The 922,746-nt window shown below is 34.0% G+C and carries 854 protein-coding genes, 32 tRNA genes, 3 rRNA genes, 4 other RNA genes, 19 pseudogenes, 1 CRISPR repeat array, 3 riboswitches and 6 other annotated features (1 of these 922 only partly in view); of the genes and pseudogenes, 480 read left to right on the top strand and 432 right to left on the bottom strand.

All coding sequences use genetic code 11. From position 1 onward, the window contains the following. The 8 genes from LV469_04560 to LV469_04525 all read left to right on the top strand — a co-directional run. Nucleotides 1-692: the 3' portion of a Sir2 family NAD-dependent protein deacetylase gene (locus LV469_04560; GenBank protein UHR03563.1), read on the top strand. The gene continues 49 nt to the left of window position 1, outside the view; 692 of the gene's 741 nt are visible here — the last part of the coding sequence; the start codon falls outside the window, past its left edge; it ends in the stop codon at nucleotides 690-692. Continuing rightward, the gene (locus tag LV469_04555) at nucleotides 692-1,402 is read left to right on the top strand and encodes a class I SAM-dependent methyltransferase (protein ID UHR03562.1); all 711 of its coding nucleotides are present in this window, start codon (nucleotides 692-694) and stop codon (nucleotides 1,400-1,402) included. Before LV469_04560 ends, LV469_04555 begins: the two co-directional genes overlap by 1 nt. A 9-nt stretch (nucleotides 1,403-1,411) precedes the next feature. Continuing rightward, nucleotides 1,412-2,287 carry an Hsp33 family molecular chaperone HslO gene (gene hslO, locus LV469_04550; GenBank protein UHR03561.1) on the top strand — a complete coding sequence of 292 codons (876 nt, stop codon included), beginning with the start codon at nucleotides 1,412-1,414 and terminating at the stop codon, nucleotides 2,285-2,287. Nucleotides 2,288-2,503: 216 nt separating this feature from the next. After that, the gene (locus LV469_04545; protein ID UHR03560.1) at nucleotides 2,504-4,636 is read left to right on the top strand and encodes a 5'-nucleotidase C-terminal domain-containing protein; all 2,133 of its coding nucleotides are present in this window, start codon (nucleotides 2,504-2,506) and stop codon (nucleotides 4,634-4,636) included. A 55-nt stretch (nucleotides 4,637-4,691) separates the two neighbouring features. Further along, entirely contained in the window at nucleotides 4,692-5,849 is a 1,158-nt protein-coding gene (locus tag LV469_04540; protein ID UHR03559.1) for a YibE/F family protein, read from the top strand. Nucleotides 5,850-6,047: 198 nt separating this feature from the next. Further along, nucleotides 6,048-7,298, top strand: a complete 1,251-nt coding sequence (locus LV469_04535; protein ID UHR03558.1) for a uracil-xanthine permease family protein — start codon at nucleotides 6,048-6,050, stop codon at nucleotides 7,296-7,298. Nucleotides 7,299-7,722: 424 nt separating this feature from the next. After that, a complete protein-coding gene (locus LV469_04530; protein ID UHR03557.1) occupies nucleotides 7,723-8,280 on the top strand; it encodes a DUF3793 family protein in 558 nt (185 codons plus the stop codon). Beyond that, on the top strand, nucleotides 8,277-8,702 hold the full coding sequence (locus LV469_04525; protein ID UHR03556.1) for a flavodoxin: 426 nt from the start codon (nucleotides 8,277-8,279) through the stop codon (nucleotides 8,700-8,702). The genes LV469_04530 and LV469_04525 overlap by 4 nt, the downstream gene beginning before the upstream one ends. A gap of 701 nt (nucleotides 8,703-9,403) precedes the next feature. Here the strand turns inward: LV469_04525 and LV469_04520 are convergent. The 5 genes and pseudogenes from LV469_04520 to LV469_04500 all read right to left on the bottom strand — a co-directional run bounded on the left by LV469_04520 (nucleotide 9,404) and on the right by LV469_04500 (nucleotide 14,508). After that, a complete protein-coding gene (locus tag LV469_04520; GenBank protein UHR03555.1) occupies nucleotides 9,404-10,777 on the bottom strand; it encodes an ABC transporter permease in 1,374 nt (457 codons plus the stop codon). Continuing rightward, entirely contained in the window at nucleotides 10,777-12,894 is a 2,118-nt protein-coding gene (locus LV469_04515) for a hypothetical protein (GenBank protein UHR03554.1), read from the bottom strand. The genes LV469_04520 and LV469_04515 overlap by 1 nt, the downstream gene beginning before the upstream one ends. A 331-nt stretch (nucleotides 12,895-13,225) precedes the next feature. After that, nucleotides 13,226-13,909: pseudogene (locus LV469_04510) on the bottom strand (ABC transporter ATP-binding protein). 231 nt (nucleotides 13,910-14,140) lie between these two features. Continuing rightward, nucleotides 14,141-14,405, bottom strand: an RNA gene (gene ffs / locus LV469_04505) — signal recognition particle sRNA large type. 12 nt (nucleotides 14,406-14,417) lie between these two features. After that, nucleotides 14,418-14,508: transfer RNA gene (locus tag LV469_04500), tRNA-Ser, on the bottom strand. 57 nt (nucleotides 14,509-14,565) lie between these two features. On the opposite strand from LV469_04500, the gene LV469_04495 reads away from it, so the two are divergent. From LV469_04495 to LV469_04395, 21 genes are all read left to right on the top strand, one after another. Then, the gene (locus LV469_04495) at nucleotides 14,566-15,333 is read left to right on the top strand and encodes a biotin--[acetyl-CoA-carboxylase] ligase (protein UHR03553.1); all 768 of its coding nucleotides are present in this window, start codon (nucleotides 14,566-14,568) and stop codon (nucleotides 15,331-15,333) included. A gap of 8 nt (nucleotides 15,334-15,341) precedes the next feature. Further along, nucleotides 15,342-15,458, top strand: a sequence feature (ribosomal protein L10 leader region). A gap of 9 nt (nucleotides 15,459-15,467) precedes the next feature. Then, entirely contained in the window at nucleotides 15,468-16,001 is a 534-nt protein-coding gene (rplJ, locus tag LV469_04490; GenBank protein UHR03552.1) for a 50S ribosomal protein L10, read from the top strand. A gap of 29 nt (nucleotides 16,002-16,030) precedes the next feature. Continuing rightward, the gene (rplL, locus tag LV469_04485; GenBank protein ID UHR03551.1) at nucleotides 16,031-16,411 is read left to right on the top strand and encodes a 50S ribosomal protein L7/L12; all 381 of its coding nucleotides are present in this window, start codon (nucleotides 16,031-16,033) and stop codon (nucleotides 16,409-16,411) included. A gap of 99 nt (nucleotides 16,412-16,510) precedes the next feature. After that, complete coding sequence (locus LV469_04480) at nucleotides 16,511-17,158, top strand: cytidylate kinase-like family protein (protein UHR03550.1); 648 nt, start codon at nucleotides 16,511-16,513, stop codon at nucleotides 17,156-17,158. Next, complete coding sequence (locus tag LV469_04475; protein ID UHR03549.1) at nucleotides 17,155-17,397, top strand: pro-sigmaK processing inhibitor BofA family protein; 243 nt, start codon at nucleotides 17,155-17,157, stop codon at nucleotides 17,395-17,397. Before LV469_04480 ends, LV469_04475 begins: the two co-directional genes overlap by 4 nt. Nucleotides 17,398-17,452: 55 nt before the next feature. Beyond that, entirely contained in the window at nucleotides 17,453-18,538 is a 1,086-nt protein-coding gene (locus tag LV469_04470) for an LCP family protein (protein UHR03548.1), read from the top strand. A 65-nt stretch (nucleotides 18,539-18,603) separates the two neighbouring features. Further along, the gene (gene alr, locus LV469_04465) at nucleotides 18,604-19,755 is read left to right on the top strand and encodes an alanine racemase (GenBank protein ID UHR03547.1); all 1,152 of its coding nucleotides are present in this window, start codon (nucleotides 18,604-18,606) and stop codon (nucleotides 19,753-19,755) included. Between the two features lie 270 nt (nucleotides 19,756-20,025). Continuing rightward, nucleotides 20,026-21,363: an NCS2 family permease gene (locus tag LV469_04460; protein ID UHR03546.1), complete on the top strand. Its 1,338-nt coding sequence runs from the start codon at nucleotides 20,026-20,028 to the stop codon at nucleotides 21,361-21,363. Between the two features lie 136 nt (nucleotides 21,364-21,499). Beyond that, complete coding sequence (locus tag LV469_04455; protein ID UHR03545.1) at nucleotides 21,500-23,077, top strand: S-layer homology domain-containing protein; 1,578 nt, start codon at nucleotides 21,500-21,502, stop codon at nucleotides 23,075-23,077. 169 nt (nucleotides 23,078-23,246) lie between these two features. Then, nucleotides 23,247-23,444 carry a hypothetical protein gene (locus LV469_04450; protein UHR03544.1) on the top strand — a complete coding sequence of 66 codons (198 nt, stop codon included), beginning with the start codon at nucleotides 23,247-23,249 and terminating at the stop codon, nucleotides 23,442-23,444. A gap of 311 nt (nucleotides 23,445-23,755) precedes the next feature. Continuing rightward, a complete protein-coding gene (locus LV469_04445) occupies nucleotides 23,756-24,079 on the top strand; it encodes a hypothetical protein (GenBank protein ID UHR03543.1) in 324 nt (107 codons plus the stop codon). Beyond that, complete coding sequence (locus LV469_04440; protein ID UHR03542.1) at nucleotides 24,070-26,016, top strand: V-type ATP synthase subunit I; 1,947 nt, start codon at nucleotides 24,070-24,072, stop codon at nucleotides 26,014-26,016. Before LV469_04445 ends, LV469_04440 begins: the two co-directional genes overlap by 10 nt. Before the next feature lies 1 nt (nucleotide 26,017). After that, nucleotides 26,018-26,485: a V-type ATP synthase subunit K gene (locus tag LV469_04435; protein ID UHR03541.1), complete on the top strand. Its 468-nt coding sequence runs from the start codon at nucleotides 26,018-26,020 to the stop codon at nucleotides 26,483-26,485. Between the two features lie 18 nt (nucleotides 26,486-26,503). Further along, nucleotides 26,504-27,058 (top strand): V-type ATP synthase subunit E, encoded by a 555-nt coding sequence (locus tag LV469_04430; protein UHR03540.1) that lies wholly within the window; start codon nucleotides 26,504-26,506, stop codon nucleotides 27,056-27,058. Nucleotides 27,059-27,069: 11 nt separating this feature from the next. After that, a complete protein-coding gene (locus tag LV469_04425) occupies nucleotides 27,070-28,071 on the top strand; it encodes a V-type ATP synthase subunit C (protein UHR03539.1) in 1,002 nt (333 codons plus the stop codon). Further along, nucleotides 28,064-28,372: a V-type ATP synthase subunit F gene (locus tag LV469_04420; protein ID UHR03538.1), complete on the top strand. Its 309-nt coding sequence runs from the start codon at nucleotides 28,064-28,066 to the stop codon at nucleotides 28,370-28,372. Before LV469_04425 ends, LV469_04420 begins: the two co-directional genes overlap by 8 nt. Before the next feature lie 14 nt (nucleotides 28,373-28,386). Then, nucleotides 28,387-30,153 carry a V-type ATP synthase subunit A gene (locus LV469_04415; GenBank protein UHR03537.1) on the top strand — a complete coding sequence of 589 codons (1,767 nt, stop codon included), beginning with the start codon at nucleotides 28,387-28,389 and terminating at the stop codon, nucleotides 30,151-30,153. Nucleotide 30,154: 1 nt separating this feature from the next. Continuing rightward, nucleotides 30,155-31,558, top strand: a complete 1,404-nt coding sequence (locus tag LV469_04410; protein UHR03536.1) for a V-type ATP synthase subunit B — start codon at nucleotides 30,155-30,157, stop codon at nucleotides 31,556-31,558. 2 nt (nucleotides 31,559-31,560) lie between these two features. Beyond that, nucleotides 31,561-32,247 carry a V-type ATP synthase subunit D gene (locus LV469_04405; protein UHR03535.1) on the top strand — a complete coding sequence of 229 codons (687 nt, stop codon included), beginning with the start codon at nucleotides 31,561-31,563 and terminating at the stop codon, nucleotides 32,245-32,247. A 118-nt stretch (nucleotides 32,248-32,365) separates the two neighbouring features. Continuing rightward, complete coding sequence (locus LV469_04400) at nucleotides 32,366-33,577, top strand: aminotransferase class I/II-fold pyridoxal phosphate-dependent enzyme (protein ID UHR03534.1); 1,212 nt, start codon at nucleotides 32,366-32,368, stop codon at nucleotides 33,575-33,577. Between the two features lie 965 nt (nucleotides 33,578-34,542). Next, a complete protein-coding gene (locus LV469_04395) occupies nucleotides 34,543-35,388 on the top strand; it encodes a MerR family transcriptional regulator (GenBank protein ID UHR03533.1) in 846 nt (281 codons plus the stop codon). A gap of 150 nt (nucleotides 35,389-35,538) precedes the next feature. On the opposite strand, the gene LV469_04390 is transcribed toward LV469_04395, so the two are convergent. Then, the gene (locus LV469_04390; protein UHR03532.1) at nucleotides 35,539-35,700 is read right to left on the bottom strand and encodes a rubredoxin; all 162 of its coding nucleotides are present in this window, start codon (nucleotides 35,698-35,700) and stop codon (nucleotides 35,539-35,541) included. 202 nt (nucleotides 35,701-35,902) lie between these two features. Between LV469_04390 and LV469_04385 the strand changes: the two genes are divergently transcribed. The 3 genes from LV469_04385 to LV469_04375 all read left to right on the top strand — a co-directional run bounded on the left by LV469_04385 (nucleotide 35,903) and on the right by LV469_04375 (nucleotide 38,831). Further along, the gene (locus tag LV469_04385; protein UHR03531.1) at nucleotides 35,903-36,280 is read left to right on the top strand and encodes an ATP-binding protein; all 378 of its coding nucleotides are present in this window, start codon (nucleotides 35,903-35,905) and stop codon (nucleotides 36,278-36,280) included. 102 nt (nucleotides 36,281-36,382) lie between these two features. After that, nucleotides 36,383-38,200, top strand: coding sequence for a translational GTPase TypA (typA, locus tag LV469_04380; GenBank protein UHR03530.1), 1,818 nt, complete (start codon nucleotides 36,383-36,385; stop codon nucleotides 38,198-38,200). Nucleotide 38,201: 1 nt separating this feature from the next. Beyond that, nucleotides 38,202-38,831, top strand: coding sequence for a M48 family metallopeptidase (locus LV469_04375; GenBank protein UHR03529.1), 630 nt, complete (start codon nucleotides 38,202-38,204; stop codon nucleotides 38,829-38,831). 82 nt (nucleotides 38,832-38,913) lie between these two features. Here the strand turns inward: LV469_04375 and LV469_04370 are convergent, their stop codons facing one another. After that, the gene (locus LV469_04370) at nucleotides 38,914-39,849 is read right to left on the bottom strand and encodes a LysR family transcriptional regulator (GenBank protein ID UHR03528.1); all 936 of its coding nucleotides are present in this window, start codon (nucleotides 39,847-39,849) and stop codon (nucleotides 38,914-38,916) included. Nucleotides 39,850-39,975: 126 nt separating this feature from the next. Here LV469_04370 and LV469_04365 point away from each other — a divergent pair, with 126 nt between their 5' ends. Genes LV469_04365 through LV469_04355 form a run of 3 tightly spaced genes read left to right on the top strand, consistent with a single transcriptional unit; the run spans nucleotide 39,976 to nucleotide 43,567 of the window. Further along, entirely contained in the window at nucleotides 39,976-41,166 is a 1,191-nt protein-coding gene (locus LV469_04365) for a CoA transferase (protein ID UHR03527.1), read from the top strand. An 8-nt stretch (nucleotides 41,167-41,174) separates the two neighbouring features. Then, nucleotides 41,175-42,095 carry a hydroxymethylglutaryl-CoA lyase gene (locus LV469_04360; GenBank protein UHR03526.1) on the top strand — a complete coding sequence of 307 codons (921 nt, stop codon included), beginning with the start codon at nucleotides 41,175-41,177 and terminating at the stop codon, nucleotides 42,093-42,095. Nucleotides 42,096-42,106: 11 nt separating this feature from the next. Then, nucleotides 42,107-43,567 carry a DASS family sodium-coupled anion symporter gene (locus LV469_04355; protein UHR03525.1) on the top strand — a complete coding sequence of 487 codons (1,461 nt, stop codon included), beginning with the start codon at nucleotides 42,107-42,109 and terminating at the stop codon, nucleotides 43,565-43,567. A 70-nt stretch (nucleotides 43,568-43,637) separates the two neighbouring features. Here the strand turns inward: LV469_04355 and LV469_04350 are convergent, their stop codons facing one another. Continuing rightward, on the bottom strand, nucleotides 43,638-44,573 hold the full coding sequence (locus tag LV469_04350) for a LysR family transcriptional regulator (GenBank protein UHR03524.1): 936 nt from the start codon (nucleotides 44,571-44,573) through the stop codon (nucleotides 43,638-43,640). A gap of 285 nt (nucleotides 44,574-44,858) precedes the next feature. On the opposite strand from LV469_04350, the gene LV469_04345 reads away from it, so the two are divergent. The 7 genes from LV469_04345 (at nucleotide 44,859) to LV469_04315 (ending at nucleotide 50,711) form a co-directional block, all read left to right on the top strand. Next, the gene (locus LV469_04345; GenBank protein ID UHR03523.1) at nucleotides 44,859-45,530 is read left to right on the top strand and encodes an ATP-binding protein; all 672 of its coding nucleotides are present in this window, start codon (nucleotides 44,859-44,861) and stop codon (nucleotides 45,528-45,530) included. Between the two features lie 10 nt (nucleotides 45,531-45,540). Next, nucleotides 45,541-45,759: a 4Fe-4S binding protein gene (locus LV469_04340; protein UHR03522.1), complete on the top strand. Its 219-nt coding sequence runs from the start codon at nucleotides 45,541-45,543 to the stop codon at nucleotides 45,757-45,759. A 10-nt stretch (nucleotides 45,760-45,769) separates the two neighbouring features. Further along, nucleotides 45,770-46,831 carry a 3-methyl-2-oxobutanoate dehydrogenase subunit VorB gene (locus LV469_04335; protein ID UHR03521.1) on the top strand — a complete coding sequence of 354 codons (1,062 nt, stop codon included), beginning with the start codon at nucleotides 45,770-45,772 and terminating at the stop codon, nucleotides 46,829-46,831. After that, nucleotides 46,828-47,583: a thiamine pyrophosphate-dependent enzyme gene (locus LV469_04330; protein ID UHR03520.1), complete on the top strand. Its 756-nt coding sequence runs from the start codon at nucleotides 46,828-46,830 to the stop codon at nucleotides 47,581-47,583. Before LV469_04335 ends, LV469_04330 begins: the two co-directional genes overlap by 4 nt. A gap of 1 nt (nucleotide 47,584) precedes the next feature. Next, the gene (locus LV469_04325) at nucleotides 47,585-48,721 is read left to right on the top strand and encodes a 2-oxoacid:acceptor oxidoreductase family protein (protein ID UHR03519.1); all 1,137 of its coding nucleotides are present in this window, start codon (nucleotides 47,585-47,587) and stop codon (nucleotides 48,719-48,721) included. 290 nt (nucleotides 48,722-49,011) lie between these two features. Further along, complete coding sequence (locus tag LV469_04320) at nucleotides 49,012-49,995, top strand: macro domain-containing protein (protein ID UHR03518.1); 984 nt, start codon at nucleotides 49,012-49,014, stop codon at nucleotides 49,993-49,995. 71 nt (nucleotides 49,996-50,066) lie between these two features. Further along, a complete protein-coding gene (locus tag LV469_04315) occupies nucleotides 50,067-50,711 on the top strand; it encodes a VWA domain-containing protein (GenBank protein ID UHR03517.1) in 645 nt (214 codons plus the stop codon). 272 nt (nucleotides 50,712-50,983) lie between these two features. On the opposite strand, the gene LV469_04310 is transcribed toward LV469_04315, so the two are convergent. The 5 genes from LV469_04310 to selD are packed head-to-tail and all read right to left on the bottom strand — an operon-like array spanning nucleotide 50,984 to nucleotide 54,683. After that, nucleotides 50,984-51,742 (bottom strand): ZIP family metal transporter, encoded by a 759-nt coding sequence (locus tag LV469_04310; protein ID UHR03516.1) that lies wholly within the window; start codon nucleotides 51,740-51,742, stop codon nucleotides 50,984-50,986. 33 nt (nucleotides 51,743-51,775) lie between these two features. Continuing rightward, nucleotides 51,776-52,900: an aminotransferase class V-fold PLP-dependent enzyme gene (locus LV469_04305; GenBank protein ID UHR03515.1), complete on the bottom strand. Its 1,125-nt coding sequence runs from the start codon at nucleotides 52,898-52,900 to the stop codon at nucleotides 51,776-51,778. Continuing rightward, nucleotides 52,897-53,103, bottom strand: a complete 207-nt coding sequence (locus LV469_04300) for a DUF3343 domain-containing protein (protein UHR03514.1) — start codon at nucleotides 53,101-53,103, stop codon at nucleotides 52,897-52,899. The genes LV469_04305 and LV469_04300 overlap by 4 nt, the downstream gene beginning before the upstream one ends. Next, complete coding sequence (gene yedF / locus LV469_04295; GenBank protein ID UHR03513.1) at nucleotides 53,100-53,678, bottom strand: sulfurtransferase-like selenium metabolism protein YedF; 579 nt, start codon at nucleotides 53,676-53,678, stop codon at nucleotides 53,100-53,102. Before yedF ends, LV469_04300 begins: the two co-directional genes overlap by 4 nt. 3 nt (nucleotides 53,679-53,681) lie before the next feature. Next, entirely contained in the window at nucleotides 53,682-54,683 is a 1,002-nt protein-coding gene (selD, locus tag LV469_04290; GenBank protein ID UHR03512.1) for a selenide, water dikinase SelD, read from the bottom strand. Between the two features lie 63 nt (nucleotides 54,684-54,746). Here selD and mnmH point away from each other — a divergent pair, with 63 nt between their 5' ends. Further along, nucleotides 54,747-55,766, top strand: a complete 1,020-nt coding sequence (gene mnmH, locus LV469_04285) for a tRNA 2-selenouridine(34) synthase MnmH (GenBank protein ID UHR03511.1) — start codon at nucleotides 54,747-54,749, stop codon at nucleotides 55,764-55,766. A gap of 188 nt (nucleotides 55,767-55,954) precedes the next feature. Here the strand turns inward: mnmH and LV469_04280 are convergent, their stop codons facing one another. Continuing rightward, nucleotides 55,955-56,317 (bottom strand): metalloregulator ArsR/SmtB family transcription factor, encoded by a 363-nt coding sequence (locus LV469_04280; GenBank protein UHR03510.1) that lies wholly within the window; start codon nucleotides 56,315-56,317, stop codon nucleotides 55,955-55,957. 163 nt (nucleotides 56,318-56,480) lie between these two features. Between LV469_04280 and LV469_04275 the strand changes: the two genes are divergently transcribed. After that, on the top strand, nucleotides 56,481-56,696 hold the full coding sequence (locus LV469_04275) for a heavy-metal-associated domain-containing protein (GenBank protein UHR03509.1): 216 nt from the start codon (nucleotides 56,481-56,483) through the stop codon (nucleotides 56,694-56,696). A 1-nt stretch (nucleotide 56,697) separates the two neighbouring features. Further along, entirely contained in the window at nucleotides 56,698-58,584 is a 1,887-nt protein-coding gene (cadA, locus tag LV469_04270; GenBank protein ID UHR03508.1) for a cadmium-translocating P-type ATPase, read from the top strand. A 61-nt stretch (nucleotides 58,585-58,645) separates the two neighbouring features. On the opposite strand, the gene LV469_04265 is transcribed toward cadA (LV469_04270), so the two are convergent. The 5 genes from LV469_04265 to LV469_04245 all read right to left on the bottom strand — a co-directional run bounded on the left by LV469_04265 (nucleotide 58,646) and on the right by LV469_04245 (nucleotide 63,712). Continuing rightward, on the bottom strand, nucleotides 58,646-59,449 hold the full coding sequence (locus tag LV469_04265) for a metal ABC transporter permease (GenBank protein ID UHR03507.1): 804 nt from the start codon (nucleotides 59,447-59,449) through the stop codon (nucleotides 58,646-58,648). Continuing rightward, nucleotides 59,443-60,114 (bottom strand): ATP-binding cassette domain-containing protein, encoded by a 672-nt coding sequence (locus LV469_04260; protein UHR03506.1) that lies wholly within the window; start codon nucleotides 60,112-60,114, stop codon nucleotides 59,443-59,445. Before LV469_04260 ends, LV469_04265 begins: the two co-directional genes overlap by 7 nt. Before the next feature lie 8 nt (nucleotides 60,115-60,122). Next, nucleotides 60,123-61,433: a zinc ABC transporter substrate-binding protein gene (locus tag LV469_04255; GenBank protein UHR03505.1), complete on the bottom strand. Its 1,311-nt coding sequence runs from the start codon at nucleotides 61,431-61,433 to the stop codon at nucleotides 60,123-60,125. 258 nt (nucleotides 61,434-61,691) lie between these two features. Beyond that, nucleotides 61,692-62,996, bottom strand: coding sequence for a zinc ABC transporter substrate-binding protein (locus tag LV469_04250; GenBank protein UHR03504.1), 1,305 nt, complete (start codon nucleotides 62,994-62,996; stop codon nucleotides 61,692-61,694). A gap of 68 nt (nucleotides 62,997-63,064) precedes the next feature. Then, the gene (locus LV469_04245) at nucleotides 63,065-63,712 is read right to left on the bottom strand and encodes a ZinT/AdcA family metal-binding protein (GenBank protein UHR03503.1); all 648 of its coding nucleotides are present in this window, start codon (nucleotides 63,710-63,712) and stop codon (nucleotides 63,065-63,067) included. Nucleotides 63,713-64,819: 1,107 nt separating this feature from the next. Between LV469_04245 and LV469_04240 the strand changes: the two genes are divergently transcribed. From LV469_04240 to LV469_04225, 4 genes are all read left to right on the top strand, one after another. Further along, entirely contained in the window at nucleotides 64,820-65,224 is a 405-nt protein-coding gene (locus tag LV469_04240; GenBank protein ID UHR03502.1) for a helix-turn-helix domain-containing protein, read from the top strand. After that, on the top strand, nucleotides 65,221-65,739 hold the full coding sequence (locus LV469_04235; protein ID UHR03501.1) for an ImmA/IrrE family metallo-endopeptidase: 519 nt from the start codon (nucleotides 65,221-65,223) through the stop codon (nucleotides 65,737-65,739). The genes LV469_04240 and LV469_04235 overlap by 4 nt, the downstream gene beginning before the upstream one ends. 75 nt (nucleotides 65,740-65,814) lie before the next feature. Continuing rightward, nucleotides 65,815-68,013, top strand: a complete 2,199-nt coding sequence (locus tag LV469_04230) for an ATP-dependent RecD-like DNA helicase (protein ID UHR03500.1) — start codon at nucleotides 65,815-65,817, stop codon at nucleotides 68,011-68,013. After that, nucleotides 67,994-68,614 (top strand): ComF family protein, encoded by a 621-nt coding sequence (locus LV469_04225; GenBank protein UHR03499.1) that lies wholly within the window; start codon nucleotides 67,994-67,996, stop codon nucleotides 68,612-68,614. The genes LV469_04230 and LV469_04225 overlap by 20 nt, the downstream gene beginning before the upstream one ends. Here LV469_04225 and LV469_04220 read toward each other — a convergent pair. Then, nucleotides 68,603-69,508, bottom strand: coding sequence for a YihY/virulence factor BrkB family protein (locus LV469_04220; protein UHR03498.1), 906 nt, complete (start codon nucleotides 69,506-69,508; stop codon nucleotides 68,603-68,605). The two genes, LV469_04225 and LV469_04220, sit on opposite strands and share 12 nt — an antisense overlap. Before the next feature lie 111 nt (nucleotides 69,509-69,619). Between LV469_04220 and LV469_04215 the strand changes: the two genes are divergently transcribed. From LV469_04215 to LV469_04180, 8 genes and pseudogenes are all read left to right on the top strand, one after another. Next, nucleotides 69,620-70,312 (top strand): response regulator transcription factor, encoded by a 693-nt coding sequence (locus LV469_04215; GenBank protein UHR03497.1) that lies wholly within the window; start codon nucleotides 69,620-69,622, stop codon nucleotides 70,310-70,312. Next, entirely contained in the window at nucleotides 70,312-71,469 is a 1,158-nt protein-coding gene (locus LV469_04210) for a HAMP domain-containing histidine kinase (protein UHR03496.1), read from the top strand. Before LV469_04215 ends, LV469_04210 begins: the two co-directional genes overlap by 1 nt. A 154-nt stretch (nucleotides 71,470-71,623) precedes the next feature. After that, nucleotides 71,624-72,103 (top strand): thioesterase, encoded by a 480-nt coding sequence (locus LV469_04205; protein UHR03495.1) that lies wholly within the window; start codon nucleotides 71,624-71,626, stop codon nucleotides 72,101-72,103. A 72-nt stretch (nucleotides 72,104-72,175) separates the two neighbouring features. Further along, a complete protein-coding gene (locus LV469_04200; GenBank protein UHR03494.1) occupies nucleotides 72,176-73,246 on the top strand; it encodes an alanine--glyoxylate aminotransferase family protein in 1,071 nt (356 codons plus the stop codon). 184 nt (nucleotides 73,247-73,430) lie between these two features. Continuing rightward, nucleotides 73,431-74,345: a J domain-containing protein gene (locus tag LV469_04195; GenBank protein ID UHR03493.1), complete on the top strand. Its 915-nt coding sequence runs from the start codon at nucleotides 73,431-73,433 to the stop codon at nucleotides 74,343-74,345. An 11-nt stretch (nucleotides 74,346-74,356) separates the two neighbouring features. Then, nucleotides 74,357-76,930: an ATP-dependent chaperone ClpB gene (gene clpB / locus LV469_04190; GenBank protein ID UHR03492.1), complete on the top strand. Its 2,574-nt coding sequence runs from the start codon at nucleotides 74,357-74,359 to the stop codon at nucleotides 76,928-76,930. Nucleotides 76,931-77,852: 922 nt separating this feature from the next. Beyond that, nucleotides 77,853-79,238 (top strand): annotated as a pseudogene (locus tag LV469_04185) (S8 family serine peptidase). A 63-nt stretch (nucleotides 79,239-79,301) separates the two neighbouring features. Next, the gene (locus LV469_04180) at nucleotides 79,302-82,904 is read left to right on the top strand and encodes an S-layer homology domain-containing protein (GenBank protein UHR03585.1); all 3,603 of its coding nucleotides are present in this window, start codon (nucleotides 79,302-79,304) and stop codon (nucleotides 82,902-82,904) included. A 263-nt stretch (nucleotides 82,905-83,167) separates the two neighbouring features. On the opposite strand, the gene LV469_04175 is transcribed toward LV469_04180, so the two are convergent. Beyond that, nucleotides 83,168-83,243 (bottom strand) — tRNA-Ala (locus LV469_04175). 115 nt (nucleotides 83,244-83,358) lie between these two features. Here LV469_04175 and LV469_04170 point away from each other — a divergent pair. Further along, entirely contained in the window at nucleotides 83,359-84,636 is a 1,278-nt protein-coding gene (locus tag LV469_04170) for a M18 family aminopeptidase (protein UHR03491.1), read from the top strand. Between the two features lie 67 nt (nucleotides 84,637-84,703). Here LV469_04170 and LV469_04165 read toward each other — a convergent pair whose 3' ends face one another. The 4 genes from LV469_04165 to LV469_04150 all read right to left on the bottom strand — a co-directional run bounded on the left by LV469_04165 (nucleotide 84,704) and on the right by LV469_04150 (nucleotide 87,001). Then, nucleotides 84,704-85,345: a cupin domain-containing protein gene (locus tag LV469_04165; GenBank protein UHR03490.1), complete on the bottom strand. Its 642-nt coding sequence runs from the start codon at nucleotides 85,343-85,345 to the stop codon at nucleotides 84,704-84,706. A gap of 5 nt (nucleotides 85,346-85,350) precedes the next feature. Further along, complete coding sequence (locus LV469_04160) at nucleotides 85,351-86,103, bottom strand: class I SAM-dependent methyltransferase (GenBank protein UHR03489.1); 753 nt, start codon at nucleotides 86,101-86,103, stop codon at nucleotides 85,351-85,353. Nucleotides 86,104-86,245: 142 nt separating this feature from the next. Further along, complete coding sequence (locus LV469_04155) at nucleotides 86,246-86,551, bottom strand: MTH1187 family thiamine-binding protein (protein ID UHR03488.1); 306 nt, start codon at nucleotides 86,549-86,551, stop codon at nucleotides 86,246-86,248. A gap of 60 nt (nucleotides 86,552-86,611) precedes the next feature. After that, nucleotides 86,612-87,001: a pyridoxamine 5'-phosphate oxidase family protein gene (locus LV469_04150; GenBank protein ID UHR03487.1), complete on the bottom strand. Its 390-nt coding sequence runs from the start codon at nucleotides 86,999-87,001 to the stop codon at nucleotides 86,612-86,614. A gap of 200 nt (nucleotides 87,002-87,201) precedes the next feature. Between LV469_04150 and LV469_04145 the strand changes: the two genes are divergently transcribed. Beyond that, nucleotides 87,202-87,615 carry a DUF5684 domain-containing protein gene (locus LV469_04145; protein ID UHR03486.1) on the top strand — a complete coding sequence of 138 codons (414 nt, stop codon included), beginning with the start codon at nucleotides 87,202-87,204 and terminating at the stop codon, nucleotides 87,613-87,615. A 55-nt stretch (nucleotides 87,616-87,670) separates the two neighbouring features. On the opposite strand, the gene LV469_04140 is transcribed toward LV469_04145, so the two are convergent. Next, the gene (locus LV469_04140; protein ID UHR03485.1) at nucleotides 87,671-88,426 is read right to left on the bottom strand and encodes a glycosyltransferase; all 756 of its coding nucleotides are present in this window, start codon (nucleotides 88,424-88,426) and stop codon (nucleotides 87,671-87,673) included. 24 nt (nucleotides 88,427-88,450) lie between these two features. On the opposite strand from LV469_04140, the gene LV469_04135 reads away from it, so the two are divergent. Further along, complete coding sequence (locus tag LV469_04135) at nucleotides 88,451-88,720, top strand: hypothetical protein (GenBank protein UHR03484.1); 270 nt, start codon at nucleotides 88,451-88,453, stop codon at nucleotides 88,718-88,720. 99 nt (nucleotides 88,721-88,819) lie between these two features. Here LV469_04135 and LV469_04130 read toward each other — a convergent pair whose 3' ends face one another. Next, nucleotides 88,820-90,271 (bottom strand): glycosyltransferase family 39 protein, encoded by a 1,452-nt coding sequence (locus tag LV469_04130; protein UHR03483.1) that lies wholly within the window; start codon nucleotides 90,269-90,271, stop codon nucleotides 88,820-88,822. 177 nt (nucleotides 90,272-90,448) lie between these two features. Between LV469_04130 and LV469_04125 the strand changes: the two genes are divergently transcribed. The 7 genes from LV469_04125 (at nucleotide 90,449) to LV469_04095 (ending at nucleotide 100,106) form a co-directional block, all read left to right on the top strand. Continuing rightward, entirely contained in the window at nucleotides 90,449-91,969 is a 1,521-nt protein-coding gene (locus tag LV469_04125; GenBank protein UHR03482.1) for an ABC transporter substrate-binding protein, read from the top strand. 1 nt (nucleotide 91,970) lies between these two features. Beyond that, nucleotides 91,971-92,915 carry an ABC transporter permease gene (locus LV469_04120; GenBank protein UHR03481.1) on the top strand — a complete coding sequence of 315 codons (945 nt, stop codon included), beginning with the start codon at nucleotides 91,971-91,973 and terminating at the stop codon, nucleotides 92,913-92,915. Then, on the top strand, nucleotides 92,915-93,727 hold the full coding sequence (locus LV469_04115; GenBank protein ID UHR03480.1) for an ABC transporter permease: 813 nt from the start codon (nucleotides 92,915-92,917) through the stop codon (nucleotides 93,725-93,727). The genes LV469_04120 and LV469_04115 overlap by 1 nt, the downstream gene beginning before the upstream one ends. After that, on the top strand, nucleotides 93,724-94,698 hold the full coding sequence (locus tag LV469_04110; protein ID UHR03479.1) for an ABC transporter ATP-binding protein: 975 nt from the start codon (nucleotides 93,724-93,726) through the stop codon (nucleotides 94,696-94,698). Before LV469_04115 ends, LV469_04110 begins: the two co-directional genes overlap by 4 nt. Then, nucleotides 94,691-95,482, top strand: coding sequence for an ATP-binding cassette domain-containing protein (locus LV469_04105; protein ID UHR03478.1), 792 nt, complete (start codon nucleotides 94,691-94,693; stop codon nucleotides 95,480-95,482). Before LV469_04110 ends, LV469_04105 begins: the two co-directional genes overlap by 8 nt. A gap of 196 nt (nucleotides 95,483-95,678) precedes the next feature. Next, the gene (locus tag LV469_04100; protein UHR03477.1) at nucleotides 95,679-98,840 is read left to right on the top strand and encodes an S-layer homology domain-containing protein; all 3,162 of its coding nucleotides are present in this window, start codon (nucleotides 95,679-95,681) and stop codon (nucleotides 98,838-98,840) included. Nucleotides 98,841-98,969: 129 nt separating this feature from the next. Further along, the gene (locus LV469_04095) at nucleotides 98,970-100,106 is read left to right on the top strand and encodes a GNAT family N-acetyltransferase (GenBank protein UHR03476.1); all 1,137 of its coding nucleotides are present in this window, start codon (nucleotides 98,970-98,972) and stop codon (nucleotides 100,104-100,106) included. 125 nt (nucleotides 100,107-100,231) lie between these two features. Here LV469_04095 and LV469_04090 read toward each other — a convergent pair. Continuing rightward, nucleotides 100,232-100,308: transfer RNA gene (locus LV469_04090), tRNA-Arg, on the bottom strand. A gap of 51 nt (nucleotides 100,309-100,359) precedes the next feature. After that, nucleotides 100,360-102,057, bottom strand: a complete 1,698-nt coding sequence (locus LV469_04085) for a zinc-ribbon domain-containing protein (protein ID UHR03475.1) — start codon at nucleotides 102,055-102,057, stop codon at nucleotides 100,360-100,362. Between the two features lie 113 nt (nucleotides 102,058-102,170). On the opposite strand from LV469_04085, the gene dnaX reads away from it, so the two are divergent. Genes dnaX through recR form a run of 3 tightly spaced genes read left to right on the top strand, consistent with a single transcriptional unit; the run spans nucleotide 102,171 to nucleotide 104,658 of the window. After that, nucleotides 102,171-103,727, top strand: a complete 1,557-nt coding sequence (gene dnaX, locus LV469_04080) for a DNA polymerase III subunit gamma/tau (GenBank protein ID UHR03474.1) — start codon at nucleotides 102,171-102,173, stop codon at nucleotides 103,725-103,727. Nucleotides 103,728-103,738: 11 nt separating this feature from the next. Then, nucleotides 103,739-104,068, top strand: a complete 330-nt coding sequence (locus LV469_04075; GenBank protein UHR03473.1) for a YbaB/EbfC family nucleoid-associated protein — start codon at nucleotides 103,739-103,741, stop codon at nucleotides 104,066-104,068. Next, complete coding sequence (gene recR, locus LV469_04070; protein UHR03472.1) at nucleotides 104,068-104,658, top strand: recombination mediator RecR; 591 nt, start codon at nucleotides 104,068-104,070, stop codon at nucleotides 104,656-104,658. The genes LV469_04075 and recR overlap by 1 nt, the downstream gene beginning before the upstream one ends. Before the next feature lie 35 nt (nucleotides 104,659-104,693). Here recR and LV469_04065 read toward each other — a convergent pair whose 3' ends face one another. Continuing rightward, nucleotides 104,694-105,218, bottom strand: coding sequence for a GerMN domain-containing protein (locus LV469_04065; protein UHR03471.1), 525 nt, complete (start codon nucleotides 105,216-105,218; stop codon nucleotides 104,694-104,696). An 85-nt stretch (nucleotides 105,219-105,303) separates the two neighbouring features. Between LV469_04065 and ftsH the strand changes: the two genes are divergently transcribed. After that, complete coding sequence (gene ftsH / locus LV469_04060) at nucleotides 105,304-107,154, top strand: ATP-dependent zinc metalloprotease FtsH (protein UHR03470.1); 1,851 nt, start codon at nucleotides 105,304-105,306, stop codon at nucleotides 107,152-107,154. A 159-nt stretch (nucleotides 107,155-107,313) separates the two neighbouring features. Beyond that, nucleotides 107,314-107,769, top strand: a complete 456-nt coding sequence (locus LV469_04055) for a QueT transporter family protein (protein UHR03469.1) — start codon at nucleotides 107,314-107,316, stop codon at nucleotides 107,767-107,769. Between the two features lie 193 nt (nucleotides 107,770-107,962). Here the strand turns inward: LV469_04055 and LV469_04050 are convergent. After that, nucleotides 107,963-108,038: transfer RNA gene (locus tag LV469_04050), tRNA-Lys, on the bottom strand. 156 nt (nucleotides 108,039-108,194) lie between these two features. Here LV469_04050 and LV469_04045 point away from each other — a divergent pair. Beyond that, nucleotides 108,195-109,328, top strand: a complete 1,134-nt coding sequence (locus LV469_04045) for a hypothetical protein (protein ID UHR03468.1) — start codon at nucleotides 108,195-108,197, stop codon at nucleotides 109,326-109,328. A gap of 293 nt (nucleotides 109,329-109,621) precedes the next feature. Here the strand turns inward: LV469_04045 and LV469_04040 are convergent. After that, nucleotides 109,622-109,698: transfer RNA gene (locus LV469_04040), tRNA-Arg, on the bottom strand. Nucleotides 109,699-109,908: 210 nt separating this feature from the next. Here LV469_04040 and nrdD point away from each other — a divergent pair. The 3 genes from nrdD (at nucleotide 109,909) to LV469_04025 (ending at nucleotide 113,445) form a co-directional block, all read left to right on the top strand. Further along, nucleotides 109,909-112,029 carry an anaerobic ribonucleoside-triphosphate reductase gene (nrdD, locus tag LV469_04035; protein UHR03467.1) on the top strand — a complete coding sequence of 707 codons (2,121 nt, stop codon included), beginning with the start codon at nucleotides 109,909-109,911 and terminating at the stop codon, nucleotides 112,027-112,029. After that, complete coding sequence (gene nrdG, locus LV469_04030) at nucleotides 112,029-112,523, top strand: anaerobic ribonucleoside-triphosphate reductase activating protein (GenBank protein UHR03466.1); 495 nt, start codon at nucleotides 112,029-112,031, stop codon at nucleotides 112,521-112,523. Before nrdD ends, nrdG begins: the two co-directional genes overlap by 1 nt. A gap of 97 nt (nucleotides 112,524-112,620) precedes the next feature. After that, complete coding sequence (locus LV469_04025; protein UHR03465.1) at nucleotides 112,621-113,445, top strand: exodeoxyribonuclease III; 825 nt, start codon at nucleotides 112,621-112,623, stop codon at nucleotides 113,443-113,445. Nucleotides 113,446-113,515: 70 nt separating this feature from the next. Here LV469_04025 and pgeF read toward each other — a convergent pair whose 3' ends face one another. Beyond that, complete coding sequence (pgeF, locus tag LV469_04020) at nucleotides 113,516-114,250, bottom strand: peptidoglycan editing factor PgeF (protein UHR03464.1); 735 nt, start codon at nucleotides 114,248-114,250, stop codon at nucleotides 113,516-113,518. A gap of 61 nt (nucleotides 114,251-114,311) precedes the next feature. Here pgeF and LV469_04015 point away from each other — a divergent pair, with 61 nt between their 5' ends. Then, a complete protein-coding gene (locus tag LV469_04015; protein UHR03463.1) occupies nucleotides 114,312-114,779 on the top strand; it encodes a tRNA (cytidine(34)-2'-O)-methyltransferase in 468 nt (155 codons plus the stop codon). A 9-nt stretch (nucleotides 114,780-114,788) separates the two neighbouring features. Continuing rightward, entirely contained in the window at nucleotides 114,789-115,649 is an 861-nt protein-coding gene (locus tag LV469_04010; GenBank protein UHR03462.1) for a YitT family protein, read from the top strand. A gap of 60 nt (nucleotides 115,650-115,709) precedes the next feature. On the opposite strand, the gene LV469_04005 is transcribed toward LV469_04010, so the two are convergent. Together LV469_04005 and LV469_04000 are read right to left on the bottom strand one after the other, a co-directional pair. Then, nucleotides 115,710-116,804, bottom strand: coding sequence for a HAMP domain-containing histidine kinase (locus tag LV469_04005; protein UHR03461.1), 1,095 nt, complete (start codon nucleotides 116,802-116,804; stop codon nucleotides 115,710-115,712). 148 nt (nucleotides 116,805-116,952) lie between these two features. After that, on the bottom strand, nucleotides 116,953-117,663 hold the full coding sequence (locus LV469_04000; GenBank protein UHR03460.1) for a hypothetical protein: 711 nt from the start codon (nucleotides 117,661-117,663) through the stop codon (nucleotides 116,953-116,955). A 116-nt stretch (nucleotides 117,664-117,779) separates the two neighbouring features. Between LV469_04000 and rpmG the strand changes: the two genes are divergently transcribed. From rpmG to LV469_03940, 12 genes are all read left to right on the top strand, one after another. Continuing rightward, nucleotides 117,780-117,929 carry a 50S ribosomal protein L33 gene (gene rpmG, locus LV469_03995; GenBank protein UHR03459.1) on the top strand — a complete coding sequence of 50 codons (150 nt, stop codon included), beginning with the start codon at nucleotides 117,780-117,782 and terminating at the stop codon, nucleotides 117,927-117,929. Nucleotides 117,930-117,940: 11 nt separating this feature from the next. After that, entirely contained in the window at nucleotides 117,941-118,153 is a 213-nt protein-coding gene (gene secE / locus LV469_03990; protein ID UHR03458.1) for a preprotein translocase subunit SecE, read from the top strand. A gap of 40 nt (nucleotides 118,154-118,193) precedes the next feature. Beyond that, the gene (gene nusG, locus LV469_03985; GenBank protein ID UHR03584.1) at nucleotides 118,194-118,739 is read left to right on the top strand and encodes a transcription termination/antitermination protein NusG; all 546 of its coding nucleotides are present in this window, start codon (nucleotides 118,194-118,196) and stop codon (nucleotides 118,737-118,739) included. A gap of 48 nt (nucleotides 118,740-118,787) precedes the next feature. After that, nucleotides 118,788-119,213 (top strand): 50S ribosomal protein L11, encoded by a 426-nt coding sequence (gene rplK, locus LV469_03980; GenBank protein ID UHR03457.1) that lies wholly within the window; start codon nucleotides 118,788-118,790, stop codon nucleotides 119,211-119,213. Nucleotides 119,214-119,256: 43 nt separating this feature from the next. Continuing rightward, nucleotides 119,257-119,958 carry a 50S ribosomal protein L1 gene (rplA, locus tag LV469_03975; protein ID UHR03456.1) on the top strand — a complete coding sequence of 234 codons (702 nt, stop codon included), beginning with the start codon at nucleotides 119,257-119,259 and terminating at the stop codon, nucleotides 119,956-119,958. Nucleotides 119,959-120,165: 207 nt separating this feature from the next. After that, nucleotides 120,166-123,876 (top strand): DNA-directed RNA polymerase subunit beta, encoded by a 3,711-nt coding sequence (locus LV469_03970; protein ID UHR03455.1) that lies wholly within the window; start codon nucleotides 120,166-120,168, stop codon nucleotides 123,874-123,876. Nucleotides 123,877-123,897: 21 nt separating this feature from the next. Further along, nucleotides 123,898-127,482: a DNA-directed RNA polymerase subunit beta' gene (gene rpoC / locus LV469_03965; GenBank protein ID UHR03454.1), complete on the top strand. Its 3,585-nt coding sequence runs from the start codon at nucleotides 123,898-123,900 to the stop codon at nucleotides 127,480-127,482. Nucleotides 127,483-127,716: 234 nt separating this feature from the next. Further along, complete coding sequence (locus LV469_03960; protein ID UHR03453.1) at nucleotides 127,717-128,988, top strand: S-layer homology domain-containing protein; 1,272 nt, start codon at nucleotides 127,717-127,719, stop codon at nucleotides 128,986-128,988. 234 nt (nucleotides 128,989-129,222) lie between these two features. After that, nucleotides 129,223-130,545, top strand: coding sequence for an S-layer homology domain-containing protein (locus tag LV469_03955; GenBank protein ID UHR03452.1), 1,323 nt, complete (start codon nucleotides 129,223-129,225; stop codon nucleotides 130,543-130,545). 167 nt (nucleotides 130,546-130,712) lie between these two features. Then, nucleotides 130,713-131,177, top strand: a complete 465-nt coding sequence (locus tag LV469_03950) for a YbaK/EbsC family protein (GenBank protein ID UHR03451.1) — start codon at nucleotides 130,713-130,715, stop codon at nucleotides 131,175-131,177. Between the two features lie 58 nt (nucleotides 131,178-131,235). Then, nucleotides 131,236-132,486: a prolyl oligopeptidase family serine peptidase gene (locus LV469_03945; GenBank protein ID UHR03450.1), complete on the top strand. Its 1,251-nt coding sequence runs from the start codon at nucleotides 131,236-131,238 to the stop codon at nucleotides 132,484-132,486. Between the two features lie 21 nt (nucleotides 132,487-132,507). After that, nucleotides 132,508-135,384: an insulinase family protein gene (locus LV469_03940; protein ID UHR03449.1), complete on the top strand. Its 2,877-nt coding sequence runs from the start codon at nucleotides 132,508-132,510 to the stop codon at nucleotides 135,382-135,384. A 41-nt stretch (nucleotides 135,385-135,425) separates the two neighbouring features. Here the strand turns inward: LV469_03940 and LV469_03935 are convergent, their stop codons facing one another. Next, nucleotides 135,426-136,127 (bottom strand): DNA alkylation repair protein, encoded by a 702-nt coding sequence (locus LV469_03935; protein UHR03448.1) that lies wholly within the window; start codon nucleotides 136,125-136,127, stop codon nucleotides 135,426-135,428. Nucleotides 136,128-136,201: 74 nt separating this feature from the next. On the opposite strand from LV469_03935, the gene LV469_03930 reads away from it, so the two are divergent. Further along, nucleotides 136,202-136,288, top strand: a tRNA-Leu gene (locus LV469_03930). A gap of 391 nt (nucleotides 136,289-136,679) precedes the next feature. Then, complete coding sequence (locus tag LV469_03925) at nucleotides 136,680-144,629, top strand: S-layer homology domain-containing protein (protein ID UHR03447.1); 7,950 nt, start codon at nucleotides 136,680-136,682, stop codon at nucleotides 144,627-144,629. 116 nt (nucleotides 144,630-144,745) lie between these two features. Here the strand turns inward: LV469_03925 and LV469_03920 are convergent, their stop codons facing one another. Continuing rightward, the gene (locus LV469_03920; GenBank protein ID UHR03446.1) at nucleotides 144,746-146,464 is read right to left on the bottom strand and encodes a DUF2207 domain-containing protein; all 1,719 of its coding nucleotides are present in this window, start codon (nucleotides 146,462-146,464) and stop codon (nucleotides 144,746-144,748) included. Between the two features lie 132 nt (nucleotides 146,465-146,596). Between LV469_03920 and trxB the strand changes: the two genes are divergently transcribed. From trxB to LV469_03895, 5 genes are all read left to right on the top strand, one after another. After that, nucleotides 146,597-147,541, top strand: a complete 945-nt coding sequence (gene trxB, locus LV469_03915) for a thioredoxin-disulfide reductase (GenBank protein ID UHR03445.1) — start codon at nucleotides 146,597-146,599, stop codon at nucleotides 147,539-147,541. Nucleotides 147,542-147,675: 134 nt separating this feature from the next. Then, the gene (locus LV469_03910; GenBank protein ID UHR03444.1) at nucleotides 147,676-149,013 is read left to right on the top strand and encodes a sodium-dependent transporter; all 1,338 of its coding nucleotides are present in this window, start codon (nucleotides 147,676-147,678) and stop codon (nucleotides 149,011-149,013) included. A gap of 400 nt (nucleotides 149,014-149,413) precedes the next feature. Next, nucleotides 149,414-150,820 (top strand): FAD-binding oxidoreductase, encoded by a 1,407-nt coding sequence (locus LV469_03905; protein ID UHR03443.1) that lies wholly within the window; start codon nucleotides 149,414-149,416, stop codon nucleotides 150,818-150,820. A gap of 45 nt (nucleotides 150,821-150,865) precedes the next feature. After that, nucleotides 150,866-151,225 carry a CidA/LrgA family protein gene (locus tag LV469_03900; protein ID UHR03442.1) on the top strand — a complete coding sequence of 120 codons (360 nt, stop codon included), beginning with the start codon at nucleotides 150,866-150,868 and terminating at the stop codon, nucleotides 151,223-151,225. After that, nucleotides 151,218-151,910, top strand: coding sequence for an LrgB family protein (locus LV469_03895; protein ID UHR03441.1), 693 nt, complete (start codon nucleotides 151,218-151,220; stop codon nucleotides 151,908-151,910). The genes LV469_03900 and LV469_03895 overlap by 8 nt, the downstream gene beginning before the upstream one ends. Nucleotides 151,911-152,038: 128 nt before the next feature. Here LV469_03895 and pepD (LV469_03890) read toward each other — a convergent pair whose 3' ends face one another. Beyond that, complete coding sequence (gene pepD, locus LV469_03890) at nucleotides 152,039-153,448, bottom strand: beta-Ala-His dipeptidase (protein UHR03440.1); 1,410 nt, start codon at nucleotides 153,446-153,448, stop codon at nucleotides 152,039-152,041. Beyond that, nucleotides 153,445-154,662, bottom strand: a complete 1,218-nt coding sequence (pepT, locus tag LV469_03885) for a peptidase T (GenBank protein UHR03439.1) — start codon at nucleotides 154,660-154,662, stop codon at nucleotides 153,445-153,447. The genes pepD (LV469_03890) and pepT overlap by 4 nt, the downstream gene beginning before the upstream one ends. Before the next feature lie 111 nt (nucleotides 154,663-154,773). Between pepT and LV469_03880 the strand changes: the two genes are divergently transcribed. The 4 genes from LV469_03880 (at nucleotide 154,774) to ileS (ending at nucleotide 161,028) form a co-directional block, all read left to right on the top strand. Next, a complete protein-coding gene (locus LV469_03880) occupies nucleotides 154,774-155,976 on the top strand; it encodes an aminoacetone oxidase family FAD-binding enzyme (GenBank protein UHR03438.1) in 1,203 nt (400 codons plus the stop codon). Continuing rightward, entirely contained in the window at nucleotides 155,973-157,241 is a 1,269-nt protein-coding gene (locus LV469_03875) for an NAD(P)-dependent oxidoreductase (GenBank protein ID UHR03437.1), read from the top strand. The genes LV469_03880 and LV469_03875 overlap by 4 nt, the downstream gene beginning before the upstream one ends. Before the next feature lie 35 nt (nucleotides 157,242-157,276). After that, entirely contained in the window at nucleotides 157,277-157,687 is a 411-nt protein-coding gene (locus LV469_03870) for an Rrf2 family transcriptional regulator (GenBank protein ID UHR03436.1), read from the top strand. 221 nt (nucleotides 157,688-157,908) lie between these two features. Further along, nucleotides 157,909-161,028: an isoleucine--tRNA ligase gene (gene ileS, locus LV469_03865; protein UHR03435.1), complete on the top strand. Its 3,120-nt coding sequence runs from the start codon at nucleotides 157,909-157,911 to the stop codon at nucleotides 161,026-161,028. A gap of 84 nt (nucleotides 161,029-161,112) precedes the next feature. On the opposite strand, the gene LV469_03860 is transcribed toward ileS, so the two are convergent. Beyond that, entirely contained in the window at nucleotides 161,113-162,273 is a 1,161-nt protein-coding gene (locus LV469_03860) for a M20 family metallopeptidase (protein UHR03434.1), read from the bottom strand. Between the two features lie 469 nt (nucleotides 162,274-162,742). Here LV469_03860 and LV469_03855 point away from each other — a divergent pair, with 469 nt between their 5' ends. The 11 genes from LV469_03855 to larC all read left to right on the top strand — a co-directional run bounded on the left by LV469_03855 (nucleotide 162,743) and on the right by larC (nucleotide 173,317). Beyond that, the gene (locus tag LV469_03855) at nucleotides 162,743-162,913 is read left to right on the top strand and encodes a 4Fe-4S binding protein (protein ID UHR03433.1); all 171 of its coding nucleotides are present in this window, start codon (nucleotides 162,743-162,745) and stop codon (nucleotides 162,911-162,913) included. Nucleotides 162,914-163,047: 134 nt separating this feature from the next. Continuing rightward, nucleotides 163,048-163,278 carry a hypothetical protein gene (locus LV469_03850; GenBank protein UHR03432.1) on the top strand — a complete coding sequence of 77 codons (231 nt, stop codon included), beginning with the start codon at nucleotides 163,048-163,050 and terminating at the stop codon, nucleotides 163,276-163,278. 58 nt (nucleotides 163,279-163,336) lie between these two features. Continuing rightward, nucleotides 163,337-164,716 (top strand): trigger factor, encoded by a 1,380-nt coding sequence (gene tig / locus LV469_03845; protein UHR03431.1) that lies wholly within the window; start codon nucleotides 163,337-163,339, stop codon nucleotides 164,714-164,716. A 29-nt stretch (nucleotides 164,717-164,745) separates the two neighbouring features. After that, on the top strand, nucleotides 164,746-165,327 hold the full coding sequence (gene clpP / locus LV469_03840; GenBank protein ID UHR03583.1) for an ATP-dependent Clp endopeptidase proteolytic subunit ClpP: 582 nt from the start codon (nucleotides 164,746-164,748) through the stop codon (nucleotides 165,325-165,327). Between the two features lies 1 nt (nucleotide 165,328). After that, on the top strand, nucleotides 165,329-166,564 hold the full coding sequence (gene clpX / locus LV469_03835) for an ATP-dependent Clp protease ATP-binding subunit ClpX (protein ID UHR03430.1): 1,236 nt from the start codon (nucleotides 165,329-165,331) through the stop codon (nucleotides 166,562-166,564). 55 nt (nucleotides 166,565-166,619) lie between these two features. Continuing rightward, complete coding sequence (gene lon, locus LV469_03830) at nucleotides 166,620-168,944, top strand: endopeptidase La (GenBank protein ID UHR03429.1); 2,325 nt, start codon at nucleotides 166,620-166,622, stop codon at nucleotides 168,942-168,944. After that, nucleotides 168,941-169,537 carry a ribosome biogenesis GTP-binding protein YihA/YsxC gene (gene yihA, locus LV469_03825; protein UHR03428.1) on the top strand — a complete coding sequence of 199 codons (597 nt, stop codon included), beginning with the start codon at nucleotides 168,941-168,943 and terminating at the stop codon, nucleotides 169,535-169,537. The genes lon and yihA overlap by 4 nt, the downstream gene beginning before the upstream one ends. A gap of 620 nt (nucleotides 169,538-170,157) precedes the next feature. Then, nucleotides 170,158-170,562: a DUF3842 family protein gene (locus LV469_03820; protein UHR03427.1), complete on the top strand. Its 405-nt coding sequence runs from the start codon at nucleotides 170,158-170,160 to the stop codon at nucleotides 170,560-170,562. Nucleotides 170,563-170,577: 15 nt separating this feature from the next. Beyond that, nucleotides 170,578-171,333, top strand: a complete 756-nt coding sequence (gene larE / locus LV469_03815; GenBank protein UHR03426.1) for an ATP-dependent sacrificial sulfur transferase LarE — start codon at nucleotides 170,578-170,580, stop codon at nucleotides 171,331-171,333. Continuing rightward, a complete protein-coding gene (gene larB / locus LV469_03810) occupies nucleotides 171,330-172,085 on the top strand; it encodes a nickel pincer cofactor biosynthesis protein LarB (GenBank protein ID UHR03425.1) in 756 nt (251 codons plus the stop codon). The genes larE and larB overlap by 4 nt, the downstream gene beginning before the upstream one ends. After that, complete coding sequence (larC, locus tag LV469_03805; GenBank protein ID UHR03424.1) at nucleotides 172,082-173,317, top strand: nickel pincer cofactor biosynthesis protein LarC; 1,236 nt, start codon at nucleotides 172,082-172,084, stop codon at nucleotides 173,315-173,317. The genes larB and larC overlap by 4 nt, the downstream gene beginning before the upstream one ends. 50 nt (nucleotides 173,318-173,367) lie before the next feature. Here larC and tyrS read toward each other — a convergent pair whose 3' ends face one another. After that, nucleotides 173,368-174,594 (bottom strand): tyrosine--tRNA ligase, encoded by a 1,227-nt coding sequence (gene tyrS, locus LV469_03800; protein UHR03423.1) that lies wholly within the window; start codon nucleotides 174,592-174,594, stop codon nucleotides 173,368-173,370. Between the two features lie 87 nt (nucleotides 174,595-174,681). Between tyrS and LV469_03795 the strand changes: the two genes are divergently transcribed. From LV469_03795 to tkt, 6 genes are all read left to right on the top strand, one after another. Further along, nucleotides 174,682-175,860, top strand: a complete 1,179-nt coding sequence (locus LV469_03795) for an NAD(P)H-hydrate dehydratase (protein UHR03422.1) — start codon at nucleotides 174,682-174,684, stop codon at nucleotides 175,858-175,860. Nucleotides 175,861-175,921: 61 nt separating this feature from the next. Continuing rightward, nucleotides 175,922-176,275: a type II toxin-antitoxin system PemK/MazF family toxin gene (locus LV469_03790; protein ID UHR03421.1), complete on the top strand. Its 354-nt coding sequence runs from the start codon at nucleotides 175,922-175,924 to the stop codon at nucleotides 176,273-176,275. Nucleotides 176,276-176,357: 82 nt separating this feature from the next. Continuing rightward, the gene (locus LV469_03785; protein UHR03420.1) at nucleotides 176,358-178,433 is read left to right on the top strand and encodes a DUF5693 family protein; all 2,076 of its coding nucleotides are present in this window, start codon (nucleotides 176,358-176,360) and stop codon (nucleotides 178,431-178,433) included. Beyond that, entirely contained in the window at nucleotides 178,420-179,526 is a 1,107-nt protein-coding gene (csaB, locus tag LV469_03780; protein UHR03419.1) for a polysaccharide pyruvyl transferase CsaB, read from the top strand. Before LV469_03785 ends, csaB begins: the two co-directional genes overlap by 14 nt. Then, nucleotides 179,523-180,284 (top strand): WecB/TagA/CpsF family glycosyltransferase, encoded by a 762-nt coding sequence (locus tag LV469_03775; protein ID UHR03418.1) that lies wholly within the window; start codon nucleotides 179,523-179,525, stop codon nucleotides 180,282-180,284. Before csaB ends, LV469_03775 begins: the two co-directional genes overlap by 4 nt. 9 nt (nucleotides 180,285-180,293) lie before the next feature. Next, nucleotides 180,294-182,264, top strand: a complete 1,971-nt coding sequence (gene tkt / locus LV469_03770; protein ID UHR03417.1) for a transketolase — start codon at nucleotides 180,294-180,296, stop codon at nucleotides 182,262-182,264. A 62-nt stretch (nucleotides 182,265-182,326) separates the two neighbouring features. Here tkt and LV469_03765 read toward each other — a convergent pair whose 3' ends face one another. Beyond that, entirely contained in the window at nucleotides 182,327-183,670 is a 1,344-nt protein-coding gene (locus tag LV469_03765) for a hypothetical protein (protein ID UHR03416.1), read from the bottom strand. 63 nt (nucleotides 183,671-183,733) lie between these two features. Beyond that, a tRNA-Pro gene (locus tag LV469_03760) sits at nucleotides 183,734-183,810 on the bottom strand. Between the two features lie 87 nt (nucleotides 183,811-183,897). Between LV469_03760 and LV469_03755 the strand changes: the two genes are divergently transcribed. From LV469_03755 to cls, 11 genes are all read left to right on the top strand, one after another. Continuing rightward, nucleotides 183,898-184,533 (top strand): HAD family phosphatase, encoded by a 636-nt coding sequence (locus LV469_03755; GenBank protein ID UHR03415.1) that lies wholly within the window; start codon nucleotides 183,898-183,900, stop codon nucleotides 184,531-184,533. Then, a complete protein-coding gene (locus LV469_03750) occupies nucleotides 184,530-185,087 on the top strand; it encodes a VanZ family protein (protein UHR03414.1) in 558 nt (185 codons plus the stop codon). The genes LV469_03755 and LV469_03750 overlap by 4 nt, the downstream gene beginning before the upstream one ends. 33 nt (nucleotides 185,088-185,120) lie before the next feature. Further along, nucleotides 185,121-185,463: a transfer-messenger RNA gene (gene ssrA / locus LV469_03745) on the top strand. A gap of 1,071 nt (nucleotides 185,464-186,534) precedes the next feature. Continuing rightward, nucleotides 186,535-190,662, top strand: a complete 4,128-nt coding sequence (locus LV469_03740; GenBank protein UHR03413.1) for a hypothetical protein — start codon at nucleotides 186,535-186,537, stop codon at nucleotides 190,660-190,662. 11 nt (nucleotides 190,663-190,673) lie between these two features. Continuing rightward, entirely contained in the window at nucleotides 190,674-194,930 is a 4,257-nt protein-coding gene (locus LV469_03735) for a hypothetical protein (GenBank protein ID UHR03412.1), read from the top strand. 49 nt (nucleotides 194,931-194,979) lie between these two features. Further along, on the top strand, nucleotides 194,980-198,825 hold the full coding sequence (locus tag LV469_03730) for a hypothetical protein (GenBank protein UHR03411.1): 3,846 nt from the start codon (nucleotides 194,980-194,982) through the stop codon (nucleotides 198,823-198,825). Nucleotides 198,826-198,888: 63 nt separating this feature from the next. Further along, complete coding sequence (locus LV469_03725) at nucleotides 198,889-201,300, top strand: S-layer homology domain-containing protein (GenBank protein ID UHR03410.1); 2,412 nt, start codon at nucleotides 198,889-198,891, stop codon at nucleotides 201,298-201,300. A 115-nt stretch (nucleotides 201,301-201,415) separates the two neighbouring features. Then, nucleotides 201,416-202,270 (top strand): copper amine oxidase N-terminal domain-containing protein, encoded by an 855-nt coding sequence (locus tag LV469_03720; GenBank protein ID UHR03409.1) that lies wholly within the window; start codon nucleotides 201,416-201,418, stop codon nucleotides 202,268-202,270. Between the two features lie 265 nt (nucleotides 202,271-202,535). Continuing rightward, on the top strand, nucleotides 202,536-203,423 hold the full coding sequence (locus LV469_03715; protein ID UHR03408.1) for a fructose bisphosphate aldolase: 888 nt from the start codon (nucleotides 202,536-202,538) through the stop codon (nucleotides 203,421-203,423). Nucleotides 203,424-203,569: 146 nt separating this feature from the next. Next, the gene (locus LV469_03710) at nucleotides 203,570-204,637 is read left to right on the top strand and encodes a Xaa-Pro peptidase family protein (protein UHR03407.1); all 1,068 of its coding nucleotides are present in this window, start codon (nucleotides 203,570-203,572) and stop codon (nucleotides 204,635-204,637) included. Next, nucleotides 204,630-206,186, top strand: coding sequence for a cardiolipin synthase (gene cls / locus LV469_03705; GenBank protein ID UHR03406.1), 1,557 nt, complete (start codon nucleotides 204,630-204,632; stop codon nucleotides 206,184-206,186). The genes LV469_03710 and cls overlap by 8 nt, the downstream gene beginning before the upstream one ends. Before the next feature lie 105 nt (nucleotides 206,187-206,291). Here the strand turns inward: cls and LV469_03700 are convergent, their stop codons facing one another. Continuing rightward, nucleotides 206,292-206,834 carry a tryptophan transporter gene (locus LV469_03700; GenBank protein ID UHR03405.1) on the bottom strand — a complete coding sequence of 181 codons (543 nt, stop codon included), beginning with the start codon at nucleotides 206,832-206,834 and terminating at the stop codon, nucleotides 206,292-206,294. Between the two features lie 61 nt (nucleotides 206,835-206,895). Next, nucleotides 206,896-207,119 (bottom strand) — a binding site (T-box leader). A 62-nt stretch (nucleotides 207,120-207,181) separates the two neighbouring features. After that, nucleotides 207,182-207,880, bottom strand: a complete 699-nt coding sequence (gene deoD, locus LV469_03695) for a purine-nucleoside phosphorylase (GenBank protein ID UHR03404.1) — start codon at nucleotides 207,878-207,880, stop codon at nucleotides 207,182-207,184. Between the two features lie 75 nt (nucleotides 207,881-207,955). Here deoD and LV469_03690 point away from each other — a divergent pair, with 75 nt between their 5' ends. Then, nucleotides 207,956-209,188: an aminopeptidase gene (locus LV469_03690; GenBank protein UHR03403.1), complete on the top strand. Its 1,233-nt coding sequence runs from the start codon at nucleotides 207,956-207,958 to the stop codon at nucleotides 209,186-209,188. Between the two features lie 15 nt (nucleotides 209,189-209,203). Here LV469_03690 and LV469_03685 read toward each other — a convergent pair. Continuing rightward, nucleotides 209,204-209,280: transfer RNA gene (locus tag LV469_03685), tRNA-Pro, on the bottom strand. A gap of 121 nt (nucleotides 209,281-209,401) precedes the next feature. Here LV469_03685 and LV469_03680 point away from each other — a divergent pair. Together LV469_03680 and metK are read left to right on the top strand one after the other, a co-directional pair. Continuing rightward, nucleotides 209,402-210,061, top strand: coding sequence for an S-layer homology domain-containing protein (locus tag LV469_03680; GenBank protein ID UHR03402.1), 660 nt, complete (start codon nucleotides 209,402-209,404; stop codon nucleotides 210,059-210,061). Between the two features lie 94 nt (nucleotides 210,062-210,155). Then, a riboswitch (SAM riboswitch) is annotated at nucleotides 210,156-210,249 on the top strand. A 57-nt stretch (nucleotides 210,250-210,306) separates the two neighbouring features. Continuing rightward, nucleotides 210,307-211,467, top strand: a complete 1,161-nt coding sequence (gene metK, locus LV469_03675) for a methionine adenosyltransferase (GenBank protein ID UHR03401.1) — start codon at nucleotides 210,307-210,309, stop codon at nucleotides 211,465-211,467. A gap of 155 nt (nucleotides 211,468-211,622) precedes the next feature. Here the strand turns inward: metK and LV469_03670 are convergent. Next, nucleotides 211,623-211,712 (bottom strand) — tRNA-Ser (locus LV469_03670). Between the two features lie 61 nt (nucleotides 211,713-211,773). Beyond that, nucleotides 211,774-212,466, bottom strand: coding sequence for an endolytic transglycosylase MltG (locus tag LV469_03665; GenBank protein UHR03400.1), 693 nt, complete (start codon nucleotides 212,464-212,466; stop codon nucleotides 211,774-211,776). 61 nt (nucleotides 212,467-212,527) lie between these two features. Between LV469_03665 and LV469_03660 the strand changes: the two genes are divergently transcribed. Genes LV469_03660 through LV469_03640 form a run of 5 tightly spaced genes read left to right on the top strand, consistent with a single transcriptional unit; the run spans nucleotide 212,528 to nucleotide 222,951 of the window. Further along, nucleotides 212,528-213,478 (top strand): RluA family pseudouridine synthase, encoded by a 951-nt coding sequence (locus LV469_03660; protein ID UHR03399.1) that lies wholly within the window; start codon nucleotides 212,528-212,530, stop codon nucleotides 213,476-213,478. Continuing rightward, nucleotides 213,475-216,057: a PD-(D/E)XK nuclease family protein gene (locus LV469_03655; protein ID UHR03398.1), complete on the top strand. Its 2,583-nt coding sequence runs from the start codon at nucleotides 213,475-213,477 to the stop codon at nucleotides 216,055-216,057. The genes LV469_03660 and LV469_03655 overlap by 4 nt, the downstream gene beginning before the upstream one ends. Continuing rightward, nucleotides 216,047-219,025: a UvrD-helicase domain-containing protein gene (locus LV469_03650; GenBank protein ID UHR03397.1), complete on the top strand. Its 2,979-nt coding sequence runs from the start codon at nucleotides 216,047-216,049 to the stop codon at nucleotides 219,023-219,025. Before LV469_03655 ends, LV469_03650 begins: the two co-directional genes overlap by 11 nt. A gap of 55 nt (nucleotides 219,026-219,080) precedes the next feature. Next, nucleotides 219,081-221,597 (top strand): heavy metal translocating P-type ATPase, encoded by a 2,517-nt coding sequence (locus LV469_03645; protein ID UHR03396.1) that lies wholly within the window; start codon nucleotides 219,081-219,083, stop codon nucleotides 221,595-221,597. A gap of 16 nt (nucleotides 221,598-221,613) precedes the next feature. After that, nucleotides 221,614-222,951, top strand: coding sequence for a butyryl-CoA:acetate CoA-transferase (locus LV469_03640; GenBank protein UHR03395.1), 1,338 nt, complete (start codon nucleotides 221,614-221,616; stop codon nucleotides 222,949-222,951). A 59-nt stretch (nucleotides 222,952-223,010) separates the two neighbouring features. Here the strand turns inward: LV469_03640 and LV469_03635 are convergent, their stop codons facing one another. Together LV469_03635 and LV469_03630 are read right to left on the bottom strand one after the other, a co-directional pair. Beyond that, nucleotides 223,011-223,517, bottom strand: a complete 507-nt coding sequence (locus tag LV469_03635; protein UHR03394.1) for a DUF4364 family protein — start codon at nucleotides 223,515-223,517, stop codon at nucleotides 223,011-223,013. A gap of 220 nt (nucleotides 223,518-223,737) precedes the next feature. Further along, nucleotides 223,738-223,811 (bottom strand) — tRNA-Cys (locus tag LV469_03630). Between the two features lie 145 nt (nucleotides 223,812-223,956). Between LV469_03630 and pheS the strand changes: the two genes are divergently transcribed. The 15 genes from pheS to LV469_03555 all read left to right on the top strand — a co-directional run bounded on the left by pheS (nucleotide 223,957) and on the right by LV469_03555 (nucleotide 242,454). Next, a complete protein-coding gene (pheS, locus tag LV469_03625; protein ID UHR03393.1) occupies nucleotides 223,957-224,979 on the top strand; it encodes a phenylalanine--tRNA ligase subunit alpha in 1,023 nt (340 codons plus the stop codon). Between the two features lie 9 nt (nucleotides 224,980-224,988). Beyond that, nucleotides 224,989-227,370, top strand: coding sequence for a phenylalanine--tRNA ligase subunit beta (gene pheT / locus LV469_03620; protein ID UHR03392.1), 2,382 nt, complete (start codon nucleotides 224,989-224,991; stop codon nucleotides 227,368-227,370). Between the two features lie 9 nt (nucleotides 227,371-227,379). Further along, entirely contained in the window at nucleotides 227,380-227,934 is a 555-nt protein-coding gene (zapA, locus tag LV469_03615; GenBank protein ID UHR03391.1) for a cell division protein ZapA, read from the top strand. A gap of 35 nt (nucleotides 227,935-227,969) precedes the next feature. After that, on the top strand, nucleotides 227,970-230,222 hold the full coding sequence (locus LV469_03610; protein UHR03390.1) for a U32 family peptidase: 2,253 nt from the start codon (nucleotides 227,970-227,972) through the stop codon (nucleotides 230,220-230,222). After that, the gene (locus LV469_03605) at nucleotides 230,219-232,597 is read left to right on the top strand and encodes an endonuclease MutS2 (protein ID UHR03389.1); all 2,379 of its coding nucleotides are present in this window, start codon (nucleotides 230,219-230,221) and stop codon (nucleotides 232,595-232,597) included. Before LV469_03610 ends, LV469_03605 begins: the two co-directional genes overlap by 4 nt. Nucleotides 232,598-232,605: 8 nt before the next feature. Further along, nucleotides 232,606-234,315 (top strand): arginine--tRNA ligase, encoded by a 1,710-nt coding sequence (gene argS / locus LV469_03600; protein ID UHR03388.1) that lies wholly within the window; start codon nucleotides 232,606-232,608, stop codon nucleotides 234,313-234,315. A gap of 39 nt (nucleotides 234,316-234,354) precedes the next feature. After that, nucleotides 234,355-234,462 (top strand) — a sequence feature (ribosomal protein L20 leader region). Next, nucleotides 234,439-234,990 (top strand): translation initiation factor IF-3, encoded by a 552-nt coding sequence (infC, locus tag LV469_03595; protein UHR03387.1) that lies wholly within the window; start codon nucleotides 234,439-234,441, stop codon nucleotides 234,988-234,990. Its footprint overlaps the feature before it by 24 nt. Before the next feature lie 8 nt (nucleotides 234,991-234,998). Further along, nucleotides 234,999-235,196, top strand: a complete 198-nt coding sequence (gene rpmI, locus LV469_03590; GenBank protein UHR03386.1) for a 50S ribosomal protein L35 — start codon at nucleotides 234,999-235,001, stop codon at nucleotides 235,194-235,196. Between the two features lie 12 nt (nucleotides 235,197-235,208). Next, nucleotides 235,209-235,556, top strand: coding sequence for a 50S ribosomal protein L20 (gene rplT / locus LV469_03585; protein ID UHR03385.1), 348 nt, complete (start codon nucleotides 235,209-235,211; stop codon nucleotides 235,554-235,556). Nucleotides 235,557-235,820: 264 nt separating this feature from the next. Next, the gene (gene argF / locus LV469_03580; GenBank protein ID UHR03384.1) at nucleotides 235,821-236,813 is read left to right on the top strand and encodes an ornithine carbamoyltransferase; all 993 of its coding nucleotides are present in this window, start codon (nucleotides 235,821-235,823) and stop codon (nucleotides 236,811-236,813) included. 266 nt (nucleotides 236,814-237,079) lie between these two features. Continuing rightward, nucleotides 237,080-238,237: a hypothetical protein gene (locus LV469_03575; protein ID UHR03383.1), complete on the top strand. Its 1,158-nt coding sequence runs from the start codon at nucleotides 237,080-237,082 to the stop codon at nucleotides 238,235-238,237. Between the two features lie 86 nt (nucleotides 238,238-238,323). Beyond that, nucleotides 238,324-239,448 (top strand): hypothetical protein, encoded by a 1,125-nt coding sequence (locus LV469_03570; GenBank protein ID UHR03382.1) that lies wholly within the window; start codon nucleotides 238,324-238,326, stop codon nucleotides 239,446-239,448. Between the two features lies 1 nt (nucleotide 239,449). Next, complete coding sequence (locus LV469_03565) at nucleotides 239,450-240,547, top strand: fused N-dimethylarginine dimethylaminohydrolase/saccharopine dehydrogenase domain-containing protein (GenBank protein ID UHR03381.1); 1,098 nt, start codon at nucleotides 239,450-239,452, stop codon at nucleotides 240,545-240,547. Nucleotides 240,548-240,567: 20 nt separating this feature from the next. Then, a complete protein-coding gene (gene arcC, locus LV469_03560) occupies nucleotides 240,568-241,494 on the top strand; it encodes a carbamate kinase (GenBank protein UHR03380.1) in 927 nt (308 codons plus the stop codon). A 184-nt stretch (nucleotides 241,495-241,678) separates the two neighbouring features. Then, a riboswitch (FMN riboswitch) is annotated at nucleotides 241,679-241,795 on the top strand. Nucleotides 241,796-241,857: 62 nt separating this feature from the next. Next, nucleotides 241,858-242,454, top strand: coding sequence for an ECF transporter S component (locus LV469_03555; protein UHR03379.1), 597 nt, complete (start codon nucleotides 241,858-241,860; stop codon nucleotides 242,452-242,454). Between the two features lie 120 nt (nucleotides 242,455-242,574). Here LV469_03555 and LV469_03550 read toward each other — a convergent pair whose 3' ends face one another. Next, on the bottom strand, nucleotides 242,575-243,219 hold the full coding sequence (locus LV469_03550; protein UHR03378.1) for a 50S ribosomal protein L25: 645 nt from the start codon (nucleotides 243,217-243,219) through the stop codon (nucleotides 242,575-242,577). A gap of 12 nt (nucleotides 243,220-243,231) precedes the next feature. Continuing rightward, nucleotides 243,232-244,302, bottom strand: a complete 1,071-nt coding sequence (mnmA, locus tag LV469_03545; GenBank protein UHR03377.1) for a tRNA 2-thiouridine(34) synthase MnmA — start codon at nucleotides 244,300-244,302, stop codon at nucleotides 243,232-243,234. A gap of 172 nt (nucleotides 244,303-244,474) precedes the next feature. On the opposite strand from mnmA, the gene LV469_03540 reads away from it, so the two are divergent. The 10 genes from LV469_03540 (at nucleotide 244,475) to LV469_03495 (ending at nucleotide 254,266) form a co-directional block, all read left to right on the top strand. Then, nucleotides 244,475-245,398 carry a branched-chain amino acid transaminase gene (locus LV469_03540; protein UHR03376.1) on the top strand — a complete coding sequence of 308 codons (924 nt, stop codon included), beginning with the start codon at nucleotides 244,475-244,477 and terminating at the stop codon, nucleotides 245,396-245,398. A gap of 37 nt (nucleotides 245,399-245,435) precedes the next feature. Further along, nucleotides 245,436-245,772, top strand: an RNA gene (gene rnpB / locus LV469_03535) — RNase P RNA component class A. Between the two features lie 184 nt (nucleotides 245,773-245,956). Further along, complete coding sequence (locus tag LV469_03530) at nucleotides 245,957-246,409, top strand: CtsR family transcriptional regulator (GenBank protein ID UHR03375.1); 453 nt, start codon at nucleotides 245,957-245,959, stop codon at nucleotides 246,407-246,409. Nucleotides 246,410-246,419: 10 nt separating this feature from the next. Further along, a complete protein-coding gene (locus tag LV469_03525) occupies nucleotides 246,420-246,917 on the top strand; it encodes a hypothetical protein (GenBank protein ID UHR03374.1) in 498 nt (165 codons plus the stop codon). Continuing rightward, the gene (locus LV469_03520; GenBank protein ID UHR03373.1) at nucleotides 246,910-247,896 is read left to right on the top strand and encodes a hypothetical protein; all 987 of its coding nucleotides are present in this window, start codon (nucleotides 246,910-246,912) and stop codon (nucleotides 247,894-247,896) included. The genes LV469_03525 and LV469_03520 overlap by 8 nt, the downstream gene beginning before the upstream one ends. Further along, nucleotides 247,893-250,322 carry an ATP-dependent Clp protease ATP-binding subunit gene (locus tag LV469_03515; protein UHR03372.1) on the top strand — a complete coding sequence of 810 codons (2,430 nt, stop codon included), beginning with the start codon at nucleotides 247,893-247,895 and terminating at the stop codon, nucleotides 250,320-250,322. The genes LV469_03520 and LV469_03515 overlap by 4 nt, the downstream gene beginning before the upstream one ends. After that, nucleotides 250,297-251,658: a DNA repair protein RadA gene (locus tag LV469_03510; protein ID UHR03371.1), complete on the top strand. Its 1,362-nt coding sequence runs from the start codon at nucleotides 250,297-250,299 to the stop codon at nucleotides 251,656-251,658. The genes LV469_03515 and LV469_03510 overlap by 26 nt, the downstream gene beginning before the upstream one ends. Nucleotides 251,659-251,748: 90 nt before the next feature. Further along, nucleotides 251,749-252,246, top strand: a complete 498-nt coding sequence (locus LV469_03505; GenBank protein ID UHR03370.1) for a CarD family transcriptional regulator — start codon at nucleotides 251,749-251,751, stop codon at nucleotides 252,244-252,246. A gap of 146 nt (nucleotides 252,247-252,392) precedes the next feature. After that, entirely contained in the window at nucleotides 252,393-253,352 is a 960-nt protein-coding gene (locus LV469_03500; GenBank protein ID UHR03369.1) for a PIN/TRAM domain-containing protein, read from the top strand. A 164-nt stretch (nucleotides 253,353-253,516) separates the two neighbouring features. Further along, nucleotides 253,517-254,266: a hypothetical protein gene (locus LV469_03495; GenBank protein ID UHR03368.1), complete on the top strand. Its 750-nt coding sequence runs from the start codon at nucleotides 253,517-253,519 to the stop codon at nucleotides 254,264-254,266. Nucleotides 254,267-254,340: 74 nt separating this feature from the next. Here LV469_03495 and LV469_03490 read toward each other — a convergent pair whose 3' ends face one another. From LV469_03490 to LV469_03480, 3 genes are all read right to left on the bottom strand, one after another. Continuing rightward, the gene (locus LV469_03490) at nucleotides 254,341-254,655 is read right to left on the bottom strand and encodes a DUF4298 domain-containing protein (protein UHR03367.1); all 315 of its coding nucleotides are present in this window, start codon (nucleotides 254,653-254,655) and stop codon (nucleotides 254,341-254,343) included. A 16-nt stretch (nucleotides 254,656-254,671) separates the two neighbouring features. After that, the gene (locus LV469_03485) at nucleotides 254,672-255,067 is read right to left on the bottom strand and encodes a zinc-ribbon domain-containing protein (GenBank protein UHR03366.1); all 396 of its coding nucleotides are present in this window, start codon (nucleotides 255,065-255,067) and stop codon (nucleotides 254,672-254,674) included. A gap of 117 nt (nucleotides 255,068-255,184) precedes the next feature. Then, nucleotides 255,185-255,267: transfer RNA gene (locus tag LV469_03480), tRNA-Leu, on the bottom strand. Between the two features lie 224 nt (nucleotides 255,268-255,491). Between LV469_03480 and rsxC the strand changes: the two genes are divergently transcribed. Genes rsxC through LV469_03450 form a run of 6 tightly spaced genes read left to right on the top strand, consistent with a single transcriptional unit; the run spans nucleotide 255,492 to nucleotide 260,494 of the window. Beyond that, complete coding sequence (gene rsxC, locus LV469_03475; protein UHR03365.1) at nucleotides 255,492-256,826, top strand: electron transport complex subunit RsxC; 1,335 nt, start codon at nucleotides 255,492-255,494, stop codon at nucleotides 256,824-256,826. A gap of 8 nt (nucleotides 256,827-256,834) precedes the next feature. Next, complete coding sequence (locus LV469_03470; protein ID UHR03364.1) at nucleotides 256,835-257,797, top strand: RnfABCDGE type electron transport complex subunit D; 963 nt, start codon at nucleotides 256,835-256,837, stop codon at nucleotides 257,795-257,797. After that, complete coding sequence (locus LV469_03465) at nucleotides 257,794-258,375, top strand: FMN-binding protein (GenBank protein UHR03363.1); 582 nt, start codon at nucleotides 257,794-257,796, stop codon at nucleotides 258,373-258,375. The genes LV469_03470 and LV469_03465 overlap by 4 nt, the downstream gene beginning before the upstream one ends. A 14-nt stretch (nucleotides 258,376-258,389) precedes the next feature. Beyond that, entirely contained in the window at nucleotides 258,390-258,986 is a 597-nt protein-coding gene (locus tag LV469_03460) for an electron transport complex subunit E (protein ID UHR03362.1), read from the top strand. Nucleotide 258,987: 1 nt separating this feature from the next. Then, nucleotides 258,988-259,566, top strand: coding sequence for an electron transport complex subunit RsxA (gene rsxA / locus LV469_03455; protein ID UHR03361.1), 579 nt, complete (start codon nucleotides 258,988-258,990; stop codon nucleotides 259,564-259,566). Between the two features lie 10 nt (nucleotides 259,567-259,576). Then, nucleotides 259,577-260,494, top strand: coding sequence for an RnfABCDGE type electron transport complex subunit B (locus LV469_03450; GenBank protein UHR03360.1), 918 nt, complete (start codon nucleotides 259,577-259,579; stop codon nucleotides 260,492-260,494). Between the two features lie 341 nt (nucleotides 260,495-260,835). Here LV469_03450 and LV469_03445 read toward each other — a convergent pair. From LV469_03445 to LV469_03430, 4 genes are all read right to left on the bottom strand, one after another. After that, nucleotides 260,836-260,921 (bottom strand) — tRNA-Leu (locus LV469_03445). A gap of 22 nt (nucleotides 260,922-260,943) precedes the next feature. After that, nucleotides 260,944-261,570: a dephospho-CoA kinase gene (coaE, locus tag LV469_03440; protein UHR03359.1), complete on the bottom strand. Its 627-nt coding sequence runs from the start codon at nucleotides 261,568-261,570 to the stop codon at nucleotides 260,944-260,946. Then, entirely contained in the window at nucleotides 261,557-264,199 is a 2,643-nt protein-coding gene (gene polA / locus LV469_03435; GenBank protein ID UHR03358.1) for a DNA polymerase I, read from the bottom strand. The genes coaE and polA overlap by 14 nt, the downstream gene beginning before the upstream one ends. Nucleotides 264,200-264,516: 317 nt before the next feature. Continuing rightward, a tRNA-Leu gene (locus LV469_03430) sits at nucleotides 264,517-264,603 on the bottom strand. 96 nt (nucleotides 264,604-264,699) lie between these two features. On the opposite strand from LV469_03430, the gene ruvX reads away from it, so the two are divergent. The 10 genes from ruvX to udk all read left to right on the top strand — a co-directional run bounded on the left by ruvX (nucleotide 264,700) and on the right by udk (nucleotide 273,333). Further along, on the top strand, nucleotides 264,700-265,110 hold the full coding sequence (gene ruvX / locus LV469_03425; GenBank protein ID UHR03582.1) for a Holliday junction resolvase RuvX: 411 nt from the start codon (nucleotides 264,700-264,702) through the stop codon (nucleotides 265,108-265,110). Between the two features lie 8 nt (nucleotides 265,111-265,118). Beyond that, nucleotides 265,119-265,364 carry a DUF1292 domain-containing protein gene (locus LV469_03420; protein ID UHR03357.1) on the top strand — a complete coding sequence of 82 codons (246 nt, stop codon included), beginning with the start codon at nucleotides 265,119-265,121 and terminating at the stop codon, nucleotides 265,362-265,364. Between the two features lie 8 nt (nucleotides 265,365-265,372). After that, nucleotides 265,373-265,825 (top strand): transcriptional repressor, encoded by a 453-nt coding sequence (locus LV469_03415; protein ID UHR03356.1) that lies wholly within the window; start codon nucleotides 265,373-265,375, stop codon nucleotides 265,823-265,825. After that, on the top strand, nucleotides 265,825-267,489 hold the full coding sequence (locus LV469_03410) for a ribonuclease J (GenBank protein ID UHR03355.1): 1,665 nt from the start codon (nucleotides 265,825-265,827) through the stop codon (nucleotides 267,487-267,489). Before LV469_03415 ends, LV469_03410 begins: the two co-directional genes overlap by 1 nt. 102 nt (nucleotides 267,490-267,591) lie before the next feature. Further along, entirely contained in the window at nucleotides 267,592-268,851 is a 1,260-nt protein-coding gene (locus LV469_03405; protein ID UHR03354.1) for a copper amine oxidase N-terminal domain-containing protein, read from the top strand. A 212-nt stretch (nucleotides 268,852-269,063) separates the two neighbouring features. Further along, nucleotides 269,064-270,038 carry a hypothetical protein gene (locus tag LV469_03400; GenBank protein UHR03353.1) on the top strand — a complete coding sequence of 325 codons (975 nt, stop codon included), beginning with the start codon at nucleotides 269,064-269,066 and terminating at the stop codon, nucleotides 270,036-270,038. 24 nt (nucleotides 270,039-270,062) lie between these two features. After that, entirely contained in the window at nucleotides 270,063-270,611 is a 549-nt protein-coding gene (gene lepB, locus LV469_03395; protein ID UHR03352.1) for a signal peptidase I, read from the top strand. Nucleotides 270,612-270,842: 231 nt separating this feature from the next. Beyond that, the gene (locus tag LV469_03390) at nucleotides 270,843-271,490 is read left to right on the top strand and encodes an O-methyltransferase (protein UHR03351.1); all 648 of its coding nucleotides are present in this window, start codon (nucleotides 270,843-270,845) and stop codon (nucleotides 271,488-271,490) included. Continuing rightward, complete coding sequence (locus LV469_03385; GenBank protein UHR03350.1) at nucleotides 271,483-272,706, top strand: U32 family peptidase; 1,224 nt, start codon at nucleotides 271,483-271,485, stop codon at nucleotides 272,704-272,706. The genes LV469_03390 and LV469_03385 overlap by 8 nt, the downstream gene beginning before the upstream one ends. Nucleotides 272,707-272,715: 9 nt before the next feature. Beyond that, nucleotides 272,716-273,333, top strand: coding sequence for a uridine kinase (gene udk / locus LV469_03380; GenBank protein ID UHR03349.1), 618 nt, complete (start codon nucleotides 272,716-272,718; stop codon nucleotides 273,331-273,333). Nucleotides 273,334-273,434: 101 nt separating this feature from the next. Here the strand turns inward: udk and murC are convergent, their stop codons facing one another. Then, nucleotides 273,435-274,823 (bottom strand): UDP-N-acetylmuramate--L-alanine ligase, encoded by a 1,389-nt coding sequence (murC, locus tag LV469_03375; GenBank protein UHR03348.1) that lies wholly within the window; start codon nucleotides 274,821-274,823, stop codon nucleotides 273,435-273,437. Nucleotides 274,824-274,972: 149 nt separating this feature from the next. On the opposite strand from murC, the gene spoVG reads away from it, so the two are divergent. The 4 genes from spoVG to hprK all read left to right on the top strand — a co-directional run bounded on the left by spoVG (nucleotide 274,973) and on the right by hprK (nucleotide 279,958). Next, the gene (spoVG, locus tag LV469_03370) at nucleotides 274,973-275,242 is read left to right on the top strand and encodes a septation regulator SpoVG (protein UHR03347.1); all 270 of its coding nucleotides are present in this window, start codon (nucleotides 274,973-274,975) and stop codon (nucleotides 275,240-275,242) included. A 177-nt stretch (nucleotides 275,243-275,419) separates the two neighbouring features. Further along, nucleotides 275,420-277,180, top strand: a complete 1,761-nt coding sequence (locus tag LV469_03365; protein ID UHR03346.1) for an aminopeptidase P family protein — start codon at nucleotides 275,420-275,422, stop codon at nucleotides 277,178-277,180. After that, nucleotides 277,180-279,036, top strand: coding sequence for an excinuclease ABC subunit UvrC (gene uvrC, locus LV469_03360; protein UHR03345.1), 1,857 nt, complete (start codon nucleotides 277,180-277,182; stop codon nucleotides 279,034-279,036). Before LV469_03365 ends, uvrC begins: the two co-directional genes overlap by 1 nt. Beyond that, complete coding sequence (hprK, locus tag LV469_03355) at nucleotides 279,029-279,958, top strand: HPr(Ser) kinase/phosphatase (protein ID UHR03344.1); 930 nt, start codon at nucleotides 279,029-279,031, stop codon at nucleotides 279,956-279,958. The genes uvrC and hprK overlap by 8 nt, the downstream gene beginning before the upstream one ends. An 84-nt stretch (nucleotides 279,959-280,042) precedes the next feature. On the opposite strand, the gene LV469_03350 is transcribed toward hprK, so the two are convergent. Continuing rightward, nucleotides 280,043-282,439, bottom strand: a complete 2,397-nt coding sequence (locus LV469_03350; GenBank protein ID UHR03343.1) for a BspA family leucine-rich repeat surface protein — start codon at nucleotides 282,437-282,439, stop codon at nucleotides 280,043-280,045. Between the two features lie 414 nt (nucleotides 282,440-282,853). Between LV469_03350 and mraZ the strand changes: the two genes are divergently transcribed. The 16 genes from mraZ (at nucleotide 282,854) to LV469_03270 (ending at nucleotide 297,534) form a co-directional block, all read left to right on the top strand. After that, the gene (gene mraZ, locus LV469_03345; GenBank protein ID UHR03342.1) at nucleotides 282,854-283,285 is read left to right on the top strand and encodes a division/cell wall cluster transcriptional repressor MraZ; all 432 of its coding nucleotides are present in this window, start codon (nucleotides 282,854-282,856) and stop codon (nucleotides 283,283-283,285) included. Nucleotides 283,286-283,292: 7 nt separating this feature from the next. Further along, entirely contained in the window at nucleotides 283,293-284,228 is a 936-nt protein-coding gene (rsmH, locus tag LV469_03340; GenBank protein ID UHR03341.1) for a 16S rRNA (cytosine(1402)-N(4))-methyltransferase RsmH, read from the top strand. 7 nt (nucleotides 284,229-284,235) lie between these two features. Further along, complete coding sequence (locus tag LV469_03335) at nucleotides 284,236-284,622, top strand: septum formation initiator family protein (GenBank protein ID UHR03340.1); 387 nt, start codon at nucleotides 284,236-284,238, stop codon at nucleotides 284,620-284,622. Between the two features lie 9 nt (nucleotides 284,623-284,631). Further along, nucleotides 284,632-286,977 (top strand): PASTA domain-containing protein, encoded by a 2,346-nt coding sequence (locus LV469_03330; protein UHR03339.1) that lies wholly within the window; start codon nucleotides 284,632-284,634, stop codon nucleotides 286,975-286,977. Nucleotides 286,978-286,986: 9 nt separating this feature from the next. Then, nucleotides 286,987-287,943 (top strand): phospho-N-acetylmuramoyl-pentapeptide-transferase, encoded by a 957-nt coding sequence (gene mraY, locus LV469_03325; protein UHR03338.1) that lies wholly within the window; start codon nucleotides 286,987-286,989, stop codon nucleotides 287,941-287,943. After that, nucleotides 287,944-289,239 carry a UDP-N-acetylmuramoyl-L-alanine--D-glutamate ligase gene (gene murD, locus LV469_03320; protein ID UHR03337.1) on the top strand — a complete coding sequence of 432 codons (1,296 nt, stop codon included), beginning with the start codon at nucleotides 287,944-287,946 and terminating at the stop codon, nucleotides 289,237-289,239. Further along, nucleotides 289,239-290,384, top strand: a complete 1,146-nt coding sequence (locus tag LV469_03315; protein UHR03336.1) for a putative lipid II flippase FtsW — start codon at nucleotides 289,239-289,241, stop codon at nucleotides 290,382-290,384. Before murD ends, LV469_03315 begins: the two co-directional genes overlap by 1 nt. Continuing rightward, nucleotides 290,381-291,490 (top strand): undecaprenyldiphospho-muramoylpentapeptide beta-N-acetylglucosaminyltransferase, encoded by a 1,110-nt coding sequence (gene murG / locus LV469_03310; GenBank protein UHR03335.1) that lies wholly within the window; start codon nucleotides 290,381-290,383, stop codon nucleotides 291,488-291,490. The genes LV469_03315 and murG overlap by 4 nt, the downstream gene beginning before the upstream one ends. Continuing rightward, nucleotides 291,480-292,268, top strand: coding sequence for an FtsQ-type POTRA domain-containing protein (locus LV469_03305; GenBank protein ID UHR03334.1), 789 nt, complete (start codon nucleotides 291,480-291,482; stop codon nucleotides 292,266-292,268). The genes murG and LV469_03305 overlap by 11 nt, the downstream gene beginning before the upstream one ends. 107 nt (nucleotides 292,269-292,375) lie before the next feature. After that, nucleotides 292,376-293,443: a cell division protein FtsZ gene (gene ftsZ, locus LV469_03300; GenBank protein ID UHR03333.1), complete on the top strand. Its 1,068-nt coding sequence runs from the start codon at nucleotides 292,376-292,378 to the stop codon at nucleotides 293,441-293,443. Between the two features lie 45 nt (nucleotides 293,444-293,488). Then, nucleotides 293,489-293,950, top strand: coding sequence for a transcriptional regulator NrdR (gene nrdR / locus LV469_03295; protein UHR03332.1), 462 nt, complete (start codon nucleotides 293,489-293,491; stop codon nucleotides 293,948-293,950). A 4-nt stretch (nucleotides 293,951-293,954) separates the two neighbouring features. Beyond that, nucleotides 293,955-295,265: a replication-associated recombination protein A gene (locus LV469_03290; protein ID UHR03331.1), complete on the top strand. Its 1,311-nt coding sequence runs from the start codon at nucleotides 293,955-293,957 to the stop codon at nucleotides 295,263-295,265. 335 nt (nucleotides 295,266-295,600) lie between these two features. Then, nucleotides 295,601-296,113, top strand: a complete 513-nt coding sequence (locus tag LV469_03285) for a folate family ECF transporter S component (GenBank protein ID UHR03330.1) — start codon at nucleotides 295,601-295,603, stop codon at nucleotides 296,111-296,113. After that, nucleotides 296,106-296,474 (top strand): metallopeptidase family protein, encoded by a 369-nt coding sequence (locus LV469_03280; GenBank protein UHR03329.1) that lies wholly within the window; start codon nucleotides 296,106-296,108, stop codon nucleotides 296,472-296,474. Before LV469_03285 ends, LV469_03280 begins: the two co-directional genes overlap by 8 nt. Nucleotides 296,475-296,476: 2 nt before the next feature. Further along, nucleotides 296,477-297,295: a DnaJ domain-containing protein gene (locus LV469_03275; protein ID UHR03328.1), complete on the top strand. Its 819-nt coding sequence runs from the start codon at nucleotides 296,477-296,479 to the stop codon at nucleotides 297,293-297,295. Further along, nucleotides 297,292-297,534, top strand: coding sequence for an RNA-binding S4 domain-containing protein (locus LV469_03270; GenBank protein ID UHR03327.1), 243 nt, complete (start codon nucleotides 297,292-297,294; stop codon nucleotides 297,532-297,534). The genes LV469_03275 and LV469_03270 overlap by 4 nt, the downstream gene beginning before the upstream one ends. Nucleotides 297,535-297,595: 61 nt before the next feature. On the opposite strand, the gene LV469_03265 is transcribed toward LV469_03270, so the two are convergent. Further along, a complete protein-coding gene (locus LV469_03265) occupies nucleotides 297,596-298,492 on the bottom strand; it encodes a DMT family transporter (protein UHR03326.1) in 897 nt (298 codons plus the stop codon). A gap of 134 nt (nucleotides 298,493-298,626) precedes the next feature. Here LV469_03265 and LV469_03260 point away from each other — a divergent pair, with 134 nt between their 5' ends. The 5 genes from LV469_03260 (at nucleotide 298,627) to LV469_03240 (ending at nucleotide 308,862) form a co-directional block, all read left to right on the top strand. Beyond that, nucleotides 298,627-299,835, top strand: coding sequence for an FAD:protein FMN transferase (locus tag LV469_03260; GenBank protein UHR03325.1), 1,209 nt, complete (start codon nucleotides 298,627-298,629; stop codon nucleotides 299,833-299,835). A 1-nt stretch (nucleotide 299,836) separates the two neighbouring features. Beyond that, complete coding sequence (locus tag LV469_03255; GenBank protein UHR03324.1) at nucleotides 299,837-300,322, top strand: hypothetical protein; 486 nt, start codon at nucleotides 299,837-299,839, stop codon at nucleotides 300,320-300,322. After that, entirely contained in the window at nucleotides 300,319-300,867 is a 549-nt protein-coding gene (locus LV469_03250; protein ID UHR03323.1) for a thermonuclease family protein, read from the top strand. Before LV469_03255 ends, LV469_03250 begins: the two co-directional genes overlap by 4 nt. A gap of 8 nt (nucleotides 300,868-300,875) precedes the next feature. Further along, the gene (locus LV469_03245) at nucleotides 300,876-301,367 is read left to right on the top strand and encodes a phosphatidylglycerophosphatase A (GenBank protein ID UHR03322.1); all 492 of its coding nucleotides are present in this window, start codon (nucleotides 300,876-300,878) and stop codon (nucleotides 301,365-301,367) included. Nucleotides 301,368-301,680: 313 nt separating this feature from the next. Then, nucleotides 301,681-308,862, top strand: a complete 7,182-nt coding sequence (locus LV469_03240; GenBank protein UHR03321.1) for an InlB B-repeat-containing protein — start codon at nucleotides 301,681-301,683, stop codon at nucleotides 308,860-308,862. Nucleotides 308,863-308,929: 67 nt separating this feature from the next. Here the strand turns inward: LV469_03240 and LV469_03235 are convergent, their stop codons facing one another. Further along, entirely contained in the window at nucleotides 308,930-309,580 is a 651-nt protein-coding gene (locus LV469_03235; GenBank protein ID UHR03320.1) for a Crp/Fnr family transcriptional regulator, read from the bottom strand. A 165-nt stretch (nucleotides 309,581-309,745) separates the two neighbouring features. Between LV469_03235 and rplM the strand changes: the two genes are divergently transcribed. Further along, the gene (gene rplM / locus LV469_03230; GenBank protein UHR03319.1) at nucleotides 309,746-310,174 is read left to right on the top strand and encodes a 50S ribosomal protein L13; all 429 of its coding nucleotides are present in this window, start codon (nucleotides 309,746-309,748) and stop codon (nucleotides 310,172-310,174) included. Between the two features lie 13 nt (nucleotides 310,175-310,187). Beyond that, nucleotides 310,188-310,580 carry a 30S ribosomal protein S9 gene (rpsI, locus tag LV469_03225; protein UHR03581.1) on the top strand — a complete coding sequence of 131 codons (393 nt, stop codon included), beginning with the start codon at nucleotides 310,188-310,190 and terminating at the stop codon, nucleotides 310,578-310,580. Between the two features lie 240 nt (nucleotides 310,581-310,820). On the opposite strand, the gene LV469_03220 is transcribed toward rpsI, so the two are convergent. Beyond that, nucleotides 310,821-311,123 (bottom strand): hypothetical protein, encoded by a 303-nt coding sequence (locus tag LV469_03220; protein ID UHR03318.1) that lies wholly within the window; start codon nucleotides 311,121-311,123, stop codon nucleotides 310,821-310,823. Between the two features lie 480 nt (nucleotides 311,124-311,603). Between LV469_03220 and cas3 the strand changes: the two genes are divergently transcribed. The 22 genes from cas3 (at nucleotide 311,604) to thiE (ending at nucleotide 332,302) form a co-directional block, all read left to right on the top strand. Then, a complete protein-coding gene (gene cas3 / locus LV469_03215) occupies nucleotides 311,604-314,357 on the top strand; it encodes a CRISPR-associated helicase Cas3' (protein UHR03317.1) in 2,754 nt (917 codons plus the stop codon). After that, nucleotides 314,344-316,032 (top strand): type I-E CRISPR-associated protein Cse1/CasA, encoded by a 1,689-nt coding sequence (locus LV469_03210; GenBank protein UHR03316.1) that lies wholly within the window; start codon nucleotides 314,344-314,346, stop codon nucleotides 316,030-316,032. The genes cas3 and LV469_03210 overlap by 14 nt, the downstream gene beginning before the upstream one ends. 11 nt (nucleotides 316,033-316,043) lie before the next feature. Then, nucleotides 316,044-316,637, top strand: coding sequence for a type I-E CRISPR-associated protein Cse2/CasB (gene casB, locus LV469_03205; protein UHR03315.1), 594 nt, complete (start codon nucleotides 316,044-316,046; stop codon nucleotides 316,635-316,637). A 1-nt stretch (nucleotide 316,638) separates the two neighbouring features. Then, on the top strand, nucleotides 316,639-317,712 hold the full coding sequence (cas7e, locus tag LV469_03200; GenBank protein UHR03314.1) for a type I-E CRISPR-associated protein Cas7/Cse4/CasC: 1,074 nt from the start codon (nucleotides 316,639-316,641) through the stop codon (nucleotides 317,710-317,712). 16 nt (nucleotides 317,713-317,728) lie between these two features. Then, complete coding sequence (cas5e, locus tag LV469_03195) at nucleotides 317,729-318,427, top strand: type I-E CRISPR-associated protein Cas5/CasD (protein ID UHR03313.1); 699 nt, start codon at nucleotides 317,729-317,731, stop codon at nucleotides 318,425-318,427. A 9-nt stretch (nucleotides 318,428-318,436) separates the two neighbouring features. Then, nucleotides 318,437-319,096 carry a type I-E CRISPR-associated protein Cas6/Cse3/CasE gene (gene cas6e, locus LV469_03190; protein ID UHR03312.1) on the top strand — a complete coding sequence of 220 codons (660 nt, stop codon included), beginning with the start codon at nucleotides 318,437-318,439 and terminating at the stop codon, nucleotides 319,094-319,096. Next, the gene (gene cas1e, locus LV469_03185) at nucleotides 319,093-320,031 is read left to right on the top strand and encodes a type I-E CRISPR-associated endonuclease Cas1e (protein ID UHR03311.1); all 939 of its coding nucleotides are present in this window, start codon (nucleotides 319,093-319,095) and stop codon (nucleotides 320,029-320,031) included. Before cas6e ends, cas1e begins: the two co-directional genes overlap by 4 nt. Nucleotide 320,032: 1 nt before the next feature. Further along, the gene (gene cas2e / locus LV469_03180; protein UHR03310.1) at nucleotides 320,033-320,911 is read left to right on the top strand and encodes a type I-E CRISPR-associated endoribonuclease Cas2e; all 879 of its coding nucleotides are present in this window, start codon (nucleotides 320,033-320,035) and stop codon (nucleotides 320,909-320,911) included. A gap of 61 nt (nucleotides 320,912-320,972) precedes the next feature. After that, nucleotides 320,973-323,076: direct repeats of the CRISPR family, unit length 28 nt; unit sequence GTAATACCCGCACACGCGGGGGTGATCC. Between the two features lie 126 nt (nucleotides 323,077-323,202). Then, a complete protein-coding gene (locus tag LV469_03175; GenBank protein ID UHR03309.1) occupies nucleotides 323,203-324,249 on the top strand; it encodes a hypothetical protein in 1,047 nt (348 codons plus the stop codon). After that, a complete protein-coding gene (locus LV469_03170) occupies nucleotides 324,218-324,511 on the top strand; it encodes a hypothetical protein (protein UHR03308.1) in 294 nt (97 codons plus the stop codon). Before LV469_03175 ends, LV469_03170 begins: the two co-directional genes overlap by 32 nt. Before the next feature lie 133 nt (nucleotides 324,512-324,644). Next, nucleotides 324,645-325,247, top strand: a complete 603-nt coding sequence (locus tag LV469_03165) for a DEAD/DEAH box helicase family protein (GenBank protein UHR03307.1) — start codon at nucleotides 324,645-324,647, stop codon at nucleotides 325,245-325,247. Then, on the top strand, nucleotides 325,214-326,362 hold the full coding sequence (locus LV469_03160; protein ID UHR03306.1) for a minor capsid protein: 1,149 nt from the start codon (nucleotides 325,214-325,216) through the stop codon (nucleotides 326,360-326,362). Before LV469_03165 ends, LV469_03160 begins: the two co-directional genes overlap by 34 nt. After that, entirely contained in the window at nucleotides 326,346-326,525 is a 180-nt protein-coding gene (locus LV469_03155) for a hypothetical protein (protein ID UHR03305.1), read from the top strand. The genes LV469_03160 and LV469_03155 overlap by 17 nt, the downstream gene beginning before the upstream one ends. 57 nt (nucleotides 326,526-326,582) lie before the next feature. Beyond that, on the top strand, nucleotides 326,583-326,927 hold the full coding sequence (locus tag LV469_03150) for a YjcQ family protein (protein UHR03304.1): 345 nt from the start codon (nucleotides 326,583-326,585) through the stop codon (nucleotides 326,925-326,927). A gap of 21 nt (nucleotides 326,928-326,948) precedes the next feature. Continuing rightward, on the top strand, nucleotides 326,949-327,323 hold the full coding sequence (locus LV469_03145) for a hypothetical protein (protein UHR03303.1): 375 nt from the start codon (nucleotides 326,949-326,951) through the stop codon (nucleotides 327,321-327,323). Nucleotides 327,324-327,337: 14 nt separating this feature from the next. After that, nucleotides 327,338-327,493 (top strand): hypothetical protein, encoded by a 156-nt coding sequence (locus LV469_03140; GenBank protein UHR03302.1) that lies wholly within the window; start codon nucleotides 327,338-327,340, stop codon nucleotides 327,491-327,493. A gap of 115 nt (nucleotides 327,494-327,608) precedes the next feature. After that, complete coding sequence (locus LV469_03135) at nucleotides 327,609-327,854, top strand: hypothetical protein (protein UHR03301.1); 246 nt, start codon at nucleotides 327,609-327,611, stop codon at nucleotides 327,852-327,854. 167 nt (nucleotides 327,855-328,021) lie between these two features. After that, a riboswitch (TPP riboswitch) is annotated at nucleotides 328,022-328,123 on the top strand. Between the two features lie 174 nt (nucleotides 328,124-328,297). Further along, nucleotides 328,298-329,110 carry a bifunctional hydroxymethylpyrimidine kinase/phosphomethylpyrimidine kinase gene (gene thiD, locus LV469_03130; GenBank protein UHR03300.1) on the top strand — a complete coding sequence of 271 codons (813 nt, stop codon included), beginning with the start codon at nucleotides 328,298-328,300 and terminating at the stop codon, nucleotides 329,108-329,110. Next, nucleotides 329,107-330,276: a putative hydroxymethylpyrimidine transporter CytX gene (cytX, locus tag LV469_03125; GenBank protein ID UHR03299.1), complete on the top strand. Its 1,170-nt coding sequence runs from the start codon at nucleotides 329,107-329,109 to the stop codon at nucleotides 330,274-330,276. Before thiD ends, cytX begins: the two co-directional genes overlap by 4 nt. Nucleotides 330,277-330,355: 79 nt before the next feature. Next, on the top strand, nucleotides 330,356-330,901 hold the full coding sequence (thiW, locus tag LV469_03120; GenBank protein ID UHR03298.1) for an energy coupling factor transporter S component ThiW: 546 nt from the start codon (nucleotides 330,356-330,358) through the stop codon (nucleotides 330,899-330,901). Next, nucleotides 330,870-331,691, top strand: a complete 822-nt coding sequence (gene thiM, locus LV469_03115; GenBank protein UHR03297.1) for a hydroxyethylthiazole kinase — start codon at nucleotides 330,870-330,872, stop codon at nucleotides 331,689-331,691. The genes thiW and thiM overlap by 32 nt, the downstream gene beginning before the upstream one ends. After that, nucleotides 331,688-332,302 (top strand): thiamine phosphate synthase, encoded by a 615-nt coding sequence (gene thiE, locus LV469_03110; protein UHR03296.1) that lies wholly within the window; start codon nucleotides 331,688-331,690, stop codon nucleotides 332,300-332,302. Before thiM ends, thiE begins: the two co-directional genes overlap by 4 nt. A 397-nt stretch (nucleotides 332,303-332,699) precedes the next feature. Here the strand turns inward: thiE and LV469_03105 are convergent, their stop codons facing one another. Beyond that, nucleotides 332,700-333,875 carry a site-specific integrase gene (locus tag LV469_03105; GenBank protein UHR03295.1) on the bottom strand — a complete coding sequence of 392 codons (1,176 nt, stop codon included), beginning with the start codon at nucleotides 333,873-333,875 and terminating at the stop codon, nucleotides 332,700-332,702. 47 nt (nucleotides 333,876-333,922) lie between these two features. Continuing rightward, on the bottom strand, nucleotides 333,923-334,564 hold the full coding sequence (gene lexA, locus LV469_03100; protein UHR03294.1) for a transcriptional repressor LexA: 642 nt from the start codon (nucleotides 334,562-334,564) through the stop codon (nucleotides 333,923-333,925). Nucleotides 334,565-334,997: 433 nt separating this feature from the next. Between lexA and LV469_03095 the strand changes: the two genes are divergently transcribed. Beyond that, nucleotides 334,998-335,201: a helix-turn-helix transcriptional regulator gene (locus LV469_03095; GenBank protein ID UHR03293.1), complete on the top strand. Its 204-nt coding sequence runs from the start codon at nucleotides 334,998-335,000 to the stop codon at nucleotides 335,199-335,201. 63 nt (nucleotides 335,202-335,264) lie between these two features. After that, nucleotides 335,265-335,552, top strand: coding sequence for a hypothetical protein (locus LV469_03090; protein ID UHR03292.1), 288 nt, complete (start codon nucleotides 335,265-335,267; stop codon nucleotides 335,550-335,552). A gap of 451 nt (nucleotides 335,553-336,003) precedes the next feature. Here LV469_03090 and LV469_03085 read toward each other — a convergent pair whose 3' ends face one another. Then, the gene (locus tag LV469_03085) at nucleotides 336,004-336,477 is read right to left on the bottom strand and encodes a hypothetical protein (protein UHR03291.1); all 474 of its coding nucleotides are present in this window, start codon (nucleotides 336,475-336,477) and stop codon (nucleotides 336,004-336,006) included. 56 nt (nucleotides 336,478-336,533) lie between these two features. Between LV469_03085 and LV469_03080 the strand changes: the two genes are divergently transcribed. After that, entirely contained in the window at nucleotides 336,534-336,734 is a 201-nt protein-coding gene (locus LV469_03080) for a hypothetical protein (GenBank protein UHR03290.1), read from the top strand. On the opposite strand, the gene LV469_03075 is transcribed toward LV469_03080, so the two are convergent. Next, nucleotides 336,731-336,922: a hypothetical protein gene (locus tag LV469_03075; GenBank protein ID UHR03289.1), complete on the bottom strand. Its 192-nt coding sequence runs from the start codon at nucleotides 336,920-336,922 to the stop codon at nucleotides 336,731-336,733. The genes LV469_03080 and LV469_03075 overlap by 4 nt on opposite strands. Nucleotides 336,923-337,038: 116 nt before the next feature. On the opposite strand from LV469_03075, the gene LV469_03070 reads away from it, so the two are divergent. The 57 genes from LV469_03070 (at nucleotide 337,039) to LV469_02790 (ending at nucleotide 370,724) form a co-directional block, all read left to right on the top strand. Continuing rightward, the gene (locus LV469_03070; GenBank protein UHR03288.1) at nucleotides 337,039-337,266 is read left to right on the top strand and encodes a helix-turn-helix domain-containing protein; all 228 of its coding nucleotides are present in this window, start codon (nucleotides 337,039-337,041) and stop codon (nucleotides 337,264-337,266) included. 21 nt (nucleotides 337,267-337,287) lie between these two features. Beyond that, on the top strand, nucleotides 337,288-337,455 hold the full coding sequence (locus tag LV469_03065; protein UHR03287.1) for a hypothetical protein: 168 nt from the start codon (nucleotides 337,288-337,290) through the stop codon (nucleotides 337,453-337,455). Further along, the gene (locus LV469_03060) at nucleotides 337,442-337,582 is read left to right on the top strand and encodes a hypothetical protein (protein UHR03286.1); all 141 of its coding nucleotides are present in this window, start codon (nucleotides 337,442-337,444) and stop codon (nucleotides 337,580-337,582) included. The genes LV469_03065 and LV469_03060 overlap by 14 nt, the downstream gene beginning before the upstream one ends. A gap of 137 nt (nucleotides 337,583-337,719) precedes the next feature. Further along, a complete protein-coding gene (locus LV469_03055; GenBank protein ID UHR03285.1) occupies nucleotides 337,720-337,959 on the top strand; it encodes a hypothetical protein in 240 nt (79 codons plus the stop codon). Next, a complete protein-coding gene (locus tag LV469_03050) occupies nucleotides 337,956-338,207 on the top strand; it encodes a hypothetical protein (protein ID UHR03284.1) in 252 nt (83 codons plus the stop codon). Before LV469_03055 ends, LV469_03050 begins: the two co-directional genes overlap by 4 nt. Nucleotides 338,208-338,212: 5 nt before the next feature. Continuing rightward, complete coding sequence (locus LV469_03045) at nucleotides 338,213-339,052, top strand: hypothetical protein (GenBank protein UHR03283.1); 840 nt, start codon at nucleotides 338,213-338,215, stop codon at nucleotides 339,050-339,052. Between the two features lie 67 nt (nucleotides 339,053-339,119). After that, the gene (locus LV469_03040; protein ID UHR03282.1) at nucleotides 339,120-340,031 is read left to right on the top strand and encodes a DUF4373 domain-containing protein; all 912 of its coding nucleotides are present in this window, start codon (nucleotides 339,120-339,122) and stop codon (nucleotides 340,029-340,031) included. Then, complete coding sequence (locus tag LV469_03035; GenBank protein ID UHR03281.1) at nucleotides 340,018-340,353, top strand: DUF1064 domain-containing protein; 336 nt, start codon at nucleotides 340,018-340,020, stop codon at nucleotides 340,351-340,353. The genes LV469_03040 and LV469_03035 overlap by 14 nt, the downstream gene beginning before the upstream one ends. A gap of 106 nt (nucleotides 340,354-340,459) precedes the next feature. Beyond that, nucleotides 340,460-340,879, top strand: a complete 420-nt coding sequence (locus LV469_03030) for a hypothetical protein (protein UHR03280.1) — start codon at nucleotides 340,460-340,462, stop codon at nucleotides 340,877-340,879. Nucleotides 340,880-340,932: 53 nt separating this feature from the next. Further along, entirely contained in the window at nucleotides 340,933-342,087 is a 1,155-nt protein-coding gene (locus LV469_03025) for an ATP-binding protein (protein UHR03279.1), read from the top strand. Then, nucleotides 342,080-342,679 (top strand): RloB domain-containing protein, encoded by a 600-nt coding sequence (locus tag LV469_03020; GenBank protein UHR03278.1) that lies wholly within the window; start codon nucleotides 342,080-342,082, stop codon nucleotides 342,677-342,679. The genes LV469_03025 and LV469_03020 overlap by 8 nt, the downstream gene beginning before the upstream one ends. A 209-nt stretch (nucleotides 342,680-342,888) precedes the next feature. Continuing rightward, on the top strand, nucleotides 342,889-343,326 hold the full coding sequence (locus LV469_03015; GenBank protein ID UHR03277.1) for a terminase small subunit: 438 nt from the start codon (nucleotides 342,889-342,891) through the stop codon (nucleotides 343,324-343,326). Beyond that, nucleotides 343,316-344,584 carry a PBSX family phage terminase large subunit gene (locus LV469_03010; GenBank protein ID UHR03276.1) on the top strand — a complete coding sequence of 423 codons (1,269 nt, stop codon included), beginning with the start codon at nucleotides 343,316-343,318 and terminating at the stop codon, nucleotides 344,582-344,584. The genes LV469_03015 and LV469_03010 overlap by 11 nt, the downstream gene beginning before the upstream one ends. Before the next feature lie 10 nt (nucleotides 344,585-344,594). Continuing rightward, nucleotides 344,595-345,635 (top strand): phage portal protein, encoded by a 1,041-nt coding sequence (locus LV469_03005; protein ID UHR03275.1) that lies wholly within the window; start codon nucleotides 344,595-344,597, stop codon nucleotides 345,633-345,635. Between the two features lie 101 nt (nucleotides 345,636-345,736). Further along, complete coding sequence (locus LV469_03000) at nucleotides 345,737-346,372, top strand: hypothetical protein (protein ID UHR03274.1); 636 nt, start codon at nucleotides 345,737-345,739, stop codon at nucleotides 346,370-346,372. Nucleotides 346,373-346,575: 203 nt separating this feature from the next. Further along, nucleotides 346,576-346,944, top strand: a complete 369-nt coding sequence (locus tag LV469_02995) for a phage portal protein (GenBank protein UHR03273.1) — start codon at nucleotides 346,576-346,578, stop codon at nucleotides 346,942-346,944. Then, nucleotides 346,934-348,310, top strand: coding sequence for a hypothetical protein (locus tag LV469_02990; protein ID UHR03272.1), 1,377 nt, complete (start codon nucleotides 346,934-346,936; stop codon nucleotides 348,308-348,310). Before LV469_02995 ends, LV469_02990 begins: the two co-directional genes overlap by 11 nt. A gap of 4 nt (nucleotides 348,311-348,314) precedes the next feature. Continuing rightward, nucleotides 348,315-348,515, top strand: a complete 201-nt coding sequence (locus tag LV469_02985; GenBank protein ID UHR03271.1) for a hypothetical protein — start codon at nucleotides 348,315-348,317, stop codon at nucleotides 348,513-348,515. Between the two features lie 27 nt (nucleotides 348,516-348,542). After that, nucleotides 348,543-348,716 (top strand): hypothetical protein, encoded by a 174-nt coding sequence (locus LV469_02980; protein ID UHR03270.1) that lies wholly within the window; start codon nucleotides 348,543-348,545, stop codon nucleotides 348,714-348,716. A 48-nt stretch (nucleotides 348,717-348,764) separates the two neighbouring features. After that, entirely contained in the window at nucleotides 348,765-349,007 is a 243-nt protein-coding gene (locus LV469_02975; GenBank protein UHR03269.1) for a hypothetical protein, read from the top strand. Between the two features lie 165 nt (nucleotides 349,008-349,172). Further along, complete coding sequence (locus tag LV469_02970) at nucleotides 349,173-349,736, top strand: DUF4355 domain-containing protein (GenBank protein ID UHR03268.1); 564 nt, start codon at nucleotides 349,173-349,175, stop codon at nucleotides 349,734-349,736. Nucleotides 349,737-349,754: 18 nt separating this feature from the next. Next, nucleotides 349,755-350,624, top strand: a complete 870-nt coding sequence (locus tag LV469_02965; protein ID UHR03267.1) for a capsid protein — start codon at nucleotides 349,755-349,757, stop codon at nucleotides 350,622-350,624. Between the two features lie 10 nt (nucleotides 350,625-350,634). After that, the gene (locus tag LV469_02960; GenBank protein UHR03266.1) at nucleotides 350,635-350,862 is read left to right on the top strand and encodes a hypothetical protein; all 228 of its coding nucleotides are present in this window, start codon (nucleotides 350,635-350,637) and stop codon (nucleotides 350,860-350,862) included. Continuing rightward, nucleotides 350,810-351,127, top strand: coding sequence for a hypothetical protein (locus tag LV469_02955; protein ID UHR03265.1), 318 nt, complete (start codon nucleotides 350,810-350,812; stop codon nucleotides 351,125-351,127). The genes LV469_02960 and LV469_02955 overlap by 53 nt, the downstream gene beginning before the upstream one ends. Beyond that, the gene (locus LV469_02950; protein UHR03264.1) at nucleotides 351,111-351,620 is read left to right on the top strand and encodes a hypothetical protein; all 510 of its coding nucleotides are present in this window, start codon (nucleotides 351,111-351,113) and stop codon (nucleotides 351,618-351,620) included. Before LV469_02955 ends, LV469_02950 begins: the two co-directional genes overlap by 17 nt. Next, nucleotides 351,613-351,996, top strand: a complete 384-nt coding sequence (locus LV469_02945; GenBank protein UHR03263.1) for a hypothetical protein — start codon at nucleotides 351,613-351,615, stop codon at nucleotides 351,994-351,996. Before LV469_02950 ends, LV469_02945 begins: the two co-directional genes overlap by 8 nt. Next, nucleotides 351,977-352,486 carry a hypothetical protein gene (locus LV469_02940; GenBank protein UHR03262.1) on the top strand — a complete coding sequence of 170 codons (510 nt, stop codon included), beginning with the start codon at nucleotides 351,977-351,979 and terminating at the stop codon, nucleotides 352,484-352,486. The genes LV469_02945 and LV469_02940 overlap by 20 nt, the downstream gene beginning before the upstream one ends. Then, complete coding sequence (locus LV469_02935; GenBank protein ID UHR03261.1) at nucleotides 352,483-353,472, top strand: DUF3383 domain-containing protein; 990 nt, start codon at nucleotides 352,483-352,485, stop codon at nucleotides 353,470-353,472. The genes LV469_02940 and LV469_02935 overlap by 4 nt, the downstream gene beginning before the upstream one ends. Continuing rightward, nucleotides 353,472-353,885 carry a DUF3277 family protein gene (locus LV469_02930; protein ID UHR03260.1) on the top strand — a complete coding sequence of 138 codons (414 nt, stop codon included), beginning with the start codon at nucleotides 353,472-353,474 and terminating at the stop codon, nucleotides 353,883-353,885. Before LV469_02935 ends, LV469_02930 begins: the two co-directional genes overlap by 1 nt. Nucleotides 353,886-353,920: 35 nt before the next feature. Beyond that, nucleotides 353,921-354,199: a hypothetical protein gene (locus tag LV469_02925; GenBank protein ID UHR03259.1), complete on the top strand. Its 279-nt coding sequence runs from the start codon at nucleotides 353,921-353,923 to the stop codon at nucleotides 354,197-354,199. Between the two features lie 151 nt (nucleotides 354,200-354,350). Beyond that, complete coding sequence (locus LV469_02920; protein ID UHR03258.1) at nucleotides 354,351-356,297, top strand: phage tail tape measure protein; 1,947 nt, start codon at nucleotides 354,351-354,353, stop codon at nucleotides 356,295-356,297. A 16-nt stretch (nucleotides 356,298-356,313) separates the two neighbouring features. Beyond that, nucleotides 356,314-356,772 carry a hypothetical protein gene (locus LV469_02915; protein UHR03257.1) on the top strand — a complete coding sequence of 153 codons (459 nt, stop codon included), beginning with the start codon at nucleotides 356,314-356,316 and terminating at the stop codon, nucleotides 356,770-356,772. Further along, on the top strand, nucleotides 356,769-357,077 hold the full coding sequence (locus LV469_02910; protein ID UHR03256.1) for a hypothetical protein: 309 nt from the start codon (nucleotides 356,769-356,771) through the stop codon (nucleotides 357,075-357,077). Before LV469_02915 ends, LV469_02910 begins: the two co-directional genes overlap by 4 nt. Then, complete coding sequence (locus tag LV469_02905; protein UHR03255.1) at nucleotides 357,061-357,909, top strand: hypothetical protein; 849 nt, start codon at nucleotides 357,061-357,063, stop codon at nucleotides 357,907-357,909. The genes LV469_02910 and LV469_02905 overlap by 17 nt, the downstream gene beginning before the upstream one ends. Beyond that, complete coding sequence (locus LV469_02900; GenBank protein UHR03254.1) at nucleotides 357,906-358,460, top strand: hypothetical protein; 555 nt, start codon at nucleotides 357,906-357,908, stop codon at nucleotides 358,458-358,460. The genes LV469_02905 and LV469_02900 overlap by 4 nt, the downstream gene beginning before the upstream one ends. A gap of 8 nt (nucleotides 358,461-358,468) precedes the next feature. Then, a complete protein-coding gene (locus tag LV469_02895) occupies nucleotides 358,469-358,831 on the top strand; it encodes a DUF2634 domain-containing protein (GenBank protein ID UHR03253.1) in 363 nt (120 codons plus the stop codon). Then, entirely contained in the window at nucleotides 358,824-360,056 is a 1,233-nt protein-coding gene (locus LV469_02890) for a baseplate J/gp47 family protein (protein ID UHR03252.1), read from the top strand. Before LV469_02895 ends, LV469_02890 begins: the two co-directional genes overlap by 8 nt. Before the next feature lie 87 nt (nucleotides 360,057-360,143). Then, the gene (locus LV469_02885) at nucleotides 360,144-360,818 is read left to right on the top strand and encodes a DUF2612 domain-containing protein (GenBank protein UHR03251.1); all 675 of its coding nucleotides are present in this window, start codon (nucleotides 360,144-360,146) and stop codon (nucleotides 360,816-360,818) included. Next, nucleotides 360,819-361,163 carry a hypothetical protein gene (locus tag LV469_02880; GenBank protein UHR03250.1) on the top strand — a complete coding sequence of 115 codons (345 nt, stop codon included), beginning with the start codon at nucleotides 360,819-360,821 and terminating at the stop codon, nucleotides 361,161-361,163. After that, nucleotides 361,156-361,629, top strand: a complete 474-nt coding sequence (locus LV469_02875; protein ID UHR03249.1) for a hypothetical protein — start codon at nucleotides 361,156-361,158, stop codon at nucleotides 361,627-361,629. The genes LV469_02880 and LV469_02875 overlap by 8 nt, the downstream gene beginning before the upstream one ends. Before the next feature lie 67 nt (nucleotides 361,630-361,696). Then, complete coding sequence (locus tag LV469_02870; protein UHR03248.1) at nucleotides 361,697-363,370, top strand: hypothetical protein; 1,674 nt, start codon at nucleotides 361,697-361,699, stop codon at nucleotides 363,368-363,370. Continuing rightward, the gene (locus tag LV469_02865) at nucleotides 363,367-363,603 is read left to right on the top strand and encodes a hypothetical protein (protein ID UHR03247.1); all 237 of its coding nucleotides are present in this window, start codon (nucleotides 363,367-363,369) and stop codon (nucleotides 363,601-363,603) included. Before LV469_02870 ends, LV469_02865 begins: the two co-directional genes overlap by 4 nt. Then, nucleotides 363,603-363,758 (top strand): hypothetical protein, encoded by a 156-nt coding sequence (locus tag LV469_02860; GenBank protein UHR03246.1) that lies wholly within the window; start codon nucleotides 363,603-363,605, stop codon nucleotides 363,756-363,758. Before LV469_02865 ends, LV469_02860 begins: the two co-directional genes overlap by 1 nt. Further along, nucleotides 363,758-363,904, top strand: a complete 147-nt coding sequence (locus LV469_02855; GenBank protein ID UHR03245.1) for a hypothetical protein — start codon at nucleotides 363,758-363,760, stop codon at nucleotides 363,902-363,904. The genes LV469_02860 and LV469_02855 overlap by 1 nt, the downstream gene beginning before the upstream one ends. A gap of 2 nt (nucleotides 363,905-363,906) precedes the next feature. Next, nucleotides 363,907-365,046 carry a hypothetical protein gene (locus LV469_02850; protein ID UHR03244.1) on the top strand — a complete coding sequence of 380 codons (1,140 nt, stop codon included), beginning with the start codon at nucleotides 363,907-363,909 and terminating at the stop codon, nucleotides 365,044-365,046. A gap of 3 nt (nucleotides 365,047-365,049) precedes the next feature. Further along, the gene (locus tag LV469_02845; GenBank protein ID UHR03243.1) at nucleotides 365,050-365,466 is read left to right on the top strand and encodes a hypothetical protein; all 417 of its coding nucleotides are present in this window, start codon (nucleotides 365,050-365,052) and stop codon (nucleotides 365,464-365,466) included. Nucleotides 365,467-365,558: 92 nt separating this feature from the next. Continuing rightward, the gene (locus LV469_02840) at nucleotides 365,559-365,780 is read left to right on the top strand and encodes a type II toxin-antitoxin system RelB/DinJ family antitoxin (GenBank protein UHR03242.1); all 222 of its coding nucleotides are present in this window, start codon (nucleotides 365,559-365,561) and stop codon (nucleotides 365,778-365,780) included. After that, nucleotides 365,777-366,052 (top strand): type II toxin-antitoxin system YafQ family toxin, encoded by a 276-nt coding sequence (locus LV469_02835; GenBank protein ID UHR03241.1) that lies wholly within the window; start codon nucleotides 365,777-365,779, stop codon nucleotides 366,050-366,052. Before LV469_02840 ends, LV469_02835 begins: the two co-directional genes overlap by 4 nt. A gap of 44 nt (nucleotides 366,053-366,096) precedes the next feature. After that, the gene (locus LV469_02830; GenBank protein UHR03240.1) at nucleotides 366,097-366,558 is read left to right on the top strand and encodes a hypothetical protein; all 462 of its coding nucleotides are present in this window, start codon (nucleotides 366,097-366,099) and stop codon (nucleotides 366,556-366,558) included. A 131-nt stretch (nucleotides 366,559-366,689) separates the two neighbouring features. Further along, a complete protein-coding gene (locus LV469_02825; protein UHR03239.1) occupies nucleotides 366,690-367,019 on the top strand; it encodes a hemolysin XhlA family protein in 330 nt (109 codons plus the stop codon). Nucleotide 367,020: 1 nt separating this feature from the next. After that, nucleotides 367,021-367,449, top strand: coding sequence for an N-acetylmuramoyl-L-alanine amidase (locus LV469_02820; protein UHR03238.1), 429 nt, complete (start codon nucleotides 367,021-367,023; stop codon nucleotides 367,447-367,449). A 111-nt stretch (nucleotides 367,450-367,560) separates the two neighbouring features. Next, nucleotides 367,561-368,616: an HNH endonuclease gene (locus LV469_02815; protein UHR03237.1), complete on the top strand. Its 1,056-nt coding sequence runs from the start codon at nucleotides 367,561-367,563 to the stop codon at nucleotides 368,614-368,616. A 147-nt stretch (nucleotides 368,617-368,763) separates the two neighbouring features. Then, nucleotides 368,764-369,099, top strand: coding sequence for a copper amine oxidase N-terminal domain-containing protein (locus tag LV469_02810; GenBank protein ID UHR03236.1), 336 nt, complete (start codon nucleotides 368,764-368,766; stop codon nucleotides 369,097-369,099). A gap of 1 nt (nucleotide 369,100) precedes the next feature. Next, the gene (locus tag LV469_02805) at nucleotides 369,101-369,487 is read left to right on the top strand and encodes a phage holin family protein (GenBank protein UHR03235.1); all 387 of its coding nucleotides are present in this window, start codon (nucleotides 369,101-369,103) and stop codon (nucleotides 369,485-369,487) included. Beyond that, nucleotides 369,474-369,791: a phage holin family protein gene (locus LV469_02800; protein UHR03234.1), complete on the top strand. Its 318-nt coding sequence runs from the start codon at nucleotides 369,474-369,476 to the stop codon at nucleotides 369,789-369,791. Before LV469_02805 ends, LV469_02800 begins: the two co-directional genes overlap by 14 nt. A 185-nt stretch (nucleotides 369,792-369,976) precedes the next feature. Continuing rightward, the gene (locus LV469_02795; GenBank protein UHR03233.1) at nucleotides 369,977-370,201 is read left to right on the top strand and encodes a hypothetical protein; all 225 of its coding nucleotides are present in this window, start codon (nucleotides 369,977-369,979) and stop codon (nucleotides 370,199-370,201) included. Continuing rightward, nucleotides 370,185-370,724: a DUF2335 domain-containing protein gene (locus tag LV469_02790; GenBank protein UHR03232.1), complete on the top strand. Its 540-nt coding sequence runs from the start codon at nucleotides 370,185-370,187 to the stop codon at nucleotides 370,722-370,724. Before LV469_02795 ends, LV469_02790 begins: the two co-directional genes overlap by 17 nt. Nucleotides 370,725-370,938: 214 nt before the next feature. Here LV469_02790 and LV469_02785 read toward each other — a convergent pair. Continuing rightward, nucleotides 370,939-371,015 (bottom strand) — tRNA-His (locus LV469_02785). A gap of 312 nt (nucleotides 371,016-371,327) precedes the next feature. Between LV469_02785 and LV469_02780 the strand changes: the two genes are divergently transcribed. The 3 genes from LV469_02780 to LV469_02770 are packed head-to-tail and all read left to right on the top strand — an operon-like array spanning nucleotide 371,328 to nucleotide 373,592. Next, nucleotides 371,328-372,149, top strand: a complete 822-nt coding sequence (locus LV469_02780) for a transporter substrate-binding domain-containing protein (GenBank protein ID UHR03231.1) — start codon at nucleotides 371,328-371,330, stop codon at nucleotides 372,147-372,149. Nucleotides 372,150-372,193: 44 nt separating this feature from the next. Then, nucleotides 372,194-372,868 carry an amino acid ABC transporter permease gene (locus tag LV469_02775; protein ID UHR03230.1) on the top strand — a complete coding sequence of 225 codons (675 nt, stop codon included), beginning with the start codon at nucleotides 372,194-372,196 and terminating at the stop codon, nucleotides 372,866-372,868. Further along, the gene (locus tag LV469_02770; GenBank protein UHR03229.1) at nucleotides 372,861-373,592 is read left to right on the top strand and encodes an amino acid ABC transporter ATP-binding protein; all 732 of its coding nucleotides are present in this window, start codon (nucleotides 372,861-372,863) and stop codon (nucleotides 373,590-373,592) included. The genes LV469_02775 and LV469_02770 overlap by 8 nt, the downstream gene beginning before the upstream one ends. A 219-nt stretch (nucleotides 373,593-373,811) precedes the next feature. On the opposite strand, the gene LV469_02765 is transcribed toward LV469_02770, so the two are convergent. Beyond that, nucleotides 373,812-374,759, bottom strand: coding sequence for a LysR family transcriptional regulator (locus tag LV469_02765; protein UHR03228.1), 948 nt, complete (start codon nucleotides 374,757-374,759; stop codon nucleotides 373,812-373,814). Nucleotides 374,760-374,943: 184 nt separating this feature from the next. On the opposite strand from LV469_02765, the gene LV469_02760 reads away from it, so the two are divergent. The 15 genes from LV469_02760 to LV469_02690 all read left to right on the top strand — a co-directional run bounded on the left by LV469_02760 (nucleotide 374,944) and on the right by LV469_02690 (nucleotide 392,132). After that, entirely contained in the window at nucleotides 374,944-376,278 is a 1,335-nt protein-coding gene (locus LV469_02760; GenBank protein ID UHR03227.1) for an anion permease, read from the top strand. Nucleotides 376,279-376,298: 20 nt separating this feature from the next. After that, nucleotides 376,299-377,438 carry an acyl-CoA dehydrogenase family protein gene (locus tag LV469_02755; GenBank protein ID UHR03226.1) on the top strand — a complete coding sequence of 380 codons (1,140 nt, stop codon included), beginning with the start codon at nucleotides 376,299-376,301 and terminating at the stop codon, nucleotides 377,436-377,438. Between the two features lie 60 nt (nucleotides 377,439-377,498). Next, nucleotides 377,499-378,275 (top strand): acyl-CoA dehydratase activase, encoded by a 777-nt coding sequence (locus LV469_02750; protein ID UHR03225.1) that lies wholly within the window; start codon nucleotides 377,499-377,501, stop codon nucleotides 378,273-378,275. Between the two features lie 35 nt (nucleotides 378,276-378,310). Then, a complete protein-coding gene (locus LV469_02745; protein ID UHR03224.1) occupies nucleotides 378,311-379,582 on the top strand; it encodes a 2-hydroxyacyl-CoA dehydratase family protein in 1,272 nt (423 codons plus the stop codon). Then, nucleotides 379,579-380,703: a 2-hydroxyacyl-CoA dehydratase family protein gene (locus LV469_02740; GenBank protein ID UHR03223.1), complete on the top strand. Its 1,125-nt coding sequence runs from the start codon at nucleotides 379,579-379,581 to the stop codon at nucleotides 380,701-380,703. The genes LV469_02745 and LV469_02740 overlap by 4 nt, the downstream gene beginning before the upstream one ends. A gap of 16 nt (nucleotides 380,704-380,719) precedes the next feature. Continuing rightward, nucleotides 380,720-381,991 carry an SLC13 family permease gene (locus LV469_02735; GenBank protein ID UHR03222.1) on the top strand — a complete coding sequence of 424 codons (1,272 nt, stop codon included), beginning with the start codon at nucleotides 380,720-380,722 and terminating at the stop codon, nucleotides 381,989-381,991. Between the two features lie 16 nt (nucleotides 381,992-382,007). Beyond that, nucleotides 382,008-383,195 carry a CoA transferase gene (locus LV469_02730; protein UHR03221.1) on the top strand — a complete coding sequence of 396 codons (1,188 nt, stop codon included), beginning with the start codon at nucleotides 382,008-382,010 and terminating at the stop codon, nucleotides 383,193-383,195. A 254-nt stretch (nucleotides 383,196-383,449) separates the two neighbouring features. After that, nucleotides 383,450-384,439 (top strand): 2-keto-3-deoxygluconate permease, encoded by a 990-nt coding sequence (locus LV469_02725; GenBank protein UHR03220.1) that lies wholly within the window; start codon nucleotides 383,450-383,452, stop codon nucleotides 384,437-384,439. Between the two features lie 20 nt (nucleotides 384,440-384,459). Further along, the gene (locus tag LV469_02720; GenBank protein UHR03219.1) at nucleotides 384,460-384,753 is read left to right on the top strand and encodes a UxaA family hydrolase; all 294 of its coding nucleotides are present in this window, start codon (nucleotides 384,460-384,462) and stop codon (nucleotides 384,751-384,753) included. Between the two features lie 5 nt (nucleotides 384,754-384,758). Further along, nucleotides 384,759-385,934, top strand: a complete 1,176-nt coding sequence (locus LV469_02715; protein ID UHR03218.1) for a UxaA family hydrolase — start codon at nucleotides 384,759-384,761, stop codon at nucleotides 385,932-385,934. Between the two features lie 76 nt (nucleotides 385,935-386,010). Further along, nucleotides 386,011-386,907, top strand: coding sequence for a dihydrodipicolinate synthase family protein (locus tag LV469_02710; protein ID UHR03217.1), 897 nt, complete (start codon nucleotides 386,011-386,013; stop codon nucleotides 386,905-386,907). A gap of 177 nt (nucleotides 386,908-387,084) precedes the next feature. Beyond that, entirely contained in the window at nucleotides 387,085-387,801 is a 717-nt protein-coding gene (locus tag LV469_02705; GenBank protein ID UHR03216.1) for a response regulator transcription factor, read from the top strand. Beyond that, entirely contained in the window at nucleotides 387,791-389,722 is a 1,932-nt protein-coding gene (locus tag LV469_02700) for a HAMP domain-containing histidine kinase (protein ID UHR03215.1), read from the top strand. Before LV469_02705 ends, LV469_02700 begins: the two co-directional genes overlap by 11 nt. A 233-nt stretch (nucleotides 389,723-389,955) precedes the next feature. Next, nucleotides 389,956-390,456 carry a hypothetical protein gene (locus tag LV469_02695; GenBank protein UHR03214.1) on the top strand — a complete coding sequence of 167 codons (501 nt, stop codon included), beginning with the start codon at nucleotides 389,956-389,958 and terminating at the stop codon, nucleotides 390,454-390,456. Nucleotides 390,457-390,476: 20 nt separating this feature from the next. Next, nucleotides 390,477-392,132, top strand: a complete 1,656-nt coding sequence (locus LV469_02690) for a carbon starvation protein A (GenBank protein ID UHR03213.1) — start codon at nucleotides 390,477-390,479, stop codon at nucleotides 392,130-392,132. 93 nt (nucleotides 392,133-392,225) lie between these two features. On the opposite strand, the gene LV469_02685 is transcribed toward LV469_02690, so the two are convergent. Both LV469_02685 and LV469_02680 read right to left on the bottom strand, forming a co-directional pair. Further along, complete coding sequence (locus LV469_02685) at nucleotides 392,226-393,956, bottom strand: hypothetical protein (protein UHR03212.1); 1,731 nt, start codon at nucleotides 393,954-393,956, stop codon at nucleotides 392,226-392,228. Nucleotide 393,957: 1 nt separating this feature from the next. Continuing rightward, a complete protein-coding gene (locus LV469_02680; protein ID UHR03211.1) occupies nucleotides 393,958-394,863 on the bottom strand; it encodes a MoxR family ATPase in 906 nt (301 codons plus the stop codon). Nucleotides 394,864-395,032: 169 nt separating this feature from the next. Between LV469_02680 and LV469_02675 the strand changes: the two genes are divergently transcribed. From LV469_02675 to LV469_02625, 11 genes are all read left to right on the top strand, one after another. Beyond that, nucleotides 395,033-396,055, top strand: a complete 1,023-nt coding sequence (locus tag LV469_02675) for a hypothetical protein (protein ID UHR03210.1) — start codon at nucleotides 395,033-395,035, stop codon at nucleotides 396,053-396,055. Nucleotides 396,056-396,253: 198 nt separating this feature from the next. Next, entirely contained in the window at nucleotides 396,254-397,384 is a 1,131-nt protein-coding gene (locus tag LV469_02670; protein UHR03209.1) for a BMP family ABC transporter substrate-binding protein, read from the top strand. Between the two features lie 179 nt (nucleotides 397,385-397,563). Further along, complete coding sequence (locus LV469_02665) at nucleotides 397,564-399,063, top strand: ABC transporter ATP-binding protein (GenBank protein ID UHR03580.1); 1,500 nt, start codon at nucleotides 397,564-397,566, stop codon at nucleotides 399,061-399,063. Beyond that, a complete protein-coding gene (locus LV469_02660) occupies nucleotides 399,050-400,156 on the top strand; it encodes an ABC transporter permease (GenBank protein ID UHR03208.1) in 1,107 nt (368 codons plus the stop codon). The genes LV469_02665 and LV469_02660 overlap by 14 nt, the downstream gene beginning before the upstream one ends. Next, nucleotides 400,153-401,079 carry an ABC transporter permease gene (locus tag LV469_02655; protein ID UHR03207.1) on the top strand — a complete coding sequence of 309 codons (927 nt, stop codon included), beginning with the start codon at nucleotides 400,153-400,155 and terminating at the stop codon, nucleotides 401,077-401,079. Before LV469_02660 ends, LV469_02655 begins: the two co-directional genes overlap by 4 nt. A gap of 317 nt (nucleotides 401,080-401,396) precedes the next feature. Continuing rightward, entirely contained in the window at nucleotides 401,397-402,563 is a 1,167-nt protein-coding gene (locus LV469_02650) for an ABC transporter substrate-binding protein (GenBank protein UHR03206.1), read from the top strand. Between the two features lie 61 nt (nucleotides 402,564-402,624). Continuing rightward, nucleotides 402,625-403,512 carry a branched-chain amino acid ABC transporter permease gene (locus LV469_02645; GenBank protein UHR03205.1) on the top strand — a complete coding sequence of 296 codons (888 nt, stop codon included), beginning with the start codon at nucleotides 402,625-402,627 and terminating at the stop codon, nucleotides 403,510-403,512. Then, complete coding sequence (locus LV469_02640) at nucleotides 403,513-404,511, top strand: branched-chain amino acid ABC transporter permease (GenBank protein UHR03204.1); 999 nt, start codon at nucleotides 403,513-403,515, stop codon at nucleotides 404,509-404,511. Beyond that, nucleotides 404,504-405,286, top strand: coding sequence for an ABC transporter ATP-binding protein (locus LV469_02635; protein ID UHR03203.1), 783 nt, complete (start codon nucleotides 404,504-404,506; stop codon nucleotides 405,284-405,286). Before LV469_02640 ends, LV469_02635 begins: the two co-directional genes overlap by 8 nt. Next, entirely contained in the window at nucleotides 405,279-405,977 is a 699-nt protein-coding gene (locus LV469_02630; GenBank protein ID UHR03202.1) for an ABC transporter ATP-binding protein, read from the top strand. The genes LV469_02635 and LV469_02630 overlap by 8 nt, the downstream gene beginning before the upstream one ends. A gap of 159 nt (nucleotides 405,978-406,136) precedes the next feature. Continuing rightward, the gene (locus tag LV469_02625) at nucleotides 406,137-407,444 is read left to right on the top strand and encodes a sodium-dependent transporter (protein UHR03201.1); all 1,308 of its coding nucleotides are present in this window, start codon (nucleotides 406,137-406,139) and stop codon (nucleotides 407,442-407,444) included. Nucleotides 407,445-407,574: 130 nt separating this feature from the next. Here the strand turns inward: LV469_02625 and rpsD are convergent, their stop codons facing one another. Beyond that, complete coding sequence (gene rpsD, locus LV469_02620) at nucleotides 407,575-408,171, bottom strand: 30S ribosomal protein S4 (protein ID UHR03200.1); 597 nt, start codon at nucleotides 408,169-408,171, stop codon at nucleotides 407,575-407,577. 176 nt (nucleotides 408,172-408,347) lie between these two features. Between rpsD and LV469_02615 the strand changes: the two genes are divergently transcribed. From LV469_02615 to ftsY, 10 genes are all read left to right on the top strand, one after another. Beyond that, nucleotides 408,348-409,628, top strand: a complete 1,281-nt coding sequence (locus tag LV469_02615; GenBank protein ID UHR03199.1) for an amidohydrolase — start codon at nucleotides 408,348-408,350, stop codon at nucleotides 409,626-409,628. Between the two features lies 1 nt (nucleotide 409,629). After that, a complete protein-coding gene (trpS, locus tag LV469_02610; GenBank protein UHR03198.1) occupies nucleotides 409,630-410,619 on the top strand; it encodes a tryptophan--tRNA ligase in 990 nt (329 codons plus the stop codon). Between the two features lie 2 nt (nucleotides 410,620-410,621). After that, nucleotides 410,622-412,406 carry an oligoendopeptidase F gene (gene pepF / locus LV469_02605; protein ID UHR03197.1) on the top strand — a complete coding sequence of 595 codons (1,785 nt, stop codon included), beginning with the start codon at nucleotides 410,622-410,624 and terminating at the stop codon, nucleotides 412,404-412,406. A gap of 38 nt (nucleotides 412,407-412,444) precedes the next feature. Then, nucleotides 412,445-412,631, top strand: a binding site (T-box leader). Nucleotides 412,632-412,663: 32 nt separating this feature from the next. Then, nucleotides 412,664-415,297, top strand: a complete 2,634-nt coding sequence (locus tag LV469_02600) for a valine--tRNA ligase (protein UHR03196.1) — start codon at nucleotides 412,664-412,666, stop codon at nucleotides 415,295-415,297. Between the two features lie 123 nt (nucleotides 415,298-415,420). Continuing rightward, entirely contained in the window at nucleotides 415,421-416,410 is a 990-nt protein-coding gene (gene plsX / locus LV469_02595) for a phosphate acyltransferase PlsX (GenBank protein ID UHR03195.1), read from the top strand. Next, entirely contained in the window at nucleotides 416,407-416,631 is a 225-nt protein-coding gene (gene acpP, locus LV469_02590) for an acyl carrier protein (GenBank protein UHR03194.1), read from the top strand. Before plsX ends, acpP begins: the two co-directional genes overlap by 4 nt. Nucleotide 416,632: 1 nt before the next feature. After that, nucleotides 416,633-417,313, top strand: a complete 681-nt coding sequence (gene rnc / locus LV469_02585; protein UHR03193.1) for a ribonuclease III — start codon at nucleotides 416,633-416,635, stop codon at nucleotides 417,311-417,313. Then, entirely contained in the window at nucleotides 417,310-418,317 is a 1,008-nt protein-coding gene (locus LV469_02580) for a radical SAM protein (protein ID UHR03192.1), read from the top strand. The genes rnc and LV469_02580 overlap by 4 nt, the downstream gene beginning before the upstream one ends. Nucleotides 418,318-418,324: 7 nt before the next feature. After that, nucleotides 418,325-421,858: a chromosome segregation protein SMC gene (smc, locus tag LV469_02575; GenBank protein UHR03191.1), complete on the top strand. Its 3,534-nt coding sequence runs from the start codon at nucleotides 418,325-418,327 to the stop codon at nucleotides 421,856-421,858. An 8-nt stretch (nucleotides 421,859-421,866) separates the two neighbouring features. Beyond that, nucleotides 421,867-423,213, top strand: coding sequence for a signal recognition particle-docking protein FtsY (ftsY, locus tag LV469_02570; GenBank protein UHR03190.1), 1,347 nt, complete (start codon nucleotides 421,867-421,869; stop codon nucleotides 423,211-423,213). Nucleotides 423,214-423,542: 329 nt separating this feature from the next. On the opposite strand, the gene LV469_02565 is transcribed toward ftsY, so the two are convergent. The 5 genes from LV469_02565 to LV469_02545 form a co-directional block, all read right to left on the bottom strand. Continuing rightward, entirely contained in the window at nucleotides 423,543-425,228 is a 1,686-nt protein-coding gene (locus LV469_02565) for an AAA family ATPase (protein ID UHR03189.1), read from the bottom strand. Nucleotides 425,229-425,293: 65 nt separating this feature from the next. Next, nucleotides 425,294-427,063, bottom strand: coding sequence for a restriction endonuclease (locus LV469_02560; protein ID UHR03188.1), 1,770 nt, complete (start codon nucleotides 427,061-427,063; stop codon nucleotides 425,294-425,296). An 8-nt stretch (nucleotides 427,064-427,071) separates the two neighbouring features. Then, a complete protein-coding gene (locus tag LV469_02555; GenBank protein UHR03187.1) occupies nucleotides 427,072-427,920 on the bottom strand; it encodes a DNA adenine methylase in 849 nt (282 codons plus the stop codon). A 2-nt stretch (nucleotides 427,921-427,922) separates the two neighbouring features. Then, complete coding sequence (locus LV469_02550; protein UHR03186.1) at nucleotides 427,923-428,945, bottom strand: DNA adenine methylase; 1,023 nt, start codon at nucleotides 428,943-428,945, stop codon at nucleotides 427,923-427,925. After that, a complete protein-coding gene (locus LV469_02545; protein ID UHR03185.1) occupies nucleotides 428,942-429,163 on the bottom strand; it encodes a helix-turn-helix domain-containing protein in 222 nt (73 codons plus the stop codon). The genes LV469_02550 and LV469_02545 overlap by 4 nt, the downstream gene beginning before the upstream one ends. A gap of 552 nt (nucleotides 429,164-429,715) precedes the next feature. On the opposite strand from LV469_02545, the gene LV469_02540 reads away from it, so the two are divergent. From LV469_02540 to LV469_02465, 16 genes are all read left to right on the top strand, one after another. Then, the gene (locus LV469_02540; protein ID UHR03184.1) at nucleotides 429,716-429,898 is read left to right on the top strand and encodes a hypothetical protein; all 183 of its coding nucleotides are present in this window, start codon (nucleotides 429,716-429,718) and stop codon (nucleotides 429,896-429,898) included. A 13-nt stretch (nucleotides 429,899-429,911) separates the two neighbouring features. Continuing rightward, on the top strand, nucleotides 429,912-432,215 hold the full coding sequence (locus LV469_02535; protein ID UHR03183.1) for a phage/plasmid primase, P4 family: 2,304 nt from the start codon (nucleotides 429,912-429,914) through the stop codon (nucleotides 432,213-432,215). A gap of 163 nt (nucleotides 432,216-432,378) precedes the next feature. Continuing rightward, nucleotides 432,379-432,780, top strand: coding sequence for a hypothetical protein (locus tag LV469_02530; protein ID UHR03182.1), 402 nt, complete (start codon nucleotides 432,379-432,381; stop codon nucleotides 432,778-432,780). 111 nt (nucleotides 432,781-432,891) lie between these two features. Further along, on the top strand, nucleotides 432,892-433,104 hold the full coding sequence (locus LV469_02525) for a hypothetical protein (GenBank protein ID UHR03181.1): 213 nt from the start codon (nucleotides 432,892-432,894) through the stop codon (nucleotides 433,102-433,104). Nucleotides 433,105-433,251: 147 nt separating this feature from the next. Next, nucleotides 433,252-434,199 (top strand): phage major capsid protein, encoded by a 948-nt coding sequence (locus tag LV469_02520; GenBank protein ID UHR03180.1) that lies wholly within the window; start codon nucleotides 433,252-433,254, stop codon nucleotides 434,197-434,199. A 5-nt stretch (nucleotides 434,200-434,204) separates the two neighbouring features. Further along, entirely contained in the window at nucleotides 434,205-434,381 is a 177-nt protein-coding gene (locus LV469_02515) for a hypothetical protein (protein UHR03179.1), read from the top strand. A 72-nt stretch (nucleotides 434,382-434,453) separates the two neighbouring features. Beyond that, on the top strand, nucleotides 434,454-436,091 hold the full coding sequence (locus tag LV469_02510; protein UHR03178.1) for a recombinase family protein: 1,638 nt from the start codon (nucleotides 434,454-434,456) through the stop codon (nucleotides 436,089-436,091). A gap of 219 nt (nucleotides 436,092-436,310) precedes the next feature. After that, nucleotides 436,311-436,766, top strand: coding sequence for an IS200/IS605 family transposase (tnpA, locus tag LV469_02505; GenBank protein ID UHR03177.1), 456 nt, complete (start codon nucleotides 436,311-436,313; stop codon nucleotides 436,764-436,766). A 461-nt stretch (nucleotides 436,767-437,227) separates the two neighbouring features. Then, nucleotides 437,228-437,641 carry a DUF5317 domain-containing protein gene (locus LV469_02500; GenBank protein UHR03579.1) on the top strand — a complete coding sequence of 138 codons (414 nt, stop codon included), beginning with the start codon at nucleotides 437,228-437,230 and terminating at the stop codon, nucleotides 437,639-437,641. A 2-nt stretch (nucleotides 437,642-437,643) separates the two neighbouring features. Further along, complete coding sequence (cdaA, locus tag LV469_02495) at nucleotides 437,644-438,489, top strand: diadenylate cyclase CdaA (protein UHR03176.1); 846 nt, start codon at nucleotides 437,644-437,646, stop codon at nucleotides 438,487-438,489. After that, nucleotides 438,455-439,687, top strand: a complete 1,233-nt coding sequence (locus LV469_02490) for a hypothetical protein (GenBank protein ID UHR03175.1) — start codon at nucleotides 438,455-438,457, stop codon at nucleotides 439,685-439,687. The genes cdaA and LV469_02490 overlap by 35 nt, the downstream gene beginning before the upstream one ends. 9 nt (nucleotides 439,688-439,696) lie before the next feature. Continuing rightward, nucleotides 439,697-441,148, top strand: a complete 1,452-nt coding sequence (gene guaB / locus LV469_02485) for an IMP dehydrogenase (GenBank protein ID UHR03174.1) — start codon at nucleotides 439,697-439,699, stop codon at nucleotides 441,146-441,148. A 108-nt stretch (nucleotides 441,149-441,256) separates the two neighbouring features. Next, nucleotides 441,257-441,949 carry a response regulator transcription factor gene (locus LV469_02480; protein UHR03173.1) on the top strand — a complete coding sequence of 231 codons (693 nt, stop codon included), beginning with the start codon at nucleotides 441,257-441,259 and terminating at the stop codon, nucleotides 441,947-441,949. Between the two features lie 38 nt (nucleotides 441,950-441,987). Then, a complete protein-coding gene (locus LV469_02475) occupies nucleotides 441,988-443,340 on the top strand; it encodes a HAMP domain-containing histidine kinase (GenBank protein UHR03172.1) in 1,353 nt (450 codons plus the stop codon). A 2-nt stretch (nucleotides 443,341-443,342) separates the two neighbouring features. Beyond that, complete coding sequence (locus tag LV469_02470; protein ID UHR03171.1) at nucleotides 443,343-444,752, top strand: hypothetical protein; 1,410 nt, start codon at nucleotides 443,343-443,345, stop codon at nucleotides 444,750-444,752. Then, complete coding sequence (locus LV469_02465; protein ID UHR03170.1) at nucleotides 444,753-445,052, top strand: cytochrome C biosynthesis protein; 300 nt, start codon at nucleotides 444,753-444,755, stop codon at nucleotides 445,050-445,052. Here the strand turns inward: LV469_02465 and LV469_02460 are convergent. Together LV469_02460 and LV469_02455 are read right to left on the bottom strand one after the other, a co-directional pair. Beyond that, nucleotides 445,049-445,291, bottom strand: coding sequence for a GIY-YIG nuclease family protein (locus LV469_02460; GenBank protein UHR03169.1), 243 nt, complete (start codon nucleotides 445,289-445,291; stop codon nucleotides 445,049-445,051). The genes LV469_02465 and LV469_02460 overlap by 4 nt on opposite strands. Continuing rightward, complete coding sequence (locus tag LV469_02455; GenBank protein UHR03168.1) at nucleotides 445,288-445,890, bottom strand: RecX family transcriptional regulator; 603 nt, start codon at nucleotides 445,888-445,890, stop codon at nucleotides 445,288-445,290. Before LV469_02455 ends, LV469_02460 begins: the two co-directional genes overlap by 4 nt. Before the next feature lie 76 nt (nucleotides 445,891-445,966). On the opposite strand from LV469_02455, the gene LV469_02450 reads away from it, so the two are divergent. The 100 genes from LV469_02450 to LV469_01955 all read left to right on the top strand — a co-directional run bounded on the left by LV469_02450 (nucleotide 445,967) and on the right by LV469_01955 (nucleotide 544,624). Next, the gene (locus tag LV469_02450) at nucleotides 445,967-446,404 is read left to right on the top strand and encodes an FHA domain-containing protein (GenBank protein ID UHR03167.1); all 438 of its coding nucleotides are present in this window, start codon (nucleotides 445,967-445,969) and stop codon (nucleotides 446,402-446,404) included. A gap of 1 nt (nucleotide 446,405) precedes the next feature. Next, nucleotides 446,406-447,644 carry an FtsW/RodA/SpoVE family cell cycle protein gene (locus tag LV469_02445; GenBank protein UHR03166.1) on the top strand — a complete coding sequence of 413 codons (1,239 nt, stop codon included), beginning with the start codon at nucleotides 446,406-446,408 and terminating at the stop codon, nucleotides 447,642-447,644. 1 nt (nucleotide 447,645) lies between these two features. Further along, nucleotides 447,646-449,076: a penicillin-binding protein 2 gene (locus LV469_02440; GenBank protein ID UHR03165.1), complete on the top strand. Its 1,431-nt coding sequence runs from the start codon at nucleotides 447,646-447,648 to the stop codon at nucleotides 449,074-449,076. Beyond that, nucleotides 449,076-449,801: a 2-C-methyl-D-erythritol 4-phosphate cytidylyltransferase gene (gene ispD / locus LV469_02435; GenBank protein ID UHR03164.1), complete on the top strand. Its 726-nt coding sequence runs from the start codon at nucleotides 449,076-449,078 to the stop codon at nucleotides 449,799-449,801. Before LV469_02440 ends, ispD begins: the two co-directional genes overlap by 1 nt. Further along, nucleotides 449,776-450,258, top strand: coding sequence for a 2-C-methyl-D-erythritol 2,4-cyclodiphosphate synthase (gene ispF, locus LV469_02430; GenBank protein ID UHR03163.1), 483 nt, complete (start codon nucleotides 449,776-449,778; stop codon nucleotides 450,256-450,258). Before ispD ends, ispF begins: the two co-directional genes overlap by 26 nt. Next, nucleotides 450,255-450,896, top strand: a complete 642-nt coding sequence (gene fsa, locus LV469_02425) for a fructose-6-phosphate aldolase (GenBank protein UHR03162.1) — start codon at nucleotides 450,255-450,257, stop codon at nucleotides 450,894-450,896. The genes ispF and fsa overlap by 4 nt, the downstream gene beginning before the upstream one ends. Continuing rightward, nucleotides 450,896-451,867 (top strand): class II fructose-bisphosphatase, encoded by a 972-nt coding sequence (gene glpX, locus LV469_02420; GenBank protein ID UHR03161.1) that lies wholly within the window; start codon nucleotides 450,896-450,898, stop codon nucleotides 451,865-451,867. Before fsa ends, glpX begins: the two co-directional genes overlap by 1 nt. 183 nt (nucleotides 451,868-452,050) lie before the next feature. Further along, nucleotides 452,051-453,541 (top strand): transcription termination factor Rho, encoded by a 1,491-nt coding sequence (rho, locus tag LV469_02415; GenBank protein ID UHR03578.1) that lies wholly within the window; start codon nucleotides 452,051-452,053, stop codon nucleotides 453,539-453,541. Between the two features lie 67 nt (nucleotides 453,542-453,608). Further along, nucleotides 453,609-453,806, top strand: coding sequence for a 50S ribosomal protein L31 (gene rpmE / locus LV469_02410; protein UHR03160.1), 198 nt, complete (start codon nucleotides 453,609-453,611; stop codon nucleotides 453,804-453,806). 51 nt (nucleotides 453,807-453,857) lie between these two features. Then, nucleotides 453,858-454,802 (top strand): DUF1385 domain-containing protein, encoded by a 945-nt coding sequence (locus tag LV469_02405; protein UHR03159.1) that lies wholly within the window; start codon nucleotides 453,858-453,860, stop codon nucleotides 454,800-454,802. After that, nucleotides 454,793-455,626, top strand: a complete 834-nt coding sequence (gene prmC, locus LV469_02400) for a peptide chain release factor N(5)-glutamine methyltransferase (protein ID UHR03158.1) — start codon at nucleotides 454,793-454,795, stop codon at nucleotides 455,624-455,626. The genes LV469_02405 and prmC overlap by 10 nt, the downstream gene beginning before the upstream one ends. A 1-nt stretch (nucleotide 455,627) precedes the next feature. Next, complete coding sequence (gene prfA / locus LV469_02395; protein UHR03157.1) at nucleotides 455,628-456,698, top strand: peptide chain release factor 1; 1,071 nt, start codon at nucleotides 455,628-455,630, stop codon at nucleotides 456,696-456,698. A gap of 85 nt (nucleotides 456,699-456,783) precedes the next feature. Beyond that, nucleotides 456,784-457,326, top strand: coding sequence for a Rubrerythrin-2 (locus tag LV469_02390; protein UHR03156.1), 543 nt, complete (start codon nucleotides 456,784-456,786; stop codon nucleotides 457,324-457,326). 110 nt (nucleotides 457,327-457,436) lie between these two features. Continuing rightward, nucleotides 457,437-457,736: a YerC/YecD family TrpR-related protein gene (locus LV469_02385; protein UHR03155.1), complete on the top strand. Its 300-nt coding sequence runs from the start codon at nucleotides 457,437-457,439 to the stop codon at nucleotides 457,734-457,736. 33 nt (nucleotides 457,737-457,769) lie between these two features. Beyond that, nucleotides 457,770-458,333: a GDSL-type esterase/lipase family protein gene (locus tag LV469_02380; GenBank protein ID UHR03154.1), complete on the top strand. Its 564-nt coding sequence runs from the start codon at nucleotides 457,770-457,772 to the stop codon at nucleotides 458,331-458,333. Then, nucleotides 458,308-459,111, top strand: a complete 804-nt coding sequence (locus LV469_02375; GenBank protein UHR03153.1) for a hypothetical protein — start codon at nucleotides 458,308-458,310, stop codon at nucleotides 459,109-459,111. The genes LV469_02380 and LV469_02375 overlap by 26 nt, the downstream gene beginning before the upstream one ends. Further along, on the top strand, nucleotides 459,086-459,523 hold the full coding sequence (locus LV469_02370; protein UHR03152.1) for a hypothetical protein: 438 nt from the start codon (nucleotides 459,086-459,088) through the stop codon (nucleotides 459,521-459,523). The genes LV469_02375 and LV469_02370 overlap by 26 nt, the downstream gene beginning before the upstream one ends. 4 nt (nucleotides 459,524-459,527) lie before the next feature. Continuing rightward, the gene (locus LV469_02365) at nucleotides 459,528-459,881 is read left to right on the top strand and encodes a type II secretion system protein (GenBank protein UHR03151.1); all 354 of its coding nucleotides are present in this window, start codon (nucleotides 459,528-459,530) and stop codon (nucleotides 459,879-459,881) included. Then, entirely contained in the window at nucleotides 459,835-460,341 is a 507-nt protein-coding gene (locus LV469_02360; GenBank protein UHR03150.1) for a type II secretion system GspH family protein, read from the top strand. Before LV469_02365 ends, LV469_02360 begins: the two co-directional genes overlap by 47 nt. Next, nucleotides 460,331-461,197, top strand: a complete 867-nt coding sequence (locus tag LV469_02355) for a hypothetical protein (protein ID UHR03149.1) — start codon at nucleotides 460,331-460,333, stop codon at nucleotides 461,195-461,197. The genes LV469_02360 and LV469_02355 overlap by 11 nt, the downstream gene beginning before the upstream one ends. Nucleotides 461,198-461,285: 88 nt before the next feature. After that, nucleotides 461,286-462,035: a Fe-S cluster assembly ATPase SufC gene (gene sufC / locus LV469_02350; GenBank protein ID UHR03148.1), complete on the top strand. Its 750-nt coding sequence runs from the start codon at nucleotides 461,286-461,288 to the stop codon at nucleotides 462,033-462,035. Nucleotide 462,036: 1 nt separating this feature from the next. Next, nucleotides 462,037-463,449: a Fe-S cluster assembly protein SufB gene (gene sufB, locus LV469_02345; protein ID UHR03147.1), complete on the top strand. Its 1,413-nt coding sequence runs from the start codon at nucleotides 462,037-462,039 to the stop codon at nucleotides 463,447-463,449. A gap of 7 nt (nucleotides 463,450-463,456) precedes the next feature. Continuing rightward, the gene (locus tag LV469_02340) at nucleotides 463,457-464,464 is read left to right on the top strand and encodes a SufD family Fe-S cluster assembly protein (GenBank protein UHR03146.1); all 1,008 of its coding nucleotides are present in this window, start codon (nucleotides 463,457-463,459) and stop codon (nucleotides 464,462-464,464) included. Beyond that, nucleotides 464,464-465,705, top strand: coding sequence for a SufS family cysteine desulfurase (locus LV469_02335; GenBank protein UHR03145.1), 1,242 nt, complete (start codon nucleotides 464,464-464,466; stop codon nucleotides 465,703-465,705). Before LV469_02340 ends, LV469_02335 begins: the two co-directional genes overlap by 1 nt. Continuing rightward, complete coding sequence (locus LV469_02330; GenBank protein UHR03144.1) at nucleotides 465,696-466,133, top strand: SUF system NifU family Fe-S cluster assembly protein; 438 nt, start codon at nucleotides 465,696-465,698, stop codon at nucleotides 466,131-466,133. Before LV469_02335 ends, LV469_02330 begins: the two co-directional genes overlap by 10 nt. An 8-nt stretch (nucleotides 466,134-466,141) precedes the next feature. Then, nucleotides 466,142-466,531 carry an Rrf2 family transcriptional regulator gene (locus LV469_02325; protein ID UHR03143.1) on the top strand — a complete coding sequence of 130 codons (390 nt, stop codon included), beginning with the start codon at nucleotides 466,142-466,144 and terminating at the stop codon, nucleotides 466,529-466,531. A gap of 6 nt (nucleotides 466,532-466,537) precedes the next feature. Then, the gene (locus LV469_02320; protein UHR03142.1) at nucleotides 466,538-467,677 is read left to right on the top strand and encodes a cysteine desulfurase; all 1,140 of its coding nucleotides are present in this window, start codon (nucleotides 466,538-466,540) and stop codon (nucleotides 467,675-467,677) included. After that, a complete protein-coding gene (locus LV469_02315; GenBank protein UHR03141.1) occupies nucleotides 467,674-468,918 on the top strand; it encodes an AI-2E family transporter in 1,245 nt (414 codons plus the stop codon). Before LV469_02320 ends, LV469_02315 begins: the two co-directional genes overlap by 4 nt. 82 nt (nucleotides 468,919-469,000) lie before the next feature. Then, the gene (gene alaS, locus LV469_02310) at nucleotides 469,001-471,634 is read left to right on the top strand and encodes an alanine--tRNA ligase (GenBank protein ID UHR03140.1); all 2,634 of its coding nucleotides are present in this window, start codon (nucleotides 469,001-469,003) and stop codon (nucleotides 471,632-471,634) included. 10 nt (nucleotides 471,635-471,644) lie between these two features. Beyond that, nucleotides 471,645-471,908 carry an IreB family regulatory phosphoprotein gene (locus tag LV469_02305; GenBank protein ID UHR03139.1) on the top strand — a complete coding sequence of 88 codons (264 nt, stop codon included), beginning with the start codon at nucleotides 471,645-471,647 and terminating at the stop codon, nucleotides 471,906-471,908. Nucleotides 471,909-471,993: 85 nt separating this feature from the next. Continuing rightward, nucleotides 471,994-472,176 carry a 30S ribosomal protein S21 gene (rpsU, locus tag LV469_02300; GenBank protein ID UHR03138.1) on the top strand — a complete coding sequence of 61 codons (183 nt, stop codon included), beginning with the start codon at nucleotides 471,994-471,996 and terminating at the stop codon, nucleotides 472,174-472,176. A gap of 12 nt (nucleotides 472,177-472,188) precedes the next feature. Next, a complete protein-coding gene (locus LV469_02295) occupies nucleotides 472,189-472,644 on the top strand; it encodes a GatB/YqeY domain-containing protein (protein UHR03137.1) in 456 nt (151 codons plus the stop codon). A gap of 30 nt (nucleotides 472,645-472,674) precedes the next feature. After that, the gene (locus tag LV469_02290; GenBank protein ID UHR03136.1) at nucleotides 472,675-473,397 is read left to right on the top strand and encodes a hypothetical protein; all 723 of its coding nucleotides are present in this window, start codon (nucleotides 472,675-472,677) and stop codon (nucleotides 473,395-473,397) included. 1 nt (nucleotide 473,398) lies between these two features. Then, nucleotides 473,399-474,382, top strand: a complete 984-nt coding sequence (floA, locus tag LV469_02285; protein ID UHR03135.1) for a flotillin-like protein FloA — start codon at nucleotides 473,399-473,401, stop codon at nucleotides 474,380-474,382. Continuing rightward, nucleotides 474,379-474,798, top strand: a complete 420-nt coding sequence (locus LV469_02280) for a hypothetical protein (GenBank protein UHR03134.1) — start codon at nucleotides 474,379-474,381, stop codon at nucleotides 474,796-474,798. The genes floA and LV469_02280 overlap by 4 nt, the downstream gene beginning before the upstream one ends. 408 nt (nucleotides 474,799-475,206) lie before the next feature. Then, nucleotides 475,207-481,383 carry a hypothetical protein gene (locus tag LV469_02275; GenBank protein UHR03133.1) on the top strand — a complete coding sequence of 2,059 codons (6,177 nt, stop codon included), beginning with the start codon at nucleotides 475,207-475,209 and terminating at the stop codon, nucleotides 481,381-481,383. A 63-nt stretch (nucleotides 481,384-481,446) separates the two neighbouring features. Continuing rightward, nucleotides 481,447-482,508 (top strand): S-layer homology domain-containing protein, encoded by a 1,062-nt coding sequence (locus tag LV469_02270; protein UHR03132.1) that lies wholly within the window; start codon nucleotides 481,447-481,449, stop codon nucleotides 482,506-482,508. Nucleotides 482,509-482,785: 277 nt separating this feature from the next. Further along, the gene (locus LV469_02265) at nucleotides 482,786-483,550 is read left to right on the top strand and encodes a hypothetical protein (protein UHR03131.1); all 765 of its coding nucleotides are present in this window, start codon (nucleotides 482,786-482,788) and stop codon (nucleotides 483,548-483,550) included. Nucleotides 483,551-483,590: 40 nt separating this feature from the next. Next, on the top strand, nucleotides 483,591-484,085 hold the full coding sequence (ruvC, locus tag LV469_02260; GenBank protein UHR03130.1) for a crossover junction endodeoxyribonuclease RuvC: 495 nt from the start codon (nucleotides 483,591-483,593) through the stop codon (nucleotides 484,083-484,085). Between the two features lie 3 nt (nucleotides 484,086-484,088). Then, on the top strand, nucleotides 484,089-484,673 hold the full coding sequence (gene ruvA / locus LV469_02255; protein UHR03129.1) for a Holliday junction branch migration protein RuvA: 585 nt from the start codon (nucleotides 484,089-484,091) through the stop codon (nucleotides 484,671-484,673). 4 nt (nucleotides 484,674-484,677) lie between these two features. Then, the gene (ruvB, locus tag LV469_02250) at nucleotides 484,678-485,691 is read left to right on the top strand and encodes a Holliday junction branch migration DNA helicase RuvB (GenBank protein ID UHR03128.1); all 1,014 of its coding nucleotides are present in this window, start codon (nucleotides 484,678-484,680) and stop codon (nucleotides 485,689-485,691) included. Further along, nucleotides 485,688-486,800, top strand: coding sequence for a SpoIID/LytB domain-containing protein (locus LV469_02245; protein UHR03127.1), 1,113 nt, complete (start codon nucleotides 485,688-485,690; stop codon nucleotides 486,798-486,800). The genes ruvB and LV469_02245 overlap by 4 nt, the downstream gene beginning before the upstream one ends. Beyond that, a complete protein-coding gene (gene queA / locus LV469_02240) occupies nucleotides 486,800-487,822 on the top strand; it encodes a tRNA preQ1(34) S-adenosylmethionine ribosyltransferase-isomerase QueA (GenBank protein UHR03126.1) in 1,023 nt (340 codons plus the stop codon). Before LV469_02245 ends, queA begins: the two co-directional genes overlap by 1 nt. Nucleotides 487,823-487,830: 8 nt before the next feature. Further along, nucleotides 487,831-488,943 (top strand): tRNA guanosine(34) transglycosylase Tgt, encoded by a 1,113-nt coding sequence (tgt, locus tag LV469_02235; GenBank protein UHR03125.1) that lies wholly within the window; start codon nucleotides 487,831-487,833, stop codon nucleotides 488,941-488,943. 16 nt (nucleotides 488,944-488,959) lie between these two features. After that, nucleotides 488,960-489,253: a preprotein translocase subunit YajC gene (yajC, locus tag LV469_02230; protein UHR03124.1), complete on the top strand. Its 294-nt coding sequence runs from the start codon at nucleotides 488,960-488,962 to the stop codon at nucleotides 489,251-489,253. Then, a complete protein-coding gene (gene scfA, locus LV469_02225) occupies nucleotides 489,240-489,386 on the top strand; it encodes a six-cysteine ranthipeptide SCIFF (protein ID UHR03123.1) in 147 nt (48 codons plus the stop codon). The genes yajC and scfA overlap by 14 nt, the downstream gene beginning before the upstream one ends. Nucleotides 489,387-489,431: 45 nt before the next feature. Next, nucleotides 489,432-490,793, top strand: a complete 1,362-nt coding sequence (gene scfB / locus LV469_02220; GenBank protein UHR03122.1) for a thioether cross-link-forming SCIFF peptide maturase — start codon at nucleotides 489,432-489,434, stop codon at nucleotides 490,791-490,793. A 334-nt stretch (nucleotides 490,794-491,127) separates the two neighbouring features. Then, entirely contained in the window at nucleotides 491,128-492,771 is a 1,644-nt protein-coding gene (gene recJ / locus LV469_02215; GenBank protein ID UHR03121.1) for a single-stranded-DNA-specific exonuclease RecJ, read from the top strand. Next, entirely contained in the window at nucleotides 492,772-494,910 is a 2,139-nt protein-coding gene (locus tag LV469_02210) for a bifunctional (p)ppGpp synthetase/guanosine-3',5'-bis(diphosphate) 3'-pyrophosphohydrolase (GenBank protein UHR03120.1), read from the top strand. It abuts the gene before it with no gap. Nucleotides 494,911-494,916: 6 nt separating this feature from the next. Next, nucleotides 494,917-495,549 (top strand): MBL fold metallo-hydrolase, encoded by a 633-nt coding sequence (locus LV469_02205; GenBank protein UHR03577.1) that lies wholly within the window; start codon nucleotides 494,917-494,919, stop codon nucleotides 495,547-495,549. Continuing rightward, nucleotides 495,546-496,862, top strand: a complete 1,317-nt coding sequence (gene hemZ, locus LV469_02200) for a coproporphyrinogen dehydrogenase HemZ (protein ID UHR03119.1) — start codon at nucleotides 495,546-495,548, stop codon at nucleotides 496,860-496,862. Before LV469_02205 ends, hemZ begins: the two co-directional genes overlap by 4 nt. After that, on the top strand, nucleotides 496,859-498,394 hold the full coding sequence (locus LV469_02195; protein UHR03118.1) for a Mur ligase domain-containing protein: 1,536 nt from the start codon (nucleotides 496,859-496,861) through the stop codon (nucleotides 498,392-498,394). The genes hemZ and LV469_02195 overlap by 4 nt, the downstream gene beginning before the upstream one ends. An 11-nt stretch (nucleotides 498,395-498,405) precedes the next feature. After that, on the top strand, nucleotides 498,406-500,184 hold the full coding sequence (gene aspS, locus LV469_02190; GenBank protein UHR03117.1) for an aspartate--tRNA ligase: 1,779 nt from the start codon (nucleotides 498,406-498,408) through the stop codon (nucleotides 500,182-500,184). Further along, on the top strand, nucleotides 500,184-500,603 hold the full coding sequence (locus LV469_02185) for a SoxR reducing system RseC family protein (protein UHR03116.1): 420 nt from the start codon (nucleotides 500,184-500,186) through the stop codon (nucleotides 500,601-500,603). The genes aspS and LV469_02185 overlap by 1 nt, the downstream gene beginning before the upstream one ends. A gap of 1 nt (nucleotide 500,604) precedes the next feature. After that, entirely contained in the window at nucleotides 500,605-501,450 is an 846-nt protein-coding gene (locus LV469_02180; protein ID UHR03115.1) for a hypothetical protein, read from the top strand. Next, the gene (locus tag LV469_02175) at nucleotides 501,440-502,552 is read left to right on the top strand and encodes a hypothetical protein (protein UHR03114.1); all 1,113 of its coding nucleotides are present in this window, start codon (nucleotides 501,440-501,442) and stop codon (nucleotides 502,550-502,552) included. The genes LV469_02180 and LV469_02175 overlap by 11 nt, the downstream gene beginning before the upstream one ends. Nucleotides 502,553-502,632: 80 nt before the next feature. Continuing rightward, nucleotides 502,633-503,949: a ribosome biogenesis GTPase Der gene (der, locus tag LV469_02170; protein ID UHR03113.1), complete on the top strand. Its 1,317-nt coding sequence runs from the start codon at nucleotides 502,633-502,635 to the stop codon at nucleotides 503,947-503,949. Next, nucleotides 503,950-504,513, top strand: coding sequence for a glycerol-3-phosphate 1-O-acyltransferase PlsY (gene plsY / locus LV469_02165; protein UHR03112.1), 564 nt, complete (start codon nucleotides 503,950-503,952; stop codon nucleotides 504,511-504,513). It abuts the gene before it with no gap. Nucleotides 504,514-504,525: 12 nt separating this feature from the next. Further along, complete coding sequence (locus tag LV469_02160; protein UHR03111.1) at nucleotides 504,526-505,530, top strand: NAD(P)H-dependent glycerol-3-phosphate dehydrogenase; 1,005 nt, start codon at nucleotides 504,526-504,528, stop codon at nucleotides 505,528-505,530. Nucleotide 505,531: 1 nt separating this feature from the next. Beyond that, nucleotides 505,532-506,764, top strand: coding sequence for a hypothetical protein (locus LV469_02155; GenBank protein UHR03110.1), 1,233 nt, complete (start codon nucleotides 505,532-505,534; stop codon nucleotides 506,762-506,764). Continuing rightward, nucleotides 506,761-507,459 (top strand): YggS family pyridoxal phosphate-dependent enzyme, encoded by a 699-nt coding sequence (locus LV469_02150; protein UHR03109.1) that lies wholly within the window; start codon nucleotides 506,761-506,763, stop codon nucleotides 507,457-507,459. The genes LV469_02155 and LV469_02150 overlap by 4 nt, the downstream gene beginning before the upstream one ends. A gap of 2 nt (nucleotides 507,460-507,461) precedes the next feature. Beyond that, complete coding sequence (locus LV469_02145) at nucleotides 507,462-507,914, top strand: cell division protein SepF (GenBank protein ID UHR03108.1); 453 nt, start codon at nucleotides 507,462-507,464, stop codon at nucleotides 507,912-507,914. Further along, nucleotides 507,908-508,687, top strand: a complete 780-nt coding sequence (locus LV469_02140; GenBank protein ID UHR03107.1) for a YlmH/Sll1252 family protein — start codon at nucleotides 507,908-507,910, stop codon at nucleotides 508,685-508,687. Before LV469_02145 ends, LV469_02140 begins: the two co-directional genes overlap by 7 nt. Then, nucleotides 508,684-509,142: a signal peptidase II gene (gene lspA / locus LV469_02135; GenBank protein UHR03106.1), complete on the top strand. Its 459-nt coding sequence runs from the start codon at nucleotides 508,684-508,686 to the stop codon at nucleotides 509,140-509,142. Before LV469_02140 ends, lspA begins: the two co-directional genes overlap by 4 nt. Continuing rightward, nucleotides 509,129-510,025, top strand: a complete 897-nt coding sequence (locus tag LV469_02130) for an RluA family pseudouridine synthase (GenBank protein UHR03105.1) — start codon at nucleotides 509,129-509,131, stop codon at nucleotides 510,023-510,025. Before lspA ends, LV469_02130 begins: the two co-directional genes overlap by 14 nt. Before the next feature lie 104 nt (nucleotides 510,026-510,129). Beyond that, a complete protein-coding gene (locus LV469_02125; GenBank protein ID UHR03104.1) occupies nucleotides 510,130-510,702 on the top strand; it encodes an HD domain-containing protein in 573 nt (190 codons plus the stop codon). 4 nt (nucleotides 510,703-510,706) lie between these two features. Continuing rightward, a complete protein-coding gene (locus LV469_02120; protein ID UHR03103.1) occupies nucleotides 510,707-512,086 on the top strand; it encodes an NAD(P)/FAD-dependent oxidoreductase in 1,380 nt (459 codons plus the stop codon). Between the two features lie 98 nt (nucleotides 512,087-512,184). Continuing rightward, nucleotides 512,185-514,569: a DNA translocase FtsK gene (locus tag LV469_02115; GenBank protein ID UHR03102.1), complete on the top strand. Its 2,385-nt coding sequence runs from the start codon at nucleotides 512,185-512,187 to the stop codon at nucleotides 514,567-514,569. Beyond that, nucleotides 514,559-515,875, top strand: a complete 1,317-nt coding sequence (gene rimO, locus LV469_02110; GenBank protein ID UHR03101.1) for a 30S ribosomal protein S12 methylthiotransferase RimO — start codon at nucleotides 514,559-514,561, stop codon at nucleotides 515,873-515,875. The genes LV469_02115 and rimO overlap by 11 nt, the downstream gene beginning before the upstream one ends. Next, nucleotides 515,872-516,402, top strand: a complete 531-nt coding sequence (gene pgsA, locus LV469_02105; protein ID UHR03100.1) for a CDP-diacylglycerol--glycerol-3-phosphate 3-phosphatidyltransferase — start codon at nucleotides 515,872-515,874, stop codon at nucleotides 516,400-516,402. The genes rimO and pgsA overlap by 4 nt, the downstream gene beginning before the upstream one ends. Nucleotides 516,403-516,408: 6 nt before the next feature. Then, nucleotides 516,409-516,882, top strand: coding sequence for a CinA family protein (locus LV469_02100; GenBank protein ID UHR03099.1), 474 nt, complete (start codon nucleotides 516,409-516,411; stop codon nucleotides 516,880-516,882). Then, nucleotides 516,869-517,912: a recombinase RecA gene (gene recA / locus LV469_02095; protein UHR03098.1), complete on the top strand. Its 1,044-nt coding sequence runs from the start codon at nucleotides 516,869-516,871 to the stop codon at nucleotides 517,910-517,912. Before LV469_02100 ends, recA begins: the two co-directional genes overlap by 14 nt. A gap of 18 nt (nucleotides 517,913-517,930) precedes the next feature. Then, nucleotides 517,931-518,911: a metallophosphoesterase gene (locus LV469_02090; GenBank protein ID UHR03097.1), complete on the top strand. Its 981-nt coding sequence runs from the start codon at nucleotides 517,931-517,933 to the stop codon at nucleotides 518,909-518,911. Next, complete coding sequence (locus LV469_02085) at nucleotides 518,908-520,206, top strand: AAA family ATPase (protein ID UHR03096.1); 1,299 nt, start codon at nucleotides 518,908-518,910, stop codon at nucleotides 520,204-520,206. Before LV469_02090 ends, LV469_02085 begins: the two co-directional genes overlap by 4 nt. Nucleotides 520,207-520,208: 2 nt before the next feature. Beyond that, nucleotides 520,209-520,448, top strand: a complete 240-nt coding sequence (locus tag LV469_02080; GenBank protein ID UHR03095.1) for a hypothetical protein — start codon at nucleotides 520,209-520,211, stop codon at nucleotides 520,446-520,448. Next, entirely contained in the window at nucleotides 520,441-521,109 is a 669-nt protein-coding gene (locus LV469_02075) for an ATPase (protein UHR03094.1), read from the top strand. The genes LV469_02080 and LV469_02075 overlap by 8 nt, the downstream gene beginning before the upstream one ends. 114 nt (nucleotides 521,110-521,223) lie before the next feature. Next, a complete protein-coding gene (rny, locus tag LV469_02070; GenBank protein ID UHR03093.1) occupies nucleotides 521,224-522,765 on the top strand; it encodes a ribonuclease Y in 1,542 nt (513 codons plus the stop codon). Between the two features lie 40 nt (nucleotides 522,766-522,805). After that, on the top strand, nucleotides 522,806-523,774 hold the full coding sequence (locus tag LV469_02065; GenBank protein UHR03092.1) for a tyrosine recombinase XerC: 969 nt from the start codon (nucleotides 522,806-522,808) through the stop codon (nucleotides 523,772-523,774). A 184-nt stretch (nucleotides 523,775-523,958) separates the two neighbouring features. Then, entirely contained in the window at nucleotides 523,959-524,981 is a 1,023-nt protein-coding gene (locus LV469_02060) for a PhoH family protein (GenBank protein ID UHR03576.1), read from the top strand. Next, on the top strand, nucleotides 524,968-525,417 hold the full coding sequence (gene ybeY, locus LV469_02055; GenBank protein ID UHR03091.1) for an rRNA maturation RNase YbeY: 450 nt from the start codon (nucleotides 524,968-524,970) through the stop codon (nucleotides 525,415-525,417). Before LV469_02060 ends, ybeY begins: the two co-directional genes overlap by 14 nt. Nucleotides 525,418-525,421: 4 nt before the next feature. Beyond that, on the top strand, nucleotides 525,422-526,129 hold the full coding sequence (locus LV469_02050; protein ID UHR03090.1) for a diacylglycerol kinase: 708 nt from the start codon (nucleotides 525,422-525,424) through the stop codon (nucleotides 526,127-526,129). Beyond that, nucleotides 526,129-526,521: a cytidine deaminase gene (gene cdd, locus LV469_02045; GenBank protein ID UHR03089.1), complete on the top strand. Its 393-nt coding sequence runs from the start codon at nucleotides 526,129-526,131 to the stop codon at nucleotides 526,519-526,521. The genes LV469_02050 and cdd overlap by 1 nt, the downstream gene beginning before the upstream one ends. Next, nucleotides 526,521-527,405 (top strand): GTPase Era, encoded by an 885-nt coding sequence (gene era, locus LV469_02040; GenBank protein UHR03575.1) that lies wholly within the window; start codon nucleotides 526,521-526,523, stop codon nucleotides 527,403-527,405. The genes cdd and era overlap by 1 nt, the downstream gene beginning before the upstream one ends. Beyond that, nucleotides 527,392-528,144, top strand: coding sequence for a DNA repair protein RecO (gene recO / locus LV469_02035; protein UHR03088.1), 753 nt, complete (start codon nucleotides 527,392-527,394; stop codon nucleotides 528,142-528,144). The genes era and recO overlap by 14 nt, the downstream gene beginning before the upstream one ends. Nucleotides 528,145-528,154: 10 nt before the next feature. Next, nucleotides 528,155-529,030 carry a glycine--tRNA ligase subunit alpha gene (gene glyQ, locus LV469_02030; protein ID UHR03087.1) on the top strand — a complete coding sequence of 292 codons (876 nt, stop codon included), beginning with the start codon at nucleotides 528,155-528,157 and terminating at the stop codon, nucleotides 529,028-529,030. Beyond that, entirely contained in the window at nucleotides 529,030-531,105 is a 2,076-nt protein-coding gene (gene glyS / locus LV469_02025; GenBank protein ID UHR03086.1) for a glycine--tRNA ligase subunit beta, read from the top strand. The genes glyQ and glyS overlap by 1 nt, the downstream gene beginning before the upstream one ends. An 11-nt stretch (nucleotides 531,106-531,116) precedes the next feature. Then, nucleotides 531,117-531,737, top strand: a complete 621-nt coding sequence (locus LV469_02020; protein UHR03085.1) for a CBS domain-containing protein — start codon at nucleotides 531,117-531,119, stop codon at nucleotides 531,735-531,737. Beyond that, nucleotides 531,738-532,556: a kinase/pyrophosphorylase gene (locus LV469_02015; GenBank protein ID UHR03084.1), complete on the top strand. Its 819-nt coding sequence runs from the start codon at nucleotides 531,738-531,740 to the stop codon at nucleotides 532,554-532,556. Nucleotides 532,557-532,560: 4 nt separating this feature from the next. Further along, nucleotides 532,561-533,574, top strand: coding sequence for a deoxyguanosinetriphosphate triphosphohydrolase (locus LV469_02010; protein ID UHR03083.1), 1,014 nt, complete (start codon nucleotides 532,561-532,563; stop codon nucleotides 533,572-533,574). A 1-nt stretch (nucleotide 533,575) separates the two neighbouring features. Next, nucleotides 533,576-535,348: a DNA primase gene (gene dnaG, locus LV469_02005; GenBank protein UHR03082.1), complete on the top strand. Its 1,773-nt coding sequence runs from the start codon at nucleotides 533,576-533,578 to the stop codon at nucleotides 535,346-535,348. A 13-nt stretch (nucleotides 535,349-535,361) separates the two neighbouring features. Then, nucleotides 535,362-536,456: an RNA polymerase sigma factor RpoD gene (rpoD, locus tag LV469_02000; GenBank protein UHR03081.1), complete on the top strand. Its 1,095-nt coding sequence runs from the start codon at nucleotides 535,362-535,364 to the stop codon at nucleotides 536,454-536,456. Then, nucleotides 536,453-537,154 carry a class I SAM-dependent methyltransferase gene (locus tag LV469_01995; protein ID UHR03080.1) on the top strand — a complete coding sequence of 234 codons (702 nt, stop codon included), beginning with the start codon at nucleotides 536,453-536,455 and terminating at the stop codon, nucleotides 537,152-537,154. Before rpoD ends, LV469_01995 begins: the two co-directional genes overlap by 4 nt. Then, nucleotides 537,138-537,911 (top strand): Nif3-like dinuclear metal center hexameric protein, encoded by a 774-nt coding sequence (locus LV469_01990; protein UHR03079.1) that lies wholly within the window; start codon nucleotides 537,138-537,140, stop codon nucleotides 537,909-537,911. The genes LV469_01995 and LV469_01990 overlap by 17 nt, the downstream gene beginning before the upstream one ends. Before the next feature lie 162 nt (nucleotides 537,912-538,073). Then, on the top strand, nucleotides 538,074-538,616 hold the full coding sequence (locus LV469_01985) for a helix-turn-helix domain-containing protein (protein UHR03078.1): 543 nt from the start codon (nucleotides 538,074-538,076) through the stop codon (nucleotides 538,614-538,616). Nucleotides 538,617-538,631: 15 nt separating this feature from the next. Next, nucleotides 538,632-539,678, top strand: a complete 1,047-nt coding sequence (locus tag LV469_01980) for an ABC transporter ATP-binding protein (protein UHR03077.1) — start codon at nucleotides 538,632-538,634, stop codon at nucleotides 539,676-539,678. Then, entirely contained in the window at nucleotides 539,675-540,505 is an 831-nt protein-coding gene (locus LV469_01975; GenBank protein UHR03076.1) for an ABC transporter permease, read from the top strand. Before LV469_01980 ends, LV469_01975 begins: the two co-directional genes overlap by 4 nt. Beyond that, nucleotides 540,499-541,299 (top strand): ABC transporter permease, encoded by an 801-nt coding sequence (locus LV469_01970; protein ID UHR03075.1) that lies wholly within the window; start codon nucleotides 540,499-540,501, stop codon nucleotides 541,297-541,299. The genes LV469_01975 and LV469_01970 overlap by 7 nt, the downstream gene beginning before the upstream one ends. Further along, nucleotides 541,296-542,339 (top strand): spermidine/putrescine ABC transporter substrate-binding protein, encoded by a 1,044-nt coding sequence (locus LV469_01965; GenBank protein ID UHR03074.1) that lies wholly within the window; start codon nucleotides 541,296-541,298, stop codon nucleotides 542,337-542,339. The genes LV469_01970 and LV469_01965 overlap by 4 nt, the downstream gene beginning before the upstream one ends. Before the next feature lie 87 nt (nucleotides 542,340-542,426). Beyond that, on the top strand, nucleotides 542,427-543,521 hold the full coding sequence (locus LV469_01960; protein UHR03073.1) for a hypothetical protein: 1,095 nt from the start codon (nucleotides 542,427-542,429) through the stop codon (nucleotides 543,519-543,521). Beyond that, on the top strand, nucleotides 543,506-544,624 hold the full coding sequence (locus LV469_01955) for a toxic anion resistance protein (protein UHR03072.1): 1,119 nt from the start codon (nucleotides 543,506-543,508) through the stop codon (nucleotides 544,622-544,624). Before LV469_01960 ends, LV469_01955 begins: the two co-directional genes overlap by 16 nt. A gap of 58 nt (nucleotides 544,625-544,682) precedes the next feature. On the opposite strand, the gene LV469_01950 is transcribed toward LV469_01955, so the two are convergent. Beyond that, the gene (locus tag LV469_01950; GenBank protein UHR03071.1) at nucleotides 544,683-545,285 is read right to left on the bottom strand and encodes a DUF4230 domain-containing protein; all 603 of its coding nucleotides are present in this window, start codon (nucleotides 545,283-545,285) and stop codon (nucleotides 544,683-544,685) included. Between the two features lie 125 nt (nucleotides 545,286-545,410). Further along, nucleotides 545,411-546,505, bottom strand: coding sequence for a redox-regulated ATPase YchF (ychF, locus tag LV469_01945; GenBank protein UHR03070.1), 1,095 nt, complete (start codon nucleotides 546,503-546,505; stop codon nucleotides 545,411-545,413). Nucleotides 546,506-546,700: 195 nt separating this feature from the next. Here ychF and LV469_01940 point away from each other — a divergent pair, with 195 nt between their 5' ends. Next, nucleotides 546,701-547,591: an ABC transporter ATP-binding protein gene (locus LV469_01940; GenBank protein UHR03069.1), complete on the top strand. Its 891-nt coding sequence runs from the start codon at nucleotides 546,701-546,703 to the stop codon at nucleotides 547,589-547,591. Then, a complete protein-coding gene (locus LV469_01935) occupies nucleotides 547,588-548,427 on the top strand; it encodes an ABC transporter permease (protein ID UHR03068.1) in 840 nt (279 codons plus the stop codon). Before LV469_01940 ends, LV469_01935 begins: the two co-directional genes overlap by 4 nt. A gap of 1,015 nt (nucleotides 548,428-549,442) precedes the next feature. On the opposite strand, the gene LV469_01930 is transcribed toward LV469_01935, so the two are convergent. From LV469_01930 to LV469_01730, 41 genes are all read right to left on the bottom strand, one after another. Beyond that, nucleotides 549,443-550,720, bottom strand: coding sequence for a hypothetical protein (locus LV469_01930; protein UHR03067.1), 1,278 nt, complete (start codon nucleotides 550,718-550,720; stop codon nucleotides 549,443-549,445). A 134-nt stretch (nucleotides 550,721-550,854) separates the two neighbouring features. After that, on the bottom strand, nucleotides 550,855-551,853 hold the full coding sequence (gene asnA, locus LV469_01925) for an aspartate--ammonia ligase (GenBank protein UHR03066.1): 999 nt from the start codon (nucleotides 551,851-551,853) through the stop codon (nucleotides 550,855-550,857). 9 nt (nucleotides 551,854-551,862) lie between these two features. Next, complete coding sequence (locus LV469_01920; protein UHR03065.1) at nucleotides 551,863-552,495, bottom strand: zinc dependent phospholipase C family protein; 633 nt, start codon at nucleotides 552,493-552,495, stop codon at nucleotides 551,863-551,865. After that, a complete protein-coding gene (locus tag LV469_01915) occupies nucleotides 552,492-554,201 on the bottom strand; it encodes a glycosyl hydrolase family 18 protein (GenBank protein ID UHR03064.1) in 1,710 nt (569 codons plus the stop codon). The genes LV469_01920 and LV469_01915 overlap by 4 nt, the downstream gene beginning before the upstream one ends. A 120-nt stretch (nucleotides 554,202-554,321) precedes the next feature. Then, nucleotides 554,322-554,672 carry a 50S ribosomal protein L19 gene (gene rplS / locus LV469_01910; GenBank protein ID UHR03063.1) on the bottom strand — a complete coding sequence of 117 codons (351 nt, stop codon included), beginning with the start codon at nucleotides 554,670-554,672 and terminating at the stop codon, nucleotides 554,322-554,324. Beyond that, nucleotides 554,673-555,410: a tRNA (guanosine(37)-N1)-methyltransferase TrmD gene (gene trmD / locus LV469_01905; GenBank protein ID UHR03062.1), complete on the bottom strand. Its 738-nt coding sequence runs from the start codon at nucleotides 555,408-555,410 to the stop codon at nucleotides 554,673-554,675. After that, nucleotides 555,407-555,910: a ribosome maturation factor RimM gene (rimM, locus tag LV469_01900; GenBank protein ID UHR03061.1), complete on the bottom strand. Its 504-nt coding sequence runs from the start codon at nucleotides 555,908-555,910 to the stop codon at nucleotides 555,407-555,409. The genes trmD and rimM overlap by 4 nt, the downstream gene beginning before the upstream one ends. Before the next feature lies 1 nt (nucleotide 555,911). Further along, on the bottom strand, nucleotides 555,912-556,145 hold the full coding sequence (locus tag LV469_01895) for a KH domain-containing protein (protein UHR03060.1): 234 nt from the start codon (nucleotides 556,143-556,145) through the stop codon (nucleotides 555,912-555,914). 18 nt (nucleotides 556,146-556,163) lie between these two features. After that, nucleotides 556,164-556,469: a 30S ribosomal protein S16 gene (rpsP, locus tag LV469_01890; GenBank protein UHR03059.1), complete on the bottom strand. Its 306-nt coding sequence runs from the start codon at nucleotides 556,467-556,469 to the stop codon at nucleotides 556,164-556,166. Between the two features lie 51 nt (nucleotides 556,470-556,520). Then, entirely contained in the window at nucleotides 556,521-557,858 is a 1,338-nt protein-coding gene (gene ffh, locus LV469_01885; GenBank protein UHR03058.1) for a signal recognition particle protein, read from the bottom strand. A 4-nt stretch (nucleotides 557,859-557,862) separates the two neighbouring features. Continuing rightward, complete coding sequence (locus LV469_01880; GenBank protein UHR03057.1) at nucleotides 557,863-558,213, bottom strand: DNA-binding protein; 351 nt, start codon at nucleotides 558,211-558,213, stop codon at nucleotides 557,863-557,865. 169 nt (nucleotides 558,214-558,382) lie between these two features. Next, nucleotides 558,383-560,122 carry a [FeFe] hydrogenase, group A gene (locus tag LV469_01875; GenBank protein UHR03056.1) on the bottom strand — a complete coding sequence of 580 codons (1,740 nt, stop codon included), beginning with the start codon at nucleotides 560,120-560,122 and terminating at the stop codon, nucleotides 558,383-558,385. Nucleotides 560,123-560,133: 11 nt separating this feature from the next. Next, a complete protein-coding gene (locus tag LV469_01870; GenBank protein UHR03055.1) occupies nucleotides 560,134-561,903 on the bottom strand; it encodes an NADH-quinone oxidoreductase subunit NuoF in 1,770 nt (589 codons plus the stop codon). Continuing rightward, the gene (locus LV469_01865) at nucleotides 561,900-562,370 is read right to left on the bottom strand and encodes a hypothetical protein (protein UHR03054.1); all 471 of its coding nucleotides are present in this window, start codon (nucleotides 562,368-562,370) and stop codon (nucleotides 561,900-561,902) included. The genes LV469_01870 and LV469_01865 overlap by 4 nt, the downstream gene beginning before the upstream one ends. Next, nucleotides 562,367-562,867: an NAD(P)H-dependent oxidoreductase subunit E gene (locus tag LV469_01860; protein ID UHR03053.1), complete on the bottom strand. Its 501-nt coding sequence runs from the start codon at nucleotides 562,865-562,867 to the stop codon at nucleotides 562,367-562,369. Before LV469_01860 ends, LV469_01865 begins: the two co-directional genes overlap by 4 nt. 370 nt (nucleotides 562,868-563,237) lie before the next feature. Then, entirely contained in the window at nucleotides 563,238-565,295 is a 2,058-nt protein-coding gene (locus LV469_01855; GenBank protein ID UHR03052.1) for a bifunctional 4-hydroxy-3-methylbut-2-enyl diphosphate reductase/30S ribosomal protein S1, read from the bottom strand. After that, nucleotides 565,267-565,860, bottom strand: a complete 594-nt coding sequence (locus tag LV469_01850; protein ID UHR03051.1) for a 1-acyl-sn-glycerol-3-phosphate acyltransferase — start codon at nucleotides 565,858-565,860, stop codon at nucleotides 565,267-565,269. The genes LV469_01855 and LV469_01850 overlap by 29 nt, the downstream gene beginning before the upstream one ends. After that, nucleotides 565,857-566,504, bottom strand: coding sequence for a (d)CMP kinase (cmk, locus tag LV469_01845; GenBank protein UHR03050.1), 648 nt, complete (start codon nucleotides 566,502-566,504; stop codon nucleotides 565,857-565,859). The genes LV469_01850 and cmk overlap by 4 nt, the downstream gene beginning before the upstream one ends. A gap of 112 nt (nucleotides 566,505-566,616) precedes the next feature. After that, nucleotides 566,617-567,828, bottom strand: a complete 1,212-nt coding sequence (locus tag LV469_01840; GenBank protein ID UHR03049.1) for an NAD(P)/FAD-dependent oxidoreductase — start codon at nucleotides 567,826-567,828, stop codon at nucleotides 566,617-566,619. After that, nucleotides 567,825-568,382, bottom strand: coding sequence for a class I SAM-dependent methyltransferase (locus tag LV469_01835; protein UHR03048.1), 558 nt, complete (start codon nucleotides 568,380-568,382; stop codon nucleotides 567,825-567,827). Before LV469_01835 ends, LV469_01840 begins: the two co-directional genes overlap by 4 nt. Next, the gene (locus tag LV469_01830; protein UHR03047.1) at nucleotides 568,379-569,086 is read right to left on the bottom strand and encodes an rRNA pseudouridine synthase; all 708 of its coding nucleotides are present in this window, start codon (nucleotides 569,084-569,086) and stop codon (nucleotides 568,379-568,381) included. The genes LV469_01835 and LV469_01830 overlap by 4 nt, the downstream gene beginning before the upstream one ends. Then, nucleotides 569,083-569,616, bottom strand: coding sequence for an SMC-Scp complex subunit ScpB (scpB, locus tag LV469_01825; protein ID UHR03046.1), 534 nt, complete (start codon nucleotides 569,614-569,616; stop codon nucleotides 569,083-569,085). The genes LV469_01830 and scpB overlap by 4 nt, the downstream gene beginning before the upstream one ends. Continuing rightward, nucleotides 569,609-570,331 (bottom strand): segregation/condensation protein A, encoded by a 723-nt coding sequence (locus LV469_01820; GenBank protein UHR03045.1) that lies wholly within the window; start codon nucleotides 570,329-570,331, stop codon nucleotides 569,609-569,611. The genes scpB and LV469_01820 overlap by 8 nt, the downstream gene beginning before the upstream one ends. Further along, nucleotides 570,321-570,944, bottom strand: a complete 624-nt coding sequence (locus LV469_01815; GenBank protein UHR03044.1) for a site-2 protease family protein — start codon at nucleotides 570,942-570,944, stop codon at nucleotides 570,321-570,323. Before LV469_01815 ends, LV469_01820 begins: the two co-directional genes overlap by 11 nt. Further along, nucleotides 570,944-572,239: a thymidine phosphorylase gene (locus LV469_01810; protein ID UHR03043.1), complete on the bottom strand. Its 1,296-nt coding sequence runs from the start codon at nucleotides 572,237-572,239 to the stop codon at nucleotides 570,944-570,946. The genes LV469_01815 and LV469_01810 overlap by 1 nt, the downstream gene beginning before the upstream one ends. 1 nt (nucleotide 572,240) lies before the next feature. Then, nucleotides 572,241-573,047: a purine-nucleoside phosphorylase gene (locus tag LV469_01805; GenBank protein ID UHR03042.1), complete on the bottom strand. Its 807-nt coding sequence runs from the start codon at nucleotides 573,045-573,047 to the stop codon at nucleotides 572,241-572,243. Then, nucleotides 573,037-573,582 carry an NUDIX hydrolase gene (locus tag LV469_01800; protein UHR03041.1) on the bottom strand — a complete coding sequence of 182 codons (546 nt, stop codon included), beginning with the start codon at nucleotides 573,580-573,582 and terminating at the stop codon, nucleotides 573,037-573,039. Before LV469_01800 ends, LV469_01805 begins: the two co-directional genes overlap by 11 nt. Further along, the gene (gene recN, locus LV469_01795) at nucleotides 573,579-575,252 is read right to left on the bottom strand and encodes a DNA repair protein RecN (protein UHR03040.1); all 1,674 of its coding nucleotides are present in this window, start codon (nucleotides 575,250-575,252) and stop codon (nucleotides 573,579-573,581) included. Before recN ends, LV469_01800 begins: the two co-directional genes overlap by 4 nt. Nucleotides 575,253-575,255: 3 nt before the next feature. After that, nucleotides 575,256-576,068, bottom strand: a complete 813-nt coding sequence (locus LV469_01790; protein ID UHR03039.1) for a TlyA family RNA methyltransferase — start codon at nucleotides 576,066-576,068, stop codon at nucleotides 575,256-575,258. Beyond that, on the bottom strand, nucleotides 576,068-576,919 hold the full coding sequence (locus LV469_01785) for a polyprenyl synthetase family protein (protein ID UHR03038.1): 852 nt from the start codon (nucleotides 576,917-576,919) through the stop codon (nucleotides 576,068-576,070). The genes LV469_01790 and LV469_01785 overlap by 1 nt, the downstream gene beginning before the upstream one ends. Then, nucleotides 576,919-577,137 (bottom strand): exodeoxyribonuclease VII small subunit, encoded by a 219-nt coding sequence (gene xseB, locus LV469_01780; GenBank protein UHR03037.1) that lies wholly within the window; start codon nucleotides 577,135-577,137, stop codon nucleotides 576,919-576,921. The genes LV469_01785 and xseB overlap by 1 nt, the downstream gene beginning before the upstream one ends. Then, nucleotides 577,137-578,453: an exodeoxyribonuclease VII large subunit gene (gene xseA, locus LV469_01775; protein ID UHR03036.1), complete on the bottom strand. Its 1,317-nt coding sequence runs from the start codon at nucleotides 578,451-578,453 to the stop codon at nucleotides 577,137-577,139. Before xseA ends, xseB begins: the two co-directional genes overlap by 1 nt. A 123-nt stretch (nucleotides 578,454-578,576) precedes the next feature. Beyond that, a complete protein-coding gene (gene nusB, locus LV469_01770) occupies nucleotides 578,577-578,981 on the bottom strand; it encodes a transcription antitermination factor NusB (protein UHR03035.1) in 405 nt (134 codons plus the stop codon). Beyond that, nucleotides 578,981-579,355 (bottom strand): Asp23/Gls24 family envelope stress response protein, encoded by a 375-nt coding sequence (locus LV469_01765; protein UHR03034.1) that lies wholly within the window; start codon nucleotides 579,353-579,355, stop codon nucleotides 578,981-578,983. The genes nusB and LV469_01765 overlap by 1 nt, the downstream gene beginning before the upstream one ends. 86 nt (nucleotides 579,356-579,441) lie before the next feature. Then, entirely contained in the window at nucleotides 579,442-579,792 is a 351-nt protein-coding gene (locus tag LV469_01760; GenBank protein ID UHR03033.1) for a hypothetical protein, read from the bottom strand. A 10-nt stretch (nucleotides 579,793-579,802) separates the two neighbouring features. Then, nucleotides 579,803-580,360, bottom strand: coding sequence for an elongation factor P (gene efp / locus LV469_01755; protein UHR03032.1), 558 nt, complete (start codon nucleotides 580,358-580,360; stop codon nucleotides 579,803-579,805). A gap of 128 nt (nucleotides 580,361-580,488) precedes the next feature. Further along, complete coding sequence (locus LV469_01750) at nucleotides 580,489-581,340, bottom strand: TPM domain-containing protein (GenBank protein ID UHR03031.1); 852 nt, start codon at nucleotides 581,338-581,340, stop codon at nucleotides 580,489-580,491. A 12-nt stretch (nucleotides 581,341-581,352) separates the two neighbouring features. Continuing rightward, nucleotides 581,353-581,907, bottom strand: coding sequence for a LemA family protein (locus LV469_01745; protein ID UHR03030.1), 555 nt, complete (start codon nucleotides 581,905-581,907; stop codon nucleotides 581,353-581,355). A gap of 9 nt (nucleotides 581,908-581,916) precedes the next feature. After that, complete coding sequence (gene thiI, locus LV469_01740) at nucleotides 581,917-583,089, bottom strand: tRNA 4-thiouridine(8) synthase ThiI (GenBank protein ID UHR03029.1); 1,173 nt, start codon at nucleotides 583,087-583,089, stop codon at nucleotides 581,917-581,919. A gap of 3 nt (nucleotides 583,090-583,092) precedes the next feature. Further along, entirely contained in the window at nucleotides 583,093-584,238 is a 1,146-nt protein-coding gene (locus LV469_01735) for a cysteine desulfurase (protein UHR03028.1), read from the bottom strand. Then, nucleotides 584,238-584,840, bottom strand: a complete 603-nt coding sequence (locus LV469_01730) for a lactate utilization protein (protein UHR03027.1) — start codon at nucleotides 584,838-584,840, stop codon at nucleotides 584,238-584,240. The genes LV469_01735 and LV469_01730 overlap by 1 nt, the downstream gene beginning before the upstream one ends. A 183-nt stretch (nucleotides 584,841-585,023) precedes the next feature. On the opposite strand from LV469_01730, the gene LV469_01725 reads away from it, so the two are divergent. Beyond that, nucleotides 585,024-585,944: a ribonuclease H-like domain-containing protein gene (locus LV469_01725; GenBank protein UHR03026.1), complete on the top strand. Its 921-nt coding sequence runs from the start codon at nucleotides 585,024-585,026 to the stop codon at nucleotides 585,942-585,944. 62 nt (nucleotides 585,945-586,006) lie between these two features. On the opposite strand, the gene LV469_01720 is transcribed toward LV469_01725, so the two are convergent. Then, nucleotides 586,007-588,073 carry an elongation factor G gene (locus LV469_01720; protein UHR03025.1) on the bottom strand — a complete coding sequence of 689 codons (2,067 nt, stop codon included), beginning with the start codon at nucleotides 588,071-588,073 and terminating at the stop codon, nucleotides 586,007-586,009. 308 nt (nucleotides 588,074-588,381) lie between these two features. On the opposite strand from LV469_01720, the gene LV469_01715 reads away from it, so the two are divergent. Continuing rightward, nucleotides 588,382-588,654, top strand: a complete 273-nt coding sequence (locus tag LV469_01715; protein ID UHR03024.1) for an N-acetyltransferase — start codon at nucleotides 588,382-588,384, stop codon at nucleotides 588,652-588,654. Continuing rightward, on the top strand, nucleotides 588,651-589,091 hold the full coding sequence (locus LV469_01710) for a MaoC family dehydratase N-terminal domain-containing protein (protein UHR03023.1): 441 nt from the start codon (nucleotides 588,651-588,653) through the stop codon (nucleotides 589,089-589,091). The genes LV469_01715 and LV469_01710 overlap by 4 nt, the downstream gene beginning before the upstream one ends. 484 nt (nucleotides 589,092-589,575) lie before the next feature. On the opposite strand, the gene LV469_01705 is transcribed toward LV469_01710, so the two are convergent. The 11 genes from LV469_01705 to hrcA form a co-directional block, all read right to left on the bottom strand. Continuing rightward, nucleotides 589,576-590,820 (bottom strand): FprA family A-type flavoprotein, encoded by a 1,245-nt coding sequence (locus LV469_01705; GenBank protein ID UHR03022.1) that lies wholly within the window; start codon nucleotides 590,818-590,820, stop codon nucleotides 589,576-589,578. An 11-nt stretch (nucleotides 590,821-590,831) separates the two neighbouring features. Further along, nucleotides 590,832-592,766 carry an acyl-CoA dehydrogenase family protein gene (locus tag LV469_01700; GenBank protein UHR03574.1) on the bottom strand — a complete coding sequence of 645 codons (1,935 nt, stop codon included), beginning with the start codon at nucleotides 592,764-592,766 and terminating at the stop codon, nucleotides 590,832-590,834. A gap of 314 nt (nucleotides 592,767-593,080) precedes the next feature. Beyond that, entirely contained in the window at nucleotides 593,081-593,635 is a 555-nt protein-coding gene (locus tag LV469_01695; protein UHR03021.1) for a DUF1836 domain-containing protein, read from the bottom strand. Between the two features lie 16 nt (nucleotides 593,636-593,651). Beyond that, on the bottom strand, nucleotides 593,652-593,993 hold the full coding sequence (locus LV469_01690; GenBank protein ID UHR03020.1) for a histidine triad nucleotide-binding protein: 342 nt from the start codon (nucleotides 593,991-593,993) through the stop codon (nucleotides 593,652-593,654). Further along, nucleotides 593,993-595,231, bottom strand: a complete 1,239-nt coding sequence (gene mtaB, locus LV469_01685; GenBank protein ID UHR03573.1) for a tRNA (N(6)-L-threonylcarbamoyladenosine(37)-C(2))-methylthiotransferase MtaB — start codon at nucleotides 595,229-595,231, stop codon at nucleotides 593,993-593,995. The genes LV469_01690 and mtaB overlap by 1 nt, the downstream gene beginning before the upstream one ends. Before the next feature lie 46 nt (nucleotides 595,232-595,277). Next, nucleotides 595,278-595,979 carry a 16S rRNA (uracil(1498)-N(3))-methyltransferase gene (locus LV469_01680; protein ID UHR03019.1) on the bottom strand — a complete coding sequence of 234 codons (702 nt, stop codon included), beginning with the start codon at nucleotides 595,977-595,979 and terminating at the stop codon, nucleotides 595,278-595,280. Further along, a complete protein-coding gene (prmA, locus tag LV469_01675) occupies nucleotides 595,972-596,868 on the bottom strand; it encodes a 50S ribosomal protein L11 methyltransferase (GenBank protein ID UHR03018.1) in 897 nt (298 codons plus the stop codon). Before prmA ends, LV469_01680 begins: the two co-directional genes overlap by 8 nt. Before the next feature lie 98 nt (nucleotides 596,869-596,966). After that, a complete protein-coding gene (gene dnaJ, locus LV469_01670; protein UHR03017.1) occupies nucleotides 596,967-598,088 on the bottom strand; it encodes a molecular chaperone DnaJ in 1,122 nt (373 codons plus the stop codon). 96 nt (nucleotides 598,089-598,184) lie between these two features. After that, the gene (gene dnaK, locus LV469_01665) at nucleotides 598,185-600,008 is read right to left on the bottom strand and encodes a molecular chaperone DnaK (GenBank protein UHR03016.1); all 1,824 of its coding nucleotides are present in this window, start codon (nucleotides 600,006-600,008) and stop codon (nucleotides 598,185-598,187) included. Between the two features lie 13 nt (nucleotides 600,009-600,021). Then, complete coding sequence (grpE, locus tag LV469_01660; GenBank protein UHR03015.1) at nucleotides 600,022-600,555, bottom strand: nucleotide exchange factor GrpE; 534 nt, start codon at nucleotides 600,553-600,555, stop codon at nucleotides 600,022-600,024. An 11-nt stretch (nucleotides 600,556-600,566) separates the two neighbouring features. Then, a complete protein-coding gene (gene hrcA, locus LV469_01655) occupies nucleotides 600,567-601,574 on the bottom strand; it encodes a heat-inducible transcriptional repressor HrcA (GenBank protein ID UHR03014.1) in 1,008 nt (335 codons plus the stop codon). A 207-nt stretch (nucleotides 601,575-601,781) separates the two neighbouring features. On the opposite strand from hrcA, the gene lepA reads away from it, so the two are divergent. The 3 genes from lepA to rpsT all read left to right on the top strand — a co-directional run bounded on the left by lepA (nucleotide 601,782) and on the right by rpsT (nucleotide 605,123). Beyond that, entirely contained in the window at nucleotides 601,782-603,593 is a 1,812-nt protein-coding gene (gene lepA, locus LV469_01650; protein ID UHR03013.1) for a translation elongation factor 4, read from the top strand. Further along, on the top strand, nucleotides 603,577-604,722 hold the full coding sequence (gene hemW / locus LV469_01645; GenBank protein ID UHR03012.1) for a radical SAM family heme chaperone HemW: 1,146 nt from the start codon (nucleotides 603,577-603,579) through the stop codon (nucleotides 604,720-604,722). Before lepA ends, hemW begins: the two co-directional genes overlap by 17 nt. A gap of 137 nt (nucleotides 604,723-604,859) precedes the next feature. Then, on the top strand, nucleotides 604,860-605,123 hold the full coding sequence (gene rpsT / locus LV469_01640) for a 30S ribosomal protein S20 (protein UHR03011.1): 264 nt from the start codon (nucleotides 604,860-604,862) through the stop codon (nucleotides 605,121-605,123). Nucleotides 605,124-605,147: 24 nt separating this feature from the next. On the opposite strand, the gene holA is transcribed toward rpsT, so the two are convergent. Continuing rightward, the gene (gene holA, locus LV469_01635) at nucleotides 605,148-606,149 is read right to left on the bottom strand and encodes a DNA polymerase III subunit delta (GenBank protein UHR03010.1); all 1,002 of its coding nucleotides are present in this window, start codon (nucleotides 606,147-606,149) and stop codon (nucleotides 605,148-605,150) included. Continuing rightward, on the bottom strand, nucleotides 606,127-608,433 hold the full coding sequence (locus LV469_01630) for a DNA internalization-related competence protein ComEC/Rec2 (protein UHR03009.1): 2,307 nt from the start codon (nucleotides 608,431-608,433) through the stop codon (nucleotides 606,127-606,129). The genes holA and LV469_01630 overlap by 23 nt, the downstream gene beginning before the upstream one ends. A gap of 61 nt (nucleotides 608,434-608,494) precedes the next feature. Here LV469_01630 and LV469_01625 point away from each other — a divergent pair, with 61 nt between their 5' ends. Next, nucleotides 608,495-609,649 carry a hypothetical protein gene (locus LV469_01625; protein ID UHR03008.1) on the top strand — a complete coding sequence of 385 codons (1,155 nt, stop codon included), beginning with the start codon at nucleotides 608,495-608,497 and terminating at the stop codon, nucleotides 609,647-609,649. Between the two features lie 33 nt (nucleotides 609,650-609,682). Here the strand turns inward: LV469_01625 and LV469_01620 are convergent, their stop codons facing one another. The 7 genes from LV469_01620 to LV469_01590 all read right to left on the bottom strand — a co-directional run bounded on the left by LV469_01620 (nucleotide 609,683) and on the right by LV469_01590 (nucleotide 615,334). Further along, on the bottom strand, nucleotides 609,683-610,231 hold the full coding sequence (locus LV469_01620; protein UHR03572.1) for a hypothetical protein: 549 nt from the start codon (nucleotides 610,229-610,231) through the stop codon (nucleotides 609,683-609,685). A 109-nt stretch (nucleotides 610,232-610,340) separates the two neighbouring features. Beyond that, entirely contained in the window at nucleotides 610,341-610,766 is a 426-nt protein-coding gene (locus LV469_01615) for a hypothetical protein (protein UHR03007.1), read from the bottom strand. Continuing rightward, nucleotides 610,759-611,670, bottom strand: coding sequence for a TIGR01212 family radical SAM protein (locus LV469_01610; GenBank protein ID UHR03571.1), 912 nt, complete (start codon nucleotides 611,668-611,670; stop codon nucleotides 610,759-610,761). Before LV469_01610 ends, LV469_01615 begins: the two co-directional genes overlap by 8 nt. Nucleotides 611,671-611,677: 7 nt before the next feature. Beyond that, on the bottom strand, nucleotides 611,678-612,013 hold the full coding sequence (locus LV469_01605; GenBank protein ID UHR03006.1) for a DUF1292 domain-containing protein: 336 nt from the start codon (nucleotides 612,011-612,013) through the stop codon (nucleotides 611,678-611,680). Then, nucleotides 612,010-613,458, bottom strand: coding sequence for a beta-Ala-His dipeptidase (pepD, locus tag LV469_01600; GenBank protein ID UHR03005.1), 1,449 nt, complete (start codon nucleotides 613,456-613,458; stop codon nucleotides 612,010-612,012). The genes LV469_01605 and pepD (LV469_01600) overlap by 4 nt, the downstream gene beginning before the upstream one ends. A 43-nt stretch (nucleotides 613,459-613,501) precedes the next feature. Continuing rightward, nucleotides 613,502-613,975 (bottom strand): peptide-methionine (S)-S-oxide reductase MsrA, encoded by a 474-nt coding sequence (gene msrA / locus LV469_01595; GenBank protein ID UHR03004.1) that lies wholly within the window; start codon nucleotides 613,973-613,975, stop codon nucleotides 613,502-613,504. 3 nt (nucleotides 613,976-613,978) lie between these two features. Further along, nucleotides 613,979-615,334 carry a (p)ppGpp synthetase gene (locus LV469_01590; GenBank protein ID UHR03003.1) on the bottom strand — a complete coding sequence of 452 codons (1,356 nt, stop codon included), beginning with the start codon at nucleotides 615,332-615,334 and terminating at the stop codon, nucleotides 613,979-613,981. A 138-nt stretch (nucleotides 615,335-615,472) separates the two neighbouring features. On the opposite strand from LV469_01590, the gene glmS reads away from it, so the two are divergent. Both glmS and LV469_01580 read left to right on the top strand, forming a co-directional pair. Further along, nucleotides 615,473-617,293 carry a glutamine--fructose-6-phosphate transaminase (isomerizing) gene (glmS, locus tag LV469_01585; GenBank protein ID UHR03002.1) on the top strand — a complete coding sequence of 607 codons (1,821 nt, stop codon included), beginning with the start codon at nucleotides 615,473-615,475 and terminating at the stop codon, nucleotides 617,291-617,293. A 127-nt stretch (nucleotides 617,294-617,420) separates the two neighbouring features. Continuing rightward, nucleotides 617,421-618,674, top strand: a complete 1,254-nt coding sequence (locus LV469_01580) for a hemolysin family protein (GenBank protein UHR03001.1) — start codon at nucleotides 617,421-617,423, stop codon at nucleotides 618,672-618,674. A 114-nt stretch (nucleotides 618,675-618,788) separates the two neighbouring features. On the opposite strand, the gene rpmF is transcribed toward LV469_01580, so the two are convergent. From rpmF to LV469_01565, 3 genes are read right to left on the bottom strand one after another with little or no spacing between them, the layout of a single operon-like run. Next, a complete protein-coding gene (gene rpmF / locus LV469_01575; GenBank protein UHR03000.1) occupies nucleotides 618,789-618,968 on the bottom strand; it encodes a 50S ribosomal protein L32 in 180 nt (59 codons plus the stop codon). Between the two features lie 2 nt (nucleotides 618,969-618,970). After that, nucleotides 618,971-619,495 (bottom strand): DUF177 domain-containing protein, encoded by a 525-nt coding sequence (locus tag LV469_01570; GenBank protein ID UHR02999.1) that lies wholly within the window; start codon nucleotides 619,493-619,495, stop codon nucleotides 618,971-618,973. Between the two features lie 59 nt (nucleotides 619,496-619,554). Beyond that, entirely contained in the window at nucleotides 619,555-620,754 is a 1,200-nt protein-coding gene (locus LV469_01565; protein UHR02998.1) for an acetate kinase, read from the bottom strand. 162 nt (nucleotides 620,755-620,916) lie between these two features. Here LV469_01565 and LV469_01560 point away from each other — a divergent pair, with 162 nt between their 5' ends. Beyond that, on the top strand, nucleotides 620,917-622,080 hold the full coding sequence (locus LV469_01560) for a nucleotidyltransferase family protein (protein UHR02997.1): 1,164 nt from the start codon (nucleotides 620,917-620,919) through the stop codon (nucleotides 622,078-622,080). A 73-nt stretch (nucleotides 622,081-622,153) separates the two neighbouring features. Here LV469_01560 and LV469_01555 read toward each other — a convergent pair whose 3' ends face one another. Genes LV469_01555 through LV469_01530 form a run of 6 tightly spaced genes read right to left on the bottom strand, consistent with a single transcriptional unit; the run spans nucleotide 622,154 to nucleotide 627,767 of the window. After that, nucleotides 622,154-622,594 (bottom strand): ATPase, encoded by a 441-nt coding sequence (locus LV469_01555; GenBank protein UHR02996.1) that lies wholly within the window; start codon nucleotides 622,592-622,594, stop codon nucleotides 622,154-622,156. Between the two features lie 2 nt (nucleotides 622,595-622,596). After that, nucleotides 622,597-623,076 (bottom strand): pantetheine-phosphate adenylyltransferase, encoded by a 480-nt coding sequence (gene coaD, locus LV469_01550; protein UHR02995.1) that lies wholly within the window; start codon nucleotides 623,074-623,076, stop codon nucleotides 622,597-622,599. Then, nucleotides 623,073-623,612, bottom strand: a complete 540-nt coding sequence (gene rsmD, locus LV469_01545; protein ID UHR02994.1) for a 16S rRNA (guanine(966)-N(2))-methyltransferase RsmD — start codon at nucleotides 623,610-623,612, stop codon at nucleotides 623,073-623,075. The genes coaD and rsmD overlap by 4 nt, the downstream gene beginning before the upstream one ends. Before the next feature lie 50 nt (nucleotides 623,613-623,662). Next, nucleotides 623,663-625,708 (bottom strand): ATP-dependent DNA helicase RecG, encoded by a 2,046-nt coding sequence (recG, locus tag LV469_01540; protein ID UHR02993.1) that lies wholly within the window; start codon nucleotides 625,706-625,708, stop codon nucleotides 623,663-623,665. Nucleotides 625,709-625,747: 39 nt separating this feature from the next. Continuing rightward, nucleotides 625,748-627,397, bottom strand: a complete 1,650-nt coding sequence (locus LV469_01535; GenBank protein ID UHR02992.1) for a DAK2 domain-containing protein — start codon at nucleotides 627,395-627,397, stop codon at nucleotides 625,748-625,750. 16 nt (nucleotides 627,398-627,413) lie between these two features. Next, a complete protein-coding gene (locus tag LV469_01530) occupies nucleotides 627,414-627,767 on the bottom strand; it encodes an Asp23/Gls24 family envelope stress response protein (GenBank protein ID UHR02991.1) in 354 nt (117 codons plus the stop codon). 147 nt (nucleotides 627,768-627,914) lie between these two features. Here LV469_01530 and rpmB point away from each other — a divergent pair, with 147 nt between their 5' ends. Then, nucleotides 627,915-628,106 (top strand): 50S ribosomal protein L28, encoded by a 192-nt coding sequence (rpmB, locus tag LV469_01525; protein ID UHR02990.1) that lies wholly within the window; start codon nucleotides 627,915-627,917, stop codon nucleotides 628,104-628,106. Between the two features lie 148 nt (nucleotides 628,107-628,254). Here rpmB and LV469_01520 read toward each other — a convergent pair whose 3' ends face one another. The 17 genes from LV469_01520 to LV469_01440 all read right to left on the bottom strand — a co-directional run bounded on the left by LV469_01520 (nucleotide 628,255) and on the right by LV469_01440 (nucleotide 643,989). Next, nucleotides 628,255-628,713, bottom strand: a complete 459-nt coding sequence (locus tag LV469_01520; protein ID UHR02989.1) for a DUF3021 domain-containing protein — start codon at nucleotides 628,711-628,713, stop codon at nucleotides 628,255-628,257. Nucleotides 628,714-628,721: 8 nt separating this feature from the next. After that, entirely contained in the window at nucleotides 628,722-629,162 is a 441-nt protein-coding gene (locus tag LV469_01515; GenBank protein ID UHR02988.1) for a LytTR family transcriptional regulator, read from the bottom strand. A gap of 112 nt (nucleotides 629,163-629,274) precedes the next feature. After that, complete coding sequence (locus tag LV469_01510; GenBank protein ID UHR02987.1) at nucleotides 629,275-629,907, bottom strand: thiamine diphosphokinase; 633 nt, start codon at nucleotides 629,905-629,907, stop codon at nucleotides 629,275-629,277. Next, nucleotides 629,904-630,551 (bottom strand): ribulose-phosphate 3-epimerase, encoded by a 648-nt coding sequence (gene rpe, locus LV469_01505; protein ID UHR02986.1) that lies wholly within the window; start codon nucleotides 630,549-630,551, stop codon nucleotides 629,904-629,906. The genes LV469_01510 and rpe overlap by 4 nt, the downstream gene beginning before the upstream one ends. A 9-nt stretch (nucleotides 630,552-630,560) precedes the next feature. Next, nucleotides 630,561-631,412 carry a ribosome small subunit-dependent GTPase A gene (gene rsgA, locus LV469_01500; GenBank protein ID UHR02985.1) on the bottom strand — a complete coding sequence of 284 codons (852 nt, stop codon included), beginning with the start codon at nucleotides 631,410-631,412 and terminating at the stop codon, nucleotides 630,561-630,563. Next, the gene (gene pknB / locus LV469_01495) at nucleotides 631,412-633,415 is read right to left on the bottom strand and encodes a Stk1 family PASTA domain-containing Ser/Thr kinase (GenBank protein UHR02984.1); all 2,004 of its coding nucleotides are present in this window, start codon (nucleotides 633,413-633,415) and stop codon (nucleotides 631,412-631,414) included. Before pknB ends, rsgA begins: the two co-directional genes overlap by 1 nt. Next, nucleotides 633,405-634,142, bottom strand: a complete 738-nt coding sequence (locus LV469_01490; protein UHR02983.1) for a Stp1/IreP family PP2C-type Ser/Thr phosphatase — start codon at nucleotides 634,140-634,142, stop codon at nucleotides 633,405-633,407. The genes pknB and LV469_01490 overlap by 11 nt, the downstream gene beginning before the upstream one ends. Then, on the bottom strand, nucleotides 634,139-635,176 hold the full coding sequence (gene rlmN / locus LV469_01485; GenBank protein ID UHR02982.1) for a 23S rRNA (adenine(2503)-C(2))-methyltransferase RlmN: 1,038 nt from the start codon (nucleotides 635,174-635,176) through the stop codon (nucleotides 634,139-634,141). Before rlmN ends, LV469_01490 begins: the two co-directional genes overlap by 4 nt. Then, complete coding sequence (gene rsmB / locus LV469_01480; protein UHR02981.1) at nucleotides 635,154-636,467, bottom strand: 16S rRNA (cytosine(967)-C(5))-methyltransferase RsmB; 1,314 nt, start codon at nucleotides 636,465-636,467, stop codon at nucleotides 635,154-635,156. The genes rlmN and rsmB overlap by 23 nt, the downstream gene beginning before the upstream one ends. Continuing rightward, nucleotides 636,464-637,171 carry a zinc metallopeptidase gene (locus tag LV469_01475; GenBank protein UHR03570.1) on the bottom strand — a complete coding sequence of 236 codons (708 nt, stop codon included), beginning with the start codon at nucleotides 637,169-637,171 and terminating at the stop codon, nucleotides 636,464-636,466. Before LV469_01475 ends, rsmB begins: the two co-directional genes overlap by 4 nt. Next, nucleotides 637,171-638,085 (bottom strand): methionyl-tRNA formyltransferase, encoded by a 915-nt coding sequence (fmt, locus tag LV469_01470; GenBank protein ID UHR02980.1) that lies wholly within the window; start codon nucleotides 638,083-638,085, stop codon nucleotides 637,171-637,173. The genes LV469_01475 and fmt overlap by 1 nt, the downstream gene beginning before the upstream one ends. Further along, on the bottom strand, nucleotides 638,082-638,558 hold the full coding sequence (gene def, locus LV469_01465) for a peptide deformylase (GenBank protein UHR02979.1): 477 nt from the start codon (nucleotides 638,556-638,558) through the stop codon (nucleotides 638,082-638,084). Before def ends, fmt begins: the two co-directional genes overlap by 4 nt. A 9-nt stretch (nucleotides 638,559-638,567) precedes the next feature. Next, a complete protein-coding gene (priA, locus tag LV469_01460; GenBank protein UHR02978.1) occupies nucleotides 638,568-640,937 on the bottom strand; it encodes a primosomal protein N' in 2,370 nt (789 codons plus the stop codon). A 71-nt stretch (nucleotides 640,938-641,008) separates the two neighbouring features. Continuing rightward, complete coding sequence (gene coaBC / locus LV469_01455; protein ID UHR02977.1) at nucleotides 641,009-642,217, bottom strand: bifunctional phosphopantothenoylcysteine decarboxylase/phosphopantothenate--cysteine ligase CoaBC; 1,209 nt, start codon at nucleotides 642,215-642,217, stop codon at nucleotides 641,009-641,011. Then, nucleotides 642,192-642,488 (bottom strand): DNA-directed RNA polymerase subunit omega, encoded by a 297-nt coding sequence (gene rpoZ / locus LV469_01450; GenBank protein UHR02976.1) that lies wholly within the window; start codon nucleotides 642,486-642,488, stop codon nucleotides 642,192-642,194. The genes coaBC and rpoZ overlap by 26 nt, the downstream gene beginning before the upstream one ends. Continuing rightward, on the bottom strand, nucleotides 642,488-643,102 hold the full coding sequence (gene gmk / locus LV469_01445; protein UHR02975.1) for a guanylate kinase: 615 nt from the start codon (nucleotides 643,100-643,102) through the stop codon (nucleotides 642,488-642,490). The genes rpoZ and gmk overlap by 1 nt, the downstream gene beginning before the upstream one ends. Before the next feature lie 11 nt (nucleotides 643,103-643,113). Continuing rightward, nucleotides 643,114-643,989, bottom strand: a complete 876-nt coding sequence (locus LV469_01440; protein ID UHR02974.1) for a YicC family protein — start codon at nucleotides 643,987-643,989, stop codon at nucleotides 643,114-643,116. A gap of 75 nt (nucleotides 643,990-644,064) precedes the next feature. Here LV469_01440 and LV469_01435 point away from each other — a divergent pair, with 75 nt between their 5' ends. Next, on the top strand, nucleotides 644,065-645,774 hold the full coding sequence (locus tag LV469_01435) for an NFACT family protein (GenBank protein ID UHR02973.1): 1,710 nt from the start codon (nucleotides 644,065-644,067) through the stop codon (nucleotides 645,772-645,774). Nucleotides 645,775-645,881: 107 nt separating this feature from the next. Here the strand turns inward: LV469_01435 and LV469_01430 are convergent, their stop codons facing one another. The 4 genes from LV469_01430 to LV469_01415 all read right to left on the bottom strand — a co-directional run bounded on the left by LV469_01430 (nucleotide 645,882) and on the right by LV469_01415 (nucleotide 652,396). After that, nucleotides 645,882-647,693: an S-layer homology domain-containing protein gene (locus LV469_01430; protein UHR02972.1), complete on the bottom strand. Its 1,812-nt coding sequence runs from the start codon at nucleotides 647,691-647,693 to the stop codon at nucleotides 645,882-645,884. Nucleotides 647,694-647,922: 229 nt separating this feature from the next. Then, complete coding sequence (gene leuS / locus LV469_01425) at nucleotides 647,923-650,328, bottom strand: leucine--tRNA ligase (GenBank protein ID UHR02971.1); 2,406 nt, start codon at nucleotides 650,326-650,328, stop codon at nucleotides 647,923-647,925. Nucleotides 650,329-650,336: 8 nt separating this feature from the next. Continuing rightward, the gene (asnS, locus tag LV469_01420) at nucleotides 650,337-651,722 is read right to left on the bottom strand and encodes an asparagine--tRNA ligase (GenBank protein UHR02970.1); all 1,386 of its coding nucleotides are present in this window, start codon (nucleotides 651,720-651,722) and stop codon (nucleotides 650,337-650,339) included. 107 nt (nucleotides 651,723-651,829) lie between these two features. After that, nucleotides 651,830-652,396, bottom strand: coding sequence for a hypothetical protein (locus tag LV469_01415; GenBank protein ID UHR02969.1), 567 nt, complete (start codon nucleotides 652,394-652,396; stop codon nucleotides 651,830-651,832). A 76-nt stretch (nucleotides 652,397-652,472) separates the two neighbouring features. Here LV469_01415 and LV469_01410 point away from each other — a divergent pair. Then, nucleotides 652,473-652,548: transfer RNA gene (locus LV469_01410), tRNA-Trp, on the top strand. A gap of 161 nt (nucleotides 652,549-652,709) precedes the next feature. Here LV469_01410 and LV469_01405 read toward each other — a convergent pair. The 36 genes from LV469_01405 to LV469_01230 all read right to left on the bottom strand — a co-directional run bounded on the left by LV469_01405 (nucleotide 652,710) and on the right by LV469_01230 (nucleotide 690,807). After that, nucleotides 652,710-653,861, bottom strand: a complete 1,152-nt coding sequence (locus LV469_01405) for a tyrosine-type recombinase/integrase (GenBank protein ID UHR02968.1) — start codon at nucleotides 653,859-653,861, stop codon at nucleotides 652,710-652,712. A 430-nt stretch (nucleotides 653,862-654,291) separates the two neighbouring features. Then, on the bottom strand, nucleotides 654,292-656,013 hold the full coding sequence (locus LV469_01400) for a relaxase/mobilization nuclease domain-containing protein (GenBank protein ID UHR02967.1): 1,722 nt from the start codon (nucleotides 656,011-656,013) through the stop codon (nucleotides 654,292-654,294). Then, nucleotides 655,982-656,368 (bottom strand): MobC family plasmid mobilization relaxosome protein, encoded by a 387-nt coding sequence (locus LV469_01395; protein UHR02966.1) that lies wholly within the window; start codon nucleotides 656,366-656,368, stop codon nucleotides 655,982-655,984. The genes LV469_01400 and LV469_01395 overlap by 32 nt, the downstream gene beginning before the upstream one ends. Before the next feature lie 98 nt (nucleotides 656,369-656,466). Beyond that, nucleotides 656,467-657,363, bottom strand: coding sequence for a HipA domain-containing protein (locus LV469_01390; protein ID UHR02965.1), 897 nt, complete (start codon nucleotides 657,361-657,363; stop codon nucleotides 656,467-656,469). A gap of 2 nt (nucleotides 657,364-657,365) precedes the next feature. Beyond that, a complete protein-coding gene (locus LV469_01385; protein ID UHR02964.1) occupies nucleotides 657,366-657,749 on the bottom strand; it encodes a hypothetical protein in 384 nt (127 codons plus the stop codon). After that, complete coding sequence (locus LV469_01380; protein ID UHR02963.1) at nucleotides 657,742-658,722, bottom strand: hypothetical protein; 981 nt, start codon at nucleotides 658,720-658,722, stop codon at nucleotides 657,742-657,744. The genes LV469_01385 and LV469_01380 overlap by 8 nt, the downstream gene beginning before the upstream one ends. Before the next feature lie 4 nt (nucleotides 658,723-658,726). Beyond that, nucleotides 658,727-665,683, bottom strand: a complete 6,957-nt coding sequence (locus LV469_01375) for an SNF2-related protein (GenBank protein ID UHR02962.1) — start codon at nucleotides 665,681-665,683, stop codon at nucleotides 658,727-658,729. A 91-nt stretch (nucleotides 665,684-665,774) separates the two neighbouring features. Further along, nucleotides 665,775-666,143 (bottom strand): single-stranded DNA-binding protein, encoded by a 369-nt coding sequence (locus LV469_01370; GenBank protein UHR02961.1) that lies wholly within the window; start codon nucleotides 666,141-666,143, stop codon nucleotides 665,775-665,777. Then, nucleotides 666,140-666,277: a hypothetical protein gene (locus tag LV469_01365; GenBank protein ID UHR02960.1), complete on the bottom strand. Its 138-nt coding sequence runs from the start codon at nucleotides 666,275-666,277 to the stop codon at nucleotides 666,140-666,142. The genes LV469_01370 and LV469_01365 overlap by 4 nt, the downstream gene beginning before the upstream one ends. Continuing rightward, entirely contained in the window at nucleotides 666,274-668,271 is a 1,998-nt protein-coding gene (locus LV469_01360) for a DNA topoisomerase 3 (GenBank protein UHR02959.1), read from the bottom strand. Before LV469_01360 ends, LV469_01365 begins: the two co-directional genes overlap by 4 nt. Nucleotides 668,272-668,328: 57 nt before the next feature. Continuing rightward, nucleotides 668,329-668,955, bottom strand: a complete 627-nt coding sequence (locus LV469_01355; protein ID UHR02958.1) for a hypothetical protein — start codon at nucleotides 668,953-668,955, stop codon at nucleotides 668,329-668,331. Next, nucleotides 668,948-669,751 carry a hypothetical protein gene (locus LV469_01350; GenBank protein ID UHR02957.1) on the bottom strand — a complete coding sequence of 268 codons (804 nt, stop codon included), beginning with the start codon at nucleotides 669,749-669,751 and terminating at the stop codon, nucleotides 668,948-668,950. The genes LV469_01355 and LV469_01350 overlap by 8 nt, the downstream gene beginning before the upstream one ends. Continuing rightward, nucleotides 669,732-669,950 (bottom strand): hypothetical protein, encoded by a 219-nt coding sequence (locus LV469_01345; GenBank protein UHR02956.1) that lies wholly within the window; start codon nucleotides 669,948-669,950, stop codon nucleotides 669,732-669,734. Before LV469_01345 ends, LV469_01350 begins: the two co-directional genes overlap by 20 nt. A 12-nt stretch (nucleotides 669,951-669,962) precedes the next feature. Next, nucleotides 669,963-673,280 carry an NlpC/P60 family protein gene (locus LV469_01340; GenBank protein ID UHR02955.1) on the bottom strand — a complete coding sequence of 1,106 codons (3,318 nt, stop codon included), beginning with the start codon at nucleotides 673,278-673,280 and terminating at the stop codon, nucleotides 669,963-669,965. 12 nt (nucleotides 673,281-673,292) lie between these two features. Continuing rightward, nucleotides 673,293-675,758 carry a conjugal transfer protein TraE gene (locus LV469_01335; protein UHR02954.1) on the bottom strand — a complete coding sequence of 822 codons (2,466 nt, stop codon included), beginning with the start codon at nucleotides 675,756-675,758 and terminating at the stop codon, nucleotides 673,293-673,295. Further along, nucleotides 675,718-676,077 carry a PrgI family protein gene (locus LV469_01330; protein UHR02953.1) on the bottom strand — a complete coding sequence of 120 codons (360 nt, stop codon included), beginning with the start codon at nucleotides 676,075-676,077 and terminating at the stop codon, nucleotides 675,718-675,720. The genes LV469_01335 and LV469_01330 overlap by 41 nt, the downstream gene beginning before the upstream one ends. A 10-nt stretch (nucleotides 676,078-676,087) precedes the next feature. After that, entirely contained in the window at nucleotides 676,088-676,951 is an 864-nt protein-coding gene (locus LV469_01325; GenBank protein ID UHR02952.1) for a hypothetical protein, read from the bottom strand. A gap of 41 nt (nucleotides 676,952-676,992) precedes the next feature. Then, on the bottom strand, nucleotides 676,993-677,211 hold the full coding sequence (locus LV469_01320) for a Maff2 family protein (protein ID UHR02951.1): 219 nt from the start codon (nucleotides 677,209-677,211) through the stop codon (nucleotides 676,993-676,995). A gap of 63 nt (nucleotides 677,212-677,274) precedes the next feature. Beyond that, a complete protein-coding gene (locus tag LV469_01315; protein ID UHR02950.1) occupies nucleotides 677,275-681,099 on the bottom strand; it encodes a hypothetical protein in 3,825 nt (1,274 codons plus the stop codon). A gap of 89 nt (nucleotides 681,100-681,188) precedes the next feature. Further along, complete coding sequence (locus LV469_01310; GenBank protein UHR02949.1) at nucleotides 681,189-681,791, bottom strand: DUF6036 family nucleotidyltransferase; 603 nt, start codon at nucleotides 681,789-681,791, stop codon at nucleotides 681,189-681,191. Further along, nucleotides 681,772-682,074: a hypothetical protein gene (locus LV469_01305; GenBank protein ID UHR02948.1), complete on the bottom strand. Its 303-nt coding sequence runs from the start codon at nucleotides 682,072-682,074 to the stop codon at nucleotides 681,772-681,774. The genes LV469_01310 and LV469_01305 overlap by 20 nt, the downstream gene beginning before the upstream one ends. A gap of 33 nt (nucleotides 682,075-682,107) precedes the next feature. Further along, complete coding sequence (locus LV469_01300) at nucleotides 682,108-683,847, bottom strand: type IV secretory system conjugative DNA transfer family protein (protein UHR03569.1); 1,740 nt, start codon at nucleotides 683,845-683,847, stop codon at nucleotides 682,108-682,110. Between the two features lie 265 nt (nucleotides 683,848-684,112). Further along, nucleotides 684,113-684,685, bottom strand: a complete 573-nt coding sequence (locus LV469_01295) for a single-stranded DNA-binding protein (GenBank protein ID UHR02947.1) — start codon at nucleotides 684,683-684,685, stop codon at nucleotides 684,113-684,115. 21 nt (nucleotides 684,686-684,706) lie between these two features. Then, nucleotides 684,707-684,895, bottom strand: coding sequence for a hypothetical protein (locus tag LV469_01290; protein ID UHR02946.1), 189 nt, complete (start codon nucleotides 684,893-684,895; stop codon nucleotides 684,707-684,709). A gap of 4 nt (nucleotides 684,896-684,899) precedes the next feature. Continuing rightward, nucleotides 684,900-685,469 carry a hypothetical protein gene (locus LV469_01285; protein ID UHR02945.1) on the bottom strand — a complete coding sequence of 190 codons (570 nt, stop codon included), beginning with the start codon at nucleotides 685,467-685,469 and terminating at the stop codon, nucleotides 684,900-684,902. 187 nt (nucleotides 685,470-685,656) lie between these two features. Further along, a complete protein-coding gene (locus LV469_01280; GenBank protein ID UHR02944.1) occupies nucleotides 685,657-686,016 on the bottom strand; it encodes a hypothetical protein in 360 nt (119 codons plus the stop codon). 96 nt (nucleotides 686,017-686,112) lie between these two features. After that, nucleotides 686,113-686,322: a hypothetical protein gene (locus LV469_01275; GenBank protein UHR02943.1), complete on the bottom strand. Its 210-nt coding sequence runs from the start codon at nucleotides 686,320-686,322 to the stop codon at nucleotides 686,113-686,115. After that, nucleotides 686,322-687,080, bottom strand: a complete 759-nt coding sequence (locus LV469_01270; protein UHR02942.1) for a hypothetical protein — start codon at nucleotides 687,078-687,080, stop codon at nucleotides 686,322-686,324. The genes LV469_01275 and LV469_01270 overlap by 1 nt, the downstream gene beginning before the upstream one ends. Before the next feature lie 152 nt (nucleotides 687,081-687,232). Further along, nucleotides 687,233-687,655 (bottom strand): DUF1492 domain-containing protein, encoded by a 423-nt coding sequence (locus LV469_01265; protein UHR02941.1) that lies wholly within the window; start codon nucleotides 687,653-687,655, stop codon nucleotides 687,233-687,235. Nucleotides 687,656-687,767: 112 nt separating this feature from the next. After that, nucleotides 687,768-688,844, bottom strand: coding sequence for a helix-turn-helix domain-containing protein (locus LV469_01260; protein ID UHR02940.1), 1,077 nt, complete (start codon nucleotides 688,842-688,844; stop codon nucleotides 687,768-687,770). A 4-nt stretch (nucleotides 688,845-688,848) separates the two neighbouring features. After that, entirely contained in the window at nucleotides 688,849-689,130 is a 282-nt protein-coding gene (locus LV469_01255) for a helix-turn-helix domain-containing protein (protein UHR02939.1), read from the bottom strand. Between the two features lie 6 nt (nucleotides 689,131-689,136). Then, a complete protein-coding gene (locus LV469_01250; protein UHR02938.1) occupies nucleotides 689,137-689,634 on the bottom strand; it encodes a hypothetical protein in 498 nt (165 codons plus the stop codon). Between the two features lie 2 nt (nucleotides 689,635-689,636). Then, nucleotides 689,637-689,867, bottom strand: a complete 231-nt coding sequence (locus tag LV469_01245; protein UHR02937.1) for an excisionase family DNA-binding protein — start codon at nucleotides 689,865-689,867, stop codon at nucleotides 689,637-689,639. A gap of 316 nt (nucleotides 689,868-690,183) precedes the next feature. Further along, on the bottom strand, nucleotides 690,184-690,363 hold the full coding sequence (locus tag LV469_01240) for a hypothetical protein (protein UHR02936.1): 180 nt from the start codon (nucleotides 690,361-690,363) through the stop codon (nucleotides 690,184-690,186). A gap of 59 nt (nucleotides 690,364-690,422) precedes the next feature. Continuing rightward, nucleotides 690,423-690,614 (bottom strand): hypothetical protein, encoded by a 192-nt coding sequence (locus LV469_01235; GenBank protein ID UHR02935.1) that lies wholly within the window; start codon nucleotides 690,612-690,614, stop codon nucleotides 690,423-690,425. A 28-nt stretch (nucleotides 690,615-690,642) separates the two neighbouring features. Beyond that, a complete protein-coding gene (locus LV469_01230; GenBank protein UHR02934.1) occupies nucleotides 690,643-690,807 on the bottom strand; it encodes a hypothetical protein in 165 nt (54 codons plus the stop codon). Nucleotides 690,808-690,946: 139 nt separating this feature from the next. Between LV469_01230 and LV469_01225 the strand changes: the two genes are divergently transcribed. Further along, a complete protein-coding gene (locus LV469_01225) occupies nucleotides 690,947-691,465 on the top strand; it encodes a helix-turn-helix domain-containing protein (GenBank protein ID UHR02933.1) in 519 nt (172 codons plus the stop codon). Nucleotides 691,466-691,847: 382 nt separating this feature from the next. Here LV469_01225 and LV469_01220 read toward each other — a convergent pair whose 3' ends face one another. The 47 genes from LV469_01220 to LV469_00990 form a co-directional block, all read right to left on the bottom strand. Then, nucleotides 691,848-693,119, bottom strand: coding sequence for a methionine gamma-lyase family protein (locus LV469_01220; GenBank protein ID UHR02932.1), 1,272 nt, complete (start codon nucleotides 693,117-693,119; stop codon nucleotides 691,848-691,850). Further along, entirely contained in the window at nucleotides 693,106-694,011 is a 906-nt protein-coding gene (miaA, locus tag LV469_01215; protein UHR02931.1) for a tRNA (adenosine(37)-N6)-dimethylallyltransferase MiaA, read from the bottom strand. Before miaA ends, LV469_01220 begins: the two co-directional genes overlap by 14 nt. Then, complete coding sequence (gene mutL, locus LV469_01210) at nucleotides 694,008-695,858, bottom strand: DNA mismatch repair endonuclease MutL (protein UHR02930.1); 1,851 nt, start codon at nucleotides 695,856-695,858, stop codon at nucleotides 694,008-694,010. The genes miaA and mutL overlap by 4 nt, the downstream gene beginning before the upstream one ends. Continuing rightward, the gene (gene mutS / locus LV469_01205; protein ID UHR02929.1) at nucleotides 695,855-698,428 is read right to left on the bottom strand and encodes a DNA mismatch repair protein MutS; all 2,574 of its coding nucleotides are present in this window, start codon (nucleotides 698,426-698,428) and stop codon (nucleotides 695,855-695,857) included. The genes mutL and mutS overlap by 4 nt, the downstream gene beginning before the upstream one ends. Beyond that, the gene (miaB, locus tag LV469_01200) at nucleotides 698,425-699,822 is read right to left on the bottom strand and encodes a tRNA (N6-isopentenyl adenosine(37)-C2)-methylthiotransferase MiaB (GenBank protein ID UHR02928.1); all 1,398 of its coding nucleotides are present in this window, start codon (nucleotides 699,820-699,822) and stop codon (nucleotides 698,425-698,427) included. Before miaB ends, mutS begins: the two co-directional genes overlap by 4 nt. Nucleotides 699,823-700,064: 242 nt before the next feature. After that, nucleotides 700,065-700,508, bottom strand: coding sequence for a dUTP diphosphatase (gene dut, locus LV469_01195; GenBank protein ID UHR02927.1), 444 nt, complete (start codon nucleotides 700,506-700,508; stop codon nucleotides 700,065-700,067). Beyond that, nucleotides 700,489-702,606, bottom strand: a complete 2,118-nt coding sequence (locus tag LV469_01190; protein UHR02926.1) for a polyribonucleotide nucleotidyltransferase — start codon at nucleotides 702,604-702,606, stop codon at nucleotides 700,489-700,491. Before LV469_01190 ends, dut begins: the two co-directional genes overlap by 20 nt. 48 nt (nucleotides 702,607-702,654) lie before the next feature. Further along, nucleotides 702,655-702,921 (bottom strand): 30S ribosomal protein S15, encoded by a 267-nt coding sequence (gene rpsO / locus LV469_01185; GenBank protein ID UHR02925.1) that lies wholly within the window; start codon nucleotides 702,919-702,921, stop codon nucleotides 702,655-702,657. A gap of 109 nt (nucleotides 702,922-703,030) precedes the next feature. Beyond that, nucleotides 703,031-703,942, bottom strand: a complete 912-nt coding sequence (locus tag LV469_01180; protein ID UHR02924.1) for a bifunctional riboflavin kinase/FAD synthetase — start codon at nucleotides 703,940-703,942, stop codon at nucleotides 703,031-703,033. A gap of 8 nt (nucleotides 703,943-703,950) precedes the next feature. Beyond that, nucleotides 703,951-704,829, bottom strand: a complete 879-nt coding sequence (truB, locus tag LV469_01175; GenBank protein ID UHR02923.1) for a tRNA pseudouridine(55) synthase TruB — start codon at nucleotides 704,827-704,829, stop codon at nucleotides 703,951-703,953. Beyond that, the gene (locus tag LV469_01170; GenBank protein ID UHR02922.1) at nucleotides 704,826-705,803 is read right to left on the bottom strand and encodes a bifunctional oligoribonuclease/PAP phosphatase NrnA; all 978 of its coding nucleotides are present in this window, start codon (nucleotides 705,801-705,803) and stop codon (nucleotides 704,826-704,828) included. Before LV469_01170 ends, truB begins: the two co-directional genes overlap by 4 nt. Continuing rightward, on the bottom strand, nucleotides 705,790-706,161 hold the full coding sequence (gene rbfA / locus LV469_01165) for a 30S ribosome-binding factor RbfA (protein ID UHR02921.1): 372 nt from the start codon (nucleotides 706,159-706,161) through the stop codon (nucleotides 705,790-705,792). Before rbfA ends, LV469_01170 begins: the two co-directional genes overlap by 14 nt. A 9-nt stretch (nucleotides 706,162-706,170) precedes the next feature. Beyond that, nucleotides 706,171-708,666 (bottom strand): translation initiation factor IF-2, encoded by a 2,496-nt coding sequence (gene infB, locus LV469_01160; protein UHR02920.1) that lies wholly within the window; start codon nucleotides 708,664-708,666, stop codon nucleotides 706,171-706,173. 14 nt (nucleotides 708,667-708,680) lie between these two features. Then, nucleotides 708,681-708,959 carry a YlxR family protein gene (locus LV469_01155; GenBank protein UHR02919.1) on the bottom strand — a complete coding sequence of 93 codons (279 nt, stop codon included), beginning with the start codon at nucleotides 708,957-708,959 and terminating at the stop codon, nucleotides 708,681-708,683. A 23-nt stretch (nucleotides 708,960-708,982) separates the two neighbouring features. After that, nucleotides 708,983-710,215 carry a transcription termination factor NusA gene (gene nusA / locus LV469_01150; GenBank protein ID UHR02918.1) on the bottom strand — a complete coding sequence of 411 codons (1,233 nt, stop codon included), beginning with the start codon at nucleotides 710,213-710,215 and terminating at the stop codon, nucleotides 708,983-708,985. 11 nt (nucleotides 710,216-710,226) lie between these two features. Then, complete coding sequence (locus LV469_01145; GenBank protein UHR02917.1) at nucleotides 710,227-710,685, bottom strand: ribosome maturation factor RimP; 459 nt, start codon at nucleotides 710,683-710,685, stop codon at nucleotides 710,227-710,229. Between the two features lie 129 nt (nucleotides 710,686-710,814). Further along, nucleotides 710,815-715,050, bottom strand: coding sequence for a PolC-type DNA polymerase III (locus tag LV469_01140; protein UHR02916.1), 4,236 nt, complete (start codon nucleotides 715,048-715,050; stop codon nucleotides 710,815-710,817). Further along, complete coding sequence (gene ispG / locus LV469_01135; GenBank protein UHR02915.1) at nucleotides 715,050-716,099, bottom strand: flavodoxin-dependent (E)-4-hydroxy-3-methylbut-2-enyl-diphosphate synthase; 1,050 nt, start codon at nucleotides 716,097-716,099, stop codon at nucleotides 715,050-715,052. Before ispG ends, LV469_01140 begins: the two co-directional genes overlap by 1 nt. Nucleotide 716,100: 1 nt before the next feature. Then, on the bottom strand, nucleotides 716,101-717,117 hold the full coding sequence (gene rseP, locus LV469_01130) for an RIP metalloprotease RseP (GenBank protein UHR02914.1): 1,017 nt from the start codon (nucleotides 717,115-717,117) through the stop codon (nucleotides 716,101-716,103). Further along, nucleotides 717,117-717,896, bottom strand: a complete 780-nt coding sequence (locus LV469_01125) for a phosphatidate cytidylyltransferase (protein UHR02913.1) — start codon at nucleotides 717,894-717,896, stop codon at nucleotides 717,117-717,119. Before LV469_01125 ends, rseP begins: the two co-directional genes overlap by 1 nt. Beyond that, entirely contained in the window at nucleotides 717,897-718,631 is a 735-nt protein-coding gene (locus tag LV469_01120) for an isoprenyl transferase (GenBank protein UHR02912.1), read from the bottom strand. It lies immediately after the preceding gene. Nucleotides 718,632-718,684: 53 nt separating this feature from the next. Continuing rightward, on the bottom strand, nucleotides 718,685-719,242 hold the full coding sequence (frr, locus tag LV469_01115; protein UHR02911.1) for a ribosome recycling factor: 558 nt from the start codon (nucleotides 719,240-719,242) through the stop codon (nucleotides 718,685-718,687). A 10-nt stretch (nucleotides 719,243-719,252) separates the two neighbouring features. Continuing rightward, complete coding sequence (pyrH, locus tag LV469_01110; GenBank protein UHR02910.1) at nucleotides 719,253-719,960, bottom strand: UMP kinase; 708 nt, start codon at nucleotides 719,958-719,960, stop codon at nucleotides 719,253-719,255. A gap of 12 nt (nucleotides 719,961-719,972) precedes the next feature. Then, nucleotides 719,973-720,623, bottom strand: a complete 651-nt coding sequence (tsf, locus tag LV469_01105) for a translation elongation factor Ts (protein ID UHR02909.1) — start codon at nucleotides 720,621-720,623, stop codon at nucleotides 719,973-719,975. 73 nt (nucleotides 720,624-720,696) lie between these two features. Then, complete coding sequence (gene rpsB / locus LV469_01100) at nucleotides 720,697-721,482, bottom strand: 30S ribosomal protein S2 (protein ID UHR02908.1); 786 nt, start codon at nucleotides 721,480-721,482, stop codon at nucleotides 720,697-720,699. A 135-nt stretch (nucleotides 721,483-721,617) separates the two neighbouring features. After that, nucleotides 721,618-722,199 (bottom strand): ComEA family DNA-binding protein, encoded by a 582-nt coding sequence (locus tag LV469_01095; protein UHR02907.1) that lies wholly within the window; start codon nucleotides 722,197-722,199, stop codon nucleotides 721,618-721,620. Between the two features lie 31 nt (nucleotides 722,200-722,230). Next, nucleotides 722,231-722,614 (bottom strand): RidA family protein, encoded by a 384-nt coding sequence (locus LV469_01090; protein ID UHR02906.1) that lies wholly within the window; start codon nucleotides 722,612-722,614, stop codon nucleotides 722,231-722,233. Continuing rightward, nucleotides 722,614-722,967 carry a ribosome silencing factor gene (rsfS, locus tag LV469_01085; GenBank protein ID UHR02905.1) on the bottom strand — a complete coding sequence of 118 codons (354 nt, stop codon included), beginning with the start codon at nucleotides 722,965-722,967 and terminating at the stop codon, nucleotides 722,614-722,616. Before rsfS ends, LV469_01090 begins: the two co-directional genes overlap by 1 nt. A gap of 8 nt (nucleotides 722,968-722,975) precedes the next feature. Next, the gene (locus tag LV469_01080; GenBank protein UHR02904.1) at nucleotides 722,976-723,884 is read right to left on the bottom strand and encodes an LCP family protein; all 909 of its coding nucleotides are present in this window, start codon (nucleotides 723,882-723,884) and stop codon (nucleotides 722,976-722,978) included. Continuing rightward, complete coding sequence (gene yqeK / locus LV469_01075; GenBank protein UHR02903.1) at nucleotides 723,881-724,444, bottom strand: bis(5'-nucleosyl)-tetraphosphatase (symmetrical) YqeK; 564 nt, start codon at nucleotides 724,442-724,444, stop codon at nucleotides 723,881-723,883. Before yqeK ends, LV469_01080 begins: the two co-directional genes overlap by 4 nt. Continuing rightward, a complete protein-coding gene (gene nadD, locus LV469_01070; protein ID UHR02902.1) occupies nucleotides 724,428-725,027 on the bottom strand; it encodes a nicotinate-nucleotide adenylyltransferase in 600 nt (199 codons plus the stop codon). The genes yqeK and nadD overlap by 17 nt, the downstream gene beginning before the upstream one ends. Further along, nucleotides 725,024-725,314 (bottom strand): ribosome assembly RNA-binding protein YhbY, encoded by a 291-nt coding sequence (gene yhbY / locus LV469_01065; GenBank protein UHR02901.1) that lies wholly within the window; start codon nucleotides 725,312-725,314, stop codon nucleotides 725,024-725,026. The genes nadD and yhbY overlap by 4 nt, the downstream gene beginning before the upstream one ends. A 13-nt stretch (nucleotides 725,315-725,327) precedes the next feature. Further along, the gene (gene obgE / locus LV469_01060; protein ID UHR02900.1) at nucleotides 725,328-726,593 is read right to left on the bottom strand and encodes a GTPase ObgE; all 1,266 of its coding nucleotides are present in this window, start codon (nucleotides 726,591-726,593) and stop codon (nucleotides 725,328-725,330) included. Nucleotides 726,594-726,717: 124 nt separating this feature from the next. Next, complete coding sequence (gene rpmA, locus LV469_01055; protein ID UHR02899.1) at nucleotides 726,718-727,008, bottom strand: 50S ribosomal protein L27; 291 nt, start codon at nucleotides 727,006-727,008, stop codon at nucleotides 726,718-726,720. After that, complete coding sequence (locus tag LV469_01050; protein UHR02898.1) at nucleotides 727,005-727,301, bottom strand: ribosomal-processing cysteine protease Prp; 297 nt, start codon at nucleotides 727,299-727,301, stop codon at nucleotides 727,005-727,007. Before LV469_01050 ends, rpmA begins: the two co-directional genes overlap by 4 nt. Before the next feature lie 29 nt (nucleotides 727,302-727,330). Next, nucleotides 727,331-727,639: a 50S ribosomal protein L21 gene (gene rplU / locus LV469_01045; protein UHR02897.1), complete on the bottom strand. Its 309-nt coding sequence runs from the start codon at nucleotides 727,637-727,639 to the stop codon at nucleotides 727,331-727,333. A gap of 10 nt (nucleotides 727,640-727,649) precedes the next feature. Then, nucleotides 727,650-727,719: a sequence feature (ribosomal protein L21 leader region), on the bottom strand. An 18-nt stretch (nucleotides 727,720-727,737) separates the two neighbouring features. Continuing rightward, entirely contained in the window at nucleotides 727,738-728,817 is a 1,080-nt protein-coding gene (locus tag LV469_01040; GenBank protein UHR02896.1) for a ribonuclease E/G, read from the bottom strand. Then, nucleotides 728,814-729,554: a DNA repair protein RadC gene (gene radC / locus LV469_01035; GenBank protein UHR02895.1), complete on the bottom strand. Its 741-nt coding sequence runs from the start codon at nucleotides 729,552-729,554 to the stop codon at nucleotides 728,814-728,816. Before radC ends, LV469_01040 begins: the two co-directional genes overlap by 4 nt. Continuing rightward, complete coding sequence (locus LV469_01030) at nucleotides 729,551-730,132, bottom strand: Maf family protein (protein UHR02894.1); 582 nt, start codon at nucleotides 730,130-730,132, stop codon at nucleotides 729,551-729,553. Before LV469_01030 ends, radC begins: the two co-directional genes overlap by 4 nt. Beyond that, nucleotides 730,132-730,641 (bottom strand): Gx transporter family protein, encoded by a 510-nt coding sequence (locus LV469_01025; GenBank protein ID UHR02893.1) that lies wholly within the window; start codon nucleotides 730,639-730,641, stop codon nucleotides 730,132-730,134. The genes LV469_01030 and LV469_01025 overlap by 1 nt, the downstream gene beginning before the upstream one ends. After that, entirely contained in the window at nucleotides 730,638-730,937 is a 300-nt protein-coding gene (locus LV469_01020; protein UHR02892.1) for a NusG domain II-containing protein, read from the bottom strand. Before LV469_01020 ends, LV469_01025 begins: the two co-directional genes overlap by 4 nt. Nucleotides 730,938-731,171: 234 nt before the next feature. After that, nucleotides 731,172-732,191 carry a type 2 isopentenyl-diphosphate Delta-isomerase gene (gene fni, locus LV469_01015; GenBank protein UHR02891.1) on the bottom strand — a complete coding sequence of 340 codons (1,020 nt, stop codon included), beginning with the start codon at nucleotides 732,189-732,191 and terminating at the stop codon, nucleotides 731,172-731,174. 74 nt (nucleotides 732,192-732,265) lie between these two features. Continuing rightward, nucleotides 732,266-732,811 carry an isochorismatase family protein gene (locus tag LV469_01010; protein UHR02890.1) on the bottom strand — a complete coding sequence of 182 codons (546 nt, stop codon included), beginning with the start codon at nucleotides 732,809-732,811 and terminating at the stop codon, nucleotides 732,266-732,268. 10 nt (nucleotides 732,812-732,821) lie between these two features. After that, complete coding sequence (locus tag LV469_01005) at nucleotides 732,822-733,721, bottom strand: PfkB family carbohydrate kinase (protein UHR02889.1); 900 nt, start codon at nucleotides 733,719-733,721, stop codon at nucleotides 732,822-732,824. Between the two features lie 18 nt (nucleotides 733,722-733,739). Further along, a complete protein-coding gene (locus LV469_01000) occupies nucleotides 733,740-735,413 on the bottom strand; it encodes a phospho-sugar mutase (protein UHR02888.1) in 1,674 nt (557 codons plus the stop codon). Continuing rightward, entirely contained in the window at nucleotides 735,414-735,884 is a 471-nt protein-coding gene (ybaK, locus tag LV469_00995; protein ID UHR02887.1) for a Cys-tRNA(Pro) deacylase, read from the bottom strand. Further along, complete coding sequence (locus tag LV469_00990) at nucleotides 735,871-736,401, bottom strand: gamma carbonic anhydrase family protein (protein UHR02886.1); 531 nt, start codon at nucleotides 736,399-736,401, stop codon at nucleotides 735,871-735,873. The genes ybaK and LV469_00990 overlap by 14 nt, the downstream gene beginning before the upstream one ends. 179 nt (nucleotides 736,402-736,580) lie before the next feature. On the opposite strand from LV469_00990, the gene LV469_00985 reads away from it, so the two are divergent. Continuing rightward, nucleotides 736,581-737,138, top strand: coding sequence for a helix-turn-helix domain-containing protein (locus LV469_00985; GenBank protein UHR02885.1), 558 nt, complete (start codon nucleotides 736,581-736,583; stop codon nucleotides 737,136-737,138). Between the two features lie 105 nt (nucleotides 737,139-737,243). Beyond that, nucleotides 737,244-737,319 (top strand) — tRNA-Thr (locus tag LV469_00980). A 176-nt stretch (nucleotides 737,320-737,495) separates the two neighbouring features. On the opposite strand, the gene LV469_00975 is transcribed toward LV469_00980, so the two are convergent. Next, nucleotides 737,496-737,750, bottom strand: coding sequence for a hypothetical protein (locus LV469_00975; GenBank protein UHR02884.1), 255 nt, complete (start codon nucleotides 737,748-737,750; stop codon nucleotides 737,496-737,498). A gap of 20 nt (nucleotides 737,751-737,770) precedes the next feature. Here LV469_00975 and LV469_00970 point away from each other — a divergent pair. The 3 genes and pseudogenes from LV469_00970 (at nucleotide 737,771) to LV469_00960 (ending at nucleotide 740,048) form a co-directional block, all read left to right on the top strand. Beyond that, nucleotides 737,771-738,223: pseudogene (locus tag LV469_00970) on the top strand (relaxase). Nucleotides 738,224-738,848: 625 nt separating this feature from the next. Continuing rightward, nucleotides 738,849-739,498 (top strand): annotated as a pseudogene (locus LV469_00965) (lantibiotic protection ABC transporter ATP-binding subunit). Beyond that, on the top strand, nucleotides 739,491-740,048 hold the full coding sequence (locus LV469_00960) for an ABC transporter permease (GenBank protein UHR02883.1): 558 nt from the start codon (nucleotides 739,491-739,493) through the stop codon (nucleotides 740,046-740,048). Before LV469_00965 ends, LV469_00960 begins: the two are co-directional and overlap by 8 nt. A 182-nt stretch (nucleotides 740,049-740,230) precedes the next feature. On the opposite strand, the gene LV469_00955 is transcribed toward LV469_00960, so the two are convergent. From LV469_00955 to LV469_00895, 13 genes and pseudogenes are all read right to left on the bottom strand, one after another. Continuing rightward, nucleotides 740,231-741,433 (bottom strand): FtsX-like permease family protein, encoded by a 1,203-nt coding sequence (locus LV469_00955; GenBank protein ID UHR02882.1) that lies wholly within the window; start codon nucleotides 741,431-741,433, stop codon nucleotides 740,231-740,233. After that, nucleotides 741,433-741,858, bottom strand: a complete 426-nt coding sequence (locus LV469_00950; GenBank protein UHR02881.1) for an FMN-binding protein — start codon at nucleotides 741,856-741,858, stop codon at nucleotides 741,433-741,435. Before LV469_00950 ends, LV469_00955 begins: the two co-directional genes overlap by 1 nt. Next, entirely contained in the window at nucleotides 741,855-742,574 is a 720-nt protein-coding gene (locus tag LV469_00945) for an ABC transporter ATP-binding protein (GenBank protein UHR02880.1), read from the bottom strand. The genes LV469_00950 and LV469_00945 overlap by 4 nt, the downstream gene beginning before the upstream one ends. An 11-nt stretch (nucleotides 742,575-742,585) precedes the next feature. Next, on the bottom strand, nucleotides 742,586-743,734 hold the full coding sequence (locus LV469_00940; GenBank protein UHR02879.1) for an FtsX-like permease family protein: 1,149 nt from the start codon (nucleotides 743,732-743,734) through the stop codon (nucleotides 742,586-742,588). Next, nucleotides 743,724-745,007 carry an ABC transporter permease gene (locus tag LV469_00935; protein UHR02878.1) on the bottom strand — a complete coding sequence of 428 codons (1,284 nt, stop codon included), beginning with the start codon at nucleotides 745,005-745,007 and terminating at the stop codon, nucleotides 743,724-743,726. The genes LV469_00940 and LV469_00935 overlap by 11 nt, the downstream gene beginning before the upstream one ends. 8 nt (nucleotides 745,008-745,015) lie before the next feature. Further along, entirely contained in the window at nucleotides 745,016-746,212 is a 1,197-nt protein-coding gene (locus tag LV469_00930) for a DUF2318 domain-containing protein (protein ID UHR02877.1), read from the bottom strand. A 123-nt stretch (nucleotides 746,213-746,335) separates the two neighbouring features. Then, on the bottom strand, nucleotides 746,336-746,968 hold the full coding sequence (locus LV469_00925; GenBank protein ID UHR03568.1) for an iron transporter: 633 nt from the start codon (nucleotides 746,966-746,968) through the stop codon (nucleotides 746,336-746,338). A 42-nt stretch (nucleotides 746,969-747,010) separates the two neighbouring features. Further along, the gene (locus LV469_00920; protein ID UHR02876.1) at nucleotides 747,011-748,348 is read right to left on the bottom strand and encodes an FTR1 family iron permease; all 1,338 of its coding nucleotides are present in this window, start codon (nucleotides 748,346-748,348) and stop codon (nucleotides 747,011-747,013) included. 2 nt (nucleotides 748,349-748,350) lie between these two features. Continuing rightward, nucleotides 748,351-749,028 (bottom strand): ABC transporter ATP-binding protein, encoded by a 678-nt coding sequence (locus tag LV469_00915; protein UHR02875.1) that lies wholly within the window; start codon nucleotides 749,026-749,028, stop codon nucleotides 748,351-748,353. Continuing rightward, the gene (locus tag LV469_00910) at nucleotides 749,028-749,423 is read right to left on the bottom strand and encodes a DUF4418 family protein (protein ID UHR02874.1); all 396 of its coding nucleotides are present in this window, start codon (nucleotides 749,421-749,423) and stop codon (nucleotides 749,028-749,030) included. The genes LV469_00915 and LV469_00910 overlap by 1 nt, the downstream gene beginning before the upstream one ends. A gap of 63 nt (nucleotides 749,424-749,486) precedes the next feature. After that, a complete protein-coding gene (locus LV469_00905) occupies nucleotides 749,487-749,627 on the bottom strand; it encodes a 50S ribosome-binding GTPase (GenBank protein UHR02873.1) in 141 nt (46 codons plus the stop codon). 1 nt (nucleotide 749,628) lies between these two features. Further along, nucleotides 749,629-749,870 (bottom strand): annotated as a pseudogene (locus LV469_00900) (ferrous iron transport protein A). A 17-nt stretch (nucleotides 749,871-749,887) separates the two neighbouring features. Beyond that, nucleotides 749,888-750,103 (bottom strand): ferrous iron transport protein A, encoded by a 216-nt coding sequence (locus LV469_00895; GenBank protein UHR02872.1) that lies wholly within the window; start codon nucleotides 750,101-750,103, stop codon nucleotides 749,888-749,890. Nucleotides 750,104-750,729: 626 nt separating this feature from the next. Here LV469_00895 and LV469_00890 point away from each other — a divergent pair. Then, a pseudogene (locus LV469_00890) lies at nucleotides 750,730-751,254 on the top strand (endonuclease). Between the two features lie 57 nt (nucleotides 751,255-751,311). On the opposite strand, the pseudogene LV469_00885 reads toward LV469_00890, so the two are convergent. The 6 genes and pseudogenes from LV469_00885 to LV469_00860 form a co-directional block, all read right to left on the bottom strand. After that, nucleotides 751,312-751,922 (bottom strand): annotated as a pseudogene (locus LV469_00885) (TatD family hydrolase). A gap of 310 nt (nucleotides 751,923-752,232) precedes the next feature. After that, on the bottom strand, nucleotides 752,233-753,030 hold the full coding sequence (locus LV469_00880; GenBank protein UHR02871.1) for a hypothetical protein: 798 nt from the start codon (nucleotides 753,028-753,030) through the stop codon (nucleotides 752,233-752,235). Between the two features lie 40 nt (nucleotides 753,031-753,070). Beyond that, on the bottom strand, nucleotides 753,071-753,253 hold the full coding sequence (locus tag LV469_00875; protein ID UHR02870.1) for a hypothetical protein: 183 nt from the start codon (nucleotides 753,251-753,253) through the stop codon (nucleotides 753,071-753,073). 1 nt (nucleotide 753,254) lies between these two features. Further along, nucleotides 753,255-753,857, bottom strand: coding sequence for a hypothetical protein (locus LV469_00870; GenBank protein UHR02869.1), 603 nt, complete (start codon nucleotides 753,855-753,857; stop codon nucleotides 753,255-753,257). A 202-nt stretch (nucleotides 753,858-754,059) separates the two neighbouring features. Beyond that, the gene (locus LV469_00865) at nucleotides 754,060-754,230 is read right to left on the bottom strand and encodes a hypothetical protein (protein ID UHR02868.1); all 171 of its coding nucleotides are present in this window, start codon (nucleotides 754,228-754,230) and stop codon (nucleotides 754,060-754,062) included. Nucleotides 754,231-754,634: 404 nt separating this feature from the next. Then, the gene (locus LV469_00860; protein ID UHR02867.1) at nucleotides 754,635-755,510 is read right to left on the bottom strand and encodes a LysR family transcriptional regulator; all 876 of its coding nucleotides are present in this window, start codon (nucleotides 755,508-755,510) and stop codon (nucleotides 754,635-754,637) included. Nucleotides 755,511-755,615: 105 nt separating this feature from the next. Between LV469_00860 and LV469_00855 the strand changes: the two genes are divergently transcribed. The 3 genes from LV469_00855 (at nucleotide 755,616) to LV469_00845 (ending at nucleotide 758,523) form a co-directional block, all read left to right on the top strand. Beyond that, nucleotides 755,616-756,650, top strand: coding sequence for a putative sulfate exporter family transporter (locus LV469_00855; protein ID UHR02866.1), 1,035 nt, complete (start codon nucleotides 755,616-755,618; stop codon nucleotides 756,648-756,650). A gap of 893 nt (nucleotides 756,651-757,543) precedes the next feature. Next, nucleotides 757,544-758,089 carry a glutathione peroxidase gene (locus tag LV469_00850; protein UHR02865.1) on the top strand — a complete coding sequence of 182 codons (546 nt, stop codon included), beginning with the start codon at nucleotides 757,544-757,546 and terminating at the stop codon, nucleotides 758,087-758,089. Next, nucleotides 758,086-758,523 (top strand): MarR family transcriptional regulator, encoded by a 438-nt coding sequence (locus LV469_00845; protein ID UHR02864.1) that lies wholly within the window; start codon nucleotides 758,086-758,088, stop codon nucleotides 758,521-758,523. The genes LV469_00850 and LV469_00845 overlap by 4 nt, the downstream gene beginning before the upstream one ends. 219 nt (nucleotides 758,524-758,742) lie before the next feature. On the opposite strand, the pseudogene LV469_00840 reads toward LV469_00845, so the two are convergent. Beyond that, a pseudogene (locus LV469_00840) lies at nucleotides 758,743-758,988 on the bottom strand (hypothetical protein). A 114-nt stretch (nucleotides 758,989-759,102) separates the two neighbouring features. Continuing rightward, nucleotides 759,103-759,558, bottom strand: coding sequence for an IS200/IS605 family transposase (gene tnpA, locus LV469_00835; protein ID UHR02863.1), 456 nt, complete (start codon nucleotides 759,556-759,558; stop codon nucleotides 759,103-759,105). A 560-nt stretch (nucleotides 759,559-760,118) separates the two neighbouring features. On the opposite strand from tnpA (LV469_00835), the gene LV469_00830 reads away from it, so the two are divergent. Genes LV469_00830 through LV469_00810 form a run of 5 tightly spaced genes read left to right on the top strand, consistent with a single transcriptional unit; the run spans nucleotide 760,119 to nucleotide 764,367 of the window. After that, complete coding sequence (locus LV469_00830) at nucleotides 760,119-760,820, top strand: lantibiotic protection ABC transporter ATP-binding protein (GenBank protein UHR02862.1); 702 nt, start codon at nucleotides 760,119-760,121, stop codon at nucleotides 760,818-760,820. A 4-nt stretch (nucleotides 760,821-760,824) separates the two neighbouring features. Continuing rightward, the gene (locus tag LV469_00825) at nucleotides 760,825-761,565 is read left to right on the top strand and encodes a lantibiotic immunity ABC transporter MutE/EpiE family permease subunit (GenBank protein ID UHR02861.1); all 741 of its coding nucleotides are present in this window, start codon (nucleotides 760,825-760,827) and stop codon (nucleotides 761,563-761,565) included. Next, the gene (locus LV469_00820; GenBank protein ID UHR02860.1) at nucleotides 761,565-762,305 is read left to right on the top strand and encodes a lantibiotic immunity ABC transporter MutG family permease subunit; all 741 of its coding nucleotides are present in this window, start codon (nucleotides 761,565-761,567) and stop codon (nucleotides 762,303-762,305) included. The genes LV469_00825 and LV469_00820 overlap by 1 nt, the downstream gene beginning before the upstream one ends. Before the next feature lie 32 nt (nucleotides 762,306-762,337). Next, nucleotides 762,338-762,997, top strand: coding sequence for a response regulator transcription factor (locus LV469_00815; GenBank protein ID UHR02859.1), 660 nt, complete (start codon nucleotides 762,338-762,340; stop codon nucleotides 762,995-762,997). Continuing rightward, entirely contained in the window at nucleotides 762,988-764,367 is a 1,380-nt protein-coding gene (locus tag LV469_00810; protein UHR02858.1) for a HAMP domain-containing histidine kinase, read from the top strand. Before LV469_00815 ends, LV469_00810 begins: the two co-directional genes overlap by 10 nt. 118 nt (nucleotides 764,368-764,485) lie before the next feature. Here the strand turns inward: LV469_00810 and LV469_00805 are convergent. Beyond that, a pseudogene (locus LV469_00805) lies at nucleotides 764,486-764,737 on the bottom strand (hypothetical protein). A gap of 170 nt (nucleotides 764,738-764,907) precedes the next feature. Beyond that, complete coding sequence (gene guaA / locus LV469_00800) at nucleotides 764,908-766,422, bottom strand: glutamine-hydrolyzing GMP synthase (protein ID UHR02857.1); 1,515 nt, start codon at nucleotides 766,420-766,422, stop codon at nucleotides 764,908-764,910. Between the two features lie 176 nt (nucleotides 766,423-766,598). Here guaA and LV469_00795 point away from each other — a divergent pair, with 176 nt between their 5' ends. Then, complete coding sequence (locus LV469_00795) at nucleotides 766,599-767,873, top strand: MFS transporter (protein UHR02856.1); 1,275 nt, start codon at nucleotides 766,599-766,601, stop codon at nucleotides 767,871-767,873. A gap of 20 nt (nucleotides 767,874-767,893) precedes the next feature. Continuing rightward, nucleotides 767,894-769,057, top strand: a complete 1,164-nt coding sequence (locus LV469_00790) for an ArgE/DapE family deacylase (protein ID UHR02855.1) — start codon at nucleotides 767,894-767,896, stop codon at nucleotides 769,055-769,057. A 109-nt stretch (nucleotides 769,058-769,166) separates the two neighbouring features. Here LV469_00790 and rdgB read toward each other — a convergent pair whose 3' ends face one another. The 46 genes from rdgB to LV469_00560 form a co-directional block, all read right to left on the bottom strand. After that, a complete protein-coding gene (rdgB, locus tag LV469_00785) occupies nucleotides 769,167-769,763 on the bottom strand; it encodes an RdgB/HAM1 family non-canonical purine NTP pyrophosphatase (protein ID UHR02854.1) in 597 nt (198 codons plus the stop codon). Continuing rightward, the gene (locus LV469_00780; protein ID UHR02853.1) at nucleotides 769,760-771,088 is read right to left on the bottom strand and encodes an N-acetylmuramoyl-L-alanine amidase; all 1,329 of its coding nucleotides are present in this window, start codon (nucleotides 771,086-771,088) and stop codon (nucleotides 769,760-769,762) included. Before LV469_00780 ends, rdgB begins: the two co-directional genes overlap by 4 nt. Before the next feature lie 24 nt (nucleotides 771,089-771,112). Beyond that, nucleotides 771,113-772,102 carry an AIR synthase family protein gene (locus LV469_00775; protein ID UHR02852.1) on the bottom strand — a complete coding sequence of 330 codons (990 nt, stop codon included), beginning with the start codon at nucleotides 772,100-772,102 and terminating at the stop codon, nucleotides 771,113-771,115. 10 nt (nucleotides 772,103-772,112) lie between these two features. Further along, the gene (locus tag LV469_00770) at nucleotides 772,113-773,084 is read right to left on the bottom strand and encodes a hypothetical protein (GenBank protein UHR02851.1); all 972 of its coding nucleotides are present in this window, start codon (nucleotides 773,082-773,084) and stop codon (nucleotides 772,113-772,115) included. Next, on the bottom strand, nucleotides 773,024-773,722 hold the full coding sequence (locus tag LV469_00765) for a hypothetical protein (GenBank protein ID UHR02850.1): 699 nt from the start codon (nucleotides 773,720-773,722) through the stop codon (nucleotides 773,024-773,026). The genes LV469_00770 and LV469_00765 overlap by 61 nt, the downstream gene beginning before the upstream one ends. After that, nucleotides 773,723-774,082, bottom strand: coding sequence for a prepilin-type N-terminal cleavage/methylation domain-containing protein (locus LV469_00760; GenBank protein UHR02849.1), 360 nt, complete (start codon nucleotides 774,080-774,082; stop codon nucleotides 773,723-773,725). 9 nt (nucleotides 774,083-774,091) lie between these two features. Further along, nucleotides 774,092-775,027 carry a CPBP family intramembrane metalloprotease gene (locus LV469_00755; GenBank protein UHR02848.1) on the bottom strand — a complete coding sequence of 312 codons (936 nt, stop codon included), beginning with the start codon at nucleotides 775,025-775,027 and terminating at the stop codon, nucleotides 774,092-774,094. Next, a complete protein-coding gene (hpt, locus tag LV469_00750; GenBank protein ID UHR02847.1) occupies nucleotides 775,024-775,554 on the bottom strand; it encodes a hypoxanthine phosphoribosyltransferase in 531 nt (176 codons plus the stop codon). The genes LV469_00755 and hpt overlap by 4 nt, the downstream gene beginning before the upstream one ends. Nucleotides 775,555-776,066: 512 nt before the next feature. Then, nucleotides 776,067-776,279 (bottom strand): hypothetical protein, encoded by a 213-nt coding sequence (locus LV469_00745; protein ID UHR02846.1) that lies wholly within the window; start codon nucleotides 776,277-776,279, stop codon nucleotides 776,067-776,069. 337 nt (nucleotides 776,280-776,616) lie between these two features. Beyond that, the gene (locus LV469_00740) at nucleotides 776,617-777,384 is read right to left on the bottom strand and encodes an ATP-binding cassette domain-containing protein (GenBank protein ID UHR02845.1); all 768 of its coding nucleotides are present in this window, start codon (nucleotides 777,382-777,384) and stop codon (nucleotides 776,617-776,619) included. Continuing rightward, a complete protein-coding gene (locus tag LV469_00735) occupies nucleotides 777,377-778,252 on the bottom strand; it encodes an ABC transporter permease (protein ID UHR02844.1) in 876 nt (291 codons plus the stop codon). The genes LV469_00740 and LV469_00735 overlap by 8 nt, the downstream gene beginning before the upstream one ends. A gap of 69 nt (nucleotides 778,253-778,321) precedes the next feature. Further along, on the bottom strand, nucleotides 778,322-779,302 hold the full coding sequence (locus LV469_00730; GenBank protein ID UHR02843.1) for an ABC transporter substrate-binding protein: 981 nt from the start codon (nucleotides 779,300-779,302) through the stop codon (nucleotides 778,322-778,324). Nucleotides 779,303-779,344: 42 nt separating this feature from the next. Next, nucleotides 779,345-779,578 (bottom strand) — a binding site (T-box leader). 254 nt (nucleotides 779,579-779,832) lie between these two features. Beyond that, nucleotides 779,833-780,111: an HU family DNA-binding protein gene (locus LV469_00725; GenBank protein ID UHR02842.1), complete on the bottom strand. Its 279-nt coding sequence runs from the start codon at nucleotides 780,109-780,111 to the stop codon at nucleotides 779,833-779,835. Between the two features lie 14 nt (nucleotides 780,112-780,125). Continuing rightward, on the bottom strand, nucleotides 780,126-781,433 hold the full coding sequence (locus tag LV469_00720; GenBank protein UHR02841.1) for an SAM-dependent methyltransferase: 1,308 nt from the start codon (nucleotides 781,431-781,433) through the stop codon (nucleotides 780,126-780,128). A gap of 48 nt (nucleotides 781,434-781,481) precedes the next feature. Then, the gene (locus tag LV469_00715) at nucleotides 781,482-782,588 is read right to left on the bottom strand and encodes a peptidylprolyl isomerase (protein ID UHR02840.1); all 1,107 of its coding nucleotides are present in this window, start codon (nucleotides 782,586-782,588) and stop codon (nucleotides 781,482-781,484) included. Between the two features lie 62 nt (nucleotides 782,589-782,650). Continuing rightward, a complete protein-coding gene (gene mfd, locus LV469_00710) occupies nucleotides 782,651-786,118 on the bottom strand; it encodes a transcription-repair coupling factor (GenBank protein UHR02839.1) in 3,468 nt (1,155 codons plus the stop codon). Nucleotides 786,119-786,154: 36 nt separating this feature from the next. Continuing rightward, on the bottom strand, nucleotides 786,155-786,727 hold the full coding sequence (pth, locus tag LV469_00705) for an aminoacyl-tRNA hydrolase (protein ID UHR02838.1): 573 nt from the start codon (nucleotides 786,725-786,727) through the stop codon (nucleotides 786,155-786,157). 4 nt (nucleotides 786,728-786,731) lie between these two features. Next, on the bottom strand, nucleotides 786,732-787,691 hold the full coding sequence (locus LV469_00700) for a ribose-phosphate pyrophosphokinase (GenBank protein UHR02837.1): 960 nt from the start codon (nucleotides 787,689-787,691) through the stop codon (nucleotides 786,732-786,734). Then, on the bottom strand, nucleotides 787,688-789,073 hold the full coding sequence (glmU, locus tag LV469_00695; GenBank protein UHR02836.1) for a bifunctional UDP-N-acetylglucosamine diphosphorylase/glucosamine-1-phosphate N-acetyltransferase GlmU: 1,386 nt from the start codon (nucleotides 789,071-789,073) through the stop codon (nucleotides 787,688-787,690). Before glmU ends, LV469_00700 begins: the two co-directional genes overlap by 4 nt. 108 nt (nucleotides 789,074-789,181) lie before the next feature. After that, entirely contained in the window at nucleotides 789,182-790,063 is an 882-nt protein-coding gene (gene sdaAA / locus LV469_00690; protein ID UHR02835.1) for an L-serine ammonia-lyase, iron-sulfur-dependent, subunit alpha, read from the bottom strand. Further along, a complete protein-coding gene (sdaAB, locus tag LV469_00685) occupies nucleotides 790,064-790,729 on the bottom strand; it encodes an L-serine ammonia-lyase, iron-sulfur-dependent subunit beta (protein UHR02834.1) in 666 nt (221 codons plus the stop codon). 580 nt (nucleotides 790,730-791,309) lie between these two features. Next, nucleotides 791,310-791,385: transfer RNA gene (locus LV469_00680), tRNA-Phe, on the bottom strand. A gap of 15 nt (nucleotides 791,386-791,400) precedes the next feature. Beyond that, a tRNA-Ile gene (locus LV469_00675) sits at nucleotides 791,401-791,477 on the bottom strand. Between the two features lie 14 nt (nucleotides 791,478-791,491). Then, nucleotides 791,492-791,580, bottom strand: a tRNA-Ser gene (locus LV469_00670). A gap of 5 nt (nucleotides 791,581-791,585) precedes the next feature. Beyond that, nucleotides 791,586-791,661 (bottom strand) — tRNA-Lys (locus tag LV469_00665). Between the two features lie 8 nt (nucleotides 791,662-791,669). Then, nucleotides 791,670-791,746 (bottom strand) — tRNA-Gln (locus LV469_00660). Nucleotides 791,747-791,753: 7 nt separating this feature from the next. After that, nucleotides 791,754-791,830, bottom strand: a tRNA-Arg gene (locus tag LV469_00655). 5 nt (nucleotides 791,831-791,835) lie between these two features. After that, a tRNA-Gly gene (locus LV469_00650) sits at nucleotides 791,836-791,909 on the bottom strand. Nucleotides 791,910-791,959: 50 nt separating this feature from the next. Next, nucleotides 791,960-792,045: transfer RNA gene (locus LV469_00645), tRNA-Tyr, on the bottom strand. Nucleotides 792,046-792,050: 5 nt separating this feature from the next. Then, nucleotides 792,051-792,126, bottom strand: a tRNA-Thr gene (locus LV469_00640). 35 nt (nucleotides 792,127-792,161) lie between these two features. After that, a tRNA-Asp gene (locus LV469_00635) sits at nucleotides 792,162-792,238 on the bottom strand. Nucleotides 792,239-792,243: 5 nt separating this feature from the next. Continuing rightward, nucleotides 792,244-792,319, bottom strand: a tRNA-Val gene (locus LV469_00630). A 9-nt stretch (nucleotides 792,320-792,328) separates the two neighbouring features. Next, a tRNA-Glu gene (locus LV469_00625) sits at nucleotides 792,329-792,403 on the bottom strand. Between the two features lie 13 nt (nucleotides 792,404-792,416). After that, nucleotides 792,417-792,493: transfer RNA gene (locus LV469_00620), tRNA-Met, on the bottom strand. A gap of 4 nt (nucleotides 792,494-792,497) precedes the next feature. Further along, a tRNA-Leu gene (locus tag LV469_00615) sits at nucleotides 792,498-792,586 on the bottom strand. 17 nt (nucleotides 792,587-792,603) lie between these two features. Further along, nucleotides 792,604-792,678 (bottom strand) — tRNA-Asn (locus LV469_00610). Between the two features lie 24 nt (nucleotides 792,679-792,702). Beyond that, nucleotides 792,703-792,819, bottom strand: a 5S ribosomal RNA gene (gene rrf / locus LV469_00605). Nucleotides 792,820-792,848: 29 nt separating this feature from the next. Further along, a 23S ribosomal RNA gene (locus LV469_00600) occupies nucleotides 792,849-795,708 on the bottom strand. A gap of 129 nt (nucleotides 795,709-795,837) precedes the next feature. Beyond that, nucleotides 795,838-795,914: transfer RNA gene (locus tag LV469_00595), tRNA-Ile, on the bottom strand. Between the two features lie 54 nt (nucleotides 795,915-795,968). Beyond that, nucleotides 795,969-797,496 (bottom strand): 16S ribosomal RNA (locus LV469_00590). The 16S, 23S and 5S rRNA genes sit together here with 16 tRNA genes alongside, the layout of an rRNA operon. Nucleotides 797,497-797,798: 302 nt before the next feature. Beyond that, complete coding sequence (locus LV469_00585; GenBank protein ID UHR02833.1) at nucleotides 797,799-798,806, bottom strand: LacI family transcriptional regulator; 1,008 nt, start codon at nucleotides 798,804-798,806, stop codon at nucleotides 797,799-797,801. Nucleotides 798,807-798,969: 163 nt separating this feature from the next. Beyond that, complete coding sequence (locus tag LV469_00580; protein UHR02832.1) at nucleotides 798,970-805,449, bottom strand: InlB B-repeat-containing protein; 6,480 nt, start codon at nucleotides 805,447-805,449, stop codon at nucleotides 798,970-798,972. A gap of 597 nt (nucleotides 805,450-806,046) precedes the next feature. Continuing rightward, nucleotides 806,047-806,538, bottom strand: a complete 492-nt coding sequence (locus tag LV469_00575; protein ID UHR02831.1) for a hypothetical protein — start codon at nucleotides 806,536-806,538, stop codon at nucleotides 806,047-806,049. Nucleotides 806,539-806,554: 16 nt separating this feature from the next. Next, a complete protein-coding gene (locus tag LV469_00570; GenBank protein ID UHR02830.1) occupies nucleotides 806,555-807,049 on the bottom strand; it encodes a YtxH domain-containing protein in 495 nt (164 codons plus the stop codon). A gap of 82 nt (nucleotides 807,050-807,131) precedes the next feature. Continuing rightward, a non-coding RNA gene (gene ssrS / locus LV469_00565) (6S RNA) lies at nucleotides 807,132-807,312 on the bottom strand. Between the two features lie 127 nt (nucleotides 807,313-807,439). Then, complete coding sequence (locus LV469_00560; GenBank protein ID UHR02829.1) at nucleotides 807,440-808,330, bottom strand: RluA family pseudouridine synthase; 891 nt, start codon at nucleotides 808,328-808,330, stop codon at nucleotides 807,440-807,442. Nucleotides 808,331-808,417: 87 nt separating this feature from the next. Between LV469_00560 and LV469_00555 the strand changes: the two genes are divergently transcribed. Further along, on the top strand, nucleotides 808,418-809,218 hold the full coding sequence (locus LV469_00555) for an NAD(+)/NADH kinase (protein UHR02828.1): 801 nt from the start codon (nucleotides 808,418-808,420) through the stop codon (nucleotides 809,216-809,218). Here LV469_00555 and LV469_00550 read toward each other — a convergent pair whose 3' ends face one another. After that, complete coding sequence (locus tag LV469_00550; GenBank protein ID UHR02827.1) at nucleotides 809,219-809,899, bottom strand: hypothetical protein; 681 nt, start codon at nucleotides 809,897-809,899, stop codon at nucleotides 809,219-809,221. A gap of 94 nt (nucleotides 809,900-809,993) precedes the next feature. Here LV469_00550 and LV469_00545 point away from each other — a divergent pair, with 94 nt between their 5' ends. Together LV469_00545 and LV469_00540 are read left to right on the top strand one after the other, a co-directional pair. Next, on the top strand, nucleotides 809,994-811,529 hold the full coding sequence (locus LV469_00545; GenBank protein UHR02826.1) for a YjjI family glycine radical enzyme: 1,536 nt from the start codon (nucleotides 809,994-809,996) through the stop codon (nucleotides 811,527-811,529). Beyond that, a complete protein-coding gene (locus LV469_00540; GenBank protein ID UHR02825.1) occupies nucleotides 811,522-812,367 on the top strand; it encodes a YjjW family glycine radical enzyme activase in 846 nt (281 codons plus the stop codon). Before LV469_00545 ends, LV469_00540 begins: the two co-directional genes overlap by 8 nt. Nucleotides 812,368-812,430: 63 nt before the next feature. On the opposite strand, the gene LV469_00535 is transcribed toward LV469_00540, so the two are convergent. The 38 genes and pseudogenes from LV469_00535 to LV469_00350 all read right to left on the bottom strand — a co-directional run bounded on the left by LV469_00535 (nucleotide 812,431) and on the right by LV469_00350 (nucleotide 853,914). Beyond that, the gene (locus tag LV469_00535) at nucleotides 812,431-812,952 is read right to left on the bottom strand and encodes an adenine phosphoribosyltransferase (protein UHR02824.1); all 522 of its coding nucleotides are present in this window, start codon (nucleotides 812,950-812,952) and stop codon (nucleotides 812,431-812,433) included. Continuing rightward, a complete protein-coding gene (locus tag LV469_00530) occupies nucleotides 812,936-813,364 on the bottom strand; it encodes a PaaI family thioesterase (protein UHR02823.1) in 429 nt (142 codons plus the stop codon). Before LV469_00530 ends, LV469_00535 begins: the two co-directional genes overlap by 17 nt. Nucleotides 813,365-813,367: 3 nt before the next feature. Then, nucleotides 813,368-814,432, bottom strand: a complete 1,065-nt coding sequence (locus LV469_00525; protein UHR02822.1) for a DNA polymerase IV — start codon at nucleotides 814,430-814,432, stop codon at nucleotides 813,368-813,370. Then, complete coding sequence (locus tag LV469_00520; GenBank protein ID UHR02821.1) at nucleotides 814,432-815,028, bottom strand: haloacid dehalogenase-like hydrolase; 597 nt, start codon at nucleotides 815,026-815,028, stop codon at nucleotides 814,432-814,434. Before LV469_00520 ends, LV469_00525 begins: the two co-directional genes overlap by 1 nt. Then, nucleotides 815,025-816,563, bottom strand: coding sequence for a YegS/Rv2252/BmrU family lipid kinase (locus LV469_00515; GenBank protein UHR02820.1), 1,539 nt, complete (start codon nucleotides 816,561-816,563; stop codon nucleotides 815,025-815,027). Before LV469_00515 ends, LV469_00520 begins: the two co-directional genes overlap by 4 nt. Nucleotides 816,564-816,578: 15 nt before the next feature. Further along, nucleotides 816,579-817,781 (bottom strand): CapA family protein, encoded by a 1,203-nt coding sequence (locus LV469_00510; protein ID UHR02819.1) that lies wholly within the window; start codon nucleotides 817,779-817,781, stop codon nucleotides 816,579-816,581. Further along, entirely contained in the window at nucleotides 817,778-818,398 is a 621-nt protein-coding gene (locus tag LV469_00505; GenBank protein UHR02818.1) for an epoxyqueuosine reductase QueH, read from the bottom strand. Before LV469_00505 ends, LV469_00510 begins: the two co-directional genes overlap by 4 nt. A gap of 250 nt (nucleotides 818,399-818,648) precedes the next feature. Next, on the bottom strand, nucleotides 818,649-820,562 hold the full coding sequence (thrS, locus tag LV469_00500) for a threonine--tRNA ligase (protein UHR02817.1): 1,914 nt from the start codon (nucleotides 820,560-820,562) through the stop codon (nucleotides 818,649-818,651). Nucleotides 820,563-820,824: 262 nt separating this feature from the next. Continuing rightward, nucleotides 820,825-821,496: a hypothetical protein gene (locus tag LV469_00495; protein UHR02816.1), complete on the bottom strand. Its 672-nt coding sequence runs from the start codon at nucleotides 821,494-821,496 to the stop codon at nucleotides 820,825-820,827. Nucleotides 821,497-821,504: 8 nt separating this feature from the next. Next, the gene (locus LV469_00490; GenBank protein UHR02815.1) at nucleotides 821,505-822,245 is read right to left on the bottom strand and encodes an RNA methyltransferase; all 741 of its coding nucleotides are present in this window, start codon (nucleotides 822,243-822,245) and stop codon (nucleotides 821,505-821,507) included. Next, nucleotides 822,242-822,889, bottom strand: coding sequence for a TrkA family potassium uptake protein (locus tag LV469_00485; protein ID UHR02814.1), 648 nt, complete (start codon nucleotides 822,887-822,889; stop codon nucleotides 822,242-822,244). The genes LV469_00490 and LV469_00485 overlap by 4 nt, the downstream gene beginning before the upstream one ends. Next, the gene (locus tag LV469_00480; GenBank protein UHR02813.1) at nucleotides 822,890-824,230 is read right to left on the bottom strand and encodes a TrkH family potassium uptake protein; all 1,341 of its coding nucleotides are present in this window, start codon (nucleotides 824,228-824,230) and stop codon (nucleotides 822,890-822,892) included. It abuts the gene before it with no gap. 99 nt (nucleotides 824,231-824,329) lie between these two features. Continuing rightward, entirely contained in the window at nucleotides 824,330-825,190 is an 861-nt protein-coding gene (locus LV469_00475; GenBank protein UHR02812.1) for a copper amine oxidase N-terminal domain-containing protein, read from the bottom strand. A 48-nt stretch (nucleotides 825,191-825,238) separates the two neighbouring features. Continuing rightward, nucleotides 825,239-829,024, bottom strand: coding sequence for an S-layer homology domain-containing protein (locus LV469_00470; GenBank protein ID UHR02811.1), 3,786 nt, complete (start codon nucleotides 829,022-829,024; stop codon nucleotides 825,239-825,241). Between the two features lie 100 nt (nucleotides 829,025-829,124). Then, nucleotides 829,125-833,483, bottom strand: a complete 4,359-nt coding sequence (locus LV469_00465) for an S-layer homology domain-containing protein (GenBank protein UHR02810.1) — start codon at nucleotides 833,481-833,483, stop codon at nucleotides 829,125-829,127. Between the two features lie 40 nt (nucleotides 833,484-833,523). Continuing rightward, complete coding sequence (locus LV469_00460) at nucleotides 833,524-834,039, bottom strand: flavodoxin family protein (protein UHR02809.1); 516 nt, start codon at nucleotides 834,037-834,039, stop codon at nucleotides 833,524-833,526. Nucleotides 834,040-834,049: 10 nt separating this feature from the next. Then, nucleotides 834,050-834,811, bottom strand: a complete 762-nt coding sequence (locus LV469_00455) for an ABC transporter ATP-binding protein (protein ID UHR02808.1) — start codon at nucleotides 834,809-834,811, stop codon at nucleotides 834,050-834,052. Beyond that, nucleotides 834,801-835,790: an iron ABC transporter permease gene (locus tag LV469_00450; protein ID UHR02807.1), complete on the bottom strand. Its 990-nt coding sequence runs from the start codon at nucleotides 835,788-835,790 to the stop codon at nucleotides 834,801-834,803. Before LV469_00450 ends, LV469_00455 begins: the two co-directional genes overlap by 11 nt. Continuing rightward, entirely contained in the window at nucleotides 835,787-836,698 is a 912-nt protein-coding gene (isdE, locus tag LV469_00445) for a heme ABC transporter substrate-binding protein IsdE (GenBank protein UHR02806.1), read from the bottom strand. Before isdE ends, LV469_00450 begins: the two co-directional genes overlap by 4 nt. After that, nucleotides 836,691-837,653 carry an ABC transporter gene (locus LV469_00440; GenBank protein UHR02805.1) on the bottom strand — a complete coding sequence of 321 codons (963 nt, stop codon included), beginning with the start codon at nucleotides 837,651-837,653 and terminating at the stop codon, nucleotides 836,691-836,693. The genes isdE and LV469_00440 overlap by 8 nt, the downstream gene beginning before the upstream one ends. Further along, nucleotides 837,637-839,052, bottom strand: coding sequence for an NEAT domain-containing protein (locus LV469_00435; GenBank protein ID UHR03610.1), 1,416 nt, complete (start codon nucleotides 839,050-839,052; stop codon nucleotides 837,637-837,639). Before LV469_00435 ends, LV469_00440 begins: the two co-directional genes overlap by 17 nt. A 223-nt stretch (nucleotides 839,053-839,275) precedes the next feature. Then, nucleotides 839,276-840,097 (bottom strand): hypothetical protein, encoded by an 822-nt coding sequence (locus LV469_00430; GenBank protein UHR02804.1) that lies wholly within the window; start codon nucleotides 840,095-840,097, stop codon nucleotides 839,276-839,278. 1 nt (nucleotide 840,098) lies between these two features. Then, complete coding sequence (locus LV469_00425; GenBank protein ID UHR02803.1) at nucleotides 840,099-841,757, bottom strand: ABC transporter ATP-binding protein/permease; 1,659 nt, start codon at nucleotides 841,755-841,757, stop codon at nucleotides 840,099-840,101. Continuing rightward, the gene (locus tag LV469_00420) at nucleotides 841,754-843,460 is read right to left on the bottom strand and encodes an ABC transporter ATP-binding protein/permease (GenBank protein UHR02802.1); all 1,707 of its coding nucleotides are present in this window, start codon (nucleotides 843,458-843,460) and stop codon (nucleotides 841,754-841,756) included. Before LV469_00420 ends, LV469_00425 begins: the two co-directional genes overlap by 4 nt. Then, nucleotides 843,453-843,827, bottom strand: coding sequence for a YbaN family protein (locus LV469_00415; protein ID UHR02801.1), 375 nt, complete (start codon nucleotides 843,825-843,827; stop codon nucleotides 843,453-843,455). Before LV469_00415 ends, LV469_00420 begins: the two co-directional genes overlap by 8 nt. 367 nt (nucleotides 843,828-844,194) lie before the next feature. Next, nucleotides 844,195-845,913 (bottom strand): ABC transporter ATP-binding protein/permease, encoded by a 1,719-nt coding sequence (locus LV469_00410; protein UHR02800.1) that lies wholly within the window; start codon nucleotides 845,911-845,913, stop codon nucleotides 844,195-844,197. Further along, nucleotides 845,897-847,651 (bottom strand): ABC transporter ATP-binding protein/permease, encoded by a 1,755-nt coding sequence (locus tag LV469_00405; GenBank protein ID UHR02799.1) that lies wholly within the window; start codon nucleotides 847,649-847,651, stop codon nucleotides 845,897-845,899. Before LV469_00405 ends, LV469_00410 begins: the two co-directional genes overlap by 17 nt. A gap of 54 nt (nucleotides 847,652-847,705) precedes the next feature. Further along, nucleotides 847,706-848,287 carry a TetR/AcrR family transcriptional regulator gene (locus LV469_00400; protein UHR02798.1) on the bottom strand — a complete coding sequence of 194 codons (582 nt, stop codon included), beginning with the start codon at nucleotides 848,285-848,287 and terminating at the stop codon, nucleotides 847,706-847,708. Nucleotides 848,288-848,588: 301 nt separating this feature from the next. After that, nucleotides 848,589-848,840 carry a DUF2087 domain-containing protein gene (locus LV469_00395; protein ID UHR02797.1) on the bottom strand — a complete coding sequence of 84 codons (252 nt, stop codon included), beginning with the start codon at nucleotides 848,838-848,840 and terminating at the stop codon, nucleotides 848,589-848,591. A 312-nt stretch (nucleotides 848,841-849,152) separates the two neighbouring features. Next, a pseudogene (locus tag LV469_00390) lies at nucleotides 849,153-849,388 on the bottom strand (DUF3847 domain-containing protein). Between the two features lie 35 nt (nucleotides 849,389-849,423). After that, nucleotides 849,424-850,986: an ATP-binding cassette domain-containing protein gene (locus LV469_00385; protein UHR02796.1), complete on the bottom strand. Its 1,563-nt coding sequence runs from the start codon at nucleotides 850,984-850,986 to the stop codon at nucleotides 849,424-849,426. A 108-nt stretch (nucleotides 850,987-851,094) separates the two neighbouring features. After that, nucleotides 851,095-851,244, bottom strand: a pseudogene (locus LV469_00380) (ClbS/DfsB family four-helix bundle protein). A gap of 18 nt (nucleotides 851,245-851,262) precedes the next feature. After that, nucleotides 851,263-851,577: a hypothetical protein gene (locus tag LV469_00375; protein UHR02795.1), complete on the bottom strand. Its 315-nt coding sequence runs from the start codon at nucleotides 851,575-851,577 to the stop codon at nucleotides 851,263-851,265. A gap of 131 nt (nucleotides 851,578-851,708) precedes the next feature. After that, nucleotides 851,709-851,966 (bottom strand): annotated as a pseudogene (locus LV469_00370) (DUF3847 domain-containing protein). Between the two features lie 174 nt (nucleotides 851,967-852,140). Next, on the bottom strand, nucleotides 852,141-852,566 hold the full coding sequence (locus tag LV469_00365) for a hypothetical protein (protein ID UHR02794.1): 426 nt from the start codon (nucleotides 852,564-852,566) through the stop codon (nucleotides 852,141-852,143). A gap of 29 nt (nucleotides 852,567-852,595) precedes the next feature. Then, nucleotides 852,596-852,799: a helix-turn-helix transcriptional regulator gene (locus LV469_00360; protein ID UHR02793.1), complete on the bottom strand. Its 204-nt coding sequence runs from the start codon at nucleotides 852,797-852,799 to the stop codon at nucleotides 852,596-852,598. Between the two features lie 2 nt (nucleotides 852,800-852,801). Beyond that, the gene (locus LV469_00355) at nucleotides 852,802-853,218 is read right to left on the bottom strand and encodes a hypothetical protein (protein UHR02792.1); all 417 of its coding nucleotides are present in this window, start codon (nucleotides 853,216-853,218) and stop codon (nucleotides 852,802-852,804) included. Between the two features lie 405 nt (nucleotides 853,219-853,623). Next, a complete protein-coding gene (locus LV469_00350; protein ID UHR02791.1) occupies nucleotides 853,624-853,914 on the bottom strand; it encodes a DUF3847 domain-containing protein in 291 nt (96 codons plus the stop codon). A gap of 329 nt (nucleotides 853,915-854,243) precedes the next feature. Here LV469_00350 and LV469_00345 point away from each other — a divergent pair, with 329 nt between their 5' ends. Then, nucleotides 854,244-854,672, top strand: a complete 429-nt coding sequence (locus tag LV469_00345) for a DNA starvation/stationary phase protection protein (GenBank protein UHR02790.1) — start codon at nucleotides 854,244-854,246, stop codon at nucleotides 854,670-854,672. A gap of 339 nt (nucleotides 854,673-855,011) precedes the next feature. On the opposite strand, the gene LV469_00340 is transcribed toward LV469_00345, so the two are convergent. The 18 genes and pseudogenes from LV469_00340 to LV469_00255 form a co-directional block, all read right to left on the bottom strand. Continuing rightward, nucleotides 855,012-855,506, bottom strand: a complete 495-nt coding sequence (locus tag LV469_00340) for a hypothetical protein (protein UHR02789.1) — start codon at nucleotides 855,504-855,506, stop codon at nucleotides 855,012-855,014. Nucleotides 855,507-855,935: 429 nt separating this feature from the next. Beyond that, a complete protein-coding gene (locus LV469_00335; GenBank protein UHR02788.1) occupies nucleotides 855,936-856,154 on the bottom strand; it encodes a helix-turn-helix domain-containing protein in 219 nt (72 codons plus the stop codon). Between the two features lie 123 nt (nucleotides 856,155-856,277). Next, nucleotides 856,278-856,430, bottom strand: a pseudogene (locus LV469_00330) (Maff2 family protein). A 1-nt stretch (nucleotide 856,431) separates the two neighbouring features. Beyond that, a complete protein-coding gene (locus LV469_00325; protein ID UHR02787.1) occupies nucleotides 856,432-856,743 on the bottom strand; it encodes a single-stranded DNA-binding protein in 312 nt (103 codons plus the stop codon). Nucleotides 856,744-856,842: 99 nt separating this feature from the next. Continuing rightward, nucleotides 856,843-857,292 (bottom strand): hypothetical protein, encoded by a 450-nt coding sequence (locus LV469_00320; GenBank protein ID UHR02786.1) that lies wholly within the window; start codon nucleotides 857,290-857,292, stop codon nucleotides 856,843-856,845. A 1-nt stretch (nucleotide 857,293) separates the two neighbouring features. Beyond that, nucleotides 857,294-857,494, bottom strand: a complete 201-nt coding sequence (locus LV469_00315; GenBank protein ID UHR02785.1) for a helix-turn-helix transcriptional regulator — start codon at nucleotides 857,492-857,494, stop codon at nucleotides 857,294-857,296. A gap of 342 nt (nucleotides 857,495-857,836) precedes the next feature. Continuing rightward, nucleotides 857,837-858,292, bottom strand: a complete 456-nt coding sequence (metG, locus tag LV469_00310) for a methionine--tRNA ligase subunit beta (GenBank protein ID UHR02784.1) — start codon at nucleotides 858,290-858,292, stop codon at nucleotides 857,837-857,839. Between the two features lie 156 nt (nucleotides 858,293-858,448). Then, the gene (locus LV469_00305) at nucleotides 858,449-859,684 is read right to left on the bottom strand and encodes a site-specific integrase (protein UHR02783.1); all 1,236 of its coding nucleotides are present in this window, start codon (nucleotides 859,682-859,684) and stop codon (nucleotides 858,449-858,451) included. 77 nt (nucleotides 859,685-859,761) lie between these two features. After that, nucleotides 859,762-859,971: an excisionase family DNA-binding protein gene (locus tag LV469_00300; GenBank protein UHR02782.1), complete on the bottom strand. Its 210-nt coding sequence runs from the start codon at nucleotides 859,969-859,971 to the stop codon at nucleotides 859,762-859,764. 435 nt (nucleotides 859,972-860,406) lie between these two features. Beyond that, nucleotides 860,407-860,817, bottom strand: coding sequence for a sigma-70 family RNA polymerase sigma factor (locus tag LV469_00295; GenBank protein ID UHR02781.1), 411 nt, complete (start codon nucleotides 860,815-860,817; stop codon nucleotides 860,407-860,409). 238 nt (nucleotides 860,818-861,055) lie between these two features. Then, complete coding sequence (locus LV469_00290; GenBank protein ID UHR02780.1) at nucleotides 861,056-862,420, bottom strand: MATE family efflux transporter; 1,365 nt, start codon at nucleotides 862,418-862,420, stop codon at nucleotides 861,056-861,058. Nucleotides 862,421-862,504: 84 nt separating this feature from the next. After that, the gene (locus LV469_00285; protein UHR02779.1) at nucleotides 862,505-864,247 is read right to left on the bottom strand and encodes an ABC transporter ATP-binding protein/permease; all 1,743 of its coding nucleotides are present in this window, start codon (nucleotides 864,245-864,247) and stop codon (nucleotides 862,505-862,507) included. A gap of 1 nt (nucleotide 864,248) precedes the next feature. Continuing rightward, the gene (locus tag LV469_00280) at nucleotides 864,249-865,961 is read right to left on the bottom strand and encodes an ABC transporter ATP-binding protein/permease (GenBank protein UHR02778.1); all 1,713 of its coding nucleotides are present in this window, start codon (nucleotides 865,959-865,961) and stop codon (nucleotides 864,249-864,251) included. A 3-nt stretch (nucleotides 865,962-865,964) separates the two neighbouring features. Next, nucleotides 865,965-867,380, bottom strand: coding sequence for an ABC transporter ATP-binding protein (locus tag LV469_00275; GenBank protein ID UHR02777.1), 1,416 nt, complete (start codon nucleotides 867,378-867,380; stop codon nucleotides 865,965-865,967). A gap of 12 nt (nucleotides 867,381-867,392) precedes the next feature. Next, nucleotides 867,393-868,078, bottom strand: a pseudogene (locus LV469_00270) (energy-coupling factor transporter transmembrane protein EcfT). Further along, on the bottom strand, nucleotides 868,079-868,672 hold the full coding sequence (locus LV469_00265) for an MptD family putative ECF transporter S component (protein UHR02776.1): 594 nt from the start codon (nucleotides 868,670-868,672) through the stop codon (nucleotides 868,079-868,081). It lies immediately after the preceding pseudogene. Between the two features lie 170 nt (nucleotides 868,673-868,842). Beyond that, nucleotides 868,843-869,241 (bottom strand): hypothetical protein, encoded by a 399-nt coding sequence (locus LV469_00260; protein ID UHR02775.1) that lies wholly within the window; start codon nucleotides 869,239-869,241, stop codon nucleotides 868,843-868,845. Nucleotides 869,242-869,349: 108 nt separating this feature from the next. Continuing rightward, nucleotides 869,350-869,370, bottom strand: a pseudogene (locus LV469_00255) (hypothetical protein). Nucleotides 869,371-869,975: 605 nt separating this feature from the next. Here LV469_00255 and LV469_00250 point away from each other — a divergent pair. Then, the gene (locus LV469_00250) at nucleotides 869,976-870,332 is read left to right on the top strand and encodes a MobC family plasmid mobilization relaxosome protein (GenBank protein UHR02774.1); all 357 of its coding nucleotides are present in this window, start codon (nucleotides 869,976-869,978) and stop codon (nucleotides 870,330-870,332) included. Nucleotide 870,333: 1 nt separating this feature from the next. After that, nucleotides 870,334-871,665 carry a relaxase/mobilization nuclease domain-containing protein gene (locus LV469_00245; GenBank protein UHR02773.1) on the top strand — a complete coding sequence of 444 codons (1,332 nt, stop codon included), beginning with the start codon at nucleotides 870,334-870,336 and terminating at the stop codon, nucleotides 871,663-871,665. Nucleotides 871,666-872,161: 496 nt separating this feature from the next. Here the strand turns inward: LV469_00245 and LV469_00240 are convergent, their stop codons facing one another. The 48 genes and pseudogenes from LV469_00240 to LV469_00005 form a co-directional block, all read right to left on the bottom strand. Continuing rightward, entirely contained in the window at nucleotides 872,162-872,767 is a 606-nt protein-coding gene (locus LV469_00240) for a CadD family cadmium resistance transporter (protein UHR02772.1), read from the bottom strand. 770 nt (nucleotides 872,768-873,537) lie between these two features. Further along, nucleotides 873,538-874,017 carry a (2Fe-2S)-binding protein gene (locus tag LV469_00235; protein UHR02771.1) on the bottom strand — a complete coding sequence of 160 codons (480 nt, stop codon included), beginning with the start codon at nucleotides 874,015-874,017 and terminating at the stop codon, nucleotides 873,538-873,540. 143 nt (nucleotides 874,018-874,160) lie between these two features. Then, on the bottom strand, nucleotides 874,161-876,005 hold the full coding sequence (cadA, locus tag LV469_00230) for a cadmium-translocating P-type ATPase (GenBank protein ID UHR02770.1): 1,845 nt from the start codon (nucleotides 876,003-876,005) through the stop codon (nucleotides 874,161-874,163). A 15-nt stretch (nucleotides 876,006-876,020) separates the two neighbouring features. After that, on the bottom strand, nucleotides 876,021-876,242 hold the full coding sequence (locus tag LV469_00225; GenBank protein ID UHR02769.1) for a cation transporter: 222 nt from the start codon (nucleotides 876,240-876,242) through the stop codon (nucleotides 876,021-876,023). Between the two features lie 145 nt (nucleotides 876,243-876,387). Beyond that, the gene (locus tag LV469_00220) at nucleotides 876,388-876,756 is read right to left on the bottom strand and encodes a metalloregulator ArsR/SmtB family transcription factor (protein ID UHR02768.1); all 369 of its coding nucleotides are present in this window, start codon (nucleotides 876,754-876,756) and stop codon (nucleotides 876,388-876,390) included. A gap of 159 nt (nucleotides 876,757-876,915) precedes the next feature. Then, a pseudogene (locus tag LV469_00215) lies at nucleotides 876,916-877,036 on the bottom strand (single-stranded DNA-binding protein). Nucleotides 877,037-877,189: 153 nt separating this feature from the next. After that, a pseudogene (locus LV469_00210) lies at nucleotides 877,190-877,276 on the bottom strand (DNA recombinase). A 246-nt stretch (nucleotides 877,277-877,522) separates the two neighbouring features. After that, nucleotides 877,523-878,179, bottom strand: a complete 657-nt coding sequence (locus LV469_00205; GenBank protein ID UHR02767.1) for a DNA-binding protein — start codon at nucleotides 878,177-878,179, stop codon at nucleotides 877,523-877,525. A 43-nt stretch (nucleotides 878,180-878,222) separates the two neighbouring features. Next, on the bottom strand, nucleotides 878,223-879,551 hold the full coding sequence (locus LV469_00200) for a helicase (protein ID UHR03609.1): 1,329 nt from the start codon (nucleotides 879,549-879,551) through the stop codon (nucleotides 878,223-878,225). A 164-nt stretch (nucleotides 879,552-879,715) separates the two neighbouring features. Next, nucleotides 879,716-881,335, bottom strand: a complete 1,620-nt coding sequence (locus tag LV469_00195; protein UHR02766.1) for a recombinase family protein — start codon at nucleotides 881,333-881,335, stop codon at nucleotides 879,716-879,718. A gap of 78 nt (nucleotides 881,336-881,413) precedes the next feature. Next, the gene (locus LV469_00190; protein UHR02765.1) at nucleotides 881,414-881,575 is read right to left on the bottom strand and encodes a recombinase RecR; all 162 of its coding nucleotides are present in this window, start codon (nucleotides 881,573-881,575) and stop codon (nucleotides 881,414-881,416) included. 157 nt (nucleotides 881,576-881,732) lie between these two features. Next, nucleotides 881,733-882,467: a phage replisome organizer N-terminal domain-containing protein gene (locus tag LV469_00185; protein UHR02764.1), complete on the bottom strand. Its 735-nt coding sequence runs from the start codon at nucleotides 882,465-882,467 to the stop codon at nucleotides 881,733-881,735. Between the two features lie 125 nt (nucleotides 882,468-882,592). Next, entirely contained in the window at nucleotides 882,593-883,120 is a 528-nt protein-coding gene (locus LV469_00180; protein UHR02763.1) for a PcfB family protein, read from the bottom strand. Nucleotides 883,121-883,303: 183 nt separating this feature from the next. Continuing rightward, complete coding sequence (locus tag LV469_00175; GenBank protein UHR02762.1) at nucleotides 883,304-883,477, bottom strand: hypothetical protein; 174 nt, start codon at nucleotides 883,475-883,477, stop codon at nucleotides 883,304-883,306. A gap of 73 nt (nucleotides 883,478-883,550) precedes the next feature. After that, complete coding sequence (locus tag LV469_00170) at nucleotides 883,551-885,191, bottom strand: MobA/MobL family protein (GenBank protein UHR02761.1); 1,641 nt, start codon at nucleotides 885,189-885,191, stop codon at nucleotides 883,551-883,553. Between the two features lie 344 nt (nucleotides 885,192-885,535). Beyond that, a complete protein-coding gene (locus LV469_00165; GenBank protein ID UHR02760.1) occupies nucleotides 885,536-885,826 on the bottom strand; it encodes a DUF3847 domain-containing protein in 291 nt (96 codons plus the stop codon). Between the two features lie 213 nt (nucleotides 885,827-886,039). Beyond that, on the bottom strand, nucleotides 886,040-886,792 hold the full coding sequence (locus tag LV469_00160; protein UHR02759.1) for a hypothetical protein: 753 nt from the start codon (nucleotides 886,790-886,792) through the stop codon (nucleotides 886,040-886,042). Beyond that, the gene (locus tag LV469_00155) at nucleotides 886,776-887,648 is read right to left on the bottom strand and encodes an ABC transporter ATP-binding protein (GenBank protein ID UHR02758.1); all 873 of its coding nucleotides are present in this window, start codon (nucleotides 887,646-887,648) and stop codon (nucleotides 886,776-886,778) included. The genes LV469_00160 and LV469_00155 overlap by 17 nt, the downstream gene beginning before the upstream one ends. A 166-nt stretch (nucleotides 887,649-887,814) precedes the next feature. Then, nucleotides 887,815-889,236, bottom strand: coding sequence for a HAMP domain-containing histidine kinase (locus LV469_00150; protein UHR02757.1), 1,422 nt, complete (start codon nucleotides 889,234-889,236; stop codon nucleotides 887,815-887,817). Beyond that, nucleotides 889,229-889,909 carry a response regulator transcription factor gene (locus LV469_00145; GenBank protein UHR02756.1) on the bottom strand — a complete coding sequence of 227 codons (681 nt, stop codon included), beginning with the start codon at nucleotides 889,907-889,909 and terminating at the stop codon, nucleotides 889,229-889,231. Before LV469_00145 ends, LV469_00150 begins: the two co-directional genes overlap by 8 nt. Nucleotides 889,910-890,024: 115 nt before the next feature. Further along, nucleotides 890,025-892,229, bottom strand: coding sequence for a DEAD/DEAH box helicase family protein (locus tag LV469_00140; protein UHR02755.1), 2,205 nt, complete (start codon nucleotides 892,227-892,229; stop codon nucleotides 890,025-890,027). Then, a complete protein-coding gene (locus tag LV469_00135) occupies nucleotides 892,226-893,935 on the bottom strand; it encodes a site-specific DNA-methyltransferase (GenBank protein ID UHR02754.1) in 1,710 nt (569 codons plus the stop codon). The genes LV469_00140 and LV469_00135 overlap by 4 nt, the downstream gene beginning before the upstream one ends. Nucleotides 893,936-893,937: 2 nt before the next feature. After that, the gene (locus tag LV469_00130; protein UHR02753.1) at nucleotides 893,938-894,150 is read right to left on the bottom strand and encodes a helix-turn-helix transcriptional regulator; all 213 of its coding nucleotides are present in this window, start codon (nucleotides 894,148-894,150) and stop codon (nucleotides 893,938-893,940) included. A 111-nt stretch (nucleotides 894,151-894,261) separates the two neighbouring features. Next, nucleotides 894,262-900,474: pseudogene (locus tag LV469_00125) on the bottom strand (DEAD/DEAH box helicase family protein). Beyond that, nucleotides 900,461-901,426 (bottom strand): DNA (cytosine-5-)-methyltransferase, encoded by a 966-nt coding sequence (gene dcm, locus LV469_00120; GenBank protein ID UHR02752.1) that lies wholly within the window; start codon nucleotides 901,424-901,426, stop codon nucleotides 900,461-900,463. Before dcm ends, LV469_00125 begins: the two are co-directional and overlap by 14 nt. Then, nucleotides 901,419-903,140, bottom strand: coding sequence for a DNA topoisomerase 3 (locus tag LV469_00115; protein UHR02751.1), 1,722 nt, complete (start codon nucleotides 903,138-903,140; stop codon nucleotides 901,419-901,421). Before LV469_00115 ends, dcm begins: the two co-directional genes overlap by 8 nt. 92 nt (nucleotides 903,141-903,232) lie before the next feature. Beyond that, nucleotides 903,233-904,216 carry a nucleotidyl transferase AbiEii/AbiGii toxin family protein gene (locus tag LV469_00110; GenBank protein ID UHR02750.1) on the bottom strand — a complete coding sequence of 328 codons (984 nt, stop codon included), beginning with the start codon at nucleotides 904,214-904,216 and terminating at the stop codon, nucleotides 903,233-903,235. Continuing rightward, complete coding sequence (locus tag LV469_00105) at nucleotides 904,209-904,820, bottom strand: DUF6088 family protein (protein ID UHR02749.1); 612 nt, start codon at nucleotides 904,818-904,820, stop codon at nucleotides 904,209-904,211. The genes LV469_00110 and LV469_00105 overlap by 8 nt, the downstream gene beginning before the upstream one ends. Before the next feature lie 74 nt (nucleotides 904,821-904,894). Continuing rightward, a complete protein-coding gene (locus tag LV469_00100) occupies nucleotides 904,895-905,755 on the bottom strand; it encodes a DUF4366 domain-containing protein (GenBank protein ID UHR02748.1) in 861 nt (286 codons plus the stop codon). Between the two features lie 14 nt (nucleotides 905,756-905,769). Next, nucleotides 905,770-907,353, bottom strand: a complete 1,584-nt coding sequence (locus LV469_00095) for a copper amine oxidase (GenBank protein ID UHR02747.1) — start codon at nucleotides 907,351-907,353, stop codon at nucleotides 905,770-905,772. Continuing rightward, nucleotides 907,340-907,579, bottom strand: a complete 240-nt coding sequence (locus LV469_00090) for a hypothetical protein (GenBank protein UHR02746.1) — start codon at nucleotides 907,577-907,579, stop codon at nucleotides 907,340-907,342. The genes LV469_00095 and LV469_00090 overlap by 14 nt, the downstream gene beginning before the upstream one ends. A 14-nt stretch (nucleotides 907,580-907,593) precedes the next feature. Beyond that, nucleotides 907,594-910,173, bottom strand: a complete 2,580-nt coding sequence (locus LV469_00085) for an NlpC/P60 family protein (protein UHR02745.1) — start codon at nucleotides 910,171-910,173, stop codon at nucleotides 907,594-907,596. 7 nt (nucleotides 910,174-910,180) lie between these two features. Continuing rightward, nucleotides 910,181-912,424, bottom strand: a complete 2,244-nt coding sequence (locus LV469_00080) for an ATP-binding protein (GenBank protein ID UHR03608.1) — start codon at nucleotides 912,422-912,424, stop codon at nucleotides 910,181-910,183. A 70-nt stretch (nucleotides 912,425-912,494) separates the two neighbouring features. After that, nucleotides 912,495-912,905, bottom strand: coding sequence for a PrgI family protein (locus LV469_00075; GenBank protein UHR02744.1), 411 nt, complete (start codon nucleotides 912,903-912,905; stop codon nucleotides 912,495-912,497). Between the two features lies 1 nt (nucleotide 912,906). After that, entirely contained in the window at nucleotides 912,907-913,197 is a 291-nt protein-coding gene (locus tag LV469_00070; protein UHR02743.1) for a hypothetical protein, read from the bottom strand. Between the two features lie 9 nt (nucleotides 913,198-913,206). Next, nucleotides 913,207-914,070 carry a hypothetical protein gene (locus tag LV469_00065; protein UHR02742.1) on the bottom strand — a complete coding sequence of 288 codons (864 nt, stop codon included), beginning with the start codon at nucleotides 914,068-914,070 and terminating at the stop codon, nucleotides 913,207-913,209. A 10-nt stretch (nucleotides 914,071-914,080) separates the two neighbouring features. Continuing rightward, complete coding sequence (locus LV469_00060) at nucleotides 914,081-914,296, bottom strand: Maff2 family protein (GenBank protein ID UHR02741.1); 216 nt, start codon at nucleotides 914,294-914,296, stop codon at nucleotides 914,081-914,083. Nucleotide 914,297: 1 nt separating this feature from the next. Continuing rightward, nucleotides 914,298-914,609: a single-stranded DNA-binding protein gene (locus LV469_00055; GenBank protein ID UHR02740.1), complete on the bottom strand. Its 312-nt coding sequence runs from the start codon at nucleotides 914,607-914,609 to the stop codon at nucleotides 914,298-914,300. Nucleotides 914,610-914,831: 222 nt separating this feature from the next. Continuing rightward, nucleotides 914,832-915,449, bottom strand: a complete 618-nt coding sequence (locus LV469_00050) for an SAP domain-containing protein (protein UHR02739.1) — start codon at nucleotides 915,447-915,449, stop codon at nucleotides 914,832-914,834. Nucleotides 915,450-915,738: 289 nt separating this feature from the next. Next, on the bottom strand, nucleotides 915,739-915,939 hold the full coding sequence (locus LV469_00045) for a hypothetical protein (GenBank protein UHR02738.1): 201 nt from the start codon (nucleotides 915,937-915,939) through the stop codon (nucleotides 915,739-915,741). 37 nt (nucleotides 915,940-915,976) lie between these two features. Next, entirely contained in the window at nucleotides 915,977-916,495 is a 519-nt protein-coding gene (locus LV469_00040) for a ClbS/DfsB family four-helix bundle protein (GenBank protein UHR02737.1), read from the bottom strand. Between the two features lie 63 nt (nucleotides 916,496-916,558). Beyond that, nucleotides 916,559-916,984, bottom strand: a pseudogene (locus tag LV469_00035) (TraG/TraD/VirD4 family protein). 37 nt (nucleotides 916,985-917,021) lie between these two features. Next, a complete protein-coding gene (locus tag LV469_00030) occupies nucleotides 917,022-917,492 on the bottom strand; it encodes a helix-turn-helix domain-containing protein (GenBank protein UHR02736.1) in 471 nt (156 codons plus the stop codon). Nucleotides 917,493-918,150: 658 nt separating this feature from the next. Then, nucleotides 918,151-919,947, bottom strand: coding sequence for a type IV secretory system conjugative DNA transfer family protein (locus tag LV469_00025; GenBank protein ID UHR02735.1), 1,797 nt, complete (start codon nucleotides 919,945-919,947; stop codon nucleotides 918,151-918,153). After that, the gene (locus LV469_00020) at nucleotides 919,940-920,674 is read right to left on the bottom strand and encodes a phage antirepressor KilAC domain-containing protein (GenBank protein ID UHR02734.1); all 735 of its coding nucleotides are present in this window, start codon (nucleotides 920,672-920,674) and stop codon (nucleotides 919,940-919,942) included. Before LV469_00020 ends, LV469_00025 begins: the two co-directional genes overlap by 8 nt. After that, nucleotides 920,671-921,156 (bottom strand): PcfB family protein, encoded by a 486-nt coding sequence (locus tag LV469_00015; GenBank protein UHR02733.1) that lies wholly within the window; start codon nucleotides 921,154-921,156, stop codon nucleotides 920,671-920,673. The genes LV469_00020 and LV469_00015 overlap by 4 nt, the downstream gene beginning before the upstream one ends. Continuing rightward, nucleotides 921,149-921,976, bottom strand: coding sequence for an ATP-binding protein (locus LV469_00010; GenBank protein UHR02732.1), 828 nt, complete (start codon nucleotides 921,974-921,976; stop codon nucleotides 921,149-921,151). Before LV469_00010 ends, LV469_00015 begins: the two co-directional genes overlap by 8 nt. Beyond that, nucleotides 921,973-922,746: a replication initiator protein A gene (locus LV469_00005; protein UHR02731.1), complete on the bottom strand. Its 774-nt coding sequence runs from the start codon at nucleotides 922,744-922,746 to the stop codon at nucleotides 921,973-921,975. The genes LV469_00010 and LV469_00005 overlap by 4 nt, the downstream gene beginning before the upstream one ends.

The raw sequence follows: 922,746 nt of genomic DNA, 5'->3' as shown, positions 1-922,746 counted from the left end.
TGATGGCACTTACTGGAGCAGGCATTTCAACTGAATCGGGCATTCCGGATTTCAGATCGGAAAAGGGATATTATTCTTCAATGGATCCTATGAGGGCTCTTTCCAGAGAAATTTTAATATATGAGCCGACGAGGTTTTATTCAGAAGGATATAAAATTTTAGAAGACTTACAAGGCAAAAAACCAAACGATGGGCACTTTGCCCTAGCTGAGTTAGAAAGAATGGGAGTTTTGACTGGTATCGTCACTCAAAACATAGACAATCTACACCACTTTGCTGGCTCAAAAAAAGTATATGAAGTCCATGGCGAGTCCAGGAGCGTATCATGTATGTCATGCGGTAAGACCTATGGATTTCACGTATTAGAAGAAAAGGTAAAAAACCATGAAATCCCGCCAAGATGTAGGGCCTGTGGAGGAACTTTAAGACCAAATGTAGTGATGTTTGGAGATGCCATGCCGAATGATTTTTATGAAGCTATGGAAGAAATCAACGAAACAGACACTCTTCTAGTTGTGGGCTCTTCTCTTCAAGTCGCCCCAGTAAATATGATTCCAAGGTATGTGGATAATCTCATAATCATAAATAGAGATCCTACCCCCGAGGACAAAAATGCAGCCTTTGTATTCCATGATGAAGCTGGCAAGGTCCTAAGAGCTTTGGTTGAAAAAATAAAGGAGCTAAAAGCCTGATGTACAAATCCTTTGCAAAAATCTACGACAAGGCCATGGAAGGCTATGACTATCCCTATGTAGCAGACTTTATTAAAAGGCATATAAAAAAAGGTTCAGAAGTTTTAGAAATGGCATGTGGCAGCGGCAGCCTCACTAAGCTTTTAGAGAAAGAGTATAAGCTTTCATCTTTTGACATTTCAGAAGATATGTTAGAAATCGCAGAGGAAAAAGTCAAAGGATTTAAGAATTTTTCCAAACAAGACATGAGATCTTTTTCTTATGACAAGTCTTTTGATGCTATAATCTGCCTTTGCGACTCTCTTAACTACATCTTAAAAGAAGACCAGCTTATAGAGGTCTTTGAAGGCGTGAAAAACCATCTAAAAGACGGGGGACTTTTTATATTTGATGTCAATACTATCTACAATTTTGAAGAGAATTTCTCTGATGAGATATTTTATGAAGATGGAGATGACTATTTTTATGTATGGGACAACTTCTATGACTCTGAAAAGTCACTAAACTATTACAGCCTTATTATTTTTAGAAAAAAAGAATCAGGATATGAGAAGTCTTATGAGGAGCATGTTGAGAGGGCTTATGATATAGATATCTTAAAAGAACTACTCTTAAAAAATTCATTCAAAAAAATAGAAATTAGAGATTCTTATACGGATTTACCCTACAAAAAAGATACAGAGAGGGCAGTTTTTATATGCCAAAAATAAGGAGGAAAATTGGACTACTTAATAAGAGGAACAGACAAGGAAAATAAAATAAAATTTGTGTTTGCGATAACTACTCAAACAGTCGAAAAAGCAAGACAAATTCACAACACATCCATGACAGCTAGCGCAGTTTTAGGAAGGACCCTAACAGCGGGAGCCTTGCTTGCAACAAATTTAAAAAACCAAAAAGACAATTTGACCATAATAATAAATGGCGATGGCCCAGCTGGTCGTATCATAGCAATTGCAGGAGGCGATGGCAGCCTTAAAGCTTATATGGATCATCCAGAGATAGACCTTCCCATAAGAGAAGATGGGAAAATAGATGTAAGAGCAGCAGTGGGAAAGGGCAATATATCAGTCAATATGGATTTGGGATTAAAAGAGCCCTATTGCACAAATGTCCCCATAGTGGATGGAGAAATAGGACAAGATTTCGCCAACTACATCTACACATCAGATCAAGTGCCATCAGTGGTAGGACTTGGAGTTTTGGTAGATAGGGATTTGAGTATAAAAGCTGCAGGCGGCTTTATGATTCAGCTTTTGCCGGGATATTGCGATGAGGATATAGATAGCTTAGAAAAAAGTCTAAAAGATATAAAATCTGTGACAGATATGATAAGCAAGGGCATGAGTCCAGAAGACATGGCAGCTCATGTGCTAGATGGTTACGATCTTAAAATTTTGAGAAAAGACGACCTAGACTTCGAATGTGACTGCTCCAGACAAAGAGTTGAAAAAGCTCTAATTTCTTTGGGTAAGAAAGAATTGCAAGCCATGAAAGATGAGGACCATCAAGCAGAAGTGAATTGTCATTTTTGTAAAGAAAAATATATTTTTACAGAAGAAGACTTGGAAAAACTCATTAAAAGTTTAGATTGAAACTAGACCGTCAAAAGTATGAGGATTAAAAATTAAAACACAAGAAAAACTAAAGGTTGCCAAAAATCAAGGCAACCTTTTTGCATTTAAAATCAAGTAAACCCCTTTAAAATAAAATCCAAAAAACTTTTCTTTTTTTAAATTGTGTCCAATAAAAGACAAAGAAAGATGAAATTGTGGTATTATTATATTGAAATATTATTAAGGGGGTTTCTTATGAAAAATAAGAAAAAATTTTTATCCTTAGTTTTGGCATTTGTATTAGTTTTATCAACTTTTACAGGGGTATTTGCCAAGGCTGAAGATGCTTCTGTGTCTAAGCTTCAAAAGATTGATCTTTTAGACAAGAAAAACAATTCTGAGGAAAAGTTGAACGCAGCTTTGAAAAGATCTGAAGGCCTTACAATGGTTCTAAAGGCTTTGGGATATTCTCAAGAGCTTGCAACTAAGGAAAAGTATGTAAAACTTAATCCATTCGAAGATCTTTCTGACTGGTTTAAGGGTTATGCTGGCCTTGGAGTTGATTTGAACTTGACTAAGGGCAAGACAGAAAAGACTTATGATCCTAATTCTGATTTGAGCAAGCAAGAATTTATAGCCTTTATTTTGAGATCTTTGGGCTACAATAAGGATGCTGCTTTTAATGATGCTGATGCTATCGGCAAGAAGATAGGTCTACTTTCTGCAGATGATGATGTGAAGGCTAACATCAGCAAGGCTCAAGCTGCTGAATACATATTTTCAGCTCTTAACAAGCAACTTCAAGATGGCACCGGAAGAACTCTAGGTCAATATTTGGTCGAAGGCAAGACTATTTCAAAAGAAAAAGCTAAAGAAATAGGAGTTGTATTCGGTCAAAAAGACGATAAAAATGTGCATATCTTGTATTTCAATGACTTCCATGGCAATATCGCCGAAGAAATCACTGGAAAGAAGAGAAATATGGGTATGGCTAAGATGGTTGGCTATGTAAATGAATTTATAGAAAATCATCCAAATACATTTGTATTATCAGGCGGAGACAATTACCAAGGCACTGCTGATTCTAACTTGACAATGGGTAAACCTGTTACTGCTATGATGAAGGGTATGAACACACTTGCATCTGCTGTCGGCAACCATGAGTTTGATTGGGGCGCTGATAAGATTGCTAAGTGGGCAAGTGACGGAAATTTCAAATACTTGGCATCTAACATATACGAAACTAAGACTGGCAAGCCAGTTGCTTGGGCTAATCCATATATGATAGTAGAAAAGGCTGGCATCAAAATCGGTTTGATTGGACTTGCTCATCCTGAAACACCTACTTTAACTAAGGCTGAATTTATAAAGGGATATGAATTTAGAGATCCTGTTAAATCTGCTCAAACTTGGGTGGACTTTTTGAAGGCTGGCAAGGCTAAAGAAGGCAAGCCAGATATTATAATTGCTCTTACTCACATTGACTCTAATCAAGGTAAGTCTGGAGAAATCACAGGAAACGCAACTAAACTTGCAAACGAAGTGAAGGGCTTGGATTGCGTATTGTCTGCTCACTCTCACAGAACTGTAAGCGGAAAGGTAAATGGAGTACCTATACTTCAAGCTTATTGCTATGGTAGAGCTATCGGACAAGTTAACATAAAGCTAGATGGCAAGAAGGTAGAATCAATTGATACTCAAGTCTTCCAAGGTAAAGAAATAAAAGACAGAATAATAGGCGATACTGCAGCTGAAAAATTCTATACTGACCTTCAAAAAGAACTAGCACCTATAAAGGGCAAGATTCTTGGTCTAGCTAAGGGAGAATTTACTCATGATCGTGGACTAAAGGGAAGCAACACTCTTCTTGGAAGATGGTCATGTGAAGTTATGGCAGAAAAGACTGGCGCTCAAATTGCTATTCAAAATGGCGGTGGCTTAAGACGTACTCTTGAAGCTGGAAATATTACTATGGGCGATCTTTATGAAATCATGCCTTTTGACAATTACCTTGTTGTGATGGATCTACCAGGAGATGCCTTGATAAAGGCAATAGACCATGGTATCAATATGCCACAAACAACTGATGGAGCTTTTAGCGGTCTAAAGGTTGAATATGATTCATCTAAGCCTTATGAAAATAGCATAGTAAAAATTACTCTTTCAGATGGAACACCTATAGATCCTAATAAGACCTATAAGGTTGTTACAAATGACTTTATGTTCACTGGTGGAGATGGATATGACTTCTCCAAGGCTAAGAATGTAAATGAAACTTATATTCCTATAAGAGATGTGCTTGTTGAAAGCATCAAATCTAAGAAGACAATAACACCAAAGACAGTAGATTATATACTTGATGTAAATGCAGTAGAAAAAGCTGCCTAAGATTTTTTAGAAAGGGCCCATGAAAGTGGGCTTTTTCAATTTATTGAATTTTATTATGAAAAGATTAATTTTATTTATGAGTTTGATTTTCTTGCTAGGCTCAATAAACAGTCCTTTAGCTGAGCAAGACCTATCATCTGATGCTGAAATGAGAGATTATTACGAAAAAAGTATGAATGATAGCTCTTATGAAGTGGCAAAGGCTAAAGTCTTGAAAATAGTCTATGATGATACCAAAGAAAAAAGGGACACGCCCTTGGAAGCGGATATAAGGTATCAGCACATGGAAATTGAGATTTTAAATGGAAATCACAAGAAAGAAAAGCTAACTGTAAGACACACCATCGAAAGAATAATGCCAGGCTCTTATATCTTCAAGGCAGGCGACAAAATTTTACTTAGGTACACCCAGATAGATGGCAAAATAGATACGGTCAAAATCCAAGAAAAGGTAAGAGATAATCAGGTCTATTTAATAGTGGGTCTTTTTGTAGTCTTAATACTTGCTATAGGTGGCATAAGTGGCTTTAAAACTCTCATAAGCCTAGGAATTACAATAGCAATAATAATATTTGCCTATATCCCCATGATAATAAGAGGATATAACCCCATCATGGCATCCCTTTTGGTAGCCATACTAGCCATAATTGTGACCCTATTAATAATAAGTGGAAGAAATAAAAAGACTTTTGTTGCGATTTTGGGAACGTGCTTGGGAGTCGTGGCAGCCGGTATATTGGCATTTGCATTTGGAAATTTTGCCAAACTCACAGGCCTTGCAAGCGACAATGCAATAAGCCTTGCCTATATACCCCACTTTAGAGGACTTGATTACAAGGGCCTACTTTTTGGCACTATTTTAATAGGGGCAATAGGCGCTATAATGGATGTTGCCATATCAATAGCATCTTCTCTTTGGGAATTAAAAGAAGTCCACCCAGATATAAAGAGAAAAGATATGATTTCATCTGGAATGAATATAGGAAGAGATATGATGGGGTCGATGTCAAACACCCTAATTCTCGCTTATGTCGGCACCACCTTGCATCTGATAATTCTTTTTATAGTCTATAAAATATACTTTGTAGAAATTATAAACTTGGATTCCATAGCAACAGAAATAATAAGAGCCATGGCAGGTAGCATAGGACTTATAATCACGATTCCCCTGACAGTCCTCGTTTCAAGTCTTGTATATTTAAAAAAGAATTAAAAAACAAAAGTTATTTTAGACAAGATAGAAGTCTATTTCTAATAGATAAACACAAAATTAATAAAAAAATAAAAATACTCCTTGTAATTATAATTTGCAAGGAGTATAATTTATAAAAATATGAAAAAGACGGTGCATATCAATAGGGGTATGTATCTATGGTCTTTTTTTTTTTTTTGGAAATTTTAAGGAGAAGTCATGCAAAAAGTAGAAGTAGCTATTGGAAAAAGAGAACTCACAAGTTCAACGAAAAAAATTATTTTGGCCTTGCAACATATGATTGCAATGTTTGGGGCGACGGTCTTGGTACCATTGATTACAGGATTCGATGTGGGAACCTCCCTTGTTTGTGCAGGTATTGGAACTTTGATATTTCATTTATGCACCAAGGGTAAGGTTCCTGTTTTTTTAGGTTCATCCTTTGCATTTATACCTTTGATTCAATATGTTAATGAAACTTATGGCTCGTTGAGATATGCCCAAGGTGGTATAGTTGTGGCGGGCTTTATTTATGTAATATTGTCATTTTTGGTAAAGAAAGTAGGCTCTGAAAAATTTGAAAAGTATTTGCCGGCTCAAGTTGTAGGACCCATGATAATAGTCATAGGTTTAAATTTGGTCCCAAATGCGATAAATATGGCATCGCAAAATTTTTATATAGCAGGAGTAACCTTAGCCTTGGCCCTGGGTCTTTCGAATTTTGCAAAAGGTTTTGCAAAGCAGCTTTCAATTATAATTTCCGTTGTCGTGGGATATTTTCTTTCATATGAATTTAACTTGATAGATACTCAAGCTATAAAGACTGCACAAATCATACAGATGCCCAAGATACAACTGCCAATCTTTAATCTGGGGGCAGTGCTTGTTATGGCCCCTGTAGTCATAGCTGTATTCATGGAACACATTGGAGATATCACGACTAATTCAGCCGTTGTGGGCAAAAATTTCTTAAAAGACCCAGGACTTAATAGAACTCTTCTTGGAGATGGCCTTGCCACTATGTTCGCTGGTCTTGTGGGTGGACCTGCCAATACGACTTACGGAGAAAACACAGGTGTGCTTGCCATCACCAAAAATTATGATCCGAGCATATTAAGACTTGCCGCAGTATTTGCAATTTGTCTGGGATGTATGGGAAAAGTAGGAGGATTTCTACAAACAATACCAGCCTGTGTAATGGGAGGTATATCTGTCATGCTCTTTTCCATGATAGCCATAATCGGAGTAAGGACTATCAAAACGGCATCTATACAAGGTAAGATGCATTTTAATTTAAAAAATATAATAATCATGGCTGTAATAATAGTGATAGGCTTGGGCTCTCATGTAGGAATAAATATCTCCCTTCCAATAACAAAAACCGTACAAATAGGCGGCCTTTCTTTGGCAGCTTTGACAGGACTTATCCTTAATGCAATTTTGGAAAAAATAGTTGAAAAAAACTTGTAAAATTCCAACTCAAATAAATAAAAAAATGCTGGAGACTATTTAAGCTCCAGTATTTTTTATAAATATCTGAATCTAAGATTTTTAAAATAAGGCCTTATAAATATTTTTTAGGATGAGATATTTAGCCTATTTCTTTCGAATGGATATGAGAATTTAATCATGAAATAAAAGGACTTTATAAAATGAATTTTAATTTTAAAGATTTTTTAGCAAATAAATTTAAAAGAATAAAAATATCCAAGAAATAGTTTTTTAAAAGCAAAAATTTTAAAAAACTAGACATATTTACTAGCAATATAATAAGAAAAACAATTTTTTTAAAAAATTTGATAAAAATTATCTAAATTTTCATTTTATCTATTGACATAAAGTAAACCATAGTATATTATTATGTTGATAATAATTATCAACGTTGGAGAGGATTATGGAAGATTATCTAATTGCCTGTTGCGCACCGACTCTGGCAGGTAAAAAAGTTGGTAATATCTTCAGTATGAAAAAAGATGGATTAAATTATCCAGATTTAGATTATTGGAATGAGAAACTTAACCCCTATAATATAAAGGTTAGGCTTCTAAAAGATGGTATTTCGATGTATCTTGTTTATGTTTACCGAGAGATGCTTTTAGATGAATTGCTCAAGAGGGAAGATATAAAGAGTTTTTTACATAATTACGGATATAGGTGCACAAAAACTGAAGAAATGATTGAGAATCTGACTAGTCGTTTAGAGGACTACAAGGAGTTTCCTCATGAAATTGGTGTCTTTTTAGGCTATCCGCTTTCTGATGTGCTTGGCTTTATAAAAAATAAGGGAAAGTGCTATAAAACATGTGGATTGTGGAAAGTTTATGGAGATAAGGTCGAATCTGAGAGAATGTTCTCCGAGTTTAACCACTGCAAGTATTGTTTTAAGAAACTTTATGACAAGGGTTATAAGGCGTTGGAAATTATTGAAAAATATAATGGAGGTTATCAATGAAGAAAGTTGCTGTTGTTTACTGGTCAGGTACTGGTAACACTGAGGCTATGGCAAATGCTGTAGTAGAAGGTGCTAAGGATGCTGGCGCAGATGTAAGTTTAATTCAATCAGATGATTTTAGTGCTGCTGATTTAGATAGTTATGATAGTGTTGGATTCGGATGCCCAGCTATGGGAGACGAAGAACTAGAAGAATATAGCTTTGAACCTATGTTCGCAGGACTTGAATCTAAGCTTTCAGGAAAGAGTATAGCTATTTTCGGTTCATACGAATGGAATGAAGGTCAATGGATGATTGACTGGGAAGAAAGAGTTAAGAAAGATGGAGCAAATTTAGTTTGCGCACCTCTTCCAGTATATGGAACTCCTGATGACGAAGGCACTGCAAAGTGTAAAGAATTAGGAAAGGCTTTAGCTCAATAGTTTTTAGATTATTACCCCTAATAATCAAATCGGGAAGATTTACCCGAACATACAAATACTTATACCGGAAAAGTCCGGTATCCCCAAAATAATAATTTAGCGAGACATCGCGAACCCCAAAAATATTCAATTTTATCATCCCCAAAGATAAGATTGAGCTTGAATAATTATCAATTTCCCCAAAACAGATAATATTCATCAGACCACACTTTTCCTCAAAAATGTGGTGATAAAACTTATTCCCAACCCCCAATTAGGGAATAAGCTTCCTAAAATTACGGAAGAACATATTTTTTAAGAAAGAGAAATTTCTTAAAAGAAAACCCCTAGTAACCGAACGTGCGTGGTTCGGCTATACAATAATACTTTACCGAAGATTTTCGGTTCATATCCGGCGTGCGTTTGCCGGACCCTTAAATAATATACCGGTGAAAACCGGACCCCAATACGTCATAAGACGTGATATTGATTCAAAATTTATTTTTGAAATCTCTAGCCATATTAAAAAGGCCTCCTTCCCCGGGAGGTCTTTTTCCTTTTGTAATTCATTTTTTAAAGATGATTAAAAAAAGATGCTTGAATAAGGTAGTAAGTATCATTTTTTAGATAATATGTTTAAAAGAACTCATTAGTAAGTCACTTTGTAGATAATTAAAAAAATAGCTGGATCTAAAATCCAACTATTTTTTATTTTTAAAATATTATTCTGTTCTTATAGCATCAAGGGCTGAGAGTTTCATTGCCCTTCTAGCAGGCATATATCCAGCTATAACGCCTATGAAGGTCGAAAATCCTAAGGATAGGATGATTAACCAAAAAGGAATTATTGAAATTTTAGGATCGAAGTTTAAACTCAAATCGCCCATTTGATTTAGTAAGAAACCTCTGCCTATAAAGTTTGCTAAAATAGATAGGAGTTTGGAGATAATAAGTCCAATCAAGCCACCAAAAAATCCTATAAAACCAGATTCTACCAAGAAAAGTTTTTGTATATCGCTTATTGAAGCACCAATTACTTTCATTACACCTATTTCTCGAGTTCTTTCATATATACTCATTATCATGGTGTTGGTTATACCGATTGCTGCAACCAAAAAGGCTATGCCACCTATGGCTCCAAATATTACTTGGATAACTAAAAGCTGTTGATTTGATTGCTTTAAAAAATCTCCGAACATATTTGTAGCATTGTAGCCCATACTTTTGATTTTGGCTTGGACTGCGTCTACATTTGAAAAGTCATCCACCTTGACCTTTATGTTGTCATATTGGAGGGTGCTTCGTTTTAAGGGTTTGACAAGACCGAGCTTTTCCATGTCTTTTTGTATTTTATCTAGATAGTCCATACTTATGAAGATGCTACTAGATAAATTCCAATTGCTGCTTGGCTTTAAGACTCCCACAACTTTCATTTTCTCGCTGTAATCTGGCTTTTGTTCCATATCATTACCATCATATGACGTGTCATCATAGTTATATTTTCCGTCCATGCCATCTTTATTATTTCTATCTAGGCTTATATCTGTCATATAGGCAGTAGTTTTTGTGAGGTCTATTTCCTTACTTGCATTTCTTTTTGGATCAGAAAATTGTTGTTGTACTTTATCGCCGACGATGATGCCAGCTTGCTTATCTTGTGAATTTAAAAATCTTCCGGATTGAAGCTCTAAGCCATAATCAGCCGTGAGATCAGCAGGCATGGCAACTAGGCTAGCCCAGGCTTCGTAACGACCACTTTTTATAGACACATGACCGTTAAACACAGGTATTACAGCTTTTACATGGGGCAGTTTTTTTATTTCAGTAACTGCTGCATCATCTAATTTTTTCTTATCTTTTTTTGAGTTTTCAGCTGTTTCGTCAGACCAAACCATGTCGGTTCTCAGATCTAAACTTGTCAAATCACCCATGGATCTAAACATTTGAGTGTTTACTTCTTTAAAGCCCAGACCGATTGAGAGCATTAGTATTATGGCAGTTGCGCCGATTACAACACCCAAAACGGTTAGGAAGGTTCTCAGACGGCGGGCATTTAAATTTCTAAGAGCCATGAGTATTAAATCTTTAAACTTCATTAAATCTCCAAGTCTTGATCGGCTTTTTTCTTATCACGACGTTTCTTTATGAAGAATCCAAGAGCTAGAGCCAAGGCGATTATAATTAGGCCAATTAAGATTTTTTTAATTGTGCCACCGCCTTTTGGAGCGTCGTTTGGCATATCATCAGGATTTGTTTGGGGCATATCTTCTACTGTGAATTTGTATTCTTCTACTTTTTCGTGAGATTTTCCAGTGGCATCTTCATAAGTGAAAGTCAACTTGGCTGTTTTTTCGCCAGGAGAATCTGGTGTGATGTTGCAAGAGAATTGGTCAGAAGAACCAGTTGAAAAGTTGCCCTTATAGTAGGTTGGTGTATCTGATTTGAAACCTTCTCCAGAAATTTTTACCATCACATTATAAAGGGTTGCCTTGCCGGTGTTGTAAAATTCACATGACAAGGGGGAATCCATACCGAGAGTAAAGTTTCCTTGAGTCACGATTTCTCCGATGTCCAATTTAGCTTGTTGAACTACGGGAACTCCGATTTGTTCTGTTGCAGTAAATTTTTCCGCCTTTGCATCTTCATATTCGAAATTTGCAACTAGGGTGTAGGTTTTTGCTGCTGTATCAGGTACTGTTGTGAGGATTATTTTTTTGTTAACTCTTTTGCCTGGTGCGATTGAATCTATATAAAAAGTGTTTGAAGAATCAATTGGCGTAAATACAGAGGCATTTGATGGCGCACCTTTAGAGTCGGGATTTGCTTTTTCAACTGAGTCACCTGTGAGGGCCAGTTTTATATTTTTCACAGCTTTTTTAGAATTTGTATTGAAAATTGTAAGGTGCATAGTGAAGGGTTGACCAGCTTCTATAATTTCTGGTTCAAAGAAATATTCTTCAATTATAAGCTTAGGTGTCGAAGAATTTTCCGTTCCCGTGCCTTCCTTGGGCGCTTTTACAAATACACCAGCCATTTGGCTTATGGTTTTTTCGGTGCCATCTTCATCTATAAAACTTGCCTTTAGCTCAACCGGATAGTTGTTTGTTTGAGCTGAAGGAGTTGTTATAAATTCGAAGTTATACTTGCCACTTGAATTTGGAAGGATTTCCTTGGTTTTTATGCTTGTAAGAGATTTGGAAGCTAGACCATCTTGTTGGGTACTTGTAGCTGTAACTGTGATGTTTTTTATAGATTGTTTTCCGGTGTTGAAAAGTTCAAAGGAAATTAAAGCTGTCCTATTTCTTCCGATAGCAGCTGTGGGAAAGGTTACATTTCTAAATTCTAGAGAAGATTGCTCTTTTGTAGATTTTGCTATATCAACTGTGAATTGGTAGTCTCCCTTGGTAGGAGGTGCTGATTTTTCGGAAAATTCTCCAGTAAAAGCGTAGTCTAGTTTTAAAAGGTAAGAGCCTGGTTTTACTTGCTTGTTGGTCTTTAAATTGAAGGTGATATATTTGCTTGCTCCTGGGGCAAGAGATGTTATATCTGCTGTCGCAAGGCCAGAGGCAAGTGTTACTTTTTCATCTGCTAGACCGTCAAGAGAAAGCTTTATATTTTTTGCAAGTGCCATGCCTGTATTTTTCACTTCAAATCCCACTTGGAAAGCTTGACCTGCTTCTGCATTTTGGGGCCAAATAGATTCCACCTTTTTAATTTCAAGTGCGGGGTTTTCGAATTTTGGAACATCTACACGTACATAGATTGTTTCATTTTGCTCATGGAAGTCTCTACCATCGTTTGTATAATATCTCAAATTTATTTTGACAGGCACAGTACAAGACTCGGTTATATTGCCATATCTAAAAGAAAAACTGCCACTGGTAAGAGTCGTATTTTTGTCGACATTATTAACTGTGTTTAAATTTTTTTTGTCTAGAGTTAAAAATCCATTGCCATCAATAAAGACCTTGTCTGGATTTTCGATAACAGCTTGGGCAGTGAGTCCTGTTACTGCTATGTCGCTTAGATTTTTGATTGTAACTTCGACTCTCTTGTTGTGGTCAGCTTTTATGCCGACAGTTTGCGTGCTAGCTTCAACAGTAAGCTTAATATCATCTGCAAAAACTTGGCTCCAGCTTCCCATATATGTAAAGGCAAGCACAAGCGCTAAAAACAGGCTGAGTCCATTTTTCTTAATTATCTTCATTTTCATTCTCATCCTCACTTTTTTCTAGTTCATCAATTTTTTCTTGAGTAAAATCTTCATTAGTTTCTTTATCTAAAATTTCCTCGGAAGGGTTTATGTCTTTATCCGAATTTTCTAAAGATTTTCCCTCGTCTGAAACACCTTTAGAAATTTTTTCACTTTCAGAAGAGGAGTCTTCTTCGCAAAAATTATCTGACTCATCATTAGAAGTATCGCCCACATCATTTTCTGGTGAGGTCTTATCTTCATCTTCACCTAAAGTTTTGTCATCATGGTCTTTAGAGATTTCTTCTTCATTCATTGTATCTTTTTCTGATGGGCGAGGTATCTTTGCCTTGTTTGTTTCTTCTCGAATGACCACACCATCTCTTAATTCCACAATCCTATCTGCATAGATTGAAGTTTCCACATCGTGGGTTACTATAATAAGAGTTTGATCATGATCTCTTGCCATTTGACACATCAGGTCCATAATTTCAAAAGATGTCTTGGTGTCCAAGTTTCCAGTTGGTTCATCGGCAAATACAATTTTGGGTTTATCTACAAAGGCTCTTGCAATAGACACTCTTTGTTGCTGACCACCACTCATTTCTGATGGCTTATGATAAATCCGATCGCCAAGCCCGACTTTTTCCAAGATATCTTTGGCGAGAGCATCTCTTTTTGCCTTGGGTACTCCCTTAAAAATCAAACCCAAGGCCACATTGTCTAGGGCATTTAAAGTTGGAATCAGATTATATGATTGAAAGACAAACCCGACATTTAATTGTCTGAAATGAGTTATCTGTGCTTCATTTAATTTTGTAAAATCCACCTTGCCGAATTTTATTGAACCGGCACTCGGTCTATCAAGACCCGCTATCATATTTAGCAGGGTGGACTTTCCAGAACCAGAAGTGCCAAGCAAGCACAAAATCTCTCCTCTATATATATCTAGATTGATCCCGTTTAGGGCATAGACTTTTTCTCCACCCATCTTATATACTCTTTTTAAATCTCTAATACTAATAAGTGTTTCCATATCCACCTCAATAAAATTATAACATATCGTCTTAAAATCAAAAGTTACAAAAGAATTAAGAATATTAAGTATAAGCAATGAAAAAGCAGGCCTTAGGACCTGCTAAATTAGATTTAATTATTAAGTTATAAATTAAAAAACTCTTAGAAAATTCTTGATAAAATTCAAAATGTAAGAGTTTATATTTTTCTAAGAGAAAAATTCACAGAGTTTTTTAAAATTAATATGTAACCGTACACCCCACTTCGAATTATACTCACATGCGTTACCCATGCAGCCGGCTCCAGCAGGGGGAACTTACGGCACATGAAAATTCTTCCTTAGTGCTGCTTCCGTCAAGACCTGACACGGTTCGAAAGTTTCCATTGCGCAAGGCCCTGCTCTCAACGCTGCTTACATGGGGCAGACCACACAAGTATAATCCTAGGTGGGGAATTCAATCCCACTGTAGCGGATTGTGGGTTATAGGGTGCCGCTAGCTCCCCATCTAGTACGGCAAATTTTATACTGGCGGAGAGAGGGGGATTCGAACCCCCGAAACGGTTTAGCCGTTTACACGCTTTCCAGGCGTGCTCCTTCAACCTCTCGGACATCTCTCCAAAAATTTCCTATCTTGTAGTATAATGAAAGCCATTAGATAAGTCAAGAGGTGGGACATGCAAGCTTTAAATGAGTGCGAGATAAGAAAGTTTTTGTGTGAAGATTTGAAAAATATAAAAATAAATATATTTGATGAGATTACTTCAACTAATGATTTTTTGAAAAAAGAAATTTTATCAAGGGACAATCTTGAAGTCTGTCTAGCTGATTTTCAGACTAAGGGCAGGGGTAGATTTGGAAGAACTTTTGAATCACCAAGGGGCAGAGGAATCTATATGAGCCTTGTTTTAAAAGATACTTTTATAGATATAGACTCCATCTTAACTCTTCGAATAGGACTAGCTGTCTACGAAGCTCTAAAGGCATATTCTGATAATCTAAAGCTCAAGTGGGTAAATGACATCTATCTTAATGAAAAAAAACTCGGCGGTATTCTCATAGAGGGTGTATATAATCCTTTTAAGCAAAAAATTGACAGGCTTGTTGCTGGCATAGGGATAAATGTTTTGGCGGCGGACATGCCCATCGAATTAAGGGACAAAGTTAGCTTTTTAAATACTAAAACTTCTAGAAATGAGCTTATAGCTTCTATATTAAATGAGATTTTTACAATTAGGAATAAGACAAGTGAGTATGTTGTCGAAAATTTTGAGAAGCTAAATCTGTTAAAAGGCAGATATATAAGCTACATGGTTGAAGGCAGAGAAGCTTTTGGAAAAGTTTTGGGTATTTCTAAAGATGGATTTTTAGAGCTAGAAGTTGGCAATGAAAAAATTCTTTTAAATTCTGGGGAAGTTTCCATAAAAAGCCTTGACAAGGAATAAATGATTAAATATAATACTGATGTTAGCCGCAGACAGTAGGGGCAGTAGCTTAAAAATCCTACCGAGGTTTATAATCGTATTTTGATTGTTCATCTCACGCGGCGTGAGATTTTTTTTATTTATGGAGGTGAATTATGAAAGAAGAAAAACTCCAAATGAAAGAGGACTTAGTTTCTGAGATAAAAGGTAAAATCGAAGGAGCTAAGGGAATAGTTCTTGTAAATTACAGAGGACTTTCTGTTGATGAAGTTACTGAGCTTAGAAAGAAATTCAGAGAAGTTAATGTAGAGTACAAGGTTTACAAAAACACCATGATGAGAAGAGCATTTGCAGATCTCGGTCATGAAGGTTTAGAAGAATTTTTGGTTGGTCCTTCAGCGATTGCATTTTCACTTCACGACGAAGTATCAGCAGCAAAAGTTGCAGCTGAATTTGCAAAAGACCATGAAGCTCTTGAGCTAAAAGCGGGATTCGTTGATGGAAAAGTTGTAAGCAAGGCAGAAGTTGAAGCTCTTGCAAAGCTACCTGCAAAGGAAGTTCTTGTGGCTCAACTACTTGGCATGTTGAATACACCAATCCAAGGTCTTGTAAATGTTTTGCAAGGCAATTTAAGAGGACTTGCAGTAGTCCTACAAGCAATAGCAGATCAAAAGGGAGAAGCTGCATAAGAGCAGTATAAATTTTAGGAGGTAAAAAAATGTCAGATAAAATCCAAGCACTTATTGAAGAAATTAAAGGTTTAACAGTACTAGAACTTTCAGAAGCAGTTAAGGCTCTTGAAGAAGAATTCGGAGTATCAGCAGCAGCACCAATGGCAGTTGCAGCAGCAGCTCCAGCAGGTGGCGCAGCTCCAGCAGCTGAAGAAAAGACTAACTTTGATGTAATTCTTGCATCAGCAGGTCAAGAAAAGATTAAGGTTGTTAAGGTTGTTAAGGATCTTACAGGTCTTGGTCTAAAGGAAGCTAAGGCTCTTGTAGACGAAGCTCCTAAGGCTATCAAAGAAGGCGTTTCAAAAGAACAAGCTGACGAAATAAAGGCTAAGCTTGAAGAAGTTGGAGCAACTGTAGAAGTTAAGTAAAAAAATTTCACAAAAATTTAACCCCCAGATGGGGGTTTTTTTATTATACTTTTAATGTCCTTTAAGTTGTGTGTTAAAATTTAAGAGAATGGAGGAATTATGGGAATTTTTGATTTTTTAAAAAGTGAAAAGAAAACCACTTATACAATTTGCATAAACAGAGAGTACGGAAGTGGCGGAAGTGAAATTGCAAGAATGATTTCAAAAAAACTGTCTATCCCTCTGTATGACGAAAAAACCATAGAACTTAAATCGCTTGAGTCAGGCTTTGATCAAGATATATTAAAGGGAGAAGAGATCATGCCAAAGGATACAATATATGATCTTTATATGGAAAATAAATCCATAAATAAGGAGGATCTTTTTTCAAATGAAGCGGCTTTTTTATCTCAGTCCAAGGCAATAAGGCATCTTGCTAGCATGGGGCCTTGCATTTTTTTGGAAAAATGTGCCTCTTATGTATTAAAAGACCAGGAAAATATTTTGAAAATTTTTATTCATGCACCTTATGAGTTCAGGAGAAAAAGGGCGATGCAAGTTCACAAGGACACTAATGAAAATGTGGATGCCAGGATTAAAAAGTATGATAGCAGGAGAAGAAATTTTTACAATAAAAATACAAAAAAAGAATGGCAAGATGCTATGGAGTACGATATTTCCATAGATGCGTCTATTTTCTCTCTTTCTGAAGTTGCAGAAATCATAGCGGATATAGTCAGAATCAAAGAAAGTGAGGACCTTTTATGACGGGCCTTTTTACAGGGGGGATTCTGGCTATAATAGCGGGAATTTTAATTTTAAAATCCTTAAAGGGGATTTTTAAAATTGTATTAAATATTATAGGAGGGGTGATTCTTCTATACATATTTAATTATGTAGGCAGTTTTTACGGTATAGGAATAAATTATTCTTTTCAAAACTTATTTTTAGTTGGAGTTGGTGGGGTGCCAGGGATTATTGTCTTGGCACTTATGCAACTTATATAAATCTTCTTTTATTTATTTATCAATTTTGCTATTATAAAAAGAACAAGGAGACTATATGAAGAAAATAATCAGATTTTTTGTAATTTTAATTATACTTATTCTTTCATCGGCCTTGGCCTTTTTAAAATTTGTGCTTCCTAAAGGCAGCAATTTTAACCAAGAAAAATTGAGACCAAGTGCTGAAAAAAAGGTGGAGGAGCCTCAAAGGGTCCAGACTAAAGACGTATTTAAGGATAATCAAGTTTTAAATATTTTGCTCTTGGGAGAAGATACTACTCCAACAAGAGACGATCCAGAAGGAAAGTACAAGGGAAGAACGGATACAATGATGCTTTGTTCTCTAGATCCTAAAGAGAAAAAGGCGAGGATACTTTCAGTACCAAGAGATTCTAGGGTTCCGATACCAGGACACAAGACTCAAAAAATAAATGCTGCCTATGCCATGGGAGGAGTCCAGCTTACGGCCAAGACAGTGGAGAAATTTTTGGATTGTAAGATTGACCATTATGTAATCGTAAATTACAACTTTATCAAAGAATTGATTGATAGTTTAGGTGGAATAGAGGTTTATATACCAAGAGACTACAAAAAAAGAGATGATTGGGTCATACCTGCTCTTGTTATAGATTTTAAAAAGGGCTGGCAAACTTTAAACGGCGAGGATGCGGTTAAATATTTGAGAATAAGAGATATCTACCCTGTGCCAGATATAGGTAGGATATCAGCTCAACAAGATTTTATAATGTCAATATTTGATAGATTGAAGTCACCAAGGACAATATTTGCCCTTCCAAAACTTTTGGATATAGTTGACAAAAACATAAAGACGGATTTAAACTATGGTCAAATTGCCTATCTGGGCTATTGGGGTCTTGGGATAAATAGAGAAAATATAAGCACTGGTACAATAGATGGTTATGGCAAAAAGTTAGATGATGGTGTGGACTATTGGATTGTAGACACAGAAAAAGCAAGAAGCAAGTACAGGGAGTTTTTCCAACAAGAAAAGAAGCTTCCTAGCGCAACAGAAGAACTTAGAGTTTACAGGCTTGGCAAAGACCAAGATGGCACCAATCCAATCCAAACCAAGGAGCAAATTGAAGAAAAAGCAAAAGACAGATTAAAGGGAAAACACAATTAATAAAAACACTTATAGGTCTTGACCGAAAAAGGGTGATTATCACCCTTTTTTACATAGGAGCATTTATGGAAATCAGCAGAGCTGCTTATTTAGAAGTCAATCTGGATAAGTTGGAAAACAATTTAAAAGAAATAGAAAGAGTTACACAAAAAAGAAGCAAAATAATTGCCATTGTAAAATCAAATGCCTACCATTTTGGCGATGAGATGATAGCCAAGAAGCTATTAGGACTAGGAGTGGATTTTTTTGCTGTGGCAAATATGAATGAAGCCCTAAGCCTTAGAAAAAAGTTTGAAGACATCAGAATTTTGATTTTGGGGCCTGCTTGGGGCCATATGGTTGACGAAGGCATAAGAAAAAAAATTACCTTCACAGTATCTTCTTTCGAAGAGGCGGAGATTTTAAATAGTAGAGCTGAAAAGTTAAACACAAAAGCCATCTGCCACATTGCTGTCGACACGGGCATGGGCAGGATAGGCTTTAGAGATAATTATGAAGAAGCGGCACGAGTTTTCAAGCTTTGTAACATAGAAGTCGAAGGAATCTTCACTCATTTTGCAAAGTCTGATAGTGATCCTGACTTCACAAGAGAACAATATGTAAAACTTTTAAAATTCAAAAAAGAACTTTGGTATATGGACTGCGACATTAAGCTTTTTCATTCATCTAATTCCCACGCTATTATGGGACACAGAGTGCTGGAAAATTCTTATATAAGACCTGGAATAATCTTGTATGGCAGCCCGGAAGGGGACAAGAGAGCGGATGATATGAATTTGAGCTTTATAGGCAGCTTAAAATCAGAAATTTCTTTCATAAAAACTCTAGAACAAGGAGAAGGAGTATCTTATGGCCACTTGTTTGTAGCAGACAAAGAAACCGAAGTTGCAACCATTCCCATAGGTTATGCAGATGGCATCATAAGAAGTTTATCTGGTAAGATAGATGTGCTTATAAAGGGTAAGAGATGTAGACAAATAGGAAGAATATGTATGGATCAGATGATGGTTGATGTCACAGGACTAGGGGCAAGGCTAGGAGATGAGGTTGTGATAATAGGAGAACAGGGCGATGAAAAAATCACAATAGAAGAAATTGCCGAAAAAGCTGGAGAAATCCCAACATCGTACCTGACTCACCTATCGGAGAGATTGCCAAGGGTCTATATAGAAAATGGAAAAGTTGTAAAGATTATTGACTATATTTTGCAAAGATAAATTTTATTATAAAAATGATGTTAAAGTAAGTTATTTTATATATAATTTTGTACAAAATTCTAAATTAATTTTATAATAAGTAGATTAAATAATGAGCTTGAATTTTTGCTTTCAAGGTCATTATTTTTTTGATTTTTATTAAAAAAATAAATGCAAACCTTTTTATTTTTTTGCAAACATTTCCAAATTTCTCAAGGTACTTTTAAGCTCAAATCTTTATGGTAGAATAGGCTTGTAAGGGAAAACTCTATGTATCACAGGAGGTTAATAATGAATAATGTGACTAATGAAAGCTTTCTTGACAAGACTTTTGATCTGAAGGCTCGAAACACATCTGTAAGGACCGAGCTAGTTGCAGGACTTACAACTTTTATGACGATGAGTTATATCCTCATAGTCAATCCAAACATGTTAGCAGAAACAGGCATGGACAAGGGCGGAGTTTTTACAGCCACTATTTTGGCATCCGTTGTTGCAATAATACTTATGGCTTTTATGGCCAACCTACCCTTTGCTCTTGCTCCTGGTATGGGGCTTAATGCCTTCTTTACCTATTCTGTATGTCTTGGTATGGGCAAGCCTTGGGAATTTGCTCTAAGTGCTGTATTTTTAGAGGGTATAATATTTTTAATTTTGTCAGTATTTAAAGTTAGACAGGCAATTTTTGATGCCATTCCTTTGAGTCTTAAAAAGGCAGTGTCAGTTGGTATAGGTCTTTTTATAGCCTTAATAGGACTTTCATCAGCTGGTATAGTCCAAACTGGAAACGGCACTATTTTAAGTCTTGGAGATATTTTAACTGCTCCATCTTTAGTATTTTTTTTCGGTCTACTTATAATGGCATATTTAACAGCCAAAAATGTCAAGGGTGGACTACTAATAGGAATAATCGCATCGACTATTTTAGCTCTAATTTTAGGAGTTGCACATCTTCCAGAAAATGGAATATTTTCACTTCCACCATCCATAGCTCCTGTGGCATTTAAAATTCAATGGGACAAATTTTTATCCTTAGAAATGTTTGGTATCATGTTCACCTTCCTTTTTGTTGATATTTTCGACACAGTAGGAACTCTTACTGGTGTTGCTACCAAGGCAAATCTTTTAGATAAGAATGGAAAGCTTCCAAAAGTTGGGCAAGCCCTCTTTGCAGACGCTGTTGGAACTACTGTTGGATCTCTTCTTGGAACAAGTACAGTAACAACTTTCGTAGAATCTGCATCGGGTGTAGCAGATGGAGGTAGGACAGGTCTTACATCTCTTTCAACGGGATTTTTCTTCCTACTCGCTCTATTCTTTTTCCCAATCATCTCGATTGTTCCTGCACAAGCGACAGCACCAGCTCTTGTAATGGTAGGTCTTTTTATGATGAGTCCTATAAAGGATATAGATTTTAATGACTTCACAGAAGCTATTCCAGCTTACCTTACTATGCTTATGATGCCTTATTCTTATTCAATAGCAGAAGGTATCTCATACGGAATGATTTCTTATGTTATACTAAAAGTTCTAACAGGAAAATTTAAAGACATATCAGCTCTTATGTATGTCTTGGCAGCTATTTTCTTATTAAGAGATCTTTGGCCAATTTTAAAAACTTTATTTTAAAAATCTTTAAAAATTATTTGGATCCGCCGCCTAAACCCCGGTGGATTTTTTATTTTATTCACAAAATGATGGAATTTAGGCTATTTTCTTTTCAAATTTTAAATTTTGTATATAATAAGATAAAAGGAGGATTTTTATGAAAAGATTGATCGGATTGATATTGGCTTTGTGCTTGTTTATACCTACTTACATATATGCAGATGCCAATATAGATATAAGCTTGGAGCAGCCAAGCCTTTTGAAAGTCAAAGCTGGACAAAAAATCAATTACAACTTAAAAATTAAATTGCCAAAGGACATCAAGGAAAATTATCAAAGCTTCACCATAAGTCTTATGATGGATAAAAATTTAAAATTGGATGCTGCCAATTTAAAAACTCAAGACCCAGCTTATGATATAAGCAAATCTTACTTGCAAACTGTGCAGAGGGATATAGTATCCATAGTTGTTTCTGATACTGGCAAACTCTTGTCTAATGAGGCAAATGTAGAAGTTATAACTTTTGCAAGACAAGATCAAGACAAGCCGGATTTCAAAAATTCTTTTGTGCTTACAAGTATTGATAAGACCGGCAAGGAAACTAGTGGACAAAGAGATGTTAAATCTTCTACCAAGGCCTTGGATTCGGGGCTTAAATTAAATCCTTTTTACTACGGAGACAAGGTTTTAACTGGTAAGACCAAACAAGGAGCAGACATCATTGTAAGAATTAATGACAAGGCAATAGCAACAGGTCTTGCTGATGACAAGGGGAATTTTTCTATACCTCTTAAAGACATAAAGCTAAATGCAAGTCTAGATGTAGAGGTAAATTATTTGGAAAATGGCGAGTTTAGATCTGCGACGGTAAATCTTACTGTGAAATCCAAGGGTCAAGGCGAAGATAGCAATAAGGTAAATAAAGTAGAAAAAGGCGACAAGAACCCGGCACTTGAAAATGCGGATATGAACAAGCTAAATCTCTATATAAATTATGCAAGAAATATTGATGTGTCTAAAAGCAGCAAGGAGAATGCGGCTAGATTGATGGCAGCTCTTGCTTATGGCCAATATATGCAGGTCAAATCTGATGTTAAAAATGAAGAGATTGTAAAGGCGGTTAATGAAATTGATCAAGCACAAAAGGCTGTGCGCTTCCCAATAATGAAGGGGATTTCTGATGATAAATTTGCACCAGGAGCTGCCCTTACAAGGGCGCAAGCCGCTGTTATAATTTCAAGAATTGATTTACTAAAAGATGCAGTTGGGGAATTTTCTTCTTTTAAGGATGTCAAGCAGGATGCTTGGTATGCTGATGCTGTTGGATACATGGAAAAGAAATCCTATATATCGGGATATAAGGATGGAAGCTTTAAACCAGACAAGAAGATTAGCAGGGCAGAGTTTGCCACTATAATATCTAGATATCTTCAATTGGACTTAGATATGCAAATGGGATATAGGCAAGAGCCTTTGTTTGCAGATGTTGGTGATGTTTGGTATAAGGCACCTATAAGTGCTATGACATCTAAGGGATTTATGTCTGGAAGGGGAAACAATAAATTTTTCCCTGAAAAAGAAATTACAAGAGCTGAAGCCATAACTGTTCTTATAAAGGTCTTAGATAGAAAACCCAATAAGGACTTTATAGATGCTTTTTCTAAAAATCCTTTTAAGGACGTAGAAAACAGTCAGTGGTACTACTACAATATCCTCGAAGGAACGGGAAATTAATCCGATCAGAAATTCATAAAAAAAGAGATGTTTAGGATTTTATTTATCCAACATCTCTTTTTTAATAGAAAATTTTAAACAAGACCCATAAAATATTCGACACCCACTGCAACAATTTCACATAAAAATAGGCCTTACAAAGACGCTTGGTCAATATGCCATATATAAGTTGGAAAAACTTATAAAAGACGAAAACAAGACTTTTACCATCGACATAGACAATACCGAGAGCCTTCTTACAAAGTTAAGACAAGCTGAGCTAGACTTTTTAATCGTAGAGGGAAGGCTTGAAAAAAGTGAAGCAGAAATTTCTTTTGGTTACCTTAGCATGGTAAAAAAGATGAGGCTCTTTCAAGTTTTGATGTAAGGGGAATAACAGACAAACATGAATTTTCTCTCGTATTTTTAAAGGTGACCAACTGCATAGAAAAATATTATAGCTTGCTAGAAGAGGATACAAGGAAATCAGAAAAGAATAGTTAGAAATAAAACTATTATATTTTATAAAATAGTTATCTTGGTAATTGTTATCAATTTATTCCTATAATAAACATAGAAATTTTGTCATAATTTAAATTTATACGTTATTTTTTTAATTTAAAGAAATGGGATAAGATACGTGTTATAATTCAACTAGTGGAATGTATTTACACTTAATTTTATACAGGAGGTGAGAGTGTGTCGGTTGATGTAATTAAGACTGTAAAATCTTTTGAAGATGAGGCTAGCTTGATTATAAAAAAAGCTAATGATGAAGCTACAGATCTTATCAAAAATGCCGAGGTCGAAGCTGCTAAGCTTTTAGATGCTGAAATTTCAGATGCTAATAAAAAGGCGGAAGAAATTTTGACCAAGGCTAAGGAAAAGGCGCAAAAGAGCGCAGAACCGATACTGGCAAAAGCCAAAAAAGACAACATGGTCTATGCCCAAGAGGCAAGTGACAAGGTTGCATCTTTGGCTGATGCGCTTGTAAAAAGGATTGTGAAAGAAAAATGGCAATAGTTAAAATGAGTAAGTTCAACTTATTTTCTTTCGATGATCAGCGTGAATCTCTACTTGAAAAATTTCAAAAGTTCAACTATGTTCATTTCAATGATTTGAGCAAGGAGAATGAGAAATACGATGATTTAGATACTATTTCCTCTGAAAAAGACGTCTATGAAATAGATGAAAAGATTGCTAAAATCAAGTATTCATTAGATATTTTAGAAGCCTACGAAGAAAAAGCATCAGGTCTTGAAGCTTTAAGGCAAGTACAAAAAACTTACACCCTTGATGAGTTGAGGGCTTTCGGAAGGTCTTTTAATTTTGACAAGGAATACGATTTCTTAAAACGATTAGACGAAAAGAGGATTTCTTACGCTCAGGAAATCCAAAACTTAAAAGGCAGGATTTCAGACTTAAAACCTTGGTCAAACTTAGGCCTTAGTGTTGGAGAAATTAAATCTTTTAAGAATGTGGATGTTTTTCTGGGAAGTATATCAAGTAGATTTGCTGAAGATTTTATAAGTGAGATAAAAGAACTAGACTTGATTGAACTGGTTGAATTATCATCGTCCTCTAATTATTATTATTTAGCAATAATAAGCGATATATCAAAGAGGGATGAGCTTGATGAGATTTTCAGAAAGTTTGCCTTTACAAGTAGTGATATAAAGACTGATCGGCTTGTAAGCGAAGAAATAAAAGAACTAGAAAGCAAAATTAAAGATTTAGAAAAGAATGTTGACTCTATTGAGAATCAATTGAAATCAAAGAAAGATTTGATAGAAGATTTGAGACTCATATACGAATTTTACCAAAATGAAAGACAGAGAGTGGCATCTAAAGATGCGTTTTTAAAGACCAGATCTTTGGATGTGATAGAAGGATATGTCCCGACAAATAGGGCTAAAGACTTTGAAAAATTAATAAGGGATGTGGTTGGCGACGACTACTATTTGACAATTGAGCCGGCTTCTCGAGACGATGAGAAAGTTCCCATTATTTTGAAAAACGGCCCATTCGCAGGAGCATTTGAGAATTTGACAAAAATGTATTCCCTGCCCAGGTATAACGAAGTTGACCCGACACCACTTTTTGCTCCATTTTATTGGATTTTTGCAGGGATTATGGTTGGCGATGCGGGCTATGGACTTTTAGTCTTTATCGCGACCTTGATAGGTCTTGTTGCATTTAGACTTAAACCGGCCCAAAGGGGTATGGTCAAGTTTTTAAACTACTTATCAATCTCAACAATCTTGTGGGGACTTGTGTTTGGATCATTTTTTGGATTTAGCCTGCCTTTTAAGCTCTTGGATCCGGCAACGCAATATGTTGAAATGATTGCTCTTTCCCTAGGACTTGGAGGAGTGCATCTTTTCTTCGGGCTTGCCATAAAGGCTTATATAGCAATAAGGGATGGGCATCCCCAAGATGCAATTTTTGATGTTTTGTTTTGGTATATGGCTGTCTTGGGTGTAATTGTTTGGATTGCTTTTATGGCCTTAAAGCCAAATGAGAGCATAGCAAACATAGGAAAGTGGTCATTTATACTTGGCATGATTGGAATTGTTCTTACCGGTGGTAGAACAGAGCCATCCATTGCTGGCAAAATAGGCTGGGGAATTTATTCAGCTTATGGAATCACTTCTTATATAGGAGATTTTGTATCCTATTTAAGACTTATGGCCCTGGCACTTGCTGGAGCTTTTATAGCTGTCGCAGTCAATTTGATTGTGAAGATGCTCTTTGGAGCAGGGATTGTGGGCATTATAGGTGGAATTATAATCTTTGTGATTTTCCAACTTTTCAACGCCTTCTTATCCTATCTTTCAGCCTATGTGCATACTGCAAGGCTGACTTATGTAGAAATGTTTAATAAATTTTATGAAGGTGGCGGAGTGCCATTTAGAAATATGATTGCAGATTCAAAATACTATAATATCAAGGAGGATTAAAATGTTAGATTTAATTACACAACATGGAGGAATTGTATTAGGTTCTTTAGCGGTAGCATTAGCGGTATTGATTTCGGGAGTTGGCTCAGCTAAGGCTGTAGGAAAAGCAGGGGAAGCAGCATCAGGAGTAATCATAGAAGAACCGGAAAAATTCGGTAAATCTCTTGTACTTCAACTTCTTCCAGGTACTCAAGGTCTTTATGGATTCGTAATAGGTATTCTTATTCTATTTAGACTAAGCCCAGAAATGACCCTTACAAGTGGTCTTATGTATATAGCAGCTGCTCTTCCTGTAGGAATAGTAGGATATTGTTCAGCTCTAGCTCAAGGTATGGTTTCAATATCAGGTATTAATATTCTTGCTAAGAACGAACCTCAACAAGCAAAAGGCATAATCTATGCGGTAATGGTTGAGATGTATGCGATTTTAGCATTTGCAATTTCATTCTTACTAATGACTAGAGTTTAAGTTTAAGGATGTGATGACGTGTCAAATTTAGACAAGATCGGAGAAAAAATTTTGCAAAGGGCCAAGGAAGAAAGCGAAAAGGTTCTTTCTGAAGCCAAGGCGAAAAAAGAATCCATCCTTGAGGCGAAAACAACAGAAGCTAAAAATCAAGCTGAAAAGATTATCCAAAAAGCACAAGCTGAAGCTGAGGCTCTTGAAGGCAAGATTATGGAATCGGCCAAGCTAAGAGCCAGAGACCAAGTTCTACAAAAAAAAGAAGAGATTGTAAACGAAGCAATAGAAAAAATCAAATCAGGTCTTAAAAATCTGGATGACACTTCTTATTTGGAATTTTTAAAGAAACAATTAAAAAATCTTGAAATAAGTGATAAGGCAGTTCTAAATCTTCCCAAAGACAAGGTTGAACTTGTAAAAAAAGAAAATTTGGGATATGAAATTTCAGAAAAGCATCCATCTAGCGGATTTAGCCTTTCAGATGACAAATTGCTTTATAACTTCGAATTTGATAATTTTGTAGAATCTATAAGAGAGAGTTTGGAAAGAGAAATAGTCTCTGGGCTATTTGGAAGATAGGAGGTAGAGTCGTGGATAGAAACGATTATATCCAGTCTAGCGCCACTGTCAGAGTTTTAGAAAAAAAACTCCTGGACAAGCCTTTCTATAATAGATTAATTGAGTCAAGAGATTTGGCTGAAGCAATAAGATTTTTACAGGATTCATATTATCAAACTTTTGTACAAAAACTTTCAAGACCAGAAGACTATGAATTAGCATTAAAAGAAGCTCAAGATGCCATATATAAAGAAGCGTACGGTCTGAGTCCTCACAAGGACCCAGTTGAAATAGCTGCTTTAATCTATAATTATCACAATCTAAAAGTCTTGGCAAAGGAAATTATTCTAAAAAAGACTTTGGATTCTGTTTATGTGGCAATTGGAGATGTAAATATACCCAAGCTAAGAGAGGCAGTAGTTGACAAAAAGCCATCTCAAGATGTGGAAAAGTATTATGAAATTTTACAAGATGCTTTAAGTCTATATGAGAAAACGAAGGACCCTCAAGCCATAGATATATTTATGGACAAGAAATATTTCGAAAATCTGAAATATTTAGCTAGAAAATCGGAAATGCCGATGATCGAATCCTATGCTATGAACTTGATAGATTTCACGAATATAAAAACATTCCTAAGATGCAAAAAACAAGAACGCAGCTGGGAATTTATATCGAAGGTTTTGATAGAAGGCGGATTTATAGAAGTTGAAAACTTCAGAAAGTACATGATTGAAAAGCTTGACAAGGACTCAGCCTTATTCAAACAAGCTGAAATTTATGGGGCTGTGAAGGCTGGACTTTCGTCCTATGAAGATAGCAAGAGCCTATCTCTATTTGAACAAAGTATGGATAATTATTTTGTCAATATGCTAAAAGAGGCCAAGAAGGTAACTTATGGGCCTGAGGTGATTTTTGCCTATGTAATGGCAAAAGAAAACGAAATAAAAAATATTAGAATAATACTAATGTCCAAATTGAGTGGACTGGATTCTGAAAAAATAAGACAAAGGTTGCGTGATTCTTATGTATAAAATTGCAGTAGTTGGAGACAAGGACTCTGTACTTGCCTTTAAGGCTTTGGGACTAGATGTCAAGACAGCCTATAATGCAACAGATGCCAGAATCGCTGTGGATTCCCTTGCGAGAGAAAAGTATGGTTTGATATTTCTTACAGAAGAACTGGCAGCTTTGATTCCCGACACTATTAAGAGATATGACTCTATGGTAATTCCAGCTGTGATTTTGATCCCTTCCAACAAGGGAAGCTTGGGAATTGGCATGGATAGGATAAATAAGAACGTAGAAAAGGCGGTTGGAGCCAATATATTATAAAAGGAGAGAATAACTTGAAATCTGGAAAAATTATAGAAGTATCCGGACCCCTGGTTGTGGCAGAAGGCATGGAAAATGCCAATGTCTATGACGTTGTGGAAGTTTCAAAGGATAAGCTTATAGGCGAAATCATTGAGATGAGAGGGGACAGGGCATCTATCCAAGTTTATGAAGAAACTACAGGTATAGGCCCAGGAGATGAAGTTGTAACAACAGGTTTTCCTCTTTCAGTTGAACTTGGACCCGGTCTTTTGGAACAAATGTTTGATGGTATCCAAAGACCGCTTGAAGGACTTAAAAATAAAACAGGAGATTTCTTAACTAGAGGAGCATCAGTAAAGCCCCTTTCTAGAGAAAAGAGATGGGATTTTAAACCTCTAGCTAAGATAGGAGATAAGTTAGGCCCTGGAGATGTTATAGGTAGTGTCCAAGAGACTGAAGTAATCAACCACAAAATCATGGTTCCTTATGGAATTGAAGGTAAGGTTGTAGAAATAAAGGAAGGCAACTTCATAGTAGATGATGTTGTATGTGTATTGGAAACAGAAAATGGCGAAAAGAAAGAGCTGACAATGGTTCAAAAGTGGCCAGTAAGAAGAGGTAGACCCTATAAGAAAAAGATAGATCCTAATACTCCTCTTGTAACAGGTCAAAGAGTAATAGATACATTTTTCCCGATAACTAAGGGAGGTACAGCTGCTATACCAGGACCTTTTGGATCAGGAAAAACAGTTGTACAACATCAGCTAGCCAAGTGGGCTGATGCACAAATAGTAGTTTATGTAGGCTGTGGCGAACGTGGAAATGAAATGACTGATGTATTGATGGAATTTCCAGAGCTTATAGATGCAAACACAGGTCAATCAATAATGAAAAGGACTGTTCTTATAGCCAACACTTCAAATATGCCAGTAGCTGCTCGTGAAGCATCAATATATACAGGAATTACAATCTCTGAATATTACAGAGATATGGGCTATTCAGTTGCTATGATGGCAGACTCTACTTCGAGATGGGCAGAGGCACTAAGAGAAATGTCTGGACGTTTGGAAGAAATGCCTGGTGATGAAGGTTACCCTGCTTATCTTGCCAGCCGTGTAGCAGACTTTTATGAAAGAGCAGGTAGGGTTAGTTGTTTAGGATCAGAAGATAGAGAGGGAGCTCTTTCTGTTATAGGAGCTGTATCTCCTCCAGGAGGAGATATTTCAGAGCCAGTTTCTCAATCAACTCTTAGAATTGTAAAGATTTTCTGGAAACTCGACTATGACCTTTCATATCAAAGGCATTTCCCGGCTATAAACTGGCTAGATTCTTATTCACTATATCAAACTAAGATGGACCAATTCTTAGATGAACATATAGAAAAGGATTTTTCTAAAAATAGAATAAAAGCCATGTCTTTACTGCAAGAAGAGTCATCTCTTCAAGAAATTGTACGACTTGTAGGTAGAGATTCTCTATCAGAACAAGATCAATTAAAACTTGAAGTTACAAAGTCAATTCGTGAAGACTTTCTACAACAAAATGCCTTCCACGACATAGATACTTATTGTTCACTTGAAAAGCAATATAAGATGTTAAAGCTAATCTTGGCTTTTTATGAAGAAGGACTAAAGGCCTTAAAGAGGGGCATTTATATAAGCGAATTGGAAAAACACCCAATTAGAGAAAAAATTGCAAGAGCAAAGAATGTGGCTGAAGATAATTTGCAAGAACTTGATAAAAATTACGAAGAGCTTGTAAGTAGTTTTGAAAATTTAGAAATAAAGGAGGGACTATAAAATGTTAAAGGAATATAAATCCGTCACAGAAGTTGTAGGACCTCTAATGATAGTAGAAGGTGTCGAAGGGGTAACCTATGAAGAACTCGTAGATATACAACTTCAAAACGGTGAAAAGAGAAGAGGCCGTGTAATAGAAATTGAAGGCTCCAAGGCCATGGTTCAAATTTTTGAAGGCTCAGCTGGTATCAACCTCAAACAAACAAGTGTGAGATTCTTAGGTAGACCCTTGGAACTTGGAGTATCGGGCGATATGATCGGCAGAGTTTTTGACGGTCTTGGAAATCCGATTGATGATGGTCCTAGAATCATGCCTGAAAAGAAACTAGATATAAACGGAACACCTATAAACCCTGTATCCAGAGACTATCCTTCAGAATTTATTCAAACAGGAATATCGACAATAGATGGACTAAACACTCTAGTAAGAGGACAAAAACTTCCTATATTTTCTGGATCTGGTCTACCTCACAATGAAGTAGCTGCGCAAATTGCAAGACAAGCCAGAGTTTTGGGAAAGGGAGACAAATTTGCAGTAGTATTTGCAGCTATGGGTATCACTTTCGAAGAAGCTCAATTCTTTATTGACGACTTTACAAAGACAGGAGCCATAGATAGGGCAGTGCTATTTATGAACTTGGCTGATGACCCAGCTATTGAAAGACTAGCAACTCCAAAGATGGCACTAACTTGTGCCGAATATTTGGCTTTTGATTTAGGTATGCATGTTCTAGTAATTTTGACAGACATGACAAACTACGCCGAGGCCCTTAGGGAAGTGTCAGCGGCTCGTAAAGAAGTGCCTGGTCGTCGTGGTTATCCAGGATATCTTTACACAGACTTGGCAGGCATATATGAAAGAGCTGGTCGTGTGAAGGGAAGGGGAGGTTCTATTACTCAAATACCTATTTTGACAATGCCAGAAGATGATATCACTCACCCAATTCCTGACTTGACAGGATACATTACAGAAGGACAAATTATACTTTCTCGTGAACTCTATAAGCAAGGGATTCAGCCACCTATAAATGCAATCCCATCCCTATCTAGATTAAAGGATAAGGGGATTGGCGAAGGCAAGACAAGAGAAGACCATGCTGATACCATGAACCAAATATATGCAGGTTATACGGCTGGTAAGGAGGCCAAAGAGCTTTCAGTAATCCTTGGAGAAAGTGCTCTTTCAGATGCCGACAAGGCTTTTGCAAAATTCTCAGATGAATTTGAAGCAAAATATGTAGACCAAGGATACTACACTAATAGGTCAATTGAAGATACCTTGAATTTGGGTTGGGAACTTCTTAGCATCTTACCGAAGACAGAGCTAAAGAGAATCAAGGATAAGTATATAGAAAAATATTTACCATCAAAAACTGAAAAAGAAGAAGAGCAAGGAGCTGATTAAAAATGGCAAGGCTCAATGTGACGCCAACTAGGATGAATCTTCATGCCTTGCGCTCTAGGCTTGCCACCTCTACAAGAGGTCATAAACTTTTAAAGGATAAGCAAGATGAACTCATGAGGAGATTTATTGAATCTATAAAGGAAAACAAAATTTTAAGAGAGAGGGTCGAAGCGGCTCTTACAGAATCTTTTCACGATTTCTTTCTGGCAGCAGCTATTATGAGTCCAGAGGTGATGGAAGAGGCGGTTGCACTTCCTACTCAAAAGACTTTGCTGGATATAGATGTAAAAAATGTCATGAGTGTTATGATTCCTGAAATGAAATTCCATACAGAAAAAATTTCAGAATCGGGCTCCATCTTTCCTTATGGTTATGCTAATACAACCTCAGATCTTGATGATGCAATTTCTAAGTTGCAAGAAGTTACAGAGGATTTATTAAAGCTAGCTCAGATGGAAAAAGCATCTCAGTTGATGGCAGATGAAATAGAAAAGACCAGAAGAAGGGTAAATGCTCTAGAGTACAAGACGATACCCGATTTGGAAGAAACTATAAAATATATACGCCAAAAACTTGATGAAAATGATAGAGCCACCATTACAAGGCTTATGAAGGTAAAAGATATAATTTCAAAAGAAAAGACCAAAGAACCAAAAAGAGAAGCGAAAGCTGAAGATCTTATGGTCTAAAAAAAGGACTGCCTTTTGGCGGTCCTTTTAATATTTAAGCCATTTCTAAAATTGATTTTAAAAGAAAAATTGGATAGACTGTCTTATATAATAAGATTAAATCATATAGGAGGATAAAATGAAATTTGATTTTGAATCTATTATAGATAGAAGGGGTTTGGATGCTATTGCCATAGATGGCATAGGCAAGGATATAAAACCAGCACCACAAGAGCCAAAACCTGGATTTGATGTCATACCAATGTGGATTGCAGATATGAATTTCAAAACAGCACAAGGGGTTGTAGATAGTATAAAAAAGAGGGTAGACCATCCAATATATGGATACTTTGCTCCACGCAAGGAATATTTTGATGCAATTATAAAATGGCATGAGAAGTATAAGAAGGTTGAAGGCCTTGAAGCTAAACATATAGGATATGAAAATGGAGTACTTGGAGGACTTATTTCTGCTATGAATGTCTTTTGTTCTAGAGGAGATAAGGTCTTAGTTCATAGCCCAACCTATGTGGGATTTACTAGAGCCTTGGAGAACAACGGCTATGAAATCATTCATTCTCCACTTGTGCTTGATGAAAATAATATTTACAGAATGGATTTCGAAGATATGGAAAAGAAACTGGAAAATCATAAAATCCATGCGGCCATATTTTGCAGTCCCCACAATCCCACTGGAAGAGTCTGGGAAAGAGAAGAGATAGAAAGGGCTATGGAAATTTATAAAAAGCATGATGTATATGTAGTTTCTGATGAAATTTGGTCTGATATAATAATCGGTCCAAATGAACACATTACAAGTCAATCAGTTTCAGAAGATTCAAAACAAAGAACTGTCGCCTTATATGCACCATCAAAAACTTTTAATCTGGCAGGTCTTGTAGGATCATATCATGTGATCTATAACGATTATATAAGACAGAGAATAGAAAAAGAGTCATCTCTTTCCAACTACAACCAAATCAATCTTTTGTCTATGTACGCCCTAATCGGAGCCTATAATGAAAGCGGTCGTGAGTGGGTAGAAGAGATGAAAAAGACCATAAAAAACAACGTGGACTATGCCTGCAAGTTTATAGACGACAACTTCAAAGGAGTAACTTATTCAAAACCTCAAGGCACCTATATGCTGTTTATTGATTGTGACAAATATTGCCGCGAAAAGCACAAAAGCATGGATGAAATAATAAAGGCTGGCTGGGATGTTGGAATAGCTTGGCAAGATGGTAGAAGTTTTCATGGTAAAAGTCACATAAGAATTAATCTAGCCCTGCCACTTGCAATGGTAAAAGAAGCCTTTAAGAGGATGAAGACCTATGTCTTTACAGAGTAGAAGCCATGTTTATTAAAATTTAAAATAAATTAATAAATAAAGATCGGAAAATATTCACATCTTAACTGGTCTTATTTGACTTCAAGAATATTATTTAACGCAGGACGGCTTAATTTCAACGTTACTTGTTCTATATCCGTCAAAAATGTAAGAAGTGAATTTTAGGTAAATCAAATAATACAAAAATTTTCTTGATGAACATACGTGATACTTTTGCTCTTTTACATTCTCAAAAATTCTTTGTAGATCATGTATGATTTAACCACTTTTTTCATTTTGTGAAAATTATAAATTGATTTTTTAAAAATCGGCTTCTGCGAGCAGATAACCAACACTTACATTGAAAAACTTTGAAATTTCAAATTTTTAAATCTTTTGTCAAATATGCTATTAATGTCCATATTTTTTAAGACCCTGTTATTTATAGTAGTATAGACACCAATACAAGCGAAGATAAAAAAATGTAAAAAATATGTATAAATCACTAAAAGTGTGATTACAAATTAAAAAAAGGAGGTGAAAAAATGAAGAATAAAAAAATCAAGACTACGCCATTGCAAAGTTAGTCTTGATTACTGCGATTATCGAATTAATTATAAAAATAATTGATTTGATAGTACAAATTATAAAGTTAGTGACGAGCAATTAGCTTGTTACTAGCTTTATAATAACATTTTATCCTTCATTTGTAAATATGATAAAAATTATATTGATAATTATTCAAATTATCCTATTATTAATCATTATTAAAAAATTATCTTCATAGTTTACTATTAAGAAGAAATTTAAGGACCTTAAAACTCTAATAATATGATTTTGCAGAAAGTTATAAAAAATAACAAAGAGTTATTCGCAGGGTAAAACAAACATAATAATATTAAAATTATAAAAAGTGCTAATTTTTAAATATCTACTTGACCTGAACCTTGGGGACTTTTGTATATTCTAATAAAGAAGGTGGAAATATGCTAAGAAATGAAATTCAAGAAAAGACGGGTTTAAGCAGAAAGGCAATAGAATATTATGAAGAAAAGGGGCTTATACATCCTAAAAAGCTTGAAAATGGTTATAGAAACTACAATAAAGACGATCTAGAATTACTAATAAAAATATCAACCTTTAGGACCTTGGGCATGAGTATAGCTGAAATAGAAAAATGCCTATCAGATTATAAGAGCTTGTCCACAGTTATAAGACAAAAAGAGAATGAGCTTTATATTGATGAAAAGAGAAAAAATGTGCTAAGCCTTATATTGAATGGAGAAAAAGAAGAAGTTGTCAAAAAAGATATTGCTGAGATTGAGGCGCAAGAAACTCTGTATGAAAAATTGGTAAGAGTTTGGCCCGGGTATTTGGGCCAGCTTATATTTGCATCTTATAGACCTTTTTTAAGTGAGATTTTAGATAGTAAAAATAAAATGGCATTCGAAGAATATATAAGATTTTTGGATAATCTTCCTGAATTTAATTTGAGCAAAGATGAGAAGGATTATATTGAAAAGGTGAGTCTTAGTTTTGATATGAAGGCCTTAAATAATTTGGTCGAAAGCAAAAATAGGGCAATTGAAAATGCGGATAAATGGCTTGAAGAAAATAAAGAAATACTAGCAAGATATGAGTCCTACCAAAATAGTGATGCATATAAAAATAGCGAGATGAAAAAGATTAAGGATAAGCTTAAGGCCTTCATGGAAGAAAATAAGTATTATGAGAATGCCATCCCTCTTATTAGAGCCTTTAGCAAGAGCTATAATGAGTATTATGAAAAATTATTAAGGGCCAATGAAAAATATTTAAAGCACAAGTTTTAAAGAGTAACCTATAAGAGTGTATAAATTGACTAAAAGTTAAAGCTGTGAAGATTAAAAAAAGCTATGAGCAGTAAAACTCATAGCTTTTTGTTTTTGTCAAAATCTATCGAGGAATTTTATAAAATCCCCGATTTGATAGCTTTTGATAGATTATTCTGCTGGTTCAAAATCTTCTTTTGAAGCTCCGCAAAGTGGGCAAACCCAATCTGCAGGAAGGTTTTCAAATGCTGTACCTGCATCGATTCCGCCGTCTTCATCTCCTACGGCAGGATCATAGATGTATCCACATACTTGACATTCATATTTCTTCATTATAAATTTCCCCTTTCTATATTTGTTTCATCTTAATTGATTATACCCGAAAAGTAAAGAGAGAAACATCAACTTTGAATCTATATTAATTTTATATGTTAAAAACTCTTATAATATTGAATTTTAGTGGTCTAGGTGTTATTTATTTTAATTTATTGGGTATTGATTCATTATAGAGATATGGAATAACGGGGTTTATTATATGATTTGTTTTTGCGAAAGTCTAAATAGCAATATAGCATACATAAAGGGATTTGTACAAAGGGCTATTGAAAGCATAAGGCCTTACATAAAGGATGATGCGACTCTTTTTGATTTTAAGGTGATTTTAAATGAGCTGCTCGTAAATGGGATTATCCATGGCAATGGCGAGTGCCTAGACAAGTATGTCAAGCTCTCAATTTGCTTTGATGGCAAGAGTATTTTTATTAAGGTAAGCGATGAGGGAGAGGGCGTCAATAGAAATTGCAAAGATCCAAGAGAATTGCGATGTAATGGCAGAGGACTCTTGATTGTGGAGGCCTTAACTGATAAATTATTAATAGAGGGCAACCAGATTACAGTTTTAAAAATCTTGTAAACAGTCCATTTTTTTTAGATAAAGGGACTGTTTTTTTGTGTATTTAATTCCACTATACTTTATTTAGTGATATAATCTAAAAGTTATAAAAAAGGAGAGATTATGAATAAGATTAAGGATATAAGAAATGTGGCAATAATCGCCCACGTCGATCATGGAAAGACCACCTTGGTAGATGCTCTTTTAAAGCAATCAGGAGTTTTTAGAGAAAATCAAAATGTGGCAGAAAGAGTTATGGACTCGGGAGATATAGAAAGAGAAAGAGGAATTACCATACTTTCTAAAAATACTGCTGTCTCATACAAGAATACTAAAATAAATATAATAGACACACCCGGCCATGCTGATTTTGGCGGAGAGGTAGAACGTGTACTTAAGATGGTAGATGGGGTAGTTTTGCTTGTGGATGCTTTCGAAGGTCCCATGCCTCAAACTAAGTTTGTTTTGAAAAAAGCCTTTGAATTGAATCTACTTCCCATAGTATGTATAAACAAGATAGATAGAGATGGAGCAAGGCCTAATGAAGTAGTAGATGAAGTGCTAGACCTTTTTATAGAGCTGGGTGCTGATGAAAGCGTCTTGGAATGTCCATTTGTATTTACATCAGCTAAATTTGGAAAGGCATCTTTGAATTTGGACAAGATGAAGGATAATATGGAAGATCTTTTTGACACAATAATCGACTATATTCCAAGTCCTGCTGCTAAAGAAGGCCCCTTCCAACTTTTGATTTCTACAATAGATTACAATGACTATGTAGGAAGAATCGGGATTGGCAAAATAGAAAGGGGAGAAATTTCTCCACAAAAGCCAGTTGTAATAGTAAATGCTTTGAAAAAAGACCAACAAAAAAAGGTAAAGATTACAGAAGTGTTTGAATATGAAGGCTTGCAAAGAGTGCCTGTTGAAGTGTCATCAGCTGGCTCCATAGTTGCTGTGTCTGGAATTGAAGATATCAATATAGGAGATACAATTTGTTCGCCAGAAGACCCGACTCCACTTGAATTTGTGAAGATATCAGAACCAACCATATCAATGACATTTTCTGTAAACGACTCTCCTTTTGCGGGCAGAGAAGGCAAGTTTTTGACTACTCGTCAAATAAGATCAAGGCTTTTTAGAGAGCTGCAAACTGATGTGAGCCTTAGAGTTGAAGATACAGAAACAACAGATGCCTTTAAAGTGTCTGGAAGAGGCGAGCTGCATCTTTCAGTTTTGATCGAAAGTATGAGAAGAGAAGGCTATGAATTTCAAGTGTCCAAGCCTCAAGTGCTTTTCAAAAAAGAAGCAGATGGCTTATATGAGCCTATGGAAATATTGACAATTCATGTATCAAATGATTTTGTAGGAGCTGTAATAGATAAGATAGGCAGAAGAAAGGGAGAAATGGTCTCCATGGAAGAGCCCTCGGGCGGATATGCCAAGCTAGAATTCAGAATCCCTGCTAGAGGTTTAATAGGATATAGACAAGAGTTTTTGACAGATACAAAGGGAATGGGAATAATGAATTCAATATTTGACGGATATGAAAAATACAAGGGCGATATAGAAAAAAGACAAGTTGCATCAATTATATCTTTTGACACTGGAACAGCCTCTGCCTATGGGCTAAACAATGCTCAAGATAGGGGAAATCTCTTTATAGAACCGGGAGAAGAAGTATATGAAGGTCAAGTTGTAGGAGAAAGTCCCAAGGGAGTAGAACTTGAAGTATCTGTTACAAAGACAAAGAAACAGTCCAATGTCAGAGCATCAGGTTCAGACGAAGCCTTAAAATTATCTCCTGCTATTAAGATGACCTTGGAAGAAGCAATCGAATTTATAGAAGAAGACGAATTAATAGAAGTAACTCCCAAGAATATAAGAGTCAGAAAGAGAATTTTGAGCACTCAAGCAAGGTACAAGTCAAAGAAAAAATAAAATGAAATTTGTAATAAACAAAAAGCAGGTAAGAAATATTATATTTCGTCTTACAGGGGAGGATGAATTAAATGTCACAGCTCCTCTTTATATGGACAACAAGAAGATAGAAAGCATAATTTACAAAAACATGTCCAAAATAAAAAAACTAGTAGAAGACGATAAAAATAGAATAAGTTATGAAAACCCCAAAGACCTATCCTATATTTACTTGTTTGGCGAAAAAATTACACTAGAGCAAGCAGAAAAGGAAAAGACGTATTTTAAAGACGGCATTTTATATATAGCAAAAAATAAAAATATAGAAAGAGAAATAGATAAGTTCTACAAAAAAGAAATGGAAGATTATCTGGCAGAAAGAGTCAAATTCTATGAAAAAATTTTGGGTAAAGGGCCAGAGAATCTAAGACTTAGAAAAATGAAATCTAGATGGGGAACTTGCTACAAGGACAGGAGCCTTATAATACTAAATACTTATCTTGCAAAAAGAAAAAAAGAAGATATAGACTATGTCCTAGCCCATGAGATGACGCATCTATTCGAAGACAATCACTCCAAAGACTTTTATAAACTTTTAGAGCAAATAGAACCCAATTACAAAAAAATCAGATCCCAAATGGGCAGGGTCTAGATTCGCATATGCAGTAAGATAAAAAACCAATAGTCGAGATTTAAAACGACTATTGGTTTTTTATTTCAAAAAAATATTTAACTTAATCATTTGTAATTTGTTGACAAAAATCTTTTATCATATCTAGAAAGCAACGAGCAGATTTGCTAAGAGGATAGGCCTTGTTATATGCAGCGACAATAGGTCTTATAGAGAGTTTTTGGATTGGAGAAAAGAAGGTCAGGGGGAAGTTTTGCGCAGACTCTATACTAAAAAGGCTCGGACAAAAAGTGATGCCAAGTCCTGATGCGGCAAGAATTACAGCATTAGTGATATCATTTGTCTCGGTTAGGACTTGTGGAGTCTTATTAAGAATTCTGGCAGTTTCTTCAAAGGCAGTTCTGAGTCTTTTTTCAGGTGTTAGAATTATAAATTTTTCGTTTTGCAATTCATTTATATCTATTTTTATAAACTTTTCACAGGGCTTTTTACTGCCCTTGTATCTCAGTGCCAAATCGGATTTATCACTTGCTGCGATTAGAACTTTTTCTTCCATCAAAAAATCATAGGTCAAGTCTTTGCTTTTTAAAGGCAGCATTAGAATCGAAAAATCAGTATTTCCTAAACCTGCAAGATCCTCTAATTCTAGCAGAGTTCCCTCAACTATATTAATTTCAATATTGGGATATTTTTTACTAAACATGGGAATGATTTTTGACAAGAGCATTATGCTGTGAAAGTTTAAAGCACCGACAACTACTTTGCCTCTGTCTAAATTATTTATCTCTTCTGCGCCCTTTATTATACTCTTATGAATCAGATTTATATTTTGAAGTCTATTTAGCAAAAACTCCCCAAACTCTGTAAATTTTATTGGATTTGCTTCTCTTATTAGAATTTTAGCACCCAATTCATTTTCCAATCTTATCACATACTGACTAAGAGATGGCTGAGAAACAAATAGGCTGCTAGCAGCAAGAGTAACACTTTTTTTATCGTGAATCTTTTTTAAATATTCATAAGCTTTTTCGTGATCCATAAACAACCTCCCATCACATAACATTTATCCTATGTAAATGATAGTAACAAAAGCCTTAGACTTATGCAAGCGATATCATATATATTCTACTTAACAAAGCTTTGTAATAAAAAAGGGAGAGAAAAAATGGAAAGACTTTTAGAAGATGTGGTTGTTCTAGACCTAACTAGGGTTTTGGCGGGTCCATATTGTGGCATGCTCCTATCTGATATGGGGGCCAAGGTCATAAAGATAGAAATGCCTAAAAAAGGGGACGACTCCAGAGCATACGGACCTTTTGAAAATGGCGAGAGTATGTATTATGCAGGGCTTAATAGGGCCAAGAAGGGGCTTAGCCTAGACTTGAAAAAAGAAGCCGGCAAAAAAATACTTATAGATCTTGTAAAAAAGGCCGACATTTTGATTGAAAATTACAGACCGGGAACAATGGAAAAGTTGGGACTTGGATATGATGTTTTATCTAAAGCAAATCCCAAGTTAATTTATGGCGCTGTATCAGGATTTGGACACACTGGTCCATATTCTAAAAGAGCAGGATATGACATTATAGGTCAGGCTATGGGTGGACTTATGAGTACAACAGGCTGGCCAAACACTCCGCCAACTAGAACGGGAACTCCTATGGGAGATGTGCTTGGCGGTTTGAATTTAGCTATTGGGGTTTTGGCAGCCTTACACAGACAAAGAATGACTGGACAAGGGGAAAAGGTAGATGTTGGACTTGTGGATTCAGTAATTTCTGCAATGCAAAATATCAATATGATTTATTTGTCGGAAGGAAGAATCCCCAAGAAGATAGGCAATAGATATGAGTCGACCTATCCTTATGACTCTTTCAAGGCCAAGGATGGAGATGTAATAATAGCCGCTGCAAATGACAAGCTCTATAAGCAATTTTGCCACTTGATAGAAAGAGACGACCTAATAAGTGATGAAAGATTTGACACTATAAGCAAGAGAGTAAAAAATCACGTAGAAATGAAAGAAGAAATAGAAAAATGGTCAGGAGAAAAAACCATTGACTATATAGCAGATCTTTTAAATGAAAATGGAATACCCTCATGCCCGATAAATACCATTGATAGGGTAGTAAAGAATGAACAATTTTCTAAATATAGAAATATGTTTCCCAAGCAAAATCATCCAGTCGCTGGTGAAATAACTCTTACAAACAATGCCCTAAAATTCACACATTCAAACGCAGACCCCTATGAGCCGGCACCTACTCTTGGTCAGCACAATGAATTTATAATAAAAGAATTTTTGGGCTATGAAGATGATTTTTATGAAAGGCTAAAAGCAGAAGGGGTTATATAGGTTAAGATATGGATAAGAAAAAAGTTAAAATTGTAGAAGTGGGCCCTAGAGATGGTTACCAAAGCATAAAATGCGAAGGACCAATAATAAGTACAGAAATTAAAGAAAAGTATATAGACAAAATTATAGATGCTGGGATTACAAGTTTGCAATTCACATCATTTGTAAGTCCTAAAGCCATACCTCAATTGGCAGATGCCAAGGAACTTACTAAAAGAGTTCTAGAAAAGCACAAGGGCTTGGATTTATTTGCCCTTATTCCCAATATGAGAGGAGCAGAAGATGCTTATAATTTGGGACTTAGAAAAGTTTCCTATGTGGTTTCTTTTAGTAAATCACACAACAAGGCCAATATAAATAGGACTCATGAGCAATCCTTGCAAGCCTACAAAGAAATAGTAGAAAAATTTCCGGATTTGGAAGTTGAGGTCAATTTTGCAACGGCATTTGGCTGTCCATTTGAAGGAAAATACGATAATGTTGAAGAATTTATAGAATTTATAGCTACTTATGCAAACCTCGGACTTAAATCTTTTGTAATAGCAGATACAATCGGTATAGCAGATCCAGCTCAAGTAAAAAAATACACAAAAGCAATCAGAAAAGCCTTTCCAGGGCATGAAATATCCTTGCACTTGCATGATACAAGAGGACTTGGCATAGCAAATTCCTTGGCTGCTCTAGAAGAGGGCATATACAAATTTGAAACGGCTCTTGGAGGACTTGGAGGATGCCCATTTGCACCAGGAGCAAGTGGCAATGTGGCAACTGAGGATTTGGTATGGGCTTTGGAAGAAATGGGATACGATACAGGCATAGACTTCGTAAAACTTGTAGAAGCTTCCAAAGAACAAGCTAAAGACGTAAGGGGAAATTATAGCGGACATCATAAGAATATAGAAAAAATCAGTCCTTTGAAAAATAAATAAGGGGGAAAATCATGAAAGAGAAACTTCAAGCAAGAAGCAAGACACAAAATATAGCTCTTGTAGTAGGCATAATTATATTTATTGCAATGCAATTTTTTTCAGCTCCAAGTGGGCTTAGTGATTTGGGGTACAAGGTTCTAAGCGTAAGTGTGTTGATGATAATATTTTGGATGACAGAGGCAATGCCAATAGCAGCAACAGCCCTTCTACCCATCCTACTTTTCCCCCTTTTGGGAATCACAGGTGCCAAAAATCAAAATGACATAAGACTCTTCTCCCTATATGGATACAAAACAATATTTTTAGTATTGGGAGCAGGTTTTTTAGCCACAGCAATGCAAAGGTGGAACTTACATAGGAGAATAGCTCTCGGCATAGTAAAGACAATAGGAAGCAATGTAAAACTTATAATTTTTGGATTTATTCTAGCAACTGCCTTTGTATCAATGTGGATGTCAAACACAACCGCCACAGTAATGATGTTGCCAGTTGCGATAAGCATAATAAAATCCTTAGAGGGCGAAGTCGATGAAGGATTTGGAAAGGCTTTGATATTATCAATCCCATTTGCATCGACCCTTGGGGGTATGGCGACTGCTATAGGAACAACCACAAACCCTACCGGCATAGGAATTATTTCTGAAGTGTTAGATTATAACATACATTTTGTGTCATGGCTAAAGATAGGACTTCCATTTACAATAGTTATGCTGCCCCTACTGTGGATATATGCAGTTAAGCTATTTAAAGTAGACAAGATGAAGTCCATAAATATAGAAACTATAAACGAAGAATACAATAAACTCGGAAAGATGAATAAGGGCGAAAAATTGACTAGTATAATTTTTGCCTTAGGTATAATAGCATGGGTATCACAACTTTGGTGGGGCAAGTATCTACCATTTGTGACAGACGAAACAATAGCAATAGCAATTGCCGTTGCGACATTGATTATTCCAGTAGACTGGAAAAATGGCATAATGGTCCTCCAAGGCAAGGAAGCTTTTGCAGATGGACCTTGGACGACAATGCTCTTGTTGGCAGGTTCTATGGTTTTAGGAAATGCAATTACTGATTCTGGCGTAGCAGGCTGGATAGCTGGAATGCTTGGTGGTTTGCAAGGTATGCCTGAAATAGTAATAATTATAATTGTAAGTGTTGTGACAGCTGTTCTCACAGAAGTCACTACAAATGCAGTTGTCGTAGCAGCATTTTTGCCAATCTTGGCAGGCATAGGAAAGGCCATAGGCATGGATCCTCTACAATTAATGCTAATATGTATGATTTCAGCTAACTTTGCCTTCATGCTCCCAGCAGGAACACCTCCAAATGCCATAGCCTACTCATCAGGTGCTATTGAAATAAAAGATATGGTAAAAACTGGTCTTGGATTAAAAATAATAGCCCTAATAGTAGCTCCTATAATAATGAAACTTGTGACATTTGGCATTTTGGGAATAGGCATACACTAAGGCTTAAAAAATTAGACGAGGACATTTTTCGTGTCCTCGTTTTTCATTAAGTATTTAAAAATTTCAAGTATTAAAAATCAGAGATATCTTGGCAAAAGTCTTTGAGCATATTTAGAAGAAGGCGGGAGGACTTGCTAAGCTCGTAGGAGGAGTTGTAGGCACAGACTATGGGATTTATGGAGAGCTTCTGTTTGGGGCTTAGGAAGGCAAGCTCTAAGCCAGACTTATACTTTTTTGCATAGACACTAGTGCATAAGGCTATGCCTATGCCTGATGATGCAAGAATGAGGGAGTTATTTATGTCATTTGATTCAGCTATTATACTAACTGGTGTCTTTATAAGGCTGGAGGCCTCATCAAAGGCATCTCTTAGTCTCTTGCCCTTAGTCAAGATTATAAAATTTTCCTTCGAAAGATCGTTTAAATCGACTTCAGGAAAGGTTGAGGGATCTTGCCAATTTTTATAAAGTTTTTTAGCGAGAGGATGATCTTTATTTATAGCTATGAGGACATCCTCGCCTATTAAGTATTCATAGTTTAATTCTTTACTTTTTAAAGGAAGCATCAAAAGAGATAGGTCGGTTTTGCCATGTTCTGCCATTTCTTCCAACTCGGGCAGACTTCCATCGACGATTTTTATTTCTATGCCTGGATATTTTTTTAGAAATTTTGGAAGAAGGGGAGCGAGTATGCTCACGCTGTAATAATTTAAGGTGCCTATGACTATTCTACCTTTTTCAAGGTAATTGATGTCCTCTATATCTTTTTTAAGACTTTTTTGAATGAGATAAATTTTTCTGAGTTTATTTAGCAAAACTTGCCCAAATTCTGTAAATTTTAGAGGTGTAGTTTTTCTTATGAGAATTTCGGCACCCAATTCATCTTCAAGTCTTATTATAAATTGGCTAAGAGCAGGCTGGGAAACATAAAGTTCCGTTGCCGCTTGAGATATGCTGCCGCATTTGTCAATACAAGATAGATATTCGTATGATTTTATGGTGTCCATATTTTCCTCCCTCACATGGTATAAGGCTTACATTATATTTATTATAATATCAAAAACATTAGACTTATGGTAGAGCTTATATATATTATTTATATAAGAAGAAAATTATAGTTTGGTCTTATATCGGTTTGATTTTTTAAAGGTAAGGAAAACGATGTTCACATTTTTTCGTTTAAGATTTCTAAAAAAATTTTAATTATCAACTAGGCTGTATTTTTTTATCAATACTGATATAATTAAATTAAGTTATTGTACATATGTAATTTTAAGATTTGGGGAAAACAAATGAATAGAATTAAAATTATCTCAGGACATTTTGGCTCTGGTAAGACAGAATTTTCTATAAATTACGGAATCTACTTAAAAAAACATTTTCCCAAGGTCGCTGTTGTGGACTTGGATATTATAAATACTTATTTCCGTATTAGAGAAAGGCAGGACTATCTGGAGAAGATTGGAATAGAGTGTATTTCTTCAGCTATACCGCAAAGTAATGCACTTGATATACCAGCTCTTTCTGCAGATATTCTAAGACCACTTGAAAATGATGATTATCAAGTGGTTATAGATGCGGGGGGAAATCCTAAGGGGATTCTTCCGCTTGGTAGATACAAGGGGATTTTGCAAAAGACTCCCTATGAGCACTTCATGGTCATAAATAGAAATCGACCTGAGACTTCAAATTTCCAAGATGCTCTTGGATTTTTAAGACAGATTGAGGCCTATTCTCAGACTAAGGTGACTGGACTTATCAACACTACGCATATGTTAAAAGATACTCGTGTTGAGGATGTCTATTATGGTCAAGAGTTGGTCAAGGAACTTTCGGAAAAACTTGGTCTACCTGTAGTTTATACAGCCTGCATTGAAAGCGTGGCTGAAAAATTAGAAAGGGATTCCATCTTGGGTGAAATTTTCCCTCTAAAACTTATGTTTAGAGATGGATGGATGTGTTAAGGAGGTAATTATGGCTAAGGGAAAAGTTGAATTTCAAGAGTCGAGATGTAAGGGCTGCGGTCTTTGCGTTAAGGTTTGCCCTAAGAAACTCATTGAAATGGACGGCAGTAAGATTAATGTAAAAGGTTATAGCCCTGCTTATGCGGCTAGACCAGAGGAATGTATAGCTTGCGGAAACTGTGCTATTACATGTCCTGATTCAGTTATTTCTGTTTACAGGTTAGGTTAAGGAGGAAAATATGGCAAAGGTATTAATGAAGGGGAATGAAGCCGTTGGGGCTGCAGCAATTAAGGCAGGATGCAAATTTTTCTTCGGATATCCTATAACACCACAATCTGAAGTGCCTGAATATTTTTCAAGGGAACTTCCAAAAATCGGTGGTTGTTATTTACAAGCAGAATCTGAAGTTGCAGCTATAAATATGGTTTATGGAGCTGCTGGAGCAGGGGTCAGAGTTATGACATCTTCATCATCACCAGGGATTGCTCTAAAACAAGAGGGGATTTCTTACATAGCGGGAGCAGAGCTTCCATGTTTAATAGTTGATATGATGAGAGGTGGTCCAGGTCTTGGATCTATCCAACCAGCTCAAGCTGACTATTATATAGCAACAAGGGGCGGCGGAAATGGAGATTATCATACAATTTCTTTCGCACCAGCATCTATTCAAGAAATGGTCGATATTATAATCGAAGGCTTTGATATAGCAGACAAGTATAGAAATCCTGTCATGGTAGTCGGAGACGGTATGATAGGACAAATGATGGAACCAGTTGAATTTAGAGAAAGACCTCAAAGAGAGCTTCCTGAAAAAACTTGGGCTGCCAATGGCAAGGGCGATAGAAAAGAAAACAATATAATAAACTCTCTATATCTTTCAGCAGCTGAACTTGAAGAACACAATAAGCACTTGATTGCAAAATATAAAGAAATTGAAGAAAATGAAATTAGATACGAAGTTCAAGGCGTTGAAGATGCTGAAATAGTATTTTCAGCCTATGGCACTACTTCCAGAATCTGTAAATCTGCAATAGAAATTCTTGCAGAAGAAGGCATCAAGGCAGGTATCGTAAGACCAATTTCTATTTGGCCCTATCCTTATAAGGCATTTAGAAAGATCGGAGATAAATGCAAGGATGTTTTAGTTGTTGAAATGAACCATGGCCAAATGGTTGAAGATGTAACTATCGGAGTAGAAGGAAGACAAAAAGTTCACTTCTATGGAAGATACGGCGGAATGGTTCCAACAGCAGAAGAAATCGCTGAAGAAGCTAAGAAGATTTTGGGGGGTAGAAAATGAGTACAGAAGTAAAAGATATAAAAGTCGTTTATGAAAGATCCAAGGGGCTTACTCCGGTTGAAACTCACTACTGCCCAGGATGCACTCATGGTATAATTCATAAGCTAACAGCAGAATGTCTAGATGAATTGGGACTTTTAGACAAGGCAGTAGGCGTGGCACCAGTAGGTTGCTCAGTTCTTGCTTACAAATATTTTAATTGTGATATGTATGAGGCAGCACACGGACGTGCTCCAGCAGTGGCAACTGGTGTTAAGAGGGCTTTTCCTGATAAATTCGTCTTCACATATCAAGGAGACGGGGACCTTGCCTCTATCGGTACAGCTGAAATTGTTCATGCCGCTCACAGAGGGGAGAGAATTTCAACTATATTTGTAAATAACTGTATTTATGGTATGACAGGCGGACAAATGGCTCCTACAACTCTTATAGGACAAGTTACAACAACTTCTCCTTATGGAAGAGATGAAGCTTGGTCAGGTAAGCCTATAAAGGTAAGTGAAATGCTTGCTACTATCGATGGCGCAAAGTTTGTGGAAAGAGTGTCTGTTGATACACCTCAAAACATCAGAAAGGCTAAAAAAGCGATAAAGGATTGTTTCCAAGTTCAACTTGAAGGAAAGGGATTTGGAATAGTTGAAGTACTATCAACTTGTCCTACTAACTGGGGACTTCCACCAGTAGATGCTCTACAATGGCTCAGGGATAATATGATTCCTTATTATCCACTTGGAAACTTCAGGAGGGACTAGTATGGAAAAGAAAATTATAATGGCAGGATTTGGTGGTCAAGGTGTAATGGCTATGGGCCAACTTACCACATATGCAGGAATGATTGAAGGACACTATGTTTCATGGATGCCATCTTATGGTCCTGAAATGCGTGGGGGATCTGCCAACTGCTCAGTTGTAGTTTCAGATGAACCAGTAGGAGCACCAGTTATCTCTGTTGCAACAGATGTAATTGCCATGAACCAACCTTCCTACGAAAAATTCGTCACCATGCTCAAAAAGGGTGGAAATTTGTTCGTGAACTCATCTTTAGTTCATGTTGATAATCCTAGAGATGACATAAATATTTATGAAATTCCAGTAAATGAAATCGCTATGGAACTTGGAAATCCTAAAGTTGCCAACATGGTTATGCTAGGAGCTTTTATAAAAGTTACAGAAATTGTAGGCGAAGAATCAGTTCTAAAAGCTTTCACAAAAGTTTACGGAGATTCTAAGAAGAAATTGATTCCATTAAACCAAAAAGCTCTTGAAGAAGGACAAAAACAAGTAGGACAAGAAGGCTCTCAAGATAAAAAGCTTGAAGGACACAAGAGAACTCCTGATGCCAACTTGGTAAGCCCTGAAGGAGAAGCTTCCTATCTAAAAGATAGAGCCGAAAAGGTATCTTTGGAATCTAAGATTTTCTCAGATGACCTTTCAATCGCAAAGGCTGCTATTTTAAATGCAACTGAGTCTATAAACTTTTATAGAATGTCTTCGAAACAATTTGAAGGTCAAGATGCTGGTAGAATCTTTGCATCTCTTGCTAAACAAAAAGAAGAACATGTTGATTATCTAAATAGACTTAGAATTAGACTTGAAAGTGGCGAAGAACAAAAAGCGTCTTATCAAGCTGACAAGGAAGATATGAATTGGGGAAAGCTAGATCCAGCAATGGCATCTATGGCTCTTTCAGTATTCTCCGTAGCTATGAATCTTGTAGAAAAGAATGTGGACTTTTATGAAAAGGCTATAGAAAAATCTAAAGACGAAAAAGCTAAGGCCCTCTACAAAGAATTGATTTATTGGGAAAGATTCCACTATGATCAACTTAAGGGTCAATACGAAACTTATAAGGAAATTTGGTGGTCAGATCAATCATTCTCACCATTCTAGAAAGAAAATAATATATAAATATAAAAAACAATTTAGATAAAGGCTTATTGAATTAGGGATTTTAGAAAACTGATTTAGGAAGTCTTTAGGTGGAAAAAGGCTATGAGTTTAAATTCATAGCCTTTTTTATAGTTAAATATTGCTGCTATCGGGAGTGTTTTTAAGTTTTGATAGATAAACGTGCGTTAATCTAATTGTAAATGCCCCAGACGGTTTTTAAATGTCTTCTATATTAGCCTAGGCACACCAAAAATTCACATATTTTGATAAAATATAGAAAGGAGGTACTTATGCCATTTGAAATAGTGAGAAACAACATAGTGAATATAAAAGTGGATGCGATTGTAAATACGGCAAATCCTAAGCCTATAGTAGGTGGCGGAGTAGATAGTGAGATTCACAAAGGTGCAGGGCCAGAGCTTCTCATTGCGAGAAAGGAAATAGGCGACATACCCTTTGGCAAAGCTTTTATTACGTCTGCATATAACTTAAAGGCAAAATATGTAATCCACACTTCAACTCCATCGTGGGAAGGCGGATACAAGGGGGAAGGAGAAATACTTTCATCCTGCATTAAAAACTCTTTAAACTTGGCGAAAGAAAAGGGCTGCAACTCTATAGCCATGCCTTTGATTGGAACGGGAACCTGTGGATATCCAAGCGACTTGGCGCTTCAAATTACCATTAAAGAAGTGAGCGGATTTTTATTAAAAAACGAAATGCGAATCTACCTTGCAGTCTTTTCAAAGAACGCTTTTTCATTGTCAAAAAAACTCTTTCAGTCGGTAAAAGAATATATTTCAGAAAACTACGTGGAAGAAAAAATAAATGAAGAATACATAGGCTCATTTTACAGAAGCTATAATATAGAGCCCGCCAAGATGGCATCCCTTATACAAGACAGTGAAAGTATTGAGGACATTTTAAAAAATTTGGACGAAGGATTCTCTAAGACCTTATTAAGACTCATAGACAAGTCCGGCAAGACGGATCCTAAAGTTTATAAAAAGGCAAATATTGACAGAAAACTTTTTTCCAAAATCAAAAATAATCCCGACTATCGCCCCTCAAAGACCACAGCAATAGCCTTTGCCTTGGCATTGGAACTGAATAAGGAAGGGATGGAAGATTTAATAGGAAAAGCAGGCTATGCTCTCACAAGAAGCAGCAAGTTTGATGTAATAATTGAGTATTTTATCGAAAGAAAAAATTACAATATCTTTGAAATAAACGAAGTATTATTTGCTTTTGACCAACCTTTAATTGGAGGATAAATGTCGCCTTGGAAGTGACCTAAATGTCTTCTTGATTTTTTACAATATAGTAAAAGAAAGGGAGGATAAAAATGATAGAACTTGTATTTATATTAGATAAGAGTGGCTCGATGGAAGGCTTGGAAAAGGATACAATAGGTGGGTTTAACTCCATGATCGAAAGGCAAAAAAAAGAAGAGGGAGAAGCCTATGTCTCCACAATATTATTTAACCAAGAGAGTAAAGTAATACACGACAGAGTATCCATAAAAGACGTGCCAAAGCTGACAGAGGAAGAATACTATGTAGAAGGCTGCACCGCACTACTTGATGCAGTGGGAGGAGCCATAAAACACATGGGAAACATTCACAAGTATGCCCGCAAAGAAGATGTGCCAGATAAGACGTTATTTGTAATCACCACAGATGGCATGGAAAATGCCAGCAGAAGATACGGTTACAGAGAAGTAAAAAGACTAATCACCAACCAAAGAGATAAATACGGCTGGGAATTTATTTTCTTAGGCGCAAACATAGATGCAGAAGAAGAAGGAGAAAAATTTGGCATAAAAAGAGAAATGGCGGTAAAGTATCACAGCGACGAAAAAGGCACAGAACTAAATTACAGAGTAATAGGAAACGCCATATCCTATGTAAGAAGAAACAAAGGAAGAGTCGACAAACACTGGAAGGACGAAATTACAGAAGACTACAAAAACAGAAAAGACAAAAGATAAAAATAATTAAAGACATGCTTTGTTATGGTGGAGCTTTTTATCGGGGATATTAGAAAGGGTGTGTATACCCTTTAATATTAAATAGAACTTTAAATAAGTCTTCTTCTACTTTATTTTAGTCCTAAATTAGTATATGTCTAACTTTTTGCCTTTCCCCTCAAGGATTATACCTTACATTAACTCTTCTCATTGTATGCATTTCCAAGATGTAAAACTGTATATATTCAAGCAAACAAAAAGGCCTTTAAGACAAATCTTAAAAGCCTTATTTTTTATCCCAAGGTTACATCCATTATCATCATTAGAATAAAGCCAACGATGATACCGTAGGTGGCTTCTCTTTCGTAGCCGTTTGAGTGGGTCTCGGGGATTATTTCGTCGCTTATGACAAAGAGCATTGCTCCTGCAGCAAGGGCCAATATAAATCCGATGAGGCTTTGAAAGAGGGATGTAAGCCCGTAGCCTATAAAGGCTCCTATGGGTTCCACAAGTCCTGTCAAGGTCGCTATAAAAAATGCTTTCTTAGGCGAATAATTTTCTCTCACTAAGGACAGGGCAACTGCAAGACCCTCAGGCATATTTTGAAGTGCAATGCCAAGGGCTATTGCTATACCATCTTGTAAGTTTTCCGTACCGAAGCCCACGCCTGTTGCCAAACCTTCTGGGAAGTTGTGAATTGTAATTGCTATAATAAAGAGCCAAATTTTTTTAAGGCTGTCTGTATTTTTACCCTCCACTCTCTTGTCAAGCAAGTGTTCGTGTGGAGCATACTTGTCAATTAAGTCAAGCATGACTCCGCCTAAAAATATTCCTAGAGATGTAATTAGGACTGCTTTTACATCTCCACCTCCGTATTCAATAGAGGGCATGATAAGGGAGAAGCACGTTGCCGCAAGCATGACTCCAGCTGCTGCTCCAAGTAGCACATCTAAAAGGTTTTGGGATACATTTCTTGTAAAAAATATGGGGATGGCGCCTAGACCTGTTGCAAGTCCTGGAAGGATACATCCTAAAATAATTGCTAATTCCAAATTTTACCTCCGTATACATATTAACCCATAATATTAGGGGATAAATTTTAACGTTTCAATAAGTTTGTCTATATCTTCAAAGGTGTTGAAAGTGGATAGAGATACTCGCACCATACCTCTTTTATCCGTTGCCAGGGCCTTGTGAAAGAAAGGGGCGCAGTGAAGTTTCGCCCTCGTGGCGATCTCTTTCTTTTGCCAAAGTATGTCTGTCACTTCTTCTGAAGAGTAGTCCTTGTAGTTAAAGGACACAATTGGCCCGTGGGGATAGTCGTGGTCTCCATAAAGCCTTACGCCATCCAAAGACTTCAAGGATTTGTAAAGGTAGGATGAAAGTTCAAACAGGTCCTTTGAAATTTTATCAATTCCTATTGACTTTACATACTTTACTCCAGCCAAAAGTCCCAAGTTTGAATGGACATTTATTGTGCCGTATTCAAATATGTCAGGTATAAAGGGGCTTTGGTGTTCGTCATTTGAATTTCCACCGCCGCCTGAGAAGACTTCTTCAAATTTTATATCTCCTTTTACGGCAAGGCCTCCCGTGCCCTGCGGCCCGTAAAGGGACTTGTGCCCCGTAAAGCAAAGGACGGTGTGGTCAAAGTCTTTTAAACTTAAGTCCATGGTGCCTGCAGCCTGTGCTCCATCTATGATTAAAATAAGTCCGTGTTTTTTACAAAAGTCTGCCGCAGTTTTTAAGTCGGTGATCTGTCCCGACACATTTGACATGGCAGTAATACAGAGAGCCTTTGTGTTTTTTTGAAGGAGTTTATTTAAGAAGCTTAGGTCGATTTTATCGCCTGCTAAAGGCAAGTAGGACACTTCTACGCCTTTAAGCTTTAAGTGATTTAAAGGACGAAGGACGGAGTTGTGTTCCGCCATTGAAGTTATTATGTGATCTTTTTCGTGTAAAAGTGAATTTAAAACCAAGTTAAGGGCAGTAGTGACATTTGCACAGAGGGATACGTTAAGTGACTTAACGCCGAAAAGTTCTCCCAACTCTTCTCGCAAATCGTAAAGTGCTCTTAGAGAATTTAAAGACATTTCATATGAGCCTCTGTTGGGGTTTGCGAAATGATGAGAGTTAATGCCTTCCATTACGGCAATGCCTACTGAATCAGGCTTTATTAAAGTTGTTGATGCATTATCCAAGTAAATCATTTGAGATCGTAAATTCCTTCTATATTTTCTCTGCCTAAAATTTTCACAACGTCATCTAAATTTTCTCCCACTTTAAGACCGAATCCGCAGTCCGATGTTACCCAAGAGGGCAGAGTAATGAGACGGGTTTTTAAGTCCTTAGTCTTTTTTTCCGCTTCCATGGCATAGTTTGCCGACTTAAAGGTTAAAAGTTTGTAACTCAACAAGGTTTCACTGTCCTGTAATGTATTTGCAGATCCACAATGTTGTCCATATTTGTCACTTGACCTACTTTAAGATCATCTTTTAAGTTGTAGTTGCCTAAGCAAAGGCCGCAGGATAGGACAGTCGTGCCCTTTGACTCCAACTTTTTAAGGTCAGCTACGGTGTTTTCATTTATTGTGGAAAGCCTTACACCATGATTGTAAAGGACTACATATGTGGGGACTTGGTCTTTTTCTGAAAGGGAGTAGAGAAATCCTTCCAAAAGTTTTTTGGAAAATTCCTCGTCTCCTATGCCAAGTTCATCAGATGAAAATACTACAATAAATTCGTCCTTGCTGTAGTCTTGTTCAACTTTTTTCTCCTTATCTTTTTTAAATTTTACTTTGTAGACCTTGTCTTTTTTTTCTACATCTGTATCGTAGCCCAATTGGTCAGCCATCTTGGAGAGATTTTCAGTTGCGATTTCATTATCTACAAGGACTGTAAATTCTTTTGGGGTTTCTTCTTTAATTAACTTTTTCGCAAGTATTACAGGTCTTGGACAAAGAAGTCCAAGAGCATTGATTTCTTTCATTTTTTACCTCACTATTATTTTTTTATCTTGAGCGGGAATTATTTCTCCAACAATTGCTGCGGGAATTCCTGCACGTTTCAACTCTTCCAAAATTTTTTCTCCATCTTCTGCAACTGCCGCCAAAATACCTCCAGATGTTTGGGGATCGAAAAGGACTTCTTCCAAGGCAAAGTCCTGGATTTCAAAGTCCACCAAATTGGCATAAGACTTTCTGTTGCGCTGGCCTCCTGCAGTAAAGAGAAATTCCTCTGCAGCCTCCTTGGCACCGGGAAGTATTTTTAAATTTTTTGAATAAATCACAGCTGTGTCTGAGACCATTTCACTCAAGTGACCTATAAGGCCAAAGCCTGTCACATCAGTCATGGCATTTACTTTGTACTTTTTAAGTATTTCGCAGGCATACTTGTTTAAAGTTCTCATGGACTCCACTGCGCCTTCAAAATATTTATCCTCACATTCACCCACAGTTCTTGCAGATGAGAGTAGGGACACTCCCAGGGGCTTTGTAAGTATTAATTTGTCGCCCACTTTTGAGGAGCTATTGTTGTAAATTTTTTTCGGATTTAAAGTTCCCATGACACAGAGTCCATATTTTATCCTAGGGTCGTGAATGGAATGGCCGCCCACCAAGCTACACTGGGCCTCTTTAAGTTTTGCAGCACCACCCTTTAATATTTCTTCCAAAATAATTCTGTCTTCCTCTTCTGGAAAGCAGACTAAGTTAAGTGCCGCCACAGGCTCGCCACCCATGGCATAAATATCTGACAGGGCATTTGCCGCTGCAATTTCTCCAAAGGCAAAAGGGTCTTCTACCATTGGAGGAAAGAAGTCGCAGGTAAGTGCCACTGCTATATCGTCACTTAATTTTATAATGGCGGCATCGTCATTTTTTGCAAAGCCTTCCAAGACTTCCTTTCTCTTAAATACTTCCAATATGTCTAAAGTTGCTTTTAAAGAGGAGGCTGAAATTTTTGCATTACAACCTCCGCATACTTGAAGCTTCATCGTTTCACCTCTACACTCACTATAACACTTTAAAAAATTTTTTAAAACAACTATAATAAAGCTATGTTTAAAGCGACAGATTATGAAGAAATTTTAAAATTTAAAAATCCTCTCTTTATTGACTTGCGAAGTGAAGGAGAGTTTGAAGACGGGACAATTTTAGGGGCAATATCCATGCCTCTACTTTCAAATGAGGAGAGAAAAATTGTAGGTACTCTCTATGTGTCAGGAGATGTAAAGGGAGCAAAGGAAAAAGGTGTGGAGTTTTTTGCGCCTAAGCTTACTGATTATTATAGGCGCATTTCCCAAATGGAAGAAGAACATGAAGTTGTCATCTTTTGTTCCAGGGGAGGTTTTCGTTCCACTGCACTTTTTAATCTCTTAAAGACCTTGGGACACAATGTCTACAAGTTAAATTACGGATACAAGGCATATAGAAAATATGTACTTAACTTTATGGACACCCTTGAGGATTACAAGTATGTGGTCCTTAAAGGCTACACTGGCTGTGGCAAGACGGAAATTTTAAAAGAGTTAAGGAAGCGAGGTGAGAATGTCCTTGACCTTGAAGGGCTTGCAAAACACAGAGGTTCCCTCTTTGGTGGAGTTGGCATGGGACCACAGCCTTCTCAAAAGACCTTTGAGTCGGAGCTTATGGAAAGCTTTAAAAGTTTTAAACAAGGTCCGATCTTTGTAGAAGGAGAGTCCTCACGCATAGGAAGCATAAATCTTCCTGCAAAACTTATAAAGGCTATGGCACAGACGGATAAAGTTTTTTTAATCGAGGACACAATTGAAAGAAGAATAGAGAGAATTAAATCAGACTATTTAAGTGACTATGGCTTGGAGAAAAAAGAAGAAATTATCTCGGCATTTGAAAATTTAAAGAGATATATAAGTGCCAAGAGATACGAAAATTATTTGAAGATGGTGGATGAAGAAAACTTCGATTTTATAATTAAAGACTTGATAATAAAATACTATGACGCCAATTACTCTATAAATAAGGACAAAATTTTTTATAAAGTTTTTAGTGAAGATATTAAAAAATCCTGTGACACAATACTTAATATCCTAAAATAAAAGCATCTCAAAGCGGACTTTTATTTTTATGTTGGATTTGTAATAAGAACTAATACAAAAAATGAGAAATTGGAAAATAATTATAGAGGTTTTTAAATAATTTTGAAGCATTATAGCATGCCCAAATTTATAAGTTTTAAAAATGTATAAAAAAAAGAGATATGAAAAACATATCTCTTTAATTAAAATCATGGGCAAGTTATATCCATAATATCTTCTATAGCTTTGTGAAGGACATTTGCAGCATCATTTTCTGCGACGCTATAATAAACTTCTTTACCAAATCTTCTGCTCTTTATAAGGCCACTTTCTTTTAAACTTCTCAAATGATGGCTTACTGCAGGGCTCGACATAGCCACAAACTCGGATATATTTATTACACATTCTTCTCTGTGACAGAGAAGCCAAAATATTCTAATTCTAGATGCGTCTGAGAGTTGCTTGAATACATTGGCAACTTCTTCGAATTTCGCTATATCATCTATATCTTTTTTTATTATATCTACTTCTGTATTGTTCCCATGATTATGGGGCAGCTTAAAGTTTTCCATAATTAATCACCTTTGTCATTATATCTTAATTTGCACTAAATTAAAATTAAAAACTTTTTTAATGTTGACATAGGCTAAATGAGGTGGTATATTAATATTAAAGATTAAACGATTACTTAATCGAAAAACGATTAGATTATTTTTATATTTTAGGAGGATTGTGATGAAAAAAGTTTATAAAATTGAAGTTGATTGTGCTAATTGTGCAAACAAGATTCAGGACGCTGTAGAAAAGATTGAAGGAGTTGAGGCAGCTAAGATAAATTTCATGCTTCAAAAACTCACAGTAACTTATGCAGAAGGAGTGGATGTCAAGTTAAAATTGGATGAGATAGTAAAACTTGCTAAGAAGATTGAACCTGATTTTGTCTTGAATTGATATGAAAAAAAAGCATAAGATAATGATTGCAAGGATAGCTGTAAGTGCTATTCTTACAATCATATTTAATTTTGTTCACGTAAATCCAATTCTAAAGGGACTTGTTTTTATGGGAATTTATCTCATAATATCTCATGATATTTTGCGTAAGGCTCTTCTTGGAATTAAGAATGGGCAAATATTTGATGAAAATTTTCTTATGACAATTGCAACTGTTGGTGCTATTTCCTTGGCTATTTATGAAAGATCGGGAGACTATAACGAAGCCATAGCGGTTATGTTATTTTATCAAATCGGAGAACTCTTCCAAGCCATAGCCGTTGAAAGGTCTAGGTCCAATATAGCTGATTTGATGAATATTAGACCTGACTATGCCAACATAGAAAAAAACGATGAGATAGTTCAAGTAGATCCGGACGAAGTCGAAATTGGCAGCATAATAATTGTGAAACCTGGAGAAAAAGTGCCGATAGATGGCATTGTTATCGAGGGGGAATCTACCCTAAATACAAGTGCTTTGACGGGAGAATCTCTTCCAAGAGAAGTTTGGGTAGGAGAGACAATTTATTCTGGATCTGTAAATATGACAGGTCTTATTAAGGTTGAGACTATAAAAGAATTTGGCGAATCGACAGTTTCTAAAATTTTAGAGTTGGTTGAGGAGTCTACGGATAGAAAATCCAAGTCAGAAGATTTTATTTCAAAATTTGCGAAAATATACACACCAGCTGTTTGCTTTTCGGCTCTAGCCTTGGCTATTTTGCCACCGCTTATAAGGCATTTTGCTTTGAATACAAGCCCCGATTTTGAGGTTTGGATTTATAGGGCCCTTACTTTCTTGGTAATATCCTGCCCATGTGCCCTTGTCGTATCAATTCCTTTGAGCTTTTTTGCAGGCATTGGTGGAGCGAGCAAGGAAGGTATACTGATAAAAGGGGCCAATTATTTAGAGACTCTTTCTAAAGCCTCGTATGTAGTATTTGACAAGACAGGAACCCTCACAAGAGGTGTCTTTGAGGTCACAGGAGTGCATCATAGCAAAATTGAAGACTCCAAACTCTTGGAATATGCTGCCCATGCTGAGATAGCATCTAGTCACCCCATAGCTAAGAGCATCAAGGAAGCTTATGGCAAGAGAATTGACATGTCCAGAGTTTCAAATATAAAAGAAATTTCCGGAAATGGCATCTTGGCAAATGTAGATGATAAATTAATTGCCATAGGAAATGACAAGCTGATGGAAGAACTTGGCATAGAATATAAAAAATGCAGATCTATTGGAACTATTATTCACATAGGAATAGATGGCGAATATTTCGGACATATAGTAATAGCAGATACTATAAAGAAAAATTCCAAAAAGGCAATAGAGGAGTTAAAAGGCTTGGGAATCAAAACTACCATAATGCTTACTGGAGATGGAAAGAAAGTAGCTGAAAATGTAGCAAATGAATTGAAACTCGATAGAATATATTCAGAGCTTTTACCTGCGGACAAGGTAGAAAAGGTTGAGGATCTTTTTAAAGAAAAGGGCAATCAAGGAAGTCTTATATTTGCAGGAGACGGAATTAATGATGCTCCAGTCTTGAGAAGAGCCGATGTAGGAGTTGCCATGGGGGCCATGGGCTCTGATGCCGCCATAGAGGCTGCTGACCTAGTGCTTATGGATGATGACCCTCTGAAGCTATCAAAGGCCATCAAGATAGCCAAAAAATGCATTAGAATAGTATATCAGAACATAGTCCTAGCCATAGGAATCAAACTCATCTGTTTGGTTTTAGGCGCTCTGGGTCTTGCTAATATGTGGATAGCGATATTTGCAGATGTGGGAGTCATGGTAATAGCTGTTTTGAATGCTATAAGAGTTATGTTTACAAAAAATGTTTAAAAATTATTTAAAATTTAAAATAAAAAGTCGGTCTAAGTATTTCTTAGACCGGCTTTTTATTTTATTTAGCAGATTTCTTTTTTAATTTACTAAGAGCTGCAAAAATTAACATGCCAAGCACTGCATTTACTACTATGGCTCCACCAGGCTTTATATCAAAATGATAAGAGCTTATTATTCCTACCATCATATATAGCACTCCCAGAGCAACTGTAAGAAAATAGGTTTGCTTGTAGGATCTTGCCACTATAAGAGAGGTGGCCACTGGTAAAACAACAAGTGATGTAACCATAAGAGCTCCGACAATTTTCACAGCTAGAGCTATTGTAATTGCTGATAACAAAGTGAAAAGATTGTTCAAGGCTCTCACCTTTATCCCGGATAGGCGGGCCAAGTTTGAATCAATTGAAATTGCCAAAAGTCCCGAATATCTAAATACAGAAGTAAGCACTATAAGAATAAAGATTATGGCGATATTAATGCAGTCTCTGTCGGTTACAGAGGAAATAGAACCAAAGAGATAAGATTCTAAGGAATTGCCACCTGGTGCGAAGTCTGAAAGTATAGAAGCAAGACCCAAACCAGTTGACATAATCACAGCTGTTGCCATGTCCCCATATTGAGGGAATTTTTTTCTTATAAGTTCTATTAAGAACGCGGCGATAATACATATTATGGCAGATCCTATAAGGGGATCAAAACCCAAGATAAGACCCAATCCAACGCCAGTAAGGGCTGTGTGCGATAGGGCATCGCCAATCATGGAAGTTTTTCTATTAACCATGACTATACCAATCATAGGTATCATTATTGAAAGCATAAACCCAGCAAGGAGGGCCTTGCGCATAAAAGCAAATTCTAACATTGGCTCATCCTCCCATCAACAATCCTATATTGCTTGGTGACATCAAGCAAGTTTTCGATTTCTTTTAGCTCGTGAGTAACCATTACAACAGTTATTTTCTTTTCTTTGTTTAGTATATTAATTTTTTCTAAAAACTTTTCCTTATTATCTTTGTCGACTCCTGCGGTGGGCTCATCAAGAATTAAAATTTCTGGATTATTTATAAGCGCTCTAGAAATCATAGCTCTTTGTTGAAGACCACCAGAAAGTTCGTTTACTGGATAATTTATATATTTTTCCATATCCATATCAATAAGCATTTGTCTGGCTTTTTCATAGTGTTTTTTCTTAGGAATTTTCACTAGGCCAAAATCTTCATAGAGATTCAAAGTCACAAGCTCAAGACATGTGATAGGGAAAGCGATTTTATTGACTATATTTATTTGGGGGACATAGCCAATCGCCTTATAAGATTTATAAGTTGAAATTTCTTTACCCAAAATTTCAACCTTGCCCGTCTTGGGAGTCAATTCTCCCAAGATGAGCTTTAAAAGAGTAGATTTACCAGACCCATTACCACCAAGTATAAGAGCCAAATCACCCTTTTCAATTTCCAAGTTGCATTCCCGGATGACCAAATCTTCGGTGTAGCCAAAGTTTAGGTCTTTTATTGATATATCAATCATTATTCACCTCAATTTACAAAAGAATCGTAGAGATTCTTCATATTCATTTCCATAAGGTCTATATATCCCATATGGGATTTCTCTTCTTTATCATTTACAAATTCCATAGAAGCCAAAGGCGAAATTTTCCCGCCAATTTCCTCAGCCAAGGCTTGGGCCTCTTTGCTTGAATGTCCATATTCATAAAATACGGTAGTAATATTCTTTTTCTTGGCAAAATCTATAGCTGTTTTGACTGCATTTAGGCTCGGGCTTTCAAGTGAAGTAAGTTCTTGGAGTGGATGTTGTATCAAATCGAAATCTCTTGCAACGTAGGCAAAAGAACCATGAACAATTACGAAATCACGATTTTTAACATCTCTAAATTTTTCTTTGTAAGTTTTTTCTAACTCGTCAAGTCTTGCTATGGCCTTTGATGCATTTTCCTTAAAATATTTTTCGTTTTCAGGATATTTTTCGCTCAGCTTATTTTGTATAGCTTCAAAATAGTGCTTTGCATTGCGAAGAGAAATCCATGAATGGGGATCATATACCTTAGTTTTGGATTTACTTTCTTCGAACAAGACATCAAGTCTATTTTCTTTTGCAAGAGCTTGGCCATTTTCAGATACTAAGACATAGGGGAGATAGTCGCTAGAGACTCTGTCGCTTGCAAAAATCCATTTGCCGCCATCCTTTATATTAAAGGTGATTACATTGTCATTATGTTGCATTTCAAACTCATACAAGGCCCCATCTTCTACATCAAAAGTAGACATGGCCTTGATATTTTTAGGTTCATTTTTCATAAGTTCATGAGCCTTAGCACTTAGAGCCTTTAAATCTGAACCATCATCTTTGAAAAATACTCCTCTGAGTTTGTGCTCATGAGTGTGTCCAAACTCCATAGTATAGCTAGCAGGTTTTAAGTCTAGCCTTGCCATGTATTGAAAATCGCCTGGTTCAGCTGCGCCGCTATGACTAATTAGCTTAACAGAATCAGAAAGAGTTAGGATATCTAAATTTGGCAAATTTTCCTTTATAGAATCAATCCATGTTTCCATATTGGCGCCATTTATAATAAACAAATCGGCACCATCTAAATCTTTCATATCCTTAGCAGATGGCTCCCAAAGATGGGCTTCCTTATCTAAGGGCATAAAAGATCTCACATCAAGCTTATCCCCAGCGACTGTTGAAACCATATCATATATGGGGAAAAAGGAAGTATAAACTATGGGTTTGCCATCCTTTTTTGAGCCAGAATTTTCACCGCATCCTGTAAGAAATACAAGACCTACACAAATAAGAAATAATACTTTAAAAAATTTTTTCTTCATCTTTACAAAATCTCCTTAAAATGCCGGATAAGATAAGAACCGGCTTCAAACTACAATATTTGAGCCTCGATTTTAAAGCCTAGGGACAATTTTTAGCTCATAAAATAGAGTCCATAAGTTATAAAATAAATCAAAGCACAAACATATAAATAAACATGCTAAATTTAACACAAATAAGCAAATTACACAATTAAAAATGAATTTAATAAGTGGAAGGGATTTTGTAAAGCAATTTATAAAAATACATTAAAAATAAAATTACTCTGCCAAAGAATCATAAAGATTTTTAATATTCATCTCCATAAGCTCGATATAACCCATTTTATTTTTCTTTTGCTCAGCTGTCACATATTCCATAGAAGCTAGAGGAGAAATTTGTCCTCCTATTTCTTCAGCTAGAGCTTGGGCTTCCTTAGCAGGCTTGCCATATTCATAAAACACGGTTTTTATTCCTTTTACATTGGCAAAATCAATTGCTTTTTTTATAGTTTTCAAGCTGGGACTTTCGACTGAAGTCAAGCCCTGAAGAGGGTATTGAACCAAGCCAAAATCTCTTGCCAGATAGGCATAAGCATAGTGAACCACCAAAAAGTCTCGTTTTTTTAATTTTTTAAATTTCTCATTATAAATTGCATCAAGATCTGTGAGCTTGTCCACGTACTTTAACTTATTTTTTTTATATAATCTGGCATTTTTAGGATATTTTTCAATAAGCTTATCTTGGATGGCATTCAAATACTTTTTAGCATTTACAACAGAAAGCCAAGAGTGGGGGTCATATGTGAACTTGTCAAGACCAGAAGAAGAACCTTCCATAAGGGGAGTTAGTCTGCCCTCGTCAGCAAGTAAGTTATTTTTTTTAGAAAGCAAATTGTAGGGCAAGAGATTTTCAGAAATTCTGTCACTTATAAAAATCCACTTTCCACTATCTTTTATATTGTAAAAGACTTGGCCGGATTCGTGACCCATCTCAATTCCATAAACTATGCCTTCCTCTACATCAAAAGTTTCATTCTGAGCAATTAGCTTTCCTTTTTGTTCCATCATCTTCTTGCCCTTGGCAACAAGGTTCTTTAAATCTGAACCATCGTCTTTGAAAAAGCAGACCCTCATGAGATTTTCGTGAGTGTGACCAAACTCAATCTCGTGTACGCCCTTATCCAAATCTAGCCTTGCCATATATTGAAAATCACCTATGGCAGCAGCTCCCTTATAAGTTATGAGATCTACTGAATCGGACAAGGTCAAAATATCCAAATTTGGTAGATTTTCTTTTACAGTATCCAGCCAAGGCTCCATATTTGCACCATTTACAACTAGCAAATCCGCCTTGGAAAGTCTCTTCATATCCTTAGCAGATGGCTCCCATAAATGGGGTTCCTTATCCAGAGGCATAAAAGATTTAACATTTAAAGTATCGCCAGCTATCATAGAAACCATGTCGTGAACGGGGAAAAAGGAGGTGTATACAAGAGGCTTGTCACTATCGGCAGACTCTGATCCACAACCAGTAAGAGCAAAAAGACAAAGAAAGATTGTTAGTAAACATTTTTTAAGATTCATCTTTTCTCCTTATAAAAATAAAGGACAGGGTAAAACCTGTCCTTTAAAAATTATCAATCAAAATTATTTTATTCTGTTATTTCGTCAATAATTTGGTCATTTGTTGATGTAGGTTTTACAAATGTTGGGAACCAACCTTCTTTAGCCAAAAGTTCGTCTTTATCATTTCCGTAACGCATATGGAAGTGAGTAAGAGCTTCTTCGCCATGGATAGGCATCATAAGAAGGTATTTGTAAGGAGCACCGTCTCCTTCAGCTTCGAAAACATTCCAAGAAAGAGTCATATTTCCATGTGGAACTTCCTTAGCTTCAACGAACTTGTAAGTACCTTCACCCTTAACATCTCCACTTTCTGATGGGAAAGTTGAAAGGAAAGTGATTTTATCTCCTTCAATCTTTAAACCGTCAAATTCGCAAGCTCTCTTTTCTAGATAAGCAGCTTTAGCAGTTGCTTCATCAGTTTTTTCTTTTTCAGCAAGAGTCTTGAAAGCACCTTGTACTTCTTCACGGTCTAAGTAACCGCCCATGTTATTCCATTCGCCTTCCCAGTCTGCAAGAGAAACTGCTTCAGCTTCTGGTTTTTCTTCTGCTTTTTCTTCTACTTTTGTATTTTCCTTATTTGCATTTGCTGGCTTGTTTTCATTTTTGCCACAAGCAAAAAGTAAAAGAGAGCAAGACATAAGTCCTACTATTGATAAAAGTTTTGTTTTTTTCATTTTTTATCCTCCTAAAATTTAGTCAGAGTTAGAGGCAATTATAAAAGAAGAGGTTCGCATAAACATGAAAACATAAAAAAATTAAAAGAGTTTAATCTTTTGAAAAATCACGATTAAGAAACTGCATAAAATAAGAAACTGCATAAAATATAATTGCCAAAAACACTTGACCTTTGTAATCAATAATAATGTAGCATAGATGATAAAACGTGTCAATTAAAAGTTTATTTAATAACAATTTTTGCGATTAAATGATTGATTAAATGAGAAATTATAAAATTAATATTTGTAAATAAATAAAGTAGATGCAAACAGTTAAATGAGAAGATTTGTTTGAAAAATGATGAAATAAGATATTAAAAAATTTCATAATCTAAATTGCAACAATAAGTTGCTGCTTTTAAATAATAAAATAAACAAAGTAAAAAAATTTTATAAGAAAAAATAAAAGAACGGCATAAAAATTTGTAAGGAAAAATTACAGAATAAAAGGATAAAATTATAGAATAAAAGGATAATTGTAAGAAGTCGATAGATAAAAATGCAAAAGAAAAATAGAGAAGAGAATTTTAATAAAAATAAAGTTGATAAATAATATCAAATCGTATATAATATAATTGCCAATTTGGAAGGGACTATTTCCAACCGATTTGGCATGAAGCCTTTTTATTTTTATAAGCAACTTGCCTCGGCAATCTATTTTAGAATAGGCAGGATATCCTTATAGTCGGTCCTTTGATTAAAGTATTTATATTTTTATTTCATTGAACTGATATTAAAGCTTCTTGATCTGAAGGTCTTATTGAGGAAATTAAATTTTCTATTTGCTAGACATCAGAAATATTTTTTTAATTCATAACTTCCAAAAAATGATGGCGTCTTCGGACGCCGTTTTTTGTTGCAGATGTATTTTTGATAAGACATTATTATAAATTCAACGATTAATAAAATTTGTTTTGCGAATAAAAAATGCAAAAGTATAAATTAAATAATTTGATTATCTCTCAAAGATAGAAGGTGAGATGCACTTGACAAAAGTGCAAGCAAAAAGTATAATCGTGTCAAAGATAGCACTAAGTTAAAATTATGAGAGGATGAAGTATAAAAATGGAATTTAAAGATAAGTTAAGAGCTCTCAGAAAGGAGAGAGGTTGGACTCAGCCGGAGGCTGCAAAGCTTGTGGGTGTGTCTCTAAGAGCCTATAAGGGATACGAATTAGGAGAAAGACACCCAGCTAGAAGGGAAACATATTTAAATATGGCTGATGTTTTTAATGTGGATCTTTTGGATTTGATGGATTCTTCTAGCGAATTTATTTTGGAAGTAAACGAAAGACATGGCGAAGCTAGCATAGATCAGGCGGAAGATTTGATAAAAAATGCCAGTGCTTTATTTGCTGGAGGGGATATTTCAGAAGGAGATAAGGAAGCAGTTTTATTGGCAATCCAAGAAGCCTTTTTCAAGGCCAAGGAAATCACTGCGAATAGAAAGAGGTTATTAAAAGGCAATTGATAAAGACGGGTAGAATATATGAAGATGTGAAAAATCTCATAGAAGAAGAAAAAACTAATGACCCGGAGATTATCTTAGAGCAAAGAGATGTAGTGCTTTTGCCTGCACTTAAAAACACCAAGGTTTTGGGGATGTATAAAATCATCGATGGTGTTAGATTTGTAATATATAATCCCGATATGGATTATATCACTCGCAGGATGGTGTTTGCTCATGAGTTGGGTCATGATTTTTATCATCAGAGCCTTGCAGAAAATCAAGATTTTGTAGAATATACTCTTTTTGACATAAGGACTGAAATGGAGACCGAGGCCAATATATTTGCCGCCCACTTACTTTTAGATGAGGATGAAATAATGAAATTAATAAGGGAGGGGGCCACTTATAATCAACTTGCTAGCATATTTAATGTAAATGTTAATATGATGATTTTTAAACTCAATGAAATGCAGAGGATGGGTTATAAGTTGAATTTTGACCAAAACCCCGACAGCAATTTTTTTAGGAATATGTGATTGGACCCTTGCTTGGCAGGGGTCTTTTGTTTTAGAGGACGATTTTCTATGGTAAAATTGTCTTGGAGGTTCAGATTGGAAATAAGGGGAATTATAGACAAAATATTCTTTAATAACGAAGAAAATGGCTACATAGTTTTCAAACTTTTGACAGAGGACACAGACATCACTTGCACAGGAAGTGCAATTGGCATAAAAGAAGGCAGAGAGTACAAGTTAGATGGCGATTTCATTTTTCACAAAAAGTATGGAGAACAGTTTTCCTTTGATAAAATCGAAGAGGTTTTGCCAGAGGAGCAAGATGCCATAATTGCCTATTTGGCTTCTGGAAATATTCCCTTTGTGGGCAAAAGAATGGCCAAGAGGATTGTGGAAAAATTCAAAGAGGACACTTTTAAGATTTTAGAAGAAAATCCCAGACGGTTACTTGAAATTGAAGGTATAGGCGAAAAAAAGCTAGAAAAGATAAAAGAGGCATTTGCAGAGCAAAAAGGGCTTAGAGATGCCTTTGTGTTTTTTGAAGAATTTGGCATTTCTCAAACTGATGCCAATAAAATTTATAGAGTTTATGGCAACCTTTCGATTGAAAGAGTGAAGGAAAACCCCTACAAGTTGGCAGAGGATATAAGGGGATTTGGATTTAAAAAAGCAGATGAACTTGCGCGGAAAATGGGGTTTTCCAAAGATTCAGAGATGAGAATAAAATCTTGCATAAAATACATTTTAAAAATGGCCCTTCTAGAAGGACACTGCTTTTTGCCAGAAGACACAGTTACATCAAGCATAAACAAGATGATCTCTGTATCTTATCAAGCCTTGGAAATGGCTATGGAGAGGCTGATTTTAGACAGGGAGATTTTCATAAAAAAAGATGGTGATTCAAAATCTATCTATTTCACCAAAATATATAAGGCAGAAAATTTTGCTGCCGGCAAGCTTATAAGTCTTTTGGATGGTAGTGATAGGGAGCTTAATCTCTTAGAGTTAGATGCCAAAATAGAGAGTATAGAGGCTGATAGTCATAAATTTGCTAAAAAGCAAAAGCTAGCCATAAGAGAAGCTGTTACTAAGAAAGTATGTCTTATAACTGGAGGACCGGGAACGGGCAAGACGACAACTCTAAGGGCGATACTTGAAATTTTAGAGAGCATGGGTAAGAAGGTTTCATTAGCAGCTCCAACGGGTCGGGCTGCAAAGAGAATGGAAGAATCCACCGGCAGAAAGGCCTCAACAATTCACAAGCTTCTGGATATACATTCGGATTTTTACACAGATGACTTGGAAGAACTGAATGCCGATGTAGTGATAATAGATGAATTTTCAATGGTAGACTTGCTTCTTTTTAACACTCTTTTGACAGCCCTAAAAGAGGGGGCAGGTCTTATAATGGTGGGGGACAAGGACCAACTTCCTTCTGTGGGAGCTGGAAATGTCCTAAGAGATATTATAAAGTCGGGTGTCATATCTAGTGTGAATCTGGACGAAATTTTTAGGCAGGAAAAGGAATCTCTTATAGTAAAAAATGCCCATCTTATAAATGAGGGGAAAATGCCTTTTTTAAATGAAAGGGGAGGAGATTTTTTCTTTGTAAATAAGTCTTCAATGGAGAACATAAGTAGAGAAATAGTGAACTTGGTAACAGAGAGATTGCCAAATTATTATGGCTTAGATCCCAAAAAGGATATTCAAGTGCTAAGTCCCATAAAAAAAACTCCTATAGGAGTCCACAATCTGAACAAATTGTTGCAAGAAGCTTTAAATCCAAAAAAACATGGCGACGAGTTAAAGGTTGGAGATCAGATTTTTAGAAAGGACGATCGGGTAATGCAGATGAAAAATAATTATCAGCTGGAGTACGAGGTCGAATTTACTGGAAATTTTGAGCAGGGGATTTTTAATGGGGACACTGGAATAGTCGAAGAAGTGAATTCTGACGAGGGCTACTTGGTTGTGAGATATGATGAGAATAAGCTTGCCACATATAGTCTAAAAGATGCAGAGGAGCTTAGCCTTTCGTATGCCATAACAATCCACAAGTCGCAGGGCAGCGAATATCCTCTTGTTATTATTCCTATGACTTTTGTGCCGCCAATTTTGGCAAATAGAAATTTAATCTATACGGCAGTTACTAGGGCTTCGAAGCTAGTAGTTCTTGTGGGTGAGCAAAAATATTTGAGGATGATGGTCGAAAACAACAAGACCAGACTTAGGTATTCTTCATTGGCGCTTAGAATTTTAGAGGCGAGGGAGAAATATGATTTTTTCAAAAAATAAGTGCTACTTGTGTGGAAGTGAGCTTGAATTAAAATACAATCTTTGTCCAATCTGCCAAAAACATTTGGTAAAGGCAAAGATTATTAAAGACTTGCATCTTGAATATTTGGACAAAATTTTTGTGGCTTATAAGTATCAAGGGGTCATTAGGGATATGATTTTAGACTTCAAGTTCAGGGATAAGACCTATCTTTATAAGGGGCTGGGAGATTTAGTAGCAGATATTATAAGAGAAAATCAACTGACAGATTATGATTATATATGTCCAATACCCATGAAGGGAAAAGATTTAAGAGCAAGAGGCTATAATCAAGCTTATGAGATGGGAAAGCGAGCCGAGGCTCTTACAAATATAGATTGTATTGAACTTCTTTATAAGGTCAAAGACACGAAAAGACAGGTTGACTTGGGTTATATCGAAAGAAGAAAAAATTTGAAAGAAGCCTTTGAATGCAGATGCGATCTGAGTAAAAAGAAGGTAATAATACTAGATGACATTTTGACAAGTGGGGCGACGGCAGATGAAGCTGCGAGGGCCTTAAAAGAAAAAGGAGCAGAGGATGTGGCTTTTGTAGCTCCTTGCTCCGGTTCATTTTATTAAATCTTCAAAAATAGATGATTCATTATCTGATCCTATAAACTTACAATAAAAGTGGGCATTTATTTCGCCCCCGGTTAGAATTATAAAATTCATCAAATAGAGCCAGACCAAAAACACTACGATACCTCCCAGGGAACCGTAAGTTACTGAAAACTTGCTGATGGATTCTACATAATAAGAGAAGGCCCTACTGGTTATGAAAAATCCTAGAATAGCAAAAAGAGTCCCTGGCAAGAAAAGCCTCTTCGGAAAAGTCTTTTTATCTCTTATGTTAGGGCTTGCATAATAAATTATATAGACCATGACACCTATAAAGATCAGAGGGATTAAATAGGAGTTTATCCTTAAAATAAGATAATCAAAACTTATATCCACCTTCAAAATATTTTCTAAGAGATTCAAAATGCTACCGCCAAAAACCATGAAAAACAGAGCCAAGGTAAACAAGGTTAGACACACCAGAGCCATAAAAAATGACAATATTTTAGATATAAAAAATTGTCTTTTATGAGGCAATTTATAAGATGTATTTATATTTTGCATAATGGACATAAATCCCCTAGATGCAGACCATAGACCAAGAGCCGAGGAAGCAATCAATAGAAGGGGCGAAGAAGATGCCTCGACACCGCTGACAAAATTTAAAAGAATTTTTTTAATATCATCAGGAAGGGCCGTGGGCAGATTTGGAATTAGGATTTTAGTCTTTAAATCTGCAAGGGCAAGTATGTTTACAAGTGCTATCAAAAATGGAAAGATTGAAAGCACTATATAATAAACTTGACTTGATGCCAAAAGGGAAATTCTATGATTTACAATTCTAGATATCAAATCGTCAAAAAAGTAAAATATGGTTTTGTCTTTATTTCTTTTATAAAAATTTTTTAACTTCATTTTTTAATCTTATCATTATAAAGTCTAAAATTCTACTAAGAAGCTGAAAGTAAATGGAAAAGCTAGCCGTAAAATGACTTAGCTATGGTAAAATTTAATAGAGGTGATACAATGGCTTACAATATATTAGTATGCGACGATGAAGAAGATATAGTGAGAGCTATTTCTATATATTTAGAAGCAGAAGGCTATAAAGTTTTCAAGGCCTATGACGGTCTTAAAGCTCTTGAAATAATAAAAAATGAAGAAATCCACCTTGCTATAATAGACCTTATGATGCCCAAGATGGATGGCATATCAACAATATTGAAAATAAGAGAAAAAAACAATATCCCTCTTATAATTTTGTCAGCTAAAAGCGAGATTACAGACAAGATAATAGGTTTAAATGTGGGGGCGGATGATTACATAACAAAGCCCTTTAATGCCATAGAGTTAATTGCAAGAGTTGGGTCAATGATAAGAAGATATACAAGTCTTGGTGCTGCGAGTCAAGAAAGCAATACCATAAAAATTGCCGGAGTTGAGATAAATGACAAGTCAAAAGAAGTATTTGTAGATGGAAAAGAGGTCAACTTGACGCCATATGAATACAAAATTTTATATCTCTTATGTAAAAACAAGGGCAAGGTATTTAGCTCGAATGAAATTTATGAAAATGTCTGGGAAGAAGAAGCTCACGATGTGAAAAAGATAATTTCTGTTCATATGTCTCATTTGAGAGAAAAGGTTGAAATCAATCCTAAAAAGCCTGACATAATAAAGTCCATATATGGAATGGGCTACAAGGCGGATGACCTCTAATGAGAGAAAATGAGTTAAACAAAACATTAAGTGGGATTGTAGCAAGGTCCTATATAGAATTTTTAGTGCTTGATTTACTTGTAATAACTAGAATCTTTAATTTTTTGGGGATTTTTGCAAGCCTTATAATAATTGGACTAATAACAATCAGAGCTGGTGAATACGGTCTAAAGGATTTTTCTTTTTTAAAGCTTATAAAAGAAGAAGGCTATAAAAATTCTAATATCATATTTTTGGCACTTGCAATTTTACTTGGGCTAAGTCTGGTTTCAAGCTCATTATTACTTGTCTTATTTAGTAGATCTATCTATGAGCTGAGTTCTTTTTATATACAAGATCAGATTATGAAAAGGGCCATTGACGGGTTGGAAAGAGGAGAAAAACTCGGGAAGATTTCGCCGCTTGCAAGAGAAAACACTAGGTATAAGTTGGAGAAGATTTATGCCATAGATGCAAGCTTTGAAGAAAATCTAAGAGAAAAAATAGAGATGGAAAGAGCCAGGGTATCATTTATAACAAATATAACCCATGACATAAAAACGCCTCTAACTTCAATAATAAATTATACAGACATATTGGAGAAAAAAGAGGTGATGGATGAGGAAGCCAAGGCCTATATAAAAATTTTGGGAAGAAACTCTCAGCGGCTAAAAAATCTCATAGTGGATATGTTGGAAGCTACTAAGGCCGCTAGTGGCAATGTTAAGGTCGAGAAAAATTTCATAGAATTCAATGAATTATTTTTGCAAATATATGGAGATTTTGACGATCAATTTGTAAAAAAATCACTGGAATTAAAATATGAGTCTGACGAGGAAAACATCTATCTCTACACTGACGGCAATCTCCTTTCAAGAGTAATATCAAATCTCCTGTCCAATATAAATAAATATGCAAGGGAAAATACCAATGTAGAAGTGAAGGTAAAATCGGGAAGAGAACTGGAACTTTCCATATCCAATATAGCTAAAGAAAAACTTGATATAAAAGAAGAAGATCTGCAAGATGCTTTTGTGAAAATAGATAAATCTAGAAACACGATGGGTTCAGGTCTGGGACTTTATATAACTAAAAATCTGGTTCACCTTCTGGGAGGGAGTTTTAAACTGAGCTTAAAAGATGAAATTTTTACAGTTGAAATAAAACTAAAAAAATAAAGACAAGCACATTTAACAAAAGGACTTCAAAAGTTAGATTTCAAATCTGATTTTCGGAGCCCTTTTTAATTTGTAACACTTACATTCTATGAATACCAATTTATTGGGTATAATGATTAAAATAAATATAACCTAAATGAAAGGACTGATTGGTATGCAAAACAAAAAGATAGCTATACAAGATACATATAAAAAGAGATTCCAACACTGCTGGGGATGCGGTCCCCAAAATGAAGAAGGTTTGCATTTAAAATCTTACCCATCCGAGGATGGCAAGACCTGCATTTGCAAATTTAAACCAGATAAAAGATATACAGGCGGGGTGCCAGATAATCTCTTCGGAGGTATGATTGCCATGATTTTTGATTGCCATGGGACAGCTTCTGCAGCTTGGTTTGCCCACAATAAGAAAAAACTTAGCTATGATGAAAATACAGTCATAGGCAGATTTATAACTGCCAGATTAGAAATTGATTTCAAAAAGCCCCTGCCGATAGACAAGGAACTTTTAGTTAGCTCCTTTCTAGAAGAACTCACAGATAGAAAGGCAATAATTACTATGGAAATGATTTCTGATGGTCTTGTAAGAGCCAGAGCAAAAATGGTTGCCGTAGCCGTAAAGGATGATATGTAATATAAAAGCCTAATTTAATTTTTAAATTTTATATTGTATAATTGGCTTATATTTTTGAAAAGGGTGAGTTTTATGAAACTATTTATACCAGGGCCTGTTTCTGTAAGAAAAGATGTCCTAGATGTGATGGCATCTTCTATAATCAGTCACAGGACAAGTGATGCGTCTTTATTGCAAAAAAATATTTCCGAAAAATTGCAAAAGCTTTGGAACACAGACAACGCAATTTTGTTATCGACATCATCCGGATCGGGACTTATGGAAGGTGCTATAAGGTCTTTGACCAAAAAAAGGGCGGCTGTATTTTCTTCAGGAGTTTTTGGCAGAAGATGGCACGACATGGCGAGATTTAACAATGTTGCCTGCGATATCTTTGAAAATGAATGGGGAAAGACTGTGGATCCTCTTCGCATAAGAGAAGTTTTAAAAACTGGCAAATATGATGTATTTACAATTACCCATAACGAGACTTCTACTGGAGTTATGAATCCAATTTATGAAGTGGGGGAAGTGGCTAAAGATTTCCCCGATATCTTGTTTTTAGCTGATACAGTTTCATCATCTGCCGGAGTAAAAATTGACGTATCAAAATGTGGCGCAGACTTAGTCTTGACATCATCTCAAAAGTGCCTGGGACTACCTCCGGGATTTTCTATGTGCTGCGTTTCCCAAAAGGCTCTTGAAAGGGCAAAAGAAGTTGAATTTAGAGGATGGTATTTTGATATTCTAGCTCTTTATAAATTCACAAAAGATCATGACTACCAATATCCGTCAACTCCATCAGTATCTCACATGATGGCATTGGACTATCAGCTTGATTATATTTTCAACAAAGAGGGAATTGAAAACAGATACAAAAGGCATGAAGACATGGCAAAGGCGACCAGGGCTTGGGCGAAAAAATATTTTGACCTATTTCCAGCAGAAGAAGTTTGTTCAAATACAATAACTTGTGTAAAAAATACTAGAAATGTCGACATCGCAAATTTAAACAAGGAGCTAGAAAAAAGAGGTATGCTCATATCCAATGGCTATGCAGATTTAAAAGATATAACTTTTAGAATCGGTCATATGGGTGACACAAGCATGGAAGATATGGAAGAACTTTTTTATAACATCAATGATATTTTAAAATTAAAATAAACTTTATAAAAATTTGGGGGAGCTGATAGTAAATTTGGCTCCCTAAAATTTTATAAAAAAACTAGGAATATTGTTGACAATTATACTAAAGGGTCTTATAATTAAAGAAGGTCAAAGATGGTCAAATACATCCTTGACTTTTAAAGAGAAATTAAGTTATTAGAACTTTTCAGGGGTGATAGATTTGCAATATAAAGATTATTATGAACTTCTTGGGGTGACCAAGGGGGCAAGTGAAGATGAAATAAAAAAAGCATATAGGAAACTTGCCAAGAAATATCACCCTGATTTGAATCCGGGTGATGAAAAGGCCCAAGAAAAATTTAAAGAAATTTCTGAAGCCTACGAAGTCCTCTCAGATAAAGATAAGAGAAAAAAATACGACACCTTTGGATCTAATTACAACTTCCAAGGCGGTTATGATTTTAATCCTGAAGACTATGGTTACACCTACACATCTAGCGGAAAGTCGGGGGACTTCTCAGACTTTTTTGATATGTTCTTTGGTGGTTCTTCTGCTAGGTCTTCAAAGACCTCTTCTGGATTTAGTTTTGGTGATATTTTTTCAGACCTTAAGGGCAGGGGAAAGAGAAAGACGGCAAGACAAAATTTCAAGACTGAACTTGTCATAAGTCTTGATGAAGCTTTTAAGGGATGCGAAAAAAATGTAAGCCTAAATTTTGAAGGCAAAGTCATTGATGTTGCTGTCAAGGTGCCTGCAGGAATCACAGAAGGTAAGTCAATAAAATTAAACGGAGATAAGTATAATATTCCAGGAGACCTCTTATTCAAAATTAAAATTAGAAATTCTAATTTTGAAAGCTTAAAAGGTTTAGATATATACAAGGACATCGCCATCTACCCATGGCAAGCAGCCCTTGGATGCAAAAAGACGATAGATACTTTTTATGGAAAAATCAAGGTCAATATACCAAAAAATATAGATGTATCTAAGAAAATGAGGATTCCCGGTAAGGGCTTTAAAGACATCAAGAGAAATACTGGAGATTTGTATTTAAATTTTAGAATCGTAAATCCGAGTGAATTGACAGACGAACAAATTGATTTATATAAAAAATTACAAGAAATATCTAATTGAGGAGGGATATTATGAATTTTGAAAAATTTACTCAAAAGTCAATCGAGGCCATAAACTCTGCAAATGAGATTGCAAGAGAATATGGCGCTCCATCCCTTATGCCTATGCATCTAAATTATGCACTCTTAAAGGACAAAGATGGTCTAATTCCAAAAATCCTGGGCTATATGGGAGTAAATAAAGATTTGGTTACAGCCGATGTAGAAGCGGCTATTGAAAAAATGCCAAAACAAAAAGGGGGCAGCATCTATCCAAGCGAAGACTTTTCGAAGATTTTGACAAGAGCAAAAAAGCATGCCGATGATTTTAAAGACGACTATGTTTCGGTGGAACATCTTTATATGGCAATCTTAGAAGCGAAAGATGCAAAATCAAAAGAAATCTTCAATAGACATAAAGTCGATTTAAGAGGATTTTTGCAAGCTCTTCAAAAAATTAGAGGCTCAAGGCAAGTTAGAACAGACAACCCAGAAGACACTTATGATGTGCTTGCCAAGTATGGTATTGATATGTGTGCTAGGGCCAAGGAAGGCAAAATGGATCCTGTAATAGGTAGAGATGAAGAGATTAGAAATGTCATTAGAATTTTGTCAAGAAGAACTAAAAACAATCCTGTTTTAATTGGAGATCCTGGCGTTGGCAAAACTGCTATTGTCGAAGGACTTGCCCAAAGAATTGTAAACGAAGATGTGCCTGAAGGTCTAAAAGGCAAAACTATCTTCTCTTTGGATATGGGAGCTCTTATTGCAGGAGCTAAATACAGAGGAGAGTTTGAAGAAAGACTCAAGGCTGTACTATCTGAAGTCGAAGCATCAAATGGGCAAATCTTTTTATTCATAGACGAACTTCACAATATAGTTGGAGCAGGAAAGAGTGAGGGAGCCATGGATGCCTCCAATCTCTTGAAGCCTTTGCTAGCAAGAGGAGAGCTAAGGACAATTGGTGCTACAACTCTTGATGAGTACAGAAAGTATATAGAAAAAGATCAAGCTCTAGAAAGAAGATTTCAAAAAGTATTAGTAGATCAACCAAATGTTGAAGACACGATATCTATCTTGAGGGGCTTGAAAGAAAAATATGAAATATATCATGGCTTGAGAATTGCAGATTCTGCTGTAATAGCAGCTGCCAGCTTGTCGGATAGATATATTTCGGACAGGTTTTTGCCAGACAAAGCTATAGACTTGATGGATGAAGCCTGTGCCATGGTAAGAACTGAAATAGAATCTATGCCAGAAGAAGTGGACGAAGTTAGGAGAAAAATCCTACAACTTGAAATCGAAAGAGAAGCTTTAAAGAAAGAAACTGACGAAGGAGCTAAAAAGAGGCTAGAACTTTTGGAAAAAGATTTATCCGAAGAAAAGTCTTTATTCGACAATCTAAAAGCTAAATGGGAAGAAGAAAAGTCAGCTCTTAATAAGGTCAAGGATATAAAGGCACAAATTGATGATGTCAAGATAAAAATAGATCAAGCTCAAAGATCTTATGACCTTGAAAAACTTTCAGAACTAAAATTTGGTGAACTACCTAAGCTAGAAGAAGCCCTAAAAAAGGCAGAAGCAGTTGATAAATCTGAAAACCAAATGGTCAAAGAAGAGGTTACAGAAGAAGAAATAGCAGAAGTCGTTTCCAGATGGACGGGCATACCAGTAGATAAACTTTCAAAGACAGAAAGAGATAAGCTCATGAATTTGGACGAAATTTTGCATAGACAAGTAGTTGGACAAGATGAAGCTGTAACGGCTGTATCGGATGCAGTTTTAAGAGCAAGAGCAGGTCTTAAATCGCCCAATAGGCCAATAGGTTCATTTATATTCTTAGGACCAACTGGTGTCGGCAAGACCCAAACAGCCAAGGCACTTACGGAATCACTTTTTGATGACGAAAGAAACATGATAAGAATAGATATGAGTGAATATATGGAAAAACATTCTGTGTCAAGACTCGTAGGCTCTCCTCCGGGATATGTTGGATATGACGAAGGAGGTCAACTGACAGAGGCTGTGAGAAGAAAACCATATAGCGTAGTGCTTTTTGATGAAATTGAAAAGGCCCATCCAGATGTCTTTAACATCCTTCTTCAAGTCCTTGATGATGGCAGATTGACAGACAATCAAGGCAGGACAGTAGACTTTAAAAATACAGTCATAATTATGACTTCAAATATAGGTTCATCCTATCTAATAGAAGGCATAGAAGATGATGGCTCTATAAAAGAAGAAACCAGAGAAAAAGTTTCAAATGAGTTGAAAGCAAGATTTAGACCTGAATTTTTAAATAGGGTAGATGAAATTGTAATGTTTAAACCTCTTCAAAGAGAAGAAGTTTATGAAATTATCAAGGCATCTATGAAAGATTTGGAAGAAAGACTTGCAGAAAGGGAAATCACCATAAGATTGGATGAAAAAGCTCTCGACTTTATTTTGGACTCTGCCTACTCGCTTCAATACGGAGCAAGGCCTGTAAAGAGATTTATCCAAAGAACAGTTGAAACAGAAATATCCAAGGGCATAATCTCCGGCAAGATACTCGAAAAATCTCAAATCAATATAAGTTCAGACGGAAAAAAATTAATCTACGCATGACACATTTATAAAACTAAAATAATAAATAATTAAGTTGTCCTCAGCTATAAAATGCTGAGGACAATTTTTTTATTTTTGAATTTATAAAATTTACTCTATGCCATACAATTTTTTAGCATCCAAAGGCTTTACGGGTGAAATATTTTAAGGATTGAATCTGTTTTTGTACTTTTAAAATACAATCTAATCAAATTTAAAAGAGTATTAAGTAAAGATAATACAAAGAACATGAAACGTGATATTTTTAAGACAAAATAATCAAAAACATTTAAAATTTATACATAAATACGAAATATGCTAATTAATGGATATTTTCTGGTTACATTATTATAAAATTATGTTAGTATTATATTCTATAAAAATTAAATTTTGAGGAGATAATATGAAAAAGATTTTAGCTTTAGCATTAGCTTTAATATTGCTTTTGTCGAATATTAGCGTCTATGGTGAAAACGTACAGAACAGCTATTTTGATGAAAAAGATAAAAAAGCGGATAGTGCTTATGAAAATGAGAAAGTAAAGAGCCTAATAATACAATCAAAGGGTAAGATAGGCGATGATGAAGTAAGAGCCTACATGGTTGAATTTGACCCTGCTTATTTCTCTGATTTGGGTAGCATGGTTTCAGCTAAAGAACTTTACACAGATGCTGGAATAAAAAAACAATTGGAATTTGCAGAGAAAGCTAATAAATCTGCCCTGGATAAAATAAAAAGCTCGGGTATAGAATTAAAAGTTGAATGCGATTTCAAAGTTTTGATGATAGGCATTAGTGCAGAGATGACCTTTGAAGATGCTAAGACTTTGGCAGGTTTAGACTTTGTAAAAAAGATAATTTTGCAACCATTAATAGAAAAACCTGTATTAAAAGAAGGTAAAAGACGTTCCAAAAGATCATTAAGGACGATGGAATCTAGGGACATGATAGGCAACGAGACCGTTTATTCTAAATATAAAGGTCAAGGAAAATTGGTAGCCATAATAGATTCTGGATTCGATCCTGAGCATGAAGCCTTTTATTTGACTAAAGAAGGCAAAGAAAAAGCTAAATATTCTAAAGCCGATATAGATAAATTAAAATCTAGCAAACTATTAGAACGTGGATTTTATATAAATGAAAAGATACCATTTGCCTATAATTATTATCCTGGCACAAACCCAGAAAAAATAAAGGAAAAATCAGATAGATCCCATGGTCAGCATGTTGCGGGTACAGTAGGAGCAAATCATGTAGATGTCAACTTGGGAGAGCAAGAGATAAGTTTGTCCGGAGTAGCTCCCGAGGCTCAATTGGCTCTTATGAGAGTTTTCTCTGACGATATACCTGGTACAAGCCCCGCTCTATATGTGAAGGCCTTGGAAGATTGTGTAATTTTAAAAGTTGATGCGGTCAATATGAGTCTGGGTTCCGTAGCAGGTGATAGCACAACTATTTTCCCGGATGCCACTAAAATGTTTGAAAGACTTGAAGAAGCTGGATGTGTTGTAGCTATTGCAGCAGGAAATGAAACGGCATTTGGCGCCAAGATGGGTTATAAGCCTAAGGCTGAATATCCAGATTATGGAATCTTAGGCGATCCAGCAGCAGCAGAAAAATCTTTTGCTGTTGCCTCCATAGAAAATGGTACCACTGTTAAACCGTATTTTACTTACAAAGACAAGAGTGGAAATGAAGAAAATTTATTTTTAGAATGGTCTAAAAATGAAAAAAATAAGACTGTTGAACCAGAATATGATAAAGAGTTCGATTTGGTTTATGTGGGTCTTGGAAAAGAAGAAGACTATAAAAATGTGGATGTCAACGGTAAGGTTGTACTTATAGAAAGAGGGGGCAATACTTTCGAAGACAAGACCATAAGAGCAAAAGAAAAAGGTGCCAAGGCAGTCTTTATATATAATCATCAAGAAGGTGGAGATGAGTTTGTAGCTATGGCGGGCGCAGGTAAGCATGAGATAGCTGTTGCAAGCCTTTACTACTCAACAGGAATTAAGCTAAAAAATACACTTGGAAAAGTAATATTCAAAAAGGGAAACATGAGTTTTTACAATCCCTTGGCTGGACAAATATCAAAATTTTCTAGCTTTGGATTGACAGCAGATGGTACCTTTAAGCCAGATATAACTGCTCCTGGTGGAAATATTTATTCTCTTGGGAACAATAACACCTATAATCTGCAAAGCGGAACTTCAATGGCTACACCTCACATAGCAGGGGGACTTGCTTTAGTTAGTTCAATGGTGGATGAGAAATTCCCCGAACTTTCTCCAAAGCAAAAGTATCAAAGAATTAGAAACTTGATAATGTCGACAGCACAAATTCATTATTTCAATAAAGTTGCAACAAGTCCAAGAAGACAAGGAGCCGGTGTAATGAAATTACAAAAGGCTCTGAATACAAAGGCTATATTAATTGGCGACAACAATGAAACAAAATTATTTAATAAAAACGCTAAGAACATTCAAACTTTTAATTTTAAGATACAAAATCTTTCAGATGAAACTATAACCTATAAATATAAGAGCACAATAGTTGCAGATGATGTCAACGGATCTTATTTGACATATTTTACAAGATGGCTAAAAGATGTAAATAATGGCTCCGTCACTCTTTCTCCTAAACAAACAAAGGACTTGTCAGTAACGATAGATACAAGTGAGTTTGCAGATGAATTAAAGAGTCAAATGCCTAATGGATATTTTGTTGATGGATTTATAATATTTGAAAATGATGACGAACCCACCATCTCAATTCCTTTCATAACATTTGTTGGAGATTTGGATAAAGTTCAAGTTGTCGAGTCCCCAATATATGATTTAACTAAGGAAAACAAAGTGCCTTTTTACTGGAATGAAGAGGGCAATTGCCATATAGCAGATAGAAATAATGCTAAAGAGATTGGAAACAATGAATTCACTCATTTATTTACCAATATTGGCAATAAGACAGAAATCTTGGGCCAATCAAAAGATTTCACAAACAAAAATCCTAAATTTTATGACAAGCATGTATTATCTCCGAATAAAGATGGATATGCTGACTATTTGAATGTTAAATACACTATGTTAAGAAGCGGCAATATAAGTGTCAATGTATACAAGCTTGATGAGAATGGAAACAAAGTCGGACAATCACTTGCCAACTTGGTAAAAGACGAAATGACAATAAAAAATTATGGCTCAAATATTTTAGGTAATGCTTATTATATAGACATACCATTTCCAAACTCAAAAACCAAATTGGATGATGGCAATTATGTAGTTTCTATAAGCTCTTATCGAAATAAAAACAAGCCGCTTGATGATATCAATATGAACTTTACGGTAGACACTAAAAAGCCTACTGTTCAAAACTTTAAAATACAAGATAATATTTTGAGTTTCGATTCATTTGATGAGAATGGAATAAGAGAAGAGCTTGTAAAAATAAATGATAAAGTCATAGAAAAAAGCGACAAAGGATACGAAATACCTCAGCAAACAGACTTAAAAGACATAGTGGTAGAGGTTAAAGATTTAGGCTATAACACTTATAAAACAACTGCCGAAATGGAATTAAACAACAAAAAATCCAGCGTAAACATAGTGCCTAAGCTCAACAAAAATGACGATGAATTTAACTTAGAATATAAGATATTTGACGAGAAAGGCATAGAGTTCTATTCGGACAATTTAAAGCCGGGAAAATACAAACTAGAAATCAAAAAACCAGAGGAGATATATCAAATAAAAGATATTGACGGAGTTGATATTAAAAATATAAATGAGGTCGATGGTAAATATGTTTGTGAGTTTACTCTTGAAAATGCCCCCAAAGAGATCTTGATAAATATAGATAAGTTGGATGCATATTATGTATATTACTGGGTTTACGATTATACAAAAGAATTTAAAGGCGTGAAATTAATAAATCAAGATAATAATACACAAATAGATCTAGATTTAGTAGTTGGTCAAAATTCAGATAACTATGTCGGAGCCAAGGCCTTTAGCAAACTTATACCTTATGGAAGATATAAGGTCGAATTTGATGCGGACAAGACAAACTATAAGTTTGAGATTTTTAGAGAATTTGACAAAGGTAACGGCATAAATGATAAGGAAAAAGCTGATTATAATTGTATTGTAGAGAAAAATTCAAAGTTAAACTCAGCAGGAAATATTTCTTTCGCTATTAATCCTGAAAAGAAAAATTTTACAATAAATGTATATGGCGAGGGACAAGAAAATGCTGATTTTAAGTTGGCTTCCGATGCCTTGGATTTTGATCGTTCAAACAATATGGAAATAAAAAGCATAGCTAGAAATTTGCCTCTTGATTTTGTCAACAATTCAGAAATAGAGCCAAAAGACTATATGTTGGCAGCTATTCCCAAAGAAGGATATTATGCTGAACCAGCTCTATATCTTCTTGAATTAAAATCATCAAGGGTAACAGCCTATCCATCAAAGGCTGAATATAAAGTTTCTGGAAGCAATGTCAATCTTCAAGTTGACATAAAGAAATCAAGTGGAAATGGAAGTCTTGTAATAGAAGATAATATAGGACAAAAACAAGGCTACATTGTCCAAGATATAAGAGGTTACTTTGGATACAATGATAAGGTCTACAGAGACTTGAATAATTTGCCGGAAGGAAACTATATTATAAGCCCGCTTATTGATAAAAATACTGAATTTGCAAGTAAGACAGGCAACAAACTTGTAAAGGTAACTAGCGGAGAAAGCACAAGAGCAGATTTTAAATTCAGTAAAATAGAAACAGATATGGAAGGTGCATTGGTTATAAGCTCACCAGAAAAGATAAAGGTTCAAATAAAAAATCTAAAAACTGGATCACTGGTGGATATGATTATGGATTATGAAGAAGATGGAAAACAAAACTATCTATTTTCAGCAAATCAAGGAGTTTATGAGCTTATAATAAATGACGGAGCAAGCCAAGGCTTTGTCGCACCAAAATATTTTGTAATGACTGCAGATTCTTATATAAATGTTGGCAAGGATCCTAATTTTAAAAATATTAAGGATGACGAAGGACTTAGACAAGTCCTAACTGAATTAAAGGAACTTGTTGAAAAAACAAAGACAATAGATGAAAGCATATACACAGAAGACTCTTTAAATGCCTTCAAAGAATGTCTGTCTAAAATAAAAGAGTCCTACAATGACGAAGAAGAGGCTAAAAAGGCTCTTGCGACTTTAAAATCAGCCTTTGAATCCTTAAAAGAAAAGTCTAAAAACAACCAAAACGAAAAAAATCCAGAACCTATTGAACCGGTAGTTCCGATAATAAAACCTTATAACCCAGGAAATGGTAATATAGGATTCTTTAAATCTAATAAAAGAGAAAAAATAGGTGAAGAAAAATCAAAAGACAAGCCAAATAAAGATTATGGAGTTCAAACTTTTGATAAAGTTTCACCGACTAAATTTAACGATATAACAGCTGAACAAAAAGAAGTTTTAGACTTTGTGACATCTCGTAAGATCATGAAGGGGACTGGCATTGGGAAATTTAGTCCAAATGCTACAATAACAAGGGCTATGGTAGTTGAAACTCTAATGAGAATTTCTAAAGACAAGACAAGCTCTAAAAACATCAAATTCAATGATGTGGCTTTAGATCAATGGTATGCAGATTCAGTGCTTTGGGCAGCAAGCCACAAGTATGTCTTGGGTGATGGCAATGGAAACTTTAAACCTAATAAAGAGCTTACAAGGCAAGAGTTGGCATTAATATTTGCAAGATTCTTAACGAATAATGGAATAGATATGCAAAAAACTAAAGATTTCAAATTCGCAGATGAAAACGCGATTCCAAAATGGAGTCTAGAAGCTGTAAAAGCCATGGAAGAAATTGGCTTGATAGAAGGAAAAGATGCTAATAAGTATAATCCGGATTCAAAGATAAGTAGATATGAATTAGCAAAGACCTTGATGGTACTTGTAAATTGGGTTGAAAATCAAAATTGAAAACGAGTAAGAAAAGACTTTATATTTATAATTTTTAAAAATCAAATGTCTTATACAGCTTAATATAGCTAATTGGAGCCTAAAAATACCAGAGATGAATAATCCCTGGTATTTTTTTAAAATTTTTAGCTGTATGTAAAAAATTAAGACTTATAAAATGCATAAAAGTTTTCTGTCTTTTATTCAAAAATAAAAAGCTTAGATGTTTTACAATCTAAGCTTTAAAAGCAAGGCAAGCTTATGTATTAATTTTAAGTTATATATGGTGGAGAATAGGGGACTTGAACCCCTGACCTTCTGGCTGCCAGCCAGACGCTCTCCCAACTGAGCTAATCCCCCAAGCCACTAAATTATACAACAGATTCAAAAATTTGTATAGCCAAACTAAAACTGAAATGGAATGACTTTTTATTGGACTTGTATTAAAATTGCTATAAGAATGGGGAGGTTTTTTATGAATATTGATGATTTTATAGAGTTTTTAAATGAGAGTCCAATGGCATATTTTGCAGTGAAAAAGGCCAAAGAGCTTTTGGAAGGGGCAGGTTTTGAGAGATTGGATTTAAAAAAGGATTTTGTAATAAGAGAAGGGGGCAAGTATTTCGTAGATAATAATGACTCTGCACTTTTAGCTTTTTCTGTTGGAAAGTTGGATGAGATTTTCTTTAAAATTGTAGGATCTCATACTGATTCGCCAGGCTTTAGAATAAAGGCCAAGCCTTATATGAATAAAGAGTCCATGTCTGTTTTAAATACTGAAGTTTATGGTGGACCTATAATAAACACTTGGCTGGATAGGCCCTTGTCCTTTGGCGGCAGAGTAATTTTGAAATCTGATGATATCTTTAATCCTCGTAAGGAGCTTGTGAAATTTGACAAGGATATGCTTATAATTCCAAATTTGGCAATTCATATGAATAGACAAGTAAATGACGGCATCAAGCTAAATCCACAAGTCCATACTCTTCCACTTGTGGGACTTTGCGATGAAAAAATTGAAAACGAAGACCATATGAAGACGCTTTTGAGTGGTGAGCTTGGCGTGGGAAAAGATGATGTACTCGATTATGATCTCTACCTCTATGATAGACAAAAAGCAAGTTTATTAGGAGAAAATTCTGAATTTATATCATCTGGCAGGCTGGACAATCTGGCATCTTTTTATACAAGCTTAAAATCCTTGATTGATGCTAAAGACCATGAGGGAATCAATATTATAATAGCAAGTGATAATGAAGAGGTTGGTTCGGGAACCAAGATGGGAGCTGATTCATCTTTTATAGAAACTGTATTTGAAAGAATTTTACTAGGACTTGGCAAAGGCAGGCAAGACTATTTTAAAGCTTTAGAAAAATCTTTTATGATTTCATCCGATATGGCTCATGCCATTCACCCAAACTATACAGAAAAGGCAGACCCAATAAATAGACCCAAACTTGGAAAGGGCATCGTCATAAAGTATGCAGCCTCCAAGGCCTATGCATCCGATGGAGAATCGGCAGCTATACTTATGAGCATATGTGAAAAAGCGGGTATTTCATATCAGACCTTCCACAACAGGTCTGATATGAGAGGTGGTTCGACCATAGGACCTATAACATCTAGAAGATTGAATGTGAGAACAGTAGATGTAGGAGGCCCCATGCTTTCAATGCACTCTGTAAGAGAGTTAATGGCTGCCAAAGATTTATACTACATGCAAAGATGCTTTGAAGAATTTTTTAAAATTTGACAATTAGTTTAAAAATGAATAAATAAAAAGGATGGAAAAACTTACGTCTTTCCATCCTTTTTTATTGTTATATAGATAAAATTAGAAGCATCTTAAATTTAGTCTTTGCTTCTACGCTATGAGTTATATCTTTTGGAAAGATTATTTGTTTTCCAGCTTCTATCATAAACTCATTCTCTCCAACTCCCACCTTGGCTGTTCCCTCTAAGGCAAGCAAGAGTGCATCTCCTGGAGCTGAGTGTGGCTTTAGTCCTTCGCCTTCATCAAATGCCAAAATCATGATTTTTAAGTCTTTTTTTGAAACTATGTCCAAGTTTGTAATAGCCCCTTTTACATAGTCTAGACTGTCTTTTAAATTGATTACCTTTCCTTTTTCTATATTTTCCATATTTTCCTCCTTTTCACAATATGAAATTTCCAAAAAAATTGAATCTTCTAAGGCTTGTATTTGAAACAGCTGTCTTTCTGGAAAAAATATGCCTTGATTTTTATAAATAAGTTCTCCGCCAATCTTTAACTTGCCTTCAAGGACTATATATCCCTTGGTCTCGGCATAATATTCTGGGCTTATATCCGTATTTTCATAAAGACCCATGGCGAGTATGTGATAGTCTTTTTTAAACATCAATTCCTTCGATATGGTCTGATGTTTTTTTACTGGTACAAAGTCGGAAGGTACCAATAGCTTAGCCTTGTCAATATTTCTCATAGGATTTATTTTTTCCTTGCAAACAAGGCTATATAATTCATGTTTTCTTCTTGCATTTTTTTCATCATAAGAAACCTTTGTCTATATTCATCCTGCATGGCTTTTTTGAAAAAGGCGGCAGCTCTTATGGGGCCCTCATCTTTTATTATTGTAGTTTTATCCAAGAGTAAAAAAGGACCTGTTTTCATATCCAAGATTTCAAAACCATTAGATTCAAATAGATTTTTCCACGCTCCTGCACCCATGGGGGAGACACTGGCATTTACCATTTTTGAAACTCTTCTTCTAGCCTCTGTATTATCTTCATCGAGAGCTACATCATGAGTAAGCAGAAGGCCTCCTTTTTTTAATACTCTATGAAACTCTTTGAGGGCTTTGTTTTTATCTTCATCGCTTAGCATAGTAAGCATGGCCTCGTTTATTATGACATCAAAACTTTCGTCTAAAAACTTTAGATTTCTCGCATCCATTTGTTCTACTTTAATTTCTTCATCGAGATCAAGGGCTTTTAGATTGGATTTACATTGTTCTATTTCAGTCTGTCCCATATCCACACCTTGAATATGACAAGCAAAGTCTGTGTAGATTCTTATTAAATTGTCGCCTTGATTGCAAGCCACTTCCAATACTTTGAAATCTTTTTTAATTTGCGCCTTTTCTAAGAGCCAATTTGTGATGACTCCTCCGCCTGGTCTTAGCTTAGTGCGACCCAGCATTTTAAGAAAATCATGACCCAAACTTGTTTTATTTTTTTCCATACATCCTCCTTTATAAAAAATTAATACCTCATGAATCTATTTAAAATAATAGACTATACGATATAAATTATCAGTTGCTTTTGCAACAAATAAAAAGAAAGTCCAAAATAAATTTTAAATTTATCGGGACTTTCAAAAATTTTTATTTTTTTAATTTTTCTTGGACAGATTTGATTTTGTCATGAAAATCTCTTTGCTTATCTCTACGATCATCAATTTTAATAACAGAGTAGACGCGATCTGCTCCTTTTTCAAAAATAGCCTCTTGCATAAGCTCAATAGCAGAGTAGAGAGTTCTCAAATCTTCAGCTGCCAAGATGGTGCCCATGGGATTTAATTCATAAGTTATACCTTCCATATCCCTTATGCTATCTAAAGCACCAGCCACATATTTTGATACGCTTGTTCCGACTCCTATTGGGACAAGTGTGAGTTCACATACTTTCATAAGACCCTCCCTTCAAAACTATTTTAAAACTAAAACAGCAAGGGGGCAAGTTTTTAGTGCTTATCCTTCAATCAATTTGCCGGCAATAGGACCAGAGTCAAGACTGTAAATTTTATCGACTTCAATAATTACAGCAGCTTTTTTTGGCAACACACCAGCTTTTTCTTTAGCCAAGTTCATCATTTCTTCATCTGTGTAGATCTTGGCCTTGCCACTAAAACGAAATCCTCTGTTGTCATTTCTCTTTACAAAACACAAGCTCACCTTGCCATTTTCCTTCAAGTTCGCAAAGTGCTTGCCACCTGTATTTTCGCAGTAGATGAGTTTTCCATCTTCTAAAAATCTCATCGTTCTTTTGGGGCCTATATTGGGGTTGCCATCCTTGTCAACCGTTGCAATATAAGCAAGTTCTTCTGCAATCATATCTATCATTTCTTGAGTAAATTTCATAAATACCTCCATATAAAATTAAAATAATGAAAACATCTATCATTAAAATTATTTTATATTAATTTAGTTTAAATTACCAGTAGTTTTTAATTAAATAAAATCAAAATCTAAGAAATAATAAAGAAGGAGTAAAGTTAAGTAAAATCTAGGGGATAAGAGCTATTTAATGTGCTATAATAAGCAGACAAGAAGGTGATTATATGTCTATTTTGTTTGGCTTATTTAATTTATTTTTAATTCCATTTTGGGCTGTGACTGGCAGCATATTGCTAGTTATTAGTTTTTTAACTGATGCAATTTTATTTCAAAGGGCTGGAGTAGCGGGCATTTGGGGCTTGATTCCTTTTGTAAAAGCTTGGAAGAGGCAGGAAATTTGTTTTGGAAGGGGTCAAGGCTGGAGATGTTTAATATTTCTCATCCCATTTGTAGGAGAACTTTACTTATGTTATACAAATTGGGTTTTTGCAAAAGTTTATTCTGCTGAAGGATTTTTGCAAATTATGATTTTATTTTTTACCCCTCTAACTAAAATGATTCTGATCTTTGGAGGGAATAGATATTGTGGTCCCTTGAATTATGAAAAAGATGATTTATTCGGATCTTACAACGATTGATATTTTTATTAAAATTAAAATCCCTGAAAATTCAATTAGAACTTTCAGGGATTTTTTATGCAGAAAATCTTATCTTCAAGGCTGTTAAAAGAGAATCAAGTATAGTTTTTATTATTTTGATTTTAGATGCACCTTGTTTTTTATCATATCTAAGTACAAAGCCAACCTCGGCAAAGCTTGCACCTAAAGATGAGAGCTTGTAAAGAAGCTCCATCATACAGGCAAAAGAGCTATTTTTTATAGGATTATCCTTATATTTTTCAAAGAGTCTAGATATGATTTCATGACTATAAAGTCTATATCCACAAGTATAGTCTTCGACTCCTTTTATGCCAAGGACAAGCTTATAATAAAACCTCGCTCCCTCAGAGAGAAAAAGTCTCACAGGCGGGACACCTTTTACTTTTGAATCGTCACAATATCTAGATGCGATGACGACATCGTGGTCTTCAATTTTTTCTAGCATTTTTACAATGTATTCGGGCGACTGAGTGTTGTCGGCATCCATTATACATAAAACGTCTTTTAAAGAAGAGTTTTTGTAAAAGTAAGTAAGAGCTGAGTTTAGACCACCACCTAAGCCTTTATTTACTGGGTGATTTATATGATCTGTAAACACATCAGGTCTTGATTTTTCATAAGAGATTATTATATTGAGAGTTTCATCGGTAGAGTGGTCATTTATGGAAACAAGTTCCAACTTATATCCCAAGGCCTCTATATTTTTTTCTTCTTTGAGCCAAGCCTCAAATAGAGCTGCTATATCTTTTTGCTCATTATAGGCTGGTGGCATTACTAGTAGTCTTTTCATAAAAGCGCCTTTCTAAAAAAATACATGAAGAAGAAGGGAACAGCTATCGAAAGTCCCTTGCTAAGAAGAAATGAGAATTCTTTGCCAACAAGAGGAAGAAAGAAGGAATTGGAAAAAGCGATTGTCACATTTGCAAGAATCATCCCAAAAATAAAGCTTATTAGATATACTAGAAAGCCCCTTAGGCTGTATTTTTTTTCGAAAACAATCTTTGATGCCAAGAAAGTAAACAAAAATCCAGCAATCAAGCCCAAGGTATTTGAAAAAACCAAGCTCCTTTCAAGTCCAATGTAGAAAATCCACGCCAAACCTGCATCTATAAAGATGGACACAAATGAGGCTAGAAAATATTTTATAAACATCTTATATTTTAAAAATAAACTTTTAATTTTCTCACCTCATTTTGTAAATAAAAAAGTAGGGACTTTCGTCTATGAGCTTGTATCTATCTTTTAGATAGTAGAACCATTCTTCTGTATAGTTAGTATTAGCATACTTCATAGCCACAAAATAATCTATGCCTAAATTTTCAAAAAAATCTAATTCCTCAGGTATTGATTTGGGGATGAAATCGTAATAATTTATCCCGGCCCTATAACCCTTGCAACCTATGCCGTTGATGTAGACGGGATTTAAAGATGAAATGGCAATCTTATCTTGAGGTTTTATTACTTTTTTAAGTCCCTCAATTGCAAGATTAGTCTCGGGGACTATTTTAGTGTTTGGAATATAGTATATCACACCAGCATAGATATTAAACAAAAGCAAAACTCCTGCAAAGACAGTTCCCATATAGGCATTGAAGGAGAAGATTCCATCTAGGATTTCCCCTGCTAAAAGACAAAATATCGGACTCAAAAAAATCATGTAATAGGTAAATTTTATAGGAACAATTATTATTATAAATTCCAAAATAAAAGCCAGAAGTAAAACCAAGAGGAAGGAATTTTTTTTGATTATGGCTTTTAAAGTTCCAAGCCCTGCAAAGACCAAGAGACTAAGGCCAAAAATCTCACAGAAATTTTTGGAAATCAAATCCTTTGAAACTGGAATAATCTTTTTTATATTAGATGGATTTAGTATGTGCTTTAGGCCTATATCATTTACAAAACTTGCAGTCGCATTTATAGAAAGCATATAAAAATATGCAAATGGCAGACCAAGAGAAATCAGTCCGAAGATATATACGTGGGGATTTTTAAAAGCCTTAAATCCAAAACGTTTAAAAATTAAAAATAAGACTAAAATGCCCAAAAATGCAGCTGGAGTCTTTTCCATTATTGCAAGGCTTATACAAAAAGCCGATATATAAAAATGGATAAGCTTGTCCTTCATTTGCCAAAATCTTAGATAATAAAGACCTGCAATGAAAAAAGCCATAAGAGCAGCCTCGGGCATGATTGCCCTGCCATAGACTAGACTAATGGGGCAGTAGGAGTAAATAATTGTAATTATGTAGCAAGGCCATCTTTTGAAAAAACTTCTTCCAAGCAAGAAAAAATAAAAAATGCTCACAAAATAAAAAGCTACTGAAACAGATCTTATTATAAAAAATGATTCGCCAAAATATTTAAATAAAATGGCAGATATATATGGAATTATTTGAAGTTCTAATTGCACATAAATATCTTTTAAACCGTCATAGTTGAGTTGAGGTTTTAAGATGTTCATATTATCTAGATAAAAGTTTTGTGCCATGGCGTAGGTATCTGTCTGACGCCAATCATTTAAATATTCCCAACCAGGGTGGGAAAGATTTTTCCAATATAAGAATATAAGTGAAGCGAATAAAAGCACAAAAAATAATAAGTCTTTTAAGGCAAAGCCCATATCTTTTTTCTTCATAATTACCTCCATTTGAAGATGTTATCATAAGAGCAAAATTCGGTCAATTGAGCCAAAAGTACAAAGAAGGATAAGAGAAAAATAAAATTATGCTATTTTTTTAACTTATTTATGGAAAAATTAATTCGAAGTAGTATAATTACTAATAAGAATCGCTAAGCGTTATTAGGAGGAAATATGAAAATCAAAAAACTAGCTCTTGTAGCCATGTCTGCAATCCTACTCACAGCATGCACAGGCACACAAAAGGGAGAAAAAAAAGAAGATGGTAACAAGAAGGCAAGCAGCGATACCATAAGAGTGTCCATGTTTACGGAGATTGATTCTTTGAATCCGTTTACGATGACAGCAGGAGATACAGAAACCATAATGGACAATGTCTTTGATGGTCTTTATGACACTGACGAAAAGGGTGAATTAGTCCCAGACTTAGCAGAGTCCTATAAAGTATCAGAAGATGGAAAGACATACACATTCCAATTAAAAAAAGGTGTGAAGTTTCACAATGGCAAAGAATTGAAGGCGGAAGACGTAGTTTGGACTTATGATCAATTAGCAGGCATTACAAGCAAAGAGCCAAAGAACTCAAAATTTTCAGTGGTAGAATCTGTAAAAGCACTTGACGATTATACTGTTGAAGTTGGCTTGAAGGAAAGATTCAACGGATTTATCTACTTGACCCTAAAGCCAATCATGCCAAAAGATTATATGGATCAAGACAAAAACCCAGTTGGAACTGGCCCTTTCAAATTCGTATCATATAATCCAGGGGAAATTTTAAAACTTGAAAGAAATGAAGATTATCACAGGAAGGATCATATACCTTCTTACAAGAATCTTGAAATAATAAAAATGAAAGACGTACAAACTGTAATAATGGCATTAAAAAGCGGAGAGATTGACGTATCTCCAAAACTCTCGGCTGAGGAAAAGGCACAATTAGAAGGTGCAGCAAGCTTTGTGCAAGGTCTACAAAATCTAGTTCAAGTAATAGGTCTTAATAACAAAGTAAAGCCTTTTGATGATATAAGAGTTCGTCAAGCAGTTAATTATGCCATAGATAGAGATCAAATAATTAAAATAGTGGCACATGGCCAAGCAACTAAGTTATTCTCAAGCTTTTCACCAGCTCTTCCAAGGTTTTTCAACGATCTAGGGGAACTTTATCCTCATGATGTAGAAAAGGCAAAGGCACTTTTAAAAGAAGCAGGATATGAAAATGGCATAGACATGAATATTGTAGTGCCATCTAACTACAAGTACCACATGGATACAGCAGAAGTATTGGAATCACAATTAAAAGAAGCAGGTATCAGAGTGACAATTGAACCGATAGAATTTGAAACTTGGATTCCAAGATGTTACAAGGGCAGGGATTTCCAAGCTACTATAATAGGATTTATAGGCTATATGGACCCCCACCAAATTCTGCAAAGATATATGTCAGATAATAAGAGCAATTATATAAATTACAACAATCCTGAATATGACAAGGTCATGAAAGAAGCAGCAACAAGTCCTGATGAAGAAGGCCAAATAAAAGGCTATAAGGCCGCTCAAGAAATAATCGCCAAGGATGCAGGCTCTGTTTTCATCCAAGACCCAGATTCAATCACAGCTCTTAGAAAAGGAGTCGAAGGACTAAAACATTATCCAATTCAAAAGATGAATTTAGAGGATTTGAGAATAACAAATTAAAATGAAAATAATAATAAGCAAGTTACTGTCGGTCTTTATGACTTTGATTTTAGTAAGTCTTATGATTTTTTTGGTATTTCAAGTTTTACCAGGAAATCCAGCGGAAATCATATTAGGAGTTGAAGCCGACGAAAATCAAGTTCTTCAGTTAGAAAAAGAACTTGGAATAGACAAACCCATGCCAGAGAGATATTTTGACTGGCTAAAGGACCTCGCAAGAGGGGATATGGGAAAGAGTTTAAAGTATGGAGTTGATGTGAGGGACCTGTTTTTAGCCAGGTTCCCCGTCACCCTATTTTTGACGCTTTACTCACTTTTTTTAACTATTTTGGTAGGCATACCATTTGGGATTTGGATTGCCTCCAAAGACAACAAGTGGTATAGTGCTCCGATAGCGGCACTTACACAAGTTGGGATATCAATGCCGTCTTTTTGGTTGGCATTTATATTAATTTTAACTTTCTCGCTTAGGTTGAAGCTTTTTCCGAGTTTTGGCTATGATGTCATGGGAGGGACTTTTTTCGACAAATTATATAAGTTCTTCCTGCCATCTTTTGCAATAGCAATACCAAATATAGCGACAGTAGTTAGATATTTGAGAACAGCAATTCTAGATCAGGTTAGAAAAGATTATGTTAGAACAGCTAGGGTCAAAGGAAATTCTTTGAATGCAATTTTATATAAGCACGTCTTGAGAAATGCGCTTATACCAGTAATAACCATACTAGGCATAATTTTGACTTCAAGTGTTGGTGGCTCCATAGTTGTGGAAAATGTATTTGCCTTACCAGGCCTAGGTTCGCTTATAGTTCAATCAGTTTCATCAAGAGATTTTCCTTTGATTCAATCTCTTGTGGTCGTAGTCGCAGCTATGATTATATTTATAAATTTTTTCATAGATATACTTTATAGATGTATAGATCCACGGATAAGAGGAGGTCAATAGTGAGAGTCAGAAAAGTATCAATGAATATAGGAAAATTAATAATTCTTATATTCATTTTAATATGTATAGTTAGCGTATTTTGGACTCCTCATGATCCCAATCAAATGAATCCAGATATAAAGTTTTCGCCGCCATCCAGGGAATATATATTTGGAACGGATAATTTTGGAAGAGATATCTTTTCAAGAATTATGACAGGCTCACAAACGGCATTTATATTGGCATTTGGAGCAGTCAGCCTAGCCCTTTTGTTTGGACTTATAATCGGTGGTTTTGCTGGATATTTGGGGGGCAAGACCGATGAGGTTTTGATGAGAATAATAGATGCCCTTATGGCATTTCCTGGCGTCTTATTTGCGATAATGCTTGTGGCAGTCTATGGACCTGGTGTGAGAAATACAATACTTGCTCTTGGAGTGATGGGGATTCCATATTTTTCAAGAGTTACCAGATCTGGATTTTTACAAATTAGAAAGATGGACTATGTCATGGCTTCCAAGACCAAGGGGGCAAATGGATTTCACATAGCCATCCACCACATACTTCCAAACATAAGAAATCAAATTATAGTTGCAGTAAGTCTATCTGTTTCAAATACAATTCTTTCAGAGGCAGGTCTTTCCTATCTGGGTTTGGGCGTTAAGCCGCCCTATCCATCTTGGGGAAGGATGCTAAAAGAGGCTCAGACCTATTTTAATCAAGCTCCTTGGTATTTTTATTCGACAGGTCTTGTGATATCTCTTATGGTATTTGGATTTACTCTTTTAGGAGACGGTCTAAGAGACAGGCGTGTAAAGGAAACTGGAAAATGAAAAAATTACTAGAGGTTAAAAATTTGACCGTTGCATTTGACTTAAAAGGGCAGGAGAAAAATGCTGTAAATGATATAAGCTTTGATATCTATGAGAAAGATTTTATAGGTCTTGTGGGAGAATCTGGTTGTGGAAAGAGCGTTTGTTCTCAGACAATTTTAGGAATAGAACATCCCAATGCCATAGTAAAATCTGGCAGTGTAAAGCTTATGGATAAGCAGATGCTCGGACTTAGAGAAAGAGAGTGGAAGAAGTATAGGGGCAGGGGAATATCCATGATATTTCAAGAGCCTATGACGGCCTTAAACCCTCTTATGAAAGTAGGAGCTCAAATAGAAGAAGTCCTAAAGATACATTTTGACTTTCCAAAAGAAAAGAGAAGGACTTTAGTTTATAAGACAATGGAAAACTGTGGACTAAGGGATGTGGAAGATCTCTATAATCTCTACCCTCACGAGTTGTCTGGTGGGATGAGGCAGAGGATTATGATAAGCATGGCACTTATAGCAAATCCCAGAGTCTTAATTGCAGATGAACCCACAACAGCCTTAGATGCTACCATTCAGATGCAGATTCTATCTCTTTTCAAAGACTTAGAAGAAATTTATTCTGGAGGTATTTTATTCATAACCCACGATTTACTCTTGGTATCTAGAATTTGCAAGAGGATTATAGTGATGTATGCTGGAAGAATAGTCGAAGAAGGCCCAGTGGACAATATAATAAATAATCCCAAGCACCCCTATACCAAGGGACTTTTGAAGGCAATTCCATCTTATAAAAAAAGGGGAACAGCCCTTTATAATATACCTGGAAGAGTGCCGCCTTTGGCACAAAGATCAAATGAAGGTTGTCCTTTCAAAGACAGATGTGACCACACTCTTAGCATGTGTGAAAAAGAATTCCCCAAACGCAAAGAGTTTGACGGGGTGAGTGTTTATTGCCATCTTTATGAGGGAAAAAATGACTGAAATATTAAAGTTTGAAAATATATCAAAGACATTTGAAATTCGCAACAAGGGACTTTTAGGTAAGAAGAGATACAAAAAAGCACTAGACCAAGTGAGTTTTAGCATAAATGAAGGCGAAATTTTCGGCCTAGTCGGCGAATCGGGGTCTGGTAAATCTACTCTTGGTAAAATTGCAATGGGACTTTTCAAGCCCAGCTCAGGCAAAGTTTTTTATAAGGGAAAGGATATATGGACTCTAGCGGGTGAAGATTATAAAAACTATAAAAATGAAGTGCAAATGGTCTTTCAAGATCCCTATTCATCCTTGAACCCACAAAAGACAGTTGGCTGGTCAATAATGGAAATTTTGAACATACAAAAGATAGGTAAACCTAACGAAAGAATTGAAAAGGCGAAAAATATTTTAAGAGAAGTGGAATTAGAAGAAAGTCTACTAGACCAATATCCGTCTGAGCTTTCGGGAGGGCAAAGGCAGAGGATATCAATTGCATCAGCTCTTATAGTAAATCCGAAACTTGTCATAATAGATGAGGGAGTGTCAGCTCTTGATGTGTCTATACAGGCCCAAGTTTTAAATCTACTAAATGAGCTTCAAAAAAAATATAATTTCACATCCATATTCATATCTCACGACTTAAACGTAATCGAATATCTCTGCGGTCGAATAGCGGTTTTAGAAAATGGAGTATTACAAGAAGTTTTTGATGCAGATGAAGTAATGAGTGATGATAGAAAAGATTACACCAAAAAATTATTCAATTCAGTTAAAGAAAAATTGAGATAGTAAAAAGCTAAAAAGCTAAAAAGACATCTTTTGCTTAAAAGGTGTCTTTTTTTTATGTTGTTTAGAAAAAAATAAATGAAATCGAATAAAAAAATAAAGAAAAAAATTATTTAGCTTTTAAAAATAAATTTTCTTAACAAAAAATTTATACTGGGTTTTTTAAAATTATTAATGAAATAATATGCCAGGAGGTTTTATGATAAGAGAGAATAGAAATAACAAAAACAGTAGAAGACTTGCTCTTATTTTGGGGCTTACAACCATGTCTTCGATTTTTACAACAAGCTTTAGCTATGCAGATGTAAATCAAGATGCCACAGGCCCTGTCCTTGCAGGTCAGCTACAAGATGATAGCAAATATTTTGCAGAGATTCCTGCAGTAAGAGGTAACAAGATTCACATCAATACAAAAAAAATGCAAGATGATGGCAAGCTAAATGTTGGCGATGCCTTGATTTTAAAAATCAATTCCCTAAAGAAGACTTTAGAGAGCGAAATAACATCTGACAAAATAAAAGAAGATTATGAGTCAGTTAAAGTTGTAGGCAACGAAAGAACATCTATCATACCTTTTAGGACTTTTACGCCAGGAGATGACATAAAGTTATATGTCAAGAAAAAAGGTCAAAGCAAGGAGGACTTGCTTGGTCAAGTTGTCGTAAAGGGAGAAAAAAGTTCTCAACCTGTATTTGAACTTACTAAGGACAAGATACTTTTCTCAAAAGATTTGAAGGGCAAAGTTTCAATTTATGTATTCACAAAAAGCCAAAATAACAGAATTTTTATATTAGAAAGAGAAGATAATCCCAGAGCCATATCCTATTTCTTTGAAATTAAAAAAATGAAAGATGCTGGAGTTGCAATTGGAGATCAATTTGTTGTGACTAACCAAGAAGATGGCAAGGGGGATGCCTCATCTGAAAAGTTTGAAATAAAAGAAAAGTATGAAAAGCCTAAAGTGAAGTTTAACGAAAGAAAAAATAACAGTTTAGCTAATTTTGAAATTTCTCTTCCTGACAATTTAGAGCTAAACCAAACAGTTATAAGTAAAAAATTCCCTAAGATAAGAGTGAAAAAGGGAAATGAAAGCAAGGACTTGGAAATCAATAAAGCAAATATGCCTAGTGAGTTAAAGCTAGTAAACCAAGGCTTTATCTATGAAATAGATAAGACAACTCAAAATGGTACAGTCTTTAGCTTTAGCCAAATCGGAGAAAACTTCGATCAGTCTGAAGAAGTTTCAGCAACCTATACAGTAGATACCAAAGAATTACAACAAGTACTTGAAGAAATCAAACTATACCCCCAAGAAAAGCTAACTAATTTTAATGAAGTCATAAAAAATGCTACAAAAATCACAGAAAATGAATCTAGAACTCAAAAGCAAGTAGACGATGCCGTAAATGGACTTAAATCAATTGTTTTATTACAATTAAAAGATCAACTCTCAGACAAAAGAAAAGCAGCTGAAGAAAAAATAAAATCTATGAGCAACCTTGAAAAGTCTAAAGTTGATGATTACAGGAGACAAATTTTAGGCGCCAAGACTGAAGGACAAATCGAAAATATAGTAAAAGAAGCGACTACAGAAAACGAAAAGATTGGCAATGAAAAGAAACTTATAGCTGAATACAAAAACAAGATAGAAGCTCTAGAAAACTTAAAACCTAATCAAAGACAAGACTTTATAAGTAAGGTAGAAAAGGCTAACTCATCTGATCAAGCAAAGTCTATTTACGAAGAAGCACAAAGAGAAGATGAAAAAAATAAGGCTGCAAAACCGGGACAAGATGGCAATGTAAACCCAGACCAAGGTAAGGAACAAGATCCACCTAAAAAGCCGGAACAAGGTCCCGACCAGCAAGAATTAGAAAGAGCCAGAAAAGACGCCATAGAAAAACTTAATGCTCTACAGTATTTACCATTAAAAAAAGCTGACTATAGAAATAGAATTGAAACTGCTCCAAGTAAAGCTGAGGTAGAAAAAATTTACAAGGAAGCAGAAGAAGAAAATAAAGAGCGTGAAAAAGAATACATCGAGAAGGAAAAAGCTAATACTATAACTCGCATAAAAGGCTTTAACCACCTAAGCAAAGAGGAAAAGGCTCAAGCAGAAAGTGAAATTGCAGCTGCTCAAACTCTAGAAGATGTAAACAGAATTGATTCAAAATATAGTAGACTTGAAACTGAAAATCGTGGAAAGTTTGAAGAGGCAAAGACTAATCTTTTAGACTTATTGGGAAAACTTCCTTGTCTTTCAGAAGGCGAAAGAGACGGCTTTAAAAATGAAGTTGCAAATGCTGAAAACAAGGAAAAATTAGATGATATAGAAAAAAGAGCCAGAGAAAAGGATGCTCAAAATGCCAATAAGAAGCTAGGACAAGGACTTCAAGAAGCAAAGGCAAAACTACAGGCGCTTTTAGAAGAAGCCAAGGGTCTTTTAAATGAAAATGTGAAAGCAGAACTAAAAGAAGCCTTGGAAAGGGCAAAGACAAAGGCAGAAGATGCTTTGACAAAAGATGATGTGGCTGAGATAAATAGAGCAGAGGAAGAACTGAGTGAAGCAGTTAAAAATATAAAAGATGCTAAAAATAACACTCATCCTGCACCAATGCCAAACCCAAATCCGAATACACCTGCGCCAGTGCCAAACCCGAATCCCAACACTCCGCCTGCTCCGATACCACCGAGACATAGAGAAATTTATCCAAGATATTACAGACCTTGGATAGCTGATAGGTCTTTTAATTGGGAAAGCAGATTGCCGGAGCGTACAAGTGAAAGAGATAAAAAAGAAGAAGTTAAAAAAGATATAGATAAAAAATACAAGGATATAAAAGGTCATTGGGCTAGCGAGGCCATCTATTACTCTTTACAAGATGGACTTTTTGAAAACATTGTTATGAGAGATGAGTTTGAACCAGAAAAAGAAATGACCAGAGCTGAGTTCATAGCAATTTTGGGAAGATTTGAAAATGTTAAAAGCTTTACAGCAAATCTATCCTTCCAAGATGTAGACATGACTTCTTACTATGGAAAATATGTAAACTGGGCAAAAAATATGAGCCTCATAAACGGTTTAGATGATATCCATTTTGGACCAAGCAAGAAAATTTCAAGAGAAGAAATGGCGACAATCCTTTATAGATACAAAAAAATGAAAAAGCTTGACTTCAAAGGAGCCGAAAAAACTTTTAAAGATGTAAAAGAAATTTCCTCCTGGGCAAGAGAAGCAGTAAGTGAACTTTCAAAGTCTAATATAATTAATGGAATGGATAAGGGCACTTTCCAAGCCAAAAAATCTCTTTCAAGAGCAGAGATAGCACAAATAATTTATAATATTAACAAAATAAGATAAGATTAAAGGGGAATTCAATCAATCTTTTGGATTGAATCCCTTTTTTATTTATGAAATGTAAAATATAATTATAAGTCATCTAGTTTATATTTTTTAAATTATTAGGTATAATGAGCTCAAGGAGTCGATATGAATAACATTATTATTAAAGAAGTAAAAGGCGGCAGAGAGTTTGACGATTTTATAAATTTGCCCTATGAAATATATAATAAAAATCCCTATTGGGTAGCACCAATTAAAAAAGATTATATAAAGGCTATAAAGGGCGAGGGAAATGAGCTTTCATTTTGCCCTCATAAGCTTTTTATAGCTTATCGTGATGATAAGCCAGTGGCAAGGCTCATAGTTTTTATTGATAAAGAACTTAATGAAACCCACAATTTAAAGGCTGGGTATATATGCGAATTTGAATCTTATAATGATGATGAGGCTAGCAAACTCTTGTTTTTAGAAGCTGAAAAATATTTAAAAGAAGAAGGAATGAATCTTTGCAAGGGGCCAGTGTCCTTGCCTGGTGGAGATGACAAGAGAGGAGTCATAATTGACAATTTTGACGACATCCCGACCATCATGAACACTTACAATCTTTCATACTACAAGGACTTGTTTACCAAGGCCGGATTCGAAAAATATCACGACGTCTATGCTTTTAGATCTACCAAGGACTTGCTTTTGACAAGGATGGTTAAGATTGGAGAACTTTTGCCCAAGATTCAAGAAAGATATGGATACAGGGTGGACACTGCGGATATTAAAAAAAATATTCAAAGAGAAATGGATGATGTCTATAAAATTATAGAAGAAGCCATGCCCAAGGATTGGGAAGATTTCAAGAGAGTTTCTAAAAGAGAAATTGAACAGATAATAGTTGCCGCCAAGCCATTCCTTGACGAAGATTTAGTCGCCATTGCAAGAACAAATGAGGGAAGACCTATTGGATTTGCTCTGTCCTTGCCAGACTACAATGAAATCTTGCATGGTTTCAAGGGTAAACTCGGCCCCAAAGAGATGTTTACTTTCATGAGAAAAAAGAACAAGCTAAAAAGAATAAGGATGTTTGTGCTTTTTGTAGTGCCAGATTTTCACAAGAAGGGAGTTTCAGCAGCTATCTATCACACAGTCTTTATGAATGGAGTAAAAAAGGGCTACGAAGTGCTTGAAGGTTCAACAATTTGGGATTACAATCAACCCATGCTAAATGACATAAATAAAGTAGGAGCAGAAAAATCCATAACATATAGGGTTTATAAAAAAGATTTGCTATAATTTATGCGAAATAAAAGATAGTGCAGGAAGCCTTGTGCTATCTTTTTTTGTTGACTAAAAATTGACTCACATTAAAAATATCAGGGCATAAAAAAACTGACACAAGAATTCTCGTGTCAGTATATTGGCGAGCCGTAAAGGATTCGAACCCTCGGCCTTCTGGTCCGTAGCCAGACGCTCTATCCAGCTGAGCTAACGGCTCATCACCCAAAAATTATAACAAATGAGCTATAATTTTGCAAGTGAGAGGCTATCAAAGGGCCGAAATTATAAAGTTAATAGCCAAGAAGAGAACCTTGCTCAAAACTTCAATAATTACAAAGCTTATGGAGTACCAACCCAGAAATAAAATTTGCTCGTCCCTTTTTAGGTCTTTTGCGAAGATGAAAAAAGCACTCGCAATTGCCAAAAGACAGAGTATGATGGTGCCTACTATACCCGGAGTAAGGGCTGATAAAATAGTTGGCACTAGGTCTGCTTTGCGATTTATTAAGTAAGAAAGCATGATTATTAAAGCTCCGAGAGACCAAGTCAAAAGACCAGCGCCCCTTATTTCTCTTTGCCTTACGTGCAGATTTAGTTTAGAGAGGGCGGATTTTATTGATATAAAATATTCAACAAGGCTCACACCGATTCTAAGCAAACTCAAAATTATAAGTGACTTAAAATTAAAAGAAGAAGCCAAGGCTATGGGAAGTATAGTAAAGATTAGTATCAGAGTCAAACTTATAATTTGAATATTTTTTTGACTTATGAATTTTATCACACCAGTATTATCCAGCTCTTCTAAACTTCTCAATTTTGAGACGATTTTTTGAGATTTTTTTTGAGATCTTTTTTGAGATTCTTCTAGTTTTTTATTTACTTCCTTGAAAAATGCCAAATTAGAGTTGTCATAATCTAAATCTTCATCCAAGTCTTCGGAATTTTGGTCCCAAATGTCAAAATTTTTCTTTTTATTTGAAGTTTTTTCTTTTGTTTGAGATTTAGCTTGGGTATTTTTTTCTGAACTTTTTTGATTTTTTTCTATATCCTTTGAAGAAACAGACTTTAATTCAAAAGAATTTTTATCATTTTTAGAAGCATCTTCCTTTTTTAACATCTCATCTGTTATGAGAGGAACGGGCATGGTCTGCTCTATGTTAGAAGTGTTTGAAATTTCATTTGAAACTACTTCCTTCTTTTCTTTTGATGCAGTCTTAGAAACTTCCTTTGATTTTCCAGGAATTGTGTATTGGGAAAATATAGAGAACTCATCATTTCTTTCGCTTATAAAAGAATCCCAAATATTTTTCAAAGATCGTCTTGTTTTTTTGCTTTCATTTTGCGAAGGAGTTTTTTGTTCATCAGATTTTGTTTTTATAATATTATCTTCAAAAGCTTTGTCATCTTTTTTATTTTCTAATTTTACATCTTCAAACTCAGCCTTATCTGCAGTTTGAACATCGGTTTCTGAAAAAGTGCTACTTAAATTTTCCACATCAGAATCGTCACTTTTTGAAAGTTTACTGGGATTTGGAATATCGGATTTTTTAAATAGTTCTCTTGAGTCTATCAAGTTGAAATTTTCACGATTGTGCTCTTTAATTCCTTTTGTATCAGGCTCAATCGGAGTTTTATTTTCTTTACTTTTGGTCTTTAATTCGGGCAAATCTTTTTCCAAGTTATCAGGACCTACAAAACCGTCTTGACTTTCTCTTCTCGTGTGTTTTAGAATTTCCTTTGAAATTTTTTCATCTAGAGTATTTGTAATTTCTTTTATATCATGGTCTTGATTCAAGCCATCTAGAAGCCTAGCATTGAAGACCCTTGTTTTGTCGAGGCTTTCTTTTGAATCAGTTTTGTTTTCTATATTTTCAATTATTACTTTGACATCATGCAACTTATGACCACAGCTAGGACAAAAATTCGCCTTGTCTGGCACTTGTTTGCCACAGTTTGAACAATACAAGGTATCACCACCTTTTTAAACTAATAAATTAATTATAACACTAAAAGGGCAACTTGTAATGAAGTTCATTTTTATATTGCGAAGATTTTGATATAATAAATCTGGAGGAGAAAATGTATACAGCTCTTTATAGAAAATATAGATCCAAGACTTTTGATGAAATCATGGGTCAGGATTCGATAGTCAAAATTTTAAAAAATCAGGTTAAAAATGGAAATATATCCCACGCATATCTCTTTTCCGGCACGAGGGGTACGGGGAAAACTTCTTGCGCCAAAATTCTCGCTCGGGCGATAAATTGCTTGAATGAAAATGAGGGAAATCCGTGTAACACTTGCAAATCATGTGAGGGTATTTTAGACGGATCTCTTATGGATGTAGTGGAGATGGATGCCGCTTCTAATAATGGGGTGGATGATATAAGAGAATTAAAGGAAAAGGTAGTTTATCCGCCCACATCTTTAAAATATAAGGTTTATATAATCGATGAAGTGCATATGCTTTCCAAGGGAGCCTTCAATGCACTTTTGAAAATATTAGAAGAGCCACCCAAACACCTCGTATTTATACTTGCGACGACAGAACCGGAGAGAATCCCAACGACTATTCTTTCCAGATGTCAGAGATTTAATTTTAGAAGAATTTCTAGAGACACCATAATTGAAAATCTAAAAAAGATTAGTCAAGAAGAGGGCAAAAAGTGCGATGAAAAAATCTTCAAGCTAATCGCATCAAAGTCTGATGGGGCTATGAGGGATGCCCTATCTCTTTTGGATCAGGTTTTAGCTTTTGGAGATGATGTGAGTTTTGAAATGGCTCTGGATATATTGGGCATGGCATCGGAAGAGGAGCTTTTAAAACTTGCTGGGGCGATTTTACAGTCAGATATGACCTCGGCTTTTAATCTCTTAAAGCAAATTCTTTACAGTGGTAAGGATGTCATTACTGTGTTTAAAGATTTGATTCAAGTTTTAAGAGATATTTTAGTCTACAAGTCAGAAGGTTCAGAGGAAAATCTCATATATTCCTACAAAAAAGAGGACTTGGATAGCTTTTCTTCCTTTGGCAAGGAGGATATCCTAAGGGCGATGACAGTCTTATCTGAAAAATCTCAAGATGCTAAATTTTCTTTTGATCCAAGGGTAGTTTTGGAACTTGCAATTATTGAAATAATTTCTTTTGAAGACGTCAAAAAAAGCTTAGCTAAGACCGAGACAAAAACCAGAGGAAAAGAAGAAAAAGATGAGATTTTTAATAAAAATCAGTCTGACATTTTAGATCCTGAAACTCTAGAAGAGCAAGAACCAAGTCAAAATGAGCTAAAAGAAGAATCTGAAAAAGAAGTAGAAAGCAAAAAAGAGGAAAAGATCTCTACAACTTTCGAATTTGATTTTAAAGACTTTGTGGAAGAGCTTGATGATACAATTTTAAAATCTCTTATGGGCCATATTAAGTCGAGCGATTTTAGTAATAATATGATAAACTTTTACGTGGAAAATGAGTTCAATTTGGATATGTTAAAATCAAGCGAAAAGAGCCTTGCGCAAAGTTTAGAGGTCTACATGAAAAGACCGATTGAGTTTAGAATAAGTGTGAGAACACCAGCAAAAGAAGAAGCTAGGGCAAAGCTCGAAGAGCTATTTGGCAAAGAAAAATTAGACATACAATAGGAGGAATAATTATGAGAGGATTTCCAATGGGCGGAGGCAACATGAACAATATGATGAAACAGGTTCAAAAGCTCCAAAAGCAAATGGAAAAAATGCAAGAACAAATGCAAAGCAATGAATACACCGCTAGCGTAGGTGGGGGAGCTGTGGAAGCTGTTGTAAATGGCAACAAGGAAGTATTAAAAATCAAGATTGACAAGGATGTAGTTGACCCAGATGATGTAGAAATGCTTGAGGATCTAGTGATGTCTGCTGTAAATGAAGCTATGAGGACTGCTGAAAACAAGATGAGTACAGAAATGAAAAAGCTAACCGGTGGTCTAAATATACCAGGTATGTAATGAGAGGTCCTTTAGAGGAGCTGATAAGACAGCTTACCAAGCTAAAAGGTATAGGGGCAAAGACTGCTCAAAGATTGGCTTATGATATTTTGGAGGCGGATGAAGACAAGGCTCTTGATTTGGCAAGGGCTTTGGTAAATGCCAGAAAAAATGTGAAAAAGTGTAGCAGGTGCAGAGTTTATACCGATGTGGATCCCTGCAATATATGCTCTTCACCCATAAGGGACAGATCCAAAATTTGTGTAGTAGAGTATCCGAAAGATGTGGATGCTATGGAAAAAACTAATTCCTATCATGGACTCTACTTTGTTCTTTATGGAAACATCAGCATAAGAGAGGGGATAGGTCCAGAGACATTAGGACTAGATAAGCTCTTTGACCTTGTCAGAGAGGGAGAAGTAAAAGAAGTAATAGTTGCAACAGGAGCGAGTATAGAGGGCGATACAAGTGCAGCCTACATAGCTGATGCCCTAAAAGATGAGGATGTAGTGGTAACTAGAATCGGTTATGGTCTTCCTTATGGTGGGGATTTAGAATATTTTGACCCGCTCACAATTGAAAGAGCAATGATAAACAGACAAAAAATGTAAAACACCTCCGTCGCAGTTTGCGATAGAGGTGTTTTTTATTTAAAACGTCTGAAATTTTCGCTTATGTCTACATGACCCATAAGGGTTTCTGCATCCTTGCCATCAACTGTTATTTTTATTTCATCAATCTCCTTTAGACTAAAAAGAGAAGAAATCAAACTTTTTATGAGAATATTTTCTTCAAAGGAAGATCCAGCCAAATCTTTTTTAGAAAAGTCAATATTTAAAAGTCCCTTATCGAAAGACTTGGATGAAATTTTTACATCTTTAGGAATGGCAGCAAAACAAGCCTTGTCCTTGGGACTTTCTGAGTCCTCATAGAGAGTTTGAATTATTTTATCCACAGCATCTATTAAGCTGCCCTTTACTTCAAAATCCTCACCGAGAAGCTCGTCATCCTCCTTGCCATTTACAATATAGTCATAGGATGGCCTGTAAACTCTCACAGTATAAGTTTTTGTTTCACCCTCTGTATCTTTTGGAGCAGATGCCTCTTTGTTTTGACAAGCAAACAAAAACAAGATGAGTATAAGAGGTAATATATTTTTAAATTTCATCATATAAATATCACATCCTTGATTAATATTATAATATAGACTAGTTTAAATACAATAATCTGGGTATAATTTTATGAAGGAGTGTAATATGAATAAAAAGAATAAAAACTTTAACAACTTAGGCAAGGCGCCTCTAATAATCTGGTATCTACTTGCCGTCATAGTTATAATATTTCTTCATTTTTATGTAGGTCCCAAGCTTTCCAAACTTCCCAACATAGAAAAAGTTGACTACTATACATTTTTAAAACTTGTAGACGAAGAAAAAGTCGAAAAATTGGAAGACCGAGGAGACACCATACTCTTCACCTTAAAAGACAAGTCCAAGGGTGAGAAAGTTTTGTCGACCTCAGCTTTTGAAAATCCCAATTTGGTATCGACCCTTTATGAAAAAGGAGTAAGATTTGATAAGGTAATTCCCAAGCAACTAAATCCAATTTTGTCCTTTATAATAACAACAAGTATAACGCTTTTAGCTTTTATAATAATGGGACAAATTCTTTCCAGAACCCTTTTTAAAAAAATGGGTGAGGGGGGAGTTGGACCTCTTAGCTTTGGAAAGTCTAATGCGAAAATCTATGTAAAAGACACAGACGGAGTAACTTTTGCCAACGTTCAAGGGCAAGATGAGGCCAAGGAAGCTCTTTCGGAGATAGTTTCTTTTCTTCATGACCCCAAAAAATATACCAAGATAGGTGCCAAACTACCCAAAGGAGCTCTTTTAGTTGGACCACCTGGAACTGGTAAAACAATGCTTGCACAGGCGGTTGCAAACGAAGCAAATGTGCCCTTCTTTTCGATATCTGGCTCAGAGTTTGTAGAGATGTTTGTAGGACTTGGAGCTGCCAAGGTAAGAGATCTTTTCAAACAAGCAAATGAAAAAGCTCCCTGCATAGTATTTATAGATGAAATTGATACAATCGGTAAAAAAAGAGACGGTATGGGCTTTTCTGGAAATGACGAAAGAGAGCAGACCTTAAACCAACTCTTATCAGAAATGGATGGATTTGATGGCAACACTGGAGTAGTCATCTTGGCTGCTACCAATAGGCCTGAATCTCTTGACCCAGCTCTTTTAAGACCAGGAAGATTTGATAGGCGAATACCCGTTGAGCTACCAGACTTAAAGGGTAGAGAGGCCATTTTAAAAATTCATGCCAAAAAAATTATAAAAGAAGAAAATATAGACTATCTTCAAGTTGCAAGAGCAACTGCTGGAGCTAGTGGAGCCGATTTGGCAAATATGGTAAATGAAGCCGCCCTAAGAGCTGTAAGAAACAATAGGGATAAGATGAGTCAAGAGGACTTAGAAGAGTCTGTTGATGTAATTTTGGCAGGCTATGAAAGAAAAAATGCAGTAATAAGTCCCAAAGAAAAGGAAATAATTGCTTATCACGAAGTTGGCCACGCCTTAGTTGCAGCAAAGCAAAGAGACTCTGCTCCAGTTCACAAGATTACGATAATTCCAAGGACATCTGGAGCGCTTGGCTTCACAATGCAAGTTGACGAAGAAGAAAAATTTTTGATGACCAAAGAAGAAGCCTTCAATAAAATTGCAACATTTACTGGAGGAAGATCGGCAGAAGAATTGATTTTTGCCACAAAAACATCTGGTGCATCAAATGATATAGAACAAGCCACCAGAATAGCCAGGGCCATGATAACCAAATTTGGCATGAGTGACAAGTTTGGATTTGTAGCCATGGAAACTACCACCAACAAATACTTGGGTGGAGATTCATCCTTATCATGTTCTCCCGATACAGAAGCCATGATAGATGAAGAAGTAAGAGACATAGTAGAAAAGGCTCATGAAAAGGCCATAAATATTTTAAAGGACAATATAGACGCCCTCCATGAAATCTCAGCTTTCTTGCTCCAAAGAGAAACTATAACTGGAGAAGAGTTTATGGAGATATTAAAAAAACATGAGAATTGAGAAAAACCACCGGAATATTTCGGTGGTTTTATTTTAAATAGATTTAAAATATTAAGATGAACATTTAATATTGAAATTGCAAACTAAATGAGATATTATATTCCTTGTGTTCGCACAATTGGTTCGCAAAATCCCAATTAAAAAAACTAAGGAGGACAAATGAATATTAAGGATTTAGTAAAAAATGCAATTTTGATTGCGATTTACGTTGTAGTTATAGGGGTAAACCCAATCGGATTTGGAGCAATTCAATTTAGAATTGGAGAAGCTCTGTCGGTTATACCATTTTTCAACAGAAAATATGTGCCGGCATTAATAATAGGTGGAGCCTTGGCAAATTTGTATTCACCACTTGGTCCAATAGACATGGTAGTGGGAGCAGCTTGTGCAATAATAGCATATAGCTTTAGCAAATTTATAAAAAGTCCCTATATAAACAGTCTAATATTTGCGACTGCATCCGGTATTCTTGTAGCAGGAGAACTATCATACACAGGAGATGTGCCATTCTTTTTGACAGCCTTGTCAGTTGGTGGATCTACTTTATTTATAACCTTGCTCGCAAGTTACTTAGTAGAAAAGTCGAATTTAAAAAAGATAATAAAGGAATCATAAAACTCAGTTAAGCTGAGTTTTTTTATTTGAATTAATATTTATAGAAAAGTTGCCAACGAGTTGCCAACCACGATATAAAAGTGTGTAAAAGTATGTAAAAATAACAAAAAAAGAGCGTAATTTTTTAACGAATTACGCTCTTTTTCTTCTAAAATTACAGATTTTGTAAAAGTGTATAAATCTGTAAAAACCTTGGTGCACCTTCAGGGACTCGAACCCTGGGCCCACTGATTAAGAGTCAGTTGCTCTACCATCTGAGCTAAAGGTACCTGACCTATATAATTATACAGGATTCTCTTTTGATGTCAAGAAAAAAATTAAGACTTTTTAAATTTTTATAATCTGATTTTTCTTATTGGTTTTTGCTATTTAATTGGGTAAAATAATATACAGATGGTATATTTTTTTATTAAAGGGAGGAATTTATGTATAGTAAGTATCTAGAATCCATGATGGAATTTCAAAAAAATCTATTTAAGCCTTGGCAAGATATGGTAGAAGATAGCAAGCCTGCCAAGGGTGAAGATCCCATGACTTTAAAAGATTATTTTGAATGGATGGCAAAAATCAATCAAGCGATGGCTAAAGAAGTTTACAAGATGCCCCAAGATTATTTCAAAGATATGGTAGACGGAAATTTGTTTAATAAAAATCTCTTTCCTGTTTTAAATTCTGATATGAGCCCCTGGGAAGGCATGATGTCTTTTAACAAGGTTTTTATGGAAAACTTCAAAAATCCTATGGATCTTTTTAAGACTTGGGAACAAAATTTTCAGGCTTACAACAAGGCCAAGGAAGTATATGATTCCATGAAAGACGGCAGCTTTAGTCCCGATAAGCTTATGGGGGCTGTGGACTCTTTCAATGAAAGTTTTCTAAATTATTTCAAAAGCTATGTGATTCCGACAAGCCCAGAGGTTTTCAAACCCTTTATGGAGAAAGCTCTTTCTTTAGGAGAAGATAATGCTCAAAATTTTAAGAAAATGATGAATTTTGATTTCTTATCTGCCTTTGATTACTCTAAAAAATCAGATGATTTTTTGGCAAATCTTTCAGAGCTTCAAAAATCATACCTCGACAAGATAAAATACTTTAACCCTAGTCTGGGCTACAATGAAAGATACCAAGCTTATTTAGAAAAATCTTTTGAACTAGGAAGCAAATATCAAGAAAACTTGATGGAGCATTTGAAGAAATCTTATGATTTAAGCAAAAAGAAGATTGAAGATTTGTCTAAGGAGTGGACGGCGAGCCTACAAGATCTATCCAAGCCTAGAACTTTTGAAGATTTTTATAAATACATGACTACCAAGATGGAAGAAACTTGGAAACAAGCATTAAACGGAGAAGAAAATCAAAAACTTATGGCCGAAGTAAAAAAACTCGGTCAAAGTTTTTACAAGCAAAATCAAAAACTTGCAGATGAATTTTACAAGGTGTATGCAAATCCTGTTGTAAAAGAAGACGTAGAAGACTTGCAAGCTAATATAAAGAAATTGGAAGCAAAAATTAAAAGTCTTACCAAGGAATTGGAAGGACTAAAAGATTTGAAAAAATAAAAATTTAAATAAATAAAAATTTAAACAATAAATAAACCGGTTCTTTTTGGAGTCGGTTTATTTTTATATTTATCCATCTCATCCCATTCTGTCGTCTACCCATGAAGATGGGGCAATTTTTATTTTATAAAAGTTCAGATAACCCTTAGATAGGATAGATGTATCAAAAGATTAGAGAATGTTTTTAAGGCGATTAAATAAAGATTTTTTAGAGAAAGTGAATATGATATAAAACTTCCTTGGAGCTAAATTTTATATGAAAAAACCTTACGGCAAAAGCCGTAAGGGTATATTGGTACGCCATAAAGGACTCGAACCTTCTACCTCCCGGTTCGGAACCGGACGCTCTATCCACATGAGCTAATGGCGCTTATACATGGAATGTTAACATAAAAGACAAATAAAATATAGACATATCAAGTTTAAAAGATTCAAGACTTAAAAAATACTTGAAAATAAGAGAAAAAGATACTAAAAGCTTATTGAAGAAAAGACCAATATGTCGTATCATATATATGCGAAATTAAAAATCGACCGCAATATATAGCGTAGGATAATTAAAATAGTAAAGGAGATAGAAGTGAAAGTCATAAAGCGTAATGGTACTTGTGTACCCTTTGATAAAGAGAAAATTGTGATAGCAATTGAAAAGGCTATGCATTCTGGTAATGGGATTTTTGTTGAAGGTCAGGCTGAGAAGATTGCCAATGAAATTGAAGATTATGCTCTTACAGTGAACAAGGACTTGAGTATTTATGACATAGAAGATGAAGTTTACTACAAACTTCTCCAATGCAAAAACCCTGCTACGGCAAGAGCTTATGAAAATTACAAGGCAGTTCAAGCTTACAAGAGGGAGATGAATACAACAGACGAGGACATACTTGGACTTTTAGACCAAACGAACATAGATGTAATGGACGAAAATTCTAACAAGAATCCCATAATAGCATCTACCCAGAGAGATTTGATAGCGGGAGAAGTTTCTAAGGACATTGCAAAGAGAAAGATAATACCTGCAGATTTGGTAGAGGCACACGAATCTGGAGCAATCCACATTCACGATATGGACTATATGATTCAGCCAATTTTCAATTGCTGCTTGGTAAATATGAAAAATATGCTCGACAATGGAACTGTGGTAAATGGAAAGATGATTGAAACGCCAAAATCTTTTCAGGTTGCTTGCAATGTAATGACTCAAATTATAGCGCAAATCGCATCAAACCAATATGGTGGCCAGTCTATAAACATTTCTTGCCTGGGCAAGTATCTAAGAAAATCTTATGACAAAAATCTTTCCGTATCGATTGAGACGCTTGGAGATGTGGAGCTTGCTGAAAAAATGGCGGCTACTCTTACAAAAAGAGATTTGGAATCGGGTATTCAAACAATCCAATATCAAATAAATACTCTTATGACTTCTAATGGCCAAGCTCCATTTGTGACCCTTTTTATGCAAGTCGAAGACGGAGATCCCTATGAAGAAGAAGTTGCTCAAATTATAGAAGAAATTTTAAAACAGAGAATAGAAGGGATAAAAAATGAATCTGGGGTCTATGTCACTCCGGCTTTTCCTAAGCTGATCTATGTACTAGATGAAAACAATGTATCCAAGGATTCAAAATACTATTACCTCACCTCTCTAGCCATAAGATGCACAGCCAAGAGGATGTATCCAGATTACATATCTGCCAAAAAAATGAGAGAAAATTACAAGGGCAATGTATTTTCTCCCATGGGATGTAGGGCATTTTTGACTCCATATAAGGATGAAAAAGGCAAATATATTTTTGATGGCAGATTCAATATTGGAGTTTGCACAATAAATTTGCCTCAAATAGGAATATTGGCAAATGGAGACGAAAATAAATTTTTTGAAATTTTGAATAAACGTCTAGAACTTGTAAAGAGAGTCGGCATCTTGAGATATGAGCATTTGAAAAATGTGACTTCCGAATCTAGTCCTATTCACTGGCAACATGGAGCCATAGCGAGATTGCCTCGCCATGCTTCTATTGAGCCTCTTTTAAAGGGAGGATATTCAACTGTAACCATAGGCTATATAGGAATTTATGAGGCTACCTTGCTTACCAAGGGCGTATCCCATACTGATCCGGTAGGCTATGAATTTGCTATGAAGATTATGGATCTTTTGAATAAAAAGAAGGACGAATGGAACAAGGAAACGGGGCTTTCTTTTGCAGTTTATGGAACGCCTGCTGAATCTCTTACCCATAGATTTAACTCTATTGATAGACAGAGATTTGGAGTAATCGAAAATGTGACAGACAAGGGTTACTATATAAATTCTTTCCATGTAGATGTCAGGGAAAAAATAAGCGCCTTTGAAAAGTTTGCCTTTGAATCCAAATTCCAAGATAAGTCTTTAGGCGGTTGCATATCTTATGTGGAAATTCCAAATATGACGCACAATCTGGAAGCTCTTGAAACTATGGTAAAGTATATATATGACAATATTCAATACGCTGAATTTAACACCAAGAGCGACTATTGCGCAGAGTGTGGCTATGATGGAGAAATAAAAGTCAACGACAAGGGTCAATGGGAATGCCCTCAATGCGGCAATACAGATAAGTCCACCTTGACAGTAGTTAGAAGAACTTGTGGTTATCTTGGTGAAAATTTCTGGACAGAAGGCAGAACAAAAGAAATAAAAGACAGGGTCTTGCATATCTAATGAAATATGGACAAATAAGAAAATATGATGTGGCAAACGGTCCAGGCATAAGGACTTCTATTTTCGTAACTGGGTGCAGTCATAATTGTTATGCCTGTTTTAATAAAGAGTACCAAGATGCGGATTTTGGAGAAGATTGGACTTTCAAACAAACTGAGCAAATCCTAGACTATTTGAGTTTAGATGAAGTTGATGGGCTCACCCTTTTGGGTGGAGAGCCTTTTGAAAATCTAGACGGACTCATAGATTTGTTACAAGAAGTTAGAAAAAAGTCCGATAAGTCCATCTGGGTATATTCAGGCTATACCTTTGAGCAAATTTTAAAAGACGAAAAAAAGTTGGAGCTTTTAAAGCTCTGTGACATCTTGGTAGATGGACTTTTCGTAAATAACTTAAAGGATCTCAGATTGAAATTCAGAGGATCTTCAAATCAGCGCATCATAAAAATAAAAGAATCTTTAAAAGAAAATATGCCGGTAATATGGGAAGAGTAAACTCAAATTGCCGGCCCTTTTTATTTGTGAAACTTTAAAATTAGATGGCAGATACAAAAATATTTGATATTATAAATGTATGAATTAGGAGGACGAAATGAAATTTATTTCTTGGAATATAGACTCTCTAAATGCTGCCCTGACAAGTGATTCAGCAAGGGCAATTTTGTCGAGAGATGTCTTGGAAACCGTAAAAAAAGAGGATGCAGATATAATAGCCATCCAAGAGACTAAGCTTTCAGCCAAGGGGCCGACCAAAAAGCATATAGAGCATCTGGATGTTTGGTTTAAGGACTATGATTTTGCTTGGGTTTCATCTGTTGAGCCAGCAAGAAAGGGTTATGCTGGCAACATGGTGCTTTATAAAAAAAGCCTAAAGCCAACAATATCTTTTCCTAAAATAGGAGCCCCCACAACTATGGACTATGAAGGCAGGATAATAACACTTGAGTTTGACGATTTTTTCTTCACTCAAGTCTATACTCCCAATGCGGGAAATGAGCTAGTAAGGCTTGCTGATAGACAAGTTTGGGATGTGAAATATGCTCAATATTTAAAAGAGCTAGATAAGCAAAAACCCTTGATAGCTACGGGAGATTTCAATGTGGCTCACAAGGAGATAGACCTTGCAAACCCACAATCTAATAGGAGATCGCCAGGATTTACCGATGAAGAAAGAGAGGGCTTTACCAATCTTTTGTCTTCTGGTTTTACTGACACTTTTAGATATATAAATGGAGATGTAGAAGGAGTATATTCTTGGTGGGGACAGAGGGTAAAAACCTCCAAGATTAATAATGCTGGATGGAGAATAGATTATTTTTTGGTATCTGATAGGTTGGCCCGTGAAATCAAGAAGTCTGAAATGATTGACTCGGGACCAAGACAAGATCATACACCGATTTTGCTCGAAATTTTTTAAAATTATTTTCTAAAACAAAAAGGAAGAGCCATATTAATTGGCTTTTCCCTTTTCAAATTATAAAATCAAATTATTTTATCACACTTATTATGGCATTATTGCCATAGTCTTTTCCTTCTAATCTCGCAGAGTGGAGGAAGGGGCAGGAGTAGGTATCGTAGGGACAAATTTCAATTTGATTTTTTGATATGCCAAGAGATTCTAAAAGGCTTAAATTAGCAGAGATCATGTCCAAGAGGTATTTGCCATTATTTTTCAAAGCGAAAAAATCATCCCTTTTAGGGAAGACTTTGAAAGCCTCATAGACTTCGCCCCCGACCTCATACCTATCTTTTCCGATTGAGGGGCCAAAAAAAATTTGCAGGTCTTCTTTCTTGCAAAAATATTTTTCCTGCATTATTTTTAGAGCTTCTTTTGCTATTTGCTTAGAGGTGCCTCGCCAACCTGAATGGATTGAAGCTTGGACCTTCTTTATCGGATCATAAATAAGGATGGGAGTGCAATCGGCAAATTTTATAAGAAGGGCCACATTTTTTCTATTTGTAATAAGCCCGTCCGTTCTAAAGGCAATTCTTCCATAGACAAAAGCACTTGTTGATTCTACAAGAGCCTCCTCTATGTTATTCGAGTGAATTTGAAAAGCTGAATATATATCTTCTATGTCTTCTTCGCCCATAATTTTTAAAAGTTTTTTTGTATCCTTGACTACGGAAAGTTTTTGTGTAAAATATCTAAAGTTGAAATCTATTCCACCGATTTGATTATTCAAACCTAAATTTTTTAATGTTTCTGAAAAAATATTCATTACAACTCCTATTTTTAGCTTGGTTTTAATGATATTATAACATTTAAAAGGAAGTGTGTTTATGAGTTTAAATATAGTGCTTTATGAGCCTGAAATTCCATTTAATACTGGCGCCATCGCCAGAACTTGTGGACTTACCCACACAAAATTGCATTTGATAAAACCTTTGGGTTTTAAAATAGATGACAAGACTGTAAAAAGAGCAGGGCTTGACTATTGGCATTTGGTAGATATATCCGTTTATGAAAATTTCGAAGAATTTATGAATAAAAAGGATAAGGGTCATCTTTTTTTCGCATCTACAAAATCCTCAAGACCCTATACTGAAGTTAAATTTGAAGATGGAGACTATCTTGTATTTGGACCAGAAACAAGAGGTCTGCCAGAAGATATAATATTTTCTGACTTAGGAACCAATATAAGAATACCCATGCTCAAGGACTTCAAGAGATCTTTAAACTTGTCAAATTCGGCATCAATAATATTGTTTGAGGCCCTTCGACAACTTGATTTTTTGGATTTAGAATAAGGAGTTATTATGATTAAGAAATTAGACTTGAGGAGATTATTGTTGACAACCTTGGGTTCGACTATGGTAGTTTTGAGCCTGCATTTCTTTTTGATACCAAGTCATTTGGCTGTCGGAGGAGCATCGGGTTTGGCAATTCTCTTATCAAAAATTGTAAGATTTTTTGATACAGGCCAGATACTCTTGGTTTTGAATGTCATTTTATTTGCCATGGGCTTTTATTTTTTAGGGGCAAATTTTGGGTTCTACACCCTTTATTCAGCCCTTTATCTGGCAGGGCTTTTGTGGCTAATGGAAAGCTTGGCACCAGTTTCTCACGCTGTTACTGATGACACTCTTATAAATTTGATTTTTGGAGTGGGTATATCATCTACCGGTATAGCCATAGTAATTAATCAAGGAGCCTCGACTGGCGGTACAGATATAGTTGCAAAAATTATCGAAAAATATACGAGACTTTCTTTTGGAGGAGGTCTCATGCTTACAGACGGTCTTATAACATTAGGAGCGGGCATCATTTTTTCTCCCAAGGCTGGTATGTATTCTCTACTTGGAGTTGTCATAAATTCACTTGTGATTGACAGATTTTTGCAAGGTTTTGATTCCAAATTTGCAGTTACTATAATCACTAAGGAGTTTGAACAAGTAAATAATTTAATCCTAAAAGACTTAAATAGAGGAACTACTATTTATAGGGCGACAGGTGGCTTTTCCAATGTTGAGAGAGCCGTTTTGACAACCGTACTTGATAGGAGATCTTATGTGAAATTAAAACAAGCTATAAAAGAAATAGATGCTCACGCCTTTATGTATGTGTCAAATGTGAATGAAGTTGAAGGAGAAGGGTTTACCTTTTCAAGTCCCGAATGAGATAAAATTTGTAAAATACTTTTGAATTGCTTAAAAATTAAAAATAAAATTAAAAAAATCTCAAGCATGAGCCTGAGATTTTTTTAATTTAATAAATAGGGTGCTTCCAGTAGGATTTAAGCTAAATTCTATACTTCCCCCCATGTTGTCAAAAAGCATCTTGGCAAGCAAGAGGTCGAGACTGTCATACTTGAGTCTATCATTTCTATAAATACCTGAAAAAGCTTTTTCGAGATTTTCAATTTTTTTAGAGCCTATATCTGTTTTTATTTCAAGGACTGGAGAATCTTTATCTAATACTCTAAAAGAGATGCGATCTTCCATACTTGCGTGAACGCATAGAAAATTAATAATTCTTGCAAGTGCATCAGAAGCCAAATCATAATCTCCACTTGCAATCTGATCCTCTATATGGTTTTCGACTACAATCTTTTTTTCCGCAATCTTTTCTGAATTTGCTTCCAAGGACGAGTAAAGCAACTCTTTTATGAAAAAGTCCTCTTCTTTAAAAATCAAACTGCCATTAAGTATTCTAGATCTAAAAAGCAAATCGGATATCAAGTTTTCGAAAGCTCTTATGTTTATTTCAAACTTGGAAATACTTGGATCGAGATTTCTGATTTTCATAAGTTCTAAATCCATTACCATAGAAAGACATATGCTCCTAAGACTTTGGGCGAGATTTTCGTCAAATTCATCTTTTCTGACAAACTCAACAGTCTTGTGATTTTCTAGTTCATCTATTCTATTAAGTAATTTGGAAATTTCCCTATCCAAAAGTTTAAAATCAGGATTTTTAAAGAGAGATTTTTTTTCTTTTTTCTCTTTAATTAGAGCAATGGAATTTTGAACATTGTTTTTTACCAAATTGTCTTCCTTAGAAGTTATCAAATTGTAGATTATATATACCAATATGGATATAACAAGGATCCAAGGCAGGGATTTTATAAAATAATCCAGCGGCGAATATCCTAGAGTTCTCAAAAAGTTTTTATTTTCAACAGGCGGCTGCAGTTTAAGAAAAGACTTGTCATCCGGCAAATAACGCACAAGCCTTGCATAAGCAGAAAAGATAGTCTTAGAACTAAAATAAGACATGCCTGATAAAAGTCCAAGAGATAGCAGAAAGACCCAGATGTTCTTGATCTTTTTCATAAATACCTCCGTAATTCATATCCTATTATACACTAATTTTATAATCGCTACCCTGTAAAAAGAAATTAAAAACGAAATATTTTCAAATAAAAAATTTTAAATAAGAATAAGAGCATAAAAAACCCCATCTTTTAAAGATGGGGAAATCTTAATATGCAACTTTTTTGTATTCGCTATCGATCTTGTGCTTGGCTAAAATCTCCTCAATTTTAGCTCTTAAGTTTTCATCCGAAAGGTAAGCTGCCTGCATGGTTGAAACGTGGTTGGTCGGATTGAACTCATAGAGGTAGAGGTAGTAGAATTCACCATCGATATTTATATCCGGGTAAGAAGCCTTTGACTTTTTGGTCGAACGCATTTCAAGATAGGTCGAGTCATTAAAAGATACTTGCACATAATCAGACAAAATATCCTTCAAGGCATCTGATTTTGGAATCACAGCCTTTATATTTTTTGAAATCAAATCTAGAATTTCCTTTTGAGCCTCTTCATTTTTTACATAATAGATATTTTGTTCATCTGAATTTTCAGTATCAGTTATATAATTTCCAATAGTGACTCTTAGATTTTCAAGCTTAACTTCATTTTCACCAATCTTGACACTTGTAGCTTCCATTGGCTTTTCATCTGATGTAGTTTTAGTAGTAGTGTTTGTTTGATTTTCGGTGTGGTCAGAGGAAACACTAGGACTTATGTTATTCATCCTCCTGCAGGATTTAATAAAAATTATAAGTATGATAAGAATTATAGCACCAAAAAAAATCCTCCGCCTATTTCTCATCTGCCTTTTTCTTCTTCTGATCATTTTATTTCTTCGTCTTTTAAGCCTTAAATCTTCTTCATTATTTTTATTTTCCATAGTGCCTCCTTTATATTGACATTTTAACCTATCTAGTATAGAATGTTCAAGGTAAATGTTATAAGAAAGCCCTCTTATGAGGGTCTTTTTTAAATGTAAAAAATGGAGGTGTTTTTATGGCAGACAGAATCGTTCTTGAATGCACTAAATGCAAACAAAGAAACTATGTCACTTACAAAAACAAGAAGAATACAACTGAGAGGTTGGAGTTAAGCAAGTATTGCAAATTCTGCAAGGAGCATACTCCACACAAAGAAACAAAGTAAGGGGGGTTTAAATGACAAGCCAGGTAAACCAAAATAAAGATAAACAATCTAATGGGAAATACCTAAGAGGCGTGAAGTCTGAATTTAAAAAAGTCGTTTGGCCAACTAAGAAACAAGTTGCTAACTATTCAAGCATTGTCATAGTTGCGATAATCCTGTTTTCTATCCTGCTCTCTGTACTTGATTTCATAATCAACAAGGGAATGCATTTAATTGTCAAGTAATATGGATAAAGATAATAAAGACATTGAAATCCTTGAAGATATGAAAGAAGAAAAAAAATCTTCAAGAGAGGACTTGGCAAAGTGGTATGTAATCCATACTTACTCAGGTCACGAAAGCAAGGTAAAACACAACATGGAAGCCATCGTTCAAAATCGTCACATGGAAGATCTCATATTTGATATAAAGGTCCCCATGGAAGAATATCTCGATCAAAAAGATGGACAACGTCTAGTAAAAGAAAGAAAAATGTTCCCGTCCTATGTTCTAGTAAAGATGATAATGAATGATGAATCATGGTATCTTGTCAGGAACACAAGAGGAGTTACAGGCTTTGTAGGGCCTGGATCCAAACCTGTTCCGCTAACAGACGAGGAGGTCATGAATCTCGGAGTCTTTGAGGATGAGGACATATTCAAAGGATATGAAATCGGCGATGCTGTAAAAGTTATCAACGGACCTTTTAACGACTTTGTAGGTAGGATAGAAAGCTTCAACTACGAGCGCAAACAGGTCAAGGTATTCATTTCCATGTTTGGAAGGGATACACTTGTCGAACTAAATTCAAATCAAATTATAAAAGCGTAAGCAAAATAGTGGGAGGGAAAAACCCGAGCACCACAAGGAGGAATAAAAATGGCAAAAAAAGTCGTAGCGATTGTAAAACTACAAATTCCAGCAGGTAAAGCAACACCTGCTCCACCAGTAGGTACTGCACTAGGACCTCACGGTGTAAACATAATGCAATTTACAAAAGAGTTTAATGCAAAAACTCAAGAACAAATGGGACTTATAATTCCTGTAGTATTGACAGTATATCAAGACCGTACATTCACATTTATTACTAAGACTCCACCAGCACCAGTTTTAATCAAAAAGGCTATAAACTTAAAATCTGGTAGTGGAGAACCTAACAAGAACAAGGTAGGAAAAATTACCAAGGCTCAAATAAAAGAAATAGCTGAACTGAAAATGCCTGATCTAAACGCTGCAAGCGTAGAAGCAGCCATGAGCATGATAGCAGGAACAGCAAGAAGTATGGGTGTAGAGGTAGTTGATTAATATAGTGGGAGGAAAATCCGTTTGAACCACAAGGAGGAATAATATGCCAAAAAGAGGAAAAAATTACAAAGAAAGCGCAAAGCTTATAGATAATACGAAACTATACGACGTAGACGAAGCTCTCGGACTTGTAAAGCAAGTAGCAAAAGCAAAATTTGACGAAACTGTTGAACTAGCAGTAAGACTTGGAGTAGACCCAAGACAAGCTGACCAACAAGTTAGAGGTACGGTAGTGCTTCCTAACGGAACAGGCAGAAGCGTAAAAGTTCTAGTTCTTGCTAAGGGAGAAAAAGTTCAAGAAGCCCTAGACGCAGGAGCTGACTATGCAGGAGCCGAAGAATACGTTGATAAGATTCAAAAAGAAAATTGGTTTGAATTTGATGTAGTTATAGCAACACCAGATATGATGGGTCTTGTTGGTAGAATAGGTAGAATACTTGGACCTAAGGGTCTTATGCCAAACCCAAAATCAGGAACTGTAACATTCGATGTAAAAAAAGCTGTCGAAGAAACTAAGGCAGGTAAGGTTGAATATAGAGTAGACAAGTCTGCTATTATCAATGTTCCAATAGGAAAAGTTTCATTCGATCAAGAAAAATTGGCAGAAAACTTTAGGACTATAATGTCAGCTATAATAAAGTCTAAGCCAGCAGCATCAAAGGGTCGTTACCTAAGAAGCGTAACTCTTGCATCAACTATGAGTCCAGGAATCAGACTAAATGGACAAAAATTGATGGATATGTAATAAATAAAAACACCTTTAAAAACCCCTGTGGGCTTAGAGCCTGCGGGGGTTTTGCATTTAAATAAAAAAACTAAAAAAAACTATGAATTTGCAAATAAGAACTTGCACCAACTTGACCTTAGTGATATCATTATAAATTGCATAATAATGATTAACGTGGATTATTGTCGGCAAATTTATTGCGATATCTTAAGAGGGGTGAAATTTATGGTACATCCTGTAAAATACGGGAGAAGAGAGCGTATGAGCTTTTCACGTATTGATGAGGTTTTGAGTTTACCAAACCTTATTGGAGTACAGACATCTTCATTTGATTGGCTGCTAAAAGAAGGACTAAAAGAAGTTTTTTCGGATATTAACCCAATTGAAGACTACAATGAAATTTTGAGACTAGAGTTTGTAGATTACTATATTTCAGATGATATTAAGTATGATATAGATGAGTCTAAGTCGAGAGATGCTAATTACTGTGCGCCACTGAAGGTCAGGGCAAGGCTTATCAATACTCAAAGTGGAGAAGTAAAGGAACAGGAAGTCTTTATGGGCGACCTTCCATTAATGACGCCAACAGGAACCTTCATAATAAATGGAGCAGAAAGAGTTGTAGTTTCTCAGCTAGTTAGAAGTCCGGGAGCCTATTACAAGATGGACAGGGACAAGACTGGAACTAAACTTTTCTCGGCAACTTTGATACCAAACAGAGGAGCTTGGTTGGAGTTTGAAACAGACGCTCAAGGCATTATAAATGTAAGAATAGACAGAACAAGAAAAATTCCAATAACTGTTTTACTAAGGGCAATTGGCATTGAAACAAACTTGGAAATCACTGAACTTTTTGGAGAAAGTGAAGCCCTCTTGAGGACTTTAGAAAAAGACACCACTACAAACAGAGTGGAAGCTCTTTTAGAAATTTACAAAAAACTAAGACCTGGTGAACCGCCTACTCTTGATAGTGCTAAGTCTTTATTTGAAAATATGTTTTTCGACAACAAGAGATATGATCTAGCAAGAGTTGGAAGATATAAGTTCAACAAAAAATTGGCGCTTAGAGAAAGAATAAAGGACAACTATTCAGCAAATGATATAGTTGATGAAGAAACAGGAGAAGTTTTAGTAGAAGCTGGCGAATTTATAGACGAGGACAAGGCTATAGAAATAGAAAATGCCGGCATAAATAGAGTTGAGATTATAATAAAGAGTCAAAGAGATGATGAGCAAGACCACAAGGTAATAGTAATCGGAAACAATTTTACCGATGCCAGCAACTTTGATTTGCCATTTAGCTTAGAAGAACTCGGATTTAAAGAAAAAATTCACTATCCGACCTTAAAAGCTCTTGTCGAAGAGTTTAAGGATCCGGAAGAATTAAAAAATGAAATAAAGAAAAACGCCCACATTCTGTCACCTAAACACATAACAGTTGACGATATAATTTGTGGAGTAAATTATGAATTTTGCCTCTTTGGAGGAGTTGGTCTTACAGACGATATAGACCACTTGGGCAACAGAAGAATAAGAAGCGTAGGAGAATTACTTCAAAACCAATTCAGAATAGGTATGTCCAGAATGGAAAGAGTAATAAGAGAAAGAATGAGCATGCAAGATGTAGATGCAGCCACTCCTCAATCCCTTATAAACATCCGCCCTGTGACTGCTGCAATCAAGGAATTTTTTGGTTCATCTCAGCTTTCACAATTCATGGATCAAAACAATCCTCTTTCAGAATTGACTCACAAGAGAAGACTATCAGCCCTGGGACCAGGAGGTCTTTCTAGAGATAGAGCAGGCTTTGAAGTGCGTGACGTACACAATTCCCACTATGGAAGAATGTGTCCAATAGAAACTCCTGAAGGTCCAAATATAGGACTTATAACTTCTCTTACAACCTATGCGAGAATCAATGACTACGGATTCATTGAAACACCTTACAGAAAGGTCATCAAGGGAGAGGGCATAGTAACAAATGAAATTGAATACCTCACAGCAGATGTGGAATATCAACAAATAATCGCCCAATCAAATGAAATCTTAGATGAAAATGGCAAATTCGTTAGCGACCGTATAGTTGCAAGAGGACACGAAGGACTTGTAGACTTTTACAATTCAAAAGATGTCACTTATATGGACGTATCGCCAAAACAAATTGTAGCTGTCGGCACGGCAATGATTCCATTTTTGGAAAACGACGATGCCAACAGAGCCCTCATGGGTGCCAACATGCAGCGTCAAGCTGTTCCTCTTCTGAAGACAGAAGCCCCAATTGTAGGAACTGGTATAGAATACAGAGCTGCAAAAGATTCGGGCGTTGTAATCGTATCAACTGACGATGGAGAAATCGTAAAAGTAGATACTAGAAATATATACTTGAAAAGGGATGGAGACGGAGTTGTAGACAGGTATAAGCTCCATAAATTCATCGGAGGCAACCAAGGCACTACAATAAATCAAAGACCTATTGTAAAAAAAGGAGACAAGATTAAAAAAGGTCAAGTCATAGCCGACGGTCCATCAACCGATCTTGGCGAAATGGCTCTTGGCAAGAATATACTTGTTGCCTTTATGAACTGGGAAGGTTATAACTACGAAGATGCTATGCTTGTAAACCAAGATCTTGTAATAAATGACACGCTTACATCTCTTCATATAGAAGAATATGAAGTTGAAGCAAGAGACACTAAACTCGGCGCCGAAGAAATAACAAGAGATATAGCAAACCTAAGTGGAGATGTTTTAAAAGACTTGGATGAAAGAGGAATTATAAGACCGGGAGCAGAAGTAAAACCGGGAGATATCCTCGTAGGAAGAGTTACTCCAAAAGGAGAAACTGAACTTTCAGCAGAAGAAAGATTGCTAAGGGCTATCTTTGGTGAAAAGGCAAGAGAAGTAAAGGACACATCTCTTAGACTTCCACATGGAGAACATGGCATTGTTGTTGATGTAAAGACTTTCACAAGATCTGCAGGTGACGAGTTGCAACCAGGCGTAAATGAAATGGTTAGAGTCTTTGTTGCAACAAAAAGAAAGATTCAAGTCGGAGACAAGATGTGTGGTCGCCATGGAAACAAGGGTGTCATTTCAAGAGTTATGCCAGCTGAAGACATGCCTTATATGCCAGATGGCACACCTATTCAAATAGTCCTAAATCCTCTGGGCGTACCTAGCCGTATGAATCTTGGACAAGTTTTAGAAGTGCATCTTGGTCTAGCTGCTAAAAAATTGGGATGGCACATTGCAACTCCCGTATTTGACGGAGCTAATGAACAAGATATAATAGATACTTTGGAAAAAGCAGGCTATCCACACGATGGTAAAATTCAACTTAGAGATGGTAGAACTGGAGAAGAATTTGACCATCCTGCAACTGTTGGATACATGTATATGTTAAAGCTTCACCACCTTGTAGATGAAAAGATTCACGCAAGGTCAACAGGCCCCTACTCATTGGTTACTCAACAACCACTTGGTGGAAAGGCACAATTTGGTGGACAAAGATTCGGAGAAATGGAAGTTTGGGCATTAGAAGCCTATGGTGCTTCCTACACTCTTCAAGAAATGCTCACTGTAAAATCTGACGACATTGTAGGAAGAGTAAAGACTTATGAAGCCATAGTAAAGGGAGAAAACATCCCTCAACCAGGAGTTCCAGAGTCATTTAAAGTTTTAATAAAAGAACTTCAATCCCTGGCACTAGAAATGAAAGTCTTGGACGAAGACGGACAAGAAATTGATTTGGAAGCCGAAGATGAAGATCTAAACAGGATTGATTCGATAGAGGGAGAAGTCATAGAAGACGTAAAAGGAATCATGGAAGATGCAGATGATGTAGCGACATCAGCCATAAGAAAGGCAAGTGTTGATGAAGTTGAATTCTATGAAACTGACGAATTTGATGACGATGATGACGAGGAAGAAGATTAATTATAGAAGGGAGCGATCTTTTTGGGTGAACGTGAATTATTTCATTCGATAAGAATAGGACTTGCATCTCCTGAAAAAATAAGGGAATGGTCCTATGGAGAAGTTAAAAAACCTGAAACCATAAATTACAGAACACTAAGACCGGAAAAAGAAGGCCTCTTTTGTGAAAAGATCTTCGGACCTACAAAAGACTGGGAATGTGGTTGCGGAAAATACAAAAGAATAAGATTCAAAGGCATTGTTTGCGAAAAGTGCGGAGTTGAAGTTACAAAATCCAAAGTTCGTAGAGAAAGAATGGGCCACATAGAGTTGGCAGCACCAGTATCTCATATTTGGTATTTCAAGGGCATTCCATCTAGAATGGGGCTTGCTCTTGATATGAGTCCTAGGGCTCTTGAAAAAATTCTCTATTTTGCAGCATACGTAGTAACAGAAGTGGAAGAAGGTTTCACAGAAGTCTATGTAAAACAACTTTTGACTGAATTAGAATACAGAGAGCTAAAAGGTGAATACGGCGACAAGTTCACAGCAAAAATGGGTGCAGAGGCTGTAAAAGAACTTTTAAAGCAAATAGATTTAGATAGAGAATCTGAAGATTTAAAGAATCAACTTGAAAATGCTAGTGGTCAAAAAAGAGTCAGAATATCAAGAAGGCTAGAAGTAATAGAAGCCTTTATTCAATCAGGCAACAAGCCTGAATGGATGATTTTGGAAGCCATACCAGTAATACCGCCTGATTTGAGACCTATGGTCCAATTAGACGGAGGAAGGTTTGCGACAAGCGACTTAAATGACCTTTACAGAAGAATAATAAATAGAAACAATAGGCTCAGAAAACTTTTAGATATAAATGCGCCTGACATAATAGTAAGAAATGAAAAAAGAATGCTCCAAGAAGCAGTAGATGCCCTTATCGACAATGGTAGACGTGGCAGACCTGTAACAGGACCTGGAAATCGTCCTTTAAAATCACTTTCTGAAATGTTAAAAGGAAAGCAAGGTAGATTTAGACAAAATCTTCTTGGAAAGCGTGTTGACTACTCTGGACGTTCAGTAATTGTCGTAGGACCAGATTTGAAATTCTATCAATGTGGTCTTCCTAAGAAAATGGCGCTTGAACTTTTCAAGCCATTTGTAATGAGAGAGCTTGTGAAAAATGGCTCAGCCCACAATATAAAATCTGCCAAGAGAATGGTGGAAAGGGCAAAGGAAGAAGTTTGGGATGTTTTAGAAAGAGTAATAAAGGATCATCCTGTTCTCTTAAATAGAGCTCCTACACTTCACAGACTTGGTATCCAAGCCTTTGAACCAGTTCTTGTAGAAGGAAAAGCAATAAAGCTACATCCACTTGTATGTACAGCCTACAACGCTGACTTTGACGGGGACCAAATGGCAGTCCATCTGCCCCTATCAGCCGAAGCACAAGCAGAAGCAAGACTTCTAATGCTTTCAACAAATAATATCTTGGCACTAAAAGACGGAAAGCCTATCACAACTCCAACTCAAGATATGATTTTAGGATGTTATTATCTAACTCTTGGAATCAGAGATGGACTAAAGGGCGAGGGCATGGTCTTTAAAGACTACGAAGAAATGATGCACGCCTATGCAAATGGCTATGTACATCTTCAATCAAAAGTGTCCATGAGGATATTTAAAGATGACAAAGACAAGAGAGGAAAGATAATTAAATCCACAGTAGGTAGATTTTTGATTAATAAATATATCCATCAAGACTTGGGCTTTGTAGATAGAAGCAAAGACCCCTATGGACTTGAGATTGATCAAGTAATCGACAAAAAACTGTTGGGACAAATTATCGAAAAAACTTACAACAAGCATGGCAATATAGAAACTGCTAAGTTTTTAGACCATATAAAAGAATTGGGTTACCACTACTCAACCGTAGCTGCAACTTCAATATCTATGTCAGACGTAATAGTGCCAGAAACTAAAAAAGAAATTTTGGATAAGGCCGGTGCAGAAGTAGACAAATACGAAAAAGCCTTTAGAAGAGGTTTGATTTCAGACGAAGAAAGATACGAAAGAGTAATTGAAATCTGGAATAGTGCAACTGATGAGCTTACCGACGAAGTAATGGAAAGCTTCGACAGGCTAAATAACATCTACATCATGGCAGATTCAGGAGCCAGAGGTTCGAAAAACCAAATAAGACAGTTGGCAGGTATGAGAGGACTTATGGCATCTCCATCAGGTAGAACAATAGAAGTGCCTATAAAGTCAAACTTTAGAGAAGGACTTTCAGTTTTGGAATTCTACATGTCTACTCACGGTTCTAGAAAGGGTCTTGCCGATACAGCTCTTAGGACAGCCGACTCAGGATATCTTACAAGAAGACTTGTAGATGTAGCTCAACAAGTAATCGTTGTGGAAGAAGACTGTGGCACAGATGAATATCTAGTAGCAAGAGCGTTTAAAGATGGCAAAGAATTAATAGAAAGCCTCAAAGATAGAATTGAAGGAAGATATTCCTCTGAAGACATCAAGGATCCGAATAGCGGAGATTTGATTGTAGGAAAGGGAGAAGAAATCACAACAGATTTGGCTCAAAAAATAGTAGATGCCGGCATTGAAGAAGTAAAAGTGCGAACAGTCTTGGGATGCAAATGCAAAACTGGAGTCTGCGCTCATTGCTATGGCAAGAACATGGCAACAGGTAATAGTGTAGGCATAGGTGAAGCTGTCGGAGTAATCGCTGCCCAATCAATCGGTGAACCGGGAACTCAGCTTACAATGAGAACTTTCCACACTGGTGGTGTTGCAGCAGCAGCAGATATCACCCAAGGTCTTCCAAGAGTAGAAGAACTTTTCGAAGCAAGAAAGCCAAAGGGTCTAGCTGTAATTACAGAAATTGCAGGAAAAGTCGAAATAAAAGAACAAAACAAGAAACGAGAAGTTGTAATCACATCTGATGATGGACAAGTCGCCAAGTACAACATAGTTTTTGGACAAAGAATCAAAGTAAGAAACGATGATTATGTTGAAAAAGGTGACGAATTGACTGAAGGTTCTGTATATCCTCAAGACCTTTTAAAAGTTAAAGGACCCAAGGGCGTTGAAGAATATATAGTTAAAGAAGTTCAAAGAGTATATAGACTTCAAGGGGTAGATATCAACGATAAGCATATTGAAATAATAGTAAGACAAATGCTTAATAAATATAAGATTGAAGACCCAGGCGATACGACCTTCTTACCAGGATCTATGGTTGACTCAAGCGACTTCAAACGTGAAAATAAAAAAATGGAAGAAGAAGGCAAGAAACCAGCCACAGGAGAAGTTACCCTTCTCGGTATCACTAAGGCATCCTTGGCAACAGAATCCTTCCTTTCAGCAGCGTCTTTCCAAGAAACGACAAGAGTATTAACAGATGCAGCCATAAAAGGAAAAGAAGACAAACTTTTGGGCTTAAAAGAAAATATAATAATCGGTCAATTGATTCCAGCTGGAACAGGGGTTAGAAAAAATTCCAACGTACAAATTGCCATAAGCGACAAGCTTAAAGAAAATTTTGAAATATTGGAAAATTCCGAAGTCATAAAAAGACCACAAGAAGATTCAGAAGAAGAAACAATTGAAGAATAATTTAAGAATGATTAAAAATGTTAAAAACCGCTCTTTTAATAGGGCGGTTTTTTGTATTTAAATATTTCAAAATCAAATGAAATTCTTATAAGACCAAGACGAAAATTCATTCGATACAATAATTTCAACTTGCAAAAACATTTGTAAATAAGCCCATGCTTTATAGACTTAAATGTACAAATGATTTAGACTATAAGCATATTATAAATTTGTTTATATAAAAAGGAGAAGAAAATGCAAAGAAAAATATTAGGCACGGCTCTTTTGGCGGCAATGATATTTACAACAAGTATTCAAACGAGCTTCGCATATTCATTACCAAGCCTTAAAAAAGTTCAAAGTCAAGAAGAAAAGATAGCTGAATTAAAAGACAAAAATATCATATCAGGCTACCTAGACGGAAGTTTAAAACTTGATTCAACCATCAAAAGATCTGAAATTGCCAAGACTCTTATTTATTCAATCGGACTTGAAAACGAAGCAAGAGAAGAACAAAATGGGCAATCAGACTTCACAGATGTCGCAGAAGACCACTGGGCAAAGGGCATCATAAATGTAGCAAAAGACACCAAGGGCGAAAAAAACAAGATAGGTCTTATAAATGGTTATCCTGATGGCACTTTTAGACCAGAAAAAAATATCACAAATGCAGAAGTAATAAAGATGCTAGTTGTATTAAAAAAAGACGACCTAACAGCAGATATGGTAAAAGAATCATCTTGGCCAGCATCATGGATAAACTGGGCAAGCCAAGAAGGAATCATAGGCAAGGAAGTTGGAGTTGAAATAACAGACTTTGATTCACCCGCCAAAAGACAAGACTCCTTTTTGATGCTATACAATACCCTTGCAGGCACAAGACAAATTGAAAAGGCAAAAGCAAATAAAGATAATAAAACTAAAGAAAATGTAAATAAAAGCTCTAATAAGAATAATAAAGAAGCCAATAATATTGACAGAACTCAATATGTTATTGGATTTAATAACGGAACCTATTTTGATCACGAAAAATTTAGACAAGCTTTTGAAAACTTGCTAAATGAAGAGAGAATAAGTCAAGGATTACAACCCCTTAGTTACAATAGCGAGGCTCAAGTAGGAACAGAAATAAGGGCTACAGAACAAGCCGCAGTTGGAAGCTTAAGAAGCAATGGACAGCCGCATGTAAGACCAGATGGTTCTAGATGGAACACAGTTTTTGAAGGCATATGCAATATGGCAGGAGAATGTGCTGCACAGCTGATGGGCCCATCAATTAGAGATAATGTATTTAATTATGACACTAGTGTATATGGAGAAAATCAAACAATGAATGTAAAATCAGAAGAGGATGTTGCAAGAGTTCTTTTCACAACATGGAAAAATTCTCCAGGTCATTATGGACTTATGATGAAAGCAAATGCAAGAGGCTATAGTGTAGCTGTAAGTATGGCTCAAATGGGGCTGCCAAATGCCTATGTAGCAGACTACAATAACATTATAGGAATCTTTAACGTCAACTATTAATCGTAAAATATAAGCGAAAAATCTAAATTTTAAACTTATAAATATAAGAAAGACTCTTTTTGAGTCTTCCTTTTATGTAAATAAGAAAATTTAGACAAGAATAAAAAAGAAAAAATTTAAACAATTTAAATTTGCTATAATATTTACAAAGTGACACATATTTTGTATACTTAAATTGATAAATAATTTCGACTATAAGCATATAAAATTTATTAGTCGACAAAGGAGAATGAAATGAAAAGAAAAATATTAGTGCCTACAATTTTGGCAGCCACAATTTTAGCAACTGGCATTCAATCAAGTCTTGCTTACTCAGCACCTGCTCTAAAAAAGGTTCAAAAACCAGAAGAAAAGATAGCTGAATTAAAAGAAAAAAAGATTATATCGGGCTACCTAGACGGAAGTTTGAAACTGGATTCGAATATAAAAAGATCTGAAATTGCAAAGACCCTTGTGTATTCAATAGGTCTTGAAAATTCAGCAAAGGAATTGCAAAAAGAAAAATCAGCTTTTAAAGACGTCGCAGAAGAAAACTGGGCAAAGGGCATCATAAATGTAGCAAAAGACACCAAGGGCGAAAAAAACAAGATAGCCCTTATAAATGGTTATCCTGATGGTACTTTCAAACCAGAAAAAAACATCACAAATGCAGAAGTAATAAAGATGCTAGTCGTATTAAAAAAAGACGACCTGACAGCAGATATGGTAAAAGAATCATCTTGGCCAGCATCATGGATAAACTGGGCAAGCCAAGAAGGAATCATAGGCAAGGAAGCTGGAGTTGAAATAAAAGATTTTGGCGCAGCTGCTAGCAGACAAGACGCCTTCTTAATGCTTTATAATGCTCTTGTTGATGCAAAAGCACCAGAAAAGACAGAAGCAGTAAAGCTTGATGAAGTAAAAGAAGCTAAGAAAGTCTTAAAGAATTTTGTTGATGGCTTAAAGCTTGAAAATTTTGAAATCGAAGGCGTAAAGAAACCTGAAAATGAAAAAGCCATAGCTGATTTTAAGGCTCTTATAGAAAAGGCTAAAGAACTGTTGAAAAAAGATGACAAGGCAATAAGCAAGGAAGAACTTGAAATAATAAAAGAAATGCCAACCTACAAGATAGGAGACAAAAAACACAAGGGCGACTTTGCAAAAGCTGGTAGAAAAATCCTTGTAGATTTTGAAGTTTTGGGAGATAAGAGCGTAAAGAGCGACCACTCAGGAAAATCTTACACTAAACTTGATGACAAGGGCATTATAAAAATCAAATCATCCCTTAAGGGAGCAAGCAAGGCAGGTCAAAATCCTGAAAGATATATAAAATTGAACTATGTTTCAGAAGATGACTACAACAAAATCAAAAATACAGATCTTGTAACAGGAGCAACTCCAAAATATGACAAGAAAGAAGTCCCAGCAGAAAACTATGAAGTTAGACCTACAGCAGACGGATATGAAATCGAAGTCAAGAAGCTTCCTGAAGGCGCAAAGATAGTAAAACCAATAGTTTATGTAAAACTTGGAGATATGGCATTTTTAGAAAATGGCACTCTAGTATATGTAAAATAAGATTTAGAATTTAAAATAAGACTCCTAAAAGTAGGGGTCTTATTTTTTAAGTAGGAAGAAAAAACTTGTGGTATAATTTGAAACAGATAGACAGAAATTTTTGGACTAAAACAAGGCACCAAAGAAGTCTGTCTATCTGGCTTAGATTAAATTATCCGGGAGAAAGCATGAGTCTAGAAAGAGTAAGAGAGTATTTAAAAAAATTCAAATTAGAAGATCGAATTATGATCTTTAAAGAGTCCACAGCTACGAGCGAAGAAGCGGCCAAGACCTTGGGATGTTCCAGCAAAGAAATAGTAAAAACTATAAGTTTAAAGGACAAAAACGGTCAACCGATTTTAATAGTATTGCCGGCTGATAGGATGATTGATAAGAAAAAATACAAGGCTCAGTTTGGATTTCCAATGAAGATGCTAAAACACGAAGAGGTAGAGGAGCTTGTGGGATTTAGAATAGGAGGAGTATGTCCTTATGCCTACAAAGAACCTTGCAAGGTCTACTTGGATGATAGTCTAAAAGGAATTGATCCAATCTACACTGCGTGTGGGTCATCCAACTCTCTTGGGAAATTTCACCTTGATGAGCTTGAAAAAATATCCGCTTACCAAGCTTATGTGAATGTAGCTGGATAATAAAAGGTGAATCTAAAGAGTCAAAGAGTGCAAAGACCACTCAAAGAGGAGGAAAAAAATGAAAAACTTTAAAAAATTAGCTCTAGTTTCAGGCTTGGCAGTAAGCCTTATGCCCTTGGGAACACTTGCTCAAACAAAAACAAGTCCAGAAGCAAATTCTCAAAAATCTATTCAAGTTTATTTTGACAAGGACCAACATGGAGTTGCAACTAGACTTATAAAGGGAGTTACATATGTACCCTGGGACTACTTCAAAGACCTAAAAGCAATCAAGGACCTTTATAAATTCGACCTATCAGAAGACAAGAAAGAAGTGAAAATCACATCCGAAGACTTATCCTTTGACTTAGTCGCAGATAAAGCCGTTAAGGTAAAAAATATATTTGGCGAAAAAGAAATAGAAGACATAAAGCCATTTCTTGAAGGAGATAAACTCTATGTGCCATTGAGACTCATAGCAGAAAAAATGGGACTAAAAGTAGAATTTGAAAAAGTCGGCATGATAGCAAGACTAGGCGAAAAGTCCTACCTACAAAAAAACTTGCTCATAGATGCAAATGGCAGAAAGGTGCCAGCAGTAGTGACTCTACCCAAGGAAGGCAAAGCCCTAAAAGCAGTCGTAATGCTTCATGGAACAGGTTCAAATAAAGACGAAGCCGGCAACGGATATGTTTACATGGCTGAAAAATTTGCAGAAAATAAGATAGCCTCAATCCGTATAGACTTCATGGGCGTAGGCGATTCCAAAGAAGACTACATCGGATACGATTACAAGACAGCAACAGAAGATGCCCTAGCAGCCAAAGATTATCTAAAGAGCTTAGAACAAGTAGACAAAGACAAAATTGGTGTAATGGGCTGGTCTCAAGGCGGAACTGATGCCTTCTTGGCAGCAGCTGCAAGCGAAGATTTTAAATCAGTCTTGACTTGGGCAGGCGCTCTAGACCTTTCAGACATGATGACTGATGCTCAATATAAAGAAGCAGAAAAAAATGGCTATTATACAGTTGAATTTGGCTGGAGAAGCCCTCTTAAATTCGGTCTTTCATGGGCAAAAGATGTAAAAAATGTAAAAATAATAGACAAGATAAAAGGAATCAAAGCCCCAATCATGGCAATAAATGGAGCCAAGGATGATGTTGTTCCACCAAAATCAGCAGATGAAATCTTAAAGGCATCACCTAACAAAGAAAGCAAGAAGCACGTAATAGAAAAAGCAGACCATACTTTTAACATTTTTACAGGTTCAATGACAGAATTTGACGAATTGATGGACACCACTGCTAAATGGTTTGAAAAAACTCTATAAAATAAAAAGAAAGAAGGATAGATGAAAAACTATAAATTTATTGAAGAAAAATACCTCGAAGAAGTCGCAGGAAACTGCAAAATCTATGAACACGAGAAAACTGGAGCAAGGGTTTTGACAGTCGAAAACGATGACAGCAACAAAACCTTTGCCATAGCCTTTAGGACAACTCCAGAGGACTCAAAAGGGACAGCCCACATAGTAGAGCACTGTGTTTTGCAAGGCTCTAGAAAGTATAGGACTAAGGAGCCCTTTATGGACATGCTAAAGTCATCTATGCAGACATTTTTAAATGCAATGACCTTCCCTGATAAGACTGTCTACCCACTTTCCAGCAGAAACGAAAAAGACTTCTACAATCTGATGGACCTCTATCTGGATGCAGTTTTCTATCCAAGAATGTATGAAGAAGAAAAAATCTTTAGACAAGAAGGCTGGCACTATGAGCTTGAAGACAAAAAATCTGAACTCAAGAGAGTGGGAGTTGTTTTTAACGAGATGAAAGGAGACTACTCATCAGTTGACTCCCAAATATACAATGCTTTGAGCTTAAATCTCCATCCCGATTCGACCTATGGAGTCAACTCGGGAGGAGACCCCATGGAGATTCCAAAACTCAGCTATCAAGAATTTTTAGCTTTTCATAAGCGCTATTACCATCCGTCTAATTCCTACATCTACCTCTACGGGGACATGGATATGGAAAAGGCACTTGAATTTATTGACAAAAACTATATAGGCAAATTTGAAAAGACAAACCCAGACTCTGGCATCAAGCTAAACGAGCCCTTCAAAGAAAAAAAGAGCCTTATAGACTACTATTCAGTTGACCCGGGTCAAGAAATTGAAAACAAGGACGTCCTCACCTATTCGGTAGTAGTCCAAGATAGAACCTATAAAAATATAGACTTCATGATGAATTTCATTTCTGAACTTTTGATTACATCAGATGCGGGTCCAATAAAACTGGCGCTCCAAGAAAAAGGCTTGGGAGAAGACATATACTTCACGACTAACTCGTCACTTCCTTATGACTTCACCATAGTTGCCAAAAACACATCCAGAGATAGGATGGGGGAATTTGCAGATATAATCGAAAACACGCTTGCTAAAATCGTAAAAGAAGGCCTAGACAAAAAGCACGTGTTGTCGACTTTAAACAAGTATGAATTTTCCATAAGAGAAGGCTCGGGTCCACACAAATCAATAATTTATGTACTAAGAGCCTTGAACTCATGGCTATATGACAGAAGTCCCTATGAAGGACTAATCATAAATGAACATATAAAAGAAATCAGAGAGAAATTAGACCATGGCTATATAGAAGACTTCATAAAAAAATATTTAATAGACAACCCCTACAAGGTAGAGCTGACAATCCTACCCCAAGAAGGCAGGGAAAAGCAAAGAGAGGACAAGCAAAGAGAAGACTTGCTCGCCTATCAAAAGACTCTATCAGAAAAAGAACTAGACCAAATAATAAAAGATACAAAAGAACTAAAAGTCTATCAAAAATCAGAGTCAAGCGAAGAAGATAAAAGTAACCTACCAAGTCTTAACTTGTCAGATATAGACACCGAAGTGGCAAAGATAGACCCCGTAGTTTCAGAAATAAAGGGTGCCAAGTACCTCTTCCTTGAAGGAGCTGCCAACAAAATAAGCTATGCAAGCCTGGCATTTAAAATAGACCACCTGAGAGAAGATGAGCTAAAAGACTTGGCTCTTATAGACCTATTTTTAAATGGACTTTCAACTGAAAATTATAGCTTCCAAGACCTTGAAAAAGAAATCTATCTAAGATCGGGTGGCATTAGCTTTGCCCTCACAGCCTTCCAATGCAAAGCTAAGTCCAAGAGAAAATTCATCAGCAAAGTAAAATATCTAAAAGGACAGGGCGAAAAAGCCTTTGAACTAATAGAAGAAATCCTCACCAAGACCAAATTTGATGATCAAAAGAGGATAAAAGACCTGCTACTAGAAGAAAAATCAGCTCTAGAAAGCTCCTTTATGGCAATGCCAAATTCTTTTGGATTTGCTGTCTTAGAAGCACAAAATACAGAAAGCGGCAAATTCGCCAATATGACAGTCGGAAGCGACTACTACGACCACATCATAAAAACATTAAAAGACTGCGACGAGAATTTCCCAGCCCTCAAAGAAAGACTAGAAAAAGTATATGGCAAAATCTTGAACAAAAAAGATCTAATCATCCATCTACTTGGCGAAAAAGATGCAGAAGAGGAATTCAAAAAAGTAGCCCAAGGCCTAATCGAAAGGTTGAGTTATCAAAGCGAAAATGAAATCAGCCTAAGCCTAAACAAAAAAATGAATCTGGGATACACCTTCTCATCAAACGTAAACTTCGTCTGCCAAAGAGGAAACTTCGATTCATTCGGCGACTATGACGGGTCCATGGAAGTCTTAAAAAATTTCCTAAGCCTAGACTACCTCTACACCAACATAAGAGCCATTGGAGGAGCCTATGGCATGGGCATAAATTTCTCGAGAGAAAAAATTGCCAAGATGAACTCCTTCAGAGACCCCAAACTCAAAGAGACCTTGGACGTCTTTGAAAGTCTGCCAAGCTACCTTTCCAAAGTGGAAATAAGCGACCAAGACTTGAAAAACTATATAATCGGATCTATGAACACCTTCAATCCACTTCTAGACTTAGCATCCAAAGCCGACCTATCCCTAGGCATTTACATCAAAGGGCAAAGAGAATCCGACCTAAAAAAAGCCAAGCAAGAAGCCTTAAAGACGGATCTAGAAAAAATCAGATCATATAGCAAGCTCTTAGAAGAGATTTTAAAAACAAAGACCTACTGCGTCATAGGAGGAGAAGCCGTAAAAGAAAATAAAGACCTCTTCTGCGAAGTGAGAAACTTGATAAAATAAAAAATAAAACTGATAAGGACATCACCTTATCAGTTTTTATTTTACAAGCTCAAGCTCCTTATATATTCTTTAGTAAGCCTATCAACTCTTTTAGAATCCAAAATTTTTCTAAGAGCCATTTTTTGAGTCTTTTCATCCAAGACCTTATCTCTCAAAATCTTCAAGGCTAAGTCCCTGTCTTTTACAAAAAGACTTTGAACAAAAAAAGCCTTCATCATTTTCACATAATAAGAAGGACTATCCACCTTAAGGACAAGCTCTAGCACCTCATCATCAAAAAAATCGTCCAAATAAAAAACCCTCAAAAGATTAATCAAATATCTGATTTGATAGGGCAAGTCCGTTTTCAAATGCTCTCTTATAAAAACCTTTAAATCATGGGCATTTTTAAGAAGGTCCTTCTTAGCAGGCAAATCACAGACAGCCCAATTATCTATGTAGGGAAAGAAGATGACAAGCTCCTCCTTCCACAAGTCATAATCTTTAAGCCTTGAAATTATCATCATATGTAGGAGATTCTCCTCATAAAAGCGATGGGGCAAGTCCCTCAAAAAGACCTCGACCTCATCAAAAGAGCCAAGACCCTTGAGGTAGGAGCGCAAAGCAGGCATACGAACGCCAATTATGCTTTTAGGATCCAGATTTGGCAATAGACCCGCCATAAAATCCTTATAAGAAGGATCGGCTAGACTCTTTAAATCGCTTATAAGCTTATTCGAATCAAAAACTTTAGATTTTGTCATAAAAGCTCCTTTAAGTTATTGCAAAATTTCAGTAAACATGTTAAACTAAAGAACGTCTTAATGCAAGTTCACTTGCCGAAGTGATGGAATTGGCAGACGTGCGAGACTCAAAATCTCGTGGTGGCAACACCGTGTGGGTTCGAGTCCCACCTTCGGCACCAAAATATGATAGGCTCGGTCGGGTCTATCATTTTTTATGCCTAATATAAAAATATTTTAAAACATAAAACAAAATAGCAAAATTAAATAAAATCATAAATAGGAAAAGACAAGGAGACCATAAGCCCTGTCTTTTCCTATTTTTGCTTTCAAAAAAATTTTTTTGCGGTCAAAAATAGAAGCAGTACACTTTTAAAACGAGCATAAGTGAGTTTTAATCAAAAAAATATATCTATTTACAAAAAATGATATGAAGAAAAAATACAATTTAGAACCTAGACATAGCCTGATGCCTACTTGATATATATATATATATATATATATATAATTTTTTTCAGATAAAACTGTATCTTTGTACCCAAATCTTAACAAGGATAAGAAGGAGTGAAACTTTTGAAAGAAAAATACGAAAAGAAAAAAGAGAAAATATTTGAAGCAAGAAGGCTAGGGAGCATACTTCTGGCCATTATTATGTTAATAGGAGTCTTTCCTGTATCAAGCTTTGCACAGGGTGAACTTATAAATCTTGATCCCTATGATTGTGTAATAATGGATCCATTCGACACAACACGAGAACAAAATGCAGTAAGTGATAATCCAGAGCCTTATTACAGAGCGGCTTCTGGAGAAGTGGGAATATGCTTAAAAAACGAAGGACAACACGACGTAGCTCCTAGTCTAGAAAGAAAATATACTGGAAAGAGGATAAAGATTCCTGCAACTATATATGGCAAAAAAATAGTGGCATTAGGAGCTACTATAAAAAGTAAATATGGTGAAATATGGGGAGGATTCTCTATTATTCCTGAATTTAATGAATCCAGCGGTAATTCTCCACTTTTCCCAGACGTAAGCGAGGCAAAATATCTAAGATATATTGGGCCAGCTGCTTTTTCTTCAGTTTTGAGAATGGATGAGTTGAAGCTCGAAAATTTGAACGAGCTTCAAAGAATTATGAATAGAGCTTTTCATGGATATAATCCAACATACGAACACCAATATATTCATCGTTTGACACTTTCAAACTTGCCAAAGCTTGAGAGTATAGGGTATAAAGCTTTTCCAATGAACAAATTATACAAAGTTACCTTCAGTAATCTGCCGAGTTTAAAAAGAATTGAAGGAAAAGCATTTTCTGAAAATCATATAAGCTCAGTTGATTTCGAAGGGATGCCTAATCTTGAAGAAATTGGAGAAGAAGCTTTCGCAAAAAATCCAATTTCGGGAGACATCGACTTTAGAAATATGACCAAAAATGTGAAACTTGGAAAAAATGCCTTCACTAGCGATAAAATAAAGCATATCTATGTAAAAGATCCGGGAGAAAGTTACAATAATGGATCCTATCCAGGCATGGATTTGGAAAATTCCAAAAAATTGGTATTACATCGAGTTTCATTTAACTTCGAAGCTATAGAGGGGGAAACTCTGCCCGATGCTTTAAAACAGTTAAAGCCAGCTAATTATGGCGTGTACTTTAATCCTGACGAAGGATATTCGGCAAATACAAGTGATAGTTTTGACAAATGGACCGATCAAGAAACTGGAAATGTTTGGAAATTTAATGGTTGGAGTACAAGTAGCAGACCTTTTAAAGGTAATCCGAATAGTATCAGCAAGTATCCAGAAATGAAATATATAGGCAAGTGGCAAATTTCAGCAAAAAAGGAAGAATTAAAAAAGACCCTAGACCGTTACAAGAATATAACAAAAGCAGATGTAATAGCAGATGATGGCTCTAATGTGTTCATGGGAAGGACATGGGTAAGCAAAGCTGTTGACGATGCCTTAAAAGAAGCCTTTGACTCGGCAAAAACTTGTTTCGAAAACCAAAATAGTACGCAAAGAGTTGTAGATGAATTCAAAGAAAAATTAAATAGTGCCTTGGATAATTACAATCCTCAAGCAGGACAAAAGACATACGACAAAAACCCGACCTATGCCAAGCCACAAGGTACAAGCGAAGTAAGCTTTAAGGTGGGAGAAGGGGTAGAATCATTAGCAAATACAGATAAATTCTATGTAAAAAATGGTACAAGCCTACCGGTAGGAGAATTCCCCCAAGCCACAGCAAAAAATGGATTTGGCATAAAGATTTTATGGTCCCCAGCACAAGACACAAGCATAAACAGCGACCAAGTCTTCACGGCAAGTGCTAAAGCATTAGAAAAAACATCTCTAGAAGCAAAAATACAAGAAGCAAACGGGCTACTGGCAAAAGACACCACATCAGACCCAGCTAAGACCCTGCAAACAAAAGTAGCAGAAGCCCAAGCCATGATACAAAACATAGATGCTGGCACAGAAAGAAACCAAGACACAATAGATGCAAAAGCCCAAGACTTAGGCCAAGCCATCCAAGCCTTAAAAGACCTAAATAGCAAAAAAGAAGAAATAAAAACAGCAATAGGAAACATAGAAGGCTTAGAAGCAGACGAAAAAACAACATTCCAAGGTCAAGTTGACAAGGCAAAAAATGCGACAGCAGCAGAAGAAATAAAAACAAAGGCAGAAGCCAAAGGCAAAACCAACAAAGCCTTAAAAGATGCAACAGTAGCAGTAGAAGCAGCAGAACAAGCAAAGACACAAGACAAATATGACGAAGCAAAAGCAAAAGTTGATGCATTAGAAAACAGCAATGAAAAAACAGCTCTTCAAGGACGCTTAACAGAAGTAAAGAAAGCTATTGACGAAAAGAAAGCCCAAGGCGAAGCACAAGGTGCCATAGACGGACTAACAGGCGATAGCATCACAGACAAAAACATAAAAAAAGCTCAAGAGAAAATTAATCAAGTAACAGATCCAGCAAAGAAACAAGAGCTACAAGGAAAACTTGATGAAATCAAAAAACAAAAGGCAATAAAAGAAGCAACAGCATTGGTAGAAGCAGCAGAACAAGCCAAGACACAAGAAAAATATGGTGAAGCCAAGGCAAAAGTAGACGCTCTAGAAAATGGACAAGCAAAAACAGATCTAGAAAATCGCTTAGCAGAAGTAGACAAATACATCAAAGCAGACAAAGCTATCAAAGACCTTGCAGGCAAAAATATAGCAGACGTAACACCAACCGACATAAGCAGCGCAGAAGATCTAATAAAAGCAGTAAAACAAGACTGGAAACAAAGCCTAACAGAACGTCTAAACACCATAAAAACAAATAAAACAGCCTACGAAAAACTAACAGAAGCAACAGCATTGGTAGAAGCAGCAGAACAAGCAAAGACACAAGAAAAATACGACCAAGCCAAGGCAAAAGTCGAAGCCCTAACACAAGGTCAAGACAAAACAAAATTACAAAATCGTCTAGCAGAAGTAGACAAATACATCAAAGCAGACAATAAATTAAAAGAAATCGAAGGCAAGAGCATAGCAGGAGTAAGTAACGACGACATAAGCAGCGCAGAAGGTCTAATAAACGCAGTAAAACAAGACTGGCAACAAAGCCTAACAGAACGTCTAAACACCATAAAAACAAATAAAACAGCCTACGAAAAACTAACAGAAGCAACAGCATTGGTAGAAGCAGCAGAACAAGCAAAGACACAAGAAAAATACGACCAAGCCAAGGCAAAAGTAGACGCTCTAGAAAATGGACAAGCCAAAACAGATCTAGAAAATCGCTTAGCAGAAGTAGACAAATACATCAAGGCAGACAATAAATTAAAAGAAATCGAAGGCAAGAGCATAGAAGGAGTAACTAACGACGACATAAGCAATGCAGAAGGTCTAATAAATACAGTAAAACAAGACTGGAAACAAAGCCTAACAGATCGTCTAAACACCATAAAAGAAAAAGTGGCAGAAGCAGCAGTTACCGCCCTTGAAGGCAAAAAAGGAGCAGTAACAGACAAAGAAATACAAGCTGCTCAAGAAAAAATAGACAAGGTAACAGACACAAACAAGAAAACTGCCCTAGAAGGACGTCTAGACCAAGTAAAAGAAGCGAAAAAGGCAAAAGAAAAAGAAGATAAGGCCCAAGGCGAAGCTCAAAAAGCCCTGGACAAACTAACAGGCGATGACATCACAGACGAAAACATCAAAAAGGCTCAAGAAGAAATAGATAAAGTTACAGATCTTGATAAAAAGAAAGAACTTCAAGAAAAACTAAATCAAATCATAGCAGAAAAAGCAGTAAAAGAGCTTGAAGACAAAAAAGGAAACGTAACAGACGGAGAAATAACAAAAGCCAAAGAAAAAATAAATAATGTAACAGACACAGGCAAGAAAACTGAGCTAGAAGGACGTCTAAACGATGTAAAACAAGCTAAAGAAAACCTTGACAAACTAAACGAAGCAAAAACCGAAGCAGAAAAAGCCATAAACAAATTAGAAAAGTTAGACACTGCAGAAAAAGATGGCTTCAAGACAAGAGTAAAAGCCGCAAGCACAATTGATGATGTAGGCAAGATAGTTCTAGAAGCTCAAAAAGAAAATGCCAAGAAAAAAGTGGCAGAAATAGATGGTTTGCCAACAGATAAAAAAGACAAAGCAAATCAAGCAATACAAGCTGCAAACGATGAAAATGGCATCAATCAAGCAGTAACCCAAGCAGAAGAAGATGCCCAAGCAGCAAAAGATCTAGCAGCAGCAAAGAAAACAGCAGAAGAAGCAAAGACTGCAGCAGAAAAAGCAAAAACTGATGCAGGCACTGCAAAAGATGCAGCTGACCAAGCGAAGACAGCAGCAGACGCAAAAGCAGAAGAAGCAGCAAGAAAAGCACAAGAAGCAAAGGCTGCAAAAGAAGCTGCAGACCAAGAACAAGACCCAGTAGAAAAAGCAAAAAAAGCAAAAGAAGCAAAAGAAAAAGCAGACGCTGCAAAAGAAGCTGCAGACCAAGCAGCAAAAGAAGCAGAAAAGGCCCAAAAAGCAGCACAAGAAGCGCAAGATAAGGCAAAAGAAGCAGCAGAAAAAGCAAAGACTGCAAAAGAAGCTGCAGACCAAGTAGTGCAAAAAGATCCAACAGATCAAGACGCAAAAACAAAGGCCCAAGCAGCAGATCAAGCAAAGACTGCAGCAGACCAAGCAAAAACTGATGCAGACACTGCAAAACAAACTGCCGACCAAGCAAAGACAGAAGCAGACCAAAAAGCAGAAGACGCAGCAAGAAAAGCAAAAGAAGCAGAAGAAGCAAAGAAGGCAGCAGACCAAGCAGCAAAAGACGCAGAAAAAGCAGCAGCAAAGAAGACAGCAGAAGAAGCAAAAGAAGCAGCAGATCAAGCAAAACAAAAAGCAGACGAAGCAAAGAAGGCAGCAGACCAAGCAAAACAAACTGCCGATCAAGCAAAAACTGACGCAGACACAAAAGCACAAGAAGCAGACCAAGCAAAACAAGCTGCAGACCAAGAACAAGACCCACAAGAAAAAGCAAAAAAAGCAAAAGAAGCAAAAGAAAAAGCAGACGCTGCAAAAGAAGCAGCCGAAAAGGCAAAAGAAGCTGCAAAAGAAGCTGCAGAAAAAGCAAAAGACTCACAAGAAAAGGCAAAAGACGCAGCAGACAAAGCAAAGGCTGCAAAAGAAGCTGCAGACCAAGTAGTGCAAAAAGATCCAACAGATCAAGACGCAAAAACAAAGGCCCAAGCAGCAGAAGAAGCAAAGAAGGCAGCAGACCAAGCAAAAACTGATGCAGACACTGCAAAACAAACTGCCGACCAAGCAAAGACAGAAGCAGACCAAAAAGCAGAAGACGCAGCAAGAAAAGCAGGGGAAGCAGAAGAAGCAAAGAAGGCAGCAGACCAAGCAGCAAAAGACGCAGAAAAAGCAGCAGCAAAGAAAACAGCAGAAGAAGCAAAGACTGCAGCAGAAAAAGCAAAAACTGATGCAGGCACTGCAAAAGATGCAGCTGACCAAGCAAAGACAGCAGCAGACGCAAAAGCAGAAGAAGCAGCAAGAAAAGCACAAGAAGCAAAGGCTGCAAAAGAAGCTGCAGACCAAGAACAAGACCCAGTAGAAAAAGCAAAAAAAGCAAAAGAAGCAAAAGAAAAAGCAGACGCTGCAAAAGAAGCTGCAGACCAAGCAGCAAAAGAAGCAGAAAAGGCCCAAAAAGCAGCACAAGAAGCGCAAGATAAGGCAAAAGAAGCAGCAGAAAAAGCAAAGACTGCAAAAGAAGCTGCAGACCAAGTAGTGCAAAAAGATCCAACAGATCAAGACGCAAAAACAAAGGCCCAAGCAGCAGATCAAGCAAAGACTGCAGCAGACCAAGCAAAAACTGATGCAGACACTGCAAAACAAACTGCCGACCAAGCAAAGACAGAAGCAGACCAAAAAGCAGAAGACGCAGCAAGAAAAGCAAAAGAAGCAGAAGAAGCAAAGAAGGCAGCAGACCAAGCAGCAAAAGACGCAGAAAAAGCAAAAAAAGAAGCCGAAGCAAGAAAAGCCATAGGAGATCTATCAAAGCCAGATGCTAATGTCACCGATGCTGCAATAGATGATGCGCAAGAAAAGATAAATCAAGTTACAGATCCTACTACAAAACAAGAACTACAAGGACAACTAGATCAAATAAAAGAAGCCAAGGCTCAACTAGAAGCAGAAAAAGCCTTACAAAAGCTTGAAAAACCAGATGCCAATGTTACAAATGAAGCGATACAAGATGCTCAAGGAAAAATCAACAAGGTAAAGACAGAAGAAAAGAAACAAGGCTATCAAAACCGCTTGAATAAGGTTGTAAAAGACAAAAAAGAAAAAGACGCCCAAGGCGAAGCACAAGGAGCCTTAGACGGACTAACAGGAGCTGACATCACAGGCGAAAACATAAGTAAAGCTCAAGAAAAGATAAATCAAGTTACAGATCCTGCTAAAAAACAAGAACTTCAAGAAAAACTAAATCAAATCATAGCAGAAAAAGCAGTAAAAGACCTTGAAGACAAAAATGGAGCAGTAAAAGGCGAAGAAATACAAGCTGCTCAAGAAAAGGTAGACAAGGTAACAGACACAGGCAAGAAAGCTGAGCTAGAAGGACGTTTAGGTCAAGTAAGACAAGCTAAAGAACGCCTAGACCAAGAAAACCAAAAAAAGGAACAACTAGAAAGATCTAAAGAAGCAGCAAAGGCTAAGGTAGAAGCACTAAAAGAGTTAAACCAAGATGAAAAATCACCCTTCATAACAAGAATAGAAGGGGCGCAAAACGAAAACGACATCAATAGTGCAGTTCTAGACGCTCAAAAAGAAAATGCTAAAAAGAAAATAGCCGCTATGGACAAGCTAGAAGACGGAGAACGTCAAGCAGCAGATGAAGCAATAAATCAAGCTCAAGATGAAAATGCAATAAATGCAGCAGTAGAAGATGCCAATACAAAGCAAACTGAAAGAAAAAGTCTAATAGAATACAAAGACGAAGCAAAACGAAAAATAGAAGCCCTAGACAAGCTAGACCAAAACAAAAAAGATGACTACGAAAGAAGAGTAGACGGGGCAGCAGACAAGGCACAAGTAGATGGCATAGTTCTAGAAGCACAAAAAGAAAACGCCAAGAAAAAAATCTCAGACCTCAACAACCTAAGTCCAGAACAAAGACAAGAAGCAGAAAGAAACATAGACAATGCGAGAAACGAAAACGAAATAACAAACATTGTAGCAGAAGCTTCAGGAAGAAATCAAAACGCACAAGAAAACTCTGTAAACAATAGCTACTCAAGACAACTTCAATTTGGCATAATAATAAGACCGGCAAAAGAAGAAGAAAAGAAAGTAGAAAAGACAGAAGAAAAGAAGGTCGAATTAAGACACAAAGAAGCCTACATCAAAGGATATCCAGACGGAAGCTTCAGACCAAATGGAAAAATAACAAGAGCAGAAGCAGCCTCAATGATAGCAAAACTAGCAGGACTAGACCTAAGCAATAGCAAAAACCCAGGTCTAAAAGACACCAAAGATGCATGGTACAACTCAGCGATAAACGCCATGATAAAGAAAAACCTCATGGAAACAGACGAAAATGGAAACTTCAGACCAGACGAAGCCATAACAAGAGCAGAATTCGCAAGAGCCCTCTTCTATCTAGACAAAGACAACAAAAAAACAACTAACATGAAAGACATAAGAGGACACAAGTATCAAGAAGCCATAGAAAGAGCCTATGCAAACGGCCACATCAAAGGCTACCCAGACGGAAGCTTTAGACCAGATGCAGCCATAACAAGAGCAGAAGCAGTAAAAATCTTAAATCACTTCGACAAAAGAAAAGTTAAGGAAAATAGCTTAGGAAAAGTAAAGAGTGAAATAAAAGGCTTCACAGACTTAAAAGAAAGCCATTGGGCTTACTTTGAAATACTTGTAGCAAGCACATCCTACTCCTATCTATACGATCTAGAAGGATATGCTCTAATATCTAATATAGACAGATAGGCTTAGCTTAAAACTAAATACGAGCCGAGGGGCTTACAAAAAAACTGTTGGAAATAAAATCCAACAGTTTTTTGTATTTAGATATTTAAAAGTAATAAATATACTGGATTAACTTATCAAAAACCACCAGTAGAGCCGCCACCTGTTGCACTTCCGCCTGAGGAGCTAGAAGGTGAAAAGCCTGCGCCGCTTATTGAGTCTGAGCCTGTGAAGCTTCTAGAGATGCTTTCTTGCATGAGAGAATTTCTCTTGCTAGTTACTATCCAATAGAGGGGCAAAAAGCTTGAAGTATTTATAGCTTGAGCTTCTGCAAATTTTAGGTTGGAATCATAGTCCATACCAAGGGCGATTCTATAAAGTAACATTTCTTCCTTGTGGCTTTTTATTAAGTCTATCTCGCTTTCGGCCTTAGCTGTTTGCTTTAGGGCCTTTGCAAGCTTACTCCAATAGTCTAACTGTTCATAGCCGAGAGGTGTGTTGATTGACAAAAAGTTATATGCGAGATAAAGGGCCAAGACAAAGAGAAAGATGCTAGAAGGCAGAGCCTTATAGGATGCTATTGATATTGAAAATCCGGTGTTTGTTATGGCTGCGATTGCAACAAATATGCTAAGGACAGCGTAGATGTAGTGGGATGAGCCTTCTGGTTTTAGGCCAAGATCTGTCAACTCCTCATTAACTGATTTTATCCATGTTGTCATTTTCGAGTAAAAGCTATCGGGGCTTTGAGCTCTTTCTGAGTTTATATTTTTGCTTTCAAACACATCGGAATTTTCAAAGAGTATTTCAAAAAGTTTTTTCTCGTTCTTGGAGATGCCATCGTCTTTGATTTTTTTGAAGATGTAATTTTTTTTCTTTTTATGGCTTTTGGCTGTGATATAATCTTCTTCATAAATTTTGATAAAGCCACGCCTTTCCAAGTCTAAAAGGCTTGCAAAAAGGGCGGGGTTGGCATAGGCAGAACCCTGGGTCAAAAAGCTTGCCAAGCAGGGGGATAGGGGCATGAGGTGGCCGAGTTTTTTGCTGGATGCTTGGGCCTTTTTTTTGATTTTCTTGTATCTGAAAAGAAAAAGGAGCAATAAAAGAGCGAGAAGACCCTGGATGCCGTAGGTCAAGATGATTTTTCTTTCCTCATCTTTTTTTATATTTTTTTCAAGTTCTTCCTTATAGGACTTGATATAGTCTTGTTTTTCTAAGTCGTAGTGATTTTTATAAGTTGTAAAGGATGATTTAGGAAAGATTAAAGAAAATTCCAGAGCCTTGTTTTTGTCTGCTTCTCTTGTCGAAAAGCTCAAGTCATTTTCTGATTTGAAATCGAAATTTGAAAGGGTCTCTACCTTTTTATCAAGACCTTCTAGATGAATTTCACAGCTGAAATTTTTTACTTTATCCTTGGTCTTGTCATAAACTCTGTATTTTAAAAAATCAAAGTCTTTGCCAGTGTTGATGGTGTTTTTAATTTTGTAATCATATTTTACTTGAAAGGTATTTTTGCCCGGTTTGAAAACTTTAATTTTTATTTGCTTGTCATCTTTACTTAGAGAAAATACGTCCTTGTCGCCTTTTTTGGGCTTGTCTGCAAGGCTTATTTCTTTTCCGTCTACACTTATAGATACGAGGTCAAACTCCTCCTTAGGATTGACATTTAGAGTCCTAAAAACACCGTTTAAATAGCCTTTGGGATCATAGTCTATACTTTCTATCACATGAAGGGTGCCAGACCTATCTAGGCTTATTTTGGAGTCCCAATTTTCTAAGCTGAGGCAATAGGCTGGGCTCATAAAAATAAAAATTGCTAACAGGCTTACATATATAAATCTAATTAATTTTTTCATACTTCCTCCTTAATTTATGATATCATCTATAACTCAATTAGAAAATTGTTTTTAAAATTTTTGTAAGGGTAATAATAAAAGTATTAAAGCAAGCAGATTATTTTATTACTTATATTTTCATAGGAGGAATACATGTACGATTTAATTATAATTGGAGCAGGGCCTGGTGGACTAACAGCCGCCATGTATGCGTCAAGGGCAAAACTCAAGACCTTAGTTTTGGAAAAGGCTGTCGAAGGAGGACAAATTTCCGGGACTGCTGAAGTTGAAAATTATCCGGGCATTGAATTTATAGACGGCATGAGCCTTGGAAGTGTCATGAAGGATCAGGCTGTGAAATTTGGAGCGGAGTTTGAATATGCTACTGTGGAGCAGGTAGATTTGGATGGCAAGGTTAAGAAAGTCATGACTGATGGGGAGACTTTTGAAACTAAGACGATAATTATTGCAAGTGGAGCTGAGCCAAGACAAATGGGTGTTGCTGGAGAAAAGGAATTCAAGGGAAGGGGAATTTCTTATTGTGCGACTTGTGATGCTGCCTTCTACCAAGATTTGCCTGTCTATGTAATTGGCGGAGGAGATTCTGCAGTTGATGAGGCGCTTTTTATAGCCAAGTTTGCAAAAGAGGTCTACATCGTGCATAGAAGAGATGAGCTAAGGGCTTCTAAGGACTTGCAAGATAGGGCCAAAAATACAGCTAATATCAAGTTCATTTGGGACAGTGTTGTTGAAGAAATAAGGGGCGACAAGATTGTAGATGAACTTGTACTCAAAAATTTAAAGACTGGAGAAGTAACTCATATTTCTGGCAAGGAAGAACCTTTTGGAGTTTTTGTCTTTATTGGAAATGTAGCCCAAACAAAGCTTGTGGAAGGAAAGCTCAAGCTAGACAAGGGCTATATAGTAACTGATGATGAGATGAGGACAAATATAGATGGGGTTTATGCAGTGGGCGATGTAAGAAAAAAGACTGTTCGCCAAGTGGTTACTGCCGCAGGAGATGGAGCTATTGCCGCAATAAACGCTCAAAGATATATAGACAGTATGGAGGGGACTCTCTACGAAGGCTTAAAATAAGTTAGACTATCCACCGATTTGCTTCGGTGGATTTTTTTATTTTAAGACTTGAGTAAGTTTTACAAAAAATACTTTACTTCATGGGTTTAATGTAATAAAATACAGAGAACATTATTTTACTGTGGAGGATATGGATGAAGAAGAATTTGTTTAAATCAAAGTGGGGTTTTATACTTACTACGGTAGGATCTGCTGTGGGCATGGCAAATGTGTGGGGCTTTCCATATATAATGACTCAAAATGGCGGGGGTGCCTTTATAATTGTATATTTGTTGTTTATTTCGCTTTTTTCTTATGTGGGTCTTTCTTCTGAATATGCTGCAGGTAGATTTGCATCGACTGGCACCTTGGGTGCTTATGAAAAAGTTTGGGGTCAAAGAGGCCTTGGAAAATTCGGAAAGGCACTTGGATTTTTGCCGCTTTTAGGGTCTTTGTGCATTGCCATAGGATATGCTGTAATAATTTCCTATGTGTTTAAGTCCTTGTGGCAAGCCTTGACCGGAAGTCTTTTCCAAGTTGTGCCCGAAGATTGGTTCGCATCATTTTCGCAAAATAATTTTTCGGTTATTAGCTATCATTTTTTGGTTATAGCCATCACTCTTTTGACTTGCTTTAAGGGGGCGACTTCCATAGAAAAGGCCAACAAAATTATGATGCCCTTATTTTTTATTTTATTCGTAATTTTAGCTATTAGAGTTTACTTTTTACCGGGAGCTATCGCAGGTTATGCTCATATGTTTAAACCAGATTTTAGTCTTTTAAAAGAGCCAAATGTATGGGTAAGAGCCATGGGTCAGGCCTTTTTCTCCTTGTCCATAACGGGCTCGGGGATGATAGTTTGCGGGGCATACTTGCCCAAAAACGAAGATATAGTCTCGGGAGCTAAAAAGACAGCTTTTTTTGACACTCTTGCTGCCATGGTCGCTGCTCTTGTCATGATACCAGCCTTGTTTTCATTTTCTGAAAATCCTCAAGGGGGGCCAGGACTTTTATTTGTAACTTTGCCGAATATCTTGAAAAGTATAGAAGGGGGCAGAATCTTTGCCATATTTTTGTACTTGGCTGTGCTTTTTGGGGGGATATCTTCCCTACAAAATATGTTTGAGGTAGTTTGCGAGTCCTTGATTCATAATTTCAAAGGACTTACTAGGCCCAGGGCTCTTGTTCTTATTGGACTTATAACCTTTTTGCCGGGTCTATTTATGGAACCAATAGGAGGCGTAGCCGGTGCAATAATGGGAGGCTGGGGACCTTGGATGGATCTAGTTTCTATTTATATAATTCCTTTGGGAGCAAGTTTTGGCGCTTTTTCATTTTTCTGGATAATGAAAAAGCAAGATCTCTTGGAGGAAATAAACACCGGAGCTAAAAAAAGAGCAGGGAATTTTTGGTACTATTTGGGAAAATATGTATATGTACCCGCTGCCATAATCCTTTGCTTTATTGCTCTTTATTTTAAGATTGCATTTTAAGCAGGGAAATGTTTGCAAAAAAATTTTAAAGATATTTATACGTTTAAAAAGGCTAGATGTAGATATTTTTTATCTTTGTCTAGCTTTTTTTAATTAATTTGATGTCTTTACTTTTCAAAATCATAGAAATATAATATGTATAGATATAAATACGTTTTCATAATTTTATAAATGCAGCTTGATATTTGAATATATAGCATAAATTTGGGGATTAAATTGCTTAAAATTTTGAGCATTTTAATATATATGAGCATATTTTCTAACTTGTAAAAACAAAGATAATTTTGGCGCCTAAATTTTACTAAACTGTTTTTGCTAAAATTGTTTTTGGATTTTATTTAGGGGAAGATTTGTTCTATGCAAGATTGTTTCATTTGTTGACAAATCTAGGAGGGAAAAAATGTTAAACAAGGTAAATGAAGAAGTCGTTGCTAAGATTCAAGAAGTTGTTTCCGGTAAAGTATATTTTGGGGAAACTATAAATCCTGACTATTTCAGAGATGAAATGCCGATTTATGGTACAGCAAAACCGGATGTGGTAGTAGATGTACATAGTGCTGAAGAAGTTTCAGCAATAATGAAAATTTGTAATGAGTATAAGGTTCCAGTATTAGCAAGAGGAGCTGGATCAGGTATCGTAGGCGCAGCAGTAGCACATAGCGGCGGTGTTATGCTCAATATGCAAACTTTCAACAAAATTTTAAGTTATGATTTGGATAATTTCTTGGTTACAGTTGAGCCAGGAGTGCTTTTGGAAGATTTGGATCAAGATGCAAGGAAAAGAGGATTTTTCTATGCACCTGATCCTGGCGAAAGATATGCAACCTTGGGTGGCAATGTTTCGACAAATGCTGGTGGTATGAGAGCTGTAAAATATGGTACTACTCGTGATGCTGTTCAAAGTATCGAGATGGTTCTGCCAACAGGTGAAATTATGGAATTTGGCGGTCACACCAGAAAGACATCTTCAGGCTATAATATCAAGGAACTAATCGTAGGTTCAGAAGGTACTTTGGGAATAATAACTAAACTTACATTAAAGATTTTGCCAGTGCCACCATATGATTTATCTTTGGTTGTTCCTTTTAAAACTTTAGACGATGCTGCAGCAGCAGTGCCTAAGATTTTCATGGCTCACATCCATCCTCAATCATGTGAATTTTTGCCAATTGATATGGTTTTATTTAGCGAAGAATACCTTGGAAGGACTACTTTCCAACACAGTATTGACGGACAAGATATAGGCGCTTATTTGCTTATAAGATTTGACGGCAACAATGAAGATGAGCTCATGGAAATTGCTGAAAAGACAGCAGAAGTTTTGATGGAAAATGAAGGTCTAGATGCATTTATAGCTGATACACCTGATAAAAAGGCTCAAGCATGGGCTGCCAGAGCTGCTATGTATGAAGCACTTGTTCAACAATTCAAATTGCTTGATGAATGTGACGTTGCTGTTCCAATTTCAAAAATACCTGAATTTATGGACACAGTTAAAGAATCTGCAAAGAAATATGATTTCTATGTTCAATATGTAGGCCATTGCGGAGATGGTAATATCCACGTATTTGCAGTTTCTAACGACATGGCAGAAGATGAATTTAAAAAGCAAGTAGATGAATGGATGTATACTCTTTACACCAAGGCTTATGCTGTTGGCGGAGTCCTTTCTGGTGAACATGGAGTTGGTTCAGGCAAGAAGAAGTTCCTTGAAGAATACGAAGGAAAAGACAAAATTGAATTAATGAGAAGAATTAAAAAGGCATTTGACCCTAACGGAATTTTGAATCCTGGTAAAGTAATATGAGTTTTAGGGGGAGCGATCCCCCAGACTTGTTTTGGAGGAATGGATATGAAAAATTTAAAGGGTTTGACGATAATATTTTTGTGCCTATTTCTTGGAGATGTCTGCAGAAAATTAATTGATTTTCCCATCCCGGGTGTTATATATGGGATGTTTATTTTGTTGGTTCTAATGCTTGCAAAGATTGTGAAATTAGATGATGTGGAGTCGGCTGCTCATTTGCTTTTAGAAAACTTAGCTTTTTTATTTGTTCCAATAGCTGCTTCTCTTATGAATTCTATGGATATTTTGGGCGAGCATCTGCCAAAAATATTAATTATAACTATAGTTTCTCTATTTATAACCATGGGGGTTTCTGCAAAGGTAGTAGAACTTGTTCAGAAATTAAGGGGGGCAAAAAATGGCTGATCTTATAAAAATGCCTGTGTTTGGCATTCTGCTTGCTCTTATTATGTACATGATTGGGATTCAAATAAACAAGAGGGTTAAATCACCTCTTACAAATCCACTTTTGATGGGCATGATACTAACTATAATTTTCTTGAAAGTGACCAAGATACCCTACGAGGATTTTAATGTTGGGGGCTCATACATAACTTTTTTAATTGCGCCTGCAACAGTTGCCTTGATTATAAATTTGTACAAAAATTTTAACTTATTTATAAAAAATATTGTGCCGGTTATGGCGGGAGTCATATCAGGGGTTTTGACTTCTGTAGTAAGTGTTTTTGTTTTGAGTAAATTATTGGGACTCGATCAAGTTATAACTATATCCATAGTGCCAAAGTCTTTGACAACTGCAATCGGAGTTGCGATTTCTGCTGAGTATGGTGGCATCCAAGCTGTAACTGTGGTTTGCATGGTTGTTTCTGGAATCGGCGGGGCTGTCATAGCTCCGAGTGTAATGAAGATTTTAAGAGTAAAGGATCCAGTTGCTCAAGGAGTGGGAATAGGAACTGCATCCCATGCTGCTGGCACATCAAGGGCCATTCAAATGGGAGAAGTACAAGGCGCTATGAGCGGTCTTTCGATAGCTTTGGCAGGCTTTGTTTCAGTTTTAATCTTGCCTTTCTTGATAAAACTTTTGGCATGATGAAATTAAAAATTTAATAACTTTCCCATAAGATTATAATTTTATATAAAAATTTTTATGGGATTATAAAAAAGGCTTTGACAGAGATGTCAGAGCCTTTTTGTATTGTTAGGTGAATTTTTTAATTATTATTTGAGTCTTTGAAGAAGTTTTTTAGTGTAGTCATAGACTCTTTCTACAGAGGAGACTTCCATGTATTCCTTGGGCGTGTGAGCGTGTCTTATATTTGGTCCAAAGGAGATGATATCCATATGGGGGAAGGTTTGTGAAAATACGCCACATTCTAGTCCACCATGGGTTATGGAAATTTTCATGTCTTTTTTAGTTTCTTCTTTATATAAATTCATGGCTAGATCTTTTAGACGGGAATTTCTATTGTATTCCCAAGTCGGGTAATCGCCCTCCCAGACAAAAGATACTGAATATTTTTCAGAAGTTTTATTTAATTTGTCGTCTAGTTCTTTTAGCTTATCTAGTTTTGCAGATCTTTCCAAATTCAAAATTTTAAATCCTTGGTCAGTTTTTCTTATGATTGCAAGGTTGCAGGAACATTCCAAGAATCCTTCTTGCATCTTGGAGTAAAGCCCGGTGTATAAGTCTAAAAGATATCCCAAAAGCCTTTTAGATTCTTCTTTTGTGAGGGCAGTCTTTTCTGAACTTGCTTCGATATTAAAAATTAGTTCTCCATCAAGATTTTTAAATTCGCCTTTAATTTTATTTATGCCGGCTTCGATTTCTGCAAGAAAGCCTTCTTTTTTGCTTGCAAGTGTTATATAGCCGGTATTTGGTATGGCATTTTGCTTTGTGCCTGCTGAAAAGTCACAGATTCTTATATCATCCAATTCACAAGCAAGCTTGGCTAAAATTTTGATGGCATTTCCTCTTGGTTTGTCAATTTCAACGCCAGAATGTCCGCCCAAAAGTCCCTTTAGAGAAATTTTATAGGCACTTTCATTGCTTAAATTTTCAAAGGTGCTTTTAAATTCAGCCTTGTAAAGTTTGCCTCCAGCACTTCCGAGAGTGAGTTCACCTTCGTCTTCAGAATCGATATTTAAAAGAAATTTAGCCTTCAAATCGGATGACTTTAAGTTGTTGGCACCCTTCATGCTCGTTTCTTCTTCGACTGTGAAAAGACATTCCAAGGCAGGATGGTCTAGGCTCTTATCTTCTAGAATTGTCATTGCCATTGCAAGGGCTATGCCATTGTCAGCTCCTAGGGTTGTTTTATCGGCATGGACTAAGTCCTTATCCAGTATATTTTTTATGGGATCTTTTAAAAAGTCGTGGCAAGAGTCGGAAGTTTTTTCGCAGACCATATCCATATGACCTTGGATGCAAACTGGGTCTGAGTTTTCATATCCCTTAGAAGCCTGTTTTCTTATAATTATATTCATGACATCGTCTTGGACTACTTCAAGACCTAAATTTTCGCCAAAAGCTTTCAAGTAATTGGAAATTTTTTCTTCATTTCCAGATCCTCTGGGTATGTCGGAAATATTTTTAAAGTGCTGCAAAATTCTTTCTATATCTGTTTTCAATTCACTTTCCTCGCATTTTCTAAAATTTTAATCATAAGCTCCTTGCCTTTTTGCATGGATTCGGTTGGGATAAGCTCATAGGGACCATGGTAGTTATAGCCGCCTGTGAAGAGGTTTGGACAGGGCAGACCCTTAAATGAAAGACTTGCTCCGTCAGTACCACCTCTGATGGCTGTGACCAAAGGTCTTATACCTATATCTTGCATGGATTTTTTGGCAAGCTCTACAATATGGATATTTTTTTCTATAATTTCTCGCATATTGTAGTAGGAATCTTTGATACTTGTCTTTATGAGATTTTTGTATTTTTTATTCAACTTGTCTGTCAAATCTTTTATGAAGCACTTTTTGGCTTCGAATTTTTTTCTGTCGTGGTCTCTTATTATAAGCTCAATGCAAGTTTTTTCAACAGTGCCAGAGACTTCTAAAACGTGGTAGAAGCCTTCGTAGCCTTCAGTTGTTGAGGGCCTTTGGTCTTTTGGTAGATTTTCTATAAATTCTGATGCGATAAGAAGAGAATTTACCATGATGTCCTTGGCAGATCCGGGGTGGATGTTTACTCCGTCAATTTCAACTCTTACAGCAGCCCCGTTAAAATTTTCAAATTCCAATTCGCCTAGGGGACCTCCATCAAAGGTATAGGCAAAATCTGCCCCAAAGCCATCCACATCAAAAAGATCGGCGCCTCTGCCGATTTCTTCATCAGGAGTAAAGGCTATGCAAATCTTCCCATGCTTAAATTCTTGGTCTTTTACAATTTCACTAAGAGCTTCTAATATAATCGCTATACCAGCCTTATCGTCGGCTCCTAAGAGGGTGTTGCCATCGCTTGTAATTATCTCTTGACCTACTAGATCATCTAAGAAGGGGAAATCATCTCTTTTGATTATTCTTTCTGATTTTAGCTCGATATCTCCTCCTTTATAGGTGAAGACTTGAGGATTTACATTTGTGCCAGAAAAATCGGGCGCTGTATCCATATGAGCTATAAAACCTATTGCGGGTATATCCTCTTCGCAATTTTTTTCCAAGTGGGCATAGACATAGCCATTTTTATCCATATAGGCATTTTCAAGTCCCAGCTCATGGAGTTCTTTTAGCAAAAAATTCCCCAAATCTTTTTGCTTTTCTGTCGAGGGACAAGTGTCACTTTTAGGATCTGATTGAGTGTCAAATTTTACGTAATTTATAAATCTTTTACTTATGCTGTTCATCTTTTCCTCCTTTTGTAATAATATTACATCAAATGCTAGAATAGTTAAACATTGGGACAAATAAGATTTTCTTGTTATAATTTAGAATATGAAAAAAGAGAAGGTAATAGTATGCTAATTGGAATTATAGGAGGCGGGCCTGCCGGCATTATGGCTGCCCTGCAAATAAAAAACCACAAGCTAATAATGTTTGAGAGAAATGACAGGATAGGCAAAAAACTTCTTGCAACAGGCAATGGACGTTGCAACTATACAAATGTAGATATAAAAGCCAAGCACTATCATGGTGAGCAGGAAGGGTTTGTGGAGCCTGCCTTGGAATATTTTGACAACGAGGCTCTCATAGAATATTTTAAGAAAGAGGCAGCCCTTTCATCACTCGAGCTTGAGAGGGGCAAGATTTATCCTAGAACCTTGAAAGCGTCGACTCTTTTAAATATTTTTTTGAGACTTTTAGAAAAAAAGGGTGTAGAAATTAAAACTGACCACTACTTAAAACAAATAAAAAGAAAGGGCAAGGGCTTTTTGTTGTTTTTTAAGGATAGAGAGCCTTACTATGTAGATAGGGTGGTCTTTGCTTGTGGAGGAATGAGCATGCCCCAGTCCGGCTCTGATGGCAACGGATATAAAATTTTAAAAGATTTTGGCCATAGGGTTACGGATTGTTTTCCGGGGCTTGTTCAAATAAAGCTTGATTGTCCATATTTAAAACACATATCGGGAACTAAGGTCCAAGGTCGGGTCAGACTTTTGGCAAACGAGAATTTGTTAGCTGAAAAAGAAGGGGATTTGCTCTTTACTGACTATGGAATTTCTGGACCACCTATATTAGATATTTCAAGAAAAGTAGGAGAAAGAATATTAAAGGAAAAACTCAAAATAGAGATGCCTCTTATAAATAATTTGGATGACAAAACTTTAGAACTTTTGAGAAATTCTCTAGACAGCAATAGATTCAATCTAGATGAGATTTTAGAGGCCTTCATAGACAAAAAATTTATAAAGCTTGTAAAGGAAACTTTGAAAAAAATGCATTTTTCAAGTAAGCAATTTAATGATAAAATTATAGAAACACTTTGCAAGTACACTTTTGATGTTGTCGGACTAAATTCTTTTGGCCAGTCACAGATAACTTGCGGAGGCATAGCTACTGAGGATATTGATAAGAGCAATATGCAATCGAAATTGGTAAAGGGACTTTATGTGATTGGTGAGGTCTTGGATGTGGATGGAGATTGCGGAGGATACAATATCCAGTGGGCGTTTTCATCAGCTGCTCTGGCAGCGAAGTCTTTATCCGAGGAGGATATATGAATTTTTTGAATAAAGAGTTGAAAAAATTTGGAATTATAAATGTTTCCATAGTGGGAGCAGGCATGATGGGCAGATCACTTTTTGCTCAGATTTTAGATTTAGAAAATTTTAACCCGTCTTGCTTGTGCTCTAGAAGAATAGAGTCGGTAATTGAAGTATTTGAATCTTTGAAAATAAAAAATTACAAGATTTGCAAAAGTAAAGACGAAGCTGAAAGAGCTCAAAAAGATGGCTTCATAGTGGGAACCGACAAGGTGGAAATAGCTGCAAGTCTTTCTAGTGTTCATGTTCTTGTTGATTGCACAGGAAATGTGGAAGCTGGAGCTCAAATGAGTCTTTTGGCAATTGAAGCTTGCAAGGATATAGTGAGTCTAAACGTAGAGATGGATGTAATCGTAGGCCATGAATTAAAAAGAAGAGCCGAAGAAAAAGGACTTGTGTATTCTGGCTCTTATGGAGATGAGCCGGGAGCTATAAATGAGATTTATGACTTTGCCAAGTTTGTCGGATTTGAAGTTTTGGCTCTTGGAAAAGGAAAGAACAATCCACTAAAAGTCGATGTTACACCAGAAGATTTAAAAGCTGAAGCCGAGTCTAAGGGCTTGTCGGCAAGGATGCTTACATCTTTTGTAGATGGAACTAATACCATGATCGAATTAAATGCGATTGCAAATGCGACTGGATTTTTGCCTGATAAGTTGGGATGCCATAATATTGAATCGGGTATAGAAGATTTGTGCGATAAGATGTGCTTGAAGGAGGAAGGAGGAATTTTAAATTCTTATAAGGTCGTAGATTTTGTAAGGGGAATTGCTCCTGGAGTCTTTGCCATTGTGAGGGCTAAGAATAAAGTTATAGACAGGGAAATGAGATATTTGCAAATGGGCAAGGGCCCTAACTATGTCCTATATCGCCCCTATCATTTAACAAGCATCGAGACACCGGTTTCTATTGCCAAGGCCGTTGTTTTAAGACAGGCCTCCATAGAACCGATAGCAGATGAGCCGATAGCAGAAACGGTTTGCATAGCCAAGAAGGACATAAAAAAATCTGAACTTATTGAAGGCATAGGAGGCAGATCCATTTATGGTAGTCTTGAAAAATATGAGCTTGCAAAAGAAAACTCCTATGTTCCAATAGGACTTATAAATGAAAAAACTTATGCTAAGAGGGATATAAAAAAGGGGACTGTTCTGACAAAAGATGATGTAATTTTGGATAAAGATTCCCTAGTTTATAAACTGAGCAAGAGAACATTTGACTAAGAAAAAATATTATAATAAAATGGGTAGGTGAAAAAGTGCGAATAACCAGAGAAGTTGATTATGCTTTTAGAATAGTTTCAAATCTGGCGCGGTCTAAAAATAATGTAGTTGCAGCTCCTCAAATTGCAGATGAGGAGGAGGTTCCTTTGAGATTTACCTTGAGAATTTTGAGGAAATTAAATCAAGCCGGAATAACTGACTCTATAAGGGGTGCCAGGGGCGGATACAAACTTAAAATGTCAAGCCAGGATATAAGTCTTTATGATATTATTTTGGCTGTTGATGGACCTATTATAGTGAACAATTGTTTAGATGGTGAGAATCCGGACTGCTTGAGAAAAAATAAGCAAAACGGTAGAGACTGTAAATTTCACAACAAGTTGGCATCAATACAAAGTTTGATAATAGAACAATTTTCAGATGCCAAAATAATTGATTTTATATAGGACTTACAGAAAGACGGAAGCGATTACTTTTACTAAAAGAGATAGAGTGGTTGGTGAAAACTCAAAGTAAAGCTTGCTTCGGATCACTTTCTTTGTCATGGGTAATGCCATGGGGTGACGCCTTATAGTCTTTCGAGCGAAGAAATTCGGAACTTGGGTGGTACCACGATACAATCGTCCCTTGGGCTTATGCCTAAGGGATTTTTTATTAGGAGGAAAGAATGAGCAAATTTGAGAATTTATCTACGGAGAAAGTCAGCATCAGAGAAAACAAAATTGCAGATTATTGGGACAAGATTGACCTGCTCCACAAATCTATAAGTGAAAGAGAGGGCAAGGAACAATTTGTCTTTTATGAAGGCCCGCCTACTGCCAATGGAAAGCCGGGCATCCACCATGTCATGGCAAGGACTTTAAAGGATATGACATGCAGATTTAAGACCATGAAGGGTTATCAAGTAAAGAGAAAAGCTGGCTGGGATACCCATGGCCTTCCTGTAGAAATTGAAGTTGAAAAGAAACTCGGCTTGGATAGCAAGCAGGCCATAGAAAAATATGGAGTTGAAAAATTCAACAAACAATGCAAGGAATCTGTCTTTGAATACGAAAAAGAGTGGCGAGAAATGACAAGAAGAATGGGTTATCTGATTGACTTGGACAATCCATACATCACCTTGAATAATGACTACATCGAAAGCATTTGGTGGATTTTGGATCAAATGTTTAAAGATGGTCTAATCTATGAAGGCCACAAAATTTTGCCTTATTGTCCTAGATGTGGAACTGGCTTAGCTTCACATGAAGTGGCTCAAGGTTATGAAGAAATAAAAACTACTACTGTAACAGTAAAATTTAAAAAGAAAGACAGCGAAAATGAATACTTTTTAGCATGGACCACTACTCCTTGGACTCTTGCATCAAATGTTGCTCTTACTGTTGGACCAGAAATAGACTATGTAAAAGTTAAACATGGATGCTGCGAAGACCATGTAGAATATTACTATCTTGCCAAGGCTCTAGCACCCAAGGTCTTGGGAGATATGGACTATGAAATTGTAGAAGAAATGAAGGGTAAGGATTTAGAATTTGTAGAGTATGAACAACTCATGCCATTTTTAAAGCCTGACAAGAAGGCCTTTTATTTGACCTTGGCAGACTATGTAAGTACAGAAGACGGTACTGGAATAGTTCATACAGCTCCAGCCTTTGGGGAAGATGACTACAATTTGGGAAGGAAATACAAACTTCCAGTTCTAAATCCAGTAGATGAGCAAGGAAAGTACACAGACACTCCTTGGAAGGGCAAATTTGTAATTGATGCTGATATGGATGTAATAATGTATTTGAAAGAAAATAATCTCTTATTTTCTTCTCAAAAGTTTTTACACAATTATCCTCATTGCTGGCGTTGCCACACTCCACTAATATATTACGCTCACCCATCATGGTATATAGAAGTTACCAAGTATAAGGACAAGATGGTTTCCTATAATAAAGAAGTCAACTGGTTCCCGTCTTATGTCGGTGAAAAGAGATTTGGAAATTGGCTAGAAAACTTAAACGATTGGGCAATTTCTAGATCGAGATATTGGGGCACACCTCTTCCAATCTGGAAATGTTCATGTGGTCACACCACAAGTATAGGCTCTAGAAAAGAATTAAAAGAAAGAGCCATAGAAGATATAGACGAAAATATAGAACTTCACAGACCTTATGTTGACAATGTTCACATTAGATGCGACAAGTGCGGAGAAGTGATGACAAGGGAAAAAGATGTAATAGACGTCTGGTTTGATTCTGGTGCTATGCCTTTTGCTCAATGGCACTATCCTTTTGAAAACAAGGAAAATTTCGACAGCCTTTTCCCGGCAGACTTTATAAATGAAGGTATAGACCAAACAAGGGGCTGGTTCTATTCTCTTATAGCTATTGCATCCTATGTAAAGAAGAAAGCCCCCTATAAAAATGTTTTGGTAAATGACCTAATCTTGGATAAGTACGGCAAGAAGATGTCCAAGACCAGAGGCAATACTGTAAGCCCCAAGGATCTATTTGAAAGATATGGAGCAGACGTTGTGCGTTGGTACTTGATGTATGTTTCTCCTGCTTGGACACCGACAAAGTTTGATGAAGATGGACTTAGAGAAATAGAATCCAAGTTCTTTAGATCTCTTAGAAACATCTACAACTTCTTCTCTCTCTACACAGGAACTGACAACATAGACCCCAGAGAATTCAAAGTGCCTTATGAAAAAAGAGATGAAATCGACAAGTGGTTGCTATCTAAATTTAACAACCTAAAAAAGAATGTCGAAGCTGACATGGAAGTGTTTGAATACACAAAAGTTGTAAGAGAAATTCAAGATTTTGTAATAGAAGATCTCTCCAACTGGTATATAAGAAGAAATAGAAGAAGATTCTGGAAGACCGAACAAGATGAGGATAAGATGAGCGTCTACAACACTACCTATGAGGTGCTTTTAGATTTAACTAAGATGATAGCTCCAGTAGTTCCTTTCATATCAGAAGAACTCTTCCAAAAACTTACAGACGGAACTAGCGTTCACTTAGAAGAATATCCAAGTTATGACAAAGGTCTAATAGATGACAAACTAGAAAAGAGGATGGATCTTGTAAGAAAGCTTGTCACTCTTGGAAGGGCATCTAGAGAAAATGCCAAGATAAAGGTTCGTCAACCTCTAAGAGAAGTCTTAATAGACGGAAAGTACAAGCAAATCCTAGCCGGCTTGGATGGCCTCATCATGGAAGAACTAAATGTCAAAGAAGTGGCCTTTGAAGATGACTTATCTCAATTTATGGACTTTTCCTTAAAACCAAACTTTAAGTTGGCAGGCCCAGAAATGGGTAAAGATATCAAAGCGTTCGGTAAATTTTTGCAAGAAAAAGATGCCAAAACACTACTTGATCAACTAGAAGAAAATGAATTTATAGAAGAAAAAATCGGAGAAGGTGTCTATAAGATCAATAAGGACCATGTACTAGTATCAATCACAGCCAAGGAAGGCTTTGATGTAATGATGGAAAACAACGTCTTTGTAATTTTAGATAAGACCTTGGATGAAGCTTTGATAGAAGAGGGCTATGTAAGAGAATTCATATCCAAGATTCAACAAATGCGTAAAGCGCATGATTTTGATGTTTTGGACAATATCAACATATTCTACGAAACAGACAAAGAAGTCAAGAAAGCTTTGGAAAAAGAAAAAGACTACATCAAAAAAGAATGTTTGGCAGAAAAAATCGAATTTTCAAACTTAGATGAAAAAGCTCAAGACCTAAATGGTCATGAAATCAAAATTTTAGTAGAAAAACTTCAATAAACAAAAAGGCTCTCAAGCTGTGCTTATAAAGCAAATAGCTCTGAGAGCCTTTTATTTTATATAAGATATTATTATATCAAAAAATCATTTTAAATATTCACTAGCAATAGTTGCGAAAATAGCAGCACCATAAACCATGGCATCTTCATTAAATAGGACTCCGGGATTATGGTGGGCAAAATCATTTCCTTTCACCTTGCAATTTAGCATTAGATAACTTGTGGGAACTTTTTCTGAAATATAACCCATATCTTCTGATGCCATGATTTGCTTATCGCCAATAGTTTTAAGTTCTTTAAATTTTTTATTTAAAATTTCTATAAATTCTTTAGTCTGACGAGGATCTGAATACACAGATGGAGTTCCAGAAAAAAAGTCCAACTTAATTTTACACTTGCTTTCAAACTCTATGCCTTTTAAAATTTCTGACATTCTATCCTTCATATAAGCTCTAACCTTGGACTCATAAGTCCTCATAGTGCCCTGCATGATTGCCGTATCGGGAATAATATTTGAATTTGAACCAGCACTCAATTGACCAAAGGTTAGGGTAGTGGTAGTTTGAGGAGGATTTTCTCTAGATACTAAATTGCCAAAAGCTCTATAAATGCAAAGAGCTGCATTTATGGGATCTATACATAAGTGGGGATAGGCACCATGGCCTCCCTTTCCTTGAATTTCTATTTTAAAATTGTCACTAGATGTCGTTACATAACCTTCGTTATATTCGATGGAGCCAGGCAAGTCATTTAAAGAGGTATGCAGGGCTAAGGCTGCGTCAACTTTTGGATTTTCTAAGAAACCTGCTTTTATAAATTCTAAAGAACCTTTAAAAATCTCTTCAGCTGGCTGAAACATGAGTTTTATATTTCCCGATAGGTTTTCTTTAATTTCATATAAGATTTGAGCCGCACATAAAAGCATGGCACAATGCAAATCATGGCCACAAGTGTGAGCAGTATTTCCTTTTGGAGAAAAATCAAGACCCGATTCTTCCGCCATGGGAAGGGCATCCATATCAGCTCTTAAAAGTAAAGTTTTGCCTTTTTTGCTACCCTTTATTATTGCGCCTAGACCAGATTTTCCGATTTCGATAGGCTCAAGCCCTATTTCTTCAAGACGACCCTTAATATATTCTTTTGTCTTGGGAAGTTCGAGTCCGAGTTCTGGCATTTGATGTATAATTCTTCTATCCTTTAGCATATAAGAATTTAAAGATTTAGCTCTTTTAAAAAAAATATTCATAAAATTATCCTTTCCAAACAATGAAAAACCAAACTTAATTAAATATTAAGTCGCAAAATTTTTAATGTCAAATTTAATCTTCCCATGAATCTATAATATTAAATTATATAAATACTCTTAGACTGTAAATCAAAAAATTTTTAAGTATAAAAAACTAATTTAAAAGATAAAATTTAGATTAAAAAACTTATAGTGTGATGAGAATCACATTGTGAAAATTCAAAAAAAATATATTCAAAAAATATTTTGCATAAAAATATTAGGGATAAGTACAGTTATAAAAATTTAATTTAACTAAATTCAAAATCACACGAAGATTATAAACATACAAGGTCAAAACAATTTAAAAATGCAAATGATAATGCCTATTATGTGTAAAAATCAGCCTTTAAAGGTTGAAGAAGAAAAAAAACTGTGCTATACTTGCCTTAATTGATAATCAATCAAAAATATTTTTGGAGGGAAAACAATGGCACATAAAATTACAGACGCTTGCATAGCTTGCGGAGCTTGCAAGGCAGAATGTCCAGTAGATTGCATTTCAGAAGGAGCAATTTACGAAATTAACGCAGACGAATGTATTGATTGCGGAGCTTGCTCAGGCGTTTGCCCAACAGGCGCAGCAGTACCTGCAGAATAATCTAAGAACTATTAAAAAAATGTCAAGCTTTGGGGAGCTTGGCATTTTTTTTATTGCGTTTTGTAAGAATTTATAAGGTTTATTATTTTCAAATTTGGGGTAGAATTATAAGTACGCAAAGCAGGAGGTGTCCCATGTCTTTAAAATTTGAAATAGTTAAGCATATAGGAATTCTTTCTAAAGACAGAAATTCCTGGACGAAGGAAATTAATATTGTAAAGTGGGGAGAGAATGCTCCCAAGTACGATATAAGGTCGTGGTCAGAGGATCACAGCAAGATGTCTAAGGGCATCACTCTAACTAAGGAAGAGTTGGATAATTTGTTTGGGGCTTTTAAGGATGAGAATTTAGAAAAAAGCTTGTAAATTAGCCAAAACTATTATAAAATTTTAACATTATGTGATGTTAATTATGGAGGTAGAAATGGTAAAACTTATTAACAAAGAAGGGAATTCTGTTTCATTTGAACTTGTAATTCCTGCAGATGAAATTAGAAATGCACAAAATCAAGTATATTTAAAGAACAAGAAGTCCTTTGTAATTCCTGGATTTCGTAAGGGTCATGTACCTCAAAAGATGATAGAAAATCTTTATGGCAAAGATGTTTTTACAGAAGATGCAATAAATGAAATTTTGCCGGGACTTTATGATGCTGCAATAAAGGAATTAAACCTTAAACCTATTGCCATGCCAGATGTGGACTTCAAGGAAAAATCTGAAAATGGTGATTTGCCATGTGAATTTAAAGTTGAAGTTGAACCTGAGGTTGAAGTCAAAGATTATCTTGGTCTAGAAGTTGAAGATGTAAAATTTGAAGTTACAGATGAACTTTTGGATTCTCTTGTAGAAAATGAAAGAAGAAAGAATGCCAGAATAATAAATGTGGATGACAGAGCTGCAAAGTTAGGCGATAGAGTAAATATAGATTTTGAAGGCTTTGTAGATGGCAAGGCTTTTGAAGGCGGCAAGGGAGAAAATCAAGATCTTGAACTCGGTTCCAAGACTTTTATAGAAGGTTTTGAAGATCAAATAGTTGGCAAAAATCCTGGAGATGAATTTGAAATCGAAGTGACCTTCCCTGAGCAATATCACCAAAAAGATTTGGCAGGAAAGCCTGCTACTTTCAAGATAAAATTAAATTCAATATCTTTTGAAGAGTTGCCAGAGCTTGATGATGAATTTATAAAGGATATTTCAGATTTTGATACGCTTGAAGAATATAAAAAAGATTTGAAAAGCAAAAAAGAAGAAGAGTTTGCCCAAAGAGCAGAAGTTGAGAGAGAAAACAAGGTTGTTGAAAAACTTATAGAACAAGTAAGCGATGATATTCCTGAAGCTATGATAAATACTGTATTGGAATCTGAAATCGAAAATTACAACAGATCTTTGCAAATGCAAGGCATGACTTTTGACAATTACTTGAAGATGCTTGGTTCATCACTTGAAGATTTCAAGAAAGAAAGACGCCCACAAGCTGTATCAACAGTTAAGGCTAGACTTGCAATAGAAGCAGTTCGCCGCCAAGAAAAAATTGAAGTTTCAGAAGATGAAGTAAAGGCTGAAGCTGAAGAAATGGCTAAAAAATATGCAGATGGAGACGAAAAACGCCAAAAAGATTTTGTTGACATGATTTTAAAGGGCGATGTAGAAGGTCTCAAGAAGGATATTGCTTTCAAAAAAGCTGTTAAATTGCTTGTTGAAAATGCAAAATTCATAGAAGCTAAAGAAGAAAAGAAAGCCAAAAAGACAAAGAAAGTAAAAAAAGAAAAAGAGGAAAAAGTTAAAGAGGAAAAAGAGGACTAAGAGTCCCGAAAGGGTGTGATTAAATGGCTTTGGTGCCAATGGTCATAGAACAAACTAGTAGAGGAGAGAGGTCATATGACATTTATTCAAGACTTCTCAAAGATAGAATAATATTTTTAACAGGCGAAGTTAATGACGTCATGGCAGATCTTGTAGTTGCTCAACTCTTATTTTTAGAGTCTGAAGATCCGGACAAGGATATCCAAGTTTATATAAATTCACCTGGAGGATCTGTGTCGGCGGGATTTGCAATTTATGACACCATGCAGTATATAAAGTGCGATGTATCTACAATTTGTGTGGGTATGGCTGCATCAATGGGAGCCATGCTTTTGCTTTCAGGTACGAAGGGCAAGAGATTTGCTCTTCCAAATTCTGAGATAATGATTCACCAACCCCTAGGTGGCGCATCTGGTCAAGCTAGTGATATCATGATTCACGCTGAAAAAATTATAGAGATTAGAAAGAGATTAAATAAAATAATTTCTGAAAGAACTGGTCAAGATCTCAAAAAAGTTGAAAAAGATACGGATAGAGACTACTTTTTATCTGCAAAAGAAGCCATGGACTATGGTATTGTAGATAAGGTAATAGAGACTAGGGAAGGTTGAAATGACAGAAGATAAAAACTTAAGATGCTCTTTCTGTGGCAAAACTAAGGATCAAGTTGAGAAATTGATTGTGGGTCCCAATGTCTACATTTGCAATGAGTGTATTGATCTTTGCGAGCAAATGTTAAGAGCTGAAAAGGAAATGAACAGTCCCAAGATGGATATGAATCTTCCCAAACCAGCCGAAATAAAAAAAGTCTTAGATGATTATGTAATAAAACAAGAAGATGCCAAAAGAGCCTTGGCTGTTGCGGTTTACAACCACTACAAGAGAATAAATTCACTAAATGGGCAAGATGGTCCAGAGCTTTCAAAGTCGAATATTCTCTTGATAGGTCCAACAGGATCTGGTAAGACTTTGCTTGCACAAACTATGGCAAAGATTCTAGATGTACCTTTTGCAATTGCTGATGCCACGTCGCTAACTGAGGCGGGCTATGTTGGAGAGGATGTTGAAAATATAATTTTAAAACTTCTTCAAGCTTCAGACTACAATGTTGAAGCGGCAGAAAAAGGGATAATTTATATTGATGAAATTGACAAAATTGCTAGAAAATCTGAAAATGTATCAATTACAAGGGACGTTTCTGGCGAAGGAGTCCAACAAGCTCTCTTGAAAATAATAGAGGGAAGCGTCGCAAATGTCCCACCCCAAGGTGGAAGAAAACATCCAAGCCAAGAATTTATCCAAGTGGATACTACCAATATATTGTTTATAGTCGGTGGAGCATTTGAAGGAATTGAGAAGATTATAGAACAAAGGATTGGCAAAAAATCCATAGGATTTAATCAAGACTTATCCAAGAATAAAAAGAACATAGGTGCAATTTTAAATCAAGTTCAGACCGAAGACCTAATTAAGTATGGTCTGATACCGGAATTCATTGGAAGATTGCCTGTGACAGTTACCTTGGAAGAGCTTGATGAAAAGGCTCTAGTTCAAATATTGACTGAGTCCAAGAACGCTCTAATAAGTCAGTATGAGTATCTTTTGAAGCTTGACGGAGTGCAACTTCAATTTGAAGCTGATGCCCTTGAAGAAATTGCCAAAAAGGCACTTCTAAAAAAATCTGGAGCCAGGGGTCTTAGGGGTATAATTGAGGACACAATGATGGATTTGATGTTTGAGATACCATCTAGAGATGACATAGAAAAAGTTATAATAACTAAGGCGGCAGTTGATAAAACACAATCACCGATTCTAGTTAAAAAGGAGATTAAAAGTCCTAAAATTTAAGAAAATAAGGATAGGCTCACCTTGTGGGCCTATATTTTTTAAAGAGGAATGCTTGATGATAGAAAATAGAGAATTAAAGAAACTACCAATCATAGCCCTAAGAGATTTGCTAGTCTTTCCAAATACCGTAACCCACTTTGATGCGGGTAGGTCTAAAACAATAGCTGCAATAGAAAATGCAGAAATGCAAGAAGAATCCCTAGTGTTTTTGTCTGGTCAAAAAGATATGAATATTTTAGAGCCAAGTGTTGACGACTTGGAAGAGTATGGAACTGTTGCCAAAATAAAACAAATTGTGAAATTGCCAGCAGGCTATATAAGGGTTCTTGTAGAGGGGATTCATAGGGCTAGGATAAATAAAATTCTCCCAAAAGATAATTATTTTTTTGGTGAGATAGAAATTTTCATAGAAGATGATAAGGAAGACTCAAAAAATCTTCAGGCGGCAAAAAGATTACTAGAAGAAGATTTGAGAATTTATCAAGACTTAAACAGTAAACTTATGCCGGGCTTTTTGCAAAGTGTTTTGGATGAGTCCTCTTATGCTTCTTTTGTGGATACAATTTCTGGTTATTTAAGTCTTGATTTGGAAGATTGTCAAAAGCTTTTAGAGATAGTAGATGTATATGACAGGATGGTCAAGCTTCACGAAGTCTTACAAAAAGAAATAGAAGTGCTAGGGATTGAAAAAAATATAGACGAAAAAGTCCAAGCCAATATGAATAAGGTGCAAAAGGACTATTATCTAAGAGAGCAAATTAAGGTCATTCATAAGGAGCTTGGAGATAGCGAAACCAGTGTGGTCGCTTCTTATTTAGATAAATTGGAAACCAAAAAACTTCCCCAAGAAGTAAAAGAAAAGGCCCTAAAAGAAGTCGAAAAATTAAAAGATATAAATGCGGCATCTCCAGAGTACACAGTCCTTGTAAACTATTTAGATTGGATAGTAGACCTACCTTGGCTAGAATCTTCGGATGAAAGCATAGACATTAAAAAGGCAAGAAGGGTTCTAGATCAGGATCACTATGGACTAAAGGAAGTCAAGGAGAGGATTCTAGAGTTTATAGCTGTAAGAAAACTGAGCAAGGAGCCTACATCTACAATTTTATGCTTGCTCGGCCCTCCCGGAGTCGGCAAGACTTCCATAGCATCATCAATTGCAAGAGCCTTGGACAAGGAATTTGTTCGTATGAGCCTTGGTGGAGTTAGAGATGAGGCCGAGATAAGAGGGCATAGGAGAACTTATGTAGGAGCTATGCCTGGACGAATTATATCGCTTATAAAAAAAGCTAAGAATAACAATCCGGTCTTTCTTTTAGATGAGATAGACAAGGTGGGATCAGATTATAGAGGAGATCCAGCTGCTGGACTTCTGGAAGTTTTAGATCCGGAACAAAATAAGACCTTTACAGATCACTATTTGGACTTGCCATTTGATTTATCCAAGGTATTTTTTATAACTACTGCAAATAATATAGCCACTATTCCTCTGCCTTTGAGGGACAGAATGGAGATAATAAGCCTTGGAGGCTATACTGCTAAAGAAAAGTTTGAAATAGCCAACAAGTATCTACTCTCTAAAAATATAAAAGAAGCAGGCTTAAAGCAAAAAGACCTTTCAATATCCAAGGGAGCCATAAAAGCTATAATCGACTATTACACCAGAGAAGCTGGTGTCAGAGCCTTGGAAAAACAAATATCCAAGATAGCTAGAAAGGCAGCGCTTGAAATTGTGGAAGGCAAAAAAGAAAAGGTAAATGTGACCATAAAAAATCTAAAAGATTATCTGGGATCTGCAAAATTTAGAATAGAAGACCTAGAGGGCAAGGACCAAGTTGGGCTTGTAAATGGTTTAGCGTGGACACAAGTCGGAGGAACAAGTCTTGCAATAGAAGTTACAAGCATGGAAGGCAAGGGAAATTTAATCTTAACAGGTTCTCTTGGCAATGTAATGAAAGAGTCTGCCATGGCAGCCATGTCCTATTTGGCATCTAATGCGAAAAAATATGGACTAAACCCAGACTTTAGAAAGCACATAGATATCCATATCCACGTGCCGGAAGGAGCTGTGCCAAAAGATGGGCCTTCTGCTGGAGTTACCATAGCAACTGCTCTATGCTCAGCCCTAACTGGTAGACCAGTTGACAGATTTGTTGCCATGACAGGAGAAATTACACTTAGAGGAAGGGTATTGCCAATAGGCGGACTCAAAGAAAAGCTTTTAGCGGCATCTAGGATGGGCATAAAAAAAGTGTTTATACCAGCCCAAAATGAAAAAGACCTAAAGGAAATAGAAGAGGACTCCATAAAAGACCTTTGCATAGTTCTTGTAGATGATATAGATCAAATTCTACAAGTTGCCCTGAAGGAGAAGAAATGATTATAAAAAGTGCAGACATTGAAAGAATAGCAGTATCTAAAAAAAATTATCCGCCAGACAATCTTCCAGAGTTTGCCCTTGCTGGCAGATCTAATGTTGGCAAGTCATCTTTTATAAATGCCATGCTTAAAAGAAAAAATCTAGCCAGGACTTCTTCGACACCAGGAAAAACAAGGACAGTAAATTTTTACAATATAAATAATAGCTTGAGACTAGTTGACTTGCCAGGGTATGGATATGCCAAAGTTTCCAAGTCGGAAAGGGACACTTGGGCAGACATAATAAACGAATATATAGAAAATAGGGAATCCCTCTTGGAAATAATTCTTCTTGTAGATATTCGTCATGAGCCAACGGAGCTAGACAAACAGACCTATGAAGCCTTAAATGAATCTGGATTTTCTGGACTCGTACTTGCAACAAAGGCAGATAAAATATCCAAGGGACAAGTGAACAAGCACCTTGATATCATAAGAAAAAGTTTGAGAGTTGAAAATAAAGAAATGGTGATTCCATTTTCATCAGAAAAAAGAGACCAGGTTTCATATGTATGGAGCGTACTCGAAGACATAATAAGACACTATGAAAATTAAAAAAACTGAAAACTTATACAAGAAAGACTATGAGTTAACTCATGGTCTTTTTTATTTTGCTAGTTGGATTTTTTAAATCAAATTATTTCAAAGACTAAAATGAAACAATTACTAGAAAATTTGAATTGGGGCAAAAAAATTTTACAAAATGCACTTTTTGCACTTGACATTCACAGTGCAAGATATATAATTATAAGTGCAATAAGAAACACTATACAATATAAAGCTTGGATATACAGACTTGTATAAGTTTTTTAAAGCTAATAAAAATGTAAAATTTATAAAATCAAAAATCCAAATAAAAAAATAGTGCAAAGATGGTGCGGGTATTATTATAGGAGGAAAGTTTATGTTGTATTTTTTTATAGTTTTAGAATTTTTAATGGTGGCCTTACTTTTGACAGCTTTTGCCCCAGTTAAAGCAAGTCAAGGTAAGACAAAAAGTTTTAGACATTTAGCTGAACACTAAGCTCATATCAAGTTAATAATTTTATAAAATTTGATCAGACTCAGAGTCTGATTTTTTTATTGCTGGCGATTTGGCATTTTTGAAATGATGATTTTTTAAAAAATGTGGCAACATGATATAATTATCTTTAATAATAATTATGGAGTGAAGTATGAATATTTTGGTTATAGACGCCCAAGGCGGAGGAGTAGGAAGACAACTTATACAAGCCATCAAGCAAGTACATGAAGATGTGAAAATAATTGCTGTCGGCACAAACTCAACGGCCACAGGAAATATGTTAAAAGCTGGGGCAGATTTTGGAGCGACTGGAGAAAATGCTGTCGTTGTAAATGCGGCAAGGGCAGATGTCATAGTTGGACCCATAGGAATTTTGCTTACAAATTCCTTATATGGAGAGATCACTGCCAAGATGGCAGAAGCTGTTGGCATATCAAGAGCAAAACGTGTTCTCATTCCGTTTTTGCATGATGACAATGTAATCGTAGGAATCAATGACTATTCAATGAAGACCCTTATAGACTTGGCAGTCAAGGAAGTGGAAAAGTCCATATAATAACAAATTTTATAGGTGTATAGATTGAATTTAGAAAAATTTTTTGAAGAATACAAAAGTGTAGCATTGGCATTTTCGGGAGGAGTCGACTCAGCCTATCTTTTATACATGGCAATAAAGGCCAAGATAAGAGTGAGAGCCTATTATGTCAAAAGCGATTTTCAACCAGATTTTGAACTTAAGGATGCCAAAAGACTTTCAAAAGAGCTTGGAGCTGATATGAAGATAATAGAAATGGATGTATTGGAAAATGCTGACATAGCAAGAAATCCCAAAGACAGGTGCTATTATTGTAAACACGAAATTTTTGGAACAATTTTAAAAGTTGCCAAAGAAGATGGCTTCAAGGTACTCATAGATGGAACAAATGCTTCCGACTCAGAAGCTGATAGACCGGGGATGAAGGCCAAAAGCGAGTTGAAAGTTCTATCTCCTTTGAGGATGGCAGGACTTAGTAAGCATGATATAAGAGAACTTTCAAAAGAGGCGGGGCTTTTCACATGGGATAAGCCCTCTTATTCTTGTCTTGCAACGAGAATGGAGATAGATAAAAAGATAGATAGAGATGACCTAAAGAGGACGGAGAGTGCAGAGGATTTCATGAGAGATCTGGGATTTTCTGATTTTAGAATTAGAAATTTAAACAAGGGAGCCAAAATTCAGCTAAGAGATGGAGATTTTCAAAGATTTTTTTCTAAGCGGGCTCAGATATATAAAAGACTTATAAGAGATTATGAATTTGTAGTTTTAGATTTGGAGGTGAGGTCATGAAAACTGATATAAAAAAACTTTTATTGGGTGTAAAGGATGGCTCGGTTTCCATAGAAGATGCCCTTTTGGAGTTAAAAAGGAGCCCCTTTAAAGATATTTCTTATGCCAAGATTGATTTACATAGAAAAATTATAAAGGGCAGTCCAGAGGTGATTTATGGAGCTGGCAAGACAGCAGAACAAATAAGTGGCATAGTAAAACTCATGCTTGAAAATGGACAGGAATCTATTTTGATAACCAGAATGGATGAAAATAAAAATGAAATACTTGCAAAAGTTCATCCAGTGCAATATTATCCCCAAGCTCAAGTAGGAATAGTTGGGCAAAAAAGAAAGCCAGATGGGATTGGCAAAATAATAGTTGCAACTGGAGGCACAAGCGATATAGGAGTTGCAGAAGAAGCAGCCTTGACAGCCGAAATGATGGGCAATGAAGTTTTAAGGCTTTATGATGTGGGCGTAGCGGGTTTACATAGGCTCTTGTCATATTCAGATGAGCTTATGAAGGCGAGCGTTGTAATTGCCATAGCAGGTATGGAAGGGGCCTTGGCATCTGTAATAGGAGGACTTGTAGATTGCCCTGTAATAGCAGTGCCTACAAGCGTAGGATATGGAGCATCTTTTAACGGACTGGCAGCACTTTTATCAATGCTCAACTCATGTTCATCTGGGGTCAGCGTTGTGAATATAGACAATGGATTTGGAGCAGGTTATCTAGCAAATATGATTAATCACATGGAGGCTAAAAATTGAGAACTTTGTATTTAGAAACAGGCATGGGTGCAGCCGGAGATATGATAGGCGCATCTTTATTGGGGCTTTTTGAAGATAAGGATAAAATTATAGAAGACCTAAATGGGATTGGCATCGATGGGGTTACATTTGCATATGCAAATGTAGATAACAAGGGCATATATGGGATTGATTTAAGGGTCATGATAAATGGAGAAGAAGAAAAGGTGGAAGACTACCACGACCATCACCATGACCACGACCATAACCACGACCATGACCACCACCATGACCACGACCATCACCATGTTCACAGAACAATAGCAGATGTAAAGGAGATAATAAAAAATACAAGTCTAGAAACAAAACTTGCAGATCAGGTTGTCGCCATATATGAAATTATAGCCGAAGCCGAGGCTCTTGCACACAATAAGACAGTAGATGAAGTTCATTTTCATGAGCTGGGCAATTTGGATGCAATAGCTGATATAAGTGCCACCTGTTATATGATTTCAAAATTGGCACCCGAAAAAATTTTGGCTAGTCCAGTAAATGTTGGTAGGGGATATGTGAAGTGCGCCCATGGAATCCTTCCAGTGCCTGCTCCAGCAACAGCCCATATACTAAGAGGTGTTCCGTCTTATGCCAGTAGCGTTGAAGGAGAGCTTTGCACTCCGACAGGAGCTGCTCTTTTAAAATATTTTGTCGATGATTTTTGCCAATTGCCGCAAATGAAAATAGAAAAAATAGGCTATGGCATGGGCAAAAAAGAATACAAAATCCTAAATTCCGTAAGGGCATTTTTGGGCGAAGTAGAAAGCTTGGGAGCTGATGAAGATGTATATGAGCTTTCTTTGAATGTAGATGATATGACTGGAGAGGACATATCATATGCAGTAGATCGAATCTTTGAGGCTGGCGCTTTTGAAGTCTATACAATTGCCATAGGAATGAAAAAATCGAGGCCGGGCATTTTATTAAGAGCCATGGTAGACAAAAAAAATAAGCAAAAAGTAATAAGGTCCATGTTTAAGCACACTAGCAGCATAGGACTTAGGGAAACAAAAACTAAGAGATATATATTAAAAAGAGAATTTCAAGAAATTGAAAGCAATCAGGTAAAGGTCAGGAAAAAAATATCTAGGGGCTATGGAGCCGTAAAAGAAAAATTAGAGTATGAGGACTTGGCAAAACTTGCAAGAGAAAAAGGAGCAAGCCTATCTGAAATTAGAAAACTACTTGAAAATTATTAAAAAAAGCATTGAGTGATTTACCGCTCAATGCTTTTTAAATGCTGCTTATTTTATTTTACTAAAATTTTGTGGTAGACTTTTTTGCCTTTTTTGATTATCAATTCATTATCGATTAAATCCTTATCAGAAAATACATACGAAGAATCTTGAATTTTTTCATCGTTGACACTGACTCCACCTTGTTCTATAAGACGTCTTGATTCTGAATTAGATTTTACAAGGCCTGCCTTTTTCATTGCTTCTACAAGAGAAAGACCGTCAAATTCAGCTTTAGAAATTTCAGTAGTAGGCATATTTTCAGAAGATTGACCCTTGCTAAAGATAGAACTAGCAGCTTCTAGAGCCTTGTTAGCTTCGTCTTCTCCATGGACATCTTTTACAACTTCAAAAGCGAGTCTTTCCTTGACCTTATTTAGATCTTGACCAGTTAACTTTTCATATTCTTTGATTTCTTCCATTGGAACTAGAGTCAAGAGCTTCATAAACTTTACAGCATCTCTGTCATCACAGTTTCTCAAGTATTGGAACATCTCGTAAGCAGAGGTCTTTTCCTTGTCAAGCCAGATGGCACCCTTTTCAGTCTTGCCCATCTTGCGACCATCAGCAGTTGTCAGAAGGGAGAAGGTCATTGCATAAACCTTGTCTCTTTCCATTTTTCTTACTAACTCATAGCCACCAATCATGTTTGACCATTGATCGGATCCACCAAGCTCCAACTTACATTTGTGCTTTCTGTAAAGATGCAAAAAGTCATAAGATTGCATCAGCATATAGCCAAATTCAAAGAAGGTCAGTCCCTTATCCATTCTATTTTTATAGCAGTCGAAAGTGAGCATCCTATTTACAGTAAATTGTCTGCCGATTTCTCTCATAAACTCCAAGAAATTTAAATCCAAGAGCCAATCGCCATTATTTTCAAAAATGCCCTTGCCGTCTGAAAAATCTATAAAATGCGAAAGTTGTCTTTTGAAACATTCAGCATTGTGGTCGATTGTTTGCTTAGTCAAAAGCTTTCTCATATCTGACTTGCCGGAAGGATCGCCTATTAGAGTAGTTCCTCCACCTATAAGAGCTATTGGTCTATGACCTGCTCTTTGCATATGTTGCATAACTCTTACTTGGAGAAAATGACCCAAGGTAAGAGAATCTGCAGTACAGTCAAATCCTATATAGAAAGTAACTTTTTCCTTGTCGAAAAGTTCTTTTAATTCTTCGAAGTCTGTGGCTTGGTCTATAAAACCTCTTTCTTCTAAAACATCATAAACATTTCTATTCATAAAACACCTCATTTTTCCTTTGAATATAACTCTAACTCATTGAAATGGACTTGTCAATTTAGCTATAATAAAAGAAGGAGTGGTTTTATGGCGATAGACATTATAAGAATTTCAAAAGTTGAAAAAATTTTCAAAAAACATGGACAAAAATTCTTAGAAAAAGTATTTAATGATCAAGAAATTTTACATATTCAAAAAAAAGCTTTTAGGGCCCAGACTATAGCTGGGATTTTTTCAGCAAAAGAGGCTGTTTTAAAGGAGATTGGTACAGGGATAAAAGGCAATTCTCTAAAAGATGTAAATATATTTTACGACTCTAAGGGCAAGCCGTTTGGGAGTCTTTTCAAGAAAACCTTTGATATATCAATAAGCCATGAAGGAGATTATGCTCTGGCATCAGCCTTAAAAAAAGATGAAGATTTTTTTGAAGTGGATGATTTTTTCAAGGGACTTTTGAAAAAAAGAAAAGATGATTCTCACAAGGGCGACTATGGAAAACTTGCTATAATATCAGGCTCTAAAGGCATGATAGGCTGCGCCTGGCTTGCAAGTGGAGCTGCTCTTAGAAGTGGGGTAGGTCTAGCCTACCTTCTAGCAAGACAAGACTATGCAGATGCCCTATCTGTAATATCCAAAGAGGCCATAGTAAAAGTTTTTAAAAATAAAGAGGAAGAAGTGGAATTTTTATCTGGCATGAATGCCATCCTCATGGGGCCCGGCATCTATGTAGACAAAAAAAATCGTGAAATTTTGACCGAAATTTTAAAAATGGACAAGAAGGTGCTTTTGGATGCTTCAAGTTTTGATCTCTTAAAGGATAATTTAGACCTTTTAAAATCAAAAGCCGACAAGGTCTTGACTCCTCATCTGGGAGAATTTTCAAAACTCACAAACATCTCCATAGAAGAAATAAAGAAAAATAAGTTAAATCTTGCCAAGTCTTTTGCAAAAGAACAAGGGGTTGTACTAGTTCTAAAGGGGCACAAGACCATAGTAACTGACGGGGATAGGCTCTATGAAAACCATACTGGAAATCCGGCAATGGCAAAAGCTGGTTCAGGCGATGTTTTAAGTGGTATAATCTCAGCTCTTATGCCAAGAATTGAAGATACCTTCATGGCATCAGCTTTAGGAGTATATATTCATGGGCTTGCTGGAGATTTTGCAGCAGAAAAACTCGGACAAGAATCAGTTTTGGCAAGAGATCTTATTTCAAACATCTATAAAGTTTTTAAATTCGGGCAAAATTTGTATAAAGACGAGTAAATTCTTTGACATTAGCTTGTCATTAATTTAAAATTATCTTATAAAGTAATGTAGGTGGAATATGATTATAAAAAGAGGAGATTTATATTATGCGGATCTCTCTCCGGTGATTGGCTCGGAACAGGGTGGTGTAAGGCCTGTGCTTATACTTCAAAATGATATAGGTAACAAATATTCACCAACCACTATTGTTTCTGCCATCACTTCTTCTCAAGGCAAGGCAAAGCTACCTACTCACGTGAGAGTTAAAGCTGACCATATTACCCTTCCTAAGAACTCTGTTATACTTTTAGAGCAAATTAGGACAATTGATAAGAAAAGACTGAGGGAGAAAATAGGCAGGTTAAGCAATGACACCATGGATCAAGTTGATAAGGCCTTGAAGGTGAGTCTAAATCTTGGATCTAGTACATAAGAAAACGCTCATATTATATGGGCGTTTTCTACTGTGTTATATAAAATTCAAATTTATATATTAGTTTTATTTTGGAGGAAAGATGAAAAGAAAATACCTAATTATGATAATTTTCCTTTCAATTCTTGTATCAAGTATTTTTGTATTTGAAAGAACTAGAATTGAAAAAAACTATAGAAATTATGACATTGTTGCAGATTATGGCGATTTTTCAAGTATGGCAATGGACAGGCAAGAAGATTTAGGCACTTATTTTAGAGAACTAAAAGAAAATGGAATAAATACCGTTGCAATTTCCGAAGAAAGTATAAATAGTATAGAAAATGAGTTCGATTCTAACTTGACAAGCAAAGTCATAGGAAGTGAACTCATCTTAGAAGGTAAGCCAGAAGAAATAGCATTTATAAAAGAAAACTTAAATAGCACTCTAAAAGAAAAAAGAGAAGTAAGAGATATATCAGCTACTAAAATAGCTCTTGGTATGAAACATACAGATCTTTTGAATTTAAGGCAAGCGGCCTCAAAAGATTTTGAAAAGATTACCGACAGGACAAGCAAGGGTTCAGCCTTAGAATTTATTGGTCTGGGCTTTGATGCTAAAAAGATAAAGATAGTAAAAGATGCGGGACTTAAAGTGATTTTAAGACCGAACTTTGACCCGAGATATCAAGACGGACAAAGCGCCATGGAGAGATTTTTTAAGACAATTGACCAATTTGGTCTAGAAAAGTCATATGTAATTTTTTCTGGTAAGGCAGTCTATGGAGCTAAGGAAGACACAAACGAAACTCTAGATAAGTTTGCGGAAGAATTAAATAAAAGAGATATGTTTATTGGACTTGTGGAAGCACCAAACCAAAGGGGACACTTAGACCTTGCGGGCGGAAATGCTCTTGTAATGCGTCCTGATGTCAAAATGGCAAGAGTTTTCTCGACTTGGGACTTCATTCAAAGAGAATATGACTACAAGATTCCTGGTCACCAAGAAGGCGAGGAGATAGCCAATGTGTATTTCAGAGCAGTAAGCGAGAGAAATTTGGCATCTGTCTATGTGAGAGCCTTTATAAAAGATAAGCAAGTCATATCAGATCCAGCAGCTTATGGAAAAGTCTTTAAATCTTTAGAGACAAGACTTGACAGGCTCGGATTTAAAAATGCAGATATAAGACCCATGGCAGAATGGGAAGTCAATCAAAAGCTAAAAGCACCAATTGCAATTGGCATTGTGGCTGCTGGAGTCCTTCTAGTGTCCATAATATTTGCACCAGGACTAGTGGTGGAAGGTGTTCTTCTTATATTGGGAATAATTTTAGCACTATTTTTCTATGGTCTGGGTAAAAAATTGGCATTTGCAGATACCTTCTTCAACCTCTTGGGAATTGTAATCTTCCCTTCACTAGCCCTCTGTTTTGTCTTGTCGGCCTACAATAAATACAGGGCCGATGGCATAGTTCATAGGACTTTTGAATCATATGGCAAGGGTCTAGGCATACTTTTGTGTTCAGTACTCATCTGCTTTATAGGTGCCTTGATGGAGGTTTCCCTTCTAAGTGGAACCAATCACCTAATGGAAATGGTTATATTTAGAGGAGTAAAAATTTCTCAAATTCTTCCAATAATAATATCTCTATTTATTTTTGGAGCCTTTGTTGGCTTTGACAGGGAAAGAGTGAGTGACAGCCCAAGATTTTCAATAAAAGAAGCTCTATCTGTAATGGATAAAAAAATCGCCTTTTGGCATGTTTGTTTGGGAGTGCTTGTCATGATTGGACTTTTCCTCTTCCTTCTAAGAAGTGGAAATACTAATGTAAAGCCGTCCACAATAGAACTGCTCTTTAGAAATAAGATGGAGCATATCATGCCTGTAAGACCGAGGACCAAGGCCATTTTTATAGGATATCCAGCCCTGGTTAGTCTAATCTATATAGCCCTTAAAAAGAAATCAGAAATTTTCGTAATTTTTCTTACCCTAATGGCATCAATAGGTCAGGCTAACTTGGTAAATACCTTCTCTCATATAAGAACGCCCTTTATAATTTCCCTATTGAGAATTAGCGGTGAATATGTGGTTGGGATACTCGTTTCAATCATCTGGATTTTATTTATAGAGCTAATAGGTATGCTCTACAATAAATATATAAAAAATGAAAAAGCGTAAGATCATGATTTCTGGCTATTATGGCTTTAACAATACAGGCGATGAAGCGATCCTAAAAGGCATAATCGATTCGATAAGAAAAAAAAGACAGGACTTAGACTTGCTTGTCTTGTCCAAGTATCCAGAATTTACAGAAAAAAAATATGGCGTGGCATCAATATCTAGAAATAACTTCGCTAAGATAGCAAAAGAACTCAATACGACAGATGTATTTTTGAGTGGGGGAGGGTCTCTTTTGCAAGATGTGACTAGCAAAAAATCCATTTTTTATTATCTTTTTCTGATAAAGATGGCAATGAAAAAGTCTGTAAAGACAATGATTTTTTCTCAAGGGATAGGTCCAATAAATAGTCCTATTTCTAGATTTTTTGCAAAGCGCATACTAAATCAGGTCGATGTTTTGAATGTAAGAGATCAAAAAAGTATGGACACATTAAGAAAACTTGGCATAAAAAGGGAAATTCTCTTGACAACAGACACCGTATTTGGAATAAATAAACCAGATCTCGAAATAGGACGACAAATTCTAAAGACCTATGGACTTGACCTTTCGAAAGATAGTCTTGGAATTTCAATTTTGGATTGGAAGGATAAGGGCTATCGCACCTTGATTGAAATGACAAGGGCAATAAAACTATTCACCCAAAAAAGAGATGTAAATATAATAATCAATCCTCTCTACTACTATAAGGACATGGCAATCTCGGAAGAATTGTATAAAAAAATAAAAAGCTTTCACGATAAGGTGTTTTTAATAAAAGACTATGGTCACATAAATGATTATCTGTCAATAATTGGAAATACAAAAGCCTTTTTATCTATTAGGTTGCATGGACTCATCTTTGCATCCCTTATGGGCTCTTATCCTATTGGTATTTCTTATGATCCAAAATGTGACGGCTTTATGATGGAGCTTGAAAGAAAAAATATACAAAAAATCGAAGACTTTGACGGAGCGCTTTTGGCACGAGAATTGGAAGAGGCTTTTTTAAGCAAGGAAGCCAATCCAGATCTAATGAAAGATAGGCTGGAAGTTTTTTATAAAAAAAGTGAAATTCATATAGATAAATTATTGGAGCTTGTGGACTCATGACAAGAAATAAGATAAGCATATTTGGTGTCGAAATTTTAAATGTGACATTTGAAGAAAGTGCCAAAATTTTAAAGGAATTTTTACAAGAAAACAAACTGCACACCATAGTAACACCCAACACAGAGATTGTGATGGCATGCAAAAAAGATGAAAAACTAAAAAATCTGATAAATGATCAAGACTTGGTAATACCTGATGGGATAGGCCTTGTAATTGGCAGTAAAATTAGAAAAAAGCCTCTCAAAGAGAGAGTTACAGGCTTTGACATATCCATGGAGCTTATTAAAATAGCTCACGAAGAAGGATATAGCCTATATCTTTTGGGAGGAGAACCGGGCATAGCCTTGCAAGCTCAAAAAAAGTTGCAAGAGAGCTTTCCGGGTCTTGATATAGTCGGCACTCAACATGGATACTTCAAGGGAACCCACTTGGGGCAGAAGGGGCATCCAGAAGAGCTCGCTGTTATAGCAGATATAAATGAAAAAAAACCGGATATAATTTTTTTGGGACTGGGATTTCCCAAGCAAGAAATTTGGATAGAAGAGTATAGGAATAAGTTAAAATCGAAAATAATAATAGGCAATGGTGGAGTTTTGGATGTGATAGCAGGCAAATCTAAAAGAGCACCGGAAATTTTCATCAAGCTCAACTTAGAATGGCTTTATAGACTGCTAAAGGATCCATCTAGGATAAAAAGGCAGATGGCTATTCCTAAATTTTTGTTTTCGATAATGACGGATAAGGATGCGGTTAAATAAGGAGGAAAAATGAATATTGAAAATTTAACAGTAAACACACTTAGAATGTTAAGTGTAGACCAAGTTCAAAGGGCAAATTCAGGTCATCCTGGCATGCCACTAGGAGCAGCTCCCATGGCATATACCCTATTTGCCAAGGCTATGAAACATAGTCCCAAAAATCCTAACTGGCTCAACAGGGATAGGTTTATCCTATCAGCAGGACATGGATCAGCCCTCTTGTATTCTCTTTTACATCTTTTCTCTTATGGACTTGAGCTTGAAGATTTAAAAAACTTCAGACAAGTCGGCTCACTTACACCCGGACATCCAGAATATGGACATACAGTTGGAGTAGACGCATCTTCTGGGCCCTTGGGACAAGGTCTTGCGACAGCTGTAGGTATGGCAATGGCAGAGGCTCATCTCGCAAAGTTATACAACGAAGAAGAGAAGCTAATAGATCACTATACATACGTTATTTGTGGAGACGGCTGCCTACAAGAAGGGATAACCAACGAGGCTTCATCTCTTGCAGGGACATTAAAATTAAAAAAACTCATAGTCCTTTATGATTCAAACAATATAACAATAGAGGGCTCCACGGACATCTCATTTACGGAAGATGTCAAAAAGAGATATCAGGCTCTGGGATGGGATACCCATATGGTCGAAGATGGAAATAAGATAGATGATATTTTAGAAGCGATTGAAGCTGCAAAAAAATCGGACAAACCAAGTCTTATAGAAATAAAGACAAAAATAGGCTACGGTTCTCCTAGAACGGGGATGGCAAAAGCTCACGGAGAGCCTCTCGGAGATGAAAATATAGTAAAGACCAGAGAATATTTAGGTCTAGAAGACAAGGAATTTTATGTACCGAAAGAAGTCAGAGCTCATATAGAAAAAATACTAGAGGAAAAAGAAAAGGACTACAAAAAATGGGAAGACTTGCTTGAAAAATACAAGAAAAACCATCCTCAAAAGTGGTCAAATCTTGAAAAAGCAATAAACAATCAAGGCATTATAAATAAAATGGACTTGTTTGAAGAAGCGGACATAGGACTTTTTGAAAAAGATATGGCGACAAGAGCCTCATCTGGCAAAATTCTAAATATGATAGCCGACAAAAACCCCAGCTTTTTTGGAGGGTCTGCCGACTTGAGTCCATCGAACAAATCGGCCATGGAATCTTATGGCTCATTCTCAAGCAGCTCTTACGAGGGAGCCAACATCCATTTTGGAATAAGAGAAATGGCAATGGGAGCAATAGCAAATGGCATCTATCTACATGGAGGTCTAAGATCCTATGTGGCAACCTTCATGGTATTTTCAGATTACTTAAAGTCCTCCTTGAGGATGAGTGCTCTTATGAACTTGCCTATTTTGTATATCTTGACTCACGATTCAATAGGAGTAGGAGAAGATGGCCCAACTCATCAACCAATTGAACAACTTACCATGATTAGATCGACACCCAACACCATTTTATTTAGACCATGTGATACAAGAGAAACTTTGGCAGGTTATCAAGTCTTTTTAAATTCCAAGCACACTCCTCTAGCCATGGCCCTTTCCAGACAAACCTTAAAAAATCTGCAAGGCTCATCAAAAGAAGCTATGAAGGGAGCCTATATAATAAAAAAAGAAAGAGGAAACTTAGACGGTATATTTATAGCATCAGGCTCAGAAGTCGAACTTGCGATAAAAGCAAGCGATGCCTTGGATGAGGAAAATATCCATACTAGAGTTGTATCAATGCCATCTACAAACCTATTTGAAGCACAATCCAAAACCTATCAAGAAGAAATTTTGCCATCAAATGTAGAAAAAAGAGTTTCAATAGAAGCAGGCTCAACTATTTCTTGGGGCAAATATGTAGGACTTAAAGGACGCTCGATAGGTATAGATACTTTCGGAGAATCGGGCAAGGCCGAGCAAGTATTTAAAGAATATGGCTTCAGCCTTGAAAATGTGATTAAAATTTACAAAGAATTATAAAAATCATAAAAACTACAATAAAAAGGCACTTCAAATTAAGAAGTGCCTTTGTCATATAAAAATTAATTTTTAAAAGACCGCATTTTAAACTTCAAGTCCTCGTATAGCCTTTTCGTAGCCTCTTTATTTTTTTCATTTACAATCAAAGTCTTGGCATTTTTTCTTTTAATCAAAAGGCAGGACTCATTGTCATTGTAAAGATACATCCTGAGCTTTTCCTTATTATCTCTAGAAAAATTTCCAAAAGATTGGTTTTCATCAGAAAAACCAGAATCTCGAAAATAAGACCCCTTGGGCAAAGTGTCTAAAAATTCAAGTTCTAAAATATCATCAAACTTTACAGAGTCGGAATAAAATTTTGCCTCTACAAAGAATCCATCCGCCTTTATATCATAAGTATAATTTGAAGGTGTAAGTAGATAGGGCATGGCAAGTAGTAATAAAATAAAAATTGCATTAGTCAAATAAAAGATGAAGCGACCGAGCAAGTTTCCTCTGTTGATTTCAAAATTAGAAGGACTTGTGGGCGATGGAATAAAGATTCTTTGATCTCGAGGATTTTTATAGCCCAAGATATCATAAGAGTCAAACTCATCTGTGGTATCAATAGGAGGTGTCCTTTTTCTCATATCTAAGCTTGCCATAATAATAGCGGGCAAGGGCAAAAAGCACATGAAAAGATAGAGGTAGATGGAGATTTTCCCGCTTGAAAAATGACCTATTGTAAAATAAATTAATAGAAGAAAAAGAGAATATATGTATAAAAATTTTTCAACTCTAAATCTCACATAAAGCGCTTCTTTCTCTGAGGTCAAATACTCGTCCAAATAACCAGGCTTAGGAAGTTTGGAATAGATTCTACCACAAAGACATAAGCCGAAGACGGAAATAAAAGAAGTCACAAAAAAAATATGACGGGGAATAAGAAAATTTTCATTCAAGAAAAAATTTATTAAAACAAGGCCCGCAAGAGGGATGATATAGTAAATCTTATTAAGAGGTTTTGACTCTTTTAAAGGACTTATCTCTTTAAAATTATCGTCTAAAGAATCAAAAGACCAGCCCTTTATTTTTTGGAGTTTCTTTAGTTCCAAGACGGCCATATTAAATACAAAAATAGAAATCAAATTTGTAGACAAAACGAGAAAAAACACGAAAAACATGATTTGGGCTGCAATAGTTTTCAAGAAAAATAGAATAAAAAGAGTAAGACAGCTAATTAAAATAGCTATATTAAGTCTTTTTCTATATTTATTTATCAAAATCTCGATATCCTTGTCATCGTGAAATTGTAGAGGCAGATGGCAAGTTAGCAAGCGAGAATTTTTGATTGTAAGAGCATTTTTGACATTAGCCCCATACACCAATAAGATGATAAGAGCCGTAATTAGGTATATAAAAATCATATAATCACCCTTGAATCTAATTTTGTTATACAAAAAACCCCCAACAAAAGTTGGAGGTTCATATGGTCGGGGCGAGAGGATTTGAACCCCCGGCCCCATGGTCCCAAACCATGTGCGCTACCAAACTGCGCTACGCCCCGACGACTTATTTAGTATAACCAATTTTAATAAAATATGCAAGCCTTATTTTATAGAATATGTTAGAATGTTTTAGTAAAGGAGGAAATATGGAAGGATACTTATTCGATCTTGATGGCACTTTGCTGGATTCCATGTCAATGTGGAGATCTCTTACACTAAATTTCTTAAAAAGCCACAATTTGACTTTTACAGAAGAATTAGCACAAGAACTCACAACCATGAGCATAAAAACCAGCGCCGACTATCTAAGAGATTTATATAAATTGGACCTGACAAGCAAGGAAATTATAGAAGAAATGGAAAAAAATATCGTAAAAGGCTATAAAAATGAGGTGCCACTAAAGGAAGGTGCCTTGGAAGTTTTAAAGGCTCTAAAAAATCAAGGCAAAAAACTTGCAATAGCCACAGCGACTAACGATAAATATGTAAAAATTGTAATGGACAAATTTAAACTTGGAGATTATTTTGATTTCATAGCTACAGTAGACAATATGGGCATACTAAAAAATGATCCCCAATTTTATTTAAAGGCCAGTCAAAAATTTGACCTAAGTCCTAAAGAAGTCACTCTTTTTGACGATGCACCCTTTGCCATAGAAGCGGCCTTAAAAGCGGGACTAAGAGTAGTTTGCATGTATGATAAATCAGCAGACGCTTATTTCGAAAAACAAAAAGAAGCCTGCGACATGGCTCTCAAATCATTTAAAGAATATCTAAAATGATGAATATGGTAAAATATTTTGCAGTAAGATCATTTTTAATATTTATAATCGCATTTTTTCTCACTTATGCCTATTTACTAGTGACAAAAAAGAAAATGAGGGCAAAAAGAAAATTATATATAGCTCTTTTAAGTGCCTATATATTAGCGATGGCCTTTATCATGTTTATGCCATCAAAGCTGATGCAAGAAAAAGGCTTCAAGCTTGCCCATATATCTGGAGACTTCATGGGCTCCTTGCAAGAAAGACTTCAAGAGCCCAATCTAGGCATCAACCTAAAGGCTTTTCACACAATCAAATCGTATTTGAAATATAGCGATGCCTTCAATATAGCTATAAATATCTTGGGAAACATTGTGATTTTCATGCCCTTGGGTTATCTCATATCAAAACTCAACAAGAAAAGAAACTTTCTAAAGACATTTCTTGCTTGCCTTACTCTCAGTGTATTTATAGAATTTATACAAATTTTTATAGGCAGAAGTGTCGATGTAGACGATGTGATTTTAAACAGCCTAGGAGGCATCATAGGTGCAATTATAGCATTCTTGTAATAAAAAGATGGGGATGCTATAATTAAAGCTCAAGGGGGCGAAAATGGCTTCGACGGAGGTTTGGAGACCATAGTAGCAGGCAGTTGTGAGGGGCAACTTAAAAACTCTCAAAAAAAATAAACGACAATAATAATTTAGCTTACGCAGCATAAAATAGCGTCATCTATCTAAAGAAAACCTACGGCTTTTGATAGGTGTCAAACTAAGTAGGAAACGAAGCTCCGGAAGGCATCTTACGGAGGGGGTATTTTTGGTGATATACCGATTTTATTTTGACTATTTAGAGAAATCGACGAAAAAATAAAATAGTCTGAGCTTGGAGAAGCTATCTTTGAAGGGCTTTCGGACGCGGGTTCGACTCCCGCCGCCTCCACCATAAAAAATTTGCATAGCAAGCATTGGAAATCAATGCCGGCTATGTTTTTTTTATGCAAAAATACAAGAAAATTTATAAAAATAGTTGCAATTATTTTAAATAAAACTCGATCAAGGTCTACAAGAAAATAAAAAACAGGCATTTAATAGTAGGAAACATAAAAAATAAGGGAAAAATACAAAAAAAATTAAAAAAATTGGTGACAAAAAAATACAATTTTCGTCTTAAAAAATAGCCAAATATTTTTATTTTATTAAAAAATAAAAAACAATTTGGAAAAGAAGAATCTTGCAAATGGCTCAAAATGCACTAGACAAGCAAAAACATACATATATAATATATTTTGTAGGGGTAATAGAAAAAGGTTAAAAGAGCTTTTAATATTTAGTAAAATGCACTTAATAAAATTTGGAGTCTATTCCTTAAACGCTAAAATATTATATATATTCTCAAATGAGCTTATATATATATATATATATATATATATCAGCATAAGGTTATTTATCTGGCCCTATGCTGATTTTTGCATTTCTTAAATATAGATAATCTCAAAAATACAAATTTCAACTTAGGCTTTATAAGTCCTAATGTATCATTTTTAATCTCAATCTATTATTTTTGTATAAAGTACAAACGCTAGTCTGATGAAGAAAAAGACGCATCTAAGCGAGCTTGTACTATTATAAATTCATTTACTTTTACTATGCCGACAATGTCTTATTAAGTTACTTGATTAAGAAAAAGTTATGCTACATAAAACGGCTATAAAGACATTGACAAGTGGGCAGCATTTAACAGGCAAAATAAAATTCTAAATAATCGCAAAGGAGAGATGAAAGACAAATAATAAACAAACATAACAATTAAAAAAGAAAAGAACTCTAAAATTCAAAAACAAATTAAAAAGAAGCCACTCATATAAAATCAGACAAAATAGAAAATTTTAGAGAAAAGCAAGATAATCGTAAGACATAGGAGTTTAAAATTATAAGACAAGATATTGGTCTTATAAAAACAAAGGAGAGAAGTTTAGAAAAATAATGGAAAGCATAAAAAGAAAGGAAGGTAAATATGAAGAGCGATAAACTCAAAAGTGTGGGTAAGTGGCTCGTTTTAGTTGTATTACTTGCTTGTATGATAACACCAACCTTTGCTGGCGGATGGTTTACCATGATAAAAGATAATAATAGGAATGGTAGTTCCAAGCTTGACATTGAAGACACAGGCAGAAATGCCGTCCTTAGAAATGATGAATACGAGTATAATTTTGATGATTATGTAAACATTAGAAGAACAGAGCATCAAGATGAGGGTCGTATTGACTGGGAAGTTGATTTTATGCCTAGGGGCAACATATGGAAGAGAAAAGGAGTGGCAGGCATAAAGCATGTTATACTTTTCCCCCATACCAAGCTAGATGATGAACCCGGAAGAATCTACATCCAAAGGGTTATTTGGGATCCTGTACAGGGTAAGGGCACCAGGAATAGGAACCAAGGATTGGCTACAAACAATATGCTCAATTTAGGTTCCCAAAAAACACCTACGACTGAACCCTTTCACAACGAAGGTAAAAGCAGGTGGGTATCTGAAGATGATGGTTATGGTATAGGTAACACTAACTATTTTGACCAAAACTATAAGTACTTCGACGATATGTTTAAAATTCCAGGTGGTAAGTACCATGAACTTGCCGATTCTATGACTTTATGGAGAAGATACAATGTCTTAGAAGGAGTAGGAGATAATAAGTATGGTACCTTCCGCTATTGTTTAAACTCATGGGATAGCGTCGACAGGGCATCTCAGACTTGGACATTTAGTACCTATCATGGCAATGGAACAGACTTATCAAAGGTTGTCCTTGTAGCAGGTGTTAGAAATGCTGGGGGACTTGGTCGTGGCTGGTGGTCAAGACACTTTAGGGTTTCTGGGCTTATGGGTATAGGTGCCATGGTTAAGCTAGAAATGAATAAAGACGTCTATGTAGACGATAAAACAAAGCTTACCAATGCTGAAAAAGAAGCTATCACAAGACAAATTAAAGAAGACTCTAAAAGGGAGACAGAAACTTTCTTAAAAACAGTTGGTGCTATTTCGCAATCAACTATTGATAAAGCGAAAGCTGCTATTGATACGAGTTCAATAGGTATTAAAATTGAAGATAGTTTCGATAAAGATGATAAGCCTATGAAAAAGGTTATGGCTATCATGAATCTTTCCTATACAATGAAAACTGCTGACAATCAAGATGCACCTTTTCATTCAGAAATCAAGCTTGATATAACCGATAGGGTAAAGCTTAAAAGGTTGGTCATCCCCGGTTCAGAAGGTGCACCTAAAGAATTTAAGGGTGTCAATGGGGAAGATGTTAAGAAGGATTATGTAAAAGTAACCTTTGACTACAATGCTTATCAAGGCGGCAAGCTGTTAAGAGGAGATGGAAAATCGGTAGAGGGTTCTTATTATATTCGCAAGGATAGAAAGATTGACAAGGCTCCAAAGACTAACATGAACTCTGAACTTGGATATCCAAACAACACTTATCCAGGAGTTCCAGAACTTGCCCAGTTTGACAACTATACTTTCTCTCACTGGTCTTGGGCAAAAGATGGGGCCGAAAGTAATAAGGATGCCTTCGATTCCAATAATAGCGTTTTTTACAAAAACACAAAAAATGAAATGGAATTTAAGAACCTCTATGCTATTTATAAGCCTATCTTAAAGATTGTCCTTCACAACGGAAAAGACGGTAGAGAAGAGAGAACAAAAGAGATTCCAGTTACCAAGGATATGTTTAAGGGAAATAAGGCAAAGATAAAGATAGACCAACCTTATTACAACGCAAGCACTCCAGGAACGCTTGGAGAAGATTTTAAGATGCAGGATCAATCCTTCGTTGGTTGGACTCTTCAAAAAAATTTAAAGGTATCTTTCGGAGATCACTTAGTAGACAATGCCAACCAAGTTTCAGCAAAAGCAGCAGGTAAGTATATGGTTTACACCTTGAAGCAACTGAAAGCTGGCGTTGATCTTAGAAAGCCTAATGGCAAGTATGTAAATCCACCCTATCTACCAAATGGCTTTAGTCTTGTACTTGAAGGAAATATGAGTCAAATAGCTAAAGAAAATAAGGGCGTGATTGACCTTTATGCCAACTACAAGCCATATATCACTGTAAAGGCTACAAAGGAATTTAAAGCATATGACTGGACTAGTAAAAAATATAGTCCTTACAATGGGGAAAAGCCTAAAGTTTACATGGGCCTTCTTTACAGAACTCACGTAACCAATTTTAATGATCCAACTGTTCACGTAGATGCCAACTATCACCCTCTAAGACCAAGGGACTATGGAGTTAATGGCTCAAAATGGGCTGATTACAAAAACTCAGTATTAAAAGAATATACTGGCAACAATGTACCCACATGGCGTGTTCGTGGTTATGACCAATATGGTGTGCGTATATCCTACTCACTTGTGGAAGTACCTGACGAATACATGAATGATTACATCAATTTCACAAATGACTGGGCAACCTTGGGAGTACAAATCTTCCACCACGCATCGGGAGCTGGAATCAATCCAGATGCTCCAGCAGATCCATGGAGGGATGGTAGACAAGTTGCCAAATTGCAAACTGTATCAATACCTAATGGCAAGGGTGGAGTAGATGCTTTTACAGCAGCAACCACAAGAGAAACAGTTCAAGATGCCAGTCAAAAAGGTACGAACGATTACAATGGATATAATATTAAGATTGCAAACATTCCGGTAGATGTACCGAGTCCAAACGTTGAAACCATAACTCATGGAGATAAGGAAGCCATCATAAGTTATAGTGAAAATAAGGCACCAGGTGCAATAAATGTAGATACGATAGCTGTTTATTATACAGAACATGGAGGAAAAACCCATCCATATCACTTAGTTAGAAATGGTGACACATGGACTGTACATGGAGAGCTTAATACTACAAAATTTAAAGCTGAATTTGTAGAAAGAAATGGCGACAGGCACGGTGCAGTTAGATTTTATTTTGATGATCCAAATAAATCTTTCTTCTGTGTAGAGAGCAGCACTGGTGAGAGAACTACAGATTTTATGGAAGTTGAAAACCATAAAGGCCAAAAAGCATCTAAAAAAACACCTGTAACCTTTGAACCTTTGCGTGATTCCAATAAGCTTGTTAACTTAAGACAAGAGAAAAATAAAATTATAGGTGATAAGGAGTACACAGTAGTGGCAGCTACTCTTCCTTCACCAACGCTTTATGAAGCAAAGCAAGGAACAGTTTATGCCCTTGTAAATAAGACTGAATACGATAAAGTCATCAATAAAGTTCCCGGGGCAAAACAAAACCCGGCATTTGCTCAAGGAATTGTCGATGCCGATGCACAGGAAAAAGCCAAAGCCATCAGTGCAGAAGTAGAAAAACAAATAAAAGTAGATAGCAATAATGGATATAACTATACTGTTAAAGCTAATGGCAACACCTACCATACTTATTATTTGAGAGAAGCCTTACCTTCTAATAGTACTATTAGATTTTTGATTCCGAAATCAGAGTCTGAATCTATTAATGACAACACCTTCTATATCCTAAGTATAGAAAGAAAGAAAAAATCTATTTATTCAGATGAGTCATTGAAACTTGACACAAAGGCAAAGCTAGAAAAAGTAGAAGCTATTCAAAGCGCAGGTTCTTTAAGAGCAAGTATCAAGGCAACGATAGATGAAGATCTAACACCAGATCATAAAATAAAAATAAGCTACCCTGGAAAGAATTTTGAATTCTCACTAAATAGCTTTACTACTAATAGCCAAGGTAAAAAAGAATTTACTGGAACAAGTATTGCTCCTTTGGGTCAGGAAGTCAGCGTAACCTACACAGACTACTATGGCAACAAGACCACTATGACAGCTAAGGCTAATAAAGCTGATTTTATAACACTTAGTGTGGTAGAGCCAAAGCGCTACGCAAGATATATCTATGTTAATAGAAGAAATGACAGCCAAGGCGCAAAAGTTACTGTAAAAGTAATCAAAAATGGTCAAGAAATCACTTTACAAGAAGTAGGATCTAATAGATTTAGATTTACAGACAAGAGTGAGCGCCTAATGCCAGGCGATATTGTAGATGTAAGCGGCTCATTAAATGGTAAAGTAACTTATCCATATAGAGTTAAGGTACGTTAAGGAGGTATCATATGAAAATTTCAAATAGAATATGTGCAATCCTCCTAGCAGGTATAATGTTAGTTCCATCTGCTCCTGTTTGGGCAGAAGAGGACACTCAAAACTATGCTTCACAAAGCTACCAAACAAGAGATGCAGGTGATTCAAGCGATTCAAGTGATTCAATCCCTATAGCAGTCCAAAGTAAAGTAAGTGCCAAGGGCTTAAATGGTGATTTCCCATGGAATACCTATTTTAGAAACATGGGCTACGGACAAGTTGGTGTTTATAAACAATGGATAACCTACTTTAAGGATACTTCATCCTACCAAGCAGATCCAAACGAAGGCTCACACTTTTCTACGGGCTATGAAGACGGATCAAGACCGAAAAACATCCCAGATTTAACTTGGTCCTTTGATATTCCACCTCTTACTGGAGAATTTTACGGGTTCCATACAGAAAACAATTTCAGTCAGAGAAAAGACATCCCAGCAACCTACGAAGAATCAACCGGTTGGATACAAGAAAAAGCCCACCATAGTGTTTGGAATAAGGGGGAACTTTATGGTGTTTACACCATGGAAACAAAGATTATGGAATACAATAAGCCAATTCTTAATGTAATCTATAAAGACCCCTATGGTGATGAATTAAGTGATGCCGACAAGGGAAGACTTGATGAAATGGTTCCTAAAGAATTAAGGGTTAAATTCTTGACAAGTGATAGGGCAACTAATGACGACATAGACTCTTTCGAACTTCCAAAAGCACCGGGAGAATACAATCTATGGGATATCGGAGAAAAGAATCAAGCCTATGTATTTGACAGCTATGCCTTTACCAAGGAAGTGCCAAAGGTTGATGTTCAAGACGATGGGGGCTATAGCTTATTAAACACTCCAGTTTGGAGATCTACCTTTGCTGATAACAGAAGAGTAAAGAGCATAGAAGCCAAGTATGAAGCGGGCAAGGGCGGAGAAGTAAAGATTGAGCTTATGCCCAAGATTTTAGATGTACCACTCGACAAAAGTAATAATCCGAAACCTGTCCCAGCTGGCTACAAGCGTATCACCCTTGATGCCAATGGAAGCACCATAGGTAATAAAGAGGTCAAAGGTAAGATTGTAGGCGGAAATTACGACCAAAAGGAACAAGCCTATATAGATGTGCGTGACGACCTTCAATGGAATGACTATTCTCTTTTACAAAAGCTAAGAGAAGTTGTAGCCAATGGAAATAATGGAGAAACTCAAAATGAAGAGCATCCTTGGAAGGGCCAAGGCTTAGATAAATTATTTATTGGGAATAGACAAAATAAGGTACAAGAAATAACCCTAAAGGCTGACTACACAGCGACAGCCCTTATAATGCCTAAAGAAGATGTGCCAGAAAATCCTGGCAAAAACTATGTAACTCTTACCCTACATGGCACGAGTCAGATAGACAAAAAAGAACGTGGCGACGGTAAACTCTTTAGAGATAAGGACGGAAATACTGAAACAAAGGGAAATCAAGTAAACTTCTGGTTAAGAAAAGGAACTCCAATTGACTTTGACACTATTGAGAAAATCAAACAAGCCACAGATGGTTTCTATCCAAAGGCTGACAGCCCATTTATGTCCTTCAAGTCATGGCACACAGACGAAAGAGCAACTGATGCCAATATGCTTGGTAAAATCGAAAATGGTCAGTACAAGGCAAGCCTTATGGCCCAAGACCAAGACATCAATCTTTATGCTTCCTATAAAGATGAGGATATGGCAAGCAAGTGGAAAGACTATCTACAAGTAAAAGATTTGACAGTTCTTCATCGCCGCATACTTGATCCTAGTGATACAGATATAAGCTCAATAAGTGATGACGAGTTAAAGAATAAACTAATAAAGGATATAGAAGACTTCTGGAAGGGTGCAGTTGAAAAACGTCAACCAAAAGCTAATGAAACCTTCCCTGAAGACATCCAAGGCGATATTCCAATTGAAAAGGTAGAAGATATAACAGAGCCTAAGCGTGATGCACAAACTGACAAGAGTCAAAAGGTTGGCAAGATAAGAGTTACCTTTACAGATGGTTCGCACTTAGACCTTGATAATCAAAAACTTATTATCAAGCATCATCCTGTTGATATAAATAGCAAGGAAATTGTTATAAAAGCTGGAGAATTGCAAAGAAGTGTAGAGGTAAAGAACCTTGATTCATCATATAAGGGCGGAAGCGTAAGCATAAATGTTGAAAAGGAAAAAGGAAAAGATATTTACGAGGAAGTAGGCAAAGCAACCCTAGATGGCGATGGATCTTACTCGATAGAAATAAGTAGAGGCTTAGAAGCGGGATATAAATATCAAATTCAAATCAAACATCCAGCCTATAAGTTAAACGGACTTTTGTGGACTAAGTGGGTTCAACTAAACACAGCTCCACTAAAGGAAAGCTATGACCTTGGCAAGGAACTTTATGACAAGCTTGGTCAAGATGACACCCTGGATAAGGACAAAAAAGATGCCTTAAAGAAAGCCATTGACAAGGCCAAAGAGTTGATTAACGACGATGGAAGTCCAAAAGTTACAACACCAAATAAAGAAAATCAAAAGGCATTGGATGATGCTAAAAAAGCAATAGATGAGGCTATCCGAAACCTTGGCGGACATGACCTATTGACCCTACTTCCATACTTGCAAGTAAAAGCTCTTGCAGTTTGGGAAAATGAAAAGCCGAGTCCAGATGACATCAAGTCCCAAATCGGACTAAATGACAATGTAGAAAATGATTCGAATAAAGACAAAATAAAGGAAACTTGGGAAAAAGTAAAAGATAAACTTACTTTTGAAATTCCAACAACATTAGATACAAGCCTGCAAGAACCAAAGGCAATGAAGATGATAAAAGGCCAAGTAAAGATTAAAAATGACGATAACACAAGTCTTAACAAAAACTTTGACCTTTATATCTATCCGAACCTTGCAATTGATCCTAATAAGGACAGGCACCCAAGCTATCCAGGATTCTTGCCACTGCCAAAAGACCATGGCTATCTAGCCTTTGTGCCAGGTGACGGCATAGAAAAGATAAAAGACAACAGTCTTTATATCTACAAGGCAAAAGATGACTTTAAGTTGGAAGAAAATCAATTCCCAGTCCTTAGTGCAGATGGTGAAAAAGTTAAAGATGCCTTGTTGCCAAGCTTGAAACTAAAAACTGGCTCAGGCCCAGTAATTTGGAAGGCGATGAATGAATACGAAATCGCAAAACCTTTATCAGGCATTCCAACTTATATGAGAGAAGAAGACTTGCTTAACAATGACTTCAAAGATCCAAAACCGACATTAGGAGATACAGAAGTAAACAAGGACACTGTTATTACAAAACTTCCAAAAGTTAAAGTCCTTGGAGAAAAAGGAAAAGAAGTCACAGTCCTTGTAGCAAACGCAACATCTACAGATCAAAAAGAATTACCAAAGCCTGTAATAGAACAAGGCCATAATACGGCTGAGGGTGAATCAACAATTACAGGAACAATCAAAGGTCAACCACAAGGAACAAAACTTGCCCTTTATATTTTAGGAAATAAAGTGGACAATGTTCAAATTCCTTATGACAATGAAGGTAAATTTACTGTAACCTTAAAAAGTAGCTACACCACATCAGGAATAGAACGAAAAGTTTACCATGGCGATTCCGTTGAAGTCAAAGCCTACTACGAAGGCAAAGACGCATCCTATAAAGATGGCGAAAGCAACAAAGTAGTCCTTGACAAAAAGGCACCTGAAATAAAAAATATTGTTTCTGAAAATATGCCAGGACAAGCACAAAAAATTTCAGGTTCAATACAAGATGAAAACTTGCCAGGAAAAATCACTTTAAAAACTTCAGGTAATACAACTCTTAAAACAGTTGATGTAGGTGATAATGGAACATTTAATGTGAGAATCAGTAAACCTGCGAAAGGAGAAAGTGTAGTTCTTGTAGCTGAGGATAAGTTTGGAAACAAGACCGATGAAATAGACATGAGAAGCCTTGCAGAGCAACCTCAGATAAGTGCCCACGTTGAGCAACCTTTTGCCGGTGAAATGGAAATTTTAGCTCAAACAGTTCCAGGAGCAACCGTAGAGGTGTTTACGAAAAATGGTGGAATTGAAACATCGATTGGAAGCGGAGTGGCGACTTTTGATTCTATAGCTTCGATAAGTCTTGCTAAGCCTTTAGTAGGGGGACAAGTTCTCTATATAAGAGCGACTAAATATGGCTATCAAAAGCAAGCTACTGATATTGTAATGACTGTTAAATAAGTTATGTAGATTATTACGACTTTATATAAGATTAAAAAAAGGAGAAAGTATGAAAAGAAAGATTATTTCAAGCCTTCTTTTGCTAATCATGCTGCTGAGTACAATAATAGCCCAACCAGTATTAGCAAAGTCAGAAGATAATGTCGTAGGTCAAAAGTTGACCTTCGACGCTACAGATTTTGGGCTTTCAAAATACGAAAGCATTCAAACAAGAAAAGAGCAACGTTATCGTTCAAAAAGTCCAAGACGAGTTAAGAGATATGCCAGTCTTTTTGGAAATGGCGTTTCATTTAGAAGTGCAGAACCAGATCCTCAATTGGGATTTAATCCAAAAACAGAGTTTTTGTTTCCTTTAAGACTACAAATATTGACTAGCAATGGTAAAGCAAAACAATCAGAAAAAGGAAATATAAACCTAGAAGATATTGGCTTGAGTGCCGGTTTTAAAATTACTCTTAAGCAAATAGACTCTAAGGGTGTTGTAAGAAATACTTTTGAATCAGACAAGATTCAACAAGCTGGTCTTACTGCAACAGATACAGCAACTGGAGAATTAAAGGGGATTGTTACCTTTAAATACGTAGCAGGCTCTGAAGATGTTACAGAAGGAAGAAGACAAGCTGGAGACGCGGCAGAAAAGGTCAGAATCTATGATGACTACGGCGAGGCATTTAGCTACGAAATTGTAGCTGAGGATTCAGTAGAATACAATATTCAATTAAGAGTTCGAAAGGGCAATGCAGATCCTGCCTATAATGCAGCTTATGTCATTATGGAGTTACATTTAACTCAAATTGCAAACTCCACTATGAAAAATGAAGTTGTTGATAAAAATGGAAATGATATTAGGTCAGAACTTAAAGATGGTCAAAATTTAGTAGCTTATTTTGGTAGAGTTCAAGATGGGGCTAATTACTTCATTGATTTTTCTAAAACACAAACAGTCCTAAGAAAAGACTTTGGAGATCAAAAATTAATAGCTTTAAATGATTTGTCTATTATTAGTGAAACGAGATATCATCTCAGAAGAGCAAAAAATTTCAGCTGGAATGAGGATGGCTATGTAACTTTAAAAGATAAAAAAGATAAAGATATAGCCTTTAAGGTAGAAACATCTTATGACTGTGTTAAGGGTGGACTTGTTAAATTTATTAAGCAAGACAAAGTCATAATTCCTGATGATAATGGTGGCACACTTACACCATGTCCCTCCACCCACTACGAAGTAAACTTCGTCGCCGGTGAAGGCGGAACCTTAAAGACCGGCATGAAGACCAGGTTTTTCGTTCAAAAAGGCTTAACTTGGGGCGAAGCCAAAAAAGCTGACCCCAAACTTACGGTACCTGCAGCAGTACCAAACACTGATTATGAGTTTGATGATTGGTATAAAGTAGTAAATGGCGTAGTAGATAAAAATACTAAAGGGTTACCAACTGATAATACAAATGTAGAAACTGTAACTTATCAAGCTGAGTTTATAGGAAAGAATAAGGTTGTAGATGTAACACCAACTGATCCAAACGTAGATCCTAAGCCTCCAACCAAAAAGAACCCAGATTATGATCCTGATGGTGGAGACGATGAAACAACAAATCCTAAGAATGTACCGGATACAGATTATGAACTAATCACTTTCAAATCTGACGAACACGGATTCTTAAATGCAGACAAAAATATTACTCGCAAAGTTTATGCTGTTTTAAAAACTTCAACTTGGGCTGAAGCAGAAGCGGCAGATCCCAAGATGGACGTACCATCTACTACCAGTACAACTTTAAAATTAACAGGTAAAGATAACTACACCTTTACCAAGTGGACCACTGATGGCACAACTGCCACAGACCTACCAGACGGCACAGCAAAAATTGCTGACTTAACCAATAAGACATTTGTTGCAAAATTTGAAGCAAATGAAATCAAGAGAGGCAAAGAAACAACTGAAGAAGTTCCAGAGGGATATATTCGTTTGAAATTCTCTGCCGGTGACAATGGTACAATTGCTACTGACAATACAGCCGACCTAATTATCGATGTCTTAGAAAAGGCAAATAAAAAAGTTGGCAATTACACAAAACCAACCATTACACCAAATGTAGGATATAGCCAAAAGAAAGATGCAGAAGCTTGGGACAAGGCAGATGATCTTGTAATCAATAGTACAAATGCAACAAGTGCAGATAAGAAAGAATTGACTGTAACAGCTCAATATGACAAGAAGAAGAGCATTATAGATATTACACCAAAGCCACCTACACCACCTACACCGGGACCGACACCAGATCCAAATCCTCCATACATTCCAGGAACTCAAACACCCGACCCTGACTACATTGTTGTAGCTTTTAAGGCAGGAGACCATGGTAAAATTAAGGATGGAAATAAGTTCTATGCTATCTTAAAGAATATGACCTGGAAACAAGCACAAGAATACACTCCCGCAGAAGGAGAAACAAAACTTGCTATTCCAAGTGAATTTGAACCGGAAACTGGTTATGGATTCGTAAATTGGGATCCGACTCTTCCGACTGATGAAAGTAAGACATTGGAAGAACTTGTAAAAGCAGGAGAAACCAAATTAACCTATATCGCTAAATTTGACAAAGACATCAAAGACGATGATGGAAATGATGAAGAAGGATATCTAAGAGTTGTTTTTGATGGCAACGGAGGTACCTTAAAGGGAAGCGTTAAAAACGCATACAAGGTAAGAGTAGGAGTAACAGGAGTTGTAGGTTCAGAATCTTCTAAAAAAACTTATGCAGATTTAGCAAGATTTAATAAAACTAACTTCGTAGCAAAAGAGAACACTACTGATGATGGTATCACTCCACCAATCGATCAAAGATTTAAAGAGTGGAGAAAAGACGATGAGACAACAAAACTTGAAGGAACAACTGAAATTCAAGGCGCAAGCAAGAGTGTAATCACTGTCAAAGCTCAATATGAGTCTGAAACAGCCTTAGTGGTACCAAGCATTACTCAAACAGTAGATCCAGCTCTTCCTGCTGATAAAAAGGATGATAATAATTCTGCTAAAAAGGTTCTAAAGGTTAACTTTTCAAATGATCCAACAACAGGAGCAACCTATAAAATTGTAAAAGAAGATGGTACAGAAGTAGCTACTGTTACAAATCCACAAAATGGCGATAACTTTGTAGAAATTCCAAACACTGTAGCAGATAAAGACATTGTAAAGGTTAAGGTAACAAAACCGGGAATGAATGAAAAGACGTCAAGTACTATAACTCTTGATTTGGCAGGTCCTACATTTACGGATGTTAAGATTGTAAAGAAGACACCTTATTTAGCCACAATAACTGGTAAGGTAACAGATACGGCAGGAGTTTATTGGGTTAAGATTAAAGGAACAGGTGCAAATCCAACCGATACCTTTGTTGAAATTGGTACAGACGGAACATTTAAAATAGATATGCCTATAACTACTGGTGATGAATATACCTTAACTGCAAAGGATAATCTTGCAAATATTTCTGAGAAAAAAACATCAACTAATGATGTAGACAAAAACAATAGCTTTGATAAGAGCAAAATCAAAAAAGTAATGATTGAACAAGCCTATGCTGGCGAAAAAGAAATACTTGTATTTGCTGAAGAAGGTGCAACTGTTAAGATTTCTAAGTTCAACATTGGTGGAACTGAAACGGTTTTAGGAGAAGTTAAGATGGTGGCAGGAATGGGAAGTTTAAGTATTTCCGATGAAAATGGATTGGCTGCCAATGACCGTATTTATGCTATCGTTATAAAAGATGTATCAAATAATGATATTAGTAAATTCAACACACCGGCTATTATGACAGTAAGAGGACAGACATATGAAAATGTTACTCCTCCTACGGACCAACCACAAGCAGCAGCAGAAGGATCTCAACCATAAGCAATAAGGATAAGCCCAAGTATTTGGGCTTTATCCTAAATTTAAAGGAGGTAGAAGTAAAGGATGAAAAATAGAATACTTTCATTTGTTTTGTCTCTACTGTTTATATTCACACTTCTTCCAATAAATATTTTTGCTTATGAAACTAAAACGAATCAACAGAGAGTTGTAGTTGAACCTCAGTGGAATGAAAAAGACATTCAAGATATTTATAATCTTCTAAATAAAGATAATAATGAGTTTGAAAGTCTTTTCGATTTTGAAGCCATGAAAAACCTATATAAGGAACATGGAAAAAATTCTTTTCAAACTTTGGCTAAATCTGCCAATGTAAATGGTGGGTTGGAAATTGAGAATTTAAGAGCAGCCAATTTAAGAATTAATAATGTGCAACAAAATATCAATCCCGATATTTTGAAGATTAAGCATGAATTAATTGTAAAGGTGAATCTTAAAAATTTCATTGACCAAGATGGCCACAAGAATATGAATATATTCGAAGGAAATTCTCCGAAGATAGTCATTCAGAAATTAAGATATGACGAAAGTGGAAAAGAGGTCAGCGAAGGAACTCCTATAACTAGAACAATCACTCAAGCAGGAGAAGTTTCTTTAGGGGAGACGGAGGCCTATTACCTTGTAAATAATGAAATAAGGTTATACCATTATGCTCATGATTTTCAAAGCGAAAAGTTTAAGTTCAATTTAAAAGAGTTCTATTCTAACGGGTCTTATAAAGACGGAGATAAGCAACTTGTATTTGATTATGATATTTATCAAGTAGCTGCTTCTAAGATAAAGCTTGAACTACCTGATGGCGTCGAGTTAAAAGATAATCCAATTGGACGCTTTACCGGGAGAACTAAGGCCGGGAAAGAAAAAGTTGTTCGATATTATCTTCCAAAAGCAGGTGGAGAAACCATCATAAGATCTGATAGCGGAAATCAAAGACTTTTAAATCCAAGTATCTATTTACCTAATTTAGATGATGTTTATTTAAACACCATTAAATTAGAGGGTCAAACAAATGAAAATACAATTACTTGTGTTTTGAAGAATGGCTCAAGTAAAACTTTTAAGGTTTCTACATCTGGAAACTTTGTAGATGGTTGGACCATCAAACTGCTACCAGAAGATTCTTTTACTGTAACTTTTGATGCAAAGGGTGGGAGTCCAAAACCTCGTCCACAAGTCGTTCAAAAGAATAAGACTGCAACAGAGCCAGAAGCTCCTAAAAAGAAAAATTTCATTTTCCAAGGCTGGTTTAAAGAAGGAGAAGATTCAAAATTTGAATTTTCAACACCAATTAGTGGTGATACTAGTTTAGAAGCGAGATGGAAACAAGTAACCTATGGACCATTTAATCCAGATGGGCCTGGAGAGGAACCACAAATTCCTGATACTGACAAAGACCAGTATGTAACTGTGATGTTTGAAGCTGGAGATAATGGTAAATTAATTATGCCAGGGGCAAGTCCGGAAAAATTGGTGAAGAAAGTTGCCTATAAGGTTCTAAAAGATACTCTTTGGACAGAAACGGGAATTACACTTCCTCAAACTCAAGGTGATCCAAAAGAAAAGTATGAATTAGATAAATGGAATAAGGATATACCAAGTACAGGAATGGTAAGTGAAGCAGAAACTTTTAAGGCATCTTTCAAAGAGAAAGTTGTTCCAAATCCACCGACACCACCACAACCACCGACACCACCTACGCCACCGCCACAACCACCGATACCACCTATGCCGCCACAACCACCGACACCTCCGATTCCTCATATACCAAATCGTGGGGGTCTTATAGTGCGTCCATATATTGGAAGACGATCGGATAGCGTGGAGATGGAGGAAGGCATCCACTATATTTATATTAGAGGTTATGAAGATAAGACTATTAGGCCTGAGGGACGAGTGAGCCGAGCTGAGGCTGTTACGATGATCTTGCGTTTGGCAGGAAAAGATTTGTCAAATAAAAAGAAATTGGACTTTGTCGATACACCGTCTGGTTGGTATAATGGAGCCTTAAATAAGGCTGTGGAGTTAAATATGCTCCTAGCTGACGGCAAGAAGCTTCGCCCTAATGCGCCTATGACTCGTGGAGAGTTTGCTTATGCCTTGTCGATTCTGGATACTAAAAATGATGCCAAGTCGCCTTATCCTGATATAAGGGGTCATAAGTTTGAGGATGCCATTAATCAAGAGTATGGTAATGGCAGAATTGACGGATATCTTGATGGCACTTTTAAGCCTGATGATTATTTGAGCCGTGCTGAAGCTGCTAAGCTTTTAAATCATTATGCAAAGAGAAAGGTAAGTGAATCGGGGCTTCGTCTTGTCAAGGACAAGGTCAAAGTCTTCCCTGATATTGATGCTTCTCACTGGGCATACTATGAAATCGTGGAAGCTGGTCATACTCATAGGTATAGAAGACCTTTAAATAGTTTAGATGAGACGTGGATTGAGATTTTAGAGTAGATGTGAGGATACATTTTTAAAATATGTTTAGATAGATTAAAGACTATAGAGGACATGGCAAGATTATCCATTAATCTATGCCAGGTCCTTTTATTATATGAAAGTGAGGGCCTTTATGAAGTTAAGACGGTTTTTATTTATTTTTGTTCTTTTTGCTCTCTTGTTAACTGGCAAGGCTTTTGCAGCAAGAGATATTAAGATAGTAGTTAGAGGAAATGAGGTCAAAAGTGATGTCATGCCTCTTATAAAAAATGGTAGAACTCTAGTGCCGATTCGTGTTATTAGTGAAAGCTTAGGTTATGATGTGTTTTGGGATAATGCTCACCGTGAAGTGCAAATTTCTAAGGATGCAAAGAGGCTTACATTGAAGATAGATTCAAAAGTTATAAGTCTATCTGATGGCAAAAATAATGATGAAATTTCTCTTGATACTCCAGCCAAGATTATAAAAAGTAGGACTTTTGTGCCACTAAGGGCTGTGGCAGAACTTTTTGGCGAAAAAGTTAATTGGGATGATGATAATTCTACTGTTTTTGTAGGAGATACTCCTGCAGCTCTTTCTTTGGAAAAGAAGAAGCAAATAGAAAATGCGGGCAAGAAGGCTAATTTGGATCATAAAATTATCGTTAAAGATAAGAATCCAGAGTCTTATATTAAAGTTTTGCAAGATAATGTAAGTGATCGTGGGGATATTTCTTTTGATAAAAAGAATGCTACTTTTAATCTAATTCCCAAGGATTTGGCTGCAAATTTTTATAGGCATCTAAGAGATAATGATACAGTGGATGATGATTTTAAAAATGCTTTTAATGATGAGATTAGTGTGATTAAAGATTATAGTTTACAGATTAGAGATGACAAGGGCACCAATTATGGCCTTAGAATTACTGATCCCGATAATGTTAATAAGACTTTAGTATTTATTCGCGATGGCAAGATTATTGAAAATAATTTAAAAAGCACTAGATAATTTATAGGATTTTTCTTTAGAGGGATTGGATATTTCTAATCTCTCTTTTTTTCTTATAAGTGGCAAGAATCATGGTATAATTAAAGTATGTAGGTGATAGTATGAGAAAACCGATACATAAGATCTGGTGGGCCTGGGTACTTTTGATTTTATTTTTTATTATGTCTGTTTCGATACATTCATATAAAAAGAGCAATAGACAAGGGCATGGCCTAAATATGCGTGAAGATTATAGGATTAGTTATAGTAAAAATTGGAGGGTATAATGAATCAAGCACAGTTAAAGAGAATGAGAGAGGACAAGGGCTTCATAGCAGCTTTGGACCAAAGCGGTGGGTCTACTCCCAAGGCCCTTAGACTTTATGGGGTCATGGAGGATGAATACAAGAATGAAGACGAGATGTTTGAAAAAGTTCACGAGATGAGAACTAGAATTATCAAGTCTTCAAGTTTTGATAAAGAAAAAATTTTGGGAGCAATTTTATTTAAAAAGACTATGAATTCTAAGATTGATGGTCTTTATACGGCGGATTTTCTCTGGGAAAAGAAGGGTATAGTGCCAATTCTAAAGGTCGATGAGGGACTAGCTGATGAGTTTAGAGGCTCTTCTCTTATGAAGGAGATGAAGGGGCTTGATGAACTTTTAGAGACTGCTAAGCAAAGAAATATTTTTGCAACTAAGATGAGATCTCTTATAAAAGAATATGATGAAGAGATGATAGGAAAGGTTGTAAAACAACAATTTGATTATGCAAAGAAAATTTGTAAGGCTGGTTTTGTGCCGATTATTGAGCCTGAAGTGGATATAAATTCTGCTGATAAGGAAAAGATTGAGGCCAAGATGAAGGAGTTTGTAGTTGAGGAACTTAAAGGTTTGCCTTCAGATTACTATGTGATGTTTAAGTTTACAATTCCAAGTAAGGATAATTTATTCAAAGACTTGTATGATTTCCCACAAGTTGTGAGGATAGTTGCTCTTTCTGGTGGATATTCTAGAGATGAAGCCAACAAGCGCCTGTCTAGAAATGATAGGATGATAGCTTCTTTTTCAAGAGCTTTGACTGAGGGACTTTCTAAGAATCAAAGCGATAAAGAATTTGACGATTTGCTTGGAAAGAGTATTGATTCTATTTATAAGGCAAGCCTTAATTGATTTTTATTTTGCTTGTAAAAGCTCAGGAGGATTAGCAGATTTTCATGTAAAATTTGTATATTTATTGTAAAAAGAGCCGAATGCTATCGGCTTTTTTTATTTGTAATTTTATTATATAATCAACTAAAGTTATAAGGAGGAATATGATGACGAGAATTAATTTGCTACAAAGAAATATGGCGAAAGAAAATATAGATTGTGTTTTGATAACTGATAAATATTCGATAAATTATTTGACCGGGGAGATGATTGAACCGGGAGAGAGGCTTGCTTGTCTTATAATTTCTCAAAATGAAAAGCCTGTATTTGTAATTAATAAGCTTTTTCTAAGGCCAGAGCTTGAGGGTTTTTCTTATGATTGGATTTTGGATACTGACAATAAAGAAAAAGCTCTATCTAGACACCTAAGCGGAAACATTATAGGTATAGACAAGATTATGCCGGCTAGATTTCTTTTGCCTTTGATGGATATGAATAAGGACAAGTCTTTTGTTTTGGCATCTTTTTTGGTGGACTCTTTGAGAGCTGTGAAGGATGATAAAGAGATTGAACTTATGAGAAAGGCATCAAAGATAAATGATGCTGCTATGGAGCTTATGAGAGTGGAGCTTTCTAAGAATAGGACAGAGAAAGAGATGGCAGCTAAGTTGATTGATTTTTATAAAGAGTATGGCTCTTATGACTACTCTTTTGAACCCATAGTTGCCTATGGGAAAAATGCTGCCGATCCTCATCATGAAAATGACGATTCAAGACCATCTGTTGGAGACTCTATCGTGGTGGATATGGGATGTATCTATAAGGGGTATTGTTCTGATATGACAAGGACTTTTTTCTACAAGAGAGCAGATGAGGAGTCTAAGAAGGTTTATGAAATTGTAAAAGAGGCAAATCAAAGAGCCATTGCAGGTATAAGACCGGGTGTGCTTTTGAAAGATATAGATGCTCTTGCAAGGGATTATATAAGCGAAAAAGGCTATGGGGAGTATTTCACTCATAGGACGGGTCATTTTATAGGAAGCGAAGTCCATGAATTACCAGATGTCAGCATGGCATATGATCTTCCTGTTGAGGTTGGCAATATTTTTTCGATTGAGCCAGGAATTTATATAAAGGACAAGGTGGGGGTTAGGATTGAAGATCTTGTTTTAGTTACAGAAAACGGCTGCGAGGTTTTAAATTCATATCCCAAGGATGTGATTATTATTGAATAATGATAAGATGAATCCCAAGGAGAAAATTTTAAATAAGAAGCACAATATAAAGGACAGACCTATAATTTTGACGGCTGTTTTGTTTGCGATTCAACTTGTAATTTTGCTTATTGCGATTTTGAGAATAGGTTCATATTCGTCTACTCTTACAGTTTTGTTGACTCTTTTGGGTATCGTCTTGGTAATTTATATTGCAACTCAGGATCTGCATCCGTCATATAAGCTATCATGGGTAGTTCCGATGGGTATATTTCCGGTCTTTGGTGGCTTGCTTTACATTTTTATAAAGCTCATGCCCGGCACTTCCAAGATTATAAGAAAATTGGAAAAAAATATTGAAAAGACCAGAAAAAATTTTAAGCAAAATGCAGAAGTCATGGAAGAATTTAGACAAAAAGATTCTCGCTTTGCAAGACTTTTTGACTACCTATATTCTAGGGGGACTTATCCCATATATAAAAACACGATATCTTCTTATTACAGCTCTGGAGAAGAGGCTGCACCAGCTATTTTAGAAGAGCTTGAAAGGGCCGAGAAATTTATCTTCATGGAATATTTTATAATAAAAAGTGGAGATTTTTTGGATGAAGTCTTGGAAATATTGGAGAAAAAGGCCAAGAGCGGTGTAGAAGTAAGGCTCATGTATGATGGGGCTACTATGCTCTTTCTTCCATCTGATTTTGAAAAAAGATTGGCGGAGATGGGGATAAAGGCAAAAATTTTCAATCCGATAGCGCCAATTTTATCTACATATCAAAATAATAGAGATCACAGAAAAATTTTGGTTGTGGATGGCAAGGTGGCTTTTACGGGCGGGATGAATATAGCTGATGAATATTTAAATCTCAAAAGTCCTTTTGGATATTGGGCAGATAATGCCATAAAAATCGAGGGAGAGGCTGTCAAATCTTTTACAGCTATGTTTTTGGAGATGTATAACATTCAAGGCGAAGAGGTCATCCACTTGTCAGACTACACAGGTATAGACTACAAAAGATCAGAGGGGCAAAATTTTTATATTCCCTATGGTGATGCCCCTGATGACGGAGAATCAATTGCAGAAAATATATACACCAATATTTTGAATCTTTCCAAGGATTATGTGGATATAATTTCACCTTATTTGATTCTGGGTTCAGAAATGATTACTGGGCTTAAATTTACAGCCAAAAAAGGAGTCAAGGTCAGGATAATAATGCCCAAGATACCAGACAAAAAAATTCCATTTTTGGTTGCAAGAGGCTACTATAAAGAGCTTATAGAAGCAGGCGTTGAGATTTATGAATACACGCCAGGCTTTATCCATTCCAAGGTATTTGTTTCGGATAAGAGGATAGCAACTGTTGGGACTGTAAACTTGGATTTTAGAAGTCTGTATTTACATTTTGAAAATGGGGTAGTCATCTATGGAGATGTTTTCGATATACAAAAAGATTTTGACACCAAGCTTGCTCAAAGCAGAAAGATTAAGCTAGAAGACATAAATAAAAGCCCTTGGATTGAGAGATTTTTGGGAGTTGTTCTTAGAGTATTTGGACCTCTTATGTAAAAAATGGAAAATAAATAGACTAAAAATTAAATATTATATGCAAAAAAGCTCCAGAAGATTTTTTAAATTTTATTTTATATCTTCTGGGGCTTTTTAGCTTGAATTTCAAGATCTGATTCTTTCTCTTACTGTTACAAAGACCAACTTATACATAAAGGATGCAAATATCAAGTTGGCAAGGGCGGCTGGTACTACTACAACTATTATAAGTTTGCCCATACCTGATGAGAAGATATTTAAAGCATCTGTATTAGAAGAAAGCGTTGCGAGCAAAAGACCTACATAAAGAAATACAAGACCTGAAATTATAGTATTTATAAATGTAAGGCATGAAACTTGAATCAAAGAAGGATCTTTTTTGCCTGCACTCAAAGCTTTTAGCATGGTGAGAAAACAAAGGGCAGAGATTGTTTTATCAAAAAGTGAGGGGATTTGTCCTCCAGGAAATTTTGTAATAAGCGCTGTCAAGATGCCTGCTGCTGCGCCGATGGCAAGTGTGCCTTTTACATTCTTATTAAATGTTATAGAAACAAACATAGTAGCCAATAAGAAGTCGGGAGTTATACCAAATATAGGCGGACAAATAAGATGTAATACTGTACCTATCGCCAAGAGAACTGCTGCCATAACCATATTTTTCGTTTTCATTTTTTCTTCCTCCAAAAAAAATTTAAAAAGTGTTAGAAAATAAAAAAACCACTTGCCCCAATAAAGGAGCAAATGGTTGTTCGCGGTGCCATCCTTTTTGCACAAGTGTGCATCTTTTTCGAATACTGACATATTCTATCTCGATAACGGGAGATCCGTCTTAGCTACTGTGATTCGCCTCGCATTCATAGACCCATTCACCTTCAGTTTGTCATCGATTCGCACCACCCATCGACTCTCTTAAGACTAGCTCAAAGGCTACTATTTTCTAATCAACATTTTATATTGTAAACAATCATAGACCATCAAGATAAATTTGTCAAACACTAATTTAAAAAAATAAAAAATTATGCAAGCTCAAGGGCAATTTCTACCATGTCTTTGAAATTCTTTTCTCTTTCTTCGGCACTTGTTTCTTTTTTGCTTACAAGAGAATCAGAAACTGTTAGGATTGTGAGGGCATTTTTGCCTAAGTACTGAGCGTTTGAATAGAGGGCATAGGCCTCCATATCAACAGCTAGTACACCCATCTTAGCCCAGGGCTTCCAATAGTCTTCTATTGCACTATAAAAGATATCAGAGGATAAGATATTGCCGACGTGAGTTTTGATTCCCTTTTCTTTGGCGGATCTATAAGCCTTTTCTAGCAGCTCGAAGCTTGAAATGGCAGAAAAGACTCCGCCCAGCTGATATTGCTCAGCGTAGTTTGAATTGGTACATGCTCCTTGGGCAAGTATTATATCATAGAGTTCTAAATCTTCTTGAAAGGCTCCACATGAGCCGATTCTCACTATGTTGTCTACATCATAGAACTTAAAAAGCTCATAAGAATAGATTCCCATAGAAGGGCATCCCATACCAGATCCCATAATTGTAACGGGTTTTTGCTTATAAGTTCCAGTGTAGGCAAACATATTTCTGACATTGTTTACCTGCTTGCTATCTTTAAGAAAAGTTTCAGCCATAAATTTGGCTCTTAGGGGGTCTCCCGGCATAAGAACTGTTTTGGCTATTTCTCCTTTTTTCGCTATATTGTGTGGTGTCATTTTATACCTCCTAACTTAATTATAGCAGAGGATTTTTGACTATAGTATGATAAAATAAAAAACAGAGGTGAAATTATGAATTTAAAAGATAGAATTAGAAAGTATGCAAACTTGATTGTAAATACAGGTTTGGGCATTAATCCAAAAGATGTTTTAGTAATAAGGGCACCGGTTGAAAACTACGAATTTGTTCGAGTTTTAGCAGAGGAAGCCTACAAGGCTGGAGCAAAGGATGTAAAGACTAATTTCAGAGATATAAAATTAAATGCGCTCAGATTTGAAAATGTGGCAGAAAAAGTGTTGACTGATATACCTCAATATTTTATAGATGAACAAAATCATTTTGTGGATAATAATTACAAGCTGATTGCTCTTATAGGTGAAGATCCTAATGGGCTAAAGGGTTTAGATCCGCAAAAGCTTATGGCAGCTGGAAAAGCACAAAGCCAAGCTCTTAAACATTTTGCGGCTGAACAAATGCGAAATAAGGTGTCTTGGTGTGTTGTGGGAGCACCAACCAAGGCTTGGGCAAGGATGATTTTCGAAGGTATGGACGATGAACTTGCTGTCGAAAAATTATGGGAATTGATTTTGGATGTGTCCAGAGTGGATGAGGATCCTGTTAAAAATTGGGAGGCTCACATCAAACTCATGGGCGAAAATGCAGATTTTCTAAACGAAAATAAGTTTACAAAACTTAAAATTAAGTCATCTAATGGAACTGATTTGGAAGTTGGTCTACCTGAGTCTTATGTATTCCAAGCTTGCGGTGAGGACAATTTAAGAGGAGAAAGATTTGTTGCCAATATTCCAACTGAAGAAGTATTTTCTATGCCTCACAGGGATAGGGTAAATGGACTTGTATATGCAAGCAAGCCTTTAAATTATAATGGCAATGTGATTGAGGACTTTTGGTTTAAGTTTAAGGATGGAAAAGTTGTAGATTTTGATGCCAAAAAGGGCAGAGAAATTTTAGAAAATATGTTAAACATGGATGAGGGAGCAAGACATCTTGGAGAAGTGGCATTAGTGCCTTATGATTCGCCTATATCGAATACAAATAGATTGTTTTTTGAGACTCTTTATGACGAAAATGCCTCTTGCCACTTGGCTTTGGGAAAGGCATATCCTACTTGTATAGAAAATGGAGATCAAATGAGCGAGGATGAGTTGAAAAAAAGAGGAGTAAATGACTCTATAATTCATGTTGATTTCATGTTTGGTTATAAGGACACAGAGATTGTAGGAGTAAGACAAGACGGAAGAGAAGTTTTGATATTTGAAAATGGAAATTGGGCAAAAAAATAAGCCTAAAAGGCTGTGTGGTCGGGGCGAGAGGATTTGAACCTCCGACCTCATGGTCCCGAACCATGCGCGCTACCAAGCTGCGCTACGCCCCGATATCAATGAACATATTTTACCATTATTACTGAAAAATTACAAAAAAAATATCTTGTAACACAATCTTAAAATTAGAAAGATTAAATTACTGCTATAATCTAAATTAGATGAGGTGGTAGAATGAAAAAATCGGCGAGAGTTTTGCTCTTGGCAATGATTCTTTTCTTTACATCTACAAGCTTTGTATTTGCAAAGACTTTTTCGGATATAAAAAATCACTGGGCCAGAGCCTATATTGAAAGCTTATCTGATTCAGGATTTATTTCAGGATATGAAGGCAATTATTTCAAACCACAAAATGAAATATCCAAGGTGGAATTTTATTCTGTTGTAAATAATATGGCCAATTTAAAGAAAACTTATACAGTTACTTTTTCAGATGTAAGTCCTAAGGATTGGTATTACACAGATGTATCGAAGGCAATAAAGGCAGGCTATTTGGTGCCGACAACGGGAAATTTGTATCCAAACAAGTCTATATTGAGAGAAGAAGTGGTCTATGTATTTGCCTATATGTATAATTTTCAAGATCGCGACTTGGACTTTAAAAAGTTTGAAGATGCAAAGGATGTGAATCCAGCTTATCAAGGAGCCATGGGCGCTTTGGTAAAGGCAGGAGTTATTGAAGGATCAGCTGGGAAATTAAATCCCAAGGGAGCCATCACAAGGGGAGAGTTTTGTGCTATTGCAGCCTCTCTTATAGATAAGTATGGACTGCCGGGAGAAAAAGTAGTTATTGATAGTAAAATTAAATTTGGACCGAGAGATATGTATAAGTAGTAAGGAGCCTATTCTGTAATAGAAATGCTCCTTTTTTATTGCAAATTTTATCTTCAATTCTTGCAATGCACTTTAATATTTGTTAATATAAAGGTACCTATTAAGAGCGGTGGAGTGAATGGGCACTGTGAAACCCGGCAACCTGTAAGTGGTGCTAAATCCCACAGAGTAAATCTGGAAGATGGGTTCTTTTTGTTCTTATCTTCCGAAAGGAAGTTTTTTTTATGCGAAAAATGGAGGAAAATATGAAAAAATGGATTTTCACTTCTGAGTCTGTAACTGAAGGACATCCAGACAAGGTCTGCGATCAAATTTCAGATGCGGTCTTGGATGCTATTTTGAAAGACGATAAAAATGCCAGAGTGGCATGCGAAACTCTTGCATCTACTGGTCTTGTTATGATAGCAGGAGAAATTACTACTGATACTTATGTAGATATAAAACAAATTGCAAGAGATACCATAAGAGAAATTGGTTATGATGATCCCAGAGCTGGTTTTGCTGCTGATGCGATTGCAGTTTTGCAAACAATTGAGCCTCAATCACCAGATATAGCCATGGGTGTAGATAGGGATAGCGACCTTGAATATGACAAGGTGGGAGCAGGAGATCAGGGCATGATGTTTGGATATGCAACTGATGAGTGCGACAATTATATGCCCCTTCCAATCGATCTTGCCAATAAGCTTTCTAGAAGGCTTGCTCAAATAAGAAAGGATAAAAAGTTGGAGTATCTACTGCCAGATGGCAAAACTCAAGTGTCTGTCCAATACGAAAATGGGATTGCTAAAAGACTTGAAAGCATAGTGGTTTCAAGTCAACATGAAGCAAGTGTTGGGATAGATCAGATTAGAGAAGATATAAGACGTGAAGTTATAATGCCAATTGTAGGTGATATGGTAGATGCGGACACTAAAATTTATGTAAATCCAACTGGTAGATTTGTGCTTGGCGGACCTGTTGCTGATGTGGGTCTTACTGGAAGAAAGATAATAGTCGATACCTATGGTGGATTTGCAAGACATGGCGGTGGAGCTTTTTCTGGAAAGGATCCGACAAAGGTCGATAGATCGGCGTCCTATTATGCTAGATATATTGCAAAAAATATTGTGGCAGCAGGACTTGCAAAGAGATGTGAAATTGGACTAGCTTATGCAATAGGAGTGGCAAGACCTGTTTCTATTTATGTTGAAACTTTTGGCACTGGTGTGATATCTGATAACCAAATTGAAGATATTGTAAATCAAGTTTTTGATCCGAGACCAGCAGCCATAATTAAAAATTTGGATTTATTAAGACCAATTTATAGGCAAACTGCAGCTTATGGCCATTTTGGAAGAAATGATTTGGATTTGCCTTGGGAAAGACTTGATAAAGTTTCAGATATAAAAAAATTAGTTAAGTAAAAAGTTAAGTAAAAAGTTAAGTAAAAAGTTAAGTGAAAAGTTAAGTGAAAAGTTAAGTAAAAAAATCTGTTGAAGATAGATGAGTCGACTTTAGACTTTATCAGGTTCAACAGATTTTTTATTTTTATAAAAAATTTTATGCTCAATTTAAAACTTGGCGGAGAGAGGGGGATTTGAACCCCCGAAACACGAAAGTGTTTACTTGTTTTCGAGACAAGCGCTTTCGACCACTCAGCCATCTCTCCGAATAATAGACTAAATATAAAGAGCAAAGGCTCAAGAATCATTTAGTCTAAAATACATATTTTATTTATTTTCTTGGCAAAGAGCTTGTATAATTTTTTCTACCTTAAGTGGCATTAAAAGTTTATGCTTGCCCGGCAAAATCTTGCCTTCATATCCTAAATCGGCGACATTTTTTACAAAGGTTTCAGGACTTTGTATGAGTTCTTTTTCTTTTAAGATATTGGCTACATCAAGAGTAGATGAACCATCTGGGATTTCAATCTCTACTTCTTTTTGATTTGTATTTGCAAGAATCAAGAGTATATCTCTTGCTTTTGTGTTTTTGGGAATTTCAAAGGTACCGGCAGAGAAGGAGTTTTTTAATCCCATTTCATCAATCATATTCAAAAGGGTGTCTTTGCTAGTGATGAGTTCGTTGTCTATTAAGACATTTGCTATATCGTCAAGCTCTGCTCCTTCTGGAATATTTATAGTTGTAGGTTTTTCTTCTTCGTCGATTTTTTCGAGTTCTTCAACTATGGGGAGTTCAATTGCAATTTCTTCTTGCATACCTAATTTATTTTTTATTTGACCCTTTATAAGTTGAAACTCATCCAAGATGGAAAAAGTAGTTTCCTTGCTTGTTAGAGAACTTATATAGAGTGAGTCTATTTTCCATTTTATAAGGAGCAAAAGCCCCAAGATGACTAAAACAACGACAAACTTTTTTAAAATCCAAAAAAATACGTCCTTTAATTTATTTAAAAAATTCAAGATATCCCTCTTCCATTTGTTATAATGAGGTTATTATAACACGTTTTAAAAGAGGGATAAAGTGAAAGAAATTATTATAGACGCAAACGAGGATGGACAAAGGCTGGACAGATTTTTAAGAAAATATCTTGAAAAGGCTCCCCTATCTTTCATATACAAAAACATCAGAAAGAAAAATATCAGCGTAAATGGGAAAAAAGCTAAGGCTGAGGATTTTTTAAAAGAGGGAGATCAAATAAAACTTTTTATAGCAGATGAAACTCTAGAAAAGTTTAAGAAAGAGCAAAAAGATATGACCTTGGGCGATTTTCCAAATATTTTATATGAGGATGAAAATTTAGCTATTATAAATAAAGCGGCAGGGATATTGACTCATTCATCTGGGGACTATGACAGGAATATTTTGGATATGTTTATAAATTACTTGATTGCCAAAAAGGAATTTATTCCTAGAAAGTCGAGAACTTTTAGACCGGCGATTTGTAATAGGTTAGATAGGAATACATCGGGTCTTTTGATAGGAGCCAAAAATGCCAGAGCATTGAGAGAAATAAATAAGGCTATCAAGTCTAGAGATATAAAAAAATATTATCTCACCCTGGTAAAAGGCAGGACTGATGAAGTATTTTCTAGTCATTCATTTTTACTTAAAGATGAAAAGAAAAATAAGGTCAGAGTAGATTTTAAAAGTGAGGATGCCAAGGAGGCTATAACAAATTTTAAAAGGATATCTACAAGTGGAGATTATAGTCTTTTGGAAGTGGAACTCATAACGGGCAGGACTCATCAAATAAGGACCAGTTTAAAAGATTTGGGTTTTCCAGTAATAGGCGATAGAAAGTATGGAGATCCCAAAGAAAACAAGAAATTTCCACTTAAAAATCAGTTTTTGCACTCCTACAAACTTGTCTTGAACGGGTTTAGTGATGACCTATCTTATCTAAATGGCAAGACCTTTCAAGCGGAGCTTCCCTTAGAATTTAAAAAAGTATTGGAGGATTTGCGTTTATGAAAAAATTTTTAATAAATAAAAACAATGCTGGAATCTTCGATAGGGAAGTTTTGAACTTGGCAAAAGATGGTAGAGTCTTATATTTTTTGCCATCTAAAGAGGCAATCAATCAAAAAAAACTGAAAATGCTAGACTATGAGCAGGGCTTTTCCAATATAGAATTTAAAACTCTTAGAGGCTTTTTAAATGACATGAGCAACTTAAAGGAAAGTCAAATTTTACCGGAGCTGATTTTAGAAGATGTGTGCAGGAAAAATGAAAAAGGCATCTTAAAAGACATATCAAGCACCAATGCAAGGGTCCTTATAAATTATATTTATGAACTCAGAGAAAATTTTATAAGCCCCGAGGATTTAAAAATTTACCCTGAGTTTGAAAAGCTAGAAAGAATTTTTTATCAATATGAAAAGGCCCTAAAGACTTATAAAATTTTAGATAGACCGGGCAGGGCCTTGGCTGGTCTTGAAAATGATTTTTTGTGGCCCTCTTATGATACAGTTATTCTGGATTCTTATCATTGCTTTGACAGGGTGGATGAAAAACTCTTAAATAGACTTATAGAGAAGGCTAAAAATTTTATAATCTTGAGTCCTTTTTACTTGGACAATGAGATTTTCAAAAATTTTAAAAGAGAAGATTTTAGCCGTAAAATCGAAACCAAGTTCTACAGATTTTATTCAGAGAGTAAAAATGATTTAGCAAGGACAGCCTTAAAGTTATCTAGCAAAGAAGATGCAGATATCTTAGCTGGATCAGATGATTACATAAATGCGATTTTGAGCCAAAATGATTTTGACATTTGCTATAAGGAGGCAAAACAGGTTGAATCTTTTAGGCTTATAAGAGAATGCCTTGAATTTTTTTCTTACTTAGAAAAAAGGACTAGAGAAAGTCTTCTTGCAAGATTAAATCTTAAATATTTTCCCGTAGAGAATAGTTTTGATGTGGAAAAAATTTTGAGAAAAATTAAATTTGAAAATTTAGAAGATTTAGAAAAAATTTTCTCGGATACTAGGGCAGAGCTTGAAGAGAGAGAGCTAGAGGAACTTTACAAGTTTATAAAATTTATAAAAGAGGAAATTTTTGTTTTAAAGGACCTCGACTTTGTAAGTCTTTTAAATAAATTTGCTATAAGAGAGAGCCTCTATAAGAGTTATGAAGAGGACGAAGATTTAAAAAAATACGAAAATGACTGCAAACTTTTAGAACAAATGTATGAGATTTTAGAGGAAACTGAGGAAGCTTGTCGAATTTTATCTCTAGATCAAGACAAAAAATTTGACATCATAAAAAGGCTTTCGGCTATTAAAAAAATAAGTGTAAATGGCTCAAAGGGAATAGATCTATATGATATTTTGGCAGTGCAGGGGAAAAGGAGCAAGACCAGGGTTCTAATTTCTATGGATCCTACCTACCCAAGGCCCAAGCGCAAAACTTTTTTGGACCAGGGCATATTTGAAGAGCTTAGAAAAAAATTTGATTTGGATTATAAAAAGAGAAGTGATTTTGACACCCTCTACAAGGATTTTCTTCTTATACTAGATGGCTGTGAGAGGGCATATTTTCTTATTGAAGCTGGAAAAGACAAGTTAAAATCAAAGCTGCTTGTGAGATTGGAAGATGATTTTGATTTCCAAGACTTTGACGGAGATATTTTAGATTTGCAAGAAGCTTATTATCTCAAGGCTTTTTCAAAGCAAAAGCTAGATCAAAAAGAAAGTCTGGTTTTTTTAAAAAATATGCACGCCTATGAGAAGGCTAAAAAGAGGATTAAAAGGGAGTGGACTTGTGAGAATATAGTTTATAAATCTAGTTCTACGAGCCAAATACAAGCATATCTTGATTGCCCTTATAAGTTTTATCTAAGGTATATACTCAAATTAGAAATTCCCTCTTGGGATTACAAAGACAAATATTATTTGGAACTCGGCAACTTCTACCATAAAATTTTAGAGGACTATTTTAAAATCAAGGGATTTGCCGAATTTGACGAAAAAATCCTGCAAGCCTTATTTGAAAGAGAGTTTTTAAAAATTTCTTTTCCTCATAAGGAAGTCGGCGAAAAATATTATTTTGAAAAAATAAAGGCCTGCATAAAAAATGAAATACTTTTTGCAAGTAAGGCTTTTTTACAATGCAAGGAGTTTGAAAAAAAGTTTGTATTTTCTTTTGATGATAAAAAAATTTATGGAAAGATAGATAGGATAGATGTGGATTCAAACAATCTTTTTCACATACTTGATTATAAATCGGGGTTGGCTCCATCTATAAAAGCAGTAAAAAATTTGGAAAATGTGCAGCTTTTAGTCTATGCTCTTTATCTTAAAAATGAGGGTTATGAGCTGGGAGGACTGTCATATTGTTCTATAAAAGATTTGAAGAGATCCAGTGTTTTTACTCATAAAAACTCTGGAGGCAAGGATGAGAAAGAGGACTTGGATTTACTTTTACAAAACTTGGAGGTCCTACTTGAAGATGTATTTAGAGGCATAGACGGTGGAGATTTTTCCAAGAGTGAAAAGTGCAAGGGAAGTAGTTGCGAATTTTTTGATTTGTGCGGAGGTTATGATGAAATATAATCCCAAGCAGGAAAAGGCCCTAAAAGAAATCGAGAAGCATTTAGGGCTTAGTGCTGGAGCTGGAACGGGGAAAACTGCCGTTTTGACAGGCAGATATTTGAATATTTTACAAAATGGGAATTTTATCGGTGAAAACAAGTCCCAAGAGATAGTTGCCATAACCTTTACAAAATTGGCTGCTGAGGAGATGCTTGGTAAGATTATAAGAACACTAGCAAGCCAAGAAGAAAAAGGTGAATTTCAAAATTATGATCTCAAAGTTTCAACCATCCATTCTTTTTGTGAAGACTTGCTAAGGACTTATTCCATATACTTGGATTTGAATCAAGATTTTGAGATTTTAGATGAGGATAAAAAACCCGTTTATATGAAAAAATCTGCGGACAAGATAATGGACGATCTAAAAGATAGACCTGAGATAAAGGAAATGGCAAAGCAATTGGATATAGCTAATCCTTTTAGTTTTAAAGAGGTCATAACAGATTTTTACGAGTATATGAGATCTTTGGGTTATGGTGTGGAAGAGGTTGAAAAACTCAGCAGAAAAACTAAACTCGGGTCTTTTTCAAATCTGATGTCTTGTCTTAAGAAGTTAGAGAATGAAAAGAAAATGAGAAAGTTTCAAGCATTTACAAAAACTTCTGCCTATGAGGACATAAAAAGTGGCAAACTTACAAGGGACAATTTGCTAGAGCTAGTGGAAAGTATGAAAAGTTCTAAAAATCCTCTAAAAAATATCTGCCAGGATGAAATTTTCAAAATTTTATCAGATCTTGAAGACCCAAAAGAAGGTTTGTATGAGATTTTTTTTGAAGCATTGAAACAATTTGAGAGGACCTATATTGAGCAAAAGGTCCAAGAAAATTTGCTCGATTTCGAGGATCTACAGATTTTTGTCTTAAAACTTATGGAGGATGAAAAGATAGCAAAAAAAATTAGAAATAAAATAAGCTATCTTATGGTTGACGAATTTCAAGACATCAACAGGACTCAAAGACTCTTATTTTTAAAGTTGACAGAAAATTTGACAAATCATATAAATTTCTTTGTAGTAGGAGATGAGAAACAAGCCATATACGGCTTTAGAGGATCGGATATAGACGAGTACAAGCTCACCACAAGAGCCATAGAAAATTCTGGAGGTCTTCTTTTAAATCTAGATGACAATTACAGAACAGAAAAAGGTCTTATGGATAAGTTGAATAAAATTTTTGCTGGTCTTATGGAAAATTATAAAGCCATACTAGCTGCAAATGAAAAATACTCAAAAGACGATCTCTTAGTGTTAGATTTTGATGCAGAGGATCTATCGGCGGAAGAAATTCGAGAAAAAGAGGCTTATGTCATAGCGGACTATATTAAATCGCTTTCCAACATAGCCTATGAAGATGTCGCCGTAATTTCAAGATCGGCAATCAATTTTAAGTCCTTGGCAGCTGCCTTTGATGCCAAGAAAATCCCTTACAAGATAAAAAAATCTGAAAGCATGGATGAAATAAAGGAGATTTCCGATTTTAAAAATCTACTCAAACTCTTGCTAATAGGCGATGATCCTTATCTTATGGCGGCATATCTTTTGTCTGATTTTGTATGCCTTTTTCCCAGTAGTTTGAAGCTATATTTTGAAAAGGGTGAAGAAGTCTACAAAAGCTTAAAGGACTCGGAGGGAGAAAAACTTAGAAAGGGGCTTGATAATCTAGAGTTTTTTAGAAGTCTTCCCAGTGAGATGAATCTTGTAGATATGCTTGATGAGATAGTTAAGAGAAGTAATTATTTAGAAAATTTGTCAGTCAAAGTAAGGGGTGAAAGCAGACTTAAAAATGTGGAATATTTTTTAAAGCTTCCATATGAAGTGGGCAAGGACACTAGTCTTTTGGAGTTTGTAGAAATTCTTGAAAATAAAAAGGAAATGAACTTGGATGACGGGAAAAGTGGCGTAAATATACTCACTATACATGGCTCAAAGGGACTTGAATATGATGTTGTTATAATACCAGCTTCATATAAAAAAAGTGGAGGCAAAAATACTGAAAAGGTCAATTTTTCTAAAGAGATAGGACTTGGGATAAGGTTTGAGGGCGCAGGAAGGTTTGAGATAAATTCTAAAATCAAAAGCCTTAGGGAATTTGAAGAAGAAATAAGAATATTTTATGTCGCTGCTACAAGAGCCAAAAAAAACTTGGTTTTCACAAGACCTTTAAACCCAAAATTACCTGAAGAAAATTCTTATCTTGACATGATGCTTAAAAGTGGAGTTGATTTTTCGGCATCAAAGATAGAACCAGCAAAAGTGGAAAAAGATGAAAAGCTTACAAAAGACTTATCTGAGCCTATTGAAGATGCTGAAAATGCTTTTTTGAAAAAAATATCCAAGCAAGAAGACAGATTTTATACTGTAACTGCTTATTTGAAACATATAAACAAAAAAGAAACTGCAGAAATGGAAGAGAGAAAAAGCACAAAGTCAGTTTTAAACCCAGGCTTATATGGAAGCTTAGTTCACAAATTCATCTCCTTATATAGGGGCGTAGACCACGAAAGGCTCATGAAAAATATTTTGAAGGCATCTTTTTTAGAGGAAAGTCTATACAGATTTTTTGAAAATCAAATTGAAAATTATGTAAGTTATTTTTATAAGGATTGCAAGAAAACTCATGAGTTGGAAATCCACTTGAAAACCCAAAATGGAAACTTGTATGGGATTTTGGATGAGGTCAGATTTTACGATGACCACTTGGAGCTTATAGACTACAAGACGAATAGAAAAGGCAGCCCAGAGGAGCTTTCTGACTATTACAAGTCTCAGTTGAGGCTTTATGCTTATGCTCTTAAAAAAATTTACAAAAAAGAAGTCCTCGCAAAACTTATATTTTTAGGTAAAAATGTCTGCAAAATAATCGATACAGATGAGGCTAGTTTGGAAATGGAAATTAAAAATTTTGACGACTTCATAGGAGAAGAAGGCTAAAAAAGTGTAAATGTGTATTAAAGAGTTTTTGTGGTAAAATTAAATGGGTGATTAAATGAGAAATATTTTTAATATAAAGGGGATGACTTGCTCGGCTTGTCAAAATGCTGTTGAAAAGGCAGTAAAAAAACTAGATGGAGTGACTTCTTGTAATGTAAATCTTTTGCAAAACACTCTTTGGGTCGAATATGACGATAAAAAACTTACAAGCAAGGATATAGAAAATGCGGTAGGCTCTGCAGGATACGGAGCATCTTTAAAGGGAGATAAGAAAAAAGTAGAAGATGATAGGGATATCTATCAAGAAGAAATGGATGGCATGAAAAAGAGATTGCTTATGTCTGCTTTTTTTATGATTTTTGAATTTTATATTTGCATGGGTCCTATGATGGGCCTACCTGCGCCATGGTTTTTTATGGGACTTAGAAATTCATTAATCACTACAATTACTCAATTAATTTTAGTAAGTCCCGTCTTATTTATAAATAGAAAATTTTTCATTTCAGGGTTTAAGGCCTTGAAAAAAGGTATGCCCAACATGGATTCACTTGTTGCAATAGGTTCCTTGTCCTCTTACATATATGGAATTTTTGCCCTTTATAGAATTGCTTGGGGGCTTGTAATAGAAGACATGGGTCTAGTTGCCATTTACGCAGATGATATTTATTTTGAATCCGCTGGTATGATTTTAACCCTAATAACGTTGGGAAAATATTTAGAAGCTGGAGCCAAAAAACGCACATCCAAGGCTATATCAGAACTGATGAATTTGACTCCAACAGTTTGTAGGATTATAAGAGCTGGCAAAGAGGAGGAAGTTGCAATTGCCGATGTAAAGGTGGGCGATATTGTGGCTGTAAGACCCGGAGAAAATATACCAGTTGATGGCGAAATTTTAGAAGGCAAAACTTATATAGATGAGTCGGCTCTTACAGGTGAATCAATTCCTGTTGAGAAAGATAAAGGAGATAAAGTTTTTGCTGCAACGAGCAATAGGGGAACTTATTTTACCCTTAGAGCAAACTTGGTAGGAGAGGATACATCGATAGCTAAAATAATTCGCCTTGTTGAAAATGCAAATGCAACCAAGGCGCCAATTTCTAGCTTTGCAGATAAGGTAGCGGCTATATTTGTGCCGACAGTCATAACAATAGCTATTTTGACTTTTATCTATTGGTATTTCATAGGCAAATTGGGAACGGAATTTGCTTTTGGCTTTGCCATATCTGTGCTTGTTATTTCTTGTCCTTGCGCCCTTGGACTTGCAACGCCAGTTGCTATTATGGTTGCGACGGGAAAGGGAGCGAGAAATGCAACGCTTTTCAAATCTGCTGAAGCTTTGGAAGTCCTATCCAAGAGCGAAGTTGTCCTTTTAGACAAAACTGGAACAATAACAGAAGGAAAACCCTCTGTGAAAATGATTTCATCCTATGATATAATTAAAAAAGATTTATTGGACATAGCTCTTAGTCTTGAAATTAGAAGTCAGCACCCTCTCGGTCAAGCCATAGTTGAGTTTGCGAAAGAAAATGATGCTGAAGTTTTAGATATAGATGACTTCAATAATTTTGATGGACTTGGAGTTGCAGCTCTTACAGAAAAGGGGACTTTCGCAGCGGGCAATCTAAAGTTTATGAGTGACAATGGGATTGATACTTCAAAGGCTGTAAAAGATGCAGATGATATGGCGAAAATAGGTCTAACACCAATTTATATTTCAGATGATAAAAGTGTAATAGGCCTTGTTGGAATTTCCGATCAGATAAAGCCGGATTCCAAGCAGGCAATCGACGCTTTAAAAAAAGAAAATATAAGTGTTGTCATGTTGACAGGAGACAATGAAAAGACGGCTTCAATAGTTGCCAAGGGCCTTGGAATAGATTATAAGGCAGAAGTCTTGCCCCAAGACAAGGAAAAAATTGTAAAGGCTTTTATGGAAAAAGGCAAAGTCGTAACCATGGTAGGAGACGGTATAAATGATGCTCCTGCTTTGGCTAGGGCAGATGTTGGAGTGGCAGTTGGAGCAGGGACTGATGTGGCAATCGAATCTGCCGATTTGGTGCTTATGAAAAATTCTCTTGTAGACTTATTAAATGCCATAGACTTGTCCAAGGCGACTATAAAGAATATCAAAGAAAACTTATTTTGGGCCTTTATATACAATATTTTTGCTATACCCATAGCAGCAGGAGTTTTTTATAAAATAGGTAATGGCTTGAGGTTAAACCCGATGATTGCCTCTTTTGCGATGTCATTTTCTTCACTATTTGTCGTTGGAAATGCTTTGAGATTGGCGAGATTTAAGCCTAGAAAAATTTTTACAGAGGGAGTTGATAAAGAAATGTTCGGATTGAAAAAACCAGATTTAGTTATTGAAATTGAAGGAATGACTTGTAAAATGTGCAAGGCACATGTGGAAGAAGCACTAAATGCCATGGACGGTGTCAAGGCAAAGGTCGATTTGGAAAGTAAAATTGCAAAAATTAATCTGGAAAAAGATGTAGCTGATCAAGATTTGAAAGGCTGTGTTGAGAAAGCTGGTTATAAGGTAGTAAGCATAAAGCATAAATAATATAGGGGGAATAGATATGGATTATTCAAGAGAGTATGAGCAGAAGTTGATCACAGCAAAAAAAGCGGCATCTCTGGTAAAAGACGGCTACAAGATTGATCTTGGTTTTGGGGTTAACTTTTCCGTTGCAGTAGAAGCTGAACTTGCAAAGAGGGTAGACGAGTTAAAAGATGTCATTGTCTACGGCTCAATCGCAGTAAGAAAACCTAAGATATTTGATGCAGATCCTGAGGGACAAGTTTTCACATGGAATTCATGGCACACTCTAGGATATGAAAGAGCCAAGGTCGGTCATGGACTTTTTTATGCCCCGATTAGATACTCAGAACTTCCAAGATATTACAGAGAAAATGTAAAACACATCGACATGGCAATTATTCCAGTAACAAGAATGGATAAGCATGGATATTTCAATTTTGGAATGACAGCTTCTCACCTAAGAGCAATCTTTGATGTGGCAGATGTAATAGTTTTGGAAGTAAATAAAAATATTCCAAGAGCCCTTGGTGGATTTGAAACTGATATTCACATATCAGAAGTTGACTATTTGGTAGAGGCAGATTTTGAAATTCCAACCGTGGGAAAGGGTTCTTTCACAGAAACAGACCTTAAAATTGCTAAATATGTAGTAGATGAAATATCTGATGGCTCTTGCTTGCAACTTGGTATCGGAGCAACACCAAATGCAATAGGAGCAGTTATAGCCGATTCAGACTTAAAAGATTTGGGCGTGCATACTGAAATGTATGTGGATGCCTTTGTCGACATGGCAAAGCGTGGCAAGGTAACAGGACTTAGAAAAAACATCGATAAGGGTAGACAAGCTTTTGCCTTTGCTCTAGGTTCTCAAGAAATGTATGATTATATTGACGACAACCCAGAAATGATGGCTGTACCAGTTTCTTATATCAATGGAAGCAAACAAGTTGCTGCCTTGGATAAATTCATGTCTATAAATTCTGCTGTAAATGTAAATTTATGGGGAGAAATTTCTTCTGAATCAAGTGGAACAAGACATATTTCTGGTGCTGGTGGACAATTGGATTTTGTAATCGGCGCTTATGAATCAAATGGTGGCAAGACCTTTATATGTATAACATCAAAATATTTTGATAAAAAAGCAGGAAAAGAAATTTCTAGAATAGTCCCAGTATTTGATCAAGGTACAATCGTAACTTGTACAAGACCTAATACTCAATATATCGTAACAGAATATGGAATCTTTAACACCAAGGGTAAATCAGCTTGGGAAAGAGCAGAAGGAATAATAAACTTGGCTGCTCCTGAATTTAGAGATGAACTTATAAAAGAAGCACAAAAAATGAATATGTGGAGAAATTCCAACAAGAGATAAAATAAAAAAAGACCATCTATAATCAATACCAAGCAATTGGAAAGATATAGATGGTCTTTTTAATTTAAAATATCCATGAACTTATCGTATAAAAGGCTGTAATTCTTCTCCCAATCCTTCGAAAGCTGGATGGCCTTTTCACTAGGACAAGAAAACTCTAAACTAAAGATGCACTTGCCATCTTTTATGAGTATCAACTTCAAATCAGCTCTGTCATTATTGAGTTTGACCTTGGACTGAGAAGTGATGCCTATGCTTTTTTCGAAGTCATAACTTTTAAAATCTTCTTTTATTTTTGTAAGCAAATCTTCATCTAGTTTAGTAGTAAAAAGTTCTAGAGTTTGGGAACCTTCTTGTGTTAAGAAAAAAAATTCATTCCCAGTTTTGTCTATGAGTTTTGCTTTTAAAAGCTCATCTAAATATTGAAAAATCAAAAAATAGTTGAGATACTCACCTCTTAAAAGAAAGTCGGTAAGTCTTAATCTATCAAATATGCCTTCTCCTAAATTAATCAAATATAAAATTAAGAGCTTGCTTTTTGCAAGTTGCGTATCATTTTCAAACATAATATCACCACTATCATTATAGCAAATAGTTTGTTGAAAAAGAAGAATCAAAATCAGATAATTAGCTAAGAAAAGGAAAGAGAAAGATTTTTGTGAAAATACTTTATAAAATTTCAAGAAAGAAATCTTCTTCTTATTTGCTTAAAGAATTTGCAAAAATTCTTTAAAGATAAGCTCAAAGAATTTTTGCAATAAAAAAACCGAGTCATGCTCGGTTATATGGAGGCGACAACCGGATTTGAACCGGTGATAAAGGTGTTGCAGACCTGTGCCTTACCACTTGGCTATGTCGCCGCTTCGTACATAATATCATAGCTTTAAAATTTTTTCAAGCAATTTAAAAATAAGATGATTTCACTTTAGAAAAAGCTTGCAACTTTGTATCTTAGCCACATTAATGATATAATTTAAAAATAAAAACTTTAGGAGGTATGGGGTTTTGAAGGACAAACTTCTACAAATAGAAAAGTTGGCATTAGAAAAAATTGCTGCTGCCAAAGATACAAGCACAATAGAAGATATTAGAATTAAATTTCTTGGGAAAAAAGCTGAACTTAGCATGCTTTTAAGAGAAATGGGAAAACTTTCCAAAGAAGAAAAACCCATCATGGGCAAACTTTCAAACGAAGTGAGACAAAAAATTGAGTCTGGCTTGGAAGAAAGACTATCCAAGATAAGACAACTTGAACTCGAAAAAAAATTGGCTGATGAGAAAATAGATATTACATTAAACAAAAAGACCTTGAAGTTGGGTCACAGATCTCCTCTTGTAAAGACCTTGGAGGATCTTGAAGATTTGTTTGTAGAGATGGGCTTTACGGTTTATTCTGGACCAGAAGTTGAGTCTGTTATGAATAATTTCGATCTTTTGAATGCGCCCAAGAACCATCCATCTAGAGAACTTTCCGATACATTTTACATTGACGAGGATACAGTTTTGAGAACTCAAACTTCGCCTGTGCAAATAAGAGCAATGAAAGAGCATGGAGCTCCTATAAGGATGGTTTGCTCAGGTAGAGTTTTTAGGTCTGATGAAGTTGATGCTACTCACTCTCCTATGTTTCATCAATTGGAAGGACTAGTTGTAGACGAGCATGTGAGCATGGCAAATTTGTTTGAAACTTTAAATGTTTTCATTAAAGAATTTTTCGGAGAAGATATGAAGTGTAGATTTAGACCTCACTACTTTCCATTTACAGAGCCTTCAGCGGAAGTCGATGTGACTTGCTTAGAATGTCATGGCAAGGGATGCCCTGCTTGTGGCGGAACGGGCTGGAGCATGGAGCTTTTAGGATGTGGCATGGTGCATCCTAATGTGCTGAGAAATTGTGGTATTGATCCTGAAAAGTATTCTGGATTTGCTTTTGGAATGGGGATTGATAGGATAGCCATGGTTAAACACAAGGTCACAGACATCAGATACTTGTTTGAAAATGATGAAAGATTTTTAAATCAATTCTAAGGAGGATATATGCTTTTACCTGTAAAATGGCTTAAAGATTATGTAGATATAAATTTAGACGCCAAAACTATTGCCAATAAGATTACTGATACTGGGTCACATGTAGAGTCTATAAATTTTGCAAAAGGCGATATGTCGAATGTGGTTGTTGGAAAAATAAAAGAAATAAGTCCTCATCCAGATGCGGATAAGCTGCAAATTTGCAAGATAGACATAGGAAAAGAAATCTTGCAGGTGGTGACTGGGGCACAAAATATTTTTGTGGGAGCCTTGGTCGCTTTGGCTCTTGTAGGAGCAAGACTTGCTAAGGGACAAGTAATAGAAAAGGGAAATTTAAGAGGCGTAGAGTCTGATGGTATGCTTTGCTCCTTGGAAGAATTGGGATTTGATTCATCTGTAATTTCCAAAAAACACAAGGACGGCATTTTTATTTTTAATGAAGACTTAGAACTGGGAACTGATGTTTTCAAAGCCCTCTATATGGATGAAGCTGTCATCGATATTGAAATCACACCTAATAGATCGGATTGCCTTTCAATAATAGGCATGGCAAGAGAGACTGCTGCAACTTTTGATTTAAAATTGCACGAACCTCTTATAGAAGTAAAAGAAGAAGCAGGTCCTATTGCTAATATGTTTGATGGAGTTGAAGTTGAAAGCGATAAATGCTCAAGGTTTTACGGCCGCATTATTGAAGATATAAAAATTGAAGAATCACCTCTGTGGATTCAAAATTATCTCATGAGTGTAGGCATAAGACCTATAAACAATATTGTCGATTTGACAAATTTAGTCATGGTTGAGTATGGTCAACCTCTGCACGCTTATGACTTGGTTACTTTGAAAACAAAGAAAATTATAGTAAAAGATGCAAAAGAGGACGAAGTATTTGAAACTCTTGATGGGATTAAAAGAAATCTTTGCAAGGGTGACATTTTAATAACTGATGGAGAAAAGACAATAGGTCTTGCCGGCATAATGGGAGGGCTTGAAACTGAGGTCGAGTCCACAAGTAAGGCGATTTTTATAGAGGGAGCTCATTTTGATGAGGATACCATAAGAGCAAGCTCAAAAAGGCTTGGACTTAGAACTGAAGCTTCTGCTAGATTTGAAAAGGGAGTCTGCGAAGACTATGCACAAATTGCAGTGGATAGGATGGCATCTTTAGTTGAAAAATTAGGCTATGGCAAGGTGGCAAAATCTTCTTTCGATGTCAGAAAAAATTCCCCGAAGTCAAAAGTCGTAAATCTTAGAATCCAAAAGACAAAAGACCTTATGGGATGTGAAATCTCTGGAGATGAGATTGTAAAATTGCTCGAAAGATTACAAATAAAAGCCAAGGAGGAAGGCCCACTTGTAGTTTGTCAAATTCCTAATTTTAGGCCAGATCTTTCAATAGAAGAGGATTTGATTGAAGAGGTTTCAAGAATTTATGGATTTGACAGGATTACTCCTAAACCCTTGGAAGGCAAGCTCACAAGAGGTGGCAAATCAAAATCAAGGCGTTACCAAGAAAAAATCAAGAGAGTGCTTTTGGCACTTGGCTACAATGAGTACATGTCTTTTTCCTTTATAGGTGAAAGTGATTTAAATAAGTTGAGATTGGAAGAGGACTCTGAGCTTAGAAACTGCGTTGAGATTATAAATCCCTTGGGTGAAGAATTTAAGATTATGAGAAGGACTCTAATTCCTTCAATGCTGGAAATACTTTCTAGAAATTATGCCAGAAAAAATTCCATGGCTGCAGGGTTTGAATTTGGAAATGTGTTTATAAAAACAGAAGAAAAGCTCCCTAAAGAAGAGATAAGACTTTGTCTTGGAACATATTCCTACCATGATTTTTATCAAATGAAAGAGGATTTGGAACTAGCTCTTAGAAGTCTCGGTCTTGAGAATTTGACTTATAAAAGGAGCAAGAAGTCTTACTTACATCCAGGTAGAAGTGCAGAAATTTTCTTTGAAGATGAATCTCTTGGAGATTTTGGAGAGCTGCATCCTAGTGTATTGAAGAATTATGGAATCAAGTCCTCTTGTCTAATAGCGGATATAGATTTTGAAAAAATCATAAAGCACGATTTTAGCAATTATACCTTCAAGGAACTTCCCAAGCATCCAGCCATGAAAAGAGATTATGCGATTGTGGTAGATGAAGATTTAGAAGTTTATGAAATTGAAAAAATAGTGAGATCTTGTGGTAAAGAATTGGTGGAAAGCTTTGATGTGTTTGATATCTATAAGGGAGAACACGTAGAAAGTGGAAAGAAAAGTGTGGCATTTTCTATTGTATTCAGACACCCAGATAGGACACTTGTTGAAAAAGAAGTAAAGGAAATCACAGACAAAATACTTTCGGATATAGAGGAACAATTAGGCGGAAAGCTTAGGTCTTAAGGAGGTCCCATGAAAAAGGAGCCCATAAAAGTAGAAATAGATGATATGCAATTCAAGGTAGTAGGCAATGATGATGCATCCTACGTAAAATTGATTGCTCAAAAACTGGATGATTTAATAAAAAAGTACAAAAATGCAAACTTTAGACTAAATCAAGCACAGGTCTTGGTTTTGGCAGGCCTTAATGTAATGGACCAGCTGGAAAAAACATCGAGGGTCATGGAAGAAGTTAGATTACAAGGCCCTGATGGCGGCAAGACTGTGGATAGCATAAAAGAAATCAATGAACTAAATGACAGGATCAGAAGTCTTGAAGAAAATGATAAGCTAAAAAGTGCTGAGATAAAAAAATTGCAGGAAGAAATTGAAAATCATAGGCAGGGCCTTCTTGAAAAGCTGGGAGAGCTTAGTGAGATAAGAGATGAAAAAAATAAGCTTTTAGAAAAAGAAGAGATTTTTAAAAAGGAATTGGATGCCAAGGCCTCTCGCATATTGGATTTGCAAAAAGAAGTAGTAGATTTGACAAGGGAACTTGAAAATCTCACAGGACTTGACAGACAATGACAGGAAAATATGAATTGCTTTTACCGGCAGGAGAAATGGATTCTTTAATAGCAGCAGTAAAGGCTGGAGCAGACGCTGTTTATCTTGGAGGAGCGGAGTTTTCTGCTAGAAAAAAAGCTAAAAATTTTTCTAGAGATGAATTGACTAAAGCAGTTAGCTATTGTCATCTTAGAGATGTAAAAGTGTATGTCGCCATAAATACCCTTCTCTGTGACGAGGAGGTCTTGGCGGCATTTTCCTATGTTGAGTTTTTGTATGAAATAGGAGTGGACGCTCTAATAATTCAGGACTTGGGACTTGCAGAAATGATTCATCAAAATTTGCCGGATTTTGACTTGCACGCTTCGACTCAAATGGCAATAAATTCATATTCCGGGGCAGAGGTCTTGCAAGAGATTGGTTTTTCGAGGGTCGTGCTTGCAAGAGAATGCCCTTTGTCAGAAATCGAGAAAATATCAAAATTAAAAATAGAAATAGAAGCTTTTATTCATGGGGCCCTTTGCATATCTTATTCTGGTCAGTGCCTTATGTCTTCAATGATTGGAGGGCGATCTGGCAACAGAGGAGAATGCGCCCAAGCTTGCAGAAAGACCTATGATATTTTGGATGACAAAAAAAATGCCATCTCTAAAAGGGCCTATTATTTATCACCTAGAGACTTAGGCACTTTTGAAGAAGTCTTCGATTTGATTGAAGCCGGGGTGTATTCTTTAAAAATTGAGGGAAGGATGAAAAGGCCTCAATATGTCTATCAAGCTTGCAAGACTTATAAGGACATCTTGGAGGGCAGAGATTTTTCCAAAGATAAGGAGGAACTCACTCAATTATTCAATAGAGACTTTACAAAAGGCCTTGCAAAAGGAGATAAAGGTAAGGATTTTATGGCATATGAAAGGCCATCTCATAAGGGTGTAGGAGCTGGAAGGGTGAAGAAAAAGACACCAAAAGGCTACCTTATTGAATTTATGATAGATATCAAAAAGGGCGATGACTTGGAGTTTTTAGATGACAAGGATAGGACCTTTAGAATATTGGCCCCCTTTGAAGCAAAAAAATTTTCAACTTATGAATTTTCTACAACAAGAAATATAAAAATAGATTCAGAAGTGAGAAGACTCACATCATCAGAACTAATAGATAAAATAAATACAGAAATAGAAAAGAAAAAGGACAAGAGACCCTTGGAAATCAAAGCTAGTTTTCTCAAAGGGAAAAAGGCTTCATTAGAGTTTAAATCAGGCACATATAAAGCTTTTATAGAATCTGATGAAGTTTTACAAGGGGCTTTAAAGGCACCTGTAAAGAGAGAGAAAATAATAGAGAATCTATCCAAAGTTGGTGAAAGTGAATTTTATTTAGAAAAAGTAGACTTGGTAAGCGATGATATCTTTATAGCTATTTCTCGCTTGAATGATTTGAGAAGAAGGGGCCTTCAAGCCCTAGAAGAAAAGATTGTAAAAAGAAGAAAAATTCCTAAAAAATTTGAATCTAAAAAATTTGCAAAGGTAGAAAAACTAACCCCAGGTCTTTGCCTGGAAGTTTCCAAAACGCAATACCTAAAGAATGTGGACTTAGATAAATTAAAAAGGGTGTATTTAAAAAATGATGCTATCTCGCAAGAGAGCTTAGAATATTTAAAAAATTTTGACGGAGATATCTTTGCAGTCCTAAATAACATATATTATTCTAAAGAAGAAGACGAGATATTAAAAAAGCTGAAAGATTTGGGGTTTAAAAATGTGGAGATTAACAACTTGGGTCAAGTGGAAAAGTTTAAGGATTTCAATCTCCATATAGGATCGGATATGAACATCTTCAATTCTTATGCTGCAAACTTCATGTTTTCAAATTTTTCAAATAGCATAAGTCTATCGGAAGAAATGGATGGTCAAGGCATAGCAACAATTGACAAAAAAATAAGTGGCAATTTGGAAAGGACAGTCTACGGACACTTGAAAATCATGACTATGGAACACAACCCACTCGACTTATTAGAACTTGAAACAAATTCTAAAACTTATTTTTTAAGAGATGGTCTGGGGGCACAATTTCCTTTCTTAAAAGCGGATAGGACAGAGATTTACACCGACAAGCCCATATTCTTGCTAGATATTTTAAATGAAGTTAGAAGTTTTGGGATAAATCTTTTTAGAATAAGAGTGCATTTTAAAAATGAAAATGCAGCACAATTAGTAGATATGGCTTATGAAGCCATAAAAGGCAATACAAAACTCTTTTATGATAAAGACTTGTATGATAGGGGCCATATATATAAAGGAATTATATGAGAAAGTTAAGCAGAAGTGAAAAAGTTTTAGAAATAGATAAAATTAAAGACCAGCTAAAGGAATTTACGGCATCTTCATTGGCAAAAGATTTAGTTGATAAGATGAGAATATTTAAAAATCTTGAAGAAGTCGAAAGAGCACAAAGTGAAACAGCAGAAGCGGTGAATCTTTTGGTAAAAAGAGCAAACCCACCCCTTTATGGGATAAGTCAAATAAAGGCACATTTAAAACACACTCTGCTGGGAGGAAGTTTGGGGCCAGCACCTCTTTTGAGGATTGCAGAAAGTTTGAGAGTTTCTGCAGCTCTTAAAAAATACATGTTAAAAGACGACTCTGACAGGCAATCCTCTTATCCCATAGTTTCTAATCTTATAGACTCTCTATATACAAATCGAAGCCTTTATGAAGAAATTTCCTCGGCTATAATATCGGAGGAAGAAATTGCAGACGGGGCATCGGCAAATCTTAGGAGTATAAGAACAAAAATCAAGATGAAAAAGCAAGCTATAAAGGATAAATTAGACAGCTTGTTGGCATCAGAGGATTTTAAGAAAAATCTACAAGACGACATTGTAACTGTAAGAGAAGGAAGATATGTAGTCCCTGTAAAGCAAGAGGCCAAATCCAGAGTAAAGGGACTTGTTCATGATATGAGTGCAAGTGGTCAAACCTACTATATAGAACCCTTGGCTCTTGTAAATATGAACAATGATTTAAGAAGTCTCTATCTAGACGAGGATAAGGAAATCAAAAAAATATTGGAAGACTTATCTGTATTAGTTGCAGAATCTGCAAATGAAATGATCTGCAACGAGGATACCTTAAAGGAAATAGATTTTATATTTGCAAAAGCCAAGTTGGCCCTTAATATGGATGCCAATAAGCCGATTTTAAATGACAAGGGTTATATAAATTTAAAAAAGGCAAGACACCCTCTCTTGGATAAAAAAACTGTGGTGCCAATAGATCTTTACATAGGATCTGATTTCACATCGCTTATAATTACAGGCCCTAATACAGGTGGAAAAACTGTCTGCTTAAAGACAGTTGGTCTTTTGTGTTTGATGAATCAAATGGGACTTCATGTACCAGCCTTGGCAGGGTCATCTCTTGGAATTTTTGACTATATATTTGCAGATATAGGAGATGAGCAGTCGATAGAACAGTCGCTTTCGACTTTTTCATCCCATATGGTAAATATTGTAGATATAATAAATAGAGCAAACTCAGCCTCTCTTGTCTTATTTGATGAGTTGGGAGCGGGGACTGACCCAACGGAAGGGGCAGCCTTGGCAAGAGCCATTATGGAGCTTATGCTCAGAAAAAAGATAAGGTGCATATCCACAACCCACTACAATCAATTAAAGATTTATGCCTTAACTACAAGTGGAGTTTGCAATGCCTCAATGGAATTTGACATAGAAACTCTAAGTCCAACATACAGATTGTCCATAGGAGTGCCGGGCAAATCAAATGCCTTTGAAATTTCAAAGCGTTTAGGTTTAAAAGAAGATATAATAAAAGAGGCTAGGGCTCTTGTGGATGAAGACCATATGGAGTTTGAAGAAGTTTTAAGGACAATAGAAAAAGATAAGCAGGAAATTTCTGCAAACAAGGAAAAAATAATAAGACAAAGAGAAGACCTAGAAGCACAAAATAAGCGCTTGGAGAAAAAAATAGCAGCTCTTGAAGCAAGAGAAGAAAAGATTATTGCAAATGCCAAGGACGAGGCTAAGAGAATTTTAAATAAAGCCAAGGAAGAATCCAAATTGGCTTTGGACGAAATAAAAGACATAAAAAATCTTATGGACTCTAAGACTTCCAGAAGATTGCAAGAGGCACAAGACCTCATAAGAGAGGGAATCGAAAAAGTAAGCGACCAATCCGAAAAAATAATTTTGGAAAAAGTTGCAAAAGCTGATCAGAAAATAAAAGTTGGTGACAGTGTCAAAATCAAATCTCTGGGCCAAGATGCAATAGTTTTGGAAGAAGCAGATAAAAACAAAGAAGTCATGGTGCAAGTTGGAATCATGAAGATGAAAGTCCCTGCAGCATCACTTATAAAAACAGATCGTCCCCTTGAAGAAAACAAAAATAAGTCAGCACAGATTCTAAGACAAAAATCTCAAAATATCTCAAATGAGATTGATTTAAGAGGCATGAATTTCGAAGAAGCCAGAGTGCAAGTGGATAAATATTTAGATGATGCCTATCTTTCGGGACTTAAAAGAGTTAGACTCATCCATGGTAAGGGAACGGGAATTTTAAGAGAAAGACTAAAGCTATATCTTCCAAAATTAAAAATAGTAAAATCCATAGAAGAAGCTCCCTTTGATGATGGAGGAAGTGGAGTAACCTATGTAAATTTAAAGTGAGGTAAAAAATGATTGATTTTAAAGAAAAATCGGCAGATTTGATTGCAAAAAGTGTCGGCCTAGAAGGAAAAGACATACTTCCATTTATAGAAATCCCACCAAATTTTGATTTGGGAGACTATGCCTTCCCAGCATTTTCTTTGGCAAAAAGATTGAAAAAAAGTCCTGTCGTGATAGCTGAAGAAATAAAATCTAGCATAAATAATCAGGAATATTTTGAAAAGATAGAATGCAAGGGCCCATATCTGAATTTCTTTATAAACAAAAATCTAATGGCAAAGGATTATTTCAAGGAAATTCAAGACAAAAGAGAAAATCTTGGCAAGAAAAATATAGGAGATGGCAAAAATGTAATTGTGGAATATTCATCCACCAATATAGCCAAGCCCTTTCACATAGGTCATATAAGATCTACTGTAATAGGAGATTCCATAAAGAGAATTTATAAATTTTTAGGCTACAATACAATTGCCATCAATCACTTGGGAGATTATGGAACTCAGTTTGGGATGCTGATACAAGCCTACAAACTATGGGGAGACAAAGGAGCTATTGAAAAAGACCCCATACCCGAGCTTTTAAAACTATATATAAGAATCAACCAAGAAACTGAAGATAATATTGAACTAAAGAATGAATGCAGAGCATGGTTTAAAAAGCTTGAAGATCAAGACCCAGAAGCTGTTGAAATATGGAAATGGTTTAGAGAGGTCTCCTTGGAAGAATTTAACAGAGTCTACAAACTTTTGGAAATTGACTTCGACTCATATGCTGGTGAAAGTTTTTATTCCGACAAGATGCCAGCAACTGTAAGAGATTTGGAAGAAAAAAATATATTAACTGAGTCCGAAGGAGCAAAAATAATAGACTTGGAAGATGAAAACCTTCCACCTGCCTTGATTATAAAATCAGACGGTTCTACAATTTATCTCACAAGAGATATAACAGCTGCAATATATAGGAAAAAGACATATGACTTTTACAAGAATATATATGTAGTAGGGTCTCAACAAAATCTTCACTTCAAACAACTGAAGGCATGTTTGAAAAAGATGGGCTATGACTGGGTAGATGATTGTATTCATGTCGCATTTGGCATGGTCAGTGCAAAAGAAGGCTCACTTTCAACAAGAAGAGGAAATATAATTTATCTAGAAGATGTTTTAAATAGAGCCATTGACAAGGTAAAAGAAATTCTAGATCAAAGGGAAAAAGAAGGCATTAAGGGTAATTATGACAAGGAAAAACTCGCCCATGATGTTGGGATAGGAGCTGTAAAATTCCAAGAACTTTTCAATCAACGTATAAAAGACTATGTATTTGATTGGGATAAGATTTTATCATTTGAAGGAGAAACAGCTCCCTATGTGCAATATGTTCACGCCAGAATAAATTCTGTCTTGGAGAAGGGCGGATTTGACATAGATGCAAAATTTGAAGTAGAGGATGAAATAAGCGAAGAGGAAATCAATCTTATCAGGAACCTGATGAGATTTACCGATGTAGTAATTGACGCTCACGAAAAATATGAGCCATATTTCATAACAAGATATATAGTTGACATAGCAAAAGATTTTAATAAGTTTTACAATATGCACAAAATAATAACTGATGATGAAAATGTGACCAAGAGAAGGTTACTGCTTTCCTATGCTGTTAAGACGGTTATTGCAAGTGGTCTAAATCTTTTGGGAATAAATGCGCCTTATGCAATGTAAGACTTGCAAAGTGATAAAACATATGCTATACTTGTCCATGTATTTAAGAAGAAGTCCGCTTCTCACCTTATGACAAGGGTCTATGAGGTTATTTTAGAAAAGATTTTTTAAGTGCGGGCTTTTTTGTGTCCGCATTTTTTATTTATAAACGGAGGTGCCAAGATTAAAGAACTTCAAATAAATGAAGAAATAAGAGAAAAAGAAGTAAGGCTGGTAGACCAGGACGGCAACCAAGTTGGAGTAGTGCCGATTTCAAGAGCTTTAGATATGGCAGATGAAGCCCATTTAGATCTTGTTAATGTCGCTCCCACAGCCAAGCCACCTGTATGTCGCATACTTGATTATGGGAAGTACAGGTATGAACTCATCAAGAAGGAAAAAGAAGCCAAGAAAAAGCAAAAAGTCATAAACATAAAAGAAATTAGACTTACGCCTAATATTGAAAATCATGACTTGCAAACCAAGGCCAACAATGCAATCAAATTTTTGCAGGCCAAAGACAGAGTTAAAGTTGCAGTGAGATTTAGAGGTCGTGAGATGGGTCATACAGAGATTGGCAGAGGAGTCCTTGAAGAATTTGCAGATATATGCAAAGAATATGGCACAATTGACAAAAAACCAAAGATGGAAGGCAGGAGTATGATTATGTACTTATCTGCCAAAGAAGATAACTAGGAGGAATTATGGCTAAGATTAAGATGAAGACTCATAGAGCTTCAGCTAAGAGATTTAAGAGAACTGGCTCAGGAAAATTGAGAAGATTTAAGGCCTATAAGGGTCATTTAACTGGTAAGAAAACAGCTAAAAGAGTTAGAAACTTAAGAAAGGGAACTCTAGTTAGCGTGTCAGATTTAAAAAGAATCAATCATATGATTCCATAATGGAGGAAGAAGATGGCTAGAATTAAAAGAGGCGTGAATGCCAAGAAAAAACATAAAAAAATATTAAAGCAAGCCAAAGGATACTTTGGAGCAAAATCAAAACTATTTAGACCTGCTAATCAAGCAGTAATGAGATCTTTAAGCTATGCTTTCATAGGTAGAAAGCAAAGAAAGAGAGACATGAGAAAACTTTGGATAGCTAGAATCAATGCGGGAGCAAGATTAAACGGACTAAGCTATTCTAAGTTTATAAGTGGATTGAAAAGAGCTAACATCGAAATAAACAGAAAGATGCTTTCAGAAATGGCAATAAATGATCCACAAGGCTTTGCAAAATTAGTAGAGCTTGCTAAAAACTAATATAAAGTACAAATAGAATGGTAGGTGTATTAAGACACCTGCTTTTTTATTGCCAATTTATTTTTAGTCATTGAAATAATAAAGCTCTTTCTTGTAAAATAAATATGTATATTTATAAAATCTGAGTTCTGTTAGGAAATTTTTATTAAAGTTATAAAATTTAAAAAATTTATAATAAATGTTTCGCAGATAGAATATTAAGTGTAAAATGGCATAAGCCAATTGCAAAAAGAATGAATTAATATTTTAAAAGGAGTGTTTTAAATGGCAAAAAATTTTAGAGGTAAGTCTTTCTTAAAGTTGATTGATTTTAGTTCGGATGACATTCGTTATTTACTTGAACTTTCAAAAGATTTTAAATCAATGAAAAGAGCGGGCGTTCCTCACAAGTACTTGGAAGGAAAAAACATTGCTATAATATTTGAAAAAACTTCTACAAGAACTAGATGCTCTTTCGAAGTCGCAGGATATGATCTGGGCATGGGGGTTACTTACCTTGACCCAACTGGCTCCCAAATGGGGCATAAGGAATCGGTTGCGGATACAGCAAGGGTTCTTGGCAGAATGTATGATGGAATTGAGTTTAGAGGGTTTAAACAAGAACATGTTGAAGAACTTGCAAAGTATGCCGGTGTTCCGGTTTGGAATGGACTTACAGATAAGTGGCACCCGACTCAAATGTTAGCAGATGTGCTTACTATTGAAGAACACTTCGGATACTCAAAAGGTTTGAAGTTTGTGTATTTTGGGGATGCCAGAAACAATATGGCAAATTCTTTGATGATTGTTTGCGCTAAGTTGGGAATCAATTTTGTAGCTTGTGCTCCTAAAGAACTCTTCCCAGAAGAGGAGCTTGTCAAGCTAGCCAAAAAAATAGCTGCTGAAAACTTTTCTACAATAGAACTCACAGAAGATGTGAAGGCTGCATCTAAGGGAGCAAATGTCATTTATACTGATGTTTGGGTATCTATGGGCGAACCAGCTGAGGAATGGGAAAAGAGAATTAAGATTTTAAAGCCATATCAAGTGACTAAGGAAATTATGGCAAATGCAGATAAAGAAGCAATCTTCTTGCATTGCCTTCCAGCTTTTCATGACAAGGGAACAAAGGTAGGACAAGAAATTTATGAAAAGTATGGAATGGATGCAATAGAAGTAACAGACGAAGTATTTGAATCAAAACAATCATATGTATTTGATCAAGCTGAAAATAGAATGCATACAATAAAGGCTATAATGTATGCAACTCTATGCTAAATATGATATTTATTGTAAAATAAAGTTCTAGTTTGATTAATTTATAATAAACTTTTTAAGGGAGAATCTTCTCCCGCTACATAAATAAAATCATTAAACATAAATTCGGGATATCCTAAAAGATTTGAAGGTTTTATCGGGAAATTAAAACTAGAGTTTGGGATATCCTCGGATTTTTTAGTTTGAGGGTTTATTGCTCTAAATACAGATTTTTAATAAATCTAAAGAGTGCATATGAAATTTTATGAAAATTAGAAGGGGATTAGATGGAAGAAAAGAATATTAAAAAAAATTATAAAAAAGAAATAGGTATTGAGGCTCCTATATTTCTTATATTTTTCTTTGCCCTCTTTATTTACATGGGCAACAAGATGGGTGGGACAAATATGATCAAGACGATGATGCGTACGTCTTTTGATCTTTTGATTAATGTTTGTTTTTACCTTATGGGCGTTGCAGTTTTGGCAGGGGGGATTTCTGCCATATTTTCAGAATTTGGAGTGATTGCTCTTGTAAACAGACTTCTTGCAGTTGTAATGAAACCTGTTTATGATCTGCCAGGGGCCAGTTCTCTTGGAATGTTAAATTGTTTTATGTCTGATAATCCAGCAATTTTAACTCTTGCCTATGATGACAACTTTAGAAAATATTTTAAAAAGTATCAAATGCCAGCCCTCACAAACTTGGGAACGGCTTTTGGTATGGGGCTTATAACTGTAACATCTATGATGGCCCTACCCATAGATGGGGCAATCAAGGGAGCTCTTATAGGACTTTTGGGAGCTATAGTCGGATCCATAATTTCGGTAAGGCTTATGATTATAAAGACAAAAAAATACTATGGTACAAGTGAAATGGTTAAGACAAATGCCTGCGACGATATTCCAAAAGGATATAGAAGAATCAGAGATGGTTCTATAGGTTCTAGATTTATAACAGCCCTTTTAGACGGGGGCAGGGTCGGCGTTGATATGGGGATTGCAATAATACCTGGGGTTTGTTTAATTTGTACAATTGTACTTATGCTTACCAATGGACCGGGAGAAGGGGGAATCTATACTGGTGCTGCTAACGAGGGCATAGCAATTCTACCTCTTATTGGCGAAAAAATTTCTTTTATTGTGAATCCTCTTTTTGGGTTTACAAGTCCAGAAGCAATAGCAGTACCCATAACAGCCTTGGGTTCATCTGGAGCTGCTCTAGGAATGGTAGCAGATATGTCTAGCAAGGGAATAGTAGGTGGCAATGATGTAGCTGTATTCACCTCAATATGTATGTGTTGGTCTGGCTATTTGTCAACTCACATAGCTATGATGGATGCGCTTGAAACAAAAGAAATGACAGGCAGTGCAATCTTGTGCCACACCATAGGTGGAATAGGAGCTGGTATTGCAGCCCACTTACTTTGGAGCCTACTTGGATAGCTAAAATCAGAAAAAGATTCGGAGCATAAACTTCAAACCCAATATAGAAAATCAGGCATCATTAGTATAAAAATAGGAGGACAAGTATGACATTCAAATTACCAGAATTTGTATTACCAGATTTCTCGAAAGAAGAGTATAAAAGTGCTGCAAATATAAAAGTAGAAGAAGCAAAAAAAGATGGTGTAGCACCAGATGACTTTTATTTGACCTGCCATATGCCGACTTTTTACAAGCACAAGGGAGAGTGGATTTTGCCTGAACACAACTCTTTAAATTGTGTTGCAATTTTAAAAGATGAAAAAATTTTCATAAAAGAAATTAGAGAAATAAAAAGAAATGATCTTGTTGTAGTAGGAAGAAATGCAGGACTTGAGAATGGAATTTTAGTCTATAAAGAAGGATTTGCAAAAGAAATCTACTCAACTAAGGGAAAGGCTGTCGAGACATCATTTTCGAAAGATTATGATCTGCTTTTTGAACTGATGAAGCATGAAAAAGAAGCAAAAGACGGTCATATTGTTTGGGTTTTGGGACCAGCTGTTGTATTTGATTATGACACAAGAAGGGCCCTAAATAAACTTGCAGAAAATGGATATATAAATAGTCTCTTGGGAGGCAATGCCATGTGCACTCACGATCTCGAAGGTGGCTTTTTGCAAACTGCCCTGGGACAAAATATTTACACTCAAGAAAATGTACCCATGGGTCACTATAATCACTTGGACCTTTTAAATGAAGTGAGGACAAGCGGCTCAATTAAAAAATTTATAACCGATGGCAAAGTAAAAGATGGCATAGTAAAGACTCTTTTGAAAATGGATGTACCCCTTGTATTGTCTGGGTCTATAAGAGATGATGGCCCCTTGCCAGAGGTGATTGGAGATACAGATTTGGCTCTTGGAGAAACGAAAAAAGAATTGGACAAGGCCACGCTTATAATTTGCATAGCCACCATGCTACACAGCTTATCTGTTGCAAATATGGCATCGAGTTATAAAATCAGGGAAAATGGCAAAATTTGTCCAGTATATATGTATTCAGTAGACGTTACCGAAAATGTTGTAAACAAGGTTGGCGCTGCAAGAGAACTGATGGCTTTTGTTCCCATGGTGACAAATGTACAGGATTTTGTCGTGAATTGTGAAAGAGCTCTTGTCACTTCTAAAGATGGATGCCAAATAGATGAAGCTAAAAAGGGGGACTTTTAAGATGAAATTTGAAATGCCTAAATATCATCATCCTGACTTTAGCCAAGAATTTTTGAAAAATGCGCCCGATGTCAAGCTCGAAGAAGTTAAAGTCGATGGACTTAGTCCTAAAAATTATCACGCTCTTTCCGTATATCCAGAGTATTTTAAAATAAATGGCAAGTGGGTTTTGGCAGCTCAATCTAGAATGGATACAGTTTGTGTAGCCAAGGATAAACCTGGTGAAGAAGCGGTTGACATAGTAGAATTTAGAAATTTAAAAAAGGGTGACAAGGTGGTTATCGGACGTACAGAGGATGCTTCCGAGGGCATTTATGTCTTTACACAAGGATTTTTGCCCGAAGAAGAAAATACTGATACTTTTGCATTTAGATCTGGTCGTTCTAGAGAAACTGCTTTTTCAATAGACTATGACAATCTTTATGAGGTTTTGAAGCATGAAAAAGCAAATGGAGGCTATGTAACTCTAATTGTGGGAGCAGCCGTTTCCCTTGACAGAGATTCAAGGCTCGCCTTGGAGAGATTGGTTAGAAATGGATATGTTCAAGCTATCTTTTGCGGTACGGAAACAGCTGCATTTGATTTGGAAAAGGGAATTTTTAATACATCTTGGGGACAAGAACACTTTGAAAAAGAACAAAATACTACCAGAAATCTTTTCGAGACAATAAACCTTTCAAGAAAGTATGGCTCTACTAAAAAATTAGTGGAGTCAGGCCTTGTAAAAGATGGATTTATAAAGGCTTGTTTTGATATGAATGTGCCGCTTGTGATAGCTGGCACAATTCGTGATAGGCTTGGCCTTCCTGAGACTATAAACAATGTATATCAAGCTCAAGATGAGATGCGAAAACATTCGAGAAAGACGACTACTATAATAATGATGTCGGCGATTCTATTTACAATTGCGACTGGCAATATGACCCCTTCTTACAATGTGTTTGATGGCAGAGTAAGACCTGTTTATATGTATACAATTGATATTCAAGAATTTGCTGTAAATAAATTATCAGACCGGGGGACAGTGACAGCTGTTTCCATGGTGACAAATGTCCAAGACTTTATTAGAAATGTGGATAGAGCCTTGAATAATAGCTAAAAATCGGAGGATAAATATAGATGAAAAAAATTGTACTGGCACTTGGTGGCAATGCTCTTGGGAATACACCAGAAGAACAAAAAGCTGCTGTAAAAATAACCGCAAAAGCCATAGTGGATCTTGTTTTAAAAAAAAATAAGGTGATTATTTCACATGGAAATGGTCCGCAAGTAGGGATGATAAAGCTTGCAATGGATACAGCCTCAAAATCAGAAACAAATACAGAACTTATGCCTTTTCCAGAGTGCGGTGCAATGAGCCAAGGCTACATCGGCTACCATCTTCAAAATGCCATAGAAAATGAATTGAGATCTAGAAAAATGGATGAGACGGTCGCATCTATCATAACCCAAACTCTAGTAGACAAAGATGACCCGGCTTTTAAAAATCCAACAAAACCAATAGGAGCCTTTTACACAAAAGAAGAAGCCGATAAACTTAAAGACAAGGGATTTGTGATAAAAGAAGATGCCGGGAGAGGATATAGAAGGGTGGTGCCATCTCCTAAGCCTTATGATATAGTAGAAAAAAAATCAATAGAGCTTTTATATAAAAATGGCATTATTGTGATAGCAGCAGGTGGCGGAGGAGTGCCAGTTATTGACAAGGGGGATTTTCTTGAAGGAGTAGATGCTGTTATAGACAAGGACTTCACATCTGCTAAATTGGCAGAGCTTGTAGATGCCGACATACTTATAATACTTACAGCGATTGAAAAAGTAGCTATAAAATTTGGAAGACCCAATCAAGAGTTTTTATCTGAACTTAGCCCCAAAAAAGCAGAAGAATATCTAAGGGCCGAAGAATTTGCTGAGGGTTCTATGAAGCCTAAAATAGAAGCCGCCTTAGAATTTGTAAAGTCTAAAAAGGGTAGACAAGCCCTAATAACTTCTCTTGAAAAGGCCCTTGAGGGTCTCGAAGGAAAAACAGGGACTTGGATAAAATAAAAAATAAAAAAAGAGATGGTTATACTTGGCTTGCCTAAAAATGAAAGTAAAAACAATTTTAGGTTTGTAAAATAAAAACCATCTTTTTTATTTATTTGAATTAATTGATACTAGCAGCTAGTAAATAATGAATATGAGAAAATATATCTTTCAAAATATAGACTAATGATGTATAATAAATACGTAATATCTTCGGGGCGAGGTGAAAGTCCTCACCGGCGGTAAAGTCCGCGAGAGTTTTATACTCCGATTCGGTGCAATTCCGAAACCGACAGTAGAGTCTGGATGAAAGAAGATTGCTTATGCAACCTGCCCCATTATGGGCATTTTTTTATGCCTAAAAATATGGGAGGAAGAAATATTATGAACAATGTAAACACAAATGTAAGAAGTAAGACTATTGGACTTGTTAAGATTGCCATGTTGGCAGGTATTGGATTTTTATTGATGTTTATAAAAATGCCACTTGCTTTTATAGCTCCACCATTTATGGAATTAGACTTGGCTGAAGTTCCGACACTTATAGGAACCTTTGCCATGGGTCCAGTTGCAGGTATTTTGATAGCCCTTGTAAAAAATCTAATCCATCTTGGTGTAACTCATACCATGGCGGTAGGTGAGCTTTCAAACTTTATAGTATCTTCAGCATTTGCGCTTGTTGCTGGCATAATCTACAAGAGAAATAAGACCTATAAGGGAGCGGTGATTTCTCTATTTGCTGGAATTATAAGCATGACTCTTATAGCTTGTCTTTCAAATTATTTTGTAGTTTTCCCACTGTATGGAAAATTCATGGGACTAGATAAGATAATAGCTATGGGCACTCAAGTAACAGCCAAGGTAAGCGACTTAAAAACTATGATGATTTATTGCGTACTTCCCTTTAATGTCATAAAAGGATTGGCTGTATCAGCAGTTACAATTTTACTTTACAAAAAAGTAAGCCCAATTTTAAAATAAGAATTAAAAAATCGACAGAGATGATTATTATGCTTCTGTCGATTTTTGATTATTTTGAGAAATAAAAATAAAAAGACTGTCAGGTGCTTTGCTTGACAGTCTTTTGTTTTTATTGGAATATTATTCTTCTTCTTTTTCCTTTGTTTCTCCAACTGTTGGCACTTCTGCAGAAGCACTTGTATCAGCTGAAAGTTCTTCGTCAATTTCTTCTTCAGATTTTGGTTCAGATAGAGAAGCTACAGTTGTATCAGCTTCTGTTAGAACTTCAATTTTGTCATTTTTGCTGACATCAAGATCTGCTACAGTTATAACATCGCCGATTTGCATATTTTGAACATCAAATACTGCTTCTGATGGAAGATCTCCAGGAAGCACTTCGATTTCAACTTCATCAAGTGATTGGAAAAGAATTGAAGGTTGAACTCTGATTTCATCTCTGTTTTCCAAAACAACTGGGATAGAAATTCTAATCTTTTCAGACATGTTGATTTCAAACATATCGAAGTGAACAATTTTATTCTTGAAGGGGTGATTTTGAATTTCTTTAAAAAGCACCTTGCAAGGTTGACCGTCAAGGTCAATATCAATAATGTTTGAAGTACCTGCTTCTTCTACAATTTTAACAAGGTCTTTTTCAACAACAGAAATGTTTCTGCTGCCCTTGTTATTTCCGTAAATAACACCTGGCACAAGGTTTTCGACTCTAAGCTTGTCAACCTTATTTTTACCAACTGAATCTCTCAAACTAACTTTTAATTTTTCCATTATATCCTCCATTTATTTAAAAATTCCCGAGCCAAGGCAAATTTCGCCATCATAAAAGACACAAACTTGACCAGGGGTTACTCCCTTTAAAGGCTTTTCAAAATTTACAAGGTATTTACCATCAATAAAATCTAAACTAGCACCAACATCCGCTGCCCTATATCTTATCTTACAATTAATTTTCAGAGGGAAAGTAGGACTTTCATTAATCCAAAACAAATTTTCCACTTCATGAGAACTTTCATAAAGAGCAGGGTGATTTATACCTTGAGCTACATACAAAATATTTTTATCCAAATCTTTAGAAGCTACGAAAAAAGGTTCGCCTGTTCCTATGCCACCTATACCTAAACCTCGCCTTTGACCAATCGTATAGTGGATAAGACCAGAATGCTTGCCGAGGTATTGTCCTTCTACTGAGTATATGGGGCCTTCTTTAGTAAAGAGAAACTTATCTAAAAATTCGTTGAAATCTCTTTCGCCTATAAAACAAATCCCAGTTGAGTCTTTTTTTTCTGCTGTCGCAAGCTTATATTCTTTTGCAATTTCACGAACTTTTGATTTTTGTAAGTCTCCAATAGGAAAGAGGGCTTTTTTCAAGGCTTCTTCTGGAACCCTGGATAAAAAGTAAGACTGATCCTTGTTGTTATCAAGTCCTTTCAAAAGATAGGTTTTTCCATCCTTAGTCATAGTTCTAGCATAGTGCCCCATGGCGATGTAGTCAGCATCCAATTTAAGGGCATGATCTAAAAAGGCTTTAAATTTGATCTCGGTGTTGCACAGGACATCTGGGTTGGGAGTTCTACCATTGTCATATTCTTTTAAAAAATATGAGAAAACTCTATCTCTGTATTCCTTTTCAAAATTCACAGTGAAATAGGGAATATCCAACTCACCACAAACTCTCACAACATCAAGATAGTCTTTTCTTGCTGTGCAAGTAGAATCGTCTGAATCGTCCCAGTTTTTCATAAAAACTCCGATCACATCATAACCGGCATCTTTAAGAAGAATAGCAGCCACAGAAGAGTCCACCCCGCCGCTCATGCCTAGCACGACTTTTTTTCTGCCACCTGCCTGCATTTTACCACCTCCGATCCAATCAATTTATTATTATATATCAGAAGAGTTCAAAAATCCACATTTAATTGAGGTTTAGTGAAATTGTAAATTAGGCAAGATATTTACATTAAAAAAAGTTCTAAAATTATTAGATTTCTGCTATACTAGATAAAAATGTTAAGGGGGGAAAATTATGGATAAATCTTATGTTTTTTATAACGGAAAAATTTTACCTGAAGAAGATGTTACAATAAGTGTAAGAAGTAGAGCCTTTAATTATGGATTGGGTGTATTTGAAGGCATTAGAGCTTATTGGAATGAAGAAAAAGAAGATTTATATGCTTTCAAGATGCTCGAGCACTACGAAAGATTCATAGAGTCTTGTAAGTGTATGAACATAAGAATGGATTACACAAAAGAAGAGCTTGCTGATTTTACAATTGAGCTCTTGAAAAAGCAAGGATACAAATGTTCAACCTATATTCGCCCGATTGCATATAAGGATGATAGAAATGTCGGAGTTTCGATTGTAAATTGTGAAAACGACAGTCTAGTAATTTATTTGCAAAAGATGGACAAGTACATGGAGCAGGAAGAATTTAGAGTGGGGGTTTCATCTTTTACAAGAATTGCAGATAATATGCTTCCTCCAAGGACAAAGGCTACAGCTGGATATGTAAACTCGGCTCTTGCAAACTTAGAAGCTGTTAGGGCTGGCTTTGATGAGGCTGTCATTTTAAATAGACATGGCAATGTGTGCGAAGGACCTGGAGAAAATATTTTTATAATAAAAAATAACACTCTAATAACACCACCAGTATCAGATGATATCTTGGAAGGTGTTACAAGAAAAATTGTTATGGAGCTTGCTGAAAATAAACTCGGTATGAGAGTCGTAGAAAGATCAATTGCAAGGACAGAGCTTTACAATGCAGCAGAAGTTTTCTTTTCAGGCACAGCTATGGAAGTTGCTCCTGTTGTCGAAGTAGATCACAGAAGAGTGGGAAGTGGAAAGTCTGGAGAAATAACCTTGAAATTGCAGGCTCTTTTTAAAGATTTGATTGCAGGAAAAATGGAAGAATACAGGGATTCCTTGAGACCAGTATATAAAAATTAAGCTTGAAAATTAAAATTAAGTCAGTTAGACTAAATAAGAAGTAAGCCGATCAATTGCAGGAAACTGAGGAAAGTCCGCGCTCCACAGAGCAAGGATGCCAGCTAACGGCTGGTGGGGGCGACCCTAAGGCTAGTGCAACAGAGATATACCGCCTGATAATATTTTATTGGGTAAGGGTGGAAAGGTGAGGTAAGAGCTTACCAGCTTGGCAGAGATGTCAAGGCTATGTAAACCCCATTCGGAGCAAAACCAAATAGGATTAAGAGTGGCTGCTCGTCACTCCCGGTAGGTAGGTTGCTAGAACTTATTGGCGACAATAAGTCAAGACAGATAATTGATTAATACAGAACGCGGCTTATAGGCTTACTTCGGACCCCGATGGGGTCTTTTTTATTTGCTAATTTTTGAACTTAAAATAAAATACATTATAAGTGAAAGGCAGGTTTTACATTAACGAGTTTACCATTTTTGACTTTCATGATATAATTAATATCAGCTTAAAGGAATTTAAGTTTTTTTGTTAATTTAAAGGACAAAGAAGGTCAAAGAGGTGGAAATGTGGCTAGACTTACTAATTCAATAGCAGATTTTATAATAGACTTGTTGGATGCCCAAGGCGGCAGCGTAGAGATTCAAAGAAATATAATAGCGCAGAGATTTTCTTGTGCTCCCTCGCAAATAAATTATGTTTTGACGACCAGATTTACACCATATAAGGGATATTATGTGGAAAGCAGGCGTGGTGGCGGAGGGTTTATAAGAATTGTGAGGGCTGAGATTTCGGACTCGCAAATGCTCAAATATATTTTAGAGGATGAAATTGGAGATTCTCTTACCAAAGACAAGGCTGATGAGATTATAGACAATCTTTTGGAAAATGACATAATAGACAAAAGAGAAGCAGAAATAATAAGGGTTGGTCTATCGGATAGGTCAATATGCACTGATGGGACCAGTAGAAATATTATAAGGGCAAGTATTTTGAAAAATATTTTACTTGTGATTTTATAAGGAGGAATTTATGCTTTGCGATAGATGTAAAAAGAACCAAGCTAATATATATTATACAAAATTTACAGATGGGAAGATGGAAGGAGTCAGGCTGTGCTTTTCTTGTGCTAAAGAGGTCATGGGATCGGATATTAGCATGAGCGAAGAAATAAAAAAACAGATAGAAGATATGCTAAAACCTGTAGCCGAAATTGAAAATCCAGAGATTAAAGACAAAATTTGCCCGACTTGTGGCAGAAGACTTTCAGAAATTTTAAAGTCGGGTAGACTTGGCTGCAAGGATTGCTATGAGAATTTTTCGGATGATTTGATAAAATTCTTGGATTCTGTGGGAGGTTTTTCAATTCATAAGGGGCATGCACCTGAAAATTACAAGGGCAAAACTGAAGCATATAGGAAGGAAATGGAAGTAAGAGAAAGGCTAGAGATGGCAATTTCTTTGGAAGATTATGAGCAAGCGGCAATTTATAGAGACAAGCTCAAGACCTTGGGTGAAAAAAATGACTGATTATGTAATATCGTCAATGGCTAGATTGCATAGAAATCTTTTGAGGTATCCTTTTGTACCAAGCCTTAATTATGATGATGCTATTGAGGTATCTAATGACATCTCGATAGCTGCTTTGGATTCCTATTCTTATAAAAAAATAGACTTAAGAGATCTTTCTCTTTATGAAACTATAAAATTAAAAAATGACAAGACCTATACCCAAGAGCTTTCAAACAATTCAAAAATATCTTCAGTTCTTAGGATAGACGAGAGAAGGTCAATATTGATAAATGAGTTTGATCACATGGTCATCCAATCATATGCTATGGGAAAAGATTTAGAGTCGAGATTTTTAGATGTCAAGGATATGGGACTCGAATTTGAAAAAAAGCTGGACTTTGCTTTTGATAAGAGGTTCGGGTTTTTGACAAGTGCCCCCTTACTTTGTGGGACAGGCTTAGTCATAAATATAAAATTGCATTTGCCAGCCCTTAGTTACTATGGATATGAAATTGTAGCAAGAGATTTGAGAAGTTTTGGATTTTCGTTGTTTCCGAATCTGGGCAAGGAAAACAAGGCAATAGGCGATATTTTTTATTTGACTAACATCTCGTCTATAGGAAACGAAGAAGAGTTTATTTTACAAAGGATAGAAAATGTAATCTCCCGCCTGCAATCCATAGAATCATCATATAGGCAAAGGCTCTTTATTGATGATATAACAGATTTGGAAGACAAGGTTTACAGGTCTAAGGGTATTTTGGAAAATGCCAGAATAATGGGTCAAGCAGAGGCTCTAAACCATTTATCAAATATAAAATTGGGCTTGGACTTGAATATTTTGCAAGCTCGATTTGAAACTAATATATTCACAGAAATGGAAGAAATAAGATCTGAGAGCCTGCAGGAAAAAAGAGCGGGAATATTAGACAAAAATACGAGAAGGCAATTAAGAGCATCAAAGCTTAGAAGAACAATTAAGGAGAGAATTATATGAGATATTTTGAAAATTTCTCTGAATCTGCGCAAAGAGCTGTGCTTTTTGCAAGTCAGATCGCAAGAGAATTAAATCATTCATATATAGGGTCAGAACACCTCTTAATCGGTATTTTAAGAGAAAATTCAGGATATGGCTCAGTAGTATTAAAGAGACATGGCGTCGAGGAAGATGCCTTTATTGACGAAGTTTTTAAAATAATTCCAGCTGTAAGTGGAAAAATTACTAGTATACCAACATATACTCCCCGAGCAAAAAAAGTGTTTGAAGCTGCCACATCTTATGTAAGAGAATATGAAAATGTGAAAGTGTCGACAGAAGTTTTGCTATATGCACTATTATTTGAAGGCAAGGGAGTTGCAATAAAGGCCTTGGAAAATATGGGAGTGGATTTGGTAGCTCTAGAAGAAGAAATTGAAGATAGTATTTCGTATGAGCAAGAAGAATCTGAAGGTCAAGAAAGCACAAGCCTTTTGAAAAAATTCACAATAAATTTGAATCAAAAGGCCATGGATGAGAAGATAGATCCCATAATAGGAAGGGATAAAGAAATAGAGAGAATCATTCAGGTGTTATCTAGAAGAACTAAAAATAATCCCGTCTTGATAGGAGAGCCCGGTGTGGGAAAAACTGCAATAGTAGAAGGTCTTGCAAAAGAAATAGTTGCAGGAAATGCCAATGAAATAATAGCGGACAAGGTAATAAGAACTGTTGATCTTTCAGCAATGATTGCAGGCTCCAAGTACAGAGGAGATTTTGAAGAAAGATTAAAAGGTTTGATAAATGAAGCTCTAGAAGATGAAAACACGATTTTATTTATAGATGAAATCCACACCATAATAGGAGCTGGAGCAGCAGAAGGCGCAATGGATGCTTCTAATATATTAAAACCAATGCTTACAAAAGGCTCTCTTCAAATAATAGGAGCAACCACAATAGATGAATACAGAAAAAAAATAGAAAAGGATACGGCCTTTGAAAGAAGACTAATGCCTATAATGGTAAAAGAGCCATCAGAAGAAGAGTCTATAACAATAATAGACGGCATAAGGGATAAGTATGAGGCCCATCACAGGGTCAAGATAAGTGACGAAGCTGTGAAGGCGGCGGTTGAACTTTCATCTCGCTACATAGCTGATCGTTTCTTGCCGGATAAGGCCATAGACATAATAGACGAGGCATCTTCAAAGATTAGGATAAAAGCTTTAAAGACTAAGAAAACAAAGAGCAAGTTGCAAATCAAGCTCGATAGAGTAATAGAGAAAAAGGAAGTGGCTGTTTTAAATCAGGATTTTGAAAAGGCAGCCAAGTACAGAGATGAGCAAAGGGAACTCGAAGAAAAAATAAAAAAAGAAAAGCAATCCGGTGCGAACTTGCCTCAGGTGACGGACAAGCTAATATCTGAAATAGTTTCTGATTGGTCAGGAGTTCCAGTTACAAGACTTGCAGAAAAGGATAAGGAGATTTTGATAAACCTTGAAAAAAATCTCAAAAAGAAGGTTATAGGACAAGACAAGGCAGTAGAGGTACTTGCTCAAGCTGTAAAGAGGGCAAGGATAGGACTAAAAGACGAAAACAAACCCATAGGTTCATTTATTTTTGTCGGACCAACGGGAGTAGGTAAGACCTATTTAGCCAAGTGCTTGGCAGAGATTTTGTTTGCAAGTGATGGAAACTTAATCAGAATAGATATGAGTGAATATATGGAAAAACATTCAGTATCCAAGCTGATAGGACCGCCGCCAGGCTATGTGGGATATGAAGATGCAGCTCAGTTAACTGACCAAGTGAGATCTAAGCCTTATTCAGTTGTGCTTTTTGATGAGATTGAAAAGGCTCATCCAGACGTATTTAATACTCTTTTACAAATATTGGATGAAGGAAGGCTCACAGATTCCAAGGGAAGGACAGTAGATTTTAAAAATACGATTATAATCATGACCTCAAATGCTGGAGCAAACCTTTTAAACAAGGGCGGCAGTTTGGGATTTTCTGACAAGCCAAGTGTATTATTGAAAGAAGAAAAAAATACAAAGGCAACCCAAGAAGCTCTAAAGACAATTTTCAAGCCGGAATTTTTAAATAGGATTGATGAGATAGTAAACTTCAAATCCTTAGGAGAAAAAGAGGTCGGAAATATTGTAAAACTAATGCTTGAAAAAGTTACAGAAAGACTGAAAAAAATGGGCATAAACGCAAAGTTCAACCCATCGATGATAAAGCATATTTCTAAAAAAGGTTTTAGCAAGGAGTATGGAGCAAGGCCTCTTGAAAGGACAATTAGAACAGAAGTAGAAGACAAATTGGCAGACTTGTATTTGCAGGGCAAAATAAATGCAGGAGAAAGCATATCCATCTCATTTAGAGATAAACTCGAAATAAAAAATAAGGTAAAGAAAGATGAAAAAATCCACGCACAAGTGTAATGTTTGCGGCTATGTTAGTCTGGGATATTTTGGAAGGTGCCCAGAATGTGGCGCCTTCGGAAGTATGCAAGAAGTTGTAGAAGAAGTAGAATCGAGGATTAGTGGCAAAAATAAAAAAGATAATAAGGCGATAAGCTTAAAAGAAGTGGAGAGTTTTTCTGGCAATAGGATTTTCACTGGGATAAAAGAGTTTGACAGAGTAATGGGCGGAGGAATAATAAGAGACTCCGTCAGTATCTTGACAGCTAAGCCTGGAGCAGGAAAATCAACGCTACTTTTGCAAGTGGCTCAAGCACTTTCTAAAGAAGGCAACAGAGTTTTATATGCTTCTGGAGAAGAATCAGAATCTCAAATAAAACTTAGGGCATTGAGAATTTTGGATGAAATGTCTGAAAATTTATTTGTGATTTCAAGCATGAACTTGGAAAATATAGTTGCAGAAGCAGAAGAATTGGATATTGATTTTTTGATTGTAGACTCAATTCAGACGATTACATCTGAAAAATTACAATCCAGAGCAGGAAGTCCAACTCAAGTGATGGAAGTCGCCCATGTTCTAGTAGACCTTGCCAAAAATCCTAAAAAGCAAAGGGCTGTCTTTATAGTAGGTCAAATGACAAAAGAGGATGAACTAGCTGGAGTCAGAAGCTTAGAACATCTAGTGGACACAGTTTTACTAATTGAACTAGAGGACAACGAAGAGCTTAGGGTGCTAAGCGCTGGCAAAAATAGATATGGCCCTGCCGGGGAGTGCGGATTTTTTATAATGAAAGAAAAAGGAATGCACTCTTTAGATGATCCAGGCTCCTATTTCATGACAAGAAGAACAGAACAAAACATTGTGCCAGGAACGGCGCTTTGCATTGTCAAAGAAGGCTCTAGATATATAGCCCTTGAAGTAGAAGCCTTGGCATCTAAGAGTTTCATGGCATATCCTTCTAGGATTGCCGATTGTTTAAAAAAAGAACGGCTGGGAACTCTTGTATCCATAATAGAAGAAAGAGCGGGCATAAAGTTATTTGACAGAAATGTAGTTGTAAAATCATCGGCAGATATGAAATTAAAAGAATCAGCATCTAATCTTTGCGCAATTGTCGCAATAGTTTCATCAATAAAATCCAAAGGCCTACCGGGAAGCTCTATATTTATAGGAGATGTAGGACTTACAGGAGAATTAAAACCAGTGCCTTTTATAGAGCAAAGAATAAAGGAAGCCAGAAGGCTCGGATTTAAAAAAATTTACACACCTAGGCTGGGATTCAAATTGGAAAAGGATGACAAATCCGAGATAATAGAAAATTATTCCTTGAGAGAACTTTTAACAAGTATTTTCTAAATAGCTTGCCTATAATATAAATTTATGATATTATTATACATTTTCAAAAAAACTCTAAATATGATATACTAATCATAATGGAGGGGTATTATGTTTGAAATTGGCGATAAAGTTGCATATCCTATGCACGGAGCAGGCGAAGTAGTCGATATTGAAAAAAGAGAAATAATGGGCGAACAAGTCCTTTATTATATTTTGAAACTTCCTGTAAACGCTATGAAGGTCATGGTTCCTGTGAAATCAGCTGAAGAGGTGGGTATGAGAACTATCTATGACAAAGCTAGAATGGATCAGGTGCTTGAAGTTTTAGGCAGGGAAGAAAATACTCCTATACCTAAAAACTGGAATCATAGATACAGATTTAATATGGATAGGATAAAAAGTGGCGATATAGATGAAATCGCTAGAGTTGTCAGATGCCTGGAAAGATTAGACTCCGAAAAAAGCTTATCAACAGGCGAAAGAAAACTCTTAAATAGCGCCAAGCAAATAATAGTTTCCGAAATGATGCTAGTTTACGAAAAAGGATTGGAAGAAGTGGAGGCTTTAGTTGTTAAGGCGACACATTTAAACGAAGAGGAGGAATAATTATTATAAAACCAAACAAAATTTTAGAAAAAATTTTCAGATTGCTTTTCACCTTGGCTGGTTTGGGGCTGGGATACTTTATTTACAGCAACATCAAAAGGCTGAGTATTTTTTCAGGACATATAAGCTCTTATCTAGGAATTGTGATGCAAGTTATTATTGTTATTTTATTTGGAATTATTTTTTATTTTCTTGCACCAAAATCTCTAGGATTCATAGAAAAAATAGTAAAGCAACTGGAAATAAAACTTGGGTCCATGCCGATTACAGAAGTAGTTCTGTCGACAGTGGGACTTATTCTGGGTCTTTTAGTTGCAAATCTTGCCAGCACACCCCTAAAATTGATACCAGTTCCATATCTTGGACTGACCCTTACAATAATAATATATGGAGTGTTTGGGTATTTGGGACTTAGGCTAGGCTCTTCAAATCGAGATGAAATAAATTCAAGACTTAAAAGATATATTGAGCTGCCTAAAAGACACAGTAAGGAAAAGAACAATGTAAATTTTACAGCTTGTCCGAAAATATTAGATACAAGCGTGATAATTGACGGAAGAGTAAGAGAGATAGCCAAGGCTGGATTTTTAGAAGGAAAACTCGTTGTGCCAGTATTTGTACTTGAAGAACTTCAACACATAGCCGATAGTGCAGATGGACTAAAAAGAGCCAGAGGAAGAAGGGGTCTTGATATACTAAAATTTATGCAGGATTCCCCGGATTTTGAAATAGAAATCTACGAAGGCAAATTTCCAGAGATTCCAGAAGTGGACTCCAAACTCTTGAAATTAACGCAAGAACTCAAAGGTAAAATCGTAACAAATGATTTCAACTTAAACAAGGTGGCAAGTCTTCAAAATATAAAAGTTTTGAACATAAATCAATTGGCAAATTCGATAAAGCCCGTATTTATTCCAGGAGAAGAAATGGAAATCGCCATAGTAAAACTTGGAAAAGAACACGACCAAGGCCTTGGATATTTGGATGATGGCACCATGATAGTAGTTGAAAATGGCAAGGATTATCTCGGCACTACAATAAAAGTAAGTGTGACTAGTGCATTGCAGACTTCTGCAGGCAAGATGATATTTGCCAAGCCTCTGTAAAACATAAATCCTTCCATAAAAATTATAAAAAATTGGCACAAGTTTTTACTTAGGCCAATTTTTTATAATAAAATTTAGCAATTTTAAAAGATAAATTATATTGAGACATAAGTCTAAGACTTGAATCTAATCTTAAACAAAAAAATTTAAATAAGGAGGAGATTGTGAGGACACTTTTTAAAATAATATTCGCAGCTTTGTGCCTTATAGCCATTTTCATTTTTAATGCCTTTTTTTGCAATCCTATATCAAAGGCACTGGCAAACAATGCAGCTAAAAAATATCTTAATAAAGAGTATAAGAACATGGATTTTGAGAAAAGAGAAATCTTTTATGATTTTAAAAATGCGGCCTACATAATAAGACTTCAAGACAAAAAAAGCCAAGACACAAAATTTGATGTGGCATTTGATTATATGGGACGCTTTCTCTATGATACTCATGAAGATATTTTACTTAACACAATGAGTAGATTTAGAGAAGCGGCCCTTGAATATGTAAATGAAATAAGAGAAAGAGAAAATTTGCCCTATGAACTCAGCCTTGATTTAAAATATAAGGACAGAGAATATAAAAATCTCATAAAATTAGACCAAAAAGTAGACATTAATAATTTTCCATTCCCCCTAGAAGTGACGGCCAATGCCTTTAGAGAAAATGTAAACTACGAAGAAGCCTTGAAGATATTAAAAAGCATGGTCTCGGTGATGGATAAGGGACCTTTCAAAGTCGAAACATATTCTTTGATACTATTACCGGAAAAATACAAAGCTAAAAATGGAGAAGCTCAAACGTGGAAAAATGGTCTAATACTATTTGACATTCCAAAAGAAGTCATTGAGAGAGGAAACTTGGACGAGCTAAAAGAAATTAAAACAAGAGGTCAAGAAAGAGAAAAAAATTCTGAAAATTGAATAAAAAGACATCAAAAAAGACCTACTCTAAGTCGCCTTTTATTTAAAGAAAAAGCCTTAGGTAGGTCTTTTTATTAGTGATTTTGTAAAATTCTATTTGCTAGATCAAGCAACTGCTTAGCTATTTCGAAATTTTCACCTATTAGGTCGAACACAGCATCTTCTGACAAAACTCCGCAATTGATGTCTTTTGGAAAATCTTTGCTCTCGCTTATCTTTAAATCGTCGAACCAAGCCTGAGAGCTATAATAATTTGAAAGTTTTTCATAATCATCTTGACTAGCTTTAAATTTATCCAAACAATGACTGAACTCTTCAATGATAACAGAGTGTTTATTTAATATATTTTCCATTTCTTTTATTCTATCGATATTTTTAGAGTATTCCATTATTATCATCTCCAATTTATGATCTGGCTTCAAAAACATGCTGACAGTGCTTGCATCTGACCTTGATTTTGCCTTTGCCTTTTGGGACTCTTAAATTAGTGCCACATTTTGGGCAAGACAAATATTTGTAATACTTTCTATCCTTGAACTTTCTACTGGTCAATTTAAAAAACGATGTTATAGGACTGATTACTTTTAAAAAGGCCCTATTTTCATCTTGTCTCTTTGAAATATTTTTGGATAGAATCCTAAACCATACAAAGAAAAGATTTAAAGCTGCCAGAGAATAAAAAATGCTAATCTTGCTAAAAATAGAAATTAGTATAAAAATCAAAGCTAAATACTGAAGAAAGATATTGAGCTCGTCTCTTCCATATCTTCCATTAAAAAAATCGTTAAAATTATTCTTCATTAAAATCATTCTCCTAACATCATTATATCATTTAAGGATGGGAAATTGTGATTAGATAAAATCAATAGACTCAAAAATAAAAAGACTTGGTGAAACCAAGCCTTAAATAAAAAAAGTTGGTGCGGGAAAGAGGACTTGAACCCCCACTCCGAAGAACTAGATCCTAAGTCTAGCGCGTCTGCCAATTCCGCCATTCCCGCTCATCAACAAAATACATTATATAGGCGCTTAATAAATTTGTCAACATATTTTTTATAAAAAATATTGTATTGTAAATGCGATGATAGTGGGATTCTTAGAATTAAGCCATTTTTCAAAATGCAATTTTAATTTATCAATTCGTATACTTTATAAAATTTTGGTGTTATAATGTTAACGATAAGGAGTGCCCTCAGGGTACAAATATTTATGAAAGGAGATTGTTATGAGTTCAAGAAACCTCACTTTTAAAGTGGGAGGAATTCATTTTGATGAACACAAGGGGTTAACTGAAGGTCTTGCTATTGAAGTAATGCCGGATCCTAAGTTAGTGTACATACCAATGTCACAACATATTGGGGCTCCATGTAAGCCATGTGTAAAAGTTGGCGATCATGTAAAGGTTGGACAAACAGTGGGTTCATCAGAAGCTTTTATTTCCGCAGATGTGCACGCAAGTGTTTCTGGAACTGTCAAGGCCATAAAAAAAGCCTATACCGCCGATGGAAGATTTTGTGAATGTGTAACTATCGAATCGGACGGTCTTGGGGAAGTTTTTGAAGACGCAAAGCCTTTAGAAAACTTGAAAGATGCGACCTTAGATGATTTGATTCCATTTGTAAAGAAGTATGGAATAGTAGGAATGGGAGGGGCAGGATTCCCCTTGCACGCCAAGTTGAAGAGTGAAAATCCAGCGCTTGATGAATGCATCATCAATGGTGCTGAGTGTGAGCCATTTTTGACTTGCGACCACAGGATTATGCTTGAGAGGACAGAGGAAATCTTGGAAGGACTTGAGATTTTCGCAAGTTTCTACAACAAAAATGTTTCCTATATGGCAATAGAAGAAAATAAACCTGATGCAATAGCTAAGATGGAAGAGGTAATCTCTGAGCATCCAGAGTGGAAGAATTTGGCGGTTGTAGGATGCCAAACAAAGTATCCACAAGGTGATTCAAAGAGACTTTCAGAAGCTGTTGTGGGAAGGATTGTCCCTCAAAATGGTGTAACTAACGATGTTGGAGTCTTTTTGACAAATGTTGGTACAACTTTAGCTTTTCAAGAGGCTCTTATAAAGGGAAAACCGTCATATGAAAGGGTAATCACAGTATCGGGCTCTGGAATTAATCAACCTAAGAATATTTTGGTTAAAGTCGGAACTAGTGTAGGTGATATACTTGAATTTTGTGGCGGCATGAAGGAAAACTACAAGGAAATAATATGTGGTGGACCTATGACTGGAAAATCTGTATTTGATTTAAACAGCCCTGTTACAAAGACTACTTCTGGTATTTTGGTTTTCACTGAAGAGGAAATCAAAAATGTAGAAGAAAGCCCATGCATTAGATGCTCAAGATGTATTGATCATTGCCCAGCAAGAATCAATCCGACAGACATTAATTCTGCAATTTTAAAAGAAAATATAGATCTATGTGATGCTCTGCATGCAGACCAATGTATGGAATGTGGAATTTGCTCGTTTGTATGTCCGGCTAAAAGACAACTTACTCCATCGATAAAACTCGCTAAACGTGAGTTGAGATCTAGAATGACAAGGTAGGTGTAATTATGGAAAAAAATATTACTTCTCAAGAGGGAAGAAAATTATTTGTAGCCTTAGCACCTCACTTGCGCTCTAAGGATACAGTTCAAAGAATTATGCTGGATGTTATAATAGCACTTTTGCCGGCATTAATAGGAAGTGTTTATTTTTTTGGAATCAAGGCTTTAATTCTAAATATAACTTGTGTAGTTTCATGCCTTGTATCGGAATTTATTTATCAAAAACTTGCAAAGAAAGAACTTCAAATAAAAGACCTCACAGCTGTTGTAACAGGCTTATTGATTGCCTTTAACTTACCAGCAACTGCTCCTATTTGGATGGGGATTTTTGGTTCTGCTTTCGCAATTATAGTAGTAAAAGAATGTTTTGGAGGAGTAGGAAATAACTTTATGAACCCTGCCATAGCAGCTAGAATTGTCTTAATGGCTTCATGGGCAGGCAAGATGACAAGTTATCCAGCAGCTCTAGATGGAGTTTCAGGACCAACTCCTTTGCAACTTATAAAAGTAGGAGCTTTTGACAAGCTTCCTCCTTTAAAAGATATGATTATAGGTAATATTGGCGGAGTTTTGGGTGAAACATCCGTAATTCTATTGATTATAGGCGCTATTTATCTATTGGTTAGAGGCGTAATTTCATGGAGAATACCAGTATTTTATATAGCATCAACTGCTGTATTTCTATTTTTACTTGGTGTGCCTAGCCACATCCTTCCATATGAAATTTTTGGTGGTGGACTGATTTTAGGAGCTTTCTTCATGGCTACCGATTATTCTTCAAGCCCTGCAAACAATAGGGGAAAGATAATCTTCTCTCTTTTGTGCGGTCTTATAACTGCAGTAATAAGAGTAAAGGCATCCTTGCCTGAAGGTGTTTCATACTCTATAGCATTGATGAATGCCGCAACACCTCTTATCAATAAGTTGACTGCGACATCAGCATACGGAGAGGCTAAGGTGACAAAATGAAAGAAAGTATAAAATTAGGATTTATTTTATTGATTCTTTGTGCAGTTTCTGCAGGTCTTCTGGCCATTGTAAACGCATACACAGCTCCAGTTATCATGCAAAACGAGCTCAAAGAAACACTAGCTTCTTACCAAACAATTTATGGGGAAGATGCAGAAGAAGTTACTCCTGTTGACCAAGGACTTCTAAAGGAAGTTCAAGAAAAATTCCCAGATATAGAAAGTGTATTTGAGGTTAAAAAAGGTGGCAACCTAATCGGATACGGAATCAACGTAAAGGGTAACGGATTTGGCGGAGAAATGACAAATGCTCTTGGGTTTTATATAGAAAACAAGACCATTGCAGGATTTAGAAATATTGTAAACGCTGAAACAAAAGGTTTTGGTACAAGAATAGCAGATGAAACTTATTATTCTTCATATAATGGAAAATCTGCAGCTGGGGATTTGACTATTTCAAAAGATCCTTCAGCAGAAAATCAAGTGCTACTTATGACAGGGGCAACAGTAACAAGTAAGGCTGTCCTTGCAGCAGACAATGTAGCTATTCAAGCGTTCAATTATCTATTGGCTAAATAAGGGGGGAGGTTATTATGAAATTAGGTAAAGTATTTACTAACAGTATGTTCAAGAATAACCCGGTTTTTATGCAGCTAATCGGTCTTTGTTCAGTACTTGCTGTTTCGACATCTGTAATAAATGCAGTTTCTATGGGAGCTGCTGTAACTTTTGTACTCATAATGAGTAACTTTGTAGTTTCTTTGCTTAGAAAAGTTATTCCTGAAAAAATCAGGATTCCATGTTTTATAGTAGTAATTGCAACATTTGTAACCTTGGTTCAAATGATATTGCAAGCTTATTCAAAGCCTGTTTATCGTGCCTTGGGTATATTTCTACCACTTATAGTTGTAAACTGTTGTATTTTGGGTGAAGCTGAAGGCTTTGCTTATAAAAACAAGGTTATACCATCAATCATAGATGGTCTTGGAACTGGTGTAGGATATACAATGGCAGTATTAGCTATGGGTATATTAAGAGAATTTGTCGGTAACGGAAGCTTGTTTGACAAACAAATTATGCCTCAAGCATATCCAGGAGTAGGACTTATGACTGCTCCAGCAGGCGCCTTCATTTTACTTGGCTTTTTAATAGCCTTGTTTAGACACTTATTATCAAGAAGGGGTGAATAAGATGGTTGCAAGTATAATTACGATTTTAATTTCAACAATCCTTGTTCACAATTATGTATTCGCACAATTCTTGGGAATATGTCCTTTCCTTGGAGTTTCTTCAAAGACTGAAACTGCTGTAGGAATGGGTGTTGCAGTTACCTTCGTTGTAGTAATTGCATCAATTGTAACTTGGCTAATACAAAGATTTATCTTAGATCCATTTGAACTAGGCTATTTACAAACCATAGTATTTATACTAGTAATAGCATCCTTAGTTCAATTCGTTGAAATGGTTATCAAAAAATCATCACCAGCACTTTATACAGCTATGGGGGTATATCTTCCTCTAATAACTACAAACTGTGTGGTACTTGGTGTTACAGTATTAAATATTCAAAATAAGTACGATATAATTGAAACAATATTCTCTGGTCTAGGTGCTTCATTAGGTTTCTTCTTAGCACTTTTACTTATGGCATCACTCAGAGAAAGATTTGCAATTGGAAATATTCCTAAGAAGCTTCAAGGTGTGCCGATAGCACTTATATCTGCAGGTCTTATTGCCTTGGCATTCTCAGGATTCTCAGGATTAGTATAGGGGGTTAAGCATGGACAAATTATTATTACCCATTATAATTCTGGGAGTAATAGGATCGATATTTGGGGTTGCTCTGTCAATTGCTTCAAAAGTTTTTGCAGTTGAAGTTGATCCAAAAGTTTCAGAGGTTTTAGGATCACTTCCTGGAGCAAACTGTGGTGCTTGCGGATTTCCAGGTTGTGAAGGACTCGCAAATGCAATAGTTGCAGGAAGCGCACCGGTAAATTCTTGTGCAATAGGCGGTGCAGAAACTGCTGCCAAGGTAGCAGAAATAATGGGCGTCAACGCAGGAAATATAGAAAGAAACGTCGCTCTTGTTAAATGTCAAGGAACATGTGCAAAGGCGATAAATAAATACGAATACCATGGTCTTGAAGATTGCAGACTAATATCTGATTTTCAACAAGGTCAAAAATCTTGTGGAGCAGGTTGTCTTGGTGGCGGAACTTGTACAAAAGTTTGCGAATTTGATGCTATACACATAGTAGATGGCATAGCAGTTGTAGACAAGGAAAAATGTGTGGCATGTTTAAAATGTATAAAAATTTGCCCTAAACACATAATCGATCTTGTTCCTTACAAGCAAAAAACTTTCGTAAAATGTAATACAACCGATTCAGGCAAAGATGTAAGAGTAAATTGTGGCATTGGTTGTATAGGTTGCAAGATGTGCGAAAAAGTATGTCCTAAGGGTTGTATCAAAGTGGAAGATAACTTGGCTAAAATTGATTATAGCAAGTGTATTAATTGCGGATTCTGTGCAGCTAAGTGTCCAACTGGAGCAATCTTTGTAGAGTTCCCAGAAAGACTAGATAAAATTCGTGAAACGCTAAAAAAACAAGAAGAAAAGAAAAGACAAGCAGCTAAAGAAGCCGCAGCAAAAGCAGCAGCCGAAAAAGAAATGGCAACTGCCGGCAGCGAAAACTAAAAACTGCATATAAAACAAAAAAGAGGTTCGTTGATACGGACCTCTTTTTTTATGTAAGAAGTAAAAATATTTATAATGTTAAATTAACGTACTTCATCAAAAACTTATAAAATGCGAATGAGGTTGGGGGATCTATCATATAGTTGAAAAAGTATAGATAAAATTCATAGGAGCTAATTTGTAGAAAAATTAAGAAATGTATGCCATTTGTCTGCTATAAGTTTGAAAAGCGTATAAATTCATGCAAAAACAATAAAAAAATTGCCCGGCTTTTAATAACTAGGCAATTGTATCTTAAATTTGCATATCTTGTAAAATTGTGTAAAGCTTTAAAAAAATAATGGTGCGGAGAAAGGGACTTGAACCCTCACGCGTTTGCACGCACATGCCCCTCAAACATGCCTGTCTGCCATTCCAGCACCTCCGCAACGCTAATTATTATATAATAGTTAGCGGTTTTTTTCAATTCTTTCTTTTAGATTTTTTATTTCGTAGTCTACTTGAGCATATAGGTTTTCTAAGCTCGTATCGTTGTATAATATAATATCAGCGAGCCTTTTCTTGTCCTCAATGGACATTTGCGAATTTAATTTTTTTAGGGCATAGGCTCTGTCGATGCCATCTCTTTTGATAAGCCTTTCGATTTGAATTTCTCTTGGCACATAGACAAGCCAAATTTCATAAAAGGAAATCACGCTTTCTATCTTTTCTTTCATTTCCAAGAGCAGGGGAATATCCAAAAAGACAAAATCTGCATTTGCGTAGGAAAAGGCCTCTTCTTGTAAATTTTTCAAGATGCCGGGATGAACTATTTTTGAAAGTTCATCCAAGGCTTTTTTGTTTCCAAAGACTTTTCTAGCAAGCTTATCTCGACTTATGCCTTCTTTATCCAAGATATCCCTTCCAAAGATGGCTAGGGTCTTTTTATATACATCCTTATCAGAGTAGATGTTCTTGGCGATTACATCAGCATCGACAAGGGGGTAGCCGAGTTTTTTTAGATATGAAGAAACTGTGGATTTCCCAGTTGCAATTGAGCCGGTCAAGCCTATATATCTTGTTTTATTTTGCATCATACCAATTATCCAAGACCTCCATATCTACTAACAAATCCACTTTTAACTTGCCGGCATTTTCCATCACATCTTTTAAGATTTTCTTGGCTCTGTCTATTTCATCTATCGGGGAATCCAAGATCAGCTCATCATGGACTTGCAAAATCAACTTACTCTTTAAATTTTCAGCCTTGAGCTTTTGAAAAACTTTAACCATGGCAATCTTTATTATATCGGCGGCAGAGCCTTGGATTGGTGTATTAAGTGCTATACGTTCGCCAAAAGACCTTATATTAAAGTTTCTGTTATTTAGCTCTGGAATATTTCTCTTGCGACCAAAAATTGTTCTGACATAGCCCTTTTCTTTGCCTTCTTTTACTATATTTTCCATAAAGGCCTTGATGCCCTTGTAGTGATTGAGGTAATTGTCAATATAAGTCTTGGCTTCTTGTCTTGGTATATTTAAGTTTTGGGAAAGACCATAGTCTGAAATGCCATATACAATGCCAAAATTGACAGCCTTGGCCCTGCTTCTGAGTTCAGAGTCGACATCCTTTATATCTACCTTAAATACTTGGGCAGCTGTTGAAGCGTGGATATCTTCTCCATGCTTAAAAGCCTCAATCATATCTTTGTCATCGGATACTGATGCCAGCACTCTTAATTCTATTTGTGAGTAGTCGGCATCGATTAATCTGCAATTTTCCGATGGCAAAAAGGCTTTTCTTATTAGGCGACCTTCCTTTGTTCTAATTGGAATATTTTGCAAGTTGGGTTCTGTCGAGGAAATCCTACCAGTTGCTGTGACAGTTTGGTTGAAGGATGAGTGAATTTTTGAATCATTTTTATTTATTATTTTGATTAGTCCATCTACATAAGTAGACTTGAGTTTTGAAAGCTTTCTATACTCTAGGATATTTTCTATTATTCCGCCTTGACCTGCCAACTTTTCCAAAACCTCAGCACCAGTTGCATAGCCCGTTTTAGTTTTTTTGATGACGGGGAAGTTGAGTTTTTCAAAAAGAATCTCGCCTAATTGCTTGGGAGAGTTGATATTAAACTCCTCTTGGGCCTCTGAAAAAATTTCTTGAGTCAGTTTTTTTAAATTTGAATCCAAGACCAAACCTATATCTTCGAGGCAAGATTTATCAACAGAAAAGCCAACGACCTCCATATCTGCTAGCACTTCTATAAGGGGCATCTCCACATCATAAAAAAGACCTTTGCTTTTGTCGTCCATCTTTTTTTCCTGTTCAGGCTTGATTTTGTATATGGCATCTAATAAGTCTGCGAGATAGATTTTGACATCGTCAGATGCTTCTTCTAGTTTTTTTGAAGTTTTGCCTTTACCTAAAATTTCTTTTAGGCTTTTCATATTTTTATTTAGATAGATTTGAGTAAGCCTTTCGATTTCATAATTCGAAACCTCGGGTGCGATGATATATTCGGCAATTTGCAAGTCGTACTTTACATTTTTAAAATCTATCCCAAACCCAATAAGACTTATGAGATCTTCCTTGAGATTATGGCCCAAAATTTCTATATCTTCCCTTTCAAAGGCTTCCTTAAATTTTAAAAGAGATTCTTTGGAGAATTTGTAAAATACTGGAGGCTCATTTTCAGTCTTGAGTCCCCAAAAAGAAGGCAGGACGCCCTCGTAAAATTTGCCTTCTGAAATCAACTTAAAGGCGAAATTTTTATTTTTTAAAATCTTTTTCAAATAAGAAGTTTCATATTCATCCAAAATTTCTACAGACTTGGAAATCTCATCAGTTTTAGCAGGGGAATCATTTAGGGGCAATTTCTTTAAAAAACTGTAAAACTCGTACTCCTCATAGATTTTTACAAGCTCTGAAAGATTGTAGGGCTTGATTTCAAAATCTTTTAGATCTGCATCAATTGGCACATCTCGTATTATTGTTGCAAGTTTTTTAGACATAAAGGCCAGAGCCTTGCCGTCTTCTAACTTTGATTTTAAAGACTTGGCAGAGATTTTATCTAAATTCGAGTAAATATTTTCGATAGAAGAAAATTCTTTCAAGAGTTTTATGCCAGTCTTTTCTCCTATGCCCTTCACACCAGGTATGTTATCGGATTGGTCTCCCATGAGACCTTTTAGGTCGATGAACTCCGTAGGACTTAGAGAATATTCCTTAAAGAGCTTTTCTTCATCAAAAACTTCTAACTCAGTGATGCCCTTTCTGGTAAGCAAGACCTTAGTCTTTTCGCTTATTAGTTGGAAGTAATCCTTATCACCTGTTAAAAGCACACACTCGTAACCAGCATTTTCGCTCAACTTAGAAAGGCTTCCTGCCAAATCATCAGCCTCAAACTTTGACGACTCGAGAACTCTTATATTCATGGCATCCAAAATTTTTCTCACAAGAGGAAATTGCAGAGACAGCTCATCAGGCATTTTTTGCCTGTTGGCCTTGTAGTCTTTGAACTGCTCATGACGAAAGGTCTTGCCCTTCAAATCAAAGCAGACACAAATATCAGATGGCTTTATTTTTTCGATGGCATTTTCAAGCATGGTCACAAAACCATATATGGCATTTGTGGGAAAGCCCTTTGAATTTGTAAGATTGGGAAGGGCATAAAAGGCCCTAAAGAAAAGTGACGATCCGTCTATAATTAATATTTTTTTCATAAGCACTCCTTTTCTTGATTATACTACAAAAAGTGAATAGAAGTGGGAGAGCTTAGGCATTTATATCCTTTGAGTTTTAAGGAAACTTTAATTATCGCATCATAAGGAAGAAAACAGATTACTTGAGATAAATATATAAAAATAAGATTTCATTAAAAGCAAGGATGAATGGCACAAATAAAATAACAAGCAAGATTAAAGTTTACATGGAAAGGGTAAAAAATATAAAAATAAAAAAAGAACCAAGACTTATAAAAGCTTGGTCCTTTTAGAGTGAATTTTATAAGTATTTGATAACTTATAAAACACAAATATATTGGTGCAGAAGAAGGGACTTGAACCCTCACGACCCAAAGGTCCTCGGCTTCTGAGACCGAGAAGTCTGCCAATTCCATCACTTCTGCTCGCCTATATATTGTAAATCGAAAACCCTTAAATTTCAACAATAACTTGATAGGATTTAGTAGCTAGTATATAATAATGATAACGATTAGGAGAAAATCATGAGAGTGCTTGGACTGGACATAGGTGACAAATATATAGGAGTTGCCATCTCTGATGAGCTTGGGATGTTTGCTCAACCGCTTATGCGAATAGAAAGGACATCCAATAAGGACGCTTATGCGGAGATTGAGAAATTGATAAATGAATACGAGCTTTGTGACGTAGTTGTTGGACTTCCTATAAATATGAATAACACCTTGGGACCCCAATCCGAAAAAGTCAGGAAATTTGCTGAAAAAATAAAGAATAAGTTTAAAGTGAATCTGATTTATATTGACGAGAGAATGACAAGTATAAGTGCGCAGAGAGTCTTGATAGAAGGCTCTGTAAGAAGAGAAAATAGAAAAAAGTATATTGATAAAATAGCAGCCTCGTACATTCTCCAAACCTATCTAGATTCCAAGTAGGAGGCTTAATGGAAAAACATTTATTTTTTGATGAGAATGATCAACCAGTTGAATTTATTTTAAAGGCCAAGTTTCAAGTAGACGACACTTCTTATGTGGCGATGGTTCCTAGCGAAGATATTGACGGTCAGATATATATTCTAAGACAAGATTTTGATGAAAATGGAAATGGAATTTTTGTCGGAATTGATGACGATGAATTAAATGACGCAGTAGAAGTATATGAAGAATTAATAAAAGACAAGATGCAGTAGGTGAAAACATGAAAAAGGATTATGAAGAAATAGTAAAAAACATTTTAAGAGAAAACGGATACAAGTTTACAAATCAAAGAAAAGACATCTACAAGGTTTTTGTAGACAATGTAAGCCATCACCTAACAACAGAGGAAGTTTATAAAATTGCTAAAAAGGCAAATCCTGAAGTGGGAATTGCAACTGTATATAGGACAATTTTGCTTTTTGAAAAATTGGGCATAATATATAAAATCTCTTTTGATGACGGAGCAATAAGATACGAATTAAAGAGCGAAAAGAATGAGCATAGACATCACCATTTGATATGTCTTTCATGCAACAAAGTAATAGAGGTCAAACTGGATCTTTTAGATGCGCTCGAATCATCTGTTGAAAAATCTGAAAAATTTAAAATAGTAGATCATAATCTGAAGTTTTACGGTTACTGCAGCGATTGTCAGAAAAAGAAGGAGAAATAATGAGAAGCAGTAACAACTTAAAAATCATTCCTTTGGGGGGCATGAGAGAAATTGGCAAGAATATGACCTTGGTTCAATTCAAGGATGAAATCATAATTGTCGATTGCGGGATGACCTTCCCAGAGGAAGAACAACTTGGTATTGATGTGGTAATACCTGATTTTCAATACCTTGTAATGAATCAAGACAAGATAAAGGGGCTTGTGCTGACACACGGTCATGAGGATCATATCGGTGCAATCCCTTATTTATTGAAGAAATTAAAATTACCTATTTATGGGACAGCCCTCACCATGGGACTTTTGGAAAACAAACTTAAAGAGCATAGGTTGGGCCATGTTGACATGAAGGTGGTAAAAGCTGGAGACAAGATAAAGTTCGGCAAAATGGAAGTCGAATGGATTAGCGTGAACCACTCTATTCCAGATGCTTGCGCTCTTGCAATCAAAACTCCCCTCGGCTATGTCTACCACTCAGGAGATTTCAAGGTGGACTTCACTCCCATTTCGGGAGATGTAATAAATCTAAGAAGGATCTCTGAGATTGGTCAAAAGGGTGTCATCGCCATGATAGGAGAGTCTACCAACGTCCTAAGACCCGGCTATACTCTAAGCGAGAGAAAGGTCGGAGAGACTTTCAAAAGACTTTTTAATGTATTTGAAGGCAGAAGACTTATCATCGCGACTTTTGCCTCTAATGTTCACAGAATCCAACAAATCATAAATGCGTCCGAGGAGCATGGCAGAAAGGTTGTGCTTTCTGGAAGGTCTATGGTAAATGTCATGGAGACGGCAAGAAAGCTTGGTTATCTAAGAGTCAAGAAAGATACTTTTGTAGATATAAATAACATGAAAAGGTACAAGCCGGGTCAGCTCACGATAATCACAACTGGATCTCAAGGCGAGCCGATGAGTGCCCTTACGAGAATTGCAAATGGAGAACACAGGCAAATTCAGATTCATCCTAAGGATGTGGTCATCTTGTCTGCCACTCCGATACCGGGCAATGAAACTGCAGTTACCGCAGTTATAAATAAGCTGATTGACAATGGCACAGAGGTTGTATATGAGTCCTTATCAGAAATTCACGTTTCAGGCCATGCTTGTCAGGAAGAATTAAAGCTCATATTGGAACTTGTAAAGCCCAAGTATTTTGTGCCTGCCCATGGCGAAATAAGGCATCTCTTAAAACACAAGGAGATTGCTGAAGCGATGGGAATCAGAGAAAAGAATATATTTGTAATGAACAATGGAGAAGTTTTAGAGATAAATGGCAGAAGTGCCAAGATAGGTTCGGATGTTCCTGCAGGAAGTGTCATGGTAGACGGGCTTGGCATCGGAGATGTGGGAAATGTTGTATTAAGAGATAGAAAACACCTCTCAGAAGACGGACTTATAGTTGCTGTTTTGACTATATCTAAAAAAGAGCAAAAGCTTGTTTGTGGACCAGATTTAATCTCCAGAGGTTTTGTATATGTGAGAGAATCTGAAGACTTGATGGAAGGCGCCAGAAAGGCAATAGAAGAGCTAATAAACAAGGCAAGCAAGAAAGAAATAGCAAACAGATTATATCTAAAGGGAAACATCAAATCGACCTTGAGATCTTATGTATTTAAGAGGACTAAGAGAAACCCGATGATTCTACCAGTAATAATGGAAGTATAGTAAGAAGCCTGCGGGCTTCTTTTTTACATATAAGCCTAAGTAAAGAAAGGAAAAACAAAAAAATACGAGAAAGGAGACAAGGGGAAAATCCCCGAAAAACTCATGAAAAAGAAAAAAATATTTATAGCACTATTAGCGGCCCTCACGCTGTTTCCATCAGCAGTAAGGCTCGACAAAATAGATGCTCAATCAAACTTTATAATCAAAGTAAACGAGAAAAAAGTCGAGACAGGCGAAAACCTCGGATACCCCTACATTGCAAAGGGTAACAGAACCATGGTACCCCTTAGAGTAATCTCCGAGAACATGGGCTTTAAAGTCGATTGGAAAAACGAAGGCCAAATAATAAAAATGGAAAACAAGAGCCTCGGCAGAAAGCTAAGCCTACAAATAGGAAATAGCACCGCCACTCTAAACGACAAGCCCCTCTATATAGACGAGAACGAGAAGACCCTCGCACCCCTCTTAAAAAACAACAGAACCTACGTTCCCCTAAGATTCATTGCAGAAAACATGGGCTACAAAGTTGACTATAGCCAAGCAAAAGGCACCCACTTAATAAACATCTACATGGCAAAACCCGTAGCAGACAAGGACCTTTCAGAGGATGAGTTATTGAATCTCTTTTTCTCGAAGATCTATCACAAGGGTGAGGTTGCGGCAAGACCCGGCGATAACGATGCTATTGTAAATGCGAGAATCTCTCAAGTCATTGATATGCCAAGTGCGGACAAGTATCCGGGCAAGGTCTCGGATAAGTGGATTACTCCTGATATTAGGATAGGCTACCAAGACCCGTTTGCTTTAAAGAATGGGGAAGCTATGGCTCCTTTTGTATTTAGATTAATGAATAAAGACGATTTTAAAAATGCTTCTGACGATTACCAAATTCAGTTTGAGCTTATCGATAGCAGGTATTATCCTTATAACCAAAACTTAGAAATCAAAAGAGGAACTCATAAGTATATTGGAGCTAATTTAAAATATGAAAATGAATATAATGGTTATATAACAGGTGGAAAATTGAGAAATATGGCCGCTGGAAATGCAAAATCTGCTTTTTTTGACTTGTTCCAAGGTAACATCGCTAATTACAATGCTTTGAAAAGCAAGGGCAGAAATGGTGAACTTTTAGCTCCTCCGATAGGGGATCTTTTGAGATATAAAATGACCATTAAACAAGGTGAAGAAAAACACGCCTATGAGTTTGATGCAAGGTATATGTTTACTTTAATGCCTGAAACTTTAAACAGAATAACCGACCCTACTGTTAAAGCTGGAATAGAACAACATTTTAAAGGTAACGACTTATTCAACAAATACACTAACACTCCGATTGGCAATGTAAAACAATTGTATTAATTCCTTTCTTTTTATATATTATTTGAAAGAGACCCTACGGGGTTTCTTTTTTTTATTCATTTTAAGTAAGTATTGCTTATTTATACTTTATATAGAACAACATATTTGAAATTAAATTTAAAAACATTTTTTCCGTGAATAATTTAATAAAATTTTTCCTAATATATAAGGAGATAGTAATAGCAAATAATATACAGAAAGGATATGATTTTATGAAGTATAAGAGAACAATTAGCTTATTACTCGCCTTAGTTATTCTTATAGGGTCCTTCAATTTTGTCTTTGCTACGGGAAATGACAATCTTAAAGACGATGATGACAATACTGAAATTAACAATGCAGACGAGAAATTCGGCCCCGAGAACTGGACCAGACCCTTTGACATCAACATGGGTCTTGGTGCAAACGGAAAGAATATCTACGGCACAAAAGACGGAAAGTTCGGCAACTCCTATACCTACCAGCAATGGATGGGCATCATGCTAAACTGGGCGGGAGCCTCATATAAGCCTCACCTTTATGGCTCAGGCGCTGGAGAAAAAGGCATAGGCGTAGATAAGACCACAGGAGAGGTCATCTTCAAGGAGCCAAATATCAAATACGATGTCATCATAGTAGATGCCGATAATGTACCAACAATCTATTCGGGCTTTAACTTCGGAGGCGCACCTGCCTATAGAGCCGTTATGGAACAAGGCAAGGTAAAGCTTGATGTTGATATCCTAAGCCCAAAAGTAAAAAGAGTGGACGTGTCTAAGTATTTTCAAAACTTGGGAGAAAAATTCTACTACGACATATCCTTTGGAAATAACGACGGAGGCACCAACGAATCTATCTACAAGGCACCACCCATGGGTAAGATAAAACTCCCGGCAAGACTCTATATGATAGACTATTCAAACGTTGGCGATGGTCCAGCACAAGACTTTAAAGACAACGACTTCCAAATAGGCGTTCACACTAAGAAAGATGGAAAAGTCCGAGGACTACCAATAAAAGGCAGAAAGTCAAACCCTTGGAGAGCCTATACATTCAAAAAATGGACAGGGGGCGAAAATAAAAACGGACAAAAAGTCCCCGACCTATACACTTGGCACGGAAGCGAGCTAAAGAATATAGAAGAAGGGGCGAGAATTTCTACCACAAATTGGTTAATAAAAAAGATATTGGATATAATAAAGAGTTAGAAGATTGGGTTGGAGGGGCTTATTTTGAAAAGAAAAAGAATAATAAATATTATAATTTTATCATTGACAATTCTATTATCTATCTTTATCAAAAATTATGTATTTAGCTTTGTAAAAGTATCTGGTACTTCAATGTATCCCACCATCAAAGATGGGCAAGTGCTAATAGTAAATAAGGCTTATACAAGGCTTTTGAAAAGAACTTTAAGAAGAGGAGAGATTATAGTAGTAAGGCCCAAAGATACGGATGAGAATCTTATCAAAAGACTTATTGGTCTGCCGGGCGATTTTATTGAGATTAAAGACGGGGAGCTTTATATAAATGGAACTCTTCAAGCTGAAACCTATGTAGATAAGACCTTCAATGATGACAAGTTTCTTTGCGAAAAAACAAAGATTAGTCTAGATGAGTATAAAGAGCTCCACTCGTCTATAATAGGCAGATATTATAAGAGAAGGCTAAAAGATGATGAGTATTTTTTCATGGGCGACAATAGATTAAACTCTACGGATTCTCGCATGATAGGGCCTGTTTCTTATGACGATGTTTTAGGTCTTGTAAAGAAAAAGTAGATTCTATATAATAAAATAGGTCCAAAATGGAAAGCTTTATGCTTAAATCAACTTGGGCTTTTCATATTATTTTGCTAAAAGAGCTTAGAATATTAAAATACAAAAAGACAATAAAAGAGCGACTTTTTAGTTGCTCATTTTTTTAAAAATCTAGTTTTAGAGTACTAGAAAGAAATAAAGTCTATAAAAAGCTTGTATTTCAAAAATAAATGGGGTTGTTTTTTAAAGAAAATGGGAAAAATAAATTTAGATTATATTATAGATTACATGGAGAGCCTTCTTGCTGCTCAACCAGCTTGCAAGCGTGAGATGAGATCTTATGCCAAGACTTATCACATACCTATCGTGGAAGAGGTCAGCGAAAATTTTATAAGACTACTTATGAGGATGACAAAGCCAGAAAAAGTTTTAGAGTTGGGTACAGCTATGGGTTATTCGACGATAAATTTTGCTAAGGAGACCTATGTAAAAAAAGTCACAAGTATAGAAATAAGGGAAGATATGGCTAGTCTTGCCATGGCAAATGTGAAGAAGGCAGGTCTTGAAGAAAAAGTTGAAATTAGGGTAAATGATGCCGCCTTAGAATTGGATAAGCTGACAGAAGGTTTTGATTTTATATTTATTGATGCGGCAAAGGGGCAGTACCAATTTTATTTTGACAAGGCCATAAGACACTTAAATGCCAAGGGGCTTATAGTCTGTGACAATGTGCTTTTTAAGGGCATGGTTGCAAGCGATGAGCTTCTTGTAAGAAGAAAAATTACCCTTGTCAGACGCTTGAGAAGTTTTTTGAAGAATATTTTTGAAGATGAAACTTTAGATGCAAGCCTCTTGCCTCTTGGCGATGGCATATTACTAATTAGGAGGAAAGATGAATAAAATAGAGCTTTTGGCACCGGCAGGTGATTTGAATAAATTAAAGACAGCGCTCATGTATGGTGCTGATGCGGTCTATCTGGGAGGAGAGGCCTTTGGGCTTAGAAAGGCATCAAAAAACTTTAGCCTTGCTGATATTGAAGAAGGGGTCAAGCTGGCCCACAAGCTTGGCAAAAAGGTCCATGTGACTTTAAATATAATTCCCCACAACAAGGATACCCATGGAGTCGATGACTATATTAAAGCTCTTTACAATATAGGAGTGGATGCCCTTATAGTGGCTGATCCGGGTATGTTTTCTAGGGTAAGGGCAGCAGAAAAAAACATTGACATTCACATATCGACCCAAGCATCTATAACCAATACTGATGCTGTGAAATTTTGGGCAGCTCAAGGAGCAAAAAGGGTTGTTATGGCGAGGGAAGTCTCACTCGAAGAAATAAAGGAAATTGTTGAAGAAACCAAAGACTTGATAGAGGTTGAAACATTTGCTCATGGGGCTATGTGTATGTCTTATTCGGGTAGGTGTTTGTTATCTAACTATATGGTTGGTAGAGATGCCAATCTCGGAGACTGCGCTCAGCCTTGCAGATACAAGTATCATTTGGTCGAAGAAAAAAGACCGGGGGAATATTTCCCCATAGAAGAGCATGAAGAAGGAACTTTTATCATGAATTCCAAGGACCTCTGCATGATAGAACATGTGGATGACCTCATAAGGGCTGGCATTTCTTCTTTGAAGATTGAGGGCAGAGTCAAGTCGGATTATTATCTTGCGACTACTATAAGATCGTATAGAATGGCGATTGATGCCTTTTATGAAGACCCGAAAGGATATAAATTCGACCCATATTATTTGGATGAGATTAAAAAAGTTTCTCATAGAGACTTTACAACTGGTTTTTATTATAATAAGGATATAAGAGATGCCCAGATATATGAAACATCCTCATATATAAGAGGATATGAGTATATAGCGAGAGTCGAGGCTTATGATCCGGAAACTAAAATGGCAAGCCTATCTCTTAGGAATAGGACTTTCCCAGGGGAAGAAGTCGAAGTTTTTGGCCCGGGCATAAAACATTTCACACAAAAAATAGAAGAAATGTATGATGAAAACGATAATAAAATCGACATGGCTAATAAGGCTGAACAAATTTTTAAAATTGAGATGAAGCAACCGGTTAAAGAGGGTTATATGCTTAGGAGAGAAAAATAGGAGGTAGTCGTGAAAAAGCCCATAGTAATTGGAATAGCAGGAGGAACAGGCTCAGGCAAGTCTACAATAACTAACAAATTGGTCGAACTTTTAGATGATAGGGTGCTTGTTATAGAGCAGGATGCATACTACAAGGATCAATCATCTCTGCCCTTTGAGGAGAGGATAAAGACAAATTACGATCATCCTTTTGCCTTTGACAATGACCTTTTGGTCGAACATATAAAGGCCTTAAAAGCTGGAAAGACTATTGAAAAACCGATGTATGACTTTGAGGTTCACAACAGAAAAAAAGAAAAACTAAAAATTGAGCCGGCAGAGGTAATCATAGTCGAAGGAATTTTGATACTCTATGAAGAAGAAGTGAGAGAACTTTTAGATATCAAAATTTTCGTAGACACAGATAGTGATGTCAGAATAATAAGAAGAATTTTAAGAGATATAAAAGAGAGGGGAAGGACTCTTGACTCTGTGATCATGCAGTATCTGAACACAGTAAGACCATCTCATTTGCAATTTATAGACCCATCAAAAAGATATGCAGACATAATAGTGCCAGAAGGTGGATATAATCAAGTTGCAATAGATATGATTCATTCCAAAATATTGGCTGAAATAAACGAATAAATTTTAAAACAAAGAAATCTGCCAAGGAGCAATCCAAGGCAGATTTTTGTATTCATATAAACTTGTTGTCAAAATTATAAAAAGAAGATTTTAGATTTAGTCTAAAACTTTTTATCTAAGAGCATAAGACCTATCTTATAGACATCTCCAGCTCCGACAGTGCACACTAAGTCGTCAGCTTGGAGATTATTTTTAAGAAATCTAACTATATCTTCAAATCTTTCCATATAAAAGGCATTGCCCCCCTTTTGGCTAATACCTGCGACAAGAGTTTTAGAATGGATATCGCCATAGTCTTTTTCTCTGGCGGCATATATATCTGCGATTATTATTACATCTGCTAGAGAAAAAGATTCGCAGAAAGATTCTAAAAGCATCTTTGTCCTTGTGAAGGTGTGAGGTTGAAATACGCAGTAGAGTTTGCCCTTGCAAAAATCTTTTAAAGTTTTAAGAGAAGATTTGATTTCTGTCGGGTGGTGGGCGTAGTCGTCCATGACTAGAGCGCCATTATAGCTGCCGACTTTTTCTAACCGTCTATGAACACCCTTATATTTTTTTATGTTGGTAATAATAGTATCCAAATCGATTCCATTTACATAGGCTGCGGCAATGGCTGCAAGAGAATTGTAAACATTGTGCTTGCCCAAGACAGAGAGTTCAACTCTGGCTACATTTTTGCCCCTGATATAGAGTTCATAGCTGGGATGACCAGCTTCATCCAAGCGGATATCTTTTGCCATAAAATCGGCTTGAGTATGAATGCCAAAGGTAAAGAGATTGCAGGTCTTGATGTATTCCATTTGCCTTGCATAAGGATCATCTACATTGATGATTAAATTGTCAGCATCACTCAAATTTTTAACATAGCCTTCAAAAGTTTTCACTATATGGTCTATATTGTCAAAGTAGTCCAAATGGTCCTCGTCAATATTTAAGATGATGGCAGTGGTGGGAAAATACTTTAAAACATTTGCCTTATACTCACAAGCTTCTGTCAAAAATAAATCCATTTTGCCTATTTTGGCATTGCCATGGATATCATCCAATTCGCCGCCCAAAAGAATAGTTGGATCTACATCCAAATCTTTTATTATCTCTGCTAGCATGGATGTGGTCGAAGTCTTGCCATGAGTGCCTGATACGGCTATGGAGGACTTGTAATTTTTCATAATAAGTCCCAAAAAACTTGCCCTATCTACAAGGTCAACCTTACTTTTGATTGCATAAAGCAACTCCTCGTTGTCAAGAGATATGGCATCTGTATATACAACTAAATCGGCACCTTCTATGTTTTCTTTTTTATGTCCGTAGAAAATTTTAGCTCCTAAAGCTTCCAATTTTTTTGTGATAGGACTTTCTTTAGCATCTGATCCGCTGACCTCGTATCCGTAACTTAGAAGAATCTTTGCCAGACCAGACATAGATATGCCGCCTATTCCAATGAAATGGACGTGTTTATAATCATGTGAATCAATTTTAAAAAATTTCATACAACCTCCTGTAAACATTGATTATATCATATTTGGGACATATAAATAGAGAAATATTTAATAAAAATCTTTTAATAATAACTTAAATCATCTGTACCTTAGAGCAAAAAAAAGGTATAATATAATTAAGATGAGGGAGCGTGATATAAATGAAAATTACTGATATTAGGATTCGCAAGTTGGATAACACGGGTAAAATGAAGGCAGTGGTTTCTGTTGCTTTTGATGATGCCATAGTGATCCACGATATAAAGATTATCGAAGGAGACGAAGCAAATTTTATCGCTATGCCTAGTAGAAGAATTCCAAGTGGAGAATTCAGAGACATCGCTCATCCAATTAACGCTGAAACAAGAAAACAAATTGAAGATGCTGTTTTGGAAAAATATGAAGAAATGTTGAAAGAAGAGGAAAACTAAATATTCTTCTACACGGGACATTTGAGAATTGACAGCAAGGATATGGCATTATAAAAGACTGATTGGATTTTAGTTTGCAAGTTCAAATTAAAACCGGGCAGTCTTTTTTATTTGCTCCTTTATAAGATTGTAATTAATTATAAAAAGTTTGGTATAATCAAATGAGAGGTGAAAGCAATGAGAAATATAGATAAATTGAGAAAAAAGATGCAGGAGTGTGGTCTGGATGCCTATGTGAGTCCATCATCTGATCCTCATCTTTCTGAATACTTGCCCGATTACTACAAAGAGAGGGCTTTTCTAACTGGGTTTACCGGCTCAAATGGTCTAGCTGTTACAACCTTGGAAGAAGGAAAGATGTGGACTGATGGCAGGTACTTTATTCAGGCTGCAAATCAAATTAAAAATTCGGGCTATGATCTGATGAAGATGGCAACCAAGGGTTATCCAACTTATGATCAATGGCTTTTTGAAAATCTTAAAAATGGTAGCAAGCTCGGCTTGAATGCTCTTTATTTTTCAAAGACTTCTTTGGAAAGCTTAAAGCAAAAGTTGGCAGATAAAAAAATAGAACTTGTGGATATAGACTTAGTAAAGGATATTTGGACTGAGAACAGGCAAGCTCTATCTAACGAAAAAGCATTTTTGTTGGAAGAAAAATTTGCCGGCAAGTCTGCAGGTGAAAAGCTAAAAGAAATAAGAAAGATACTTGAAAAAGAAAATTGCGACTACTTGGTGCTAGGAGATCTTCCCGATATATGCTGGCTTTTTAATATAAGGGCCTTTGACATTTTATATACGCCGGTCTTGATATCCTATGCTCTTGTAGGTCATGATAGGGCTGTGCTTTTCACATCAGAAGAAAAAATCGACGAAAAGACTCGAACTCAGCTTTTGGAAAATTCCATTGAACTTAGAAGATATGAAGATATTTTCGACTTTTTGAAAAATCTCAAAGCTAAGAGAATCATGGCAGATCCAAATAGATTAAACTCAAAAGTCTATGATTCTATAAATTGTGAAGTTGTAAATGCTCAAAATCCAACAGAAAAGCTGAAATCTGTAAAAAATGCCACAGAAATCTCCAACTTAAAAGAGGCTTACTTGAGAGATTGTGTGGCTCTTACAAAGTATTTTTACTTTTTAAAAACAAGAATTAAGAATGAAAATCTAAACGAATTTTCGGCTCAAGAAATCCTTCACGATTTTAGAGCACAAGACGATATGTTCATAGAAGAATCCTTTGGAACAATCTCGGCCTATGCTTCCAATGCGGCAATGATGCACTATTCGGCAAGCGAAAAATCAAATAGGAAACTTGAACCCAAGTCCTTATATTTAGTCGACTCTGGAGGACAATATTATCTCGGCACAACAGATATAACAAGGACCTTGGCTCTTGGAGATATAAGCGATGAAGAAAAAAAAGATTTCACTCTTGTATTGAAGTCTCACTTGAATTTGGCAAGCTTTAAATTTTTGGAAGGCACAAGTGGCCACGCCCTTGATGCAATCGCTCGTGAACCACTGTGGAGAGAAGGGTTAGACTATAAATGCGGAACGGGTCATGGAGTTGGTTATCTATTAGGAGTGCATGAAGGTCCTCATGGCATTTCACCAAGACCCGCCCTTGCTCCTCTTTTACCTGGATGCGTTGTCACAATCGAACCGGGCATATACAAGGAAAACAAGCATGGCATAAGGCTGGAAAATGATTATTATATAGAATACGACCTAGAAAATGAAAACGGGCAATTCATGAGATTCGAAGTGCTAAACTATCTGCCATTTGACCTTGATGCTATTGATGTTGACCTTCTTACAGAAAATGAAAGAAGGCTCTTAAATGATTATCATAAAAAAACTTATGAACTCCTAAGCCCACACTTGGACGGAGAAATAAAAGTTTGGTTAGAACACTACACTAGACCTATATAATGAAAGATTTTAAAGAAAAACTTTCCAAGCTCCCGGACAAACCGGGAGTTTATATTATGAAGGACGAACTTGGCAACATAATTTATGTGGGCAAGGCCAAGTCTTTAAAAAAGAGGGTTTCGCAGTACTTTGGCTCCTACGGGCAAAGTTCACTAAAAGTTAAATCTATGGTCAAAAATATTGACGACTTTGAATATATAATTGTGACATCTGAACTGGAATCTTTGATTTTAGAAGCCAATATGATAAAAGAAAATAACCCCAAGTATAACATCTTATTAAGGGATGACAAGCAATATCCCTATATAAAGATTTCTTTGAATGAAAAATTTCCCAGAGTCTTGAAGGTTAGATCTGTGAGCAAGGACGGGGCCAAGTATTATGGACCCTATCCATCGGCTGAAAGCGTAAATGAATCCATAGACTTGTTCAATGAAATTTTTCCAATAAGGGACTGCAAACTCAATTTGGAAAAGGCAGAGGGCAAAGTCAGACCTTGCCTTAACTACTATATAAAAAGATGCAAGGCCCCCTGCATAGGTGGAATAAGAGAAAGTGATTATTTGGTCTATATAAATTCCATAATGGAATTTTTAGAAGGCAAGGATGATGCCATTATAAAAAGGCTAAAAGAAGAAATGCAGGATGCGTCTAAAAAAATGGACTATGAAAGGGCGGCAGAAATAAGAGATAAGATAAATGCTCTATCATACTTGATTCAAAGAAGGCAAATAGCAGATACTGCTTCTTTTGATGACAGAGATATCATAGCCATGGCAAGGGGAGAGGGCGAGGTTTGCATACAAGTCTTTTTTGTGAGAAATGGAAAAATAACTGGTAGAGAACATTTTTTCATCCAGGATTCTTTTATTGAAAGGGAAGAAGACATAATCCAAGCTTTTATAAAACAATTCTATCTTCTTGCCAACTTCATACCCAAAGAAATTTTAATTGGAATAGAAATAGAGGAAAAGGAACTAATAGAAAAGTGGCTATTTGAAATCAAGGGGAAAAAGGTAGAGCTTTTAAGACCCAAGATTGGAGAAAAAAAGAGGATGCTGGAGCTTGCCAAGAGCAATGCAATTGAAATGCTTGCAAAATCAAAAGAGAGCCTAAGAAGGCAAAGAGAGTCCAACATGGAAGCCTTGGAAGAATTGTGCCAAGTCTTAAAACTCGAGCAAATTCCAAAAAGAATAGAAGCCTATGACATTTCAAACATCTCGGGGGCTGAGTCGGTAGGCTCCATGGTGGTTTTCGAAGATGGAGAAAGAAAAAAGAGTGACTACAGAAAATTTAGAATAAGAACTGTAAAGGGACCAGATGACTACAAGTCCATGGAGGAAGTCTTAAATAGGAGATTTTCACGGGCAATAAAAGAAAGTGAAGAGGATAAATTCACATCCTTTTCTCTCTATCCAGATCTCATCTTAATGGACGGGGGAAAGGGACAAGTGAACATAGCCCTTAAAGTTCTAAAAAAAATGGGCATAAATATCTTGGTAGCTGGATTAGTAAAAGATGATTTTCACCAAACAAGGGGCATAATCTATGACAATGAGGAATATAGGCTAAAGGTAACATCTAAAGCTTATAGGTTAATTTACAAAATTCAGGAAGAAGCTCACAGATTTGCCTTAAACTATCACAAATCACTAAGGACAAAGGCCATGTTCGCATCTGAACTAGATGGCATAAAAGGCATAGGAGAAAAAAGAAAGAAGGCCCTTATTAATCACTTTAAATCTATAAAAAAAATAAAAGAGGCGAGCTTAGAAGATTTAATAAAAGTTGAAGGAATGAATAAAACAGCGGCAGAAGAATTGATTTCTCATTTTAAAAGGAGCAAAAATGGTTAAATTAGATAAGTTTACAAAAGATTTGGGGCTACAAATTATTTACAAATCAAAATCCTTTGAAAAAATTGAATGCAAGTCAAGTGAAATGAATAGACCAGGGCTTCAGCTTTGTGGCTATTACAACCAATTTGCTGAGGATAGGTTACAAATAATAGGTGCGGCAGAATGGCAATACTTAAAGGACATAGGACCAGATGGAAGAGAAAAAAGTCTAGAAAAATTTTTCAGCCGCTCCATACCAGCAGTCATATTTACAAAAAATGCGCCAGTATTTTATGAAGTCCAAAAAATGGCAAAAGAATATGATATCACCATCCTATCTACTGACAGAAGAACCACAAGACTTATAAATGACATGGTAAATTATATGGACATTATGCTGGCACCCAAGACAAGAGTGCATGCAGTCTTGATGGACATATATGGAATGGGAGTTTTAATAACTGGAGATTCGGGTGCTGGCAAGTCTGAAACAGCCTTGGAATTGATTGAAAAGGGCCACAAGCTGATATCTGATGATTCAGTTATAATAAGAAATGTGGCAGGGGATTTGATTGGCTCATCTCCAGAAGTGACCAAGCACTTCATGGAAATAAGAGGAGTTGGGATAATAGATGTGGAGAGAATGTATGGAATAGGATCTGTTGTGGACAAAAAGAGAATCCACCTCATAACCCACTTGGAATTTTGGGATGAGAATAAAGAATACGAAAGAGTGGGAATGGACATCTCACATGTGAAAATTCTCGACAAAGAAGTCGCCCAATATGTAATCCCTATAAGACCAGGTAGAAATACAGCCCTAATAATAGAGGTGGCCACCAAAAATTACAAGCAAAAACTCTATGGCTACAACTCGGCTCTTGCTTTGAATGAAAGAATTTTAAGCGAAATAAATAGACGAAAAGAAGAATCTCAATAACTATATTATGAAAAATATATAAAAACATCCCCCTTAGCTTACATAGAAAGGAGCAAGGGGGATATTTTCATATAAAAATTCGAATTACGGCAAGATTTCAAGCCATATTTCATCAAGAGAGGAGTCGGAGCTTCTCTTGTATTTGCGAGAGTTTGCAGCATCTTGCAGATCGTAGTAGGCCCAACTATTTTTATCTAAATCTTTATAAGATTTTAATTTATCTGGGTTGGCATCTATAAAATTACGATCAGCAGATCTTTTAAATAAGCTATTTAAAATTTTTGAAGCTTCAGCTCTACTTATAAATTTATCGGGTCTAAATGTCTTATCTGGATAGCCGCAGATTCTTTTGTTGGCAAAAGCTTGATTTATCTCTTTCTCATATCTATGACCCTTTATATCTGTAAAATCTGATTGGGAAGAATTTTCCTTATCTAAAGGAGAAATCAGTTTGGCAAACTCTGCCCTTGTTATGAAGTCATTGGGTCTTATGAGATTGTTGTCTGACTGTAACATATCCTTTTCATATGCCAAATTTATATAGGGATTGTACCAAGCATTAGCTAGAGCATCATCAAAAAGTTTATCCGTATTATCAGCCTTAAACTCAGTAAGTCTTACTGCCAAAGCAGCAGCTTCGGCTCTTGTAAGATTGTTATTAGGTCTTAGGGTCTTATCGGGGTAGCCAAAAATATAGGCCTTGTGAATATTCACATCGACTTTATTCACATCGACTTTTTTGATGCCCAACCAGACCTTATCGTATTGAGCCAAGATGAGAGTCTCTTTATCTTTGAACTGCTTTTTAATAGCTTGGTCAGGCTTCCAAACAGTTCCGTCATTTTCACTTTTCCAGGAAGTAAAGACCCAGCCCATTTTTCCAGTTGGATTTGAAACAGGTATTTTAACTTCCTTATTTGGAGTAACCCAAAAGGCGCGCTTGAAATAAGTATCAGATGAGGCCTTATCTGTCGTATCCACGACAACTCTTACAAAATTTTCAGGGCATTTCGGCTTAGTGCCAAAGGGTTTTTCTTCAGCTATTTCCATATAGGTATTTATAATCTCTATACCTCTTGTCTTAAGTCTTTCCTTCTCGGGCAGATCAGGAACATAATTTTTAAATTCAGTTACATAATCGTCTATGGGATCTAGAAGTATACTATAATCGATTTTAGAGCCATTAGAAAATATATCAAGCCCAGTATAATTAGCAGTCCAATTATTCTCAAGATTTATCTTTACGGGATTTTCTTTTGGTTTTTCAATATTTCCAGAAATCTTCGCTTTATTTGCAAGGAGGGTGAGTTTCAATTCTTTTGGTCTGACACCGTTTTTGTCATTGGAATCTTTCCAAGTGGATTTTGTAACTATATTTTGAGGAACGAAATACACCGTAGGCAATCCTGTGGGTTTAAACAAAAAAGAATTGTGGCTGCCTTCAATGACGGCTCCAGACGGCTCGCCATCTCTTTGCATCTTAAAGTCTTCACTCATAGCATTTTCTATAGGATCAGCACTTAAAAACTCATCTGGACCAAAATTATGATTAGCTGGCAAGTAGACATATTGAAGTTTTGGAGTGTAAGAAAATAAATTAGATATATTACCCCTATCTAGATTAAGTGGCCAAGTTCTACAATCAAGCTCCCTAACAGACGACATTGACAGCATATATGCTATTGATTCGGATTTTCTAAGATCCCAATGGGATAAATCTGGATTAGCTGAATCTGCACCATAAAACATATATTGGGGCAGGGTAAGACTTGAAGTATTCCATTTTGAAACATCAGGGTTGGCTGCTTTTGCCATAATAAACATTCCGTTCATGCTTTTTGCCTTAGAAGTGTCCCAATTAGACACATCGGGATTTGCTGAACCTGTATATGCAAACATCTGCTCAAAGTCTTCTACATTTGAAACATCCCACTTAGATACATCAGGATTTACATAAGGCTGCAAAAAGAACATTTGAATCATGGATTTGACATGACTAGTAGAAAGGTCTTTGGGAAAGATTATTTCACTGTAAATAGTGCCACTATCACCAGAAAATAGCATGGTCGAATCTTCTGGAAACTCTACACCGTCCTCTATTATAAGCTTCAATCCACCCGGAGCTCTCACCTTATTTAAAAAGGCGTTGGCCTCTTCTTCAAGCTTATGATAACGAGGGGAGTCGTAGTCTATATCCTCATCTCCATATTGAGCATAAATTTTTTTAGTTATCTCATCAATCAATTTTTGAATAGGAAAACCTGGGGAAGCCATTTCGCCAGACCCCTTTATGACCATGGCATTTCTATTATTATCCCAATATACATAGGCATTTTTCTTATATTCTCCCTCGGTTGCATATCCAATATATTTTTTAATATTATACGGATTGTCATCCGCTGATACATTTTCCGTGCACGAACATACAAAAAAGAAAATCAGTGCGATAAACATAAAAAATCCAATTCTTAGTTTTTTCATTTCGGCTCCTCTAAAATTGTATTTATTTTCATAAACATAAACTATGTCAAATAGATGATATCACTTCATATAATTAATATCAATTTTTAAAACTACTTTAAACGCTAATAAAATACAGAACTATACCGTTAAAAATAAATGGCGAATAAGTTTTTTGATAAACAGGCTATGCTCAAATGCAATAAAAAATTGTATTTTTTAGGGGAATCAATAAATTTCACCAATGTCAATGAATGTGACATAGATAAAAATGAAAATGGGATTTGTCAAACAAAAAAACATCGACAAATGGCTGAAATTACTAAAAAAACTATGAGAAAATTTCAAAATAAGGGTAGAAGTATTTATAAAAATAGGTTAGAATATAGGTGAAGTGGAAGAAAGTGGTTATTAGTGGTAGAAAATGGTGGAATTATGTTTATTGGTGAATATGAACATTCTCTCGACAACAAGGGGAGAGTTATAGTACCTGCAAAATTCAGAGATGATCTATCCGAAACATTTGTCATGACTAAAGGTCTGGATAAATGTTTATTTGTCTACCCCATGGAAGAGTGGAAATTAATAGAAGAAAAGTTGAAGGCTCTTCCTATGACCAACCCCATGGTTAGAAGTTTCGTGAGGACTTTTTTTGCTGGAGCATCTGATGCCTCACTTGACAAGCAGGGCAGGGTCTTGATACCTCAGAAATTGAGAGACCATGCCTTAATAGAAAGGGACGCAGTTATAATCGGAGTTGCCACTAGATTTGAAATCTGGAGCAAGCAAGAGTGGGAGGCTTACAACTCGACAGAGGGTCTTTCTTATGAAGAGTTGGCTCAACAATTATCCGAACTTGGAATTTAGGTGGATTATGGATTTTGTTCACAAGCCAGTGCTATTTGATGAAGTAATTGAAAATTTAAATATAAGACCTTCAAAAATCTATCTGGATGGCACTCTGGGAGGAGCGGGTCATTCGAGTGAAATTCTAAGAAGGCTTTGTGGAGATGGGCTTTTAATAGGGCTTGATCAAGACGAAAAGGCGATAGAAGTTTCTCGGGAGAGGTTAGAAAAAATAGGAAGTAATTTTAAACTATTTAACACCAACTATGAAAACTTTGAAGCGGTTCTAGATGGACTGGGAATAGATAAGCTTGATGGGATTTTGCTAGACTTGGGAGTATCTTCTTATCAATTCGACATGAAGGAGAGAGGATTTTCTTATAGGCTAGATTCCAGATTGGATATGAGAATGGACAGAAAGCAGGAGTTTTCGGCTTGGGATATTGTAAATAAGTATTCTGAGGGTGAGATAGCGAGAATTTTGCTGGTCTATGGAGAAGAGAGATGGGCAAGGCGAATAGCTAATTTTATAGTTAAAAAAAGGGAAGAAAAACCAATAGATACGACTTTTGAATTGGTAGAGATAATAAAGGCTGCCATTCCAAAGAAGGTCAGAAGAGAGGGTTCACATCCTGCCAAGAAAACTTTTCAAGCTCTTAGAATAGAAACCAACCACGAACTTGATGTTTTAAAAAAATCCTTGGGCAAGATGATAGATAGATTAAATCCAGGTGGTAGGATTTGTGTCATAAGCTTTCATTCTCTGGAAGACCATTTGGTTAAAGATATCTTCAAATACTACTATTTGGATTGTGTTTGCCCGCCAGAGATACCTGTTTGCATTTGCGACAAGAAAAGAGAAATAGAAATAATAAGCAAAAACCCAATCTTGCCTAGTGATGAAGAGATTTTATACAACAATAGATCGAGAAGTGCCAAGTTGAGAGTGGCTGAAAAATTGTAGGTGAATCATGCAAAACAACGAATACAAAATTAAAAAAGAAAATAAAATAAAAAACAGATTAATTTTACCGATATCAGTGCTAATATTAATTGTTGCAATACTATCGACTATAATGTATGCTCATCTTACGAATTTAGATAGAAAGATTGCGAGTCAAGAAGCTGAAATTTCAGAATTGAAAAAGAACAAATTATCCCTCGAGGGGGAAGTTGTCGGCATAAAAAGCTCAAGCGAGATTGCTGAGGAAGCCATGTATAAGCTTGGCATGGTCTATCCTAGCGATGATCAAATAATCTACATAGAGCTTGATAATGCAAAAGAATCAAAAGATGTCAATCAGAACGTTTTTCTAAGTCCTGTAATTTCAGTTTTAAAATCATATACTAAAGATTAGGTGGATATGTTGAAACTATTTAATAGATTTAGAAATAAAAAGAAAAAGTCAGACAAGGGAAGCAATAAAAAAAGTTTTTCAGCAAATGCAAATAGAAAAATAATTTTTATCCTGGTTATTCTGACTTTTTTAATTGTTGTGATTTTTTCAAAATTATTTTATTTGCAAGTCCTTGTTTCGGACAAGTACACAAGACTTGCCCTTAGACAAATTACAGGAACTGAGGTCTTAAACTCTGAAAGAGGAATAATTTACGACAGGAATTTAAAAGAGCTGGCCCTTAATGTGGCATGTGCTGACGCTTATTACAATATGGATCCGGATGCCAATCCTAAAAATGACAAGGAGAGTTTATCGGAATACGAAGCTAGATACAAGTCTGACTTGGAAGCCGATGCAGAAAAAATTGCTGCTATATGTTCGGTAAATAAAGAAGAACTATTAGAGAAGATGAAGGGTGAAAAACCAGTAAAAATCCTCTCTGATGTCGAACGCTCCAAGACCTTAGAGCTTAGAGATGCTGGTATAAGAAGGCTTTCTTTAGAAGATAAGATGAAAAGATCTTATCCTTACAAGAACTTGGGTTCTCATGTCATTGGCTTTGTAAATGATGAAAACATAGGCCAATACGGAGTTGAATCTGGCTTTGATAGCATACTAAGCGGCATTTCTGGGAAAATTTTCAAGTACAGACAAGGGGGAGGCGGTCGTATTCCGCTTACAGATCAAGAGACCTTTGCACCTAAAGAGGGACTTTTTTTAGGCCTTACCATGGATATAAATATCCAACAAATAGCTGAAGAAGCGGCAAGAGAAGCCAAGGCAAGATTTTCTGCAGAAAAAGTATCCATAATAGTCCAAGATACTCAAAACTCAGAGATTTTGGCTATGGCTAATATAGATGACTATGATTTGAACAAACCAAGAGAGCCACAAACACCTGAGCAAAGAGAAATTTGGCCTGAGCTTACAGATCAACAAAAGGTGGAAATGTGGTTTAAAAACTGGAGAAATTTTGCCGTAAATGACATATATGAACCCGGTTCTACTTTTAAACTTGTGACGGCTGCATCTGCCATAGAAGCGGGCACTTCTTGGCCAGATAAGACTTACTATTGTACTGGGGCCATAACAGATATACCTGGTGTAAAGAGAATAGGTTGTACTTGCACAATAAGGGGAGCCAAGACCATGGCACAAGCCTTGGAACAATCTTGTAACATTTCCTTTGTGCAATTGGGAAGAGAGCTTGGCAGACAAAATATGCTCCATTTCATAAGGGCCTTTGGGTTTGGAGAGAGAACTGGAATAGAGCTTCCTGCCGAGGAAAAAGGAAAGATTCCAGCAAGTGTTGAGGCAATAGGACCTGCAGAGCTTGCCACCTTATCCTATGGACATGGTATAGCTTGTACACCGCTTCAACTTATAAATGCAGTTTCTGCAATTGCCAACGGAGGAGAATTGAATGTGCCGAGAATCGGAAAGACTTTAATGGATGCTGATGGCAACGTCATAGAGACTTTTAAAACACAAAAGGTAAGGCAAGTGATTTCAAAGTCAACCTCCAAGACCATGCTCGGACTTATGGAAAGAGTTGTCCTAAATGGTACTGGTAAGAGGGCCAAGGTTGATGGATATAGAGTCGGAGGAAAAACTGGTACTGCAAATATGATATCAGAAAATGGCAATGGATATGCTCAAGGCAAGTATGTGGCTTCTTTTGTGGGTGTTGCTCCTATAAATGATCCCAAGATAACTGTACTTGTAGTCGTAAAAGATCCGCAAGGCCTAACCCATGGTGGTACTGTTGCTGCGCCATATGGTTCATATGTGATTGGAAAAACTCTTTCTTATTTGAAGGTCCAAAGGACAGAAGGCATAAATCAACAAAAAGATGCCAACCTCGTTCAAGTGCCAGATGTTTCAAACTTGTTGATTCAAGATGCTGGCAAAGCACTTGTGACAAGGGGCTTGAAATTTAATGTGACAACTGAAAATTCATCTGGAACATCTGTTGTCAAAGGCCAATCTGTTGAGGCTGGAGCCTATGTAAAACAAGGCACGATAATAGATCTTGAAGTGGAAAACAACATGGGTAGCGATAGAGTAATGCCAAATTTAATAGATAAGACCAAGGAAGAGGCTATAAGTATTTTAAAAGACTTAAAAGTAGAGTATAATGCAATAGGTGAAGGCATTGTAAAATCACAAACTCCAAAAGCGGGCAGTGTATTAAATAAAGACACTATGGTGGATTTGGAATTTGATTCTGAGGATAAGGCGGATGAGCTGATAAAAAAATCAGGCTCAAAGGGTCTTGTTAAAGATGCCGGAAAAGATGACATAACAGACTAGAGGAGAAAGATGAATTTTAATGATATTTTGCCGGGGCTTTTTGCCTTTGGTGTGGCCCTATTAATAGGACCGATGATAATAAAATGGTTAAAAACTTTGCACGCTGGGCAATCGATAAGAGAAGAGGGCCCCAAGTCCCACTTAAAAAAGGGAGGGACTCCCACAATAGGCGGACTTATCTTCCTTTTTTCCAGCACATTGAGTTTGCTAGTCTTTAGACTTTTAGACAAAACAGGGCTTTTGCTTCTTTTTTCGACTATGATATTTGCCCTAATAGGTTTTATTGATGATTATATAAAAGTAATAAAAAAAAGAAACTTAGGACTTACGTCCAAGCAGAAGTTGATTCTTCAAATTATTGCTAGTTTATTAGTGATAGGAGTTCACAATTATTTGTTCGAAGATCCTACTAGCATATATATTCCGATCATAAATAAATATTGGGATATGTCCTTATTCTATATACCTTTTATGCTTTTTGTAGTGGTGGGGACAGTAAATTCAACCAATTTGACAGATGGCTTGGATGGACTTTCATCTTCTGTAACCATTGTTGTAATGATTTTTTCTTGCCTTTTGGCTCAAAAGTTGGGAGACGAGAGCACAAAAAACTTTTCGATAGTATTTGCCGGAGGACTCTTGGGATTTTTGGTATTTAATGCCTATCCAGCGAGAGTATTCATGGGAGATACGGGGTCTTTGGCCCTGGGCGGTGCTGTATCTTGTATATGTATGATTTTAAAACTGCCCTTATTACTTCCTATCTTGGGAGCTGTATATTTTTTAGAAACCCTCTCTGTAATAATTCAGGTTTTAGTATTCCAAAAAACTGGCAAGAGAGTTTTTATAATGAGCCCCTTGCATCACCACTTTGAGGGCAAGGGTTGGAATGAAAAAAAAGTAGTCAGATATTTTTGTATGGCAGCTATTGTATTTGGAATTTTGGCATATTTGATGGTGAAGTAAATGAAAAAGAATGTACTTGTTGCAGGTTTAGGAAAGACGGGCAAGGGAGCTGTTGAAGCTCTTAAAAAACAAAATGAATATTCTGTATATGTTTATGACGATAAGTTAAAAGATGAATCAATTGACATGGCAGATTTAGATGGGGATTTAAAGTTTGAATTTTGCATAAAAAGTCCTGGAATCAAGCCTGATTCGCCCCTAGTAAAAAAACTTGAAGAAAAGAATATCAGAATAATATCAGATGTGGAATATTTTCAAGAGATTTCTGCTTGTAAAAATTTTATAGGAGTAACTGGCACAAATGGCAAGACTACTTGTGTTGAGCTTATAACGTCAATCTTATCTAAAAAGAAAAAAACTTATCTAGTTGGCAATGTGGGAGAAAGTGTGTTTTCTGCTATGGATGCTCAAAAAGACGATTGGGTTGTGTGCGAGCTTTCCAGCTTTCAGTTGGAATATACTGAGCATCTAAGGCCAAAAATTGCCCTCATAACAAATATAACTAAAGACCATATTGACTGGCACAAAAATTTTGAAAATTATAAAAATGCCAAGTACAAAATTTTTCAAAATATGAAAAATGGCGACTACCTTATCTTAAATGGAGAAGACGCTATTTTATCTATGATATACACTAAAAAGTGTGGAGTCTATTATTTTGCTAAAAGAGACTTGGGACTTCCAGGAGTCTTTGTAGTAAAAAAGGATATAATTTTTAGAAGTTTTGATTTCGCAGAAGAAAAAATAATGACAACAGATGAAATCAAAATACCTGGTGGGCATAATGTAGAGAATGTCTTGGCATGTGTAATGGTGGCACTTGCAGCAGGTATAGACAAGCAAACTATAAGAGAAGCGGTTTCTGAGTTTGAGGGAGTAGAACACAGAATTGAGTTTGTAAAAGATAATGGAGTCAAATACTACAATGACTCTAAGGGCACAAATCCCGACTCGACAATAAAGGCTCTAGAATCCTTCAATAGTCCTATTATTTTGCTGGCAGGAGGCTATGACAAAAACTCAGACTTTGACTTGATGATGAATTCGGCAAGGGGCAAAGTTAAAAAGATGCTACTTATGGGAGCGACTAAAAACAAATTAGCCCAAGCGGCAGAAAATGCTCAAATAGATTATGAATTCGTAGAAAATATGCAAGAAGCTGTCAAAAGAGCCAAGGAGCTTGCCAAAGAAGGGGAAATTGTTTTATTATCACCAGCGTGTGCTTCTTGGGACATGTATAAGTCCTATGAAGAAAGAGGAAAAGATTTTAAAGATATAGTAAACAAGGTGGTTTAATGAAAACCTTAAGAAAATTCTCGGAGACCTTAAAAAATGTTGATAGAGGTCTCCTTTCTGCAACAATTATATTATTGCTAATAGGTATCATGTCAGTTGCATCCGCATCCTGGCCCAGAGGTGTCATAAAACACAAGGGAAACGGATTCTATTATACCGATAAGCAAATCAAGGCTATGATTTTGGGCTTATTTGCTGTTATTTTTATTTTAAAAGTAAAGATGTCTCTTATAAAAAAAGTTGCCTTTCCTGCATTTGTGATCACAATTCTCATGATTTTTGCACTTTGGATACCGGGACTATCTTCTGAGGAGTACGGCCAATCCAGATGGCTCATACTAAGACTTGGCTCAAGAGCTATAAGACTGCAACCGTCAGATTTTCTAAAGATAAGCGCCATTATGTATTTTGCAAAATATTTGGAAGATAAGAGAAAAGATATAGGCAAAAAAGAAATATTTATAAGTATCTTGTGCTTTATGGGACTTTGTGTTGCTCCGGTAATGACAAAGGACTTTTCGACAGCACTTGTAATAGGAGTTAGTTTGAGTGCGATGTTTTTAGTAGGTGGTATGAAGCCTTACCAGTTTGTTGTTTTGACAGGACTTGCTCTTGGACTGGTGCTTTTTATCCTATTTAAGGATGATGCATTTAGAATAAAGAGAATTTTGGACTTTTCTTCGGCATCTTCGGGCGACATTTCAAACATGGACTATCACACCAAGCAATCAATATTTGCAATTGCTATGGGTGGCATACTGGGAGTAGGATATTTTAGATCAAGACAAAAATATTCCTATCTTCCCTTGGCGCACAATGACTTTATATTCTGCATAATTTGCGAAGAGTTTGGACTTGTTGGAGGAGCCATGACCTTGGGACTTTTTGCATATTTTACTTATAGGGGACTGCGCATTTCATTTGATTCGCAAAGCCTTTATGAGAAATATGTTGGAGTTGGAATAACAAGCTATATAGCAATCCAAGCTATCTTTAATATGGGGGTAACGACGGGGATATTTCCTGTAACAGGAATCACTCTGCCCTTCATATCCTATGGAGGAACTTCCTTGCTTTCAACCTTGGCATCGACTGCTCTTCTTTTGCGAATATCGGCGAATAATAAAAGGAGGACTATGAATTGAGATATATAATTTCAGGTGGCGGAACAGGAGGTCATATTTATCCGGCTCTTGCCATAGCTAAAGAAATCAAAAAAAGAGATGGATCAAGCCAAATATACTATGTTGGCAAAAAAAACTCTCTAGAAGAGGAACTTGTAAGTAAGGCGGGCTTAGATTTAAAATTTCTTCCTATAAATGGAGCAGGTCTTCCAAGAAAGTCCTTGAGTTTAAAAACTTTAAAATCAATAGCCCTGCTTATTGTAGGTCTTATAAAAGCTGCCCTTATAGTAAAAAAAGTTAGACCAGATATAATTATTGCAACTGGAGGCTATGTTTGTGCCCCCATAACCATGGCAGGACAACTTATTGGGGTAAAGAGTTTGATACAGGAACAGAATGCTTATCCTGGAAAGACTAATAAACTTCTTTCTAAAAAGGCAAATGCAATATGCCTAAATTTTGAAGAAGCTGAAGAATACTTCCCCAAAGACAAAATTCTCGTAACAGGAAATCCCATAAGAGAGGAATTTTCTCATGCAAATAAAGACCTTGATAAAAAAAGTCTTGATTTTCAAATAAAAAAGCCCATGGTGCTATCTTTTGGAGGATCTGGCGGACAAGAATCCACCAATGATGCCATACTTGATATGCTAAAAAAACATGAATTGGATTTTTTCCTTTTGCATATAACGGGGAAAGAACACTATCAAAAATTTATGGAGCTTTTGGGAAGTTATAAAAACGAAAACTTAAAAATACTGGATTATTCTCACCAGATACCAGAACTTTTACCCTTGGCTGATTTGGTAATAGCATCATCTTCAGCAATGACACTTGCAGAGATTTCAGCGACTGGACTGGCATCAATTTTGATACCCAAGGCCTATACAGCAGGAGACCACCAAAGTTACAATGCGAGGTCTTATGAGAAAGCTGGGGCAAGTGTTGTAATAGAAGAAAAAGATTTGAATGGAGATGTGCTTTATAATAAGATTCAATCAGTTTTAAAAGATGAAAAGAAAAAGAACGAAATGGGCGCAAACTCTAAGAAAATGGCATCTCCAGATGGCGTAAAAAAGATTGTAGATAAAGTGTTTGAACTTATAGGAAATAAAAATGGATTTTAAAAATGAAAATAAGCCCTTGCAAGAAGATCTTCAAGCTAGAATTGATGAAAGAAAAAGAAAGCTTGGAAAGAAGATTTTTATAAGAAGATTTATCTTGATTTTGGCGGCTTTTATAATAATTTTTTTCATATCTAAATATGCAGGAGCCTTCAATGTCAAAAATGTAAAAATTTCTGGCAATCAAAAGACAAAAATTGAAGATGTGGTAAAAAAGGGAAACATCAAGACTGGAGCATCATATTTTACATTTGCTGGCAAGGCTGCAAGAAAGAATATAGAAGACCTACCCTATGTAAAAACTGCCAAGATAAGTTTGATTCCGTTTGGACCGGTAAAAATAACCATAAAGGAGAGGGTGCCAGTATCTCAAGTAGAAGATCAGGGTAACTATTATTTGCTTGATGACGAGTACAGAGTCCTTGAAAAAATGGAAAGTCCAAAAGAAGAGCTCCCCATAATAGAAAATGTGGACATGAGCAAGGAAAAAATTTCGGATTTTCTCTTTACGGAAAATGATCAGACAAAAAAACAATTCTTATTTAAAATATTTAACAACAAGGACCTAAAAGGCGACTTGGCAAGAATAAAATTACAAGAAGAAATGCCGGAAGTCACAAGTAAGTCAGGTATAAATATAATATTTGGGACTTATGACAATCTAGATTACAAGCTGCAAGTCTTAAATAAGGTTTTAGAAGATGTGAGAGCTACAAAAAAAGCAGCTGAAACTATTTATTTGAACAAGGGACCTAATCCAGTTTTAGTATTAAAGAGATGAAATTAGACTTAAATACGCTTGTTATATTGACTATTAGAGAATTTGTTTATAAAATACTATATATATGATACTTAGCTAAAAATGAGAATTGATATAGGAGGAAAAGTATGTTGGATTTTGACATGGACTATGACGATTTTGCAAAAATCAAAGTAATTGGCGTTGGCGGCGGCGGAAGCAATGCTGTGAACAGAATGATTACCGCTGGAGTAAAAGGAGTTGAATTTTTTGCTGTAAACACAGACAAGCAAGCCCTAAAGGGCTCACTTGCAGAAAATAAAATTCAAATCGGAGAAAAGATCACTAAGGGACTCGGAGCAGGCGCTAACCCTGAAATTGGAGAAAAATCTGCTGAAGAAAACAGAGATGAAATAAGAGAAGCTCTTGACGGGGCTGATATGGTATTTATAACAGCTGGAATGGGTGGCGGTACAGGCACTGGTGCTGCACCTACAATTGCAGAAATAGCAAAAGAAATGGGCGTGCTTACTGTCGGAGTTGTGACAAAACCATTCACATTTGAAGGTTCTAGAAGAGCTAAAAAAGCAGAAGCAGGTATAGCAGAATTAAAAGACAAGGTAGACACACTTGTAATAATTCCTAACGACAGACTACTCATAGTTTCAGACAAGAAAACAAGCTTCCTCAAGGCTTTTGAAATGGCTGATGATATATTAAAACAAGGTATTCAAGGCATCTCGGACTTAATTTCAATTCCAAACTTAATAAACTTGGACTTCGCCGATGTCAAGACTATCATGTCTAACAAGGGTATAGCCCACATGGGAATCGGCATAGCATCAGGAGATGATAGAGCAACAGAAGCTGCAAAACTAGCAATAAATTCACCACTTTTGGAAACTTCAATAGAGGGAGCTAAATCTGTACTTATAAATGTAACTGCAGGAAACGATTTAGGAATTTTTGAAGCTAATGAAGCAGCAGACTTGATAAGAAGCTATGTTGATGAAGATGCCAACATAATCTTCGGAGCTGGAATAGATGAAAGCTTGAAAGACCAAGTTAAAATCACTGTAATTGCCACAGAGTTTGATGAAGAACCGGGCAGTGGATTAAATGGCAACAAGCCAAGAAGAGCTAACTTAGACTTGGATGTTGATAGCGACAATCCCGGAGATTTGAGAATCCCAAGCTTCTTAAGAGGCAGAAAATAAAGCATAACCTCCGCAAGTCGGAGGTTTTTTTTATAGGAGATAAAAATGAGATGCCCTTTTTGTAATTTCGAGGAGTCCAAGGTAATAGATTCAAGACCGACAGACGAAGGCTCGACTATAAGACGTAGAAGAGAATGTATTAAATGCAAGGAGAGATTCACCACTTATGAAAGGGTCGAAGAAAGACCCATAATAGTTATAAAAAAGGATGGCACAAGGGAATCCTTCGATCAAAATAAAATCATAAGAGGGATGTTAAAGAGTGGAGAAAAAAGGCCAATTAGTTTAAAAGAGATAGAAGATGCGGCAGATGAAATAGAAAAATCAATCTCCAACTCTATGAAAAAAGAAATCTCATCCAAAGAAATTGGCGACATGGTAATGAAAGAATTAAAAAAATTAGATGATGTCGCCTATATAAGATTTGCTTCGGTTTACCGAGAATTTAAAGATATAGAAAGCTTCGTAAGCGAATTGGAAGACATAATAAAAGAAAAAAAGAGGTGATAGCATGGATTTATTTTCCATGGGCATGGAAAATAATCTTAAAAAGACAGCTCCACTTGCTCAGAGGATGAGACCAAGAAATTTACAAGAGTTTGCGGGTCAAGAGCATATCCTTGCGCCGGGTAAGTATCTTTATAGGGTTATAAAATCAAAAATCTTGCCATCAATGATTTTTTATGGACCACCAGGAGTGGGAAAGACGACCTTGGCAGAAATAATTGCTGAGATGAGTTCTAAAAATTTTCACAGGCTTTCGGCTGTGACTTCCAATCTAAAAGAGTTGCGTGAAGTTTTAGAAGAGTGCCAAAGAGACTTGGAACTTTCTGCTAGAGGTTCAATCTTGTTTTTGGATGAAATTCACAGATTCAACAAAACGCAGCAAGATGCTCTACTTCCATATGTTGAAAAGGGAATAGTAATCTTGATAGGGGCTACAACTGAAAATCCTTATTTTGAAGTCAACAAGGCCCTCTTATCCAGATGCAAAATAATAAATTTAAAAGAACTTGGAAAAGAAGATCTTATAAAAATTTTAAATACTGCCTTAGAAGACAAGGATAGAGGACTTGGCAGATATCAGGTAGAGATAGATGAGAGTGCCAAAGAATTTTTGATTTCAAGAAGTTCGGGAGATGGCAGATATCTTTTAAATTCTTTGGAGTTGGCTGTCTTATCCACAGATAAAAGTGAATATGGCACAATAAAAATTGGAATAGATGACTTAAAAAATTCCTTCGAGGATAGAAAACTTTCCTACGACAAGCAAGGAAATGATCACTACAATATAATCTCTGCCTTTATAAAATCTATGAGAGGTTCAGATCCTGATGCGGCACTAATCTATTTGGCTGCTATGTTAGAATCTGGAGAAGACCCTAAATTTATTCTAAGACGCATGATAATATTTGCATCGGAAGATATAGGCAATGCCAATCCCCAAGCCTTGCAAGTCGCTGTTGATGCCTTTAGGGCCTTTGAAATTGTTGGTATGCCAGAGGGTAGACTCATCCTAGGACATGCCTGCACATATCTTAGCTCATCACCCAAGTCAAATGCCTCATATCTAGCGATAAATAAAGCTATACAAGCAGTTTTGGAAAAAACTTTTACAATACCAGCACACATAAGAGATCCGAGAGATCCAGCAACGGATAAGGACTTGAGAAAGGACTACAAGTACCCTCACGATTATCCTGGAGCTTATGTAGATCAAGTTTATATGCCGGATGAATTTGCTGGCAGAAAATTTTATGAACCAAAAGATCAGGGACAAGAAGTTATAATATCTGAATATTTAAAAAAATTAAATAAATGAAAATACGAAATATTTATTTTAGAATCGACACTTTTAAAAGATGGTGTCGATTTTTTTAAAACTTTTTTAAATAAAGACTAGGGATATATAATCGTATTTTATAAAGTAAAAAATATTTGAAAAGAAATAAATTTTTCATAATGTAAATTTTTAATCTATATAAATAATTAGAAATCTTTGTTTTTACAAAGAGTTTAAGAATATTTTTAAAGAAAATAAAAAGTGAGATTAAAATGTTAAAAAAATGTATCCAAGCTTACTAAAATATATTAAAATTGAAGCTGATAGGCAATCGGTAAAAGACCTATGGTATAATGTAGACTATTGGAGGAGACATGAAAAATACTAAGAAATTAACTTTACTAGCACTATTTGTTGCTCTGCACATTGTTGTCAATTCATTTATAACAATTCCAACTCCCATGAACAGATTTGGGCCAAGCTTTCTTGTAACCGCTCTTGCAGCTGCTTTATTTGGCCCCTGGGGAGGCGCCTGTGTTGGTGGATTGTCGGATTTTATAAGGGCAAATATAATGCCACAAGGGGGCTCATATTTTCCAGGCTTTACTTTAACATCTGCCTTGGCAGGTTTTATTTATGGAATCTTTTTTTACAAGAAAGAAATCAAGCCTTGGAGAATGATTGCGGGATCTCTTTTGGTTGATTTGGTTCCAAATTTTTTAATTAATTCTTTTTGGATATCTAAGCTTAGAGGTATCACATATTTTCAGTCTTTGATGACTAGGATGATACCTTCCGCCTTTCAAGCCCAACTTAAATTGATTGTCATGCTCTTAATATTTGGCAAATTAGTTGAGCTTGCGAGAAAGAAAATCATAAATGATTGACATACAAAGAGCCGAGGAACTCTTGGCTGAGCTTATTGATGAGTTGCCTGATGGCATTTTGCAAGGCTTGAATGGCGGCATCTTGCTTTCAGATGAAGAAAAAATTCACCCCGAATCCAAAGAGGGTGATAAACTTTTAATTTTAGGTCAATATATAATTTCAAATTTAGGATCTCAGATTGTAATATATTATGGTTCTTTTGAAAGTCTTTTTTGGTATTATGACGATGAAGCTTTTAAGGATAAGCTGAGGGAGATTTTGCATCATGAACTCACACATCATCTGGAATATTTGGCAGGCGAAAATGATTTAGCCATAGATGATATGATTTTTATGGAAAAGTACAGAAATGAGAATTGATAATGAATAAGATAATAGGTTATTTTTATAAGGGAATTGGAAAATTTTTTGATTTTATTTTTTCCGGACTAATATTTGTAGTCAATATTTTATTGAGCATATTTAGTTCAATTAGACAGGCCTTGATGGCGATTTTGTCCATAGGTGGATGTTTTATTATATTTTTATTTATTAATCCTTTTTTCTTTTATTATCTTTTAAAAAGGCCGATTTTGTTGATACTCATAATATTTTCTTTTTTGGCACCTATCGTGGGGACTATTTCTCTTACTTATTTGCAATATGTGCATTATATGGTGACGGAATATTTTTATGATAGGGCAGACTACTATTTGCTTGGTCGCAAGAGAGCCTATGACAAGATGGGTTCCTATGGACAAAAGTATTGGCAAAAGCTGGAGCAAGAGAGATTAAGGGAGCAGGAGAGAAGGAGAAAGGCTCAAGAGGAAGCTTGGAATCAGAGATTTGAAAATTTCGAACGTGGAGGCTTTCACTTCGAATTTTATAACTTTGAGGATTTCTTTAACCAAAATTTTGAAAATCAATCTGGAAGTTTTGGCGGACAGAACAATGCTTCTGGTCAGGCTTTTGGTCAGGACTTCATCAGATCTTATGAAGATGCGTGTGACACTTTGCAGGTGGCTTATGATGCTGATAAATACGCCATTAAGCTTGCTTACAGAAAAATGGCCAAAAAGTATCATCCCGACTTGAATAAGGAAGCTGGTGCCAAGGAGATGTTCCAAAAAGTTGGAGCAGCTTATGAATTCTTGAATGATTCCAACATTGAAAGATATAAAAATATAAAGGGTAGATCATGAGATTAGATAAATTTTTAAAAAATTCTAGGATAATAAAGAGAAGAACTCTAGCCAAGCAGGCTTGTGATGGCGGAAGAGTTAAAATAAATGATAAACTTGCCAAGGCAGGCGACGAACTAAAGATTGGGGATATTATAGAAATCGCTTTTGGAAATGGTACCTTTAAATGCCAAGTATTGGATTTAAAGGATATTGTCGGCAAGTCTGGAGCAGAGGACTTGTACAAAGTAATTGAATAAAAAAGCACTCCTATTAGAGTGCGAGTTTTATCTCCTCACCAGAAAAATGGTGAGGAGTTTTTTATTTATTTGCAAAATAATTGGTTCCTATGACCCCCACTAGGGTAATTATCATGCCTATTATGTGGTAGGAATGGACAGCTTCACCCAAAAATGCCATGGCACCCAAGAGGGATATTATGGGGCAAAGATTGGTAAAGACTGATACCTTTGACACTTCAAGATGGGCAAGAGAGAAATTATTTGTCCATGATGTGAAGTAAGTGGCTATACAACCAAGCATAAACATGGCTAGGAAAAATTTTGGATTTGCCAAGAGCATAAAGTTAAAAGCATCGGCATTTTTCATGTGATAAAAAATCGAGATAAGAGAAAATACAACAAATCCAATCAGGGTTATAAAGCTTGTCATTTCGTGGGAATCATACTTATCCTTTAGCTTTCTTGGAAGGACTATATTAAAAGATAGAACAAATGACGACAACAGAAGGAGCAAAGTGCCTTTGGGATTGAAGCTTATTGAGATTTTGGACCCCATATAGGTCATGTAAACTACTCCTAGTACACTTAGAACAATGCAAATTTTTTGAATGAAGTTGGTCTTTTCTCCAAGCATTATGGACGAGAGAATAATTGCAAAAATTGGCGATAAGGCCTGGATAATGCCGGCCTCTGTTGCCGATGAATACATAAGTCCCAGTCCTTGTAAGAGCAAGAAAAGCACAGGGAAAAATATGGCTAGGGGCATTAAATCTTTAAACATCTGTTTGGAGAGTTTAAATTTATTTTTCATAAAAGGATTTACCAAAAATACACTTATAAGTGCCAAGAAAAACCTAAATGTCAACTGATCGTAGGCATTGGTCATCTCGAGAGCTATTTTTACAAATACGACCGAGAGGGCAACTATAATGGTTTGGATAATAGTTAAGATATAGGCGAGAGTTTTTTTATTCATAAGACCTCCATACACTTTAAGTATATATTATTAGCTCCTCAAACAGAAGTTTACTTGTGAATCTTTATGATAAATTTTATTTTTCTCTTTTGCAAGTTTTTTAGCTGTGTTATATTCTATATTGGGTGATTAATTTGAAAAGAAAAATAATTTGCGGACTTCTTGTTAGCCTTACGCTTCTTAGCGGATGTGGCAAGAACAACCATGAGCATAAAGACAACCATAACCACAACCACAACCATGTTGGTGAACACGAAAAGGCTGATAAAAATGTAATAAAAGCCAATGAAGTTTTAGAAAAATATGACATCACTATTACTGGTGCTTTTGACACAGTTACCAAGGCTGCCATCTATGCAAAAAGTGAAGACGAAGCCCAAAAATACTTGTCTTATATAGAGCATAGGCTGCAAGATTTGCATGAAAAATTCAATAGCTTCGAAGCCTATGACAATCTAAATAATGTAAAGACCATAAATGATATGGCGGGAAAAGAAGCAGTGCCTGTCTGTGATGAGATATTAAATCTTTTAGAATTTGCAAAAGAATACGAAAATAAATATTCTAATAAGACCAATATCCTCATCGGGTCTATAACAGATTTATGGCTTAAATATAGGACTGCTTACACTTTTGAAGAAAGTCTTGAAATGCCATCAGATGAAGAAATGCAAGCAAGAAAAGCGGATGTAATAAAAGAATTTGGCTCAGCCTTGCCAACGGACAAGGAGCTTAAGGCTGCTAAAGCTTTTTGTGATCCCCAAAATTTGGAAATCGACAAAAATAATAAGACAGTTTTTTTGAAAAAACCTAAAATGATGCTTGATGTTGGTTCAATTGCCAAGGGATACGCCTGCCAGATAATCAAAGAAGAAGTTGAAAAGATGGGTGTTGAAGCCGGCCTTATATCTGCTGGTGGCAATGTTGTAACCTTGGGAGATGTAAATAAGCTTGGCAGGGACAAGTTCATCATAGGAGTCCAAAGCCCTGATGGAAAAAATTTCCAAAAGTATCAAGATGGAATAATCTTGAAATTGGGAATAAAAGACGAGGCGGTTGTTACAAGTGGAGACTATCAGAGATATTTTGACTTGGACGGGAAGAGATATTGTCACATAATCGATCCAGATAGTGCTATGCCAGGAAACTTATACAGATCTGTAACTGTTGTGACAAAAGATTCAGGTTTGGCAGACTTTCTCTCCACAGCCCTTTTTCTCACTCCCTTAGATGAGGCCATGAAGCTTGTAAATAGTCAAGAAGGGATAGAGGCTGTATTTGTAACCGATGATGGTCAGTTTCATTTTTCAAAAAATATGAAAAATTATCTAATTGAGGACTAGGATGTTTAAAAATAATTTTCGAGCCTTGTTGGTCCAAGGTGTCTTATCATTTATATGCATGGGAATTGGCTTTATTATAGGAAAATTTCAAGTGCTACAAGAACTCTTGTACCAAAATTTTATAGGAAAACTAATAATAAGTGTTTTAATTATATTGCTCTACAAGTGGCTATCGTCTATTTTGACGACAAAATCAAAGGCTAGGGGAGATTTTTTTGTAGGTTCTTATATTTTCTTTTTAGGACTTGCATTTTTAGCTCTTGCACTAGTAGGCATGGGCAAGTCTGTTTTTGAGGTTGCTCCAGGAGAAAGCACTTGGCGATTGGGTATGGATTTTATAAGCCTTCCAATTCAACTTGTAATTTATCTTTTAAGATCAAAGGTTGGTATAGTAGCCTATATAATTTCCATAATTTTTCCTAGCCTTTTGATGGGATTTTTTCTCAGATGGAAAAGGGTTAACAGGCGTCAAAAGAGGAAAAAATGAACAGAGAAACTAGTTTTAAGTTTGTCTTTATCATAATACTTATTTTGATAATTTATGGAATCAAAAGAAAATCTTACTCAAATATTGACCTTGATAAATTTAGTGAGATTAAAGTCGAAAAAGTGATTGATGGAGACACAATTTATTCAAACAAGAACGAAAAAATAAGAATAATAGGTATAAATACTCCAGAAACTGGGAAAAAACAAGAAAAACTCGGCAAGGAAGCAAAAAAATTTGCAGAAAAAGTCCTAAAGGGAAGGAAGGTTTATTTGGAGAAGGACTTAGATAAGACTGACCAGTACGGAAGAGAATTAAGATATGTATGGCTGGACTTGCCCGTGAAATTTTCCAGAAAAGAAATTGTGACCAAAAATTACTCGGCCATCATAATAGCAAAGGGACTTGCAAGACCCTATACATTTAAACCAAATGTAAAATACGAAAAGATTTTCAAAGACTTGGCAAAAAAGGCCTTAAAGAAAAAAATCGGCATGTGGAAATATGGAGATGAGGGCACAACGAGAGGAGATAAACTGAACTGAGGTGGAAGATGGAATATAAAAACTTAGACTTGAAAAAAATTTCAATAGAAAAATTGCAAGGCATAGGGGTCAGCATAGAGGACATGGCAAAGATGGTATTAGATTTGCAAAAGCCCTATCTGTCAGAATTAGACTTGGAAACATGTAGAAATAGTGTCTTGGGAGTGCTTGGCAAAAGAGAAGTCGCTAATGCCATTTTGACTGGCTTGGCTCTTGATGAGATGGCAAACAAGAAACTCTTGCCCGAGCCAATACTTTCTATAATATCAAATGACGAAGGCCTTTACGGAATAGACGAGGTCTTGACTCTTGGAATTACAAATGTTTACGGGTCAATAGGACTTACTAATTTCGGCTACTTAGACAAGGAAAAACCGGGCATCTTGAGAGAACTTGATCAGAGAAAATATACAAAATCCGAGGTCACAACATTCGCCGATGATTTAGTGGCAGCGATAATAGCAGCAGCAGCAGCAAGTATTGCTCATAATTTTGGCTAATAATAAGAAAGCGCCAGCAGGTGCTTTTTATGTTCTAAATTTTTACAAAGTAACATCCGGATCCATTAATACATATATCAATTAGCACATCAAAAAAGGTAAATTAAAAATAAACAAAAGAAATGAATAAAAGAAATAAATTAAAGAAATAATTCATAAAATTTAAAAATTTTCATAAAAAATTAAAAAAATTTACTATCTTTCAAATTTAAAGTTTTGAAATTGATAAAAATATTGTATAATTTTTTTCTAGAAAAATATTTATAAATTGTTATATAAGAATCTAGGCATATATATCATGTTAGGAGATGAATTGAATTTGAATAGTTATTTAAAAAGAATTACAACATTTTTTCTAGTTGTATGCATGCTTTTAACAACGCCGCTAGAAGTTTTTGCATCCAACACAGACTTGATTCTATTATCAACAAAGAGGGATCCAGTAAATACCTTAAGTGTTTCACCTTATAAACTTACTGATGACGAAGATGAAACAGAGGTATTAAAAGACAAAAAGCAACCTGATATTTATACATTCCGCATGAATTTTAAAGCACAAAGGGGCGAAAAATACAAGAAAAGCCATCAACCTTATGTGGCAAGTGTTGGCGCGGATACAAGTGATAAAGACAAGGCTAGAATAAATAAAGAAATTAAACTTCCAGATATCAAGGGTTATATAAAACCTCAGAATGAATTTTCAATAAATTATGATGTAATAAAGAGCCGAGCAGAAAAAGAGCTTGCTAAGACAAAAGACGGTGTAATTAATTACCAAGCAGAACAAGATTTTAAATATAGGGCTAAGAAGGTTGGAGTTAAAGTAAAACACGTTTTTCAAATGCTAAAAGACTTTAACAAGTATGGCAATAAGCCAGGTGAGTCGGAGCCTATTGTAGATACACAATTCGGTAGCACCGGCTCCACAATGGAAATAAAACCTTTGGATGAAAAATATATAAGAGGATTTGAACCAGAAGCAGAATTTATTTTGACCCAAGTTCCAGAGGATACAAAAGATTTTGAGTTGGAGTATCGTTACAATCGTGCCTACTATGATGTCGTATTTGATTGCGATGAGGGTACGCCGATACCAGCTAGGACCTTGTATTATGAGCAAATTATCCCAAAGATTGAAGACACGGATATGACCACTAAGTCGGGTATGATTTTCAAAGGCTGGAAGCCTTCTGTCGATTTAAAGGGAAGTCTAAGTGGAGTCGACACGGTATTTAAAAAAGATGAGATTATGAAGGATGCATCGGGAAATCCAAGTTATAATCTTGATCTTAATTTACAGATGCCAGCTGAAAAAGTGACCTTTACAGCAGTCTGGGAAAGCAAAAAAGAAGCAGACTATACAGTCTTATTTTGGGCAGAAAAGGCAGATTATCCAAAGGACGCCAAGCTTTTGAACAAGTATGACTTTGTAGGAGCCCATGTATATAAAAATCAACCCGTAGGCAAGCGACCAGAGCTTGAAAAAGAGCCTGTAAAAGGTGTAAAGTTTACGGACTTGGATGCTGCTAGACTACAAAGGATTTACAATGAGGAAAAAGTAAAGGTCAACAATCCCAATGGAAATGAGAAAATGGACCTTCTCTATCTTAATAAGTTTTACGTCTATAACAAAGATCTTACCAATAAGCAAAATGTCGACAGCAAGCACCAAGAGCTTATAAAGAAGGTATCGCCTACAGGAAAGACTGTATATAACATCTACTACGATAGGCAGGTCTACAAGCTTTGGTTTACTAAAGGTTCCTTCGAAGCGAGTTTTTATCCAACGCTGACAAGAAATGGAGAAGTGTTGGGCAAGCCGGGAGCGCCCTATCACTTTGAGGCACGCTTTAATCAAAGCCTTGTGGGAATGTGGCCCAATGACATCTTGGAGGTCGGTGGATTTAAAGAGGACAACAACTCTCTTGGATGGTCTATCTTGCAAGGTGTAGAAGAACGTTTATATCGTGATACGCCTCCTTATAGGCTTACTGCCAACGAATTTGTGGATTACCCGGAGCTTAGCACAAAGGGTTTAGCAAAAGAAATTCCTATGGGTGAAGGTGTGGCTCCTAAAAAGGCGGGTCCCTTTGATATAGCCTTTGGTATCGATCAAAGTGATCAAGTTTTTCCAATTCACGAGGACTTTTTGCTGGACGGTTTTGAAGAAGGCGAACAAAGCTATGACTATGACCTCTATATGGTAAAGTCCGATACAAATAATAGCGATTATGATTTTACACCGCCAGATCTGCAAGGTTTTACTGGTAAGGGTAAAAAGCGAGTTGAAAAATTCGATGCATTTGACCTGCAAGATGACAAGAATGAAGCAAGAGATGAAGAAACGCCATTTCCTAAGGTTTATTATAGATATAAAGGCAAGAGAAGACAAAAGGGAAAGATATATTTTATGTGGTCCTTCCCTCGAATTGACCCGCTAAATGAAGAAGAAAAAGAAGATCTAAAGAAGCCTATCGAAGACTTAGAGGAAGATGAAAACGAAAACGAAGATAGCGGAGATGAGTATCGAATTTTCGATCAAAATGGTTATATAGCCTTTGAATATTCAAGAAATAAGTATGAACTAAAGCTCAACAATGACCCCGACAAGGAAAAGGATGACTCAGACTACAAAGCTAAGGACAAAATTCAGGTTTTCTACCAATACCCTCTAAACAAATTGAATCTCGATAAAGACCACAAGCCTGAAAAGCCGGAAGGAATTCCAGATAATTGGGAGTTCAAGGGCTGGGCCATGGATATAAAAGGACAAAAACTCATACAAAAAATAAATGAAACCATGCCAGCACGAGATTTAATCTTGTATGCTCAATGGGGCGAGCCGGACTATAAGTGGAAGGTGATCTTTGATGCTAACGGCGGAACTTTACCTGATATCAATACAGAAAATCTAACTGTTGAGAAAAAGACTATTGTAGAAGGCGATACTGGACAAGAGAAAAAAGTAACCTATCCTTTAGGCGGAGAAAAGACTAAAGACAAGCAAGTCTTTACAGTGGTTCAACATCAAATATTAAACTTGCCAGCAAAACCGAAACGAAAGGGATACGAATTTCGTGGCTGGGAACTTATCCGCTATAAAAGAGATAAGGACGGCAACTATACAAATAACTTAGACAAGGAATATAGTAAGAAGTACAGAGATATTTCTGGAGCGAGAGAGCTTTATTCTTTTGGAAATGATGTAGTAAGTCCACTTTACCTAAAAGCTATATGGATACCAACAGATACTGTAGATATAAAGGTTGAACATTATTTATTGAATAAAGATTTCAACGTTGATAAGTTTATATGTGATGAGATTGAGAATAAGCGTGTCAACTATTTAGTCGCAGCTACAGGGGATCAACAAAATGAAGAATGGATTTTAGCAGATGATGAAGAACTTACGGCCCATCCACAATCGAACATTTACGATAAGTATAGGCAATATAATGATCGAGTTAAATTTAACAACACCTATTTCCAAACTTTTCGTGTAGAACCTGCAAAAATTTTAGACCAAGAGACAGGTCTTTCGATTGATAATCCAAAATATAAAGACAATGTTTTTAAATTTTTCTATAGAAGATATAGGACACGCAACTATAAGGTAAATTATGTAGATGTAAGAGCGAAAGAAGCGATAGAAGCGACTACAGATTTAGCAGAAAAAACAAGGCTTATTAGGGCAAATAGCATAATTGGTCAAGAAAAAGTTATAAGCCAATGCCGCCATTACGACGCCAGAAACTATAGACCAATACCAGGATGGGTTTTAGCAGATGGAGAAAAGCCGCAAAAACAACTCTTTTATGATGTGAATGAAAACACCAACGAATTGTTGGGCATCAATGGAACTGGAGCCGATGAGATTATTTTCTACTATAAGGATGCAAGAGTTATAGAAGTCACAGATCCAAAAGACCCAGTACCAGATGGTTATGTAAGAGTTACCTTCAAGGTAGATGAGACAAACAAGGGTGGAGTATTTAAGGACAAAGCCGGAAAAGAAGTAACAGCAATTTACTATGATGTAATCAAGGGATTAAAGTCTGATAAGCTTCCTCATCCAATAATCTGGGAAGATGGCAAAGACGCTAGTGGAAATCCTAAAGCAAAAGAAGAAGGCAGATACTATATCACTCCAGATTCAGGTAAGAGCTTTAGCAAGTGGGACAATGAAAAGTGGCTTAATGAGTCAACTGACATCCAAAGGCCCTATACTTTCACTGCCTATTTTGACTGGTCTGGTGCTGCTGCTAAGGGCATGGTCATAACAGAAGCTTTCAAAGATGATAAGGCGGATGCGACAAAAAACTGGTCGAATAAATTTGCTCCGACTCTTGAAAATCTAAAGAAGCAAATTGTTTGGAAAGAAAAAGTAAAGGAAAATGGAAGAGAAAAACTTGTAGAAAAAGAACTTCCTCAAGATACAACTGTTGAACTTTTTGACGACAAAGACCAGGCTTTAACTGATGAAAAAGTTTTTGAATTAGTAAATGAAAAGAAAAAAGCTGACAAGGATGAGCTGGTTCGCACAGTAAATATCAAGGCTAAAGTTAAATTTAAAGATAAAAAGGACACACAAGAGCTTGTTATTCCGATAAAGATTTACAAGAATGTCTACGAAGCCTTGAATGAGAATGCTGACAAGCCTAAATTCCTATCAGATGCAGAAAAACTAGAAGCAAAAGATGGCGGCTTGAAAGATGTAACTGGAGACTATATAAAAGTAAGGGTAAAACCAAACAAGGACTTTGATGCAAGAGACTCAAAAGTTTATTATGTAAACAAAAATGCTTGGGTAGAAATACCGAAAATAGACACTGCAGGCGATTCTAGATTCACAAACTGGACAGCAGACAAGAAAGCACAAAATGAAGAAGAAAAAGAAAATGGCATCTTCGACTTTACAAAGCGCCACAAATTCACAGAAGAAACCTTGATCACACCAAGATCTGCACAAGATGTGGTAGAACAAACAGACCCGGCAAATAAACCGGACGTACCAGCAAGCTATGTAAAAGTCATAATAGACAAGACGGAAAAAGCAGCACTTGAAGCAGACGAAAAACAAAGTCAAACCTTCTGGGTAAACCCAACAAAAGAAGTGGCAATAACAGTTTCAAATCCAAAAGGCAAAGAAGACCAAGAAGTCGAACTAAAAGACAATAATGGAGAATCTCTAGGCACTCAAAAAGTAAAATACAACTTCGACAAGTGGCAAAAGATAAAAGAAGGAGCAGATGACAACAGCTTAACAGACCTAAATCCAGTCTTAGACATAGACTTAGCTAAAAACAAATTCACACAAAAAGTTACCCTAATAAAAGCAAGCTATGAAGAAGAAATAGACGCAAAAGAATTAATAGGAAAAAGCACGATTGCTCCCCTAGATACGCCTAAGGGAAAAGAAATCACATCTGATATATTAAAAGGCAAGATAACTCCACCAGACGGCAAGCAAATAGGCTCAATACAAGTAATTAGCACTCCGAATAAAGACGAGGTTGGAAAAGCGGAAGCAAAAGTAATAATAAAATACACCGATGGAACAACAGAAGGCTCAGACGCAAACCCAATCAAAATACCTGTAGAAGTGCATGATAACATAGTCAAAGCAGGGTCAAATGGAGAAAGACCAAAAGAAGCCCTTGAAAACTATGTAAAAATTACTTTAAAAGCCAAAGAAGGCGGAAAACTAGAAGGCACACTCACAGGCGACTTCATCTATTATGTATCACCAGAAGTAGAAATAGATTTAGAAGCAATAGCAGCATCAATCAAAAAGACACCAGACACTGGATACTTTGTGAATGGAGAAAATTGGACTAATGCAAATGGCAAGACCCTAAAAGGACAATTTGCACAAGAGGCAGTTTTCGAATTTGAATTTGAAAAGTCAAATGACATAATTACTAAAACTGATGATAGCGTTAAAAAGCCAGAAGGCTATGTAACAGTCACCTTCAAAACAGATGGCAATGGAAAAGTAGATGGCAAAGATGAAATAGTCTACTTCGTAAATCCAAACGCTGGTATTAAAATAGGCCAAACAAAAACACCGGACAACAAGACCATAGTAATACCAAAGGTCACTGCGAATGAAGATTGCGAATTTAAAGAATGGCAAGAAAATATTGACGAAGGTTCAGTTATCAAAGGAAACAAAGAATTTGTTGCTATCTTTAAAGCAATAGAAAAGACGGTAACATTGATTTATGAAAATGGTGGAGCTGATGTAAGAGGAACAGTGCCAGATGCTATAAGGGTAAAAGTTGGTACCGTAGTTAACTTGGCAAACAAAGGCAAATTACAAAAAGAAAATGCGGTATTTGCAGGCTGGAAGATAGATGACACAACTTATGGAGAGGGAGATCAAATAACATTAAATGAAAATAAAACAGCCATAGCCCAATGGACAAGCACTAAGCACACCGTAACCTTCATCTCAATGGGAGGAAGCAACGTAAAAAGTCAAGAAGTTTCCCATGGACAAAAACTACAAGCCTTTGACGAACCAAAACTTGAAGGCAAAGTATTCGTCGGTTGGAAAGAAAAAGGCAAAGAAAATGAGGCCGCTTACTTCGATTTAAACACAAGCATAGAAGAAAACAAAACCCTAATAGCTACTTGGCAAGACCCAGTAAAAGAAATAAGAGAAAACGACCAAGTAGAACCACAATTTATAAAAGTAAGCTTCAAACAAGAAGCAAATGGAAGTCTAAACAAAGAAGAAGTCACCTACAAAGTTGCAAAAGACCTATCCTTTGAAGACGCAAAACAAGCCGGAATGAAAGTGCCAGAAATAAAAGCAGCAAAATACTACAAAGCCATAGGCTGGGACAAGGAACTCAAACTAGAAGGACAAGACATAGTCTTTAACGCCAAATACGAATCAGAAGACATCATCCCAATAGATCCAAACATACCAGACGACCAAATAAAAGCAAATAGGCCAGACGGTATGATAATCGTAACCTTCAAAGTAGCAGAAGCTGATACAGACAAAGCCTTCATAAAAGCTATAAGAAAATTCTACGTAAAAAAAGACAAAGAAGTAACAATAGACCCGCCAACAGTCTACAACAAAACCATGGACTACACATTCAAAGGCTGGGAAGGAAAAACTCTTCAAAACAACAAACTAGTCATAACCTTCACAGAAGACACAGAAATAAAAGCACTTGGAGCAAGCCTACCACAAATGGAAATCCAATTACCAAGAGCAGGCTACAAGACAGTCTATGTACTAAGCAACCTAAATGGTGCAAGCGGAAAACTCGCAGTAAAAATAAATGGAACCTGGGATGAATATACAGCAGAAATCAAAACTGTAACAAGGAGAAGGGGAAGAAGAATAATAAGTCAAGACTTTACAACCTTCACCCTAGAAAAACAACTAAGAGCAGGCGATCAAATCCGTTACTGGGCTGAAAAAGACGGAGTAAAATCCGAAGTAAGAGAATATACAGTAAAAAGTTTTAACTAAGAAATACGTAGAATATGTATAAAGAAAAGAGCAGTTTGAGACTGCTCTTTTTTTAAATATTTAAATTTTATTTTAAGATGCGAAATTGATTTTTGTAATAGTCTATTATTCCTTCTTTTTTCATTTTTGAAAGTTCTCTAGATAGGGCAGATCTATTGACGCCCAAATATTCAGATAGGGAAGATACATTGTATTCAATAAAGAAGTATTTGCTTGAATTTTCGAGTTCTAGAGAACGCAGATAATATAGGACCTTATCCCTTATAGTTGGAAGATTTAGGATGTCAATTTTTTTTCTCAAGATGGTATTTTTCATGGCTAAAACTTTGCACATATTTGTCATTATCTTTAAGTAGAGATCCTTTCTATCCACAAAATTATTTTTATCTAAAGTCAAGCTAATAAGCTTGGAGTCCTCACTTGCAACTGCGTAGACAGGCGAGAACTTCACCTCGTTTATATAAAAGGCTTCTGCGAAGAGCTGACCACTTTTAGCAATTGAAATAATTCGCCTATTGCCCAAAATATCACACTTATAAACAAAGATAGAGCCTTTTATTATGTAAAAGAAGGAGGATATCTCATCGCCTTCTTTGATTATGGGGTTGGATTTTTCATAGAATTTGACTCTAGCCTTCATAAGTTCAATGGACTCGTCAATTTCTTTTTCGCTTAGACCAGCAAATATTCTATTTTTGCCAAGATTTTGATACTGCATATTAATCACCAATAGAATTATATCATTTAAGTAAAAAAGTAAGAATAAATAAAACAAAAAAACCAAAAAAATCAGTAAATAGCTTGACAAAGAGAGGGGGACTTAGTAAAATATAGCTTGTTTAAAAAGCCCCGGAATTTTTTAAACGATTAGGAGGAAAGTAGCTTGAAAAGTTACATGGCAAAAGCCCACGAAGTAGAAAGAAAATGGTATATAATTGACGCTGAAGGCAAGGTACTTGGCAGACTTGCAACTGAAGTGGCTAATATTTTAAGAGGAAAGAACAAACCAATTTATACTCCACATGTGGACACTGGAGATTTTGTTGTTATCATCAATGCAGAAAAAGTGAGATTGACTGGAAATAAATGGGAAGATAAGATTCACGCTTATCACACCGGCTATCCAGGCGGAAGAAGAGAAGTTTCATACAAACAACTACTCGAAAAGAAACCAGAATTTATTATTGAACATGCTATAAAGGGAATGCTTCCAAAAAATAGCCTAGGCAGACAAATGTTTAGGAAGTTGAAAGTGTATGCTGGAGACAAACATCCACACGAAGCACAAAAACCTGAAGCATACGAATTTTAATTGAGTAGGAGGAATTATGGATAATCAATTCAGAGGAACAGGAAGAAGAAAAACTTCAGTTGCTGCTGTAAGACTTTTACCAGGTTCTGGAAAGTTTGTTATAAATGGCAGAGAAATAGAAAATTATTTCGACTATGCAACTCTAAGAGCTGTTGCAAAGGCTCCACTTACATTGACTGATAATGAAAGCAAATTCGATGTAATCGTAAAGGTAATCGGTGGTGGCTTTACAGGTCAAGCAGGAGCAGTGCAACACGGTGTTGCAAGAGCTCTTTTAGAATATGATGCAGAGCTTAGACCAATTCTTAAAAAGGCTGGCTTCTTGACAAGAGATTCTAGAATGAAAGAAAGAAAGAAGTACGGTTTGAAAAAAGCCAGACGTGCACCACAATTCTCAAAGAGATAATATTTGTATCTTACCAAAACCTCGGTTTTTTCCGAGGTTTTTTGTATTTTATAAATAATTATTTTTTAAGAAAATAGAGAAGATATTATAAGATAGAATATAAAAAAGCAGTCCATCAAGGAACTGCTTTATAAATTTTAAATTTTCTTATTCATTATTATGCCTATACTAGAAAATATGTAAGAGTATTAAGCAAAAACTATCTCATCCAACTTTTTTAAATCTAAGCTTTATTAGCTATTAAAAGAATTTACAAAAGATAAAAATTAAGGCAAGTAAAAATAGAAAAGCTACAGAAAAATACTGCTTTCTTTTATAAGCTAGGCTTATATCCATAAACCAGATTGCTATGTACATTCCAGCTGATAAAAATATTAGAGCCAAGGCTATGGTTGCTAGAATCGAAAATAAGATATTGGGATACGATAAATCAAAAAGAAAAACCAAAGACAGGACTAAGAGTCCTAGTATGCCAATGATCCCAGATACTTTTTTTAATCTTTTAATTTTTAAATCTAAATTATTTTTGTTTTCTTCATTCATCTATATAACCCTAAAGTAAATATTATTTTAGTCAATAATTTTTTATAATATATCAAAACATTCCCCAATAATCAATATTTGAACAATATAATTTATTCTAGTTATAACAAATGTATCCGACATTTTAGCAAGTAGACATATAGCTACAAAAACATTTTTTATCTCAAAAAAAATTTCACTTAAAGATACAATCTAAATTTGAAAAAAAGCCGCTTGATATAAATTTTAAGAAAAATAAAAAACATTTCACATTTGATTATATAAAAAATATTGAAATCTATGTGTGTATTATCCAAGTCTAAAAGATTATAATAATTATATAGTAAAATTTTAACAAGTATAAAAGAGCGTATGACCTACATATAATTTTATATATAAAACATAAGCACTTACGAGTTATAATTGCAGAAAAAGAGGTTTGCGAAAAGATATTAAAGAATAAAACTTGCTTTTTAGAGTTTTAAAACAATGGGTGAGAGTATGGAAAAATACTTGTGGGCTAAAAAGAATAGATGTGAAAACGCTCCCATGTGGCTACCACTGATGATCCATTTGGAAGATACTATGGAGATTTGTGGACGCTTGTTTGACAATTGGTTATCTGATGGGACTAAGGATTTTTTGATAAATTCCATAGATACGGGAGTTGAAAATAAGAATGATTTAGTTAGAAATCTTTGCAGATTTTTGGGAGCTGTTCATGATGTTGGCAAGGCGACAGCGATATTTCAGAGTAAAAAATCTTTTAATGGAGATAGTGAACTAGATAGTTTGATTTTGGAAAATCTTCAAAATGCGGGTTTTAAAAATATTGATTTCTACGACTTTAAAAGCAAAAAAAATATTGCTCATAATGTAAGTGGTCAATATATTCTAGAGAAGTTTGGAGTCAATTTTTGCGTGGCAAATATTATAGGAGCTCACCACGGAAGACCTATTTCTAAATTAGAATCGGATGGCAGTTCAAGCTACTTTTCTAGTCTTTATCAAGATGACGATACTAATTCTACAACAGCTATTTTCTGGTCTAAGATACATAAAAAAATATTTGATTGGGCTATGATAAATAGCAAATTTTCAAATGTGGATGAGCTTCCTCTAATTTCCCAACCAGGACAAGTGATTCTGTCTGGACTTTTAGTAATGGCAGACTGGATAAGCAGCAATGAAGATTACTTCCCCTTAATTGGAATAGATGAGTGCGAAGTGGACTCTGACCGGGCGGAGTTGGGATTTTTAAAATGGCATGATAGTCAAGCTAAAGAATGGGAGCCTCAAGCATATTATGATGAAATTTATAAAGCTAGATTCAATTTTAATTCAAAAGATGCACAAAAAAAGATATCGGAAAAAATAGATGAAATTGATAAACCCGGCATAATGATAGTAGAGGCACCCATGGGTATGGGTAAGACGGAGGCTGCGCTTGTGGCAGTTGAGCAGCTTGCGCAAAAGACCAAGAGAAGGGGAATGTTTTTTGGACTTCCAACTCAAGCTACTTCAAATGGAATTTTTACAAGGGTTAAGGATTGGCTGGAGCATACATCAGGTGGGAGGTCAATTAGGCTTATCCATGGTAAGGCTCAGCTAAATGAAGAATTTTCAAATTTACCCAAGAGTAGAAATATTCATGGCGAGGATGGACTAGGGGTAAATGAATGGTTTGCTGGTAGAAAATTATCTATTCTAGATGATTTCACAGTTGGAACAATTGATCAGATTTTGCTCTGTGCTTTAAAGCAAAAACATTTGATGCTAAGACATCTGGGTTTATCAAATAAAATTGTCGTAATAGATGAAGCTCATGCCTATGATTCATATATGAATGTGTATTTGCATCAAGCTTTGAGGTGGCTTGGGGCATATAAGGTGCCGGTTGTGATTTTATCGGCAACCCTGCCAATAAATAAGCGAAACGAACTATTAAAATTTTATATGGCAGGAGCTGGTTATAAATTTAAAAAAGTCTCTAAGCCAGAAGGATTTGAAACAAATGAGGCTTATCCGCTTTTGACCTATAATGACGGTCAAAGTATTAAGCAGTTTTCAGATTTTGAAAAAGAGTCTGGCCGAGATTATACAATAATTAGAAAAAATAGAGATGAAAGCGAAGATATAATAAAGCTGATAAATGAGAGTACGCCAGATGGTGGCGTCGTAGGTATTATTGTGAATACAGTAAAAAAAGCCCAAGAACTTTTTTTAAAATGTATTGCTGAGTATGGAGAAGAAGTAGTTGAATTGCTGCATTCATCATTTATTGCAACAGATAGATATAGAAAAGAAAAACAACTGCTTAATACAATTGGGAAAAAATGCAAGAGACCAGATTTTAAAATAATTATCGGAACACAGGTTATTGAGCAATCTCTCGACATAGACTTTGACCTTTTAATAACTGATTTGGCACCCATGGACTTGATTTTGCAAAGAATGGGGCGACTTCACAGACATACTGAAACAAAAAGACCTGATAATTTGAAAACGCCAAAGGTCTATGTCTTAAATTGCGACAATTATGATTTTGACAAGGCAAGCACTTACGTCTATCCAGCCTATCTTTTATTCAGGACAGAGTATTTTTTGCCAGAAAAAATAAATTTGCCAAATGATATATCGCACTTGGTTCAACTTGTCTATTCAGATGAAGACCTAGAGTTAGATGATGAGTTAAAAATGAAATATGAGAATTATAAAAGGGCAAAAGACAAGCTGGTTGAAGAAAAAAAGATAAAGGCAGAGGCTTATTGTATAGACAAGCCACTTATAAGCTCTATTTCAACAGACAAAAATTTATCTGATTGGATTAAAAATTCCAATCATGTCGCGGAAGCATCAGATATCAAAGCTTATGCCCAGGTCAGAGATAGCACTGATACTATTGAAGTAATAGCACTTAAATCTTGCGAGGATGGATATGAGTTTTTTGATAAAAAGGGAGTCCTTAATTCTAGCGATAATAAAACTGCAATGGAAATAGCCAAGAGAACTATAAAATTGCCTAACTCTGTATATTACAGTAAGGGCAAGTATCTTATAGATCAAGTAATAGAAGAACTCGAAAAATATTATTTGAAAAATTTTGCTTCTTGGAACGAGCAGCTTTGGCTTAAAAACAATCTTGCAATAGTATTTGATAAAAAAAATGAATTTAGAATATTGGATAAAATATTAGTCTATGACCCAAAGTATGGGCTTATAGTAAAAAAGGAGGATGAAAATGAGCGAATTTAATTTGGTTGACAAGCCTTGGATTTTGGTTGCAACGGACGACAAAGGCACTACAAAGCTTGTTGGGTTAAAGGAATTTTTTCAAAATGCTCACACGTACACGGCTCTTGCGGGAGATATGCTAACTCAAGATTTTGCTGTGATGAGATTTTTATTGGCCATACTTCACACCGTTTTTTCAAGATACGATGCAAGTGGCAAGGCCTACGCTCAACTAGAAGTAGATGAGCGCATGAAGCAGGTCGAAAGTGTTGATATCGACGATGAAGAAGAGTATGAAGATAACTTGATGAAAACATGGAAAGATTTATGGACTGCTGGAAAATTCCCAGAAATTGTCATCAAATATCTTGAGCTCTGGCATGATAGATTTAATCTATTTGACGAGAAGTATCCTTTCTATCAGGTGACAGAAGCACAAGTGGATAGTTCAAAAATCAATAAAACTAGTCCGAGCGAAGTCTTAGGCAAAAATATAAATAGAATGATTTCAGAAAGTGCCAATAAAATAGCCCTATTTTCTCCAAAATATAATCATGGTAACAACAAAGAAATGTTAAATTATGATGAAGTAGTAAGATGGCTAATAACATATCAATCATATACGGGCCTATCAGATAAGGTTATATTCGGAGATGAAAAATACAAGGCATCCAAGGGATGGCTATTCGACTTGGGAGGAGTGTATCTTTCAAGCGATAATATATATAAGACCTTGATTTTAAATTTGCAATTGTTGGATAAAGTAAACACCCAGTACAATATCAACATTCAGAAACCTTGCTGGGAATATAGTCCATCAAAGCTAATTGAGAAATATATGTCATCTAATATAATTGATAATATAAGTGAATTATACACAAGGTGGAGCAGGGCCATTTACATACCTGATTTCGCTCCTAGAGATGTATTCAAAATGCAGATTGTAAAACTGCCAGAAGTATCACATGAAGATAATTTTTTAGAGCCTATGACTCTATGGAAATACAATAATAGTGGAGACAACAAGGGCAAATTTACTCCAAAAAAGCATCAACTAAACAAATCCTTGTGGAGATCATTTGGACTTATCACAAGGACCGAAGACGCTAATGAAAATAATGCCAATACACCTAAAAGAAAACCGGGAATTATGGAATGGCTAAATCACATTGAGCCATATATCAAAAATCAAGTTGTAAAAATCAATTCTGTAAGCATGGAAGATGATGGAAATGCAACATCGTGGGTTCCGACAAACGAAATTGTAGATAGCTTATACATCAAAGAATCAATACTAAACGACATTAAAGATCAGGGCTGGGTTATCAGAATAAATGACCTCGTTGATAAAACAAAAGATATCATAGATAAGACTTTTAGATCATTTGTAAATGATATAAAAAGTATTAGAAACATAGAATCAAATGAATTTACATCAAAATATGTAGAAGATATGTATTTTGAAATTGACAAGCCCTTCAGAGATTGGCTATCAAGTATAGATTATAAAGATAATAAAGACGAAAAGACAAAGATGTGGAATAAAAAATTAAAAACCTTGCTCATAAGACAAGCTGAAAAAATCATGGAAAATGCAGGCCCGAGAGATTTTATCGGCATAGTAGAAAATGATTCCACAAAAAATATAGCAACAGCATTTAATAGCTTTATATGGCACTTGAATAAAAAATTATAAAGGAGGTAGAAATGGAGAACAAAACATTAGATGTTTACAAGGAAACTGCAAGGATATTGAGAAAACTTGATGCGACAAGAGACATTCCCGCTACAAGAGCTTTGTTGGCAAACATTAGAAACTCGATAAATAAAGAAACCTCAAGCAATATGGATGCTCTTACATATGTATTCCAAAATATACCAGAGGAATTTATCGGTTCACGAAATGAACTAAATGATTACGAAAAATCGATTTTTACGGCGCTGCAGATGTACGCTCTGCATCAACAAGCGAATATGAATTCTGTTTTAAAACTCGATTACGAGAAAGACGAAAGGCGCCAAAACATGGGAGATGCCTTAAGCTATTTAAGAACAAATGACAGCAAGTCTACCGATGCAAGGTTTAATGCTCTAGTAACTTCAAGTAATTTCAAACAATTAGAAAATCATTTAAGACAGATGGTAAAACTTTTAAAGGCCAAATCAGAAGTCAAAGTTGATTATGCAAGTCTGGCAGACGACTTATATTGGTTTTTGAAAAAAGAAAAAGATGGCATAAAAATAAAATGGGCAAGGGCCTACTACAAATTTAGAAAAGAAAATGAAAAAGGAGAAGATTAAAATGGAAAACAAAATCAATCAAAGACTATTTTTAGATATTCACGCAATTCAAACTATGCCTCCTGCGAATATAAACAGAGATGACACAGGTAGTCCTAAGACTGCCCAATACGGGGGAGTGACAAGAGCAAGAGTTAGCTCACAAAGCTGGAAAAGAGCTATGAGAAAATACTTTAACGAAGATGGCGATATCAAAAATGTGGGAATTCGCTCACTAAACATTGTGGCATATATTGCCAATAAAATTGTAAAAAAAGCTAGTTCAATTTCCTTAGAAGAAGCCATGAATATGGCTGAAAAAACATTAAATGCCGCTAAAATTTCAACTAAAGATCAAAAAGCAAAAGCATTATTTTTCATAAGCGACAGGCAAGCAGACCAATTTGCTCAAGCATGCATAAATAAAAATACCGATAAAAAAGAATTGCAAGAAATTTTAAACAGTAACACTGCAATAGACATAGCCCTATTCGGCAGAATGGTGGCAGATGATCCATCATTAAACGAAGATGCATCATCTCAAGTAGCCCATGCCATTTCAACTCATGGCATCGAAAGTGAATTCGATTTCTTTACAGCTGTTGATGACCTCGCACAAGAAGACAATGCAGGTGCTGGCATGCTCGGTACAATTGAATACAATTCATCCACCCTATATCGCTATGCCAACATAGCCCTTCATGAATTCTATAAGCAACTTGGCGAAAAAGAAGACACTATAAAAGCCACCAAGCTTTTCCTAGAAGCCTTTGTAAAATCTATGCCAACAGGAAAAATAAATACTTTCGCCAACCAAACTCTTCCTCAAGCACTAATAGTAACACTAAGAAGCGATAGACCGGCTAGTATGGTCAGTGCCTTTGAAAAACCAATAAAATCAGATGATGGATATGTAAACAAATCGATAGAAAGACTTTTTGACGAATATACAAAATGCGATAAAATCTTAGATAAACCAATTTTTACTGCATATTTGCTACTAGATGATTTGAAAGTAAATGAAATAGGCAAGCAAGAAAAAAGTATAAATGAACTTTTAGACGATTTGGCATCAGAACTAAATAAAAATCTATAAGATTAGGTGATGAGCTTTGAAAACACTATTACTGAGATTAAAAGGGCCTATGCAAGCCTGGGGCACATCCTCAAAATTTGAGACAAGAGCCACCGACTATTACCCTTCCAAATCTGCTGTGATTGGAATAATAGCAGCTAGTTTAGGATATAAAAGAGATGATGATGAAAAAGTACAAAAGTTAAACAATCTCGACTTTGCAGTGAGAATAGACCAAGAAGGAATCTTGCAAAAAGACTATCACATAGCAAGCAAATACAAAGAAAATGGAGATTTTGAAAGAAATTATGTGACAAACCGCTACTACATGGGAGATGCAGTATTTGTAGTGGCTATATCTAGCCAAGACGAAAAGTGGATAGACGAAATAATAAAAGCCATAAAGAGTCCATATTTTCAACCATTCATGGGCAGGAGATCATGCCCATTGCCACTAGATTTTATAATTGGCTCGACAGAAAAAGGACCAATAGAAGCCTTAGAGCAATTAGAATGGCAAGCAGCAGACTGGTACAAAAAGAAAAATCAAAATTATCGTGCAGACATCTATGCAGACAAGAGTTTACAGAAAGATAGACCATTTATCATAAGAAATGACCGAGTGATATCTTTTTCACAAAAAGAACGCAAATTTGGACCGCGATTTGAAGTTAGACTTAGTAAACAAATGGCAACAAGAGAAGAAAAACCACTAGACTTTTATGGAAGTATATAGGGGTGAAAAATGTATTTATCAAGAGTAGAAATAGACACAAACAATCGTAGAAAAATGAGAGATTTAAAGCACCTTGGTTGCTATCATGCTTGGATCGAAGACTCTTTTTTAGACGAACGTGAAAAACCCAAAGAAAAACGCAGCAGAAAGCTTTGGAGAATAGATAGCATAGACGAAAAATATTATCTGTTAATCCTAAGCGAAAGCGAGCCAAATTTTGAAAAGCTTGAAAAATATGGAGTAAAAAATTCTGCCATAAGCAAAAACTACAATGACTTCTTAGAATCACTTAAAGAAGGAATGAGGGCAAACTTTAGAATAAAACTAAATACAGTTAAATCACATGCAGACAGAGTCAAATACAAAAAACGTGGCCGTGTGATGCCCGTTCCACTAGACGAGCTAAACTCATTTTTCATAGAAAGAGCCGAAAAAAATGGCTTTTCTGTAAATGCTGACGAATTTTGCGTCTTAAAAAGAGAAAATGAAATCTTTAAGCATTATGATGAAGATAATAAAGAAAAATCAGAAATAAATCTAGCAAGCACAACCTATGAAGGAATCCTAACAATAACCGATTTGGAAAAATTCAAGCAAGCACTAAAAATCGGCATTGGAAAGAAAAAAGCTTACGGATTTGGACTGCTAAGCATAATACCAATAAAATGAAAGATATATCCGGAGCAAAAAAGACAGAACTTGCAGAACTGCCCAGAATATCTGATAGGGTAAGTTTCATCTATGTAGAACACGCAAAAATAAATAGACTTGACAGCGCAATAACCATAAGCGATTATCGAGGACAAGTAAACATCCCATGTAGCATAATAGGAGTACTCATGCTTGGACCCGGAACAGATATAAGCCATAGAGCCATGGAAATATTAGGAGATGTAGGCACATCCGTCTTATGGGTAGGAGAAAGAGGAGTCAGGCATTATGCAAACGGCAGAAGCCTGGCCCACTCCACAAGACTACTAGAAAAGCAGGCAAAATTAGTATCAAACACTAGAACTAGACTAGAAGTTGCAAGAAAAATGTACGCAATGAGATTTGAAAATGAAGATGTATCAAACTTAACCATGCAACAACTGCGTGGCAGAGAAGGCTCAAGAATAAGAAAAGTTTATCGAGAACAATCGAAAAAATACAAAGTAAAATGGGATGGCAGAGACTACAACGTGGATGACTTTGAAGCTTCAAACGAAGTCAACCAAGCACTTTCAGCAGCCAACGTTTCATTATATGGCGTTTGCCATAGCATAATAGTAGCCTTGGGCATGAGTCCTGGACTTGGCTTTGTCCACACAGGGCATGACAAATCTTTTGTTTACGATATTGCAGACCTATACAAGGCAGAACTTACAATCCCCTTAGCCTTTGAACTAGCATCAGAATTGCAAGGCGATGAAGACATCGGAAAACTTGCAAGACAAAAAATAAGAGATGAAATGGTCGACGGTAAAATCATGCAAAAAATTGTCCAAGACCTGCAATATCTCATGGATGTCCAAGAAGAAGACAAAACATACATGGACATCATAGAGCTATGGGACGACAAAAATGAAAATGCAAGTTATGGAATAAGCTACAAAGAGGGTTAAAATGCCATTGACAGTAATAACTTTAAAAAACTCACCGCCATCCCTAAGAGGAGATCTGACAAAATGGATGCAAGAAATATCAACAGGCGTCTACGTTGGAAATTTCAATAGCAAAATAAGAGCAGAACTCTGGAAACGCATTGTAGAAAGCGTAGGAACGGGAGAAGCTACAATGAGTTATGCCTTTAGGAATGAAATCGGATACAATTTCGAAACCCACAACTCAACAAAAATACCGATGGACTTTGACGGCATACCACTAGTATTTACACCAATAAAAAAAACAGAGACAACAGATCAAAAACTTGGATTTAGCAAGGCAGCCATGATGAGAAAATCAAAAAGATACAGCAGCAAAGATACACAAAACAATTCAAAAAACTATGTCGTAATAGACTTGGAAACAACAGGTCTAGATCCGATTGACGATAGAATAATAGAAATAGCAGCAATCAAAATAGGAAAAGAAACAAAAGAATACACCTGTTTTGTAAAGCAAGAAAAAGAACTCACACAAAAAATTAAGAAACTAACAGGAATCAGTCAAATAGAAATAGAAAATGGCAAAGAAGAAAAAATCGCGATATCTGAACTTTTAGAATTTATAGGAAAAGAAAGCATACTAGGATATAATGTAGACTTTGATATATCATTTATAAATGAAGCCCTAAAACGTCAAAAAAAGAAAAAAATAGAAAACAAAATCTATGACGTAATGAAATACGCAAAAGACGAAAAGGCATCCTTAAAAAACTACAAACTCGAAACAGTCTTAAAAGAATATGGAATAAATGAAAAAGTTCCTCATAGGGCAATGAAAGACGCACAAATAATACAAAAACTCGCAAGCAAAATAAAAACACTAATGGACAAACTATAAAAGTAAACCAAAATCTAAAAGCAAAAAAATGAAAATGGCATGATATGGGGGATATTTTAATGTAATACCCGCACACGCGGGGGTGATCCTTCTACTGAAACCTTAAAGACCGAATACTCAGAGTAATACCCGCACACGCGGGGGTGATCCTGCCAACAATCACTATTTGGGCGGGTAAAATTGGTAATACCCGCACACGCGGGGGTGATCCTGATTGACACGGCGAATAAAGTTATAGAAGAGCGTAATACCCGCACACGCGGGGGTGATCCCTACGTATTTTCTGACCATATGTGCAAGCCTATGTAATACCCGCACACGCGGGGGTGATCCTCACATTCAAGCCTTATGATTCTTTCTTCCCAAGTAATACCCGCACACGCGGGGGTGATCCCTTTTTAAAAAGTTCTAAGATGACCCTTTGAAAGTAATACCCGCACACGCGGGGGTGATCCCTTGCGCTATTTACTAAAGTGTTTAAATTCTCAGTAATACCCGCACACGCGGGGGTGATCCTCCCCTCACAGGTGGCGGAGATATTATCTTGAAGTAATACCCGCACACGCGGGGGTGATCCTATCCCATTTTTAATGATTTCTTTGAAAGTGGTGTAATACCCGCACACGCGGGGGTGATCCCGAATCCATCAAAGGCCGCATTTGGTCTTCCTGGTAATACCCGCACACGCGGGGGTGATCCTGGCGGTATAGGAAATGTTGAAATGAAAGAAACGTAATACCCGCACACGCGGGGGTGATCCTGGAGATCATGTCTCTTTGCTCTTGCTCTGAAAGTAATACCCGCACACGCGGGGGTGATCCTATCCCATTTTTAATGATTTCTTTGAAAGTGGTGTAATACCCGCACACGCGGGGGTGATCCCGAATCCATCAAAGGCCGCATTTGGTCTTCCTGGTAATACCCGCACACGCGGGGGTGATCCTGGCGGTATAGGAAATGTTGAAATGAAAGAAACGTAATACCCGCACACGCGGGGGTGATCCTGGAGATCATGTCTCTTTGCTCTTGCTCTGAAAGTAATACCCGCACACGCGGGGGTGATCCCTGCGCCGCCCCAAGTGGCGTTTCTGTTACCATGTAATACCCGCACACGCGGGGGGTGATCCCATAGTAGTAGAGCTTACAAAAGACGGATGGAGGTAATACCCGCACACGCGGGGGTGATCCTATTTTCTTTTAACCAAGTGCTTTCACTTATTTGTAATACCCGCACACGCGGGGGTGATCCCAGAATTTGTGAGAGACAAGGACAACGGGAATAGTAATACCCGCACACGCGGGGGTGATCCTGATTGGTAAAAAGCCTTTCGGCTCTGTCTCTTGTAATACCCGCACACGCGGGGGTGATCCCATCAACCACCTTATTTGAAATATTGTCTTTTAGTAATACCCGCACACGCGGGGGTGATCCTGGTCTTTTAGATTTATGGTCCCAAGTCTATTTGTAATACCCGCACACGCGGGGGTGATCCTATGCTGCAAAGATACAAGGGACACACAAAAGCGTAATACCCGCACACGCGGGGGTGATCCCTACTGGTATATCTGTATTTAACAATGAGATTGGTAATACCCGCACACGCGGGGGTGATCCTGAAAGCATCAAAAAGTTTGAAAAGCAAGCTCGGTAATACCCGCACACGCGGGGGTGATCCCCTTACTTTTCCAATTCAATCGCATCACCTTATGTAATACCCGCACACGCGGGGGTGATCCTACCGGCAAGTCTATTGCCGGAGCCGGTTCTTCGTAATACCCGCACACGCGGGGGTGATCCTATGCTGCAAAGATACAAGGGACACACAAAAGCGTAATACCCGCACACGCGGGGGTGATCCTATCATATCTGTAAGTTTTCCATTGGTCTTCTTGTAATACCCGCACACGCGGGGGTGATCCCATAGTAGTAGAGCTTATAAAAGACGGATGGAGGTAATACCCGCACACGCGGGGGTGATCCTTGATACCAATGAGATGAGGATAAATAACCACTCGTAATACCCGCACACGCGGGGGTGATCCCCTCTCCAGTCTCGCAGTATGGAAGAGATTCAAGTAATACCCGCACACGCGGGGGTGATCCTATGACGATAGTTCTTTTTATTCTAAGTCTGTTGTAATACCCGCACACGCGGGGGTGATTTGGTATTTTATATTTGAACCAGATGTTGCGACTCTATCAGGAATAGGAGATGCAGCAATTAAAATTAACCAAGCAATTCCAGAATACTTTAATAAAGACAGTCTCTCTGAATTAACGGGGATAAATCATGAATAAAGACATAGTCCCTGAACTCTTAGAAAAAATTCAAAACGAATTTAAAAATAAAACTGAAAAAAGTAAAGTTTTGAAAAAGAAAATACTTGCTCTTAAAGCTGGTAAAGCCACACATCTTGATTCTAATGAGTTTGCAATTGAAGTGGGAAATATATTAGCTGATGTTTTTAAAAATGAGATTACTGAGGATGTACTTCCTGATGGAAAGATGTATTATAACATCGCAAAAAGATTGATAGAACCTAATATGAAAAATAATTATGACTTGGTAAGCGACTATTCAAGAGACGTTCAAGAAGTTTTAAATAAAGAATCTAACATATCATTAAAAGCAATTAAACCCGAGTTAAATCAAGACAGAATTGATGGTATAGTTAACAAGATTTGTGATTATGATGACTTTAATCAGGGTAAATGGTTATTAGATGAACCAATAAAAAACTTTACACAAAGTATAGTTGATGACACAATAAAAGTAAATGCAGATTTTCAATATAAATCAGGTTTAACTCCAAAAATAGTAAGAAGAGAAGTTGGAGATTGTTGTAAATGGTGTAAAGAGGTTGTTGGAGTGTACGAATATCCTGATGTTCCAAAAGATGTTTATAGAAGACATCAAAGATGTAATTGCACCGTAGATTATTTACCTGGAGATGGTAAAAAGCAAGACGTTTGGACCAAGAAATGGACTGATGTTGATAAAGATTATAAAATTGAAAAAAGAAAGGATTTTTCCAATAAACATAAATTTAAGATAAACAATAAACAGTTTGGTAAAAAATCTAGCAAACATATGAGAGACTATGAATTAGACGCAAGTTTAGAATCTGATAGAAAAAAATTTGTAGATATAATTAATAATATAGTCGAGAATAATGATAGAATTATTAGAAATATAAACTGGAGAGGGCAGACAGACCCTTTGATTGCCTATGTTAAGGGTGAAGATGTTGTATTGGCTAATAAAAACAATGAATTTGTAACAATTCTAAGAGGAGGTGTCAATAATGCTAGGATTAAGAACACAGGAAAACAATGAATTTATTAAATTTTTCGAATCAGTTCAAGATGAAGCTAATAAATTAAATAAAGTTTTTTTCTTAGACTTTGGTCAATGTGAAGATATATCATTTAATGGCATGGAAGTTGATTCTTTATATGGTTGGTTGATACCAAAAGAAGAAGTAGAAACATTTAATAAAGAGTTCATTGATAAAAGTAATCTTTCAAAATGGGATGATTATTGTGCTTGGGCTATCCCAAGTATAGCAAATGGCAAATTGAATATTGTTTTTGAATAAGCACAACTAAACTTACATATGTAGGAATTTAAATGTGCTTTTTTAATGTAAATAATCGCGAGCAATCGTGAGTTAATCGTGAAAAAATCACACGCAAATTCACACGATTAATTTTATATAAAGGAGTTTGATAATGAAAAAATACGGAAGTCAAACTCCCACTAAGTCGGTAATTTTAGATTATAAGAAATCGCTAGGGAATGAGGCAGTAGAGCTTTATAAAAAAACTGGAAGAAGTCCCTTTCCTTGGCAAGAAAAAATGGTAAATGATCTATTTGCTATCAATGATGAGAAATTGTGGACTCATTCTAAGTTTGGCTATGCAGTTCCAAGAAGAAATGGTAAAACCGAAGTAGTTTACATGGCCGAACTTTGGGGACTATTTAATGGCTTAAACATTTTACACACTGCACACAGAATTTCAACATCTCACTCATCTTTTGAGAAGATGAAGAAGTACCTTGAAGACATGGGACTTGTGGATAAAGAAAACTTCACATCTATAAAAGCCAAGGGTCAAGAAAGGATTGAACTCACGGAGCATGGTGGAGTTATACAGTTCAGAACCAGAACATCAACAGGTGGTCTCGGTGAGGGCTTTGACATGCTAATAATAGACGAGGCTCAAGAGTACACAGATGACCAAGAGTCGGCTCTTAAATATACAGTTACAGACTCTGACAATCCAATGACTATAAGTTATTGGGAGCAGGCTATAAGTCGGTACAAGCTATAAATAAAAACAAATTAAAAGTTTTAATAAGCAATCCATGGACTAGTGACGGACAAGAATTTTCTGAAAGAATCTGGGGTAGAGGCGAAAAGCTCACTACTTCTCTAAGAGACAATTTAATCCGAGACATAGCCAGAGGAAATAATCCAAAGGAATCAGCTAGAAACATTCAGCGGCTATTCGATGTATCAAAAGCCTCAGCTTCAAGGTTAGTCTTCACAGAAACTGCAGCAGTTAATGCAAAAGCGACTCAAGATTCCTATGAGAAATTGGGAGTGAAAAAGTATCAGATATTAGCCACACTTGATTTAAAGACAAGCGACATATGTAGAAATATGGACTCTAAAATCTTTGATTATAAGGACTACAGAATAGGGATAACCGCTCCGCCTTTTCATCCGAACTGTAGAAGCGACACAGTGCCATACTTTGGAGATGAACTTGAAAAAGAGATTGACCAAGGTATAGGTAGAATGGCAAGGGATCCTAAAACTGGAGTAAGTGGTAAAGTTGAGGATTTATCATATAAAGAGTGGTACAATATATATGTAAAGGATAATCCTGAAGCAGTCTTCAAAGAAAAAGCTTGGGAAAATAGACATGGAGATAAAGACCAGTTCATCAAGTACAAAGATGTTCTTGGAGAAGATTTAAAAAATAGTTTTAAGGATTTTCAAGAAACTAAATACAAAGATGAGGATAAATATAAGCTAATAAAAGTTGACTATAAACGTAGAAAAAAACTTATAGACAATCCAGACTTAATTTTACCTAACGTAGACAAGGCAACTATAGACGATAGAAAGTTTACAGAGTATTTATTCGGTGGGAAAAATGAAGATGGGCTAAATAAAGGTCGATTAATCGAAAAGAAACTTGGCTACAATATAGATAATTACTTGAAATTCAAAAAATACATTTTAAAACGAGCAAGTATTTATCCTAGTCGACTTAATGGAGAAAAGCATAAGGGAAAAAGATATGAACAAAAAATATTTATGTATGATAAAAACAAGAATCCAGTTAATTTAATTGTAGGTTGGTATGTAGAGGATTCAAATACAAAAATGACCACTATATTTATAAAAGAGGTGTCGAGAAATGAAGTTGGAAATTAATGAATTTGATAGAGTTTTGCTTAAAGATGGACGAGAAGCCGATATTATGGAAGTTTTGTCTGATGAAGACTTCATAGGAGATGTTGGATCTGGCCCAAGCGATTGGGAAACCATTGATATAAAAAGAGATGATATCGAAAAGGTATTAAGCAGCTCAAAATAATATTAAACTAAGCACACTGACAATTATGTTAGAGGTGCTTTTTTATTGGAGGTAATTATGGCAAAAGATGATTATTTTGTAGTAATTTATTATATTTTAAATTACCTGTATGAGTGTCTAAAGAAGGGAATAAAGCCAGATGAAAACATACTATATTTAAAATATTACCCTAATGATATAAACGATGGTTATTTAGAATATATATACACAAACCTTTTAAATGACGGATATATAGATGATGTAGATATTGTTAATATTCCGAGACTTGGAACTAAAGAACGCACACACTATTTAAAAGGTTTAAAAAATATAAAAATTACACCAAAGGGGATTGAATATTTACAAGAAAATAGCCTAATGAAAAAAGCTTATGATATAGTTAAAGATTTTAAACCTTGGTAAAAAATTTCTATTGGAGGAAATATGAGAAAAACTTTAATAAAAAGTTTAAGAGCTGACACTGGAAAGCTATTTATAGTTAGAGATGGAAAGAGAGACTTTGAGATTATTAGCAACATTGAAGTCAATCTCTATGAAGAAAAAGATCATATAAATAGACTTGGATCTACAAGCACTGCGGTTGTTACTAATAAGGTATCAATAGTAATTACAGATCCGTTAGATTTCAAGGCAAATATACATGATAGTTTTTCCTTAGAAGTTGATTTAAAAAGAAATGATGGCATTTATGAGAGAGTCTATATAAACACTCTAACACCATTAAACATCTATCTCGATGAGAAATGGGAGTTTGAAGTGGACTATAAGTGCATAAACTGGGGCAAGTTTATAGGATAAAACATGGAGGAAAAATGAGAGAGGCATTAATAGGATATGTTATGTTCTTAATACTATTTCTACTAACAGTTAAATCTTTAGCTTTTCTAATTGATCTGATTTATGAGTTATATCCGCAGTGGAAGATTAATAGAGAAATTAAGAAAATAGTTAGGAACAATAAAAAATAATTTGGATCTAAGACGACTGTAAAAGGTCGTCTTTTATATTGTCCCGAAATGACGTAAAACTTGGTCGAACGAGTCTATGAAAAAGACGTAAAAAATCGTAGTTTAGGAGGGCGAAATGAAGAGAGAATTTTTAGAAAACTTAGGACTGGAAAAAGAAATGATTGACAAGATTATGGACGAGAATGGCAAAGATATCAACGCTGAAAAGGCTAAGGCTACTGCAAAAGATGACGAAGTCAAGGCTCTAAAAGAGCAGATGGAATCTTTAGGTGTAATATTTGAAAAAACGTGTATTTTTAGATGTGTTTGTCCTGATGCTTACTCATATGGAGATTTTGATATTTATGTGAGCTTGGTATAAGAATATGGGTTTTGGTATTTTATTAGACTGCTTGTGCAAAATATTTTTAGATTATTGTTTTGAGTCGATTTATTATAAAAATTAAGCTATCTTTGATTTTGATTAGATTATTTTTATTTAATTGCTTTTGCTTTTTGATTGACAAGCATATTTTTTTGACCTATTATTAAAAAAGACAAGGGAGTTCTGAAAAGATCTGAGAGGAAGATAAATCTTCGACCAAAGCTGATTTGGGTAATGCCAACGTAGCCAGTCACTATTTATTTAATACTATTGAGATTGAGATTTTTATTTTAGTTTTGATATTTGAGAAACAAGCTTTGTCTTGTTTCTTTTTTTGGTTTTGGATAGCTTTCTTGCCTGGGTAGATTATTGTATAGCGGTAAATCGGGCAGACCACTTTTTATCGCTCTAGAAAAGGTGCTTAAAGAAAGGAAGTTTATATGAGAAAAGCATTGACCATAGCAGGAAGCGACTGCTCTGGAGGCGCTGGAATTCAAGCTGATATCAAGACAATGACTCTAAACGGGGTGTATGCAGAAAGTGCTATAACTGCTCTTACTGCACAAAATACTAGAGGTGTTGCAGATATTTTAGAATCTACACCTGAATTTTTGGAAAAGCAGTTGGATATGATATTTGATGATATATATCCTGATAGTATTAAAGTTGGAATGGTATCGAGTGAGGATTTAATAAGGGTTATAGCAAGTAAGCTAAAAGAAAGAGAAGCGAGAAATATAGTTATTGATCCGGTGATGGTCGCCACTAGTGGTGCAAAACTTTTGGCGGATGATTCGATTGAGGCTTTGAAAGATAAGCTCCTTCCACTGGCTGACTTATTGACTCCAAATATCCCAGAAGCTGAAATTTTATCAGATATTAAGATAGAATCGATTGATGATATGATAAGAGCAGCAAAAATAATCTCGGACAAATTTGAATGTGCAACTCTCATAAAGGGAGGCCATAATTTAAACGATGCCAATGATTATCTCTATAAGAATGGGGAGGGAACTTGGTTTTATGGCAAAAGGATAGATAATCCTAATACGCATGGTACGGGCTGTACTTTGTCGTCTGCGATAGCTGCAAATCTTGCCAAGGGATTTTCTATGAAAGAGTCTATAAAGATGGCTAAGGATTATTTGTCGGGTGCATTAAAGGATATGTTAGATCTTGGAAAGGGATCTGGTCCTATGAATCATGCTTTTGACATAAAAGATGAATACAAAAGGCTAGGTGATCAAGAATGAAAAAACAAAGTGTTTTAGACGATAGCCTTATTTGGTTTGGAGCAGCAGTATCGATTGCTGAAATTATAACTGGAACTTATTTTGCGAGTTTAGGTTTTAAAACGGCGCTTATCGCCATAATTATGGGTCACGTTTTTGGAGGAGTTTTACTTTATCTATCAGCTATAATAGGTGGAGTTTCCAAAAAATCCGCCATGGAAACTGTTAAATTAAGCTTCGGACGCAAGGGATTTTCTATATTTGCAATTATTAATATAATTCAACTTGTTTGCTGGACGGGCATAATGATTTATGATGGTGCAATTTCAGCAAGCACAATATTTAATGTTGGCAATTGGGTCTGGGCTTTGGTTATTGGTGCTCTTATAGTATTTTGGATATGGCTAGGGCTTACCAATCTTGGACTTGTAAATAAGATTTCTATGAGCTTGCTTTTTATTTTGTCTTTAGTGCTTGCATATATAATCTTTAGAAATAAAAGTGGAGTTAGCGCTGATATTAATGATAGTTTGTCTTTTGGAGCGGCTGTGGAACTTTCTATAGCTATGCCACTTTCATGGCTTCCATTGATAAGTGACTATTCAAAAGATTATGAAGATTATAAAAAATCTTCTATGGGAGCGGTTTTATTATATTCACTAGTTTCAATATTTATGTATGTTATAGGTTTATCTGCTGCAATTTTTGCAAAAACTACTGATATAGCAGAAATCATGGTAAAATCTGGTCTTGGAATTGCAGGACTTTTGATTATAGTTTTCTCAACAGTTACCACGACCTTCCTTGATGCTTATTCTGCCGGAGTGTCTGCAAATTCATTAAATAAAAAAATTGATGCAAGACTTTGCGGGATACTTGTGACAATCTTAGGTACAATAGGGGCCATGCTTTTTCCAATGGATGATATAACATCATTTCTCTATCTTATAGGCTCGGTATTTGCGCCAATGGTTGCCATATTAATTGCAGACTTCTATATACTAAAAATTGATAGATCGGATCACGATTTTTATATCAAAAATATAATAATTTGGATAATTGGATTTATCATTTATAGGATTTTGCTAAAGACTGATATAGTTATTGGGTCAACTTTTGCCAGTGTTTTAATAATAATTGTATTGACAGTTTTGGTTGAAAAGATCAGCAATAAATTAAAAATATGATAAACTTTGGATAATATTAAAACTCTTTATAATATCAGCAAAAAGTAGCTTGGCTACCTACTGAGATTAAGGAGTATTTATGAAAAAACACAATAAAGTTCAACTGATGATTGTTATCTCGATGTTTGTTAGTATAGGTGTTGTAATCTCACCTATTTTGAGAGTAGAAGGCTTTGCACCAACGGCGCATTTTGTAAACATAGTTTGTTCGGTATTTTTAGGACCATGGTACAGCTTGCTAAATGGTATATTGACTGCTTTTATAAGAATGGCAGTTTTATCTATCCCACCACTTGCAATAACAGGACAAGTTTTTGGTGCAGTCTTATCAGGCATATTTTATAGAAAAAGCAAGGGGTCAATTCTCGCCGCAGTTCTTGGTGAGATAATTGGTACGGGGATTATAGGAGCTATAATATCAGTTCCTGTCATGACATTTTTTTACGGAAACAAAAATGTAGCTCTGTTTTATTATGTGCCAAGTTTTGTAACAGCTACTCTAATCGGTGGAGCTGTGGCTTTTGTTTTTCTCAAAACTTTGCAGGGCTCAAATGTGCTTTATAAAATACAAAAAACTTTAGGAATACAAGTTTATGAAAAATCTAAGAGAGATTCTAAAAATTAGAGACATTGTAAGGAAAAAGCAACCTCTAATCCATGCAATAACAAATCCTTTGGCAATAAATATGTTGGCAAATGCCATTCTTTTTCAAGGGGCTAGGCCTATTTGTGCAGAGCATCCAGATGAGATGAAAGAGATTGTTTCTGCATCGGAGGCAGTGTCTGTAAATTTAGGCAATATTACTGATGCCAGGCTTAAATCTATAAGCTTGGCAGCAAATATTGCAAATGAAAAGTCCATACCAATTTTGATAGATCTTGTGGGCATAGGAGCGAGCAAGCTAAGACTAAATTTTGCTAAAAAAATCTTGCAAGAACATAGCTTTAATATAATAAAAGGAAATAGCTCAGAGATACTTTCTCTTAGTTCGGAAAGGTCAAATGCAAAAGGGGTAGATGTGGGTGAGGCTGACGAGATTGACTTATCAAATCTAGAAAAGATGATTCAAATAGCATCTTTACTGTCAAACAAATATAAATCCGCCATTCTCATCACAGGAAAAATTGATATCTTGCTTAAAGGCTCCACCTATTATTTGATTTCTAATGGGTGCAAAGAGCTAGCTAATATAACGGCAACTGGCTGTATGCTTTCAGCTTTAATATCTGTATTTATGCCGTTTACAGATGAGCTCGAGGCTTCTTTATTGGGACTATTAATTTTAGAAATTGCAGCGGAGATATCAAAAAAAGATAAACCCTACAGTTTTTTTGTAAATCTCATGGATAACATTGCCCTTATTAGTGATGATGTAATAGAAAAAAGAGCGAGGATAAAAGAGGGGATTTTATGAAAAAATTATACTTAGTTACAAATTCTGACAAGTATAGCGAAGAAGAATTTTTAAAAAGAGTTGAAGACGCTTTAAAGGGTGGAGTAGACATATTACAACTTAGGGAAAAAGAAAAAACAGATTTAGAAATCTTAAAACTTGGCAAAAAATTAAAAACACTTTGCGATGAGTATAAAATCCCCCTGCTTATAGATGACAAACCCCATCTTGCATGGGCGCTTTCTTGTGGATTGCACGTTGGAAGTGATGATATGCCTGTTGAACTCTGCCGAAAGCTTTTAGGTGATAAGCCCATAATAGGAGCAACTGCAAAATCAGTTCAAGCCGCAAAAAATGCAGAAGCTTGTGGAGCATCTTATCTCGGAGTGGGTGCCATTTTTGAAACAAAGACCCATGTAAAAACCAAAATAACGTCTATAAAAACTTTCAAAGAGATAAAAGATGCTGTGGATATAGACGTGTATGCAATAGGCGGTTTAAACTATGACAATGTAGATATTTTAAAAGGAACAAAAGCTGATGGCATTTGTGTAGTAAGAGCAATTATGGACGCAGATAACGTGTTTGAAGCAAGCAAAAAATTAAAAGAAAAGATACAAGAGATTCTTTGATGCTAGCTTAAAGGAGCGATAATCAAACTAAGTAAATATATTTTATCTTTTATCTATCTAGCTCTAAAAAATATAGAAAATTAAAACTCGGATGGGCCGAGTTTTTAGTATTTTATTAATAACTTATGTAAGAAATATGGCTATGTCTTATGAATTTTAAAGCTATATAAAACAAAAAGACCTTGTGATTTAATTATTACAAGGTCTTTTTAATATGGGGTGGATAGTGGGAGACTATAAAGGGTGTTTTTTAGTTTTTTTGTGTATTGTTTTATATTTTCCATTATCTTTGAAACGCAGTATACATCAGGGGTATAGAGTTTGTTCGCTGTTTTGTATTTTTTTATAAATTGGTATATTTTGATGACGGTAGCCAACTTTGTAGCCAACTTTTAGTTTAGAATAGGTCGTTTAATTTATTTACTTCTTCGTTTGCTTTTTTTGAAATGACGTGGGTGTAAATGTTTAATGTTGTTTCGATTGATTTATGACCGAGTAGTGATTGTACTACTTTTGGGGCTACTGCGTTTTCAAAGAGCCTGGTTGCATATGTGTGTCTTATTGAGTGAATTGATAGGCCTTTGATGTTGTTTTTTGTACATATTTTGTTGAGTCTATTTTGTGGAATTTTTCTGTCTAGGTAGTCTCCTAGTTGGTTTGGGAAGATTAGGTTTTTGTTTTTATAGTCTTTTTTGGTTTTGATGTATTTGTCTTGTAATTTTTTATAGTTTTTTAGTTTGGTTAGGACCTTGTCTGGGAGTGGAACGAATCTGTATGATGATGGTGTTTTTAATTCTCCTAGTTCTTGTATGACTTTTCGTTCTCCTTTTTCTGAGATTTCGGTGTGCTTGGTGTACTGCTTGTTTATATTGAGGCCTCCTTCTACTAGGTCTGGCCAGCTAAGGGCGAGTCCTTCTGAGAGTCTGATGCCTGATGCGAAGTAGATATATATTAGCATATCTTTGGGGTCGTAGGTGTCTATGTTTAATTCTTTAAGGATTGTGTCTTGTTGTTCGCTGGTGAAGTGCTTGTATTTATCTTTGATGGTTTTGTCTTTTTTTATGGATACTCCTAGTGTGGGGTCTGTGCTTATATATTTTTGAGTAATGGCTGATTTAAGGCATGTTTTAATGCGACCGAAGACTTGGCTTGCTTGTTGTAAGGAGCAATTTTCTAGCCAGTAATTGAGTGTTTTTCTTATGGTGAGCTGGTTTAATTTAGATAGGCTTGCGTTTTCAAGAGGGCTTTTTAGGATTCGAAGTCTGTAGTCTGCTTCGTATTTTTGAAATGTGGCGATGCTTACGTTTGGTTTAATGAATGTGTATATCCATGTCTTGAAAAAGTCACCAAAGAGTAGATTTTCTTTGTTGTTTAGGAGTCCTTGTGATATTTGTAGTGTTTTTTCTTTTAGTTTGGTTTGAACTTCTTTTTTGTTGTAGCCGGAGATGGATCCTCTTATTTGATTTTTGCAGGTGTCATAGCCTAGTGTGTATCTGCCTGTGTAGTACTTCCTCCCATTTCTCATCTGGTAGGTTATTGAGCCTTCTCCGTTTTCGTTTTTGGTTCTTTTCATGCTGATCACCACCTTTAAGGTAATAAAAAACCACTATACATGGGAATTTATTTGTTTCTTTTTGAGTAAACTCCAACCATTAAGCCTATTATTCTTATGTCTTTGTGGTCATTTTCTGTTAGTATTATGGGATTATAGTTTTCGTTGCAGGGCTGGAGGATGATGGAGGAGTTGGTTTTAAAGAATTTTTTGAGGGTGGCTTCTTCGTCTATTACTACTGCGGCGATCTGTCCATTTTCTACTATGGGGGTTTCTTTGAAAAAAACTATGTCGCCTTCGAAGATATTTGCCTCTATCATGCTATTGCCCTTACATCTAAGAGCAAAGTCTCCTGTTACTATGTCGGCATCGACAGAGAAGTAGTCGTCTATATTTTCAACTGCGAGGATTGGATCTCCGCAGGCTATTGTTCCGAGAATAGGAATTTTTTTGAGTTTTTTTATGGGTATTATTCCTGGAATATTTAAGAGATCTATTTGTTCTTTTTCTTCTAATAAATCAGATTTTTGAATTTTAAAATAATCAGATAATTTTTCTATAGCACCCATTCTTGGAGTTGCCTTTTTTAAAAGCCATTTTCCAACTGTGCTTTCACTAACACCTACAATTTCGCTAAGCTCTTTGTTATTTATAGAATGTTTATCCATATAATATTGTAAATTTTTACTTATTAAGTCATTTGTTTTCATAAAAACTCCTTTTTACAAGAATAAAAGAATTTATCTTTTTTCAATAATAGTATAGAATAAAAATCTAAAAAAAACAATAAAAATGAAAAAATATAGAAAAAAAATCTATAAAGCTATTGACAATAGAATTAAATTCTATTAAAATTAAGTCATCAAATAGAGAGGAGGTAAAAGATGGGTGATAAAAATAAAAAAGATGACCAACTCATAAAGCTGGCTCTAATAACTGCAGGTATCAGTTTAATAGAAAAGCTTATAGAGTTAATCATCAAAATAATTGAAATACTTAGGAGCTCTTAAGCTCCTAAGTGAACTCATCTTTATTATATATGAAGGACTATAGAAAAGCAATATTTTGGGTTCTTATAGGGATAAGCATTGTGTCAATATTAAATTTAGTTTTAGAGATTTTGAAATTTTAGGAGGTGATCTCATGCAGATAACGTTAAAAGCAGCAAGGGTTAATGCTGGGCTTACGATTTTACAAGCGGCAGAAAAGATAGGAATAGGAAAGGATACTTTAATAAAATGGGAAAAAAAGCCATGGACTGTAAATGCTCTTAATCAAAAAGCTATATCAGACACTTATAAGATTAGTATAGATAACATTAATTTTTTGCCTAAAAATAGAATTTAATTCTACAAAAAAACAACAAAATTGTGTGAGGTGATATGTATTGAAGATTTTGCGAGGTGAGAGATGGACAAGCGGAAATTAAATATTAAAAAAACTCTTGCTTTAAAACAAGAGCCTAGGGTGAATAGAAAAGTCTTTACTTTGAGATGTGATGAAGATTTTAAGGAGAATTTGAAATATATGGCGAGATCGGAGATGAAAAATAAAATTATTGTAAATTTGAACTTTAATGAAAACATTCCTTTTGATGAGGAAAAAGAAAGAATTGAAGAATGTATAGCTTTTATTGAAAAAATACAACAAGAGCACCACCTTAGTAATGCTCTTGTTGAATTAAATATCAATATTTAGAATTTGAAAATTCTACATGGTGTATGTCTTTACCCCAAACGCAAAGAGATGTGTTTTTGCCTATAAAGTTATAGAAATAGCCAGAATAGAAAGAAAAATTAGGATAAGTGTCTTCTACACTGCTTCTATCGCGATTATGGGTTATGGATTCTAAGTCATTAACAAAGACAGAGTCACCATTTAAAAGTTTGATATGTGCGTTTATAATAATCACCTCCTTATGGTGATTATAACAAATAAAACGAGGTGAGAGATGGATGAAGTCAATTCTCTTTTGGCAGAACTAATTTCAAAATTAATAAAACTCCCAGATAGGGAAATATCTGAGAGTGATCTGATTACTTTTTTATACTTGGTTAACCTTTTAAATTTAATCAACAGAAAAACAATTATGAGGTGACAATTTTGTTAAAAATTTTATATCAGATATTGGTTTGTTCTGTTGGTATTGCTATTTGCTATTTAATTGATCATTCAAATGAGCATAGATTGTTTTGGATATTGGTGGCAGTTTTAATTGTTTTGCTACTTTTGTGGATTCCTTTAAAATTTCCAGAGATGCTTTTACAATAAATTCATTTATTTTAATTTCGGTATCTTTGAAATCAGGATTCCCGTCATAATATTCAAAATAGTCGAGCTCCAAGTAATAGTATTCAATTGAAAATTTAAAGGATTTTGATTCGAGATAATGAGATTTTTCTATTAAAAAATCTCCAAACTTGATTGCAATTTCTGGGTTAGTTATCATGTAAGGCATTTTTACACTTGCTCTAATCAATAGTTGCATGTACGGGAGATAGAAATTATTATACCTGTCTTTTAATGATTCTATCTTTAAGTTTCTTGAATTACTTAGTTTACCAATTATATAGCTTAGAAAAATACTAAATAATGGTACTAAATATAAATTTAAATTTTGCATTGATATGTTACCTCCTTATGGTGATTATATCAAAAATAAAAAAGGTGAGGTGAGAGATGAAAGTATTCATTTATCATAATTACAAAGATATTGCAGATTTAATTGATATTACAGAAGTGGTTGCTGAAATAGAAAAAAAGTACAGCTGCAACTGTACTCTTAGTCTTGCGCTGGCTGATCCTTGTAGTGGTTCTTATAGCCAAAGATTAGGAATTGATGAATGTGAAAAGATTGGTGAAAGAATTTTAAAAGGCTAAGATTCAGAGTTTATTTCTCTATGCTCTTTAAAGCCGGGATATTGGGCTTCTATGTCTATAAGTATTTGCTCATAAGTTTTATACCAATTATCATTGACTGATTTCAATTTATCACGATGTTGGAGCAACAAGTCATATACCAAAACGGCTTGTACAGGTTTTAGCTTGATATTAAATTCTTTGACCATATAATCACCTCCTTATGGTGATTATAGAAAAGCGAAATGGGTGAGGTGAGTGATTAAGAGATTAATTATATTTTGGTAGTTTTAAGTTATTTTATAGAAGGTTTGGAGGTAGTTGTATGAGTGAAATTTTAGAAAAGCTAGAGGAGATAGAGGGATATATGAAGCTAAGTAGCAAGGCTGGTTTAACTTTGGAGGAGGCTAGTACGTATACTGGCATAGGTAGACAAAGTTTAGTAAAGATTATGTATCAGAATTCGGTTCCTTTTAGCAAGATAGGAAATAAGACTATTGTTTTTAAGAAGCATTTGGATATTTTGCTGGATGCTGGGGTCGATTTGACTTAAAGGTGTTTTGCTGGTGATTGTATGGATTTTATAAGGATGGTAGCTTGTGCTCCTTATGGATGTTTTAAGGAGAGGGTGAGGGTTATAAGAGCCCTCTTGCAAGAAGGTTGGAAGATTAAAGAGCATTCTGGAGGCTTTGTGCTTGCAGAGAAGGTTAAAGAAAAGGGGGATGACTATGAAATTGGTTAGTAGAGATGGAAGGGTGATCTTAAATTTTAGGGCGCCTTTTTGGAGATTTTTGAAGAGGGTTTGCAATTTTATATTTGAGATGGCAGTTTTGCTGATGTTTTTGTATATGTGTTGTGAGCCAATTTAAGATTATGATGATAAAGATAAAGAGGTTAAGAGCGTTTGGAAAGGTAAAGTGCAAGAAAAAAAGTCCAAGGACGACTAAGACTCAAGGACTTTAAGTAAATTTGTACTTGCCTTTAGTATATCATAAAGGAGAAAAAAATGGAAAAGGATTTTAATAAATTTGATGCTTTTAAGCAGGAGGAGAACGAACTTGTAAGGGAGCTTATGTATGCAAAGACTATGCTTGAGTTTTGTGTTGATATTTCTCTACAAAAAGAGATCAAGCAAAATATAGCTGATATTGAGTATAGGCTGGAGTGCTTTTATGTGGAGCTTGAGGATTTTCAAAGAAAGATGGATGATCTTAGGGAGATTGCTTTGCAGGAAGTGGCTATATGAAAAATGCTTTGGTGGTATATGAGGAGTGTGTCAAGGGGAATAAGGCCTATTATTTTAAGACTTCGTGGAAGAGGTATTACAGTGGAGAGATAGCTCCGATTACAATACGGATAAATAAGGATACTTTTTATAGAAATTATAGGGCGGGTAAGGCTGGCATAGAGTGTAGGCGATATGTTTATGATTATGCTGAGCCATATATAAAGAACTTGATTGAAGGCTTAGCTGAAGGAAAGGAGATTGATTAAAGTTTATGAATGAGCTAATGACGTTGATTGAGAGTGTTGATATTGAGAGTGTGGGCGGAGTTTTGCAAAAGGTCTCTAAGTTTCAAGAGACCTTGCAAAGAGTCTTGGTGGAGGGACATGATTATGGTGAAATCCCAGGGACTAATAAGCCGACGCTTTTAAAGCCGGGGGCAGAGAAGATTTTGATGCTTCTTGGTCTGACATCGGAGTATGAGATAGTTGATCAAGTTGAGGATTGGAAGGCGGGTGTTTTTGCTTATACTGTAAGGTGTATCCTTTCTAAGGGCGGTATGAAGATAACTGAAGGTCTAGGCCAGTGCAATTCTAAGGAGGATAAGTACAGGTATCGTTGGGTAAGGGAAGATGATATACCTCTGGGTCAAGATTTGGGAAGTTTAAAGCAAAATCGCTATGGCAAGTATAGGATAGATAATGATGAGGTTTATAGTCTTGTAAATACTATTCTAAAAATGGCGAAAAAGAGGGCTCAGGTCGATGCGGCTTTGACTGCTGCTAGTTTATCGGATATTTTCACTCAAGATGTAGAGGATATAAAGGAGTTTAGGCAGCAAGAAAGTGTTGCAACTATGAATCTTGATGATGCGGCTAGGATAAAGCTTAATTTTGGTAAGTACACAGGAAAGAGCTTGGGAGATATAGCTAAGGTTGATATAGGTTATATAGAGTGGCTTGCTAGTAATGCAAGAGATGCTAGGACAAAGAAGGCGGCCGATATGCTTTATAATGGACAGGATGTAGCTGTAAAAGATGTAAAAGAAGATAAGATGGCACAAGAAGAAGAGGATATCTATCGGGATATACCTGAGGGCGAACTTCCTTTTTAAGTAAGGATTGCGTGTATTTGGGTCTTTAGGCTTGTAAAAGGGCCTTTAGACTTGAAAGGAGATTGTCATGGCAAGACCTATTAAAAAGGGTATAGATTACTATTCGCTAGATGTAAATTTTTTAAGTAATCTAAAGGTTAGAAAGATCATAAAGGCTTGTGGAGCTTCTGGAGTAGCGGTTATCGTATTTCTGCTCGGTAATATTTATGAAGATGAAGGGTATTACATGAGGTGGAACAGTGATGTGTGCTTCTTGATAGCTGATAATCTTGGCATCAAGGAAGTGTATGTTGAAGAGACGGTCAGAAAATGTCTGCAAGTAGATCTTTTTGATCAAAAATTATTTGATAAATATAAGATTTTGACCTCTAAAGGTATACAAAAAAGGTTTTTAGAGGTTACTAAAAAGAGAAGGAATCTCCATCTTGTTAGTGAGTTTCTTCTAGTTAATTCGTCGGAAACCTTAGTTTCCGCAGAAAAAACCCCAGTTATGGGAGAAAAAACCCAGGTTTCCGACGCTAAAGTACACAAAGTAAAGGAAAGTAAAGGTATAGATATATATACACCACCACTATATGACTATATAAACATAGGGGGTGGTGGCGGAGTGAGCCCAGAAATAGATGAAAAATTTAAAAAGGTTATAGAACTTTATCAGTACACAGGGTTTGATAAGGTTACTCCGTCTACAAGTGATACTTTGAAATGCTTTTCTAAGTCCTATCCTTATGCTTGGCTGGAAGAGGCTTTTAAGATAGCTGGAGATGGTGGCAAGCTAAATCTAAATTATATAAGGGCAATTTTGGAGAGGTGGCGGACTAATGGCAAAACAAGTGGTAAAAGACAAGAGAAGACCACAGGCTTTCATAATTTTGAGGGGCATACTAAGGATTTATCTAGAGAGGAGATGGAGGCGATGGTAAAAGCTAAGAGGGAAAAAGTTTTGAAAGAAATTGAGGCGGGATATGAGCAAGTATAAGGCTGAAAGGGTAAGCCTAGATGGGATCACTTTTGATAGCAAAAAAGAAGCTGCAAGATATCAAGAGCTAAAGCTGCTTGAGAGGGCGGGGGTAATTAAGGATCTATGCTTGCAGCCTAGTTTTTTGCTTCAGGATAGATTTGAGTATAAGGGCAAGTCTCAAAGAAAGATTGAGTATATAGCTGATTTCATGTACTGGGATTGCGAGAAAAAGACTTGTATAGTCGAGGATGTGAAGGGTGTCAGGACTGATGTCTATAAGCTCAAGAAGAAAATTTTTTTGAAAAAATACGGTGAAAGGTATGATTTTTTAGAGACTTGATTGAGTTAAAATGTTAAGTTTAGTTAACTGGTAAAAGATATGAGAGATGTGGATAAAGAGTATTTTGACTATCTTAGAGATAAAAAGCTACGTAAGGGGTAGAGGTGTGGATAGAGAGAAGCTTACGCAATATTTAGTTTTGAAAAAAGAGATTGAAGATATTAGCGAAAAAATTAAAAAAGAAAAGGATGTTACTGTTACAGATATAGTGAGAGCTTCTAACTCTGAGTTTCCTTATCAAGAGATCCACAAAAGGATTGAGGGCCTTTCATACTCAAGACATAAGAAGAAGCTATATAAAGTACTTAAAAGTAGGCTTATCCAAGCTAAGAAAGCAAAGGTGGAGATAGAGGAGTATATCGGCGGCATAGATGATAGCTATGTGAGATATATTTTTGAGAAGAGGTACATAGATGGCTGGAGTTGGCAAAAGATAAGTGGTGAGCTTGGCAGTCCTCATGAGTCTTATGCTAGGATGATCCATAATAGATTTTTAGCGTCCATAAAAGATAGACAAAAAAATTGACTATCTTTTATGAAGGTGATATAATTAATTTGCTGAAAAGTAGGAGGTGTCGTATGATTTTAACATTTACAGTTGGCGGATTTTTATCTTTTAACGCTGAGCAAACTATAGAATTTATTCCTTATAAAGGAGCAAGATTGAAAAATACAAAATATGAAGATAATTTTCATATAAATGTAGATTATAGACCTATGAAATCACTCCTTCTATTTGGGGATAATGCTTCAGGAAAAACAAATTGGTTTTACGGTTTATCAAGATTAAAGTATATAATAAAAAATGGTTTGGCAGATTTGGATATAGATGAATTTAACAAACATTCAGATATTATTTCTTTCGGGATATCCTTAATGGATAAATCTGACAATATTTTTGAATATGATATTTCATTTAACAAAAAAGGGCATGTTGTATATGAAGAGTTAGTAAAAAATAATTTCAAAATTTTTAAATTTGAAGATAATAACTTAAGAATTTATGAAAATGCTAAAAATAACGAAATTAAAGTTTTAGAAAAATTATTTTCAAAGGATTCATCTAACACATTGTTATTAAAATTAAAAGATGTGTTAGAAACATCAATTGAAACTTTTTTTGACAGTATTGATAATATTGAAATAGTTACAGAATCTTTACTAAATAGAGAAATAAAAGGATTTCCTTTGAGGTTTTTTGATGAAGAATCAAAAAAAGAAATTGAACGTCTAAAAAGCGATGTAATATCTATATTGAAATCCCTTGATAGTACTATAATTGATTTCAAATTTATTGAAAAGATTATTGATGATAAAGATGGTCATGGATTTGAAATGATTTTAACTAGGGAAAATGGTGATCAATTCAACCTGAACTCTGAATCTTTAGGTATAAAAAAGATAATAGGATTATTGCCAAATATGCTTCAATTATATAAAGGTAGATCTATTTTTATAGATGAATTAGATTCGTCTATAGGGACCAAAGCACTAATTCGTTTATTTAATTCATTTATTAACTCAAAAAATAATATTTCAGGTCAAATAGTTGTATCTACTCATAATTTATCTTTGTTAGATTTAGATATGTTTCATGATTCTCAGATCTATATAGCGAATAAAAATTCAAACTTATCTACTATAGTTCATTCTTTAAATGAATTTGAGCTTAGAAGCGAAAAAAAAAGAATTGATGAATTATACATGAGGGGATCTTTTGAAGTAGATGAATAGAAGGAATAGAAAACAGAAATTAAAAACAACGGAAAAAATAACTATTATTTGTGAAGGAGAAAGTGAAGAAAGCTATATTAGAGGATTAATAGCTGATAATAAACTTCAAACTAATAATATAAATTTCATAACTATTAATGGCGGGGGATACAGTACTGTAAAAAACTATTTAGAGAAAAATGAGAAATTAATTAATATTGTTTTAGTAATAATGGATTTGGATCGTTGCTCTAATGTATCAAATGAAAAGAGTAAATTAAAGAGTCTAATTTCTTTATTAGAAAAATTAAATACAAAAAACAATATATTCTTAACATTCCCTAATTTTGAAAGCTGGATTGCAGCTTGTATAAAATGTGAAGAATCTGAGTTAAAAAGAATGGGTTATAAGAAAGGAAATTCAGTTTATAATTTTGTGCGTGATAACGGTGGACAGTATGAAAATGGGATATCTAAATTTATGGATTTAGGAGTGTATTTTCACAAGAATAACCTAAATAAAGGTGTTTATTATGAAGAATATTTAGATAAAAAACATAGCTCTTTATATTACTTTGTTGATTATTTAAAGTTAATTTTAAGAAAAGATTAAATAATTTTGTGCGATTTGTGCGAATTTCCTGTGCTAATATATAAAGTGAAGTAGTAAAAACTTTTTTTCTAATCTTATACATCTTATGAGAGAGCAGCTGATAGCTGCTTTTTTTAATGGTTACTCAATTTGAGGGGGCTGTGCTACAAGTCATGATATTGCACGAAGGGGTGGGATAATAGACTTGTTTTTATAAAGGGGGTGGTGATATGGCTTTGACGATTAAAAGAAAACAAGTTGCCGATGACTATATTATCACTGGCAACAAGACGGAAAGTTACTTAAAATTTTATACAAATATTAAAAATAGGGAGACGGCAGCTGCAGCGGCGAGCCGTCTTTTTAATACACAAGAAATGAAAGATTATATTGAAGAGAGGATGAAGGATCTTGATGAAGAGCTTATTGCTGATCAGAGGGAAGTGCTTAGATATTTGACTTCTGTTTTGAGAGGAAAAGAGACTCAACAAACTCTTATAGGTGTTGGGAAGGGTGCTCAAAAGATTACAAATATTGATCTTAGTGCATCTGACAAAATTAAGGCGGCAGAGCTTATAGGTAAGAGGTTTGGCATGTGGACTGACAAGATTGATATGGATATTGATGTGCCAACAATAATTTCAGGAGCTGATGATCTTGAAGACTAATGATGTTTATTTACCAGAAATAATTGGCAAGGGTTATGGAACTTATTGGAACTATAAAGGCAGATATAGGGTGGTAAAAGGGTCAAGGGCAAGCAAGAAATCAACTACAACTGCTCTTAATATGATCTATAGGATAATGACCTACCCAAATTCCAATGGTCTAGTGATTAGAAAGGTATTTAGGACAGTTAAGGATTCCTGTTTTTCTCAGCTTAAATGGGCAATACATAGGTTAAGAGTAGACAAGTATTGGAAGGCTACCAATAGTCCTTTAGAACTAACTTATTTACCAACAGGGCAAAAGATTTTATTTAGAGGTCTTGATGATCCTCTTAAAGTCACATCAGTAGCTGTAGATAAAGGTTCTTTATGCTTTTTATGGATTGAAGAAGCCTATGAAATCATGAGTGAAGATGATTTTAATATGCTTGATGAATCTATAAGAGGTCAAGTGCCTGATGGACTTTTTAAGCAAATAACCTTAACTCTAAATCCTTGGAATGATAGACACTGGATAAAGAAAAGATTTTTTGATACTGAAGATAAAGACATACTGGCAATTACAACTAACTACAAGTGCAATGAATGGCTTGATGCATCGGATTTAAAGGTGTTTGAAACTATGAAGCTATATAATCCTAAGAGATACCGAGTGGCAGGTCTGGGAGAATGGGGAGTTGTTGATGGTCTAGTATATGAAAATGTAAGAGAAGATAGATTCAATAGAGAAGATGTGATAAAAAACAATCCTGATATTATACCTGTATTTGGTTTAGACTTCGGTTATACTAATGATCCAACTGCTTTATTTTGCGGCTTGCTAGACTTGGAAAATTATAAGATCTATGTCTTTGATGAACTTTATGAAAAAGGTCTATCTAATAAAAATATTTATAAAGAGATAGAGAAAATGGGATATAGGAAAGAGAGAATTATTGCTGATTCTGCTGAACCTAAGTCCATTGATGAATTAAAAGATCTAGGCATTTATAGAATTAGTGCTGCAAAAAAAGGAAAAGACTCTATATTAAATGGCATTCAGTTTATACAAAATTTTGAAATAATAGTGCATCCAAGTTGTGTGAATTTCATGACGGAGATAACTAATTATCAGTGGGCAAAGGATAAGTTTAATAAAGCGATTAATGAACCTATTGATGATTTTAATCACTTACAAGATGCTATGAGGTATGCAATTGAACCTTATATGAGAAATAAGAGTTTAAGAACTATTTCAAAGAGAAAATTAAGAATTTAGGAGGTGCAATTTGGAAAGTTATATTACAGAATACATGGAATTACCTAAAACTATAAATTTACCTTTAGAAACTGAGATTAATCCAGAATTAATTAAAAAATTAATAAAGATAAGTGAAAAGAACACTGAAAGATACAATATTCTTCAAGAATATTATGAAGGCAAGGCAAAAATAAATGAAAGATCTAAGGATGAGTACAAGGCAAACAATAAGCTATCCTTAAATTATCCGAGTTATATTGTTGATCTGTTATTAGGAATGTTTGTAGGTAAGCCAATTAGTTACACGGTGGCTGAGGAAAACAAAGATATTATGGCAGCTATTCAAGAAGTATTTGATATGAATGATGAACAGGATGAAAACACAGAGATTGCGAAAATGGCAGGAATTAAGGGTAGAGGTTATGAGATAGTTTATCTTGACGAGGAAGGGCAAATCAAGTTTAACGAGGTTGAGCCTGAAAATATTGTGATGGTATATGACAACAAGATAAAGCCAGAGCCTCTATACAGTTTATATGTTAGAGATGATGTCAATGTAGACAATCTTGAATCTGATAAAAAGGATAAGTTAATTACAGTTTACTCTAAGGACTTCATAAAGGAATATGTTTCTAGAGGGGGAGACATAAGTCTTATAGATGAACAGCCAAATTTATTTGGAGAGATTCCAGTTATTGAGTTTTTGAATAACGATGAGAGCATTGGAGATTTTGAAAGAGTCTTGTCTCTTATAGATGCAATTAATCTTTCGCAGTCAGATACTTCAAATGATTTTCAGGAATTCACAGATGCTTTACTAGTGCTTTCAGGTATGCCTCAGACTGATGCTGAAGATGTGGATAACATGATGAAGGATAAGGTCATTTTACTAGATAGGGCTGATGGCCAAGCTGCACAATGGTTAATAAAAACCATTAATGATACTGCTCTAGAAAATTATAAAAACAGGCTTGATTCTGATATTCATAAGTTTGCCAAGGTGCCTAATTTAAGTGATGAGCATTTTGCAGGAAACGTCAGTGGTGAAAGTTTACGCCACGCCTGTTAGTAATAACAGGGCAATAACTGGGTTAAAATTGGAAGGCTAAATCGATAACATATACTGCCGATTCAACACCAAATATATTACAACATATATGAGGTGATATTATGAAATATGGTAGATTAGAAGTTATAGGAAAATTCAAAAAGAAATTATATGGTAAGAACAGAACATTTTGTAAATGTGTTTGTGATTGCGGAAACTACAAAGAAGTTCTTGAATCGGATTTAAAAAGCGGAAATACCAAATCTTGTGGTTGTTATAATAGAGATTTACTTATAGCAAGAAATACCAAACATGGGAAAAGGTACCATCCTGCATATGATACATGGAATGCTATGATGGGTAGATGTTATAACAAAAATGATGATAATTATAAATGGTATGGAGCTAGAGGAATCAAGGTTGTAGATGAGTGGCATGATGTTGCAAAGTTTGCAGATTGGTGTGACTCTAACGGATTTGAAAAGAAACTACAATTAGACAGAATAGACAATAACGGAAATTATGGGCCTGATAATTGTAGATTTGTAAAGCCTATCGTAAATCTAAGAAACACAAGGCACAATGTTTACATTAATGGCAAAGCTCTAAGAGAATATTTTGACGAAATAGGAGAAAGAAGAGGAATCGGATTTTCCACATTAAGATATAGATACTATAAAATTACAAAAGAGGGGCTTGAACCTACTGAATATAATTTAATTGATAATCCTAGGTGGATAAGAAAATCGACATGCTAATCAATTACCAATCTTAAATGAAAGTTTAAGAAGGTTTAACGACTAGGCGAAGTAAGCTAAGGAATCTCTATGAAGAAACGCCCACGAAATCCAGCGCCCTACATTTGAGGGTGAAGAGATAGTCTGAACTAGGTATGAAATGACATACCATAATGCGAGGAAACTCCTAGAGATAGAGGATAAAGAGCCTCTATGTTAACAAAATGGAAGCTATGAAATACAAGCTATTTGCGACTGATCAGATTATTGCTCAAAAACAACGTAAATTTAAGAGTGCCTTGCAACAAAGGATAAAACTTATACTAAAAATAGCGAATATAAAAACAGCTAAGGATTTTGACTACAGAGATATATCCGTTGTATTTAATGATAATAAACCATACAACGAGTTGGATAATATAAATACGGTAAAAGCGGCACTTGATGCTGGACTATCAAAGACGTATGCTTATGGAAAGCTAAGAGACATTGATGATGTGGCAGAAGAGATTGATAGACAAGAACAAGAAAAAGATGCTTACATGGACGAATTTATAAAAAATGCAGACAAGGATCTAGAAGATGAAGAATAATCCCTTTGAAGATTTGTCTAATAGCGTTGAAAAGTTAATAAAAAAGCGTGAGAATGGAACTAAGCAAAACTACAAGGAATCATACAGACGGTTAAGAAATAAATTACAAAAGATATACGCTGATCAAGAATCAGATCAAGCTCCTAGGCTTATTAGAAATGAATTGGCAAAACTTGATAATGAGACTGCAAAAATAATAATCTCTATGTATAAAAATAATAAAAAAGCTATTGAGAATACATTAAAAGATGTTATAGAGACAGCCTACAAGACAGTAAATTCATCAGTATCAAAATATAATATTGAGGCTGTCTCAAGGGTAATAGACTCAAACAAGATAATAGAGAAACAAGTTGCAGGGCATATATGGACTGACAGGATAAATAAGTATGGCAATGACTTTGTGTATGATGTACATGGAATTATTCATAAAGGAATAAACAATGGCGATACTTTTACAAGCATGGCCAGGAATTTAAAAAAACGCTTTGGTAAAGACATAGGTAATACTCTTAGAATAGCAAGGACGGAAGGTGCAAGAGTGCTTGAAGACAGCAAGTACCAAGCGTTTGAAGATATTGCAGAGAATGAATCAGTACAAGTTTTTAAAGTATGGCATACTATGGGAGATGAGGCGGTAAGAGATACACATCAAGCTATGGAAGGCATTAAAGTACCATATGATGATGAGTTTACTTTACCAAGTGGAGCTACCTGCTTATATCCAAAGAGCACTGGTATAGCTGCAGAAGACATAAATTGTAGATGTTATGTTGAGTACGTTACTGAGGTTGTTTACAATAAGAGTGTTGAAGAAATTGCAAGGATTAATGGTTATGATCCATTGGAATCATCTAAGGTTGTAAATACATTAAGGAATGATTCAAAGGAATGGGTTGATAGGCTAACTGATGACGAAAAGAAAGCTATCAATAAATACACATATAACGGAGTAGATTCAGATGGTTTAAGGTTATTTGAAAAAATAAATGGGTATTTAGAATATAGATATACACCTGCAGATAGCAAAGAAAAAGAAATTATTGTAAGACAAGCCAACAACATTCATCAAGCCTTGATGAAAAACACATTAAAACATGATATAATTGTATATAGAAAAGATAAGAATCCAAATAATCTAAAAGGACAAGTAAATAGATTTTTGAGCACCTCCGTTGCAAAACGAGGGGTATTTGGAAAGAAGCCTAATGTAGCAATAATTGTACCTAAAGGAACTAAGGGCTCATATATTGAAACGGTCGCACAACCTGGTTATAAGTATCAAAGAGAATTTCTGTTGAATAGCGGATGTAATTTAAAGAAGATTGCTAATAATGGTTTAGACATTTATGTAGTTAAGGAGTAATGAAATGAAAAAAATTTCAAAAAAAGAGCTTGAAGAGAACTATTGGGCTAGAATAGAATCAGAGAGACCAAATATCTATGCTTCTGAAGAAGAAAGAATTGCCACTGAAAAGGCTATAGATGAAAGATGGAAAGAAATAGAAGATTATGGAAGAAAGATGTACGGAAAAGACTATATAGAAAGAAAGCATTCTAATAAGGCTTAGATGTCTATATAGTAGGTGAGTGATAAAATGAAAGAGAAATTAACAGATAAAAAAGTTGCTGAGATTATTCAAGCAAGATATGAATCTGAAGGATATCATGAACTAACACCTGAACAAGAAAAGCAAGGAGAAGAGAATAGAAGAAAACTTGCTGAATTTATGAAAAAGAGAAGAGAGCAAAGAGAACAAGAAGCACGCTAATAATTTACAGGGTAGGTTGTTAGATGTGCTTTTTTATTGGAGGAAGCTATGAAATATGTAAAGAAACCAATAGTTATTGAAGCTATAAAATATGAAAAAGAACATATAGGTAGATCGTTAGATTTTTGTAATTTGCTTAGATATAATCCACATGACAATGAATATTATGTTGAGACGCTTGAGGGTTGTATGAAAGTAACAGAGGGTGACTTTATTATTAAAGGGGTCAATGGAGAATTTTATCCTTGTAAGGCTGAAATATTTAAAAAGACTTACGATAAAGTGCGTTAATGTTGTGAACTTAGTGATTAATCGCGAGGTAATCGTGAGTAAAAGTTAAAAAAACGTTAAAATTACACATTTAATAGTGAGTTAATCGTGAAAAATCAAATAAGTTTTATTAAGCAGCTGTAAAAGGCTGCTTTTTAAATATAAAAATTTAAAGGAGGGCTAAATATGCCAGATATTGAAACTGTAAGGACAGAGGACTTAGAGGGTCAAGAATTAGAGACAAAAGAAATTCAGAAAAATGAATCTGATAAACAAGCAGAAAGTAAAACTTATACTGAAGAAGAGTTAAAAGCAAAGGTGCAATCTGAAACAGATAAAAGGGTTACTGAAGCTATTAAGACAGCACGCGAAAAGTGGGACAAGGAAGCTGCGGAAGAGAAAAAGGAAGCGGCTAGACTTGCTAAGCTTACTCAGGAAGAAAGAGAGAAGGAACTACAAGCTAAGCAATTGAAAGAGCTTGAAGAAACTAAGGCTGAGCTTAATCGTGTGTACTTAGAAAGAGATACTATAGATAGGCTAAGTGAGGAAAATGTCCCTATAGCTTTTAAAGACTTTTTAATGGGGGCTGATGCAGAAACAACCAATGAAAACATTAAGGCTTTTAAAGAGGTGTATGAAGCAGAGGTACAAAAGGGTGTAGAGGAAAGGCTTAAGGGAAAGACTCCAAGTGTGGCCAATCAAAAGCCAAAGGCTGATGCTTGGAGTCTACTGAGAGAAAAATATAAATAAGAAAAGAGGTTATAAATTATGGCAATTAAAATGTACACTGCACAATATGCAGGTTTATTACAAGATGTATTTGTTAAGAAACAACATTTTTTAAATACTTTTGGGGGAAAGCTACAAGTTAAGGACGGAATTACCAACTCAGATGAGTTTATGAAACTTAAGATTTCTGATACAGATGTTGTTATTCAAAAATACGACATGGGTGAAAATGTAGCCTTTGGAACGGGAACAGGTAACTCAAATAGATTTGGCAATAGAAAAGAAATTAAATCTGTAGATGCTACTGTTAAGTATGAAGCACCTCTTGCAATTCACGAGGGTGTTGATAACTTTACTGTAAATGACAATGCAGATCAAGTTATAGCTGAAAGATCTGGGTTACATGCTGAAGCTTGGGTTGAGGAAATAAACAAGCTATTATCAAAGGCAATATCTGATAATGCAGGTGAAACTCTTACTGGTGCATTAAAAGAAGACGATATAATTAAAACTTTTAACGATGCACATAAGAAATTTATAAATAATAAAGTAACAAGCGATATAGTTTGGACTGCTTATGTAAATGCAGATGTTTATTCTATCATCGTGGATTCTAAGTTAGCTACTACAGCTAAGCACTCTGGGGCAGATGTTGACAAACAAGAAATCTATAAATTTAAAGGCTTTAATATTGTTGAGCTTGCTGATGAGTATTTCCAAAAGGGAGAACAAATTTACTTTGCTGCCGATAATATTGGTGTTGCTGGTGTAGGAATTGAGGTTTACAGAGTCCTTGACTCTGAAGATTTTGCAGGAGTTGCTATTCAAGCTGCTGCTAAGTATGGAAAATATGTTCCTGAAAAAAATAGAAAGGCTATTTTAAAAGCCAAATTGACACCGGCAGCATAAGGTTAAAACTATGAAAGTTAAGGTATTAGTCGAGTTTTACGACTTAAAGGAAGACGTGCTTAGAAGCGAGGGGGAGACCTTTGAGGTCTCCGAGTCTCGCTATGATGAAATAATTAGACGTGGTGGATCCTATATTGAAAAAATAAAGACAACAAAAGCTACACAGAAAAAGGAAGGTGCTAAGAATGACGGAGAAAGAAGAAAAGAGACTTCAAGAGTTATACCTAAGGCAGATTGAAGACTACTGTAATATACTTTTCAAAGAACCTTATCCTAGTGGTGTAGCCTTAGCTTTAGAAAATTTAGTAAAACTTGATCCTATGAAATTTAACGTTGCAAGTGAAAAATTATCTGATATGAGTATAACTTATGTTAATGGCAACGGATCGGGTGGAGGATCATCGGGCTTGCCAGATTTCATATTGGAATGGATAAACCCTTACAGAAGACCTTATATAATGTCTGACAAAATAAAGAAGTACTATGATGACGGTAGAAGATAGAAGTAATATAGATAAGATTTTAAAAACTCTTGAAAAGCTTTCGAGTACTGTTGTGAGAATTGGTATTTTATCTAAATCTGGTGGTGAGATCCTTATGATTGCCAATGTTAATGAGTATGGCTGCAATATACCTGTTACAAATAAAATGAGAGGTTTTTTTAGATATGAGTTTGGTATTAACATAAGTAAGAATACTAAAGTGATCAAAATACCTGAAAGAAGTTTTGTGCGTTCGAGTTTTGATGAAAATCAAAAGAAAATAGAAAGTTATGGGGAGCTATTGGAAGCTGTAATAGACAGTAAAATAAGTGCTGATAACTTTTACCAAATAGTAGGCAATGCCTGTGTTAATTTGATTAAAGACTATATAAAGAGTGGCAGTTTTGAACCGAATTCACCTGTAACGTTGGAGCATAAAAGACCAAAGACTAAACCTTTAATTGATACAGGGAGATTAATTAATTCTATTGATTTTGAGGTGATTTATGTTTGATTTTAAAAATTTAGTGGCCAATTATTCAAAAGGTACTACTAAAGCCTTAATTAAATCTGAAGGTTATTATGATCAAGAAAAGGGCGGAATTTATGTTTCGGGAGAAGAAATCAATCTTATTTTAATACCTGCTGCAATAGTCCCTTTAAGCAATGATGATTTAAAATTTGATGAAGGTGGGAGCTATTCGTCTGATAACAGAAAGTTGTATTGCTATTCAAAGTTAGAAAAAGGAACGATTATAGAAAATTTACAAATCAATGGTACTCATAAGTTCTATAAAATTTTGGCTGAGAAAGATTATTCTGACTATGACTTGGGTTTACACATATATATCTTAGAAAGGTCCAATAGAGATGATAAAGAAATTACGTGAAAGCTTTGTAAAAGAACTTAATGAAGAAACTAATCTCTTGGTAGTACAGACTGATAGCAACCATAAAAAACCTAAGTATCCTTATTACTCATATAAATTTATAATTCTAAGGCAAAATACAGGCGAGGGTGGAGTTTTAAAAGAGAGCTTTGAGTCGTCACTAAATCAGAATTTTAAATATGATGTGGTAAGTACCCTAGAATTTCAACCGAAGTCTATCATGTCTTTTAATGCTTATTCCGATGATTTAGAGGAATGTGAGGAAGCTGCAATAAAAGCTTGGGAATGGTTTAGATTTAAAGGAAGACGAATTTTAAGTGACTATAATTATATTGTTGTTAATGTCGGCAATATAACTGATAGGACGGTGTTATTGGGAGAAGCTTATGAGTATAGATATGGATTTGATGTAGAGTTTAGACTGGTACAAGAAATAAAAGATAGAACGGAAACTATTGAAAGTTATAAAATCGAGGGAGGTATAAAATGATATTGGATTTTCCTGTAAATATTCAGAGAAAAACTGTAGGGGTATCAGAAAGAGGGTTTGGAACGATTCTTATTTTTGATACTACTAAAGAATATAATTATAAAATTATAGGACCAGAAGATGTTAAGGAACTTGATACTAAAAGTAAGGCTTATAAACTAGCTAGCAGACTATTTATGCAAAAACCACAGCCTCAAGAGGTTGCAATTGTTGGCAAAAGTGGAGATGCAGTGGAAGGATTTAAAAAAATTCTGCAAGACAATCATGATTTTTTCTTTGTCAATTGCACCGATAATAGTGTGGAAACAATTAAAGGGATTTCTGAACTTTGTCAAGTAGAGAACAAGGTTTATGCAGCTACTACTAACAGTATTGAAGATGCCAAAATATTAGGAAAGCAAGCCTATGACAATACTTTTGTTATGTATCACTCAGATCCTGATTCATTTGCTGCAGAGGCATTGGCAGTTATCATGTCTTATAAAATAGGTGGAAAAACTGCAAAATTTAAGACACTTCAAGGTGTGAAAGAATGTGTAATATCAAAGATGGATATTGCAGATTTAGAAAAGAATAGTATTTTTACCTATATTGAGAAATTAGGTGTTTTACAAACAACTGAAGGAAAAATGTTATCTGGAGAATATATTGATGTTGTTCTTGGAGAATACTGGATTAGATTTAGACTTGAAGAAGCACTACAAAGACTAGCGCTTGTTGAAGATAAGATTCCATACACAAATAAAGGTATAGGAATGATTGTTGGAGAAACTGAAAAAATATTGTCCAGAGCAGTTGATCAAGGGATAGTAGAAGAAGGACAATACAAGGTTGACTATAGACTTAGACAAGATGTTCCTTCAAATGAAGTCGCTCTTAGAAAGTATGACTATGTTGTTTGGACTGCAATGCTTCAAGGTGCAATTCATACAGGACAAATCAGCGGAATTCTAACCTATGACACAGTTAATGAGGAGGATAAATAATGACTGAAAAAAAGACATATACTTATGACCCTGAAAAAGTCATAGTGCAAGTAGACGGAGTTTATTTAACGGGTTTTTCAGAGGATGCAAAAATCACAGTAGAAAAAAATGAGGATAATGTAATTCCAAAGGTTGGAGTAGATGGAAGCGTCCACTATACCCTTAACCACGACGAAACAGCGAAAGCAAAATTGCCTTTGATGTCTACAAGTCCGCACATTAATTTCATAATGGATTTGGCAGCAAGTAAAAGAGATTTTACTTTTACTATGGTTGATATGAACGACAATGGAAGAAATATTTCATGTGATGAATGTAGAATTCTTAAAACTCCAGACTATTCAAGAAAAAAAGAAGCTGAGGGAGTAGAGTTTGAAGTGTTTATTCCATTTGTATACAATAAGAGCCTTTAATTTGGCTCTTATTTTTTATTTAAAGGAGTTTAAAGATGGATTTTGAACAAAAGACTGTTGAGGTTATGGGTAAGAAATATGTATTACAAAAACTTCCTATTAGAAAGGCACTAGAGATAAGACAAAAATGGACTCTACCTTCTGGAATGACCGATGATGTAGTAATGTATGATGAATGTTTAGCTAATATAGTAGTCAATCCAAAAGTAAAGATTGAGGATTTTGATGACTTAGGAGAATTGGAACTTCTAATTACTGAATGCATTTTTTTTCAATACATGGCAAAAAAGCCAGAGATCTCAGAGAAGAAGTAGAAAATAATTATGACAAATTCTGGAAACCAATTCTTCAATTAATTAAGTTAGGTTATTTGACTTATACTGAAGCAATGGAAATAACGGAAGATGATCTATACAAGCTATGGCAAGCTGTAGAAATGATTGAAGAAAGTTAGGGGGTGAAGTAATGTCAGTTAGAGAATTAGCTTGGAAGTTGGCGGCAGAAGGTGCAGGCGAATTTGCAAGTGATGTTCAAAAAGCAGACGAAAAAATAGATGGTTTAAAAAAGAGCATGCAGGAGACGGACAAGGTCTCTAAAAGTGGTTGGTCTAAAATGCAAGATAATCTTACGAGTACTGGTTCAAAATTTAAGTCAGTTGGGGGAAGTATTGCAAAAGTAGGTGCAGGCTTAACTGCTACAACAATGCCACTTGCTATTAAATTAAAACAGGGAGTTTCAGATGCTAAAAGTCTTGATACTGCAATAAGGCAGGTAACCACCCTGACAGATGAAAATATTTTGCCAACTGCAGAACTTAAAAAGACAGTTAAGAGAATATCAAACGAAAGTGGAATTATGCAAGAGGAAGTGGCCAATGCTATGTATGAAGCTTTGTCATCTGGAGTTAGGACAGAAGATTTAACTAAATTTACAGAACAAGGGTTAAAATTAACTAAAGCAGGATTTACAGATCTACCTACAGTAATAGATGCGACAACTACTGCTCTTAATGCTTATGGGGATGCTGCACCAAAAGTTGAAAAAATTCAAGATATAATGGTTAAGACTCAAGATTTAGGCAAGATTACTGTTGATGAGTTAGGTAAATCTATGGGACGTGTAATTCCTACAGCAGCTGCTGCAGGTGTAGGCTTTGATCAGTTAGGTGCAAGTTATGCAGTTTTAACTTCAAGAGGTATCAATGCAGCCGAAGCAACCACTACAATGAACAGTCTACTTAATGAATTATCTTCAAATGGTTCAAAATCAGATAAGGCTTTAAAAGAAATGACTGGGAAGTCTTTTAAGCAATTAACACAAGAAGGAAAAAATATTGGTGATGTTTTAAATATAATTAAAGAAAATGCTAAAAGCGCAGGTCTTGAACTTGGGGATATGTTTGGAAATATCAATGCAGGAAAAGCTGCAAATTCTTTAACGCAGGGCGGAACTGATGCTTACAACAAGGCTTTAGACGCTATGAAAAACTCTGATGAATCTGTTGATAAAAACTATGAAAAAATGATGGGTGATGAATTAGAACATGCAAAGGCAGTTGAACAATTAAGAAATGCTTTTATTGACATGGGGACTCAAGTTATGCCGATTATTTCAAATATCATGGGCAAAATTGGAGAGCTTGCTATGAAATTTCAAAATCTTACTCCGCATCAACAAAAGGTTATATCTTTGATAGCCTTGGGAGCAGTTGCTCTCGGTCCTGTTCTTCTTGTTATTGGTGGTCTTGTTATGGCTATTGGTGGACTAGTTGCAGGAATTGGAATGTTAACTGCACCGGTTGCAGTGGCAATAGGGGCATTTGCTCTTTTATCCGCTGCAGGAATTGCTCTAGCTTATCACTGGGAAACTATAAAGGCTAAGGCTGGGGAACTTGGAGGACAAATTAAGTCAAAATTAGAAGGTGCAGCTAATGCAGTAGCAAATGGATTTAATGCAATGAAATCTGTTGTTTCAAATGCCTTGGAAACGATAAAGCAAAAATGGGAAGCGGTAAAAGCATTTTTCGCAAAGCCAATAAAAGGTGTAGTCAATGTAGTAGGCGGGGCTTATGAAAAAATTAAAGGTTGGCTACCTTCTCATGCAACAGGTCTTGATTCAGTGCCTTATGATAATTATGCTGCGAATTTGCACAAAGATGAAATGATTTTAACGGCTTCTGCAGGTAGACAGTATAAAAAAATGGGCGGAACTAAAGATGGACTTCCTAGCTTATTTAATAAAAACGAAAAGCAAAGCGTTACAAATAATAAAATGGAAGGATCACACAACTATAATCCTACGATCATTATTAATTATTCTGGTGAAGGTAAAGAGGCTCCTCAAAATATAGCATCAGAAGTTAGAAAACAACTAGATATTTTCTTCAAAGAAATGCAGTTACAAAGGGCGTGATAACTTGGTTAACACAATGAGAATAAGGCTACAAGACGTAATTATGGATGCAGTGGTAGAGGAAAACCCGTCAAATACTGCTGATGTAACAAGTAAACCAGTAGAAAAAGGGGAAGATATTGCCGACCATATGCAAATTAAACCTTATACTTTAAGGCTTCAAGGCTCAATAGTTAATGATGCTCCTGCGAAGTTGGGACTTTTGAGAACTTATCAAAGAGAATCTACACTTTTGACTTATGTAGGGAGAAATATTTTTAAAAATTTGGTCTTAATTAATTTAGATACTAATCATTCTGTTACTAATGCCAAGGGATTCGATTATTCAATTACTTTACAACATGTTAAAATTGCCAAACCAGAAACTTTTGAAGTAAATGTTAAAAATCCAGATACTAAAAAGCAAGACGCAAAAACTGCTACAAAGGTTAAGGCAAAAACTAATGCAGGAAGAAAGCAGGTGCAAACACGTTGAAATTTATTAACATTGATAAGAATCAAATACCCTATGAATTCGAGATTGTACTTGATAATTCTACTTTTCAATTAGAGTTAAACTATAATTCTGTTGGTGATTTCTTTACGGTATCGGTAAAAAAAGACCATGTAAAGATAGTTGATAGTTACAAAGTAGTCTACAATGTTGAACTTTTTGAAAATTTAAAATATTTAGGAGTGCCAAAAGTTGTTATTAAACCGTTTGATACGACGGGAATAGCAAATAAGGTAGACTATGACAATTTAAATGAGGATGTTTTTTTGTATGTTTTGGATTCATGATATTGAGGTTTTAGCTGGTCAAAAGAGATTTACAAACTTGGGAGAAAATGCTCTTGAAATTGATTTTGATGTATCTTTTAATGATGAGAAGGAGCCTGATATATCCACAGTTACAATTTATAACTTATCAGATGACACTATAAACGATATAAAGCGAGATGGTTATTTGTACCTTAATGTTGGCTATAAGTACATGAATAATAAAGCTAACATACTCACAGGCGAGATTGAGGATATAGAAACAACTTGGGAGGGTCTTGATAAGGTAACTAAAATTACAGTTGGGGATGGAACTAAGGCTTGGAGAAAGGCTGAACTTAATAAGACCTATACCAACGCAACTAAGGCAAGTGTTATTATGAGAGACCTTGCCAATGTGATGGGATATGAAATTGTAGAAATAAAGCCTAAAAAAGATTTAATTTATAAACTTGGAAAAACTATTAAAGGATTTGCAAGCAAATCTTTAATTCAACTTGTAAAAGATACGGAATCCAAAATGTTTATAAACAAAAATCGAATCGTTATAAGAGATCAAAAGAAAGGTTATACTACAGGGTTTGTCTTAAATAAGGACACTGGCCTTGTAGGATTACCGACACTAAACAAAGATGAAAGTGGAGATAAAAATCCTGATGTCGCAAAAGAAAAGGATAAGAAGAAAAATAAGGAAACAAAAAAGACTTGGAAGGTTACTTGTCTTTTAAATCCAAAAATAGAAACTGATAGCGTAGTTAAGATTGAGTGTAAGGTTTTAAATGGCACTTTTAGAGTCATTTCTGGGAAACATTCAAAAGATTTCAACACCGAGTTAGAGGTTGAGGAAATATGAGAGAACAAGCAAATAGGAATGCAAATAACTTTTTTGAAGATTTTAAAAAGAACATTGCAGGAGAAACGAATGTCTGTAAAGTGGCAAAGGTTGTTAAGTTTTATCCCGAGACTATGAAAGTTGATGTTATGCCACTACCGAGCGAAGATAACGCCATGATCATTAATGTTCCAGTTGCAACAATAAGGAGCAAAGATTTTGTTGTTTATTATCCGTTAAAAGCTGATGATATTGTTATTTTAATATTTGCCGATAATGACACTGATAATATCTTACTAGGAGAAGATAAGACAGAAACGGAACGAGGACACGATGTTTCGGACTGTATCTGCATTGGTGGAATAACTTTATTAAATGATAGCTTAAACATAGATGATCCTGACAGTCTTATTATTCAAAATATTTCAAATACTGCAAAAATAAATATAAAAAGCTATGGGAAAATAAAAATAGAAGCTGCAGAAATTGAGTTAAAAGGCTTTGCTAAATATAGAGGTAGAGAAATAGCGGTCAAGGGAGATGGTACAAGCGACGGAGCAAGTATTGTGTAGGTGGTTAAATGTATAAAAACACTTTTAAAATGATTGGTGGAGATACTGTCGTTAACGATGACCTTGAACTTGTAGGTGGTCAAGAGGAACTTAGGCAAAATATTGAAAACCGTTTATCTGTAAATAAAAATGAATGGTTTCTAAACATTAATCTTGGGCTTGATTATCAGTCAATAAGTGGAAAAGGTAAAAGTGATAGGGAGATGGAATTTGTCATTCGTGAATGTTGCCTACAGGATGAGAGAGTAAAAGAAGTTAGGAATATAAATATAGAAAGAGATGCTAAAAACAGGACTGCTGCTATTGATATTTTGATTATTGATAGAGGTGAACAAGAGTTATGGCTCAAGGAGGTGGTGGATCTTGGATAATTGCAAAGATGGATTATGTATGATTGACGATGTAAAGAAAATCAATAATTCAGAATTTGGACTTACTAAGTTTGGATTTAGAAGAAAGCTATATCCTGAATGTGTAGCAGATAGAATTAAAAGAGCAAAAAAGGTCTTTGGAGTAAATATTGATACTTCAGAGACTTCTTTTTTGGGTAAATTGATTAGAAATTTATCTTGGGACGAGGCTTATTTATGGGAGTTGGCAGAGGATGTCTACAATGCTCCTTTTGTCAATTCTGCAGAAGGAACAGCGCTTGATAATGTGGGAATGTATTTAACTATTACAAGACGACCTGCAACTAAAAGTAAAACTATAATTACGATTTATGGAGATGATGGAGTTATAATTCCAAAAGGTTTTATGGTTAGTACTAAGAAGGGAATTGTTTTTGAAACGCTTGAAGAGGCAAGTATAAGTGGTGGAAGTGCTGATGTCTATGTCGAATCAATTGGAGCAGGAAGAAACAATAATGTTGACAAAGAAACTATAACTGAAATCTTAAACCCTTCATTAGGAATTAATAAAGTCATTAACAAAGAAGCCTCTGTTGGTGGGTTAAATATAGAGACTGACGCTGAATTCAGAGAAAGATATAAAAAATCATACTCAAGAGTTGGTGGCTCAACTGTGCCTGCTATTACTGCTGCTCTTTTAGATATTGACAAGGTAGTTGATTGTGAAGTTAGAGAGAATGTAACTATGGAAACTATTGATGGAATACCTCCAAAGTCAGTTGCTTGTTTTGTATATGGTGGAGAAGACCGAGATATTGCAAAGACAATCTATGATAACAAAGCTGCAGGAATACAAGCTTTTGGCGATGTTGTAATCGATATTAAGGATGAAAAAGAATCAATTCATCATATAGGGTTTACAAGAGCAAAAGTCGAAAACATATTTGTAAAGTTAAGAATAAAAAAAGATAAAGACTATACGGGGGACGATTCTGTAAAAAGAGCAGTTGTAAATTATATTGGTGGCAAGGACGAGGACGGAATTGAATACTCCGGATTAAAGCTTGGAGAAGATGTAATTCAATCTAAAGTACTTGGACGGATAATGTGCCTTGGTGGAGTGGCAGATATTGATGCTTTTATTTCTAAAAATGGTAAAGATTGGCAGCAAACAAACATAGAAATAGCTAGAGCATCTATTGCAAAAACAAGTCCAGAAAAGGTTGTGATTGAGTATGTATCATAATCAAAAAGATCAAAAGATTTATATTATAAGGCTTGGCGACGACTTCCTGAAAGATTTAGAAAACCTAATAATCTGGATCTCTATTATGTGTTATATGGTGGATATGGAGATATAGAAAAAGGCTTTGTAAGTATAAATGATAGTAGAAACATTGATAAGGCTAAGGGCGAGACTTTAGACAAATTAGGTGCAAATGTGGGTCAATTTAGGAATGGCGAAGATGATGATCTTTATAGGCAACTTATTAAAGTTAGAATACTTGCGAATATGTCCATTGGAAATATTCCAACTATTAATAAAGTTATGTCTATTTTAGTTAAAGATATTTATTTAGGCATATCTGAAGCATGGCCTTACGAAAGATATTTGAATGAACCTGCTACATTTTTTTTAAAATTAAAACCTAAGTTTAAAAATTTTCCTCAAGATATAATTGAAAAGATAAAAGCGGCAGGAGTTAGAGTATATTTTGATTTTGTTTATTCAAGTGATTTAAATATAATTTCAAGGTATGGCACTTATACCTATCCTGCTTTTTTCTGCGGTGAACATCCTTGTGGTGATATTCCATATGTGTTTGCAGAGGCGCAAAGGCTTGTAAGTGATCTTAATATAGAGGTTGGCAGTAATTATGGCAAGAATTATTATCCTACGGTCGGAAAGATTAAATCTGGTGATCTCGAGAATGGAGAAGTCACTGAGATAATTTATGCGACTGATTTTAATAGTGATGATATTTATAGTTTTGAAAGAGGTGAGTAGATGCTTAGTGAGAAGCTAATTAGTGATATATGTGGATTTATTGAGGGTAAAGTTGCGAGTGCCGAGATGATTATAGACGGCAATAAAAGGGATATGGAGATCTTAAAGACGGAAGCTTCGGGAAATGTTTTAAAGATTTTTACTAATGCTTCTGATGGTAAGGGAAGAGTTAGCGATATTTTTATAAAGGATAGGGAGGGTAATGTAATAATTTCAAAGCCTGATAGTTTTTTAAAGTCTACAGGATATAGTCTTGTGGCTTCTTTTTATATAAGGGTGAAAGAAGTGGAAATCGATGATCCTATAAATATCTTTGACCTAGCAAAGGGGGTAAGGAATGAGTAAGTTCACTTTAAGGGATTACTACAACTTAAAGAAAGACGAATATAACAACAATTTTTTAGGCAAATATAAAGACAAGCTCTTGAATGACGAAATAGGGCTTGTTTTTTGGTATGACAACATTGCTGAATTTGGAGATGTAAAGAAAGAAACAATTGTAAAAAATAACTCTGATGGCACTCAGCTTGTAAGACACGAAAGATTTGACGGAAATATCTTTCAAGAGGGTACTTTTGTAAATGCTGAAAATCTCGGAAGGATGGAATGGAATGATCTTATAAATTTCGTAAATGTTAAGGCTTTAAGGGAGATTGTTTCAAGGCTTCAGATTCAGGTTGCGACTCTTCTTGGTCAAGCTTCAAATAATATGAGCTATAACGGATTTGTGGCTTCGGCTATGAAGATAAATGAGGATCTTGTTATCCTTGAGGGTGCTTATGACGAGATAAATGGAAGGGGTATTGTTTAATGCTTCCTAAAATATGTGGTTTATATTCTAGTTGTAACGATGTGCTTGATTTTTCTGGGAGGTAGTTATGTTTATTTGGAAAAAGTATTTTAAAAAGCCTGTTTACAAGGAGAGGATTGAGTCTAAGCGGGTTGAAAATTATGCTGTTTTTGAACCTGATGAAAAGATTAGTGTAGTTGGAAATCCAATCTTGTTAATGTATGAGGATTGGTATCCAAATAATGGATATGGTTACGAATGGTATAAGAGGGTGCCAGCTGGTCTTACTGTAAAAACTGTTTCCAGCATAGCAGGATTACAACAATTATCATGGAGTTATACAGAGAATATCTTAAAAAGAGATGGGATAGTCCCTCAAAATGCACACATGGATATATCCGATGTTATGGATGGGGAAGACAAACATGTTGTAGCTATAAAAATATATTATTCCTATTATCGTGATGAGAAAAATACTTACATTGCTGGATATACTAAGGGAGATTTCATAGAAGAAGTAAAATCGTCAAGAAAGTCAGATTACCCTCTAAATGGGGAATTTGGAGATTTTTATTATGAATTTATAAATGCGGCTCCTTTGATTTCTGGGTCTAATTATGATTATGGGGTTGTAAATAGTGATTTTAGTATAAAGTATGTGGTTACTGATTCTGATGATGGGGATGCTGTAAAGGTTAAGATTGTTTGTGATGGTAAGATTTTAAAGGATTTTACAAAGACTTCTCTTGGTGTTAAGAAGGAGCTTTATATTGACTTATCTAAGTATGATTTGGGCAAGCATAAGATTGAGATTATAGCTAAGGATAAGCAGGGTGAAATTTCTACTAGGACTTATACTTTTGAGAAGATCAATTCTGCTCCTATTATTAGTGGTACTGATGCTGATTTAGGAAATAAAAACTCTGCTTTTACTATAGTCTATACGGTCAAGGATCCTAATAATGATAAGGTGAATGTAATTGAAAAACTTAATGGCAAAATCTTAAAGAATATTACAAATATCGGTACTGGTGAGCAGTCTATAACTATTACTGCTAAGATGCTCTCTGAGTTTGCAATCAATGTAAGTAACACTATAGAGATTGAAGCTAGGGATGCTAATAATGCTGTAAGTTATAGAAGATTTACTTTTGCAAGGAGCAATTTTGCTCCTATTATTAGTGGCACTGATACTGATTTAGGAGAAAAAGACAAAGAATTTACTTATGCCTACTCAGTGACTGACGAAGAGAAGGACGAGATAAAGATTAAAGCTTTCTTGGATAATAGGCTTGTAGTGCCTGAATTTGACGGGGTAGACAATAAAGAGTACAAGTACGAACTTAAAGGATTTGACTTTTTAAAGTTGACTCTAGGTAAGCACACTTTGAAGATTGTGGCTACTGATAGCAATGGGCTTGTATCTACTAGACTAGTATCTTTTACTAGAACTGCCGCTAGGTTAATCATGCAGCTTAAGGTGCCTAGAGATACTGATGTGATGGCTAAGAAAGTGCTTGTTATACCTGGCTGGTTTGTGGCTCCTTTTGCTACTGGCAGGGTAGAGGTTTGCAATAATGCTTATGATACGGAGCCTACTTGGGAAGATGCGACGGCTGTTACTAATGAGGGTAGAGCCTTTAATTTCTTAAACACTTCTAAGACTGATACAAAGTGGGGAGTGAATATAAGGCTTACGATTGAAAAAGGTAAGTCAACAGTTACTAGCTATATAACTTCGATAGGGGGGTCAGTGGAATGATTGAATTTGTACAAAAGCCTGTATCTGAAATACAAGCGATTAGAAGGCTTGAGGCTTCGGGCGATTTAAAAAAGCAGGCTGAGCATTTAGCGAAAGTAATTGAAAGTAAAGCGGCTGACAGTGACGAGTTGGCAGTAGAGATGACTATGATGGTACAACAGATGGCCATGGATCAAGCGAAGGCTATAACTGAGCTTACTACTATGATGGTAACTATGGGAGGTATGAAATAATGTCAAAAGGATTTTTTAAGGAAGGTAGCATAATTGTAGGTGCGTGGGTGACTATGATTTTAAGTGGTGAAAGAACACTAGACGATGTGCCTGATATCTGGGATTTGAGGGCGGTCGTTAAAAAGGTGTTAGATCAAAGAAAGGGGGATAAATAATGCTTAAATTTGACAGAGATTCAATGGTTGTTAAGGCTTGGGTTACTATGGTTATGACTGGGGTCTATAAGCTTGAACAGGTGCCAGCTATTTTTGGTATTAGAGCAGCGGTTGAAGAAGTGATTAAGGAACTTCAAGGGGTATAAAATTGAAAATTTTAAGAGAAGGAAGATTTATATTTAATTGTGGCACTAAGGCTGAGTTGGAGGGGGAAAATTTAATGTTGCTTAAGGGTGAGATTGCAATTGAGTCTGATACTCAGCTTATGAAGGTCGGAGATGGGAAAAACCCATACTCTGATCTTCCTTATTTGAATCGAGGGCTACGAGGTGAAACTGGTGGTCGTGGAGAAAAGGGTGATACTGGGACTAGTCTTAGTATAAATGGAACTGTTGATAATGAGGCTAATTTGCCTAAGAATCCTAAGGATGGCGAGGGCTACATGGTAAAGGGTGATTTATATCTTGCAAAGGATGGGAAGTTTATAAATGTAGGTAGAATTAAAGGCCCACAAGGGGAGCCTGGCCCTCGAGGTGAGATTGGCCCGAGAGGGCCTCAAGGTGTGAAGGGTGAAAGGGGGGCGATTGGGCCGCAAGGTTTTAAGGGTGAGAGGGGAGATCCTTTGAAGTATGGCGATCTTACTAGTGCTCAAAAGACGGAGCTTGCGAGCTTGATTAATCTTGAGCCTTATGTGAGGAAGGTGGATGGCAAGGGTCTGTCTAGTAATGATTTTACTGATGATGATATGAGAAAGCTTGCAAATTTTATTGTCCCTAGTGACTATGACAGTCGATTTAATTTTGATGATTACACAAATGGAGTGTATTTTGGATTTGCGAGTGCTAAGAATTTATTGCTTGAAGATGATAGACTAAGTTTTATAGATCCAGATTTAAATAACATGTCTTTTTTTGCTTTAATAGTAGGGGGCAATTATCAGAAACTTGTTATATATAGTGAACTTATTTCCTATATACGTCTTTATGACGATAAGAATAAAAAATGGGAACCATGGACTAAAGAGTATGTTCTTGATGACCTTAGCCAGTTTCGGTCGCTTTCTCCAGTTTTGAATCAAGTTGCGGAAACTTTAGGTGCAGAAATTAGAGAGAAGGCTTCGGCGAAAAAATTGAGTGGCTTGCTTATAGAATTTACGAACTACAAAAAGAAGACGGAGACTAGGCTTGATAAGTTAAAGGAACAGGTCATTTTGACTGAGAGTGAGTATAATGCTTTGTCTACTAGTCAAAAGTCGGATTCAAGTAAGATTTATTTTATAAGGGGGTAAGAGATGGCGTTTGATATAGAAGAAACAGCTAGTGGCGGAAATATTTGTAAAATAGCTAGTGGTGGAAATGTTTATAATATTGCTGGTGGGTTGGAGTCGAAGGTCATAATGTTAGGTGATGGTGTATTTGCTTATAATGAAAAGCTAAATGAAAGGTTAGCTAGGTTGACTGTACAAGTGCAGAGAGTGTATTTAGATCAGAATGGTTATTTTAACAAGTCAGTGAACCTGCTGTTTCCAGCAAGAAAAGAGGTACACACCACATTATTAGCGCCTGATAATAACTCACATCCAGTAAAGTGCTCTATTGACTGTTGGCAAGCTGCAAAGGAAGTTAAAGAGGAAGTTGGTGTTTTGATGGTTGGCGAAAAAGGTGAATACGTATCTGGAGTTACTCTTACGGTCTTGTATGAAATTTAGTAAGGGTGTGGCTTATTTGGAGCTGCTTTAACTGGAACTTTATAGACTTTTGCGTGTAAAATGATATAATAGTGCTAGGAAAGGGTGGTAGTATGTCTAATGTTAATTTGAATATAAGGCTTGATGAGAGTTTAAAGAAAGATTTTTCTGATGTTTGTGACTCCATTGGGATGAGTATGTCTACTGCTTTTAACATTTTTGCTAGGGCGGTAGTTAGTGAGAGGGCCATTCCTTTTAAGGTTAAGGCTAATAATCCAATTGTGGCTGAATTTGATGATATGTCTGATTTTAGAGATTATGTTGATAAGCTATGAGAAAGATTAGGCTGCGCAAGAGTTTTGAGAGGGATTTGAAGCGGATTAAAAAAAGTGGCAAGTATGATTTGAATAGACTGTTTGATGTGGTTGAAGCTTTGGCTTGTGGTCTTTGCTTGGATACGAAGTTTAAAGACCACAAGTTAAAGGGAGAGTATCAGAATATGAGGGAGTGCCACATTGCGCCTGATTGGCTACTTATTTATGAAATATCTGATGATGAGCTTGTTTTGGTGCTAAATAGAACGGGCAGTCATGCTGAGCTGTTTTGAATTTTTGACGACTTTAGGGTCGTCTTTTTTATTGAGGTGGTTATATGAAAATTGACAAGGATATAAGGGCTGTAAGGGTCTCTAATGCTGATATTCTGCGAATTATCTATCGGGGGGGGGTATTATGGGAGAGCCTTGCTACGTATGAGGTATATAGTGTTAAACCTGTTTGGGATAAAGTCGAAGTATCTATAGACTCTATGGAAGGGTACCAAGATACAAGCATTTATAACCGCGGTGGTAGAGAATATCATATAACTGAAGATGGTTATTTTGAAATTCCAGATTTATATATAGAGGATAGATTTCCAAAATATTGGCTAACTAGTGGCTATCATTCTAAATATTTAGGATATATAGAAAGAATGTATGCAAAGCCTATTTTTTATAAAGCAATGGAAGTTGGAAAACAAAAAGACAAGCTCATTAGCAGAACAACAGCTAAAAAAGGCACTTATCCCGATAATGGGGTTAAAGATGGTTTTTGGTATGTTAGGGTGAAGTGATGTTTTAAAACTCATAATATTTGCAGCTTGCTTATTTTGGTTTAGATGTTGGAGATAGAAAGAATATATGTTAGAGGACCTATAGGGGGTCCTTTTTTATTGGAAATTAGAAAGACTTAGGAGGGGTGCTTATGACTGATACTAGTGAAAAGTGTGCCGACCATGAAAGAAGGGTTTCTCTTTTGGAGAAGATTGTCGAAAGGCATGACGGTACGCTAAAGGAGCATGAAACGAAGATAGAGGATCTGAAGATAAAAAATTCGGAACAGGATACAAATATAAAACTTTTTCAAAAGGATTTGGACTTTATAAAAGAGCAGCTAAAGACTATGAATGCGACTCTTATAGAGCTTACGGACAAGCCTAAGAGGGCTTTTGACAAGTACAAGGATACGATTATAACTATAGTCATAACGGCTATTGTGACGGGGATTATAGCTAAGTTAGTTAAGGGGTGGTGAAGTGGTAAGTTTTAGATTTATGCCTATAAATTTTAACTATTCAAGTAGGAAGGGCAAGAGGATACAATATTTAGTTATCCACGATACTGGGAATTCTGGTTCTGGGGCGAATGCTTTTAATCACTACAAGTTTTTTGCTGGTGGCAATAGAAATGCGAGTGCTCACTACTTTGTGGATGACCATGAAATAGTCCAGATTATTGGAGATGGCTTTTCTGCTTGGCATTGTGGAGATACACAGGGCTATGGAAGAGCTTTAAATGGGGTGCGCAACTGCACTTCAATAGGAATTGAACTTTGTATCAATTCTGACGGAGATTATCAAAAGGCTTATGAAAACTTAGTAGAGCTTGTAAAGAATTTAATGTCAAAATTCAATGTGTCAATTGGGAGTGTATGCAGGCACTATGATGTGAGTAAACCCAATTAATACTGCTCACTTAAAACTCCTTTAATTGCTGGAAACACTGTAGACACAATGATGTAATAATGATATACTTAAACTACAGTCAATCAGCAGCCAAGCCTATGGAGGAGTAGCGTGAAAGCATTAAATATAATTCAAAAATATAAAAATATTAATAATTTTTTTATTAATGAGCAAGGTGAATTGTTTGAAAAAGTAGATGGGGAATATATAAAGAAGGAAACTTCTTTTTCAGAGCGTAGAGGAGAGTTTATATATCTTAATCGAATTAGAGAACCAATTCATCGAATAATGGCGGAAATTTATATAAAAGACTATAAAGGTGAAAGAATCCGACATGTTGACGGGAATAAGCATAACAACCATATTTCTAATCTTATAATTTCTTCCGGAAAGAACAAAGTTATTAGAGACCAAAAAGAATGGGAAGGCTTTGTCCCTCCAGATGGGGAAGAAAAGATAAGTTCAATTGCGGAGTACAAAGACTTGTTTGGATACACATTTGACAATAAAGGAAATGTATTCAGTTATAGAAATGGTTACAGACAAAAAATGAAAACATTCAAAAATGCAGAAGGTATTCCAGTTGTAAGAATAGGAAGTCGTCAAACAACAATAAAAACAGTGAGGTTAAAAACACTTATGGTTAAGTTGTTTATGAATGATGCAGATACGAACAAAGTTATATTCTTAAATAGTAACGAGTCAGATATAAGGCTTAATAATATGGTTGTATTAACTGATAAAGAATATGAAGCCTTTATAATCGAAAAATGGGAAAATATGGAAGTACCTGATGACGAATTTAAGATAAATCATATTAAAGGATATGAAGGTTGCCCTTTTTACACTGTTAGCAAAAACGGAGATGTTTTCTCATATAAAGGGAAGGCTAAAATAAGTCTTAAAAAAAATAAAAATACACAGGGGTATTATGGAGCTTCATTCTCCAAGATAGATGGAGAAAAGCAAACATTTAGATTTCATAAGATGGTGGCACTAGCCTTCATTCCAAATCCAAAAAATTATCCGCAAATTAATCACATAGATTTTAATAAACGAAACAATATCTACACTAATTTGGAATGGTGTACGAATGAATATAATGCTAAACATGCAAAATATCATAGGAAGGTTCAACGACTATCGAAACAAAAAAAGACGCTGTAAGGCGTTTTTTTTAATGGAGTAGAGTACATTCAAGCGAATGGAAACGGGGAGCATACTTAAAAGTATGAAGATATAGTCTGATCTACATAGTGATATGTAGCAGTTCATAAAGAGCGGTCATAGAGTAGCGAACTATGATGAACAAAAATGAGGAAGAGATGTCCTGGATCTTTTTTTAAAAAGAATCTGTGGGAGAAATTTTTACAAGATGTTCAAAAGCCGATGAAGGTAGAGCTTGACCTATCTAAGTCAAGTGTAGGAGTACCTGTGCAGCAGAAAGCACTAGATGAAAGGATTAAATTTGTTATGGATGAGATTTTGAAAGTGGATAGAGTAAAAGTAAATTATAATGGCAAAGAGATTGAACTAAGAGGTAAGAATATTCAAGGAACTAATTACGTATCAATCAGAGATCTAGCAGAGGCTTTAAATTTAAAAGTAGGCTGGAATCAGGACAAAAAGATTGTGGAGTTGAGAGGATAATATGCAAGATATAGTCTTCAGCTTAAAAGAATATCTTAGCCCTGAATTAGTATTTATGATACCTGTGCTTATAGTCATAGGAAGCGGCTTGAAGAAGTCTACTAGAATTAGTGATAGCTTAATACCTACTATACTATCCATAGTAGGTATACCTATAGCTTTAATAACAAGTCTTGCAAATCGTATGGATCCAATGAATAAAATTCAAATTATCGTATGGATCCTTATGAGCATTGGCCAAGGTGTTTTTTTAGGTGCAACCGCAGTAGGAGTGCATCAATTTTTTAAGCAGCATATGGAGTATAAAAATTTAAAGACTTGGGAAAGTAAAGAAAAATTGAGAGAGGAAATTAAAAAATCTATGGAGGTAGAAAATGAGTGCAAGTAATATTTTTTATGTAGTTTTGTCAATTGTATCAGTGCTAATCACAGGTGTACTTGTGCCACTTTTAAAGCAAAAGTATGGCAGAGAGAAAATCCTCACAGTTATGGAAGCTGTAGATATTGCAGTCAAGGCTGCAGAGCAAATCTATAAAGAAGCTGGCCAAGGAAACCTGAAAAAACAATACGTTTTAGAGAGACTTAACGAGAAGGGATTCAAGGTGACAGAAAAGGATCTTGACGACATGAGGAAAGCTAGCGTGCTTGAATTAAACAAATGGAAAGATGAAATTAAAAAGCCTGGGGAATAATCCTCAGGCGTATTTTTTTGAAAAGGAAAAGTTATATAATATTTATACTTTTTTATTACAATCACCTTTGTTATTTACTAATTATACTTGCTTATATTAAAAAGTATTAGCTTTTATAAGTTTTATTTAGTATTGATTTATATTTTGAACATAGGGTATAATCAAAATACAAAGGAGGGTGCTTTATGGATAGAAAAATATATAAAAGTTATACTAATATTTTGTTTCCAAAAATTGGGTTTGTAAAAGGTATGGCTAGAGTTTTTGATTTATTTGGAACCCTTAACAACTATAACACATCAAAAAGTGAGGAACATGCAGATGCTAAGGCTATTTATTCAGACTGGGTTAGCATTGGTAATGATTTAAGAAACGTATTTGGTAAATATAAATATGAAATCACCAGATAAGAAAATAGACTTAGAAGTTAGAAAAAACAGTGGAGTAGAGGATATTCTAAACTCATTTGAATCTAATCCAGATGAGGTATACAAAGTAATAGGAGAATCTCCAGAGGCAATGTCTCAATTAATATCAATAGCACAAAGTAAACTAGAGTATCATTCTGGGCCTCTTCCTTCACCAGAAACTTTAGCCAAGTACAAAGAGATTGATGAAGAATTATTCAGAACTATTGTATCAATGGTTAAAAATCAGAGTGTTCATAGAAGAGAAATAGAAAAACAAGTGATTTCTAGTGATATAAAATCTGAAAAAAGAGGTCAGTGGTTTGCCTTTATTTTATTCTTAATTTTGATAGCAGGATCTTTTTATTTAGTATATCTCGGTAAATATTTTGGAATAGCTGGAATTATTTCAGCTATAGTTGGAGGGATTGCTATATTTATAAACAATAAAAAAACTCAAGCAATTGAAATAGCAGGTAAAGATAAAGAAATGATCGAAAACAAACCAAATAAGACAGACAAATAAAGCAGATAAGTAAGTTAAAGACGATGTAAAAGTCGTCTTTTTTTATTACATAAAATTACAAGATATACTAGATATTTATTCAATAAAAAAGTCTTAATGAAAATAAATCAGCATTTAGATCAGTCAAATATAGGGTTATAATAGCCAACAGGTAGCCAACTTTTGAAATTAAAAACTGCTGAAACTTACTAAGTTTCAGCAGTTTTTAATAATATGGGGTGGATAGTGGGATTCGAACCCACGACCTCAAGAGCCACAATCTTGCGCCCTAACCAACTAGGCCATACCCACCAAGCAAGAGATATTATATAATGCATATTAGGTAGTGTCAAGACATATTTAGCAGTCTTTACTGCAACATTTTAATTATAAAAAATAAGCCTATTTATTTTTTGATTTTTATATAAAAAAAACTTGCCTTTTTTAATGCGCTAAACTATAATATACAAAAATTAGAAAACGAGGAGGCCTTAATCTTGATTAGCTACTTAAAAACCAAGAGAACTTGGAATGATTGTAAAGCTGAAAACTTACACTCTTCCAGCAATATGAGATGCCTGAATAATATCAAAAAAAATTAAATAATGTTTTAGGAGGAAAAAAATGAAAAAAAGAATTTACATTATAATTACTATTCTGGCACTTTGCCTTATGGTGGGTTGTTCATCAAATACTGAAGCAAAAAAAGACTCAAATGCACTAGAAAAAATAAAAGAAAAAGGCGAATTAGTTATGGGAACATCAGCTGATTATCCGCCTATGGAATGGATTCAAATTTCAGGAAGCGAACAAAACATAGTTGGAGTAGATGTTGAAATTGCAAAAGCAATTGCAAATGATTTAGGAGTAAAGCTAACCATAAAAAACATGGCTTTTGAAGGACTCTTAAACTCTTTAAAGGCAGGAGATTTGGATATAGTTCTTGCAGGCATGGTAGCTGATGAACAAAGATTAAAGGAAGTTGATTTTTCAGAACCCTACTACGAAGGTGGTCAAATATTTTTGGTAAGAAAGGGCGAAGAATCATCCATAAAGAGCGTAGATGATTTAAAAGGCAAGCAAATAGGAGTTCAAATGGGAACTGTTCAACAAACCTATGCTGAAAAGAATTTTGGGGCAAATATAACAGGCCTCGAGAACAACAACAACCTCATCATGGAGCTTAAAAATAAGACCTTTGATGCAATCTTCATGGCCGAACTTCCGGCTAAACAATTCGCAGCAGCAAGTCCTGACTTAGCGATTATAGAAGATCTTGGCATACCAGCAGAAGAAGGCTCAGCCGTAGCAATCAAAAAAGGAGAAAAAGAACTGCAAGAGGCCATAAACAAGACCATAGATAAATTAAAAGACAAAGATCAAGTAACAACATGGTTTAATCATTATTTGGAAGTTTCAACCAAAGAAATAAATGAAAATAAATGAAAAAATTCCTCGCTAAAGAGGAATTTTTTATGCCAGGAGAAGAAATGAATTTTATAACAAATAACATAAACTTTATAAGCCAATATGGATATGCGTTTTTAATAGGGGCCTTAAAAACCATAGAAATATCCTTTATATCCATAATATGTGGAATGATTCTAGGCACATTTTTAGCCCTGATGAAATTGTCAAAAAGCCATATTTTAAAATTAATATCCACAGCATATATAGAAATAATAAGAGGAACACCAATGCTAGTCCAAATAACAATAGTATATTTTGGATTAAAGGCAGTAATACCAGAAAATCTCACTTTCTTTAGATCTACAATTTTTCTATGTTCACTAGCAATTTCTGTAAATTCAGCAGCCTATGTAGCAGAGGTAATAAGAGGAGGAATCCAATCGGTAGAAAAGGGTCAAATGGAAGGAGCCAGATCACTAGGACTAACAGAGGCGCAGGCAATGAAACATATAATAATACCGCAAGCAATAAAAAACATCTTGCCAGCCCTAGTAAACGAATTTATATCACTAATAAAAGAGTCCTCAGTAGTATTTACCGTTGGCATAACAGATCTATTTTATGTAGGCAAAAATTTGCAATCAACTCTTTTTAACACAAAACCTTTGTATTTTGCAGCATTAATATACCTGCTAATTACATTTAGCCTATCAAAAACAATGGGACTATTAGAAAGGAAACTCAGCCATGATTAAAGTAGAAAATTTGACTAAAAACTTTGGAAAATTGCAGGTATTAAAAGGAATAAATCAAGAAGTAAAAGATGGAGAAGTGTTAGTTATAATCGGCCCTTCTGGATCGGGCAAATCTACATTTTTGCGCTGTTTAAATCTAATGGAAGAGCCGGATGGAGGAAAAATTTTATTTGACGGAGAAGAAATAACAAACAAAAAGACGGACATAAATAAAATTAGATCCAGAATGGGAATGGTATTTCAAAACTTCAACCTCTTCAAAAATAAAACGGTGCTAGAAAATATAATGTTAGCGCCTCAGCTTGTAAAAAACATGAGCCAAGAAGAAGCAAAAGAAAAAGCTGAAACACTCCTAAAAAGAGTAGGACTACTGGATAAAAAAAACAACTATCCAAAAGCACTATCAGGCGGACAAGCACAAAGAATAGCAATAGTAAGAGCCCTTGCCATGGATCCCGAAGTAATACTATTTGATGAACCTACATCAGCCCTTGACCCAGAAATGGTAGGAGAAGTATTAAATGTCATGAAAGACTTAGCAAAAGAAGGAATGACAATGGTAGTAGTGACACATGAGATGGGATTTGCAAAAGAAGTAGGCGATAGAATCATATTTATGGACAAGGGAGAAGTAATAGAAGAAGGTAGAGGAGAAGAATTCTTCAAAAATCCGAAACATGAAAGAACAAAAGATTTCTTTAGCAAGATATTGGCAATAGGATAAGAATGGTGCTATGAAATTAACATAAACATTAATAAATAATATATTATATTAAATTATTTAAAGAGTACAAATTTCCAAAATAAATGATTCACATTATCTCCATATAAGATATACTTTTAAAGATATTAAGATTATATGATGATAATGTGAATCTAATATGTTTTATTTATTAAATTAAATATTCGAGAAATCAATGTTAAATAATGTTAAAAAATATTGCTAATTTTTATTATAATTTTCAATATGATTTGTAATATTAATTGCTGTTTCAATAAAGTCTTTTAGAATTTTTATTTTTGGATTTGTTTTAAGTATTCCAAAATACATTCTGTGTTTCAGTTCATCGACGCCTTTTATTACTAACAATTCATTTTTCCGATTAAATACAGAAGAATTTTCAAATAAATTTTTCGGACAAAAACAAGCACCTAAACCGTTGACACATAATTTTAATATAGTCTGTATATTGTCGCTTTGAGCCTTAATAATAGGATTAATTTTATATTTTTCAAAAAAAATTTTACTAGTTTTGCCAGATAAATTATCTGGATGACCCAAAATAAATGGAAGTTTATCAAATTCATAAAAATTAAATACACCATTTTTAATACAAGATTCAGAAAAAATACTTTTAAATAAGTTTTTATTTACTAGAAGAACTAGTTCCTCATCATCAAAAAAGAATAAATCAATATTTGAATTATTATACAATTCACAATCATCAAATGCACCTAAAGCAAGATCTATTTTTCCACTATGTAATTTTTTTTCAATATCGCTTATGTTGTCAGAGATTGATTTAACTGTATACAATGGATATTTTTTTTGAAATTCAAAAATAATATCTGGCATATACAGATAATCTCTCGTATATGTGAGACCGATTCTTATAGTCCCTGAATTATCTTCTGATATATTTTTAAATTCCTTCTGTATTTCTTCATTAATACAGTTTATTTGTTTTGCATAGAATAAAAATTTTTTACCAGAGTTTGTTATTTCTAAAGGCACACTTCTTAAAAATAATTTGCAATTAAGTTCATTTTCAAGGTTTGCTATTCGTGCTGAAACGGCTTGTTGAGTAGTGTACAAATTTTCTGCAGCCTTAGAAAAGCTTCGCACTTTTTCAACTTCCAAAAAATATTCAATATTTAAAAAATTAATCAATATATCACCCCGAATTGATTAGAGAATCGCATACAATTACTTCGTTGTATGTTATACAACTTTTTATAGTTTGTCAACAGTTAGACAGGTAGGTATATTTAATATAAAGATAGTCTATCTGTTTGAGAGTTTTATGTTTATTTTAGAACAAATTAGTTTTTGTATCATTTAAAGGGGGGATATTATGGATTCGAGTACACTGGCCATTATAATTATGGTTATTACGATTGTGTCATTCGTACTTGAGAAAGTACCTTTGGCAATGACAGCTATGGCTGCATCTTTGGCAATGGGAATTTTGCTACCTGAGATGGAGTTGAAGGATGTGTATTCTGGATTTTCTAGCACTACAGTAATGATGGTCGCTGGTATGTGTGTTGTAGGGGATTCTCTTTTCAAAACTGGAATGGCAAATAAGATAGGATTAGCGATAAGTAAAACTTCAATAGCTAAAAATGAAAGGTTATTCATAATTGCAGTTGTAATTTGCTGCACAATAATGTCAGCTTTTTTATCAAATTCTGGAACTATAGCTATGTGGATGCCTTTGATAGCAGCATGTGCTGCCCGTTCTAACGGAAAGATTAGATCGAAGATGGTTATTATGTCTGCCGGTATTGCTTGTGCTGTTGGTGGTGCAGGTACGCTTGTAGGATCTACTTCACAGCAAACTGCCAATGCTATATTGATGGGCACAGAAGGCTTTGAGGCGGGATTGGGACTTTTTGATCAGACGAAAGTTATGATTCCGCTATGCATTGTAATGACAATATATTTTGCAACTATAGGTTATACTATTTCAAAAAAAGTTTTAAAACCAGAGGATCCGAAATTTAATGAAGGAAACTACTATGCTAAATTTGATGAGAACAAAAATCATGATGATTATGCAAACGTTGCACCGTGGAAGGGGAAAATGTCGGTTGCGGTTTTATTACTATGCATACTTGGTTTCATTTTAACTGGTGTGCCTGCTTTTAAACCGTATCTTAATGTTGGAATTGTAGGTTTATTAGGAGCTACTGTATTATTAGTTACTAAGTGTATGCCATTAAAGGAAACATTAGCCAGCTTGGATTGGAATACATTAATAATTTTAGGAGCTTGTCAAGGCTTTGCAAAAGGACTTGATGTATCTGGTGGGGGAAAAGTAATAGCTGACGCTGTATTAAACTTGTTCGGAGGACAAAATGCATCGGTTAGCGTCCTTATGGTAGCTGGAATAATTGTTACTGTAATACTTACTAACTTCATGTCTAACACAGCGTTAGCAGCTATGATGACACCTATATATATCTCCATAGCTTCATCACTAGGAATAAGTCCTGTTCCATTTGTAATAGCAGTAGGGGCAGTTGCCACAAACTTAGCATGCGCAACACCTGTTGGGACTCCTGCTTGTACACAAACATTACCAGCGGGATATAAATACATGGATTATGTTAAAATTGGCGGTCCTTTGTGTATCATTTTGGCTATATTAGCAGCCATATTAGTTCCAATAATTTATCCAGTATAAACTATAAGGAGGTTATGTAATTGAACGATTTCGATTTTATGTTAAATGATGAACAAATTGAATTGAGAAATTTAGTTAGAGAATTTGCTCAAAAACGTGTGAAAGATATATGCAGAGAGGCTGAAAAAACAGCTACAGTACCAGATGAATTGGTTAAAGAAGCGATGGAAATGGGACTAAATTTAGTTACGGTTCCAGAAGAGTATGGTGGATTAGGACTTGATAGATGGACATATGCTATTATTCGTGAGGAATTAGCAAAGGGAGATTCAGGTTTTGCATCAAGAGTGTTTGGATTTGGATGGGATCCATTGAAAATTGCTGGAAATGACCAACAAAAAGATTGGGTTTCTAAACTAATGCTTGATGGTGGTATTTTAGCATTTGCACTTACGGAAAGCGAGTCAGGTTCAAATGCTGGGGCTATGAAAACTAGGGCCACCAAGGATGGAAGCGACTACATAATTAATGGAGGAAAGACATTCATAACTAATGGTGATTGTGCTGATGTTTTTGTTATTTTTGCAGTAACAGACAAAGAAAAAGGTACAAAAGGTGGTATTACAGCTTTTTTATTACCGAGTGGTACACCTGGTTTAAAGATAGGAGAGCATGAAGATAAGATGGGCATCAGATGTGTTCATACTAACTCTCTTTATTTTGACAATATGAGATTAAATGAAAAGTTTAGGCTGGGAGAAGAGGGAGAGGGTTATAGCATAGCTATGAAGATACTTGCTGAATCCAGACCTTGCACTGCTTCTTCTGCAGTAGGAGTAGCACAATCTGCGCTAGAAGAAGCCATTAAATACTCTAAAGAAAGAGTTATATTCGGAAAAGAGATATGGAAACATCAAGCTGTTGGATTTATGCTTGCCGAAATGGAAATGAGGACACAATCAGCAAGGCAAATGGTTTGGGCAGCATGTAAAAGCGCTGATGCTGGAAAAAATAATATAAAATTATCATCAATTGCAAAAACTATGGCAGGAGATGCAGCTATGTTCGTAGCTGAAAATGCAGTTCAAGTATTAGGAGGATATGGCTATTCTAGAGAATATCCTGTTGAAAAACTAATGAGGGATGCTAAGATATATCAAATATTTGAGGGAACAAATCAAATTCAACGTATGATTATTTCTGGACGTTTGTGTAGATAATTTTATTTTTTACTTGATGGCATATACTCATGTATATGCCATTACATTAGGGGGATTAATATGAATTATATTGTAGGAATAGACATTGGATCTACAGCTTCTAAAGCGGTAATTATGACAGATCAAAAATTGATAATTGCTAAAGATGTAGTTCATATTGGAACAGGAACTATAGGCCCATATCAAGCATTGAATAATGTATTGGAAATTGCCAAATTAAAATTAGAAGATATTGATTATATCGTGTCTACGGGATACGGACGTTTTTCATTAAAAGAGGCTGATGAGGAAAAAAGTGAACTTACTTGTCATGCCAAAGCTATAGCTTGGATGATGGATGGCATCGAACAAGTCATTGATGTCGGAGGACAAGACATAAAAGTTATGAATATAGATAATAGAGGAATTATTCATAATTTTGTAATGAATGATAAATGTGCTGCTGGAACTGGAAGATTTTTAGATACAATGGCCAGAGCTATGAATGTTGACATTGAAGATTTAAGCACACTGTCTTTAAATTCGAAGAATCCAGCAGAGATAAGCAGTACATGCACTGTTTTTGCGGAATCAGAGGTAATTTCAAAATTAGCTAAAAATATTAGCTTAGAAGATATAGCAGCTGGGATTCATAATTCAGTGTCACATAGAATATTGGCATTAGTAAATAGATGTGGCAGAAAAGAAAAAATAGCTCTTAGTGGTGGCGTTGCTAAAAATATTGGATTGAAAGTTTCTTTAGAAAGAGAACTAAACACAAAAATTCAAACACACGAAAATTGCCAATTAGCAGGCGCTATTGGAGCTGCTTTAATTGGGATTGATAAAAATTATTAGAAGGGAAATATGATAAACAGACAGGTGGGTAAAGTATGGAAAAATCGGAAGTAAACAAAAAAAGAAAACCGTTGCCTAAATCTAGAATAATGTTAAATGAATTGACAAATAAGGTTTACAACGAAGCTTATGATGCATGTGAAAGGGGAGAACATGTAGGTTGGTCTACATCTATATTTCCACAAGAATTATGTGCAACATTTGGAGTACCTGTATTGTATCCAGAGAATAATGCGGCAGGTGTTGCTGCAAGACATGATTCTTCCAGATTCATTGAACATGCAGAAGGGAACATGGGATACTCAAATGATATTTGTTCGTACGCAAGAACAAGTATAGGTATGGCGAATTTAATAATGAATGAACCTGGATATGAAAGACCAGCACAAGAAATGCCTAGACCTACATTTTTATTATGCGCAACGAATAGTTGTTTTCAATTACTGAAATGGTATGAATGTTTATCTAGAGAATTTAATATTCCAATATTCATGCAAGATTGTATATTCAATTACAATTTTGGGCCTGCCGATTCATATAAAAATATTTATGGAGCAAGTCAAATTAAAAACAACATAAAAAGAATGGAAGAATTTTTTGGGAGAAAATTCGACTGGGATAAGTTCGCTGAAAATCAAAAAATAAGCAATATAAATTCAAAGTTATATGACGAATGTGTGTTGCTCAATGATAAAGACCCGGCCCCATTGAACGGATTTGATTTGTTTAACTATATGGCTCCGATGGTAATTGCAAGATCTAGGAAAGAAACTACTGATGTTTTAATGCAATTGAAAAAAGAAATACTTGATCATATAGAATCTAACACAAGCACATTTGGAGAAAAAACAGAAAAGTATAGAGTTGATTGGGAAGGCATAGCTTGTTGGCCATTTTTGGGTCCAAATTTAAAAACTATGAAGAAATATGACATAAATTGCGTAACGAATGGCTATGTTGGTGCATGGAGTATGCAATATGAAATTAATAACTTAGAAGAGATGGCGGAACAGTATTCTCATACATCGACAAACGTAGTTAGTACGGAAGAAATGATGAATAAAAGAATTAATGCAGCTGATAGATTTAAATGCGATGGAATGCTATGCCATATAAATAGAAGTTGCAAATTTATGACATATCACATGTTTGCTGGAAAAGAAATGGTAGAAAAAGAATTGGAAATTCCTGTTATGACATTTGATGGAGATCAGGCCGACCCAACTATTTATAATCAATCACAATTTGAAACTAGAATACAAACTTTTGTAGATATTATGAAATCTAATAAAGAAGGTGCAAAATGAAAGAACTACAAGAACTTTTAAGTTATTTTAAATTTGTTTCAAATAATCCAAGAGAGATGCTAGATAAATATGTAAATGATGGATTTAAGGTAATTGGCTGCATGCCATATTACAACGTTAAACCTATTATAAGTGCACTTGGTATGATACCTATGAGTATATGGGGTGCAAACATAAATCCGAGATTAGCAGGTAAGTATAGTCCTGCATTCACTTGCTCATTATCGAGAACATGCCTTGAATTAGGCATGAATGGAACACTAGACAAATTAAGCGCTGTAGTTATGCCTATATTATGCGATACACTCAGAGGAGAAGTTACAGCTTGGAGAGCTGGAATAAATAATATTGATTTAATACCTTTTGTTCCACCACAAAATAGAAAAGATTCGGGAGCTCTGGATTTTTATATAGAAGAAATAAAGTACGTTACAAGAAATTTAGAAAACATAGCCGATAAGAAAATTAATAATAAAACATTACAGGAAGAACTTGATAAATACAATAAAATTAACGGATTTGTAAGAAAATTTACAGAAATGGCAAATAAACATTTAGACATCATAACTGCTAGTGATAGACATAACGTAATCAAGGCATTGTCATTTTTGACGCCAGAAGATGCGATAAAGAATCTTATTAAGTTAATAGAATTGTTAGAAAATGAAGATGAGTTTATCTCAAATGGTAAAAAAATTCTTATAAGTGGAATAATGCTAGATTCTGATGAAATTCTAAATTCAATTTCAAAATCGAACATGCACATATTAGAAGATGATTTAGCAAATGAATCAAGAATATATAGATATGATTATCCTATGGCAAGTTCAGCATTTGAAAGTTTTGCATTACACTGGTTAGATATAAAGGGATGTTCATTAGCTCATGACGATGATGCATATGCCAGAGGTAAAATGCTTGTTGATTTAGCTAAAAAACACGATATTGATATTGTAATTTTGGCAATGATGAAATTCTGTGATATAGAAGAATATGATCAGCCATATGTAACTAAAATGTTACAAGACAATGGATTTAATGTTGTATCTATAGATATTGATCAAAGTTCTAAAGATTTTGGTCAAACATTGACAAAATTACAAGCACTATCAGAAATATGACATTTGGGTGATTAATTTGAATACATCAACTATAGCCATTATTATATTATTTTTTACGATAGTATCTTTCGTATGGGGCAAAATACCTTTAGCGATTACAGCCTTAAGCTCTGCTATTTTGATGGGAATATTTAAAGTTATTCCTTTTAAAGTTGCTTTTTCTGGATTCTCAAATGATGTTACTCTTATGGTCATAGGATCTATGATTATAGGAGAAGCTGTTTTTGAAACTGGAGCAGCAGATAAAATAGGAAGGTCAATAATAAAAATTGTTGGCTACGATGAGAAAAAATTTATTGTTGCATGTATTTTGCTAACAGCAATTTTATCGGCATTGCTAAGCAATACAGCAGTTGTCGCAATGATGTTGCCAGTTGTTGCAGCTGTTTCTAAGGTTTCAAAGGGTAAAATCAAAAAAAAGAATTTATATATGGCAATCGGATTTGCGGCAAATGTAGGTGGCGGCATGACTTTGGTAGGCTCTACTCCGAATGTGGTAGGACAAGGAATGCTTATTGAGTCTGGAATCGAAGGAATGAAATTTTTTGATTTAACTTTGGGGAGCATACCTAGACTTATATTTATGGTTATATTTTATATAACAATAGGAGTAAGACTACAAAATAAAATATTTAATTTTGAAGAAATAGAGAGAAGAATAGATTCAAACAATGAAAATACAAACAAAAGCACAACTAATATTAAGATGATTTTATCAGTTGTCATTATGATTTTAATGATAGTAGGATTTATATCTGAGATATGGACAGTTGGTACAGTTGCTATGGTAGCTGGGATTTTTTGCATAGTAACAGGATGTATTTCATTAAAGGCAGTATTTGAAAGAATAGATTGGAATACAATCTGGATTTTAGCTGGTTCTTTTGGCTTTGCTGCTGGGTTATCAGAAAGTGGCGCGGGAGAGTTGATAGCAAATAGAATTATATCAATGTTAGGTGCTGATGTAAGTTTATATAAACTGTTAATTATATTTACAATAATATCTGTGATTTTGAGTAATATTATGTCGTCTACAGCTTCTTCCGCTATGATATGTCCTATTGCAATATCAATGTGTCAAGTATTAAATCTTCCAGCAAAACCTGTAATAATGGCAATTGTATGGGGATTAAATCTTGCGTTTTTAACGCCAGTTGCGACACCACCTGTAACAATGACATTGCAAGCTGGATACAGATTTTTAGATTACACTAAGATAGGAAGTATTTTAATGATAGGATCTTTAATTATTACTATACTGATCTATCCTTTGGTTTTTAGTTTATAAGATGTAGGAGGTACTTATGAGCAGACAAGCACTAGAAGGATTGAAAGTTTTAGAAGTTGGGAATATTATTGCAGGACCTTGGTGCGGATCAATGTTAGCAGATTTTGGAGCTACTGTAATAAAGGTTGAGAATCCAAAAACTGGTGATTTAATGCGTAATATGGGAAGAATAAAAAATTTATGGTATGCAGTTGAAGGAAGAAATAAGCATAATATAACATTGAATTTAAAGTCTGAAAAAGGTAAAGAAATTTTATGGAAGCTTATAGAAAAGGCGGATGTGTTAATAGAAAATTTTAGGCCTGGAGTATTTGAAAAACTTGGATTTACATGGGAAAAAATTCATCAAAAAAATAGACGATTAATTTACACAACGGCATCTGGATATGGAAGAACTGGTCCATATGCACATAGACCAGGATTTGATAGAATGGGATTGGCATTAGGAGGGTTTCTACATGTAACAGGATACCCTGATTCAGCTCCTGTAAAACCAGGAATATCTGTTGCAGATTTTTACACAGCCATGTTTAGCTGTATGGCAGTAATGTTCGCGATATATGATCGAGACGTAAATAATAGCGGGGAAGGACAAATGATTGATTGTGCCTTAACAGAGTCGGTACTGAGGCTACAAGAATCTATAATTGCTGAATATAGTTACGATGGAACAATTAGGAATAGGATAGGTAATGCTACAATGGTTACAACTCCAGCAGGTCATTTTTTGACAAAAGATAATAAATATTTAGCTATATCTATAACTGGTGACAAATTGTTTTCAGAATGCATGAATAAGATTGGTAAACCTGAGTTAGTTAATTTAGAAAAATACAAAACAGGTCCAGATAGAACTGCACACAGAGATGAAATTAATGGTATATTTGCAGAATGGGCAGCAAATAAAACTTTGGATGAAGCTATAAGTATATTAGGAGATGAAATACCAGCAACCCCAATTTATGATGTATCAGACATTATGAAAGACCCACAATTCCAATTAAGAAATGATATAATTGAAGTAGATACTGATGATTTTGGAAAAATAAAGATGCAAAATGTTGTGCCAAAAATGTTGGGAACACCGGGTAAAATAAATTGGGCAGGAAAACCGTTAGGCTATTTCAATAAAAATATTTTAATGGATGTCCTTGATTACTCTGAAAGTGATTTGGATGAGCTATCAAAAGAAGGCGTAATTTAATATTCAAAAAGGTAAGTAAATAAGATATTGAGATTTAATAAAAATAGAGAGTGCCATTTCGCAATGATAGCACTCTCTATTTTTATTAAATTAAATATAATACGTTCTCTAAATTTAGAGGATTTGCCCATTAAAAAATATTAAATAAAAATTTTTAAAGAAAACGTTGACAAAATATAATAAAGGATTTAAAATATATTTGTTCGTAAATAAGTTTAAAAACGCAAATGCGAAATTGAAAATAGGGGGTAAATATGATACATAAGTTTTTAAACAAGGTTCCAGCTGGAATGATGATAGTACCAATGTTTTTATCGGCAATTATTAACACATTTTTTCCAGACTTATTGCAAATAGGCTCTTTTACAACTGCAATTTTTACAAGTGCAGGGGCTACTGCAATAATGGGGGTTCAGTTAGTTTGCATGGGTGCTCAATTAAGAGTTAAGGAATTAGCACAAGTAGCTAGAAGAGGTGGAGTGCTTCTTTTATCTAAGTATGCGATAGGAGCTGTTATTGGTGTTGTAATAGGAAAAGTATTTGGAATGGGAGGATTCCTGGGATTAACTACTTTGGCTGTTATAAGTGCTATAACTAATTCAAACGGCTCTATGTATTTGGCACTTAATGTTGAATATGGCGACGAGATAGACCAAACTGCGATGAGCTTTTTGGCTATAAATGATGGACCATTTTTAACACTTATAACATTAGGGGCAAGTGGATTGGCTACTATTCCAGTTTCTTCTTTGATAGCGGTTATAATTCCTATTGCTTTTGGTATGCTTATAGGAAATTTAGATAATAAAATGAGTAAATTCTTAGAGCCTGGAGTTGGTCTACTACTTCCATTTGTAGGTATAACACTTGGTGCGGGTATAAATATAAAAGGAATCATCGGTGGAGGAGCACCTGGAATTCTTTTGGGTCTTATAACTGTGTTTATTTCAGGACCTTTTGTAGTATTTTTTGACAGAATTTTAAATAAAAGACCTGGATATGCAGGATGGGCAGTTTCTTCTACAGCGGGCAATGCTATTGCTGTACCAGCGGTAGTTGCTACTATTGATAGTGCTTGGGCACCTTATGTTGCAGCTGCTACAACGCAAGTTGCTGCGTCTACTGTATTGACAGCTATATTGATACCTATCATGACTGCTTGGTGGGCAAAGAAGTATGGTTGTCCTAAGTACCCACTACCGGGACAAGATTTTAGCAAGAAAGATTGGAAGGCTAAGGCGTAAATAATACAGAGGGGGTAAATATGTATAATGCAACGATAATCACAGAAAGTGATAATGTAGTGGTAGCAATCGAAAAAATCAACAAAGGATCTGATGTTAGCTACAGAGATTTAAGTGGTAAGGATGTTAAATTTAAGGCGCTTGATGATGTTACAATTTATCATAAGATAGCAAGAAGAGATATCAAAGAAGGAGAACCAATTGTAAAATATGGGGAACATATAGGTTTTGCGAATAGAGATATCAAGCAAGGGGAACACGTTCATGAGCACAACTGCGAAAGCAGAAGAGAAGATTTAGAGGCAATGGAGTGATTAATATGAATAAAAGAACATTTTGGGGTTATAAAAGAAGTGATGGAAGAGTAGGGATTAGAAATCATGTATTGATTCTGCCTTGTAGCGTTTGTGCTTCTGATACAACTAGGATAATTGCAAGTCAAGTAAAAGAAGCGGTTACATTTAATATGCAACTAGGATGCTCTCAAGTAGGAGATGACTTCCAATATACTCTAGATACACTTGCTGGATTTGCTGCAAATCCAAATATTTACGGAACTGTTTTAGTTTCTTTGGGTTGTGAAAATGCTCAACTACAAATTGTAAAAAAAGAAATTGAAAAGAGAACTAATAAACCTATTGAGTCTGTAATAATTCAGGAAGAAGGGGGCACTCTAAAGGCTATAGAAGCGGCAACTAGATATGCAAAGAAGATGGCTGCTGATGCTTCTATGCTTAGAAGAGAAGAGTTTCCGATGTCTGAAATTATAATGGGAACAGAATGTGGCGGTAGTGACCCAACATCTGGTCTTGCATCTAATGTATTGATAGGCAATCTTTCAGACATGATGGTTGAACAAGGTGGAACAACTGTTTTAAGTGAAACTACTGAGTTTATAGGTGCAGAGCATATTCTTGCTAGAAGAGCAAAGAATGAAGAAGTAAGAAGGAGAATCTACGATATAGTTCATAGATTCGAAGATCATATAAAGATGAATACAGGCCACGAAGTAAGAGATGGAAACCCATCCCCAGGTAATAAAGCTGGAGGACTTACTACACTAGAAGAAAAATCTTTAGGATGTATTCACAAGGGTGGTACTACCGCTGTAAATGAAGTTTATGATTACTCTAAGCAAATGAAAGCTGGAGAAGGTCTTGTAATAATGGACACACCAGGAAACGACCCATCATCTGTAGCAGGAATGATAGCAGGCGGATGCCAAATAGTTGTATTCTCTACAGGTAGAGGAACTCCAACAGGAAATCCTATAGCTCCTGTTATAAAGGTTACTGGAAATAGGGAAACTGCTGAAACCATGAAAGATAATCTTGACTGGGATGCAAGTCCGACTATTTATGGTGAAAAAACTATGGCTGAATTAGCTGAAGAATGTTTTGACGAAATGGTTGATTTTTGCAATGGAAAGCTTACTAAAGCTGAAACATTAGGATATAATGAAATCGCCATTCAAAGAGGAGCAAACTTCGTATAATTGTTGAAGATTAGGATGATTGATACTAGCGCCTCATTATGAGGCGCATAAGTTTTTTAAAAAGGAGTTTTAAGATATGTGCAAGATAATAGTACCCGTTGTGACAATTTTCAAAGAGGATGAAACACCTGATTATGAAGGAAATAAGAAGGTAATAGATCATTTGATAAATAATGGTGTTGATGGAATTTTAGTGCTTGGTAGTACAGGCGAATTTACTCATATGGATTATAAGACTAAGAGTGACTTTTTTAGATTCTATTCTGAGTATGTTGATGGACGTGTTGAATTGTATGCCGGCACTTCTGATCCTGACTACAGAAATATAATTAAGTTATCTGATGAATGTGCTGATTTGGGATATAAGGGCGCTATGCTTATTGGTCCATATTACTATGCAATGGATCAAGAAAAGATATTTGTATTTTATGACAAGATAGCTAAAAATATAAAAGGCGATCTTTATATATATAATTTCCCAGCTAGAAGTGGACATTCAATGTCTGAAGAAACAATCAAAAGATTATTGGAAGAAAATTCTAATATAAAGGGATTAAAAGACTCTGTACTTGATCCTCTCCACACTAATCAAATTGCAAGAGGAGCAGAAGGACATGAATTTTATTTATTCTCAGGATTTGATGATCAATTTTTATACAATTTGTCGACTGGTGGCGCTGGTTGCATAGGTGCTTTGGCGAATATAGTTCCAGAAATTTGGTCTGATCTTATAAAGGCTACTAAGAATAATGAAATGCAACGAGTTTTAAAGCTGTCTAATTTAATTCATAGGTTGATGCCTCTATATGCTCTTGATTCTAATTTTTCTTTGCTATTCAAAGAACTTATGAAGCATAGAGGACTGGATATAGATACGAGAGCTATTTTCCCATACAATCAAATTGATAGAGCTGTTGTAGATTCAGCGATATCACTGATGGATGGAATTATAAAAGAATATAAGGCGATGTAATTTTGTTTTTTTGAAATTGTATATATAAAACAATTGAATTAATTCATAGTTTAAAGTTTATAGTGTATTATGTTTCTATAATATGCTATAAACTTTTTTTGTGCATTTTAATAAATTTTTAATAAATGCTTTGAATGATTTTAATTTTATTTTGCTAGGATATACATGGAGGTTGTTATGGATAATGTTTACAAGATTTTAGTTTGTGAAGATGATGAGTCTATTTTAAGGTCTATAGATATATATTTAAAACAGGACGGATATTCTACTATCCTAGCGAGAAATGGCAAGGAGGCTCTGGAGCTTTTTTCGTCAAATGATGTAGATCTGGTTATTATGGATTTGATGATGCCAATTGTCTCTGGCGAGGAGGCGATTTTTGAGATTCGCAAGTATTCTTTTGTTCCTCTTATTATTCTTTCTGCTAAGGCGGAAGACTATGACAAGGTCATGGGTTTAAATATCGGGGCTGATGATTATATCACTAAACCGTTTAATCCCTTGGAGTTGCTTGCAAGGGTCAGATCGTCTATTAGGAGGTTTTATAATTACAGACCTGGCAAATTTTCTGATGATGAAATTGTGATTGGTTCTATAAGACTTTCTAAGACAGAAAAGGCTGTTTATGTGGATGATATTAATGCAGAGCTAACCGGTCTTGAATACAAAATTTTAGAGCTTTTGATGTCAAGTCCTGGTAGGGTTTTTTCAAGTGATGAGATTTATGAGAGGGTTTGGAATGAGCCTGTCATTGATGCTAAGACTGTTACTGTTCACATTAGAAGAATTAGAGAAAAGATAGAGGTAAATCCTAAGCTACCCAAATATTTAAAAGTTGTATGGGGGCTTGGATATAAGTTTGCAAGTAAGGAGGAGATAGGTTATGGAAAATAATAGGAAGGTTTATAGTATTTGGATTTTGATTTTCATAACTGCTTTGGGAGCTGCCTGTTCTTATTTTTTAGGGGCAAGTGGGAAAAGTGTTTTTTCTCGCAATAAGAGGGACTTGTATGGGGTTGGCAAACTTTTGTATTCTTGTATTTCAAACTCCTTGTATGACAATGAGTATTCGAATGTAGATGATAAGTTCTTTTCTTATGCTATAAGAAGTTATAAAAAGGACAGGATTAAATCGTCTGAAAACTCTGAAGATAATTCAAAATATTCTGTTAGATATTTGAGCAATTTAAGCTTGGGACAAAGTTTTAATCCTCAAGACTTAAACTTGAATGGAAATCAATATTTTTTAAAGGGATTTTATAGAAATGGAAGATTGAAATTCACAGATGAGGCAAAACAAGATTCTCCTGTTGATAGTGCCCTAAAACAGATTGTAAAAGATGTTATGCACTGGGAACTAAATGACGATGACGGTAAAATTGAGTCTATAAATTTTTGTTTCGCAATTGATAGGGATAGTGCAACTTATGCTTCGTGTCTTAAAAATTTGACTGTATTTTTACCAACTATGGAGAATATGATAATAAGCCTGTTTGTGTGCTTTATCATAAGTGGATTTTTTGCCATATTTGAAAATTATGATCGATTAAGAAATTCTAAATTTTATAAAAACTTTTACAAGATTCCCATTGAGCTAGTGATTTTTTTAATTTTTGTATGGCTTATGGTGGCCGGGCTTGTGGAGACCTTATTTTATTCATATACAAAAATTTTATGGATTTTGTTTGTAGCTTATTTCTTCATGTCTTTTACTATGAATCTTGCTTCATATTATTTGTGCGGATTTATAAAGAGTCTTATTTTGGAGGGAAAACAAGCCTATCCACTTAGAGGCAGTCTGCTAGTTAAACTTTTTAGTTTTGATATTTCAAGGACAAATAAAAAATATTTGATTCTTGCTCTTTGTGGACTTGAATTTTTAGGATTTTTGGCATCTATTGAGGTTGTGAAGATGGAATATTTTTATTTCATATTTTTTATTTGGACAATATTTTTGGTCGCTGTTTATTTTGCCCTTGTAGGTTATGCAAAAGAGTTCAATGAGTTGGTAAATTTTAGTGAGAAGGTTGGCTCGGGTGATTATTCCGAAAAGATTGAAAGCAAAAGGTTCAAAAGAATGGCTAATAATTTAAATTCAATCTCTGGAAATCTTGATTTGGCTGTAAAAGATGCGATAAAAAGTGAAAGACTGAAATCTGAGCTTATTACAAATGTGAGCCATGATTTAAAGACTCCCTTGACCTCTATTTTAAATTATTCAGATCTTTTAATAAAAGGTGGATTAAATGATAAGGATAGAGATGAATATACGCAGATTGTATTTAAAAAATCTATGAAACTTAAAAAGTTGATTGATGATCTTTTTGAAGCATCAAAGATAAACACTAGAAATGTGGATCTTCATTTGGAAGAACTAGATTTGGTCGAGCTTACAAAACAAGCTCTTGGCGAGTGGGAAGATAAATTTTCACAAAAAGGGTTTGACCTAATCACAGATTATGGTTTGAATTCTGTGATTTTGCAACTTGACGGTACAAAAACTTTTAGAATATTAGAAAATATTTTCTCAAACATATATAAATATGGATTGGAAAACACTCGTGTCTACACTGGAATTTACGAGAAGGATGGATTTGCAGTATTAGAAGTAAAAAATATTTCTAAGTTTGCCCTAAATGTTTCTTCTGAAGAGCTAATCAAGCGCTTCGCAAGAGGGGATTGTTCAAGGAATACGGAAGGATCTGGCTTGGGACTTTCAATTGCAAAATCTCTGTCAGAAATTCAAGGCGGAGAGTTTGATATTTATATTGATGGCGACTTGTTTAAGTCGATTATTAAATTTAAAATTAAATAAAATAAATTAAATAAATTAAATAAGATATAAGGACTCATCTGTAGAAATGATGGGTCCTTTTTAATTTTTCGCATATGGATAAGCTTAGGAGAAAATATTTCAAATGAGTAAAATATTTAAAAACTTTTCAAAAATATATTTCAAAATGTATTTATTTGCATGAATGATGAAAACGTTGACTTAAATAATATTTTATGTATATAATAAACATATAAAAACAAGGGGAAAATTTTATGATAGATAATTATTTAAATAAGCTTGAGGATAGGTTCTCTGCTTATTTTGACACAAAAAGAAATTTTACATTTAATGGTATAAACTATGATATGTTGGCAACTTACTTTGAAAGAAATGAGCACTACATAGCAGTAAAGAAGGCTGTTGTATGGGATTATGAAACCTATCAACATATCCTTGTTAAACATATTGAGTCGGTAGACTTAGATACTATAAAAAAATTTACAAAGTCTTTGGAAGATTTTGTAAAAGAACAAGTTATTCCAACAGATTCACATATGTCCACTCTTGTTAGGGGACTGATAATTACAGAGGGAGAGATTCCTCAAGACGTCATCAATTATATTCGAAAGTATAAGTTTTATAAGTCTTTTTCTTTTGGATTTAAGGGATGGGTCAATATCGCTTTGAATCTGTTAGATATAAATAATATCGAAAATGGCTATTACAACAAGAGGGGGAAGGAGGATTCCAAGAATTTTATAATATCTCTATAGCCTGAACAAGGAGGAATAATATGTTAGCATTATTAATGATTGTTGGGGCGATTGTATTATTTTTTATTGCCTACCAAACATACGGACGTTTTTTATCAAATGCTTGGGGACTTGATGGAGAAACTCCTACACCCGCTCACACTAAAGAAGACGGTGTAGACTTTGTGCCTACAAAACCTGGCGTTTTGCTTGGCCACCATTTCGCATCTATTGCCGGCGCAGGCCCAATCAATGGACCTATCATCGCTGCAACATTTGGATGGGTTCCAGTTCTTCTATGGATTGTAATAGGTGGTATATTCTTCGGTGGTGTACACGACTTCGGTTCACTTACTGCATCTATCAAACATGATGGTAAATCTATAGGAACTATCGTAGCTGATTATATGGGTAACACAGGTAAAGTTCTTTTCTCAGCTTTTGCTTGGCTTACTCTAATCTTGGTTGTAGCTGCATTTACATCAATAGTAGCTTCAACATTTGCTAAGGCTCCAGCAGCAGCTTCTGCATCTATCTTATTTATGATTGAAGCTATTATCTTTGGATATTTTGTATACAGAAGAGGCGTAAACCTTGGCATCGCAACTGTTATCGGTGTTATAGTTCTATTTGCAAGTATTTATTTAGGAAGTCTAATCCCTGTGCAACTTTCAGCAACAACTTGGACAGTTATATTAGCAATTTATATTTTCGTTGCTTCTACTGCACCAGTTTGGATTCTACTTCAACCAAGAGACTACTTGAACTCTTTCTTGCTATATGCAATGATGGCAGGATCTTTTGTAGGTGTTGTTATAGCAAGACCTGAAATTAAGTTCACTACTTTCTCAGGATTTAAGCTTGTAGCAGCAAATGGATCAGTTAAGTATTTGTTCCCAACTCTATTTATCACAGTTGCTTGTGGTGCTATTTCAGGTTTCCACTCTCTAGTAGGTTCAGGAACAACTTCTAAGCAAATTGATAAAGAAAAAGATGCAAGACTAATCGGTTATGGTGGTATGTTAATAGAATGTGCTCTTGCAGTAGTTGCTCTTATAACAGCAGCTTATTTGACTCAAGACAAGTATGCAGAAATCATGACTAAGGGCGGTGGACCTACAGTTCTATTTGCTCAAGGTGTTGCTGACTTTATGAATAAGTTTGGTATTCCTGTTAATGCAGGTGTAAATTTTGTAACTCTTGCAATTTCAGCTTTCGCTCTTACATCACTAGACACAGCTACTAGACTTGCAAGATTTATTTTCCAAGAATTCTTCGAAAAGAACAATGGAGAAGGACAACAATCTATCCTTACTAATATGTGGGTATCTACAACTATTACTGTTGTAATCGGTTCAGCTCTTGCTATTAAGGGATACGCTTTGATTTGGCCTATATTCGGTTCTGCAAACCAACTTCTTGCAGCTCTTGCTTTGCTAGGTGTTGCAACTTGGTTAAAGTGCACAGGAAAGAATTACAGCATGATAGTTATACCTATGATCTTCATGTTCTGTGCAACTCTTTCAGCACTTGTAATTGAAACAAAGAACTACTACATCAAAGCCATGGCTGATGGCGGTGCAGGAAACTATATAATGACTGTACTTCCTATCGTTCTATTTATCCTTGCTCTTGTACTTGCAGTTTTAGGATTCAAGACTCTTACAAGACATCAAGATGGACCAATAAGACACTGACATGTATAAAAATTAAAGGACCGGAAGACCGGTCCTTTTTTAATGCAATAATCTAAGTTAAGATTAAGCTAAAATATATATTTTACAGTGAATTTACTTACTTATAATTTTGATTTGGCGTTCGATAAATGAAATGCCTACTTGAGCAAAGTCGTTTAAGCTTTTCAATCTGATGAAATTTTGACCAAAAATTTTTTTGCATGAAGGGAGGTCTTCATCTGCAGATGAAAAAATACAAGCTACATGAAAACCGCTTTTTCTAAGTTCATAAATTGCTTTTGCAGTATCGTTTATAGCTGCTTGCGCTTCGTAGTCTTTTTTAAATAACTCTCCTTTTTGCTTTGCCATGGCTTGCATATCTCTGGGTTTTGCATCAGTAAATATAATTAAGAGCTGTTTTTCGAAAATTTTTTCTGAGAAAATTTCTTTAAAGGCTCTATAAATTAGCCCATCTCTATTCCAACCACTTGGAAAATAAGAGAATATATTTTCTAAATTATCATCTTCTGAATTTTTTAATTTTGTCAAAATTTCATAATTGGCATAGGATGAGTAAGAGAATATATTAAATTTGACTTGAGACTTCCTAAGGGCAAGGGCTAGTATATAAGCTTGTAGGCTTATAATTTCTGAAGATGCCACTCTGGAGGCTGAGGAATCCAGCAAAATATTTACTGTCAGATTGGGACTTGGACCTTCTTCTTTTAGCTCGAAAACTCTTTTTGAAATTTTTACTTCGCTCTTCCATATTTTTTTAGAGTTTAATCGGCCTCGACTTGATTTTTCGTATGTAGATAGTCTTTCTCTTTCGAAAAAAGCATCTAAGGATCGTGAAAGTTTTTTGGCTATTAAAAGGGCTTGTGACTTGTGCTCAAGAAAATAACTTACATTATTTTGTCTTTGATATGCTCTTTGATTTTGAGCCATAAGAAGGCTTTTTTTATTATTTGTATCGGAATATTCGGGACCATTTGTCAAGCGAATTTTAAAATATTTGTGGATTCCTGTGCAAACTTTTGAATTTATATAATTTTCTTCTCTTTCTGAAATTGACGACTTGCCATAAATTGATTCTATATAAGCCTCTAGCTTACGTTCTCTAATATTAGGGAAAAAGATGTAGGATGATTTTCTCTTATCTGAATGTGCAGGAGATTTTACTTTTTCGATGCCGGGCAAGCTTGTAAAATTGTTCAATATACTTATTTGAGGAAGAGCTAACTTTATTTTATGCAGAAATCTGTCAAGTATTAGCAAAGTTTTAGAATGCCCATCTCTAAATCCAAAATATTCTCTAATTATTGAAAGAAATCTTTCCTCAATTTCTGAGGAACTTATATCAATGGGAAATTTTAAAAGTGCATAAGTTAGTGCTTCTTTTTTATCTAAAAATGACGGTATTTGACCAAGACATTCTTTTTTATAGGCTTCTAAAAGGGCATAGGATTGTGGATCTCTTAGATAGAGCTTGCGTCTTTTGTACTCAAAATTTTTTTTGAAAAAATCTTCTGCATTTATCAATCTAAGTTTGGCAATTAATGGCCTTTTCGGAAGTTCTTTTTGATAAACCAAATTTTCTAGCATTATCCAAGCCAGAGTATCATACCTATACTCTTGAAATCTGCCTTGCCAATTATAAAAAAGATTTTTTATAAAATGTGGACCATAATATTTATAGGAAAGTCCTATTATGAGGTTAGAATAAATATCGAAATTACCCTCAAAGTCTTTGGCAGTGTACTCAGGAAGAAATGAGTAATCATTTGAACCATTCCAGACTTGATTATAAATGCGCCGATCTAAGCGAGTCAGAATTTTTTCCATTTTATTTAGCCTTTAGAACATCCGAAAAACTCATCTTTGAAGAAATTCTAACTTTTATAAGATCTTCTAAAAGAGTCCTCTCAAAGTGGTCGAAAGATTTATTTATAAGCCCAAGTTTTAGAGCGTCAAAAGGATTAAGACCAACTTCAATCATATCAAGAGAATAGAGCAATCCTCGTATATCTAGGGCATTGGATGAAATTTCTCCAGCTTGATATTTTGTTAAAATATCAGAAAATATATTTGCAATTTCTTCCAAAAAACCTGCCATCATATTTTTGTGGCGTGAAGTTATAAGTTCAATGAGATTTTCTCTGCTTATTATAGGTAGGCGAATAACTACAAATCTAGACAAAAGAGCCTCGTTAAGAGGTCTTGTGCCAGCGTAATCTTCATTCATTGTAGCTATAAATCTACAAGCTGGATGGATTTTTATACTGTCATATCCTGGTATGTCTATTTTCCTTCTATGGTCAAGACTTGCGTGCAAGACTGAAAGGGCTTCATTTTTTGCCATATTTATTTCATCTAAAATAAGAAATCCGCCTTTTTGAGCAGCTAGGCTGACAGGGCCTGGTCTAAAAAAGACCTGACTATTTTTAAAAGAGTCGCATCCTAACAAGGATTCGGAGTCTGTGTTTATATTTATCGATACATTATACACAGGCCTTTGAAAAAGTTTTGCTAAATTTAAAGCTAAAACATTTTTACCAGTTGATTTTTCACCTACTAAAAGAAGGTTTTTACCTGCTAGAATAGCAGAAATAGCCTCTTGCCAAATATCATCTCCTAAAAAAGTAAGCTCTGAATCAGAATTTAGATAGCAATCTTTCTCATTCTCTTTTAAAAAATTGTCAAGAGCATTTTCACATAAAGGGTCAAGCGTCAAATTATAAAGAGTTTTCATTAAATCCACCTCTAAAGACATTCTATCAGATAAAAGTAATAAGTTAAATACTTATTTAATCGAAGCCAAATAATAAATCCTTTTACTTTAAATGCCACAAGAGCAAATAAGAGTGTATTTTTCGCCAAATTAGTGATATCATATATTTAGAAAATAGATGGAGGACAGTATGAATAAAAAAGTTAAAAACATTATAATATTTGCCATATTTCTTTTGCTGCTTTTTGTTTCGACATTTACAAGACAATTTAGAACGAATATATTGTGGCCTGACAAATACAATGTTGAACCTGAATTTTCTGGTTTACAGTTCAAAGATCCGTCAGAAATTGAAGGGTTGAGTATAAGCAGATCCATTGAAAATAACGGCAACACTGATCTTATAAAAATGGATATATCCTTTAACTATAAGGGTCAAGATTCAATTTTAAGAATTTTAGGCACACCACAAAGAGAGCTTTTCTTAAATGGAGCAACAAGACCTGTTCTTTCAATTACAAAGCTAAAAGGAGACTATGAAAAGATAAATCAAGTACTCTTTTCAGAAAAATTAAAATACAAAGATTTTTATAAGAAAATTCCTAACTATAATTTTCAACCTGTGTCAGTTGTTAAAATTCCTCTGACAGCACAAGAAGAAAGCTATCGATTCACCTTATACGCACTTCCAAGAAATTTGTTTTACAAGAACAAGGGCATAATAGCTTACAATAGCGTATTTGTGACCAATGCTAGAGTTGAAAAATATGTCGATCAAATGGGGGATATAAGCCCTGACAAACAAACTTTTCAACAAAATGGCTATTACGTAAACACCATTGAAGTCGCAAATAGGTCATTGGTAAATAGAATAAAGTTGCAAAATACTTTGGCTCATATAGTATTTTTTGCAGCTGTTCTTGCAACCTTGTCACATATTTGGCTAAATCGCAAGAACGTGTCAAAAATATATGTTGTCCTATTTTATTTGATTATACTAGGATTTTATAGGGTGCTAGGCTTGGGAGCAAGCATGGCAGGTATTTTGATAATTGCACCAATTTTGGCATATATAGCAGCCTTGGCTTGCAAGCTTATGGATAGGGATAAAATGATTATCAAGAAAAAAGATTTTAAGCAAGCTTTGATTTTCACAATCGCTTTTTATGTAGTACTGCTTATTATCGTAATAATTCCAAGAGCCATCTATTAAAAATAAAACCGTTCGAAAGAACGGTTTTTTCTTTTAGCAAGATTTTAAAAAAACATAAAATTTCTTGTATACATATAAAATTTAAAGAATTAAATTGTGATAAATTTTTAAAATTTATAAAAAACTTATAATTGAATTTCTAGTAATTGTATTTTCAATTCTGCTATTATATAATGAAAATGAAATAAGGAGGTAAACATGAAAAAGAAAACATCACTGACTGCTATTATTTTAGCAGGAGCTTTGCTACTTGTTGGTTGCGGTGGACCAAAAGATGGTGGCAACAAGAAGAATGAAAAAGCTAATGAAAAGGCAGCTGGCCAAGAACAAAAAGGTGAAGCAGCAAAGTCGGAGTTAAAGATAGGATTTGTTACTGACGAAGGCGGTATCAATGACCAATCTTTCAACCAAGGAGTTTGGGAAGGTATCAAAAAAGCAGAAGCTGATTTTGGTGTAACTACTACATTCGTAGAATCAAAGACTGCTGATGAATACGCTCAAAACCTTGAAACAATAGCAGATCAAAATCCTGATGTAGTAATCGCTGCAGGATTTAAGATGGCAGACGATGTATTCGCATTTGCTCAAAACAACCCTGAAATCAAGGTTGCAGTTGTAGACGTTGACCCAACCGCTATGGTTAAAGACGGAAAGCCTCTTACAGCTCCAAACAACATTTTGGGACTTATGTTTAAGGCTAACGAACCATCATTCTTAGTTGGTTATATAGCAGGGCTTACAACTGAAACTAACAAAGTAGGTTTTGTTGGTGGACAAGAATCTCCACTAATCAGTGCTTTTGACTATGGTTATAGAGCAGGTGTTGCTTATGCAGCACACGAAAAAGGAACTCCAGTTGAATGTAGCGTTCAATATGTAGGAAACTTCTCAGAAGCTCAAAAAGGTAAGTCAATAGCAAACACAATGTTCCAAAACGGTGCAGATATAGTTTATCATGCAGCTGGTGGAGCAGGAGACGGTGTTATAAACGCTGCTCAAGAACAAGGCAAGTGGGCTATCGGTGTTGATAGAGATCAAAACTCTTTGGCACCTGATAATGTATTGACTTCAGCTATGAAGAATGCAAATGTTGTAGTTTATAACCTAATCAAAGATATTGTTGAAAAAGACAACTTTGAAGGTGGAAAGACTAACGTATATGGTCTTAAAGATGAAGGCGCTGTAGGTATCGCTCCTACAAGTGATAAGAATGTAAAACCTGAAGTTCTTGAAAAAACTAAAGAAATAGAAAAGAAAATCATTGACGGAGAAATAGTTGTTCCTGACAGTGAAGAAACTTTCAATCAATTCCAAGCAGGTTTAAAATAAGTAAATGGAATCAAGAAGGGTTAATCGAAAAGATTAATCCTTCTTTTTTTATTTTCATTTTATATCTTTAGCCAAAAAGAAATAAAAAATTCCAAAATTGCAAAAGCTTATAGTATAATATTTAATTATAGGAGGAGATTGCTTTGCCTGAAGTTGAAAATAACATTTATTCTGTTGAAATGAAAAATATCACCAAAAAATTTGGTGACTTCACTGCAAATGATAATATTGATCTCATGGTAAAAAAGGGCGAGATTCACGCTCTACTTGGTGAAAATGGAGCTGGAAAATCTACGCTTATGAATATTCTCTATGGTCTTTATTTGCCAACCAGTGGGGACATATATATCAATGGGGAGAAAGCTATAATTAGAGATGCTAATGATGCTATTAAGTATGGATTAGGTATGGTGCATCAGCACTTTATGCTCGTAAATCCATTTACGGTTGTGGAAAATATTATACTCGGGATGGAGCCGACAAAAGGGCTCAAGCTTGATATGAAAAAAGCTAGGGAAGATGTGACATCCCTATCAAAAAAGTATGGACTATACATAAATCCTGATGAAAAAATCGAAGATATAACTGTGGGTATGCAGCAGAGAGTAGAGATTTTAAAAACTCTGTTTAGGGGTGCAGATATCTTAATTTTTGATGAGCCTACAGCTGTACTGACTCCTCAGGAAATCGAGGAATTAGGAAATATTTTAAAAGCATTAAAAGAAGTCGGAAAGACAATCATAATAATAACCCATAAGCTAAAAGAAATAAAAGCCATGGCTGACCGATGCACCATCATAAGAAGGGGAAAGAAAATAGACACAGTTGATGTGGACAAGGTAACTGAAAATGATCTAGCAGACATGATGGTAGGAAGAAAGGTAACTCTCACAGTAAATAAGGAAAAAAGAGAGGCCATGGATACTGTATTGGAAATAAGGGATCTTGTGGTTAAGGATTCCAGAAAATTGAATATAGTAAATGGCTTGAATTTGGACTTAAAAAATGGAGAAATCTTAGGAATTGCCGGAGTCGATGGCAATGGACAGTCCCAGTTAATAGAAGCCCTTACTGGACTTTGCAAGGCTGAATCTGGTTCTATAAAGATTCATGGAAAGGAAATGTTAAACAAGACTCCTAAAGAAATACACGAAGCTGGTTTATATAACATTCCTGAAAATAGACAAAAAAGAGGATTAGTTTTAGAGTTTTCTGTTGCTCAAAATTTAATTCTAGAAAATTACAATCAGGAGCCCTTTGCCAAGGGGTGCATTTTGAATGAAAATTCCATATCTAAAAATGCTCAAGAATTGATGGAGAAATTTGACATAAGACCCAGAAAGGAGTCTTATCCAGCTGGCTCTCTTTCAGGAGGCAATCAACAAAAGGTCATAATAGCGAGAGAAATTACTCAAAATCCAGACATTCTTCTAGCAGCTCAACCGACAAGAGGCTTGGATGTAGGGGCAATAGAATATGTGCACAGGTTTTTAGTAAATCAAAGAGATGCAGGCAAGGCTGTTCTTCTCATATCTTTTGAGCTTGATGAAATATTTGCCTTATCAGATAGAATAGCTGTAATCTATGAAGGCAAGATTTTAGATATTAAGAAGGCTGATGAAACCGATGAAAAGGAAATTGGATTGTTGATGGCAGGGGGAAAAAATGAAGAAAAATAGACTGTTTTATACCCTAGTGTCAATTATAATAGGATTACTTGTAGGATCTTTGATATTGATTATAAATGGTACTAATCCCGTAGAAGCTTATAAAATTATTATTTTAGGGGCAATTGGCAAGCCTAAATATATAGGTTGGACACTTGTAAATGCTATGCCAATTATTTTGACAGGCATTTCTGTAGCCTTTGCTTTTCAAACAGGACTTTTTAATATTGGAGCAGAAGGACAATTTATTGTTGGCTCAATAGCATCTTGTCTTCTTGGAATATTTTTAAAACTTCCACCAATTGTGCATGCCGTAGTTTGCCTAATAGGAGGAACCTTAGCTGGGGCTATTTGGGGAGGTCTTGTAGGTATTATGAAGGCCAGGTTTACAGTTAACGAAGTTATATCGTCAATAATGTTAAACTGGATAGCCTTCTATGGCAGCAATCACCTCTTGTCATATCCAGCTATAAGAAAACCAGCATCTGATTTTTCCTATCCTATAAGGGACACTGCATCGACTATGGTTTTACAACACTGGAAGGTATCCAAGGAAGGATTGGAATTTTTTAAAGATCACAAAATTTTAAAGGGATTTTTGAATCCACCAATTAATTGGGGGATTATAGTTGCAATACTTGTTGCTATATTGATTTGGTTTGTTTTAAACAAGACAACCTTAGGATATAGACTAAAGGCGGTTGGATTTAATAGGTACGCCGCAGAATATGGTGGGATAGATATCAAAAAATCCACAGTTGTTACCATGACAATATCTGGCGCAATTTCTGGACTTGCTGGAGCTTGTATGATGCAAGGAGTTTCTTTGAGCTTGGTTCAAATGGGAGGACAATTGGGATATGGATTTAATGGTATGGCAGTTTCACTTATTGCTGCCAATAATCCTATATTGTGTATACCAGCAGGACTTCTATTTGCCGGACTTAACTATGGTGGAACTAAGCTTACTACACTTCCAGGAACTTATTCGGAAATTACAAAAGTAGTAATAGGCTTGATTGTATTTTCAATTTCTATGCCAAATCTTTTGGATATAATAAAAGGAATTTTTTCAAAAAAAGCTGCTAAGGGGGAAAATAAATGAATAATATAGCTATAATTTTGAGTATAACTCTTCTTTATTCGACACCTTTAATTTTTACAGCTTTAGGCGGCGTTTTGAGTGAAAATGCAGGAATTGTAAACATAGGCCTTGAAGGTATGATGTCTGTTGGAGCAGTTACTGCTTCTATAGTTGGATTTTATGTAGGAAATCCTTGGATAGCTTTTTTAGCAGGTGGCTTGGCAGGTTGCGCCATGTCTTTACTCCATGCAATCGCGACTGTTTCATTTCAAGCAGATCATGTTGTATCTGGTATAGCTTTGAACTTGATAGGACCAGGTTTATCATTGCTTTTATGTAGATTGTTCTTTGAAGGAGCAGCTATGTCTAAGCCGATACCTTTTGAATCAAAAATGCAAATAATGTTTAAAGATGTATTTCCAGATGGCTCAGTAGTAGGATCAATTTTGAATCAATATCCTACGGTGTATCTGGTTTTCATCTTAGTTCTATTGGTTTGGTTTTTACTTTATAAGACAAGACTTGGCTTGAGAATAAGATCAGTCGGAGAACATCCAGAAGCTGCTGAAACCTTGGGAATAAATGTATATTTTATAAAATATATTTGTGTTCTGGCATCGGGATTTCTAGCTGGACTAGGCGGAGCGTCTATGTCTCTTGCAATTGTTTCATCATTTAGAGAAACATTGATATCTGGCCAAGGATTTATAGCTTTGGCAGCAGTAATTTTTGGAGGATGGAAACCGCAGGGAGCTATGCTTGCATGTCTGCTATTTGGAGCAGCTCAAGGACTTTCCGTGTACTTAGGATCTGTAGGAATGAATATAGATGCAAATCTACTTTCTATGATTCCTTATGCAATTACATTAATCGTTCTTATTGCCTTTGTAAAAGGATCAAAGGCACCGTCAGCAGATGGCAAGCCTTATCAAAGGGCTAAGTAGGATAATAGATATTTATTTTTTAAAAGGGCTTATTAAATTAAGCCTTTTTTTATTGCAACAAGTCTTATCCTTTTTAAAAAATAATTCTTTGATTCGAAAAAACTTTAAAAATAAATTTTATAACTATTTAAAACAATTAATTAAAGGATAAATAGAAAATATATTAATAATTTTAGAGAAAAAACGAATTACGCAGATATTTTAGTTAATAAATTTAATGAATATAATTAATATATTAAGTCAAAAAATAAATTTATTTTGCTATTTTGATAAATGGTGATATAATATAAAAAATATTTTTTAAGGGAGAGATGAAGATGAAAAAAAAGTTAGTGGTTTTGCTATCCGCACTTCTGTTACTTTCAGGATGCGGCACAAGCAATAATGCAGGAGAGAAAAAACAAGAGGCGAGTGCAGATTCAAGTGAGGTTATAAAACTTGGAGGTATAATTCCAAAAAGTGGACCTGTTGCCAATTATGGTAACTCTACTGAAAATGGAATTAAGATGGCAGTAGAAGAAATAAACGAAAATGGTGGAATCAACGGAAAGAAAATTGAATATATTTCCGAAGATGACAAGGGAGACTCAACCGAAGCCATGAATGTCTATTCGAAATTTGTTGAAAGTGGAGTAAATGGCATAGTAGGACCTATAACTTCAAAGCCAGCCTTGGCAGTAGCTGAAAATTCTGTAAATGATGGAATACCAGTAGTAACACCGACAGGAACTATGGAGTCTATTACCGAAGGAAATGGAAATGTATTTAGAATATGTTTTACTGACCCAATGCAAGGACTTTTGCTTGCTAATTTTGCATCAGGAAAGCTAGGAGCAAAGACTGTTGCTGTTTTGAGGAATAATTCGTCAGACTATTCAAATGGAGTTTCAGATAAGTTCATTTCAAGCTGCAAGGAAAAAGGACTTGAAGTCTTGGCAGACGAAGGATATGGAAGTTCTGATAAAGATTTCAAGGCACAGTTAACCAATATTAAGAGCAAAAATCCTGATGTACTTTTGATTTCCGATTATTATGAAAATAACATTGTTGTTGTAAGACAAGCAAGAGACCTAGGACTAAAATCAACTATAATAGGTCCTGATGGATGGGATGGAGTGCTTGGCGTTGTAGCAAAGGGCGAAGAATCAAGCTTAGATGGAATCTATTTCACTAATCACTATTCAGTAAAAGACACTAAAGAAGTTGTCAAAAACTTTGTAGACAATTATAAATCTAAGTATGGCGAAGATCCTTCTGCTTTTTCAGCTTTAGGATATGATGCGATTTATGCTTATAAAAACGCATTCGAAAACACAAAGTCCATGGACTATAAGGATGTAGTTGAAGCTCTTAAAAAAGTTGAAATTGAAGGAGTTACTGGTTCTTTGAAGTTTGGAGAAAATAACAATCCTATTAAATCGTGTGCAATAATGAAAATTCAAGATGGTCAATATATTTTGGATTCATATGTAGGAGCTGAATAATTATAACGGCGGCTTGTGTGGCCGCCTTATATTTTTAAAAAGAAAGGTGGGAATAGCTTAAATGGATTTTATACTTCAGATTTTTAATGGCTTACAACTAGGGTCCATATATGCCCTTGTTGCTCTTGGCTATACCATGGTTTATGGGATTGCTCTGCTTATTAATTTTGCTCACGGAGAAATTATAATGGTGGGGTCATATACAGCTGCATTTACAATTATTTTATTTTTGAGCAATATGGGTCTACCTCTTTGGTTGTCTTTTATACCAGCGATAATTGTATGCACTATTTTGGGAGTTTTGATTGAGAGAATTGCTTATAAGCCTTTGAGAAATTCTCCCAGGATTTCCAATTTAATAACAGCCATAGGAGTGTCGCTTTTACTACAAAATTTAGTTATGAAACTTTTTGGTGCTGGAGCAAAATCTGTGCCTTCAATATTCCCATATCCTCCTATAAAAATTTTGGGACTTGAAATACCGATAGTTACCATAGTAACTATTTTAATGACTGGAATTTTAACTTTTTCACTTACACTTTTTATGAAAAATACAAAGCAGGGCAAGGCTATGATGGCTGTGAGCGAGGACTATAAAGCATCAGAACTTGTGGGAATAAATGTAGATACAAGCCTTACTCTGACATTTGCCATAGGATCAGCCTTGGCTGGCGTGGCATCAGTTTTATATCTGGGGGCCTATCCTCAAGCCCAAGCTCTAATGGGATCTTTGCTGGGGATAAAGGCTTTTACAGCTGCTGTAATAGGTGGAATAGGACTAATCCCAGGGGCGGTGCTTGGAGGACTTTTGATTGGCATAATAGAGGCCTTGACAATAGCTTATATTTCAAGTAGATTGGCAAATGCAATAGTCTTTGGCATATTGATTATAGTTCTTCTGGTAAAACCTGCTGGTCTATTAGGAAAGAATGAGAGGGAGAAGGTATAAATGAAAAAACAAAAAATTGGAATGTATATAATAACTCTTATTCTTTTGCTTGCCTTATATGGAATTATTTTGATTTTAAATAATATTGGAATTGTAAATGGCTATGCCCTTACAGTTCTTAGACTGGTTTGTATAAATATAATACTTGCAACTAGTTTAAATATTACAGTAGGTAACCTTGGGCAAATAACCTTGGGTCATGCAGGATTTATGTCAATTGGAGCCTATGGTGCGGCGCTTTTTATGAAAGCAGGATTTGTACATGGACTTACTGGATACATTATATCCCTATTTTTGGGAGGCATTTTAGCCTGCCTTGTTGGAATAATAATTGGTATACCTGCCTTGAGGCTAAAGGGAGATTATTTGGCAATTGTCACTCTCGCTTTTGGTGAAATAATAAGAGTTTTGATTGAATATTTTGACTTTACTGGGGGAGCACAGGGACTAAGTGGAATACCAAAGATGAAGAGCTTTGATTTGATTTATGTCATAACTTGCATCTGTGTTTTTTGTATGTATAGCTTCATGACTTCACGACATGGCAGAGCCATTTTAGCAATTAGAGAAGATGAAACAGCCTCGGAAGCATCTGGAGTAAACACCACTTATTACAAGACTTTGGCATTTGCGATATCAGCTTTTTTTGCTGGAATTGCAGGAGCTATCTATGCACAAAACATAGGAGTAATTGACGCCAAGGTGTTTGACTATAACAAGTCTTTTGATATTTTGGTAATGGTAGTTTTGGGTGGCATGGGTTCTTTTACAGGAGCTGTAATATCTTCAACTATATTGACAATCGTTCCAGAACTTTTGCGTTCATTCTCAAGTTACAGGATGATTGTATATTCGCTTGTATTGATTGCTATGATGATTTTTAGACCAGAAGGCCTTTTGGGAAGACGTGAATTTATGCTTTCTAAAGTTCTCAGATTGGTAAGCAACGGAAATGAAAAGTTCAAGCGAAAAGAAAAGGCGGGTGAAGACGATGACTAATCTAGTTTTGGAATGCAAAAATGTAGGTATCCAATTTGGTGGACTAAAGGCTGTGTGGGATTTCAATTTAAAAATAGAAAAAGGACAGCTTTATGGCCTCATAGGACCAAATGGTGCAGGAAAGACTACCGCATTTAATCTTATAACAGGAGTCTACAAGCCAAGCTGCGGAGAGATTTATCTAGATGGAGATAGGATTGATGGATTTGAAGTTACAAAAATAGTAAACAAGGGTATTGCCAGAACATTTCAAAACATTAGACTTTTTGACAATCTTAGTGTGTTGAATAATGTTAAGATAGCTCTCAATTCTTATATGTCATATGGAATACTAAGCGGAACATTTAGAATGCCTAAATTTTGGAAGGAAGAAATTTCTGCAAATGAAAGGGCTCTTGAAATTTTAAAGATTTTTGACTTAGATAAATATTCTACTTTACCAGCAAAAAGCCTTGCTTATGGTCAACAGAGAAAACTAGAAATCGCAAGGGCTATGGCTACAAGACCTAAATTACTTTTACTAGATGAGCCAGCAGCTGGCATGAATCCGACAGAAACAGAAGAGCTTATGGCAACTATTAAACTTCTAAGAGATAAATTTGATGTGACCATACTTTTGATTGAACATGACATGAAATTGGTCTTGGGAATATGTGAAAAGCTTCTAGTTTTAAATTATGGTAGCCCGCTTTGTGAAGGAGATCCTAGAGAAGTTATTAATAATAAAAAAGTTATTGAGGCCTATCTCGGAAAGGGGGCTGGCAGTCTTGCTTAAAGTTGAAAACTTAAATATATACTATGGAAATATACATGCGATAAAAGGAATAAGTTTTTCGGTTGAGGAAGGAGAAACTGTATGCCTTATTGGAGCAAATGGAGCAGGAAAGACTACGACCTTGCAGAGCATTTCAGGACTAATTCCCATAAAAAGTGGAAGCATTATTTTTAAGGGCAAGGATATTTCTAAAGAAAAAGCTCATATCATAACTTCTCTTGGAATAGCTCAAGTGCCAGAAGGAAGAAGAATTTTTACTAAACTCACAGTAGAAGATAATCTTTTACTGGGCTCATATATGTATAAGCGTGTAGATGATGAAATCCTTGAAAGAATATTTGAAAGATTTCCAATTTTATTTGAAAGAAAAAAACAATTAGCAGGTACTCTTTCAGGAGGAGAGCAACAAATGCTTGCTATGGGAAGAGCCCTTATGACAAGACCAAAACTTCTACTCTTGGATGAACCTTCCATGGGTCTATCACCACTTTTTGTGGAGAAAATTTTTGAAGTAATTGAACAGCTAAAAAAAGAAGGAACAACCATCTTACTTGTGGAACAAAATGCTGGCTTGGCACTTGAAATAGCGGATAGGGCCTATGTGCTCGAAACAGGAAAAATAGTAAATGAAGGACAAGCTGAGGATTTAAAAAATGATGCTAGTCTTAAAGCTGCATATCTTGGAGAATAGGTTTTTAAAATATATAATTTTAAATAAAATCAAATATAAGTATTTTAAGAAGATGATCAAGTTATTGGGGGTCATCTTTTTAATTTTAAAATATGAGTTTAAATAAAATTGAAGAAATTTTGCAAATAGACTATACTTAAATAACTTGAGGAGGTATACATGACTAAAAAAACGGAAGGATTCTCATCTGTATTTGGATTTATCTTGGTGGCAATCGGGTTGGCACTTGGCATAGGCTCCCTATGGCGTTTTCCATATGTAGTAGGAGAAAATGGAGGTGCTATATTTATAATAACCTATGTTTTAATAATCCTCTTAATCGGAATTCCACTTATGTGTGCAGAAGTTACGATAGGATTTAACACTCAAAAGACAGCCATTTCAGCCTATAAAAAACTAAGCCCCAAAAGTAAGTGGTATATGGCAGGGTATTTGCACACACTTGCAGCAATTTTGATATTAGGCTATACTGCTCCAATCTATGCCTGGATAGTGAAATATGTCATTGCCTCTATAAATGGTGACTTTATAAATCTAAACACAGAGGGTATTGTAAATTATTTTAATAATTTCAGGGGAGATTACAACAAAGTATTCATCTTATTTTTTGCAAATTTAATATTAAATGGACTTGTAATTATATTTGGAATCCAAAAGGGCATTGAGAGAATTTCTAAAATACTTCTGCCCTTGTTATTTGCAATAATGGCGATTATAATAGTCCACTCTTTGAGTTTGGCTGGAGCAAGGGAGGGATTAGAATTTTTATTTAAACCTGATTTTTCTAAATTCACCTTGTCATCACTTGTTATTTGTCTAGGACAAGCATTTTTTGCCTTGGGGCTTGCCATGCTCGGCTCTATGGTATTTGGTTCTTACATAAAAGATCCAAAAGAAAAAATTTTTAAATCTACAAGCATTATATGTTTGGCACTTATAATTGCAGGTGTGCTTGCTGGTCTTATGATTATACCAATTGTGTTTTCAACAGGACTTGAGCCAAATGAAGGAGTGGCGCTGACTTTTTTATCTCTCCCAAGTGCCTTTAACATGATATCCTATGGCAGAATTTTTTCTATTTTATTTTATATAGGATTTTATATAGCGGCTTTCACATCAAGCGTAGGAGTTCTAGAAGCAGTGGTCGGTCTTTTTATGGAGGAATTTAAAATTTCAAGAATCAAAAGTTTGATTTTTGCATCTATAATAGTTTTGATTATAGCTTATTTTTCCATAAACTATGACTTTGTGTTTAACTTTTTAGATAAACTCGAATCCAATTATATTCTTGTAATAGGATGTCTTTTAATAACAATATTTTCGGCTTATGTTTGGGGAATTGATAGACTGGTTGAAGCGGCAAATATTAAAAATCCATTTGTAAAGATTTGGATGACACTTTCTCTTAAATATATAAGTCCCATTCTGATTACAATAATTTTTATAACTAATTTTTTGAATAAATAAAACAAGGCAGAATTAATTTTGCCTTGTTTTTATTTGCATTAGAATAGTATAAAAAATACCCAAGCTTCATGTAGAAGTTTGGGTATTTCGCATTTTAGAATTGATTTGCTCAATGCGTTTATTTGAGCTATTACATATTCTTTGAGTAGAATTCTACTATTAATTGGTCTTCGATTTCTATAGGAACATCTTCTCTTTGTGGAAGTGAAACCAAAGTAGCTTTTAAATCTTCATCTTTTGAAATGTAAGGATAAGAAGTTACAAATTGAGTTTCATAATTTGTTTTGAAAAGATCTACCTTTCTTCCTCTAGCAGAAAGGGCAATAACATCTCCTTCGCCACATCTGTATGAAGGAATATTCACTTTTTTTCCGTTAACTGTAACATGACCATGATTTACCATTTGTCTTGCTTGTCTTATAGAAGAAGCAAATCCCATTCTGTAAACTAGATTGTCAAGTCTTCTTTCTAGAAATTGAACAAGAGCTGGACCAGTTTGTTCTTTTGACTTTTTAGCTTCCTTAAAGAGGTTTACGAATTGTCTTTCTAAAACACCGTAATAAGCTCTTAGTCTTTGCTTTTCAAGCAATTGCTTACCATATTCAGTTAACTTCTTGTCGCTTCTTGCAGTACCCTTCTTGGCACGTCTCATTGCCTTTGGATGGCCACATACATTTAATCCTAATCTTCTAGATTGTTTAAATCTAGGCACTATCATTCTTGCCATTTTACACCTCTAATTTTATTATTGCCGCGATAAATTTAGAGCCGTAAGTATTATACATGAGATTGCGATATTTGTAAATGAAAATTAATAAAAATATCTTGAATTGTATGCTCGGCACACGTTTTGAAATAAGATGGCTAAGTGATATAATAACCTAAATGTTTTAGGAGGTAAATATGTCGATCCTTTTTAAAAATATTACATATTTGGATTTAGAAAACGAAAAAATTATAGAAGATATAGATATTTATGTCAAGGACAAGAAAATAGAAAAGATTGGAAAAAATTTAAGCCTTGATGCTGATGAAATGTACGAAGGCAAGCTAAAATTGCTCGTACCAGGTTTTTGCAATGCACATTCTCACATAGGCATGGCAGGGCTTAGAAACTATGCTGATGATATGGATTTGCAGACTTGGCTTAGTGATAAAATATGGCCTGCCGAAGCCAAATTCGACGCTGAAGCTATTTATTGGTTTAGTCTTTTGTCGATTCTAGAAATGATAAAATCTGGCGTAACCTCCTTTTGCGATATGTATTATTTCATGAACTCTGTTGCCAAGGCGACCCAAGAGTCTGGCATGAAAGCTCTTCTTACAAGGGGCATGATGGATATTGATGGGGTGGATAGGTCAAATGATATGTGGAATCTTTATAAAAAATATAACCACAAAGATGATAGAATTATAGTAGCCCCAGGACCGCACGCAATCTATACATGCTCAGATGAGTATTTATTGCAGATGAGGGATATGGCTTTAGATATGAATGGAATTATAAATATTCATCTATCAGAAACCAAAAAAGAAGTGGAGGATTGCCTAAGTATAAATGGAAAAAGACCTCTAGAACATCTTTTGAATATAGGATTTTTTGATGGACTTCATGTGGTTGCTGCTCATTGCACCCATCTAAGTCCTAAAGAGATAGAGCTTTGTAGACAATTAGATATTTATCCCATATATAATCCTAGCTCAAACCTAAAACTCGCATCTGGATTTACACCCGTAAAAAGTATGTTAAAAAGCGAATTGAAGGTAGGCTTGGGCACAGATGGTTCATCTAGCAACAACAATCAAAATTTTGTTGAAGAAATACATTTGGCGTCTTTAGTAAGTAAAGCTGTTGAGGAAGATTCTAAGTGTTTAAGCTCTATAGAAGTTTTGAAAATGGCAAGTAGAAATGGTCAGCTGGCTTTGGGATTTTGCGATTCTGGACTTATAAAAGAGGGATATAGGGCCGATTTTGCAATATTTGATTTGGACTCACTAAATTTTACGCCTGCAAATAATTTAATCTCTGCTTTGACATATAGTGCATCAGCTTCTGATGTATGTGCGACTGTCGTAGATGGCAGCTTTCTCATGAAGGATAAAAAAGTGCTGAGTCTTGATGAAGAAAAAATAAAAAGAAAAGTAATAGAAAATGTAAATAGAATTTTTAATAAAGGAGAATAAAATGGAAAAAAAAGTTGTGTACTCAGGGATACAGCCTTCTGGATCTTTGACTTTGGGAAACTATATAGGAGCTCTTACAAATTTTGGCCCCCTACAAGATGAATATGATTGCATATATTGCATAGCTGATGAACATGCAATTACAGTTGCGCAAGAACCTAAAAATTTGAGAAAAAATACACTTGATGTCTTGGCACTTTATTTAGCTGCTGGTTTGGATCCGGAAAAATCTATAATATACATTCAATCGCATGTGCCAGAGCATGTTGAGCTTATGTGGTGCTTGAATACAATAACATCCTTAGGACAATTACAAAGAATGACTCAATTCAAGGATAAGTCACAAAAAGTTAAGGAAATAGAGGCGGGGCTTTTAAATTACCCCGTTTTAATGGCAGCAGATATTTTATTGTATCAAACTTCTTATGTGCCAGTAGGAGAGGACCAAAGACAACATATAGAAATGACTAGAGATCTCGCACAGAGATTCAACTCCAGATACTCAGAAACATTTGTGATGCCAGAAATAATGGCGCCCAAGGTTGGAGCCAGAATAATGTCTTTGCAAGATCCAAGCTCAAAAATGTCAAAATCTGATCCAAATAGCGATGGCTATATATTAATAATTGAGGATGAAAAAGAAACAGAAAAGAAGATAAAAAAAGCCGTGACAGACTCTCTCGGAAAAATCTCTTATAATGATGAGCAAAAGGGTCTAAAAAATCTCATAGATATCTATGCAGTTTTATCTAAAAAAACTCCTGATGAGATTGTTAAACAATATGAGGACAAGGGCTATGGGGAATTTAAAACTGATTTAGCAAGAGTTGTAAATGACAGTCTAAGACCTATAAGAGAAAAATATCAAAAAATAAGAGAAGATAAGGCTTACTTGGAAAATGTATATAAAGAAGGAGCTCAAAAAGCTAGAAAAATTGCAAGTAAAACTATGGCTAAAGTATATAGAAAAATGGGATTTATAGCGAGGTAAATATGGCAAAACTATTAAATAGAAATGAAGTTTTAGAAAAAGAAAAATGGGATTTAAAAAGAATATATGAGAGTGAAGCACAGTATGAAAAAGATTTAAAAGAGGCATTAGAACAAGCTACTAACTTAGAAAAATACCAAGGTAAAATCAAAACAGAAGAGGATATTTTAGATATTTTAGAAAAATATGAGGAACTAAAAATTAAAATAGATCATTTATCCCATTATGTGGATCTTGACTATTCAGTTGATATGGGAGACGAAAAGAGAAAAACTAGATCTATGAATTTTTTGAAAATAGACTCCGAAATAAGTCAAAAAACGGCATATATAGAAAATGAAATAGCCGATGTAGACGATAAAATCTTGGATAAAATAATAAATGCAGAAAATAGGTATTCAGATTATATAAAAGATATAAAAAGAAGAAAACCTCATCTTTTGGATCCTAAAACAAAGGATTTGGTAGAAAAGTTCTCCTATGTACTTTCTGCCCCTTATAGACTTTATTTGGAAATGAAGTTATCCGATATGAACTTTGAAGATTTTGAACTAAGTGGCAAGAAATATGAAAATTCCTTTGTACTCTATGAAAATCACTACCAATATCAAATAGACACAGACCTAAGAAGAAAGGCATTCAAATATTTTTCAAAGGCTCTATCCCACTATAAGAATACTTTTGCAAGTGTCTATGATACTTATTTGCAAGCGGAAAAGACAATTGCAAAATTAAAAGGTTTTGACAGCCTTAAAGAATATCATTTATTCATTCAAGATGTAGATGAAGATCTTTATAACAGACAATTAGATGTAATAATGGAAGAACTTTCCAAGCATATGAGAAAGTATGTAAAAATTTTAAAGAAACTATATAAGCTAGACGAAGTAAGATTTTCAGATATGAAATTGCCTATAGAAATCATAAAAGGTGAAAGCTATAAATTTGAAGATAGCAAACCTATTGTAAAAAAAGCCCTTCAAGTTATGGGGGATGATTATTTAAAAATTGCGATGTCAAGTTTTGACAACAGATGGGTTGATTATGCTTTAAATAGAGGTAAATCAACGGGGGGATTTTGTGCATCTCCATATAAAAAAGATGGATTTATCCTCATGTCTTGGACAGGCGGTCTAGATGATCTTTATACACTTGTACATGAAATTGGCCATGGAGTGCATTTTCATTTTGCGCAAGCTGAAAACTCTTATTTTTCTCAAGAACCCTCTCTATATATAATAGAAGCTCCATCAACAATGAACGAAGTTCTTTTGTCTAAGGCACTTTTACAAGAAGAAAAGGATGACAAGAAAAGAGCACAAATAGTGGCAGCTATGATATCAAATACTTATTATCATAATTTTGTAACACATTTTCTAGAAGCTTACTATCAAAGAGAAGTCTATAAGCTTGTAGATAGCGATCAGGCGATAACCGAACCTGTTTTGTCAAAATTATTTAAAGACACTTTGAAAAAATTCTTTGGAGATGAGCTGGTAATAGATGAAGGGGCTGAGCTAACATGGATGAGACAACCTCACTATTACTCTGGACTTTATTCTTATACGTATTCGGCAGGGCTAACCATAGGCACACTCATGGCAAATAAAATTTATGAAAATAAGGAAAGCTACAAGGACTGGATTGAAGTTTTGAAATTGGGTGGCAAAAAAAATGTAGTTGAGATGGCTAAGACAGCTGGAATAAACATTAAAGACGACAAGGCTCTAAGAGAGTGCATAGATTTTGTTGGAGAGATGATAGATTTAATTGACAAGGCTATTTGACTTGACAAAAACTAAGGTTTGATATTAGAATTATGTAAATATGTGCTATAGAGAAGAGGAGTAGATAATTAGAGCTTTCAAGAGAGATGACGTTTGGTGAAAGTCATTAAGCTTTTATTTTCGAAGGTTGCTTTTCTGCATTTCCTATGGAAACGATGATTACGTTATAATCCAAAGTGCCGTTTAGACGGAATTAAGGTGGTACCGCGTCCCCTCGTCCTTATAAGGATGGGGGGATTTTTATTTGAGGAGGAATTATGAAAGAACTTGCAAAAAATTATCAACCCCATGATTTTGAAGACAGACTCTATAAATTTTGGCTGGACAAAGATTATTTCAGAGCAAATATAAACAAGGATAAAAAACCATTCACTATTGTTATGCCGCCGCCAAATGTAACAGGTCAGCTTCATATTGGGCATGCTATAAATAATACAATTCAAGATATTTTAATAAGATACAAGAGAATGAAGGGCTTTGAAGCTCTTTGGATTCCAGGCACAGATCACGCATCTATCTCTACTGAAGCCAAAGTTGTAGAAAAATTAAAATCTGAAGGCAAGACCAAACAGGATATAGGAAGGGAAGAATTTCTAAAAGAGTCTTGGGATTGGACTCATAAATATGGAGGCATAATAAATGACCAATTAAAAAAATTGGGAGTTTCTTGTGACTGGTCAAGGCAAAGTTTTACTCTTGACGACAAGTTATCCAAGGCTGTTGGAGAAGTGTTCATTAGATTATATAAAAAGGGACTAATTTACAGAGGAGATAGGATTATAAATTGGTGTCCTAATTGTAAGACGGCTGTATCCGATGCGGAAGTGGATCACCATGACCATGACGGATTCATTTGGTATTTTAAATACCCTCTAAAAGAAGGAGATGGATTTATAGAAATTGCAACTACAAGACCAGAAACTATCCCTGGAGATTTGGCTGTTGCTGTAAATCCAAAGGATGAAAGATACAAGGACTTGGTTGGCAAAAAGCTTATAATACCAATAATAAATAGAGAGATTCCAATAATTCAAGATGAGTATGTAGAAATGAAATTTGGATCTGGTGCGGTTAAAATAACTCCTTCCCATGATCCAAATGACTTTGAAGTTGGAGCAAGGCACGAGCTTGGACAGCTAAAAGTAATTGATGACGATGGAAGATTAAATGATCTTGCAGGAAAATACGCTGGAATGGACAGAAAAGAAGCCAGAAAGGCAATAATAAAAGATTTTAAAGATGCTGGTTTCTTTGTCAAAGAAGAAAAGCATAAAAACGCAGTGGGCCACTGCTCTAGATGTAATGAAACAATTGAGCCTCTTCTTTCAAAACAATGGTTTGTAAAAATGGAACCTTTGGCAAAGCCTGCCTTGGAAGCCTATAAAAATAAAGAGCTTAAATTTATTCCTGAAAGATTTGGGAAAATATATACTCATTGGCTAGATGATATAAAGGACTGGTGTATATCAAGACAACTTTGGTGGGGTCACAGACTTCCCGTATACTATTGTAATGAAACGGGCGAAACAGTGGTTGATTTGGAAAATCCAGAGGGAAGGCCAGGATACGAGGGCAAAACTTTCACACAAGATCCAGACACTTTAGATACTTGGTTCTCATCAGCTTTGTGGCCATTTTCAACTTTGGGTTGGCCTGAAAAGACTCCAGATTTTGAATACTTTTATCCAACTGATGTATTAGTTACAGGATATGACATAATTTTCTTCTGGGTAGTGAGGATGGTATTCTCAGCCCTTGAGCAAACAGGAGAAGTGCCTTTTAAGGATGTTCTCTTAAATGGACTTGTAAGAGACGCGGAAGGAAGAAAAATGTCCAAGTCACTCGGAAATGGGATAGATCCTCTAAAGATAATAGACGAATATGGAGCAGATGCATTAAGATTTACACTTGTAACTGGAAATTCTGCAGGAAATGATACGAGATTTTCAAAAGAAAAGGTTGAAGCTAGTAGAAATTTTGCCAACAAACTCTGGAATGCAACAAGATTTTTGATGATGCATATTGGATCTGAGGACCTCGACATTAAACTTGAAAATCTAGAAGATGAAGACAAGTGGATACTGACAAAACTTCAAAGTACAATAGACAATATGACAGAAAGACTGGATGTTTATGACTTGGGAAGTGCTGCAAATGAAATTTATGACTTTACATGGTCACAATTTTGCGATTGGTATATAGAAATGGTAAAGCCTAGACTATTTGGTGATGATATAGATTCAAAAAATGCAGCAAAAGCAAGCCTAATATATGTACTAAAGGCTATAATAAGGCTCCTTCATCCTTACATGCCATTTATAACAGAAGAAATTTGGCAACATATATTTGCAGATGAGCAATCTATAATGATATCTTCTTGGCCAGAATCAAAGAAGGAACTTGTTTTCGAAACGGAATCTTATGCCGTTGAATATATACAAGAAGCAATAAGGAAAATTAGAAATTTGCGTTCTGAAATGAATATTGAAGCAGGCAGAAAGTCAAAAGTTTTAATAGCAACGTCAGATGAAAGGATTAAATCAATTTATATTTCTAATGAATTGCAACTTAAGAATCTCGGCTTTGCAAATTCTATTGAGTTTGTAGAAAAGGCTCAAATAAGTCCGGAAAACAATGTAAATATTGTTTTGGACAAGTCAGAAATATTTTTACCACTTAGGGATTTAATAGATTTTGAAAAAGAAAAGGAAAGATTGAAGAAAGAGGAGGAAAAAACTCAAGCTGAAATTAAAAGGGCCAAGGGAAAACTTTCTAACAAATCTTTCACTGACAAGGCGCCTAAAGAAATTGTAGATAGCGAAAGAGAAAAGCTTGCTAAATACGAAGAGATGCTAATTACTATTAGATCTAATATAGAAAAATTAAAATAAAATTAAGGATCATCATAAAAGTGATGGTCCTTTTATATTTAATTTTAATAAAATTTATGAAGTGGCTATAAAATCTTGATAATATGATATTTATAATATATTATTTCTTAATAGGAGGTTATTATGAAAATAATATTTGATACTCTTGGTGCTGATAAAACCGCATCAGAAATTATAAAGGGTGGTTTGCAAGCAAATGAGGAGCTTGGTATTACTCCTTTATTTATAGGTAATAAAGAAGAAATTGAAACTGAATTAGAAAAACTTTCAATAGATAAAGATAAGTTTGAAATAATAGATGCAAAAGAAACAATAACTAATATGGAGGATCCGGCTCTTGCAATAAGGAGAAAAAAATCCTCATCTATTGTAGTTGGTATGAATCTTTTAAAAGACAAAAAAGCAGATGCTTTTATATCTGCCGGCTCAACAGGAGCGATTCTTGCTGGAGGTACTTTTCTAGTCGGAAGAATAGATGGAGTAAAGAGAGCATTTTTACCGACTAACATTCCTAATCTTAAAGGGTTCACTGTGCTTTTAGACTCTGGTGCAAATATGGATGTGCCAGCTGAAAATTTGCTACAATTTGCTAAAGTTGGCTCCGCATATGCCAAGACACTTGGCATAGATAACCCCAGAGTTGGACTTATCAATGTTGGAGCTGAAGAAGAAAAAGGAAATGCCCAAACAAAATCGGCTCATCAACTTTTAAAAGAAGCAAGACTAAATTTTATAGGAAATGTAGAAGCTAGAGATCTTGCGATGGGTGTTTGTGATGTTGCAGTTTGCGATGGTTTTGTTGGAAATGTGATTTTAAAAAATACTGAGGGAAATGCTATATTCTTTTTAAAAGCCATGGAGACTATGCTTTCAAAACTTCAATTAGATGAACTTAGCGCACAAAAAATACAAGGTGGACTTAAAGAATTTTCCAAAAAATTATCCTATGAAGAACATGGGGGAACAATTCTTTTAGGGCTTAAGGAAATAATTGTTAAAGCACATGGCTCATCAAGTGCAAGGGCTATAAAAAATGCAGCCAAGCAAGCATTAAAATTTCATGAGCAAGGCTTAATTAAAAAAATAGAAGATGAACTGGGAGGAAATAAATGAAAGAGAGAGTTTTAGAAATTATAGCTGAACAATTCAACAGATCTGTTGATGAATTGACGCCAGACATAAACTTTGTAAATGATTTAGAGGCAGATTCTATCGAGCTTGTTGAGCTTGTCATGAATTTGGAAGATGAATTTGAAATGGAGATTCCAGATGACAAGTTTGAAAACTTTCAAACTATTGGAGACGTTTTAGCATATATAGAAGAAATAGAATAAGATGGATTTAAAGAGCTTAGAAAAAAAGATTGATGAAATTTCATCTCATAAATTTAAAGATTTAAGTATTTTAAAGACGTCTTTAACTCATAGCTCCTATATAAATGAACATGATTTGAGTTTTGAGGATTGCAATGAGAGATTAGAATTTCTTGGAGATGCAATCCTTGATTTAGTTATTGGAGAGTACTTATTTTCACACTATACAAGCATAGACGAAGGGGAGCTAACTAAGAGAAGATCCCTATTAGTAAATAAGGATGTCTTGGCTGATGCATCAAGAAGATTAAATTTGGGAGAATTTTTGTATCTGGGCCATGGTGAAGAGATAAATGAAGGCAGAAACAAGGATTCCATTCTAGCAGATGCTCTGGAATCTCTTATAGGGGCAATATATATGGATGGTGGGTTTAAAGCAGCCAAGAAATTCATATTAAAATTTCTTTTGCCGATCCTAAATGGAAAAATTTTTGTAGACTATAAGACTAGCTTACAGGAAGCTTGTCAAAAGAAAAAGGATATGCCAATTTATAAACTTATAAGATCTGGTTTGGATGATTCAAGAGAAGCGAAAGTACAACTAAAGGCCTTAGGTTATGAGGTAACAGCGACTGCTCACAATAAAAAAGAGGCAGAACAATTGGCTGCAAAAATTATGCTGGAGAAGTTGAAGAAGAAATGAAAAAATATATAATTCCATACTTTGTTCCTCATGTGGGTTGCCCTGTGGGATGCGTGTTTTGTAATCAAAATGAGATAACAGGGATAGAATTTACTGGAGAATCTCTAAAAGAAACTGTGCTTGAAAATATTTCTTATTTTAAGATTAAAAATCCAGCGGAACTTGCATTTTATGGCGGGTCTTTTACTGCTATAAACCCAAGTCTTAGAAGCAAACTTTTGACAGAAGCCAAGAGCCTTATAGATGAGGGATTGATTTCTGAAGTGAGGATATCTACAAGGCCAGATTGCATAGACGAAAAAATTTTAGAAGAACTTAAAGAAAATGGAGTTAAAACTATTGAACTTGGAGTCCAGTCTTTGGATATTGAGGTTTTGAAACTTTCAAACAGGGGTCATGACCCTGAATGTGTGTATACTTCATCAGATTTGATAAAAAAATGGGATTTTAATTTGGGACTTCAACAAATGATAGGTCTACCTGGAGACACTTACACAAAGTCTATACATACGGCTGAAGAATTTGTGAAGATAGGTCCTAGCATGGTGAGGATTTATCCTACTTTGGTTGTTAAAAACACAAGGCTTGAAAAGATGTATAAAAGTGGAGTCTATAAACCTCTTTGTTTGGAATCTGCCATAGACGTATCAAAGGACCTTTTAAAAATTTACAGAGAAAATAACATAGATGTAATAAGAATAGGCCTTCAGCCTACGGAAAATATAAATTTTGACGGAGATCTTGTAGCGGGACCCTTTCATCCATCCTTTAGACAGTTGGTTGAAGAAAAATTAATTATAGATAAATTGACTAAGTATAGAGGATCTTTTGGAGAAAGCATAACTATAGAAGCTAACGGCAGGAATATTTCATATATTGCAGGCAACAAGGGAATAAATAAACAAAAGGTTTGTGAAGCCTTGGGAGCAAAAGAAATTAAATTGAGATTAAAAAATTTAGACAGTGGAATTTTACTTATAAATGGCGAAAAAATAATTATATGAGTGAGAAATGTATTTAAAAAGAGTTATAATTCAAGGATTTAAGTCCTTTGCGAAAAAAACAATAATTGAATTTAAAAAAGAGATAACAGGCATTGTAGGACCCAATGGATCTGGAAAGAGTAATATAACAGATGCTATTATGTGGGTTTTGGGAGAACAGTCTGTAAAAAATCTTAGAGGCTCCAAGATGGAGGATGTAATATTTTCTGGGACTAAGGATAAAAAACCCTTGGGCTTTGCTGAAGTTGAGGCAATCTTTGATAATCACGACAAAAGTTTGAATATAGAATTTGAAGAAGTCAGCATAAAAAGAAGAATGTACAGGTCTGGTGAAAGTGAATTTAGAATCAATGGAGAAAAAGTCAGACTAAAAGATATTCATAGCCTTTTTATGGATACTGGTATTGGCAGAGAGGGATATTCTTTAATAGGGCAAGGTAAGATTGAATCCGTACTATCCAACAAGAGCGAAGATAGGCGTGGTATTTTTGAAGAGGCTGCAGGTATTACAAAATACAAGTCCAAGAAAAAAGAAGCTCAAAACTCTTTGAAAAAAACCGTTGATAATCTGCAAAGACTTGATGATATTTTAGGAGAGATAAGATTACAAGAGGAAAATCTTAGAATCGAATCTGAAAAGGCGCTTGACTATAAGAAAATATTTGAAAAACTAAAAGAATATGACCTTCATCTTTCCTCTAAAAAGTTGAAATCTTATCAAGAAAAAGTTCTGAATTTAATAAAAGATAGAGATGAGTTAGATTTAAGTTCGAAAGTGGACAAGTCTAAACTTTCTGAAAAAAGAAAAAAACTCGAAGAATCTAAGGAGAATTTTGAATTATTTGAAAGTGATTATGAAAAATTAAATTATAGTCGCTTTGAAGCAAAATCCAGAGAGGACAAGATTCAAGCAGAAATTGCCATAATAAAAGAAAAAATTAATACTTCGAGCCTTCAAAAGGAAGAAAACACGAGTAAGACAGAAAATATAAATTCAAAAATTGTTTTTTTAACTAAGGATTCTAATACCTTAAAGCCAATTTATGAAGAGAAGTCTTATAACATCAGTAAATTAGATGAAAAAATAAGAGCATTAGCAGATTCTCTTTCTAGCATAAATCAAAAGATTTCGTCGGCACGTGAGCTAAAAGAGGATAATTCTAAAGAATATGCCAGATTTATAGAAGATATTACTAAGGTCAAATCAAGGATTGAATTTTTATCCTCGATTAAATTGGATAAATCCGATCGTCTTAAAAAGAGTATAGAAAAAATGACTCTTTATGAGAAGGAAGGGCACGATGCTCAAGGGGTCTTGGAAGATTATAAAAATCGCCATAAAGATGCTGAGGACAAACTTCAAGAACTTGAATCAAATAGACTAGAGCTAGAAAGCAGAGTAAAGAGCTTAGAAAAAAATAGAAGTGAAATTGAGGCAAAACAAAGAAGTATCCTTTTAGAATACACTAAAACAAAAGGTCAGGCCGAAATTTTAAAAAGTTCTTCTGAAAATTACGATGGCTATTCTCTAAGCGTAAAATCTTTTATGAAGGCTGTAAAAAAGGATAATCTTTTTGAAAGAGAAGTACTGGGGCCTTTGGGAGAAAATTTTTCAACAAGAAAAGAATATGAGCAGGCCATAAATATAGCGCTTGGATTTGGAGTGCAAAACATAATAATAAAATCTACAAGCACATCGTCAAAGATATTTAAATACTTGAAAGACAAAAAAATGGGAAGGATTACCTTGCTACCAATAGATAGAATAAAGGCAAAACCATCACCAAAATTAAGCGGATTTAATAATGCAAGTTTTTTGGGCACTGCCTATGATCTAATAGAATGCGATAAGTCAGTAGACAATATTTTTTCAAACTTACTGTCAAATATTTTAGTTGTAAAAACTTATAAGGATGCCCTGGATTTGGATAAGCGCTTAAATAATGCTTATAGGATAGTAAGTTTGGAGGGTGAAAGCATAAATAGAGGTGGCTCTCTTAGTGGAGGGTCTATTCAGAAATCATCAATGTCTATTATAAATAGAAAAAAAGACATAGACATCTTGAATGAGAAGTTAAAAACTTATGAAAGCTCTAAGCTAAAATGTGAAAAAGACATAGTTGAATTAGATGAGCAGATGAAAAGTTGTAAATTACTTTTAGAAGAAAACACTCTTCAGGCAGATACTCTAAAAAGAGAACTGGATTTGCTCATTTCCAAGTACCAAAAATTAAGTTTTACAAGAGAAAAAAATATAGAGGAAAAAAATAAGTTAAAAGAAGAAATTGCGAACATAGAGGATTCACTTTCAAGGGATAAGTTGGAGAATCAGGAGCTTCTAGAAAAGTTAAGTGATTTAGAAAATAATATATCTGAATTAGACAGCAAAACATCTAGCAATAAAAATGACATAGAAGAGCTTGAAAGAGAACAGAAGAATTTTTCTGAAAACTTGAAATTTTTAGAGCTGGATAGGCTTAAATTATCAAATGAACTCGAAAATTCTAAGAGGGAGTTAGAAGGCAAAAAATCTGATATAGGCAACTTGGAAAAGAAACTTGCTGAGTTAAAGAAATCGAGTGAAAATCTTTCAAATCAAAAAAAAGACTTGGAAAACAAGCTAAGAGAGCTTGAAAAAAGCTATGAAGAAGGCAAAATCTTGTCATCTGATTTAGATAAAAATTTCGAGAATTTTAAAATAAAAAAGAGCGAAAAGCAAATTGAAATTGATAAACTTCAGGAAGACATAAATCTCCTTCTTGAAAAGATATATAAGCAAGAGAATATTTTGGATAAAAACAAGTCGGAGATTTCGAGATTAGAGGGCATTGTAGAAATGGAAAGACAAAGGCTGATAAATGATTATGATCTTTCAGACTTTGCATTTGAAATAAACCCTGATATAAATCCGACTAACAAAGATATAAAAATTTTAAAAGATAATTTGAAGGCCATAGGTGATGTAAATCTATCTAGCATAAAAGACCATGAAGAGGTTCTAGCAAGATTGGAATTTACAGAAAATCAAATGAATGACCTCAATCTAGCCAAGGAAAAAATAGAGAAAATAATAAAAGATTTAGATGCTCAGATGACAAAGGAATTTAAAAAATCTTTTGAAGAAATAAATGGGCATTTTAAAGAAGTGTTCTCTATTTTATTTAAGGGAGGAAAGGCCGAAGTAAGTTTGGAAGAGGGAGATATTTTAGAGGCAGGCATAGAAATAAAAGCTCAGCCACCAGGAAAGAGATTTCAGTCTCTATCTTTATTATCAGGAGGAGAAAGATCTCTTACAGCTGTAGCCCTTTTGTTTGCTCTTTTAAAAACAAGACCAGCTCCATTCTGCATTCTAGATGAGATTGATGCGGCACTTGATGATGCAAATATTTATAGATATATAGATTATTTAAAAACCATAGAAGATATACAATTTATAATGATAACTCACAGAAAGACCTCTATGAAAATCGCAGAGGTACTTTATGGAGTAACTATGGAAGAAAAAGGCATAAGTAAGATTGTAACAGTTGCAGTTGAATAGGAGAGAGTATGTTTAAGTGGTTTAAAAACTTTAAAAATAAAAATAAGAACGAAAACAATGCCGATTTTGAAGCATATGAAAAAGATTATAAAGATTCAGAAGAATTTGAAAATGAAAGTCTTGAATATCCAAATGAAAATTTAGAAATTTTTAAGGAAGAAGAATCTTTTGAAAATGAAAATGATAAAACAAGTTCAAATGAAAAAGTAGAAGATGATAAATTTGATTTCCAAAATGAAGAAGAAAAAATAGAAGAACATCTTGAAATCTTGGAAGATGAAGACGATGAAGAAGATGAAGAAAATAAAGAAGAAAAAGATTGCCAAGATCTAAAAGAAGAAGATTTTTTACAAGAAGATGCTAAAGCAGATGAAGAAACTTCCTCAACGTCCGAAGAGAAAATTGAGAATTTACAAGAAGAAATTGAAGAACCCAAAAAGCTGGGAATCTTTGAAAGGCTTAAACAGGGACTTTCTAAGACGAGAAGAGATTTATCCATAAAATTAAATACAGTTTTGGGAGCCTATGTAAAGATTGATGATGAGCTTTTGGAAGAAATCGAAGACATATTGATTTCGGCAGATATAGGCATGGAAACTACTATGGAGCTGGTCGACAACTTGAGGCAAAGAATAATAAATGAAAAAGTGAATGATCCTCAAATGGTAATACCTCTTTTAAAAGATGAAATGAAAAAATTTATGGAGTCTTGCGACAAGAGTAATGAATTAAAACTTGAACCAAGCCCAGCTCTTATATTAGTAATAGGAGTAAATGGAGTAGGGAAGACCACAACCATAGGGAAATTGGCAAATAAATTAAAAAAGAAGGGTAAAAAAGTTGCTCTAGTTGCAGCAGATACCTTTAGAGCTGCCGCAATAGATCAATTAAAAACATGGGCTGACAGAGTCGGGGTTGATATAATTGCCAATAAAGAAGGCTCAGATCCAGCATCTGTCATTTATGATGGAATATCTGCAGCTAAATCAAGAAAAGTGGATGTATTGATTTGTGACACTGCAGGAAGATTGCACAACAAGAACAATCTAATGCAAGAACTTGAAAAAATAAATAGAATAATTGAAAGAGAATTTCCGCAAGCTACTAGAGAAACTATTCTTGTGCTAGATGCCACGACTGGACAAAACGCAATAATACAAGCAAAGACCTTTAAAGAAGTGGCAGATATAAGTGCAATAGCCCTTACTAAGCTAGATGGAACAGCCAAGGGAGGAGTAGTTTTAGGCCTACAAGGGCACCATAAGATACCAATAAAACTTATTGGAGTTGGCGAAGGCATAGACGATCTTCAAGATTTCAAAACTGAAGAATTCATAGAGGCAATTTTCGATTAAAAAAGGCTTATCTAGACTCACAAAAAATGAGTCTGGATAAGTCTTTTTTAACTCGTTATAAGCGATTTTAAAGGGCATTTTTTTGATGACTTCATTATGACTTCATTTTTTTATCGCTATTTTTGTAATTGGAGTGAATTGTGTTAAGAGTTTTGCTTTTAATGGCTGCGAATCTTGCCAATAAAAAATAATAAGGGGGAATTAAGGCTCATTGAATTAGGGATTTTAGAAAAACTGAATCAAAGAGTCTTTAAGTGGCACGTAAACGGGCTATAAGTTTGAACACTTATAGCCCGTTTATATTATAAAATAAATTTATGAAACATCTGTTAAAATGGTATTTCATCATCAAAACAGTAATCTTCGTTATTTTCTTCATTCATATTAGGGAATAATACCTCTATCAGTTTATCAATTGCTATAGGTATATGACTTGAGTTTTTAGCGATATATTTTGCTATCCCTTGTTTATTTTCTATATTATAAGCTTTAGCCTCATTTTCTAATTTCATATAACAATCTTTGCCTATTTGATTCATTATAGCTGTTTCATAATCTTTTCCAAAACATATATAATCGGATCCAGTAATAACATAATAATATTCTTTTTTGTCTTCTGTATATATTTTAGCTTCTTCGAAATCTTCTAATACATCTTCCAGCAGATTGTTTTTTCTTTCTTTAAGGTTTGTTTTGTTGATATCTCCATCAAATACACAAATACAACGGTATCCAAATGATTTATATAGCCTATATAGTGTTGGAATATTTGCTTTACCCATACAATTAATAATTTCAATTCCATTAGCTGACAAAAAGTATTTTTTTCTTTCTAACCAAATTGGAATGGATAATTTTTCAGTTAATCCTTCAACTAAGATTATAGTATCTGCAAACATACCTTCTAGTTGTTCTGAATATAGCCTTAAGTCAAAGTAGTCGCCTAAATTATTGGACGAAATTCTATTTTCATCTATCCCAGTTTCTATTAAAACTTGCTTTAATTTAGATGAGTCAAGCTGGATAGTTTTAGTTACACCTTCATCTTTATATACTCTAACCAACCCCTCCAAATTTGAAGGATTTATAAAATTTGGTGAATGAGTTGAAATTATAATTTGCAAACCAGACTCACATAAATCATAAATATATTTCTTTAACCACTTTTGGGCTAATGGATGCAGATTTGCTTCTGGTTCTTCTAAAATAAAAAGGAAATTCCTTCCTTTAAAAGCTTCCATATAAGCCTTTGCAAAAGCCATTACAAGAATTTGTTGCTCGCCTGTTCCAAATTCATCAAACGATCTTACTTCTGAATTTTCGAATGCATTTATTCTCAAAGATTTTGCAAAATTATTAGGATCGTAAGCAGAAAAATCTGCTTCTAAATGGTGTATGAATCCTTTAACTGATTCTTCAATTGAATCTTTAAATATAGTAAACATATTAGAGAACTGTGCTTTATTCTCAAATACACTTTTTATATTTTCAAAAGAATGACTTAGTTCTTTTTTGTCATCATCCGTTAATGAATCATGAAGGCTCTTATTAAATTTACTTAATAAAGAATATTTATTAGAATAATTAAAGTGAAAACTAGTATTCCTATTAGCATCTAACAAAAAAGATTGAAAACTCCCTCTTGTATCATTGCTAATATAAAGTTTTTTCATGTTTCCATCATGGATCAAATTTTCATTGATTTTTCCATCAACCCCATAAGTTAAGAATATGGAACTATACGAATTATAATTATCAACGTGATATGATGAATCAAATTTAACGCCAATGTCAATTGTAGGATTTTTGTTTTTATCACGCATAAAATAATCAGAATTTTCTACATCAATAAATGTGGGATACCTTTCTCCTAAAATTCTATCAAAAGCGGATAATATATTAGATTTACCAGCATTGTTAGGTCCGAATAAAATTAGCGGTTTATTCTTGGGCATTATTATACTTATATTCTCAATTGATCTATAGTGCCTAATATTTATTTTTTCTAGTCTCATTGAACTACTCCTATCTATTAATCATTTTTAGTAAAATATTTAAATGAGAAAAATTTATATGCATATTATGTTAAATATTCGCCTTCTTCTTCTGCAGCAAATTTAACATAACTATAGTCACTAATATCTCCTAAATATATTTCATCATTGTTATACATTTTAAATGAGTCAAGATAAGATATTCTTCCAGCTTTTAATTCTTCTGCAAAATATAATAAATTTTCTACATTAATAGCTCCACCATTTACACCAGTTCTATTGGCTATATGTTTCAAATTATTCTTAAAGTTTCCCTTAAAGAAAGATGATACAAATAAATAGTTGAAATCCTTAACTTTTTCATCAAAGCTTTCCCACCATTTATTTGAATTTATTTTTTCATCTCTAGTTTGATTTTCTTCGATATATCTAATCATTTCATCTGCTTGATTAATTGGTAGATTATAACCCGTAGAATAAGCCTTGTTATCTATAATTACGCCATTAATATTATAAGATATAATTCCATCTGGTTTTCTGCTTTCTCCTAGACGAACCCCTTTAAACTTAAGTTCATTAATTAAAAGGTCTATTGTTTGAATCTCAAAATCTCTATTGGCAGTTCCGTCATAAGCTAAATCAATTAGCGCAAGATATCTGTGGTCAACATATTTTAATTTATCTCTTACTTTATCCTTTAATTCTAGTATATTTGTCTTAGAAATCTTAGTTCTAGGTATTTCTAATTTTATAATGTTATCATCAATTACATAGCCATTCCTACTATGTTTAAGTGAAAGACCCATTGCTTTAAGAACTTTTAGTTCGTCTTCTATAGTTGTAATACTTTCATCAATATTATTTTCCATTAAATAAGCCTTAATGCCTTCTAAATTTCTTTCTCTGTTGTTGATAGCTTTGATTATATATCCACGTCTGTTTCTAATATAATCTCTATCTTTACCCTTGGTTGCTAGCATTTGCCAATAAACAATTTTATCAGTCTTTGGATATGAAGATAATCCCCTTGCTCTTTTAAGTTCTTTTATACCATTCAAAGTAATTCTAAAGGAATGACCTATATTTACCATGTATTCAACATTTCCAATTTTTGTTGAAACTTCTTTTTCAACTCTTTGAACTAAACCAACCTTAGATAACCATCCTGAAATCATTCTGGCATATTTATCAGCTGATCCCTCTGTGTTTGATCGAATACTTGCTTTATCTGTTTCAGAAGCAAGTTCTATTGCTTGAATATATAAATCTTGAGGAATTGATGTAAAACCAGCTTCTCCAAGTCCACCTAATTGCTTACCAAGCTCAAATTTTGTTAAATGGTCTCCACTTTCCAATAAAGTTAAAATTCTTACGGCTGGTGGGTATGACAAAAAGGCTGAAATTAGTATTTCTTTATCTGAATCTTCAGAATTAGATTTTACAAACTTTTCTCCTAGTTTTGTTATAGAAACTGTATCATTTTCTGTATCATAATCTAAAAGTCCTATGGATATTCCCCATCTTAAAAATCCATCAGCAGTCCAATCGTCTGTATAAGCCCTACCGCCTTGTGTTGTAATGGCAGCTTGAACAATACCACTACACGCTGCATCGGATCTTTTCTGACCTGATTTTATACCATGACCTTTTAATAAAACATAGTCCATTTCAAGTGGATCTTTTTTCATTTCTGAAATGAGTTTATTTTGTAAATCTAAATCTTTTACTAATTTAGGAAGTTTAGTATTTAATATTTCCTTATATATATCAGTATTTTTATCAAAAACAGAAACTACATTTTTTAAATTTTCAAAACTTGATGGATTTTGTATCCAACCCAATGTTCTTTCTGCCATATTTCCTCCTAGTAATTTGTAATCAAAACTTCTTTGGTTTCGCCTAGCTTATTACGTTGATAATTACTATTTGAGTAATTTATCTTTAACAAGTGAACTTTGTATTTTCCACTCCACTCTTGTAACTCTTTATTAGCTAATCCATTATTAAAAAATACATTTGACAATGCAAACTTAATTTTTCTATCATTTAATTCATCTAATATCTCAAATAATGCTAGATCATCATCAAGAGTCCAGCCTTCAAACCCTCTTTTACCATCATTATATGAACCTACAGAGCTTCTATAAGGGGGATCACAATATACAAAATCTGAACCTTTAATCTTAGAAAAATCAAATTCTTTAAAGTTTTTATTGCTAAATTCTATATTGAAAAGCTTGTCTCTAAAAGAAGTAAGTCTATTTTTCATATTTTCATTAAAACTACTCCTATTAGTTCCAGCGGGGTTATTATAGTCATGATTTGAATTAAATCTAAACTGGTAATTAAAGGAATAACACATCAAAACATATAGCAAAAGCGGGTCTTTGTTTTTATTGTAATACTCTCTAAATTCATAATATGATTCTTTGTTTTCTTTAGATAGATTAAATTCACTTATTACATTATCAATATTTCTTAATAGCTCTTTGCTATCAGTCTTTTTAAACATTTGTAAAATTTCAATTACAAAATAATTTATATCATTAGCTATTTTCCTGTTCGCTTTAACATTAACAGAAACATCTAATCCACCACAAAACACGTCATAAAAAGCATCTATATTTTGAGGAAATAGGGGCAATATTTGAGCTAATAATCTATGCTTATTTCCAATGTAATTAAATGGTGATTTTATATAATTTTCGCTCATAATTACTCCTTTTCTACAAAATATAATATTTCTTTTAAGTTTTTATTTTTATTTGTATGTGCGTTCTTATATCTTTTATAATCTATAAATTTATAATCCACAGTGCTTTGCTTTCCATATTTTTCTAAAATACTAATAATCTCATCATGGGATAATAAACCTTCTGTATTATAGCTAAGAATAATATATCTCGAATTAGTCTTTTTGATTAACTCTTCAAAAGCATTGAAAACTGAGTCTTTTTTACAATAGTCGCTTTTTTGTTCAGAATAATCTCTTAATCCAGTCACTCCTTTTATTCTAGGAGAATCATATTTAGCAATTGTTTCTAATACATGATAATTAGGCAAGTACTGTCTTTGATTATATGGTGGGTCAAAGTATGCTAAATCTGTTTTTATATTTTCAATTAATTTATTAGAATCTTCATTATATGCTTGTCCTACTGAATTATTAATTGATAAACCTACATTTTTTATTTCTAAATTATTTAACGCTCTTTTATCCCAATGCTTTAAATAAGCTCCATATACACCAGTTATATTGCTTACAAAAGGTACTGCTTCTATAATACATGCAAGTAAGTAAAAATACTCGTCTTCATTGATCATAGAAGTTTCATACCAGTTTTCAATCTGAGTCCTAACTAAATCAATTTTTAAAGCATTATCTTCTGTGAAATACATTCTTCCACCCTTAGGACTATAATTTTGGTAAGTAAAGCAATTTTTTAGATCAAGATTCATATTTTCTAAATTGAGATTATTTAAATATTCTATTGGATTTGATATACCTAGATTTTTAAATTCTAATTTAGAATTTATCCCAACTGTTCCTCTTAATAGTACATAAGAAAAATACATCAAATCGTTAGATATAACATCATATCCAAGATTTTTAAATTCACGAGATACAACTCCCGAACCAGCAAATACATCAGATATACTTTTTACATCTATTGTTTTTTCTTTAATTAATTCTAATATATATGGTATAATCAGCGTTTTGCCACCAATAAATCTCATTTGATTTCCTCTTCATTCTTTCGCCTATATTCAATAACATCTCCAACGTCACAATTAAAATATTCACAAATTTTTCCCAATGTTTCCAAACTTATATTTTCATCTTTTCCCATTTTAGCAATAGTTCTAGGAGTTGTTTTTATGGCTTTTTGCAGGTCTAATTTATTCATCTTTTCATCTATCAATTTTTTCCATAATTTATCATAGGAAAATCCCATATTTCACCTCGAATAATATTTCACTTTGTATAGTTTTTCTATAATATTATACCACATTTTACAACTTAATCTTTACACATTTCTTAAGACGGATTTATTTCCGTCTTTTTTATTCATAGAATTAAAATTTTTAAAAAACTAATCTAAACTACCATTTTTGTCTTAGGTCTAGTGAAGGGAGAAATATTTCATAATACCGGAAAATCACTCTTAATTCTTACTTATACAAATAGATGAAGAAATAATTACTCAAAACCTTTGAAAATGTCCTGAGTCTATTAGGAGAAGAAATTTTTAGGATGGGTTAAAAAAATATGTTTTCTTCGCCTATGATGTGGGAGGAAAAATAAAACCTAACAAAACTACAATTTTTGTCTTAGGGCTAGTGAAGGGAAAAATATATTTTTTATAACCGGAAAATTCCTCCTCATTCTTACTTATACAGATAGAGAAGAAATAATTACTCAAAACCTTTAAAAATGTCCTGAGTGTATTAGGAGATAAAAAATTTTAGGATAGGTTTAAAAAACTATGTTTTTCTTCGCCTGTGATATGAGAGGAAAAATAAAACCTAACAAAACCATCAAAAATGTCCTAGGGCTAGTAGAGGGAGAAATTTTCTTACAGGTTAAAAAACTTATGAATTTCTTCGCCTGGTATTTAGAAGAAGTTACTCAAAATTCTTCTAACTGTCCTAAGGAATATGAAGAAATATTTCTTCTTCAAAAAATATGAAAGGAGTAGATATGTGAATTCAGAAAATATACCAGAATATCTAAAAGAAAATGCAAGCTGGTGCTTATGGAAATATGAAATAAGAAACAATAAGGAGACAAAGATACCTTTTAATCCAACTACAGACGGCTATGCATCCGTTAATAATCCAAAGACTTTTGCAACCTTTGAAAAAGCATCTGAAAAGCTTAGTTCCTATGATGGACTCGGAATAAGAGTTGATGGAAAACTTGTAGCTATTGATGTTGATGGCTGTGTAATTAATGGAGGTTTAAATGATTTAGCAAAGGAAATAGTTAACCATTTTTCACAGTCATACATTGAATTTAGTCCAAGTGGTAAGGGACTTAGACTCTTTACTTTTCTACCAAACTCAATAACTTACAACAATGACATCTACAAGATGAAGTCTAAAGAGGTTGAAGTCTATGTTGCTGGCTTTACTAATCGCTTTGTAACTGTGACAGGTCATGTCTATCAAGAAGGTGAGATTGTAGAAGAATCTGAAGGGCTTCTGTGGCTTTTAGAAAAATATCTGAAAAGAGAAAAACAAAGTAAAACTACTAAACAAAATTTTAAAAGCTATTTAAGTGATGAGGAAGTTATTGAAAAGGCATCTAATGCAAAGAATAACGAGAAATTTTTAAATCTATGGGCTGGAAACATTAAAGCCTATCCTTCTTCAAGTGAAGCAGACCTAGCTTTAACTTCAATTCTCGCTTTTTATGCAGGTGGAGATGTCGAACAGATAGATAGGCTCTTTAGACAATCAGAACTTTTTAGGGATAAGTGGGATGAAAATCGAGGAGGAAAAACTTATGGAGAAATAACCATTGAAAAAGCAATTTCCTCTTTAAAAGATGTCTACAAACCTATTTTAAAAATAGATCCAAGCATCGAGTTTGACTTATCTATTGAAAAGTTAAAAGAAATGGGACTTCCTTTATCTTCTAAGTATTCATGGACAGATATAGGTGCAGGAAAAATATTCGCAGACTTTTATAAGGATTCTCTTCGCTATGTACCTGAAAGGAAAGCCTGGTATTTCTACGATGATGGAATCTGGATAGCTGATACTGGAAGTTTAAAAGCTATGAAATTATGCATGAATCTTGCAAATCTACTTCATATCCTTGCCCTGGATATTGAAGATGAGCATAAAAGAAAGGCTTATGTCAAATTCTCCAACAGATGGCAAGCAAGAGGTTATAGGGTCAGTGTATTAAAAGATGCAGAGGTTCATCATCCTTTAAATGTATCTGACTTCGATAAAGATCCCTATCTTCTAAACTGTACCAATGGGACTTTAAATCTAAGAACAATGGAATTTTACGGACACAGAAGTTCTGACTATTTGAGCAAAATGGCTGATGTGATCTATGATCCTCACTCATTAAATGAAAGATGGAATAGCTACATTGATGAAATTATGAGTGGAGATAAAGAAAAAGCTAATTTCCTACAAAAAATATTAGGTTATGGGCTTACAGGAGATACAAGGCATGAGTGCATGGCAATTCTCTATGGAATGACTACAAGAAATGGCAAAGGAACTCTTTGTGAATCCATATTAAAAGTTCTTGGAACTTATGCCTGTGCATCAAGACCTGAAACACTGGCTCTAAAAAACAAAGTAAATAGTTCTGGACCAAGTGAGGAGATAGCTAGACTTGCAGGAGTACGCTTTGTAAATATTCCAGAACCAGGCAAGGGACTACCCTTAAATGTTGCACAAGTTAAAAGTCTTACTGGTAATGACACTATTAATGCAAGATTCCTTCATGAGAATTCCTTTGATTTTAAACCTCAATTTAAAATCTACATCAACACCAACTACCTACCCATAGTTAATGATGTGACTGTATTTACCAGCGGAAGAATGCTCATCATTCCCTTTGACAGGCACTTTACTGAAGAGGAACAAGACAAAACATTAAAGACAGAATTTGCAAAAGAAGAAGTAAAGTCTGCAATCCTTAACTGGCTCATTGAAGGCTACAAACTTTTACAAAAAGAAGGACTAACTATTCCTGATTCAGTAAAAGATGCAACTTTAAAATATCAAAAGGAATCAGATAAGATAGCTATCTTTATGGAAGATTGCTTAGAAGAAGGAAAGGATTATGAAGTCAGAACTTCTGAAGTTTATGAAAGATATAGGTCTTGGTCTTTAGAAAATGGATACTATCTTGAAAGCATGAAGACCTTTAAGCAGTCTTTAGAATCCAAAGCGACCATCAAAAGAAAAAGACCTAAAGATGGAAAACACAAGACCACAGTCCTAATAGGCTATAGGTTAATTTCAGAATTTCTATAAAGTCTGTGGCAATGTGGCAGATGAAAAATTTAATTTAGAAATCTTGTATCTATATAGATAATACTTTTTTACCTGCCACACCTGCCCTCATTTAAGGAGGTGGTGCTTATGATTGTGTGTAATTAGAAGTTTAAGCAAAGTTAAAAAATTAGGAGGAATATAAATGATTACAAAAGAAGATTTAGAAAGAAAGTTTACTTTAAAAAATAAGATTGTGGTGACTTCCCCAAAGGGAATCTCCACAGAGTTAAAAAGAGAAAAAGACTATAGCTATGTCATTAAAAAAGATGAAAGCGAAATCAAGCTGAATGACTTAAAAGACTTAACTGAATATTGTAAGGATATGTGCCTATACAGAAACAATGAAAAAGTCACTGAGGACTTATTGGAGAATGTCTTTAAGCTACGAGATACGATCATTCTTCATAAGACCGACAAGACACCTGTAAAAGTTGTCAAAGAAAAAATATATAACTACACACTGGATAATCAAGACACAGTTATTCCATTCAAGGGAACAGAAAGTATTGTAGACTTTCTAAAGCAAAATAATTTTAGTCTGTAAATAAAAGTGGCAATGTGGCAGGTAAATATATAGGACTTAAAACTTCTATTCTCTATGAGAAGTTTAGTTTTCACCTGCCACACTGCCCCAGATATTTTGAAAGGAGCAAAAATGATTATTGGAGATATTTTTGAAAAAGATAAGCTTACGGCTGTGGACTTAAAGAACTCTAAGTATGAAGTCCTTAATGTAATTAATAAAGATAAGGATAAAATCATCCTTGCTAAAGGAGATAAGTCTTATCTTGTAATTGATGGAAGATTTAAAAATATGTTTTTCCCTTCTTTAGAAGAAGCCGAAGAATATATTGAGAGTAAAAAATAATTTGTGAGCCAGGGGGCGTCCTAATCTCTAGGAGACTTTTTCCTATCAACGGTGCCGCCCTCTCACGGACAAAAAGACGAGTTCAAAGGGGGTATTAAAAAAAGTATTTAATACCCTGGATAATATAAAAATACAAAGGAGAAATTTATGTTAATTAAAGAAAAATCAAAAAGAAATGAAATATTGTCAGCTAATTCCTATAAAACTAATTTATGGAATTATTTAAGAAACAAGGATGAATCATATTATTCAGATATCAAGACTCTTGGTCTTATCCAAGATGGCTCACCTTTTATGGATGCAGAAAGCACAGAATACTTTAGAGAAACACTTGCAGAAAAGAGCGTAGTTAGAAAAGAAGCAACAGTTTTAAAAAACGATGCAGATTCATCTTCTATTGTAACTTTCCTAAGTAAATCTATGGCAACTTGGACAAAAGCAGGAGAACATGACCTATTTACCGATGCTTTAGAAATGAAAGATGTGGATGTGAACTTAGAATACAATGCATTATCTAACTTAATTACAATCCACGAAGACTTTCTAAATGATCCTCAAACCAAGATTGAAAAAATAATCTTAGATACCTTTGCTCATAATTTTGCCAAGGCAGAAGATAAAGCATTTATCATTGGCGATGGTAATGGAGAGCCTTTAGGAATATTCGTGGATGAAAAGATTAAAAGCCTATCTGCTACAAAAGAACTAAAGCTTGATGACTTGAAAAAACTATTCTTCTCTTTAGATAGTGAATACAGAGAAAATGCAAAATGGATAATGAATGATAAAACTGCCCTTTATCTTCAAAGTTTAAAAGATAGTCAAGGTAACTTCTTGTGGAATCAATATGATGGCACTTTTATGGGAAAAGAAATTCTAATCTCAAACTTTATGCCAGATATCGATACAGGTAAAAAACCAGTAGCTTTAGGTGACTTTTCAAATTACTGGATTATTGAAAGACAAAATCCTACCATAAAAAGATTGGAAGAAGTTTTTGTTCTTAAACAGCACCAAGGCTTTATTATGAGAGAATATCTTGATGCCAAGCTAATGGATAAGGATTCCGTTCTTACTCTATTTATTGAAGGATAATGTCTATGCTAAAAAATAAAAAGGATGATATTAAAAAGTCGGAGAATATCGAAGTATCTGGCACAATATTTACAGTTCACTCTATGAAAAGTAAAAATGCTAAAAAGAGTGTGGAGCAGATTATTAAAAATCTGATTTTAAATAATGTAGATGAGTTAAATAGAGCGAGTTTATCAGCTTAATTAACTTGATATAGTCTGAAAAGTACGGGAATATGTAATTGCCACTTGAAGGCTGTCCGAAAGGAGGAAAATATGGAACAATTAAATAGACAGTCTTCTTACTTTTCAGCTAATGAAAAGATTACAGCATTATACTGTAGGCTTTCAAGAGATGATGAACTTCAAGGCGAAAGTAACTCAATAAGAAATCAAAAGGACATATTAGAAAAATATGCTTTGGATATGGGATTTAAAAACCTAGAGTTCTTTGTAGATGATGGTTATTCAGGAACGAACTTTGATAGACCCTCTTGGAATAAACTAAATGCCTTAATTGAGGATGGAAAAGTTGAAAATATTATTGTAAAAGATATGAGTAGACTTGGCAGAGATTATCTAAAGGTTGGATTTTATACTGAAGTCTTATTTCCAGATAATGATATACGATTCATTGCCATAAATAATGGTGTGGACTCAAATAACCAAGTAGAAAACGACCTTACACCTTTTATTAATATCTTCAACGAGTTCTACGCTAAGGACACAAGCAAAAAGATCAGGGCTGTTTTTAAGGCTAAGGGTCAAAGTGGTAAACCACTGACAACTAATCCACCTTATGGTTATTTAAAGGATAAGGAAGACAAAAACAAGTGGATAGTCGATGAAGTTGCGGCAGAAACTGTAAAGCTGATTTTTAATCTTTGCATTAAGGGTTTTGGGCCAAGTCAAATTGCAAGTGAATTAAAGAGTAGAAAAATTCCAACACCTGCTGAGCATTTTAAGTCTATAGGACTCAATTTCCCTGTAGAAGTTCCTGAAATTAAAGGAAATTGGAATCCTGATACTGTTTCCAATATTCTTGATAGAGAAGAATACCTAGGAAAAGTCATAAATTTTAGAACAAAAAGAAAATCATACAAGACTAAGAAAAGTGTAGACAATCCAAAGTCTGAATGGGCAATATTTGATAATGTTCATGAGCCGATTATTGATGAAGAAACTTTTGATATTGTAAAAAGGATAAGAAAAACAAGACGAGTTCGTAACAGTTTAGGAGAAATGCCTGCCCTATCTGGTATGCTCTACTGTGCAGACTGTGGAGCAAAATTGTATCAAGTAAGAGGTAAAGGCTGGTCTCATGATAAAGAATACTTCGTCTGTGCATCCTATAGAAAGCAAAAAGGCAAATGTACTTCACACCAAATTAAGAACATTCAAGTAGAAGAAATTCTTCTTAGGGAAATTAGAAAAGTTACAGCCTTTGCAAAAGACCATGAGCAAGAATTTGTAGATTTAGTTTTGAAGAAGAAAACCAGTGAGTTAAATCAAGTATTAAGAAGTCAGAAAAAGGAACTTGAAGATTCTAAAGATAGAATTGCAAAACTTGACTCTATCGTTCAAAATCTCTATGAAGACAACTTGGAAGGTAAAATATCTGACCAAAGATTTGAAAAAATGGCTAAAGCTTATGATGAAGAAGAAATTTTACTTCAAAAAAGAATAGCTGAACTTGAAGAAACTATTACAAAATCGCAGGAGGAAGAACTTAATGTGGAATCATTCCTAAAACTTGTTAGAAAGTACACGGATATTAAAGAACTTGATCCAGAAATAATTAGAACTTTTGTAGATAAGATTTATGTAGAACAATCAGAAAAAGTTCCAGGTACAAATTTAAAGAAACAAACCATTTGGATATATTGGAATTTTATAGGGAAAATTGACATTTAAAAATCGGCACAAAGGTTAGTACCTTCATGCCGATTAAATTTTAAGGAAATAAATCCCTAATTAAGAGCCCCTTATCCCCCTTTTTTTATTGTAATTAGAATACCCCCAGTTAGACTGGGGGTTCCGTTTAGCTTCAGCGATGAAAAACTGATAAAAAAGACCCCCATGTTAAAATAAATTTGTGGTTTACCAAAACACAAAAATAACAGGAGGTCTTTAATGAATTTAAATCATACTCACAGTCTATCACATACAAAATGGAACTGTAAATATCACATAGTATTTGCCCCAAAATATAGGAGAAAAGAATTCTATGGAAGTAAAAAATTAGAAATAGGAGCAATATTAAGAGAATTATGCAGTTGGAAAGAAGTAAATATAATAGAAGCAGAAGTATGCCCTGACCATATACACATGCTATTAGAAATACCACCCAAAATATCAGTATCAAGTTTTATGGGATTTTTGAAAGGAAAGAGCAGCATAATGATATATGAAAAATGGGGAAACTTAAAATATAAATATAGAGGCAGACAATTTTGGTGCCGAGGATATTATGTAGATACCACAGGGAAGAACACCAAAGCAATACAAGAGTATATACAAAACCAGCTGAAAGAAGACGAATTAAGCGGCCAGATAACAATGGACAATATAGACCCCTTTAGGGGTTAGCAAGTAGAAATTGCAAGTGGTAAACCACAAGCTCCCTTGAGGCGCAGCAAGTAAAAAAGGCCCTTTGGGCCGCATAAGAAAAACCCCCGGCTACGCCGGGGGATGATTATTTTATGCATACTCATAATTTCGTCAAAAACGTCAAAAATTTTATCGTTTTATTACTTTTTATATACTTTTTTTACTTTTTTATTATAACCAAAGAATGGCTATTTTTACTTATTATTTGTTATTTGATGTCTATCTTCCATATGCTTTAGATATATGTTACAATTATTATTAATTTAAAGACTTATTTTGAAGTTTGAGTAATAAGAAAGAAATGGTAAAAAATGTTTTTAGAAGCTTTTGTCCTAGGATCGATAATAAGAATTTTTAGAAAAAAATCTTTTCATTCGCTGAATAGATTGCATTTTAAAGCTTGGCAATTATTTTTTTTATCCATAATTTTAAAATTTCTCATGGTCATATCTTTAAATTTTAGATTTCTAACAGTTGGTGAATTTTTTTTAAGAAATTATTTTTATATTGATATTTCAAGCATGATTTTTATGCTCGCATTTTTATTAATAAATTTTTTAAAATCCAAGTATTTTTTGATTCCACTTGGATTTTTTATGAATTTGCTTCCTGTGTTATTTAACGGATTTATGCCTGTTAATCAAAATGCAGCCATAAGGTCTTTGAATGAAAAAACCTTGCGCTATTTGGAGCTTGGTATTTCTATGAGTCATGGTTTTTCTGATAATCCTAAGATGTATTGGCTTTCAGATATAATAGGAATAAATTATTTTGGATATTTTGGCAAAGTTGTAAGTCTTGGAGATTTTGTTTCAGCTATAGGAATTATTATTTTTTTAGGCTTTTGGGAGTAGATATGCAATATATAGAAAATTTTTTTAACACAATAAGATTTAGGGATATAGTTGACATTGTCATAGTAGCTTATTTGGTTTACAATGGTTTGAAAATCATAAGGGGAACAAGGGCCCAACAGGTTGCGAAGGGCATAATAATCATCCTCATCCTTTCTTATCTGACAGACAAGTTTCAAATAAACACCGTATATTGGATTTTTAAATCTCTTTTTTCATACGGATTTATGATTATAATTGTTGTTTTCCAACCAGAACTAAGGAGGGCTCTTGAGTATATAGGCAGATCATCTAGCTTTGCATCCCAGGGCAGCAGCAGAGATGATACGCCTGAAACTGTCAAGGAGATTTCTTTGGCAGTTGCATCTTTGGCAAGACAAAAGATAGGGGCTCTTATAGTCTTGGAAAAAAGAACTGGTTTAAAAGAAATAATAGAGACGGGTACAAAAATAGACGGAAAAGTATCCTCGTCTTTGTTGATAAATATATTTATACCAAATACACCCTTGCACGATGGGGCTGCTATAATAAGAGATTCTAGAATTGTCGCAGCATCTTGTTTTTTGCCTTTGACAGACAATAACTCCTTGCCAAAAGATCTTGGCACTCGTCACAGGGCAGCTCTTGGCATAAGTGAGAAGAGTGACTGCTTGGCTATTGTTGTTTCGGAAGAAACTGGATCTATTTCAATAGCTGAAAATGGTGAAATTTCAAGATATTTAGACATAGAAAACTTTGAAAAAATTCTCTTGGATGCTTATAATAAAAATTTAAATGCAATAGGATCTTTTCTTGATAAGTGGAGGCTGACTAATGAAGGAACAAATGATGAAAAAACTCAGAAGTAAGCGCACAAGGCTTATAGTTTTCTCCTTTCTAATAGCAATACTCTTGTGGTCCTACGTTAGAAGAGAAAAAGACATTGAGATAACTAAGGTATTTAGAGGAGTGAGTGTAAGATATGTAGATGTATCGGAATTAAAAGTAAATGGACTTACTATTCTCTCACCAGAAACTGCTAGCGTTGACATAAAAGTTACAGGTAATCTTTCAAAAATGAACAACTTGACCAATGAGGATATAAGTGCAGTTTGCAATTTGAAGGGCTATTCATCTGGAGATTATAAAATAAAAGTTGATGCCAGAGTTTCGGAGCCAGGAGTTAGGATTACATCCGTCGAACCAAAATCTCTTAATTTTAAAATTGATGAGAGAGTTAGTCACGAGTTTGAAGTAAATGTAAAAACAGTCGGGGTACCAAGTCATGGCATGATATTAGACGATTTTTCGAATAGCCAAAAGGTATTAGTAGAAGGGCCCAAGACTTATGTAGACTCAATAGATAAATTGGTTGCAGTAGTAAACTTAGACGGCATTAGCGATTCCAAGCTTGTTTCAGCTAAAGTTTCAGCCTTTAATGAAAATGATGAAGAGGTTGAAAAAATTAATATAATACCAGAAAGAATAAATGTTGATATCCCACTTCTAAAGACTCAAACTCTACCAATTAAACTGAAAACTTATGGTAAACCAAATGTAGATGCTGTTGTAAAGTATTTAGCAGTCACACCTAATGCGGTAAGGGTAAAGGGAAATGCAACATTAATAGATAAAATTACAGAGATAGAAACCAAGGAGATAAATATAAATGACATTTTGAGCGATAAAGTTAAAACTGTTGAATTGAATCTCCCGCAAGGGGTAAGCCTCTTGGATGATGAATCTACCTTTGCAGTAAGCTATAAATTGGGAAGTCCAAATTCTATGACAGTAGATGTGCCTGTTGGCAATATAGAGTTTAAAAATGTTCCCAAGGGTTATCGAATTCAAACAATGGACAGCTTAAAATTTATTCAAGTTGAGGTTGAACCTATAAATTTAAAGGATCAATTGCAAGTGGATCCAAATTCTATAAAAATAACTTGTGACCTTGAAAAATCAAAAGTTCTCCGACAAAAATTGAAGTTTAAAATTGAAGTGCCGGAGAGATTTGTTTTTCTTTTTGCTACACCAGAAACAATAGAGATAGGACTTATAAAAAATTAAGGAGGAAATATGAAATTTGCAGGACAGGGGTTAACTTTCGATGACATTTTATTACTTCCAGCATCAAGCGAGGTGTTGCCAAATGAAGTATCTTTGAAAACTAAACTCACTAAAAACATCATCTTGAACGTTCCTTTGATGAGTGCTGGAATGGATACTGTCACTGAGCACAGAATGGCAATAGGAATGGCACGAGAAGGTGGCATTGGCATAATTCACAAAAACATGTCAATTGAAAAGCAGGCACAAGAAGTTGACATGGTAAAAAGATCGGAGCATGGAGTAATAACAGATCCCTTCTTCTTATCAAAAGAGCACACCATAGCAGATGCAGACGAACTAATGGGGAAATATAAAATATCAGGTGTGCCCATAGTCGATAAGCAAGGTCATCTAGAAGGCATTTTAACTAACAGAGACATAAGATTTGAAGATGATTTTTCAAAAAAAGTTTCAGAAGTGATGACAAAAGAAAATCTTATAACAGGCTCAGAAAATATCACAATGGAAGGGGCTTTGGATATTTTAAAAAAATATAAAATTGAAAAGCTTCCACTCGTAGATAAGGATAATAAGCTAAAGGGCCTCATAACAATAAAAGACATAGAGAAGTCCATAAGATATCCAAACTCCGCCAGAGACAAAAATGGTAGACTCCTTTGCGGAGCAGCTGTTGGGGTGACAGGAGATGTATTAGAAAGAACTAGAGCTCTTGTGGAAGCTCAAGTAGATGTTATAGTAATTGATACTGCTCATGGACAATCTAGGGGCGTTTTCAAGACTATAAAAATGATAAAAGATGAGTTTCCAAATTTGGAATTGATTGCAGGAAATGTGGCAACATATAAGGGGACAGAAGACCTAATATTAGCAGGAGTAGATGCTGTCAAGGTAGGTATAGGTCCAGGGTCTATATGTACAACTAGAGTTGTAACTGGTGTAGGTGTTCCTCAAGTTACAGCCATTGTTGAAGCTTGCAAGGCAGCCGCTAAATACAATATACCTATAATAGCGGATGGTGGTATTAAATATTCTGGAGATGTCACCAAGGCCATAGCTGCAGGCGGAGATGTTGTCATGATAGGTTCTCTTTTTGCAGGAACAGAAGAAAGCCCTGGCGAAGAGATCTTCGTAGAAGGTAGACGATTCAAATCTTATAGAGGAATGGGTTCTATAGGGGCTATGAATGCTGGATCTGGAGACAGATATTTCCAAAACGACACTAAAAAATATGTACCTGAAGGAGTAGAAGGAAGAGTTCCGTATAAGGGCAAAGTTTCAGATGTAATCTATCAATTGCTTGGTGGATTAAGAAGTGGTATGGGCTATGTAGGAGCAAAGGATATAGAAGCCCTAAAAGAAAACACCGAGTATATGCAAATAACACCAGCAACACTTCATGAAAACCACCCCCACAATATAACAATCACAAGAGAATCTCCAAACTATATAAGCAGATAGAAATGCTACCACCTTTTATCGGGTGGTAGTTTTTTATTTCATAAGTAGCTTTTTAACATTTTTCAAATATGATATAGTAAAACAAAGAATTGAGGTAATGGTGATAATATGACAAAAATATTATTGGTTGAAGATGAAGAACCTATAAGAAAATTTGTAAAATTAAATTTAGAAAGAGAAGGTTATGAAGTTTTTCAAGCTGGAAGCGGAGAAGAAGGACTTGAACTCGCATATAAAGAATTCCCAGATATTGTAGTTTTAGATGTTATGCTTCCAGGAATAGATGGATTTGAAGTCTGCAAAAGACTAAGAGAGAAATTCCCAAGTCTTGGAATAATAATGTTAACTGCAAAATCAGAAGATTATGACAAAATTTTGGGTTTGCAATATGGTACAGATGATTATATGTCCAAGCCATTTAATCCGACTGAATTGACACTTAGAATAAGGAGCTTGGAAAGAAGAATACTTGGTAGTGAAAGCACTACAGGTGCAATTATTATTCATCCGCCATTCAAATTGGATGCTTATTCTAGAAAGTTTTATAAAGATGACAAGGAAATAGATCTCACCCCAACAGAATATTTAATAATTAAAAATTTTATGGAAAATTCCGGAAAGGCCCTTAGTAGGGACGAAATCTTAAATCTTGTGTGGGGCAATGAATTTGTCGGCGATACAAAAATCGTGGATGTCAACATAAGAAGATTGAGATCAAAAATCGAAAAGTCTGCTGCAAAACCCGAATACATCGAAACAGTTTGGGGCTTAGGTTATAGGTGGAATGGTAAAAATTCGTGAAAAAGACAATTTCTAAAAGTTTAATTTGGAATTTTTTTATGATTATATTTTTCACGGTTACTATTATAGATTTTGCCTTGATATGGGGTGTTAGGAACTATTACTATAAAAACATTCAAAACACCCTGGATTTAAGAATTGAAAATTCCCTAAACTTATACGAAAAATATTATAGCGATAGAAATTTAAATGATTTTTTGTATTTGGATACCGATGCCCTTTGGTCTAGCAAGGATATGCAGATTCAAATAATTGATACAAAAAATGAAGTGGTCTATGATAGCCTTGGCACATCGCAAGGGCTTGTCTTGCAAGATAATGAAATCTTATCTAAGCCGGGGCAAATTAACATCATAAAAGATCAAAATTTATTCGGAAATGATGGATCTATCCACTCAACTAGAGAAATCAGAAATAATAAAAATGAAATCATAGGTTATTTGAGATTTATATCCTCTCTAAGATCGGCAAAAATGTCTACTATGAGAGTTATGATTTCTGTTGTAGGACTTTCTGTCGGAGTGCTTATAGTGTCTTTGAGTTTCATAGTTGTTTTTTCAAGGTCACTTACAAAACCTCTGTATGAACTTACTAAGGCGGCCAAAAAGTTTTCAAACGGACAATACCAGGACAGAATAAAAATAAAATCTTATCAGGAAATAGACCAGCTTACCAATACAATGAATCTGATGGCTGAAGAGATATTAAAAAAAGAACAGATAAAGAATGATTTTATATCTTCAATATCTCACGAACTCAGAACACCGCTTACATCTATAAAAGGCTGGGCTGTCGTTTTGAAAGACCTAAAACCAGAAGAAGCAGATTATTTGAGAGATGGTCTTGAAATAATTGAGAGTGAGAGCGATAGACTCGGCAAAATGGTAGAGAATCTTTTGGATTTCTCAAGATTTATATCTGGAAGAATTAGTCTAGAAAAGGCAACTTTTAATATTGCGGCAACCTGCAAAGAAGTAATAAAGCAACTCATGCCAAAATTAAATAACAACAAGATAGTCTTGATTGATGAAAGCTATGATGATGTATGCTTGACGCTTGGTGATGAAAATAGAATAAAGCAAGTTTTGATAAATGTAATGGACAATGCTATAAAATTTACGGAAGAAAGTGGATGGGTAAAGGTTAGTTCTTTCCCAGATGACAAATTTTTTAGGATTTTAATATCAGATAATGGCAGGGGTATTTCTAAAGAAGAAATAGCTCATGTAAAAGAAAAATTTTACAAGGGAAAGCATTCGAAATCACATTCTGGCATAGGTCTTTCTGTTTCTGATGAGATAGTAAAACTTCATGGAGGGAAATTGGAAATTTTTTCGGAAAAAAATATGGGAACTACGGTAAGTATTATGATACCTATAGTTGAGGAATGAGTATGAAAAAATTTATAAAGATTTTATTTATTTGCTTTTTAACTTTTATGCTAGCATCTTGCTCTATAGTTGACATGGACAAGGTGAACGTTGAGCAGCCAAATTCAGAGAAGTTTATCATAAGAGGCAAGTGGGCTGTCACTAAATGTATTTTTTCAGGTGACAGCTTTGTAGATAATTTTCAATTCAAAGAGCTAATAGGAAAAGAAGTCGGATTCACAAACACCCAAGCTGTAATATTAAATCAATATATAGATGGACCTGTATATAGGTCAAGAAATCTTGACACCAGATCTTTTTTGTTTAGGCAATATAACATAGAGAAAGAAAAACTGGGAATAAACGAGGATCGTATTGACGTTGTTGATATATATAAAAATGATGAAATTTTTTATGAAATTTTGAGAATAACCGATAAAGAAGCTTTGCTTTATTTTAGAGGATTCTTTCTTCAAATAAATAAAATTGACGACAAGATAAGTGATGAAGAAATGAAAGATTTGATAAAAAAGACCAAAGATTTTGATGACATGGATTTGGACTTAAAGACTAGCGATGACAATGCTCTTTTACTTGGCATAAGAAGACCATCCAATACATCAATCGAGGGATATGAATATAGCTCATACTTTATAAACCTCTCAAAAGACAAAAATATAGAAGTTAGAGAACTAAAAGACTTAATTGTGCCTAAGAGATCTGAGTTTTTCAAAGTAAAAGTTGAAAGACGATTCAATGAAGACATTTATGATGAGATAAGAATTGAGCCTTTAAAGGGAAATCCTGTATTTTCATCTTATGTAAATGATCAAAAATATTTTAAGAGGATAGACTATATTTCGCCAGATTATATAAGTCTTGAGATGACAAATGTAAGAAGCAATTTTAAAATTTTAAGACTTAAAATGATTGAAAATATATCATCCCCCTTGTCCTTGAAGCTAAGAGATTTTATAGAAAATGGCGACAATGTTTATAAAGACTCAGCCACTGGTATTATACAAAAATCTCCATCAAATCAAATTGATACTTCTAATCTTGGAATTTATAGAAGAGAGGGATATTGGAAACTTAGAGGAAGAATAAATGACTTTAATAGTAGTCTCTACGAAGATTTTGATATAATGACAATTTTGCCAAAGGACATGGCAAAGCTTGATTCGCTCGCACTTCCTTTTAATACAATAAAAAAAGAACTAAATTATGTAAAAGATGCGTTCACATCGCCGAACCATAGGTATCTTATTTGTATTCAAGAGGGCAATCTGAAGATTTATGAAATAAATTATGGTAAAATAGATAGCGAAGTTTTAGTAGAAAAATTTATAGGACTGGATTCCGATGTAATAATGGCTGAATGGGCAGTCGGATCGTATGCCGGTCTATGGGATATAAGGCTTAAGGAGGACTAAATGTCTAAAGTTTTAGAAATGTTTAAGGGTCATACAACTTACATGATGATAGGAGTGTATGTAATAGTTGCTGCTCTTATAATCACATTTGCAATAAATATAATTTCAGGAAAGCTTAGATTCACTAAATACTTACCTGGACTAATTTTAATATTCATAGGAGTTTTTACACTTTTTACTGTTATAAATGCTCTGTTCGATCAAGAGAGCATACCACAGCTTGTAGTAGCGGTAATAGGCATTAGTTCAGGTTTGGTATCACTTTTATTTGCGATGATTCTTGGTATATTGACAAATTAACCTATGAGAGATTTTTTTTGAGAGGGGCTTAGCTTTTTTATAGCAGCCTCTCTTTTTAGTGCCTCTGATTTTGTGTCAAACTCCTCATAATAAACCAACTCAACAGGTCGTCTAGCTCTTGTGTACTTGGCTCCTTTGCCAGAATTATGACTTGCTAATCGTTTTTCTAGATTAACTGTATAGCCAGTGTAGAGGCTGCCGTCATTGCATTTTAAAATATAGGTAAAATATTTTTTCAAGATATAACCTCCTCCAAGGCAAGTTTTATAAGAGATGAATCATATCCTTTTTGCTGCAAGTAGGACCAGAGCTTTTTTTTAACATCTCCACTTTTTATAAGATTTAATTTTTTCTTAGCCACTTCAATAACATTTTGCTCATATATTTCCTTATCAATTGAGTAGATAGATTTTCTTGCATCTTCTTTGGAAAGCCCCTTTTCCAAAAGCTTATAATAAATTTTAAGGGGACCATCTTTTGAAAGATTGACTCTATCTTTTGCATAAGATTTTCCATACTCGAGATCATTCAAATAGGAATTTTTATTTAGATAATAAATGACATCTTCAATCGTAAATTCGTCTACCATATCCTCTTTAAGCTTCATTCTAACCTGATTAGCAGTTCTAGGATAAGCTAATATTTTATAGGCCTTATTTAAAGCTCTTATAAAATTGTCATAAGCTTTAATTTCATCAAGATCTTCTTCTGAAAGTTCCTTGCCCTTATAAATATTAAACTCCGTCAGACTTTCTTCCTTCAAAGTCAGAACATAAAGCCCCACAATCAGACTGTATTCACTTGTTTTATCTGAATAAATAATTTTTTCAACTATCATAAAAGTAGTATACCATATCTAATATGCTATATTTAATAATTGTTTTGTGGTAAAATATCATGGATTGAGGTGGCGAATGTTTGATATAATATCACAAATTTTAAAATATTTTTTTATAATCATAATATATCTTTTTATATTTAATATCATCAAATTAATATATATGGATATAAAGTCGATGAATAAAAAAGGTATTTCTTCAGATTCAGCTTATTTGAAAGTTGTGAATAGACTGGATACATTAAATTTCAAAATGGATGATTACTATATTTTAAAAGGCGATGTGACAATTGGTAGATCATCTAAAAATACCATAGTAATCAAGGACAAGTTTGTTTCGTCGACGCATTTGATAATTCATGAAGACAAGGGAGCCTATTTTATAGAAGATTTGGACTCTGCTAATGGGACTTATCTTAATGGTCAGGCTATACATGATATAATTGAACTCAAAAATGGAGACACCATAGGAGTTGGGTTCATTCAATTTATATTTGTTGAAAAGAGGCGATAGTATGCTTTCAAATGTAAGGGGAGCGATTAAGCCCATGAATTTGTTGCTTATCTTTGACCTTTTATGTGTCTTGATGTTTTTCTTTTTAAATGAAATGCATATAGATAAGTATCTAATAATTTTATTTCTCGGTTTAATTTTAATAATCTACTTTTCCAATTATATTCTTGGAAAAATATCAACAGGTGACAATTACATATTTTTAATAATATCAATGCTTTTGTCTATTGGAATTATAACCATAATGAGAATAAACTTAAGCCTTGGTATAAAACAACTAATCTGGGCCTTGGTAGGTATAATGTTTTTTTACTTATCTTATTTTTGTGTAAAATATTTAAAAAAATTGGATAAGTATACTTTTATGTACTATGCCGGGATTGTTTTTTTGCTCCTTTTAGTTTTTGCCTTGGGCCAAAGGGACAAGGGAGCCATAAACTGGATAAAGTACAAGGGGATGTCCGTCCAACCATCTGAATTTTGTAAAATTTTATTCATATTTTTTCTAGCATCTTTTTATGCAAATTTTGCGAAAAAATCAAAAAACAAAAATCTCCCTTATATTTTAATGGGACTTGTCTATTTTATTATAGGCATCTTGGGAGTGCAGACAGACCTTGGTGGAGCTGCTATTTTTGTTGCAATGTTTTTAGGGACTCAATTTGTATATGAAAACAATAGAAAAGTTATATTTTTGAATCTAATTTTGATTATGTTAGGTCTTTTAGTTGGTTATAAGATTTTCTCTCACGTCAAAATTCGTGTGGCTATTTGGTTAGATCCATGGAAAGAATCGTATGGGGATGGAAGACAGATAGTACAATCGCTTATAGCAATAGCTGAAGGGAAGTTCTTTGGAGTAGGAATTGGAAGGGGATATCCTAATTTGGTCACTTATTCATATAGTGATTTCATATTTCCGGCGATTTGCGAAGAAATGGGCATATTCACAGGCATAGGAATAATTATGCTTTTTATACTACTCGTTTATAGAGCTATAAAGATAACCCTAAAACAAGATTATCTATTTTATAGAATTTTGGCTTTGACAGTAACTATTCTTTTCGGAATTCAGTGCTTTATAAATATAGGTGGAGTAATAAAACTAATACCTATGACAGGTATAACTCTTCCATTTGTTTCGTATGGAGGATCTTCTATGCTGTCAAGCTTCATAGCCCTTGGAATTTTGCAAGTAACTAGCGAGGACTTAAAGAATAAATTAGAAAGAGGAGAATAAATTGAATCAAAAAGACAGATCAAGAATATTATTGGTTTTCATAGGATTATTAATTCTTTTACTTTCTCTTGTTGTTTACTTGTCTTATATAGTGACATTCAAATCAGACGCCATAGCAAAAAGACCAGAGAACAGACGAAGAACCATTGTAAAATCTAATATAAAAAGAGGAAGTATTCTTGATAGAGATAATAATATCTTGGCATATTCAGAAGCACAAGGCAGCGAATTTAAAAGAATTTATAATGAACCGACTGCCTATTCTCATATAATTGGATATTCGAGTGTTAAACATGGAGATTATCTTTTAGAAAAATCTTACAGAGACTATCTACTTGGTGAAGAAGAAGTACCCATAAAGGAAATGCTGCCCAACTTGTTAGATTCTATTTTTAGCAAGAAAGAAAAGGAAGGCGGAAATTTAATCCTAACAACCAACACAAGTCTTCAGAAATACGCTCATGCAATTTTATCCGACACCCATGAAAAAGGGGCGATAGTAGCAATGGATCCAAAAACGGGTGAAGTTTTAGCCATGGCGAGTCTACCAGAGTACAATTCGTCAAATATAGATAGAGATTTAAGCGTGATAACAGAGCAAAATCAAGGAGCCTTATTAAATAGAGCAACGTCTGGACTCTATTCTCCAGGATCAATATACAAAATTATAACTTCGGCAGCCCTTTTGGAAAATCCAGGCATTTCACAAAATTACGACGACACTGGGGAACAGGAAATTGACGGGCGTAAATTTAAAAATGCTTTGAATTTAAAATATGGAAAAATAAATTTGAAATCAGCTTTTGTAAACTCTGTAAATACTTATTTCGTTCAAAAGACTGTTGAAATCGGTCAAGATTCTTTTGGAAATGTAAGCGACAGATTTTGGATAAATCAGGATACAAACTTTGATTTACCTCTTAAAAAATCTGCTTTTGATCACAGTAAAAAACTTCCTGCTACAACTCTTGCGGCATCTGGAATAGGTCAAGGAAATGTCCTAGTAACACCATTAGAGATGACGATGGTGGCATCTACCATAGCGAACGAGGGTAAAATGATGAAACCATATTTAGTCCAAAAGGTTGTTAAAAGTGATGGAAACATAGTCCACGAACAAAACCCAGAAGTTCTAAGTCAAGCGATAGATGCAAATATAGCAAATCAAATAAAAGAATACATGATAGGCGTAGTAAGAGAGGGAACTGGTAAAAATGCACGAGTTAGAGGTATTCAAGTTGCAGGAAAGACGGGTACAGCCGAAACCTCAACAGGACTTAACAATGCTTGGTTCGTTGGATTTGCTCCAGCAAATGAACCGAAGATCGCTGTATGTGTGCTTTTAGAAGGAGTGGATAAGCACGGAGGAGAAGCAGCGGCTCCTCTAGCTAGGGATCTAATAAATTATGCCCTCAAGGAGCTAAAGATATAATGTATAATGGAAGGTATGTAACGGCTATAATAGCAGCTGCTGGAATGGGAAAGAGGATGAAGACTTCAATAGGTAAACAGTTTTTGAGTCTTGGTGATAGAACTATCTTAGCTCATTCAATTGATAAGATTCAGACGTGTGAATATATAGACTATATAATAATAGTTATAAAAAAATCTGACATGCAATATATGGAAGAAATACTACATTCATATGAAATACGTAAGCCCTATAAGCTTGTATACGGGGGAAAGGAAAGACAAGATTCAGTTTATGAGGCTTTAAAACAAATGCCTTGTGAGACTGATATAGTTGTAAGTCATGATGGAGTGAGACCATTTGTTTCCGTAAAAAACATAAAAAAAGCAATAGAGAGTGTAGACAAAAGTGGCGCAAGTGTTTTGGCAAACCCAGTTATAGATACCATAAAAGTTTCCATGTCTGGAGAATTTGCAGATTATACTCCAGATAGATCTAAGTTATGGGCAGTTCAAACACCGCAAGTCTTTTTAAAGGACGTACTTTTGAAAGCTTATAAACAGGCTTATGAAGAGAATTATTATGGGACAGATGACTGCTCTCTAGTTGAAAAAACGGGTAAAAGGATTTATCTTATTCATAGTGATTATTTTAATATAAAAATAACCACACCAGAAGACTTGACAATAGCTGAAGCGATTATGAAATCACAGGAGGAAAGTGATGAGAATAGGTTGTGGCTTTGATGTTCATGAACTTGTAGAAGGAAGAAAACTTGTTTTAGGTGGTTTGGAAATTCCTTTTGAGAAGGGCTTGCTGGGTCATTCTGATGCAGATGTTTTGATCCATGCGATAATGGATGCAATACTTGGTGCTCTTTGCAAGGGGGATATAGGTCTTATCTTTCCTGATACAAGTGATGAATTTAAAGATATTGATAGCAAGATTTTATTAGAAAGAGTTTTTGAACTTATGAAAAAAGATTCTTATAAAATCGGGAATTTGGATTGTATAGTCATGGCTCAAAGACCTAAATTAAGACCTTATATCGACACAATGAGGAGTATAGTTGCAAATATTTTAGATACAGATGTTGAAAAAATTTCTATAAAGGCAACCACTACCGAAAAGCTTGGATTTGTTGGAAGAGAAGAAGGTATTGCAGCCCAAGCTGTGGTAATTTTAGAGGAGGAAAAGAAATGAAAATTTTTATAGATACTGCGAACATAGATGAAATAAGTGAGATAGCTAAGTGGGGTATTTTAGAAGGCGTAACTACTAATCCATCTTTAATAGCAAAGGAAGGAAGAGACTTTAAAGAAGTTGTAAAAGAAATATGCGAAATTGTAGACGGACCCATATCAGCAGAAGTTATTTCTACAAAATGGGAAGACATGGTAAAAGAAGCGAAAGAACTTGCAAAGATTCATAAAAACATTATTATAAAAGTGCCAATGACAGAGGAAGGACTTATAGCAGTAAAGGAATTAAAGAAAAATGGCATCAAGACAAATGTAACTTTGATTTTTTCGGTTGGTCAAGCACTTCTTGCTGCAAAAGCAGGAGCTTCATATGTAAGCCCATTTCTTGGAAGATTGGATGATATAGGAGTCGATTCTGAACATTTTCTAAAAAATGTTGTAGAAGTTTTTTCGGAATTAGATGAAGAATGTGAAATAATCGCTGCAAGCATTAGAAATATGGAACATGTAACAAAATGCGCAAGAATTGGAGCTGATATTGCGACAGTTCCATATAAAGTATTAAAGGATATGACCAAGCATCCTTTAACAGATGCTGGAATAGCTAGATTTTTAAAAGATTGGGAAGGAGTAAAATGATGGATCGTAATTTAGCACTTAATTTGGCTAGGGTTTGTGAAGCGGCTGCAATTTCATCAAGCAGATTTTTAGGCAAGGGCGACAAAAATGGAGCTGATGGAGCTGCTGTAGATGCAATGAGAAGAATGTTTGATACTGTTGAAATAGACGGTGTTGTAGTGATTGGGGAAGGCGAAATTGACGAAGCTCCCATGCTCTACATAGGTGAACACATAGGCAAAAATTCGAATGAAGAATATGACAAGGTGGATATCGCTGTGGACCCCTTAGATGGAACTACTTCAATTGCAAATGGAATGGCTAATGCAATTTCTGTAGTAGCTGTTGCACCGAGGGGATGTCTATTAAATGCGCCTGATATTTATATGGACAAGATAGCATGTGGTCCAAAAGCAAAGGGTCAAATAAATCTCGAAGATTCTCCAACTGAAAATCTAAAAAGAGTTGCCAAAGCTTTGGATAAGGACATAGAAGACATTACAGTAGCTATGCTTGATAGACCAAGACATCAGCCAATAATTGACGAAATCAGAAAAGCCGGCGCAAAAATAAAATTAGTATCTGATGGAGACATTTTGACTGCTATTGAAACTTGCTTTGAAGACACTGGAGTGGATCTCATAATAGGTCGAGGAGGAGCACCAGAAGGTGTTATAGCTGCAGCTGCCCTCAAATGTTTAGGTGGAGATTTTCAAGGAAGACTTCATCCAACAGATGAAGCTCAAATGCAAAGATGTAAAGATTTTCATTCGGATTTGGAAAAAATTTATACAATTGATGATTTGGTAAAGGGAGATGACGTTGTTTTTGCCGCTACTGGAATTACTACAGGAGATCTTCTAAGAGGAATAAAATTTTATGGTAAAGACACGGCCAAAACACAAACTTTAGTGCTTAGAAAACCATCTGGAACTATTAGATTTATAGACTCAATTCATAAGCTAAACACTAAGCCTAGCTATGCGAAATAGGTGAAATTTGTGAAAAACAACTCTGATGTTTTGGCTGATAAAAGTCTAGATGATTTAAAAAAAATAGCTGTTAGCCTGGGACTTTTTCCGAGTGAAAATTTCAGCAAAGAGGATTACATCAATTTCATAAGCAAGGGAATTGAGCCAACAATTAAATCGTATTCGCAAAAAGAACTTGAACTTATGAATATGGAAGAACTAAGGAATATGGCCAATGAACTGAAATTAAAATCTCCATATAAATATAAGAAAAATGATTTGGCGGCTTTAATATACCAAACTCTACAAAACAATGATTCAGATGCAAAAGATGATTTGAGAGAAAAGACTATAATTGAACTTAGAAAAATAGCAGACAAAAAAGGCATAAAATCGTCATATAAGTACAAAAAGAGTGAGCTTATTGACTTATTAAGAGATGAAGATTCTGTATTTGAGGAAGAATTAGAGATTCCAAATGATGAAGAGTATGAAAAACTGCTAAAAGAGGATGATGAATTTGCAAATCCTGAAATTAGTAATCTTGAACCAGAATTTGATGAAAATGAAGATGAAAAATCTGCAAATAAAGAAGAAGTTATAGGAATTTTGGAAGTTTTGCCGGACGGGTTTGGATTTTTGAGAGTAAAAAATTATATGCCGAGTGAAAATGATGTCTACGTGGCGCCGTCTCAAATAAGAAAGTTCAGGCTCCAAACTGGGGATATGGTAAGAGGTATAACTAGAGAAAACGACAATGACAACTACAATGCTCTTATCTATATAAATGAGGTTAATGGACTCGAGGCATATAGGGTAGGTCATAGACCATCTTTTGAAAATTTGACTCCAATTTATCCTAACAAGAGAATAATTTTAGAAACTCAACATGACGAACTTGCAACAAGGGTAATAGATTTAGTTTGCCCGATAGGTAGAGGGCAAAGAGGTCTAATTGTTTCTCAACCTAAAAGTGGAAAGACGAGCCTTTTAAAAAAGATGGCTCAAGCCATATCTAAAAATTATGACGATATTCATTTGATGGTTTTATTAATTGATGAAAGACCAGAAGAAGTTACGGATATGGCAAGATCAGTAGACGCAGAGGTGATTTATTCGACATTTGACCAAGCTCCTTTAAATCACACAAAAGTAGCTGAGATGGCGCTTGAAAGGGCAAAAAGACTTGTAGAAAAGGGAGAAGATGTCGTTTTACTTATGGATTCTTTGACAAGACTTGCAAGGGCCTATAATCTAATAACTCCACCAAGCGGAAAGACACTGTCTGGGGGTCTTGATCCATTGAGTTTGCACAAACCTAAGAGATTTTTTGGAGCCGCCAGAAATATAGAGGGCGGAGGATCTCTTACAATAATAGCAACTGCTCTTATAGAAACGGGTTCAAGAATGGACGATATTATTTTTGAGGAATTTAAGGGTACTGGTAATATGGAAGTTCATCTAGATAGAAAATTGTCTGAAAAGAGAATTTTCCCTGCTATCGACATATATAAATCTGGTACAAGAAAAGAAGATTTGCTGCTGGAAAAGGATGAGATAGATTTTGCATATGCGCTTAGAAGATCAATGATTGGCAATTCGACACAAGAGGTCACAGAGAAGCTACTATACAATTTGATGGAATCAAAAGATAATAAAGAATTTTTGAAAAAAATTGACATAGATACTTTCTAATTGCAAATATTCATAATTTGTGGTACACTTTAGAAGTTAATTTAGGATATAGAAGAGGGGTGGAATTGTGAAAAAGGAAATACAACCAGAATTCAAGGAAGCAACAGTTACTTGTGCTTGTGGAAATACATTTAAAACAGGATCAGTTAAAGAAAGTTTGAAAGTTGAGGTTTGCTCAGAATGCCATCCTTTCTTTACAGGCAAGCAAAAGTTCACTGATCACGGCGGACGTATTGAGAAATTCAACAAAAAGTATCAAAGATAAAATCGGGGTTAGCGAGAGCTAACCTTATTTTTTACTTAAAATGGAGATCAAATGGAAAATATAGATAAAAAAAACTCCGCTTTCAAAACTACAATAGGTGGGCAGGCTCTTATAGAAGGTATAATGATGCGGGGCCCGTCAAAGATTTCAATAGCGGTGAGAAGACCAGATGGAGAAATAGAAGTAAAAACTGAAGAAACAAACTCTCTTGACAAAAAATACAAAATTTTGACTCTGCCTATAATTAGAGGAGCTTATAAATTAGTTGAATCCATGATAATCGGTAGCAAAGCTTTGACATATTCAGCTTCATTTTATGATGATACAGATAAAAAAAAGGAAAATTTTCTAGACAAAAAATTTAAAGATAAGGCAGAAAAGATTGAAAATGCATTTGCCCTTATAGTTTCTTTTGTTATAGCAATATTATTTTTTACTGTATTACCTAATTTTTTGGCGTCAATGTTCAAAAACTACATTAGCTCAACAATATTACTCAATTTATTCGAAGGCCTTATAAGGATTTTGATATTTTTAATATATTTGTCCTACACAAAAAAAATTGCGGATATAAAAAGAGTCTACATGTATCATGGGGCAGAGCATAAATCGATCCACTGCTATGAATCTAGGGAAGATTTGACCGTGGATAATGTCATGAAATTTCCTAGGATGCATCCAAGGTGTGGTACGAGTTTTATTTTTATGGTTCTTTTGATTTCGATAGTAGTCCTATCTTTTTTTGGATGGCCCAATCCTTTTATGAGAATAATAATTAGGATTATAGCCTTACCTCTTATTGCGGGAATTTCCTATGAGGTAAATAGGATAATCGGAAGATCGGATTTGGCTATTGCAAAAACTTTGGCTTATCCAGGTATTTTAATCCAGAAATATTTTACTGTAAGTGAGCCGGACAGAGAGCAGGTAGAAGTTGCTCTTGCAGCTTTAAAAGAAGTCTTGCCAAGAGATGGAGAAAATGACTTATGGACATAAAAGGTGCTCTATATCTAGCTAAAACTACTTTACTAAAATCTGCTAGTGCTGATGTTTTAAGAGAAACGAGGATAGTACTATCTGACATCTTAAAAAAAGACTTGAGTTTTATTCTCCTTAACTATGATTATGAATTGACTCAATCTGAAGAAAAAATATTCTTTGAATTCTTAAATAGAAGAAAAACTGGAGAGCCTTTACAATACATTTTGAATGAAGCTTATTTTTATGGCAGAGAATTTTATGTGGATTCAAGGGTGCTTGTACCAAGAAAGGAAACAGAACTTTCCCTTGAATATGTAATAGATAAGGTGAAAAAAGAAAATCTTACAGATGTTTTGGAATTGGGAGCGGGCTCTGGTGCTTTTTCAATAAGCCTGGGACTTGAAACTGATGCAAATATAAGAGCTTGTGATATTTCAAAAGCTGCTCTTGAGGTTTGCAAAATCAATCAAAAAAAATTTTCTAGTAAATGTAAATTTTTTGAGTCGGATTTGTTTTCTGGTATAAAAGGAAAATTTGATTTAATTTATTCTAATCCGCCCTATATAAAAAGCAAAGACATTGAAAATCTGCAAATAGAGGTTAAGGATTTTGAACCAAGACTAGCTCTAGATGGCGGAAGTGATGGCTTACATTTTTACAGAAAAATTATTGTAAATGCCAAAAAATATTTGAAAGATGTTGGATATTTAGTATTTGAAATTGGCTTTGATCAAGCTAGAGATGTTGAGAATCTTTTGCTAAAAGAAGATTTTAAAAACATAGAAGTATTACAAGATTATAGCGGAAAAGATAGAATAATAAGTGGAAAGAGGATTTAATATGTACGATAAACTATCAGTATTTGAGGACAGATATTTAGAGCTTGAGAAGCTCTTAATAGATCCGGAAATAATATCAAACTCAGCAGAATTTCAAAAACTAGCCATAGAGCATGGGGAACTAGAGCCTATAGTTTCAAAATATAGGGCCTATAAAGAATGCAAGAGCAATCTTGAAGACTCAAAAGAAATGCTCAACGATAAGCTCGAAGAGGATATGAGAGAGCTTGTGAGAGAAGATATTAAGGAAAATGAAGAAAAAATTAAGACCTTAGAAGAAGAACTTAAAATTCTAATAGTGCCCAAAGACCCAAATGACAAAAAAAATGTAATTGTTGAAATTCGTGCTGGAGCCGGCGGGGATGAAGCGGCTCTTTTTGCGGGAGTTTTGTTTAGACAATATTCAAGATATGCTGAAAGACATGGATGGAAAGTTGATTTGATGAATACAAATGAGATTGGTATTGGCGGATATAAGGAAGTAATATTTATGATAGAAGGTAGAGGTGCCTACTCTAGATTAAAGTATGAATCAGGAGTTCATAGAGTTCAGAGAGTGCCAGAGACAGAAAGCTCGGGAAGGATTCATACATCCACAGCGACGGTAGCTGTTTTGCCAGAAGTAGATGATGTTGAGATACAAATAAATCCACAAGATATAAGAGTAGATGTATTCAGATCATCGGGAAATGGTGGACAGTCTGTAAACACGACTGACTCAGCTGTAAGAATAACTCACATACCATCTGGAATGGTTGTGTCGTGCCAAGATGAGAAGTCTCAGTTGAAAAACAAAGAAAAGGCCATGAAAATTTTGAAGTCTCGCTTGTATGATTTAAAAATTACGGAACAAAATGATAAACTAACAAAAGAGAAGAGAACCCAAATAGGAACAGGTGACAGATCGGAGAGGATAAGAACTTATAATTATCCTCAAGGTAGAGTAACCGATCACAGAATCAACTTAACACTTTATAAGATAAATGACATAAATGACGGGGACTTAGATGAAATCATAGATGAGCTTACAACTTTTGATCAAGCACAAAAGATGGAAAGCGTATATGCTTAACATTTAATAAAAGGGGTAAACATAGAGTGTACCGAAATTTGGGGAAATTAGGTACATTAAGAATTATTATTTTGGAGGTAATAGAATGAATGCAATGACACAAGAAAATTTACGTTCAGCTTTTGGTGGGGAATCACAAGCTCATATGAGATATCTTATTTGGGGAGATGCAGCAAAAAAAGAAGGCTTCCCAAATGTAAAAAGACTTTTTGATGCAACATCGCATGCAGAAAGAGTTCATGCAACTTTACATTTTAAGGCTCTTAAAGATGTTCACGGCGATTTTACAGTTACATCGGGTGCAGGATTTGGTATAGGAACAACTTCAGAAAATCTTGCTGGAGCAATCGGCGGAGAAGTTTTTGAATACACCCAAATGTACCCAGCCTACATCGCAGTTGCTCAAATGCAAGAAGAAAAAGAAGCTGTAAAGGCTATGAGATTTGCAATTGAAGCAGAAAAAGTTCATGCAATAAGATATGAAGAAGCAAAAAAAGCTGTTGATTCTGGCAAAGATATAGCAGTTGAAAATATTTATATGTGTCCTGTTTGTGGATATATAACTTTCGAAGAAGAAGCACAATGCCCAATTTGTGGATGTAAAGCATCAGCATTTATTGCATATTAATTTAAATAAAAGAAGGACTCTCTACAAGGGTTAGAGAGTTTTTCTTTTAATGTTGACTTTAGCATATAAACTTGCTAATATTATATTGTAATTACAGATAAGGAGGACATATGTCATACGAATCAAGAATAAAATCGGAACAGATAGATGGATTGTTTGAAGCGATACTTCTTTTACAAGATTCAGAAGAGTGCTATAGATTTTTTGAAGATATTTGTACAATTAAAGAATTACAAGCAATCGCACAAAGACTTCAAGTTGTTAAGCTTTTAATTCAAAGAAGGACATATCATGAAATAGAAGAAATAACTGGAGCAAGTACAGCAACTATCTCAAGAATCAATAGGAGTCTTAATTACGGAGCTGATGGATACAAAGTTGTATTAAGGCGTCTAGGTCTTATAAAATAAGAGCTAGGCTCTTTTTTTATATGAGGATAAATTATGAAAATAAAATTTTTTGGAGATTCATTAGTTAGGGGTTTTGGCGTTTTAAGAGATAAAAATTGGGTCTACTTGCTTGGTAAGGATAATTACAATTATGGTGAAAATGGTGGACGAATATCTGATACATACAAAATTATAGAAAAAAGTGAGCTTCTAGATTATAGTTTTTTTATGGTTGGGATAAATGACATAATATCAGGAGCGAGCAGCGAGTTTTTAATAAATGGTACTGATGAAATAATTAAACTCATAAATAAAAAGAACTCTAGGCCTATCTTAGGGATATCTCCATGTGCAAGTGAAGATAAAATAGATTTTTTTGCGGCGAATGATAGTGTATCCGAATATATAAGGTACAAGCTGGGGGCGTTTAGAGACTATTACTTAGAAAATGAAAATAAAATATTCCTAATTGATTTTAATAGACTTTTCAAACAACTTGAAAATGAAGGCAAAAATGTCTTTTTAGATGGTTTGCATCCAAACACATGGGCCCATCAAAAAATGGCTGAATTTTTCAAAAAGGAAGTGGAAAATGAATTACAAAACGCTCACTTCTAGAGAAAAAGTTCTATTAGTAATTTTGATGCTTATAATATTACAGGTTCTTATATATAAAGTATTTTTTGCAAAAAAAATTCAAAAATTGGAAATGATTAAGATAGAAACCCAAATAATTGAAAATAAAATTTCAGATGTAAAATTAGATAGATTTGAAGAAAAAAATCCAGAAGAAAAAATCGAAGAAGAGGACAATAATTTAGAATCTGCTCCAAAAGAATTGCTTGCAGGAGAAAAGTTTAAAGAGTCTGAAAATGTCAAGAATATAGATACTTATGCATTTGACAGAACAAGTAAAAAAGACAAGATAAGGGATGTGGAGTTTTTTGATACGACAAAAGAAGAAAAGACAAATTCTTCTGAAAATGCTTTAGATCAAAAAGAACTTAATAAATCACCGGTAAAATTTGTTGATGTACCTTTTTATGGAGTTGATTATGAAAAAAATGAAAGTGATTCAATGCTTATATTTGATTACGAGACTACTGATTCTAGTACCGGAAAAGTAATAAGTTTCAAACTGGATGATGAAATGACTAAAATGTCAAAAATGAGGGTAAAGGTGGACGACAAAGCAAGAGGAAGTCTTAGCCTTAGATACATAGACAATAAAAGCAAAGAAGAAAAAACAAACCTCTTGGATCTAGAAGCAGGGAAATGGTTTTATTTAGATATGAAATCTCTTGAAAATAAATCTGATATTTCTTTGGATTATAGACTTTCAAATCAAGTTTATGAAAAAGGGAGAATAATTGTGGGAAGTGATTCTTTTGACTAAAAGAGCCTATAGTCTTTTAGAACTAGTGGTCGTTGTAGCCATTATAATGATTATTCTTTCTATATCAATGAATTCTATTTCATCAATAGCTGGGCTTGATGAGAAAATGGAAGTTAAGAAGATTAGAAATTATATAATTTCGGCAAGAGATATGGCAAGGACAAACTCAAGTCCTAGTAAGGTGTGTTTTTCTGAGGATAATATAAAAATTGAGCTGGAATCGGGCTACAAGTTTGAAAAAAAGTTTGTTCATTTGAGATATGATGACGTAAATTCAAATAGATATATCATCAAATTTACAAGAAGAGGAATTCCATCTTATGAGGGAGCTTGTAGTCTATTTTTCAAAGGCAGAAGAAAATCATATAAAATTGTTGTGCTTCCTGTCTCGGGAAGGGTTGAAATAAGGTGATAATTTGAAAAAAGCCTTTTCTATATTAGATGCTGTACTAGCGCTTATGTTAGTGAGTTTATTAATAGCTGTGGTTTTTCCGTCGCTAATAGCCATAAACAAGTCCTCAAGAGAAAGAAGAAATTATGAGGAATTATTAAATTTTGCAAAATCGGCCATGGAAAGAGAAATAGCTGCAAGTTACTATGAAAAAGAAGCGGTTCATAATAAAAATAATTTTGAACTAGAAGTAGATAAAAAGGAAGTTGGCGGACTTGATGAAATCAGAATCAAAGCACTTGACCCTAAAAGTAAAAAGGAAATTGAGTTATTTGCTCGAGCGAAAAAAGGGCTTTTCCTTATTGGAGCTAGTCATTAGTCTTGGTATTTCATCTATAATTTGCATTGTACTAGCTTCCATAATATTTCAAACATATAAAACTCTTGAATTTTCGAATAAAGAGGCAAATTATGGAGGACTTGAATTTGCTCTAGACTATATGGAGGAGGACATATCTTCAGCAGATGGAATCATTCCCATGAATGGTGGAATAGGATTTTATTTTATAAAAAATTCGCCTACAAGAACAAGTTACATTACATACAAGATTGAAGGAGAAAACTTATACAGACTTGCATTTGAAGATGAGCCAGGGCTTATAAATTTGACAATAAATTCATTCTCTTATATGGTCGGAAAGAATTTGATTTTGCAATCAAGTAAATCTATATCAAATTCTCTAATTGACAAGGAAAGGGGAATCCTTCATTTAGAAATAGAGAATGAAAAACATAAGCTATACAGAGATCTGGCGTTGAGGTGGGCTTATGAAAATTAAGGGATTTACATTTATAGCAAGCCTATTTGTGTTTCTGCTTTTAGTTGTAGTCGTATATTTTCTAGCTGATGTAGGATATGTAAATGGCATAGCAAAGAAAAATTTACAATATCAAATTCAGGCGGATTATCTAGCAGAAAGCTATCTAAACGAAATAATATCAGATAATGAAGTTAAAAAACTAATTATAGATGAATCGAAGAATCTAAGAACTGAGACTAGGAGATTGAATAAAGATTTTACTACGCCTCTTATGGCAAAGTATAATGCAAAATTGACCTACGACGTTAAAAAAGGTGAATTTACAATTACAGCTGAAGTATATTATAAAAATATAAAGTCAGAAATGAGTTTGAAGGGTAAGCTTGATAGGGGACTTTTCGATGAAAAAAACCTTGATAAGACACTTGAAGAAATAGACTACCAAAATTATTATAATAAAATTGAAAATTTCAAGTCTTTTTACTACCAAAGTTTAATAATAGATAAGCCGTGTGAATTAAGATCAGAAGGTATAAATCTTATTCTAGAAAACAAAGATGGTAAAATATTACTCGATCCTATAAGGGCTTATATTATAGATGTCAGGGCGCCATTGGTCTTACAAGAGGGACTTATCCTTAATGCTGTTGTGATAAATCGATCTGCAATACGTTCTTATGGGGCTAAGATACTTGGTATATATCTTGATGATGGACAAATTGAGCCGGGCTCACACATAGATCTAGAAGGATTTTTGATTAGTAGGAGAAGACAAGAGGAGATCAATTTTAAATACAATAAGAGATTTATACCTACTAATCTCATAGATGATGATACGAATTATAAAATTAGAATCTTATCAATAAAAAAATAAATATAAAAATAAAATAATTCCTAGATAATTCCTAGGAATTATTTTATTTTAGTATATAATATTAGTATGAATATATTAGGAGGAAAAAATGGCAAGAGAATTATTAAAAATTGAAGATCTTTCTGCTGGCATACCCGGCAAAGAGATTTTAAAAAAGATTAATTTAAAAATCAACTATGGCGAAGTTCATATACTTATGGGACCAAATGGTTCGGGAAAGTCGACATTAGCTAATGTAATAATGAATAATCCAGCATATAAAGTTTCAGGGGGAAGAATTTTACTTGATGGAGAAGATATAACTGAAATGTCAACTGACAAGAGAGCTAAAAAAGGATTATTTATGTCTTTCCAAAATCCTTATCAAGTCGCTGGAATTTCTGTTGAAAATTTTATAAGGACAGCTAAAAATTCAATAGATGATGAAAATGTTGGAATTTTAAAATTTAGAAAAGAATTGAATAAGAAAATGGACTTTTTGAAGATGGATCATTCCTATGCCCAAAGGTATTTGAATGTCGGATTTTCAGGTGGAGAAAAGAAAAAAAATGAGATTCTTCAAATGCTTATGTTGAATCCTAAGTTGGCGATTTTGGATGAAACTGATTCAGGCTTAGATGTCGATGCTACCAGAATAGTTTCAGAGGGAATAAAAGAATATTTGGATGAGAACAAATCTGTAATCATAATAACTCACCATAGAGAGTTGATTAGAGCTCTTAAACCAGACCATGTGCATGTAATAATTAATGGACAGATTGTTATAAATGGCGATGAATCTATTGCTAATAGAATTGAAGATGAGGGATTTGCTTGGCTTCGTAAGGGAGTGAACTGACATGAATCTAAGAGAAAAAACTCAAATCGAAGAAATGGATAGAGGCGTCTATGATATAAAAAATGAATTTACTTACACTACCAAGACTGAAAAAGGTCTCACAGAAGAAATTGTAAGACAAATTTCCAAAGAAAAAAATGAACCAACATGGATGTTAGAAAAAAGACTTGAAGCTCTAAAGATATTTAACAATTCAAAAAATCCCGAATGGGGTCCGGACTTATCAGAAGTAGACATGGATCAAATAACTACTTATATAAGGCCAAAAGCCAACCTTTCAGATGATTGGAAGAAGGTACCAAAAGAAATAAGAGACACATTTGATGCCTTGGGAATACCTGAAGCTGAAAAAGAATCTATGTTATCAGGTGTAGGAGCCCAATACGACTCTGAAGTTGTCTACCACAATATTCAACAACATTTAATAGACCAAGGAGTAGTATATACAGATTTTGAAACTGGTCTTAGAGAGTATGAAGATATATATAAGAAATATTTTTCAAAGTGCATAAAACCAACTCTTCACAGATACGCCGCACTTCATTATGCGGTTTGGTCTGGCGGCTCATTTGTGTATGTTCCAAAGGGCGTCAGAGTTGACATACCTTTGCAATCATACTTTCGTTTGAATGCTCCTGGAGCAGGTCAATTTGAGCACACTTTAATAATAATTGAAGATGACGCTTATTGTCACTTTATTGAAGGTTGTTCGGCGCCTAAATACAACATGATTAATCTTCACGCTGGTGCCGTTGAACTTTTTATAGGCGAAAATGCTACGCTTAGATATTCTACTATTGAAAATTGGTCAAGGAATATGTATAACTTAAACACCAAGAGGGCCATAGTAGAAAAAAATGGCAGGATTGAATGGATTTCAGGCTCATTTGGTTCAAAAGTATCCATGCTTTATCCTGCTTCAATCTTAGTTGGAGAAGGAGCCCAAAGTGAATATACAGGCATCTCATTTGCTGGTGCTGGTCAAAACATAGATACTGGCGCTCAAGTAGTGCATGCAGCATCCAATACGACATCGACTATAAATTCAAAGTCGATTTCGAAAGGCGGGGGAATTTCTGTTTACAGAGGACTAACAGAGGTAGCTCCAGATGCCAAGAATTGTAAATCTACAACATCATGTGAGTCCTTGATGCTGGATAATTTGTCAAGATCTGACACAATTCCTGCAATAAATATAAAAAATCCAAATGTGGATTTGGGACACGAAGCTAAGATAGGAAGAATCTCGGATGATGTAATATTTTATTTGATGTCCAGAGGAATTGATGAAGAAGAAGCTAGATCGCTTGTAGTTAGGGGATTTGCAGAGCCGATTGCAAAAGAGCTTCCTCTCGAATATGCGGTAGAGATGAACAATTTAATAAATTTGGAATTAGTTGGAAGTATAGGTTAGGTGGAAAATGCAAGGGAATAATATTTCTTTTAAAACTTTTTCCTGGCTAGGAGTCAATCGAATTGATGTTGATTTTCCGAAAGTTAATGGAAAAAGGGCGAATATAGAAAAAATGGAAGAGTTCACCGCTCTTGATTATGGTGTTTCTAAAGAAATTTTGGATTTTAATATTCAAAATAATCACGATTATAGAATACTAAAAAGCGGTGAATGTGAAGATAGAGATTTCGGAATTATAGAATATAATGAAGATCAAGATATAATAAATCAATGGTATGATTTAGTTGCAGAAGAAGGCAGCAAACTTGAAGTCACAGTACTAATAAGAGGAAATTCTAAAAAAAGATGTGACAGAAATACCGTAATAAGAGTCTTGGCTAAGAAAAACTCTAAAGTAAACTTGAGATTACTCAGGTTTGACAATGATATGCAAAACTCTTTTGAAACCATCGCAGTTTGCGAAAAAGAAAATGCCACTGTCAAAATCAACCAAGTTGAATTGACAGCAGGAAATTTGGTTTTAAATTATAAAAACTTTTTAAAAGGTGAAAAGGCATCTTCAGACTTAGATTCAATCTACTTTGGTAGTGGAAACTCCAAACTTGATTTTATATATGAGGCTCAACACCATGGAGTAAAGACTAAATCAGATATCAGAGTAAATGGTGCCTTGGTGGATAAAGCTTATAAGAGCCTAAAATCAAATCTAGATTTTAAAAAGGGTTCTAGCATGAGTATAGGCAATGAAGAAGAGTATACTCTTTTGTTATCTGACGATGTGAAGGCCCTATCTCTACCAATACTATTGGCAGGTGAAGATGATGTTGAGGGCAATCATGCAGCAAGTGCCGGAAAAATGGACAAGGATTTACTATTTTATATAATGAGCAGAGGTTATGACATAAAAGAAGCAACGACTCTTGTCATAGAATCTAAATTTTCGGCAACGATAGAAGAAATGCCTACACAAGAGCTTAGAGATGAAATAATTAATTATATAGAGAGCAGGTTATGATGCTTAGTAAAAATGAAATACTAGAAATAAGAAAAGAGTTTCCATTTTTAAATAGTGATTATCCAGGCAGTGACTATGTATATTTCGATAACGGAGCAACCACTCAAAAGCCTAAATCTGTAATAGAAGAGGTTAATAAATTTTATAGAATAGAAAATGGAAATCCTCATAGAGGAGCACATTATTTTGCGAATGTGGCAACTGACATCTATGAATCAACTAGAGAAAAAATAAAGAACTTTATAGGAGCCGATAAGGCATCAGAGATTGTTTTTACTAGAAATGCAACGGAGTCACTGAATCTCTTGGCATATACTTATGGACTTTCAAATCTCAAAAAAGATGATGAGATTGTGCTTAGTATAATGGAGCATCATTCAAATCTTGTCACTTGGCAATTTGTTGCTGAAAAGACTGGGGCAAAATTATCCTATCTTTACATCAATGAAGACAAGCAGATTGAAGATTCTGAAATTGAAAACAAAGTGACTGAAAAATGTAAAATATTTACAATAACTGCCGCATCAAATGTTGCAGGGACTATCCCAAATTTAAAAAAGATAATATCTTATGTAAGAAAGCATGCCCCCAAAGCTTTTATAATAGTTGATGGAGCACAGTATGTGCCGCATCACAAGGTAGATATAAAAGATTTGGACTGTGATGCCTTTGTATTTTCGGGTCATAAGATGTATTCATATTTGGGAATTGGCGTCTTGTATTGCAAAGAAAATATTTTAAATTCTATACCTCCATTTAATTATGGCGGAGATATGATTGAATATGTATATGAAGATAAGGCTAGTTTCTTAGAGTCTCCACAGAGGTTTGAAGCAGGAACGCAAAATGTAGGCGGAGTAAAATCACTTTCTGCGGCAATTGATTTTATAAATTCTATCGGAATCGAAAAGATAGAAGAATATGAAAAATCGATTACTGATTATGCCTTTGAAAAAATAAGCGATTTGGGATTTTTGAAAATTTATTCAAGTCCAAAAAAGAATAGAACATCATTAGTAACTTTTAATTTTGACGGGGTACATCCTCATGATGTTGCGTCAATCTTGGATAGCTACAAGGTGGCTATAAGATCTGGGCATCATTGTGCCCAACCTCTTCATAGGTTTTTGGGCATTAATTCGTCTTGTCGAGCATCATTTTGTGTATATAACACAAGAGAAGAAGTAGATAGACTCGTGGAAGCTTTAATAAGAGTGGGGAAGGTGATGGGATGTCTATAAATGACATATATACGCAATTTATTTTAGAAGAATCAAGAAATTCTAAAAATAGAAAGACTTTGGAACATTTTACTCATGAAGAATTGGGGCATAATCCATCTTGTGGAGATGAGATAACACTACAAATGGATTTGGAAAATGATAAAATTCAAGATCTTGCATACTCTGGTGTAGGATGTGCAATATCTCAAGCTTCCACATCTGTAATGATTGATACTGTTAAGAAACTTCCAAGAGACAAGGCTATTAAGCTATGCGACTTATTTATAGGAATGATAAAGGGAGAAGAACTTAGTGAGGAACAGGAAGAATTACTAGGGGATGCCTTAGTTTTTGAAAGTGTAAAAAATTTGCCTGCTAGAGTTAAATGCGCTGTGCTCCCGTGGTATACCCTAAAAAGCATATTGGAAAACAGCAAAAAAGATTAGGGGGAATTATGAAACTTTCAACAAAGGGTAGGTATGGACTCATGGCCATGTATAGGCTTGGGGAAAATTATGGCAAAGGACCTACCTCGCTTAAAGCCATAGCAGAAAAGGAGAATTTATCAGAGTTATATCTCGAACAACTTTTTATGCTTTTGAGAAAAAAAGGATTGGTTGAAGGAGTAAGAGGAGCAGGAGGTGGATACCTTTTAACTAAAGACCCCAAGGAAATAAAAATCGGAGACATTCTAAATGCTCTAGAAGGAGAAATAGAATTGTCTTGTTGCAACAAAGAATCTGATTGCAACAAAATGGGGGACTGCGCCACAAAGGATATTTTGGATAAGATTCAAGTTAAATTAGAGGCGGTTTTTGACTCTATGACTCTTGCTGATATGTGATTGCCTATGATTTATTTAGATAATAGTGCAACCACACAGATAAGCGGCGAAGTCTTAGACGAAATGATGAGAATATACAAGGATATTTATGGAAATCCTTCATCTGCTCATAAGCTTGGGCAAAAGGCAAAAGAACTTATTGAATTATCTAGATTTAAAATAGCCGAACTACTAAATGCTAATCCAGAGCAAATTATATTTACATCTGGAGGTAGTGAGTCAGATAATTGGGCTCTTAAGGGTGTAGCTTTTAAGAAAAAAAGAGGACACATAATATCTTCGTCTTTTGAACATCCGGCAGTTTTAAATTCCTTGAAATTTTTGGAAAGCCAAGGATTTGAAGTAAGTTTAGTAAATCCAAACGAGCATGGCATTATAGAAATAAAAGATATTGAAAAAGAAATCAGAGAAGATACTTTTTTAATATCTCTTATGAGTGTCAACAATGAACTAGGGACTATCCAAAATTTGGAGGACTTGTCTATTCTTTCTAGAAATAATAATATTTTACTCCACTCAGACGGTGTCCAAGCTGAGCCATGGGTGAAATCAGATTTTAAAAAGTCAAATCTGGATTTTTATTCGATATCTGGACATAAGCTACATGGACCAAAAGGAATAGGCCTTCTTTTAGTAAAAGACAGAGAGTCAATTCTTCCCCTGATTAATGGCGGACCACAAGAGTTGGAACTTAGGGCTGGCACTGAGAATGTGGCTTTAATCTGCGCTCTTAGTGTCGCACTTGAACAAAAAAATAAAAATTTGCAAGAAGTCATTAAAAAAGTTTATAATTTGCATAAGTATTTAGAAAAATCTTTAAAAGAAAAATTGACTGGGATAAAGATTAATTGCGAAGATGCACCACGCATTCCTAGTATTTCCAACATAAGTATAAAAGGAGTAGATAAGCAACAAGTATTGACTCTTTTATCAATGGAGGATATTTGCATATCCGCTGGGAGCGCCTGTGCTTCAGGATCTCTAAGTCCATCAAAAGCTCTAAAGGCAATAGGCTTGAGTGATGAAGAGGCCAATTCATCTATTCGTGTTTCTATAAGCCAATTTAACACACAAAAAGAGCTTGATATCTTTATTGAAAAACTCAGCTCAATAGTAAAGAAATTAAGAAATGAGGAAGTAGTATGAGAGATGGACAATTGATAATTGATACTGTGAAAACTAGCAGTTTCTTTGCCCTTGCTACCTCTATCCTTTTTACAGTTCTATTGTTTCTTATTATTTATTACCTCATAAATATAGGAAATAGGCACATAGATAGAGATAGAAGAATTCATGTAGATTTAAAATTGGGAATTAAATTCGTAGTATGCTTGGTGTCGTTATATATAGTTGTTATTATTTTCAAAAGATTTCCAATTTTAGGTGACGCTCTTTGGGCTGTCGTTTTGGCGGCAATTCTGGCTTATGTTATAAATCCGCTTGTAAATTTTTTAGAAAAAAAAGGCGTAAAAAGGATTTTTGGATTGGTAATTGTCTATGTCGGTTCAATATTTATAATTTCTTTACTGGCCTTTATAGTTGTCCCAAAGACTTTGGAAGAATTTTCTAAGTTGTTTGCAAATCTGCCGTCCATGGTTTCTGGGTGGTCAGATAAGTTGGATTCTTTTTTAAACAATGTAAGAGAGAGCATATCTAAAGGAATTGGAAAATCCGCAGCATCTGAATATGACCCAGTGGGCGAAGTGATGCAGTCTTTTGAACAATTTTTGATTAAATTTTCGAAAAATATTGTAGCCTATATAGAAACTTTGCCTCAAAAATTTTCCAGTATAGCCAATGGATTTATAAAGTTTTGTCTTGCTCTAGTATTGACTTTTTATTTTGTCTTGGATAAGGATTTAATAGTATCCAAAATGAAGCAAGTAATACCACCAAAATACAGGAAAGATGCAAGCTTTTTAGGATCTAGTATAAATGATGCGCTTATGGACTTTGTAAAGGGAAGGCTTTTGATGGCGGTTTTTGTTGGAGTTGCAACAGGAATTGTATTACTAATATGCGGAGTAAATTTCGCTATTGTAATAGGCATTATAACAATTATCGCTGATATCATACCTTATATTGGACCTTTTATTGCATTTGTGCCGGCTATTTTATTTGCAGCAATGGATTCACCTATAAAGGCTTTGATAGTTGGTGTTTTCTTTGTTTTGATTCAATGGGCTGAAAATAATATTTTGGCAGCTAAGCTAATAGGTTCTTCCACAGGTCTTCATCCTATTGTAATTTTACTTTCGATTTTAATTGGTGGTGGAATTTTTGGTGTGGCAGGTTTGATTCTCAGTGTTCCAGCTGTCAGCGTAATAATAATATTATTTAACTTTTTTAAGAAGAAACTTGAGGAAAATCGCAATCCTCTAAATTGACAAGCTTATATTGATAAACTATAATTTTTTATAGATGAGGTGGCCTCCTTCGGGAGGTCTTAATTTTTAAATGAGGTGTAGGATGAAAAATTTAGGATTGCAAGAAATCCGTAGGGAATTTTTAAACTTTTTTGAATCAAAAGGATTTTTGATTTTACCAAGCTTTTCATTAATTCCGAAAAATGACAAGTCTTTATTACTAATAGGTGCAGGCATGGCTCCTATGAAGAAATATTTCACAGGCGAATTGACACCACCTAAAAAAAGAGTATCTACTTGTCAAAAGTGTATACGTACAGGGGATATTGAAAATGTGGGGATAACAGATAGACATGCGACTTTTTTTGAAATGTTGGGAAATTTTTCTTTTGGGGACTATTTCAAAAGAGAAGCTATAACATGGGCATGGGAATTTCTAACTAAAAACTTAGAGATGGATCCAAATAGACTTTGGGCAACTGTTTACTTAGACGATGACGAAGCTGAAAAAATCTGGAATAAAGAGATAGGTCTTCCCATCGAACGTATCATCAGAATGGGCAAAGAGGATAATTTTTGGGAATTAGAAGTTGGCCCGTCTGGTCCTTGTTCAGAGATATATTTTGACAGAGGAGAAGAATACGGCTGTGGTGATCCAAACTGTAAACCTGGCTGTGAATGCGACAGATTTATTGAAATTTGGAATCTAGTCTTCACCCAATTTGACAAAGATGAAGCTGGAGTTTATCATCCTTTAGCCCATCCTAATATAGATACTGGAATGGGCCTTGAAAGATTGGCAACAGTTCTTCAAGGAACAGACAATATATTCGAGGTAGATTCTCTAAAGAAAATAATTGCAAAGATTGAAGAACTTTCAAAATATAAATATGGACAAGATAAGATTAAGGACATTTCAGTAAGAGTAATAACAGACCATGCAAGAGCTATGACATTTTTAATTTCTGATACGGTTAGACCGAGCAATGAAGGCAGAGGATATGTTCTTAGAAGACTTATAAGAAGAGCGGCTAGACACGGTATCTTGCTTGGAATAAAGGGTTCTTTCTTAACGGAGCTTGCAGATGTTATTATTGATGAATTTTCTGGAAATTACAAAGAATTAAAAGAAAATAGAGAAGCTATAAAAGATGTAATAAATGTCGAAGAAAATAAATTTCTGGAAACCTTAGATCAAGGCATGAGTATTCTAGATTCTTATGTAGAGGAATTAAAGCTTAAAAATAAACATACACTTGATGGAGAGTCTGCATTCAAACTTTATGATACTTATGGATTTCCAGTTGATTTGACAAAAGAAATATTAAAAGAAAAGGGAATAGACCTTGACCAAATTGGATTTGAAGAACATATGAAGCTTCAAAGACAAAGGGCAAGAGCTGCAAGAAACGACTCAAATATAGGATGGGCTAGTAAGAATAAGGAAGAAATTTACGAAGGACTTTCGAATGTTTTCACTGGATACACTGAAGATTCTTGCAAGGGCATGGTTACTTCAATATCAAATGCAGAAGGCAAGGTAGATAGCCTAAAATCTGGAGACAGAGGTATATTAACCTTTGATAAGACTTGTTTTTATGGTCAATCAGGTGGGCAAGTTGGAGATACAGGGATGATTGTATCTGAAAACACTAAGCTAAAAGTTGTAGACACTAAAAAAACTTCATCTGGTATTCACCTTCACTATGTAGAAGTGGAAGAAGGCGAAGTGAGGGTAAAAGATGAATTCGAATTAAAAATTGATGTAGAAAGAAGAAATAACATAAGAAGAAATCACTCCGTTACTCACCTACTCCATAAGGCTTTAAAAGAGGTCCTTGGTGATCATGTAAACCAAGCAGGCTCTGAAGTTTGGGATAAGGGCATGAGATTTGACTTCACACATTTTGAGGCAATTTCAAAAGATGATTTAGAAAAAATAGAAAAAAGAGTAAATGAAAAAATATTTGAATCTCTACCAGTAGAAACTATAATAACAGACTTGCAAGAAGCACAAAAACTTGGAGCAATTGGTCTTTTCGAAGAAAAGTATGGAGATGAAGTTAGAGTTTTAAAAATGGGAGACTATTCAATCGAGCTTTGTGGAGGTACTCATGTAAAAAACACTTCCCAAATTTCAATGTTTAAAATTTTGTCTGAATCAGGAATTTCTTCTGGAGTGAGAAGAATTGAGTCAATCACAGGACCTGCTGTTTACGAAGAATTGAATGATATTTTGAAACAGAGATCAAAAGCCCTAGGCTTACTAAAAGTAGGCAAAGATTTCTACATTCAAAAGATTGAAAATTATATTGATGAAGTAAAGTCGCTTAACAAAAAAATTCAAGACATTGAAAAAGATAAGGCGATTTCAAGTGTTGATACTTTGATAAAATCAGCTGAAGACTTAGGTGATATAAAACTCATAGTAAAGAGACTCGACGGTGTTGATCTTGACAGTTTAAGGCTTATGGCAGATGAAATTAGAAATAAGTTGGACAGGGTTATTGTAGTATTTGCAACTAAAAATGAGGACAAGATAAACTTTTTATGCGCCCTTTCCAAGCCCCTTATTTCAAAATCTTTAAAAGCCGGTGAAATAATCAAAGAGGTTGCAAAAATAGCTGGCGGCGGCGGAGGTGGAAGACCTGACATGGCTACTGCTGGCGGAAAGGATGCAAACAAAATTGATGATGCTTTGAAGTCTGTTGAGAAAATTATAAAGAGTTTTCAATAAGGAGGACAAAATGGAAGGAAAAAACACAGAAACTCAAGTTTTTGAAAAATCTGCAATAGATCATCAATTAATAAGAAATATACTTGAGCAAACTTACCAAGCCCTTGAAGAAAAGGGTTATGATCCCCTTGATCAGATAATAGGATATATACTCTCTGGAGATCCGACTTATATAACTAGCCACAAGATGGCTAGAAATAAAATGCAGGAGCTCGAAAGAGATGAATTACTCGGAGAAATTTTGAAATACTATTTGTCTAAGGGATTTCGTTAATGCTTGAAATACTCTTAAACATAATATATAATTATTAAGAATTAGCCTATAAGGCTTACTCTTTCACACGAGGGGAGGGAAATTCATGTCCGAGATCAGGGTAGGGGAGAACGAATCCCTAGACAATGCATTAAAACGTTTTAAAAGACAATGCGCAAATTCAGGTGTTCTAAAAGAAGTTAGAAAAAGAGAACATTATGAAAAACCATCTGTAAAAAGAAAGAAAAAATCAGAAGAAGCGCGCAAGAAAAAACATTCAAGATATTAAGAAGGGTTTTATATGCTTTTAAAAGACAAGTTAATGGAAGATCTAAAAACTGCCATGCGCAACAAAGACAAGCTTCTCAAAGATGCGATTACTATGATAAGAGCTGACATAAAGAGAAAAGAAGTTGATGAGCGGATAGAACTAAGTGAAGAGCAGATTTTAGATATCATATCAAAACAATTAAAAGAAAAAAAATCGTCAATTTTAGAATTTGAAAAAGCTGGTAGAGAAGATCTAGTGAAGCAAACAAATGATGAGATTGATGTGCTTTTGAGATATTTGCCTAAACAGCTTACTAGTGACGAACTTAGACAAATCATTGTTGATGCAATAAAAAAAGAAAACATTGCATCTTCAAAGGAGATGGGCAAAGTTATGAAGGTTGTTATGCCTCTTGTAAAAGGCAGGGCTGATGGCAAAGAAGTTAATAGAATTGCTTTGAATTACTTTAATGAGCCGAGAGATTAAATTCTTTCGGCTTTTTTATATGGAGTGGATATGAAAAAATTTAAATATATAACTATTAGTACTTTTACATTTTTCGCACTTATCTCATCAGTATATGCAAATAGCGATAATGTTTTAGAAAATATCATAGAAAATTCGTATATCCCAATTGTGTTTTTATGTATGGCTGCCTTGTTTTTTGTAGTCGAAATTTTCACGCCAGGATTTGGTTTTGGGGCTGTGCTTAGTATTATTTTTTTAGGACTTTATTTTACCAGAAGTGTTTATTACTATCCTTTTTACATAAAAGGTCAATTTATTTTTATCTTAGGCCTAATACTTATTATACTAGAAGCTCTTATACCTGGATTTGGAATAGCTGGAATAAGTGGCATCTTGTGTCTTTGTTTTGGTATAATATTTACATCAGCTAATGTATATTTAGGAATTTTATCATTGGGTCTATCCTTAACATTGTCAATATGCACTGCCTATATATTTATAAAAAGAGGCAATAAATCCAAGCTTCTTAGAAGTCTTACACTTTATAATCCTTTACAATCTAAAGAAGGATATGTAGGTGTTGAAAATAGGCATGTAAATGTTGGGGATAAGGGAGTGTCTTTGACTGTATTGAAACCGAGTGGGTATTGCAGGTTTAAAAACGATAAAATACAGGTTTATTCTGAAGGTAATTTTATCGAAAAGGATATTTTGGTAAAAGTAAGTAGGATTGAGGGTTATAAAATATTTGTCGACGAGGTGAAAAATTAAAATGTTTGATTATTTTGCATATTTTACAAGTGGAATTATAGTTTTTGCAGTGCTTGTATTTTTAATTATATTATTTACCATGGTGCCAATAGGGCTTTGGATTACTGCATTCTTTTCAGGAGTAAAGATAAAAATTTCTACACTAATAGGAATGAAGCTAAGGAGAGTTAGTCCTAGAAGGATAGTAAATCCGATGATAAAGGCTACTAAAGCTGGTTTGGATTTAAAGATTGAAAATTTAGAAGCTCATTATTTGGCAGGGGGCAATGTAAATACACTTGTTGATGCCTTAATCGCAGCAGAAAGGGCCAATATTCCTCTTATTTTTGAAAGAGGAGCAGCTATTGATTTGGCGGGCAGAAATGTCTTGGAAGCTGTACAAGTTTCAGTAAATCCGAAAGTTATAGAAACGCCAAATATATCAGCAGTAGCTCAAGACGGAATAGAAGTTGTTGTAAAAGCAAAGGTGACTGTAAGAGCAAATATTGATAGATTGGTAGGAGGAGCTGGAGAAGAGACTATAATCGCTAGAGTAGGGGAAGGAATTGTCACAACAGTTGGATCTTCCCATTCTTATAAAAATGTTTTGGAAAACCCAGATTCAATTTCTAAAGTTGTCTTGGAAAAAGGATTGGACTCAGGTACTGCATTTGAAATACTTTCAATAGACATAGCAGATGTCGATGTCGCAAGAAATATAGGTGCAAGACTTCAAACAGACCAAGCAGAAGCTGACAAGAGAATAGCTGAAGCAAAAGCTTCAGAAAGAAGAGCCATGGCTTTAGCAAGAGAACAAGAGATGAAAGCGGAAGTAGAGGCTATGAGAGCCAAAGTTGTAGAAGCTGAATCAGAAGTACCATTAGCAATGGCAGAAGCTTTAAGAAAAGGAAATCTTGGTGTCATCGACTATGCCAAGTATCAAAATTTGAATTCTGACACAGATATGAGAAAGGCCATATCTAAAAGCAGGGATGACAAAAAATGAATCTAGCATATGTAATTATTTTTGCTGTAATCTGGAACTTGGCGAAAAGCTTTGTAAAAAAGACAGACTCAAAATCATCTAAAAATAAGAAAAATTCACTAAATGGCAATTTGAGGGAATTTATAGAATCTTTAGAAAATGAGGATAAGACAAAGTTTAAAAATTCTAGCGGTAAGTCCCATAACAAAAATAAATCAAAGAAGTTATATGATTGCGACCAATTTTCAAAAAAAGAAGATTTTCATGAAAATTCTGATTTTGTCAGCTTGAAAAAAGAAGAACTTATTTGTGAAGAAAAAGAAAATACGGACTGTCAAGACAAAAATTTAATCGAGTCCACTAGAGATATTGATTTAGCAGAAGTAATAGTATTAAGTGAAATTCTAGGCCCTTGCAAGGCAAATAAAATTGTATAAGTTAAAAAGGCTAATATATTTATAGCCTCCATATAAAAACTCCTTGTGAAATAAATTTTCACCAAGGAGTTTTTTCTTTAAAGAGGTTATAGTGAGTCGTAGAGGAAGATATACCTATTTTTTATAACTTATTTTGCAAAGTTTATTAGTCAAACCTTAAAATGTATTTATATAAATGGAAAAAAATTTAATAAATACTAGAATTTGTGAATTTTTCAACATATTCTCTTTACATTAAAGTGTTTTTATAATAGTATGTATCCATACGAGTAATATGGTGTTTCAAAATAAGACGCCATCAAAAAATATTCTTATAAACCACCTTAATACAGACGTATGGTTTAGGGTGGTATTTATATATAGATTTTCGAACTATAATTTTTAAATACAGGAACATGAGGAGGAAGTATGAAAAGGATAATGTCATTTTTTTTAGCAATACTTATGATTTTGCTTAGCTTTGGGGATGCGGCCTATGCCCTTGGATCTGACATAAAAACACAAGAAAAACTAAAAAGCCAAGAAGAAATAAGAATGAACGAACAAGGGCTTGAAAATTCAGCACCAATTGGTAGAGATTTATTTTCTGACAGTATTTTAGAAGTACATAGACAAGGGTTCAATAAGGAGTCTGGGGAGATTATTTCGAATTATTTTCAACCAATGACTCTTACTTATCAAGATCGAAATGCGGGTGAAACTTTTAGAGCTTGGGTAGAAAACTCCAGTAAGACTGTCATGAAAGGTGATGTAAATAGTCCTAATAGAGGGGATACTTACGACATAGTCTTTCCTGTAATGAATTTAAAGACCTCAAATACTAAAGAAAAAATTTATAGCCTGACAATCGTAAATTCGGACATAATAAAAACTGTAAACTATACAGAGCAAAGTCCTTATATGACTAAGAATATAGTTGATGTTGACCAAGGTGAAATTGTAGGCAAAATAGAGGTAATAAAGGACAATACAGGTTCTATCAAGGTAAATTATATTTTTGATAAAACTGATGTAGTCACATATACCACTTCACCCTTAAACTTAAAACTTGAAACAAAGGAAAATGCTACTGCGCCATATATCCTACTTCCTAATTCTCCTAATGAAGCCAGAATTAATTTTTATGGATTTACAATAAAAGGACCAATCGTAAGTCAAGATAATAAGTCGGCAACTATTACAATAGACGAAAAAGAAGGCTACCAAAAGGGCAATATAACCCTTAGTGGGCTGCCTAATAATGTAACGTCTACTAATGATGGATCGAAATATATTTTCACATTAAGTGACGGAGAAACATACGCATCGTTTAATGCAACTTTTAAAAATGAAGCTCAAACATCAAAAGTGCCTATAGTATTAGATGCACGAACTCCACAGCCTAAGACATATGCTGCTAAAATGACATCGACATTTACAAATGAAGCAGATAAACTTATCGCAACAGTAACTTTAAAAAAAGATGCTCAAATTGGAGCGCCAGAATTACCGGACAAAATAGCGATAACTTCTTTTTCGATTTCGAGAAAAACAAGTGGAGCAATTAAAGGAGAGCCCTTAGAACTTAAGGGAGATGATTTTAAACCTGATAATACTGGATCATTAATTTATAAATTGGTTGACGGGAAGAAGCTTAATGTTGATGGAAAGTCTACAGATGATGGTAAAACTAAAACATATAAGTTGGAAATTCCTGTAAAAAAATGGATGACTTTTAAAAATGATTACAAATCATTAATCGCAAATTGGAAGATTGAGTACAAGTATAGCAATGATGTGAACCAATATCCATCTGGAGAAATCTCTTTTGGAGAAGAAAAGATTAGTTTGCAACACAAAGCGATAGTAGCACCATCTGCAGCTACTGGGGAAAATTTTCTATATGAAAAAGTGGAGATTCGCCCAAATAATGATAATACTTTGCCTGATGGGTTCAAGATAAAAGTTTCCAAAAGAGAGGTAACTTTCCCGGCAAATGTAGCATCTGATAATAAATTTGAACTTTTAGGACCGGGTGTTGAGAAAAAAGTTCCTTGGACGGGTTATAATTTGAATCCAGACCTAGAATTTACTTATGAAGCAAACAATCCAGATTCTTCTATTCGAAAAATAGAAGAAAAGGGAGAAGATGGACAAGCAACGGGAAAATTTCACTATGAAATAGCATGGTCTACAAGAGTTACAAAGCTTCCAAATAATTACAAGCCCTATATCAACGACTGGGCAAGGTCTAATCTTGGAATAAGTTTTGAGTACCAAGGTTTGCCCGTATCTGATCATAAATCAACAGGCATTTCCTTCGTCCAAATAGTAGACAAACCTTCAGAAAAGGTTCAAATAGCACAAAGGACTGAAGAAGGAAAAAGAATAACCACTTGGGCAATAGTATTTAATAGAGATCACAAAAACAAAGCTGTGGTAGAAATAGAAGATACTATCAAACATGGATTTTTAAGAAAAGATAGCTTGAAGTATTATTTTATTGACCCTGAAACGGACATAAGGCTCAATGCTCAAGCTATAAATAATCTTTTAAATGGACGTGCTGGAAATAGTGTGGGAACAGATCCGCAAGAAGCAAAGCCTTATTATACTCTCACAAAAAATGATGGAGAAAATCAATTTTCAGTAAAGTTTGGTGACCACTCGGACATCCTGAAGAATAAGATTGAAGAAATCATAAGTAAACATAAAAAGTTTACTTATGAAAATGAAAACAAGAGAAAGAAAGCTACAAATATTGAAATCATAAAATATTTCTTTCCAGATTATAATTACAAAAAAGCGCCAAAGGATACAAAAATATTATCAAAGGGAGAATATTTTAAGAAGACAAATCAAATTGAAGGTAAGGCCAGGAACTTCCCGGATTTGTCAATATTTACAAATGAAGAAATAGAACACTCTTTAAAGTTTCCGTTTACAACCTTAGTAAATCCTGAAAAAGCTGAAAATCCATACTTTACATTAATAAAAGCAAAAGAATCAACAAAAACGGATAGAGGATACTACAAGACACTACATGATAATAATACAAAGACGGATGCCTTGATTTTAACTTATGAAACAGAATCCGAAACCAAACCAGAAGTCAATAAGTTTAAGTCGATAATGCTAAGAAATATTTCAGATCTTTACATTTATGAACCGAGAAAAGATGATGGAGACAATGGATATCCAAGATTTCATCTAGAAGGTAGAACGGGCGATGATGAGATTGGAGAAGAAACTGGAAAAAATGAGCAAAAAAATCTCTATCCAATTTACAAGCACTCATATATAGATGATGATATGACCTTGATTAAAAATGGAGTCTTGGCAAATCTGAAAGGCTCTTACTGCGAAGAGATAGAAATCGAAGATAGAGCATATATGAATGGCGGAAAATTAGACAAATATACTGGCCTTAGACTTGTAAAATTTCCTCTTTCTGACTTCGAAGAAAATATAAAAGCTTTAAAACAAAAATCTCCGCAAAAAGCGGATGAGAATGCAGTAGTCTATGAAAATAGAATATATGATGACTTTATTAAAAAACACATAAGCGGAGATGCCAAATTCCAAGGTGAGAGCGTACCTTTTAAGTCTTCAAATGAAAATAAGATAATTAAATTTAAAACAGGCGTGACAGAAAAATCATATACAGAAAATAAAGAAGCAAATCAATTTGTCTATCTATTTACCTATAATATGGACGCATCGTATAAATTTATAAAATCAGGCACAAGTACTATCAAAGCAACAATAGTAAATACTGCAACGGTGAAATATGACAAAGACTTGAAAGTAGAAGCCCAATCAAACATCGATAAGAATGACTTTTTAACTAAGGAAGACATTACTCAAAAGGGTGAACCTGAGACTTCAGGAAAGAAAACTTACAGATTGAGCTTTGATTTTACAAACTATGAGTTAAAAAACGTAAAAGAGATTAAAATCAAAGATGAATTTATGTATTATGATGATTTCGTAAAAATAAAAAGCCATGAACTCAGAGGTCCATTGAAACAAAAAATAAGCCTCACCGATCCAGATAGCTATAAAGAAGACCCAACTGATATAACTCTTACTATGGAGGGCAAGGAATTTACTATTAAAAGCAAAACAGATCTTTCGGGAAAGAAATTTACAATTATCTATAATGTAGAAATGGACTTGTCAAAGATTTATGCTGGCTCTGATTATTCATTAGGTAAAAAGATAGAAAATACGGCAACGGCTATCTTAAAAGGAAAAAATGACTCTTCCCAAACAATCGAGGAAAAAGCTTCGGCTTATACAGATGTTAAGTATGGAGAGTTCTTTAAAAAAAGTGTAGATAAATGGAAGGATGGAGCAACGCCTGAAGAAATTAATAACTTTAAAGAATCGTCTATCAGACACTACACCTTGACATTTGACTTAGAAAATAAAGATTTCTTGAAAAAATCAGATAATTTGATAATTAAAGATACTTTTGAAAGTTGCCATACATGTGCGACTTATAAAAATATATCTTTAAAGTTTGATGGAAATCAAGATGCATTAAAAGTAAAAAAAATTTCTTCTGGGAATAAAGAGGTCGTATTTAAAGTTACAAAAAATGGCATAAATGAATTCCCTGATAAATTTAGTTTGGAATACGATGTAATCTTAAAAAATGGGGAAATAGCAGGAGCAAGCGAAAAAGAAGTAACAAATAAAGCAAGTGCCATATTTGAATCAAAAACTGCGTCCTATATGCAAACTGATACAGCGAAAACACCAGTAAAATCTGGTGCAATGGAAGTAAAAATAGGAAGATTTACATTAAATATCAACAAAATCTTACCCGATATAATAAAGTCAAAATCGGGAAAAACCAAGGACAAGGATTATAGTGAAATTTCATTTACTTTAAGTGGAAAATACAAGGCCAAGAATAAAGACGGTACTGAAACGGAAAAATACTACAACGAAGATAACATAACCGTAAGTTCAAATGGCAGTCTCATTTTTGATGGTATACCTTTTAATGGGAATTACACACTAAAAGAAAATGTAAAAGATGATTCTAGCTACCAAGCTCTAAAAGATAAGATTGTGTTTAAAGTATCGGATAAAGGAGATTCTATAATCTTTGAACCAGCTTGTTTTGGCAAAGGGCAAGTGGAAGTCACAAGAGTAAATAATGATACAAGTCCAGAAGTTAAAACAATAGAAGAAGCAGGAACTTCAAAAAATATTGTTGAAGTAACAGAATATGACAAGTGGAAATTTGTTGTCCAAATTTATATTGATATTTACAACAAAATCAAACCTATAAAAGAGCACACTTTGATTTTTAGAAAAGTTGATCAAGGAGGAAATCCCCTAAAAGGTGCCAAATTTACGATTAAAAGGGAAAATGAAGAAATTGCTAATTGTGAATCGGATAAAAATGGAATTGTAAAATTTGACAAGCTTCAAAATGGAAAATACAAAGTCTTAGAAACTGATTTTGCACAAGGAAGATATAAGAAAAAGGCATCTTTTGAGATTGAGCTTACGGAAAATATGGCGGCAGAGTACGACTATGGAGATGTTATAAATCAAAAATTAACGCTTCATAATATTTCATTTAAAAAAGCAGATGCTGTAAAAGATGAAAATGGACAAATAATTCCACTTCAAGGTGCAGAGTTTGAACTCATGAAGAAAGGTTCAAGAGATGAATTTTCTGTATTCAAAACGGCAAAATCAGGTCATGATGGTATAGTTACTTTTTATGATGTGCCTGGGGGAATTTACAAGATTGTAGAAACTAAAGCACCGATTGGCTATGGACTACCTAAAGACACTACCGTCATTTCTGATTTTGTAGTGGAAGAGGATAAAGATGAAAATTATTATAACTGGTCTTACAAGCACAAAATAATCCAAGATATTCCGAATGCTGATAATCAATTAATTGAACAAATTGATGAAAAAATAGTGACCAACTCAAAAATCAAACATAGCATTTCATTTACAAAGTATATGGAAGTCTATAATGGTGCTCCAAAGCCTATGACTGGAGCTACCTTTATCCTAAAATCAGGCAACGATAAAGTAAAAATTTCTACATCTGATGAAAATGGTCTTGTAAAATTTGAAAACTTGGACAACAAACAGTATCAAATTGTGGAAGCGGAGCCAAAAAAAGATAAGATTAATGACTTTAAAGAACATGAAGTCAACACAGATATTATCAAGGTTCCAGATCTCACAAATTCTAGAGACATGGCTCAAGACATAAAGCTCTTCACAGCTCAAGACAAGTTAAATAAGGACAAACAATTTATCAACTACAAGATAAGAAAGGGATTTTCATTTAGAAAATATGACGAAGCATTAGATGAAAATGGACAAGCTAAAGTCATGACAGATGTGACGTTTAAGGCTTATAGAAAGGCTGGAAATGATTTTGAAAAAGATGTCTATAAGTGTCTTAGAGGAAACCCTGCACGTCAAGATTTCAAAGAAGCTATTTCGAAATCTGACGAAAATGGAGATGTAAAATTCGAAGGATTTGAACCAGGGACTTATAAAATTGTAGAAACAAGAGTCCCGGGCTATGAAAATTTGAGTTTCGAAGTTGTTGTTTAAAAAGATGGGGTAAAGTTTCCTAAGTATATAGAAGAAAATTCTGTTGAAAAAATTAAGGAAAATTTGGAAGCTAGCTCCGAAGAAAAGCCTAAAAAAGAAAAAATTTATATAGTTAAAAACTCCTACACCCGCCACGAAGTTGTATTTAAAAAGATAGATAAATTTACAGGCGGAGGGATTGAGGGCGCCGTATTTAAAGTTGAAAAACTAGAAAAAGACGGAAAATATACTCTAATAAATGACAAGATAGTTTCTAATTCTCAAGGACTTGTAAGTATACCCGGACTTTTAAACGGGCAATATAGAATTACAGAAATTAAAGCTCCGAATGGATACAAGCAAAGTGATGTAAGCTTCACATTTACTTTAAGCGACTCTGATCTCTATCAAGTTACAATGAAAGATATTGAAAACGAAAGCATAGGAGGGGGCATGTTTATCTTACCGGCTGAAGGACTTTTAAATAAAAAAGACCACGCAGCTTATATGTATGGATATCCAGATGGCTCATTTAGACCCCGAAAATCTATGACTAGAGCAGAAGTAACTGCAATGTTTGGTCGCTTATTACTAAAAAGATATATTAAGTCAAGAGAATTTAAATCTATATACTCGGATGTAAAAAAAGGTTCATGGTATGGAAGTGCCATAACTATAATGACTGATTTAAAATTAGTTGAAGGCTACCCCAATGGGTTATTTAATCCAAATGCGCCTATTACCAGAGCTGAATTTGCAACTATAGCAAGCCGCTTTGATAAACTTTATGGTGGCAGAGTAGATTTCAAGGATTTAAATACTTCGCATTGGGCCTACTCTTATATTGCTTCTGCCTACAATAAAGGCTGGGTAAAGGGTTATCCGGATGGAAGTTTTAGACCTGAAAGCTATATAAGAAGAGAAGAAGTTGTGGCTATAACTAATAGAATGTTAGATCGCAAGTGTGATTTGGATTTTGTAAGGCTTCACAAAAAAGAACTAAAAATGTTCTATGACAATCTGGAAAAATCGTGGTCTTATGGGGATATTATTGAATCTACAAATGGTCATGATTATCACAGGAAAAAAGATAGCCTTATAGATGAGATATGGGAAAGGTTAAATGGAAAAGAATTCCATATCTGATTTATAAAATTTAAAAAGATCCTCTCTATAATTTTATGGGAGGATTTTTTTATTAAAATTTAATATGAATTGTTATTAGGAAAAATATAATTATTTTCACGCAAAAATGATTATTAAAACAAGTATTAGATTTTTGTTTTTAAAAAATAAAAAAACATCTTGCAAGGCTATAAAAGTACATCTCATGAGTTTTAAAAAAAGTCAAGTAAAAAAAATGTAAAATTTCAGACAAAAAATTAAGGCTTTATAGTATAATCTTATTATTCAGGGGGATAAAATGAACTTGTTTTTAAAAGAAAAAAACAAATTTAATAAGGATAGCTATGATTTAATGAGTGTTAGAAGATTTCTATCTGATAATTTTTTGCTTAGGGCAGATGTAACAAGTGCTCAAATTCTTTTAAATATATGTAATATCGAAGAAGCAATCGAAAATATTTATCCTTCCTACATTTCTTTGGTTCATCTCAAAAAAGACATAATATCTATTTTGAGAAATAAAGAAGGCATAGAGTTAATTGCCTATAACATCTCTAATTTGATAAGAGATGACATAAACCGATTGGAATTAGTAATGTACTTAGAAGGGTACATAAACGGATTTAATGACAAGGATGTAGTCAATCAGCTTGAGATTTTAGCTTTTAAGCATTTAGGACTAGAGGAGTTATACAAAAGGAGAAAGCTCTTTAACTATGAATTAAAGGATTTAAAAATTTTAGAATTTAAAAAATCTATTTTTAATGATCTTAGAAAGTCCAAGGAACTTTTACTTTTTATAAAAAGAAGTATAGTGAATTTTTACATCAAGACCTTAAGACTCAAAATAAAAGATATAAATTCACACATTGACAGGCAGTTGGTATTTGAATTTAAAGATGGGAAATCTAAGTTTGTGGAACAAGATTCGAGGCTTAGAAAAAAGGAGATTCAATTTTTAAGCAAAAAAATAACCCGATTCATGTTCGCAGATGCTATGAAGGTCTATGAAAATGCCTACTGGGACGGAGCTAACGATAAAGTAATCAAAAGGTATAAGTAACCTTCAAGTTTTCTTGGAGGTTTTTTTATTAGGAGATAAGATGAGAATTTTAGGTATTGACCCAGGACTTGCTCTTGTTGGTTATGGTATCATAGATGTAGTTGGAAATTCATACAAGCCGGTTGATTTTGGAGTCATTGAAACAAAAGCAGGCATTTCCATTCCAAATAGATTGGAAAAAATTTATGATGAAATGACATCTATTATAAATTTTTATGATCCAGATGATGTTGCTTTTGAAGAATTATTTTTCAATAAAAATATAAAGACTGCCATTACTGTAGCTCAAGCTAGGGGAGTCGAAGTCTTGGCTTGTATAAATTTAAATTTAGATATTTACGAGTACACACCCCTGCAAATAAAACAGGCTATAGTTGGTTATGGAAGGGCAGAAAAGAAGCAGATCCAAGAAATGGTAAGGATTTTATTAAATTTAGAAAAGATACCCAAGCCTGATGATGCGGCTGATGGACTTGCTGTTGCAATCACACACGCTGCTTCAATTAGTTTTAAGCAAGATTTTTTGATGAGGTGATGTATGTTTGACTTTATAAGAGGTCTTGTAGAAGAAGTAACAGATGAGGAGATTGTAATTTCTGCTTGTGGAATAGGCTATTCTTTAACATCTACTTTAAGCTCCAGAAGGGCTGTTGAAATCGGAAGAGAATATAAGATATATACAAGACTAAAAATAAGGGATGATGAAGCTTGCCTTTATGGATTTATATCCAAGGAGGAGAGACAAGTATTTAATATGTTAAATAGTGTATCTGGAGTTGGTCCAAAGGTAGCCATGGGTCTTTTGTCTTTCTTTGACTTGACAGAGATAAGATCTGCTATTGCGGGAAGAGATTCAAAGACTCTTTCCAAGGCACCAGGTGTAGGTAAAAAGACGGCAGAAAGGATTATTTTAGAACTAAAGGACAAGCTTGGAAATGTAGATTTGACTGGAGTTGAACCTTTGAATGCCAAATGTTCTGTTTACGAAGATGGTGAACTAATAGATGCCTTGGTTTCATTGGGCTATACCTCCTATGAAGCGGAAAGAGTTGCTTCTAGTATAGATAAAAGCTTGGACTTGGAAAGCAAGATAAGGATGGCACTTGGTAATTTAAGTAGGTGAATATATGGAAACTAGATTAGTTGAACCATCTTTTTCTGAAGAAGATGATCAAATAGAAGTTGGCTTGAGACCAAAATGGCTAAATGAATATATAGGCCAAGATAAGGCCAAGGAAAAACTGCAAATCTTTATTGAAGCTGCTAAAAACAGAAAAGAGCCTTTGGATCACTGCTTATTAAATGGGCCGCCAGGTTTGGGAAAGACTACTTTAGCAGGTATAATAGCTAATGAGATGGGGGTAAATATAAAGATCACATCTGGACCTGCAATAGAAAGAGCTGGAGATTTGGCAAGTATACTTACTAATTTACAAAAGGACGATGTCTTGTTTATAGATGAAATTCACAGGATAAACAGGTCAGTAGAGGAAATTTTATATCCTGCAATGGAAGACTATTCCTTGGATATAATTGTAGGCAAGGGACCGAGCGCTAGGAGCATAAGGCTTGACTTAAATAGGTTTACTTTAATAGGAGCTACAACAAAGTCTGGAATGTTATCTTCTCCCTTGAGAGATAGATTTGGTGTTTTGCTAAATTTAGATCTTTATGACATCGATTCTCTTGAAAAAATAATTTTAAGATCGGGAGAAATCCTGAAAATAAAAATATCTAAAGATGGAGCTAGAAAAATAGCTTCTAGATCGAGGGGGACTCCAAGGATTGCGAACAGACTTCTAAAAAGAGTCAGAGACTATGCAGAGGTGAGAGCCTCTGGTATAATTGATGCTAGAGTTTCGGAGGATGCTTTGGATCTTTTAGAAATAGATTCTTATGGTTTGGATTATTTAGACAGAAGAATTTTGGAAACTATGATGATAAATTTTTCTGGAAGACCAACAGGAATTGATGCTATTGCTGCATCTGTTGGAGAAGATAGGGTCACCATAGAAGATGTGTATGAGCCTTATCTTATGCAGATTGGATTTTTAAATAGAACACCTAGAGGCAGAATCGCAACTAAAAAAGCCTATGATTATTTAGGAATAGATTTTAAAGAAGAGGGTAGTGGTCAATGAAAAAAATTCTATATATAATTCTTTTAATTTTGATAATTTTGCCAAATACAGCGAGGGCAGAAGAAGATTATTTAAATATTAAGATTCAAAAATCTTTAGCTGAAGGCGAAGAAGTTAGAATTTCATCTAAGTCTATTTTAAAAATTTATGATGAAGATGGAAATGTGATATCAAGCCTAAATACAAATACTATAAAGGCAAAGCTAACTGATGGCAAAATTAATCTAGAGAACCCTTTGGGAAAGATTATTTGTGAAGATTTTTCAAGCGATGGACGTGAACTAATAGGATCTTCAAGCTTCATAAGACTTGCTAAGACAGAGTACAGAGGTGGAATCTCTTTTAGAATTAATAATGGAAAGCTTGATACTATTAACAGGGTCATGCTAGAAGACTATTTAAAGGGCGTAGTTCCTAGAGAAATGAGCCCGTCATCTCCAATAGAAGCCTTAAAGGCTCAGGCTATTTGTGCGAGATCTTTTGCCTTGGCAAATAGAAATAAATTCATAAAAAATGGATATAATCTTTGCGATACTACCACATCTCAAGTTTATGGAGGCGTAAGCAGCGAGAAAAAAAGATCTAGTAAGGCAGTAGATGATACTAATGGAGTTTGCATATATTACAATGACAAAGTAGCTAGCGCAATTTTTGGGGCTTCATCTGGTGGATATGTAGCTTCCGCTGAAGAAGTATGGGGTGGCAAAAACCTATCATATCTTCAAAGTTTTGAGGATGAATATTCAAATGACCCATGGAGTCTTCGATTTAGTTTTGATGAACTTAGATCTAAGCTAAGCGACTTGAATTTATCTGATAATTTTGATTTATATATAAATTCAAGAGATTCTAGCGGAAGAGTAAAAGAAATTAAGAGTGATAATGGCAGTACAATTTCAGGTAATAAGCTAAGGTCTATTCTTGGGAATACAAAATTTAAATCTACCTTGTTTGAAATCGAAAGAGAAGCAAATGGATTCAGATTTAAAGGCAATGGATATGGACATGGAGTTGGAATGAGCCAAAGAGGTGCCATTAATATGGCAAAGAAATCTCTATCGCATAAAGATATTTTAAATTATTATTTTAGAGGTATCGAAATAAGATAATGTTAAAAAAAGAAGATTTTTATTATTATTTACCACAAGAACTTATAGCCCAACATCCAGTTGAATCCAGAGAGAATTCCAGAATGATGATTTTGGATAAGAAAACTGGGACTATAAAACACGAACATTTTTATAATATAAAGAAGTATTTGAGACCGGGAGACACTCTAGTATTAAATGACACTAGAGTTATACCAGCAAGAATATATGGCCACAGAGAAGGAAAAGAAGAAAAAATAGAGTTTTTGCTTTTAAATCATAAAAACGATACATGGGAATGTCTTGTTAAACCTGGGAAAAAGGCTAAAATTGGCGAAAAAATTATTTTTTCTGATGACTTAAAGGCTGAAGTAGTGAGCATATCTGATGACGGATCCAGATTTTTAAACTTTCAATATGATGGAGTCTTTGAAGAGATATTAGACAAGCTTGGAGAAATGCCCCTACCGCCATATATAAGAGAAAAGCTTGAAGATAAAGAAAGATATCAAACAGTTTATTCTAAAAACAAGGGCTCAGCTGCAGCACCAACAGCAGGTCTGCATTTTACCAAGGAAATTTTGAAAGATTTGGAAGAAAGTGGAATAAATATAGCATTTTTGACGCTGCATGTTGGACTAGGAACCTTTAGACCAGTTAAGGAAGAAAATGTTTTAGACCACAAAATGCATAGCGAATACTATGAAATTTCTAAAGAGACCTGCGATTTGATAAATAAAAGCAAAAGAGATGGAAATAGAATAATTTCTGTTGGAACTACATCAACTAGAGTTTTAGAAAGTGTAGCCGATGAAAATGGATTTTTGGAAGAGAAGAAAGGCTGGACAGATATTTTTATATATCCGGGATATAAATTTAAGTGTATTGATGGTTTGATAACTAATTTTCACTTGCCAGAGTCAACCTTGATTATGCTTGTAAGTGCTTTGACATCAAGGGAAATAATTTTAAATGCTTATAATGAAGCAGTCAAAGAAAAGTATAGATTCTTCAGTTTTGGAGACTGTATGTTCATCAGTTAGGGGAGCGAATGTTTAAATACGAGTTAATAAAAGAGTCCAAGGAGTGCAAAGCTAGACTTGGCAAAATATATACAGATCATGGTGTGATTGATACGCCTATTTTTATGCCTGTTGGTACGAGAGGTACCGTAAAAACAATGACACCAGAGGAGCTAAAAGAAATAAATGCACAAATAATTTTAGGCAATACCTATCATCTTTTTTTAAGGCCAGGAACTGATATCTTAGAAAAAGCTGGTGGCTTGCATAAATTTATGAATTGGGATAGACCAATCTTGACAGATTCTGGTGGATTTCAAGTTTTTTCTCTGGCTGCCAACAGAAAAATAAAAGAAGAAGGTGTAAATTTTAGATCGCATATTGACGGGTCTGAACAGTTTATTTCACCTGAAAAGTCAATAGACATACAAAATGCCATAGGCTCAGATATAATGATGTGCTTTGATGAATGTGCTCCATATCCATCATCATATGAATATATAGAAAACTCTATGAATAGAACATCCAGATGGGCCAAGCGCTGCAAGGACCATCATAAAAATGTAGAGCATCAGGCTCTTTTCGGTATTGTGCAGGGCGGGATGTATAAGGATTTGAGGAAGCAATCAGCTGAGTATTTGGTCGATTTAGATTTTCCAGGATATTCCGTCGGAGGATTATCAGTAGGAGAGCCTTTGGAACTCATGTGCGATATATTAGATTATACTGTGGATTTCTTGCCAAAATCAAAGCCTAGATATCTGATGGGAGTGGGTACTCCTGATTATTTGTTTGAGGCTGTCATAAGAGGCATAGATATGGCAGACTGCGTTTTGCCTACAAGAGTTGCAAGAAATGGCACTGCAATGACTTCTCATGGAAGATTCGTGGCCAAGGCGGCTAGATATAAAGAAGATTTTGGCCCAATTGATCCTGAATGTGATTGTTACACTTGCAAAAACTATTCAAGAGCTTATATAAGACACCTTTTAAGCGTAGATGAAATTCTTGGAATGAGACTTTTGTCCTATCACAATCTATATTTTTTATTGAAACTTATGGAGAATATAAGACAAGCAATAGCAGGAGATTATTTATTAGAATTTAAAGATGACTTTTATAAAAAATACGGTTATAATTAAGACAAGGAGTGATTAGATGCCCGAAAATACTAGAGCAATAATTTATAACATTCTCCCATTTCTCGGAATCATTGTTTTCTTTTATATTTTTGTAATCAAACCACAAAAGAAAAAAGAAAATGAAATGAGAAATATGAGAGACGCAATCAAGGCTGGAGACAAAGTCATTACTATAGGTGGCATTGTTGGAAAGGTAGTTTCAGTAAAGGGTGATACAATAATTATTCAAACTACTGGAGAAGCTAGCAAAATAGAAATGACAAAATGGGGAATTAATTCCATTATAGGAGGAGAAAATGAAACACATTAAAACTCTATCAAAGAGAAATTTAAAGGATACCTATGCCAAAGGCGGATGTGGAGAATGTCAAACATCTTGCCAATCAGCTTGCAAGACATCTTGCACAGTTGGAAATCAAAAATGTGAAAATACTAATAGATAAGGCTGTGGAAAACACAAGCCTTTTCTTTTTTGTTTAAGGAGATATATGGAAAAAACGCATAAATTTTATTTGAATGACAATTATTTTGTATTGGATATAAATTCTGGATCTGTCCATGTTGTAGACAAGATAGTTTACGATCTCGTAAGTGACTACGAAGAACTCGACAAGGATGAAATTTTTAGCAAATATTCAAGTGAATACAAGAAAGAGGATTTATCAAATGCCTTAAAAGAAATTGATAGCTTAGTAAAGGATGGCTTGTTATTTACTGATTCAGCTATAGAAGAAATGCCAATTTACAATCCTAAAAATATAATTAAAGCTATGTGCCTTCATGTTGCTCATGACTGTAATTTGAGGTGTAGGTATTGCTTTGCTTCTCAGGGGGATTTTCACGGAGACAGAGAAATAATGGACTTGGAATGTGGCAAAAAGGCTCTTATCTTTTTATTAGAAAATTCTGGCAATAGAAAAAATTTAGAGGTTGATTTCTTTGGGGGAGAACCACTTATGAATTTTGATGTTGTAAAAGAATTGGTAAAATTTGGAAGAGAAGAAGAAAAGAAGTATGGCAAACATTTTAGATTTACTATAACGACAAATGGAATGCTTTTAAATGATGAGATAGATGAATTTATAAATGAGAATATGGACAATGTGGTACTTTCTCTTGATGGAAGAAAATGCATAAATGACAACATGAGACCAACAATAAACAATAAATCTTCATACGATGTAATAGTGCCGAAGTTTAAAGAGCTTGTAGATAAGAGAAAAGACAAGGATTATTACATCAGAGGAACTTTTACATCTGACAATTTGGATTTTTCTGAAGACCTTTTGGAATTTCATAAACTTGGATTTAAGAAAACTTCAATTGAGCCAGTTGTATGTGAAAGTTTCAGACCCTATGCTTTAAAAGAGGAACATCTTGGAAAAATCTTAAAAGAGTATGAGAAAATGAGTAAGGATTATATAGAAATAAGAAAAAAAGATGAAGATTTTCTATTCTTTCACTTTATGATTGATTTAAACCAAGGTCCATGTATTATAAAGAGAACGGTCGGATGTGGAGCTGGAAGCGAGTATGTAGCTGTCACTCCGCAAGGAGATATCTATCCATGCCATCAATTTGTAGGTGAGGATGATTTTAAAATGGGCAATGTTTTTACGGGGCTAAAAAACACTGATATAAGAGATAACTTCAAAAAAACCAATGTCTTGACAAAAACGGAGTGCAGAACTTGTTGGGCAAGATACTACTGCTCTGGTGGTTGCCATGCCAATGCCTACTACACAAACAATGATATAAGTAAGCCTTATAAACTTGGATGTGAAATGGAGAAAAAAAGGATTGAGTGTGCTATTTCTATCCTGGCTAAAGAATCAGAAGATGAGGATTAAAATAAGCAAGCTATCAAAAAAAACAATTTAATAAAAGGTTTTGATTTATAAATTTAAACTTTATAAATTGTAAAATTATTAGATGATACTTCTATAGGTGTGTAGATGTATCATCTTTTTTTATTGTAAAAGATAACACACTTGTAAGTGGCTAAATGTACCAAATCGAGTGGGTTTGTGATATACTTATTACATTATGCAAAGCTCTTATGTTAAAGAAAAATGGTTTATAAAAAATTTAAAACCTAAAGAAAAAATAGATATAAGTAAATTTAATATAGACGAAGTGACTCTCAAACTGATATTAAATAGAGGAGTAAGCAATGAGGAGGAGATGAGGGAATTTTTAAATCCCGAAATATCAAACTTGCATAGTCCTATTTTACTTCCTAATCTTGTAAAGGCGGGAAATATTCTTCAAAATCACTTGAGAGAGAAAAATAAGATTAGAATAGTTGGCGATTATGATGTTGATGGCATTATGTCCTCGTTTATCTTGACTGACTCATTAAGAAAGCTTGGGGCTGATGTGGATTTTAGAATTCCCTTGAGAGTAGAAGAGGGATATGGCATAAACGAATCAATAATTGAAGAATGCCTAAGAGATGGAATAAAGCTAATAATTACTTGCGACAATGGTATAGCTGCTTTTAAGCCTATCGAATTGGCTAGAGAAAAATTTATAGATGTGATTGTGACAGATCACCACGAAATACCTCTCGATGAAAACAATGAAGAGATTTTAGTTACTGCCAATGCCATCATAAATCCCAAACTAAAGTCATCAACATATCCATTCAAAGACATATGCGGAGCCTGCGTAGCTTTTAAGTTATGTGAATATATGTGGATGCTTTCTGGAAAGGATTTGGATGATTTTTATAATGTGTATTTGGGACCACTTTCAATTGCAACTATTTGTGATGTCATGCCCCTTGTTAAGGAGAACAGGATAATAGTAAAAAACGGCTTGGAAAGGCTTGAAAAATGGGATAATGTTGGATTCAAGGCACTAGTTGATATTTTAGGTATTAAATTTCCATTTTCTAACTATCATGTAGGTTTTATTATAGGCCCCACTCTAAATTCTTCTGGAAGGTTTGAGGATGCAAAGATGGCTTTAAATCTTTTATTTGAAGAGCAGACTGATAGGGCTTTGGAGATGGCTGAAAATTTAAAGAATATAAACGATCAAAGAAAGAATAAAACGGAAGAAGCTTTTAAGAAAGGCATAGCCATGGTTGAGTCTTTAGATTTGTTATCCAAGTTAAGTGTTTTAATAATATATCTAAAAGATGTTCACGAGAGCATATGTGGGATTGTAGCTGGTAAAATAAAAGAGCTCTACAATAGACCAACCATCGTGCTTACAAATACTGACAAGGGACTAAAGGGATCTGGCAGGAGCATTGAAAGCTACCATATGTTTGAAAAAATAAGCAAGTCTAAGGGGTTTTTGAAATCTTTTGGAGGACACAAGATGGCATGTGGTTTATCACTTGATGAAGATTTGCTTAAAGATTTTATAACTGATGTTCAAAAAAAAGCTGATTTAACGGAAGATGATTTGTTCAGAAAAATCTTAATTGATGCCAAAATAAGCTTTAGCGATTTGAATATGGATAGGGTCTTGAATTTTAAAAAACTTGAGCCTTGTGGTAATGAGAACCCCCAAGCTCTTTTTGGAACCATAGGAGCAAGGGTAAAAGGAATACAAATATTAGGGAAAAATAAAAATTTTATAAAAATATTTTTAGTTGAGAATGAAAAAGTGATGGAAGCGACATTATTTGAAGATGGACAAGCTTTCGTAGAAAAGTTTTCGAACATATTTTCTAAAGAAGAGGTCGACAAGGCTTTGAAATCAGTTAACAATAACATAGTCTTGGATATATGTTATAGTCCAGTTATAAATGAGTTTATGGGCAAAACGAGTATACAGCTAAAATTGAAGTCATATAGAAAGTCGGGTGTTTAGATGCTAGAAAGTCTCATAGATAAGGTCAAATCTTATAATCCAACTTGCGATGAAGACAAGATAAGAGAAGCCTTTGAATTGGCAGAAAAATTTCATAAGGGACAAAAAAGAAATTCTGGAGAGGATTATATAATTCATCCATATAATGTGGCTTTAATTCTTGCCGATATGAACATGGACACTCAAACAATTATAGCGGGAATCTTGCATGATATTGTAGAGGATACCGAAGTAACTTATGATGATGTAAAGAATGAATTTGGTGAAGAAATCGCAAACTTAGTAGACGGAGTTACAAAACTTAAAAATTTGAACTACAAGACTAAGCAAGAAAACCAAGCAGAAAATATTAGAAAAATGGTTCTTGCCATGGCTAAGGATATTCGAGTAATAATTGTGAAATTGGCGGATAGACTTCACAATATGAGAACTCTTGAATATATGACACCAGAAAAGAAAAAAGAAAAAGCTATGGAGACTATAGAGATATATGCTCCAATAGCCGATAGACTTGGTATGAGTCAGGTTAAATGGGAATTAGAAGATTTGTCCTTGAGATATCTAGACCCAGATAATTATTATAAACTTGTTGACATGGTCAATAAGAAACGTCAAGAAAGAGAAGCTTTAATCTCTTCAATAATTGCAAAGATAGAAGAGAACTTAAAAAAAATCGGCATAGAAGCGGAAGTAATGGGCCGTCCCAAAAACTTCTACTCCATATACAAAAAGATGACAATAAAGGGTAAGGCTTTTGATGAAATATATGATTTATCAGCAGTAAGAATACTTGTAAATGATATAAAAGACTGTTATGGGGCTCTAGGTGTAGTTCATACTTTATGGAAGCCTATACCAGGAAGATTTAAGGATTATATATCTATGCCAAAGCCAAACAGATATCAGTCCTTACACACTACCGTAATTGATTCTAATGGAGAAACTTTTGAAGTTCAAATAAGAACTTATGAAATGCATCAAACAGCTGAATTTGGTATAGCGGCACACTGGAAGTATAAATCAGGAGTAAATAAAACTACATCTTTTGACGAGAATTTGACTTGGCTAAGACAACTCTTAGAGTGGCAAAAGGACGTATATGATCCAAATGATTTTATAGAGACGTTGAAAATAGACTTTTTTGCTGATGAAATATTTATTTTCACTCCGAATGGCGATGTAATAAATTTGCCAGAAGGAGCAACTCCTATAGATTTTGCTTATAGAATACACTCTCAGATAGGAAATTCCACAATGGGAGCCAAGGTCAATGGAAGAATGGTTCCTATAAATACTAAATTAAAGTCTGGGGATATAGTTGAGATCATAACAAGCTCTCAAGCAAAGCCATCCCTAGATTGGATTAATTTTGTAAAATCATCTCAAGCAAAGAAGAAAATTGCCCAATATTTTAAGATAAAAGACAGGGATAAAAATATTGAGCGCGGCAGAGAAATGATTGAAAGAGAAGCCAAGAAACTTGGATATAGAGTCGGAGACTTATTAAGAGATGAGTGGCTTGAAGAGGTAAGGGCTAAATTAAATATATCGACTATATCAGATATGTATGCTGGAGTTGGATTTGGATCAGTCGGCATAAATCAGATAATGGCCAAATTGGTAGATATTCATAGGAGAGTTAATAAAATTGAAAATGAAATTCCTATGAAAGAAAAACCTAGGATGAAAAGAAATCTTAGAAGTGGGATAGTCGTAAAGGATGTCGACAACATAAAGGTGAGATTTGCCAAATGTTGTAATCCTGTGCCTGGCGATTCTATAGTTGGATTTGTAACCATAGGAAGGGGAGTTTCAATTCACAGATCAGATTGTCCAAACATAAAAAATAGCGATGCCAGTAGAAGGTTGGAAGTGAAGTGGGATACTGATGGTGGATCTGCTTACAATGCGCAGATTGAAGTTAGAGCTGCCGATAGAGGAAACATAGTAGGAGATATAGCGACTAAAATTAATGATTCTAAGATAAACATGGTGTCCCTTAATGCTCGCAGTGGCAAGGATGGCACAGCTAATCTTGACATAGTCGTTGAGATTCATGATGTTGAAGAGATAGAAAAACTTATAGAAAAACTTAAAAGAGTTAAAAATGTATTTGACGTATATAGAGTAAAGGTTTAGGTGAATATGGGACTTAGTTTAATTAGACTTATGTTGGGAATATATCAAACAAATTGTTATATCCTATGTGATGAAAAGACGAAAAAGGCATTGATTATAGATCCAGGCTATGATAGCGAAAGAATAATTGCAAATTTAAATAAACATAAACTGGAACCGACTATGATTCTTTTAACTCATGGACATACAGACCATTATGGAGCGGTAGCGGGCTTAAAAAAGGCTTATAATATACCTATATATTTATCAGAATCAGATCAAAAAATGTTAGATGAACATCAAAAAGAGTTGGATAGGACTTTAGGTCTTGAAAATTCAGAACCTATAAAGGCTGACAAATATTTACATGATGGAGATGTCATTGACTTTGAGGGACATCAGATTAAAGTAATAGCAACACCAGGACACACTCAAGGAAGTGTATGCTTTTTATTGGATCAGATAATGTTTTCTGGAGATATGCTATTTCAAGGTTCAATAGGAAGAACGGACCTTCTAGGCGGTTCTTATGAAGATATAATGAAGTCTCTTTCCAAGATATTAAAGATGGATGGGGAAATCACAGTTTATCCAGGACATGGGCCAGCAACTACAATAGGATTTGAAAAAGAGAACAATTATTTTGCAAGATTATTATGATTATAGTTGAAAATTTTTCTGAAAAATATAGACATGCTTGCTTTGAATTAATAAGAGCCTATCTCCCAGATAAGGAGTTTTCTAATGATTCCGTAATATTGAGATATGATAATAGAAACTCTTATTTGTGCCTTATCTATGAAGAAAAGATTTATAATGTATTTGTTAAGCAAGGAGATGAGTTTTTTGAAATCAGAAAGTCTCTTTTTGAAATTTTGAAGCAACTCACAAAATGCTCTAAAAAATGGGGCCTACTTACAGGTATAAGGCCGACAAAACTTGCTTATAATTTGTATAAAAAACATGGCTATGACTGTGCTTTAAAAAATTTAGTAGAAGATAGATTGATGTCCACAGAAGGCGCCAATGAAATATTGGACATAGTAGAGCGCCAAGACGAACTAATAGAAAGGCATAAAAATGGATATAGTGTATATGTTCACATACCATTTTGCAGGAGCAAATGCTCATATTGTTCATTCCACACTTATGTGAATGCTTATGATTTACACGAACCCTATACTAAGGCTTTGGTAAATGAAATATCTGGATTTAAAAAAAAGCTAAGAGAGCCTAGTGCCATTTATGTAGGAGGAGGAACACCGACAAGCATAGGTCTATATAATCTTTCTTTAATTTTGAGCGCTATATCGGCTAAATTTGGGAAAGCTCAAGAGTTTACGGTTGAGTGCGGCAGACCAGAGGATTTGACAGATGAAATGCTAAAGCTTTTAAAAAGCTTTGGAGTTACAAGAATAAGCATAAATCCACAAACTTTCAAGTCGGAGTCTTTGCGTAGTCTATCGCGAAATCATACAGTTGATGATATTTATGCGGCCTACAATAGAGCAAGAAGGGTCTCATTTGACAGTATAAATATGGACTTTATACTCGGTCTACCAGGAGAAGGAAAAGACACTATAATAAACAGTTTAAAAATTGCAAACCAACTAAAACCGGACAATATAACTTTACATGCTCTGGCTATTAAAAATGGATCAAAAATGATAAGACAAGATCTTGAATACAAGTTTGATTTGGATAGGTTATATTCAGAGATTGACGAGCTCTTGGGGCTTGATTATAAAAAATATTATCTATATAGACAAAAAAGAATTTACCAAAATGGAGAAAATATAGGATACGCCTTGGATAAAAAAATGTGCTTATATAATATTATGATGATTGAAGAGGCACAAGAAATTTATGCTTTTGGCATGGGAGCAAGCTCTAGATTGAAAAGAAATGATGGATTTGAAACAAGGACAAATTATAGAGACATAGATTATTATATAAAGAAGGTGAGGAAATGAAACTCAAGGAATTATTAAGAGGAATAGAGGTATTAGAGGTAAATGAACAAGTTGATTTTGAAAAAGATTACAACAATCTTGCCTACCATAGCCAAAAAGTAAAAAATGGCGGTATCTTTATAGCTTTAAAAGGGTCGCTTGTCGATGGACACAAATATTTGTATGATGCCGTAAAAAAAGGTGCAAATCTTGCTTTTGTAGAGGAAATTCAAGATTTGAATGTAGCTCAAATAAGAGTTGAAAATACAAGAAAGACTATGGCGGATTTGGCTAATAATTTTTACGAGAATCCTTCATCTAAACTTCATATAACTGGAATAACTGCAACAAATGGAAAAACTTCCACAGCATTTATGTTAAAAAGCATATATGAGGCGGCTAAGTATGAGATTGGAATCTCGGGAACGGTTGAATTAAGCTACAAGGATGTACTGATACCATCACTTTTAACAACTCCTGAAAGCTTGGATTTGCAAATGCATTTTGCAAATATGGTAAAACTTGGAGTAGAGAAGGTTGTAATGGAAGTTTCATCTTCTGGACTTGAATCTTATAGAGTAAGAGATGTCGATTTTGATATTGTGACCTTTAATAATTTTTCAAGAGAGCACATAGATCAACACGGAAGTTTGGAAAAATATTACAAGGCTAAATCATCTCTTATAAGAAATGCTAAAGAAAAGACGATTGCCATTTTAAATATGGATTTTAAAGAAATAAAAGACTTGACCGACAAAACAAAGGCGGTTGTTGTGCCATATTCTTTGAATGACAAAAGCTATAACTTCCATTTGGAAGATTTAGATATTTCTACAGGATTTGGAAATTACACATTTGTAATTAATGATGACTTCAAGGTGAAAGACCAAATTATAAAAAAGGGCTCATTTAAAGTTAAACTCAAGGTGGCAGGATATTCAGCTGTAATGAATTCTTTTGTAGCAATTTTAGTGGCCATGTGCCAAGGAATTGAGCTTGAAACTATAATAGATGGTATTGAATCATACAGAGGAGTAGAAAGACGCTTTGAAATGATATATAACGAAAAATTTAAAGTTATTGATGATCACTTTGCCAATTCCAGAAACATTGAAGTAACCCTTGATACTATAAGAAAAATGAGTTATAAAAAGCTCCATCTTCTATACGGTATAAGGGGAAACAGAGGGACTACTCTTAACAGAGAGAATGGTCGAAAAATTGTAGATGAGTTAAAGGGAATTAAGCTCGGCTCATTTATAACTACAAAGTCTGTTGAAATGGTTGGTCCCAAGGATAAGGTTTCAGATGATGAAGTTAAAGTACTGAAGGAAGTTTTGGATGCAAGCAATATTTCTTATGAAGAGTTTGATAGACTAGATGAGGCTCTAGATAGAGTTTTGGATAAAGTTGAAGAAGACGACTTGATACTTTTAGGAGGTTGTCAGGGTCTTGATAAGGCTTTTGGAGTCTTGGCAAATAAATTGATTGAAAGAAATCTTGTGAAAGACAAAGAAAATATTTTAAAAAGAGTATCCCAAAGGATATGTTAGTGGAGGTTGAGATGGATAATTTAAAGGGAATTAAAAGGACATCTTATGCGGGTCTGATTAATGAAAAACAAGTAGGTCAAGAAGTAGTTCTCATGGGATGGATTCAGAGATCAAGAAATTTAGGCTCTTTAATATTTGCAGATATAAGAGACAGGGAAGGACTGGCACAAATAGTATTTGATAGCGAATTGAATTCTGATCTGTTTGAAAAAGCGAAGAATTTAAAATCTGAATATGTAGTTGCAGTTAAGGGAAAGATAAGAGAGAGATCATCTAAAAATCCGAACATAAAAACAGGTAATGTTGAATTGCTAGCTGATGAACTCAGAATCCTTTCAAAGGCTGAAGTTCCTCCAATTTATGTAAAAGACGATGACAATGTATCCGAAAACATGAGATTAAAATATAGAACTTTGGATCTTAGAAAGCCATTTATGCAAAACAATTTGAAAACGAGATCTAAGCTTTACAAGTTGACAAGAGATTTCTTCTATGAAGAAGGATTTATAGAAGTAGAAACTCCTATTTTAACTAAACCAACACCTGAAGGCGCAAGAGATTATTTAGTTCCAAGCAGAGTTAATCCAGGAAAGTTTTATGCGCTTCCTCAATCACCTCAACTTATGAAACAACTTTTAATGGTCTCAGGACTTGACAAATATATTCAAATAACTAAATGTTTTAGAGACGAGGATTTGAGATTTAATAGGCAACCAGAATTTACTCAAATAGATATGGAGTTATCATTTATTGACGAAGAAGATATATTTGCTGTAAATGAAAGGTATTTAAAGAAAATTTTTAAAGAAATGATAGGGGTAGATATAAAAACTCCTATAAGAAGAATGCCCTATAAAGAAGCTATGACAAAATACGGTTCTGATAAGCCGGATTTGAGATTTGAAATGGAACTTAAGGATTTTTCAGAAGTATTTAAAAATTCAGAATTTAAAGTTTTTGCGGACACAATTTCAACAGGAGGATCTGTAAGAGGTATATGCGTAAAAAATGGAGCTAATTTGCTTGCAAGAAAAGCTGTTGATAAATTGAGTGATTTTGTAAAGACTTATGGAGCTAAGGGTTTGGCATGGGTTAAATATGTGGATGGAGATTTTTCTGGTCCTGCCGCTAAATTTATAGACAAAGAAAAAGATGAAGTCATTTCAATAGCTAAAGCTGAAGATGGTGATCTAATCTTATTCGTGGCAGATTCAGATAAGGTTGTATTTGATTCTCTTGGCAATCTAAGGGTCCATCTAGCAAAAGAACTAAACCTGATCCCAGAAGATGTATATGAACTTGTTTGGATTACAGAATTTCCTCTTTTTGAATATGACGATGAGGAGAAAAGGTATGTTGCAGTTCATCATCCATTCACTCATCCATTTGATGAAGATTTAGAATACATGCTAACCGATCCAAAAAGAGTAAGAGCAAGAGCCTATGATATAGTAATAAATGGAGATGAGATGGGCGGTGGCTCTATAAGAATATCAGATCAAGAAATGCAAAAAATTGCTTTTAAGGCTCTTGGATTTTCTGAAGAAGATGCGCAAAACAAATTTGGATTTTTATTAGATGCCTTCAAATATGGAGTTCCACCACATGGAGGTTTAGCATATGGTCTTGATAGGCTAGTAATGCTATTTACAAAATCAGAAAACTTAAGAGATGTTATAGCATTTCCTAAGACTCAATCTGCATCTTGCCTTATGACAGGAGCTCCTACCGAATTAAGTCAAGCACAACTAGGAGAAGTTCATATAAAAGTTTTGGAGGATGATAAGTAATGATTCAAAGAGGACAGGTCTTGAAGATAAAGGGGGATATTGCCGAAATAGTAGTTGCGAGACCTTCTGCATGTGGATCTGATTGTGGAGCTTGCCATGCTTCATGTGCCGAGTCTAAGCTTGAAAGTATTGAAATCTTAAATGAAAATGGACTTAAGCCAGGAGATTTTGTTGAACTAAAAAGTGATTCAAGAGCGGTCTTATCATATATAGGACTTGTTTATGGCATGCCTTTACTTTTCTTTTTATTAGGCTTATGCCTATCGCTACTTATACTTAATAAAATGCAAGTTGCATCTTTCAAGATGTGGTCTTTAATAATAGCTACAATTTGTTTGGTCTTGTCTTATTTTTTAATAAAAAATATTGACAATAATTTTAACAAGAACAAAAAAGTTTTTGAAGTGAGGAAGTTGTAATATGAGTAGTAGAGGATCCGCCTTGAGTGTATTTTTACTTGTTTTATCTCTTATTGTTTTTGCAGCTGCCAGTGCATTTTTTTACAAGTCTTATCAGAACAAAGATTTGCTCGCAGAAAAAACTGAAGTGGAAAATAAGTTAAAGGACAGTCTCGATGAGGCAAATAAACAACTTGATGAGGTAAGCGAACAGTTAAAGACTTCTGAAGATGAAAAGAAAAAAGCCCTAGAATTATTTTCTCAAAAGTTTGGATATGATTATGATGCGGATAAAAAGGAAATCATAAACGAAGAAATAAAAAGAATAAATGATGAAAACAAAGAGCTACTAGATCAGATAAAAGCCATAATTTTAGAAAACAAAGCCTGCTATAGTGGTGATTACTTTCAAAGCATTGATATAAAAAAGCCTTTTGATGAATTATCAAAATTAAGCCAAGGTATTTTGCCTGAAAAATTGGATAAAAATTTATCTACAAAATTAGGCTTGTCTTCCGGATACGAAAAATTAATCTCAAATGGAAGCTTGGGAAAGCTTTTGAGTGCTAATTCAGATAAAAAAGACTTAGTAAAAATTCTCGGTATATGCGTGATAAATTTTGGCAAATCATTAAATGAAGTGGCATCTGACTTGTCTGATGTTGGTTCCAATGTAGAAAATCTATCCAGAGATTTTTGCGAAACATATGCTATCTACAAACTTGCATCTGAATATGGAATAAATTTAGGCGATATTTCCTTAGACAGATTGGAAAATTCAAAAAATGAAATACTAAAACTCAGGTCAGCATATTTAAAGAACAAAGCCATTATTAATTTTTTGGAGGATTTTAAAAATGAAGAATAAAGTAATATTTATTTTGTCCATCTTTTTAATCCTGCTTTCAGCAGGCCTAGTTCATTTTGCCTTCAAATTTGGAGGAGTTTCACTAAAGTCAAAAGATGATAAGCTTTCAAATTTGAATGCTCAGATAAAAGCTGTTGAAGTAAACATAGATCAAGCTAAAGCCAAAAAAGAAGATACCGAAAAAGAAATTGAAGAAATAAATAAGAGTCTTGAGCTGTATAAAGATGATATGGAGATTGGCAAAGATAACTTTGATAATTTGGACAAACTTAAAATTTCTGCAGTAGATTCTAACAATATGGGGAATTTTATAAAAAATTATACCAATCAGTCAGCAAGTATGCTAAGACTTATGTCATCAATCTATACAGGTGAATCTAAGTCTGATAAAACTGATTTACTAATAGCAGATTTAGCAAATCTTATGCTAATTGAAAACGATATAAATACTCCAATATTTGACCTTTCATCAGAAATAGACAAAAATATGGCGTTTTTAGAATATGTCAATGACAAAAAGAATCCGTATATAGCTTTTAATATAGGCAAAAAGATTTTAGATGATGACTTTAATATTAAAGATGAAATATTAAAGGAGCTTAAAGGTAGACTTTCTGGTATAATGGCAAAAGTCCTTTTGCTTTCAAGCTCATCAAATAGATTTGATTTTGATCAAGCTTACGGTGATAAGCTTCTTAATCTTTACAATGATTACAAGGATAGATTGAATCAGGGAAGAGCAGATGAATCTTATTATGCCTTTATGGAGAAGTTAAACCTAATATATATTTTGAAATTTGACACTCTGGCAAGAGAAGTAGAAAACTTTTCTAACTTAGATTTGATTGATAAGACTTTTGTAGATGGCGATAGTCAATATATTTTAAGGGCCTTCATAGGAAATGAAAAGCATCCTTATATAATTCAAGAGCAAAGGGATAAAAATAAAAAAACATTAACTTACTATAATCTTAAAGGCAATCCATGGTATTATATCGATTTTAATAAAAATGAATTTGATGATTTAGATATAAATCCCTCAAAGGCAATAGATAAGTATGCTAGAGGATTGTTTAATCAATTCGTAAATGTTAATAAATAATAGGAGAATCAATGCACTTAGGTGCATTTTTCTTTTTTTTTAAAATTTTGAATGTTATAATTAAATATTAGGAGGTAGATATGACTAGACCTGTAGTATGTATAATAGGAAAGCCAAATGTAGGAAAGTCTACTTTATTTAATAAAATAGTTGGAAAGAAAATTTCTATAACAGAAGATACTCCTGGTGTTACAAGAGATAGGATAAATTCTGTTGCATCTTGGCTTGGCAGAAAATTTTTGTTGGTTGATACCGGCGGGCTTGATCCTAAAGACGAGGATATATTTATGACACAAATCAAAGATCAAGCTGATGTTGCGATAGAAACATCTGATGTCATTATATTTTTGACAGATGGCCTAGATGGTGTATCCTCCATAGATAGAGATATTGCAAATATACTGCGCACTTATGGCAAGAAGGTAGTTCTCTGCGTAAATAAGTTTGATGCCAAGGCTGCTAAAGATAATTACTATGATTTCTTTGAACTTGGTCTTGGAGAGCCTATAAAGATAGCGGCTGAACAGGGGATGGGAGTAGGAGATCTACTAGATGCTGTTATAGAAAAGTTCCCTATAGATTTACAAGATGATGACGACGATGATGATGTAAGAGTGACCTTTATAGGAAAGCCAAATGTCGGTAAATCGTCACTAATTAATTATATTTTAAAAGAAGACAGATCAATAGTTACAAATATCCCTGGAACTACTAGAGATGCAATAGATTCACAATTTAACTATAAGGATAATAAGTATATACTTGTCGACACAGCTGGGCTTAGAAAAAGAAAAAAAATAGATGAAAAGATAGAAAGATATTCTGTTATAAGAACATTAACAGCCATAGAAAGATCGACCGTGTGTGTACTTATGATTGATGCCATAGAAGGTGTTAGCGAACAAGATGCCAAGATCGTGGGATATGCTCACGATAACAACAAGGCAATTATTATAGCGGTAAATAAGTGGGATGCTTTGACTAAAGATGATTCTACTATGAAAAAATTTACCAATGAAGTCTATAAAAGATTGCCTTTTATAACTTATGCCCCCATAGTGTTTATATCTGCCAAGACAGGGCAAAGAGTTGAAAATTTACTAGACCTTATTATGACAGTAAATGCAAATTATAATCACAGGATAAGTACAGGAGCCTTAAATGCAATAATAGATAAGGCGGTTCTGTTAAATCAACCGCCATCAGATAAGGGCAAGCGTGGCAAGTTGTATTTTGCTCAACAAGTAGGAACTAGGCCACCAAAATTTGTATTTCATGTAAACGATAAAGAGCTTTTCCATTTCACCTATATGAGATATTTGGAAAATCAAATCAGGGAAGCCTATGGATTTTTAGGCACTCCAATAAGTATAATTCTAAAAAATAAAGGTGATTGATTGGAGACATTACTTGTAATTTTAATTTCTTATTTTTTGGGAACTATTTCTGGATCTTATATATTAGGAAAGCTGATTTTAAAAATAGACATAAGAAGCTATGGAAGTGGAAATGCAGGCACAACCAATGCAATGCGAGTCATGGGGAAAAAATTAGGAGTATTTGTATTTTTAATAGATTTTTTCAAGGCTGTTTTTTGCATGTTTTTTATAAGTAAACTTTTTTCGAAAGATTATTTATATCTGTCCATGCTTTTTTGCGTAATCGGTCATTGCTTTCCTTTCTATATGAAATTTAAGGGCGGCAAGGGTGTAGCGACTACATTCGGCTCTTTAGCTTTTATAAATCCAAAGCTTACAATTGTAATACTTATAATTTGGGTATTAGTTACTTTGATTGTCAATAATGTGGGAATTGGATCTGTTGGAATGTATATAGGCGTTATTGTAGTGTTTTTGCTATATGGGGATCTTGAAGTTTCAGCTAAGATTTGTATAATTCTCAATTGTATATTTGGTATATTAAGACATAGTTCCAATATAAAAAAGGCTCTGGAAAAATGAGGAGGTTCTGATATGAAAGATATTTGCCTTTTGGGCGGAGGCTCTTGGGGCACTGCAATAGCAAGACTTTTAGCTAATAAAAATCAAGATTTAGATTTTTATGTAAGAGATAAAAAGTTAGCAGATGAAATAATTGAAAAAAATGAAAATATAAAATATTTACCTGGAGTAAAACTTCCCTCTAACATGAGTCCTTCCTCAGACTTAGAAAAAGTTGTAAAGGATAAAAGATATATAATATTTGCTGTTCCTACAAACTCAATTTCAGAGCTTGCCAAGTCTATAAAACCCTATGTAGATAAGAATGCAATAATAATAAATTTGGCAAAGGGGATCGAAATGAAAAGCCATGAAAGACCTTCTGAAATAATTGAAGAATTTATGGACAATAGATTCGTTGCGCTATCAGGACCATCACATGCTGAGGAAGTGGCAAGAGATTTACCAACAGCTGTTGTGGCAGCATCCAAAGATATAAAAGCGGCAGAGCAAGTGCAAGATTTATTTTCTACTGACAACTTTAGAGTATATACAAACATAGATTTAGTAGGTGTAGAGATCGGAGGAGCTTTAAAAAACATAATCGCCTTAGCTGCTGGTATGAATGATGGACTAGGATATGGCGACAATACTAAGGCTATGCTTATGACTAGAGGTTCATATGAGATGAGCAAGCTTGGTATTTGTTTTGGAGCAAATCCCCATACATTCAATGGTCTAACTGGTATAGGAGATCTTATAGTCACTTGTACAAGTATGCATTCCAGAAATAGAAGATGTGGAATCTATATAGGTGAGGGTATGAGCGTAGAGGATGCAATAACAAAAGTGGGTATGGTTGTTGAAGGAATAAAAACAACAAAAGCCTGCTATGAGATTTCACAAGAACTTGGAGTCGAGATGCCCATAACAGAGAAACTCTACCATGTATTATATGAAGGTACAGATGTTAGACAGGCTGTTTTGGACTTGATGCGTAGAGATAAAAAAGAAGAGATTGAGGATATTTTTAAATAAGATGGAATATAAAAAGATAAAAAAAAGCAGACTTTTAGTAATTCTTCTTATTCTAATATTTCTTGTGTTTAACTTTGCAGGAAATAGGTTTAGAAACTTTAAAACGGTATTTCCTACTTTGACAAATTTCTCTGAAATCCAAGATGCAAAGGCCTATAACATCTTTAAAGAAAAGGTTTATGAAGCTCACGAAGACGGAATAATTGTCTTTAATGCAGGCGAGGGCCAAAAAGTACCAAAGGGCTACAATGTAGCATCTATCAATTTGATGGTAGATTCATCAGTGTTAAAAGATCAGCTTGTAAAAGTAAATGCGGCTCTTGCATATAAAAAAAATAAAACTGTAGATTTTTCAGCCAATAATGAACGTAATATAGCCATAATAAAAGAAATACAAAGGCATATAAGAGATAAAAACTATAAATTTTTGACTAGTGCAGTAAATGAATTAGATTTCAATACAAGTCAAAATTTTTCGATAACAGACTTAAAAGAATTGTTGGGACTTGAGGAAAATCAACTAGTAGAAAAGAGAAATTATTTGATTGAACAAATTTCAACAAATGACATCAAGTATGAGGCTGAATTTTCTGGAGTCGTTTCCTATGAGATGGATGGGCTTGAAAAGTACTATACTGATGATGATTTTAGTAAGTACAGATGGGATTATTTGGAAAGATATAATGTTCCAACATCATATGAACAGACTACTAAGATTAAAAAAGGAAGTCCAATATTTAAGCTAATTGATAACCTTGACTGGAATATTGCTGTCATGACAAAAACAAGCAGACTTATAACTGAATTAGAAACTGGAAAATTTGTAACACTTCAAAGAGGAGATGCTCGTTTTAAAGCAAAATTGATGCAAGTAAATACTGGACCGCAAGGAAGTGTCTTAATTTTAAAAATGTATGACAACTTTGAAAATTTTTATCAAAGCAGGATATATGATCTCCAACTTATTCTTGCCGAAAGACAATCTTACGAAATTCCAGCATCAGCAATCTTGGACAGGAATGGAGTAAAGGGAGTTTATGTTCAAGAAATTCATGGACTAGCAAAGTTTATTCCTGTGAATGTACTTGATAAGAAAGGAAACTTAGTTAGTGTATCCATGGGTGATAAAAGAGCAATGATTACAATTAACGATAAGGAGTATAAGACCATAACAATAAATGATTCAGTAGTTGTAGATTATACTAAAGTACCAAAGGGGAAGGTATTAAATTGACACACAATTTACGTTTAAATTATGAAGAACTTATAGGTGAAATAGAGGCTGCGAAAAAGAAATCTGTGTTTGAACAAGATGTGAGGCTTATAGCTGTAACAAAGACACATCCGGTAGAAACTATAAATGAAGCTATTTCTTTGGGTATAAATGACATAGGAGAAAATAAAGTTCAAGAGCTGGTTCAAAAATATAACACTATAGGTGATAAAGTTAATTATCACATGATTGGAAGGCTTCAATCGAACAAGGTAAAAGATATAATTGGAAAGGTGAAGTTGATACATTCAATAGATAGGTCTTCGCTTTTAGAAGAAATTGACAAGAGATCAAAAAACGCAGGACTTATAAGCCAGGGACTAATTCAAATAAATGTAGCTGGAGAACAACAAAAGGGCGGCATTTGTCCAAATGAAATAGATAAATTTATTGAAATGTGCACGAAATATGATAATATAAGAGTAAGAGGTCTAATGACGGTCGCACCCATATCTGATGATGAAGATTTTTTGCGACAAATTTTTAGGACTATGAGAAAAATTTACGACAGACTTGCATCTAATAGCTACGAAAATATATCTATGGATTATCTATCTATGGGAATGAGCTCCGACTTCAAACTTGCCATAGAAGAAGGGGCGAATATGATAAGAGTAGGTTCAAAAATTTTCGGGCAAAGAGAATATAGGAGGTAGTGATGGCAGATAATATGTTTAACAAATTTAAACGAGTTCTTGGATTCGGCGAAGATTATGACGATTACGATGATTATGATGATGACTATGAAGAAGATTATACTGAAAAAAATGAGGAACCTGAAGTTAAGTCTATAAAAACAAAAAGGTCTTCTAACAATGTTACAAATTTGAGATCTTCAAATTTGGTTATAACAGTCCATGAACCTTTGAGCTATGAAGAATCTCCTGCAGTTGTGGATGATTTAAGAGATAACAAGGCGGTTGTATTAAATTTTGAACAACTTGATGTGGATGTAAAGAGACAAATTTTCGACTTCGTTTCAGGAGCGCTATATGCTTTAGATGGAGAAATTTCCAAGGTCAATAAGGATATATTCATTTTGGCTCCATATAATGTAGAAATAGACGGACTAAAAGACGAATTGAAAAATAACGGCGTATTTCCTTGGTAAAACCGATACTTGAAAATGATTATTATAAGAATCTGGATTTAGAAAGCAAGATAGGGCTTTCTAGACTTTTAGATCTTGTAGAGATTGTTTTAAATAGAAAGATTTCAAGGACTACGGACTTCCTTGATCCTGGCATGATTTACTTAGCAGAAAGCATACTAAATCAATTTGACAACATTGAATATGAAATATTTGGAGGATACGAGGGTGCAGAGAGATGTATAATTCGTATCTCTCCTTTTTATGTGCAAAAATCTTTTGAAGATATCTGCCTTTTTGAAATTAAGTCTAGGGAAGAACTTAATCATAGAAACATATTAGGTTCAGTGCTTGGGTTGGGGATTGACAGAAATAAAATAGGAGACATAATAGTAGACAAAAAATCATCTTATCTTTTTACAAAAAGAGAATTGGCAAATTTTTTGAGTTTAAATTTCTCGAAAGTCGGCAGAGCATCTGTTGCAGTAAAGGAATTAGCCTTAAAAGATTTTGTCGCTCCAGAAATAAAATATGTTGAAAAGAGATTAATAATTTCTTCCCTTAGGCTTGATGCTTTTATCAGTGGAGTTTTAAGGCTTTCAAGAGCTAAGTCACAAGAGCTTATAAGAGCTGGGAAAGTGAAGTTAAATCATAGGGATATATTGGATGTTTCATATGTTTTGGAAGAAGATTCTTTGATTTCAGTTAGAGGATACGGACGTGTAATTTTTCATAGAATAGAGAACAAGTCGAAAAAAGATAAATTTATTATTATAATAAGGACACCAGAATGATTTATTTTTTAATTTCAATATTTTTAATTTTTTTAGATCAGATAAGCAAATTTTTTGCAGCAAATTATCTACAAAATTTAGAGTCTCTACATTTAATAGGCAATTTTTTTGGCCTAGAATATGTTGAAAACAGAGGGGCAGCTTTTGGAATATTACAAAACAAGCAAATATTCTTTTATCTAATAACGATCGCCGTTTCATTTTTTTTGATTTATAGTCTATTTAAGAGTAAAAATAAACCTGGAGTTTTAAAGTCGAGTCTTGCTTTTTTGTTAGGAGGGGCTTTAGGTAATTTCATTGATAGAGTCAGATTAAATTATGTGGTGGATTTTTTGTCTTTAAATTTTTTTGGCTACCATTTTCCAGTTTTTAATTTTGCAGATCTTTTTATAACTATAGGGACGATTTTACTTATTATTTATATATTGTGGTTTGAAAAAAATGAAAACAATTAGATTAGATTCAGGTAAAGATGTCGGTAAGAGAGCCGATGTTTTTATTTCTGAAAATCTCGACATAAGTAGGTCACAAATTAAAAACTTGATGAAGTCTGCTGAAATTTTAATAAATGGTGAAGTTGTAAAAGCGGGATATATTTTAAGCGAAAACGATGAAATTACAATAGACATAAAAGAAAAAGAGGGTCTTAAAGCGGAACCCATACCAATAGATGTGCTCTTTGAAGATGATTACATGGCTATCATAAGAAAACCTCAAGGGATAGTTGTACATCCAGGTGCAGGGATAGAAAGAGGGACTCTTGTATCAGGACTTATGAATAGGTTTGGAAATCTTTCAAATATTGATGAGTCAAGACCGGGAATTGTTCATAGACTCGATAAAGATACGAGCGGTCTTATGATAATTGCTAAAAATAATGAATTTTACGAAAAAATAATTGAAGAGTTTAAGAATAGACTTATAGAAAAAAAATACTTGGCTTTTGTGCATGGAAGAGTGGACAATAAAGGCATAGTAGAAGGCTACATTGGAAGGCACCATATAAACAGACTCAAAATGACATTAAAAGACAGCGGGGGGAAATATTCCAAGACGTCTTACAGTCCCTTAGAAGTATACTCTGAGTACAGTCTTTTGGATGTGTGCTTGCACACTGGTCGTACCCATCAGATAAGAGTGCATATGGCAAGCATAAACCATCCAATAGTTGGAGATCTCTTGTATGGCAGAAAAAATAAGTTTAATATAGAATCTCAACTTCTTCATTCCTATTATCTTAAATTCATTCACCCAATTACCAAAAAAGAAATGGAATTTATAGATGATATGCCGAAAAATTTTTTGGATTTTGAAAAAAAACTAAAAACTAAGCCTTAAAAAATTTAAAATTAAAGATACTTTACTTTAAGAGAATTGTTATATTTAAAGATGTATTCAATTCTCTTTTTTCTTGTGTTATCCTAGATATATAAGGAGTTGTTATGGAAGATTTAAAAAGAAAAATAGATTTTTGTTTAGAAGTAGAAAAAATGAATTCAGTGTTTAGAAAGACTAGATTGCTAGATAGCACTAGATTTGAAAATGATGCTGAACATAGCTTTCATGTGGCCTTGATGGCAGTGGTTTTAAGTGATTATGCTGATGAAGAAATTGACATTTCTAGAGTCGTCAAGATGCTTTTACTGCATGATCTAGCTGAAATTTATGCTGGCGATACTTTCGCCTATGATGAAGAAGGCAAAAAAACACAAAAGGATAGAGAGAAAAAAGCAGCAGATAAATTATTTTCTATACTTCCAGAAAAAGAAGCTAAAGAATTTAAAAATATATTTTTTGAATTTAACGAAATGACAAGTGCAGATTCTATATTTGCAAATGCTATCGATAGATTGCAACCTATGCTTCTTAATTATTTTTCTGGTGGCGGATCTTGGAAGGAACACAGGATTTCAAAACAAGAAGTTTTAAATAGATTGGGGCCGCTAAGCAAATCTTCTAAAACTCTTTACGAGTATATGTTTAATTTGATTACTAATTTTTTTGGTGAGGATTGATTAATTGAAAACTTATGATGTAATTATAATTGGGGCTGGAGCAAGTGGGGTATTTGCTTCTTATGAATTCGCAAAGATGAATTCAAATCTTGATATATTAATGTTAGATACGGGGAATAAAATTGAAAGTAGGCTTTGCCCTATAAAGACGGGGAAGGTAGATAATTGCATAGGATGCTACCCCTGCAATATCATGAATGGATATGGAGGAGCAGGCACTCTTTCTGATGGAAAATACAACATCACAACTAATTTTGGCGGTGAGATGCACTTACTGCTTGGTAAGAAAAAATCCATAGAACTTATGGAATATGTAGATCATGTCTTATGTAAGTTTGATGGCGGAAATGTAAAACTATATACAACAGCCAATTCAGACCTAAAAACAAAATGCCTAAGAAACGACATGCACCTTTTAGAAGCGAAAGTAAGGCATTTTGGCACGGACAGAAATATCGAAATTCTAAAAAGAATAATGGCTTATTCAAGTGAAAAAGTCGAAATGAAATTTAGAACCAGAGTTGTCGATGTGGAAATAGAAAAAGATGGAAAATTTAAAATTTTTACTGAAAAAAAAGAGGAGTTTTTGTGTAAAAATTTAGTTTTAGCGTCAGGAAGAAGCGGTTCAAAATGGATTGGAGAAATCTGCGATAAATTTGATATAGAATCATCATCAAATCAAGTAGACATAGGATTGAGAGTAGAAATTCCAGCTGAGGTATTTAAACACATAACTGATGATGTTTATGAGTCTAAGATAGTCTACCAAACAAAAACTTACAATGATCTTGTGAGAACCTTCTGCATGAATCCTTACGGACACGTTGTTGCAGAAAATACTAATGGAATTATAACAGTGAATGGTCATTCTTATTCTGACGAATCGCTACAAAGTGAAAATACAAATTTTGCCTTGCTTGTTAGGAATCATTTTACAGAGCCTTTTAAAGATTCAAATGAATATGGAGAAAGTATAGCCAGACTTTCTAATATGTTAGGAGGCGGAGTTTTACTTCAAAGATTCGGTGATTTGGTAAAAGGCAGAAGATCTGATGAAAAGCGAATGGCAAAGTGTTTTACAGAGCCTACTTTAAAGGCCACACCCGGAGATCTTTCGCTAGTAATGCCCAAAAGACAACTAGATTCTATAATAGAGATGATATATGCGCTTGATAAAATTGCGCCAGGTATGGCGAATGAAGACACACTTTTATATGGTGTTGAAGTTAAATTTTATAATTCAAAGATAAAAGTGGATGAAAATTTCGAAACCAAGGTCAAGGGACTATTTGTGGTAGGAGATGGAGGCGGTATGACGCACTCACTATCACAGGCATCGGCATGCGGAGTTCAAGTCGCAAGACATTTGAATAATTTAGATTAAAAGCAGACCGTCAAGGTCTGTTTTTGCTTATAAAAACCTACTTTATAAAAGCTTTAAGGGCATCCTTATGGTATAATAAATTATTGAGGTGTATGAGTTTGGCTATTAAAAAAAGACGAAATAAAAAAATAAAAAGTAAAAATAAAAGAAAACCTAAAATAAACCACGAAGGTCTGGGCATAATATTTATTATATTTGGACTAATTAGTTTTATATCAACTTTTTCAGACAATATGGGTCTTATGGGAAGCGTTATAAATAAAATATATTCCACTTTGGCTGGAAGCGGAAATTTTTTGCTAGCACTTCTTTTAATTTTTTTTGGAGTCGTGAACAATTCAGCTTTTTATAAACGCAAAAATCTTTATTATTTTTTCTCATCGTTAGTTGTTATTTGTGTTTTAATTTACTTAGATGGAACCAAGGACACTGATATGACTCTTGTTGCCAGGCTGAGGCTATCGCTTGAATATGGGAGCATAACTAAAAGTGGAGGTCTTGTAGGAGCCTTGTTTGGATTTTTCCTATATAAAATTTTTGGTTCTGTCGGCACTTATTTGATTCTTTTGTTGCTCATTATTTTTTCATTATTCTGTATGTTTAAGGTAAATGTTGGACATTTGAAAAATTTCCTATCGAACACATCTGACAAAATAAAGATTAATGTGCAAAAAGATGATGATAAAGGTGAAAAATCCAACATTTTTTCAAAACTCAAAAATAAGTTTATGGAAAATGATAGTGAAGACATAGACGCTTATGAAACTCCAGACTTTGAAATGTCAAAATCAAATTCATACTATGAATCTGCCTATGATAAAGTCGAAGAAATTGCTCTTGGAGTAGAGGAAGATTTTTCGAAAGATGACATGGTCAATGAGAAAATTGAACATATTGAAAAAATTGAAGATGAAAAAAAAGCTACTAGCACGAAACAGGAAAAAGCTAAAAGTATTTTATCTGAAGAGTCTGGAGACTTGGAAAAAGATAAGGCAGAATTAGAAGAAGAAATACAAAATCAAAGCACTATTAATAAAGTGGAGTACGTATTTCCGCCTGTGGAGCTTTTAGAGTTGCAAGAATCATCAGTTGGATCTGATAAGTCTGACATGGCAAAAAATGCACAAATAATAAAAGAATGTATGAATAACTTTGGCATAGAGTGTAAAATTGTAGCCGTAAACAAGGGCCCATCAATAACTTGTTATGAACTTCAGCCTGCACCAGGAGTAAGACTATCTAAGATTGTATCTTTGGCTGATAATTTATCTATGGCTCTTGCAAGCCCTGAAATTAGAATCGAGGCACCCATACCAGGAAAATCAGCAGTTGGTATTGAAGTTCCAAACAAGAAAAAAGATTCTGTTGGTTTAAGAGAACTCATTGATTCTAAGGAGTTTAAAATATCTAAAACTAATTTGCCTCTGGTACTAGGAAAGGATGTATCAGGTAAAATAATAGTTTCTTCGATAGATAAAATGCCTCACTTGTTGATAGCTGGAGCGACTGGATCTGGAAAGTCGGTATGCATAAATTCTATAATTACAAGTATTTTATATAAATCAAGTCCAGAAGATGTAAAGCTTATGTTGATTGACCCAAAAGTTGTTGAGTTGTCTGTTTATAATGGGATTCCTCATCTATTGATTCCCGTTGTAACAGATGCTAAAAAAGCAGCTTTTGCTTTGAACTGGGCAGTTGAAGAAATGGAAAAGAGATATAAGGCATTTGCAAAGACTGGAACTAGAGATCTTAAATCTTACAACAGTAAAATTGATAAGCTAAATTCTGAAGAACAGAAACTCCCGCAGATAGTAATCGTAGTGGATGAACTTGCAGATTTAATGATGGTAGCTGCATCTGAAGTAGAAGACTATATAGCAAGGCTAGCCCAAATGGCAAGAGCAGCTGGTATATATTTGATAATTGCTACTCAGAGACCATCCGTAGATGTTATAACAGGTACGATAAAAGCTAATATTCCATCCAGGATTGCATTTGCTGTTTCATCCTCAGTTGACTCTAGAACTATTCTAGATATGGGAGGAGCTGAAAAGCTTCTTGGAAAGGGAGATATGCTATTTGCTCCTTCTTATATGTCTAAAGCTGTAAGGATTCAAGGGGCCTTTATAAGTGACGACGACGTTGAAAGAATTGTAGAATTTGTCTCTGCCAATAATCAAATTGTCAAAGAAGAAAACAAGGTAATGGAAAAAATAGAACTTAAAAATCAAGAAGCTGGTTTGGATAGGGACCCTCTATTTAATGATGCCGTTGCCTATGTTCTAGATGATGAGCAGGCTTCCATATCCTATTTACAAAGAAAGCTAAAGGTAGGATATTCTCGCGCGGCTAGAATAGTAGATCAAATGGAAGAGGCTGGCATAATAGGCCCTCATGAGGGTTCTAAACCGAGAAAAATAATAATGGATTCTGATGAAATAAAAAATATGATAAGGGATTTTGAAAAATATGAAGAATAAGGTTTATTTTCACACCTTAGGTTGCTCCAAAAACGATGTAGATACGGGGATTATGGAGTCTATTCTGGACAAAAATAAATATGAATTGGAAAAAGACCCTAATAGTGCGGAAATTATAATTGTAAACACATGTGGATTCATAGATGCAGCTAAAGAGGAGTCCATTGATGCAATTATAAGATTTGCTCAGCTTAAAAATAGAGGTTTGAAAAAGCTTTTGCTTGCTGGTTGCCTAGCTCAAAGATACGCAGATGAACTCATAGAAGAAATTCCTGAAGCTGATGGCATTATAGGAACTGGTAATCTATCTGATATAAATGAAGTTTTAGACCAAGCTTTGGTCGGCAATAAATCTATAAAGACAGATACTATTAACTCTAAACATTTAGAAAACGCCTATAAAGAAGACGTCGCTGTCGTTGAATATGTTAAAATTTCAGAAGGCTGTGACAATAATTGCACCTATTGTATAATACCAAAATTAAGGGGTAAAAACAGGTCTAGGAAGATTGAAGATATATTCGCCGAAGTGTCGTATCTGGTTTCAAAAGGGACTAGAGAGATAATTCTTATAGCACAAAATACAAGTGATTATGGTATTGACATCTATGGTGAGTTTAAGCTTGCATCTTTAATAGATAAAATATCGAAGATTCAAGATTTAAAATGGATTAGGCTTCTTTATCTCTATCCAGACCATTTCAATGATGACTTGATAAATCAATTCAAAAATAATAAAAAGCTGCTAAAATATGCTGATATTCCACTTCAGCATCATTCTGATAGAGTTCTAAAAGCCATGAATCGGAGAATTAAAGGCAAAGAGATAGAAGCTCTTATTGAAAAACTTAAAAATGAAATTCCTGATATGGTTTTGCGAACCACATATATAGTTGGGTTCCCGGGTGAAGATGAAGATGATTTCAAAACCTTATTGTCGTTTGTGAAAAATGCTGAATTTTTGAGACTTGGTGTGTTCACATATTCTAAAGAAGAAGGAACGCCGGCATTTAATTTTTCAAATCAGGTTGATGAAGACGTCAAAATCAGAAGAAGAGATTCTATTATGCAAGAACAAATGAACATTTCAGGCAAATTGCTTCAAAGTTTTGTAGGAAAGAGGCTAGAAACTTTAATAGAAGAATGCGTAGACGAAACAACTTATGTGGGAAGAACTTATATTGATAGCCCCGATATAGATGGGTGTATTTATGTGAGCTCTAATAGAAAATTGAAAGTAGGTGAATTTGTAGACGTTTTAGTTACAGATTCATTAGAATACGACCTTATAGGAGAGATAATATGAATTTACCAAATAAATTAACATTTATGAGAATTTTACTAGTTCCGATATTTGTAATATTTTTCTATTTAGGGGATAGCTTTAGCATATATTCTTGTGCAATTTTCTGTTTGGCATCTTTTACAGATTTTTTGGACGGATATTTGGCAAGGAAAAACAATTTGGTAACTAATTTTGGAAAATTTGCCGATCCTTTAGCAGATAAAATACTAACAAATTCAGCTTTGATATTATTGACTAGCAAAGGAATCATTCCTGCTTGGGCAATTATCATAATAATAGCAAGGGAGTTTGCGGTTACTGGATTTAGAATAATTGCAGCATCTGAAAACATAACTATCGCCGCTGATAAGCTTGGGAAAATCAAAACTACTTGCCAGATGATTTCTATAATAGCCCTTTTGACTAATTTATCCTATCTTTATACTCCAGGATTAGTAATGTTTTATATTTCTGTATTTTTTACTATTATTTCAGGGATAAATTATTTTCATAAGAATATAGAAGTCTTAGACTTAAAAAATATGTAGTTGCTTATGGAAAAATTAGTAGATATTTTAAAAGAAAAGGGACTTAAAATTTCATTTGCAGAGTCAATGACAGGAGGACTTCTAGCGGCAGACTTAACCTCTTATCCCGGAGCATCAAATGTGTTCAAAGAATCCTTTGTAACCTACTCTAATGAGTCTAAGAACATAAATTTGAACGTAAGTTTAGAAACCTTGGATAAAAAGGGAGCTGTCAGCTTAGAGTGCGCTTATGAAATGGCTAAAGGTTTAAGAGCCAAAAACATGTGTGATATAGCAATTTCAATAACAGGTGAAGCTGGTCCAGTAGCAAGCGAAAAAACAGTTGGATTAGTATATTATTCAATTTATTTTGACGATAAGAATTATATAGTAAATTGCCTTCACCTTGATGGAGATAGAAATAAAATAAGGAAGAAAGCAGTCGAGGAGATTGCAAAAGACATATTATTTGAAATAGGAGGATTAAATGGAAAGAAATGAAAGCCTAGAAGCACAAAAAAAAGAAGCTTTGGAAAAAACCATGGCTAAAATTCAAAAAGACTATGGAAAAGGCTCCATAATGTATCTTGGAGAAGATACAAAAATGGACATAGAAGCTATACCAACTGGATCTTTAGCCCTAGATGTCGCCTTGGGCATAGGCGGAATACCAAAAGGAAGAATCATTGAAATCTACGGTCCAGAATCTTCTGGAAAGACAACTCTTACCCTGCACATAATGGCAGAAGCACAAAAACTTGGTGGAGTGGCAGCCTTTATTGATGCAGAGCATGCCCTAGATCCAGTCTATGCCAAAAATTTGGGAGTGGATGTTGAAAATCTTATAATTTCTCAGCCAGATACCGGTGAACAAGCATTGGAAATTACAGAAGCACTTGTAAGATCAGGTGCTGTAGATATAGTTATCGTTGACTCTGTTGCGGCTCTAGTTCCAAAAGCTGAAATCGAGGGTGAAATGGGAGATGCTTCTGTCGGTCTTCAAGCAAGATTGATGTCAAAAGCTCTTAGAAAACTAGCAGGAGCTATTTCAAAGTCAAATACAACAGTTGTATTTATAAATCAATTGAGAGAGAAAATCGGGGTTATGTATGGAAACCCTGAAACTACCACAGGCGGCAGAGCTTTGAAATTCTATTCATCAGTAAGACTTGATATAAGAAAAGTAGACACTATAAAAGAAGGCGAAAAGTTTATAGGAAACAAGGTTAGAGTAAAAGTTGTAAAAAATAAGGTTGCTCCTCCTTTTAGGCAAGCAGAATTTGACATAATGTATGGTGAAGGCATCTCCAAAATTGGAAATATAATTGATGTGGCAGCAGATATGGACATAATATCAAAGGCGGGATCTTGGTATTCATATGGAGAAACTAGATTGGGTCAAGGCAGAGAAAAGGTTAAAGATTTCTTAAATGAAAACCAAGAAATGCTGGATGAAATAAGCAAAAAGGTAATAGAAGCCTTAATGCCTAATAATAAAAAGACGCAAGATGGACCTGAAGAAACTGTCTAAGGAAGATGAATAAGAACTATGAAGTTTCTTTACTTTACAGATAGTCATATCAGATCTACAAATCCCAAAAGCAGAAAAGACAATTTTTATCAAACACTCATAGATAAGTTTAAAGAAGTTGGTGAAATTTGCAAAAGGGAAAAAGTGGACTTTGTAATCCATGGAGGAGATCTTTTTGATAGACCTGATACATCAATAGCAATTTCTACAGTCTTTGCGCAGCTCATAAAGGGATTTGGAGTCCCTAGCTACATAGTTTCTGGAAATCATGATATTTTCGGTCATAATCCAAAGACAATTCCAAGAACAATGATGGGACTTCTATCAGGACTTGGTGTATTTGAACTAATAAATGATAAAAAGATTATTATCGAAAAGTATGGCCAAAAAATTCAAATAACTGGAAATCCTTACGATTACAACATAGATGAGAAAAGTCAAATAGATAGGTATAAGGTGCTCGATAGAGCAGATGATATAGACTATGCCATCCATGTAGTGCATGGATTTTTATTAGATAAGCCTTTTATGCCTGGGGTTAATTCAACTTTAATAGAGGATATACTAGATACCAAGGCAGACATAACCTTGGCGGGGCATTATCATTTAGGATTTAAGACTAAAATTTTTGATGGAAAATATTTTATAAATCCAGGAGCCATTGTAAGGACATCAAATTCTCAATTAGAGCTTGATAGGATTCCCAAGGTAATAATAGCCGAGCTTGAAGACGAAATAAAAATAAAGGAAGTTCATTTAAAGTGTGCATTGCCTGGCGATAAGGTTTTAGATAGAGAATCAATGATGAACCATAGAGGCAAAAGAGCTCGACTTGTTGAATTTCAAGATCTTGTGGAGACAAGCCAAAATTTTAAAAAGTTTCACATCTTGGACCTAGTCGATGAAATTTTAAAGACGGATATTTATACTGACGAAGTTAAAATGGAAACTTTGAGGAGAATTGAAATGGCGCAAGAGGAAGAAGCCAATCTATCATGAATTATATAAAAAAAGTAATTTTAAAAAATTTTCAATCACATAAGTTTTCTGAGATTGAATTCGATGACGGTTTAAATGTAATAGTCGGAAATTCAGATTCTGGGAAAACGGCGATTTTACGTGCAATAAAGTGGGCTCTTTATAATGTTCCGGATGGGGATTCCTTTATACGAGAAGGCGAGAAGGAAGTAAGCGTAAAAGTAATTTTCAACAATGGTGCTTCGGTAGAAAGACTCAAATCAGCATCAAAAAATCTCTACATTTTAAATAAATCTGATGGCGAAGAGATGGTATTCTCAGGGTTTAGAAATACAGTGCCAAATGAAATAATGGAAGCAAGCGGCATGTTCAAGGTCAACATTTATCAAGATAAAGAGACCATAATTAATCTTGCTGAACAATTAGATGGACCATTTTTACTAACTGAAAGTCCTAGGACAAGAGCTGGAGCAATCGGAAGATTGACTGGAGTAAATTTAATCGATGATGCTCTTAGAAATACTCTAATAGATAACAGAAGTCTACAAAGAGATTATAAGAAAATTTTTGACGACATAAAGAATGTTGAAGAAAAAATAAAAGAATATGATTATATAAAAGATAAGCTTATTTTAAGAGATCGTCTTTTGGAAATTCATAATAAAATAAGAACAAAAAAGGAAAGGCTTGAAGAATTTAAAAATTTGTCGCAAAAATTAGAAGATTGCAAACTAAAAAAAGAAAGTTTAAAGAATATACTAGCCCAATACTTACATTTGGATAAAATTGAAAAAGATACAAATGAGCTAAAGTTAAAGATTTTACAATGTACAAATCTTAAAAATATATTCGAACTTTACTCTAAAAATATATCAAAATCTCATGAACAAAAAAATATATTGTTGAGATTTAATAGCTTGGATAAAGTTATACTTATTTGTAAATCGCTAATAATTGCAATTAAAAAAATAGACCAATATCATCAAACTTTCATCAATCTTGCGTTTATTGAAAAAAAATTAGAAGATGGGAAAGTATATTTAAAAAAATTTGAAAATCTTGATAAGCTCACTACAAAAGACAAACAACTCGAAAGTTTAATAGATTCCTTGGATAAAATGAACAAAAGTTTTTCAGATTTAGAAGTCTTGAAAAATTTGATTTCAAAGGAAAAATATGATTTTGAAAGCGCAGAAAAAGAATTTAATAATAGAGTCTGCGAATATCAATCAGTGTTAGAACATTTGAAAATTTGTCCTACCTGCTTTTCTAAAATAGATGATGAAGTCATAAGAAGAATTAGGGAGAATATATAATTATGGAAAATTATGAAGCCAAGCTTGAAGATTTAAAAGTCCTTATAGACAAAGCAAAAACGCAAAAATTTAAGGCTGAAGCTGCCATGGATTCTTTAAAATCTCAAGAAAAAGATCTTATTGAAAAATTGAATGAAATGAATATAAAACCTGAAAATTTAAAATCAGAAATAGATAAGCTGGAGTCAGAAATAAAATCATTATTTGATGAAGCTTATTCACTTTTACCTAAAAATGAATAATTTTAATGAAGAAAATCTCGCTAATGTTATAGAAAAAATGACTCAAGAGATAAATGTAGCCAAGGGCGAGTTGGGTATCCTTGAAAAAAGTAAAGAGGACTATCTCAATAGGCTAAAGGAGATAGACCACAAGACTGAAGTTCTAGATCAAGTGCAGACAGTTTTGAGAAAAGCAGCTGAATTTGCGCGTAATCAAGCGAAATCAAATATAGAAAAGATGGTCACATCATTTTTACAATTTATTTTTGAATCCAATATTGAATTTTCTATTGAGCTTACAACACAAAGAGACGCCAGTGCAGCAGAATTTTATGTAATAAGCACATATAACGGATATAGTGTAAAAACAAAACCCGAAAACTCTCGTGGTGGGGGCGTTGTAGATATAATATCTTTAGCCTTAAGGTTGGCATTTTTACAATTAAAAGACCCCCAACTAGACGGGCCCTTGATACTAGATGAACCAGGAAAACACGTAAGCGAAGATTATATATTTAATCTCGGTGAATTTATAAAAATAAATGCAGATCATTATAAAAGGCAGATTATAATGGTAACTCACAATAAGCATCTCACAGAATTTGGTGATAGATGCCTCTATGTTGAGGCAAATAATGGCATATCTTTAGTCAAAGAACTTTCTGCACCTCAGGTCAATTGACTATAAAGTTTTTTACTAATATAATAGTAAGAGGTTAATTATTTTATATATTAACCTCGAATGAATTTTAAACTTAAAACTTGAAACTTGAAAATTTAATAAGGAGGTGGAAATTTGGAATCTTTATTTATTATTTTATCTTATATTATATGTGCCATTATTAGCATTGCCATAGGCTTTGCTGTTAGAAAATATATAGCAGAGGGTAAATTAAAAAACGCTGAAGAATTATCCAAAAACATTATCATTGAAGCTAAGAAAGAAGCTGAAGCTCAAAAGAAAGAGGTTCTTGTTGAAGCAAAAGAAGAAATTCATAAGCTAAGAAGTGAAAATGAAGAAGACAATAAGAGAAGACGTAAGGAAATTAACGAATTAGAAAAACGTGTTCTTCAAAGGGAAGAGTCAGTTGAAAGGAAGTCGCTTTCTCTGGAAAAGAAAGAGGACAAACTCACAAAAAAGATAGAAGAAGCCAAACTCAAAAGTGACCAAGCAGATGAACTGATTGAAAAAAGAACAAATGAACTTCAAAGAGTTGCCAATTTAACATCTGATGAGGCTAAGAAAATTTTACTTTCAGAGCTTGAAAAAGAAATTATACAGGAATCTTCTGTAATAATTCGTGAAAATGAGATGAAGATAAAAGACGAGGCTCAGAAGCAGGCTCAGAATATAATTTCTTATGCTATTCAAAGGTGTGCAGCTGATCAAGTTGCAGAGCAAACTGTTTCTGTTGTAAGTCTTCCAAATGATGAAATGAAGGGCAGAATAATCGGTAGAGAAGGAAGAAATATAAGAGCTATTGAGGCCTTGACCGGAGTTGACCTTATAATTGACGATACGCCAGATGCAGTCGTGCTTTCGTGTTTCGACCCAGTTAGAAGAGAAGTTGCTAGGATAGCCCTTGAAAAATTGGTTCAAGATGGCAGAATTCATCCAACAAGAATTGAGGAGACTGTTGAAAAGGCTGAAAAAGAGCTAAATGTGATAATCAAAGAGGCTGGTGAACAAGCGGCTTACGATGCTGGTGTATATGGGCTTCATCCTGAAATCATAAAACTTTTAGGAAGACTTAAATATAGAACTAGTTATGGTCAAAATGTTCTAAAGCATTCTGTTGAAGTATCGCAAATTGCTGGAATCTTAGCTGCTGAATTAGGGCTAGATGCAAAGACCGCTAAAAGGGCTGGTTTGCTTCACGATTTAGGAAAAGCCATTGACCATGAAGTTAATGCTCCTCATGTTGATTTAGGCGTAGAGGTTGCAAAAAAATATCACGAAAGTGAAGCTGTTATTAATGGAATTCAAGCACATCATGGAGATGTTGAATTCAACTGTTTAGAAGCTGTACTTGTTCAAGCTGCTGATGCTATATCTGCCGCTAGACCGGGAGCTAGAAGGGAAACAATCGAGTCCTATGTTCAAAGACTAGAGAAATTGGAAGAGATAGCAAATTCCTTTGATGGTATCGAGAAATCTTATGCAGTTCAAGCTGGTCGTGAAATTAGAATAATAGTAAGGCCAGAAGATATTTCAGAAGCTGAAATTACGGTTACAGCAAGAAATGTTGTCAAAAAGATTGAAGAACAGCTTGATTTCCCGGGACAAATTAAAGTCAATGTCATCAGAGAAACAAGAGCCATTGAGTATGCAAAGTAATAGACCTGCCTTAGTAGGTCTATTTTTTTAGGGGTGAAAAATGATAAAATCCAATTTAATTGATGATTTCATTTCATACTTACAAGCATCAAAGGGCTTGTCAAAAAAGACAGCTATGGAATATTTCTATGATATACGAACCTTTCTTCGATTTATTTATACACGCAAAGTTGACTCTAAAATTGATTTTAATGAAATTGATCCTGATGAAATAGATGAAGACATCGTAAAATCCATAAATAAACGTGATTTTTATGCTTATATGGGCTACTTAAGTAGTAGTAGAAGAAATTCAGCAAAGACTAGATCAAGGAAGGCATCATCAGTTAGAAGTTTCTTTAAATTTTTAAAAGATATTTTAGAAGTAATTGAAGAAAATCCGGCTCTGGACATAGAACTACCCAAATTGGAAAAATCCCTTCCAGTTTATTTAACTTTACAGGAAGCTATAATGCTTTTAAAATCTGTGAAAAGTTATGAACAGAAGCCAGTTTACAGCTCAAGAGACTATGCCATAATAGTTTTATTTCTAAATACAGGCATGAGACTTTCAGAGCTTGTCGGCATCAATATAGGGGACATAAGAATTGACGGGACTCTTAGAGTAAGAGGTAAGGGCAATAAGGAGAGGACAGTTTATCTAAATGAAGCCTGCAAAAGCGCCTTGGACGATTATTTAAGTTTGAGACCTAAAATCAAATCTGATGCTTTATTTTTATCATCACATGAAAAAAGAATCTCAAATAGGGCTGTCCAAAAGTTGGTTGAGAAATATTTAGAAAAATCTGGATTAGATCCAAAAATATATTCTGTGCACAAGTTAAGACATACAGCGGCCACTTTAATGTATCAATATGGAAACACAGATATTTTAGCTTTAAAGGAAATTTTGGGGCATGAAAGTGTATCTACTACGCAAATTTATACTCATGTTGACAACAAGAGTTTGAGAGAAGCTGTAGACAATAATCCTCTTAGCTCATTTGATGTTGATAAAAATAAGAATTAATAATAAAAAATATCTCTATTTATGTAGAGATCTTTTTTATTGTGGCTTAAAATTATGTATTCTTTATACGCTATACAAAATTTATACAATGAAGTAAAATTAGACTTGCAGAGTTATGTATTATGCTTGATTAATGGTATATTCATGGCCTTTGTGATATTATTTATATGTGGAGGTTTCATTGATAGAAAAACTGAGTTTTGATTCTTTATCCTTAGATGAAGAAGTTCAAAAAGAACTTTTTGGAAATTTAGATGAAAATATAAAGTTAATAGAAACTGGATTTAATTCTAAAATTTTTTTAGAAAAAGACAGTATAGAAATTTCAGGGGAAGAATCTGATGTTCAAATGGTTAAGCAAACCTTAGTTAGCTTAGTTGATTTGATAAGGAGAAAGGCTCCTATTGATAAAAATATAATTTCTTACGCAATAGATATAGTAAGAAGCAAGAGCGAAGACAATTTAAAAGATTTGTCAAACAAAACCATAGTTTATACAGCACTCGGAAGACCTATAAAAGCAAAAACAGTGGGTCAATCCAAGTATGTCGATTTGATATCTAAAAATGATGTTGTTTTTGGTATAGGCCCAGCAGGAACAGGAAAGACTTATCTAGCAGTTGCAGCAGCTGTAAATGAATTTAAGAGTAAAAAAGTCAATAGAATTATTTTGACTAGACCAGCTGTTGAAGCAGGTGAAAGCCTGGGATTTTTACCGGGAGATTTACAAATGAAAGTCGATCCCTACCTTAGACCACTTTATGATGCTTTATTCGAGATTTTAGGTCAAGAAACTTACAACAAATATTTCGAAAAAGGAATGATTGAAATAGCTCCACTCGCATATATGAGAGGAAGGACCTTGGATTCTGCCTTTATAATTTTGGATGAAGCTCAAAATACAACAAACGAACAAATGAAGATGTTCTTGACAAGACTTGGATATGGTTCCAAGGCCGTAGTTACAGGAGATATTACTCAAATAGATTTACCTCGAGGTAAGGCTTCTGGTCTAAAAAATGTGCTTACAATATTAGACGGAGTAGATGGAATTGGAGTATCGTATCTTGGCAAAAAAGATATTGTAAGGCATCCACTTGTTCAAAGAATTATTGATGCATATGAAAAATTCGATAATCTAAACAGTAAAGATAAAAAGAAAAACATTGCTAAAAATAAAGGAAAAAATAGAAATGATAGAGATTGATTACTCAAATAGACAAGATTATCTAGATATAGCCGAAAATACACTTTCTTTTGTAGAAGCTGTTGTAAGAGAAACATTAGAAGAAGAGGATATAAAATCTAGTGCCTATGTGTCTATATCTTTTGTTGGAGATGAAGAGATTAAAACTTTAAATCGTGATTATAGAAATGTCGATGATGTCACAGATGTCTTGTCTTTTCCGATTGATGAATTTTTTGATTCAAATACTAGAATTTTGGGTGATGTCGTTATTAATGTAAAAAGACTAATGAGCCAGGCTGAAGAATTCGGTCACTCCTATGAAAGAGAATTGGGTTATTTGACATGCCACAGTATCTTGCATTTGCTAGGATATGATCATATTGATGATGAAGATAAAAAGATAATGAGAGATAAAGAGGATGCAATCATGCATTCTTTAGATCTTACAAGGTGATTATATGAAAAAGGGAGGTTTTATATCATCATTTAACTTTGCCATTCAAGGAATAATATCTTCCTTGAAGACAGAGAGAAATATGAAATTTCACTACCTTAGCGCTCTTGTTGTTATTTTTATTTCTCTTTTTTTTAAAATATCAAAAACAGAATTTCTTCAAATGACTTTTGCGATCACATTGGTTTTGTCATTAGAGCTTGTAAACACAGCAATTGAAAGGTCGATTGACTTGTTCACCCAAGAATACAATCCCATAGCAAAACTTGCAAAGGATGTGGCTGCTGGGGCAGTTTTGATAGCTGCAGTAAATGCAATCTTTACTGGATATTTGATATTTTATGATAAATTAAGCAATATAGGATTTTGGCTACTTCATAGGGTTAGAAATTCAGATATGCACATGACATTTGTAGCTTTATTTTTATCTGTATTTTTGACCTTTGCGGGTAAATTGTTGCTTGCTAAAAAAAGTGGAGGCTCTTATTTACAAGGTGGTGGAGTTAGCGGACATTCGGCGGTAAGTTTTTGCATTGCTACTATCATTTCTTTATTATCAGCAAATGGAATGATCACTCTGGGAAGCTTTTTTCTGGCAGTTTTAGTAGCAGAAAGTAGGATTGAAGGAAAAATTCATAGACCTATTGAGACTTTTTTAGGAGCTATAGTTGGAATACTTGTGGCTATTTTTATATTTAAGGTGGTTGGATAATGCAGATAAGTGAAATGATTGAAAAGGCTATTGATGCAAAAGAAAATTCTTCTTATACTCCCTATTCTAATTTTAGGGTAGGAGCTTTAGTTGAGATGGAAGATGGCTCGATTTACACAGGCGGAAATATAGAGGTGGCCTCTTATTCTCCTACGAATTGTGCTGAAAGAACAGCTATTTTTAAAGCTGTAAGTGATGGAAAGAGAAAAATAAAGACAGTGGTAGTTGTTGGGGACAATGATTATACATATCCATGTGGAGTTTGTAGGCAGGTTATAAGAGAATTTTCGAAAGCAGCTAAAATTATAATAGCAAAAAATAAATATGAATATAAGGAATACACTCTAGATGAACTTTTACCACATAGTTTTGGACCGGAGGATTTAAAGTGATGTTTAAATCAGGATATGCAGCCGTAATAGGCAGACCAAATGTTGGCAAGTCAACATTTTTAAATCAGATAATCGGAGAAAAAATCTCTGCAATATCAAATAAACCTCAGACGACAAGAAATAAGATTCAAATGATTTATACAGCAGATGATATGCAGATTGTATTTTTAGATACACCCGGAATGCAAAAACCAAAAAATAAGCTTGGGGATTATATGTTAAGTGTATCTGAATCATCTCTTGGCGAGGCTGATTTAATAATATATATTGTTGATTGCTCTGAGCATATTGGAAGGCTTGATTCTTATATAATAGATGAATTGAAAAAATTAAAAGATAGCGTTCCTATCATACTTCTTATAAATAAAATAGATGAAATTGAGAAGGACAAACTGCTTCCTATAATTGAGATGTATTCGAGCCTAAATATTTTTTCTGAAATAATTCCTATTTCAGCAATAACATCAGATGGAATAAATCTATTTTTGAAAAAAGCGAAAGAAATATTGCCAGAAGGTCCCATGTATTATCCAGATGATATGATAACAGATCAATCGGAGAAATTTATCGTAGGAGAAATGATAAGAGAAAAGGCCTTGATAAATTTAGATGAAGAAGTTCCGCATGGAGTGGCTGTATCGATTGATTCTTTTAAGGAAAAATCAAATATAGTTGAGATAGATGCTACTATATTTGTAGAAAAAGAAAGCCACAAGGGAATAATAATAGGTAAGTCAGGCTCAATGCTTAAAAAAATTGGATCTAGTGCAAGATATGATCTTGAGCATTTTTTAGGTAAAAGAGTGATGCTTCATCTTTGGGTTAAAGTAGAAAAAAATTGGCGAGAAAAAGATTCCAAGGTTAAATATTTTGGCTACAAATAATATTGAACTTATAGGAATAGTGATTTCAGATCGAAAACAAGGAGAATCCAGCAAAATTTTGTCTGTTTTTACAGACAAGTTAGGTAAGGTTTCGATTTATGGTAAGGGTCTTATGAATCCTAAATCTGGACTTTTGGCTTCAGGATCAATGTTTTCAAAAACCAAATTTTTGCTGCAAAAAGGACAAAATTTTTATTATATAAAAGAAGCACACCTTTTAGATAGTTTTTATGATATTAGGACAGATTTTAATACTATTGTTGCAGTTTCTTTCATGGCAGAGCTTTTGGATAGAAGTTTTTTAGAAGGTATGAAAAACTATAAAGTTTTTTTACTTTTTAAAAAAGCTCTAGAACTTTCAAAAACAAAGAAGAACTTGAAAGCTTTGAGGCTTGCTTTCGCACTAAAATTCATGGCATATATAGGTTATAAGCCCAACTTAAAAGATTGTCTAGTTTGTCATTCAAAGAAGAATCTCAGATATTTTTCTGCTGCAAATGGCGGGCTTTTGTGTGAAGATGACATAAAACTACTTGATACAGAGAACTTAAAAAATTCACTTATAATAAATGATGATATTATAAAAATTTTACAGGATTTTATGTTTTTAACCTTTGAAGATATAATAGGAAAAAAATATGACATAAATTTCCTTGCAAAGACAGAGGCAGTTATATTAAATTATATTTCAGAAAATCTCGATATAAATAAATTTTACTCTCTAAGTTTAGAGGGATAAGGAGGCATAAATGCATTTTCAAGATTTAATGCAAAGTTTACAAAATTATTGGAAAAATCAAGGCTGTATAATACTAGAACCTTATGATGTCGAAAAGGGAGCAGGAACCATGAACCCTCACACATTTTTGAGGTCTTTAGGTCCGGAACCCTGGAGGACAGTCTATGTAGAACCATCAAGACGTCCTGCTGATGGAAGATATGGAGAAAACCCAAACAGAGTTTATCAACATCATCAACTACAAGTAATATTAAAGCCATCTCCTGATAATGTTCAAGAACTATATTTGAAATCACTTGAGGCTATAGGAATAGATACTCTCAAACACGATATCAGATTTGTGGAAGACAATTGGGAGTCTCCAACACTTGGAGCTTGGGGGCTTGGATGGGAAGTTTGGCTAGATGGCATGGAAGTCACACAATTCACATATTTTCAACAAGTAGGTGGCATAAATTGTGACTTGGAATCTGCAGAATTAACTTATGGTCTTGAAAGAATCGCTATGTATTTGCAAGATGTAGAATCTGTATATGATATTAAATGGAATGACAAGTTCACTTATGGCGATATTTTCAAAAGAGCTGAGTACGAACATTCGCTATATAGCTTTGAAATAGGAGATGTTGATATGCTGAGAAACCTTTTTAATATTTATGAAAAGGAAGCGCTCAGAATACTTGACATGAACATTGTGCTACCTGCATATGACTATGTTTTGAAATGTTCACATACGTTCAATGTACTGGATGCAAGAGGGGCTATCTCTGTATCTGAAAGGGCTGTTTTTATTGGTAGAGTTAGGGCTTTAGCCAGAAAAGTTGCCTTAATGTATTTAAAACAGAGGGAAGAAATGGGATTTCCTCTTTTAAAGGAGGATAAATAATGCAAGATTATTTATTAGAAATTGGAGTCGAAGAACTACCATCAAGATATGTTGACAATGCTCTTATGCAGATTGAAAACTTAGCTAAAAATATTTTAAATGAAAATCTAGTTGAGTTTGACAATATAAAAACCTATGCAACACCTAGACGTTTAGTTCTTTTTATAAAATCCTTAGCTCTTCAAACGCAAAAAAAAGAGGAAATCGTAAGGGGACCATCCGCAAAGATTGCATTTGATGAACAAAATAATCCTAGCAAGGCCCTTATGGGATTTATGAAAAGTCAAGGAGTTGAGTTAAAAGACACCTATGTAGATAAAGTCAAAGATACAGAATATGTATTTGCCAAAAAAATCATAGATGGAAAAAATGTAAAAGATATTTTAAAAAATGAAATGCCAAATCTTATTAGGAGTATACATTTTGACAGGACCATGAAGTGGGGAGGCAAGAATTTAAAATTTGCAAGGCCAATAAGATGGATTCTCTCAATATTAGGTTCTGAAACTTTAGAGTTTGAACTTGAAGGAATTGTGGCGTCAAATAAAACTAGAGGTCATAGATTTCTTGGAAAGCCAGAAATTATAGTAAATGATACTAGTTCTTTTGAGAAATTACTTGAAGAAAACTTTGTAATTTTAGACCAAAATAAGAGAAGAGAAGCTATCAAATATGGTTCAAAAAAATTAGCTAAATCTGTGGGTGGTCAAATTGAAGATGATGAGGATTTACTTACAGAATTGACTTATATAGTTGAATATCCAACCCCCTTAATGGGATCTGTTAACGAAGAGTATCTAAGCCTTCCTAAAGTAGTTGTAACTACACCTATGCGTGAACATTTGAGATATATTCCTGTTTACAATGAAAATAAAGATTTGATGCCATATTTTATAACTATTAGAAATGGTAATTCTGAATTTAAAGAAACAGTAATTGAGGGGAATGAAAAAGTTCTGGCCGCAAGACTTGAAGATGCAAAGTTTTTCTATAAGGAAGACATAAGAAAATCGTCAGAAGATTATATAGAAGATTTGAAGGGGATAACATTCCAAGAAAAACTCGGAACTATTTATGAAAAAACTAAGAGAGTTGGAAAGTTGTCTGAAGATATAGGCAACTCTTTGGATGTAGGAGAGGAAACAATATCTTCTTTAAGAAGGGCAGCTTACCTTTCTAAGTTTGATTTGGCAACTAAAATGGTTCAAGAATTTACAGAACTGCAAGGCACAATAGGTACAATTTATTCAAGAGTTTGGAAAGAGTCTGAAATTGTATCTAAGTCAATAGAAGAGCAATATATGCCAAGATATGCTGGCGGGGAGCTTCCAGCCACAACGACAGGTTCAATATTGGCAATTGCCGATAAACTTGACACAATAGTAGGACTTTTTGCTATAGGTCTTAACCCGAGCGGCTCCCAAGACCCATTTGGACTAAGGCGTAATGCAATAGGTATTATAAATATAATAAGAAATAAGATGTGGGATCTATCGCTTGCTCAATTAGTAGATTTTTCTCTATATGCTTATGTAAGTGAAAATAACCTTGTTTTTGATTACGAAAATGTCAAAGAAGAAATTTTGAATTTCTTTATTTCTAGAATAAAAACCATGCTACTTGATAGAGGAGATAGATATGATATAGTCGAAGCGTCTGTTTCGGCTAAAACTAGCCTATTATCATTATTCGAACTTTCAAGATGTCTGGATGAGTATTTTAAATCAGACTTGAAAAATGAAATAGAAGCTTTCACTAGAATTAAAAATATTGTTGATAAAAATCCCATTATGGAAGATTTTAATGAGGAGCTTTTAAAGGATAAGGAAGAAAAAGAACTCTATGAAGCATATTCTAAGATTAAAGATTCCTATTATGAAAGTGTATGCGAGGGAAATTACAAAGAAGGCCTTGATACTATATTTAGCCTACAATCGTATATTCACAATTTCTTTGATAATATAATGGTCATGGTAGACGATGAGGAAATAAAGAATAATAGGCTTCTCCTCCTTTCTATGATAAATAAAGATTTAGGTAAAATTTTAGACATTAGTAAAATTATTCAAGATTAGCTGGTGATTTTGTGAATCTGAGTGATAGACAAATAGAAATTATTGATATAGTTAAGGAAAAAGGCCTAATAACTGCAAATGAAATAGCTGAAAAATTAGGCCTTTCAAGGGCTACCATAAGATCTGACTTGTCAATTCTTACAATGATGAAATTACTAAGTGCCAGGCCAAGAGTAGGATATTTTTACACTGGTAAAACAGAGATTACACTTTTGACTGATAAAATCAAGCAAATAAAGGTAAGAGATGTGATGTCCTTACCTTTTGTTGTAGATGAGTCAAGTTCAATTTACGATTCAATTGTGTCTATGTTTTTAGAAGACATAGGTAGCGTGTATGTTACAAGCGACGGATTTCTAAGCGGAGTAGTCTCAAGAAAAGATATGCTAAGAGCAACACTTGGAAGAGATGATCTTTCTAAAATTCCGCTTAGTGTCATAATGACTAGGATGCCAAATATAATCTATATTGAGGCAGATTCAAGTGTACTTGAAGCCACTAAAAAAATAGTTGAATGTGGCGTTGATGGTTTACCTGTTGTGGAAAAGAAAGAGCAGGGTCTTGTTGTAATAGGTAGGTTTACTAAGACAAATGTTGTACGATTATTTGATGAAATTTTCAAAGGAGAATAAATGGCTGAAACTGAAATTATAATATATGTTATCTCGGACTCAATAGGTGAAACAGGAGAACTAATTGCTAAAAGTAGTGTAAAGCAATTTGAGAAGGAAAATTATGAAATAAAAAGATTTCCCTATCACAATACAGTGGAACAGATACAACCAATATTAGAAGAAGCAGCTAAGCAAGATAAAGCCCTTATAATATATACAAATGTTCAAACAGATACAAGAAAATATATTCAGAAAGCTACAAGAGATTTGAATTTGAAAACTGTTGATGTTATGGGCGAGCCTATGCAAAAGCTTGAAGAAATTTTGGGTTATCCACCTCTTAGAGAACCGGGACTTATAAGACGATTAGATGACAATTACTTTAAAAAGGTTGAAGCTGTAGAATTTGCGGTCAAATATGACGATGGCAAGGATCCCAGAGGTATAATAAACTCAGATATTTGTATACTTGGCATATCAAGGACGTCTAAAACACCGCTTTCTATGTATCTTGCCAATAAATTTTACAAGGTTTGTAATATCCCTCTTGTGCCTGAAATTCCAGTGCCAAAAGAAATTTTTGCAAAAGACCCCAGAAGATTGGTTGGACTTACTGCGGATTCAGAAAAAATTATTTCCATTAGAGAAGAAAGATTAAAAAATCTAGGTCTTAGTGGAAAAGCTAAATATGCGGATTTAAAGCGGATAAGAGATGAAATTGAATATGCAAATGATATAATTGATGCCTTGGGAATATTAAAAATAGATGTAACTAATAAGGCAATAGAGGAAACGGCAGAAATAATTATCGCTAATTTAAAGAAAAACTTCGGGTGATTGTATGAATCTTCGTGAAAAAAGAGAAAATTTAGAATGTGAAATTTTATCGCCATATGCCTGCTTTTCTAAATTTACTAGAGGAAGAAAATTTTCGGAAAGCAAATGTGAATTGAGAACAGAATTTCAAAGAGATCGAGATAGGATTTTGCATTCTAAATCTTTTAGACGACTAAAACATAAAACACAAGTTTTTATTGCCCCTAGAGGGGATCACTTTAGGACAAGGCTTACTCATACTCTAGAGGTCTCACAAATAGGTAGAACTATAGCAAGAGCTTTGGAGCTAAATGAGGATTTGGTAGAAGCTATTGCTTTGGGACATGATTTGGGACACACTCCCTTTGGTCACAGTGGAGAAAGTGTGCTAAATAAGTTAAATCCAGAAGGATTTAAGCACAATGAACATAGCATACGCGTTGTGGAATATTTGGAGCGTAGATCATCAAATCAAATTGGTCTTAATTTGACAAAAGAAGTTTTAGACGGGATATTAAATCACACTGGCTCAGCTCAAGCTTTTACACTTGAGGGCAAGCTCATAAAATATGCCGATAGAATTGCTTACATAAATCACGACATAGACGATGCTATAAGAGCTGGCATCATTTCTTATGGGGACATTCCAAAAGAATTGATGGGGATACTAGGGGATACAAATTCTCAAAGAATCAATACTATGATTTGTTCTATAATCCAAAATTCTTATGGGAAAAATACCATTGAAATGGAAGAGAAAATATATGAGGCCACTATGGAGCTTAGAAAGTTTATGTTTAAAAAGGTATACCTTGATAATGTTGTCAAATCAGAAGAAAGTAAGATAGAACGCTTAATAACAGAATTATATAACTTTTACTCCAAAAACTTAGATGCCATACCAGATCATCATCTAAGTCTTTACGAAAATCACAACGATATAAATTTGATAGTAAGCGATTATATCGCTGGAATGACGGATAGTTTCGCCATAGATGTGTGGCAAAATCTATTTGTTCCTAAGTCATGGAGTGTATAAATTGGCTTTTATTGTAAATGATGAAGTTTTAGAAGAAATAAGACAAAAGGCTGATATTGTAGGCCTGATTTCAGAATATGTAAATCTCAAAAAAAGTGGCGCTAACTATCTTGGACTCTGCCCATTTCACAACGAAAAGACTCCTTCTTTTTCAGTTTCTCCGAGCAAGGAGTTTTTTCATTGCTTTGGATGTGGTGCTGGTGGAGATGTTATCACATTCGTGATGAAAGTTGAAAATCTAGGATTCATCGATGCCGTTCAATTTTTAGCTGACAAATACAATGTCAGACTTTCACAAAAAACAGAAAATCATATAGAAATTGAAAAAAGAGAAAGGGCATATCTTGCTAATAGGGAAGCGGGACTTTTTTATCTCAATAATTTATACAAGTCAAAAATAGCTTTGAATTATCTTGAAAAAAGAGAAATAGATAAGAGTACAGCCATGAAGTTCGGCTTGGGAATGACGCCAATTTCACCTCGAGGTCTTTATGAGCACTTGATTAAAAAGGGATTTAAAGAAGAAGAATTATTAAACTATAATCTTGTAATAAAAAGCAGCAAAGATTCCAGATGCTTTGATAGATTTCGCAACAGACTAATATTTCCTATTATCGATAGAAATAAAAATATTATAGGATTTGGAGGAAGGGTTTTTGACAATTCGCTTCCCAAATATTTAAATTCTAAAGATACTTTGGTCTACAACAAGGGAGATAACCTATATAATTTAAATAATGTAGCAAGAGAATCTAATAGGGAAAGGATTCTTTTGGTAGAAGGCTATATGGATGTTATTTCTCTGGACAAAAGTGGTATAAATTTTAGTGTGGCAAGTTTAGGTACTGCGCTTACGCAAAATCAAGCAAAACTTCTGAAAAGATATGGCAAGCAAGTCATCGTCTGTTATGACGGTGATAATGCCGGAGTTAAGGCAAGTGTAAGAGCAATAGATGTCCTAACAAATGAGGGTTGTGCTCCTAAAATACTTCATTTGCCAGAAGGTCTTGATCCAGATGAGTTTATCAAAAAATATGGACTTACATCATTTGAGGCAATTTTAAATAAGGCTATGAATCATATTGATTACAAGCTTGAAATTGAGAAGAAAAATGCAAACCTAAATTCTACAGAGGGACTATCGGCTTATATAAATAGGGCCCTTGTTATAATTGCCAGCATAACGAATCCTGTTGAAGCAGAAATTTATATAGATAAAATATCAAAAGAATATAAAATTTCTGTAGATGCGTTGAGAATGCAACTTGGAGCTTTAGTGAATTATAAAAAAACTCCTAAAATTAATTTGAAAAAAGATAAATCGTTTAAAAAAGCAGATGGCAAAAACATGGCAGAAGACCAGATTTTGGCATATGCTCTAAATGATGAAGACATTTTTAAATTCATTAGAAAGAATATGACGTCTATTGATTTTTCAAATCCAAGCTCCAGAATAGTTTTTGAAAAAATGGAAGAACTTTACAAGCAGGATGATAAAGGTTATAATATTATGCTCGATAGCCTAATTAATCAAGGTTTGATTAATGAAGAGTTTAAGAAGAGATTAAATGCAATACCTCTACCAACCAATGCTTTTGATTTAGCAAAAGAATTGATGACAAACATAAAGAGGTGGAATTTAATTAAAGATAGAGATTATATCAATTCTTGTATTAAGCAGGCAGAAGCAGATATTGAAAATTTTGACAAAAATCAATTGAAAATGCTTGTAGGTAAATTATACGAAATAAATAAGCGGTTAAAATCTCTCTAAAGGAGGGGATAAGATGGATCTTGATTATGATATAGTAGAAGACTCATCTAAAGAATCCATTGTAAATAGCTTGATGAAGAGCGGTAAAAAGAGCGGCAAACTTACATATAAAGATGTAGTAAGTGCACTGGAAAATGTCGACATGGATTCTGGAGAAATGGATGAAATGTACCAGGATTTTGAAAATGCTGGAATAGAAATATTAGATGACGACAAAGATGAAGATTTAAAAAAAGATGAAGAAATTATTGACGGAGAAATAGACATTCCAAAAGGAATAAGTGTCGATGATCCCGTTAGAATGTATCTAAAAGAGATTGGTAAAATTCCTCTTTTGACAGCACAAGAAGAAATTGATATCGCCAAGAGAATGGAGACTGGTGATAAGCTTGCAAAAAAAGAACTTGCAGAGGCAAATTTAAGGCTTGTTGTGAGTATTGCTAAGAGATATATAAATAGAGGCATGAGTTTTCTTGATTTAATTCAAGAGGGAAATATAGGTCTTATGAAGGCTGTTGAAAAATTTGACTATACAAAGGGATTTAAGTTTTCAACCTATGCAACTTGGTGGATTAGACAAGCTATTACCAGATCTATTGCAGATCAAGCTCGTACTATAAGAATACCAGTTCACATGGTAGAAACTATAAATAAACTTGTAAGAGTTCAAAGGCTCCTAGTTCAAGAATTGGGTAGAGACCCGAGTCCAGAAGAAATTGGTGCTGAGATGGATCTTGATGTAGAAAGAGTAAGGGAAATTCAAAAAATAGCCCAGGAACCAGTATCTTTAGAAACTCCCATAGGAGAAGAAGAAGATTCACACTTAGGAGACTTTATCCCAGATGAAGATATCTTATCGCCGTCTGATGCGGCAACTTTTACTCTTTTAAAAGAGCAACTTGAAGAGGTCCTCGAAACTTTGACCGATAGGGAAAAGAAAGTTTTGACACTTAGATTTGGCCTTGATGATGGAAGAGCTAGAACTCTTGAAGAAGTTGGCAAGGAATTTGATGTGACTAGAGAGCGTATAAGACAAATTGAAGCAAAAGCCTTGAGAAAATTACGCCATCCAAGTCGCAGCAAAAAGTTAAAGGATTTTTTAGAATGATAAATTTATCAAAAAGGCTTAAGAAATTATCTAGTATAATTAAACCATCTGATTCTTTTGCAGATATTGGCACAGATCATGGATTTGTGCCTTTTTATTTGCTTGAAAATAATATTGTAAATAAGGCTTATATAGCAGATATATCTAAAAAATGTTTGGCTAAAGCAGATAAATTTTTCGCCGGAAAATTTTCTAAAAGAGCAGAATTTATTTTAAGCGATGGTCTAAAAAAGTTTGATGAAAATAATATTATTCCAGATAGGGTGCTTATAGCTGGAATGGGCGGACTTTTAATTAGCCAAATAATAAGTGCATCCTTCGAGCTAGCTAAGCGAGTAAAAGAATTTATTCTTCAACCAATGCAGGGTCCCGAATATTTAAGAGAGTATCTGTTAAGCCATGGGTTTTCCATAGATGAAGAATATGTAATCTTCGACAAGAAATATTATCAAATAATGGTTTGTCACTATACTGGCACCGTTCAAAGCCGAAAAACATATATAATTGGGGAAAATATACTAGGGGATACAGATGATAAAAGTTCCTTCTTAGAATATAATATTATGTATAGAAGAAATATTATAAAAGAACTTAAAAAATCAAATTCCATGGAAAATCAGAGGATTAAGGATAAAATAAGTCTATTAAAAAATGAAATCAATATCTTTGAGGAGAAAAAATTTGCCAAAAATAAGTGATATATTAAATTATTTAGAAAGCTTTGCGAATCCATCATACCAAGAAGATTGGGATAACTCAGGCTGCCAAATTGTCTTTGACAAAATCTGCAAGGGAATTTTACTCTGTATGGATGTAAAAGATGTGGATATAGATTTTGCTCTTGAAAATGACATAAATCTAATAATAAGTCATCATCCATTTCTCTTCAAAGCTATAAAAGAAATAAATGCTAGCTCCTATAAGGGGAAAATTATTGAAAAGGCTATAAAGAATGATATATCCATATATTCAAGTCATACCGCACTTGATTTATCTCAAGACGGTGTAACTAAAGCCATGGCATTAAGACTAGGAATTAAAGACTACTCCGGCTTATCAGAAGGTGAAAAGGGATACTATGGCGGATATGGAAGGCTGGAAATGCCATGCTCATTTGATAGTCTTATAGACCTAGTCAAAGCTGCTTTTAATCCGGACTTTATAAAAGTCTACGGAAGAAGTAAGAATGAATTTAAAAATATAGCCTGGTGTGGAGGAGCGGGATCTGATTTTGTTTTAGATGCCATACAAAAATCTGCTGATGCCTATATAACTGGAGATATATCATACCATTTTGGACAAACTGCTTATGAAAATAATCTCTGTCTTATAGATATAGGGCATTTTTCTAGCGAATTTCCAGTCTTAGAACATTTAAAGAAAAAAATAGAAAGTAAGTTTGAACTTCCGATCCATATCAGTAAAAATAATTTGTTTTTACTAAATAATTTTTAGATAAAATTCTAATTTGTCTGCCGAGATGAGCTTATCGGCAGATTTTTTTATGCTTAATTTTTATTCGTACTATATATTTTAATTATTGACTCTAAACAAATCGGAATATATAATTTTAGTGTATGTTTACTAAATTTAAAGTTTAATAAATTAAGGTGTTTCATGGATATAGGTCAAAAATTAAAAGAATTGAGAATACAAGCTGGTTTAACTCAGGAAGAACTAGCTGATAGGTCTGAGCTTACGAAAGGTTTCATTTCACAAATTGAAAGAAATCTAACTTCACCATCTCTTGCTACTTTTTTTAATATTTTAGATGCTTTAGGAAAAGAGCCTGAAGAATTTTTTAGATCTATGTGGAGAAGGCAAGTTGTTTTCAAACCAGATGATTACATAGAATCAGAAAATGAAAGTATGGGCAATATTGTAAAGTGGATTGTGCCTAAGGCTCAAAGATATAATATGGAGCCAATAATTTTAGAGTTGCAGCCAGGTGGACTAAGTAAGACAGTCATACCTTTTGAGGGAGAGGCTTTTGGTTATTTAATTGAGGGAGAAGATTTGATTTTGCACTATGGCGAAGACAAATTCAAGCTAAAACAAGGGGAGTGCTTTTATTTGCTTGCAGATCAGAGCCATTGGGTTGAAAATATTGGCAAAAGTAGAGCTGTTCTACTTTGGGTCTGTGACCCACCAAACTTTTAGATAGGGGGATGGTTAATGACAAATAATGTATTGGATTTGGTGAATATTTCAAAATCTTATGGTGAAAATTTAATTTTAGATGAATTGAATTTAAGTGTTAAACACTGTGAGTTCTTGACACTTTTGGGACCTAGTGGATGTGGAAAGACAACTACGCTTAGAATAATAGGGGGGTTTGAATATCCTGATAAGGGAGATGTCTATTTTGATTCTAAAAAGGTTACGGATTTACCTCCATATCATAGGCAAGTAAATACTGTATTTCAAAAATATGCTCTTTTTCCACATATGAATGTGTTTGAAAATATCGCCTTTGGCTTAAAAATTCAAAAAATGGACAAGCTTGACATTGTAAAAAATGTAAGAGAGGTATTATCTCTTGTAAACCTTAGAGGTTTTGAGAATAGATCAATTGATTCTCTTTCCGGAGGTCAACAACAAAGGATTGCCATAGCTAGAGCCCTTGTTAATAAACCCAAGGTCTTACTTTTAGACGAGCCTTTGGGAGCTTTAGATTTGAAACTTAGAAAAGAGATGCAGGTTGAATTAAAGAAAATACAACAAGCCACAGAGTTGACTTTTATATATGTAACTCACGACCAAGAAGAAGCACTAACAATGAGTGATAAGGTTGTTGTATTAAATGAAGGGATAATCCAACAAATCGGAAGTCCTATCGATATTTATAATGAGCCCAAAAATGCCTTTGTAGCAAATTTTATAGGTCAAAGCAATATTTTGCCTGGAATAATGAGAAAAGATTATCTTGTAGAGTTTGAAGGGGCAGAATTCAAATGCGTCGATAAGGGGTTTGAAGAAGAGGCCGATGTTGAAGTTGTAATAAGACCAGAAGACGTTGAGCTTGTTTCTGTGAGTGATGGAATACTCACAGGTTTTGTCACAAGTCTTGTTTTTAAGGGTGTTCATTACGAAATGATTGTAGATGTAAATGGGGTAGAGTGGATTGTTCAATCCACTACAAAAAAAGATGTAGATCAAGAAGTAGGCATTTATATCGCTCCTGACAATATTCATGTCATGAATGCGAGGGAAGGTATATGAAAAAATTTGGATATGCTTATTATATTTGGGCCTTACTTTTTATAGTTTTTCCTTTGATATTGGTGCTTTTTTATTCCATTAATGCAAACGGGGCAGAAGGGTTGTCAGAATTTTCTTTTACACTAGAAAATTATAAAAGATTTTTTGAGCCTATTTATCTAAAAATACTTTTGGTTTCAATAGGTATTTCAGTCTTATCGACACTACTTTGCTTTTTGGTAGGGTACCCAATAGCCTATTTTATTTCACAAATGGATGAGTCGAAGAGAAATATTCTAATTTTACTTTTTGTAGTTCCTATGTGGATGAATTTTTTATTGAGAACTTATGCATGGTTTACCCTTCTTGGTAACAATGGTCTTCTCAATAAGTTTTTAGGAGTATTCGGAGTCCACCTGGACTTGATGTACAATTTAAAGGCCGTTTTATTGGGCATGGTATATAACTTTTTGCCATTTATGGTTTTGCCTATATACTCTGTTTTATTAAAGATGGACAATTCTCTAATAGAGGCAGCCAAAGATCTTGGCGCTAATAAGAGGCAAGTTTTCACTAAGGTCATCTTTCCTTTGTCGCTTCCTGGAGTATATACAGGTCTTACCATGGTATTTATTCCTGCTATATCTACATTTGTAATACCGTCACTTTTGGGAGGCAATAAGTTCTATCTTATTGGAAATTTAATCGAACAACAGTTCACCTTTACTGGTGATTGGGGTTATGGCTCTGCTATCTCGCTTATTTTAATTTTGATTATGCTGTTTGTACTCTTGCTCTCAAGGGCAACTAACAAGGATTCGGGTAAGTCTGGAGGCGGCTTATGGTAAAAGGAATCAAAAATTTCATTAAAGATTTTTATATGGTGCTGATTTTTATTTTTCTTTATGCCCCCATAGCAGTGCTTATAGTATTTTCATTTAATGACTCTAAGATAAGAGGTGCCTGGTCAGGATTTACACTTAGATGGTATAGAGAGCTTTTATATGATCCAATAATATTAAAATCTCTCTACACGACTATGGTAATCGCCCTAATCGCAACTTTGGTGTCAACTTTTATAGGTACCTTGGCATCAATTGGTATTTTTTATATGAAAAAAGGATTTATAAAAAATTCCATATTAGATATAAATTATCTACCGGTTTTAAATCCAGATATAGTGACAGCCGTAGCTTTAATGGGTTTGTTTGCTTTCTTTTCATTCGACTTGGGATTTACAAGTCTTGCAATTTCTCACATAGTATTTTGCATACCATATGTTATTTTATCTATTATGCCAAAGCTCTATCAGCTTGATAAGAATATGGTAGAAGCAGCAATGGATCTGGGGGCAAAGCCTTGGTATGCAATTAGGCATGTTATAATACCTCAGATAAAACCTGGGATTATAACAGGAGCTCTTATGGCATTCACACTCTCGATAGATGATTTTGTGGTTAGCTTTTTTACAACGGGACAAGGTGTGTCAAATCTTTCCATAACAATCTACTCAATGGCAAAAAAGGGTATCAATCCTTCAATAAATGCATTATCCACAATAATGTTTGCTGTTTTACTGTGCCTTTTGTTGATTATTAACAAGAGAACTTTTACAAGTGCCAAGTCTAGGAGGCTAAAATGAAAAGATTTTTTAGAATAGCTATGATTTTTTGCCTCTTTATACTCTTAACTTCTTGTAAATCAAATACGCAAAACAGTCTTAGAGTCTATAACTGGGGAGACTATATAGATCCTATAACTCTTACAATGTTTGAAAGAGAATTTGGGGTAAAGGTAACTTATGAGACCTTCTCTTCAAATGAAGATCTTTATGTAAAAGTAAAAAAATCATCTGACTCTTATGATGTCATAGTCCCATCTGACTACATGATAGAGAGGATGATTGCAGAAAACCTTATACAAAAAATAGACTTCAAAAATGTTCCTAATTTCGCAGGCGTATTTGAAGATATAAAAAATCCAGATTTTGATCCAACAAATGAGTATTCTATACCATATTTTTGGGGTACTGTTGGAATTATTTATAACAAAAAGCTAATCGATTATCCAGTAAGTGGCTTTAAAGACCTTTGGGACAAAAGAAATGTTGGGAAAATAATCATGTATAACTCAATAAGAGATGCCATAGCTGTTGCTCTGAAGTACAAGGGTTATTCGGTAAATACAACGGACAAGGCTGCTCTTATGGAGGCAAAAGATGCTCTTATGGAGCAAAAACCTTTAGTATATGCTTATCTAGCTGACGAGGGTCGGGATGTAATAGTTCAAGAGGATGCTGCAATCGGTCTTATGTACTCTGGCGATGCACTTATGATGATGGAAGAAAATAAAAATTTGGACTATGTAATTCCCAAAGAGGGGACAAACCTTTGGTATGATTCGTTCGCTATTCCTAAAAATGCAAAAAATAAGGACTTGGCTGAGAAATTTATTAATTTCATGCTAAGACCCGAAATTTCAGCTATAAATACTGAGTATTGCGTAGGATATACATCTCCAGTTATTAAAACTAGAGAACTTTTAAGGCCTGAATTGAGAGATTCTAAAGTAATATATCCATCGAGGGACGACTTAAAAAAAATGGAAGTTTACAAGAATATACCTGAAATTTTGCCAATTTACGATAGAATATGGACAGAGGTAATAGCTACAATGAAATAAAATAATTAAGACGTCTAAGACGTCTTTTTTTATCAATTCTTAACTTTTTGAAATAATTTTTAGGGTATAATGTTTATGAGGTGTATTATGACTGAGAATAAAGACAAAAGCTTCATAAGTGCTTTAAATAACATACTAAACAAAGATGATTATGGAGATTTGAGCAAGGATATAGAAGATACAATTACGTATTTTATAGATGCCAGCAAAAAAGGTATAAAAAATATAAGCAAAATTTTTAAAACTGAAAATAAAAAATTATATCCTGTTGACAATCCAAATCTTGTTGATCGAAAAAAAATATTTTCTTCCTACAAGAATCTATTCAGATTTTTGCTAGTTATATTTTTTTCTGGCGATATAGTATTTTTAATAAATTTTTTATCCTTATTTGAATTGTATTATTTATTTATGCTAATCCTTAGTAGTCTAGCTACATTTTTTTGTTTTTATTTCTATAAAAGAATAAGAGCTAGAGAGACAAGAATTAAAAGATACCTAAGAGAACTTGGCAGTGGAACTGTTGCTTTGATTAATGAACTCGCTTTAGCGGCGTCTGTCGATGAAAAGACGGTTGTTTCTGATATCTTACACTATATAAAGAAAGATGCTCTAAAAGAGGGTCGGTTAGTAGAAGACAATCAAATTTTTATTCTTGATATAAAAAGCTATGAAGCTTATAAAAATTACAAAAAAGGGCTTAGCAATGAAATCCATGAAGATAATGACATAAGTGGAGAGATTCCAGAAAATGCAAAGGGTATAGCCGAGATACCTCTTTATATGAAAAAACTTCAAGATGAAAGGGAGGGGCTTCCCGAAGATGTCAAGCTTCAAGTTGACAAAATCATAGGAATTGTAAATGTAATCTTAGAATATGGCAAAAACCATCCTGAGGTGGAGCCTGAACTTAGAAAATTTTCAAGTTATTATCTTCCTACGACAGTTGCCTTGTTAAATCGTTACAAGGATTTTATGAAAAGTGAAACAACAGATTCTCAAAAGGCAAGAGCAGGAATCTCTAAGGCCCTTAACACTATAAAAGAAGGATTTAATTCCTTAATAGCAAATATTCAACAAGATTTAGTTATAGATACTAAGGCTAATATATCTGTATTAGAGCAAATGCTAAGACAGGATGGCTTACTTAAGGAGGAAAACAAACAATGGATAGAGAAATAAAGCTCAGTTTTCAAAATGAAGAAGCGGAAGTTGTAAAATTCGAACAAGATTCAGAAGAAAATGTATCTCAGAATTTAAATTTAACTTCTGACGAATTAAAGATGATAGAAAATTTTTCAAAACAAATAGATCTTTCTAAAACTAATCAAATTCTAGAATATGGTTCAGGGGCCCAAAGCCAAATAGCGTCTTTTTCAGAGAAAACACTTAGCCAAGTAAAGACAAAAGATCTTGGGGAAGTCGGCAAGCTTTTGGGATCTGTCGTAAACGAACTTAAATCATTTGATATAGATGAAAAAGATGGAGGTATATTAAAAATATTTAAAAAGACTTCCAACAAACTAAGAGAGGTCAATACAAAATATGCCGCAGTCGAAAAAAATGTGGAGTCTATATCTAAAAACCTTGAAGAACATCAAATAAGGTTGATGAAGGACATAGCCACAATGGATCAGATGTATGATTTAAACGCATCATACTATAAAGAACTTTCAATGTATATAATGGCAGGCGAAAAAAAATTAGAAGAATCAAAAAATATCGATCTTCCTAAACTGGAAGAAGAAGCTTTAAAATCAAATTCTCCTGCAAAGATTCAAGAGGCAAGAGATTTGAGAGACTCTATCCACAGATTCGAAAAAAAATTGCATGATTTGGATTTGACTAGAATGGTATCCTTGCAAATGGCACCTCAAATTCGCATGATCCAAGGCGGAAACACTCTGATGGTAGAAAAAATTCAATCTACGATAATAAATACCATCCCTCTTTGGAAATCGCAAATGGTTTTAGCTTTGGGAGCTCTTCACACATCTCAAGCTGCCAAGGCACAAAAAGCAGTAACAGATCTTACAAATGATCTCTTAAAGAAAAACGCTGATGCCTTGCACGACTCAACCTTAGCAACTACAAGAGCCTCGGAAGAGTCCATAATCGATGTAGATACTATTAAATATACCAATGATAAGCTAATATCTGCCCTAAAAGAAGTAAAAGACATACAAGAGGAAGGTCTTAAGAGAAGAAGGGAAGCCACAATTCAAATTCAAAAACTTGAATCTGAACTAAAGGAGAATCTAATAAGAATAGCTAAAGAAAAATAATTCTAAAAATAAAAAAATACTTTATCAACAGACGATTGATAAAGTATTTTTTATGTTCCTATTCTTTATCGATAAAAATGACATCAGGTTTATTTTCCTCTTCAAAGTTTAAGAGCAAAACTTCTTTTATTACTGATTTGGCATTTTTATCCGCTTCTTCAAATAAACCCCTCGCTATTGCCTTTTCTTCCATAAGCTTTTTTTGATCATTATGCAAATTTGAATAATCTAAAATTTTTATAGGATTAAATATAGAAGATTTTTCATCAAATATTTTTATTGAATTGTCATCTATCTCATGAGCAAGAATCTTTATTTTAGGAAGACTAACTACGATTTTTTCACTATTGTAATTTATGTCAACATCCGAAAGATCTAAGCCGGCAAAAATCATCCCATCATATGACAGGATAAACTTTTTTTGAGTCAATGGTATCTTTATGCCATAAAGTTCACTCTGGTTTTCAAATGCCGCCATATTTGTATAGTGGTATTTGCTTGTTGTAAGCTCTTTTACTCTTTCTATTTGTTCTTGTAAAGCTTCAGATGTTATTTTTGGCTTTTCCTGAATTGCTCCAACTTTTTTGCCAAGAAAATATGCAGAAAATAGAAGTATAACTAGCAAAAGCAAAGATAAAAATATATTTCTTGTTGTTTTCATTTCTACTCCTTTCGTATTACATTTCATCAAACTATATCACGAAATGATATATTATTGTTTACAATCAAGTTACGAAATATACATTAAAAACTTATAAAAATAGCTTCCCATATGGGAAGCCTATTTTATACATTAAATTTAAACAAGACTACATCTCCATCTTTCATTATATATTCTTTACCTTCACTTCTAACAAGACCTTGTTCTCTGGCTTTTACCATTGAGCCAACATCCTTTAAATTTTCATAGGATATTATATCCGCCTTAATAAATCCTCTTTCAATATCTGAATGGATTTTGCCAGCTGCTTCAGGAGCTTTTGCTCCATCTCTTATAGTCCATGCTCTGGTTTCTTGTTCTCCCGTTGTAAGGAAACTTATTAAGCCTAGAAGGGAATAGGAAGATTTTATAAGTTTATCTAGACCAGAAGCACTTACTCCCATCTCCTCTAAAAACATCGCTTTTTCATCATCTTCAAAACCTGCGATTTCAGACTCTAATTCAGCATTTATTACAACAATTTCATCTCCGTGTGAGCTTGCAAACTCTCTTACTTGTTGAACATACGGATTGGAATTGCCATCATCTTTTAAAGATTCCTCATCAACATTTGCACAATATATTACAGGTTTTAGACTCAAAAGCTGATAATTTTTTATAATCTTCTTTTCATTATCATCCATTTCCACTGTTCTGGCTGGCTTGCCTTCTTCTAAACTTTGTTTTATTCTTTCTAGAAGAGCGAGCTCAGCTGACAAAGATTTATCAGCTTTGGCTTGTTTTCTTATTCTATCTAATCTCTTTTCAATCTGTTCAAGATCAGAAAAAATTAGCTCCAGATTTATTACTTCTATATCTCTTAGGGGATCAACAGAGCCATCCACATGAATTATATTTTCGTCATCGAAACATCTGACAACATGTACTAAGGCATCAACCTCTCTTATATTAGATAAAAATTGATTTCCGAGGCCTTCACCCTTGCTAGCACCCTTTACTAGACCTGCAATATCGAAAAATTCTATAGTTGCATATAAGATTCTTTTAGACTTACTTATATCGCTTAGAATTTTTAATCTTTCATCAGGCACTGTTACAACGCCTACATTTGGTTCTATCGTCGCAAAAGGATAATTAGCAGCCTCAGCTCCAGCCTTTGTCAAAGCATTAAATAGAGTTGACTTTCCCACATTTGGAAGTCCTAGTATTCCAAGTTTCATTTACTTCACCTTTTTCTATATTCTCGTCTATTAGTATAACATAATTTACATACTCAAAAGTTCTTAATTAAGTAATTTTTATCAGCTTTATAATAAAAGTATAGAAGTTTTAGTTAAATATTAAAGAAAAATGATTTTGTTTAGTTTTGTCAACAAGTGTTGTATAATCAATATATAACGTTAAGAGGTGATTAAATGGGCGTACTTGTAACCAATAATTTAAGCAAAAAGTACAACAAACTTAGCATTAACAACTTAAATTTTGAAATATTGGATGGAGAGTTCTTTGCTCTTTTAGGGACTGAAAAGTCAGGAATTGATATTTTGCCAAAATTGATTTTCAATTTTGCTAAAGTTTCTAAAAGTGGTCTTACAGTCTTTGATTTAGATCCATCTAGAGATTCTAAGGAAGTTAAGCACTACTGTTCATATGGTCCCTTGGAGATTTATTTTTCTTCTAATCCAAAAGCCATGACAGTTTTTAAAAACACATTGAAAGCTCACAATCTTCAAACAAGAGAGGAATTGGAGTTTTTACTTGATTATTTTGATTTTAATGCAAGTAGAAGAGTGGCTGATCTAGAAGGGAAGGATAAGCGTTTATTTTCAATTATTAACGCTTTGATAGCTAAGCCTAGACTGGCTGTTTTGGAAGAACCTACCAAGGATTTAGACAAAGAGACCATTGCTAAACTGTTCTCCTATCTTGAAACAAAGAGATCTGAAGAAGGATTGAGCCTTTTAGTACTTGGTCAAGATTTTGAAAATTCACAAAGATACTGTGATAGAGTCGGCATTGTAGAAAACGGCTCACTAAAAGAAATAGTTTATGTAAAAGATAAAAGATCTAATGACAAGATTTTAAGAATCTATAATGATGATGTTGAATTGTCTATATTTGAAAATATCGGAGCTGTTCTAATAGGCAAAGACAAAGATTACAGAGAGTTCTATTACGAAAAAAATCCTGCTGATTTAGTAGAAATAATCCACAAGCTCGGCATTGTTGATTTTACAATAGAAGATGCTAGTTTAACACATAAACTTCAATCTTTAAATTCTAAAAAAGGAGATGATGAAGAATGACAATTTTTAGTCAAGAACTCAAGAGTTCTTTAGCAAAACTCATAACATGGACCCTGGTATTGGCAGTTTTTGTCGGACTTATCACAGCCTTTTATCCAATGATAGTGAAGGAAAATATGGCTCTTTTGATTCAAGGCTTTATAAAAAATTTGAGAGATACATTACAGGTAGCTTTAGGTCTAAATTTAAATGACAATTTTGACTTTGAAAATCTCAGTTACTATCTGGGGCTAACTTATCAATTTTTGAGCTTCCTAACAGCTGTTTTTGCGATTCAAATAGGCGCCAAAGCGCTCTCAAAGGAACAAGAAAGTGGAAATATTCAATACATTTATTCTAATCCTATATCAAGAAGTGAAATAGTAACTCAAAAATTTTTGGCAAGTTTACTTGTATATGTGATATTTCTTATATTGCTAGCCTTAGGAAGCTTTGGAATAGCCTATGCTTTTAAATTAGAATCCACTGATATAATGGACTTGCTTACCAGTATAGGACTTATTTATGCAGGGCTTTTGGGCTCAGGACTAGTTTATTTGAGTTTAGGATATTTCGTATCGTCATTTATGAGAAATGCAACCCACGCAGAAACAATTGGCGTAATATTGACTATTTTGAGTGTAATCAGCATTGTTATACTAAATATAAATGCACAAGCAAATGATGCAAATTCAATGATTAGCCTAGGAATATTTCTCCCATTAGCTGCTTTTAATCCCTTAAGGCTAGTCCAATATAACTTTGATATAATAGCCATGGCAGCCAACATTATATATATAATCGTATTTTTAACTTTGACATATGTTATATATGGAAGTAAGGATTTAAAATATTAAAAAATAAACACTTTTAATTTACCTCTTATTAGATTTTGGATCTAATAAGAGGTTTTTTAGATTTATCTGCATTATAAAGTCTTTAAGCTGCAATATTGCATAAGACGTGTTTATAGGCTCAAATTCAGCTTTATTTTTACTTATTCATATATTGGACTCGAATAAATTAATTTACACGCTTAAAATCGATTTTAGAGCCTAATTTTTAGGATGTATTTGTTTAATTATTCAGTCATAACAAGACAAGCCATGTAATGAATATAATTTAGATTAAGTATATAAATTCTATAAGGTGATAGATACGATTCGATTAAAATAGAAGTTCAAATGCACAATATAAAACAATAAACACTAAAGAAAACACTAAAGAAAATGTTGGATAAATTTTATTAAAGCGAAAATAAAAACCGATTTACAAATTATATAAAACAAAAATAAACGGATTAAATCCGATCGGTAAAATTAATATAGTATGTTTTTGGAAATCCTAGTATATATAGATAGAATAAGCATTTCTGAAGCTAATCTCGCCGCGCGTATTAATTCACAAAATTATTATTTTGTGACGAAATTTTGAAAGTGAATTATCGTGCCTTTTATGAAAATATCCACAGACCTCCTCTTGTCTGTGGATATTTTTTTATTTATCTACATATGAAAAATACAAGCCAATTCTTCTTTCGATTTATTAGTAAATGAAGACATTAGCTTGCATCTAAAATGCGCTTTCAATTGATTGAAGATGATGATTGAAGATGAAAAATTTCAAAGATTAGAATATGTAGATTAAACTTTTGCAATTAAACATATCTCATCGTCTATTAAAATATTGCCATTTAAAACACGTTTTGTCGCCTATTATAATTAATATATTAAAGCTATGTTATTTTCGCTCGAGTTTTAAAATTGCATTAAAAGTATTTTATAAGGACTTAAATTATTAAAGATGTCGCTGTAGAAAAAATAAACTCAATTTCAAAAAACGTATGTTCGAATATTTATAGCTTACTTTTTCTTACTTTAATAATTCTTTTGTACTCTTACCAGTGTATTGTATATTTATTCTGTCCTCAGGATATTCATCAAATAAATATAGACATATTAAAAATATTATTTCAAATGGCTTCATGATTATCCAAATCACATCCATAGCATATTTTGATTTTATTTTTTTCGCAAATGCATAGCCATATTTATCATAAAATCTTCTGATAAATTTATGTGTTTTAGGAAGCCTATCTTCTATTAAGTCTTCAAAGGCATTTGCAACCATAAGTTGTCTATTTACCACCACTTCATATCCATGCCTATATCCCCTTCTAATGGGTCTTACTATTTTTTTGTGACCTCTTGCGGCTACAGTGCACAAGTAATGTTCATCTATACTTATATTATCAGGTGCAATTTTATCAGATAAATTCCAATCGCTGGTTTCGGTAAAAGCTTTGATAAGGCTATGCGGTGCCTGACCAAATAACATTAAAATTACAATAGCTAAACCCAACAACGCCGCGCTTAGTATCAAGGCTAAGATAGGCCATTTTTTCGAGTTTATGACCCAAAAATTAAGCCTGTAGAGTATGGGGTTATTATTTATTTTGTGGATTCTATGCTCATCTGGTTTATATTTTTTTACACTTATAAGTATTGTCTTTATCGCTATTATGGTTGTGATGACGCAAGGTAGAATTAAAATCAGATCACGAGTATTTTCAAAAGAAATTATTTGCTTTGACCATACAACAAGCATAGCTATATCAAAGTAAAGGATAGATATGCAAAATACATTTACAAGTGGCGGCAAATTTTTTTGGTCTTGTCGTCTTAAATATAAAATGCTCATTATGGATATTATAAAAAATATAAATAGAGGAATATAATAAGTTGTTCTTATAGGACTGTGCAATTGACTATTCACCAGCTGCTTTTCCCAATTCGCTGAAAAATCAACTTCTTTTATAAAAGCTAAGTAAAGCATTTGGTAAAAAAATCCTAGAACTATCGTCCATATATCTAAAGCTAAATGTTTATCTAAATTTTCTTTGTCTTTCAATGTCTTAATAAGTGAATAAATTTGAAAAATTGAGAGCACCATAGGATAAAGTACAAAAGCAGACAACACAAAAGATACTATTATGACAAATGATATCATTTCTTTTATCTCGTAGTGATCTGGTCTTTGCGTTAATAAGCTTACTCCAACATATGATAAACTTAATATAAGACCTAATAATGCTGATATTAGTATCAAATTTACGCCTATATTATTATATTTTTTTAGACTTTCTTTCATTTATTACCTCTATCTTCTATGCTATTATATTTAATTATATTATATTCTAAGATAAAATATAAATTTTCTTATAAAAAAGGTTCTTTGCTCTAAATTTAGAGCAAAGAACCAATAAGTTTTTTGTAGTTTTAATCTTATAGAAGTTGGATTCCTTTTTCATAACAACTTTTTACCGTTTCGTCATCCCATATAGAAGATTGAATTTCGCCTATGTGTCTTTTTTCTAAGAAGAATAGGCATAGTCTGGATTGTCCTATTCCCCCACCAACTGTATATGGTAAATTTCCATTCATTAAATTTTTATGAAATTCCAACTTTAATCTGTCCTCTTTGCCAGCTTTTTTAAGTTGTTTTTCCAATGCTTCTTGGTCTACTCTTATACCCATACTCGATAACTCAAGAGCATTTCCAAGTACCGGATCCCAAACTATTATATCTCCATTCAAAGACCAATCATCATAATCTGGGCTTCTCATATCATGAGGTGAGCCTGATTTCAAATCTTTTCCTATCCCTATTACAAATACTGCTCCATGTTCTTTAGCTATTTCATACTCTCTTTGCTTAGGTGATAGATTTGGATATTTATCTTCCAAGTCTTGACTTTCTATAAAATAAATTTCAGCTGGTAGCTTCTTTTTCAATACATTTGGGTAAAGGCAGTTAATATAAGTTTCTGTTCTCTTTAAAACTTCGTAAATTTCTTTTACTACGCCTTTTAAGTAAAATATATTTCTGTCTTCTTTTTTAATTATTTTTTCCCAGTCCCACTGATCAACATATGCCGAGTGAATTTCGTCTAAAATTTCATCTGGTCTTATAGCGTTCATGTCAGTATATAGACCTTCATAACAATCAAATCCGTATTTTTTCAGAGCATATCTCTTCCATTTAGCAAGAGAATGTACTATTTCAGCTTTAATTTTATAATTTCTAATGTTGAAATCAACAGCTTTTTCTGATCCGTTTAAATTATCATTTAATCCCGTTTCCGGTCTTACCATAAGTGGCGCAGAAACTCTTGCCAAATTAAGTGTATTGGCTAAGTCTCTTTCAAAAAAATCTTTTAGTGCTTTAATGGCCATTTGAGTTTCTTTTAAGCCTAAAAAGCTTACATTTGAATCATTTCTCATAGAGTCTCCTTATCCAGCCATAGCTAAATTGCCAAGGCTACAATATAAAATATTTTGCATTATATAGTCTCCGACTGTCAGTGACAAACTATAAGCATAGTCTAAATCATTGGCATAGGAGTGATTGCTGTTTTTGTATTCTTCTACTATGTCATTTATAAGATTCATAATTTGATCTAACATTCTGCTTTCGCTGCTTGTATAGTCAATTATATTGGAGCTAAGCTCGATTTTTTTAGGTCTATATGAGATTGAAAATTTTTCTAAATTTTTTTCATAAATGACATGTTCTTTAAAGTTACTATAAAAAGTCTGTCTCTTCATGTGTGGGTAACATGTATAATCAGAAAGGTAGTGAGAAATCACACCTATTTTTTTGCTGAAATATTTGAGTAATCCAGGTCTTAATTTTTGTATATTCAAACATCTATAAACAAGGATTAGTGAACATATTTCCTTTGCAATAAAGGGCAAGCTTTCTTCGATATAGTGTCTTTTTAATTTATAGTAAGGGAGATAGTCTGGTGCTATTGATCCCCATTTAATCATCGTTTCATCAAGATTTACTCCGTAAATTTTCCTAAACTCCGAAGCAAGACATGATGCTATAATTTTGTGAGATGCAGGATAAATATTAATCACTTCCTAAAATAATTTGGATATTTAAACTCACTATCATCTAGCTCTTTACCATCTTTATCTAGATAGCGTACATTTGAAAGTACATTTTGTATTGTATCCCAAATATTATAAGTTTCAAAGTCTTTTCTCCAGCTTGCAAGACCAGCCAGATTATATTTTACACATAAAGACGCCTTCCAACCTATAGAGCTTGCATCTTCTACCCATATCTGTTTAGTGGCTCCATCTTCTTGAAATTCAACGTAGTCTTGCTTGGATTCTTCGTCCCATTTTGGAGCTAATCCTTTTTGTGAAATAATATTTTTGCTATCTTCCATGCTTATAGTCTTTGAAGTGGTCTTGTTATCCTTAGTCGACCAATATCTAGAGTAAAGAGGCATACCCAAAACTAATTTTTCTCTAGGCACGGTTTTGAAAAGATTGTTTATATTACCTTCAACCCACTTGTACTGAGCAACACTTCCAGCTTTTTCACTTGAGCTCCAGTGCTGATCATAAGTCATTACAATTAAATAATCACAGTATTTACTAAGCTCAGCCCTATTGTAAGTTTCCTTGCTCACATCCTTAGATATTTGTGGCGTCACATCGACAGATACAAGAATTTTCTCTTTAGAAAAAGTTTCATATATCTCTTTCACAAACTCTGTAAAAGCATCCCTATTTTCAATAGAAAATTGCTCAAAGTCAATATTAAGACCAGTCAAGCCATATTTTTTGCAAGAATTTAAGAGTCTATTTATTGCATAGCCCCTAGACGCTGAATTTGATAAAAATTCTTTAGTTATTTCATCACTAAAAGAATTATCAAGATAAGCCCAGACTTGGATACCAAGTTCATTATACTTAGTAACATAGTCCTTGCGACCTCTGTCTATAATTTCTCCGCTGCCATCTTTTATAGAAAACCAAGTAGGACATATTACATTTAACCCGGGAATTGGTCTTATATTAAGTACACTGGCATCTGATTGAGGCCCATAAGTATAATCCCACAACAAATTAAGCGGTTTTTTTGTTATTCTAAGATTATCTTCCTTATGAGGTCTTACTCTATCCTCAGAAGTATCAATCAAATCCTCCCTTACATAGCCTAAATAACCATTTACTTGCCTTACTAAATACCAACCCTTTTCGATGCCATATACATACAAATCATCTTTGTCGCTGATTTTAGAAACTATTGGAGAAGATTTAGAATTCGATTCTCTCATATTAGTCCCACTTCCTTTGGCAGTACCAATTTGATAATTTTTGTTTGTGAAATCCATTAAAATTAGATTCTTATCTTCTACAAATCGAAAATCCACTGGATAATCATATATAAAAGCTTCAATAGGAAGGTATATCTTTCCGTTTTTTTCTATAATAGGATCTCTTAGGCCTATGGTTTGATTATTTATAAGAGCTTGATTTTCTCCAACTTTGAATCTCTTAGTTCCACTTGACCCATTTATTGTAATTTGACCATTGTCATAACTTATATTTGGATCAATTTTATTTTTTATAAAATCAAAAGAAAGATAGTATTGACCATCAATCCTATCAAAATCACTTTTATCTACAACTTCATTTTCGCATATGAAATTCAAGCCTTTAAATTTATCAGAAGTTGCCGATGTTCCTCTTTGCAAAAATTTAAGTCCCAAAAAGACTCCGCCTACCAATATAATCAACCCTATTAGCAAGGTCAGTATTTTTTTCATTTTTAATCACCTTTTGTAATTATACATTTACCGAACAAAAATTTAAAGTAATTTAGTTGCTATTACTTTAAATAAATAAAAAAAGGACGTCCCCCAAAAGGTCGTCCCAAAATATAATTATTAATAATTGGTTTTTTCTTTAACTTTAGCAGCCTTACCTTGTCTATCGCGTAGGTAATATAGTTTTGAACGTCTTACTCTACCCTTTCTAACTAGTGTGATATCTGCAATTCTTGGAGAATGCATTAAGAAAGTTCTTTCAACGCCTACTCCGTAAGAAATTCTTCTAACAGTGAAAGTTTGTCTTGATCCACCGCCTTGAATTTTTACAACAGTACCTTCAAAAACTTGAACTCTTTCTCTAGTACCTTCAATTATTCTATAGTGAACCTTTATAGTATCGCCAACATTAAATTTTTTAACATCTGATCTCATTTGATCTTTTTCAAGCGCTCTTATAATATCTGACATTTATAACCCCCCCTTCAAGGAATTTTTGATTTCTTCAATTAATTTTTCATCTTCCCGGCTAAGTTTCACCTTTTTCAAAAGATCTGGTCTTTTAAGAAAAGTTGCCCTTAAAGCCTGGCTTCGTCTATATAATTCAATTTTTTTATGATCTCCACTAAGTAATATGTCAGGAACTTTGTGACCCATGAAGTCATAAGGCCTAGTATATTGAGGATATTCTAGTATGCCATCATAATGAGACTCCATTTGAAAGGATTCATCTGAAGATAATACACCAGGAAGTAATCTAGAAATGCCATCTATTAAAACCATAGTGGCAATCTCTCCACCTGTCAATACATAGTCTCCTATGGAAATTTCCTCATCCACATAGTTTTCAATAATTCTATTGTCAATTCCTTCGTAGTGACCGTTTAAAAAAATTAAATCTTCTTCTTTTGAAAGTTCTACCAGTTTTTCTTGTGTGAGAACCTTGCCTTGAGGTGAAAGATATATAACTTTTGAATTAGGACCTTTGGCAGCTTCAATGGCATCATAAATAGGCTGGCTAGCCATCAACATACCAGGGCCGCCTCCATAACTATAATCATCAACTTTTTTGTGCTTATTAGTAGAGTATTCTCTAATATTAAATAGCTCCAAAGAAAGTTTATTTTCATTTATGGCTCTTCCCAAAACGCTATAATTTTCTAAAAAATTAAATACCTCTGGGAATAAAGTAAGTATACTTATTCTCAAGAAAATAACCCCTCAATCGGATTTACAATTAACTTTTTATTCTCCACATTTACCTCCAGAACAAATTCTTTTATAGCAGGCAAATATGACATCTTTCCCTCATCATTCAATATCTCATAAACATCATTGGCTCCAGTTTCTAGGACATCTTTTACAGTTCCGTAATAATTTCCTTTTAGATCAAATACACTCATACCAACTATATCAGATATGAAATACCTATCTTTGGGTAACTCTACTCTATCCTCATCCCTAATATAAACATTTAATCCAACAAAATTTAATACATCATTTATATTGTCAAAACCTTTTAGTTTGACATATGCTAAGGATTTTTGAACGAAAGATTCCTCTAGAGCGTACTCCTTTAAATCTTCGCCAAGCAAAAGATAACTAAGCTGCTTAAATCTGTTTGGATCATCTGTATAGGGATACAACTTTAAATTGCCTTTTATACCATGTGTGTTTATGATTTTTCCCACAAGTGTTACATTTTCCAAATTAGTCCTCTATTTCCAAAAAAATTTTGATATTTTCTTTTAGAGAAATGGCTTTTAAAATGGCTCTGATAGACTTAGCTATACGACCTTTTTTGCCAATTACTTTTCCCATATCAGATTCATCAACTCTAAGTGAAATATAAACATTTCCTTCTTCGTCTTTAGAAGAACTAACATCTACCTTGTCCGGATTATCTACAAGTTCTCTTGCAATATATTCAACTAATTCCAACATTTGAACCCTCCGGTTTAACTAATTAGCAAGCTCTTCAGTAGTTTCTTTTTCTTTGCCTGTTTCACCTTGAGCTTTTTTAGCTTCATAAACTTTATTTTCTCTAAAAAGTCTATCAACTACATCAGTAGGTTTTGCTCCCTTTAGAATCCAATTATTTGCCTTATCAGCGTCAATTTTTACAGTCTTTGGATCTGTCAAAGGATTGTAATAACCAATTTCTTCGATAAATCTTCCATTTCTGGGACTGCGTGAATCCGCAACTATAATTCTATAAAAAGGATTCTTGTTTGAACCCATTCTTCTTAGTCTAATTTTTACTGCCATTTTATTCACCTCCATGTGAAAATTAAATTTATTTAAAAAATAAATTCCTAATTAAAACGAAAAGGGTAATTTGAATTTTCCTTTTCTCATGTTCTTGCCCATGTTTCCGAATTGCTTCATCATCTTTCTAAGATCTCTAAATTGTTTTAATAGTCTATTTACATCAGCAGGGCTTGTTCCCGAACCTAATGCTATTCTCTTTCTTCTGCTCATATCAATAAGCTCTGGCTTTGTTCGCTCTTTTGGCGTCATAGACTTTATAATAGCCTCAACTCTTGCAAACTCTTTTTCATCAAGCTTTGCACCCTTTAACATTTTTGTATTAACTCCTGGAAGCATTCCAATCAAGTCTTCCAAGGGTCCCATCTTTCGCATTTGCTGCATTTGGGTCAAAAAATCATCAAAAGTAAATGTTTGATTTCTAAGTTTCTGCTCCAATTGCTTGGCTGACTCTTGGTCAAAATTAGCCTGAGCCTTTTCGATTAAGGTAAGCACATCTCCCATGCCTAAAATTCTTGATGCCATCCTTGCAGGATGAAAGACTTCTAAGGCATCCATCTTTTCGCCAGTAGTTATAAATTTTATAGGCTTGTTTGTGACAGCTCTTAACGATAAAGCAGCTCCACCTCTGGCATCTCCATCCAGTTTAGTCAAAATTACACCAGTAAGAGCCAAAGTGTCATCAAAAGTTTTTGCAACATTTACTGCATCTTGACCAGTCATAGCATCCAAAACAAGCAAAATCTCGCTAGGATTTACAGCATTGTTAATATCCTTTAGCTCAGCCATCAGTGATTTATCTATGTGTAATCTTCCTGCAGTATCTATTATGACAACATCATTATTATTTTTACTAGCATGTTCAATTGCAGCCTTTGATATATCTACAGGGCTAATTTTGTCACCCATAGAAAATACTGGGACATCGACACTTTCTCCAACAATCTTCAATTGTTTAATTGCTGCCGGCCTATAAACATCGCAAGCAACTAAAAGAGGTCTTTTACCATCTTTTTTTAGTTTTTTAGCAAGTTTGCCACAAGTTGTTGTCTTTCCTGCGCCTTGCAAGCCACTCATAAGTATTACGGAAGGTTTTTTTGAGAAATCAAGTTTACTCTCAGTGCTACCCATAAGTTCAGTAAGCTCTTCATTTACAATCTTAATAACTTGTTGACCAGGAGTAAGAGATGACATCACCTTCTCTCCTAGGGCTTGTGTTTTAATATTTTTTACAAAATCTTTTACTACTTTGAAGTTTACATCCGCTTCTAATAGAGCAAGTCTAACTTCTCTCATTGCAGAATTGATATCTTTTTCTGTAAGCTTACCCTTACCTCTTAAGGAATCAAGAGCATTTTGAAGCTTCTCTGAAAGATTCTCAAAAGCCATAATCTCACCTCTTTTTCTCAAAAAGGGTTTCAATTTCATCTATTAATTCAATGATTCTATTGTCCTTCGAAATAAGTCTAATTTTTTCTAATTTGCTGAAAATATCTTTTTTGATGTCTGATTCATCTTGATCTTGTTTTAGTAGCTTCAACGCTCCATCAAAAGACCTCAAATTATCCTCAGCTCTTTTTAAGTTAATACTGATTGCTTGCTTACTTATTTTTAAAGTTTCTGCAATCTCATTTAAGGAGCAATCATAAAAATAATAGAGTCTAAAAGTTTCTTTTTGTTTTTCACTCAACAAGGCTCCATAGTAGTCGAAGAGCATTGTTAGTTCGAAAAATCTGTCTTTCATAATTTCACCAAGTCAAGCTGTTCGCTTGACCTTTTAATAGTTTATGGTTATTTGTCGTTTTTGTCAAGCATTAATATTTATTTTTATAAATTTTATACAATTTAAAAATATGGAGTAGACTCTGAATTGTCTACTCCATATAAAAATTTTCTTAATAATTAAATATTTTTTAAATTCTTTCTCTTTTCTTATAGGTTGTATGAAGTAATTCATGAGACTTAGGGCCATAAGGTTTACCTAAAAATTCTTCATAAATTGCTTTTATCATTGGATTTTGGTGGCTCTTTCTTATGGTCTTAGATTTGTCAATTTCATAAATTGCCTTTTGTCTTTTTTCTAAAATAGTTGAGTCTCCATGATGGTAAGGTTGCCCTCCTCCACCAATACAACCTCCTGGGCATGCCATGATTTCTATTGCGTCAAACTTATATTCTCCTGATCTTATGCCCTCTAAAAGCTTTCTAGCATTGCCCAAGCCATTGGCTATTCCAACTCTGAGTTTCATATCATTAATCTCAACTTCAGCTTGGCGTATACCTTCAATGCCTCTTAATTCTTTGAATTCAAAATCTCCCATATCTTTTCCGCTTAACCAGTCGTTAGCAGTTCTTATGGCAGCTTCAATTACACCGCCAGTAGTTCCAAAAATTACACCAGCACCAGTTGATTCTCCCATGAGAGTATCGAAGTTTTCATCTTCAAGCTCATTAAAGTTTATACCATATAGTTTAATCATTCTTCCAAGTTCTCTAGTCGAAAGGACTATATCAACATCTTGGAGATTATCATTCTTTAACTCAGTTCTATATGCTTCTGCTTTCTTGGCTGTGCATGGCATTATTGAAACCATAACTATATCTTTGGGATCTATACCTTTTTTCTGAGCATAATAACTTTTTACCATTGCGCCCATCATAATTTGTGGAGATTTACAAGTTGATGGTATATCTAGCATATCAGGGAAATTAGTTTCAATAAATCTCACCCAAGCCGGACAACATGAAGTAAGTATTGGAAGAACCCCGTCATTTTTTATTCTGTCTACTATTTCTGATGCCTCTTCCATAACTGTTAAATCAGCAGAAAAATCAGTATCGAAAACAGTATCAAACCCTAATCTTCTAAGGGCCGCTACCAATTTACCTGTTTGAATACTTCCTGGTTCATATCCAAACATCTCTCCTATGGCAACCCTAATGGCAGGAGCCACTTGGACAACCAAATGTTTTGTAGGATCCTTTATTGCTTTCCAGACCTTATCCGTCTCATCTATTTCTACAATTGCACCCGTAGGACATACAGCTGCACATTGACCGCAGAATGTGCATGATGAATCTTCTAGAGGTATGCTAAAGGCTGGAGAAACAATAGCATCAAAGCCTCTATTTATTGCAGCTAAAGTGCCTACGGTTTGAACTTCATTACACATGCTTTCACAGCGTCTACACATTACACACTTGGATGGATTTCTTTCCAATGCCTTGGAAGATCTATCTACCTTGTGAACCATCCGTTTGCCAGGATATTGAATTTCTCTTACTCCCATTTTAGCTGCCAAATCTTGAAGTTCGCATTCTAAGTTCTTTGCACATGTAAGACAGTCCTTAGGGTGATTTGACAACAAAAGTTCTAGATTAGTTTTTCTTGCCATTACAGCTTTAGGAGTATCTGTCCTTATAATCATGCCATCAGTTATAACTTCAGAGCATGCAGTACATAAATTTTTTCTTCCTTCCACCTCAACCATGCACAAACGGCAAGAAGAAGGCATGTTTTCATAATGAAAGTGATCTAATTTCATATGGCATAAGGTCGGAATGTCAATATTTATTCCTCTTGCAGCTTCTAGTATAGTAGTCCCTTCAGCTACAGTTAAATCTTTTCCATTTATATTACAACTAATATTCATACAATCCCCCCCTATGGTTTAATGATAGCACCAACAGGACAAACTCCCATACAAGTTCCACAAGCTATACATTTGTCTTTATCTATTGTATGAGCTTTCTTTATTTCCCCACTTATACAAGATATTGGACAATTTTTAGCACATCTATGACAGCCTATACACTTACTAGGATCAATTTTATAAGCTTTTTCAACTTCTCCTTTGGCATATTTTTCATATTCTTCAGGAAAATATCTCATTGTTGAAAGTATAGGATTTGGTGCGGTTTGCCCAAGTCCACAAGCTGCTGTTTCAATAATGTTTTCGCATAGGCTTTTTATCTTTGGCAGTTTTTCGAGCGATGATTTTTGATTTATTAAATCAGTGAGCATTTCAAGTAACCTTTTAGTTCCTATCCTACAAGGAGTACACTTTCCGCAAGATTCGTCTTGAGTGAATTCAAGATAAAACTTTGCAAGCTCTACCATATCGGTATCTTCATCCATGACAATCAATCCACCCGAGCCCATCATAGCCCCAATCGCTTTTAAATTTTCGTAATCTATCGGTGTATCCAAATTTTCTTTGGTAATCATACCGCCAGATGGTCCACCAATTTGAACGCCTTTGAACTTTTTACCATTTGGAATTCCGCCACCAATATCATATACAATTTCTCTAATCGTAATACCCATAGGCACTTCAACAAGTCCTATATTATTTACATTGCCAGCAAGAGCAAAAACCTTTGTGCCCTTAGACCCCTCAGTACCCATGGAAGCATACCAATCAGCTCCCTTCAATATTATTTGAGGTATGTTGGCATATGTTTCAACGTTGTTTACAGTTGTAGGTTTGCCCAAATAACCTTTTATAGAAGGAAATGGTGGTTTTCTTGTAGGCTCTCCACGCATACCTTCGACAGAGTGGATTAGAGCGGTTTCTTCGCCACAAACAAAAGCGCCTGCTCCATAGCGAATTATAATATCAAAGTCAAAACCTGAATCGAAAATATTTTTCCCCAATAGTCCATAAGATTTTGCCTGTTTAATTGCAACCTCTAGCCTATGTATGGCGAGCGGATATTCTGCTCTTATATAAATTACCCCTTGATTAGCTCCAGTAGCGTATCCCCCTATCGCCATGGCTTCAATTACAGAGTGGGGATCACCTTCCAATATGGATCTATCCATAAATGCACCAGGGTCTCCTTCGTCAGCATTGCAAAAAATATACTTTTCGTCACCAGGAGATGAAAGTGTAGTTTTCCATTTTATACCAGTAGGAAATCCTCCACCGCCTCTACCTCGAAGTCCCGATTTTATAATTTCTTCTACTACTTGTTCTGGGGTCATCTTAGTTAAAACTTGTCCGAGCGCCTGATATCCATCTCTAGCTATGTATTCATTTATTTCTTCTGGATTTATCAGTCCGCAGTTTCTAAGAGCTATTCTTGTTTGCTTTTCATAGAAATTCATCGCATGTTGATTAACAATTTTTTTGCCCGTAGCAGGATTTTTATAAAGTAATCTTTCGACAGCCCTACCATTTAAAATGTGTTCCTCAACTATTTCTTTAGCATCTTCTGGCTTTACTTTAGTATAAAATATGTTGTCAGGATATACCTTTACTATTGGACCTTCCCCACAGAATCCAAAGCAGCCTGTCTTTATAACTTCTACGTCATATAATTTTTTCTCTTTCACAAGATCTTTTAAATTTTCAAGTAAAATCTTGGAATCAGCAGAAATACAACCTGTACCTTGGCAAACCATAAGCTGTAATCTAATATTTTTCTTCATTTTTCAGCCCCCTTCTTTTTATTAGAAGTTTTGGACGGATTGGTTCTTCTTTTGCTTTGTATTTTTTGCTCTAAATTCTTTATTAGATCTTTTTTATCCCTTCCACAAGTCATCTCTTCAGCTTTTATTTGACATATTCTAGAGACTAATTCTTTAATTTTTTCCGAGTCGATCTCATCAGTGTCTATATTTCTTTGAAAACTTGCACTGATTTTTATATTAAAAGCAGCTTGTTGACTTGGGTCATTTTTAAATAAAAACTTAACATCGTCGCCATCAATTTCATTGACATAATCTTTTAAATTCGAGATTCCTTCAGCCACAGTGGAATATTCTTCTTTACCATTTCCAGTTATAACAATTTCAATAACTTCATTTTCATGTTTGTTACCAAGAGATCTTAAAAGAAGTTCCTGATTTAAATCATTACTAATCCTCTTGAGCTGATCTAAATTTTTGATTCTCATAAGCCCTCCTTATCTCTATATGACTTTATAATGCCTGCAACATCTTCTTTTTTAACATGGCCAAAAATCTTGTCATTAATCTTAACAACAGGACCTATGCCACAAGCGCCCAAGCATCTTATGCTATTTATTGAAAATAATTTATCGGCACTCATTCCATTCTCGTCAAGTTTCAAAATTTTGTTAAACTCGTCCAAAATATCTTGAGAATGTTTTACAAAACACGCTGTCCCCATACAAACATTTGCAACATACTTACCAGTTGGGTTCTCATTGAAAAAAGAATAAAATGATACAATCCCATTTACCTTGGAGGCAGGGATTCCTATCTTCCTAGCTATGTAAAGTTGAAGTTCTTTAGGAAGATAATCAAAAATATCCTGAGCATAATGCAATATTGTGATTATGTTATGTTCCTTATCGTCAAACCCATCCATATACTTGTCAAGAAGCGTTAATTTCTTTTCGTCAAGTATAGACATGTTAAAATTAGACATCATTAACCCCCTTTGTATATTATGTCTTCATTTTAATACAACCAAAATGAAAGTTCAATGTTTATCTAGTTTATGACAATCTATTGTTAAAATAATAAATAATCGTAGTGATTTTATATGAATATATTTTTTCACAAATTACTAGAAATAATCTCCATTAATTTGAAAGTTTATTATTTGTGTATACTTTGCTTTTGCAATCGTTTATCATCAATATAAAAAACATAGAAATTTTTATTTATATTTTTTATTTATATTTTCATCTATTTTGCATTTTATTTTATAATTTAACAATAAAAAAAGACCTCAAACTGAGGTCTTTTAAAATTTTACATATTAATGAAATAATGTAAGTTCAATTATTTTTATATCATTCAACACTGTTATCTTCAAGATTTATGTTGAATAAATCTCCTATTGTAGTTCCAAGATCTTCTTGAGTTGCTACTTCAGGTTTTGGTTCCTTTTTAGGCTTTTCACGCTTTGGTTCAGGTTTCTTTTCTTTTACAGGTTCTTCAACTTCTGGTTCTTCATCTTCAAATAATGCTTTTATTGAAAGACTTATCTTTTGTTCTTCATTATTGATATCTGTAACCATAGCTTCTACTTCTTGTCCTATTTTTAGAACATCTTCAGGTTTTTCAATATGTTCTTTCGCAATTTGAGAAACATGAAGCAATCCATCCACTCCGGAATCTAATCTGACAAAGGCTCCAAAATCAAGCAAGTTTACAACATTTCCCTTTACAGTATCGCCAACATTTGTAGATTCAACAAATACATCCCAAGGTCTTTTTTGTGTTTGCTTTAAGCCCAAAGCAATTCTAGATTTTTCTTCATCAACAGTCAAAACTTGAACTTGAACCTTTTCTCCTGGAGAAACTACATCTGAAGGATGCTTAACTCTATTCCATGACAACTCTGAAATATGAATTAGTCCATCTACTCCTCCAACATCAACAAAAGCACCAAAATTAGTCAATCTTTGAACTGTACCTTCTATTACATCTCCTTCTTTCAAGGTAGAGTAAACTTTCTTTCTATTTTCTTCAAGTTCTCTTTCTTCTACATTTTTTCTTGAAAGAACGATTTTTCTCTTATTTTTGTCAAAATCTATTATTTCGCACAATAAATTTTGTCCTACATACTTAGAAAGATCCTTTTGGAACCTAACTGAAGCATGTGAAGCAGGTATAAATGCTTGCAAACCTTCAAAATCTGCGATAAGTCCGCCCTTAACAACTGACTTAACTTTTACCTCTACTTCTTTTTTATCGTTGAATAATTGTTCAACATCATCCCAAACCTTCATGCTTTCAACTTTTTTTCTAGAAAGTACTACATTTCCATCTCCGTCGTCAACCTTTAAGATGTAAACATCAATTTCATCTCCAGGTTTGCAAATGTCAGATGGCTTCACATCTGGGTCTTTTGAAAGTTCTTCTCTTGAAATTATACCGTCTGAACGATAGTTAATGTTAACCATAACTTCATTGTCAGTTACAAAAAGAACTTCACCTTTTACAATTTCCCCTCTTCTAATCCTTGTAAAAGAGTTTTCAATTGCTTCCATCATTTCATTGTTGTCAAAATTTTCCATACTACTAACAGCCTCCTCGATTACCTTATCCGGAGTGGATGCACCGGCGGTAATTCCAATTTTATTAAATTTATTAAATAAATTAATATTTAATTCCTTTATTGAGCTCGCAAAAAATGTATTTTTACAATACTTTTTACAAACCTCATAAAGTTTTTTTGTATTAGATGAATTGTTTCCACCTAAAACAATCATTGCGTCTACTTTTTTTGAAAGTTCCATCGCCGCATCTTGACGCAAAGATGTAGCACTACATATTGTATTATAGACTAAAACTTCATCTTTTGAAATCTTTTTTATAATATTTGTTAATTTTTCAAATTTTTCTTCGATATTTGTAGTCTGTGACACAACAATAGTTTTTTTATTTATATTAATTTTTTTAATATCATCTTCATTGTCCACTATTATGGCCTCATCATCAGCATAAGAATTGATACCTATGACTTCAGGATGCACAGACGATCCTATAATTACAATCTGATAACCTTGATTCTTGTGCTCTTCAACAAGCTTATAAATTTTTTGAACATACTTGCAAGTAGTGTCTACTACTTCATTTTCTCTGTCCTCAAGCAGTCTTTTGATTTTTTTGTGAACACCATGTGATCTCAAAATAACTTTTGAAAGTTTTATATTGTCATAATCTGAAATTATTTCAACATTTCTTTTTATCAAATCCTCAACTACAAAAGGATTGTGGACAAGTTCCCCTAAGCAATAGGTTTTTTTCTCTGAATCGCTGTTATCAAAGGCAAGTTTGACGGCCCTTTTGACACCGCCACAAAAGCCAGCATAATCAGCTAATATAATCTCTTTTTTTATCATAAATACTTAACATCAAATCTCTAGTAAGTCTTGTCAAATCATTCTCTTCTAATTTGCCAAGCCCCTTATAATCAATCGGATCTCTTACATAAACTTTTATTTTTTTAAAAATTTTGCCCCTTCTATCTATGTAGACGGGTACTATTGTGGCAGCAGTTCTTGTAGCCATCAAAACAGCTCCATTTTTTGCAAGATCAAGATCCATAAAATCAGTTCTCGTCCCCTCAGGAAATATTCCCAAGATTTTATTGTTTCTTATATATTTTATAGCTTTTTTTATAGCTCCTATATCATTTCCATCTCTGTCTACAGGAAAAGCACCAAAAGAACTTAAGAAGAATCCTAATACTCTAGAACAATCCCACAGTTCCTTCTTCCCCATCCAAAAAACCTGTTTTTTTATAAGGGAAGATATTATAAGTGGATCGTAAATTGTGTGATGATTTCCAGATATTATAAGTTTTTTATCATAGTCAATTTTTTCAAATCCAATTCCCTCGAGCCTAAAAAATATTTTAAGATAGATAAATACTAAAAATCTTGCAATTTTATAAAAAAGACTCATTTAATCACCCTCGATACTATAAGCTTAGCAACTTCATCTGGATTTAGAGCATCTGTTGCTATTTCAAAGGCATCATCCGCTTTAACTAAGGGTGAATTCTTTCTATGCGTGTCATCATAATCTCTTTTAGCCATATCGTCTATCAGTTTATTTAAATTTACATCAAGGCCCTTTAATTTTAATTCGTCATATCTTCGCAAAGCTCTGTTGTGGGCAGAAGCAGTAAGATAGAATTTATTTTTAGAATTTTTCAACACTACTGAGCCTATGTCTCTTCCTTCCATTACTATGGATTGATGCTTGGCAATTTCTTGTTGTAGATAAACCAGATACTCTCTTATCTTTTTATTTTGTGATATTTTAGATGTAAAATTCCCGACTTTTTCATCTCTAATCTTTTCAGTTACATTTTCTCCATCCAAAAAAATTTCATCATCCACTAGTTTTATTTTAGTAGATTTCAAAAAAGAATCTATATCTTCAATTTGATCTATGTCTACATTATTCAAAAGCAATTTCAATCCTATTGCTCTGTACATAGAGCCAGTGTTTACATAAGTTATATTTAATTTTTTGGCGACAAGTCTAGCTACGGTAGACTTACCAACGCCTGCTTTGCCATCTATAGCAACAGAAAAAACCATTTTTACCCCATAATAAAAAAATCACTGATTTGGTCAGTGATTCAAAAATATTCTTTTATCCTAGCTCCTACCAAACCTAACTAATTATATCAGAAAAAAATAAGTATAACAATTATTTTACACTATTTCCCGCTAAGTATGCCGTCGAAAAAGCTATTTGTAAATTAAAGCCTCCAGTTAGTGCATCTACATCTATAACTTCTCCCGCAAAATACAAATTTTTTATGAGTTTGGATTGCATTGTAGATGGGTCGATTTCCTTAACATTTACCCCGCCATTAGTAATAATACCAAGATCAAGAGAAAAAGTACCCTTGTAATTCAAAGGAAATTTTTTTAATTTTTCCACAAGTTCTCTTCTTTGAGCAGCATTTATGGAATGGCATTTTTCATCTCCTTTAAGATTTGTTTTTGACAAAAACCCAAATACTAACGATTTTGGAAGCAAGTTCTCCATTACATTCGAAAGATTTTTATTTTGATTTGTTTCAAACTCTCTTACAAATCTCTTGTCTAATTTTTCAATATCTAAGGCTGGTTTTAAATCTAAATATAGGGAAATTTCTTTTGTATTTAATTTATTGATATAAGAAGACATAGTTAAAGAAATCGGTCCTGATATGCCATATGGCGTGAACATCAAGTCACCAAAAAAGCTTTTATACTTCTTGTTTTTTTTATAAGAGGTCAATCTAACATTGTATAGGCTCAATCCTACAACTTGTTTTAAAAAATCTTCATCTAAAGTTAAAGGCACAAGTGCAGGTTTAATTTTTTTAATATCGTGACCAAATCTATTTGCAAAATCATATCCGTCACCGCTTGATCCTGTGGTTGAATAGGTAAGACCTCCTGTTGCAATTATTATTTTGTCAAAAATATAGTTGTTTTTACTTGTTTTTACATGAAACTTTTCATGTTTTTCTATACTTATTACCTCTTCTTCTAATTTTAGATCAACACCACTTTTGATAATCGCCTTGCTTAATGTATTTATTACATCTGAAGATTTATCAGACATAGGAAAAACTCTATTACCTCTTTCTGTTTTTAAATGTAAGCCTAAATCTTCAAAAAATTTCATAGTATCTTTTGGAGTAAAAGAATAGATGGCAGAATACAAGAACTTCGAGTTTGTAACTACATTTTCTAAAAATTCCTCGCAGCTGCAATCATTGCATACATTGCATCTGCCCTTTCCAGTTATGTAGATTTTTTTACCTAATTTTTCATTTTTCTCAAACAATGTCGTATCTGAATTCTTTGCCGAAAAAAAAGCGGCCATCATACCGCTGGCTCCACCGCCAATAATACCTGTTTTCATTTAACACCTATTATAAAGATTTCTGGAGGAAAATTAATTTGATTTGGAAAATTTATATTTATAACTCCAAATTCTTTTTGATTCAAATTCTTAACAAAATCGCAAAGAGCCTTATACTCTTCCATACCACCATCATGTGCCTTATAAGCTGTTATTATGATATTTCCTCCATGACTCATTAAAGGTAATAAGTTTTTTAAACTTCTTATAGTGGCTTTAGATTCTGTCTTTACAGTCTTGTCAGCCCCTGGCAAGTACCCTAAATTATATATGGCAAAATCAATATGTCCATATACATATGCTTTGGCATTTTCATTTGAATCCTCTATTAAAGAGTAGTTACTTTCATCTATTTTACTTAAAAGCTCTTTCGTGTTTTTGAGGGCATTCTTTTGAATATCAAAGGCATAGAGATGTCCTTCTTTACCAATAACTTCTAAAATTTTTAAGCTATCGTGTCCGTTTCCGCAAGTCATATCACACGCTATATCGCCTTTTTTTAACGCCTGACTCATGAAAAGTTGAACCAAATTAATAGTCTTGTCATAAATCATCTTATAGACCTCAAGTAATCCAATTCTTCTTTTTCCAATGGCCTATAATAACCCTGTTCAAGTCCACCAAGTTCTATTTCTCCAATAGATATTCTCTTGAGTTTTTTTACAGGATTTCCAATTTTCAAAAACATATTTTTAACCTGATGATTTCTACCTTCTGTAATTGTTATTTTTACTATGCTATCAGTTTCATATACCTTCAATATATCAACTTTAGCAGGAGAGGTCTTTGCTCCGTCAAGAAATATTCCATTTCTAAGCTTTTCTAAACCTTCTTTGCTCGGCTTTCCCTCCACAGTTGCTATATATGTTTTTTTTATCTTATTTCTGGGATGTAGGATTTTATTAGTCAATTCTCCATCATTTGTCAGCAAAACTAAACCGGTAGAATCAATGTCCAATCGTCCAACAGGATATAGTCTTTTTTTGCTTTCTATCATATCGACAACTGTGGGTCTATTTTTTTCATCTTTAGCGGTGCAAACCACTCCTATGGGTTTATTTAGGATATAATACTCATAATTTAAGTTTAGCTTTATTACCTTATCATCAACTTGCACGACATCTCTTTCTGGATCTACTTTATAGCCCATTACATTTACTATCTTGCCATTTACTTTAACCCTAGACTCATTAATTATAGATTCACAGCTTCTCCTAGATGCAACGCCACTACTTGCCATATATTTTTGTAATCTCATTTTTCCTCCAAAAAATTTAAATTGGTCAATTGTTCGTCTTCATCAAGACTTGGCAACTGATCAATGCTTTTCAAGCCAAACTTAAATAAAAACTCCTCGCTTGTTTCATATATTATGGGTTTTCCTATTTTATCCAAGTTTCCTGCTTCGACTATCAAGTCTAAAAGGAGGAGCCTTTTTATTATTGCGTCGGAATTTACGCCTCTAATTTTATCTATTTCAACTTTCGTAACAGGTTGCTTGTAGGCAATTATTGATAGCACCTCAATAGCGGCTGCCGACAACTTTTTAGCTTTTTCTATAGTTATAAATTCCTTTATATATTCAAATGTATCTGGATTTGTTGTTAGTTGTAACTTATCTGCGATTACTTTAAGCCTTAGGCCAGAATCAAAATATCTTTTCTCCAAGTCCTCAACTATATTTTGAAGCTCTTTTTTATTTAAATCTAATAATTTACACAAATCTTTTATATCAACCGGATCTCCGCTTGCAAATAAGATTGATTCAACAATTGCTTTTTTATCCAAGTCTGCTCCTTATTTCTATATCTTCAAATAAATTGCCCTGTCTTACAAGAATTTCTCCATTTTTTATCAATTCTAAAACCGCAAGAAAATATGTCACTAGTTTTTCAACCGAATAATCGCTTCCTATCCACTTGTAAAAACTCATATTATTATTTTCTTTTAACTTTAGGCTCAAATCTTTCATAGCATCACTTATGGAAAACTTATCAGATTCTATCACTACTTTTTCTGTCGCTTCTCTAATCTTAGCTTTTTTTAGCAAAAGATTAAAGGTCTTACTCAATTTATCTATTTCAAAATCCATGAAAAATTCAAGCTCAGGCAAGTCGTCGAAATCCATTGGTTCTTTGATTATTGACCTGTTTTCAATTAAGGCTCTATTTTCAAAAAAACTTCCGATTTCTTTAAACTTCTGATACTCTAATATTTTTTGAACCAACTCATCTCTAGGGTCTTCTTCATCTTCAGAAATGACCTCTTTCTCTTTTTTAGGAAGCATCATTTTAGACTTAATTTCAAGTAATTTTGAAGCCATAATTATAAAATCCGCAGTGAGATCCATATTTATTGTTTTAGCTCTTTCAATATAATTCAAAAACTCATCACTTATTTGGGCTATCGGGATATCATAAATATCAATTTCATTTTCTTTAATTAAGTCAAGCAAAAGATCCATAGGACCTTCATAAACTGGTAAATTTACACTATAATCCATTAATCATAACTCCAAATTTTAGTGAAAGGTTCAACATATTAGAAACTAAGGGAAGCATAATATTATTAATATAGCCAGAAAAAATAACAAATATTAAAAATACATAAAGAATTCTTTCATATTTGTAGAATAAAAATTCAATTTTGTCTGGCAAAAATGTAGCAAGCAGCTTAGAGCCATCCAGGGGTGGCAAGGGTATTAGATTAAATATCGCCAATGTAGCATTAAATCTCATTATATCTAAGCTAAACATAGAAATAATTGAAAAATCATTTATATTAGCGTAAACATACATAGCCCCAGAAATCAGAAGAATTATAAAATTTACAAAAATACCCGCAAGTGATACTAGAACCATTCCTAATTTCTTTTTTTTGAATCTTCTAGGATCGATTGGCACAGGCTTTGCCCAGCCAAATCTGAATAATAATAGAGAAATGATCCCCAATGGATCCAAGTGTCTAAAAGGGTTTAAAGAAAATCTTCCACTTTCTTTAGCCGTAGAATCCCCCATAAGGTATGCAACAAGAGCATGCCCAATCTCATGGGGGATTATAGCTAATAAAAGTCCTACCACGTAGGATAGAGTTTCTACACTGATTAGATTTTTCACTAATCAATCTCCTCATATATGAGAGAAACTTTAACAGGATGATCTGATATTAATATATTTTTGCTTAAAAATTCTAATTCTGATTTATAAGTATCTTTTTTTGTATAGATGGTTAGAATTTTTTCACCCTTATTCACCCATTCACCCACAGTTTTTTCTAATAAAATTCCAGCTCCCATATCTAGGACACTATCCATTCTTTCTCTGCCGGCTCCTAAATTTCTTGCTACTTCTCCAAAAGATAGGGCATCCATTTTTTCTATATAACCCGACTTTTCTGCATATAAAGGATATGGCGTTGACAATTCAAATTTTGAAGTGTCTTCAATATAGCTTACATCTCCAGATTGAGCTTTCACAAATTCTTTAAGCTTTTCGAAGGCTTTTCCATTCTTTATTGACTCTTCTGCCATTTTTATACCATCTTCTTCAGACTTTACAAGATGTGCCATATGAAGGAGCTTTCCAGCTATTGTGATGACTAAGGTGTGGATATCCTCTGGTCCATTTCCCTTTAATGTATTTACAGCTTCTATAACTTCTAAAGAATTTCCTATAGCCTTGCCCAGAGGTTTATCCATGTTTGTTACAAGAGCCTTAGTTGGTCTTTTAAATGCATTGCCGATTTTTACCATGAGTCTTGCCAATTCCTCTGCCTTGGCTACATTTTTCATAAAAGCACCAGAGCCGACTTTTACATCTAAAAGGAGGCAGTCTGAATCAACAGCTATTTTTTTACTCATTATACTTGAGCTTATTAGAGAAACATTGTCCACAGTCGCTGTCGCATCCCTAAGTGCATAAAGTTTCTTATCTGCCGGTGTGATATTTCCAGTTTGTCCACAAATTGAAAGTCCTACTTCGTTTGATATTTTTTCAAATTCATCTGGACTTATTTCTACACGAAATCCTGGAATTGATTCTAGCTTATCTAAAGTCCCTCCAGTGTGTCCCAGACCTCTACCAGACATTTTAGCAAAACAAGCCCCACAAGAAGCGACAACAGGGCCTAAAATTAAAGAGACTTTATCTCCTACTCCACCTGTGGAGTGCTTATCAAGCTTAACCTTTTTTATACCGCTAAGATCAGTTACATCTCCAGAATGTAGCATGCAATCTGTTAGGCATAGAGTTTCGTCAAAATTCATTTTATTAAAATATATAGCCATCAAAAGGGCTGACACTTGATAATCTGGTATATCCCCCTTGGTATACCCATCTATTACATATTTTATCTCATCGTCATCAAGAGGCAGATTGAGTTTTTTCTTCTCAATTATGTCATACATATTCATATTAGATACTCCTAACTATACTTGAGACAAGATTCGCAAACTTGTCCTTTACTATATTCGATACCTCAACCACATCTTCGTGGGCAAGAGGTTTGTCCAATATACCAGCCGCCATATTAGTAATGCAAGATATGCCTAAGACTCTAACTCCTCTGTGGTGAGCTAAAATCACTTCCGGTACTGTACTCATCCCAACCGCATCTGCTCCAAGAATTCTTGCCATTTTAACTTCTGCAGGAGTTTCATAGGCTGGTCCTGTAAACCACATATAAACTCCTTCTTTTATGTCCATATGAGATTCTTTAGCGCATCTTTTTGCAATATTTATTAATTCCCTGTCGTAAGTATAGGTCATGTCAGGAAATCTTGGTCCTAATGTGTCATCGTTTGGTCCTATTAAAGGATTAACTCCTGTAAAATTTATGTGATCTTTAATAATCATCAAATCACCTGGTCTATATTCTAAATTTACTCCTCCGCAAGCATTGGTAACAATTAGAGTTTTAATTCCCAAATCTAGCATTATTCTAAGTGGAAGAACCACTCTGCCTATTGGATGACCTTCATAATAATGAATTCTTCCCTTCATGCATATTACTTTCTTGCCATTCAATTCACCATAAATATACTCTCCGCTGTGTCCCTTGACGGTTGAGTCTACGAATCCTTCAATATCAGAATATTTTAAAGATTTTTGATTTTCAATATTTTCGGCATAATTATTAAGACCTGAACCTAAAATGATTCCAAGTTCTGGGTTTATATCTATTTTATTCCTTACACTCTTTAATATGTCCTTATATTCCATTTAAACTCCTCATATTTTTATAATATAAAATTCCTATTATCGTCTTGGCATCCATTATCTCACCAAGCTCTATCATTTTTAAAGCTTCCTCAAGGCTATAAATTTCAACTTCTACATATTCATCCTCATCTGGATGACTTTGTCCAGCCTTTAAATCATGCGCCAAAAAAAGATGAATCTTTTCATTAGAAAAACCTGCAGACGTGTAAAACTCTGTTATATATTCAAATTTTCCATCTGTATATCCAGTTTCTTCTTCTACTTCTCTTCTTATGCAATCAATTGGTTTTTCTCCGATTTCTAATTTTCCAGCAGGTATTTCAAGCAAGATTTCATCGCAAGCTTTTCTAAACTGTCGTACAAAAATCAATTTCCCATCATTATTTACACACACCGCTGCAGCAGCGCCTTTATGCTCTACAATTTCCCTTTTTGCGTACTTAGCATTGGGTAATTCAACAGTATCAACTCTAACAGAAAAAATTTTACCTTCAAATACTTTGTTGGATTGCATAGTTTTTTCCCGTATACTCATTGATCTCTCCCTTCATCAATTAATTCTTTAGCGGCATCTAAGCTCGCTTTAGTAATTTCAATCCCACCTAAAAGTCTTGCCACTTCTTCAACTCTCTCTTTTTCATCTAACTTTCTTATATTTGAGAAAGTAGCTCTGTCTTTATGTTTCTTTTCTATTAAGTAATGGCTATCTGCCGATGCAACTATTTGTGGCAAATGTGACACAGCTATGACTTGTCTTTCTTTAGATAAATTCTTTATTTTACCTGCTACAATACGAGCAGTTCTACCACTTATTCCTGTATCTATTTCATCAAATATAAGGCAAGAAATCTTATCCTTTCTAGCTAATATTGATTTAAATCCCAACATCATTCTGGACATTTCTCCTCCTGATGCTATTTTAGATAGAGGTTTGAAGTCTTCTCCTATATTTGTTTTTATCATATATTCAATTTGATCCTTGCCATCTGGGCCTAAGTCTTGAGCCTTTAAATCTAATCTAAACTTGGCATCAGACATATTAAGCTGTTTAAACTCTTCATCTAAACTTTTAGTCAAAAATTCGCCAGCTTTAATTCTATTTTGAGTCAAGCAATCAGCTATTTCTTTGCATCTTATCTCAAGATTTTCAAGAGACTTTTTTAAATTCTCTCTTTCCTTATCCAAGTTTTCTAAAAATGCCAATCTATTTGCCGATTCGTCTCTAAAATCTAAAATTTTTGCAAGACTTTCCCCGTACTTTGACTTTAAATTATTTACAATATCTATTCTGGATATAAGTCTATCTATTTCCGATTCGTCTATATCTGCCAAGCTAATTTGATCTTCAAGTTCACAAGCTATATCATCTAGTCTATACCTTATATCAAGAATGTCATTTTTTAAAAATTCAAAATCGTTAGTGAAATTTTCAAGTCCATCAAGCAAAGAAATTATTCTATCGAGTCCATCAACTACAGACTCTTGCCTATCTGATGTCTTCAATATGCAAAGAGAATCCTTTAAATTTTTTAAAATTTTTTCAGAATTAGCAGCTTTTTTATACTCGTCTTCTAGAGTTGAGAAATCATCTTCTTTTAAATTCGCATCGTCTATTTCTTTAATTTGGAAATCTAAAATATCTACTTCTCTTTGTCTTTTTGACTCATCCATTGCAGCAGCATCATACTTATCTTTTAATATTTTCATGTCCTTATATGTATTTTTCATTTGAGTCAAAAGCTCAATCTGTTCTTTTGGTGCGAAAGAATCTAAAAGTTCTCTTTGATTTGACAAATCCATAAGTGATTGAGACTCTTCTTGGGCGAAAATATCAATTATTTGGCTAGTAATTTCTTTTAATGTACTCATCTGAGCAAGCCTTCCATTTATCCTTAGCTTCGAAGGCTTATCTTTAAATATTTCTCTTGATATTATCAAGCTTGAATCTAACCCGAATCCTAAATCATCCAAATAATTAATCAAATATTCATCATCAACGCTAAATAGAGCTTCTATAAAGGCACTTTCTCTTCCATTTCTTATGGAATCCTTGTTTGCCCTCTTTCCTAAAACCAAAGCAAGAGCATCTATAATTATCGACTTTCCAGATCCAGTTTCTCCCGTCAAAACATTAAATCCGCTTGTGAATTCAATTTTAATATCATCTATTATAGCAAAATTTTGTACATTCAATTCTAAAAGCATAAGTCACCCTAATTCATGCGCCATATCAATTATTCTTTTTATCATTTCTCTTAAATCTATTTCTTTATTTTCAATAGAATCAGACATTTTTTCAAACAAAGCTAAAAACTCTATGTTACCTCCAGCGCCTCTTATAGGAGAATAAGTCAAAGTATTGATATAAAGCCCTAAAGAATTTGCGAACTCAAGTATCCTATTTACGACTTCATAGTGGGTAGATTTCTCTCTAACAATACCATTCTTGCCAACCTTATCCTTGCCTGCTTCAAATTGAGGCTTTATAAGAGCACAAATACTTCCATCATTTTTCAACATTTTTTTTGCATTAGGCAAAATCAATTCCAAGGAAATAAAAGACACATCAATTGATATAAAATCCACTTGTTCTGGTATGGATGATATGTCTATATTCCTAAAGTTGCATTTTTCACGTACTATGACCCTTGGGTCGATTCTAAGCTTATATGCAAGCTGGTTAGTCCCAACATCAATAGAATAGACTTTTTTAGCACCATGTTGAAGCATGCAATCGGTAAAACCTCCTGTGGATGCTCCAACATCCATACATATTTTATCCTTAATGTCTATGTCAAAACATTCAATAATTTTTTCTAATTTGAGCCCGCCCCTACTCACATATTTTAAAGGTTCTCCTTTAACTCTTAGATCTGCATCGACATTTATTTGTTGACCAGGTTTTTCTATTCTTTCGCTCCCGACAAATACATTGCCAGTCATTATAAGCCTTTTCCCCTTCTCTCTTGAGTCTACAAAGCCTTTATAAACTAGAAGTAAATCAGCTCTTTCCTTTTCCATTATGATTTCCTTTTTAAAATTTTCAAAAACAAGTCTTCAAGTTTTTCAGATTTTAATTCAAGATCAGCCAAATTTTCAAGAGCTCTCTGAGTAAGCTCTCTAGCATATTCGATTGGCTCTTTATCTAAAAATTGAATTATAGTATTTTTGCCTATTTCTTGATCTTTTTTTATGTCTAGAATATCATCATATATCTGATAAGCAAGTCCAATATCATAAGCTATGTCTGCAAGATTTGCTACTTGCACTTCATCAGCTCCTCCAATTATGGCACCAGAAACTATCGAAGCCTTAAAAAGCTCTCCTGTTTTCAATCTATACATGCTCTTACATATATCAAAATTTGAATTTTTAGAATCATATAGTAAATCTATAGCCTGTCCTCCTGCCATCCCCTTTGCTCCAGAAGATGAAAAGATACATTTTATGGCTTCAAGAGCTCTTATCATATCGTTTTTATCTTCATATTTTAGAGCTTCTTTTACCATGACCTCAGAAGCCAGATTTAAGAGGCTATCTCCAGCTAAAATAGCGATTGCTTCTCCATAGACTTTATGGTTGGTCGGCTTGTTTCTTCTGAAATCATCATTATCCATAGCAGGCAAGTCGTCATGAATTAATGAATACGTGTGAATAAGTTCAATGCCGCAAGCATACGCCAAGGCTTTTTCGAAATCATTTGTAAACATCTGACAAGTCAAAAGGCACATAAGCGGTCTGATTCTCTTTCCGCCTGACATGAGAGAGTATTTCATGGAATCATAGAGTTTTTGCTGATATGAGTCCTGACTTACTATGCTATCAAAAAGAAAATTTTCAATTAGATCTAAATAATCAGAGTACTCATTCACTATTTGTCACCTTCTTCTTCTGTCTTTTCTAAATCGTCTGTCATAGAAATAATTTTGCCTTCATAACTTTTTAATATATTTTCCAAATATTTATATATCTCTATTCCCTTTTCATACAAAGCCACACTTTCATCAAGACTAGGCTTTCCTGATTCCAATTCTTTTACAATTTTTTCTAACTCAGCATATGCTTCTTCATAGTTATTATATTTTTCCATTACTTCTCCTCAAAATCCAATATTAGTGCCTTACATGCCCCATCCTTAAATACAAGACTCACAAGGTCATCTTTGGAAAGATCATCTATGCTAAAAACAGGAAACCCCTTGCGCATTATTCTAGGATATCCAATTTTTTTATTGAATTTCTCTAATCGATATCGCAAACTTAAAATTTCATAACTTTGCCTTTTCATGCTGCTTTTATATGACAATTCGAGATGTTTTAGCATATTTTTATTATCGATTAGGCGGGAATTTATAGAGAAGTTTAAAACTCTCATATTCCTATTTTTCAAATTATTTAAATCATCTTTCATTGAGCTGATTTTTTTCTTAAATGAGTTAAGATATAGACTGTTTTTCATTAATTTTAAGTCATTTACACGAGCATAAAACTTGGAGTCCAAGGATAATCTCATCCTTGATATCAAGTCTTGCAACGATTTTAAAAAATCCAATGAATTTGCAACTGGACTTAGTCTTTTTAGGGCTCCTTGTAAAAATTCTGCTCTAGTTTTTTCAATAGTGTATTGTGATTCTATGCTCTTTTTTGCAGTTTTTGCCATCTCATAAAGTTCTTGGTAAAGACTACTTTTAGGTTTACAAACAAGTTCTCCAGCAGCGGTGGGAGTGGCTGCTCTTAAATCTGCCACAAAATCTGCTATTGTAAAATCTATATCATGCCCAATCCCACTTATAACAGGAATTTCGCTAGAATATATAGTTCTTGCAAGTTTTTCGTCATTAAAAGCGTATAAATCTTCATAAGATCCCCCACCTCTTGCTATGATTATGACGTCCGCACATTTAAGTTTATTTATGCGTATTATCTGATTAGAAACCTCATCTGCCGCTTTAATGCCCTGCATTAGAGAATTAAAAATCAAAATATCTGGGATATTATTTCTTCTTTTTATAACATTTATAGTATCTTTTATCGCAGCTGAGCCTTGAGCTGAAATCAAAGCTATAGATTTTGGAAATTCTTTGATTTTCTTTTTATTATCTGCATCAAATAAACCTTCACTGTCTAGTTTTGCTTTCAATTGTAAGAATTTTTCATATAAGGCACCTTGACCATATAAGGAAATTTTATCCGCATTAAATACTGCATCTCCAGTTTTTTCAAAAAAATCAACATATCCAGTGACGATTACTTTTTGCCCGTCTTGTAGATCAAATAGGACATCTTTAATTCCATCTCTATAAAATACTTTTATTCTGCTTTTGTCGTCTTTTAGCGTCAGATAGATATGACCAGAGCTCTTATGAACTCTTAAATCAGATACCTCTCCTTCTACATCCAAATCCATCAAAAAATAATCCGTTGAGATATTCTTTCTTATGTAATTGTTAAGCTCTCTTACTTTTATTGGGTTCATAACAAAAAAGGAAATATTTCTCTATGAATACTCATATTGAAATATTTCATTAAATTAATCCTTCATACTCCTATAAATTGTTCCGAGTATTCCATTTATAAACTTACTAGAGTCATTAGTTCCGTATTTTTTTGCAATTTCCACAGCTTCATTTATAGATATTGCTGGAGCTAAGTCTTTTTTTACAAGCATCTCGTAAACTGCGACTCTAAGAATGCTCAAATCCATCTTAGAAAGTCTTTCAAAAGACCAACCCCTCAAATTGTCGGAGATTGTCTTATCAATTTTGTCGAGATCTGCAATTAAATTTTGAGAATTATCTTTTATATATTGGGCTTCTTCAGATTCAAAATTCATAGATTCTAAGAAAATATTGCACATTTCATCATCAAAATTTCCTTGTATTTGATTTTGAAACATAAGCTGAATCAACCCTATTCTAGCTTTTCTTACATTCATTAATTAATTTTTCCATCCATCATCTCAATGCCAATAACATGAACGTTTATCATTATATCTTCAATATCTAACATATTGTCTATAGACTCTCTTACAGTTTCTTGTATAGTTTTTGAAATTTCTACAAGATTTCTTCCATATTCAATTCTGACATAAATATCAACTACAGTAGAGTGTTCAGAAACAGATACTTTGACACCTCTTGCTTGATTTTTATAGCCTAACATATCAAGTGCGCCTTGTTTAATTCCTCTTTGAAAATTTACAACACCATCTATTTTCTCACAACTTGTATATGCGATTGTTGCAATTACATTTTCCGAAACTTGAATACTACCATTATCAAACTTATCTATAATAAACTCTTCTGACATAATATCCCTCCTAATTAACCTAATTATATCAAAATAGCAACTTAATGGCAATAAAATGGGTCTAGGCTAGCCTAGACCCGATTATTCTATTCTTCAGTTTCGCCATCATCATGGCAGCATTCACATTCACATTCATCATCATCAAAGTCGAAATCTTCATAATCGTCAAAATCGAAATCTTCATAATCATCGTCGTCATATAAATCAAAGTCATCATCTTCTTCATCATATACAACTTCTTCCAGCTCTGACAAATCTTCTTCTATCATATCCACATAATCTTCGAGGCTTGAATATTTTTCTTCAAGACTTTCAGCCAAGTCTGCAAGTGTATCAATTATTTCTAGAAGAAGTTTTCCTTCTTTAGATTTTTCGGATACTTCATATCCATGAGCAAGCCCCTTTAAATATGCAATCTTTTTAATAGAGTCGTTCATAATATCCTCCTCATACTCTTGACATATATTCACCACTTCTGGTGTCAATTCTTATTCTATCTCCAATATTTACAAAAAGAGGAACATTCAATGTATAATTTGTTTCAACTGTCGCCGGCTTGGTTCCACCTGAAGAAGTATCTCCCTTAACACCTGGTTCTGTAAATGTTACCTCTAATTCCACAAAGTTTGGCGGTGAAACTCTAAATGCTTTCTTTTGATAAAAATTGATTGTTGCCATGTCATTTTCTCTTATGAAATTTAACGCATCATCAACCATATCTTTATCTAGAGGAATTTGTTCATAACTTTCAGTATCCATGAAATAATATAATTCCCCATCGTTATAAAGATATTGCATTTCCTTAGTTTCTATTACGGCCTTTTCATATTTCTCACTTGGGTTAAAGGTTGTGTCCTTTATTCCTCCAGTAAGTACAGATTTTATTTTTGCTCTGACAAAAGCTGCTCCCTTTCCTGGCTTTACATGTTGAAAATCTATGACTTCATAAACATCCCCATCCATTTCAAAGGTGAGCCCTTTTCTAAAATCGCCAGCAGATATCATAAACTACCTCCTAATTTTACTCTTCAAATATTATATCAAGCATTCAAGCTATGCTCAAGTAATTTATTGATTACAAGCTCAGATGCTAAATTTTTTAATAAAAACTAGATTTTTTGCATTTGGCATAACTACCAACCGCCGCCAGCGCCTCCGCCGCCTGACGAACCGCCTCCGCCAGAAAATCCCCCTCCAGAGGATCCTCCACCGAAAAAGCCTCCTCCTGATGAGCCGCCACCAAAACCACCAAAAAACGGTGGGAAAAAATCGTCATCATCATCGTCATCAAAAAGAGATCTTCTTCTACTCATTCTTCTATATTTATTTTTTCTTCTAAAATTTCTACTAAAAGTTATTCTTATAAAGATTAATAAAACAATCAATGGTATGATTTGTAAAATCGAGAAATCAAATTCACCCTCATCAGATTTTACAGGAAGCTCAGTTTTATCTTCTCCAAAATCTGTATCGTAAAACTTTGAAAATAGACCCATAACAGTGTTGAATCCATAAAGGATTCCTTTCCTATACTCCGGTTTTTGACTCTCTTCAAATTTTTCATGCGGAAAATATGATACAACATTTCTGTATATCCTCGATGCGACTACATCCGGTATGATTTCCTCTGCGCCATAACCTGTAACGTAAAAAAGATTTCTATCTTCTATGGCATAGCACATCAAAACGCCATTGTCTTTGTCGGCATCACCTATTTTCCATTTTCTAAAAAGTTCTGTCGAATATTCATTGGCATCATATCCATCGAATGTCCGCAAAATAGCTATTACTACTTGGCTTCCATTCTTTTTTCTAAGCTTTTCATTTGTATTTATTATGTAATTAATGTCATCATGATTTAAGATTCCCACTTCATCATATACATAGAAATCTTTAGATTGGTCAGGGAGGACATCTCTTAATCCTCCCCAAACTACACATGGCAACATCAATAAAACTATAAATAGTTTTAAAAATTTTTTCATGAACTTCAACTCTTAAAATTTAACTTCTGGTGCATTTTGAGCTTGTTCTCCAGCATCAAAATATTCTTTAGCCCCAAATCCCAAAAGTCCTGCATACAATCTTGTTGGAAGAGACTTAACCCTTTTATTATACACAGCAACTACTTCATTGTAATCTTTTCTTGCTGTTGCAATCCTATTTTCTGCTCCTTCTAACTGTGCTTGAAGATCTATAAAGTTTGTATTTGCTTTCAAATCCGGATAAGCTTCTACAACAACGTTTATATTGCCCAAAGCAGTTGTCAAATTTTGGTCAGCTTCAGCTAATTCCTTTGGCGTTTTTGACTCTTGAATTTTGCTTCTTGCTTCTACAATTTTTGTAAGGGTTTCAGATTCATGATTTGCATATCCCTTTACAGTATTTACAATATTTGGAATAAGATCTGCCCTCCTCTTGACTGCAACTTCCACCTGCGACCAAGACGAATTAACATCTTCGCTCAAATTTACAAGATTATTGTATGATGGAAATATAAATGCTCCCAAAACTACAACAAGTACCACTAATGCTATAATAATTTTTTTCATATTAACTCCTTAATATCCAATTTTATAAACTTTCATTGCATCTACAGCTTCTTCTACCAATTTTTCAATATCTAAATTTTCTTCTGATTTATTTATACCCATTGAAGTTGGTCTTAAATTGGGATGCTTTGGCAAAAAAACAGTGCAGCAATCTTCGAAAGGAAGTATGCTAGTTTCATATGTCCCTATTTCTCTTGCCTTATCCATTATGTCCACCTTGTCAAATCCTATTAATGGACGAAAAACGGGGATGTCTGGAATTTCATTTGTTACAGTAATGCCTTCTACAGTTTGAGATGCAACCTGTCCTAAATTTTCTCCAGTGGTTATAGATGTATAGTTGAATTTTTCAGCTAATCTATTAGCAATTCTCATCATAAATCTTCTAGAAATTATAGTCATTTCATCCTCTGGGCAATTTTTATTTATTTCTTTTTGAATTGGTAACAAATTTACGCTATAAACCCTCATAGGTCCATTATAAGTCGATAGTATTTCCGCCAAATCTAGAACCTTTTTCTCCCCTCTTTCACTTGTGAAAGGATATGAATGAAAATGCACCCCATCCAGTCTAATGCCTCTTTTTGACATATAAAATCCTGCAACTGGTGAATCTATTCCTCCAGATAGAAGCAATAGCCCTCTTCCATTTGAGCCAGATGGCAGACCTCCGTGAGCCCTGATTTTCTTATAGTAGAGATAAGCATCTTTTTTTATGTCACAATAAACATATAAGTCTGGATTATGAACATCTACTTTTAATTTTCCTTCTTTTAAAATTGCACCACCTATTTCGTTGTTTACTTCCATAGAAGTAAGTGGATATTTCTTATCTCCTCTTTTAGTCTGTGCCTTAAAAGTCCTCAAACTCGGATTTTCATTCATTGCTTCTTGCAAAAGTTCTTTTGCGTGAAATTTTATTTCATCCAAATCTTTTGAAATTTTAATAACTGGACTTATATATATTATTCCAAAAACATGTTGAAGTTTAGCTATAGCATCTTCTTCATCGCTGTTATCATCAAGTTTTATATAAATTTTTCCAGACTCTTTATATATTTTTTCTATATTGAAACCATTTAAAACTCTTTTTATGTTTGCAAGCAATCTATCCACAAAAGATTTTCTATTATTTCCTTTTAGTACAATCTCTCCAAGGCTCGCACTTATTAGCTTCTCCATATTTCACCTCATAATCGATCTTATTTCGTCTACATATAAGCTTAATTTTTCAAGGAATATATCTATCATTTCTCTAGTGATATCATAAGAGAAACAAAATCTAATTGAACCCTCCATAAGCTCTTTACTTATTCCTAAACAACTTAGCACATGGGACATTTTTTTGCTTGAGTTGGATGTGCAAGCAGATGATGTAGATATATAAATTTCGTCATTTTCCAAAAAATGTAGCAAAACTTCGCCCCTAGTTTTATAAAATCCGACATTAAAATTATACGGCGATGAATTGTCGTCAAAATTAAACTCAAAATCTTTGAAATTTTCTTCTATTTTCTTTTTGCAATATTTTTTCAAATCTATTATATGAGCATATTCACTTTGAAAATTTTTTGAAACTATTTCTGTAGCCTTTCCAAAGCCAACGATACCTGGCATATTTTCTGTGCCAGATCTGAGATTTTTCTCTTGACCTCCGCCCAAAAAAAGCCCTGGAAAATTATCAGGTTTTTTCAAATACAAACATCCTACACCCTTTGGCCCATGAATCTTATGTGAGCTTATTGAGTATGAATCCACGCCGAGTTCTGATAATTTGAAAGGAATTCTGCCAAAAGCCTGCACTCCATCTGCGTGAATATGAACAGATTTATTATGTTTTCTTATCCTCTTTATTAGATCTTTTAAATCTATAATACTTCCTATTTCATTGTTTACATGTGTAAGACTCAAAAGTGCTAGATCGGACAAATTATCAAACAAATATTCTTCATCCAAATGTCCATATCTATCCACAGGTATATATAAGCACTCATACCCCGCTTCTTCAAGTTTTTTAAATTGATCTAAAATAGAGGCATGTTCAATCGAACTGGTCATAATTTTTTTAGATATATTCTTATTTCTTCTAACCGCACCTTGGATAGCTATATTATTTGCTTCAGTTCCGCCTGATGTGAAAAATAGAAAATTTTTATCTACGCCGATAAAATCCGCTATTATTTTTCTTGATTTTTCTCTTTCTTCCTCTGCTTTAAGTCCTAATCTATGAAGAGATGATGGATTTGCAAAGTTGAATTCAAGTGCTTCAACCATGGCATCCACCACTTCTTTTCTGGGTTTTGTAGTTGCACAATTATCTAAATAAATCATCAATATCCCAAGTCCTCATTTATTAAAAAAATGTATGTATCTTGATACCTCGGAGCCTTTGCCAAAAATAACTCTTGCGAGTACATATCTTCCATTTTAAGATTTTCGTATTTGCCCCTTATGTCTCTGCCATCTAATTGGTCTGTATAGCGCTTATAATTTAGCGGGAGTGCTAAACTTCTCACTCTATTCCTAGCCTCTTGGTCATCTCTTACAATTTTATTTCTTCCTACAAAAAAGAAGACCTTTTCATGACCAAATGAAACAGAGGAAACTCTATTTCCATTAGCGTCTACTATAAATACTTTTCCGTCTTCTGTTATGGCATTAGCCCCAGATACATAATATTTTGCTGCAGCAGCACCTTTAAAAGTTTCTTCAAAGCTATCACTTCTCCAATGCCAAAAAGTTTTAATCCCCTTATCAGTAAGCTTGTCATAGAGCCCCAAGCTTTCCAAAGTCACCGAACCACTCATGCCAATTGACTCGCAAAACTTTAAAAAATTCATAAAAAAATTTACGGCGTCTTGCCCTGTTTCAAAAATATCACAAATAAAACCATTTTTATATAGCGCATTTTTTACTCTTATCAAATTAATCATATGCTCACCACTTTCTATATATAATATTATCGTTCATAAGAAATATTTACAATGATTTGATAGGACATTATACACAATATTTCTCATTTTATAAAGTAGCTTTATTAGTCTTTGCTTCATCGTTAAAAATCTTAAAATTTGATATAATTTATTTACAGTTTACTATATAAATAAGGTGATTTAATGCAAAAAATAACTCACACTTTAGATAATGCCATTGATTTAAACGAGCATTCCATTGTTCTGGATATTGAAACAAGTGGCTTATCAAAGAATAGAGATTCCATTATTCTAATTGGAGTTTTATATAAAAAGTACAATCAAATAATTATAGAGCAATACTATGCCGAAAAATTTTCCGATGAAATTTATCTACTTGAAGCGGCAGTAGAGCTCTTGAATTCTTTTAAGAAAATTATAACTTATAATGGGGATTCTTTTGATTTAGCCTTCTTGAATGAGAAAATAAACTTCTACGGTCTTAAAAACCTCGATATTGAATCCTTCGATCTTTACAAACTAATAAAAAACAATAGAAATGTCCTTGGTTTTAAAAAAATGACCCAGACTTACATAGAAAGTTTTTTAAATTTTCAAAGACCATTTGGAGATATTTCCGGAAAAGGTGTTATAGAAATTTACAAATCTTATCTTAAACACAAAGAGGGTATGCAAAAAATTCTTGACCACAATTTTTATGATCTTCTCGGGCTTCTAAATTGTTTAAAAGTAGAAGATTTAATTTTCAAAGCAAGGACTATAAAAAGTCATTGCGGAAATTTTTATTACGAAAATTTTAAAGTTGAAAAAAATTTGCTATCTATAAGAGGAAAAAATCTAAGTTCTAAAAACATCTATATCGAAAATCCTGTTTACAATCTGATAATAGATGAGAATAGCTTTAATATAGATGTTTTTCTTCAAGATGGCCTCTACGATGAGTCTAGGGTTTGTAAGTTTGTTTTTAGAGATAATTTTTTAGGCTTGACGGATCAATCAAATATAAAATTTCCTCAAAAATTGTGCTTGATTAGTCTTGTAGGCAAAAATTTCGAAGAAAATATCTTGCAGATTTGTAAGATAATATTAGAAAATTTATGTTGATTATATATTGATAATTAAAATGCCTCGTGAACAATAAAGTTCATGAGGCATTTGTATTTTTATTAATCTTCTTTTAATTTTTTAGCAACTTCTATAATTTTTTCAGCAATTTGTCCGGGTACTTCTTCATATCTTGCAAATTCCATTGTAAAAGTTCCTCTTCCCTGAGTCATGGCTCTTAAATCTATTGAATATTCAAACATTTCTGCTTGAGGAGCTTCAGCAATCAAAAGTTGAGTTCCATCAGCTTGTTGATCCATGCCTAATATTCTGCCCCTTCTCTTGTTCATATCTCCCATTACATCTCCAAGATAAATATCGGGTATAGATACTTCCACACTCATTATAGGTTCTAGCAGAACTGGCTTAGCCTCTTGAATTCCCTTTTTGAAAGCTAGATTAGCTGCCAATTTAAAGCTCATTTCGTTGGAGTCTACATCGTGATAGGATCCATCATAGAGGACAGCCTTGAAATTAGTAACTGGATATCCAGCAAGAACACCATGTTCCTTTGATTCTATTATCCCCTTTTCAACTGCCGGGAAATAATTTTTGGGAACAGCTCCTCCAAAAACTTCCTCATCAAATACAAATTCTTCTTCGCATGGCTCAAACCTAATCCACACATCACCATATTGACCAGCTCCTCCAGATTGCTTTTTGTGCTTACCTTGTACAGATGCTGTTGCTTTTATAGTCTCTCTGTAAGGAATTATGAAAGGAATCTTATTTATTTCAACTCCAAACATATTTTTAAGCTTTTCTATAATTACATCTAGTTGAACTTGTCCTTGACCACCTATTGTAAGCTGTTTAGTTTCAGAATTTCTTTCAATTACAAAGCTTGGATCTTCTTCTCTCAATCTTCTAAGTGAAGCTGATAGTTTTTCTTCATCACCTTTAGTTTTAGGCTCTATTGCATAAAATAGAACTGGAGCTGGATATTTTAATTTCTTAATTTTTACATTGTTCCCTTTTTCAGTAAGAGTATCACCCGTTTCTGTAACTTGCAACTTCGTTGTAGCGCCTATATCGCCTGCATACATTTCTGGAAGTTCGATTTGATTTTTCCCGCGAATCGAATACAAGCCACCAAGTTTTTCCGGACTCTCCTTGTTTATGTTATAAAGAGCGGTTTCTTTTGTCAGTTTGCCTTTTATTACTTTAAAAATTGAAATTTTACCAACAAATGGATCTGTTACAGATTTGAATACAGTTGCAGTAAAAGGCCCTTTTTCGTCAATAACCCTAACTTCTCCATCTTCATATCTAAAGCCTGAATGAGCCATTGGATCGTTTGGTGCGGGCATGTAGTTAACACAAGTGTTCAAAAGAATATCTATACCTATTCCCTTTTCTGCTGAACCCACCAAAAGAGGAACTGCATCTCCAGAAATCAAAGCATTTTTGACCCCTCTTAATAAATCCTCACGAGTGAATTTTTCTCCGTTAAAATATTTTTCCATCAAATCCAAATCTGATTCTGCAACTACTTCGGCGATTTCTTCATACATTCTTTCTGTCGCCTTAACTTGATCATGATCAAGTTCAACTTCTTTTGGAGCTCCATTTTCATACTTGAAACCTTTTTGGAATATTACATCTGTAACTCCAACAAAATTTTCACCCATTCCTATAGGAACCGAAAAAGGAATTACCTTCTTTCCGAATTCTTTCTTGAAGTCTTCCATCAATTTTCTAAAGTTTACATTTTCGCCATCTATTTTATTGACAAATATAATTCTTGGTAGTCCGATGTTTTCTGTGTATTTCCACATTCTTTCTGTTCCGACTTCAATGCCAGATGTAGCATCTATAACCATAAGAGCAGCTTCTGATGCCCTGAGAGCACTGTAAGCTTCGCCTATAAAGTCCATATATCCGGGCGTGTCTATTATATTTATCTTATAATTACGCCACTCAATCGGTATTATAGAAGTGCCTATTGAAGAACCTCTTTCCATTTCTTCTTTTGTGAAGTCTGATAAAGTATTTTTTTCAGACACGTTACCCAGTTTCTTAGTAACACCACTTTGGAAAAGCATGGCCTCAGTAAGATTAGTCTTTCCGCTTCCACTGTGACCTACAAGGGCTAAATTTCTTATCTGTTCCGTTTTATAAACCTTCATAAATTCCTCCTGTTAACGTTTTCTTTATAATGATTATATCACAGATTCACGCATAATATTTACTATATTTAAATATATTTAAGCCATTACAGGATTTTTAAAAGGATTAGCGCCTATTTTCACTAAGTTTTTTAAACTTTCTTATCTGGTATATTAAAGTTTTGCATACGTTTCCTAAATAAAATACCTAATTAAGTACTTTTTATTTAAACTGTTCAATCTTATTTTGCTTTACACATAGCTGTTATATTTAGAAATGATAAATAATTTTTTGATTAGTGGGTAAATTGATATAAGGAGTGATTAGAATGAATTTTAATATTGGTAATAAGATAATCTATCTTGGTGATTCAGAAGAAAACGCAATTGCAAAAATCACTTGGGAAGATTTAGGAAATGGAATCATTAATGTAAACCACACAATCGTAGACGAAAGTCTTCAGGGACAAGGTATAGCTGGCAAATTATTTGATAGACTTATATCCTACGCTAAGGAAAATAATTTAAAAATAAAAGCTACTTGCTCATATGTTGTTAAAAAATTAGAAACAGGCAAATATAAGGATATACAAGCCTTATGAAAATTTATTTTGAAGACTATAAATTAAATGAGATTGTAGAAATACCTCCACACTTGATAGAAGCAGATGAGATGATTAATTTTGCTAAATTATATGACCCAAGGCCTATGCACTTAGACGAAAAAGCAGCATCAAAAACTCAGTTCAAATCCATCTTCGCATCTGGCCTATTTACACTTTCTTTTGCTTGGGGAAAATATGTCGAAATGATTAAAGATGATTCAGCCATAGTTGCAGGCATGGGAATAGACGATTTGTCCTGGATTAAACCCGTATATGCCGGCGACACTTTAAGATCAACTCTTGAAGTAATTGAGCTTGTTGATTTAGCCCCAAGAAATGTAGGAACAATAAAAATTCAGTTTAAGACTTACAATCAAAAAGATGAATTAGTTTTACAAGCAAAAGTAAAATGGATGAGCCAGAAAAGAAAATAAGTTTTTATGTTAACATGTAATATTTATTTTAAATAATTTTTTAAATTTTTAATTCGATGTAAATCTCCTGATTGAATCAAAACCAATCAGGAGGTTTTTTATGCCAAAAATAGTTAACAAATGCAATTGAAAATATCAAGATATTATTTGAAAAGTATTAAATAGAAATATTGAAGGACTTCAATTAAGTTCTAAAAATCTTTTAGTTTTCAAATTGAATCTAATAATTATACAAACACTTAAATTAAATGCTTATATATTTTTTCCAAAATCCATACAGATATTTAGCATAAAATACAGCTTAAAGTAGTCTAAAACTTTAATAAAATTTAAATTTAGACCGAAATAAATTTCAATAAAAGCAGGCAAATTTTGTACATAAAAAATGTATCAACCTTCACCCTTATAAAAGGATTTAGGTTGATACACAATATTATTTATAAATCAGACTTTAACTAATGAGTCTATTTTAGATTTTATATTTTTATTTAGCTTGTTTTTCTTTTAATTCTCTTATATTTTTCATTGATTCAACTATTGAATCTTCAAGAGAGTTCATGTCGTTTTTATTTGCAACATTTAAAGAAGTATTAATTGTAACTCTTTCAGAAAGTACATCGAAAAGTTTCAAGTTTTCATTTATGAATTCTTCCATCTTGTCACCAACTGTACAAGCCCAAGTTCCATTTTCAATTATACCAACTGTCCTATTTTGAACATTAAGAGCTGCTAAATCATGAAGGAAATTCTTCATCTTAGGATAGATTCCCAAGTTGTAAGTTACAGATGCAAGTACTAGATGTGAATATTGGAAAGTCTTGGCAATCAAGTATGATATATCTGTCTTGGATACGTCATACACTTCTACCTTCTTTACACCCTTCATTACCAAATTGTTTGCCAACTCTTGTGCTGCATTTGCTGTATTGCCATACATTGAGGCATAAACTATAAGAACTCCTTCTTCTTCTGGTTCATACTTTGACCACTTGTCATATTTTTCTATAAAGAAGCCTAAATTATCTCTCCAAACAAGTCCGTGTAGAGGGCAAATATATTTTACCTTTGGCAGAAGTGGTCCAGCTTTTCTCAAGATATCTTGGATAAATGGTCCATATTTTCCAACTATATTTGTGAGGTATCTTCTAGCTTCATCAAGCCAGTCTCTTTCCCAATCTACTTCGTCTGCAAAAAGTTTTCCGTCCATTGATTTGAATGAACCAAATCCGTCCGCTGAGAACAAAACTCCATTATAAGTATCAAGAGACATTAAAACTTCAGGCCAGTGAACCATTGGAGCTTCCAAAAATGCTAAAGTGTGCTTTCCGAAGCTCATAGTGTCGCCTTCTTTTACTATAACTAATTGATCTTCTGGGATGTGGTAGCCCATTTGTCTCATAAATTGGAAAGCTTGTTCACTAGATATAATTTGAACGTTTGGATATCTTATGCAAATTTCTTCAATTGCTCCGCAGTGATCTGGCTCCATATGATGAATTAAAAGATAGTCAAGGTCTCTTCCATCAAGAACTATTTCAACTTTTCTTATATAGTCCCTTGCTATTGACCAGTCAACTGAATCTACTAAAACAGTTTTTTCGTCCATCAATAAATATGAGTTGTAAGAAACTCCATCTGGGATTGGAAACATGTTTTCAAACAGTTCAATTCTTTTGTCGTTTCCTCCCACAAAATATAAATCTTCTGCTACTTTTCTGATATTATACATGATTTCCTCCCTTATTTTCTGTCAGCTGGATAGTTTTCTACTATAAATCCAGATTTTTCTTCTTGGCAATTTGGGCATACCCAATCTTCTGGCAATTTTTCGAACATTGTTCCTGGGCTTATTTCAGCTTCTGGGTCTCCTACATTTGGATCATATTCATATCCGCAGCCAACGCAAACGTGAACGTCATAGTTTGGTGCTAGCTTTCTTGGTTTTGATCTTCTTACTTTTTTCATTGGTGGTGCCGGTTTTTTTTCTCCAGTTCCCAAGGCTTTAGCCAACAATGGCATGATTTCATTCATATCTCCAACTATTCCATAGTCAGCATTTTTAAATATAGGAGCTCCGGCATTTTTATTTATTGCAACTATCGTCGATGCATCTTTTATACCTTTTAAATGTTGAGATGCTCCAGATATGCCAAGTGCTATATAAAGATTTCCTCTGAATTTTTGACCAGACATACCAACATATCTTTCAAGTGGAAGTAATTTCATGTTTTCAGCTACTGGTCTTGAAGATCCTAAAGCTGCTCCAGCTGCATGAGCCAAAACCTTTGCTTTTTCAAGATTTTCTGCTGAGCCTATACCTTTACCAACACTTACTACTCTTTCAGCATCTGAAATAGGTGTATCTATATCAATTCCTACGGAAAAATCATATCCGTCCTTTTTTAAGCTTGCGACTAATTTATCCACCGCTTCTTGTGCAGTATCAGCCTTTATTATTTCTCTTTTTCTTTCGCCTGTAATGGGGCCTTGTTTTGCTGCAGGAGCTGGCCCACCCTTTGAACCTCCACGTTTTGGCAATCTTCCAATAATATTTGATGCAATTACAACTCTTTGAATCTCATTTGTTCCTTCATAGATTTGCGTAATCTTAGCATCTCTGTAGTGTCTTTCAACTTCCATTCCCTTCAAATAGCCATTTCCTCCATGGATTTGAAGTGCGTCATTCGTAATTTCCATAGCTACATCAGATGCATACATCTTTGCCATGGCAGCTTCCATACCAAAGTTTTCATGATTTTGTTTCATTTCAGCTGCTGAATATATCATAAGTCTAGCTGCTCTAAGTTTAGTTGCCATATCTGCAAGCTTGAATGATATAGCTTGTTGTTGAGCTATAGGTCTTCCAAATTGAATTCTTTCCTTTGCATAAGCTAAAGCTGCTTCATATGCTCCTTGTGCAATTCCAAGCGCTTGAGCTGCTATACCTATTCTGCCACCGTCAAGAGTTTGCATTGCAATTCTAAATCCTTGACCTTCTTGACCTAATAAATTTTCTTTTGGGACTTTTACATTGTTGAAAATTAATTCTGCGGTAGTTGAAGATCTGATACCCAATTTGTCATAGTGATCTCCAAATGTGAATCCTTCCCATCCTTTTTCAACTATGAAAGCTGAAATTCCATGAGTGCCTATGCCTGGAGTTGTAACTGCAAATACAACATATGTATCTGCCTTAGGAGCATTTGTTATAAATATCTTATTTCCATTTAAAATGTAATAGTCGCCATCCAATTCAGCGGTTGTTTGAGTACCACTTGCATCAGATCCAGCTTCTGGTTCTGTAAGTCCAAATGCCCCTACTTTTTCACCCTTAGCTAGAGGCACTAAATATTTTTCTTTTTGAGCTTCATTTCCAAAAGCTTCAATAGGATATGATCCTAAAGATGTATGGGCCGACAAAATAACACCAACACCACCATCTACTCTTGATAGTTCTTCAACTGCTATTGCATAAGCAACAGCACCTTCTTCGCTTCCACCATATTTCTTTTCATAAGGCAATCCCATTATGCCTAGTTCTGCCATTTTAGCGACAATTTCATCTGGATATTCATTGTTTTGGTCCAGTGAAAAAGCTATGGGCTTTACTTCAGCTTCAGCAAACTCTCTTACTTTTCTACGCAATGCTTCTTGTGCTTCGTTTGGTCTATACATACTTTTACCTCCACCCTCTTTTGATTTACTTTCTGTTTCCACTTCTTTTGTCGCAGAAACCTTTTCAACTTTTTCGGTTACAGTTTCTTTCTTTTCTTCAAAAGCCTTCTTTTTGCCAGAAGACTTCTTTTTTTTGAAAAAAGACATATCACCACCCCTTTGCGACTAGAAAACGTTTCTTTTAGTTCAAAAAAAATTTGAAAATCAAATTTCTTTTTTAAACTATACGTTATAAGTATAATATCATAGCTCAAATTGAGTGTCAACTAACCTAATCTATATATATCCTTTTTAATTTGATTCTAACATAGGCATTAAATGTTTTTTCTGACTACAAAACCATCTTCCAAGATTAATTTTTTTATTAGAACTTTGGATGCTAAGGCCAGGCAAGCTAAAGATACATTTATATCAGATGAATCCAAATTTTTTATCTCTAAATTCAACGGATAAACTCCTTTAGATACTGAACCGAATATGCTTTTAAATGCGTCATTTAAAGATTTAATAAAGATTTCATAAGCTTTTTCTAGTCCTACTAAATTTATAAGCAGGTCTATTCCATTACCAATGTCAGAAATTTCTAGCACTTGTTTTAGGCAAGATACTACAATTAGTTTGGCTATTGCTGCCTTACTATATTTTTTATTCTTAGGTTTATCTATGATTCCGTTTTTTACATAATTATTGACCATTGTTGGTGTCAGATAATTATCTCCAAAGACTTCATTCATGAAAAATAAATGCTGCTTTATGAATTCACAAATTTGAAAATTATAATAATCTATATTGGGCAAATCTTCCCATCTTGGCAATTTTACAAGTTCCATTTTTTTTGCAAATTCAACTACATTTTTATTTATTTCCATTTAAATTTACCTCATATCAACCCGGTGGCCACTGAAGAGATCTCCCACCTAAAACATGAAAATGCAAATGGTTTACGCTTTGTCCGCCATCCTCTTTACAATTATTAACTATTCTGTATCCACTTTCATCCACACCCAAATCTCGACAAATTTTCTTAGCAACTAAAAATATATGTCCAATCAAATCCTTATCTTCGCTTTCTAAGCTGTCACAAGAATCTATGTGTTTTTTAGGTACTATTAAAAAATGAACCGGCGCTTTTGGATCTATATCTTTAAAAGCATAGACTAAATCATCTTCATATAATTTATCCGATGGTATTTCTTTATTTATTATTTTACAAAATAAACAGTCCATTAAATCTCCTCTCTTAATTCAACTTCACAAGGTTCTTCATCTGTTTTAATTATAACATTAAATATCTTATTGGTTAGATCTCTTCCGTCTTTTTTTGCCTTCACCCTTATATAGTTGCTTGTATAGCCGAAAAAATAATCCTCATTTTCTTCTTCAAATAGAACCTCAAAGCTTTTACCAATAAGCTTATTTGCAAATATTTCACTAAGTCTCCTGGATTTTTCAATTAATTTTCCAGACCTCAGATGTTTGATATTTCCATCTACTTGACCCTTCATTTCAGCAGCCGGAGTCCCTCTTCTCGGGGAGTATTTGAATACATGAATTCTCGAAAATCCAATTTTCTCAACAAATTTGAGAGTTTTTTCAAAATCCTCATCATTTTCAGTAGGAAAACCTACTATTATGTCCGTAGTAAGCCCGGCATCTGGATAATAAGTCTTTATTATTTGAGCTTTTCTATAAAATTCTTCTGTATCATATCTCCTGTTCATGAGTTTTAAAATTCTGTCGCTTCCATTTTGCAAAGACAAATGAAAGTGGTCACATACCTTATTTGTACTATTTATTCTTTTAATAAAATCATCTGTCACAATTCTTGGATCTACTGACGACAATCTTATTCTTTTTATATCTGTCTTGGCAATTTCTTCTATCAAATCTACCAATCTATCTTTGCCTAAATCATAACCATAACTAGCTATATGGATTCCTGTGAGGACTACCTCTTTGTATCCTTTTTCAGATAAACTTTGAACTTCTCTTACACAATCATCTATTGATCTTGATCTTATATTTCCTCTTGCGTATGGGATTATGCAATATGAGCAAAACATATTACAGCCATCTTGAACCTTTATGTAGGCTCTCGACATTGAATCAATCTCATTTATTTTTATATCTTGGAAATTTTTGTCATCAGATATATCTCTAACTATGTTAATCTGCTGTCTAGTTTCCCAAAATTCTTCACAGAGGTCCACTATTTTGTTTCTTTCCGTTGTCCCTATGACTATGTCGACATCTTTCATAGCAGCTACTTCTTCGGGGCTCACCTGAGCATAGCAACCCACAACGGCAATTATCGAGTTAGAATTTAATCTTTTGGCTCTTCTTATATACTGACGAGACTTTCTATCTGAAAGATTTGTAACTGTGCATGTATTTATGATATAAATATCCGCTACTTCATTTTCTTCAACTCGGCAATAACCTCTTTTTATGAAATTTTCACTCATGTATTGACCCTCGTAGTGATTTACTTTACATCCAAGAGTTAGTAGGTTAAATCTCCTCAAATTTTCTCTCCCAATTTTGTATTATTAAAAAACTAGCCGCAATTGCAGCCGTTTGAGCTCTTAATATCCTATCGCCCAAGCTTATATAGCTTGGATTAAGTTTAGCTAAAATGTCCAGTTCTTCCTGGTCAAATCCGCCTTCTGGGCCAATGACCAAAGAAACATTTCTTTCAGGCATAATATTTTCTAAAAAATTCTTATTTTCTAGTTCATAAGCTATTATCAACTTTCCATCATAGTAGTCCTTGATATCTTCTATTCTTATTGGCTCGTGTACACTTGGAACAATATCTCTTTTCGACTGTTTGGCTGCCGACAAAGCTATTTCTTCTAGTCTTTTTATCTTTTTTATTTCTTTGCCCTTGTAGCTAGAAATAGATCTTTTCATTTCAACTGGATAAAAATCTCTTATTCCAATTTCAGTGCAAGCTTTTAGGATCACTTCCATTTTATCAGATTTACATATGCCCATAAAAAGCTTTAGATTTATAGGACTTTCGGTTGATTTTGTCACTTCTTGCAAAATTCTAGCTTTTTTTTCTTCTAAAGTGCAAAGGAATTTTCCAAAAGGTGTGACGACTTCAAATTGTTCATTTTTTTCTATTCTTAAAACTTTAATATGTTTTAAATTAGATTCACTAAGAAAAATATAAGCATCCTGTTTGTTATCTTCAAAGAATTTATACATATCTTGCACCTATGCCCAGCCAATCTCCTTCTCGTCTAATGTGGATGATTTCAAATCCAGCTTTCTTTAATTCATTTTTTAGCATATCTTCTTTTTCAAAAAGAATCCCAGAGCATAAAAAGAGACCGCCTTTTTCCAGTATCCTTGGTAAATCCTCTATAAGATCGACAATTATTTCTGCTATTATATTAGAAACAATCACATTGTATTTTTCGTTTATATCCTCAGCTAAATCTCCAGTTATAAACTCAATATCTTCTCCATTTATAGAGGCGTTTTCTCTTGCCACTCGAACTGAATCTGGATCTATATCAATACCTACAACCTTATCTGCTCCAAGTTTTTTAGCTGCCAAAGCCAAAATCCCACTCCCTGATCCTATATCCAGGACTTTATCCTCATTTTTTACAAATTTTTCAAGCATTTTTATTGATAATCTCGTTGTTTCATGTGTTCCCGAGCCAAATGCCATCCCTGGATCCATTAGTATGGAATATTTGTCCATCTTTTCATTTTCCCATGATGGTATTATCTTTATTTTATTAAATTTTAAGGTGTGAAAATAATCCTTCCACTTGTCTTTCCACTCACAATCATCTCTAGTTTCTACCAATAAGTTATCAACTCCAAGTCCTTCAAGTTTTTTATAAACATCACAAAACATCTCAGACTCGTCTTCATTAAAAAAAACTTGATATACAGATGTGTCCTTAGGAAGGCTTAGCACCTCTTCATCGACTAAATTGTAAGCCCATGGTGTGGTCTTTATATCATTTAATAATTTCAAAGATTTAGAAGAAAAATCATATATATCCAACATATATAAAAAGTTTTCAATTTCTTCCGCCCTTTCATCAGGACAGGTAAATTTTATTTCAGTATATTTCATATTAAACTCCATATTTAATTTAGATTAAGGACTTATAATAACATATAAAAAAGACAAGTCCATTGGATCTTGTCTTAATTTTACTATATATTTTAATTTTATTGTTCAAAAAATTCTTTAAATCGTTTAAAGAAGTTCTTCTTTTCTTTTTCTGCGCTTGGCCTTACTTTTTTTAATTCCTTTAGCAATTCAATTTCTCGCTCGCTTGGATTTTTAGGTATGATAATTTCTACATCGAAATAAAGGTCACCTTTAGTCTTCCTATTTAAAATAGGCATTCCTTTTTTGGCTATTTTAAACCTCTTGCCTGCTTCAGTTGCCCTTGGTAAATCAAAATCTTCAATGCCTTCCATTGTGGGAACTTTTATTTTTCCACCTAAAACAGCATCTGTATAAGTTATAGGCATTTCTATATAAAGATCACCATTTACTCTCTTGAAAAACTCATCCTCTTTTACATGAATGTATACATACAAATCACCAGCTGGTCCTCCATTTTCTCCAGCATCTCCCATCCCTTCAATTGTCATTATATTGTTGTTGTCGACACCTGCTGGAATATTGAGTTTTATTTTTTTGTTTTCTTTTACGCTTCCTTGTCCCTTACACACCTTGCACTTAGTTTCAATGATCTGTCCGCTGCCACCACATTTGTCGCATGTCCCTACTTGAACAAATTGACCTAATGGTGTTGATACTCTATGAGATACCTCTCCTGTTCCATGGCATTTATCGCAAGTTTTTTTATCTGTTCCAGGTTCACACTTTTCTCCATGGCAGTGGCTGCATTTTACTCTATGGCTAATGCTTATTTCTTTTTCTACACCCGTATAGGCTTCTTTAAATTCTATTTGGATGTCATATCTTAGGTCAGTACCCTTCTTAGGACTATTAGGATTTCTACCAGACCTTGAAGAATAAGCGCTTCCTCCTCCGAATATATCGAATATATCAGAGAATATATCTCCAAATCCACCAAATCCACTGCTTTGAGCCTGACCATTTAAACCTTCTTCTCCGTAGGTATCATATATTTGTCTTTTTTGACTATCGCTTAAAACCTCATAGGCCGCTTGAACTTCTTTGAATTTTACTTCAGCTTCTTTATCTCCAGGATTTAGATCCGGATGATACTTTTTAGCCATTTTTCTATAAGCCGTTTTTATCTCTGTTTCACCAGCACTTCTTTCTATATCCAAAATTTCATAAAAATCTCTCATATTCACCACCAAAGGATATTTTAACCTATTTAAAAAAATTTTAAACAAAAAAATTAAGAGCAGTCAAAAAACTGCTCAAAATTTTTGTCATTAAGCTTACTTGTTTTCTTCTTCGTCATCTACAACTTCATAGTCTGCATCAACAACATCTTCATCTTTTGATTGTTCTTTTCCAGTTTGTTCTTGATTTTGTTTGTAGATTTTTTCTGATATTTTGTAGAAAGCTTGAGTTAACGCTTCTGTCTTTTCCTTTATTTTTTCAACTTGATCTGTGTCTTTTACTTCTTTTAATTCATTGATGGCTTTTTCGATTTCTTCTTTTTCACTTGCATCAATCTTGCCTTCAACTTCTTTTAAAGTGTTTTCAGATTGGTAAATCATAGAATCTGCATTATTTCTAATTTCAATAAGTTCTTTTTGTTTCTTATCTTCTTGAGCATACATTTCAGCTTCTTTGACTTTCTTTTCAATTTCTTCATCTGACAAATTAGTTGATGATGTGATTGTTATATGTTGTTCTTTTCCAGTTCCAAGGTCTTTAGCAGAAACATTCACTATACCATTGGCGTCTATATCAAAAGTAACTTCTATTTGTGGTACACCCCTTCTTGCAGGTGCAATTCCATCAAGTTGGAATCTTCCAAGAGAAGTGTTATCTTTTGCCATTTGTCTTTCACCTTGAAGCACATGGATATCAACAGATGTTTGATTGTCAGCAGCTGTTGTAAATATTTGTGACTTTTTCGTTGGAATTGTTGTATTTCTTTCAATGAGTCTTGTCGTAACTTCGCCCATTGTTTCGATTCCTAGTGAAAGTGGTGTTACATCTAGAAGAAGCAGGTCTTTTACATCTCCAGATAAAACTCCACCTTGGATAGCTGCGCCTAAAGCTACACATTCATCTGGATTTATATCTTTTTGGGCTTCTTTTCCTATTAATTTTTTGATTGATTCTTGCACAGCAGGAATTCTTGTAGAACCTCCTACCAAAAGAACTTTGTCAATTTGGCTTGCGGACAAACCAGCATCTTTTAAAGCGTCTAAAACCGGTTGTTCTGTTTGCTTTACTATATCCTTCGTAAGCTCATCAAACTTAGCACGAGTAATGTCCATATTTAAGTGAAGTGGACCTTCTGCTGTTGCTGTTATAAATGGTAGATTTATATTTGTAGTCATTGTAGATGACAATTCTTTTTTAGCCTTTTCAGCAGCTTCTTTTAGTCTTTGATGGCTCATCTTGTCAATTCTAAGATCTATTCCATGAGCAGTCTTGAAATCCTCAGCTATATAATCAATTAATCTGTTATCAAAATCATCTCCACCAAGCTTGTTGTTTCCTCTAGTTGCATGAACTTCGAAAACTCCATCTGAAAGTTCCAATACAGAAACATCAAATGTTCCGCCCCCAAGGTCATAAACCATTACAGTTTGAGAATCCTTGTCCTTGTCTTCGCCATAAGCAAGAGCTGCTGCTGTAGGTTCATTTACAATTCTCTTTACATTTAATCCTGCAATTTTTCCTGCATCTTTTGTAGCTTGTCTTTGAGCGTCTGTGAAATAAGCAGGTACAGTAATTACTGCATTTGTCACTTTTTCTCCCAAGTAAGATTCAGCATCTGATTTCAATTTTTGTAAAATCATTGCAGAAATTTCTTGAGGAGAATACTTCTTTCCATCAATATTAACTGAATAATCAGTTCCCATATGTCTTTTAATTGATGATATGGTTCTTTCTGGGTTTGTTATTGCTTGCCTTTTGGCAGTTTCTCCAACTAACCTTTCTCCGTCTTTTGTAAATGCAACTACTGATGGAGTTGTTCTATTACCTTCTATATTAGGTATTATTATTGCATCTCCACCTTCCATAACTGCTACCGCACTATTTGTTGTTCCTAAGTCAATTCCTATAATTTTACTCATTCTAATTTCCTCCTTATTTAGATACTTTTACCATTGATGGTCTAAGCACTCTGTCTCCAAGTTTATATCCTTTTTGTAGAACTTCTACAACTGTTTCCTTTTCAATGTCATCCCTTTCTTCTACCATTACAGCATGGTGAAGATTGGGATCAAATTTTTGATTAAGCGCCACTATTTCTTCTATTCCATTTTTTTCAAGTAGTGTCAAAAATTGCTTATATATAAGCTCCACTCCTGAAAAAAACGAATCCTCAGCAGCCCCTTCTTGACAAAGAGCCCTCTCAAAATTATCTAATATGGGCAAAAGCCCACCTGCAATTTTTTCAACACCCATTGCAAAAGCGCCCGATCTTTCATTTTCACTTCGCCTTTTATAATTAGCAAAATCTGCTTGTAGGCGAATAAATCTATCATTTAAATCCTTGTACTTTTCGCTTTCTTCTTGCACTTGATTTTCTAAATCATCTACTATTTCTGCGTCGACAATATCTTCTTGTGCATTAGAAATTTCTTCTACAATATCATCTAAATTTTCTTTATTTTCCATTTCACACCTCACTAAATATCATCGATTATATCTGTTAGAACCTGAGCGAATCCCGAAACAATTTTAATCAATTTGGGATAATCAAGTCTTACAGGCCCAACTATTCCAATCTGCCCCATAGGACTTCCAAAACTAAAGTTGATAAGAGTGGACGATTTCATAATCTCATGATTGTTTTCAGAGCCTATCAAAATCTCGTAGTCATCATTTATAGAGTCTATGACTATATCTAGGAGATTTTCTCTATCATCAAAGAATTTCATAAATTCTTTTGCCTTGTTTAAATCTCGGTATTCATCATATGTTAGTATATTAGTAATTCCATCGAAAAATACCTCAACTGAATTCAAATCTTCATAAAATCTTCTTATAGCCTTTATAGCTTCTCCTATGAAATTTTTATACTCTGCAATTTCATCAAATAGAATAAACTTTCTAGATTGCAAATCTCCAGCACTCGCATTTTCAAACTCTTTATTTAAAAAGTTTGATATCATAGATAAATCCTTTTGGCAAATGGACTGCTTGGCCTTTATTATAGTCTTTGAAACTTCGCCCTTGTTGCCTATTATCAAGAGTAGATAAATTCTTTCTGCCAAAGACAGAATCTCTATAAACTTTATTTTTTTATCCTGTTTCCTAGGGCTTATAACATAAGATGTCAGTTTAGTAGTATCAGCCAAGAGTCTAGCCGCTCTCCTATAAGTCTCTTTAGGAGTCCTAGCCTCTTTGACAAATGACCAGTCAACAGGAAAATCAAGCTTTGCATTCCTAGATCTATTATTTATAATCTCATCAACATAATACCTGAAAGCCTTGTCTGATGGTATCCTGCCGGCAGATGTATGAGGCTTTATAAGATAACCTAAATCCTCTAAATCGGCCATTTCATTTCTTATAGTAGCACTTGAAACTCCAAGATCGTACTCTTTTGAAATAGTCCTGGATCCAACAGGCTGGTTAGTGTGGATGTAGGAATTAATAATAGCATCTAAAACACGCATCTTTCTTTCATCCATATTTTATCACCCTTTTATTAGCACTCATTAACATCGAGTGCTAACTATTAATAATATACTATGCTTTCCCATTTGTGTCAAGTTTTTTTAAAAAAATATTTTTTTAATTGCAATCACTTTCTGCGATTATTTATTTGTTGGTCTTTATGTGATAATATCTTCATTATTAGGAAATATAAATTCTTTTAAGATATACAAGGAGGATTCATGTCCAACAGACAAGAACATATAAGAAATTTTTCTATAATAGCGCATATTGACCATGGAAAGTCCACTCTTGCTGACAGGCTTATTGAAATGACTGGAATGTTAACCCAAAGAGAAATGAGCTCGCAAGTTTTAGATTCCATGGACTTGGAAAGAGAAAGAGGCATTACTATAAAACTTAAGGCCGTCAGATTAATTCACAAGCACCAAGATGGAAAAGAATATATTCTCAACTTAATCGACACCCCTGGACATGTGGATTTCAATTATGAGGTCTCAAGGTCTCTAGCTGCTTGTGAGGGAGCTCTTGTAGTAGTCGATGCTTCTCAAGGTGTAGAAGCGCAAACCCTAGCTAATGTATATTTGGCAGCCGATCAAAATTTAGAGTTGGTTCCAATTTTAAATAAAATCGACCTTCCTGGTGCAAGACCTGAGGAGGTAAAAAAAGAAATCGAAGATATTATTGGAATAGAAGCTACAAATGCGCCGGAAATATCAGCCAAAAATGGTATTAATATAGACAAGGTCCTAGATGCAATAGTAGAAGATATACCTGCTCCATCCGGATCTGAAGATAAGCCCTTAAAGGCTCTCATTTTCGACTCATATTATGACTCATATAAGGGTGTAATATGTTTTATAAGAGTTTTTGACGGTAAAGTCAAAAAGGGAGACATCATAAAGATGATGTCAACTGGAGCTGAGTTTGAAGTCGTTGAAGTCGGTGTGAGAACTAGCACCTATGTAGCTCTTGACTCTCTAAGTGCAGGTGATGTTGGATATATAGCGGCAAGCATCAAGGAAGTAAAAGAAGCTAATGTCGGTGATACCATAACCTTAGCAAAAAATATGACCGAGCAAGCCCTCCCTGGGTACAAAAAAGTTATGCCGATGGTTTTTTGTGGAATTTATCCTGCAGAGGGAGAATCTTATCAGGAAGTCAGAGAGGCTTTGGAAAAGCTTAAGGTAAATGATGCTGCCTTGGATTTTGAAGCAGAGACTTCTGCCGCCTTGGGATTTGGTTTTAGGTGTGGATTTTTAGGACTTTTGCACATGGAAATTATTCAAGAAAGACTCGAAAGAGAATTTGACTTAAACCTTGTTACAACTGCTCCGTCTGTTATATACAAAGTTCATAAAAAAGATGGGACTATGTTAGAAATTCAAAATCCTACAAATCTCCCCGATCCAACAGAAATAGATTATATGGAAGAACCCATAGTAAAGGCTGAGATAATGTGTCCAACTGCTTATATAGGAGCAATAATGGAGCTTTGCCAAGCTAGAAGAGGCACCTACCTTTCAATGGATTATCTTGAAGAAACTAGGGTCATGATAACCTATAATCTTCCTTTGAATGAAGTTATATATGATTTCTTTGATGCTCTAAAATCTAAAACAAAAGGCTATGCTTCATATGATTATGAAATAATAGGATATGAACCATCTGAGCTTGTAAAGCTTGATATTTTGATAAACGAAGAACTTGTAGACGCCTTTTCAATAATTGTTCATAAGGACTCAGCTTATGAAAGAGGTAGACGTATTTGTGAAAGACTGACAGATGTCATTCCAAGACACCAATTTGCAGTTCCTATTCAGGCTGCAATAGGTACTAAAATAATCGCAAGAGAAACAATAAGAGCTCTTAGAAAAGATGTCCTTGCTAAATGCTATGGTGGGGATATCTCCAGAAAGAGAAAACTACTTGAAAAGCAAAAAGAGGGAAAAAAGAGGATGAGACAAATAGGAAGTGTTGAAGTTCCTCAAGAGGCCTTCTTAACAGTTTTAAAATATGATGAAGAAGCATAATGATTTGGGGATATATATTCATATCCCCTTTTGTGAGTCCAAATGCTATTATTGTGATTTTAATTCTTCTGTGGAAAATGATGAGATAATAAACAAATATTTGCTTTATTTGGAAAAGGAAGTTTGTCTTTGGGAGGATTTTTTATGTCAAAAGACAATTGACACAATTTTTATCGGTGGAGGTACTCCATCCATTTTGACCCCTAAACAAATAAGCTCCTTAGAAAATATCTTTTCAAAATTCAAGTTCTCGAATAATTTAGAGTTTACAGTAGAAGCCAATCCCAATTCTATAAATCTTTCAAAAATTCAAGCTTTCAAAAAGCTTGGCGTAAATCGAATATCTCTCGGCGCCCAATCCACAAATGAAACCATCTTAAAAAAAATAGGCCGTATTCATGGTAATATGGATTTATTAAAAGCAGTAGACTGCATTAAAGAATCTTATATAGAAAACTTTAATCTTGACTTCATGATGGCCCTACCTGGTGAAAGCATTGATGATATAGATAAAAATTTTGATTTTATAGAAAAGCTAAATCCAAAACACATATCTTACTACAGCTTAATATTAGAAGAAGGCACTCCACTTTTTAATAAATATAAAACAGCAAAAAATGACTTTCCTGATGAAAATCTTGATAGAAAAATGTACCACTATATTTGTAGGAGGCTAAAGAATCTAAATTTTGAGCAGTATGAAATTTCTAATTTTTCAAAGCCAAAATATAGATGCAGGCACAATCTAAAATATTGGCTCTTGCAAGACTACCTTTCATTCGGTTTATCTGCTCACTCTAATATTGGAAACAAAAGATTTTGGAATTATGGCGACTTTGAAACTTATTTCAACTCAATCGATAAAAATTTAAAACCTATTGAAAATTTCGAAAACTTATCTATAAAAGATCGGATAAATGAATTTGTCATGATGGGGCTTAGGTTAAATGATGGTGTTGATTTTGAAAAATTCGAAAAAAAATTTGGGATTGATTTTAAAAGCTACTATAAGGACGAAATTGAAAAAAGTGTCTCTCTTTTCTGGTGTAAGCTCAATTCGAATAATTTATATTTGACTTCCAAAGGAAGAGATCTTTCAAATCAAGTTGAATTGATTTTTATTAAATGATATTGATAATCTTAAAATATAACTTATATGCCCATATTGTTATGATTCTAGATTTTACCCTATAAATAAATCTTGCAAAAATGGCTATAATATAGTATCATATAACGAGTTCGAAAAAAGCTATGGAGGTGAATGAAATGGCAAATATTAAATCTGCAATAAAAAGAATTGAAACTCAAAAGAAGGCAACTCTACGCAATAAGGCTAGAAAGTCTGAAATCAAGAATGCAATTAAGAAGTTTGAACAAGCTTTGATGGTAAATAATCTTGAAGAAGCAAGAAGCCTAATTAAGCTTATTGATAAAAAATTAAAAAGAGCAGCATGTAAAAATGTAGTTCATAAAAATGCTGCTGCTAGGAAAATCTCTAGCCTAACCAAGAAGCTCAACGCAGCTGGTTAATAGAAACTTCTTATGAAGTTCCTATTAACCTTTTTTATTGCAAATTTTTACTATTTCTTTTTCAAGTAAAATTTTCTCTTCTTCTGAAGATGTCTTGATTTTATAATCTACATCTTGTAAATTTCTGTAAATATCTATAAGTTCTTCTTTAGAAAAATTTTTAGCATAATTTATAAATTTTTTATATTCGTAATTGCCAATCCCAAGAATCGACATCACATCTGTTGATCTGTCACTTAGGCCCAATTTTACTCCTAAAATCATATGATTTTGTCTTGTAACCATTGCCAAAATTTTGGAGACTGATTCATTTAAGTTATATAGATTTTCTAGAATATCCAAAGACTTTTTTATATTTCTATTTGCCAAGGCTTCTAAAAAGTCGAAGATATTTAGGTTTATGTTTTCTTTTACGACAAGGTCTATATCCTCTTTTTTTATACAGTAAAAGCCCATATTAGCAAGCTTATCAAGTTCACTCTTTATGTCAAATAGATTTGCATCCAAATTCTTAGACCCGTATCCTAGTCTTTGAGCCAAGTATTTAGCATCTTCAAATTGTATTTCTATATTTTTTCTTTTTAAGTAGCCACTTATATACTTGCCTGCATCCAAGGGATTTAAAGTTGAAAATTCAAATATCCTATTCTTCTTGTTAAACCACTTATAAAAGCTGTTGTTTTTATTTATAAGACTGAGACCTTCTTGAAATATTAGAATCGTATCTTTGGGACAAGAAGCTACAATTTTTTCGAGATCTTTTTTGAAATCAAATGAAGAAATAAAATCCCCCGCATCTTTTATCAATATCATCTTTTTGTCATTCATCATTGGCAATCTTTCACAGGCATTTATTAAATCTGAAATAGAGGCCGATTTGCCATCAAGCTTTATAAAATTAAAATCGAGAAAATTGCCAATCTTCGACTTTAAATATATTGTGGCATTGTCTTTTAAAAGGTCCTCCTCCCCTGTAAAAAAATATGGTCCAAATAATTCTTTTTTATAAATCTCTTTGTAATTCATCTCTTCTCCTATAATCTAAAACTAAAAAGGCTGCTATTGATGTTAGAACTAGCATTATTAAAAAATCTTTGTAATAATCATAAATTGAAATTTTGTTTTTAGGAAGTGCTCTATCTATTCTTAGCCTTCCATTTTGATAAGTCATCTTTATTTCTCCATCATAAGCTGTTACGAAAGTCTTTACATTTTCATTTTTTAAATTTTCTAAAACAAGTTCACTGGGATGACCATAAGAATTTTTATATCCACATGATATGACTGCTATCTTGGGTCTTACCTTTTCCAAGAATTCTTGACTTGTAGATGTATTCGAGCCATGGTGAGCAACTTTTAAAATAGTTGTCTCTTCCCCATTATAAAATTTCTCAGACTCTTTATCTGAATCTCCTGTAAATAGTATTTTAAATCCATTTAGATTTGCCATCAAAATCAAAGAACTGGCATTTTCATTACTTGCCTTAGAGCCATCATACAAGACTTTGAACTCTAAGTCGTCACTTTTAAGGACTTGGCCATCTTTTAAGCTTATTGTTTTTAAACCGCGTTTTATAATTTTTTTAAGATAAGGTGATTTTGTCGGATAAGAATGCATAAAAACTCTCTTTATCTTAAATCTATCCCATATGTCTTTTATGCCTTCAACATGGTCCGCATCAAAGTGCGAAATGAATACACCGTCTATGGTCCTTACCCCTTCTCTTTCCAGCACTTTTTTTAGGTAAATCTCACCAGGATTATAATTTTCATCTTCGCATCCTCCAGTATCTACCAGAAAATTTTTGCCTCTATAATTTATCAAGCAGGCATCCCCTTGCCCAACATATATAAAAGATAGCTTGAGAGCCCCATATGACCTATAAGCTTCCAAAGAATATATGCCTATAAGTAGGGCAAAATATATAATTATGCAAGCATATATTTTTCTATTAAGATTTGGAATTTTTATAAGCCTACTTATAAGCAAAAATACATAGGCAAATATTGATAAAATTCCGAGTTGTCTAAGATTTAGACTAAAATTTAGATAATTATTTAAGTCATTGACTAGAAAATTGCACATCCTCAAGTAATAATCTAAACACTCGTACAAGGGTCTTATTGGAAGTGATATTACAGAAAATAAGGATGCTATATAGGCCACAATTATTGCCAAACTATATAGGGGTGTTAGAATCAAATTTATAGGTATGGAAAAAATATTGTAGCTTGCAAAGGAAAGTGCCTGTACTGGAAATATGCTTATATTTACTCCAAGTAAAATCAAAAAAGCATTTTTAATGTAGCTTCCACCATAAATGTTTACTAGCCTATTTCCCAGATATATAATGCCTCCCACACCAAAATATGAAAGTAATAAGGAAATATTAAAAAGTTGGTATGGCGCAAAAATTAATATGATAAATAGCGATATAAAGAGTCCATCCCTTGTTGAATATTGTCCTTTAACAAAAAATGCCAGATCTGTGAAAATGAGCATCAGGCAAGCTCTAAGTGCCCCTGGAGGAAAATCTATCATCCAACAATAAAAAATCACCAATATAAGCGCCATGAGCTTGCAAATTTTTTTGTCCAAATCTATGAACCTAAAAATGCCAAACAAAAATAAATATAAAATTCCTATATGAAATCCAGAAATAGAAAGTATATGTCCCAAACCAACTTGTCTGTAAGCATTTAAATTCTCTATTGAGGACTTTTCAGATAGAATTAGGCCCTCTAAAATCTCTGCAGAACTTGTTGACATATAGCGATTATAATCACCAAAAAGCGTGTTTTTTATCCTAAGTGGCATAGCGCCTACAAAAGAGCCTTGTCTTTTTATGTATTCTATTTTAGGCTTTCGGCATATAGACAAGATGCCCTGTCCCAACAAATACTTTTTATATGAAAAAGATTTGAAATTATAAGCATCTTCCGCCTTTTCAAAGTCTCCACTAAGAGATACAAAATCTCCCTTTTCAATATCAAGATCTTCATAAGACTTTATCAAAACTTTTTTAGATAAGGGAAATTTATTCACCTTTAAGACAAAACCCTTGTCCAAAACTTTGACAACTTTGGCTTTTATACTATGCTCGCCCAAAATTGGCGTCTCTGTCCTTATTCCAAAATTTACAAGCCCAAATAAAAATAAAATATAATAAATCAAAAACTTTTTCTTGTTTGATTTAAAATAAAAATATGAACTTACGAGAAATGCCAGGGCGAGAATCACTGTTAAGCTAGCTTTAGTGAAATAATTATAAGTTAAGATTCCCGCTATATAACTTGCAACAAAATACATATAACCACCAAATTATATTATACAATAGCGGACTAAAAATGGTAGAATAGTTAATAGAGAGGTGAGAATTATTAATTTTAAGTTTTTAGAAAATCCTTATATGAAATCTGTAAGGGCTAAATTTATTCCATTTGAAGATGATACGGGAAAAATTAAATATACTGCAGATAAGAATATAGCTGTTTTTGAAAATGACTCTTTCCCCATGGATAGACTTACATATGACGGTAAGGACTTATCATTTTACTTTGATGGAAAAGAAATTGTCTATGAAAAGCCTACAGACATTCTGGAGGCAAAATTCGAAATCGACTGGGAATACAGATTGACTAATATGCAAAATGCCCTTTGCTTATCTATTTTAAAAAAAGTTCTAATGAGAAATTATGGAGCTGAAATTATCTCATCTACTATTCTTGAGAATTCATCTCTTACTATATCTGCCAAGGATATAAGCTACACAAGAATCAAAGAAATTGAAAAATACATAAATTATCTGATTCAAGCTAACCTAATTATAAATAGAGTTGATAGCAGTTTCGACAAAATCAATTATATTGCAGAAATAAAAGGATTGGGTAAATTTCAATCATTTGGTCCACTTTTATCTAGAAGTGGCGAATTGGGAATCTTTAAAATAAACAAAATAACGAAAAATAATGACGGAAATATTGAGTTGTCTTTCTTGGTTGGGAAAAAAGCCTTTGATGATTATCAAGAAAAATTTGATTTAGTTGAAAATTTGAAATCCCTTTATAAACTTAACGACAGCAGAGACATTCTAACTGCTTCCAGAAGTTTAAAAATGAAATTTGATTCTCTTGTAAAAGAAAATAAAAAGATGGAGAAAGAATTGAACCTTGAAACTGTAAATGAACTCAAGTCCAAGGCCTTAACTTACAAAGATTACAGTATAATATATAAGATTATAAACTCTCCAAACTTCAAGGAATTGAAATTCACTTCCCAAAAAATAATTGACATGGACAATTATATTCAAATTTATGGTATGCCCAACGGTCCAACTTCTTCATTTATGTTAGCAAGATCTAAAAATCTTATAAGCCTAAATTTGAAGTCTATAGTTGATGATTTATCCAAACAATTTGACATCACATGCTCTGGAAATATGGTGCAAGTGCAAGGCAATTGTAAAACAATTGAACTTGTAAAAATTTTGGATGTCTTTATTAAAAAAATAAAAGAAATTCTATGAAAAAACTCTTACAGAAATTTTCTGTAAGAGTTTTTAGTATCTCTCATTTATATATTCATCTATCAGAGACGACTTAAGTCCATCAATAAAAACATTCTCATCTTTTAATATATTAAGAAGCCATACGGACTTTGAATGTAAAATAGCCTCTTTTTTGTTTAAAAGAACTATCTCATAAAGTCTATTTTTTAAGCCTTTTGCTTGGGTTTTTATAAAATAAGCTTCACAATCACAAAAATTTTGCAGTTTTAACAAGCTAAGTGAAGCTTGATCCTTCTCTGCATAATACTTATTGCTGAGATTCAAATAATCATTGTAGGCCCTTTTGTTGTCCCTGTCATACCTCAATTCTTTTGCTAGCATGCGATAATACTTGGCTAAACCATTGTAGTATTGATAATTATACATGCCCTTTTCAAAGCTATCCACTTTCAAAAAGGGTCTTGCATTTGGGTTATTGAAATAATTGAAATTCATCTCAATAAATTCCCTCTTGCTAATATCCTTATTACTGTACTTCATTATTAGATAAGATCTATGTTCAAAAAAATTTTCAAACAAACCTCTTCTAATGGGTAAAATCAAATTAACCCTCTCTATCTAAGATAGGATACAAGCTGCATAACCACAGGTATAGCCATAAGCACGACCAAAGCTATTGCAACTACCCTAACAAACAATCTATTGTCCTTCATTGTGCTTTAACTTCCAAGCAATTATTTTTGAAATATTCAGGCATATCGTCCAACATAAAGTCTACATTTATGTATACTTCTCTGCCTTCAATTTCTGGAACCTTGCTAAGCTTGCTACACAAAAATTCCACTTCTTCAATATTTAATCTGATAACTTTATAGATTCCGTCAACATAAATTTTTTTGAGGTCATAATCCATAGCCATCAAGCCACATAAGAATCCATAAAGACTTTCAATGTTAGCAAGTCTATAATCTGTTGCATTTATAAGTCTTACATTATAGTCCAATGAAAAAATATGATCATCATCAACTTCAACAAAGGCAATATTTCCATTTCCTTCGCCAATTTCTTTATTGGCCTCATCTATAAGCCACTTTGTTTTGCCTGCTCCCTTTGCTCCTAAGATAAATTTAACCATTTTTACCACCCTTTCTTAACTGACCTTGGCTAAGTCCTTTTAAATACATCTCATTTATAATGTCATCTCTTATCTTCCACCAGCTTGTATTATAGTTCGCAATAATCGTATCCTCTTGCGGAGCTCTTCCAACCAGTCTTTGAACGACTATATTCTGGTCTAGATTTAAAAGAAAATTTATTACTCTTTCCTTATAAGTCTTAACATCCAGCAATTGAACCTCACCCTTATCGTAAAGACTAGCAAGCCTTGTGCCTTTCACAACGTAAAGCGAATGAAGTTTAACCTCATCAATAGACAGTGCACTAAGAACCCTGGCTCCTTCCACGACATCATCCATATCATCCCATGGCAGATCCAAAATCATGTGAACACATAGTCTCAAATTTCTCTTTTTTGCTCTGATGGATGAGTCTATAAAATCAGATAGACCATGTCCCCTATTCAAAAGCTTTAAACTTTTATAATTTACAGTTTGTAACCCAACTTCAAGTGTTACAAAATAATCCTTTGACAAGTCTTGAAAATAATCAAGAAAATCATCGCCCAAACAATCTGGCCTCGTGGAGAATGAAAAACCTACAACGCCTTCAATCTTAGCCTCTTCTACATATGATTTGAATTTATATAAATCTTCGTAAGTAGAAGTATAATTTTGAAAATATGCTATGAATTTTTTGGCCTTGTACTTTTTTTCTATCGTGATTTTTGAAAGTTCCAACTGCCGCCTTATGTCGCCATCTTTATTTTCAAAAGAGCCGCCACTTTCTCCGCAAAATATGCAGCCGCCATAAGCCTTACTTCCATCTCTATTTGGGCAGGTGCCATTTAAGTTTACCGGCAACTTATATACCTTTTCTCCGAATTTGTCTTTCAAAAATTCAGAATAAACTCTGTATGGCACCATAGAATTATTCTTCCTCTTCTCCTTCTTCATCATAGAGTCTCAAAAACTCAGCAACTACCTCATTAAAATAATCTTCGTCTTCGATTTCTAAAATTTCTATTTCTTCGTCTTGACCTTGAATATATTCACATACAATGGCTTCTTGGTCTTCTTCGTCTGATGGCAACAAAGCTAAATAATTTTTGTTCTTGTATGGAAAATCTCCTATTACAACATATTCCATCTCAGTTCCATCATCACTTGTAAATGTAATTACATCCAAATTTTCATCTTCATGTGCGTGTCCGTGTTCATGATCATGTCCACAACCACATCCGCAATGTTTCTTTTCTTCTTTCATTTGTTCCTCCTTGAAAATTCTTTTAAAATATTTATTAAAAATCTATATGTCCTATTTGTAGATGAGATACTTACCTTTTCTCCTGGTGCGTGAAGATGTTCTATATCTGGTCCAATGGAGATTATATCCAAATCTTTAAAGGATTTACTTATAAGAGCTGACTCTAGACCCGCATGAACGATAGTAACTTCCAACTCGCTACCATATAAATCTTCATATACCTTTTTAGCTATACAAGCAATCTCCGAGTCATATTTAAATTCCCACGCAGGGTAGGAAAACTCTTCTTGATATTGAGCTCCTAAAAGCTTGGCCATAATTTGGTGTTTTAAAGTCAAATTTTCAATCATAGTTGACTTTGAGCTCCTAATGGAGCTATGGATAATGATTTCTTTTTCATCCGATTCTACAATTGCCAAATTGCATGAGCTTTCAACAAGAGCGCCTTTCATCTTAGATAGACCCAAAACACCATTTGGAGCCAAATATAAATAATCTATTATTCTTTCAGCCAAATCATCTTTCAATGCCTTATCGCTAAAATCTGCTCCTTCGAAATTTATCCTCACGTCAGGATCCTCAATGCCCAATTCTTTTACAAAGTCGTGATTTATATTTACAATCAAATTTTGAGCCTGAATTTTTAAATCTTTAGGTATCGCTATTTTTGCAACAGCCCCTCTAGGTATTGCATTAGTCTTGCTGCCACCATATATATCTATGACCTTTATGTCAAATTTATCATTAAATTTATATAGGGCTCTTGCTAAAATAACTAGTGCATTTCCGAGATTTAAGTGAATATCTTCTCCAGAGTGTCCACCTTGTAAGCCTGATATAATCAAATGATAGCAAATATATGAGTCATCAAGATTTTGAAATTCTTTTTTGAATTTAACATTTAGTCTTTTGGAACCAGCACATCCTCCAAAGGCCCTTGACTCTTCGGCAGAATCCAAATTTATCAATGTTTTCGATTTAAACTTTGAGCTTTCAAGTTTAGAGGCTCCTGTCATCCCATCTTCTTCATTTACAGTAAATATAGCCTCTATGGGCGTTTCATTTTCTTTATCTATAAGTGCGGCTAGTATCATAGCCATTCCAATTCCATCATCAGCTCCAAGAGTTGTATATTTGGAAATTATATAGTCGCCTTCTATTTCATATGGAATTTCATCTTTTTCAAAATCAATCTCAAAGCCTTCTTTTTTCTCGCACACCATGTCCATGTGAGCTTGAAGTATTACAGATTTTTGATTTGATTCGTGTCTAGACCAAATAAATACATTGCCTGTTTCATCTTCTAATGATTTTAGTCCATTTTTATTTGCAAATTCTAACAAGAATTTTCGTATCTTATTTTCTTTGTGAGAAGGTCTTGGAATTTTAGTAATTTCTTTGAAAATCTCCAAAACCTTAGTAGTATGTTCAGAAATACAATCCAACTTATCACATCCTCAATGTTATTATACTAATGAAATCACCAATTTACAATTTTATATGACAATAGCCAGAAGGATTTTTTCTAAGGTATCTTTGGTGATAATCCTCCGCCTCGTAAAAATTTTTAATTTTTAAAACTTCTGTCACTATTTTTTCTTCGTATGAACTCGATATTTGACCTATATAAGATTTTATAAAAGCCCCATCCTTATCATCAGTATAATAGATTCCACTTCTGTATTGGGTTCCTATATCAGCTCCCTGTCTATTAAGACTTGTAGGATCTATAACAGAAAAAAATTTTTCCAGCAAAAATTTTAAAGATATAAGTTCATCTTCGTATATAACTTTTACGCATTCGCTTGCATCTGTAAATCCAGCACATACATCTCTGTAACTAGGATTTTCTATAAGGGAATTAGCATAACCTGCCCTGGTGTCAATCACTCCACTTATCCTCAAAAAGAACTCCTCAATTCCCCAGAAACATCCTCCTGCAAAATATATTTCTCTTATCATGTCTTAAAATTTCCCCTTGCTGTAATTTTTTAAACTTCTCTCAATTCTTTCTATATTTTGATCAAAAGATTCTATACTCACAATCTTTTCCAGTACAGTTTTCAAATTTTCAAGCTCTCTTAGGGCATAAACCAACAAATAATTTATATCCTTATTTATCAAAAAGTTCTCTGCAATATAATTTAAAATATATTCAGCAATTATTTGCCTGTCCTCTTGCCTGATTCTACTTGAGTCAAAAATTTCATCAAAGGTCTTATCATACTTATATTTTATAAATCGGCAAAACTCCTCAAATTCCTTCTCATTGTGGTCTTTATTGCTCATTTTAAATATTATTCTAAAAAATATATACCAATTGAAATCTTCATTAATGACTTCCAAAATTCCATTTCCAATATTTCTTGTAAATGAGTCTTCGAAGTCTATTTCTCTTATGAACTTTATCTCGTGTCTTAAATTTACCTCTTCCTTTTCCAAGTGATTTATTCTTTCTAATATTTGTATAAAATTCTCTCCATACGATGCTGGTCCATCCGGACTTTTTTTCGAAAATAAATAAGTCACTATAAAGTCTGACATATTTTTGAAATCAGGTAAAAATCCCAACTCTTTTTTTACTTTTTTTGCATAAACATCATGAATTATTTTAGAAAGCAGGTTTGTGAAGTGTTCTTCATCGATTGAATTTCTTTCGCTTCCAGAATTTCCTATTTGCTCATATAAAATCATAAGTTGTCTATCAATCATAGATAAATTATCCTTTATGGAATACATTATAGACCTGAAGAAATTCTCAGTAATAAGATAATTATAGTTCTTATATAGTACAGAATGATCAATCTCTCCCCAGAATAAATTTACCATAGACTTTATTTGTAGCTCGAAATTAAACTTAGTCCTAGAGTATATGTAATATCCATCTATTTTATAAATTTCAAATCCATTTTGTTGAAGCATTGGTTGCTTTTCGGATAATCTCAAATAGATATTTTCATCTAGAGAAGTCCTATAATAACCCTGTTCGCCTTGTATATTAAAAAGCTTTAAAATCTCATAAAAAATCTTTTTCTCGTCTTCTATAAATCTGCACTCTATGCGAAGTCCTATTAAATCTGATAGAGATAGAGTCGCTTTTTGAGGATCCTTATAAATCCTATAAAAATTATTTCTAAGTAATTTTTCTCGAATTGATTCTTCAGATTTTACCCTTGTATATATATTTAAAAATCCAGGGCATGACTTCATGCTATATTCAAAAAAATCCCCAAGTCTTTGGCTGACAGTTTCCAAAATCTCGCGATAATTTTTTCTAACTTTTAACGCTTCATCTATAAAAGAAAAAAGTTTTAACTCCATCGCTACCTCCTCTATACTATTATAACAGTATCTTTTATCTTTTAGTATAATTAAGAATTTTACTTGTATAAGCTCTTATGATATCATTTAGTAATAAATGCAGAAAAAAACAAATTTATTGATAAATCGGAGGTTAATATGTGTGGAATAGTCGGATTTTGTGGCAAACTTTCTGCTAAGGAAGTTGTCCTTAATGGCTTAGAAAAATTGGAATATCGCGGCTACGATTCAGCTGGTATTTCCCTATTTGAAAATGGAAAAATAAAAACAATAAAAAGAGTCGGTATGTTAAGCGTCCTAGAAGATGCCTTAAAAGGCAGCAATCTAGATTCAAATGTTGGAATAGGACATACAAGATGGGCAACTCATGGTGAGCCATCTGAAAAGAATGCCCATCCACAGAACTCAAACGATGGAACAATATCCATTGTCCATAATGGTATTATAGAAAATTTTATGGAATTAAAAGAAAAATTGACTAAAAAAGGATATGTCTTTTATTCTGACACCGATACTGAAATTGTTGCCAATCTAATCCATTACTATTATAAAAATGATTTAAAAGAAGCTTTTAAGAAGGCGACAGATGAAATTTCTGGTCAATATGCCATAGCTATGATTTCAAGTCATGATCCTTCAAAAATGTATGCAATCCGTCACGATGCTCCCCTTGTATTTGGTGTTTGTAAGGATGGCAATATGGTTTCAAGTGATGTTGCATCAATTATAAAATATACAAAAGAAGTCATTTACCTTGACAATGACGAATTAGTAGAAATGTCCTGTGATTCTTTTACAATTTTTGATAAAGAAGGAAGAAGACTAGCTAAGAAAATCAGCCTTATAACCTGGGATGAAACATCTGCTACAAAAGCTGGATTTGACCATTTTATGCTAAAAGAAATTTTTGAACAACCCAAGCTTATTAATCAACTTGTATCATCTAGGATAAAAAATGAGCTTCCCAAACTTTCATTTATGTATTCTAAAGAAGAACTACAAAGCTTTGAAAATATTTATTTGGTGGGATGTGGAACTGCATATCATGCAGGGGAAGTCGGAAAATATGTAATTGAAAAATGGTTAAAAGTACCAGCAGTATCCGAAATAGCATCAGAATTTCGCTTCAAGACAGATTTTATAAACGAAAAATCCCTTGTAATATTTATATCTCAATCTGGAGAAACAGCTGATACAATCGCAGCTCTTAAAGAAGCTAGAAGTAAAGGAGCAACTACTCTAGCAATCACAAATGTAGTCGGATCAAGTATAACTAGAGAAGCGCAAAATGTTCTCTACTGCGAAGCTGGTCCTGAAATTTCAGTGGCTTCAACAAAAGCTTACACCACTCAACTTATTGTACTCTATTTCTTCGCTCTCCAAGCAGCTATGGAACTTGAAAGTTTATCACTTGAAGAAGTAAAAAATATAACAAAAGAAATGAAAATGATAAGTGGTAAAATCGAAGTTATCTTGGAAAATCTTGACATATATAAACGCATAGCCGAAAAAATTAAAGATGACGCAGCCCTGTTTTATATAGGAAGATCTCTGGACTACCTAACTGCAAAAGAAGGTGCTCTCAAGCTAAAAGAGCTTACTTATATCTTTACCGAGGCCTTCCCCGCAGGTGAATTAAAGCACGGTCCCTTGGCTCTTATAGAAAAAAATACGCCTGTAATTGCCCTCTTGTGTCAAGACAATATGCAAGAAAAAACTATCTCAAATATAAAAGAAGTTAAGGCTAGAGGTGCTTATACAGTAGCTATTGCTCCTTTTGGCAGCAAGAATGTAAAAGAAGTGTGTGATGATGTCATCTTCATACCTGCAAGTATAGATATGCTAAGCCCTGTCACTGCAGCCATTCCAGAGCAACTACTGGCTTATTACACATCGGTTGCAAAGGGCCTTGATGTTGACAAACCCAGAAACCTCGCTAAATCTGTTACAGTTGAATAAAAACTAAGACCTGGGATAACTCAGGTCTTTATTTATATTTTTGTCGATTATTGCTCTTTAATCCACAATTCTTACGCGAAAAATGGATAATGGGTATATAATATAGATATTTGAACGGAGGTTTTACTTGAAAAAACTTGAATACTTTTTTATACTATTAGCTTTAATTTGCATATATTTATCCTATTTATTCACCTTGGTTGAAAGTGCATATTTTTCGCTAACATCAAGCAAGATTGAAAATATTAAAGAACACTCTCACGAAAATTTGAAATATTTTGAAATAAATATAAAAAATTTAGATGACATATTTTCCCTTTGCCTTTTTGGTGACTTCTTTTTTAATATGTTGTGTGCTGTATCAATTTCAATTTTACTTTTTGACAAGCTCCATTTTTTAGGTTTGTTTTTGGGTACTATTTTCTCGGCCATACTCATTGTAGTATTTGGACAAGTTCTTCCAAAAAGTAATGGTGCTAAAAAGTCTGAGAAAATTTCTTTAAAATATGCCAAAACTTTTTACTTCTTAAAATTTATATTTTTTCCATTCACATTTTTTACTACGGTACTTGGCAATCTATGCTTAAAAATTACTGGAAAAGATAAAAATTATAGAGAACCTTTAATAACTGAAGATGAGCTAAAAGATGCTGTAAATATAGGTTTCAAAGAAGGCATCTTAGATCGTGAGGAGCTTGGTTTTATCGAAAATGTAATTGGATTTTCAGATGCTGATGCAAAAGATATAATGACACCGAGAACAGATATAGTAGCCCTTGAAATAAATGATTCTTATGAAGATATAATCAAAACAATTCAAGATGAAGGTTTCTCCCGCATCCCCGTCTATGAAGAAGATCTTGATAATATTATCGGTATATTTCATGTCAAAGATATTTTTAAATTCAGAGGAGCCAAGTCACTTTGTGATTTTAAAAAATTTCTAAGACCTGCCTACTATACCTTTGAATACAAAGACGTGTCCCAACTTTTTAAAGAGATGCGTTCTTCTAAAATAAGCCTAGCCATAGTCACAAATGAATATGGTGGAACTGAAGGGCTTATCACTATGGAGGACCTTATCGAAAAAATTGTAGGTTCAATTTCAGATGAATACGACCAAGAAGATGACGAAGAAATTGTGAAGATATCAAATGATGAGTATTTGATTGATGGAGCTGTGAATATAAGTGAGGTCAACTCTTTATTTAATAAAAATTTTGAAAGTAATGAGTACGACTCAATTGCAGGTTATCTAATCGAAAAAATCGACCGCTTCCCAAAAGTATCTGAAAAGTTTATGATAGACGATGTCTTATTTGTCGTAAAAGAAACATCAAAAAATAGAATAGACAAACTCCTTTTAAAGAAAATAAAATAATTATATTTAGAACAAAGGCTCCATAATACTTGCTGATGATTTATTCAATCAGTATATATTATGGAGCCTTTTAAAAATAAAAAAATAGACTGTCGACACACAGCCTATTTGAAATCATTCTACACTTATAACTTCTTTTCCAGCGTAAAAGCCACATGATGGGCAAACACGGTGTGGAAGCTTTGGTTCATGACAATTTGGGCATTCAGTTACAGTAGCTTTGTTTAGTCTGTAAGATGATGCTCTTCTCTTATTTCTTCTTTGTTTAGATGTTTTTCTCTTAGGTACTGCCATTTTTACACCTCCTCTTTAAATAGACCCTTTAATTTTGCAAATCTCGGATCAATAAAATCTTCTTTTTCGCAGTCGCAAGGTCCATCGTTTAAATCTTTGCCGCATTGTGGACATAGGCCCTTACACGTTTCTTTACAAAGTACTTTCATCGGCATGGATGTGATTATACCCGAAAATATAAAATCATCAATAGAAAAACCATTTTCATCAAGTATTATATATTCCATGGTGGGATCATCTTCCATGTCGTCTTCATCTTTTTCATCTATAAGTACGGCCTTCAAATTAGCATGAATACTTTTAACCATATCTTTTAGACATCTTGAACACTGTGTATTATAAGCGTAATCAAGGTCTAAATCAAGTAAAAATTCTCCATTTAGATCATAAATTTTACCCTTGTATCTTACTGGAAAGATTAAATCAAGATTATCAATAAGATATTGTGTCTTATTTTCTTCTATAATCCCTTCCAAGTCAAAAATTTTACTTCCCGACTTAAAATAAGGCCTAAAGTCAATATTCATAATCTCACCTCAATTAAAAACCGTACAATATTATATTATCTTTTTATAGACTTGTCAAATTAAGCTTCTTCTACCAATCTCAAAGTATCTCTTGCTATCATAAGTTCTTCGTTTGTTGGGATTACCATAACTCTTATTGCTGAATCTCTTGTTGAGATAGTAGTTTCTTTTCCTCTTGTGTTATTTCTCCACATATCTAGCATAACTCCCCTGTTTTGGAAGCCTCTCATAATAGAAAGTCTGTTATTTGGAGAATTTTCTCCTATTCCAGCTGTGAAGATAATTCCATCGCATGAGTCAATCTCAGTCAAATAAGCTCCGATTGCTTTTTTAACTTGATTTTCAAAAGAATCAAGTGCCAAAGACGCTCTTTCATTTCCTTCAGCTGCGGCATCTTCAAGATCTCTAAAGTCTGAAGAAATGCCTGAGATTCCAAGCACACCTGACTTTTTATTCATCATGGTATTCATCTCTTCTATTGACATGTTTTCTTTTTCCATCAAGTAAGTAACTATTGCAGGGTCCAAATCTCCACAACGAGTTCCCATAACAAGACCTTCAAGAGGTGTAAATCCCATTGTAGTGTCTATACTCTTTCCATGTCTTATGCAAGTTACACTTGAGCCATTTCCTAAGTGGCAAGTTATGAAGTTACATTGTTCAAATGGCTTTCCTACAATTTCAGCTGCCCTTTTACCTACATATTCATGGCTTGTTCCGTGGAAGCCGTATCTTCTAATCTTGTATTTTTTGTAGTATTCATAAGGAATAGCATACACATAGTTTACAGGTGGAATTGTATGATGGAATGCAGTATCAAATGCAGCTACTTGTGGCACTCCTGGCATAAGTTCCTTGCAAGCATTAATTCCTATGATGTTTGGTGGATTATGAAGAGGTGCAAGCTCTACATTAGCCTCTATACTTTTCATTACCTCATCTGTTATGATTACAGATTCAGCAAAATCTTCCCCGCCGTGTACAACTCTGTGACCAACGGCATTTATTTCATCAATTGACTTTACAGCACCAATTTTAGGATCTGTGATTGATGAAATAACTAGATCAAGTGCTTGTTTATGATTTGAAAGGGGCTTTTCGATTATTTCTTTATCCTTTCCTTCAACTTCATGCTTAATCCTAGATCCATCAATCCCTATTCTCTCTACAAGACCCTTGCAAAGAACTCGTTCGTCTTGCATGTCAATAAGCTGATACTTAAGGGATGATGATCCACAGTTAATAACAAGTATGTTCATTTTCTCCTCCAATTTTAATTTTACAGTTTGCATTAAACTAAACTCAATAATAGAATATCACAAGAATTAGTTGAACTCAATAATTGACTTTTTAGATGCCCTATTTAAGTATAAATTGTAAAAAGCCATCGCTTTAATTATAATCTATTTACAGGAGGAAGTATGATTATAGGTATAATTGCTGAGTATAATCCTTTCCACATGGGTCATCTCTACCAAATAAATTTTATTAAAAATAAATATCCCGATTCTCTTGTGATAGTTGCAATGTCAGGCTCTTTTGTCCAAAGAGCAGAGCCTGCCATTTTCGATAAATGGACTAGAACAAGGGCAAGCCTCTTGTCTGGAGCAGATTTAGTCCTAGAGATTCCCTCAATTTTTTCTACACAAAATGCAGAAATTTTTTCAAAGTATGGAGTGAAAATTCTTGGCAATTTTATAGATATGCTTGTGTTTGGTGCAGAGGATGATATAAAAAAGCTTGAGCTTATAAATAAAAAAGTAGATGAAAATTTAGATCTTACTATTTTAAAAAATTATTTAAGAAAGGGAAATTCCTATATAAAATCTAGGGAAAAAGCCATGTCTTTTTTGACTGATGAAGAAAAAGAAATATTGAGAAGACCAAACAATATTCTTGCCATGTCCTATATGAAGGCTAAAAAAGATTTGAATTTTGATTTTTCTTTTGAAACTATAAGAAGGCATATGGTTGGACACAAGGAGGATTTCAATGATTCTTTCGCATCAGCTTCTTATATAAGAAGTTTGATAAAAAGCTCAGATACTTATGAGTCTTTTGTACCCAAGGCTTGTTTCGATTTATACAAGCATAAAAATATAAATACCTTGGAAAATTATTTCGACATCTTCAAATTTATTTTGCTAAAAAATTTTGATAAATTACAAAATTTAATAGACTATGAAATCGGCATAGAAAATTTATTTCTAAAAAATATAGACGCCGCGACATTTGATGAATTTATAAAAAGGTGTTCTTCTAAAAGATACTCAAAAACACGGATAAGAAGACTTTGTCTAGGGCTCTTACTTGGTCTTTACAAAAATTTGGTTTTTGATAGCTTAGATTATAAAAAACCATATCTTCGCTTGCTTGGTGCAAGAAAATCTGCATTTGATTTTATAAAGTCAGTAAAGAAAAATTTTATTCTTATAGAAAAATTTTCTAAGATACAGAGCTTAAATGATCCCATTATAAAAAATATAGCTCTCAAGGAAGCGCATATGACAGATTTATACAATCTTTTTACTACAAAAAAATTGGGAGAAGATTTTACAACCTCCCCCCTTATAATTTCAAATTAAAAAATTTTATTTCTCATTTCAAATTTCATTTTTAAATAAGATTAGCAATAAGAACAATAAAAAAGAGCTTTGGTTAACCCCTTAGCTCTTGTCTATTTTCATTTAACATTTTTATAATGTTTGAAAGATTTACTTGCGTGTTTTCAAGAAGTGAGTCTGCGTAATCTCTGGCTCCTTCTCTTACCTGTGTTGCTTCTTCCTTTGCATTTTTTAATATCTCAGCCGCTCTTTCGTTTGCTTGCAAAACAAGCTCATCTTGATTCAAGAGATCTTCAGCCTTTTGCTTTGCTTCATTTATCATGTTTTCAGCTTCAGCCTTTGCAGATGATATTATATTTTCTTTTTCAGTTGTGATTGACCTTGCTTGTCTAACTTCATCTGGCAATTCCCTATTCAAATCATTTAAAATTTCTATAACTTCTTCCTTGTCCACCATAACTTTTCCTGTCAAAGGAAGGCTGCTGGCTCCTTTAATAAGTTCTTCTAATTCATTTACTAAATCTAATACGTCCATTTTTACCTCCTATTATACTTATCTTTCATTGCATCTCTGACAATTTTAGGCACAAAAGGCTCTAAGTCCCCATTAAAAGCCGCAACTTCTTTGGCTAGGCTAGAGCTTATGAATAAGTGCATTTCACTTGCAGGCAAGAAGACTGTTTCTATGCCCTTTTCAAGATGCATGTTTGCAATCGCTGTATTATATTCAGAAAAAAAGTCTGATGCGGTTCTAAGTCCCCTCACCACAACTTTAATATTTCTTTTTTTCGCATAGTCGACTAATAATCCCGTAAAGCTATCGACCTCAATATTTTTTTGGTCTTTTAAAACCTCTTTTATCATATCCACTCTTTGCTCTGCTGTGAAAAGAGATTTTTTGTTTACATTGTTTAAGACTGCTACAATGACCTCTCCAAATACGTCTCTTGCTCTTAAAATTATGTCAAGATGACCATTTGTTATGGGATCAAAGCTGCCAGCATATATAACTTTCATATTTTCTCCAATATCTCGATCGTTTTTTCCCCATAAGTTCTGGATTTATATAATTTATAGCATTGATGAGAAATTTCTTCTGGATTATGATTGTGCTCTATCACTACTTTCGAAGAAGCATGAAGAAATCTTTCAAGTTTTTCTAAAATTTTCTCATATTTAGCTACCGAATATTCATATGGTGGATCCAGATAAACATAGTCAAAAGGCTCCCCAGCATGAGTTCCCAGAAAAACTTCCCAACTATTATTTTTAACTAGTGACCTATCATCAAGTTTGGCTTTGGCTATATTATCCTTTATACATTTTATAGCTTCTGAAGATGAATCGACAAAAATAAATTTATCCAGTCCTCTGGAAAGAAATTCCAAACCAATCTGACCAGACCCAGCAAAAAGTTCTAGACCTAAGCGCCCTTCAATAGGCCCTAGGAGGTTGAAGACATTCTCCTTTATCCTGTCTTCAGTTGGTCGAGTTTTCATAGACTTAGGAGCTATCAGCTTCATCCCCCGCCTTTGTCCTGAAATAATTCTCATCTTCCACCTCTCAATGTTATGATTTTAGCACATGAAATCTTTTTAATCAATCAGTTGGCATAAAGAAGAGAGCTTTTAGAAAACTTCTTTTTTATTTCTCTAAATATTGCATTTGATTCATCTCTTGTAATTTTTTGTCTACCATTTATGATGTCTTTCGCTTCTTCGGCTGCGTAATTTAATATTTTATTATCTCTTATAAAGTCTGCAACAAGCAAATCTGGCAATCCATGCTGTCTTGTTCCAAAAACTTCACCCGGCCCTCTTAGTCTCAAATCTTCATTGGCAATAAAAAATCCATCGCTAGATTTTTCCATTACTTTAGTTCTTTCCCACGATTTTATTGAATCAGAGCCATTGTGGAGAATACAATAGCTTTGTATATTGCCTCTGCCGACACGCCCTCTTAACTGATGTAGCTGAGCAAGTCCGAATCTTTCAGAGTTTAAAACCATAATTACACTCGCATTGGGCACATTTATTCCTACTTCTATTACGGTTGTAGAAACTATAACTTTGATTTTACCGGTCTTGAAATCATTTAATACCCTTTCTTTTTCTTCAGATTTCATCTGACCATGAAGTAGGCTCACATCATCTTTAAAGAATCTTTCCCTTAAATCTTCGAAAGTTTTTATAGCAGAATTTAAACTTGCTAAATAATCGGACTCATCTATAAGAGGGCAGATTATATAGGCTTGATGCCCTTTTTCAATTTCTTTTTGTATAAATCCATATGCCCTATCAAGCATGGCTGTATTTATTCCATAGGTTTTTATAGGTAAACGTCCGATAGGCATGGTGTCTATTATTGACACGTTCAAGTCCCCATATAATACTAAAGATAGAGTTCTTGGTATGGGAGTCGCAGTCATTACCAAGGTGTTTGCAAGTATATCCTTATCTTGAAGACTTTCCCTTTGTCTTACCCCAAATCTATGCTGTTCATCCGTTATATTTAATGCCAACTTTTTAAATCTTACTTCTTCATTTATAAGGGAGTGAGTTCCCACTACAAAATCTATTTCTCCTCTTTCTAAATCTCCAATTATTTTTTCCCTATCTTCACTTTTTGTTGAAGATGTCAAAAGAGCAATCTTTATATTACAATCTTTGAAGATTTCAGATAAAGAGTCAAAGTGCTGACTTGCCAGTATTTCCGTCGGTGCCATCATGCAAGCCTGATAAGAATTTAGATAAGCAATATACATTGCTAGAGCAGCTATAATTGTCTTGCCCGAGCCAACATCTCCTTGCAAAAGTCTATTCATTCTCTTGTTTGACTCCAAATCACCTATGATTTCTTTAAGAGCTTTTTCCTGCCCTGATGTCAATTTAAAAGGCAGAGTTTTGAGAAAATCGTAGAACTCTTCACCTACTTTTAAGGCAAGGGCTTTCTCACCATTTCCTGATTTTCTAAATGTATAAATTGCAATTTGAAGCAAAAATAATTCCTCAAATGCCATTCTGTTTCTGGCCTTTTCCAAAAGTTCTAAATCACTTGGAAAATGCAAGATTTCAAGAGCCTTTTTCCGAGATATAAGTCTATATTTAGAAACTATGTATTGGGGTAATATTTCTGGAATCTCAATCTTTTTTAGGCATTCTTTTACTATTTTAGCAAACTCATTGTTTGAAATTTTTTCAGATAATTTGTATTTAGCAATTATAGAACCTACCTTCAAACTAGCATCGCCTCTTTCGATTATAGGAGATGAAATTTTTGTTATATAATTTTGTCTTATCGCCTTGCCAAATACCTTATAAACTTGATTTGGCTTAATTGAATTTTTCAAAAAAGCTTGATTAAAAAAGGTTATAGTTCCTCTGCCACTCTCATCTTCGACATCAAATGACAAAATGTGCATATTTCGCCTTATATATGAATCCCTATTAATACCTATAATTCTAACCTTAAATCCGGCCTTTATTTCGCCAGAAACATCAGCAAGCTTTATAAGACTTGACCTGTCTTCATAATCTCTTGGAAGGTAGAAAATCAAATCTTCCAGATTATAAATACCAAGTTTATTTAATATTTCTTCTTTTTTAGGCCCAACTCCTTTTATTGAAGCTAAGGAATCTTTCAATTGCATAATATTCACCCATAAAAGAAGGCCCCTTTCGGGACCTTGTCATTCTAAAGATATGAGATAATAATAAAGAGGTTGACCTCCATAAATTAACTCTATATCCATTTCGTCATATTCTTCTTCAAGCATCTCCAAGAGCTCATTTGCATCTTCTTTATCTACATCCTCGCCATAATAAAGAGTTATAACTGAATAATCTTCATGGTTAAGGCTTTCTATAAGAGCCTTTGTAACGCTTGTGATATCTGAGCCTACCTCAAGTATATCTGAACGATCTAGACCTATTATATCTCCTTCTTTTATCGTCTTTCCAGATATTTCAGTATCTCTAACCGCATATGTGACAGATGCACTTGTAACTTGCTCAAGAGCTTCTTGCATATGTGCCTTATTTGTTTCAATATCTGCTTCTGGATTAAATGCTAGAAGTGCGGATATCCCTTCAGGAATAGATCTTGATTCAATAACAATCACATTTCTATCTGTAAGCTCATCAACTTGTTTAGCTGCCAACAAAATATTTTTATTGTTCGGTAAAATAAATACATTCTTGCCAGAGCTTGCTTCGACTCCTTTTAAAAGGTCCTCTGTTGAAGGATTCATCGTTTGACCACCTCTTACAATATAGTCTACATTTAGGTCATCAAACACCTTATCTAATCCATCTCCTATCGAAACTGCAACAAAGGCATATTCCTTATCAACTTTTTTAGTAAGATTGGCATTTTTAGCTGATTCAACCTCTTCATCTTTGAAAAACTTTTCCTTGTGTTGAATCCTCATATTATCTATCTTAATATCTTGCAAGGCTCCAATTTGAATAGCCATCTCCAAGACCTTGCCAGGGTTGTTGGTGTGGATATGGGTCTTTATTATACCGCCTCCGCCAACAACTAAAATGCAATCTCCCATTGAGATCAGGCTCTTTTTGAAATCCTCTGCCTTAGAATCATCCCCGCTTATTATAAACTCTGTACAGTAACCAAACTCGATGCCTTCATCAAGCCCTTCTGCAGGAACATATCCACTCGGTGTCTTTCTCTTTAACTCATCATCTTCAACACTTTCAATGATTTCTCCGTTGACTACCTTTAGGATTCCTCTTAGAACTATGATAAGTCCTTGACCACCTGCATCAACAACTCCTTGCTCTTTTAAAACTGGCAAAAGATTGGGAGTGTTGTCTAAAGATTTTTGTCCAGCATCAATAACAGCTTTTAAAAAACTTGAAATGTCCTTGTAATTTTGGAAGTGCCTAATGGCATATTCGCCGAGTTCTCTTCCAACAGTAAGAATAGTACCCTCTGTCGGTTTCATAACTGCCTTATAGGTCATATCTGATGCCTTTTTAAGAGCATAGGCTATGTCCTTTATGCTAGCCTTATCCTTATCTTTTAAGCCCTCAGAAAAGCCTCTAAAGTATTGTGAAAGTATAACTCCTGAATTACCTCTTGCTCCCATAAGAGCACCTCTAGAAGCCGCAAGAGCAACATCTGCTACCCCTGCCTTGTCGTCCAATCCATTTACCTGCTTTACTGCTGATTTAATTGTCAAACTCATATTGGTACCAGTATCCCCATCTGGAACTGGAAAGACGTTCAACTCGTTGACCATCTCTTTATTCAAAACAAGATAATCCGCCCCTCCAGCAAGTGCCTTTGCAAGCTCATCACCCTTTATAAAACTTGTCAAAATTCTACCTCCGTCATTAATGTGTTCTGATGCCATCTACTATAACGTCAATTCTATCTATGTTGACACCAGTTAAATTTTCCACATTAAACTTTATTCTATCGATTATATTTTGACCTACAGTAGAAATTTTCACTCCATATTCGAGTATAACGTGCAATTCTATAATTGTTTTATTATTTTCTGATATTACCTTTATGCCTTTAGATAAATTTTCGAATTTCAAAAGTTCAAAAATCCCTTCAGTTGCATTTTTAGCTGCCATACCCACAATACCGTATGATTCCATAGCAGATATACCTGCAATGTCTGCAAGTACTGAATTTTCAATTACGATATCTCCCATTTCTGTTTTGTAATTTAAGGGCATAGTACACCTCCTATTTCTTAAATTTTACAACAAAAAGGCGGTTTAAACAACTAATTATAATTTTCGCAAATTTTATTTGAATTTATACGCATTGTCTGATAAAATATCTCTTGTTAATCATGAAAGCAAATTTAAGGAGGTGCGAAGATGGCAAAGGTTTGTGAAGTTTGCGGAAAGCAAAAAATGTTTGGAAATAATATTTGTTTCTCACATAAAAGCAGTAAGAGAAGTTGGTCTCCCAACATAAGAAGGGTAAAAGCAATTGTAAATGGCGCACCCAAGAGAATTAATGTTTGCGCAAAATGCTTAAAATCAAATAAAGTTGAAAGAGCTATCTAATTACGGCTTCAGACGAAGCCGTTTTTTATTTTCCCTCAAAATATAAAACCGAGTCCCCACTCTTGGACTCGGTTCATATCTTCAGCTAATTTTAAAAATATAAAGTTTATTTTATAGAAAAAATTTATTCTGACTATTATTATTTTATTTAGTCTTTTAATCCAAATTTTTCTTTGTTTATTCTTCTTATTTTATTTTTTTCAATAGAATATATTGTAATCCAAATTACTATAAATATTAATATATAAATCAAAAGACTGCTAATATAAGCATAAATATGCTCTAGTGAAAACCATCTAAGATAAAATCCAGTAAAGGAATAGTATATCAAAAGACATGAAAGCTGAATAATTGTCGAAACGCCAATAGAATACTTTTTGCTATCATAAAACCAAGCAGAAATATATCCAACTACACCAAATCCTCCATATAAAATTGTCTGAATCAATTTTACTTTTACTAAAGAATCCATGGAAGCTATAAATTCTGGCACACCCATAATCAAATCCCCAATTGTCAGAGATACAATCAACTCTATTACATTTCCAATTCCAACTCCTATTAAAAAAGATGCCACTAATTCAAAAAATTTTTTTATACTTTTCATAAGTCCTCCTAAAGCCCAATACTCTCTTTAAATTTTTTAATATTTCTTCTCGACACATACGAGATTTTTCCATTTTTCATCTCTACGCATATGCTTCCCAAAAATGACAAGTCCAACTTTTTTACATGACTTAAATTTATTATTTCAGATCTAGAAATTTTGACAAATCTCTTTTTATTTAAGATTTTTTCAAACTCATACAATCTGAGCTTGCTCTTGAATAAATCGTCCTTGCTTTCTATAAAGACATCCTGATCCTGAGAATAAATCCTATATATTTCATTAGCCTTTATAAGAAAAACTTTGTCATCTTTAAATGCACTTATTATATCTTTGTTTTGCATCATTATTTTTTCTTTCAAGTCTTCTATCTCGCTTGTATATTCTTTAGAATAAATCTTTACACAAGTTTCCTCCAAGCTATCATCAATTATTATTTCTACTTTCACTCTTGCCTCCTTTATGAAAATTATATTTTAAAAATATAATTTTAACTACAATTCAAACATGAAAGGTATATATTAGCCTATGAACGTAAAAAAGTCTTGTTTAAACAAGACTTCAATCATTCGACCTTATAATAAAGGCTGATCCCTTTTCAATTTTTATATAGGCTTCTTCGCCGAGAATTTGATTTGAAACTCCTCTAGTTTCATCTTTTTTAATTCTAAGTCCGCTCACCTCATAAGCCATTTTCCATGTCGAAAATACAACTTCGTCTACTGGTAAAACTGACAAATATTTTTTATTTGATTTTTTAAATCTAATCAAACCTCTTTCAAAATATCTTATCTCGTTATTGTCATCTAAAATTCTTGAATCTATTTTTTCTTCATAAAGCCTTATAAGGCAAGACAAATTGCCCAAAACATGATCCAAGCGACTTCCAGTCGCCCCTAACATCGTAATTTTATCACAAGATTTTTCCTTCAAAAAGTTTAGACCAAGCTCAGTATCTGTGAAGTCTTTTTCTGGGTTAAATCTCTCTATTTTTATATTTTTATCTAAAGCCATATCAAGATATTTAGACTCGATAGAATCAAAATCACCTATCGCATAATCTGGGCACAAATTAAGATCAAGTAAATATTTAAGTCCTCCGTCTGCTGCCACCACGCAATCAGCCTTCATCATTTCTTTTTTTATCAAGGCCTCTGACGGAAGTTTGCCCGCTGAAATTAAAAGGCCTCTCATCTAATCACTTCCAATATCTTTTTTATCTCCAAGTCCTTGTCCTCTTTTGCAAAAATCCCAGAGCCTATCACAACTATATCCGCCCCAGCATCCAAGACCCTCTTGGCATTTTCTCTTTTTATTCCACCATCAACTTCTATTAGGGTTTTAAGTTTTCTTTTATCTATTTCATTTCTCAATTTTTTGATTTTTTCAATTGACGATTCTATAAAAGATTGGCCGCCAAACCCGGGATTGACACTCATTATAAGCACAAGATCTAATTCATCAATTAGATACTCCAAATCTTCTACCCTTTGATGTGGATTTAGAGCCAGGCCGACTTTTACTCCTTTTGATTTTATATAGCCAATTAATCTGTGAGGATGTGTTGTGGCATCTGGATGAAAGGTTATAATATCAGCCCCTGCTTTTATAAACTCGTCAATCAAAGCTTCTGGTTTTTGAATCATAAGATGAACATCTAAAGCTATATCTGTTATCTTCCTAACCTGTTCTATAACACATGGCCCAAATGAAATATTCGGCACATACAGCCCATCCATTATATCCAAATGAATATAATCAACTTTGTTTCGATTTAATAAATCTATTTCTTCGTTTAATTTTGTAAAATCACACGATAAGATTGATGGTGAAAGCATTTATATCTCCTATCTTTTTTTATTCTCAATTTCCTTATATGCACTCAAGTAACTATCATATCTAGACTTTGCAATCTGATTGTTTGCCAAAGCTTCTTTTATTTTGCATCCAGGCTCATTTATATGTCTGCAATCATTGAATTTGCAAGGTAGAAACTTGTTAAATTCTCTAAAATGATGTGACAAATTTTCTTTTTCTATGTCCATTATATCTATTGACGAAAAACCTGGTGTATCGAATATATAGATATCATCACAATAATGAAGCTCCACATGCCTTGTTGTGTGCTTGCCTCTTGAAGTTTTATTAGAAACACTTCCCATTTCCAGATTTTTATTTAAAATTTTTGATGCCAGAGTTGACTTTCCCGCTCCTGAAACCCCACAAAGAGCCGTTAGTTTACCCTTCAAAAGTTCTCTAATATCATCTAGACCATAATCATTTTTTAAGCTTGTAATAATCACTTTATCTACAACATTTTTGTATATTTCTTTTAATTCATCTCCAGATTTTGGAGCCAAATCATACTTATTCAAACACATTATGATTTTTACATTTTGGCCTTCATATAAGGCAAGCATGTGGTCTGTAAGTTGGAGATTATAATTTGGATTTTTTAAAGACAGCATAAGCAAAACTTGATCTACATTTGCGACTGCCGGTCTTTTTAGTATATTCTTCCTTGGTAAAATTTTTTCTATGTAACCTAAATCTTCACCCTCTGAAAATTCCACATTATCCCCAACAAGGGGACTTTGGTCTTTGTGCCTAAAAAGTCCCCTCGCTCTGGATGTATATATTTTATTTTGTGATTCAATGTAATAAAATCCACCTGTGAGTTTTATTATCTTTCCTATCATCACTTTACTTCCCTAGATTCAACAGTTACGTTGTCAATTTGTATTTCTATTGTAGAACCTACTTCAGCCTTGACTTCGACTTCTCTTTCGACTCCATCGCCATCAAATCTTTCAGTCTTTATATTTCTTCTTCCTTCATCATTAATCATTTCAATCTTAATTGAATGGCTTTGACCATCAGAGAATGATTTTATAGGTATTGTCAAACTCTTAAACTCCCTAGTTTTAGATGACTTCTCATCAGTTTTTTCATCATCAAGCAAAGGTCCAATGCTAATTTTTAAATCCACACTAGAGCCTTCTGGATATTCTTTTCCAGATTCAAGACTTTGCTCAAATATATCTCCTCTGCCAACTTCATTTGTTCTGCCCTCTTCAACTTTTCCAACATTAAAGCCTAAAACTTCAAGAGCTTCCTTTGCTTGAGATCTTGTCAAACCTTTCAAGTTAGGAACTTTTTTCATCTTTATTTCTCCACCCCTTGAAACTACCAAATTTATTTTGCCATCTTTTTCAAGAGTTTCTCCAGGCTTAGGACTTTGATCTAGGATTGTGTTGGGTTCTTGGTCTGACTCTTTTTGCTCTAATTCTCCTATACTATATCCCCTCTCAGAGATCAGGGCTTGAGCTTCTTCTAATTTTTTACCAGATAAATCAGGTACTTGATTTATATCTTTTAACTTATTAATTACCACTGTTATTGGCGAATTTTTTTCAAGACTTGTGCCTGCTGTTTTGTCTTGTTCAAGAATTTCTCCGTCTTTATGAGTTAAATCAGATTTGGCTTCGCCAACCTTAACCGTAAATCCCGCATCGTTTGCAAGTTTTTCAGCATCTGCTGCGACTTGCCCTACTAGATTTGGAACAATTCCCATCTCGGTATTACTTTGAGAGTCGTTTTTATTGTTCATAAGAGGTAAAACCTTGGGTACAACATAAATCAAAAGAGCTGCAAAGAGAATCGCAGTAATTATACCTAAAATCACTCCAGATTTAGACTTCTTGCTATGAGTATTTCCATAATCACTCTTTCTCGATTGTTTTCCAGGATAGACCAATCTGTCATCAGAATCTCTACGAATGACTTTTTTTACTGGTCTTTGCGAGTCATTTTTTATATTTTCAGATGGAAGAGATGATGAGTCCAAACTTGTCAGAGTCAAATCTTCAGGTCTATTTAAAATTATAGCTTTTATGTCTTTAATTAACTCATCCGCATCTTTATACCTTTCATCCGGATTTTTTCTAGTCATCTTTAAGACTAACTTATCTACCACCTTGTCTATGGATGGATTTAAAGAGGATGGTTCTGGTAAATTTGATTGAACCTGCATTAAGGCCACAGATACTGGATTATCGGCATCAAAAGGCACCTTGCCAGTTAACATCTCAAAAAGGACTATACCCAAAGAATATATATCACTTCTGTTATCTACTTTAGCTCCCCTAGCTTGTTCGGGGGAAAAATAGTGAACTGATCCCATAACAGCATTTGTAGCAGTCATGGTTGAGTTATCTGCAACTCTAGCTATGCCAAAATCAGTTACCTTGACTCTTTCATCCCTTGTTACCATTATGTTTTGGCTTTTTATGTCTCTGTGGACAATCTTTTTAGCATGGGCGACTTTAAGAGCCTCGGCAATTTGGATAGTGTAATTCAAACAGGTCGATTGTTTTAGAGGACCTTCCGAATTTACAATTTCCTTTAAAGTTTTACCATCAATATACTCCATAACTATATAGTGAATCTGTTGTCCATCAACCTCTTCACTCCCAACATCATAAATGCTTACTATGTTGGGATGAGAAATACTAGCAGCGGCAAGTGATTCTCTTCTAAATTTCCTTATGAAGTTCATATCATCATTGTATTCAATTTTTAAAATTTTAATAGCAACAATACGATCTAACTTATGACAATGGGCCTTGTAAACATCGCCCATTCCACCAGTACCTATCTTTTGAAGAATCTCATATCTGTTTCCTAGAAGTTTACCTATCATTATCCACCTGCTTTGTATCTATAATAATTAGTGTAATATTGTCTAATCCTCCGTTATCTAATGCTTCTTTTACCAATAACTGTCCAGATTTTTCTACATCGTCGCATTTAAGAGCTTTTTCTAGTTCGTTCTCTTCGACCATATTGCTAAGTCCATCTGAGCATAAAAGGTATTTTTCATCTCCTGCAATCTTTTTTGAAAATATATTAAATTCAATTTTTTCAGAAGTGCCCAGAGCCTTGGTCAACACATTTTTCTTTGGATGGTGGGCAGCCTCTTCACTTGTTATATCCCCAATTTCAACTAAATAATTCACAAAAGAATCATCTCTTGTCAATAATTTTAAAGAAGAATCTTTGAACTCATAAATTCTCGAATCTCCGATATTGGCAAAAACTATATATCCATCGAAAAAATATAAAATTGATAGAGTTGTACCCATACCCCTGAAATTTTCATCAGCTTTTGATTTCTCAAAAATTTTTTTATTTGCTAAATTTATGGCGTCTACAAGCCCTTCTTCTAAATTATCCAAGCTCGAAAAATCTTTTTTCTCTAGCTCTTCAGAAATAGTGCTAGTCGCCATTAAGGATGCCTCTTCTCCAGCTAGATGACCTCCCATTCCATCTGCGACTATAAAAAATTTTTTATTACCCGAAGAAATATAAAGTGAGTCTTCATTGTTTTTTCTGACATTTCCTCGATTAGTTTTACCTATGAACTTCAAAAATCCACCTCTTTAGTTAAATGTTTAATTCTCAATTGACCACAAGACGCATTTATATCAACGCCAAGGCTTCTTCTTATTGTAACGGAAAGCCCTCTTTTTTCTAACTTGTCTTTTAATATCTCCATGCTTCTTCTGCCAGATCCTCTACCCTTAAATCCATCAACTGGATTTAAAGGAATCAGGTTTATGTGGCTCCTAAAGCCGCTTAAAAGCTTTGAGAGTCGTTCAACATCTGCATCTGTGTTGTTTAAGTTTTCTATAACTGTATATTCAAAAGTTATTCTACTTGATGTCTGCTCAGAATAAAACTTAGCCGCAGAAACAATCTCTTCTATACAATGGCGCCGTGCAACAGGCATGATTTCTTTTCTGTAATCATCTCTACTGGCGTGCAAAGAAATCGCTAAGTTCACCTTTTCTTTTCTCTTTGCCAAGTCATATATTCTATTTACCAAACCACTTGTGGATAAGGTTATATTTCTCAAAGATAAGTTCTTTCCATTTTTCGAGTTTATTATATCAAAAAACCTTACAACATTGTCATAATTGTCAAGAGGTTCTCCAGAACCCATCAAAATTACATTAGATATATTAATTCCATAGGCTCTTTCGACCCTATAAATTTGTTGGCACATCTCATAAGGTGTCAAATTCCTGACAAGCCCCTCTTTAGTTGAAGCGCAAAAAGAACACCCCATCCTGCAGCCTACTTGAGTAGATAGGCAAAGAGAATAGCCATGCTTATACTTCATAAGAACGCCTTCTATTATGTTTTTATCGGCTAGCTCATAAAGCAATTTTACAGAATCATCTACTTTTGATCTATATTCTTTTAAGATACTGAGCTTGTCCAAATCCTGGTCTTTTAAAAGAGTTGACCTCAAGTTTTTTGAGAGAGTTGTCATATCATTTATCGAAAGCACATTTTCCTTATGAATAGCTTGAAAAATTTGTCTTGCCCTAAATGGCTGCTCTCCTAATCCAGTCAAATATGCCTTTAGTTCTTCCTCATTCAGAGATCCTATATCCATTTTTTACCAACCTTGTAATAGTAAATCCATCCGACTTAAAATCTTGCGGAAAAATCCTCAAAAAATCTTTATCTCCAATTTTATCGATAGAAAAATCGGCATTTTCTTTCAAAAAGCCATTTATTACTTTTTCATTCTCCTCGCTTGTAATCGTGCAAGTTGAGTATACTAGAAAACCACCTTTTTTCAAGTATTTTCCTGCATTTTTTATAAGTTTTGCTTGAATCTTTGCCAATTCTTTAATATCATCCAAATTTTTTTTGTATTTTATCTCTGGAAATCTTCTCATAAGACCCAGAGCACTACATGGTGCATCTAAAAGCACATAGTCGAAGGACTCTCTTAGTTCTTCCTTGAAATGTAAACCATCGCCCACTGAAGCTTGCACATTCCTAAGACCCAGTCTCTTCATATTCTTTTTTATCAAATCCACCTTTTTCTTATCTTTATCAAAAGCTATCACTTGACCCTTGCCACCCATAAGGCCTGCTAAATGGCTTGCCTTGCCTCCAGGAGCAGCACACATATCCAAAATTTGACAAGCATTTTGGGGGTTTAGAATTTCTGAAACTAGTATAGAGGAGTCATCTTGAGCATAAAAATATCCTTCTGTATAAAGATCCGATTGAAAAATGCCTGTCGGATTTAAAATCCTATAGCCTGATTTTGTAAGCTTAGATCTTTCAAATTCATAACCCAGACTTCTCAATTTATCCTCAAAATCTTCTCTTGAAATTTTCCAAAAAGAATATCTTACATTCAAATTCGATCTTTCATTCAAAGACGCAAACATTTTTTTTGCAAATTCATATCCGTATTTTTCGACTATGATTTCCGTAAAATTTTCTTCTTGGGAATATTTTATAGATAACCTGCTTATATCATCTTTTATATCCGGCTCTTGTAATTTGTTTTCTTCTCTTAAAAACGATCTCACCACACCATTTACAAAAGCTGCCGCGCCCTTGTTGCCATATTTTTTAGCAAGCTTTACACTTTCATTTGCTATGGCATAATTAGGCACCCTATCCAAAAATACAGCTTGATAATAGGCTAATTTTATTATATTTAAGATAGGCAATTGAATTTTTTTAACGGGTATTTTTGATTTTTTACTTATCAAATATTCTAAATATATGGAGTTTTTTAAAGTTCCCAAAAATAATTCTTGCAAAAAATTAAAGTCCCTGGAATCAAAATTCCCCCTTTGGCCTTCCAAAAGGTCTTGGGAAAAATAATTGCCATAGAGACTTTTCATTAAAAGTTCGAGAGCAGTTTTTCTTATCTTCATCTTCTGTTGTCCCTTCCACCAAATATAGCTAGAAGCCTTAATAAAGATCCGATGGCAGTTATTGTAGATGCAATATAGGTAAGTGCTGCTGCTGAAAGCACTTGCTTGCTTGCATCTATTTCTTCATCATCTAAAATGCCGACATCCTCTAGTTGCACCAAGGCTCTTTTGCTAGCATTGATTTCAACTGGGAGTGTCAAGAATTGAAAAAGTACAGTAACCGCAAAAAGAGCTATACCGATTTTTACAAGTCCATCGCCCAAAGACAAAACATATCCTATAAATATTAAAATAAAAGAAAATCTAGAGCCAAAATTCGCAAGCGGAAGTATCGAATTTCTAAATCTTAAAAAATTATAGTCTTGAGCATCTTGGATGGCATGTCCAACCTCGTGGGCTGCAATGGATACCGCTGCCAAAGACTCGGATTGAAAGACTTGGCTTGAAAGTCTTACCGTCTTATCTCTAGGATCATAATGGTCTGTCAATTGGCCTGCTACTTTTTCAATTTTTACATCATACAGACCGTTTTTGTCTAAAATTTTCCTAGCTGTTTCTAGTCCACTCATACCTGATTTGGATCTGATTTCCATATAATTTCTATAAGCGGACGAAATTTTTGCTTGAGCAATTAGACCCAGAATAAGTCCTGGTAAAAGATATATCATGTAGGAAAAATTTAAACCGTACATATAGTATGGCATCATTCAAACACCTCATTTTCTGCAATTTTATTTCCAAGCAAAAAAGATTTTATATCCATTTTTTTCTTGCCCGGGGCTTGGATTTCTAGTATTGATAAGGCATCTTCCTTAAAAGCAATAACAAGCTCCTTTCTAGAAGAAAGCACTTGTCCTGGAGTTCCTTTTTGTTTTACTAATTTTGCGTTATAAAATTTGCAGACCTTGTCGCCTATGGATGCAAAGGCTCCTAGCTTGGGAGAAAGTCCCTTTATTAAATGTAGGGCTTGTTCTGCGGTCATATTTTTAAAGTCAAGCTTACCATTTTCTTTTGATATCTTATCCGCATAAGTAGCCTCAGAGTCATCTTGAGGCGTAAAAATTACTTCGTCTTTTTTTGCTAATTCGACAAAATCACAAATTAATTGTGCGCCTATTTCTGCTAGTTCATTTTCCAATTCTTCGGCATTCTTATCTTTAATTTCAACTTCTTTTTTTAGACAAACTCCGCCGGTGTCAAGACCTTCTTCTACCTTCATTATAGAAATGCCTGTAACTTTTTCACCATCCATAATTGCCCTATTTATTGGTGCTGCCCCTCTATATTTGGGAAGCAGGGATGCGTGAATGTTTACAAAATACTTTGGAATTTCTAAAACTTCTTTTTTGATTATCTTTCCATAGGCTGCAACTACAAATATATCTGCCCCTGCTTTTTTTAGGCTTTCTATCGCTTCTTCTTTATTTATCGACTCTGGTTGAATAACTTTCAAGCCAAGTCTATCCGCTGTCTGCTTAACCTCTGGATCAATCAAGGTCTTGCTCCTTCCCCTCGGCTTCGATGGCCTAGTCACAACAAGTGCCACCTCGTACTTAGCTGCAAGGGCCTCCAAGGCTGTAGCTGCAAAAGATGGTGTTCCTATAAAAACTATCTTCATTTATGTTCTTCTCCTTGTCCTTGCTTGATAACATTATCTGCTCTATCGGTGTAAACTACTCCATTTAAGTGATCTAATTCATGTTGCATTATTCTTGCAAGAAAATCCTCAGCCTCTACTTCTTGTTCTTTTCCATTTTCGTCTAAAAACTTCATCCTTAGTTTCTTATATCTTTCCACTTCTCCTTGAAAACCAGGCACAGATAGGCAAGCCTCCAACCCAGTCTCAGAGCCTTCATGAAAAACAATTTGAGGATTTATCATCTTATAAACGTTGCCCTCTCTATCATCAATTACCAATATTCTCTTCCTAACTCCAACTTGAACTGCTGCAAGTCCTACACCCTTATCTGCATACATGGTGTCCATCATATCTTCTATTAATTCCTTAATCCTATCATCAATAACTTCAACCGGTCTTGATTCTTTTCTCAAAATTGGATCTGGAACTTGTCTTATATTTCTAATAGCCATCTTTTCACCTCAATCATATTCAACATCTATATAAATTTTTTCATTTGCCAAATTATCTTCGTTTCTTTCTTTTACCCTTTTTATAATTGATAATAACATATCTGAATTCTCACGCTTGCATTTCAATAGAAATTTAACTTTATATACATCTTTAATTTTGGGCATATCTATTACTTTTGTATAAGACGTTTTAAACCCTTTTATCTCCTGTCCTATTTCACTTAAAACTTGCAAGGCAATGTTTTCCAAATTTATAGGTTCATCTTTTGCAAATGAAATAGTAAAAATCGCTGAAAAAGGCGGGTAATCATAGAGTTTTCTAATATTTATTTCTTTTTCAAAAAACTCCTCATAGTCCGTATCAGCAGAGGCTTTAATGCTATAATCGTCCGGACTATATGTCTGAATTATTACCTCGCCCGATTTTCGCCCTCTGCCTGCCCTTCCAGAAACTTGTGTCAAAAGCTGAAAAGTTTGTTCATGCGCTCTAAAATCTGAAACATAAAGAGACAAGTCAGCTGCTACGACACCTACCAAAGTTACATTTGGAAAATCGTGTCCTTTTGCAACCATTTGCGTTCCTATCATGATATCATAAGCTCCAGATTTGAAATCCTCAAATGACTTGTCAAAAAAATCTCCTGCCCCAACTGTATCTCTATCAACTCTCAAAATTTTTGCAGCAGGCAATATCTTCTTTACCTCTTCTTGAACTTGTTGAGTGCCGACTCCAAAACTTTTTATATATTTGGACCCACATGAAGGACAAACTTTTGGCAAGGGTTTAGTTTTTCCACAATAATGGCATCTCAACCTTCCAATGGTCTTATGATAACTCATAGAGATATCGCAAGAATCACACTTCACCACATATCCGCACTCCCGACACGATACGAAGTTTGAATATCCTCGTCTATTCAAAAATAAAATGGATTGATTGCCTGAGTTGAAGTTATCCTCAAGCTTGAATCTCAGTTCTCTTGAAAAAATCGAAGTGTTGCCTGCAAAAAGCTCCTGAGTCATATTTATAAGTCTAACCTCTGGCAATTTTGCTTGGAGACCAGCCCTTGAATTCAATTCAAAAAGCCCAATCTTTCCATTCAAAGCTTCATAATAGCGTTCCACAGACGGTGTTGCAGAGCCTATTAAAAGCTTGCCTCCTAATATTTCTATTCTTTTTTTAGCCACTTCATAAGTGTCATATTTCAAGGATGAGTGTTGTCTATAAGACGAATCGTGCTCCTCATCAATTATGATTAATTGCAAATTTTCAAAAGGTGCAAAAATCCCAGACCTCACTCCTACAAGTACAGACACTTCCGAAGACTTTATTCTTGACCACTCGTCAAATCTTGCTCCTTTAGACATCTTAGAATGCATAACAGAAACTTTGTTTCCAAATCTTTTTTTAAATCTTTCGATCATCTGTGGAGTCAAAGATATCTCTGGAACCAGAACTATTACTTGCCCGCCTCTTTTTACTACATCTTCTGTAAGTCTTAAATAAACCTCAGTCTTTCCAGAGCCTGTGATGCCCTTTAGCAAATTTATGCTCTTAGGCGAATTTTTTATTCCGTCTATGGCTCTTATTTGTTCTATATTTAAAGGAAATCTCTTTTCATTTTCGTAATCTTTTTTACCTGTTCTTAAAATCTTTTTATCGTAAAGCTGAATAAGACCCTTCTTTTCTAGAGAATTTATCGGTGATTGAGAAATCCCCAATCTCGCCATCAAGTCTTTTCTTGAAATTTCCCCTTTTCTTAGCAAAACTATTACTTTTTCTTGAGTGTCCGTAAGCTTTAAGTCTTTTATTTCTTTTGAAATATCACTTGTGAGCTTCAAATATTTTTCGTATTTAAAAGTATTTTTGCTCTTTACTACAATTTTTGATTTTAACTTCTTTTCTTTTATTAGTCTTTTTATTTGCGCCTTTTCTTGTCCTAACTCCGAAAATTTTATAAGCATAGACTTGCCCTTTAAAATATGTTTTACTTCCTCGTCTGTTTCCCAGCCATCAGCAGGAGAAATTTCATGCCAAATTTCTTTGAAGTCTCCAGGAGGCATAAGAGGCATAAATGTCTTAGATAGCCCAATAAGATAAGTATTGTGCATAAAAATTCCCAAGTCTATAAGATCCTTTGTGAGAATCGGCTCTGGATCAATATAATCTAAAATTTCCTTGGCTTGAAAATCCGACTCGTCTGTATCTGTATATGCTAAGACCATAGCAAGTGTCGGGACATTTCCCTTTCCGAAAGGTACGAGAACTCTCTGACCTGGAAATATATTTTCTTGTAAAAAATCTGGAATTTTATATGTCCACTTTCTATCTATTGCACCATATTTAGTTTTTATAAAAACTTGAACAAATTTTTCCATAACAAATCTCCAAGCATATTAGTTCAAATACAACCTAAAAAAGCTAGTTTATCTAGCTTGGAAACCCAAAACTAAAATAAGTCTAGCTTCTTAATTCTATCTAGAATGACCCCTGCCAAATCCTTTTTAGTCATCATTTCAAGGTCTTCTTCTCTTCCATCCTTATCTATGATGATGACTTGATTAGTGTCACAAGCAAAACCCGCTCCCTTAGCAGTTATATTATTTGCAACAATCAAATCCATTTTCTTTCTCTTCATCTTATCACGAGCATACTCTCTTACGTTTGTTGACTCAGCTGCAAATCCTACAATTATTTTATCTCCCTTAATAGCTGCAAAATGGCTCAAAATATCCGGAGTTCTCTTTAGTTCTAAAATCATATTTTCTTCTTTTTTCTTGATTTTGTCATCAGAAAAAGTCAAAGGAGTAAAATCACAAGGTGCCGCTGATTTTATCAAAATATCAGTTTCTGCAAAATAACTTTCCAAGGCCTTAAACATATCCTCTGTCGAATTTACTGGGATAAAATTAGCCCCTCTTGGCGGATTTAAAGCTGTTGGCCCAGATATAAGATTTACCCTTGCTCCCCTATGTAAAGCTTCTCTTGCCAAGGCGTATCCCATTTTGCCAGAAGAATAGTTGCTCAAAAACCTAACAGGGTCTAAGGCTTCTCTGGTGGGCCCAGCTGTTATTGTAATAGTCTTTCCAGCCATGTCTTTTTCACTTAAGACTTCCTCAATCAAATCAACAATATCGATAGGCTCTAGCATCTTGCCCTTACCTACATCTTTACATGCCAACAAGGCCTCTTGAGTTTCGCTTATAAAAAATCCATCTTCTTTCAAGATGTCCATATTTCTTACAGTAGCTTTATTTTCAAGCATGCCAGTATTCATAGCAGGTATTATAAGTTTTTTTGCTCTAGATGCCAAGGTTACAGTAGTAAGCATATTATCAGCAAATCCATTTGCCAATTTTGCAATTGTATTTGCCGAGCATGGAGCGATTACAATAATATCTGCCCACTTAGCCAAGGCTATATGCTCGACTTCAACCTTATCAAGCTCCTTGAACATATCTATGTAGACAGGGTTTGATGACATAGTCTGAAAGGTCAAAGGACTTACAAACTTTTGAGCAGCATCAGTCATTATAACTTTGACATTTGCGCCCAATTTTGAAAGTCGAGAGCAAATTTCACAAGACTTATATGCTGCTATTCCTCCTGTCACACCCAGAATGATGTTTTTATTAGTAAGCACTTTCTTCTTCCTCATCGTCCTTTTCTTGGCTTAGCAAAATATCTAATTTGGCTTCTCTTTGTGCTTCAATTTTTTCAGCATAGGCCTTATCCGACATGGGTTGTCCGAATTTGATATCGCCTTCTAAAATTTCCTTCATAGCAAGTGTCACAGGGTTAGGATTTTCGCTTTCTACAAAGGTAGGATTTCCCTCTGAAATAATCCTAGCTCTCTTAGATACCAACATGACCAAGGCGTATCTTGAATTTGTAATTTCTTTTATTTCCGAAAAAGATGGAATTAGCATTAATTGTTTCTCCTCTCTAAAATTTCTCTTTTTATATCATTATGACGTTTAACTCTAAGTTTTTCTGCTTCAATTATAGTTTCGATATTATGAACAGCCTGCTCAACCTTGTCATTTATAATAAAATAATCATATTCTCCGACAAAGTCCAACTCCTTAAATGCATTTGCAAATCGTACATTTATCTCCTCTTCAGTCTCCGTTCCCCTATTTGTAAGCCTTTGTTTAAGTTCATCAATAGTTGGTGGAATCAAAAAAATAAATATGGCATCCTTATAATTTTTCTTGATCTGCAAGGCGCCTTGCACATCAATTTCCACAAGCACAATCTCCCCTTTTTCAATTTCGTTAAATACAAAATCTTTGGGAGTGCCGTAATAATTCGTGTGAACAAAGGCGTACTCCAACAGTTCGCCATTTTTTGCCATATCTTCAAACTTCTCAATATCGACAAAAAAATAATTTTCTCCGTCAACTTCTCCAGGTCTCGGTGTTCTAGTTGTTACAGAAGTCGAAAATACAATGTCGTCATTTTTTTTCATTAAGGCTTGGGAAACTGTACCCTTTCCGCTGCCCGACGGTCCAGATAAAACCAATAAGAAACCTTTTGACAAAATTTCACATCCTATTCTATATTTTGTAATTGCTCTCTAAGTTTTTCAATGTGAGTCTTTAAAGCTACAACTCTATTTAAAATTTCTATATCAGATGTTTTTGAGCCAATGGTATTAACCTCTCTGTTTAGTTCCTGAACCAGAAAATCTAAATTCCTACCTATAGAGTCATTTCTTTTAATTATATCATTAAACTGATCAATATGGGAAAAAATCCTAGTAATCTCTTCATCTATCGAAAGTCTGTCGCACATGAGCGCAAGTTCAGTTGTAAGCCTTGGAAGATCCACTTCTTCCTTTGAGAGATTTTTTTCTATATTATTTTTAAGCTTGGCCTTATTTTCTTCTAATACAAACGGAGCTTTTTCCTTTATAAATTCGGCATCCTCCCTTACATCGTCAAGCTTTATTAGAAAATCCTTTTTTATAGCTAGACCTTCCTTCTCCCTCATGCTTACAAAAGCCTCGAGAGCAATTTCTAGAGCTGATTTTAAAGCTAGCCAAACAGAATCCAAATCCAGACTATCCATGCCTGTATTTAAAACTCCTTGCATGTTATAAATATCGTACAAATTGACTTCAGAGTACAAACCCAAATTTTCTTTTAATTTCAAAAGAGCATCCTTATAAGCCTTGGCAAGATTTAAGTCCACTTGAATGGCAGATTCTCCAACAGAAAAATTGTTGAAATTTATAAACACATCAACCTTGCCCCTTTGAATTTCACTTTTTAAAAATTTCCTAACTTTATCTTCAAGTCCAATCAAACTTTTGGGCATTCTTATGTTAAATTCTGAAAATCTTGAATTTACAGACTTTATCTCAGCCTTAAAATAATAATTTTCATTTTGGAACAAACCCATTCCATAACCCGTCATACTTCTCATTAACATCACCATATTAAATTATACAATTAATGGTACAATATATCCATGCTACTTTTTAAATTAGGAGGCGATAAAATGGCATACAGCGGTCTAGTCCTAAGAGCTATTAAATCCGAATTGGATGAAGAAATTTTAAATAAAAGAATAATAAAAATATATCAACCTAATGAAAGTGAAATAAGATTACATTTTTCTGGCACAGAAAAAAATCAAGTTTTAATTTCAGTAAACCCATCTGAATCCAGGCTCTATCTCTCAAAAGAAAAAGCCCAAAACCCCATGACTCCTCCGAGTTTTTGCATGGTTTTGAGAAAACATTTAGAAGGCGGGCTTTTGTGCGGCATAGAACAAATAAAAACAGATAGGATAATAAAATTTATAGTAAAAGTGAAAAATGAATTTTACGAAGAAGTCGACAAATTTCTCTTCGTAGAGATAATGGGTAAACATTCCAATATAGTTTTGACAGATGAAAATATGAAGATAATAGATTCTATAAAAAGAATCAGCCCCCTTATAAACAGAGTAAGAGCAATTATGCCCGGAAAAATATATGACCCTTTAGTAATCTCTAATGGACTTGATCCGAGTCAAATTGACGAAGATACTTTTGAAAATTTATTAGAAGAAAAAAAAGAGTCCAGCCTTAAAAATTTTTTCTTGAAAAATTTCACCGGCTTTTCCCCTCTTTTAATCGAAGAAATCTCCGCCTTTTTAAACTTATCTTCAAAAGACCTTATACTTTCTTTGGATGCCGAAACGAAGAAAATCTTAAAAAATAAATTTTTCGAACTACAAGAAATTTTATTGAATAATTCTTATTATCCCAGTTCATTTTTATATAATGGCAAAAAAGATTTTGAGATTATAAAAATTGTAAACTTAGATATAAAGGACCTTAAGACATATACCAAGGTATCTCCAATGTTAGATGACTACTATAAACAAAGGTCTAAACTTGCAGGTATAAGTCAAAAAAGCTCAGACCTTTCGAAAAATATAGAAAAAATAATAGAAAGAACTCAAAAAAAATTAGAAAAACAGGCCGGGGAACTAAACGAAGCCCTGGACAGAGAAAAATATAAGGTCTATGCAGACCTAATATCTGCAAATTTTCATAAAATTCCAAGAGGATCAGATCATGTCTTTTTAGAAAATTTTTATTCAGAAAATTTAGAAGAGATAAAAGTGCCTTTAGATATAAAATTAAATCCAGCTCAAAACGCCCAAGTTTATTATAAAAAATATTCTAAATTGAAAACAGCTGCCAGTCGCCTAAATGATGAAATTGAAAGAGCCAAGGCTCTTTTACTCTATCTTGACCAAGCCCTTTTAAATATCGAACTTGCAAAATACAAGGAAGACCTTGAAGAAATCAGAGCCGAACTTGGAAGGTTAGGTCTTTTGAGAAAATCTACTTTCAAAAATAAGTCTCACGAAAAAAAATATGAGAACTTAAAAAGTCCTTCTGGTTTTCAAATTTTATTGGGTCGCAATAATAGACAAAACGAAGAAATCACCCTAAAAATTGCCAAACCTGGAGATACATGGTTTCACATTAAGGAAGGTCCCGGCGCCCATGTTGTGATAAAAAATATGGGTCAAGAACTCACAAGAAAAGACATAGAATATGCTGGCCAATTGGCACTTGAAAACTCCAAACAAAAAGATGCAAGAAGGGGCGAAGTTGTCTACACAGACAGAAAATTTATAAAAAGGCATCCTTCAAAAATCCCCGGCCTTGTAATATACACAGACTTTAAAAGCTTAGAGGTTAAATTGTAAAGGCCATGGCATTTTTGGTATTCTCTTTAAAACACAACAAAAAACCAGAGAAGTCATAATACCTCTCTGGTTTTTATTTTGACTTGCTTTTCGCAATCCTTTTTTACTCAACCTTGTGGTTGTGTTTCTGATTCTGAAGTTTGTGAACCTGCAGAAGCATCTGGTCCTTGATTATTTGTTTGTCCGGTTGAACCTGCTCCTTCTGCTGTAGTTTCTGTATTAGAATCTCCTTGTGATCCAGTTGTAGCACTATCTTCACCAGTTGTTGGAGTTGTGGATTTTTCCTTAAAGTTTTTAAGAGCTTCATTGAGTAATGTTACAGCATTATTTATATCATTTGTAGCACTTGTAGTAACTGTTTCAAAATCATATCCTTTTAGTGCTGTAATTGCAGATTTTACAGTATCAACATTTCCCTCATAGTTAGTTTCATTAATTTCTTTTGTAAATTTTGCATCAAAAGACGATATTGCTTGTTTAGCACTTGCTATAGCAGTTTCAAGATCTTTAACCTTTTGCTTAGCTTGAGCTACAAGTTGTTCAACTTCCTCTGGACTTGTAGCATTTGCTATTTTTGTTTTATAGCTTTGAGCATCTGTTTGGTCTAACTTGGTCAGACCATCTATCGCCGTTTTTCCTTCTGTTTTTTTAGCTTCAAGTTGTTCAGGTGTTACTTCAGGTTTTTTTGCTACATTGGCAATTGCTTTTTCTATAGCTTTTCTTGCAGCATTTACATAATCTGAACCGTAACCATACCATCCGTTATAATAGTATCCATTGTTGGACCATACCTTGTAAGCATAATCTCTGTCATAGTTGAAATATGCCTTGTAGTTATCATAGAAGGTGTCAAAGTTTGTATACCATGTCCAGTTTCTATAATATTCTGGATAGTAATAATATCCATATCTGCTACCATAAATATTTTCAAATTTAGTTGTCAAGTAGTAGTAACCATTTGATGCTCTTTCTACATAGGAAGCATCATAAGTTATACCTTGATTTTCTATAAAATGCCTTGCATCGTCTAACGTAACAAAGCCATTATTATAGTATCCGTCATAATAATATCCATTGTAATAATATTTTCCGTTGTAATAATAGCCATTGTAAGCATTGTTATAAGCTGTTTCGCCTTCTTTTACAGCCTTTTCAAGATCTGCCTTGCTTGTTTGTGTGAAAATGTATTTGTCTTCAGCGTTAGCAAGGACTACTTTTCCGTCTGCAATTGCAGATTTTAAAGCATTCAATTCAGCTGCTGTTGCTCCATAGTATCCATAGTAGTATGGTGAGTAGCTTGGCTTTTTAGCTTCTTCCTTTACCTCTGCTATGTTTTTGTTAGAGCAATAAAGAATTTTTGCAATTTCTCCTCTTTTTACGGCTGCTTGTGGTTTGAATGTCCTGTCTGGATAGCCATTTAGAACCTTCTTGCCTACTAAAGCTCCAACCGCTCCCTTGTTTGTTATAAGGGCTGAGTCGGAAAAGATTTCAGCCAAAGATGAGTTGTTTCCAAGTCCATAGATATAAGCTAGGATTCTTGCTACTTCATCTCTTGAAATTGGTTCATTAGGATTTAAATTTCCTCTTGAATCAGAAATGTATCCAGCGTAAACACCAAGAGCCACTTCTTCATAATACCAATTTCCTACTCCTACATCCGAAAAACTAAGTGGAGCCTTCTTGGAGTAGCCCATAAGACGATTGACCATCTTATAAAATTCTGCCTTTGTAACATAGGCATTAGGCTTAAAGCTAGAGTCTGAATAACCTATTACAAGATTTTTGTTGCTTGCCCAATCCACATAGTCTTTTGTCCAAGAGTTTGTGGTATCAGAGAATACTGCAGCATATGAGTTTGAAAAAGTCGATGCTGCAAGCACTGCTCCCAAGGAAGCTACTAAAACTTTCTTTTTTAACATATAGATTCTCCTTTCTGCGCATTCGCATTTATGTACTTATAGTTTACCACATTATTAAGTTTTTCTCATCATCTTGTTAAGTGCTTTATCCAATTTTTATCAATTTTTAGTAAATTTTTCAGATTTTTTTAACAATTTATACAAAGTGTCATAATAATTATTACGTTTTATAAAAAATAGTGAAATGAAAAGTGTAAAAAATAGAGGCCCATTTAAGAGCCTCTACTTTTTATTTCACAACTATATTGTAAATCTTTCCTGGTACGTATATTTCTTTTACTATATTTTTGTCTCCAAGATTAGATTTAAAACTTTCGTTATTTTTTACAATTTTTTCTACTTCAGACTTGTCCTCATCTCTTTTGATTTTAACCAAAAATTTGACTTTGCCATTGAATTGTACTGGAAGTTCAATGGTGGATTCAAGGCATTTTTCTTCTGAGTATTTAGGCCAAGCTTGTTTGTTTAGGTAATCTCCAGAGTATTCGTGGTAGAGTTCCTCTGTTATATGAGGAGCAACTGGATTTAAAAGCAGCAAATAAGTCAGAAAATCGTCTAGAGATATCTTGCCCTTGGCGTTAAATTCATTTAACAATTCCATAAGAGCTGCTATAGCTGTGTTTGCTTTGAGATTTTCATAGTCATTTGATACTTTTTTTATTGTTTGGTGTATCTTGGTTTCTAGCTCTTTGCTATACCCTTTTTGATTTTTATCTACCAAATCTCTAAGACTCCAAACTCTTTCCAAAAATCTTCTTGCTCCTCTTACTCCCTTGGTACTCCAAGGCGCAACTTTTTCAAAATCTCCTACAAACATCTCAAAAACTCTAAGTGTATCTGCTCCAAATTCTTCTACTATGTCGTCTGGATTTATTACATTGCCTCTGGATTTTGACATTTTTGTGCCGTCTTCTCCCAAAATCATCCCATGTGATGTTCTGGTCATATAGGGTTCCTTGGTGTTTACTATTCCTTGGTCGTAGAGGAATTTGTGCCAAAATCTGGAATAGAGCAAGTGCAAAGTGGTGTGTTCCATTCCTCCGTTGTACCAGTCTACTGGCATGTAGTATTCAAGATTTTCTTTCGAAGCAAGCTCTTTGTCGTTGTGAGGGTCTGTATAGCGAAGGAAGTACCATGATGAGCCTGCCCACTGAGGCATTGTATCCGTTTCTCTTCTGGCTTTTTTGCCACACTTGGGGCAAGTTGTCTCTACAAATTCTTTTATGTTTGCAAGAGGACTTTCTCCAGTTGCCGTTGGTTCGTAATTTTTCACTTCTGGCAGCAAGAGTGGAAGTTCTTCTTCTGGAAGTGGCACCCAGCCACATTCATCGCAATGTACCAGAGGTATAGGTTCTCCCCAGTATCTCTGTCTTGAAAATACCCAGTCTCTAAGTTTAAAGTTGACATGTCTATGGCCAATTTTATTTTCTTCCAAGTATTCAAGGATTTTTTTCTTGGCATCTTTTACTTGTAAACCGTTTAAAAATCCTGAATTTATCATTGTGCCTTCCTGGGTGTCTGTGTAGGCTTTTTCTGATATATCTCCTTCTATTACAGCAAGTATTTCCAGATTAAATTTTTTTGCAAAATCATAATCTCTTTGATCGTGAGCAGGCACTGCCATTATAGCGCCTGTTCCGTAACTCATTAAGACATAATCACTTATCCAAACAGGAATTTCTTTTTGTGTCAAAGGATTTATTGCATATATTCCCTCAAGTGGCACTCCTGTTTTATCTTTTGCTAGCTCTGTTCTTTCAAAGTCAGACTTTAGTCTGGATTTTTCTTGGTATTCTCTAACTTGAGCCAAGTTTTTAATCTTGTCCTTATACTTTTCTATATAGGGATGCTCGGGGCTAAGTACCATATATGTTGCTCCAAACAAGGTATCTGGTCTTGTTGTGAAAATTTCTAAGTATTCATCTGAATCCTTTATAAAAAACTTTACTTCTGCGCCTTCACTTCTGCCTATCCAGTTTTTTTGTTGCGTCTTGACTCTTTCTATAAAGTCAAGATCCTCAAGACCGTCTATGAGTTTTTGCGCATACTCTGTAATTTTGAGCATCCATTGGCTCTTTACTCTTCTTTCAACTTGTGTGCCGCATCTCTCGCAGGCTCCATTTACTACTTCTTCATTTGCTAGCCCAACTTTGCAAGACGGGCACCAATTTATAGGCATCTCGCTTTTGTAGGCAAGTCCATTTTTAAATAGTTGCAAAAATATCCACTGAGTCCACTTGTAATAAGATGGGTCTGTGGTATTTATTTCTCTAGACCAATCAAAGGAAAATCCTATAGATTTCAATTGTTTTTTAAAGTTTGCAATATTTCTTTCTGTGACTATGGCTGGATGAATTTTGTTTTTTATAGCGAAGTTTTCAGTTGGAAGTCCGAAAGCATCCCAGCCCATGGGAAAGAGTACATTTTCTCCTTCCAATCTTCTCTTTCTTGCAACTATGTCCATAGCTGTGTAGGGTCTTGCATGACCTACATGAAGTCCTTGACCTGATGGATATGGAAACTCTACAAGAGCATAAAATTTCTTTTTATCGTTTGGTTCACTTTTGAAGGTCTGATCTTTATCCCAATAATCTTGCCATTTTTTTTCTATATCTTTTGGATTGTAATTATTCATTTTATCTCCTAAAATTCTGCACTTCCTACCGTTCTAGGGAAGGGAATTACATCTCTTATATTCTTCATGCCTGTTATATACATTACAGCTCTTTCAAAGCCCAAACCGTAGCCAGCATGCTTTACCGAGCCATATCTTCTAAGATCCAGATACCATTTATAGGTATCCATATGCATGCCCTGAGCTTTCATTTTTTCTTCTAAAACTTCCAATCTATGCTCCCTTTGAGAGCCTCCAATTATTTCTCCGACTCCAGGCACTAATAGGTCCATGGCGGCTACTGTTTTTCCGTCATCATTTGCATACATGTAAAAGGCCTTTATTTCTTTTGGATAATTTGTTACAAATACTGGCTTTTTAAACACTTCTTCTGTTATATATCTCTCATGTTCTGTTTGAAGGTCTATACCCCATTTCACAGGGTAGTTAAATTTTTTGCCAGATTTTTCCAATATTTCTATCGCTTCTGTATAGGTTATCCTTTGGAAGTCAGATTTCACAATGTTGTCTAACCTATCTAAAAGTCCTTTATCTATAAATGAATTAAAGAAATTCATTTCATCTGGACATTTTTCTAGCACATATGATATTACAAACTTCAACATTTCTTCAGATGAATCCATTATGTCGTTTATATCTGCAAATGCCAATTCAGGCTCCATCATCCAAAATTCTGCCGCATGTCTTTGAGTGTTTGAATTTTCTGCCCTAAAGGTTGGCCCAAATGTATAGACATCTCTAAAAGCCATGGCAAAGGCCTCTGCTTCAAGCTGGCCTGATACCGTAAGATTTGTTTCCTTACCAAAAAAATCCTTTTTATAGTCAACTTTTCCATCTTCGTCCTTTGGAAGGTTGTTCATATCAAGTGTTGTAACTCTAAACATTTCACCAGCACCTTCAGCATCAGAGGACGTTATAATAGGTGTATGAGCATATACAAAATTCCTTTCTTGGAAATACTTATGAATTGCATATGCCAAGACAGATCTAACTCTAAAAACTGCACTAAAAGTGTTAGTCCTTGGTCTTAGATGGGCTATTGTTCTTAGAAACTCCATGGAGTGTCTTTTCTTTTGAAGTGGATAGTCCTTTTGTGCAATTTGAAGTTCTTGTATATTTGTCGCATGAATTTCAACAGCTTGTTTGGCTCCGGGAGAGCTTACTAATTTTCCCTCTACCCTTATTGACGAGGCTAGAGAAAATTTTTGAACCTCATCAAAATTTTCTAATTTATCATCATAGACAACTTGTAGGCTCTTGTAACAAGAACCATCACTGATTTCTATAAAACCAAAATTTTTAGATGCTCTTGAATTTTTTATCCAAGCCTCAACAACAACATCGCTATCTATTAAACTTTCTTCATTTGAAAAAATCTCTTTTATCGATTGCATTTTTCCCTCCCGTAAGATTACTAATAACTTATAATATACCACAAAATAGCGAATTATTACACTTCTTCGGATTTGAAGTTAGTAATAATTTTAGCAGTTTAACCTAATCAATATCTTTTTAGCGCGAATTTTAAAATTCCCAGCAGCTCATATTCATTTTCTAATCCATCTCGGTAATTTACAAGGTTATATTCAAAATTATCCAAATATAGAATTATTTGCCCGGATTTCGCCCCATCTGCCAGTTCAAAAAATAAAAGGTCCCCCTTTTTAAATCCCAGATCCAAAAAATCCCTATCCAGACCGTAAGCAAAGAGTTTCTTATCTTTCACATCTTCAAGACTTAAAGGATAAGTTGCTTTTATATTAGAGATGGAAGTTAAAAGAGCGCCCGTTTGGATTTGCTTTAATATTGGCACAGATAGAGTCTTTTTGTCTTTCAAAGCTTCATCTTCCATATCTAAATTCAATTCAAGACCTCTTGATTTTGACCCTCTTCTTTTTAAATATCCAAGGCTTTCAAGAATTTTTAGCTCCATATGAACTGTAGAAGTAGATTTTATGTTTGTAGATTCTGAAATTTCTCTCACTGTCGGCGGAAAGCCATAAGTTTGAATGTGCCTTTTAATAAACAATAGAATTTCAACTTGATTTTCTTTTAAATTTTTATACATTTAATCACCATGCCTAATCACGCAATAATTAAAACTTGCATATATGTATGTTTTTTGTTAGAATGTTTAAGTGCTTAGGGGTATAGTTCAGTTGGTAGAACATTGGTCTCCAAAACCAAGTGTCGTGGGTTCGAGTCCTGCTACCCCTGCCATTAGCTGTATTGGTATGGATTGATACACCTTGCAATTGCTGGGTTTCATCAATCCATACTTTTTTTGTATGTTGTACTAATTTGTATAAATTAGTCTATATTTTCGCTTAATGTCAAAAAAATCCCACCACCTTTTATTGGCTATTTCAACACTATTTGCCCTATATTTGTAGGGCATTTTCCATAATGTTGTTTATTTTATTATTTACTTCGTCTACAGCATGAAGATAAATTTCTGTTGTTGATAAATTTGTGTGTCCCATAACTTGAGCTATATTTGGGATTGGAATATTATTAAAAGCAAGTATTGTTGCTGTTGTATGTCTTAGACCATATGGAACTACGTGTCTTATATTATTTTTTTCGCAAAAATTCTTCCAATATTTTCTAAAAACACCTTGATTTAAATGTTCCATATTAGAATTTGTAAAAACATAAAACTCTTTTATACTTTTATTTTTTTTCAATTTTATTTTTTTCTTCATTTCGTCATCTAAATGTTTTTTAAATAATTCCACTATATAATTATTTAAATTAAATTCTCTAACGTCTTCGGTTTTAGTATTTTTTTCAATATAGCCCTTATTTTTTACATAAGTCAAAGCTCGATCTATTGTCATTTTTCTAGATTCTAAATTAACTTTGCTCCATTTTAGCCCATACATTTCTGACGGTCTTAGCCCATATGACACGCAAAGAGAAAACATAAGTTGGTGTCGTGTGTTTGATTTTTTTGATAATTTTTCAATACAATCTTTTATTTCTTCTGGATTATAAAATTTATCTTTTAAAGATTGTTTAGGAACTTTTATTTTTATATCCTTGACTGGATTTGATGAAATTATTTCTGCATCTACTAAAATCTGAAATAAAGTTTGCATTATTGTTTTATAATGTTTTTTAGTCTTCTGAGATAATTTTTTCCCAGTTCTAGGAGATGTAATTTTATCAAGATAGTTAAAGAATTGTTCAATATCCCCTTTTTTAATTTCTACTAAAGCTTTTGTTTTAAAGAAAGATTCGATATATCCATTAAGATAATCTTCATACCATTGAATTGTTGTTGCTTCTAATTTATTTTTATTTTTGTGATGTTCAAAAACTTGTTTGAAATCAGCAGTAACTAAAAAAGATTTTTTCCCTGATATAATTTCTAATTCATTTAAAAGAATTATTTCTTGCTTCTTTAAATAAGCTATTAATTGTGTCCCCTCATATGCTGTTGTTACTCTTTTTGACCTTCTATACCTCCTATCTGTTGTTATCTCCATTTGAACTTGATAGTTATATCTTCCAGTTTTTGTCCAAGACACTTTAAATCCCCTTTCTTTTGGTGGGAGATTTATTTTGGAGAGTGCAAATCTTCTAGTCTTGTTTTTTAATTTATTTTATTGGAATCGTAATTATTCAAATAGTTACATTTCTACACTTCCTCTCAAAACTTGTATAATTTTTTCTTTATTTAATTATATATTACTCACTAGATTGCTTCAATTTAATTAGATATTTGTTTGAAAGTAGCATTCTTCCTTGTAGATTTCTGAAATATTTCCAAGTTGTTTTTATGGGGTATTTGGGGTAGTTTTGTAGACTAGCCAGCAAGTGTTCGTGGATATCCACAAACATAAAAAAATATAAATTTTTTTACTGGTTAGGGAAACCCCTAATACCCCCTTTTTTATTTCTAAAAGAAATTTTTTTGCAGCATTTTTATTGAGATATCTCAAACTCTTATTATCTTTTTCATAAATTATATTCATTCTTTGAATATTTTTTTTCATTTTTTCCAAGAAACTTATCTCCATTTTCTTTTATTTTTTTCAAAACTTTCAAATCATTTTTTAAAAACTTTTGCTCATTATATAAATCAGTAATCATTTGTTTTTTGTCCGCTATGAGTTTTTCTTTATCCAAATCTGAAATATTTGAACTGCTAATTTCTTTTATTTCATTTTTAAATTTTAAAATATTTATATTATTTCTATCAATGTTTTCATTATATATTGCAATTCTTTCTGTTATATCTTCAAATGTATTCATTCCATATTTATTTAAAATAATTAAATTTTGAGTAATAGTTTTTAAATTATTTTCAAACGAACTTTTATATTTTTCATTAATTATTCGCCCAGGATTTTCAAATTCTAATTTATTATCTTTATTTTTTATTCTTTCAAATATTCCATAATAAGTATAATGCGTACCTAAAATTTCACTTCTGCAAGTTATCTTTTTTAAAAATCCGCTTTTGTCGAAACAAAACTCATTCTTATTTTCTTCAATTTTATATCCGAGTTTTTCCATATTTAAAATAAATTCTGATATGGAACTAGATTTTTTTATAGAAGTATCAATCGCATATTTAAGTCCATTAATATCTTTATATGGTATAAATTCTTTTTTATAGAAATCTTTTTTTTCTTTTTTATTTATAAAACTATCAATTATGGCATCATACCTAAATTTTTTATTTAACTTGTTTTCTGGAACTTGTAAAAAGCTTTTTTCATCTCTAAAATTAATTTTTTTGTTTAATGTATCAAACTTTATATCTTTATCTTCTAAGCTAGAATGAAATTCGTTTAAATTATTAGAATTTAATATTGAAATTTCAATTTCACCTTCTAGGTTTTTTATTTTTTCATTGGCTATTGATTTATCTAGAATAAGTGGGTTAATGTTTTTTGTTTTGCTTAATAATAAATTTTTTTCTTTTATTTTCTTTATTATGTCTTCCCTAGTGTAGCCTTCTCCAAAATTTTTTTCACTACATCTTATAAACCTTTCTTGAGATATGTGTTTTATTTTTAAATACTTTCCACTTTTAATATTGTCAACTTCAAAGTTCAAAGCTCCCATTAATTCTGTAAATTCATTTAAATCGCTAGCTTCATTTATACATAAATCTATCGCATATTTGGTTTTTTCTTTCCATGATTTACCAGCCTTTAAACACATATTTTCATAATAACTTTTATGTCCTTTTATAGGTTTATCTTTATTTTTTTCAATTATAGATAGAGAATATTCTTTGCATATTTCATCTGAAATTTTACTTATAAGCTCATGATCTTTTGTTATGTTATAGCATTTGAAATCTGTCATTCTTACATTGTTAAGTATAATATGATTATGAATATGATCTGTATCATTGTGTGTTGCTAGTACATATTGATATTCTCCATTTAAAAATTTTTGGCAAAAATCTAAGCCGATTTGATGGGCTTGGATTGGATCTACTTCGCCAGGTGCGAATGATTGAACTATATGTCTTGCTAAATTCTCTTTTCTATTATTTTCATTTAAATTATAAATTTCTTGAAATTCTTTTGCAGCTGTATCTTTACCTTCAACTCCAAAATAACTAATTAATACTCCATTATCTGTCTTTTCTGGATTGGTTATATAGTCAATCGACCTAGATAGAGTTTTTTTAATTGGTCTCAATATTTTTGTATATGCCATCTTTGCCCCCAGGTATAATATTTAATAGTTCTTTAAATTGTTTTGTACATTCTTTGATTTCATCTCCTATATTTATTATTAAGTCAACATCATGTTTACTTATAGATTTTTCCATATTTGCACGTCTTGCAATTTGATTTATGTTGTTTCCTATCTGATAAAGATTCGTTCTAATATCTTTAATAATATCCATATCATAATAAAGATTTATGATTCTCCCATTTTTTAACATTGCTAGTACAAAATCATTTCTATTTTCAAACCTACTAGCAGAAAACAGTTTTTCAAATAAATATCTTTCACTTGGTGTTACTCTTAACAAAATAGCATTATTTCTTGTTCTATTAGCTTCCATATAACCTCCATAAAAGAAATAGAGGGCAAATACGCCCTCTAAATAGTTAAAACATACTTTCTAATCAACATTGTAATTAAAACCCCTTAAAAAGGATTTTAGAGCCTCATTTCTTCTAATCCTATATTTCTACTTCTTTCTTTTATTACAAAATCTATTATTTTTTCTTTTCTTTCTTTTATAATTTTTTTAATAAAACCCTTGTGTAAGTCAGTCATATAATCAGTATTGTCAATCAATTTATTAATTTTATATAAGTTTATTCTTTTTCCTATTTTAAATAATGATTTTAAACAGAGTTTATTATTTGTATTAAGCAAAAAATTAAAATAATTTATTTTTACATTATTTATTTTTATCATGGAATTTGGAAAAGTATATACCCTATTTTCTATCTCTTCTTTAGATTTTATTATTTCTGCTAGACCTTTTTCAGTAATTTGAGGAAATAAACATGAACCACAATCATAGATAGGAGCAGGTAGAGCTATTTGTCTATCTTCATTCACAAGAATACCCCAATTTCCATTGTGCCTGTCAAAATTTCCTATTAAAGCATCAACTATGAACATATCCCAAAAATAAGATTCTAATAATTTTGGATCTATGAGCGTCTGTTCATTTATTGTTTCTATAATCGAGTCTAATTCAGTTCCATATCCAGATTCAGAACTATCTATAATTTGATTTTTTAATTGTGCAAACTCCATTAAAGAAAACCCATTTGTATTAAAGTCTTTACAAGCAACCACCATTTTATCCTTATATATTCCTAGTATAGTTTCTTGAGCTTTAATGCCAATTATATTAAATATATTAGAACCTAAATATTCACTTATGCAACCATTTGAGTAAGACATTTTTTTATTATTTTTCGCCCTAGGCTGAAACTTTAACATATAAATATTGTTATCATAAATTATAGATATTTTAGAGCCGTTATTGCCTCCATAGCCTCTAAACTTATTTATTTTGCAATTGCTAAAATCAATCATAACTAATCTTCCCTTGTTATTCCTAAATACTTCTCTCTTAGATAGTCTGCTACTTCTACTGGAATTTCATCTCCCCATTGCGAACCATTTATAGATCCATATAATTCGCACCAAACATCTCCATAACTTAAATCTTCAGGATCTAAGCTTTCTAACCATTTTATATCATGTTGGATTGCCAAGGGCAATGTTCTTACATCAATATTTTTTATATTCTTAGCCATTTCTTTTCTTACCTCTAAAATTTGAATCAGCTCATCAATATCATCTGGAGTTGCATATTTTCTTAAAAACATCTTAGCTGTAGACCTATATGAAAGATATTTACTATATTTTTTATTTTTTCTTCTCCATTTTAAAGTTGCTTTTCTTTGACCCTCAGACACTATTTTCCTCCATTTGAGATTTAGCCCTCTTAATAACATTATTTAGTGATTCTCGGTTTGTATTAAACTGTTGTAAAAATAAAGCTAACCTTTGAATCATTTTATCTATTTCAGCGAAAAGCTGCCTTATTTCCTCTACCGAATAACTTTTATGATTAATATTTTTTAAATCCTCTATATTTTTCCTGGAAAAAAGAAATTTGTAAAATGTTAGAAAATATATGTTACAAAAATCGTTGTTACTCCTTATGTTCGCTCTTTTAAATTCCATTAGAACATCAAAGCTCCTATCGATCTTTATATCATTGAAATATTTTAGAAACTTTTCAAGTGATGTTTCCAAAATATTTTCTTTTTTTCTTTCTTCCTCTTTTTCTGAAATGATATCTTTTTCTTCAAGAGTAGTTAATATACCTATTTCATATCTCCTTTTATCTGTCATAGATATCATCTTGGTAAATAATTTACCGATATATTCTCCATTATCAAATACTTTTAGCATATAGAATTTTTGCCCAAACAATGAAGACTCCTTTATTTCTAAGTTATATGTCTTATTATAGCACCACATTTCAACAGCTAAGTCATTATTAAACAATATAGCATACTTTTCGCCAACACCTTTAAATTGTAAGAAAATTATATCTTCTTGTGTTCTATTTTCCACTATTAGTGTTGAATGTCTTAAAATTTCATTAAGTTCGTATTTATTAATTCGTTCAAAAACGCTTTGATAAATAGATTGTATAAGTTTAATTGATTTACTGGAGAAATTTCCTTCCTTAATCTCGTCATTTATTTCAAGTATATCATCAGACAGTAAATTTATTGAATTTTGCATTATAAAATCAAATATTTTATCAACATCTTCTATTTTTTTAGGCTCTAGATATTTATATAAAATTACCTTTATATATAGTTCTTCATTTAATAAAAAGTTATTATATGCTTGTTTAAATTTTTCTAAATCCATATTATTAAATCTCTAAATTACTTATATCTAGCTCTTTTGCCGATATTTTTTCTTCTGCCACTAATTTTTTTAAACTTTCATCTATATTTAAAGGTTTTATAGAAAAGTCAATAAAATCTTTTAATGATTGATTCTCTTTGACATCTATTACTTCTGAATCGTTTAATATTGTTTTTAATTGAAATTTTTCTAAATCTGCTACAAATTTTACATCATTGCCTAACACACTTTTATTTGCAATTTCAACATTATTTATATCCGAAAAATTTATCTCAAATGATTTTGAAAATTCTTCAGCTTTTTCAATAATATCTTCTTGAGCCTTATATAAGTCATATTCGCTATATTCACTATCAAATGTAAAATTTATTTCTTTTAATCTCTTTAGCTTTTCCATATAAATATCATCTTTATCATAAGGTTTATTCACTTGAATTTTAGCATCTTGTAGAGAGTTTTCTTCATCTTCTAAAAAGCTTTTCTTAGAATTAATGATTTTATCTATATTTTCGATTGCATTCTCTATTTTTTGCATATTTCCAACTCCCGATTCTCCTAAAGTTACGCTATAGCTGTAGTTATCTTTTATGTCTAAATATTTTGATTTATCAAATTCGTTAGTTTTTAATGTCAGTATAAAATTTTTATATTTACCAATAGCCTTTCCGTTGCTAGAAGATCGATCTATTATTTCTTTTAGCTTTTGCCCAGCATCTGCTTTTTTATCAAATTTTATTCCATCTAAAACTATTTCAAAATTTTTATTACAAGACAATAAATTTTGCCTATCTTTAGATAGATTTTCTATATCGCTTTTTAATAAACTAATCCTTTCAGGAATAAATTTTGAAATCATAATCTCCAATTTTGCTTTATTAGCCAAATGAGCAGATTTTTCTATATCCATTTTAGATATGTCATTCTCCAATTCCATCTTTTCTTTTATTAATGGATTGTCAGCACATATGGCTTTTATTTCTGCATAATTTAAAACAACTTCATCTACATCACTATAAGATCTATTTATGTTGTCGTTATTCATTATTTGGGATAAAAATCTTTGTTTATTTTCTAAAGTTTGGAACATATACGCATCAAAAGTCCCTTTTGTAACATATGTGAACTCTTGTACTTTTTTATTGATGTTGCCCTGCCTAACCATTCTGCCAAGTCTTTGAGATAAATCTGCTGGTCTCCATGGTGCATCGAGATTATGAAGTGCTACTAATCTTTCCTGAACATTCGTTCCTGTTCCCATTTTTTGAGTTGATCCAATAAGAATTCTAATATCTCCTTTTCTTACCTTGTCAAATAAAATATCTTTTTCGATTTCAGTTTTTGCGTCATGAATAAAAGCTATTTCATTTTCTGGTACACCACTTGATATTAATTTAGACTTAATGTCATCATATACATTAAATCCAAGTTTTTTAGCTGATTCTCCGTCTGGGGTCGAATTATCACAAAATACCATTTGAGTTAGCTTATTTTCTGATGTTTTATTCCATATATTATATATATTTTCTACAGCTTTGTTGACTTTGCTATCAGGGCTTTCTGGAAGGCTTGAATCTAACAATCTTTGGTCTAGTGCCAATTTTTTACCATCTGTAGTTATTGCTAAGAAATTATCTATGCGACTATCCAGACCACCTCTGACTTTTTCTGCTCTTTCAGCAATAGATTGAAAAAGCTCTTCTTGAATTTTACTTTTTGTACTTTCTACAACTATTTTTTCAAGTTCAGGAACTGGTAAATTTAATTTATCAGCAGTTAATATGTCTGAATTTTCCCTAAATAAAAACATTAGCTCTGGGACATTCTCAAATCCAGCAAATTTTGTAACCGACTGATAGCCAGTCCCTTCCACCTTTAAATCAATTGTGTTTTTTATATCCCCGAAAGTAGATACCCATGAGTCAAAGTTTAGTAGACCTTTTTCTTTTAAAAGATCATGTTGTAAATATTTTTGCATAACAAAAAGTTCAGCCATTGAATTGGATACGGGTGTTCCAGTCAAAAACATTATCCCTTTTTTGTTTGTTGCCTCATCTAAATATCTACATTTTGAATATAAATCAAAAGCTTTTTGAGATGGCGATATGCTAACTCCTTTTATATTGCTTAAAGATGTTGCAATTTGAAGATTTTTAAATTCGTGTGCTTCATCTACTATTAATTTATCTATCCCTAACTCTTCAAAATTTACAACATTCAAATCTTTCTTTGATTTGTCTAATAAACTATTAAGTTTTGATTTTAATTTTTTTTCAGCTTGTATCGCTTGTTTTACGCTATATGACTTATCATCAGCATTTTTTATTTTTTCTCTTAGCTCATTTAATTCTTCATTTATAAAGCGTGTTTGCGTCTTGTCGGATAGTGGAATCATAGAAAATTGAGAGTGCGATATTATTACTGCATCATAATTTCCATTTGCTATTTTCCCAAATAACTCTTGTCTTTTTTCTTTTTTAAAGTCATTTTTCGTTGCTATTAATATATTCGCATTCGGATACAATTTTAAAAAATCATTTCCCCATTGTTCAGTTATATGATTAGGAACGACTATAAGGGCTTTATTAGTAAACCCTAATCTCTTAGATTCCATAATAGAAGCTATTGCTGAGAAAGTTTTTCCCGCACCAACTTCATGACCTACCAATGTATTGCCTCCAAATAATGATCTTGCTACTACATTTTTTTGATGTTCTCTTAAATCTATTTCTGAAGATATTCCGCTAAAATATAATTTGCTGCCATCATATTTTCTAGGCACTATACAATTAAATTTGTCATTGTATATTCTTTCCAGTCTTTTTCTCCTTTGTGGATCTTCAAAAATCCAATTCTTAAATTCAGATTTTATTTTTTCTTGTTTTTCTCGAACAAGCATTGTTTCTTTAGCATTTAAGACTTTTATTTCCTCTCCATTTTCTGTTTTTGTATCATATATTTTTAAATTTTCATTTAAGTTTAAAGTTTTCTCTAAGATATAGATAGCTTTCATTCGCTGTGTTCCATAGGTTATTTCATTAGCTATTCCATGATAACTTATTTTATCGTTTATATGCCATTTCGAACTAACATCTGAGTATTCTACAGCTGATCCGCTATAAGAAAATGAATATAAATTTAATTTTTGACTTATAAATTCTGATATATATTCGCTCGGAATCCATGAAGCCCCTAATCTTACGGATATGTCGCTTGCCTCTATATCTTTTGGCACAACTTTTTCTAAAGCTTCACAATTTTTTTTATAATCTGAATTAAATTTAGAAAGTGAATTTGCTTCTTTTAATTTAGCTTTTACATCTCCCGATAAATACTCTGTTTTTTCAATAAAATTTTTGGGGTTTTCAGGGTCTAAAAATATTAATTCCTTTTTTAATAATTCTTCTTTTGCAGACTCAATGCTTACTTCTCTAAGTTCTGCAATATATTTGAGATCTACCTTTCCTTTGGTATTTATACAAATTAAAAGAGCATCTTCAATGCTATTTGCTTTATTTGGAATGAAATTTCCTTTTACTACTCTTTTGCTAAAAACATCTGCTTTCCCTTGATATTTTCCATTGTCAAATTTTTCAAGAGATTTTAAAATAGCTATAGAATCATCATTTTTGAAAAGACTTAAATTTTCTTTTTTATTTATATATCCATTTTTATCGACAAAACTGTCATATAAGCTATTTATTTTAATACGTTGAGCCTCAACTTCATCATCAGAATTATTATTAATTTCCAAATCATAAAGTAGCCTTAAATTGTCTCTTAGCCTTATCATTGCTTTTAATGCTTCAGGTCTATTAGTCTTAACTTCTTCCAACGTATTTGAATAATAAATTTTATTATTTTTTATTCCATATGAAAAAGGTCTTATCTCTGAGTCATTTTCTTCATACGATACATCATAAATTCCCTTTGTATTAGAAAATACATTTTTAGGTAAATTATTAGTTGCAAAAATAATCTGATCATCTATTGGAATAGTTGAATTAGGCAAACAAGATAGTTCTGATCCAAAACGACCTGAAACCTCTTTCATTTCCCCAAGAACCATTTCAGGGTGATTTATAAAATATTCATTATATTTTAGTCCATTTTCATCTTCAGCAATTTTAATCCACTTTTCATTATCTATTTCAAATGATTTATTCGTGTTTTTTTGAAAAAACAATATATCACTAGTTACGCTAGTGTCGCTGAATGTATTATTTGGAAGTCGCATTGCTCCTAAAAAATCAGCTTTTTTAGCTATATGTTCCCTAAATTTTGAATTTACTTTGTCTAACGTTCCTGATGTGGTTATAAAAGCTACTATTCCGCCATTTCTTACTTTATCTATGGACTTGTCTATAAAGTAATCGTGAATCATAAAATTATTTTTATATTCCTTGTCAAAAACTTGAAAATTGCCAAATGGTATATTTCCTATCGCTAAGTCAAAGCTGTCGTTCTTAAAATTAGTATTTTCATATCCGCCAAGATAATTCTTAGCATTTGGATATAAGTGTTTAGCAATCCTATGGGAAATATTATCAACTTCTACAAGGTGAAATTTCCCTTTAATATCTTCAGGAGCGTTACCTACAAATTTTCCAATACCTGAACTAGGCTCTAATATGTTTCCTTCTTTAAATCCTAGCCTCTTCACCCCCGAGTAAATAGCCTTAATAACTTTGTTTGGTGTATAAAAACTTGTTAAAGAACTTTCTTTAGCACTGTCATATTCAGCAAGGCTCAAATTTTCTTTTAAAATTTTTCTTACATATGTGTATTTTTCTTTTCTAGTATCGAATACTTCCGAAAGTCCGCCCCAACCCACATATTTAGATAAGACTTCTTGAGCTGAAAAATCAAGGCTTCTTTCTCCACTTTCTACCCTATTAAGCATTAATATAGCTTCAACGTTATTGTTTAATCTTTCTGAAAATGAGCCATTTTCTTCCGAACTATAATATCTAAAATTATCTAGCTTTTCCAAATCTCCAATGCTTTGTACTTCACTATTTAATGGTGCAGAGTCGTAACGATCAGGTATGCCATCATTGTCAGAATCTACGCTTAACGGATCATATGATGAATCGCTAATTTTTGTTATATTTTCATTTTTATTTGGGATATTGTTTATTTCTTTAGATGAACTTAATTTATTTGAATTATTTACTATTTCATAATTATTATTTTTAATTCTTTCAGTATTTGAATATTTAAAGTCTTTTAAGGTTTCATTCCAATAAGCATCAAATCCATATAATGTAATAGGAGCTGTATACATATCTGTATATTTTTTAATATTTTTTATTAACCAATATTCATTGTCATTTATTTTTACAACATCACCTATTTTTATATTTTTGTTATTGACATCATTTTCTTTCATCGAGTTCTTTTCACTCAATTCAATTTGTTCTTCTATATATGAAAATTCACGTTCATTTACATCTTTTCCATCGCCTATGTCAATTCTATGATGTTCAATCACTTCCCCATCTACGTAATGGTCGAAATAAAATTTAAAATATCCTATATAATCATCGGTTATTTCTCCGAACTCATCTTCACCATGCAGTTGATTTTGCAATTTTATATCTATATCTTTTTGTCTTAAAAAATTTATCAACTGCTTTGTTACTTGTTGACCGCTATAATCATCAATAAATTCACCAGTTTCATTAAATTCTACAATCCAATAATCACTTTTATCTTTTATAGGTGAATCTAATATCTCTAATTCCTTATTTCTATCAACTTTAATATCATTATTTTTTTTGTTATTTGATTCAATAAAAGAAGCCATAGAAATTTGTTCTATGACTTCTTTTTGCTTTTCTTCTGAAATTATTTTATCTTGATCTAATCTTTTTGAATAAATCGCCTCATCTTCTACATTTAAACGTAAATTATTTGACTTTCGATCATCTCGTTCACTATTTCTCTCGCTTGTGTCGCTAAATGAACCCAATCCATATAATTTGTCGACTTCATATTCTCTGTCGCTCCTAGCTCTTTCAGCACTTGAGGTTCGTACATTTCCATGAAACTCTCCGCTATCTCCTCTATATCCGCCAAATGTTTCCATAGAGTCATGTTCCAGCGAAGTTCTCGGTAAAAGTTCTTGATCCTCTTGTCCTTGCTCGTCTTTAAGAAATCCAGCCTCATATATCCCCATTTCCCTATCGGTCTTTTTTCCTCTTCCATTTCTATTTCTGGAATCCACATTCCATTTTCCTCCCGATAGGTCAGCTTCTTGCCATCTATTATCTGATAGCCTATTTTTTGTCCGTTCTCTACTCGAAACTTCAATTCGCTCATTTTCTACCCCTCTTTCTATCTCAATTCTTAACATATTTATAAGCTCTTTTGACTCAGTACATATTGTTTCGCAGCACTCTGAAAATTCTAAAATACTCATAGATTTTGGAACATCTAAATAGCTAAAATTATTTTCTTCTAATCCTATATTTAATCTCGATGATACTCTATATAAAATTGAGTCTTTTATGAAATTGAAATGCTTATTATTTATTAAATCTTCCTTGGAATTTATTTTATCTCCTACTTTTCTTAGAAAAGAATATCCATAATTTTTATTATTAAAATATTTTTCTAAGTCATCAGATTTTAATTCCCATACGAAATTTTCAATTTTTGATTCTTTAGCACCTCCAGTTTGGCTAATATCATATATATAATTTAATTGCCTATCATTTCTGCTTGAAATCGCAATCCCTTGGCTTCCTCTTTTCACATATCTTTTATACTTATTCCAGAATCCGTAAGAAGCACAAGCTCTTGCATTTTTAAATTGACTAAAAATTGATACCTGATCTTTAAAATCATATTTATAATTATATGCCCCATCTTTTAAAAACTCTTTATATTCTTTGTTTCCCAAAAAATTTGTAAGTTTACTTTCTAAAATTTCTTTGTATTCCGAATATTTTATAGCCATTTTCTACCTCCATTATATTCCATGGACTATATATTTACAAGGTATAGTTAAATAAAAAAAGAGGGGAATTTTTCAATCCCCCTTATTTTTATTATTTTTTTACTATCATGTATTCATCATCTTGATCTAATATTTCCATTTCAGGTTCGCTCACACGATTATTCATAAAATAAACTTTATTTACTTGTATATTAAACCTATTTATAACTTCTGCACCTTGCGTTGCTTCATATATTCTTAAATTACCTTCAATTGCAATATAGTCATCTTTTTTACAATAATCAACGATTAATTTTGCAACTTTATTGTATGCAACACATGGAATATATGAATATTGCCCCGCTCCCTCTCTAACTCCAATAGAAAAAAATAAAGAAGAAAAATCTTCTCCATCTCTATTTTTTTTGACTTTTAAATTAAGTTCACTGGCTATTATTCCATAAAAATCACATCTGTTCATTTTTTACCTCCTCTAATTTTTGACTTTTTTTCAAATTTATTTTTCTTTGCAACAAATGCTATTAATAACAGAAAAAAACCTCCAAACATTCCAGCAAAGAAGCTTGGATATTCTAATTGCGATAAGAAATTCATTTCTTCACCCCCTTAAACTCAAACTCTATTTTCCCGTCTGTTAACTTTAATTTGGCACTAAAACTTTTTCCAGCTTTCGATTTCATAGATAAAAATTTACTTGAAATATTATTTGTCAAAAGTTCTTTTGCTAAATTTACATCAATTTGAGCTTTACAAATTTCTTTATAAATTCTAAAATCGCATTCTTTATTAGCACAAAAATATGCTTTTTTCCCAATTAATACATCATTTCCACATATCGGGCATTTTCCAATCATATTTTGGGATTCTTTTTTATACTTTTCTATTACATTTGTGTTTTGACAAACATTTTTTATTTCATTACAAATATTATCTATAAAAACATCATCTTTAAAATTGCCAGTAGATATTTTAGCAAGCTGATTTTCCCAATAAGCAGTAGTCTCTGGATTTTTAACAGCTTCTGAGACAATATCTATTAGCGCTTTTCCTTTATCTGATGCAATTAAATTTTTCTTTTCTCTAATAACATACCCTACACCTATTAATCTTTCTATAATGCCAGCTCTTGTGGCTGGAGTCCCTAAGCCTTTGCGTTCCACTTCAATACCTTTCTCAATGGCTTCACTACCTGCTACTTCCATGCTTTTTAATAGTGTGTTTTCTGTATAATGTTTTGGTGGTTGTGTATATTTTTCTTTTAGTTCCTTATCTTTTATTTGAATTCTATCCCCAACGTTGATATTTGGTAGAATAATATCTTCACTTTTTTTCGATCTATATTCTTTTAAATATTTTGTAAAACCTTCATTTTCGATGACAGTTCCAGAACTTGTAAATTCAAAACCATCATATTCAGCTATAATTTTTGTTGTATTTTCAATAAGCGGATATCCAAAACTTGCATATAACTTATTTAAAATAAGTTTATATGTTTTTGCTGCATTTTCAGAAAGTTCAGATAATCCTTTTTGTAATGAACTTGCTGTTGGGATTATAGCATGATGGTCTGTAACTTTTTTTGAATTAAATACAACTTTTATTCTTTCAGCATCAAAATCTTTCTCACTTAAAATACTGTTAATTGTACTATCAATCATATCTTCAGTTAAATATCTACTATCTGTTCTAGGATACGTAATCATCTTTTTTTCATATAAGTCTTGTGCATAGTCTAGAGTTTCTTTAGCTGAGAAACCAAAATATTTATTGCATTCTCTCTGCAAGGTTGTAAGGTCGAATGGAAGATCTGGAGATGTTATATTTTCTTTTTGAATCACGTTAGTAATTTCAATTTCATCTTCGATTAAATTTTTTAATTGGTCGGCTGTGGCTAAATCGTCAATCCTACCAGTAGAAAGAGTAAATTCATCCGATATTATGCTGAGTGTATAATATTTTTCTTTTTGAAAATTATTAATATCTCTATCTCTATTTACTATCATGGCAAGAGTAGGTGTCTGAACTCTACCTACAGAAAAATTTTGACCATACAAAACGCTGTATAGTCTGGTCAAATTCATTCCAACAAGCCAGTCCGCCTTTGCCCTTGCAAATGCCGACTTGTATAGATTGTCAAAATCTTTACCTTGTTTTAAATTATTAAACCCTTCTTTGATTGCAATATCTTCCATCGAAGATATCCACAATCTTTTGAATGGCTTATTTGATTTTATTTGATTGTAAACCAATCTAAAAATCAACTCGCCTTCCCTTCCTGCATCTGTTGCACAAATAAGCTCACTTATTCGATCAGATGTTATTAAATCTTTTAAAATTTTATATTGGTTACTTGTACTCGTAACAACACTCGTTTTAAATACACCTGGTAAAATTGGAAGATCTTCTATTCTCCAACTCTTATAAATGTCATTGTAAGCATCTGGCTCACATAATTCTACAAGATGCCCTAAACACCAAGATACAATATATTCCTCTCCTTCAAAAAATCCGTCTTTTTTAGTATTCGCACCAATTACATCAGCAATGCTTTTTGCAACACTTGGCTTTTCTGCTATTACAAGTTTCATCTCCACCTCCGTCATAGTTTACTATTAATAATTTTTTTTAGAGCCTTAAAATCGATTTTACGAGGCTTTTTTCTTTCTTTTCATTAGTAAAGTTATTATAATTAAACCTGCAATTAAAAAAGGAATAATCTTAATCATTGTGCTAAGATTACTTAAACTTCTTTTATCTTTAGACTCTTGTTCCTCTTCTCTCTTTTTTTCTTCAGCTTTCTTTTTTTCAGCTTCAATTTGTTTATTTAATTTTTCTATCTCTTGTCTTTTTGTTATGTTATCTACCATTGAAGAAAGCTCTTGTTCATTTGCAATGCCAAGTAAAACAATATTATTTTCTTTTTTGCTATAATCAACTAGAAAATGTAGATTATTTCCTGCATTAGTCTTGAAGTCAAATACTTCTATTGTTTTTTTATTTTTAAAACTTTTCCCTTGATCGTCTAAATTTTCTATAATAGTGCCTTTTGATGTATAAAAATCATTCTTTTTGTTAGGATTTAAGACACTTTTTTGAACATTATAATCTTCTACTTTTAAGTCTGAATTTTCAGAGTCCGAAGGGGTTGCATTTACCAATACTTCTTCACTCTCAACTGTTGTTCCATCTGTTGGGTTTTCAGCTAGTGCCAATGTTGGAGTGAATAGAAGTATAAGAGCTAAAATACAAACGTTAAATTTATTTTTAATCATTTTCTTCTTCCACCTCATCATCTTTATATTCATTATCTTCTCCAAGATTGTAATAGTCAGAGTCTTCATCTTCACGATTTTCTTTGTAATCATCAAAATCCATTTCAAATTCATCATCTTCATCGAAATCATCTTTATTATTAGGTTGAGTGGATTTCATCTTTTTGAAAAGAACAACACCAGCTATAGCTAGACCTATTAAAATGTATGTCCCTGATTTAGATTTTTTCTTTTCAGGCTTGGCATTTTTTAGTTTCTCTAGCTCCTCTTTTTGTTTTTTTAATTCTTCTTCTTCATATTTTAGTTGATTTTCTTTATCTATTTGCGATTGACTTTTGCCACTTGCTAATAATTGAAGTTTCTCATCATTCATTTCAGTATAAAGCTTTGTGGTCTTATTCCCCTTATTATCTATAAGGTTTATAAGATAGTAAATTCTGCCATTGTCAGCTCTAAATTTTATATATTGATTAGATGTATTTTCTTCAATCTTATTATCTTCTTTTTTTATTTCATCTTGTTTTTCTTTAACAAGTTTATTTGTTGAATTTATCACTTTCTTTTTAGATGTTTTTTTCTTAGGCAACTTAATAATATCTTTTTTTGTGTAATTTTGTTTTTTATCAACATTTTTTTCTATATTGACATCTAGCATTCTAGATATATCTGAATCACTATATTTAGGCGGTGATAAAGCCTTGTTGATATAATTATTTTCAGCACCATAAGATTTAATGATTGAAAATAGTATAATAGACAGTAAAAGCCCTATCAGCTTAAATTTCTTTAATTTCATTTTTTTCTGTCTTCTCCTTTACTAATAAATCTTCAACTAACCCAAAAAAATCTTTTGTACTCAATTTGTTATTCTCACAAATTTTATTGACCTGATTTGATATATCTTGATTTAGTTGATTGTCAACTTCATCTAATTGACTTTTAAGTTTAGAAATTTTTTCAATTAAAGTTTTTTTCTTTTTTATTAATCTTTCCATTTTACCTCCTTGCTAAAACCTTCCAAATCCAGCAATTTTTCCTCTCCAGTAGTTGTCATCTATAGAACCTACCTTGACAGGATTGCCAGCATGAACCATTTGCCCATTACCTAAATAGATTCCAACATGAGTTATTGAACCCCATGGGTGAGCTGAGTCTTTAAATGTATATCTAAAAAAAATAAGATCCCCTGGCTGTGCCTCAGACCTTGATATCTTTTGAGATTGTGCGTATTGATTTTGCGATCCATGAGGTATATTTTTACCAGCTCCATGAACATAAGCCCATCTTGTGAAACCAGAGCAGTCAATTCCACCACTTCTAGGATCCTTAGAGCCATATGCGTATCTAGTTCCTAGCCACTTTTGGGCTTCATTTATAATCGCTTTGCCATCTTCTGTTGTAGTTATCTCAGGTTTATATGAATCAGGCAAAATAGCAACTCTAACTGTCCTTATTCCCCAGTTATTTGCTTCAGTATCTGAATCCATTAATAAATCTAGTCTTTTTCCTCTAATAGCTCCGCCAGTATCTTCGGCTCGACCAACACCATAACCCTCAACCCAAAGTTTAGTTCCTAAAGATATAACTGAGGGGTCTACAGCTATTACACCTCTTTTTAAAGGTGTTCCCATTGCAGTTGTGTTATATCCACCATTTTCCGCAGGATCAGAAGTGTATGCTGTGGCTATAAACAAGTCATCTAAAAGTTGCCCTTCTTCAGGAAGATTTTGACCTTGACCCCAGTTATTAAATTCAGACCCTTGAGATTCTCCTTGTATTAAAAGACCAGATTCAGAATATAAGTGAAAATACGGATTTAAGTAATTGCCTTTTTCATCTTGAATTTTTATAGTTAAAAATTCATTGGCTTTACCTATTTTTTTATCAATTTCTATTTTTTGACCAATGTAAACATTGGCATTTGATATATTCTCATACGTTATTCTCCAGCTATCTGTATCTTCTAAAACAATTTTGTTTTCAGAAACTTCAATTATTTTACCTTCAGCAACAGCGAGAACATCTTCACCTTGACAATTTATGTCTATTCCGTTGTATTCTTCAATCTTATTATTAATGACATTTGTTCCAAACATTTTTTTAATTTTTGGCTTCCAGTCGCCTTTTATTGGAGAATTAAAAAACATAAAATTTCCTTTTGAAATCATATACTTATCGAACTGTTCTATGTCTTCTTTAGATCCCAATTTTCCTTTAAGCACTTCTTCTAGGTCATTTGTAAATAAGCTAGCCTCAAGTATTTTTACTTTGTAAGGTTCTCTAATACTTATTATCCTTCCACTTGGATCTATAACTTTTTTTATCCTATATCTCGTTTCTACTCTTTTTGTAACTTGATATTGATATTGCCATTTAAATATATTATCTAATTCTCCTTTAATTTGAATAAAATTAAAATCTTCATATTTAACTGTTAAATATGCCATTAGTAAATGTGGATCGTGTCCTATTGTATCTTTTGAAATTTTATACTCATCGTAACCAGGATAAACTCTTTTTATGTTTTCAAGTTCGTATTTTAGCTTTGCCTCTAAATCCATGTAGTATTTATCTGCATCAGTTACATCTTGAAAAGATGCTAAGTATGATGAATCAGCTATAGCACCTGCACCTAACATAGCTACATTTGCACAAGAACCTAGTATCGCTAATAATAAAATTAAAACTACACCCACTATAAGTAATGGTTTAAAAGCTGAGGCTTTTGCTACTTTAACTATGGTATTTACAGCTTTTCCTCCGCTAGAAAATATTTTTTCCTTAGAAAAAGTATTTTTGAATCCATTTCTAATTCTTGTGGATATTCTTGTTTTATTTTTTTTCTTCTGATAATATTTGTTTCTATCTCCAGAAAAAATATTTTTTGTTCTTGAGATTACTCTTTTTGACCTTATAATTTTGCCTGATGTAGTAACTGTGGAAACACCAATGTTTTTATCTTTATTTTGTCGATCTAAGACGTCAGAAGCAGCGACTATAAAATTTGCTAACTTATGTCTTCTTACTGCTGAATAATCATCATCAAACCTAAGTTTTTCTTCTCTATTTCTTAGCTCTAAATCTTCTTTTATTTTTTTATCTTCAGGAATTAGTTTAGACCTTATAATTTCATTCTTTTTATACTGCCTTAGCTCTTTTGTTCTTTTGTGAGCTTTTGAAATCATAATCCCAGATTTAGTAACTGTGGAAACACCAATATTTTTGTCTTTATTTTGATTTTCAATACTTTCAGACACTAAGCCTAAGTTTTTAAAAATTTGACCTTCATTAGATTTTAACTTGTCTGAATATTTTGTTTCGATATTAAAATTACTTCTAATACGTTTTCTGAAATTTACTACATTAAAGTCAGCCCTTGTTTTATTTGTTCTAAAAGCCTTAAAACTATTTTTAGAAGTTTTATTAAAAATTTTACTTAAATTGTTTCCAAATAAATAATCATTATTATCCGACTGTCTAAAGTTGTCTGTTGAATTTTGATCTGTTGAGTTTAATATTTCTCCTACTTGGTTTTTTATATTAGTTTTTCTAATTATTCGCCTTTTATTGATGTCTTTTTTGGAATTAAATTTGTTTCGAAAATTTATATCTGACGAGTTTTCCCTAAAGCCTTTTAAACTATCCTTTTCTCTTAATCTTGAAGCTTTATTTCCTTTTTTGTTAAGTTTGTTAAACCTTTCTTTCCTCGCTCTTAGGTCAACAACTCTTTCATCTGATTTATTGTCAGTTTCTTCAATTTTTCTAGATAAATTAAAGTCTTTTCCTCTGATTCCTTTTTCCATATTTTCTATGGACTTTTTTGTGTTTTGGTAGATATAACTAGAATTAAGACTATCTCCTTTTATACTTTCTTCTTTTGCAATTTCTTCCTGGTATAGTTGGTATTCTTTCTGTCTTCTTTCTTCTAGTTTCCTTTGCTCGTCAGCCTTTCTTTCATTTTCAAGCTTTACATTTTCTTCTTGTTTTATCTGTTCTTCTTTTTTTGTTTTTTCTTCCGACTTATTTTTATTATTAGCTTTTCTAATTATTCGCCTTTTATTGATGTCTTTTTTGGAATTAAATTTGTTTCGAAAATTTATATCTGACGAGTTTTCCCTAAAGCCTTTTAAACTATCCTTTTCTCTTAATCTTGAAGCTTTATTTCCTTTTTTGTTAAGTTTGTTAAACCTTTCTTTCCTCGCTCTTAGGTTAACAACTCTTTCATCTTCTGGGGGAATATTTAGGCTATCTTTAGATTTTTTTAAATCATATTCATTACTTCTATTAAAATTTTTATAGTTGTTATTTCTTATATCGTTCCCCATATAAACACACCCTTAGCCTAATACAATTTCATCAGGCTTTGTTGTCATTAGTTTGTATAGCTTAGTATCTTTGGGAAATTTATCTATAAATGGAATTATTATACCACCATAGTAAATAAGACCTTCTCCAGGTCCTCTATTTGTAATATATGAAAGTTGATCTCTTGAAATTTTTAGAGTTTGGGCTAAAATCTCTCTATCTCCAGATCCTTGATTTAACATCAACACAAAGTCTGAATTTTCAAAAATGTTTTCTATTTCTTTACTTGCTAATAAATCCTTTATATTTTGAGTAATTCCAGTAGGTATTCCGCCCCATTTTCTGAATCTTTTCCAAATTTCTACTGAGTATTCCGCTGTTTGTTTTTCTCTTAAAAGTAGGTGAAATTCATCTTGATAAAAAGAAGTTTTTTTCGACGTGCTTCTATTTGTTGACACTCGATTCCAAACTTGATCTTGTATAATTAGCATTCCTATCTTTTTTAAATGTCCTTGTAACTCTTTAATGTTGAAACAAATAACACGATTTGTAGTATCTACATTAGTTCTATTGTTAAAAACCTTTAACGAACCATTTACATAGATTTCTAATGCTGTAGCTAGTCGCTTGGATTCAAGTTCAGGCTGTTTTAATAGTTCACTATATAAGTCTTCAAGAATCGGAATGTTTTCTTTTTTAGGATGTTCGATGTAGTTTTGATAAATAGCCCTAGTACATCTATCTATTACTGATATTTCAACAGATTGTAAACCTTGAGTGCCGCCTTTTATAAGCTCCATTAAAGATAAAACGAAAGAAGCTTTTAACATTACTGGGTCATCTCCATCTCCATAGTTTACGTTGATGTCTAAAGGATTTATATAGTCTTTTGATGTTGATGATATGTTAACGACAGTGCCACCTAAAGCCCTTGAAAGATCTAAATATTCAGCCTCTGGATCACAAATCATGATGTCATTATCTGTTATTAAAAAAGAGTTAGCCATTTCTCTTTTTGCTGCAAAAGATTTTCCTGAACCTGGTGTTCCTAAAATTAGCCCATTCGGATTGTTTAAGCTAGTTCTATCAACCATTATCATATTGTTAGATATCGCATTTAGCCCATAATATAGTGATTTTCCTCCATGGAAAAGTTCTTGTGTTGTAAAAGGTATAAATGCCGCTAAGGCTGATGTTGGTAAGCCTCTTTCTAGTTCTATTTCATTTCTACATATTGGAAGCGAAGAACAAAATCCTTGCTCTTGCTGGTAATCTAGCCTATTTAGTGAACAGTTGTATTTTTGAACAATTCCATTTACTTGAAAAATAACATTTTCTAATTTTTGAATTGTGGGTGCAAAATTAGTAATTTGAAAAGAAACTTTAAAAAATCTTTCGTTTCTTCCTTGCAATTCATTTAATAAAAATTTGGCTTCTTGAGTCGCATCTGCAAGATCTGGAGGAATTATATCCATATCATATCCTGCCCTTACCGCCTTTTTCTGCTCCTCTATTTTCATCTTATCAAGATCGGAAATTTTTCTCTTTACCTCTTTGATTATTTCTCTTTGGTCAATTGATTGAGCGTGGATATTAATCACTAAATCTTCTTCTATGTCAAGAAGTTCTGCAAGCATTTTGTCTGAAATTTCTGGAGCAATGATCATCAAAAAAGAAGAAGCCCCAAATACCGATCCCATCTTAAAATACTTTGATGATTTAAAATTAAAAGATGTCGGAGCAATATAGTCTTTTGTAGTCATTCCACCACTATTTACAGCAGACCAATCAAACTTTAATTTATTTTTATTGCCTTGGTTCATTATTCGCCATAATAGATCTAGTCTTTCAAGTCCATTTAAAGATTCTGCCTTTACACCTAAAATTGCAAAATTATTGATTATATCAGATTCTATTCTTTCTAGCCTTGGAATTGCTTCCTTTAAGTTTTTTGCCTCTATTCCAAAACTTAAATACTTAGTTTTTACAATCCCATTGTTGCCTTTTGCTAATTGATTTTGGAGCATATCAGAGTATTCTTCCCTGATCTCATTAAATCCATCATCTTTATCTGAAATTTTTATATTATCTTTCATGTCTGAAATATATCCAGTTTGATTTATAAAAGAAAATTGAAAATCTATAGATGAGTCAAAATAATTCAACAATTCGCAATATTGATTAAATATTCTTTGTTGGTCTTCAGTTTGAGCCAACCTATAATTTATATCATTAAATTTTATTGACTTGTTAAAGTGTCTTTCATCAGTTTTACAAATTCCATCTCTATACATTTTGTCAAACGGAATTGTGTCTTGAGTCGTTGTTACATTATTTTCTTCTTTATTTAAATTTAAAAGTTTGGAAAAAAGAGAATATTTTTTCTTTTTTGCTTTACTATTACCTTTTAAAGAATTTTTATAATCGTCTTTTCTACTTTTTGCTTTTTTTATATTTTCAGCTAGTTTTTTTTCTTGTTTTTTTCTTATTTGATCCAAATTTCTCCTCTCCTATTAAAATTTTTGTTTTGTACGTTCTAATATGTGGTCTATAATATTTTTGCCTTAAAACAAAATACAAGTATTTTTCTAAAGGTATCCCATCTTTTTTATATACTCCAGCTAAGAAGAAAGGAGACATAATTAAAAAAGCAAAAATTGAAGCTATGTCTGTTGGTATTATATCTTTAAGGATAAAGTATGTCGGAATTCCTAAAGCTCCTCCAATACCAAAACATATTAGCTGTCTTTTAGTTAAATTAAGTGCTAGCTTTGCTTCAACTTTAGATAAATCTCTCGGTACTTGAACATATGCCATAGTCCACCTCCTAACTTGCTCCCGTTACACTCATAGCTATACTTTTTGTTCTTAAAAGCACAATTACCGCCAATAAACTTGCACCTACAGCCTTTCCTAAAAAACCAACCATATCTGTTCCAGGATCTACTGCTAGCCTTTCTACAAAAGTGGAATAAAAAGCTATTGTCATAATCATAAAAAGTCCCTGAAGTCCTAATGCTACAGATGTTTTTATATAGTTATCACCAACTCCTGAAAATCTTCCTGATGTCAAAGTGGCAAATGGCAGAGATGATACAGATATCACGAAGTAGATTTCCGCCATTCTACCAAGAGTAATGACCCACATAGCAATATATAAAATCCTAATAATAAACGCAGGAATTAATGTCTGTATATATGTTGATGCAAGTTCGAAAAAGCTAAGTTTTTCTAAATTTGCTCTTATTGCTTCTATATTCGATGCTGTGTTGATAGCTTCCGCTGTTGCTCCACTAACTTGTCCTACCATATTTTGGCTTATAGAAAAAATTGCCATAATAAAATCAAATGAGTGGTTTACTAAATATATGCTTAGGTACGTTTTTACAATCCACTTGAAAAACACAAAAGTGTCGAAATCGTGCATATTATTTTTTTCTATCACTAATGCATATATTTCACTGATCGCTATAAATGTTATTATTATCATTGCAACTGGGACTATTACATTTCTATTTACGTTTTGAGCGATTGAAAATAAGTCTGAATTATATGATCTAGGATCTGCTCGTGCTATATCGGTAACTTGACTTAACATTCCACCATCTGTTGATGCTAAAGTAAAATTATTGATTATCGCATTTATAACAGAGCCTTTAAGAGATGATAGTAATTTTTCTAGTAATCCCATATCTTACCTCTAAAAATTTAATGGATAAGAGGAATTCCCCCTTATCCATTAAATTGATTTGCTAAAAGAGGAATTACTTGTTGTGCTATTAAAACAAGTCCCCCTCCAGCCATAAGCTGCTTAATGCCTTGTGATTTAGCTCCTGGGTTATCTCCGCCATATCCTTCAATTAAGTTTACGATACCCCAAGCTCCAAGTCCTGCTCCTATTGCTGTTACTAAAGTTCCTAATGCTTGTACTGATTGTTGAATAAAATCCATATTATTCCTCCTAATTTTTAAAATTTAAAGAAGGCAAGTAAAAATCTTGCCTTCTTATTGTCTTTATCTAACTATATTTATGGTTACTGTCTTATCATTTTGATTCCATTCGATATCTTGATCAATTCCATCATCTGTATCTCCATTTGTAATATTAAAAACTCTTGATATATTTGTTAGAGATACTAGAATTCTGTTATTGATGTTTAGTGGCTTTGAATCCATAGTGTAGCTTTTTCCATCTGAGGTAACAATTTGATTTCCGTCTATTTGAATCTTAGCTGTTATACCATTTCTTGTAAAACTAGCTGTTCTTGTGTAATTGTCGTAAGCTACATCAGCACCTAAAACATATCCTACATATCTTAGAGGCATCATTGTTCTGTCATTTCTAACAACTGGCTTAACATCTATTTTGTAGATATTTATTTCCTTATTTGTTGCCTCTGCATACTTATACGCATTGATTTTAAAAACGTATTTCAAGCTTGTGTAGTTTCTATCATCGCTAACTCTCTTGCTTTCTAGTAAATCTTTTGAAGATTTTATTCTGATTTTATCCAAATAATTTTGAAGATTTTCACTTCCAGCTTCATTAATAATTTTTGATAATTTAGATTCATTTTTCCTATATTTCTTGTATTTATCTACAAGTTTTTTTAAATTATCAGCTTGTTTGTCTACTTCGTTTTGATTTGATTTGTAGTCATAATATACTTTTTTAGCTTCATTTATGGCTCTATTTAAATCGTCTTCTTCATATATATTTAGAGATTTTTTATCTATGCTTTCTGCATCTTTAATGGCTATTTCAAGTTTAGATTTATTAACTCTTGTAAATATATTGTCTGCCACTAGAAGTGAATCTAGAGCATCTTCTAGTTTTCTTTTTACTTCTTTTAAATCATTTCTGTCCGCTTTTTTGTTTATTAATGTTTCTTTAGCTTCATCAATTACATCTTCAATTTTTCTTTGCTGAGTTCTTGAAACATCTTTGTTCTTTTCAATTTCTCTTTCAGCTTTTTTTATTAGTTTTTCTATTTGCGTTCTTAGATCTTTATTTGGGTCAGTTTCTTCCAACTCAACTTTATTTAATCTTTCTTGAAGTGCATTTTTCTCAGCCGAGTCTGCCAACTTATTTATAGCATTTTGTGCCTTGTCTTTAGCTTCTTTTGTCTTTGTTTTTTCAGCTTCTTCTACAAGTCTTTTTGCTTCTTTTAGATCGTTTTCTCTTTTTATATCTTCTATAGTTTTATCTTTATTTTTAGATTCCTTATTGATTTTTTCTAACTCAGCCTTTAAATTTTCTATCTCTTTGTTAAGCTTTGCTAGTAATTCATCTTTAGAATTATCTTTATCTAGTAAATTTTTAATTTTTTCTTCAAGGTCTTTCTTTTCGTTCTCTAAGTTTGAGATTTTTGTTTCTAAGCCTTTTATGTTATTTTCTTTTTCAGTAATTGTTAAGTTAAGTTTTTCTATTTCTTTATCTTTTTCTACAATTTTATCCCCAAGGTCTTTAGTTTTTTGTGTTAATGTTTCTTTTTCTTTAGTTAATTCTTCTTCTTGTTTATTTTTATCAACAATTTTATTCTCTAAATCCTTTATTTTTTCTTCGTTTTTATCTGTCTTAGCTTTTTCAGCATCTAGATTTTCTTGTAAATTATGTTTTTCTTCTTGAATACCTTTAAGCTTCTTGTTTAAGTCCTCAAGATTTTTATTAACTTCATCAACTTGTTTTTGTAAATTTTCTTTTTCTTCTTTGGCTTTAGTTTTTTCAGCTTCAAGTTCTTGCTTCAAGTTTTCAAGATCTTGTTTTGCTTGTTCAAGCTCAGATTTTTTGTCATTTATTTCATCTACTAGTTTTGCTTTTTCTGCTCTTAATTTTTTTATTAGTTCATCAGCATTTTCAAGCTCTTTTTTAATATTTTCAAGGTTTTTTTCTTTTTCAGCGATTTGTTTTTCTAAATCTTTTATTTTATTGTCTTTTTCAGCATTTGCTTCCTTTAGAGTTTCAATTTCCTTTTCAAGATTGGAAATTTTCTCTTGAAGTTTTTCATTAGATTCTTTACAAGTAGCTAATTGCTCCTTTAAGGTTTTTATTTCTTCTTCTAAGGCTACCTTGTCTTTTTTAAGTTGTTCGTTTTCTTCTTTCAGGGTTTTTATTTCTTCTTCAAGTGTTTTTATTTTTCTTTCAAGTTCTGTTATTTTATTGTTGGCAGCTTCTAATTTTGTTTTTGACTCATTAAGTTCATTTGTAATTTTCTCTTTGTCAGAATTAGCTGTGGCTACTTCTTGTGTAAGTCTATTTACATTTTCTTCTAGCTTGGTCTTTTGTCCTTGAAGCTCTCCTATTTGTCCTTCAAGTTCTCTTATCCTATCTTTTAGAGGCTTTGTTTCTTCACAAACAATATTTTCAATCTTTACTGGAATTTCATATTCTGCACTTGAGCCATCTTTAAATGTTACCTTAACTTTTCCACTAGTTTCTTGAATTTTGTTAATATCGATTTTAGGGTTTGATATATCTTTTACGCTTGCTCCTTCTGGCAAATTGCTAATATTATCAGTTAAATCAATAGGGCTTCCAATAGTTACCTTTTCTTCTACTATAGTTGGTTTAAACATGACAGCTTTTGATAAAAGTATAGATATTTCTCCTTTGAAATTACGTTTTTCACTATACTCTTTGCTCACTTGAGCTGTTATATGCCCAGAATAATCTGAAAGAAATGTTGTTGACTTTCCCATTTGATGAGAATCAAATGGAATAATTATTTTTTCTTTAGATGTATCCTTTATAGTTATTGTATTACCATTTATTAAATACTTTGTATCGTCTTTTTGATAAGTTATCTTTGAATTATCTGGTGTTTTTAAGGGATTTTTAATAGTCTTAGAGTTAGCCTTAATTTCCACATGTTGATTGCTTAAATCTAAATTGTCGAAATTTGTATTTGCTAATGGAGTTATATCTGAAATAAAGTTATCTGATAAACCTAATGCCTTTAAATTTAAACCAATTGCACCAGTAAGTTTTGACAAGTCTGATATTTTATTGTTATACAGTTCAGCTCCAGCTAAGCTGGGTAATTTAGTTAATATTGAAATATCTGATATCTCATTAGATTGTGCCGCTAAAACTTTAAGGTTTCTTAAATTTTTTAAAGGACTTAGGTCTTTAATATATCCACCGTCTATACATAAAAATTTTAAATTTGTTAAATTCGAAAGATAGCTTATATCTTTAATATTATTTCTTTTAATTTTCAAGTTTTCGTTATCAAATTTTCCCCAATTAGCAAGCATTTTCCCAAGTTCTAAGGCTGAAAGATTGGTTAAATCCTTTAAAGGACTTAAATTTTCTAATTCTGTTGGTATTTCTTTACTTGTTGTTAATGAAAGTATTCTGAGTTTTTTTAAGTTTTTTAATGGTGTCAAATCTTTTACTTTTCCATTGTTTATTACCAGAACTTCTAAATTCGCAAAATATTCTAAGCCTTTAAGAGATACAATATTAAATGTATCTCCAGGGATAGCTGTGTTTATACTTCCATTCGTTTGGTTAGGGTAAGCTTTAAACAGCTTTGCCTCTTTTACAGTTATTTCGTTTTGATTAGAAGGTTTTACATAATTCATGTCTGTAAGTAAAACTTGAGCTTCTTGCCTACCATTTAAACCTGCTGAATATCTGCAATTTCTATCTTTTAATATTCTTAAAAAATCTTCTTTTAATTTTTGATTTTCAATATAAACATACTCATTGTCTTTAGCTGTAGTCGGATCTGTAGCATATTTAACATTTTCTTGTGCAAAAATGTTAGTTGGAATAATTCCTAAGATCATTATTACAGACAATATTATGCTTAATATTCTATTTTTCTTTTCCATTGTTTACATTCTCCTTTTGCATCAAAAAAAGACCTTTAAAGGTCTTTTAATTTTCGCTTTTCAATTTTTCTAAGTAAGCTATTTGAGGTTTATCTAACATAATCATTTCCTTTAGGTCTATCTTCTTTTTGCCGATCTTTTTTTAGATCTTCTTTAAGTTTATTTTCTTCTATTTTCATAAGATAATCGCTCAGCCATTCAATTCCATAGGCTTCTGCAAAACACTCTAATATAATTGAAGAATCTGGATTAAATCCTCTTTTGTTAAGTTTTGCTTCGAGTTCTTCAGGATTGATTATTTTTAATATTTTTATTAATCTGCTTATATCAAATATATCTTTTTCCCTCATACTTTTCATCTTCATTCCAATTAAGTATTCTACTGGAACTGAATATACAGTAAGATTCGAAAATGAATAGTCGGTTTGACATTCTTCTATGGGTGGAATTTCGTTAAGATTTTGTATTGAATTATTCAACCAATTTTCTTTGCTTGAATTTATAGATAATTCTTCTCCCACTTTTTTTATGATCCCATCAATTTCTTTGTCGGAAGTAAAAAAAGCATCAACATCAATTGTTGTCCTTATTCCAAGTTTTTCTAAAATATATCCTCCAGCACATATTATTGTGAGATCCCTATTAATTTTTTTTAATTCATCATTTAGTTTTTTAAATTGTTCCTCTCTCAATTATGCTGTCCTTTCTTTTAAAATATTCTTGTAGGTTTTTGAGTTTAGCTGGCTTGTTAAGGCTTATTACGCATTCATTTACGCTACTTCCTTTTTTGATGGCTAATTTTAAAGTCACTTTTTGATATTTTGTGAGCTTATTTGATTTGTATAGCTTATTGAAAGTATCATCATCAATATAGATTGAGTCTTCATAAATGACCTTGCTTAGATATCTAAACCAGTGATTAGCATTATATTTAGAATGTTCTGCTGCCATTACCATATAATCATATCCTGTCATTTTTTCTCCTTTCTATATTTGACTTTATTAAAATTAATTTAAGGTTTTAAAATATTCTTCTATATCGGACTCTTTTAACTCTGTAACTTCTTTTGTCCATGGATCTATTTTATTTGGGTTTATTTTATCCATGTATTTTTTAATATCAAAATTATTCTTTTTTGAATAGTCTGATGTTTGAGAAAATCTTTTGTGATCCTCTAAAACATATTTATTACTATACCAAGGTCTGGCACCTCTAATTTGTAAAATACATCTATTGCCTGGCATTACCGCTATCTCGTCTTGACTCATAAGAGATCGACCAAGTTTTTGATAGTTTGTGCCTGCTGATTTTTCTCTGCCTCTAGTTTCAGATGTGTTAAATAATTCTATTGTTTCCTTTCCTAGAACTTTTTCTAAAGATTCTAGTGTAGAGTATTCCTTTCCACCTAAAAAAAGAGTTGTATCACAGTTTCCTATGATGGTATCAGCTTTTTCTTTATAGATATCTTTTAGCTGTGATTGAGCTTGTAAGATAACACAAGCAGATATTGACCTTGACCTTATAGTTGCTATAAGTTTTTCAAATTTAGGAATTTGCCCTATATTTGCAAACTCATCAAGTATACATCTGACATGATTTGGAAGTCTTCCGTCAAACTCATCATCTGCCTTATCGCATAGTAAGTTGAACAATTGAGTATAAAGCATTGCTACAACAAAGTTAAAAGTGTCGTCTGTATCAGAAATAATGATAAATAAGACTTTTTTCTTTTTATTAAGTCTTTGAACTTTAAAATATTGATCTGAACATTCATTTTTAATTTTTAAGCAAGCTTTCTTAGATAAATATATTTGTTTATCTTTTATATCGATCTTATCGCCTTCAAGAAGCTCTTTTCCTCTAATTCTTATGTTTTCATTATACCCTCCTAATTTGTCTAACTCAAGTTCATCGTAAGACATTACTTCTCTTAGTTCATTTATATCAAATGGAGCAAGTCTAGCTCCACAAGATATCAGTATTGATTTTGCAGTTTTTCCAGCTGCAAGCTTGTATTTTTTATATTGCCTTACAGAGAAAATATTTCCTTTTTTCTCCTCTAGCTCTTCAAATATATAGTCAACTAGACTTTTGAAATTCTCATCATCTTCTTTAACTTGCGAATTATCAATCAAATCGATAAGTGTTCCAAAATGTCTATCTTCTTCTTTTAATTCAAACACTATATAGGCAATCAAAGCATTGTATAAAAGCCTTTCAGCTTTTGTCCAAAAATCTTCTGTTGCCTTTTCTCCTTCTCCCTTAGTGTTTACCATTATTGTTGTAACTAGTTTTAGAATGTCTTTTTCAGTTTTTACATAAGAAAACGGATTATAGTGCATTGATTTCGAAAAATTTATAGTATTAAATGTCTTTATATCATATCCGCTATCTTCGAACATTTTCCCAGTTTCTACGATTAAGCTACCTTTAGGATCAGTTACAACATATGAGGAGTGAAGCTGCATAAGATTTGGCTTTACAAAAAAACGTGTTTTACCTGAGCCTGAGCCACCAATTACAAGTACATTTTTATTTCTGGAATATGCTATCTTGCGTTTTGGTAGTCTTTCTTCCATTGTTAATACTTCTGTTTTTGTCAATATTATGTTATTATCAGGGTTTTCTAAATCTATAAACGGTTTTATCTCATTGGACTTAGCCCATCTCGCTGATCCATACTCCTCACCCTTTCTGAACTTTCTTGCGTTTTTTAATTTATATAGTACAGCTATTTTTAAAGCCATAGTTCCTATTAAGCTATATAATAAGCTCTTTCCTATTGGAAATAGCTCCATATCCATTGTAAAAATTGTGTTCAAATTTTTAAAAGACTGCCAGAATCCAAGTTCTAAATATATATAAAAAAATCTGTTCAGAAAGAAAAAAATAAGCAAATAAGGAAAATTTTTTATAAATAGATCCTTTTTGCTAATATCTTTTAGGTCGTTTTTTTTAGACTGTATTAGACTGTTTAAGTCGCCTTTTATTCCTTCTAAAATTTTGTTCATTTCATCGTTCCATAGAATTATCCTTTGCCTTATCTTGTTTACTATTTTCTTTGCTAAATTCTTTTAGCATTTTTGCTTTCAATAATTTTATATTTTTATATTCTTTTCCATCTTTTGATTTGCTTATCTTTTCTTTACCAAAAATATTTACAAAATCCGATTTTTTAAATTGAGAAATGTCTTTTATTTTTTCTCCATAGGCTGAAACATTGTAATAGTTTTTTTCTCCTTTATCATCTTTTGCTACAATTGTGAAATTTGCAACCTTTATATTTTCACCATTTATGCTAAGTGATTTAATTTCTGGGTCTGCCAAAAGATTACCAGAAATTCCGATTGAATCTTTTTGTTTTATATCCTTTTGTTCCCTTTCTATGTTATTACCATTTACCATATCAAGTATTTCTTTAGATAATAGATCAAACGTATCACTATTGGCATATTTCTCATAAATTTCTTCTAATTTTTTTTCATTGTTTAAGCCAGTTTCATAAGAGATTAAGGCTTTTATTGTTTCTTTGTAATTTGATGTGAATAGCTCATCTAAAGTTTCTTTTATTTCTTTTGCGTTCATTTTTACATCTCCTTTCTTGTTCTAAAACTCGTCATACCCTTTGCTGTAAAACTCTCTATTTAATGGATCGTCTAAATTTATAATCTCCTCCCTTGCTATTTCTCTCATTCTGTCTTCCATTGTTCTTTTATATATTTCATAAATAAATCCAGCACATAAAATGCTGGAAATAAAAACTTTTATATAGTTGTCATTTTTTTTAAATCTCATACGCTTACCTTTCCAAGTCTTGATTTTTAAATTTAACTTTATCTTGTTTACTATTTTCTTTATCAAATTTTTCTTGATGTCTCGATTTCACATCTTTAAATTTTTCCTTATTTTTATCTTGAGCTTTTTCTTCCCTAGATAAATCATTTAATTTTTCTATAAAGCTTTTGAATGCTTTTTCTACCTTGTTTTTATCTTGTGCTAGAATATATACCTTAATTTGATCATCTATTTTTTCAAATCGGTATTTTATTCCATGCTCTTTGAAAATATCCGCTAAAATTTTTTCATCTTTTTCTGGGATATTTACAGTCATTCCAAAATTCATTCTTCCATTTTTTAATTTTTCTTTTATTTTCTCTCCGTCTCTTTCGTATTTCATTCTTTCACCTGACGTAGCATCATATTCTGCATATTTTACATCATTTTCTATTTTTTTAAGCTCATTATTTGCTTCAGAAAATATTTCTTTTAAGATTTCCCTAGATAAATCATTTAATTTTACAGCCAACATGAAGCCTCTAGAATAATCAGCTTCAATAATGGCTTCTTGAATCCCCATGGACATGTTCATCACTTCCTTTCTTGAAATAAAAAAAAGAAGACTCTCTTTGAATCTTCTTCTTTTTATTAAATTTGGTCTTTAGAATCTATATATTAATACACTTATATTATATATGACTTTCAACTATTATTTACTATTATTTACTATTATTTACTATTATTTACTTTAAAAATCTGTGGATAACTTTCTAAGTCAATCATTTTTTTATATTTTTCAATCGTTCGTCATAATATTCTTTTACAAACTTATGATTTTTATGTTTTTCTATTTGCTTAGTTACAAGCTCAATAATTTGGTCGTTTTGTTCCACTGTGTAATTAAAATTTTTCCAATGAGTAACGTTATTTAAACATATTTCAACTAGCTTTTCAAAAGTTAGAACCCTTTCATTGTCAAAATAGTATGCTTCTTTTATATTTTTCGTTGTTGTAACTTGTATATTAAATTCATATAGTGTATTCAAGACATCTGAACTAATAGAAGTATCAAGAGTAGCTAAAAACATCTCTCTAGCACCTGTTCTTCCCATTTCTTCAGGTACTGCTGTTCCCGTCATAAATGCAATTGCCAATAACATTATTAAAATACTTGATAATAGTAATAAAATAGAGATTGATTAAAATCAATCTCTATTTTACATATCAACACTATATTATTTTAAATTATTTTCTTTAATCTTTATCCAATACTTTACTTGTTCCAGTTCTTCTTTCTCTGTTATAAGTTCTAAAATATATTTTTTAGTTGCTGATTTTCCTCTAATTTTATCATGTTTTTCTTTATTTGCTTGATTCCATTTTACGCTAGCTCTTATTTGAGATGGCGATGTTTTATTTATTTTAATATTTTCTGACAATTGCATTATCTCCCCATGAATTTTCTATAATTTAATACATAGTTAGTTGCATCATTTATATTTTGAACATAACTTTTATTAAATTCACTATCTTCAACGTTTGAATTGTACCTATTTATTAAAAATGTAGCTCTATTTTTTATAGTCTGATCAGTATCATTGTGCATACAACCGAGCAAATCTAGGTATTCATAATACGTCTTTAAATTTTCATCTAAGTATATATTATTATTTATATAGTTTTCAGTTTTTTCTTCTGTGTATGGACTATTTTCCTCTGTGTAATCATAATTTTCTGCAAGAAACATCTGTCTTTTCTTTAAAGTCCACCTTCTAAATGCGATTGTCAAGACTACTGTAATTAGTATATTTATAGGCAAAGCACCCGTAAGACCAAATATGTAAAAGCCTAAAAATTTTGCGCTTTTATTAAAAATCTTTGCTATTAGTAGCGTAAAACAATATCCCGCTATTGTAGACATTATTTGATTATATATTTTGAAAAATTTAACAGATCTTTTAGCAATTCGTTTTATTATAAAATAAAAGATTAGACTAAAAATTATTCCAATTGTCAATCCATATGCCAACATGTTGTCTTTATCTATAAAGTTGAAAATTCCTAACCCCAATATTAAACCTATGCAAAAAATAAAGAATAAATCTATATAGATAATATTGAATTGGATAAGTTTTATTAAAGCCACAATTAGTAACAAAATTAATATTATAGCTATTGGTCCAAGTATAAATTCTAATCCCATTTACATTCTCCTTCACTAAAAGATAATTAATCAATTGGTTTATTTTCATTTTTATTATACGTCTGATGTATATATCTTGCAAGAAGTAATTTGATTTTTTATACTAAATCACTTATTAATTTTTAAAATTGTGTATTTTAAAATAATTTAAGTTAAACTAAATATTTATTTTTTTCAATTGAAACTAAAGTCTCCAATCCTTTACGTCTTAAATAAAAGCATTGGGAAAGACTCCTATCAATTCTTTCAGATATTTCTTGCCAATCCATTCCCTCAAGATATTTCATCTCAAGTACAAGCCCTTCATCTCCATCAATTTTTGTTATATATCTTCTAACTTCGTTAATTCTGCCTATAATTTCCGCCGCTTCGCTAATTATCTCCTTTTCAAAAGTTAGTATTTTATCTGAAAGCTTGTTTGGATCGGTATTTCCGCCACTTCTTTTACAAAAATCATATGAAATAGCCTTTATATATGTTCTTTCTTTTTTCAGTGCTTCAAGTTGCCCTTTTTTTAGATCTAATTTTTTTCTCAGAAAAGCAACATTTTCTAATTCTCGTATTATAGAGCCCATCTAGACCTCCAATTTCAATTTTAAACCGTCTAAAATCTGTTTAGACGTTCGATTTTTATTTTGTAGAGTCATCCTATCATTAATTTTTTTAGCGCATTTAAAGCGCCAAATTTTACGTCTGGTCGTTTTCTGCATCTCCAGACTCAATCTGCTCTAGAAGTTTATCCCTTTTAGCTTTTACCATTTTCTCAATTTCATCAGCTGTTAAGTCCTCTGTATGCCCCTCAAAGTTATGAAATGAATTTGTCCCCTTGGCAGACTTTTTTTTGTTCCCATATCCCTTGTTGCTTGTAAAATCAATGTATTTGCCTACTAAAATCATTTTCAAAAAATCATCGTTTAAGTTTACAAATCCAAAGTTTTTTTGTAACCAGGTAGATTCTTTAATTCTGTCTAGTAGCTCTTTTAACGTTTCTTCGCTATACTCATCTATAAAATTTTTTATCTGGGTTGTTGTTGATTTTCGTTTAAGCAGTTTATCAATTTCGCACTTGTATATATTTACATTATGTTTATTATCATCATCAACTATAGAGTTGTTGTTGTTGATGATATTATTATATATATTATTATATATATCATCACTTGGAGTCGATTGTTCTGTAACCTCGTTATTATCAACGTTTTCTGTGTTTTTGTACCCTAGAACATTTTTTCTAGGGTATAGAACATTTTTTCTAGGGTATAGAATATTTTTTCTAGGGTATAGAACATTTTTTCTAGGGTATAGAACATTTTTTCTAGGGTATAGAACATTTTTTCTAGGGTATAGAACATTTTTTCTAGGGTATAGAACATTTTTTCTAGGGTATAGAACATTTTTTCTAGGGTAATTATCATTTATTATAGTTGAATTATCATTTGATGGCATGAAGTTTTCTTCACCATAGAACGGATTTTCTAGGGTATTATCATTTAATACATCATTTAAGTTTATAAATACTAATCTTTCATTGTTGTCAATTATTTTTGTTTTTATATAACCGCAATCTTCTAAAAGTGCAATCCAATTACTTATTGCCCTTTTTGAAACCTTATATAATTCAGCAAAATATGAATTAGTAGCTTTACAATATCCTTTTTCATTACATAAGGCTGTAATTTCCCCATATAATAATTTTGCATTAGCTGTTAGTTTATCGTCATACCTAATATTAGCTGGTATTATTGCATAGTAAGACTTTTCCATAACTTTATACTCTCATAACTTTTATATAGCGACTTGTTCCATTTGAATCTCTTATGACATCACTTTCTATGTAGCCATTGCTTAGTAAACTATATAACCAGTTACTTATTGTTCTCTTTGAAACTTTATATAGTTCAGCAAAATATGAATTAGTTTGGCTACATATTCCAGCCTTATCAGATAAGGCAATAATTTCACTGTATAAAATTTTGGCATTTGGTATCACATTTTGGTCATATAACAACTGTTCTGGAATATCAAGTAATTTACTTGTTTTTGTTTTCATCGCTAACTACACTTCCCCATTTATACGTTTTTTTAAATCTATATGGTAATTTATCGCCTCACTAATACATCTTTCTAAATTTGTTTCAAAATATCTTGTAAGTAAAATTATATTTGTCAGTCCATTGTATATGTTAAAATAATCAAATCCTACATCAATAAGACTACTTAAATTTTCTGATAAAAGACTAATTAATCTTAACTTATCACTTGAATAATATTTGAAATATTCTATTAGACCATATTCTTCATTATCCATAATTTCCTTATAGATCATAAGAATATTACATTTATCTGTAATTTCATTTCCTTTTACAAGTCCTATAAAATATTGACCAATCAAATGCTTGTAGTTCATTCCACAATCTAATATATCAACAATCAGAGATGAAATAACTTCTGAAATATTATATGTCAGCTTTTCTTCTACAACATCTTCTTCGTCAAAGAATAAATCAAATTCAGAAATATTTTTCATCAAGGCTTCCAAATTTTCTAAATCCATAATTATACCTCCATCCAGTCATCAAGCCATTCTTTTTTGAATAGTCTTTTATTACCTAAAATTTTGTACCTAATGTTTCCCTTATTAACTTCTCTTATCAACGATGAGTAGCTGATTCTTAAATAATCAGCCGACTCATACATATCAAAGATTTCTTTTTCTGGGCTAGCTACTAAATTTATTAAGTAGTCCAGCTTTTCGTTTATTGCTTCATTTGAAATTATATTTTCCATTTGCACTCTCCAAATAAATCTCAAATTTTAATTTTTAACATCATTATTCTCCATGATATAATCACTTCATAAAGAGAGGTGATTATATTGTCTAAAATTTATGCTTGCATTCTTGGGAATTGGGTTTGTTTAAATGACGATCCTAACTGCGTCATAATTCCCAACAACATTTCTCCCAGCGAATGGGAAAAAACTAGAACACCAATTTATGCTCCTTATAAAAGGAATATGGAACACGCTTGGGATCAATTCCCGTCTTTAGTTTTTAAATATTTTGGCAAGTTATATACAATTCCTTGGGTACATATTCAAATAGTTAGCGATATTGAAAATAATTCCTAAGTTTAGTGATGTCGTCAATTTTGATATTGGCGGCATTTTCTTTTTGTTTATATGCAAAATATAAATCTAAAGCTTTTTTTATGCTTTCCCAATCTGTTAAACTAATCCCTTCAAGGGATTTTATAACTTCTAACATTTTTTCTTTATTTTCCATCTTAAACACCCCTTTCTTATTCTGTTAATATCTATAACCTTTTTATTACTTCAAATTTTTTAGCGAAAATCTTCTGGATAAAAGTAGTCCCCATAATTTATAATATGCTGGATTTGCTCCTCTCTAGAATTTCCTTCAACTGTACCAATGTGATATCGAATCTCTCCGTTGTTTTCAGTTTTTACTATGGCTATCCTATTTGAATCTGATAAAAATGGCGAATACCAAAATATTCTTAAAACTTTAAACACTTTTTGACCTCTACATTTTTTGATTTTATTAATTAATAATTTCTTTGTCCGTTACAAGTGCAGCTCCCTTAATTATGTATAAAATTTTTTCCTGCTCTTTTTGGGACAGTCTTTTAAAATATCTTACAAACTCTTTTGAAGATACTTTTTCTTCTCTGGTATAACTTGCTATTTTTGATTCTCTGGTATTCATAATCATTCCCCTTTATCTATTCTTTGAATAGAGTATATTAAACTAAGAATGATATGTCAAGCGTTTTTTATTCTTAGAACATGATTAACTTGATTTTTTAGCTTAAAACCCATATAATTGTTGTAGAAAGGGGAATGAAATGAACGAAAATGAAAGACTTGCACTTCTCAGAAAAAAATTAAATCTTACACTAGAAAAATTTGGAGAACGAATAGGAGTAACTGGAAGTGCAATAGGAAATATAGAAAAAGGAAGACGTGCTTTAACAGATCAAGTTATTAAATCCGTTTCTCGTGAGTTCAATGTAAATGAAAATTGGTTACGCTATGGAGAGGATAAAATGTTTGACAAAAGTAAGAATTCTCACTTATCAGAACTTGCCAAACAATATGCCTTAGACGATATGGGAATTAAAGTTGTTGAAGCTTTTTTAGAATTAAGCCCAGAAAAAAGAGAAGCAATAATAGAATATGTTCGATCAATTGCAGAAAATTTTAAAAATAGATCTGAAGAAGATATTATAAGAGAAAGAATTGATAGAGAGGTTGAAGCTTATAGACGAGAACTAGAGCTTGAAATTAAATCAGGAAGAAAATTATCTCGCTTAGATGATTTATCAGAAGTAACAAAAAATAAAAAAAATATGCTAGATAGATAATAAAAATACTGCTTGCATAAATTCAAGCAGTATTAAAAAATGCCATCTAGCATTACAATTTTATAAGGAAATTCTTTTATTTTTTTAATAATTTTTAATTTCAAATTTACATTCAAAATTATATTTTTATTTTTCTAAATAGTTTAGAATTTAAAAAAATTAGTGTTCAAGCACTCTCCAAGAGATGTATTTTTTTTTAATATAAAATGTGTTTCCCACCATTTATTTTTTTTATTGACTTATAAGTCAGTAAATATCACATTCTTTGTCCTTGTTTCGCAAGGGTTCGAGTCCTGCTACCCCTGCCAATTTTTTACCGTCATCATGGATGTTTGATGACGGTTTTTTATTTTTAGTTTTATCTTTTATAATGCGAGAATTTTTATAAAAGTTTCATGCCTTCTAAAACTTTTTCGAGGGCAAATCTTCCATGCATATAAGTAAGTCCTCCTTGCAGATAAGCATAATATGGTTCTCTATCTGGCCCATCCGCTGAAAGTTCTATGCTTGAACCTTCTATGAAATCCCCTGCTGCCATTATAACTTGTTCTGAGTATCCAGGCATGTCCCAAAGGCAGGGTATGAAGTGAGAATCTACCGGTGATGCCTCTTGAAGGCTCCTGCAAAAGTTTACCATCTTATCTTTTTCATTAAATTTTATTGCCAAAACTATATCTGATCTTTTGCTATTTAGCTTGGGCATTGTTTCAAATCCGAGTTTGTTGAAGGCCTTGGCAAATAAGAGGACTGTTTTTATGGAGTTTTCAACAATTTGTGGTGCCATAAAAAATCCTTGCAAATTTCTTCTGGTTTGACCATAGCTTAGTCCACATTCTTTGCCTATCCCAGGTGCTGTAAGTCTATTTGCGCAAGCATTTATTAAATCTTTTCTACCGACTACATATCCACCAGAAAGTGCCAAGCCTCCTCCTGGATTTTTTATAAGCGAACCTGCCATTATATCTGCTCCGACTTCACTTGGTTCGATTATATCTGTAAATTCTCCATAACAATTGTCTACAAAAATAATTACATTTGGAGCAAATTTTCTAATCTCTTTTATGGCATCGCCTATTTCCGATACCAAAAGAGCTCTTCTGGAGCCATAGCCAATCGACCTTTGTATGTGAAGAAGCTTGGTATTTTTTCTTATTGATTTTTTTACAGCTTCTACATCTATCAGGTTGTCTTTTAAGTCAATTTCACTATATTCTATTCCATTGTCCATCAAGGACCCTCTTTCATTGCCCTTGATGCCTATTACTTTTAAGAGTGTATCATAGGGTCTTCCAGAAATTGCCAACATGTGGTCTTTAGACTTTAGGCATGCTGCCAAAGCTAGGGATATGGCGTGAGTTCCTGAAACTATGGACTGTCTAACAAGGGCATCTTCAGTTTTAAAGACTCTTCGATATATTCTTTCCGTCTTTTCCCTGCCCTCATCTCCATATCCATAACCAGTTGTCCAGTTGAAATCTGTTGCTTGTAATTTTTCTTCCTGCATAGCATTTAGTATTTTAACTTGATTATACTGGCTGATTTCTTCAATTTCTCTAAACTCTTTAATCAATTCACTTTCGCATTTTGAAACAAAGTCAATTACATTATCTTTTATTCCGTAAGACTCTTTTAGTAGATTCTTATATTCTTTCAATCTTTTCTCCTATATATTCTAAAATATCTTTAAGACATTGAGGCTCTTCTGAAAAAAACCATCTTATATTCTCTCTCTTAAACCATGTGATTTGCCTTTTGGCATAATTTCTAGAGTGCTGTTTTATCTTTTCTATGGCCTCTTCAATGCTTATCTCGCCTGCAAGATAATCAAGCATCTCAACATATCCTATTGCCTTTACTTGTCTTATATTTTCTTCCAAACCCTCATTTTTAAGATTTATGACTTCATTAAGAAGTCCCTCCTCCATCATGAGATCTACTCTCTTATTTATTCTTTCATAGAGTTGAGGTCTTGGTCTATTAAGTCCCAAAAAAATATATTTGTAATCTGGAATTTCTACTTTTTCTATTTCTTTTTTGTAAGTTGCAATCTCCAATGCCCTTATAAGTCTATTTTTATTGTTTTTATCAATTGTTTTTGCCTTTTTGGGGTCTTTTTTTTCAAGCAACTTAAATATTTCTGCCAAACCATCTTTTTTATATATTTCTTCCATCTCTAGTCTAAATTCCCTAACAGGCCCTGTCATGCCAAAATCAAATGGTTTAATTAGAGAATTTATATATAGACCTGTCCCACCCACTATTATAGGGAGTTTATTTTTCTTTTTTATTTCTTCGATTTTCTCTTTTGCAATTCTTCTAAAATCTTTAACAGAAAAATATTGCCCCGGCTCTACAAGATCGAGCATATGGTGGGTTATACCTTCCATTTCTTCTTTTCTTATTTTTGCAGTTCCTATATCCAATTTTTTATATATTTGCATAGAATCTGCAGATATTATTTCCCCCTTGTAATTTTTGGCAATTTCCACTGATATCTTTGTTTTTCCAACTCCAGTAGGTCCTGTTAATATTATAAAGTCAATCATATCTGCCTCAAAAACATCTTTTCTAAATCATTTCTTGAGAGTTCTATAACTGTCGGTCTGCCATGGGGGCAAGTAAATGGCACCTCACACTCTTTTAAAAGGCCAAGAAGGGAAAATACTTCTCTTTCTGATAGAGTATCTCCAGCTTTAACCGCCGCCTTACATGCTTTTTTCATGATTTTATACAAATTTGAGTCATAGGACGTTTCTATTTCGTCCAAATTTTCAATTATGTCTCTTATGAAATTAGCCCTTGCCGGACTGTCAAATACTATTGGAACTTGTCTTATCAAAATCTTATCTGAGCCAAAATCCTCAAGTTCAAATCCCAATCTTTTCAAAAAATTCATATTAGACATGACAGCCGACATTTCTTTGGGATTTAGTTCTAAAGTTTGGGGCATGAGCAAAAGCTGAGAGGCTACTTTTTCGTTTTCAAAACTCTCTCTGAATTTTTCAAAAAGAACTCTTTCATGAGCTGCATGTTGATCTATTAAGTAAACTATATCATCAGCCACATTCTCCATTAAAATATAAGTTTTAAAAAGGATGCCGACAAAATTTGAGCCTTGAATCTTTTCAAATTTTCTTTGACTAGGATTTTCACTTTCAACTTCTTCAAAATCTTTATAAGCATCGTTCAAGGTGTAGTCATAACTTTTTTCATTTTCAGCCACTTTTGAAAAGTAATTGTAATCTCTATCTGAATTTATTATGCCTTCATATGGAGTTTTCTCGAAATCAATTTTTGTTTCTGAAAAATTCTCAGTGTTTTTATCTATATTTTTTTCATCATAAATTTCAAATACAGTTAGAGGTTTTATTTCTTCTTTTTCTTCTATAAAACTTGCTATGTCTCTTTTTGGGTTTAAAACTCTTGCTACATGAGGATATATAGAACCTAAAATGCCACTTTCATTTGATAGCTTTACCTCATTTTTCTTGGGATGAATATTTACATCTACTAAAATCGGATCTAGCTTTATATCCAAAATAAATACAGGGTATCTGCTAAGAGGAATCAAAGTATGGTAGGCTTTTTCAATTTCTTTTGCAATTTCAATATTTCTAACACTTCTACCATTTATGAAAATATATTGATTACTCCTTGTAGACCTGAATAACTTATTGTTTGATATAAATCCTTCTAGAGTATAATTTTCTGTTTCATAAGAAATCGGGATGAGATTTTCTGCTATCTCCCTTCCCAAGACTGTGTATATTCTATTTATTGGGCTTAGGTTTGCATTTTTCATCAAGATATTTTTTCCATCTCTATTCAATCTGATGCTTATGTCCTTGGTCCCAAGGCTTATCTTGTTTACCAAATCTAAAATTTTCCCAAATTCTCTAGTATCTGATTTTAAATACTTTTTTCGAACAGGTGTATTGTAGAATAAATTTTTTACCAGAATACTAGTACCAATCTCTCCTGCTGTTTCTTCTCGCTTTACAATGCTGCCCTCTTCTACAAAAACTCTCATTGCACTTTCATCTTGCTCTGTTCTGGTTATAATCTGCATTTTTGAAACATGACATATGGATGCCAAGGCTTCTCCCCTAAACCCAAGTGTATGAATTGAGTAAATATCTTCTTGAGAATTTAATTTCGATGTGGAGTGATGTAAAATGGCATAATCTATGTCCTCTCTCGAAATTCCTGTTCCATTGTCAGATATCTTTATATAATCTCCAATGTTTCCCCTAATTTCGATAGTAATCGTTGTAGCCTTTGCATCAATCGCATTCTCAAGAAGTTCTTTTACAACAGATGCAGGGTCTTCTATTATCTCGCCAGCTGCTATTTTTGAAATTGTTGCCTTGTCTAAAAGGTGAATCTTTCTCATAATTTATCCGCTACTTCCTTGAGTTTACTCAAAAGATTTAAGCCCATAAGTGGGGTCAAATCATCTATATTTATCTTCCTTATATTATCTATAAAATCCAGTCTTTCCTTTTCAAATATGCTTTCCTGCTTGAAATTTTTTTGCTTAGTTTGGATTTTTACGTCTTTATTGTCTATTTGTTCGAGAATTTCATAGGCTCTTGATGTCAAAATCTTAGAAACGCCTGCTAAATCTGCAACCTCTATGCCATAAGAATTATCCGAAGAACCCTTTAATATTTTTCTCAAAAAAACTAGCTTGCCATCTATCTCTTTTACAGAAAGATGGAGATTTTCCACAAACGACAGTTTTTTTTCTATATCTGCCAACTCGTGGTAATGGGTTGCAAACAAAGTTTTACACTTTAAATACTTGTCAATATATTCTGTAAGTGCCCAAGCTATCGCCAAGCCATCACTTGTAGAAGTGCCTCTTCCAACTTCATCTAAAATCAAAAGAGATTTTGGTGTAGCTTCTCTTGTTATCTTGGCGACTTCTTTCATCTCAACCATAAAGGTCGATTCTCCTTTGCCGAGATTGTCTGAAGCACCTATTCTGGTAAAAATTTTATCAACTATACAGATGTCAGCCCTTGACGCAGGCACAAAAGAACCTATATGAGCCATTATTGTAATTATTGCACACATTCTCATATAAGTAGATTTACCGGCCATATTGGGGCCAGTTATGATTTTTATAAGGGAATTTTCAGAAAAAATTACATCGTTAGGTATAAATTCCTCATCCATCATGACTTCAACACTAGGATGCCTGCCGTCTTTTATTATTAAGTTGTTTTTACTATTTATCTTGGGCCTTGTATAATTTCTTAAAAATGCCAGCTGACCCAGAGAAGTCAAAGCATCTAGTCTGGCAATTTTTCGTGCCAAGTCTTGAATATCTGCAAGCTTTTCCAAAACCCTACTTCCTATAAAATCTAAAATTTCTTTCTGCTTTTCCAAAACTTGACCTTTGGCCGCTAAGATTTTAGATTCCATTGACTTTAGTTCAAGAGTAAAATATCGTTCCGAACCCACCAAGGTTTGTTTTCTTATATAGTCATTTGGGATTTGATCAAGATAAGACTTGGTCACTTCTATAAAGTAGCCCAAAATCTTATTATATCTAACCCTTAACTTGGGTATTCCCGTCTTTTGTTTTTCTCTTTCTTCTAGCTCTATTATAAAATCCGATCCCCTAGTTGCAGCCTCATATATTTCGTCAAACTCAGGGTCATATCCCCTTTTTATAAATCTCTCTTCCGTGTTAAGGCTCGGTTCATCGACAATAGCTCTATCAATAAGATTTTTTATTTCTTCAAGATTTACATAGTTTCTTAGTTTTTTAATGCAAGCATCTTGTCTTTCGTTTAAAAGACTTCTTATATCTTCAGTTAAAAGTAGGGATTGCTTCAAATTTATTAAATCTCTTGGATTCAATGACTTTTCAGAAATTTTTGTTGAAAGTCTTTCTATGTCATATATATCCTTTAAAATAGCTCTAAGCCTGTCCTTGTAGAGAGGATCATGAACCAAGATTTCTACGAAATCAAGCCTTTCTTCTATGGCAGCTTTTTCTTGAAGTGGCTCTTCTAAAAATCTCCTAAGAGCCCTCTTGCCCATGGAGTTATTGCAAAAATCAATGGAGTCCAAAAGAGACCCCTTTCTCTTTCCACTTGCTAGAGACTCGAAAATCTCCAAATTTCTTATAGCGGATTCATCAATTCCCATAACTGCTTTTTTATTGACCATATTTATGCGATTTATGTGATTTAATCCTCTTTTTTGGGTCTTGAAAAGATAAATCAGAAGTTGGTATAGGCTTAAAGACTTTTCAAGTCTTTTTGACCTCACATCTTCTAAAAAATCGCTATTTAAAAAATCTTTAATTTTAAACCAATCTACTGTTTCATTACTTAGATAAAGATTAAAATTCCCATGACCGATTGATTTGAGTTTATCTGCAAATTCTTCATTAACTATAAATTCACTTGGTTCTAGCTTTGCCAAAGTAGACAAAATATCGCTTGTTAACATATTTTTATCTAAAAAACTATCTTCTCTATAAAAAAGCTCTCCAGTTGTGTAGTCTACATAAGCTAGGGACATATAGTTTTCTTTTGCAAATATAGAAAGCAGGTAATTATTCTTGGCCTTTTCTAAAAAATCAGTATCAGTAAAGGTGCCCGGCGTTACAACCCTTGTGACACCTCGTTTTACAATTCCCTCTGCTTCTTTAGGATCTTCTAATTGATCACATATAGCAACCTTGTAACCCTTCTCAACAAGTCTACTTATATACTGATTGGCAACATGATAAGGCACACCGCACATGGGCGCCTTGTTCATACCCCCAGCAGCTCTTTGAGTCAAGGTCAGATCAAGTTCTTTCGATGCCAATAGTGCATCGTCAAAAAACATCTCATAAAAATCTCCCAGCCTAAAAAATAATATGGCCCCCTTATATTCATTTTTAGTTTCCAAATACTGCTTGAGCATTGGAGTCAGATTCTCAAAATCTACATTATTCATTTTACTCTTCCTTCCAAAGAAAAAGTGTTAGCAGATGTGATTTCCACATCCACAATTTGTCCAATAAGCGATTTGTCTCCTTCAAAATTTACAAGTTTAAATCCATCAGTCCTTCCAGATACTCTGGATTCATTATTTTTTGAAATATTTTCAACTAGCACCTTTTGTGTACTTCCAATTAGCTTTTTATTTTTTTCAAGAGCAATTGGATATAAGGTATCCAAGAGTCTTTCAAACCTTTTTTGTTTTTCTTCCTGATCTATTTGTTCAAGTCTATTTGCAGCTGGTGTACCTTCTCTAATAGAATATAAAAATGTAAAGCTCATATCATATCCAACTCTTTTAACCAAATCCAAAGTGTCCTCAAAATCCTCTTCGCTCTCTCCTGGAAACCCCACCATTATGTCAGTAGACAAGGAAATATTTGGGCAGATTTCACGAGCCTTTTCAATTTTTTTGAGATAATCCTCCCTGCTATAATGTCTATTCATCTCTTTTAAGACCTTGTTAGAACCAGCTTGGACAGGCAAGTGCAAAAATTTACAAAGCTTGTCACAATCTCTATAACATTCAAGAAGTTCATCCGATATATCCTTGGGATGAGATGTCATAAATCTTATTCTCTCAAGTCCTTCTATGGCATTTATTCTTCTAAGAAGATCTGCAAAAGATATTTTTTCTTCTAAATTTTTGCCATAAGAATTGACATTTTGTCCTAAAAGCATCACTTCTTTGACACCATTTTTTACTAATTGTTCAATCTCTTCTACTATATCTTCGGGTCTTCTTGAAGTTTCCCTTCCCCTAGTATAAGGGACTATGCAGTAGGTGCAAAAATTGTTGCAACCATACATTATATTTACAAACGCCTTGTGCTTATAGAGCCTATTAGCTCGCACAAACTCATCCCTGCCGGGGTTATCTTCAATGTTTAAAGCTAGCTCACTATATTCTATATTATGGAGCAAGAGTTCAGGCAATCTATATATATTATTTGTGCCAAAAATCAAATCCACATTTTCAAACTTTTCAAGAACATAGTCTCTGGATTCCTTTCTCTGCATCATGCAGCCACATACTCCAATTATCATATCTGGCTTAGACCTCTTTATGGCTTTTAAATGTCCGAGTTGACCATAAACTTTATCCTCGGCGGAATGCCTTACAGAGCAAGTATTTAAAAGTACCAAGTCGGAATTTTCCATATCATTTACAATTAGATAGTCCATATCCTGCAAAATTGCATTTATTTTCTCAGAGTCATGCTCATTCATCTGACATCCATGTGTTATTATTGTTGCCGTCTTTTTTCTGCCTTTATTTTTTTCGAAATTTTTATTTATATTTTTCATATCTTCAATAAATTGAAGAGTATTTTTACTTAATTTGTCCATTTCTTCTCCTTGTATATACATAGTATATTTTACAGAATAAAAATGAAAAGTTCAAAAAATTCATAAAAAAATCATGGTCACTTATCCATGATTTTTAAAAGTTAAATCTCATATAAAATTGTCACCGCATTTTTCCATAGTAAAATATTATTTTCTTATTTGTGAAAGATAATCTATATATTTTATCAGCAGTTTATATAAGCACATACTAAAAAAGAGGGCCGATGCCCCCTTATCTAATCCTATTTTAAGCCTGTTGAACCGAATCCTTCTCCAGCTCTTTGTGTTTTAGACATATCATCTATATCAAAAACTTCTTCAAGCTCAGCCCTCTGCACTTTCATAAGTACGAATTGGGCTATTCTTTCTCCATTTTCAATCTTTATATCTTCCCTGCTTAAATTTATAACTATTACTTTTAATTCGCCTCTGTAATCCCAATCAATAGTGCCTATTCCATTTGGAAGTGATAGGCCCTTTTTAAGAGCAAGACCAGATCTCATTCGCACTTGTCCTTCGTAACCTTCTGGAATCTCTACATATATCCCTGTTGGGATGAGAGTTCTTTCAAGTGGTTTTATTATAAGTGGACTTTCTAAGTTAGCCATAAGATCAAGTCCACTTGCTCCTTCTGATTGATAGGCTGGAAGAGGATTCTTGCTTTTATTAAGAATCTTTAGCTTCATTGCTTTCCTCTTTTTTATCAAGTCTTGGTAGGAGAACTTTTCTAGATAGAGATATTTTACCATCATTATCTATTTCTATTACCTTTACTTTGACTTCATCTCCAACCTTTAAGACATCTTCTACTTTATTTGTTCTTTCTCTTTGGATTTCAGATATGTGAAGAAGTCCCTCAGTTCCCTTTTTGATTTCACAAAAAGCTCCAAACTTCATAATCTTCTTAACCTTGGCTGTATAAATATCATCAACTTCTACTTCTTTTACTATGCTTTGGATGATTTCTATTGCTTCCTTGGCACCTTCTGCATTTTCAGAGATTACAGAAACGTGTCCGTCATCGTCGATATCAATCTTCACGCCAGTTTGTTCAATAATCTTGTTGATGGTCTTTCCACCTGATCCGATTACTTCTCCAATTTTTTCTGGGTCAATCAACATTGAATAGATTATAGGAGCATAAGGTGAAAGTTCTGGTCTAGGTTCTTTTATAGTTCCACTCATGTGATCTAGAATATGAATCCTCGCAGCCTTAGCTTGAGCAAGAGCAGTCTTTAATATATCTTCAGATATTCCAGATACTTTTATATCCATTTGAATAGCTGTTATCCCTTCTCTAGTACCTGCAACTTTGAAGTCCATATCACCAAAATGGTCTTCGAGACCTTGGATATCAGTTAAAATTTTTATCTTTCCATTTTCTTCTATAAGACCCATTGCTATACCAGCAACTGGAGCCTTTATAGGAACACCCGCATCCATCAAAGCAAGAGTTGAACCACAAACTGAAGCTTGAGAAGATGAGCCATTTGAAGATAAAACTTCTGAAACAACCCTAATAGCATAGGGGAAATCTTCTTCTGATGGCATTACAGGTAGAAGCGCTCTTTCAGCAAGAGCACCATGTCCTATTTCTCTTCTTCCAGGTCCTCTTACAGGCCTTGTATCTCCAACACAGAAAGGCGGGAAATTGTATTGATGCATATATCTTTTAGGCTTGTCATCTCCAAGTCCATCGATTTCTTGCACTTCTGAAAGACCAGCTAGAGTAACTATTGACAAAACTTGTGTCTGTCCTCTAGTAAATAAACCTGAGCCATGAGTTCTAGGAAGATATCCTACTTCTGATGAAAGTTGTCTTACTTCATCAAGGACTCTTCCATCTGGACGAATATCATCTTCCAAAATTTCACGTCTTACTTCGTTTATTTCGATTTCTTCCATCACAGCCTTGATGTCTTTGCCAAATTCTTCCATTTCTTCTTGAAAGTGATTGCTTATATCCTCGAAAGCAGCTTCCACATCTGCTATTCTTGCCATCTTATCAGGATTATTTACAGCAGCTACTATCTTATCCTTGCCATACTCTGTGACTTTTTTTCTTATTTCTTCTGCTGGCACAAAAACTTCGTATTCAGATTTCTCTTTTCCAACTTCTCTTTGGATTTCTTCTATAAATTCACAAATTTTTTTGATTTCTTCATGCCCTTTTAAGATTGCCCCCAGCATCAAGTCCTCTGAAACTATATTGGCACCAGCTTCTACCATCATAATCGCAGACTTAGTTCCTGCTAAAGTTAGATTGATTTCGCTTCTGCTTCTTTCTTCTTCATTTGGATTTATGATATATTTTCCATCTACATACCCTACCAAAACTGATCCTGTCGGGCCTTCAAATGGAATATCTGAAATTGTAAGTGCAATAGAAGATCCTATCATGGCAAGCACATCTGGTTGACAATCTTGATCGACAGACAAAGCTGTTGCTATAACTTGTACATCATTTCTATATCCTTCTGGGAATAATGGTCTAAGTGGTCTATCTATAAGCCTAGATGTCAAAATCGCCTTGTCACTTGGTCGACCTTCTCTTTTTATAAATCCACCAGGAATCTTTCCAACTGAATACATTTTTTCTTCAAAATCACAACTTAAAGGGAAAAAATCTATACCTTCCCTCGGTTTTTTAGAAGCTGTCGCAGTAACTAGCACAAGTGTATCGCCACTTTGAACGAGGCAAGCTCCATTTGCTTGTTCTGCCACCTTGCCAATTGTAACTTTTAAAGTTCTGCCAGCAAGATTCATCTGAAAAATTTTTTCCATAAAACCTCCTTATAAAAGTAAAGAGCGGTTAAACCCCGCTCTTTTTCTTTATCCTCTAATATTTAATCTTTCGATTAAGCTACGATATCTTTCAATGTCTTTATTTTTCAAATATCTCAATAGATTTCTTCTCTTACCTACCATCTTTAGAAGTCCTCTTCTTGAATGGTGGTCTTTTTTGTGCACCTTGAGATGTTCGTTTAATTCGTTAATTCTAGTTGTCAATATTGCAACTTGAACTTCTGGACTTCCAGTGTCTTTTTCGTGTAGTTTGTAAGATTCGATTACTTCAATCTTTTCTTCTTTGTTTAACATTTTATTCCTCCTAATTTTTCATCTACCTAATCCAAGTAAAGGGCGAGGACCCACAAAACATAGATTAGCTAACATGGCTTATAATAGCATATCTTAAGCTATTTGTAAACTATCTATTCCTAACAGTTTGGACATCTTTCTCTATCTGATCAAAAAGTTTTTCAATAGACTCAAAATTTATTTCAGGTCTTATAAAATTTCTAAATTTTAAGGCGATCACCTTTCCGTAAATCTTTTCTGAAAAATCCAAAATATGCGTTTCGATTTTTAGTTGTCTATCTTTAGTTGTGGGATTGGTACCAACACTTGTAGCTCCTCTATAAATCTTTCCGTCTATTACTACATCAGTGTCATATACTCCATACCTTGGCACAACATAATCCTCTGAAAAATCTATATTAGCTGTCGGATAATGCATCTTAGATGCCAAGTGTTTACCCTCGACAACTTTGCCAAAAATTGTAAAGGGTCTTCCTAAAAGTTCTTCAACTCGTATCATACGACCAGCTTTTATAGCTTCTCTTATCATAGTCGAGCCTATAATTTCTCCGTTTGAATATACCGGGGCTATAACTTCTAAATCAATCCCCTCCTTCTGACAAAAGGACTTTAAGGATTCTACATTTCCACTAGCCTTGTATCCGAATCTGTAATCAAATCCAACAACTATTCCCTTGACATTTAGATTTTTAATCAAAAAATCTTCAAAGAACTCTTGCGGAGTAAGTTTCATAAAATCACTGTCAAATACAATCTCATACACTATATCTATGCCAAGATCTTCTAGTATTTTATCCTTGTACTTATTAGTAGTAATCAATTCCTGTCTCTTGCTATCGAGTACAGTTTTTGTGTGATTTGAGAAAATTAAAACTGCCGCCTTTACATTTTTCTTTTTCGCCATTTTAATAGCGCTTTCTATGAGCTTTTTATGAGCCAAATGAACTCCGTCAAAATTCCCAAGAGCTATTGTGCATGGATTAGCCGCTTTATAATCTTTTGTAATACTTATGACTTCCATTGCTTCTCCTAAACGATGAGCTTTTTAATTTGAAGCTCTAGACCATCTCTATTTCTAATATATCCAATACCTAAAAATTCTTTTCTGCAAAAAACTCTAACTTCCTGTCCGAGTTCCAAATCGCTACTATTAAATCTAAATTGCAGTCCATTTTTAATTCTGTCATAAAAATAATCAGGTACATAAAATGCCGGCAAATGATTTAATGCCAATTCAGGTTTTAGTAAGTGCCTTTTTATTTCTGTAATCTCCATGGTTTCAAAATCTTCAGTTTTTATAGAGTCTTCAATTCTGAAATTTCCAATGGCAGTCCTTCTAAGCTCTGACATTGCCGAAAGAGATGAAAGGTCTTTTCCCATATCATTTATTAGGCTTCTTATATATGTTCCCTTAGATACTTTTACTCTGAAGCTCACAGCTCCATCTTCCACTTTTAGCACTTCAGATTCAAATATTTCAATATCTCTGGGTTTTATTTCTACTTCTTTTTCATCTCTGGCATATTCATAAAGCTTTTTGCCGTCTATTTTTATCGCAGAATAAATCGGTGGAATTTGAGAATGTCTTCCCGGCAAATTTTTTATATAATTTACAATTTCAGATTTAGTTGGTATATAATCGCAAACACCTGTCACATCGCCTTCTATATCATAAGTGCTATATGACTTGCCAAAAACTGCTTTTGCAATATATTCCTTTTGAGAATTTTGTAGATAATCCGCTATTTTTGTTGCTTGTCCTATTACAAGAGCCATTAACCCACTTGCTAAAGGATCTAGAGTACCTGTATGACCTATTCTTTTTATTTGCAACTTTCTTCTGGCAATATAGACCAAGTCATGGGATGTTATGCCACTTTTTTTATCTAAAAGTAAAATCCCCTTCATAGTTGTTTTTTTATTTCCTCGATTAAGACCTCTTCTGCCTTATCAATCGGCAAATCAATTGTTGCTCCTGCTGCTCTAGTGTGCCCACCGCCTCCAAAAAAAGATGCTATTTTTGCACAATCAAGTTGCGATTTGCTCCTCATAGATAGTCGAACTCCGCCATCTTTTTTCTCTTTTAGCAGGACTGCAAGCTCAAGCCCTTCTATATCTCTTATAAATTCAACAATCCCCTCAGAGTCATGTTTCTCGGCTCCAACACTTTCCATAATATCATTTGTAACTTTTCCAAGACCTACTTTGTCATCAAAATAATATTTTATCTTAGATGCCACTTCTATTAATAGTTTAGTTTTTGACTTAGATCTGTTTTGATAGAGATTCACAGCAATCTCATTTATATCAATGCCTTTTTTCATGAGTTCAGAAGCTGCGTAAAAAGTATAAGAGCTTGTGGAGTCATATTTAAAACTTCCAGTATCGCTTGATATAGCAGTATAAAGACACGTTGCCGCAGCCTTATTTATACCAATTTTTTCAGTATGAAAAAACTCAAATAGAACTTCTCCCGTAGCAGATTTTTCTGATACGTAATTTAAATCAGCATAAGAATCATTAGTCTTATGATGGTCAAAGTTTATAGTTTTTTTTGCTTTTTCAAAAATCTCTTTACTCTTACCTATCCTGTCTAGAGTTGCTGAGTCCAATGTTATGAATAAGTCTGGTGTGAAATTTATCTCTTCAGGTCTTTTTATGACTTCAGATGACGGGAGAAATTTGTAATCTTTTGGAATTTCATCATCTATTATTGGATATACTTCTTTTCCCATCTGTTTTAGCACACTATACATTCCTAGCACCGAGCCCAGATTGTCTCCATCCGGATTTATATGTGAAGATAAGACTATCCTATTAGCTTTTAAAATTTCTTCTTTTATTGCAGAAAAAATTTCTTTTACAGAATTATTCAACATCATCAAAATGTCCTTCCGATTCTCTCGCCTTCCTAATTAGCTCTTCTAACTTCATAGACTCTTCAACTGTTTCATCTAAGGTGAAAATCAACTTGGGTATAATCCTCATTTTAACATTCTTGCCAATTTCTCTTTTTATAAATCCTTCTGCACTCTGAAGACCCTTTATTGCATCTTCTTTACTCTTTTCATCTCCAAATACAGAAACATAAATTTTTGCAAATGACAAGTCATTTGTAAGCCTTACCTCTGTAATACTTGTCATATCTGAAATTCTGGGATCTTTAATCTTGCCCCTTAAAAGTTCAGATATGACCCTTTTTATTTCTTCGCCTAATTGCGAAACTCTTATTTGTTTCACTTATATCACCTATGCTTTTTGCACTTCTTTTAGAATAAAGCACTCCAAAACATCTCCCACTCTTAGATCATTAAAGTCTTCTATCACAAGTCCGCCTTCATATCCAGTGGCAATTTCTTTTACATCATCCTTAAATCTTCTAAGAGATCCTATGTCACCTTCGTGCAAGACAATATCATCTCTTAAAATCTTTATTTTAGATTTTCTCAATATCTTGCCATTTATTACATATACTCCAGCTACTATTGAGTTGTTTGGCAACTTAAAGGTTTGTCTTACTTCACATCTTCCTAAGATTTCTTCGACTATATCTGGCTCGAGCATTCCTTTTACCGCTGCTTCAACATCATTTATTATGTCGTAAATAACCCTATATGTCCTTACGTCTACTTCTTCACTTCTTGACATTTCGAGGGCATTTATATTTGGTCTTACGTTAAATCCTATAATAATAGCTCCTGAGGCAGATGCAAGAGTGACGTCGCTCTCATTTATTCCTCCAACTCCAGAGTGGATTATATTTATCTTTACTTCTTCGTTTGAAAGCTTGAGAAGAGATTGAATTAAAGCTTCGACAGAGCCTTTCACATCGGCTTTTACTATTAGATTTAACTCCTTCATTCCTTCTTCTTTCATCTTTTCAAACAAGTTGTCCAAAGATACTTTTGAGCCTTGATTTATTCTATTTTCCCTAATTTGTTCTCGATTTGTTTCTGCTATTGTTCTGGCAGTCTTTTCATCCTCAACTGCATAGATTGTATCACCAGCATTTGGCACTGTATCCAAGCCCAAGATTACAGCAGGCATAGATGGTCCTGCCTTTTTAATTGGTTTTTGCTTGTCATCATTCATAGCCCTTATACGACCACTCGCAAACCCTGATACAACAGAGTCTCCAAATCTGAGAGTGCCTTTTTGAATAAGAACAGTCGCCATTGGGCCCTTACCCTTGTCTAGCTTTGCTTCAATTACAGTCCCTACCGCCATCCTGTTTGGGTTGGCTTTTAGCTCCTTCATTTCTGCTAATAGTTGAATCATTTCAAGAAGCTCATCTATGCCCTCTTTTGTCTTTGCAGAAACTGGTATTGTTATTACATCTCCACCCCAATCTTCTGGGATAAGATTGTTTTCAACAAGCTCTTGCTTTACTCTGTCAATATTTGCTGTTGGCTTGTCTATTTTATTTATTGCTACAATAATTGGAACATTTGCCGATCTAGCATGAGATATGGCTTCTATTGTTTGAGGCATAACTCCGTCATCAGCTGCTACAACTAGAATGGCAATATCTGTTATAAGAGTTCCTCTAAGTCTCATAGATGTGAAGGCTTCGTGTCCGGGAGTATCTAAAAAGGTTATAATCTTTCCATTTACTCTAACCGTATAGGCACCTATATGTTGAGTTATCCCTCCAGCTTCGGATGCTGTCACATGAGATGACTTTATTACATCCAAAAGAGATGTCTTTCCATGGTCTACATGGCCCATAACTGTAACAACTGGTGGTCTTGGCTTTAGGTCTTTTTCATTGTCTTCATAATCCAAGCCCATTTTTTCCTCAATAGAAACTTCTTCTTCCGGCTCTGCTATTTCAATTTCAACTCCAAGTTCTTCTGCGAGTAAAATAGCTGTATCTTCATCTATACTTTCATTTTGGCTAGCCATAACTCCAAGTCCTATTAACTTTGTTATTACTTGGCCTACAGGTACGAAAATCTTTTCAGCAAAGTCTTTTATCACTATAGGTAATTCAATTACAATAGGTGTGCCTGGCTCTGGAGCCGCATCTTCTTTTTTCTTTTGGCTCTTTAATCTCTTCTTAGGCCTTTTTTTTGTCAAATCTCTAAGCTTGTATTCTTCTTGTTCATTTACCTTCTTTTTAGATTGGCTCTTTGATTTAGCTCCGTCCAAAAACTTGCTATCATTATGAGATTTTTCTTTTTTATAAAACTTTTTATTGTTTTTCTTGGAATCTTCGCTCCTTGAAGGTTTAACTTCTGGAGCCGTTGTATCTTTAGCCTTAGAAAAATTCTTTTTGCCATTTTTATTTTTTAAATCTCTTTGTCTGATTTGATTAGTTTTTTCATTTCTGGGATTTTTTTCGTCTTTTTGGAAAGAATTTTTTCTATTTTTATCGAATTTTTTATTGTTATCACTTTTTGTATTTTTATTTTTTTCTATGGTTGAATTTTTATTTTGACTATCTCTCATATAAGCTTTATTGTCTGAATCCTTTTTCGGGGAGCCTGTCCTTTCATTCTTATTTCTATAACCATTTTCAAGTCTATCTTTTTTTACAAACTCTCTTTTTACTTGAGATGTTTTATTTGCTTCTTTATAATCATCTTTTTTATTTAAAGACTTTTTTATAAGGTCTGCCTGATTGCTATCAATAGTAGACATATGGTTTACTACTTCAATTTTTAATTTGTTTAATTTTTCAATTAAATCTTTGCTAGTCAGACCAAGTTCCTTGGCCAATGCATGCACTCTAATCTTTGACATATACAAACCTCCTCTTAAGGTTCTTGCATATGTTTTATAGACTCTTCAAGTGAATCTATTATCTCCTTGTCAACGCTTTGCCCAAAAGCTCTCTGCAAGCCCTTAGACTTATTTGCCCTCTCTAGGCACTTGGAGTCAAAACATATATAAGCACCTCTACCGTTTGCTCTTCCCTCAGTGTCTATAAAGATTTCTCCTTCTTTGTTCTTGACAATTCGAAGAAGCTCTTTTTTAGGCTTGGATTCTCCACATCCTAAACACTTTCTCATGGGAATCTTCTTTACCTTTTTCATAAATTACTCCTGTAGAATAATAGTTAATCTTTATCTTCTATGCTCTTATCATTTTCGAGATCTAAAATTTCCTTATTTTCTTCAGCTTCATTATCTGCATTTTCGTCTTCATCACTACTATAAACTACGACATACTCAGATTCTTCTAAGTTTTCGTCCCTTAATTCTAAGCCAAATTTTTCTTTAAGATCTTCTTCTTGCATATCTTCAGTTTGAAGATACTCATAGAACTGAGCTTCAGACTTAATATCTATCTTCCAATTAGTAAGTTTAGCAGCAAGTCTTGCATTTTGTCCTTCCTTGCCTATTGCAAGAGAAAGTTGATAATCTGGCACCACTACAAGGGCTGATTTTTCTTCTTCATTTACAAAAACTTTTACCACCTTTGATGGGCTTAGGGCATTTGCTATAAATTTGCCTATCTCTTTTTCCCAAATCACAATATCTATCTTTTCTTCATGAAGCTCATCAACTATGGCTTTTACTCTTGCACCCTTGTATCCTACGCAGGCTCCAAGAGCATCAATTTCTGGATCTTTTGAGAAAACTGCAATTTTTGTTCTCGAGCCAGCTTCTCTTGAAATCGAATAAATTTCAACAAAGCCACTGTTTATTTCAGGTACTTCCAATTCAAATAATCTTTTTATCAAATTGGGATGCGATCTTGATAAGACTATTTGTGGTCCCTTAGTAGTCCTTTTAACTTCCAAAAGGAGCATCTTGTGCCTATCTCCTACCTTGTAGATTTCTCCTGGGATTTGTTCTGCTGCTGGCAAAATAGCCTCAGTCTTTCCAAGATCAACATAGACATTTCCTCTTGCTATTCTTTGGATTTGACCAGTTATAATTTCATTTTCCCTATCAGCGAAATCTTCAAATATAATATCTCTTTCTGCATCCTTAATTCTTTGAATTACAACTTGTTTAGCAGTTTGAGCGGCAATTCTTCCGAAATCTTTAGGTGTCACCTTTTCATTGTAAACATCACCGATTTCTAATTTTGGGTTTATTGCTTTTGCATCTTTTAAAGATATTTGAAGATTTTCATCTTCTACCTCTTCAACCACATCCTTAACTGCATAAACCGAGATCTCACCCATTTCTCTGTCGATTTGCACCAAAACATTTTGAGCTGTCTTAAAGTTTTTCTTGTATGAGGAAACTAGGGCTGATTCTAAGGCATCAAAGATTATGTCTTTAGATATCCCCTTATCTTTTTCTATTTCCTCAAGGGCATGAATAAATTCCTGATTCATCATTACCTCCCTTAAAATTTGATTTGTTGACGCATGAGAGATATGTCTTTTTGAGCAAATACAAAATCCTCTCCATCAACCTTGATAGTAACATTGTCATCGTCATAAGAAGTCAAAATTCCTTCGAAATTTTTCTTCTTGTCAATAGGAGAATATAGCTTGAGTTCAACTTCTTTGTTTAAATTCCTCCTATAATCATCCTTAGTCTTTATTGGTCTGTCTAAGCCTGGTGATGAAACTTCCAAGTAGTATGGATTTGCGAAATCCGCATCATCCTCTAATAACTTATCTAAACTTTTTGAGACAAGTTCACAATCGTCAAGACCAATCCCTTCTTCTTTATAGATGAAGACTGAAAGTAGGTCATGTTTGCTTCCCTTTTGAAAGCTCACATCAACAAGCTCATACCCTAAATCATCACAAACTTCTTTCGCAACGTTCTTAACTTTATCAATAATTTTTCTGCTCATTAAAGCCTCCAATGAAAAAGAGTGGGCCAACCCACTCCTAAAACAATTTCTTATGTTTATATTATACTTCTAATCCTTATAAATTACAAGTTTTGATATCATTAAAGCAATTTAGATAAATAATGCTCTTTAAAAATTGAAAAGAGAAATTTGATTTAGTTCTTGCATTCCCTTAAAGAGATTATTATCCCTCATTGCATCCATTATAGATCTTCCTGCTCCTGTTCTTTTTGCAAAGTCTTCGATTGATATATAAGGGCCATTTTTCCTATCCTCAACTATTTTTTCCGCTAGATTATCTCCAAGACCTGACATGGCTCTAAAGGGTATCACAATCTTATTGTTTTCCGATACTTTAAATGTTTTGGATTCAGATTTATAAATATCTATCGCTTCAAATTCAAATCCCCTTGCATACATTTCTAGAACGACTTCAAGCACATTTAATGTTGACTTGTCCTTGGCGGTTTGTTTATCTTGATTTTTTATTTCTTCCATCTTTTCTATAACAGCTTGAGCTCCTTTTGCAATCAAAATGCCATCCAAGTCTTGAAGTTTTATAGTAAAATAAGTTGCATAAAAAGCCAATGGATAAAACAATTTGTAATAAGCAATCCTAAAACTTAACATTACATATGCGACTGCATGCGCCTTGGGAAACATGTACTTTATCTTTTGACATGAGTCTATATACCAAGGTGGCAAGCTCAATCCCTTCATCGCTTCTTGTGCTTCTGGACTAAGGCCCTTACCCTTTCTAACTTTTTCCATAGTCATAAAGGCCATCTTATCCTCCGCTCCCGCATTTATCAAATACAACATTATGTCTTCTCTAGTTGAGATTACATCTTTAAGCTCCGCTTTGCCAGCTCTCACAAGTTCTTGGGCATTATTTGTCCATACATCAGTGCCATGTGATAAACCAGAAATTCTGACAAGCTCAGAGAAATTTTGTGGTCTTGTTTCCAATAGCATTTGCTTTACAAAATTGGTTCCAAATTCGGGTATGCCCAAGGTACCAGTGCTTGAATCTAAGATATCCTTGTTAAGTTTTAAAGGGTCGGCCGATGCAAAAAGTTCCATTACTCTTTTATCCCCAAGATCTATGTTTTTCGAATCAAATCCTGTAATTGTCTCAAGCATCTTTATTATTGTCGGCCCGTCGTGACCTAATATGTCAAGCTTTAATATTCTACCTGAAATGTGTTCATATGCAAAATGAGTTGTTATTACTCCAGATGACTTATCATCTGCTGGGTACTGAATCGGCGTAAAGTCAAATATTTCCTTGGACTTGGGACATATCATTACCCCACCAGGGTGTTGACCTGATGTTCTTTTTATTCCCATGCACAATTGTACAAGTCTTTCAACCTCTGCATTATTTATATTTTGACCTTCAAAATATTTCTTAACATATCCATAGGCCGTTTTTTCAGCAACAGTTCCAACTGTTCCAGCTCTAAACACATAGCCTTCTCCGAATAAATCTTCAGTATATTTGTGAGCTCTCCATTGATACTCTCCAGCAAAATTCAAATCTATATCAGGCTCCTTGTCGCCATCAAATCCCAAAAATACTTCAAATGGAATATTGTGGCCTTCTTTTTTGTAAGGAGTACCACATTTAGGGCAAATTTTGTCTTCCAAGTCAACACCAGAGCCTATGCTCAAGTCCTCTATGAAGTCGGCATTCTTGCAATTTGGACATACGTAATGTGGAGGTAGAGGATTTACCTCTGTAATCCCTGCCATAGTGGCTGCAAATGACGAGCCAACAGAGCCTCTCGAGCCTACTATATACCCATCATCATTAGATTTTTTTACAAGTTTTTGAGCTATTATATATAAGACTGCATATCCATTTTTGATTATCGAATCGAGTTCCCTTTTTAGTCTTTTCTCTACTGGTTGAGGTAATACTTGCCCATATATTTTTCTGGCATTTTCATAACATATTCTTGTAAGTTCTTCTTCCGAGCCTTCAATAACTGGCGGAAAAGTTCCATCTGGCACTGGATATACATCTTCAATTGAATCTGCAATTTTATTTGTATTTGTTATTACAACTTCTTTTGCTATTTCATCTCCAAGATAGGAAAAATCTTCGAGCATTTCCTTGGTTGATTTGAAATATAGGAAATTATTCACATTTTTGTACTTGTCAAAATTAGAAATATCCCCATTTAATATTATCCTTCTTATCAAGTCATCTTGAGGCTCTAGATAAAATACATCTCCGCTTGCGATAACTAATTTTCCAAGTTTTTGACCCAATTCATATATTTTTTTATTAATCTCTTGAATTTCTTTTGTAGTGTTTAATTTTTCGCTTACTATAAGTACATTGGCATTTGATTCTGGTTGAATTTCTAGATAATCATAAACTGATGCCAAGCGCAAAATTTCATCATCATCTTTACCATATAAGATGCCATCAAAAAGATATGAGTTATAATTTCCAGAGCCAAGTAAAAGTCCTTCTCTATACTTTTTAAAAAGTGACATGGGTATTTTAGGCGATCTGAAATAATAATTCATATGAGATTCTGATACAATCTTGTAGAGATTTTTCATTCCTATTTGATTTTTTACAAGAATAGTACAAGGGCTGCCATGTGTGGCTTCAATTTTTCCACTTGGATAAAGTTTATTTATCTCTTCAAATGATGATGCTCCCTTTTGTGCCGCCAAATCCAATAATTTAAGTAAAACTCCAGCCGTTGCTTCCGCATCATTTACCGCTCTATGAGCTCTAGTCAGTATAACACCCAAATTTTTGGCTATGTTTGATAGAGTATAAGATCTCAAGTCTTCCAAAATACTCGGTGCCAATTTAAGTGTATCTAAGACTGCGTAATCAAACTTTTTACCCATGGCCTTCATCTCTCTTCTGATAAAGGCAGTATCAAAATCTGAATTATGAGCTACCAAAACGCTATCTTCAATAAAATCCAAAAACTCAGGAAGGACTTCTTCAATAGTTCTTTCCTCATCTAAGAGAGCATTTGAAAGTCCTGTTATTTCCTCGGCTCCTTGGGACATTTGCATTTGTGGATTTATAAGTGCTGAAAATCTATCTACAATTTCATTATCGACAATTTTTACGGCTCCAATTTCGACTATCTTGTCCTTACGCGGAGAAAGGCCTGTTGTTTCTAAATCGAATACGACAAATTTATTTCTCGGAGTTTCTTTTTTATAATTTTGTATTATGCCAATCTCATCATCTACCAAGTATCCATCAAGCCCATAGATAATCTTGATGCCCAAATCTTTGCCAGCCTTAGCCGCATCTGGAAAACCTTGAACGCTTGCCCTATCAGTTATTGCCAAGGCCTTGTGTCCATAAGAACTTGCTCTTTTTAAAAAATCTCTAAAGTCATTAACGCCTTCCATCATGCTCATATTAGAATGTAATCTAAGCTCAACTCTTTTTTCTTCTGAAAGATCAGAATAGACATCTTCTTCGGCTTCTTCTATATAAGTTGCTGAAAAAATTTCTTCTCTGGCAAAATTATCATATTTCAAACTTCCAACAAAAAAATAGTTCTTATTTTTCTTGAAATTTTCTGACTCGAAAATCTTTTCATTTTTTAGAAAGACTTTAACTATTACAGAACCAGATTTGTCATTGACATAAAGAGATAATATCCTGAATTTACCCTTATCAGACTCCACATCTTTTGTATCAATTTTAAATACCTTAGCCTTAATGCAGACCTTATCAGAAAAATTCCTCAAATCAGATATCATAATTACTTCTTTGAGCTTACCCTTGCCCCATTTGAAGCTTCCCTCTTCAACTTTTTCTTTTTTAGTCTTTGTTTCTTCTTTTATTTGAGCTTTTTCATCTGCCATGGATTGAGCTTCTTTTTCTATATCTTCAAGCAAAAGACTGTCCGTATTTTTCCCGTCTTCTAAAAAATCTATCCTAAATCCTTCATCAAAAGCGCCAAGTTCAGCATTCATTTGTTTTTTCATTTCTTCGACAAAGTCCCCATTGTGAAGAATGTTATAAGGGCAATAAATTTTAAAATCTTTATCTTGCCTTTCAATTTTACATTCTGCTACCCAGCCAGCATTTGATGGATACCTGTTTATTACATTTTTGATAATTTCTTCCGGCGATGTTTTCTCAATAACATCGTCTTCAAAACCAACTTCGGTTTCATATTCTTTAAAATAAGTGACTAAGGCCTCTCTAATTTTTTCTTTCACTTTAGTATCTAGACCTGCTCGGTTTATAAATTCAACCTTTAGCGATTTATCATCTCTAAAACTTACTTTTTTTAAGTGAATGTCCAAATTTTTGTCTAAGTCCAAACCGAGTTTGCTGCAAAAATTTTCAAATTCAAAAGCCATTACATATCTTCCATTTCTTTTATAAGTTCTTCAAGTAATTGTTCTTCCTTGACCTTTTTTACAATCTTTCCCTTCTTAAATATAAGCCCGCAGCCCTTGCCTGATGCAATCCCAATATCAGCTTCTCTTGCCTCTCCTGGTCCATTTACTGCACAGCCCATTATAGCTACTTTTAAATTCTTGTCCATTTTTTCAAAATGATCTTGAGCCTTTTTTACTATCTTAAATAGGTCAACTTTAGTTCTCGCACACGTTGGACAAGATATAATTTCAATGCCATCATTTCTTAACCCAAGTGACTTAAGTATTTCTCTTCCTACTTTGACTTCCTCTAAAGGTCTTTCAGTTAAAGATACCCTTATAGTGTCTCCAATTCCTTGACTTAAAAGTGTTCCAATGCCAACAGATGATTTGACTACACCTTGTAGCCCTGGTCCAGCTTCAGTGATGCCCAGATGAAGAGGGCAATCCGAGAGCTCAGAGAATTTTTTATATGATCTCAATGACAAGTTCACATCAGATGCCTTTAGGGATACTTTTATATATTTAAATCCCATAGACTCCAAGACATTTACCTCATTTAATGCACTTTCAACAATAGAATTTTCATTTACTCCAGAAAAAGCATCGAGTATTTCTTGAGATAAGGACCCAGCATTTACTCCAATTCTTATAGAAATGCCCCTATCCATGCAGGCCTTGGCAACTTCTTCAACCTTCCATCTAGCTCCTATATTGCCCGGATTAATTCTTAGCCCGTCAATCCCGTTTTCGATAGAAGCAAGTGCAAGTTTGTAATCATATTGTATATCTGCAATAGTCGGAACTTTTATTCTGGACTTTATTTCCTTTATTGCAGCTGCGTCCTCCAGATCATTTACTGCAAATCTGATTATATCAAGACCATATTCTTCCATCTCATTAATCTGTTTTGCAGTTTCTATATAATTTTTAGTATTAGTATTTGTCATTGACTGAATAGAAATGGGGTTTGTCCCACCAATAAGAACATCCCCCACTCTAATAACTCTAGTTTTTTTCCTGTTCACTCTACCACCCTATAATCCTTTTTAAATCACTAAATATTGTCACATAAATCATAAGGCCAAATAAAGCGACAAATCCTATAAGAGAAAATTTCTCTTCAATTTTAGCATTTACCTTTTTGCCCCTAATTGCTTCAATAAGTAGAAAAACAGCCTTGCCTCCATCTAGTGGTGATAGTGGAAGTAGATTCATAACGCCAAGATTTGCAGATATCAGACCAAGAGTAGCAATTAAAGGTGTAATCCCCTCCTTGCTCTGTTTTCCAATAAATGAAATTACTCCAAGAGGACCTGACAAATCCGTTGTCTTAAATCCACCATTTAGCATAGTCCACAAGGCCTTATATACAGAAGATATGACATTTCCCGTAGTTGCAAAAGCATTTGTTATAGACTTTATAAAATTAAATTCATTTTTAGGCATTATTCCTATTACTTTTCTTTCAGCCTTGCCCTCTTCTTTTATAGTATTCAACTTTACATTGAATTTTATCTCTTCACCATCTCTCATGGCTTTTAATTCAATATCATTGCTTGTTTTATAAGCTATAAATGATGTTATATCTTCCCAAGTATTAACATTTTTACCATCTATTTGAATAATCTTATCTCCTGCGAGTAAACCTGCATCTCTTGCTGGTGAAATATCTGTAAAATTTCCTATGGTAGATGTCGGATATCCAGAAATCAAATTCAAAATTAAAAATGCAAAAACCGCCAGCACAAAATTCATAAAAGCTCCTGCTACAACAACAGCAAGTCTCTTACCAACTCCAACACTGCTAAAAGCTCTTGGATCTTTTGATTCTTCTGATTCTCCTTCCATTGCAACATATCCTCCTATGGGAAGTAGCCTTAGAGAATACTTAGTCTCTGCACTTTTTTTGTTTAAAATGGAAGGTCCCATGCCTATGGAAAATTCATTAACCTTTATACCAACTAATTTAGCTACTGTAAAATGCCCAAACTCATGAAGCATTACTACAAGCAGAAAAATAATAACAGCACTTAATATGCCCACTACATGACCCCCTTTAAAATTTGATACGCTAAATATATGACTGGAGCAACCATCAAAATGCTATCAAACCTATCCATAAAGCCACCATGTCCTGGCAAAATGTGTCCAAAATCTTTTATTCCTGTAAATCTTTTAATCTTTGATGCTATTAAATCACCTATTTGACCCGATATGGATGCCAATATTAAAAATAAAGCTATCCAAACTGTAAGATGTATCCCTCTAAAGTAAAGATAGAACATAGATAATATTAAGCTTCCCAAAATGCCTCCTATGGCGCCTTCTACACTCTTATTTGGACTCACCTTAGGAATCAGTTTGTGCTTGCCAAAATTCATTCCGACAATATAGGCAAATGTATCTGTTCCAAAAGCAACCAAAAATACCAAAACTAAAAAAGGAGTCTTATCCAAAAACCTAAGCGTGGATATCAAAACGGGTCCATATAAAAATGCGAAGCAGGTATTTATGCCATCTTCGACATTGTACTTATCCGTGGCCAAAATAGACAAAAATGTAAGAAAAAGAACTGCAAATATGGGCAACAAAAATGGCAGCTCATAAAAATATTCTAAAAATATCAAAATAGAGCCTATTAACATAGACGGTAAATTCAATTTTATATTTTTTCTTTTTAGCGCAGATTTTAATTCTAAACACATGAAAATATCCACAATCAATATTGCCACTTGTAAATATAAACCGCCTAAATATAGAATTAGGGCTAACAAGGCCCCTCCAATCAAACCTGTTGCTACACGCTTTTGTATTTCATTCAATTATAGTCCACCAAACCTTCTATTTCTATTTTGATACTCATATATAGCCTTATATAAGACCTCTTCTGTAAAATCAGGCCAGAGGACATCCGAAAACCAAAATTCACTATATGCCAATTGATAGAGCATGAAATTTGAAACTCTCATTTCCCCTGATGGTCTAATCAGTAAATCCAAGGGAGCTTGTCCAGCTGTATATAAGTATGACTCAAATCTTTCTCCTATTTCATCAAGAGAAATTTTTGAATCTTTATAATCTATTGCAATTAACTTAGCGGCTCTTTTTATTTCATCTTGACCGCCATAATTTAATCCAATATTTAGTATCATTTTATCATTCTTGCAAGTTTCTAACAACGCAATCTCTACTTCTTTTTTAACCCAGTCTGGAAGCCTATCAACTTCTCCCATTAGCTGAATTTTTATGTTGTTTTTCTTTATTTTTTCTAGCCATCTTTTTATGAAAGATACGAGAAGTTTCATTATTTTATTCACTTCATCCTCTGGTCTTTTCCAATTTTCTGTGGAAAATGCGTATAGAGATAGAGATTTAACTCCAAGTTTATAAGAAGCCTCAACTATATCCAAGACTCTGTTTGCCCCTTCCTTGTGGCCCATAGTTCTAGGAAGCAATCTATTTTTAGCCCAGCGTCCATTACCATCCATTATTATTCCTATGTGTCTTGGAATCCTAGTCAAATCTATTTTTTCTAAAAACAAATCTTTGTTTTCCATTAATACCTCACATCAATATTTACAAATAAAAAAAGAGGGTCAAGCCCCCTTTTTTAGATTTCCAAAAGTTCAGCTTCTTTTTCAGCTGTCACCCTGTCAACTTCATCTATATACTTATCTGTCAACTTTTGCGCATCGTCCTCATAAGTTCTTTTTTCATCTTCGGTGATTTCTTTATCTTTTTCAGTCTTTTTAATTTCATCCATCATTTCTCTTCTGACGTTTCTGATGGCTATCTTGGCATCTTCACCGTTTTTTCTTACGACTTTTGTAAGTTCAAGTCTTCTTTCTTCAGTGAGTTGCGGAATATTAAGTCTGATAATCTTTCCGTCATTTGAAGGAGTTAGACCGAGGTCTGATTTTAAAATTTCTTTTTCAATCTCTGGAATTAAACTTACATCCCAAGGAGAAATAGTTATAAGCCTTGGTTCTGGTGCAGAGATACCCGCAACTTGATTAAGCGGAGTCATCTGTCCATAATACTGTACGCTCAAGTTGTTTAGAAGTGCTGGGTTTGCTCTTCCTGCTCTTATGCTGGCAAGTTGTTGCGAATATACGGAAATTGTCTTTTTCATTCTATCTTCGCTTATCTTAGTAAGATCTTTTATCATGATAATCCTCCTATTTGACCACAGTACCTAAATTTTTTCCTTTTACCACTTCTACTATTGTTGACGGAGTGTCTATGCCAAATACAAGAAGTGGAATTTTATTTTCCATACAAAGTGATATTGCAGTCGAATCCATAATTTTAAGCTCATCTGACAAAATTTTATGATATGTTAATTCATCATATTTCTTCGCATTTCTTACAATTTTCGGATCCGCATCATAAATTCCATCTACACCTTTTTTAGCAACCAAGATAACTTCTGCATTTGTTTCAGCCGCTCTCAAAGCTGCTGTTGTATCTGTCGAAAAATAGGGAGCTCCTATTCCGGCAGAAAAAATCACAACTCTGCCTTTTTCCAAATGCCTGATTGCCCTTCTCCTTATATAAGGTTCGGCTATATCCTTCATTTCAATTGCAGTCATTACTCTGGTGGCAACTCCCATTGATTCCAAGGCATCTTGAATTGCCAATGAGTTCATTACAGTGCCTAACATTCCCATATAATCCGAGGTGGCTCTGTCCATATCCGAGGCGTCTCTTCCCCTCCAGAAATTTCCTCCACCTACAACAACTCCAACTTCAACGCCAAGATCTCTTATGGCTTTTACTTCTGAAGCTATTATTTTTATGGTGTCAAGATCAATGCCTACCTTTTCATTTCCTGCCAAGGCTTCGCCGCTTAATTTTAAAATTACTCTGGTGTATTTTGGATTCATTACTTTTACCTATTATTGACCCATTTGCTTTCTTACTTCTTCTGCAAAATCTTCTTCTTTCTTTTCAAGGCCTTCGCCAACTTCGTATCTTGTAAATCTTCTGATTTTAATATTTTCACCAATCTTAGCTACAAGATTTGTAAGCACGTCTCTGACTTTTAGGTCTCCATCTTTGATGAATTTTTGATCCAAAAGAACAATTTCTTCAAAGAATTTGTCCAAACGTCCTTCAACCATCTTTTCTACAATTTTTTCTGGCTTTCCTTCGTTAAGAGCTTGTTCTCTTAAAACATTCTTTTCATGTTCAACTTCTTCAGCTGGTACATCTTCTCTGTCGATATATTTAGGATTTACAGCTGCAACTTGCATTGCCATGTCTCTTACAAATTGTTTGAAGTCATCATTCTTAGCAACAAAGTCAGTTTCAGAGTTTACTTCTATAATTACACCTATTCTTCCGCCATGAATATAAGCATCAACAAGTCCTTCTGAAGCTATTCTTGAAGACTTCTTTGCTACTGATGCAATTCCTTTTTCTCTTAAATAATCCATTGCCTTATCAAGATCCCCATTTGTTTCTTGTAGGGCCTTTTTGCAATCCATCATTCCAGCGCCTGATTTTTCTCTCAATTCTTTTACTTGAGCTGCAGTAATATTTGCCATTTTTACCTCCTATAAAATAAGAGTTCAATCAATATTCGAACTCTTATTACAAAACTTTATTTATCTTAAAATTTTATTCTTCTGTTTCAACTATTTCAGCTTCTTCTTCAAGAGCTTCTTCTACTTCAACTTCAGAATCGTCGTTTTTGTCTTCAGAGCTGTTGTCTTCCAATTGTGTTCCTTGTCTTCCTTCTAGAACTGCATTGGCAATTGTTTCAGTCAAAAGTTTTACAGATCTTATCGCATCATCATTTCCAGGTATTGGAAAATCTACTTCATCTGGATCACAGTTTGTATCTACAATTCCTATAACTGGAATTCCTAAGATATCAGCTTCTTTTACAGCTATTCTTTCTTTTTTAGGATCAACTACGAATAAGGCATCTGGTATTCTATCCATGTGCTTTATACCGCCCAAGAATTTTTCCAATCTTTCTCTTTCATGCTTCAATTGGATTACTTCTTTTTTAGGAAGAACTTCAAAAGTTCCGTTGGTTTCCATTTCTTCAAGCTCAAATAGTCTATCTATTCTTCTTCTTATTGTCTTGTAGTTAGTCAAAAGACCACCTAGCCATCTTTGGTTTATATATGGCATTTCGCATTTTTTAGCTTCATTTTCAACAGCATCTTGAGCTTGCTTTTTAGTTCCTACAAAAAGAATCTTTCCACCGTTTTCAGTGATGTTCTTTATATATTCATAGGCTTCTTCAACTTTTTTAACAGTTTTTTGAAGGTCTATTATATAAATACCATTTCTTTCTGTGAATATAAATTTTGCCATTTTGGGGTTCCATCTTCTAGTTTGATGTCCAAAATGAACTCCTGCTTCTAACAAATTCTTCATTGAAATAACTGACATATTTTCCTCCTTGTTTTTTCCTCCACCGGCCTCTACTTTGAAAGAACCCTTGGGCAACACTTTCAAATCCGCCAATGTGTGTATTTCATACCTTATGTAGTCTATCATTTTTGCAAGTCTAAGTCAATATTTGTTCTAATCGCAAGTTATAAAATCTTTAAAAGATTCAAACTTTTTGTCTCCTATGCCCTGTACTGATTTTAGGTCTTCTATGTGCACAAAGGGACTTTTTTCTCTATATTTAATTATCTTTTCTGCCGTCTTTGGTCCTATACCTGGTATCTTGGTAAGCTCATCTAGGCTTGCCTTGTTGATGTTTATCTTATCTGAATCGGAGCTTTGAATGGAACCTTCGTCCTCACTCGAACCAGGCCCTTCAACTGTTATCTTCTCCTCATCTTTTAAGATTCTTGCCCTGTTTAATTTGTTTATATCGCCATCGCCAATTGGTCCTCCAGCTGCCAAAATAGCATCCTCGACCCTGGATCCATTCTTTAATTCATAAAGTCCCGGATTTTTCACAAGCCCAGCCACATGGACTACAATATTTTCTTTTGAGTCTTCAATATCTTTGTCATTTTCAATTTCTACATTCTCAACAAAATCTTCATTTTCTCTTGTTTCAACTCTATATTCGAAATATTTTCCGGCAAAAAATATCAAGGCCAAGCCCAGCACAATTGTGGGTAAATATTTTTTTACAAATCGCATATCCATAAAAAATCCTCACCAAGGTCGATGTTTAAATCTAGTTTGCTTCTGCTATTGCCTCAATTTCAAGAAGTCCGCCCTTTGGCAATTTTGCCACTTCCAAGCATGATCTAGCAGGCTTGTGCTCTTTAAAAAATTCCTCATAAACTTCATTTACAGCTGCAAAATCGTTAATATCATTTAAGTAAATGTTAACCTTTATTATTGATTCTAGACTTCCACCGCCTGCTTCTACTACTGCTAAGACATTTTTCAAAGATCTAATAGTTGCATCCTTAATTGAAGATGTAACTAATTCGCCACTTTCTGGGCATAGTGGCAATTGTCCTGATGTGAAAATTAGTTTTTTGCCTTGGCTTGATACGCCTTGGCAATATGGTCCTACTGCGGCTGGTGCTTTTTTGGTTTGTATTATCTCCATTAATTTTCCTCCTTTTTTTCTAAAATGCTTTTAGAATCAGACCAAAGTCTTTCTATGTTGTAATATTCTCTTTCTTCCTTATGGAATACATGGCATATTACATCTGAATAATCTAAAATAATCCATCTATTTGAGCCATATCCTTCCTTGTGTATGGCCTCTTCTTTTTCTTCAAACATTTTTTCTTCTATATATTCAGCAATTGTCTGAACTTGCCTAGAAGAGTCAGCAGACATTATTATAAAATAATCACTAAGACCGTTTCTCTGTCTTATGTCTAATATTTCAATATCACTTGCCAACTTGTCTAGGCCTGCATTTTTTATTATTTCCAATTTCTTTTTAGTTTCCATCTTTCCTCCTATTTCAGATTCAAGGATCTCAAAAGTAAGGCACTCTCTTTCTCGTCATATATAAAATAAGACACTCTATTTATATATTTAGGGCTTCCTGGAAGTGTGTGGCCTTCCATCTTTTCACCATCATTAGATTTTAATAATTTAAAGGCTCCAATCATCTCATTTAAAGTTATGTTGGTATTGATTCTTTCTTGATATATTCTCAAAAGTGAAGGTAATTTTAAAATTCCAGAAGGCTTAGTGACTTTCTCGAGAACCGCATCAATAAACATCTTCTGAGAATTGACCCTATCCAAGTCTTGATTCTTGTAGCCGCTTCCTCCTTCACCCTTTCTAAACCTCAAAAATTTTATTGCATCTTCGCCATTTAAGGTTTGATACCCCTTTTTGATGTCTATTTCAAGCGGCGGGTCATCCCAAGTATCGGTGTATTTCATGTCTACTGGAACATCTATTGAAATTCCTCCAAGTTTATTTACTACATCCTTTACTATTCCATAGTCCACAACAAGATACTTGTCCAGATTCAAATTAAATACAGTATTTACAGTCTTTAGGGCAAGTTGCTCTTTACCAATAGCGTAAGCCGCATTTATCTTTTGATAATTCTTTTTCCCTTGAATTTTAACACGTGTATCTCTTGGTATTGAAACTATAGAGGCTTTTTTGTTTTCTGAACTTATAGAAATCAGCATCATAACATCTGATCTTGTTGATTTGTTTTTATTTTGATCGCTTGAATCAACTCCCAAAAGAAGAAATTGCAAATCGCTTGGCTCTTGCCTAAAGGCCTTGATTACATCTAAGGGACTTGATTTAGTCGCTGTAAAAGCCGAATATAGGCTAAATCCTACAAAGGCTACAATTAGTATCAAAAGAGTTATAAAAAACCCCTTAAAAAATCCTTTCATTTATCGCTCCTGATAAAAAAATTTCTGCTTATAATTGTTTCGATTCCTATATATTGACCCTTTGCTATTAGATATTCTATTGTCCTATCCAAGGCATAGAGCATAGCCTTATCCAGATTTTCTTTTGAAAGAATTCTAGCATTTTCAACATCTTTAAAGTTTCTCATAGGCTCTATATAGTCTGCTAAAAAAACAATTTTTTCTATATCTGTCATATTCTCTCTTCCAGTTGCATGATAGCAAATGGCATTGAGTATATCCTTATCTTTTATTCCATATTTTTTTTCAGCCAAATACCTTCCGTAGTATTGGTGAATTATTTGCGGGGAGTTTATAAGATCATCATTCAACTCCAAACCCGCTTTTTTAAATTCGCTCTTGGCTACTTCCAAATCTCTTATTTTGCCACAATCGTGATAAAGACCAGCTATATAGGCTTTTTCTTTATCAACGTTGTGAATTTCTGCTAATTCATATGCGGTATCTGCAACTCTTATGCAGTGGTTAAATCTCTTTAGTCCTATTCTATTTATAATGTCGGACTCATCTTCTTCGCTCATATAATCTCTTATCACTAATATATTCCCTCACTTTCTCAGGCAAAATATATTTTAAGCTTCTTCCTTTAGAGATATCCTCCCTTATATCATGAGAAGAAATGTCATAAAGTGGTCCAGTGACCTCCTCTATTTCAAATCCAAATTCTTCTTTTAACCATTGTATCTCCATATTCAAATCTTTTTCTAAGTCATATCCCGGTCTTTTCATAAAAATAAATTTAGTGTACTCGGGTAATTTTTCAAAACTTTTCCAAGTTTTTAATTGAAACACCGTGTCCGAACCGATTATATAATTTATATTATCATATTTTTCTTTTAAAATTTTCAAGCTGTCGATTGTATAACTAATTTTTTTGTTTTTGACTTCTAGATCTGAAACTTCAAAAGCATCATTGTCCATGCAAGCTAATTTTACCATGTTTAGGCGGTCTTCTGATGATACATAAAGACTTTTGTGGGGAGGATTCCCAGTGGGTAAAAATATTATTTTTTCGAAATTCTTAATCTGTCTTATTTCCTCAGCAAGCATGAGATGTCCTAAGTGAATCGGATTAAATGTTCCTCCAAAAATGGCTATTTTCATGGCAATATTATCTTTTTATTTTCTTTAGATTCTCTATAAATGGTTAGCTTATTTCCTATTTGTTGAACAAATTCTGAATTTGTCTTTTCCAAAATTTCTTCAACTATCTCTTTTACATCTATGGGAGAATTTTTAAGCACTCTTATTTTGACAAGTTCGTGCGCCTCTAAAAGCTCATTAAGCTGCCATAGACTTCCGTCATTAAGACCCTGTTTTCCTATCTGTAATAGGGGCTCAATTTTATGAGCTAGGCTTTTTAAATAAGCCCTATCTTTTCCTTTCAGCATATTTATCTCCTAATTATTCAAAAAATTCAAATTCATACTCACCGATAAAGACGCTCTCGCCTTCTCCAACTCCAAGTTCCTTTAATCTATCAACTATTTTATTCTTTCTAAGGTTTTCTTGGAAATATCTCAAAGACTCTCTGGAATTGAAGTTTGTAGATCTAAGTAGCAAGTCTATATATGGACCATCTACAAAATAGTTGCCATTTTCTTTGTAAACTTCAAAAGCTGGTGCTCTGTCCTCTGTTTCAACATACTCTTCATCGTATGTTTCATAGTCATCTTCCTGCTTTTGAAGTAAATCATAGGCATAATACATAAGTTCCTTGATTCCCTTATTCATATAAGCTGAACCAGAAAATATCTTATAGCCTTTTCCAAATTTATCTTCAAATTCCTTGACCTTGCCCGATGAATCTGAAAGGTCTATTTTATTCAAAAATATTATTTGTGGTTTTTTAGCAAGTTTCTCGTTGTAATCTTCAAGCTCCTTATTTATCTTGTCAAAGTCATCAAGAGGATCTCTGCCTTCAGAACCAGAAATATCCACCACATGAATGAGTACCTTAGTTCTCTCAACGTGTTTTAAAAATTCATCTCCAAGACCTTGACCCTTGCTTGCTCCTTCTATAAGTCCAGGTATATCAGCAATTACAAATGACTTTTGGTCGCCTAAAAACACCATGCCAAGATTTGGGCTCAAGGTTGTAAAATGATAATTTGCTATTTTAGGTTTAGCCGCTGAAACTACTGAAAGTAGTGTAGACTTGCCTACATTCGGGAATCCCACAAGCCCAACATCCGCTAAAATTTTAAGCTCTAAAATAATAGATCTGGATTCTCCTTTTTTGCCGGCTTGAGCAAAAGTTGGAGCCTGTCTTGTTGCGGTCTTAAACCTGGCATTTCCCTTGCCGCCTCTTCCGCCTCTGGCTAAGATAATCTCCATATTCTTGGCCTTTAAATCATGTATGACCTTGCCACTTTCGGCATCCTTTACAAGAGTTCCTACTGGGACAGACAAAACTATATCCTGACCATCTTTGCCGAACTTCAATTTGCTTTGTCCATTGTCTCCATTTTCAGCCTTATATTCTCTTTTATACCTAAAATCCAAAAGTGTGTGAAGACCTTCATCTGTTTTTATGATGACATTACCACCATGGCCTCCATCTCCTCCAGCAGGGCCGCCTGCAGGGACATATTTTTCTCTTCTCCACGCAACTGCGCCGTCTCCGCCTGAACCCGCTATTACTTTTATCTTTGCTCTATCTATAAACATATAACCTCCGAATTAATATAAGTATAACATACGAAAGCCTAAGACAAGTTAAAGCTCTTACAAATATTATCTTAACTTTTATAAATTTAAAACATAAAAAAAGTCGTACTGAGTACGACTTGAATTATGCTAATTTTTCTTCATATACGCTAACAACTTTTTTGTTTCCTCTGCCCTTGGTTTCGAATTTTACATAACCATTTGCAGAAGCAAAGAGTGTATCATCATTACCCCTTCCAACGTTTAGACCTGGGTGAATTTTAGTACCTCTTTGTCTTACGATGATGTTGCCGGCAAGTACATAAGATCCGTCTCCCTTTTTGACGCCAAGTCTTTTGGATTCAGAATCTCTACCGTTTTTTGAACTACCTGCACCCTTCTTAGATGAAAATAGTCTAAGATTTAGCTTTATCATCCTAGCACCTCCTGTTTCATTTTTAGGTATCCCGGATAATCTCTTTCGAGCATCTGAAAGGCATGAAGAACAAATTCAAAATACTTTTTAAATCTGTCATCTTCATAGACCGTATCATTCAAGGCTCTAAAAAATAAATATCCATCCTCAATTTCGTATTCAATATTTTCTTGACCATATCTTTCTAAAATCAAATCTAAAAAATTCTGAGTTAGTATTGATATGGCTGCACAAACTACTTCTTCGTCAGCGCCAGAAGAAGCGTGACCCGAAGACCTAAGTCCTGAGTACATTCCCTCCACCTGAAACAAAGTTATTTGGGTCATAGAGATATACTTTCTATTTCAAGTAAAGTATATGGTTGACGATGGCCCTTCTTCTTTCTGTAGTTTTTCTTAGCTTTGTATTTAAATACAACTATTTTCTTTGCCTTATCGTGCAAAAGAACCTTAGCCTTAACGCTAGCTCCTTCTAGATATGGCTTTCCAACAGAAATTTCATCTCCACTTACAAGTAGTACCTTATCTAGGCTTACAGTTTGACCTACTTCAGCTTCAAGCTTTTCAACTCTAACCTTGTCGCCTTCTTTAACAGTGTATTGTTTTCCACCAGTTTCCACTATTGCGTACATTGTAGCACCTCCTCATTACAAGACTCGCCAAAACAGGCAGCTCTCGCTTTAAAACCTGATATGTGCGGTTACATTAAGGTATATTAACATATTGTTTGCTAATTTTCAAGTCTTCTAAGGGATAAACCAAAATTTTTTCTTGAAACCTCAACCAATCCAAGGCTAGTATAACCATAGACTTCGTTTTGAGACTTATCTCTTTCAAGTTCGTCCTTTAGTTTTCTTATGACAAGTTCCTTGTCCTCATCCTTTTGCATATTTATAAAATCAAAAATTATTATCCCGGACATATTTCTAAGAATAATCTGTCTTGCACCTTCTTTCGCTGCTTCCAGATTGCTTAATAGGGCAGTTTTCTCAAAATCCGTGCCATCTCCATAAGATGAGTTTACATCAATGCTCCAAAGAGCGGCTGTCTTTTCTATTATTATTTGCCCGCCGCAATCCAGATTCACACATGGTTCAAATAAATTATTATAATCTTTTGATAAGTTTCTGTCTGTTTTTATCGAAAAATTTTCATCCAAAATCAAATTTTCAAAATCTAATCTATAATCGTCATATATTTGTTTAGAGTTTATTATGACCTTGCTCTTACCACTTCTTTTGAGAAAATCTTTTACTCCATTTGGTTCATAAATTAATTTGGGTACTGGTAAAAAATTCTTTTCTTCCAAGACTGTTTTAAGCCTTTTTTCAAGGTCCTCTATTTCATTTTTTAGTGCGGTTCTAGTAGAGTTTTTAGAAGATGTTCTGTATAAAATTCCATAGCAAGACTCAATTCCATATGATTTTAGTCTTTTAACTTCATCGCTTTTTAATTTGTTTGAGAATTTTTGCAGTTTTTTTTCAAACAAGACTAAATTTTGACCTCCTATGGATATCTCCATAGTTACCCTGTGTCCCTTGGGAGGAGGGAGAGTCTTTTTTATCTGCACAAGAATTTCTTGACCCTTTTTTAATTTGGCATTTGCAGGATAGGTATCTTTAAAGGAAAGATATCCATCCTCTTTATAGCCAATGTCGACAAAATAAGCTGAAATTTTTGGTAAAATCTCCTTTACTCTGCCTCTGTATATATTTCCATTTTTGATATCTGGGCTAAGCTCGGAAAGTTCCACAAACTTTCCATCTTCAAACTCTCCCATAAGCCCGGCAGAATCTATGAACAAAGTCATATGTGTCCCTCTCTTGCTAAGGAAACAAATGATCTGTGTCCAATTATTATGTGATCTATTACTGGAATATCTAAAATTTCCCCAACTTCTACTAGTCTTTTAGTAAGACTGATATCCGCCTTTGATGGACTAGGATCTCCTGTTGGATGATTGTGAATCAAAATTATTGTATGAGCCTGATTGCTTATTGCCTCTTTAAAAATTTCCCTAGGGTGAACATGGCACACATCCAAGCCACCTCTTGCTACGGTGTGTATTTTTTCCAAATCTTTTTTAGTATTTAAAATGGCAATTCTAAATTCTTCCACATCCAGAGAGGACATTTCATTTTTTAACACTGCGTATAGCTTCTCCGGACTATCAATGCGAATTTTTCTAAAAGACGGAAGATCGTTCATTCTTATGCCAAGCTCTATTGCTGCTAAAATCATGGCAGTTTTAGAAGGACCTATGCCCATTATTCCATCGAAATCGCCTATGTTGGCATTTCTCATCTTATAAAGAGCTGAATTTTCTCTCATTTTTATGTCATTAGTCTCGATGTCAAAACCTGATGCTTTTTCTTCAAAGACATTCAAAAGTCTTTGGCATAGTTCAACTGATGTTTCCTCTTTAGTGCCTGTTCTTATTATAAGAGCCAAGAGTTCAGCATTTGAAAGCGCCTTTACTCCCCTTAAAAAAAGTTTCTCCTGGGGTCTGTCCTCCACAGGAAGATTTTTTATATTATATTTTTTCATACTTCCTCCAAGAGATTTATATCAAAATGTCTAATCAACAACTTGTTTAATAGACAAATAGGAAGACCCATCACATTGAAATAGTCTCCTACTATTTTTTCAACAAATAAACCAGCTTCATCTTGAATGCCATAAGCTCCAGCCTTATCCATATAGTCTGCATTTCCCATATAATTTGCAATCTCCCTTTCTGACAAGGTCTTGAATATGACATCAGTTTTTTCAAAACTAATTATCTTCTTATTTAATTTTAAATTAACAAGGGCGAGGCCTGTGTAAACTGAATGCTTTTTCCCGGACATCGCTCTTATCATTTTTTCTGCATCATCCATATTTTTGGGTTTGCCAAGGACCCTTCCTTCCAAATCAACTAGAGTATCAGCGCCTATCACAAGAGCATCTTCTCTTTCTTTTGCTATCGAATGCGCCTTTTCAAACGCCAACCCCATTACAATACTTTGGGAAGATTTATAAAATTGCTTATCTTCTGATATTTTTGAAACTTCAACTCTGAAATTTATAAATTTTTCTAAAATACTCTTTCTTCTTGGCGATGCCGATGCAAGTATAAAATCCATCACGAAATTCTCCTAATATTTTTCTTCAAGTAGAAAGATATATAATTAGATGCCAACCCTACAAAATAACCAGTAAAAATTCCTAATCCAGCCAAAAACGGCAAATAAGAAATTATCATAAGATTTTTTAATACTAACATCGCAGCTAAAACTTGTCCTAAATTGTGAAAGAAAGAGCCCAATTCTGATATTCCTATAAGAGACAGATATTTAGCTAAAAATTTATGACTTAGAATCATCACAAAGGCCGAAAGTATAGTTCCTGTGAAAGAAAAGATAAAAGCCGAAACGCTTCCACTCACAAAAACCAACAGCACACTCTTTAAAATTGCTACGATAAGACCTTCCTTGTAGCCAAAATTTACTATTGTAATTAAAACTACTATATTGGCAAGACCTAATCTTGCTCCTGGAAAAGCTACCGGCAGGGGGATAAAAGATTCAAAAAATCCTACCGCCAGTCCTATGGCAGTAAGCATGGCTAATAAAATATATTTTCTTGTCTTCATTTCAGCACCGCATCCACTTCGTCTAAGTCCTTTTGATCTTTAACCTCTACTATGAGCTTGTGAGGTAAACAAACCAACATATCGCCACTAAGATTTATGGCAGGCATATGCATACATATCTTATCAGGACAATCCGCCGCCACAATCTTGACTCCATCTTCTGTAAATTCGAGAGTATTGTATCCATAAGAAGTCTTTATATTTATTCTCTTGCCCTTTAGTTTGGGATCCAAGTAGACTCTTTCGATTTCTTTTCCATCGACTGTAACTCTTATGTACTTTTTACCTTCACTCAAAAGCCTTCTACTAGTTAAAAAAAACGTGAGTAAGCTTGAGATTATTATTAAAAAAATTACTAGATAATCGCCTTTTTTCATAATTTCACCTTCTTGATTATATCATAGTAAAAATTATTATAGGCTAAATTTTCACTTAATAGTTTCATGTATTTTACTCTATAAAATAAATTAACCTATTTTAACTTGAGTATTTAGGCATTAAAAAAAGGCACTCGGATAAGTGCCTTTGTGTTATTGCATAATAAATTCTCTTAGTTTTCCAGTGAGCTTATATGGTGTTTTTTGTAAATCCTTAATTGTAGATGAACCAGTAAGCATCATGAGCATCTTGGACTTGTAAATTAAATTTGAGATGTATTGCATGGTGTATTCATATCCACCATGAATGAGGTAAGTTAGAATTTCTCCACTAATGCCTACCATATCCGCTCCTAGCACAATTGACTTTATAAGCTCTGTGGAATTTCTTATGCCACCAGATGCAATAAGTTTCATGCCATCCTTTTTTAAACTCTTAGCCTCTATAAGTGCAAGAGCTGTGGGTATACCCCAAGAATAAAGTTCTGCCAAGTCTTGATTTGGACTTCTCAAATTTTCAACTTCGAAAAAGTTGGTCCCCCCATGACCTGAAATGTCTATATTTCTGACACCTATGTCATAAAGCCTTTTTGCTACGTCTTTGGAAATTCCAAAGCCGACTTCTTTTACTATTAAGGGCTTATCTAGCCCGTCAAGCAAAACTCTTATATTAGATAAAATATTTTTAAAAGACCTGTCGCCTTCTTCTTGCGCTAGTTCTTGTGCAGGATTTAGGTGGACTTGTATAGCATCTGCATCTATCACATCAATTGCTTTTTGAGCATCTTCTAGTCTAGTATGACCATTTATATTAGCTATTACAATGCCCTCTTCTCCAATTATGTCTCTCGCTACCTTGAAGGACTCTATGGACTCGCTATCTTCAAATATAATTGTTTGACTGCCAACAGCCATAGGCAGGTGAAATTCCCTTGCTACTCTGGCTAAATCCCTGTTAATATCAGCGGAAAAATCTGTTCCCCCTGTCATTGCATTTATCATAAGGGGAAAGTTTATCTTCTTTCCGATAAAATCTGTAGAAGTATCTATCTCATAAAAATCAATTTCTGGTAGAGAATTATTGTACAAAAAAACGTCATCTAATAAATTAGATCCGACAAAAGATGTTTTTAAGTAATTTTCTATATGTTCAACTTTTCGATACTTTCTCATTCGCTCACTCCTATTTCAATTACTTAAAATCTTACCACTAAGGTTAATCTTTTACAATAAAAATCGGATTTCTACTAAAGAATCAAAGCTTGTGCCTTTTTAAACTCGGGGCTTCCAGCCTTTTTTGCCAAATCGAAAAGCACTGTTTCTGTGTTTGTTATAACACATCCCATTTGTCTTATGAGTTCTATTCCATTTTCCCTGTTCTCTTTGGTTCGAGAACCAACTGCATCTGAAACTAATTGCACATTAAAGCCTTCACTCAAAAGATCTCTTACAGTTTGAAATACGCAAATATGAGTTTCTGCTCCAGTTATGACAATAGTCTTGTCCTTATACTTTTTTATTAAATTTCTGAAATTTTCATCTCCCATGCAAGAGAAGCTATTTTTGTCTATGGATTGTATATTCTTATTTACTATAAAGTCCTCATTGTCTCCCAAGCCCTTTTTGTATTGTGTAGTTTGGATGGCATCTAGACCAAAAATTTCTACTAAATTAGCTAAAATTTCAGCATTCTTTAACATTTTTTCACTTTCATACATAGCTGGATTTAGTTTTTTTTGCAAATCTAAAAATAAAATTAGACAATTATCTCTATTTAATTCAAATTTATTCATAATTTCTCCTTTATAATTTTATAATTTCTATTTCTTTCATGAGGGTCTTGATCATTGCCATGTTCAAATTATCATCGCCTTCGTTTGTTTCCAAAAGACTACAAGCGGCTGCCAAATTCAAGCACATCTTCCTGTCATACTTTCTTTTTGTGCCAGATGCCAAACCCGCTAAAAAATGATTGCCATCAATATTAGAAGTATTTGTCTTGAATTTTAGCTTATAGCTTTCATCCGCATACAGGCAGATTAAATATGCCTGATCAGATTCTACAAAAACAGCCTCCAACCCCTTGTTTAAAATATCTTTTCCTATTTGAACAGCTTGAGCTTGATGACTTATCTTTGTTTCATAATATTTCTCCAAACTATCAGAATTTAAATACAAGATGTCTGGGGCCGCTTCTAAAATATCAGATATGTCATCTGGATAGGCAACCATGCTCCTAACCTTCTCTTCTTTACACTTGTAGACTATATTTTTTATCATAGCCTTTGGAATTCTCTCTTCCCCTAACTTGGGAATTAAGAGATAAGATGCAAAATCCAACTCCTTGCTTACAAGACCTGTTATCTCATTTATTTCCTCTCTTGTAAGTCGGGGATGCTCGCTTTCTATATAGGTCATATCTTCACCTATTCTAAGCTTTACAATCTCCTGATTTTCATCCTTTATAGTCACATATCTAAGACCTATGCCATCCAAATCCTCTATTATTTTTTCGCCGTTTTCTCCTCCAAAATATGTCATCAAAAGCGGTCTATCTCCCATGGCATTTAGAATCTTTGCACATGAAATGCCATGTCCTCCTGGGTAGGATAAAGATTTCTTGCACTTGTTGTTTGCTTTTAGCTGCAAACCATCTAACTCATATTCCCTTACAAGGCGGGGTGCCGTTTCCAAAATGACCATATTCCCTCCCCCACTTATCTAAATAAGTAATCTTTCTTCCAATTCTTTTAGGATTAGCTTGGACTTCTTATCAGATTTAGTCTCATCTGCATCAAGAGTGTAGATATATAGCTTAATCTTAGGCTCTGTGCCTGATGGTCTTATGGCAAACCACGATCCATCTTCCAATTTATAAATCAGTACATTTGAAGGAGGAATTTGACCCAAGCCGTCCTTATAATCAATAATTTCTTTGACTTTTAAAGAGGCAATTTTGCTTATGGGATTGTTTCTTAAAGAAATCATCATATTGCTTATTTTTATAGCTCCCTCTTGACCTTCTATGACTATGGACTTGAGGGCTTCCTTGTAATATCCAAACTCTGCGTAGATATCTCTAAGCACATCAGTCAAACTCTTGCCCTTCTTTCGATAGTAAGCTGCCATCTCAACTGCTAGCATAGATGCGCCCACTCCGTCCTTATCTCTTATATGATCTCCATAACAATAACCTATGGATTCTTCATATCCATAAATGAACTTGTATTCTCCAGACTTATCCCACTTATCTGCAAGACCACAAATATTTTTAAATCCAGTCAAAGATTCTTCATAATGCACTCCAAGAGACTTCGCTATGTCAACTGCCATATTTCCAGTTACGATTGATTTTACAATCCCCGCATTTTTAGGTAGCTTGCCCTTTCTCTTTAAGCCATTTAAGATATAATAAGCAAAAAGTCCCCCTATCTGATTTCCATTAAAGGCGTAGTAATCTTTACCATCCTTTGCAAGCATGGCAAAGCGATCACAATCTGGATCTGTTGCGAAAATCAAGTCTGCATCTTCTTTTTTTGCAAGTTCTATTGCAAGCTTAAAGGCATTTAAATCTTCTGGATTTGGATAACCAACAGTTTTGAAATCTGGGTCTGGATTTTCTTGCTCCGCTACTACAAGTATATTTTTAAATCCTCTTCTTCTTAAAACTTCTCTGACAGGCTTGTTGCCAGTTCCATTAAGAGGCGTATAAACACACTTTATATCCTTGTCAATTTCATCTTCTATCGAAAGTGACAAGGTGGTATTAATAAAATCTTCATCCATAGACTTGGGAATTATTTCAACAAGTCCCATCTTTAAAACTTCATCAAAACTTATCCTCTTGACATCAAAAATATCTATGCCCTTCATGTTCTCTAAGATATCATTGGCTGTATCTTCCAAGATTTGTGCTCCAGTTTCCCAATATACCTTGTAACCATTATAGTCCTTGGGATTATGCGATGCTGTTACAACAACACCAGCTATTGTAGACAATTTTCTAATTGCAAATGACAAAAAAGGAGTGGGCCTTATGTCATCAAATATGTAAGTTTTTATTCCAAAAGTTGCCAAAACCTCAGTTGTGATTTTCGCAAACTCCTTAGATCTATGTCTCACATCATAGGCAATTGCTACTCCTCTTTTTACAGCTAGAGGTCCCATTGATGCCACTTTTTTACCAAGTCCATAGGCCGCTTGAGCAACTGTGTACTCATTCATTCTATTAGTGCCGGCACCTAAAATACCCCTAAGCCCAGCTGTGCCAAATTCGAGATTCTTGTAAAAACTTTCTTCAATTTCCTTCTCATCCATAGATTCTAATGCAGACCTGACTTCTTTAGTCAGGCCTTCATTAGAAACCCATCTTTTATACTCATCTATTGCTCTCATTTATTTCTCCTTCGTCAAATCTTTGTACTCTGCTTCTATTATAGAGAGTAAATCGCTAGGATTCAACCTAACTTGTAAGCCAATTTTTCCTGCTGACACATAAATCTTATCTATACTTTTAGCACTTTGATCAATAAAGGTCTTGAAAGTTTTCTTCATGCCAAGAGGACTACAGCCTCCATGCACATATCCAGTCAAGGGGAGCAGCTCTTTTTGTGGCAGCATTTCTATTTTCTTTTCATCAGCACAAAAAGCAGCCTTCTTTAAATCCAGCTCATGATCAACAGGTATAACGAAAACATAGTGTTCAGACTTCCCTTTGCATACCAAAGTCTTAAAAACTTCATTTTCGCTCTCACCTAAAACCTGAGCCACACTTTTACCACTAACAGCATCAGTATTTGAATAATCCACAGTCTCATAAGAAATCTTATGAGAATCTAAAAGTCTTAAAGCATTAGTTTTCTTCATGATATTCCTTCATTATTTCTTTATACTCATCAGCCAAATCGACATAAGTCTTGTAAGCATACTCTAAATAAGCCAGATGATCTTTAGAAACCTCACCTACCCTCTTAGCAGGACTGCCCATAATAAGAGATCTTTCAGGAAATACTGAACCCTCTGTCACCAAAGAACCCGCAGCCACCAAAGAATACTTTCCAATCTTGGCTCTATCCATAACAATTGCCCCCATGCCAATCAAGGCACCCTCTTCTATCACAGGAGAATGGATTATAGCTCCATGACCAAGAGTGACCTTGTCGCCTATTTCAGTAACAAGTCCAGGAGATGCGTGAATCATAACAAAATCCTCTACGGCAACATTTTCTCCAAGTCTTATAGGACCATCGTCTCCTCTTACAACAGCATTAAACCAAAAGCTCGTGCCTTCCTTGCAAACCACATCTCCAATTATAGTCGCATTATCTGCAACAAAACCCGCCTTTTCAATTTGCGGAAATTTATCCTTATATCTGATAATCATACTACCTCCAAAATTTAACCTTTATAAAATATTCTAATCATTTTACTTTATCTATACCCATTAGCCAAAAAACCATCTCAAATATATACAAATTCCTCATCTGAATATTTATTAATTTCTGCTAAAATTTCGCTTGCCAATATAGTATAATATTTAAAAGGAGATATTTGTTTATAATCATGAAATTTTCACAAAGAATTAAAGAACTAAGAACTAAAAATAAAATGACCCAAGAAGATTTGGCAGATCTTATAGGAGTTTCCAGGACAACAATAACTGGCTACGAAACAAGAGGAACAGAGCCATCCTTAGATAAACTCTTAGAACTATCTAAGATATTTGGTGTTGCTTGTGATTTTCTTTTGGGAAACGATGATTATATAAAAAGTTTTCGCATGAAAATACCTCTTGTCGAAACATGCAAAGAAAATGGCATATACTTAGGCCTACAACAAAGCATGGAATATGTATCAATAGATTCAAAAGACGAAGTCGAAGGAGTTTTCGCTTACAAAAATCCAAGCGAAAATAATAAAATATACATATGCAGACCACAAGTCTTAAAAAGTGGTGACTTTGGTCTTTTCTATGCAAATGAAAATACAAAAGCCTGCCACTACTATTCAGAAAACAATCTCCATGTGCTGATCCCTGAAAAAAAATCCCCTTTGATATTCTCTTCCCCGGATGATTTTATTTACTTAGGTCACATAATGGAAGTTAGAAAAAGATTCTAGGAGGTATCCTTATGAGTAAAAAAATAATCGCCCTAATAATTTCAATATGTCTGATTGCATTTTTAGCAATTCTATTTGCATTCTTGTCAAAATCCGATGATTAATGCTGACGTGGCTCAATCGGTAGAGCAGCGCACTCGTAACGCGCAGGTTGAGGGTTCAAGTCCCTCCGCCAGCTCCAAAAATAAAAAATCCTATAAGATAGACGGGTGTCCATTTATCTTATAGGATTTTTTAATGCGAAAATTTATAATATATTTCAAAAAATATCTAACTGCAAATAAATCTAAAAATCATACATCTTTACTGTCCCGCTTTTAAACTTCTTCAAACACAAAAAACAAGATGCCACACATTTTAAATTCCAACAAAAATTTCTACAATTTTTCTGATTTTTTCCAATACTGATTCTTTTTTCTTTTCCCTTGCTCCTTGCCTGTGCGAAGTAGGTGGTATTATACTATCGAGCTCATCGCCAGCATATTCAACATATCCCTTGCCAATTGCCTTTTCTATAAATCTTTTTGAGTCATCTTTCAGTTTTTCATCTTCAATTAAAGATTTAATTTTGAATTGTTTCTCTTTCTTTGCAAAACTATAAAAAGCATCCAAAATGTCATCCGTATTTTTAAGATTCAATAATTAAGCTTAGAGAACAAGGAATTAATTCAATTACTCAACTCGATGATCTAATCAAAAAATCTGCTTATGATAGACAAGATTTATTAGATAAAATAAAGAAAATTGAAACTGAGATGAAGAGTTTATCCCAAGATATGGAAAATATTAATACTATAAATAAGTATCGTGAAATATATAAATACCACAAGAAAAATCCTCAAGATAAGCAATTTGCAGAGGAGTATTATAGTGAACTTTCTGTTTATAAAATAGCGGCTAAAGAAATTTTAGAAAACTATAAAAAACTACCAAATACAAAAGAAATACTATCCACTCTCGATAAATTGCAAGAAAAAAAGAACACCCTTATGCAGGAGTATTCTTTGAATAAAGAACAATTTTCCGACCTTGTTCAATATAGAAAAAACTATGAAAATTATTATGGAAAGGAGGTGGAGAGATAAAAAATTGAAAAAATATTTTTTTCTGGTATAATATTACTTTAAAAAATTTACAAATAATTACCCGAGGAGGTAAAATATGAAAATCTTTGAATCAATAAAAAATAGATGGAAAAAATTCTTGAAAAATCTAGCAGAAGAAAATAAAAAATCTTTTGGAAATGAAAGATTAGATTGTTGTTCAATGAACAAAAGAGAATATAAATAAAGAAAAAAATGACCATGGCGGAGACTGTGTAAAATTTTGTGTATAGAAACCTCCTGATTAGGGTAAGTAAAAACTAATCAGGAGGAATTTTTATGCCTTGAATTTATAATCTAAGTGCAACTCAGCTGAATGATATACTTCATAAGAGGCGTTTTCCAATTTAAACATTTCCTCCTCAGGACACTAAATTGATACTTATTGTCATATATATTATGCCATGTTTCCTTCTTTTTTATTTCATGTTTTAATATAAAAGACTCACTTACTACCGACTATGGAAATTCTTAAATCCTTATAATTTCCTTATTTTTTTCTCCTAAAATTACATTCGTAAAGAAATGATAAGGAGGAAAATATACTATGGATGATTTTATATTACAAACTAGAAATCTATAAAAGCAGTTCGGGAAACAAAAAGCGGTGGACTGCGTTAATATCAATGTTCCAAGAGGAAAAATTTATGGATTATTGGGACCAAACGGAGCCGGAAAGTCTACTCTTCTCAAGATGATTTGCGGTATGATTACACCTACATCTGGTGACATAATATTCAATAATAATCCTTGGAATCGTTCAAATCTCTCTGAAATTGGTGCATTGATTGAAAATGCACCACTATATCCAAACTTAACTGCCTATGAAAATTGTCGTGTACGATCAATAGCTTTAGGGATTGAAGAAGAGCGAATTCAAGAAGTTTTACAGATTGTAGGTCTTACTAATACAGGAAAAAACGTACTGGACAATTTTCAATGGGAATGAAGCAGAGATTAGGAATCGCTTTGGCTTTACTTAGTAATCCAAAACTTTTAATTCTATATGAACCAACTAATGGTCTTGATCCCATTGCAATAAAGGAATTGAGAGAACTTATTAGAGGTTTTTCACAACAAGGAACTACTGTAATTCTGTCTTCTCATATTTTATCTGAAGTCGAACATATTGCAGATCATATTGGAATCATTGCATCAGGACATTTAGGTTATCAAGGTGCATTTGATTCAAAAATGGATTTGGAGCAACTTTTTATGAAAGTTGTTAGTAATCAGCAAGGAGGTTTCAATGAGTAATTCAACTATATTAATGGCCGAGTTCTTGAAAACAAAAAGAACTGCAACAAGAAGAATTGCTATTGCCAGTCCTCTTTGCTTAGCACTAATGGCTATTGTTCAACAAGGTTATTTTTCCTTGAATTTATTCAACTGGTACTATGTAGTTTTTTTACCTGCTACATTCGCATTAATCAGTGCAACATCTGTTAATATAGATAACGGAAAGCACGGACTTCGTGCAATCCGTTATCTACCAGTTTATCAAGGAAAAATATGGAGCTCTAAACTTTTGGTTGTATTAGGATATGCTCTTCTTTTCTGTTTTCTATTAAGTGTTGCTGTGGTTTGTATACCATTTATTTTTAGTTTGTTTGGAATTAATCAAATTAAGCAATTAAGTATTGCTTCAATATTTTTAGGGATTATAGTCGTGTTTGTTACAACCATGTGGCAAATCCCTTTTAGCTTTATAATTTCAAAAAAATTAGGGGTGATCTTTTCGGTATTGGTCAATTTAGCTATTTATTTTTCAGGTGTATTTTTAGCACTAAAACCATATTGCTTGTAAGTAGGGATAAGAAAATGGGAAAATTTCGCAAAACCCCTAGGAGTCTTGTTTGCTATGTTTATTTTTAATGGTTTTTTAGTTATTTTAGTTTTGATCTTTTATTAGCGTTTAAGTATTGATTTTTAAATGAAAAGAGAGACTCGAGTTAACAAGTCTCCCCAAAATTTGACAAATAGCCTATTTTAATCATTATCTCTTTGCATCAATAATAATTCTACTTTATTTATTTTATTAATAGCAATAATTGAAGATATTGGTCCTAACAAGGTTCCCAAAATTATTACTATTATTAACATTAGAATCATAAGGAATATATTCGGTCTTAAAAAAGGCATATTCAAAATTGATGAAAATACATTATTGAAAGTTATACTTAAAACAAAGGAAAGCACAGAACCTATGACTGCACCTGTACCATTAATTAGCATAGATTCAACAAGAACTACTTCACTGAGTTTTTTCTTTGTTGCTCCTAATATCCTTATGGTTGCAAATTCTCTTTTTCTTTCCTTAACTGATAAGGTATTTACAAGACTTAAAATAAAGAAAGCTAGTATCCAAATCAAAGCTATCAATATATACACATATATAAGCATGTTTTTTGCTGAATCTGAAACTTCTGTCATTATTTTTCTTGGCAATAAAGGATACACTTTTTCTTTTTTAAATTCTTCTTTAATAAATTTTTGAATTGTTTTTGGATCTTTGTTTTTTTCAACTTTTACTAAAATAGAAGATATCTCATCTTTTTTTGCCACCGGATGATTAATTATCTTTTCATATTCCTTGGCTAATCTATGAGTTTCTTCTATTGTCATAAAAACTGAATTATCAAAACCCATGCCCGTTTTTGCAAGCCTACCTCTTATATCAAATTCTTGATTAAAAAATTTAACCTTATGATTAATATTCCCCACAATGTTAGCACCAACAACAACTTGCCCAGCTTTAATTGGCGTTTTAATCTGTTTTTCAAGCCAAGGTTTAACGCTAAAGTCATCAGAAAAGTCAATTCCTATAACTTGAATGGGAAAAGAACAGCATCCAGCAGAAAGTGTAGCTAGATAAACTTGGCCACAAGCTTTTTCTATGCCCGGTATTTTTTTTACTCTACTTAATATGTCCTTGTCAAAAAAAAATGTATTAGGTTCTCCCCTTAATATTGCACCTGTAATTTTAGAATCATAACCTTCTGGAACTACTATAATGTCTGCTCCCATTCTATCTGATAAAGATTTCATGCCATTTTTAAGAGAAAAAATTATAAATGATGACATGAATAAAATAAAAGTTAAAATTCCTACAAGAAAAATCAAGGTAATTGATCTTGTCTTCTTATTTTCTATATTTTTTTTTGCTAAATTAATTGTGTATAAATCTTTCATTATTTTGCACCATCAAGAGCATTATTGCAAGCTTCTATAAATTGCTTGTAAGTTCCTGTTGCCCCCGAAATAACGTCCACTCCTTCAGGATTTCCTTTTTCCACTAATCTATCTGGGTATGACTTTGCAAGATTTATAGCTTGTTGGGCTATCTTATATAGTCCTTCATTTTGGCTTTGACCATAAGATTCATCCTTTTCTTTTCCATCTCCATCAATGTCTTGCATTGTGCAAGATTCAATCTTATTGTCTTTAACAGTTATATCCACCTTTACAAGTCCGCCTCTTTCATCTTTGGCAGATTCTCCATGATATGTGCCGTCCTTATAGCTTACGCTTGGAGCTTCTTCTTTTTTATCTCCTCCACAAGCAACTAGTACAAGCCCCAAAGAAAAAATTATTAATACATTTAAATTTTTTCTCATATAAACTCCTTAAGTTTTTCATCTTTTTTTACAGAATCAAGAACTGGTCTTTTTCTTTTCATTTTTTCTTCTTTTGAAATTCTACCATGTTCAAGAGTTATCATTCTTTCAGATTCTTCACCGACTTCAGGGTCGTGAGTTACAACAATAATTGTTGATCCTGCATTGTGAAGTTTTTCAAATATATCAAGAACTATATATTCATTCTTTTCATCCAAATTTCCTGTAGGTTCATCGGCTAAAAGTATTGTAGGATGATTAATAAGAGCTCTAGCAATGCATACTCTTTGTTGTTCCCCACCTGATAATTGGTTGGGTAAGTGCTTGGCTCTATCAGCAAGACCTACTGCAGCCAAAGCTTCCATTGCTTCTTGTGCATCTGGCATAGAATGATAATATTGTGACATCATTACATTTTCCAAAGCACTTAAATAATTAACTAAATGAAATTGTTGGAAAATAAGTCCTATCTTATCCCTTCTAATAACTGTTAGTTCCTTAGATGATTTTTTTGCCACATCTTCACCATCCAAAATAACTTCACCAAGTGAAGGTTTATCCATGGCACCAATAATATTCATCATTGTTGTTTTACCAGAACCTGATGGACCCATTATAGAAATCCATTCGCCCTTTTCTACACTTAAATTGATTTTGTCAAGGGCTTTAAGTTCACCATAAATTTTTGAAACATCTACAAGTTTTAATATATCCATAAAATTCCTTTCTATTCTCCACGAAGCACTAAAGCTGGATCAATATCAACAGTTTTAGATACTGGTATTAAAGATGCAACTATAGTTATTACTATACAGACAATAATTGTCATAGGTACTAAAAGAGGCAAGAAACTTACCTTTCTAGCAAATACCGAAATACTTACTCTATTGGCAAATATATATCCTAATGCAACACCTAAAAGTCCACCAAAAACCCCCAAAAATGCTCCTTCACCTAAAAAGTCAACAATTACTGACGAATTTGTGGCGCCCAAAGCTTTCTTAAGACCTATTTCTTTACGCCTTTCAGTTACAACTGCCATCATTGTTGTGGATACACATATCATCATTATGAATAATATTATTATCGTTACAATGAAGACAAGAGCTTGTAATTTATTCAAAACTATATCTTGTGAGGCGGTAACTCTTTTTACCATTTGTGGAGTTAGAGATCCATCCTTTTGTGAAATATTTGATACTATTTTTGAAAGTTCATTTTGTTCAGCTTCTATTGAATATTCTACGATATCAAAATTTTTGTCTTTAACAAGCTGTGAAATATCATCAATACTCATAAAAATAAGTTCTTCTTCTTTACCACCTGTTGTTACAACTCCTGAAACAACAAAATTAGTATCTATAGAACCTTCTCCATTAACTTTGGGAGTATTTATAATAATTTTATCTCCCTCTTTTAATTCCAAAGCCTTTGAAACTTCATTACCTATTAAAACTTCTCTCGATTTTTCAGGCCATGAACCGTCAATAAGCCAGTATGGAGAATTTTCTTTCGCTCCCTTTAAATCTGTACCTGCAAGCATATAAGGTTGTTCATTAACTTTTGCATTTGCATAAATATAGGGTGCCTGACCGACAAGCTTTCCTGAAGGAATTAACGATTTAACTTCATCTAACTGTTCATTGGTAATTTTTTTATCAGGGTTAGTGGGAATTACCAACATATTTGCACCATAAGACCTAAACTCCTTACCCATTTGTCTAGGAATATCATAGTAAATAGTAACAAGTCCTGAAATAATTGTTGCTCCCATAGCTATAGCAAGTAGTGCTGTTAACATTCTTGCACGTCTCCTTGCCAAGGAAGTCATTATCATTTTTAAGTAAAATTTATTTTTACTTTGTTTATCTGCCATGTAGTACCTCCGTTGGATTTAAATTCAAAAGGTATCTTATAGCTGGTATTGACCCCAATATTGTAACAAGAATAATAAGTATTGCTACAATAGGAACTACCATAGCTGTTGGAGCTATTGCCGAGCCAAAAACGGTTAGGCCAATAATCTGAGTAAGTAGCAGACCAACACCGTAACCTATAACTGTTCCAAATATCGCTGTCAAAATTATTTCCACAAGAATTATGCAAATTATCCTTCCATTTGACGCCCCTATAGCTTTTTGAAGTCCAATTTCATTAGATCTTTCCATTACAGATGCTGTAATAAGATTAGAAATACCAAAGCCTGAACCAATCAAAGTTAATACTGTAATTAAAACCATAAGAAGAGTAGTCTTATTTAAAATATCTCCTTCACTTTCTGCAACTTGGCGAATTGGCTTAGCCACAGAATCAGTCATTACTTCTGTTATTTGATAACAAATAGCAGAAACATAAGCTGTACAATACCATACTTCCCTTTCCTTAATAGTTAAAGATAGTGGGTTTCTGGCAGCCTTTCTTGCTAAGTCATTGTCTGGTGTAGTAAGAGCTGATACTTCAACTTTATTTACAACTCCAGTAACTCCAGCAAATTCTTGTGCTGTTTTTAAAGTAGAATATATAAATGCATCTTCATCAGAACCTGATGAGAAAATACCCTTAACTTTTAATTTTTTGTCTAAATTATTGCTTTTTAGTTGGATTTCATCACCAACTTTAAATCCATTTCTGTCTGCAAAAATCTTTCCAAGCATAACTGAATCGCTATCATTTTCTGATAACCACTCGCCTTGAACTTCCCACCAGTTTTTAAGTCTAATCATACCAGTATCAACTGATTCTCCAGTAGGCAAATCCATATGATTATTAAACCATGTTCCTACCATCTTAGTATGTTTAGAATCATTATTACAAGAAACCCAAGTGTTAAGATATGGCGTATAGTCTACAATATTGTAAGCCCAAAAAATAGTTTTAATGTTAGGAAGTTCTGATTCCTTTAAATATTTTTGAACCTGCCCCTCTTTTTCTTGCATGCCATACAAATCATCAAGAAGAGAAGCTTCCTTAGGCAATACGTTAATATTTGCTCCATAAGTCTTTAATTCTTGATTAACTTTATCTCCAACACCGAGCATGGTATTTAACATTGAAGTGGCAAGAGAAGCTCCAAGGGCAACTGTAAATGCAATAAGAACCATCTTTCCCTTTTGTCTAAAAAGCGCTCCTTTAACTATTCTCCAAAACATAAGCCCTCCTACTTAAATACATAAGACAATGCGTCAAGATCCTTTGGCGCAATCTTTATCTTTTTATCATGGACAATGTATGGGAAAGGTATTGGGTTGCATCCACCCTTAAAACCTATTGTACCCCTATTCATTACAACGTCGCACAACTTACAAATAATATCATCGCCTCTTTCAAAATATCCTGATGGACCACATATCTCGCAGGCATCAAGTACAACTCCATAGGAACCTTCTGATTTTTTAATACAGAAAAATCTCATTTGTACACCATCTTTTGCCTTATACAAATATCTGTGCAAATGCATATCCTCTAAGCTGCTTATAGGAATAACAATCATTCCATTTTCAGTTTGATAATCTTCTGGTGGTGAAAGAGCCTGTCCCTTATTAGCATATGCCTTTCCAGCCGTTAATGAAAAAGTATTAATAAATAAAACGACAAGGAAAAAAATTGCCCAACGTCTTTTATTCTTCATTCTATACTTTATTTTCCTTAACTGAGCTCTATTGCTATATTCTTCATTAACTTTAATATTTTGCTTATATAAAATTACTGGAATAACTATCATAATTAACATTGTTGCAAATAAAAACACATTTTCGTGATTAGCTATAAATGCAATAACTCTAAAAAAGTTAACATTTCTAGGAATAATCCCTTTAGAATAAAACCTTTGAATTATGATATTAAATTGGCTGATACCCGAACATACCAAGCTCAAAAAAACAATAATCTTTAAGTTTTTACCTTCAAGTTTAACTGAAGACTTATATATAGCAAGCCCTGATAAAATCATCATGATTATTCCAAAAACAAAGCCTAAAATCCTAAAAAGTACAATAGTTGAAACAGCACTTTCGCCATAATATACAAATTTGTTTGATTGGTTAAATACATACGGTAAATAATAAAAACAAATTCCTACAAGATAAACAACAACCGATGATGAAATGAAATTATCATAAATTTTAGCATTTATCTTATCTTCAAATATCATAAAAATTAATATTAAAAATACTGAGATAACTATGGGTACCATAGACCAGAAATTCAATTCTGTTCTATTAATAAAATTAGGTATATTTCTTATAATTATTGAAACAAATGCTGCAATTACCCCTAAAACTAAAGAAATTATAATAACATACTTTTTATATTTGCTCTCTTTAGTTGTATAATAGGCAAGTATTAAAGAAATCATTAGAGAAAAGGCTATTCCCGCCTCCATAACTTTAATAAAAATTTTTAAAATAATTTCACCCCCCATAAATGCATATAAGGGGAACGTGAATTCCCCTTCAAAATATTAAAAATTTTCAAAATTTTACCATTGTGGTCCGTTCCATTCGAAGTCAGTCCATTCTGCAACAAGTGGTTCTGTCCAGAATCTACCTGTTACACCAGTTTCTTTATCTACGTGTAGTAAGTAGTCATTACCTGGTGCAGCTACTTCGAATTTTACATCATAAACACCAACACCTTCGTCAAATTTAACATTTGCACCATAGTGCGGACCATCAGATGCGTTCATTGGCATGAAAGCTACTTCTTGAACATGGTCTGAACCTTTCTTTTGTAAATAAGCTTTTACTTTTAACCATGGAACAAAATCACCAACACCATAACCTAATGTTGAACCTTCTTGTGATGCTGTAATGTCAGCTTCAATATGGCAGTCAGCTTCTTCTTTAGGAATTGAGTTTCCTGCTGGTTCCATATCAACTGGTTGGAAATATACACCAGAGATTACTAAAGGTCCTTTAGTTTGGTCATCGCCAATTGGAAATTCTTCAAATCCTGCATCTTCTCCTGGAGCTGCAGCTTTTGCATCTCCTGTTTCTTTTTTGTTTTCTTCAGCTGGTGCTTTTTCTTCTGTAGAAGTTTTAGCTGCATTATTAGCTTTTGTATCTTCTTTTTTACCACAAGCTGTAAACATTAATGCACCCACAAGCGTCATAACAACAAGAAATAAACTTTTCTTTTTTAACATAATACCCTCCTATTTTTTTTCTTGGCTGGCTTCAAGCTCAGCTTTAATTTTTTTGTTTCTATTATTTTGATAGATAACAGAAACAATGGTTACTACTAATAGAATAATTTGTGGAATAAGATTTTCATACCTATCATATATACCTATAACTTCAGCAGACCATCCATTCATCCAAGGAACTATAGTTCTGCCAATTACATCTGCTTCTTGTAATTCTCCTATGCCCTTTCCTAAGAAAGACAAGCAAAGTATAAACATTAGCCAAGAAGTAAATGTAAAGAATGGTTTTAATGGTAGCCTTACAGAAACTTTAGCAATTAAATAATATACAATTGCAAGTATTATGGCGGCAACTAAAAGTCCAATCCACATATGCATTGGATTATCAGAAATGCCTGTTCTCATACCTTGGAAAAACAAAATAAGTTCTGCACCCTCTCTTGCTACTGCTAAGAATGAAGTGAAAGCTAAGGCAAAATAATTACCCTTGGAAACAGATTGTTCAACTTTGTTTTTAATGTATCTATTCCAAACTTCAACTTCAGATTTAGAAAGCATCCAATTGGATACATAAAATAGTACGATAACAGCAAGAAACATCGCAATTCCTTCGAATATTTCTTGTCCCATTCCAGACTCAACTTCTCCCACTGTATTGGCGATGATATTAAATACTCCAGCTAGGACTGCTGAAAAAACAATGCCTAGCAAGGCTCCAATATATACACCTTTTAAATAAATTCTATTATTAGTCTTTGATAAATATGCAGCAATGGCAGCTACAACTAAAATGGCTTCAAGTCCTTCACGAAGTGTAAGTCCAAGAACCGCAAAAAATGTGCCAAATCTTTTTAGCAGCTCTCCCAACAATTGACCTGTTGAAAGGCTGTTTGCATCTTCTTGACTTTGACCACTGGACTTAGAATCTCCAGAGGTTCCATCAAGAGTATGAGCATCTTCATGAAGATAAGTTATAAGTGCATCAATTTCATCTTTAACTTCTTTTGGGTCTGCATCTTCTTTGATAGAATTTTTTGCTCTGTAAAATTGATGTTCAACCATTGAACCCCTTTGGCCTGAAATTGCAGACATAGTTGTTTTTTCAAATCCTATTTTTTCATAGAATTTAAAGTAAGCTACATTAACTGCATCTGTGGCTGCTTTTTTAGCATCCTTATCTCCAGGCTTGTAAACTTCCACAGCTTTTTGTAAATGTTCTGACATAGCATCAGCGACTTCAACCCAATTAGTGTACTGTGTTTCTGCTGCAAAAGCAAGCGTTAAAGTCATGCTAATCATGATTGCCATAATTGCAAAAATGCTAGTCATTTTCTTTAATAAATTCATCTCTATCCCTCTTTTTTTATTAAACTTCCATCTTCCATTTGGCAAAGTGTATTGCCATATTTTAAAATATCAAGCTCATGAGTAACTATAATAAGTGCAGTACCTTTAGAATTTATTTTTTTTAATAAATCCATTATCTCCACAGTAGTATTTTTATCCAAATCACTTGTAGGCTCATCTAAAATCAAAAGTTCCGGCGAATTAATCATAGATCTGGCTATCAGCACTCTTTTTAGCTCTCCTCCAGATAAATTTCTAGGAAAATCATCTTTCAAATGCAAAATTCCCATCTCATCAAGAAGCATAGCTGCTTTTTCATAAGAAGAGTCATCTCTTTTAAATAGATAATAAGGAAGAGACACATTCTCTAAAACATTTAAATTTGGAAGTGTTCCTAGACTTTGTGGCACAAAACCTATGATTTCATTCCTATATTTGCTAATTTCTCTATCAGAAAAATCACTCATATCTTTGCCCTTAGCAAAAATTTTACCTTCAGTCGGCTTTAATAAACCAGACAAAAGATTTAAAAAAGTTGACTTCCCTGAACCACTTCTGCCAATTATATTGACAAAATCTCCCTTCTTCAAGGTAAAGTTTACATTTTTAACTGCAAAAAGTGTATTAGAACCTCTCTTAAAACTCTTACTTAAATTCTCAGTTTTAATTATTAATTCCATTATGAATGTTTTTCTTTCATACAATAATAAATATTAACTAAAACCAATATGACTGACAACAATGTGCAAAATGGAATGGCTCTTGCTCTGCAAGCCATATCAGCTTTCATACATCCACCAATAAGCACATGAGCGTTTAGTATCTCTAAAATACCAATTACTATATTTGAAATAGATAATCCTAAAGATATTTTTGAATCTTTAACTACAATAAGAATGATTGCTAATACTAAAATGACTGCGCCAATACCTATAGTCATATTTCCCATCCAGTGGCATTTCATGAACATCCCATCTTCCATAGGAGGGCAAACGGGTGTTATAAATTTTGGTGCAAGCACTAACAAGAGACCTATAATAGCCGAAATATATCCTACAATCTTTTTTCTACTCATTTTAATCATCCTTTCTACTTATCTTTATTAATAACATTGTAACATTGTAACATAAAAACGTGTTTATTTTTTATACTTACCAGTCTTTTTTTTAACAGTTACCCCTGGCCAGTTACCAACATATTGGTTGGAACCAGTGAGGCCGTTAAAAAGTGTTGACTTACCACTATTGGGGTTGCCGGCAAGTGCAATAGTGGTAGCCATCTTAGTCCTCTTTCTTTTCTATTTCTTCAATTGCAATTAATTCAGCATCTGCTTTTCTAATGCTAAGCTCATAATATCTAATATTAATTTACACGGGGTCGCCAAGTGGCGCCACCTTCCTTATGTAAATTTCTGAATTTTTTGTAATTCCCATGTCCATTATCCTTCTTTTCAAAGGACCAGAACCATTGATTTTTTTACGACGTAGTATTTTCCTACAACTACATCTCTTAAAGTTTGCAAGTCTTACATCTCCTCTACTAATATTTTTTTGCTATATACTTTCCGATTGCAACTCTGGAATCCTTAATTGAAACAATTAAATTACCATCATTCTCATTAACAACCTTTATAGCTGCATCTTTGACAAAACCAAGACTTGCCAGGCGGGACTCAGTTACATTACTATCTCCTAAAGACTTAATCCTTAAAATCTTATAATTAACATTTAAGGGCGCCATTACTAAGCTAAGCATTTAACCACTTGTTTATAGTTTTAATTTTATTAAAATAAATTACTAATTGAATTTGATTGTCATCTTCTTAAGCATTATAACATAGAAAATTAAAAATTCAAATCAATTTCTCAGTTTTTTTAAAGAATGGAATATTTTTAATTTCTTTATCTATCTCCATATCAGAGATAAGTAAAATATGAGATTTCTCATGATTGTATGTCGAGCTAAGTTCTTTGGAACTCAAGAGAATACCTTCATTAATTAGCACATTAATAAATTGATCTATTTCCTCTATCGAATAATATTTACTAAATTTCTTGTGTATTTTTTCTCTATTTCCAAATTCTTTTACTAAATTGAATACCTCATTCAGTATTTCTTAATCACATTCAAGAGTTTTGAAACAATTATCTTGATAAATAGTGATTTGATTATTGTTAATTTTAGATACCGAAATTGTATCATTTACTTTAAGATTCACATCTAACCTCCTAATATAATAGTTAATTTGTGGCATTTAAGATTTAAGATTTAATTTTTATTAATTAATCTCTCTTCGCGAATATTAGTTATAATCATGATTTTTATTTGCAATTTGCTATTTATCCCAATAATATCTATTCTTTTCTAATTTGAAAACTATCACTGATAGAAAAGCACACTCATCTAAGGGTTATGAAGTCTGGGCAAGAAAACATAATATCAAAACAATGGCTGATTCAATAATTAAGCTTAGAGAACAAGGAATTAATTCAATTACTCAACTCGATGATCTAATCAAAAAATCTGCTGATGATAGACAAGATTTATTAAATAAAATAAAGAAAATTGAAACTGAGATGAAGAGTTTATCCCAAGATATGGAAAATATTAATACTATAAATAAGTATCGTGAAATCTACAAATACCACAAGAAAAATCCTCAAGATAAGCAATTTGCAGAGGAGTATTATAGTGAACTTTCTGTTTATAAAATAGCGGCTAAAGAAATTTTAGAAAACTATAAAAAACTACCAAAAACAAAAGAAATACTATCAAACCTCGATAAATTGCAAGAAAAAAAGAACACCCTTATGCAAGAGTATTCTCTGAATAAAGAACAATTTTCCGACCTTGTTCAATATAGGAAAAACTATGAAAATTATTATGGAAAGGAAGTAGAGAGGTAACTACTTCCTATCCTAATATCTTCTTTGTATTAGCTTGAATTTGAATGGTAATATCCTCTAAGTTACTTTTTTTATTTTTGCTATTTGAGTAATAGTATCTTCTAAGATTTTATAATCATATCTTTTTTTACTTTCTTTTGTAAAAAGAGCATCTGTTTCTAAAACAATTCTATCTATAGGTACACTGTGAATTAAATCAGCACCTTTTTTTGTTGTTGTCATATCTAAATTGACAGATATATATGTTTTGATTTTTCATCATACCATCTAGTAGTCTTTTAAGAGTTCCTGTGTACCAATGTAGAATATATATTATTGTTGTTAATTAGTTCTTCAAATATAGAACTTTCAGCTTTTCTTGAGTGAATTGATATAATCTTACCATCACTTTTATTGCACTCATCCATTATTTCTCGAAATATTCTTAGTTGTTTTTCAAAAGATTCTTTATTTCTTTCAGAATTATCTATACCTATTTCCCCTACGAACCTTGTCTTATACAAATTTCGTTTAATTTTTTCAAAATAATTAGGGTACTCTTCAATCAATTCTGGATGATAGCCTAAAGCTAAAAAATTATTTTTAGAATCTTTATATTTTGGATAGTATCTTTCAAACAAAACTGGTAAATTTGTCATAAAAACTATTTTATTACCATTGTTTAACATTTTAAAATTGTCATTATATAAATCCGGATGGCAATGAAAATAAATCAACTTCATTCAAATCTACCTCATTAAATACTTTATTTAATTCCTCTATACTCCTATTATAAACGTCTGCAAACTCTAATAAGTTATCTGTTAACAGATCAGATTTCTGTATCTCAAATACCGCTCTTTTAGGATTATTCTTTTCAAGCATTTGTAAAAAAGCATTTTTGTTTAAGATTCCAGCTTCAGATTTTTCTAAGGTTTTATGTCTATACTCCGTTTCATCTTTCCCATAAGCTGATACTATAGCTACTTTTCTAACTATTCAAGGTATGCAATCTCCACAGTGTTTTGATGTCTTTTCTTTTTTAAATCTACCATTATCTGTATGTGAGCAAGACATAGTCTTAACATACTGCTCTTTTAGGAAGCTACTATTTTTACACTCTTTCAACATCTCGCCTTTAGTCTTGAATTGATATGGATTAATGATTTTAATATCTAAATTCATATTATTTATTAAAGTTTGTAGTTTTTTCATGTAGTATGGGTGTGTAGTTCTTGTACTGCTACTCCCAAACCTTGATCCAGATAAGGGAACATTTAAGGAGATGTAACCATTTTCAAGGATATATAGCTGAGTTTTTCTACCAAAAGCTGAGCCATAAACAATCGCATGCGAAAAAAACATAAAAGATCTTGTTCTAGTTCTATCTTCTTTACCATTCCTAGCAACAACATATGATTGAACCTGATCTCTATCATCTAACTCATATTTATTCTTTACAGCTTTAAAAATATCATCTTGATAGCTTTTAGTTTCTTTTCCTCCACCGTAATGACTAACTAGTAATATTGAAGAGGTTGAATCTTCGAGTAAGTCTATTGCTCCTATAAAAGAGTCTAAACCACCTGAAAACATACAAATTTTGTCATAGCTGCTCTTATCCAACTCTTGATACTTTTTAGATGAATAGTATATTTGCTCTTGATACACAGTTTTAGGTCTAAATTCAAAAGTCCAATTGTCACCACTTAAAAAATTCAACATATCAGTTACTAATATTTTTTGAGAGTTCCAAAAATCAATGTCAGATACAGGAACATTTAGTTTGATAGTCATAGTCCAACCATCATTTTGATTATCTCTTTTTACTATTCGATCAGCTACAAAAACAAAAATAGATATATAATAAATCAATGGCTGATTTTGAAAATTCTTTCTCTAACTTAATGTAATTATCCCAAAAATTAAAACCAATATCTTTTTTATTTGTTGTATCTAGTTTTTCATCAAATCCTTCAGGAATATTATCAATTGATTCATTTGTACAATATATTCTCATTTTATTCCTCCATAATCTCTAAGCAAGAAGTTAAAATCTTATTAAATGAATCTTCTGTGAAATAGTCATCTTTATATGAGTTAAATCCCACCTCAACGCAAGCTTGAATATATTCCTTAATATTTCTTTCAATCCTAATAGCTTCTTGAATATTGCTACCCTTTTTTTCAAATGAGTATCCGTAATCAACTAACATTAATTGCCAAATTAATTCCCTAGTAAAATACTGAAGTAAGTATTTTGATTCAATTTCAGTTAAAGAATTTTTGTCACCTAACAACAAACTCATTTCTTCCAAAGTGTTTACTGTAGCACTCCTTATAACTATATCATCTTTTGATATAGAATTTTCTACTACATAATTTACCAAAAGTGATATAGACTCTACGGTGGATTTATTTTTAAATTGATTCCCTAATGAAGCAATTGTAGTAGTGAATCCATTTTTTGTTATACTACTCAATAAATTAGAAAAATTACTCCCTGCAGAACTTATCCCCTGCCTTGATGAGAAAGCTTTAGCTCCACCATTTGCCCCAATATAATTACTAACAACTTTCTTCGAACTTCCAATGTTCCCACCAGAAGAAATATATTTACTCATAGATGTTTTGGCTGATGTCCAATTCGGCTTATCTAAATCTTTTTTATTGTCTTTGTCATCGTTATTGTTATCTTCTTGTAAAAAGTCATTTGGTAATAATGTACTCCCTTTTTTCCCTTATTCGTATATTTCTAAAAATTAAAAAGCTTGATAAACTTATTAATTAAAAATTTATCAAGCTTTATTGCTCCTATTAAACTATTTACATCAATTTCGGCAAGTCTAATAAATGAATTCCCATGATATTTAAAATATCAGAAAATGCCACTGTATTAAATTCATTTTGATATTGGTCAAATATTTTCTTTAACTCTGCACTGAATTTTTGAAAATACTTTTTATCAAGTAAGACTTTCAAATAAAATATTGCCACTATAATTCTCTTGTTCTAAGAATCTTTTTGGGCGTCCATCTGTAGGTACAATAAGCCCTCTTTTTCTTAAGATTCCTTGCTATACAATTGGATTTTCTATCAAAATTTCTATAACTTTCTTTTCAGTCTTATTCAAACCGATATTTTTATTGTCTATTTGCTCAATTACTTCCTGTTTAAAAGGAATAGTACATCTAATATAGTCGCTTTCAATTTCAAAAACATCTTTGACATTTTTTTCTATTTTAAAATCAGACTTTGTTCTTATATCTAAGTTTATTATATTGCTAAAAAATCACCTAATATAAAACACCTTCTAACTAGGAATTAGTCAGTTTTTTACTTTTATAAAATGATATTTTTCTTTACCTATCTTAGCCTAACCTATTACTATGAAATTTTTTCTAATAAAAAGCTTCAGCTATTTGCAAATACAAATCAGTAAATATTGAATTTTTTCTGGCAACAAGGGATAAATCATGAACTAGATTGAAATCTTCTAGATCCACAACCATGAGGACACCTTCTTCTAGTTCTTTTTTTACACAAGATTCAAAAATAAAACTTATGCCGCAATCTGACCTGAGCATTTCTACTATGGAACGCATATTATTTATTTCTATGATATTTGCAAAATCTTTCGTATCGATATTATCCATGCTTAGAAAATTTTTTAATATAGCTAAGGTGCCAGATCCGTCTTCTCGAATAATAATTCTTTCATCTAATAAATCTGCTAGTTTTTTTACTTGTTTTTTAAACTTGTGGGCCTTGTGGCTGATGCAAACAATCCTATCGCTTTTGTATTTTTTAATAAAATAATCACTAGATTTTATAAATCCCTCTATAATGGCAAAGTCTATCCTCCCACTATCAATATCGCTTAAAATCTCGTCCGTATTTTCATAATAAATATGGAAATCACAAGAAGGTTTTTCTTTTATCAAGGCTATAAGCTTATCCAATATTAGATATTCTCCGACCGACCTAGTAAAACCCAAGGAAATTTTTTCACTCTTAGTTTTTTTCTCAGCTAATATCATCTTCAACTTATCTTGATCATTTGACATAGAAAGCAAAGCAGATTTTAGAATCTTGCCCTCATCTGTTAGAAACAAATTCCTCTTACTTCTATAAAAAAGTTTACAATTATAATATGTTTCTAAATATTTAATATGAGTAGATATGGCTGGCTGTGTTATATTAAGGCTTTCAGCAGCCTTTGTAAAATTCATATATTTACATACTTCCAAAAAACTTTCTATCCTAAAATCTAACATGGTATCCTCCACATCAATCATAACAAATTTTTATCATACATCAAATAATTATAATTATACATTATATCTATTTAATATATAATAAAAAAAGTGAAAGGAGAATATATGATAAAATCTATAGAAAAAAATATAAAAGGGATTATTCTCTGCCTTATAATTGCAATAATATCCCAGATAATAGGCAAAAAAATCCCACTAGTAGGCCCAGCCGTCTTTGGTATTCTAATTGGAATGGCCCTAGGTCAAATTATAAAAGACAAAAAACCTTATATTGGTGGTGTGAGATTTGCATCAAAGAAAATCCTTCAATATGCTGTAATCCTCCTTGGATTTGGTCTTGATCTTGGAATTGTTTTAAAAACTGGTAGACAATCACTTCCAATCATCCTATCTACCATATCAACATCACTTATAATCGCATACCTAGCCTACAAGTCTGGACTTATAAAAGGACATATCGCAACTCTCGTTGGTGTTGGATCATCAATTTGTGGAGGCTCTGCAATTGCAGCTGCCGCTCCAGTTATAGATGCAGATGAAGAAGAAATAGCCCAAGCCATATCTGTTATATTCTTTTTTAATATCTTAGCAGCCATCCTGTTTCCAAGCCTAGGCCGTATGATAGGATTTTCTACTATCGACGGTCACGCCTTTGGTATATTTGCAGGATCTGCTGTTAATGATACATCATCAGTTACAGCATGCGCATCAACATGGGATACAATATTTAATCTAGGTAGCCAGACACTTGACAAGGCTGTAACAGTGAAATTGACTAGAACACTAGCAATAATTCCAATATGCTTAGGACTAGCCTTCATTAGAATGAGAAATGCTGAACAAGAAGCTAATAAAAAAATATCTATAATACAAATTTTCCCATTCTTTATAATCTACTTCATCCTTGCAAGTTTGATTACAACCATAGCCCTAGCCAAAGGAGTAAATATTGAATTTTTCAAACCCTTTAAAGACTTATCCAAGTTTTTTATTGTAATGGCTATGTCAGCTATTGGTTTCAATAGCGATATAGTAAAGCTATTGAAATCAGGAGCTAAGCCACTAGCCTTAGGCGGAGTGTGCTTTATATCAATCACATCCATAACCCTAATACTAGAAAAAGCTCTAGGCATCTTATAATCTTTTAGAAACTGACTCCAAAAGTTAGCAATAAAACTAACTACTAGGACCAGTTTTTTTTATTAAAAAAATATAAGACCAGTAAGCAGAAAGCTTTAAATTATAACTAAAAAAAGAATAAACCAAAGCTTACCATTTATAGATATTTTTACTCTAATTATTCTTTTCCAAACGTCCGATATATCCCAAATCATTCAAAATACTAGGTTCTATTTTTTAGAGTATCACCAAATCCACCTAATTATGGGACGTTTTAGGATTTTTAGTCCCGTCTCGGTTCAGGTACCGAATAATATGATTACTTTTATGGTAAAAACTATCTATTAAATTTTTAAAGAATCTTATCTTTCTTATGGAATCCTTAATTATGTATTTTATACTAAGTTTATTTACAGGATATATTGGATTAAGCAACCTCTTTTTAATATCGGTAATTCTTGTATTTTTAGCAATCTGCATAAACTTAAAATACCTGGGTGCTGTAACATTCTTAGCGGTTCTCACATCCTTAGTAAGGTTTTCCCTAGCTGTACAAAACATTCTACATTTTGATATACAAATATTTTTAATGACCTATCTAAGTCTTGAAATGGATATTTTTAGGCATCTTGCTCTCCGGCATATCGGAGTGCTTAGTCTAATTTCTCTTGTAGAATCTTCATTATCTATTATATTAGCAACTAAATTATTAAGATATCAAAAACAAAAGAGCACATATAGTCTGAGAAGAGTAAAGAAAATTCAAAAATAATTACAAAAAAAACAAAATATATTGTGTCAAATATACTTGTGCAAAATATAAAATACGATATAATACAAGCAAGATGAAAAAATAGTCTAATTGTTTTTAATTAAGCAAATGATATTTAAATTAATTTTTAGGGAGGGTTAATATGACAGAAATTTATAATTATAGCGTTAAAACCCAAAAGGGTGAAGATATTTCTTTAAATCAATTCAAAGGAAAAGTATTATTGATAGTAAACACAGCAACAGGTTGCGGGTTTACTCCTCAATATAAAGAATTAGAAGAAATATTTGAAAAATATCATGACCAAGGATTTGAAATAATAGATATCCCTTGTAATCAATTTGCAGGTCAAACACCTGGAACTGATGAAGAAATAACTAATTTTTGTACGCTAAATTATGATACAAAGTTCCCACAAATGACTAAATCCAATGTAAATGGTGATAATGCTTTACCATTATTTGAGTATTTAAAAAGCCAAAAAGGATTTTCCGGATTTGGAAAAGGACCAAAAGCATTGATAATGTCATTAATGTTAAAAAAGATTGATAAAGATTATAAAAATAATCCGGATATAAAATGGAATTTTACAAAGTTTTTAGTGGATCGTGATGGAAATGTAGTTTCTCGTTTTGAACCAACTGAAAGCATGCATGAAGTTGCAAAAGCAGTTGAATCATTATTATGATTGATAATCTTAAATTAGAAAATCAATTGTGTTTTCCACTATATGCAGCAAGCAGAAAAGTAATATCTGCATATACACCGTTTCTTAAACCGCTAGATTTGACATATACTCAATATTTAATTATGTTAGTTTTGTGGGAAGAAGATGGGCAAACAATTGGAGATATATGTAGACTTCTTCACTTAGATAATGGAACAGTTACGCCTACAATCAAAAAAATGATAGATAAGGGCTTAATTAATAGAAAAAGAAAGGATAATGATGATAGGGTAGTAGAAATATTTTTAACGACAAAAGGCAAGGAATTAAAAAAAAGAGCGTGTGAAATCCCGGATAAAGTTATTTGCAATTTGGGATTAAAAAATGTAAATGCAGAAGAACTTTATAATATCCTATATGAAATCATTAATTTTGAGCCTTCAAAAAAAAAGTGAATTATGTATAGGATTATGAGTAGAAAAATATATCAATTATAAGGTATTATTTGGGTCTGTAAATAATTATGTGTATCAACCTTAATCCTCCTAAAAGGGTAAGAGTTGATACACTTTTTTATTTATCAATGTTTATCCATTCCTCTAGAATTTGAGTTTTACTTAATTTTACTTGGGCTTGATAAACTGCCAATTCTTCATGAAAATTTAGAGTTGATTTTATAGGATGTATTTTGTAATAGCCATACTAATTACTTTAACTTTTTTTAATCTATTAAGCAGTAGATAATAGATCTGCCATATTTCTCTTGATAATTTTTCTATCTGCTTATTCATAGATTCAATTTCATTTTTGTAAATAACACCGGTTATATTAGTAACCTTTGCAATCTAGTTTATATTATTTGTTGCATTTGAAATTAACCATTGTAGATCTCTAAATAAATTAATCGTCATAATATATACGCAAATAATCATCCCCCGGCGTAGCCGGGGGTTTTTCTTATGCGGCCCAAAGGGCCTTTTTTACTTGCTGCGTCTCAAGGACGCCTGTGGTTTACCACTTGCAATTTCTACTTGCTAACCCCTAAAGGGGTCTATATTGTCCATTGTTATCTGGCCGCTTAATTCGTCTTCTTTGAGTTGATTTTGTATATACTCTTGTATTGCTTTGGTGTTCTTCCCTGCAGTATCTACATAATATCCTCGGCACCAAAATTGTCTGCCTCTGTATTTATATTTTAAGTTTCCCCATTTTTCATATATCATTATGCTGCTCTTTCCTTTTAAAAATCCCATAAAACTTGATACTGATATTTTGGGTGGTATTTCTAATAGCATGTGTATATGGTCAGGGCATACTTCTGCTTCTATTATATTTACTTCTTTCCAACTGCATAATTCTCTTAATATTGCTCCTATTTCTAATCTTTTACTTTCATAGAATTCTTTTCTCCTATATTTTGGGGCAAATACTATGTGATATTTACAGTTCCATTTTGTATGTGATAGACTGTGAGTATGATTTAAATTCATTAAAGACCTCCTGTTATTTTTGTGTTTTGGTAAACCACAAATTTATTTTAACATGGGGGTCTTTTTTATCAGTTTTTCATCGCTGAAGCTAAACGGAACCCCCAGTCTAACTGGGGGTTTTCTAATTACAAAAAGACCGCAGCTTGAAACTACGGTCTAATTTTTTGTCCAAATGTAAACCACTTGGAACTATTATTCAATTTATTCTTTTTAACAAATGTTCCCATTTTAATCCCAGTTGCAGTTTTTTATCTTCTGTAACCATTGATTTTACAAAGTTTTTTGTTTTTTTGCTACTATTCCCATTCTTCTTTTCCAAACGTCCGATATATCCCAAACCATTCAAAATACTAGGTTCTAATTTTTTTAGTACTACAAAATCCACCTAATTATAGGATGTTTTCAGATTTTTAGTCCCGTCCCAGTCCCAGTACCGGAGAAATATATCTACTTTTAGGATAAAAACAAGCTATTAAATTTTTAAAGAATCTTATCTTCCTTATGGAATCCTTAAATTTGTATTTTATACTAAGTTTATAAAATGAAGAGGAGGTTCATTTATGGACAAATTGATATTAGAAACAAAAAATCTTACTAAAACCTTTGGCAAGCAAAAAGCAGTAGATAATATTTCTTTAAAAATAAAAGAGAATTCTATCTATGGATTGCTAGGACCTAATGGAGCAGGTAAATCGACTACATTGAAGATGATTACTGGAATGATTCATAAAACATCTGGTCAAATCTTTTTTGAAGGTCACCAGTGGAGTCGTGACGATTTATCAGATATTGGTGCCTTGATAGAAATGCCTGCCTTGTATGAGAACTTATCGGCAGGGGAAAATTTAAAAGTTAGGACACTCCTACTAGGATTACCAGATTCTAGGATTGATGAAGTTTTGGAAATAGTAAGTTTAAAAGATACTGGTAAAAAGAAAAGTGGTCAGTTTTCTTTAGGCATGAAACAGAGGTTAGGTATCGCCATTGCATTATTAAATAATCCTAAGCTTTTGATTTTAGATGAACCAACAAACGGACTTGATCCACTTGGAATTCAAGAATTACGTGATTTAATAAGAAGTTTCCCAGAAAAAGGAATAACCGTTATTTTGTCTAGTCATATTTTAGCAGAAGTTGAACAAACTGCTGACCATATTGGGATTATTAATAATGGAAAATTGCAATATCAAAACATTATTAATCATAATGACAATTTAGAGGAACTTTTTATGGATGTTATAAAAAGTGGAATGGGAGTGTAAAAAAATGATAAATTTTATTCTTGCAGAAAATTTAAAACATAAGGGCACCTTCTTGAAGAAGTTATTAGTTATTATGCCAATATCTTTAATCTTATTGTCACTCTTTCTTATGCCAAGTTATTTCACTACTAATTCCTATAACTGGTGGTATGTCATAATAATGCCAGCAATTTTTGCCTTAATACCAGCAATGATGGATAGAAAAGAAAGTAGAAAATTAAACTACAGAGCAGTTTTCCCTCTAAATATTAATCTCAAAAAGTTATGGGTTTCAAAAATAATTACAGCATTTGTTTATATGAGTATTGCTACTATAATTCATATGCTAGGAGTGTATATTTTTCAATTTTTAATTGGTGGACAATTAAGTCCAAACTATGGATTTTCAACATTACTATTTGCAAGTTTCTTACTAATAATAACTAATATTTGGCAAATCCCTCTATGCTTTTTCTTAGCAAAAAAATTTGGCTTTATCGCATGTATTGCAGTAAATGCAGTATTAGGTTTAGGATCAGGAATATTGTTGTCTGACGGTGCTTTTTGGATTTATTGCCCATATTCTTGGGGAATTAGGTTAATGATTCCTGTTATGCATATTTTACCAAGTGGTCTTTTAACGGAAGCATCAAATCCAATAATATCAAGCACATCATTATATATTCCTTGTATTTTATCTGTATGTCTATTTACATTACTTGCAGTAATAAGTGCAAATTGGTTTTCAAAACAAGAGGTAAAATAATGATAAATATAATAAAATCAGAAATATACAAAATTAAAGGCACCTGGCTTCCTTGGATTCACATAGTTTTACCTATAGCCTATTCTTTATTATTTTATGTGGCATCAAAAACCACTGGATTAAAAAATTTTGAAGAAAACGATATAATACAAACTTATTTTGTACTTTTAGGAGCGATAATGCCAATAATATTAAGTTTTATAACTTCAAAAGTAGTTGATATGGAAATGAGTGCTGGGAAATTTCAAGTGCTTTTATCTACTACAAAATCTAGAAGCAAAGCCTATATAGGAAAACTCCTTGTATTAGAATTGGGATTTGTTATTTCTCTTGCTTTAGCTATTATAATTTTCGCAATATTAACAGGATATCAAAATATATTAGATTGGCTTATTGAATTTTTCTTAATTCTTATTAGCAGCCTTTCTCTATACATGATCCATCTTTGGGTATCAATTGAATTAAGTAGTGGCGCATCTATTGGATTAGGTTTTTTAGAAACAATGATTGCTTTACTTTCAATGACTGTCATCGGTGATAATATTTGGTATTTTATTCCTTGTACCTGGGGCGCAAGACTTCCTGCCATGTATATAAGGCTGGGCAAAGCTTTAGATCCTTCATATTTTTATAAAGAGTTAGGGCTGTGGGGTTTAATAGCATCCTTTATTATCTTAATCCTATTTATTTCCTCAATTATTTGGTTTAATAAGTGGGATGGGAAATCTGTTAGTGAATAAAAGTTTTTAATTTAAAATTAGGAGGTGATAAAATGTCTTTAATTCTTGCAGTTGATGACGAACTAGATATGCTTGATCTAATAAAAAACATTTTAAAAAAGAACAACCATAAGGTCGATGTATATCAAAACCCTTTAGACGTTGATAATAGTAAACTTAGTAAATATGATTTGATTCTACTTGATGTGATGATGCCAGGTATTGACGGAATTAGTTTCTGTAAGGATATTCGAACTAAAGTAGACTGCCCTATTCTTTTTTTAACAGCGAAAACTATGGAAGAAGATATAGTTGAAGGCTTATTAATTGGTGGTGATGATTACATCACAAAACCATTCGGTGCAGCAGAACTCCTAGCTCGTGTTGAAGCACATTTAAGACGAGAAAAAAGAGAACGACACACTAGTTTAAATCTTGGTGAAATTCGATTTGATTTATCTTCCAATGAAGTTTTTGTAGGAGAGGAAAAAGTTCATTTAACAAAATCTGAGTATCAGATTTCAGAATTACTAGCAAAAAGAAAAGGGCAAGTATTTTCAAGAGACCAAATATACGAGCTTGTCTTTGGATTTGATGGTATAGGAGATGCATCTGCAATATCAGAACATATAAAAAATATTAGGTCAAAGTTTCAAAAACATGGGAAAAATCCAATTGAAACAGTATGGGGGATCGGATATAAATGGAATTAATATCAAAAGGTCAATCTCTTAAAAATATACTTTTTAAATATTTGTTAAGTATTGCACTAGGACTAGTAATCTCAGTTGGATTAATAATAGCTTTTATATCTGCTTCTTACCAATTTAAATGGATATTTCCTGCGAACTATACTGAGAATTTAATTCTTGAAAAAAGGACAGATATTGCCACTTCAAAAAAATTCGAAAAATCATTACTTCCAGATAATACATCTTATCTATTTATATCAAAAGACGAAAAAGTTATAGAAACAAATATGAATAAGAATATCAAAGATATAGCCTTTAACTATCATAAGGGCTCTGGTAATTCTAATGCCAACTTATCCTTTATGGAAATACAGAGATCAGATGGATATGTACTAGTAGCTTATAAGCTAAAACCTTATTATAGAAACCCTTGGATGCAAAAAAATCTACCACAAATAAATATTTTATTACTAACTTTACTGATAATATTTTGTTTTATTAGTATTATTACTATCACATTAATTTGGGCAAAGAAAATATCAAAAGAATTAAATCCTTTGCTAGAAGCTTCGGAAGAAATTGGGAAACAAAACTTAGACTTCCAAGTTAAAAAGTCAAATATTCAGGAATTTAATGCTATATTAGATAGTTTAGAAAAAATGAAAATAGGATTAAGTGAATCTTTAAGGACAAACTGGAGAGAGGAAGAGAAAAAAAGAAATCAGATTTCAGCATTAAGCCATGATATAAAGACTCCTCTTTCAATTATAAAGGGAAACTCAGAATTATTAGGAGAAACAAACCTAACAGAAGAACAGCAAACATATCTAAATTATATTAGAAAAAACACAAGCCGTATTGATAAATATATCCAAACTTTAATGCTTGTTAATAAATCTAACCAAGCAAATGAATTGAATTTTCTTGAAATTAAGACAGAAAAATTTGTCGAAAACATTGAAAAGCTAGCTAAAGAATTTACATCAACTTATAAGCTAAATTTTTTAGAAGATATTAACTATGAGAATGGTATTTTAATAGTAGATTTAAAAAATTTTGAACGAGCCTTTCTTAATATTCTTAGCAATGCTGAGGAACACAGTCCTAAAAGCTCAACTATTGAGTTACTTATATGTTCAAAAGCTGATGAGCTTAAAATATCAATATTAGACCAAGGGCATGGATTTACAGGTGAAGACCTATTATATGCAACAGATCAATTCTATCAAGGAGACAAAAGTAGGCATTCAAAAGAAAACTATGGAATCGGATTATTTGTTGCCGAACAAATTATTAAGATGCATAGAGGAAGTCTTATTTTAGAAAATAGAACTGATGAATGTGGTGCTAGAGTCAGCATACTATTGCCAGTAAAGAATACTCAAGAATAGGGGTATTCTTTTTTCTTGCATTTATGAATTTTATGTGTGTGGTGTTTGTATATCTTTTAAAAGCACTTTCATAAGTTTTTTCACTTTTAGTAATATAATCTACTTCTAAATTTACAGCTTATTTTAAAGGATATATTTTTGTAATACCCATACTAATTACTTTAACTTTTTTTAATCTATTAAGCAGTAGAGAATGGATCTGCCATATTTCTCTTGATAATTTTTCTATCTGCTTATTCATAGATTCAATTTCATTTTTATAAATAACACCGGTTATATTAGTAGCCTTTGCAATCTAGTTTATATTATTTGTTGCATTTGAAATTAACCATTGTAGATCTCTAAATAAATTAATCGTCATAATATATACGCAAAAAAGACCGCAGCTTGAAACTACGGTCTAATTTTTTGTCCAAATGTAAACCACTTGGAACTATTATTCAATTTATTCTTTTTTACAAATGTTCCCATTTTAATCCCAGTTATAGTTTTTCATCTTCTGTAACCGTTGATTTTACAAAGCTTTTAATTTTTTTGCTACTATTCCCATTCTATTGTTGCTGGTGGTTTTGATGTGATATCGTAGACTATTCTATTTATGTGTTTTACTTCGTTTACTATTCTCCTTGAGACTATGTCTAGTATTTCATAGGGGATGCGTACCCAATCGGCTGTCATGAAGTCTGTTGTCTTTACGCATCTTAGGGCTAGGGTGTAGTCGTAGGTTCTGAAGTCTCCCATGACTCCTACTGTTCTGTTGTTGGTGAGTACGGCGAAGTATTGGGATATTTGATCTTTGGACATTTCTTTTTCTAATTCTTGTCTGAATATATAGTCTGCTTCTCTTAGGATGTCGAGTTTTTCTTTTGTGACTTCTCCCATGACTCTTATTCCTAATCCTGGGCCTGGGAAGGGTTGTCTATCTACAAGATATGCGGGCAAGTTCAGTTCTCGTCCGAGTTGTCTTACTTCGTCTTTGAATAAGAGTTTTAGTGGCTCGATTATGCCTTCGAAGTCTATTACATCTGGCAAGCCGCCTACGTTGTGGTGTGATTTTATTACTGCCGCATCTCCTGCTCCTGATTCTATTATGTCTGGATAAATTGTACCTTGAGCGAGAAAGTCTATGTGTCCTAATTTTTTGCCTTCTTCTTCAAAGATTCTTATAAATTCTTCTCCTATTATTTTTCTCTTTTTTTCTGGGTCGGTTTGACCTTTTAGTTTTTCTAGAAATCTTTTTTCTGCGTTGATTCTTATAAAGTTCATTCCTGAGTTTTTGAAGGCTGATTCTACTTCGTCGCCTTCATTTTTTCTCATAAGACCTGTGTCGACAAATATACAGGTCAAATTTGGTCCGATTGCTTTTGAGAGCAAGCTTGCTGCGACTGATGAGTCTACTCCTCCAGACAAGGCAAGGACAACTTTTTTGTTTCCGACTTTTTCTCTTATTTTTTCTATTTGTTTTTCCTTGTAGTTTTTCATTGTCCAGCTTTTTTCTTCTTTACAAATTTTTACTACAAAGTTTTCTAAAAGCTTGTTGCCAAAGACTGAGTGTTCTACTTCTGGATGAAATTGAAATGCGTAGAGCTTTGCTGCTTCATTTTCCATTGCGGCTATCTTGCATGTTTTTGATGATGCTGTTTTTTTGAAGCCTTGAGGCAGTTCAACTACTTGATCTTGATGACTCATCCAGACTTGTTGGGATTTTTCGGTGTCTTCAAAAATTTTCGAGTCTTTCCATTCTACGATTATTTTTCCAAATTCTCTTTCTCTTTTGTCAACTTTTCCACCGAGTGTATGTGCCATGAGTTGCATGCCATAGCAAAGTCCAAGTATGGGTATGCCCAGTTTAAAAATCTCTTTTTCGATTTGTGGTGCATTTTCTTCGTTGCATGATGCTGGGCCTCCAGTAAATATGATGCCTTTGGGCTGCAATTCTTTTACTTTTTCCATAGCTTTTTTGTATGAGTGGACTTCGCAATATACATTCAAGTCTCTGACTCTTCTAGCTATGAGCTGGTTGTATTGTCCTCCGAAATCTAATATGAGTATCATTTACCTTTTTCCTCCTTGTTTATCTTATTATATATTGGCTTTGGACAGATTTTCAACTTTATTTGTTAATCTTTCTTTGTGCTGGTTTCAAAGTCCCACTTTTAAAATTGTATTTATTTTATGATTTAGACAATTGATATGCTAATATAAATATATAAAAAAGATGGGAGATTGATATGAAAAATGAAATAAAAAGTCAATACAGCTTTCATTATGCCTGGGTGATTTTAATAGTGGCTTCTCTTGTTTTGGGGGTTTATGTTCCTGTGGTCAATGCTTTATCAAATAGTTGGCAGCTTGCTGTGACGAGTGAATTAGGCTTTTCTAGAACTGCCTTTTCTTTGACTGTTACTATTACTCAAGCTGTCGGGATTTTCTTGGGTCCAATTATTTCTTTCTTTTTGACTAAATACAATTTCAAAAGAATTTGGACTTGTGCTGCTACTGTTTTTTCACTTGGTGTGTATGGCTATTCTATGGCTCAAAATCAATATCATTTTTACATTTTGTCTTTTGTGGTTGGTGCCTCATATATAACTACTGCACAAATTCCTATGATGATGCTTATTAACAACTGGTTTCAAGAAAAACGAGGTCTTGCCACTTCTATTGCTGTGTCTGGCATTTCTGCTGGTGGTGCAATTTTAAGTCCAATCATCAGCGGCTTAATAAGAGATTTTGGGTGGCGAACTTCTTATAGAGTTTATGCTCTTATAATTTTTTTGCTGGCTCTTGTGGCTGGTCTGTTTTTGATATATTTAAGACCTGAGGACAAGGGTTTGAAGCCCTATGGATATAAGGATTACGATGTCAATAATAAAGATAAAGCAAAGGATTCTAATAAGTCCTTGAATGTTGGGCTTTCTATAAGTGCTTCTATAACTTGCAGCTTTTTTATTTTTCTAATTATAGGATCAGTTACAAACGGACTTTCAAATGGTGCGAGTCTACAATTTCCACCTGCCTTGCAAGAAGCTTGCGGTTTTGCAACTGCTTCCAAGGTTGTGTCTTTTTACCTTTTGCTGGGTGTGGTGGGCAAATTGTCCATTGGAAAAATCGCTGATAAGTATGGAATTTATCGAGCCCTTATTCTAGGATCTCTTATATTTAGTCTTACTTTTATATGTATGCTTTTTATTAATAGAATCTGGGGGCCTTGGATTTTTGCAGTCGTCTTTGGCTTTGGTCTTTCTATGGGGTCAGTCTTTCCTCCCCTTATTACCTCGTCGATTTTTAACAGGGATATGTATGGTGAAGCTTACAGCTTTGTTCAATCAGGTATGCAGATAGGCGCCGCCCTCGGTCCTCTGCTTGTTTCTCATATTTTTGACTCAAGTGGAGCCTATACCCTAGCCTGGATTTTAAATTTTATATTTGCTTTGCTTACAGCTGTGTTTTGGTTTTTGGCTCACAAAAGTTCGAAAAAGTATGAAAATAGGAGTGAAAAATAGTTTTTGGAAAGGATTTTATCATGGAAAAATATTTGGATGTGCTACAAAATTTAATAAAGCTTGAGTCTGTTAATGGTAATGAAAAGGTAGTGGCAGAATATATAGCTTCTTTATTCTACAAGTATAGAAATGTTGATGTGGAATTGATTGAGTCATATCCTGGAAGGGATAATATACTTGTCAAAATTAGTGGAAGCAAAAAAGGCAAGATTTTGGCCTTCTCTGGTCATTTGGATGTGGTTGCACCCGGAGATGGATGGGACCATCCTCCTTTTGCTGGAGAAGTGGTAGATAAAAAGCTCTATGGTCGTGGAGCTTGTGATATGAAAGCAGGTGTTGCCGCTAGCATCTATGCGATTTTAGAAATACTAGAAAATAGTATTGATTTTGCTGGCGAGCTTTGGTTTATTGGAACAGTCGGAGAAGAGGTTGGCATGCAGGGGGCACTTGATCTTGTAGATGGTGGCTATTTAAAGAATGTAGATGCTATTATAATACCCGAACCCACCAAAAGAGACGGCGAAAATCAAATCATATTCGCATCCAAGGGTTCTATTATGTACACTGTGAAAGCCCTAGGTAAAACAGCCCACTCCTCCATGCCTGAGCTTGGAATAAATGCCATAACAAGTATAGCTAAATTCATCTTGGCTGTCCAAGAAGAATTCGATAAAATAAGCGCCACCGAAGCTTTTAAAAATAAGTATTTAGGCTCAACATTAAATGTATTTTCCATGATTGAGGGTGGATTGCAATTTAACTCTGTTCCTGATAAGGCATCAGTAAAGGGAAATATCAGAACAGTTCCAGAGTTTGCAAGCGAAAGCTCCATAAAAGTTTTAGAAGATGCCATAAGAAAAAATAATGCAGATGATAAAAATGCGAAACTCTTCCTTGAATTAAATCAAGTTCTAGATCCTGCTGAAGCTAAAAAAGATAGTGCCCTTATTAAAGCTTTGACAGAAACTGCCAAATCTAAAAATATACAAGTAAGGGCCTTGGTTGGCACTTGTGAATTGTCTAGATATATTCACATATCAGATGATGTTGAGCTTTTAGTTTATGGTCCCGGACTTACTAATAAGGCTCATACAATCGATGAATATATAGAGCTTGATGAGTATTTTGATACAATTGAAATTTTTAAAAATACTGCTTTGAAATTTTTAAATTCAACTTTATAATCATTTTCTGCGACTTATAACTTGTCACTTAAAATCCAGTATAAAAATACCGACGCAAAATACACAAATCTTGCGTCGGTTTTTGTTTGCCAAGGAGCTTATCTAATTTTTATTTGTGCTTTTCAAAAAATTCAACCAATTTTTCAAGAGCCCTTGCTCTGTGAGAAATCTTGTTTTTTTCTGCTCCCATCTCTGCAAAGGTCTTATCATAACCATCTGGTATAAATATAGAGTCGTAGCCGAAACCCTTGTCTCCCTTTTCCTTATCTGAAATTTCTCCTTTGCAGATTCCTTCTAGATAGTGAACATCCTTATTTTCATCTATCAAACAAAGCACCGTTTTAAAATATGCCCTTCTATCCTTTCCTTGTAAAAGCTTTAAAAGCAAGCTTCTATTCATCCTGTCATCATGGTCTTTTGATAAGCCATAGTCATAGGAAAATCTTGCTGAATGAACACCAGGTTTGCCGTCAAGCGCCTCTACAAAAAGCCCTGTGTCGTCTGCGATTACAATGTAATTCGTTTTTTTTGCTAAATGACTTGCCTTTATAAGGGCATTTTTTTCTAGAGTGTCTTGGTTTTCTTCCGGACTGCTGCCGCCAAGCCCAGCTTGACTTTTTGATAATATTTGAAATTTATCTCCTAAAGTATCCCTTATTTCTTCTAATTTGTGATCATTGTCTGTTGCCAATACTATTTTTTTCATCTGTCCTCATATTCTCCAACATAATTTTCTATCCCTCTTACCAGGGCTTGACACATTCTTTCTATATAACCATCTTCCATGATTTTATCCATCTCTTCATCATTTGACATAAATCCTAACTCAGCAAGAGCCGCCACATTTTTAGTTGTCTTTAAAACTATTAGATCTGGTCTATTTTTTATGCCCCTATCTACTGTGCCAGTTTCATCAATGAGCGCTCTTTGAAGGGCTCTTGCGAAATGCCTTTGCTCCACTGTCTTTATTGGCACTTGTTTCTCATCAGCATATAAGACTTCTATACCACTAGCAGTTTTTGAACTTGCTAGATTGTAGTGGATACTAAGAAAGAGTTCCGCATTTTTGTCATTGGAAAGTCCTGCCCTGTCCATCAACTTTATATACTCATCTCGATCCCTTGTCAAAATGACTTCATAGCCCCTGTCTTTTAACATATCTTGCAAAATAAAGACAGTTCTTATGGTAAGTTCCTTTTCAGGCACCCTGCCCTCAGCTACTCCTCCTGAATCCTTTCCTCCATGACCAGCATCCAATACTATAGTTATTTGCCCGTCTGATTTGAATTTCTTGGTGATTTTTCTGTCCTTAAATTCGTCCAAGTCGATTCCTGCTTCTTCATAATATTTTTTTAGAGATTTTTTTTGCGTCTTTTTTATCTCATTTCTTTCATTATTCGAAATAAAGGTATTGCCACCGATTAAGTAGCCTTCATCGGACTTGAACCCTGAGATTTCTGGTCCCTCGTCTTTTTCTCCCTCTCCATTTTTAGATGCAATATCTTGATTTAGCTTGTCTTTTGCTTTTGACTTTGAAAGTTTTTCTCCAGTTTCGATCATAACCAAGTCATCTGCAGACCTAAAGTCCACCTTGTAGCCAAAAGTTTCTGATATAAATCTAAGCGGCACCACAGTTTTTTGTTCCATTCTGGGTTCAAAATATGATGTGAGCTTGGGGATTATATTGTCATCTAACTTGGTCTTTTTGCCGTCTACATAGCAGATGTTGGAATCTATCTTGAGCTTTATTTCTTTTTTATTCATAGATATTTCTATGGCCTTGGTCTTTTGATCCCACTTAACCTTGGCTCCTAGAGCTTCGGTCAAATCTCTAATGGGGACAAATGTTCTGCCCTTTAGAATGTATGGGGCGAACTCTGTATCTATTTTTTGTCCGTCCATCTGTAGATCCACACTTCTTGTTGTATAAGACTTTTCTTCTAGCTTGATAACCACCTTTCCAAGGCTTGTTTTGGGAATTACTACAAAAACTAGCAAAAGTCCAAGCATTTTTAATATACTTTTTTTCAATTTAATCCTCCATAGTCTAAGACCCTACTTTTTATCTTTTATCAAAGCCAAGGCCTTATAGAGATGATCCGCAAGTGGCATCTCTATATTATTTCCTTCTAAATCTATTATACTTTTTTCTTTTTTGAGAACTCCAATCTTTTCAAGCTCTATTCCACATTCAGCTAATTTTCCTTTTAAAGTTGTGTAATTTTCTGCCCCTATCAAGATGAGCATGGAGCCACTTGATATCAGGTTATAATGGCTTATTGAGTACTCTTTACAAATCTTTTCAAGTCCACTGTGGACTGGGATTTTTTCTCTATCTACATAAACTCCAAAACCACTTCTTGTGGCAAGCTCCCATATTCCTCCAAATACTCCTCCCTCTGTCACATCATGTAGTAAACTTGCTCCATACATCCTTGCAAGTTTGCCCTCTTTTACAACAGAAAGTTTATCTTTGAAGCCCTCTATGTGATTTATTTCTTCTGGAGTCAAGATTTTTTCAAGATTTTCCTTATCCTCTAAAAGCAATATTAAGGCTCCCTCTATGCCAGCTTCTTTTGTCATTGCTAAATAGTCGCCTGGCTTCGGTTGCTGCGGCTTTAGGGCCTTCTTTCTTCCTATTACTGTCGACGATACCAGAGGTTTTGTCACAGCATCTGTTACCTCAGAATGACCTCCTATAAGATCCATGCCAAGCTTCTCACATTCTGCCAAGGCCTCATCTATAATTTCTTCAAACTCTTTCAAATCAGATTTTGGCGGCATTAAAATTGTTAGTAAAAGTGCCACTGGATCTGCTCCCTCTGTTGCTATATCATTGGCTGAAACATTGACAGCCAACCTTCCGAGCCCCTTGCTTGCCCCTGTGATTGGATCTGTTGAAATTACAAAATCATCTCCAGCAAAATTTAAAATTCCAGCATCTATTCCAAGTCCACTTTTTTGAATGACTTCGACACGTGGATTTTTTATTTTATCAAAAATTATTTCTTCTAAATCCTTGTTAGAAATTTTCCCAACTTCCATAAATATATTTTTAATCCCCTTTTATTTCTTCCAACTTTAATTCTAGTTTTTTATAATCGCTCTCGGCTCTCTTTAACTTGAAATCAAGACCTAAATATAAAAACACATTTAAAATTATAATAGCTATTACTAACAAAGACAAATAAGTTAGTTTTTTGCTTTTTTTATACCTTCTCTCAAAGGTAAAATCCATAAAATTTTTTCTCAAATACTTGTCATAGACTTCCCTATTTTCACCTGCATATGGCAAATCGAGAATCTCCCCTTCGAATCCAAGTCCCTTTAAAAGAAATCTCTGCTCCTGTCTTTCCGATATGAAGTGAGCTTGCAAATCTTCTATTAATGACAAATCATCTTCTCTTAATTTCTCCCTTATGGCAAAATATCCAAGCTTTTTTTCTGCAGCAATTTTTTTATAGCCAAAATACTGCCAAGTCTTTTTGTAGGTCAAATCATCATCATACTTGTAAAAAAATCCCTGACCTAAGCCAATTTGTCTTATAACCATATTTTTGCACAAAAGACCTGCCGCTCTTGGAACCAGTTTTATTTTCAAGTCGTATTTGGAAAAAAATTTAGAAAAAGCCTCTGTAATTTCCTTTTTTACAGCAAAAATTCCCAGACTTTTATCTGTCATTTCCCCAAAAGAATATGATAGGTCATCTGCGGAGTCATAAAATAAGTCTTGTAATTTGTAGTAGATATAAGATTGCAAATCTTTATTTTTTAAACAAGGAGCGTCGATTCTTTTATAAAGAAGCCCATCAGAGTCAAAAAACACATATATATTTTCATTTTTATCACCAAGAAAGTCCAGAGCCTTCTTAAATATGTAATGCGCCTCTAAGGTGTCTTTTATGAGCCCTGCGTTGAAAGTGTTAAGACCGGCAAAGAAAAATTTATCTTTTACTATTCTCTTATTTACTTTAAATGCATAAATTCCTTCATCATATAAGTCAAGTATGCAGAATTTTCCAACCACCACAGACCTCCCAAGTTCAACAAAAGACCCAAGACCATAAAAGAAGCAAGGGGAATTTCACTCTTCAAATTCTCTCTTTTTATAAAGAAGAGAAAAATTCCATAAATCCCTGCAAGGACATAGGCAAATAGCATAGAGTAAAAGAACATATAGGATTTTGTAAAAATTCCTATTATAAATGCAAAATAAACATCACCCTCGCCAGTCGCTTGGTCCCACATTTTATAAATTATAAGCATTATGAGCAAGTAGCAAAAGCCAGATAAAATGCTTTCATAGAGATTATCTATATTTATTAAAAGACCAAGGATCAAGATTATACCAAGGTCTTCTAGATAAATAAACCTATACAAAAAATCATAGATAAACACCATGCCAAGTCCAGCAAGTGCCATAGACCAAATAAGGGCTTCAATCCCAAATGAAAACCACAAACTCAAAAAGAAAAATAAAGTAAAAGACAAAATCATATGAAAGGCTAAAATCTTTAAGGACTTTTTTTCTACTCTTTCTAATAAAGCGCCCTTACTGTATTTTTCTCTTGATTTATCATTTGAAAACTCATAAGACCTATAAATAAATATTTTGTAATTAAAATATAAAAAAATCAAAAATAAAATTGCGAAAAGACAATACACCTAATCCACCTTGGGTTCAGCTTTTCCATTCACAATCTGCATTTCGCCAGGCGTTACATTAACACTGCCATCAGTGCCAACGCTTATAGAAAAATCACTAGCCCCCGAATTTTTCATAGGCTTTGGAAACTTGCCTTCAATATATGGTTTGATATCATCCATGCTTATGCTAGTTTTTTCTGGATTTTCTGATAGATATAATACAGCTGCATTCTTTATGACCTTAACATTGGCATTGTGAGCAGCTACCTGAGCTGTCAAGCTCGATCTAGCATATCTTGGAATCGCAATAGACATCAAAATTAAAATTATGGCAATGACAACAACCATCTCTAATAGAGTGAAAGCCTTTTTTTTCATTTTATCCTCCTACAAAAGCGAGCCTCTTATGGCAAAATTCATCTTCAAATAGAAAATATACACAATTATCATAATTAAAATCGGCCAAAAACTAACTATATCAAACTCATACTTAAACTTCATTTCCTGAATAGCCAAATCCTTATTTGAATCTTTTTTTATAGCCTTATAAAGCTTTGCTATCAAAAATATCGAAAATCCCGATAGGAAAACCAAAATTATTATGGTAAAAAATTGTATTGACCCCACTTCCCAAGCTGCCCTTGTGGATTTTAAAAAATCAAAAATAGCACCATTGCCATACTTAGCCGCCAAAATCGCCAAGACATTATTAGTAAAATGGGCGACAAAAGCTGCATACAAGGACGACGAAGCCTCCATAACCATGCCAAACAAAATACCCAGCATAAAAGGAGCCATCAGATTTTGTGGGTCAAAGTGAAAGAGAGCGAATATAAAAGCTGAGCATAGTACTGCAAACTTGGGACCATAATGCTCATAAGCATTCATTAAAGCCCCTCTGAAAAATACCTCCTCACAGATACAAGGTATAAACGCCATATAAAATATATATGTCAAAAGAGATTTCTCATGTTGCATGACTTGTAAAGAGAAGTCCTTCAATTCATAGAACTGCGACAAAAAAGATAAAAACAGACCATTGCACAGCAAAACTAAGGGATAAAATAAAATAACAATCAAAATAACCCTTGCAGTATCAAGCATCGACAGTCTATTTAATTTCAAAACTTTTTTGACATTGCTCCTTCTAAGAAGCACTATGGCTGGAAATAAAATTATTATAAATTCATTTACCATAAGGCCATTGAAGAAATCTATCCGCTGAATCAAAGAGCCTACACTTATAAAAATCAGCCCCAGAACAAGCGCAATAAAATTGACCTCTGTAACACCTAGTCTCTGTATCTTATATTTTTTTCTCATGACCTTTTATAAGTAAACACATAGGGCACATTTCTATAATAATCCCCATAATTCAAACCATATCCGACAACAAAAAGATCTTCTATCTCAAAGCCAACCATATCAGCATCAATGTCAACTTCCCTTCTAGATGGCTTATCCAACAAGACACAAGACCTCAAAGACTTGGGATTTTCTTTCTTCAAATGTTCCAACACAAATTTCATAGTCCTGCCTGAATCCACTATGTCATCTACAACTAAAACATTTCTGTCTTTTATCCTAGAAGAAAAATCTTTCACTAGTTTCACTTCACCACTTGTCTTTTCCTGATCCTCATATGAAGATGTAATCATAAAGTCCACTTCCAACTTAGTTTGCATAGACCTTATCAAATCAGCTGCAAATATAAAAGAGCCCTTTAAAAGCGATATTACAAGCAAATCTTCCTCATCTTTATATAAGAGATCAAGACTGTGTCCCATAGTTTCAATCCTCTTTTTTAAAGTCGCTTCATCAAAAAGCACTCTCTCAACCTTATCTTTCATAAACGCCTCCGTAATTTATAATCATCTTATGACTTATTATAGCAAAAAGCTTAATTATTCTAAATATAGAAGTCCCTTATAGTTTATAAATTTAAAAAACAATATGACAATTCCATCATCAAATCCTATAACTTTTCTCTTACGTTTGAAATCAAGCTCCAACTAAGAAAAATCCATGTTTTTTACTTGCCATTTCTACTTATTAATTCATAAAATTATATGATTTCTATCTTTACACTTAGGTAATCTTGTTTTAGTCGTTTTTCGTTTTTAATATATCATTATATTTATTAAAAATCTCATTGTTTTTGATACAATTAGTTTTTATATTTACTATATCTTATGGATATGATTTAACTATTATGTTTATCCATATTTTTAGTAACAAGCTTTTAGATTCTGACGCATGGGTGTTTTCATTTGTCTTTCATCTCTAAGTCTAGCACCAAAAAACCTAAGTGTGAGTTTTCAAATAAAAAAACATGTGTGGATTATTATCCACCCATGTTTTTTTATTTGTCCAGTTTTTTGCTGTAATCTTTGAATACTTGATGCCAAACTTCTTCCAAGCTAGAATGTCTTCTATGATATTCGTGAGTATTTGCAGCTTCTACCATTTCATAATAGAACCAATCTGTTTTATAAAGATCGATAAAATATTTTATCTTTTCTTGATTCTTGTCTACATACTCCTTATCTGCATATCTATCAAAAAGTCTATTCAATATTTTTACAGCTTCTGCTCTTGTAATGTCATCATCTGGTCTAAATGTCTTATCTGGATAACCATCGATTCTTCCATTTGCATACGCTCTTTCAATCTCTTTTTCAAATTTGTGGCCTGTTGAAGATCAGCTCTCATTTCTGTCATTTTATTAAAATTAGATCGATTTTCTAAGCTTGAAAACGTATCAAGATACTAATAGCTACAAAAACAATTAAGTATATGAATCGTAAGACCCTGCTTTTAACCTTCATACATTAATCCCCTTCTTTAGCTAAAATTGCACTTACTTATATACATTCTAATGCATGTATATATATCAACCCTCTTTTTTCTTTCTATTGTAGCTCGAGATTTTCTATATTTTGATTGTAAATTTTTACCAAATCTTCTTCTGTAATTTGACTTGATGGAAGGTCTAAGCTTACTCTACCCTTGTTTAGCATTATTATCCTGTCTGAATATTCTATTGCATGGGCCAGATTATGACTTATCATTAGTGTTGTCATTTTTTCCTTTTTTATTAGTTCTGAGCTTATCTGCATTATAAGTCTAGAGGTTTTTGGATCCAGGGCTGCTGTATGCTCATCTAAGAGTAAAAGCTCCGGTCTTTTTATGGTTGCCATCAAAAGGGATAGGGCTTGTCTTTGTCCTCCTGATAGGAATTTCACTTTTGTATTTAATTTTTTCTCAAGCCCGAGATTTAAAATTTTTAGCTTTTCAATTATTTGTCCTTCTAGTGATTTTTTTATAAGTTTTTTAAAGGTGAATTTTTCTCCTTTTTTTAGTGCCAAAGACATATTTTCAAGTATTGTCAAGTCTGGTGCGACTCCCTTTGATGGATCTTGATAAACTTTTCCTATGTGAGATGCTCTTTTTTCTTCTGTCATTGATCCCAAGTCCAAATCACCAAGTAGAATATCTCCTCCATTTTGTTTTACTGAGCCTGAAATTATATTAAGTAAAGTCGACTTTCCGCATCCATTTGGCCCTAAAATGGCTGTGCATTCATTGGAATTTATTTCAAGTGATAAGTTGTCAAAGACTATGTTTTCTTCTTCTGTCCCTGGGTAGAAAACTTTTTTTATTTCTTTTATTTTAAGCATTTTTAGACCTCCTTGAGAGTCTCTTTAGAGATTTATTAAAGGCCACATTGTTGTATACAATCACAAGAACAACTATAAGCGCTGTGATGCCCTTTAGGTCGTTTGGGTTTAGCCCTGCTTCTATTGCAATTGCATAAATTAATCTATAAATTACTGAACCAAGTATGGCTCTAGATGTAATTTTTAGTTTTTTTGAGTTTTTCATGATTGTATCGCCTATTACAATTGAAGCTAAAGCCATTACAATCATTCCCTGACCCATGCTTATATCTACAAAGCCTTGCGTCTGTGCTTGAAGAGCTCCAGAAAGAGCTGCCAGGGCATTTGAAAGAACAAGGCCTAGCATAATATAGGTTTCCGGACTTTTTCCAAGGCTTTTTACCAATTGATCATTATCGCCTGTCACGATTAGAAGGTAGCCTTTTTCGGTCTTTAAAAACCAATCCAAAATTAATTTTGCAATGACTACAATTATTGCCAAGATAAAAAGTCTTGGAATGATTGCATCTGTAAAAATAGTTTTTGTATCAAAAAGGGGTATGTTTGACTTTTCGCCAACTCTTAAATTTATGGAATACAAGAAAGTCATGGTCAATATCCCAGCCAAAATTGATTCGATTTTAAATTTTTTATACAAAAAATAAGTGATATATCCACCTATGCCGCCTGCTATAAATGCCAAAGCCAAGGCAAGGTAAGGGTTTACTCCTTTTATTAAAAATCTTCCTATGACAAAGGCTCCTAAGGGAAAAGTTCCCTCGATTGAAAGATCTGCTAGATTTAATATTTTAAATGTAATTGCAACTCCTATTGCCAATAATGAAAAAACCAAACCCGACTCTAGGGCCGCCAATATTACTTGTTCCATTCCTTCTCCTCTTTTTAATTTCAAAATTCTTATGCTTATCTCTAATTAATTTTCTTTTTGACGATAGATTTATTTAACTATTTCAGCTCCCTTGAAAAATTCATCATTAAGATCAAGTCCTAGTGCTTTTGCCGCCTTTTCATTTATCTTTTTTACCATATCTGTATGCTTTGCTACTGGTAGACTTGCTGGGTCTTCTCCTTTTAATATCTTTGCAGCTTGTTTACCTGCTAGCTTGCCATGCTCATAGTATGAAATACCCCTGCTCATCAAAAGACCTTTTTCTACTTGACCTTCTTCTGCCGATATTGAAGGTATCTTATTTTTATTTAAAAACTCAGCCACTATCGGTGCCGCACTTGCAACTGTGTTGTCTGTTAGAGCAAATAGAGCATCTACCTTGCCTTTTATTGATGCCACAGCCTGACCCACATCATTTGTAGTTGTAACACCAACTGCATAAATTTCTAGACCCATCTGTGCAAAATTTTTCTTTAGTTCTTGCAGTTGGACATCAGAATTGGACTCTGATGTGTTGTAGATAACTCCAAATCTCTTGGCATTTGGATACAATTTTAAAAATTCGCTCACTTGGTCCTTAGCTGCTACATAATCTGTCACTCCAGTCACATTAGCGCCCGGCTTATCCAATGTTTTTACAAGACCCGCTCCAACTGGATCTGTAACAGCTGCAAATACTATCGGAATATCTTTTACACTATTTACTGCGCCTTGAGCTGCCGGTGTCGCTAAGGCATATATCAAGTCAACCTTATCCGCTTGAAATTTTTTGGGAATTTGCGTTGTCAAGGACATGTCGCCATTTTCATTTTGAAGCTCTATTTTTGCCACGATACCCTCTTCCTTTAAAGCATCCTCAAAACCAAGTCTTGCCTGCTCAAGTGATAAATGATCTATAAATTGAACTATGCCTATCTTGTATTCTTTTTCATTTTTATCAGCTCCTAAAGCATCACTCTTTTGCGTCTTGCTTGAACATCCCGTGCAAAGCATAATTGCCAACAAACTTAAAATTAATTTCTTTTTCATTTTTTCCTCCTGATTTTGGTATAAAAAAAAGTCCTTCGTCCTCAAAGGGACGAAAGACATATCCGCGGTACCACCCTAGTTGTGAAAAAATTTCACCACTTATCAGAGTCTAACAACTCCTATCCTCTACTAACGGGGGAATCCGGGACAGCTTACTACACTTCTACTATCCAGCTTAGGAGTGAATATTACATGCCCATCTGCTTGCCAGCTCTCACCTATTCTGGCTCTCTTTGAAACAAACTTTGACATCTTTCTCTCCGTCATCGCTTTTAATTTCTTATTATTTTATCATCATTACTAATTTTGTCAATAAGTTTTTCATTTTATTTTAAATTTAAAATAAAATTTTGAATGCATTTTAGATGATTTTATATAATTTTAATACCAATATTTTTTATAAAAATTAAAACATGAATATAAAAAGATATTCATATCTCAAGAGTTTTCAAATCTTTTAATTTATTTTATGGTTTAGCTAGTAAATTTTATTTATAAAATAAAAAACCCACCATTTTGGTGGGCGAAATTTACTTATTTACAACTTCTTTTAGTGCTTTTCCTGCTCTGAATACAGGTGCCTTTGAAGCTGGAATCTTTATAACTTCTTCAGGGTTTCTAGGATTTCTACCTTCTCTAGCTTTTCTTTCTCTAACTTCGAAAGTACCAAAGCCAACAAGTTGTACCTTTTGTCCATCTGCAAGAGCTTCTTGTACTGAAGCTATAAAGCTGTTAAGAGCTGTTTCAGCATCCTTCTTAGTAAGATTGCTTTTTTGTGCTATGCTTGCAACTAATTCTGACTTGTTCATTTAAAATTTCCTCCTTATTTGTTGTTTAGAGATTTCTTGGCCTCTTGCCATAATTCCTCCAACTCATCTAAAGTCATATCGTCTAAATCAGAGTTTCGTCTTTCGGCAACATCTTTCATAAAATTAAATCTTTTTATAAATTTGTCAGTTGTCATGCCAAGAGCCTCTCCTGAGTCTTGGTTGAAAAACTCACACATATTTACACATGTGAAAATAAGATCTCCAAGTTCCATTTTCAAGTCCTCAGCTGGGCCATCTATGGCTTGGAAAACTTCATTTTTTTCTTCATCAAGCTTTTGGAAAACCCCTCTATAATCTTGCCAAGCAAATCCTTTTGAAATGGCATATCTAATAATTTCTTGAGCTAATTTCAAAGGATTTTTGTCTTGCTTTTGCATAGATTTACCAAGAAAAGGCATCTCTTTTTTCAACTCATCCCCATTATAACCCATGTATAAAGGTTTTTCTACATCTTTTTTGCATTTTTCAATCTTTTTAGCGTATTTATCGCAAAAAATATGCAAAATATCATAAAAATTATAGTATCCCAGCTCTCTAGCCTTGTTTAAAGCTGAAAAAACATAAAAAATCATATCTGCTAGCCTTTGTTCATCTTCTATTTCAACATCTTCCATGTTTGAAATTTCAAAGGCCCTTGCCATTGACATGTCGTTTGATTTTGGAATATAAACAGATGATTGGTAGTTGGCTTCTTCAATCCTATCTAGCTCAAAAATTTTTATATATTCACAAACTTCAGATTTTAATCCAGCATCTTTTATAAAATAAATGTCATATTCGTCTCCATAAATCTCAGCTAAAAGAAGCTTTACATCCGACAAAATCCTCTTGTTGTATACTTGTGTCAAAAGAATATCCGCATCCTTATCAAAATCATAAAAACATATGTCCTCAGCATTTAAAAGTTTAAATCCTGAAAGAGGATCTCTTCCAACGGCTTTTAAAACTGGTTCAATAAAACTCACTCCAGAGACAATATTTATGTCTTCTTGTGACTTTATTAGTAGCTCGACTGTCTTTTCGGCAATCATGGGATCTCCTGGCACATAATAATTTATTTCTTCTTCTCTGCCTTCTTCTATTAACCTTTTTACTATGCTCTTGTAGACCTCATCAAAGTTGGCTGACTTTTCATAAATTTCATCGAATGATTCAAAATCTATGCCCTCTTCTCTAAAATAATCTGCTGCTTCGTGTCTTGAAGTTCTCAAGTAATTTTTCTTGCCCGAATGGATATGTTTAATCGCCTTGAGACTTAGGTAGTCTTTGTTTGATGGTCCAAGTCCTATTATATTTATCATGATACACCCTTAAAAAAAGCCTCCCCAGAGGGGGAGGTTTTACTAAAATTATTTTTTGTTCTTATCTGATTTGTCAGCCGCTTTTTCATTTTCTGCAGGCTTTTCTTCAGTTTTTTTGTCTTTCTTGTCTTGATTTTCAGCCTTATCTTCGCCCTTGTCTTCAAGTTGATATTTTTCTGGTATGTCAACTTCTTTCTTTAGGTCTAGGAACTCTTCTATCTTTGCATTCTTTTCAAGATCATTTGCCCACTTGTCAAATTTTTCTTGTTCAAGACTTTGTTTTATTTGATCCTTTACTTCAGATAGGTCCTTTACACCTTTTTTGTTGAGTTTTATTATATGATATCCGAATGAAGTCTTTACAGGATCTGATATTTCGCCTTCCTTTAGCTTATCAAGAGCTGCTTCAAATTCTTTTACCATAGTACCCTTTGTGAAATCTCCAAGATTGCCACCCTTTTCGGCATTTGATTTGTCTTTAGAGTGTTTTTTTGCAAGTTCTGCAAAATCTGCACCTTCGGAAAGTTGCTTCTTTATATCTTTGGCTAGATTTTCGTCATTAACAAGAATATGATCTGCATTATATGTCATGTATTTATCCTTGTTCTTTTCGTATGCAGCCTTTATTTCTGCATCATCGGCCTTGAAGTTTTTAGAGAATCTGTTGTAGAACTCGTTAAACATTATTTGATTGCTTGCATAGTTTCTCAAGAATTCTTCTGTGTATCCTTGCTTTTTAAGCTCATTTTCGAAAGCTTCCTTAGAGCCATAGCTTTCGATATACTTATCTATTTGATTTTGTACATCTTGAGGATTTACAGTATAGCCTTCTTTTTCTAGTTCTTGTCTTATAATTTCTGCTTGTTCAAGATTTTTTAACACAATTTCTCTCAATTTCATTCCCATGGGTACACCTGTTTTTGGGTCTGGTTGTTTGAAAAATTCTTCTGGGTCTTGACCTTGAGCCTTTGATCCCAAAATTATCATGTTCTTTTGAGCTGCATATTCTTCAACGTATTGTTCAAGTGTAATGTTCTTATCATTTACCTTGGCAACTACTCCGTCTACCCCATTTGCTTGCTTTTTGCTGCAAGCTGTTAGCACAAGGCTCATAGACAAAAGTGCAGTTGCAAGAATTTTACTTTTTACTTTCAAAATTTACCTCCTAGTTTTTCTCTAATTATTATAACAGATTGAATTCTAACATTAAAATGTGATTATTTCGTGTTAGATACAATTTCTAATATTTTTTTTATATCTTCCAAAGGATATTTGTAGGATTTTAGAATAAGTCTTGGTCTGATGCCCAATTCAAAGCCTATTCTGTCCTTGAAAATACTCTTACATTCATTTATTGTAGAAAGTTTTAATTTGTCTTTGGAAAAATTAATACTTATTTTAGCATCTTTTTCCATTATTTCCAAAATTCTTGCCTTGGTCGCCATGTTTTTTAACATAACTATATCCATCAAATTGGATAGAGGCCTTGGCAAGTCCCCAAATCGGTCAAATAGTTCATCCACTAAGTCTTTATAATCTTCGTCATTTTCTAGAATAGCTATTTTTTTGTATATTTCCATCCTCAATTCGTCATTTTCTATATAGGTTTTTGGAATATAAGAATCTATTTTCAAATCAATTATAGTCGAAAATTCTTCATCTATGTTTACATCTTGCCCTTTAAGATGGCTTACAGCATCCTTTAAATATTTGACATATAGATCATATCCTATGGAGTCCATATGCCCATGCTGACTTGCCCCAAGTATATTTCCTGAGCCTCTTATTTCAAGGTCTCTTAGGGCAATTTTATATCCCGACCCAAACTCTGTAAACTCCCTTATAGCCCTTAGTCTTTTCTCGGATACTTCAGATATGCTAGTGTTTTTTTCATAGGTGAAGTAGGCATAAGCAAGTCTTGATGATCTTCCTATTCTGCCCCTTAGCTGATAAAGTTGTGAAAGTCCAAGTTTATTTGATTCGCATACTATAAGAGTGTTGGCTGCTGGCACATCCATGCCAGTTTCGATTATTGTAGAACATAAAAGCAGGTCAATTTCTCCTTGGACAAATTCTTCCATAGTCTTTTCCAAGATTTTCTTGTCCATTTGCCCATTTGCAATCTTTATTCTAGCTTCTGGAACAAGTTTTTTGAGTTCCAAAAGTTTATTTTCCATATTGGCAACTCTGTTGTAGAGAAAATATATCTGCCCCTTTCTAGATATTTCTTTTAAGATTGCATCTCTTATCATCATGTCATTATATTCTAGTACATAAGTTTGCACAGGTAGCCTATCTTCGGGTGGACTTTCTATTACAGACATATCTCTTATTCCTACCATTGACATTTGTAGCGTCCTTGGAATTGGCGTTGCTGTCAAGGTGAGTGTATCTACATTTTCTTTTAGCATCTTTAATTTTTCTTTGTCCTTTACCCCAAATCTCTGCTCTTCATCAACTATCAAAAGTCCCAAATCTTTAAATTTTACATCCTTAGACAAAATCCTGTGGGTACCTACAACTATATCAGCCATACCAGCTTTCAGTCGTTTTAGATATTCAGTTTGATCTTTTTTAGGAGTAAATCTGGACAGGCTTATTGCCTCTATTGGAAAGTTTTTAAATCTTTCTTTTATAGTTGCAAAATGCTGCTTAGTTAGGATGGTCGTCGGACATAGAAAAGCCACTTGCTTGCCATCCATGACTGCCTTGAAACACGCTCTAAGGGCTACTTCAGTCTTTCCATATCCCACATCTGCACAAAGTAGCCTATCCATTGGCACTGGCGATTCCATATCCTTTTTTATCTCTTCTATGGATTCTAATTGTCCTTCTGTTTCTTCATAGGCAAAAGCATCCTCAAAATCTTTTTGCCAAGGACTGTCTTTCGAAAATTGATATCCCTTAGATGCCGCTCTAGCAGCATATAGTTTTATTAAATCTTCGGCCATTTCCTTTACAGATGTCTTGGCTTTTTGCTTGGCCCTTTTCCATTCTATTGAATTTAGCTTGTTTAGTTTGGGGGCCTTCCCCTCTGAACCAATATACTTATAGATTTGTGAGAGTGAATCAATTGGCAAAAATAACCTATCATCTCCCCTGTACTCTATGCTTATATAGTCTTTTAGGACTCCTCCAATCTCCATTTGGCTTGTGCCTGTATATTTGCCCACTCCGTAAGACTCATGCACGACATAATCTCCGATATTTAAGTCTTCAAAGTTTAATCCGCTCTTCTTAGTTTTTTTCTTGGGCTTTTGTATTTTTTTATAAATTTCATTGAAGTTTATTATTGCCAGCTTTTCCTTGGGAAATTCAAATCCTTCATGCACAGATGTTGGAAAAATTAAAAGATTTCCTTTATCTAATTCATCTTTTGAACTTGGAAGGATTGCCGCTAGTCCCTCCTGTCTTAAATTGTCCAAAAGCCTTTTTGCTCTTTTTATATCTCCTGCCAATATAGCAATTTTATATTCTTGGCTCTTGAGATACTTGGCCTCTTCTATAAAAAGGTCCACCCTTCCTCTAAAATTGTCAACTGATCTCATTGCCAAGTCAAAAATTTCTTTGGGTATAAAAACTTTTGGAGTTTTTACAAGAGAGCTTAGGTAAATTTGCATTTTCCCATTTATTTTTTCTCTGATTTGTTCAAAGGAAAAATTAATATCCATGTGATCTTTTAGCAAAATTCCTTCTCTTATCAGCTCTAAAACATTTTCCGTTTGCATCTCTTTAAGCTCCAAAAAGCTAGAGTGTGAAAATTCCGCTTCTTCAAAGAGCAGCAAATAATCGTCTTTAAAATAATCAAAAATAGAGCAAACTCTGGATTTTTTTAATAGAGCCAGCAAAATTTCCCTATTTTCAATTTTCAAATCCCCGTCAAGTGCATCCAAATATGGCAAAAATCTATCTTCTAAATTTTTTTGTTTATCTTCTTCTAGCTTAGCTGATTTGATTTTTTTTATAAGAGATTCCTTCAAATATGACCGATCCTCTTCGGAAAAGATTACTTCTTCAGAAGGACTTATTCTGATTTCTTTTACATTTTCAACAGATCTTTGCGTGTTTGGATCGAAAGTCCTTATAGAATCCACCTCATCTCCAAAAAGCTCAATCCTATAAGGTAGCTTATCGCTGGTGTAGATATCTATAATGCCCCCTCTTATTGAAAATTGACCTCTACCCTCTACCAAATCAGCATTTTTATAGCCTGCCTCTTGAAGTTTCTTCCTCAAATCTTTGATGTCTAGACTGGAGTTCAAATCAATATTTAAAGTGAGCTTTTCAAACTCTTCCAAGGGCGTGAATTTTTCAAACATGGCCTGATATGAAAGCAGCAAAACATCGAGTTTATTTTCAGCAATCGCATTTATGGCAGCTATTCTCGTCTGATATTTCTCTAAAGATGTGGCATCTTTTTTAAAAAAGAAATTTTCCCTTTTCGGCATATAAAAGGCCCTAAGTCCAAGTCTAGAAAAATCTTCGCACATACTCATGGCACTCATATCATCACGGGCAAGATATATAATGGGTTTCTTAAAATCATTTGAAATATTACTTGTCAAAAATGGATATAGACCCGCTACGCCACCATATATTAAAATGGGCCCCTTTTTGACCTTAATACTTTCTTTTAAGTCTTTATAAAATTGTGTATTTTCTAATAAATCATCAATTATATTCATATTTTTATATTTTTAAGCACAAGAATAAGCTCAAAATCACTTTTGAGCCCTCTTGTTATACTTATTCATAGCGGAGTCTATGCCACTTCCTATCATGTGAAGTATGCCATCGACACCGTCTTCTATACTTTTTTCTATAAGCGGCACCTCGTCTTTTGAAAATCCTTTCAAGACAAAATCCGCAAGATCATCTTTTCTATTTTCTCTTTCGATTCCTATCTTCAACCTTGGAAAATCTTGGCTTTGCAATTGGTAGATTATCGACTTTAAACCATTATGTGTACCTGCCGAGCCAGATTTTTTAAATCTAATCCTGCCTAAATCTAGATCTACATCATCTACCACAATTATAATTTTTTCAGGTGGAATTTTGAAAAAATTTGCAAAATCTCTAACGCTTTCGCCACTCAAATTCATATAAGTTTGAGGCTTTAATAAGATTATATCCTCATCTGCATATTTGAACTTGCAATACAAACCCTTGAATTTTAACTTGTTTACTTTTTGGCCCAATTTTTCAGCCATATAATCAATAGTCAAAAATCCAACATTGTGGCGGGTGAACTCATATTGGCTTCCTGGATTTCCAAGTCCAACTATTAAATACAAGTAATCACCTTTTATCAAACATTTCGCTTACAGAATCATTATTATTAATTCTTCTTATAGCTGAAGCGAAAATTCTAGCAACACTTACAACTTCTATCTTTTCTATCTTCTTTTCTTCTGGAAGAGCTATTGTGTCGGTTATTATGAACTTTTCCAAGACACTGTTTGCTATTCTTTCTACTGCAGGGCCTGACAACACGCCATGACTGGCTGCTCCATAGATTTTCTTTGCCCCTTTTTCTTGAAGCGCCTTGGCTGCATTGCAAATTGTTCCGGCTGTATCTATTATGTCGTCAACCAAGATGCAATTTTTTCCTTCAACCTCACCTATTATATTCATAATTTCTGATACATTAGGTCTTGGTCTTCTCTTTTCTATTATTGCAATCTGTAAATTCAATTCATTTGCGAATTTTCTAGTCCTTGTTACTCCACCCAAATCAGGTGATACAGCTATCCAATCTCCATCTTCTTTTACAAGATCTTTGAAATAAGAAGCAAGTGCTGGTACTGCAGTCAAATGGTCAACTGGTATATTAAAATAGCCTTGGATTTGTCCTGCATGAAGATCCATTGCGACAACCCTATCTGCCCCAGCAACTGTCAATAAATCAGCTACAAGCTTAGATGTTATCGGTTCTCTAGCCTTGGTCTTTCTATCTTGTCTAGCATATCCATAATATGGGATTACGGCATTGATTCTAGATGCCGAAGCCCTCTTGCAAGCATCAATAAAGATAAGCATTTCCATAAGATTATTGTTTACAGGGTTACTTGTAGATTGGATAATATAAACGTCTTTACCCCTAACAGATACTCCGATATCAATTTCAATCTCTCCGTCAGAAAATGTTTTTGCCTCACACTTACCAGGCTCAACCCTCAAGCATTCACACACTTTTTTTACAAATTGTTGATTTGAATTGCCTGTAAAAACTATAACTTCCCCATAGTTGTGGCTCATCTTTCGTCCTCCTTTTGAACTTTTTTTACCCATCCTATGATATTTTTTTGTTTAGACCTTGCTATTGCAAGCTCTCCACCACTTACCTTATCCGTAATTGTAGAACCGGCAGCTATAAAAGCATCTTTTCCAATTTCTACCGGTGCAATTAAATTAGCATTGCAGCCAATAAAAGCTCCATCTTCAATTTTAGTTCTAAACTTATTTTTGCCATCATAATTTACAGTTATAGTGCCGCAACCAAAATTGACATCTCTTCCTACATCAGCATCTCCTATATAGGTAAGGTGAGATGCCTTAGTTCCACTTTGCAAAGTAGAGTTCTTGACTTCTACAAAATTGCCAACCTTCACTCCATCTTCGATTGTAGAATTAGGCCTTATATGAGCATAAGGGCCTAACTTAACACCCGCACCAATTTTTGAATCCTCAATTAAAGAAGACTCTATATGACTTCCATCTCCTATTTCAGAGTTTACTATTCTAGTTGAACCTATAATCTCTACCCCTTCTCCTATACTTGTCTTGCCTTCTATAAAAGAGCCTGGATAAATTATAGTATCTCTTCCAATTTTAACACCTACATCAATATAAGTAGAAGCAGGATCTATCAAAATAACTCCACTTGCCATGAACTCACGATTTATCTTTTCTCTTAAAATCCTAGCAGCCTCAGCAAGTTCCACCTTGGAATTTATGCCAAAGATTTCATTTTTATCCTCCAGCATATAGGCACCTATTATCTCACCTCGGCTCTTTAAAATCTCTATTATATCAGTCAAATACATCTCGTTTTTGGCATTGTTGCAAGATATTTTGTTTATACACTCTTTTAACTTTTTGCCATCAAATACATAAATGCCAGAGTTTACTTCACAGATATTTTTTTCAGCTTCAGAAGCATCCTTTTCTTCAACTATCCTCTCTACATTGCCAAACTCATCTCTTACTATCCTTCCATAGCCAAAAGGATTTTCAAATTTAGCCGTCAAAATTATAGCAGCCAAATTTTCATCTAGCTTATAGTTCAATAGCTTTTTTAATGTCTCAGAGTCTATAAGCGGAGTATCTCCATTTAATACAATAACTCTGTCCTCATCTGAAATTTCATCAATAGCACACTTAACAGCAAAACCAGTGCCATATGGATTTCCATCGCCCATGGCTTGCTCCACAAATACTAAATTTGTATTTTCATAAGCTTTTTTGACCTTTTCTTTTCCATGACCCAGGACTAAAACATTTTTTTCAATTCCAGCTTTCTTGCAAGCATCCACAACAAAACCCGCCAAGGACTTACCACAGATTTTATGAAGAACTTTTGGCTTATCTGAAAGCATTCTCGTTCCTTCGCCCGCTGCAAGAATTATAGAAACAATCATAATTCACCTCAAATATTTACGCTTAATCTAGTATATCAATTTTACAATATATCCTCAATTAAAATTAGCAGACTATAAACAAAAAAATAGTAGAAATAAAAATTTCTACTATTCATCTTTTAAATTTAAAAATTCCGCCCTGATTTTCTTGCCAGTTTTAGTGCCAGCAAGACCACCTAAGCCAGTTTCTCTTATAGATTCATGCATTAATTTACCAACTTCTCCCATAGCAACAACAACTTCATCAAAAGGCACAATAGATTTCACTCCACTCATGGCCAAATCACATGACAAAATCGCATTCACAACACCAGATGCATTTCTAAACACACATGGGTACTCAACCAAACCAGCTATGGGATCACATGCAAGACCCATTACATTAATTATGCTTATACTAGCCGCATTCAAAGCCTCTTCAGGACTTCCACCGAGCATCTCAACCCCTGCAGCAGCAGCCATGGCAGATGCAGAGCCACATTCAGCCTGACATCCACCCTCTGCACCAGCAAATGTAGCATACTTTCCTATAATTTGTCCTATCGCAACAGATGTCAAAAGTCCATTTATAAGATCATCTTCAGTCAAATTATATTTTTCCTTCAAAGCCATCAGCATAGCAGGCATTATGCCCGATGACCCGGCAGTCGGCGCAGCAACAACAAGCCCCATCTTGGCATTAGTTTCAGATGTCGAAAGAGCCATAGCCATTGCCTTAGTTATAAATTTCCCCGAAATCGGCTCCTTATCTCTTTGATACTCATAAGCCTTCTTGGCAAAACTATTTACAGTCTTAAATCTCGTTTCAAAGCCTTCATCAAGACCCCTTATAGAAGATTTTTCCATTACATCCAAGACCTCTCTTAAATGGGACTTTATTTTATCTTCAGTGCTTTTTAAATTCTTCACTTGATCTTCAAGTACCAAATCATATATATGGCAAGATTTTTTTGCACAAGCATCTATAATCTCACAAGCAGTATTAAACATTTAAACCTCCACATACTTGGCAAACTTAAATCTCTTATCAGACATCAATTCATCTTCTATATCTGCCTTCAATTTATCATTCAACTCCACAGTCAAAGTGACCTCATCATTTATTTCATCTTTTGTAGTATTAATCGACTCAATATTATAATCATTTTTTAGCAAAAGCGACGACACACTTGCCACAATACCCTTTTGCTCATCATACTTAAAGAGCAAAGTCGGAAAAGATCCATCAAAAGAAACATCGACACCATCAATATTTACAATTAATATATTTCCTCCGCCGATAGAAGATCCAATCACAAACTCCTCATGATCATCATAAGTCAACAAAATCTTAACAGAATTAGGGTGAAAATTCTCTCCCAAATCACAAGTATCAAAACTAAAATCAATTCCATCTTTTTTAGCCAAATCAAATGAGTTTCTTATCCTTGGATCATAAGTAGAAAATCCCATAATACCACCCAAAAGAGCCTTGTCAGTTCCATGACCCTTATAAGTATAAGCAAAAGAACCATGTAGAAAAAAAGATACCTTTTTAAAATCAAATCCGCAAATTTTTCTAGCCAAATTAGCAATCCTACAAGCGCCTGCAGTATGTGAAGACGACGGTCCCACCATTATCGGACCGAGAATATCAAAAACATTATATTCAGTCACAAAAACCTCCTCTATATTAAAATAGATTCTAAAATTTAATAAGCTCTTTGAAAATCTATAATACTCTAAATGCTGAAAAATAGCAATTTATTATCCACGATAAAATAAAGCAGATAAAAGAAAAAAATATAAATTTTTGAAATATAAACCACAAAAGTTTTTAAATTCTAAATAAAAATATTTTCTAAAATAGAAATACACAAATACTCTATCTCGCAAATCACTTTAAGCAAAATTCTTTGAAAACAAACTAGACTCTTATAAGTTTTAAACACTCCCTATTCTGCTATTTATAAAGCTTTCTGATAAATAACCAATATAAAAAATATCGAAAAATATATTTCTCATTAAGAATAACTCTATAAAAATTACTAAATCAAAAATAAAAAATATGTAAAATTCTATGATTAAAACCATCGCATAAGACATACAAAACAAAAATAATTAAAATCAACCATAAACAAAATATACACTAGAATAAAAGGCTTAAATCCACCTATAAAATAAAGATCTAATTATGAGCAATAAAAAAGTATGATAAATATTGAAAACTCAACAATTATCATACCTAAAAATGACCTGGTGCCCAGAGCCGGAATCGAACCAGCGACACGAGGATTTTCAGTCCTCTGCTCTACCGACTGAGCTATCTGGGCTTTTAAAAATTTAAATGGTGGGCCTTCAGGGACTTGAACCCCAGACCTACCGGTTATGAGCCGGGCGCTCTAACCAACTGAGCTAAAGGCCCCCACCTTTTAAATTTGGCGGAGAGGGTGGGATTCGAACCCACGCGGGCTTTCACCCAAACGGTTTTCAAGACCGCCCCGTTATGACCGCTTCGGTACCTCTCCTAAAATGGTGACCCATGCGCGATTCGAACGCGCGACACCTTGATTAAAAGTCAAGTGCTCTGCCGACTGAGCTAATGGGTCATAAAATATGGCTGGGGCGGCAGGACTCGAACCTACGGAATGTCAGAGTCAAAGTCTGATGCCTTACCGACTTGGCTACGCCCCATTACTTTTGGTGCAGCTAGGAGGATTCGAACCCCCGGCACACGGATTAGAAGTCCGTTGCTCTATCCTACTGAGCTATAGCTGCATGTGTGGAGCGGGTGAAGGGAATCGAACCCTCGCAACCAGCTTGGAAGGCTGGGGCTCTACCACTGAGCTACACCCGCACAATTATCAGTAGGATTACACCTACAAATTATAAGTATTAAGTTTAAATTGGTGGAGGAGAGTGGATTCGAACCACTGAAAGCAGTGCTAACGGATTTACAGTCCGTCCCCTTTGGCCAACTTGGGTACTCCTCCAAATGTGGAGCTGGTGGGAGGACTTGAACCCCTAACCTACTGATTACAAGTCAGTTGCTCTACCAATTGAGCTACACCAGCTTATTCAATTTGTAAGCTATTGGTTGTTTGTGTTTTGGCGACCTGGATCGGGCTCGAACCGACGACCTCCAGCGTGACAGGCTGGCATTCTAACCAACTGAACTACCAGGCCAAATATGGTGGGCACAATAGGGCTCGAACCTATGACCCCCTGCTTGTAAGGCAGATGCTCTCCCAACTGAGCTATGCGCCCATATTTTTGTGGTGACCCTGCCGGGAATCGAACCCGGGATACCACCGTGAAAGGGTGGTGTCTTAACCGCTTGACCACAGGGCCTAATATAAAGTTTTGGTAGCGGGAGGAGGATTCGAACCTCCGGCCTTCGGGTTATGAGCCCGACGAGCTACCAGACTGCTCCATCCCGCGTTATTGGTGCCGAGAATCGGAATCGAACCGATACGATGTTTTACCATCGCAGGATTTTAAGTCCTGTGCGTCTGCCAGTTCCGCCACCCCGGCGTTTACGGCACTTCTTGTGGCTCTCAGGGTGGGACTCGAACCCACAACCTACCGGTTAACAGCCGGGTGCTCCACCATTGAGCTACCTAAGATTATTGCCCTCTTAGAAGGGCTATATCCGGCGATTTCCTACTCTCCCAGGCCGTCACCAGCCAAGTACCATCGGCATCTCAAGGCTTAACTTCTGTGTTCGGTATGAGTACAGGTGGTTCCCTTGCATTATTGTCACCGGATTCTTGTTACTACAAAACTACTCACTTCTTTGGTCAAGTCCTCGGCCTATTAGTACTCTCTAGCTTAAAGTATCTCTACTCTTCTACCTTGAGCCTATCTACCTTGTTTTCTTCAAGGGGCCTTACTTGTTGGGAAATCTCATCTTGAGGGGGGCTTCGTGCTTAGATGCTTTCAGCTCTTATCCCTTCCAAACTTAGCTGCTCAGCTATGCACTTGGCAGTACAACTGATGCACCAGAGGTTTGTCCATCCCGGTCCTCTCGTACTAAGGACAGCTCCTCTCAAATTTCCTGCGCCCACGACGGATAGGGACCGAACTGTCTCACGACGTTCTGAACCCAGCTCGCGTGCCTCTTTAATGGGCGAACAGCCCAACCCTTGGGACCTACTACAGCCCCAGGATGAGACGAGCCGACATCGAGGTGCCAAACCTCCCCGTCGATGTGGACTCTTGGGGGAGATAAGCCTGTTATCCCCGGGGTAGCTTTTATCCGTTGAGCGATGGCCCTTCCACGCGGTACCACCGGATCACTAAGTCCGACTTTCGTCTCTGCTCGACTTGTTGGTCTTGCAGTTAAGCTCCCTTTTGCCTTTGTACTCTTTGCACGATTTCCGTCCGTGCTGAGGGAACCTTTGAACGCCTCCGTTACTCTTTTGGAGGCGACCGCCCCAGTCAAACTGCCCAACTGACAGTGTCCTTCTACCTGATTCAAGGTAGGAAGTTAGAACTTTAAGTTTAAAAGAGTGGTATCCCAAAGGTGACTCCACATATACTGGCGTACATGCTTCTTTGTCTCCCACCTATTCTGTACATTTAAACTCAAAATCCAATGTCAGCTTGCAGTAAAGCTCCACGGGGTCTTTCCGTCCTGTCGTGGGTAAGCGGCATCTTTACCGCTACTACAATTTCACCGGATCCTTTGTTGAGACAGTGCCCAAATCGTTACACCTTTCGTGCGGGTCGGAACTTACCCGACAAGGAATTTCGCTACCTTAGGACCGTTATAGTTACGGCCGCCGTTTACTGGGGCTTCAGTTCTAAGCTTCGCTTGCGCTAACTTTTTCCCTTAACCTTCCAGCACCGGGCAGGTGTCAGCTCCTATACTTCGTCTTTCGACTTCGCAGAAACTTATGTTTTTGGTAAACAGTCGCTTGGGCCTTTTTACTGCGGCCTTCCATTTCTGGTTAGGCTCCCCTTCTCCCGAAGTTACGGGGTCATTTTGCCGAGTTCCTTAACAAAGGTTCTTCCGCTCATCTTAGGATTCTCTCCTCACCTACCTGTGTCGGTTTACGGTACGGGCGATTTGTTTCTTGATAGTGGCTTTTCTTGGCAGCTTGGATACGGGCAATTCTCTACTTGTTTTCGATCTGCTTCGCACTTCATCTTTTCTGAGAAACGGATTTGCCTATTCCTCGGACTTTGTGCTTGCACGGTTCACCAACTGACCGCTGCTTTTTTCCTTCTGCGTCCCCACTTACTTTTTTACGATTCAAATCGGTACAGGAATTTCCACCTGTTGTCCATCGACTACGCCTTTCGGCCTTGCCTTAGGTCCCGACTTACCCTGAGTGGACGAGCCTTCCTCAGGATTCCTTGGGTTTTCGATGGGGAGGATTCTCACCTCCCTTGCGCTACTTATGCCAGCATTCTCTCTTGTATATTATCCACAGGGGCTTGCGCCTTCTGCTTCGCCTTTTATACATTGCTCCTCTACCATCTTGCGATCCACGGCTTCGGTATTTGGTTTAGCCCCGGTTATCTTCGGTGCAAAATCACTTGACTAGTGAGCTATTACGCACTCTTTAAATGTATGGCTGCTTCTAAGCCAACATCCTAGTTGTCTCGGTAATTTCACCCCCTTTTCCACTTAACCATTATTTTGGGACCTTAGCCGGTGGTCTGGGTTGTTTCCCTTTTGACAATGAAGCTCATCCCACATTGTCTGACTCCTAACGTTCTAATTTGGTATTCGGAGTTTGATAGGCCTTGGTAATGCTATGCACCCCTTGGCTATTCAGTGCTCTACCCCCAAATTATTTTTTCGTTAAGGCTAGCCCTAAAGCTATTTCGAGGAGAACCAGCTATCTCCGTGTTCGATTGGCTTTTCACCCCTATCCACAGGTCATCCGATAGCTTTTAAACGCTACCCGGTTCGAGCCTCCATTAAATTTTACTTTAACTTCACTCTGCCCATGGATAGATCACACGGTTTCGGGTCTATGGCAACAAACTTTCGCCCTTTTAAGACTCGGTTTCCCTTCGACTTCACCTCTGTAAGGTTTAATCTTGCTTGTTACCATAACTCGCTGGCCCGTTCTACAAAAAGTACACGATTGTGGTGCAGGACCACTTTCGCTGCTTGTTAACATCAGGTTTCAGATTCTTTTTCACTCCCCTCCCGGGGTTCTTTTCACCTTTCCCTCACGGTACTTGTTCGCTATCGGTCACCAAGGAGTGTTTAGCCTTAGGGGGTGGTCCCCCTGTGTTCACACAAAGTTTCTCGTGCTCCGTGCTACTCTTTTGTACTGCTTCTCTTTGCTTTTGTCTACGAGACTGTTACTTTCTTTGGTTCATCTTCCCAGATGATTCGACTAGCTCGGATCTTGCGTTTGTACGGTTGGGCTTCTTCCTGTTCGCTCGCCGCTACTTAGGATATCGAGTTTTCTTTCTTTTCCTCGGGCTACTTAGATGTTTCAGTTCGCCCGGTTCGCTTCCCTATCTTATGTGTTCTGATAGGGATATACAGAGTTTGTCTGTATGGGTTTTCCCATTCGGAGATCTCCGGGTTGTTGGATGTTTGCTCCTTCCCGAAGCTTTTCGCAGCTTACCACGTCCTTCGTCGCCTCTTGGTGCCTAGGCATTCGCCTGATGCTTTGATTAACTTGACCTTTGTTTTTACAATAGTTTTTCTATTGTTTCCAGTGAATTGTCATAATCTTTTTTGAAATTTGATTTGACTTTTCTTTTTGTTTTCGTTTTGTAGTTTTCAAGGTTCTTTCTAAGACCTAAGTCTTAGTTGGTGGACCTGGGTGGACTCGAACCACCGACCTCACGCTTATCAGGCGTGCGCTCTAACCACCTGAGCTACAGGTCCACATATAAAATTGTTCCCATTAAAAATTTAAATAGTGTAAGGTGTTTTCCTTAGAAAGGAGGTGATCCAGCCGCACCTTCCGATACGGCTACCTTGTTACGACTTCACCCCAGTCATTGATCCTACCTTCGACGGCTGTCTCCTTGCGGTTGACTCACCGGCTTCGGGTATTACCAACTCCCATGGTGTGACGGGCGGTGTGTACAAGACCCGGGAACGCATTCACCGCAGCATTCTGATCTGCGATTACTAGCAACTCCGGCTTCATGTTCTCGAGTTGCAGAGAACAATCCGAACTGGGATCGGCTTTTTGAGATTTGCTTGATATTACTATTTCGCGGCTCTCTGTACCGACCATTGTAGCACGTGTGTAGCCCAGGACATATAGGGCATGATGATTTGACGTCATCCCCACCTTCCTCCGATTTATCATCGGCAGTCCCTTTAGAGTTCCCATCTTTACATGCTGGCAACTAAAGGTAAGGGTTGCGCTCGTTGCGGGACTTAACCCAACATCTCACGACACGAGCTGACGACAACCATGCACCACCTGTATATAGACTACCGAGGTAGACTAAACTATCTCTAGTTTATTCCTATATATGTCAAGTCCTGGTAAGGTTCTTCGCGTTGCTTCGAATTAAACCACATGCTCCGCTGCTTGTGCGGGTCCCCGTCAATTCCTTTGAGTTTCATGCTTGCGCACGTACTCCCCAGGCGGAGTGCTTAGTGTGTTAACTGCGGCACCGAGATCTCTCCCGACACCTAGCACTCATCGTTTACGGCGTGGACTACCAGGGTATCTAATCCTGTTTGCTCCCCACGCTTTCGTTCCTCAGCGTCAGTTTGTGTCCAGCAAGTCGCCTTCGCCACCGGTATTCTTCCTAATATCTACGCATTTCACCGCTACACTAGGAATTCCACTTGCCTCTCCACTACTCAAGCTATGCAGTTTCTTGTGCTTACAAGGGTTGAGCCCTTGCCTTTCACACGAGACTTGCATTGCCGCCTGCGAACCCTTTACGCCCAGTGATTCCGGACAACGCTTGCTCCCTACGTATTACCGCGGCTGCTGGCACGTAGTTAGCCGGAGCTTCCTCCTATGGTACCGTCATTATCTTCCCATAGGACAGAGCTTTACGATACGAATACCTTCTTCGCTCACGCGGCGTCGCTGCATCAGGGTTTCCCCCATTGTGCAATATTCCCCACTGCTGCCTCCCGTAGGAGTTTGGACCGTGTCTCAGTTCCAATGTGGCCGTTCACCCTCTCAGGCCGGCTACTGATCGTCGCCTTGGTGGGCTGTTATCTCACCAACTAGCTAATCAGTCGCGAGTCCATCTTTGACCGAAGTTCTTTGATTACTTCCTCATGCGAGATTGTAATGTCATCTGGTATTAATCCCGGTTTCCCGAGGCTATCCCTGTGTCAAAGGCAGGTTACTCACGTGTTACTCACCCGTCCGCCGCTAATCTTATCTGATGTCCCTCCGAAAAGTTCTATCTGATCGTCATCGCTCGACTTGCATGTGTTAGGCGCGCCGCCAGCGTTCGTCCTGAGCCAGGATCAAACTCTCGATTAAAATTTCTTTTTTTCGAAAATTTCTAGCTCAACTTTTTCGTTTCACTGACTTTTTCCGCTTTTTTGCTTTCATGTGCTTCTTGTGAAGCTGACTTCTTTGAAGTCTTTTTTTCCTTACACTATTTAATTTTCATGGTCTGCTAATTCAAGGAATCAGCTTTATTAGTATAACAAGTTTGCTCCTTTTTGTAAAGTCCTTTTTGAAAGTTTTTTTACTTTTTTGCCAACTTGTCGCAGTCATTTTTAAATGACCTCATCTATCTTAACATCGTATTTTTAGCTTGTCAAATGTTTTTTTGAATTTTATCTAATATCTTTTACTGATCCACCTTCTACTAATTTAGCTTGGAGGACTATTTCTTGTTTTTCCATTTCTCTATTGTTTTCTATAGCTTTTAAAATCTTTCTAATGGAGACAGCTCCTATATTATAGTAAGGAATTTTAATAGTCGTGATTCTTGGCCTGTATATGTCTGCCAAGGGTCCTCCTCCAAATCCCGCAAGGGATATGTCGTCTGGTACTCGGATTCCTTCGCCATAAAAGAGGTTTGCTATGTGGATTGCTAGTTCATCTTGGGTACAGATCATTGCAGTGTAGCCAGATTGATAAAGAGCTTTGACCTTGCCGTAGATGTCTTGGGCACCTTTTTCGTCAACACTTGGTGCATAGACTATTTCTCTTTCGAGATTATGTTTTTTCATAGCATTTTTGAAGGCGTCTACCTTTTGTTTTTCCAAAGTTCTGTCTAGGTCTTTTGCCATTGCAAGGTAGGCGATTTTCTTGTGCCCCTTATTTATTACGTATTCGGTTATTTCTTCGGTTGCCTTTTCTTGATTTATGGTAGCTTCGCCCTCTTCCAAATTGTAAAATCTGTTTATGTTCAAATGTGGCACTTTCATTTCTTCAAGTGTGAACATGAGTTTTTGGTTTAGGCTTTCTGAGATTACTATTATCCCTTCAGCTTGTTTTTGAGAAAATATTTTTGCAAATTTTATTTCTAACTCTGTGTTGTCATAGGATGATGCGACAATAATATCGTATCCGTACATTCTCCCTATTTCTTCTACACCTCTTAGAATTTGAGAAGTGTAAGTTGTCCCCAGATCATTTACGATAACTCCAATTATGTTCGATTTTTTCTTTACCAAGGACCTTGCTATCTCGTTTGGTTTGTAATCCAAGACTTCGATTGCATGCAGGACTCTTCTTCTGGTTTCAGGACTCACAGGTTTAGACTCGTTTATAACCCTTGAGACTGTGGAGATGGAAACATCGGCCATCTTTGCCACGTCTTTTATTGTTGAAGCCATTTTTATCTCCTTTCAAATTTCTATATTATAATAATATAATGTTTTTTATTCTCGTACAAGCTAAAAAGCCATCTATTGTCATTTCTTTTCCTTATTTTTCCCACTTGTATGAAATAAAAAAAGAAAGACCCAAAAAAGGATCTTTCTTTAATCTTTGCGAGTTTTATCTCGGATTTCTTTGAAATTTTTCTTGAATGATATTCCAACCTTCAGTGTTGATGTTGAATACATTCTTTTCTTTGTTTATCCAATGAGCTGTGTAGAAAGCGCCTTTGCAAAGCAAGGTATTGCTTGCGCAAAGTATATCTTCATAGGACCACATTTCAGGATTTATGTCGCTATAATTTATAAGACTGCGGTCATTTCTCCTCAAATATGTCTTGTCAACAAGTCTTTTGAAGGCTCTGTTTGTCACAGCCGCAACTTCTTGTCTGCTTATTGGCTCGTCAGATTTAAAGTCAACCAACTTTCTGTCATAAATTTCAAGCCATCCTTCGTTATAGGCTGCTTCAACTTCTGCTGTAGCCCAGTGTCCTTCCTTGAGCATCATGTGATTTCCATTTTTGTCAGCAAGTCCTTGGAATCTCTTGATGGTCGCAATCCATTGTGCTCTAGTTATCTTTTCCTGTGGTTTAAAGTATCCATCCAAATGACCTTCGAAGACGCCAGCTTGAGTTACAATCTTTACAGCTTGCGTGTACCAATAGTCTCCGACATCTGGATAGGAAATCTTGTAGTTCGGATCATATCTAAAGCCATCTTCTTTCAAGGCATTCGCAAGAATTTGAGCTGCTTCAGCTCTGGTCAAGCCATCATAAGGTCTAAATTCATTTTCATAACCTTGCATATAGCTTATTTCTTTTCGAATAGTTTCGACTTTTTGAAGATCGTTTTTGCTTGTGTTTTTATTTCTTTCTACAACGATTATCCTGCCAGGAGCTCCTGGTCCAGGATTCACTCCCGGGTTTTGAGGTTGAACTGGTCTTTCAGAATATTGAGCCACTATATCTGTGTCTTTATCAAATCTGTGTCTTGAGCCAAGCTCAACTTTTTCATCGTTTTCTACAACCTTTGGATCAAGCCCTGCAGATCTAAACATTCTAAATTGCGGTGCTGCAAGCGGATTCTGATTATTAGCTTTCCATTCGATAAAGGTGTAATTATCTCTGCCAGTCGGATCTTGACCGGGTATTATTACAGCTGCATTCTTTCTTACATAGAAGGCTGCTCTTTGTTGATTTACAGCTTTTTCAGTCGGAATAAGCAGTACTCTTATATATTCATCACCAAGGCTTCGCTCGATAGATTTTACATAGTCGGGCTTGCTATAAAAGGTCAGAGCTTGATAGATGTTTTTGTATACTACAATTGGAATTTCAATTTCCTTAGTAGTTCCATTATTAAAAGTCACCTTAGCTTTTATATTTGCAACTCTCGAAAGCTCTTCTCTATCAGTCTTGCCATTTTCTTTTAGTTTTTCGTAAAGTTCAGTTTGAAGGTCGTTGTTTTCAGGCAAGATTTCTATTTTATCTCCAGCGCCCAAAACAACGGCTTTTTTCAAATCAGCTTCTGTTGGGATATATTTATTTATCCAAGCGCCTCTTGCATCTTTTATAGATTCCGAAACGTAGATTGGATTGATTTTTACATCTCCAGCAACTGACGCTTTTTCTGTATATTGGGCACTTATTGTAGTCTTGTCTTTTGAGAATGCTCCTTTAATTAAATCTGTCCATTCTCTCGGCGTATCCTCATCTGATTCCCACTTAGAGAATAGATAGCTAAACTCTGGTTTGCTCTCTGCCTTTGGCACAGTTTTGCCTACAGGCTTAGAAACCGGCAGATTTACCTCTGTGTCCTTTGCCACCCAAAAAGTCTTGGTTTCAGCTACTGTCGCCTTATCCGTGCTTTCTATAACTACTTGAACAAATGAAGCTGGCACATTTTGAGGTTTGTCTTGACCCATTTGTTGGATTACATTTGGTTCATACTTTGCAATCAGTGTCAGATCCTTTTTAATCGTATCTGTATTTGGATCAAATTTTACCTCATTATTGTTTTCTTTATAAACCCAGCCCACAAATGTGTAGTCTTGTTTATTTGGATTTGTAAAAGATGCAAGCTTAGAATCATGCTCTACTTTTTGCGGTGATATGAAGCTTCCACCATCCGTGTCAAATGCTACGTCATGAAGACTCTTGTCCCAATCCGCTGTCGCAATTGTGTCTTCATTTATTATAAAACTTTGACCTGGTTGATATGTCGTTTCTCCTATCTTCCATCCTTTAAATTTGTGATTTGCTTTTGTAAGTCCATTTGCTCCAGCTATGGTTATAGTCTTTCCCTTGTCGTAGGAAATCACTCGATTCTTGCTTGCAGAATCAGCATCATCAGCCTTATAGGTCATAGTTACTTGAATCTTTTTGAAATAAGCAACATAGGTCTTGTCCGATTTTACAGGTTCTTGGGGATCAATAGTTTCATTCCACTTATCAAATTCGTAACCAGTGTTTGGTTTTCGATTTGGAATTTGTAAATTAGCAGATCCTATCTTTACATCTTTAGTTGGATTTACATAGTAAATAGTGTTTCCTTCAAGGCTTCCATTGCCATCTGTTTGGAATTCGACCCTTACATAGCCGAGATGGCTTGTCGTATCAACATCTGGAAGTGATGTGAACTTGAATGTATAAGTTACATCATTTTTATATTCCTTGGTGCTTATAGCCTCGCTCCAAGTTCCTTCAGCAAATCCGACCTTAGGATTTTTGGCGATGCCTTCTGCTTGAGTTGTAAGGTCTACACTTTTATTCGGATTTACATAGTAAATTGTCGTGCCGGAAAGGCTTCCATTTGCATCCGCTTTAAATGTTACGGTCTTGTAGCCTTCTGGCTTTGCTTTGTCTCCAGGCACTACGTCGCTTAGCGGAGTAAATGCCCCTTTTATGGTTGTATTTCCGGGATACTTTTGGGCTTCAGTCGTATCTAGATTCCATCCACCAAATTCATAGCCTATTTCAGCTTTTATTTTCGGACTTGGAATTGTGACATCCTTGTTCGGATCAGCGTAGTAGGTTGTCGTTTGTCCACTCTCTATATTTCCGCCAGAGCCTTCTATTTCGAATTTAACTTCTACATAACCATCTGGCTTCGCTTGGCCGCTCGTATTAGGTAGACAAGCATCAATAGGATTAAAGGATGCTGTTATATCCGTGTCTTTATCGTATAGCCTATAATTAGATATGTTTTCGCTCCATCCAGCAAACTTATAGCCAACATTTCCCTTTGCATCTGTCGGTGGATTCAAGCTCACAAGTTTTTTAGGATTTACATAGTAGCTTGTTTCTGTGACTTTGCCATTATCTCCTGCCTTGAAAGTAACTTTTACATATCCGTTTGGTTGTTCGTTATCTCCACCAGCTGAGTTTTTTTTAGGCATTTGGTCGGGAAGCGACTTATACTGTGCTTCAACAATCAAATCCTCTAGTATATATTCTGGTTTTTCGTTTATAAGATTTAGTATCTTCCATTGGTTAGTTTTATCTAACTCATAACCCACTTTAGCATTTATGATAGGAGCAGTTAGATCTTTCAACTTTTTGTTAGCCTTAGGATTTACATAGTAGAGGTCTTGGCCTTTTTCTAAGCTTTCATTAGCTATACTGCCATCATTTCCTGCAACGAATTTTACTCTAACATAGCCTTCCGGCTTTGGGTTTGCTTTCTTAGTTACTGGATCTTTTGATGGGATTATATCTTGTTTTTTTTCAAATTCGCCCTTTATGGTTGTATCGCTGGGATACTTTTGGGCTTTAGTCGTATCCTGATTCCAGCCTTTAAATACATACCCTATTTCAGTTTTTATCGTCGGTGCAGGAATTTTAACATCCTTGGTCGGATCCGCATAGTAGGTTGTCGTTTCTCCATCTGCTATTTTGCCACCATCTCCACTTGTGACAAAGGTAATTTCAACATAGTTCGTCGGCTTAGATTGATTTCCAATCTTTGGAACGAGAACCCCCAATTGATTAAAAGATGCTTTTATTTCAATATCTTTCTCATAAAGAGTGGGTGTGCTTATGTTCTTATCCCAAGCTGCAAATTCATAGCCATGCTCAGCTTTTGTTGCCGGGGCATTGAGAGTCACATACTCCTTGGGATTTACATAAAAGACATTATTACTTGTAACCTTTCCCTTGCTTTCATCTTCCGATTTGAAGGTTACAGTGATATATCCTTCTGGCTTTTCATTTTTATTACCAGTGGAATCTTTTTCCGGGATGACATTGCTTAAATTTATAGATCTAGCAGTCAGGACAACATCAGAGTTTATAATATCGTACTCGTTTAGCTTTTGATTGCCCTTATACCAGCCGTCAAACTTGTAACCCGTTTTTTCCACAGGTTTTGTGAACGTTATTGGAGGATAACTAAATTTCGAGTCGCTACCAACTTTTACATAATAGGACTTTTGATTTTTTAGAGTCAATCCGTCGTCCGAATCAAATTCGACCTTCCAGTATTGTACTTTTTTGCCGCTCTTTGTGTATTCCGGTCTTGCCATCGGAGTTTTTTGGTCGAATGCCATTATGTTATCTAGGTCGTATTCAGCTTTTATTATGGTAAGACTTCCGAGCTGATTTGGAATTAATTTAACATCAGTATATCCTTTTTTTGGTTTATTAGGGTCTTTTGGCTCCACTCCATTTTGTTTTCCCCAATTGCTGTATTCCCAATTTTCAGAAAAACCAGGGATGTATTCTTTGCCGTAAGGGTTTTTGATTCCTAGTACATATTCACTTAGCTTTGGATTTACCCAATATATAATTCTTCCATCAGTTAAATCTTCTTCGCCTGAAAATTTTCCCTTGTATGTGGGATCGAATACAACTTGGATATAATTGTCGGGCACATCCGGTTTTGTATTGCCCTTTTGTCTAACCCCTCCATCAGAAGTTCTAGTCCAAGACGCTTCTATCGTAGTTTCTTGAGAAAATTTGCCAGTTATGTTTTCGCTGGACCATGTTCTTTTGGGAGTTTCAATAGAAGTCCATTCTTTAAAAACGTATTGTTTTTCATCTCTAAATGAAGTGTCCGGAGATACTTTATATTTTATACCTTCAGGTTTAAAAACCGGCAGAGTCACTTGCTTATCTGGGTTTACCCAGAAAATCCTTGTTTGTTTCTCATTTTCCTTAAGTTTTGCCTTGTCAGTTTTATCAACTGTTACTTTTACATAATTTTGCGGCTTTTTGAGTTCTTGTCCTTCAATTTCCTCTATTACATCATTTGACCAAATCGCATATAAGGTCTTGTCTTGCCTTATGTTTTTAAGTTCCGTTTCTGCAACCGAAGTTTTGTCAGCAGCTGCATTCCCCCAACCTAAGAATGTATTGGTGGCATTTGTCGGATCAGATGGCAGCTCTACAGCCTTATCATAATCGACTTCTTTAATTATAGGATCTTGCGAAGCTTCAAACTTGCCACCATTTGCATTAAAAGTGACTTTTAAAACTTCAGTCATGGTTAGCTTGCCGCCATTTATTACATCATATGAAAAGTCGTATTTGAATTTATGATTTCCGTCGTTAGTTGTGATTGTTTTATTTGTTTCATCAAACTTATAGGTAGGAGTTCCAGTTAAATCTTCTTCATCCTTGAATTTTATACCTTCTACAACTTTGACCTCTGGAACATTTCTTAAAAATTGAGAGTTGAATTGATCTGGTTCTTGAGCGTTTTCGTCATTTCTAAGTTTTATTTCACCATCGCTTGTAGGAAAGAACACAGAGTTTTCTATATCCACGCCCTCTGTATCTTTATTTTTTGTATTATACAGGGCTTCTACCTTAGGACGGTCAGCTTCAGCTAGATCCGTATTCCATTTTGCTACAAACTTAGTGGATGCTACTTGAGCTATTCCTATTTCCAAGCTTATTTTAGCGCATACATTTCCATCCGAGTCTTTTTCAAACTTTGAATTTGATTCATGCTCGTCATTTGTAACTCCGACCTCCATGGTCAAAAGTTTGACTTTATCAGAAACATCATAATCTAAAGCCACTTCATACTTGTAGGGTTTTAGATCTTTTGAATAAAGGGGCAACTTTGCCTCTTTGCCATATTGGTCAGTCCACTTGTAGTCGCCCGCTTCATTGATAAGAAGGGTGAACCTATTGATTTCGCTGCCATCTTCAGCTGATTTTTGCAGAAAATAAATCTTGGCATTGCTAGGGTTGCCATTTGAATCCTGACCGAAAATTTCTTTCCATTGGAAGGGCAGTGTGGTGCTTCCATCTTTTAAGCCAACGGCAGAAAATTTAGCAGTCACATTGCCATAGGCAGATGCCTTTTCCTCGTCTGTCGGACTTTGTCCTGGTAGATAAGGGCTATCTGCACTCATAAAGGTCGTCCCTTGGACAGATCTTCTTCTTCTGGCGTTTTTGTTGGCCCTTGCCTGTATTTTGAAAATTTCTCCTTGATCCCGCCTTACATCTCTTTTGAGATCGAGACTTCCTACCTTGACAAGCTTTTCACTTTGAGTCAAAGGTGGAGTTTCATTCGATGCCCAAGTCATGCTTGGCAAAAAAGTTTGAGCCAAAATCAAAAGGGTCATCAAAAGTGCTATGCTTCTTTTTTTCAATTTTTCTCCTCCTTACTTCACGGTATAGTCTCTTATGTTTTTCAAGCTCTAAGAGAAGTAGACCGAGTTTTAAGGGGATTTGTAACCAAAATACGACAAATTCCCATTCTAAGATTCTTATTTTCTCTTTTAAACTGCTTCAATTTCAGCTATGAACGCTTTAAATTTTAACTTACCCGTGCTTAGTTTAAGTCACTTATATTTTTCAATTTTGTATTTTAATCCTTTAAGATAACCCTCAAGGCCCAAAGTCATTCAAAATGAAAGGCTCTTAAAATGGTTAATTAAAATGAATATGAGGTCAAATACTCTATTGGAAAAATGTACATTCTATAAGGCTACTATAACATATTTCTTTCTCGTGTACAATGAAAAAGTTAGTATTTCACAAGCTTTAAATCAAGTTTTAAGATTTTTGCTTTAGTTAGTTAAAAGTATTTTTTCTTGTTTTAACATAAAAAATAAGCAGTATATTTAATAAAAACTGCTTATTTTATTATACTTTTTCTTGTATTTAAAGTTGTATTTTTGTAAGTGCTTGTTCTAGCTTGTAAACGTAAGTCTTTTAATAGTATTTTTTAAAAATTTATGCTCGACTTACTTTCTAATAATCTCTCTTACCGCATCTATGACTTCTCTGCCGATGTAGAAATAGTCCAAGAAAGACGATGCGCTTGAGCTAATAGTCTTGCCAGCTCCTGTAAAGGTGTCAGCTACAGACACTACCCCATCTGTAACTCTGTTAGCTATTGTGTCTAAATTTCTGCTCACTAGTGTAACGGTGTCAGAGACTCCGCCGACTGCCTTGGCTGCTTTTGAAACTTCTGGCTTTAATTCTTTTACAAGACCTTCAGCATCTTTTGATATGGAACTGGCGCTTTTGGATAGTTCGTCTATATTGTCAGTAATGCTTGGAAGCTTTTTAAGACTGATATTTAAGGCTTCTTCATTGTCTTCTAAAAGCTCTGTTAGTTTTTTTAAAAAAGCGACTAAGTTTTTGAATGCCAATGCTAAATAGACAAGAGCAAAAATGCCTGCCAAGAATAGAATTATCAAAAGCAAGTCATGTAGAGTTATTGTGGCTCCCATTTTCGCCTCCTAATTCTTATTTCTTGAGATCTTCTTTTATATTTTCTCCGGCTTTTTTTACATCTTTGCCGGCTTCTTTTAAATCTTTTCCAGCTTCTTCGGCGCCTTCTTTTATATCTTCTTTCACTTCTTTAGCCTTGTCTTTAGCTTCTTCTTTAGCTTCTTCGAAATCTTCCTTAGCTGAGGAGAATCTGTCTTTTATATCTTCGCCCATCTTTGATGCCTTGTCTTTTAGGTCTCCATAGGTCTTAGATACTTGGTCTTTTACCTTGCCCGCCTTTTCTGATACATCGTCTGCAACATTTTTAGCCGCTGACACAGTCTTGTCTTTTACATCTACTGCTGTTTCTTTGATTTGCTTTCTAGTTTCTTGACCTGATTGAGGCGCAAAGAGGATACCTGTCAAGGCTCCCAGCACTGTACCTGCTGCTACCTTAGATATGTCTTCGACTCTCTTTCTTCTGATTTCTTTTTTTCTTTTTTCTTCAAATAAGTTGTATAAAAAACCCATTTTCGTTCTCCTTTCACCTTCGTCTTTAAATTTCGTCTAAGTATTTTTTACCCTTTGGGGCTAGTTTTAAACAAAATATGTAAAAAACTCCACAATGCCGTCCCCCTTTTAATTCATACCCGCCTAAAAATAAGGTGGGTGTCTTGGTGACAGCTTCTAAAGTCCTTTCAGTGAAGGCTTTTTATCCACTGCCAACGGCTAGATGTCCCGTATCTACTTTGTCGGTTGAATTAAAAGGATTAATACGAACACCGCAGAGTCCACTACCTTTTATTTGATTATATAACTAAGTAGATGTTTTTTCAATCTTGGATAGTCTCTCTAGATTTTTTTCAATTTTAATCACTTATGCATCAGAGACGATAGGATAAAGTCATGTCTTTTTAGATTCTATTTGCCGCTTATGAGTTTTTCCATGTCTTCTGGCAGAGCTGCGTCAAGTTTTATTATTTTTCCATTTCTTGGATGCTTGAAGGTTAGTTCTTTCGAATGAAGGGCTTGTCTTTTTATAAGGTCTGACTGGCCTTCGTAGAGGCTATCTCCCAAAATGGGATGACCCAGGCTTTTTAAGTGGACTCTTATTTGATGAGTTCTTCCTGTTAAAAGTTTTAGTCTTAAAATAGAGCCTTCTTGAGTCTTTCCTATTTCTTCGTATTCTGTTATAGCCATCTTGCCATCGCTTCTTACCTCTCTTTTTATTCCGTCTTCGCCTAGTCCTATGGGGGCTTCTATTCTCCCCCTCCCTTCAAGATAACCTTTTATTGCTGCTATATAGATTTTTTCTATGGATCTATCTATAAATTGAGCTGCCAAGACCGAATGAGCCATAGAATTTTTGGCAAATAATACTAGTCCTGATGTATCCCTATCCAGTCTATTTATAACTCTTACTTTTCTTTTGATGCCATTTTTTTGAAAATAGCCTCCTACAAAATTAGAAAGAGTGCCTTCTTGCTCTATGCCAACAGCGTGGACTATGATACCACCCGGCTTATTTACCGCTAAAAGGTCTTCGTCTTCATAGATTATATCTAGTTTTTTTTCTTGACAAATCACATTGTACTCTTCGTCAGGAATATATAAAGAGATGGTGTCTTTTGCTTTTAACTCGTGATTTTTTGTAACTTTTTGAAAATTCAAAAAGATTTCTTGATTTTTTATGGCTCTTTTTATATATCTGGATGAGATTTCTTGAGCTTTTAAAAAATCTCTAAGCTTTTTATAGCTTTTTTTCACTTGCAAGGTGTAAAATTTGTTTTTGTCTTCAAAGTTTAGATTCAAGCTCTGCCCCCTTTTTGAAATTTTTGATTAGGTCTTAGTATCAGTTTAGTGTATAATATACCATATATTTAGAGATGGGAGAATTATATGAGCAAAATGATTAGCATTGTTTCAAATGCAAATATCCAATCCAAGCAGACAGGCAAACAATTAAAAGAAATTTTTGAATCTTATGGCTACCAGGCTGATTTTGGATACTATAAGGAGGCAGAACTTGTGGTCTGTATAGGTGGAGATGGGGCCTTTTTAAAGGCTCTTCACAAGTACAATTTCCCCTGTCAAAATTTTGTCGGCATAAATACTGGTCATTTAGGCTTTTTTCAGGAGATCCACCCCGACGGTTTGGAGGATTTTGTAAAAAGATATGCAGATGGCAAGTACACTGTCGATAAGCTTCAGCTTGTAAGTGCCGAGGTCTACACAAACAAGCGCTCTTTCTCTATAAATGCCCTAAATGAAGTTGTCCTAAAGGCTAATCACTCTAAAATAATTCATATTGATGTATTTATAAATAGAAATCATGTTCAAAAATTTTCTGGAGACGGGATTTTAATTTGCTCGGCTTCTGGTTCTACTGCCTACAACTTCTCTGGCGGCGGGTCAATTTTGCATCCCGACTTGGATTCTTTGCAGATGACTCCTCTTTGTCCCGTCAATTCCGTAGCTTACAGATCTCTACCGACAAGCATAATTGTGCCTGGTGATTTTACCATTTCTCTGGTGCCCGAAAAAAGGTATGCAAACTCCAATCTGGTCTTGGTCGATGGTAGAGAAATTTTCGTAAAAGACCTTCACAGGATAAATTTCAGAAGTCAAGGCAAGTACGTTTCCCATCTGAGCTTTTCGAGAAAGTCTTATTGGGATAACATCAAGTCCAAGTTCTTATAATCAATCAGATATTAAATCTTCAAAATCTCGCCTTATATGGGCGAGGTTTTTTTTGTCAACAAATACTTTTCTTTCTTGTCGATATATGTATTTTTTTGATTCCCACTCGTTTAAATAGCGATAGATTGATCTGACATTGACGCCAAAAAGATCTGCATAGAAGGATTTCTTTTCTCTTATCTCCATAGGCAGACTCTTGTCCTTTGCCAGATAGTAGATATAGGTTAGCATATTTTCTTCTGGGGTCATGGTAGTTTTTTTGTTCATCTGGTCTATGAGAGCAAGCGAGAAGTTAGTCAAGTATTCTAAGGACATCTGAACGAGCAGAGGGTCTTTTTTTAATTCGTCAAGATAAACTTTAAGAGGCACTTCCAAAAGACTAGTTTGGTTTAAGCAGATCACAGATCCTATGTTTTCTTTTAAACCCTTGATGGCTTCTAGAAGGCAAAAAAACCCAACCCCATCCATGGTGTGGGATATTATTCTCTCTCCTCTATTTGAAAATCTGGATACAAATACTGTCCCCTCTAATAAAATTTTAATTTTGCCCGGTCTCTCGCCCTCTTTGGCTATAAAATCTCCCGGCTTATAGTCTTTTATTTCTAAATTTGCTTCCTTCAGGAGTGAATTTTTAAAATTTTTCTTTTCTTCTAAGAGTTTTTTTATGATTTCTCCTAACATTTTGTCCTCCAAACTGACATCTGTCATATTATTTATTCATCTATGATTATATAATTAAGCTGAAAAAAATCAAAAGAATTATGGAGGTATATTTATGGAAAGATATTTCACTCTTGATGAAGTTAAAAATGCCGCAAAGGCTATTATTCAAAATACAAGTCTTACTTATGGACAACAGGTGTCAGCTCTGGCAAAGCTTGCTGAAAATACTTTGGACTACCCTTTTTCTGATGACCCAACTTTTATAGAGATGGTTGAGGACAAAGAAATCTGTGACCTTTCAGAAGGTATGGCTCCAATCGCCCCCAGATATATACTTCCAGATTATGAGAAGGTAATAAACGAAGGCTGCGAATTTTTGCGACTTAAAAAAGCTACTAATATCCACGAAGCTATAAACAACCTTTTGATCTTCTATCATCATGTGCCAAGTGTTACTAGATTCCCAGTCTTTATAGGCAATTTGGATGAGCTTTTAGAACCTTTTGTGACTGATGAAAATTATGAAGAGGCTAAGTTTGCCATCAAACTATTTTTAAATCAATTAGATAGGACCATAGATGACTCTTTCTGTCACGCAAATATAGGTCCTTATGAAACCAAAGTTGGAAATATAATTTTGGACTTGCTCGGCGAACTTCAAAATGTAACTCCCAATATGACAATTCTATATGATGAAGATATAACTCCAGAAGAATTTGGCAAAAAAGCCATCGTGGCTTCCTTGGAATCTGCAAATCCAGCTTTTGCAAATTTGAAGTTCTATAACAAGGACTTCGGATCTACTCCTTATGGGATTGCATCATGCTACAATGCTCTGCCCAAGGCTGGCGGTGCCTTTTCTCTTTCCAGAATCAGACTAAATTATATAGCAGAAAAGTCTGCCAATCTTCAAGATATGTTAGATGTTAGACTTCCAAAGGTTGTTGAACACTTCTGCAATTTCATGGAAAATAAAATCGACTGGTTGGTAAATGAAACAGCCTTCTTTAAGAGCAACTTTTTAGTAAAAGAAGGATTTGTAAAGCTGGAAAATTTTGTTGGTCTTTTCGGAGTTGTCGGCATGGCCGAATGTCTTGAAATTATAGGTCAAAAAGAAGGCTCTTCCATGATTCTTGGCAAGGATGACTTGGCTATTGAAGTCGGTGAAAAAATAATGGATAGACTTGCTCTTCTAGTTTCCAATTTCACATCCAAGTATTCTCCAGTTTGGAACCACAAGTTCATGCTCCATGCTCAAGTTGGAGCTGCTGGAGATGAAACTACTTCTCCAGGAACTAGAATTAAGATAGGCAATGAACCAGATCTTTATTCACATATTAAAAATGCTGCTCACTTCCAAAGATACTTCCCTTCAGGAACTGGCGACCACTTCCCATTTGAAGAAACTGCAATCAAAAATCCTGGTGCTGTTTTGGATGTGTTTAAGGCAGCTTTCAAAATGGATATGAGATATATTTCTTGCTACTGCGATACTGGCGATCTAATCAGAGTTACCGGATATCTTGTCAAGAAGTCAGATTTGGAAAAATTCAACAAGGGTCAACAAGTTTCCTATGACACAATCCAATATGCCCAAGATCCTCTAAACAAATTTGGCATTTTAGATAGAAAAGTCAGAAATGCTTAAGGGGATTGTAAATAAAATCATCCCCTCATCTCTGGTCGATGGTCCCGGCAATAGATGTGCTATATTTTTTCAAGGCTGCAATCTAAACTGCATGTATTGCCACAATCCCGAAACTATAAATTTTTGTAAAAATTGCGGGATTTGTCTTGAAGTTTGTCCCGTTTCTGCCCTTAGTAGGTCTGATGGACTAATGGCTTGGGATGAGAAAAAATGTATAAATTGTGATGCTTGCATCAAGGCTTGCCCTTATGGCTCCTCGCCCAAGACCAAGTCTTATGAGCCTGAAGAGTTAAAAGAAGTCGTAGCATCCTATATGCCCTTTATAAGTGGCGTCACTACTAGCGGCGGTGAGTGCAGTATTCAATATCAGTTTTTGGCAGATTTTTATGAACATGTCAAGGCTTTGGGCCTTTCTGTTTTGTGTGATACAAATGGATATATCCCCTTTAGGGGTGATCGTTTCAAAAAGCTGATAGATAATTGTGACGGGTTTATGCTGGATGTCAAGGCCTTTGATGAAAAAGACCATATAGAGCTTACTGGCAAGTCTAATAAGACCATAATAGAAAATGCAATCTACCTTGCATCTATTGGCAAGCTTGACGAGCTAAGGACTGTGCTTTTGGATGGGCATGACAATTTTAAAATCGTAAATGAAATTACAAGTTTATTGGCACCCTACTCCGAGCATAAAAAAATCAGATACAAGCTCATTTCTTATAGACCCTTTGGTGTGAGGGAAGAATTTTTAAATCTAAAAAGCGTGAGTGAAAAAGAAAAAGAGGAACTCAAAAAAATTGCCGAGAAAAATGGCAATTACGAAGTGATCTTAATATAAAAAAAGACAGGCTAGGATAGTCCTTTTGGGACTTACCTAAGTCTGTCTTTTTATTTGGTCTTGTCATTCTCCCTCGTATTTTACAAGAGATTTTACTTTTACTCCTTTTAGGTGGTCGCGACCCTTTAGGTCTATAAGTTCCACTGTGAAAAAAGCTCCTAGAACTTCCAAGTTTATTTGTTTTAAAAGATCTATTGCAGCCTTTGCTGTGCCTCCAGTTGCCAAAAGGTCATCTACTACAAGGACTTTTGAACCTGCTGGTGCTGCGTCTTTATGAATTTCAACAGAGTCTTTTCCATATTCCAAGTCATAAGACATGGAGATTTTATCATAGGGTAGTTTACCAGGCTTTCTAACTGGTATAAAGGCACATCCCAACTTGTAAGCCATGGCTGAGCCTATTATAAATCCCCTAGCATCTATGCCTGCAATATAATCTATATCCATGCCATCGCAAAGCTCTGCCATTTGATCTATGCAAGTTTTAAAGGCATCTTTGTCCCCTAAGAGAGTTGTGATGTCTCTAAAGATTATTCCCTTTTTGGGATAGTCGGGGATGCTTCTAATTTTATCTTCCAGTCTCATAATTTTTCCTCTTTTCTTCAAAATTTTTCAACTTGTAATATGTCATATTACAGATTGCAAGTAACTCTTTATTTTCATCAAAAATCGACACTTCAATTAGGCTTATGCTGCTTGTATTTTGAATCAGCCTAGTTTCGCTTTGAATTTCTTTGGCTTGAGAGCCTTTTATATAATTTATGCTTGAACTCAATGTAACTGATGGTTTTTCTAATACTTGGCTGCAAAAATAACCTGAGACTTCGTCTGCGAGTGCAAATAAAACTGCTCCATGGACTAAACCCAAGGGGTTTCTGTGTTGGGATTTTATAGGCATTTTAAAGACCAGATTATCTCCTTCAAGCTTCGAAAAGTAAATCCCGTTTTCTTTTGCAAACTCGTCTTCTATTAAAACCTTGATTATTTTTTCTTCCACTTATTACTTCTCCCTCTTGTAACTTCTGCTAGATAAAAAATCCAGCTGCTCCTTAGTCCTGTCTTTGAAATTTGAAACGCTAAGACCCAAAAGCCTAATCTGATTTTTTACTTTCACTTGCTTAAACAAGTCTAGCGCCGTATTTATTATAATCTCTTTATCTTTAAAATAAAACTGATTAGTCTTAGATCTACTTATTGTTTTAAAATCACCTGTTTTAATCTTTAAATTTAAAGTAGCAGCAGATAATTTTGACTTTTCCAAAAATTGCCAAATTTCTTGAGCATAGGATGTCAACAAAATTTTAAGACCTTCAATATCTCTTGTAGGAGTAAAAGTCCTTTCGACTCCGTACGATTTTCTTTTCTGATTGGGTTCTATCTTTCTATTATCTTCTCCCCTTATCCTATGGTAAATTTCTTCTCCTGCCTTGCCAAAATGCTCTTCCATAAAATCAAGAGAGAGGTTTAGCATATCTCTTACTGTGAAAATCCCCAAGTCTCTAAGTTTCTTGTCCGTCTTTTTGCCTATGCCATGAATCTTTCCACAAGCAAAGTCCAGATATATATCTGGCACCTGGTCTTTTGAAATAACCATAAGTCCGTTTGGTTTATTCCAATCGCTCGCCATTTTTGCCAGAAACTTATTGTAAGATATACCAGCTGAAATAGTCAAGTCCAAACTTTTTTTGAGGTCTTTTTTTAGCTTGTCTATGGTTATAAGAGGATCTCTTATATTTGAAAAATCTAAATAAGCTTCATCTATCGACACTTGTTCGACCTTGTCTGAATATTTTTTAAATATTTGAAAGACTTGGTGGCTAACTTCTATGTACCTATCCATTCTCCCTCTTACAACTAAAAGTTGGGGGCAGAGCTCCCTTGCCATGAAAAGTGGCATAGCTGAATGTATGCCATATTTTCTGGCCTCGTAATTGGCGGTGGTAATTATTCCTCTTTTAGACCTTCCTCCTACAACTAGGGGTTTACCTCTTAGTTTTGGATTATCAGCCTCTTCTACCGAAGCAAAAAAGGCATCTAAGTCCAGATGGCATACTGAATACTCCATCATTGCCACCATAGATTTGTATATCCTGAAATTTTTAATTTTGAATTTATCAAGTACCTTTCTTTAGCCAAGTCTAATAGAGGCTTATCTGCCTTATAGGAGTCTGAATACGCCTTTTCAAACTCATAGTCCTCATAAGAAGGTCCAAGGACTTCTTTTAACTTTTCCACCTTGTTTTGATGTTTGTTGTTGTGGACTATTTTCCCAGCTTTACTGAAAGTTCCTATGCAGATATCAAAGGGCAAGAAGTCTTTAATATATTTTATATATTCGTATGCTGAAGCTGATGAGAGAATGAGAAAGTAGCCTTCGTCTTTTAATTTTTTTAAGCAAAAAATCCCATCTCTATAAGTGTGCTTATCTATCAAATATTTGGCAAATTCTCTAAATTCGTCTTCCGAAAAATAGGAAAGGCAAGAATATAGCTGCTCTTTTAAGCCCAGTTCATCCTTTATTCTAAAAAGACCCAAAAGAATCAATTTGCATGAAAGCCAAAACATTTGTAGGGGTTTTTTCTTGAAAGCTAATTTCACAAGATAAACTATGGAGTCCTTATCGGTCAAGGTCTTGTCAAAATCAAAAAGTGCTGCTTTCATTTTGACCTCGGTATAAATACTTCCAGACTCTTTTGAAGGACTTCCACATCTATTGGTAGATTGTCCCCCTTATCTCCGTCTATATCTGTGCAGATTTCCTTGTCTTCCAAGCTTTCTATTCTGACTTTTTTAGTCCTAAAATATTTTATATTTTCATTTTCCTCGATTCTAGACCAGATGGCATCTCCTAAAAGCGACAACCTAGAGAGCATATCATCTTCTGTCATGATAAAGACATTGGCATAGCCATCATCTATATCCAATTTGGATTGAGAAAATTCATATTTGCCAAACTTATTGGTAAGACATACTACAACGTGGTCGACTTCCCCTTCGAAATCACCATCATCACAGGTGACTCTTACTTTTTTAAGATTGTTTCCCAAGAGTTTTTTTGTAGACTCTATAAAATATGCCATAGGTCCATACTTGGTTTTTTCTTCACTAGTAGACTCATGAATGGCCTCTGAAACAGGTCCTAGAGATAACATATACGAGAAGTAGCGATTGCCCGCCTTACCTATGTCAACCTTGATTGTGTTTTCCATATCCATATTGTCTATGGCTTTTTTAGAATCCATAGGGATTTGCAAGACTCTCGCAAGGCAGTTTACAGTCCCTCCGGGTATTATCATGAGTTTTGGCTTATAGGTTTCTTCTATCATGCCACTTATTACCTCATTCAAAGTTCCATCGCCACCAATGACACAAACCGAGTCCAACTTTTCTCTTGCTGCCTTTTTCGAAAATTCTTTGGCATCAAATTGTTTAGCTGTAAATTTTATATACACATTGTCATAGTAGTCATTTAGCTTGTAGAGCAGATGTCCCAACATTTTCTCATGGTCTTCTCCTCCAGATGTGGGATTTAAAATGACCATTATATCCTTACTAGTTTCTTTTAAGACTGCTCTGTCATTTATATACTGCTGAAATTTTTCCTTGGGTACTTGGCTGGGAGCCTTTTTTATGACTCTGAGAACTCCATCTTCGTAGGATAAAATACTGGGGCTTGCATTTTTGGGTACTCTATTAGACCAAAAATCTTTTAAAGCAAGACCCTCAGCTAGCGCAAGGACTCCCACACAAGTGACCCCATGTGCTACCAAGAGGACATTCTCATAGTCTTTTCCCAGCAAATTTTCTTCGAAGAATTTTTTTATTCTTTCAAGAAAAGTTTTATAATCCTCCGCTCCTTCTTTTTTATAGAGATCTGCCCTTTCTGTAAAAATCTTATAGGCTTCATAGTCAGTCTTTAAAACATCATCAATATGTCTTCCCGACCAATCGCCCATATCTATTTCTCTTAGAAGCGGTGTTGTGATAGGCTCTTTTCCACTTATATATCTCGCTGTGTCAGATGCTCTTTTCAAATCAGAAGAAAACACTCTGTCAAACTTTACGTCCTTTAATTCCTCTCCCAAGTCCTTGGCGACTCTTATTCCTTCTTCTGTAAGAGCTGAGTCATTCCAGCCTTGCAAAATCATTTTTACATTATTTTCAGTTTGTCCATGTCTTACTAAATATATATTCATACATACCTCTATACTTTAATCAAATTCTCTATTTGTAATTTCAACAACTTGAGTCCAAATATCCTTTAGTTCAAGTAGACTTTTTTTCATATTAGCATCTTCGGTTTTTTCTATTAGTTTATTCAAATCTCTACTTCTAAACTCAAAATAGCCCTTGTCATTTCTAACCCTACTGGTATAGATGGGGTTTAGCTTAAAATTCTCAAGCCTAGTACCCCTATCATCCTTTATTAGATTCAATTCAATTCCACTTCCCACTTCTGTGAGCTTTTTGCCTATACTCTGTCTATTCTGGTTGGAGATGAAGTTTCCAAGTGAATAGACCACATACTTTTCTTTGCCATTAAAATCAAAAGCCTCACACTTTTGTGGCACATGAGGATGTGAGCCTATTACTATATCAGCTCCTTCTTCTAGCAAAAACTTCGCCCAAAACTTTTGGCTATCTGTCGGCTCGACCTGATATTCATTGCCAAAGTGGGGATAGGCTATTATAAAATCTGCCCCTCTTCCTTTTAAATCTTCTATGTCTTTTCTTATCTTGTCTTTATCAAGAGGATTTATCATATACCTTTGCTCTTTTTTTAAGCTGCAATCATTGCCATTAAACATTTCGCTATAAGCAATAATGCCTATCTTGATGCCATTTTTTTCAAATATTATGCCCCTTGTGTCATCAATAGATTTAAAAGTCCCCGTATGGGCAAGTCCATTTTTTTCAAGCTCTTCAATAGTCGTTGCTATGCCCTGAGCTCCTGTATCCATGCAGTGATTATTGGCAGTTGTCAAAACATCAAAGCCTACCTCTTTCAAAGCCTTGATGGCTTGGGGTGGAGTATTAAACATGGGATAGCCCGACCACTTTCTATTTGGGTTGCTGGTAGTTTCATAGTTGCCTATGACGAGCCTATCAGCAAAAAAATCTTTCATATCCTCAAACATATGATTAAATGAGTAGTTGCCCTCCCCATCCTTGGTATTCAAATACATAATCTGATGAAAAATTATATCTCCCACACTATATATTAATACCCTCTTGGGATTTTTCTCATCTTCTTTATTTTTAGAATTTTCTTTATCCTCTATCCTTTTAGTCTTTTCGCTAAAAATCTTACTTTCACTTGGAGTTTGAAAACTCACTTCTTTGTTGTGCCTATATAGAAGGCAGATAGCCACTATACCCAGAAGGACGAAGATAGATATTAAAATTTTTTTCATGACTCTTCCAATTTTTCTTCAGCCTCTTTTTTAGAAAAGCTGCAGCCACAATAATCCTGTCTATAAAGGTCATAAGTCTTAGACAATTCTATGCTCCTTTTATAACCGTCTTTCTTTTTAAAATCTGAATAGAGAAACTTGATACCCACTGTTTTCTCCAGCTCAAGGCCTATTTCATTAATCCAGTTGGCTCTCTTGTAAGGAGAAACAGACAGAGTAGTTGTAAAATAATCGAAAGCATGCTTTTTAGCATACAAGGCAGCCTCTCTCATTCTAAATTCATAACACTTGTAACATCTCAAAGAGCCTTCTTTTTGATTTTCAAAGCCCTTTACAGAGGAATAATAGATTGAATCATCATATTCCCCCAAAACAAGCGAGATGCTAAGTCCCATTTTCTTCAAAAGCTCCTTTTGAACCCTTGCCCTCTTGTAAAATTCTTCCTCCGGATATATGTTGGGATTGTAAAAAAATATAGTCAAATCAAAATGACTTGCCAATCTTTCTAAAACCGAAGTCGAGCAAGGTCCACAGCATGAGTGCAGCAGAAGTCTAGGCCTCTTGTCTAGCGAATTTATAATTTTTTCCATTTCATTGTTATAATTAATATTGTTCATATTGCACCAAAATGATTATACCAAAACGAGGAGAAATATTCACTTTTTGCGAGAAAAGAGCTTTTCAATTTCAAATCAGATTGAATTATAAAAAGTATAAATTTTGAAGAATAAAAAACTAAAAATTTGAAAAACTCTTATCTTAAAATGAGTAAATATAAATTTGATATTCTAAAAATTTTAAACGAAAAAGCTATGAGTTTTTATCCTCATAGCCTTTTAGTCATTTTTATTAAATATTTTTTGAATTTTAGTTGTTGAATATTTCTTTGGCTTCTATTTCTTTTTTCAAATCCTCTATGAATTTATCCAAGTCTTGGTCTTTTAACTCTTCACCATTTCTCTTTCTGATTGAAATTTTTCCTGTTTCTACTTCTTTTTCGCCCACGATTACCATGTAGTTTACTTTTTCCAATTGGGCTTGACGAATCTTGTATCCGATTTTTTCGGCCCTGCTATCAAATCTTACTCTGATGCCACTTTCTTCCAACTTCTTGCTCACTTTTTCTGCATAGTCATTGAATTTGTTGGATATAGGCATAACTTTTACTTGAACTGGTGCCAACCACAAGGGGAACTTGCCAGCGAAGTGTTCGATTAGAATTCCCATAAATCTTTCCATAGAACCAAAAAGCGCTCTGTGTAGCATTACAGGTCTTGCCTTTTGACCATCTTCGTTTACATAAGTGAGGTCAAAATTTTGTGGCATTTGAAAGTCTAATTGGATTGTACCACATTGCCAAGTTCTACCTATGGCATCTTCAAGGTGATAGTCTATCTTGGGACCATAAAAAGCTCCGTCTCCTTCATTTATGGTGTAGGGGATATTTCTCTTTTTGAGAGCTGCCTTTAATTTTTCTTCGGCTACATTCCAAGTTTCTATATCTCCCATGAAATCTTCCGGTCTAGTTGAAAGTTCAACATTATATTTAAATCCAAAAGTTGAATACAAGAGATCTGCCAAATCTATTATCTTAAATACTTCGTCTTCAACTTGGCTGGGTAGACAATATACATGGGCATCATCTTGAGTGAAAGTTCTCACTCTGAAAAGTCCGTGAAGGGCTCCTGACAATTCGTGTCTGTGTACTTGACCAAATTCTGAAAGCCTTATAGGCAAGTCTCTATAAGAGTGCATGCTGTTTGCATATATAATTGTAGAACCAGGGCAGTTCATCGGCTTGATGGCATAATCCTTGTCATCTATTTTTGTGAAATACATGTTTTCTTTATAGTGATCCCAGTGGCCAGACTTGTGCCAAAGTTCTTCATTTAAAATTATTGGTGTCTTTATTTCTCCATAGCCATTTTTGATTAGGATATTTCTCCACCAAGATTCCAATTCGCTTCTCAAAATCATGCCATTTGGATGAAAGAAAGGAAAACCTGGGCCTTCTTCGTGCATACTGAAAAGATCCATTTCCTTGCCGATTTTTCTGTGGTCTCTTTTTTCTGCTTCTTCCAATCTTTGAAGATATTCATCGAGTTGAGATTTTTTCTCGAAAGAAATTCCATAAATCCTTTGGAGCATCTTTCTATTTTCATCGCCTCTCCAATAAGCTCCAGCAATTGATAAAAGCTTGAAAGCCTTTATAGCCTTTATGGAGCTTAGATGAGGTCCCTTGCAAAGATCTGCAAAGTCTCCCATCTCATATATTGACAGGGCTTCATCCTCTGGTAGGTCTTCTATTAGTTCAACCTTGTAGTCTTGTCCCTTATTTTTGAAATATTCTATGGCATCCTTGTGGGAGATACTGATTTTTTTCACAGACAAATTCTCCTTCACAAGTTTTTTCATTTCATTTTCTATATGAACAAGATCATCTGGTGTGAATCTGTGATCTAAGTCTATATCATAATAAAAACCATTTTCTATGGCAGGTCCTATTGCAAACTTTGCATCAGGGAAAAGATTTTGGATAGCGTGAGCCATGAGATGAGAGCTGGTGTGCCAGAAAATTTCCTTGCCTTCCTTGTCTTCAAATTTTACAACTTTAAAATCTGAATCTTCATTTATCATCTCTTCCATGCCCATGGTCTTGCCATTTACAACAGCTCCTAGGGCTACTCTTGCCAATCCTTCTGAGATGTCTTTGGTAACATCTAGAACACTCACCGACTTTTCATAAGATTTAATTGAGCCATCAGGTAATTTTATCTTCATAATTTCCTCCTAATAATAAAAAAAGTCGCCCATCCCAAAGGACGAGCAACCGTGGTTCCACCTTAATTAATACTTTCTCGCCGTAACGTGGCATACGCTGCGCATTACCGCAGAGCTCGGGGTTAGTCTTCGTAATTTACGGTTCTAAAAATCTTTCAGCCTTGGATTTTCTCTCTACAAGCCTTTAAAAAACTACTCGTCCCTTCTTTGCTGCAACCTATATTAGCACATATTTAAAAATAAGTAAAACTAAATTTAAGATTTAAATTTCCAAAATTGAGCCAAAATCTTCTAAGGGCAGCTTTGACAAAAAAACATACTCCTTGCCATGCCTATCCAAAAATGAAAGCACTTGCTCCTTGGTGTCCTCATCTTCAAAAACTCCGGTAAAATAAATCTTATTATTTATTACCCCACTTGCTCCACCTATAAACCCATAGGGAAAATCTTTTAGTCTTATGCCACCTGGTCTTATCAAAAGAGCGTGACAAAAGCCCTTGGTCTTTTCATAAATCATCTTATCCGATGTTATAAGCACATCTTCGCAAGCCAGCACATTGCACTTGCTATAACCTTGGTTTACATGAATTAGGTCTATATGCTTTTCTTTCATATAATCCAATATCAGAGGGTCTGTGTATTTTAAATTGTGGATGAATTTATCCTCAAATACAAGTCCATTTAGACCTATATAGGTTGGATAGGAAGTGCCTGAAAAGGTAGATGCCTTTATATCTTCAAAAAAATTTTTATAATAGCTATGGAGATTTTTGTCGCAAATTTTAAAATCCCCATGGCAGAAAAATTGCATATCGGGATGCAAGGCAAGAGAGTTTTCTATGCCCTTTTTGGCACAACTTGTAATTATTTGAAATTCATTTAAAGATGCCCTCATTTCAGGGGGCATGTTTTTATTTATCAAAATTTTTTTCATAGCATTTTTCATAGCATAGAATAAATTATAATCCCACCAGAAATGGCAACATTAAGAGAATCTACTCCCTCTCTCATCCTTATAGAAATCTTTTCATCTGCTCCTTCTAACAAGTCCTTGCTCACTCCCCTTGCTTCGTTTCCCAAAATCAAAATAGAATTTTTCTCAAAGGTTATACTCCTCAAATCTTTGGCTCCATGCAAGGCAGTCGCATAAATTTTAAAATTTTTGCGGCACTTTAAGAGGCTCTTTTTATCAAGCCTATATATGGGCAGCCTAAATAAGGATGCCATAGATGATCTGACAAGCTTAGGAGAATATAAATCCACAGTTTCAGGAGATACTATAAGCCCATCCATAGAAAGAGCGTCACAAGTTCTGATAAGAGTGCCAACATTGCCTGGATCTTGCAAGTCATCTAGGTAGAGAAACTTTCCACAATCTGGCAAATCGGCCGCATCTTTTTCTATAAAATCAAAATAGGCAAGTATACCCTGGGGGTTTTGTGTGTCGCAGAGGTCTTTGAAGAGATTATCATCAAATACTAACACCTTTTCTTTTACATCTTTGTTTTCTAACTTTTCATAATATGTCTTGGACATGCAAAGGTATTTGAAATCTCTATCTATCTCTGAAAGAACAACCGAACCTTCCACTGGAAAAAGTCTAGATTCCTTTCTATATTTTTTTTGAAGCAGGGATTTTAAAAATTTATAAGTCTTGTTATCTTTAGAATTTATTATTTTCATCGATCTTTAAACTTTGCCAGAGAAGATTTTTTGCCAAGGACTATTATATAATCTCCTTTTTCCAACATTTCTGTGGGTTGGGGTTGGATTATGGCATCCTTTTGCTTTTTTATAGCCAAGACAGAAAATCCAAAACTCCTTCGAATGTCAATTTGACTTATGGTCTTATTGACCCAATCATCTGGAATCTTTAGCTCTGCAATTGTAAATTCTTTAGAAAGCGAAATGTAGTCATAAAAATTGCTATTAGAAAGATTATAGGCCAACCTCTTGCCCATATCCTTTTCAGGATAAATTATCCTATCAGCTCCAAGTTTTCTCAAAATCTCGCCATTTCTCACACTGGTCGACTTTGCTATAATCTCTTTTATACCAGCATCCTTACAAACCAAAACAGCCATAATAGATGCCTCCAAACTTTCTCCAATGGCAATTATGGCGCCATCAAAATTGGAAAGTCCCAAATCTTTTTCTACATTCTCATCCATGGTATCAGCCTGCAAGGCCGTTGTCACATATTCAGAAATGGCTTGCACCTTGTCATAGTCCTTGTCAATCACCAAAACCTCATTACCAAGGTCCATCAAAGTCATGGCCACTTCCGAGCCGAATCTACCCGATCCGAATACTACATAATTTTTCATTTATCCCACCAATATTTTCCCTTCAGCATAATTTATTTTTGATTTTTCCTTTCTTCCTATGATACCCATAGCCAAACTTATAGGCCCTACTCTGCCAAGAAACATAGTCATGGTAACTAAAAGCTTAGAAGGAAGCGACAAGTCTGGTGTGATGCCCTTACTTATACCGACAGTACCAAAGGCTGAAACAGTTTCAAATAAGACATCCAAAAACTTAAACTTCTCATGCTCTGCGACTTCTATTATAAAAGAAACACCAGTCACCAAAAAAATTGCCATGACAAAAATTGTCAAAGATTTAAAAACCACATCTCTAGATATAGTCTTCTTAAATACATGAGGATAGTCATTACCCCTCATATAAGAAAAAGCTGCAAAAAGCAAGACCCCAAAAGTCGTGGTCTTGATGCCGCCAGCTGTTGATGCCGGACTTCCACCTATAAACATAAGAGGAATCATAGAAAAACTAGTCGCATCTTTTATCTTAGAAAAATCAATCGAATAGAAACCCGCTGTCCTCAAAGTTACAGATTGAAAAGATGAAACCATAAGCTTATCTTGAAATTTCATCCCGGCAATTGTATGAGGATTGTGGTATTCCAAAATCAAAAACGAAAAAAATCCAGATAAAAACAAGAGCAAGGACACGGACAAGACCATCTTAGTATGCACATTAAGACGTCTGAATCTTTTCTTTTTGAAGATTTCAATATAAACCATAAAACCAAGTCCGCCCAGACTTATAAGTATCATAATTGTAAAATTTACAATCACATTAGTGTTATAAGGCCTAATAGAATCACCCAAGATGTCAAATCCGGCATTGCAAAAAGCGGAAATCGAATGAAAGACCCCATACAAAATCCCCTTCACAAATCCAAACTCTGGCACAAAAACACAGGAAAGGAAAAAGGCTCCCACCAGTTCAATAGCAAAAGAAACCAGCACAACATACTTTATAAGTCGAACAACTCCTGTCATAGACGAATAAGAAAGTTGTTCTCTTATAAGATTTCTAGAAGAAAGACCAATCCTCAAATTGAGCATGGATAAAATCCAATAAAGAATAGTCATAGTACCCAGTCCACCTATTTGAATCAATAAGATTATGACAAGCTTTCCAAAAAAAGAAAAATAAGTAGACGTATTCACGACAGTAAGCCCGGTCACACAAGTGGCACTAGTCGCCGTAAAAAGAGCATCAAAAAAATTCAAAATACTCCCATCTTGCGACGAAATAGGCAGCATAAGTAATATTGTCCCCAGCATAATGGCAAGAAAAAAACTCATAGCCAAAAGCTTTTGGGGTTTATTTGTGAGTTTATTTATATAATTTTTCATTTCATCCTCTATCTAATTTAATATGAAAAATATATCATATAGGCAGAAAAAAGTAAAAAAATAAGGCGAGATAAAACTCGCCTCATCCCATAGCCAAAACTATTTTATTATCTTTACAGTCTTGGTCGCTCCTTCCCATGAAACTTTTGCCCCCAGAATTTCAGAAATTGCCCTTAGGGGTACAAAAGTCCTAGAACTTTTAATAACTGCTGGAGAATCTATCAAAATCTTCTTGCCATTGGCATCAATTTCTTTTGAACCGATCACTAAACTTGCCTTATTATCTCCGATAGTCACAGTCCTTTTAGCATTGTTCCAGTCCACCTTTTCTCCAAGAGCTTCAGATATAAATCTAAGTGGCACCATGGTCCTTCCACTTTCAATATAAGCGGGAGTCTCAGGAGTCATTTCCTTTTCATTTATGAGAATTTTAATTTGAGTCCCTGCTTTCTTGTCATCCTTTATAGGAGCCTTAACATCTTCTTTTGCATCAAGAGCCTTGGCATTTTTCCAGTCAAAGACTAAATAGGCCTTTTGTTCACCAGAACCCTTGCCACCTCCTGCTATTGCATCCATAGCATCAACCCAAACAGCCACCAAAATTTTATCTTCTTTGGCATTTTTTCTTTCAAACTCATGACGTTTAGAATATTCACCACTTATAGGACTTTGCTTAGTTTCAACTCTGTTGGAGTCCTTGTCCCCTTCATAGATAAATAAATTTGTGAGTTCTCCTTCCATATTCATAAACTCCATCTTTTTCAAATAAAGATTATAAATAAATTTGCCATCCCTTTCTTCTACATCTGCTATTTGTTTTAGTGAAGGATTTCCCATAGATTCCTTGCCCGGCTCTCCAAACTTTTCGAGCTTGACAGGCACTTCATACTTTGTCGCTGCAAATCCGAATGAGGATACTAAAACTAATGCCAATACTATTGATAAAAATATTTTTTTCATATTACACCTCGTTTGGGGGACAGCCCTTTGACTGTCCCTGTTTAATAATTAATTGTGATCGATATTAAATAATACTTGTGCTACTTGTGCTCTTGTAAATGGTTTTTTAGGTGCGAAGTTGCCGCCGCCCATTCCACTTACTACTCCAAGTCTTGCCATTTCACTTACTGCGTCTTTTGCCCAAGATTCTATGTTGCTTCCGTCGTTAAAGCTTGTAACAGTTCCCTTGGCATTTAAATTCTTGCCTGAAACTTTTAAGAATTTGCTCATCATGACTGCCATTTCTTCTCTTGTTAAGACTTTGTCCGGTGCAAACCTTCCTTGTCCTACTCCTCCTACTATGCCCATCTTGTTCGCCCAAGCGATGTAGGGGCTGTAGTACATTTGTGAGTTAACGTCTGTAAAGTTTTGGCTCATGTAGTTAGATGTATTTACATTTAACATTCTTCCAAGTACCGTTACAAATTGTCCTCTTGTTATTGATTTGTCAGGACCAAATTCAGATCTTGTAAGTCCGTTAAAGTATCCCTTGCTTACTACATAGTCAATTGATTGTTTTGCCCAGTGACCGTTTATGTCTGTAAATGAATTGGATGAGCTGCCGGACTTAGAGCTTTGAGTTTGAGTTTGTTGATTTTGTTGATTTTGTTGGCTTTGTTGATTATTATTGCCGCCATATCTTCCAACTTCTCTTGCAGCGTTCCAGTTAAAGGAAAGAATTGCATTTTGTTCTCCTCCACCAGGACCCTTTCCTGCTATTTGGTCCATAGCATCTACCCAAACAGCAATATTTACTCTGTCATATTTGCCATTCATGATCCATGACCAAGTGCTACCTGATTGATCTGCTCTGTTCTTGCCTCCGTCAATGATAAACAGATTTGTTAAGTTACCTGTTAAAGGCTTGCCGCCGAACTCTCTTTGTATAGAGTGGAAATTAACACTGTATCTAAATTGTCCGTTTCTTTCTTCAACTCTAGCAGTGTGATTTATTGCAGCATTTGCCATTGAGTAACCGCTTTGGTATGCGTGAAGAACCTCAACAGGCACTTCATATTGGATAGTTAAAGGTCCATTGTTTTGGTTGTTGTTTTGATTGTTATTTTGGTTATTGTTACCCCATCTTGAGTTATTGTTATTGCTTCCCCAAGATGAATTATTGTTTCCCCATCCTGAGTTATTGCCCCAAGCCGAGTTATTGTTGCCTGAATTGTTTTGCTTACTTGTATCTAATTTAAGTCCTTCCGCAGCAGCTTTTAGATTGTCAATGGCAAATTTTACTTGCATGTCCGTAACGTTAGGCTTATTCAACAAACTCATTAAGGAATTATATGCGTTAACATACATCATGTTACTTTGATAAGTGTATTGAGGCCCACCTAAGTTGGCATATCTTCTCAAAGCATCTACAACATCTTCCCTACTAGGTGTAGGTGGCGTAAGTGGTGTTGGCGGTGTTGGTGGCACCTCTCCGCCCGGTTTATCTTCAGCCATATTGCTCTTGTCAAATACAAGTCTTGCATTTTGTGCCCCTGCACCTGGTGTGCCACCGGCAAGGCCGTCCATAGCATCTACCCAAACTTTTACATAAATAGTGTTGTCCTTTAGATTATCAAACTCAGCCTTAGTAAGTTTAATTCTAAATACCTTGGGGAATTGTTTTTGAGATCCATCCATGGCTTTATCTTGCATTTGTTCTAAAACTTCAGCTGCAATTGCATCTCCCCCAAGGACATTGTCCTTAAAGCTAAATAAATTAGTTAAATGTCCGTAAAATTTAGTTGCCCCTAAAGGTACTTCAATGCCTTGGAAAGTTAAATCAATATATACATCATCGCCCTTTATGCTTACCTTGGCAGGAGATATTAAGGCTTTATTGCCCATAGACTCCTTCTTTTCTACCGAGTGCATAAGCTTAACAGGTATGTTGTAAACTTTTTCACTTGCTCCCGGCGTAACATCGGCACTTTTATTAAAAGCTTCTATTGCATTATTTAATGTAGTTACAGCTTCATCTATTGCAGCTTGTTCAGTCGCTTTTAGAGCTAACTTAGCACTTGCTATAGCTGATTTAAGATCATCAAAGGCCTTTTTTGTTTTATTTCCCTGATTTAATTTTTCAGCTTGTGCAATTAATTCCTCTAAACCTTTTGTATTCAGAGTCGGTTTCTTATTTAAAGATTTAACCCTATAGAAATTGATATTTGGAATTCCAAAAAAACTATTTTCTCTTTCATATCGATTGGTAGTAGTGTTATATTTAAATGTTGTATTTTCATTAAGCAATCCTAATGAAGTTTTGTCCAACAAATCATTTAAATCAATATCCTTTATTGTAATTTTATTTGTTACTTTTTTGGTTCCCATATTAAACCATTTTTTAGTTCTTCGTTTAAAGCCCCACGCTTCAATATCTTTAGTTTCTCCAAATTCTACCTCTTTATCTCCAAGAACTTTAACATCACCTGGATTTGTATCTACATATATATCTCCAGTATCTAATTCTAAATTAGCCTTCCCATTTTTTATTGTAATTTTAAACTTATAGTCACTTTCTTGACCAAATAATTCTTCTTCATACATAAATTTTACAGGTTTTGAAGAACTTATTGATACAACATCTGCCAAATACTCTCCATCAGACATATCTATGTTTTTTATTCTTAAGCCTTCTCTATTTGTTCGTGTGCCTTTTAGATATCCTTCTACATTTAAAGTCAACCAAAAACACTGGCTTTGATCGCCCATAGCATCTACAGTAACATATACTGCTTTTGTAGCTTCACTATTTTTTAATGGGATTTCATATGTTTGGGGATATTTCTTATATCCATCTTCCGGGTCCTCATAGTAATCTATAAGCTTGGCTTGGGTTAATTCAGAATCAGCAAGTGTTTTATAATATTGTAAATTTAATAAATGACCATTTAGACCCATTAAATGCATATTTTGAAATTTAGGATATAAATATCTTTGTCCATATTTATTAACTTTAATTTCAGCAATTTCTTTTAAAGCACCCTTCGCCATTGAATACCAGCCAACATCTCCTTGCTTTCTGGCTATTGTTGGAACTTCATATGTTCCCGGCATCATGTTTTCAGGAATCTTAGGCATTTCTTTTCTACTTGCAATGAATATATAATGTTCTTTTAAAATTTCTGGTAGTACAATTTCAGCAGGAATTTTTTCTACATCATATCCTTTGGCACCTATACGTTCTTCATTATATAACCATTGACCATATCTAATTTCATGTAAATTTCTATAGCTTTCGGCGTATTCATTGCTTTTTTCGCAAATTATAACACCGTGTTCCCAAATAGGTCTTTCCATTCTAGTTATTAAAGGCTTACCTTCTTCTTGTATTTCTATAAATTTGTTAATTGGCATTTTTATCTTTGAAGTTCCTAAATTCTCTTGACCTTTTAATGGAATTACCTTTATTTTATATCCAAAATAATTAAGTTTTCCATTATAATCAGAATATATTTTATCATTGAATTTTTCCAAGAACTCTTTCATATTAGGGTCTTCATCAGTTAGTTCTTCTACTTCAAATCTAAAATCTTCCTTTGCTTTTTCTCCAATGATTTTAAAAGATTTAGAACCAGCTCTTATTCCTTGATTCTGCAAATATTCTTGTTTTATTTCTTCAGGTAGATTATCAATATCTAAAGCTTGAAAATATTCAGTTAAAATTATACCTGTCTTCTCATCTTTAATTGCTATATCGTCCCAAGTTTTTGGTCCAGCCTCTTCTGCAAATATATTTATCGGCAAAACAAGTACAGATAATATAAATATCAACAGTATGTTTTTTATATTTTTCATCACTCTCTCCTTCTCTCAATTATTAGGTGGCCTTAAAATTTATTCCTAAGACCACCTTATTTAATTATCTTTCAAACTGAAATATCAGTTATTCTTACAATTAGTTCTTGTCTATGTTGTATAGAATTTGTGCTACTTGTGCTCTTGTAAATTGTGTCTTGGGTGAGAAGCTTCCATCTTCCATGCCTTTTACAAGTCCAAGTTTAGCCATTTCTACTACTGCATCTTTTGCCCAAGATTCTATATTTGTGTCGTCTTTAAATGCACTTGCAGTTCCCTTGACATTTATTTTTTTGCCTGAAAGCTTTAAGAATTTAACCATCATAACTGCCATTTCTTCTCTTGTGATTTCTTTGTCCGGGTCAAAGCTTCCGTTTCCTCTACCCTTGGTTATGCCGACGCTTTCCGCCCAAGCTATATATGGTGCGTAGTATGCATCTGCTTTGACGTCTTTGAAATTATTTGATTTAAATGCTGTCTTGTCGATGTTTAATATTCTTCCAAGTACCGTTACAAGTTGTCCTCTTGTGATGCCTTTGTTCGGTGCAAATTCCCTATCATTTACTCCTTGGAAGTAGCCTTTGTTGACTACATATTTGATGGCTTCTTTTGCCCAGTGGCCTTCAATGTCTGTGAAGTTGTCAGCCTTACTATTTTGTGCTTCTCTTTTTACTTCTTTGGCAGGTGATTTTGTTTCTGCGTTCTTTGTACCTTTATCCGCTGTCGGCTTGGTAGTTGAACCCGCTGTTGTGGAATTATCCCTCGGGTATGATGGGTAGCTTGGATAATTAGGTGTCGGCTTCGGATCCGGTTGCGGTGTAGGTGTAGGTGTAGGTGTCGGTGTTACCTTCTTGTCCGGACTGTTGTTAAAGGTTTCTACTGCTGCTTTTAATGTAGTTGCTGCTTCATCTAGTTGGGTTTGCTCTGTTGCTTCCCCTAATACTTTTTCTGCTGCTGCGATTGCTGCTTTAAGTTTTTTAAATGCTTCGTCTGTTTTCTTGCCTTGTTCAATCTTCTTAGCTTCTGCTATTTCTTTTGTTAAAGCTTCTTTTTTTAGTGGTGCTTGTGGTTCAACTTTATCTGCACTTTCTTTAAAGGCTTTTACTGCTGTTTTTAATGCTTTAACCGCTTCATCTAATTGAGTTTGCTCTGTTGCTTCACCTAATACTTTTTCTGCTGCTGCGATTGCTTTTTTAAGTTTGCTAAATGCTTCGTCTGTTTTCTTGCCTTGTTCAATCTTCTTAGCTTCTGCTATTTCTTTTGTTAAAGCTTCTTTTTCTAATACATTAGGACTATTTTTAAAGGTTTCTACTGCTGCTTTTAGTGTCGCTACTGCTTGGTTTAAAGCTTCTTGATCTGTTGCAGTTTTTAATGTTTCTTCTGCTGCTGTTATTGCTTTTTTAAGTTTTTTAAATGCTTCTTCTGTTTTCTTGCCTTTAACTATTTCTTTTGCCGCTGCTATTTCTTTTGTTAAAGCTTCTTTTTCTAATACATTAGGACTGTTTTTAAAGGTTTCTACTGCTGCTTTTAATGTCGATACTCCTTGGTTTAAAGCTTCTTGATCTGTTGCAGTTTTTAATGTTTCTTCTGCTGCTGCGATTGCTGCTTTAAGGGTATTAAATGCTTCTTCTGTCTTCTTGCCTTGTTCAATCTTCTTAGCTTCTGCTATTTCTTTTGTTAAAGCTTCTTTTTCTAATACATTAGGACTGTTGTTAAAGGTTTCTACTGCTGCTTTTAGTGTCGCTACTCCTTGGTTTAAAGCTTCTTGATCTGTTGCAGTTTTCAATGTTTCTTCTGCTGCTGTTATTGCTGCTTTAAGTTTTTTAAATGCTTCGTCTGTCTTCTTGCCTTGTTCAATCTTCTTAGCTTCTGCTATTTCTTTTGTTAAAGCTTCTTTTTCTAATACATTAGGACTGTTGTTAAAGGTTTCTACTGCTGCTTTTAGTGTCGCTACTCCTTGGTTTAAAGCTTCTTGATCTGTTGCAGTTTTTAATGTTTCTTCTGCTGCTGCGATTGCTGCTTTAAGTTTTTTAAATGCTTCGTCTGTTTTCTTGCCTTGTTCAATCTTCTTAGCTTCTGCTATTTCTTTTGTTAAAGCTTCTTTTTCTAATACATTAGGACTGTTGTTAAAGGTTTCTACTGCTGCTTTTAGTGTCGCTACTCCTTGGTTTAAAGCTTCTTGATCTGTTGCAGTTTTTAATGTTTCTTCTGCTGCTGTTATTGCTGCTTTAAGTTTTTTAAATGCTTCTTCTGTTTTCTTGCCTTTAACTATTTCTTTTGCCGCTGCAATTTCTTTTGTTAAAGCTTCTGTATTTAAAACAACTTTTTGAAGATGCTCTTTATTTATAATTATTCTTGCTTCTTGTGCTCCTTTTCCGGGGCCGCCCATTATAAAGTCCATTGCATCTACCCAAACTCTGCACCATAAGAATTCCGATGCTTCAAATAGATTTCTGTCCATTGTGAAACTGAAGACTTGTGGGAACTCTTTCTCTTGTCCGTCCAGACCCATGTCTGTAAAGTTTTTTTCTATTTTTGTTTCTACTGCACGTCCACCACTTCTTGGATCTTGGTTATTTTCAAAATAGAACAGATTTGTCAAGTGACCTTTCATTCCGCTTAGATCCATGCCTTTAAATGTAAGCTCTACTTTTACTTTGTCTTCTTTTAAAATTAGTTTTGCAATGTGTTCTATCGCACCGTTTGCCATGGATTTTTGTCCAGGATTGGATGCGTGTCCTATTTCCACAGATGCCAAATATATTCCGTCTTCTGTCGGGAGCTTTACGTCTTCACTTGCTTTAAAGTCTTCTACTGCTGCCTTAAGTGTTGTTACTTCTTTGTCCAAATCATCTTGGTCCGTTGCTTCTTTTAATACCTTTTCAGCTTCTGTAATTACGCTTTGAAGTATGTTAAATTCTTCTACTTTTTTATTGCCTTTAACTATCTCTTTTGCCGCTTTGATTGCATTTGACAAGTCTTGTGTATTTAAAATAACTTTTGTGAAGTTGGTCTTGTCTATTACTATCTTGGCGTTTTGTGCTCCTTTCCCCGGAATAACAGTTGGTTCTCCTATTGAAGCAATAGCATCCATTGCATCTACCCAAACTTTGATCCATAAGAAGTCTGATGCTTCAAATACACTTTTGTCCATTGTGTATTTGAATATTTGGGGATAATTATGCTTTTTACCGTCTAAGCCAAGGTCCAACTGTGTCTTTATTACTTCCGCTTCTATTACATCATTATTATTTTTGGGGTCTTTGTTGTCTTTGTAAAAGAAGAGGTTTGTCAAATGGCCTTTCATTTTCATTAGATCCATGCCATTAAATGTAAGTTCAAGTGTAACTTTGTCTCCTCTGTAGACTACTTTTGCAGTGTGTTCTATTGCACCGTTTGCCATAGATTGCTTTCCCAGGTCATATGCATGATCCACTCTCACAGGTGCGGTGTATATTCCGTCTTCTACCGGAATCTTTACGTCTTCACTTGTTTTAAAAGCCTCTACTGCTGCCTGTAGTGTCGCTACTCCTTGGTTTAAAGCTTTTTGATCTGTTGCAGTTTTTAATGTTTCTTCTGCTGCTGCGATTGCTGCTTTAAGTTTGGCGAAGGCTTCGTCTGTCTTCTTGCCTTGTTCAATAGCCTTAGCTTCATTGACCTTTTCTTGTAGGGTAGCTTTATTTAAGCCAGGTTTTGCACTCTCCACAAGGACCATTTTATTCAAGTCAAAGTTAAAAATGCCATACATGTTTTCAGTAGACTCTTCCCCTTTGGCCGGTTTGGCATCAACTTTTAGATCTTCCCACTCACTATAGCAACGTACATATCTGGCATTTTCAAGATATATGAATTGATTTGCATCTCCAAGTTTAGACAAAGGTACATTATCAAGTCTTATCTTTGTAATTCTCTCTCCATACTCGTCTCTAGCCGGGTCTAAAGTAAACTCTTCTGCATCCAGTATTTCGACAGGCTGTGAGTTTCCATCGGCAGTTTTATATATGATGTCTTCATCGTCATCTATTTTTACTAAACCATATTCTTCGGGACTTTCTTCTCCCATTACATTGTTTACATAAGATACTGTAAGATTTGCTTTATTGTCTTTAATTTCAACTTCGTAATATGGATTAACTCCTATTTCCACGTTAAAAAGACTGTTGTTATCTTTATAACGAGCCGCAAGCATCTTATTATATTCTTCTTTGGTGTATTTAAACTTTCCATTTTCCCAAAGCCCTTTTATACCTGCATTCATTGCGTCATTTTCATCAATAAGAGGCATTGCTTCATACTTGATCGATGGAATATCTGCCTTATTTGCTGCTTCTCGTAGCTCAACTGTTTGAATTATCGGGTTTATATTCTCCACAGGTGCTGTCTGGAATGCTGATACTGCTGAAGGGATTATCATAATTCCGACAAGTGTTGCCGATATTATTCTTTTTATTTTATTCATTGGTACTCCTTTCATATTTTTTTGTCTTACTTTTTAGCTCTTAGTTTGCTAACTGTTTTATATTCTCTGCAAAATAGTTTGCAGCTTTTAATAGTTCTTCTTCTGTCGCCTCTCTTGATTTAAGGCTTGTTTCTATCATTTTTTCTTTAATCTTCTTCGGCACTACAAGACCTGTTATCCCTTTTAGTTTTTCTATCATCTTGGGGTCAACTAGGCCTGGGCATATGTATTGTCCCAAGGAATCCCTGTCTATTAAAAGATTCTCTAAGTTTTTTATCACCTTCTTTCCATGTTCTGAGTCTGGCATGGCTCCTAGAGTGGCAAAGAGTCCAATTTTTTTGTTTTCTATTGTTTTTAATAACTTTAGTGCTTTTGTTTCTAATGTTCCTCTGTCTATCCACGCACCCAAGAGTATAAAGTCACAATTTTCTGTGTCTTTTAAATCTTTCATATCTCTTATTATCATCTGGTGTTTCTCTTTTAAGACTTGATAAATTTTTTCCGCCATTCTTTTTGTATTGCCCGTTCTTGATGAATATATTATTAGTCCCTTCAATTTTCCTCCTTTAATCTTCTGCAAGGACATATTTTCTGTCTTCTATGTCCATGATTTTTAGTTTGGTGTCGTATATCTTGCTAATTTTTTCTGATGTTAAGACTTCTTTTGCTTTGCCTTGAAATTCTATTCTCCCGTTCATCATGCCTACTATTGTGTCCGAGTATTCTATGGACTGATTGATGTCGTGAAGTACCATGATGATGGTTTTGCCTAAGTTTTTATTTAAATCTTTTATGAGTTTTAATATTTCTACTTGGTATTTGATGTCCAGATAGGTTGTTGGCTCGTCTAAAAGCAGAATTTCGCTATCTTGAGCTATTGCCATTGCAATCCACGCTCTTTGAACCTGACCTCCCGAAAGTGAGTTGACTCTTTCTTTTCGTATTTTTTCTAATCCGCAAACTTCTATTGCTTCGTTTATTTTTTGCTTGTCTTCCAGGCTAGGCTTTTGCATAAATCCTACATATGGGTTTCTGCCATAGGCTACTAGTTCTTCAACTTTTATGTCTCCTGCGATTTGGTTTTTTTGTCTTACTATGGCTACTTTTTTTGCAAATTCCCTTCTTTCTATATTTTTTATATTTTTGCCATCTAGGCTTATGAGGCCCATTTTGGGTTTTTCTACTCTTGTTATCAACTTAAAAAGGGTGGATTTGCCACAGCCATTGGCTCCTAGCAGGGTCGTTATTTTTTCTTTTTCGATTTTCAAACTCAGATCTTTTATTACCACATTTTTGCCATAGGAGAAAAACAGATGTTTAATTTCCATAATTTTTTCCTCCTATTTTCAGAAGTGTTATAAAGAAAATCCCGCCTACCACTGTCATGACTACCGACGGTTTTATCTCATAGGGATAGGCTATCACTCGTCCGAGTGTATCTGATAAGAGGAGGGTTATTGCTCCTAGTATCATTGAGTAAGGTATGAGATTCTTGTGATTGGATCCGAGTATTATCCTTGCTATATGTGGTACTACTAGACCCAAAAATCCTATTACGCCTACTATTGCTGTTGATACAGAAGCGAGTATTATGGCTATTAAGGCTAGGATGAATCTGTCTCGGTTCACATTTACACCTAGGGATTTGGCTGTTTGGTCTTCTAGTTGGAGTAGGTTCGCTGTCCTTATAGTAAAAAGAGCTAATATCAGAAAAATTATTCCGTATATTGCCATGATTTTTACGTCTGCCCAAGTCTTTTGGGCTACATTTCCCTCGATTATTGATTGGACATTTGTAAGATTGCCTCCCATCATGGATTTTATTGCTTCATTGATTCCCATGAGGGTCATATTTAAAGCGACTCCAACTAGGATTAGTTTTATCGGATTGCTCCCTCCATTCCAAGCTAGGGAATAGATGAGAAGGTAGGCTATAAGACCTCCCGTCACAGAAAAAGCCGGGCTTAGGGCATAGAGACTTGGAAAAATTATCATGCCAAGGCTTGCTGCTAAGCTTGCTGCTGATGATATGCCTATGATGCCTGGATCTGTAAGTGGGTTTTGCATTACAGCTTGCAATAATACTCCGGATGTTGCTAGTGATGCTCCGGCTATGATTGATATTATTATCCTCGGAAATCTTAGGTCATAAACTGTTGCCACGTCTGCATCGTATTCTATGAATAGACCTCTTATTAATTTTCCAAAAGTCATCTCTATGGAGCCAGTTTTGGCTGAATAGAGTATTAAGCCTAATAGAATTAGTATTGATATGAGATAGGCTCTGATGATTTTACCCTTTTTCATTTGCCATCTCCTTTATTTGTTTCTATTTGCTTGTTCTCATTTGAATAGAATAATTTTTCTAAGTCATCCAGAGCTTCCTTGTAGTTGAATTTTGCACTCATACCAAATTTTTTATAGTCTAGGTCATAGACTTGATTTTCTTTTACGGCTCTGAAGTGCTTCCAAATGTCATTTTCTGCAAAGTCTTTTTTAAACATTGCCATTACATCTTCGGGCAAGGCATGTGCTGTCCTTAATATCATGTCTGGATCTTTCTTTAACATGTCTTCGGTATTTATTGTTATGAATTGTTGATCGGTGCCTTCGTAGACATTTTCTGCTCCCGCCAATTTTATTAGGCTTCCTGCGTAGGAATTTTCAGTTGCGACTACATAGGAGCCTGGCAGTCCCATCAAGACTAAAACTCGAGGCGCTTTTTTGTCCTTATGATTTTCTTTGTAGTCTTTTATGAATTTTTTATAATCAGCTATTAGCTCATCAGCTTCTTTTTTTCTGTCTAAAAGCTTGCCTAAATCTTCTATGGATTTATACATGCCATCTATATTGTTTAGGTTTAAAAATCCATAGTCCAAATTTGCCGCCTTGTATTTCGGCAGCAAGTCTGATATTAAAGATACAGGCGAAAATACATAGTCTGGATTTAGTTGTTTTAATTTTTCTATATCAGGTGTCATTGCCATGCCTACCTTGGGTACGTCCTTGTACCTTTCAGGCATCTTATCTATGTCGGAGTCGGGGACGGCTACCAAGTCTATGTTCAGTTTTTCCATTATGTAAACTGTCGCCATAGATGTTGCCGCTATTTTTATTTGACCATCGCCACTCTTTTTGCCTACGTTTTGATTTACACAAGCTGAAAGCATTAGGCAAAGCGAGAATAAAATCAGAAGTTTTTTTATTTTATTCATAGGATTGTCTCCTCTTTTCTTCTAAGTCTTCTTCTACTTTTTGCTTGTAAAAATATGACAAGGTTGCCAAGCTTATGCTAGATGCTGTCAAAATTACAAGAAGTCCTATAAGACCGTATATAAAAGCCATGGTTATCTTGCCGGGCTGTGTTTTTTCTTTTGACTCTTCTTCTCCCTTACTGTCTTCTGAATAATATAGTTTTTTAATTATGGGAGAGTCCTTTGTGAGAAGTCCGTGAGAGTATCCCAAGTCTCCCGCCGACATTTTGGAGTTTACTATTTTTTGTTCTATCTTTTCTCCTTCGCTTTGAGGTCCTAATACTTGTCCTACTTGCACATTGTTCTCTACAGGTGTAAGGCCTTCCATATTTGGCAAGGGATTTTTGGTTTCTGGACTTTGGATGATTGTTTCTTGTCTTTTATCTTCTATGACTTGTCCTTGGCCCTCGCTCGTGCTTTCGCTTTGCAATGGAACAAAGTCCGTATTTCCTTCTACCGGATCAGATATGGTGTAGTAGAAAATTACATCTCTTCCCATTGGCCCCACAAAAAATGTTGCTCTAACCACTGTATTTTTGCTTGGTATTTCAAATCTGTAATCTCTCGTTTCTTCTGTTTGTGCTGTGACCTTAGCGGCTACTGAATAAAAATCGGTATCTCCATAATTTTGCACAGCAAATGTTTCGTTTTTTATGTAGTTGGCTAGATTGTAGCGAACTGATAAAAAGATTCGTCCATCATCTGTGGTTTCCATAAGAGCTTGGGGACATACGACATTTTCTGTCATTCCCTGACCTATGCCCGGATTATTTCCGGGATCTTCAATTGCTCCTGTCACTGGGTGAGCGTAGTAGGGAGTTGCTTTTACTATATCCTGGGTGTAAGAGAAAGCCATATTTGTTGAGCTTATTATTATGATTAAGACTAGAAGGAACCCGTTAATTATTTTTTTCATTTTTCCCAAGCCCTCCTAAAAATATTATTTCTTCTTTCATCTCTTTTATTTCTTTCAAATTCTTCCTTATAAAAAATATAGAGATTGCATTTAAGGCTATGAAGACTAAAACAATACAAACTATTAATGCTTTGGATTCTTTTTCTTCAATCTCAGCTTGAACTTTTACATCTCGAGCCTTACTATTTGCAGATTCAGAATCTAGCTTGCTTTTTATTTGCTCATTTGCAGCCGAGTTTAAACTTGCATTTAGCTGATTAGCAGGTGCTTTAAGTTTTTCTTCTACTTGAGTCTTTATTTGTGCCTTTTGCTGTGAAATTTTTCTTGCTTGAGGTTTTTTTACAGTTTTCATAAAAGACTCAGCTCTTTTTTCTTTTGTCATATCAGTTTTTGGCATCTCGTCTTTATTTTCTTTAAGGCTTGCCCCATTCGCACTTTTTACTAGTAGATAAATTCCCGAATCCTTGGTTTTTATTTCAAGGTGCTGGTCTTTGATTTCAAAGTCTAATTTGGACTTTTCTCCTTTTTTTACCTTGTAGATTGTCAATTTGTCATCTTTATTAAATTTGAGCAAGGGCAAGTCCAAGCAAAAATCTTTTTCGGCATAGATTTTATTTCTTTTTTTCTGTATGTCTTTTTCGTTGTCTTCAATTTGGTCTAGAGGACCCAAAAATTCTATTTCAAATACGTTTACTTGGTCTAGGCTATTGAAATCTTTGCTATATTCTTCTGCTTTTTTGCCAGACAATTTGTTGCCGTAAAAGGTGAATTCTTCTGTGAAAGTTTCTGGTTCATATTTGACTATTATGTTTTTGTTTTCTACTTGGCCAGAGTCGCTTTTGTTGAATTTTGGTTTTGGGGCTCCATTTTTAAACTTGTTTATAAGGACTGCGTCGCTTTCATTTATTTTCTCTACGTCTTTGAAATCAAGCTTGATTCTTGCCCTGATTGGCTCATCTCCCATGGGTTCAACTTTTGGATCTACATATACCTTGGTCATTTCATCCATGTTTATCAAAGAAGTCCTAAACACTTCTGGTCTCTTGTCTTTTTCCTTGGGCACTTCTAATTCAAAACATCCTGCTTCTGCTGCATGATATTTGCCATCTTCCTTTTGAAAATATATGCTTACAAGCGATGCAGTTATATTCATGTATTCCATCTTGCCCGATCCTATGTATAAGAAAGCCTTTTTGCCTTCTACTTCAATCTCTGCTGTCTGTATAAGGGCCTTGTTGCCCATGCTTTCTTTTTCTTCGTAGGCATGCCAAAGTTTTATTGGCACTTTATAATAACCGTCTTCTAGATTGATTTCTTCTTTTGCAGGTGGTAAATCCTGATCGAAATTTTTTTCAACAGAAAAGTTTGCTTTTGGCAAAAGAATCAAAAACAAAGCCATCAAAAAAATATATGTTTTCTTTATTTTAAAGACCTCCTTTTTATTTGATAATTTATATCATCATATTAAGTTATATTTTTTTATTTTAATAGCTTTTAAAAAAAAGAAATAAGTTAACCGCAGCTAACTTATTTCTTGGTTTTTTTATTCTTTTATGATAATCATTTTTAATAAAGGCTTGTTCTTGCTATGTTTTTCTATTCTTTGCCAGGAGTTTTTGATATTAATGTAGGTTAACAGAAAAAACAAAATTTGCCTTTTCTACGTGGGAACCGAAACCAATTTGAGCTTTCAATGTCAAATTTATTGATGCTTGAAGGACTCCATTCCCCAAGTTATTCCAAAATTTTATGATTTTTAAGGGAACTTTAAAACTTCTATCTTCTGAATCTATTTTGTGTTCAGCTTTTTCGTCTTCATAAAATAGGTTTACTGCCATGGCTTTTTTATGGTAGCCATTTTGGGCTCTTTCTACTAGACGAGTTTTTAGCAAGATATAATCTTCTTTGTCTGCCACAATTTGGACTTTTTGCTCAAAGCCCATCATTGCCATTGAATTATCTAAAAATGAGCCTAAATTGTTGTGACTTATTTTATAGATAATCATGCTTATGTCGCAAGAATCTTTTGAATAAATTTTTAAAAAGTCTTCGTTTTTTACTTTATTTCCTAATTTATCAATTTTCCTTCTTCTTCCTGCATACTTTTCTATTGTGTCTTTTAAGTTTTGTATGTGTATCAATTCGCCAGCAATTTTTTCTAAATTTTCTCCTTCAATCTTGGCAAGATTTTTTGTAAATATTCTTGCGTCATCTAGCATTTTGCTGTAATCTTTGGCATATTTTTCGCCTATGGCTGTGAGATTATATTGGTTTAGGTCTTTATAGAAAATTCCCAAAATGAGCATTCTATCCATTATTTTTTTGGCGTTTACCTTGGAGCAGTCGAAATGTCTAGCTGCTTCTGTTATTGTTTTTTCTCTTTTTGTATTTTTTATAAATAACAAATATTCGACTTGTACTTTGGTCAAATTCATTTCATTCATTTTAAGAACTGATGCTCCTTTGCATATTTATTACTTGGTCGCATATTCTAAGTGTGCTTTGTCTATGTGATGATATTAGAATTGTCTTTTCATCTTTTTCTTCGTAGAGGGATTTCAATATTATGCCTTCGTTGTAGGCGTCAATGTTTGCTGTCGGCTCGTCTAAGATATATAGCTTTGCATCTCTCAAAAAGATTCTCGCTATGGCAAGCCTTTGAATCTGACCTGTCGATAGGAGGGTCTTGTCTTTTACAATTTCTGTGTCAAAGCCTTCTTCAAGTGAGATTATGAAATCGTAGATATTTGCTTTTTGTGTGGCTATTTTTAATTCTTCTTCGCTTGCATCTTCTTTTGCTATTAGCAAGTTTTCTCTTATGCTTCCCTTGAATAGATGGCTTTCTTGGGCGACATAGGAGATGTTTTCTCTGAGATTTTTGCTGTTTATTTCTTTTATATTTTCTTCGTTAAAAAGTATTTCCCCTTGATTCGGGTCGAAAAACCTCATTATAAGTTTTAGGATGGTCGATTTTCCACAGCCACTCTTTCCCTTTAGGCCTATTATTCTATTTAGGTCAGCTTTTAGGGAAAAATCTTTTATAAGCTCGGTTTCGTCATAGGAAAATGCCACATTCTCTAGCCTCAAGTTTTCGTATTTTATGTCTTTTTTGTTGATTACTTCATCCACTTGAGCCTCTTCTTTTAGAAGCTCAATCACTCTTTTGCCGCATGCAAAGGTCAGGACTAAATTGTTCCCAAGTGATGCTAGGGCTGATGTAGGGCCAAAGGACGATATGAAGATTGCCGTTGCGAAAATTAAATCTTTAAAGTTTATTTGGCCGATTTTATATAGGCTTGCTCCTAGTAGGATAAATACGAGGTTAGCAAATATTATAAGGCTTGAGGATACTGAAAAATTGTTGCCCATATTTTTTGACAATTTCTTGGATGACTTGTTCAAGTTTCTAGTTAATTTGTCTATCTCTGCAAGTCTTTCTTTTTGTCTTGAAAAATTTATTATTTCTTTTATGCCTTTTAAACTTTCAAGAATTGACGAATTTAAATTGGATAGGTCTTTTCTTTGGTCTTCACCCAGTTTTTTGCCAAATTTTTGAGTTAGCGTGGGGATTATTAGTCCCAACAAAATATGAAAAATCAAAAGGCAGATGGCATATTTTACATTTATTCCAAATAAAATTATAAAAAATATGAGCGTATGGAAAAATGCTATTAAAACTGGTGAAATCGTATGGGCATAGAAAACTTCTAAGAGCTCTATGTCTGAGGTTATTATAGATATGAGCTGGCCCTTGTTTTTGGTGTCCATCTTAGCTGGGCATAGTCTTCTTAAGCTTTTAAAAACTAAGTCCCTTATTATCGCAAGAGTCTTAAATGCAACATAGTGGTTGAAAAGTTGCTCTGTGTATTTAAATAGAGATCTCAAGACTGCAAGCATAAGTAGGATAAATAAAATTAACTTGAGATTTATTTGTTCCCCCATATAAATTTTACCGAAGTAAAAAGCTCCAAGTCCTGGAATAAGGGTTGCAAAAACATGGCCCGAGAGTCCAAATATAACCGCAAAAATCATGGGTATTTTAAGTGGTTCTACTAGTTTTAAAAGCTCTTTTAGCAAAATCTTTTTCTCTTTTAAATTTCTCATAAAACACCCCACATTTCCAAATCCATTTGAGATTTATAAAGCGTGCTGAATTTATCTTTTGTCATCATTTGGTCGAAGGTTCCTTCTTCAATTATTTTCTTGTCCTCCAAGAAATATATATAGTCAGAATTTTCCGTATTCCTAAGTCTATGTGTAATTAAAATTATGTTCATATCTTTTTTCATGTCTTGAAGAAGCTTCAATATTATTTGTTCTGATTCTATATCAATATTGGAAATGGCCTCATCGAGAATTAGAACTTTGGACTTTTTTAAGATGGCTCTTGCTATTGATATCCTCTGCTTTTGTCCTCCAGACAAATTATTGCCCTGGCCTTCTAATATAGTATCGAGTCCATTTTGCTTTTCAAAATATTCATATAGACCGACAGATTTCAAACTCTCTTCTAGCTCCTTATCTTCTGCCGAAGGATTTGCAAATAACAGATTATATCTCAAGCTTTGGCTGAATATAAAGGGATCATTGTCTATCATGCAGATATTTTCAATTATGCTATCTGATTTTATGTCGTTTTTATCATTGTAAAAAATGACAGATTTTTTGTCTTTGAGTATGCCACATATGAGCTTTGCAAGAGTTGATTTTCCGCAGCCACTCTTGCCTACAAAGCAGGTTATTTGATTTTTCTTGCAAGTTAAATTTATGTCTTCTAAAACTTTTTTGTCGCCATAAGAAAAATCAAGATTTTTTATTTTGATTTCAACTTCATCTTCTTTTATTTCTCCACTTCCATCCGCACTTTCTTCTATTTCTAAAACTTCAAACAAGGAGTTGGCTGCTGAAATGCCATTCATAGCGACGTGAAATAAGGCTCCCAGCCTTCTTAGAGGATTGAAAAATTCTTGAGAAAGCAGGATGAATACAAAGCCTGTGAAAATACTAATCTGCCCTTGATAGAAGTAGTAGAGGGTCATGAAAATACTAGTGGCAGTGCCACTGTATGAAACCAAGTCCATAACCGTTATATTGTTTAGCTGAACCATTAGAAGTTTCATAGTTTTTAATCTAAAATCTTCTGCCATCTCGTTTAATTTATCATTGTATTTCTCATCTGCATTGAAAATTTTAAGTGTGCTAAGCCCGTAGAGAAAGTCTATAAATACTTCTCCCAGATTTGAGTAGGAGCGCCAATATGATTTTACAACTTTTTTAGCTAATTTTTGTACCATCATTATGGCTATGGGTATAAAGGGGATAAAAACAAGTATTATTAAGGAAATCTTTATATTTATACTTGCCATAATTACAAATAATATGAGTGGACCAAGAATTGAAAAAATAAGTTGAGGCAAGAGTTCGCCATAAAATATATTAAGTTGCTCTATACCTTCTACACTCAGATTTATTATTTCTGATATCGATATCTTTTGCCCATAGTCCAATTTGAAACCATAAACTTTTTTAAAAAGTCTTTGCCTCAAAGATTTTTTTATCCTTATTGATACCTTATAGGATATGTAGGAGTTTAGTTTTATGATTATAATTTTTACAAGTAAAATTGCAAATATTTGGACTATAAACTTTTTTTCATCATAACTTGCTTTGACGAGCTGATTTATAAAGTTTCCTATGCTAAATATAAGAGCGACATTAGTTAAAAGTTCTAAAACTTTTAAACTTATTAAAATTATGAGGGAGTTTTTTTCCCTTCCAATTTCTCTTATGAGTTTTTTATTAAGCATCTTTTGCCTCCTTTATAGTTTTTATCGCTGTGAAAAAGTAAATATAATGAAATATTAAAACCACTATAAGACAAATCCTTGCATGACTGATTTTTACAAAGTAAAAAGATATGGCTATAAAAAGAGTAATCATGCCCAAAATCTTAAATTTTTTCTTGAGAGTGAGCCCTTCCTTGTCCTTTATTGGTTTGATGTTATTTTCGTAAATTTTTGTAGATGTAAACCACTTATGAAACTTTTCAGATCCCTTTGCAAAAAATGCCGCTGCCAACAATAAAAATGGAGTTGCTGGCAAAAGTGGCAAGTATATCCCCACCACTCCTATGCCTAAAAAAAGAAAACCTAAAATTAAATATATGTATTTCAAAGTCGCCTCCTGATAATTGATATTAATATTCTTATTTTGATACTATCAAAGCTAATTTTTTATGTAAAGTTTTTTGATAATATTTATTTTGCATTTTTGCTTGATTTTCTCACAATTTCTCCTTATACGTCTTGACTTTACAAGCTTATATCAAAGTTAACCCATGTTAACTTTTTGTGACTTTTTGAAAATTTAATCTTCTTTTTTATCTACGGATACATTTTAAAGTTCAAATCTAAATTGCATAAAAATAAACCCAGGAAAAATTCCTGAGTTTATTTTAGGTTATGCCATCTTTAGCTTTTTAAATTATGACAAGAAAAAAGTCTTAAAATTTTCTTCTATTATTTTATTTTTAAAGTTTTCATTAGTAGACAAATTTTTCTGCGGCTAAAGTTTTTTCTATTAGGTTTTGATAGCTTGGGCTGATCTTTAATAGTTCCTTGTGACTACCCACATTTTCGACTCTACCTTCTTTTAAAACTACTATCTTGTCCGCTTTTTCTATGGACTTCATCCTGTGAGATATGATTATTACTGTCTTGTTCTTTATTAATTTGTTTAGGGATTCTTGAATTTTTCTTTCATTGTCCACATCTAAACTTGAGGCTATTTCATCTAAAATCAGTATTGGAGAGTCTTTTAAAAATGCTCTTGCTATTGAAATTCTTTGACGTTCGCCCCCAGATAATTGCTCTCCATTTTCTCCTATAATTGTTTCAAATCCGTCTTTTAAGTTCTTTATGAAGTCGCAATTGGCAAGTCTTGCTGCCTCCATTACATCTTCATCGCTTGCGTTCTTTCTTCCTATTCTGATATTTTCCATAATGCTTGTGTTGAAAAGTTTTACATCTTGGAAAACTATAGATATATTTTCATAAAGGCTCTTGGTTGAGACTTCTTTTATATCCTTGCCACCTATTAAAATCTCTCCTTTTTCAAAGTCGTAGAGTCTTGATATAAGTCTCAAAACAGTGGTCTTGCCACAACCGGATTCACCTACCAAGGCTGTCACCATACCCTGGGGTGCTGTGAAGCTTACATTGTCTAAGATTTTCTTTTCTTTGACATAGGAAAAGTCTAAATTTTTGACTTCTACATCAAAATTTTTGAACTTGGCATCTCTTCCTTGCAAAACTTTGGCTTGTCTTATTTCGTTGATTCTTTTTACTGCAGAATCCATATAAAACATTTCCATGAAAAATTCCATATTGGCATCGACTGCATCTTTAATTTTCATAGATGCCAAGATATAGCCTAAAAGATAGAGAATTGAAATTTCTCCACTTCTAAGTAGAAAAATTCCAAGTATTATTGTCAATGGCAGTGATAAGTGAGATGAAATGCCCGAAAAAAGCATTATAAAGGCATTGTTTCTCTCGCTTGACCATTGAATTTGTTCACTCTCATCTAGTTTTTTATAAAGATCTTTTTTGAATTTTTCTGCAAGGTTAAAGGATGTGATTTCTTTCGAAAGCTCTATTCTTTCTTGATAAGCCTTGGAATTTTTTCTAAGTTTTACATAATGCTTATTGAATTGGGCCTTGGAGTAGTTCTTGGCAAGCAAAATTAGTAAAAAAGATAAGATAGTCGGGCCAACTGCCACAAGCGTCATCTTCCAATTGCCAATTAACATTAAAATAGTTATAAGAGGAATAAATATAGTAAATCCAATTGCCTTTGGTACGGCATGGCTTACTGCGTGTTCTATGCTTGCAACATCTGCCATGATGCTTTGTGCCAAATCAGAAAGGTCATGCTTGGAAAAATATGACATTTCAAGTTCCGATAACTTTTTTGCCAAGTCTATCCTCAAGTTTGCGGCTTCCCTATAAGTCTCATTATATTGAGATTCGTATTCCAAGCTCAAAAGAATGATCATTGCTATTATAGTAAGTATAGAAAATATAAGATAAAAACTCCTACTTCTTACATGATTTAAAAGGAATTTGTCCATTAAAATCATAAGCAAGATAGCTGGAAACATATTGATTACAAAAACTAAAAAGCTATATAATCCAGACTTCATAGCTCCACTTGCGCCTTGATCTGTGAGTGCAAATTTATTTTTAAGAAAGTTTTTCATCACTAACCCTCCATTCATTGGCCTCTGTATACATAGTGTAAAGTCTTTTGTATTTTCCATCTTTTGCAAATAACTCTTCGTGGGATCCTCTTTCAACTATCTTGCCATTTTCTGCAAGTAAAATCTCATCCACTCCTCTTATGGCAGAAAGTCTGTGGGCAATCATAAGAACAGTTTTGCCTTTCATCAAATTTTTGAAAGCCTTTTGAAGTTCATATTCATTGTCTGGATCTATAGATGCCGAAGCCTCATCCATTATTATAATGTTGGAATTTTTTAAAATTGCTCTTGCGATGGCAACTCTTTGAGACTCTCCACCAGAAAGATAAACACCATCAGTTCCTATTAGGGTATCTTCTTTATCTTCAAGCTTTTCCAAAAGACTATCCAACCCAGCTAGCGACATGGCTTGTAAAACGTCCTTTCTGCTTGCATCTTCTCTTGCTATTAAGACATTATTATAAATAGTATCAGAAAAAAGTTTCGTATCTTGAAATACAAAAGAAATTTCTTTTATAAGGGCATCTTGAGAATATGCTTCGATAGGTTTATCGCCTATTAAAATTTCGCCAGAGTCTATCTTGTAATAGGCGCACAATAGTTTAGCTATAGTTGATTTACCAGAGCCTGATTCTCCTACAAGGGCATATATTTTGCCCTCATCAAGTCTAAAGGAAAGATTCTCTATGACTTTTTTATCATCATAAGAAAAACTTACATTTTTAAATTCTATATTGTGATTTTTAAAATTGTCTTCGCTACCAAAAGAAATTTTTTCTTTTTCCATTTTTTCATAAAGATTTGTCAAAGAATCCACTGCGTAATTTCCTTGGAAGGAATACATACTAACATACATTACCTGCATCAAGGCTGAAAACATAAGCCCAGACAAAAATATTATCATCATTAAGTCTAAAGCGATTAGCCTTTGATCCCCCAGCTTATCAATTAAAAATACAAGTGGAATAGTCAAAATTGCAACCAAACCAAAAAATAGAACTTGATAGATGATATATGTCTTTTTACATTTTTGAGAATACTTATAGGCATAATCTGAATATTTATTTATCAGCTCAAAGAGCTTTTTCATAGAAGATACGGAAACTCCAAAGATTTTGATTACGGAGATTCCTCTTATGTATTCAACAGTTTCTGCCGAAAGTTCATCTAGGGCAGCTTGATAAACTTTCATAAAATCGCTGCCACCCATCATGCTTGCAAGGCACGCAAGACAAGTAAGCGTCATAATCAAGATACATATTCCAACTCTTGGACTTATGAAGAATCCCAAAATCAAGATCAAAACCGGTGTTGTAAAAGCTTTTGTGTTATCTGGTATCATGTGAGCAACTATTGTATGAGTCAAAGAAGCATTATCATCTATTATCTTTCTCAAACTGCCAGATGGATGAGTGTCAAAAAATCTAAACCCTGCCTTACTAAGTCCCTCAACTCCCTTTTTTCTAAGTACATTTTCCAAATGAAAACCCACTTTATGAGCCATGAGCAAGGATATAAAATATAATAAAACTCCAGTAAATATAAAGGCTGCAATCCTAAAAGCATAACTTTTTGCCACATCAAGATTAGAATCAATCATAAGCGCTTTTAAAAATTTATAAATTAGATAATAGCCAAAATTCGTCAAAATACACGATGCTATGGCTATGATTACAGCAAGAAATATAAAAGGCTTTAAATCTGCCACATAGCTAAATAATTTTTTGTATACTTTCATACTTTCTCCTTTCTTTTATTGTCGATACGAATTATCAATACAAATTAAAAAAAATTAGTCCTTATTTAAAATCAATAGAAAAATCTCATCTAACAAATCTCTGTTGGCATTTAAAATATCTTCACCATTTAAAATGTTTGAAGATAGTATCATGGCGTTTACGAAAAAAGTTAAGAGGTCAAACTTATCACTTTGCATACTATATTTGCTAAAATCTTTATTCACGCTCTTAAAAGCTTCAATAGTCCTTAGCTTCAAAAGCTCAAACACTCCTTCGAGTTTTTCATTTCTCTTTTTCGCCAGTAAAAATTCCACATAAACATCCATATAAGAAGTCCTATCTGTGACTTTTTTTGTCATTTCACTAGCGAAAAAATCCGGGCTTAATTTCCCTTTAACATCTAAAGATTTTTTCATTATTTCATTTCTATATTCGATACCATCAAGCATCAGATCATAGATAATATCGGTGGTGTTTTTATAGTAATGATAAAATCCTCCCTTCGAAAGACCACTCTCTTTAATTAAATCTTCCATGCTGGTATTGGAAAAACCCTTCTTTACAAAGACTTTTGCTGCCACTTTTTTTATTTCTTCTTTTCTATTTTCAAATGACATTCTTTTATTTCTATTCATAAGCACCTCTACCGACGATTGCGTCTATAAGAAAAATATAAATTCAAATTTAAAAATTGTCAAGCCGTATAATAATATTTATCTTTTAATTTTCTTTTGAATCTCTAATAGCTTTAATTCAAGCATTTCATTTTTATATCTCTGTCTTCTTTTTGCCATGTTTACCTTCTATATTATTTATTTTCTTTATATTTTAATTTTCAACTTAACTTCTAGTTGCCATAAAAAAGGATAAGAAAAAAGCAACCTAGATAATTTCTTTGGTTGCTTCATTAATTTAATGATAAATCTTTATAATAATCTAATACCAATATGTCTTACAATCTTTTGTTCTAGATAATATTTTATAATCTACCATGTATCTTCTTAATATCGCATAATCAATATAGAAATTTTTTAATTTCTCATTAATTTCTTTTTCAGTATATTGTACGTTTTTTTCAAAGGTTAAATTAGCTATATAATTAAATAATTCTATCTTATTTTTTTCTTTCTTCGGAATTTTTTGAATTTTATTATTTTTTATCCATTTGTTTATATTTTGTGTATCCAAACCTTATCTCCTTTCATACCTTTAATGAGGAAACAGTCCTAAATATAAATCTTTATAATCAAGATTATTTTGTTTATACTCGTCCTTGATATCCTTACTTTTTCCCAAGTCTATGTTGCGATAAACCTAAAGGTTTACGGTATTTTTCAATTCTATTATTCATTATTTCATCTTTCTTTAATTGGCTATAGTTTAACATAATTTTGTTTAAATTTCGATACTTTTCATATTTTTTTGATTACCTTTTCCTCATTAGTCCTTACATAATATCTATGCTAATATTTTTACATTTTTTCTCATTACTCTTAGTGTTTATCTAAATTTTTTTGTCTTGGTTGCTTTTCTAGGATTTTTATTTCTTCATCTGTTAGTTCTTCTGCATTTTCTATAAGGCTTTCTAAGATTTCTCCTCTTGTTATGAGCCTATGAGTTCTTTCTTTTCTTCTTTTCACTATGTCTTGTTTTAATATCTTTTTTCTTTTGACTCTTGTCTTAGTTGATCTAATTTTTTCATATAAATCTCCTTTCTTGCAATAAAAAAAGACGATAGATTTTTTAATTTCTATCGCCTAGGCTATATATCCTATTTGTTTTTCTGACTTAATAAATTTTTATATTCTTCCTCCAAGTCTTCTCTTTCACTCTTTGGAATTTCCATAGCAAGTCGATTGCTTATCGCCGTTAATCTAAAATCTATAAGAAAATCTTTAGAACTTGTCTTTTTAGAAGATCTTGCTTTACTTTCTCTATACTGACTCAGATTTCCAATGAATCTATTAAGCTTTTTATTCTCAATCATCAACAATTCATCTGCTAAGTTATTTATAAATGAAATATCATGAGTAACAAAAAGTATTGGTCTATCATAGTATTTTAGCAATCCCTCAAGAGCTTCTATTGCCCTTATATCTAAAAAGTTTGTTGGCTCGTCCATAATTATAAAATTAAAGTCTGATGTTATTAGTTTAGCTAATTTTACCTTTGCTCTCTCTCCATCACTAAGAATATTTATATCTTTAAATACGTCATTTCTTTTAAAACCTAATCTTGCTAATATTATCCTTGTTATAGACTGATCATAAATTGAAGTTTCTAAAACATTTTCTAAGATAGAATTTAATGGATTTAATATTTCTCCTAATTGACTATAGTAACCAATTTTCAAGTTTGGATGAACCCACACTTCTTTATTTATAATCATATTTATAAGGGTAGTTTTGCCTGAACCATTAATACCTAATAAAGCTATCTTCCTATTATTTTCTATTTCCAATTTTGCATTATTAAAGATAACTTTATCTCCAAATCTTTTATTAAGTTTTTCCGACCTAATCAAAATTTTTGAATGGATTTTTCTATTTTCAGGCATTGAAAGCTCAATTGCTTTTTCTTCTTTAGGTCTTTCTTTAACTTCTAATTGATTAATTCTTGATTCTATAGCTTTTACTTGTTTATCAAGTTTTTTCTTATTTTCTTGACCACCCATTTTATGAAGTCTTGCTTCAGAATTCCCCATTCTTTTAGGTGTTGTTTTTACCCTTGAAGACTGTTTTTTTATATCACTTGCTACACTTAATAATCTATTCTTTTCAGAAATATAATTGAAATATTCTCTTTGTAGAAATTTTTGTCTTTTTATTCTCTCCTCAAGGTAGAACGTATAATTTCCATTATAAACTTCTAAACTTTTATTTGATAATTCAAAAATTTTATCACAAGTTTGATTAATAAAATCACGGTCGTGAGAAATAATTATAAATCCTTTGTTTCTATTTTTTAATTCTTTTACTAATTTTTCTTTCTGATCTATATCTAAGTGTGATGTTGGCTCATCTATTAAAAGAAAACTTTCCTCTTTTAATAAAACTTCATCTAATCTTAGCCTTTGATATTCACCAGGGCTGTAAGATTTTTGAATTTTTAAATCATTCTTTTCATTATTTAATAAAGAACTAATTTTCATCTTTACATCTACATAACCACTATATTCAGTATCTATTCCTAAAAGTATTCTAAATAGTGTTGTTTTGCCAACTCCATTATTTCCTATTAGTCCTATCTTTTCATCTTGATTTATGCTTAGATTTTCAATGAAAAACAATTCTCTTGTTCCAACTTCCTTTTTTAATTTGTCAATATATATCATAAATCCTCCTCTATTTTTTGAGAGGACTTAACCTCTCTAACTATTTAAAAGAAAATTTATAAATTACCATTGCTCTGTACCTCCTAGATATCTTAATTTTCTATAATATTATAGTGCCAACTTCTTCCATTTCCTAATCTTAGTTCTAAATGTTCCAAAGGGAGCTACTGTATTTACATGAAAAAACTTATATACTTCCCAAGTAGCAGTTTTGGTTGCTCCATCTGACCATTTTCTCATATGAGCTTTAAATATCTCTCTTCTTCATAATTAAATCTAACAATTCTCAGGCTTTATTAAGACTAACCATTTATATAATCTCTTAGTAATTCTCCATAACCATATCCCAATAATAGTTAGTAAAAATCCAACAATTACAGAAATAATTAGGTCTGGTAAAACTCCTAAACCAAAGCTAGGTTTAGTTAACCAATACAGGTCTATTCTAAATAATTTGAACACAAATTTCAAGATGCTTCCTACTATAACAAGTGGACCACTAATCATAAAAGCCCACCCAGTTATTCCTGTTATAGGAAATATAAATATCCAAATACATGCAGCTATGGTATACCACTTTAAACTTTTCATAATTACCTCCTTAAAAGTAATCAAATCGTGCGTATTATTATACCCAGTTTTTTCATTTTCTATTCTTAGTCTATTGGTTGCATAGTAGTATTATAGCAAAAATATTTCTATCTCCTATATATACCTTATTTCTAGTCTTCTAAAATCGATACTTCAAGGTCTATCTCTTTAAATTCTTTTGTCTTTGTTGCTTTTTCTAGTAGGATTTTTATTTCTTCATCTGTTAGTTCTTCTGCATTTTCTATAAGGCTTTATAAGATTGCTCCTCTTGTTATGAGCCTATGAGTTCTTTCTTTTCTTCTTTTTACTATATCTTGTTTTAATATCTTTTTTTCTTGATTTTTTAGTTGCCTTAATCTTTCTTCTGTATCGTCAATTTTATCTTTTATTTATTTTGATTCTTGTCTTAGTTGTTCTAATTTTTTCATATAAATCTCCTTTCTTGCAATAAAAAAAGAGACGATGAAGATATACTCTCCCCGTCTTTAGATTGTTCTCGACTTAAATATTAAATTTAAAATGAATGTTTGTATTCTCCTTTAAAACAATTACTAAAATCTCTGCTATTTATTATTCAATATATCCCTAATCGGTAAAACTATATTTTCAAATAAATCTTGTTTACTCTTTCGGCAGGCTGGGTGAAATGTCTTAACTATAATCGTATCATTATAAATTAAATAACTTAAATAGTCATAAACATAAGTCCAAGAATTAGTATCTAAATTAAGAATGTTTTTAATGAATATATCTCCTGTTCCTCCACAAATTATAAGGTCAGGTCTATATATTTCAACTTGATTTTTTATAAATTCTCTATCTTCTTTTGCAAACTTATCTATCTCAGAATCATTTGAGGTTGTCTTTCCAGGAGTCTTTTTTAAGTTTATAACAGAAATAGGAGCAAGATATTTTTTCCTATCATATTTATCTAAATCTTCGACCGTATCAAAATCTATATCGTCCCATTGCAATCCTGTGAATTGCATATTATATTTCCTAAATTAAATTGTGTGCCTCAATCATCTGTAAATTCAAATAAATCTTCTACACTAACATTAAATACTTTTGCAATATCCATGGCTAATTTTAATGATGGATTATATTTCCCATTTTCAAGATGTACAATAGTTTCTCTTCTGGCATTTACCATTTCAGCAAGTTCAGATTGCTTATATTTTGCCTTTTCTCGATATTCTTTCACTTTCGTTATAAATGCCATAATTATACCCCTTTAGAATCCATAATTAAAAATATAATCGTACGAAGTATTGTAATTGCAATTACGCTTCCGATAATAAGCCATCCCATCAACGCTGTTGAAATTGCGTTTACATGACCTAAAATTCCTCCTAAATACGCTATAATAACCATTAACACACAAAAAATTTTTAAGCATATTGAATCACATCTGTGTAGATTTTTTTCTGCAAATTCATCAAAGTATTCTTTCTTATATTTTTTTACTCTAAAATAATGCACTATCAGCATCAAAAATAGAATAAAACCCCAATAGCTTGAAAACTGTTGGTATTCAGGCTGATAGTCGTTTCTGCTCCACAACCAATAATATCCCGCAATTAAAATTGCAATAATAATTTTTGTTGCAACAACTTCTCGTATAGATACTTTGTTTTTCATGTCAAATTCTCCTTACGTATAATTTCAAGTGATATATTTCTAACTCGATGTTATAAATATATCACACAAAAAAACTTGATGTCAATGCTTAAGTTATAAATATTTCACTTTTGTTTTTTATTGGTCTAACTCGTTCTGTTTTACCTGTGATAGTCGTTTTTATTGTTCCTGTAACGGCTCTATGCAAGTCTTAACTTTTTCTGCCTGTTTAACTTCTTCTCATATCCCTAATATTTGATTGTAAAGGTTATTTTCTCTTTCTTCATAGTGACAAGTTACGATTTCCATTGGGATATATTTAAGATCTTGCTTTCTCCTAAGTATTCTTTCAGATATTTCTTAAAAATTTTAAATAAAATAAGTTATGCAGTATGCTCATTGTAAAAATCTTCCTGTTTATTTTTTTTAATTTTCGCTCATTATTTTTAGTGTTTCTTTAAATTCTTTTGTCTTTGTTGCTTCTTCTAGTAGGATTTTTATTTCTTCATCTGTTAGTTTTTCTGCATTTTCTATAAGGCTTTCTAAGATTGCTCCTCTTGTTATGAGCCTATGAGTTCTTTCTTTTCTTCTTTTTTCTATGTCTTGTTTTAATATCTTTTTTTCTTGATTTTTTAGTTGCCTTAATCTTTCTTCTGTATCGTCAATTTTATCTTTTATTTCTTTTGATTCTTGTCTTAGTTGTTCTAATTTTTTCATATAAATCTCCTTTCTTGTAATAAAAGTAGATAACATTTTCTGCTATCCCTTTCAAAGTTTCATTATTAAAATTTATAAAATACTCTTTCGATAATATCTGATATTTCCTTTTGTATAGATTCTATCTTTCTATCTATTCCTTTTTGTTGCATGATGTGATTTTGTATCTATGAAATAATTTTCTTCTATTCATTTTTACGATATTAGGATGAAATAATAAATATTTGCTAGTAAATTTTATTCAATATTATAGACTTGACTTGTTTTTTATTATTGTATATAATGATAATGATAATTACAATTAAAATTATTTGAAAGTGAGGAATAAAATGACAAAATTAAACACATATCTTGCAAATCTTGCAGTAATAAACATTAAAATCCATAATCTACATTGGAATATCGTAGGCTCTAAATTTGTATCTGTACATGAGTATCTTGAATCCGAATATGATAAGTCCGGTGAAAGACTTGATGAAGTTGCAGAACTCATCAGAATGTCTGGGGAATTTCCAGTTGCTAATATAAAAGAATATTTAGAAATTTCTACAATCAAAGAGATTGAAACTTCTAAAGAAATATCTATTAAAGAAGCATTAGAAATAGTCCTATCTGACATAAAACTTCAAAAAGAACTCGCTCTAGAGATTAGAAAGGAAGCAGATGAAGCTGATAATTTCCCTGTAGCTAATGTTATGGAAAATCATATAGAGGACTATAACAAACAAATTTGGTTTTTGGAATCAAGTCTTAAATAGGAAAAATTAACTATTGCAGAACTTTTATTACTGTGATCCTATAATTAGGGTCTGTAAATAATTTTGTGTATCAACCTAAATCCCGATAAAAGGGCGAAGGTTGATACATTTTTTTGTGTCAGTATTTAGCCATTCCTATAGGAATGGTTCTTGTCTTGTTTTTCAGATATGCTCACATTCATTAAATTGAAGTTTCTTTCGGTTATATTTCCCTCTAACCTATCTTCATATAACTGTTCATGGCTTCTATCTATTTCTGTTAATTGTTTTTTAAGCTACAGCCCCTCAAAACAAATAGCCAAGAAGTCGAATTGAACATTACAAGTTATGAACTTCTAGTTAAACCAAAACGGTCAGTAAATATGCCAAAATTAGGCTCACGAAAAAGAAGATTATAATTTTTGCAATCTGACTTTTCCCATTAAAACCAAAATTATCATAACCCTTAGCACCAACCGTTTCTGGGTAAACTTTAGTCGGCAATTTTAACTTGGTAAGCATGAGATAATCAAAAAAGATAATATCAAAAAGCTTATATCCTTCAAATAGTATTAAAAATCTAACAAGGGCTTGCTGAAAAGTTAAACTAAATTTTACTGTATCAACAATTTCCCAGCCTAGAACGGCTGCAATGGCTAGCAATCCAAGTATCATGATAAGTCCGCCGATTATATTGACCCAAATCGGTTTATCTGGCAACTTACTCATCATAACTTTGATATCATCAGGTGCGCCGAAATGCTTCGAGCCAAATTTCGGTATAATAAGTATAAAATTCACCATCATAATTGATGCTGTTAAGCAGATGATTGTTAACATACCAAGTGTTTTCATCAATTTAGTTTACCTCCTCTCTTGAAGTATAAACCATTTCGTAAATGGGAGCAATTTTTCTTAGTTGTGTCAACTAAATTCGTATAAATTTTCTTGCTAGTATTAGTGCTATACTTTTTTACAATTTATATAGTTATTTAAAATCTATAATCACAGATGTCTTATTGTCAATGTCATTATACGCATACAGGTCATGTATTAAGAAGTTTTGTAAATTCTCAAATAAATTACTCACAAAACTTTGGATTCCAATCTAAAAGATATTTACAAAATCATTGACAAGATATAAAAACACCCTATATAAAGATTACAATTCTAAAATTGTAAGTAAGCTATCACAAATTATACATTATTTCAATAAAATTTTAGAAACCCTTATTAAGATTTTCTTTGATCCCTTGTAAATCAAGTGTAAAGAACTATAAGAATTTAAATCTCTTTTTCAAATTCATCTTCAAAACTAATAATATCATTAGGAGTGCAAGATAGAGCCTTACATATTCTTTCTAAATTCTTAAATGTAATTGGTTTATCCTTGCCCATTTGTGCCATAACATTTGTTGTTAGTCCCGCCATAGCTATTACATCTGTTTTCTTTAATCCTTTTTTTGCTAACTGTATCCATAATGGTTTATAGTTAAGTGCCATAATATCCCTCTTTTTCTCTTCATTAGATTTATTTAATTATAGTATAAATATTGATTTCATTCAATCTTACATTGATTTAGTGATTTGTTTTAGAGAATTTGTTGTGTTATTCCGTCCTTATTTTGCCATAAATTGCTTAATACCTTGAGATTTAGCACCAGGGTTATCATTACCATAACCTTCCATTAAGTTAATAACTCCCCATGCTCCTAAACCTGCACCAATTGCAGTTACAAGTGTCTTTAAAACTCCAACTCCAGCTGTAAAAAATTCCATATTATTCCTCCTCGTTTTCTTTCTTATTTTCTATTTTGTTTAGTGATTTAACTATAAAATTCTTGTAGACCTTATCTCCTTTTTTATTTTCTTTGAAATATCCAAAGACATGGATTAGATCTCCTTTTTCAAATTCTTTTACAATTTCTACCTTTTCTCCATATACTGAGCAATTTGTATATTCTTTGCTCTTTCCATATTTTTTAACAAGTGCAAAATTTGCTACTTGAACATTTTCTCCATCTTTTTCAAATTCTGAAAATTTAGCTTCCTTAACTAAATTTGCATTTATATTTATCATTTCTCTATCCATTAATTTCTTATCCTTACCATTTTAACCTCCTAATTTTGAGTATAAAAAAAGGCGATAGAGTTTTAATTTCTATCGCCTAATACCTTTGCTATGATACTTTTAAATCTTTTTTGACCAATATATTTTTAATATTTTAGAAAATATTATTTGTACAATTGCAACTATCATTAACGCTAAAAAGGCTTCATAACTTATATATGCTACAATTAAAGAAACAATTACAATAACCATTGAAAATATAGGTATTATATTTGCTCCTGACTTCATCTTTATTAACATCACTCTTTCATCTGTTTCTTTAATATACATCTTTTCCAATATATCTCTATTCCTATATGCTTTAATAAACATTGACATATAGAATACACATGCTAATTCAATTCCAATAAAAAATCCTACTACATAATCTGTCATATCTTCTTTTAATGGAAATTTATATTTTAAATAAAAATTGCCAATAACAACTGCGAGTAATGCAAGTATACATAATAAGAATAAAATATTAATTCTAAATCCTATTTCTTTTTTATATTTTTCTAATTTGTTCATCCTAATCATCCTCCTCTATACTAAATATTTCTTCAATACTCATATCAAAAAACTTAGCAATTTTAAAAGCCAACGGTAGTGACGCTATATATTTTCCAGTTTCAATGGAAGTTATGGTCTGTCTTGTTACTCCAACTTCATTTGCCAATTCTTCTTGAGTTATTTTATTATGTTTTCTTAATTGAGAAATTATATTTTTCATTTTTCTCCTCCAATAGCAAGCTCGCTTTACATATGTAGTATAGTCTGCTTTACTTTTTTCGTCAAGCATACTTTGCTTTTTAAAATAATTTCTTAAACTAAAAAAACGATAGATTTTTACTTTCTATCGTTTATTGCTATATTCAATCATATAATTAGTTTTTTATATTCTTATTTTTAACTCCTTAGATTTTGAAGTTAATATAAAAGTGAAAAAGTCTATTAGCAAACTCAATACTAATCTTACTGGCAATAAAATTATTCTAATTATCCTTCTCATAAATACATATAAAAATGAAACTGGGATTCATAACAAACCCCAGTTTTATAATTAGCGTGTTCTTTAATATAATTTTGATCCTGCTGGAATATTATTATCCAACATTATTAAGTTTAGTTTTTCTTCTCCATCGTACTCACAAATTGCAGATATAATCATACCTTCTGAGTCGATTCCCATCATCTTACGTGGAGGAAGATTGCAAATCGCAAGCAGGGTCTTTCCAATTAAGACTTCTGCACTATAATATTCCTTTATACCAGATAAAATAACTCTTTCTTTGTCAGAACCATCATCTAATGTAAATTTCAAAAGTTTTTTCGATTTTGGAACTTCTTCGCAGTTTAAAACTTTTACAACTCTAAGATCTGATTTTGAGAAAGTTTCAAAGTCTACCAAGTCCTCAAATAGAGGTTCGACCTTTACTTTTGAAAAGTCGATTTTTTCTGTAGTGAGTTTGTCGTAAGTTTCTTGTGATGAATCCCCATTTTCTGCCTTTTCTTGGCCTATTGGCTTCATTGTTGGGAAAATCCTCTCTACCTTAGATAATTGTCTAAATCTCTATAAAAGTCTATTTTATGGTACTTCTCCATTTACGACAATTTGCTAACTCTCTATAAGTGCCTATAGATTTCTAGCAAATTGTCGTAAATTTGTCGTAAGCTGTCGTAAATTCTAAAATATAAATTTCATCGCTTTTTCAAATTCTCCCATCTGTTCTATCTTAAAATCTTCTGTTGCATCTACATATATATCCATTGTTGTACTAATATCAGAATGACCTAGAATAGACTGCATTGCTTTTGTATTTATATTTTGTTCATTAAGCCTTGTAGTAAAGGTGTGTCTGAAAATGTGATTGCTTAAATGTGGAACTAATAGAATATCATTAGAGTTCGATTTATTTTTATCCATTATACTTAAATTGCAATCTCTAACAATTCTTCTTAAAGCTTTATTAAGTGTTCCATTATTGTGAACCTTTCCGAATCTGTTTAAAAATACAAAGTCTTTTAATCCATCAATTGAATCACAACATTCGATTCCAAAAGTCTTTTGTAACTCTCTTTCCATAAGAAAAGCATCTTTTACTTTTTGAACCATAGGAATACTTCGCTTACCTGATGCTGTCTTCGGTGTATTAATAGCATATCTATTGTTTAATCCTTTACCTTTACTATAATATACCAAAGTCCTATTTACATTTATAAGACCATTATCAAAATCTAGATCGTCCCATTGCAATCCTGTAACTTCTCCAACTCTCATTCCTGTCCAAAGCATAACAATGAATATTGGATACCATTTTTTATATTCGTCACTATTAGATAAATATTCTTCAAATAGCACCTGTTCTTCTATTGTCATGGCTTTTTTCTTCGGAGATTCATTTCGATAAGCTACTTTCAATTCCTTCAAAGCATTGTCAGATGGATTAAACCTTATATATTCGTCATCCACTGCTAATTCTAAAACCTGATGTAAGACAGTATGGACACAATCTATGGTAGAAACCATCAATCCCTGATCTTCCTTTAATCTGTTATAAAAACTTCTAACATCAGATCTTTTAATATCAGATAGTTTAATGCGACCAAAAGTCGGTTCTACAAATTGTTGATACATATAGATGTAATTTTTAAAGGTATTATCCTTTAAACCTCTTTTAACCTTTGTCCATAGCTTAAAAGCATCATTTACAGACAAGCTACTTCCTTCGTTGTTGATTCCATCTATAGTATTGCGTAAAATATCTAATTCCTTTTCTCTTAATTCTTTTAGAGTTTTCGCATAGATAGATTTTCTACGACCTATTTTGTCTTGCCACTTAAATTCATAAGTGCCATTTGACCTTTGATATTCACCGTCTTTTAAAACAACCCCTTTACTATCTTTGCGTCTTTTTACCATAAAAATTCTCCTTTTTTGATAAAAGACACGCTATAATTATTATACCGCATTAAGCGTGTTTTATATATAGTTTTAGATTAAATAGAGAACTGTCTATTTAAATATTCTTCCATTAATTTTTTCTTAATAAGACGCTTACTTCCATTAAATAATACAAAATCGCAATCATTTTCATCCGTTAATTGTCTAACTTTATCTTGACCAATATTAAAATATTCAGATGCTTCTTTTAATGTTAGAAATGCTTTCTCAGAAACACGTACACCTTTTATATTTTCGTTAATCATAAATCCTCCAAATAATATATTTAAAATATTTATTTTAATATTTTTAAAGTTTTTTGACATTGACAAGTGCCTTGGATTAGCAACATAGGAATCTCACCTCCGCCTCTGTTCAGGATGAGCCGGCTTCAACCTTAGAAGTATCATTATCCTCATTTTCTTCATAGCGAATAGGGTATCCCTCCCTATATTCAAACTCTTACTTATCGCTCCCTTTCTTCTTCCCTTGCTTTAAGCTTAGCAGTACTTGTTTTGCCGAATTATTCAGCAGAAAGATCTTGGCGGATAGGTTATCACGCTCCAAAAATGATTAATGTCTTGTCTTGGTCTATTTAATTGTTATGGTTCAAATATTGTTTAAATTTCTTTTAAAATAGAAAGAGGACAAAACTCCCCTCACTTTATAAAGGAAAATTTGCCCTCTTTGGTAACCAGAAACTATATTTCTTCTATAAATTTCTTTAGTTTTTCTAAAATCTTATCTCGCCTTTTTATTAAAGCAGGATGTGATATATTTTGAGTCTTTGCTACTGCACGAAGTGTTTCATCATTGAAATATAATCTTTCAATTATTTCTCGTTCATCCTTATTTAACTTTGACATTGCATTTCTCAGTGCTTCAATCATCATTTGTGTAGCTACAACTTTTTCAACATCAACATTTTTATCTTCTAGATTATCTACAAAATTCCCATCGTGATTTAGAGACGAAAAAAAGAGCAAGTGGTTTTTCTTGTCCACCTGCTCTAAATACTTTTCGTGTTCTTTTTCTTGCCAGTAGACTTTGTATATCTGCTCACTTACTTTGATTTTTTGCCCACCGACATAAAGGTAATATTCTTTTGTCATTTATGTTTCCTCCATTCTTTTTTTGTCTTTATGTTTTCAGACAAAAAAAGGAGGACTCCTGCTTTTGGGCATGGTTAGTCCTCTAGAATGAAAGAAACTCTTTCTAATAGTAATTTTATTTAATTTTTAACTGAGTTATCTAACTTGTAAACAGCGTAAACCAAAGAAAAAAGGTAAATTTACTTTAATTATATTTTTTTGCATATTTTACCTCCATTCTTTTAAATCAATCCACTCATTATTCATTACTTGAATTTTTCAAACCAATTTTATCCATCCTATTTAATTCCCCAAACATCATTACTACACCAGCTATTATCATAATTAAATCTACAAGGGGTTCAGCAAACCATACTGCTTTTACTCCAAATATCATTGGCAAAACAATCATGGCAGGTACGAACAAAAATAACTGTCTTAGCATTACTATTATGCCAGCTTTTTTAGCATTTCCTATTGATTGAAAGAATGTTATAGTCATTACCATTACTCCATATAGAATAAAGATAGAATAAAATAGTCTAAAGTTTCCTATTCCCTGAGTTATAATACTTTCTTCTACTCCAAATAAAGACAGAATATTCTTTGAAAATGCTAATGCTGGTATCCAAAATATTGATGCAAGAATTAATCCTCCGATAGAAAATACTTTCATAGCTTCTTTTACTCTGTCGTATTTTTTCGCTCCAAAATTTGTACCAACTACAGGTTGTAAACCTTGACTCATTCCCCAAAGTGGAATGAATGAAAAGGCATATATTCTAAGTGTTGCTGCCATCAAGATAGCATTTGTATCTCCGCCATATTTAAATGACATTTTATATAGCATTGTTTGTTGAATCATAAATAAAATTTGCATCATCATAGCAGATGACCCTACGCCAAACATTTCTTTTTTTATTTCCTGATCAGGTTTGATTTTATTTATTTTTACTGCTTTACTTTTATATTTGAAGTAATGGAGTGTTATTATCGCTTGAACGAATTGTGCTGTAATAGTTGCAAGTGCAGCCCCTTCTATTGCGTATTTTCCCATTAATTTCATTAGAATTGGATCAAGAATTATGTTTAAAAAAGCCCCTAGCCCCATAATTAGCATTGCTTTTTTCATTAATCCTTCTCCACGCATAACCATGTTTGCTGATTGAGTAAAGTTTACAAATAAAGAACCAATAAAAATTACTCGTAAATATCTGATACCATATTCTTTAATTTCTCCACTTGCTCCAACCATATCTAAAAAATGTGGTGCAAGTAAAATTCCGCCTATTGTAATAATTGATGAGAATAGAATAACCCAAAAGATTAAATTCCCCATAATTTTATCAACTGTTTTTTGGTCGCCCTTTCCTATAGCTCTTGATAAAACCGATGCTGAACCTACACCTATGAGTGTAGATACTCCACTATTAAAAAAGGTAAGTGGCATAGCTACACCACAAGCTGTCATTGCAGTTTGTCCTATAATATTTCCTGCAAAAATTCCATCCATTAGTGGATAAAGACCTATTACTATCATTCCTATTACAGCAGGGATAGATAATTGAAAAAGTAGGTCTATAGGTCTTTTGCTTAATAATTGTTCTTTCATATCTTGTTTCATAAAATCATCCTCCTTTTTTCATATTCTTAAAATCCAAACCACTTGTAGGTTCGTCAAAAATTAAGATTGATCTATTACTCAAATTTAAATCTTCCACTTTTCAGATTGTTTTCTGATTTCAATAAAATCCTTATATATTCCATGTTTAGATGCAAGTTCACTATGTGTTCCTACTTGTTTTATAACACCATCTTTTAAAACAACTATCTGATCTGCATTTTTTACAGTAGAAAGCTTGTGTGCAATTACAATAACGGTTTTGCCTTTTAATAAGTTTTTCAAAGCAATCAATAATTCTTTTTCATTTTCTGGATCTACGCTTGAAGTTGCCTCATCAAGAACTACAAACCTACTCGGTTTTAACATGGCTCTTGCAATAGAAATTCGTTGACGCTCACCACCCGATAGATTTGAACCCCCTTCTTGCAAAACAGTTTCATAAGCTTGTGGCAATTTCATAATAAAATCATGGCACTGAGCTTTTTTGGCAATATCTATCATTTCTTCATCTGTTGCATTTGGATTACCAAACTTAATATTGTTTTTTATGGTATCATCAAAAAGATACACGTCTTGAAAAACAAAGCTAAAATTTGAAAGCAATTCATCATACTTGTACTGTTTAATATTTAGATTTCCAACTTTTACTTCGCCAGAATTTACATCCCAAAACCTCGCCATTAAATTGCAAAGTGTTGTTTTACCACTTCCTGAAAATCCAACAAGAGCAGTAGTTTTTCCATCTGGAACAAGCATACTTAGATTATTGAAAAGATTTTCTTTTCCATAAGAAAATGAAATATTGTTCATTGATATTTCTGCTTTATCTACTTCTGTCATTTCACCTTCTTCAATTACAGGCAAATTTCTTAAATTTATAACAGTATTAAGATTTCGTACAGCAACACCCTTAATACTCTGCATACTTCCTGCTAATTCAAATCCAGAAAAAACAACAAAACTCATAACAATTAATATAATAGCTTTAGTAACTTCAATATCCCCTGATAAATATCTTATTATAGAACTAAAAATTATCACACAAATACCAAGTTTAAATACTAACAAGAATAAAAACTGTGTTGGAACTAAAATTTTTTCTACAGCAAGGAAGCCTTTGCGACTTTTTGTAATACTTTCGTTTAGTTCCTTGACTGTATTTTTATCTTTTCCAAATGCTTTAGTTATTCCTATCCCATTTACATACTCAAGCATTTTTTCACTTAAATCCAATTTAAGTCCTAACAATCTCTCTGTTAGTTGATCTGTGCTTTTTTGTGTGAATAAGTTTACTAAGGTTCCAACAATCAAAGTCAACAATATAATTATAGCTGTTGCAAAATCATAAGGTAGTATGAAAATAACCATAATTAGTGTCTGTATTGTACCTACAAGCATTTGCTCAATAATAAAAACTCCTATTGTTTCAAGTTCACCTATAACAGTTGACAATGCTCCTGCTATATTCCCTAAAGAATTTGTGCTGAAATATCCCATGTTTACATTTTTTAAACGATCACCAATATATAATCTATTTTCTGCTCCTAAATTGTACGAAGCAATGTATTTGTTTTTATCAGCCAGATATCCAAATATAATTTTTCCCACCACACTTATAGCTGCAATAATAAAAACAATATACACATCTTTCATTAAAATGCTTTGGTTCGTGAATATATTTTCACAAATTTTGGTCAAACATAATAGAATTGCACCTAAAGAAACTCCTTCAAATACTCCCTTAAATACATCAAAAATAAGCATTTTTGTTATTTTATTTGAATATGACCCTGACACCTCATATAAAGTTTTTATCAATTCTCTCACTTTATATCACCTCGATTTCTTTAGATTCTGTATATACATCCCACATTTTTTTGTATCTCCCATTTAACTCTAGTAATTGTTTATGAGTGCCTTCTTCAATTACTTCTCCATTATCCACCACAATTATTTTATTTGCATTTACAATTGTAGATAACCTGTGAGCTACCATAATCACTGTTTTATCTTTAATTAACTTATCAATAGACTGTTGAATAACTGATTCATTGTCAGGATCAGAATATGCTGTTGCTTCATCAAGTAGTACAATAGGACTATTCTTTAAAAAACACCTAGCTATTGCAATTCTTTGCTTTTCTCCTCCAGAAAGATTTGCTCCTCCCTTTCCTACAATAGTTTCATATCCATTTGGTAGGCTCTTTATAAAATTATAGCAACTCGCTTTTTCACAAGCCTCTTTAATTTCATCCATACTCGCATCTTCCTTCGCCATCTTTAAATTTTCTAATATTGTTTTATTAAAAAGAAAGTTTTCTTGCGACACATAGCTAACAAGCTCCATATTCTGTTTTAAAGGCAATTCGTTCAAATTTGTTTTTCCAATTAAAATTTCTCCATTAGAAACATTCCAAAATCCTGCGATTAGTTTTGTAATAGTAGACTTTCCACTACCTGAATTTCCAACGATTGCAGTTAACTCATTTTCATTTGCTTTAAACGAAATATTATTTAATACATTCTTTGACTCTTCATATGCAAATGTAACATCTTTAAACTCTACATCATAAGATTTTATATCTCTTACTTCTTCTCCTCTTTTTAAGTTAGGAATTTCCATTATTTTTTTTATTTCTTCAAATACAACTTTTATATTTGCTATTGTTTCCATATGACTCATAGCTTTTATTAATGGTTTATATGAAGCATATGATAGCAATATACACATGATAAGAGTCCCTACTTCAACACTACCCTTCATAAAGAAATACAAGGAAGCTGGTAAAACGAATACCATAGTTGACGGGATAGTTTCCATAGTTGCTGTCATTGAAAAACAAACACTCAAATACCAATCAAGCATTGCGTTCTTATTCTCTTCAACAGTCTTTCTAAATTTCCCAAATGATGATGCTGATTTATTAAATGCTTTTATAACTTTAATACCATTTACATATTCAACCATTGTCGTATTCATAGCTTTAGCTGCTTCTTGGTATCTTTTAGATTTTTCTTCATAACCTCGCATCATTAACATTGAGAACAATAATCCCAATGGAATTGTAAGTAAATTTGCAATTCCTATTCTCCAGTCCATTATAAAAATTGTTATGATCAATACTATAGGAATGAATATATTAGCAATAACTTCTGGAATCACATGAGCAATCGGTTTTTCCATTTTATCAAGTGTTTCCACCATAAATTGAGACCACTGTCCGCTGCTCTTTCTTTCAACTTCTCCCATAGAAATTTTACTTAATTTGTCAGCTAATAACTTTCTTTTATCTTCAATAATCCTGTAGGCAAGATTATGAGAAATAATAGTAGATATTTCATGAAATAATATACTTGCCAAAAATCCCAGAAATACAGCAAAAATATATGGATAATAATTATTTAAATTTGTATTTTTTGCAACCAAGTTATTAATAATGGCTGCTACAGAAAAATAAGGTATTACACCAAATCCTACTCCTATTATCGCAATGAATACAGCTGCGAAAATCTTGCTTTTATGTCCCTTTAAGATATCCATCTTTTACCTTCTTTCATAAAATCTTTTTATTCTGCCATCGCAAATTTCCAATAATTTATTACATGTACTATCAATCAATTCATTATCATGCGTAACAATAAATATAATTTTATTATTTGAAAATTCTTTAATGACTTTGCTTATTTCGAGCATATTTGTATAATCAAGTCCACTCGTTGGTTCGTCCAAAATAATAATTTCTCTATTCATTAACATCCCCAATGCTACAGAAAGTCTCTGCATTTGACCTCCTGATAAGCACATAGGATGACGATTATCTAATTTTTTAAGATCTAATTTTTCTAGAATATTATCTATTTGCTTTTCATCTATTTTAGAATCAAATAAACTAAATTCATCTCTTACAGATTCCGAAAAAAACTGATGAATTACATCTTGCATAACCATATAACAAAGTTTTCTTCGTTTTTTATATTTTATGGGACTTCCTTTATAGCTTATTTTTCCTTCGTTTTCTTTCAACAGTCCACACAAAATTCTCATTAATGTTGTTTTTCCTTGACCATTTTTACCTGTTATTGCAATAATATCTCCCTTGTTTCCGGAAATATTTATCTTATCTAAAATTTTTTGTTTCTTATTTTCATATTCTAAATTTGAAACTACAAAGTCATCAGATTCACAAAATGTGACAGGATTTGCAAAATCATCATTTTTCTTTCTTACAAAAGTTCTAAGTCCTAGTTTCTTTCGTGAGTCATCACTAATTGAAGAAAATTCCACATTTGAAAAAACATATTTTATTTTTCCGTCTTGTAAATAAATAGCTCTATCAATTAAATCCATTAAATAATAGAGTCTATGTTCAGAAATAATAATTGTCTTACCCTGAGCTTTAAGATTTATAAGCATCTCTCTTATTCTTTCAATGCCATACTCATCAATATTTGCAGAAGGTTCATCAAACACATATACATCTGGATTGGTAGCATAAATAGATGCAATAGCAAGTAATTGCTTTTCTCCACCTGACATCATAAAAACATTTCTGTTTTTTAATCTTTCAATTCCCAAATCACGTACTACTTGAAAAACTTGTCTTTTTATTTTATCAGGGTTTTCACCTAAATTTTCTAATCCAAATGTTAGTTCACTATCTGAATCTAAATTAAAAAACTGTGTTTTTGGGTTTTGAAAAATTGTTCCCACTTTTTCAGAAATTTCATATATCTTCATTTGTTTTGTGTTTATCCCATTTATAAAAATATTTCCTAATAAATTTCCCTCTAAAAAATGAGGAATCAATCCATTGATTAATTTTGTTATAGTTGTTTTCCCAGAACCAGATTTTCCGCATAATAAGATAACTTCTCCTTGATTAATCTTTATTGAAATTTTCTTTAACTGATCTTCTAAGCTTCTCTTATAGGAATATGAAGCTTCATTTATATTAATCATGTTTCGTACCTCTTATAAAAATAACTTGAACTTTAAATTAAAGAACATCAGAATGCATAATAGAATAATTATTAGATCCCAAATGTTAAATCCTGCATCATCCATAAAGGTCTTTCTTGCAGGATTTTCTATCCCTCTTACTGTAATAGCCTGAGCTAATTCATCTGCGGTATTAGAAGCTGTAACTATTAATGATATTAGTCCTAATTGTATCTTTTTAAATCCAGTCACGCCTCTTATTTTTATTGCATCTGAGATTAATATTTTTTCTTCTCTTAAAGATGGAAAATATCTGATGCCTATTGCTAGAGAAATAATTAGGCTTTTTGGAAAATGCATCATTTTTAAGGCATACATAATATTTCGTATAGGATTAGTTTTTACAAGAATTTGACCAACTAAAAAAATCGGTATTAACTTAGGAGCATGAATCACCAATAATCCAAAATGTGCTGATATGACATCTGGTAGAATCGGCAAAACAAAATATTTCAATCCCTGTAATAATACAAACATAGATAATGCCTTTAAAGATATTTTAACAAGTCCCATAAATAACGCTATAATAGCAACAATTAAAAGAATAAAAAAATCTAATTTTAAGCTATTATTTGCAAAGCTAATAATACTAACTGAAATCAAAAAATGATTTCAGTTAGTGGATTTAGCTTTATAATGCCTCTTACAATACCCTCCATTTACATAATTCCAGCTTTCTCAAAACGTTTTTTGAACATTGCTTTACCTATATATGCACCAATGACTCCTCCAATAAATGCAGTAATGATCATACCGATAAGTGTTGGAATTGAAATTAAAGTTTGTAATTTATTTACATATTCTGGACTCATTCCCATTTTAATAATAGATTTCATATAAGATTCTTGGAACAACCACATAGGCAATGGTGAGCCAATCAACCCAATGCAAATTAATCCTGAAGATACTATTACGCTTTTTTGACTTTTATATCCCAAAATTTTTCTAGTAATTTCTGCCAAAACTCCTGCAATAACGCAAGTTATGACAATTGTAAAAGTGCATTCTCCTATAGCAAAATATATAATCCCTGTAATTGCTATCAAAAGTAAAGCCGTTCCTGGTTTTGGCACCTTAGAGACCAACAACATGTAAATAAAATTACATATTATGCCTGTCATTGCCGGCCATAATAACCAAAGTATCGGTGAAAGTATTGGAATAATCATTACCGCCATGGATAGTGCCATATAAATCACTGAAAAAATGCCGATGTTAACTAAATCTTTTGTTTTTAATTTTGTTTCATTCATTTGAATACCTCCTTTTAAATTTTTATATTTATTTACCAGTTGCAATATGATTGATTCAAAATAATCTTTACTGGTAAATTTTTTTTATTTTTGTTTACTTTCCATAAAACGCAGAAAATCGGGATTAACCCGATTTCAAAATTTATTATTTTTAATTTTATATTATGTTTTCATTTAATAATCCTCCTCCAACCAAAATTCATTGCTGCCTCCATCATATCGATAAAATTTAAGGCTTCATTATATGGATACCTATGTGTGATTACCTCAAATAAAGGCGTACATGCCATTGTATAAAGAACATGAAGTTCATCATCATTCAAATCATTTACTTCAATTTTTTTTTCTTTAAGAACCTCAATTAATTTCTTAGCACCCTGCACTTCAAGATTCACTAAATCATGACGAATTGATTCAAATTCCGTACCCTGAGAACAGTTAAACAGAAGATTAACTATAGGATCGTTTTGGTAAATAAATTCCAATAATTCCCTATTACTATCATCAGATTTTTCTCCAAAAGCTTGTAAACCATTTACTTTAATTTCTTCAATCGCTTGATTTGTCAATTCTTTACTTCTTCTGTATAAGTGATTAAGTATAGGACTTACAAGTACCTTAAAAATATCTTCTTTAGATTTAAAATGCTTATATATTGCACCAGGTGTAATTCCTGCATTTTTAGCAATAGTGCGAATAGAAGCCTCTTCGAATCCATGCTCTGTAAACTCGCTTTTTGCACTTTTTAATATTTTCTTTATTGTAACATCTTTGTCTCTCAGTAAGTTTCACCTCCCAAATTAAGATAACACCGTTTACTTTATTTTAGCATAAAGAAACTAATGAAGTCAATAATCGCTATCAAATATATTTTTTTATGATAACATTTTATTTAATTCTCTATAAATTATCTTGTTAGGTCTGCTACTAATCTCCTTTCTAGATCAACCATACAATCATGACACACATTGTCTAAAACAACTATTTTAGATTTATACAACTTATCTGATTCCATTACTGATTAGCAGAATAAACAATTGTCATTTTTAGAATATATTGTTAATATTGAAATATTCCTTGAAATCTATTCTATGTTGTTTATTAGCTTCGATAAGTGCGGTATAATTAATAGAACTGAATAAACGCTTAACGCTTATAACTTTAATAGCAAGCACAGTAAGTGAGTACCCACTTACGAAAAATTGATGAAGCAGAACCTTTATGGACTGCTTCTTTTTTTATCAATTTTACCTTGTTAGGGAGAACCCTAAGACCCCAATATTTTATGATAAGGAGATATACTATGGATAATAGAAAAAGAAATAATCAACTAAAAATATATTTAACAGATGAAGAAAAAGAAATCTTTGAAAAGAAAATGAAACTTGCAAACTGCAAAACTATGTCCCACTTTCTTAGGAAATGTGTGTTAGAAAAAGAGATTTATGTTGTAGATTTAGAACCATTTAGAAACCTACAATGGCTACTTTCGAATGCAACAAATAATATAAACCAGATTGCAAAAGCTACTAATACAACTGGTGTTATTTACAAAAATGAAATTGAATCAATGAATAAACAGATAGAAAAATTATCAAAAGAAATATGGCAGATCCATTCCCTACTTCTTAATAAATCAGAAGAAAGTTCTGGTGATTAGTATGGCAATTACGAAAATACATCCTATAAAATCAACTCTAAATTTGGCAATAGACTATATAACTAAGAGTGAAAAAACTGATGAAAAAATCTTGGTATCTTCATTCAAATGTCATCCATCTACTGCCCATATTCAATTTATGAAAACACGAGAAGACAATGATACTAAAGGTACAGTTTTGGCTAGACATTTAATTCAATCTTTTCTACCAGGAGAGGTTGATCCTATAAAAGCTAATGAAATTGGAATGGAATTATGTAAGAAAATTTTAAAAGAAGATTATGAATTTGTTCTTGCAACTCATATAGATAGAGGGCATATCCATAACCATATTATTTTTAATAATGTTAATTATAAGACTGGTAAATGCTACCAATCTAACAAAAAAACTTACCATAAAATCAGGTATCAAAGTGATGAATTGTGTAAAGAAAATAAGCTTTCAGTCATTGATAAATATTATGAAGCTTACAAGAGAAAATATAAAACTTCTGGTAAATCCTGGTATGAATATGACCAAAACAAGAAAGGAAATTCTTGGAAGTCTAAACTGCAATTTGATATAGATAGAATGATTAATAAGTCTAACTCGTGGAAAGAGTTTTTAGAAAATATGAAATCTCTTGATTATGAAATTAAGTTTGGTAAACATATTGCTTTTCGTCATAAAGATAAGCAAAGATTTACAAGAGCAAAGACTATCGGAGAAGATTATACTGAAGAAAAGATCAAAGAAAGAATAGATTTAGCTATAATAAATAAAGCTAATCCTATTAAAAAACGAGTAGGAAATGTTATTGATATATCTACTAATGAAAAAGCACAATCCTCTAAAGGTTACGAAGTCTGGGCAAGAAAACACAATATCAAAACAATGGCAGATTCAATAATTAAATTAAGAGAACAAGGCATTAATTCCATTACCCAGCTCGATGATCTGATCAAAAAATCTGCTGATGATAGACAAGACTTATTAGATAAAATAAAAAAATTTGAAACTGAGATGAAGAGTTTATCCAAAGATATGGAAAATATTTATACTATAAATAAGTATCGTGAAATATATAAATACCACAAGAAAAATCCTGAAGATAAGCAATTTGAAGAGGAGTATTATAGCGAACTTTCCGTCTATAAAATAGCCGCTAAAGAAATCTTAGAAAATTATAATAAGCTACCAAATACAAAAGAAATACTATCCAAGCTCGATACACTGCAAGAAAAAAAGAACACCCTTATGCAAGAGTATTCTTTGAATAAAGAGCAATTTTCTGACCTTGTTCAGTATAGGAAAAACTATGAAAACTATTATGGGAAGGAAGTGGAGAGGTAACTACTTCCTATCCTAATATCTTCTTTGAATTAGCTTGAATTTGAATTATAACATCCTCTAAGTTACTTTTTTTATTTTTGCTATTTGAGTAATAGTATCTTCTAAGATTTTATAATCATATCTTTTTTTTACTTTCTTTTGTAAAAGGAGCATCTGTTTCTAAAACAATCCTATCTATAGGTACACTGTGAATTAAATCAGCACCTTTTTTTGTTGTTGTCATATCTAAATTGACAGATATATATGTTTTGATTTTTCATCATACCATCTAGTAGTCTTTTGAGTGTTCTTCAAATAAAACTTCTTTTTTCTTATTCAGTTTTTCTATTCGAATAATTTACCTCCCATATAACAGGCAAGAAAATAAACACTTATTTTCAACTTCATACACAATTCTTGCTTACCATATTTCTTGGGACAGATAAGATAATTTTAAGTAAACAAAAAAGACCTACTAAAGATTTCCTTTAATAGGTCTGAAATATAAAAATAACTATTAACTTGTGATTAGGGATATGAAATAATTAATCGTTCCATTTTCAATCAATATATAAAATCCTAGCCCAATAAACACGACTGGAACAATTATTTTTTTATACTTTTCTACAATCTCTCCGATAGCAGAAATTGAGGCGAGATTTTGAGATAATTTGCATAGAATCAAAATTCCTAACGCAAATATTACTAAACTTATACTAATCTCAATCAAACTCTTTCCTGTAAAATAGGGAATATAAATTCCTAAATTATCTCCACCCATTGCCACTGTTAAACTTGTAAATGCTAAGATTTTTGATCCATCTCCGGTAATTTTTCCCTCGATGTCTTCTTCATCAATATCTTCATCCACAAAAATTGCTCTTATACCAAGACCTAGTGGAATTAGACCAAGGAGTCCGATAATCCAATCTTGTGGAATAAAATTTAAAAAGTAAGCGGCAATAAGACTAACCAGTACAAGCAGTCCTGTACCTAAATACTGTCCTGCATAAATTGATTTCAAACCTTTCTTTCCTTGACTGGCGAATAAAATAGTCAAAACAACTAAGTAGTCAATTGATGTAGAGACAAAAACTAATAAAGCGGATACTATTGTTTCCATTATTTCTCCTTTCAAAATGTTTAATTTTTATAACCAATCAAAAATTGACTGCAAACACATTGTGCCTTGGCAGTTGCCAAAGGAGACAATTGAAGAAATAACTTCACAATTTTCCCACCTTTTCTTTTAAGTATTATTTATAAGTCTAATTAAATTATAAAATTTTGTCAAGTATGATAATAGATATCCACTCAAACTACGAAGATTGTATATACATAAGATTAGATCGAACAAAAATTATTTATCTAATATTGAATCATCTCATTCACTATTTTTAATGCTGCTTAGCCTTTTAATAAAAAAATTAATAATATGATTATTTAGTTCAAAATTCATAAACTTATTGATTTCAAGCTTTACAGAGCCTCTAACCCTCTATTCCCTTGTCATCAATACTAGAGCCTCAGCCGTAGCTTTCATCAATTGAAGCTCGTTATTCACTCGCTTCTCTTTGGGAAAGCCTGGCATGCCCACAGGGCACACGTGAGGCCTATTCAGTTTTTCTCCAAGAGCGTAGCAATTGGCTAAGAAAGACTAATGCCTTTGGTACCTCTGCTTCGCATCGATTAGCTTTGCTAATCGCGCGATAGCAGGGTTAGGGCTTCAACATGTTTCGAGTTGCCTTGATAGCTATCAAAACTGCGTTCTCAACCCCCTATGGTTAAGGGGAACATATCCACACTCGTAGTTGGAAACATATCCAACATTGGCTCTCGTTTGTGGCAAGATATCAACGGTTTTGTCTGTTCGTGAGAACATATCAACTCAAATCATTTCATGGTTAATCCCTTATCAATGGCTTCCTGAATAATCTTATGACAACATACCCCCAAAGGATTGTTTTCCTTACAAAGCGAATTTTTCATTGCTCCAGTTATGGCATTTACTTCTTTAACGGTTTTCGCACCATGCTTTACAACTGCTTCAATTACCTGGTCTTCTGTGACTTTGCTGCAATAACAAGCATACTTAGGATCTGCATCTTTCTTAAACCAAATAGGAACCCTAACTTGGTCTTTTAAGAATTTTATTTCTTTATCTAAGTTATAGTAAATAACGTCGCAGTCCTCATTCATGCATATCTTATATTGATCTCCATCAACGGCATTACGATAATCATCTGTCACCAAGTGTTCAACGGTTATCCTATTAACTGTTACTCCTTCATTATTACAGACAGGGCAACTCGCCTTTGTTCCATTTAAATTTTGTGTTATACATTCACAGCAACATTCATCAATAACTTTCAATTAAATAACCTCCATATCTTTAAAACCATTTAATTCAAGGTAAATCCCAACCAATTTTCATTTATAGTTTTTAAATTAAAAAATACCCCTTGATTGTATCGTCAATTATCGATATCATTCAAGGGGTGAATAGGAAAAATAGTTTATAGATTCTTTACATTCAAAGCTCTAAAAGCATTTAATACTGCAATGATAGTTACACCTACATCTGCAAATATAGCTGCCCACATAGTAGCTATTCCAAAAGCACTCAAAATAAGAACAATTATTTTTATTACAATTGCAAATACTATGTTTTGATGTGCAATTTTTAGTGTTTTTTTAGAAATCTTCATTGCAGTAGCAATTTTCGATGGCTCATCAGTCATAATTACAACATCAGCAGCTTCAATGGCCGCATCAGAACCTAAACCACCCATTGCTATTCCAATGTCTGCACGAGTTAATACAGGTGCATCATTGATTCCGTCACCAACAAAAGCAAGTTTACCTTTTTTAGATTTTTGCGAAAATAATTCTTCTAGTTTTTCAACTTTGTCTGCTGGCAACAGTTCTGCATAAACCTTATCAAGACCAAGCTCTTTAGCAACTTTTGAACCAATACTTTTATTATCACCTGTCAACATAACTGTTTGTTTAATATTAGCTGCCTTAAGTTCCTTGATTGCTTGTGCTGAATCTTCCTTTACCTCATCGGCAATTACAATGTAACCTATATATTTATTATTAACAGCAACATGTACAACAGTACCGATCAGCTCTCCCTTGAAATAAGGGATATCCATCATTTTCATAAGTTTGATATTTCCTGCCATAACCTTTTTGCCATCTACTGTTGCAATAACACCATGACCTGATATCTCTTCTACATCTGAAATACGTCCATTGTCTATTTCTTTGCTATATGCACGTTTCAGTGAAAGTGAAATCGGATGATTGGAATAGCTTTCCGCATGTGCAGTTAATTCTAGTAGCTCTTCTTTGGAAACTCCTTCTGGATGAATTTCCTGTACATTAAATACACCTTTCGTTAGTGTTCCAGTTTTATCAAAAACAACAATTTCAGTTTCTGCTAATGCCTCTAAATAATTACTACCCTTGACTAAAACACCTTTTTTTGAGGCTCCACCTATTCCACCGAAGAAACTCAAAGGAATTGAAATAACTAAAGCACACGGACAGGATACCACAAGGAATGCTAGTGCTCTATATATCCAATCACTAAAAGTCGCCCCGTCTATAACAAGAGGCGGTATAATAGCTAGAAAAACTGCAATTATAACCACAACCGGTGTATAATATCTCGCAAACTTCGTAATAAATTGTTCTGAATTGGATTTTTTACTACTTGCATTTTCAACTAAATCAAGAATTTTACTTACAGTAGATTCTCCAAATTCCTTGGTAACCTCTGCTGTAATAACCCCATTAATGTTGATGGACCCACTTAGGATATCACTTCCAACTTCTACTTCACGAGGAACAGATTCTCCTGTTAGTGCCGATGTATCAATCATTGAACTTCCCTCAATTACCTTGCCATCAAGAGGAATTTTTTCTCCTGCTTTAATTACAATAATATCTCCAATTTGTACTTCATCTGGGTCAACTTTGACAAGTTCATCACCTTTTTTAACATTTGCATAATCTGGTCGAATATCCATAAGGCTTGCAATTGACTTTCTCGACTTGCCAACTGCATAGCTTTGAAACAGTTCTCCAACTTGATAAAACAGCATAACTGCAACACCTTCAGGATACTCACCAATAAAAAATGCACCAATTGTTGCAATACTCATTAAAAAGTTTTCATCGAAAACTTGACCTTTAAAAATATTTTTTACAGCTCTTTTTACAACATCTCCACCTACAATAATGTAACTTATTATAAAGAGAGCAATCTGTAACCATTCGTTATTTAAATTAAGCAATACTGCTGTAGCTAACACGGCTGCACCAATAATTATTCGCCATAGTCGTTTTTTCATACTAAATCGCCTCCTTTAAGCCTTTTTCATAGTTGTATCGGGTTCGATTTTTTTAACTATTTTTTCGGACTCTGCTATTATTGTTGGCATTTTTTCATCCTCACCATCAATAACGAGTTTTGTGGTCATAAAGTTAACAGTAGCTTCTTTCACTCCATCAAGCTCATTAATAGCCTTTTCCATTTTTGCCGCGCAATTTGCACAATCTAAACCTTCAAGTATAAATTTCTTTTTCATTATTAAATCCTCCTAAATATTATTTGTAATTTTATTTTGAATACTACAAGTCTTTTTCAAATTTTCTTGAAGCATTGCTCATTTGAAATGAAGACTTTAATATATGCCCAAATATCTTCAAAAAATATTCTATTCTACCGCATTACTACTTCTCGTTGATATGAATTAGACCTTGGTCAAATATTTCTCTTACATGATCATCAACTAATGAATAATATACTACTTTTCCTTCTTTTCTACTTTTCACTAAATTAGCTTGTTTTAAGACTCTCAGCTGATGGGAAATTGCTGATTGTGTCATGTTAAGTAATACAGCGATATCACAAACACATATTTCAGCTTCATGTAAAGCCCATAATATCCTGATTCGTGCTGAATCTCCAAATACTTTAAATAATTCTGCTAGATCATAAAGGCTTTCTTCTTGAGGCATTTTATCTCTAACTTGATTTACAATATCCTCATGAATTACATTGCAGTCACATCTTTCAATTGAATTAAATTTTTTAGTCATATCATCACCTCTTTTTAAATCATTTCATCTGAATACTTGAACAATCATTCATACGTTGTATATTTATTATATTATTGTTTTTCTCTTGTGTCAATAGTTATATGAGCATTTATTCAAGTGTTTTTTATATTATTTAAAATATCTCAAAAACATCTACTAAGACATTAGTACCATCCTTTCTCGGTATCCTGTTCCATACATATCCTTTAGACAAATCCTTAAAAATAAAGACTTCACCTTCGTACAAGTTTTCGGTTTCTTTAATAGCTTCATCTAACAGCTTATTACATCACTCATGTGGTCAACTCCTTATCAATAACCTTATAAACAACATTTTTGATAATATCACATGTATAAATCATGTAAAAGTCAATGCAAAAACCGCCAATCAAGAGAACCTAACTCTTAATTGACGGTTTATATTAGTATTAAATCATACTTCCATTTCAATTCCAGATTTAAAGCATATTACAAAGTGGTCATCATAAACACTAACATTCTGGATAATCTTCCTTACTAGGGTATCATCATATGTTGCATATCTAAATCAATAAGTTTTTTAAATAACCTTTTATAACTTAATTCCATATAACCTCCAAGATTATTTTTTCGATAGCTAATCTCGTACATATATACATTTAAAAAATACTTATGTTTGTTATTACATACAAATCTATTATAACATTAACTATAGGTTATTTTCAATCAATTGATATCTCACTTTAAAAAAGCAAAAAAATAAAGGCAGTCCGAAGACTGCCGATATTTATCTTTCTGTGCCTTTGCTATGGTCTTTCTTATTTGACTTAGCTTTGTCATCTGTCTTAAAGCTTTTTATTTGCCCTAATATTGACTTTTTATCCTTGTATTGACTCTTTACTTGCTCTTTTGCTTTTAAGAGCTTAGAAGAGAAAATACGAACATTCTTGTGTTCTTTCCCATTTTTATCAATGCTTGTTTTTACTTGTCCGAAGATTTTAACAAAATCTCCTTGTTTTAAGTTTTCCAAATCTTTTGTCTTATCTCCATAGGCTGAACAATTGGTATATACTTTATTCCCATCATCATCTTTTGAAACAAGAGAAAAATTACTTACTTTGAACTTTTCTCTATTAGCATTTTCTCTTTCAAGATTTTCTACTTTGCCAGCTATATTACCGACAAGATTTATGAGGTCGTCTTTTTCTTCAAAATCACTTACATTTTCAACAATCTTACCTTGTTCTTTCATATCATCTATCATATAGTCAAAGTCATCATTTAATATACCTGTTGTGTCATTGTTCATATATAAAACATAGACTTCTTCAAGTGCTTTTTCATCATTAACACCTTTTTCTATGCTCACAAGTGCTTTTATAAAGTCCTTGTAGTTATCATTCATCATTTCTTCTAAGTTTTCTCTAATATCTTTGTATTCCATAATTTCCTCCTTGTACTAAATAAGGAGAGCCTTTCGCCCTCCTCTATCTTTCTTGTGCTTTTTCGTTTTTTTCTTGGTTTTTATCTTTTTCTTCTTCCGATTTGAATTTTGATATTTGTCCCAATATTGATGGTTTCTCTTCCCTTGCGTGAAGATTATCCTCTACATCATAAGTTGATTCAAAGTAATCACTATCTTTAAAATCATTGTCATACCTATCTGGTATTCCGTCATTATCAAGATCTTTTGCTAGTGGATCATAGAAGTTTCCGTCATCATCTATTTCTAGTCCTAGAGCTTGTTTCAAATCTTCTTCATTTACTGCTACCAGATCATCAAAACTTGACATCTTTATGGCTTCGGTCATATCTTTAAGAGCTTGTGAGTTAGATATATCTTCCTCTACAAAAGATTCTGTTCTAATAGCTACATTATCTACATACTGAGTCCATGTTTTTTCTTCCAAATTTACCTCATATTGAATCGAGTGCTTACCGTCAGGTGTTTCTGTATAGGCAAGTCCTATATGGCTTAAATCAGGGTATAGTTTGTCAAAGTCTTCATAACTATTAGATTCTGAAAACTCATAGTTAGAATAATCTACTATCGCTCTCTTTAAATCTTCTAATAATGGTGATTGGTTTTCTAATTCTTCTACTTCTCCCATATCTAAAAGTTTATTAATCTCAGCTAGTCTTAGAGTCTTATCCCTTAACTCATCTGCTTTTTCAAATGGTTTGGTCAATTCTACTTTAGCATTTTCTAAAGATTCTTTATAGTTTTCAAGATTTTGATTTAATCTTTCAAGCCTTGAAGGCATTTTTTCAATGGCATTATCAAGTCTTGTTATATTACCGTCAGTAGAGTTTGAAAACTCTCCAAAGTATTCTGCTTTTCCTAGTAGTTTAAAGGTGTGAGTATTAGTCATGAAGTTATAAGAAACTTGTAAGTCTAAATTTCTATATTTACCAATAACCTTGCTATCATTTATCTTTACCTTTTTTATTTCTTCTAATAGCTTCTCTCCAGCTTCTTTCTTATCTAAAATTTTATTTTCTCCAAGACTGATTGAAGTGAATTTTGTGTCTCCTTCTCCTAATTTTTCAACACTTGCAATATCTTCTTTAACTGCTTGTATTTCCATTTCAGTTTTTAAAATACTTTGAGGATAAATTTTATTTACCTTATCTTCAAGTTTGTATTTATTAGATTTATAGTTTGCTTCAAGCATTTTTAGTTTTGTAACTTCGTTATCTAAGTCCATTTTTTCTTTAATCAGAGGATTACCCGTAGCTAGAGCCTTAATTTCTGAATAAGATAGACTTGCTTCATCAACATCTTCTGCAACTCTTACAGGAGTTTTTGAGGTCATTATTTGGGATATGAATTTCTGCTTATTCTCTATTGTCTGCCACAAATAAGAATCAAAAGTATTTTCTGTTACATATCTAAAAATATTTACCTTATCATTTTCATTACCTTGACGAACAATTCTACCACTTCTTTGCTCTAGGTCTGGTGAGTAGTCCGAAGTGGTCAATTTAATTTACCTATAAACTTGTAGTGAATTTCAACCTTTTGGCTTATTTGACCGTCTATTTCTTCCTTGTCATAGACATATATTTTATCTATAACTTGATTTAGAATATATCTGTTTAGCGACTTTATCTTAGCGTACTTGCTAATATTATCCATGAATTTTTTGTAGTTATCTTCAGTTTCAAAAGATTCTTCTATATCGCCCTCTAAGACCTTAATTTCCTCAATTAACTTGTCTTGTTTTTTAGATATGCTCACATTCATTAGATTAAAGTTTCTTTCGGTTATATTTCCCTCTAACCTATCTTCATATAACTGTTCATAGCTTCTGTCTAATTCTGCTAATTGGTTCTTTTTAAGCTCCAGCTTGTTAGATAGTTCTTTCCCCTCGTCAATTTTTTCTACTTCAATCTTTTCTATTATCTTTTCGACAAAGTCCTCTTTAGCAGATAGTGCCATACTTCCATGATATTGTATATCTTCAAGAACAATATTATATAGATCCCTAGCTTCAATTCTGTGTGATGAACAAGCATTTACCCCATATTTTTTATATGTGGAGCAAGAAAAGTGAACAAAGTCTATGAGTTCTTTCTTTTTAAGCCTATAATCAGTTTTTGGTGTCAATGCATAACCACATTTAGGACATCTTACAAGTCCTTGAAAAATGTTGTCATAATAAAGTCCCTTTTTATTGTTACACTTCCTCTTATCGACCATTGTTTGAACTTGTTCCCATACTTCCTCGCTGACTATTCCCTCGTGGGTATTTCTAGCATAAATATAGTCACTTTTAGGAATATACATTCTTTTTGAGTTCTTAAATGATAAGGTAGGTCTTTTATTTCTCGCCATATTTCCACAATAAACTGGATCTCGTAAAACATTTAACACCATTCTATGTGACCATTGATATTTATTTTCTTCTGTTAGTCCATAAAGCTTTTCAGCATTTTCAACAAAAGCACTTGGTCTTGGAATTTTTCTCTTCATCAACTCCTGGCTAATAAGTTGAGTACCCTTACCCTCTAAACACAATTTATAAATGAGTTCTATTATAGGTTTAGTTTTCTCATCTATTATTAATCTGCGTTTATTATTAGGGTCTTTTAGATAACCAAATGGAGCTTTAGAGCCTATATATGTTCCCTCTCTCATTCTGCTTTGAATTGCACTTTTAACTTTTTTGGAAGTATCCTTTGCGTACATTTCATTGAGAATGTTTTTAAATGGCATAATATCATTTTGATTGCTATTTAATGTGTCTATACCATCAGTTATTGCAATATATCTTATATTCTTTTGTGGAAAGTACATTTCGATATATGCTCCACTTTGAAGATAGTTTCTTCCTAACCTTGATAAGTCTTTTGTTATAACACAATTTATTTTTCCGTTTTCAATATCAGTAATCATCTTCTTAAATGATGGTCTTTCAAAGTTTGTCCCAGAATAACCATCATCTACATAATAATCATAAATAGCGATATTGTTACTTTCTGCATATTGTTTTAACATTACTTTTTGTGACCATATACTCATACTCTCAACTGAGTTTCCATCGTCTTTTGATAGTCTACAATAAAGTCCTGCTACATATTTTTTAGTCCTGCTCAATTTCAATCTCCTTTCCCTAAACAGGACTATCTCAATAATTTAATTATACTAAAATACTCCCGTTTAGTCAATCAATACTTACGCTTGCGTTTGTTTATTTTCTCTATCTTTTTCTAAGTTTCTTTCGACTACATGCTCGATAATATCTTCAAATACTTCTTCAATCGGCTTTTTGCCTACATATACTCGCTTTATTTCATAGTTGATTTTTCCACTTCGTTTTTTCTTTTTTAATTCCATATAATTTCTCCCTTTTGTTGCAATAAAAAAAGGCGATTAGATTTTTAATTTTCTAATCGCCTTTTAAGTGTCATATTTACATTTTTATTATCTCTGGCATACTTTTATACCTTTTTAGACTTAAAGTCTTTAATAATGCCTTTCCACCTCTTTTTATCTATAAAGATTCGCCTACGTCATAGTTCATTTTTTTATTTAAACCTTTCTGTATTAGTTTATCTTTATCTTCCTCATACCAATTAAGGATTGTTACATAATGGTCTTTATAGTATTTCCCAGTGCTTTTAATGTATCTTGATAGCTTTTCAATCATTGTTTCGGTATGTCCTTGCAGCTTGTCTTTTAGGTTTTGATATTCTTCTTTGCTTAACCTTACATTTTTGTATTGTCCATAAAAGATGGGGGTGGACTTTTTATCTTTTTCTATCTCTCCCTCTCTCTCTTTATCTTTATCTATCTCTATATCTTTCTCTATCTCTTGTCGGACATGGGTTGGACTCATTAAGGACAATGTCCTCTGTTTATTTTGTCTGTATCTTCTTTTTTTCTCTGCCCAGGCTGTTTCTGATCCGATTAAGTTTGGTATTTCAGTTAGGTAGTATTCATCATTTTCTGTTACAACTTCTAATAAGCCTTGATTGATTAAGTAATTAACTGTAACCATTACATCATCGTCTGTTTCATCTATGGTTAGTGCTAACTCTTTTATAAAATCACTTTCTACTCCGTCATAATAGAGTTTGCCCTCATCTTTTAGGCTCAGTAGTAGAAGTTTGAGGTAGATTATAGTGTAAGTATCTCCTCCCGATATTCTCCTTAACCTTTTTATCCTTTTGTCTGTGAAAAATTCTTCTTTTAATTTTATCCAATAATATCTTTTGTTTGTTGCCATATCTGCTCCTTTCTTGATTTTCGATAATCGAAATTCTTGATTTCCGATTTTCGGAATTCTGGACTTCTGCTTTTCGGAAGTCTTGTTATTGTGGGGGTCTAAGGGTGTAACTTTTCGTTACTCCCTTAGATTTCTCTGGTCATATCTTTTTTGTTTGGTTTTACTTTTTCTTTTACTTTCCTTTTGACTTTTTCTTTTGTCTTATCCTTGTTCATGGATAGGTCTTTGTATTTCTTTATTTGCTTTAGGATACTTTCTTTTTCTTTTTTATTTTCCTTGGCTATGACTTGCTTAAAGGCATATTCCATTACTTTTATGTCTTTGGCTTGGAAGAATATTTCATAGTTTTGTGTTTCTTTGTTTTTCATTACTGAAAAGCTTACTCCAAGTTTTTTTAGTTCTTTTTTTAAGTCTTTGAGGTCGCTTTGATCTATGCTTATATTTTCTAGTTGTCCTTTTTTGTATAGGTCTTTTATTTTCATTTCATCGCCCATAAGACTTTTTAGGTTTCCATTTGCTTTTTCTAAAGTATCATTCATCTTTTTCCTTATTTCTTTTTCTAAGTTGATTGATTCTTTTGCTGCCTTTATTGTGTATGTTATTATGGTTTGTGCTGCTTGACCTGCTTCTTTGCTTATTTCTTCGTTTATCATTTTTTATCTCCTTTGTTTGAATTAAAAAAAGGGAAGTATAGGATTTAATTTTTCTATACTTCCCTTTGCTTGTTTTTATTTTATTGTTCTTGGTGGTGGAATGCTTTATTTTGATGTTTTTATATATTTCTTAGGTCTTTGTACCTTTTGTTGTTTTTCTGCTCTTATTTTGCTTTTCCACCTTTAGTAGTTTATGTGTGTTCTTTTATCTGATAGATAGTTTTTCATGTTGGAATATATAATCTGTATTTCTTCATTGCTCATTGATTTTATTTCTTCTGTGCTTTTATATGTTTTATATGTTCCATCTTGATCTGCTTTTATGAGTTCATTTATTAGCTCTTGCCTTTTATTCATCTCTATTACCTCCTAGATCTGCCTTTATTTTCTTGGTCATATTATAGCTTGGATAAGATATTTTTACCAGCTCTTATCTTTCTTGATCTATTTTCTTGTTTTTCATACTTTCTCTATATTCATTATCTTTAATAACTTGGTCTTGGAATTTTTTAATCTGTGCTATTACACTTGGTTTTTCACCTTGTTTTATAAGCTTATCTATTTCTATGGATAAGTCTATGCCAAGTTCTTTGTTTACAAAATCTACTGAATATTTTATATGATTAATTTCCTGGTATTCATCTTTTATCTTGTCTTTTTCTTTATTTATTTCTTCAAGATTTGCCATTAAAAGATTTTTTTCTTCATTCCATTTTTTAGGACTTAGTTTTTCCTTATCTGATAGGAGTTTTTTTAATTTCTCGCTTACTACCTTATATTGGTCTATGTCTTTCTTATGTTTACTATAGAATGTGTCTTTTGTGAATATGTTTTTCTTTTGATATTCTTCATAAACTTCTTTTTTGGCTTTGTAGATTTCATAGTATAGAATTTTCTTTTCTACATCTTCCATTTCTTTATGGATTGTCTTTGCTTTTTTATTTAGCTTATAACTATTAGACTTTAAATTTTCTATTTTTGTTTGTAACTGACCTATGGTTTCTATATTATTTTTTCTTAAATAACTATATGCACTTGTTAGCTTTTTGAAGTCATACTTTTCTTTATTGGTTTTTGCATATCCTTTTAGATATTTACTTTTTTCTTTTTGAATTTCTGAATAAGTTAATAGATAATTTGTTAGATTGAAAAGTTTAGGGTTGTCTATTACCTTATCTCTTTCTATATCCTTAAATTTTTCATAAGCATTAGTTAGGTTATCTAATAAATTCCCTATCCAACCCTTTAATGTTTTTATCTCTTCTTTTATTGTTTTTACAAGGTCATTATATTTTCTTATTTCTCTATTATAGTTTCCCTTGTCAGTTTCTATTCCCTTTCTTTCCATTGCACTTGCTGCTGATCCTAAATGGATTGTCGGTAGATAATCTGAATTTTGTCTTTTAAAACTCCTATGGTCTACTCTTTTTTCTATTTTGTTTTTTGCCAGATATTCATTGCAAAGGTTTGAAAAATTTTCTCTCCATTTTTCTACATTGCCTTTATCGTTCCAGGTTGTTAGTTCTACTTTTATTGTCTTTGGTTTTCCATTTTTGTTTAATACTTTTTCTCCTTTTTCATCTAGGATATATTCTTTTTTTGACTTTGCTAAGAACTCTCCTTTTTCGTTTATGGGTCGCATTATGGTCATTATATGACAATGGATATTTCCATTTTTATCTTGACTCTCATCATGAATTGCATAATCTACTATCATTCCTTGTGATGTTAGATTTTCTTTTATAAATCTTTCGACTAGGTTTTTATTCTCACTTAAAGTTAATTCTTTTGGTAGTCCTATTATGAATTGTCTTGCTAGTTGTGCATTAGAATTTTTTTCTGCCATTTCTACTTTATTCCATAAGGTAGACCTATCATTAAATTCTTTTGGTATATGATCAGGCAATATTATATTTTTTACTAATACTTTTTCTTTTCTTGTATAGTCATGGGTTACTCCGTCCCATTCATTTTTTATTTTTTCTCCACTTATATATGCTGCACTTGCTACTGCACTTTTGCCTTTTCCTCTTGATATTATGTTTACTGAAAAATGAAAACTGTCTGCCATTTTTATCACTTCCTTTCTTTCTTTGTTGTTTTAGGTGGAGGCTTAGATGATTTTCTATATCCACTTTGTGAATGAGCGTTTTGAAATGATAGAATAGAAAAAGCCGACTACTGAATTAATTTTTGTTGTTTCAGTATGTCGGCTTAATTGTTTTGTTCATTTCAAATTTTAAAAGTCAAGGGCGAGCCTTAGCGAGTTTATTTACCCTTGACTTTTAAAAAGCGAATGGTTTTGCTCCCTGCAAGGGTTTGGCTCCGCAGGACGCAAGCACCCTTTAGGGTGTATAATTGCGCCCTTAGAAAATCTAAGGGAGATTTGATTATTTACAAACCCCTTTATTTTTCTTAATTTCCTCTCATTATTCTTAGTGTTTCTTTGAATTCTTTTGTCTTTGTTGCTTCTTCTAGTAGGATTTTTATTTCTTCGTCTGTTAGTTCTTCTGCATTTTCTATAAGGCTTTCTAAGATTGCTCCTCTTGTTATTAACCTATGAGTTCTTTCTTTTCTTCTTTTTATTATGTCTTGTTTTAATATCTTTTTTTCTTGATTTTTTAGTTGCCTTAATCTTTCTTCTGTATCCTCTATTTTATCTTTTATCTCTTTTGACTCTTGTCTTATTTGATCTAATTTTTTCATATTTATCTCCTTTCTTTAAAATAAAAAAGACGATGAAGATCTCCTCTTCCCGTCCTATTATTTGTATCTTGAATTGATTGTTTTGTTAAAAATATTATATTATCACCTCCTAAAGTCAGATATAGAAAAAATGCCTAAAATCATAGGCACTTTAAGAAAATTTTACTCAATATTTTTATTCTAACTATTAAATATTTTATAAAATATATATTTTTATAGGTCACTTTTTTTGAATTTTTTAATTCCTAAAAAAGAAAATAAAAATACTAGTCCCCAGTTAATTATCATATATTTAACAAAAATAATTGTATTCCAATTATCTAAAATTTTATTTAGATAATAAAATGGAGACACCAATTGAACTTTAGGAAACTCTTTCAAGTACATTAAAATTATAAAAACTATTATAAATATTCCTATAGAAACAAAAGGTTTAAAATTCATACTCAAACTTTGAACCATACTTATTACAAAAATGTATGAAGACCATAATGAAATAATTATTAAAGTATCACTTATCCAGTCTTTACTTACAATGCTACCACTTGCAATTTTTAAATTTGATATAAAAATGTAATAGCAAAATATAGAAAATAAAACAAATAAACATGTAATCACTGTCCAATAAATAATTTGAGCGTATAATTTTGCTCTATAAATTTTACTTCTATTGTTTATTCTTGTGAGCATTACACTAATACTATTATTTTCTATTTCTCCTCTTAATATATTTGAACTATTTATTGCTAATATAATATAAACAATAAAAGCCATATATATAAAAGTAAACATGTCCTTTGCAAAAGAAAGTCCATTAACCAGTTCACTACTATTGTAAGTAATAATATTTGAGTTTCTGTACACACCTATTGAATAAAGTAATGGCATTAAAAACATAAAAAATAAAATTAAATTTTCTTTTCTTTTAACCTGCTTACCAATTTCAAATTTAATGATTTTCAACATTATTATTCACCTCTAACATCTTTTCTAAGGGATTTATAACCTTTTCAATTCTTGTTATTTCTGTTATTTTTGTAATATTCTTTATTTTGTCATTAAGATTTCTTTCTGTGACCTCAACTGTAGTTGAATCAATTTTTTTAACAATAGAGTCATCAATTCCACTGCTATCTCTAACCTTTATTATTATTGAACTCTTTATATCTAGATTCCCATCATAAATTTTTTTCCCATTTCTTATTACAACCAACCTATTACACAAGTCTTTAACTTCATCTAAATTATGATCCGAAAACACAACTGCCATTTGCTTTTTTTCTACCATATCTTTTACATATTCTTTAACCATATTTCTCCCATTGACATCAAGACCTACAAATGGTTCATCTAATAACATAATTGATTCTGAATTCAGTATTGCCTGTGCGAACCCTAATCTTTGTTTCATTCCAAAAGAAAATTCTTTAATTTTTTTGTTTTCAACATTTTCAAGACCAACTATTTTTAAAACATTTTTAATTTTTTCATTTACAATCTTTTTATCACTTATTCCGTTTAAATATAAAATAGCCTTTAAATTTTCATAAGTATTTAGATAATCATAAAAACCAGGGTTAACAGAAATTCCAAATTCTTTTCTACATTTAGAATCAATTCCTATTTTTTCACCCTCATAAAAAATTTCTCCTGAATCTGCCAAAATTTTTCCTGACACTGTGTCTAATAAAGTTGTTTTCCCAGCACCATTAATTCCTATTAGACCTACAATTTCGCCTTTATTCAAATTCATTGAAAAATTAAATAGTCCTTTTCCATTTCCATAATCTTTTGTAATGGATTCTAATTTCAATAGTTCCATAACAATCCTCCTCATCACTTATTTATAAATATGATAACAAATAAATATTACACTCAGGCTATTCTAATCTTTCTCTAATATTAATAAACCTTTCAGCAGTCTTAAATATTTTAAAATTAAAAGTCAATAAAAAAAGATCTAGAAGAATATCCTAGATCCATATATCTTAATTTAATTTATTTAATTCTATTATAAAACTTTTATTATAGAGTTCTGTATTGTTTTGATTCAAAAATATTTTTCCATTATGTTTCTCTACAATTTTTTTCGCAATAGATAAACCAAGTCCTCTATTTTTATTAGAAGTGTTTCTTGAGGTATCATTAGTAACAAATGGTTCAAAAATATTTTTTGCCAACTTTTCATTTATTTTATTTCCACTATCTCCAATAATTAGCTTAACTTTTTCGGAGCAATTTTCTATAGAAAAATACACTGTAATATATTTTTCGTTATGATCAATTATATTTTTCATCAAATTCTTAAATACTCTAGAAAATATGTTTTGATCAATCTTTACAAAAAATTTTTCATCCGGAATGTTAATTATTACATTCATCTCATTTTGCTCAAATATTGGTAAAAAGTCTATTATTGCATTCCTTGTAAATTCACAGAAATCAATTTTCTCAAGATTTAAACTATAAGAATAATCCTCATACTCTATAATTTCTGATAATTCGTTTAACAAAGTGTCTATATTCGATGCATTTTTGTCAATAGATTCCAAATATTTTTTAGAACTTTCTATTGGAATTCTTCCATTAATTAATGCTTCTGAGAAACCTTTAATAACAGTAATCGGTGTCTTGAGATCATGCCTTATATCAATAAATAACTGAATCCTTCTTTTTTCATTTTCAAGTCTCTCTTTTTGAAATTCTCTTAGTGATTTCACCGTTGAATTAAATTCATTTTGAATAAAATCAAATTCAGAAATATTATTATATTCTTGTTTTCTTAAACTAAATGAATAGTCTTCTTTCTTTAACTTTTTAAAACCCATTTCTAATTCACTTAAAGGATTATATAATTTCCTATGTAATACTTTTGAGAATATGAGCACAATTATAAAAGTTCCTAAAATAAATAAAATAACTTTTAGTGTAAAAAATAGAAAAATTAATCCCGAATCTTGCATACTAGGAGTAACAAAAACCCTATTACTAATATATTTTGTTGGTATAACAACAACTCCATATTTGTTTATTCCATTTTTCTTTATATTTTTCATAGATGCAAAATAAGTTCTGTCTTTGTATTTATATTTACCTTTATTCAAATTAACAATATCATCAAAAGAATAAACTTTTGGAGCATTATCATCTGATATATAACTCAAAGATAAATCATTATTTAATATGAGTATCCAACCATCAAGCTTTTTAATTTTATTCTCATTCTCACTTAGGTCCTCATCAAAAATATAATCTGCAGAATACTGATGAGCAATATTTGAAAATATTTTATTCCCAACCACTTCCATAATACTTGAAGTTAAAATGTTATATACATATACAATAAGAACAATGGATATTATGCTTATGAACAAAAACTTTTTGAATGTAATTTGTTTGTTTTTAATCATTAAATTTATACCCCAGTCCCCTTATTGTTATAATGTGTTTCTTTTCACAATCTCGATCTCCAATTTTATCTCTCAGTCTACTAATATAAACAGAAACTATATTATTATCATAATATTCATTATCATTCCAAATTCTTTCTAATAAAATGTCAGTAGTAAATACCTTATTCTTGTTTTGCATTAAAAATTCTAATAATTTATATTCTTGACCTGTAAGATCTATAATTTTCCCTGAACGAAATACTTCACAAGTTTCCATATTCAATTCTAAATTCCCTGATTTTATAGTCTTATTATTATTTTTTGAATCAACTCTTCTCAATAATGCATTAACTCGTGCAAACAATTCCATAGGATTAAATGGCTTAACAACATAGTCATCTGCACCCTTATCTAATCCGAGTATTATTTCAAAGTCAAGATTTTTAGAAGATAATATTATAATTGGTATATCACTTGTTTCTCTAATTTTCTTTAATACTTGGTAACCATCTAATATTGGCAGCATCAAATCTAAAATTATCAAATCAAATTTTTCTTCATCAAAAAATTTTAAACCTTGTCTACCATCTTTTGCGTCAAAGATTTCCATAGATTCAGGCTTATATAATTTAATTAAATCAATAATATCTTCATTGTCTTCTATAATTAGCAATTTAATAATTTTTGCCATAATTACTCCAAAAATTTGTAAAAATATTTTTCAAAAACATTTTAAATCTCCTTTCGCTCCGTCTTTAGGTTTATCTCTCATCTTAAATATTAAATTTAAAATCTTTATATTCTCATTAAAATAATTCTTCTAGCCTTTTCCAATTTTCATTATTCATTTCTTCTGTGTAGTCTGTGTTATTAATATAAAGCCTTGTATCTTTATCTCTTACAAACCCCCAATTTATTTTACGCCTATCTGCATAATCCTTAAAAGCATAGAATTTATTTTCGATCTGCTTATCAATGTTTTTACTTTTTCCTTTTGACTCTCCACCTTTAGTTTCAATTATCCATACTTCTCCATTTTTCTTTTTGATTATATAGTCTGGATAAAAAAGATATTCTTTGCTTAGATTATTACCGTAAATAACGGATAGATATTGTTGCCCTGTATCTCCATTTTTATAGTACCAATCTATATCATCTCTACTTTCAAGATAGTTTTCTAAGAGTTGTTCTGAAGTCGATCTAAATTGAGATGTTGTCATAGAAGTGTTGTATTCTTTATAAGCATTCTTCTCATACTCAACTACTTCTGTTTCATACGGAAGATACTTATAAAAATCTTCTAAAGGCAATTTCCATTTTTCAGTTTTCTTATCCAAAATTTGCATTTGTCTTGCATTAGAAATTGCAGCTAAATCTAAAAAGTCATCTCTAAGTTTATAAGCATTATTTATCATAAAAGCATACCACTCACGATTAGAAAGATTTAATAACTTCTTGCTTGATGGTATATTTTTATGGAAAAGATGTTGAAGAATTGCCCTCATTTTGTTAGATGGTACACCAGTAACTTTTTTTATCATATCAACTGCGTGCAAACAATCAATTCCATGATCATGAGTTGATACTTCATAGGCTATTTCCCTATTTTCACCTTGCTTTTCATCAACTATATCTTTGAGTTTTATAAACTTACCAGTCCTAAAGGTTGATATAACTTTTGTTCCCATTATAAAACCATAAGACTCTAATAATTTTTCATTGTCCTTTTTAATGTTGGTTAGTTTATATTTATCTTTGAAATAGTCATAAGCTCTATCTCGAACTAATACTTCATCTACAAACTGATAGTCTTTATTTCTATATTCTTTTACAAGCTCAAAATCTTTGCACTTGTCTTTTAAGAATAACCTCTTAACTTCATAGGCATTTCCACCCTGTATAACAGATTCTTTATACTTTTCATCGAATGTATAGAGGAAGCAAAAATCTAATAGGTCATTGTCATAGTGCCTTGCTCTTGGCATTCTTCTTATGCGTCCTATTGTTTGTGTTTCAAAGGTTTCTGTCATATTCTCACGAAGTTTAACAAGTATCTTTGCTCTTGGACAATCCCAACCAGTTGATATAGCTTGTTTCATAATCAAGAAGTTTGACTTAGAATTTTCATTTGTAACATCAAGTGTATTTATTTTTTCCTCACTTAACCATTTAGCAAGCATTTTATTTTTATAGGTGTAACCCATATTTGTTAGGTGTTCTTCTACAAAAGTAACTAAGGACTCACTCATATCTGGAAATTGTATAATGACTAAAGGATTGATTTTTTCTCCTATTTTCTCATACTCGGCTTTGATTTCTTTTCTCTTTTCATCTGCTTTTTGTATTAGATAAATAGTTTCACTTTCAAGGTCGTCCATCTCGTCAGCTTCAATACCAGGATTAATATAAAGTGCCTTTGTTATAAGACCAGAATTTATTACCTCTTCTTCTGGTATTTCATAAAATTCTGCCATTGGGTTTTTGACTGTTGTTGCCGATACTCGTATTTCTCTATCAGAATTAAGGGCATACAATATATCATCTGCTTTTGAGGTGTTGTTCAAATGCTCCTCGTCAATAATTGTGATAAAAGAAAGTTGTTCCCTATGTGCTTCTGCAATTCTTTCAAAAAGATTTTTCTTTTCACTATCTTTAAGTGCATTATTCTTTTTATTGGTTATCATTTCCCAGTTTATAAAATAGGTGTAACCACCCTTGAAACCTTGTAGAAGAGCATCGTGTATATTCGCAGATTTTGCATGAGGAATAAACTCGTCCATTTTATCTTTTGATTGTTCCTCTAAATCTCCCTTGCCTGGAGTAAGCCAGATAAATACCTTATTAGGGTCCTGCCATAGAAGATAATCATAGATATAAGAGAGTAGAATTATTGTTTTGCCAGACCCGGTCGGACTTTTTACAATGATTTTTCTTTTTGCATTTGGATCTGTCGTTTTATCCAAAAGATAGTTTTTGGCATCTGTTTGAAAATCAAATAAATCTAACATCATAATTCGTTCACCTCTCTTAATTCTTCTGTGAAATAATAATCTGGGATAGTAACAACTTCAAGCTTTCTTTCCTCGATACTATCCTTGATTTCATTAGTAAGCAATATGAATGATGGGATATACAAAACACCACTTTTTTTCATTTCAGTAAGTGCTATCTTTAAATCTTCATCAGATAAAATTATTCTCCTGGTGTTTCCATCAATCTCACACATATTTTCAAGCTCGACTATTTCTTTGATATAATCAAGAAGTTTAGAAGATAAAATTTCTTCATCTTCTGAAAGTTTTGGTATAAATTCTGTTTTATAGTATTTAAGATTGTGAGGAAGTTCTTCTTGGATATTCTTCATTCTTTGATAAGTGATTTTTTCGCAAATATTGTTTTCATTGTTAGTACAAAGAATATATTTCCTATTTCCACCATCTTCTTTATTAAGCTGCATAACTGCTTGCCCAGTTGTTCCACTCCCAGCAAAATAGTCTATTATATTAGCATTTTTCTTATTGAATGTACCAAGATTAATTAAATATTTTACTAAAGATAAAGGCTTTGTAGTATCAAATACTTTTTTGTTGTCAAACAACTCTTTTATTTCTTTAGTTCCATTTGCTGAAGTGCCTAATGTTTCAGGCAAAATTGAACTTACAGCCGTTTTTGTAATATTTCCTCCAGGTATTATTCGCTTTACTTTTTCTCCGTCACTTATTATAAGTTCTTCATCTATAAGCTCTTGTATCCCGTCATATCCTCTACGCCATCTTCCATACCTAGAATCGATAATCGGCAAAAATGATTCCCAATTTTCTTTTTTATATTTTTCAATTAAAGAATTTAAATATAAGTCATTAAACTCTTTATTTTCATTATCGTATAAGTTTTGCAACTCCTCTTTAGTTGGTAAACACCATTTGTTGTCTAGATTATTAAAAAATATTGGGAAAAACATTGTTGGTCTATCTTCCCTATATATAGCTTGTCCCCACTGCCTTAATTGTTCTGTCTTCTCAGTATCACTAACCCTAATTTCCATATAAAAATTTGCTTCGGGTTTATTTTTTGCATAACAAAGAATAGACTCATGCTCAATAGAAATTAAGGCTGTAGTTCCACCTTTTCCAGAACGTGCTTTCCAGATAAATTCTCCCAAGAAATTATCTTCACCAAAAATTTCGTCACCAAGAATTTTTAATTGATGGACTTCATTTTCATCAATATTAATAAATATTACCCCATCATCAGATAATAAATTCTTAGCATAATCTAGCCTTTTCCCCATAAAAGATAGCCATTTAGAATGTCTAAACCCATCATCAAGACCTACCCTATTATCATCATATACAAATTCCTTATTCTTTGTATTGTAAGGTGGATCAATATAGATAACATCAATATTACCCTTGTGAGTCTTATCTAGTAATTTTAGAGAATGTAGATTATCCCCCTCTAAGAGAAAATTGAAATCGGTGGTATTATCTCTAACTATCTTTTTATCTTCTATCTCTTTAAAAACTGGTATGTTATGAACAAGTTGTTTGTCTACTTCTTCTTCGTGTTCTTCCCAAACTAATCCATATTTTTTCTCAGTTAAGGCTGTTTCAATCTTTCCAAGTGCAATCCTACTTTCATCATCTGTGTGAATTTCTTTTAGATGGTTTAAGTATTCAAGCATTTCAGCTCTTCTGATTTGTGATAGATTGCTCAATTTTATTCCACCTCATTTCTATGAATTTCTATAACATCTTCAATTCTGCAATCCAATGCCAAGCAAATCTTTTCTAATGACTCTAAGTTCACATAAGAGTTTTTGCTCATTCTTGAAACTATGTTGCTTGTTATATTTGCAGCTCTTTTTAAGTCTTCTTTGTTCATTTCTCTTTCTACCAATAAGTGCCATAATGGTTTATAAGAAATTGCCATATTATTACCCCTTATCCGTTTTATTGTTAAGATATATTATATCATAAATAGGCTGATAAGTCACTTTAGCCTATTTTATACTTGTGCTTGCGTTAGTATTTATTGAGATAGTCCTTGTTTTTTTACTTGTCCCACTTGGAACCGCTCCAAATCAGACGGTCTCCATGGGACGTCTAAATCGTGTAAGGCTATTAATTTATTCTGTACATTTGTACCTGCTCCCATTTTTTGAGTAGAGCCTAATAATACCCTTACTTCTCCTCTTCTTACCTTGGAGAATAATTCATCTTTTTGTTTGTCTGTATCTGCTTCGTGGATAAAGGCTATTTCATCTTTTGGTATTCCCATATTCACTAGCTTATTTCTAATATCATCATAGATGTTAAATTCTCCATCTCCTTTTGGTGTGGACATATCTGAAAATACTAATTGGGTCGATGAATTTTCTTTTGTCTTATCCCATATCGAAAAGATATTTTTTACACATACATTTACCTTTGAATTAGGATCATCGGGTAGTAGTGGATTTATTAATCTTTGGTCTAGGGCTAGCTTTTTACCATCATTTGTAATCTTTAGCATATTATCTTCTGTTGGTTCGACTTGGTTATTTCTAACCGCGTCAGCTCTTTCTGAAATAGCTTCTAATATTTCTTTCTGTTCCTCAGTAGGTTTTGTTTTAATAACTTCAAAATTTGCTTCTGGTACTGGCAAATTCAACATATCTGAAGTCTTTATATCTGCTACTTCTTTAAACATGTTCATCAGTTCTGGCAAGTTATAAAACTTTGAAAATCTTGTCTTTTGCCTATATCCAGTACCTTCTGGAGATAACTCAAAGGTGTTTTCTGTTTCTCCAAAAGTAGAAGCCCAAGCGTCAAAATGTTCTAATCCTCTTGCCTTTAAATCGTCATATTGAAGGTATCTTTGCATGGTATAAAGCTCTGTCATTGAATTTGATATTGGTGTACCAGTAGCAAATACAACTCCCTTGCCATCTGTCATTTCATCCATATACCTACATTTCATATACATATCCGAAGACTTAAAGGCTTCACTTTGACCAATACCAGCAACATTTCTCATTTTAGTATGCAAGAATAGGTTTTTGTAATTATGAGCTTCGTCTATAAATAACTTATCTACTCCTAGCTCTTCAAAGGTTATTACATCATCCTTTTTAAAGTCATCGTTTAGCTTTTCCAGTCTTACCAATAGTTTCTTCTTTGTCTTTTCTAGTTGTTTTACTGTGAAATTTTCTCCTCTATTTCTTTTATTCTCGTCAATAAAGGAAACTATATCATCTATTTGGTCTTGTATATGTCTAACCTGGTATTCTTTGGACATTGGTATCTTTTCAAATTGAGAGTGTCCTATAATGACTGCGTCATATTCTCCCGTTGCAATCCTACCAATAAATCTTTTCCTATTTTTAGGTTGGAAGTCTTTTTTATCGGCCACCATAATGTTTGCTGACGGATATAATTGCATAAACTCTCTACCAATTTGAGTGGTTAGATGGTTAGGAACTACAAATAATGATTTACTTGAAAGTCCTAACTTTTTAGATTCCATAGCAGAAGCTACCATTTCAAATGTCTTTCCTGCTCCTACTACATGGGCAAGTAGTGTATTTCCACCATAAAGAGTCCTTGCTATTGCGTTTTTCTGATGTTCTCGAAGTCTGATTTCAGTATTCATTCCATCAAAAGTTAAGTTAGAACCATCAAATTCTCTATTTCTAATTGAGTTGAATTTTTCATTATAAATCTTTTCTAGCCTATATCTTCTATCAGGATCTTCAAATATCCAATTCTTAAATTCTTCTTTAATCAGTTCTTGCTTTTGGCTTGCAAGCATAGTTTCTTTTTTGTTTAATACTGAAGTCTTAGAACCATCATCATTTATTACTTGATCAAATACCTTTGTATCTTTTAGATTAAGAGCATTTTCAATTAGCTTATAGGCATTCACTCTACTTGTACCATAAGTCATGTTAGAAAGGTCATTAGTCGAGTCAACACTTTTACCTTCAATGTTCCATTCACTTGTATGTGGTGAGAACCTTACATTTATATTCCACCTATCATAACCTGGTGTTTTTAAAAGGTTAAAAGTAAAGTCTTCTATATCTTTCTGAGGTATCCATGTTGCTCCTAACCTTACATTTATATCAGAAGCAGTGAGTTCTTCAGGCATAACTTCTTGTAATTTTTCTCTTTGATATTTAAGTTTGCCTAACTCATTTAATAATGTATCTTTCTTTTCAGAAGGTGCTAAATCTATTACATTTTCAATTTCTCCTATATATGAATTGAGATAGCCAATCTTTTCTCTAATATTTCCACTTAAATACTCATCAGCCGATACATATGAAAAATGAAATGGATCGTCATTATCAAAGTTTTCAAAGGGCATTCTGTTATTTATTAGGTCTGTATCCTTAATGTCTAAAAATATCTCGCCCTCAAGCTCACCAATCAAGGTATCCCTATCTTTATTTGTGATAGATTCCATATATTCAAAATCTACATATCCTTTTTGTGAAACAGATAAGACTAAGGCTTCAAGGGAAGTATCTACATGGTCTACTACCTTTGCCTTTGTTATTGTTCTTTTTGAGAATATATCACTCTTAGCTTTGAAATTATCTTCATCATCAAGTATTTCGATTGATGAAACCAAAGGAAAGTTTGAGTCTTCCTTTAAGGCTCTAGTGTTTGATAAGGAGTTAATAAAGCCATGTTTTTTTGAAAAGTTATCATAGACTTCATTTAACTTTGCTTGTGATTCTTTTATTTCTTCATCAGAAAAATCGTCCTTTTGTTTTTCTATTACATCTTTTAAAGCACTCATTACATCAAGATAATCTTTTATCTTTTCTTTGTTTTTATCTGATATATTCTGCTTAATTAAGACTGAGTTTTCTCTTAGGTAGACCTCTTCATCAATAATAGTGTAAGAAAAGTTTTTAACATCGTCTGTTGCTGGAAGACTTAATTCTTCATCTTCCAATAGCTCGACCTCTTCATATTTTGAATTTGAAGATATTTCCTTACTTGCAAGATCCATTAAATCTTTTAGATTTACGTCTTCTTTTTCATCACAAGTAATAGTATTTCCAAATCTACCAGATACTTCTTTCATATCCCCTAATACCATTTGAGGATTATCTACAAAGTATTTATTGTAAGTCAAACCCTTATTATCAGTTGCTAGATGAATCCAATCGTCATCTCTTTCTATAACTGAATCTCTCTTCTTTAGAAAAATAATATCTGAAGTAACTTCTGTGCCAGCAAGTCCCTTAAATGTTGTATTAGGAAGCCTCATAGCTCCTAAAAACTCACATCTTGCATTAATATATTTTCTAACAGATTCATCTTTTTTATCCATAGTTCCTGATGATGTTATGAAGGCAATAATTCCTCCATTCCTAACCTTATCTATTGACTTTGCAAAAAAATAATCGTGAATCAGAAAGTTATTTCTGTTATATTCACGATCGTTAACTTTAAAATCTCCAAAGGGTACATTTCCAATTACTAAATCAAAGAAGTTATTTGAGAAGTTTGTTTCTTCAAATCCTTTAATTTGAATATTAGCTTCAGGATAAAGCTCTCTTGCTATTCTTCCGCTTAGACTATCCTTTTCTACTCCATATACTTTAGAGCCTTGTATTTCACTTGGCATATTACCAATAAAATTACCGACCCCTGCAGACGGTTCAAGGATATTTCCAGTCATAAATCCCATATCTGTTAGAGTCTTATATATTCCGTCCATTACCTCTCTAGGTGTATAAAACGATGTTAAGGTAGACTCTTTAGCATTCATATACTCATCATTTGTTAGATTTTCTTTTAAAATGTTTCTTGCTTCAAGCCATTGACCTCCCTTTTCTTCATCGAAGACATCGGCAAGACCTCCCCAACCTAGATAGTCAGCAAGGTAGGCTTGCTCATACTCTCTTGGACTCCTATTTTCATTTTCAAGTCTTTTGAGCATTTTAATAGCTTTGATATTTTTATCTAGTCTTTCTGATGGTGTTAGGTATTCTGAGTAAATATGATTTTTTAAGTCATAATTTCTAGCAAAACTTAGCCTTTCCTTATTAGGTTCATAGCCTAGATTCTTTAAATCTTCTTTTCCCCTCAATAAATTTTCGGCTGCTTTCCTAGGCACATTGTATCTATCCATCATTTGGTCAATTTCAGGATTGTGGTTATCTATAAAGCTTTCTTGCTCTACTTGTCTTTCAATTTGTTTTTCATGCTCAGATAATTTGTATATCTCATAGTTTCCACTATCTAAAAGGTCATCAATCTTTCTACTATCTTCAAATGTTTCACCTTTATATAAAGGGAATTCTTCCCCATTAACTTCTACCTTAGTTCCAGCTTCAATTAAGTTAATTCCATCAAAGGTATTCTTATCTTCTAAAATAAATTCCTTACCAACTTTTACTGCTAGTTTTTCTGATGTTTGACTTAGATTTTCAAAGATTTCTTCAAGGTATGAATCGTTTCTATATGGAATTACTTCCGAACCCCTAATCATACCTCCCATATACTCCATATTATCTCTAATGGTTACAGTTTTAAGTCCTCCACTTAGTTCATCAAAATCTGTAATGGTAAAGTCCTTATCTTTATATCTAACCTGATCACCTATCTTAAACTTAGGCTCTATCTTTTCCTTAACTTCTTCTTGTGAAGCTTTTTCCTCACTTAGTGCAACTTGCTCTTCTAAATATGAAAATTCACGCTCATTAACTTCTTCACCATCTCCAAGGTCAATTCTATAATGTTCGACAACTTCGCCGTCTACATAGTGATCAAAATAGAATTTGAAATATCCGATATAATCATCTGTCATTTCTCCAAATTCATTTTCTCCAAGAGTTTGATTATGGTCTTTAACATCAATATCCCTTTGTCTTAGGACATTAATTAAGTCTTTAGTTACTATCTGCCCACTATAATCGGGAACTAATTCGTGATTTTCATTAAATTCTACAATCCAGTAATCTTTTCTATTTTCAGTGTTTTTGCCATCAAAAAAAGAAGCTTCATCAGCTTCCTTTTCTGGACTTATTTCATTTTCTAAGCTTCCACGTATTCCTTGATTGCCATTTTCTTCACTGTTGCCATCAAGTTGTTCATCTGTCCTTGGTATTCCTCTGGATTCCCTCTCATCATTTTCTCTGTCAATCCTTGTGCTTTCATCATCTTGACTTTCTCTCTCTTGATAAAGTCCACTGCCTGATTCTGAATTTCCTTCAGGTGGTTCAAAAGTGTTTTCTCCTCGTACATTTTCTGAAGTTTCTTCCAGTTCTCCATGTCTTCGCTCCCTACCAGGTAAGACAGTCTTAGAACTGCGTATGTTGGATTCGGAAATCTCTCCATAAATTCCAGATCCTTCTCCATCATGTCCAAGGTTTTCTCTTCGATCTTCATTGCTATTTCTTCTGTCGCTTCCATCTGTGAAAACTCGTCCATCTCTACTTCTTGACCTATCATCTCGTCTATATAAATCATCTTGACCTCCTCTATTTTCATTTATATTTTCTATATCTCTATTATAGTCGCCACCGGCCCTTTCTGTCAGCAGCTTAGCTCGAACCATTTCCTTAGATTTTTCTATTGTTCTATCTATAATATCTTCACTAACCCTTGATATTACAAGACCTATCTGTTCTAAAGAAATTGTATTAATCCTCAAAAAATTATTTTTTAAATTTTCCATATCCATAGGATAGACTGTATTAAACCTATTAGCTACCGCATAGGATATTGAGTCTCTCATAAACTTTTCAAAACTCAGTCTATCCTCTATATCTATTCTCAAATCAGCAAGAGCCAGGTTAATATATTCATCTCCATAAATTCGACTTAGAGAAAATATATTTTCATTGAGTGAATCACTAGCTTCAAATGAAGAATCTCTTATTATTTCTTTTAAAGCCTCGTTATGATTTTCGTGGTCAAACTGCCATAAGCTAACCTCATTAATATTCCTATCCATTGATGTGGTCTGGCTAATATCAAAAATATATGAAACTTTTTTGTTTACATCACTTCCAACTAAAATTGGAATACCCTTTTGACCTCTCATAACAACTCGACCAAAATATTTCTTCCACATATCAAATGTCGCACAAGCTCTAGCTTCAGGTTCTTTGTTGTATATACTTAGTTGGCTAGAAAAATCATATTTCTGATTGTTACCTATAACTTTTAAGAGTTTTAAATATTCTTTTTCATCTTGTAAAACTTCATACTTTATTGCTTCTTGTATGTTCTTAAAATCATTTACTTGCATTTCCTACCTCCATTCTATGAATTTCTTTTATAATAGACATTAAAACATCAACCACAATAGAATTGCCGGCCTGCTTATATAGTTTGCTTGAAGTGCAATTTTTTCTTCTTGAATGCACTTCCTCTAATTTGTCTATATCACTATCATCAAAACCCATGAGTCTTAGGCATTCTCTTTCTGTTAAATACCTATACCTACCATTTCCAATATCTATTATTCCAGAATTAGGTACTCTCATTTGTTTTGTAGAAATAGTATAAGAAAAATCTTTAATCACTTTGAGTCGCCCTCTAAAACTGTTATCTATGCTTTTATTTAAAAATTTCAGCATATAGGGTTGGGTCATTGTATAAAGTTCACTTACATCCTTTTCTAAAAATTCACTTAGTGGTCTAGTTTCTTTCCTCTCCAATTTATTAAAAGAAAAGTTATTTGCTCCTAGACATGAAACAACAAATATCCTCTCCCTTTTTTGAGGTATCCCAAAGTCCATTGCATTTAAAATTTCATACTTACTTTCATATCCAAGGTCTTCTAACTCCTTTAGATAAATAAACAAGGAGTCCCTCATATTTCTATCAAGGACTCCTTTTACATTTTCCCAAATTATCCATTTAGGTTTATCTTTCATTTCTTTGATTATTCTAATTGTTTCAAATAGTAAGCTTGATCTAGTTCCTGAATTCTTTACTCCTCCTTGCTTTTTCCCTATTCTTGAAAAGTCTTGGCAAGGACTTCCATGCATAATTAAGTCTATCTTCTCATTAGGAGCTTTATATCCTACTACTGATTTTGGCTTATAAGCCTCTCCATAAAGTGCGTTGTATGATTTAACACAAGCCTTATCTATTTCTACATAATCAACTACTTCATAAGATATCTTTAAATTAATAAAAGCCTTTCTAATAGCACCTATGCCACCGAAAAGCTCCAATATTTTTACCTTATTCATTTAGATTATTCTTGTACCTATCTACAAGCTCCCTTATACTATCTTCTATTTCTCTTAAAAAGTCTTCTTTATCTACTTCACCAGAGCTAATCTTTGCAAGTTTCATTTCCCATTCAGATGTTGTTTTAGCTGACTTAAACTTATCCTCTACAATTGATACAAGTCTATTGCCTTTTTCTGTTACAAGTAGATTTTTCTTATCTCTTCTTATAAGGTCCTTATGGATAAGATTTTCAATAATTCCTGCTCTTGTAGCTGGTGTTCCTAAGCCTTTTCTCTCCACTTCTATATCTTTATCCAGTGATTCAATCCCTGCATTCTCCATAGCCTTTAAAAGTGTATCTTCATTATAATGACTTGGAGCTTTTGTAAATTTCTCCGATATATTTTTAGAAGTTAGCTTAATTTTATCTCCAGTCTTTACATCTGGTAATTCATTTTCTTGCTTTTCTTTTCCATAAGCCTTTAGATACTTGGTATAACCTTCATCGATTATAGTCTTTCCACTTGCATTGAAGTTAAATTTATCATATTCATATCTGATTTTTCTACTAGATTCCTTTAAGTTATCCGAACATGAAGCAAGTAGTTTATCCTTAATTAGATTATAGACTTTGCTTTCTTTATCAGATAAATCTTTAACTTTTCCAATACCTGATATAGTAGGAATAATCGCATAGTGGTCTGTAACCTTAGATGAATTAAAAATAGACTTAAAGTTTGATTCGTTGATTTTAAAACCTTCTTCAAGTCCTTCTAATAATTCTTTCATAGTAGTAACCATATCATCGGTTAAATACCTGCTATCTGTTCTTGGGTATGTGATTAGCTTTTTTTCATACAGACCTTGTGCCATATTTAAAGTGTCATTTGCTGAATATCCAAAATATTTATTTGCTTCTCTCTGTAAGGTAGTGAGATCATAAGGCTTATCTGGTTTTGTGCTTATTTCTTTATCCTCTACCTCTGTAATAACTATTTCATCTTCTATCAAGTTTAAAAGTTGCTCTGCCACTTCGATTTTATCAATCCTATCTGATACAAGTTTCAATCCTTTATAAGATAGGTCAACTGTATAATATTTTTGCTTCTTAAATAGATTTATTTCACTATCCCTTTTAGCTATTAAATATAGAGTTGGTGTTTGTACTCTACCAACTGAATATGTTTCCTTGTAAATGCAAGAATAAAGCCTACTTAAATTCATTCCTACCAGCCAATCTGCAATAGCTCTTGCACTTGCCGATCCATATAAGTCTTCAAATTTTTCTCCGTCTTTAAGATTTCTAAAACCATCTTCAATAGCTTTGTTTTCCATTGAAGATATCCAAAGTCTTTGAATTTTCTTCTTACATTTAGCTTGATTATATACAAGCCTAAAAATAAGTTCTCCCTCTCTTCCAGCATCACAAGCATTTATAACTGTGTCGATATTCTTATCGTTTAAAAGTTTCTTTAAAACTCCATATTGTTTTTTAGTGCTTTTAGATACTTCATAAATATATTCTTCTGGAATTATAGGAAGATTTTCTATTGTCCATTTCTTCCATTTTTCGTCGTGTCTTTCTGGACTTGCCATTTGAATTAAATGACCGACACACCAAGAAACAATGTATCCATTCCCCTCATAATATCCGTTTTTTCTTGTTCTTGCTCCAATTACTTTTGCAATTGTAACTGCTACGCTTGGCTTTTCTGCTATTACTAATTTCATTAATACCTCCATAAATAAAAAAAGAGCGAAAGATTTCTCTCTCGCTCAAAGTATTTCTCCCGAATATTGTATTATTTTCGGGAGTATTCGATTTACTTATTAACTTCTTTCTCTAGTTCTTGAAGAACTTTTATAATCTCTTCAAAGTTTGGATATTCTCCATATATCATTTCTGACATAGCCTTATAATCTTTTTCTATTTCAGAAAATCGAAACTCTCTTGGAACTAACTTCAATTTACCATTTAATGCTTCTTCATACTTTGCCCACTTCCTAGGATAAAATTTCATTTTAAATTCAGTTACTTTCTTTAATAACTCCTTATCCTCTAAAGCTTTGTTTTTAAAATCCGAATTTGCTATTTTATATAGGTCATAAAAGTGTCTTGCATATCTGTGGGGCATAGGAGAAGCTTCTGGTCTATTTGCTTCGTGGTGTAAAATAGTTGCTTTTTCCCAAAAGGTTCTCTCTGCCGATACTGTTCTTATGCAAGTTTTTTCTTTAAATACATTTGGATAGGCTTCGCTAATTATCGGCAATATTCCCACTTCAATTGCAGGTGTCCATGCCGCAAGACTTCCTATTTCAAGTCTTATATTTTGTGTTAAATAATTAGATTCAAAGATTTTAGGATATTTACATAGAATTGTTTGTGGATCAAGAGTATCAATCATAAATTCAAAGTCCATGTCCTTGAAATCTTGTTCTAAGACTTTTAATAATTCATCTCTTAAAAAGATTTCAGTCTTTTCATTGACTTCTTTGTTGAATTTATCCTGTTTAGTATTTGACCTTTCTAACCAAGGTTCTTTTTCTTCGTAACCTAATACTCGCCAATCTAAGATTAGATCTATATCTTCAGAAAATCTTTCTATAAGTCCAAAGCATTTTGAAAGTGATGTTCCTCCTTTAAAGGTAAAATATTCCCTCCATTTGTTTTCATTAAATAGATAGTCTAAGATAAAAGTAACCCAATAGTCTTTTTCAATGACGGCTTCAGATATATTTTTCTTTCTTGCAGTATTGACTATTAAAACTCTTAAATCTTCTTTGTTTTCTATATAAAACTTACTCATTTTTGCCCTCACAAATTTCCCTTATTACTTCATATATCCATGCTGGCACTGATTTTGATTCGTTCATTAAGTCTATTCTTTCTTTTTCACTTAAGTTTTCTCTTATTTTTTGTATAACTTGGGCATTGATATTTTCTTTGCCCAAAGACTTAATTGCTTGAATAACTGTTGCGGTCTTTAGGGACATATTGGCAATTTCTCCTGGATTTACTTTTTTAAATTCTAAAACCGTATCTCCAATTTTATATTCCTTATATCTTCCACTAGATATATATTTATAGTGAGTTGGAACTTGTGTTGAAAGTCCTAATAAGTTTAAGGCTGTGCTATTATATGGTGCAATATTCCAATTGTATTTTCTTGCTATAGCAAGTGCCAACTCGTGAATTGATACTGCTTCGTACTCTCCAATTAATTCACTGTATCTTGGATTATAATAGAATCCATTAATTACTCTTGTTATTTTATTTTCACTAACTAGTTGATTTAAAGTTCTACGAACAGTTTCATTTCCTGCTATATCTAAAAAATCATTGTTTATAAAAACTTTCCTGCTATCAAAATCATTAATTCTATTTTTTATTTGATCTAAATAAGAATTCATTTTGCACCACCTTTCTCCCGAATATTGTATCATATTCGGGAGAAATATTCAATTTAGATTAAATTTTCATATCCTTATAATAGTTCATCATCTTCATCTAAAAATTCTTCATGACTTTCTTCATTGTCAGATTCATCTTCTGACTCACTAATATAATCCTCATCATCTTCTTCAAAGTCTTCCAACATTTTATCTTCTTTAGCTTTGACTACCTTAAAATAATATCCTGCTCCTACAACTCCTCCAATTACAAGTACAACAATTAGAAATGAACCTATCCCACTTTTCTTTTCTTCTTTTACTGGAACAGTCTTAGGTTCTTCTTTTTTTACTTCTTCTTTCTTAGGCTCTTCAACCTTTATAGTATTTTTATCTTCTGATTCAATCATATTAAGTAGGTCTTGCTCTCCTACTTCTGTTAATAATCTTACATTATCTTGATTTGATGAGTGATCTACTATTAGGTGCATAGTTTTTCCACTTTTAGTTTGAAATGTTAAAAATTGTCTTACATCTACTGGATTTTCTTTATCTTTTTCTGTATCTCCACTTGGTGTAATATCTTTTCCATTCCTATCGACATTTTCAATTACTGAACCTCTTGCCTTATTTTCCCCAGTCGCAAGATTATTTACTGCCTTTGTATTACCACCTTTTACAAGTGGTGTTTTCTTAGGAGGATTATTTGAAGGCTTATTTGCTTCACTTGTATTTCCTGGTATTCTTGGAACATCTTGATAAGGAATTTCTTCTTTTGATGGTGTAAAAACATCTTCTTTCAACATTTTTTCAAATTCTTCTTTTTGTGGTTCATAGATTGATTTGTTTTGACTTTCAATCTGTCCTTCATTTGTCATCGCAAATGTAGTTGCTGGTACTGTAAATGTAAAAAGGAGTAACGCTATGGCTACTCCTCGTTTAATACTCTTATTCATTTTTCTATCCTTTCTTATTTTACATTTTTAAATACATAGACTGCTTTTCTAGCATTGTCCCATTCTATTGTTTGGTTTTTGCCATCTTTAATATCTCCATGACTTGCTCCAAAAGCTTTAGCAATATTTGAAATTGAAGCATGAATTCTTCCATTTATAATCACTGGCTTAACATCTGAATTGTAGACCTTTCCATCTGAATCTTTCATAACACCAGTATCAATATTTAGTCTTAATGTCTTTTTAGCTAAGATATTATTCTCTTTGTTTGAGAAAATGGCTTCACGAGTAGAGTTGTCATACTCAACATTAAAACCTAGAGTATAAGCAATATATCTTACTGGAATCATAGTTCTTCCTTGATCCACATAAGTTTTTACATCCATATAGACTGTTGTCTTACCATCTTTGTTGATAATGTTATAAAAGTTTTTGTCTACTTGGAAAACTGCAAATTCTTTTTCATCTTTAGCTTGTTTTTTGTCCTGTTGTTCCTCTTGCTTTTTCATCTTGTTAAGATCAAATTGTTTTAAGATGTTCTTGTCATCCGTTTTCAAAAGTTCGTCCCATTTTTTATCTTGAGATTTCTTATCTTCTTTCTTCTCTCTGTTTTCTTTTTGGAGTTTTAGAAGTTCATCTAATTTTTTAGATAGGTCTTGGTTTTGATTTTTTTCTTTTTCATCTTTAGCTTGCTTTTCAAGTTCTTCTTTCGATTTTTTATTTGCTTCCTCGATTAACTTCTTTGCTTCTTCAATTTTCTTATCTAATTCTCCTTTTAGCTTTTTAATTTCTTCTTCAGAAGCTTTTTGTTTTTCTTCTAGTCCTTTAATCTTATCTTCTAATTCTTTTTTTGTATTTTCAGAAGATTCTTTTAAGCTATCAATAGCATTTTGAAGTTCTTCAATTTTCTTACAGCATTCTGACTTAGAATTTTCTGTCTCTTCCCTTTTAGACTCTAAGTCTTTTATCTTAGTATCTTTTTCATCAAGAACTTTTTCCAAACCCTTAATTTTATTATCTTTATCTTCAATTTCTTTAGTCTTCTTTGCAAGTTCCCCTTCTAAAGACTCAAGCTTTTCTTGCATTTCTTTGATTTTATTTTCGTTTTTATCGGTCTTTTCTTTCTCAGCTTCTAACTCCCATTTTGTAGATGAATAATCTTCTTTTAGTTTTGCATTTTCATCTTGCATTCTTTTTAATTCATCTTTAAGCTGCGTAATTTCTACTATTAGTTCATCATTGTTAGAATTTTTAAAATCCTCAATTTCTTTATTCAATTGAGCAACCTTATTATCTTTATCTCTAATTTCTTCTTCTAGCTTAGCTTTTTCTTGTTTTAGTTTCTCTCCATTATCTTTGCAAGATTCTAACTTTTCCTTTAATTCATTTATCTTTGATTGGTCTTCTTGTTTCTTATCATTTAAGTCTTTGATCTGATTTTCTAAATCACTAATTTTAATAATAGAACTCTCTATCACTTTTTTACTACCATCTGTATCATCAGCTTTAGCTAGTACATTAGTAGTTGAGGTTGATGTTAAAACTAATAAAAGAGCCATAAAAAAGGCTCTTAGTCTGTTCGTATTAAATTTCTTCATTATGAATGTTCTCCTTTTCTTTTAATTTTTCTTCTCTTTTTCTATCATTGATTTTCTCCATTAATTCTTCCAAGCTAATATTGTTCCTCCTAAGAGTTACAATTATTTCTTCATTTTCAACTTGTATTTCTTCATCGCAAATTTCTTTATATTTTGCATTTAAATCTTTCAATTTCTCTTCCATTTTTTTCTTTTTATTCCTAATACTTATAAGTTTTCTGTTCACATAATATCTCCCTTCTATCTTGGTCTTCCAAAACCATAAAAGTGTGATTTCCAATATTTTGAATTTATTGATGTGTATTGAATTGGATCTCCTGCGTGAATCATCATTCCGTTACCTGCGTATATTCCTACGTGAGATATTGGTGTTCCACTGTTATATGTTGAGTGGAAAAATATAATATCTCCAGGTTGAGCTTCACTTGGACTTACTGGATTACAATAGTCTTTATATATTCTCCATGCAGTTGTTCTTGGCATTCTCTTTACACCAGACTTTGTAAATGACCAACATACAAAACCTGAACAGTCAAAGTTAGATGGTCCACTTGCTCCAAACACATATCTTTTACCTATATGTTTTTCTGCTTCATTAAATAAGGCTTTTGCAGTAGCTGAATCAAAAGCAAGACCAGGATTTCCAAAGTTTGGATTGTCTACTATTTCTCCTAAGTCCCCATTACCTAATCCAAAAACATCTCCCATATTCCCCTTAGCTTCAAGAAGAGCTTCATAATGAACTACATTGTCTGGATAATCTTTAAATATTTCCCTAACAACTTCATCCATTTCTTTTTTCTTTAAAGTTACAATTAACCTTTTATATTCGTACTCTTCTTTTTCATAGCTAGTATAAGGATTGCCACGACTATCATATCTTGTTCTTGCTACTGTTCTTGTTCTAATTTCAATTTCTTCTTTAAAGTCAAGCTTATACATCTTGTCGAAAAGTTCTTTTAAAATTCCTTTTACTTCAGATGCTGATTTTACTTCTCCACATCTTGAAGTTATATAGGATAAAAGTTCATGGGTATTATGACCAATTTCTCCTTCTTTATTTATGATATATTCGTCATATCCAGGATGACTTGTTTTTACACTTTCTATTTGTGATTGTAGGTCATATTCCATTGATGAAAATTCTTGATTAACTTCACTTAGAACTGTATCTTGTGATAGGTATGTTGTTGTCATTACTGAGTTTACTGAGTTGCTTAGTCCACTCATACCAACACTTCCACCACCAATCATGATTGATAGCATAAGACCTAGTCCTATTACTAGAAATAGAACCATCTTACTTTTTCTTACGATTAGCTCTTTAGAAGCCTTACCTAAACTTAAAATAGCTTTTTTAACTCTATCTACCAGTCTTGTTTCGTGCTTTTTAGCTATCATGCTTTTCATTTGTTTTCTCTGGTAAAACTTCTTAAATCTATTTTTCTTTATATAGGCGTCTGACTTTTTTAAATCTTCCAAACCACTTTTAAACTCCAACTTGCTTTTTCTCTTTCTTATTTTCTTATCAAGTTTAGATAACTTTTTTAAGGACTTTTTCTTTTTGTCTAGCTTATACTTCCTTATTCCATGCTGGAGTTTAGAGCTTACATTAGCGACCTTTTCTCCAGATTCTACACCAGTATTGTCAGATCCTGAACTTAAATAATCTCTCACTAACTCTGAGGACTTTGCTCCAGATAATAAGACTCCAGAAGATAGACTTCCTTTAGTCTTATTCTTTAAGATGTTGTCCTTTAGCTTGCTTTTAGACTTTTCAAGCTCTCCAATTTTTTTATCTGAGATAAAATCTTTAACATCTTGTGCTTTCTTAGAATCTTTAGTTGTAACTTTCTTAGATTCATTTTTTAAGTCATCGATTTTCTTTCGAGTGAATTTATCACTTTCATAATTTTTTCTCTTGTAGTAAGTCTTCTTTTTATTAACTTTCTTTTGTTCTGAAGATTTAAGGCTCGTTTCTTTTTCATCTTTTATAAATTCAAGATTATTGTCTTTAATCTCAGGATTATCAAAAGTTTTTTCTGTATCAACTTCGCTTAGCTTATTTTCTTTATCTATCTCTTTAGAAATTTTTTCCTTATCTCTAAACTTCTTTTCTTGATAAAGTTTCTGCTTTTGATTTTTATCGATATTAGTATTACTCTCGTTCTTACTTACTCCATCTTTAACAAGCTTATCTTTTCTGTATATTCTCTTATTCTTCTTTGCTTCGATAGGTTTATCTTCACTTGTCTGGATTCGCTTAGACTCTTTCTCGTTGATTTTGTCTTGGAATTTATCCTTACTATGGATAAGTTTATCCTCGTAATTTTTGAGAACTTGTCTTTTACTTGATGGCTTTTTATTGTTTATTGGTTTAGACTTAGCTGAAATATCATCTGTTGTTAATTTATTAGAATTAATATTTCTACTGTTTTCACTATCAAAATTTACCTTTTTGAAGTCTACATCTAAGTCTTCATCAAATTTAAAGCTTTCATCTGACCTTATTTCAAGATTAGCTTGTTTTGTTCCTCCAGCCTTATCCTTATTATCTAAAACTTCTTTTCTAATTCTTTCCTTGTTTTTAGCCTTCTGAAAATCTTTTAGTTTATCTTGTTTTTGATCTTTAGCTAATACATTCTCATGAATAAGTTTAGATTCTTTTTCTGAAATTTTATCTCCGAACCTATCCTTAGTTTTAATTATCTTATTGGTATAATCATCTGAATGAACAAGTTTACTATCCATATTTTTTTCAGGAGCGTCCCTATTTCGTATAATTTTCTTTTGAAAATCTTTTTTTAGTTTTTTATCCATATCACACCTACTTAGCTTCTTCTGGTTTTGTTGTCATTAGCTTATATAGCATTGTATCTTTAGGGAATTTATCTATAAAAGGAACAATAGTATTTCCAAAGAATAAGAGTCCCTCACCTGCGTTTGAATTAGTAATATAGTTTAACTGATAAGGCGATATTTTTAATTTCTTAGCAAGAATATCTCTATCTCCAGATGCTTGATTTAACATTAGAACAAAGTCTGTATTATCAAAGATATTTTCAATTTCCTGACTTGTTAAAAGATCTTTTACGTTTTGAGTTATACCTGTTGGAATACCTCCCCATTTTCTAAATCTTTTCCAGATTTCTACTGAATATGAAGCAGTTTGTGGATCTTTTAATAAAAGGTGGAACTCATCTATATAGTATCTTGTAGACTTGCTTCCTCTATTTAAGGAAACCTTGTTCCAAACTTGGTCTTGAATTACAAGCATACCTATTTTTTTAAGTTGTGTTCCTAGCTCTTTTATATCAAAACAGAGCAGTTGCCTATTTAGATCAACATTTGACCTATTATTAAAGACATTTAGACTTCCTTTAACATAAATTTCCATTTCTGTTGCTAATTTTCTACCAACACCCTCTTCTTGAGATAGGAGCATATCGTATAAATCTCCTAGTATAGGCATATTTTCTGGTTTTGGGTCTTCAAAATATTTTTGATATATCTTTGGCAAGCACCTATCTATAACAGATTTTTCTGCAGCAGTAAGACCTGATCCTCCTACTACAAGTTCAAGCATAGACATTATGAAGTTTGCCTTATCCTTTAAAGGTGCGTCCCCATCTCCATAGTTCATATTAATATCTAATGGATTAAGGTAGTCCTTTGACTTTGCTGAAACTTTAATAACTTCTCCATTAAATTGTTTTACAAGGTTTGAATACTCGCCTTCAGGATCACAAATAATTACATCATCATCTGTAACAAGAATTGCATTTGCCATCTCTCTCTTTGCTGAGAAAGATTTACCAGAACCTGGTGTACCTAATATTAATCCGTTAGGGTTCTTTAGTTTCTTCCTATCTGCCATAATCAAGTTTTGACTAAGGGCATTTAAGCCATAATACAAGGAATTTACCGAATCAATAAATAGCTCTTCTGTTGTAAAAGGCATAAATACTGCCGTTGATGATGAAGTTAAAAATCTTTTTATCTCGACTTGGTTAACTCCTAGAGGTAAGACAGAAACAAGTCCTTGCTCTTGCTGATGAGATAATCTTTTCACCTGACAATTATGTCTGTTAGCAATTGATGAGATTTGAGCAATAGTATTTTCTAATTTTTGATTAGTCCTAGCAAAATTCATCATTACTATGGTAACTACAAAGAGCCTTTCATCTCTATTTTGTAAGTCAGATAACATGGACTTAACATCCGCACCAAAAGTATTTATATCTGATGGAATAATATCCATATCATATCCTGCTCGAACTGCTTTCTTTTGTTCTTCAATTTTCATTCTATCCAGGTCTGTATTTTTTCTCTTAATGAGTTTAATGGCTTCTGCTTGTTCAACTACATCTATATGAAAAGCTACATAAATATTGTCATCAATATCTAAAAACTCAGATAACATTCTGTCTGATAACTCACTTGCAAGTATTTGAAAATGGCTTACTGCTCCAATATATTTACCAAATTTAAAATTATTTACTGGTGCAAAATTAAAGATATTGGGAGTTATATGTGACTTTGTAGACTCTTTCTTCTTCAAATCTTTATATGAAAAATAAAAGTTTTTGTCTGGATTTAACATATCGTGAACAAGTCTTAGCCTTTCTTCACCATCAAGGCTTTCTGCTCTTACTCCCATAGATTTAAAGTTAGATAAAATATCTACTTCAAGTCTATTTAACTTTGCTCTTGCTTGCTCTAGGTTATCGGCTTCTGTTGTAAAGGTTATATACTTCATCTTTTTAAGTCCGTTATTGCCCTTTGCAAGTTGAAGCTTTAACATCTCCCTAAACTCTTTTCTTACATCGTCATAGAAGTCTCCCTTATCAGCAATTTTAATTGCATCTTGTAGGTCTTTATTTCTTCCTAATTGATTTACATACGAAAGTTCAATGTGGACACTTGGATCAAAAGAATTTAAAAAGTTGGCAAATTGGTTAAAGATTAAATCTCTATCTTCTTCCAATGCCAACTGGTAATTTATATCTTGAAATGAAATTGTCCTTGAATAATTTTTTTCATCTAACTGGCAAATGCCCTCTGGTAACATTCTTATATAGGGAATTGTATCTTCAACAGTAAATCTCTTTTTCCCTTTCTTTAAAAGTACACTTAGAAGACTATTTGTTGGATCTTTCTTTGTTTTTAGCCTTCTTACTTCCTTTCGGTCTTTTTTTAATTGTTTTTCCCTTAGATTTAAGTCGCTGATTTGCTTTTTTCTTTGCTTCAATGTATGCCTCCTTTCTTATTCTCTTAGTTGGTTGATAAAACTTATGAAGATAGAAAAATTTAAAATATTTTTCAAAAGTTAAGGTATCTTTTTCATATAAGGTTATAAAAAAGATTGGCAGGGTTACTATTAGCATTACAATGATAGAAACATCATTAGGTAGATATTTCTTCATAAATAAATAGGTTGGTATACCAATTAGTCCTGCCACAGAAAAACCTATAAGTTGTCTTTTGGTTAAGTTAAAGGCAACCTTTGTTTTAATCTTGTCCAAATCTTTTGGTATTGGTACATATGCCATTTTAATCTCCCTCTACTTCTTCTTTGGAAAGTTCAAGTATATGGTCATAATTAGATGTTGTTTCCTCTTCCAGGTAGCTAATTCTTTCTTCTAATTCTTCTTGTTTTTCTTCATTTCTGTCATTGTATTCGCCTTGATACATAACAAATTCATTGTGACATCTTCCGAGTCTATTTATTCTCCTCTTTAAGTTTCTAATCTCTTCATTTCTTTTTTTCTCTTTTAAGATTTCATAAGTTCCTCCTAATAAAATTCCAAGTCCCAATAAAGCACAATTTTTCTTTTTTAACATTTATTCCTCCTAGTGCGTATTCATAATACTTTTTGCAACTGTTCCACTCTTAAACATCATAAGTCCAAGTAGTAGAGCATATCCTAATATACTAAACAAGCTTGCGTGAATATCTGTAATCTGTACCGTTCTTATTAAAACGGTGTAGATACCTAAACATACCATCAAAAACAAACCTTGTAGTCCCAAGGCAAAAAGTCCCTTGATATAATTTGTTCCAATCTGACCCCATTCTTTATTTCCCATAGTCGCAAATGGTATGGATGATACTGATGAGTAGACATATATTTCAAACATACGCCCATATACTATTAAGGTAATAGTTAAAGATATACATTGAATTGCAATCCTTACAAGGCTTGTTTCAACTAATATCATTAAAAGCTCACCTATTTCTTTTTCTTTTAATGTATCAACCATTGCAACTATCTGATCTCCTGAAACAGTGGCAGAAGTAGTGATTACCCCTGCCGCTTTGTTTACAAGATTTTGTGCCACATCAAAGACTGCCATTGAAAATTCAAAGGCATGGCTTGCAAGGTAGACTGCTATAAACATCTTTATAATGTATTTGAAAAACTCAAAAGTATCTGTATCGTGCATATTATTCTTTTGCATAACCATATTTATGAGTTCAATACATAAAACTGCTGTTATGATAAGACCTGCTATTGGAACGATCACATTATCATTAATGTTTTTTATGAAGTTATACACTTCTCCATTCCAACCCATTGGTGTCTTCCCAACATCAGTTGCAATAACTCCTACCTTGTCATTTATATCTAAGAACATGGACTCAAGATTTGCTTTGATACCTCCGAGTAGCATATCCTTAAAAAATTCAGTTAGCTTGTCAAAGATACCAAACATAGACTTTCTCCTATTTTAAAGCATTTGCAAGTAGTGGAATTAATTTAATACCGATTAGTACAATTCCCCCACCAGCCATAAGCTGCTTAATACCTTGAGATTTAGCACCAGGGTTATCATTACCATAACCTTCCATTAAGTTAATAACTCCCCATGCTCCTAAACCTGCACCAATTGCAGTTACAAGTGTCTTTAAAACTCCAACTCCAGCTGTAAAAAATTCCATATTATTCCTCCTCGTTTTCTTTCTTATTTTCTATTTTATTTAGTGATTTAACTATAAAGTTCTTGTAGACCTTATCTCCTTTTTTGTTTTCTTTGAAATATCCAAAGACATGGATTAGATCTCCTTTTTCAAATTCTTTTGCAATTTCTACCTTTTCTCCATATACTGAGCAATTTGTATATTCTTTGCCCTTTCCATAATTTTTAACAAGAGCAAAATTTGCTACTTGAACACTTTCTCCATCTTTTTCAAATTCTGAAAATTTAGCTTCCTTAACTAAATTTGCATTAATATTTATCATTTCTCTATCCATTAATTTCTTCTCCTTAATCTAAAAATTTCAATTAAAAAAGCGACTGAACTTATATTTCAATCGCTAAATGTCTTATATATTAAATTGTTTTAAGTGGGACTTCTTATCCTTACCATCTTAACCTCCTAATTTTGAGTATAAAAAAAGACGATAGAGTTTTTAATTTCTATCGCCTAACATCTATCTGTATTAATTTTTTTCATTCAAAAAAATAGTTTCTATTTACTTGTGGTAGTCTTCTATTTTATCCTCATATTTTTTTATAAGTTCTCGTGAATAAACTTTTTTGTTTTTTGAATCTCTGACTTCTTTCCAAAGAATTGCAGCTACTTGTATTTTATTAGAGTAGTTACAACTATTTTCGTCTGCACAAAAATCCTTTAAAAATTGATTCCATTGACAAACCGAATTATCATACTTAGCATAATCTGATTTTCCATAATAAACTTTGAGCATATCTTGAATTGTAAAACTCAAATCATTTTCTCTTTTTACTTTTCTCCAAGCCGTTGCCATATCTGCAGTAAATTTGAAAGGCAAAACACCTGTTACAACAGAAAAATATTCTCTGAATTTTGAATTAAAGGAAAATCCACACTCAAGTAAAGGCATATCTAAAGTAATATAATCAACTTGTTTCTTTATGTTTTTTATTGATGACTTTTTAATCACATCACCCTTAAAGTACTGCTCAATAATATAAGTGAGTTCTTGTTTTGTACCTCTATATTCTAATCCTAATAACTTGCATATCTGTGAAAGTTCTTCACGATACCAATAGTATTTATTAAACTCATCAAACGATGTGATTTTATCAAACTTAGGTCTACTTTCTATCATTGTTTTACCCTTTCGAAAAGATATAAATATATGAATAGGCTACTCCAATTTATCTATTTTATTATTTTCATAACACTTGAACATGACTTGCTTCTTCACAATTAAGTGCTTCCTTCAAATCTTTAAAATACAGTTTTTGTTGGTTTCTTAAATATAATCCTACAAAAGGTTTAAATATAAATTTTTTAGAAATAACATTTTCTGTAAAATCTAATGTTGTTTTATCTCCATTCGAATAAAATTTTCCTATCCAAGTTCCTTTTATATTTGCGTTTTCAATTTCAAAAGATCAGCATTGATGTTTCGTACATTCTATAACTTTAAAATTTGTTTCTATCCCATCTTTTGTAATCTCTACAAAATTCTTATCATCAATAATTTTGATATCTTTGATATCACTTCTCCAACCAAAATCACGAAGGTCAGTAACTTTATCCCATACTTTTTCTATTGGGCAATTTAATGTAACTTTGATATTTGCAACTGCCATAAAATCCTCCTAAGTAAACTTATTTATACTTTTCTATCTATAGAACTAATTTCTTCCATTTCCTAATCTTAGTCCTAAATGTTCCAAATGGCGCTACTGTATTTACATGAATAAATTTATATACTTCCCAAGTAGCAGTTTTGGTTGCTTCATCTGCCCATTTTCTCATATGTGGTTTAAATAATTCTTCATCTGTTAATTCATCGATCATAAGACAAATATTTTCTACATTTTGTCTTAGTTGTTCTTTTAGCTCCTTTAAAGATTTATGAGCATAAGTATCTGTAAACCACTTATATAATTCTCCAAGTTGATTCCATTTGAAATTATCTGATGGCGTTTTAACTTCCAGTCCTTTTTTCTCATCTTCTTCCCATTTTAAGAGTAAAGTTGTCCAACCTACTTGATAGGCAAGATTTTCTGCCGGTGTCCTATCAACTTCTTCTACTTTTTTGTCTTTTAGTTCTTCCGGTATATTATCAAACTCAGAAATATACTTTTCAAAAGTTTTCTTTATCTCATTTTTTAATTCTTCATTACTTTCATAAGACCTCATATGCCTAACTCCATGGTTTATATATAGATATTATATCAAAAATATTTTTATCCTAAGCTTAATTCATAATCTTGTAATCAAACTGTTCCTATTTATTTTTATTTTATCTCTATTCGTTAAATACTCTTCCACATCAAACAAGTTTTTCTTATCATAATCTTCCAACAACTTGTAATTCTTATGCTTTGTAATATCAAATTTATCTGACAAGAAAGGTCTTACTCCTCTTAACTGATAAATACACTTACCGCCATCCATTACAGTTATTTCATCTTGGCTCATAAGTTCTTTGCCAGTTTTTTGGTAATTTAGACCTAAAGATTTTTGATTTGATCTGGTTTCCGATGTGTTATATAGGTCTATAGTTTCTTTTCCCCATAGAAAGAGTGTAAAATCATTGTTATCAACTATTGTATCTGCATGGTCTTTATAGATTGATTTTAATTGAGATTGTACTTGCAGTATTATGCTTGCTGATATTTTCCTTGAGAGTTTTTAATTTCTATCGCCTATTAATACCTTATTTCTAATCTTCTAAAATCGATACTTCAAGGTCTATCGCTTTAAATGTAACAGTTATTCCTACTTCTTCTTTTACTGTTTTTTCAAATAGCTCAGCTATATCATATGGGGACATATCATATATATCTTCATACCATTCATTACTTTCATCGTACATTGTCTCACATATTGCTTCAATATAATTTTTCTTATCCATTGTGAGTTCTGTATCACTTTCTAAAATAAACTGCTCGCCATTTATATTTAAGATGATTGTTTTTTGTATAGGTGAATTAAACTTAAATAATTCTGGCAAAGTAATTTGAAGTCCTTTTGCGATTTTATCAATATTTTCTATTGATATATTTCTCTTGCCAAGCTCTACATCCGCAATATATGTTCTATCCAATCCACACGCTTTAGAAAATGTTTCTTGTGTAAATCCACGAGCTGTTCTTAATTTTCTAATTTCCTGACCTAATTCTTTTTTAATCATACAATAACACCTCCATATGATTATATATTAGCGCTTTGTCGACTATAAGTCAACTGTCTATAAGTCACAAATTGTTTTTGTATCATAAATTTATTTTGAGAATTTTCGATTTTGAGTTTAATTTTATTTTATCTCTGTTTTTCAAAAACTCTTCCACATCAAATAAATTCTTCTTATCATAATCTTCCAATAACTTGTAATTCTTCTGTGCAAGTCATAGAAATTCTCTCTTTCCTCAGCCTAATTTTAACCGATATTTATTTCAAAATAGGTAGCAAAAACTTCAAAAGTGCCAAACCTAAAAATACTGTTATTAACGCAATCGCTGGGGAAATTATCTTATATGGAAAATTCATTTTATTCAACAAATGAATATCCAAAGAAAACACAACCAAAAACAATATAAATGTAACTATATATAATGGATTGTGGAGAATAAAGAATTTATATACAACATATTCAATACAGAAAAAAACAAATATTGAAATTAAGCATAAAAAAAGTAAATGTATAATTTTTTTCATGTTTCCTCCTCTATGATTTTCTAATTTCCTGACCTAATTCTTTTTTGATCATACAATAGCACCTCTATATAATTATATATTAGCACTTTGTCGACTATAAGTCAACCGTCTATAAGTCACAAATTGTTTTTGTATCATAAATTTATTTTGAGAATTTTCGATTTTGAGTTTAATTTTATTTTATCTCTGTTTTTCAAAAACTCCTCCACATCAAATAAATTCTTCTTATCATAATCTTCAAGTAATCTATAATTCTTATGCTTTGTAATATCAAATTTATCAGATAAGAAAGGTCTTACTCCTCTTAGCTGGTATATACACTTACCACCATCCATTACAGTTATTTCATCTTGACTCATAAGTTCCTTGCCAGTTTTTTGGTAATTTAGACCAAAAGATTTTTGATTTGATCTTGTTTCTGATGTGTTATATAGGTCTATGGTTTCTTTTCCTAAGGTTTCTGATAACTCTTTTACTGTTGTTTTTTCTTTTCCTCCTAAAAAGAGCGTTGAGTCACAGTTACCAACTATCGTATCTGCGTGATCTTTATAGATCGCTTTTAATTGAGATTGTGCTTGTAATATTATGCTTGCAGATATTTCTCTTGAACGAATTGTCGCTATTAGTTTTTCAAATTTAGGAATCAAACCGATATTTGCAAACTCATCAAGTAGACACCTAACATGAACTGGAAGTCTTCCACCATACACATCATCTGCCTTATCACATAGTAGATTAAATAATTGAGAATACATTATTGAAACTACAAAGTTAAAGGTATCATCTGTATCTGATATTATTACGAATAAAGCAGTTTTTCTATCTCCAATTTTATCGAGTTCTAATTCATCTTCGCTCATTAGTTCTCTAAGCTCTCTTATATCAAAAGGTGCAAGTCTCGCTCCACAAGATATTAGAATTGACTTGGCAGTTTTTCCTGCTGCCAGTTTATATTTCTTGTATTGCTTAACCGCAAAATGGCTTGGGTCTTTCTTTTCAAGAGCTTCAAAGAGCCTATCAATTGGGTTCATATAGGTTTCGTCATCTTCTCTAACCTCACTTGCGTCAATCATATCCAAAAGCGTCTTAAAGTTCTTTTCTTCTTCTGGTGCTTCATAATATATATAACCGATAAGGGCAGTGTAATATAACTTTTCAGCCTTTACCCAGAAATCTTCTCCTGCCTTTTCTCCATCTCCCTTGGTGTTAGCAATTATGGTTTGGACAAGCTTTAAAATATCTTTTTCACTTCTCAAATAAGCAAAGGGATTGTATTTCATAGATTTTTTAAAGTTTATTGTGTTTAAAATCTTTATGTCATATCCATTTTCATAAAGCATTTTTCCACACTCTAACACAAGTGTTCCTTTAGGGTCTGTTACTACATAGGAAGAGTGCATTTGCATTAGGTTTGGCTTTACATAAAATCTTGTCTTACCTGATCCAGAACCACCTATTACTAATACATTTTTATTTCTAGCATATTTAGGGTTTTTAGGTCTTGAATTCATTGTTAGTCTTTCAGTATTAGTTATAAGAACATTATTTTCAAACTTAGGGTCAATGTATGGAGCAATATCCTTACTTTCTCCCCATCTTGCAGAGCCATATTCCTTACCTTGCCTATATTTCTTTTTGTTTTTCCCTTTACTATAAACAATTAGCTTAACGATGGCAGCAACTGAAATACCTACTAACAAGTCCCTTAGATTAAGGCTTGGTATATAAGATAAAGTTCCTATATCAGAAATTCCCACCATTATTCTATCAATAATATCTCCTCCTACATAAGAATTGATGTGCTTAGAAAAGATATTTCCAAAGTAGAAAAATGATAGATAAGGAATGTTTGCTAATATAAATTTCTTTGGGTTGTCTATTTTAATTAGGTTTTTAATATCAGAAAGAATAGCTTCCAATATCTTATTCATCGTAAAAACCTTCGCTATCTAATAAAATCAGTAGGTAGTGTCTTCCCTTTGGTGTTATAAATGTTTGTATTCCTACAAGTGTACCTAATGGATCAACCCATTCTTTTACTTCAAAATATCCATTGTTCTTATCTGCATAAGGTAAGAGTTTCTTTTTCTTATCTCTGTAAATTAATCCCTTATCCATTAAAAAACTTATAAATTGATTTTGTGGTATTCCTAACTCTTTGGCAGTATTTCTAAAGTTTGTAAGTAGGTTATAATCTACTAATTTGTCATAATAGTCTGCCTTTGGTCTTAATAATTCAATCTCTTCTTCTCTTTCGGCAATAATTCTATTGGCTACTAGAATTGCATCTGCAAGTAACTCTTCATTAGTTTTCTTTTCTTGCCCTACTATATATCCTCCATTTTTTCTAATACTTGGTAAGACTTCTCTAGTTACCCAAGCTTTAAATATTTTTGCTTGTGGTAGTTTTGATGAGAGGATAAGTGAATACAATCCTGATTCGTTAATTATTGAAATATTCTGTATTCCTCCAGGGGTATTCCATTTCGTTACACCCTTATCTTCCTCATCTACATGGTCATAAACAGCTTTCCTCGGATTGACATAACCTAACATAGTTGCTACTTCATTTGCTATAAAGAAAAACTCACCGTCTTTTTCTATAACAGTGAGTTTCCCAAAATTCTTATTTTCAAATGTTTTTAAATTACTTATCATAAGCTTTGCTCCTTATGTTTATTTTTAACTTTATCTTTGCTGATGGTGTCCTTAGCCATATCTTTAAACTTATTTATAGTCTTTGTTATTGAATCTTTTCTATCGGCCTTTCTTTCAGAAGCCTTAACTGCTTTTTTAAAGGCATGTTCCATTACCTTTATATCCTTAGATTGAAAAAACACAGAGTGGTTGCCAGTTTCCTTATCTTTCATAACAGAAAACTTCACTCCGTGTTTATTTAAAATTTTCTTTAATTCTTTTAACTCAGGATCTTTTAGATTAATTTCTTCTAACTGTCCCTTTTTAACCATATCCTTTAGTTTTACTTCTTCTCCATTATTTTTTATTACATTTTTCAAACCACCTTGTTCCTCTATTTGCTTGTGTACTTTCTTTAAGGCATCAAGAATTGCTTTACTTGTTGCTTTGGCAAGTCTTACTTCAAGATTAAGACTTGACCTTGATACTTCTTCATTAATCATCTATTCCACCTCCATATAAAAGTAACTCTTTGTATTTTCTTAACTTCTCTTGATGGATTTTTCTTCTAAAATCTTCTCCTATAACTTTAACTGGTATTGTCATTTCAAGTATTCTTGAATATATCCTCTGATACTCAAGGTCAATATTAGGATTTTGAATAATTTCTAATGATAAGTTTGTAGTGAAAATTGTCGGCCTACCCTTTAAGTATCTTGAGTTTATAATGTTATATACTTGTTCTCTTGCATAGGATGTGTCCCTTTCAATTCCAAGGTCATCTAAGATTAATAAAGGAATATTAGATAGGTTATTTATAATTTCGTTTGAATCTACCTTAAATGCTGATTTTTGTATTTGATTTATAACCTGGGATAAATTCATGATTTTAACTCTAACTTGTTTTCTTTCAATTAATTCATTTGCAATTGAACAAGCAAGATAAGTTTTTCCACTACCAACATCTCCATAAAATAAAAGTCCAACATTGTCTTCTTTCATTTGTTCAAAGCTTTTGGCATAATTATAAGCAACTTTATAAGCTTGACCTTTTTCATTTAAGTATTTCTCAAAATTATATTTGTGTTGGATAGGTGATGAGAAGCAATCTCTTTTCAATGTCGATATTCTCATCAGTCTTTCTCTTTCTTCGTTTTCCTTATCTCTTTTTATTTCACATTCACATTTAATTCTAGGAATAAACTTTGTAAATCCAAGGTCAAGTAATTCTCCATCTACTCTTGTACCACATACCTTGCAATAGATATGTCCATTTCTTTCAATATCATTTTCTCTTAATACAAAATCTTTTAATCTTTTCATAAACTCTCTCCTATATCGTAATTCATTTTCCTTGTTGTATTATTATTAATATTTTTTGCCTGATCATTAAGATACCAATTGATTATCGTTGCCTTGTGATCCTGATAATCTCTGTTATTTGCTTTCATATATGACGACAACCTATCAATGTACTCATTAATTCTGTTTCCTAACTCATTTGTTAAGTCCTTGTATTCTTCATCAGTCAAAAATATATTTTTATATATTCCATAAGGCTTTTGTCCCTTACTAAAATCATTATTTCTTAACTCATTATTACTAATATTGTTATAGTTACCTTCCGATTTTCGAAAATCTTGACTTTCGATATTCGAATCTCTTGAATTTCGATTATCGAACTTCTGGAATTTTGTTTTTCGAACTTCTTGATTTTTTAATTCCATATTATTAAATATGCTCATAAAGTCTTTAACATAAATTCTGTTAGGCTTTCCCAGTCCTTGTCTTTTCTTTTCAATCAGTCCTATTCCTGATTTAATATCAAGCTCAGCTATTAATTTATTTGCTTTTTCACTGGCACAATTAAATTGATCTTTTATACTTTCAATTGTGTAGTAAATAAAGACTTTTCCATCTTCATCTATCCAGCCATTTTTATATGAAAGACCCATTCGATTAAGCATATATGAATACAAAACTTTAGATTCAATAGAAATACTCTCAAAAATCTCATCTTCCATTAATACCATAGGTAACCTAATGAAGTTATACATCTCAGATTGCCTATTATAAAAATAATCAAAATTCAT

This window comes from Peptoniphilus sp. GNH (genome assembly GCA_021307325.1).
Lineage (GTDB): Bacteria > Bacillota > Clostridia > Tissierellales > Peptoniphilaceae > KA00134.
Note: the sequence above shows the minus strand (reverse complement) of the source record. Positions and strands in the feature narration are given on the sequence as shown.

Coding starts and splice junctions, on each gene's coding strand:
- LV469_02695 (UHR03214.1), top strand. CDS start 389,956: ATGATAGATAATTATTTAAATAAGCTTGAGGATAGGTTCTCTGCTTAT.
- LV469_01355 (UHR02958.1), bottom strand. CDS start 668,955: ATGATTAAAAATAAATTTAACGTTTGTATTTTAGCTCTTATACTTCTA.
- yihA (UHR03428.1), top strand. CDS start 168,941: ATGATTATAAAAAGTGCAGACATTGAAAGAATAGCAGTATCTAAAAAA.
- rpe (UHR02986.1), bottom strand. CDS start 630,551: ATGCTTTCACCATCAATCTTATCGTGTGATTTTACAAAATTAAACGAA.
- tyrS (UHR03423.1), bottom strand. CDS start 174,594: ATGAATAGAAATGTTTATGATGTTTTAGAAGAAAGAGGTTTTATAGAC.
- hrcA (UHR03014.1), bottom strand. CDS start 601,574: ATGGATGAAAGAAAGATGCGTGTTTTAGATGCTATTATTAATTCCTAC.
- LV469_03165 (UHR03307.1), top strand. CDS start 324,645: ATGAAAAAATACGGAAGTCAAACTCCCACTAAGTCGGTAATTTTAGAT.
- LV469_03315 (UHR03336.1), top strand. CDS start 289,239: ATGAAAACCTTAAGAAAATTCTCGGAGACCTTAAAAAATGTTGATAGA.
- LV469_03460 (UHR03362.1), top strand. CDS start 258,390: ATGAAATTAGGTAAAGTATTTACTAACAGTATGTTCAAGAATAACCCG.
- LV469_00960 (UHR02883.1), top strand. CDS start 739,491: ATGAGTAATTCAACTATATTAATGGCCGAGTTCTTGAAAACAAAAAGA.
- fmt (UHR02980.1), bottom strand. CDS start 638,085: ATGAAGATAGTTTTTATAGGAACACCATCTTTTGCAGCTACAGCCTTG.
- LV469_03935 (UHR03448.1), bottom strand. CDS start 136,127: ATGACAAAATCTAAAGTTTTTGATTCGAATAAGCTTATAAGCGATTTA.
- LV469_00110 (UHR02750.1), bottom strand. CDS start 904,216: ATGAGTAAGTTTTATATAGAAAACAAAGAAGATTTAAGAGTTTTAATA.
- LV469_00440 (UHR02805.1), bottom strand. CDS start 837,653: ATGAAAAAAATAATTAACGGGTTCCTTCTAGTCTTAATCATAATAATA.
- ftsZ (UHR03333.1), top strand. CDS start 292,376: ATGTTGGATTTTGACATGGACTATGACGATTTTGCAAAAATCAAAGTA.
- LV469_04315 (UHR03517.1), top strand. CDS start 50,067: ATGATAGAACTTGTATTTATATTAGATAAGAGTGGCTCGATGGAAGGC.
- LV469_02470 (UHR03171.1), top strand. CDS start 443,343: ATGAAAAAATTTATAAAGATTTTATTTATTTGCTTTTTAACTTTTATG.
- LV469_03035 (UHR03281.1), top strand. CDS start 340,018: ATGAGCAAGTATAAGGCTGAAAGGGTAAGCCTAGATGGGATCACTTTT.
- LV469_04065 (UHR03471.1), bottom strand. CDS start 105,218: ATGATGAAATTTAAAAATATATTACCTCTTATACTCATCTTGTTTTTG.
- rplJ (UHR03552.1), top strand. CDS start 15,468: ATGAAAGAAGAAAAACTCCAAATGAAAGAGGACTTAGTTTCTGAGATA.
- LV469_02940 (UHR03262.1), top strand. CDS start 351,977: ATGATAAAGAAATTACGTGAAAGCTTTGTAAAAGAACTTAATGAAGAA.
- LV469_00935 (UHR02878.1), bottom strand. CDS start 745,007: ATGTTTTGGAGAATAGTTAAAGGAGCGCTTTTTAGACAAAAGGGAAAG.
- sufB (UHR03147.1), top strand. CDS start 462,037: ATGAATCTAAGAGAAAAAACTCAAATCGAAGAAATGGATAGAGGCGTC.
- msrA (UHR03004.1), bottom strand. CDS start 613,975: ATGATAAGAGAAATATATTTTGCAGGAGGATGTTTCTGGGGAATTGAG.
- LV469_01520 (UHR02989.1), bottom strand. CDS start 628,713: ATGAAAAGTATAAAAAAATTTTTTGAATTAGTGGCATCTTTTTTAATA.
- LV469_02830 (UHR03240.1), top strand. CDS start 366,097: ATGAAAATTGACAAGGATATAAGGGCTGTAAGGGTCTCTAATGCTGAT.
- LV469_03645 (UHR03396.1), top strand. CDS start 219,081: ATGAGAAATATTTTTAATATAAAGGGGATGACTTGCTCGGCTTGTCAA.
- LV469_00400 (UHR02798.1), bottom strand. CDS start 848,287: ATGAATAGAAATAAAAGAATGTCATTTGAAAATAGAAAAGAAGAAATA.
- prmC (UHR03158.1), top strand. CDS start 454,793: ATGGACATAAAAGGTGCTCTATATCTAGCTAAAACTACTTTACTAAAA.
- LV469_02730 (UHR03221.1), top strand. CDS start 382,008: ATGAGCAGACAAGCACTAGAAGGATTGAAAGTTTTAGAAGTTGGGAAT.
- xseB (UHR03037.1), bottom strand. CDS start 577,137: ATGGAAAAATATAATAACTATGAAGAAGCATATGCTGAGTTAGAAAAA.
- LV469_02975 (UHR03269.1), top strand. CDS start 348,765: ATGAAATATGTAAAGAAACCAATAGTTATTGAAGCTATAAAATATGAA.
- LV469_03690 (UHR03403.1), top strand. CDS start 207,956: ATGAATTTAAAAGATAGAATTAGAAAGTATGCAAACTTGATTGTAAAT.
- LV469_00115 (UHR02751.1), bottom strand. CDS start 903,140: ATGAAATTAGTAATAGCAGAAAAGCCAAGCGTAGCAGTTACAATTGCA.
- LV469_00355 (UHR02792.1), bottom strand. CDS start 853,218: ATGAAAAACAAAGTATCTATACGAGAAGTTGTTGCAACAAAAATTATT.
- casB (UHR03315.1), top strand. CDS start 316,044: ATGGAGAACAAAACATTAGATGTTTACAAGGAAACTGCAAGGATATTG.
- LV469_01325 (UHR02952.1), bottom strand. CDS start 676,951: ATGGGATTACTAGAAAAATTACTATCATCTCTTAAAGGCTCTGTTATA.
- LV469_02385 (UHR03155.1), top strand. CDS start 457,437: ATGTCATACGAATCAAGAATAAAATCGGAACAGATAGATGGATTGTTT.
- LV469_02930 (UHR03260.1), top strand. CDS start 353,472: ATGACTGAAAAAAAGACATATACTTATGACCCTGAAAAAGTCATAGTG.
- LV469_02100 (UHR03099.1), top strand. CDS start 516,409: ATGGAAAAATTAGTAGATATTTTAAAAGAAAAGGGACTTAAAATTTCA.
- rpsD (UHR03200.1), bottom strand. CDS start 408,171: ATGGCAAGAATGATAGTGCCTAGATTTAAACAATCTAGAAGATTAGGA.
- LV469_02950 (UHR03264.1), top strand. CDS start 351,111: ATGACGGTAGAAGATAGAAGTAATATAGATAAGATTTTAAAAACTCTT.
- LV469_04440 (UHR03542.1), top strand. CDS start 24,070: ATGGCAATAGTTAAAATGAGTAAGTTCAACTTATTTTCTTTCGATGAT.
- LV469_03920 (UHR03446.1), bottom strand. CDS start 146,464: ATGAAAAAATTAATTAGATTTATATATGTAAGCCTGTTAGCAATTTTT.
- sdaAA (UHR02835.1), bottom strand. CDS start 790,063: ATGTTTAATACTGCTTGTGAGATTATAGATGCTTGTGCAAAAAAATCT.
- LV469_03860 (UHR03434.1), bottom strand. CDS start 162,273: ATGAATATTTTTTTTAAAAGAGCTAAATCTTTAAATTCTTATATGCTA.
- LV469_01870 (UHR03055.1), bottom strand. CDS start 561,903: ATGAAGAAAAATATTAGATTACAGCTTATGGTTTGCCAAGGTACAGGT.
- LV469_04150 (UHR03487.1), bottom strand. CDS start 87,001: ATGAAATTTACTCAAGAAATGATAGATATGATTGCAGAAGAACTTGCT.
- argF (UHR03384.1), top strand. CDS start 235,821: ATGGCAAAAAATTTTAGAGGTAAGTCTTTCTTAAAGTTGATTGATTTT.
- yajC (UHR03124.1), top strand. CDS start 488,960: ATGCCCGAAAATACTAGAGCAATAATTTATAACATTCTCCCATTTCTC.
- LV469_03550 (UHR03378.1), bottom strand. CDS start 243,219: ATGGAAAAATTAAAAGTTAGTTTGAGAGATTCAGTTGGTAAAAATAAG.
- LV469_02905 (UHR03255.1), top strand. CDS start 357,061: ATGTTTTGGATTCATGATATTGAGGTTTTAGCTGGTCAAAAGAGATTT.
- LV469_04350 (UHR03524.1), bottom strand. CDS start 44,573: ATGGACACCATAAAATCATACGAATATCTATCTTGTATTGACAAATGC.
- LV469_01400 (UHR02967.1), bottom strand. CDS start 656,013: ATGGCATATACAAAAATATTGAGACCAATTAAAAAAACTCTATCTAGG.
- tsf (UHR02909.1), bottom strand. CDS start 720,623: ATGGCAAATATTACTGCAGCTCAAGTAAAAGAATTGAGAGAAAAATCA.
- LV469_00225 (UHR02769.1), bottom strand. CDS start 876,242: ATGAAAAAGAAATTTATACTTGAAGGTTTAGATTGTGCAAATTGCGCG.
- LV469_02515 (UHR03179.1), top strand. CDS start 434,205: ATGCTAAAAAATAAAAAGGATGATATTAAAAAGTCGGAGAATATCGAA.
- LV469_04360 (UHR03526.1), top strand. CDS start 41,175: ATGGATAAGAAAAAAGTTAAAATTGTAGAAGTGGGCCCTAGAGATGGT.
- glyS (UHR03086.1), top strand. CDS start 529,030: ATGCAAGATTATTTATTAGAAATTGGAGTCGAAGAACTACCATCAAGA.
- LV469_02685 (UHR03212.1), bottom strand. CDS start 393,956: ATGGAAAAAATTCTGACTCGCTTAGATCGGCGCATTTATAATCAAGTC.
- LV469_02745 (UHR03224.1), top strand. CDS start 378,311: ATGGAAAAATCGGAAGTAAACAAAAAAAGAAAACCGTTGCCTAAATCT.
- LV469_02650 (UHR03206.1), top strand. CDS start 401,397: ATGAAAAAAAAGTTAGTGGTTTTGCTATCCGCACTTCTGTTACTTTCA.
- LV469_00940 (UHR02879.1), bottom strand. CDS start 743,734: ATGGCAGATAAACAAAGTAAAAATAAATTTTACTTAAAAATGATAATG.
- truB (UHR02923.1), bottom strand. CDS start 704,829: ATGAAGGGGATTTTACTTTTAGATAAAAAAAGTGGCATAACATCCCAT.
- LV469_04370 (UHR03528.1), bottom strand. CDS start 39,849: ATGGATCACGAAAAAGCTTATGAATATTTAAAAAAGATTCACGATAAA.
- LV469_01270 (UHR02942.1), bottom strand. CDS start 687,080: ATGGGATTAGAATTTATACTTGGACCAATAGCTATAATATTAATTTTG.
- LV469_04240 (UHR03502.1), top strand. CDS start 64,820: ATGGAATTTAAAGATAAGTTAAGAGCTCTCAGAAAGGAGAGAGGTTGG.
- LV469_00075 (UHR02744.1), bottom strand. CDS start 912,905: ATGGCATATGTACCAATACCAAAAGATTTGGACAAGATTAAAACAAAG.
- LV469_00955 (UHR02882.1), bottom strand. CDS start 741,433: ATGAAAGATTTATACACAATTAATTTAGCAAAAAAAAATATAGAAAAT.
- LV469_01280 (UHR02944.1), bottom strand. CDS start 686,016: ATGACGGGAACAGCAGTACCTGAAGAAATGGGAAGAACAGGTGCTAGA.
- LV469_04025 (UHR03465.1), top strand. CDS start 112,621: ATGAAATTTATTTCTTGGAATATAGACTCTCTAAATGCTGCCCTGACA.
- LV469_00165 (UHR02760.1), bottom strand. CDS start 885,826: ATGAAAAAATTAGATCAAATAAGACAAGAGTCAAAAGAGATAAAAGAT.
- LV469_00790 (UHR02855.1), top strand. CDS start 767,894: ATGGAAAAATATTTGGATGTGCTACAAAATTTAATAAAGCTTGAGTCT.
- LV469_00920 (UHR02876.1), bottom strand. CDS start 748,348: ATGAATTTATTAAAGAAAATGACTAGCATTTTTGCAATTATGGCAATC.
- LV469_03090 (UHR03292.1), top strand. CDS start 335,265: ATGGACAAGCGGAAATTAAATATTAAAAAAACTCTTGCTTTAAAACAA.
- LV469_02565 (UHR03189.1), bottom strand. CDS start 425,228: ATGAGACTAGAAAAAATAAATATTAGGCACTATAGATCAATTGAGAAT.
- LV469_04520 (UHR03555.1), bottom strand. CDS start 10,777: ATGAAGTTTAAAGATTTAATACTCATGGCTCTTAGAAATTTAAATGCC.
- LV469_02715 (UHR03218.1), top strand. CDS start 384,759: ATGAATAAAAGAACATTTTGGGGTTATAAAAGAAGTGATGGAAGAGTA.
- LV469_02245 (UHR03127.1), top strand. CDS start 485,688: ATGAAAAAAATTCTATATATAATTCTTTTAATTTTGATAATTTTGCCA.
- LV469_04140 (UHR03485.1), bottom strand. CDS start 88,426: ATGAAAAGACTACTAGTAATGCCACCAGCCTATAATGAGCAAAAAGAT.
- LV469_00425 (UHR02803.1), bottom strand. CDS start 841,757: ATGAGAAATTTAAAAGAGAAAAAGATTTTGCTAAAAGAGCTTTTAAAA.
- nusB (UHR03035.1), bottom strand. CDS start 578,981: ATGAATGTAAGAAAAGCTAGAATAGGGTTGATTCAGCTTATGTTTCAA.
- LV469_03050 (UHR03284.1), top strand. CDS start 337,956: ATGAAAAATGCTTTGGTGGTATATGAGGAGTGTGTCAAGGGGAATAAG.
- LV469_00480 (UHR02813.1), bottom strand. CDS start 824,230: ATGAAAAATTATATAAATAAACTCACAAATAAACCCCAAAAGCTTTTG.
- LV469_02090 (UHR03097.1), top strand. CDS start 517,931: ATGAAGTTTCTTTACTTTACAGATAGTCATATCAGATCTACAAATCCC.
- secE (UHR03458.1), top strand. CDS start 117,941: ATGACAAGCCAGGTAAACCAAAATAAAGATAAACAATCTAATGGGAAA.
- prfA (UHR03157.1), top strand. CDS start 455,628: ATGTACGATAAACTATCAGTATTTGAGGACAGATATTTAGAGCTTGAG.
- arcC (UHR03380.1), top strand. CDS start 240,568: ATGAAAAAAATTGTACTGGCACTTGGTGGCAATGCTCTTGGGAATACA.
- LV469_02675 (UHR03210.1), top strand. CDS start 395,033: ATGAATAAAAAAGTTAAAAACATTATAATATTTGCCATATTTCTTTTG.
- LV469_03235 (UHR03320.1), bottom strand. CDS start 309,580: ATGCAGTATCAAAATCTTGGCAAAAATAGAATATTTGCTGGTCTAAGC.
- LV469_04390 (UHR03532.1), bottom strand. CDS start 35,700: ATGAAGAAATATGAATGTCAAGTATGTGGATACATCTATGATCCTGCC.
- LV469_04120 (UHR03481.1), top strand. CDS start 91,971: ATGAAAATAATAATAAGCAAGTTACTGTCGGTCTTTATGACTTTGATT.
- LV469_03850 (UHR03432.1), top strand. CDS start 163,048: ATGTCTTTAAAATTTGAAATAGTTAAGCATATAGGAATTCTTTCTAAA.
- aspS (UHR03117.1), top strand. CDS start 498,406: ATGGATAATTTAAAGGGAATTAAAAGGACATCTTATGCGGGTCTGATT.
- LV469_00095 (UHR02747.1), bottom strand. CDS start 907,353: ATGAAGAAATTTAATACGAACAGACTAAGAGCCTTTTTTATGGCTCTT.
- LV469_04045 (UHR03468.1), top strand. CDS start 108,195: ATGTATAGTAAGTATCTAGAATCCATGATGGAATTTCAAAAAAATCTA.
- LV469_01435 (UHR02973.1), top strand. CDS start 644,065: ATGGCATACAGCGGTCTAGTCCTAAGAGCTATTAAATCCGAATTGGAT.
- sufC (UHR03148.1), top strand. CDS start 461,286: ATGGCAAGAGAATTATTAAAAATTGAAGATCTTTCTGCTGGCATACCC.
- LV469_00070 (UHR02743.1), bottom strand. CDS start 913,197: ATGTTAAAAAAGAAAAATTGTGCTTTATTGGGACTTGGAATTTTATTA.
- LV469_00870 (UHR02869.1), bottom strand. CDS start 753,857: ATGAGTAAATATATTTCTTCTGGTGGGAACATTGGAAGTTCGAAGAAA.
- LV469_00855 (UHR02866.1), top strand. CDS start 755,616: ATGATAAAATCTATAGAAAAAAATATAAAAGGGATTATTCTCTGCCTT.
- LV469_00205 (UHR02767.1), bottom strand. CDS start 878,179: ATGGAATACAAAGATATTAGAGAAAACTTAGAAGAAATGATGAATGAT.
- LV469_02790 (UHR03232.1), top strand. CDS start 370,185: ATGAAATCACCAGATAAGAAAATAGACTTAGAAGTTAGAAAAAACAGT.
- LV469_00915 (UHR02875.1), bottom strand. CDS start 749,028: ATGGAATTAATAATTAAAACTGAGAATTTAAGTAAGAGTTTTAAGAGA.
- LV469_02265 (UHR03131.1), top strand. CDS start 482,786: ATGAACTTGTTTTTAAAAGAAAAAAACAAATTTAATAAGGATAGCTAT.
- LV469_00220 (UHR02768.1), bottom strand. CDS start 876,756: ATGACTAAAAAATTTAATTCAATTGAAAGATGTGACTGCAATGTAATT.
- LV469_04160 (UHR03489.1), bottom strand. CDS start 86,103: ATGGAAAAAAATAAAACAAGTTTGGGTCATGATTTTCTTAAAATGCTG.
- thiW (UHR03298.1), top strand. CDS start 330,356: ATGAAAAAACACAATAAAGTTCAACTGATGATTGTTATCTCGATGTTT.
- LV469_01390 (UHR02965.1), bottom strand. CDS start 657,363: ATGATTGATTTTAGCAATTGCAAAATAAATAAGTTTAGAGGCTATGGA.
- rho (UHR03578.1), top strand. CDS start 452,051: ATGAATATGGAAGAACTAAGGAATATGGCCAATGAACTGAAATTAAAA.
- tkt (UHR03417.1), top strand. CDS start 180,294: ATGAATATTGAAAATTTAACAGTAAACACACTTAGAATGTTAAGTGTA.
- yedF (UHR03513.1), bottom strand. CDS start 53,678: ATGAAAGAAATCAATGCTCTTGGACTTCTTTGTCCAAGACCTGTAATA.
- LV469_00085 (UHR02745.1), bottom strand. CDS start 910,173: ATGGATAAAAAACTAAAAAAAGATTTTCAAAAGAAAATTATACGAAAT.
- rlmN (UHR02982.1), bottom strand. CDS start 635,176: ATGGATATAGGATCTCTGAATGAGGAAGAACTAAAGGCATATTTGACT.
- LV469_00305 (UHR02783.1), bottom strand. CDS start 859,684: ATGGTAAAAAGACGCAAAGATAGTAAAGGGGTTGTTTTAAAAGACGGT.
- LV469_00815 (UHR02859.1), top strand. CDS start 762,338: ATGTCTTTAATTCTTGCAGTTGATGACGAACTAGATATGCTTGATCTA.
- ruvA (UHR03129.1), top strand. CDS start 484,089: ATGTTTGACTTTATAAGAGGTCTTGTAGAAGAAGTAACAGATGAGGAG.
- miaB (UHR02928.1), bottom strand. CDS start 699,822: ATGGACAAATTAAGTAAAAATACTCTTCAATTTATTGAAGATATGAAA.
- LV469_00360 (UHR02793.1), bottom strand. CDS start 852,799: ATGGCATTTATAACGAAAGTGAAAGAATATCGAGAAAAGGCAAAATAT.
- LV469_04480 (UHR03550.1), top strand. CDS start 16,511: ATGGGAATTTTTGATTTTTTAAAAAGTGAAAAGAAAACCACTTATACA.
- LV469_04320 (UHR03518.1), top strand. CDS start 49,012: ATGCCATTTGAAATAGTGAGAAACAACATAGTGAATATAAAAGTGGAT.
- LV469_03740 (UHR03413.1), top strand. CDS start 186,535: ATGAAGAGCGATAAACTCAAAAGTGTGGGTAAGTGGCTCGTTTTAGTT.
- LV469_04110 (UHR03479.1), top strand. CDS start 93,724: ATGAAAAAATTACTAGAGGTTAAAAATTTGACCGTTGCATTTGACTTA.
- mraZ (UHR03342.1), top strand. CDS start 282,854: ATGTTTATTGGTGAATATGAACATTCTCTCGACAACAAGGGGAGAGTT.
- ispD (UHR03164.1), top strand. CDS start 449,076: ATGTATAATGGAAGGTATGTAACGGCTATAATAGCAGCTGCTGGAATG.
- LV469_02525 (UHR03181.1), top strand. CDS start 432,892: ATGATTATTGGAGATATTTTTGAAAAAGATAAGCTTACGGCTGTGGAC.
- plsX (UHR03195.1), top strand. CDS start 415,421: ATGAAAATAATATTTGATACTCTTGGTGCTGATAAAACCGCATCAGAA.
- LV469_00185 (UHR02764.1), bottom strand. CDS start 882,467: ATGGCAACAAACAAAAGATATTATTGGATAAAATTAAAAGAAGAATTT.
- LV469_01760 (UHR03033.1), bottom strand. CDS start 579,792: ATGAACGACTCTATTAAAAAGATTGCATATTTAAAGGGGCTTGCTCAT.
- LV469_03280 (UHR03329.1), top strand. CDS start 296,106: ATGATTGACATACAAAGAGCCGAGGAACTCTTGGCTGAGCTTATTGAT.
- LV469_03350 (UHR03343.1), bottom strand. CDS start 282,439: ATGAAAAAACTAAGAATTGGATTTTTTATGTTTATCGCACTGATTTTC.
- rpoZ (UHR02976.1), bottom strand. CDS start 642,488: ATGCTAATTCCATCTTTTTCGGAAATAAAAGAAATTACAAATTCAAGA.
- LV469_02945 (UHR03263.1), top strand. CDS start 351,613: ATGTTTGATTTTAAAAATTTAGTGGCCAATTATTCAAAAGGTACTACT.
- alr (UHR03547.1), top strand. CDS start 18,604: ATGGAAATCAGCAGAGCTGCTTATTTAGAAGTCAATCTGGATAAGTTG.
- zapA (UHR03391.1), top strand. CDS start 227,380: ATGAAAAAGGAGCCCATAAAAGTAGAAATAGATGATATGCAATTCAAG.
- LV469_02145 (UHR03108.1), top strand. CDS start 507,462: ATGGCAGATAATATGTTTAACAAATTTAAACGAGTTCTTGGATTCGGC.
- rpsP (UHR03059.1), bottom strand. CDS start 556,469: ATGGCAGTAAAAATTAGACTAAGAAGAATGGGTTCAAACAAGAATCCT.
- LV469_03040 (UHR03282.1), top strand. CDS start 339,120: ATGGCAAGACCTATTAAAAAGGGTATAGATTACTATTCGCTAGATGTA.
- LV469_04180 (UHR03585.1), top strand. CDS start 79,302: ATGAAATTACAAAAGGCTCTGAATACAAAGGCTATATTAATTGGCGAC.
- LV469_01440 (UHR02974.1), bottom strand. CDS start 643,989: ATGAGAAGTATGACGGGTTATGGAATGGGTTTGTTCCAAAATGAAAAT.
- LV469_00180 (UHR02763.1), bottom strand. CDS start 883,120: ATGATAAACGAAGAAATAAGCAAAGAAGCAGGTCAAGCAGCACAAACC.
- LV469_01700 (UHR03574.1), bottom strand. CDS start 592,766: ATGTATAGACCAAACGAAGCACAAGAAGCATTGCGTAGAAAAGTAAGA.
- LV469_03655 (UHR03398.1), top strand. CDS start 213,475: ATGAAAAAATTTTTAATAAATAAAAACAATGCTGGAATCTTCGATAGG.
- floA (UHR03135.1), top strand. CDS start 473,399: ATGTTTGATTATTTTGCATATTTTACAAGTGGAATTATAGTTTTTGCA.
- LV469_03045 (UHR03283.1), top strand. CDS start 338,213: ATGAATGAGCTAATGACGTTGATTGAGAGTGTTGATATTGAGAGTGTG.
- larB (UHR03425.1), top strand. CDS start 171,330: ATGAAAACTGATATAAAAAAACTTTTATTGGGTGTAAAGGATGGCTCG.
- LV469_01820 (UHR03045.1), bottom strand. CDS start 570,331: ATGGATTATAGTGTAAATTTACCAGTTTATGAAGGTCCTATGGATCTT.
- LV469_00475 (UHR02812.1), bottom strand. CDS start 825,190: ATGAAAAAAATATTTTTATCAATAGTATTGGCATTAGTTTTAGTATCC.
- LV469_03020 (UHR03278.1), top strand. CDS start 342,080: ATGAATAGAAGGAATAGAAAACAGAAATTAAAAACAACGGAAAAAATA.
- LV469_00175 (UHR02762.1), bottom strand. CDS start 883,477: ATGAATAAAAGGCAAGAGCTAATAAATGAACTCATAAAAGCAGATCAA.
- LV469_03680 (UHR03402.1), top strand. CDS start 209,402: ATGAAAAAATCGGCGAGAGTTTTGCTCTTGGCAATGATTCTTTTCTTT.
- LV469_00295 (UHR02781.1), bottom strand. CDS start 860,817: ATGACAAAAGAATATTACCTTTATGTCGGTGGGCAAAAAATCAAAGTA.
- LV469_03795 (UHR03422.1), top strand. CDS start 174,682: ATGGCGATAGACATTATAAGAATTTCAAAAGTTGAAAAAATTTTCAAA.
- LV469_02740 (UHR03223.1), top strand. CDS start 379,579: ATGAAAGAACTACAAGAACTTTTAAGTTATTTTAAATTTGTTTCAAAT.
- pgsA (UHR03100.1), top strand. CDS start 515,872: ATGAATTTACCAAATAAATTAACATTTATGAGAATTTTACTAGTTCCG.
- hemW (UHR03012.1), top strand. CDS start 603,577: ATGATGAAGAAGCATAATGATTTGGGGATATATATTCATATCCCCTTT.
- LV469_00725 (UHR02842.1), bottom strand. CDS start 780,111: ATGAACAAGTCAGAATTAGTTGCAAGCATAGCACAAAAAAGCAATCTT.
- LV469_00040 (UHR02737.1), bottom strand. CDS start 916,495: ATGAGGTCTTATGAAAGTAATGAAGAATTAAAAAATGAGATAAAGAAA.
- LV469_01320 (UHR02951.1), bottom strand. CDS start 677,211: ATGGATTTTATTCAACAATCAGTACAAGCATTAGGAACTTTAGTAACA.
- LV469_00555 (UHR02828.1), top strand. CDS start 808,418: ATGAGCAAAATGATTAGCATTGTTTCAAATGCAAATATCCAATCCAAG.
- csaB (UHR03419.1), top strand. CDS start 178,420: ATGAAAAAGCGTAAGATCATGATTTCTGGCTATTATGGCTTTAACAAT.
- LV469_02160 (UHR03111.1), top strand. CDS start 504,526: ATGAAAGATATTTGCCTTTTGGGCGGAGGCTCTTGGGGCACTGCAATA.
- LV469_02335 (UHR03145.1), top strand. CDS start 464,464: ATGCTTAGTAAAAATGAAATACTAGAAATAAGAAAAGAGTTTCCATTT.
- LV469_03065 (UHR03287.1), top strand. CDS start 337,288: ATGGATTTTATAAGGATGGTAGCTTGTGCTCCTTATGGATGTTTTAAG.
- LV469_02750 (UHR03225.1), top strand. CDS start 377,499: ATGAATTATATTGTAGGAATAGACATTGGATCTACAGCTTCTAAAGCG.
- LV469_02330 (UHR03144.1), top strand. CDS start 465,696: ATGTCTATAAATGACATATATACGCAATTTATTTTAGAAGAATCAAGA.
- LV469_03875 (UHR03437.1), top strand. CDS start 155,973: ATGAATTTTTTGAATAAAGAGTTGAAAAAATTTGGAATTATAAATGTT.
- acpP (UHR03194.1), top strand. CDS start 416,407: ATGAAAGAGAGAGTTTTAGAAATTATAGCTGAACAATTCAACAGATCT.
- LV469_03755 (UHR03415.1), top strand. CDS start 183,898: ATGGAAGGATACTTATTCGATCTTGATGGCACTTTGCTGGATTCCATG.
- LV469_02195 (UHR03118.1), top strand. CDS start 496,859: ATGAAACTCAAGGAATTATTAAGAGGAATAGAGGTATTAGAGGTAAAT.
- rplS (UHR03063.1), bottom strand. CDS start 554,672: ATGTCAGATATTATAAGAGCGCTTGAAAAAGATCAAATGAGATCAGAT.
- LV469_00820 (UHR02860.1), top strand. CDS start 761,565: ATGATAAATATAATAAAATCAGAAATATACAAAATTAAAGGCACCTGG.
- LV469_02825 (UHR03239.1), top strand. CDS start 366,690: ATGACTGATACTAGTGAAAAGTGTGCCGACCATGAAAGAAGGGTTTCT.
- LV469_02375 (UHR03153.1), top strand. CDS start 458,308: ATGAATTACAAAACGCTCACTTCTAGAGAAAAAGTTCTATTAGTAATT.
- thiI (UHR03029.1), bottom strand. CDS start 583,089: ATGGAGAAGCTAATAAGTGCGAGCCTTGGAGAGATTGTACTAAAAGGA.
- LV469_02445 (UHR03166.1), top strand. CDS start 446,406: ATGCTTTCAAATGTAAGGGGAGCGATTAAGCCCATGAATTTGTTGCTT.
- ftsH (UHR03470.1), top strand. CDS start 105,304: ATGAATAAAAAGAATAAAAACTTTAACAACTTAGGCAAGGCGCCTCTA.
- LV469_01240 (UHR02936.1), bottom strand. CDS start 690,363: ATGGAAAATAAAGAAAAAATGTTAGAAGTTATAAAATCCCTTGAAGGG.
- LV469_04400 (UHR03534.1), top strand. CDS start 32,366: ATGAAATTTGATTTTGAATCTATTATAGATAGAAGGGGTTTGGATGCT.
- LV469_00345 (UHR02790.1), top strand. CDS start 854,244: ATGACAAAATTAAACACATATCTTGCAAATCTTGCAGTAATAAACATT.
- LV469_00130 (UHR02753.1), bottom strand. CDS start 894,150: ATGGCAATTTCTTATAAACCATTATGGCACTTATTGGTAGAAAGAGAA.
- LV469_02915 (UHR03257.1), top strand. CDS start 356,314: ATGAGAATAAGGCTACAAGACGTAATTATGGATGCAGTGGTAGAGGAA.
- LV469_01230 (UHR02934.1), bottom strand. CDS start 690,807: ATGAATACCAGAGAATCAAAAATAGCAAGTTATACCAGAGAAGAAAAA.
- LV469_01090 (UHR02906.1), bottom strand. CDS start 722,614: ATGGAGATAATACAAACCAAAAAAGCACCAGCCGCAGTAGGACCATAT.
- LV469_00755 (UHR02848.1), bottom strand. CDS start 775,027: ATGAGAAAAAAATATAAGATACAGAGACTAGGTGTTACAGAGGTCAAT.
- LV469_03960 (UHR03453.1), top strand. CDS start 127,717: ATGCAAAGAAAAATATTAGGCACGGCTCTTTTGGCGGCAATGATATTT.
- LV469_03265 (UHR03326.1), bottom strand. CDS start 298,492: ATGAATAAAAAAACTCTCGCCTATATCTTAACTATTATCCAAACCATT.
- rsxA (UHR03361.1), top strand. CDS start 258,988: ATGGTTGCAAGTATAATTACGATTTTAATTTCAACAATCCTTGTTCAC.
- LV469_01375 (UHR02962.1), bottom strand. CDS start 665,683: ATGGCTATAAAATATTCGGAATACAAAGAAATTTTAGAAAGTAAACTT.
- LV469_02275 (UHR03133.1), top strand. CDS start 475,207: ATGAAAAGGATAATGTCATTTTTTTTAGCAATACTTATGATTTTGCTT.
- LV469_04365 (UHR03527.1), top strand. CDS start 39,976: ATGGAAAGACTTTTAGAAGATGTGGTTGTTCTAGACCTAACTAGGGTT.
- LV469_03390 (UHR03351.1), top strand. CDS start 270,843: ATGGGAAAAATAAATTTAGATTATATTATAGATTACATGGAGAGCCTT.
- LV469_02320 (UHR03142.1), top strand. CDS start 466,538: ATGATTTATTTAGATAATAGTGCAACCACACAGATAAGCGGCGAAGTC.
- LV469_03485 (UHR03366.1), bottom strand. CDS start 255,067: ATGAAGAATAATTTTAACGATTTTTTTAATGGAAGATATGGAAGAGAC.
- LV469_02795 (UHR03233.1), top strand. CDS start 369,977: ATGGATAGAAAAATATATAAAAGTTATACTAATATTTTGTTTCCAAAA.
- LV469_01025 (UHR02893.1), bottom strand. CDS start 730,641: ATGAAGACAAGAAAATATATTTTATTAGCCATGCTTACTGCCATAGGA.
- deoD (UHR03404.1), bottom strand. CDS start 207,880: ATGACACCACACAATATAGCGAAAAAAGGAGAAATAGCCAAAACAGTT.
- LV469_03750 (UHR03414.1), top strand. CDS start 184,530: ATGATGAATATGGTAAAATATTTTGCAGTAAGATCATTTTTAATATTT.
- ybaK (UHR02887.1), bottom strand. CDS start 735,884: ATGAAGAAAACTAATGCTTTAAGACTTTTAGATTCTCATAAGATTTCT.
- LV469_01970 (UHR03075.1), top strand. CDS start 540,499: ATGGTAAAAGGAATCAAAAATTTCATTAAAGATTTTTATATGGTGCTG.
- rpsT (UHR03011.1), top strand. CDS start 604,860: ATGGCAAATATTAAATCTGCAATAAAAAGAATTGAAACTCAAAAGAAG.
- pepF (UHR03197.1), top strand. CDS start 410,622: ATGGCAAAACTATTAAATAGAAATGAAGTTTTAGAAAAAGAAAAATGG.
- LV469_04420 (UHR03538.1), top strand. CDS start 28,064: ATGTATAAAATTGCAGTAGTTGGAGACAAGGACTCTGTACTTGCCTTT.
- ybeY (UHR03091.1), top strand. CDS start 524,968: ATGATAGAGATTGATTACTCAAATAGACAAGATTATCTAGATATAGCC.
- prmA (UHR03018.1), bottom strand. CDS start 596,868: ATGAAATATACTGAAATAAAATTTACCTGTCCTGATGAAAGGGCGGAA.
- cas7e (UHR03314.1), top strand. CDS start 316,639: ATGGAAAACAAAATCAATCAAAGACTATTTTTAGATATTCACGCAATT.
- LV469_02050 (UHR03090.1), top strand. CDS start 525,422: ATGAAAAAGGGAGGTTTTATATCATCATTTAACTTTGCCATTCAAGGA.
- guaA (UHR02857.1), bottom strand. CDS start 766,422: ATGATACTCATATTAGATTTCGGAGGACAATACAACCAGCTCATAGCT.
- LV469_03145 (UHR03303.1), top strand. CDS start 326,949: ATGAGAAAAACTTTAATAAAAAGTTTAAGAGCTGACACTGGAAAGCTA.
- rimO (UHR03101.1), top strand. CDS start 514,559: ATGAAGAATAAGGTTTATTTTCACACCTTAGGTTGCTCCAAAAACGAT.
- LV469_01000 (UHR02888.1), bottom strand. CDS start 735,413: ATGAGAGCAATAGATGAGTATAAAAGATGGGTTTCTAATGAAGGCCTG.
- LV469_02490 (UHR03175.1), top strand. CDS start 438,455: ATGAAGGAACAAATGATGAAAAAACTCAGAAGTAAGCGCACAAGGCTT.
- LV469_00520 (UHR02821.1), bottom strand. CDS start 815,028: ATGAAAGCAGCACTTTTTGATTTTGACAAGACCTTGACCGATAAGGAC.
- lon (UHR03429.1), top strand. CDS start 166,620: ATGATAGAAAATAGAGAATTAAAGAAACTACCAATCATAGCCCTAAGA.
- LV469_02580 (UHR03192.1), top strand. CDS start 417,310: ATGAAAAAATATATAATTCCATACTTTGTTCCTCATGTGGGTTGCCCT.
- LV469_04200 (UHR03494.1), top strand. CDS start 72,176: ATGAAACTATTTATACCAGGGCCTGTTTCTGTAAGAAAAGATGTCCTA.
- LV469_00240 (UHR02772.1), bottom strand. CDS start 872,767: ATGGAAACAATAGTATCCGCTTTATTAGTTTTTGTCTCTACATCAATT.
- LV469_00505 (UHR02818.1), bottom strand. CDS start 818,398: ATGAACAATATTAATTATAACAATGAAATGGAAAAAATTATAAATTCG.
- LV469_03060 (UHR03286.1), top strand. CDS start 337,442: ATGAAATTGGTTAGTAGAGATGGAAGGGTGATCTTAAATTTTAGGGCG.
- LV469_03505 (UHR03370.1), top strand. CDS start 251,749: ATGTTTGAAATTGGCGATAAAGTTGCATATCCTATGCACGGAGCAGGC.
- nrdR (UHR03332.1), top strand. CDS start 293,489: ATGAGATGCCCTTTTTGTAATTTCGAGGAGTCCAAGGTAATAGATTCA.
- LV469_03490 (UHR03367.1), bottom strand. CDS start 254,655: ATGGAATACTCTAAAAATATCGATAGAATAAAAGAAATGGAAAATATA.
- glmU (UHR02836.1), bottom strand. CDS start 789,073: ATGATTGTTTCTATAATTCTTGCAGCGGGCGAAGGAACGAGAATGCTT.
- LV469_04340 (UHR03522.1), top strand. CDS start 45,541: ATGGCTAAGGGAAAAGTTGAATTTCAAGAGTCGAGATGTAAGGGCTGC.
- LV469_02960 (UHR03266.1), top strand. CDS start 350,635: ATGAAAGTTAAGGTATTAGTCGAGTTTTACGACTTAAAGGAAGACGTG.
- LV469_02175 (UHR03114.1), top strand. CDS start 501,440: ATGAAGAATAAAGTAATATTTATTTTGTCCATCTTTTTAATCCTGCTT.
- LV469_02325 (UHR03143.1), top strand. CDS start 466,142: ATGAAACTTTCAACAAAGGGTAGGTATGGACTCATGGCCATGTATAGG.
- LV469_00795 (UHR02856.1), top strand. CDS start 766,599: ATGAAAAATGAAATAAAAAGTCAATACAGCTTTCATTATGCCTGGGTG.
- nrdG (UHR03466.1), top strand. CDS start 112,029: ATGAAATATGGACAAATAAGAAAATATGATGTGGCAAACGGTCCAGGC.
- LV469_00250 (UHR02774.1), top strand. CDS start 869,976: ATGGATAATAGAAAAAGAAATAATCAACTAAAAATATATTTAACAGAT.
- LV469_01285 (UHR02945.1), bottom strand. CDS start 685,469: ATGAACATGTCCATGGGGATTCAAGAAGCCATTATTGAAGCTGATTAT.
- LV469_01315 (UHR02950.1), bottom strand. CDS start 681,099: ATGGAAAAGAAAAATAGAATATTAAGCATAATATTGTCTGTAATAATG.
- LV469_03085 (UHR03291.1), bottom strand. CDS start 336,477: ATGCAAAATTTAAATTTATATTTAGTACCATTATTTAGTATTTTTCTA.
- LV469_00550 (UHR02827.1), bottom strand. CDS start 809,899: ATGTTAGGAGAAATCATAAAAAAACTCTTAGAAGAAAAGAAAAATTTT.
- LV469_01605 (UHR03006.1), bottom strand. CDS start 612,013: ATGAAAGAAGAAAAGAAACATTGCGGATGTGGTTGTGGACATGATCAT.
- LV469_00170 (UHR02761.1), bottom strand. CDS start 885,191: ATGGCAGACAGTTTTCATTTTTCAGTAAACATAATATCAAGAGGAAAA.
- LV469_01995 (UHR03080.1), top strand. CDS start 536,453: ATGATAAATTTATCAAAAAGGCTTAAGAAATTATCTAGTATAATTAAA.
- LV469_04210 (UHR03496.1), top strand. CDS start 70,312: ATGAGAGAAAATGAGTTAAACAAAACATTAAGTGGGATTGTAGCAAGG.
- LV469_03155 (UHR03305.1), top strand. CDS start 326,346: ATGAAGTTGGAAATTAATGAATTTGATAGAGTTTTGCTTAAAGATGGA.
- cadA (UHR03508.1), top strand. CDS start 56,698: ATGAAAAAAAAGCATAAGATAATGATTGCAAGGATAGCTGTAAGTGCT.
- LV469_01340 (UHR02955.1), bottom strand. CDS start 673,280: ATGGGGAACGATATAAGAAATAACAACTATAAAAATTTTAATAGAAGT.
- LV469_03270 (UHR03327.1), top strand. CDS start 297,292: ATGAGATTAGATAAATTTTTAAAAAATTCTAGGATAATAAAGAGAAGA.
- LV469_03075 (UHR03289.1), bottom strand. CDS start 336,922: ATGGTCAAAGAATTTAATATCAAGCTAAAACCTGTACAAGCCGTTTTG.
- LV469_04405 (UHR03535.1), top strand. CDS start 31,561: ATGGCAAGGCTCAATGTGACGCCAACTAGGATGAATCTTCATGCCTTG.
- LV469_03070 (UHR03288.1), top strand. CDS start 337,039: ATGAGTGAAATTTTAGAAAAGCTAGAGGAGATAGAGGGATATATGAAG.
- LV469_01345 (UHR02956.1), bottom strand. CDS start 669,950: ATGGAAAGATTAATAAAAAAGAAAAAAACTTTAATTGAAAAAATTTCT.
- LV469_03210 (UHR03316.1), top strand. CDS start 314,344: ATGAGCGAATTTAATTTGGTTGACAAGCCTTGGATTTTGGTTGCAACG.
- LV469_00730 (UHR02843.1), bottom strand. CDS start 779,302: ATGAAAAAGAAATTAATTTTAAGTTTGTTGGCAATTATGCTTTGCACG.
- LV469_01180 (UHR02924.1), bottom strand. CDS start 703,942: ATGGAAGTCATAAGTATTACAAAAGATTATAAAGCGGCTAATCCATGC.
- LV469_00490 (UHR02815.1), bottom strand. CDS start 822,245: ATGAAAATAATAAATTCTAAAGATAACAAGACTTATAAATTTTTAAAA.
- LV469_00700 (UHR02837.1), bottom strand. CDS start 787,691: ATGAGCCACAACTATGGGGAAGTTATAGTTTTTACAGGCAATTCAAAT.
- LV469_01370 (UHR02961.1), bottom strand. CDS start 666,143: ATGAACAGATGTGATTTTTATGGAATAATAGCCAGTGAACTTAATTTA.
- LV469_04470 (UHR03548.1), top strand. CDS start 17,453: ATGAAGAAAATAATCAGATTTTTTGTAATTTTAATTATACTTATTCTT.
- LV469_01565 (UHR02998.1), bottom strand. CDS start 620,754: ATGAACATACTTGTTATTAACTGTGGATCATCATCCCTTAAGTATCAG.
- murC (UHR03348.1), bottom strand. CDS start 274,823: ATGAAATTTTTTAAAATTGATTCACATGATTATAAACACGTCCATTTC.
- LV469_03790 (UHR03421.1), top strand. CDS start 175,922: ATGATTATAAAAAGAGGAGATTTATATTATGCGGATCTCTCTCCGGTG.
- LV469_02805 (UHR03235.1), top strand. CDS start 369,101: ATGCAAGATATAGTCTTCAGCTTAAAAGAATATCTTAGCCCTGAATTA.
- LV469_01695 (UHR03021.1), bottom strand. CDS start 593,635: ATGGAAATAAATAAAAATGTAGTTGAATTTGCAAAAAAAATGGAACTT.
- nusA (UHR02918.1), bottom strand. CDS start 710,215: ATGAATCAGGAATTTATTCATGCCCTTGAGGAAATAGAAAAAGATAAG.
- recN (UHR03040.1), bottom strand. CDS start 575,252: ATGCTTTTAGAATTGAATGTACAAAATTTTGCTATAATAGATGATATT.
- asnA (UHR03066.1), bottom strand. CDS start 551,853: ATGAGAAATGATTCAAATGTAAGCTTTTTAGGCTTAAAAGAAACTCAA.
- LV469_01735 (UHR03028.1), bottom strand. CDS start 584,238: ATGATTTATTTAGATAATTGTGCAACTACAAAACCCAGAAAAGAAGTG.
- LV469_02075 (UHR03094.1), top strand. CDS start 520,441: ATGAATAATTTTAATGAAGAAAATCTCGCTAATGTTATAGAAAAAATG.
- LV469_01050 (UHR02898.1), bottom strand. CDS start 727,301: ATGTACTCAGGACTTAGGTCTTCGGGTCACGCTTCTTCTGGCGCTGAC.
- LV469_01880 (UHR03057.1), bottom strand. CDS start 558,213: ATGAAAGACAGATTTTTCGAACTAACAATGCTCTTCGACTACTATGGA.
- cas3 (UHR03317.1), top strand. CDS start 311,604: ATGGAAAAATACTTGTGGGCTAAAAAGAATAGATGTGAAAACGCTCCC.
- LV469_02180 (UHR03115.1), top strand. CDS start 500,605: ATGAGTAGTAGAGGATCCGCCTTGAGTGTATTTTTACTTGTTTTATCT.
- LV469_03945 (UHR03450.1), top strand. CDS start 131,236: ATGAAAAACTTTAAAAAATTAGCTCTAGTTTCAGGCTTGGCAGTAAGC.
- efp (UHR03032.1), bottom strand. CDS start 580,360: ATGATATCTGCTGGCGATTTTAGAAAAGGGCTCACCTTTGAAATGGAT.
- LV469_03170 (UHR03308.1), top strand. CDS start 324,218: ATGCTAGGATTAAGAACACAGGAAAACAATGAATTTATTAAATTTTTC.
- obgE (UHR02900.1), bottom strand. CDS start 726,593: ATGTTTATAGATAGAGCAAAGATAAAAGTAATAGCGGGTTCAGGCGGA.
- LV469_01510 (UHR02987.1), bottom strand. CDS start 629,907: ATGAGAGGCCTTTTAATTTCAGCGGGCAAACTTCCGTCAGAGGCCTTG.
- LV469_00405 (UHR02799.1), bottom strand. CDS start 847,651: ATGAAAGTATACAAAAAATTATTTAGCTATGTGGCAGATTTAAAGCCT.
- rsgA (UHR02985.1), bottom strand. CDS start 631,412: ATGATAGGAAAGATAATAAAACTCACAGGTGGATTTTATTACATTGAA.
- mutL (UHR02930.1), bottom strand. CDS start 695,858: ATGAGAAAGATTCACCTTTTAGACAAGGCAACAATTTCAAAAATAGCA.
- LV469_01155 (UHR02919.1), bottom strand. CDS start 708,959: ATGAAAAAGGTAAAGAAGATTCCCATGAGAAAGTGTTTAGGATGTGGA.
- LV469_00515 (UHR02820.1), bottom strand. CDS start 816,563: ATGAATATATATTTAGTAAGACATGGACAAACTGAAAATAATGTAAAA.
- LV469_01715 (UHR03024.1), top strand. CDS start 588,382: ATGAATTTTAATATTGGTAATAAGATAATCTATCTTGGTGATTCAGAA.
- LV469_03895 (UHR03441.1), top strand. CDS start 151,218: ATGGCTGATCTTATAAAAATGCCTGTGTTTGGCATTCTGCTTGCTCTT.
- LV469_04075 (UHR03473.1), top strand. CDS start 103,739: ATGAGAGGATTTCCAATGGGCGGAGGCAACATGAACAATATGATGAAA.
- LV469_01395 (UHR02966.1), bottom strand. CDS start 656,368: ATGGAAGCTAATAGAACAAGAAATAATGCTATTTTGTTAAGAGTAACA.
- clpB (UHR03492.1), top strand. CDS start 74,357: ATGAATTTTGAAAAATTTACTCAAAAGTCAATCGAGGCCATAAACTCT.
- LV469_01095 (UHR02907.1), bottom strand. CDS start 722,199: ATGGATATGCGATTTGTAAAAAAATATTTACCCACAATTGTGCTGGGC.
- LV469_03290 (UHR03331.1), top strand. CDS start 293,955: ATGGATTTATTTTCCATGGGCATGGAAAATAATCTTAAAAAGACAGCT.
- grpE (UHR03015.1), bottom strand. CDS start 600,555: ATGGAAAATAAAGAAAATTTAGATGATATTGTAGAAGAAATTTCTAAT.
- LV469_04335 (UHR03521.1), top strand. CDS start 45,770: ATGGCAAAGGTATTAATGAAGGGGAATGAAGCCGTTGGGGCTGCAGCA.
- LV469_04165 (UHR03490.1), bottom strand. CDS start 85,345: ATGAGAAATATTGACAAGGCTAAGCTATTGGTACCTTCCGACTTTGTA.
- LV469_04260 (UHR03506.1), bottom strand. CDS start 60,114: ATGATTGATATATCAATAAAAGACCTAAACTTTGGCTACACCGAAGAT.
- LV469_02680 (UHR03211.1), bottom strand. CDS start 394,863: ATGAAAACTCTTTATAATTTGACGCTTGACCCTTTATGTGAAAATGCT.
- asnS (UHR02970.1), bottom strand. CDS start 651,722: ATGCAATCGATAAAAGAGATTTTTTCAAATGAAGAAAGTTTAATAGAT.
- fni (UHR02891.1), bottom strand. CDS start 732,191: ATGAGAAAGTATCGAAAAGTTGAACATATAGAAAATTACTTAAAAACA.
- LV469_00925 (UHR03568.1), bottom strand. CDS start 746,968: ATGACGCTTGTGGGTGCATTAATGTTTACAGCTTGTGGTAAAAAAGAA.
- LV469_01955 (UHR03072.1), top strand. CDS start 543,506: ATGGATAGAGAAATAAAGCTCAGTTTTCAAAATGAAGAAGCGGAAGTT.
- LV469_04540 (UHR03559.1), top strand. CDS start 4,692: ATGAAAAGATTAATTTTATTTATGAGTTTGATTTTCTTGCTAGGCTCA.
- LV469_00430 (UHR02804.1), bottom strand. CDS start 840,097: ATGAATGAAATGAATTTGACCAAAGTACAAGTCGAATATTTGTTATTT.
- infB (UHR02920.1), bottom strand. CDS start 708,666: ATGTCAAAGATTAGAGTGCATGCATTGGCCAAGGAACTTGGTCTGACT.
- LV469_04410 (UHR03536.1), top strand. CDS start 30,155: ATGTTAAAGGAATATAAATCCGTCACAGAAGTTGTAGGACCTCTAATG.
- LV469_00020 (UHR02734.1), bottom strand. CDS start 920,674: ATGATAAGTAATTTAAAAACATTTGAAAATAAGAATTTTGGGAAACTC.
- LV469_03555 (UHR03379.1), top strand. CDS start 241,858: ATGAACAATGTAAACACAAATGTAAGAAGTAAGACTATTGGACTTGTT.
- LV469_03400 (UHR03353.1), top strand. CDS start 269,064: ATGAAGTATAAGAGAACAATTAGCTTATTACTCGCCTTAGTTATTCTT.
- LV469_01250 (UHR02938.1), bottom strand. CDS start 689,634: ATGGATTTAGAAAATTTGGAAGCCTTGATGAAAAATATTTCTGAATTT.
- LV469_04545 (UHR03560.1), top strand. CDS start 2,504: ATGAAAAATAAGAAAAAATTTTTATCCTTAGTTTTGGCATTTGTATTA.
- LV469_01705 (UHR03022.1), bottom strand. CDS start 590,820: ATGTATAATATCAGAAAAGTAGCAGAAGATTTATATTTTGTGGGAGGA.
- LV469_03095 (UHR03293.1), top strand. CDS start 334,998: ATGCAGATAACGTTAAAAGCAGCAAGGGTTAATGCTGGGCTTACGATT.
- LV469_03905 (UHR03443.1), top strand. CDS start 149,414: ATGTTAAACAAGGTAAATGAAGAAGTCGTTGCTAAGATTCAAGAAGTT.
- LV469_02995 (UHR03273.1), top strand. CDS start 346,576: ATGGAAGCTATGAAATACAAGCTATTTGCGACTGATCAGATTATTGCT.
- lepA (UHR03013.1), top strand. CDS start 601,782: ATGTCCAACAGACAAGAACATATAAGAAATTTTTCTATAATAGCGCAT.
- LV469_02455 (UHR03168.1), bottom strand. CDS start 445,890: ATGATAGTTGAAAAAATTATTTATTCAGATAAAACAAGTGAATACAGT.
- LV469_03515 (UHR03372.1), top strand. CDS start 247,893: ATGAGATATTTTGAAAATTTCTCTGAATCTGCGCAAAGAGCTGTGCTT.
- LV469_03175 (UHR03309.1), top strand. CDS start 323,203: ATGAATAAAGACATAGTCCCTGAACTCTTAGAAAAAATTCAAAACGAA.
- LV469_02770 (UHR03229.1), top strand. CDS start 372,861: ATGATTAAAGTAGAAAATTTGACTAAAAACTTTGGAAAATTGCAGGTA.
- LV469_02185 (UHR03116.1), top strand. CDS start 500,184: ATGATTCAAAGAGGACAGGTCTTGAAGATAAAGGGGGATATTGCCGAA.
- LV469_00740 (UHR02845.1), bottom strand. CDS start 777,384: ATGCTTAAAATAAAAGAAATAAAAAAAGTTTTCTACCCAGGGACAGAA.
- LV469_01570 (UHR02999.1), bottom strand. CDS start 619,495: ATGAATATTGACTTTAGGCCTTATTTTAAGTCGGGAAGTAAAATTTTT.
- LV469_04005 (UHR03461.1), bottom strand. CDS start 116,804: ATGAAAAAGATCAAGAACATCTGGGTCTTTCTGCTATCTCTTGGACTT.
- LV469_02800 (UHR03234.1), top strand. CDS start 369,474: ATGAGTGCAAGTAATATTTTTTATGTAGTTTTGTCAATTGTATCAGTG.
- LV469_00030 (UHR02736.1), bottom strand. CDS start 917,492: ATGATTAAAAAAGAATTAGGTCAGGAAATTAGAAAATTAAGAACAGCT.
- LV469_01800 (UHR03041.1), bottom strand. CDS start 573,582: ATGAGTATACGGGAAAAAACTATGCAATCCAACAAAGTATTTGAAGGT.
- LV469_01730 (UHR03027.1), bottom strand. CDS start 584,840: ATGATTAATTTGATAAGAGTAAAAAATGCGCTATATAAAAATGGTTTT.
- dcm (UHR02752.1), bottom strand. CDS start 901,426: ATGAATAAGGTAAAAATATTGGAGCTTTTCGGTGGCATAGGTGCTATT.
- LV469_01380 (UHR02963.1), bottom strand. CDS start 658,722: ATGGATTTAGAAAAATTTAAACAAGCATATAATAACTTTTTATTAAAT.
- LV469_01040 (UHR02896.1), bottom strand. CDS start 728,817: ATGACTTTGTTCATAGATTCTGCCGGGCTTATGGGAGAGTTTGAAGAT.
- LV469_01265 (UHR02941.1), bottom strand. CDS start 687,655: ATGGGCTCTATAATACGAGAATTAGAAAATGTTGCTTTTCTGAGAAAA.
- LV469_00575 (UHR02831.1), bottom strand. CDS start 806,538: ATGGGAGCCACAATAACTCTACATGACTTGCTTTTGATAATTCTATTC.
- thiE (UHR03296.1), top strand. CDS start 331,688: ATGAAAAAATTATACTTAGTTACAAATTCTGACAAGTATAGCGAAGAA.
- LV469_02555 (UHR03187.1), bottom strand. CDS start 427,920: ATGAGCGAAAATTATATAAAATCACCATTTAATTACATTGGAAATAAG.
- LV469_03415 (UHR03356.1), top strand. CDS start 265,373: ATGAAAAAGGATTATGAAGAAATAGTAAAAAACATTTTAAGAGAAAAC.
- LV469_03635 (UHR03394.1), bottom strand. CDS start 223,517: ATGTTTGAAAATGATACGCAACTTGCAAAAAGCAAGCTCTTAATTTTA.
- LV469_02550 (UHR03186.1), bottom strand. CDS start 428,945: ATGAGATTTATTGGTGGCAAAACGCTGATTATACCATATATATTAGAA.
- LV469_03015 (UHR03277.1), top strand. CDS start 342,889: ATGGCTTTGACGATTAAAAGAAAACAAGTTGCCGATGACTATATTATC.
- LV469_02520 (UHR03180.1), top strand. CDS start 433,252: ATGTTAATTAAAGAAAAATCAAAAAGAAATGAAATATTGTCAGCTAAT.
- LV469_03820 (UHR03427.1), top strand. CDS start 170,158: ATGAATATTTTGGTTATAGACGCCCAAGGCGGAGGAGTAGGAAGACAA.
- LV469_01850 (UHR03051.1), bottom strand. CDS start 565,860: ATGAGTCTTTTTTATAAAATTGCAAGATTTTTAGTATTTATCTATCTT.
- LV469_03730 (UHR03411.1), top strand. CDS start 194,980: ATGAAAAGAAAGATTATTTCAAGCCTTCTTTTGCTAATCATGCTGCTG.
- LV469_03720 (UHR03409.1), top strand. CDS start 201,416: ATGAAGTTAAGACGGTTTTTATTTATTTTTGTTCTTTTTGCTCTCTTG.
- LV469_02290 (UHR03136.1), top strand. CDS start 472,675: ATGAAAAAATTTAAATATATAACTATTAGTACTTTTACATTTTTCGCA.
- murD (UHR03337.1), top strand. CDS start 287,944: ATGAAAAAGAATGTACTTGTTGCAGGTTTAGGAAAGACGGGCAAGGGA.
- hemZ (UHR03119.1), top strand. CDS start 495,546: ATGATTATAGTTGAAAATTTTTCTGAAAAATATAGACATGCTTGCTTT.
- LV469_03540 (UHR03376.1), top strand. CDS start 244,475: ATGGATAAATCTTATGTTTTTTATAACGGAAAAATTTTACCTGAAGAA.
- LV469_04135 (UHR03484.1), top strand. CDS start 88,451: ATGAAGAAGAAGGGAACAGCTATCGAAAGTCCCTTGCTAAGAAGAAAT.
- LV469_00735 (UHR02844.1), bottom strand. CDS start 778,252: ATGGAACAAGTAATATTGGCGGCCCTAGAGTCGGGTTTGGTTTTTTCA.
- pgeF (UHR03464.1), bottom strand. CDS start 114,250: ATGAATATTTTTTCAGAAACATTAAAAAATTTAGGTTTGAATAATCAA.
- LV469_03450 (UHR03360.1), top strand. CDS start 259,577: ATGGACAAATTATTATTACCCATTATAATTCTGGGAGTAATAGGATCG.
- LV469_04280 (UHR03510.1), bottom strand. CDS start 56,317: ATGGAAAACTTTAAGCTGCCCCATAATCATGGGAACAATACAGAAGTA.
- LV469_04100 (UHR03477.1), top strand. CDS start 95,679: ATGATAAGAGAGAATAGAAATAACAAAAACAGTAGAAGACTTGCTCTT.
- rpmI (UHR03386.1), top strand. CDS start 234,999: ATGGCTAAGATTAAGATGAAGACTCATAGAGCTTCAGCTAAGAGATTT.
- LV469_03285 (UHR03330.1), top strand. CDS start 295,601: ATGAAAAATACTAAGAAATTAACTTTACTAGCACTATTTGTTGCTCTG.
- LV469_01290 (UHR02946.1), bottom strand. CDS start 684,895: ATGAGATTTAAAAAAAATGACAACTATATAAAAGTTTTTATTTCCAGC.
- LV469_03575 (UHR03383.1), top strand. CDS start 237,080: ATGGAAGAAAAGAATATTAAAAAAAATTATAAAAAAGAAATAGGTATT.
- LV469_01725 (UHR03026.1), top strand. CDS start 585,024: ATGCAAAAAATAACTCACACTTTAGATAATGCCATTGATTTAAACGAG.
- LV469_00585 (UHR02833.1), bottom strand. CDS start 798,806: ATGGCTTCAACAATAAAAGACGTGGCAAAGATGGCCGATGTTTCCATC.
- pknB (UHR02984.1), bottom strand. CDS start 633,415: ATGATAGGTAAACTTCTAGGAAACAGATATGAGATTCTTCAAAAGATA.
- LV469_00055 (UHR02740.1), bottom strand. CDS start 914,609: ATGGATAGAGAAATGATAAATATTAATGCAAATTTAGTTAAGGAAGCT.
- recJ (UHR03121.1), top strand. CDS start 491,128: ATGAGGGAATTTTTAAATCCCGAAATATCAAACTTGCATAGTCCTATT.
- LV469_01225 (UHR02933.1), top strand. CDS start 690,947: ATGAACGAAAATGAAAGACTTGCACTTCTCAGAAAAAAATTAAATCTT.
- LV469_02530 (UHR03182.1), top strand. CDS start 432,379: ATGATTACAAAAGAAGATTTAGAAAGAAAGTTTACTTTAAAAAATAAG.
- LV469_02545 (UHR03185.1), bottom strand. CDS start 429,163: ATGGGATTTTCCTATGATAAATTATGGAAAAAATTGATAGATGAAAAG.
- LV469_02015 (UHR03084.1), top strand. CDS start 531,738: ATGGCTGAAACTGAAATTATAATATATGTTATCTCGGACTCAATAGGT.
- rsxC (UHR03365.1), top strand. CDS start 255,492: ATGAGTTCAAGAAACCTCACTTTTAAAGTGGGAGGAATTCATTTTGAT.
- LV469_03700 (UHR03405.1), bottom strand. CDS start 206,834: ATGAAAACGAAAAATATGGTTATGGCAGCAGTTCTCTTGGCGATAGGT.
- priA (UHR02978.1), bottom strand. CDS start 640,937: ATGGAAAAATTTGTTCAAGTTTTTATAAAAACTAAATATGGTGCAATA.
- LV469_00850 (UHR02865.1), top strand. CDS start 757,544: ATGACAGAAATTTATAATTATAGCGTTAAAACCCAAAAGGGTGAAGAT.
- LV469_03245 (UHR03322.1), top strand. CDS start 300,876: ATGGAATATAAAAACTTAGACTTGAAAAAAATTTCAATAGAAAAATTG.
- LV469_00880 (UHR02871.1), bottom strand. CDS start 753,030: ATGACTATCAAACTAAATGTTCCTGTATCTGACATTGATTTTTGGAAC.
- LV469_01765 (UHR03034.1), bottom strand. CDS start 579,355: ATGTCAGAAGAGTTTATTATAGATAAGTTTGATAATGGTAGTATTCAA.
- LV469_02665 (UHR03580.1), top strand. CDS start 397,564: ATGAAAAATATCACCAAAAAATTTGGTGACTTCACTGCAAATGATAAT.
- LV469_03305 (UHR03334.1), top strand. CDS start 291,480: ATGGATTTTAAAAATGAAAATAAGCCCTTGCAAGAAGATCTTCAAGCT.
- LV469_02615 (UHR03199.1), top strand. CDS start 408,348: ATGTCGATCCTTTTTAAAAATATTACATATTTGGATTTAGAAAACGAA.
- trpS (UHR03198.1), top strand. CDS start 409,630: ATGGAAAAAAAAGTTGTGTACTCAGGGATACAGCCTTCTGGATCTTTG.
- LV469_02085 (UHR03096.1), top strand. CDS start 518,908: ATGAATTATATAAAAAAAGTAATTTTAAAAAATTTTCAATCACATAAG.
- LV469_01275 (UHR02943.1), bottom strand. CDS start 686,322: ATGCAATTGTCAGAAAATATTAAAATAAATAAAACATCGCCATCTCAA.
- scfB (UHR03122.1), top strand. CDS start 489,432: ATGGAAAAAACGCATAAATTTTATTTGAATGACAATTATTTTGTATTG.
- LV469_00410 (UHR02800.1), bottom strand. CDS start 845,913: ATGAAAAACTTTCTTAAAAATAAATTTGCACTCACAGATCAAGGCGCA.
- rpmA (UHR02899.1), bottom strand. CDS start 727,008: ATGATAAAGCTAAATCTTAGACTATTTTCATCTAAGAAGGGTGCAGGT.
- LV469_02280 (UHR03134.1), top strand. CDS start 474,379: ATGAATCTAGCATATGTAATTATTTTTGCTGTAATCTGGAACTTGGCG.
- LV469_02640 (UHR03204.1), top strand. CDS start 403,513: ATGAAAAAACAAAAAATTGGAATGTATATAATAACTCTTATTCTTTTG.
- LV469_00420 (UHR02802.1), bottom strand. CDS start 843,460: ATGCTTAATAAAAAACTCATAAGAGAAATTGGAAGGGAAAAAAACTCC.
- recG (UHR02993.1), bottom strand. CDS start 625,708: ATGCAATTGAAAGATTCCTTAGCTTCAATAAAAGGAGTTGGGCCTAAA.
- LV469_04495 (UHR03553.1), top strand. CDS start 14,566: ATGCAAGCTTTAAATGAGTGCGAGATAAGAAAGTTTTTGTGTGAAGAT.
- LV469_02720 (UHR03219.1), top strand. CDS start 384,460: ATGTATAATGCAACGATAATCACAGAAAGTGATAATGTAGTGGTAGCA.
- mnmH (UHR03511.1), top strand. CDS start 54,747: ATGTTTAAAGCGACAGATTATGAAGAAATTTTAAAATTTAAAAATCCT.
- isdE (UHR02806.1), bottom strand. CDS start 836,698: ATGAATAAAATAAAAAAACTTCTGATTTTATTCTCGCTTTGCCTAATG.
- LV469_01530 (UHR02991.1), bottom strand. CDS start 627,767: ATGCCCTTAAATTACAAAACAGAAATGGGAGATATCGTAATTGAAAAT.
- rsmH (UHR03341.1), top strand. CDS start 283,293: ATGGATTTTGTTCACAAGCCAGTGCTATTTGATGAAGTAATTGAAAAT.
- LV469_01710 (UHR03023.1), top strand. CDS start 588,651: ATGAAAATTTATTTTGAAGACTATAAATTAAATGAGATTGTAGAAATA.
- rsmB (UHR02981.1), bottom strand. CDS start 636,467: ATGAAGATAAGAAAAACTGCTCTCGAACTTTTAATGAAAAGTCTCTAT.
- LV469_03735 (UHR03412.1), top strand. CDS start 190,674: ATGAAAATTTCAAATAGAATATGTGCAATCCTCCTAGCAGGTATAATG.
- LV469_01750 (UHR03031.1), bottom strand. CDS start 581,340: ATGAAAAAATTTTTAAAACTATTTATAGTTTTATTGATGTTGCCATGT.
- LV469_03650 (UHR03397.1), top strand. CDS start 216,047: ATGAAATATAATCCCAAGCAGGAAAAGGCCCTAAAAGAAATCGAGAAG.
- LV469_02390 (UHR03156.1), top strand. CDS start 456,784: ATGAATGCAATGACACAAGAAAATTTACGTTCAGCTTTTGGTGGGGAA.
- LV469_02355 (UHR03149.1), top strand. CDS start 460,331: ATGAAAATTAAGGGATTTACATTTATAGCAAGCCTATTTGTGTTTCTG.
- lexA (UHR03294.1), bottom strand. CDS start 334,564: ATGAAAACAAATGACTTAATAAGTAAAAATTTACAATATTATATGGAT.
- LV469_04535 (UHR03558.1), top strand. CDS start 6,048: ATGCAAAAAGTAGAAGTAGCTATTGGAAAAAGAGAACTCACAAGTTCA.
- LV469_02970 (UHR03268.1), top strand. CDS start 349,173: ATGCCAGATATTGAAACTGTAAGGACAGAGGACTTAGAGGGTCAAGAA.
- LV469_03775 (UHR03418.1), top strand. CDS start 179,523: ATGACAAGAAATAAGATAAGCATATTTGGTGTCGAAATTTTAAATGTG.
- LV469_02080 (UHR03095.1), top strand. CDS start 520,209: ATGGAAAATTATGAAGCCAAGCTTGAAGATTTAAAAGTCCTTATAGAC.
- LV469_04460 (UHR03546.1), top strand. CDS start 20,026: ATGAATAATGTGACTAATGAAAGCTTTCTTGACAAGACTTTTGATCTG.
- yhbY (UHR02901.1), bottom strand. CDS start 725,314: ATGCTGAAAGGAAAAGATAGGGCTTATTTAAAAAGCCTAGCTCATAAA.
- LV469_00105 (UHR02749.1), bottom strand. CDS start 904,820: ATGAATTCTTATTTAGATCAAATAAAAAATAGAATTAATGATTTTGAT.
- LV469_03565 (UHR03381.1), top strand. CDS start 239,450: ATGAAATTTGAAATGCCTAAATATCATCATCCTGACTTTAGCCAAGAA.
- cas6e (UHR03312.1), top strand. CDS start 318,437: ATGTATTTATCAAGAGTAGAAATAGACACAAACAATCGTAGAAAAATG.
- LV469_00015 (UHR02733.1), bottom strand. CDS start 921,156: ATGATTAATGAAGAAGTATCAAGGTCAAGTCTTAATCTTGAAGTAAGA.
- LV469_01950 (UHR03071.1), bottom strand. CDS start 545,285: ATGAAAACAACAAGAAATATATTTTTATCTTTGCTTTTGCTAGTTATA.
- LV469_03910 (UHR03444.1), top strand. CDS start 147,676: ATGAAGAAGAATTTGTTTAAATCAAAGTGGGGTTTTATACTTACTACG.
- glpX (UHR03161.1), top strand. CDS start 450,896: ATGGATCGTAATTTAGCACTTAATTTGGCTAGGGTTTGTGAAGCGGCT.
- LV469_03470 (UHR03364.1), top strand. CDS start 256,835: ATGGAAAAAAATATTACTTCTCAAGAGGGAAGAAAATTATTTGTAGCC.
- LV469_02875 (UHR03249.1), top strand. CDS start 361,156: ATGAGTAAGTTCACTTTAAGGGATTACTACAACTTAAAGAAAGACGAA.
- rpsU (UHR03138.1), top strand. CDS start 471,994: ATGTCCGAGATCAGGGTAGGGGAGAACGAATCCCTAGACAATGCATTA.
- LV469_01965 (UHR03074.1), top strand. CDS start 541,296: ATGAAAAGATTTTTTAGAATAGCTATGATTTTTTGCCTCTTTATACTC.
- LV469_03520 (UHR03373.1), top strand. CDS start 246,910: ATGACTGATTATGTAATATCGTCAATGGCTAGATTGCATAGAAATCTT.
- rplK (UHR03457.1), top strand. CDS start 118,788: ATGGCAAAAAAAGTCGTAGCGATTGTAAAACTACAAATTCCAGCAGGT.
- LV469_04305 (UHR03515.1), bottom strand. CDS start 52,900: ATGATTTACTTGGATAATGCATCAACAACTTTAATAAAGCCTGATTCA.
- LV469_03365 (UHR03346.1), top strand. CDS start 275,420: ATGAGAAATATAGATAAATTGAGAAAAAAGATGCAGGAGTGTGGTCTG.
- LV469_01475 (UHR03570.1), bottom strand. CDS start 637,171: ATGCCATACTATATGTACGGTTTAAATTTTTCCTACATGATATATCTT.
- rpsO (UHR02925.1), bottom strand. CDS start 702,921: ATGTTAAACAAAGAAGAAAAGATTGAAGTAATCGAATCTTACAAACTA.
- LV469_00340 (UHR02789.1), bottom strand. CDS start 855,506: ATGAAAACACTTGGTATGTTAACAATCATCTGCTTAACAGCATCAATT.
- LV469_00525 (UHR02822.1), bottom strand. CDS start 814,432: ATGGAGTATTCAGTATGCCATCTGGACTTAGATGCCTTTTTTGCTTCG.
- LV469_03420 (UHR03357.1), top strand. CDS start 265,119: ATGGAAAAACATTTATTTTTTGATGAGAATGATCAACCAGTTGAATTT.
- LV469_03725 (UHR03410.1), top strand. CDS start 198,889: ATGAAAAATAGAATACTTTCATTTGTTTTGTCTCTACTGTTTATATTC.
- LV469_00545 (UHR02826.1), top strand. CDS start 809,994: ATGGAAAGATATTTCACTCTTGATGAAGTTAAAAATGCCGCAAAGGCT.
- der (UHR03113.1), top strand. CDS start 502,633: ATGACTAGACCTGTAGTATGTATAATAGGAAAGCCAAATGTAGGAAAG.
- LV469_00320 (UHR02786.1), bottom strand. CDS start 857,292: ATGAACAAATTAGAAAAATATAAAAAAGAAATAGGATTTAGAATTAAT.
- LV469_02880 (UHR03250.1), top strand. CDS start 360,819: ATGCTTAGTGAGAAGCTAATTAGTGATATATGTGGATTTATTGAGGGT.
- dnaK (UHR03016.1), bottom strand. CDS start 600,008: ATGAGTAAAATTATAGGAATTGACTTAGGAACAACAAATAGTGCGGTA.
- LV469_01555 (UHR02996.1), bottom strand. CDS start 622,594: ATGGACGTATTAGATTTAGTAAATGAATTAGAAGAACTTATTAAAGGA.
- LV469_03150 (UHR03304.1), top strand. CDS start 326,583: ATGGCAAAAGATGATTATTTTGTAGTAATTTATTATATTTTAAATTAC.
- LV469_02210 (UHR03120.1), top strand. CDS start 492,772: ATGCTAGAAAGTCTCATAGATAAGGTCAAATCTTATAATCCAACTTGC.
- LV469_02625 (UHR03201.1), top strand. CDS start 406,137: ATGACTAAAAAAACGGAAGGATTCTCATCTGTATTTGGATTTATCTTG.
- LV469_00150 (UHR02757.1), bottom strand. CDS start 889,236: ATGATTAAAAACAAACAAATTACATTCAAAAAGTTTTTGTTCATAAGC.
- LV469_00945 (UHR02880.1), bottom strand. CDS start 742,574: ATGGATATATTAAAACTTGTAGATGTTTCAAAAATTTATGGTGAACTT.
- rsmD (UHR02994.1), bottom strand. CDS start 623,612: ATGAGAATTATTTCAGGACAAAGGCGGGGGATGAAGCTGATAGCTCCT.
- LV469_01855 (UHR03052.1), bottom strand. CDS start 565,295: ATGATAAAAAAAGAGATTATATTAGCTGATTATGCTGGCTTTTGTGGC.
- LV469_03765 (UHR03416.1), bottom strand. CDS start 183,670: ATGATTTTTATATACCTAATTACGGCTCTTATCATCTTATTGGTGTAT.
- LV469_01930 (UHR03067.1), bottom strand. CDS start 550,720: ATGAAAGAAAGTCTAAAAAAATATAATAATATAGGCGTAAATTTGATA.
- clpX (UHR03430.1), top strand. CDS start 165,329: ATGACAGAAGATAAAAACTTAAGATGCTCTTTCTGTGGCAAAACTAAG.
- LV469_02130 (UHR03105.1), top strand. CDS start 509,129: ATGAAAACAATTAGATTAGATTCAGGTAAAGATGTCGGTAAGAGAGCC.
- LV469_03710 (UHR03407.1), top strand. CDS start 203,570: ATGACGAGAATTAATTTGCTACAAAGAAATATGGCGAAAGAAAATATA.
- LV469_03955 (UHR03452.1), top strand. CDS start 129,223: ATGAAAAGAAAAATATTAGTGCCTACAATTTTGGCAGCCACAATTTTA.
- LV469_00950 (UHR02881.1), bottom strand. CDS start 741,858: ATGAGAAAAAATTTAAATGTATTAATAATTTTTTCTTTGGGGCTTGTA.
- LV469_02980 (UHR03270.1), top strand. CDS start 348,543: ATGAAAGAGAAATTAACAGATAAAAAAGTTGCTGAGATTATTCAAGCA.
- LV469_03410 (UHR03355.1), top strand. CDS start 265,825: ATGAGAAGCAGTAACAACTTAAAAATCATTCCTTTGGGGGGCATGAGA.
- LV469_00495 (UHR02816.1), bottom strand. CDS start 821,496: ATGAAAAAAATTTTGATAAATAAAAACATGCCCCCTGAAATGAGGGCA.
- LV469_00470 (UHR02811.1), bottom strand. CDS start 829,024: ATGAAAAATATAAAAAACATACTGTTGATATTTATATTATCTGTACTT.
- LV469_04385 (UHR03531.1), top strand. CDS start 35,903: ATGATTTGTTTTTGCGAAAGTCTAAATAGCAATATAGCATACATAAAG.
- LV469_02920 (UHR03258.1), top strand. CDS start 354,351: ATGTCAGTTAGAGAATTAGCTTGGAAGTTGGCGGCAGAAGGTGCAGGC.
- LV469_02700 (UHR03215.1), top strand. CDS start 387,791: ATGGAAAATAATAGGAAGGTTTATAGTATTTGGATTTTGATTTTCATA.
- LV469_02450 (UHR03167.1), top strand. CDS start 445,967: ATGTTTGATATAATATCACAAATTTTAAAATATTTTTTTATAATCATA.
- ychF (UHR03070.1), bottom strand. CDS start 546,505: ATGAAACTTGGAATACTAGGACTTCCAAATGTGGGAAAGTCAACTCTA.
- cdd (UHR03089.1), top strand. CDS start 526,129: ATGCAGATAAGTGAAATGATTGAAAAGGCTATTGATGCAAAAGAAAAT.
- LV469_01590 (UHR03003.1), bottom strand. CDS start 615,334: ATGGAGTTAAAACTTTTTTCTTTTATAGATGAAGCGTTAAAAGTTAGA.
- LV469_01875 (UHR03056.1), bottom strand. CDS start 560,122: ATGAATATTAGTTGTAATATAAATGGAAAAGATTTAACTGTAGCTGAA.
- rdgB (UHR02854.1), bottom strand. CDS start 769,763: ATGAAAAAAATAGTATTGGCAACAGACAATGATCACAAATTAGAAGAA.
- LV469_00300 (UHR02782.1), bottom strand. CDS start 859,971: ATGATTAACGAAAATATAAAAGGTGTACGTGTTTCTGAGAAAGCATTT.
- tnpA (UHR02863.1), bottom strand. CDS start 759,558: ATGAATTTAAATCATACTCACAGTCTATCACATACAAAATGGAACTGT.
- LV469_02725 (UHR03220.1), top strand. CDS start 383,450: ATGATACATAAGTTTTTAAACAAGGTTCCAGCTGGAATGATGATAGTA.
- nadD (UHR02902.1), bottom strand. CDS start 725,027: ATGAAAATAGCCATTTTTGGAGGAACATTTAATCCGATTCACTTAGGA.
- LV469_00050 (UHR02739.1), bottom strand. CDS start 915,449: ATGATAGAAAGTAGACCTAAGTTTGATAAAATCACATCGTTTGATGAG.
- LV469_00005 (UHR02731.1), bottom strand. CDS start 922,746: ATGAATTTTGATTATTTTTATAATAGGCAATCTGAGATGTATAACTTC.
- LV469_03275 (UHR03328.1), top strand. CDS start 296,477: ATGAATAAGATAATAGGTTATTTTTATAAGGGAATTGGAAAATTTTTT.
- LV469_02560 (UHR03188.1), bottom strand. CDS start 427,063: ATGGCAGAAAGAACATTGGGTTGGATACAAAATCCATCAAGTTTTGAA.
- rpsB (UHR02908.1), bottom strand. CDS start 721,482: ATGTCAGTTATTTCAATGAAGAATTTGTTAGAAGCAGGAGTTCATTTT.
- LV469_02635 (UHR03203.1), top strand. CDS start 404,504: ATGACTAATCTAGTTTTGGAATGCAAAAATGTAGGTATCCAATTTGGT.
- LV469_01300 (UHR03569.1), bottom strand. CDS start 683,847: ATGGCTTTAAAAATAGCTGTACTATATAAATTAAAAAACGCAAGAAAG.
- LV469_02405 (UHR03159.1), top strand. CDS start 453,858: ATGGAAAATATAGATAAAAAAAACTCCGCTTTCAAAACTACAATAGGT.
- LV469_04475 (UHR03549.1), top strand. CDS start 17,155: ATGACGGGCCTTTTTACAGGGGGGATTCTGGCTATAATAGCGGGAATT.
- LV469_00860 (UHR02867.1), bottom strand. CDS start 755,510: ATGTTAGATTTTAGGATAGAAAGTTTTTTGGAAGTATGTAAATATATG.
- LV469_03570 (UHR03382.1), top strand. CDS start 238,324: ATGACATTCAAATTACCAGAATTTGTATTACCAGATTTCTCGAAAGAA.
- LV469_00155 (UHR02758.1), bottom strand. CDS start 887,648: ATGGAACTATTGAAATTAGAATCCATTACAAAAGATTATGGAAATGGA.
- LV469_04525 (UHR03556.1), top strand. CDS start 8,277: ATGAAGAAAGTTGCTGTTGTTTACTGGTCAGGTACTGGTAACACTGAG.
- smc (UHR03191.1), top strand. CDS start 418,325: ATGTATTTAAAAAGAGTTATAATTCAAGGATTTAAGTCCTTTGCGAAA.
- rsfS (UHR02905.1), bottom strand. CDS start 722,967: ATGGAAACTAAAAAGAAATTGGAAATAATAAAAAATGCAGGCCTAGAC.
- LV469_00930 (UHR02877.1), bottom strand. CDS start 746,212: ATGATTTCTTTAATACTTGCCTATTATACAACTAAAGAGAGCAAATAT.
- LV469_03335 (UHR03340.1), top strand. CDS start 284,236: ATGCAAAACAACGAATACAAAATTAAAAAAGAAAATAAAATAAAAAAC.
- LV469_02645 (UHR03205.1), top strand. CDS start 402,625: ATGGATTTTATACTTCAGATTTTTAATGGCTTACAACTAGGGTCCATA.
- LV469_00200 (UHR03609.1), bottom strand. CDS start 879,551: ATGACCTCAAAAACTCCTGTAAGAGTTGCAGAAGATGTTGATGAAGCA.
- LV469_02670 (UHR03209.1), top strand. CDS start 396,254: ATGAAAAAGAAAACATCACTGACTGCTATTATTTTAGCAGGAGCTTTG.
- holA (UHR03010.1), bottom strand. CDS start 606,149: ATGAATTACAAAGAGATTTATAAAAAAGAATTATTTGGACCATATTTT.
- LV469_03880 (UHR03438.1), top strand. CDS start 154,774: ATGCTAATTGGAATTATAGGAGGCGGGCCTGCCGGCATTATGGCTGCC.
- fsa (UHR03162.1), top strand. CDS start 450,255: ATGAAAATTTTTATAGATACTGCGAACATAGATGAAATAAGTGAGATA.
- LV469_01680 (UHR03019.1), bottom strand. CDS start 595,979: ATGTATAAATTCTTTGAAGATAACAAACAGGATGCTTATATTTTTCTT.
- LV469_04530 (UHR03557.1), top strand. CDS start 7,723: ATGGAAGATTATCTAATTGCCTGTTGCGCACCGACTCTGGCAGGTAAA.
- LV469_00895 (UHR02872.1), bottom strand. CDS start 750,103: ATGCTTAGCTTAGTAATGGCGCCCTTAAATGTTAATTATAAGATTTTA.
- LV469_04555 (UHR03562.1), top strand. CDS start 692: ATGTACAAATCCTTTGCAAAAATCTACGACAAGGCCATGGAAGGCTAT.
- LV469_02845 (UHR03243.1), top strand. CDS start 365,050: ATGGCGTTTGATATAGAAGAAACAGCTAGTGGCGGAAATATTTGTAAA.
- LV469_01005 (UHR02889.1), bottom strand. CDS start 733,721: ATGGTCATTTTGGAAACGGCACCCCGCCTTGTAAGGGAATATGAGTTA.
- LV469_04015 (UHR03463.1), top strand. CDS start 114,312: ATGAGTTTAAATATAGTGCTTTATGAGCCTGAAATTCCATTTAATACT.
- LV469_04250 (UHR03504.1), bottom strand. CDS start 62,996: ATGAATCTTAAAAAATGTTTACTAACAATCTTTCTTTGTCTTTTTGCT.
- rnc (UHR03193.1), top strand. CDS start 416,633: ATGGATTTAAAGAGCTTAGAAAAAAAGATTGATGAAATTTCATCTCAT.
- LV469_04255 (UHR03505.1), bottom strand. CDS start 61,433: ATGAAGAAAAAATTTTTTAAAGTATTATTTCTTATTTGTGTAGGTCTT.
- LV469_00365 (UHR02794.1), bottom strand. CDS start 852,566: ATGCAATTCACAGGATTGCAATGGGACGATATAGATTTTGATACGGTC.
- recA (UHR03098.1), top strand. CDS start 516,869: ATGGAAAGAAATGAAAGCCTAGAAGCACAAAAAAAAGAAGCTTTGGAA.
- ftsY (UHR03190.1), top strand. CDS start 421,867: ATGTTTAAGTGGTTTAAAAACTTTAAAAATAAAAATAAGAACGAAAAC.
- rpoD (UHR03081.1), top strand. CDS start 535,362: ATGGATCTTGATTATGATATAGTAGAAGACTCATCTAAAGAATCCATT.
- LV469_03465 (UHR03363.1), top strand. CDS start 257,794: ATGAAAGAAAGTATAAAATTAGGATTTATTTTATTGATTCTTTGTGCA.
- dut (UHR02927.1), bottom strand. CDS start 700,508: ATGAAGCTAAAGATTCTTAATAAAAGCAAGAATCCTCTTCCAGCCTAT.
- metG (UHR02784.1), bottom strand. CDS start 858,292: ATGAAGCCAATAGGCCAAGAAAAGGCAGAAAATGGGGATTCATCACAA.
- trxB (UHR03445.1), top strand. CDS start 146,597: ATGTACGATTTAATTATAATTGGAGCAGGGCCTGGTGGACTAACAGCC.
- LV469_01260 (UHR02940.1), bottom strand. CDS start 688,844: ATGGAAAAGTCTTACTATGCAATAATACCAGCTAATATTAGGTATGAC.
- LV469_02540 (UHR03184.1), top strand. CDS start 429,716: ATGAGAGGAAAAATAAAACCTAACAAAACCATCAAAAATGTCCTAGGG.
- LV469_01830 (UHR03047.1), bottom strand. CDS start 569,086: ATGAGATTACAAAAATATATGGCAAGTAGTGGCGTTGCATCTAGGAGA.
- LV469_01865 (UHR03054.1), bottom strand. CDS start 562,370: ATGAGAATCAAAAATTTAGATCAGCTCAAGAGGATTAGTAATGATTTA.
- LV469_03135 (UHR03301.1), top strand. CDS start 327,609: ATGAAGAGAGAATTTTTAGAAAACTTAGGACTGGAAAAAGAAATGATT.
- LV469_00485 (UHR02814.1), bottom strand. CDS start 822,889: ATGAAAAATTATGTAGTATTCGGATCGGGTAGATTCGGCTCGGAAGTG.
- LV469_00845 (UHR02864.1), top strand. CDS start 758,086: ATGATTGATAATCTTAAATTAGAAAATCAATTGTGTTTTCCACTATAT.
- LV469_00265 (UHR02776.1), bottom strand. CDS start 868,672: ATGAATGAAACAAAATTAAAAACAAAAGATTTAGTTAACATCGGCATT.
- LV469_04125 (UHR03482.1), top strand. CDS start 90,449: ATGAAAATCAAAAAACTAGCTCTTGTAGCCATGTCTGCAATCCTACTC.
- LV469_02985 (UHR03271.1), top strand. CDS start 348,315: ATGAAAAAAATTTCAAAAAAAGAGCTTGAAGAGAACTATTGGGCTAGA.
- tnpA (UHR03177.1), top strand. CDS start 436,311: ATGAATTTAAATCATACTCACAGTCTATCACATACAAAATGGAACTGT.
- LV469_01985 (UHR03078.1), top strand. CDS start 538,074: ATGGATATAGGTCAAAAATTAAAAGAATTGAGAATACAAGCTGGTTTA.
- scfA (UHR03123.1), top strand. CDS start 489,240: ATGAAACACATTAAAACTCTATCAAAGAGAAATTTAAAGGATACCTAT.
- typA (UHR03530.1), top strand. CDS start 36,383: ATGAATAAGATTAAGGATATAAGAAATGTGGCAATAATCGCCCACGTC.
- LV469_02155 (UHR03110.1), top strand. CDS start 505,532: ATGGAATATAAAAAGATAAAAAAAAGCAGACTTTTAGTAATTCTTCTT.
- LV469_04375 (UHR03529.1), top strand. CDS start 38,202: ATGAAATTTGTAATAAACAAAAAGCAGGTAAGAAATATTATATTTCGT.
- coaBC (UHR02977.1), bottom strand. CDS start 642,217: ATGAGGAAGAAGAAAGTGCTTACTAATAAAAACATCATTCTGGGTGTG.
- cadA (UHR02770.1), bottom strand. CDS start 876,005: ATGAAAAAACGACTATGGCGAATAATTATTGGTGCAGCCGTGTTAGCT.
- mfd (UHR02839.1), bottom strand. CDS start 786,118: ATGAATATAATTGATGATTTATTAGAAAATACACAATTTTATAAAGAC.
- LV469_03385 (UHR03350.1), top strand. CDS start 271,483: ATGAATAAAATAGAGCTTTTGGCACCGGCAGGTGATTTGAATAAATTA.
- LV469_02305 (UHR03139.1), top strand. CDS start 471,645: ATGGAAGGAAAAAACACAGAAACTCAAGTTTTTGAAAAATCTGCAATA.
- hprK (UHR03344.1), top strand. CDS start 279,029: ATGGTTAAATTAGATAAGTTTACAAAAGATTTGGGGCTACAAATTATT.
- xseA (UHR03036.1), bottom strand. CDS start 578,453: ATGGATTTGGATGTAGAAGGAGAGGTATCTGATTTAAGAGTTCATAAG.
- LV469_03250 (UHR03323.1), top strand. CDS start 300,319: ATGAACAGAGAAACTAGTTTTAAGTTTGTCTTTATCATAATACTTATT.
- LV469_00025 (UHR02735.1), bottom strand. CDS start 919,947: ATGAATAAGATATTGGAAGCTATTCTTTCTGATATTAAAAACCTAATT.
- LV469_01805 (UHR03042.1), bottom strand. CDS start 573,047: ATGGAATATAAGGACATATTAAAGAGTGTAAGGAATAAAATAGATATA.
- LV469_01560 (UHR02997.1), top strand. CDS start 620,917: ATGATTATAGGTATAATTGCTGAGTATAATCCTTTCCACATGGGTCAT.
- LV469_02780 (UHR03231.1), top strand. CDS start 371,328: ATGAAAAAAAGAATTTACATTATAATTACTATTCTGGCACTTTGCCTT.
- LV469_02900 (UHR03254.1), top strand. CDS start 357,906: ATGAGAGAACAAGCAAATAGGAATGCAAATAACTTTTTTGAAGATTTT.
- glmS (UHR03002.1), top strand. CDS start 615,473: ATGTGTGGAATAGTCGGATTTTGTGGCAAACTTTCTGCTAAGGAAGTT.
- LV469_02010 (UHR03083.1), top strand. CDS start 532,561: ATGAATCTTCGTGAAAAAAGAGAAAATTTAGAATGTGAAATTTTATCG.
- radC (UHR02895.1), bottom strand. CDS start 729,554: ATGAAAAAATATAATATAAAAAATCTTCCTGTGGAGGACAGACCCCAG.
- LV469_03970 (UHR03455.1), top strand. CDS start 120,166: ATGGTACATCCTGTAAAATACGGGAGAAGAGAGCGTATGAGCTTTTCA.
- pheT (UHR03392.1), top strand. CDS start 224,989: ATGCTTTTACCTGTAAAATGGCTTAAAGATTATGTAGATATAAATTTA.
- LV469_00160 (UHR02759.1), bottom strand. CDS start 886,792: ATGTTGAAAATCATTAAATTTGAAATTGGTAAGCAGGTTAAAAGAAAA.
- LV469_04145 (UHR03486.1), top strand. CDS start 87,202: ATGTCTATTTTGTTTGGCTTATTTAATTTATTTTTAATTCCATTTTGG.
- LV469_04275 (UHR03509.1), top strand. CDS start 56,481: ATGAAAAAAGTTTATAAAATTGAAGTTGATTGTGCTAATTGTGCAAAC.
- LV469_02065 (UHR03092.1), top strand. CDS start 522,806: ATGATAAAATCCAATTTAATTGATGATTTCATTTCATACTTACAAGCA.
- LV469_02465 (UHR03170.1), top strand. CDS start 444,753: ATGTCTAAAGTTTTAGAAATGTTTAAGGGTCATACAACTTACATGATG.
- LV469_03605 (UHR03389.1), top strand. CDS start 230,219: ATGAGAAAGTTAAGCAGAAGTGAAAAAGTTTTAGAAATAGATAAAATT.
- pyrH (UHR02910.1), bottom strand. CDS start 719,960: ATGAATCCAAAATACACCAGAGTAATTTTAAAATTAAGCGGCGAAGCC.
- LV469_02710 (UHR03217.1), top strand. CDS start 386,011: ATGTGCAAGATAATAGTACCCGTTGTGACAATTTTCAAAGAGGATGAA.
- LV469_04245 (UHR03503.1), bottom strand. CDS start 63,712: ATGAAAAAAACAAAACTTTTATCAATAGTAGGACTTATGTCTTGCTCT.
- pepT (UHR03439.1), bottom strand. CDS start 154,662: ATGAACAGCATAAGTAAAAGATTTATAAATTACGTAAAATTTGACACT.
- LV469_02855 (UHR03245.1), top strand. CDS start 363,758: ATGCTTAAATTTGACAGAGATTCAATGGTTGTTAAGGCTTGGGTTACT.
- LV469_00775 (UHR02852.1), bottom strand. CDS start 772,102: ATGGAAGTTGGGAAAATTTCTAACAAGGATTTAGAAGAAATAATTTTT.
- LV469_03950 (UHR03451.1), top strand. CDS start 130,713: ATGAGTCTAGAAAGAGTAAGAGAGTATTTAAAAAAATTCAAATTAGAA.
- frr (UHR02911.1), bottom strand. CDS start 719,242: ATGATAAAAGATCTTACTAAGATAAGCGAAGATAGAATGAAAAAGACA.
- uvrC (UHR03345.1), top strand. CDS start 277,180: ATGAAAGATTTTAAAGAAAAACTTTCCAAGCTCCCGGACAAACCGGGA.
- LV469_01840 (UHR03049.1), bottom strand. CDS start 567,828: ATGAAAACAGGTATTATTGGCGGTGGAGCCAGCGGTATGATGGCCGCT.
- LV469_04435 (UHR03541.1), top strand. CDS start 26,018: ATGTTAGATTTAATTACACAACATGGAGGAATTGTATTAGGTTCTTTA.
- rplT (UHR03385.1), top strand. CDS start 235,209: ATGGCTAGAATTAAAAGAGGCGTGAATGCCAAGAAAAAACATAAAAAA.
- LV469_00465 (UHR02810.1), bottom strand. CDS start 833,483: ATGAATAAAATAAAAAGAATAATATCGGCAACACTTGTCGGAATTATG.
- argS (UHR03388.1), top strand. CDS start 232,606: ATGATTGATTTTAAAGAAAAATCGGCAGATTTGATTGCAAAAAGTGTC.
- LV469_00280 (UHR02778.1), bottom strand. CDS start 865,961: ATGGATATCTTAAAGGGACATAAAAGCAAGATTTTCGCAGCTGTATTC.
- LV469_00810 (UHR02858.1), top strand. CDS start 762,988: ATGGAATTAATATCAAAAGGTCAATCTCTTAAAAATATACTTTTTAAA.
- LV469_01145 (UHR02917.1), bottom strand. CDS start 710,685: ATGAGCAGAAAAATTATTGATAAAGTTAAGAACGTTGCGAAAGAAGTT.
- LV469_01915 (UHR03064.1), bottom strand. CDS start 554,201: ATGAAAAAAATACTGACCTTGCTAATAGGGTTGATTATATTGGTAGGC.
- LV469_00375 (UHR02795.1), bottom strand. CDS start 851,577: ATGAAAAGTTTAAAGTGGTATACCATAGCTGCATGTATTTGGATATTT.
- LV469_04265 (UHR03507.1), bottom strand. CDS start 59,449: ATGTTAGAATTTGCTTTTATGCGCAAGGCCCTCCTTGCTGGGTTTATG.
- mtaB (UHR03573.1), bottom strand. CDS start 595,231: ATGAGTGAAAATTTCATAAAAAGAGGTTATTGCCGAGTTGAAGAAAAT.
- LV469_00140 (UHR02755.1), bottom strand. CDS start 892,229: ATGATGTTAGATTTATTTGATTTTCAAACAGATGCCAAAAACTATCTT.
- LV469_00080 (UHR03608.1), bottom strand. CDS start 912,424: ATGTTACCAGAGGGCATTTGCCAGTTAGATGAAAAAAATTATTCAAGG.
- LV469_01190 (UHR02926.1), bottom strand. CDS start 702,606: ATGGAAAAAATTTTTCAGATGAATCTTGCTGGCAGAACTTTAAAAGTT.
- LV469_03900 (UHR03442.1), top strand. CDS start 150,866: ATGAAAAATTTAAAGGGTTTGACGATAATATTTTTGTGCCTATTTCTT.
- LV469_04395 (UHR03533.1), top strand. CDS start 34,543: ATGCTAAGAAATGAAATTCAAGAAAAGACGGGTTTAAGCAGAAAGGCA.
- LV469_00990 (UHR02886.1), bottom strand. CDS start 736,401: ATGATTATCAGATATAAGGATAAATTTCCGCAAATTGAAAAGGCGGGT.
- LV469_03025 (UHR03279.1), top strand. CDS start 340,933: ATGATTTTAACATTTACAGTTGGCGGATTTTTATCTTTTAACGCTGAG.
- LV469_01980 (UHR03077.1), top strand. CDS start 538,632: ATGACAAATAATGTATTGGATTTGGTGAATATTTCAAAATCTTATGGT.
- LV469_01690 (UHR03020.1), bottom strand. CDS start 593,993: ATGGACTGTTTATTTTGTAAAATAATAAATAAAGAAATACCATCGGAT.
- LV469_01975 (UHR03076.1), top strand. CDS start 539,675: ATGAAAAAATTTGGATATGCTTATTATATTTGGGCCTTACTTTTTATA.
- LV469_04170 (UHR03491.1), top strand. CDS start 83,359: ATGAATATTGATGATTTTATAGAGTTTTTAAATGAGAGTCCAATGGCA.
- LV469_01365 (UHR02960.1), bottom strand. CDS start 666,277: ATGAATTTCTTATCGCAATTAGAATATCCAAGCTTCTTTGCTGGAATG.
- LV469_02965 (UHR03267.1), top strand. CDS start 349,755: ATGGCAATTAAAATGTACACTGCACAATATGCAGGTTTATTACAAGAT.
- LV469_03055 (UHR03285.1), top strand. CDS start 337,720: ATGGAAAAGGATTTTAATAAATTTGATGCTTTTAAGCAGGAGGAGAAC.
- LV469_00350 (UHR02791.1), bottom strand. CDS start 853,914: ATGAAAAAATTAGAACAACTAAGACAAGAATCAAAAGAAATAAAAGAT.
- LV469_04055 (UHR03469.1), top strand. CDS start 107,314: ATGAATATTAAGGATTTAGTAAAAAATGCAATTTTGATTGCGATTTAC.
- ileS (UHR03435.1), top strand. CDS start 157,909: ATGAGCAAATTTGAGAATTTATCTACGGAGAAAGTCAGCATCAGAGAA.
- LV469_00315 (UHR02785.1), bottom strand. CDS start 857,494: ATGAAAAATATAATTTCTCAATTAAGAAAACATAATAAAATAACTCAA.
- thiM (UHR03297.1), top strand. CDS start 330,870: ATGAAAAATCTAAGAGAGATTCTAAAAATTAGAGACATTGTAAGGAAA.
- LV469_00010 (UHR02732.1), bottom strand. CDS start 921,976: ATGAAAAGATTAAAAGATTTTGTATTAAGAGAAAATGATATTGAAAGA.
- LV469_02840 (UHR03242.1), top strand. CDS start 365,559: ATGTCTAATGTTAATTTGAATATAAGGCTTGATGAGAGTTTAAAGAAA.
- LV469_02480 (UHR03173.1), top strand. CDS start 441,257: ATGACAAAAATATTATTGGTTGAAGATGAAGAACCTATAAGAAAATTT.
- LV469_02705 (UHR03216.1), top strand. CDS start 387,085: ATGGATAATGTTTACAAGATTTTAGTTTGTGAAGATGATGAGTCTATT.
- LV469_02500 (UHR03579.1), top strand. CDS start 437,228: ATGGTCATATCTTTAAATTTTAGATTTCTAACAGTTGGTGAATTTTTT.
- LV469_00245 (UHR02773.1), top strand. CDS start 870,334: ATGGCAATTACGAAAATACATCCTATAAAATCAACTCTAAATTTGGCA.
- LV469_01030 (UHR02894.1), bottom strand. CDS start 730,132: ATGGATTTTATACTTGCATCGGCATCGCCAAGAAGAAAGAGTATTTTA.
- thrS (UHR02817.1), bottom strand. CDS start 820,562: ATGAAGATAAAATTACCTGATGGCTCAATTAAATCTTATGAAAAGTCG.
- LV469_01120 (UHR02912.1), bottom strand. CDS start 718,631: ATGGAAAACAAAGATTTGTTTTTAGAAAAAATAGATTTGACTAGGATT.
- def (UHR02979.1), bottom strand. CDS start 638,558: ATGGCTATTAGAAATATAAGACAAGTTCCAGATCCAATTTTGAGAAAA.
- LV469_00910 (UHR02874.1), bottom strand. CDS start 749,423: ATGAGTAGAAAAAAGATTGTAGGATATATTTCGGCTATTATAGGTCTC.
- LV469_02690 (UHR03213.1), top strand. CDS start 390,477: ATGTTAGCATTATTAATGATTGTTGGGGCGATTGTATTATTTTTTATT.
- LV469_01630 (UHR03009.1), bottom strand. CDS start 608,433: ATGTATTTTGTTGCAAGTTATATAGCGGGAATCTTAACTTATAATTAT.
- dnaJ (UHR03017.1), bottom strand. CDS start 598,088: ATGAGAGATTTTTATGAAATTTTGGATATAGAAAGAAGTGCTGGTGAA.
- LV469_04095 (UHR03476.1), top strand. CDS start 98,970: ATGAATAACATTATTATTAAAGAAGTAAAAGGCGGCAGAGAGTTTGAC.
- LV469_04220 (UHR03498.1), bottom strand. CDS start 69,508: ATGAAGTTAAAAAATTTTTATAAAAGAAATAAAGACAAAACCATATTT.
- cytX (UHR03299.1), top strand. CDS start 329,107: ATGAAAAAACAAAGTGTTTTAGACGATAGCCTTATTTGGTTTGGAGCA.
- LV469_00100 (UHR02748.1), bottom strand. CDS start 905,755: ATGAATAAGAGTATTAAACGAGGAGTAGCCATAGCGTTACTCCTTTTT.
- LV469_02205 (UHR03577.1), top strand. CDS start 494,917: ATGGGACTTAGTTTAATTAGACTTATGTTGGGAATATATCAAACAAAT.
- LV469_02990 (UHR03272.1), top strand. CDS start 346,934: ATGAAGAATAATCCCTTTGAAGATTTGTCTAATAGCGTTGAAAAGTTA.
- LV469_03000 (UHR03274.1), top strand. CDS start 345,737: ATGAAATATGGTAGATTAGAAGTTATAGGAAAATTCAAAAAGAAATTA.
- LV469_01810 (UHR03043.1), bottom strand. CDS start 572,239: ATGAATATGTATGACATAATTGAGAAGAAAAAACTCAATCTGCCTCTT.
- LV469_03855 (UHR03433.1), top strand. CDS start 162,743: ATGGCACATAAAATTACAGACGCTTGCATAGCTTGCGGAGCTTGCAAG.
- LV469_02860 (UHR03246.1), top strand. CDS start 363,603: ATGTCAAAAGGATTTTTTAAGGAAGGTAGCATAATTGTAGGTGCGTGG.
- hpt (UHR02847.1), bottom strand. CDS start 775,554: ATGAAAGATAAGGTTGAGAGAGTGCTTTTTGATGAAGCGACTTTAAAA.
- polA (UHR03358.1), bottom strand. CDS start 264,199: ATGAAAAAAATATTAATTATAGACGGATCGTCACTTTTCTTTAGGGCC.
- LV469_03255 (UHR03324.1), top strand. CDS start 299,837: ATGTTTAAAAATAATTTTCGAGCCTTGTTGGTCCAAGGTGTCTTATCA.
- alaS (UHR03140.1), top strand. CDS start 469,001: ATGAAAAATTTAGGATTGCAAGAAATCCGTAGGGAATTTTTAAACTTT.
- tig (UHR03431.1), top strand. CDS start 163,337: ATGGTAAAACTTATTAACAAAGAAGGGAATTCTGTTTCATTTGAACTT.
- LV469_00720 (UHR02841.1), bottom strand. CDS start 781,433: ATGATAAATATAATAGGACTTGGACCATCAAACAAAGACTACCTAAGT.
- LV469_01350 (UHR02957.1), bottom strand. CDS start 669,751: ATGAAATTAAAGAAATTTAAGCTGATAGGGCTTTTACTGTCTATTATA.
- LV469_03510 (UHR03371.1), top strand. CDS start 250,297: ATGAAAAAATCCACGCACAAGTGTAATGTTTGCGGCTATGTTAGTCTG.
- ruvC (UHR03130.1), top strand. CDS start 483,591: ATGAGAATTTTAGGTATTGACCCAGGACTTGCTCTTGTTGGTTATGGT.
- LV469_00825 (UHR02861.1), top strand. CDS start 760,825: ATGATAAATTTTATTCTTGCAGAAAATTTAAAACATAAGGGCACCTTC.
- LV469_00450 (UHR02807.1), bottom strand. CDS start 835,790: ATGAAAAAGGGTAAAATCATCAGAGCCTATCTCATATCAATACTAATT.
- LV469_02835 (UHR03241.1), top strand. CDS start 365,777: ATGAGAAAGATTAGGCTGCGCAAGAGTTTTGAGAGGGATTTGAAGCGG.
- LV469_02760 (UHR03227.1), top strand. CDS start 374,944: ATGGATTCGAGTACACTGGCCATTATAATTATGGTTATTACGATTGTG.
- coaE (UHR03359.1), bottom strand. CDS start 261,570: ATGATGCAAAATAAAACAAGATATATAGGCTTGACCGGCTCAATTGCA.
- LV469_00540 (UHR02825.1), top strand. CDS start 811,522: ATGCTTAAGGGGATTGTAAATAAAATCATCCCCTCATCTCTGGTCGAT.
- LV469_04455 (UHR03545.1), top strand. CDS start 21,500: ATGAAAAGATTGATCGGATTGATATTGGCTTTGTGCTTGTTTATACCT.
- LV469_00290 (UHR02780.1), bottom strand. CDS start 862,420: ATGAAACAAGATATGAAAGAACAATTATTAAGCAAAAGACCTATAGAC.
- LV469_03080 (UHR03290.1), top strand. CDS start 336,534: ATGAAAGTATTCATTTATCATAATTACAAAGATATTGCAGATTTAATT.
- LV469_00510 (UHR02819.1), bottom strand. CDS start 817,781: ATGAAAAAAATTTTAATATCTATCTTCGTCCTTCTGGGTATAGTGGCT.
- LV469_02315 (UHR03141.1), top strand. CDS start 467,674: ATGAGAGATGGACAATTGATAATTGATACTGTGAAAACTAGCAGTTTC.
- LV469_00385 (UHR02796.1), bottom strand. CDS start 850,986: ATGATATATATTGACAAATTAAAAAAGGAAGTTGGAACAAGAGAATTG.
- LV469_00875 (UHR02870.1), bottom strand. CDS start 753,253: ATGAGAATATATTGTACAAATGAATCAATTGATAATATTCCTGAAGGA.
- LV469_01835 (UHR03048.1), bottom strand. CDS start 568,382: ATGATTTATGACAAGACTATTAATTTGGTTCAACTTTTCATGAGTCAG.
- rplA (UHR03456.1), top strand. CDS start 119,257: ATGCCAAAAAGAGGAAAAAATTACAAAGAAAGCGCAAAGCTTATAGAT.
- LV469_01745 (UHR03030.1), bottom strand. CDS start 581,907: ATGAAAAAAATTATTATAGCATTAGTGGTACTTGTTGTAGTTTTGGGA.
- LV469_01080 (UHR02904.1), bottom strand. CDS start 723,884: ATGAAAGGATTTTTTAAGGGGTTTTTTATAACTCTTTTGATACTAATT.
- miaA (UHR02931.1), bottom strand. CDS start 694,011: ATGATTGACTTTATAATATTAACAGGACCTACTGGAGTTGGAAAAACA.
- LV469_02380 (UHR03154.1), top strand. CDS start 457,770: ATGAAAATAAAATTTTTTGGAGATTCATTAGTTAGGGGTTTTGGCGTT.
- selD (UHR03512.1), bottom strand. CDS start 54,683: ATGAAGCTTCAAGTATGCGGAGGTTGTAATGCAAAAATTTCAGCCTCC.
- LV469_04215 (UHR03497.1), top strand. CDS start 69,620: ATGGCTTACAATATATTAGTATGCGACGATGAAGAAGATATAGTGAGA.
- LV469_03405 (UHR03354.1), top strand. CDS start 267,592: ATGAAAAAGAAAAAAATATTTATAGCACTATTAGCGGCCCTCACGCTG.
- LV469_00535 (UHR02824.1), bottom strand. CDS start 812,952: ATGAGACTGGAAGATAAAATTAGAAGCATCCCCGACTATCCCAAAAAG.
- LV469_02775 (UHR03230.1), top strand. CDS start 372,194: ATGAATTTTATAACAAATAACATAAACTTTATAAGCCAATATGGATAT.
- LV469_02475 (UHR03172.1), top strand. CDS start 441,988: ATGATTATATTTTTCACGGTTACTATTATAGATTTTGCCTTGATATGG.
- LV469_00905 (UHR02873.1), bottom strand. CDS start 749,627: ATGGCTACCACTATTGCACTTGCCGGCAACCCCAATAGTGGTAAGTCA.
- LV469_03715 (UHR03408.1), top strand. CDS start 202,536: ATGAATCAAGCACAGTTAAAGAGAATGAGAGAGGACAAGGGCTTCATA.
- LV469_00145 (UHR02756.1), bottom strand. CDS start 889,909: ATGGCAAAAATTATTAAATTGCTAATTATAGAAGACAATGAAGATATT.
- LV469_00335 (UHR02788.1), bottom strand. CDS start 856,154: ATGGCACTTAACTATAAACCATTATGGATACAGTTAGCAAAAAAAGGA.
- LV469_00045 (UHR02738.1), bottom strand. CDS start 915,939: ATGGCAGTTGCAAATATCAAAGTTACATTAAATTGCCCAATAGAAAAA.
- LV469_02600 (UHR03196.1), top strand. CDS start 412,664: ATGAAAGAACTTGCAAAAAATTATCAACCCCATGATTTTGAAGACAGA.
- rplL (UHR03551.1), top strand. CDS start 16,031: ATGTCAGATAAAATCCAAGCACTTATTGAAGAAATTAAAGGTTTAACA.
- LV469_04330 (UHR03520.1), top strand. CDS start 46,828: ATGAGTACAGAAGTAAAAGATATAAAAGTCGTTTATGAAAGATCCAAG.
- LV469_04345 (UHR03523.1), top strand. CDS start 44,859: ATGAATAGAATTAAAATTATCTCAGGACATTTTGGCTCTGGTAAGACA.
- LV469_02295 (UHR03137.1), top strand. CDS start 472,189: ATGCTTTTAAAAGACAAGTTAATGGAAGATCTAAAAACTGCCATGCGC.
- LV469_00760 (UHR02849.1), bottom strand. CDS start 774,082: ATGAAAAAAAAGGCTTTCACTCTATTAGAGATGGTTGTTGTCATTGCC.
- LV469_01860 (UHR03053.1), bottom strand. CDS start 562,867: ATGTCTAATTTTAACATGTCTATACTTGACGAAAAGAAATTAACGCTT.
- LV469_00985 (UHR02885.1), top strand. CDS start 736,581: ATGAAATTTTCACAAAGAATTAAAGAACTAAGAACTAAAAATAAAATG.
- LV469_02810 (UHR03236.1), top strand. CDS start 368,764: ATGAGGAAGAGATGTCCTGGATCTTTTTTTAAAAAGAATCTGTGGGAG.
- recR (UHR03472.1), top strand. CDS start 104,068: ATGAGAGGTCCTTTAGAGGAGCTGATAAGACAGCTTACCAAGCTAAAA.
- LV469_01010 (UHR02890.1), bottom strand. CDS start 732,811: ATGAATAAATTTGAATTAAATAGAGATAATTGTCTAATTTTATTTTTA.
- thiD (UHR03300.1), top strand. CDS start 328,298: ATGAGAAAAGCATTGACCATAGCAGGAAGCGACTGCTCTGGAGGCGCT.
- LV469_01940 (UHR03069.1), top strand. CDS start 546,701: ATGGGCGTACTTGTAACCAATAATTTAAGCAAAAAGTACAACAAACTT.
- tgt (UHR03125.1), top strand. CDS start 487,831: ATGTTTAAATACGAGTTAATAAAAGAGTCCAAGGAGTGCAAAGCTAGA.
- LV469_01140 (UHR02916.1), bottom strand. CDS start 715,050: ATGGCTTTTGAATTTGAAAATTTTTGCAGCAAACTCGGTTTGGACTTA.
- LV469_03785 (UHR03420.1), top strand. CDS start 176,358: ATGAAAAGAAAATACCTAATTATGATAATTTTCCTTTCAATTCTTGTA.
- LV469_00060 (UHR02741.1), bottom strand. CDS start 914,296: ATGGAATTTTTTACAGCTGGAGTTGGAGTTTTAAAGACACTTGTAACT.
- rplU (UHR02897.1), bottom strand. CDS start 727,639: ATGTACGCAATAGTGGAAACTGGTGGAAAACAATACACTGTTAAAGAA.
- LV469_01615 (UHR03007.1), bottom strand. CDS start 610,766: ATGGTTAAATTTATCTTAGGAGCAAAGGGAGCAGGCAAAACAAAGTGG.
- LV469_03105 (UHR03295.1), bottom strand. CDS start 333,875: ATGAAAAGAACCAAAAACGAAAACGGAGAAGGCTCAATAACCTACCAG.
- spoVG (UHR03347.1), top strand. CDS start 274,973: ATGAAAATTACTGATATTAGGATTCGCAAGTTGGATAACACGGGTAAA.
- LV469_02125 (UHR03104.1), top strand. CDS start 510,130: ATGGAAGATTTAAAAAGAAAAATAGATTTTTGTTTAGAAGTAGAAAAA.
- LV469_01895 (UHR03060.1), bottom strand. CDS start 556,145: ATGTTGGAATTAGTTGAATATATTGCAAGAGAACTTGTAGATAATCCG.
- nusG (UHR03584.1), top strand. CDS start 118,194: ATGAAAGAAGAAAAAAAATCTTCAAGAGAGGACTTGGCAAAGTGGTAT.
- mraY (UHR03338.1), top strand. CDS start 286,987: ATGAATTTTAATGATATTTTGCCGGGGCTTTTTGCCTTTGGTGTGGCC.
- LV469_02340 (UHR03146.1), top strand. CDS start 463,457: ATGCAAGGGAATAATATTTCTTTTAAAACTTTTTCCTGGCTAGGAGTC.
- metK (UHR03401.1), top strand. CDS start 210,307: ATGAAAAAATGGATTTTCACTTCTGAGTCTGTAACTGAAGGACATCCA.
- LV469_01305 (UHR02948.1), bottom strand. CDS start 682,074: ATGACAGGATATGATTATATGGTAATGGCAGCAGAACATTCTAAATAT.
- LV469_00435 (UHR03610.1), bottom strand. CDS start 839,052: ATGGCTTTGTTTTTGATTCTTTTGCCAAAAGCAAACTTTTCTGTTGAA.
- LV469_04325 (UHR03519.1), top strand. CDS start 47,585: ATGGAAAAGAAAATTATAATGGCAGGATTTGGTGGTCAAGGTGTAATG.
- LV469_02870 (UHR03248.1), top strand. CDS start 361,697: ATGTTTATTTGGAAAAAGTATTTTAAAAAGCCTGTTTACAAGGAGAGG.
- cmk (UHR03050.1), bottom strand. CDS start 566,504: ATGGTTTTTTCTGTTGCTATAGATGGCAAAGCAGGCGTTGGTAAGTCT.
- LV469_02935 (UHR03261.1), top strand. CDS start 352,483: ATGATATTGGATTTTCCTGTAAATATTCAGAGAAAAACTGTAGGGGTA.
- LV469_00065 (UHR02742.1), bottom strand. CDS start 914,070: ATGTTTGGTATCTTTGACAAGCTAACTGAATTTTTTAAGGATATGCTA.
- LV469_01720 (UHR03025.1), bottom strand. CDS start 588,073: ATGAAGGTTTATAAAACGGAACAGATAAGAAATTTAGCCCTTGTAGGT.
- LV469_03500 (UHR03369.1), top strand. CDS start 252,393: ATGCAAGTTATTATTGTTATTTTATTTGGAATTATTTTTTATTTTCTT.
- LV469_00190 (UHR02765.1), bottom strand. CDS start 881,575: ATGGAATTAAAAAAGAAAAAACGAAGTGGAAAAATCAACTATGAAATA.
- LV469_04105 (UHR03478.1), top strand. CDS start 94,691: ATGACTGAAATATTAAAGTTTGAAAATATATCAAAGACATTTGAAATT.
- lspA (UHR03106.1), top strand. CDS start 508,684: ATGATTTATTTTTTAATTTCAATATTTTTAATTTTTTTAGATCAGATA.
- LV469_04010 (UHR03462.1), top strand. CDS start 114,789: ATGATTAAGAAATTAGACTTGAGGAGATTATTGTTGACAACCTTGGGT.
- era (UHR03575.1), top strand. CDS start 526,521: ATGTTTAAATCAGGATATGCAGCCGTAATAGGCAGACCAAATGTTGGC.
- LV469_00455 (UHR02808.1), bottom strand. CDS start 834,811: ATGGAAATTAAACATCTGTTTTTCTCCTATGGCAAAAATGTGGTAATA.
- dnaX (UHR03474.1), top strand. CDS start 102,171: ATGTATACAGCTCTTTATAGAAAATATAGATCCAAGACTTTTGATGAA.
- rpmG (UHR03459.1), top strand. CDS start 117,780: ATGGCAGACAGAATCGTTCTTGAATGCACTAAATGCAAACAAAGAAAC.
- LV469_02660 (UHR03208.1), top strand. CDS start 399,050: ATGAAGAAAAATAGACTGTTTTATACCCTAGTGTCAATTATAATAGGA.
- LV469_02955 (UHR03265.1), top strand. CDS start 350,810: ATGACGGAGAAAGAAGAAAAGAGACTTCAAGAGTTATACCTAAGGCAG.
- rpmB (UHR02990.1), top strand. CDS start 627,915: ATGGCAAAGGTTTGTGAAGTTTGCGGAAAGCAAAAAATGTTTGGAAAT.
- LV469_04225 (UHR03499.1), top strand. CDS start 67,994: ATGATTTTTTCAAAAAATAAGTGCTACTTGTGTGGAAGTGAGCTTGAA.
- cdaA (UHR03176.1), top strand. CDS start 437,644: ATGCAATATATAGAAAATTTTTTTAACACAATAAGATTTAGGGATATA.
- LV469_01935 (UHR03068.1), top strand. CDS start 547,588: ATGACAATTTTTAGTCAAGAACTCAAGAGTTCTTTAGCAAAACTCATA.
- LV469_04155 (UHR03488.1), bottom strand. CDS start 86,551: ATGAAAGTATGTGAACTCACACTTGTCCCAATAGGAGTCGGAACAAGC.
- coaD (UHR02995.1), bottom strand. CDS start 623,076: ATGAAAGTTATATATGCTGGCAGCTTTGATCCCATAACAAATGGTCAT.
- LV469_04130 (UHR03483.1), bottom strand. CDS start 90,271: ATGAAGAAAAAAGATATGGGCTTTGCCTTAAAAGACTTATTATTTTTT.
- cas2e (UHR03310.1), top strand. CDS start 320,033: ATGCCATTGACAGTAATAACTTTAAAAAACTCACCGCCATCCCTAAGA.
- LV469_00325 (UHR02787.1), bottom strand. CDS start 856,743: ATGGATAGAGAAATGATAAATATAAATGCAAATTTAGTTAAGGAAGCT.
- LV469_03640 (UHR03395.1), top strand. CDS start 221,614: ATGGATTATTCAAGAGAGTATGAGCAGAAGTTGATCACAGCAAAAAAA.
- LV469_01960 (UHR03073.1), top strand. CDS start 542,427: ATGACTGAGAATAAAGACAAAAGCTTCATAAGTGCTTTAAATAACATA.
- yqeK (UHR02903.1), bottom strand. CDS start 724,444: ATGAGCGAAGAAGATGAGTCCGACATTATAAATAGAATAGGACTAAAG.
- LV469_01430 (UHR02972.1), bottom strand. CDS start 647,693: ATGTTAAAAAAGAAAGTTTTAGTAGCTTCCTTGGGAGCAGTGCTTGCA.
- LV469_02865 (UHR03247.1), top strand. CDS start 363,367: ATGATTGAATTTGTACAAAAGCCTGTATCTGAAATACAAGCGATTAGA.
- cas1e (UHR03311.1), top strand. CDS start 319,093: ATGAAAGATATATCCGGAGCAAAAAAGACAGAACTTGCAGAACTGCCC.
- LV469_02925 (UHR03259.1), top strand. CDS start 353,921: ATGGATTTTGAACAAAAGACTGTTGAGGTTATGGGTAAGAAATATGTA.
- rpmF (UHR03000.1), bottom strand. CDS start 618,968: ATGGCAGTACCTAAGAGAAAAACATCTAAACAAAGAAGAAATAAGAGA.
- ruvB (UHR03128.1), top strand. CDS start 484,678: ATGGAAACTAGATTAGTTGAACCATCTTTTTCTGAAGAAGATGATCAA.
- LV469_04515 (UHR03554.1), bottom strand. CDS start 12,894: ATGAAAATGAAGATAATTAAGAAAAATGGACTCAGCCTGTTTTTAGCG.
- LV469_04205 (UHR03495.1), top strand. CDS start 71,624: ATGCAAAACAAAAAGATAGCTATACAAGATACATATAAAAAGAGATTC.
- mutS (UHR02929.1), bottom strand. CDS start 698,428: ATGAATAATGTAGATTTTGAGAATCTGACTCCAATGCTCAAGCAGTAT.
- LV469_02655 (UHR03207.1), top strand. CDS start 400,153: ATGAATAATATAGCTATAATTTTGAGTATAACTCTTCTTTATTCGACA.
- leuS (UHR02971.1), bottom strand. CDS start 650,328: ATGAATAATTACAATCCAAAAGATATAGAAAAAAAATGGCAAGATTAT.
- LV469_00830 (UHR02862.1), top strand. CDS start 760,119: ATGGACAAATTGATATTAGAAACAAAAAATCTTACTAAAACCTTTGGC.
- LV469_03525 (UHR03374.1), top strand. CDS start 246,420: ATGCTTTGCGATAGATGTAAAAAGAACCAAGCTAATATATATTATACA.
- LV469_01790 (UHR03039.1), bottom strand. CDS start 576,068: ATGGAAAAGGAAAGAGCTGATTTACTTCTAGTTTATAAAGGCTTTGTA.
- LV469_04000 (UHR03460.1), bottom strand. CDS start 117,663: ATGGAAAATAAAAATAATGAAGAAGATTTAAGGCTTAAAAGACGAAGA.
- LV469_01245 (UHR02937.1), bottom strand. CDS start 689,867: ATGGAAAATATAATTTCAAATGAAGCAATAAACGAAAAGCTGGACTAC.
- LV469_04355 (UHR03525.1), top strand. CDS start 42,107: ATGAAAGAGAAACTTCAAGCAAGAAGCAAGACACAAAATATAGCTCTT.
- LV469_01360 (UHR02959.1), bottom strand. CDS start 668,271: ATGAAACTTGTAATAGCAGAAAAGCCAAGTGTTGCAAAAAGCATTGCT.
- LV469_01295 (UHR02947.1), bottom strand. CDS start 684,685: ATGAACGCAAAAGAAATAAAAGAAACTTTAGATGAGCTATTCACATCA.
- LV469_01330 (UHR02953.1), bottom strand. CDS start 676,077: ATGGCATATGTTCAAGTACCGAGAGATTTATCTAAAGTTGAAGCAAAG.
- ffh (UHR03058.1), bottom strand. CDS start 557,858: ATGGCTTTTGAGAATCTTTCAGAGAAGCTTCAAAATGCTCTTGATTCC.
- guaB (UHR03174.1), top strand. CDS start 439,697: ATGAAATTTGCAGGACAGGGGTTAACTTTCGATGACATTTTATTACTT.
- LV469_01415 (UHR02969.1), bottom strand. CDS start 652,396: ATGTATAAAAATTTAAAAGAAAATCAAGTTGAAATTCTATTGTTTATT.
- LV469_02895 (UHR03253.1), top strand. CDS start 358,469: ATGTATAAAAACACTTTTAAAATGATTGGTGGAGATACTGTCGTTAAC.
- LV469_03220 (UHR03318.1), bottom strand. CDS start 311,123: ATGAATGAAGAAAACAAAAATAATTTAGATTTAAAAATTAAAAGATTA.
- glyQ (UHR03087.1), top strand. CDS start 528,155: ATGCATTTTCAAGATTTAATGCAAAGTTTACAAAATTATTGGAAAAAT.
- LV469_00275 (UHR02777.1), bottom strand. CDS start 867,380: ATGATTAATATAAATGAAGCTTCATATTCCTATAAGAGAAGCTTAGAA.
- LV469_03940 (UHR03449.1), top strand. CDS start 132,508: ATGAAAAACTATAAATTTATTGAAGAAAAATACCTCGAAGAAGTCGCA.
- LV469_03610 (UHR03390.1), top strand. CDS start 227,970: ATGGATTCTTTAATAGCAGCAGTAAAGGCTGGAGCAGACGCTGTTTAT.
- mnmA (UHR03377.1), bottom strand. CDS start 244,302: ATGCAGGCAGGTGGCAGAAAAAAAGTCGTGCTAGGCATGAGCGGCGGG.
- queA (UHR03126.1), top strand. CDS start 486,800: ATGTTAAAAAAAGAAGATTTTTATTATTATTTACCACAAGAACTTATA.
- LV469_03140 (UHR03302.1), top strand. CDS start 327,338: ATGAGAGAGGCATTAATAGGATATGTTATGTTCTTAATACTATTTCTA.
- LV469_01170 (UHR02922.1), bottom strand. CDS start 705,803: ATGATGTTGAATAATTCTGTAAAAGAAATTTTTTCTGCAATAAAAGAA.
- LV469_01255 (UHR02939.1), bottom strand. CDS start 689,130: ATGAAAACAAAAACAAGTAAATTACTTGATATTCCAGAACAGTTGTTA.
- LV469_02510 (UHR03178.1), top strand. CDS start 434,454: ATGGAACAATTAAATAGACAGTCTTCTTACTTTTCAGCTAATGAAAAG.
- LV469_00570 (UHR02830.1), bottom strand. CDS start 807,049: ATGGGTTTTTTATACAACTTATTTGAAGAAAAAAGAAAAAAAGAAATC.